This is a genomic window from Klebsiella sp. PK18, from assembly GCF_057784655.1.
Genome location: NZ_CM173493.1, coordinates 3916775 through 4837032, shown reverse-complemented (window position 1 = coordinate 4837032; position 920258 = coordinate 3916775). Strand labels below are relative to the sequence as shown.

893 protein-coding genes, 17 tRNA genes, 3 rRNA genes, 1 other RNA gene, 12 pseudogenes and 2 other annotated features (1 of these 928 cut by a window edge) are annotated in these 920258 nt (G+C 57.4%); of the genes and pseudogenes, 517 read left to right on the top strand and 409 right to left on the bottom strand.

Going from position 1 to position 920258, the window contains the following annotated elements:
* Positions 1-391: 391 nt before the first annotated feature.
* From deoC to deoD, 4 genes are all read left to right on the top strand, one after another.
* Complete coding sequence (gene deoC, locus AC3EMD_RS23750) at positions 392-1171, top strand: deoxyribose-phosphate aldolase (protein WP_002887784.1); 780 nt, start codon at positions 392-394, stop codon at positions 1169-1171.
* Positions 1172-1284: 113 nt separating this feature from the next.
* A complete protein-coding gene (deoA, locus tag AC3EMD_RS23745) occupies positions 1285-2607 on the top strand; it encodes a thymidine phosphorylase (RefSeq protein ID WP_302073796.1) in 1323 nt (440 codons plus the stop codon).
* Positions 2608-2659: 52 nt separating this feature from the next.
* Positions 2660-3883, top strand: a complete 1224-nt coding sequence (deoB, locus tag AC3EMD_RS23740) for a phosphopentomutase (RefSeq protein ID WP_012542922.1) — start codon at positions 2660-2662, stop codon at positions 3881-3883.
* Between the two features lie 102 nt (positions 3884-3985).
* Entirely contained in the window at positions 3986-4705 is a 720-nt protein-coding gene (deoD, locus tag AC3EMD_RS23735; RefSeq protein ID WP_002887789.1) for a purine-nucleoside phosphorylase, read from the top strand.
* A gap of 80 nt (positions 4706-4785) precedes the next feature.
* Here the strand turns inward: deoD and lplA are convergent, their stop codons facing one another.
* Positions 4786-5802 carry a lipoate--protein ligase gene (lplA, locus tag AC3EMD_RS23730; protein WP_050887444.1) on the bottom strand — a complete coding sequence of 339 codons (1017 nt, stop codon included), beginning with the start codon at positions 5800-5802 and terminating at the stop codon, positions 4786-4788.
* Positions 5802-6449 carry a YtjB family periplasmic protein gene (locus AC3EMD_RS23725; RefSeq protein WP_012542920.1) on the bottom strand — a complete coding sequence of 216 codons (648 nt, stop codon included), beginning with the start codon at positions 6447-6449 and terminating at the stop codon, positions 5802-5804. The genes lplA and AC3EMD_RS23725 overlap by 1 nt, the downstream gene beginning before the upstream one ends.
* A gap of 104 nt (positions 6450-6553) precedes the next feature.
* Between AC3EMD_RS23725 and serB the strand changes: the two genes are divergently transcribed.
* From serB to nadR, 3 genes are read left to right on the top strand one after another with little or no spacing between them, the layout of a single operon-like run.
* Positions 6554-7525, top strand: coding sequence for a phosphoserine phosphatase (serB, locus tag AC3EMD_RS23720; RefSeq protein WP_012542919.1), 972 nt, complete (start codon positions 6554-6556; stop codon positions 7523-7525).
* 9 nt (positions 7526-7534) lie between these two features.
* A complete protein-coding gene (radA, locus tag AC3EMD_RS23715) occupies positions 7535-8917 on the top strand; it encodes a DNA repair protein RadA (protein ID WP_002887800.1) in 1383 nt (460 codons plus the stop codon).
* A 21-nt stretch (positions 8918-8938) separates the two neighbouring features.
* Positions 8939-10171 (top strand): multifunctional transcriptional regulator/nicotinamide-nucleotide adenylyltransferase/ribosylnicotinamide kinase NadR, encoded by a 1233-nt coding sequence (gene nadR, locus AC3EMD_RS23710; protein ID WP_002887802.1) that lies wholly within the window; start codon positions 8939-8941, stop codon positions 10169-10171.
* Positions 10172-10264: 93 nt separating this feature from the next.
* On the opposite strand, the gene ettA is transcribed toward nadR, so the two are convergent.
* Positions 10265-11932 (bottom strand): energy-dependent translational throttle protein EttA, encoded by a 1668-nt coding sequence (ettA, locus tag AC3EMD_RS23705; protein ID WP_012968984.1) that lies wholly within the window; start codon positions 11930-11932, stop codon positions 10265-10267.
* 228 nt (positions 11933-12160) lie between these two features.
* Between ettA and sltY the strand changes: the two genes are divergently transcribed.
* Positions 12161-14098, top strand: coding sequence for a murein transglycosylase (sltY, locus tag AC3EMD_RS23700; protein WP_302073795.1), 1938 nt, complete (start codon positions 12161-12163; stop codon positions 14096-14098).
* Between the two features lie 88 nt (positions 14099-14186).
* Positions 14187-14516, top strand: coding sequence for a trp operon repressor (gene trpR / locus AC3EMD_RS23695; RefSeq protein ID WP_008807518.1), 330 nt, complete (start codon positions 14187-14189; stop codon positions 14514-14516).
* Here trpR and yjjX read toward each other — a convergent pair.
* Positions 14503-15018, bottom strand: a complete 516-nt coding sequence (gene yjjX, locus AC3EMD_RS23690; RefSeq protein ID WP_008807517.1) for an inosine/xanthosine triphosphatase — start codon at positions 15016-15018, stop codon at positions 14503-14505. The genes trpR and yjjX overlap by 14 nt on opposite strands.
* A gap of 113 nt (positions 15019-15131) precedes the next feature.
* On the opposite strand from yjjX, the gene gpmB reads away from it, so the two are divergent.
* Complete coding sequence (gene gpmB / locus AC3EMD_RS23685) at positions 15132-15779, top strand: 2,3-diphosphoglycerate-dependent phosphoglycerate mutase GpmB (protein WP_008807516.1); 648 nt, start codon at positions 15132-15134, stop codon at positions 15777-15779.
* On the opposite strand, the gene robA is transcribed toward gpmB, so the two are convergent.
* Positions 15776-16645, bottom strand: a complete 870-nt coding sequence (gene robA / locus AC3EMD_RS23680) for an MDR efflux pump AcrAB transcriptional activator RobA (RefSeq protein WP_008807515.1) — start codon at positions 16643-16645, stop codon at positions 15776-15778. The two genes, gpmB and robA, sit on opposite strands and share 4 nt — an antisense overlap.
* Before the next feature lie 209 nt (positions 16646-16854).
* Between robA and creA the strand changes: the two genes are divergently transcribed.
* The 4 genes from creA to creD are packed head-to-tail and all read left to right on the top strand — an operon-like array spanning position 16855 to position 20873.
* Entirely contained in the window at positions 16855-17328 is a 474-nt protein-coding gene (gene creA, locus AC3EMD_RS23675; RefSeq protein ID WP_012542917.1) for a protein CreA, read from the top strand.
* Positions 17329-17340: 12 nt separating this feature from the next.
* Positions 17341-18030, top strand: coding sequence for a two-component system response regulator CreB (gene creB / locus AC3EMD_RS23670; protein ID WP_008807513.1), 690 nt, complete (start codon positions 17341-17343; stop codon positions 18028-18030).
* Positions 18030-19454 carry a two-component system sensor histidine kinase CreC gene (gene creC / locus AC3EMD_RS23665; RefSeq protein ID WP_302073794.1) on the top strand — a complete coding sequence of 475 codons (1425 nt, stop codon included), beginning with the start codon at positions 18030-18032 and terminating at the stop codon, positions 19452-19454. Before creB ends, creC begins: the two co-directional genes overlap by 1 nt.
* A 60-nt stretch (positions 19455-19514) precedes the next feature.
* Positions 19515-20873: a cell envelope integrity protein CreD gene (gene creD / locus AC3EMD_RS23660; RefSeq protein ID WP_048331155.1), complete on the top strand. Its 1359-nt coding sequence runs from the start codon at positions 19515-19517 to the stop codon at positions 20871-20873.
* Positions 20874-20935: 62 nt separating this feature from the next.
* On the opposite strand, the gene arcA is transcribed toward creD, so the two are convergent.
* On the bottom strand, positions 20936-21652 hold the full coding sequence (gene arcA, locus AC3EMD_RS23655; protein WP_002887843.1) for a two-component system response regulator ArcA: 717 nt from the start codon (positions 21650-21652) through the stop codon (positions 20936-20938).
* A 95-nt stretch (positions 21653-21747) separates the two neighbouring features.
* Here arcA and yjjY point away from each other — a divergent pair, with 95 nt between their 5' ends.
* The 7 genes from yjjY (at position 21748) to AC3EMD_RS23620 (ending at position 28703) form a co-directional block, all read left to right on the top strand.
* Positions 21748-21888 (top strand): YjjY family protein, encoded by a 141-nt coding sequence (gene yjjY, locus AC3EMD_RS23650; protein ID WP_001541509.1) that lies wholly within the window; start codon positions 21748-21750, stop codon positions 21886-21888.
* 396 nt (positions 21889-22284) lie between these two features.
* Positions 22285-22971 carry a tRNA/rRNA methyltransferase gene (locus tag AC3EMD_RS23645; protein WP_038422090.1) on the top strand — a complete coding sequence of 229 codons (687 nt, stop codon included), beginning with the start codon at positions 22285-22287 and terminating at the stop codon, positions 22969-22971.
* A 211-nt stretch (positions 22972-23182) separates the two neighbouring features.
* Positions 23183-23251 carry a thr operon leader peptide gene (gene thrL / locus AC3EMD_RS23640; RefSeq protein WP_004222578.1) on the top strand — a complete coding sequence of 23 codons (69 nt, stop codon included), beginning with the start codon at positions 23183-23185 and terminating at the stop codon, positions 23249-23251.
* Positions 23190-23307 (top strand) — a sequence feature (Thr leader region). Its footprint overlaps the gene before it by 62 nt.
* A gap of 25 nt (positions 23308-23332) precedes the next feature.
* Complete coding sequence (thrA, locus tag AC3EMD_RS23635) at positions 23333-25795, top strand: bifunctional aspartate kinase/homoserine dehydrogenase I (protein WP_012542913.1); 2463 nt, start codon at positions 23333-23335, stop codon at positions 25793-25795.
* Between the two features lies 1 nt (position 25796).
* Entirely contained in the window at positions 25797-26726 is a 930-nt protein-coding gene (gene thrB / locus AC3EMD_RS23630; RefSeq protein ID WP_008807508.1) for a homoserine kinase, read from the top strand.
* 3 nt (positions 26727-26729) lie between these two features.
* On the top strand, positions 26730-28010 hold the full coding sequence (thrC, locus tag AC3EMD_RS23625; protein ID WP_008807507.1) for a threonine synthase: 1281 nt from the start codon (positions 26730-26732) through the stop codon (positions 28008-28010).
* Between the two features lie 315 nt (positions 28011-28325).
* Positions 28326-28703 (top strand): hypothetical protein, encoded by a 378-nt coding sequence (locus AC3EMD_RS23620; RefSeq protein WP_008807506.1) that lies wholly within the window; start codon positions 28326-28328, stop codon positions 28701-28703.
* 69 nt (positions 28704-28772) lie between these two features.
* Here the strand turns inward: AC3EMD_RS23620 and yaaA are convergent, their stop codons facing one another.
* Both yaaA and AC3EMD_RS23610 read right to left on the bottom strand, forming a co-directional pair.
* Positions 28773-29546 carry a peroxide stress protein YaaA gene (gene yaaA / locus AC3EMD_RS23615; protein WP_008807505.1) on the bottom strand — a complete coding sequence of 258 codons (774 nt, stop codon included), beginning with the start codon at positions 29544-29546 and terminating at the stop codon, positions 28773-28775.
* A gap of 77 nt (positions 29547-29623) precedes the next feature.
* Positions 29624-31054, bottom strand: a complete 1431-nt coding sequence (locus AC3EMD_RS23610; protein ID WP_302073793.1) for an alanine/glycine:cation symporter family protein — start codon at positions 31052-31054, stop codon at positions 29624-29626.
* Between the two features lie 202 nt (positions 31055-31256).
* Here AC3EMD_RS23610 and tal point away from each other — a divergent pair, with 202 nt between their 5' ends.
* The 3 genes from tal to AC3EMD_RS23595 all read left to right on the top strand — a co-directional run bounded on the left by tal (position 31257) and on the right by AC3EMD_RS23595 (position 34321).
* Positions 31257-32210, top strand: coding sequence for a transaldolase (gene tal / locus AC3EMD_RS23605; protein WP_004204228.1), 954 nt, complete (start codon positions 31257-31259; stop codon positions 32208-32210).
* Positions 32211-32309: 99 nt separating this feature from the next.
* On the top strand, positions 32310-32897 hold the full coding sequence (mog, locus tag AC3EMD_RS23600) for a molybdopterin adenylyltransferase (protein WP_008807503.1): 588 nt from the start codon (positions 32310-32312) through the stop codon (positions 32895-32897).
* A 119-nt stretch (positions 32898-33016) separates the two neighbouring features.
* Entirely contained in the window at positions 33017-34321 is a 1305-nt protein-coding gene (locus AC3EMD_RS23595; RefSeq protein ID WP_008807502.1) for an MFS transporter, read from the top strand.
* A gap of 56 nt (positions 34322-34377) precedes the next feature.
* Here AC3EMD_RS23595 and satP read toward each other — a convergent pair whose 3' ends face one another.
* The 3 genes from satP to AC3EMD_RS23580 form a co-directional block, all read right to left on the bottom strand.
* Positions 34378-34944, bottom strand: a complete 567-nt coding sequence (gene satP, locus AC3EMD_RS23590; RefSeq protein ID WP_012542907.1) for an acetate uptake transporter — start codon at positions 34942-34944, stop codon at positions 34378-34380.
* Between the two features lie 88 nt (positions 34945-35032).
* Positions 35033-35782, bottom strand: a complete 750-nt coding sequence (msyB, locus tag AC3EMD_RS23585) for an acidic protein MsyB (protein WP_008807500.1) — start codon at positions 35780-35782, stop codon at positions 35033-35035.
* Positions 35783-35809: 27 nt separating this feature from the next.
* Positions 35810-36214, bottom strand: a complete 405-nt coding sequence (locus tag AC3EMD_RS23580) for a DUF2541 family protein (protein WP_008807499.1) — start codon at positions 36212-36214, stop codon at positions 35810-35812.
* A gap of 386 nt (positions 36215-36600) precedes the next feature.
* Between AC3EMD_RS23580 and dnaK the strand changes: the two genes are divergently transcribed.
* From dnaK to nhaR, 4 genes are all read left to right on the top strand, one after another.
* Positions 36601-38517: a molecular chaperone DnaK gene (dnaK, locus tag AC3EMD_RS23575; protein ID WP_008807498.1), complete on the top strand. Its 1917-nt coding sequence runs from the start codon at positions 36601-36603 to the stop codon at positions 38515-38517.
* An 87-nt stretch (positions 38518-38604) separates the two neighbouring features.
* Complete coding sequence (gene dnaJ, locus AC3EMD_RS23570) at positions 38605-39738, top strand: molecular chaperone DnaJ (protein WP_008807497.1); 1134 nt, start codon at positions 38605-38607, stop codon at positions 39736-39738.
* 175 nt (positions 39739-39913) lie between these two features.
* A complete protein-coding gene (gene nhaA, locus AC3EMD_RS23565; RefSeq protein ID WP_008807496.1) occupies positions 39914-41089 on the top strand; it encodes a Na+/H+ antiporter NhaA in 1176 nt (391 codons plus the stop codon).
* A 54-nt stretch (positions 41090-41143) separates the two neighbouring features.
* Positions 41144-42040 carry a transcriptional activator NhaR gene (nhaR, locus tag AC3EMD_RS23560; RefSeq protein WP_008807495.1) on the top strand — a complete coding sequence of 299 codons (897 nt, stop codon included), beginning with the start codon at positions 41144-41146 and terminating at the stop codon, positions 42038-42040.
* Between the two features lie 119 nt (positions 42041-42159).
* Here the strand turns inward: nhaR and rpsT are convergent, their stop codons facing one another.
* Complete coding sequence (gene rpsT / locus AC3EMD_RS23555) at positions 42160-42423, bottom strand: 30S ribosomal protein S20 (protein ID WP_002887965.1); 264 nt, start codon at positions 42421-42423, stop codon at positions 42160-42162.
* Positions 42424-42539: 116 nt separating this feature from the next.
* Here rpsT and AC3EMD_RS23550 point away from each other — a divergent pair.
* From AC3EMD_RS23550 to AC3EMD_RS23515, 8 genes and pseudogenes are all read left to right on the top strand, one after another.
* Positions 42540-42745 (top strand): annotated as a pseudogene (locus AC3EMD_RS23550) (DUF2575 domain-containing protein); the annotation flags it as partial.
* Between the two features lie 7 nt (positions 42746-42752).
* Positions 42753-43691: a bifunctional riboflavin kinase/FAD synthetase gene (gene ribF, locus AC3EMD_RS23545; RefSeq protein WP_008807494.1), complete on the top strand. Its 939-nt coding sequence runs from the start codon at positions 42753-42755 to the stop codon at positions 43689-43691.
* 43 nt (positions 43692-43734) lie between these two features.
* Entirely contained in the window at positions 43735-46551 is a 2817-nt protein-coding gene (gene ileS, locus AC3EMD_RS23540; RefSeq protein ID WP_032733435.1) for an isoleucine--tRNA ligase, read from the top strand.
* Positions 46551-47051, top strand: coding sequence for a signal peptidase II (gene lspA, locus AC3EMD_RS23535; RefSeq protein WP_008807492.1), 501 nt, complete (start codon positions 46551-46553; stop codon positions 47049-47051). The genes ileS and lspA overlap by 1 nt, the downstream gene beginning before the upstream one ends.
* 117 nt (positions 47052-47168) lie before the next feature.
* Positions 47169-47618: an FKBP-type peptidyl-prolyl cis-trans isomerase gene (gene fkpB / locus AC3EMD_RS23530; RefSeq protein ID WP_002887976.1), complete on the top strand. Its 450-nt coding sequence runs from the start codon at positions 47169-47171 to the stop codon at positions 47616-47618.
* A 1-nt stretch (position 47619) separates the two neighbouring features.
* Positions 47620-48570, top strand: coding sequence for a 4-hydroxy-3-methylbut-2-enyl diphosphate reductase (gene ispH / locus AC3EMD_RS23525; RefSeq protein WP_002887979.1), 951 nt, complete (start codon positions 47620-47622; stop codon positions 48568-48570).
* A gap of 67 nt (positions 48571-48637) precedes the next feature.
* Positions 48638-49552 carry a ribonucleoside hydrolase RihC gene (gene rihC / locus AC3EMD_RS23520; RefSeq protein ID WP_101139446.1) on the top strand — a complete coding sequence of 305 codons (915 nt, stop codon included), beginning with the start codon at positions 48638-48640 and terminating at the stop codon, positions 49550-49552.
* 30 nt (positions 49553-49582) lie between these two features.
* Positions 49583-49948 (top strand): DUF805 domain-containing protein, encoded by a 366-nt coding sequence (locus AC3EMD_RS23515; protein ID WP_302073792.1) that lies wholly within the window; start codon positions 49583-49585, stop codon positions 49946-49948.
* Here AC3EMD_RS23515 and AC3EMD_RS23510 read toward each other — a convergent pair.
* Complete coding sequence (locus AC3EMD_RS23510; RefSeq protein WP_008807489.1) at positions 49896-50825, bottom strand: LysR family transcriptional regulator; 930 nt, start codon at positions 50823-50825, stop codon at positions 49896-49898. The two genes, AC3EMD_RS23515 and AC3EMD_RS23510, sit on opposite strands and share 53 nt — an antisense overlap.
* A 92-nt stretch (positions 50826-50917) precedes the next feature.
* Here AC3EMD_RS23510 and AC3EMD_RS23505 point away from each other — a divergent pair, with 92 nt between their 5' ends.
* The 5 genes from AC3EMD_RS23505 to AC3EMD_RS23485 all read left to right on the top strand — a co-directional run bounded on the left by AC3EMD_RS23505 (position 50918) and on the right by AC3EMD_RS23485 (position 57912).
* On the top strand, positions 50918-51547 hold the full coding sequence (locus AC3EMD_RS23505) for an alanyl-tRNA editing protein (protein ID WP_016160278.1): 630 nt from the start codon (positions 50918-50920) through the stop codon (positions 51545-51547).
* Between the two features lie 294 nt (positions 51548-51841).
* A complete protein-coding gene (gene dapB / locus AC3EMD_RS23500) occupies positions 51842-52663 on the top strand; it encodes a 4-hydroxy-tetrahydrodipicolinate reductase (RefSeq protein WP_302073791.1) in 822 nt (273 codons plus the stop codon).
* 457 nt (positions 52664-53120) lie between these two features.
* Positions 53121-54269, top strand: a complete 1149-nt coding sequence (carA, locus tag AC3EMD_RS23495) for a glutamine-hydrolyzing carbamoyl-phosphate synthase small subunit (RefSeq protein WP_012542883.1) — start codon at positions 53121-53123, stop codon at positions 54267-54269.
* Between the two features lie 17 nt (positions 54270-54286).
* Positions 54287-57511 (top strand): carbamoyl-phosphate synthase large subunit, encoded by a 3225-nt coding sequence (gene carB / locus AC3EMD_RS23490; protein WP_008807485.1) that lies wholly within the window; start codon positions 54287-54289, stop codon positions 57509-57511.
* Between the two features lie 167 nt (positions 57512-57678).
* Positions 57679-57912 (top strand): YgdI/YgdR family lipoprotein, encoded by a 234-nt coding sequence (locus AC3EMD_RS23485; protein ID WP_002888059.1) that lies wholly within the window; start codon positions 57679-57681, stop codon positions 57910-57912.
* Between the two features lie 47 nt (positions 57913-57959).
* Here the strand turns inward: AC3EMD_RS23485 and AC3EMD_RS23480 are convergent, their stop codons facing one another.
* The 3 genes from AC3EMD_RS23480 to idnO are packed head-to-tail and all read right to left on the bottom strand — an operon-like array spanning position 57960 to position 59734.
* Complete coding sequence (locus AC3EMD_RS23480) at positions 57960-58427, bottom strand: NanQ anomerase/TabA/YiaL family protein (RefSeq protein WP_008807484.1); 468 nt, start codon at positions 58425-58427, stop codon at positions 57960-57962.
* On the bottom strand, positions 58424-58954 hold the full coding sequence (locus AC3EMD_RS23475; RefSeq protein ID WP_016160279.1) for a gluconokinase: 531 nt from the start codon (positions 58952-58954) through the stop codon (positions 58424-58426). Before AC3EMD_RS23475 ends, AC3EMD_RS23480 begins: the two co-directional genes overlap by 4 nt.
* A gap of 15 nt (positions 58955-58969) precedes the next feature.
* Positions 58970-59734, bottom strand: coding sequence for a gluconate 5-dehydrogenase (gene idnO / locus AC3EMD_RS23470; protein WP_008807482.1), 765 nt, complete (start codon positions 59732-59734; stop codon positions 58970-58972).
* A gap of 236 nt (positions 59735-59970) precedes the next feature.
* Between idnO and AC3EMD_RS23465 the strand changes: the two genes are divergently transcribed.
* The 6 genes from AC3EMD_RS23465 to folA all read left to right on the top strand — a co-directional run bounded on the left by AC3EMD_RS23465 (position 59971) and on the right by folA (position 66640).
* Positions 59971-60963 (top strand): LacI family DNA-binding transcriptional regulator, encoded by a 993-nt coding sequence (locus AC3EMD_RS23465; RefSeq protein ID WP_008807481.1) that lies wholly within the window; start codon positions 59971-59973, stop codon positions 60961-60963.
* 210 nt (positions 60964-61173) lie between these two features.
* The gene (locus AC3EMD_RS23460; protein WP_012542880.1) at positions 61174-62124 is read left to right on the top strand and encodes a 2-hydroxyacid dehydrogenase; all 951 of its coding nucleotides are present in this window, start codon (positions 61174-61176) and stop codon (positions 62122-62124) included.
* Between the two features lie 70 nt (positions 62125-62194).
* Positions 62195-63499, top strand: coding sequence for an MFS transporter (locus AC3EMD_RS23455; protein ID WP_032756190.1), 1305 nt, complete (start codon positions 62195-62197; stop codon positions 63497-63499).
* 95 nt (positions 63500-63594) lie between these two features.
* A complete protein-coding gene (gene kefF, locus AC3EMD_RS23450) occupies positions 63595-64128 on the top strand; it encodes a glutathione-regulated potassium-efflux system oxidoreductase KefF (RefSeq protein WP_008807478.1) in 534 nt (177 codons plus the stop codon).
* Positions 64121-65986: a glutathione-regulated potassium-efflux system protein KefC gene (gene kefC, locus AC3EMD_RS23445; protein WP_012542877.1), complete on the top strand. Its 1866-nt coding sequence runs from the start codon at positions 64121-64123 to the stop codon at positions 65984-65986. Before kefF ends, kefC begins: the two co-directional genes overlap by 8 nt.
* A gap of 174 nt (positions 65987-66160) precedes the next feature.
* Positions 66161-66640 (top strand): type 3 dihydrofolate reductase, encoded by a 480-nt coding sequence (gene folA, locus AC3EMD_RS23440; RefSeq protein ID WP_022066142.1) that lies wholly within the window; start codon positions 66161-66163, stop codon positions 66638-66640.
* A 278-nt stretch (positions 66641-66918) separates the two neighbouring features.
* Here the strand turns inward: folA and apaH are convergent, their stop codons facing one another.
* The 6 genes from apaH to lptD are packed head-to-tail and all read right to left on the bottom strand — an operon-like array spanning position 66919 to position 73654.
* On the bottom strand, positions 66919-67767 hold the full coding sequence (gene apaH, locus AC3EMD_RS23435) for a bis(5'-nucleosyl)-tetraphosphatase (symmetrical) ApaH (protein WP_008807475.1): 849 nt from the start codon (positions 67765-67767) through the stop codon (positions 66919-66921).
* Between the two features lie 4 nt (positions 67768-67771).
* The gene (apaG, locus tag AC3EMD_RS23430) at positions 67772-68149 is read right to left on the bottom strand and encodes a Co2+/Mg2+ efflux protein ApaG (protein WP_004204274.1); all 378 of its coding nucleotides are present in this window, start codon (positions 68147-68149) and stop codon (positions 67772-67774) included.
* Positions 68150-68151: 2 nt separating this feature from the next.
* Positions 68152-68973, bottom strand: a complete 822-nt coding sequence (rsmA, locus tag AC3EMD_RS23425) for a 16S rRNA (adenine(1518)-N(6)/adenine(1519)-N(6))-dimethyltransferase RsmA (protein WP_008807474.1) — start codon at positions 68971-68973, stop codon at positions 68152-68154.
* Positions 68970-69959 carry a 4-hydroxythreonine-4-phosphate dehydrogenase PdxA gene (gene pdxA / locus AC3EMD_RS23420; RefSeq protein WP_012542876.1) on the bottom strand — a complete coding sequence of 330 codons (990 nt, stop codon included), beginning with the start codon at positions 69957-69959 and terminating at the stop codon, positions 68970-68972. Before pdxA ends, rsmA begins: the two co-directional genes overlap by 4 nt.
* 5 nt (positions 69960-69964) lie before the next feature.
* Positions 69965-71251: a peptidylprolyl isomerase SurA gene (gene surA, locus AC3EMD_RS23415; RefSeq protein WP_008807472.1), complete on the bottom strand. Its 1287-nt coding sequence runs from the start codon at positions 71249-71251 to the stop codon at positions 69965-69967.
* A gap of 54 nt (positions 71252-71305) precedes the next feature.
* Complete coding sequence (gene lptD / locus AC3EMD_RS23410; RefSeq protein WP_008807471.1) at positions 71306-73654, bottom strand: LPS assembly protein LptD; 2349 nt, start codon at positions 73652-73654, stop codon at positions 71306-71308.
* A 243-nt stretch (positions 73655-73897) separates the two neighbouring features.
* Between lptD and djlA the strand changes: the two genes are divergently transcribed.
* Positions 73898-74725, top strand: coding sequence for a co-chaperone DjlA (gene djlA, locus AC3EMD_RS23405; protein ID WP_008807470.1), 828 nt, complete (start codon positions 73898-73900; stop codon positions 74723-74725).
* 32 nt (positions 74726-74757) lie between these two features.
* Here the strand turns inward: djlA and AC3EMD_RS23400 are convergent, their stop codons facing one another.
* Together AC3EMD_RS23400 and AC3EMD_RS23395 are read right to left on the bottom strand one after the other, a co-directional pair.
* Positions 74758-75456 carry a response regulator gene (locus AC3EMD_RS23400; RefSeq protein WP_302073790.1) on the bottom strand — a complete coding sequence of 233 codons (699 nt, stop codon included), beginning with the start codon at positions 75454-75456 and terminating at the stop codon, positions 74758-74760.
* A complete protein-coding gene (locus tag AC3EMD_RS23395; RefSeq protein WP_008807468.1) occupies positions 75446-77071 on the bottom strand; it encodes an ATP-binding protein in 1626 nt (541 codons plus the stop codon). Before AC3EMD_RS23395 ends, AC3EMD_RS23400 begins: the two co-directional genes overlap by 11 nt.
* A gap of 323 nt (positions 77072-77394) precedes the next feature.
* Between AC3EMD_RS23395 and AC3EMD_RS23390 the strand changes: the two genes are divergently transcribed.
* Positions 77395-78759, top strand: coding sequence for a 2-hydroxycarboxylate transporter family protein (locus AC3EMD_RS23390; RefSeq protein WP_008807467.1), 1365 nt, complete (start codon positions 77395-77397; stop codon positions 78757-78759).
* Between the two features lie 179 nt (positions 78760-78938).
* Positions 78939-79478 (top strand): citrate lyase holo-[acyl-carrier protein] synthase, encoded by a 540-nt coding sequence (citX, locus tag AC3EMD_RS23385; RefSeq protein WP_008807466.1) that lies wholly within the window; start codon positions 78939-78941, stop codon positions 79476-79478.
* A gap of 42 nt (positions 79479-79520) precedes the next feature.
* Here the strand turns inward: citX and rluA are convergent, their stop codons facing one another.
* The 6 genes from rluA to araB all read right to left on the bottom strand — a co-directional run bounded on the left by rluA (position 79521) and on the right by araB (position 89803).
* Positions 79521-80180, bottom strand: a complete 660-nt coding sequence (rluA, locus tag AC3EMD_RS23380; RefSeq protein ID WP_008807465.1) for a bifunctional tRNA pseudouridine(32) synthase/23S rRNA pseudouridine(746) synthase RluA — start codon at positions 80178-80180, stop codon at positions 79521-79523.
* 12 nt (positions 80181-80192) lie between these two features.
* On the bottom strand, positions 80193-83099 hold the full coding sequence (gene rapA / locus AC3EMD_RS23375; RefSeq protein WP_008807464.1) for an RNA polymerase-associated protein RapA: 2907 nt from the start codon (positions 83097-83099) through the stop codon (positions 80193-80195).
* A gap of 186 nt (positions 83100-83285) precedes the next feature.
* On the bottom strand, positions 83286-85643 hold the full coding sequence (gene polB, locus AC3EMD_RS23370) for a DNA polymerase II (RefSeq protein WP_172870677.1): 2358 nt from the start codon (positions 85641-85643) through the stop codon (positions 83286-83288).
* Between the two features lie 104 nt (positions 85644-85747).
* On the bottom strand, positions 85748-86443 hold the full coding sequence (gene araD, locus AC3EMD_RS23365) for an L-ribulose-5-phosphate 4-epimerase (protein ID WP_012968949.1): 696 nt from the start codon (positions 86441-86443) through the stop codon (positions 85748-85750).
* A gap of 137 nt (positions 86444-86580) precedes the next feature.
* Complete coding sequence (araA, locus tag AC3EMD_RS23360; protein WP_008807461.1) at positions 86581-88083, bottom strand: L-arabinose isomerase; 1503 nt, start codon at positions 88081-88083, stop codon at positions 86581-86583.
* A 10-nt stretch (positions 88084-88093) separates the two neighbouring features.
* A complete protein-coding gene (gene araB / locus AC3EMD_RS23355; protein ID WP_032732501.1) occupies positions 88094-89803 on the bottom strand; it encodes a ribulokinase in 1710 nt (569 codons plus the stop codon).
* Between the two features lie 336 nt (positions 89804-90139).
* On the opposite strand from araB, the gene araC reads away from it, so the two are divergent.
* Positions 90140-90985 (top strand): arabinose operon transcriptional regulator AraC, encoded by an 846-nt coding sequence (gene araC, locus AC3EMD_RS23350; RefSeq protein WP_004204301.1) that lies wholly within the window; start codon positions 90140-90142, stop codon positions 90983-90985.
* Positions 90986-91113: 128 nt separating this feature from the next.
* Positions 91114-91881, top strand: a complete 768-nt coding sequence (locus AC3EMD_RS23345; protein ID WP_008807458.1) for a DedA family protein — start codon at positions 91114-91116, stop codon at positions 91879-91881.
* On the opposite strand, the gene thiQ is transcribed toward AC3EMD_RS23345, so the two are convergent.
* From thiQ to sgrR, 4 genes are all read right to left on the bottom strand, one after another.
* On the bottom strand, positions 91868-92569 hold the full coding sequence (thiQ, locus tag AC3EMD_RS23340; RefSeq protein ID WP_023322058.1) for a thiamine ABC transporter ATP-binding protein ThiQ: 702 nt from the start codon (positions 92567-92569) through the stop codon (positions 91868-91870). The genes AC3EMD_RS23345 and thiQ overlap by 14 nt on opposite strands.
* Positions 92553-94163 (bottom strand): thiamine/thiamine pyrophosphate ABC transporter permease ThiP, encoded by a 1611-nt coding sequence (gene thiP / locus AC3EMD_RS23335; protein ID WP_039102840.1) that lies wholly within the window; start codon positions 94161-94163, stop codon positions 92553-92555. Before thiP ends, thiQ begins: the two co-directional genes overlap by 17 nt.
* Positions 94139-95122, bottom strand: a complete 984-nt coding sequence (thiB, locus tag AC3EMD_RS23330; protein WP_016160289.1) for a thiamine ABC transporter substrate binding subunit — start codon at positions 95120-95122, stop codon at positions 94139-94141. The genes thiP and thiB overlap by 25 nt, the downstream gene beginning before the upstream one ends.
* Before the next feature lie 289 nt (positions 95123-95411).
* Entirely contained in the window at positions 95412-97067 is a 1656-nt protein-coding gene (gene sgrR / locus AC3EMD_RS23325) for an HTH-type transcriptional regulator SgrR (RefSeq protein WP_008807454.1), read from the bottom strand.
* 87 nt (positions 97068-97154) lie between these two features.
* Between sgrR and sgrT the strand changes: the two genes are divergently transcribed.
* Positions 97155-97307, top strand: a complete 153-nt coding sequence (gene sgrT / locus AC3EMD_RS23320; RefSeq protein ID WP_012542866.1) for a glucose uptake inhibitor SgrT — start codon at positions 97155-97157, stop codon at positions 97305-97307.
* Between the two features lie 271 nt (positions 97308-97578).
* Positions 97579-98763, top strand: a complete 1185-nt coding sequence (locus AC3EMD_RS23315) for a sugar efflux transporter (protein ID WP_008807453.1) — start codon at positions 97579-97581, stop codon at positions 98761-98763.
* A gap of 44 nt (positions 98764-98807) precedes the next feature.
* Here the strand turns inward: AC3EMD_RS23315 and AC3EMD_RS23310 are convergent, their stop codons facing one another.
* Positions 98808-100118, bottom strand: a complete 1311-nt coding sequence (locus AC3EMD_RS23310; protein WP_232556236.1) for an MFS transporter — start codon at positions 100116-100118, stop codon at positions 98808-98810.
* A gap of 231 nt (positions 100119-100349) precedes the next feature.
* Here AC3EMD_RS23310 and AC3EMD_RS23305 point away from each other — a divergent pair, with 231 nt between their 5' ends.
* Positions 100350-101246: a LysR family transcriptional regulator gene (locus tag AC3EMD_RS23305; RefSeq protein ID WP_012542863.1), complete on the top strand. Its 897-nt coding sequence runs from the start codon at positions 100350-100352 to the stop codon at positions 101244-101246.
* 37 nt (positions 101247-101283) lie between these two features.
* On the opposite strand, the gene aroD is transcribed toward AC3EMD_RS23305, so the two are convergent.
* The 9 genes from aroD to leuL all read right to left on the bottom strand — a co-directional run bounded on the left by aroD (position 101284) and on the right by leuL (position 111464).
* The gene (gene aroD, locus AC3EMD_RS23300) at positions 101284-102039 is read right to left on the bottom strand and encodes a type I 3-dehydroquinate dehydratase (protein ID WP_012968942.1); all 756 of its coding nucleotides are present in this window, start codon (positions 102037-102039) and stop codon (positions 101284-101286) included.
* Positions 102040-102069: 30 nt separating this feature from the next.
* Positions 102070-103284, bottom strand: a complete 1215-nt coding sequence (locus AC3EMD_RS23295) for an MFS transporter (protein WP_012542861.1) — start codon at positions 103282-103284, stop codon at positions 102070-102072.
* A 10-nt stretch (positions 103285-103294) separates the two neighbouring features.
* Entirely contained in the window at positions 103295-104158 is an 864-nt protein-coding gene (locus tag AC3EMD_RS23290; RefSeq protein ID WP_008807448.1) for a shikimate dehydrogenase, read from the bottom strand.
* An 11-nt stretch (positions 104159-104169) separates the two neighbouring features.
* Positions 104170-106203: an oxidoreductase gene (locus AC3EMD_RS23285; RefSeq protein WP_022066129.1), complete on the bottom strand. Its 2034-nt coding sequence runs from the start codon at positions 106201-106203 to the stop codon at positions 104170-104172.
* Positions 106204-106600: 397 nt separating this feature from the next.
* Positions 106601-107206, bottom strand: a complete 606-nt coding sequence (gene leuD / locus AC3EMD_RS23280; protein WP_008807446.1) for a 3-isopropylmalate dehydratase small subunit — start codon at positions 107204-107206, stop codon at positions 106601-106603.
* A 10-nt stretch (positions 107207-107216) separates the two neighbouring features.
* The gene (gene leuC, locus AC3EMD_RS23275; RefSeq protein WP_008807445.1) at positions 107217-108617 is read right to left on the bottom strand and encodes a 3-isopropylmalate dehydratase large subunit; all 1401 of its coding nucleotides are present in this window, start codon (positions 108615-108617) and stop codon (positions 107217-107219) included.
* Positions 108618-108619: 2 nt separating this feature from the next.
* Entirely contained in the window at positions 108620-109711 is a 1092-nt protein-coding gene (gene leuB / locus AC3EMD_RS23270) for a 3-isopropylmalate dehydrogenase (protein ID WP_008807444.1), read from the bottom strand.
* A complete protein-coding gene (gene leuA / locus AC3EMD_RS23265) occupies positions 109711-111282 on the bottom strand; it encodes a 2-isopropylmalate synthase (protein ID WP_008807443.1) in 1572 nt (523 codons plus the stop codon). The genes leuB and leuA overlap by 1 nt, the downstream gene beginning before the upstream one ends.
* Positions 111283-111377: 95 nt before the next feature.
* Positions 111378-111464 (bottom strand): leu operon leader peptide, encoded by an 87-nt coding sequence (gene leuL, locus AC3EMD_RS23260; RefSeq protein ID WP_004222662.1) that lies wholly within the window; start codon positions 111462-111464, stop codon positions 111378-111380.
* A gap of 612 nt (positions 111465-112076) precedes the next feature.
* Here leuL and leuO point away from each other — a divergent pair.
* The 23 genes from leuO to mutT all read left to right on the top strand — a co-directional run bounded on the left by leuO (position 112077) and on the right by mutT (position 139395).
* Entirely contained in the window at positions 112077-113045 is a 969-nt protein-coding gene (gene leuO, locus AC3EMD_RS23255) for a transcriptional regulator LeuO (RefSeq protein WP_072121929.1), read from the top strand.
* A gap of 394 nt (positions 113046-113439) precedes the next feature.
* Complete coding sequence (gene ilvI / locus AC3EMD_RS23250) at positions 113440-115164, top strand: acetolactate synthase 3 large subunit (protein ID WP_008807441.1); 1725 nt, start codon at positions 113440-113442, stop codon at positions 115162-115164.
* A 2-nt stretch (positions 115165-115166) separates the two neighbouring features.
* Positions 115167-115658, top strand: coding sequence for an acetolactate synthase small subunit (ilvN, locus tag AC3EMD_RS23245; RefSeq protein ID WP_002888536.1), 492 nt, complete (start codon positions 115167-115169; stop codon positions 115656-115658).
* A 181-nt stretch (positions 115659-115839) separates the two neighbouring features.
* Entirely contained in the window at positions 115840-116844 is a 1005-nt protein-coding gene (cra, locus tag AC3EMD_RS23240; protein ID WP_004145952.1) for a catabolite repressor/activator, read from the top strand.
* A gap of 640 nt (positions 116845-117484) precedes the next feature.
* Positions 117485-117943: a division/cell wall cluster transcriptional repressor MraZ gene (gene mraZ, locus AC3EMD_RS23235; RefSeq protein WP_012542858.1), complete on the top strand. Its 459-nt coding sequence runs from the start codon at positions 117485-117487 to the stop codon at positions 117941-117943.
* 2 nt (positions 117944-117945) lie between these two features.
* Positions 117946-118887, top strand: a complete 942-nt coding sequence (gene rsmH / locus AC3EMD_RS23230; RefSeq protein WP_302073789.1) for a 16S rRNA (cytosine(1402)-N(4))-methyltransferase RsmH — start codon at positions 117946-117948, stop codon at positions 118885-118887.
* Positions 118884-119249 (top strand): cell division protein FtsL, encoded by a 366-nt coding sequence (gene ftsL, locus AC3EMD_RS23225; protein ID WP_002888550.1) that lies wholly within the window; start codon positions 118884-118886, stop codon positions 119247-119249. The genes rsmH and ftsL overlap by 4 nt, the downstream gene beginning before the upstream one ends.
* Before the next feature lie 15 nt (positions 119250-119264).
* Positions 119265-121031, top strand: coding sequence for a peptidoglycan glycosyltransferase FtsI (locus AC3EMD_RS23220; RefSeq protein ID WP_008807437.1), 1767 nt, complete (start codon positions 119265-119267; stop codon positions 121029-121031).
* Complete coding sequence (murE, locus tag AC3EMD_RS23215) at positions 121018-122505, top strand: UDP-N-acetylmuramoyl-L-alanyl-D-glutamate--2,6-diaminopimelate ligase (protein WP_008807436.1); 1488 nt, start codon at positions 121018-121020, stop codon at positions 122503-122505. Before AC3EMD_RS23220 ends, murE begins: the two co-directional genes overlap by 14 nt.
* On the top strand, positions 122502-123860 hold the full coding sequence (gene murF / locus AC3EMD_RS23210; RefSeq protein WP_101139799.1) for a UDP-N-acetylmuramoyl-tripeptide--D-alanyl-D-alanine ligase: 1359 nt from the start codon (positions 122502-122504) through the stop codon (positions 123858-123860). The genes murE and murF overlap by 4 nt, the downstream gene beginning before the upstream one ends.
* Entirely contained in the window at positions 123854-124936 is a 1083-nt protein-coding gene (gene mraY / locus AC3EMD_RS23205) for a phospho-N-acetylmuramoyl-pentapeptide-transferase (RefSeq protein WP_008807434.1), read from the top strand. Before murF ends, mraY begins: the two co-directional genes overlap by 7 nt.
* 2 nt (positions 124937-124938) lie before the next feature.
* Positions 124939-126255 carry a UDP-N-acetylmuramoyl-L-alanine--D-glutamate ligase gene (murD, locus tag AC3EMD_RS23200; RefSeq protein WP_101827319.1) on the top strand — a complete coding sequence of 439 codons (1317 nt, stop codon included), beginning with the start codon at positions 124939-124941 and terminating at the stop codon, positions 126253-126255.
* The gene (gene ftsW, locus AC3EMD_RS23195; RefSeq protein ID WP_004204337.1) at positions 126255-127529 is read left to right on the top strand and encodes a cell division protein FtsW; all 1275 of its coding nucleotides are present in this window, start codon (positions 126255-126257) and stop codon (positions 127527-127529) included. The genes murD and ftsW overlap by 1 nt, the downstream gene beginning before the upstream one ends.
* Positions 127526-128596, top strand: coding sequence for an undecaprenyldiphospho-muramoylpentapeptide beta-N-acetylglucosaminyltransferase (gene murG, locus AC3EMD_RS23190; RefSeq protein WP_008807432.1), 1071 nt, complete (start codon positions 127526-127528; stop codon positions 128594-128596). Before ftsW ends, murG begins: the two co-directional genes overlap by 4 nt.
* Before the next feature lie 48 nt (positions 128597-128644).
* On the top strand, positions 128645-130120 hold the full coding sequence (gene murC, locus AC3EMD_RS23185; protein ID WP_008807431.1) for a UDP-N-acetylmuramate--L-alanine ligase: 1476 nt from the start codon (positions 128645-128647) through the stop codon (positions 130118-130120).
* Complete coding sequence (locus tag AC3EMD_RS23180) at positions 130113-131033, top strand: D-alanine--D-alanine ligase (protein WP_008807430.1); 921 nt, start codon at positions 130113-130115, stop codon at positions 131031-131033. Before murC ends, AC3EMD_RS23180 begins: the two co-directional genes overlap by 8 nt.
* Before the next feature lies 1 nt (position 131034).
* Positions 131035-131865, top strand: coding sequence for a cell division protein FtsQ (gene ftsQ, locus AC3EMD_RS23175; RefSeq protein WP_008807429.1), 831 nt, complete (start codon positions 131035-131037; stop codon positions 131863-131865).
* A complete protein-coding gene (gene ftsA, locus AC3EMD_RS23170; RefSeq protein WP_004204343.1) occupies positions 131862-133124 on the top strand; it encodes a cell division protein FtsA in 1263 nt (420 codons plus the stop codon). The genes ftsQ and ftsA overlap by 4 nt, the downstream gene beginning before the upstream one ends.
* A gap of 62 nt (positions 133125-133186) precedes the next feature.
* A complete protein-coding gene (ftsZ, locus tag AC3EMD_RS23165) occupies positions 133187-134338 on the top strand; it encodes a cell division protein FtsZ (RefSeq protein WP_002888628.1) in 1152 nt (383 codons plus the stop codon).
* Positions 134339-134438: 100 nt separating this feature from the next.
* A complete protein-coding gene (gene lpxC, locus AC3EMD_RS23160; RefSeq protein WP_002888632.1) occupies positions 134439-135356 on the top strand; it encodes a UDP-3-O-acyl-N-acetylglucosamine deacetylase in 918 nt (305 codons plus the stop codon).
* 323 nt (positions 135357-135679) lie between these two features.
* Complete coding sequence (gene secM, locus AC3EMD_RS23155; RefSeq protein ID WP_049245540.1) at positions 135680-136177, top strand: secA translation cis-regulator SecM; 498 nt, start codon at positions 135680-135682, stop codon at positions 136175-136177.
* A gap of 62 nt (positions 136178-136239) precedes the next feature.
* A complete protein-coding gene (gene secA, locus AC3EMD_RS23150) occupies positions 136240-138945 on the top strand; it encodes a preprotein translocase subunit SecA (RefSeq protein WP_008807427.1) in 2706 nt (901 codons plus the stop codon).
* A 57-nt stretch (positions 138946-139002) separates the two neighbouring features.
* Positions 139003-139395: an 8-oxo-dGTP diphosphatase MutT gene (mutT, locus tag AC3EMD_RS23145; protein ID WP_094955108.1), complete on the top strand. Its 393-nt coding sequence runs from the start codon at positions 139003-139005 to the stop codon at positions 139393-139395.
* A gap of 52 nt (positions 139396-139447) precedes the next feature.
* Here the strand turns inward: mutT and yacG are convergent, their stop codons facing one another.
* From yacG to coaE, 3 genes are read right to left on the bottom strand one after another with little or no spacing between them, the layout of a single operon-like run.
* Positions 139448-139642: a DNA gyrase inhibitor YacG gene (gene yacG, locus AC3EMD_RS23140; RefSeq protein WP_008807425.1), complete on the bottom strand. Its 195-nt coding sequence runs from the start codon at positions 139640-139642 to the stop codon at positions 139448-139450.
* A 9-nt stretch (positions 139643-139651) separates the two neighbouring features.
* Positions 139652-140395 (bottom strand): cell division protein ZapD, encoded by a 744-nt coding sequence (gene zapD, locus AC3EMD_RS23135; protein ID WP_008807424.1) that lies wholly within the window; start codon positions 140393-140395, stop codon positions 139652-139654.
* Complete coding sequence (coaE, locus tag AC3EMD_RS23130) at positions 140395-141015, bottom strand: dephospho-CoA kinase (protein WP_016160296.1); 621 nt, start codon at positions 141013-141015, stop codon at positions 140395-140397. The genes zapD and coaE overlap by 1 nt, the downstream gene beginning before the upstream one ends.
* A gap of 343 nt (positions 141016-141358) precedes the next feature.
* On the opposite strand from coaE, the gene AC3EMD_RS23125 reads away from it, so the two are divergent.
* Positions 141359-142402 (top strand): GMP reductase, encoded by a 1044-nt coding sequence (locus AC3EMD_RS23125; protein ID WP_012542849.1) that lies wholly within the window; start codon positions 141359-141361, stop codon positions 142400-142402.
* Between the two features lie 36 nt (positions 142403-142438).
* Here the strand turns inward: AC3EMD_RS23125 and hofC are convergent, their stop codons facing one another.
* The 4 genes from hofC to nadC form a co-directional block, all read right to left on the bottom strand.
* A complete protein-coding gene (hofC, locus tag AC3EMD_RS23120; RefSeq protein WP_043875796.1) occupies positions 142439-143644 on the bottom strand; it encodes a protein transport protein HofC in 1206 nt (401 codons plus the stop codon).
* Complete coding sequence (gene gspE, locus AC3EMD_RS23115) at positions 143634-145019, bottom strand: type II secretion system protein GspE (RefSeq protein WP_047667431.1); 1386 nt, start codon at positions 145017-145019, stop codon at positions 143634-143636. Before gspE (AC3EMD_RS23115) ends, hofC begins: the two co-directional genes overlap by 11 nt.
* A 10-nt stretch (positions 145020-145029) precedes the next feature.
* Complete coding sequence (ppdD, locus tag AC3EMD_RS23110) at positions 145030-145461, bottom strand: prepilin peptidase-dependent pilin (protein ID WP_008807418.1); 432 nt, start codon at positions 145459-145461, stop codon at positions 145030-145032.
* A gap of 181 nt (positions 145462-145642) precedes the next feature.
* Entirely contained in the window at positions 145643-146536 is an 894-nt protein-coding gene (gene nadC, locus AC3EMD_RS23105) for a carboxylating nicotinate-nucleotide diphosphorylase (protein ID WP_002888684.1), read from the bottom strand.
* Between the two features lie 133 nt (positions 146537-146669).
* On the opposite strand from nadC, the gene ampD reads away from it, so the two are divergent.
* Positions 146670-147233: a 1,6-anhydro-N-acetylmuramyl-L-alanine amidase AmpD gene (gene ampD / locus AC3EMD_RS23100; RefSeq protein ID WP_008807417.1), complete on the top strand. Its 564-nt coding sequence runs from the start codon at positions 146670-146672 to the stop codon at positions 147231-147233.
* A complete protein-coding gene (gene ampE, locus AC3EMD_RS23095) occupies positions 147230-148084 on the top strand; it encodes a beta-lactamase regulator AmpE (protein WP_012542846.1) in 855 nt (284 codons plus the stop codon). Before ampD ends, ampE begins: the two co-directional genes overlap by 4 nt.
* 118 nt (positions 148085-148202) lie before the next feature.
* Here the strand turns inward: ampE and AC3EMD_RS23090 are convergent, their stop codons facing one another.
* The 3 genes from AC3EMD_RS23090 to aroP all read right to left on the bottom strand — a co-directional run bounded on the left by AC3EMD_RS23090 (position 148203) and on the right by aroP (position 152114).
* A complete protein-coding gene (locus AC3EMD_RS23090; RefSeq protein WP_064166343.1) occupies positions 148203-149153 on the bottom strand; it encodes a glycoside hydrolase family 43 protein in 951 nt (316 codons plus the stop codon).
* Positions 149153-150559: a glycoside-pentoside-hexuronide (GPH):cation symporter gene (locus AC3EMD_RS23085; protein WP_008807414.1), complete on the bottom strand. Its 1407-nt coding sequence runs from the start codon at positions 150557-150559 to the stop codon at positions 149153-149155. Before AC3EMD_RS23085 ends, AC3EMD_RS23090 begins: the two co-directional genes overlap by 1 nt.
* A gap of 184 nt (positions 150560-150743) precedes the next feature.
* Positions 150744-152114, bottom strand: coding sequence for an aromatic amino acid transporter AroP (gene aroP, locus AC3EMD_RS23080; RefSeq protein WP_008807413.1), 1371 nt, complete (start codon positions 152112-152114; stop codon positions 150744-150746).
* 644 nt (positions 152115-152758) lie between these two features.
* Here aroP and pdhR point away from each other — a divergent pair.
* The 5 genes from pdhR to AC3EMD_RS23055 all read left to right on the top strand — a co-directional run bounded on the left by pdhR (position 152759) and on the right by AC3EMD_RS23055 (position 160326).
* The gene (pdhR, locus tag AC3EMD_RS23075) at positions 152759-153538 is read left to right on the top strand and encodes a pyruvate dehydrogenase complex transcriptional repressor PdhR (RefSeq protein ID WP_002888699.1); all 780 of its coding nucleotides are present in this window, start codon (positions 152759-152761) and stop codon (positions 153536-153538) included.
* Positions 153539-153675: 137 nt separating this feature from the next.
* Positions 153676-156339, top strand: a complete 2664-nt coding sequence (gene aceE / locus AC3EMD_RS23070) for a pyruvate dehydrogenase (acetyl-transferring), homodimeric type (protein ID WP_008807412.1) — start codon at positions 153676-153678, stop codon at positions 156337-156339.
* Between the two features lie 14 nt (positions 156340-156353).
* Positions 156354-158246, top strand: a complete 1893-nt coding sequence (aceF, locus tag AC3EMD_RS23065; protein WP_200083443.1) for a pyruvate dehydrogenase complex dihydrolipoyllysine-residue acetyltransferase — start codon at positions 156354-156356, stop codon at positions 158244-158246.
* Between the two features lie 206 nt (positions 158247-158452).
* Positions 158453-159877 carry a dihydrolipoyl dehydrogenase gene (gene lpdA / locus AC3EMD_RS23060; RefSeq protein ID WP_002888731.1) on the top strand — a complete coding sequence of 475 codons (1425 nt, stop codon included), beginning with the start codon at positions 158453-158455 and terminating at the stop codon, positions 159875-159877.
* A gap of 164 nt (positions 159878-160041) precedes the next feature.
* Positions 160042-160326: a hypothetical protein gene (locus AC3EMD_RS23055; protein WP_008807410.1), complete on the top strand. Its 285-nt coding sequence runs from the start codon at positions 160042-160044 to the stop codon at positions 160324-160326.
* 44 nt (positions 160327-160370) lie between these two features.
* Here AC3EMD_RS23055 and AC3EMD_RS23050 read toward each other — a convergent pair whose 3' ends face one another.
* On the bottom strand, positions 160371-161177 hold the full coding sequence (locus AC3EMD_RS23050; protein WP_049010822.1) for a DUF2950 family protein: 807 nt from the start codon (positions 161175-161177) through the stop codon (positions 160371-160373).
* An 11-nt stretch (positions 161178-161188) separates the two neighbouring features.
* A complete protein-coding gene (locus tag AC3EMD_RS23045; protein WP_302073788.1) occupies positions 161189-162793 on the bottom strand; it encodes a DUF3300 domain-containing protein in 1605 nt (534 codons plus the stop codon).
* 431 nt (positions 162794-163224) lie between these two features.
* On the opposite strand from AC3EMD_RS23045, the gene acnB reads away from it, so the two are divergent.
* Together acnB and yacL are read left to right on the top strand one after the other, a co-directional pair.
* Positions 163225-165822 (top strand): bifunctional aconitate hydratase 2/2-methylisocitrate dehydratase, encoded by a 2598-nt coding sequence (gene acnB, locus AC3EMD_RS23040; protein ID WP_016160302.1) that lies wholly within the window; start codon positions 163225-163227, stop codon positions 165820-165822.
* A gap of 187 nt (positions 165823-166009) precedes the next feature.
* The gene (yacL, locus tag AC3EMD_RS23035; protein ID WP_110235828.1) at positions 166010-166372 is read left to right on the top strand and encodes a protein YacL; all 363 of its coding nucleotides are present in this window, start codon (positions 166010-166012) and stop codon (positions 166370-166372) included.
* A gap of 157 nt (positions 166373-166529) precedes the next feature.
* On the opposite strand, the gene speD is transcribed toward yacL, so the two are convergent.
* The 5 genes from speD to AC3EMD_RS23010 form a co-directional block, all read right to left on the bottom strand.
* Positions 166530-167324 carry an adenosylmethionine decarboxylase gene (speD, locus tag AC3EMD_RS23030; protein ID WP_008807406.1) on the bottom strand — a complete coding sequence of 265 codons (795 nt, stop codon included), beginning with the start codon at positions 167322-167324 and terminating at the stop codon, positions 166530-166532.
* Positions 167325-167348: 24 nt separating this feature from the next.
* Complete coding sequence (speE, locus tag AC3EMD_RS23025; RefSeq protein WP_008807405.1) at positions 167349-168209, bottom strand: polyamine aminopropyltransferase; 861 nt, start codon at positions 168207-168209, stop codon at positions 167349-167351.
* Positions 168210-168355: 146 nt separating this feature from the next.
* Positions 168356-169618, bottom strand: coding sequence for an FKBP-type peptidyl-prolyl cis-trans isomerase N-terminal domain-containing protein (locus tag AC3EMD_RS23020; RefSeq protein ID WP_164729025.1), 1263 nt, complete (start codon positions 169616-169618; stop codon positions 168356-168358).
* 680 nt (positions 169619-170298) lie between these two features.
* Positions 170299-170709: a hypothetical protein gene (locus AC3EMD_RS23015; protein ID WP_008807403.1), complete on the bottom strand. Its 411-nt coding sequence runs from the start codon at positions 170707-170709 to the stop codon at positions 170299-170301.
* A 253-nt stretch (positions 170710-170962) separates the two neighbouring features.
* Positions 170963-171310 (bottom strand): YacC family pilotin-like protein, encoded by a 348-nt coding sequence (locus AC3EMD_RS23010; RefSeq protein ID WP_002888808.1) that lies wholly within the window; start codon positions 171308-171310, stop codon positions 170963-170965.
* A gap of 146 nt (positions 171311-171456) precedes the next feature.
* On the opposite strand from AC3EMD_RS23010, the gene cueO reads away from it, so the two are divergent.
* On the top strand, positions 171457-173076 hold the full coding sequence (gene cueO, locus AC3EMD_RS23005; protein WP_049157666.1) for a multicopper oxidase CueO: 1620 nt from the start codon (positions 171457-171459) through the stop codon (positions 173074-173076).
* A gap of 82 nt (positions 173077-173158) precedes the next feature.
* Here cueO and AC3EMD_RS23000 read toward each other — a convergent pair whose 3' ends face one another.
* On the bottom strand, positions 173159-175549 hold the full coding sequence (locus tag AC3EMD_RS23000) for a glucose/quinate/shikimate family membrane-bound PQQ-dependent dehydrogenase (RefSeq protein ID WP_032732524.1): 2391 nt from the start codon (positions 175547-175549) through the stop codon (positions 173159-173161).
* 79 nt (positions 175550-175628) lie between these two features.
* Here AC3EMD_RS23000 and AC3EMD_RS22995 point away from each other — a divergent pair, with 79 nt between their 5' ends.
* Positions 175629-175748 carry a hypothetical protein gene (locus AC3EMD_RS22995; RefSeq protein WP_012542835.1) on the top strand — a complete coding sequence of 40 codons (120 nt, stop codon included), beginning with the start codon at positions 175629-175631 and terminating at the stop codon, positions 175746-175748.
* A 4-nt stretch (positions 175749-175752) separates the two neighbouring features.
* Positions 175753-176289: a hypoxanthine phosphoribosyltransferase gene (gene hpt / locus AC3EMD_RS22990; RefSeq protein ID WP_004204384.1), complete on the top strand. Its 537-nt coding sequence runs from the start codon at positions 175753-175755 to the stop codon at positions 176287-176289.
* Positions 176290-176346: 57 nt separating this feature from the next.
* Here hpt and can read toward each other — a convergent pair whose 3' ends face one another.
* Positions 176347-177009, bottom strand: coding sequence for a carbonate dehydratase (can, locus tag AC3EMD_RS22985; RefSeq protein ID WP_004204385.1), 663 nt, complete (start codon positions 177007-177009; stop codon positions 176347-176349).
* 184 nt (positions 177010-177193) lie between these two features.
* Between can and AC3EMD_RS22980 the strand changes: the two genes are divergently transcribed.
* From AC3EMD_RS22980 to AC3EMD_RS22965, 4 genes are all read left to right on the top strand, one after another.
* Positions 177194-178120, top strand: coding sequence for an ABC transporter ATP-binding protein (locus AC3EMD_RS22980; RefSeq protein WP_008807399.1), 927 nt, complete (start codon positions 177194-177196; stop codon positions 178118-178120).
* Positions 178117-178887: an ABC transporter permease gene (locus AC3EMD_RS22975; RefSeq protein WP_008807398.1), complete on the top strand. Its 771-nt coding sequence runs from the start codon at positions 178117-178119 to the stop codon at positions 178885-178887. Before AC3EMD_RS22980 ends, AC3EMD_RS22975 begins: the two co-directional genes overlap by 4 nt.
* A gap of 122 nt (positions 178888-179009) precedes the next feature.
* On the top strand, positions 179010-179450 hold the full coding sequence (locus tag AC3EMD_RS22970) for a PTS sugar transporter subunit IIA (RefSeq protein WP_008807397.1): 441 nt from the start codon (positions 179010-179012) through the stop codon (positions 179448-179450).
* A 58-nt stretch (positions 179451-179508) separates the two neighbouring features.
* Positions 179509-180762 (top strand): polysaccharide deacetylase family protein, encoded by a 1254-nt coding sequence (locus AC3EMD_RS22965; protein WP_302073787.1) that lies wholly within the window; start codon positions 179509-179511, stop codon positions 180760-180762.
* A gap of 35 nt (positions 180763-180797) precedes the next feature.
* Here AC3EMD_RS22965 and panD read toward each other — a convergent pair whose 3' ends face one another.
* The 9 genes from panD to thpR all read right to left on the bottom strand — a co-directional run bounded on the left by panD (position 180798) and on the right by thpR (position 187793).
* On the bottom strand, positions 180798-181178 hold the full coding sequence (gene panD, locus AC3EMD_RS22960) for an aspartate 1-decarboxylase (RefSeq protein ID WP_004204397.1): 381 nt from the start codon (positions 181176-181178) through the stop codon (positions 180798-180800).
* A 93-nt stretch (positions 181179-181271) separates the two neighbouring features.
* On the bottom strand, positions 181272-182126 hold the full coding sequence (gene panC / locus AC3EMD_RS22955) for a pantoate--beta-alanine ligase (protein WP_008807394.1): 855 nt from the start codon (positions 182124-182126) through the stop codon (positions 181272-181274).
* An 11-nt stretch (positions 182127-182137) separates the two neighbouring features.
* Entirely contained in the window at positions 182138-182929 is a 792-nt protein-coding gene (panB, locus tag AC3EMD_RS22950) for a 3-methyl-2-oxobutanoate hydroxymethyltransferase (RefSeq protein WP_012542832.1), read from the bottom strand.
* A 119-nt stretch (positions 182930-183048) separates the two neighbouring features.
* Positions 183049-183528: a 2-amino-4-hydroxy-6-hydroxymethyldihydropteridine diphosphokinase gene (gene folK / locus AC3EMD_RS22945; RefSeq protein WP_012542831.1), complete on the bottom strand. Its 480-nt coding sequence runs from the start codon at positions 183526-183528 to the stop codon at positions 183049-183051.
* Positions 183525-184919, bottom strand: coding sequence for a polynucleotide adenylyltransferase PcnB (pcnB, locus tag AC3EMD_RS22940; protein ID WP_071582539.1), 1395 nt, complete (start codon positions 184917-184919; stop codon positions 183525-183527). The genes folK and pcnB overlap by 4 nt, the downstream gene beginning before the upstream one ends.
* Before the next feature lie 62 nt (positions 184920-184981).
* Positions 184982-185863 carry a tRNA glutamyl-Q(34) synthetase GluQRS gene (gene gluQRS, locus AC3EMD_RS22935; protein WP_302073786.1) on the bottom strand — a complete coding sequence of 294 codons (882 nt, stop codon included), beginning with the start codon at positions 185861-185863 and terminating at the stop codon, positions 184982-184984.
* 59 nt (positions 185864-185922) lie between these two features.
* A complete protein-coding gene (dksA, locus tag AC3EMD_RS22930; protein WP_007749299.1) occupies positions 185923-186378 on the bottom strand; it encodes an RNA polymerase-binding protein DksA in 456 nt (151 codons plus the stop codon).
* Between the two features lie 162 nt (positions 186379-186540).
* Entirely contained in the window at positions 186541-187257 is a 717-nt protein-coding gene (gene sfsA, locus AC3EMD_RS22925; protein ID WP_008807388.1) for a DNA/RNA nuclease SfsA, read from the bottom strand.
* Positions 187257-187793, bottom strand: coding sequence for an RNA 2',3'-cyclic phosphodiesterase (gene thpR / locus AC3EMD_RS22920; RefSeq protein ID WP_008807387.1), 537 nt, complete (start codon positions 187791-187793; stop codon positions 187257-187259). The genes sfsA and thpR overlap by 1 nt, the downstream gene beginning before the upstream one ends.
* Positions 187794-187865: 72 nt before the next feature.
* Between thpR and hrpB the strand changes: the two genes are divergently transcribed.
* Positions 187866-190295: an ATP-dependent helicase HrpB gene (gene hrpB / locus AC3EMD_RS22915; protein WP_032740432.1), complete on the top strand. Its 2430-nt coding sequence runs from the start codon at positions 187866-187868 to the stop codon at positions 190293-190295.
* Positions 190296-190341: 46 nt separating this feature from the next.
* Here the strand turns inward: hrpB and AC3EMD_RS22910 are convergent, their stop codons facing one another.
* From AC3EMD_RS22910 to AC3EMD_RS22845, 14 genes are read right to left on the bottom strand one after another with little or no spacing between them, the layout of a single operon-like run.
* On the bottom strand, positions 190342-191142 hold the full coding sequence (locus tag AC3EMD_RS22910) for a prepilin peptidase (RefSeq protein ID WP_008807384.1): 801 nt from the start codon (positions 191140-191142) through the stop codon (positions 190342-190344).
* The gene (locus tag AC3EMD_RS22905) at positions 191139-191885 is read right to left on the bottom strand and encodes a type II secretion system protein N (RefSeq protein ID WP_032740433.1); all 747 of its coding nucleotides are present in this window, start codon (positions 191883-191885) and stop codon (positions 191139-191141) included. The genes AC3EMD_RS22910 and AC3EMD_RS22905 overlap by 4 nt, the downstream gene beginning before the upstream one ends.
* Positions 191875-192360 (bottom strand): type II secretion system protein M, encoded by a 486-nt coding sequence (locus AC3EMD_RS22900; RefSeq protein ID WP_012968921.1) that lies wholly within the window; start codon positions 192358-192360, stop codon positions 191875-191877. Before AC3EMD_RS22900 ends, AC3EMD_RS22905 begins: the two co-directional genes overlap by 11 nt.
* Positions 192353-193549, bottom strand: coding sequence for a type II secretion system protein GspL (gene gspL / locus AC3EMD_RS22895; RefSeq protein ID WP_302073785.1), 1197 nt, complete (start codon positions 193547-193549; stop codon positions 192353-192355). Before gspL ends, AC3EMD_RS22900 begins: the two co-directional genes overlap by 8 nt.
* Positions 193542-194522 carry a type II secretion system minor pseudopilin GspK gene (gspK, locus tag AC3EMD_RS22890; RefSeq protein ID WP_012542824.1) on the bottom strand — a complete coding sequence of 327 codons (981 nt, stop codon included), beginning with the start codon at positions 194520-194522 and terminating at the stop codon, positions 193542-193544. The genes gspL and gspK overlap by 8 nt, the downstream gene beginning before the upstream one ends.
* A complete protein-coding gene (gene gspJ, locus AC3EMD_RS22885; RefSeq protein ID WP_302073784.1) occupies positions 194519-195115 on the bottom strand; it encodes a type II secretion system minor pseudopilin GspJ in 597 nt (198 codons plus the stop codon). Before gspJ ends, gspK begins: the two co-directional genes overlap by 4 nt.
* Positions 195112-195477, bottom strand: a complete 366-nt coding sequence (gene gspI / locus AC3EMD_RS22880; RefSeq protein WP_004894160.1) for a type II secretion system minor pseudopilin GspI — start codon at positions 195475-195477, stop codon at positions 195112-195114. Before gspI ends, gspJ begins: the two co-directional genes overlap by 4 nt.
* The gene (gspH, locus tag AC3EMD_RS22875) at positions 195474-195989 is read right to left on the bottom strand and encodes a type II secretion system minor pseudopilin GspH (RefSeq protein WP_008807378.1); all 516 of its coding nucleotides are present in this window, start codon (positions 195987-195989) and stop codon (positions 195474-195476) included. Before gspH ends, gspI begins: the two co-directional genes overlap by 4 nt.
* Positions 195989-196411 (bottom strand): type II secretion system major pseudopilin GspG, encoded by a 423-nt coding sequence (gspG, locus tag AC3EMD_RS22870; protein ID WP_002889054.1) that lies wholly within the window; start codon positions 196409-196411, stop codon positions 195989-195991. Before gspG ends, gspH begins: the two co-directional genes overlap by 1 nt.
* A 20-nt stretch (positions 196412-196431) precedes the next feature.
* Positions 196432-197646 carry a type II secretion system inner membrane protein GspF gene (gene gspF / locus AC3EMD_RS22865; RefSeq protein WP_012968919.1) on the bottom strand — a complete coding sequence of 405 codons (1215 nt, stop codon included), beginning with the start codon at positions 197644-197646 and terminating at the stop codon, positions 196432-196434.
* 1 nt (position 197647) lies between these two features.
* Positions 197648-199141: a type II secretion system ATPase GspE gene (gene gspE / locus AC3EMD_RS22860; protein ID WP_012542822.1), complete on the bottom strand. Its 1494-nt coding sequence runs from the start codon at positions 199139-199141 to the stop codon at positions 197648-197650.
* The gene (gene pulD, locus AC3EMD_RS22855; RefSeq protein ID WP_162493344.1) at positions 199138-201111 is read right to left on the bottom strand and encodes a GspD family T2SS secretin variant PulD; all 1974 of its coding nucleotides are present in this window, start codon (positions 201109-201111) and stop codon (positions 199138-199140) included. The genes gspE (AC3EMD_RS22860) and pulD overlap by 4 nt, the downstream gene beginning before the upstream one ends.
* 9 nt (positions 201112-201120) lie before the next feature.
* Positions 201121-201963: a type II secretion system protein GspC gene (gene gspC, locus AC3EMD_RS22850; RefSeq protein ID WP_022065530.1), complete on the bottom strand. Its 843-nt coding sequence runs from the start codon at positions 201961-201963 to the stop codon at positions 201121-201123.
* The gene (locus AC3EMD_RS22845) at positions 201948-202085 is read right to left on the bottom strand and encodes a hypothetical protein (RefSeq protein WP_162542770.1); all 138 of its coding nucleotides are present in this window, start codon (positions 202083-202085) and stop codon (positions 201948-201950) included. The genes gspC and AC3EMD_RS22845 overlap by 16 nt, the downstream gene beginning before the upstream one ends.
* 184 nt (positions 202086-202269) lie before the next feature.
* Here AC3EMD_RS22845 and pulA point away from each other — a divergent pair, with 184 nt between their 5' ends.
* Complete coding sequence (pulA, locus tag AC3EMD_RS22840; protein ID WP_032731631.1) at positions 202270-205578, top strand: pullulanase-type alpha-1,6-glucosidase; 3309 nt, start codon at positions 202270-202272, stop codon at positions 205576-205578.
* A 256-nt stretch (positions 205579-205834) separates the two neighbouring features.
* A complete protein-coding gene (gspB, locus tag AC3EMD_RS22835) occupies positions 205835-206392 on the top strand; it encodes a type II secretion system assembly factor GspB (protein ID WP_022065532.1) in 558 nt (185 codons plus the stop codon).
* Between the two features lie 39 nt (positions 206393-206431).
* Here the strand turns inward: gspB and gspS are convergent, their stop codons facing one another.
* Positions 206432-206806 (bottom strand): type II secretion system pilot lipoprotein GspS, encoded by a 375-nt coding sequence (gene gspS, locus AC3EMD_RS22830; RefSeq protein WP_012968915.1) that lies wholly within the window; start codon positions 206804-206806, stop codon positions 206432-206434.
* Between the two features lie 587 nt (positions 206807-207393).
* Between gspS and mrcB the strand changes: the two genes are divergently transcribed.
* The 5 genes from mrcB to fhuB all read left to right on the top strand — a co-directional run bounded on the left by mrcB (position 207394) and on the right by fhuB (position 216121).
* On the top strand, positions 207394-209964 hold the full coding sequence (gene mrcB / locus AC3EMD_RS22825; RefSeq protein WP_012968914.1) for a bifunctional glycosyl transferase/transpeptidase: 2571 nt from the start codon (positions 207394-207396) through the stop codon (positions 209962-209964).
* Between the two features lie 234 nt (positions 209965-210198).
* Positions 210199-212406, top strand: a complete 2208-nt coding sequence (fhuA, locus tag AC3EMD_RS22820; RefSeq protein ID WP_022065534.1) for a ferrichrome porin FhuA — start codon at positions 210199-210201, stop codon at positions 212404-212406.
* 45 nt (positions 212407-212451) lie between these two features.
* A complete protein-coding gene (gene fhuC / locus AC3EMD_RS22815) occupies positions 212452-213249 on the top strand; it encodes a Fe3+-hydroxamate ABC transporter ATP-binding protein FhuC (RefSeq protein WP_022065535.1) in 798 nt (265 codons plus the stop codon).
* The gene (fhuD, locus tag AC3EMD_RS22810) at positions 213249-214142 is read left to right on the top strand and encodes a Fe(3+)-hydroxamate ABC transporter substrate-binding protein FhuD (protein WP_022065536.1); all 894 of its coding nucleotides are present in this window, start codon (positions 213249-213251) and stop codon (positions 214140-214142) included. Before fhuC ends, fhuD begins: the two co-directional genes overlap by 1 nt.
* Positions 214139-216121 (top strand): Fe(3+)-hydroxamate ABC transporter permease FhuB, encoded by a 1983-nt coding sequence (gene fhuB, locus AC3EMD_RS22805; protein WP_048271478.1) that lies wholly within the window; start codon positions 214139-214141, stop codon positions 216119-216121. Before fhuD ends, fhuB begins: the two co-directional genes overlap by 4 nt.
* Before the next feature lie 223 nt (positions 216122-216344).
* Here fhuB and hemL read toward each other — a convergent pair whose 3' ends face one another.
* Positions 216345-217625: a glutamate-1-semialdehyde 2,1-aminomutase gene (hemL, locus tag AC3EMD_RS22800; protein WP_012542813.1), complete on the bottom strand. Its 1281-nt coding sequence runs from the start codon at positions 217623-217625 to the stop codon at positions 216345-216347.
* A gap of 180 nt (positions 217626-217805) precedes the next feature.
* Here hemL and clcA point away from each other — a divergent pair, with 180 nt between their 5' ends.
* The gene (gene clcA / locus AC3EMD_RS22795; protein ID WP_008807364.1) at positions 217806-219224 is read left to right on the top strand and encodes a H(+)/Cl(-) exchange transporter ClcA; all 1419 of its coding nucleotides are present in this window, start codon (positions 217806-217808) and stop codon (positions 219222-219224) included.
* Between the two features lie 81 nt (positions 219225-219305).
* Positions 219306-219650, top strand: a complete 345-nt coding sequence (erpA, locus tag AC3EMD_RS22790) for an iron-sulfur cluster insertion protein ErpA (protein WP_008807363.1) — start codon at positions 219306-219308, stop codon at positions 219648-219650.
* 85 nt (positions 219651-219735) lie between these two features.
* Here erpA and AC3EMD_RS22785 read toward each other — a convergent pair whose 3' ends face one another.
* The 3 genes from AC3EMD_RS22785 to mtnN are packed head-to-tail and all read right to left on the bottom strand — an operon-like array spanning position 219736 to position 221887.
* Positions 219736-220359: a TRIC cation channel family protein gene (locus AC3EMD_RS22785; RefSeq protein ID WP_002889277.1), complete on the bottom strand. Its 624-nt coding sequence runs from the start codon at positions 220357-220359 to the stop codon at positions 219736-219738.
* Positions 220360-220395: 36 nt separating this feature from the next.
* Positions 220396-221196, bottom strand: coding sequence for a vitamin B12 ABC transporter substrate-binding protein BtuF (gene btuF, locus AC3EMD_RS22780; protein WP_012542811.1), 801 nt, complete (start codon positions 221194-221196; stop codon positions 220396-220398).
* Positions 221189-221887, bottom strand: a complete 699-nt coding sequence (mtnN, locus tag AC3EMD_RS22775) for a 5'-methylthioadenosine/S-adenosylhomocysteine nucleosidase (RefSeq protein ID WP_012968908.1) — start codon at positions 221885-221887, stop codon at positions 221189-221191. The genes btuF and mtnN overlap by 8 nt, the downstream gene beginning before the upstream one ends.
* A gap of 83 nt (positions 221888-221970) precedes the next feature.
* Between mtnN and dgt the strand changes: the two genes are divergently transcribed.
* The 3 genes from dgt (at position 221971) to cdaR (ending at position 226379) form a co-directional block, all read left to right on the top strand.
* Positions 221971-223485 carry a dGTPase gene (gene dgt, locus AC3EMD_RS22770; RefSeq protein ID WP_008807360.1) on the top strand — a complete coding sequence of 505 codons (1515 nt, stop codon included), beginning with the start codon at positions 221971-221973 and terminating at the stop codon, positions 223483-223485.
* Positions 223486-223619: 134 nt separating this feature from the next.
* Entirely contained in the window at positions 223620-225053 is a 1434-nt protein-coding gene (gene degP, locus AC3EMD_RS22765) for a serine endoprotease DegP (protein WP_008807359.1), read from the top strand.
* A 168-nt stretch (positions 225054-225221) separates the two neighbouring features.
* Positions 225222-226379 carry a DNA-binding transcriptional regulator CdaR gene (cdaR, locus tag AC3EMD_RS22760; RefSeq protein WP_012968907.1) on the top strand — a complete coding sequence of 386 codons (1158 nt, stop codon included), beginning with the start codon at positions 225222-225224 and terminating at the stop codon, positions 226377-226379.
* A 116-nt stretch (positions 226380-226495) separates the two neighbouring features.
* Here the strand turns inward: cdaR and AC3EMD_RS22755 are convergent, their stop codons facing one another.
* The 4 genes from AC3EMD_RS22755 to map all read right to left on the bottom strand — a co-directional run bounded on the left by AC3EMD_RS22755 (position 226496) and on the right by map (position 231360).
* Positions 226496-226882: a DUF3461 family protein gene (locus tag AC3EMD_RS22755; protein WP_002889292.1), complete on the bottom strand. Its 387-nt coding sequence runs from the start codon at positions 226880-226882 to the stop codon at positions 226496-226498.
* Positions 226883-226989: 107 nt separating this feature from the next.
* Positions 226990-227814: a 2,3,4,5-tetrahydropyridine-2,6-dicarboxylate N-succinyltransferase gene (gene dapD / locus AC3EMD_RS22750; protein ID WP_002889295.1), complete on the bottom strand. Its 825-nt coding sequence runs from the start codon at positions 227812-227814 to the stop codon at positions 226990-226992.
* A gap of 30 nt (positions 227815-227844) precedes the next feature.
* Positions 227845-230508, bottom strand: coding sequence for a bifunctional uridylyltransferase/uridylyl-removing protein GlnD (gene glnD, locus AC3EMD_RS22745; protein WP_012542810.1), 2664 nt, complete (start codon positions 230506-230508; stop codon positions 227845-227847).
* Positions 230509-230565: 57 nt separating this feature from the next.
* A complete protein-coding gene (map, locus tag AC3EMD_RS22740) occupies positions 230566-231360 on the bottom strand; it encodes a type I methionyl aminopeptidase (protein WP_004204446.1) in 795 nt (264 codons plus the stop codon).
* 323 nt (positions 231361-231683) lie between these two features.
* Here map and rpsB point away from each other — a divergent pair, with 323 nt between their 5' ends.
* The 20 genes from rpsB (at position 231684) to tilS (ending at position 255360) form a co-directional block, all read left to right on the top strand.
* Positions 231684-232409 (top strand): 30S ribosomal protein S2, encoded by a 726-nt coding sequence (gene rpsB, locus AC3EMD_RS22735; RefSeq protein WP_008807356.1) that lies wholly within the window; start codon positions 231684-231686, stop codon positions 232407-232409.
* Positions 232410-232528: 119 nt separating this feature from the next.
* On the top strand, positions 232529-233380 hold the full coding sequence (gene tsf / locus AC3EMD_RS22730; protein WP_004151930.1) for a translation elongation factor Ts: 852 nt from the start codon (positions 232529-232531) through the stop codon (positions 233378-233380).
* Positions 233381-233527: 147 nt separating this feature from the next.
* Positions 233528-234253 carry a UMP kinase gene (gene pyrH / locus AC3EMD_RS22725; protein WP_004098747.1) on the top strand — a complete coding sequence of 242 codons (726 nt, stop codon included), beginning with the start codon at positions 233528-233530 and terminating at the stop codon, positions 234251-234253.
* 150 nt (positions 234254-234403) lie between these two features.
* Positions 234404-234961 (top strand): ribosome recycling factor, encoded by a 558-nt coding sequence (frr, locus tag AC3EMD_RS22720; protein WP_002889308.1) that lies wholly within the window; start codon positions 234404-234406, stop codon positions 234959-234961.
* A 227-nt stretch (positions 234962-235188) separates the two neighbouring features.
* On the top strand, positions 235189-236391 hold the full coding sequence (gene ispC / locus AC3EMD_RS22715) for a 1-deoxy-D-xylulose-5-phosphate reductoisomerase (protein ID WP_046882478.1): 1203 nt from the start codon (positions 235189-235191) through the stop codon (positions 236389-236391).
* 237 nt (positions 236392-236628) lie between these two features.
* The gene (gene ispU / locus AC3EMD_RS22710; RefSeq protein WP_012968905.1) at positions 236629-237387 is read left to right on the top strand and encodes a (2E,6E)-farnesyl-diphosphate-specific ditrans,polycis-undecaprenyl-diphosphate synthase; all 759 of its coding nucleotides are present in this window, start codon (positions 236629-236631) and stop codon (positions 237385-237387) included.
* 12 nt (positions 237388-237399) lie between these two features.
* On the top strand, positions 237400-238257 hold the full coding sequence (cdsA, locus tag AC3EMD_RS22705) for a phosphatidate cytidylyltransferase (protein WP_008807353.1): 858 nt from the start codon (positions 237400-237402) through the stop codon (positions 238255-238257).
* An 11-nt stretch (positions 238258-238268) separates the two neighbouring features.
* Positions 238269-239621: a sigma E protease regulator RseP gene (gene rseP / locus AC3EMD_RS22700; protein ID WP_008807352.1), complete on the top strand. Its 1353-nt coding sequence runs from the start codon at positions 238269-238271 to the stop codon at positions 239619-239621.
* A gap of 31 nt (positions 239622-239652) precedes the next feature.
* Positions 239653-242082, top strand: coding sequence for an outer membrane protein assembly factor BamA (bamA, locus tag AC3EMD_RS22695; protein WP_008807351.1), 2430 nt, complete (start codon positions 239653-239655; stop codon positions 242080-242082).
* A gap of 121 nt (positions 242083-242203) precedes the next feature.
* Positions 242204-242689 (top strand): molecular chaperone Skp, encoded by a 486-nt coding sequence (gene skp / locus AC3EMD_RS22690; protein WP_002889325.1) that lies wholly within the window; start codon positions 242204-242206, stop codon positions 242687-242689.
* Positions 242690-242692: 3 nt separating this feature from the next.
* Complete coding sequence (lpxD, locus tag AC3EMD_RS22685) at positions 242693-243718, top strand: UDP-3-O-(3-hydroxymyristoyl)glucosamine N-acyltransferase (protein WP_022065546.1); 1026 nt, start codon at positions 242693-242695, stop codon at positions 243716-243718.
* 105 nt (positions 243719-243823) lie between these two features.
* The gene (gene fabZ / locus AC3EMD_RS22680) at positions 243824-244279 is read left to right on the top strand and encodes a 3-hydroxyacyl-ACP dehydratase FabZ (RefSeq protein WP_004145858.1); all 456 of its coding nucleotides are present in this window, start codon (positions 243824-243826) and stop codon (positions 244277-244279) included.
* A 3-nt stretch (positions 244280-244282) separates the two neighbouring features.
* Positions 244283-245071 carry an acyl-ACP--UDP-N-acetylglucosamine O-acyltransferase gene (lpxA, locus tag AC3EMD_RS22675; RefSeq protein ID WP_008807349.1) on the top strand — a complete coding sequence of 263 codons (789 nt, stop codon included), beginning with the start codon at positions 244283-244285 and terminating at the stop codon, positions 245069-245071.
* The gene (gene lpxB / locus AC3EMD_RS22670; RefSeq protein WP_008807348.1) at positions 245071-246222 is read left to right on the top strand and encodes a lipid-A-disaccharide synthase; all 1152 of its coding nucleotides are present in this window, start codon (positions 245071-245073) and stop codon (positions 246220-246222) included. Before lpxA ends, lpxB begins: the two co-directional genes overlap by 1 nt.
* On the top strand, positions 246219-246818 hold the full coding sequence (rnhB, locus tag AC3EMD_RS22665; RefSeq protein ID WP_046882479.1) for a ribonuclease HII: 600 nt from the start codon (positions 246219-246221) through the stop codon (positions 246816-246818). Before lpxB ends, rnhB begins: the two co-directional genes overlap by 4 nt.
* A 17-nt stretch (positions 246819-246835) precedes the next feature.
* Positions 246836-250318 (top strand): DNA polymerase III subunit alpha, encoded by a 3483-nt coding sequence (gene dnaE / locus AC3EMD_RS22660; protein ID WP_008807346.1) that lies wholly within the window; start codon positions 246836-246838, stop codon positions 250316-250318.
* A gap of 12 nt (positions 250319-250330) precedes the next feature.
* Positions 250331-251290 (top strand): acetyl-CoA carboxylase carboxyl transferase subunit alpha, encoded by a 960-nt coding sequence (accA, locus tag AC3EMD_RS22655; protein ID WP_008807345.1) that lies wholly within the window; start codon positions 250331-250333, stop codon positions 251288-251290.
* A gap of 113 nt (positions 251291-251403) precedes the next feature.
* Positions 251404-253557: a lysine decarboxylase LdcC gene (locus AC3EMD_RS22650; protein ID WP_032756270.1), complete on the top strand. Its 2154-nt coding sequence runs from the start codon at positions 251404-251406 to the stop codon at positions 253555-253557.
* A gap of 46 nt (positions 253558-253603) precedes the next feature.
* Positions 253604-253993 carry a VOC family protein gene (locus AC3EMD_RS22645; RefSeq protein WP_002889387.1) on the top strand — a complete coding sequence of 130 codons (390 nt, stop codon included), beginning with the start codon at positions 253604-253606 and terminating at the stop codon, positions 253991-253993.
* 53 nt (positions 253994-254046) lie between these two features.
* Positions 254047-255360: a tRNA lysidine(34) synthetase TilS gene (gene tilS, locus AC3EMD_RS22640; RefSeq protein WP_038422136.1), complete on the top strand. Its 1314-nt coding sequence runs from the start codon at positions 254047-254049 to the stop codon at positions 255358-255360.
* A 12-nt stretch (positions 255361-255372) separates the two neighbouring features.
* Here tilS and rof read toward each other — a convergent pair whose 3' ends face one another.
* Positions 255373-255633: a Rho-binding antiterminator gene (gene rof / locus AC3EMD_RS22635; RefSeq protein ID WP_002889424.1), complete on the bottom strand. Its 261-nt coding sequence runs from the start codon at positions 255631-255633 to the stop codon at positions 255373-255375.
* Positions 255620-255820 (bottom strand): YaeP family protein, encoded by a 201-nt coding sequence (locus tag AC3EMD_RS22630; RefSeq protein WP_002889429.1) that lies wholly within the window; start codon positions 255818-255820, stop codon positions 255620-255622. The genes rof and AC3EMD_RS22630 overlap by 14 nt, the downstream gene beginning before the upstream one ends.
* A gap of 196 nt (positions 255821-256016) precedes the next feature.
* Here AC3EMD_RS22630 and AC3EMD_RS22625 point away from each other — a divergent pair, with 196 nt between their 5' ends.
* Genes AC3EMD_RS22625 through nlpE form a run of 3 tightly spaced genes read left to right on the top strand, consistent with a single transcriptional unit; the run spans position 256017 to position 257713 of the window.
* Positions 256017-256562: a YaeQ family protein gene (locus tag AC3EMD_RS22625; RefSeq protein ID WP_012968902.1), complete on the top strand. Its 546-nt coding sequence runs from the start codon at positions 256017-256019 to the stop codon at positions 256560-256562.
* Positions 256559-256972, top strand: a complete 414-nt coding sequence (arfB, locus tag AC3EMD_RS22620) for an alternative ribosome rescue aminoacyl-tRNA hydrolase ArfB (protein ID WP_008807342.1) — start codon at positions 256559-256561, stop codon at positions 256970-256972. Before AC3EMD_RS22625 ends, arfB begins: the two co-directional genes overlap by 4 nt.
* A 42-nt stretch (positions 256973-257014) precedes the next feature.
* The gene (gene nlpE, locus AC3EMD_RS22615; protein ID WP_012542804.1) at positions 257015-257713 is read left to right on the top strand and encodes an envelope stress response activation lipoprotein NlpE; all 699 of its coding nucleotides are present in this window, start codon (positions 257015-257017) and stop codon (positions 257711-257713) included.
* Between the two features lie 130 nt (positions 257714-257843).
* Here the strand turns inward: nlpE and AC3EMD_RS22610 are convergent, their stop codons facing one another.
* The 7 genes from AC3EMD_RS22610 to metN form a co-directional block, all read right to left on the bottom strand.
* The gene (locus AC3EMD_RS22610; protein WP_032756261.1) at positions 257844-258686 is read right to left on the bottom strand and encodes a YaeF family permuted papain-like enzyme; all 843 of its coding nucleotides are present in this window, start codon (positions 258684-258686) and stop codon (positions 257844-257846) included.
* 59 nt (positions 258687-258745) lie between these two features.
* The gene (proS, locus tag AC3EMD_RS22605) at positions 258746-260464 is read right to left on the bottom strand and encodes a proline--tRNA ligase (protein ID WP_012968899.1); all 1719 of its coding nucleotides are present in this window, start codon (positions 260462-260464) and stop codon (positions 258746-258748) included.
* A gap of 113 nt (positions 260465-260577) precedes the next feature.
* Positions 260578-261285: a tRNA (N6-threonylcarbamoyladenosine(37)-N6)-methyltransferase TrmO gene (gene tsaA / locus AC3EMD_RS22600; protein WP_008807338.1), complete on the bottom strand. Its 708-nt coding sequence runs from the start codon at positions 261283-261285 to the stop codon at positions 260578-260580.
* The gene (gene rcsF, locus AC3EMD_RS22595; protein WP_008807337.1) at positions 261282-261689 is read right to left on the bottom strand and encodes an Rcs stress response system protein RcsF; all 408 of its coding nucleotides are present in this window, start codon (positions 261687-261689) and stop codon (positions 261282-261284) included. Before rcsF ends, tsaA begins: the two co-directional genes overlap by 4 nt.
* A 107-nt stretch (positions 261690-261796) precedes the next feature.
* Positions 261797-262612: a methionine ABC transporter substrate-binding lipoprotein MetQ gene (gene metQ / locus AC3EMD_RS22590; RefSeq protein WP_008807336.1), complete on the bottom strand. Its 816-nt coding sequence runs from the start codon at positions 262610-262612 to the stop codon at positions 261797-261799.
* 43 nt (positions 262613-262655) lie between these two features.
* On the bottom strand, positions 262656-263309 hold the full coding sequence (locus tag AC3EMD_RS22585) for a methionine ABC transporter permease MetI (protein WP_004204478.1): 654 nt from the start codon (positions 263307-263309) through the stop codon (positions 262656-262658).
* Complete coding sequence (gene metN / locus AC3EMD_RS22580) at positions 263302-264333, bottom strand: methionine ABC transporter ATP-binding protein MetN (RefSeq protein ID WP_008807334.1); 1032 nt, start codon at positions 264331-264333, stop codon at positions 263302-263304. Before metN ends, AC3EMD_RS22585 begins: the two co-directional genes overlap by 8 nt.
* A 188-nt stretch (positions 264334-264521) precedes the next feature.
* Between metN and gmhB the strand changes: the two genes are divergently transcribed.
* The 8 genes from gmhB (at position 264522) to dkgB (ending at position 271810) form a co-directional block, all read left to right on the top strand.
* Complete coding sequence (gene gmhB / locus AC3EMD_RS22575; protein ID WP_008807333.1) at positions 264522-265088, top strand: D-glycero-beta-D-manno-heptose 1,7-bisphosphate 7-phosphatase; 567 nt, start codon at positions 264522-264524, stop codon at positions 265086-265088.
* A 369-nt stretch (positions 265089-265457) separates the two neighbouring features.
* Positions 265458-266997, top strand: a 16S ribosomal RNA gene (locus tag AC3EMD_RS22570).
* A gap of 71 nt (positions 266998-267068) precedes the next feature.
* Positions 267069-267145: transfer RNA gene (locus AC3EMD_RS22565), tRNA-Ile, on the top strand.
* Positions 267146-267251: 106 nt separating this feature from the next.
* Positions 267252-267327: transfer RNA gene (locus AC3EMD_RS22560), tRNA-Ala, on the top strand.
* Between the two features lie 169 nt (positions 267328-267496).
* Positions 267497-270400, top strand: a 23S ribosomal RNA gene (locus AC3EMD_RS22555).
* Between the two features lie 192 nt (positions 270401-270592).
* A 5S ribosomal RNA gene (rrf, locus tag AC3EMD_RS22550) occupies positions 270593-270708 on the top strand.
* Together the 16S, 23S and 5S rRNA genes with 3 tRNA genes alongside form the textbook arrangement of a ribosomal RNA operon.
* 57 nt (positions 270709-270765) lie before the next feature.
* Positions 270766-270842: transfer RNA gene (locus tag AC3EMD_RS22545), tRNA-Asp, on the top strand.
* A gap of 164 nt (positions 270843-271006) precedes the next feature.
* Positions 271007-271810, top strand: coding sequence for a 2,5-didehydrogluconate reductase DkgB (dkgB, locus tag AC3EMD_RS22540; RefSeq protein WP_254733368.1), 804 nt, complete (start codon positions 271007-271009; stop codon positions 271808-271810).
* A gap of 45 nt (positions 271811-271855) precedes the next feature.
* Here the strand turns inward: dkgB and yafC are convergent, their stop codons facing one another.
* Positions 271856-272761 (bottom strand): DNA-binding transcriptional regulator YafC, encoded by a 906-nt coding sequence (yafC, locus tag AC3EMD_RS22535; RefSeq protein ID WP_012968896.1) that lies wholly within the window; start codon positions 272759-272761, stop codon positions 271856-271858.
* Positions 272762-272865: 104 nt separating this feature from the next.
* Between yafC and AC3EMD_RS22530 the strand changes: the two genes are divergently transcribed.
* The 3 genes from AC3EMD_RS22530 (at position 272866) to AC3EMD_RS22520 (ending at position 275813) form a co-directional block, all read left to right on the top strand.
* Complete coding sequence (locus AC3EMD_RS22530; protein WP_008805250.1) at positions 272866-274056, top strand: MFS transporter; 1191 nt, start codon at positions 272866-272868, stop codon at positions 274054-274056.
* Positions 274057-274157: 101 nt separating this feature from the next.
* Positions 274158-274955: an endonuclease/exonuclease/phosphatase family protein gene (locus AC3EMD_RS22525; RefSeq protein ID WP_002889629.1), complete on the top strand. Its 798-nt coding sequence runs from the start codon at positions 274158-274160 to the stop codon at positions 274953-274955.
* Between the two features lie 87 nt (positions 274956-275042).
* Positions 275043-275813 carry a class I SAM-dependent methyltransferase gene (locus tag AC3EMD_RS22520; protein WP_008805251.1) on the top strand — a complete coding sequence of 257 codons (771 nt, stop codon included), beginning with the start codon at positions 275043-275045 and terminating at the stop codon, positions 275811-275813.
* A 59-nt stretch (positions 275814-275872) separates the two neighbouring features.
* Here the strand turns inward: AC3EMD_RS22520 and mltD are convergent, their stop codons facing one another.
* Positions 275873-277240 carry a murein transglycosylase D gene (gene mltD / locus AC3EMD_RS22515; RefSeq protein WP_008805252.1) on the bottom strand — a complete coding sequence of 456 codons (1368 nt, stop codon included), beginning with the start codon at positions 277238-277240 and terminating at the stop codon, positions 275873-275875.
* 71 nt (positions 277241-277311) lie between these two features.
* Positions 277312-278067 carry a hydroxyacylglutathione hydrolase gene (gene gloB, locus AC3EMD_RS22510; protein ID WP_008805253.1) on the bottom strand — a complete coding sequence of 252 codons (756 nt, stop codon included), beginning with the start codon at positions 278065-278067 and terminating at the stop codon, positions 277312-277314.
* A 32-nt stretch (positions 278068-278099) separates the two neighbouring features.
* Here gloB and AC3EMD_RS22505 point away from each other — a divergent pair, with 32 nt between their 5' ends.
* A complete protein-coding gene (locus AC3EMD_RS22505) occupies positions 278100-278822 on the top strand; it encodes a class I SAM-dependent methyltransferase (protein WP_012968892.1) in 723 nt (240 codons plus the stop codon).
* Here AC3EMD_RS22505 and rnhA read toward each other — a convergent pair.
* Positions 278819-279286, bottom strand: a complete 468-nt coding sequence (gene rnhA / locus AC3EMD_RS22500; protein WP_004204620.1) for a ribonuclease HI — start codon at positions 279284-279286, stop codon at positions 278819-278821. The two genes, AC3EMD_RS22505 and rnhA, sit on opposite strands and share 4 nt — an antisense overlap.
* A gap of 64 nt (positions 279287-279350) precedes the next feature.
* On the opposite strand from rnhA, the gene dnaQ reads away from it, so the two are divergent.
* Entirely contained in the window at positions 279351-280082 is a 732-nt protein-coding gene (gene dnaQ / locus AC3EMD_RS22495; protein ID WP_004204621.1) for a DNA polymerase III subunit epsilon, read from the top strand.
* Between the two features lie 133 nt (positions 280083-280215).
* A tRNA-Asp gene (locus AC3EMD_RS22490) sits at positions 280216-280292 on the top strand.
* Positions 280293-280351: 59 nt separating this feature from the next.
* On the opposite strand, the gene AC3EMD_RS22485 is transcribed toward AC3EMD_RS22490, so the two are convergent.
* Positions 280352-281233, bottom strand: a complete 882-nt coding sequence (locus tag AC3EMD_RS22485; protein ID WP_064323851.1) for a LysR family transcriptional regulator — start codon at positions 281231-281233, stop codon at positions 280352-280354.
* 103 nt (positions 281234-281336) lie between these two features.
* Between AC3EMD_RS22485 and eamB the strand changes: the two genes are divergently transcribed.
* Entirely contained in the window at positions 281337-281927 is a 591-nt protein-coding gene (gene eamB / locus AC3EMD_RS22480; RefSeq protein ID WP_004204623.1) for a cysteine/O-acetylserine transporter, read from the top strand.
* A 28-nt stretch (positions 281928-281955) separates the two neighbouring features.
* Here eamB and AC3EMD_RS22475 read toward each other — a convergent pair whose 3' ends face one another.
* The 3 genes from AC3EMD_RS22475 to fadE all read right to left on the bottom strand — a co-directional run bounded on the left by AC3EMD_RS22475 (position 281956) and on the right by fadE (position 286697).
* On the bottom strand, positions 281956-283056 hold the full coding sequence (locus AC3EMD_RS22475; protein WP_012542797.1) for an AI-2E family transporter: 1101 nt from the start codon (positions 283054-283056) through the stop codon (positions 281956-281958).
* A 248-nt stretch (positions 283057-283304) separates the two neighbouring features.
* Complete coding sequence (locus tag AC3EMD_RS22470; RefSeq protein WP_016160335.1) at positions 283305-284075, bottom strand: amidohydrolase; 771 nt, start codon at positions 284073-284075, stop codon at positions 283305-283307.
* Positions 284076-284252: 177 nt separating this feature from the next.
* The gene (gene fadE / locus AC3EMD_RS22465) at positions 284253-286697 is read right to left on the bottom strand and encodes an acyl-CoA dehydrogenase FadE (protein ID WP_008805260.1); all 2445 of its coding nucleotides are present in this window, start codon (positions 286695-286697) and stop codon (positions 284253-284255) included.
* Between the two features lie 239 nt (positions 286698-286936).
* Here fadE and lpcA point away from each other — a divergent pair, with 239 nt between their 5' ends.
* Positions 286937-287518 (top strand): D-sedoheptulose 7-phosphate isomerase, encoded by a 582-nt coding sequence (gene lpcA / locus AC3EMD_RS22460; RefSeq protein ID WP_008805261.1) that lies wholly within the window; start codon positions 286937-286939, stop codon positions 287516-287518.
* A 74-nt stretch (positions 287519-287592) separates the two neighbouring features.
* The gene (locus tag AC3EMD_RS22455; RefSeq protein WP_008805262.1) at positions 287593-288360 is read left to right on the top strand and encodes a class II glutamine amidotransferase; all 768 of its coding nucleotides are present in this window, start codon (positions 287593-287595) and stop codon (positions 288358-288360) included.
* Here the strand turns inward: AC3EMD_RS22455 and dpaA are convergent.
* Positions 288331-289071 (bottom strand): peptidoglycan meso-diaminopimelic acid protein amidase, encoded by a 741-nt coding sequence (gene dpaA, locus AC3EMD_RS22450; RefSeq protein ID WP_023322097.1) that lies wholly within the window; start codon positions 289069-289071, stop codon positions 288331-288333. The genes AC3EMD_RS22455 and dpaA overlap by 30 nt on opposite strands.
* Positions 289072-289482: 411 nt before the next feature.
* Between dpaA and AC3EMD_RS22445 the strand changes: the two genes are divergently transcribed.
* From AC3EMD_RS22445 to nqrM, 7 genes are read left to right on the top strand one after another with little or no spacing between them, the layout of a single operon-like run.
* Positions 289483-290826: a Na(+)-translocating NADH-quinone reductase subunit A gene (locus AC3EMD_RS22445; protein ID WP_012968886.1), complete on the top strand. Its 1344-nt coding sequence runs from the start codon at positions 289483-289485 to the stop codon at positions 290824-290826.
* A gap of 3 nt (positions 290827-290829) precedes the next feature.
* The gene (locus AC3EMD_RS22440; protein WP_012968885.1) at positions 290830-292068 is read left to right on the top strand and encodes an NADH:ubiquinone reductase (Na(+)-transporting) subunit B; all 1239 of its coding nucleotides are present in this window, start codon (positions 290830-290832) and stop codon (positions 292066-292068) included.
* Positions 292061-292855, top strand: coding sequence for a Na(+)-translocating NADH-quinone reductase subunit C (locus AC3EMD_RS22435; protein WP_302073783.1), 795 nt, complete (start codon positions 292061-292063; stop codon positions 292853-292855). Before AC3EMD_RS22440 ends, AC3EMD_RS22435 begins: the two co-directional genes overlap by 8 nt.
* Positions 292848-293486, top strand: coding sequence for an NADH:ubiquinone reductase (Na(+)-transporting) subunit D (locus AC3EMD_RS22430; protein ID WP_002889716.1), 639 nt, complete (start codon positions 292848-292850; stop codon positions 293484-293486). The genes AC3EMD_RS22435 and AC3EMD_RS22430 overlap by 8 nt, the downstream gene beginning before the upstream one ends.
* A gap of 6 nt (positions 293487-293492) precedes the next feature.
* Complete coding sequence (gene nqrE, locus AC3EMD_RS22425) at positions 293493-294089, top strand: NADH:ubiquinone reductase (Na(+)-transporting) subunit E (protein WP_004177335.1); 597 nt, start codon at positions 293493-293495, stop codon at positions 294087-294089.
* A 12-nt stretch (positions 294090-294101) separates the two neighbouring features.
* Positions 294102-295325, top strand: coding sequence for an NADH:ubiquinone reductase (Na(+)-transporting) subunit F (gene nqrF / locus AC3EMD_RS22420; protein WP_008805267.1), 1224 nt, complete (start codon positions 294102-294104; stop codon positions 295323-295325).
* A gap of 2 nt (positions 295326-295327) precedes the next feature.
* Positions 295328-295543, top strand: a complete 216-nt coding sequence (gene nqrM, locus AC3EMD_RS22415) for a (Na+)-NQR maturation NqrM (RefSeq protein WP_004204638.1) — start codon at positions 295328-295330, stop codon at positions 295541-295543.
* Positions 295544-296173: 630 nt separating this feature from the next.
* Here nqrM and AC3EMD_RS22410 read toward each other — a convergent pair.
* Positions 296174-297034 carry a glycerophosphodiester phosphodiesterase family protein gene (locus AC3EMD_RS22410; protein WP_302073782.1) on the bottom strand — a complete coding sequence of 287 codons (861 nt, stop codon included), beginning with the start codon at positions 297032-297034 and terminating at the stop codon, positions 296174-296176.
* Between the two features lie 160 nt (positions 297035-297194).
* On the opposite strand from AC3EMD_RS22410, the gene dinB reads away from it, so the two are divergent.
* Positions 297195-298250 carry a DNA polymerase IV gene (gene dinB / locus AC3EMD_RS22405; protein WP_044650061.1) on the top strand — a complete coding sequence of 352 codons (1056 nt, stop codon included), beginning with the start codon at positions 297195-297197 and terminating at the stop codon, positions 298248-298250.
* Between the two features lie 2 nt (positions 298251-298252).
* The gene (locus AC3EMD_RS22400; protein WP_302073781.1) at positions 298253-298705 is read left to right on the top strand and encodes a GNAT family N-acetyltransferase; all 453 of its coding nucleotides are present in this window, start codon (positions 298253-298255) and stop codon (positions 298703-298705) included.
* Between the two features lie 42 nt (positions 298706-298747).
* Here the strand turns inward: AC3EMD_RS22400 and pepD are convergent, their stop codons facing one another.
* The gene (gene pepD, locus AC3EMD_RS22395) at positions 298748-300205 is read right to left on the bottom strand and encodes a cytosol nonspecific dipeptidase (RefSeq protein ID WP_012968882.1); all 1458 of its coding nucleotides are present in this window, start codon (positions 300203-300205) and stop codon (positions 298748-298750) included.
* Positions 300206-300462: 257 nt separating this feature from the next.
* On the opposite strand from pepD, the gene gpt reads away from it, so the two are divergent.
* From gpt to crl, 3 genes are all read left to right on the top strand, one after another.
* Positions 300463-300921, top strand: a complete 459-nt coding sequence (gene gpt, locus AC3EMD_RS22390; RefSeq protein WP_002889733.1) for a xanthine phosphoribosyltransferase — start codon at positions 300463-300465, stop codon at positions 300919-300921.
* 105 nt (positions 300922-301026) lie between these two features.
* Entirely contained in the window at positions 301027-302271 is a 1245-nt protein-coding gene (gene frsA, locus AC3EMD_RS22385; protein WP_012542786.1) for an esterase FrsA, read from the top strand.
* Positions 302272-302328: 57 nt separating this feature from the next.
* A complete protein-coding gene (crl, locus tag AC3EMD_RS22380; RefSeq protein WP_002889793.1) occupies positions 302329-302727 on the top strand; it encodes a sigma factor-binding protein Crl in 399 nt (132 codons plus the stop codon).
* Between the two features lie 85 nt (positions 302728-302812).
* Here crl and csiR read toward each other — a convergent pair whose 3' ends face one another.
* From csiR to glaH, 6 genes are all read right to left on the bottom strand, one after another.
* A complete protein-coding gene (gene csiR / locus AC3EMD_RS22375) occupies positions 302813-303505 on the bottom strand; it encodes a DNA-binding transcriptional regulator CsiR (protein ID WP_008805273.1) in 693 nt (230 codons plus the stop codon).
* A 45-nt stretch (positions 303506-303550) separates the two neighbouring features.
* Entirely contained in the window at positions 303551-304951 is a 1401-nt protein-coding gene (gene gabP / locus AC3EMD_RS22370) for a GABA permease (protein WP_002889795.1), read from the bottom strand.
* Between the two features lie 149 nt (positions 304952-305100).
* Positions 305101-306384, bottom strand: a complete 1284-nt coding sequence (gene gabT / locus AC3EMD_RS22365; RefSeq protein WP_115188807.1) for a 4-aminobutyrate--2-oxoglutarate transaminase — start codon at positions 306382-306384, stop codon at positions 305101-305103.
* A gap of 12 nt (positions 306385-306396) precedes the next feature.
* On the bottom strand, positions 306397-307845 hold the full coding sequence (gene gabD, locus AC3EMD_RS22360; protein ID WP_302073780.1) for an NADP-dependent succinate-semialdehyde dehydrogenase: 1449 nt from the start codon (positions 307843-307845) through the stop codon (positions 306397-306399).
* Between the two features lie 23 nt (positions 307846-307868).
* Positions 307869-309137 (bottom strand): L-2-hydroxyglutarate oxidase, encoded by a 1269-nt coding sequence (gene lhgO, locus AC3EMD_RS22355; RefSeq protein ID WP_048267473.1) that lies wholly within the window; start codon positions 309135-309137, stop codon positions 307869-307871.
* A gap of 27 nt (positions 309138-309164) precedes the next feature.
* On the bottom strand, positions 309165-310142 hold the full coding sequence (gene glaH / locus AC3EMD_RS22350) for a glutarate dioxygenase GlaH (protein WP_012542782.1): 978 nt from the start codon (positions 310140-310142) through the stop codon (positions 309165-309167).
* A 461-nt stretch (positions 310143-310603) separates the two neighbouring features.
* Here glaH and AC3EMD_RS22345 point away from each other — a divergent pair, with 461 nt between their 5' ends.
* Together AC3EMD_RS22345 and AC3EMD_RS22340 are read left to right on the top strand one after the other, a co-directional pair.
* Positions 310604-310861 (top strand): YjhX family toxin, encoded by a 258-nt coding sequence (locus tag AC3EMD_RS22345; RefSeq protein ID WP_008805277.1) that lies wholly within the window; start codon positions 310604-310606, stop codon positions 310859-310861.
* 57 nt (positions 310862-310918) lie between these two features.
* Positions 310919-311668, top strand: a complete 750-nt coding sequence (locus tag AC3EMD_RS22340) for an SAM-dependent methyltransferase (protein ID WP_023339625.1) — start codon at positions 310919-310921, stop codon at positions 311666-311668.
* Positions 311669-311708: 40 nt separating this feature from the next.
* Here the strand turns inward: AC3EMD_RS22340 and AC3EMD_RS22335 are convergent, their stop codons facing one another.
* Positions 311709-312347, bottom strand: a complete 639-nt coding sequence (locus AC3EMD_RS22335; protein WP_110198513.1) for a glutathione S-transferase family protein — start codon at positions 312345-312347, stop codon at positions 311709-311711.
* A gap of 218 nt (positions 312348-312565) precedes the next feature.
* On the opposite strand from AC3EMD_RS22335, the gene AC3EMD_RS22330 reads away from it, so the two are divergent.
* Positions 312566-313030: an HNH endonuclease gene (locus tag AC3EMD_RS22330; RefSeq protein WP_004191854.1), complete on the top strand. Its 465-nt coding sequence runs from the start codon at positions 312566-312568 to the stop codon at positions 313028-313030.
* A gap of 341 nt (positions 313031-313371) precedes the next feature.
* Here the strand turns inward: AC3EMD_RS22330 and lpdA (AC3EMD_RS22325) are convergent, their stop codons facing one another.
* Genes lpdA (AC3EMD_RS22325) through AC3EMD_RS22310 form a run of 4 tightly spaced genes read right to left on the bottom strand, consistent with a single transcriptional unit; the run spans position 313372 to position 318288 of the window.
* Entirely contained in the window at positions 313372-314769 is a 1398-nt protein-coding gene (gene lpdA, locus AC3EMD_RS22325; RefSeq protein ID WP_235317215.1) for a dihydrolipoyl dehydrogenase, read from the bottom strand.
* Positions 314759-316294, bottom strand: coding sequence for a dihydrolipoamide acetyltransferase family protein (locus tag AC3EMD_RS22320; protein ID WP_302073779.1), 1536 nt, complete (start codon positions 316292-316294; stop codon positions 314759-314761). The genes lpdA (AC3EMD_RS22325) and AC3EMD_RS22320 overlap by 11 nt, the downstream gene beginning before the upstream one ends.
* A 3-nt stretch (positions 316295-316297) precedes the next feature.
* On the bottom strand, positions 316298-317317 hold the full coding sequence (locus tag AC3EMD_RS22315) for an alpha-ketoacid dehydrogenase subunit beta (RefSeq protein WP_002889881.1): 1020 nt from the start codon (positions 317315-317317) through the stop codon (positions 316298-316300).
* A gap of 11 nt (positions 317318-317328) precedes the next feature.
* A complete protein-coding gene (locus AC3EMD_RS22310) occupies positions 317329-318288 on the bottom strand; it encodes a thiamine pyrophosphate-dependent dehydrogenase E1 component subunit alpha (RefSeq protein ID WP_023339629.1) in 960 nt (319 codons plus the stop codon).
* 253 nt (positions 318289-318541) lie between these two features.
* On the opposite strand from AC3EMD_RS22310, the gene AC3EMD_RS22305 reads away from it, so the two are divergent.
* The 4 genes from AC3EMD_RS22305 (at position 318542) to AC3EMD_RS22290 (ending at position 324842) form a co-directional block, all read left to right on the top strand.
* Positions 318542-321307 carry a winged helix-turn-helix domain-containing protein gene (locus AC3EMD_RS22305; protein WP_319003990.1) on the top strand — a complete coding sequence of 922 codons (2766 nt, stop codon included), beginning with the start codon at positions 318542-318544 and terminating at the stop codon, positions 321305-321307.
* Between the two features lie 372 nt (positions 321308-321679).
* Positions 321680-322135 (top strand): acetyl-CoA carboxylase biotin carboxyl carrier protein, encoded by a 456-nt coding sequence (gene accB, locus AC3EMD_RS22300; RefSeq protein ID WP_009485120.1) that lies wholly within the window; start codon positions 321680-321682, stop codon positions 322133-322135.
* An 8-nt stretch (positions 322136-322143) separates the two neighbouring features.
* Positions 322144-323490, top strand: a complete 1347-nt coding sequence (gene accC, locus AC3EMD_RS22295; RefSeq protein WP_004222829.1) for an acetyl-CoA carboxylase biotin carboxylase subunit — start codon at positions 322144-322146, stop codon at positions 323488-323490.
* An 80-nt stretch (positions 323491-323570) separates the two neighbouring features.
* A complete protein-coding gene (locus tag AC3EMD_RS22290; RefSeq protein WP_004222831.1) occupies positions 323571-324842 on the top strand; it encodes a Glu/Leu/Phe/Val family dehydrogenase in 1272 nt (423 codons plus the stop codon).
* Positions 324843-324902: 60 nt separating this feature from the next.
* Here the strand turns inward: AC3EMD_RS22290 and AC3EMD_RS22285 are convergent, their stop codons facing one another.
* Positions 324903-325823 carry a DMT family transporter gene (locus tag AC3EMD_RS22285; RefSeq protein WP_012968872.1) on the bottom strand — a complete coding sequence of 307 codons (921 nt, stop codon included), beginning with the start codon at positions 325821-325823 and terminating at the stop codon, positions 324903-324905.
* Between the two features lie 297 nt (positions 325824-326120).
* Here AC3EMD_RS22285 and AC3EMD_RS22280 point away from each other — a divergent pair, with 297 nt between their 5' ends.
* The 4 genes from AC3EMD_RS22280 to AC3EMD_RS22265 are packed head-to-tail and all read left to right on the top strand — an operon-like array spanning position 326121 to position 329434.
* Positions 326121-326960: an ABC transporter substrate-binding protein gene (locus AC3EMD_RS22280; RefSeq protein WP_004222836.1), complete on the top strand. Its 840-nt coding sequence runs from the start codon at positions 326121-326123 to the stop codon at positions 326958-326960.
* Positions 326961-326962: 2 nt separating this feature from the next.
* The gene (pxpB, locus tag AC3EMD_RS22275) at positions 326963-327670 is read left to right on the top strand and encodes a 5-oxoprolinase subunit PxpB (protein WP_009485116.1); all 708 of its coding nucleotides are present in this window, start codon (positions 326963-326965) and stop codon (positions 327668-327670) included.
* Entirely contained in the window at positions 327667-328653 is a 987-nt protein-coding gene (locus AC3EMD_RS22270; protein WP_004222841.1) for a 5-oxoprolinase subunit C family protein, read from the top strand. The genes pxpB and AC3EMD_RS22270 overlap by 4 nt, the downstream gene beginning before the upstream one ends.
* Before the next feature lie 10 nt (positions 328654-328663).
* Positions 328664-329434 (top strand): 5-oxoprolinase subunit PxpA, encoded by a 771-nt coding sequence (locus AC3EMD_RS22265; RefSeq protein WP_004222843.1) that lies wholly within the window; start codon positions 328664-328666, stop codon positions 329432-329434.
* A gap of 223 nt (positions 329435-329657) precedes the next feature.
* On the opposite strand, the gene AC3EMD_RS22260 is transcribed toward AC3EMD_RS22265, so the two are convergent.
* Positions 329658-330860 carry a pyridoxal phosphate-dependent aminotransferase gene (locus tag AC3EMD_RS22260; protein WP_004222844.1) on the bottom strand — a complete coding sequence of 401 codons (1203 nt, stop codon included), beginning with the start codon at positions 330858-330860 and terminating at the stop codon, positions 329658-329660.
* A 355-nt stretch (positions 330861-331215) separates the two neighbouring features.
* On the opposite strand from AC3EMD_RS22260, the gene nac reads away from it, so the two are divergent.
* From nac to AC3EMD_RS22230, 6 genes are all read left to right on the top strand, one after another.
* The gene (gene nac, locus AC3EMD_RS22255; RefSeq protein ID WP_277451175.1) at positions 331216-332139 is read left to right on the top strand and encodes a nitrogen assimilation transcriptional regulator NAC; all 924 of its coding nucleotides are present in this window, start codon (positions 331216-331218) and stop codon (positions 332137-332139) included.
* Between the two features lie 117 nt (positions 332140-332256).
* Entirely contained in the window at positions 332257-332697 is a 441-nt protein-coding gene (locus AC3EMD_RS22250) for an acetyl-CoA carboxylase biotin carboxyl carrier protein (RefSeq protein WP_009485113.1), read from the top strand.
* A 113-nt stretch (positions 332698-332810) separates the two neighbouring features.
* A complete protein-coding gene (locus AC3EMD_RS22245; protein WP_009485112.1) occupies positions 332811-333563 on the top strand; it encodes an SDR family oxidoreductase in 753 nt (250 codons plus the stop codon).
* A 23-nt stretch (positions 333564-333586) separates the two neighbouring features.
* Positions 333587-334282: an amino acid ABC transporter permease gene (locus tag AC3EMD_RS22240; RefSeq protein WP_004222853.1), complete on the top strand. Its 696-nt coding sequence runs from the start codon at positions 333587-333589 to the stop codon at positions 334280-334282.
* Between the two features lie 5 nt (positions 334283-334287).
* Positions 334288-335049, top strand: coding sequence for an amino acid ABC transporter permease (locus AC3EMD_RS22235; RefSeq protein WP_012968869.1), 762 nt, complete (start codon positions 334288-334290; stop codon positions 335047-335049).
* A 9-nt stretch (positions 335050-335058) separates the two neighbouring features.
* On the top strand, positions 335059-335796 hold the full coding sequence (locus tag AC3EMD_RS22230; RefSeq protein WP_020316552.1) for an amino acid ABC transporter ATP-binding protein: 738 nt from the start codon (positions 335059-335061) through the stop codon (positions 335794-335796).
* Positions 335797-336630: 834 nt separating this feature from the next.
* On the opposite strand, the gene AC3EMD_RS22225 is transcribed toward AC3EMD_RS22230, so the two are convergent.
* The 3 genes from AC3EMD_RS22225 to proB all read right to left on the bottom strand — a co-directional run bounded on the left by AC3EMD_RS22225 (position 336631) and on the right by proB (position 339184).
* Positions 336631-336703: transfer RNA gene (locus tag AC3EMD_RS22225), tRNA-Thr, on the bottom strand.
* A gap of 113 nt (positions 336704-336816) precedes the next feature.
* The gene (gene proA / locus AC3EMD_RS22220) at positions 336817-338070 is read right to left on the bottom strand and encodes a glutamate-5-semialdehyde dehydrogenase (RefSeq protein ID WP_022065078.1); all 1254 of its coding nucleotides are present in this window, start codon (positions 338068-338070) and stop codon (positions 336817-336819) included.
* A gap of 10 nt (positions 338071-338080) precedes the next feature.
* A complete protein-coding gene (proB, locus tag AC3EMD_RS22215) occupies positions 338081-339184 on the bottom strand; it encodes a glutamate 5-kinase (RefSeq protein WP_008805306.1) in 1104 nt (367 codons plus the stop codon).
* A gap of 289 nt (positions 339185-339473) precedes the next feature.
* On the opposite strand from proB, the gene phoE reads away from it, so the two are divergent.
* Positions 339474-340526: a phosphoporin PhoE gene (gene phoE / locus AC3EMD_RS22210; RefSeq protein ID WP_008805307.1), complete on the top strand. Its 1053-nt coding sequence runs from the start codon at positions 339474-339476 to the stop codon at positions 340524-340526.
* Positions 340527-340571: 45 nt separating this feature from the next.
* Here phoE and AC3EMD_RS22205 read toward each other — a convergent pair whose 3' ends face one another.
* Positions 340572-341138, bottom strand: coding sequence for an NlpC/P60 family protein (locus AC3EMD_RS22205; RefSeq protein ID WP_004222859.1), 567 nt, complete (start codon positions 341136-341138; stop codon positions 340572-340574).
* Between the two features lie 411 nt (positions 341139-341549).
* On the opposite strand from AC3EMD_RS22205, the gene AC3EMD_RS22200 reads away from it, so the two are divergent.
* The gene (locus AC3EMD_RS22200; protein WP_044613410.1) at positions 341550-342419 is read left to right on the top strand and encodes a DMT family transporter; all 870 of its coding nucleotides are present in this window, start codon (positions 341550-341552) and stop codon (positions 342417-342419) included.
* Between the two features lie 95 nt (positions 342420-342514).
* Positions 342515-343180, top strand: a complete 666-nt coding sequence (locus AC3EMD_RS22195) for an HAD family hydrolase (protein WP_064166483.1) — start codon at positions 342515-342517, stop codon at positions 343178-343180.
* A 508-nt stretch (positions 343181-343688) separates the two neighbouring features.
* Here the strand turns inward: AC3EMD_RS22195 and phnE (AC3EMD_RS22190) are convergent.
* The 4 genes from phnE (AC3EMD_RS22190) to phnC form a co-directional block, all read right to left on the bottom strand.
* Positions 343689-344573: a phosphonate ABC transporter, permease protein PhnE gene (gene phnE, locus AC3EMD_RS22190; protein ID WP_023339634.1), complete on the bottom strand. Its 885-nt coding sequence runs from the start codon at positions 344571-344573 to the stop codon at positions 343689-343691.
* Entirely contained in the window at positions 344570-345442 is an 873-nt protein-coding gene (gene phnE, locus AC3EMD_RS22185; protein ID WP_038422156.1) for a phosphonate ABC transporter, permease protein PhnE, read from the bottom strand. Before phnE (AC3EMD_RS22185) ends, phnE (AC3EMD_RS22190) begins: the two co-directional genes overlap by 4 nt.
* Before the next feature lie 67 nt (positions 345443-345509).
* Positions 345510-346448, bottom strand: a complete 939-nt coding sequence (phnD, locus tag AC3EMD_RS22180) for a phosphonate ABC transporter substrate-binding protein (RefSeq protein WP_032691132.1) — start codon at positions 346446-346448, stop codon at positions 345510-345512.
* Between the two features lie 22 nt (positions 346449-346470).
* Complete coding sequence (phnC, locus tag AC3EMD_RS22175) at positions 346471-347313, bottom strand: phosphonate ABC transporter ATP-binding protein (RefSeq protein WP_012542738.1); 843 nt, start codon at positions 347311-347313, stop codon at positions 346471-346473.
* A gap of 843 nt (positions 347314-348156) precedes the next feature.
* On the opposite strand from phnC, the gene ecpR reads away from it, so the two are divergent.
* The 6 genes from ecpR (at position 348157) to AC3EMD_RS22145 (ending at position 354951) form a co-directional block, all read left to right on the top strand.
* Entirely contained in the window at positions 348157-348699 is a 543-nt protein-coding gene (ecpR, locus tag AC3EMD_RS22170) for an ECP biosynthesis operon DNA-binding transcriptional regulator EcpR (protein ID WP_008805314.1), read from the top strand.
* A 74-nt stretch (positions 348700-348773) separates the two neighbouring features.
* The gene (gene ecpA / locus AC3EMD_RS22165; protein WP_023297107.1) at positions 348774-349361 is read left to right on the top strand and encodes a common pilus major fimbrillin subunit EcpA; all 588 of its coding nucleotides are present in this window, start codon (positions 348774-348776) and stop codon (positions 349359-349361) included.
* A gap of 58 nt (positions 349362-349419) precedes the next feature.
* Positions 349420-350088, top strand: coding sequence for a fimbrial chaperone EcpB (locus tag AC3EMD_RS22160; protein ID WP_008805316.1), 669 nt, complete (start codon positions 349420-349422; stop codon positions 350086-350088).
* Positions 350089-350113: 25 nt separating this feature from the next.
* Positions 350114-352639: a fimbrial biogenesis outer membrane usher protein gene (locus AC3EMD_RS22155; RefSeq protein ID WP_008805317.1), complete on the top strand. Its 2526-nt coding sequence runs from the start codon at positions 350114-350116 to the stop codon at positions 352637-352639.
* Entirely contained in the window at positions 352629-354272 is a 1644-nt protein-coding gene (ecpD, locus tag AC3EMD_RS22150; protein ID WP_012968862.1) for a fimbrial adhesin EcpD, read from the top strand. The genes AC3EMD_RS22155 and ecpD overlap by 11 nt, the downstream gene beginning before the upstream one ends.
* Positions 354241-354951, top strand: coding sequence for a fimbrial biogenesis chaperone (locus tag AC3EMD_RS22145; RefSeq protein WP_032732575.1), 711 nt, complete (start codon positions 354241-354243; stop codon positions 354949-354951). The genes ecpD and AC3EMD_RS22145 overlap by 32 nt, the downstream gene beginning before the upstream one ends.
* Before the next feature lie 3 nt (positions 354952-354954).
* On the opposite strand, the gene AC3EMD_RS22140 is transcribed toward AC3EMD_RS22145, so the two are convergent.
* Genes AC3EMD_RS22140 through AC3EMD_RS22125 form a run of 4 tightly spaced genes read right to left on the bottom strand, consistent with a single transcriptional unit; the run spans position 354955 to position 358012 of the window.
* Positions 354955-355644, bottom strand: a complete 690-nt coding sequence (locus AC3EMD_RS22140) for an amino acid ABC transporter permease (RefSeq protein ID WP_012968861.1) — start codon at positions 355642-355644, stop codon at positions 354955-354957.
* The gene (locus tag AC3EMD_RS22135) at positions 355634-356386 is read right to left on the bottom strand and encodes an amino acid ABC transporter permease (protein ID WP_302073778.1); all 753 of its coding nucleotides are present in this window, start codon (positions 356384-356386) and stop codon (positions 355634-355636) included. The genes AC3EMD_RS22140 and AC3EMD_RS22135 overlap by 11 nt, the downstream gene beginning before the upstream one ends.
* Positions 356383-357201, bottom strand: coding sequence for an amino acid ABC transporter ATP-binding protein (locus AC3EMD_RS22130; protein WP_008805322.1), 819 nt, complete (start codon positions 357199-357201; stop codon positions 356383-356385). Before AC3EMD_RS22130 ends, AC3EMD_RS22135 begins: the two co-directional genes overlap by 4 nt.
* Before the next feature lies 1 nt (position 357202).
* Positions 357203-358012 carry an ABC transporter substrate-binding protein gene (locus tag AC3EMD_RS22125; RefSeq protein WP_002890106.1) on the bottom strand — a complete coding sequence of 270 codons (810 nt, stop codon included), beginning with the start codon at positions 358010-358012 and terminating at the stop codon, positions 357203-357205.
* A 327-nt stretch (positions 358013-358339) separates the two neighbouring features.
* Here AC3EMD_RS22125 and AC3EMD_RS22120 point away from each other — a divergent pair, with 327 nt between their 5' ends.
* Positions 358340-358516 (top strand): hypothetical protein, encoded by a 177-nt coding sequence (locus AC3EMD_RS22120; protein WP_012542732.1) that lies wholly within the window; start codon positions 358340-358342, stop codon positions 358514-358516.
* A gap of 116 nt (positions 358517-358632) precedes the next feature.
* Here the strand turns inward: AC3EMD_RS22120 and AC3EMD_RS22115 are convergent, their stop codons facing one another.
* Genes AC3EMD_RS22115 through AC3EMD_RS22095 form a run of 5 tightly spaced genes read right to left on the bottom strand, consistent with a single transcriptional unit; the run spans position 358633 to position 363164 of the window.
* Positions 358633-359328 carry an ABC transporter ATP-binding protein gene (locus tag AC3EMD_RS22115; protein ID WP_004204908.1) on the bottom strand — a complete coding sequence of 232 codons (696 nt, stop codon included), beginning with the start codon at positions 359326-359328 and terminating at the stop codon, positions 358633-358635.
* Entirely contained in the window at positions 359321-360103 is a 783-nt protein-coding gene (locus AC3EMD_RS22110) for an ABC transporter ATP-binding protein (RefSeq protein WP_008805323.1), read from the bottom strand. Before AC3EMD_RS22110 ends, AC3EMD_RS22115 begins: the two co-directional genes overlap by 8 nt.
* Positions 360090-361139, bottom strand: coding sequence for a branched-chain amino acid ABC transporter permease (locus tag AC3EMD_RS22105; RefSeq protein ID WP_008805324.1), 1050 nt, complete (start codon positions 361137-361139; stop codon positions 360090-360092). Before AC3EMD_RS22105 ends, AC3EMD_RS22110 begins: the two co-directional genes overlap by 14 nt.
* Positions 361139-362038 carry a branched-chain amino acid ABC transporter permease gene (locus AC3EMD_RS22100; RefSeq protein WP_002890128.1) on the bottom strand — a complete coding sequence of 300 codons (900 nt, stop codon included), beginning with the start codon at positions 362036-362038 and terminating at the stop codon, positions 361139-361141. The genes AC3EMD_RS22105 and AC3EMD_RS22100 overlap by 1 nt, the downstream gene beginning before the upstream one ends.
* Positions 362039-362057: 19 nt before the next feature.
* Positions 362058-363164, bottom strand: coding sequence for an ABC transporter substrate-binding protein (locus tag AC3EMD_RS22095; RefSeq protein WP_004147267.1), 1107 nt, complete (start codon positions 363162-363164; stop codon positions 362058-362060).
* Between AC3EMD_RS22095 and AC3EMD_RS22090 the strand changes: the two genes are divergently transcribed.
* A complete protein-coding gene (locus tag AC3EMD_RS22090) occupies positions 363157-363300 on the top strand; it encodes a hypothetical protein (protein WP_046881799.1) in 144 nt (47 codons plus the stop codon). The genes AC3EMD_RS22095 and AC3EMD_RS22090 overlap by 8 nt on opposite strands.
* Before the next feature lie 440 nt (positions 363301-363740).
* Here the strand turns inward: AC3EMD_RS22090 and eutC are convergent, their stop codons facing one another.
* The 3 genes from eutC to eat are packed head-to-tail and all read right to left on the bottom strand — an operon-like array spanning position 363741 to position 367291.
* Entirely contained in the window at positions 363741-364517 is a 777-nt protein-coding gene (gene eutC, locus AC3EMD_RS22085) for an ethanolamine ammonia-lyase subunit EutC (RefSeq protein WP_064166043.1), read from the bottom strand.
* Positions 364514-365902, bottom strand: a complete 1389-nt coding sequence (locus tag AC3EMD_RS22080; RefSeq protein WP_016160361.1) for an ethanolamine ammonia-lyase subunit EutB — start codon at positions 365900-365902, stop codon at positions 364514-364516. Before AC3EMD_RS22080 ends, eutC begins: the two co-directional genes overlap by 4 nt.
* A gap of 9 nt (positions 365903-365911) precedes the next feature.
* A complete protein-coding gene (gene eat, locus AC3EMD_RS22075) occupies positions 365912-367291 on the bottom strand; it encodes an ethanolamine permease (protein ID WP_008805328.1) in 1380 nt (459 codons plus the stop codon).
* A gap of 74 nt (positions 367292-367365) precedes the next feature.
* On the opposite strand from eat, the gene AC3EMD_RS22070 reads away from it, so the two are divergent.
* The 7 genes from AC3EMD_RS22070 (at position 367366) to tauD (ending at position 373531) form a co-directional block, all read left to right on the top strand.
* On the top strand, positions 367366-367482 hold the full coding sequence (locus AC3EMD_RS22070) for a hypothetical protein (RefSeq protein ID WP_012542728.1): 117 nt from the start codon (positions 367366-367368) through the stop codon (positions 367480-367482).
* 82 nt (positions 367483-367564) lie between these two features.
* Entirely contained in the window at positions 367565-368974 is a 1410-nt protein-coding gene (gene mmuP / locus AC3EMD_RS22065) for an S-methylmethionine permease (protein WP_008805329.1), read from the top strand.
* Positions 368961-369893, top strand: coding sequence for a homocysteine S-methyltransferase (gene mmuM, locus AC3EMD_RS22060; protein WP_064179964.1), 933 nt, complete (start codon positions 368961-368963; stop codon positions 369891-369893). Before mmuP ends, mmuM begins: the two co-directional genes overlap by 14 nt.
* Before the next feature lie 224 nt (positions 369894-370117).
* On the top strand, positions 370118-371080 hold the full coding sequence (gene tauA, locus AC3EMD_RS22055) for a taurine ABC transporter substrate-binding protein (RefSeq protein ID WP_008805331.1): 963 nt from the start codon (positions 370118-370120) through the stop codon (positions 371078-371080).
* Positions 371081-371091: 11 nt separating this feature from the next.
* Positions 371092-371859, top strand: coding sequence for a taurine ABC transporter ATP-binding subunit (tauB, locus tag AC3EMD_RS22050; protein WP_004893960.1), 768 nt, complete (start codon positions 371092-371094; stop codon positions 371857-371859).
* A complete protein-coding gene (gene tauC, locus AC3EMD_RS22045) occupies positions 371856-372683 on the top strand; it encodes a taurine ABC transporter permease TauC (protein WP_008805332.1) in 828 nt (275 codons plus the stop codon). Before tauB ends, tauC begins: the two co-directional genes overlap by 4 nt.
* On the top strand, positions 372680-373531 hold the full coding sequence (gene tauD / locus AC3EMD_RS22040; protein WP_004144604.1) for a taurine dioxygenase: 852 nt from the start codon (positions 372680-372682) through the stop codon (positions 373529-373531). The genes tauC and tauD overlap by 4 nt, the downstream gene beginning before the upstream one ends.
* 174 nt (positions 373532-373705) lie before the next feature.
* Here tauD and olsF read toward each other — a convergent pair whose 3' ends face one another.
* The 4 genes from olsF to ampH all read right to left on the bottom strand — a co-directional run bounded on the left by olsF (position 373706) and on the right by ampH (position 378590).
* Positions 373706-375424: a bifunctional ornithine lipid synthase OlsF gene (olsF, locus tag AC3EMD_RS22035; protein WP_302073777.1), complete on the bottom strand. Its 1719-nt coding sequence runs from the start codon at positions 375422-375424 to the stop codon at positions 373706-373708.
* 178 nt (positions 375425-375602) lie between these two features.
* Positions 375603-376094: an REP-associated tyrosine transposase gene (locus AC3EMD_RS22030; RefSeq protein WP_004178721.1), complete on the bottom strand. Its 492-nt coding sequence runs from the start codon at positions 376092-376094 to the stop codon at positions 375603-375605.
* A 255-nt stretch (positions 376095-376349) separates the two neighbouring features.
* On the bottom strand, positions 376350-377324 hold the full coding sequence (hemB, locus tag AC3EMD_RS22025; RefSeq protein WP_002890201.1) for a porphobilinogen synthase: 975 nt from the start codon (positions 377322-377324) through the stop codon (positions 376350-376352).
* 105 nt (positions 377325-377429) lie between these two features.
* Complete coding sequence (ampH, locus tag AC3EMD_RS22020) at positions 377430-378590, bottom strand: D-alanyl-D-alanine-carboxypeptidase/endopeptidase AmpH (RefSeq protein ID WP_008805334.1); 1161 nt, start codon at positions 378588-378590, stop codon at positions 377430-377432.
* A gap of 219 nt (positions 378591-378809) precedes the next feature.
* Here ampH and AC3EMD_RS22015 point away from each other — a divergent pair, with 219 nt between their 5' ends.
* From AC3EMD_RS22015 to AC3EMD_RS22005, 3 genes are all read left to right on the top strand, one after another.
* The gene (locus AC3EMD_RS22015; RefSeq protein WP_162493340.1) at positions 378810-379322 is read left to right on the top strand and encodes an isochorismatase family protein; all 513 of its coding nucleotides are present in this window, start codon (positions 378810-378812) and stop codon (positions 379320-379322) included.
* Between the two features lie 117 nt (positions 379323-379439).
* Entirely contained in the window at positions 379440-380660 is a 1221-nt protein-coding gene (sbmA, locus tag AC3EMD_RS22010) for a peptide antibiotic transporter SbmA (RefSeq protein ID WP_008805336.1), read from the top strand.
* Positions 380661-380678: 18 nt separating this feature from the next.
* The gene (locus AC3EMD_RS22005) at positions 380679-381785 is read left to right on the top strand and encodes a DUF1615 domain-containing protein (protein ID WP_012968854.1); all 1107 of its coding nucleotides are present in this window, start codon (positions 380679-380681) and stop codon (positions 381783-381785) included.
* Here the strand turns inward: AC3EMD_RS22005 and AC3EMD_RS22000 are convergent.
* The gene (locus AC3EMD_RS22000; RefSeq protein WP_012542723.1) at positions 381782-382084 is read right to left on the bottom strand and encodes a YaiY family protein; all 303 of its coding nucleotides are present in this window, start codon (positions 382082-382084) and stop codon (positions 381782-381784) included. The genes AC3EMD_RS22005 and AC3EMD_RS22000 overlap by 4 nt on opposite strands.
* Before the next feature lie 253 nt (positions 382085-382337).
* Between AC3EMD_RS22000 and AC3EMD_RS21995 the strand changes: the two genes are divergently transcribed.
* The gene (locus tag AC3EMD_RS21995) at positions 382338-382541 is read left to right on the top strand and encodes a DUF2754 family protein (protein ID WP_012968852.1); all 204 of its coding nucleotides are present in this window, start codon (positions 382338-382340) and stop codon (positions 382539-382541) included.
* 31 nt (positions 382542-382572) lie between these two features.
* Here the strand turns inward: AC3EMD_RS21995 and ddlA are convergent, their stop codons facing one another.
* Positions 382573-383670, bottom strand: coding sequence for a D-alanine--D-alanine ligase (gene ddlA, locus AC3EMD_RS21990; RefSeq protein ID WP_012542722.1), 1098 nt, complete (start codon positions 383668-383670; stop codon positions 382573-382575).
* Positions 383671-383769: 99 nt separating this feature from the next.
* Here ddlA and AC3EMD_RS21985 point away from each other — a divergent pair, with 99 nt between their 5' ends.
* The 5 genes from AC3EMD_RS21985 (at position 383770) to AC3EMD_RS21965 (ending at position 388312) form a co-directional block, all read left to right on the top strand.
* Positions 383770-384453 (top strand): extensin-like domain-containing protein, encoded by a 684-nt coding sequence (locus AC3EMD_RS21985; protein ID WP_023297115.1) that lies wholly within the window; start codon positions 383770-383772, stop codon positions 384451-384453.
* 169 nt (positions 384454-384622) lie between these two features.
* Complete coding sequence (locus tag AC3EMD_RS21980; protein WP_008805342.1) at positions 384623-385822, top strand: multidrug efflux MFS transporter; 1200 nt, start codon at positions 384623-384625, stop codon at positions 385820-385822.
* Between the two features lie 300 nt (positions 385823-386122).
* On the top strand, positions 386123-386383 hold the full coding sequence (iraP, locus tag AC3EMD_RS21975) for an anti-adapter protein IraP (protein ID WP_008805343.1): 261 nt from the start codon (positions 386123-386125) through the stop codon (positions 386381-386383).
* A gap of 89 nt (positions 386384-386472) precedes the next feature.
* A complete protein-coding gene (phoA, locus tag AC3EMD_RS21970) occupies positions 386473-387903 on the top strand; it encodes an alkaline phosphatase (RefSeq protein ID WP_012542718.1) in 1431 nt (476 codons plus the stop codon).
* 91 nt (positions 387904-387994) lie between these two features.
* Positions 387995-388312, top strand: coding sequence for a PsiF family protein (locus AC3EMD_RS21965; protein WP_008805345.1), 318 nt, complete (start codon positions 387995-387997; stop codon positions 388310-388312).
* Positions 388313-388383: 71 nt separating this feature from the next.
* On the opposite strand, the gene proC is transcribed toward AC3EMD_RS21965, so the two are convergent.
* Entirely contained in the window at positions 388384-389193 is an 810-nt protein-coding gene (gene proC / locus AC3EMD_RS21960; RefSeq protein ID WP_039104218.1) for a pyrroline-5-carboxylate reductase, read from the bottom strand.
* A 116-nt stretch (positions 389194-389309) separates the two neighbouring features.
* On the opposite strand from proC, the gene AC3EMD_RS21955 reads away from it, so the two are divergent.
* The gene (locus AC3EMD_RS21955; protein WP_008805347.1) at positions 389310-389768 is read left to right on the top strand and encodes a YaiI/YqxD family protein; all 459 of its coding nucleotides are present in this window, start codon (positions 389310-389312) and stop codon (positions 389766-389768) included.
* Here AC3EMD_RS21955 and AC3EMD_RS21950 read toward each other — a convergent pair.
* Positions 389765-390463: a DUF2076 domain-containing protein gene (locus tag AC3EMD_RS21950; RefSeq protein WP_023322130.1), complete on the bottom strand. Its 699-nt coding sequence runs from the start codon at positions 390461-390463 to the stop codon at positions 389765-389767. The genes AC3EMD_RS21955 and AC3EMD_RS21950 overlap by 4 nt on opposite strands.
* Before the next feature lie 327 nt (positions 390464-390790).
* Between AC3EMD_RS21950 and aroL the strand changes: the two genes are divergently transcribed.
* The 4 genes from aroL to ppnP all read left to right on the top strand — a co-directional run bounded on the left by aroL (position 390791) and on the right by ppnP (position 392879).
* Complete coding sequence (aroL, locus tag AC3EMD_RS21945; RefSeq protein ID WP_008805349.1) at positions 390791-391324, top strand: shikimate kinase AroL; 534 nt, start codon at positions 390791-390793, stop codon at positions 391322-391324.
* A 71-nt stretch (positions 391325-391395) separates the two neighbouring features.
* Positions 391396-391587: a YaiA family protein gene (locus AC3EMD_RS21940; RefSeq protein WP_008805350.1), complete on the top strand. Its 192-nt coding sequence runs from the start codon at positions 391396-391398 to the stop codon at positions 391585-391587.
* Positions 391588-391836: 249 nt separating this feature from the next.
* A complete protein-coding gene (locus tag AC3EMD_RS21935) occupies positions 391837-392517 on the top strand; it encodes an AroM family protein (RefSeq protein ID WP_008805351.1) in 681 nt (226 codons plus the stop codon).
* A gap of 77 nt (positions 392518-392594) precedes the next feature.
* A complete protein-coding gene (gene ppnP / locus AC3EMD_RS21930) occupies positions 392595-392879 on the top strand; it encodes a pyrimidine/purine nucleoside phosphorylase (RefSeq protein ID WP_002890284.1) in 285 nt (94 codons plus the stop codon).
* 71 nt (positions 392880-392950) lie between these two features.
* On the opposite strand, the gene rdgC is transcribed toward ppnP, so the two are convergent.
* Positions 392951-393862 carry a recombination-associated protein RdgC gene (gene rdgC, locus AC3EMD_RS21925; RefSeq protein ID WP_002890285.1) on the bottom strand — a complete coding sequence of 304 codons (912 nt, stop codon included), beginning with the start codon at positions 393860-393862 and terminating at the stop codon, positions 392951-392953.
* Between the two features lie 91 nt (positions 393863-393953).
* On the opposite strand from rdgC, the gene mak reads away from it, so the two are divergent.
* Complete coding sequence (gene mak / locus AC3EMD_RS21920; RefSeq protein WP_012542714.1) at positions 393954-394868, top strand: fructokinase; 915 nt, start codon at positions 393954-393956, stop codon at positions 394866-394868.
* 206 nt (positions 394869-395074) lie between these two features.
* On the opposite strand, the gene sbcC is transcribed toward mak, so the two are convergent.
* Positions 395075-398212, bottom strand: coding sequence for an exonuclease subunit SbcC (gene sbcC, locus AC3EMD_RS21915; RefSeq protein WP_302073776.1), 3138 nt, complete (start codon positions 398210-398212; stop codon positions 395075-395077).
* Entirely contained in the window at positions 398209-399414 is a 1206-nt protein-coding gene (gene sbcD / locus AC3EMD_RS21910; RefSeq protein WP_109909831.1) for an exonuclease subunit SbcD, read from the bottom strand. Before sbcD ends, sbcC begins: the two co-directional genes overlap by 4 nt.
* A gap of 182 nt (positions 399415-399596) precedes the next feature.
* On the opposite strand from sbcD, the gene phoB reads away from it, so the two are divergent.
* Positions 399597-400286: a phosphate response regulator transcription factor PhoB gene (phoB, locus tag AC3EMD_RS21905; protein ID WP_302073775.1), complete on the top strand. Its 690-nt coding sequence runs from the start codon at positions 399597-399599 to the stop codon at positions 400284-400286.
* A gap of 21 nt (positions 400287-400307) precedes the next feature.
* A complete protein-coding gene (gene phoR, locus AC3EMD_RS21900; RefSeq protein ID WP_302073774.1) occupies positions 400308-401603 on the top strand; it encodes a phosphate regulon sensor histidine kinase PhoR in 1296 nt (431 codons plus the stop codon).
* Between the two features lie 80 nt (positions 401604-401683).
* On the opposite strand, the gene AC3EMD_RS21895 is transcribed toward phoR, so the two are convergent.
* The gene (locus AC3EMD_RS21895) at positions 401684-402025 is read right to left on the bottom strand and encodes a hypothetical protein (protein WP_153242733.1); all 342 of its coding nucleotides are present in this window, start codon (positions 402023-402025) and stop codon (positions 401684-401686) included.
* Here AC3EMD_RS21895 and brnQ point away from each other — a divergent pair.
* The 3 genes from brnQ to malZ all read left to right on the top strand — a co-directional run bounded on the left by brnQ (position 402017) and on the right by malZ (position 406764).
* Positions 402017-403336 carry a branched-chain amino acid transporter carrier protein BrnQ gene (gene brnQ / locus AC3EMD_RS21890; RefSeq protein WP_008805357.1) on the top strand — a complete coding sequence of 440 codons (1320 nt, stop codon included), beginning with the start codon at positions 402017-402019 and terminating at the stop codon, positions 403334-403336. The two genes, AC3EMD_RS21895 and brnQ, sit on opposite strands and share 9 nt — an antisense overlap.
* A gap of 86 nt (positions 403337-403422) precedes the next feature.
* Positions 403423-404796, top strand: a complete 1374-nt coding sequence (gene proY / locus AC3EMD_RS21885) for a proline-specific permease ProY (RefSeq protein WP_008805358.1) — start codon at positions 403423-403425, stop codon at positions 404794-404796.
* A gap of 150 nt (positions 404797-404946) precedes the next feature.
* A complete protein-coding gene (gene malZ / locus AC3EMD_RS21880) occupies positions 404947-406764 on the top strand; it encodes a maltodextrin glucosidase (RefSeq protein WP_008805359.1) in 1818 nt (605 codons plus the stop codon).
* Here the strand turns inward: malZ and AC3EMD_RS21875 are convergent.
* Positions 406761-407663 (bottom strand): LysR substrate-binding domain-containing protein, encoded by a 903-nt coding sequence (locus AC3EMD_RS21875; RefSeq protein WP_012968843.1) that lies wholly within the window; start codon positions 407661-407663, stop codon positions 406761-406763. The genes malZ and AC3EMD_RS21875 overlap by 4 nt on opposite strands.
* Before the next feature lie 268 nt (positions 407664-407931).
* Between AC3EMD_RS21875 and AC3EMD_RS21870 the strand changes: the two genes are divergently transcribed.
* The 3 genes from AC3EMD_RS21870 to AC3EMD_RS21860 all read left to right on the top strand — a co-directional run bounded on the left by AC3EMD_RS21870 (position 407932) and on the right by AC3EMD_RS21860 (position 411197).
* A complete protein-coding gene (locus AC3EMD_RS21870) occupies positions 407932-408573 on the top strand; it encodes a hydrolase (protein WP_002890357.1) in 642 nt (213 codons plus the stop codon).
* A gap of 185 nt (positions 408574-408758) precedes the next feature.
* Entirely contained in the window at positions 408759-409304 is a 546-nt protein-coding gene (locus AC3EMD_RS21865) for an antibiotic biosynthesis monooxygenase (protein ID WP_008805362.1), read from the top strand.
* Positions 409305-409328: 24 nt separating this feature from the next.
* A complete protein-coding gene (locus AC3EMD_RS21860; protein WP_008805363.1) occupies positions 409329-411197 on the top strand; it encodes an amidohydrolase in 1869 nt (622 codons plus the stop codon).
* Between the two features lie 59 nt (positions 411198-411256).
* On the opposite strand, the gene fba is transcribed toward AC3EMD_RS21860, so the two are convergent.
* From fba to AC3EMD_RS21835, 5 genes are all read right to left on the bottom strand, one after another.
* The gene (fba, locus tag AC3EMD_RS21855) at positions 411257-412111 is read right to left on the bottom strand and encodes a class II fructose-1,6-bisphosphate aldolase (protein WP_162493339.1); all 855 of its coding nucleotides are present in this window, start codon (positions 412109-412111) and stop codon (positions 411257-411259) included.
* A gap of 35 nt (positions 412112-412146) precedes the next feature.
* Positions 412147-413109, bottom strand: a complete 963-nt coding sequence (locus AC3EMD_RS21850) for a carbohydrate kinase family protein (protein WP_008805365.1) — start codon at positions 413107-413109, stop codon at positions 412147-412149.
* A 65-nt stretch (positions 413110-413174) separates the two neighbouring features.
* On the bottom strand, positions 413175-414566 hold the full coding sequence (ulaA, locus tag AC3EMD_RS21845) for a PTS ascorbate transporter subunit IIC (protein ID WP_012968840.1): 1392 nt from the start codon (positions 414564-414566) through the stop codon (positions 413175-413177).
* Positions 414567-414586: 20 nt separating this feature from the next.
* Complete coding sequence (locus AC3EMD_RS21840; protein ID WP_012968839.1) at positions 414587-414874, bottom strand: PTS sugar transporter subunit IIB; 288 nt, start codon at positions 414872-414874, stop codon at positions 414587-414589.
* 5 nt (positions 414875-414879) lie between these two features.
* Positions 414880-415323, bottom strand: coding sequence for a PTS sugar transporter subunit IIA (locus tag AC3EMD_RS21835; RefSeq protein ID WP_012542703.1), 444 nt, complete (start codon positions 415321-415323; stop codon positions 414880-414882).
* A 55-nt stretch (positions 415324-415378) separates the two neighbouring features.
* Between AC3EMD_RS21835 and AC3EMD_RS21830 the strand changes: the two genes are divergently transcribed.
* Positions 415379-415525: a hypothetical protein gene (locus AC3EMD_RS21830; protein ID WP_012542702.1), complete on the top strand. Its 147-nt coding sequence runs from the start codon at positions 415379-415381 to the stop codon at positions 415523-415525.
* A gap of 144 nt (positions 415526-415669) precedes the next feature.
* Here the strand turns inward: AC3EMD_RS21830 and AC3EMD_RS21825 are convergent, their stop codons facing one another.
* Together AC3EMD_RS21825 and acpH are read right to left on the bottom strand one after the other, a co-directional pair.
* Complete coding sequence (locus AC3EMD_RS21825; RefSeq protein ID WP_004178733.1) at positions 415670-416272, bottom strand: peroxiredoxin; 603 nt, start codon at positions 416270-416272, stop codon at positions 415670-415672.
* A gap of 127 nt (positions 416273-416399) precedes the next feature.
* A complete protein-coding gene (gene acpH / locus AC3EMD_RS21820) occupies positions 416400-416981 on the bottom strand; it encodes an ACP phosphodiesterase (RefSeq protein ID WP_008805369.1) in 582 nt (193 codons plus the stop codon).
* Positions 416982-417055: 74 nt separating this feature from the next.
* Between acpH and AC3EMD_RS21815 the strand changes: the two genes are divergently transcribed.
* The 8 genes from AC3EMD_RS21815 (at position 417056) to AC3EMD_RS21780 (ending at position 423973) form a co-directional block, all read left to right on the top strand.
* On the top strand, positions 417056-417172 hold the full coding sequence (locus AC3EMD_RS21815; RefSeq protein ID WP_004218831.1) for a hypothetical protein: 117 nt from the start codon (positions 417056-417058) through the stop codon (positions 417170-417172).
* Positions 417173-417236: 64 nt separating this feature from the next.
* Complete coding sequence (gene queA, locus AC3EMD_RS21810; RefSeq protein ID WP_002890390.1) at positions 417237-418301, top strand: tRNA preQ1(34) S-adenosylmethionine ribosyltransferase-isomerase QueA; 1065 nt, start codon at positions 417237-417239, stop codon at positions 418299-418301.
* Positions 418302-418410: 109 nt separating this feature from the next.
* On the top strand, positions 418411-419538 hold the full coding sequence (tgt, locus tag AC3EMD_RS21805; protein ID WP_002890395.1) for a tRNA guanosine(34) transglycosylase Tgt: 1128 nt from the start codon (positions 418411-418413) through the stop codon (positions 419536-419538).
* 22 nt (positions 419539-419560) lie between these two features.
* Positions 419561-419893: a preprotein translocase subunit YajC gene (gene yajC / locus AC3EMD_RS21800; RefSeq protein ID WP_002890398.1), complete on the top strand. Its 333-nt coding sequence runs from the start codon at positions 419561-419563 to the stop codon at positions 419891-419893.
* Positions 419894-419919: 26 nt separating this feature from the next.
* Complete coding sequence (gene secD, locus AC3EMD_RS21795; RefSeq protein ID WP_008805370.1) at positions 419920-421767, top strand: protein translocase subunit SecD; 1848 nt, start codon at positions 419920-419922, stop codon at positions 421765-421767.
* A gap of 10 nt (positions 421768-421777) precedes the next feature.
* Positions 421778-422749: a protein translocase subunit SecF gene (secF, locus tag AC3EMD_RS21790; protein WP_008805371.1), complete on the top strand. Its 972-nt coding sequence runs from the start codon at positions 421778-421780 to the stop codon at positions 422747-422749.
* A 138-nt stretch (positions 422750-422887) separates the two neighbouring features.
* Positions 422888-423253, top strand: a complete 366-nt coding sequence (locus AC3EMD_RS21785) for a VOC family protein (protein WP_046882300.1) — start codon at positions 422888-422890, stop codon at positions 423251-423253.
* A 24-nt stretch (positions 423254-423277) separates the two neighbouring features.
* Complete coding sequence (locus AC3EMD_RS21780) at positions 423278-423973, top strand: helix-turn-helix transcriptional regulator (protein ID WP_008805373.1); 696 nt, start codon at positions 423278-423280, stop codon at positions 423971-423973.
* 42 nt (positions 423974-424015) lie between these two features.
* On the opposite strand, the gene AC3EMD_RS21775 is transcribed toward AC3EMD_RS21780, so the two are convergent.
* Both AC3EMD_RS21775 and AC3EMD_RS21770 read right to left on the bottom strand, forming a co-directional pair.
* Entirely contained in the window at positions 424016-424900 is an 885-nt protein-coding gene (locus tag AC3EMD_RS21775) for a nucleoside-specific channel-forming protein Tsx (RefSeq protein ID WP_004204836.1), read from the bottom strand.
* A 301-nt stretch (positions 424901-425201) separates the two neighbouring features.
* The gene (locus AC3EMD_RS21770; protein ID WP_008805374.1) at positions 425202-425741 is read right to left on the bottom strand and encodes a SadB/YajI family lipoprotein; all 540 of its coding nucleotides are present in this window, start codon (positions 425739-425741) and stop codon (positions 425202-425204) included.
* A gap of 147 nt (positions 425742-425888) precedes the next feature.
* On the opposite strand from AC3EMD_RS21770, the gene nrdR reads away from it, so the two are divergent.
* The 6 genes from nrdR (at position 425889) to pgpA (ending at position 429983) form a co-directional block, all read left to right on the top strand.
* Complete coding sequence (gene nrdR / locus AC3EMD_RS21765; protein WP_002890417.1) at positions 425889-426338, top strand: transcriptional regulator NrdR; 450 nt, start codon at positions 425889-425891, stop codon at positions 426336-426338.
* Positions 426339-426341: 3 nt separating this feature from the next.
* Positions 426342-427445: a bifunctional diaminohydroxyphosphoribosylaminopyrimidine deaminase/5-amino-6-(5-phosphoribosylamino)uracil reductase RibD gene (gene ribD, locus AC3EMD_RS21760; RefSeq protein WP_046620461.1), complete on the top strand. Its 1104-nt coding sequence runs from the start codon at positions 426342-426344 to the stop codon at positions 427443-427445.
* 87 nt (positions 427446-427532) lie between these two features.
* Positions 427533-428003, top strand: coding sequence for a 6,7-dimethyl-8-ribityllumazine synthase (gene ribH / locus AC3EMD_RS21755; protein ID WP_001021161.1), 471 nt, complete (start codon positions 427533-427535; stop codon positions 428001-428003).
* A 19-nt stretch (positions 428004-428022) separates the two neighbouring features.
* The gene (nusB, locus tag AC3EMD_RS21750) at positions 428023-428442 is read left to right on the top strand and encodes a transcription antitermination factor NusB (RefSeq protein WP_008805376.1); all 420 of its coding nucleotides are present in this window, start codon (positions 428023-428025) and stop codon (positions 428440-428442) included.
* A gap of 73 nt (positions 428443-428515) precedes the next feature.
* The gene (thiL, locus tag AC3EMD_RS21745) at positions 428516-429487 is read left to right on the top strand and encodes a thiamine-phosphate kinase (RefSeq protein WP_012542699.1); all 972 of its coding nucleotides are present in this window, start codon (positions 428516-428518) and stop codon (positions 429485-429487) included.
* Positions 429480-429983, top strand: coding sequence for a phosphatidylglycerophosphatase A (pgpA, locus tag AC3EMD_RS21740; RefSeq protein WP_008805378.1), 504 nt, complete (start codon positions 429480-429482; stop codon positions 429981-429983). The genes thiL and pgpA overlap by 8 nt, the downstream gene beginning before the upstream one ends.
* A gap of 45 nt (positions 429984-430028) precedes the next feature.
* Here pgpA and AC3EMD_RS21735 read toward each other — a convergent pair whose 3' ends face one another.
* Genes AC3EMD_RS21735 through xseB form a run of 4 tightly spaced genes read right to left on the bottom strand, consistent with a single transcriptional unit; the run spans position 430029 to position 434088 of the window.
* Positions 430029-431003, bottom strand: a complete 975-nt coding sequence (locus AC3EMD_RS21735; RefSeq protein ID WP_016160373.1) for an aldo/keto reductase — start codon at positions 431001-431003, stop codon at positions 430029-430031.
* 60 nt (positions 431004-431063) lie between these two features.
* A complete protein-coding gene (dxs, locus tag AC3EMD_RS21730; protein WP_008805380.1) occupies positions 431064-432926 on the bottom strand; it encodes a 1-deoxy-D-xylulose-5-phosphate synthase in 1863 nt (620 codons plus the stop codon).
* Positions 432927-432944: 18 nt separating this feature from the next.
* The gene (gene ispA / locus AC3EMD_RS21725) at positions 432945-433844 is read right to left on the bottom strand and encodes a (2E,6E)-farnesyl diphosphate synthase (RefSeq protein ID WP_008805381.1); all 900 of its coding nucleotides are present in this window, start codon (positions 433842-433844) and stop codon (positions 432945-432947) included.
* 1 nt (position 433845) lies between these two features.
* Complete coding sequence (gene xseB, locus AC3EMD_RS21720) at positions 433846-434088, bottom strand: exodeoxyribonuclease VII small subunit (RefSeq protein ID WP_002891398.1); 243 nt, start codon at positions 434086-434088, stop codon at positions 433846-433848.
* 181 nt (positions 434089-434269) lie between these two features.
* On the opposite strand from xseB, the gene thiI reads away from it, so the two are divergent.
* The gene (gene thiI / locus AC3EMD_RS21715; RefSeq protein WP_008805382.1) at positions 434270-435718 is read left to right on the top strand and encodes a tRNA uracil 4-sulfurtransferase ThiI; all 1449 of its coding nucleotides are present in this window, start codon (positions 434270-434272) and stop codon (positions 435716-435718) included.
* Between the two features lie 69 nt (positions 435719-435787).
* Here thiI and AC3EMD_RS21710 read toward each other — a convergent pair whose 3' ends face one another.
* The 3 genes from AC3EMD_RS21710 to panE are packed head-to-tail and all read right to left on the bottom strand — an operon-like array spanning position 435788 to position 437782.
* The gene (locus AC3EMD_RS21710) at positions 435788-436264 is read right to left on the bottom strand and encodes an SRPBCC family protein (protein ID WP_080928719.1); all 477 of its coding nucleotides are present in this window, start codon (positions 436262-436264) and stop codon (positions 435788-435790) included.
* Between the two features lie 50 nt (positions 436265-436314).
* Positions 436315-436908: a protein deglycase YajL gene (gene yajL, locus AC3EMD_RS21705; protein ID WP_008805384.1), complete on the bottom strand. Its 594-nt coding sequence runs from the start codon at positions 436906-436908 to the stop codon at positions 436315-436317.
* Positions 436871-437782, bottom strand: coding sequence for a 2-dehydropantoate 2-reductase (panE, locus tag AC3EMD_RS21700; RefSeq protein WP_008805385.1), 912 nt, complete (start codon positions 437780-437782; stop codon positions 436871-436873). Before panE ends, yajL begins: the two co-directional genes overlap by 38 nt.
* Before the next feature lie 217 nt (positions 437783-437999).
* Between panE and AC3EMD_RS21695 the strand changes: the two genes are divergently transcribed.
* Positions 438000-438491, top strand: coding sequence for a YajQ family cyclic di-GMP-binding protein (locus tag AC3EMD_RS21695; protein ID WP_002891465.1), 492 nt, complete (start codon positions 438000-438002; stop codon positions 438489-438491).
* A gap of 42 nt (positions 438492-438533) precedes the next feature.
* On the opposite strand, the gene AC3EMD_RS21690 is transcribed toward AC3EMD_RS21695, so the two are convergent.
* The 8 genes from AC3EMD_RS21690 to AC3EMD_RS21655 all read right to left on the bottom strand — a co-directional run bounded on the left by AC3EMD_RS21690 (position 438534) and on the right by AC3EMD_RS21655 (position 448349).
* Positions 438534-439898 carry an MFS transporter gene (locus AC3EMD_RS21690; RefSeq protein ID WP_012542696.1) on the bottom strand — a complete coding sequence of 455 codons (1365 nt, stop codon included), beginning with the start codon at positions 439896-439898 and terminating at the stop codon, positions 438534-438536.
* A 159-nt stretch (positions 439899-440057) separates the two neighbouring features.
* Positions 440058-441236 carry a Gfo/Idh/MocA family protein gene (locus AC3EMD_RS21685; protein ID WP_008805388.1) on the bottom strand — a complete coding sequence of 393 codons (1179 nt, stop codon included), beginning with the start codon at positions 441234-441236 and terminating at the stop codon, positions 440058-440060.
* A 329-nt stretch (positions 441237-441565) separates the two neighbouring features.
* Positions 441566-442930, bottom strand: coding sequence for an MFS transporter (locus tag AC3EMD_RS21680; protein WP_012542695.1), 1365 nt, complete (start codon positions 442928-442930; stop codon positions 441566-441568).
* Between the two features lie 10 nt (positions 442931-442940).
* Positions 442941-443759 carry a sugar phosphate isomerase/epimerase family protein gene (locus tag AC3EMD_RS21675; protein WP_070611732.1) on the bottom strand — a complete coding sequence of 273 codons (819 nt, stop codon included), beginning with the start codon at positions 443757-443759 and terminating at the stop codon, positions 442941-442943.
* Between the two features lie 59 nt (positions 443760-443818).
* Positions 443819-445510, bottom strand: coding sequence for an FAD-dependent oxidoreductase (locus AC3EMD_RS21670; protein ID WP_302073773.1), 1692 nt, complete (start codon positions 445508-445510; stop codon positions 443819-443821).
* A gap of 10 nt (positions 445511-445520) precedes the next feature.
* The gene (locus AC3EMD_RS21665) at positions 445521-445841 is read right to left on the bottom strand and encodes an NIPSNAP family protein (protein WP_004204812.1); all 321 of its coding nucleotides are present in this window, start codon (positions 445839-445841) and stop codon (positions 445521-445523) included.
* A 13-nt stretch (positions 445842-445854) separates the two neighbouring features.
* Positions 445855-447531: an FAD-dependent oxidoreductase gene (locus AC3EMD_RS21660; RefSeq protein WP_032753753.1), complete on the bottom strand. Its 1677-nt coding sequence runs from the start codon at positions 447529-447531 to the stop codon at positions 445855-445857.
* The gene (locus AC3EMD_RS21655) at positions 447528-448349 is read right to left on the bottom strand and encodes a shikimate dehydrogenase family protein (RefSeq protein WP_012542692.1); all 822 of its coding nucleotides are present in this window, start codon (positions 448347-448349) and stop codon (positions 447528-447530) included. The genes AC3EMD_RS21660 and AC3EMD_RS21655 overlap by 4 nt, the downstream gene beginning before the upstream one ends.
* Before the next feature lie 152 nt (positions 448350-448501).
* On the opposite strand from AC3EMD_RS21655, the gene AC3EMD_RS21650 reads away from it, so the two are divergent.
* Positions 448502-449260: an IclR family transcriptional regulator domain-containing protein gene (locus AC3EMD_RS21650; RefSeq protein WP_004177256.1), complete on the top strand. Its 759-nt coding sequence runs from the start codon at positions 448502-448504 to the stop codon at positions 449258-449260.
* Between the two features lie 36 nt (positions 449261-449296).
* On the opposite strand, the gene AC3EMD_RS21645 is transcribed toward AC3EMD_RS21650, so the two are convergent.
* The 8 genes from AC3EMD_RS21645 to AC3EMD_RS21610 all read right to left on the bottom strand — a co-directional run bounded on the left by AC3EMD_RS21645 (position 449297) and on the right by AC3EMD_RS21610 (position 457241).
* Positions 449297-449629 carry a hypothetical protein gene (locus AC3EMD_RS21645; RefSeq protein WP_004177255.1) on the bottom strand — a complete coding sequence of 111 codons (333 nt, stop codon included), beginning with the start codon at positions 449627-449629 and terminating at the stop codon, positions 449297-449299.
* Positions 449630-449879: 250 nt separating this feature from the next.
* Positions 449880-450767, bottom strand: coding sequence for a heme o synthase (gene cyoE, locus AC3EMD_RS21640; RefSeq protein ID WP_002891629.1), 888 nt, complete (start codon positions 450765-450767; stop codon positions 449880-449882).
* 11 nt (positions 450768-450778) lie between these two features.
* Positions 450779-451108, bottom strand: coding sequence for a cytochrome o ubiquinol oxidase subunit IV (locus AC3EMD_RS21635; protein WP_002891634.1), 330 nt, complete (start codon positions 451106-451108; stop codon positions 450779-450781).
* Positions 451108-451719, bottom strand: coding sequence for a cytochrome o ubiquinol oxidase subunit III (locus AC3EMD_RS21630; protein ID WP_002891635.1), 612 nt, complete (start codon positions 451717-451719; stop codon positions 451108-451110). Before AC3EMD_RS21630 ends, AC3EMD_RS21635 begins: the two co-directional genes overlap by 1 nt.
* Complete coding sequence (gene cyoB / locus AC3EMD_RS21625; RefSeq protein ID WP_012542690.1) at positions 451709-453700, bottom strand: cytochrome o ubiquinol oxidase subunit I; 1992 nt, start codon at positions 453698-453700, stop codon at positions 451709-451711. The genes AC3EMD_RS21630 and cyoB overlap by 11 nt, the downstream gene beginning before the upstream one ends.
* Before the next feature lie 19 nt (positions 453701-453719).
* Positions 453720-454664: a cytochrome o ubiquinol oxidase subunit II gene (cyoA, locus tag AC3EMD_RS21620; RefSeq protein ID WP_008805398.1), complete on the bottom strand. Its 945-nt coding sequence runs from the start codon at positions 454662-454664 to the stop codon at positions 453720-453722.
* 479 nt (positions 454665-455143) lie between these two features.
* Positions 455144-456619: a muropeptide MFS transporter AmpG gene (gene ampG, locus AC3EMD_RS21615; RefSeq protein ID WP_012542689.1), complete on the bottom strand. Its 1476-nt coding sequence runs from the start codon at positions 456617-456619 to the stop codon at positions 455144-455146.
* A gap of 43 nt (positions 456620-456662) precedes the next feature.
* Positions 456663-457241 carry a lipoprotein gene (locus AC3EMD_RS21610; protein WP_004204800.1) on the bottom strand — a complete coding sequence of 193 codons (579 nt, stop codon included), beginning with the start codon at positions 457239-457241 and terminating at the stop codon, positions 456663-456665.
* Between the two features lie 302 nt (positions 457242-457543).
* Here AC3EMD_RS21610 and bolA point away from each other — a divergent pair, with 302 nt between their 5' ends.
* The 9 genes from bolA to AC3EMD_RS21565 all read left to right on the top strand — a co-directional run bounded on the left by bolA (position 457544) and on the right by AC3EMD_RS21565 (position 468102).
* On the top strand, positions 457544-457861 hold the full coding sequence (bolA, locus tag AC3EMD_RS21605) for a transcriptional regulator BolA (protein ID WP_002891649.1): 318 nt from the start codon (positions 457544-457546) through the stop codon (positions 457859-457861).
* A 345-nt stretch (positions 457862-458206) separates the two neighbouring features.
* Positions 458207-459505 (top strand): trigger factor, encoded by a 1299-nt coding sequence (gene tig, locus AC3EMD_RS21600; protein WP_008805401.1) that lies wholly within the window; start codon positions 458207-458209, stop codon positions 459503-459505.
* Between the two features lie 309 nt (positions 459506-459814).
* Positions 459815-460438, top strand: a complete 624-nt coding sequence (clpP, locus tag AC3EMD_RS21595) for an ATP-dependent Clp endopeptidase proteolytic subunit ClpP (protein WP_002891804.1) — start codon at positions 459815-459817, stop codon at positions 460436-460438.
* A 250-nt stretch (positions 460439-460688) separates the two neighbouring features.
* Entirely contained in the window at positions 460689-461963 is a 1275-nt protein-coding gene (clpX, locus tag AC3EMD_RS21590; protein WP_008805402.1) for an ATP-dependent protease ATP-binding subunit ClpX, read from the top strand.
* Positions 461964-462146: 183 nt separating this feature from the next.
* The gene (gene lon / locus AC3EMD_RS21585; protein WP_004151336.1) at positions 462147-464501 is read left to right on the top strand and encodes an endopeptidase La; all 2355 of its coding nucleotides are present in this window, start codon (positions 462147-462149) and stop codon (positions 464499-464501) included.
* A gap of 209 nt (positions 464502-464710) precedes the next feature.
* Positions 464711-464983, top strand: a complete 273-nt coding sequence (gene hupB, locus AC3EMD_RS21580) for a nucleoid-associated protein HU-beta (RefSeq protein WP_002444653.1) — start codon at positions 464711-464713, stop codon at positions 464981-464983.
* A gap of 214 nt (positions 464984-465197) precedes the next feature.
* Positions 465198-467072, top strand: coding sequence for a peptidylprolyl isomerase (gene ppiD / locus AC3EMD_RS21575; protein WP_023297130.1), 1875 nt, complete (start codon positions 465198-465200; stop codon positions 467070-467072).
* A 148-nt stretch (positions 467073-467220) separates the two neighbouring features.
* On the top strand, positions 467221-467589 hold the full coding sequence (locus tag AC3EMD_RS21570; RefSeq protein WP_008805404.1) for a helix-hairpin-helix domain-containing protein: 369 nt from the start codon (positions 467221-467223) through the stop codon (positions 467587-467589).
* Positions 467590-467700: 111 nt separating this feature from the next.
* A complete protein-coding gene (locus AC3EMD_RS21565) occupies positions 467701-468102 on the top strand; it encodes a YbgC/FadM family acyl-CoA thioesterase (protein WP_008805405.1) in 402 nt (133 codons plus the stop codon).
* Positions 468103-468213: 111 nt separating this feature from the next.
* Here AC3EMD_RS21565 and queC read toward each other — a convergent pair whose 3' ends face one another.
* Complete coding sequence (queC, locus tag AC3EMD_RS21560; RefSeq protein WP_023339655.1) at positions 468214-468915, bottom strand: 7-cyano-7-deazaguanine synthase QueC; 702 nt, start codon at positions 468913-468915, stop codon at positions 468214-468216.
* Between the two features lie 66 nt (positions 468916-468981).
* Entirely contained in the window at positions 468982-470682 is a 1701-nt protein-coding gene (locus AC3EMD_RS21555; RefSeq protein ID WP_060876179.1) for an SgrR family transcriptional regulator, read from the bottom strand.
* A 127-nt stretch (positions 470683-470809) separates the two neighbouring features.
* Here AC3EMD_RS21555 and cof point away from each other — a divergent pair, with 127 nt between their 5' ends.
* The gene (cof, locus tag AC3EMD_RS21550) at positions 470810-471628 is read left to right on the top strand and encodes an HMP-PP phosphatase (RefSeq protein ID WP_032739193.1); all 819 of its coding nucleotides are present in this window, start codon (positions 470810-470812) and stop codon (positions 471626-471628) included.
* Positions 471629-471672: 44 nt separating this feature from the next.
* On the opposite strand, the gene AC3EMD_RS21545 is transcribed toward cof, so the two are convergent.
* A complete protein-coding gene (locus tag AC3EMD_RS21545; protein ID WP_302073772.1) occupies positions 471673-472725 on the bottom strand; it encodes a PLP-dependent cysteine synthase family protein in 1053 nt (350 codons plus the stop codon).
* Between the two features lie 115 nt (positions 472726-472840).
* On the opposite strand from AC3EMD_RS21545, the gene AC3EMD_RS21540 reads away from it, so the two are divergent.
* The 5 genes from AC3EMD_RS21540 (at position 472841) to amtB (ending at position 478787) form a co-directional block, all read left to right on the top strand.
* Complete coding sequence (locus tag AC3EMD_RS21540; protein ID WP_008805409.1) at positions 472841-473299, top strand: Lrp/AsnC family transcriptional regulator; 459 nt, start codon at positions 472841-472843, stop codon at positions 473297-473299.
* Between the two features lie 42 nt (positions 473300-473341).
* Positions 473342-475114 carry a SmdA family multidrug ABC transporter permease/ATP-binding protein gene (locus AC3EMD_RS21535; protein WP_008805411.1) on the top strand — a complete coding sequence of 591 codons (1773 nt, stop codon included), beginning with the start codon at positions 473342-473344 and terminating at the stop codon, positions 475112-475114.
* On the top strand, positions 475107-476885 hold the full coding sequence (locus AC3EMD_RS21530) for a SmdB family multidrug efflux ABC transporter permease/ATP-binding protein (RefSeq protein WP_008805412.1): 1779 nt from the start codon (positions 475107-475109) through the stop codon (positions 476883-476885). The genes AC3EMD_RS21535 and AC3EMD_RS21530 overlap by 8 nt, the downstream gene beginning before the upstream one ends.
* A 243-nt stretch (positions 476886-477128) precedes the next feature.
* On the top strand, positions 477129-477467 hold the full coding sequence (glnK, locus tag AC3EMD_RS21525) for a P-II family nitrogen regulator (RefSeq protein ID WP_002891893.1): 339 nt from the start codon (positions 477129-477131) through the stop codon (positions 477465-477467).
* 33 nt (positions 477468-477500) lie between these two features.
* Positions 477501-478787, top strand: a complete 1287-nt coding sequence (gene amtB, locus AC3EMD_RS21520) for an ammonium transporter AmtB (protein ID WP_012542680.1) — start codon at positions 477501-477503, stop codon at positions 478785-478787.
* Positions 478788-478838: 51 nt separating this feature from the next.
* Here the strand turns inward: amtB and tesB are convergent, their stop codons facing one another.
* Positions 478839-479702 carry an acyl-CoA thioesterase II gene (gene tesB, locus AC3EMD_RS21515; RefSeq protein ID WP_008805414.1) on the bottom strand — a complete coding sequence of 288 codons (864 nt, stop codon included), beginning with the start codon at positions 479700-479702 and terminating at the stop codon, positions 478839-478841.
* A gap of 221 nt (positions 479703-479923) precedes the next feature.
* Here tesB and AC3EMD_RS21510 point away from each other — a divergent pair, with 221 nt between their 5' ends.
* The gene (locus AC3EMD_RS21510) at positions 479924-480415 is read left to right on the top strand and encodes a YbaY family lipoprotein (RefSeq protein WP_008805415.1); all 492 of its coding nucleotides are present in this window, start codon (positions 479924-479926) and stop codon (positions 480413-480415) included.
* Positions 480416-480452: 37 nt separating this feature from the next.
* Here AC3EMD_RS21510 and AC3EMD_RS21505 read toward each other — a convergent pair whose 3' ends face one another.
* Entirely contained in the window at positions 480453-480764 is a 312-nt protein-coding gene (locus AC3EMD_RS21505; RefSeq protein WP_008805416.1) for an MGMT family protein, read from the bottom strand.
* A 68-nt stretch (positions 480765-480832) separates the two neighbouring features.
* Positions 480833-481240: a hypothetical protein gene (locus AC3EMD_RS21500; RefSeq protein ID WP_008805417.1), complete on the bottom strand. Its 408-nt coding sequence runs from the start codon at positions 481238-481240 to the stop codon at positions 480833-480835.
* Between the two features lie 241 nt (positions 481241-481481).
* Here AC3EMD_RS21500 and ffs point away from each other — a divergent pair.
* The 3 genes from ffs (at position 481482) to AC3EMD_RS21485 (ending at position 482357) form a co-directional block, all read left to right on the top strand.
* Positions 481482-481578: signal recognition particle sRNA small type (ffs, locus tag AC3EMD_RS21495), an RNA gene on the top strand.
* A gap of 309 nt (positions 481579-481887) precedes the next feature.
* On the top strand, positions 481888-482145 hold the full coding sequence (locus AC3EMD_RS21490) for a hypothetical protein (RefSeq protein ID WP_002891977.1): 258 nt from the start codon (positions 481888-481890) through the stop codon (positions 482143-482145).
* A complete protein-coding gene (locus AC3EMD_RS21485; RefSeq protein ID WP_004142688.1) occupies positions 482142-482357 on the top strand; it encodes a hypothetical protein in 216 nt (71 codons plus the stop codon). Before AC3EMD_RS21490 ends, AC3EMD_RS21485 begins: the two co-directional genes overlap by 4 nt.
* A gap of 134 nt (positions 482358-482491) precedes the next feature.
* Here the strand turns inward: AC3EMD_RS21485 and yczR are convergent, their stop codons facing one another.
* A complete protein-coding gene (yczR, locus tag AC3EMD_RS21480; protein ID WP_049156410.1) occupies positions 482492-483919 on the bottom strand; it encodes a MocR-like transcription factor YczR in 1428 nt (475 codons plus the stop codon).
* Between the two features lie 88 nt (positions 483920-484007).
* On the opposite strand from yczR, the gene yczE reads away from it, so the two are divergent.
* Positions 484008-484622 (top strand): membrane protein YczE, encoded by a 615-nt coding sequence (gene yczE, locus AC3EMD_RS21475; RefSeq protein WP_008805419.1) that lies wholly within the window; start codon positions 484008-484010, stop codon positions 484620-484622.
* Between the two features lie 44 nt (positions 484623-484666).
* Here the strand turns inward: yczE and AC3EMD_RS21470 are convergent, their stop codons facing one another.
* Positions 484667-485542, bottom strand: coding sequence for a nickel/cobalt efflux protein RcnA (locus AC3EMD_RS21470; RefSeq protein ID WP_101139886.1), 876 nt, complete (start codon positions 485540-485542; stop codon positions 484667-484669).
* Between the two features lie 164 nt (positions 485543-485706).
* Between AC3EMD_RS21470 and AC3EMD_RS21465 the strand changes: the two genes are divergently transcribed.
* Positions 485707-485979, top strand: a complete 273-nt coding sequence (locus AC3EMD_RS21465) for a metal/formaldehyde-sensitive transcriptional repressor (RefSeq protein WP_012542675.1) — start codon at positions 485707-485709, stop codon at positions 485977-485979.
* Between the two features lie 62 nt (positions 485980-486041).
* Here the strand turns inward: AC3EMD_RS21465 and AC3EMD_RS21460 are convergent, their stop codons facing one another.
* Entirely contained in the window at positions 486042-487601 is a 1560-nt protein-coding gene (locus tag AC3EMD_RS21460; RefSeq protein WP_302073771.1) for an EAL domain-containing protein, read from the bottom strand.
* A gap of 233 nt (positions 487602-487834) precedes the next feature.
* Positions 487835-488944 carry an ABC transporter ATP-binding protein gene (locus AC3EMD_RS21455; protein ID WP_008805423.1) on the bottom strand — a complete coding sequence of 370 codons (1110 nt, stop codon included), beginning with the start codon at positions 488942-488944 and terminating at the stop codon, positions 487835-487837.
* 356 nt (positions 488945-489300) lie between these two features.
* Between AC3EMD_RS21455 and AC3EMD_RS21450 the strand changes: the two genes are divergently transcribed.
* The 6 genes from AC3EMD_RS21450 to AC3EMD_RS21425 all read left to right on the top strand — a co-directional run bounded on the left by AC3EMD_RS21450 (position 489301) and on the right by AC3EMD_RS21425 (position 496439).
* On the top strand, positions 489301-490533 hold the full coding sequence (locus AC3EMD_RS21450) for a maltodextrin ABC transporter substrate-binding protein (RefSeq protein WP_012542673.1): 1233 nt from the start codon (positions 489301-489303) through the stop codon (positions 490531-490533).
* A gap of 62 nt (positions 490534-490595) precedes the next feature.
* The gene (locus tag AC3EMD_RS21445; RefSeq protein WP_008805425.1) at positions 490596-491903 is read left to right on the top strand and encodes a carbohydrate ABC transporter permease; all 1308 of its coding nucleotides are present in this window, start codon (positions 490596-490598) and stop codon (positions 491901-491903) included.
* A 10-nt stretch (positions 491904-491913) separates the two neighbouring features.
* Positions 491914-492765 (top strand): sugar ABC transporter permease, encoded by an 852-nt coding sequence (locus tag AC3EMD_RS21440; RefSeq protein ID WP_000079398.1) that lies wholly within the window; start codon positions 491914-491916, stop codon positions 492763-492765.
* Between the two features lie 4 nt (positions 492766-492769).
* Positions 492770-493972 (top strand): glycoside hydrolase family 53 protein, encoded by a 1203-nt coding sequence (locus tag AC3EMD_RS21435; RefSeq protein ID WP_012542672.1) that lies wholly within the window; start codon positions 492770-492772, stop codon positions 493970-493972.
* Positions 493973-494002: 30 nt separating this feature from the next.
* Positions 494003-496060 carry a beta-galactosidase gene (locus AC3EMD_RS21430; protein ID WP_050887296.1) on the top strand — a complete coding sequence of 686 codons (2058 nt, stop codon included), beginning with the start codon at positions 494003-494005 and terminating at the stop codon, positions 496058-496060.
* A 64-nt stretch (positions 496061-496124) separates the two neighbouring features.
* Positions 496125-496439, top strand: a complete 315-nt coding sequence (locus tag AC3EMD_RS21425; RefSeq protein ID WP_012542670.1) for a PTS sugar transporter subunit IIB — start codon at positions 496125-496127, stop codon at positions 496437-496439.
* Positions 496440-496575: 136 nt separating this feature from the next.
* On the opposite strand, the gene AC3EMD_RS21420 is transcribed toward AC3EMD_RS21425, so the two are convergent.
* On the bottom strand, positions 496576-497847 hold the full coding sequence (locus tag AC3EMD_RS21420) for a maltoporin (protein WP_012542669.1): 1272 nt from the start codon (positions 497845-497847) through the stop codon (positions 496576-496578).
* A gap of 270 nt (positions 497848-498117) precedes the next feature.
* On the opposite strand from AC3EMD_RS21420, the gene AC3EMD_RS21415 reads away from it, so the two are divergent.
* The 3 genes from AC3EMD_RS21415 to ykgO all read left to right on the top strand — a co-directional run bounded on the left by AC3EMD_RS21415 (position 498118) and on the right by ykgO (position 499708).
* On the top strand, positions 498118-499188 hold the full coding sequence (locus AC3EMD_RS21415; protein ID WP_008805430.1) for a LacI family DNA-binding transcriptional regulator: 1071 nt from the start codon (positions 498118-498120) through the stop codon (positions 499186-499188).
* Positions 499189-499304: 116 nt separating this feature from the next.
* Complete coding sequence (locus tag AC3EMD_RS21410) at positions 499305-499568, top strand: type B 50S ribosomal protein L31 (RefSeq protein ID WP_008805431.1); 264 nt, start codon at positions 499305-499307, stop codon at positions 499566-499568.
* Complete coding sequence (ykgO, locus tag AC3EMD_RS21405; protein WP_002892018.1) at positions 499568-499708, top strand: type B 50S ribosomal protein L36; 141 nt, start codon at positions 499568-499570, stop codon at positions 499706-499708. Before AC3EMD_RS21410 ends, ykgO begins: the two co-directional genes overlap by 1 nt.
* On the opposite strand, the gene AC3EMD_RS21400 is transcribed toward ykgO, so the two are convergent.
* Entirely contained in the window at positions 499705-500403 is a 699-nt protein-coding gene (locus AC3EMD_RS21400) for a GNAT family N-acetyltransferase (protein WP_110204097.1), read from the bottom strand. The two genes, ykgO and AC3EMD_RS21400, sit on opposite strands and share 4 nt — an antisense overlap.
* A gap of 100 nt (positions 500404-500503) precedes the next feature.
* On the opposite strand from AC3EMD_RS21400, the gene pdxR (AC3EMD_RS21395) reads away from it, so the two are divergent.
* Positions 500504-501961 (top strand): MocR-like pyridoxine biosynthesis transcription factor PdxR, encoded by a 1458-nt coding sequence (gene pdxR, locus AC3EMD_RS21395; protein WP_008805433.1) that lies wholly within the window; start codon positions 500504-500506, stop codon positions 501959-501961.
* Here the strand turns inward: pdxR (AC3EMD_RS21395) and AC3EMD_RS21390 are convergent.
* Complete coding sequence (locus AC3EMD_RS21390) at positions 501930-502400, bottom strand: YlaC family protein (protein WP_008805434.1); 471 nt, start codon at positions 502398-502400, stop codon at positions 501930-501932. The two genes, pdxR (AC3EMD_RS21395) and AC3EMD_RS21390, sit on opposite strands and share 32 nt — an antisense overlap.
* A 27-nt stretch (positions 502401-502427) precedes the next feature.
* Here AC3EMD_RS21390 and AC3EMD_RS21385 point away from each other — a divergent pair.
* Positions 502428-502565, top strand: a pseudogene (locus tag AC3EMD_RS21385) (hypothetical protein); the annotation flags it as partial.
* Here the strand turns inward: AC3EMD_RS21385 and maa are convergent.
* The 5 genes from maa to acrA form a co-directional block, all read right to left on the bottom strand.
* Positions 502537-503103 carry a maltose O-acetyltransferase gene (gene maa / locus AC3EMD_RS21380; RefSeq protein ID WP_117121762.1) on the bottom strand — a complete coding sequence of 189 codons (567 nt, stop codon included), beginning with the start codon at positions 503101-503103 and terminating at the stop codon, positions 502537-502539. The pseudogene AC3EMD_RS21385 and the gene maa overlap by 29 nt on opposite strands.
* A 158-nt stretch (positions 503104-503261) precedes the next feature.
* A complete protein-coding gene (locus tag AC3EMD_RS21375; protein WP_002892050.1) occupies positions 503262-503480 on the bottom strand; it encodes an HHA domain-containing protein in 219 nt (72 codons plus the stop codon).
* 26 nt (positions 503481-503506) lie between these two features.
* Entirely contained in the window at positions 503507-503881 is a 375-nt protein-coding gene (gene tomB / locus AC3EMD_RS21370) for an Hha toxicity modulator TomB (RefSeq protein WP_008805436.1), read from the bottom strand.
* A 482-nt stretch (positions 503882-504363) separates the two neighbouring features.
* Positions 504364-507510 carry a multidrug efflux RND transporter permease subunit AcrB gene (gene acrB, locus AC3EMD_RS21365; RefSeq protein WP_008805437.1) on the bottom strand — a complete coding sequence of 1049 codons (3147 nt, stop codon included), beginning with the start codon at positions 507508-507510 and terminating at the stop codon, positions 504364-504366.
* A gap of 22 nt (positions 507511-507532) precedes the next feature.
* Positions 507533-508726 carry a multidrug efflux RND transporter periplasmic adaptor subunit AcrA gene (acrA, locus tag AC3EMD_RS21360; RefSeq protein WP_110204099.1) on the bottom strand — a complete coding sequence of 398 codons (1194 nt, stop codon included), beginning with the start codon at positions 508724-508726 and terminating at the stop codon, positions 507533-507535.
* A 142-nt stretch (positions 508727-508868) separates the two neighbouring features.
* Here acrA and acrR point away from each other — a divergent pair, with 142 nt between their 5' ends.
* Together acrR and mscK are read left to right on the top strand one after the other, a co-directional pair.
* Positions 508869-509519 carry a multidrug efflux transporter transcriptional repressor AcrR gene (gene acrR / locus AC3EMD_RS21355; RefSeq protein ID WP_008805439.1) on the top strand — a complete coding sequence of 217 codons (651 nt, stop codon included), beginning with the start codon at positions 508869-508871 and terminating at the stop codon, positions 509517-509519.
* Between the two features lie 129 nt (positions 509520-509648).
* On the top strand, positions 509649-512996 hold the full coding sequence (gene mscK, locus AC3EMD_RS21350) for a mechanosensitive channel MscK (RefSeq protein WP_012968812.1): 3348 nt from the start codon (positions 509649-509651) through the stop codon (positions 512994-512996).
* Between the two features lie 35 nt (positions 512997-513031).
* On the opposite strand, the gene AC3EMD_RS21345 is transcribed toward mscK, so the two are convergent.
* The 3 genes from AC3EMD_RS21345 to priC form a co-directional block, all read right to left on the bottom strand.
* Positions 513032-513943 (bottom strand): Rpn family recombination-promoting nuclease/putative transposase, encoded by a 912-nt coding sequence (locus AC3EMD_RS21345; RefSeq protein ID WP_043875730.1) that lies wholly within the window; start codon positions 513941-513943, stop codon positions 513032-513034.
* A gap of 67 nt (positions 513944-514010) precedes the next feature.
* Positions 514011-514184 carry a pleiotropic regulatory protein RsmS gene (gene rsmS / locus AC3EMD_RS21340; protein WP_008805442.1) on the bottom strand — a complete coding sequence of 58 codons (174 nt, stop codon included), beginning with the start codon at positions 514182-514184 and terminating at the stop codon, positions 514011-514013.
* Positions 514185-514196: 12 nt separating this feature from the next.
* Positions 514197-514724, bottom strand: coding sequence for a primosomal replication protein N'' (priC, locus tag AC3EMD_RS21335; protein ID WP_064179934.1), 528 nt, complete (start codon positions 514722-514724; stop codon positions 514197-514199).
* A gap of 69 nt (positions 514725-514793) precedes the next feature.
* Here priC and AC3EMD_RS21330 point away from each other — a divergent pair, with 69 nt between their 5' ends.
* The 9 genes from AC3EMD_RS21330 (at position 514794) to AC3EMD_RS21290 (ending at position 524177) form a co-directional block, all read left to right on the top strand.
* A complete protein-coding gene (locus tag AC3EMD_RS21330; protein WP_008805444.1) occupies positions 514794-515171 on the top strand; it encodes a DUF454 family protein in 378 nt (125 codons plus the stop codon).
* Positions 515172-515321: 150 nt separating this feature from the next.
* The gene (gene apt / locus AC3EMD_RS21325; protein WP_012542663.1) at positions 515322-515873 is read left to right on the top strand and encodes an adenine phosphoribosyltransferase; all 552 of its coding nucleotides are present in this window, start codon (positions 515322-515324) and stop codon (positions 515871-515873) included.
* A gap of 92 nt (positions 515874-515965) precedes the next feature.
* Entirely contained in the window at positions 515966-517873 is a 1908-nt protein-coding gene (gene dnaX, locus AC3EMD_RS21320; RefSeq protein ID WP_012968809.1) for a DNA polymerase III subunit gamma/tau, read from the top strand.
* Positions 517206-517270, top strand: a sequence feature (DnaX frameshifting element). It overlaps the preceding gene by 65 nt.
* A 53-nt stretch (positions 517874-517926) precedes the next feature.
* Entirely contained in the window at positions 517927-518259 is a 333-nt protein-coding gene (locus tag AC3EMD_RS21315) for a YbaB/EbfC family nucleoid-associated protein (RefSeq protein ID WP_008805448.1), read from the top strand.
* The gene (gene recR, locus AC3EMD_RS21310; protein WP_008805449.1) at positions 518259-518864 is read left to right on the top strand and encodes a recombination mediator RecR; all 606 of its coding nucleotides are present in this window, start codon (positions 518259-518261) and stop codon (positions 518862-518864) included. Before AC3EMD_RS21315 ends, recR begins: the two co-directional genes overlap by 1 nt.
* A 112-nt stretch (positions 518865-518976) precedes the next feature.
* The gene (gene htpG, locus AC3EMD_RS21305) at positions 518977-520851 is read left to right on the top strand and encodes a molecular chaperone HtpG (protein ID WP_110235756.1); all 1875 of its coding nucleotides are present in this window, start codon (positions 518977-518979) and stop codon (positions 520849-520851) included.
* Positions 520852-521073: 222 nt separating this feature from the next.
* The gene (gene adk / locus AC3EMD_RS21300) at positions 521074-521718 is read left to right on the top strand and encodes an adenylate kinase (protein WP_002892184.1); all 645 of its coding nucleotides are present in this window, start codon (positions 521074-521076) and stop codon (positions 521716-521718) included.
* A 128-nt stretch (positions 521719-521846) separates the two neighbouring features.
* Positions 521847-522809 (top strand): ferrochelatase, encoded by a 963-nt coding sequence (gene hemH, locus AC3EMD_RS21295; RefSeq protein ID WP_008805451.1) that lies wholly within the window; start codon positions 521847-521849, stop codon positions 522807-522809.
* 63 nt (positions 522810-522872) lie between these two features.
* A complete protein-coding gene (locus AC3EMD_RS21290; RefSeq protein WP_008805452.1) occupies positions 522873-524177 on the top strand; it encodes an inosine/guanosine kinase in 1305 nt (434 codons plus the stop codon).
* 35 nt (positions 524178-524212) lie between these two features.
* Here the strand turns inward: AC3EMD_RS21290 and ybaL are convergent, their stop codons facing one another.
* On the bottom strand, positions 524213-525889 hold the full coding sequence (ybaL, locus tag AC3EMD_RS21285) for a YbaL family putative K(+) efflux transporter (RefSeq protein ID WP_008805453.1): 1677 nt from the start codon (positions 525887-525889) through the stop codon (positions 524213-524215).
* A 225-nt stretch (positions 525890-526114) separates the two neighbouring features.
* The gene (locus AC3EMD_RS21280) at positions 526115-527335 is read right to left on the bottom strand and encodes an MFS transporter (protein WP_008805454.1); all 1221 of its coding nucleotides are present in this window, start codon (positions 527333-527335) and stop codon (positions 526115-526117) included.
* A 269-nt stretch (positions 527336-527604) separates the two neighbouring features.
* Between AC3EMD_RS21280 and ushA the strand changes: the two genes are divergently transcribed.
* Positions 527605-529257 carry a bifunctional UDP-sugar hydrolase/5'-nucleotidase UshA gene (ushA, locus tag AC3EMD_RS21275; RefSeq protein WP_046882286.1) on the top strand — a complete coding sequence of 551 codons (1653 nt, stop codon included), beginning with the start codon at positions 527605-527607 and terminating at the stop codon, positions 529255-529257.
* A gap of 105 nt (positions 529258-529362) precedes the next feature.
* Here the strand turns inward: ushA and ybaK are convergent, their stop codons facing one another.
* The 3 genes from ybaK to copA all read right to left on the bottom strand — a co-directional run bounded on the left by ybaK (position 529363) and on the right by copA (position 533471).
* Positions 529363-529842 (bottom strand): Cys-tRNA(Pro)/Cys-tRNA(Cys) deacylase YbaK, encoded by a 480-nt coding sequence (ybaK, locus tag AC3EMD_RS21270; protein WP_004204728.1) that lies wholly within the window; start codon positions 529840-529842, stop codon positions 529363-529365.
* A gap of 201 nt (positions 529843-530043) precedes the next feature.
* Positions 530044-530838, bottom strand: coding sequence for a TraB/GumN family protein (locus AC3EMD_RS21265; RefSeq protein WP_046620504.1), 795 nt, complete (start codon positions 530836-530838; stop codon positions 530044-530046).
* Between the two features lie 131 nt (positions 530839-530969).
* A complete protein-coding gene (copA, locus tag AC3EMD_RS21260) occupies positions 530970-533471 on the bottom strand; it encodes a copper-exporting P-type ATPase CopA (RefSeq protein ID WP_302073770.1) in 2502 nt (833 codons plus the stop codon).
* Between the two features lie 106 nt (positions 533472-533577).
* Between copA and cueR the strand changes: the two genes are divergently transcribed.
* Positions 533578-533988, top strand: coding sequence for a Cu(I)-responsive transcriptional regulator (gene cueR / locus AC3EMD_RS21255; RefSeq protein WP_002892208.1), 411 nt, complete (start codon positions 533578-533580; stop codon positions 533986-533988).
* On the opposite strand, the gene AC3EMD_RS21250 is transcribed toward cueR, so the two are convergent.
* Positions 533985-534443 (bottom strand): NfeD family protein, encoded by a 459-nt coding sequence (locus AC3EMD_RS21250; RefSeq protein ID WP_008805458.1) that lies wholly within the window; start codon positions 534441-534443, stop codon positions 533985-533987. The genes cueR and AC3EMD_RS21250 overlap by 4 nt on opposite strands.
* Complete coding sequence (locus AC3EMD_RS21245) at positions 534440-535357, bottom strand: SPFH domain-containing protein (RefSeq protein WP_002892258.1); 918 nt, start codon at positions 535355-535357, stop codon at positions 534440-534442. Before AC3EMD_RS21245 ends, AC3EMD_RS21250 begins: the two co-directional genes overlap by 4 nt.
* Positions 535358-535497: 140 nt before the next feature.
* Between AC3EMD_RS21245 and fetA the strand changes: the two genes are divergently transcribed.
* Both fetA and fetB read left to right on the top strand, forming a co-directional pair.
* Positions 535498-536175, top strand: coding sequence for an iron efflux ABC transporter ATP-binding subunit FetA (gene fetA / locus AC3EMD_RS21240; protein ID WP_023322156.1), 678 nt, complete (start codon positions 535498-535500; stop codon positions 536173-536175).
* The gene (gene fetB, locus AC3EMD_RS21235; RefSeq protein ID WP_008805460.1) at positions 536162-536944 is read left to right on the top strand and encodes an iron efflux ABC transporter permease subunit FetB; all 783 of its coding nucleotides are present in this window, start codon (positions 536162-536164) and stop codon (positions 536942-536944) included. Before fetA ends, fetB begins: the two co-directional genes overlap by 14 nt.
* Positions 536945-537040: 96 nt before the next feature.
* Here the strand turns inward: fetB and AC3EMD_RS21230 are convergent, their stop codons facing one another.
* Genes AC3EMD_RS21230 through tesA form a run of 3 tightly spaced genes read right to left on the bottom strand, consistent with a single transcriptional unit; the run spans position 537041 to position 539376 of the window.
* A complete protein-coding gene (locus AC3EMD_RS21230) occupies positions 537041-537895 on the bottom strand; it encodes a co-chaperone YbbN (protein WP_008805461.1) in 855 nt (284 codons plus the stop codon).
* 58 nt (positions 537896-537953) lie between these two features.
* Positions 537954-538763: an SDR family oxidoreductase gene (locus AC3EMD_RS21225; RefSeq protein ID WP_009484702.1), complete on the bottom strand. Its 810-nt coding sequence runs from the start codon at positions 538761-538763 to the stop codon at positions 537954-537956.
* Positions 538753-539376, bottom strand: coding sequence for a multifunctional acyl-CoA thioesterase I/protease I/lysophospholipase L1 (gene tesA / locus AC3EMD_RS21220; RefSeq protein WP_012542655.1), 624 nt, complete (start codon positions 539374-539376; stop codon positions 538753-538755). Before tesA ends, AC3EMD_RS21225 begins: the two co-directional genes overlap by 11 nt.
* Between tesA and ybbA the strand changes: the two genes are divergently transcribed.
* The 3 genes from ybbA to AC3EMD_RS21205 all read left to right on the top strand — a co-directional run bounded on the left by ybbA (position 539347) and on the right by AC3EMD_RS21205 (position 543772).
* Positions 539347-540033: a putative ABC transporter ATP-binding protein YbbA gene (ybbA, locus tag AC3EMD_RS21215; RefSeq protein WP_008805463.1), complete on the top strand. Its 687-nt coding sequence runs from the start codon at positions 539347-539349 to the stop codon at positions 540031-540033. The genes tesA and ybbA overlap by 30 nt on opposite strands.
* Positions 540030-542444: a putative ABC transporter permease subunit YbbP gene (ybbP, locus tag AC3EMD_RS21210; RefSeq protein WP_080928733.1), complete on the top strand. Its 2415-nt coding sequence runs from the start codon at positions 540030-540032 to the stop codon at positions 542442-542444. The genes ybbA and ybbP overlap by 4 nt, the downstream gene beginning before the upstream one ends.
* Before the next feature lie 182 nt (positions 542445-542626).
* Positions 542627-543772, top strand: coding sequence for a porin (locus AC3EMD_RS21205; RefSeq protein ID WP_042946820.1), 1146 nt, complete (start codon positions 542627-542629; stop codon positions 543770-543772).
* A 107-nt stretch (positions 543773-543879) separates the two neighbouring features.
* Here AC3EMD_RS21205 and mnmH read toward each other — a convergent pair whose 3' ends face one another.
* The 6 genes from mnmH to ppiB all read right to left on the bottom strand — a co-directional run bounded on the left by mnmH (position 543880) and on the right by ppiB (position 548404).
* The gene (gene mnmH, locus AC3EMD_RS21200; protein ID WP_274897581.1) at positions 543880-544956 is read right to left on the bottom strand and encodes a tRNA 2-selenouridine(34) synthase MnmH; all 1077 of its coding nucleotides are present in this window, start codon (positions 544954-544956) and stop codon (positions 543880-543882) included.
* 111 nt (positions 544957-545067) lie between these two features.
* The gene (gene purK / locus AC3EMD_RS21195) at positions 545068-546135 is read right to left on the bottom strand and encodes a 5-(carboxyamino)imidazole ribonucleotide synthase (protein ID WP_012968798.1); all 1068 of its coding nucleotides are present in this window, start codon (positions 546133-546135) and stop codon (positions 545068-545070) included.
* The gene (purE, locus tag AC3EMD_RS21190) at positions 546132-546641 is read right to left on the bottom strand and encodes a 5-(carboxyamino)imidazole ribonucleotide mutase (protein ID WP_004151322.1); all 510 of its coding nucleotides are present in this window, start codon (positions 546639-546641) and stop codon (positions 546132-546134) included. The genes purK and purE overlap by 4 nt, the downstream gene beginning before the upstream one ends.
* A 96-nt stretch (positions 546642-546737) precedes the next feature.
* Positions 546738-547076, bottom strand: a complete 339-nt coding sequence (locus AC3EMD_RS21185; protein ID WP_039102919.1) for a hypothetical protein — start codon at positions 547074-547076, stop codon at positions 546738-546740.
* Positions 547077-547183: 107 nt separating this feature from the next.
* Positions 547184-547906: a UDP-2,3-diacylglucosamine diphosphatase gene (lpxH, locus tag AC3EMD_RS21180; protein ID WP_049139469.1), complete on the bottom strand. Its 723-nt coding sequence runs from the start codon at positions 547904-547906 to the stop codon at positions 547184-547186.
* Between the two features lie 3 nt (positions 547907-547909).
* A complete protein-coding gene (ppiB, locus tag AC3EMD_RS21175; protein ID WP_008805471.1) occupies positions 547910-548404 on the bottom strand; it encodes a peptidylprolyl isomerase B in 495 nt (164 codons plus the stop codon).
* A gap of 175 nt (positions 548405-548579) precedes the next feature.
* Between ppiB and cysS the strand changes: the two genes are divergently transcribed.
* The gene (gene cysS, locus AC3EMD_RS21170) at positions 548580-549965 is read left to right on the top strand and encodes a cysteine--tRNA ligase (protein WP_004143010.1); all 1386 of its coding nucleotides are present in this window, start codon (positions 548580-548582) and stop codon (positions 549963-549965) included.
* Between the two features lie 45 nt (positions 549966-550010).
* On the opposite strand, the gene ybcJ is transcribed toward cysS, so the two are convergent.
* Positions 550011-550223, bottom strand: a complete 213-nt coding sequence (gene ybcJ, locus AC3EMD_RS21165; RefSeq protein ID WP_004143016.1) for a ribosome-associated protein YbcJ — start codon at positions 550221-550223, stop codon at positions 550011-550013.
* 1 nt (position 550224) lies between these two features.
* Positions 550225-551091: a bifunctional methylenetetrahydrofolate dehydrogenase/methenyltetrahydrofolate cyclohydrolase FolD gene (gene folD / locus AC3EMD_RS21160; protein WP_004143017.1), complete on the bottom strand. Its 867-nt coding sequence runs from the start codon at positions 551089-551091 to the stop codon at positions 550225-550227.
* Positions 551092-551430: 339 nt separating this feature from the next.
* On the opposite strand from folD, the gene AC3EMD_RS21155 reads away from it, so the two are divergent.
* Positions 551431-551507: transfer RNA gene (locus tag AC3EMD_RS21155), tRNA-Arg, on the top strand.
* 15 nt (positions 551508-551522) lie between these two features.
* Here AC3EMD_RS21155 and AC3EMD_RS21150 read toward each other — a convergent pair.
* The 17 genes and pseudogenes from AC3EMD_RS21150 to AC3EMD_RS21070 all read right to left on the bottom strand — a co-directional run bounded on the left by AC3EMD_RS21150 (position 551523) and on the right by AC3EMD_RS21070 (position 559439).
* Positions 551523-552680 (bottom strand): tyrosine-type recombinase/integrase, encoded by a 1158-nt coding sequence (locus AC3EMD_RS21150; protein WP_302074200.1) that lies wholly within the window; start codon positions 552678-552680, stop codon positions 551523-551525.
* Positions 552563-552898 (bottom strand): helix-turn-helix domain-containing protein, encoded by a 336-nt coding sequence (locus tag AC3EMD_RS21145; RefSeq protein ID WP_071788041.1) that lies wholly within the window; start codon positions 552896-552898, stop codon positions 552563-552565. Before AC3EMD_RS21145 ends, AC3EMD_RS21150 begins: the two co-directional genes overlap by 118 nt.
* 1 nt (position 552899) lies before the next feature.
* The gene (locus tag AC3EMD_RS21140; RefSeq protein ID WP_009483816.1) at positions 552900-553118 is read right to left on the bottom strand and encodes a TraR/DksA family transcriptional regulator; all 219 of its coding nucleotides are present in this window, start codon (positions 553116-553118) and stop codon (positions 552900-552902) included.
* A 5-nt stretch (positions 553119-553123) separates the two neighbouring features.
* Entirely contained in the window at positions 553124-553597 is a 474-nt protein-coding gene (locus tag AC3EMD_RS21135) for a class I SAM-dependent methyltransferase (RefSeq protein WP_302073769.1), read from the bottom strand.
* A complete protein-coding gene (locus tag AC3EMD_RS21130; protein ID WP_302073768.1) occupies positions 553594-554295 on the bottom strand; it encodes an ASCH domain-containing protein in 702 nt (233 codons plus the stop codon). Before AC3EMD_RS21130 ends, AC3EMD_RS21135 begins: the two co-directional genes overlap by 4 nt.
* Positions 554292-554512, bottom strand: a pseudogene (locus tag AC3EMD_RS21125) (hypothetical protein). Before AC3EMD_RS21125 ends, AC3EMD_RS21130 begins: the two are co-directional and overlap by 4 nt.
* Positions 554509-555111, bottom strand: a complete 603-nt coding sequence (locus tag AC3EMD_RS21120) for a phage N-6-adenine-methyltransferase (protein ID WP_436799161.1) — start codon at positions 555109-555111, stop codon at positions 554509-554511. The pseudogene AC3EMD_RS21125 and the gene AC3EMD_RS21120 overlap by 4 nt, the downstream one beginning before the upstream one ends.
* A pseudogene (locus tag AC3EMD_RS21115) lies at positions 555100-556191 on the bottom strand (DNA cytosine methyltransferase); the annotation flags it as partial. The pseudogene AC3EMD_RS21115 and the gene AC3EMD_RS21120, both read right to left, overlap by 12 nt.
* Positions 556188-556493, bottom strand: a complete 306-nt coding sequence (locus AC3EMD_RS21110; protein WP_121576841.1) for a helix-turn-helix domain-containing protein — start codon at positions 556491-556493, stop codon at positions 556188-556190. The pseudogene AC3EMD_RS21115 and the gene AC3EMD_RS21110, both read right to left, overlap by 4 nt.
* Positions 556490-556780 (bottom strand): hypothetical protein, encoded by a 291-nt coding sequence (locus AC3EMD_RS21105; protein WP_040154955.1) that lies wholly within the window; start codon positions 556778-556780, stop codon positions 556490-556492. Before AC3EMD_RS21105 ends, AC3EMD_RS21110 begins: the two co-directional genes overlap by 4 nt.
* The gene (locus tag AC3EMD_RS21100; RefSeq protein WP_117110352.1) at positions 556764-557513 is read right to left on the bottom strand and encodes a Rad52/Rad22 family DNA repair protein; all 750 of its coding nucleotides are present in this window, start codon (positions 557511-557513) and stop codon (positions 556764-556766) included. Before AC3EMD_RS21100 ends, AC3EMD_RS21105 begins: the two co-directional genes overlap by 17 nt.
* Positions 557510-557668, bottom strand: a complete 159-nt coding sequence (locus AC3EMD_RS21095) for a hypothetical protein (protein ID WP_159080072.1) — start codon at positions 557666-557668, stop codon at positions 557510-557512. Before AC3EMD_RS21095 ends, AC3EMD_RS21100 begins: the two co-directional genes overlap by 4 nt.
* Positions 557665-557835: a hypothetical protein gene (locus tag AC3EMD_RS21090; RefSeq protein WP_012542637.1), complete on the bottom strand. Its 171-nt coding sequence runs from the start codon at positions 557833-557835 to the stop codon at positions 557665-557667. Before AC3EMD_RS21090 ends, AC3EMD_RS21095 begins: the two co-directional genes overlap by 4 nt.
* A 34-nt stretch (positions 557836-557869) precedes the next feature.
* Positions 557870-558841: a coiled-coil domain-containing protein gene (locus AC3EMD_RS21085; RefSeq protein ID WP_302073766.1), complete on the bottom strand. Its 972-nt coding sequence runs from the start codon at positions 558839-558841 to the stop codon at positions 557870-557872.
* Between the two features lie 88 nt (positions 558842-558929).
* Positions 558930-559124: a hypothetical protein gene (locus tag AC3EMD_RS21080; protein WP_019725103.1), complete on the bottom strand. Its 195-nt coding sequence runs from the start codon at positions 559122-559124 to the stop codon at positions 558930-558932.
* Complete coding sequence (locus AC3EMD_RS21075; RefSeq protein ID WP_004151302.1) at positions 559117-559227, bottom strand: hypothetical protein; 111 nt, start codon at positions 559225-559227, stop codon at positions 559117-559119. The genes AC3EMD_RS21080 and AC3EMD_RS21075 overlap by 8 nt, the downstream gene beginning before the upstream one ends.
* A complete protein-coding gene (locus AC3EMD_RS21070) occupies positions 559224-559439 on the bottom strand; it encodes a hypothetical protein (protein ID WP_087802258.1) in 216 nt (71 codons plus the stop codon). The genes AC3EMD_RS21075 and AC3EMD_RS21070 overlap by 4 nt, the downstream gene beginning before the upstream one ends.
* Before the next feature lie 324 nt (positions 559440-559763).
* Here AC3EMD_RS21070 and AC3EMD_RS21065 point away from each other — a divergent pair, with 324 nt between their 5' ends.
* Entirely contained in the window at positions 559764-559967 is a 204-nt protein-coding gene (locus tag AC3EMD_RS21065) for a hypothetical protein (protein ID WP_302073765.1), read from the top strand.
* 26 nt (positions 559968-559993) lie between these two features.
* Here AC3EMD_RS21065 and AC3EMD_RS21060 read toward each other — a convergent pair whose 3' ends face one another.
* Both AC3EMD_RS21060 and AC3EMD_RS21055 read right to left on the bottom strand, forming a co-directional pair.
* Positions 559994-560398, bottom strand: a complete 405-nt coding sequence (locus tag AC3EMD_RS21060) for a hypothetical protein (RefSeq protein WP_061891337.1) — start codon at positions 560396-560398, stop codon at positions 559994-559996.
* Between the two features lie 145 nt (positions 560399-560543).
* Positions 560544-561242, bottom strand: a complete 699-nt coding sequence (locus AC3EMD_RS21055) for an XRE family transcriptional regulator (RefSeq protein WP_032443189.1) — start codon at positions 561240-561242, stop codon at positions 560544-560546.
* A gap of 111 nt (positions 561243-561353) precedes the next feature.
* Here AC3EMD_RS21055 and AC3EMD_RS21050 point away from each other — a divergent pair, with 111 nt between their 5' ends.
* The 46 genes and pseudogenes from AC3EMD_RS21050 (at position 561354) to AC3EMD_RS20825 (ending at position 592686) form a co-directional block, all read left to right on the top strand.
* Positions 561354-561581, top strand: coding sequence for a helix-turn-helix domain-containing protein (locus tag AC3EMD_RS21050; protein ID WP_114265733.1), 228 nt, complete (start codon positions 561354-561356; stop codon positions 561579-561581).
* 39 nt (positions 561582-561620) lie between these two features.
* Positions 561621-561902 (top strand): CII family transcriptional regulator, encoded by a 282-nt coding sequence (locus AC3EMD_RS21045; protein ID WP_274729597.1) that lies wholly within the window; start codon positions 561621-561623, stop codon positions 561900-561902.
* 142 nt (positions 561903-562044) lie between these two features.
* The gene (locus AC3EMD_RS21040; protein ID WP_023304897.1) at positions 562045-562773 is read left to right on the top strand and encodes a helix-turn-helix domain-containing protein; all 729 of its coding nucleotides are present in this window, start codon (positions 562045-562047) and stop codon (positions 562771-562773) included.
* Positions 562770-563546: a replication protein P gene (locus AC3EMD_RS21035; RefSeq protein WP_302073764.1), complete on the top strand. Its 777-nt coding sequence runs from the start codon at positions 562770-562772 to the stop codon at positions 563544-563546. The genes AC3EMD_RS21040 and AC3EMD_RS21035 overlap by 4 nt, the downstream gene beginning before the upstream one ends.
* A complete protein-coding gene (locus AC3EMD_RS21030; RefSeq protein WP_302073763.1) occupies positions 563546-563848 on the top strand; it encodes a MarR family transcriptional regulator in 303 nt (100 codons plus the stop codon). Before AC3EMD_RS21035 ends, AC3EMD_RS21030 begins: the two co-directional genes overlap by 1 nt.
* Positions 563845-564264, top strand: coding sequence for a hypothetical protein (locus AC3EMD_RS21025; protein WP_302073762.1), 420 nt, complete (start codon positions 563845-563847; stop codon positions 564262-564264). The genes AC3EMD_RS21030 and AC3EMD_RS21025 overlap by 4 nt, the downstream gene beginning before the upstream one ends.
* On the top strand, positions 564261-565316 hold the full coding sequence (locus AC3EMD_RS21020) for a phosphoadenosine phosphosulfate reductase domain-containing protein (protein WP_302073761.1): 1056 nt from the start codon (positions 564261-564263) through the stop codon (positions 565314-565316). Before AC3EMD_RS21025 ends, AC3EMD_RS21020 begins: the two co-directional genes overlap by 4 nt.
* 128 nt (positions 565317-565444) lie before the next feature.
* Positions 565445-565966: pseudogene (locus AC3EMD_RS21015) on the top strand (ead/Ea22-like family protein); the annotation flags it as partial.
* A 224-nt stretch (positions 565967-566190) separates the two neighbouring features.
* Positions 566191-566445 (top strand): hypothetical protein, encoded by a 255-nt coding sequence (locus tag AC3EMD_RS21010; protein WP_264946025.1) that lies wholly within the window; start codon positions 566191-566193, stop codon positions 566443-566445.
* Positions 566446-567333 carry a hypothetical protein gene (locus AC3EMD_RS21005; RefSeq protein WP_367187605.1) on the top strand — a complete coding sequence of 296 codons (888 nt, stop codon included), beginning with the start codon at positions 566446-566448 and terminating at the stop codon, positions 567331-567333.
* The gene (locus AC3EMD_RS21000) at positions 567330-567521 is read left to right on the top strand and encodes a hypothetical protein (RefSeq protein WP_302073760.1); all 192 of its coding nucleotides are present in this window, start codon (positions 567330-567332) and stop codon (positions 567519-567521) included. Before AC3EMD_RS21005 ends, AC3EMD_RS21000 begins: the two co-directional genes overlap by 4 nt.
* Position 567522: 1 nt before the next feature.
* Positions 567523-567819 carry a hypothetical protein gene (locus AC3EMD_RS20995; RefSeq protein ID WP_302073759.1) on the top strand — a complete coding sequence of 99 codons (297 nt, stop codon included), beginning with the start codon at positions 567523-567525 and terminating at the stop codon, positions 567817-567819.
* A gap of 251 nt (positions 567820-568070) precedes the next feature.
* Positions 568071-568538, top strand: a complete 468-nt coding sequence (locus AC3EMD_RS20990; RefSeq protein WP_096835013.1) for a recombination protein NinB — start codon at positions 568071-568073, stop codon at positions 568536-568538.
* Positions 568519-568686: a NinE family protein gene (locus AC3EMD_RS20985; RefSeq protein ID WP_004243010.1), complete on the top strand. Its 168-nt coding sequence runs from the start codon at positions 568519-568521 to the stop codon at positions 568684-568686. Before AC3EMD_RS20990 ends, AC3EMD_RS20985 begins: the two co-directional genes overlap by 20 nt.
* The gene (locus AC3EMD_RS20980; protein WP_094955543.1) at positions 568683-569351 is read left to right on the top strand and encodes a metallophosphoesterase; all 669 of its coding nucleotides are present in this window, start codon (positions 568683-568685) and stop codon (positions 569349-569351) included. Before AC3EMD_RS20985 ends, AC3EMD_RS20980 begins: the two co-directional genes overlap by 4 nt.
* Positions 569344-569925, top strand: a complete 582-nt coding sequence (locus AC3EMD_RS20975; protein WP_302073758.1) for a recombination protein NinG — start codon at positions 569344-569346, stop codon at positions 569923-569925. The genes AC3EMD_RS20980 and AC3EMD_RS20975 overlap by 8 nt, the downstream gene beginning before the upstream one ends.
* Positions 569922-570152 (top strand): hypothetical protein, encoded by a 231-nt coding sequence (locus AC3EMD_RS20970; protein ID WP_302073757.1) that lies wholly within the window; start codon positions 569922-569924, stop codon positions 570150-570152. The genes AC3EMD_RS20975 and AC3EMD_RS20970 overlap by 4 nt, the downstream gene beginning before the upstream one ends.
* Positions 570149-570289: a YlcG family protein gene (locus AC3EMD_RS20965; protein WP_224266855.1), complete on the top strand. Its 141-nt coding sequence runs from the start codon at positions 570149-570151 to the stop codon at positions 570287-570289. The genes AC3EMD_RS20970 and AC3EMD_RS20965 overlap by 4 nt, the downstream gene beginning before the upstream one ends.
* Positions 570286-570975, top strand: a complete 690-nt coding sequence (locus AC3EMD_RS20960) for a bacteriophage antitermination protein Q (RefSeq protein ID WP_104466751.1) — start codon at positions 570286-570288, stop codon at positions 570973-570975. The genes AC3EMD_RS20965 and AC3EMD_RS20960 overlap by 4 nt, the downstream gene beginning before the upstream one ends.
* Before the next feature lie 103 nt (positions 570976-571078).
* Positions 571079-571153, top strand: a tRNA-Asn gene (locus AC3EMD_RS20955).
* A gap of 271 nt (positions 571154-571424) precedes the next feature.
* On the top strand, positions 571425-571673 hold the full coding sequence (locus AC3EMD_RS20950; protein WP_004146526.1) for a phage holin: 249 nt from the start codon (positions 571425-571427) through the stop codon (positions 571671-571673).
* 2 nt (positions 571674-571675) lie between these two features.
* Entirely contained in the window at positions 571676-572206 is a 531-nt protein-coding gene (locus tag AC3EMD_RS20945) for a lysozyme (RefSeq protein ID WP_302073756.1), read from the top strand.
* Positions 572203-572670 carry a lysis protein gene (locus AC3EMD_RS20940; protein ID WP_302073755.1) on the top strand — a complete coding sequence of 156 codons (468 nt, stop codon included), beginning with the start codon at positions 572203-572205 and terminating at the stop codon, positions 572668-572670. Before AC3EMD_RS20945 ends, AC3EMD_RS20940 begins: the two co-directional genes overlap by 4 nt.
* A 2-nt stretch (positions 572671-572672) precedes the next feature.
* Entirely contained in the window at positions 572673-572810 is a 138-nt protein-coding gene (locus AC3EMD_RS20935) for a hypothetical protein (RefSeq protein ID WP_302073754.1), read from the top strand.
* Positions 572811-572878: 68 nt separating this feature from the next.
* Positions 572879-573595, top strand: coding sequence for a hypothetical protein (locus tag AC3EMD_RS20930; RefSeq protein ID WP_302073753.1), 717 nt, complete (start codon positions 572879-572881; stop codon positions 573593-573595).
* A 3-nt stretch (positions 573596-573598) separates the two neighbouring features.
* Positions 573599-574930 carry a terminase large subunit domain-containing protein gene (locus AC3EMD_RS20925; protein ID WP_085332180.1) on the top strand — a complete coding sequence of 444 codons (1332 nt, stop codon included), beginning with the start codon at positions 573599-573601 and terminating at the stop codon, positions 574928-574930.
* Between the two features lie 11 nt (positions 574931-574941).
* A complete protein-coding gene (locus tag AC3EMD_RS20920) occupies positions 574942-576357 on the top strand; it encodes an anti-CBASS protein Acb1 family protein (protein WP_302073752.1) in 1416 nt (471 codons plus the stop codon).
* The gene (locus AC3EMD_RS20915) at positions 576354-577184 is read left to right on the top strand and encodes a hypothetical protein (RefSeq protein ID WP_064174991.1); all 831 of its coding nucleotides are present in this window, start codon (positions 576354-576356) and stop codon (positions 577182-577184) included. Before AC3EMD_RS20920 ends, AC3EMD_RS20915 begins: the two co-directional genes overlap by 4 nt.
* A 12-nt stretch (positions 577185-577196) precedes the next feature.
* Entirely contained in the window at positions 577197-578810 is a 1614-nt protein-coding gene (locus AC3EMD_RS20910) for an NUDIX hydrolase (RefSeq protein ID WP_032413638.1), read from the top strand.
* 15 nt (positions 578811-578825) lie between these two features.
* The gene (locus AC3EMD_RS20905) at positions 578826-579686 is read left to right on the top strand and encodes a hypothetical protein (RefSeq protein ID WP_302073751.1); all 861 of its coding nucleotides are present in this window, start codon (positions 578826-578828) and stop codon (positions 579684-579686) included.
* Between the two features lie 13 nt (positions 579687-579699).
* The gene (locus AC3EMD_RS20900) at positions 579700-580731 is read left to right on the top strand and encodes a hypothetical protein (RefSeq protein WP_021518663.1); all 1032 of its coding nucleotides are present in this window, start codon (positions 579700-579702) and stop codon (positions 580729-580731) included.
* A gap of 71 nt (positions 580732-580802) precedes the next feature.
* Complete coding sequence (locus AC3EMD_RS20895; protein WP_017898838.1) at positions 580803-581285, top strand: hypothetical protein; 483 nt, start codon at positions 580803-580805, stop codon at positions 581283-581285.
* Complete coding sequence (locus AC3EMD_RS20890) at positions 581282-581710, top strand: hypothetical protein (protein WP_065801574.1); 429 nt, start codon at positions 581282-581284, stop codon at positions 581708-581710. Before AC3EMD_RS20895 ends, AC3EMD_RS20890 begins: the two co-directional genes overlap by 4 nt.
* Positions 581707-582141 (top strand): hypothetical protein, encoded by a 435-nt coding sequence (locus AC3EMD_RS20885; RefSeq protein ID WP_302073750.1) that lies wholly within the window; start codon positions 581707-581709, stop codon positions 582139-582141. The genes AC3EMD_RS20890 and AC3EMD_RS20885 overlap by 4 nt, the downstream gene beginning before the upstream one ends.
* Entirely contained in the window at positions 582125-583063 is a 939-nt protein-coding gene (locus tag AC3EMD_RS20880; protein WP_001139600.1) for a hypothetical protein, read from the top strand. Before AC3EMD_RS20885 ends, AC3EMD_RS20880 begins: the two co-directional genes overlap by 17 nt.
* A 4-nt stretch (positions 583064-583067) precedes the next feature.
* Positions 583068-584462 carry a hypothetical protein gene (locus AC3EMD_RS20875; protein ID WP_302073749.1) on the top strand — a complete coding sequence of 465 codons (1395 nt, stop codon included), beginning with the start codon at positions 583068-583070 and terminating at the stop codon, positions 584460-584462.
* Between the two features lie 3 nt (positions 584463-584465).
* Positions 584466-584903, top strand: a complete 438-nt coding sequence (locus AC3EMD_RS20870; protein ID WP_000013026.1) for a hypothetical protein — start codon at positions 584466-584468, stop codon at positions 584901-584903.
* Between the two features lie 3 nt (positions 584904-584906).
* Entirely contained in the window at positions 584907-585479 is a 573-nt protein-coding gene (locus AC3EMD_RS20865; RefSeq protein WP_302073748.1) for a hypothetical protein, read from the top strand.
* Between the two features lie 123 nt (positions 585480-585602).
* On the top strand, positions 585603-587504 hold the full coding sequence (locus tag AC3EMD_RS20860) for a lytic transglycosylase domain-containing protein (RefSeq protein ID WP_302073747.1): 1902 nt from the start codon (positions 585603-585605) through the stop codon (positions 587502-587504).
* A complete protein-coding gene (locus tag AC3EMD_RS20855) occupies positions 587504-588214 on the top strand; it encodes a hypothetical protein (protein WP_021518669.1) in 711 nt (236 codons plus the stop codon). The genes AC3EMD_RS20860 and AC3EMD_RS20855 overlap by 1 nt, the downstream gene beginning before the upstream one ends.
* Entirely contained in the window at positions 588211-588489 is a 279-nt protein-coding gene (locus tag AC3EMD_RS20850; protein WP_021543263.1) for a hypothetical protein, read from the top strand. The genes AC3EMD_RS20855 and AC3EMD_RS20850 overlap by 4 nt, the downstream gene beginning before the upstream one ends.
* Positions 588486-589523 (top strand): hypothetical protein, encoded by a 1038-nt coding sequence (locus AC3EMD_RS20845; protein WP_302073746.1) that lies wholly within the window; start codon positions 588486-588488, stop codon positions 589521-589523. Before AC3EMD_RS20850 ends, AC3EMD_RS20845 begins: the two co-directional genes overlap by 4 nt.
* The gene (locus AC3EMD_RS20840; RefSeq protein ID WP_302073745.1) at positions 589520-590236 is read left to right on the top strand and encodes a hypothetical protein; all 717 of its coding nucleotides are present in this window, start codon (positions 589520-589522) and stop codon (positions 590234-590236) included. Before AC3EMD_RS20845 ends, AC3EMD_RS20840 begins: the two co-directional genes overlap by 4 nt.
* Positions 590233-590565, top strand: coding sequence for a hypothetical protein (locus AC3EMD_RS20835; RefSeq protein WP_004884185.1), 333 nt, complete (start codon positions 590233-590235; stop codon positions 590563-590565). Before AC3EMD_RS20840 ends, AC3EMD_RS20835 begins: the two co-directional genes overlap by 4 nt.
* Positions 590562-591980, top strand: coding sequence for a ubiquitin-activating E1 FCCH domain-containing protein (locus AC3EMD_RS20830; RefSeq protein ID WP_302073744.1), 1419 nt, complete (start codon positions 590562-590564; stop codon positions 591978-591980). Before AC3EMD_RS20835 ends, AC3EMD_RS20830 begins: the two co-directional genes overlap by 4 nt.
* A gap of 1 nt (position 591981) precedes the next feature.
* Positions 591982-592686 (top strand): hypothetical protein, encoded by a 705-nt coding sequence (locus AC3EMD_RS20825; protein WP_302073743.1) that lies wholly within the window; start codon positions 591982-591984, stop codon positions 592684-592686.
* A gap of 11 nt (positions 592687-592697) precedes the next feature.
* Here AC3EMD_RS20825 and AC3EMD_RS20820 read toward each other — a convergent pair whose 3' ends face one another.
* Positions 592698-593099, bottom strand: coding sequence for a hypothetical protein (locus tag AC3EMD_RS20820; RefSeq protein ID WP_074186292.1), 402 nt, complete (start codon positions 593097-593099; stop codon positions 592698-592700).
* A 121-nt stretch (positions 593100-593220) separates the two neighbouring features.
* Between AC3EMD_RS20820 and AC3EMD_RS20815 the strand changes: the two genes are divergently transcribed.
* The 5 genes from AC3EMD_RS20815 to AC3EMD_RS20795 all read left to right on the top strand — a co-directional run bounded on the left by AC3EMD_RS20815 (position 593221) and on the right by AC3EMD_RS20795 (position 597243).
* Positions 593221-594120 (top strand): hypothetical protein, encoded by a 900-nt coding sequence (locus AC3EMD_RS20815; RefSeq protein ID WP_302073742.1) that lies wholly within the window; start codon positions 593221-593223, stop codon positions 594118-594120.
* On the top strand, positions 594121-595356 hold the full coding sequence (locus tag AC3EMD_RS20810) for a hypothetical protein (protein WP_302073741.1): 1236 nt from the start codon (positions 594121-594123) through the stop codon (positions 595354-595356).
* A 287-nt stretch (positions 595357-595643) separates the two neighbouring features.
* A complete protein-coding gene (locus AC3EMD_RS20805) occupies positions 595644-595883 on the top strand; it encodes a hypothetical protein (RefSeq protein ID WP_302073740.1) in 240 nt (79 codons plus the stop codon).
* Positions 595883-596200, top strand: coding sequence for a S24/S26 family peptidase (locus AC3EMD_RS20800; protein WP_302073739.1), 318 nt, complete (start codon positions 595883-595885; stop codon positions 596198-596200). The genes AC3EMD_RS20805 and AC3EMD_RS20800 overlap by 1 nt, the downstream gene beginning before the upstream one ends.
* 11 nt (positions 596201-596211) lie before the next feature.
* Positions 596212-597243, top strand: a complete 1032-nt coding sequence (locus AC3EMD_RS20795) for a glycine-rich domain-containing protein (protein ID WP_302073738.1) — start codon at positions 596212-596214, stop codon at positions 597241-597243.
* A gap of 201 nt (positions 597244-597444) precedes the next feature.
* On the opposite strand, the gene AC3EMD_RS20790 is transcribed toward AC3EMD_RS20795, so the two are convergent.
* The 31 genes and pseudogenes from AC3EMD_RS20790 to AC3EMD_RS20640 form a co-directional block, all read right to left on the bottom strand.
* Positions 597445-598605: a tyrosine-type recombinase/integrase gene (locus AC3EMD_RS20790; protein ID WP_302073737.1), complete on the bottom strand. Its 1161-nt coding sequence runs from the start codon at positions 598603-598605 to the stop codon at positions 597445-597447.
* Positions 598606-598739: 134 nt separating this feature from the next.
* A pseudogene (locus AC3EMD_RS20785) lies at positions 598740-598832 on the bottom strand (helix-turn-helix domain-containing protein); the annotation flags it as partial.
* Between the two features lie 2 nt (positions 598833-598834).
* Positions 598835-599209 carry a hypothetical protein gene (locus AC3EMD_RS20780; RefSeq protein ID WP_302073736.1) on the bottom strand — a complete coding sequence of 125 codons (375 nt, stop codon included), beginning with the start codon at positions 599207-599209 and terminating at the stop codon, positions 598835-598837.
* A 28-nt stretch (positions 599210-599237) separates the two neighbouring features.
* Positions 599238-599867 (bottom strand): Eac protein, encoded by a 630-nt coding sequence (locus tag AC3EMD_RS20775; RefSeq protein WP_302073735.1) that lies wholly within the window; start codon positions 599865-599867, stop codon positions 599238-599240.
* Positions 599868-599902: 35 nt separating this feature from the next.
* Positions 599903-600226: a hypothetical protein gene (locus tag AC3EMD_RS20770; protein WP_302073734.1), complete on the bottom strand. Its 324-nt coding sequence runs from the start codon at positions 600224-600226 to the stop codon at positions 599903-599905.
* A gap of 14 nt (positions 600227-600240) precedes the next feature.
* A complete protein-coding gene (locus AC3EMD_RS20765) occupies positions 600241-600420 on the bottom strand; it encodes a hypothetical protein (protein ID WP_302073733.1) in 180 nt (59 codons plus the stop codon).
* Between the two features lie 57 nt (positions 600421-600477).
* Complete coding sequence (locus tag AC3EMD_RS20760) at positions 600478-600735, bottom strand: DNA polymerase III subunit theta (protein ID WP_302073732.1); 258 nt, start codon at positions 600733-600735, stop codon at positions 600478-600480.
* A gap of 45 nt (positions 600736-600780) precedes the next feature.
* Positions 600781-601011 (bottom strand): hypothetical protein, encoded by a 231-nt coding sequence (locus AC3EMD_RS20755; RefSeq protein ID WP_302073731.1) that lies wholly within the window; start codon positions 601009-601011, stop codon positions 600781-600783.
* A 38-nt stretch (positions 601012-601049) separates the two neighbouring features.
* Positions 601050-601355 (bottom strand): hypothetical protein, encoded by a 306-nt coding sequence (locus AC3EMD_RS20750; protein WP_047718181.1) that lies wholly within the window; start codon positions 601353-601355, stop codon positions 601050-601052.
* The gene (locus AC3EMD_RS20745; protein ID WP_302073730.1) at positions 601348-601536 is read right to left on the bottom strand and encodes a hypothetical protein; all 189 of its coding nucleotides are present in this window, start codon (positions 601534-601536) and stop codon (positions 601348-601350) included. Before AC3EMD_RS20745 ends, AC3EMD_RS20750 begins: the two co-directional genes overlap by 8 nt.
* On the bottom strand, positions 601536-601835 hold the full coding sequence (locus AC3EMD_RS20740) for a hypothetical protein (protein ID WP_302073729.1): 300 nt from the start codon (positions 601833-601835) through the stop codon (positions 601536-601538). The genes AC3EMD_RS20745 and AC3EMD_RS20740 overlap by 1 nt, the downstream gene beginning before the upstream one ends.
* Positions 601832-602608 (bottom strand): hypothetical protein, encoded by a 777-nt coding sequence (locus tag AC3EMD_RS20735; RefSeq protein WP_302073728.1) that lies wholly within the window; start codon positions 602606-602608, stop codon positions 601832-601834. The genes AC3EMD_RS20740 and AC3EMD_RS20735 overlap by 4 nt, the downstream gene beginning before the upstream one ends.
* 7 nt (positions 602609-602615) lie before the next feature.
* On the bottom strand, positions 602616-602891 hold the full coding sequence (locus tag AC3EMD_RS20730; protein ID WP_302073727.1) for a hypothetical protein: 276 nt from the start codon (positions 602889-602891) through the stop codon (positions 602616-602618).
* Entirely contained in the window at positions 602891-603373 is a 483-nt protein-coding gene (locus AC3EMD_RS20725) for a hypothetical protein (protein ID WP_302073726.1), read from the bottom strand. Before AC3EMD_RS20725 ends, AC3EMD_RS20730 begins: the two co-directional genes overlap by 1 nt.
* Entirely contained in the window at positions 603370-604425 is a 1056-nt protein-coding gene (locus AC3EMD_RS20720) for a phosphoadenosine phosphosulfate reductase domain-containing protein (protein ID WP_302073725.1), read from the bottom strand. The genes AC3EMD_RS20725 and AC3EMD_RS20720 overlap by 4 nt, the downstream gene beginning before the upstream one ends.
* Before the next feature lie 21 nt (positions 604426-604446).
* Positions 604447-604788 (bottom strand): hypothetical protein, encoded by a 342-nt coding sequence (locus tag AC3EMD_RS20715; protein ID WP_302073724.1) that lies wholly within the window; start codon positions 604786-604788, stop codon positions 604447-604449.
* A 180-nt stretch (positions 604789-604968) separates the two neighbouring features.
* Complete coding sequence (locus AC3EMD_RS20710) at positions 604969-605334, bottom strand: phage protein NinX family protein (protein ID WP_302073723.1); 366 nt, start codon at positions 605332-605334, stop codon at positions 604969-604971.
* Complete coding sequence (locus tag AC3EMD_RS20705; protein ID WP_302073722.1) at positions 605331-605654, bottom strand: phage protein NinX family protein; 324 nt, start codon at positions 605652-605654, stop codon at positions 605331-605333. Before AC3EMD_RS20705 ends, AC3EMD_RS20710 begins: the two co-directional genes overlap by 4 nt.
* Positions 605654-605830: a DUF2737 family protein gene (locus AC3EMD_RS20700; RefSeq protein ID WP_129678590.1), complete on the bottom strand. Its 177-nt coding sequence runs from the start codon at positions 605828-605830 to the stop codon at positions 605654-605656. The genes AC3EMD_RS20705 and AC3EMD_RS20700 overlap by 1 nt, the downstream gene beginning before the upstream one ends.
* Before the next feature lie 34 nt (positions 605831-605864).
* Positions 605865-606164 carry a hypothetical protein gene (locus AC3EMD_RS20695; RefSeq protein WP_302073721.1) on the bottom strand — a complete coding sequence of 100 codons (300 nt, stop codon included), beginning with the start codon at positions 606162-606164 and terminating at the stop codon, positions 605865-605867.
* Complete coding sequence (locus AC3EMD_RS20690; RefSeq protein ID WP_129678594.1) at positions 606161-606841, bottom strand: lambda exonuclease family protein; 681 nt, start codon at positions 606839-606841, stop codon at positions 606161-606163. Before AC3EMD_RS20690 ends, AC3EMD_RS20695 begins: the two co-directional genes overlap by 4 nt.
* Entirely contained in the window at positions 606838-607752 is a 915-nt protein-coding gene (locus AC3EMD_RS20685; protein WP_129678595.1) for a recombinase RecT, read from the bottom strand. Before AC3EMD_RS20685 ends, AC3EMD_RS20690 begins: the two co-directional genes overlap by 4 nt.
* Positions 607749-608057 (bottom strand): hypothetical protein, encoded by a 309-nt coding sequence (locus tag AC3EMD_RS20680; protein ID WP_129678596.1) that lies wholly within the window; start codon positions 608055-608057, stop codon positions 607749-607751. The genes AC3EMD_RS20685 and AC3EMD_RS20680 overlap by 4 nt, the downstream gene beginning before the upstream one ends.
* A 110-nt stretch (positions 608058-608167) precedes the next feature.
* Positions 608168-608359: pseudogene (locus tag AC3EMD_RS20675) on the bottom strand (DUF551 domain-containing protein); the annotation flags it as partial.
* Positions 608360-608364: 5 nt separating this feature from the next.
* On the bottom strand, positions 608365-608517 hold the full coding sequence (gene kil / locus AC3EMD_RS20670; RefSeq protein WP_072045230.1) for a host cell division inhibitory peptide Kil: 153 nt from the start codon (positions 608515-608517) through the stop codon (positions 608365-608367).
* Entirely contained in the window at positions 608496-608621 is a 126-nt protein-coding gene (locus AC3EMD_RS20665; protein WP_367187628.1) for a protease FtsH-inhibitory lysogeny factor CIII, read from the bottom strand. The genes kil and AC3EMD_RS20665 overlap by 22 nt, the downstream gene beginning before the upstream one ends.
* A 93-nt stretch (positions 608622-608714) precedes the next feature.
* Positions 608715-608969: a hypothetical protein gene (locus tag AC3EMD_RS20660; protein ID WP_302073720.1), complete on the bottom strand. Its 255-nt coding sequence runs from the start codon at positions 608967-608969 to the stop codon at positions 608715-608717.
* A 196-nt stretch (positions 608970-609165) separates the two neighbouring features.
* Positions 609166-609384 carry a hypothetical protein gene (locus AC3EMD_RS20655; RefSeq protein WP_302073719.1) on the bottom strand — a complete coding sequence of 73 codons (219 nt, stop codon included), beginning with the start codon at positions 609382-609384 and terminating at the stop codon, positions 609166-609168.
* A gap of 179 nt (positions 609385-609563) precedes the next feature.
* Positions 609564-609782 carry a hypothetical protein gene (locus tag AC3EMD_RS20650; RefSeq protein WP_072045232.1) on the bottom strand — a complete coding sequence of 73 codons (219 nt, stop codon included), beginning with the start codon at positions 609780-609782 and terminating at the stop codon, positions 609564-609566.
* 11 nt (positions 609783-609793) lie between these two features.
* On the bottom strand, positions 609794-610048 hold the full coding sequence (locus tag AC3EMD_RS20645) for a transcriptional antitermination N peptide (protein ID WP_251357091.1): 255 nt from the start codon (positions 610046-610048) through the stop codon (positions 609794-609796).
* 445 nt (positions 610049-610493) lie between these two features.
* Positions 610494-611222: an XRE family transcriptional regulator gene (locus AC3EMD_RS20640; RefSeq protein WP_251357092.1), complete on the bottom strand. Its 729-nt coding sequence runs from the start codon at positions 611220-611222 to the stop codon at positions 610494-610496.
* 116 nt (positions 611223-611338) lie between these two features.
* Here AC3EMD_RS20640 and AC3EMD_RS20635 point away from each other — a divergent pair, with 116 nt between their 5' ends.
* The 78 genes and pseudogenes from AC3EMD_RS20635 to AC3EMD_RS20250 form a co-directional block, all read left to right on the top strand.
* The gene (locus tag AC3EMD_RS20635; RefSeq protein WP_251357469.1) at positions 611339-611566 is read left to right on the top strand and encodes a transcriptional regulator; all 228 of its coding nucleotides are present in this window, start codon (positions 611339-611341) and stop codon (positions 611564-611566) included.
* Positions 611567-611679: 113 nt separating this feature from the next.
* Positions 611680-611964 (top strand): CII family transcriptional regulator, encoded by a 285-nt coding sequence (locus AC3EMD_RS20630; protein WP_136027657.1) that lies wholly within the window; start codon positions 611680-611682, stop codon positions 611962-611964.
* A 38-nt stretch (positions 611965-612002) separates the two neighbouring features.
* Positions 612003-612680: an ASCH domain-containing protein gene (locus AC3EMD_RS20625; protein ID WP_302073718.1), complete on the top strand. Its 678-nt coding sequence runs from the start codon at positions 612003-612005 to the stop codon at positions 612678-612680.
* A gap of 98 nt (positions 612681-612778) precedes the next feature.
* Positions 612779-613633, top strand: coding sequence for a hypothetical protein (locus tag AC3EMD_RS20620; RefSeq protein WP_302074199.1), 855 nt, complete (start codon positions 612779-612781; stop codon positions 613631-613633).
* Positions 613630-614334 carry a replication protein P gene (locus AC3EMD_RS20615; protein WP_302073717.1) on the top strand — a complete coding sequence of 235 codons (705 nt, stop codon included), beginning with the start codon at positions 613630-613632 and terminating at the stop codon, positions 614332-614334. Before AC3EMD_RS20620 ends, AC3EMD_RS20615 begins: the two co-directional genes overlap by 4 nt.
* 140 nt (positions 614335-614474) lie before the next feature.
* The gene (locus tag AC3EMD_RS20610) at positions 614475-615107 is read left to right on the top strand and encodes a hypothetical protein (protein WP_302073716.1); all 633 of its coding nucleotides are present in this window, start codon (positions 614475-614477) and stop codon (positions 615105-615107) included.
* Positions 615108-615347: 240 nt separating this feature from the next.
* Positions 615348-615812 (top strand): phiTE_015 family protein, encoded by a 465-nt coding sequence (locus tag AC3EMD_RS20605; RefSeq protein ID WP_302073715.1) that lies wholly within the window; start codon positions 615348-615350, stop codon positions 615810-615812.
* An 84-nt stretch (positions 615813-615896) separates the two neighbouring features.
* Positions 615897-616199 (top strand): Y16D family protein, encoded by a 303-nt coding sequence (locus AC3EMD_RS20600; protein WP_302073714.1) that lies wholly within the window; start codon positions 615897-615899, stop codon positions 616197-616199.
* A 38-nt stretch (positions 616200-616237) separates the two neighbouring features.
* A complete protein-coding gene (locus AC3EMD_RS20595) occupies positions 616238-616765 on the top strand; it encodes a hypothetical protein (protein WP_302073713.1) in 528 nt (175 codons plus the stop codon).
* A complete protein-coding gene (locus AC3EMD_RS20590) occupies positions 616762-617049 on the top strand; it encodes a hypothetical protein (protein WP_225374442.1) in 288 nt (95 codons plus the stop codon). Before AC3EMD_RS20595 ends, AC3EMD_RS20590 begins: the two co-directional genes overlap by 4 nt.
* Entirely contained in the window at positions 617046-617441 is a 396-nt protein-coding gene (locus AC3EMD_RS20585) for a hypothetical protein (RefSeq protein WP_122543233.1), read from the top strand. Before AC3EMD_RS20590 ends, AC3EMD_RS20585 begins: the two co-directional genes overlap by 4 nt.
* A 109-nt stretch (positions 617442-617550) precedes the next feature.
* Positions 617551-617709: pseudogene (locus AC3EMD_RS20580) on the top strand (ead/Ea22-like family protein); the annotation flags it as partial.
* The gene (locus AC3EMD_RS20575) at positions 617709-618002 is read left to right on the top strand and encodes a hypothetical protein (protein ID WP_114263436.1); all 294 of its coding nucleotides are present in this window, start codon (positions 617709-617711) and stop codon (positions 618000-618002) included. The pseudogene AC3EMD_RS20580 and the gene AC3EMD_RS20575, both read left to right, overlap by 1 nt.
* Positions 617999-618964, top strand: a complete 966-nt coding sequence (locus tag AC3EMD_RS20570) for a hypothetical protein (RefSeq protein WP_302073712.1) — start codon at positions 617999-618001, stop codon at positions 618962-618964. Before AC3EMD_RS20575 ends, AC3EMD_RS20570 begins: the two co-directional genes overlap by 4 nt.
* A gap of 220 nt (positions 618965-619184) precedes the next feature.
* Entirely contained in the window at positions 619185-619352 is a 168-nt protein-coding gene (locus tag AC3EMD_RS20565; RefSeq protein WP_302073711.1) for a hypothetical protein, read from the top strand.
* A complete protein-coding gene (locus AC3EMD_RS20560; protein ID WP_302073710.1) occupies positions 619349-619534 on the top strand; it encodes a hypothetical protein in 186 nt (61 codons plus the stop codon). Before AC3EMD_RS20565 ends, AC3EMD_RS20560 begins: the two co-directional genes overlap by 4 nt.
* The gene (locus tag AC3EMD_RS20555; RefSeq protein ID WP_072045251.1) at positions 619509-619940 is read left to right on the top strand and encodes a recombination protein NinB; all 432 of its coding nucleotides are present in this window, start codon (positions 619509-619511) and stop codon (positions 619938-619940) included. The genes AC3EMD_RS20560 and AC3EMD_RS20555 overlap by 26 nt, the downstream gene beginning before the upstream one ends.
* Positions 619941-620692: 752 nt before the next feature.
* Entirely contained in the window at positions 620693-620944 is a 252-nt protein-coding gene (locus tag AC3EMD_RS20550; protein ID WP_302073709.1) for a hypothetical protein, read from the top strand.
* Entirely contained in the window at positions 620937-621560 is a 624-nt protein-coding gene (locus tag AC3EMD_RS20545) for a recombination protein NinG (RefSeq protein WP_302073708.1), read from the top strand. Before AC3EMD_RS20550 ends, AC3EMD_RS20545 begins: the two co-directional genes overlap by 8 nt.
* A gap of 48 nt (positions 621561-621608) precedes the next feature.
* The gene (locus AC3EMD_RS20540; protein ID WP_302073707.1) at positions 621609-621788 is read left to right on the top strand and encodes a hypothetical protein; all 180 of its coding nucleotides are present in this window, start codon (positions 621609-621611) and stop codon (positions 621786-621788) included.
* Positions 621789-622152: 364 nt separating this feature from the next.
* Positions 622153-622320 (top strand): hypothetical protein, encoded by a 168-nt coding sequence (locus AC3EMD_RS20535; RefSeq protein WP_165453696.1) that lies wholly within the window; start codon positions 622153-622155, stop codon positions 622318-622320.
* Positions 622317-623138 carry an antitermination protein gene (locus AC3EMD_RS20530; protein WP_302073706.1) on the top strand — a complete coding sequence of 274 codons (822 nt, stop codon included), beginning with the start codon at positions 622317-622319 and terminating at the stop codon, positions 623136-623138. The genes AC3EMD_RS20535 and AC3EMD_RS20530 overlap by 4 nt, the downstream gene beginning before the upstream one ends.
* A 436-nt stretch (positions 623139-623574) precedes the next feature.
* Positions 623575-623650, top strand: a tRNA-Phe gene (locus AC3EMD_RS20525).
* Positions 623651-623655: 5 nt separating this feature from the next.
* Positions 623656-623731 (top strand) — tRNA-Thr (locus tag AC3EMD_RS20520).
* A 5-nt stretch (positions 623732-623736) separates the two neighbouring features.
* A tRNA-Arg gene (locus tag AC3EMD_RS20515) sits at positions 623737-623813 on the top strand.
* Positions 623814-624822: 1009 nt separating this feature from the next.
* Positions 624823-625125, top strand: a complete 303-nt coding sequence (locus AC3EMD_RS20510; RefSeq protein WP_130945741.1) for a hypothetical protein — start codon at positions 624823-624825, stop codon at positions 625123-625125.
* Positions 625112-625405: a hypothetical protein gene (locus AC3EMD_RS20505; RefSeq protein ID WP_149302113.1), complete on the top strand. Its 294-nt coding sequence runs from the start codon at positions 625112-625114 to the stop codon at positions 625403-625405. The genes AC3EMD_RS20510 and AC3EMD_RS20505 overlap by 14 nt, the downstream gene beginning before the upstream one ends.
* A gap of 7 nt (positions 625406-625412) precedes the next feature.
* Positions 625413-626045 carry a glycoside hydrolase family 19 protein gene (locus tag AC3EMD_RS20500; protein ID WP_302073705.1) on the top strand — a complete coding sequence of 211 codons (633 nt, stop codon included), beginning with the start codon at positions 625413-625415 and terminating at the stop codon, positions 626043-626045.
* Positions 626042-626257, top strand: coding sequence for a DUF7940 domain-containing protein (locus tag AC3EMD_RS20495; RefSeq protein WP_302073704.1), 216 nt, complete (start codon positions 626042-626044; stop codon positions 626255-626257). The genes AC3EMD_RS20500 and AC3EMD_RS20495 overlap by 4 nt, the downstream gene beginning before the upstream one ends.
* Positions 626254-626802, top strand: coding sequence for a lysis system i-spanin subunit Rz (locus AC3EMD_RS20490; RefSeq protein ID WP_302073703.1), 549 nt, complete (start codon positions 626254-626256; stop codon positions 626800-626802). The genes AC3EMD_RS20495 and AC3EMD_RS20490 overlap by 4 nt, the downstream gene beginning before the upstream one ends.
* A 292-nt stretch (positions 626803-627094) precedes the next feature.
* On the top strand, positions 627095-627784 hold the full coding sequence (locus tag AC3EMD_RS20485; protein WP_302073702.1) for a Rha family transcriptional regulator: 690 nt from the start codon (positions 627095-627097) through the stop codon (positions 627782-627784).
* A 10-nt stretch (positions 627785-627794) separates the two neighbouring features.
* Positions 627795-628151 (top strand): hypothetical protein, encoded by a 357-nt coding sequence (locus AC3EMD_RS20480; protein WP_302073701.1) that lies wholly within the window; start codon positions 627795-627797, stop codon positions 628149-628151.
* A 487-nt stretch (positions 628152-628638) separates the two neighbouring features.
* Positions 628639-629319, top strand: coding sequence for a DNA/RNA non-specific endonuclease (locus AC3EMD_RS20475; RefSeq protein WP_302073700.1), 681 nt, complete (start codon positions 628639-628641; stop codon positions 629317-629319).
* A 420-nt stretch (positions 629320-629739) separates the two neighbouring features.
* Positions 629740-630021 (top strand): hypothetical protein, encoded by a 282-nt coding sequence (locus AC3EMD_RS20470; RefSeq protein ID WP_302073699.1) that lies wholly within the window; start codon positions 629740-629742, stop codon positions 630019-630021.
* Positions 630018-630305 carry a hypothetical protein gene (locus AC3EMD_RS20465; RefSeq protein WP_302073698.1) on the top strand — a complete coding sequence of 96 codons (288 nt, stop codon included), beginning with the start codon at positions 630018-630020 and terminating at the stop codon, positions 630303-630305. The genes AC3EMD_RS20470 and AC3EMD_RS20465 overlap by 4 nt, the downstream gene beginning before the upstream one ends.
* Positions 630265-630450 (top strand): hypothetical protein, encoded by a 186-nt coding sequence (locus tag AC3EMD_RS20460; RefSeq protein WP_302073697.1) that lies wholly within the window; start codon positions 630265-630267, stop codon positions 630448-630450. The genes AC3EMD_RS20465 and AC3EMD_RS20460 overlap by 41 nt, the downstream gene beginning before the upstream one ends.
* Positions 630451-630471: 21 nt before the next feature.
* Positions 630472-630903, top strand: a complete 432-nt coding sequence (locus AC3EMD_RS20455) for a terminase small subunit (RefSeq protein WP_302073696.1) — start codon at positions 630472-630474, stop codon at positions 630901-630903.
* On the top strand, positions 630890-632386 hold the full coding sequence (locus AC3EMD_RS20450) for a phage terminase large subunit family protein (RefSeq protein ID WP_302073695.1): 1497 nt from the start codon (positions 630890-630892) through the stop codon (positions 632384-632386). The genes AC3EMD_RS20455 and AC3EMD_RS20450 overlap by 14 nt, the downstream gene beginning before the upstream one ends.
* 7 nt (positions 632387-632393) lie before the next feature.
* Entirely contained in the window at positions 632394-633932 is a 1539-nt protein-coding gene (locus tag AC3EMD_RS20445) for a phage portal protein (RefSeq protein WP_302073694.1), read from the top strand.
* Positions 633850-634647, top strand: a complete 798-nt coding sequence (locus AC3EMD_RS20440; protein WP_302073693.1) for a phage head morphogenesis protein — start codon at positions 633850-633852, stop codon at positions 634645-634647. The genes AC3EMD_RS20445 and AC3EMD_RS20440 overlap by 83 nt, the downstream gene beginning before the upstream one ends.
* 242 nt (positions 634648-634889) lie before the next feature.
* Complete coding sequence (locus AC3EMD_RS20435) at positions 634890-635141, top strand: hypothetical protein (RefSeq protein WP_130945754.1); 252 nt, start codon at positions 634890-634892, stop codon at positions 635139-635141.
* Between the two features lie 86 nt (positions 635142-635227).
* On the top strand, positions 635228-635473 hold the full coding sequence (locus AC3EMD_RS20430) for a hypothetical protein (protein WP_302073692.1): 246 nt from the start codon (positions 635228-635230) through the stop codon (positions 635471-635473).
* Positions 635474-635677 carry a hypothetical protein gene (locus AC3EMD_RS20425; RefSeq protein WP_302073691.1) on the top strand — a complete coding sequence of 68 codons (204 nt, stop codon included), beginning with the start codon at positions 635474-635476 and terminating at the stop codon, positions 635675-635677.
* Positions 635678-635911: 234 nt separating this feature from the next.
* A complete protein-coding gene (locus AC3EMD_RS20420; protein ID WP_302073690.1) occupies positions 635912-636556 on the top strand; it encodes a hypothetical protein in 645 nt (214 codons plus the stop codon).
* A 45-nt stretch (positions 636557-636601) separates the two neighbouring features.
* On the top strand, positions 636602-638065 hold the full coding sequence (locus AC3EMD_RS20415; protein WP_302073689.1) for a DUF2213 domain-containing protein: 1464 nt from the start codon (positions 636602-636604) through the stop codon (positions 638063-638065).
* 12 nt (positions 638066-638077) lie between these two features.
* Positions 638078-638566, top strand: a complete 489-nt coding sequence (locus tag AC3EMD_RS20410) for a structural cement protein Gp24 (RefSeq protein ID WP_302073688.1) — start codon at positions 638078-638080, stop codon at positions 638564-638566.
* A 73-nt stretch (positions 638567-638639) separates the two neighbouring features.
* Entirely contained in the window at positions 638640-639659 is a 1020-nt protein-coding gene (locus AC3EMD_RS20405) for a major capsid family protein (RefSeq protein ID WP_302073687.1), read from the top strand.
* Positions 639660-639724: 65 nt separating this feature from the next.
* On the top strand, positions 639725-640090 hold the full coding sequence (locus AC3EMD_RS20400; protein WP_302073686.1) for a hypothetical protein: 366 nt from the start codon (positions 639725-639727) through the stop codon (positions 640088-640090).
* Entirely contained in the window at positions 640090-640503 is a 414-nt protein-coding gene (locus tag AC3EMD_RS20395) for a DUF4054 domain-containing protein (RefSeq protein ID WP_072045276.1), read from the top strand. The genes AC3EMD_RS20400 and AC3EMD_RS20395 overlap by 1 nt, the downstream gene beginning before the upstream one ends.
* A gap of 3 nt (positions 640504-640506) precedes the next feature.
* On the top strand, positions 640507-641019 hold the full coding sequence (locus tag AC3EMD_RS20390; protein WP_302073685.1) for a hypothetical protein: 513 nt from the start codon (positions 640507-640509) through the stop codon (positions 641017-641019).
* Positions 641019-641384 carry a hypothetical protein gene (locus tag AC3EMD_RS20385; protein ID WP_302073684.1) on the top strand — a complete coding sequence of 122 codons (366 nt, stop codon included), beginning with the start codon at positions 641019-641021 and terminating at the stop codon, positions 641382-641384. The genes AC3EMD_RS20390 and AC3EMD_RS20385 overlap by 1 nt, the downstream gene beginning before the upstream one ends.
* Positions 641385-641951: a phage neck terminator protein gene (locus AC3EMD_RS20380; protein WP_227540389.1), complete on the top strand. Its 567-nt coding sequence runs from the start codon at positions 641385-641387 to the stop codon at positions 641949-641951.
* A gap of 2 nt (positions 641952-641953) precedes the next feature.
* The gene (locus tag AC3EMD_RS20375) at positions 641954-643444 is read left to right on the top strand and encodes a DUF3383 domain-containing protein (RefSeq protein WP_302073683.1); all 1491 of its coding nucleotides are present in this window, start codon (positions 641954-641956) and stop codon (positions 643442-643444) included.
* Positions 643445-644029: 585 nt separating this feature from the next.
* Positions 644030-644473: a phage tail fiber protein gene (locus AC3EMD_RS20370; RefSeq protein ID WP_123836694.1), complete on the top strand. Its 444-nt coding sequence runs from the start codon at positions 644030-644032 to the stop codon at positions 644471-644473.
* A 174-nt stretch (positions 644474-644647) separates the two neighbouring features.
* Positions 644648-645202 carry a Rha family transcriptional regulator gene (locus AC3EMD_RS20365; protein ID WP_277457249.1) on the top strand — a complete coding sequence of 185 codons (555 nt, stop codon included), beginning with the start codon at positions 644648-644650 and terminating at the stop codon, positions 645200-645202.
* A 72-nt stretch (positions 645203-645274) separates the two neighbouring features.
* Positions 645275-645733: a hypothetical protein gene (locus AC3EMD_RS20360; protein ID WP_123836695.1), complete on the top strand. Its 459-nt coding sequence runs from the start codon at positions 645275-645277 to the stop codon at positions 645731-645733.
* A gap of 198 nt (positions 645734-645931) precedes the next feature.
* Positions 645932-647872 (top strand): lytic transglycosylase domain-containing protein, encoded by a 1941-nt coding sequence (locus tag AC3EMD_RS20355; RefSeq protein ID WP_302073681.1) that lies wholly within the window; start codon positions 645932-645934, stop codon positions 647870-647872.
* The gene (locus AC3EMD_RS20350) at positions 647873-648709 is read left to right on the top strand and encodes a hypothetical protein (protein ID WP_277457252.1); all 837 of its coding nucleotides are present in this window, start codon (positions 647873-647875) and stop codon (positions 648707-648709) included.
* On the top strand, positions 648709-649014 hold the full coding sequence (locus AC3EMD_RS20345; RefSeq protein ID WP_072045285.1) for a phage baseplate plug family protein: 306 nt from the start codon (positions 648709-648711) through the stop codon (positions 649012-649014). Before AC3EMD_RS20350 ends, AC3EMD_RS20345 begins: the two co-directional genes overlap by 1 nt.
* Positions 649011-649868: a hypothetical protein gene (locus AC3EMD_RS20340; protein ID WP_302073680.1), complete on the top strand. Its 858-nt coding sequence runs from the start codon at positions 649011-649013 to the stop codon at positions 649866-649868. Before AC3EMD_RS20345 ends, AC3EMD_RS20340 begins: the two co-directional genes overlap by 4 nt.
* A gap of 1 nt (position 649869) precedes the next feature.
* Positions 649870-650478, top strand: coding sequence for a hypothetical protein (locus AC3EMD_RS20335; RefSeq protein ID WP_130945771.1), 609 nt, complete (start codon positions 649870-649872; stop codon positions 650476-650478).
* Positions 650475-650867, top strand: a complete 393-nt coding sequence (locus AC3EMD_RS20330; protein WP_302073679.1) for a hypothetical protein — start codon at positions 650475-650477, stop codon at positions 650865-650867. The genes AC3EMD_RS20335 and AC3EMD_RS20330 overlap by 4 nt, the downstream gene beginning before the upstream one ends.
* A gap of 28 nt (positions 650868-650895) precedes the next feature.
* Positions 650896-651282 carry a zinc ribbon domain-containing protein gene (locus tag AC3EMD_RS20325; RefSeq protein WP_302073678.1) on the top strand — a complete coding sequence of 129 codons (387 nt, stop codon included), beginning with the start codon at positions 650896-650898 and terminating at the stop codon, positions 651280-651282.
* A gap of 73 nt (positions 651283-651355) precedes the next feature.
* Complete coding sequence (locus tag AC3EMD_RS20320) at positions 651356-651715, top strand: contractile injection system sheath initiator (RefSeq protein ID WP_123836709.1); 360 nt, start codon at positions 651356-651358, stop codon at positions 651713-651715.
* A 7-nt stretch (positions 651716-651722) separates the two neighbouring features.
* Positions 651723-652955 (top strand): baseplate J/gp47 family protein, encoded by a 1233-nt coding sequence (locus AC3EMD_RS20315; RefSeq protein WP_123836710.1) that lies wholly within the window; start codon positions 651723-651725, stop codon positions 652953-652955.
* Positions 652955-653506: a motility associated factor glycosyltransferase family protein gene (locus AC3EMD_RS20310; protein WP_302073677.1), complete on the top strand. Its 552-nt coding sequence runs from the start codon at positions 652955-652957 to the stop codon at positions 653504-653506. The genes AC3EMD_RS20315 and AC3EMD_RS20310 overlap by 1 nt, the downstream gene beginning before the upstream one ends.
* Positions 653488-654375, top strand: coding sequence for a hypothetical protein (locus AC3EMD_RS20305; RefSeq protein WP_302073676.1), 888 nt, complete (start codon positions 653488-653490; stop codon positions 654373-654375). Before AC3EMD_RS20310 ends, AC3EMD_RS20305 begins: the two co-directional genes overlap by 19 nt.
* Entirely contained in the window at positions 654359-654970 is a 612-nt protein-coding gene (locus AC3EMD_RS20300; protein WP_302073675.1) for a methyltransferase domain-containing protein, read from the top strand. Before AC3EMD_RS20305 ends, AC3EMD_RS20300 begins: the two co-directional genes overlap by 17 nt.
* Before the next feature lie 2 nt (positions 654971-654972).
* A complete protein-coding gene (locus AC3EMD_RS20295) occupies positions 654973-655572 on the top strand; it encodes a DUF2612 domain-containing protein (protein ID WP_302073674.1) in 600 nt (199 codons plus the stop codon).
* Complete coding sequence (locus AC3EMD_RS20290; RefSeq protein ID WP_302073673.1) at positions 655569-656867, top strand: glycine-rich domain-containing protein; 1299 nt, start codon at positions 655569-655571, stop codon at positions 656865-656867. Before AC3EMD_RS20295 ends, AC3EMD_RS20290 begins: the two co-directional genes overlap by 4 nt.
* Before the next feature lie 76 nt (positions 656868-656943).
* Positions 656944-657735, top strand: a complete 792-nt coding sequence (locus AC3EMD_RS20285) for a hypothetical protein (protein ID WP_302073672.1) — start codon at positions 656944-656946, stop codon at positions 657733-657735.
* The gene (locus AC3EMD_RS20280; RefSeq protein WP_302073671.1) at positions 657736-658968 is read left to right on the top strand and encodes a hypothetical protein; all 1233 of its coding nucleotides are present in this window, start codon (positions 657736-657738) and stop codon (positions 658966-658968) included.
* Positions 658969-659253: 285 nt separating this feature from the next.
* Positions 659254-659493 carry a hypothetical protein gene (locus tag AC3EMD_RS20275; RefSeq protein WP_302073670.1) on the top strand — a complete coding sequence of 80 codons (240 nt, stop codon included), beginning with the start codon at positions 659254-659256 and terminating at the stop codon, positions 659491-659493.
* On the top strand, positions 659493-659810 hold the full coding sequence (locus tag AC3EMD_RS20270) for a S24/S26 family peptidase (protein ID WP_136027608.1): 318 nt from the start codon (positions 659493-659495) through the stop codon (positions 659808-659810). Before AC3EMD_RS20275 ends, AC3EMD_RS20270 begins: the two co-directional genes overlap by 1 nt.
* A 462-nt stretch (positions 659811-660272) precedes the next feature.
* On the top strand, positions 660273-661934 hold the full coding sequence (locus AC3EMD_RS20265; protein ID WP_032732631.1) for a ShlB/FhaC/HecB family hemolysin secretion/activation protein: 1662 nt from the start codon (positions 660273-660275) through the stop codon (positions 661932-661934).
* Between the two features lie 12 nt (positions 661935-661946).
* On the top strand, positions 661947-671087 hold the full coding sequence (locus AC3EMD_RS20260) for a hemagglutinin repeat-containing protein (protein ID WP_302073669.1): 9141 nt from the start codon (positions 661947-661949) through the stop codon (positions 671085-671087).
* Between the two features lie 9 nt (positions 671088-671096).
* On the top strand, positions 671097-671423 hold the full coding sequence (locus AC3EMD_RS20255; protein ID WP_032732632.1) for a hypothetical protein: 327 nt from the start codon (positions 671097-671099) through the stop codon (positions 671421-671423).
* A gap of 58 nt (positions 671424-671481) precedes the next feature.
* Positions 671482-672285 (top strand): annotated as a pseudogene (locus tag AC3EMD_RS20250) (hemagglutinin repeat-containing protein); the annotation flags it as partial.
* Between the two features lie 84 nt (positions 672286-672369).
* Here the strand turns inward: AC3EMD_RS20250 and AC3EMD_RS20245 are convergent.
* On the bottom strand, positions 672370-672909 hold the full coding sequence (locus AC3EMD_RS20245) for a hypothetical protein (RefSeq protein WP_012968793.1): 540 nt from the start codon (positions 672907-672909) through the stop codon (positions 672370-672372).
* A 371-nt stretch (positions 672910-673280) separates the two neighbouring features.
* Between AC3EMD_RS20245 and uraH the strand changes: the two genes are divergently transcribed.
* Positions 673281-673682 carry a hydroxyisourate hydrolase gene (uraH, locus tag AC3EMD_RS20240; protein WP_008805473.1) on the top strand — a complete coding sequence of 134 codons (402 nt, stop codon included), beginning with the start codon at positions 673281-673283 and terminating at the stop codon, positions 673680-673682.
* Between the two features lie 78 nt (positions 673683-673760).
* On the opposite strand, the gene AC3EMD_RS20235 is transcribed toward uraH, so the two are convergent.
* Positions 673761-673931 (bottom strand): hypothetical protein, encoded by a 171-nt coding sequence (locus AC3EMD_RS20235; RefSeq protein ID WP_002892370.1) that lies wholly within the window; start codon positions 673929-673931, stop codon positions 673761-673763.
* A 324-nt stretch (positions 673932-674255) separates the two neighbouring features.
* Between AC3EMD_RS20235 and AC3EMD_RS20230 the strand changes: the two are divergent.
* A pseudogene (locus AC3EMD_RS20230) lies at positions 674256-674396 on the top strand (hypothetical protein).
* 45 nt (positions 674397-674441) lie between these two features.
* Positions 674442-675746, top strand: coding sequence for a citrate synthase (locus AC3EMD_RS20225; protein ID WP_023339736.1), 1305 nt, complete (start codon positions 674442-674444; stop codon positions 675744-675746).
* A 51-nt stretch (positions 675747-675797) separates the two neighbouring features.
* Here the strand turns inward: AC3EMD_RS20225 and AC3EMD_RS20220 are convergent, their stop codons facing one another.
* Together AC3EMD_RS20220 and AC3EMD_RS20215 are read right to left on the bottom strand one after the other, a co-directional pair.
* Positions 675798-676103, bottom strand: a complete 306-nt coding sequence (locus tag AC3EMD_RS20220) for a hypothetical protein (protein WP_022064705.1) — start codon at positions 676101-676103, stop codon at positions 675798-675800.
* A complete protein-coding gene (locus tag AC3EMD_RS20215; protein WP_008805477.1) occupies positions 676081-676743 on the bottom strand; it encodes a LuxR C-terminal-related transcriptional regulator in 663 nt (220 codons plus the stop codon). The genes AC3EMD_RS20220 and AC3EMD_RS20215 overlap by 23 nt, the downstream gene beginning before the upstream one ends.
* Positions 676744-677214: 471 nt before the next feature.
* Here AC3EMD_RS20215 and AC3EMD_RS20210 point away from each other — a divergent pair, with 471 nt between their 5' ends.
* The 4 genes from AC3EMD_RS20210 to AC3EMD_RS20195 are packed head-to-tail and all read left to right on the top strand — an operon-like array spanning position 677215 to position 682002.
* Complete coding sequence (locus tag AC3EMD_RS20210) at positions 677215-677775, top strand: fimbrial protein (RefSeq protein ID WP_004151792.1); 561 nt, start codon at positions 677215-677217, stop codon at positions 677773-677775.
* A 58-nt stretch (positions 677776-677833) separates the two neighbouring features.
* Complete coding sequence (locus AC3EMD_RS20205; RefSeq protein ID WP_302073668.1) at positions 677834-678529, top strand: fimbrial biogenesis chaperone; 696 nt, start codon at positions 677834-677836, stop codon at positions 678527-678529.
* 10 nt (positions 678530-678539) lie between these two features.
* On the top strand, positions 678540-680975 hold the full coding sequence (locus AC3EMD_RS20200) for a fimbria/pilus outer membrane usher protein (protein ID WP_302073667.1): 2436 nt from the start codon (positions 678540-678542) through the stop codon (positions 680973-680975).
* A 1-nt stretch (position 680976) separates the two neighbouring features.
* Positions 680977-682002: a fimbrial protein gene (locus AC3EMD_RS20195; RefSeq protein WP_008805480.1), complete on the top strand. Its 1026-nt coding sequence runs from the start codon at positions 680977-680979 to the stop codon at positions 682000-682002.
* Positions 682003-682024: 22 nt separating this feature from the next.
* Here the strand turns inward: AC3EMD_RS20195 and AC3EMD_RS20190 are convergent, their stop codons facing one another.
* Positions 682025-682891: a GNAT family N-acetyltransferase gene (locus tag AC3EMD_RS20190; protein ID WP_012542565.1), complete on the bottom strand. Its 867-nt coding sequence runs from the start codon at positions 682889-682891 to the stop codon at positions 682025-682027.
* Between the two features lie 510 nt (positions 682892-683401).
* On the opposite strand from AC3EMD_RS20190, the gene AC3EMD_RS20185 reads away from it, so the two are divergent.
* The 8 genes from AC3EMD_RS20185 to AC3EMD_RS20150 all read left to right on the top strand — a co-directional run bounded on the left by AC3EMD_RS20185 (position 683402) and on the right by AC3EMD_RS20150 (position 694473).
* On the top strand, positions 683402-684322 hold the full coding sequence (locus AC3EMD_RS20185) for a Kdo(2)-lipid IV(A) acyltransferase (RefSeq protein WP_008805482.1): 921 nt from the start codon (positions 683402-683404) through the stop codon (positions 684320-684322).
* A 100-nt stretch (positions 684323-684422) separates the two neighbouring features.
* Positions 684423-684695: a YdgH/BhsA/McbA family protein gene (locus AC3EMD_RS20180; protein ID WP_002892402.1), complete on the top strand. Its 273-nt coding sequence runs from the start codon at positions 684423-684425 to the stop codon at positions 684693-684695.
* Between the two features lie 293 nt (positions 684696-684988).
* A complete protein-coding gene (gene cadC / locus AC3EMD_RS20175) occupies positions 684989-686569 on the top strand; it encodes a lysine decarboxylation/transport transcriptional activator CadC (protein WP_008805483.1) in 1581 nt (526 codons plus the stop codon).
* A 365-nt stretch (positions 686570-686934) separates the two neighbouring features.
* Positions 686935-688269, top strand: coding sequence for a cadaverine/lysine antiporter (cadB, locus tag AC3EMD_RS20170; RefSeq protein ID WP_008805484.1), 1335 nt, complete (start codon positions 686935-686937; stop codon positions 688267-688269).
* Between the two features lie 82 nt (positions 688270-688351).
* A complete protein-coding gene (gene cadA / locus AC3EMD_RS20165) occupies positions 688352-690499 on the top strand; it encodes a lysine decarboxylase CadA (protein WP_302073666.1) in 2148 nt (715 codons plus the stop codon).
* Between the two features lie 60 nt (positions 690500-690559).
* Positions 690560-692035: a dipeptide permease DtpD gene (gene dtpD / locus AC3EMD_RS20160; RefSeq protein ID WP_302073665.1), complete on the top strand. Its 1476-nt coding sequence runs from the start codon at positions 690560-690562 to the stop codon at positions 692033-692035.
* A 331-nt stretch (positions 692036-692366) separates the two neighbouring features.
* A complete protein-coding gene (gene lysS / locus AC3EMD_RS20155) occupies positions 692367-693884 on the top strand; it encodes a lysine--tRNA ligase (RefSeq protein WP_004202393.1) in 1518 nt (505 codons plus the stop codon).
* A gap of 157 nt (positions 693885-694041) precedes the next feature.
* Complete coding sequence (locus tag AC3EMD_RS20150) at positions 694042-694473, top strand: cell envelope integrity TolA C-terminal domain-containing protein (RefSeq protein ID WP_012968783.1); 432 nt, start codon at positions 694042-694044, stop codon at positions 694471-694473.
* A gap of 44 nt (positions 694474-694517) precedes the next feature.
* Here the strand turns inward: AC3EMD_RS20150 and AC3EMD_RS20145 are convergent, their stop codons facing one another.
* Complete coding sequence (locus AC3EMD_RS20145; RefSeq protein WP_302073664.1) at positions 694518-694943, bottom strand: hypothetical protein; 426 nt, start codon at positions 694941-694943, stop codon at positions 694518-694520.
* 572 nt (positions 694944-695515) lie between these two features.
* On the opposite strand from AC3EMD_RS20145, the gene iolE reads away from it, so the two are divergent.
* The 3 genes from iolE to AC3EMD_RS20130 are packed head-to-tail and all read left to right on the top strand — an operon-like array spanning position 695516 to position 698646.
* On the top strand, positions 695516-696436 hold the full coding sequence (gene iolE, locus AC3EMD_RS20140; protein ID WP_008805488.1) for a myo-inosose-2 dehydratase: 921 nt from the start codon (positions 695516-695518) through the stop codon (positions 696434-696436).
* Positions 696433-697605, top strand: a complete 1173-nt coding sequence (locus tag AC3EMD_RS20135) for a Gfo/Idh/MocA family protein (RefSeq protein ID WP_117108508.1) — start codon at positions 696433-696435, stop codon at positions 697603-697605. Before iolE ends, AC3EMD_RS20135 begins: the two co-directional genes overlap by 4 nt.
* 9 nt (positions 697606-697614) lie before the next feature.
* Entirely contained in the window at positions 697615-698646 is a 1032-nt protein-coding gene (locus tag AC3EMD_RS20130) for a Gfo/Idh/MocA family protein (RefSeq protein WP_064170801.1), read from the top strand.
* 243 nt (positions 698647-698889) lie between these two features.
* On the opposite strand, the gene AC3EMD_RS20125 is transcribed toward AC3EMD_RS20130, so the two are convergent.
* Positions 698890-699897 (bottom strand): Gfo/Idh/MocA family oxidoreductase, encoded by a 1008-nt coding sequence (locus AC3EMD_RS20125; protein WP_012542555.1) that lies wholly within the window; start codon positions 699895-699897, stop codon positions 698890-698892.
* A 101-nt stretch (positions 699898-699998) separates the two neighbouring features.
* Between AC3EMD_RS20125 and AC3EMD_RS20120 the strand changes: the two genes are divergently transcribed.
* From AC3EMD_RS20120 to AC3EMD_RS20100, 5 genes and pseudogenes are all read left to right on the top strand, one after another.
* Entirely contained in the window at positions 699999-701018 is a 1020-nt protein-coding gene (locus AC3EMD_RS20120) for a LacI family DNA-binding transcriptional regulator (RefSeq protein ID WP_032701031.1), read from the top strand.
* A gap of 430 nt (positions 701019-701448) precedes the next feature.
* Positions 701449-702372 carry a sugar ABC transporter substrate-binding protein gene (locus AC3EMD_RS20115; protein ID WP_002892597.1) on the top strand — a complete coding sequence of 308 codons (924 nt, stop codon included), beginning with the start codon at positions 701449-701451 and terminating at the stop codon, positions 702370-702372.
* 32 nt (positions 702373-702404) lie between these two features.
* On the top strand, positions 702405-703889 hold the full coding sequence (locus AC3EMD_RS20110; protein WP_004202401.1) for a sugar ABC transporter ATP-binding protein: 1485 nt from the start codon (positions 702405-702407) through the stop codon (positions 703887-703889).
* Positions 703890-703908: 19 nt separating this feature from the next.
* Positions 703909-704931, top strand: a complete 1023-nt coding sequence (locus AC3EMD_RS20105) for an ABC transporter permease (RefSeq protein WP_004152946.1) — start codon at positions 703909-703911, stop codon at positions 704929-704931.
* A gap of 185 nt (positions 704932-705116) precedes the next feature.
* Positions 705117-705726 (top strand): annotated as a pseudogene (locus AC3EMD_RS20100) (hypothetical protein).
* 47 nt (positions 705727-705773) lie between these two features.
* On the opposite strand, the gene AC3EMD_RS20095 reads toward AC3EMD_RS20100, so the two are convergent.
* From AC3EMD_RS20095 to cscK, 5 genes are all read right to left on the bottom strand, one after another.
* A complete protein-coding gene (locus tag AC3EMD_RS20095; RefSeq protein WP_162494424.1) occupies positions 705774-706784 on the bottom strand; it encodes a LacI family DNA-binding transcriptional regulator in 1011 nt (336 codons plus the stop codon).
* Positions 706785-706807: 23 nt separating this feature from the next.
* Positions 706808-708208 (bottom strand): sucrose-6-phosphate hydrolase, encoded by a 1401-nt coding sequence (locus AC3EMD_RS20090; RefSeq protein WP_302073663.1) that lies wholly within the window; start codon positions 708206-708208, stop codon positions 706808-706810.
* Positions 708208-709578, bottom strand: coding sequence for a sucrose-specific PTS transporter subunit IIBC (locus tag AC3EMD_RS20085; protein WP_008805497.1), 1371 nt, complete (start codon positions 709576-709578; stop codon positions 708208-708210). The genes AC3EMD_RS20090 and AC3EMD_RS20085 overlap by 1 nt, the downstream gene beginning before the upstream one ends.
* 104 nt (positions 709579-709682) lie before the next feature.
* A complete protein-coding gene (locus AC3EMD_RS20080; protein ID WP_302073662.1) occupies positions 709683-711200 on the bottom strand; it encodes a carbohydrate porin in 1518 nt (505 codons plus the stop codon).
* A gap of 166 nt (positions 711201-711366) precedes the next feature.
* A complete protein-coding gene (cscK, locus tag AC3EMD_RS20075; protein ID WP_023297166.1) occupies positions 711367-712290 on the bottom strand; it encodes a fructokinase in 924 nt (307 codons plus the stop codon).
* A gap of 238 nt (positions 712291-712528) precedes the next feature.
* Between cscK and AC3EMD_RS20070 the strand changes: the two genes are divergently transcribed.
* The 3 genes from AC3EMD_RS20070 to AC3EMD_RS20060 all read left to right on the top strand — a co-directional run bounded on the left by AC3EMD_RS20070 (position 712529) and on the right by AC3EMD_RS20060 (position 714791).
* On the top strand, positions 712529-713170 hold the full coding sequence (locus AC3EMD_RS20070) for a helix-turn-helix domain-containing protein (RefSeq protein ID WP_049163166.1): 642 nt from the start codon (positions 712529-712531) through the stop codon (positions 713168-713170).
* Positions 713171-713304: 134 nt separating this feature from the next.
* Positions 713305-713649 (top strand): DUF3302 domain-containing protein, encoded by a 345-nt coding sequence (locus AC3EMD_RS20065; RefSeq protein WP_008805501.1) that lies wholly within the window; start codon positions 713305-713307, stop codon positions 713647-713649.
* Positions 713649-714791: an HlyD family secretion protein gene (locus AC3EMD_RS20060; RefSeq protein ID WP_032732644.1), complete on the top strand. Its 1143-nt coding sequence runs from the start codon at positions 713649-713651 to the stop codon at positions 714789-714791. Before AC3EMD_RS20065 ends, AC3EMD_RS20060 begins: the two co-directional genes overlap by 1 nt.
* A 40-nt stretch (positions 714792-714831) precedes the next feature.
* Here the strand turns inward: AC3EMD_RS20060 and AC3EMD_RS20055 are convergent, their stop codons facing one another.
* From AC3EMD_RS20055 to AC3EMD_RS20045, 3 genes are read right to left on the bottom strand one after another with little or no spacing between them, the layout of a single operon-like run.
* A complete protein-coding gene (locus AC3EMD_RS20055; RefSeq protein WP_032732645.1) occupies positions 714832-715629 on the bottom strand; it encodes an ABC transporter ATP-binding protein in 798 nt (265 codons plus the stop codon).
* The gene (locus AC3EMD_RS20050; RefSeq protein ID WP_074075518.1) at positions 715626-716654 is read right to left on the bottom strand and encodes a FecCD family ABC transporter permease; all 1029 of its coding nucleotides are present in this window, start codon (positions 716652-716654) and stop codon (positions 715626-715628) included. The genes AC3EMD_RS20055 and AC3EMD_RS20050 overlap by 4 nt, the downstream gene beginning before the upstream one ends.
* Positions 716655-716714: 60 nt before the next feature.
* Positions 716715-717833 (bottom strand): ABC transporter substrate-binding protein, encoded by a 1119-nt coding sequence (locus tag AC3EMD_RS20045; protein ID WP_022066433.1) that lies wholly within the window; start codon positions 717831-717833, stop codon positions 716715-716717.
* A gap of 271 nt (positions 717834-718104) precedes the next feature.
* Between AC3EMD_RS20045 and AC3EMD_RS20040 the strand changes: the two genes are divergently transcribed.
* Both AC3EMD_RS20040 and AC3EMD_RS20035 read left to right on the top strand, forming a co-directional pair.
* A complete protein-coding gene (locus AC3EMD_RS20040) occupies positions 718105-718494 on the top strand; it encodes a hypothetical protein (protein WP_002892699.1) in 390 nt (129 codons plus the stop codon).
* A 168-nt stretch (positions 718495-718662) separates the two neighbouring features.
* On the top strand, positions 718663-719118 hold the full coding sequence (locus tag AC3EMD_RS20035) for an RcnB family protein (RefSeq protein WP_012542546.1): 456 nt from the start codon (positions 718663-718665) through the stop codon (positions 719116-719118).
* A 64-nt stretch (positions 719119-719182) separates the two neighbouring features.
* Here AC3EMD_RS20035 and AC3EMD_RS20030 read toward each other — a convergent pair whose 3' ends face one another.
* Positions 719183-719464, bottom strand: coding sequence for a lipid-binding SYLF domain-containing protein (locus AC3EMD_RS20030; protein WP_228961033.1), 282 nt, complete (start codon positions 719462-719464; stop codon positions 719183-719185).
* Positions 719465-720003: 539 nt separating this feature from the next.
* Here AC3EMD_RS20030 and AC3EMD_RS20025 point away from each other — a divergent pair.
* From AC3EMD_RS20025 to AC3EMD_RS20015, 3 genes are all read left to right on the top strand, one after another.
* Positions 720004-721182, top strand: coding sequence for a M20 aminoacylase family protein (locus tag AC3EMD_RS20025; protein WP_302073661.1), 1179 nt, complete (start codon positions 720004-720006; stop codon positions 721180-721182).
* Positions 721183-721201: 19 nt separating this feature from the next.
* A complete protein-coding gene (locus AC3EMD_RS20020; RefSeq protein ID WP_002892707.1) occupies positions 721202-721978 on the top strand; it encodes an ABC transporter substrate-binding protein in 777 nt (258 codons plus the stop codon).
* Between the two features lie 127 nt (positions 721979-722105).
* Complete coding sequence (locus tag AC3EMD_RS20015) at positions 722106-723059, top strand: aldo/keto reductase (RefSeq protein WP_012968772.1); 954 nt, start codon at positions 722106-722108, stop codon at positions 723057-723059.
* A gap of 551 nt (positions 723060-723610) precedes the next feature.
* On the opposite strand, the gene AC3EMD_RS20010 is transcribed toward AC3EMD_RS20015, so the two are convergent.
* Together AC3EMD_RS20010 and AC3EMD_RS20005 are read right to left on the bottom strand one after the other, a co-directional pair.
* Positions 723611-724402 carry a MoaF C-terminal domain-containing protein gene (locus tag AC3EMD_RS20010; RefSeq protein WP_008805511.1) on the bottom strand — a complete coding sequence of 264 codons (792 nt, stop codon included), beginning with the start codon at positions 724400-724402 and terminating at the stop codon, positions 723611-723613.
* A gap of 25 nt (positions 724403-724427) precedes the next feature.
* On the bottom strand, positions 724428-725204 hold the full coding sequence (locus AC3EMD_RS20005) for an SDR family NAD(P)-dependent oxidoreductase (RefSeq protein ID WP_016160425.1): 777 nt from the start codon (positions 725202-725204) through the stop codon (positions 724428-724430).
* Between the two features lie 509 nt (positions 725205-725713).
* On the opposite strand from AC3EMD_RS20005, the gene AC3EMD_RS20000 reads away from it, so the two are divergent.
* The 5 genes and pseudogenes from AC3EMD_RS20000 to AC3EMD_RS19980 all read left to right on the top strand — a co-directional run bounded on the left by AC3EMD_RS20000 (position 725714) and on the right by AC3EMD_RS19980 (position 729299).
* Positions 725714-726397, top strand: a complete 684-nt coding sequence (locus tag AC3EMD_RS20000; RefSeq protein WP_012968769.1) for a response regulator transcription factor — start codon at positions 725714-725716, stop codon at positions 726395-726397.
* 116 nt (positions 726398-726513) lie between these two features.
* Positions 726514-727418, top strand: a pseudogene (locus AC3EMD_RS19995) (MFS transporter).
* 16 nt (positions 727419-727434) lie between these two features.
* A complete protein-coding gene (locus AC3EMD_RS19990) occupies positions 727435-728550 on the top strand; it encodes a class II histone deacetylase (RefSeq protein WP_049139549.1) in 1116 nt (371 codons plus the stop codon).
* An 83-nt stretch (positions 728551-728633) separates the two neighbouring features.
* On the top strand, positions 728634-728936 hold the full coding sequence (locus AC3EMD_RS19985; protein WP_004178884.1) for a type II toxin-antitoxin system HigB family toxin: 303 nt from the start codon (positions 728634-728636) through the stop codon (positions 728934-728936).
* On the top strand, positions 728937-729299 hold the full coding sequence (locus AC3EMD_RS19980) for a helix-turn-helix domain-containing protein (protein ID WP_008805516.1): 363 nt from the start codon (positions 728937-728939) through the stop codon (positions 729297-729299).
* Positions 729300-729315: 16 nt separating this feature from the next.
* Here the strand turns inward: AC3EMD_RS19980 and AC3EMD_RS19975 are convergent, their stop codons facing one another.
* From AC3EMD_RS19975 to AC3EMD_RS19960, 4 genes are all read right to left on the bottom strand, one after another.
* On the bottom strand, positions 729316-729858 hold the full coding sequence (locus AC3EMD_RS19975) for a DUF3156 family protein (protein ID WP_071582590.1): 543 nt from the start codon (positions 729856-729858) through the stop codon (positions 729316-729318).
* On the bottom strand, positions 729836-731335 hold the full coding sequence (locus AC3EMD_RS19970) for an APC family permease (RefSeq protein WP_004183276.1): 1500 nt from the start codon (positions 731333-731335) through the stop codon (positions 729836-729838). The genes AC3EMD_RS19975 and AC3EMD_RS19970 overlap by 23 nt, the downstream gene beginning before the upstream one ends.
* Before the next feature lie 440 nt (positions 731336-731775).
* Positions 731776-732141 carry a cupin domain-containing protein gene (locus tag AC3EMD_RS19965; RefSeq protein WP_002892824.1) on the bottom strand — a complete coding sequence of 122 codons (366 nt, stop codon included), beginning with the start codon at positions 732139-732141 and terminating at the stop codon, positions 731776-731778.
* A gap of 13 nt (positions 732142-732154) precedes the next feature.
* A complete protein-coding gene (locus AC3EMD_RS19960) occupies positions 732155-733456 on the bottom strand; it encodes an NAD(P)/FAD-dependent oxidoreductase (protein WP_117108512.1) in 1302 nt (433 codons plus the stop codon).
* Between the two features lie 159 nt (positions 733457-733615).
* Here AC3EMD_RS19960 and AC3EMD_RS19955 point away from each other — a divergent pair, with 159 nt between their 5' ends.
* The 7 genes from AC3EMD_RS19955 (at position 733616) to AC3EMD_RS19925 (ending at position 743905) form a co-directional block, all read left to right on the top strand.
* Positions 733616-735100 (top strand): aldehyde dehydrogenase family protein, encoded by a 1485-nt coding sequence (locus AC3EMD_RS19955; RefSeq protein ID WP_022065419.1) that lies wholly within the window; start codon positions 733616-733618, stop codon positions 735098-735100.
* A gap of 396 nt (positions 735101-735496) precedes the next feature.
* Positions 735497-736579, top strand: a complete 1083-nt coding sequence (locus AC3EMD_RS19950) for a YncE family protein (RefSeq protein ID WP_012968764.1) — start codon at positions 735497-735499, stop codon at positions 736577-736579.
* Positions 736580-736638: 59 nt separating this feature from the next.
* Entirely contained in the window at positions 736639-738837 is a 2199-nt protein-coding gene (locus AC3EMD_RS19945; protein WP_022065421.1) for a TonB-dependent receptor, read from the top strand.
* A 106-nt stretch (positions 738838-738943) separates the two neighbouring features.
* Positions 738944-740320 carry a phenylalanine transporter gene (gene pheP, locus AC3EMD_RS19940; protein WP_012968762.1) on the top strand — a complete coding sequence of 459 codons (1377 nt, stop codon included), beginning with the start codon at positions 738944-738946 and terminating at the stop codon, positions 740318-740320.
* Between the two features lie 187 nt (positions 740321-740507).
* Positions 740508-741713: an MFS transporter gene (locus AC3EMD_RS19935; protein WP_012542531.1), complete on the top strand. Its 1206-nt coding sequence runs from the start codon at positions 740508-740510 to the stop codon at positions 741711-741713.
* Positions 741714-741729: 16 nt separating this feature from the next.
* Entirely contained in the window at positions 741730-742752 is a 1023-nt protein-coding gene (locus AC3EMD_RS19930; RefSeq protein WP_032729529.1) for a sugar phosphate isomerase/epimerase family protein, read from the top strand.
* A 1-nt stretch (position 742753) separates the two neighbouring features.
* The gene (locus AC3EMD_RS19925; RefSeq protein ID WP_088717801.1) at positions 742754-743905 is read left to right on the top strand and encodes a Gfo/Idh/MocA family protein; all 1152 of its coding nucleotides are present in this window, start codon (positions 742754-742756) and stop codon (positions 743903-743905) included.
* A gap of 19 nt (positions 743906-743924) precedes the next feature.
* Here the strand turns inward: AC3EMD_RS19925 and AC3EMD_RS19920 are convergent, their stop codons facing one another.
* Positions 743925-744341, bottom strand: a complete 417-nt coding sequence (locus tag AC3EMD_RS19920) for an Exc2 family lipoprotein (RefSeq protein WP_004183289.1) — start codon at positions 744339-744341, stop codon at positions 743925-743927.
* A gap of 232 nt (positions 744342-744573) precedes the next feature.
* Here AC3EMD_RS19920 and AC3EMD_RS19915 point away from each other — a divergent pair, with 232 nt between their 5' ends.
* The gene (locus tag AC3EMD_RS19915; RefSeq protein WP_302073660.1) at positions 744574-745554 is read left to right on the top strand and encodes a LacI family DNA-binding transcriptional regulator; all 981 of its coding nucleotides are present in this window, start codon (positions 744574-744576) and stop codon (positions 745552-745554) included.
* A 3-nt stretch (positions 745555-745557) separates the two neighbouring features.
* Here AC3EMD_RS19915 and AC3EMD_RS19910 read toward each other — a convergent pair whose 3' ends face one another.
* Together AC3EMD_RS19910 and AC3EMD_RS19905 are read right to left on the bottom strand one after the other, a co-directional pair.
* Positions 745558-746802: a mechanosensitive ion channel family protein gene (locus AC3EMD_RS19910; protein WP_004202471.1), complete on the bottom strand. Its 1245-nt coding sequence runs from the start codon at positions 746800-746802 to the stop codon at positions 745558-745560.
* A gap of 70 nt (positions 746803-746872) precedes the next feature.
* Positions 746873-748300: an MFS transporter gene (locus tag AC3EMD_RS19905; RefSeq protein ID WP_302073659.1), complete on the bottom strand. Its 1428-nt coding sequence runs from the start codon at positions 748298-748300 to the stop codon at positions 746873-746875.
* A 108-nt stretch (positions 748301-748408) separates the two neighbouring features.
* On the opposite strand from AC3EMD_RS19905, the gene AC3EMD_RS19900 reads away from it, so the two are divergent.
* From AC3EMD_RS19900 to AC3EMD_RS19890, 3 genes are all read left to right on the top strand, one after another.
* Positions 748409-749278 carry a helix-turn-helix transcriptional regulator gene (locus tag AC3EMD_RS19900; RefSeq protein ID WP_063106180.1) on the top strand — a complete coding sequence of 290 codons (870 nt, stop codon included), beginning with the start codon at positions 748409-748411 and terminating at the stop codon, positions 749276-749278.
* Positions 749279-749746: 468 nt separating this feature from the next.
* On the top strand, positions 749747-750781 hold the full coding sequence (locus tag AC3EMD_RS19895; RefSeq protein WP_302073658.1) for a DUF2157 domain-containing protein: 1035 nt from the start codon (positions 749747-749749) through the stop codon (positions 750779-750781).
* 96 nt (positions 750782-750877) lie between these two features.
* Positions 750878-753607, top strand: coding sequence for a sigma-54-dependent transcriptional regulator (locus AC3EMD_RS19890; RefSeq protein ID WP_049164529.1), 2730 nt, complete (start codon positions 750878-750880; stop codon positions 753605-753607).
* A gap of 52 nt (positions 753608-753659) precedes the next feature.
* Here AC3EMD_RS19890 and AC3EMD_RS19885 read toward each other — a convergent pair whose 3' ends face one another.
* From AC3EMD_RS19885 to AC3EMD_RS19845, 9 genes are all read right to left on the bottom strand, one after another.
* Positions 753660-754646 carry an SIS domain-containing protein gene (locus AC3EMD_RS19885; protein WP_004176978.1) on the bottom strand — a complete coding sequence of 329 codons (987 nt, stop codon included), beginning with the start codon at positions 754644-754646 and terminating at the stop codon, positions 753660-753662.
* A gap of 64 nt (positions 754647-754710) precedes the next feature.
* The gene (locus tag AC3EMD_RS19880) at positions 754711-755772 is read right to left on the bottom strand and encodes a glutamine--fructose-6-phosphate aminotransferase (protein WP_004176977.1); all 1062 of its coding nucleotides are present in this window, start codon (positions 755770-755772) and stop codon (positions 754711-754713) included.
* 17 nt (positions 755773-755789) lie between these two features.
* Positions 755790-756644 (bottom strand): PTS system mannose/fructose/sorbose family transporter subunit IID, encoded by an 855-nt coding sequence (locus tag AC3EMD_RS19875; RefSeq protein WP_004176976.1) that lies wholly within the window; start codon positions 756642-756644, stop codon positions 755790-755792.
* Positions 756645-756646: 2 nt separating this feature from the next.
* Positions 756647-757390 (bottom strand): PTS mannose/fructose/sorbose/N-acetylgalactosamine transporter subunit IIC, encoded by a 744-nt coding sequence (locus tag AC3EMD_RS19870; RefSeq protein WP_004202480.1) that lies wholly within the window; start codon positions 757388-757390, stop codon positions 756647-756649.
* Between the two features lie 14 nt (positions 757391-757404).
* Positions 757405-757875 (bottom strand): PTS sugar transporter subunit IIB, encoded by a 471-nt coding sequence (locus AC3EMD_RS19865; RefSeq protein ID WP_008805534.1) that lies wholly within the window; start codon positions 757873-757875, stop codon positions 757405-757407.
* Positions 757868-758302 (bottom strand): PTS sugar transporter subunit IIA, encoded by a 435-nt coding sequence (locus AC3EMD_RS19860; protein ID WP_002893017.1) that lies wholly within the window; start codon positions 758300-758302, stop codon positions 757868-757870. Before AC3EMD_RS19860 ends, AC3EMD_RS19865 begins: the two co-directional genes overlap by 8 nt.
* 248 nt (positions 758303-758550) lie before the next feature.
* Positions 758551-759204, bottom strand: a complete 654-nt coding sequence (gene nfsB / locus AC3EMD_RS19855; protein ID WP_012968755.1) for an oxygen-insensitive NAD(P)H nitroreductase — start codon at positions 759202-759204, stop codon at positions 758551-758553.
* 119 nt (positions 759205-759323) lie between these two features.
* The gene (locus tag AC3EMD_RS19850; RefSeq protein ID WP_008805536.1) at positions 759324-759692 is read right to left on the bottom strand and encodes an MmcQ/YjbR family DNA-binding protein; all 369 of its coding nucleotides are present in this window, start codon (positions 759690-759692) and stop codon (positions 759324-759326) included.
* Positions 759692-760273, bottom strand: coding sequence for a TetR/AcrR family transcriptional regulator (locus AC3EMD_RS19845; protein WP_012968754.1), 582 nt, complete (start codon positions 760271-760273; stop codon positions 759692-759694). The genes AC3EMD_RS19850 and AC3EMD_RS19845 overlap by 1 nt, the downstream gene beginning before the upstream one ends.
* 179 nt (positions 760274-760452) lie before the next feature.
* On the opposite strand from AC3EMD_RS19845, the gene AC3EMD_RS19840 reads away from it, so the two are divergent.
* Together AC3EMD_RS19840 and AC3EMD_RS19835 are read left to right on the top strand one after the other, a co-directional pair.
* Positions 760453-761568 (top strand): MBL fold metallo-hydrolase, encoded by a 1116-nt coding sequence (locus tag AC3EMD_RS19840; RefSeq protein ID WP_162493283.1) that lies wholly within the window; start codon positions 760453-760455, stop codon positions 761566-761568.
* A 30-nt stretch (positions 761569-761598) separates the two neighbouring features.
* Positions 761599-761940 carry a RamA family antibiotic efflux transcriptional regulator gene (locus AC3EMD_RS19835; RefSeq protein ID WP_002893035.1) on the top strand — a complete coding sequence of 114 codons (342 nt, stop codon included), beginning with the start codon at positions 761599-761601 and terminating at the stop codon, positions 761938-761940.
* 16 nt (positions 761941-761956) lie between these two features.
* Here the strand turns inward: AC3EMD_RS19835 and AC3EMD_RS19830 are convergent, their stop codons facing one another.
* Positions 761957-762205 (bottom strand): DUF1158 domain-containing protein, encoded by a 249-nt coding sequence (locus AC3EMD_RS19830; RefSeq protein ID WP_008805539.1) that lies wholly within the window; start codon positions 762203-762205, stop codon positions 761957-761959.
* Positions 762206-762706: 501 nt separating this feature from the next.
* On the opposite strand from AC3EMD_RS19830, the gene AC3EMD_RS19825 reads away from it, so the two are divergent.
* From AC3EMD_RS19825 to AC3EMD_RS19815, 3 genes are read left to right on the top strand one after another with little or no spacing between them, the layout of a single operon-like run.
* On the top strand, positions 762707-765430 hold the full coding sequence (locus tag AC3EMD_RS19825) for a cation-transporting P-type ATPase (protein ID WP_181942214.1): 2724 nt from the start codon (positions 762707-762709) through the stop codon (positions 765428-765430).
* A 53-nt stretch (positions 765431-765483) separates the two neighbouring features.
* Positions 765484-766563 carry an efflux RND transporter periplasmic adaptor subunit gene (locus AC3EMD_RS19820; protein WP_016160440.1) on the top strand — a complete coding sequence of 360 codons (1080 nt, stop codon included), beginning with the start codon at positions 765484-765486 and terminating at the stop codon, positions 766561-766563.
* Between the two features lie 13 nt (positions 766564-766576).
* On the top strand, positions 766577-769669 hold the full coding sequence (locus AC3EMD_RS19815) for an efflux RND transporter permease subunit (protein ID WP_064144054.1): 3093 nt from the start codon (positions 766577-766579) through the stop codon (positions 769667-769669).
* Between the two features lie 357 nt (positions 769670-770026).
* Here AC3EMD_RS19815 and AC3EMD_RS19810 read toward each other — a convergent pair whose 3' ends face one another.
* Entirely contained in the window at positions 770027-770746 is a 720-nt protein-coding gene (locus AC3EMD_RS19810; protein ID WP_032732660.1) for a phosphodiester glycosidase family protein, read from the bottom strand.
* Between the two features lie 47 nt (positions 770747-770793).
* A complete protein-coding gene (locus tag AC3EMD_RS19805) occupies positions 770794-771909 on the bottom strand; it encodes a YbdK family carboxylate-amine ligase (RefSeq protein ID WP_008805544.1) in 1116 nt (371 codons plus the stop codon).
* 325 nt (positions 771910-772234) lie between these two features.
* Between AC3EMD_RS19805 and AC3EMD_RS19800 the strand changes: the two genes are divergently transcribed.
* The 6 genes from AC3EMD_RS19800 (at position 772235) to AC3EMD_RS19775 (ending at position 779177) form a co-directional block, all read left to right on the top strand.
* Complete coding sequence (locus tag AC3EMD_RS19800; protein ID WP_023297185.1) at positions 772235-773902, top strand: ABC transporter substrate-binding protein; 1668 nt, start codon at positions 772235-772237, stop codon at positions 773900-773902.
* A gap of 18 nt (positions 773903-773920) precedes the next feature.
* Positions 773921-774874, top strand: a complete 954-nt coding sequence (locus AC3EMD_RS19795) for an ABC transporter permease (RefSeq protein ID WP_012968749.1) — start codon at positions 773921-773923, stop codon at positions 774872-774874.
* A gap of 2 nt (positions 774875-774876) precedes the next feature.
* On the top strand, positions 774877-775770 hold the full coding sequence (locus AC3EMD_RS19790; protein WP_008805546.1) for an ABC transporter permease: 894 nt from the start codon (positions 774877-774879) through the stop codon (positions 775768-775770).
* A gap of 3 nt (positions 775771-775773) precedes the next feature.
* Entirely contained in the window at positions 775774-776811 is a 1038-nt protein-coding gene (locus AC3EMD_RS19785) for an ABC transporter ATP-binding protein (protein ID WP_008805547.1), read from the top strand.
* Positions 776801-777811 (top strand): ABC transporter ATP-binding protein, encoded by a 1011-nt coding sequence (locus AC3EMD_RS19780; RefSeq protein WP_086070355.1) that lies wholly within the window; start codon positions 776801-776803, stop codon positions 777809-777811. Before AC3EMD_RS19785 ends, AC3EMD_RS19780 begins: the two co-directional genes overlap by 11 nt.
* A 97-nt stretch (positions 777812-777908) precedes the next feature.
* On the top strand, positions 777909-779177 hold the full coding sequence (locus tag AC3EMD_RS19775; protein WP_012542516.1) for a Zn-dependent hydrolase: 1269 nt from the start codon (positions 777909-777911) through the stop codon (positions 779175-779177).
* A gap of 103 nt (positions 779178-779280) precedes the next feature.
* Here AC3EMD_RS19775 and AC3EMD_RS19770 read toward each other — a convergent pair whose 3' ends face one another.
* Positions 779281-780189 carry a DMT family transporter gene (locus tag AC3EMD_RS19770; protein WP_038422793.1) on the bottom strand — a complete coding sequence of 303 codons (909 nt, stop codon included), beginning with the start codon at positions 780187-780189 and terminating at the stop codon, positions 779281-779283.
* 123 nt (positions 780190-780312) lie between these two features.
* Between AC3EMD_RS19770 and AC3EMD_RS19765 the strand changes: the two genes are divergently transcribed.
* Positions 780313-781647, top strand: a complete 1335-nt coding sequence (locus AC3EMD_RS19765) for an aminotransferase-like domain-containing protein (protein ID WP_155010907.1) — start codon at positions 780313-780315, stop codon at positions 781645-781647.
* Here the strand turns inward: AC3EMD_RS19765 and pdxR (AC3EMD_RS19760) are convergent.
* A complete protein-coding gene (gene pdxR / locus AC3EMD_RS19760) occupies positions 781644-783107 on the bottom strand; it encodes a MocR-like pyridoxine biosynthesis transcription factor PdxR (protein WP_004176948.1) in 1464 nt (487 codons plus the stop codon). The two genes, AC3EMD_RS19765 and pdxR (AC3EMD_RS19760), sit on opposite strands and share 4 nt — an antisense overlap.
* A 241-nt stretch (positions 783108-783348) precedes the next feature.
* On the opposite strand from pdxR (AC3EMD_RS19760), the gene AC3EMD_RS19755 reads away from it, so the two are divergent.
* From AC3EMD_RS19755 to AC3EMD_RS19740, 4 genes are read left to right on the top strand one after another with little or no spacing between them, the layout of a single operon-like run.
* Complete coding sequence (locus AC3EMD_RS19755) at positions 783349-784200, top strand: transporter substrate-binding domain-containing protein (protein ID WP_002893184.1); 852 nt, start codon at positions 783349-783351, stop codon at positions 784198-784200.
* Between the two features lie 47 nt (positions 784201-784247).
* Positions 784248-784889 (top strand): amino acid ABC transporter permease, encoded by a 642-nt coding sequence (locus AC3EMD_RS19750; RefSeq protein WP_004142522.1) that lies wholly within the window; start codon positions 784248-784250, stop codon positions 784887-784889.
* Between the two features lie 14 nt (positions 784890-784903).
* Positions 784904-785569 carry an amino acid ABC transporter permease gene (locus AC3EMD_RS19745; RefSeq protein ID WP_302073657.1) on the top strand — a complete coding sequence of 222 codons (666 nt, stop codon included), beginning with the start codon at positions 784904-784906 and terminating at the stop codon, positions 785567-785569.
* On the top strand, positions 785562-786323 hold the full coding sequence (locus AC3EMD_RS19740) for an amino acid ABC transporter ATP-binding protein (protein ID WP_008805553.1): 762 nt from the start codon (positions 785562-785564) through the stop codon (positions 786321-786323). Before AC3EMD_RS19745 ends, AC3EMD_RS19740 begins: the two co-directional genes overlap by 8 nt.
* Before the next feature lie 53 nt (positions 786324-786376).
* On the opposite strand, the gene AC3EMD_RS19735 is transcribed toward AC3EMD_RS19740, so the two are convergent.
* The gene (locus AC3EMD_RS19735) at positions 786377-787141 is read right to left on the bottom strand and encodes an SDR family NAD(P)-dependent oxidoreductase (RefSeq protein WP_302073656.1); all 765 of its coding nucleotides are present in this window, start codon (positions 787139-787141) and stop codon (positions 786377-786379) included.
* A gap of 180 nt (positions 787142-787321) precedes the next feature.
* Between AC3EMD_RS19735 and AC3EMD_RS19730 the strand changes: the two genes are divergently transcribed.
* Positions 787322-788659, top strand: a complete 1338-nt coding sequence (locus AC3EMD_RS19730; RefSeq protein WP_032414656.1) for an aspartate aminotransferase family protein — start codon at positions 787322-787324, stop codon at positions 788657-788659.
* Between the two features lie 1709 nt (positions 788660-790368).
* On the opposite strand, the gene AC3EMD_RS19725 is transcribed toward AC3EMD_RS19730, so the two are convergent.
* The 5 genes from AC3EMD_RS19725 to AC3EMD_RS19705 form a co-directional block, all read right to left on the bottom strand.
* Positions 790369-791073: an ABC transporter ATP-binding protein gene (locus AC3EMD_RS19725; protein WP_064144050.1), complete on the bottom strand. Its 705-nt coding sequence runs from the start codon at positions 791071-791073 to the stop codon at positions 790369-790371.
* Entirely contained in the window at positions 791060-791896 is an 837-nt protein-coding gene (locus AC3EMD_RS19720) for an ABC transporter ATP-binding protein (RefSeq protein ID WP_023297191.1), read from the bottom strand. Before AC3EMD_RS19720 ends, AC3EMD_RS19725 begins: the two co-directional genes overlap by 14 nt.
* Positions 791889-792722, bottom strand: a complete 834-nt coding sequence (locus AC3EMD_RS19715) for an ABC transporter permease (protein WP_012542509.1) — start codon at positions 792720-792722, stop codon at positions 791889-791891. Before AC3EMD_RS19715 ends, AC3EMD_RS19720 begins: the two co-directional genes overlap by 8 nt.
* Positions 792722-793744: an ABC transporter permease gene (locus AC3EMD_RS19710; RefSeq protein WP_008805559.1), complete on the bottom strand. Its 1023-nt coding sequence runs from the start codon at positions 793742-793744 to the stop codon at positions 792722-792724. The genes AC3EMD_RS19715 and AC3EMD_RS19710 overlap by 1 nt, the downstream gene beginning before the upstream one ends.
* Positions 793745-793864: 120 nt before the next feature.
* The gene (locus tag AC3EMD_RS19705; RefSeq protein WP_023287347.1) at positions 793865-795433 is read right to left on the bottom strand and encodes an ABC transporter substrate-binding protein; all 1569 of its coding nucleotides are present in this window, start codon (positions 795431-795433) and stop codon (positions 793865-793867) included.
* Between the two features lie 205 nt (positions 795434-795638).
* On the opposite strand from AC3EMD_RS19705, the gene AC3EMD_RS19700 reads away from it, so the two are divergent.
* Entirely contained in the window at positions 795639-796334 is a 696-nt protein-coding gene (locus tag AC3EMD_RS19700) for a GNAT family N-acetyltransferase (protein WP_008805561.1), read from the top strand.
* A 120-nt stretch (positions 796335-796454) separates the two neighbouring features.
* Here AC3EMD_RS19700 and betA read toward each other — a convergent pair whose 3' ends face one another.
* Genes betA through betI form a run of 3 tightly spaced genes read right to left on the bottom strand, consistent with a single transcriptional unit; the run spans position 796455 to position 800206 of the window.
* A complete protein-coding gene (gene betA / locus AC3EMD_RS19695; RefSeq protein WP_032739292.1) occupies positions 796455-798119 on the bottom strand; it encodes a choline dehydrogenase in 1665 nt (554 codons plus the stop codon).
* Positions 798120-798132: 13 nt separating this feature from the next.
* The gene (betB, locus tag AC3EMD_RS19690) at positions 798133-799605 is read right to left on the bottom strand and encodes a betaine-aldehyde dehydrogenase (protein ID WP_032729569.1); all 1473 of its coding nucleotides are present in this window, start codon (positions 799603-799605) and stop codon (positions 798133-798135) included.
* A 13-nt stretch (positions 799606-799618) separates the two neighbouring features.
* A complete protein-coding gene (gene betI / locus AC3EMD_RS19685) occupies positions 799619-800206 on the bottom strand; it encodes a transcriptional regulator BetI (protein ID WP_004151671.1) in 588 nt (195 codons plus the stop codon).
* A 128-nt stretch (positions 800207-800334) separates the two neighbouring features.
* On the opposite strand from betI, the gene betT reads away from it, so the two are divergent.
* Positions 800335-802368 (top strand): choline BCCT transporter BetT, encoded by a 2034-nt coding sequence (gene betT, locus AC3EMD_RS19680; protein WP_016160452.1) that lies wholly within the window; start codon positions 800335-800337, stop codon positions 802366-802368.
* 46 nt (positions 802369-802414) lie between these two features.
* On the opposite strand, the gene ivy is transcribed toward betT, so the two are convergent.
* Positions 802415-802861, bottom strand: coding sequence for an Ivy family C-type lysozyme inhibitor (ivy, locus tag AC3EMD_RS19675; protein ID WP_008805565.1), 447 nt, complete (start codon positions 802859-802861; stop codon positions 802415-802417).
* 224 nt (positions 802862-803085) lie between these two features.
* Here ivy and AC3EMD_RS19670 point away from each other — a divergent pair, with 224 nt between their 5' ends.
* A complete protein-coding gene (locus AC3EMD_RS19670) occupies positions 803086-804342 on the top strand; it encodes a mechanosensitive ion channel family protein (protein ID WP_008805566.1) in 1257 nt (418 codons plus the stop codon).
* On the opposite strand, the gene AC3EMD_RS19665 is transcribed toward AC3EMD_RS19670, so the two are convergent.
* Complete coding sequence (locus tag AC3EMD_RS19665) at positions 804339-805232, bottom strand: LysR substrate-binding domain-containing protein (protein WP_023297196.1); 894 nt, start codon at positions 805230-805232, stop codon at positions 804339-804341. The genes AC3EMD_RS19670 and AC3EMD_RS19665 overlap by 4 nt on opposite strands.
* 253 nt (positions 805233-805485) lie before the next feature.
* Here AC3EMD_RS19665 and AC3EMD_RS19660 point away from each other — a divergent pair, with 253 nt between their 5' ends.
* Positions 805486-806091 carry a glutathione S-transferase gene (locus AC3EMD_RS19660; RefSeq protein ID WP_023287352.1) on the top strand — a complete coding sequence of 202 codons (606 nt, stop codon included), beginning with the start codon at positions 805486-805488 and terminating at the stop codon, positions 806089-806091.
* A gap of 52 nt (positions 806092-806143) precedes the next feature.
* Here AC3EMD_RS19660 and AC3EMD_RS19655 read toward each other — a convergent pair whose 3' ends face one another.
* The 8 genes from AC3EMD_RS19655 to AC3EMD_RS19620 all read right to left on the bottom strand — a co-directional run bounded on the left by AC3EMD_RS19655 (position 806144) and on the right by AC3EMD_RS19620 (position 815199).
* Entirely contained in the window at positions 806144-806929 is a 786-nt protein-coding gene (locus AC3EMD_RS19655) for an SDR family oxidoreductase (RefSeq protein ID WP_023297198.1), read from the bottom strand.
* A gap of 201 nt (positions 806930-807130) precedes the next feature.
* Positions 807131-807928 (bottom strand): SDR family oxidoreductase, encoded by a 798-nt coding sequence (locus tag AC3EMD_RS19650; protein ID WP_004191416.1) that lies wholly within the window; start codon positions 807926-807928, stop codon positions 807131-807133.
* 60 nt (positions 807929-807988) lie between these two features.
* Complete coding sequence (locus AC3EMD_RS19645; RefSeq protein WP_002893591.1) at positions 807989-809056, bottom strand: ABC transporter permease; 1068 nt, start codon at positions 809054-809056, stop codon at positions 807989-807991.
* 17 nt (positions 809057-809073) lie between these two features.
* Positions 809074-810618, bottom strand: coding sequence for a sugar ABC transporter ATP-binding protein (locus tag AC3EMD_RS19640; RefSeq protein WP_023339764.1), 1545 nt, complete (start codon positions 810616-810618; stop codon positions 809074-809076).
* 1 nt (position 810619) lies between these two features.
* Positions 810620-811240: a DUF2291 family protein gene (locus AC3EMD_RS19635; protein WP_004176927.1), complete on the bottom strand. Its 621-nt coding sequence runs from the start codon at positions 811238-811240 to the stop codon at positions 810620-810622.
* Positions 811241-811283: 43 nt separating this feature from the next.
* Positions 811284-812219, bottom strand: a complete 936-nt coding sequence (locus AC3EMD_RS19630) for a D-ribose ABC transporter substrate-binding protein (protein WP_004176926.1) — start codon at positions 812217-812219, stop codon at positions 811284-811286.
* A gap of 159 nt (positions 812220-812378) precedes the next feature.
* The gene (locus AC3EMD_RS19625; protein WP_023297200.1) at positions 812379-813899 is read right to left on the bottom strand and encodes an FGGY family carbohydrate kinase; all 1521 of its coding nucleotides are present in this window, start codon (positions 813897-813899) and stop codon (positions 812379-812381) included.
* Positions 813900-814248: 349 nt separating this feature from the next.
* Positions 814249-815199: a sugar-binding transcriptional regulator gene (locus AC3EMD_RS19620; protein WP_002893602.1), complete on the bottom strand. Its 951-nt coding sequence runs from the start codon at positions 815197-815199 to the stop codon at positions 814249-814251.
* A 374-nt stretch (positions 815200-815573) separates the two neighbouring features.
* Between AC3EMD_RS19620 and AC3EMD_RS19615 the strand changes: the two genes are divergently transcribed.
* Positions 815574-816404, top strand: coding sequence for a transketolase (locus tag AC3EMD_RS19615; RefSeq protein WP_302073655.1), 831 nt, complete (start codon positions 815574-815576; stop codon positions 816402-816404).
* Entirely contained in the window at positions 816397-817332 is a 936-nt protein-coding gene (locus AC3EMD_RS19610; RefSeq protein ID WP_094284844.1) for a transketolase family protein, read from the top strand. Before AC3EMD_RS19615 ends, AC3EMD_RS19610 begins: the two co-directional genes overlap by 8 nt.
* A 34-nt stretch (positions 817333-817366) precedes the next feature.
* Here AC3EMD_RS19610 and entD read toward each other — a convergent pair whose 3' ends face one another.
* Positions 817367-817996 (bottom strand): enterobactin synthase subunit EntD, encoded by a 630-nt coding sequence (gene entD / locus AC3EMD_RS19605; RefSeq protein WP_302073654.1) that lies wholly within the window; start codon positions 817994-817996, stop codon positions 817367-817369.
* A gap of 66 nt (positions 817997-818062) precedes the next feature.
* The gene (fepA, locus tag AC3EMD_RS19600; RefSeq protein ID WP_032729591.1) at positions 818063-820291 is read right to left on the bottom strand and encodes a siderophore enterobactin receptor FepA; all 2229 of its coding nucleotides are present in this window, start codon (positions 820289-820291) and stop codon (positions 818063-818065) included.
* 259 nt (positions 820292-820550) lie between these two features.
* Here fepA and fes point away from each other — a divergent pair, with 259 nt between their 5' ends.
* Genes fes through entF form a run of 3 tightly spaced genes read left to right on the top strand, consistent with a single transcriptional unit; the run spans position 820551 to position 825882 of the window.
* Positions 820551-821738 carry an enterochelin esterase gene (gene fes / locus AC3EMD_RS19595; protein ID WP_302073653.1) on the top strand — a complete coding sequence of 396 codons (1188 nt, stop codon included), beginning with the start codon at positions 820551-820553 and terminating at the stop codon, positions 821736-821738.
* Positions 821739-821786: 48 nt separating this feature from the next.
* The gene (locus tag AC3EMD_RS19590; RefSeq protein WP_004178967.1) at positions 821787-821990 is read left to right on the top strand and encodes an MbtH family protein; all 204 of its coding nucleotides are present in this window, start codon (positions 821787-821789) and stop codon (positions 821988-821990) included.
* Between the two features lie 10 nt (positions 821991-822000).
* On the top strand, positions 822001-825882 hold the full coding sequence (entF, locus tag AC3EMD_RS19585; protein ID WP_302073652.1) for an enterobactin non-ribosomal peptide synthetase EntF: 3882 nt from the start codon (positions 822001-822003) through the stop codon (positions 825880-825882).
* A 64-nt stretch (positions 825883-825946) separates the two neighbouring features.
* On the opposite strand, the gene fepC is transcribed toward entF, so the two are convergent.
* The 3 genes from fepC to fepD are packed head-to-tail and all read right to left on the bottom strand — an operon-like array spanning position 825947 to position 828734.
* The gene (gene fepC, locus AC3EMD_RS19580) at positions 825947-826741 is read right to left on the bottom strand and encodes an iron-enterobactin ABC transporter ATP-binding protein (protein ID WP_012542491.1); all 795 of its coding nucleotides are present in this window, start codon (positions 826739-826741) and stop codon (positions 825947-825949) included.
* Positions 826738-827730, bottom strand: coding sequence for an iron-enterobactin ABC transporter permease (fepG, locus tag AC3EMD_RS19575; RefSeq protein ID WP_167806880.1), 993 nt, complete (start codon positions 827728-827730; stop codon positions 826738-826740). Before fepG ends, fepC begins: the two co-directional genes overlap by 4 nt.
* Positions 827727-828734, bottom strand: coding sequence for a Fe(3+)-siderophore ABC transporter permease (gene fepD, locus AC3EMD_RS19570; RefSeq protein ID WP_023297205.1), 1008 nt, complete (start codon positions 828732-828734; stop codon positions 827727-827729). Before fepD ends, fepG begins: the two co-directional genes overlap by 4 nt.
* Before the next feature lie 112 nt (positions 828735-828846).
* On the opposite strand from fepD, the gene entS reads away from it, so the two are divergent.
* On the top strand, positions 828847-830088 hold the full coding sequence (gene entS, locus AC3EMD_RS19565) for an enterobactin transporter EntS (RefSeq protein ID WP_008805583.1): 1242 nt from the start codon (positions 828847-828849) through the stop codon (positions 830086-830088).
* A gap of 355 nt (positions 830089-830443) precedes the next feature.
* Here entS and fepB read toward each other — a convergent pair whose 3' ends face one another.
* Entirely contained in the window at positions 830444-831403 is a 960-nt protein-coding gene (gene fepB, locus AC3EMD_RS19560) for a Fe2+-enterobactin ABC transporter substrate-binding protein (protein WP_302073651.1), read from the bottom strand.
* 187 nt (positions 831404-831590) lie between these two features.
* Here fepB and entC point away from each other — a divergent pair, with 187 nt between their 5' ends.
* From entC to AC3EMD_RS19525, 7 genes are all read left to right on the top strand, one after another.
* Positions 831591-832766 (top strand): isochorismate synthase EntC, encoded by a 1176-nt coding sequence (gene entC / locus AC3EMD_RS19555; protein WP_117111309.1) that lies wholly within the window; start codon positions 831591-831593, stop codon positions 832764-832766.
* Between the two features lie 9 nt (positions 832767-832775).
* Complete coding sequence (gene entE / locus AC3EMD_RS19550) at positions 832776-834383, top strand: (2,3-dihydroxybenzoyl)adenylate synthase EntE (protein WP_023322215.1); 1608 nt, start codon at positions 832776-832778, stop codon at positions 834381-834383.
* 13 nt (positions 834384-834396) lie between these two features.
* Positions 834397-835248: an enterobactin biosynthesis bifunctional isochorismatase/aryl carrier protein EntB gene (entB, locus tag AC3EMD_RS19545; RefSeq protein WP_012968725.1), complete on the top strand. Its 852-nt coding sequence runs from the start codon at positions 834397-834399 to the stop codon at positions 835246-835248.
* Entirely contained in the window at positions 835248-836003 is a 756-nt protein-coding gene (entA, locus tag AC3EMD_RS19540; protein WP_165459436.1) for a 2,3-dihydro-2,3-dihydroxybenzoate dehydrogenase EntA, read from the top strand. The genes entB and entA overlap by 1 nt, the downstream gene beginning before the upstream one ends.
* Positions 836004-836417 carry a proofreading thioesterase EntH gene (gene entH, locus AC3EMD_RS19535; protein WP_008805589.1) on the top strand — a complete coding sequence of 138 codons (414 nt, stop codon included), beginning with the start codon at positions 836004-836006 and terminating at the stop codon, positions 836415-836417.
* A 1324-nt stretch (positions 836418-837741) separates the two neighbouring features.
* Entirely contained in the window at positions 837742-839847 is a 2106-nt protein-coding gene (cstA, locus tag AC3EMD_RS19530) for a pyruvate/proton symporter CstA (RefSeq protein WP_008805590.1), read from the top strand.
* Positions 839848-839939: 92 nt separating this feature from the next.
* Positions 839940-840137, top strand: coding sequence for a YbdD/YjiX family protein (locus AC3EMD_RS19525; protein WP_002893903.1), 198 nt, complete (start codon positions 839940-839942; stop codon positions 840135-840137).
* Here AC3EMD_RS19525 and AC3EMD_RS19520 read toward each other — a convergent pair.
* From AC3EMD_RS19520 to AC3EMD_RS19505, 4 genes are all read right to left on the bottom strand, one after another.
* Entirely contained in the window at positions 840134-840538 is a 405-nt protein-coding gene (locus tag AC3EMD_RS19520) for a helix-turn-helix domain-containing protein (RefSeq protein WP_008805591.1), read from the bottom strand. The two genes, AC3EMD_RS19525 and AC3EMD_RS19520, sit on opposite strands and share 4 nt — an antisense overlap.
* Complete coding sequence (locus AC3EMD_RS19515; protein WP_302073650.1) at positions 840513-840815, bottom strand: type II toxin-antitoxin system RelE family toxin; 303 nt, start codon at positions 840813-840815, stop codon at positions 840513-840515. The genes AC3EMD_RS19520 and AC3EMD_RS19515 overlap by 26 nt, the downstream gene beginning before the upstream one ends.
* Positions 840816-840998: 183 nt before the next feature.
* Entirely contained in the window at positions 840999-841742 is a 744-nt protein-coding gene (locus AC3EMD_RS19510) for an SDR family NAD(P)-dependent oxidoreductase (RefSeq protein ID WP_004176909.1), read from the bottom strand.
* A 57-nt stretch (positions 841743-841799) separates the two neighbouring features.
* Entirely contained in the window at positions 841800-842888 is a 1089-nt protein-coding gene (locus AC3EMD_RS19505; protein ID WP_302073649.1) for an oxidoreductase, read from the bottom strand.
* Between the two features lie 163 nt (positions 842889-843051).
* On the opposite strand from AC3EMD_RS19505, the gene AC3EMD_RS19500 reads away from it, so the two are divergent.
* The 4 genes from AC3EMD_RS19500 (at position 843052) to AC3EMD_RS19485 (ending at position 847979) form a co-directional block, all read left to right on the top strand.
* Positions 843052-844554 carry a sugar ABC transporter ATP-binding protein gene (locus tag AC3EMD_RS19500; protein WP_046882351.1) on the top strand — a complete coding sequence of 501 codons (1503 nt, stop codon included), beginning with the start codon at positions 843052-843054 and terminating at the stop codon, positions 844552-844554.
* The gene (locus AC3EMD_RS19495; protein ID WP_012968720.1) at positions 844551-845549 is read left to right on the top strand and encodes an ABC transporter permease; all 999 of its coding nucleotides are present in this window, start codon (positions 844551-844553) and stop codon (positions 845547-845549) included. The genes AC3EMD_RS19500 and AC3EMD_RS19495 overlap by 4 nt, the downstream gene beginning before the upstream one ends.
* 20 nt (positions 845550-845569) lie before the next feature.
* A complete protein-coding gene (locus tag AC3EMD_RS19490; RefSeq protein WP_008805596.1) occupies positions 845570-846634 on the top strand; it encodes a sugar ABC transporter substrate-binding protein in 1065 nt (354 codons plus the stop codon).
* 103 nt (positions 846635-846737) lie between these two features.
* Positions 846738-847979, top strand: coding sequence for an LVIVD repeat-containing protein (locus AC3EMD_RS19485; RefSeq protein ID WP_302073648.1), 1242 nt, complete (start codon positions 846738-846740; stop codon positions 847977-847979).
* Between the two features lie 297 nt (positions 847980-848276).
* Here the strand turns inward: AC3EMD_RS19485 and mtnK are convergent, their stop codons facing one another.
* Complete coding sequence (gene mtnK / locus AC3EMD_RS19480; RefSeq protein WP_032732679.1) at positions 848277-849476, bottom strand: S-methyl-5-thioribose kinase; 1200 nt, start codon at positions 849474-849476, stop codon at positions 848277-848279.
* A gap of 101 nt (positions 849477-849577) precedes the next feature.
* Here mtnK and mtnA point away from each other — a divergent pair, with 101 nt between their 5' ends.
* Positions 849578-850606, top strand: a complete 1029-nt coding sequence (mtnA, locus tag AC3EMD_RS19475; protein ID WP_064142630.1) for an S-methyl-5-thioribose-1-phosphate isomerase — start codon at positions 849578-849580, stop codon at positions 850604-850606.
* A 61-nt stretch (positions 850607-850667) separates the two neighbouring features.
* On the opposite strand, the gene AC3EMD_RS19470 is transcribed toward mtnA, so the two are convergent.
* The 7 genes from AC3EMD_RS19470 to codB all read right to left on the bottom strand — a co-directional run bounded on the left by AC3EMD_RS19470 (position 850668) and on the right by codB (position 859187).
* Positions 850668-851936 carry a histidine phosphatase family protein gene (locus AC3EMD_RS19470; RefSeq protein WP_008805600.1) on the bottom strand — a complete coding sequence of 423 codons (1269 nt, stop codon included), beginning with the start codon at positions 851934-851936 and terminating at the stop codon, positions 850668-850670.
* Between the two features lie 25 nt (positions 851937-851961).
* Positions 851962-853320 carry an MFS transporter gene (locus AC3EMD_RS19465; RefSeq protein WP_008805601.1) on the bottom strand — a complete coding sequence of 453 codons (1359 nt, stop codon included), beginning with the start codon at positions 853318-853320 and terminating at the stop codon, positions 851962-851964.
* A gap of 110 nt (positions 853321-853430) precedes the next feature.
* Entirely contained in the window at positions 853431-854240 is an 810-nt protein-coding gene (locus AC3EMD_RS19460; RefSeq protein WP_032732682.1) for an inositol monophosphatase family protein, read from the bottom strand.
* Positions 854241-854361: 121 nt separating this feature from the next.
* Positions 854362-855312: a LacI family DNA-binding transcriptional regulator gene (locus tag AC3EMD_RS19455; protein ID WP_162494476.1), complete on the bottom strand. Its 951-nt coding sequence runs from the start codon at positions 855310-855312 to the stop codon at positions 854362-854364.
* Positions 855313-855457: 145 nt separating this feature from the next.
* Positions 855458-856696, bottom strand: a complete 1239-nt coding sequence (gene codA, locus AC3EMD_RS19450; RefSeq protein WP_008805604.1) for a cytosine deaminase — start codon at positions 856694-856696, stop codon at positions 855458-855460.
* A complete protein-coding gene (locus AC3EMD_RS19445) occupies positions 856693-857928 on the bottom strand; it encodes a PucR family transcriptional regulator (protein ID WP_012542475.1) in 1236 nt (411 codons plus the stop codon). Before AC3EMD_RS19445 ends, codA begins: the two co-directional genes overlap by 4 nt.
* Positions 857925-859187, bottom strand: a complete 1263-nt coding sequence (codB, locus tag AC3EMD_RS19440) for a cytosine permease (RefSeq protein ID WP_022065136.1) — start codon at positions 859185-859187, stop codon at positions 857925-857927. Before codB ends, AC3EMD_RS19445 begins: the two co-directional genes overlap by 4 nt.
* A gap of 451 nt (positions 859188-859638) precedes the next feature.
* Between codB and AC3EMD_RS19435 the strand changes: the two genes are divergently transcribed.
* The 3 genes from AC3EMD_RS19435 to AC3EMD_RS19425 are packed head-to-tail and all read left to right on the top strand — an operon-like array spanning position 859639 to position 862781.
* Positions 859639-860247 carry a methylthioribulose 1-phosphate dehydratase gene (locus tag AC3EMD_RS19435; protein WP_008805607.1) on the top strand — a complete coding sequence of 203 codons (609 nt, stop codon included), beginning with the start codon at positions 859639-859641 and terminating at the stop codon, positions 860245-860247.
* Between the two features lie 12 nt (positions 860248-860259).
* Positions 860260-861756: an FGGY-family carbohydrate kinase gene (locus AC3EMD_RS19430; protein WP_302073647.1), complete on the top strand. Its 1497-nt coding sequence runs from the start codon at positions 860260-860262 to the stop codon at positions 861754-861756.
* A complete protein-coding gene (locus AC3EMD_RS19425) occupies positions 861753-862781 on the top strand; it encodes a 2-hydroxyacid dehydrogenase (protein WP_080928767.1) in 1029 nt (342 codons plus the stop codon). Before AC3EMD_RS19430 ends, AC3EMD_RS19425 begins: the two co-directional genes overlap by 4 nt.
* 35 nt (positions 862782-862816) lie before the next feature.
* On the opposite strand, the gene AC3EMD_RS19420 is transcribed toward AC3EMD_RS19425, so the two are convergent.
* From AC3EMD_RS19420 to AC3EMD_RS19400, 5 genes are read right to left on the bottom strand one after another with little or no spacing between them, the layout of a single operon-like run.
* Complete coding sequence (locus tag AC3EMD_RS19420; protein ID WP_302073646.1) at positions 862817-863758, bottom strand: carbohydrate kinase family protein; 942 nt, start codon at positions 863756-863758, stop codon at positions 862817-862819.
* Between the two features lie 11 nt (positions 863759-863769).
* Positions 863770-864774: an ABC transporter permease gene (locus tag AC3EMD_RS19415; RefSeq protein WP_064166090.1), complete on the bottom strand. Its 1005-nt coding sequence runs from the start codon at positions 864772-864774 to the stop codon at positions 863770-863772.
* Complete coding sequence (locus AC3EMD_RS19410) at positions 864771-865760, bottom strand: ABC transporter permease (protein WP_008805611.1); 990 nt, start codon at positions 865758-865760, stop codon at positions 864771-864773. Before AC3EMD_RS19410 ends, AC3EMD_RS19415 begins: the two co-directional genes overlap by 4 nt.
* Entirely contained in the window at positions 865757-867259 is a 1503-nt protein-coding gene (locus tag AC3EMD_RS19405; RefSeq protein ID WP_165454007.1) for a sugar ABC transporter ATP-binding protein, read from the bottom strand. The genes AC3EMD_RS19410 and AC3EMD_RS19405 overlap by 4 nt, the downstream gene beginning before the upstream one ends.
* 44 nt (positions 867260-867303) lie before the next feature.
* Positions 867304-868284, bottom strand: a complete 981-nt coding sequence (locus tag AC3EMD_RS19400) for a sugar ABC transporter substrate-binding protein (RefSeq protein ID WP_008805613.1) — start codon at positions 868282-868284, stop codon at positions 867304-867306.
* A 411-nt stretch (positions 868285-868695) separates the two neighbouring features.
* Here AC3EMD_RS19400 and AC3EMD_RS19395 point away from each other — a divergent pair, with 411 nt between their 5' ends.
* On the top strand, positions 868696-871005 hold the full coding sequence (locus AC3EMD_RS19395; RefSeq protein ID WP_235317029.1) for a molybdopterin-dependent oxidoreductase: 2310 nt from the start codon (positions 868696-868698) through the stop codon (positions 871003-871005).
* A gap of 107 nt (positions 871006-871112) precedes the next feature.
* On the opposite strand, the gene AC3EMD_RS19390 is transcribed toward AC3EMD_RS19395, so the two are convergent.
* Together AC3EMD_RS19390 and mtnC are read right to left on the bottom strand one after the other, a co-directional pair.
* Entirely contained in the window at positions 871113-871655 is a 543-nt protein-coding gene (locus AC3EMD_RS19390) for a 1,2-dihydroxy-3-keto-5-methylthiopentene dioxygenase (RefSeq protein WP_117115935.1), read from the bottom strand.
* A complete protein-coding gene (mtnC, locus tag AC3EMD_RS19385) occupies positions 871652-872341 on the bottom strand; it encodes an acireductone synthase (protein ID WP_008805616.1) in 690 nt (229 codons plus the stop codon). The genes AC3EMD_RS19390 and mtnC overlap by 4 nt, the downstream gene beginning before the upstream one ends.
* 140 nt (positions 872342-872481) lie before the next feature.
* Here mtnC and AC3EMD_RS19380 point away from each other — a divergent pair, with 140 nt between their 5' ends.
* The gene (locus AC3EMD_RS19380; protein ID WP_302074197.1) at positions 872482-873627 is read left to right on the top strand and encodes a pyridoxal phosphate-dependent aminotransferase; all 1146 of its coding nucleotides are present in this window, start codon (positions 872482-872484) and stop codon (positions 873625-873627) included.
* Here the strand turns inward: AC3EMD_RS19380 and AC3EMD_RS19375 are convergent, their stop codons facing one another.
* From AC3EMD_RS19375 to dsbG, 4 genes are all read right to left on the bottom strand, one after another.
* On the bottom strand, positions 873628-874254 hold the full coding sequence (locus tag AC3EMD_RS19375) for an IbrB-like domain-containing protein (RefSeq protein ID WP_023297217.1): 627 nt from the start codon (positions 874252-874254) through the stop codon (positions 873628-873630).
* Positions 874239-875462 carry a phosphoadenosine phosphosulfate reductase gene (locus AC3EMD_RS19370; protein WP_012542463.1) on the bottom strand — a complete coding sequence of 408 codons (1224 nt, stop codon included), beginning with the start codon at positions 875460-875462 and terminating at the stop codon, positions 874239-874241. Before AC3EMD_RS19370 ends, AC3EMD_RS19375 begins: the two co-directional genes overlap by 16 nt.
* Before the next feature lie 111 nt (positions 875463-875573).
* Positions 875574-876506: a DNA-binding transcriptional repressor CitR gene (citR, locus tag AC3EMD_RS19365; RefSeq protein ID WP_008805620.1), complete on the bottom strand. Its 933-nt coding sequence runs from the start codon at positions 876504-876506 to the stop codon at positions 875574-875576.
* Positions 876507-876686: 180 nt separating this feature from the next.
* The gene (gene dsbG / locus AC3EMD_RS19360; protein ID WP_022065704.1) at positions 876687-877436 is read right to left on the bottom strand and encodes a thiol:disulfide interchange protein DsbG; all 750 of its coding nucleotides are present in this window, start codon (positions 877434-877436) and stop codon (positions 876687-876689) included.
* A 411-nt stretch (positions 877437-877847) separates the two neighbouring features.
* On the opposite strand from dsbG, the gene ahpC reads away from it, so the two are divergent.
* The gene (ahpC, locus tag AC3EMD_RS19355) at positions 877848-878411 is read left to right on the top strand and encodes an alkyl hydroperoxide reductase subunit C (RefSeq protein WP_002894394.1); all 564 of its coding nucleotides are present in this window, start codon (positions 877848-877850) and stop codon (positions 878409-878411) included.
* 188 nt (positions 878412-878599) lie between these two features.
* Positions 878600-880165: an alkyl hydroperoxide reductase subunit F gene (gene ahpF / locus AC3EMD_RS19350; RefSeq protein WP_008805622.1), complete on the top strand. Its 1566-nt coding sequence runs from the start codon at positions 878600-878602 to the stop codon at positions 880163-880165.
* Positions 880166-880237: 72 nt separating this feature from the next.
* Here the strand turns inward: ahpF and uspG are convergent, their stop codons facing one another.
* The 4 genes from uspG to dcuC all read right to left on the bottom strand — a co-directional run bounded on the left by uspG (position 880238) and on the right by dcuC (position 883706).
* On the bottom strand, positions 880238-880666 hold the full coding sequence (uspG, locus tag AC3EMD_RS19345) for a universal stress protein UspG (RefSeq protein WP_002894401.1): 429 nt from the start codon (positions 880664-880666) through the stop codon (positions 880238-880240).
* Between the two features lie 187 nt (positions 880667-880853).
* Entirely contained in the window at positions 880854-881264 is a 411-nt protein-coding gene (rnk, locus tag AC3EMD_RS19340; protein WP_008805623.1) for a nucleoside diphosphate kinase regulator, read from the bottom strand.
* 178 nt (positions 881265-881442) lie between these two features.
* Positions 881443-882240, bottom strand: a complete 798-nt coding sequence (gene rna, locus AC3EMD_RS19335; RefSeq protein ID WP_008805624.1) for a ribonuclease I — start codon at positions 882238-882240, stop codon at positions 881443-881445.
* A 92-nt stretch (positions 882241-882332) separates the two neighbouring features.
* Positions 882333-883706: an anaerobic C4-dicarboxylate transporter DcuC gene (gene dcuC / locus AC3EMD_RS19330; RefSeq protein ID WP_008805625.1), complete on the bottom strand. Its 1374-nt coding sequence runs from the start codon at positions 883704-883706 to the stop codon at positions 882333-882335.
* Between the two features lie 332 nt (positions 883707-884038).
* Here dcuC and pagP point away from each other — a divergent pair, with 332 nt between their 5' ends.
* A complete protein-coding gene (pagP, locus tag AC3EMD_RS19325; RefSeq protein WP_228300329.1) occupies positions 884039-884563 on the top strand; it encodes a lipid IV(A) palmitoyltransferase PagP in 525 nt (174 codons plus the stop codon).
* Positions 884564-884757: 194 nt separating this feature from the next.
* A complete protein-coding gene (cspE, locus tag AC3EMD_RS19320) occupies positions 884758-884967 on the top strand; it encodes a transcription antiterminator/RNA stability regulator CspE (RefSeq protein WP_012542460.1) in 210 nt (69 codons plus the stop codon).
* Positions 884968-885033: 66 nt separating this feature from the next.
* Here cspE and crcB read toward each other — a convergent pair whose 3' ends face one another.
* Positions 885034-885417 (bottom strand): fluoride efflux transporter CrcB, encoded by a 384-nt coding sequence (gene crcB, locus AC3EMD_RS19315; protein WP_008805628.1) that lies wholly within the window; start codon positions 885415-885417, stop codon positions 885034-885036.
* A gap of 89 nt (positions 885418-885506) precedes the next feature.
* Here crcB and AC3EMD_RS19310 point away from each other — a divergent pair, with 89 nt between their 5' ends.
* Together AC3EMD_RS19310 and tatE are read left to right on the top strand one after the other, a co-directional pair.
* The gene (locus tag AC3EMD_RS19310; protein WP_042947534.1) at positions 885507-886295 is read left to right on the top strand and encodes a deaminated glutathione amidase; all 789 of its coding nucleotides are present in this window, start codon (positions 885507-885509) and stop codon (positions 886293-886295) included.
* A 244-nt stretch (positions 886296-886539) separates the two neighbouring features.
* On the top strand, positions 886540-886746 hold the full coding sequence (gene tatE, locus AC3EMD_RS19305) for a twin-arginine translocase subunit TatE (RefSeq protein ID WP_008805630.1): 207 nt from the start codon (positions 886540-886542) through the stop codon (positions 886744-886746).
* Between the two features lie 200 nt (positions 886747-886946).
* Here the strand turns inward: tatE and lipA are convergent, their stop codons facing one another.
* The 15 genes from lipA to leuS all read right to left on the bottom strand — a co-directional run bounded on the left by lipA (position 886947) and on the right by leuS (position 902430).
* Positions 886947-887912 carry a lipoyl synthase gene (lipA, locus tag AC3EMD_RS19300; RefSeq protein ID WP_002894467.1) on the bottom strand — a complete coding sequence of 322 codons (966 nt, stop codon included), beginning with the start codon at positions 887910-887912 and terminating at the stop codon, positions 886947-886949.
* A 180-nt stretch (positions 887913-888092) separates the two neighbouring features.
* Entirely contained in the window at positions 888093-889052 is a 960-nt protein-coding gene (locus tag AC3EMD_RS19295) for a YbeF family transcriptional regulator (RefSeq protein WP_302073645.1), read from the bottom strand.
* Between the two features lie 129 nt (positions 889053-889181).
* Positions 889182-889826 carry a lipoyl(octanoyl) transferase LipB gene (lipB, locus tag AC3EMD_RS19290; RefSeq protein ID WP_012542459.1) on the bottom strand — a complete coding sequence of 215 codons (645 nt, stop codon included), beginning with the start codon at positions 889824-889826 and terminating at the stop codon, positions 889182-889184.
* Between the two features lie 104 nt (positions 889827-889930).
* A complete protein-coding gene (gene ybeD / locus AC3EMD_RS19285; RefSeq protein ID WP_002894474.1) occupies positions 889931-890194 on the bottom strand; it encodes a DUF493 family protein YbeD in 264 nt (87 codons plus the stop codon).
* Positions 890195-890306: 112 nt separating this feature from the next.
* Entirely contained in the window at positions 890307-891506 is a 1200-nt protein-coding gene (gene dacA, locus AC3EMD_RS19280; RefSeq protein WP_008805633.1) for a D-alanyl-D-alanine carboxypeptidase DacA, read from the bottom strand.
* 139 nt (positions 891507-891645) lie between these two features.
* The gene (gene rlpA, locus AC3EMD_RS19275; protein ID WP_008805634.1) at positions 891646-892803 is read right to left on the bottom strand and encodes an endolytic peptidoglycan transglycosylase RlpA; all 1158 of its coding nucleotides are present in this window, start codon (positions 892801-892803) and stop codon (positions 891646-891648) included.
* Positions 892804-892814: 11 nt separating this feature from the next.
* A complete protein-coding gene (mrdB, locus tag AC3EMD_RS19270; protein ID WP_008805635.1) occupies positions 892815-893927 on the bottom strand; it encodes a peptidoglycan glycosyltransferase MrdB in 1113 nt (370 codons plus the stop codon).
* On the bottom strand, positions 893927-895828 hold the full coding sequence (gene mrdA / locus AC3EMD_RS19265) for a peptidoglycan DD-transpeptidase MrdA (RefSeq protein WP_302073644.1): 1902 nt from the start codon (positions 895826-895828) through the stop codon (positions 893927-893929). Before mrdA ends, mrdB begins: the two co-directional genes overlap by 1 nt.
* 27 nt (positions 895829-895855) lie before the next feature.
* Complete coding sequence (gene rlmH, locus AC3EMD_RS19260) at positions 895856-896323, bottom strand: 23S rRNA (pseudouridine(1915)-N(3))-methyltransferase RlmH (RefSeq protein WP_002894620.1); 468 nt, start codon at positions 896321-896323, stop codon at positions 895856-895858.
* Between the two features lie 3 nt (positions 896324-896326).
* Positions 896327-896644: a ribosome silencing factor gene (rsfS, locus tag AC3EMD_RS19255; protein ID WP_002894623.1), complete on the bottom strand. Its 318-nt coding sequence runs from the start codon at positions 896642-896644 to the stop codon at positions 896327-896329.
* 222 nt (positions 896645-896866) lie between these two features.
* Entirely contained in the window at positions 896867-897496 is a 630-nt protein-coding gene (locus AC3EMD_RS19250) for an adenosylcobalamin/alpha-ribazole phosphatase (protein WP_012542458.1), read from the bottom strand.
* A gap of 72 nt (positions 897497-897568) precedes the next feature.
* Complete coding sequence (nadD, locus tag AC3EMD_RS19245) at positions 897569-898219, bottom strand: nicotinate-nucleotide adenylyltransferase (RefSeq protein WP_165451311.1); 651 nt, start codon at positions 898217-898219, stop codon at positions 897569-897571.
* Positions 898212-899243 (bottom strand): DNA polymerase III subunit delta, encoded by a 1032-nt coding sequence (gene holA / locus AC3EMD_RS19240; protein WP_032691138.1) that lies wholly within the window; start codon positions 899241-899243, stop codon positions 898212-898214. Before holA ends, nadD begins: the two co-directional genes overlap by 8 nt.
* Positions 899243-899833 (bottom strand): LPS assembly lipoprotein LptE, encoded by a 591-nt coding sequence (gene lptE, locus AC3EMD_RS19235; protein ID WP_008805640.1) that lies wholly within the window; start codon positions 899831-899833, stop codon positions 899243-899245. The genes holA and lptE overlap by 1 nt, the downstream gene beginning before the upstream one ends.
* Positions 899834-899847: 14 nt before the next feature.
* A complete protein-coding gene (gene leuS / locus AC3EMD_RS19230; RefSeq protein WP_012542455.1) occupies positions 899848-902430 on the bottom strand; it encodes a leucine--tRNA ligase in 2583 nt (860 codons plus the stop codon).
* Positions 902431-902656: 226 nt separating this feature from the next.
* On the opposite strand from leuS, the gene AC3EMD_RS19225 reads away from it, so the two are divergent.
* On the top strand, positions 902657-903139 hold the full coding sequence (locus tag AC3EMD_RS19225) for a zinc ribbon-containing protein (RefSeq protein ID WP_032691348.1): 483 nt from the start codon (positions 902657-902659) through the stop codon (positions 903137-903139).
* A gap of 46 nt (positions 903140-903185) precedes the next feature.
* On the opposite strand, the gene AC3EMD_RS19220 is transcribed toward AC3EMD_RS19225, so the two are convergent.
* From AC3EMD_RS19220 to miaB, 11 genes are all read right to left on the bottom strand, one after another.
* Complete coding sequence (locus tag AC3EMD_RS19220; protein WP_302073643.1) at positions 903186-904979, bottom strand: filamentous hemagglutinin N-terminal domain-containing protein; 1794 nt, start codon at positions 904977-904979, stop codon at positions 903186-903188.
* A gap of 64 nt (positions 904980-905043) precedes the next feature.
* Entirely contained in the window at positions 905044-906714 is a 1671-nt protein-coding gene (locus tag AC3EMD_RS19215) for a ShlB/FhaC/HecB family hemolysin secretion/activation protein (RefSeq protein ID WP_232756994.1), read from the bottom strand.
* Between the two features lie 372 nt (positions 906715-907086).
* Complete coding sequence (locus AC3EMD_RS19210) at positions 907087-907812, bottom strand: amino acid ABC transporter ATP-binding protein (RefSeq protein ID WP_008805645.1); 726 nt, start codon at positions 907810-907812, stop codon at positions 907087-907089.
* Complete coding sequence (gltK, locus tag AC3EMD_RS19205) at positions 907812-908486, bottom strand: glutamate/aspartate ABC transporter permease GltK (protein WP_012542451.1); 675 nt, start codon at positions 908484-908486, stop codon at positions 907812-907814. The genes AC3EMD_RS19210 and gltK overlap by 1 nt, the downstream gene beginning before the upstream one ends.
* Positions 908486-909226: an amino acid ABC transporter permease gene (locus AC3EMD_RS19200; RefSeq protein ID WP_002894709.1), complete on the bottom strand. Its 741-nt coding sequence runs from the start codon at positions 909224-909226 to the stop codon at positions 908486-908488. Before AC3EMD_RS19200 ends, gltK begins: the two co-directional genes overlap by 1 nt.
* Positions 909227-909390: 164 nt before the next feature.
* On the bottom strand, positions 909391-910302 hold the full coding sequence (locus tag AC3EMD_RS19195; protein WP_012542450.1) for an amino acid ABC transporter substrate-binding protein: 912 nt from the start codon (positions 910300-910302) through the stop codon (positions 909391-909393).
* A 355-nt stretch (positions 910303-910657) separates the two neighbouring features.
* Positions 910658-912196 carry an apolipoprotein N-acyltransferase gene (gene lnt / locus AC3EMD_RS19190; RefSeq protein WP_022065697.1) on the bottom strand — a complete coding sequence of 513 codons (1539 nt, stop codon included), beginning with the start codon at positions 912194-912196 and terminating at the stop codon, positions 910658-910660.
* Between the two features lie 128 nt (positions 912197-912324).
* Entirely contained in the window at positions 912325-913203 is an 879-nt protein-coding gene (corC, locus tag AC3EMD_RS19185; RefSeq protein WP_004197606.1) for a CNNM family magnesium/cobalt transport protein CorC, read from the bottom strand.
* A 147-nt stretch (positions 913204-913350) separates the two neighbouring features.
* A complete protein-coding gene (gene ybeY / locus AC3EMD_RS19180; RefSeq protein ID WP_002894722.1) occupies positions 913351-913824 on the bottom strand; it encodes an rRNA maturation RNase YbeY in 474 nt (157 codons plus the stop codon).
* The gene (locus AC3EMD_RS19175; RefSeq protein ID WP_008805649.1) at positions 913821-914867 is read right to left on the bottom strand and encodes a PhoH family protein; all 1047 of its coding nucleotides are present in this window, start codon (positions 914865-914867) and stop codon (positions 913821-913823) included. The genes ybeY and AC3EMD_RS19175 overlap by 4 nt, the downstream gene beginning before the upstream one ends.
* A gap of 153 nt (positions 914868-915020) precedes the next feature.
* Positions 915021-916445 (bottom strand): tRNA (N6-isopentenyl adenosine(37)-C2)-methylthiotransferase MiaB, encoded by a 1425-nt coding sequence (gene miaB / locus AC3EMD_RS19170; RefSeq protein WP_012542448.1) that lies wholly within the window; start codon positions 916443-916445, stop codon positions 915021-915023.
* A 179-nt stretch (positions 916446-916624) separates the two neighbouring features.
* Here miaB and ubiF point away from each other — a divergent pair, with 179 nt between their 5' ends.
* Positions 916625-917800, top strand: coding sequence for a 3-demethoxyubiquinol 3-hydroxylase (gene ubiF / locus AC3EMD_RS19165; protein ID WP_302073642.1), 1176 nt, complete (start codon positions 916625-916627; stop codon positions 917798-917800).
* Between the two features lie 119 nt (positions 917801-917919).
* On the opposite strand, the gene AC3EMD_RS19160 is transcribed toward ubiF, so the two are convergent.
* From AC3EMD_RS19160 to asnB, 8 genes are all read right to left on the bottom strand, one after another.
* Positions 917920-917994 (bottom strand) — tRNA-Gln (locus AC3EMD_RS19160).
* Between the two features lie 75 nt (positions 917995-918069).
* Positions 918070-918144, bottom strand: a tRNA-Gln gene (locus tag AC3EMD_RS19155).
* A gap of 46 nt (positions 918145-918190) precedes the next feature.
* Positions 918191-918267, bottom strand: a tRNA-Met gene (locus AC3EMD_RS19150).
* A gap of 23 nt (positions 918268-918290) precedes the next feature.
* Positions 918291-918365 (bottom strand) — tRNA-Gln (locus AC3EMD_RS19145).
* A 36-nt stretch (positions 918366-918401) separates the two neighbouring features.
* Positions 918402-918476: transfer RNA gene (locus AC3EMD_RS19140), tRNA-Gln, on the bottom strand.
* A 23-nt stretch (positions 918477-918499) separates the two neighbouring features.
* Positions 918500-918584, bottom strand: a tRNA-Leu gene (locus AC3EMD_RS19135).
* An 8-nt stretch (positions 918585-918592) separates the two neighbouring features.
* Positions 918593-918669 (bottom strand) — tRNA-Met (locus AC3EMD_RS19130).
* A gap of 237 nt (positions 918670-918906) precedes the next feature.
* Positions 918907-920258, bottom strand: the 3' portion of a protein-coding gene (asnB, locus tag AC3EMD_RS19125) for an asparagine synthase B (protein ID WP_008805652.1). Its footprint extends 313 nt past the window's final position; 1352 of the gene's 1665 nt are visible here — the last part of the coding sequence; its start codon lies off the right edge, out of view — the gene reads right to left on this strand; it ends in the stop codon at positions 918907-918909.

Below are 920258 nucleotides of genomic sequence, written 5' to 3'. Positions count from 1 at the left end.
AAGCAGGCCTCGATTTTGGCCTGCTGTGATAATTCCATCATTTTTTGTCCATCTAAAATTCTTTATATCTCAATAATAAACTGTTGTTTATGGCGACGATATGCACAAATTGTGCGCCATGGCGTCGAGAAACCTTAGTAGGATATGTTAGAATAATAACATCATCACTCACTGCGCTTTGCCGGTTATGCTTAAACAGGACGTAAAGATAAGCGTCGCGATGATGGATGATTAATTGTGACTCACATCACATCACAGTAATGCAAATTAGTAAGTAGTTTTCATTAACTGTGATGAATGTCGAAGTGTAACAGCGAGTGGATGTTACAATAGTAACAGACTCGCAAGGTGAACAAACTATTGATCCGGCATGACGCCGGCGGAGTATGAAATGACTGATTTAAAAGCAAGCAGCCTGCGCGCGTTAAAACTGATGGACCTGACCACCCTGAATGACGACGACACCAATGAGAAAGTCATTGCCCTGTGTCATCAGGCGAAAACCCCGGTGGGTAACACTGCGGCGGTGTGTATCTACCCGCGCTTCATCCCGATTGCCCGTAAAACGCTGAACGAGCAAGGAACGCCGGATATTCGCATCGCCACGGTCACCAACTTCCCGCACGGTAATGACGATATCGACATTGCGCTGGCGGAAACCCGCGCAGCGATCGCTTACGGTGCCGATGAAGTGGACGTGGTCTTCCCGTACCGCGCGCTGATCGCCGGCAACGAGCAGGTCGGTTTCGAGCTGGTGAAAGCCTGTAAAGAGGCCTGCGCGGCGGCCAACGTGCTGCTGAAAGTGATCATCGAAACCGGTGAGCTGAAAGAAGAAGCGCTGATCCGCAAAGCGTCTGAAATCTCTATCAAGGCAGGCGCTGACTTTATCAAGACTTCGACCGGTAAAGTGCCGGTGAATGCGACGCCGGAAAGCGCGCGCATCATGATGGAAGTGATCCGCGATATGGGCGTTGAGAAAACCGTTGGCTTCAAGCCTGCCGGCGGCGTACGCAGCGCGGAAGATGCGCAGCAGTTCCTGGCGATCGCTGATGAACTGTTCGGCGCCGACTGGGCCGATTCTCGTCACTATCGTTTTGGCGCATCCAGCCTGCTGGCTAGCCTGTTGAAAGCGCTGGGTCACGGCGACGGCAAGAGCGCCAGCAGCTACTAATCCCTTGATTTGCCGGATGGCGCTGCGCTTATCCGGCCTACGAATGGATGCCTGTAGGCCGGATAAGGCGCTCGCGCCGTCATCCGGCAATTTATTCTCTTTGGGAGGTTACCGTGTTTCTCGCACAAGAAATTATTCGTAAAAAACGTGATGGTCATGCATTAAGCGATGAAGAGATCCGCTTTTTCATCAACGGCATCCGCGACAATACTATCTCAGAAGGGCAGATCGCCGCGCTGGCGATGACCATTTTCTTCCACGATATGTCCATGCCGGAGCGTGTTTCGCTGACCATGGCGATGCGGGATTCCGGCACCGTTCTCAACTGGAAAAGCCTTAACCTCAACGGCCCGATCGTCGATAAACACTCCACCGGCGGCGTGGGTGACGTGACCTCGCTGATGTTGGGGCCAATGGTGGCCGCCTGCGGCGGTTATGTACCGATGATCTCCGGGCGTGGCCTCGGCCATACCGGCGGTACGCTGGATAAACTGGAAGCGATCCCGGGCTTCGATATCTTCCCGGACGACAACCGCTTCCGCGAGATTATTAAAGATGTCGGCGTGGCGATTATCGGGCAGACCAGCTCGCTTGCTCCGGCCGACAAACGTTTCTATGCCACCCGCGATATTACCGCGACGGTGGACTCCATCCCGCTGATTACCGCCTCGATTCTGGCCAAGAAACTGGCGGAAGGGCTGGACGCGCTGGTGATGGACGTCAAAGTCGGCAGCGGCGCCTTTATGCCGACTTATGAACTCTCTGCCGCGCTGGCCGAAGCGATCGTGGGTGTTGCCAACGGCGCCGGCGTGCGTACCACCGCGCTGCTGACCGATATGAATCAGGTGCTGGCATCCAGCGCCGGCAACGCCGTTGAAGTTCGCGAAGCGGTGCAGTTCCTGACCGGCGAATATCGCAACCCACGCCTGTTCGACGTGACGATGGCGCTGTGTGTGGAAATGCTGATCTCCGGCAAGCTGGCGGCGGATGACGCCGAGGCGCGCGCGAAGCTGCAGGCGGTGCTGGATAACGGTAAAGCGGCGGAAGTCTTTGGCCGCATGGTCGCGGCGCAGAAAGGGCCGACCGACTTTGTCGAGAATTATGATCATTATCTGCCGACGGCGATGCTGAGCAAAGCGGTCTATGCTGATACCGAAGGTTTTATCAGCGCGATGGATACTCGCGCGCTGGGAATGGCAGTGGTTTCTATGGGCGGCGGCCGCCGCCAGGCATCAGATACCATTGACTATAGCGTTGGCTTTACCGATATGGCGCGTCTGGGTGACCACGTTGACGGACAGAGTCCGCTGGCGGTGATCCATGCCAAAGACGAGAACAGCTGGCAGGAGGCCGCGAAAGCGGTCAAAGCGGCCATTAAACTGGACGATAAAGCCCCGGAAATTACACCGACAGTCTATCGCCGCATCACTGAATAGCGATATACTGATCTGATCGCTTTTTTGCAGCGCAAGATGTATGGAGAACAAGATGAAACGTGCATTTATCATGGTGCTGGACTCCTTTGGGATTGGTGCAACGGAAGACGCTGACCGCTTTGGCGACGTCGGCGCCGATACGATGGGCCACATTGCGGAAGCCTGCGCCAAAGGCGAGGCTGACAATGGCCGCAAGGGCCCGCTGAATTTACCGAACCTGACCCGTCTGGGTCTGGTGAAAGCGCATGAAGGTTCTACCGGTAAAATTGCCGCCGGAATGGATGGCAATGCCGAAGTGATTGGTGCCTATGCCTGGGCGCATGAACTCTCTTCTGGTAAAGATACGCCGTCCGGTCACTGGGAAATCGCCGGTGTGCCGGTGCTGTTTGACTGGGGCTACTTTAGCGACCATGAAAACAGCTTCCCGCAGGAGCTGCTGGATAAGCTGGTGAAGCGTGCGAACCTGCCGGGCTACCTCGGCAACTGCCACTCCTCCGGGACGGTGATCCTCGATCAGCTCGGCGAAGAACATATGAAAACCGGGAAACCGATCTTCTATACCTCCGCTGACTCAGTGTTCCAGATCGCCTGTCACGAAGAGACCTTTGGCCTCGACAAGCTGTATGAGCTGTGCGAAATCGCGCGTGAAGAGCTGACCGAAGGCGGCTATAACATTGGCCGCGTCATCGCCCGTCCGTTTATCGGCGACAAAGCCGGTAACTTCCAGCGTACCGGCAACCGTCACGATCTGGCGGTCGAACCGCCGGCGCCGACCGTGCTGCAGAAGCTGGTTGACGAGAAGAACGGCCACGTGGTGTCCGTGGGTAAAATCGCCGACATCTACGCCAACTGCGGCATCACTAAGAAAGTGAAAGCCACCGGGCTGGACGCGCTGTTCGACGCGACCATCAAAGAGATGAAGGAAGCGGGCGACGAGACCATCGTCTTCACTAACTTCGTCGACTTTGACTCCTCCTGGGGCCACCGTCGCGATGTCGCCGGCTACGCGGCGGGTCTGGAGCTGTTTGACCGCCGTCTGCCGGAGCTGATGGAGCTGGTTGGCGAAGACGACATTCTGATCCTCACCGCCGACCACGGCTGTGACCCGACCTGGACCGGTACCGACCATACCCGCGAGCATATTCCGGTGCTGGTGTACGGCCCGAAAGTGAAACCGGGTTCGCTCGGTCACCGTGAAACCTTCGCGGATATCGGCCAGACTATTGCGAAATACTTTGGTACGTCTGACATGGAATATGGCAAAGCCATGTTCTGAGGTCATTGCCCGGTGGCGCACAGCGATCCGGGCCTACGATTTGTAGGCCGGGTAAGGCGTAGCCGCCACCCGGCAAAAACAACAATGTAAAAGGAACTGAAGATGGCAACTCCTCACATTAACGCAGAAATGGGCGATTTCGCTGACGTCGTTTTGATGCCGGGCGACCCGCTGCGCGCGAAGCACATTGCAGAAACCTTCCTTGAAGACGTTCGTGAAGTGAACAACGTGCGCGGCATGCTGGGCTTCACCGGTACTTATAAAGGCCGCAAAATCTCCGTGATGGGCCACGGGATGGGTATCCCGTCCTGCTCAATCTACACCAAAGAGCTGATCACCGATTTCGGCGTGAAGAAAATCATCCGCGTGGGCTCCTGCGGCGCGGTGCGTGAAGATGTCAAACTGCGTGACGTGGTGATCGGCATGGGCGCGTGCACCGACTCTAAAGTGAACCGTCTGCGTTTCAAAGACCATGATTTCGCGGCGATTGCCGATTTCGGCATGGTGCGTAACGCGGTAGACGCGGCGAAAGCGCTGGGCGTTGACGCGCGCGTAGGCAACATCTTCTCCGCTGACCTGTTCTATACGCCAGACCCGTCCATGTTCGACGTGATGGAAAAATACGGCATCCTGGGCGTGGAAATGGAAGCGGCCGGGATCTACGGAGTGGCGGCAGAATTCGGCGCGAAAGCGCTGACCATCTGCACCGTCTCCGACCACATCCGTACTCACGAGCAGACCACTGCCGCTGAGCGTCAGACGACCTTCAACGATATGATCAAAATCGCACTGGAATCGGTACTGCTGGGCGATAAAGAATAAGACCTGTTGTGCCGGGTGGCGGCTTCGCCTGACCCGGCCTACGGTTTTCCAGGCCCGCTAAGCGCAGCGGGCTTTTTTTATTAGCGCACCGCGCCGGCTATCCACGCCGACAGTTCTTTGAGTTCCGCTTCCTGCTCCGGGAAATCGCCGACCAGCGCCTTACACTGCTGCTGCAAGACTTCCGCCCGATACTGACAGCCAACTAAGCGTGCCGCCAGGGCCTCCAGCGGCGCCGGGTTCAGGCTATCGGTAAAGGCTTGTGCGCGGGTGATATGGCCTTTCTCGACATCAAAATGCAGCTCAACGCCGCCCCAGCGAAAGCGCTCGTCCAGCAGATGAGAGAAGGCCGGCGCCTGGCCGAAGTTCCACTCCCAACTGCTCTGGCGGGCGAAGGTCTCGGCAAAATTCGGCAGGTCCGGCGTGTTGTCCGGGGAGATCACCTCGGCGTCCACCCGTTCGCCGTAATGGCTGAAGAACGCCTCCTGAATCGCCTCGCAAATGTGCTGATGAGTAATACCCGGCAGCAGCTCAACCAGGTTCGCCACGCGACCGCGCACCGAGGTAATGCCTTTGGCCTGTAGCTTTTTCTGGTCCGGGTTAAGGTAGTTAGCGAGGCGACTTAAATCGGCATTCAGCAGCAGGGTGCCGTGATGGAAACCGCGGTCGATGGTCTCGCGATAGGCGGATCCAGACACTTTGCGGTCGCCGCTGTCGGTTTTGACCACCAGATCGTTGCGCCCGGAGGCTTCGGCGGTTACGCCGAGTGAATTGAGCGCCGCCAGCACGATAGCGGTGGAGACGGTTTTGTCGTACTCCGGTTTGCCTGCCATAAAGGTAAAGCAGGTATTGCCGAGGTCGTGGAACACCGCGCCGCCGCCGCTGCTGCGACGGGCCAGCCGCACGTGATCTTCCTCCATGCGGCGAGTATTACACTCCTTCCACGGATTCTGCGCGCGGCCGATGACCACGGTATCGGCATTGCGCCACAGGAACAGCACCCGCTGGGTGGCGGGCATCTGGCGGAAAATACACTCTTCGACCGCCAGGTTGAACCACGGGTCGTAAGAGTCAGAGAGCAGGAGGCGCAATGTGGACATTATAGATTTCCTTTCTTTTCATCGTCTTCATCCTCAACCGGTTTGTTGGCGGTGAGCAGGAAGGGCGATTGCTGCCAGCGGGTGCGTTTACCCTGCAGCAGCGTGCGGGTCAGCACCACGCCGATAGCCAGGGACAGTAACAGCATCAGGCGTAATATATTGGTGGTATTATCCACCTGCTTCGCCTCGGTCGCCAGGGTATGAGTATCGAGGGTCAGACGCAGGTAGCCCAGCGGGCCGTTTTTTCCCGGAACCGGCTCGACAATCTGCTGGTTGAAGTAGCCGCCGGCTTTTTTGCCATCCAGCGCCAGCCGGTCGCGAACCTCGACGCTTTCGCCAGAGCGTGCCACCAGGTCGCCCTGTTCGTCATACACGCCGGCGTCCAGTACGCGGCTGTTATGGGTCAGCTGCGTCAACAGTTGATTAATGCGCTTCTCGTCCGGTGTTTCGCTGCGCATCAGCGGCACGAGATTCAGTACCACCTGCTGCGCCAGCGTGCGGGCCAGCTCTTCCAGCTGCGGATTGCGTTGTTTCTGACTGTTCTGACTGAACCACGAGGCGCCCTGCATCAGTGCGACGAGCAGCGCCAGACAGATAAGGACAATGACCGCACGATGCAGCCGGAATTTCAGTTTTGCGCGAACCATATTCCACCTTTGAAAATTTGCAGCTTAATGTTGCCAGAAGCGCTGGTTACAAGGTAGCCTCATGCGTTATTTTCCTCGCCTGAATGAAGAGATGTGGAGCCGTAATGCCTAACAGTTTGACCTGGTGCGACCTGCCTGAAGACGTTTCCCTGTGGCCTGGGTTGCCGCTTTCCCTGAGCGGCGATGAGGTCATGCCGCTGGATTATCACGCCGGGCGCAGCGGCTGGCTGCTGTACGGGCGTGGGCTGAATAAGCGCCGTCTGACGGACTGGCAGCGCGAGCTGGGCGCCGCGTTAGTGATCGTTGCCTCCTGGGTGGTCGAGGATTACCAGGTGATCCGCCTGGCCGGTTCGCTGACTCCCCGTGCGACGCGACTGGCGCATGAGGCGGGGCTGGACGTCGCGCCATTGGGTAAAATCCCCCATCTGCGCACCCCAGGGCTACTGGTGATGGATATGGACTCCACGGCGATCCAGATCGAATGCATCGATGAGATTGCGAAACTGGCTGGCACCGGCGAGCTGGTCTCGGAAGTGACCGAGCGGGCGATGCGTGGGGAGCTGGACTTCACCGCCAGCCTGCGCCAGCGCGTGGCGACGCTGAAAGATGCGGATGCCACTATTTTACTGCAGGTGCGCGACGCGCTGCCGCTGATGCCGGGCCTGGCACAGCTGGTGCTCAAGCTGGAAACGTTAGGCTGGAAAGTGGCGATCGCCTCCGGCGGCTTCACCTTCTTTGCCGAGTACCTGCGCGACAAGCTACATCTCGACGCGGTGTTCGCCAATGAACTGGAGATCCGCGACGGCAAGCTCACCGGCAACGTGCTCGGCGATATCGTCGATGCGAAATATAAAGCCAATACGTTGCGCAAGCTGGCGGAAAAGTATGAGATCCCAACGGCGCAAACTGTGGCTATCGGTGATGGCGCCAACGACCTGCCGATGATTAAGGCGGCAGGCCTCGGCATCGCCTATCACGCGAAGCCTAAAGTGAATGAACAGGCGGAAGTGACTATCCGCCACGCTGACCTGATGGGGGTATTCTGTATTCTCTCGGGCAGCATGAACCAAAAGTAAGAGGTAAACGTGGCGAAAGCTCCAAAACGCGCATTTGTCTGTAATGAATGTGGTGCGGATTATCCGCGCTGGCAGGGGCAGTGCAGCGCCTGCCATGCCTGGAACACCATCACCGAGATGCGCATCGCCGCGTCGCCGCAGGTGGCGAGAAACGAGCGTCTTTCAGGCTATGCCGGTAACGCCGGCGTGTCGAAGGTGCAGAAGCTGTCAGATATCAGCCTGGAGGCGCTGCCGCGTTTCTCCACCGGCTTTAAAGAGTTTGACCGCGTGCTGGGCGGCGGCGTAGTGCCGGGCAGCGCGATCCTGATTGGCGGCAACCCCGGCGCCGGGAAATCGACGCTGCTGCTGCAAACCCTCTGCAAACTTGCGGAGGGGATGAAAACCCTGTACGTCACCGGGGAGGAGTCCCTGCAACAGGTGGCGATGCGCGCCCATCGTCTCGGGTTGCCGACGGCCAACCTGAACATGCTCTCGGAAACCAGCATTGAGCAGATCTGTCAGATCGCCGATGAAGAAAAGCCGCAGCTGATGGTGATCGACTCCATCCAGGTGATGCATATGGCCGACGTGCAGTCGTCGCCGGGCAGTGTCGCCCAGGTACGTGAAACCGCGGCTTATTTGACGCGCTTTGCTAAAACTCGCGGCGTGGCGATTGTGATGGTCGGCCACGTCACCAAAGATGGCTCGCTGGCCGGTCCGAAGGTGCTGGAGCACTGTATCGACTGCTCGGTGCTGCTGGACGGGGATGCCGATTCCCGTTTCCGCACCCTGCGCAGCCACAAAAACCGCTTTGGCGCGGTCAATGAACTCGGCGTTTTCGCCATGACCGAGCAGGGCCTGCGCGAAGTCAGCAACCCCTCCGCTATCTTCCTTAGCCGGGGAGATGAAATCACCTCCGGCAGTTCGGTGATGGTGGTCTGGGAAGGGACCCGCCCGCTGCTGGTGGAGATCCAGGCGCTGGTGGATCACTCGATGATGTCCAACCCGCGCCGCGTGGCGGTGGGGCTGGAACAGAACCGTCTGGCGATCCTGCTGGCGGTGCTGCATCGTCACGGCGGCCTGCAGATGGCCGATCAGGACGTCTTCGTCAACGTGGTTGGCGGGGTGAAGGTTACCGAAACCAGCGCTGACCTGGCGCTGCTGCTGGCGATGGTTTCCAGCCTGCGCGATCGCCCGCTGCCGCAGGATCTGGTGGTCTTTGGCGAAGTCGGGCTGGCCGGGGAAATTCGCCCGGTGCCGAGCGGTCAGGAGCGTATATCCGAAGCGGCGAAGCATGGTTTCCGCCGCGCCATCGTCCCGGCGGCCAATGTGCCGAAAAAAGTACCGGAAGGCATGCAAATCTTTGGTGTGAAAAAGCTTTCAGACGCGCTAAGCGTTTTTGACGACTTATAATAAGTTAAAAGGAGATTAGCGATGTCGTCATTTGACTATTTAAAAAGCGCCATTAAGCAGAAAGGCTGTACCCTGCAGCAGGTGGCGGAAGCCAGCGGAATGACCAAGGGGTATCTCAGCCAGCTGCTGAATGCCAAAATCAAAAGCCCGAGCGCGCAGAAGCTTGAAGCGCTGCATCGTTTCCTCGGGCTGGAGTTTCCCCGCCGGCAGAAAAGCGTCGGGGTGGTGTTTGGTAAGTTTTACCCGCTGCATACCGGGCATATCTATCTGATACAGCGCGCCTGTAGCCAGGTCGATGAGCTGCATATCATCATGGGCTATGACGATACCCGCGACCGCGAGCTGTTTGAAGAGAGCGCCATGTCGCAGCAGCCGACGGTGCCTGACCGCCTGCGCTGGCTGCTGCAGACCTTTAAATATCAGAAGAATATTCGCATCCACGCCTTCAATGAAGAGGGGATGGAGCCCTATCCGCATGGCTGGGACGTCTGGAGCCATGGGATCCGCGCTTTTATGAGTGAAAAAGGGATCGAGCCGAACCGGATCTATACCTCGGAAGAGGCCGATGCGCCGCAGTACCTTGAGCATCTGGGGATCGAGACGGTGCTTATCGATCCTAAGCGGACCTTTATGAATATTAGCGGCGGGCAGATCCGCGAGAACCCGTTCCGCTACTGGGAATATATTCCGACGGAAGTGAAACCGTTCTTTGTGCGGACGGTGGCGATCCTCGGCGGCGAGTCGAGCGGTAAATCGACGCTGGTCAATAAGCTCGCCAATATCTTCAATACCACCAGCGCCTGGGAATATGGCCGGGATTATGTCTTTTCGCATCTTGGCGGCGATGAGATGGCGCTCCAGTATTCGGATTACGATAAAATTGCCCTCGGACATGCGCAGTATATTGATTTTGCAGTGAAATACGCCAACAAGGTGGCGTTTATCGATACCGACTTCGTCAGCACTCAGGCCTTCTGCCTGAAGTACGAGGGGCGTGAGCACCCGTTCGTGCAGGCGCTGATTGATGAATACCGTTTCGACCTGGTGATCCTGCTGGAGAACAATACCCCGTGGGTGGCCGATGGGTTACGCAGCCTTGGGAGTTCGGTGGATCGTAAAGAGTTTCAGTCGCTGCTGGTGTCGCTGCTGAAAGAGAACGAGATCGAGTTTGTCCATGTTAAGGAGTCGGACTACGATGCCCGGTTCCTGCGCTGCGTTGAGCTGGTGAAACAGCTGATGGGCGAGCAGGGGTAGGGGCTCTGCGGGCTGTTGCCCTCACCCCAACCCTCTCCCGGTGGGAGAGGGAGCAAACCCTAAAAAAGGCAACTTGCGTTGCCTTTTTGTGTTTTATTTCGCGATACGCTTGTACTTGATTCGCTTCGGCTCCAGCGCGTCGGCGCCGAGGGTGCGTTTCTTATACTCTTCGTATTCGGTAAAGTTACCTTCGAAGAACTCAACCTTACCTTCATCCTGGTAATCCAGAATGTGGGTGGCAATACGGTCAAGGAACCAGCGGTCGTGCGAGATAACCATCGCGCAGCCCGGGAACTCCAGCAGGGCGTTTTCCAGCGCGCGCAGGGTTTCGATATCCAGGTCGTTGGTTGGTTCATCGAGCAGCAGGACGTTACCGCCGACCTGCAGCAGTTTCGCCAGGTGCAGACGACCACGCTCACCGCCGGACAGCTCGCCAACGCGTTTACCCTGGTCGACGCCTTTGAAGTTAAAGCGGCCCACGTAGGCGCGGCTCGGCATCTCGGTGTTGCCGATCTTCATGATATCCAGGCCGCCGGATACTTCTTCCCACACGGTCTTGCTGTTGTCCATCGCGTCGCGGAACTGATCGACGGAGGCCAGCTTAACGGTTTCACCCAGGGTGATGGTGCCGGAATCTGGCTGCTCCTGGCCGGACATCATACGGAACAGGGTGGATTTACCCGCGCCGTTCGGACCGATGATGCCGACGATAGCGCCTTTCGGTACCGAGAAGCTCAGATCGTCAATCAGCACGCGGTCGCCGTAGGATTTGCGCAGATGGCTGACTTCCAGAACTTTATCGCCCAGACGCGCGCCTGGCGGAATGAACAGTTCGTTAGTCTCGTTGCGTTTCTGGTATTCGACGTTGTTAAGCTCTTCAAAGCGCGCCAGACGGGCTTTGCCCTTAGACTGACGGCCTTTCGCGCCCTGGCGAACCCACTCGAGCTCTTTCTCGATGGATTTACGACGCGCCGCTTCCTGAGAAGCTTCCTGCGCCAGACGCTGATCTTTCTGCTCCAGCCAGGAGGAGTAGTTGCCTTCCCACGGAATACCTTCGCCGCGGTCAAGTTCGAGGATCCAGCCGGCGACGTTGTCGAGGAAGTAACGGTCGTGGGTAATCGCCACCACGGTGCCTTCGAAATCGTGCAGGAAGCGTTCCAGCCAGGCGACGGACTCGGCGTCCAGGTGGTTAGTCGGTTCGTCGAGCAGCAGCATATCTGGTTTTTCCAGCAGCAGGCGGCACAGCGCGACGCGGCGGCGTTCACCACCGGAAAGATTCGCGATTTTCGCATCCCAGTCCGGCAGGCGCAGGGCATCGGCCGCGCGCTCCAGCTGCACGTTCAGGTTGTGGCCGTCGTGCGCCTGGATAATCTCTTCGAACTTGCCTTGCTGGGCGGCAAGCTTATCGAAGTCCGCATCCGGCTCGGCGTATTTGGCATACACTTCGTCCAGACCCTTCAGCGCGTTAACCACTTCGGCGACCGCTTCTTCAACGGACTCGCGCACGGTGTGCTCCGGGTTGAGCTGCGGCTCCTGCGGCAGGTAGCCGATTTTGATGCCAGGCTGCGGACGCGCTTCACCTTCGATCTCGGTGTCGATACCGGCCATGATGCGCAGCAGGGTAGACTTACCGGCGCCGTTCAGACCGAGCACACCGATTTTCGCGCCAGGGAAGAAGCTGAGGGAGATATTTTTCAAAATATGACGTTTCGGCGGAACCACTTTGCCGACACGATGCATGGTATAAACGAATTGAGCCACGTTGGACTTCGCCTCTTTCTATTTTGATAGATAGTTCAAAGCCGAAGTGTAGCCTTTTTCGCGCGCTAATCCCAGCGAGGCGACAGGATTCACAGAAGCGTAAAAAAATGTCCAGGACATGGCGCGTTTAGCGTTGTCTGATTAGCATAAGTAAAGCTGCCTGCCGAACCGGCGGGGGCTTTTAAGCGGCACGATGCTGCGAAAATGCACCGGAAAGAGGAAGAGCTTGTGGAAAAAGCCAAAAAAATGGCGTGGCGTCTTTTGGCTGCCAGCGTTGGTCTGTTGACGTTGAGTCAGCTGGCGCATGCGGATTCACTGGATGAACAGCGCAACCGCTACGCACAAATTAAGCAGGCGTGGGATAACCGGCAGATGGATGTAGTCGACCAGCTGATGCCCACGTTAAGCACCTATCCCCTGTACCCCTATTTGCAGTACCGGCAGATCACCGACGATCTGATGAACCAGCCGGCGCTGGTGGTGAAAAACTTTATTGACGCCAATCCGACGCTGCCCCCGGCGCGTTCCTTACGTTCGCGCTTCGTGAATGAGCTGGCCCGGCGCAGCGACTGGCGCGGCCTACTGGCGTTTAGTCCCGATAAGCCGACCAGCACCGAGGCACAGTGCAACTATTACTACGCCAAGTTGAGCGTGGGGCAGTCGCAGGAAGCCTGGAGCGGGGCGAAAGACCTGTGGTTGACGGGCAAGAACCAGCCTGGCGCCTGTGAGCCGCTGTTCAGCGCCTGGCGCGACTCCGGACAGCAGGATCCGCTGGCCTATCTCGAACGGATCCGCCTGGCGATGAAGGCCGGCAATATCGGGCTGGTCAAATCGCTGGCTCAGCAAATGCCCGGCAACTATCAGAGCATCGCTTCCGCCGTCGTCGCCCTGGCTAACGATCCAAACAGCGTTCTGACCTTCGCCCGCACCACCGGGGCGACAGACTTTACCCGTCAGATGGCCGCCGTCGCCTTCGCCAGCGTCGCCCGTCAGGATGTGGAAAATGCCCGCCTGATGATCCCTTCGCTGGTGCAGGCTCAGCAGCTCAATGAGGATCAGACTCAGGAGCTACGTGATATTGTCGCCTGGCGCCTGATGGGTACCGATGTAACCGAAGAGCAGGCTATCTGGCGCGATGACGCGATCATGCGCTCACAGTCCACGCCGCTGGTGGAGCGGCGCGTGCGGATGGCGCTGGGGACGGGCGATCGCCATGGTCTGAACACCTGGCTGGCGCGCCTGCCGATGGAGGCGAAAGAGAAAGACGAATGGCGCTACTGGCAAGCGGATCTGCTGCTTGAGCGCGGCAGGGACGAGGAGGCGCAGGCGATCCTTCGCTCGTTGATGCAACAGCGAGGCTTCTATCCGATGGTCGCTGCGCAGCGACTTGGCGAGGAGTATACCTTCCGCATCGATAAAGCCTCGGGAACGATCGATCCGGCGCTGGCTTCCGGTCCGGAGATGGCGCGGGTACGCGAGCTGATGTACTGGAATATGGATAACACCGCGCGCACCGAATGGGCGAACCTCGTCACCAGCCGAACCAAATCCCAGCAGGCGCAGCTGGCGCGTTACGCTTTTGATCAGCACTGGTGGGATCTGAGCGTGCAGGCGACGATCGCCGGCAAACTGTGGGATCAGCTGGAGGAGCGCTTCCCGCTGGCGTATAACGATCTGTTCGCGCGTTACATCAGTGACAAAGATATCCCGCAGAGCTATGCGATGGCGATTGCCCGTCAGGAGAGTGCCTGGAACCCGAAAGTGCGCTCGCCGGTTGGCGCCAGCGGACTGATGCAGATTATGCCGGGCACCGCGACGCATACCGTCAGCATGTTCAGCATTCCCGGCTACAGCGGCCCGTCGCAGCTGTTGGATCCGGAAACCAACATCAACATCGGCACCAGCTATCTGCAGTATGTCTACCAGCAGTTCGGCAATAACCGTATCTATGCCTCGGCGGCCTATAACGCCGGGCCGGGCCGGGTTCGTACCTGGCAGGGGAACAGCGCCGGACGGATCGATGCGGTGGCGTTTATCGAGAGTATTCCGTTCTCGGAAACCCGCGGCTACGTGAAGAATGTCCTCTCCTATGACGCCTACTATCGCTACTTTATGGGGCAGCAGGATAAGCTCTTCAGCGATGCGGAGTGGCGGCAGCGTTACTGATCGCCGGGAAGTATGTTATGCTTTGTACTCGTTGAAGAGTACATTCGACGGGCAGCGTAAGCTGCCCGTCTCAATATGGTGGCGCGATATGACCCAACAATCTCCTTATTCCGCGGCCGTTGCCGAACAACGTCATCAGGAGTGGCTGCGCTTTGTGGCGCTGTTACAGCAGGCCTATGCTGAGGATCTGCATCTGCCATTGCTGCAGCTGATGCTGACCCCCGACGAGCGCGAAGCGCTGGGCACCCGGGTGCGCATTATTGAAGAGCTGCTGCGCGGCGAGATGAGCCAGCGCGAACTGAAAAATGAGCTCGGCGCCGGGATTGCGACCATTACCCGCGGGTCGAACAGCCTGAAATCAGCGCCGGCCGAACTGCGTCAGTGGCTGGAACAGACGCTGTTGGCTAGCGATAAATAGCGTTATGAAACGGGCTCAACGCCAGCACGACCGCCTGATGGTAAACGCTGCTGCGGGTTAATTTTCCACCGGTGAAAACCCCAATCGCTCCCTCTTTACGACCGATCTGGTCGATGCCGGTATACTGCGACATGACCGGTCCCAGGGCTTCACCAGCGCGAACCTGCTCAAGAATAACCTCAGGTAACGGCAGCGTGGCTGAGCGTGCTTCTCCGCGCCGATCAGCGCTTTCAATGACCACCCAGCTAAAGGTGCTGCCATCGTCGATACCGGCCTCAATGGCCACCCAGAAATCGGCACTGGGTTGGACAAGACGCGCATTGGCGACGCGATTTCGTGCGCCAGCGCGCGTTTCCTCGCTGCCGAAGGGCTGTTCCGGCACGCCGCTCTCGACGGAGACGGACTCAATATGGCAGGATCCTTCGCCGAAAATCTCGTTAAAAGCCTGCAGAATTGCCTGAATTTTGGCGGGATTAGTGGTCGCTGAGACAACATGGTGCATAATCAAAACAACTCAGAATAAACTAACGTCATCGCAGTATACTCTAAATCACCCTCAGGGCAGGCGGTAATGCCCAAACCCGGTTGATAACGAGTCCAGAACGGAAAAAAAGCATGTTACAGGTATACCTTGTTCGCCACGGTGAAACGCAGTGGAACGCCGAGCGACGTATTCAGGGTCAGTCCGATAGCCCGCTGACCGCACACGGTGAGCGCCAGGCCTGGCAGGTTGGCGAGCGCGCCAGAACGCTGGGGATCACCCATATTATTACCAGCGATCTGGGACGAACCCGCCGCACAGCAGAGATTATCGCCGAAGCCTGCGGCTGTAGCGTGATCGCCGATGCGCGTCTGCGCGAGCTGGATATGGGGGTGCTGGAGAAGCGCCATATCGACTCGCTCAGCGACGAAGAAGAGGGCTGGCGTCGCCAGCTGGTCAACGGCACGCCGGATGGCCGTATTCCGCAGGGCGAATCGATGCAGGAGCTCAGCGAGCGGATGCATGCGGCGCTGGCATCCTGTCTGGAATTACCGGCCGGTAGCCGACCGCTGCTGGTGAGTCATGGGATTGCGCTGGGCTGCCTGGTAAGCACGATTTTAGGGCTGCCGGCATACGCTGAGCGTCGTTTGCGACTGCGCAACTGCTCTATCTCGCGCGTTGACTATCAGCAAAGCCCGTGGCTGGCTTCCGGCTGGGTGGTGGAAACGGCGGGCGACGTCTCGCATCTTGACGCCCCCGCGATGGACGAGCTGCAGCGTTAACGACGAATCGGGATCAGATACTCGCAGCGTAACTGAATCGGCGTAGCCTGATCCCGGTTTTCATCTTCAGGGTAGAAGCGTTCAATATCCAGCCCCTTGCGACGGGTCAGGTTTAGCATCGGCATGCAGGTACCGTAGACCGTCAGGATGAATTCCTGCAGGCCGGTGCCCAGTCCTTCATACGTGAACATGACATACTCGCCGCCCTCCAGGGTGACCGGGTGGGCGTTCTGCAGATGACCATTAGCCATCTCCGGCGTCAACGCGGTGGTATAGAACACTTCCTGCTCATCGTCTTTCTCCAGGCTCGGACGCGGCTCATGCAGCCCGTAGAGCACCGGAGGGATCGACGGCGAATTGCCGAGGAAGTCCCGCCAGAACTGGACGCGCATCTGGTTGCGGAAATCGGAGATTTCCTCGAGCTTACAGGTATAGCTCTGGGTGACGCCGAGCAACTGAGTGGTGGGCAGGGCGACAAATTCATGCTTTGGCAGCGTGAATTCGCCAAGACGCAGCGGCGGACGCATACCGAACGAGCTCCAGTCCGGGGAGCGGCGGTAGAGCGCCGGCGTCAGCGAGAACTGCTTTTTAAATGCCCGGGTGAAGGTCTGCTGGGAGTCGAAACGGTACTGAAGCGCAATATCAAGGATTGGGCGGGCGGTTAGACGTAATGCGACAGCAGATTTCGATAACCGGCGCGCGCGAATATAGGCACCGATGGCATGGCCGGTGACATCCTTAAACATTCGCTGTAAATGCCACTTGGAATAACCTGCCTTCGCCGCCACATTGTCCAGAGAAAGCGGCTGATCCAGGTGACCTTCCAGCCAGCTAAGGAGATCGCGAATAATCCCTGCTTGATCCATAAAATGTCCCCATCCTTAAACACAGGTGCCTGATATTAAAGTAGCGGATAATAGCATTTTTTGATGTTTTAGCATTCAGTGTTTTTTTTGCTTTTAAATGCGGAAGGTCAGTGGAGCTGAACGATAATTTTGTAAAGCTGTGATCTATAAACCTTTTCTGCTAAGTGCGTGATAATCACTCAGCTATATTTTTTAATAATGGTAACAATATGAAATACAAGAAGTTTGCGATGGGCCTGCTGCTGCTGGCCGGCTGCCAGATGGCTCAGGCGGAGCAGATTGGTTCCGTGGATACGGTCTTCAAATGGTTAGGGCCGGATCACAAAATTGTCGTCGAAGCCTTTGACGATCCGGATGTGCAGAACGTGACCTGCTATATCAGCCGGGCGAAAACCGGCGGGATCAAAGGCGGGTTGGGGCTGGCGGAAGATACCTCCGACGCGGCCATCTCCTGCCAGCAGGTCGGGCCGATTGAGCTGACGGACAAAATCAAAAACGGCAAAAGCCAGGGTGACGTGGTGTTCCAGAAGCGCACCTCGCTGGTGTTTAAAAAACTGCAGGTCGTGCGCTTCTATGATGCCAAGCGCAATGCGCTGGTCTATCTGACCTACTCGGATAAAGTGGTTGATGGCTCGCCGAAGAACGCCATCAGCGCCGTGCCGATCATGCCATGGAATAAATAAACGGGAGCGCGCATGCAGCAGCCACGGATTTGGTTAGTCGAGGATGAACAGAGTATCGCTGATACCCTGGTTTACCCGCTGCAGCAGGAGGGCTTCCAGGTCACCGTCTTTGGCCGCGGGTTGCCCGCGCTGGAGGCGGCGGCGCATCAGGCGCCCGATGTCGCCATCCTTGACGTCGGCTTGCCGGATATCAGCGGCTTTGAGCTCTGTCGGCGCATGCTGACGCGTTATCCGGCGCTGCCGGTGCTGTTTCTGACGGCGCGGAGCGACGAGGTCGATAAGCTGCTGGGGCTGGAAATCGGCGCTGACGATTATATCGCCAAGCCGTTTTCGCCGCGCGAAGTCTGCGCGCGGGTGCGAACCGTGCTGCGGCGACTGCAGAAGTTTGCCGCGCCTTCGCCGGTGGTGCGCGTCGGCGAGTTTGTGCTCGATGAGCAGGCGGCGTCGATAAGCTGGTTCGGCCAGCCGCTGAACCTGACGCGCTACGAATTCCTGCTGTTGAAAACCCTGCTTCACGCGCCTGGTCGCGTCTTCTCCCGTCAGCAATTGATGGAGCTGGTGTGGAGCGATGCCTGGGAAAGCCTCGACCGTACCGTCGATACCCATATCAAAACCCTGCGCGCCAAGCTGCGGGCCGTGAATCCCGAGGTTACGCCGATCAATACCCATCGCGGCATGGGCTACAGCCTGGGGCGTGGCTGATGCGTATCGGCATGCGCCTGCTGCTGGGCTATTTTCTTATCGTCGCTATCGCCGCGTGGTTTGTGCTGTCGATCTTTGTCCAGGAAGTGAAGCCAGGCGTGCGCGGGGCGACGGAGGGGACCCTCAACGATACCGCCACGCTGCTGGCGGCGCTGGCGCGTGAGGACCTGCTGGCGGCAAATCCGCAGCAGGGCAGGCTGGCTCAGGCCTTTCAACAGCTCAACCAGCAGCCGATCAACGCCCATATTGGCGGAATTAAAAAGGTGCGTAATGAGTACCGTGTCTATCTGACCGATGCCAGGGGCAAGGTAGTGTTTGACTCCAGCGAACAGGCGACAGGGCAGGACTATTCGCGCTGGAATGACGTCTGGCTCACCCTGCGCGGCCAGTACGGCGCGCGCAGTACGCGCAGCGATCCGCATGATGAAACCAGCTCAGTCATGTATATCGCCGCGCCAGTGATGGATAAGGGGCGGATTATCGGGGTGCTGAGCGTCGGTAAACCCAACCTGGCGATGACGCCGGTCATCAAGCGCAGCGAACGGCGGATCCTCTGGGCCGGCGGCGCCCTGCTGGGCATTGCGTTGTTGATTGGCGTCGGCGTCGTCTGGTGGATCAATTTCTCTATCGGCAAGCTGGTGCGCTATGCGGACTCGGTGACCGCTGAGCGCCCGCTGCCGCTGCCGGAGGTTGGCAGCAGCGAATTGCGCAAGCTGGCCCAGGCCCTGGAGAGCATGCGGGTAAAGCTCGAAGGTAAGAATGCCATCGAAAACTATGTCTATGACCTGACCCATGAACTGAAAAGCCCGCTGGCGGCCATCCGCGGCGCGGCGGAGATCCTGCGCGAAGGGCCGCCGCCTGAGGTAGCGGCGCGGTTTACTGATAATATCCTCGCGCAAAACACCCGGATGCAACTGCTGGTGGAGCGGCTGCTCCAGCAGGCGCGACTGGAAAGCCGGCTGGAGATAAAGCCGCAGCCGGTGTCGATAGATGCGCTATACCAACGGCTGACGGAGGAGCGTGACATCGCTCTGGCGGCGAAAGCTATCACCCTGCGCTGGCGGGAGAGTGGGATGCTGGTCAATGGCGATGGCGAGCTGCTGGCCCAGGCGCTGGGTAATCTGCTCGACAACGCGATTGACTTTACCCCCCAGGGCGGCGAGATCGCCCTGGCTGCGGAGAAGCGAAATGAAGAGGTGCAATTGAGCGTTATCGACAACGGGTGCGGTATTCCGGACTATGCCCTGGAACGAATCTTTGAGCGATTCTATTCGCTGCCGCGCGAAGACGGCCATAAGAGCAGCGGCCTGGGACTGGCGTTCGTTCGTGAAGTCGCGCGCCTGCATCAGGGTGATATTCATCTGCACAATCGCCCCGAAGGCGGCGTGGTCGCCACGCTGCGGCTTCACCGTCCCTTCACATAGCTTCAAATTCCCCCCACATAGCCGCTCTACAGTGAGGCCATCACGATAGGGAGAAAGGCTATGTTGAAATCACCGTTATTCTGGAAAATCACCACGTTAATCGGTTGTGTTGTGCTGTTATCTTTGCCGTTAATGATGGTCAGGGAGCTTATTAATGAGCGGGCGGATTATCGTAGCGAAGTGGTGGACGCCATTGAGCAAAGCACCAGTGGCTCGCAAAAACTCGCCGGGCCGCTGATCGCCATTCCGGTGACCGAGACCCTGACCCGCATGGAGAACCAAAAAGAGGTCAACTATCAGCGGAGCTGGGTGTATTACTGGCTGCCGGAGTCGCTGGCGGTCACCGGCAAACAGACCGTGGAGTCGAGGAGGGTGGGCATCTACAGCGGCCAGGTCTGGCATAACGCCTTGCAGATTAAGGCCTCGTTTGATCCGCTGCGTCTGGCGGCGCTGAGAAAAACGAATATCGTCTTAGGCCAGCCGCGGCTGGTGGTGAGCGTCGGCGATGCCCGCGGCATTGGCGCCATCCATGCCCCGGAGGTCAACGGTAACGTATTAAGCGTGGAGCCGGGGCTGGGGATAAGCGGCGATGGCGCAGGTATTCATATGCCAATGCCTGCGCTGGCGGAGGACAACAAGCCGCTTGAGATTGCCTTTTCACTCGATCTGAACGGGACGGGAGAGTTTTCACTGGTGCCGATCGGGCGTAACAGCGAGCTGCAGTTAACCAGTAACTGGCCGCATCCCGGCTTTCTCGGCAGCTTCCTGCCAACGCAACGGGAAGTGAGTGCTGCCGGCTATCGCGCCCACTGGCAAAGCAGCTGGTTCGCCAACGATATGGGGAGCTATTTTAAGGATGATATGGAGATCCCGTGGTCGCGACTGCCGGCGTTCAGTGCCGATGTGATGTCGCTTGCCGACCAGTACCAGCTAACCGATCGGGCGACAAAATATGCCATCCTGTTAATCGGGCTCACCTTTATGGCTTTTTTCGTGTTCGAGAGCCTGACCCGTCATCCCCTGCATCCGATGCAGTATCTGCTGGTGGGCCTGTCGCTGGTGCTGTTTTACCTGGTGCTACTGGCGCTCTCGGAGCACGTTGGATTTACCGCCGCGTGGCTGGCGGCCAGCCTGTCCGGCGCGGTGATGAACGGGGTCTATTTACAGGCAGTGCTCAGGGGATGGCGTAACAGCCTGCTGTTTGTCGCCGCGCTGCTACTGCTGGATGGGGTGATGTGGTTTCTGCTGCATTCCGAGGACAGCGCGCTACTGCTGGGTACCGGGGTACTGGTACTGGCGCTGAGCGTCCTGATGTTTTTGACCCGCCGGGTGGACTGGTATGCGTTATCGTTACCGAAAGGCAGTGCGCCCCCGCCGCCGGCTGCCGATGACGACAAGCTGCGCCTCTGGAAAGAGTGACGACATAAAAAAACGGCGCCCTGAGGCGCCGTTTTCACATCATGACTGCGGAATAAAACGCATTATTCCTGCAGATCGCCACAGAAACGGTAGCCTTCACCGTGAATGGTGGCGATGATTTCCGGGGTATCCGGAGTGGATTCGAAGTGTTTACGAATCCGACGAATGGTCACGTCAACGGTACGGTCATGCGGCTTCAGCTCGCGACCGGTCATTTTCTTCAGCAGCTCGGCGCGAGACTGAATTTTGCCCGGATTTTCGCAGAAGTGCAGCATCGCGCGGAATTCACTGCGCGGCAGCTTGTACTGCTCGCCGTTCGGGCTCACCAGTGAGCGGCTGTTGATATCGAGTTCCCAACCATTGAACTTGTAGCTCTCCACGCTGCGGCGCTCTTCGCTCACGGTACCGAGATTCATGGTACGGGAGAGCAGGTTGCGCGCGCGGATGGTCAGCTCACGCGGGTTAAACGGTTTAGTGATATAGTCGTCAGCGCCGATTTCGAGGCCAAGGATCTTATCCACTTCGTTGTCGCGGCCGGTTAAGAACATCAGCGCGACGTCAGCCTGCTCACGCAACTCGCGCGCCAGCAGAAGACCATTTTTACCCGGCAGGTTGATATCCATGATTACCAGGTTGATATCATTTTCAGACAGGATCTGATGCATTTCCGCGCCATCGGTCGCTTCGAATACATCGTAACCTTCTGCTTCGAAAATACTTTTTAACGTGTTGCGTGTTACCAACTCGTCTTCAACGATAAGAATGTGCGGGGTCTGCATGTTTGCTACCTAAATTGCCAACTAAATCGAAACAGGAAGTACCAAAGTCCCTGACCTGCCTGCTGCATGTCGCAAATTAACATGCGCGGCGTAACATGACTAAAGTACGTAATTGCGTTCTTGATGCACTTTCCATCAACGTCAACAACATCATTAGCTTGGTCGTGGGTACTTTCCCTCTGGACCCGACGGTGTCAAAAACGGCTGTCATCCTAACCATTTTAACAGCAACATAACAGGCTAAGAGAGGCCGAACACCCAATAAAACTACGCTTCGTTGACATATATCAAGTTCAATTGTAGCACGTTAACAGTCTTGTGAAATCATTGCATCGTCATGCTCTTTATAGTCACAATCCTTACACAGCTCAACTAGTTGCGTGGATAAATTAATAAATACAGTGAATCCAATGCATGGAACGATGGCTCAGATGAAATTTCATTGCCCATCATATGGATAAATGGGTTCTGTTAACATACTCCTCGTCATGGCCTCCTGAGAACAGTTTAGATTTTTTTATGGGTAAGCAAACGCAATTTTAGTGATTTTTGTTGCAAATTTGTAAATTTTCACCGCGTAAAATGGTGGGGCCAGCGCTTCGCCAACGCCTGAGAGAGAGAAAGAAACCGCAATGCGTTTAACGATTATTTTAGTCGCCCCAGCCCGGGCAGAAAACGTCGGTGCCGCTGCCAGAGCAATGAAAACGATGGGATTTCGCGATCTCAGGATCGTGGACAGTGAAGCCCACCTGGCGCCAGCGGCACGCTGGGTGGCGCATGGTTCAGGTGATATCCTCGATGGCGTCACTACCTATCCAACCCTTGCTGCGGCGCTGCACGACGTCGATTTTACCGTCGCCACCACCGCCCGCAGTCGCGCGCGGTTTCATTACTACGCCACGCCGCAGCAACTGTTGCCGCTGCTGGAGGAGAAGGCGCAGTGGATGACGCACGCGGCGCTGGTTTTTGGCCGTGAAGACTCCGGGTTGAGCAATGAGGAGCTGGCCCTGGCCGATGTGCTCACCGGCGTGCCGATGGTAGCGGATTATCCATCGCTCAATCTCGGCCAGTCGGTGATGGTCTACTGTTATCAATTAGCATCGCTTATGCAACAAACGGCTCCCGCCGCCACCGCGGCAGATCATCATCAGCTGCAGGCGTTACGCATCCGCACCGAGGCATTGCTTTCGCGTTTAGGCGTGGAAGAGGATGCCAAACTGGCCGACTGGCTGGCGCAACGAATGGGGCTGCTGCAGCAGCGCGACACGGCAATGTTGCATCGATTGCTGCATGATATTGAAAAAAACCTACCAGAATAAAGCTCTATCATATTTTTTAGTTATAGTTATATGTGCTGTTTTTGTGGGATAAATTCCGCCGAACTGGATGTTTTTTCTTGCCATGACGGCGCAATACGTAAGCTGGCTGAAATGGGGTTAATTGAGAAATTCATTGACTTAAGAAGGCAGATACTTTAACCAATATAGGCAGGACACACAGACAGATAAAAATACAGAGTACACAACATCCATGAATCGCATCGGCATGATTACCACCATTATCACCACCACCATTACCACAGGTAACGGTGCGGGCTGACGCGTACAGGAAACACAGAAAAAAGCCCGCACCTGAACAGTGCGGGCTTTTTTTTTGACAAGAGATCAAGGGGTAAGAACCATGCGAGTGTTGAAGTTCGGCGGTACATCAGTGGCAAATGCGGAACGTTTTCTGCGGGTTGCCGATATTCTGGAGAGTAATGCCAGGCAGGGGCAGGTAGCGACCGTACTGTCTGCCCCGGCGAAGATCACCAACCATCTGGTGGCGATGATTGAAAAAACGATCGGTGGCCAGGATGCCCTCCCGAATATTACCGACGCTGAACGCATTTTTGCCGAACTTCTTCAGGGCCTTGCCGATGCCCAGCCCGCTTTCCCGCTTGCCCAGCTGAAAGCCTTCGTTGAGCAGGAATTTGCTCAGATTAAGCATGTCCTGCACGGCATCAGCCTGCTGGGCCAATGCCCGGATGGGGTTAATGCCGCGCTGATCTGCCGTGGCGAAAAGCTCTCCATCGCCATCATGGCGGGTCTGCTGGAAGCCCGTGGACATAAAGTCAGTGTGATTAACCCGGTCGAAAAACTGCTCGCCGTGGGCCACTATCTGGAATCCACCGTCGATATCGCCGAATCCACCCGCCGCATTGCCGCCAGCCAGATCCCGGCAGACCATATGATCCTGATGGCCGGATTTACCGCCGGCAATGAGAAGGGCGAACTGGTGGTGCTGGGGCGTAACGGCTCCGACTATTCGGCGGCGGTACTGGCCGCCTGCCTGCGCGCGGACTGTTGCGAAATCTGGACCGATGTCGACGGGGTGTATACTTGCGATCCGCGCCAGGTGCCAGATGCGCGTCTGCTGAAATCAATGTCTTATCAGGAGGCGATGGAGCTCTCCTACTTTGGCGCGAAAGTGCTGCATCCGCGCACCATTGCCCCTATCGCTCAGTTTCAGATCCCATGCCTGATCAAAAATACCGGCAACCCGCAGGCGCCGGGAACGCTCATCGGCGCCAGTCGCGATGAAGACGACCTGCCGGTGAAAGGCATCTCTAACCTCAACAATATGGCGATGTTCAACGTCTCCGGTCCGGGGATGAAAGGTATGGTCGGCATGGCGGCACGCGTCTTCGCCACCATGTCCCGCGCTGGCATCTCGGTGGTATTGATCACCCAATCCTCTTCGGAGTACAGCATCAGTTTCTGCGTGCCGCAGAGCGATTGCGCGCGTGCCAAACGGGCGATGGAAGATGAGTTTTATCTCGAGCTGAAAGAAGGGCTGCTGGAGCCGCTGGCCATTATGGAGCGTCTGGCCATCATCTCCGTGGTGGGCGACGGGATGCGTACCCTGCGCGGTATCTCGGCGAAATTTTTTGCGGCGCTGGCCCGCGCCAATATCAATATCGTGGCGATTGCCCAGGGCTCTTCCGAGCGCTCTATTTCGGTGGTGGTCAGCAATGACGACGCCACCACCGGCGTGCGCGTGACCCATCAGATGCTGTTCAACACCGACCAGGTGATTGAAGTGTTTGTCATCGGCGTCGGCGGCGTCGGCGGCGCGCTGCTGGAGCAGATCAAGCGCCAGCAGGGATGGCTGAAGAACAAACATATCGATCTGCGCGTCTGCGGTGTAGCCAATTCTCAGGCGCTGCTGACCAGCGTTCATGGCCTGAATCTGGAGAACTGGAGTGAAGCGCTGGCGGAGGCGAAAGAGCCGTTTAATCTTGGCCGTCTGATCCGCCTGGTGAAAGAGTACCACCTGCTCAATCCGGTGATCGTCGACTGTACCTCCAGCCAGGCGGTCGCCGATCAGTACGCCGACTTCCTGCGCGAAGGTTTCCATGTGGTGACGCCGAACAAAAAGGCCAATACCTCTTCGCTGGATTACTATCACCAGCTGCGCCATGCGGCCAGCAGCTCGCGCCGTAAGTTCCTCTATGACACTAACGTTGGCGCTGGCCTGCCGGTGATTGAGAACCTGCAGAACCTGCTCAACGCGGGCGATGAGCTGCGCCACTTCTCCGGGATCCTTTCCGGCTCTCTGTCCTTTATCTTCGGCAAGCTGGACGAGGGGGTGAGTTTCTCAGCCGCGACGGCGCTGGCCCGTGAGATGGGGTATACCGAGCCGGATCCGCGCGACGATTTATCCGGGGTGGATGTCGCGCGTAAGCTGTTGATTCTGGCCCGTGAGACCGGGCGTGAACTGGAGCTGTCAGACATTATCGTGGAGTCGGCGCTGCCGGCGGACTTCGACGCCAGCGGCGACGTCGAAACCTTTATGGCCCGTCTGCCCTCGCTGGACGATGGGTTTGCCTCGCGGGTTGCTAAGGCACGTGATGAAGGTAAAGTCTTGCGCTACGTCGGTAACATCGAAGAGGATGGTACCTGCCGCGTGAAAATTGCCGCCGTTGACGGCAACGATCCATTATTCAAAGTCAAAAATGGTGAGAACGCGCTGGCCTTTTACAGCCACTATTATCAGCCACTGCCGCTGGTGCTGCGCGGCTATGGCGCCGGGAACGACGTCACGGCGGCCGGCGTATTTGCCGACCTGCTGCGCACCTTGTCCTGGAAGTTAGGAGTTTAAGATGGTCAAAGTATATGCCCCGGCTTCCAGTGCCAATATGAGCGTCGGGTTTGATGTGTTGGGCGCGGCGGTCACGCCGGTGGATGGCACGCTGCTGGGCGATAACGTCACTGTTGAAGCGGCGGAGCAATTCAGTCTGCACAATCTGGGACGCTTCGCCAGCAAACTGCCGACGGCGCCGCAGGAAAACATTGTTTATCAGTGCTGGGAAAGCTTTTGCCGGGAGATCGGTAAGACGGTACCGGTGACGATGACCCTGGAAAAAAACATGCCGATCGGCTCCGGGCTCGGCTCCAGCGCCTGCTCGGTGGTCGCCGCGCTGGTGGCCATGAACGAGTTCTGCGGTAAGCCGCTCAACGAGACGCGGATGCTGGCGCTGATGGGGGAGATGGAAGGGCGTATCTCCGGCAGCATTCACTACGATAACGTGGCGCCGTGCTATCTTGGCGGCATGCAGTTGATGATCGAAGAGAACGGGATTATCAGCCAGCAGGTGCCGGGGTTTGATGAGTGGCTGTGGGTGTTGGCCTATCCGGGGATTAAAGTATCCACCGCCGAAGCGCGGGCGATTCTGCCGGCACAATACCGCCGCCAGGATTGTATCGCCCATGGTCGCCACCTCGCGGGCTTTATTCATGCCTGCTACACCCGCCAGCCGCAGCTGGCGGCAAAATTGATGAAAGATGTCATTGCCGAACCGTACCGTACCAAACTGTTGCCGGGCTTTAGCGAAGCGCGCCAGGCGACAATGGAGATCGGTGCGCAGGCTTGCGGCATCTCCGGCTCTGGCCCGACGCTGTTTGCGTTGTGTGATAAACCGGACACCGCACAGCGCGTCGCCGACTGGCTTGGCGCGCACTATCTGCAGAATCAGGAAGGCTTTGTTCATATTTGCCGGCTGGACACGGCGGGCGCACGCGTAGTGGGATAACCAATGAAACTGTATAACTTAAAAGATCATAACGAGCAGGTCAGCTTTGCGCAGGCCGTCACCCAGGGACTTGGCAAGCATCAGGGTCTGTTCTTTCCGCACGATCTGCCGGAATTCAGCCTGACTGAAATCGACGACATGCTGGCGCAGGATTTTGTCACCCGCAGCGCCAAAATTTTATCGGCCTTTATCGGCGATGAGATCCCGCAGGATGTCCTGCAGCAGCGGGTGCGCGCAGCGTTTGCGTTTCCGGCGCCAGTAAGCAAGGTTCAGGACGATGTCGGCTGCCTGGAGCTGTTCCACGGCCCGACGCTGGCGTTTAAAGATTTTGGCGGCCGCTTTATGGCGCAGATGCTGACCCATATCGCCGGCGATAAGCCGGTCACCATTCTCACCGCAACCTCTGGCGACACCGGGGCGGCGGTGGCGCATGCCTTCTACGGTCTGCCGAACGTCAAGGTCGTGATCCTCTATCCGCGCGGTAAGATCAGCCCGCTGCAGGAGAAGCTGTTCTGTACCCTCGGCGGCAACATTGAAACCGTGGCGATTGATGGCGACTTTGATGCCTGCCAGGCGCTGGTGAAGCAGGCGTTTGACGATGAAGAGCTGAAGGCCACGCTGGGGCTCAACTCGGCTAACTCCATCAACATCAGCCGCCTGCTGGCGCAGATCTGCTACTACTTCGAAGCGGCGGCGCAGCTGCCGCAGGAAGCTCGCAATCAGCTGGTGATTTCCGTGCCAAGCGGCAACTTCGGCGATCTGACCGCTGGTCTGCTGGCCAAGTCGCTGGGTCTGCCGATTAAGCGCTTTATTGCCGCCACCAACGCGAACGACACCGTTCCCCGTTATCTGCAGGGCGGCGAGTGGGCGCCAAAAGCCACCCAGGCGACGCTGTCTAACGCCATGGACGTCAGCCAGCCGAACAACTGGCCGCGCGTCGAGGAGCTGTTCCGCCGTAAAATCTGGCGCCTGAGCGAGCTGGGTTACGCCGCGGTCGATGATGAGACCACCAAAGCGGCGATGCGCGAGCTGAAGGCCATCGGCTACATCTCTGAGCCGCACGCGGCGATTGCCTGGCGCGCGCTGCGCGATCAGCTGCAGCCGGGAGAGTACGGCCTGTTCCTCGGTACCGCGCATCCGGCGAAATTCAAAGAGAGCGTGGAAGAGATCCTGCAGGAAACCCTGCCGCTGCCGAAGGAGCTGGCTGACCGCGCCGACCTGCCGCTGCTGTCCCACAATCTGCCGGCTGATTTCGCCGCGCTGCGTAAGCTGATGATGGGCTAAGCCAGGCAATAATATCGGCAACATGATCGACCAAACCGGGCAGCTATTGCCCGGTTTTTATATTTAAAGCACTTTTTCCATATCAAAAAAACTTCTCTCCATAAAATTCCCCACACTATTTTATTGTCAGCGCACTGCTTTTATTGCAAACTCGTTTCCGGATTGTCCTCTTTGCAGGGTATTTTCACTGGATTATCTTTTTTATTTATTATTTCATGCTGGTTATATTTATGCTGCTGATTTTATTATGATGCGGCTATAGATATCATTTGTTATAGATGCATTGTTAATGCACAAGGTTTTCAAGGAGGAAACATGCGTATTTTATCTCTTCTCTTCGTGGTGTTCGCTTTAATCGGGTGCTCCGGAACAACGATTGGCGGTAATGAAGATAAATTAACGCCAGCCTATCTGAAACAACATCTCATTGTCGGGAAAACCACCAAAGCCGAGGTTCGTCAGTATTTTGGTGCCCCGGATTCTGGTCATACGACGGTGACGGCGTCGGGTAAAGAGAGCTGGTATTATTCAGTAGATAAAGGGATCAACCTGGTCAGCCTCGCGGGTTCCATGATCCCGGTAACCGGGGCATCGCAAGCTGCCGATGCGGTCGATAAGTCCAGCCAAAAAGATTCGAACTCGTTGATGATTTTCTTCGATGAAAAAGGCGTAGTGGAAAACTGGGTGCGTTAAAATAAGTAATAATCTGTTTAATTATATTGAAAAGGGGAATGACTCCCCCTTTTTTATTACCGTAACGTGTTACTGCTCGTGGCGTTTAAACACCAGTTCGCCTTTCTCCGAAGCCTCCGCATCAAAGAAATAGCCTTCGCTATTAAAGGCTTTGAGCTGCTCCGGCTGGGTTAAGCGGTTTTCGATAATGTAGCGACTCATCAGACCGCGCGCCTTTTTCGCATAGAAGCTGATCACTTTGAATTTACCGTTTTTCTCATCGAGGAAGACCGGCTTGATCAGCTGACCCTGCAATTTTTGCGTTTTCACCGACTTAAAATACTCATCGGAAGCCAGATTGATGACGATATCGTCGCCCTGAGCCTGCAGCGCCTGATTCAGCTTCTCGGTAATGGTCTCGCCCCAGAACTGGTACAGATCTTTGCCGCGCGGGTTTTCCAGACGGATCCCCATCTCCAGGCGGTAGGGCTGCATCAGGTCCAGCGGGCGCAGCACGCCATACAGGCCGGAGAGCATGCGCAGGTGTCGCTGGGCGAAGTCAAAGTCGTCCTCGGTGAGCGTCTCTGCCTGCAGGCCGGTGTAGACATCGCCCTTAAAGGCAAGGATCGCCTGGCGGGCATTTTGCGGCGTAAAGTCAGGATGCCAGTCGTGGAAACGGGTGGCGTTCAGATCCGCCAGCTTGTCGCTAATGCTCATTAGCTTGCCGATTTGCGGCGCGGTCAGCTTACGAGCGATGCCGATAAGCTGTTGAGAGTACTCGAGGAGTTCGGGCTGGGTATAGCGAGTCGTTGCCAGCGGGCTTTGATAATCGAGCGTTTTAGCAGGTGAAATCAGAATCAGCATATCCAGTCCTTGCAGGTAATTTCGACGAATTTTAACAAAAAAAGTGCATGGTGGGATCGATAGCTGCGATTGCCGCGCTATTCGCGCGGCAGTTCATTCCAGGCGCCCGGGGCCAGTTGCTGGTGAATATCCGGGTAGCGGGCGGCATCGAAAGTGGGCTGGATACCCAGCCGCCGCTGGCGCAGATAATCGCTGGCGATAATCCGCACCGTCGGGGAAAGCAGCAGGATGGCCGTCAGGTTGGTCATCGCCATCAGCGCCATGATGATATCCGCACTCTGCCAGACGACGGGCAGGCTAACCAGGGTTCCCAGCAGCACCATCAGGACGGTGAGTAATCGCAGCCCCCAGATGTAGCGAGGCTTATCCAGACGCAGAAAGACCAGATTATTTTCCGCATACACGTAGTTGGCCACAATAGAGCTAAAGGCGAACAGCAGCACGATGAGGGCGATAAAATCGGCTCCCCAGCCGCCGACCAGCACGCTCATCGCATGTTGCAAGTCCTGAATGCCATTGAGCGTATATTCATTGTCGGGGCGCGGCGCCAGCATGACGATAATCGCGCTGGCAGTACAGATCACGATGGTATCGATAAACACGCCAATCATCTGCACGATCCCCTGCGCTGCCGGGTGCGGCGGCCAGGAGGCGGCGGCCGCGGCGGCGTTAGGCGAAGAACCCATCCCTGCTTCATTGGAGAACATGCCGCGCTGGAAGCCACTGGTCAGTGCCTGGCTGATGGAGTAGCCCACCGCGCCGGCGGCGGCTTCCTGCCAGCCGAAGGCGCAGCGAAAGATGGTGGCAAAAATGGTCGGCAGGGCGGTGACGTGCCACAGGCCGATGAGCAGGCTGGTGGCGATCCACAGCAGCGCCATGATGGGCACCAGCCACTGCATCAGGCGCGCCACGCCGCGCAGGCCACGGAGAATGGCCAGGAAAACGAAAATGGCCAGCACGCCGCCGCTGACTGCCGCTGGCAGATCGAACGCATAGTGCAGGGCATGGGCCACCGAGTTGGCCTGCACGGTGTTAAAGATAAATCCATAGGCCAGCAGCAGGAGGATCGAAAACAGAACGCCCATCCAGCGCATGCCGAGACCGCGCGCCATATACCACGCCGGGCCACCGCGAAACTGTCCCTGGCTGTCGCGCTCTTTGTATAGTTGCGCAAGAGAACACTCAGCGAAGCTGCTGGCCATGCCGAGCAGGGCGGAAACCCACATCCAGAATACGGCCCCAGGCCCGCCGGCGGCGATCGCCAGCGTCACCCCGGCAAGGTTGCCGCTGCCGACCCGGGCGGCAAGACTGGTACAGAGCGCCTGGAAGGATGTTAAACCGCCCGGCTGCTGGTGCAGGCTTTTTTTCAGACTGCGGCCGAATTTGCGCACGTAACGGAACTGAATACCCCGGGTTTGCCAGCTAAACCAGATCCCTGCCCCCAGTAACAGATAAATCATCACTGAGCCCCAGAGTATTTCATTGATAAATGAGAGAAAATCAGGCATTAAACATCCTCTTGTCCATGCCGGTACGCTTGTGTAAGCGTTACCAATTAAGTGACAATCCTTTCGCTTTCAGCAAATTAAGCGGCACAGTTTATCACACTCTGCGCTCTTCTCTCGTCGGCGGTTGCGCTGACCCGGCAGCGTGTTATCATCTGGGCAGACCGGTTACATCCCCTTAACTGCTGTTTAAGAGAAATATATCATGACGGATAAATTAACTTCTCTGCGTCAGTACACCACTGTCGTCGCTGACACCGGAGATATTGCGGCAATGAAGCTGTATCAGCCTCAGGATGCCACCACCAACCCTTCCCTGATTCTCGGCGCGGCTCAGATCCCTGAGTACCGTAAGCTGATTGATGACGCTGTGGCCTGGGCACGTAGCCAGAGCAGCGATCGCGCGCAGCAGATCCTCGATGCTTCCGACAAGCTGGCGGTGAACATCGGTCTCGAAATCCTGAAACTGATCCCGGGCCGTATTTCCACTGAAGTGGATGCACGCCTCTCCTATGATACTGAAGCGTCTATCGCGAAAGCCAAGCGTATCATCAAGCTGTATAACGACGCGGGCATCAGCAACGATCGTATTCTTATCAAGCTGGCTTCCACCTGGCAGGGCATTCGCGCCGCTGAACAGCTGGAAAAAGAAGGCATCAACTGTAACCTGACGCTGCTGTTCTCCTTCGCTCAGGCTCGCGCTTGCGCCGAAGCGGGCGTCTTCCTGATTTCGCCGTTTGTTGGCCGTATCCTCGACTGGTACAAAGCCAACACCGACAAGAAAGAGTACGCGCCGGCAGAAGATCCGGGCGTGGTTTCCGTCAGCGAAATCTACGAATACTACAAGCAGCACGGCTATGAAACCGTGGTGATGGGCGCCAGCTTCCGTAATGTTGGCGAAATCCTGGAACTGGCCGGCTGTGACCGCCTGACCATCGCCCCGGCGCTGCTGAAAGAGCTGTCTGAAAGCGAAGGCGCCGTTGAGCGCAAACTGGTTTATACCGGCGAAGTGAAAGCGCGTCCGGAACGTATTACCGAATCTGAGTTCCTGTGGCAGCATAACCAGGATCCGATGGCGGTAGACAAACTGGCGGAAGGTATCCGTAAGTTTGCGATCGACCAGGAAAAACTGGAAAAAATGATCGGCGAACTGCTGTAATCCCGCAGGTGGCCGACGCCCGTCGGCCACATTACACTGTCTGTCCCGCCTCCGGCAGTGTATCATTTCGTTTAACGCCACAGTTTGAACGGAATAACCATGAATACCTTACGAATCGGCTTAGTTTCCATCTCCGATCGCGCCTCCAGCGGCGTCTATCAGGATAAAGGCATCCCGGCACTGGAAGAGTGGCTGGCGCGTGCCCTCACCACCCCTTTCGAACTGCAAACCCGCCTGATTCCGGATGAGCAGGTGATCATTGAGCAAACGCTGTGCGAACTGGTTGACGAGATGGGGTGCCATCTGGTGCTGACCACCGGCGGAACCGGCCCTGCGCGTCGCGATGTGACGCCTGACGCAACGCTGGCGATTGCCGATCGCGAGATGCCGGGCTTCGGCGAGCAAATGCGCCAGGTTAGCCTACACTTTGTGCCGACGGCTATCCTTTCCCGGCAGGTCGGGGTGATCCGCAAGCAGGCGTTGATCCTCAACCTTCCCGGACAACCGAAAGCGATTCAGGAGACCCTGGAAGGGGTAAAAGATGCTGACGGCAAGGTACTGGTGCACGGTATTTTTGCAAGTGTACCTTATTGTGTACAGTTGCTGGAGGGGCCTTATGTGGAAACCGATGGCCGTGTGGTAGAAGCATTTCGTCCTAAGAGCGCCAGGCGCGAAACTTTATCCTGAATTTAATGCATTTGTGACATAACCTGCATCGCTGATGGTGTGCCGTTTTATTTACGATATAGTGCTGTTTACTTTACACGCTATAAATCACGCTGCACACCTCAGGATGAAATCGCGTTATGTCATATGCAAACCGACCGCTAAACCGCCAGGATTATAAAACGCTGACGCTGGCCGCCCTGGGCGGCGCGCTGGAGTTTTATGACTTTATCATTTTCGTTTTCTTTGCCGCCGTCGTCGGTGAGCTCTTCTTTCCCGCAGATATTCCCGAATGGCTCCGTCAGGTACAAACCTTTGGCATTTTCGCCGCCGGTTATCTGGCGCGCCCGCTGGGAGGGATCATCATGGCCCACTTTGGCGATCTGGTGGGACGCAAGAAAATGTTCACCCTCAGCATCCTGCTGATGGCGCTGCCGACCCTGGCGATTGGCCTGCTGCCAACCTATAGCTCGGCGGGCATCGTCGCGCCGTTGCTGTTACTGCTGATGCGTATTCTGCAGGGGGCGGCGATCGGCGGGGAAGTTCCTGGCGCCTGGGTGTTTGTCGCCGAGCATGTCCCGGAAAAACGCATTGGTATCGCCTGCGGTACGCTGACGGCCGGCCTGACGGTTGGCATTCTGTTGGGGTCGGTGGTGGCGACGCTTATCAACACCAGCCTGACGCCGCAGGGGATCCACGACGGCGGCTGGCGGATCCCCTTCCTGCTGGGCGGTGTATTTGGTCTGATTGCGATGTATCTGCGTCGCTGGCTGCAGGAGACGCCGATTTTTCTTGAGATGCAGCAGCGTAAAGCGCTGGCGCAGGAGCTGCCGGTAAAAGCGGTAGCGCTGAAGCACCAGAAGGCGGTGGTGATCTCTATGCTGCTGACCTGGCTGCTGTCGGCAGGCGTGGTGGTGGTGATCCTGATGTCGCCGGTCTGGCTGCAGAAACACTATGGCTTCGCGCCGGCGATTACCCTGCAGGCCAATAGCATCGCCACGATTATGTTGTGCATCGGCTGTCTGCTCGCCGGGCTGGCGGCGGATCGCTTTGGCGCCAGCCGGACTTTCATCGTCGGCAGCCTGCTGCTGGCGGTTGCCAGCTGGGCATTTTACCACCTGTCCGGCGCCAGCCCGCAGCGGCTGTTTCTGCTCTACGGCACGGTGGGGCTCTGCGTCGGGGTGGTAGGGGCGGTGCCTTATGTCATGGTGCGGGCCTTCCCGGCTGAAGTGCGCTTCACCGGCATCTCATTTTCCTACAACCTGTCGTACGCGATCTTTGGCGGCCTGACGCCGATTGCGGTCACCATGCTGATGGGCGTGTCGCCGATGGCGCCAGCCTGGTATGTGCTGGCCCTCTCGCTGATGGGGCTAGGATTAGGTATCTGGCTGCGTCAGGGGCTGACGGCGTCGGCGGGATTGCCGGAAGGGGAACTGCAGCGTTGAGTCTGGTCTACCGATGATGACCTGCCGCCGCCCTGTGACAGGACGGCGGCGGACGATTAACGTGGTTCGCCGATCGGCAGCACGGTGCGGCCGAACTGCTCGTTCAGCACTTCACCCATCGCCAGGTAAATAGCGCTGGCGCCACAAACCAGGCCGACCCAGCCAGCGACTTTCACAATGCCTTCGTTATCCACCAGATGACCAATCGCCAGCAGCGCGAACAACACGGTCAGGCTCAGGAAGACAAACTGCAGCATGCGGGCTGCTTTCAGGGTGCCAAAGAACATAAACAGGGTAAAGACGCCCCACAGGCCGAGGTACATGCCGAGGAAGTGCGCGTTAGGCGCTTCCGCCAGACCCATTTTCGGCATCAGGAGGATAGCCACCAGCGTCAGCCAGAAGCTGCCGTAGGAGGTAAAAGCGGTTAAGCCAAAGGTGTTGCCTTTCTTGTATTCAAGCAGGCCGGCAAAAATTTGCGCAATGCCGCCGTAAAAAATGCCCATCGCCAGGATAGCTACATCGAATGCGAACAGGCCGCTATTCGCCAGGTTAAGCAGAATAGTGGTCATGCCGAAGCCCATAAGGCCCAGCGGTGCCGGATTAGCCAACTTAGTGTTGCCCATAATTCCTCAAAATTATCATTAAAAGGGAAGCATTACCCCGCGACTTGGCGGCGGGGCGCGGCATAATAATGAGGCGCTGAAGGGCTGTCTATGATCTGGCGGGGTATTTTTCACCAATTTCTGTTGCGCCCGACGGCGGCTGGATCATTTGCCGTAAACAGGCAATATGCAGGACCGCAGGGATGGTGACCCGGTAAGCGCTGCCGCTCACCGCTTTGACGCTGTTCAGCGCGGCGCCGAGCGGCCCGCCCAGCCCGGCGCCGCGCACCAGACCATGACCAATAACGCTTACGGCGGCATGAGTGCGCAGAATGGCGGTTAAGCGCTCGTCCAGCAACAGGGCGACCCCTTCGCTTAGCTTGCGGTGCCTCAGCAGATGGGGCAACAGATTTTCCAGCTCATGGCTCCGGCAATCCACCGCGGCAAGAAATTGTGCCTTTTGCTCCGCATCCAGCTTATTCCAGCTGTGCTGCAGGAAATGTTCCAGTAACTGCTGTTCGATCTGCGGCGTCGTCATCTGTTTGTCGACCTTCGCCTTCAGCCGTTTACACACATCCAGCAGGATCGCGCGATAAAATTTGCCGTGGCGGCGTAGGGTGTTGGCGATGCTGTCGCCGCCAAAATGCTGTAGCTCTCCGGCAATCAGCTGCCAGTTGCGGCGATAGCGTTCAGGGTGGCCCTCCATTGCTAAAAAGGTCTCGTTGCGCAGCAGCGTGCTGGAGAGGCGGGGTTTGCCGTTTTCGCCGTGGGTCAGAATACGGGTAAAAGCTTCCAGATGCGCCTCGCTGCACTCAGGAAGAAAGGCCAGATCGTCATCTGCCAGATAGTTAATATGCATAAATCATCCCTCCTCAGGATAACGAGGTTAGTCGTCGCCGATAATTTTTAATGAGGCCATATCTGAGGAGTGGACCGTGTGGCCGGAGAAGGCGATTTTCTTCACACAGCGTTTGCTGTCGTTATCGCTATTGATGTTGATCCAGCCGGAGGTGCTGCCCTCTTTTATCCCGGCGGGGACGTTCAGCGTATGGCTGGCGCCGCGGCTGGCCTTAAAGTAGACCGTCGCCCCGGAAAGCTGTACATCGCCGCGCTCGGCGCTGAGCTGAATGCGTTTGACGACCCGACAGACCGGGAGTTTCAGCGTCAGGTCGTTGGTTTCATTGCGCGGCATGGCTACCACACCGAGGATTTTATGGTCATTGGCGGCCGCCGAGGTGATAAACGATAAGCCGAGGATAAGCCCCGCGGAAATCCGGAATAGTGGTTTCATCAATCTGTCCCCTGAATAAGTAAAGTGCGACGGCGAGGGATATTATCACCAGGGGCGTGGGGCCATTAGCGCGCAAGTATTGCGGGTTATGTCAATGATATTATGAATATATTTTGTTTTTACATTCATCATTTATATATGCATTTCGCTGCCTCTTTTGGCGCCTGACAATGTCGCTCGGGACGCTTTTCACGACTCAGGTCGGGGCCCGGTGCAAAAAATTTTTAGGCTTGCCCCTTGATGCCGGGGTGGGCGACCCCATCTTGTAGTCAACCGCAGTGAAGAACCTGAAAAAAAATGATGTCTGGGCAGTTGAAACCGCACGTTTCGCCCTTATTACAGGTTCACAACCACATGTTGATCGAATTTTTAGTGGAGACGTTTAGATGGGTAAAATTATTGGTATCGACCTGGGTACTACCAACTCTTGTGTAGCGATTATGGATGGCACTACTGCACGCGTGCTGGAGAACGCCGAAGGCGATCGCACCACGCCTTCTATCATTGCCTATACCCAGGATGGTGAAACTCTGGTTGGTCAGCCGGCTAAACGTCAGGCAGTGACAAACCCGCAAAACACCCTGTTTGCGATTAAACGCCTGATTGGCCGCCGCTTCCAGGACGAAGAAGTTCAGCGTGACGTTTCTATCATGCCATACAAAATTGTTGCCGCAGACAATGGCGACGCATGGCTGGATGTGAAAGGCACCAAAACTGCACCGCCGCAGATCTCTGCTGAAGTGCTGAAAAAAATGAAGAAAACGGCTGAAGATTACCTGGGTGAACCGGTAACTGAAGCGGTTATCACCGTACCGGCTTACTTCAACGATGCGCAGCGTCAGGCAACCAAAGATGCCGGCCGTATCGCCGGTCTGGAAGTCAAACGTATCATCAACGAACCAACCGCGGCCGCGCTGGCTTACGGTCTGGATAAAGAAGTCGGTAACCGCACTATCGCGGTATACGACCTCGGTGGTGGTACTTTCGATATCTCTATTATCGAAATCGACGAAGTTGACGGCGAGAAAACCTTTGAAGTACTGGCGACCAACGGTGACACCCACCTGGGCGGTGAAGACTTCGATACGCGTCTAATCAACTACCTCGTTGATGAGTTCAAGAAAGATCAGGGCATTGACCTGCGTAACGACCCGCTGGCCATGCAGCGCCTGAAAGAAGCCGCTGAGAAAGCGAAGATTGAACTGTCTTCTGCTCAGCAGACCGACGTTAACCTGCCGTATATCACTGCAGATGCGACCGGTCCGAAACACATGAATATCAAAGTGACTCGCGCGAAACTGGAAAGCCTGGTAGAAGACCTGGTTAACCGTTCCATCGAGCCGCTGAAAGTGGCCCTGCAGGATGCCGGTCTGTCCGTTTCCGATATCAACGACGTGATCCTCGTTGGTGGTCAGACTCGTATGCCGATGGTGCAGAAAAAAGTCGCTGAGTTCTTCGGTAAAGAGCCGCGTAAAGACGTTAACCCGGATGAAGCTGTGGCGATCGGCGCAGCGGTTCAGGGTGGTGTACTGACGGGTGATGTGAAAGACGTTCTGCTGCTGGACGTAACCCCGCTGTCGCTGGGTATCGAAACCATGGGCGGCGTGATGACAGCGCTTATCAACAAAAACACCACTATCCCGACCAAGCACAGCCAGGTGTTCTCTACTGCAGAAGACAACCAGTCTGCGGTAACCATCCATGTGCTGCAGGGTGAGCGTAAACGCGCGTCTGATAACAAATCACTGGGTCAGTTCAACCTGGATGGTATTAACCCGGCGCCGCGCGGTATGCCGCAGATCGAAGTCACCTTCGACATCGATGCTGACGGTATCCTGCACGTTTCCGCGAAAGACAAAAACAGCGGTAAAGAGCAGAAGATCACCATCAAGGCGTCTTCCGGTCTGAATGAAGAAGAAATTCAGAAAATGGTTCGCGAAGCAGAAGCTAACGCCGAATCTGACCGTAAGTTCGAAGAGCTGGTACAGACCCGTAACCAGGGTGACCATCTGCTGCACAGCACTCGTAAGCAGGTTGAAGAAGCAGGCGATAAACTGCCGGCTGATGACAAAACCGCTATTGAATCTGCGCTGACTGCGCTGGAAACTTCCCTGAAAGGCGAAGACAAAGCGGACATCGAAGCGAAAATGCAGGCGCTGGCGCAGGCTTCTCAGAAGCTGATGGAAATTGCTCAGCAGCAGCACGCTCAGCAGCAGGCGGGTTCCGCTGACGCTCAGGCGAGCAACGCGAAAGACGACGATGTTGTCGACGCTGAGTTCGAAGAAGTGAAAGATAAAAAATAATCGCCCTTTGAACGGGTAAAACACTGGCACGGGCGAAGAGGTTTCCTCTCCGCCCGTGCACGCATGTTAAGGGGCTGAAAAACACCGATGGCAAAGCAAGATTACTACGAGATTTTAGGCGTCTCCAAAACAGCGGAAGAGCGTGAAATCAAAAAGGCTTACAAGCGCCTGGCCATGAAGTATCACCCGGACCGCAACCAGGGTGATAAAGAGGCCGAAGCCAAATTTAAAGAAATCAAAGAAGCGTATGAAATCCTGACTGATGCCCAGAAGCGTGCGGCCTACGATCAGTACGGCCACGCGGCCTTCGAACAGGGCGGCATGGGCGGCGGCGGCGGTTTTGGCGGCGGTGCGGATTTCAGCGATATCTTTGGCGATGTTTTCGGCGATATCTTTGGCGGCGGACGTGGTCGTCAGCGCGCGGCGCGCGGCGCCGATCTCCGTTACAACATGGAGCTGACGCTGGAAGAAGCGGTGCGTGGCGTCACCAAAGAGATCCGTATTCCGACGCTGGAAGAGTGCGACGTCTGTCACGGCAGCGGCGCCAAGGCCGGCAGCAAGCCGCAGACCTGTCCGACCTGTCATGGCGCAGGCCAGGTGCAGATGCGTCAGGGCTTCTTTGCGGTACAGCAGACCTGTCCGCACTGTCAGGGACGCGGTACGCTGATTAAAGATCCATGCAACAAATGTCATGGTCATGGGCGTGTAGAGAAAACGAAAACCTTGTCGGTTAAAATTCCGGCAGGTGTGGACACCGGCGATCGGATCCGTCTGGCGGGCGAAGGCGAAGCTGGCGAGCATGGCGCACCGGCAGGCGATCTGTACGTACAGGTCCAGGTGAAGCAGCACGCTATCTTTGAGCGTGAAGGTAATAACCTGTACTGCGAAGTCCCGATCAACTTCACGATGGCGGCGCTGGGTGGTGAGATTGAAGTGCCGACGCTCGACGGTCGCGTCAGTCTGAAAGTGCCGGGTGAAACCCAGACCGGCAAGCTGTTCCGCATGCGCGGCAAAGGTGTGAAATCCGTTCGCGGCGGCGCCCAGGGCGATCTGCTGTGCCGCGTGGTGGTGGAGACGCCGGTAGGGCTGAATGAGAAGCAGAAGCAGCTGCTGAAAGAGCTGCAGGAGAGCTTCGGCGGCCCGACCGGGGAAAACAACAGCCCGCGTTCGAAAAGCTTCTTCGACGGTGTGAAGAAGTTCTTCGACGACCTGACCCGCTAATTCCGCTTTTCCTGATATCCGGCCCGGGCCTTGCTGCCCGGGCTTTTTTTGCCTTACGCCTCCTCTTTTATTCGTAAAAAACGAGCTTTAAAGCAATTTAAATCTGATTTTTTCGAGTTATCAGTGTGTGTATTATGCTTTTATCGAGTTATTCACCAACAGGATGAAAGTAAAAGTGAAACATCTGCAACGATTCTTTAGTAGCGATGCTTCCGGCGGCATTGTCTTAATCATTGCCGCCGCGCTGGCGATGGTGATGGCCAATACCAGCGTGACCAGCGGTCTGTATCACTCCTTCCTGGAGACGCCAGTTCAGCTGCGAGTGGGGGCGCTGGAGATCAATAAGAACATGCTGTTATGGATCAATGATGCCCTGATGGCGGTGTTTTTTTTACTGATTGGCCTGGAGGTCAAACGTGAGCTGATTCAGGGGTCGCTGGCGAGCCGTCGTCAGGCGGTGTTTCCAGTGATTGCCGCGCTCGGCGGGATGATTGTGCCGGCCCTGGTCTATCTGGCTTTTAACGCCCAGGATCCTGTCGCCAGAGAGGGGTGGGCGATCCCCGCGGCGACGGATATTGCCTTTGCGCTCGGTGTGCTGGCGCTGTTAGGTAGCCGGGTACCGACGGCGCTGAAGATTTTCCTGATGGCGCTGGCGATTATTGATGACCTCGGGGCTATCGTGATTATCGCGCTGTTTTATACCCACGACCTGTCCATGCTTTCGCTGGGCGTGGCGGCGGCGGCAATTGCGGTGCTGGTGGCCCTGAACCTCAGCGGCGTGCGGCGTACCGGGATCTATATTCTGGTTGGCGCGGTGCTGTGGACGGCGGTGCTGAAGTCTGGCGTTCATGCGACCCTTGCCGGGGTGATCGTCGGCTTTATGATCCCGCTAGAGGAAAAGCATGGCAAGTCACCGGCCAAAGCGCTTGAGCATGTCCTGCACCCGTGGGTCGCGTTTATGATCCTGCCGCTGTTCGCCTTCGCCAACGCTGGCGTTTCGCTGCAGGGAGTCACCCTGGCCGGACTGACGTCGCTTCTGCCGCTGGGCATTATGGCCGGGCTGTTTATCGGCAAGCCGCTGGGGATCAGCCTGTTCTGCTGGCTGGCGCTGAAGCTGAAGTGGGCCTCGCTGCCGGAGGGGACCACCTGCAAGCAGATCATGGCGGTGGGTATTCTGTGTGGGATTGGCTTTACGATGTCGATTTTCATCGCCACTCTGGCCTTCGGTAGCGTCGACCCCGCGTTGATCAACTGGGCCAAGCTTGGCATCCTGATTGGCTCAGTGCTATCAGCAGTCATCGGATATCTCATACTGCGTCAGCGCGTGACGGAGACTCGCCTCGCGGTATAACCTTTCTGCAGGAGAGCCTGCGTGGCTCTCCTGGACATTATCAGGGAGAGAAGCATGTCACATATCAACTACAACCATCTGTACTACTTCTGGCACGTGTATAAAGAAGGGTCCGTCGTTGGCGCGGCGGAGGCGCTGTTTCTGACGCCGCAGACGATTACCGGGCAGATCAAAGCCCTGGAAGAGCGCCTGCAGGGTAAGTTGTTTAAGCGAAAAGGAAGGGGACTGGAGCCGAGTGAGCTGGGCGAGCTGGTCTTCCGCTATGCCGACCGCATGTTTACCCTCAGCCAGGAGATGCTCGACATCGTCAACTACCGCAAAGAGTCGAATCTGCTGTTTGATGTCGGCGTCGCTGATGCGTTATCCAAGCGGCTGGTCAGCGGCGTGCTGGATGCCGCCGTCGTTGAGAGTGAGCAGATCCATCTGCGCTGTTTTGAATCCACCCATGAGCTGCTGCTGGAGCAACTGAGCCAGCATAAGCTCGATATGATTATCTCTGACTGTCCGATCGACTCGACACAGCAGGAAGGGCTATTTTCGGTGAAGATTGGCGAGTGCAGCGTCAGCTTCTGGTGCATGAATCCGGCGCCGACGAAGCCGTTTCCGGCCTGTCTGGAAGAGCGGCGGCTGCTGATCCCCGGTCGGCGTTCGATGCTGGGGCGTAAACTGCTGAACTGGATTAACGTGCAGGGCCTGAAGGTGGAGATCCTCGGCGAATTTGACGATGCGGCGCTCATGAAAGCCTTCGGCGCCGCGCATAATGCGATATTTGTCGCGCCGACGCTCTATGCGCATGATTTCTACTATGACGAATCGATTATCGAAATTGGCCGCATGGATAGCGTGATGGAGGAGTATCACGCTATTTTTGCCGAGCGAATGATTCAGCATCCCGCGGTTCAGCGCATCTGTAATCGCGATTACTCGTCACTGTTTACCGAACCCCGATAGCCTGCCGGCGTGGGCTGGCGTGGCGCTGGCCGCGCCAGCGCGCGTTAGCGGGGGAAGATGGCGGGCATAAAAAAACCCGCTTTCGCGGGTTTCTTTAACAAAGTTCAGCAAGCAGGCGATTAAGCCAGTTTGTTGATCTGTGCAGTCAGGTTTGCTTTATGACGCGCAGCTTTGTTTTTGTGGATCAGACCTTTAGCAGCCTGACGGTCCACGATTGGTTGCATTTCGTTAAATGCTTTCTGTGCAGCAGCTTTGTCGCCAGCTTCGATAGCTGCGTATACTTTCTTGATGAAAGTACGCATCATAGAGCGACGGCTTGCGTTGTGCTTGCGAGCCTTTTCAGACTGAACGGCGCGCTTCTTAGCTGATTTGATATTAGCCAAGGTCCAACTCCCAAATGTGTTCTATATGGACAATTCAAAGGCCGAGGAATATGCCCGTTTAGCCTTCTTTTGTCAATGGATTTGTGCAAATAAGCGCCGTTTAACACCACAGCGCTTCATTACGTAGTGATGGCGCAAGATTCTACCAGCTTGTTGCAGGCGAATACAGCTTTTCCACCATAAAAATCGCCGGGCGCGGCCAGTTTTCCCGCTTTCTCGCGCTGAGTGAATGAATTCCTGAGAACTTTCGTTGCCGAGGTGCAATCGCTGGTTAACGTTGACAGTTGTACAAGGTATACTCGGACGATTTTCACTGTTTTGAGCCAGACATGAAGCTGATACGCGGCATACATAATCTCAGTCAGGCGCCGCACGGGTGCGTGCTGACCATTGGTAATTTTGACGGCGTGCATCGTGGGCATCAGGCACTGCTGCAGCGGTTGCGCGAAGAGGGCCGCCAGCGCGGTTTACCGGTGGTGGTGATGATTTTCGAACCCCAGCCGCTGGAGCTCTTTGCCGCCGATAAAGCCCCGGCGCGGTTGACCCGCCTGCGTGAAAAGCTGGGCTATCTGGCTGAAAGCGGGGTCGACTATGTATTGTGCGTTCGCTTTGACCGCCGGTTCGCCGCGCTAACCGCGCAGGATTTTATCAGCGAACTGCTGGTGCGCCGCCTGGGTGTGCAGTTCCTTGCCGTCGGTGATGATTTCCGCTTTGGCGCTGGTCGCCAGGGGGATTTTTTGTTATTGCAAAAGGCCGGAGCGGAATACGGCTTCGACGTGACCAGCACCCAGACTTTCTGCGAAGGTGGGGTGCGTATCAGCAGTACGGCGGTGCGTCAGGCGCTGGCGGATGACGATCTCCTGCTGGCGGAGACGCTGCTGGGCCATCCGTTTAGCATCTCCGGACGCGTCGTTCATGGTGATGAACTGGGCCGTACCATAGGTTTTCCGACGGCGAACTTACCGCTGCGTCGTCAGGTTTCCCCGGTTAAAGGGGTCTATGCGGTAGAAGTGACAGGGCTGGGCGACAAACCCATAGCGGGCGTCGCCAATATTGGCACCCGTCCAACGGTCGCGGGCGTGCGTCAGCAGCTTGAAGTACATCTGTTGGACGTTGTAATGGACCTCTACGGTCGCCATATCAATGTAGTACTGCGTAAAAAGATACGTAACGAGCAGCGGTTTGCGTCGCTGGACGAGCTGAAGGCGCAAATCGCACGTGATGAGTTAACGGCCCGCGAATTATTTGGGCTGACCAGCCAGGCCTGAGCCGCTGGTGTTTATCAAACCGAAATACGGAACCGAGAATCTGATGAGTGACTATAAATCGACCCTGAATTTGCCGGAAACAGGGTTCCCTATGCGTGGCGACCTCGCCAAACGCGAACCGGGAATGCTGGCGCGTTGGACCGATGATGACCTGTACGGCATCATTCGTGCAGCCAAAAAAGGCAAAAAAACCTTCATTCTGCATGATGGCCCTCCTTATGCGAATGGCAGCATTCATATTGGTCACTCGGTTAACAAGATTCTGAAAGACATTATCGTTAAGTCCAAAGGACTGACGGGCTATGACTCGCCGTACGTGCCGGGCTGGGACTGCCACGGTCTGCCGATCGAGCTGAAAGTCGAGCAGCAATACGGTAAGCCAGGTGAGAAATTCACCGCCGCTGAATTCCGCGCCAAGTGCCGTGAATATGCCGCTGAGCAGATCGACGGTCAGCGTAAAGACTTTATCCGCCTGGGCGTGCTGGGCGACTGGTCGCGTCCGTACCTGACCATGGACTTCAAAACTGAAGCCAATATCATCCGCGCGCTGGGTAAAATCATCGGCAACGGTCACCTGCATAAAGGCGCTAAGCCGGTGCACTGGTGCGTTGACTGCCGTTCCGCGCTGGCGGAAGCGGAAGTGGAGTATTATGACAAAACGTCTCCGTCTATCGATGTGGCGTTCCACGCGGTAGATAAAGCCGCGGTACTGGCGAAATTCGGCGTGGCCGACGTCAACGGCCCGGTGTCGCTGGTTATCTGGACCACCACGCCGTGGACCCTGCCGGCTAACCGCGCCATCTCTCTGTCGCCGGAATTCGACTACGCGCTGGTGCAGGTTGACGGTCAGGCGCTGATCCTGGCGAAAGACCTGGTTGAGAGCGTAATGAAGCGCCTTGGCGTTACGGATTACCGTATCCTGGCGGCGGTACAAGGTTCTGAGCTTGAACTGATGCGCTTCCAGCATCCGTTCCTCGATTTTGACGTGCCGGCGATCCTTGGCGACCACGTGACGCTGGACGCGGGTACCGGCGCGGTGCATACCGCCGGCGGCCACGGTCCGGACGACTACACTATCAGCCAGAAATACGGTCTGGAAATCGCCAACCCGGTTGGCCCGGACGGTGCTTATCTGCCAGGTACTTACCCGTCTCTGGACGGTATCAACGTCTTCAAAGCCAACGACATCATCGTTGAGATGCTGCGTGACAGCGGTGCGCTGCTGCACGTGGAAAAAATGCAGCACAGCTATCCGTGCTGCTGGCGCCACAAATCGCCGATCATCTTCCGCGCCACCCCGCAGTGGTTCGTCAGCATGGATCAGAAAGGCCTGCGCGCGCAGTCGCTGAAAGAGATCAAAGGCGTGCAGTGGATCCCGGACTGGGGCCAGGCGCGTATCGAATCGATGGTGGCCAACCGCCCTGACTGGTGTATCTCCCGTCAGCGTACCTGGGGCGTGCCGATGTCGCTGTTCGTGCACAAAGAAACCCACGAACTGCATCCGCGTACCCTCGAACTGATGGAAGAAGTGGCGAAACGCGTTGAAGTTGACGGCATCCAGGCGTGGTGGGATCTCGATTCCCGCGACATCCTTGGCGATGACGCCGACAGCTACGAGAAAGTGCCGGATACCCTCGACGTGTGGTTTGACTCCGGGTCGACCCACTCTTCCGTGGTTGATGTGCGTCCGGAATTCGCCGGTCATGCCGCCGATATGTATCTGGAAGGTTCTGACCAGCATCGCGGCTGGTTTATGTCCTCGCTGATGATTTCCACGGCGATGAAAGGCAAAGCGCCATACCGTCAGGTACTGACCCACGGCTTCACCGTCGACGGTCAGGGCCGCAAAATGTCCAAGTCTATCGGTAACACCGTTAGCCCGCAGGACGTGATGAACAAGCTGGGCGCCGATATCCTGCGTCTGTGGGTGGCCTCCACCGACTACACCGGCGAAATGGCGGTCTCCGATGAGATCCTCAAACGCGCCGCGGACAGCTATCGTCGTATCCGTAACACCGCGCGCTTCCTGCTGGCGAACCTGAACGGTTTCGATCCAGCGAAAGACATGGTTAAACCGGAAGAGATGGTGGTGCTGGACCGCTGGGCAGTCGGCTGCGCGCAGGCGGCACAGGAAGATATCCTGAAAGCCTACGAATCCTACGACTTCCATGAAGTGGTACAGCGCCTGATGCGCTTCTGCTCCATCGAAATGGGCTCGTTCTACCTCGACATCATCAAAGACCGCCAGTACACCGCGAAAGCGGACAGCGTGGCGCGTCGCAGCTGCCAGACCGCGCTGTTCCACATCGTGGAAGCGCTGGTGCGCTGGATGGCGCCGATCATGTCCTTCACCGCGGACGAAATCTGGGGCTACCTGCCGGGCGATCGTGAGAAATATGTCTTCACCGGCGAGTGGTATGAAGGTCTGTTCGGCCTGGCCGACGATGAAGCGATGAACGACGGTTTCTGGGATGAATTGCTCAAGGTGCGCGGCGAAGTCAACAAGGTGATCGAGCAAGCGCGTGCGGATAAGAAAGTCGGTGGCTCTCTGGAAGCAGCGGTCACGCTGTATGCCGATGCCGACCTGGCGGCCAAGCTCAACGCGCTGGGCGATGAATTACGATTTGTCCTGTTGACCTCCGGCGCCAACGTTGCCGATTATGCGCAGGCGCCGGCTGATGCCTGGCAGAGCGATCTGCTGAAAGGGCTGAAAGTGGTCCTGAGTAAAGCCGAGGGCGAGAAGTGCCCACGCTGCTGGCATTACACCAGTGACGTCGGCAAGGTAGCGGAACACGCAGAAATCTGCGGTCGCTGTGTGAGCAACGTCGCCGGTAACGGCGAGCAACGTAAATTCGCCTGATGAGTAAATCGATCTGTTCAACGGGGCTACGCTGGCTGTGGGTCGTCGTAGCCGTGCTGATTATCGATCTGGGTAGCAAATTCCTGATCCTCCAGAACTTCGCTCTGGGGGAGACGGTTCCGCTGTTCCCGTCGCTTAATCTGCATTATGCCCGCAACTATGGCGCGGCGTTTAGTTTCCTCGCCGACAGCGGCGGCTGGCAGCGCTGGTTCTTTTCCGGGATCGCGATCGGCATTTGTGTGGTGCTGACGGTACTGATGTACCGTTCGAAGGCGACGCAAAAGCTGAACAATATTGCCTACGCCCTGATTATCGGCGGTGCGCTGGGTAACTTGTTCGATCGCCTGTGGCACGGCTTCGTGGTCGATATGATCGACTTCTACGTCGGCGACTGGCATTTCGCCACCTTCAACCTCGCCGATAGTGCGATCTGCATCGGCGCAGCGCTGATTGTGCTGGAAGGTTTCTTGCCGAAACCGACCGCGAAAGAGCAGGCGTAAATGTCAATGCCGGGTGGCGCTACGCTTACCCGGCCTACAGAATTTGTGGCCGCCCGTCGGTCCGGTTAGCATAGCGCCACCGGGCAACCGGTGACCTAAAACAAGCGAGCAATTTGCATGTCTAAATCCGTACAGAGCAACAGCGCGGTACTGGTGCACTTCACACTGAAACTGGACGACGGCTCCACCGCCGAGTCCACCCGCAGCAACGGCAAACCGGCGCTGTTTCGCCTCGGCGACACCTCTCTGTCTGAAGGGCTGGAGCAACAGCTTCTCGGTCTGAAAGAGGGGGAGAAAAAGGCCTTTTCGCTGGAGCCTGACGCCGCCTTTGGCGTACCCAGCCCGGACCTGATTCAGTATTTCTCTCGCCGTGAGTTTATCGACGCTGGCGAACCAGAAATCGGCGCGATTATGCTCTTTACCGCAATGGATGGCAGCGAAATGCCTGGCGTGATCCGCGAAGTGAACGGCGATTCCATCACCGTCGACTTCAACCATCCGCTGGCCGGGCGCACCGTTCATTTTGATATTGAAGTGCTGGAGATCGATCCGGCGCTGGAGGAGTAACATGCAGATCCTGTTGGCTAACCCGCGCGGTTTTTGCGCTGGCGTTGACCGCGCTATCAGCATTGTAGAAAACGCGCTGACGCTGTATGGCGCACCGATCTATGTTCGCCATGAAGTGGTGCACAACCGCTATGTGGTGGATAGCCTGCGCAAGCGCGGCGCCATTTTTATCGAACAGATCAGCGAAGTGCCGGACGGCGCGATCCTGATTTTCTCCGCCCACGGTGTTTCGCAGGCGGTACGCAACGAAGCGAAGAGCCGCGACCTGACGGTGTTCGATGCCACCTGTCCGCTGGTGACCAAAGTCCATATGGAAGTCGCCCGCGCCAGCCGCCGCGGCGAAGAGTCGATTCTGATTGGCCATGCCGGCCACCCGGAAGTCGAAGGTACCATGGGACAGTACAACAACCCGCAAGGGGGCATGTACCTGGTCGAGTCGCCGGAAGACGTTCTCAAGCTGGAAGTCAAAAACGACGCCCGGCTGTCGTTTATGACCCAGACCACGCTCTCCGTCGACGATACGTCTGACGTTATTGACGCCCTGCGCGCGCGTTTCCCGAAAATCGTCGGCCCGCGCAAAGACGACATTTGCTATGCCACCACTAACCGTCAGGAAGCCGTGCGCGCGCTGGCGGAGCAGGCTGACGTGGTGCTGGTGGTCGGGTCGAAAAACTCCTCCAACTCTAACCGCCTCGCCGAGCTGGCGCAGCGGATGGGCAAAGCGGCTTACCTGATTGACGACGCCTCCGATATCCAGGAAGCGTGGGTCAAGGATGCGGCCTGTGTCGGCGTGACGGCGGGCGCATCGGCGCCGGATATTCTGGTGCAGAACGTCATTACCCGCCTGCAGGAGCTGGGCGGCGGCGAAGCCGTGCCACTGGAAGGCCGGGAAGAGAATATCGTCTTTGAAGTGCCGAAAGAGCTGCGTGTGGATGTCCGTGAAGTAGAGTAAGTTCTTTCCTCCAGCAGTATGAGAAGATGCCAGACTTAACGTCTGGCATTTTTTTTAGGGAGAAACCATGCGCTTACCGATCATTCTTGATACTGACCCGGGCATCGACGATGCTGCCGCCATTGCCGCGGCGCTGTTCGCGCCCGAGCTGGAGCTGCAACTGATGACCACCGTGGCGGGCAACGTTTCGGTGGAGAAGACGACCCGTAACGCGCTGCAGCTGCTGCACTTCTGGAATGCCGATGTGCCGCTGGCGCAGGGGGCGTCGATGCCGCTGGTGCGTCCGTTGCGCGACGCCGCCTCGGTGCATGGCGAATCCGGCATGGAGGGGTATGACTTTGTTGAGCATCAACGTCAGCCGCTGGCGAAGCCGGCCTTCCAGGCGATCCGCGATGCATTGATGCACGCTGCCGAGCCGATCACCCTGGTGGCGATTGGCCCGCTGACCAATATTGCGCTGCTGCTGACCCAGTATCCGGAATGTGTGTTCAATATTCGCCGGCTGGTGATCATGGGCGGCTCGGCGGGGCGCGGCAACTTCACGCCGAATGCGGAATTCAATATTGCTATCGACCCGGAAGCCGCCGCGAAAGTCTTCCACAGCGGGCTGGAGATTGTCATGTGCGGGCTGGACGTCACCAACCGGGCGCTGCTGATGGCAGATTACCTGGCGACCCTACCGACGCTGAACCAGACCGGTAAAATGCTTCATGCTCTGTTTAGCCACTATCGCAGCGGCAGCATGAGCAGTGGTTTGCGAATGCACGATCTCTGCGCTATTGCATGGCTGGCGCGCCCGGAACTGTTCACTCTCCAGCCGTGCTTTGTGGCGGTGGAGACGCAGGGGACCTGGACCGCGGGCACCACGGTGGTGGATATCGAAGGACGACTGGGTCAGCCGGCGAACGCCCTGGTGGCGCTCGATATCGACGTGGAAGGGTTTCAGCGCTGGGCAGCGGAGGTGATTGCCCTGGCGCCGTGATAAATCACTCGATTTTCAAGGAAAGAAGCAATGACCTATGGACAGGCGTATTTGAGCGGCTGTAAAGAGACCTTTAATTTTAGTGGCCGCGCCAGCCGGCAGCAGTTCTGGACGTTTTTTCTCATCAATGTATTGATCGCCACCATGCCGCTGGCGGCCTGGTGTCTGGCAACCAGCGTTAACCCTCAATACGGTATCCTCAGTTTTGTTGTCATTCCCTTTGCCGCGCTCTGGCTGCTGCTGATGGCGCTCCCCTTGCTGGCTGTTGGCTGCCGGCGAATGCATGATATCGGCCGCTCCGGGATCTGGTTTGTGTTGGGGGTTATCATTCCGTGGTTTGCAATTATTTCGCTGGCTCTGTGCTGCCTGCGTTCAACGCCGGCACCGTCTCGCTGAGATAATCAATCATCACCCGCATCCTGGCGGGCATATGCTTATCTCCCGCCCACAGTAGCCACAGGTCGCCGGAGTAGCTGCTGATGAATTCCCACTCGGGCAGCACCTGCACGATATCGCCCTTCGCCAGCGCCTCGCGAGCGGTAAACAGCGGCAGGCTGCCAATGCCCAGATGCTGCTTAACCGCGTCGAGGCGGACGGCGGTATGGTTGGCGGCGTACCGCCCGTAGGTTTGCACTGTTTCGCTTTTCCCTTCCCGGCGGAACTTCCAGCGCGCGTCGGCGGGCGTTTCGCCAAGACTAATGCAGCAATGCGCGCGCAGATCCTGCGGCGTATACGGCGTACCGTGCTGCTGTAAATAGGGCTCAGTGGCGCAGATAACGTGCCTGATTGGCATCAGCGGTTTGCCATGCAGACCAGGGGAAGGGGTATCGGTGATGCGCAGCGCCAAATCAATACCGTCATCGATAAAATCCAGAGGGCGATCTTCCAGCCGCAGGCAGACGTCCACCTGCGGGTAGCGATGGAAAAACGCCATCATCAGCGGGTGGATCACAAAGCGGCCGACGGCTTTCGGTACGCTGAGCGTCAGCTTTCCCTGAGCGACCGTTTGGCGACTGCTGGCGGAATCTATCGCCTGCCGCGCCGCTTCCAGCATCTGCTGGGCATGCTGATACACTGTTTCCCCGGCATCGCTCAGTCGCAGCTTGCGGGTGGTACGATGCAGCAGCTTGCTGCCCATCTCCCGCTCCAGCCGCGACACGCTGCGGCTCACGGCGGAGGGCGTCAGTCCGCTCTGGCGGGCGACGGCGGAAAAGCTGCCCTGGTCGACAATCTGGACGAAGAGGGCGAGGTCCGGCAGGAGGTTTAGATTCATTTGTGCTCCCGGGGCAAAAGTGCATTGGCGGGTGGTGGGATTATCGCTGTCGATATTATCAATATACTGGTCGGACAGAGAGGAGAATCACCATGACTGAACGAGTTTATTACACCAGCGATGCTACCGACGGGCGCGCCCAGATCATCGCCTGCACCGCAGAAGTGGATGGCCGTTACGCCATCGAACTGGATCGGACGTTGTTTCACCCGCAAGGAGGCGGTCAACCGGCAGACCGCGGCTGGATAGCTGGGCAGGTGGTTGAGACGGTTATTGTGCGCGGCGACAGCGTGCTGCATATCCTGTCGCAAGCGCTTCCCCTCGGTGACGTGGAGATGAAAATTGATGCCTCCGCGAGACAGCTGCATGCCCGTCTGCATTCTGCCGGCCACCTGCTTGGCCTGGCGGGCGAACAGCTTGGCTGGCAACCGGTGAAAGCGCACCACTGGCCCGGCGAAGGGCGGATAACCTTTACCAGCAGGAACAATGCCGCGCTGCCGGACGCCAGTGCGCTACTGGCGCCGGTGAAGGCCTGGCAGGCGCAGGACTTACCGCGTCAGGTGACGTTCGCTGATGGCTTGCGCCAGGTGGGCTTCGGCGAACTGCCCGCTTATCCCTGCGGTGGCACCCACGTCGCCCGTCTGGCGGAGCTGGGCGACATTGTTATCAGTCAGATAAAGATGAAGAAGGGGCAGCTGGTGGTCAGCTATATCCTGGCATAAGGCTTTCTGCTCTACCGAAAGTATAATGTTTCCACAGCATTTCAATGCTGGTCGGTCGAGTTTGCCAGATTTAGTGCATCTTATTTCTTGAAACCGACAGATGACGAAAACGTCGATTATTGTCTCCGAGAGAGCACCCGCAAAGCACGCATTTCAGCACAATCGTATAGTTTTTACTGATATCGTCCGCCGTTTGTCATAAATTTCTAATTATCGGCGTTTTTGAGTAGCGGCCCGCTGACGGGCTGGTTACTCTGAAAACAATTTACGTAATGTTAACAAAAGAGAATAGCTATGCATGATGCACAAATCCGCGTGGCCATCGCCGGCGCGGGCGGCCGGATGGGACGCCAGTTAATTCAGGCTGCATTGCAGATGGAAGGCGTGGCGCTGGGCGCGGCGCTGGAGCGCGAAGGGTCAAGCCTGGTGGGCAGCGACGCCGGGGAGCTGGCGTGCGCCGGCAAAGCGGGCGTCGCGGTGCAGAGCAGCCTGACGGCGGTAAAAGATGATTTCGACGTGTTGATCGATTTTACCCGCCCGGAAGGCACGCTGAATCATCTGGCGTTTTGCCGCGAGCACGGTAAAGGGATGGTCATCGGCACCACCGGTTTTGACGACGCTGGCAAGCAGGCGATTCGCGACGCCGCGCAGGAGATTGCCATTGTCTTCGCCGCTAACTTTAGCGTCGGCGTCAACGTCCTGTTAAAGCTGCTGGAGAAGGCGGCAAAGGTGATGGGCGACTACACCGACATCGAAATTATCGAAGCGCACCACCGGCATAAAGTGGATGCGCCGTCAGGCACCGCGCTGGCGATGGGCGAAGCGATCGCCGGAGCATTGAACAAAGATCTGAAGGAATGCGCCGTCTACAGTCGTGAAGGTCATACCGGCGAACGCGTTCCGGGCACCATTGGCTTCGCCACCGTCCGTGCGGGCGATATCGTCGGGGAGCATACGGCGATGTTTGCTGATATCGGTGAGCGTATTGAAATCACCCATAAAGCCTCCAGCCGGATGACCTTTGCTAATGGCGCGGTTCGCTCTGCATTGTGGCTGAAAGACAAGAAAAATGGTCTGTTTGACATGCGTGATGTGCTGGATTTGAACAGTTTATAACGATTATTACCCATCGTGATGTGGTTATTGCAATCAATAAGTTATTGATGCAAGGGGCAATATATTGTTGCCCTTTTTTATTTTTATGGGTTTTGTGTGTGTTTTACGTTGTGATAGCTATAAATAATAATCTTCATGCTGTTTTTGGTGAATGAAATGTAAATTTTGACCATTTGGTCCACTTTTTAGCGCTTCGTCGCCAGGTTTTACACTCTTTCCCGTCCGCAAGCGTTTTCTCAGCCAGGTTTGTTGATCTTTTTGGCGTAAAAATCACATGTTATGCGCCAGTGGCGTAAAATGACATTAAAAATCTCCGCTTTAAGTTGACTTTTATCCGACATCTCTCCAGAATGCCGCCGTTTGCCAAAAATCTGCGGGCAACAGATTTGCATTGATTCAGATCGTGTTTATGAATTAATATGCAAATAAAGTGAGTGGATATTCTCTGGAGGGTGTTTTGATTAAGTCAGCGCTATTGGTTCTGGAAGACGGAACCCAGTTTCACGGTCGGGCCATCGGGGCAACCGGCACGGCGGTTGGGGAAGTCGTTTTCAATACTTCAATGACCGGTTATCAAGAAATCCTCACTGATCCTTCCTATTCCCGCCAAATCGTCACTCTTACTTATCCTCATATTGGTAATGTCGGCACCAACGCCGCCGATGAAGAATCTTCTCAGGTACACGCGCAGGGTCTGGTGATCCGCGATCTGCCGCTGATTGCCAGCAACTTCCGCAATACTGAAGATCTTTCTTCTTATCTGAAGCGCCATAACATCGTGGCGATTGCCGATATCGATACCCGCAAGCTGACGCGTCTGCTGCGTGAGAAAGGGGCGCAGAACGGCTGCATCATCGCGGGCGACAGCCCGGATGCTCAGCTGGCGCTGGAGAAAGCGAAAGCGTTCCCGGGTCTGAACGGCATGGATCTGGCGAAGGAAGTGACCACCGCAGAAACCTACAGCTGGACGCAGGGCAGCTGGACTCTGGCGGGCGACCTGCCGGAAGCGAAAGCGGAAAGCGAGCTGCCGTTCCACGTTGTGGCGTATGACTTCGGCGCGAAACGCAACATCCTGCGCATGCTGGTGGACCGCGGCTGCCGCCTGACGGTGGTGCCGGCGCAGACCTCTGCCGAAGACGTGCTGAAAATGAATCCGGACGGTATTTTCCTCTCTAACGGCCCAGGCGACCCGGCGCCGTGCGATTACGCTATCGACGCGATTGAAAAATTCCTTGAGACCGATATTCCGGTATTCGGTATCTGCCTTGGCCATCAGCTGCTGGCGCTGGCGAGCGGTGCGAAGACCATTAAGATGAAGTTCGGCCACCACGGCGGCAACCATCCGGTGAAAGATATTGATAACAATGTGGTGATGATCACCGCGCAGAACCACGGTTTTGCGGTTGACGAAGCCACCTTGCCGGCCAACCTGCGCGTGACCCACAAGTCGCTGTTCGACGGCACCCTGCAGGGCATTCATCGTACCGACAAACCGGCGTTTAGCTTCCAGGGGCACCCTGAAGCGAGCCCGGGGCCGCATGATGCCGCGCCGCTGTTCGACCACTTTATCGAGTTAATTGAGCTCTACCGTCAGTCCGCGAAATAATCAGGAGTAAAAGAGCAATGCCAAAACGTACAGACATAAAAAGTATCCTGATTCTGGGCGCGGGCCCGATTGTTATCGGTCAGGCGTGTGAGTTTGACTACTCCGGCGCGCAGGCCTGTAAAGCCCTGCGTGAAGAGGGCTACCGCGTTATTCTGGTGAACTCCAACCCGGCGACCATCATGACCGACCCGGAAATGGCTGATGCGACCTACATCGAGCCGATTCACTGGGAAGTGGTACGTAAAATTATCGAAAAAGAGCGCCCGGATGCCGTGCTGCCGACCATGGGCGGCCAGACCGCGCTGAACTGTGCGCTGGAGCTGGAACGTCAGGGCGTGCTGGCAGAGTTCGGCGTGACCATGATCGGCGCCACTGCGGACGCGATTGATAAAGCGGAAGACCGTCGTCGCTTCGACGTGGCGATGAAGAAAATCGGCCTCGACACCGCGCGCTCCGGCATCGCCCACACCATGGAAGAAGCGCTGGCGGTTGCCGCCGACGTTGGCTTCCCGTGCATTATCCGTCCGTCCTTTACGATGGGCGGCACCGGCGGCGGTATCGCCTATAACCGCGAAGAGTTCGAAGAAATCTGCGAACGCGGCCTGGATCTCTCTCCGACCAACGAACTGCTGATCGATGAATCGCTGATCGGCTGGAAAGAGTACGAGATGGAAGTGGTGCGCGATAAGAACGACAACTGCATCATCGTCTGCTCGATTGAAAACTTCGATGCCATGGGGATCCATACCGGCGACTCCATCACCGTTGCCCCGGCGCAGACCCTGACCGACAAAGAATACCAAATCATGCGTAACGCCTCGATGGCGGTCCTGCGTGAAATCGGTGTGGAAACCGGCGGCTCTAACGTGCAGTTCTCGGTGAACCCGAAAGACGGTCGCCTGATCGTTATCGAAATGAACCCGCGCGTCTCCCGCTCTTCGGCGCTGGCCTCGAAAGCCACCGGCTTCCCGATTGCTAAAGTGGCGGCCAAGCTGGCAGTGGGCTACACCCTTGACGAGCTGATGAACGACATCACCGGCGGCCGCACTCCGGCTTCCTTCGAGCCGTCCATCGACTACGTGGTCACCAAAATTCCACGCTTCAACTTCGAAAAATTCGCTGGCGCGAACGACCGTCTGACCACCCAGATGAAATCCGTCGGCGAAGTGATGGCCATTGGCCGCACCCAGCAGGAATCGCTGCAGAAAGCGCTGCGCGGCCTGGAAGTGGGCGCCACCGGCTTCGACCCGAAAGTGAGCCTCGACGACCCGGAAGCGCTGACTAAAATTCGCCGCGAGCTGAAAGACGCTGGCGCCGAGCGTATCTGGTACATCGCGGATGCCTTCCGCGCCGGCCTCTCGGTAGACGGCGTCTTCAACCTGACCAATATCGACCGCTGGTTCCTGGTGCAGATTGAAGAGCTGGTGCGTCTGGAAGAGAAAGTGGTGGAAGTGGGCATCAACGGCCTCGACGCCGACTTCCTGCGTACCCTGAAGCGTAAAGGCTTTGCCGATGCGCGTCTGGCGAAACTGGCGGGCGTGCGGGAAGCGGAAATTCGCAAGCTGCGCGACCAGTATGACCTGCATCCGGTCTACAAGCGCGTGGACACCTGCGCCGCCGAATTCGCCACCGATACCGCCTACATGTACTCCACTTATGAAGAAGAGTGTGAGTCCAACCCGTCCGTTGACCGCGATAAAATCATGGTCCTCGGCGGCGGCCCGAACCGTATCGGCCAGGGTATCGAATTTGACTACTGCTGCGTACACGCCTCTCTGGCGCTGCGCGAAGACGGTTACGAGACCATCATGGTCAACTGTAACCCGGAAACCGTGTCTACCGACTATGACACCTCCGACCGTCTGTACTTCGAGCCGGTGACCCTGGAAGACGTGCTGGAAATCGTGCGCATCGAGAAGCCGAAGGGCGTTATCGTCCAGTACGGCGGCCAGACGCCGCTGAAGCTGGCGCGCGCCCTGGAAGCCGCAGGCGTACCGGTTATCGGCACCAGCCCGGACGCTATCGACCGCGCGGAAGACCGTGAGCGCTTCCAGCATGCGGTTGACCGTCTGAAGCTGAAGCAGCCGGCGAACGCCACCGTCACTGCCATTGAGCAGGCGGTAGAGAGAGCGAAAGAGATTGGCTACCCACTGGTGGTTCGGCCGTCTTACGTGCTTGGCGGCCGGGCGATGGAAATTGTTTACGACGAGCAGGATCTGCGCCGCTACTTCCAGACCGCGGTTAGCGTCTCCAACGATGCACCGGTACTGCTGGATCGCTTCCTCGACGACGCGATTGAAGTGGATGTCGACGCCATCTGCGACGGCGAAATGGTGCTGATTGGCGGCATCATGGAGCATATCGAGCAGGCGGGCGTACACTCCGGCGACTCAGCCTGTTCCCTGCCAGCGTATACGCTGAGCCAGGAAATTCAGGATGTGATGCGCGAGCAGGTGCAGAAGCTGGCTTTCGAGCTGCAGGTTCGCGGCCTGATGAACGTCCAGTTCGCGGTGAAAGATAACGAAGTTTATCTGATTGAAGTGAACCCGCGTGCGGCGCGTACCGTACCATTCGTCTCCAAAGCCACCGGCGTCCCGCTGGCGAAAGTCGCGGCGCGCGTAATGGCCGGTAAGACGCTGGCGCAGCAGGGCGTGACCAAAGAGATCATCCCGCCGTACTACTCGGTGAAAGAGGTGGTTCTGCCGTTCAACAAATTCCCGGGCGTTGACCCGCTGTTAGGGCCAGAAATGCGCTCTACCGGGGAAGTGATGGGCGTGGGCCGTACCTTCGCGGAAGCATTCGCCAAAGCGCAGCTGGGCAGCAACTCGACCATGAAGAAACAGGGCCGTGCACTGCTCTCCGTTCGCGAAGGCGACAAAGAGCGCGTGGTCGACCTGGCGGCGAAGCTGCTGAAGTTTGGCTTTGAGCTGGATGCGACCCACGGTACGGCGATTGTGCTGGGCGAAGCCGGTATCAACCCGCGTCTGGTGAACAAGGTGCATGAAGGTCGTCCGCACATTCAGGACCGTATCAAGAATGGCGAATACACCTACATCATCAACACCACCGCAGGTCGCCAGGCGATTGAAGACTCCAAGCTGATTCGCCGCAGCGCGCTGCAGTACAAGGTGCATTACGACACCACCCTGAACGGCGGCTTTGCCACCGCGATGGCGCTGAACGCTGACGCCACCGAGAAGGTGATTTCGGTTCAGGAAATGCACGCGCAAATCACCAAATAAGCGCGCCGGCCTGGCCGGAGAGCAACAAACCAGGGCTGACGACATCGTCAGCCCTTTTTTTGGCTGCAGTCATCTTCGGAGAGTTCTGCTTTTAACCACCTGTCGGGTCAGGCTAACTATAGTGAGCACCATAACGATACCTATTGATGAAAAGACAGGAGGATACAATGCGGAACAATATTCTGGTGGCATCCGCACTGGCAGCGACGGCAATCATGTTCGTGGCCGGCTGCTCATCGAATCAGTCGATCAAAACCACCGATGGCAAGACCATTGTCACCAGCGGCAAACCGCAGGTGGATGATGACACCGGCCTCGTCTCATACAAAAATGCCGAAACCGGCCGCGTGGAGCAGATTAACCGCGACCAGGTGAAGTCCATGGATGAGCTGGATAACTAATGGTTATCCCAGGCCCCGCGGGGAGTGTGCGGGGCCGAACGATCGCGTTACAGTAGCGCGCGATCGATTTTAACCACGATTTTACGCAACGCTGCGCCTTGTTCGAGGCAGGCCATCGGGCGGTGTAATTCGCCAGGGAAGAGGATCGCCAGCTCTTCCGGGTAGAGATGAATCAGCGTTTCGCTGTCGATAGCCTGACAGAAACCGATATCCTGCGTCGTGTTGAAGTGACCATCTTCAACGACCGGCAGCCCTTTATTCCCGGCACCGATGATCTCTTCACCTTTCAGCACAATGTGAATGTCGAGATATTGACGATGATATTCCGGGCGTTGCTCGCTCAGCGGCCGGGTATGGCCTTCGACGACGGTAAAAAACACATTATCACTCTCGACGGTATATTTCCCCGGCGGCAGCGCGTGCGGTTGTTGCTGTAACACGGCCTGCAGCGCCTGGCGGATCACCGGCGGATAGAGCTCATTTTCGGCGGCGGCGGTTAAGGTATCGATAATCATGCCGGGATCCTCTGCGGTTGTTGCGAATGAAGTAACGTTAATGAGTGAGCGACAATACTGGCGATGTCGGGGGTAATATCGACGGCCAGAACATCGCTTTCACTGGCGTCTGGCGTCTCCAGGGCGGCAAACTGGCTACGCAGTAACGCTTCTGGCATAAAGTGGCCTTTACGCTGGCGCATTCGCTGCAAAATGCAGTCATAATCCCCGGTCAACCACAGGAAGCGTAGCTTCGCGTTCCCCTCACGCAGGCGGTCGCGATAGCGCTTTTTTAATGCGGAACAGACCAATACACCTGACTCGTTTTTCTGCTCAAGACTGAAAATGACGTCGGCGATACGCGTCAGCCACGGCTGACGATCCTCATCATTCAGCGGCTGGCTGGTGGCCATTTTGACGATATTGTTGCGTGGATGAAGGTCGTCGCCGTCGATAAATTTCGCTCCCAGCGCGTGGGCCAATGCCTGACCGACGGTGGATTTGCCGGTTCCGGAGACGCCCATCAAAATAATGCATTGTCCTGCCATCATGCGCTCCTTCTCTCAGACCGCGACCAGCATGCCGCCGTCAACGAACAGCAGATGGCCGTTGACGAAATTCGACGCGTTTGACGATAAAAAGACGGCAGCGCCGACCAGCTCCTGCGGATCGCCCCAGCGGGCGGCAGGGGTGCGTTTGCATAACCAGTCGGTAAACGCCTTATCCTCAACCAGCGTCCGGGTCATCGCCGTATTAAAGTAGCCCGGGGCAATGCCGTTGACCTGAATGTTGTGCCGCGCCAGCTCAACGCACATTCCGCGGGTTAGCATCTTCACCGCGCCTTTGGCGGCGGCGTAGGGGGTGATGGTGTCGCGCCCCAGCTCGCTCTGCATGGAGCAGATATTGATGATTTTTCCCTGCTGGCGGTCAACCATGCGCTTCGCGACGGCCTGAGAGACGAGAAATACCGCCGTCTGGTTAACTGAAATCACGTCATTCCATTCCTGCACCGGGAATTCGGTAAACGGGTGGCGGCGCTGGATCCCGGCGTTATTGAATAACACGTCAATCGGGCCAAGATGCGCTTCGATATTGGCAATGGCTTCTTCAACGGCCTCGGCATCGGTCACGTTAAATACCGCAGCATGGGCGGTGGCGCCTTCGTCGCGGAGCTTCATCACCGCATCGTCCGCTCGCGGGGCAGAAAGGTCATTAATAATGATTTCTGCGCCATATTGCGCCAGACCCTGAGCCATGACAAAACCGATCCCCTGTCCTGCGCCCGTAATTAAAATGCGTTTACCTTGTAAGCTGAAAAGATCGTTCATCTCGATATCCTGATTAGCGGCTGAAGAAAACCTGTGCCCTATCTCACGGATTTTTACCGGGGGAAACTGTGATGAAGATCACTCGGAACCGTGTTACAAAAAGGGGTTACTTTAAACGTGACGCTGCCGGTAAATCTCGCTGACTCAACAGGTTAACGGCTACGGACTGGCATTCTCTTTTGCCCCCCCGACAGGCATAATGGCCTGAAGCAGTCAGGTATTTGGCGGACACACAGATGAAAGCACAACGCATTACTCTCCATGATATTGCCGAGCTGGCTGGCGTAACCAAGATGACCGTTAGCCGCTATTTGCGCACCCCGGAAAAGGTGAAACCGGAGACGGCGGAGCGTATTGCCAGCGTGATAGCGGAGATCGGCTATCAGCCCGACCCGGATAATCCGGCGATGACCAGCGTCGCCGTGCCGCGGATTGGCGTACTCATTCCCTCCTTTCATAATCAAATTTTTGCCGATCTGCTGGCCGGCATCGAATCTGTCGCCGCCGGGCATGGTTACCAGACGCTGGTGGTGAATTACGACTACGATCGCCAGCGTGAAGAGGAGCAGATTGCCGCCGTGCTGGCGTTTAACGTGAAAGGGCTGCTGCTGACCGAGTCGGTGCACTCCCTGCGCGCGGACAAGTATCTGAATGCCGCGAAGATCCCGATCGCCGAAGTGATGGGGCTGGCGGAGAATCCAGGACGCATTAACGTCGGATTCGATAACTTCCAGGCCGGCTTCGATATGACCACCATGCTGCTGGCCAGCGGTAAACGACGGATCATCTACTTCGGCTCGATGTCCGACGTCCGCGACGAGCAGCGTTATCTGGGCTACTGTCGGGCGATGGAGAATGCCGGGCTGGCGGTGGGGCGCATTGCGCCGAATAAAGTCTCGTCGGTTTCCATTGGCACCGGCATGATGACCCTGGCGCGGCAAATGTACGCCGATATGGACGGTATCCTGTGCACTAATGACGACCTGGCGGTGGGCGTGTTACAGGAGTGCCTGGCGTCCGGTATCAGCGTGCCCCAGGAGCTGGCTATCGCGGGCTTTCATGGCCTGGAGATTGGCCAGATCGTCTCTCCCCGGCTGGCCAGCGTCCTGACGCCGCGCTTCGAGATGGGGAAGGTGGCGACAGAGATTTTAATAAAGAAAATCAAAGGACTGCCCACCATTGAAAAAGTGGATCTCCACTACCGCCTGTCGATGGGCGAAACGATTTAACGGCCACCAGCCAGCGCCTGTCGTGTGTTAGCAAAAGGTTAATGCGCGCGCAGTCCATCGCCTGTCTGGTCGCCGTTTTGTCTTCACGATCACGCGTCCGGTAACATGCATTTTTAACACGATTCAGCGTGATACAGATCGCAAAATCCCCCGATAAAAACCCGTTTGATAGTGGCTACCGTCGTAACCAAACGTCAAACAGGTGATCTGATGAAGAGTGTTATTCCCCGCGCCGTCCTTTTAGTGGCCCCCGTAATTGAAACCCTGCAGCTGCAGCTGGCGGAGCATTTCCCGCTGCTGCGTCTCTACGAGCAGGACGATCCGATCGCCTTTCTGCGTGAACAAGGAGAGAACATTGCCGTCGTGGTCACTCGCGGCGACGTCGGCGTAGCAAACAGCGTCCTTGAGTTGCTGCCTCAGGCTGGGCTGATTGCCATCTTCGGCGTCGGTACCGATGCGGTGGATCTGGCGTATGCCCGCTCGCGGCAAATTGCCGTCACCATCACCTCCGGGGTGTTGACGAATGATGTCGCTGACCTGGCGATGGGGCTGCTGCTGGCCGGTTCCCGTCAGCTCTGTCAGGGCGATCGCTTTGTCCGCGAGGGACGCTGGCTGAGCGGTGGTATGCCGTTGGCGACTCAGGTCAGCGGGAAGCGTATCGGCCTGCTGGGTATGGGGAATATTGGCCAGGCGATCGCCCGCCGGGCGCGGGGTTTTGATATGCAGGTGCTGTATACCGACCGTAAAAAGATAGCGGGCCTCGATTATCAGTGGTGTGCCGACCTGCATACCCTGGCGCATGAGAGCGATTTTCTGGTGATTGCCGCATCCGGCGGCGAGGCGAACCGCGGCATCATCGACGCCTCGGTGTTTAACGTGATGCCGGCGCATGCCTGGCTTATCAATATTGCCCGCGGTTCGCTGGTGGATGAAAAGGCGTTGATCCACGCGTTACAAAACGGCGTTATCGCCGGGGCCGGGCTCGATGTTTTCGAACAGGAACCCCAGGTCCCGGCGGCGCTGATCGCCCTCGATAACGTGGTGCTGCAGCCGCATGTCGCCAGCGCCACGCAGGAAACACGACAGAAAATGAGCGAAGTGGTTTTTGCTAACGTCGCCGCCTGGTTTGCCGGCGCAGCGCTGCCAAACGCTATCGATTAATTAGCTTTTTATTTCTGTACCCGCGCGATCTCAATCAAAACAATAACCTCTGCATAGAGAGTGCAAATATATGAACGAGAAAATTCCCAGCACCCGTTGGCTGCGTATCATTGTGCCGGTGTTAATTGCCTGCATTATGTCATTTATGGACCGGGTTAATATTAGCTTTGCCCTGCCAGGCGGCATGGAGGCCGATTTAGGCATTACCAGCCAAATGGCCGGCGTGGCCAGCGGTATCTTTTTTATTGGTTATTTATTTTTGCAAATTCCCGGTGGGCGAATTGCGGTTAACGGCAGCGGTAAAAAATTTATTGCCTGGTCGCTGGTAGCCTGGGCTATCGTTTCCGTGGCGACAGGGTTTGTGACTCATCAATATCAACTGCTGGTGCTGCGATTTATTCTCGGGGTTTCGGAAGGGGGAATGCTGCCGGTAGTGCTGACCATGGTCAGCAATTGGTTTCCGGAAAAAGAGCTGGGTCGCGCGAACGCGTTTGTGATGATGTTTGCCCCGCTCGGCGGTATGCTCACCGCGCCGGTCTCCGGCGCCATTATTGCGGCGCTTGACTGGCGCTGGCTGTTTATCATCGAAGGGCTGTTGTCGCTGGTGGTGCTGGTCGTGTGGTGGTTTATGATTAGCGACCGTCCGCAAGAGGCCCACTGGTTGCCCGCCCGCGAGCGTGACTATCTGGTGACCACCCTGGCCGCCGAGCGTGCGGCGAAGCAGGCCGAAGCCCCAGTTAGCAAGGCCCCGGTGAAGGATGTGTTTGGTAATGCCGGACTGATGAAGCTGGTGATCCTCAATTTTTTCTACCAGACCGGGGATTATGGCTACACGCTGTGGCTGCCGACCATTCTGAAGGGGTTAACCGGCGGCAACATGGCCAGCGTTGGCTTCCTGGCGGTGCTGCCGTTTGTCGCCACGCTGGCCGGGATCTATGTGATTTCGTTGTTCAGCGACCACAGCGGTAAGCGTCGTCTGTGGGTTCGCTTCTCGCTCTACAGTTTTGCGGCAGCGCTGGTGGCGTCGGTGGTGCTGCGCGACCACATGGTGGCGGCCTATATCGCGCTGGTGATCTGCGGCTTCTTTCTCAAATCGGCTACCAGTCCGTTCTGGTCGATGCCGGGGCGTATCGCTTCGCCGGAGGTGGCGGGCAGCGCACGCGGGGTGATCAATGGTCTGGGCAATCTCGGCGGATTCTGTGGCCCCTATCTGGTGGGCGTGATGATGTATCTCTACGGCCAGAATGTGGCGGTCTGCGCCCTGGCCGGTTCGTTGATTATCGCCGGCACAATGACCTTTCTGCTACCGAAGCAATGCGATCTGGTCGACAGCGATTCTGATGTGGCGATCAAGAATCAACCCCGAAATGCGTAACCCACTGCGACATAAATCACAGTTATCATTGTAAGCGGTTGGCTTAACTGTCTACACTCTTGCTGATTACGACAAGAGCAAACGCAGGCCAATCAATGATTCTGATAATTTATGCGCATCCTTATCCGCAGCATTCTCATGCGAATAAGCGAATGCTTGAACAGGCAGGGACGCTTGAAGGCGTAGAGATACGCTCCCTCTATCAACTCTATCCCGACTTTAATATCGATGTCGCCGCCGAGCAGGCGGCGCTGGCCCGTGCCGATCTGGTTATCTGGCAGCACCCTATGCAATGGTATAGCGTACCGCCGCTGCTCAAGCTGTGGATGGACAAAGTGTTGGCGCACGGCTGGGCCTATGGTCACAACGGTATTGCCCTGCGCGGTAAATCGCTGATGTGGGCGGTGACCACCGGCGGCGGTGAAAGCCACTTCGACATCGGCTCATTCCCCGGTTTTCCGGTGCTGGCGCAGCCGTTGCAGGCAACCGCGCTTTACTGCGGAATGAAATGGCTGCCGCCGTTCGCCATGCACTGCACTTTTATCTGCGATGACGAAACGCTGCAGGCGCAGGCCCGCCATTATCGTCAACGCTTAATCGACTGGCAGGAGGCACACCAGAATGGATAGCCATACGCTGATACAAGCGCTGATTTACTTGGGCGCCGCGGCGCTGATTGTGCCCATCGCCGTCCGCCTGGGGCTGGGGTCGGTGCTGGGCTATCTGATCGCTGGCTGTATTATCGGCCCGTGGGGGCTGCGGCTGGTGACTGACGCCGAGGCGATTCTGCACTTTGCCGAGATCGGCGTGGTGCTGATGCTGTTCGTGATTGGTCTGGAGCTGGATCCGCAGCGGCTGTGGAAGCTACGCGCCTCGGTGTTCGGCGGCGGCGCGCTGCAGATGGTAGCCTGCGGGGTATTGATCGGTCTGTTCTGCATGCTGCTGGGCCTGCGCTGGCAGGTGGCCGAGCTGATAGGCATGACCCTGGCGCTCTCTTCCACAGCCATTGCGATGCAGGCGATGAATGAGCGCAATCTGACGGTGTCGCAGATGGGGCGGAGCGCCTTCGCGGTGCTGCTGTTCCAGGATATCGCGGCGATCCCATTGGTGGCGATGATCCCCCTGCTGGCGGCCAGCGGCGGCGCCACCTCGCTGGTGGCGTTTGCCCTCTCCGCGCTGAAGGTGGCCGCGGCGCTGGCGCTGGTGGTGGCCCTGGGGCGCTATCTGACCCGTCCGCTGCTGCGCTTTGTCGCCCGTTCCGGCCTGCGCGAAGTGTTCAGCGCCGTGGCGCTGTTCCTGGTCTTCGGCTTTGGATTGCTGCTGGAGGAAGTCGGGCTGTCGATGGCGATGGGGGCGTTTCTCGCCGGGGTGCTGCTGGCCAGCTCCGAGTATCGTCATGCGCTGGAGAGCGATATCGAGCCGTTTAAAGGGCTGCTGCTGGGGCTGTTCTTTATCGGCGTCGGCATGTCGATTGACTTCGGCACTCTCGTGACCCATCCGCTGCGTATCGTTATTTTGCTGGTCGGTTTCCTGGCGATAAAAATGCTGATGCTGTGGCTTATCGCCAGGCCGCTGGGCGTGCCACGCGCCCAGCGCCGCTGGTTTGCGGTGCTGCTGGGGCAGGGAAGCGAGTTCGCGTTTGTGGTCTTTGGCGCCGCGCGGATGGCGGATGTGCTGGACGGCGAATGGGCTAAGGCGCTGACCCTGGCGGTGGCGCTGTCGATGGCGGCAACGCCGGTCTTGCTGGTCCTGCTGACCCGTCTGGAGAAATCGGCCAGCGGCCAGGCGCGGGATGCTGACGAGATTGATGAAGAGCAGCCGCGGGTGATTGTTGCCGGCTTTGGCCGCTTCGGGCAGATTGCCGGGCGACTGTTGCTCTCCAGCGGGGTGAAGATGGTTATCCTCGATCACGACCCGGATCATGTTGATACCTTGCGCAAATTTGATATGAAGGTTTTCTACGGCGATGCCACCCGGGTCGACCTGCTGGAATCGGCCGGCGCCGAAAAGGCGGAAGTACTGATCAATGCCATAGACGATCCGCACGTCAGCCTTGAGCTGGTGGAAAGGGTAAAAGAGCATTTTCCGCATCTGCAGATCATCTCCCGCGCCCGCGATGTCGATCATTACATCAAGCTGCGCCAGGCTGGCGTCGAGGCGCCGGAGCGTGAAACCTTCGAGGCGGCGCTGAAGTCCGGCCGAATGACGCTGGAGGCGCTGGGACTCGGCGCCTATGAAGCCCGCGAGCGGGCCGATCTGTTCCGTCGCTTCAACCTGCAGATGGTCGAAGAGATGGTGGCGATGGCGGAAAACGACGCGGCGTCGCGGGTGGCGGTCTTCAAGCGGACCAGCGATATGCTCACCGGCATCATCAACGAAGATCGTCATCATCTGTCGCTGGTGCAGCGTCACGGCTGGCAGGGGACGGAAGAGGGCAGGCACACCGGGGATATTGCCGATGAGCCGGAAAATAAGCCCTCAGCCTGACGCTCGTCAGTAACATTTTGTTTTCCGTTTAGAACCGGTTCTGGCGGCCCACGGTGTGAACGTGGGCTTGCCAGCAAATCAGAAAATTTTCTTATTCTTTACCTTCCGGCCAGTCGACGAAGTAGTACGCTTTCCGTATAGTGGCGACAATTTTTTGCACTCGGGAATGAATGAATGATCAGTCTGATTGCGGCGTTAGCGGTAGATCGCGTCATTGGTATGGAAAACGCCATGCCATGGAACCTGCCTGCCGATCTCGCCTGGTTCAAACGCAACACGTTAAATAAGCCGGTGGTGATGGGGCGTCTGACCTGGGAATCCATTGGGCGCCCGTTGCCGGGGCGTAAAAATATCGTGATCAGCAGCAAACCCGGCAGCGACGATCGCGTGCAGTGGGTCTCCTCAGTGGAGGAAGCGATTGCTGCCTGCGGCGATGTGGAAGAGATTATGGTGATTGGCGGCGGCCGCGTTTATGAGCAGTTCCTGCCGAAAGCGCATAAGCTCTATCTGACCCACATTGATGCGGAAGTGGAAGGCGATACCCATTTCCCGGATTACGACCCGGACCAGTGGGAGTCGGTGTTCAGCGAGTTTCATGACGCTGACGCGCAGAACTCACACAGCTACTGCTTTGAGATCCTCGAACGCCGTTAAGCGGGAAGGATAGCAATGAAAAAACCCCGGTCGCGCCTGGCGTGACCGGGGTTTTCTTTTGCGTGAATTCCGCGACGAAGGCGCAATCAGTATCTCGTCATGTTCCCCGTCGCGGGCTTCGTCTTTCGGGAGCGCTGTCCGGGGAAATGTAGGTCGGGTAAGGCGTGAGCCGCCACCCGACACAAAAGTGGCTTCGCGTCCGCCGTTCTTGCCCGGGGCGACAAATCGCAAGGCAATGTAGCCCGGATAAGGCGCAACGCGCCGCCATCCGGGAAGACTCAGGACGCGACGGCTTCGCCTTCGTCGAGGCTTTTCTGGCGGTTCGACGGCTGGGTGAAGTACTGCTTATCTTCCCAGCGCAGGCAGGTGAGTTCTCCGCCCCAGCAGCAGCCCGTATCCAGGGCGTAAATCCCCTCCGGCGTACCGCGTCCCTCCAGTGAAGCCCAGTGGCCAAAGGCAATGCTGTAAGCATTGCTGACCGGGCCAGGAATGGCAAACCACGGCTTAAGCGGCGCCGGGGCGTCCTCGGGCGCCTCTTTCGAATACATATCCAGCTGGCCGTTCGGGAAGCAGTAGCGCATGCGGGTAAAAGCATTAGAGATAAAGCGCAGGCGCGCCAGACCGCTCAGCTCGTTGCTCCAGTGATTCGGCATATCGCCATACATGGCATCGAGGAAGAAAGGGTAGGAGTCGCTGGAGAGCACCGCTTCTACATCGCGTGCGCACTGCTGGGCGGTCTCCAGATCCCACTGCGGCGTGATGCCCGCGTGGGCCATCACCAGCTTTTTCTCTTCATCCACCTGCAGCAGCGGCTGGCGACGCAACCAGTTGAGCAGCTCGTCGGCATCCGGGGCTTCCAGCAGGGATTTCAGACGATCCTTCGGCTTGTTACGGCTGATACCGGCGAAGACGGCCAGCAGGTGGAGATCATGGTTGCCCAGCACCAGTCGCACACTGTCGCCCAGAGATTTGACATAGCGCAGGACCTCCAGCGACCCCGGGCCACGGGCCACCAGATCGCCGGTCAGCCATAGCGTATCGGTGCTCGGGTCGAATTCAACCTGCGCTAATAATGCGATCAGTTCATCGTAGCAACCGTGAACGTCGCCAATAAGGTATGTTGACATTGTTTTAATGAATGAGCGTTGGAACTGCGAGACGGAACACAGGGATCTCGATACGGAACGGCGCGCCGTCGATATCGATCATCTCATAATGACCCTGCATGGTTCCCAGCGGCGTTTCGATGACCGCGCCGCTGGTATATTGATATTCACCGCCTGCGGGAATATGCGGTTGCTCGCCGACCACCCCTTCACCCTGAACTTCAGTCTCACGACCGTGGCCGTTAGTGATGAGCCAGTAGCGGCCAAGCAGCTGAACCTGACTCCGCCCCAGATTGCGAATGGTGACGGTATAAGCGAAGACGTAACGCTCTTCTTCCGGAGAAGACTGCGATTCGATATAGACGCTTTGCACCTGAACGCAAACACGAGGCGAATTAATCATGGTTAGCTCTCCTTCGAAGGCAGATTGTTGGATAACCAGTTGGCCATCTTACAGTACTGCTCTACAGAAATATTTTCCGCACGCACTGCCGGGTCGACGCCCAGCTCGGTCAACACTTCAACGCTAAACAGATTGCCGAGACTATTGCGGATGGTCTTACGGCGCTGGTTGAAGGCTTCGGTGGTGATGCGGCTCAGTACCCGGACCTCTTTTACCGGATACGGCATGGTGCGGTGCGGCACCAGGCGAACCACCGCGGAGTCAACCTTAGGCGGCGGGGTAAACGCGCTCGGCGGCACTTCGAGTACCGGGATCACCTGGCAATAATATTGCGCCATCACGCTTAACCGACCATACGCCTTACTGTTCGGCCCGGCAACCAGACGATTGACCACTTCTTTCTGCAGCATAAAGTGCATATCGGCAATGGCATCAGTATAGCTGAACAGATGGAACATTAGCGGCGTCGAGATATTGTACGGCAGGTTGCCGAAGACGCGCAGCGGCTGGCCCATTTTCTCCGCCAGTTCGCCGAAGTTCATGGTCATCGCATCCTGCTGATAGATGGTCAGCTTCGGTCCGAGGAACGGGTGCGTCTGCAGGCGAGCCGCCAGATCGCGGTCCAGTTCGATAACGGTCAGTTGGTCAAGACGTTCGCCGACCGGTTCGGTCAGCGCGGCGAGACCCGGGCCGATTTCAACCATTGCCTGGCCTTTCTGTGGATTAATCGCCGAGACGATGCTGTCGATCACAAACTGATCGTTGAGGAAGTTCTGCCCGAAGCGTTTACGGGCTAAATGGCCCTGATGGACTCGATTATTCATTGGGTATTAACAATCATTTTGATGGCGAGATTAAGCGCCGTGATAAAACTGCCGACGTCCGCTTTTCCCTGACCCGCTAATTCCAGTGCGGTGCCGTGGTCGACGGAGGTACGAATAAAAGGTAAACCGAGCGTAATGTTCACGCCACGGCCAAAGCCCTGGTATTTTAGCACGGGCAGGCCCTGATCGTGGTACATCGCGAGTACCGCATCGGCATGGTCAAGGTATTTGGGCTGAAAGAGGGTGTCTGCCGGCAGCGGACCGCTGAGGTTCATCCCCTTCGCGCGCATCTCTTCCAGCACCGGAATAATGGTGTCTATCTCTTCCGTTCCCATATGGCCGCCTTCGCCAGCGTGCGGGTTAAGCCCGCAAACCAGCACATGCGGCTGGGCAATGCCAAATTTCGTGCGCAGATCGTGATCGAGAATGGTGATGATCTCGCGCAGCAGCTCGGGCGTTATTGCTTCGCTGATGGCTTTCAACGGCAGATGGGTCGTCACCAGCGCCACCCGCAGCTCCTCGGTCGCCAGCATCATCACCACTTTGCTGGCCTTCGCGCGCTCTTCGAAGAACTCGGTATGACCGGTGAAGGCGATGCCGGCGTCGTTGATGTTGCCTTTGTGCACCGGGCCGGTCACTAACGCCGCAAATTCGCCGCTAAGGCAGCCGTCGCAGGCGCGCGCCAGCGTTTCCACGACATAGGCGCCGTTTTGCACGTTCAGCACGCCGGGTTCCGCCGGAACGTTCAGCGGTACGTTAAGCAGCGTCAGCGTACCAGCGCGTTGCGGAACGGGCGGTTGCGCAGGATCGTATGGGAGGAGAGATAAAGGAAGACCGAGCCGCTGGGCTCGGTCAGTTAACAGGGCGCCGTCGGCGCAGATCACCAGCTCAACTGGCCAGTCGCGCTGGGCAAGCTGCACGACCAGGTCAGGGCCAATCCCGGCGGGTTCGCCGGGAGTGATGACAACTTTACGGATTTCAGGCATCGATATTAGTTGCTCAGAATTTTAACATACGCACTGGCGCGCTGTTCCTGCATCCAGGTTGCCGCTTCTTCAGAGAATTTGCGGTTCATCAGCATGCGGTATGCACGATCTTTCTGCGCGGCGTCGGTTCTGTCGACCTGACGGCTATCCAGCAGTTCGATCAGATGCCAGCCGAAGGAGGAGTGCACCGGTCCGCTGGTCTGCCCTTTGTTCAGACGCATCAGCGCATCGCGGAATGCCGGATCGAAGATGTCCGGCGTCGCCCAACCTAAATCACCGCCCTGGTTTGCTGAACCCGGATCTTCAGAGAACGCTTTCGCCGCTTTGGCGAAGGTGGTTTTCCCGCTCTTAATGTCAGCCGCGATCTGTTCCAGTTTGGCCTGAGCCTGGGCATCATTCATGATCGGCGACGGCTTAAGCAGAATATGACGGGCATGCACTTCGGTGACGGAGATGTTCTGAGTCCCGCCGCGCAGGTCGTTGACCTTCAGAATGTGGAAGCCGACGCCAGAGCGGATCGGGCCGACGATATCCCCTTTTTTGGCGGTGCTTAACGCCTGGGCGAAAATACCAGGCAGCTCCTGGATACGACCCCAGCCCATCTGGCCTCCCTTCAGCGCCTGTTGGTCAGCGGAGTAGGTGATGGCCAGTTTACCGAAGTTAGCGCCGTTGCGCGCTTGTTCAACGATGGCATTTGCTTGCTCCTGAGCTGCGGCAACTTCATCCGCGGTCGGGTTTTCCGCCAGCGGGATCAGGATGTGGCTCAGGTTAAGCTCGGTGCTGGCATCGTTCTGGTCGCCAATCTGTTTTGCCAGCGCTTCGACTTCCTGCGGCAGCACGGTGATACGGCGACGCACTTCATTGTTACGCACTTCCGAAATCAGCATCTCTTTGCGGATCTGGCTACGGTAGGTGTTGTAGTTGATGCCTTCATAGGCCAGACGGCTGCGCATCTGATCCATGGTCATGTTGTTTTGTTTGGCGATGTTGGCGATGGCCTGATCGAGCTGGTCGTCAGAGACCTTCACGCCCATCTTCTGCCCCAACTGCAATACGATCTGGTCCATGATCAGTCTTTCGAGGATTTGATGGCGCAGTGTCGCGTCATCCGGCAGCTGTTGGCCAGCCTGACCCGCATTGAGCTTAACTGATTGCATCAAACCATCGACGTCGCTTTCCAGCACGACGCCATTATTGACGACGGCCGCTACTTTATCGACCACCTGAGGGGCAGCGAAACTGGTATTCGCGATCATGGCGATACCGAGAAGCAGCGTTTTCCAGTTCTTCATACTTTTTCCATTTCAATTAACCGCAAATGCGGACGATGTTGTAAACCAGCCGCATCACAGGGAGCTCTGGTACGGTAAAATGTTCGAACGCAGCATCTGCTGGGTGCCGAGGCCGTAGTTAGAGCTCAGACCGCGCAATTCAATATTGATTCCGAAGGTGTTGTCGTATTTGCTCTCGCCGCCGTTGTTGTTGCTATCCCAGCCGTTGACTTTACGTTCGTAGCCAAGACGGATGGCGTAGCAGCAGGAGTTATACTGAACACCCAACATCTGGTTTGCTGCTTTCCGGGTATTGGTATCGAAGTAGTATGCCCCGACCACGGACCAGCGATCGACGATCGGCCAACTGGCGGTCATCCCCACCTGCGAAATACCCTGTTTATATTGTGCCGCCGTGGAATATGAAGGCAGTGTAGCCTGAATATATTCCGGGCTGGCGTAACGATAGTTAAGCTGGACTAAGCGGTTTTCATCGCGACGGTATTCAATGGTGCCGTTACCGGTGGCGACGTTATCCAGACGGGTGTCGTACTGGATCCCTCCGCGTAAACCCCAGTCATCGGCGATGCGCCAGTAGGTATCGCCGGCCCATACCAGTGAACCCGTGGTGTCGTTGTTCTCCCAGTTGATGTTGTCATCACCGGTGCGTGACTCGGTGAAATAGTAGATTTGACCAACGGAAATATTAAAACGTTCCACGGCGGCGGCATCATACACGCGAGAGGTGATGCCGGTAGTGACCTGGTTGGCTGACGCGATGCGGTCCAGACCGCTATAGGTACGGTCGCGGAACAGGCCGGTGTAGTCCGACTGCAATAGCGTGGAGTCGTAGCTACCGATTTCACTCTGATCGCGGTACGGCACGTACAGATACTGCATGCGCGGTTCCAGCGTTTGGGTGAATCCCTCCTGCAGGTCGCGTTCAAAGACCATTTTACCGTCGATTTTAAACTGCGGCATTACGCGACTGACAGACTCTTTGTAGTCAGTGCCGTTGGCGGCGTTGTACTTATCGAGGTTGCTCTGCTGGTAGTGGGTCGCCAGCAGCTTGGCTTCAGTATTCAGACTGCCCCAGGCGTTGGACAGCGGCAGGTTGATCGTCGGTTCGAGGTGAACGCGGGTCGCTTCCGGCATGTTGTTATTCGAGTTAACAAAATGGGCGACCTGACCGTACAGATGGGTATCGAACGGGCCGACATCGTTCTGGTAGTAGTTGATGTCGAGCTGCGGCTCAGCCGAGTAGGAGTTGCTCGATTCCCGGTCAAAGACCTGGAACTGCTTGGTCGATACCGTCGCGTCAAAGTTCTGATTGACGTAACCGGCGCTGAATTTCTGCGTCGCATAGCCGTCGGTACTGGAACCATATTTCGAGCTGAAATCGTTGAAGTAGTCAGGATCGCTGACCTTGGTGTAGTCAGCGTTCAGACGCCATACCTGATCGATAACCCCGGAGTGGTTCCAGTAGAACAGCCAGCGGCGGCTGTTGCTGTCGCTCGAATGATCGTCTTCGTAGACTTTATCCGACGGCAGGTAGTCGAATTCAGTTAAGCCGCTGCCGAGCTGGGTCAGGTAGCGGAATTCGTTTTCCCACATCACGCCGCCGCGTTTGTTCATATAGTGCGGGGTGATAGTGGCATCGAAGTTCGGCGCAATGTTCCAGTAGTACGGCAGGGAGAATTCCACACCGTTTTTGGTACTGTATTTGGCGTTCGGGATCAGGAAACCGGAACGACGTTTGTCGCCCACCGGCAACTGCAGGTAAGGGCTGTAGAAAATCGGTACTGAGCCCAGCTTAAAGCGGGCGTTCCAGATCTCGGCAACCTGCTCTTCACGGTCGTGGATGACTTCGCTGCCCACGACGCTCCAGGTGTCGGAGCCCGGCAGACAGGAGGTAAAGCTGCCGTTTTCCAGAATGGTATAGCGGTTTTCGCCGCGCTGTTTCATCAGGTCCGCCGTGCCGCGTCCCTGGCGTCCGACCATTTGATAATCGCCCTGCCAGACGTTGGTATCTTTGGTGTTCAGGTTTGACCAGGCTTTAGGCCCTTTGAGGATCACCTGGTTATCGTCGTAATGGACGTTGCCCAGCGCATCCACCGTTCGCACCGGTTGCGCCTGGCCCGCGGCCTGCTGCTGATGCAGCTGCACTTCGTCGGCACGCAGGCGGCTGTTCCCCTGGTTAATATCGACGTTGCCGGTGAAGACGGCATTATCCGGGTAGTTGCCCTTCGCATGATCGGCGTTAATCGTCACCGGCAGATCGCCAGGCCGCCCTTCCACGAGCGGACGATCAAAGCTTGGCACGCCAAGCATACATTGCGTTGCGAGATCGGCAGCGAGGCCTTGTTGGCTATACAAGGCGCTGGCAATCATCGTAGCCAGGAGGCTGGGAATACGTTTTTTCATACGTTGTATTTATTGTTCCATCATCTTGTGGCAGCGGCTTGCAAACGGTCAGAGCCTAACTTACTCAACATTATCACGCTAGTGTTAATCCTGCCCGTTTCGAGCCCGAGCGTTAGGCACCCTGTTGAATGACGAGTATGATAAAGCAAATTATAGGCTATGTCCCACAATTGACCGAGGCGCGAGTGCCGGGTAACGTGCGGTCATATTCGAGCTTAACGGCGATAAACAGTTGGGGAGTCTATGCAGTATTTGGGTAAAGTGATTGGCGTGGCAGTGGCTTTGCTGATGGGCGGTGGGTTTTGGGGCGTCGTGCTCGGCTTTCTGGTGGGCCATATGTTTGACCGGGCGCGCAGTCGCCGGTTGAATCTCTTCGCCAATCAACAGGAACGCCAGTCGCTCTTCTTTTCCACCACCTTTGAAGTGATGGGGCATCTGACCAAATCCAAGGGTCGCGTCACCGAAGCTGATATTCATGTCGCCAATGTGCTGATGGATCGCATGAACCTGCACGGCGCATCGCGTACGGCGGCGCAGCAGGCGTTTCGCGACGGCAAGGCCGACAACTATCCGCTGCGCGAGAAGATGCGTCAGCTGCGCAGCGTCTGCTTTGGGCGCTTCGATCTGATTCGGATGTTTCTGGAAATTCAGCTGCAGGCGGCGTTCGCTGACGGCGAATTGCACCCCAACGAACGTGAAGTGCTGTTCGTCATCGCTGACGAGCTTGGCATCTCCCGCGCCCAGTTCGATCAATTCCTGCGGATGATGCAGGGCGGCGCCCAGTTTGGCGGCGGTTCGCAGCAGCAATCGTATGGTCAGCACGGCGGCAATGCCGGCTGGCAGCAGGCGCAGCGCGGGCCAACCCTCGAAGATGCCTGCAATGTGCTGGGGGTGAAACCGACCGATGACGCGGCGACGGTGAAGCGCGCCTATCGTAAGCTGATGAACGAACATCATCCGGACAAGCTGGTGGCGAAAGGGCTGCCGCCGGAGATGATGGAGATGGCCAAACAGAAAGCTCAGGAGATCCAGAAGGCCTGGGAGCTGATCAAAGAGCAGCGCGGCTTCTGAGTTTTCCCGCCCCTCCCGTCCGGCGAGGGGTTTTAGTTTTTAGGCTGTGCGCGTCGGTACAGCCGCCGCGGATGGCCGATTTTTCCATACAGCATCTCCACTTCCAGAAAGCCGGTCTCGACACCGTGTTCCAGATAGCGCCGGGCGGTGGTTTTGCTGAGCCCGGCGGCGCTGACCACCTCATCGACGGAAAAACAGTGTGCTTCCCGGCCGCTAAACAATCCCTGCACCAGCGCCAGCGTCTTCTCTTCAATGCCCTTACTGCCGCTATCCACGCGGAAGTTCTTCGCCTGCAGTTGGTAGAGAGAATCGACGTTCTGCTGATCGACGATTTTCCATTCCCGCTGCTGATCGTAAAACTGGATAAAGCGCTCAAGCGACTGGCTCAGCCGCTTCCAGGAGACGGGCTTAAGGATATAGTCGAAGGCGCCGTTGCGGATGGCCAGGCTGCAGGTTTCCATATCGCTGGCGGCGGTGATAAAGATCACTGAGCAATGGGTGGTTGCCAGCACCGGGTCGGTCATCAGCGTGACGCCTTTGCCGTCCGGTAAATAGTTATCCAGCAGCACCAGCTGCGGCGGACTGGCGTGGACCAACTGCCGCGCCTGAGCGAGGGAGGCCGCCATGCCTGCCAGCCGCAGTCGCGGGTGTTTTTGCACAAGCTCGGCGTGCAGGCGCGCCAGCTCGCTCTCATCTTCAATGATCAGCACATCGACCAGGTCATGATGCATTGTGGGCCTCCGTTTGCGGACAGGCGGGCGCGTCGGCCGGGATAAACAGGGTGAAGATGGTTCCCCGCGGCGCGTTGTCGGCGACTTCGATGGTGCCGCCCGCCTGAGTGACATAATGTTCAATAAGATACAGACCAATGCCGTGATCGCCACGGGTTTTGGTGGTCACGCCGCGTTCAAAAATGCGGTCGCGAATATCGGGACGAATGCCGACGCCGCGGTCAGCCACTTCGATGATCAGTTCCCGGGCGTTGAGCTGAATCAGCACTTCCACCGGCTCGTGCGGCAGCTCGGCGCGCTGCGTGGCTTCGATGGCGTTATCCAGCAGGTTGCCGATGATGGAGATCAGTTCGGATTCCTTTAACGACGGCAGCGGACGATCGATACGACAGGCCGGGTCGAAGCTCAGGGCCACGCCTTTTTCGCGGGCGCGGGTCGCTTTGCCCAACAGCAGGCCGCACAGCGTCGGCGAGTGGAAGTGCGAGGAGATGAAGTCCAGCAGCTCCTGGGCATGCTCCGACTGGGCCTGAATATAGCGGATCGCTTCGTCATAGTGACCCATATGCAGCAGACCGGAGAGGGTGGTCATCCGGTTGAGCTGCTCGTGGCGCATGATGCGCAGGTTGTCGACATAGCGCTTCACCTGGCTGAGCTGGGCGGTGAGGGCATTGATTTCGTTGCGGTCGCGGAAGGTGATCACCCAGCCCTGCAGCGTATTCTCCAGCATAATGCGCACCCGGCTGGCGAGCACGGTCAGCTGGTTGAAGCGGCACAGCTCGTCATGAGTGTCACGCTCGAGCATGTCGCCGCTGGCGAAAAAGGGCTGCGGCGAAATGACGCTGTCGATTGACTGGCCGCGCAGCTGACGGGCAGGCTGGCTGAGCCCCAGCAGGCTGCGGGCGGCATGGTTAATCACCTCAATGCGCCGCTGGTGATCGATGACGATCACCCCTTCAAAGATCGACTCCATCATTGCCTTTTGCTGACGTACCAGCAGGCCTATCTCCCGCGGCTCGAGCGAAAAAATCTGCTTCTTGATGCTGCGGGTAAAGTACCAGGAGAAGATAAACAGGGCGATGAGCAGCAGGATGGCGGCGATAAAAATATTGATCACTTTGGTCAGCGTGATGCTGTCGAGATAGCTGGTGAGGTAGCCAACGGAGACAATGCCGATCACCTGCCCCTCGTCATCGACGATGGGCGTTTTGCTGCGCAGCGAGACGCCGAGGCCGCCTTTGCGAATGGTGGTGATGGTGTGCCCCTCCAGCACCGCCTGATTGTCGCCGCCGACCAGCCGCGTGCCAACCCACTCCGGATGGACGGAGTGAAACAGATGCACGCCCTGACGATCGCCGATGACGATAAAACTGGCGTCGCTATGGGCGGCGATTTGCTGCATAAACGCCCGGATCGCCTGCGGATCGTGCTGGCTGACCTGCTGACGCAAATTTGGCATCAGGGCTATCTCTTCAGCCTGAATTTTGGCCCGGCCACTCATCTCCTGATACAGCTGGCGGCTGGCGTCAAAATAATAATAAATGCCCAGCGCTATAAAGAGGACCGAGAAAAAGGCGACCAGCGAAATAAACAGCTTATATTGAAAAGAGAGCTTCATAGGTCCCGTACTGCGTATTCACCATATCGGCACTCTATCATTTTTCTGTCACGTGACGTAAATGTTAAGAAGAAGTTGTGATCGTCTGCGCAGGCGCTGGCTGTCGGCGGGGGACTCAGTGGAAATAACGCCTCAGAGAGAATAAAAACCATAAAAACCACAATAATAAATCAGAGATATATCACCCCTTAGCGGTTCCGTGAATAGAAACCATAAAAACCATAGTGACCATTAAAACTTCTTTTTTAATCTGGGGAGCTTCACATTAACGACGCCGCTGTCCCTTTACGCTGAAAATGAATAATAACGACAGGGCTGAATTTATGAGCACCACAGACAATGCATTCTCTGCAACCCTTGAACCGATCAATACGCCGAAAACCACGCTGAAGCAGCGCTGGTGGCACATCATGGATAACTGGAAGGTAGGGATCGTCCCGCTGCCGCTATTTTTGCTGGCCGGGGGGCTGATTGCCCTCGACTGCCTTGGCGGTAAACTGCCGAGCGATATCGTGGTGATGGTGGCCACCCTGGCTTTCTTTGGCTTCGCCTGCGGCGAGTTTGGTAAGCGCCTGCCGGTGCTGGGAAAACTCGGCGCGGCGGCGATCTGCGCCACTTTTATTCCTTCCGCGCTGGTCCATTACGGTCTGCTGCCGGATGTGGTCGTGGAATCCACCACCAAATTCTATAAATCCACCAATATCCTCTATCTCTACATCTGCTGCATCATCGTCGGCAGCATCATGAGTATGAACCGCACCACGCTGATTCAGGGCTTTCTGAAGATCTTCTTCCCGATGCTGTGTGGCGAAGTGGTTGGCATGCTGGTGGGCATCGGCGTCGGCACGCTGCTGGGCATGGAGCCGTTCCAGGTGTTCTTCTTTATCGTGCTGCCGATCATGGCCGGTGGCGTGGGGGAAGGGGCGATCCCGCTGTCAATGGGTTACGCCGCGCTGATGCATATGGAGCAGGGCGTGGCGCTGGGCCGGATATTGCCGATGGTGATGCTCGGCAGTCTGACGGCGATCGTTATCTCCGGCTGCCTCAACCAGCTCGGCAAGCGCTCCCCGCATCTCACCGGTGAAGGGCAACTGATGCCGAACCGCAGCAATGAAACCCGTAGCCTCGGCGAGAGCGAAGGCGTGAGCGGCAAAACCGACGTCGGGACCCTGGCCTCCGGCGCGCTGCTGGCGGTGCTGCTGTATATGATGGGGATGCTTGGCCACAAACTGATTGGCCTGCCGGCGCCGGTGGGCATGCTGTTCCTCGCGGTGCTGTTAAAGCTGGCTAACGTGGTTTCTCCACGCCTGCAGGAGGGATCGCAGATGGTGTATAAATTCTTCCGCACCGCGGTGACTTACCCGATCCTCTTTGCCGTCGGCGTGGCGATCACCCCGTGGCAGGAACTGGTAAACGCCTTCACGCTGACCAACCTTCTGGTGATCGTCAGTACCGTCTCGGCGCTGGTGGCGACCGGGTTCTTTGTGGGTAAAAAAATAGGGATGCACCCGATCGATGTGGCGATTGTCTCCTGTTGCCAGAGCGGGCAGGGCGGCACCGGCGATGTGGCGATCCTGACCGCCGGTAACCGCATGAGCCTGATGCCGTTCGCGCAGATCGCTACCCGCATCGGCGGGGCGATAAATGTCTCGCTGGGACTGCTGTTCCTCAGCCACTATCTGGCGTGATTAAACGCTGCGCTAAGCGATAAATCTGCCATTTTCCGCTACAGAACGCAGAAAATATCTGCGTTCTGTATCCTAAATGCTCCGCATTTAGCGTTACAATCAGCGCGCGATCGGCTATCGCATCCATCATCATGACAGCCCAGGCGCTGTCGCATTTATCATATGTAGGAGAGGAATTAATGTCAGTGGATACTCCCGCCCAGGCGGGCGTCAGCATCGATGCATTGCTGGCGGCGAAAGAGCAGCGTGCAGCCCGCCAGGCTGACTGGCTGGCCCATTATCAGCAGCCTGTTATTTCCCTGACCCTGGTGACCCCGGGGGCGGTGAAAGACAGCATTCGCTATCGCAACATGATGGGCGTTGCCCTCCAGGCCTGCGACCAGCTGCTGTGGAAGCACCGCTGGCAAGCGCTGGATCGTCAGGTGCTGTGGTTGCCGACCGGGCCCGAAGCGCTGTGGTGCGTGGCGCACCCGGCCAGCGAAATCAAAGCGATGTGCAGCACGCTGGAGCAGAGCCATCCGCTGGGACGCCTGTGGGATATCGATGTGATCTGTCCACAGAACGGGCAGGTGGGACGTCAGTCGCTGGGTGAGTCGCAGCGCCGCTGTCTGCTGTGTGATGAGCCGGCGCACGCCTGCGCGCGCAGCCGTCGCCACGACACCGATCTCGTCGTGGCGCGCGTTGAGCAGATGATTGATGCGTGGTTTGCCCGCGACTAACGGGTCAGTATTCCCCGGCGGCAAGGCGCTACCGGGGACATCCTAAAAGTCGACCGGCGCGCGAAAGGTCATCGCGTTGCCGTAGGCAGGGTGGGTGATGGTGAGCGTCTCGGCGTGCAGCAGCAGACGCGGGGCCATCGCCAGCGCCTCCGGCGTGGCGTAAAAGCGGTCGCCAAGGATCGGATGCCCCAGCGCCAGCATATGCACGCGCAGCTGATGCGAGCGCCCGGTAATCGGCTTCAGGCGCACGCGGGCGGTGTTGTCCTCCGCGTACTCCAGCACCTCATACTCGGTTTGCGCCGCTTTGCCGGTTTCGTAGCACACCTTCTGCTTTGGCCGGTTCGGCCAGTCGCAAATCAGCGGTAAATCCACCAGACCTTCCGCCGGCTGCGGATGGCCCCAGACGCGGGCGACGTACTGTTTTTTCGGCTCGCGCTCGCGGAACTGACGTTTCAGCTCACGCTCTGCGGCCTTATTCAGCGCCACCACAATCACGCCGCTGGTGGCCATATCAAGGCGATGCACCGATTCGGCCTGCGGGAAGTCGCGCTGAATGCGCGTCATCACGCTGTCTTTATGCTCCTCAAGACGACCGGGTACGGACAACAAGCCGCTCGGCTTGTTGACCACCATGATGTGCTCATCCTGATACAGGATCACCAGCCAGGGATCCTGCGGCGGATTGTAGTTTTCCATCGCCATGTTCGCGTTCCGTTACTGGTGGGTGACGACGATCAGACGCAGCGCGTCCAGACGCCATCCGGCCTGCGCCAGCGCATCCATCACCTGCTGACGGTTGCTTTCGATCGCCGCCAGTTCGTCGTCACGGATGTTCGGGTTCACCGCCTTCAGCGCTTCCAGACGCGACAGCTCCGCCGTCAGCTTTTCATCGGCTTCGTTACGCGCTGCGTCGATCAGCCCCTGCGCCGCTTTGGCGATCTGCGCTTCGCCCTGTTGCAGAATGGCGTGAACGTCCTGCTGCACCGCGTTGACCAGTTTGCTGCCGGTGTGGCGGTTGACCGCGCTCAGCTGGCGGTTGAAGCTTTCAAATTCCACCTGGCCGGCGAGGTTGTTGCCGTTTTTATCCAGCAGCAGGCGAACCGGGGTCGCCGGCAGGAAGCGGTTAAGCTGCAGCTGCTTCGGCGCCTGCGCTTCGACGACGTAGATCAGCTCCAGCAGCAGGGTGCCGACCGGCAGCGCCTTATTCTTCAGCAGGGAAATGGTGCTGCTGCCGGTATCGCCGGAGAGGATCAGATCCAGACCGTTGCGGATCAGCGGATGTTCCCAGGTGATGAACTGCGCATCTTCACGCGACAGCGCCACGTCACGCTCGAAGGTGATGGTGCAGCCGTCTTCCGGCAGGCCCGGGAAATCCGGGACCAGCATATGGTCGGACGGGGTGAGGACGATCAGGTTTTCACCGCGGTCGTCCTGGTTGATGCCGACGATATCGAACAGGTTCATCGAGAAGGCGATCAGACTGGTGTCGTCATCCTGCTCTTCGATGCTTTCCGCCAGCGCCTGCGCTTTCTCACCGCCGTTGGAGTGGATCTCCAGCAGACGGTCGCGGCCCTGCTCCAGCTGCGCCTTCAGGGCGTCATGCTGTTGGCGGCAGGATTTGATCAGATCGTCAAAGCCATCGGTGGATTCTGGCGCCGCAAGATAGTTGATCAGTTCATCATGGACGCTGTCGTAGACGGTGCGGCCGGTCGGGCAGGTATGTTCGAAGGCATCGAGCCCTTCGTGATACCAGCGCACCAGCACCGACTGCGCGGTCTTTTCCAGGTATGGAACGTGGATCTGGATATCGTGTGCCTGACCGATACGGTCGAGACGGCCGATACGCTGCTCCAGCAGATCCGGGTTAAATGGCAGGTCGAACATCACCAGGTTGCTGGCGAACTGGAAGTTACGTCCTTCGGAGCCGATTTCGGAGCACAGCAACACCTGCGCGCCGGTGTCTTCTTCGGCAAACCACGCCGCGGCGCGGTCGCGTTCGATAATCGACATCCCTTCATGGAACACCGCGGCGCGGATGCCTTCGCGCTCGCGCAGCACCTGCTCCAGCTGTAGCGCGGTGGCGGCTTTGGCGCAAATCACCAGGACCTTCTGCGAGCGATGGCTGGTCAGGTAGCCCATCAGCCACTCGACGCGCGGGTCGAAGTTCCACCAGGTGCCGGTATCGCCTTCAAATTCCTGATAGATCTGCTCCGGATAGAGCATGTCGCGCGCGCGCTCTTCCGCGGTTTTGCGGGCGCCCATGATGCCAGAGACCTTGATGGCCGTCTGGTACTGGGTCGGCAGCGGCAGACGAATGGTGTGCAGCTCGCGTTTCGGGAAGCCTTTCACGCCGTTACGGGTGTTCCGGAACAGCACGCGGCTGGTGCCATGGCGGTCCATCAGCATCGAGACCAACTCCTGGCGCGCGGCCTGAGCGTCTTCGCGATCGCTGTTGGCAGCCTGCAGCAGCGGCTCGATATCCTGCTCGCCGATCAGATCGCCAAGGGTATTGAGTTCGCTATCGCTCAGCGTGTTGCCCGCCAGCAGCAGGGCGACGGCATCGGCGACCGGGCGGTAGTTTTGTTGTTCTTCAACAAACTGGGCAAAATCGTGGAAGCGGTTTGGATCCAGCAGACGCAGGCGCGCAAAGTGGCTCTCCATCCCCAACTGTTCCGGCGTCGCGGTCAGCAGCAGGATGCCCGGCACGCGCTCGGCCAGCTGTTCAATGGCCTGATATTCACGGCTCGGCGCCTCTTCGCTCCACACCAGGTGGTGCGCTTCGTCGACCACCATCAGGTCCCATTCGGCGTCGCACAGATGCTCCAGGCGCTGTTTGCTGCGGCGCACGAAGTCTAAAGAGCAGATCACCAGCTGTTCGGTTTCGAACGGGTTGTAGGCATCGTGCTGCGCTTCGGCGTAACGTTCGTCGTCGAACAGCGAGAAACGCAGGTTGAAACGGCGCAGCATTTCCACCAGCCACTGGTGCTGGAGGGTTTCCGGGACCACAATCAGCACGCGCTCGGCGGCGCCGGAGAGCAGCTGCTGGTGGAGGATCATCCCGGCTTCAATGGTTTTACCTAAGCCCACTTCATCGGCCAGCAGGACGCGCGGCGCGTGACGACGGCCCACGTCATGGGCGATGTTCAGCTGATGCGGGATCAGGCTGGTGCGCTGGCCGCGCAGGCCGCTCCACGGCATGCGGTACTGCTCGCTCTGGAACTTACGCGCACGGTAGCGCAGGGCAAAGCGGTCCATACGGTCAATTTGACCGGCAAACAGGCGGTCCTGCGGCTTGCTGAACACCAGTTTGCTGTCGAGCAGCACTTCACGCAGAGTCACGTTCGCTTCCTGGGTGTCCAGGCGAGTACCGGTGTAGGACAGCAGCCCGTTCTCTTCATTCACTTTGTCAACGTGGAGCTGCCAGCCTTCATGGCTGGTAATGGTGTCGCCCGGGTTAAACATCACGCGGGTGATCGGGGAATCGTTGCGAGAGTACAGACGGTTTTCGCCGATGGCGGGGAAAAGGAGAGTGACCATGCGCGCATCCAGCGCTACCACCGTCCCTAATCCTAGTTCGCTCTCTGTGTCGCTAATCCAGCGTTGACCAAGTGTAAAAGGCATATGTGTTCGGCTCTTTGTTCTTTAATTGCAGGCAATAGTTGATCATCTCCATGAATAATCGGAGATGCGTCAAAATTGGGGCCAGGAATGGAAAGGGCGCTATATTACTGGATGGAGGAACGTTCGTCACCTCCTCCGCACCCTTCATTTTTCGGCTTTTGTGCCTGCGGAATGAGTGAGAAAAAATTAAAATAGCCCCAGCTGTCCTGTCACTATTGTAGCAAAGTCATCGTTGACGAAGGGCAGGATCCCTTCCGCCACCGGCTGCAACTGCTTTGTTAAATAGTGATCGTAATCGAGCGGCGACTGCTGGTAATCCACCGGCTCCGGGCCGCTGGTGGTCCAGACGTATTTGATGGTGCCGCGCTGCTGATACTGCTGCGCCCGCCCAAGCTTCACGTTGTGTTCATCCGCCAGCCTCGCGGCGCGCACGTGCGGCGGCACGTTACGTTGATACTCGGCCAGCGGTCGGCGCAGGCGCTTGCGATAAACCAGCTGCTTGTCGAGTTCGCCATTCATCAGCCTGGCGATAGTCTCCCGCACATAATCCTGATACGGCTGGTTGCGGAAGATGCGCAGGTATAACTCCTGTTGAAACTGCTGGGCTAGCGGCGTCCAGTCGGTGCGTACCGTCTCCAGCCCCTTGAACACCATGCGCTGGGCATCGCCCTCCTGAATCATCCCGGCATAGCGCTTCTTGCTGCCGGTATCGGCGCCGCGGATCGTCGGCATTAAAAAGCGGCAGAAGTGGGTTTCATACTCCAGCTCCAGGGCGCTGGTCAGCTGGCTTTTACCAAGCTCCTGCGCCCACCAGGCATTGACGTCGCTGACCAGCTCGCGGCCGATCTCCGCTGCCTGTGCTTCGCTGTGCGGGCGTTTCAGCCAGACGAAGGTGGAATCGGTATCGCCGTAGATAACGTCGTAGCCTTTGGCTTCAATTAGCGCTTTGGTCTGGCGCATGATCGCGTGACCGCGCATGGTAATCGACGAGGCGAGACGCGGGTCGAAGAAGCGGCAGGCGCTGGTGCCCAGCACGCCGTAGAAGGCGTTCATGATAATCTTCAGCGCCTGGGAGAGCGGCTTATTATGCTGGCGTTTGGCTTCATCGCGGCCGTGCCAGATCTGGCTGACAATGCCGGGCAGGCAGTGTTTGTCGCGCGAAAAGCGGGCGCCAAGGAAGCCCTCGATGCTGTGCTGATCATCGGGCTGCGCCAGGCCTTCCACCAGGCCGACCGGATCGATTAGAAAGGTACGAATAATCGACGGATACAGGCTTTTATAGTCCAGCACCAGCACCGAGTCATACAGACCGGGGCGGGAGTCCATCACGTAGCCGCCGGGGCTGGCCTGCGGGGGGACGTCGCCGAGGTTCGGCGCCACGTAGCCCAGGCGGTGCATGCGTGGGAAATAGAGATGGCTGAAGGCGGCCACCGATCCGCCGTGGCGATCGGCGGGCAGACCGTTAACCGTCGCCCGTTCGAGCAGAAACGGCATGATCTCCGTTTTGTGGAAGATCCGCGTGACCAGCTCGCAATCCTGCAGGTTATAGATCGCCAGCGCCGGTTTGTCTTCATGGAAGCGGCGATCGATCTCGTCCATCCGATCCCACGGGTTGTCAATGGCTTTACCTTCACCCAGCAGTTCGCGGGCCACGGCCTCCAGTGAAAAGGAGGAGAAGTTCCAGAACGCGGATTTTAGCGCGTCGATGCCGTCGATAATTAGCCGCCCGTTGGCCTGGGCGAAAAAGACGCCGTTCTTAAAACCGTGCTCACGCCACTCCAGCTCGCTGTTGCCGCGGCCGAGACGCAGCGGGATACGGTAGCGCTCGGCGTGCTTTTGCAGGACCCGCAGATCGAACTGCACCACGTTCCAGCCGATCAGCACGTCAGGGTCGTGTTCGGCAAACCAGGCGTTGAGCTTTTCCAGCAGCAGGGGACGGCTGACGATGAAGACCAGCTCGAAGTCGACGTCTGGCGGCGTTTCCGGTTCGGGGCCCAGCATGTAGACCACCCGCTGGCCGCAGCCTTCCAGACCGATGCAGTACAGCTCGCCGTGGCGGCTGGTTTCGATATCCAGCGACACCCATTTCAGCGGCGGGCGATAGTCAGGGTTCGGTTTCATGCGCGCGTTGACCAGCTGTGAGCCGCGCGTTTCGCCTTCCACCCACACCGGGGCGGTAATAAAGCGCTCCATCAGGTAGCGCTCCGGCGGACGGATATCACCCTCGTAGACGGTGACGCCGCTGTCGCGGAGCATCTTCTCCAGACGCATCAATTGACGATGGGCGCGACAGTAAAGGCCGACAACCGGCTGACGGTGGAAATCTCTCAGGGCCAGCGGAGCGAAGCGGAAGCCTTTCTCCCCCTGCAGCAGCCGTTCAGCCTGCGCCTGCTGCGCTTCGGGGATAAAGGCAACGGACTCCTGCGGCGGGAGTGTGACCTGCAGCGGGCCGTCGTCGGTGGCCAGCCAGAAGGAGAGCTCGCTGCCCTGCGGGGTGTCCCGCCAGTGACGGGTGAGTAGAAAACCTGCTCGTGGCTGGGTCACGGGTATTCTCGCCGATAAAAAACCAGGCTTGATTATAGCCTGGTTTCATGATGGATGCTGGGGTTTTATACAGGTATTCGGCGCTAAGGTGGCGAGCAGGGTGATTATTGGCCGTAGTAGGCTTTGGCCCCGTGCTTACGCAGATAGTGCTTATCGAGCAGCGTCTGCTGCATATCCGGCAGCTGCGGCGCCAGCTGGCGGCAGAAGATACCCATATAGGCGATCTCTTCCAGCACGATGGCGTTATGCACCGCGTCTTCGGCATTCTTACCCCAGGCAAACGGGCCGTGGGAATGCACCAGCACGCCGGGCATCTGCGCCGGGTCGATTCCCTGCTGACGGAAAGTTTCGACAATCACGTTGCCGGTTTCCCACTCATATTCGCCGTTGATCTCCGCATCGGTCATCAACCGGGTGCAGGGAACCGGGCCATAGAAATAGTCAGCGTGGGTGGTTCCGGTCGCTGGAATGGATTGCCCGGCCTGCGCCCAGATGGTGGCGTGGCGCGAATGGGTATGCACAATACCGCCCAGCGTCGGGAAGGCCTGATACAGCAGGCGATGAGTAGGGGTATCCGACGAGGGCTTCTTGTTGCCTTCCACCACCTCGCCAGTCTCCAGACTGACCACCACCATATCGTCGGCGGTCATCACGCGGTAATCCACGCCGGAGGGTTTGATAACCAGAACGCCCTGGTCGCGGTCGACGGCGCTGACGTTGCCCCAGGTTAAGGTCACCAGATTATGCTGCGGCAGCGCTAAGTTGGCTTCCAGAACCTGGCGTTTAAGATCTTCTAACATAGTGTGCTCCGAATAGCAGGCGAGTCGGGTATCCCTCACCCCGACCCTCTCCCGGCGGGAGAGGGAGAAAGGCGGCATGGCGCCCTGTCGGTATCCTCTCCCCAACGGGGAGAGGGAAAGGGTGAGGGGACGGCCTCTTAGCGTTTTGAACCGTAATACACTTCATTCCAGCGCAGCGCGTCCTTGAAGGACGGCAGACGGGTATCGTTGTCGATGACCGTCAGCTCGATATTGTGCAGCTCGGCGAACTGGCGCATATCGTCGAGGTTCAGCGCATGGCTGAAGACGGTATGGTGCGCGCCACCGGCGATGATCCAGGCTTCCGAAGCGGTACGCAGATCCGGCTGCGCTTTCCACAGGGCGTTGGCCACCGGCAGCTTCGGCAGATCGTGCGGCGTCGGGACGGTTTCAATGGTGTTGACCAGCAGACGGAAGCGATCTCCCAGATCGATCAGGCTGGCGACAATCGCCGGGCCGGTCTGGGTATTGAAGATCAAACGCGCCGGATCCGCTTTGCCGCCGATACCCAGCGGCTGGACGTCGAGGATCGGTTTCTCAGCGGTAGCGATCGTCGGGCACACTTCCAGCATATGCGAACCGAGCACCAGGTCGTTGCCGTTGTCGAAGTGGTAGGTGTAATCCTCCATAAAGGAGGTGCCGCCCTGCAGACCGGTTGACATCACCTTCATGATGCGAAGCAGAGCGGCGGTTTTCCAGTCGCCTTCACCGGCAAAGCCGTAGCCCTGCTGCATCAGGCGCTGCACGGCGAGACCCGGAAGCTGTTTCAGGCCGTGGAGATCTTCAAAGGTGGTGGTAAAGGCGTGGAACCCGCCCTGCTCGAGAAAGCGTTTCATCCCCAGCTCAATGCGCGCGGCGTCCAGCACGTTCTGGCGCTTCTCGCCGTGAACCTGCGCTGCCGGGGTCAGACGGTAGCTGCTTTCATATTCATCGACCAGCGCGCTGATATCGCCGTCGCTGATGCTGTTGACCACCTGCACCAGATCGCCGACCGCCCAGGTGTTCACTGAGAAGCCAAACTTGATCTGCGCCGCGACTTTATCGCCGTCGGTCACTGCCACTTCGCGCATGTTATCGCCGAAACGGCACACTTTCAGATGGCGAGTATCCTGTTTGGAGACCGCCTGGCGCATCCAGCCGCCGATGCGCTGGTGGGCTTCTTTATCCTGCCAGTGGCCGGTGACCACGCTGTGTTGCTGGCGCATACGGGCGCCGATGAAACCGAACTCGCGGCCGCCGTGCGCGGTCTGGTTCAGGTTCATAAAGTCCATATCGATGCTGTCCCACGGCAGCGCGGCATTGTATTGCGTATGGAACTGCAGCAGCGGCTTGTTGAGGATGGTCAGGCCGTTGATCCACATTTTTGCCGGCGAGAAGGTATGCAACCAGACCACTAACCCGGCGCATTTGTCATCGTAGTTGGCGTCGCGGCAGATATGGGTGATCTCGTCCGGAGTGGTGCCCAGCGGCTTAAGGACCAGTTTGCACGGCAGTTTGGCTTCCGCATTCAGGCTGTTCACCACATGTTCGGCATGCTTCGTCACCTGGCGCAGGGCTTCCGGGCCGTACAGATGTTGGCTGCCAATAACGAACCATACTTCATAGTTATCAAAAATCGTCATTTTCGTATCCTTAATGGGTGAGCGCTGCCTGAGATTGCGGGGCTTTTTCCGCCTTTGCAGCCGAAGGGAGATAGTGTTGTTCAGCGCTGACCGACCACTGCTGGTAGCGCTGATAGAGTTGTTCGAAACGTTGCGCCTGCGCCGGGCGTGGCTGCAGGGTGGTTTCCACCTGGCTTGCCATCCGCTGCTGGGCGGCGGGAATATCGTCATAGACGCCGGCGGCGACGGCGGCGAAGATAGCCGCCCCCAGCGCACAGCACTGATCGGAGGCGACAATCTGCAGCGGGCGGTTCAGCACATCGCAGCAGGCCTGCATGATGACCTGGTTTTTCCGTGCGATACCGCCGAGGGCCATCACGTTGTTAACCGGGATCCCCTGCTCGGTGAAGCACTCCATAATGGCGCGGGCGCCAAAGGCGGTGGCGGCGATGAGGCCACCGAACAGCGCCGGCGCGTCGGTCGCCAGGTTAAGATCGGTGATCACCCCTTTCAGACGCTGGTTGGCATTCGGCGTGCGGCGGCCGTTGAACCAGTCGAGCACCACCGGCAGGTGATCGAGGGACGGATTATTGGCCCAGGCTTCGGTGAGCGCCGGCAGTAACTGTTTTTGGCTGGCTTTGATTTGCTCGCGCAACGCCGGCTGCTGCTGAGCCAGTTGTTCCAGCGGCCAGCCGAGAATGCGGCCAAACCAGGCGTAAATATCGCCGAAGGCGGACTGGCCTGCCTCCATGCCGATAAAGTGCGGAACCACGCTGCCGTCAACCTGCCCGCAGATGCCTTTTACCGTGCGCTCGCCGACGCTCTCTTTATCGGCAATCAGGATGTCGCAGGTGGAGGTGCCGATGACTTTCACCAGCGCGTTAGGTTGCGCCCCGGCGCCAACGGCGCCCATATGGCAGTCGAAGGCGCCGCCGGAGATGGCCACGGTCTGCGACAGACCCAGACGCTGGGCCCACTCTGCGCTCAGCGTGCCGACCGGCACATCGGCCGTCCAGGTATCGGTGAACAGCGGCCAGGCCAGATGCTGGTTAATGATGGGATCAAGCTCATCGAAGAAGCTGGCCGGCGGCAGACCGCCCCAGCTTTCGTGCCACAGCGATTTATGTCCGGCGCTGCAGCGGCCGCGGCGCAGATCCTGCGGACGGGTGGTGCCGGAGAGCAGGGCGGGTACCCAGTCGCAAAGCTCTACCCACGAGGCGGCAGCCAGGGCGACGGCGCTATCTTCGCGGGTGACGTGAAGGATTTTGGCCCAGAACCATTCGCTGGAGTAGATACCGCCGATATAGCGCGAGTAATCCTCTTTGCCCGGCTGGTGACACAGGCGGGTGATCGCCTCGGCTTCCTCGACCGCGGTGTGATCCTTCCACAGGACAAACATGGCGTTAGGGTTGTCAGCGAATTCTTCGCGCAGCGCCAGCACGTTGCCCTCGGCATCAACGGGAGCCGGGGTTGAGCCGGTGCTGTCGACGCCAATGCCCACGACGTCGGCGCGCTGTTCGGCGCTCAGCGAAGCGAGCACGCTTTTCAGCGCCGCTTCCATGGACTCGATGTAATCTCGCGGGTGGTGGCGGAACCGGTTGTTAGCCCCATCGCAATACTGTCCTTCCCGCCAGCGCGGATACCACTCTACGCTTGCCGCCAGCTCTGCGCCGGACGCGCATTCCACCGCCAGGGCGCGGACTGAGTCACTACCAAAGTCGAGGCCAATCGCAATTGCCATCTTGTTACTCCATGCAGAAATCATTCATGCAGCAACAGTAGATATCCCCGGCAAAATCCGTCAGGCCGGATTCGCTAATCTTATGGATTATTTTGCTGTCACCTCGCAAAGTGTGACGCCGTGCAAATATTCGATGTGGACTTTCCTGCCGTATTTATAGACACTTTTGTTACCCGGTATATCACGGTGGAATGCACGCTGCTGGCGCTTTTTCGCTTACCGTGCGGCTTTTTAGCGAAATTCCCACCGCCGTCGCAGTCGCGACAGGGCCGAGAGCGATAAAATGATGAATATGGACAATTGGTGTCACTAATACCTTCGGGGAGAACCACGCGTATGGCCGAAACGCAAAACGATCCGCTGCTGCCGGGCTACTCTTTTAACGCTCATCTGGTCACCGGCCTCACGCCGATTGAGGCGCAGGGATACCTGGATTTCTTTATCGACCGCCCGCTGGGCATGAAAGGCTATATTCTCAACCTGACGATCCGCGGCGAGGGTGTTATCAACAACCACGGCGAACAGTTCGTCTGCCGGCCGGGTGATATGTTGCTGTTCCCGCCAGGGGAAATCCATCACTACGGCCGCCATCCCGACGCCAGCGAGTGGTATCACCAGTGGGTCTACTTCCGGCCACGCGCCTACTGGCACGAGTGGCTCAACTGGCCGACGATCTTCGCCCAGACCGGCTTTTTCCGTCCGGATGAACAGTGGCAGGCGCGCTTTGGCGAACTGTTCGGCCAGATCGTCGATGCCGGGCAGGGGGCGGGGCGCTATTCCGAACTGCTGGCGATAAATCTGCTGGAACAGCTGCTGCTGCGGCGCATGGAGGCGATCAACGAATCGCTGCATCCGCCGCTGGATAACCGGGTGCGCGACGCCTGCCAGTACATCAGCGACCATCTGGCGGACAGCCATTTTGATATTGCCAGCGTCGCCCAGCACGTCTGCCTGTCGCCCTCGCGTCTGTCGCACCTGTTCCGCCAGCAGTTGGGGATCAGCGTGCTCGGCTGGCGGGAAGATCAGCGCATCAGCCAGGCCAAACTGCTGCTGAGCACGACACGGATGCCGATCGCCACCGTCGGGCGCAACGTTGGCTTTGAAGATCAGCTCTATTTTTCGCGCGTATTTAAAAAATGCACCGGCGCCAGCCCGAGCGAATTCCGTGCAGGATGTGAATAAAAAGTAAAGAAAGTGAAATGATGACCCGCTTAAATATCACAGCCAGTAAACTATTAAGACAATTGGTGGCTTGACGAGGGCGCGATGGCTCCGGAGAATCCGGGCTTCGTTTTTTAACCGGGTACATTATGCAAGCATTGCTGGAACACTTTATCACCCAATCCACGGTCTACTCGTTGTTAGCCGTGATGCTGGTGGCCTTTCTCGAGTCGCTGGCGCTGGTGGGGCTTATCTTACCCGGAACGGTGATGATGGCCGGCCTTGGGGCGCTTATCGGCAGCGGTGAGGTTAACTTCTGGCAGGCGTGGCTGGCGGGGATTGTCGGCTGTCTGCTGGGCGACTGGATCTCATTCTGGCTCGGCTGGCGCTTTAAAAAGCCGCTGCACCGCTGGTCGTTTATGAAGAAAAACCGTGCCCTGTTGGAGAAGACCGAGCATGCGTTGCATCAGCACAGCATGATCACCATTCTGATCGGCCGCTTTGTTGGGCCGACGCGACCGCTGGTGCCGATGGTCGCCGGGATGCTCGATCTGCCGGTGGCGAAGTTTGTGCTACCGAATATTATCGGCTGCCTGCTCTGGCCGCCGCTCTATTTCCTGCCCGGCATTCTCGCCGGGGCGGCGATTGATATTCCGGCCGATGAAAACAGCGCCAGCTTTAAATGGCTGCTGTTGGGGGCGGCGCTGCTGGCCTGGCTGGCAGGGTGGCTGTGCTGGCGGCTGTGGCGGAGCGCGAAAACCTCAGGCGATCGCCTGACCCGCTGGCTGCCGCGCGGCCGACTACTGTGGCTGTCACCGCTGATGGTGGTGGTCGCCGCGACGGCGCTGACTCTGGTCTGCCGCCATCCGCTGATGCCGGTCTATCTGGCGATCCTGCACAAGGTTATTGCGCGCTGATGCCCATCAGATGTGAGGCGCTGCTGTTGCCGCTTAACAGCTCGGCGGTGGCGCCATCCCAGACAATCCGCCCTTCGGCGACCACTATCGAGCGCGGCGCGATGCGCGCGGCATCTTCCACGCTGTGGGAGACCATCAGCAGAGTGAGCTGCTGCTGCTCGCAGACATCGGCGACCAGGGACAGCATTTCCTGACGCAGCGCCGGGTCAAGCGCTGAGAAGGGTTCATCCAGTAACAGCACCGGCTGCTGGCGCACCAGACAGCGGGCCAGCGCCGCGCGCTGCCGCTGACCGCCGGAAAGCTCGCCCGGCAGGCGTTCCAGCAGCGCATCAATTCCCATCTGTCCGGCCATTGCCGCCACCTGCGCCTGCTGCTCGCGGCTCAGTTTCAGGCCCGGGTGGATCCCGAGGCTGATATTCTGCCGAACCGTGAGATGGTTAAACAGGTTATTCTCCTGGAACAGCATCGAGACCGGACGCTGCGCCGGCGGCGTCGCGTTATGCGCCTCGCCATTGATCCGCAGGCTGCCGCTGGCGGGCGGTAGAAAACCGGCGATCAGATTCAGCAGGGTGCTCTTTCCGGCGCCGCTGGGGCCGAGCACCGCGATGCGCTCGCCGCGCGCGACGTCAAGGGTAAAACGCATCGGCAGATGCTGGTACAGCCAGGTCACATCATTGAGTTTTAGCATCACGCCCCGGAAGTTTTTCAATCAGCGTAAATAATAAGAAACAGAGCAGCAGCAGGAGCAGGGCGGTGACGGCGCCGTCCTGGCTGCGGTAGGCGCCTATCTGCTGGTAGAGATAGAAAGGCAGGGTGCGGAACGCCTCGTTGCCGAACAGGGCCACCACGCCGAAGTCACCAATCGACAGCACGCAGGCAAAGGCGAGCGCCTGGGCCAGCGGGCGCCGGAGGGCGCGAAGCTCAACCACCCGCAGCCGCGTGAAGCCTTCAATACCCAGCGACTGGCACAGCATACTGTAGCGAGCGGTCACGTCGCGCATCGGGTTTTCCAGCACTTTAAGCGCGTAGGGGATCGCCATCAGGGCATTGGTGAAGATGACGATGCCGTCGGCGGACTCCGGCAGTCCGACGCTGTTACTGAGCAGCAGAAAAAAGCCAGTGGCCAGCACAATCCCCGGCATGGCAAGGATTAACATGCCGCTCAGCTCCATCGCCTGCCCGGCCAGCGGCCGCTGGCGGGCGCGCAGCTCCCGGCTGCTCCACAGCAGCATCATCGTCAGGGTTACGCTCAACAGCCCGGCGGCGATGGCGATGCGCAGAGAGGTACTCAATGCCTGCCAGAGCGCCGGCTGCGCCAGCACGTTCAGCATGTTGCGGTTGATCCCGTCGACGATGACCGCCAGCAGCGGCGGGAGCAGCAGCAGCAGGGCGGCGCCGATCAAGAGTCCGTCGCTCAGGCGGCTGTGCAGACGATCGTCAGGGTCGCGCCAGCCGCGGACATGGCTGACGCCGATAGCCACCGCTTTACTGAGGCGCTGGCTGAGCAGCACCAGCCCCAGGCAGCAAAGCATCTGGATCAACGCCAGCATTGCCGCGCGCGCCGGATCGTAGTCAAAGCTCAGCGCCTGGTAGATAGCCAGCTCAATTGTGGTGGCCTTCGGGCCGCCGCCCAGCGACAGCACGGTGGCGAAGCTGGCGAAGCAGAGCATAAAAATCAGCGCAGCGACGGCGGGAATGTGCCGGCGCATCCACGGCCATTCGACGAGGCGGAAGAAGGCATAACCGCGCATGCCAAGCTGGGCGGCAATTTGCCGCTGTTCACCAGGGATACTCTCCAGCGCCTGCAGCAGCAGGCGGGTGGCCATCGGCATATTGAAAAAGACGTGCGCCAGCAGGATGCCCTGCAGACCGTAGGGCGAGAAATCCCACTGCCAGCCGAGCGCGTGGAACAGCGCGGCGATCCACCCCTGGCGGCCATAGACGCTGAGGATGCCGAACACCGCCACCAGCACCGGCAGGATTAGGGTCATCGCGCACAGGCGCAGCAGCAGTGTGCGGCCCGGGAAGCGACGCCGGTAAAGGGCGCGGGCGAGAAAGATGGCCGGCACCACCGAGAACAGCGCTGACAGCGACGCCTGCCAGAAGGAGAAGCGCACCACGTGCCACAGGTAGCTATCGCTGAAGACCGATTGCCAGCCCGCGCCGGGGGCGCTAAACCACAGCGCCAGAAACGCCGCCAGCGCGACGGCGCAGAGCAGGGTGGCGGCAAAAAGGCCCGGCAATAGCCCGCGAAGGTTTAGCGGCTGACGGCGCGTTGCCATGCGCTAATCCAGGTCTGACGCTCGCTGGCGACCTGCTGCGGGGTAAACGCCAGGGTGGTCTGCGGCTTCACCAGGGTATCAAACCCGGCCGGCAGCGCGACCTGAGTCACCGGATACATCCAGTTCCCGGTGGGGATGGCGTTCTGGAAGCCAGGCGAGACCATAAATTTGAGGAACTTCTCCGCCAGTTCCGGCTGCTTGCTGGCGGCGGTACGCGCGGCAACTTCGACCTGCAGATAATGGCCTTCGGCGAAGCTCGCCGCCGCATAGTTGTCTTTCTTCTCTTCAATAATGTGGTAAGCCGGCGAGGTGGTGTAGCTTAAGACCAGGTCGCTTTCCCCTTTCAGGAACAGACCGTAGGCTTCACTCCAGCCCTTGGTGACGGTGACCGTTTTCGCCGCCAGCTTCTGCCAGGCCTCGGGCGCTTTATCGCCATAGACCTTTTGCATCCACAGCAGCAGGCCCAGCCCCGGGGTACTGGTGCGGGGATCTTCGTAGATGACGCGCCATTTCTGCGGGCTCTCAACCAGCTCTTTCAGGCTTTTCGGCGGGTTAGCCAGTTTATTTTTGTCATAGACGAAGGCGAAATAGCCGTAATCGTAGGGGACAAAGGTGTCATTATCCCATCCGCCTGGCACGCTGACCGCGCTGGCAGGTACGTGGCTTTTGGCGAACAGTTTACTCTGCGCCGCGGCTTCCAGCAGGTTGTTATCCAGGCCAAGCACGATGTCGGCCTTGCTGTTCTTGCCTTCCATGCGCAGGCGATTCAGTAGCGAAACGCCATCTTCCAGGGCGACGAACTTCAGTTCGCAGCCGCAGTCCGCTTCAAAGGCTTTTTTGACCGCCGGGCCGGGGCCCCAGTCGGCAGAGAAGGAGTCATAGGTATAGACGGTGAGGACAGGCTTAGCCAGAGCGGGCATGGCGACCAGCGCCAGCAGCGGGAGTAATTTTTTCAACACTTTGCACCTCAGAAAAAAGGGGTGGCAAAGGATTTTGAGTGAGCCTCAAATCCCTTCGCCGGCGTTATCCGGATCAGGTTCGACGGGTATTTTCTCAGCCCATACGCTTCATCCTTCAAGCCGCATCTGCGTTAGCTTCGCGCGTTCACCCCTGTCACATAGTTATCTATGCTCCAGGGGATTCACCCGCTTGCTGCCTTGATGCAACTTGAATGATATTGCGTATGTTTATTAGCACCCCGTTGAGAACGGCCTTAGTGTAATGATTTTGTCAGATGACGGAAAGCGCTTACGGCTCCGGCGGCGCAAACCACGCGGATTTAAAGTCGAACCAGCCGAGGGTGTTCATCCGTACGCCGCGCATACTGCGCTGCCCCTGAATCATCAGCCAGTGGTGGATCAGCGGCACGATATGTTGCCCGGCCAGCAGCCGCTGGCTCCAGGTGGCCGGATTAAACTCTCCCGCGCGCCAGCGGCAGGCGTCTGCCTGCCAGTCAATGGGGATGCAGCGCTGAATGAGCGGGACTTCGTACAGATAGGCGAAGAGTGAGAATTCGATCGGTAAAGTGAAGTTAACGCTGTTGAGCCAGATATCGCTGACCACCTCGCCGCGATGCCAGGCATCGTACTCCAGCTCCTGGATCTCCAGTTTTACCTGATGCGCTGCCAGCAGGTCGCGCATAATCCCGCCGATCACCCGATGTTCGACGTGATCGCGGTAATAGGTGAGGGTGACGGTCTCCAGCCCCGCCGGCTTCTCGCAGGCGTGGTTGCTGGCGTGATGCCAGCGCGGCAGCAGGCCGTAGGCGGGAAACCAGTTGCCCTGGTAGTGTTCGCCCGCATGGTAGAGCAGGTTGGCGGGCTGAAACAGATAGCTTAACCAGCGACGCACCGCGTCGTTGGCCCCCAGCGGGCTTCGCGAGTCGAACAGCAGGTAATAGCAGCCCTCTTCCAGGCGACTCTCCACCGCTTTTTCGCTTTCGGTATTGCCCTGCAGCGTCAGGCCGCCATTGGGCTCTTCACTAATTTCCGGCAGCACCCAGACGTTCACCTCATCGATCAGCGCCCGGTAGCCAAAATAGTCTTCAAAGGCATGGATCTTGAGCTGGTTCTGATTGTTACGCACCACGGCATAAGGGCCGGTGCCGACCGGCATGGAGGAAAAGTGGTTCATGGTCTGCCACTCCTGCGGCAGCACCATCGCCGGCACCTGACCCAGCAGCCAGGGCAGCCAGCGGTCGGGCTGGCGCAGATGAATATCCAGGGTCCAGGCGGTGGGCGATTCGATGCGTTCGATATGTGAATAGAGCGGCAGGGCATTGCTGCGCTGCAGAGAGGCGATCACATCCGCCATCTCCAGCTCACGGCCGTGGTGAAAATGGATGCCCGGGCGGAGGAAAAAGCGCCAGTGGGTGGGGGTCAGCTGCTGCCAATGGTGGGCAATATCGGCTTCCAGTTCCCCATTTTCCTCATTTACCCGCGTCAGGGCGCTGAAAATTTGCCGGGCAATATGCGTTTCCGAACGCCGCAGCGCACTGCCGGGCAGTAAATTCTTCATCGGACGGTAGTAGAGCACGCGCAGGATATGGCGTCCCTGGCGAAAGCTGCGGCCAAGATGAGAGATCAGCATCTGGCGGACGGCGGCCTTATCGCCGACCAGCTGCACCAGCTGATCGATGCGATCCTGCTCGAGGAGATCTTCGGCACGCTGCTGCTGCAGGGCGAGGCCGGTATAGAGAAAGGTTAGCCGCGAACGCTTGCCGCGGCCTGCCTCCGCCTCCCAGGCCAGCCAGCCGCGGGACTCCATCATATTGAGCAGGGTGCGCATATGGCGACGCGAGCAGCTCAGCATTTCCGCCAGCTCGTTGAGGGTGGTCTCCTGCGACTTGCCGTCGCAGCACTGCCATAAGCGGATGAACTGTTGTTGCAGACGGCTGGAAGACATAAAAGGGGAACTCCTGCGCAAAACTCAGCAATTTATTACTCCCCATATTAAGCCAATAATGAATCCCGATGAAGCGAGGAGGTGAATATGATGAGGTCTACCGCAAAATCGTTCTACCAGCGCTATTTTTCTGCGACGCAGGATGCGTCCTGGCTGGCCCGCCTGATGGCAGGACGACAACAGGAAATCCTGGGAGAACTGATGCAGTGGGGAGTGACGTCAAAGGCCTCTGATCATTGACTTGCAGACATCATGTGTGACTGAGTATTGGTGTTATACTCGTCGTTTTTCACGCTGCAGGGGCGTTGGCCGCGACCGCTCGTTTCGCTGTCGATGCGCTCAGGGTCTGACGTTCTGGCCACGCTCACCCTTTCAGGGCCAGCACAAGCGCTGTGCAAAACGGTTAACCGTTTTGTCCTGCAACATGGAACCCATAGAGTATAGAATCACCCGCCAGCAGAAATCCTCTGCTGGCTTTTTTCGTTTACTTCGCGTGTGTTAAGGACATTCCATGCTGTGGTTGATGACGATGGGACGACGGCTAAACGGCGTGTATGCCGCCTTTATGCTGGTTGCTTTTATGATGGGCGTGGCGGGCGCGTTGCAGGCGCCGACGTTGAGTTTGTTTCTCAGCCGCGAAGTAGGGGCGCAGCCGTTCTGGGTGGGCCTGTTCTACACGGTAAATGCCATTGCCGGGATCCTGGTGAGTCTGGCGTTGGCTAAGCGCTCTGATAGCCGCGGCGATCGGCGGCGGTTAATTATGCTCTGCTGCCTGATGGCGGTGGGCAATGCGCTGCTGTTTGCCTTCAACCGTCACTACCTGACGTTAATTACCTGCGGGGTGATGCTGGCGTCCATCGCCAATGCCGCCATGCCGCAGCTCTTCGCCCTGGCCCGGGAGTATGCCGACAGCTCGGCGCGGGAAGTGGTGATGTTCAGCTCGATCATGCGCGCCCAGCTGTCGCTGGCGTGGGTGATTGGCCCGCCTCTGGCCTTTATGCTGGCCCTCAATTATGGCTTTACCACCATGTTTTCCATTGCGGCGGGCATCTTTGTCATTAGCCTGGCGCTGATTGCCATTAAACTGCCCTCGGTCCCGCGGGTGGAGCAGCCTTCGGAAGAGGCGGCGGCGCTGGTGCAGGCCGGCGGCTGGCAGGATAAGAACGTGCGCATGCTGTTTATCGCCTCCACGCTGATGTGGACCTGCAACACGATGTATATCATTGATATGCCGCTGTGGATCAGTAACGATCTCGGTCTTCCCGACAGCCTTGCCGGGATCCTGATGGGCACCGCCGCCGGACTGGAAATACCGGCGATGATCCTCGCCGGCTACTACGTGAAGCGCTTTGGTAAACGTAAAATGATGGTGGCGGCGGTCGCGGCCGGTGTGCTGTTTTATGCCGGGTTGATTCTGTTTCATGGCCGTACGGCGCTGCTGGCCCTGCAGCTATTTAACGCGGTCTTTATCGGTATTATCGCCGGGATCGGTATGCTGTGGTTCCAGGATTTAATGCCGGGCCGGGCGGGGGCGGCGACCACCCTGTTCACCAACAGTATTTCCACCGGCGTGATCCTCGCCGGCGTGATGCAGGGGGCGCTGTCGCAAAGTTATGGCCACGCCAGCGTCTACTGGACAATCGCCGCGATTTCGCTGGTGACACTGTTTTTGACCAGCAGGGTGAAGGATATCTGACAATCTGCCTTGCCCCGGCGAGCCGCGTCGCCGGGGCAAGCTGACTACTCCAGGACGATACGCTTGATATCGCCGATGATAAAAATGTAGGCAATCACGCCGATCAGCGCCGTCAGGCCGACGTAGATCAGCGCGTAAAAGAAATTACCCGTTGCGGAGATAACCACACCAATTATCAGTGGCGCAATAATAGATGCCATATTGGCGCAAAAATTAAATATGCCGCCGGTGAGGCCTGCCATATTTTCCGGGGCAATATCAGAAATTAAGGTCCAGCCCAGACCGACCATCCCCTGGCCAAAAAATGCCACCGACATAATAATGATAACGGTGCTGTTAGCGCTTACCCAGTTCGCCGCAATAATACAGCTGGACAGTAGTAAACCGGAAATTATTGGTAACTTTCGACTGATGTTGACGGAGCCGGTTCGCTTCAGCAACCGGTCCGAGATCCAGCCGCCGAAGAGGATGCCGATCGCGGCGGCGAGGAAGGGCCAGGTGGCGAAAAATCCGACGTGAAGCCAGGGAAGATGGCGCTCGTTGGCAAGATAGCTGGGAAACCACGTCAGGAAAAACACCAGCGTGGTGTTCCCGGCGAACTGGCCCAGACTGGCGCCTACGATCTGACGACAGCCCAGCAGACGCCTGGCGTCACGCCAGTTAAATGGAACGTTCTGGATTTTATTGTTAATGTTGTTTGCGCCGATGTAATCCAATTCTGCTTTATTAGCCGTGCGTGATTCATGCGGTTCGTGATAAAAACGCCACCACACCAACGTAAATAAAATACCTAATCCGCCGGTGAGAAAAAACAGCGTTCTCCAGCCATGGTGTTCGAGGATTAAAAATAACAGCGGCGAGAAAGCGGCCAGCCCTATATATTCGCCAACTGTATATGTTGCCGTCGCCCGCGCGCGCTCATGCTGGGGAAACCAGGTGCTGACGATGCGGCTGTTGGCCGGAAAGCAGGGCGCTTCGCTGACGCCAAGCCCCAGGCGCAGGAGGAGCAGGGTTTTCAGCCCGAGGGTAAAACTTTGCAGCAGAGTAAACAGCGACCAGAAGAAAATAGACAGGGCATAGGTGAGCTTGTTACCAAAACGGTCTAAAAATACCCCGCCAGGGATCTGCGCCAGCGCATAGGTCCAGGCAAAGGCGGAGAAAATGATGCCCATCATCGCTGGATCGATATGAATTTCCTGGGTTAATTGTGGGGCGACAATACCCAGGATGGTGCGATCGAGATAATTGATCATCGTTCCGACGGACAACAGCAGTAAAATAACTATCCGAACGCGGCTTCTTTTTTTCGTCCCCGATGAGGAAGTGAGGACTTCCTGAGAGTTTGACATACTCATAGCGAGTTCCTTTAAAGTTTAAAATATTTTTGCATATATTCGCACATGCAAAAACATCTCCAGGAACTATAGATAGTATCTATGAATGGCAACGCTTTGTTGCACATTCATACGCTTCACAAAAGAATATTTGATGTAACGCCGATATTTACCCGCTCCCGCACATTATTGGTGGCTTGCATGGTATATTAGCGTCAGTGCATTTATTCTTATATTATACGGGCAAAAATAATGAACCTAAAGCAACTTTATTATTTTAAACGTCTGTCTGAAACCGAACATTACACCGAAGCCGCCTCCAGTCTGTGCATCACCCAGCCCTCGCTAAGCCATGCGATATCGGAGCTGGAGAAGGAGTTAGGGGTCGCGCTGTTCGCCAGACAGGGACGGAACGTTAAAATTACGCAAAACGGCAAGCGTTTTTTGCCGTATGTCGAAGATGCGCTGGCCTCGCTGGAGAATGGCCGGATGACATTACAAAAAAATGGCGCCGAGAATAAAGAGAATATTCGCATCGCCTTTATTTACACGATGGGCGAATATGTTGTTCCGCAGTTAATTAATCAATATTCTCTTTCACCTGAATGTCACAACGTTACTTTTTCTTTTACTCAGGGGACATCGCTGACCCTATTGCAGGAGCTGAAAGCTGGCAAAGTCGATCTGGCGATTTGCTCTTATATTGCGGATGAGCCGGATATCGATTTTATTCCTGTTATTCAGCAGGAGCTGGTGGTGGTCACGGCGAAGGATCATCCGTTGGCCCGCCTGTATGAACATGAGGTCGATCTGGTAGAGACGATTCATTATCCCTATATCTATTTTTCAGAGAATAGCGGTTTACGTCCGTTTATCGATAATGTGTTTATGCAGCAAAAGCTGGTGCCGGAGATCGCCTGCTACGTGGATGAGGATACCGCGATGGCCGGGCTGGTCAGTATTGACTATGGGATCGCGATTATGCCGCGGATCTCCGCGCTCTCCTATTACAACGTTCACATCCTGAAGATTAAAAACACCATCCCCCCACGCTATATCTATCTGGCGACAATGAAAGATCGGTTACTTTCCCCGGCGCTACAGTCATTTAAAAATGTGGTTATCCACGACAGCCAGAATCTCTGTTAGTGGATGGCCCGGAGATCGCCTCCGGGCCATTCGGGCATCAGGAGAGAATATCCATCACTTCACGTAGTTTGGCGATGGCGATCTGTCCTGGCGCAGAAGCCTGTCCTACGGTACCGAAGGTCATCGCCGAGCCGAATAAGCGCCCGGTAACCCGGCTAACGCCACCGGATTTGCCCATCGACATGGTAATCAGCGGGCGAGTGGCATATTTTTCTTTCATGGTCAGCGTAGCGGCAAGCAAGGTCAGAACGTCCTGCGGCGACTGCGGCATCACCGCGATCTTCGGCAGGTCGGCGCCCAGATCCTGCATGCGGCGCAGGCGATAGATAATATCTTCCTGAGCGGGAGTCTTGTGGAAATCATGGTTACTCATGATCACCTTGACGCCCGCGGCATGCGCATCGTCAACCAGCGCGCGGATCTGCGCTTCATCATTGAATAGCTCGATATCGATAACATCAACCAGTCCGCTGCGCGCGGCTTCGCGATTGAGCGCGAAGTACGCTTCGTCGCTGATCTCGGTTTCGCCACCTTCTTTCTTGCTGCGGAAGGTGAACAGCAGCGGGAGCGCTTTCAGCGCGCCACGGATTTCCGCCAGCGCGGCCATCACCTGGGTCATGTCTCTGACCTGGGTAAAGTGGTCAACGCGCCATTCGATAATATCGGCGCCGGCATCGACCAGACCATGGGCGTTACCCAGTATCTCATCGAGGGTTTTGCCGATCAGCGGTACACAAATGAGGGTTTCCCCTTCCTGAAAGGTGATGTTCTTTACGGTTACTGCATTTGTCATGTAGGTATCCATTATTGTTCGCGTTGAACCTCAGGCGGTGACTGCGGTGCGGGACACTTTTTGCGCCGCCCGAGCCTGCAGTTGACGATAGCCGATGTACAGGGCGATCACAAAGCCGATCACGGCGATTGCAAAATCAAACCACATAATGCTGGCAATACTGATCTGCGAAAGCTTTGCGGTGATCAGCGGGATCGTGAAGCTGGCGATACTGCCGGCGGTGTAGAAGATCCCGGTTGCTTTGCCTTTTCCGTTCGGGAAACTCATTGCCATGATTGTTGCTCCCAACTGCAGTACCCCGCCGGCGGCGGCAAAGCCGATGATAAAGGCGAAGCCGGTGACCATCATCGGCGTCGGGAACAGGCACACCAGCAGCAGCGAAATCATCGACAGGCCAGTATAGATGATCATGGCGATGGCTGAGCTGAACACCTCTTTGACGAAGGCGGCGGTCACGAAGACGCAGACCAGCGAACCGACGGTATAGATGCTAAGCAGTTTAATCGCCGAGGCGTAGGGCAGGCCGACCACGAATTGACCGTACTGCGCCAGCCACTGGCTGACCAGATAGAAGGTTGCCATGCCAATGTAGCCGTACAGGGTGAAGATCACCATATCCAGCTTATTAGCCTGCGGCCGGGCAGTTGCTTCCGCCTGCGCCGTAGGGGCCTCCTCTTTTTTCGCCGACTGGCTATCCGGGAATGGCATTTTGAGCAGGTAGATGCCGCTCAGGACAAACAGTCCCGCCGCAATGACGAACGACCAGCCGAACCACAGATTCGCCCAGATCAGGAAGCTGATAATGAATGGCAGCAGGAACTGTCCGGCGGAAACGAAGGCTTTGATCAGCACGTTGGCCCGGCTGGCGGAGTGCGGGAAAGACTCCATTAGCGCCGGATAGGTTCCGGAGTCGAGGAAGCTATTCGCCAGGCCCGCCATAATGCCGAAGACGTAGGCCAGATAGATATTTTTAGTCAGCAGGATGCCGACGAAGAAGATCAGATAGCTGAGGATCCCCAGATAAATAAAAGGCTTACGGCCAAAGCGATCCGACAAAAAGCCGGTCACAATGGTCGCCAGCTTGCCGATACCTAACGAGGAGATAACGATGGATACGCCAGCAGCGTCTGTTCCCCACTGTTCCTGAAGATGGGCCATGTTGAGGGTGATTAAGAGCACCCCCATGCCGTGAATCAGGTAGTTGAGATACAGCCCTGCCGCAGTAGGGATGTATTTATTTTTCATCATTCGCCTCTTAGAACAGAATGCTCTTGATGTAATCAACCGGCATCTGTTTACCCGTCCAGATTTCGAACGCGCGCGCGCCTTGCCACAGCATCATCCCCAGACCGTTCAGGGTGCGGCAGCCTTTTTTCTCCGCCACTTCCAGCAGGTGAGTTTTACGCGGGTTGTAGACGACGTCAGAGACGATCAGATCCGGGCGCAGGAAGCTGTCGTTCGGCAGCAACATTTGGCCTTCGAACGGCTTCATGCCAACGCCGGTGGCATTGGTCAGGATCACGCTGCTGTCGATTTCGGCGCGCAGCTTGTCATGATCGTCGAGATCGAACAGATGGATCTCGCAGTTGGTGTTGTTGCGGATCTTAGCTACCGTCTCTTCGGCGTTGGCGAAGAATTTATCGCGGCGGTTAAAGATGGAGATCGCCTTCACGCCATCCAGAGCCGCCTGGACGCAGAGGGCGGTCGCCGCGCCGCCGGCGCCGAGGACGGTCATCTTCTTGCCGATGATATCGATACCCGCTTCGCTAAGGGCGCGCATATAGCCGGTGCCGTCGGTGATATGCCCGGTCAGTACGCCATCGTCGTTGACCACGGTGTTGACCGCCCCGACCAGCTGCGCCGCCGGCGACAGCTTATCGAGATACTGGCAAATTTCGGTTTTGTTCGGCATAGAGACATTAAAGCCGCGCAGCTTCATTGCCCGAAAGCCCTGCACAACGTCCTTCAGCTCCTGATTACCGACTTCAAAAGCCAGATAAACATAGTCCAGCCCGAGATGGGCGAAAGCCTCGTTATGCATGGTGGGTGACATGCTGTGGCGAATCGGGGTGGCGATCAGGCCAATCAGCTCAGTGTGTCCAGTAATACGTTCTGCCATGACAAAAATCCTCAATAAGTTAGAAAGGGAATTCGTTGTGCTTCGCGACTGCCCAGCGCACCCATGTCTTCCAGGGTATCCAGCACGTTGCGGCCTTCGCGGATGCCGTCGATAATGCGCCGCGCCATCAGGCTGTCGCCGATATTCATGATTTTGACGTTATTGGCATTGGCCCAGCGCTCGATCTCGTCGAGACCCGTCCGGTTGGCGCGCATCCCCAGGCAGACAAAGCCGTAGTCAAAGGGGATATCGAAGGTTTGCTGTGTATTTTTCACCCGGAAATGGTCGGCAGCGACTGCCATCAGTTGGGTATTCATGTGCTGTTCGACCTGGTGCTCGTCGAGCATGGTCAACATGGCATTTTTGGTAATGATGTCGAGGTCGCGACCGGCGGCGTCCTGCATTTCGATTAATACCGCCTGCGCGCCGCGCGCCGTAAAGTATTCGATAACGTCGAGGCCAACGGCGCCTGCGCCGACGACGGCGATACGTTTACCCTCGATATCGGTAAATTTCGCCAGGTTGTCGATCATGCCGGTAATGGAAAAGACTTTGCCGTCCGCGGTATCAATGTTTTCCCGCAAGCCCTCAATGGGCGGCAGCAGCGGCGTTGAGCCGGTGGCGTTGACAATCAGATGCGGATGTAGGGCGGAAACTGAGGCCACGTCGGCACATTTGCCGACCTGCAGCATCAGGTTGTCCAGCGAGGCGATGCGATTTTTCATAAACTGCGGGAAATCAGCGATGCGTTTTTTCTCCGGCAGGCGGGAGATTTCGCTGGCGAGGCCGCCGACGTGGTTTTTCGCCTCCAGCAGCCAGGTATGGCAACCGACTTCCGCCGCCGTGCAGGCGGCTTCCATCCCGGCGGTGCCAGCGCCGATGACCACCACGTTCGTTTCGCGACTGACGCGGCGCATTTTGTAGGCATCGCCGTGGATGATGTCCGGGTTAATCGAACAGCGCAGCGGGCGCGAGCGGGCGATACGATGGTCAGCGCAACCGATATTGCAGGAGATGCATTTGCGCATCAGGCGCTCTTTACCGCCTTGCACCTTCTGCACCCACTCCGGCTCGGCAATCAGGCCGCGGCCAATGGCAATAAGGTCGGCATCGCCGCTGGCGAGAATATCCTCGGCCACCTGTGGTGAGCGAATATTGCCGGCGATGACCGTGGGCTTATGGAATTTATCGCGCACCGCGCGGGAGAGGTAGCGCTTCCAGCCATCCTCCAGCGACATCTGGTCGATTTGCAGATTCAGGTTGTCATTCTGCGCCGCAGAGACGTTGATGATATCGACCTTATCCTGGCAGAGTTCAAGGATGCGCAGGGAATCTTCGAGGGTATTGCCCCCCTTGAGGAAGTCGTCGGCGCTGATGCGCAGGCTGACCGGAAAACGCGGCCCCACGCAGGCGCGCACTTTATCGATAATCAGACTTAATATCCGGGTGCGATTTTCGACGGTGCCGCCAAATTCATCGGTGCGTTTGTTAAATAACGGCGATAAAAACTGGCTAATTAAATAGGAATGACCGGCATGAATTTCGACGCTGTCAAAACCCGCACGACGAACGCGCTCCGCGGCATCACCAAACTTTTCAACGGCATGATAAATTTCCTCATGCGTCATTGGGCGTGGAATATTTCCGTGCTTTTTCGAGGGCGTCGTGGAGGAAGAGAGTGGCGTCTGACCGTCAAGGCGGTAGGCGTACGCCGAAGCGCCAGCATGATTTAACTGAATGGATACGCAGGCGCCATGTTTATGCAGGGTCTCGGTTAATTTAAACAGCCGCGGAATATATTGATCGTTATCGATGCGTAACTGCGTGGTGCCGTTGGAAGCAAAGGGAAAATCAATACAGATGTTTTCGATGGTGATAAGTCCGGTGCCGCCTTTGGCCCGCAGTTCATAGTATTCCAGCTGTTCCTGCGACACCTCGCCGTTGAGCGTGGCCATATTGGTGCCCATAGGGGGCATGATAATGCGGTTTTTTAGCGTCATGCCGTTGATGGTCAACGGACTGAAAAGGTGCGGATAGTGGCTCATCTCTTCTCTCCACAGGAGGCCGGGAGGCCGATATGCGGGGGCCCGGGCGTGTCCTTAGTTAATATTTCTCTGTGGGCAAAGATAGCGAGGGGAAAAATCGAAAAATAATGTTTTTTTTTGTTCTGAGCTATAGGGGTTCTCTATGAGATTAACGCTTCTTTCACATTCTTATATTTTTATATTAAACACTCGTGCCTTATTTTTACTTGCAGTGAAGGGATAATACATAAACAACGAAGAGGAAGAGAAGGAAAGCGGAATGATTCTTCTTTATGGTGTGGGGCAGGGTGGGGTCAAGGCCTGACAATCAGCGAATCAATATTGGTTTTTGTGCGTGAGATCGCAATTTCCGCCGCGATAAAATTAAAAAGCCCGGTCAAATGACCGGGCCCGAAGGTTAATTCATAAACGCCGGCAGCTTGCGTTCATAGTCGGAAATCGCCTCTCCGTGCTGCAGCGTCAGGCCGATGCTATCCAGGCCGTTGAGCATACAGTGGCGGCGGAAGTCGTCGATCTTAAAGCTGTAGGTTTTATCCCCAGCTTTAACCACCTGCGCTTCCAGATCCACTTCAAACGTCATGCCCGGGTTGGCCTGCACCAGCTTGAACAGCTCGTCGACCTGCTCGTCGCTCAGGGTCACCGGCAGCAGCTGGTTATTGAAGCTGTTGCCGTAAAAGATATCGGCAAAGCTTGGCGCAATCACGACCTTAAAGCCGTAATCGGTCAACGCCCACGGCGCGTGCTCGCGCGAGGAGCCGCAGCCGAAGTTTTCACGTGCCAGCAGGATTGACGCCCCTTTGTATTGCGGGAAATTCAGCACAAAATCCGGGTTCGGCTGCTGGCCTTTATCGTCGAGAAAGCGCCAGTCGTTAAACAGGTGGGCGCCGAAGCCGGTGCGAGTCACTTTCTGCAAAAACTGCTTGGGAATAATCGCGTCGGTATCGACGTTTGCAGCATCCAGCGGAACCACCAGGCCGGTATGTTGGGTAAATTTCTCTGCCATGATGGTCTCCTTACTTCAGATTACGGATATCGGCGAAATGACCGGTAACAGCTGCCGCTGCGGCCATTGCCGGGCTCACCAGGTGCGTGCGTCCGCCGCGGCCCTGACGGCCTTCAAAATTACGGTTGCTGGTGGAGGCACAGCGCTCGCCCGGATTCAGGCGGTCATTGTTCATTGCCAGACACATCGAGCAACCCGGTAAGCGCCACTCAAAGCCGGCTTCGATGAAGATCTTATCCAGGCCTTCCGCTTCCGCCTGCGCTTTCACCGGACCGGAACCCGGCACCACCAGCGCCTGGACACCCGGCGCCACTTTACGCCCTTTAGCGATTTCCGCCGCGGCGCGTAAATCTTCGATTCGCGAGTTGGTGCAGGAGCCGATAAACACTTTATCGATAGCCACATCCGTCAGCGGGATCCCGGATTTCAGGCCCATGTAGGCCAGCGCTTTTTCGGCGCTGGCGCGTTCCACTGGATCGCTGAATGACGCCGGATCGGGGATATTATCCGTCACTGAGATCACCTGGCCCGGGTTGGTGCCCCAGGTCACCTGCGGGGCAATCTCCGCCGCCTGCAGCGTCACCACGGTATCAAACGTCGCGCCATCGTCGGTTTTCAGGGTTTTCCAGTACGCGACGGCATCGTCAAAATCTTTGCCTTTCGGCGCATGCAGACGGCCGCGTACGTAATTGAAGGTGGTTTCGTCCGGCGCGACCAGGCCCGCTTTGGCGCCCATCTCGATCGCCATGTTGCACAGGGTCATACGCCCTTCCATGCTCAGATCGCGGATCGCTTCGCCGCAGAACTCAACCACATGGCCGGTGCCGCCGGCGCTACCGGTTTTACCAATGATGGCCAGCACGATATCTTTAGCGGTAATACCCGGCGCCGCTTTGCCTTGCACGTCGATTTTCATGGTCTTCGCGCGGCCCTGTTTCAGGGTCTGGGTCGCCAGCACATGCTCCACTTCGGAGGTGCCGATACCGAACGCCAGCGCCCCGAACGCGCCGTGGGTGGCGGTATGGGAGTCACCGCAAACAATGGTCATCCCCGGCAGGGTGACGCCCTGCTCCGGGCCCATGACGTGGACGATACCCTGGTATGGGTGATTTAAGTCATACAGCTCAACGCCAAACTCTTTACAGTTCTTAATCAGCTCCTGCATCTGGATACGGGCCATCTCGCCGGACGCGTTGATATCTTTGGTCTGCGTCGAGACGTTGTGATCCATGGTCGCGAAGGTTTTACCCGGCTGGCGCACCTGGCGGCCATGCGCGCGCAGGCCGTCAAACGCCTGCGGGGAGGTCACTTCGTGCACCAGATGGCGGTCGATGTACAGCAGCGGGGTTTCGTTCTGCGCCTCATACACTACGTGCGCATCAAATAATTTTTCGTATAACGTCTTCGCCATGATTACACCCCTTCTGCGACATAGCGGGCAATGATATCGCCCATTTCATCAGTACTGACCGCCGCCGTTCCGCGCGCCAGGTCGCCGGTACGAACCCCTTCCTCTAAGGCACGGTTGATGGCGCTCTCAATGGCGGTCGCCGCTTCGTCAGCGTCGAGGCTGTAGCGCAGCAGCAGGGCCAGAGAGAGGATCTGCGCGATCGGGTTAGCGATATTTTTGCCCGCGATGTCCGGCGCCGAGCCGCCCGCTGGTTCATACAGGCCAAAACCTTGCTCGTTGAGGCTGGCGGACGGCAACATGCCCATAGAGCCGGTGATCATCGCGCACTCGTCGGAGAGGATGTCGCCAAACAGGTTGGAGCACAGCAGCACGTCGAACTGGGACGGATCTTTAATCAGTTGCATGGTGGCGTTATCGATATACATATGCGCCAGCTCAACGTCCGGATACTCCTTGCCGATCTCGGTGACGATTTCGCGCCACAGAATGGACGACTGCAGGACGTTGGCCTTATCGATGGAGGTCACTTTGTGACGACGCTTACGAGCGGATTCAAAAGCGATGCGCGCGATACGTTCGATTTCAAAGCGGTGATACACCTCGGTATCAAAGGCTTTCTCATGCTGACCGCTGCCTTCGCGGCCTTTTGGCTGGCCGAAGTAGATGCCGCCGGTCAGTTCGCGAACGCAGAGAATGTCGAAGCCGTTGGCAGCGATGTCGGCGCGCAGCGGGCAGAACTCCTCCAGCCCCTGGTACAGTTTGGCCGGACGCAGGTTGCTGAACAGTTTGAAGTGCTTACGCAGCGGCAGCAGCGCACCGCGCTCTGGCTGCTCGGCGGGCGGCAGGTGTTCCCATTTCGGACCACCGACGGAGCCGAACAGGATCGCATCCGCCTGTTCGCATCCGGCGACGGTCGCCTGCGGCAGGGGAGTCCCCTGACGGTCAATAGCCGCCCCACCGACGTCATACTGGCTGGTGGTAATGTGCATGGCAAAACGTTGGCGCACGGCTTCCAGTACTTTCATCGCCTGGTTCATCACTTCCGGGCCAATGCCATCACCCGGCAAAACGGCAATATGGTAATTCTTCGACATTACACGGTTTCCTTATTGTTCTCTTTATTCTGAGCTTTGCGTTGCAATTCTTTTTCGACTTCGGCGGCGCGCCAGATGTTGTTCAGCACGTGAACCATGGCTTTTGCTGACGACTCAACGATATCTGTGGCCAGACCAACACCGTGGAAACGGCGGCCGTTGTAGTCAACGACGATATCCACCTGGCCCAGGGCGTCTTTGCCGTGGCCTTTCGCACTTAAGCCATACTTCACTAAATCAATGTTGTAGTTTGTCACGCGGTTAATAGCCTGGTAGATGGCGTCGACCGGACCGTTGCCATTAGCGGCTTCGGTTTTGATTTCATCCCCGCAGACCAGCTTGATTGAAGCAGTGGCGATATCGCTGGAGCCAGACTGGACGCTGAAGTAGTCCAGGCGGAAATGCTCCGGCTCTTCCTGCTGCTTGTTGATAAACGCCAGCGCTTCCAGATCGTAATCGAAGACCTGGCCTTTTTTGTCCGCCAGCTTCAGGAACGCGTCGTACAGATGATCCAGGTTGTAATCGCTCTCCTGGTAACCCATCTCTTCCATCCGGTGTTTCACCGCCGCGCGACCGGAGCGGGAAGTCAGGTTCAGCTGTACCTGGTTCAGGCCGATGGATTCCGGAGTCATGATTTCGTAGTTTTCGCGGTTCTTCAGTACGCCGTCCTGGTGGATGCCGGAGGAGTGGGCGAAGGCGCCGGTGCCGACGATGGCTTTGTTGGCCGGGATCGGCATGTTGCAGATCTGGCTGACGGTCTGGCTGGTGCGCCAGATTTCATGATGATTAATGTTGGTGTGCACGTTCATGATGTCTTTGCGCACTTTGATCGCCATGATCACTTCTTCCAGCGCACAGTTGCCAGCGCGTTCGCCGATACCGTTCATCGCGCCTTCTACCTGGCGCGCACCGGCGTGGACCGCGGCGAGGGCGTTACCGACGGCGATGCCCAGGTCATCATGGGTGTGGACGGAAATAATCGCTTTGTCGATATTCGGCACGCGATCATACAGGCCGCTGATAATGTTGGCGTATTCGAACGGCATGGTGTAGCCGACGGTGTCCGGGATATTAATGGTGGTGGCGCCAGCGTTGATCGCCGCTTCCACGACGCGAGCCAGATCGGCAATCGGCGTGCGGCCGGCGTCTTCACAGGAGAATTCGACATCGTCAGTGTAGTTGCGCGCCCGCTTCACCATATAGATCGCGCGCTCAATCACTTCATCCAGCGTGCTGCGCAGTTTGGTGGCGATATGCATCGGCGAGGTCGCAATAAAGGTATGGATGCGGAAAGCTTCAGCCACCTTTAAGGATTCTGCTGCCACATCGATATCTTTCTCAACGCAGCGCGCCAGAGCGCAAACACGGCTGTTTTTGATGGTGCGTGCGATGCTTTGCACCGATTCAAAATCGCCCGGGGAAGAGACCGGGAAACCGACTTCCATTACGTCGACCCCCATACGCTCAAGGGCCAGAGCGATCTGCAGCTTCTCTTTGACACTCAGGCTTGCCTGTAACGCTTGTTCGCCATCACGTAAGGTCGTATCGAAAATAATGACTTGCTGGCTCATGGTTTGGATCCTTAGTCTGTGTCCTGGCGCCTTGTTGACGAGCATAAAAAAACCCGCGCCAAGGCGCGGGTTTTATAGTCTTGCTGGAAGATGACTTAACGCTGAACGTCGCCCAACAGCCTACCGCGCAAATGGCATGCGTTTAGTAGTAGTAGGCTGGTGATACGAGCGGTGCGAATCATTGCGTCAAACTCCAGATGAAATCGTTATGCTTTTAGAGTTACTGGATAGCCGTTTTAAAGTCAACCCCTGGCACGGAAAAAGCGTTATTGGCTCACGATATGAATTAGCAAATTGTGCTGATGTAAGCCCTGTTTTGCCGAAGATCCTATTTTGGACAAAGGGAGGCGCGTCCTCATTTGTTTCATTTGAAAAAGTGCTTTGCATTCAACGCATCGCTCACGATGTGCCATGAACGAGGCGGCAAAAAAAGCTATCTGAATGAAAATATTATATTTATTTTCCTTATGAATGTATTTGCCCATTAGCGGATTATTTTTCAATGATAAGCAGTTGTTAATTTTATGAGGTTAAAAATAAAATACTTTATTATTGCTTAAGTTACAGTTAACTATTAGTGTTGTTTTTATTTTTACGGATTATGGTTACACTCACCATCATTAAGTAACCGGTATGGTTTGAGCGGTTCATTTTCCTGGTAGTCCCGCTTTTTCACTGCCACTCATAGCCTTGATATATTCCTAAAAATCTCCTTTGCTATTTTGCAAATGTCATTTGCATGATAAATGATATTTTCGACGCTAATTATAGCGGTTTAGTAAAGGGAATTCATCGTGACGGCGGAATTAGATATGTTAATTGACACTCCAGAATATAAATCAGCCCCCGGACAGGAAGTCGTTAAACCTCAACTACGGATGGTTGATCTCAATCTGCTCACCGTTTTTGATGCGGTTATGCAAGAGCAGAATATCACCCGTGCCGCCCATACGCTCGGCATGTCTCAACCCGCGGTGAGTAACGCGGTTTCACGTCTGAAAGTGATGTTTAATGATGAGCTGTTTGTGCGCTATGGCCGCGGTATTCAGCCGACGGCGCGGGCCTATCAGCTTTTTGGTTCTGTGCGCCAGGCTCTGCAGCTGGTCCAAAACGAATTGCCGGGCTCCGGTTTTGAACCGCTAAGCAGTGAGCGCGTTTTCCATCTGTGCGTCTGCAGCCCGCTGGATAACATCCTGACGTCGGTTATTTTTAATAAAGTTGCGGAGATCGCACCCAATATTCATTTGGTCTTTAAATCCGCGCTGAATCAAAATACGGAACATCAGTTACGTTATCAGGAAACGGAATTTGTGATCGGTTATGAAGAGTTCCGTCGCCCTGAGTTTGCCTGCGTCCCGTTATTCAAAGACGAAATGGTTTTGGTGGCCAGTCGCAACCACCCCCGTATTTCCGGGCCGGTGATGGAGGCGGATATTTATCGTGAGGAGCATGCTACGGTGGCTCTCGATCGGTATGCCTCATTCAGTTTACCGTGGTATGACACGGCCGATAAACAGGCGCGTATCGCCTATCAGGGTAATGCGATGGTCAGCGTATTAAACGTGGTATCGCAAACCCAGATGGTGGCGATTGCCCCGCGCTGGCTGGCCAATGAGTTTGCCGATAAATTAGCCCTGCAAATATTACCTTTGCCGTTGAAGGTTAACAGCCGGACCTGCTATCTCTCGTGGCATGAAGCGGCTGGCCGCGATAAAGGCCATCAGTGGATGGAAGAGCTGCTGGTGGATATTTGCAAGCGCTGAGCCGATGGCAACGAGGATAAAAGGAGCTTCGGCTCCTTTTTTTATATGATTTAAATTCGATAATGCAGAATTTTGTTCTGTTTGACCTGTTCGAGGCATTCGTTGGGTTCGTGAAAAATGGATCAATTCCTGCTATCACGCCTTTTCTCCGAGTATTTACCATTCCCTTTTCTTATCTCTGAAGCAATCCACCATATTTTCACTTCTCCGCTTTCTTTTCTTCTTATTAAGGGGATAACACATCCCCTGCGGCGAATTGCCTGCCTGCTGGCGAGCAGTTATGGTAGTGGCATGCAGTCCATTCACCTCAGTGCGGAGGGTCTCTCCTCCGCATCGTGCGAGCGCGCGGAAATTGAGTTCCGCTGTCGTAAAACAATAAGCCTGGAGGCAAACCATGGAGATGTTGTCAGGAGCCGAGATGGTCGTCCAATCGCTTGTCGATCAGGGCGTCAAGCAAGTATTCGGCTATCCCGGAGGCGCAGTCCTCGATATCTATGATGCGTTACATACCCTTGGCGGTATCGATCATGTGCTGGTTCGCCACGAGCAGGCGGCAGTGCATATGGCGGATGGCCTGGCGCGGGCGACCGGCGAGGTTGGCGTCGTGCTGGTCACCTCTGGACCAGGGGCGACGAACGCCATCACCGGTATCGCGACGGCCTATATGGATTCCATTCCGCTGGTGATCCTCTCCGGGCAGGTGGCGACATCGCTGATCGGCTACGATGCCTTCCAGGAGTGCGACATGGTGGGGATTTCCCGTCCGGTGGTGAAGCACAGTTTCCTGGTGAAGCAGACCGAAGATATTCCCGGTGTCCTGAAGAAAGCCTTCTGGCTGGCGGCCAGCGGTCGCCCCGGACCGGTGGTGGTCGATCTACCGAAAGATATTCTCAATCCGGCGAAAAAGCTGCCGTACGCCTGGCCGGAGGCGGTGAGTATGCGTTCGTATAACCCGACCACCAGCGGTCATAAGGGACAGATTAAACGCGCCCTGCAGACCCTGGTGGCGGCGAGTAAGCCGGTCGTTTACGTCGGCGGCGGGGCGATCAATGCGCATTGCGAACCCCAGCTGCGTGAACTGGTGGAAAAGCTGAAGCTGCCGGTTGCTTCCTCCCTGATGGGGCTTGGCGCTTTCCCGGCGACGCACCCGCAGGCGCTGGGGATGCTGGGTATGCACGGCACCTATGAAGCCAACATGACCATGCACCATTCGGACGTCATTTTCGCCGTCGGCGTCCGCTTTGACGATCGGACCACCAACAATCTGGCCAAGTACTGTCCGAACGCGACGGTGCTGCATATTGATATCGATCCGACCTCGATCTCGAAAACCGTGCCGGCAGATGTGCCGATCGTCGGCGATGCCCGGCTGGTACTGGAGCAGATGCTGGAGCTACTGGACCAGGAAGAGACGCAGCAGCCGCTGGACGACATTCGCGACTGGTGGCAACAGATCGAGCAGTGGCGTGCCCGCCATTGTCTGCGCTACGACGACCAGAGCGATAAAATCAAACCGCAGGCGGTGATTGAAACTATCTGGCGGTTGACCCAGGGCGATGCCTACGTCACTTCCGATGTGGGCCAGCACCAGATGTTCGCCGCCCTTTATTACCCCTTCGACAAACCACGGCGCTGGATTAACTCCGGTGGTCTCGGCACCATGGGCTTTGGCCTACCGGCTGCGCTGGGGGTCAAAATGGCTCTGCCGGACGAAATGGTGGTCTGCGTGACCGGTGACGGCAGTATCCAGATGAACATTCAGGAACTCTCTACTGCGCTGCAGTATGAGTTACCGGTCCTGGTGCTTAACCTCAACAACCGCTATCTCGGGATGGTGAAGCAGTGGCAGGATATGCTCTATTCCGGGCGCCACTCCCAGTCCTATATGGAATCGCTGCCGGACTTTGTGCGTCTGGCGGAAGCCTATGGTCACGTCGGGATCCGCATCAGCGAGCCGCAGGAGCTGGAGTCAAAGCTTGCTGAAGCGCTGGAGCAGGTGCGTCAGCGCCGGCTGGTGTTTGTCGATGTCACCGTCGACGGCAGTGAGCATGTGTACCCCATGCAGATCCGCGGCGGCGGCATGGATGAGATGTGGTTGAGCAAAACGGAGAGGACCTGATTATGCGCCGGATATTATCGGTATTACTGGAAAACGAATCGGGCGCATTGTCCCGCGTTATCGGCCTCTTTTCCCAGCGTGGCTATAATATAGAAAGCCTGACTGTGGCGCCGACGGACGACCCTACGCTCTCCAGAATGACCATCCAGACCGTGGGCGATGAAAAAGCGATCGAGCAGATTGAAAAGCAGCTGCACAAGCTGGTGGATGTGCTGCGGGTCAGCGAATTGGGGCAGGGGGCCCATGTCGAACGCGAAATCATGCTGGTGAAGGTTCAGGCCAGCGGCTATGGCCGTGAAGAAGTGAAACGCAACACCGAAATCTTTCGCGGACAGATTATCGATGTGACGCCTTCTATCTATACCGTTCAGCTCGCCGGAACCAGTGATAAGCTTGATGCTTTCCTGGCTTCGCTGCGCGATGTCGCTCGGATCGTGGAAGTGGCTCGCTCCGGTGTGGTCGGCCTGTCTCGCGGTGATAAAATCATGCGCTGAGGATCGGGAACTGATGCAAAAATAGCCCGGCAGCGACTGTCGGGCTTTTTTTTTTGCGAAATCAGTAGGAACTGTAAGCGAAAGCGGTTGCTGCGCTAACTATTCTGCGCTTAGATGTTATAAAAAGGGTTCCATACCTGAATAATGGTTATGTTTGGCACTTCTTACCCAAGGGGCAATTGTGAAACTGGATGAAATCGCCCGGCTGGCCGGTGTTTCAAGAACCACCGCGAGCTATGTGATTAATGGCAAAGCGAAGCAGTACCGCGTAAGCGATAAAACGGTCGAAAAGGTGATGGCTGTGGTGCGAGAGCATAACTATCATCCGAATGCGGTCGCCGCTGGCCTGCGTGCAGGACGCACACGATCTATCGGTCTGGTGATCCCGGATCTCGAAAATACCAGCTATACCCGCATTGCAAATTATCTCGAACGTCAGGCGCGTCAGCGCGGCTATCAGCTGCTGATTGCCTGTTCGGAGGATCAACCCGATAACGAGATGCGCTGCATTGAGCATCTGCTGCAGCGCCAGGTTGACGCTATCATTGTCTCCACTTCGCTGCCGCCGGAGCACCCTTTCTATCAACGCTGGGCTAACGATCCATTTCCGATTGTCGCGCTTGACCGCGCTCTTGACCGCGAGCATTTCACCAGTGTGGTCGGCGCTGATCAGGATGACGCTGAAATGCTCGCTGCCGAGTTGCGGACCTTCCCTGGCGAAACGGTACTTTATCTCGGCGCGCTGCCGGAACTGTCGGTGAGCTTCCTGCGCGAGCAGGGCTTCCGCAAAGCCTGGCAGGACGATCCGCGCGAGGTGCATTATCTCTATGCCAACAGCTATGAGCGCGAAGCCGCGGCTCAGCTGTTTGAGAAATGGCTTGAAACCCATCCGATGCCTCAGGCGCTGTTTACTACCTCTTTCCCGTTGCTGCAGGGCGTGATGGATGTGACGCTGCGCCGTGAGGGCAAACTGCCCTCCGAGCTGGCGATCGCCACCTTCGGCGATAATGAGCTGCTCGATTTTCTGCAGTGCCCGGTGCTGGCGGTGGCTCAGCGCCATCGCGATGTCGCTGAGCGGGTGCTGGAGATCGTCCTCGCCAGCCTCGATGAACCGCGCAAGCCAAAGCCGGGCCTGAGCCGTATTCGCCGTAATCTCTATCGTCGCGGTAGCCTGAATCGCCGCTAAGCGCGCAATATCGCCAGAGCCCAGGAATATTCCTGGCGGGCCTGCCGGAAAGCAGGCCTTTGACGATTAATCAGGCAATTGACGTCCAAAATGCAAAACTGAATATATTTCAGACAAATCCCTAAACTTCTTTACGTGTTATTTTGTTTAATTCGCTGGCAATCGTTTTGTTACTCAAAACGGGACACAAAAAATGATTGCGCAGGCTTTAATTGTATTATTTTGTTACATTCACCAGGTTAATTGCTGAATTAACACTCATTTTGTACGCCCCAGCCTTTCTCTTCTGCCCTATCCCGCGTCTGGTCCGCCCCTCAGCCAGCAACAGGTACTGTTAACGACCGGCATAATGGCCTAAAATGCCGCTCGCGTCGCAAACTGACACTTTATATTTTCCCGCCGAAGATATTTTGTTGTTTATAACTGTTACGAGTTTGTTGGTTATTTTCTTACACGTATTCATAACGTTAATTTGCCTCGCCTGTTGATGATTTTTTCATCAGGGCTAATGTCGGCTGTAAATAATGGGTTTTTGAGCTCTGTTGGCATCCGTGCTGGCTTGACAAGCTTTTCCTCCGCTCCGTAAACTCCTTCTGGTGGGAATTTGTGGGATAAAGTGGCGAAAAGGGGTGAGGCTGGCATGTTCCGTGGAGCAACGTTGGTCAATCTCGACAGCAAAGGCCGCCTGGCCGTGCCAACGCGCTATCGCGATGGGCTGATCGAGGACGCTGCCGGTCAATTGGTATGCACCATTGACATTCATCACCCGTGCCTGCTGCTTTATCCATTGCCTGAATGGGAAATCATCGAGCAGAAATTGTCGCGTTTATCGAGCATGAATCCCGTTGAGCGGCGCGTACAGCGTTTGCTTCTGGGTCATGCCAGCGAATGTCAGATGGATAATGCCGGACGATTGCTCATCGCGCCGGTGTTACGGCAGCATGCCGGGCTGACAAAAGAAGTGATGCTGGTCGGGCAGTTTAATAAGTTTGAACTGTGGGATGAAACGACCTGGTATCAACGGGTCAAGGAAGATATCGACGCTGAGCAGTCCGCGACCGGTGAACTGTCGGAGCGCCTGCAGGATTTGTCCTTATAAAAATGATGGAAAATTATAAACATACTACGGTACTTCTGGATGAAGCCGTCAACGGCCTCAATATTCGTCCAGACGGTATCTATATTGATGGTACTTTTGGCCGCGGTGGTCACTCGCGCCTGATCCTCTCCCGGCTGGGAGCGGAAGGACGCTTGCTGGCAATCGATCGCGATCCACAGGCGATTGCCGTCGCGAAAACCATCGATGATCCCCGCTTTTCCATCGTACATGGTCCTTTTTCACAGCTCGCTGACTACGTCGACGAGCGTAATCTTACCGGTAAGATCGACGGCATTCTGCTCGATCTCGGCGTCTCTTCCCCGCAGCTTGACGATGCGGAACGCGGCTTTTCCTTTATGCGCGACGGGCCGCTGGACATGCGCATGGATCCGACGCGCGGTCAGTCCGCGGCCGAGTGGCTGCAGACGGCAGAAGAAGCCGATATCGCCTGGGTGATTAAAACCTTCGGCGAAGAGCGTTTCGGTAAACGTATCGCCCGCGCGATCGTCGAACGTAACCGTATTGAACCGATGACCCGCACCAAAGAGCTGGCGGAGGTCATTGCTGCGGCGATGCCGGTAAAAGATAAGCATAAACATCCCGCGACCCGTACCTTCCAGGCGGTGCGCATATGGGTAAACAGTGAACTGGAGGAGATAGAGCAGGCGCTAAAAAGCTCGCTCAGCGTGCTGTCCCCGGGTGGGCGGCTATCGATCATTAGTTTTCATTCGCTGGAAGATCGCATTGTGAAGCGCTTTATGCGTGAACAAAGCCGCGGTCCGCAGGTTCCGGCGGGAATACCGATGACCGAAGCGCAGCTCAAAAAACTGGGCGGCCGTGAGTTACGAGCACTAGGCAAGTTGATGCCGGGCGAAGAAGAGGTGGCAGAGAATCCACGTGCCCGTAGTTCAGTGCTGCGTATTGCAGAGAGGACGAACGCATGATCGGCAGAGTGACAGAGGCCTTAAGCAAGGTTAAAGGGTCGATTGGAAGCAACGAGCGCCATGCTTTGCCTGGCGTGATCGGGGACGACCTTCTGCGGTTTGGGAAACTGCCACTCTGCCTGTTCATTTGCATCATTATTACGGCGATTACCGTGGTCACCACCGCGCACCATACGCGCCTGCTGACCGCGCAGCGTGAACAACTGGTTCTGGAACGCGACGCCCTGGATATCGAGTGGCGCAACCTGATCCTCGAAGAGAACGCGCTCGGCGATCACAGTCGGGTTGAGCGGATCGCGACCGAGAAGTTGCAGATGCAACACGTCGATCCATCACAAGAAAATATCGTTGTACAGAAATAAGGATTATTGCGACGGATGAAAGCAGCGCCAAAAACGCCAAAAGCAAAGCGTCAGGAAGAACAGGCCAACTTTATCAGTTGGCGTTTTGCGTTGCTGTGCGGCTGTATTCTGCTGGCGCTGACTTTCCTGCTGGGTCGTGTCGCCTGGCTCCAGGTGGTCAGCCCCGACATGCTGGTGCGTCAGGGCGATATGCGCTCGCTGCGCGTCCAGGAAGTGTCTACCGCGCGCGGGATGATTACCGACCGCTCCGGGCGGCCGCTGGCGGTCAGCGTACCGGTGAAAGCTATCTGGGCCGATCCGAAGGAGCTGCATGATGCCGGGGGGGTCACCCTGGATACGCGCTGGAAGGCGCTGGCGGACGCCCTCAATATGCCGCTGGATCAGCTGGCAACGCGCATCAATACCAATCCGCGGATGCGTTTTATCTATCTGGCGCGTCAGGTAAACCCTGACATGGCCGACTACATCAAAAAGCTAAAGCTGCCGGGCATTCATCTGCGTGAAGAGTCCCGTCGTTATTACCCTTCCGGAGAAGTGACTGCTCACCTCATTGGCTTTACCAACGTCGACAGCCAGGGGATTGAAGGGGTCGAAAAAAGCTTTGATAAATGGCTTACCGGCCAGCCGGGCGAGCGTATCGTGCGTAAAGACCGCTATGGCCGGGTCATTGAAGATATCTCTTCTACCGACAGCCAGGCGGCGCACAACCTGGCGCTGAGCATCGACGAACGTCTGCAGGCGCTGGTCTATCGCGAGCTGAACAACGCCGTGGCCTTTAACAAAGCCGAGTCGGGCAGCGCCGTGTTAGTGGACGTTAACACCGGGGAAGTGCTGGCGATGGCCAACAGCCCCTCCTATAACCCGAACAACTTCGCCGGTACGGCGAAAGACACCATGCGTAACCGCGCTATCACCGACGTATTCGAACCGGGTTCGACGGTGAAACCGATGGTGGTGATGACGGCGCTGCAACGCGGTATCGTCAACGAAAATACCGTGCTGAATACCATTCCCTATCGAATTAACGGCCACGAAATCAAAGACGTGGCGCGTTATAGCGAATTGACCCTGACCGGGGTGCTACAGAAGTCGAGTAACGTCGGTGTTTCTAAGCTGGCGTTAGCGATGCCGTCCTCAGCGTTAGTAGATACTTACTCACGTTTTGGGCTTGGAAAGGCGACCAATTTGGGGTTGGTCGGAGAACGCAGTGGCTTATATCCTCAAAAACAACGGTGGTCTGACATAGAGAGGGCCACCTTTTCTTTCGGCTACGGGCTAATGGTAACCCCGTTACAGTTAGCGCGAGTCTACGCAACGATTGGCAGCTATGGCATCTATCGCCCGCTGTCAATTACCAAGGTTGATCCACCGGTTCCGGGCGAGCGCGTCTTCCCGGAATCACTCGTTCGTACCGTCGTTCATATGATGGAAAGCGTGGCGCTGCCCGGCGGCGGCGGCGTGAAAGCGGCGATCAAAGGCTATCGCATCGCGATTAAAACCGGTACGGCGAAAAAAGTGGGGCCGGATGGCCGCTATATCAACAAATATATTGCTTACACCGCAGGCGTTGCGCCCGCCAGCCATCCGCGCTTCGCGCTGGTGGTGGTGATCAACGACCCGCAGGCAGGTAAATACTACGGTGGCGCCGTTTCCGCGCCGGTCTTCGGTGCCATCATGGGCGGCGTATTGCGCACCATGAACATTGAGCCGGATGCGCTGGCAACGGGCGAAAAAAGTGAATTTGTAATTAATCAAGGCGAGGGAACAGGTGGCAGATCGTAATTTGCGCGACCTACTCGCTCCGTGGGTGCCAAACGCACCGGAGCGCATTCTGCGAGAGATGACGCTGGACAGCCGGGTGGCTGCTTCCGGCGATCTCTTTATCGCGGTACAGGGTCATCAGGCGGACGGGCGTCGTTATATCCCGCAGGCGATAGCGCAAGGTGTGGCTGCCATTATTGCTGAAGCGCAGGGCGAGGCTGAAGACGGTGAGATCCGTGAAATGCACGGCGTGCCGGTTATTTACCTGAGCCAGCTTAACGAACGCTTATCGGCGCTGGCCGGGCGTTTTTATCATCAGCCGTCGCAGCAGCTGCGTCTGGTGGGCGTCACCGGTACTAACGGTAAAACGACCACCACTCAACTGCTGGCGCAGTGGGCGAAGCTGCTCGGCGAAACCAGCGCAGTGATGGGGACCGTTGGCAACGGCCTGCTGGATAAAGTCGTGCCGACCGAAAATACCACCGGTTCTGCGGTAGACGTTCAGCATGTGCTCTCCAGTCTGGTCGGGCAGGGGGCAACCTTCGGCGCGATGGAAGTCTCTTCCCACGGTCTGGTGCAACACCGCGTGGCGGCGCTGCAGTTTGCCGCCTCGGTGTTTACCAATCTGAGCCGCGACCACCTCGACTACCATGGCGACATGGAGCACTACGAAGCGGCGAAATGGCTGCTGTACTCGACCCACCATTGCGGCCAGGCCATCGTCAACGCTGACGATGAAGTGGGGCGTCGCTGGCTGGCGAAGCTGCCGGATGCGGTGGCGGTGTCGATGGAAGATCATATCAATCCGAACTGCCACGGCCGCTGGCTGAAGGCCACCGCGGTCAACTATCACGACAGCGGCGCGACCATTCAGTTTGACTCCAGCTGGGGCAACGGTGAAATCGAAAGCCGCCTGATGGGCGCCTTTAACGTCAGCAACCTGCTGCTGGCGCTGGCGACGCTGCTGGCGCTGGGCTATCCGCTGGCCGATCTGCTGAAAACCGCAGCGCGTTTACAGCCGGTATGCGGCCGTATGGAAGTGTTCAGCGCGCCCGGTAAACCGGCCGTGGTGGTGGATTACGCCCATACGCCTGACGCGCTGGAAAAAGCGCTGCAGGCCGCGCGCCTGCACTGCAGCGGCAAGCTGTGGTGCGTTTTCGGCTGCGGCGGCGACCGTGACAAAGGCAAGCGTCCGCTGATGGGCGCTATCGCTGAAGAATTTGCCGACATCGTGGTGGTCACTGATGACAACCCGCGCACCGAAGAGCCGCGGGCGATTATCAACGATATTCTGGCCGGCATGCTCGATGCGGGTCATGCGAAGGTGATGGAAGGCCGCGCGGAAGCGGTCACCAACGCCGTGATGCAGGCGAAAGAGAACGACGTGGTGCTGGTGGCGGGTAAAGGCCATGAAGATTACCAGATCGTCGGCAATCGCCGTCTGGATTATTCCGACCGCGTCACCGTCGCGCGTCTGCTGGGAGCGGTAGCATGATTCGCTTTACGTTAAGCCAGCTCGCCGCGATCGCCCATGGCGAACGGCAGGGTAGCGACATCGCTATCGACGAGGTGACCTCCGATACCCGTAAAGTGACGGCGGGCTGCCTGTTTGTGGCGCTGAAAGGCGAGCGTTTCGACGCTCATGATTTTGCCGAACAGGCGAAAGCAACTGGCGCCGGCGCGCTGCTGGTGAGCCGTCCGCTGGCCTGCGATCTCCCGCAGGTGATCGTGAAAGATACCCGCCAGGCTTTCGGCGAGTTAGCCGCCTGGGTGCGTCAGCAGGTACCGACCCGCGTCGTCGCCCTGACCGGCTCGTCCGGTAAAACCTCGGTCAAAGAGATGACCGCGGCGATCCTTAGCCAGTGCGGCAACACACTGTATACCGCTGGCAACCTGAACAACGATATCGGTGTACCGATGACGCTGCTGCGCCTGACTAAAGAGCATCAGTACGCGGTGATCGAACTCGGCGCCAACCACCAGGGCGAAATCGCCTGGACCGTCAGCCTGACGCGTCCGGAAGCCGCGCTGGTCAACAACCTTGCTGCGGCGCACCTCGAAGGTTTCGGCTCGCTGGCGGGCGTGGCGAAGGCGAAGGGCGAAATCTATACCGGTCTGCCGGAAAACGGCATCGCCATTCTCAATGCTGATAACAACGACTGGCTGAACTGGCAGGCGGTGATTGGCGATCGCAAAGTGTGGCGCTTCTCACCGAATGCGGCCAACAGCGACTTCACGGCGACCAACGTGCAGATCACCAGCCACGGTACCGAATTTACGCTGCAGACCCCAACCGGCAACGTTGACGTCCTGCTGCCGCTGCCGGGACGCCATAACATCGCTAACGCGCTGGCGGCGACCTCGCTGGCGATGGCGGTAGGCGCCGATCTGGCGGCGGTAAAAGCCGGTCTGGCGCAGCTGAAGGCCGTTCCGGGGCGTCTGTTCCCGATCCGGCTGACGGAGAGCCAGCTGCTGCTGGATGACTCCTACAACGCCAACGTTGGTTCGATGACCGCGGCAGTGCAGGTACTGTCAGAGATGCCCGGCTTCCGGGCGATGGTGGTCGGCGATATGGCGGAGCTTGGCGCGGAAAGCGCGGCCTGCCATCGCGAAGTCGGCGAGGCAGCGAAAGCGGCGGGGCTGGATTGCGTCCTCAGCGTCGGCACCTTGAGCGCGGATATCAGCCGCGCCAGCGGCGTGGGCGAACATTTTAATGATAAAGCCGCAGTAGTGGCTCGCCTGCGCGAGCTGCTGGCGGAGCACAAGATAATGACCATTTTAGTGAAGGGTTCACGTAGTGCCGCCATGGAAGAGGTAGTACGCGCATTACAGGAGACTGGGACATGTTAGTATGGCTGGCCGAACATTTGGTCAAATATTATTCCGGCTTTAACGTCTTTTCTTATCTGACGTTTCGCGCCATCGTCAGCCTGCTGACCGCGCTGTTCATCTCGTTGTGGATGGGCCCGCGCATGATCGCCCGTCTGCAAAAACTCTCCTTCGGCCAGGTCGTACGTAACGACGGTCCGGAGTCCCATTTCAGCAAACGCGGCACGCCGACCATGGGGGGGATCATGATCCTCACTGCGATCACCGTCTCCGTTCTGCTGTGGGCTTACCCCTCCAACCCGTACGTCTGGTGCGTACTGACGGTATTAATCGGCTACGGGATCATCGGCTTTGTTGATGATTACCGTAAAGTCGTGCGCAAAGATACCAAAGGCCTGATCGCCCGCTGGAAGTATTTCTGGATGTCGGTGATCGCGCTGGGCGTGGCGTTCGCGCTCTATCTGGCCGGGAAAGACACCCCGGCGACCGAGCTGGTGGTGCCATTCTTTAAAGACGTGATGCCGCAGCTGGGCCTGCTCTATATCCTGCTGGCTTACTTCGTTATCGTCGGTACCGGCAACGCCGTCAACCTGACCGATGGCCTCGACGGCCTGGCGATTATGCCGACCGTCTTCGTCGCTGCCGGCTTTGCGCTGGTGGCATGGGCTACCGGCAACATGAACTTCGCCAACTACCTGCACATTCCCTATCTGCGCCATGCTGGCGAGCTGGTGATCGTCTGTACGGCGATTGTCGGCGCGGGTCTGGGCTTCCTGTGGTTTAACACCTATCCGGCGCAGGTCTTTATGGGCGACGTCGGTTCGCTGGCGCTTGGCGGCGCGCTGGGCATTATCGCCGTGCTGCTGCGTCAGGAATTCCTGCTGGTGATTATGGGCGGCGTTTTCGTCGTGGAGACTCTGTCGGTGATCCTGCAGGTTGGCTCCTTTAAGCTGCGCGGTCAGCGCATCTTCCGTATGGCGCCGATTCACCATCACTATGAACTGAAGGGCTGGCCGGAGCCGCGCGTTATCGTGCGCTTCTGGATTATTTCGCTGATGCTGGTGCTGATTGGCCTGGCGACGCTGAAGGTACGTTAATCATGGCAGATTATCAGGGTAAAAAAGTCGTCATTATTGGGCTGGGTATGACCGGCCTGTCATGCGTGGACTTTTTCATGGCGCGCGGCGTGACGCCGCGTGTAATGGACACCCGCGTCGCGCCTCCGGGGCTGGATAAATTACCCGAATCGGTCGAATGCCATGTCGGTGGACTCAATGATACCTGGCTGCTGGCGGCGGATCTGATTGTCGCCAGTCCCGGCATCGCGCTGGCCCATCCTTCGCTGAGCGCGGCGGCCGAAGCAGGCGTAGAGATCGTTGGTGATATCGAACTGTTCTGCCGCGAGGCGCAGGCGCCGATCATCGCCATTACCGGCTCTAACGGCAAAAGCACCGTCACTACCCTGGTGGGCGAGATGGCGAAAGCGGCCGGGGTTAACGTCGGCGTGGGCGGTAATATCGGCCTGCCGGCGCTGATGCTGCTGGACACCGATCGTGAGCTGTATGTGCTGGAGCTCTCCAGCTTCCAGCTGGAAACGACCTCCAGCCTGCAGGCGGTGGCGGCAACCATCCTCAACGTGACTGAGGACCATATGGACCGCTACCCGCTGGGGCTGCAGCAGTATCGCGCGGCGAAGCTGCGGATTTACGAGAATGCAAAAACCTGCGTGGTGAACGCGGACGATGCGCTCACGATGCCGGTACGCGGGGCGGACGATCGCTGCATCAGCTTTGGTGTCGATGTCGGTGACTACCACCTTAACCGTCAGCAGGGCGAAACCTGGCTGCGCGTTAAAGGTGAGAAAGTCCTCAATGTGAAAGAGATGCCTCTCACCGGTCAGCATAACTACAGCAACGCCCTGGCGGCACTGGCGCTGGCCGATGCCGCGGGCCTGCCGCGGGCCAGTAGCCTCAAGGCATTAACCACCTTTACTGGCCTGGCCCATCGCTTTCAGCTGGTGCTGGATCACAACGGCGTACGCTGGATTAACGACTCGAAGGCAACCAACGTCGGCAGCACCGAGGCGGCGTTGAACGGCCTGCAGCTGGACGGCACGCTGTATCTGCTGCTGGGCGGCGACGGCAAGTCCGCTGATTTTACCCCGCTGAAGCGCTACCTCGGCGGCGATCGTATTCGCTTGTACTGTTTTGGTCGCGATGGCGCCGAGCTCGCTGAGCTGCGTCCTGACGTGGCGGTACAAACTGAGACCATGGAACAGGCGATGCGTCAGATTGCATCTCTGGTAAAAGCGGGCGACATGGTGCTCCTGTCGCCGGCGTGCGCCAGCCTGGATCAGTTTAAGAACTTTGAACAACGGGGCGATATGTTTGCCCGTCTGGCGAAGGAGTTAGGTTGATGCGTTTCTCTCTCCCACGCCTGAGAATGCCGCAGCTGAGCTTGCCTCGGTTGAGACTGCCGCGACTGCCGGGGATGTTTATCTTCGCCTGGCTGTTCGCCGCGCTAAAAGGCTGGGTGATGGGCTCGCGCCCGAAAGATAACGACAGTCTGGTGATGTATGACCGGATGCTGCTATGGCTGACCTTCGGCCTGGCGGCGATCGGCTTTATCATGGTGACCTCGGCGTCGATGCCGGTGGGGCAGCGCCTGGCGAACGATCCTTTCCTCTTTGCCAAGCGTGACGGCCTGTACATTGTGCTGGCCTTTGTCCTCGCGCTGGTGACGCTGCGCCTGCCGATGGATTTCTGGCAGCGCCACAGTACCGCGATGCTGATTGCCTCAATTGTGATGCTGCTGATCGTACTGGTGGTGGGCAGCTCGGTAAACGGGGCATCGCGCTGGATCGCCCTTGGCCCGCTGCGTATTCAGCCGGCGGAGTTCACCAAGCTGTCGCTGTTCTGCTATATCGCCAACTATCTGGTGCGTAAAGCGGATGAAGTGCGTAACAACCTGCGCGGGTTCTTAAAACCGATGGGCGTGATTTTCGTGCTGGCGATCCTGCTGCTGGCGCAGCCTGACCTCGGTACCGTGGTAGTGCTGTTCGTCACCACGCTGGCGATGCTCTTCCTTGCCGGCGCGAAGCTGTGGCAGTTCATCGCCATTATCGGCATGGGTATCTCGGCGGTGGTCCTGCTGATCCTCGCCGAACCGTACCGTATTCGCCGTGTGACCTCCTTCTGGAACCCATGGGAAGACCCGTTCGGCAGTGGTTACCAGCTGACCCAGTCGCTGATGGCCTTTGGCCGCGGCGAGATGTGGGGGCAGGGCCTCGGCAACTCAGTGCAAAAACTGGAGTATTTGCCGGAAGCGCACACTGACTTTATCTTCGCCATTATCGGCGAAGAACTCGGTTATATCGGTGTGGTACTGGCGCTTTTAATGGTATTCTTCGTCGCTTTCCGCGCCATGTCGATTGGCCGTAAAGCGCTGGAGATCGATCATCGCTTCTCCGGCTTCCTCGCCTGTGCGATTGGTATCTGGTTTAGCTTCCAGGCGTTAGTTAACGTCGGGGCGGCGGCGGGGATGCTGCCGACGAAAGGTTTGACGCTGCCGCTGATCAGTTATGGTGGTTCCAGTCTGCTGATTATGTCGACGGCCATTATGTTGTTGTTGCGAATAGATTATGAAACGCGTCTGGAAAAAGCCCAGGCGTTTACACGGGGTGTTCGATGAGCGGTCAGGAAAAGCGGTTGATGGTGATGGCGGGCGGTACCGGCGGGCATGTGTTCCCGGGGCTGGCGGTCGCGCACCATTTAATGGACCAGGGCTGGCAGGTTCGCTGGCTGGGTACCGCCGATCGTATGGAAGCGGATTTAGTGCCGAAAAACGGCATCGAGATTGATTTTATCCGTATCTCCGGCCTGCGTGGCAAAGGGATAAAAGCGCAACTGTTGGCGCCGGTGCGTATCTTCAACGCCTGGCGTCAGGCGCGAGCGATCATGAAGCGTTTCCAGCCGGATGTGGTGCTGGGCATGGGCGGCTATGTCTCCGGGCCTGGCGGTCTGGCGGCGTGGTCGTTGGGGATCCCGGTGGTCCTCCACGAACAAAACGGTATTGCCGGTCTGACCAACAAATGGCTGGCGAAGATTGCGAAGAAAGTGATGCAGGCGTTTCCCGGCGCGTTCCCGCATGCGGACGTGGTCGGAAACCCGGTGCGTACCGATGTACTGGCGCTGCCGCTGCCGGGTCAGAGACTGGTGGGGCGTCATGGACCGATTCGCGTGCTGGTGGTCGGTGGCTCTCAGGGCGCGCGCGTCCTGAACCAGACTATGCCGCAGGTGGCGGCGAAGCTCGGTGATGCGGTGACCATCTGGCATCAGAGCGGCAAAGGCGGTCAGCAAACCGTGCAACAGGCCTATGCCGCTGCGGGGCAGCCGCAGCATAAAGTGACGGAATTTATTGATGACATGGCCGCGGCCTATGCCTGGGCTGATGTCGTGGTTTGCCGTTCCGGCGCGCTGACGGTCAGCGAAATCGCGGCTGCAGGTTTACCGGCGCTGTTTGTACCCTTCCAGCACAAAGATCGTCAGCAGTACTGGAATGCGCTGCCGCTGGAGAAAGCCGGCGCGGCGAAAATTCTTGAACAGCCTGAGTTCACGGTAGAGGCGGTTGCCTCTACCCTGGCGAGCTGGGATCGGGAAACGTTGCTGGATATGGCGGAACGAGCGCGTGGCGCTTCGATTCCGGACGCTACCGAGCGAGTAGCAGAAGAGGTCAGCGCCGTAGCTTTGGCGCGCTAATTGCGGTGATTTTCACCGCCCGAATGACAGAAGTTGATGGCGTAAAGAATGAATACACAAGATTTGGCAAAACTGCGTTCCATAGTGCCCGAGATGCGTCGCGTCCGGCACATTCACTTTGTCGGCATCGGCGGTGCCGGTATGGGCGGTATTGCCGAAGTGTTGGCTAATGAAGGTTACCAGATCAGCGGCTCCGACCTGGCGCCGAATCCGGTGACCCAGCAGCTGTCGCAGCTTGGCGCCACTATTTATTTCAACCATCGCCCGGAAAACGTTCGCGATGCCAGCGTTGTGGTCGTTTCCAGCGCGATTTCCGCGGATAACCCGGAAATCGTTGCCGCACACGAAGCGCGCATTCCGGTGATCCGCCGTGCGGAAATGCTGGCGGAGCTGATGCGCTTCCGCCACGGGATTGCGATTGCCGGAACTCACGGCAAAACCACTACCACCGCGATGGTGTCCAGTATTTACGCCGAAGCCGGGCTCGACCCGACCTTCGTCAACGGCGGGCTGGTGAAAGCGGCGGGCGTGCATGCCCGTCTCGGCCATAGCCGTTATCTGATTGCGGAAGCGGATGAGAGCGATGCGTCGTTCCTGCATCTGCAGCCGATGGTCGCGATTGTGACCAACATCGAAGCCGACCATATGGATACCTACCATGGCGACTTCGAAAATCTGAAGCAGACCTTTATTAACTTCCTGCACAACCTGCCGTTCTACGGACGTGCGGTGATGTGCGTGGACGATCCGGTTATTCGTGAACTGCTGCCGCGCGTCGGCCGGCAGATCACCACCTACGGTTTTAGCGACGACGCCGATGTTCGCGTCGAGGACTACCGTCAGCTTGGGGCTCAAGGCCATTTTCGCCTGGTGCGTCAGGATAAAGAGATCCTGCAGGTCACGCTCAATGCCCCGGGACGCCATAACGCGTTGAACGCGGCGGCGGCGGTGGCCGTGGCGACGGAAGAGGGGATTGACGACCAGGCGATCCTGCGCGCGCTGGAAAGTTTCCAGGGAACCGGACGCCGCTTTGATTTTCTTGGCGAGTTTCCGCTGGCGGAAGTCAACGGCAAGCCGGGCAGCGCGATGCTGATCGATGACTACGGCCACCACCCGACGGAAGTGGACGCCACCATCAAAGCCGCGCGCGCTGGCTGGCCGGATAAAAATCTGGTGATGCTGTTCCAGCCGCACCGTTATACCCGTACCCGCGATCTGTATGACGATTTCGCCAACGTGCTGACCCAGGTCGATGCGCTGCTGATGCTGGATGTCTATCCGGCGGGCGAAGCGCCGATCCCGGGCGCTGATAGCCGCTCACTGTGCCGTACGATCCGCGGTCGCGGTAAAGTTGACCCAATCCTGGTCTCTGACCCGGCCCAGGCCGCGGAGATGCTGGCGTCGGTGCTGACCGGTAACGATTTAGTGCTGGTGCAGGGCGCGGGCAATATCGGAAAAATTGCCCGTCACCTGGCTGAAATCAAACTGGCTCCGCAAAAAACGGAGGAAGAGCGCCATGGCTGATAAAATCGCGGTGCTTTTCGGTGGAACCTCCGCTGAACGTGAAGTGTCGCTGAATTCAGGCGCCGCGGTGCTGGCCGGGCTGCGTGAAGGCGGGGTGGATGCCCATCCGGTCGACCCGCGCGACATCGATATTACCCAGTTAAAAAATCTGGGCTTTAAGAAAGCGTTTATTGCCCTCCATGGCCGCGGCGGGGAAGATGGCACATTGCAGGGGCTGCTGGATCTGATCCAGTTGCCTTATACCGGCAGCGGGGTGATGGCCTCTGCGCTGTCGATGGATAAACTGCGCAGCAAATGGCTGTGGCAGGGGGCGGGATTGCCGGTCGCGCCGTGGGTCGCGCTGACCCGCGCCCAGTTTACTGCAGGACTTTCTGCTGCCGTTGAACAACAGATTGCGGCGCTGGGCCTGCCGGTCATCATCAAGCCGAGCCGTGAAGGCTCCAGCGTCGGGATGTCGAAAGTCAGCGAAAGCTGTGATTTACCGAGTGCATTGGCGCTGGCTTTTCAGCATGATGATGAAGTTTTGGTCGAAAAATGGCTTAGTGGGCCGGAATTTACCGTCGCCATCGTCGGTGAAGAAATTTTACCGTCAATACGTATCCAGGCCGCGGGAACCTTCTATGATTATGAGGCGAAGTATCTGTCTGATGAGACGCAATATTTCTGCCCTGGATTTGAAGATCCCGCGCGTGAGTCAGACATCCAGAGCCTGGTGCTTAAAGCCTGGAATGTTCTGGGGTGTAAAGGCTGGGGCCGTATTGACGTGATGCTGGACAGCGATGGCCAGTTTTATCTGCTGGAAGCAAATACTTCCCCGGGCATGACCAGCCATAGCCTTGTACCGATGGCGGCGCGTCAGGCAGGAATGAGCTTCTCCCAGCTTGTTGTACGAATTCTGGACCTGGCGGGGTGATATGTCGCAGGCTGCGCTGAATACGCGGAACCATGAAGAGGACGTTTCTTCTTCGCGTCGGAGTAATGGAACGCGGCTGGCAGGGATCGTTTTCCTGCTGGCGGTGCTGTTTACCGTGCTGGTCAGCGGGTGGATGGTTCTTGGCTGGATGGAAGATGCGCAGCGCTTGCCGCTGTCGAAGATGGTGGTGACCGGCGAGCGTCACTATACGCGCAATGATGACATCCGCCAGGCGATTCTGGCGTTGGGTTCACCGGGTACTTTCATGACTCAGGATGTGAACATTATTCAGAGTCAAATTGAACGCTTGCCGTGGATTAAGCAGGCGAGCGTCCGTAAGCAGTGGCCCGATGAATTGAAGATTCATCTGGTTGAATATGTGCCGATTGCGCGCTGGAATGATCAACATATGGTGGATGCAGAAGGAAATGCCTTCAGCGTACCGGCGGATCGCACCAGCAAACAGAATTTACCGATGTTATACGGCCCGGAAGGCAGCGAGAACGAAGTGCTGCAAGGGTATCGTGACATGGGGCAGGTGCTGGCAAAGGATAAATTCACGTTGAAAGTGGCGGCGATGACCGCCCGTCGCTCCTGGCAGTTGACGCTTAATAATGACATTAAGCTCAACCTTGGCCGTGGCGATACCATGAAACGGCTTCAGCGCTTTATGGAACTCTACCCGGTTCTCCAGCAGCAGGCGCAGACCGACGGCAAACGGATTAGCTACGTTGATTTGCGTTATGACTCGGGTGCGGCAGTGGGCTGGGTACCTGCTCCCGTAGAGGAAACTAATCAACAACAGAATCAGGCACAGGCAGAACAACAATGATCAAGGCGACGGACAGAAAACTGGTAGTTGGACTGGAGATTGGCACCGCTAAGGTGGCCGCTTTAGTAGGGGAAGTTCTGCCCGACGGCATGATTAATATCATCGGCGTGGGCAGTTGCCCATCACGTGGTATGGATAAAGGCGGTGTGAACGACCTCGAGTCGGTGGTGAAATGCGTACAGCGCGCCATCGACCAGGCCGAACTGATGGCGGATTGCCAGATTTCATCAGTTTATTTGGCACTTTCGGGTAAACATATAAGCTGTCAGAATGAAATCGGGATGGTACCGATTTCGGAAGAAGAAGTGACGCTGGATGACGTTGAGAACGTGGTCCACACCGCGAAGTCGGTTCGCGTCCGCGATGAACATCGCGTCCTGCACGTGATTCCGCAGGAATATGCCATCGACTACCAGGAAGGGATTAAAAACCCGGTAGGGCTGTCCGGCGTGCGTATGCAGGCGAAGGTGCATCTGATTACCTGCCATAACGATATGGCGAAAAACATTGTTAAAGCGGTGGAACGTTGCGGTCTGAAAGTTGACCAACTTATTTTCGCCGGGTTAGCGGCCAGTTATTCGGTATTAACAGAAGATGAACGTGAGCTGGGCGTCTGCGTCGTGGACATCGGCGGTGGTACAATGGATATCGCCGTCTACACCGGCGGCGCATTGCGTCACACCAAAGTGATCCCGTACGCCGGGAACGTGGTGACCAGCGATATCGCCTATGCCTTTGGTACGCCGCCGAGCGATGCCGAAGCGATTAAGGTTCGTCACGGTTGCGCATTAGGTTCCATCGTCGGTAAAGACGAAAACGTCGAAGTCCCGAGCGTAGGCGGACGTCCGCCGCGCAGCCTGCAGCGTCAGACGCTGGCAGAGGTGATTGAACCGCGCTATACCGAGCTGCTTAATCTGGTCAACGAAGAGATCCTGCAGCTGCAGGAACAGCTCCGCCAGCAGGGTGTCAAACATCATCTGGCGGCAGGGATTGTGTTAACCGGCGGCGCGGCGCAAATTGAAGGCCTGGCGGCCTGCGCGCAGCGGGTATTCCATACCCAGGTGCGTATTGGCGCGCCGCTGAACATTACTGGTTTAACGGATTACGCCCAGGAGCCGTATTATTCGACGGCGGTTGGGCTGCTGCACTACGGCAAAGAGTCACATTTGAGTGGTGAAGCGGAAGTCGAAAAACGCGTGACGGCGTCAGTGGGCTCGTGGATTAAACGACTCAACAGCTGGCTGCGAAAAGAGTTTTAATTTTTTAAGAGAACGCAGACAATTAGCGTTCTCAGGCGACAGGCACAAGACGGAGAGAAACTATGTTTGAACCTATGGAACTGACCAACGACGCGGTGATTAAAGTCATCGGCGTCGGTGGCGGCGGCGGTAACGCCGTTGAACACATGGTGCGCGAGCGCATTGAGGGTGTTGAATTCTTCGCGGTGAACACCGATGCGCAGGCGCTGCGTAAAACGGCTGTTGGCCAGACTATCCAGATCGGTAGCGGTATTACCAAAGGTCTGGGCGCTGGCGCGAACCCGGAAGTCGGCCGCAATGCGGCGGACGAAGACCGCGAAGCGCTGCGTGCGGCCCTTGATGGCGCAGACATGGTGTTCATCGCGGCAGGTATGGGCGGCGGTACCGGTACCGGTGCGGCGCCAGTGGTTGCGGAAGTGGCGAAGGATCTGGGTATCCTCACCGTTGCGGTGGTCACGAAGCCGTTTAATTTCGAAGGCAAGAAGCGCATGGCGTTTGCTGAGCAGGGGATCACCGAGCTGTCCAAGCACGTTGACTCACTGATCACCATCCCGAACGACAAGCTGCTGAAAGTACTCGGCCGTGGTATTTCTCTGCTCGACGCGTTCGGCGCGGCAAACGATGTACTGAAAGGCGCGGTGCAGGGTATCGCCGAACTGATTACGCGTCCGGGCCTGATGAACGTCGACTTCGCGGACGTCCGTACCGTGATGTCAGAAATGGGCTACGCGATGATGGGCTCCGGCGTGGCGAGTGGTGAAGACCGTGCGGAAGAAGCGGCTGAAATGGCTATCTCTTCTCCGCTGCTGGAAGATATCGACCTGTCCGGCGCGCGCGGCGTACTGGTTAACATCACTGCGGGCTTCGACCTGCGTCTGGATGAGTTCGAAACCGTGGGTAACACCATCCGTGCCTTTGCGTCGGATAACGCGACCGTAGTTATCGGTACTTCTCTGGACCCGGATATGAACGACGAGCTGCGCGTGACCGTGGTGGCGACTGGTATCGGCATGGACAAGCGTCCGGAAATTACCCTGGTGACCAACAAACAGGTTCAGCAGCCGGTGATGGATCGCTACCAGCAGCACGGTATGTCGCCGCTGACGCAAGAGCAGAAGCCGGCAGCAAAAGTGGTGAACGACAATACGCCGCAAACCGCGAAAGAGCCGGATTATCTGGATATCCCAGCCTTCCTGCGTAAGCAAGCCGATTAAGAATCGACTGGAAGTTGGGCATCTGCGCTCTTTGTGCTAAACTGGCCTCCCGATAGTGGTGTACACTTCGGTTGGATAGGTAAATTGGCGAGATTATACGATGATCAAACAAAGGACTCTTAAACGTATCGTTCAGGCGACTGGTGTCGGTTTGCATACCGGCAAGAAAGTCACACTGACGTTACGCCCTGCGCCGGCAAATACCGGGGTCATCTATCGTCGCACCGACTTGAATCCACCGGTAGATTTTCCGGCTGATGCCAAATCTGTGCGTGATACCATGCTCTGTACTTGCCTGGTTAATGAGCATGACGTGCGGATTTCTACGGTTGAACACCTGAACGCCGCATTGGCTGGCCTGGGTATCGACAACATTATTGTTGAAGTCGATGCGCCGGAAATCCCGATTATGGACGGCAGTGCGGCTCCGTTCGTTTATCTGTTGCTGGACGCCGGCATCGATGAACTGAATTGCGCCAAGAAATTTGTTCGTATCAAAGAGACGGTTCGCGTCGAAGATGGCGACAAATGGGCTGAATTCAAACCGTACAATGGTTTTTCGCTGGATTTCACCATCGATTTTAACCATCCGGCGATTGATGCCAGCACCCAGCGCTATACGCTGAACTTCTCGGCCGATGCATTCATGCGTCAGATTAGCCGTGCGCGTACCTTCGGTTTTATGCGCGATATCGAATATCTGCAGTCCCGCGGCCTGTGCCTGGGCGGCAGCTTCGATTGTGCCATCGTTGTTGACGATTATCGCGTACTGAACGAAGACGGTCTGCGCTTTGAAGACGAATTTGTTCGCCACAAAATGCTGGATGCGATCGGTGACCTGTTTATGTGTGGTCACAACATTATCGGCGCATTCACGGCGTACAAATCGGGTCACGCGTTGAATAACAAACTGCTGCAGGCGGTCCTGGCAAAACAGGAAGCCTGGGAGTATGTGACCTTCGAAGACGACGCAAAACTGCCTATGGCGTTCCGCGCACCGTCGATGGTTCTGGCGTAAGCCTGACCATTCAGTAAATTCGACTGGTAACCTGGTACTCTCTCCGACCAGGGAACCAGTCGTTTTTCTTTTATAACCCCTTCCAGTTATTTTTCGCAGTGATTGTCGGGCAATAATTAGCGCGCGTTCGCTGTTTTATTAAGCGTTTTCCCCGGGCAATCGCCTTCATTCATGCTGCCTCAGCGCGGTAATAATGTTAGTATTTGAGCGCAAAATTATTTCTCCGGGTTGCTTTACCCCGTGGAAGTCAGGGTGTCCTGCAAAAAACGCTAATTAAGAGGCAGCCTGAACGACGACGGGTATACCAACGAAAGGTAATGAAAGTGAGTGGATTGCTGACGCGCTGGCGACAGTTTGGCAGACGGTATTTTTGGCCGCATCTCCTGTTGGGGATGGTCGCGGCCAGCTTCGGCCTGCCCGCGCTTAGCAACAGCCACGAAACCGCGACGCCGGCGAAGGCAACGTCCAGCAACCATAATCCGAGCAAAGTTAACTTCTCTCAGCTGGCGCTGCTGGAGAGTAATCGTCGGCCGAACTTTACCGTCGACTACTGGCATCAGCACGCCATTCGCACCGTTATTCGTCATCTCTCCTTCGCGATGGCGCCACAGGCATTGCCGGTGGCGGAAGAAACTTCCCCGCTGCAGGCCCAACATCTGGCGCTGCTTGATACGCTCAGCGCGCTGCTGACCCAGGACAGCACGCCGCCGGTGGTGATCCGCCAGGTGGCTTACATCTCTTCCTCATATTCTGCCTTCCGCGTGAGCGCCTGGATTAGCCAGGTGGCGGGGATCCGCGCAGGACCTCAACGTCTCAGCTGAAAATAACCACGGACCATCCTATTTTTTGTGACTCCGCACCGCGGGGCGTTTGAGATTTTATTATGCTTATTAAAATGTTAACTAAGGTTTTCGGCAGCCGTAACGACCGTACGCTGCGTCGTATGCGCAAAGTTGTCAATATCATCAACGGCATGGAACCGGCGATGGAAAAACTCTCTGATGACGAGCTGAAAGCGAAAACTGCTGAATTCCGCGCGCGCCTGGAAAAAGGCGAAGTGCTGGAAAACCTGATCCCGGAAGCCTTTGCCGTCGTTCGCGAAGCCAGTAAGCGTGTGTTCGGCATGCGCCACTTCGACGTCCAGCTGCTGGGCGGTATGGTGCTTAACGATCGCTGCATCGCCGAGATGCGTACTGGTGAAGGTAAAACGCTGACCGCGACCCTGCCGGCGTACCTCAACGCGCTGACCGGTAAAGGCGTCCACGTGGTGACCGTCAACGACTATCTGGCGCAGCGTGACGCCGAAAACAACCGTCCGCTGTTCGAATTCCTTGGTATGAGCGTGGGCATCAATATGTCCGGTCTGCCGGCGCCGGCGAAGCGTGAAGCCTACGCTGCCGATATTACCTACGGCACCAACAACGAATACGGCTTCGACTATCTGCGCGACAACATGGCCTTCAGCCCGGAAGAGCGCGTTCAACGTAAACTGCACTATGCGCTGGTGGATGAGGTGGACTCCATCCTGATCGACGAAGCGCGTACCCCGCTGATCATTTCCGGTCCGGCGGAAGACAGCTCTGAAATGTACCGTAAGGTAAACAAAATCATCCCGCACCTGATCCGTCAGGAAAAAGAGGATTCGGATACCTTTACCGGTGAAGGCCACTTCTCTGTTGATGAGAAAGCCCGCCAGGTTAACCTGACCGAACGCGGTCTGGTGCTCATCGAAGAGCTGCTGGTGCAGGAAGGCATTATGGAAGAAGGTGAGTCGCTGTACTCCCCGACCAACATCATGCTGATGCACCATGTGACCGCCGCGCTGCGCGCCCATGCGTTGTTCACCCGCGACGTTGACTACATCGTTAAAGATGGCGAAGTTATCATCGTCGATGAGCACACTGGCCGTACGATGCAAGGCCGCCGTTGGTCCGATGGTCTGCACCAGGCGGTAGAAGCCAAAGAAGGCGTGGAGATCCAGAACGAGAACCAGACGCTGGCCTCTATCACCTTCCAGAACTACTTCCGCCTGTACGAGAAACTGGCGGGGATGACCGGTACAGCGGATACCGAAGCCTTCGAATTCAGCTCTATCTATAAGCTGGATACCGTTGTCGTGCCGACCAACCGTCCGATGATCCGTAAGGACATGGCGGATCTGGTCTATATGACCGAAGCGGAAAAAATTCAGGCGATTATCGAAGATATTAAAACCCGCACCGCTGCCGGCCAGCCGGTGCTGGTGGGGACTATCTCGATCGAAAAATCCGAAGTAGTTTCGCGCGAGCTGACCAAAGCCGGCATCAAGCACAACGTACTGAACGCCAAGTTCCACGCCAGCGAAGCGGATATCGTCGCCCAGGCGGGTTATCCGGCAGCGGTGACCATTGCCACCAACATGGCGGGTCGTGGTACCGATATTATGCTCGGCGGTAGCTGGCAGGCGGAAGTCGCCGCGCTGGAAAATCCGACGCCGGAACAGATTGAAAAAATCAAAGCGGACTGGCAGGTGCGCCATGATGCGGTTCTGGCCGCAGGCGGTCTACACATTATCGGTACTGAGCGTCATGAATCACGCCGTATCGATAACCAGCTGCGTGGCCGTGCGGGTCGTCAGGGTGATGCCGGTTCGTCTCGCTTCTACCTGTCGATGGAAGATGCTCTGATGCGTATCTTCGCCTCCGATCGTGTGTCCGGCATGATGCGCAAACTGGGGATGAAGCCGGGTGAAGCCATCGAGCACCCGTGGGTAACTAAGGCTATCGCCAACGCTCAGCGTAAAGTGGAAAGCCGTAACTTCGATATTCGTAAGCAGCTGCTGGAATATGATGATGTGGCTAACGACCAGCGCCGCGCGATCTACACTCAGCGTAACGAACTGCTGGACGTGTCTGATGTCAGCGAAACCATCAACAGCATCCGCGAAGACGTCTTTAAAGCGACTATCGATGCGCATATTCCGCCGCAGTCTCTGGAAGAGATGTGGGATATTGAAGGCCTGCAGGAGCGTCTGAAAAACGACTTCGACCTCGAGCTGCCGATCAAAGAGTGGCTGGATAAAGAGCCGGAGCTGCATGAAGAGACCCTGCGTGAACGTATTCTGCAGAGCGCGGTAGAAACTTACCAGCGTAAAGAAGAAGTGGTCGGTGCCGAGATGATGCGTCACTTTGAGAAAGGTGTGATGCTGCAGACCCTGGACTCCCTGTGGAAAGAGCACCTGGCAGCGATGGACTATCTGCGTCAGGGTATCCATCTGCGTGGCTATGCGCAGAAAGATCCGAAGCAGGAGTACAAGCGCGAATCGTTCTCTATGTTTGCTGCGATGCTGGAGTCACTGAAGTATGAAGTGATTAGCACCCTGAGCAAAGTCCAGGTGCGTATGCCGGAAGAAGTCGAAGCGATGGAGCAACAGCGTCGTGAAGAAGCCGAGCGCCTGGCGCAGATGCAGCAGCTCAGCCATCAGAGCGATGATGAGGCCGCTGCCGAGGATCTGGCGGCACAAACCGGCGAGCGTAAAGTGGGGCGTAACGATCCCTGTCCGTGCGGTTCCGGTAAAAAATATAAACAGTGCCACGGCCGTCTGAGCTAAGGCCTGATAAAAAAACAAAGGCGCAGAGTTCTGCGCCTTTTTTATGGAGCTGATCCAATGAAAAAACTGCAAATCGCCGTCGGGATAATTCGCAATCCACAAGGCGAAATCTTTATTACCCAGCGCGCCGCTGATGCCCATATGGCGAATAAGCTGGAGTTCCCGGGCGGGAAGATTGAATCTGATGAGACGCCGGAGCAGGCGCTAATTCGCGAGCTGCAGGAAGAGGTTGGAATTACGGTAAGGTCTGCAACGCTATTTGATAAGCTGGAGTATCAGTTCCCTGACCGCCATATAACGCTGTGGTTTTTCCTTGTGGAAAATTGGCAAGGCGAGCCATGGGGTAAAGAAGGGCAACCGGGACGGTGGATGGCGGGTCAGACACTGGATCCAGAGGCGTTCCCCCCGGCGAATGAACCGGTTATCAACAAACTTATCGGCCTGGGCTGAGCGTCAGGCTACAACGCTAACCCGATAATTATCGGGTTAGCGTGCCGGTAAATCAGGGCTGCTGCTCGCTCCAGTCATCGCTGTCGGAGAGATCGCCCGCACTGGGGATGCGTTTCTCTTCTGCGGCCCATTCTCCCAGATCGATCAGCTGACAGCGCTTGCTGCAGAATGGACGAAAGGGACTCTGCTCGCCCCACACCACGTTTTTGCCGCAGGTCGGGCAGTTGACGATGGTCTCTTCAGACATGTTATCACCTTAGCAGCAGGCCAGTTCAAAATCAAAGCGCTCCGGCACGATCCCATACTCACTGTCCAGCGGCAGGAAACGGATAGCGAAACGGCTCTTATGGCCGGAGATCTGCGGATACAGCTGGTGAGCCAGATCGAGACGCAGACGTAGCAGATCGGCATCTTCGCCATTATCCTGGTAAAAGCCGTTGAGGCTGGTCTGTTTGCGAAACAGCGCAGAGTTACGGATCAGGTCGAGGATCAGGTTCAGGGACTGGATCAGCGGATCGAGGCTGGCGAGCCAGCTGGCCACCTGCTCGTCCCGATGCGCCTGTGGCATATGGAGCCAGATATGCAGGGTCGGTAAATCGAAGCTGCAGCAGCCGCCTGGAATACTCAGGCGCTGACGCACCAGCGCAATCAGGCGATCTTCACGCAGAAACTGGCCAATACGCGGCGCGGCCATCAGGGTGCTGGAGGATTGCTTCAGCTGCTGGCGCAGTTCGTTAATGCGCTCCTGATCGACGCCCGGTACTTCAGCCCAGGACTGGAGCTTGCGCTGCTGGCGCTCCAGTTCTTTAACCAGGTCGGTACGCACCTCGCCACGCTCCAGCACATCCAACAGATCGCCGGCGTTACGGAAAAAATGGAGCGCATCGGCATGAGTGGCAATCATCGGATGGAAAGCCATTTGCTGGATCAGAAATTCGATGCGCAGCCAGGTACGCATTTTCTCATTAAGAGGATGTTCAAACAGAACGGGGGTATGCATTACGAGTTTTCCTGTGAGGCGGCCTGCGATGCCAGCATTAAATACTTTTCGTGCAGGCGGGCAACATCCGATGCCACTGCATCCGGCGTGCCAGTGTTTTCAATAACATCGTCCGCGGCGGCCAGGCGCTGCTCGCGCGTGGCCTGAGCGGCAAGAATATGTTCAGCATGTTCGCGGCTGACCTTGTCACGCAGCATGGTGCGTTCGATCTGCGTTTCTTTTGGCACATCGACGACCAGTACGCGATCGGCCTGACCGGACAGGCGGTTTTCGACCAGCAAAGGTACGACCCAGAGGAGATAAGGGGAGGTAGCAGCCTGCATCTGGCGGCGCGTTTCCTGCTGGATCAGCGGATGCAACAGCGCGTTAAGCCAGGCTTTATCCTCCACGTGAGCAAAAATTTTTTCCCGCAGCAGGCGGCGGTTCAGCGTGCCGTCGGGGGCAATCATCTGCGACCCAAAGTGGCCGGCGATGGCCTGGAGCGCTGGGGTGCCAGGTTCGACCACCTGGCGGGCGATAACATCGGCATCAACAACGTTAACCCCGAGCTGCGCGAAGGCGTCGGCGACCGTGCTTTTACCGCTGCCGATCCCACCTGTTAACGCGACTGTGTACCCCATATCTTCTGACCCTGAAACGGATTGCTCGTATTTTTTGCATTCAGACAGCGATGACTGGCCGCACGTCGGAGAGGTGATAGTGATCATGTCGTGATAGTCACGTGCCAACCGGGATCGCCGCCCGCTATTCTGTTTCTTTTAATCAAGCAAATCAAATGGTTAAAAATAATACGCTGGCGAGGAAAGGCATAAGCGCTTTTTTCTCCATTCACCAGGTAAATTTATACGATTGTAGCGTAAAAAAAGTGAAAATCGCAGTCTTGCGCAGGCCTGATTCGTGCGTATGATAACGTCACTGGAGTTGTGCTCTCACAATAATGCAATTAACCCCAGGAATTCGCACATGCGTATTGAAGAAGATCTGAAGCTTGGTTTCAAAGACGTTCTTATCCGCCCGAAACGCTCTACTCTCAAAAGCCGTTCTGATGTTGAGCTGGAACGTGAATTCACTTTCAAACATTCAGGCCAGACCTGGTCCGGTGTGCCAATTATTGCGGCCAACATGGATACCGTCGGCACCTTCAGTATGGCGAAAGCGCTTGCCACTTTTGGTATTCTGACCGCGGTACACAAGCACTACACCGTTGAGGAATGGCAGGCGTTTGTACAGGGCGCATCCGCAGATGTCCTCAAGCATGTGATGGTTTCCACCGGCACTTCCGATGCGGATTTCGAAAAGACGCAACAGATCCTCTCTCAGAATCCGCAACTGAAATTTGTGTGCATCGACGTGGCTAACGGCTACTCTGAGCACTTCGTGCAGTTTGTGGCGAAAGCCCGTGAAGCCTGGCCGCAGAAAACCATTATCGCCGGAAATGTGGTCACTGGTGAAATGTGCGAAGAGCTGATCCTCTCCGGCGCCGATATTGTGAAAGTCGGGATTGGCCCGGGTTCCGTCTGCACTACCCGCGTCAAAACGGGCGTCGGCTATCCGCAGCTCTCCGCCGTGATCGAGTGCGCTGATGCGGCGCACGGCCTGGGCGGCCAGATCATCAGCGACGGGGGATGCACCATGCCGGGTGATGTGGCGAAAGCTTTCGGCGGCGGCGCCGATTTCGTGATGCTCGGCGGCATGCTGGCGGGCCATGAAGAGAGCGGCGGAACCATCGTTGAAGAGAACGGGGAAAAATTCATGCTGTTCTATGGCATGAGCTCCGAGTCGGCGATGACGCGCCATGTGGGCGGTGTCGCGAAATACCGCGCGGCGGAAGGTAAAACCGTTAAGCTACCGCTGCGTGGCCCGGTGGATAATACTGCTCGCGATATCCTTGGCGGCCTGCGTTCAGCCTGCACCTATGTTGGCGCGTCGCGTCTGAAAGAGCTGACCAAACGGACGACCTTTATCCGCGTTCAGGAACAAGAGAACCGGATATTTAATAGCCTGTAAGTGGCTTCGCTGGCGCCTGTGCTGCGCCAGCGTTTCTCACCCTCCCGCCCCGCCAATGGCATCGCCCAGATGAAAAACGGGCAAATACATCGCCACCACCAGAATGCCGACCAGTGAACCGGTTATCACCAGCATGATGGGTTCGAGATGCGCAGCCAGACTGTCGGCTCGCTGATGCGTTTGCTCTCGATGATGGTGCGCCAGATTTTCCAGCATTTGATCCAGCGCCCCCGCGCTTTCACCCGTACGGATGAGCTGCAGGCACAGCGGAGTAAAACCGCCGCACCGGCTTAACGCCTGCCAAATCGGTTCCCCCTGGGCTATCAGCGTACGGGCTTGCGCCAGGCGCTGGCGCCAGAGTGGGCACGACAGAGTTGCTTCAACACTTTGCAAACCCTGCAGAAAGCTAATACCGGCGCTTTGGGTTAACGCCAGGATGGTAAAGATCAGGCTCAGCTGTTGGCCGCCGATCAGGGGGCCGATGAGAGGGAGCGCGTTCAGCAATCGCTGGCGACGCAGCAACCAGTCGCTACGCCGCCGGACCAGCTGGTTGAGCAGCAGCGGGCTCAGGAAAAGGGCCAGCAGTAGCGGCCAGCCGCGACTTAGCATGTCGCCTGCCGCAACGACCATCCGCGTCAACAGCGGCAGCGGCGTACTGAACGTCTGGTAGATGGCGGTGAACTCGGGCAGGACAAAATAGAGCATCCCCAGCACCACCAGCAGCGCCAGGGCGAGTACGATCAGCGGGTAACGCAGCGCTTTTTTGACCTTGCCGGCGAGCCGCTGCTGCTCCTGCTGTTGGTTGGCCAGCTGCTGGCAGCAAATATCGAGCTTGCCTGTCAGTTCGCCGGTGCTAATCATCGCCAGATAAAGTGGCGGAAAGGCTTGCGGCCACTGCGCCAGCGCGGTAGAGAAAGCTACGCCCTGAGCCAGCTCGCGGCCCAGGGACTCAAGCAGCGCTTGCCATTGCGGGTGTGGTTGCTGCTGCGCCAGCAGAGATAAACCGTCCGCCAGCGGCAGGCCGGCCTGCAGCAGGGTGGCGAGCTGACGGATCGTTTCGCTACTGTAGCGTGGGTGCCAGAGATTCAGCTTCACTGCACAGCGGCGCACGGCCAGCGGCATGACGCGCTGCTGCTGAAGGTCGTGCAGCACCTCCAGACGACTGGCTTGCCATAGCATCCCCTGGCAAGGGGCGCCGTGCGCATCGATACCGCGCCAGCGCCAGAGACGCTTAGTCGCCATGGGGGATCCCCAGCACCCGCACCACCTCTTCAAGGCTGGTCAGCCCCTGTTCGATAGCCTGACAACCGCTTTCAAAAAGCGTCATCATCCCCGCGGCTCGCGCCAGAGATTCAATTTCAATGGCATTCAGCCCCTGGACTATTCCCTGGCGTAACCCGGGGGTGACAGGCATGACCTCAAACAGCGCCAGCCTGCCGTGATAACCGTGATAACAGTGATCGCAGCCAGCCGCCTGCCAGCGCGGCAGCGGGCGTGGCCACAGGCTGTGCGGCAGGTCGGCGGCGCTACCGACATTGCGCCGACAGTGGGGGCACAGCTTGCGGACCAGGCGCTGGGCGATAACCAGCGAGAGCGCTGAAGATATCATCCAGCGGGCGATGCCCATCTGCTGCAGGCGGGTGAGGGTTTCGCTGGTGGAGTTGGTGTGCAGGGTGGAAAGCACCAGATGGCCGGTCTGGGCGGCTTTCAGGGCTATTTCAGCGGTCTCGGCGTCACGAATCTCGCCTACCATGACAATATCCGGATCCTGGCGTAACAGGGCGCGGAGTACGCTGTGAAAGGTGAGCCCGGAACGCGGATTAATTTGCGTCTGATTCATCCCGGCGATGGGGATCTCCAGCGGATCCTCGACGCTACAGATGTTCACTTGCTCCCGGTTTCTGGCCTGCAGGGCGCTGTAGAGGGTCACCGTTTTACCGCTTCCGGTCGGGCCGGTGACCAGCAGTAGACCCTGCGGCTGATTAAGCGCCTGGCGAAAAGCCGCCAGCTGGGAAGAGGAGAGTCCGAGGGCCTCCAGATCCAGGGCCTGGTCAACCTGATGCAGAAGACGCAGGACAATTTTTTCGCCATAGCGGCAGGGTAGAGTGGCGATGCGAAAGGAGAGCGGTCGTCCGCCGAGGTTCAGCGCGAACTGACCATCCTGTGGTAAACGATGCTCGGCGATATCGAGACTGGCCATGACCTTGAGTCGCGCGATAACCGGTGCCGCCAGCTCGGGGGCCAGCAACGGCAGGGCATGGAGGACGCCATCGACCCGCAGGCGGATGCGTAAATGCGTTTCCGTGGGTTCGATATGAATATCGGACGCCCGCTGACGCAGAGCCTGTTCGAGGATCTGGTTGACCCGTTCGGCGATATTCTCTGGCCCCGCGTTTTGCGCCAGTTGCGCCTGCTTTTCCTGGGCCTGCAGACGCTTGTCCATCTGTTCCTGGTTCCAGCATTCAATATCGATTCGCTTTTGCGTCGCGAAGCGCAGCGCCTCCATCAGCTCCGCCGGTGGGGTATCGACCACCGCAATGGATATCGTCTGCTCGTCGCTATGCAGCAACATGGCGTGATAGCGGCGACAGAGAGGGATCAGCTGTTCTGTTTTCATGTGTTTGCCCTTACTTCACCCGGAAGACGTCTTCGCAGGCCTGCTGAAGGGCGCTGTTGCCGGTGATAGTGCAGACGCGCTGCCAGCCAGTGACGCCCTCGGCGTTATCCCAGGTCGGCGTCAGGGTGACGCCCAGTCCGTTCAGGCTTTCCTGGCCGGTGAGGGTGACGACCCCTTTGGCCACGCTCATGGCGGAGAGGTAGCGAGTGGTTGTCGGCGAGGGAATGCCGTTGCTGCCGCCGTCACATACCGTCAGGCCGCCATGATCGAGCGCGCAAAGTTCGATGGCCGTCCGGTAAGGGACAAAGGTCTGCAGCAGGTCGGTGAGGGCGGCTTTACGCAGGTAGTTCTGGTAGGCCGGGATGCCAATGGCACTGAGAATAGCGATGATCCCAATGACCACCATCAGTTCAATCAGGGTGAAACCACGTTGTTTATCCATAAGTCGCTCCTTGTTGTGACTGGAGCACTGTGACGGGATTTGGGATACCAGGCGAGGAGGCGAAAACGATCCGGGAAACCAGATTCCAGGGTTTTTACTTTGCTTACATGGTGGGCATGAACGGCTGCGAGTCGGCTCGCAAATTCAGGCCCTCACGCCCGGAAGCGTGAAGGCCAATTGCTTAGCGAAAACGCATCGACAGGTCGAGCGCCTGCACATGTTTGGTCAGGGCGCCGACGGAGATATAGTCGACGCCGGTGTCGGCAAATTCGCGGATGGTGTCGAAGGTGACGTTACCGGAGACCTCCAGCGCCGCCTGGCCTGCGGTGATTTTCACCGCCTCGCGCATCAGGTCGGTGGTGAAGTTATCGAGCATAATGATGTCCGCCCCGGCTTTTAACGCCTGCTCCAGCTCATCCAGGGTTTCCACTTCCACTTCCACCGGCACATCAGGATGTAGCCAGAACGCCTTTTCCACCGCCTGACGGATCGAGCCGGAGGCGATGATATGGTTTTCTTTAATCAGGAAAGCGTCGAACAGGCCCAGGCGGTGGTTGGCGCCGCCGCCGCAGAGTACCGCGTATTTCAGCGCGGTACGCAGCCCTGGCAGCGTTTTACGGGTATCCAGAAGTTGGGTTTTGGTGCCGGCCAGCAGGTCGACGTAGCGACGGACGACGCTGGCGACGCCGGAGAGAGTTTGCACAAAGTTCAGCGCCGTGCGTTCGCCGGTGAGCAGAATACGCGACGGGCCTTCCAGCTCGAACAGCGGCTGGTCGGCTTTGACCGCATCGCCGTCGGCCACGTGCCAGGTGATATTCACGTCGTCACCGGCGAGCTGAATAAAGACCTCTTCCACCCAGCGTTTGCCACAGAAGACGCCATCTTCGCGGGTAATGACCACCGCATGGGAGCGTGCATCCTGCGGCAATAATTGCGCGCTAATATCGTTGTTGGCGTCGACTTCGCCGCCCAAATCTTCCCGCAGGGAGTGTGCGACAGCATCGGTAATATCGAGGTTAATACGTTCCAGCAGCACGTCACGGCGGCGGTCGGGGTTGTAACGACGAGGCGACATGATAAAGCTCCAGATAGATAAGATTCAGAAGTGGGAAACATGCTAACCTGAACGACGTTTCAGTACCATACACACTTCATCCTTTGGGCCGGCGTGTGGCCCGGAAGCATGAGTTCGCGAAAGGAGATCCCGCATGCAGTTGAACGAGGGATGGCTGGTCGGCGCGCGTCGGGTTCCCTCGCCGCACCATGACTGCCGTCCGGATGAAGAAGCCCCTTCCTTACTGGTGGTGCATAACATTAGCCTGCCACCGGGTGAATTTGGTGGTCCGTGGATTGATGCGCTGTTCACTGGCACCCTGGATCCCCATGCGCATCCTTTCTTTGCCGAGATTGCTCATCTGCGCGTTTCGGCACATTGTCTGATTCGCCGTGATGGCGAAATCGTGCAGTATGTGCCTTTCGATAAGCGTGCGTGGCATGCGGGGGTCTCCTGCTATCAGGGGCGAGAACGCTGCAATGACTTTTCCATTGGCATTGAGCTGGAAGGCACGGATACCCTGGCGTATACCGATGCGCAGTACCAGCAGCTGGCGGCGGTGACGGAACTACTGATCACGATTTACCCGGCTATCGCCGAAAACATCGCGGGCCACAGCGATATCGCGCCCGTGCGGAAAACCGATCCAGGACCGGCCTTTGACTGGATAAAATTCCGGGCGCTACTCAGTGCGCCGTCAGATAAGGAGACATCATGACGCTGTTTACGACGCTGCTGGTGCTTATCGCCGAACGGCTGTTTAAGTTGGGCGAACACTGGCAGCTTGATCATCGGCTGGAGGTGGTGTTCCGCCGGATAAAACATTTTTCGCTGCTGGGCACGCTGCTGATGACGGTGGTGGCTGTCGCGGTGGTGTATCTCATTCAGCGCCTGCTGCAGGGGCAGCTATTTAACGTACCTCTGCTGGTGTTCTGGATCTTGCTGGGCCTGTTGTGCATCGGGGCAGGCAAGGTTCGGCTGCATTATCATGCCTATCTGAAAGCGGCGTCGCGCAATGACAGTCGCGCCTGCGATGCCATGGCCAGCGAGCTGACGCTGATCCACGGCGTACCGCCGGGCTGCGATGAGCGTGAATATCTGAGTGAGCTGCAAAATGCGCTGCTGTGGATTAACTATCGATATTACCTGGCGCCGCTTTTCTGGTTTGTGGTGGGGGGCGCGTGGGGGCCGCTGACGCTTATCGCTTATAGCGTCCTGCGTGCCTGGCAGACGTGGCTGGCGCGCTACCAGACGCCGCATCATCGTTTGCAGTCTGGAATCGATGGTCTCTTGCATATCGTGGACTGGCTGCCGGTGCGTCTGGTGGGGGTTGTCTATGCTCTGGTGGGGCATGGAGAGAAAGCGCTCCCGGCGTGGTTTGCATCGTTAGGCGACCGCCATTCATCGCAGTATCAGGTATTGACCCGCCTGGCGCAGTATTCCCTGGCTCGTGAACCGCACGTGGATAAAGTGGCGACCCCGAAGGCCGCGGTGTCGATGGCCAAGAAAACCTCGCTGGTGGTGGTGGTGATCATGGCGCTGCTGACTATTTACGGCACCCTGGTTTAACGGCCTGAGCCCGCGCTCAGCCTGCCACGATGCATGCACCTGCGGGACTCTTGCTGCGGGTGGCGGCTTCGCCTGACCCGGCCTGCAGAACCGCGTCAGCGGGCTTCATTCCGAACCGCTACAGCGTATCCGCCGGCGGGATGCCGAAGTCGGGCATCCCGTCCTCCCTCCAGCTGACGACTTTTAACCGCGTATGGCGATTGGGGTCATACAGTGGATCGCCTTCTATCTCGGTGTAATTCCGCGCGTGATACACCAGCACATCTTCCCCTTCCGGCGTTTGGGTAAAACTATTATGGCCCGGGCCATACTGGCGGTTTTCATAGCTGGTACGAAAGACCGGCTGCGGGGCTTTATGCCAGTTCGTCGGCTGCAGCGGATCGGCCTGCAGATCGATCCAGAGTAACCCCATGCAGTAGTTTTCATCGGTGGCGCTGGCGGAATAGCTGATGAACAGCTTATCGCCATGCACCAGCACCGCAGGACCTTCGTTGACCTTAAATCCCCGGCACTCCCAGTCGAACTCCGGCTTGCTCAGCATGACCGGCTCGCCTTTTAGCGTCCACGGGTTGGCCATTTCAGCAAGATATAAGTTTGAGTTGCCTTCGATATGCGGGGATTTTTGCGCCCACAGATACCAGCGTTTGCCCTGATGGATAAAAGTAGTGGCATCGAGGGCGAAGGTATCGAAAGGCGTGACCACCTGGCCTTTTTCCTGCCAGCGACCGGTCAGCGGATCGTTGTCGGCGCACTCGAGAACGAACATGCGATGCTGGAACATCCCCAGCGCATCCAGATCGTGAGTATGGGTGGCGGCAAAATAGATATACCACTTACCGTCTATTTCATGCAGCTCCGGCGCCCAAATCAGCTGGCTCATCGGCCCGCTTTGCGGCGCGCGCCAGACCACTACCGGCTCAGCATCGCGCAATCCTTCAAGGGTGGCCGCGCGCCGGATCTCCAGCCGGTCATATTCCGGTACCGAGGCAATAAAGTAGTAGTGATTAAGGTGGCGCAGAATAAAGGGGTCTGCGCGCTGTTCAATAAAGGGGTTTGGCCAGTTGTTCATCAGGCTTTCCTTACGTGTTCACTGGTTTTCAGTTCCTGGTATTCGTTCAGCTCGCTGTAGTTGCTGCGGCGCTTCTCTAAATCGCTTTGAATCTGGCGCATCAGGGTGCGGTCAACCTTCAGCAGGCGCACCACGCCGGCGGTGATCAGATAGCCGACGCCGGGGATGACCGAGAATAGGAGCACGATGCCGTTGAGGGCGGAGGCGCTTTGCGCTTTCGCGCCGGCGTCGTAGCCGTACCATGACAGCAGGAAACCGACCATTGCTCCGGCGACCGCCAGGCCGACCTTGAGGAAGAACAGATTGCCGGAGAAGCTAATGCCGGTGATGCGCTTACCGGTTTTCCACTCGCCATAGTCGTCAACGTCGGACATCAGCGACCAGTGCAGCGGAGAGGGGATCTGATGCAGGATGTTGAGCAGGAAGTAGAGCACCATAATCAGCGTGGTGGCGTGCGGATTAAAGAAGTAGAAGGCGCAGGAGAAAATCGCCAGCACGATGTTGGTCCAGAAGAAAACCTGCAGTTTGCACCAGCGGTCGGTGAGGACTTTCGCCAGCATGCTGCCAATCATCATCCCGACCACGCCGAGGCTGATAAACAGGGTGGCAAAATGGGTGCTTTGTCCCATCACCCAGGTGACGTAATACATGGTGGCGGCCATGCGAATAAAGCCCGGGCAGACGTTGCACAGCGTGAGCAGCAGGATGCGCACCCACTGGTCATTTTTCCACACGTCTTTGAGGTCTTTTTTCAGTTCATCATTCGTCTGCACCGCCGGGTGTATGCGTTCACGCACGGTAGCGAAGCAGAACAGGAACATACACATGCCGATAAAGGCCAGCACGGTCATCGCCATCTGGTAGCCCTTCGCTTTATCGGCGCCGCCGAACCAGTCGGCCATTGGCAGCAGCGTCAATGACAGCAGCAGCGTGGCGATACCCACCATAACAAAACGATAGGACTGGCAGGCAACGCGTTCTTTCGGATCAGCGGTCATCACCGTTCCCAGCGAGCAGTAGGGGATGTTAATCGCGGTATAGGTCACCGACAGCAGAAAGTAGGTCACGAACGCATAGATAACTTTGCTGTTATAGGTCCACTCAGGAGTAGTGAACATCAGCACGCTGAACAGGGCGTAGGGGAAGGCAATCCACAGTAGCCATGGACGAAAGCGGCCATATTTACTGCGGGTACGGTCGGCAAGGGCGCCCATAATCGGATCGGTCACCGCATCGATGACGCGCACCGACAACAGCAGTACGCCGACCAGCGCCGGCGCCAGGCCGAAGATATCGGTATAAAAATAGTTAACAAACAGCATGATGGCGCCAAATATGATATTGCATCCGGCATCACCCATCCCGTAACCAATCTTTTCCTTTATTGATAGTCTATTGTCTGCCATGTGCGGTCTCTCCGTTGCAGTATGGAGAGAATTATTGGCTGCTATCGAGGGAAATACGTTGCAGGAACTCGTTAACGATATGGATATATCAGCTATGGAGGGGAAAGTGTGAAGCAGATAACAATGCTCTGCGCCCGTTATTCAGGGAGGGGCGCAGAGCAAAGAGAAATATTTATGAGATGTATTATTGTGCTTTTATGGTGGCGGCGGCTTTCTGTTTAAACAGATAGCCCACGCCCAGCACCGCAATCCATACCGGGATCAGCCAAACGGAAATCGCCATCCCCGGGGTCATCAGCATAATCACCAGCACTGCCGCCATAAACAGCAGGCACACCCAGTTACCCAGCGGGTAGAAGAGGGCAGGGAAGCGAGTGGTGACCCCCTGCTGCTGTTTGGCGCGACGGAATTTCATATGCGCCAGGCTGATCATCGCCCAGTTGATAACCAGGGCCGAGACCACCAGCGCCATCAACAGGCCGAAGGCGGATTCCGGCGCCAGGTAGTTTATCAGTACGCACAGCGCGGTCACCAGGGCCGAGACGAGGATGGTATTCACCGGCACGCCGCGTTTGTCGACGCTGAGCAGCGCTTTCGGCGCGTTACCCTGCTGGGCAAGGCCGAACAGCATACGGCTGTTGCAGTAGACGCAGCTGTTATAAACCGACAGAGCCGCCGTCAGCACCACGACGTTAAGGGCATTTGCCACCAGCGTATCGCCAAGCTCATGGAAAATCAGGACGAATGGGCTGGTGTCCGCGGTCACGCGGGTCCACGGCAGCAGGGAGAGCAGCACCGCCAGCGAGCCAACATAGAAGATCAGGATACGGTAGATAACCTGGTTGGTGGCTTTCGGAATGCTTTGCTCCGGATTATCCGCTTCCGCCGCGGTGATCCCCACCAGCTCCAGACCGCCGAAGGAGAACATGATGATCGCCATCATCATTACCAGTCCGGTAAAGCCGTGCGGCAGGAAGCCACCCTGATCCCACAGGTTACGTACCGTCGCCTGCGGGCCGCCGTTGCCGCTGAACAGCAGCCAGCCGCCGAACAGAATCATCGCCACCACGGCGACCACTTTGATAATCGCGAACCAGAACTCCATTTCCCCGAACACTTTCACGTTGGTCAGGTTAATGGCGTTGATAGCGATGAAGAAGACCGCCGCAGAGGCCCAGGTCGGGATTTCCGGCCACCAGAACTGGATATATTTGCCGACGGCGGTGAGTTCCGCCATGGCCACCAGGACATACAGCACCCAGTAGTTCCAGCCGGAAGCGAAGCCGGCAAAGCCGCCCCAGTATTTATATGCGAAGTGGCTAAACGAACCTGCTACCGGCTCTTCCACCACCATCTCACCCAACTGACGCATGATCAGAAAGGCGATAAAGCCGGCGATAGCGTAACCAAGAATGATACCCGGGCCGGCGGACTGAATGACGGACGCGCTTCCCAGAAACAGGCCGGTGCCGATAGCCCCGCCCAGCGCGATAAGCTGAATGTGGCGGTTTTTCAGGCCGCGCTTCAGCCGATCGCCGTGCTGTTGACCTTCCATATGAAACCTCGTGTGTGGTTATTTTTTGTGTACGTCATCCGTCAGGTTGCTGCTGCTCTGCTGTCCCTGCCAGAAAGCATAGCCAGCGAAAATTTGGGCGAAGTGGCCCACTTTTTACCTGAGTGATGCCGCGCACATATTGTTGTGTTTGTGTATTTAGCGACTTCCGTTTCTGTATTGTTTTGTTTACGGAAGGCGGTGTGGTAATTCAAAAAAAGGCCTTTCGTCTGAGGGAGAATAGTGTTAAGCGCGACCGAATGCACCTGCTTTATGAAGGGATGATGACGATGTGTCTAAAAAGACATCAATAGACACATTCAGTATTATTCCATCGCATTACCCATGAGTGGTTATTTATTCTGTTAATTTGATTTTTTATTCATCTATGGCGCAGTTGAATCGGTTCAGATAGCGTAATTTTTCGTTTCCATAAAGTTAACGCTACCCCTTTGTGAGTAAACGTAACATTTGTGCAAGGTTACATTTCTGAAATGTTATTTCTGTAAGGTTGTTAAAATGTCCGCGGTTTACTGATTTCAATCAAAACCTGTATGGACAGAAGGTGAATACTTTGTTACTTTAGCGCTACGAACTTTAAATTGGTAAGACCAATTGACTCCGGGCTAATGGCAGAGACAGGGAATATGGCCTACAGCAAAATCCGCCAACCAAAATTATCCGATGTGATAGAGCAGCAGCTGGAGTTTCTGATCCTTGAGGGGACCTTGCGCCCCGGTGAAAAACTTCCGCCCGAACGCGAACTGGCTAAGCAGTTCGACGTTTCCCGCCCCTCGCTGCGTGAGGCGATTCAACGCCTCGAAGCCAAGGGCTTGTTGCTTCGTCGTCAGGGAGGTGGAACGTTTGTTCAGAGCCGCCTGTGGCAGAGCTTCAGCGATCCGCTGGTCGAGCTGCTGTCCGATCACCCTGAATCCCAATTCGATCTGCTTGAGACCCGTCACGCGCTGGAAGGCATCGCGGCTTATTACGCGGCGCTGCGCAGCAATGATGAAGATCGCGATCGTATCCGCGAGCTGCATCAGGCCATTGAACGGGCGCAGCAGTCGGGCGATCTGGACGCTGAGTCCGGCGCCGTCGTCCAGTATCAAATCGCCGTCACCGAGGCGGCACACAATGTGGTTTTGCTCCATCTGCTAAGGTGTATGGAGCCGATGCTGGCACAAAACGTTCGTCAGAACTTTGAATTGCTGTATGCCCGCCGGGAAATGCTCCCGTTGGTCAGCAACCATCGTACTCGCATTTTCGAGGCGATAATGGCCGGGGAGCCGGAGCAGGCGCGTGAGGCGTCGCACCGTCACCTGGCGTTCATTGAGGAAATTTTGCTGGACCGTAGCCGTGAGCAGAGTCGTAGAGAGCGCTCACTGCGTCGTTTACAGCAACGAAAGGACGAGAACTCCGGTTCTTAAGCGCCATTTTTAGAGCGCGGCAACTAAACGCAGAACCTGTCTTATTGAATTTTTGGTTGTTCAAAGGTGAAGAACGAAGAGTTCAATGGGACAGGTTCCAGATTAATCAACGATTAGATAGATAAGGAATACCCCCCATGTCAGAACGTTTACCAAATGACGTGGATCCGATCGAAACTCGCGACTGGCTACAGGCGATCGAATCGGTCATCCGTGAAGAAGGTGTTGAGCGTGCTCAGTATCTTATTGACCAACTCCTTTCTGAAGCCCGCAAAGGCGGGGTGAAAGTGGCTGCTGGCGCATCGACCGGCGGTTACGTCAACACTATTGCCGTTGAAGATGAACCGGAATACCCGGGTAATCTGGATCTGGAACGTCGTATCCGTTCTGCGATCCGCTGGAACGCGATCATGACCGTTCTGCGCGCATCGAAAAAAGATCTCGAACTGGGCGGCCACATGGCTTCCTTCCAGTCTTCCGCAACCTTCTACGAAGTGTGCTTCAACCACTTCTTCCGCGCACGCAACGAGCAGGATGGCGGCGATCTGGTGTACTTCCAGGGCCACATCTCTCCGGGCGTGTATGCGCGTGCTTTCCTGGAAGGTCGTCTGACTGAAGAGCAGATGAACAATTTCCGTCAGGAAGTTCACGGTAAAGGTCTGTCCTCTTATCCGCACCCGAAACTGATGCCGGAATTCTGGCAGTTCCCGACCGTTTCTATGGGTCTGGGCCCAATCGGGGCAATTTATCAGGCTAAATTCCTGAAATATCTGGAACACCGTGGTCTGAAAGACACCTCCAAACAAACCGTTTATGCTTTCCTGGGCGACGGTGAGATGGACGAGCCGGAATCTAAAGGTGCGATCACCATCGCCACCCGCGAGAAGCTGGACAACCTGGTCTTCGTTATCAACTGTAACCTGCAGCGTCTTGATGGCCCGGTAACGGGTAACGGCAAAATCATCAACGAACTGGAAGGCATCTTCGCGGGCGCTGGCTGGAACGTTATCAAGGTTATATGGGGCGGTCGTTGGGATGAGCTGCTGCGTAAAGACACCAGCGGTAAGCTGATCCAGCTGATGGAAGAAACCGTTGACGGCGATTACCAGACCTTCAAATCCAAAGACGGTGCATATGTGCGCGAGCACTTCTTCGGTAAATATCCGGAGACCGCGGCGCTGGTTGCCGACTGGACTGACGAGCAGATTTGGGCCCTGAACCGCGGCGGCCACGATCCGAAGAAAGTTTACGCTGCACTGAAAAAAGCGCAGGAAACCAAAGGCAAAGCGACCGTAATCCTCGCCCATACCATTAAAGGTTACGGCATGGGTGACACCGCTGAAGGTAAGAACATCGCCCACCAGGTTAAGAAAATGAACATGGACGGCGTTCGTTACGTCCGCGATCGTTTCAACGTGCCGGTTGCCGATGCCGATCTCGAAAAACTGCCGTACGTCACCTTCCCGGAAGGTTCCGAAGAGCACACCTATCTGCACGCTCAGCGCCAGAAACTGCACGGCTATCTGCCGAGCCGTCAGCCGAACTTCTCTGAGAAGCTGGAGCTGCCGACGCTGGAAGATTTCGCTCCGCTGCTGGAAGAGCAGAATAAAGAGATCTCTACCACTATCGCATTTGTTCGTGCCCTGAACGTGATGCTGAAGAACAAATCCATCAAAGACCGCCTCGTGCCGATTATCGCCGACGAAGCGCGTACTTTCGGTATGGAAGGTCTGTTCCGTCAGATCGGTATTTACAGCCCGAACGGCCAGCAGTACACCCCGCAGGACCGTGAGCAGGTTGCTTACTACAAAGAAGACGAGAAAGGCCAGATCCTGCAGGAAGGGATCAACGAGCTGGGCGCAGGCGCATCCTGGCTGGCTGCGGCGACTTCTTACAGCACCAACAACCTGCCGATGATCCCGTTCTACATCTACTACTCGATGTTCGGGTTCCAGCGTATCGGCGACCTGTGCTGGCAGGCAGGCGACCAGCAGGCTCGCGGCTTCCTGATCGGTGGTACTTCCGGTCGTACAACGCTGAACGGCGAAGGTCTGCAGCACGAAGATGGCCACAGCCATATTCAGTCGCTGACTATCCCGAACTGTATCTCTTACGATCCGTCCTATGCATACGAAGTGGCGGTCATCATGCATGATGGCCTGGAGCGTATGTACGGTGAGAAACAAGAGAACGTTTACTACTACATCACTACGCTGAACGAAAACTACCACATGCCGGCCATGCCGGAAGGCGCCGAGGAAGGTATCCGTAAAGGTATCTACAAACTCGAAACCATTGAAGGTAGCAAAGGTAAAGTTCAGCTGCTGGGCTCCGGTTCTATCCTGCGTCACGTTCGTGAAGCAGCGCAGATCCTGGCGAAAGACTACGGCGTGGGCTCTGACGTGTATAGCGTCACCTCCTTCACCGAACTGGCGCGTGATGGCCAGGATTGCGAACGCTGGAACATGCTGCACCCGCTGGAAACCCCGCGCGTGCCGTATATCGCTCAGGTAATGAACGACGCTCCGGCCGTGGCATCCACTGACTATATGAAACTGTTCGCTGAGCAGGTTCGTACTTATGTACCGGCTGATGATTACCGCGTACTGGGTACCGATGGCTTCGGTCGTTCCGACAGCCGTGAAAACCTGCGTCACCACTTCGAAGTCGATGCTTCCTATGTGGTCGTTGCAGCGCTGGGCGAACTGGCTAAACGTGGTGAAATCGATAAGAAAGTGGTGGCTGACGCTATCGCGAAATTCGACATCGATGCAGAAAAAGTTAACCCGCGTCTGGCGTAAGAGGTAAAAGAATAATGGCTATCGAAATCAAAGTACCGGACATCGGGGCTGATGAAGTTGAAATCACCGAGATCCTGGTCAAAGTGGGCGACAAAGTAGAAGCTGAACAGTCGCTGATCACCGTAGAAGGCGATAAAGCCTCTATGGAAGTCCCGTCTCCGCAGGCTGGCGTCGTGAAAGAGATTAAAGTCTCCGTCGGCGACAAAACCGAGACTGGCAAACTGATTATGATTTTCGATTCCGCCGAGGGTGCAGCAGCCGCTGCACCTGCGCAGGAAGAGAAGAAAGAAGCCGCTCCGGCTGCGCCAGCAGCTGCCGCGGCAGCGAAAGAAGTTCACGTCCCGGATATCGGCGGCGATGAAGTTGAAGTTACTGAGATCATGGTTAAAGTGGGCGACACCATCGCCGCTGAGCAATCCCTGATCACCGTAGAAGGCGATAAAGCCTCTATGGAAGTGCCGGCGCCGTTCGCGGGTACCGTGAAAGAGATCAAAATCAACACCGGTGACAAAGTGTCCACCGGCTCCCTGATCATGATCTTCGAAGTGGCGGGCGCTGCGCCTGCCGCTGCTCCGGCACAAGCTGCCGCTCCGGCTGCCGCGGCACCGGCTGCCGCCGCTGGCGCGAAAGACGTTAACGTCCCGGACATCGGCGGTGATGAAGTTGAAGTCACTGAAGTGATGGTTAAAGTCGGCGATAAAGTGGCTGCTGAGCAGTCCCTGATCACCGTCGAAGGCGACAAAGCGTCTATGGAAGTGCCGGCGCCATTCGCAGGTACCGTCAAAGAGATCAAAATCAGCACCGGCGATAAAGTCAAAACTGGTTCCCTGATCATGGTCTTCGAAGTGGAAGGCGCTGCGCCTGCCGCCGCGCCGGCTCAGGCTGCTGCTCCGGCACCGGCTGCTGCACCGGCTCAGGCCGCTAAGCCTGCCGCTGCACCGGCTGCGAAAGCAGAAGGCAAAACTGAATTCGCTGAAAACGATGCTTACGTTCACGCGACGCCGCTGATTCGCCGCCTGGCGCGCGAGTTCGGCGTTAACCTGGCAAAAGTGAAAGGCACCGGCCGTAAAGGTCGTATCCTGCGCGAAGACGTTCAGGCTTATGTGAAAGACGCGGTTAAACGCGCTGAATCCGCACCGGCGGCTGCCGCTGGCGGCGGTATCCCGGGCATGCTGCCATGGCCGAAGGTTGACTTCAGCAAGTTTGGTGAAATCGAAGAAGTGGAACTGGGTCGTATCCAGAAAATCTCTGGGGCTAACCTGAGCCGTAACTGGGTGATGATCCCGCACGTTACCCACTTCGACAAAACCGATATCACCGATCTGGAAGCGTTCCGTAAGCAGCAGAACGCCGAAGCTGAGAAGCGTAAACTGGACGTGAAATTCACCCCAGTGGTCTTCATCATGAAAGCCGTTGCCGCTGCGCTTGAGCAGATGCCGCGCTTCAACAGCTCGCTGTCCGAAGATGGTCAGCGCCTGACGCTGAAGAAATACATCAACATCGGTGTGGCGGTTGATACCCCGAACGGTCTGGTGGTTCCGGTCTTCAAAGACGTGAATAAGAAGAGCATCACCGAGCTGTCTCGTGAACTGACCACCATCTCGAAGAAAGCGCGCGATGGCAAGCTGACGGCTGGCGAAATGCAGGGCGGTTGCTTCACCATCTCCAGCATCGGCGGCCTGGGCACTACCCACTTCGCGCCGATTGTTAACGCGCCGGAAGTGGCCATCCTGGGCGTGTCTAAGTCCGCGATGGAGCCGGTATGGAATGGTAAAGAGTTCGTTCCGCGTCTGATGATGCCGATCTCTCTGTCCTTCGACCACCGCGTCATCGACGGTGCTGATGGTGCCCGCTTCATTACCATCATTAACAACACCTTGAGCGACATTCGCCGTCTGGTGATGTAATCGAAAAAGCCGGCCTGACGGCCGGCTTTTTTCTGATAACCTCAGGCTGTTGGGGATTATCAGCAACAAAGGACAAAATCGTTTGCCGTTTGTTGTTTAAAAATTGTTAACAATTTTGTAAAATACACGCGGATAGAACGTCCCGGTGGACTTGGGCGTAAGAATAATAGCGTCAGACCCGCCGGATATAAATTACAGAGGTCATGATGAGTACTGAAATCAAAACTCAGGTCGTGGTACTTGGGGCAGGCCCCGCAGGTTACTCTGCAGCCTTCCGTTGCGCTGATTTAGGTCTGGAAACCGTCATCGTAGAACGTTACAGCACCCTCGGTGGCGTTTGCCTGAACGTGGGTTGTATCCCGTCTAAAGCGCTGCTGCACGTGGCAAAAGTTATCGAAGAAGCGAAAGCGCTGGCCGAACACGGCATCGTTTTCGGCGAACCGAAAACCGACATTGACAAGATCCGCACCTGGAAAGAAAAAGTTATCACTCAGCTGACCGGCGGCCTGGCTGGCATGGCTAAAGGCCGTAAAGTGAAAGTGGTTAACGGTCTGGGTAAATTTACCGGCGCCAACACCCTGGAAGTGGAAGGCGAAAACGGTAAAACCGTGATCAACTTCGACAACGCCATCATCGCGGCGGGCTCCCGTCCGATTCAGCTGCCGTTTATCCCGCATGAAGATCCGCGCGTATGGGACTCCACCGACGCCCTGGAGCTGAAATCTGTACCGAAACGCATGCTGGTCATGGGTGGCGGTATCATCGGTCTGGAAATGGGTACCGTATACCATGCGCTGGGTTCAGAGATTGACGTGGTTGAAATGTTCGACCAGGTTATCCCGGCTGCCGATAAAGACGTGGTGAAAGTCTTCACTAAACGCATCAGCAAGAAATTCAACCTGATGCTGGAAACCAAAGTGACTGCCGTTGAAGCGAAAGAAGACGGTATTTACGTTTCCATGGAAGGCAAAAAAGCGCCGGCTGAAGCGCAGCGTTACGACGCCGTGCTGGTCGCTATCGGTCGCGTACCGAACGGCAAAAACCTCGACGCAGGTAAAGCGGGCGTGGAAGTGGACGATCGTGGCTTCATCCGCGTTGACAAACAAATGCGCACCAACGTGCCGCACATCTTTGCTATCGGCGATATCGTCGGTCAGCCGATGCTGGCGCACAAAGGCGTACACGAAGGTCACGTTGCCGCAGAAGTTATCTCCGGCCTGAAACACTACTTCGATCCGAAAGTGATCCCGTCCATCGCCTACACTGAGCCAGAAGTGGCATGGGTTGGTCTGACTGAGAAAGAAGCGAAAGAGAAAGGCATCAGCTACGAAACCGCCACCTTCCCGTGGGCTGCTTCCGGCCGTGCTATCGCTTCCGACTGCGCAGACGGTATGACCAAACTGATCTTCGACAAAGAGACCCACCGTGTTATCGGCGGCGCGATTGTCGGCACCAACGGCGGCGAGCTGCTGGGTGAGATCGGCCTGGCTATCGAAATGGGCTGCGACGCTGAAGACATCGCGCTGACCATCCATGCTCACCCGACTCTGCACGAGTCTGTTGGCCTGGCGGCAGAAGTCTTCGAAGGCAGCATCACCGATCTGCCAAACGCCAAAGCGAAGAAAAAGTAACTTTTTCTTTCAGGCTAAAAGCATAAGCGGCTCCCGGAGCCGCTTTTTTTATGCCTGATGTTTAGAACTATGTCTCCGTTCATAAACCGCTACACCTCATACATACTTTGAAAATAATCACGCCATAAACTTATAGGCAGTTAACGATATAGTTGAGGTGTGAGATGAAACGCTTTTTAACCGCAGCGCTGGTCGCTGCAACGTGCCTATCCGGTGTGGCCTGCGCGGCTGACGCCACCATCCCCTGGGCGGACAACAGCGGTGGCACGGAAACGACCCATATCGCGGCGATGGGGCAGGATCTGAATGCCCAGCATCAGCAGGTGACGAAGACGAATGAGGGGGTATGGGCGGCGAACTCCGGAAGCATCAGCGCTGATGAAGCGGCATTATCCAGCACAAAGCCGACTTTTGCTGGCGATCCGTCTCTGATGCCCCATCAGGGCTAAGCGAATAGAAACGCCAGGTTGCTTGAGGGCAACCTGGCGTTTTTTTATGGTTTGACAACCTGCCAGCCGGCGTCAGCATCGGGGGCAAAGCGCGTGATGGCCTGCGCTTTTGCGGCGCTCTCTTCGCCGAGATTAGCCTGATAAACCGTATCGTGCAGATCGATCATAAAGCTCATCACTCCGGTTTCACCCCATTCCACAGGCCAGGCGAGCAAGGCCGCATCCTGGTCATCGCGGCCTGTGATAATGCGGAAACGATAGCCATGATAACCGGCGCCGGGCTCCGTCGGGCTGAATGCCGGCCCCAGCGGGCTGGGCGTCTCACCCGGCGACGTCGGCCAGTACAACCCATCTTTTTTGCCTTCACTGCTGATGATTTTCTGCGCCCAGCGGTGGTTCAGCTGGTAGTAATCCTGCTGGGCGTCAACGTAGGCGTGCATGGCGGCTATCGCCGACAGTTCATTGCGACCGATGGCGCGGGTGAGGATCTCCTCTTCGCCTGCGGCCATATCAAAGCGCCAGCCCTGAGACGTTTTTACGATAGGCACCGGCAACCGCCATGCCTCGCTGCCGACGTCGAGCCAGGCGTTATCACCCTGCTGCACGATGACATGTTTTACCTGCCAGTCGCGCTGAAAACGGTCGACGGCGCTGGGGTCGATCCCATCGGTAGGTAAAAATTGCTGCCAGTTATCGCCGAGCACCTTGCTCAGCGCCGCTTCATTTTGCTGGCTGAGCGCCTCAGCCAGCGCGCTCGCGGCCTGCTCCGGGGTAGAAAACTGCTGCTGGGCGAAGGCGGCTAACGGTGACAGTATCAATGTGAACAGGGCAATAGGTAATAGGTTTCTCATTCTGCTCATCCTCAGCGGCGGCGCAGTTCATGGTGTTCGGAAAGACGTTCTCTGGCGCCGCCACGCTCCTCGCGGTTTACAGCGGAAAACTGCCGACTTTGCAGTCCCCGTTCCTGCTGCGCTTGCCAGGAGGGGGCGCGGCTTTCGTTGCCGCTAAGAGCGCTGGCGCGTAAATGACTAACCTGCTGCTGACGCTGCGCGGGCGTGGCGGACTGGATCTGCTGCCGATGCTGTTGCTGCTGAGGTGTCAGGTTCTGCTCGCGGCTCTTAACGGTTTCCCGACGCTGCTGTTGTTGCGGCGTGGGATTTTTCAACTGCGTTTTCGCCGCCTCGCGACGCTGCTGCTGGGTCGAGGTTGGTGTGCTGTCGTAACCGCGATAGTTGCTGCGCTGGGTGGCTTGTTTCAATTGCGCCGAAGCTGCCTGACGCTGGGCATCGCGTGAGGCGTTGTTTGCCGCCAGGTTGCCCGCTGTCGCCGCCGGTACGTTATGCTGCAGCTGGGTCATCGCTGCCTGGCGCTGCGCTTCGCGATCGACTGGCGCATGTTGGGTAGCGCTCAGTCCGCCGGAAACGTTGGTCTGATGGAAGCGTTGAGCAACCGTATTATCGGGATACGGTGTGTGACCGCGATAGGCAGGATTATGCTGCCAGTTAACGTGGTTGCCCGGCAGGTTTTCTCCCGTTATATGATTGAAATTATTTACATTAATATTGATGTTATCGCCATTATGCGAGTAATCGCCGTGGTGATAGTCGTCATCGTGATGGTGGTGGTCATCATCATCCCAGTCGATGCTGCTAAACAGCGCCCAGGTAGTGGCCACGCCCAGGCTGTAACCGAAGCCTTTGACGAAGCTATCGGTAAACTGCTCCCCGGGAGGCGGCGGCAGGTAGACCGGCGGATAGGCGCTGTTTGGCCAGGTACCATAGACGGTGGAGGGGTTATAGCTGGGAACATAGACCACCTGCGGATTGGTCGGTTCTATTTTAATAACCTGCGTGGGCGCAGGCGCCGCCGAGTGGGTGGTGGACGTTGCTGCCGTGCTGCTGGCGGAAACCGGTGCGGCAGGGGTGACAATCACTTTCTGCTGTGGCGTGGATTTCAGGGTCCCGGTCTGCTGGGCAATAGCGCGCAGGCGCTGCACCGAGTCCATCACATCATGCGGCTGGGCCAAAAACGCATTGCCGAGGTTCTCCACCCAGGGCGGATTTTCGCCCATCATCGCCAGCAGGGCAGGGAAAGCGACAAGGGATTTGACGCTGGGATCCCACGGCTGACTGGCAACCGCCTGAACCGCCGCATCCCCTTTCATCGCGGGGTTATCCTGGGACCACTGTACCGCCTGCATGACGTTGTCGGGATAAGCGGAGGCCATCAACACCTGCGACAGCAGACTGTCCGGGTAGAGCGCGATGGGCGCGACCCACTGATCAATTTGCGCCTGGGTGTAGGTGGTGGTCACCGGCTGTGTCGTAGACGCTGCGGGCGCTGGCTGGGCTGGCGGTTCAGCGATCGTCGTCGGGGTTCGGCTTTGTACATAGAGTGTTCCCGCCGCCGCGAGTAAGCCAGCGCTACAGAGCAGGGCGATGATATGGGGTTTGAACGGCAGTGACATAGAAGCTCCTGACCCAAAAAGTAACCCATCTCGCTAAAGTATCGGCGAAAACGGCGCGTTTGCTGAGTATAAGTAAGCGGTATGGCTTTTTATTGATTATTGTTGGGATCGGCCTGGGGAGTTGTACGCGGAAAGGAATTTTTGTCGCGGGATTTGAACAGAAAGCCTGCAATATCCTGCCCTTAACGATTCAGCTAAATTTTAATGTTGCTTTTTTGTAAACAGATTAACACCTTTCAAAAATCCTGCTATGCTGCCGACGCGGTATCGGGCATTTACCCTACAAACTGCTGTCTCACAGGAGCGTGAAGAAAATCGCCCAGCCACTAAATCCTTCAAGATGCGTCAAGGCGGCAAACTGCCAATCCCGAAGCAGATTGATTGAAGACGTGTAGGCCGCATTATGACAATGAGAAGCGAGGAGAACCGTCGTGCTAGAAGAATACCGTAAGCACGTAGCTGAGCGTGCCGCCATGGGGATTGTTGCCAAACCCTTAGATGCAACCCAAATGGCCGCGCTGGTAGAACTGCTGAAAAACCCGCCTGCGGGCGAAGAAGAATTCCTGTTAGACCTGCTGATTAACCGTGTACCGCCGGGCGTCGACGAAGCCGCCTATGTTAAAGCTGGATTCCTTGCCGCGATCGCCAAAGGCGAAGCGACCTCCCCTCTGGTAACCCCTGAAAAAGCCGTTGAACTGCTGGGCACCATGCAGGGCGGTTACAACATTCACCCGCTGATTGATGCGCTGGACGACGCGAAACTGGCGCCGATTGCCGCGAAAGCGCTGTCTCATACTCTGCTGATGTTCGATAACTTCTACGACGTAGAAGAGAAAGCGAAAGCGGGTAACGAGCACGCAAAACAGGTCATGCAATCCTGGGCTGATGCTGAGTGGTTCCTGAACCGCCCGCAGCTGGCAGAGAAAATCACCGTTACCGTCTTCAAGGTCACCGGCGAAACCAATACCGATGACCTGTCTCCGGCGCCGGATGCCTGGTCTCGCCCGGATATCCCACTGCATGCGCTGGCGATGCTGAAAAACGCCCGCGAAGGTATTGATCCGGACCAGCCGGGCGTCGTCGGCCCGATTAAACAAATCGAAGCGCTGCAGCAGAAAGGCTATCCGCTGGCCTACGTCGGCGACGTGGTCGGGACGGGTTCCTCGCGTAAATCCGCGACCAACTCGGTGCTGTGGTTTATGGGCGACGATATCCCGAACGTGCCGAACAAGCGCGGCGGCGGCCTGTGCCTGGGCGGCAAAATCGCGCCAATCTTCTTCAACACCATGGAAGATGCGGGTGCGCTGCCTATCGAAGTTGATGTGTCAAACCTGAACATGGGCGACGTGATTGACGTTTACCCGTTCAAAGGCGAAGTGCGTAATCACGAAACCAACGAACTGCTGGCCAGCTTCGAGCTGAAAACCGATGTGCTGATCGACGAAGTGCGCGCCGGTGGCCGTATTCCGCTGATCATCGGCCGCGGCTTGACCACCAAAGCGCGCGAAGCGCTGGGGCTGCCGCACAGCGACGTCTTCCGTCAGGCGAAAGACGTGGCGGAAAGCACCCGCGGCTTCTCTCTGGCGCAGAAAATGGTTGGCCGCGCCTGCGGCGTTGCCGGTATCCGTCCGGGCGCCTACTGCGAGCCGAAAATGACCTCTGTCGGTTCTCAGGACACCACCGGTCCAATGACCCGTGATGAACTGAAAGACCTGGCGTGCCTGGGCTTCTCCGCTGACCTGGTGATGCAGTCCTTCTGCCACACCGCAGCCTATCCGAAGCCGGTTGACGTGACCACGCACCATACCCTGCCGGACTTCATCATGAACCGCGGCGGTGTTTCTCTACGTCCGGGCGATGGCGTTATCCACTCCTGGCTGAACCGCATGCTGCTGCCGGATACCGTGGGTACCGGCGGCGACTCCCATACCCGTTTCCCAATCGGTATCTCCTTCCCGGCGGGCTCTGGTCTGGTGGCCTTCGCCGCTGCGACCGGCGTGATGCCGTTGGATATGCCGGAATCGGTGCTGGTGCGCTTCAAAGGGAAAATGCAGCCGGGTATCACCCTGCGCGACCTGGTTCATGCCATCCCACTGTATGCCATCAAGCAGGGCCTGCTGACCGTTGAGAAGAAAGGTAAGAAAAACATCTTCTCTGGTCGCATCCTCGAGATCGAAGGTCTGCCGGATCTGAAAGTCGAGCAGGCATTTGAACTGACCGATGCGTCCGCTGAGCGTTCTGCTGCCGGTTGCACCATCAAGCTGAACAAAGAGCCGATCGTTGAGTACCTGAACTCCAACATCGTCCTGCTGAAGTGGATGATCGCCGAAGGCTACGGCGACCGCCGTACGCTGGAACGCCGTATCCAGGGCATGGAAAAATGGCTGGCGGATCCGCAGCTGCTGGAAGCCGACGCTGACGCGGAATACGCGGCAGTGATCGACATCGATCTGGCGGATATCAAAGAGCCAATCCTGTGCGCGCCGAACGATCCGGACGATGCCCGTCTGCTGTCTGACGTGCAGGGCGAGAAGATCGACGAAGTGTTCATCGGTTCCTGCATGACCAACATCGGCCACTTCCGTGCCGCCGGTAAGCTGCTGGACAGCCACAAAGGCCAGCTGCCGACTCGCCTGTGGGTGGCGCCGCCAACCCGTATGGACGCCGCGCAGCTGACCGAAGAAGGCTACTACAGCGTGTTTGGTAAGAGCGGGGCGCGTATCGAAATCCCTGGCTGTTCCCTGTGTATGGGTAACCAGGCTCGCGTGGCCGACGGTGCGACGGTGGTCTCCACCTCCACCCGTAACTTCCCGAACCGTTTAGGTACCGGCGCTAACGTCTATCTGGCCTCTGCCGAGCTGGCAGCGGTGGCTTCTCTGCTCGGCAAATTGCCGACGCCGGAAGAGTACCAGACCTTCGTGGCGCAGGTGGATAAGACAGCGGAAGATACCTACCGTTATCTGAACTTCAACCAGCTGGATCAGTACACTGAAAAAGCTGACGGCGTGATCTTCCAGACCGCGGTGTAAAACCATTCGGTCAGCCCGGCTGACCGTTTGGCGATAAACTCCCCAATGCCCGGTGAACATTGCATCACCGGGCATTTTTATTTCCAAACCTCCTGCCCGTTACGCTTTTTTTCTTTCTGTCTGCTGCGATAATTACTGCATGGGTACAGTGCAGCGGTGACGCATTGCCCTTGCAGAGGAAAAGACTATGGACTACGAATTTCTGCGCGATATTACCGGAGTGGTAAAGGTGCGAATGTCGATGGATCACGAGGCGATCGGCCACTGGTTCAACGAAGAGGTGAAAGACAATCTTGCCCTGCTTGATGAAGTAGAGCAGGCTGCACGCACCGTGAAGGGCAGTGAACGTTCCTGGCAGCGGGCTGGCCATGAATATACGCTGTGGCTGGATGGCGAAGAGGTGATGATCCGCGCCAATCAGCTTGAGTTTTCCGGCGACGAAATCGAGGAGGGGATGGGCTACTACGACGAAGAAAGTCTCTCTCTCTGCGGCGTGGAGGATTTCCTGCAGGTCGTTGCCGCTTATCGTGAATTTATGCAGCAGCGTTAATGACGCCTTTTATGTCGGGTGGCGCAAGAGCGTAGCCCTGCTAAGCGTAGCGTGAGCAGGGGAAATCCCCGGGTAGCGGCTGGTGCCTTACCCGGGCGACCAGGCGGCGCAGAATCCCAGGCCCGGCAAGCGCAAGCGCCGCCGGGCATTTCCAATATTACACGGCAGGAATATTGCGGCCGTAGTAAATCTCGCGCATCTCTTTCCACAGCAGGTCGGTAATGACCTTGCGCTCTTCGGCGGTCAATTCTTCCGGTCGGGTATGGAACATGTAGTGCTTAAGGTCGAACTCCTTGAGCAACATTTTGGTATGGAAGATATTTTCCTGATAAACGTTCACATCGACCATGTCATACAACGACTTAATGTCATCGGACATAAAGTTCTGAATCGAATTGATTTCATGATCGATAAAATGCTTCATCCCATTGATATCGCGGGTAAAGCCGCGCACGCGGTAGTCAATGGTCACAATGTCCGATTCCAGCTGGTGGATCAGATAGTTCAGCGCTTTAAGCGGAGAAATGACCCCGCAGGTAGAGACTTCAATATCGGCGCGGAAGGTGCACAGTCCACCTTCCGGATGGCTCTCCGGGTAGGTATGCACGCAGATATGGCTCTTATCGAGATGGGCGACCACGGTTTCCGGTAACGGACCTGGATGTTCGGTCTGGTCGATAAGCTTGGGATCGACAGGCTCTTCGCTGACCAGAATGGTCACGCTGGCGCCCTGGGGTTCATAATCCTGGCGGGCGATATTCAGGATATTGGCGCCAATAATAGAACAGGTTTCTGTCAGGATCTCCGTCAGGCGATTGGCATTATAGAGTTCGTCGATATAGGCGATGTAGCCGTCACGCTCCTCTGCCGTTTTGGCGTAACAGATATCGTAGATACAAAAACTCAGGCTTTTGGTCAGGTTGTTAAAGCCATGCAGCTTCAATTTTTTCAATTTAGTTCACCCCCTTACTTCGCGTCACGGTGCGGACAGAGCATCATGCAGATATTGTGGTAAGGCGAAGGCCGCCGTATGGATTGCCGGATTGTAGTAACGGCAGGTCAGGTTGGCTTTGTGAAAGCGCGCCTGAATGATTTCGCTGGAGAGATGGCGCAACGCCTCGTTGTCGCTCGCCCAGGCAAAAGTCATGATCCCGCCGTAATAGGTTGGGATGGCCGCCTGATAGAAGCTGACGTCGCGAAAATAGTGGCTCAGTTTGCGATGGCTACCGACCGCTTCGTCCTGCTGCAGGAAACAAACGCCGTTTTGGGCAACGAACACGCCCCCCGGGTTCAGGCAGCGTTTGCAGCCTTCATAAAAAGCCGAGGTGAACAGGCTTTCGCCCGGACCGATAGGGTCGGTACAGTCCGAGATGATCACGTCAAACGTTTGCGTCGTCTGGTTAACAAAATTGACGCCATCATCAATCACCAGCGTGAAGCGCGGATCGTCGTAGGCCCCGGCGCTATGGTTGGGCAGGTACTGACGGCAGAATGAGACCACCCCGGCATCGATTTCCACCATGGTGATGGTTTCGATGCTACGGTGACGAGAGACTTCGCGCAGCATCGCGCCGTCGCCGCCGCCGATGATCAGGACATGCTTCGCGTTGCCGTGGGCCAGCAGCGGCACGTGGGTCATCATTTCGTGATAAATAAACTCATCGCGTTCGGTGGTTTGCACGACGCCATCCAGCGCCATCACCCGGCCAAAGGCGCGGTTGTCGAAGATGATCAAATCCTGATGATCGGTTTTTTCGTGGTACAGCACGTTATCAACGCTAAAGTACTGACCAAAATGGTCATGCAGCGTTTCATGCCACAGTGGATTATCGGCCACGGTGAGGCTCCTCCTTCGTTAACATCTGTTACACCCGTAAAACGAGTGCAACATCATAGACAACTATAGATGAGGATGCACGGCGGTTATTGCAGCAATGCGGCAGGAATAACCGCCACCGCCCGGGGAGAGCGGTGGGGGGAGGGTTATTTCGCCGGTGCGGGTTGGCTATCTACTATCCGCACGGAATAAACCATGGTGGCGCCTGGCGGGATTTTCGGCGGTAATCCTTTACTGCCATAGGCTTTTTCGGGCGGGACGACCAGCGTCAAGGAGCCATGGTTCTGCAGGCGTTGCAGCGGGCCGCGAAACACCGGGGGATAGGCATCCAGCTTCTGGGTGAGCGCCTGATCTTTCGCTTCCATATCGTTGATCACTGTCCCGTCCGTCAGCATCTCTTTGATTACTACGGTGACCAGATCGTTACCGCTTATTGTTCCTTTGCCCGGATAATCGACGCGACTGTAGACGCCATCTTTGAAGACCACATCTTTTTTGCGCGCAAACGCCTGCTGATATTTCTTACCGGCACTGATGTTTTTCTGCTCGATTTTATTCAGGTTCTGGAAAACCTGCTGCGAGACGTCAAACAGCGCCTTGTTACGCTCCTGTTCTCCGAGACGAAGCTGGCCGCTAAAAGCATCTTCGATACCCCGCAGCACCAGCCCGGCGTCGACGGTAATTCCCTGAGTGCGACGGGTGGTGAGAACGTTAAGGGCTTCTGCTCCCATCGAGGCGCCGATCGCATAAGCCTGCTGTTCTCCCGATGCGCTGAGTTTGGCGGCGGCGCTCTCGCCGCTGCGCGTTTTGGACTGTACAGAAAGCTGTGTTCTCAGCAGTTGGATTTCATCTTCTTTCATCCGTAGCTGGGCGTTGTCTTTATCCGCCTGCAGGCGGTAGGCTGCAACAACCGCCGCCATTTCCGGCGGCTCATTTTTTGGCGCTGCAGCGGTGTCAGGGCGGGTTGTTGGCGCTTTTTCCGCGGCGGCCAACCGGGCGGTTAACGACTGCTTGTCGGCGTTTAGCGCCTTAACCTGGTCGAGAGCGGCCTGCTGCGTTTTCTCCGCGGCGTCGAGCCGGATAGTCAGCGACTGCTTATCGGTGGTCAGCGCTTTGACCTGGTCGAGGGCGGACAGCTTCTCTTTTTCCGCCGCGGCCAGTCGGCTGGCCAGCGGCTGTTTATCAGCGTTCAGTGTTTTGGCCTGGTCGAGGGCGGCCTGCTGCGCCTTCTCCGCAGCGGCGAGCCGGATAGTCAGCGACTGCTTATCGGTGGTCAGCGCTTTAACCTGCTCGAGGGCAGCCAGCTTCTCTTTTTCCACCACGGCCAGTCGGGTGGCCAGCGGCTGTTTGTCGGCGTTAAGGGCTTTGGCCTGGTCGAGGGCGGCCTGTTTCTCTTTTTCCGCAGCCATCAGCCGGGCGGTGAGTGTCTGCTTGTCTGTGTCGAGGGCGGTGAGCTGGCCGAGTGCGGTCTGCTGTGCTTTTTCCGCGGCGGCCAGCCGGGAGGTCAGCGTTTGTTTATCTGTATTCAGCGTGGTGAGGCTGGTGCTGAGCCGTTTATTTTCCGCTTCGACGCTCTGAAGCTGCGACGTTAATTGTTGGATCTGCTTAAGTGCGGCAGCCTGGCTCTGTTGCAGAGTATTATTCCGGGCAACGACTTCCTTTTTAATTAACGTCTCATTTTCCGCCGTGGCGGCGGTTAAGGCGAGCTGTAATTGCTTTATTTTATTATTTAACGCCGCTTGCTCATTCGCAATGGATGTATCCGTGGCTGGTGTGGCGGTAAGCTGTTTTTTTAATTGTTGGATAATTTTATCTTTTTGCGCAATCGTTGCCTGTTGGCTGGCGATTCTTTTTTGCAACTGTGCGTTATTGGCCGTCGTTTTTTTATTGTCCGCGTTCTGGCGAGCGTCTGACGCTTGCTTTGCTGTGGCCGCAGAGCTTTTCTCTTCTTGCGCCTGAGCTTGCTGAGTTTGCTGCTGGGCGTAATCGAGAAAAGCCGGCGTAGCACCGGCGTAGAATGAGGTTGAAAGCGCCAGCGCCGCGACGAGCATCAGCAGTGGTGCTTTAGGGGTCAGCGTGGCGGGTTTGTTCATGGCAGTTTGTTTTCACCACGCTGTACCAGGGTATCGATCAGCGTTTTCTGGATATCGGAACACAGTTTGATGGATTTAAACTGATACATGGAGTCAATGCCCAGTCGGGTGGGATCGGCCACTTTATCGCGCACATTGTTGTATTGCGATGCCGAACGCACCAGGGCATTGAACTCATTGCTGAGTTTAGTTGCCTGCTGTGGGTTCACCTCTTTAAGTGAATCCAGCGCCTTTCGGCAGGACTCAATACGCTCCTGTTCGCTGGCCGCTCGCTCCTGCTCAGCCTGCTGCTGTGATGTGAGCGGCGTGGTGATCGGTTTTACCTGCTGGCGAGAAGAGGTATTGCTACAGCCCACTAATAAAAGTGCGGCGAGCGGGATAATACGGAGAGTCGGCGAGATATTCACAATTTCAGTCCATGAAGTAGGGATATTTTCACCGGATTCTAGAAGGGTGCTTTTTATTTTGCAATATATGACTAATGATATTTTATTAGTTTTTTAGTCATTCATCATTATTAGGGGTTTAATTTATTTGGCGAATTGATAGGTTTGCAATTAAATAATGTTTGTTTATATACAATAATAAATATAGATATAAATATTTAAATGTGACAAATGAAACGGCAAAGGCGCGGAGCGTGACCGTCCGCGCCGGTCATTATTTGACGTAAGCCAACAGGCTGAGCGAATCGCGGGCCAGCGCTTTGCATTTTTTCGCCGTCGGGATGTTAATACCGCTGAGATCGCGGTAGCTATCCTCGCCAAGCGCTTTCATGTTGTAGCTGTCGTAGTTGCTCAGGTCCCACTGGTTCTGTTGGGCAAAGAAAACCAGCGCGCGTCGGATCTGTGTATTGGGCAGGTTCTGGTAGCCACAGTCGTTTTTCAGAAACACAAAAACCGCGGTTAAATCAGCCATATCTTCTGCTTCTGATTCGCTGAGCGCGTAGCTGTTGGCGGAGAGAGCAAGCAGGCTGCCGAGTACCATTGTTCTGAAAAGCGTCTTCATTTTTTCTACCATTAGATCACCGACGCTTCAAATTAGCATACTTCTTTACACAGCGCCGATCTTTATTCTTACTCTTCTGCTTGACCTTCCCGTTACGGTAGGGTTTAAGCTCAAATATTCGCCCGCAGAATAAAAAGGATGTGAATATGCAACGTCGAGACTTCCTCAAACTGACCGCCGCGGTTAGCGTGGCCAGCGCATTACCGCTGTGGAGCCGTGCGGTTTTTGCGGCCAGTCGCCCGGCTCTGCCGATACCGACGCTGTTAACGGCCGATGCGCGCAACCGTATCGCCCTGACGATCCAGGCGGGCAAAACACAGTTTGGCGCTCTGCACGCCACCACCTGGGGCTATAACGGTTCACTGCTGGGTCCTGCGCTACAGTTGACGCAGGGGAAGACCATTACGGTTGACATTACCAACCAGCTGGCGGAAGAGACCACGCTGCACTGGCATGGCCTGGAGGTCCCGGGCGAGGTCGACGGCGGACCGCAGGGGGTTATCGCCCCGGGCGCCACCCGTACGGTGAGCTTCACGCCGACGCAGCGGGCGGCCACCTGCTGGTTTCATCCGCATCAACATGGGACCACCGGCCGGCAGGTGGCGATGGGGCTGGCCGGCCTGGTGCTGATCGAGGATGAAGAGAGCGGACGCCTGCTGCTGCCTAAGCAATGGGGAATCGATGATGTGCCGGTGATTGTCCAGGACAAGAAGTTCACCGCCGCCGGCGAGATCGACTACCAGCTGGATGTGATGAGCGCCGCTGTCGGCTGGTTTGGCGATACGCTGCTGACCAATGGCGCTCTCTATCCCGAACATGCCGCCCCGCGCGGCTGGCTCCGTCTGCGCTTGCTAAACGGCTGTAATGCCCGTTCCCTCAATTTTGCCACCAGCGATAAGCGTCCGCTGTACGTGGTGGCCAGTGACGGCGGTCTGTTGGCCGAGCCGGTGAAGGTCGATGAATTGCCGGTGTTGATGGGGGAACGCTTTGAGGTGCTGGTGGACACCAGCGACGGTAAACCTTTCGATCTGGTGACCCTGCCGGTGAGCCAGATGGGCATGGCCATTGCGCCTTTTGATAAACCACAGCCGGTGCTGCGCGTTCAGCCGCTGGTCATTCCCGCCTCCGGCAAACTGCTGGATACGCTGGCCACGCTGCCGGCGCTACCGTCCCTGACGGGGCTGACGCAGCGTCAGCTCCAGCTGTCGATGGATCCGATGCTCGACAGGATGGGCATGCAGGCGCTGATGGAGAAGTATGGCGACCAGGCGATGGCGGGAATGGACCACGGCATGATGGGGCATGGCGGCATGGGCGACATGAGCAATATGCACCATGGCGACATGAGCAATATGAGCAATATGAGCAATATGAACCACGAGGCTGGTCGGGATCATGGCATGTCGTCAGGCAAGGGGTTTGATTTCCATAACGCCAACCGCATCAACGGCAAAGCCTTCGACATGAATGTGCCGATGTTTGCCGCGGCCAGAGGCCAGTATGAGCGCTGGGTGATATCGGGTAAGGGCGACATGATGCTGCATCCGTTCCATATCCACGGCACCCAGTTCCGTATCCTCAGCGAGAACGGCAAGCCGCCAGCCGCGCACCGCAGCGGCTGGAAAGATACCGTCCGCGTGGAAGGTGACGTCAGTGAAGTGTTGGTGAAGTTTGATCATCCGGCGCCGAAGGAGTTTGCCTATATGGCCCACTGCCACCTGCTGGAGCATGAAGACACCGGGATGATGTTGGGATTCACGGTTTAGGGCTCGGCGGCCTGCTGCCATCTTCCATGGGGAGAAGGGATAAACACAAAAAAAACGGCAACTTTCGTTGCCGTTTTGCGTTTTATTTGGCGTCATCCGGGAGCGCATAGGCGACGATGTAATCGCCCATTTTGGTACCGAACGAGCCGTGACCGCCGGCAGAGATGACAACATACTGTTTGCCATTCACTTCGTAGGTCATTGGGGTGGCCTGACCGCCGGCTGGCAGACGGGCTTCCCACAGCTTCTCGCCGTTGCTCATATTGTACGCGCGCAGGTAGTTATCTGCGGTCGCGCCGATGAACAGGACGTTACCGGCCGTGGAGATCGGACCGCCAAGCATCGGCATCCCCATGGTGAACGGCAGCTTAACCGGCATCGGGAACGGCAGGCTGTCCTGCGGCGTACCGATACGTTTTTTCCATACCACTTCGTTGGTTTTCAGATCCAGCGCGGAGATATAGCCCCAGGCCGGTTGTTTGCACGGCAGACCGAACGGCGACAGGAACGGATTCAGGGTGACGCCGTACGGGACACCGTACTGTGGCTGCACGCCGGACTCGGTGCCAGAGCCTTTCGCATCTTTCGGCGGCTCCATCGGGTTGCCCGGGCCGCGTGGGATCAGTTTAGAGACGAACGGCAGCGCCATCGGGTTGGCAATAGCCACCTGACGGTTCGGATCGACGGAGATACCGCCCCATTCAAACATCCCCAGGTTACCCGGGAAGACGAGAGTGCCCTGCTCAGATGGCGGGGTGAAGATACCTTCATAGCGCATCTGGTGGAAGATCACGCGACACACCAGCTGGTCGAACATAGTCGCGCCCCACATGTCCGCCCCGGTCAGATCTTTCTTCGGACGGAAGCTCAGATCGGAGAACGGCTGGGTTTTGGCGACGTAATCCCCTTTGGCAGCGCCCTGCGGAACCGGTTTTTCCGGGGCCGGGACCACCAGCTCGCCATTACGGCGATCCAGTACGAAGATGTTGCCGGTTTTCGCCGGGGCATAGACGACCGGTACGGTTTTACCATTAACCTCAATGTCAGCCAGCGTCGGCTGGGAGGGCATATCCATATCCCACAGATCGTGGTGGACAGTCTGGTAGCTCCAGGCCAGCTTACCGGTGGTGGCGTTCAGCGCCACAATCGAGCTGGCGTAACGCTCTTGCTCCGGCGTGCGGTTGCCGCCCCAGATATCCGGGGTGGTCACGCCCATCGGCAGATAGACCAGATCCAGCTTAGCGTCGTAGGCGGCAGGCGCCCAGGAGTTCGGTGAGTTGAGCGTGAAGTGATGTTCATCGCTCGGGATGGCGTTCGGATCTTTCGCACCCGGATCGAAGGCCCACAAGAGTTTACCGGTATTCACATCAAAGCCGCGGATGACGCCAGACGGCTCGCGGGTTGAGAAGTTATCGGTGACCGCGCCGGCAATCACGATGGTTTTATCGGTGATAATCGGCGGAGAAGTGGGTTCATACATACCCGGCGTGGTGACCGGCATGTTGGTCTGCAGGTTGAGAATACCTTTATTGGCAAAGGTTTCGCACAGCTTACCGTTGTCGGCGTTCACCGCGAACAGGCGGCCATCGTTCACCGGCAGGATAATACGGCGCGGACAGTCGGCGACGACGTCGGCAGGCGCGTTATCCGCTTTGGCTTCGTGATAAGAGACGCCGCGGCAGGTGACGTGCTGGAACGACGGATCGGCGTTCAGCTGCGGGTCAAAATGCCACTTCTCTTTACCGGTGGCCGCGTCCAGCGCGAACAGACGCTGGTGGGCGGTACACAGGAAGAGCGTGTCGCCGACTTTAATCGGCGTCACTTCGTTGGTGATTTCACCCGGGTCGTTCGGTTGCTTCAGGTCGCCGGTGCGGAATACCCAGGCTTCCTTCAGGTTCTTCACGTTGTCGGCGTTAATCTGCTTCAGCGGAGAGAAGCGCTGGCCTTCCTGGTTGCGGCCATAGGCCGGCCAGTCGCCGTCGGCAACGTTGGAGATCGGCGCGGCCGGGGTGGCGTCGGCGCTCAGGGTGCCGTTGACTTCCTGCGGGTCGTTAAAACCAGCCCAGGTCAGCATGCCGCCGCTGATCAGCAGGGCGACGACCAGCGCGCCTACGGCGCCAGCGGAAGGCACGGACAGACGACGCCAGACAAAGGGCAGGATCAGCCAGATACCAAAGAAGACGAGGATGTCGCTACGCGGCGTCAGCGCCCAGAAGTCGAAGCCGACTTCCCAGACGCCCCAGATCATCGTCGCCAGCAGCAGCGCAGCGTACAGCCACAGCGCAGCGCGTTTGCCGCGCAGCAGCATTACGGTCACGCCCAGCATCACCAGACCGGCGATAGGGTAGTACCAGGAGCCGCCAAGCACGACCAGCCATGCTCCGCCGATTAAAAGATAGAGGCCGCAGAACGCTGCAAATAGCGCAGTCAGCGTCACCAGGAGCCTTGATTGTTGAGACTTTGTTTCAGCCATAGAAAGTTACTCATGTGTTTGTTAATTTTTTAACTGCAATTAATTATAGGTTTTAACAAGTGTGATCGGAATCACAAATATGGCTTTATTAATCCCTGCACCGAAGATTTCTTTTTGCTGGTATACTGGGTGGCTTGCCGGTCATCGTCGGGGCGAAAGCAGCGGCTTTGATGATTTATATTTAGAATCAAATGGTTAGTCTTATGAAACATACTGTAGAAGTGATGATCCCGGAATCCGAGATCAAAGCGCGCATCGCGGAACTGGGTCGTCAAATCAACGAACATTACCAGGACAGCGGCAGCGAAATGGTGCTGGTGGGGCTGCTGCGCGGCTCATTTATGTTCATGGCCGACCTGTGCCGTGAAGTGCAGGTGCCGCATGAAGTCGATTTTATGACCGCCTCCAGCTACGGCAGCGGCATGTCCACTACCCGTGATGTGAAAATCCTCAAAGATCTGGATGAAGACATCCGTGGTAAAGACGTACTGATCGTGGAAGACATCATCGACTCCGGCAATACCCTGTCTAAAGTGCGTGAGATCCTCAGCCTGCGCGAGCCGAAATCGCTGGCCATTTGTACGCTGCTGGATAAACCAAGCCGTCGTGAAGTGAATGTCCCGGTTGAGTTCGTCGGTTTCGCCATTCCGGACGAGTTCGTGGTGGGCTACGGTATCGACTACGCCCAGCGCTACCGTCATCTGCCGTATATTGGCAAAGTTACCCTGCTGGACGAGTAAGAGATATCCCCCCTGGACAGCGCGCGCTGCGCTCTCCAGGGGGGCTAAGCCTGAAGGCTATTTGTGGTTGATGTGCTTGATCTTGAGGTTGGAGATGCCGTGGCGATAGCGCTGTTCGAGGGTTTCCCGGCTCACGGCGGTGACATCCAGATCGCGCAGCAGCCCGTCGTGAATGCCATATGCCCAGCCGTGGATGGTGACCTTCTGTCCGCGCTTCCACGCCGATTGCATAATCGTCGAATGTCCCAGGTTGTACACCTGCTCCATCACGTTGAGTTCGCAAAGGGTATCCAGACGGCGCTCCTCAGGCATTTCACCCAGCAGTGAGCTGTGCTTGAACCAGATATCGCGGATATGCAGGAGCCAGTTGTCGATAAGCCCCAGCTCCGGGTTTTCCACCGCCGCCTGCACGCCGCCGCAGCCGTAGTGGCCGCAAATAATAATGTGCTCGACTTCGAGGACATCGACGGCATACTGCACCACCGACAGGCAGTTCAGGTCGGTGTGGATCACCAGGTTAGCGACGTTACGATGGACAAACAGTTCGCCAGGTTCCAGGCCGGTAAGTCGCTCAGCGGGAACGCGGCTGTCAGAGCAGCCAATCCACAGGAAGCGCGGTTTCTGCGTCTGCGACAGTTTCTCAAAAAAGCCGGGGTCCTCTTCCACCAGCATTTTTGACCATAGTGCATTATTGCTGATGAGTGTATCTATATCATTCATGGACGTTATCGGCCTGTAACCAAGTAAGTGCGTTGCGCTAATATAGGGTAAGCTCACCTTTTTTAAAACCATCTTAACCCGTGATACGTCAGGCTACCGATGCGTTGGCGGCGCCAGCGCCAGTAGAACGCAAACGTGAGTCAGGCGGGTTAATGACGTGTCACGACACGAGAAGAGATATTTAATGACCATTGCTCTGGAATTAAAACAGCTCAAAAAAACCTACCCCGGCGGGGTTCAGGCGCTGCGGGGAATCGACCTGCAGGTTGAAGCAGGCGATTTCTATGCCCTGCTGGGGCCGAACGGGGCCGGAAAATCCACGACTATCGGCATCATCAGTTCGCTGGTGAATAAAACCTCCGGTCAGGTCAATGTCTTTGGCTACGATCTGGAAAAAGACGTCGTCAACGCCAAGCGCCAGCTTGGCCTGGTGCCGCAGGAGTTTAACTTCAACCCGTTCGAGACCGTGCAGCAGATTGTCGTTAACCAGGCGGGCTACTACGGCGTGGAACGCAAAGAAGCTGTCGCCCGCAGCGAAAAATACCTAAAACAGCTCGATCTGTGGGAAAAACGCAACGAACGCGCGCGGATGCTCTCCGGCGGGATGAAGCGTCGCCTGATGATCGCCCGCGCGCTAATGCATGAGCCGAAGCTGCTGATCCTCGACGAACCGACCGCTGGCGTCGATATTGAACTGCGTCGCTCAATGTGGGGCTTTCTTAAGGATCTGAACGATCGCGGAACCACCATTATCCTGACCACCCACTATCTCGAAGAGGCCGAAATGCTATGCCGCAACATCGGCATCATCCAGCACGGCGCGCTGGTGGAAAACACCTCGATGAAAGCATTGCTGTCGAAGCTGAAGTCAGAGACCTTTATTCTCGACCTCGCGCCAAAAAGCCCGGTACCGAAGCTCGAAGGCTACCAGTATCAACTGGTCGATACCTCGACGCTGGAAGTCGAGGTTCTGCGCGAGCAGGGGATTAACAGCGTCTTTGCCCAACTGAGCGCCCAGGGGGTGCAGGTACTGAGTATGCGTAACAAAGCTAACCGTCTGGAAGAGCTGTTTGTCACGCTGGTGCATGAGCGAAAAGGAGAGTCAGCATGATGCAGCTTTATTGGGTCGCGCTGAAAAGCATCTGGACCAAAGAGATCCACCGTTTTATGCGCATCTGGATCCAGACGCTGGTGCCGCCGGTGATCACCATGACCCTGTACTTCGTGATTTTCGGCAACCTGATCGGGTCGCGCATCGGCGAGATGCACGGCTTTACCTATATGCAGTTTATCGTGCCGGGCCTGATCATGATGGCGGTGATCACCAACGCTTACGCCAATGTCGCCTCGTCGTTCTTCAGCGCCAAGTTTCAGCGCAATATTGAAGAGCTGCTGGTGGCGCCGGTGCCGACGCATGTGATCATCGCCGGCTACGTTGGCGGCGGCGTGGCGCGCGGACTGTGCGTGGGGATCCTGGTGACGGCGGTATCGCTGTTCTTTGTGCCGTTCCAGGTTCACTCCTGGCTGTTTGTCGCCCTGACGCTGATCCTCACCGCGGTGCTGTTCTCGCTGGCGGGTCTGTTGAACGCGGTGTTTGCCAAGACCTTTGACGACATCAGCCTGATCCCGACCTTTGTGCTGACGCCGCTGACCTACCTCGGCGGGGTGTTCTACTCGCTGACCCTGCTGCCGCCGTTCTGGCAGGGGCTGTCGCATCTGAATCCCATCGTCTACATGATCAGCGGTTTCCGCTTCGGCTTCCTGGGTATCAACGATGTGCCGCTGGTGACCACCTTTGCGGTGCTGGTGGTCTTCATCGTCGCCTTCTATCTGCTTTGCTGGTCGTTAATCCAGCGCGGCCGCGGCCTGCGCAGCTGATGCTCATCACGGTTAGCGCTTCCTGATGCCAATACGCGAAGCGCTAACCGCTTATCTTTGACCGCCATCACCGATACGCCATCCTCCCCTTGCTACATTGTTGGCTGGCTAAGGAGGGAAGCATGCTTGGTTGGGTCATTACCTGCCACGATGAGCTGGCGCAGGAGATGCTGGATCGTCTTGAACGAAAATTTGGTCCGCTGGCCCAGTGCCGGGCGGTCAATTACTGGCGCAATCTTAGCAGTAATATGTTGAGCCGGATGATGTGCGATGCGCTGCATGCCACCGACTCCGGGGACGGGGTCATTTTCCTGACCGACAGAACCGGCGCGGCGCCTTATCGGGCCGCGGCGCTGATGAGCCACAAACATACCCACTGCGAAGTGATCTCCGGCGTCAGCTATTCATTACTTGAGCGAATGTATCTGCTGCGGAACACGTTAAGCAGCGAGGCGTTTCGCCAGGCCATCGTCAGCGCGGGCGGGCCGATGGTGAGCAGCCTGTGGCATCAGCAGCAGAAGAATCCCCCGTTCCGCTTGCGTCATGATACCTTCGGAAATTAAGCAGCGTGACAGATGCCGCTTTTGTTACAATAGCTGCCGTTGATGGTTTACCGGTTCGATGCGCATGCTTGCCCGATTTTTTACGCTGCTTCTTTTACTGACCTCGCTCAGCGCTTCCGCCAGTCTGCTTAGCCAGCAGGGCAAGCCTGTGCGCTATATGCAGACCACCGAAGATGCGGTTATCTGGGCGCAGGTGGGGAATCATGTGGTCAGCGTCGGCAATGTACGTGCCGGGCAGATCCTCGCGGTTGTCCCGACGGCGGCTGATTATTATGAATTTCGCTTCGGCTTCGGCACCGGGTTTATTGATAAAGGCCACCTCGAGCCGGTACAGGGTAAGCAGCGCGTGGAGGACCGACTGGGGGATCTCAATAAACCGTTGAGTAACCAGAATTTGCTCACCTGGAAAGATACGCCGCTCTACAACACACCCGCCGTGAGCAGCGTGCCGTTTGGTACGCTGGCCTCTAACCTGCGCTATCCGATCCTCAGCAAGCTAAAAGACCGGCTCAATCAGACCTGGTTTCAGATCCGCATTGGCGACCGGCTGGCGTGGGTCAGCAGTCTGGATGCGCAGGAAGATAATGGTATTCCCGTACTGACCTATCATCACATTCTGCGCGACGAAGAGAACACCCGTTTCCGCCATACCTCGACCACCACCTCGGTACGCGCCTTCAACAACCAGATGACCTGGCTGCGCGATCAGGGCTATACCACGCTGACCCTGTATCAGCTGGAAGGCTATGTGCGTAATAAAATCAACCTTCCGGCGCGGGCAGTGGTCATCACCTTCGATGACGGCCTGAAATCGGTAAACCGTTACGCCTATCCGGTACTAAAGCAGTACGGTTTTCATGCCACCGCGTTTATTATCTCCTCGCGTATTAAGCGCCATCCGCAGAAATGGGATCCGAAATCGCTGCAGTTCATGAGTATTTCTGAACTCCGGCAGATCCAGGATGTTTTTGATATTCAGTCGCATACCCACTTCCTGCATCGGGTTGACGCCGGCCGCCGGCCGATTTTATTCAGCCGCAATTACCATAATATTCTGTTTGATTTCGCCCGCTCGCGCCGGGCGCTCAGCCAGTTTAATCCGCATGTTCTCTACCTTTCCTATCCCTTCGGCGGCTATAACGCCACGGCGGTGCAGGCGGCGAATGACGCCGGGTTTCATATGGCGGTGACGACGGTGCGTGGGAAGGTGAAGCCGGGGGACAATCCGTTTCTGCTAAAGCGGTTATATATCTTACGCACGGATTCGCTGGAGACGATGTCGCGGCTGATCAGTAACCAGCCGCAGGGGTAATACCGGCGCTGTGCCTGAGCGCAGCGCCGCGGTCATCAGGCGACCTGCACCGGAATGGCTTTCGCCTGGCGCTTCATTTCATTGTCGCCTTCGAAGTAGGCGATGTTGGGCTGCCAGCGGCGCGCCTCTTCGTCCGACATGGTGACGAAGCTGGCGATGATCAGGATATCGCCGACGCTGGCGCAGTGCGCGGCGGCGCCGTTGACGGAGATGATTCTGGAACCCCGTTCGGCGGCAATCGCATAGGTGGAGAAACGATTGCCGTTGGTGACGTTCCAGAGGTGAATGGTTTCATTCTCCAGAATACCGGCCGCATCCAGGAAATCCTGGTCAATGGCGCATGAACCTTCATAGTGCAGGTCAGCCTGCGTGACTTTTACGCGGTGGAGCTTGCCCTGCAGCATATTACGCATCATAACTTCTACCCTTCAACCTTAATGTAGCAGAGCGGACAGGTCGTCCGCCCTGAGAAAAGCCCGGGCAAGTATTGCCCGATTTTTACCCGCTGTCTACTGACCGAGCGTGACGATCTGGTTGTCGATCAGGCGGGCCTGACCCAGCCAGGCGGCCATCAGGATCACCGCGCGCTGGCTGGCATCCGTCAGCTCAAGCAGGGTGTCGGCATCGCGGATCTGAATGTCGTCGGCGCGGAAGCCTTTTTCATTCAGCTCCTGTTCAGCGATAGCGATGATCTCATCGAGCTGGCGATCGCCGGCGGCCAGTTTTTCCGCCACCGCGCTCAGCACCTTGTAGAGGCCGGGAGCGATTTTGCGCTGGTCGGCGGTCAGGTAGCCGTTACGCGAGCTCAGCGCCAGGCCATCTTTCGCGCGGACGATCGGCACGCCGATAATCTCGATATCGTAGCCCATGTCGGCGACCATCTTGCGGATCAGCGCCAGCTGCTGAAAGTCTTTCTCGCCGAAGCAGGCGACGTCCGGCTGAACCAGATTGAACAGCTTACTGACGATGGTCGACACGCCGCGGAAGTGGCCCGGGCGGCTGGCGCCTTCCAGCATAGTGGACAGGCCGGGGACGTCGACGTAGGTCTGGCCTTCGGTGCCCTGGGGATAAACTTCCGCCGGCGTCGGCGCGAAGACAAAGTCGACATGGCGCTTGTTCAGCTTTTCGCAATCATCCTGCAGGGTACGCGGATAGCGCGCCAGGTCGTCGGCGCGGTCAAACTGCATCGGATTGACGAAAATACTGACCACCACCACGTCCGCGCTGGCTTTAGCCTCATCAACCAGCTTCATATGACCATCATGCAGGTTGCCCATCGTCGGAACCAGCGCGATACGCTTACCTTCCTGACGCAGACGGCGGATATGCTGACGCAGCAGCAGCACGGATTCAATAATCAGCACAACAAGACTCCTTAATGGAAACTGTGTTCTTCGCCCGGATAGACCCCGGATTCAACTTCGGCAATATACTGCCGTACCGCGGCGCGGATGTCGCCCGCTTCGGCAAGGAAATTCTTGGCGAATTTAGGGATGTGGCCGCCGGTGATCCCGAATGCGTCATGCATCACCAGGATCTGCCCGTCGGTGACGTTGCCCGCGCCGATGCCGATCACTGGAATGGTCAGGGCGTCGGTAATGCGTTTCGCCAGTTCTACCGGGACGCACTCCAGCACCAGCAGCTGCGCGCCAGCCGCTTCCAGCGCTAATGCGTCGTCAAACAGGGTCTGCGCTGCATCGCCGCGCCCCTGCACTTTATACCCGCCGAATACGTTTACCGACTGCGGCGTGAGGCCGAGGTGGCCGCAAACCGGCACCGCGCGTTCCGCCAGCATCTTCACGGTATCGGCCAGCCAGGCGCCGCCTTCGAGTTTGACCATATTGGCGCCAGCGCGCATCACGATGGCCGCATTTTCGAAGGTCTGTTCGGGGGTGGCGTAGGCCATGAACGGCAGGTCGGCAAGCAGCAGGCTGTTCGGCGCACCGCGGCGGACGGCGCGGGTGTGATAGGCGATATCTTCCACGGTGACCGGCAGGGTGGAGTCGTGACCCTGTACCGTCATTCCCAGGGAATCGCCCACCAGCAGCACATTAATGCCTTCATCGGCGAACAGCTTCGCGAAGCTATGGTCGTAGGCGGTAATGGTGGCAAAGCGCTTCTTTTCCTGTTTGCATTTCTGCAGCAGGGCAATGGTGGTCGGTTTCATAACATTTCCTGATGATGAAAGTCATATTAACCGGCATTCTAACAGCAGCATTCAGAGGGGCAATGATTTTGGGCAACCGATTACGACGATCGCCGCAAATGCTAAAAAAGGAGAGGGGATTACCAGCTCGCGGGTTTTTCCGCGCCCAGATCATCCAGCACGGCGCGCAGCGCAGGGCCGTCAGGAAAATGGAGATCCGGAGCGATCTCGAACAGCGGCCAGAGCATAAAGCCGCGGTTTTTCATATCATAGTGCGGAACGGTCAGGCGCGGGCTATTGATGACCTCATCGCCAAACAGCATGATGTCGAGGTCGAGCGTGCGCGGTCCCCAGCGTTCAGCTTTGCGCACCCGACCCTGCTGCAGCTCGATGCGCTGAGTGTGATCGAGCAGCGCATCGGGCGCCAGGGTGGTTTCCAGCGCGACGGCGGCGTTGAGATAGTCCGGCTGATCCTGCGGGCCCAGCGGCGGCGTGCGGTAGAACGAAGAGACGTTCACCACGCGGCTGTGCGGAATATCGCCCAGCGCGCGGATGGCTGCCTGCACCTGCTCCAGCGGAGAAGCAAGGTTACTGCCAAGCGCGATATAGACCAGGGTCATGCGTTACCCTGACGCGGCGCGCGTTTGCGCGGACGACGGTGGCGACGGCGTGGCGCCGGATCGTCCCCGAGGTCGTTGAGCATGTCTTTTTGTTCCGGCGGCGCGGCGACCTGGAATTCGCCCCACCATTTGGTCAGACGCTGCAGTTCGCTGTTGTTTTCCGCCCCGGCGCGCAGCTCCAGCAGATCGTAGGCGGCACGGAATTTCGGATGCTCCATCAGTTTCCAGGCGCGTTTGCCCTGGCGACGGGACATGCGCAGCTGCAGCTGCCAGATATCACGAATAAGGGTAGTGATGCGTTTAGGGATCGCCAGCGTACGGCAGGCTTCGTCCAGGACATCGTTCATCGCCAGAGCGAAGGCGTCGTAGTACGCCAGGCCGCTCTCCTGGGCGATTTTTTGCGCCGTCTCCAGCAGCGGATACCAGAACATCACCGCGAAGAGGAAGGCCGGATTGACGCGCATGTCGTTATGAATGCGGTTATCGGTGTTCTTCAGCACCTGGCTGATGATCCGCTCCATCGGGCTGTCGCCGCGCTCGGTAAAGTAGCGGGTGATGGTCGGGAACAGCGGCTGGAACAGGTTGTATTCGCGCAGCAGCATGTAGGTCTGGTAGCCATACCCGGCCTGCAGCAGCTTAAGCACCTCTTCGAACAGGCGTGCCGGCGGCACGTCGTGGAGCAGGGTGGCCAGGCGCGGCAGTGGTTCAGCCGTTTCCGGGCTGATACGCATATCCAGCTTGGCGGCAAAGCGCACCGCGCGCAGCATGCGTACCGGATCTTCGCGATAGCGGGTTTCCGGATTGCCGATCAGGCGGATCACGCCGTCCTGCAGATCCTTCATGCCGCCGACGTAGTCGCGAACGGTAAAGTCAGCCACGCTGTAATAAAGGCTATTGATGGTGAAGTCGCGACGCTGGGCATCCTCTTCGATCGAGCCGAAGATGTTATCCCGCAGCAGCATGCCATTCTGGCCCTGCTGGGAGGTCACGCGATCGGTGGTGTGCCCTTCGTGGTGGCCGCGGAAGGTGGCCACTTCAATGATTTCCGGCCCGAACATGACGTGCGCCAGGCGGAAACGTCGCCCGACCAGACGGCAGTTGCGGAACAGCTTGCGCACCTGATCCGGTGTGGCGTTGGTGGTGACGTCAAAATCTTTCGGCTTTTTGCCAAGCAGCAGGTCGCGGACACCGCCGCCGACCAGCCAGGATTCGTAGCCTGCCTTGTTGAGGCGGTACATGACCTTGAGGGCGTTTTCACTGATATCTTTGCGGGAAATAGCATGCTGCTCACGCGGGATCACCGTCATAGGCATGGGTTCGACGGCGGCTTCTGCCTCGCGCTCCTCACGGCTTAGCACCTTACGGCAAAAATTAGCGACTCGGGTAAAAATGGTGCACCTCGTAGTGTCAGACGGACTTCAGATCAACTGTACAGTATAAAAATAGCGGCTAATCATAGCTCAGCGGGAGCCATTTGAGAATGCTCGATTTTTGCGGGCTGCCAGTTGGCGACGGCCTGACTGAGTAAATCGTCCATGCTCAGGGCTTGCCAGTCCTGGGCGATGTCTTGATTAAGAAACCGGAGCGCCCGGACAATTTCGGGGCGCGGATCGCCTTCCGGCAGCGCCGGTGCGTGGTTTTGTTTAGAGAGTTTATTCCCGTCAGCATTGAGGGCCAGCGGCAGATGGAGGTAGTCCGGCGCCTGCCAGCCAAAATGCTGATACAGTGAAATCTGCCGGACCGTCGGCTCAATCAGGTCAGCGCCGCGGACGATCTCGGTGATCCCCTGAAAGTGGTCATCAACCACCACCGCCAGATTGTAGGCAAACAGGCCGTCGCGACGGTGGATAATAAAATCCTCGCGCGCCAGCGGCTCGTTGGCGACCAGCGTGCCGCGCAGGCGATCGGTGAACTGCAGCACCGGACGGGTCTGGCGCAGGCGCAGCGCGGCGTTTTCCGCCCCCAGCCCGAGGTCGCGGCAGTGACCATCGTAGATCCCGCCTACGGCATGGATCCGCGCGCGGGTGCAGGTGCAGTAATAGCTCAGCCCTTGTTCACCCAGCCAGGCCAGCGCCTCGCGGTAAGCTTCATGTCGTTGCGACTGCCAGAGCACGTCGCCGTCCCAGTGCAGACCGTAGTGGTCAAGCTGGCGCAGAATGGTGTCGGCGGCCCCGGGGACTTCGCGCGGCGGGTCGATATCTTCAATACGAACGTGCCAGATACCCTGGTTCGCGCGGGCTTGCAGGTAGCTGCCGAGCGCGGCAATCAAAGAGCCGAAGTGGAGTTCACCGGAGGGGGAGGGAGCAAAGCGCCCAATATAGCGTGAGTCAGTCATGTTACGGACAACAGAACCAGGCGGGAGAGACTCCCGCCAGAGAGTGAGGCAGCAGGGGATTAGCCCGCCATCTGTTTTTCGCGAATTTCCGCCAGGGTTTTGCAGTCAATGCACAGATCCGCAGTCGGACGCGCTTCCAGACGGCGAATGCCGATCTCCACGCCGCAGGATTCGCAGTAGCCGAAGTCTTCATCTTCAACTTTTTTCAGCGTTTTCTCGATCTTTTTGATCAGTTTACGTTCGCGGTCGCGGTTACGCAGTTCCAGGCTGAACTCTTCTTCCTGGGCGGCACGGTCTACCGGATCCGGGAAGTTGGCAGCTTCATCCTGCATGTGCGTTACGGTGCGATCCACTTCATCCCTGAGTTGATTACGCCATGCTTCAAGAATACGCTTGAAGTGCGCCAGCTGGGCTTCGTTCATATACTCTTCGCCCGGTTTCTCTTGGTACGGCTCCACCCCAGCGATGGCGAGAATACTCAGGGACGATGTTTTACGGTTTTGCCCTTCTTGCATGTTGCTTCTCCTTAACACGCACTATCGATCCCCATGTGGGGGAAAATCAGGCCGCTATAAATAGCAGATGCTTTTCCGGATAGCAATTATCTAAACGTTACACTTGACAACCCTGTGAAGAAAAGCGTATTCGCGCTTGCGACCCGAACACTATTTAGCCACTTATTTCCCGGGGTTTAACACCACGGCAATCGGCTTATTCAGAGTCATCTTCGTCGTAGAAAGTTCCGCCTTCCAGGCGAGAATTTCCACCCCCTTGTCGCGGGCTTCTGTTAACAGCTGTGCGTATCTGGCATCAATATGATGCGCGGGAGAGAAACGGTCAATTGCCGAATGCAAAACGGCAAATAAAATCACCGCACGGTCGCCATTTGCCGCGACGGCCATCAGCTCCCGCAGGTGCTTCTGACCGCGCGTGGTCACCGCATCGGGAAAATAACCGTATTCTTTCTCCGCCAACGTAACCGATTTCACTTCAATATAGCAGTTTTGTCGGTCATCTGCCTGTAACATAATATCGATACGGCTATTCTCTTCGCCATATTTCACTTCGCTTTTCAGCTGGTTATAGCCGGAAAGCTCAGGGATTATTCCGGCGGAAATCGCCTCTTTTGCCAGCGAATTCGCGCGCAGCGTATTGACGCAAATAACCGCGCCCTGTTGCGTTTCAGTTAATTCCCAGGTGTGGGCATATTTGCGCTTCGCATTGTCAGAAGTGGAATACCAGACGGTGTCGCCCGGGGCGGCGCAACCGGTCATTGCGCCGGTATTGGGGCAGTGAAGCGTCAGCTCACGGCCATCGGGGGTAACCACGTCAGCAAGAAATCGTTTGTAACGTTTAAGCAAAATAGCGGGCTGTAACGGCGGATCAAACTGCATCAACTTTCCTTATGAAACGGATAACGTTCCAGCGCCGTGTAGCGCGTGCGCCCCCGGCCGAAGCTGGACTCATAAAGCACGAACTCGTTCACCGGAAACGACCAGTGAAAGCCGGGAGCCGGGATCGGCACCGCCTGGCGGGCATCGCGCCACAGGGTAATATGCGGATGAAACGGCTGCGGGCTCTGATAGCAGCCGCTGCGCGCCGCCTGAGCGCGCAGCATACTGGCGAGCTGCAGCAGGCCGCGCGGCGGCTGACGGGTCCCGAGCCAGACCACCCGCGAGCGCAGCCACTGTCCGGCATCGTCCAGTGTCAGGGTAAAGCCCGGCTGGCGCAGCCGGCCAGCGAGGGCGGCCAGCGCCCGCTGTTTTTCCGCGCTCACCTCGCCGAGAAACGCCAGCGTCAGATGGAGGTTATCCGCCGCGACGGGCCTGCCGGCATCCTCGGGGAAGTGGCTTGCCCGCCACTGGACGATCTGTTTCTGGACGGCAGACGGCAGTTCAAGCGCAAAAAACAGCCTTTTCGGCTCAGACATGATAGAGACTCGGTAATGAATTAGGGGGATGCTACAATGCGAGCCCCTGAATGTTAACCCCCGGAGCCTTTTGTGTCCTCATTGCCGGTTGCCGCCGTCCTCCCAGAACTGTTATCCGCCCTGCAGCACGCGCCGCAGGTTTTGCTCAACGCGCCGACCGGCGCCGGGAAATCGACCTGGCTGCCGCTGCAGATCCTCGCCGAGGGCAACATCGCGGGACGCATTATCCTGCTGGAGCCGAGGCGCCTGGCGGCGCGTAATGTCGCGCAGCGGCTGGCTGAACTGCTTGGCGAAAAGCCGGGGGAGACCGTGGGTTACCGCATGCGCGCCGAAACCTGCGTCGGGCCGCAGACCCGCCTGGAGGTGGTTACGGAGGGGATCCTGACGCGCATGATCCAGCGCGATCCGGAGCTGGCGGGCGTGGGGCTGGTGATCCTCGATGAGTTTCACGAGCGTAGCCTGCAGGCGGATCTGGCGCTGGCCTTGCTGCTCGACGTCCAGCAGGGATTGCGTGACGATCTCAAGCTGCTGATCATGTCGGCGACCCTCGATAACGATCGCCTGCAGCGTCTGCTGCCTGAGGCGCCAGTGGTGGTCTCGGAGGGACGCGCTTATCCGGTGGAGCGCCGTTTCAACCCGCTTCCCACGCACCAGCGCTTTGATGAGGCGGTGGCGGTGGCGGCAGCGGAGCTGTTGCGACACGAGCAGGGATCGATGCTGCTGTTTCTGCCCGGCGTCGGTGAGATCCAGCGCGTTCAGGAACAGCTGACGGAGCGCGTGGCGGAGGATGTCATCCTCTGCCCGCTGTACGGCGCGCTGCCCCTAAGCGAGCAGCGCAAAGCGATCCTCCCGGCGCCGGCCGGGAAGCGCAAAGTGGTGCTGGCCACCAATATCGCCGAGACCAGTCTGACCATCGAGGGGATCCGCCTGGTGGTCGACAGCGCCCAGGAGCGGGTCGCCCGCTTTGACCCGCGCACCGGCCTGACCCGGCTGGTGACGCAGCGCATCAGCCAGGCATCGATGACGCAGCGTGCCGGACGCGCCGGTCGTCTCTCTCCGGGGATCTGCCTGCATTTGCTCGGCAAAGAACAGGCGGAACGGGCGGCGGCGCAGAGCGAACCGGAGATCCTGCACAGCGATCTGTCGGCGCTACTGCTGGAGCTGCTGCAGTGGGGCTGCCACGATCCGGCCGCGCTGGCCTGGCTGGATCAGCCGCCCGCGGTGAACCTGGCCGCCGCGCGCCGCCTGCTGGCGGCGCTCTCGGCGCTGGACGGCGAGCGGCTGTCGGCGTTTGGCCGCAAAATGGCGACCCTCGGCAACGAGCCCCGGCTGGCGGCGATGCTGGCCGCCGCGCAGACCGATGACGAGGCGGCGACGGCGGCCAGGCTGGCGGCGATCCTTGAGGAGCCTCCGCGCGGCGGGCTGGTGGATTTGGGCGCCGTCTTTTCCCGTCAGCAGACCAACTGGCAGCAGCGGGCGCAGCAGCTGATGAAGCGTCTGGCCCGCCGCGGCGGCCAGCCCGATGCCGAAGGAATGGCGGGGTTGCTGGCGTCGGCCTTCGCCGATCGCATCGCCCGACGCCGCGGTCAGGAGGGGCGCTACCAGCTGGCGAACGGCATGGGCGCGATGCTGGACGCCGACGACGCGCTGGGCCGCCATGAGTGGCTGATCGCTCCGCTGCTGCTGCAGGGCAGCGCCTCGCCGGATGCCCGCATGCTGTTGGCTCTGCCAGTGGATATCGGCGAGCTGATCGCCGCCCGTCCCGAGCTGGCGCAGCGTTCCGACACGGTGGAGTGGGATGAAGCGCAGGGGACGCTGAAAGCCTGGCGGCGGACGGTGATAGGCCAGCTGGTGATCAAGACCCAGCCGCTGGCGAAGCCCTCTGAGGCGGAGCTGCATCAGGCGATGCTCAACGGTATTCGTGAGAAAGGCCTCGGTGTGCTCAACTGGACGCCAGAGGCTGAGCAGCTGCGACTGCGGCTGCAGTGTGCGGCGCAGTGGTTGCCGGAAGAGGCGTGGCCCGCGGTGGATGACGCTTCGCTATTGGCCTCGCTGGAGGCATGGCTGCTGCCGCAGATGAACGGCGTTCACTCGCTGCGGGCGCTGAAGGCACTGGATCTGCGTCAGGCGCTACAGGATTGGCTGCCGTGGCCGCTGCGCCAGAAGCTGGATCGCGAGCTGCCGACGCACTATACCGTGCCGACCGGCAGCCGTCTGGCGATCCGTTACCATGCGGAGAACCCGCCAGCGCTGGCGGTACGTATGCAGGAGATGTTCGGCGAGGCCACGACGCCGGTTATCGCCGAGGGGCGGGTGCCGCTGGTGCTGGAGCTGCTGTCGCCCGCCCAGCGTCCGCTGCAGATCACCCGCGATCTGAGCGCCTTCTGGCAGGGAAGCTACCGCGAGGTGCAAAAAGAGATGAAGGGACGCTACCCGAAACACGTCTGGCCGGACGATCCGGCCAACACCGCCCCGACCCGCCGCAGCAAAAAATATTCGTAGTCGTCTGGCCGGGCGGTATCCTGCCCGGCCAGGCGGGCAGTAACCGCTAGACCATCTGCTGCCAGAGAAAAATGCCCCCTCCGGCCAGCGCCAGCCAGGGGCCGAAGGCCAGCGGCTGCTGCAGCGACTGCCGGGTCCACAGGCGCTGCAGCAGGGTCCACACCAGCCCGCAGGCCGAGGCGAGCAACAGCACCTGCGGCAGAACCTGCCAGCCGCACCAGGCGCCCAGCGCCGCCAGCAGCTTAAAATCGCCATAGCCCAGCGCCTCTTTCCCGGTCAGCAGGCGGAACAGCCAGTAGACCGACCACAGCGCCAGATAACCGGCCATCGCCCCGGCGACCGCGTCCGGCAGGGCAATGTACACCTCGTTAAGATTGAACAGCAGCCCGGCCCACAGCAGGGGCAGCGTCAGACGGTCGGGCAACAGCTGGGTCCGGGCGTCAATCCGCGCCAGCATCAGCAGGAACGAGAGCAGCAGCAGGCCGCCCGCCAGCGGCAGGCCCGGCGCGAGCAGCGCCCCGGCGAGGATAAACAGCAGGCCGGTGGCCAGCTCGGTCAGCGGATAGCTCCACGCGATGGGCGCCTGACAGCAGCGGGCGCGACGGCCCAGCCAGAGGAAACTGAGCAGCGGGATATTGTCCCGCCAGGCGATCGGCTGGCGGCACTGCGGGCAGGAGGAGCCCGGGGTGCTGAGGGTTATCCGCTCGTCGTCCGCGGTCTGGGTCAACATGCGCGGCAGACGATAGATCACCACGTTGTAAAAGCTGCCCAGCGCCAGGCCGAACAGCAGCAGGAAGCCATACCAGACAAGGGGAAAGTGCAGCGATAATGCCGTTAATGTCGTCATTTTTGCTCCTGGGGTAACCATTTTCCCTGAATCTGCCACGGTGTGCGACCCGGCTCGTTTTTAGAGGCGGGGCGCGTCACCAGCAGCGCCAACAGCGGCGGCATTCCCTGCCGGGGCTGTAGCGTACCGCGAAACAGATAGCGGCCATCGGGCGACAGGGTCCCCTGGCCGCTGAGGCTCAGCTGATGAGAATCCTGGCGGAGGGTCAGCGCCACGGCTCCGTCCGCCGTACAGCGGAAGGTGCCATTAACCTGGGCCAGCTCCAGGCTGCCGACCGGGGAGTGCAGTCGGGCCTGACGCCACTGCGCGCCTCCGGCGGTGATTTGTCGGCAGCGCCCCTCGCTGAAGTGCGCTTCGGCCAGGCTGAAAGTGACCTCTCCCTCGGCGCTGACGGGCATGGTCGACATCAGCCAGCGGCTGAGCAGGCTGGCGGGGGCGGTGAGCCGCCCCTCCTGCAGGCGCAGATCGCGCAGGCCCCACAGCCGGGCCTGACCCTCCACACCGCGGGGATCGCTGAGAGAGACCTGCCAGCCAGCCAGGGTCAGCGACCACGCCAGTCGTTCAAGCCGTTCGCCATGCCAGTAGACCGGTTGCGCCGCGCCGCGCCAGACGCTGCCGCTGAGGCTGCCCACCTGTACGCCGGGCGGCAGCATCGGGACCAGCAGGCGCGCCGGGGCGGTAGCGGTGAGCCACAACAGATAGAGGACCAGCAGCAGCGCCACCGCGATCCCTTTAGCTTTCATCGTCGCGCTCCAGCAGCAGATGGTTGACCATAACCCAGCCGGGCCGCGACGGCTGCCCGGTCACGGACAGGGAGACCGCGTTGACGCCACGCATCGCCGGGGCGTCGAGCCACGCCATCAGCGCCTGGAAGGTGCAGGGCTGGAGGGTGACCTGCAGACGTTTTCCCTGCGGCTGCAGGCGGGCGACGGCCAGCCCGTGGCTCGCCGCCTCGCGCATCACCAGGGCGGTGAGCGCTTCTTTTGCCGTCGGCGTGGGCTGCTGGCTGAGCTGCTGCAGGCGCGGGCTCTGCTGCGTCATCCAGCGCAGGCTGGCCTGCTCTTTCATCAGGGTTTGTCGCCACTGCGCCTCACGGGCTCGCCAGGGCTGCCACAATCCGTACCAGAGGGCGCATACCACCAGCAGCCCCGCGAGTCCGAGCAGCAGGCGTTGCTCGGACGGCGTGCGCTGCCGCCACCAGATAAGCAGATTAGCCATTGTTTTCCTCCAGCGTCAGTTGTCCCTCAATGCCATCCGGTTTCGTGGTCATGTCACCTGGCCGGACGCGAAACCGCGGCTGCGCCCGCTGGGTGAACTGCTCCAGCGCCCGGGAAGAGACCGCGGCGATATCCAGCTGCAGACGGTTGCCCGCGGCATCCCAGCTCAGCGTCCGCAGGCGGATCCCCGGCGTGTCGCTGAGGATGTTTTGCAGCGCGCTGAGGCGATCGACGAGGGGGGCATGCTGCGCCTGACGGGCGAGGGTTTGCAGGTGTTGCTGCATCTGCAGTCGCGGATTAATCACCTTTTTCTCCGTCGGAAACCAGCGGTGATAGAAAGCCCGGCTGGCCTGCTGCGCCGCCTCGGCCTGACGCGCCAGATCGAGATGGTCCAGCACGCTGTTTGTCCCCACCAGTAACGCCAGAGCCAGTGCGGCATATTGCGCCGAACGCCAGGTCGCCTGTGCAGGCCGCCGCCGACGGACGGCAAACTCCCCCTGCAGCAGACTGAGCTGCTGCGTTGCCGGATAGCGTGCGGCAAGGGTCAGCAATGTCTGCGCAGGTTGCGCCCGCCAGACGCCCGGCGCCGCGGGCGGCGGTGAATAGCTGTCGATGACTGGTTCTTCCGCCTCGCTCTGCAGCAGCTCCGTCAGCCAGACGTTTTCCGCCGCCATGCCGCCCCACGGCTGGTGGCGGATCAGCCACTGCTCGTCCACCTGCACCGCGCTCCACGCTGGCGGATGCCAGGGCAGGGCCAGCACGTCGGGCGTCAACGCCAGGGGCCGAAGGGAGAGCGACTCGCAGCGGGCCAGCCAGTCGCGCATTTTTTGCCGCTGTACGGCGACGATCTCGCACTGCGCCTGCTGGCGGTGGAGCAAGGCAAAATGGGTGGCTTCGACATCGTCGGCCAGCTGCTCTTCCAGCAGGAATGGGGCGAGCTGCAGCGGCGGTTTACGCAAGCCCGCCGGCAGGGTGAGCGAGTGAAACGCGCAGTCGCTGGCCGGGATCAGCACCCAGGCGGGGTAGTGCGCCGCCAGCGCCGGGAAAGGGCTGGCGTCCTCAGCCGGCCACCGGCCGCTGGCCTCGTGGTGTGGCTCGCCGGGGGCGAAGAGTTGCCAGTGCAGCGGCGCCAGCCCGGGGGCGAAGCGCACGATCAGCATGGCCTGGGGAGAAGCGTTAAACTTATTCATCGACCACCATAGAAAGTCCATATCGCCGCTGGACGACGGTAAACGTGCGCCCCTCCTGTTGCAGGACGCTGTGCAGCTGAAAGCGAAGATTGCCGGTCACCACGCTAAAGGCGGCGATAAAGCGCGTGCTGTGCACCGTCAGCCAGGGGCGGGCAAGCGTGGTATCGGTTTTCTGCAGCGTCGGCTGCGCGAGAAACGCAGCGACGCTGCTCCATCCGGTTCGCGGGCGGTTGTGCAGCAGTTGTTGCGCCTCCTGCAGCGTCAGCTCGCCGGGAAAGAGGGCCACCAGCAGAGCGGCCTGGGAGGGTCGCAGGGTGTTGACATTGACCTGCAGCGCGTCATCCGGCTGGACGCAGACGAAGGGGAGCAAGCGCTGATAGAGGGCGGCGTCCATACCCGCCAGCAGGCGCAGCTCGCTGACATCCTGCATCGGCTGGTTGGCGGCGAGATAGCCCGGGGTTTGCGCCATGTAGACCTCATCCTCTGCTCCGTTCAGCCGCGGCTGGCCGTCGCTGTCCGTCCAGTCGCCAAGGGCGGCGGCGATCTGGCTGGCGCGCAGCGGCGATTCGCCGAGCAGCGCCAACAGCCGGACGAAGACGTCGGTCGGGTAGGGCGTTCCGCCGCTGGTTTCATCCGCGCGATGGTTGATGGCATTGAGGTTAAAGCAGGCGCGCCCGTCGCGGATCGTGGCGCGGATTTCACCATCGTCGAGGGTAAAGCGGCGCCCCTCCTGCGCCCAGCTTTGCGCCAGGTTCGTTTGACTGGGCGAGTCCAGCGCGTCGCGTTGCAGCAGCGCGGCGGCCATGTTTTCCGCCGCCAGGGCGTACCATCTGGCCTGCAGATTATCGAGGGTCACGGCGGTATGCTGATACATGACCGCGGTGCGTTCGGTCATGGCGCTGGCGAGGATCATCATCAGGGCGAGGATGAACAGCACCATCAGGAGCGCGACGCCGCGTTGCCGATTTTTCACTGGCTGCCTCCCGGGGTGAGTAAAAACAGGCGGGTGATCTCCCCGCTGTTCGCCAGCGTCAGGGTGATCTCCAGCCCTTGCGGCAGCGTCTGCGAGCGATCCCAGGTCTCCTGCCAGCGTCCGTCGGCGTAGAAGCGCAGACGAAACGCCGTCACCTCGCGCAATACCACCCGAACCGTCGGCTGGCTGCCGGTCAGCGGATCCTGCTGATCGAAGCTCAGTCGCTCAAGCTGTTGCTGGCGCAGACGGTAGCAGACGTTCTGGATCTCCGAACGCGGGAGGATCCCCAGTGGGTTCGGCCAGCCGCTGCGGCTGAAGGCCAGCCCCCAGTCGTCGCTCTGCAACTGGAAACGTCCGGCGAAGAAAAGCGTGTCGCTGTTTCTGGCGCGACGGGGAATGATGTGCGTGACATCGTCGGCGATCTGGCGAAAGGCGCGCTGGAGGGCGGCGATCTGCTGGCTCTTCTCGCGGGTCAGGCCATCGGCGCGGATGACGTTCTGCAGCACCATCACGGCGGCGGCGCTAAGGACGGCGAGGATAGCCAGCGCCAGCAGCGTTTCAATCAGGGTGAAACCGCGCATTTTCGTTATCATGGCGGCGTCACCCAGGTGCGCAGGGTCGCCAGCGGCGCGGGATCGCTTTTTTGCCGCCGGACCTCCACGTCCAGCGCCCGCAGCTGCGGCAGCGCGGTTTCCACTCCCTGCCAGCGGACAAACCAGCGCGTTCCGGCGGCTTCCACGGTGGTTTCGGACCAGCTGAGGGCGGGCCAGCGTTTCTCCAGCCGCAGCTGCACCAGCTGATTATCCGCCAGCCAGCTGGCGAGGATTTTCTCTTCCATACGCCCAAGCTGGCGCGTCTGCTGCAGGGTGGACTGCATCACCGCCAGACCGGCGAGGGCGAAAATCACCAGCGCGACCATCACTTCGATAAGCGTCATCCCGGCCTGGCGTTTCATGGCTGCTCCCGCGCCGCCAGCGGCTGGCTGTCACCCTGGGCGTCGATGGTGATGCCCGTCGCGGCGTCAATCCGCAGCTGAAACGGTGTGACTTCGCCGCCTGGGAAGATCAGCACGTCGGGCTGCTCGCCTGGCGTCCACGCCTGGCCGTCGGGAAAGCGCAGCGTCAGCCTGGTCCGGGGGAGGGTTTCCGCCGTGGTGACGCGTCCGGCCTGCAGTGGCAGCCACTGCGCGTTGCCCCAGCGGTCATCAGCCGCCGCCGGAGCGTCTTCGTCGGCAGGCTGCAGGCGCATAAACTGCCAGCGGTCAGGGTGGATGACGATCCCGAAGAGCTGACCGGTTTGCTGCCCGCGCTCGCGGACAAAATCCAGCTGCGCCTGAAAGCGCGCCAGGATCTGCGTAGCCTCCTGGGTGCGGGCGGAGGGAAACGCCAGCAGCACCATGCTGGCGCTGACGCCAATCAGCAGCAGGACCAGCATCATCTCAAGGAGCGTGAAACCGCGCTGAGACACTATTTCTTCCCGAGGGTCCAGTTGCCGATGTCGTCATTGGTGTCGGGCATCCCGTCCGGGCCGACGCTGAAGACGTCGATGGCGCCATGCTGACCCGGGCTTAACAGCTGATACTCATTTCCCCACGGGTCCTGCGGCAGGCGGCGGATATAGCCGCCTTCCGGGTAGTTGCGGGCGTGCGGCTCGGCGGCCGGGGCGGTCACCAGCGCCTGCAGTCCCTGCTCGGTGTTGGGGTAGCGGCTGTTGTCCAGTTTATACATATCCAGCGCCCCCTCGAGCGCCACCAGATCGCTGACGACTTTCTGGCGGTCCGCTTTCTCCTTGTTGCCCATCAGGTTGGGCACCACCAGGCTGGCGAGAATGCCGAGAATGACGATCACCACCATAATTTCCAGTAACGTGAAACCGCGTTGCCGTTGCATAGTTTTCTCCATTAATACAGTTACATACTCATAAGGGTGTTCAGTTGCAGGATCGGCTGCAGGATAGCCAGCACGATAAACAGCACCATGCCGGCCATGGTGACCACCAGCAGGGGTTCAAACAGACTGAGGGCCATCTGGATCTGCGCGCTCAGCTCCCGGTCCTGGTTCTCCGCCGCGCGCTCCAGCATCGCGGTCAACTCGCCGCTCTGCTCGCCGCTGGCGATCATGTAGCGCATCATCGGCGGGAACAGGGCGGTGGATTCCAGCGCCCGATGCAGACTGACGCCTTCGCGTACCGATTCGCTGGCCGCCGCCAGCTGGCTGCGCGCCCAGGCGTTGCTGAGGACGCCGGCGCTGATGCGCATCGACAGCAGCAGCGGCACCGCGCTGGCATTGAGAATGCTTAAGGTGCGGGCGTAGCGTGCGCTGTTCACGCTGCGGGCCACGCGGCCGATGACCGGCAGGCGCAGCAGCATCCGGTCCCAGGCGAGCCGCCGGGCGGGCTGGCGCAGCAGATAACGCAGCGTCAGCAGCGCCAGTAGCGACAGCAGCACCAGCCAGGGCCCCGCGCTGCGCACGATATCGCTCAGGCTCATCAGCAGCCGGGTGGAGAACGGCAGGGCCTGTTTCAGATGAACAAACTGCTCAACGACTTTTGGGACCACAGTGGAGAGCAGAATGGCGATCACGCTGATGGCGACCAGCGTCAGCACGATGGGATAGATCATCGCCTGCAGCAGGCGGGCGCGAAGCTGCTGGCGCTGCTCGGTATAGTCCGCCAGTCGGTTCAGCACGCCGTCGAGATGGCCGGAGGTTTCGCCGGCCGCCACCATGGCGCAGAACAGCCCGTCGAAGCAGGCGGGATAGCCGCGCATCGCCTCCGCCAGCGAGTGGCCTTCGAGTACTTTGCTGCGCACCCCGGCCATTAACGTTCTTAGCGGCGCCTTTTCGCACTGCTGGGCGACGGCATCGAGCGCCTTTTCCAGCGGGATCCCGGCGGCGACCAGGGTGGCCAGCTGGCGGGTGAGCAGGGCTAAATCACCGGCGCTGGTGCGCCTGGTGAGGGATCCGCCGCGCCACAGCCGGCGCGCCGGGTCGGCGGCGGTCACTTCCAGCGCCAGCCAGCCGTTGTCCCGCAGCAGCTGGCGGGCGTGGCGGGCGGAGTCGGCCTGCTGAACGCCGCGGCGGGTTTTGCCCTGCGGGTCCAGTGCCTGATAGCGAAACAGGGCCATCTCAGACGCTTTCCGTCGTTTGCTGTTCGGTGACCCGCATCACCTCTTCCCAGCTGGTGATCCCCGCCAGCGCTTTGTCGCGTCCGGCATGACGCAGGGTTTGCCAGGCTGGCCCCAGCTGCTGGATCAGGGTGATCTCATTCTCGCCGCGGTGGATGGCGGCGCGGACGCGGTCGTCAACCAGCAGCAGTTCATGAATACCGGTGCGTCCGCGATAGCCGATGAAATTACACTCCGGACAGCCTTTGGGCTGCCACAGCCGCGCGCCGACCGGGACCGCCATCTGCCGGGCGGTGTCGGCATCCGCCTGCGTGGGCTGACGGCAGTGCGGGCACAGTTGGCGCACCAGCCGCTGCGACATCACCGCCAGCAGCGACGTGGAGAGTAAAAAAGGCTCCACGCCCATATCCTGCAGACGGGAAATGGCGCCCAGCGCGCTGTTGGTGTGCAGGGTCGACAGCACCAGGTGTCCGGTCAGCGAGGCCTGGACGGCGATCTGGGCGGTTTCGCCATCGCGGATTTCCCCCACCAGTACCACATCCGGATCCTGGCGCAGTATGGCGCGCAGGCCGCGGGCGAAAGTCATATCGACTTTGGCGTTGACCTGAGTCTGGCCGATTCCCTCCAGCTCATACTCCACCGGATCTTCAATGGTCATGATATTGCGTTCGTGGGCGTCGAGGCGGCTGAGGGCGGCATACAGGGTAGTGCTTTTCCCCGACCCGGTCGGCCCGGTGACCAGAATAATGCCGTGTGGCCGGGCGATCAGCGCGTCGACCCGATCGAGCAGAGCGGGGGGCATGCCCAGCGTCAGCAGATCCAGGTTGACGCTGTTTTTGTCCAGCAGGCGCAGGACGACGCGTTCGCCGTGGCTGGAGGGCAGGGTGGAGACGCGCACGTCGATCGCCCGCCCGCCGATGCGCAGCGCCATCCGCCCATCCTGAGGGATCCGTTTTTCAGCAATATCCAGGCTGGCCATCACCTTGATACGCGAAATTAACAGCGCGGCCAGCCGCCGCTGCGGGCGCAGAATTTCGCGCAGCACGCCGTCGACGCGAAAGCGGATCTGCAGATGGCGCTCATAGGTTTCGATATGAATATCCGAGGCTTTCTCTTTGATGGCCTCGGTGAGCATGGCGTTGATCAGGCGGATGATCGGCGCGTCGTCCTCGCTGTCGAGCAGATCGTCGCTGTCCGGTAGCTCTTCGGCGAGGGTATAGAGGTCGAGCTCATTGCCGATATCGGCCATCATGCGGTGCGCTTCCGCCGAGTCGCGCTGATAGCTGAGCACCAGCACTTTCTCGAACGCGTCCGGCGCCAGACGGCTGACGCTCATCGGTCCGTCCGCCAGGCGACGCGCTTCCAGCAGCGCCCGGGCGGCGGTATCGGAGCGGCACAGCGCTTCGCAGCGTTCGCCGTCGCTGAGCAGCACAAGATGATGCGCGCGGGCCCAGGCAAAGGGCAGCAGCGGACGGCGTTCGGCGGCTGGCGTCATGGGCGGCCTCCGAGGTTAAAGGCGTCAATGGCGGCGCTGACCTGGCGGAAGGCCTGGGTCTCCTGCTTTGGATAGATGTGCAGCAGGTCATTACTGAGTGTCGCTTCGCTGCTGTCTTTGCCCCGCTGTTTGGTTTGCGCATTGTCGAATGCGGTGTACTGGCCGGAAGAGGCCTGACGGTACTCATCACGATCGCGAATGATGGTCGGACGGATAAACAGCATCAGGTTGCGTTTCGACACTTTCTTGCTCTCGGAGCGGAACAGGGCGCCGATCACCGGGATGTCGCCGAGCAGCGGCACTTTGTCGGCGGTATCGGTGACGCTTTTATCCAGCAGCCCGCCAACCACCACCGTTTCACCGCTGCCGACCAGCACGGCGTTATTCACCGTCCGGGTATTGAAGGTCGCGCCGAGATCGCTACTGGTGCTGGAGGCCGAGTCGGCGACGCTCGATACCTCCTGCTCAATCTCCAGCAGCACGGCATCGCCTTCGTTAATCTGCGGTTTCACCTTCAGCTTAATGCCGACGGTTTTGCGCTCGACGGTATTAAAGATGTTGTCGCCGGAGGTGGTTTGCGAGCCGGTTAATACCGGAACTTCCTGGCCGACGTTAAAGGTGGCTTGCATGTTGTCGAGGGTGACGATGCTGGGGGTGGCCAGAATATCGTTCTTGGTACTGCTGGAGAGGGCGGTGAGCAGCATCGCCCAGTTCCCCTGATAGAAGCCGGCGGCGATACCGTTAAACGAGCCCAGAGCGCTGGCCAGCGAGCTGCTGACGGTACCGTCTTTGTTGTATTGGTTGGCGCCAGCGATAACCGTGGAGATCGGCAGCCCGCTGTTGGTGAACTGGGTCATGCCGGCATTTTTATTGGCCCACTGGATACCGAGGTTGAGGCCGTCGGCATCCTGCACTTCGGCGATAATCGCCTCCACCAGCACCTGCGGGCGGCGGATATCGAGCTGGGCGATCACTCGCTCAAGATCGTTCATCACGTCCGGCGCCGCGGTGACGATCAGGGCGTTGGTCTGGCCGTGGGCTTTGATAATGATATTTTTGTCGATCGCGGCCACCGGTTTGGCGCTTTGCTTATCGTTCTGTAGTGAGCTGCTGATCCCGGTGAGGACCTCCACCAGATCGGCGGCTTTGGCGTACTTCAGGTAGATCACTTTGGTGTTGCCCTGCACCGCCTGCTGGCGGTCGAGCTGTTTGATCATGGCGATAATGCGCTGGCGCGAGTTCGGCTCGCCGCTGACCAGTACCGCGTTGGTGCGCTCATCGGCCACCACGTTCGCCACCATCGAGCCCGGCAGCGCCGACTTGCTGCTGTCTTTATTGAGCTCGGTAACCAGTTTGACCACCTCCGCGGCGGAGGCCCAGGAGAGGGGAACGGTCACCACGCTGCGATCCCCGGCGTTGTCGACGCGCTCGACAATGGTCAGCAGGCGTTTGATGACCGCTGCGCGGCCGGTCATCAGCAATACGTTGGAGGGCTCATAATGGACCACGCTGCCGGCGCCGGCGTTATCGTTCAGCTGGCGAAGCAGCGGGGCGAGATCGCGGGCGGCGACGTTGGTCAGGGGCACCACCCGGGTGACCACTTCATCGCCTTCGCCCGGTGCAGCCTCGCTGGCGACCGGGACGGCCGAGGTTTTTGCATCTTTAGCCCGCACCACCTTCAGTACGCCGTTATTCATATTGATCACGGCGAAGCCATACACATCCAGCACGCTAAGAAAGAATTGATAATACTGCTCTTCATTGAGCATATCGTAACTGCGTACGGTAATGGTGCCGCGCACGCTGGGATCGATAATCACCGTTTTATTCAGGTTTTTGCTGACGGTATTGATAAATTCCTGGATATCGGTGCCTTTAAAGCTGGCGGAAAATTCTTCTGCGATGGCCGGACGAAATAGCAGCGGCGTTAATATCAGCAGCACAGTCAGCATTTTCCGCAGTCGTTTTATGGTTGGCAATTATTCATCCCCCAGCGCGAAAGCGATATCGTGTCGTTGACCTTCTCGCTCAACGGTCAGCGTTATTTCGGTCTGTTCATTCAGGTGTTGCAGCGCCTGCTGTGCTTGCGCCTGATCGCGTAAATCAATGCCATTTAGGGCAATGGCTAAATCATTTTCCTGCAGGCCGGACTGACGAAATAGCGAGGCGTCTTTGCCTGGATTAAGGCGATAGCCCTGCAGTTTGTCGCCACTGAGCACCGGCGAAATAGATAAATAAGTGAGGATATTTTGCGGCTGTTCGCGGAGTTGCTTCACAAGAGGCGGAGTGGCCGCTGTAGCGGGCGATGACGACGGCGCGCGGGTATCGTTAAATAACAAAATGGCCTCTTTGCGTCCCTGATAGTTAACGATGATCCGGTCGGGAAGAATGGCGACGATCCGCGCATCATACCCCGGGATAGTATCGCCGGCGCTAAGGCTAACCTGCTGATTTCCTTTTTCTATAATGGCGATGGATCGTGCCGGGTTACTGCTGGCGAGCAGACCCGTAAGGCGTAGTTTCAGGCTGGAAACCGGCACCTGATTGAGGTGGGTTGCATCCGTTGGCGCGGGGTTGTTTTTTGCCACCAGACCAAACAGGGTAAATACAGGCCGTTCGGTTTTTAATTCCGACTCCGCCATTGGAGAAGCGGTTAATGGCAGGGCGGAAATATCCTCAGGACTCACAGGGAATACCACGCGCCAGGTTAATTTCGCCAGCTGGGGGATAGCGGTTATTAATATGATGAGCGTCACAATTTGTGGTAATAATTTAATTATCCCTTTATTTATATTTGTTAACCCCATCACAGAAACTGGCATTTTAATTCCTTTACTAATTTATTTTTCTGCACGTTGGCGTAATACCCTACCGAAACAGGTAGGTGATTATTGGCTTTTGAATTATTTATTGCCGGAGAGTGGCGATAAGCTTGGCGAATCATAATCAGTTTGCGGTTTCGGGTCGTCATTCCCTTTATTGATTTACTCCCCCGGCTTCCTACGCCCCCCTCTCATTTGTGGGGGATGATTGCGCCCCGGAAAGCAAAAATATCTAATTAGCGCGCTGTAAAGATATTCATCCTTTCTTACCTTTTATAATTTAATAAGCATATTAGGGACTATCGAATGCTCAGATATACCTGTCATGCCCTATTTCTTGGATCGTTAGTATTATTGAGTGGCTGTGATAACAGCTCTTCCTCTTCACCCTCTGGCTCACCGGGTTCACCAGGCAATCCTGGCAACCCAGGCACGCCCGGTACGCCCGACCCGCAGGATGTGGTCGTCCGCTTACCGGACGTTGCCGTCCCTGGCGAAGCGGCGCAGGCTTCCGCCAACCAGGCTGTCATTCACCTTGTCGATATCGCCGGCATCACCAGCAGCACGCCGGCCGACTATGCGACTAAAAACCTCTATCTATGGAATAACGAAACCTGTGATGCGCTGAGCGCGCCGGTGGCGGACTGGAATGATGTCAGCACTACGCCGACCGGCAGCGACAAATATGGCCCTTACTGGGTGATCCCGCTGACTAAAGAGAGCGGATGTATCAACGTTATCGTCCGCGATGGCACCAATAAGCTTATCGACAGCGACCTGCGCGTCTCTTTTGGCGATTTCACCGATCGCACGGTATCGGTCATCGCTGGCAACAGCGCGGTCTATGACTCCCGCGCCGACGCCTTCCGCGCCGCCTTTGGCGTGGCGCTGGCCGATGCGCACTGGGTCGATAAAACCACCCTGCTGTGGCCGGGCGGCGAAAATAAACCCATTGTGCGCCTCTATTACAGCCACAGCAGTAAGGTGGCCGCCGACAGTAACGGCGAATTTACCGATAAGTATGTCAAGCTGACTCCCACCACCGTCAGTCAGCAGGTGAGCATGCGCTTCCCGCATCTCGCCAGCTATCCTGCCTTTAAGCTGCCGGATGATGTCAACGTCGATGAATTGCTGCAGGGCGAGACGGTGGCGATATCCGCCGAAAGCGACGGGATCCTGAGCTCCGCCACCCAGGTACAGACCGCCGGCGTGCTGGACGATACCTATGCCGCCGCCGCCGAGGCGCTGAGCTACGGCGCCCAGCTAACCGATAGCGGCGTGACCTTCCGCGTCTGGGCACCCACGGCGCAGCAGGTTGAGCTGGTGGTCTACAGCGCCGACAAGAAGGTGGTGGCCAGCCATCCGATGACCCGCGACAGCGCCTCCGGCGCCTGGTCCTGGCAGGGCGGGAGCGACCTGAAGGGCGCGTTCTACCGCTACGCGATGACCGTCTACCACCCGCAGTCGCGTAAAGTCGAGCAGTACGAAGTGACCGATCCCTACGCCCATAGTTTGTCGACCAACTCGGAGTACAGCCAGGTGGTCGATCTCAACGACAGCGCGCTGAAGCCGGAAGGCTGGGACGGGCTGACGATGCCGCACGCGCAGAAAACCAAAGCCGACCTGGCGAAAATGACGATCCACGAGTCGCATATTCGCGATCTCTCTGCCTGGGATCAAACCGTTCCCGCCGAACTGCGCGGTAAGTATCTGGCGCTCACCGCCCAGGAGAGCAATATGGTCCAGCATCTGAAACAGCTGTCGGCCTCGGGAGTGACCCATATTGAGCTGCTGCCGGTCTTCGATCTGGCGACGGTCAATGAGTTCAGCGACAAAGTCGCCGATATTCAGCAGCCGTTCAGTCGCCTGTGCGAGATCAACAGCGCGGTGAAGAGCAGCGAGTTCGCGGGCTATTGCGACAGCGGTTCGACGGTCGAAGAGGTGCTGACCCAGCTGAAGCAGAACGACAGCAAGGATAACCCGCAGGTGCAGGCGTTGAATACGCTGGTGGCGCAGACCGACTCCTATAACTGGGGCTACGATCCGTTCCACTACACGGTGCCGGAAGGATCCTACGCCACCGATCCGGAAGGCACGGCGCGCATTAAAGAGTTCCGCACCATGATTCAGGCGATCAAGCAGGATCTGGGAATGAACGTCATTATGGACGTGGTGTACAACCACACCAACGCCGCCGGCCCGACCGACCGCACCTCGGTGCTGGATAAGATCGTCCCCTGGTACTATCAGCGCCTGAATGAAACCACCGGCAGCGTGGAATCGGCCACCTGTTGCTCCGACTCGGCGCCAGAGCACCGGATGTTCGCCAAGCTTATCGCCGATTCACTGGCGGTATGGACCACCGATTATAAGATCGATGGCTTCCGCTTCGACCTGATGGGCTATCATCCGAAAGCGCAGATCCTCTCGGCCTGGGAGCGCATTAAAGCGCTGAACCCGGACATTTATTTCTTTGGTGAAGGCTGGGATTCCAACCAGAGCGATCGCTTTGAAATTGCCTCGCAAATCAATCTGAAAGGCACCGGGATCGGCACGTTCTCCGATCGTCTGCGTGACGCCGTGCGCGGCGGCGGGCCGTTCGATTCCGGCGATGCATTGCGCCAGAATCAGGGGGTGGGTAGCGGCGCCGGCGTTCTGCCGAATGAGCTGACCAGCATGACCGACGATCAGGCGCGCCACCTCGCCGATCTGACCCGTCTGGGCATGGCCGGTAACCTCGCGGACTTCGTGCTGATCGACAAAGACGGCGCGGTGAAGAAAGGCAGCGAGATTGACTATAACGGCGCGCCTGGCGGCTATGCGGCTGACCCGACGGAAGTCGTGAATTATGTGTCAAAACACGACAACCAAACGCTGTGGGACATGATCAGCTATAAAGCTGCTCAGGAGGCGGATCTCGATACCCGCGTCCGGATGCAGGCGGTGTCGCTGGCGACGGTGATGCTCGGCCAGGGGATCGCCTTTGACCAGCAGGGCTCGGAGCTGCTGCGCTCTAAATCCTTTACCCGCGATTCGTATGATTCCGGTGACTGGTTTAACCGCGTGGATTACTCCCTGCAGGACAACAACTACAACGTCGGTATGCCGCGCAGCAGCGATGATGGCAGCAACTATGACATCATCGCCCGGGTAAAAGACGCGGTGGCGACCCCGGGTGAAACGGAGCTCAAGCAGATGACCGCGTTTTATCAGGAGCTGACCGCGCTGCGTAAATCCTCTCCGCTGTTTACCCTCGGTGACGGCGCGACGGTGATGAAGCGCGTGGACTTCCGCAATACCGGCGCCGATCAGCAGACGGGTCTGCTGGTGATGACCATCGATGATGGGATGCAGGCTGGCGCCAGTCTGGACAGCCGTGTCGACGGCATCGTGGTGGCGATCAACGCCGCACCGGAAAGCCGGACGCTGCAGGACTTCGCCGGCACATCGCTGCAGCTGAGCGCCATCCAGCAGGCGGCAGGCGACCGTTCGCTGGCGAGCGGCGTGCAGGTTGCCGCTGACGGCTCGGTCACGCTGCCGGCCTGGTCGGTAGCGGTCCTCGAGCTGCCACAGGGGGAATCGCAGGGCGCTGGCCTGCCGGTGAGCAGTAAATAACATAACGTGGGGCGCCCGTAAGGGCGCCTCTGGCTGATGACAAACCTGTTTCGTTATTGTGCTCGCCTTTCTGCCGGGTGGCGGCTTTCGCCTTACCCGGCCTACGAAAGACTGCAATATCAAACAGTTATGCAGTTGTCTGTCGGCCCGCACTAGCGTAGCGCCGCCGGGCAATCTCTGAAGAATGCACTTTGTCAGCAGTCTGGGGCGCCCGTAAGGGCGCCTTCTCTGCACCGTGAGGGAACAGGAGACGGTTGTGATTGTTCGTGATGATAGTGAAAGAGGCATCTCGCCGCTGACGGCGCCTCAGCCGTCCACCGCGCAGGCAGACGCGCCGGTAAGCCGCGGCCGGATGGTGCAGATCCCCGGCTGGATTATCCCGCTGTACGCCGGATTATTTATCGCGCTCGGCTGGTTTGGCGGCGAGCAGTGGCGCCATCCGTCACCGCCGCAAACGCTGCCTCTGCCGGTGGCTCATGCGGCGCTTTTGCCGTTAACCGCCGCCGGGGAGACCGCGCCAAAAAACCCGCCGTCGGCGGTAAAACCCAGCGCGCCTGCGGCGCCGGTAATGGACAGCGATACGCTGCCGCCCCTGCGCTATAGCGCCCATGTCTATGCCTCGCTACCGGAAAAGCGCAGCATTGTGTTAAACGGCAAAGCGTGGTCGGAGGGTGATTCCCCGCTGCCCAATCTGGTGGTGGAGCAGATCCAGCAGGATGTGACGATCTTTAGCTTCAACGGCACAACATTTACCCTGGCGGCGCTGGATGACTGGCCAGGCGGGAAAATTGACGAGGAGCCGAAAGGGGAATAAGGGCTACGCGCAATAAAATGCGCGTTGAGAATATTTTGTTTAGTCGCTGCGCAAGCTGGCAATAAAGGGAGCGAGCTGGCGATTAAATTGACTACACTGTGTGGCTTCCGGAGTGCTGTCCTGCAAAAGTTGTTGATAAAGCCGGTCGCTATTTTGGCTTAACGTCGCCACGTCAATATTTCCCCACCCGCGCGCTTTGCCGACATTCACCGCTGCCCGATATATCGTTTCATCGGCGGGCAGATCGCTACGATTACATTTATTCTTGAGATAGCGCGTCCCGGCTGCTACCGACGAGAGCTGCTCCAGCTGCGCCTGGCTGCTGATGGCCGGGCTGAGCGTTGAGGCGGGTTTCTGTTGGCAGCCAGAGAGCACGGCGACCACGCAAAGCGAAAATATAAGCGGAATGCGCATAGTAAAGTAATCAAAATAATGAATCACTGGCCGCTAGTTTAACAAAGATTTTCCTGGTGTCATCATAAAATATTATTCTGCATAAATGTTAACAGGCTCTCATTTTTATTGGAAGAAACTCGATTAATTCCCTTTACTTCTCTCAATAATAAATGTTGTCGTCCGGGAAATATATTTTCGGTGTGAGGCGATGCCGCCGCATTTGGCATCAGGGCGAGCGTCATTTTTTATGTTATTAAAAAACATACTCTTTCCCATCTTGTTACGTGCGCAGGAGGTAAAATGCTGGTTAAGAATGTCGCATTTTAGTGCTATCCTGTATGCCCTGAACATTACGTGCTATGTTCTGACCATTTCTGCTGATGATGCGTTTAACATAATGATTTTATGGTGAATTTTTATTGTTAATATCATGTAAAACGAAGCAAACCAACCTCATGAAAGGCTGGCGGCATGTCCTGCCTGCCAGCAGGTTGTCGTCCGAAGGATAAGCAGCCTGGACGTTAATTTGAGAGATTTCTTCTTCCTCTGTGCAGGGGAAGTATTGAGAATCAGGCCCTTGCGCCTGAACGTTGCGGAGAAAAAGCATGGCGGGAGATGACCGCGAGCCTATCGGACGTAAGGGGAGACCCTCACGTCCGACAAAACAAAAAGTTACCCGTCGCCGGGTCCGGGAAGAGGACTACGACGACGAGTATGATGACGATGATTATGAGGATGAGAAACCGGTGCCGAGAAAAGGAAAAGGCAACGGTGGCAAACCTCGTCGTAAGCGCCGCTGGCTGTGGCTGCTGGTCAAGCTGGGGATTGTCTTCGCGGTGCTGATTGCCGCCTATGGCGTCTACCTCGATCAGAAAATCCGCAGCCGCATTGACGGTAAAGTCTGGGAGCTGCCGGCCGCGGTTTATGGCCGGATGGTGAATCTTGAGCCGGATATGCAGATCAGCAAAAACGAGATGGTGCGTCTGCTGAACGCCACCCAGTATCGTCAGGTCAGCGCGATGACGCGCCCGGGCGAATACACCGTGCAGGCCAACAGCATCGAGATGATCCGTCGTCCGTTCGATTTCCCGGACAGTAAAGAAGGGCAGGTGCGCGCGCGTCTGACCTTCGATGGCGACCATCTGGAGACCATCGAGAATATGGATAATAACCGCCAGTTCGGTTTCTTCCGTCTCGATCCGCGTCTTATTACCATGCTGCAGTCGCCGAATGGTGAGCAGCGCCTGTTCGTGAAGCGCAGTGGCTTCCCGGATCTGCTGGTGGATACGCTGCTGGCGACCGAAGACCGCCACTTCTACGAGCACGATGGTATCAGCCTGTATTCCATCGGCCGCGCGGTGCTGGCGAACCTGACGGCAGGTCGTACGGTGCAGGGGGCGAGTACCCTGACCCAGCAGCTGGTGAAAAACCTGTTCCTCTCCAGCGAGCGCTCCTACTGGCGTAAAGCCAACGAAGCGTATATGGCGCTGATCGTCGATGCCCGCTACAGCAAGGATCGCATCCTTGAGCTGTATATGAACGAGGTGTACCTCGGCCAGAGCGGCGATAATGAAATTCGCGGCTTCCCGCTGGCCAGCCTGTACTACTTTGGCCGTCCGGTGGAAGAGCTGAGCCTCGATCAGCAGGCGCTGCTGGTGGGGATGGTGAAAGGGGCGTCGGTGTATAACCCGTGGCGCAACCCGAAACTGGCCCTTGAGCGACGCAATCTGGTGCTGCGTCTGCTGCAGCAGCAGCAGGTTATCGACCAGGAGCTGTACGATATGCTGAGCGCGCGTCCGCTGGGCGTGCAGCCGCGCGGCGGGGTGATTTCACCGCAGCCGGCCTTTATGCAGATGGTTCGTCAGGAGCTGCAGGCGAAGCTGGGCGATAAAGTGAAAGATCTCTCCGGCGTGAAGATCTTCACCACCTTCGACTCGGTGGCGCAGGATGCGGCGGAAAAAGCGGCTACTGAAGGGATCCCGGTACTGAAGAAACAGCGCAAGCTGGCAGATCTGGAAACCGCCATGGTGGTGGTGGACCGCTTTACCGGTGAAGTGCGGGCGATGGTCGGCGGCGCGGAGCCGCAGTTCGCCGGCTACAACCGCGCGATGCAGGCCCGCCGGTCGATTGGTTCTCTGGCCAAGCCGGCGACCTATCTGACCGCGCTGAGCCAGCCGAACCAGTATCGCCTGAACACCTGGATCGCCGATGCGCCGGTGACCATTCGCCTGTCCAACGGCCAGACGTGGTCTCCGCAGAACGACGATCGTCGCTTCAGCGGCCAGGTGATGCTGGTGGATGCCTTGACCCGCTCGATGAACGTCCCGACGGTTAACCTCGGGATGGCGCTGGGCTTGCCGGCGGTCGTCGATACCTGGACTAAACTGGGGGCGCCGAAGAATCAGCTCAACGCGGTGCCGGCGATGCTGCTGGGTGCGCTGAACCTGACGCCGATTGAAGTGGCGCAGGCCTTCCAGACCATCGCCAGCGGCGGCAACCGTGCACCGCTGTCCGCCCTGCGGTCAGTGATTGCGGAAGATGGCACGGTGCTCTACCAGAGCTACCCGCAGGCGGAACGCGCCGTGCCTGCCCAGGCGGCCTACATGACGCTGTGGACCATGCAGCAGGTGGTGCAGCGCGGCACGGGGCGTCAGCTGGGCGCGAAGTATCCGGGCCTGCATCTGGCGGGGAAAACCGGGACCACCAACAATAACGTCGATACCTGGTTCGCCGGCATCGACGGTAGCCAGGTGACCATCACCTGGGTGGGCCGCGACAACAACCAGCCGACCAAACTGTACGGCGCCAGCGGCGCGATGTCGATTTACCAGCGCTATCTGGCGAACCAGACGCCAACGCCGCTGGCGTTGACGGCGCCGGAAGACGTGGTCGACATGGGCGTGGACAGCAACGGCAACCTCGTCTGCAGCGGTGGCGTCCGTTCGCTGCCGGTCTGGACGACGCAGCCGGATGCGCTGTGCCGCCAGGGCGAGATGATGCAGCAGCAGCAGTTGCAGCAGCAGGAAGCGAACAACCCGTTTAATCAGTCCGGGCAACAGCAGCCGCAGCAGCAGCAACAGCAACAGCAACAGCAACAGCAGCAGCAACAGCCGAAGCAGCAGGAAAAGAGCGACGGCGTCGCGGGCTGGATCAAGGATATGTTCGGCAGTAACTGATTTTGGTCGCACAACCCGACCCCTTAATACGAAAGTATTAAGGGGTTTTTTTATACCTGTAAAAAAGTTAACGCCTCTTTAACTCCATAATAACTATCTGGTTATTAATTCGGCCTTCGGTCTCGCCAGGCTGGCATATCGCTTGCCTTGCCTTCGGCGTTTCGCCTATTATATCGCCCGTCATAATAATAATTATCGTTTACGTTATCATTCACTTTCATCAGAGATATACCCATGGCGCGTCCAAAAACTGCTCAGCCAAATCACTCGCTGCGTAAAATCGCAGTCGTAGTAGCCACGGCGGTTAGCGGCATGTCTGTCTATGCACAGGCTGCGGAACAACCGAAACAAGAAGAGACTATCACCGTCGTTGCGGCACCGGCCGCCCAGGAAAGCGCCTGGGGACCGGCGCCGACCATCGCGGCAAAACGCTCTGCCACGGCGACGAAAACCGATACCCCGATCGAAAAAACGCCGCAGTCTGTCTCGGTGGTCACGCGCCAGGAGATGGAGATGCGCCAGCCGACCACGGTAAAAGAGGCGCTCTCCTATACGCCGAGCGTCTTCTCCACCCGCGGTAGCTCGACCACCTATGATGTGGTCACCATCCGCGGTTTCACTACCTCGACGACCGTCAATACCAACCAGTATCTGGACGGCATGAAGCTGCAGGGAAATAACTACTCTGAAGTCTCCATGGACCCGTATTTCCTCGAGCGCGTGGAAGTGATGCGCGGGCCAACCTCGGTGCTGTACGGCAACAGCAACCCTGGCGGTATCGTCAGCATGGTCAGCAAACGCCCGACCACTGAGCCGCTGAAAGAAGTGCAGTTCAAGATGGGCACCGACAACCTGTGGCAGACCGGGTTTGACTTCAGCGACGCCATTGATGATGCCGGCGTCTGGTCCTATCGCCTGACCGGCCTGGGCCGCAGCCAGGATACCCAGCAGCAGATGGCGAAGTCTACCCGCTATGCGGTGGCGCCGTCCTTTAGCTGGCGCCCGGACGATAAAACCGACTTCACCTTCCTGAGCAACTTCCAGAATGACCCGGATGCGGGCTACTACGGCTGGCTGCCGCGCGAAGGCACCGTGGTGCCGTATTACGATGCCAACGGGAAGGCGCACAAGCTGCCGACCGATTTCAACGAAGGCGAGGCGGATAATAAGATCTCGCGCCGCCAGAAGATGGTGGGTTATAGCTTCTCCCATCAGTTTGATGACACCTTTACCGTGCGGCAGAACCTGCGCTATGCCGAGGTTGATACCTTGTATCGCTCGGTGTACGGGAATGGCTATGTCGCCCCGGGCTACATGAATCGCGCCTATGTGCGTTCTGATGAGCACCTGAACACCTTTACCGTCGATACCCAGCTGCAGTCTGCTTTCGCCACCGGCGCGGTCAGCCATACGCTGCTGACCGGCGTGGATTACTCGCGGATGCGCAACGATGTGGATGCCGACTACGGGACGGCGGATCCTATCAGCATGAGCAACCCGCAATACGGCAACCCGAATATTCAGGTCACTTTCCCGTACGCGGTCCTCAACCGAATGGAGCAGACGGGCCTGTACGCGCAGGATCAGATGGAGTGGGATAAGTGGGTCATGACCCTGGGCGGCCGTTACGATTACGCCACCACCTCAACGTTAACTCGCTCCAGCAACAGCCTGGCGGAGAATCACGACCAGCAGTTCACCTGGCGCGGCGGTATCAATTACCTGTTTGATAACGGCATCTCTCCGTACTTCAGCTACAGCGAATCCTTCGAGCCGGTATCGGGCTCCGGGCTTAACGGCCAGCCGTTCGATCCGTCGCGTGGCAAGCAGTATGAAGCTGGCGTGAAATATGTGCCGAAAGACATGCCGGTGGTGGTCACCGCCGCGGTCTATCAGCTGACCAAAGATAAGAACCTGACGGCGGATCCGGCTAACCAGGCGTTCAGCATCCAGACCGGCGAGATCCGCTCCCGCGGCCTTGAGCTGGAGGCGAAAGCGGCGGTGAACGCCAATATCAACGTCACCGCGGCTTACAGCTATACCGATGCGGAATACACTCACGATACGGTGTTCAACGGCAAGCGTCCGGCGGAAGTGCCGCGCAATATGGCCTCCCTGTGGGCGGATTACACCTTCCACGAAACCGCGCTCAGCGGTTTGACGGTCGGCGCCGGGGCGCGCTATATCGGTTCTACGGTCAGCTATTACAAAACTGACACCAGCACCGGTAACAAAAATGATGCCTTCAATGTGGCCGGTTATGCGCTGATGGATGCGACGGTCAAATACGATCTGGCGCGCTTTGGCCTGCCGGGCTCTTCGGTCGGCGTCAACGTCAACAACCTGTTTGACCGCGAATATGTCTCCAGCTGCTATAGCGAATACGCCTGCTACTGGGGTGCGGGACGTCAGGTTGTCGCGACCGCAACCTTCCGCTTCTAACTACTCACGGGCGCGGTTCGCCGCGCCCAACATCAGGTTGTTGCTATGCAGGAACAGACTCCGCACTCTGAGACCACCTTTGCGTTAAATGGCGTGACCTTTCGCGTACCGGGTCGCACGCTGCTTCACCCCCTTTCGTTAACCTTCCCGGCAGGAAAAGTGACTGGCCTGATAGGCCATAACGGTTCCGGCAAATCCACATTACTGAAAATGCTCGGCCGCCATCAGCCGCCTTCCGCGGGCGAGGTGCTGCTGGACGGCCAGCCGCTGGAGAGCTGGAGTAGCAAGGCGTTTGCCCGCAAAGTGGCCTATCTGCCGCAGCAGCTGCCGGCGGCGGAAGGGATGACAGTTCGCGAGCTGGTGGCGATAGGTCGCTACCCGTGGCATGGCGCGCTGGGGCGCTTCGGCGTGGCGGATCGCGAAAAGGTGGAAGAGGCGATCGCGCTGGTGGGGCTGAAGCCTTTGGCGCAGCGGCTGGTGGACAGTCTCTCCGGCGGCGAGCGTCAGCGGGCGTGGATCGCCATGCTGGTGGCGCAGGATAGCCGCTGTCTGCTGCTTGATGAACCGACCTCGGCGCTGGATATCGCCCATCAGGTCGATGTCCTGGCGCTGGTGCATCGTCTCAGCCAGCAGCGTGGCCTGACGGTGATCGCGGTCCTGCATGATATCAATATGGCTGCCCGCTACTGCGATTATCTGGTCGCGCTGCGCGGTGGGGAAATGATCGCCCAGGGAACGCCAGCAGAACTGATGCGCAGCGACACGCTGGAACAAATCTACGGCATCCCGATGGGGATCCTGCCGCACCCGGCGGGCGCGGCGCCGGTAAGTTTTGTCTATTGATGATGAACCCAACTCTGATAACCCGACGCCGCCTGCTGACCGCGATGGCGCTCTCGCCGCTGCTGTGGCAGATGCGCGGCGCGCAGGCGGCGAACATTGACCCGCAGCGCGTCGTCGCGCTGGAGTGGCTGCCGGCCGAACTGCTGCTGGCGCTTGGCGTCACGCCCTACGGCGTGGCCGACATTCCCAACTATCGCCTGTGGGTGAACGAACCCGCGCTGCCCGCGTCGGTAATCGATGTCGGCCTGCGCACCGAACCCAATCTTGAGCTGCTGACGCAGATGAAACCGTCGTTTATCGTCTGGTCGGCAGGCTATGGCCCGTCGCCAGAAAAGCTGGCGCGTATCGCGCCTGGCCGTGGTTTCACCTTCAGCGACGGCAAACGGCCGCTGGCGATGGCCCAGCGTTCGCTACTGGAAATGGCCGACCTGCTGGGTAAACAACAGCAGGCGAAGCGCCATCTGGCGGAGTTCGACGCGCTGATGGAGAACCTGCGTCCGCGATTTGCCCGGCGTGGCGATCGCCCACTGCTGATGATTTCGCTGCTTGATGCCCGCCACGTGCTGGTATTCGGTGAGAACTGCCTGTTCCAGGAGGTGCTTGACCGCTTTGGCATTCAAAACGCCTGGCGCGGCGAAGCGGCATTCTGGGGCAGCGTCACCGTCGGTATTGATCGGCTGGCGGCATTTAACGAGGCCGATGTGATCTGTTTCGATCATGGCAACGATCGGGAGATGGCCCAGCTGTTGGCGACCCCGCTGTGGCAGGCGATGCCGTTCGTGCGCGCGGGGCGTTTCCAGCGGGTTCCGGCGGTGTGGTTCTATGGCGCGACGCTGTCGGCGATGCATTTCGCCCGCGTGCTGGCCGATACGCAGGGGAGGGCGGCGGTATGAACGCGCGTCTCTCGCCGTTAGCCATTCTCCTGCTGACCGGGCTGCTGGTTGCCGCTTTCGCGCTGAGCATCGTCAACCTCAATGTCGCTTTACCTTACGCGCAATGGCGTCAGGCGCTGTGGCAGCCGGATATCGATAATATCGCCCAGATGCTGTTCCATTACAGCCTGCTGCCGAGGCTGGCGATATCGCTGCTGGTCGGCGCCGGGCTGGGGCTGGTCGGCGTGCTGTTCCAGCAGGTGCTGCGTAACCCGCTGGCGGAGCCAACCACGCTCGGCGTCGCCACCGGCGCACAGCTGGGAATGACGGTGACGACGCTATGGGCCATCCCTGGCGTGCTGGCCTCGCAGTTTGCGGCGCTGGCTGGGGCTTGTCTGGTGGGGGCGCTGGTGTTTGGCGTCTCGTGGGGCAAACGTCTGTCGCCGGTGACGCTGATCCTGGCCGGCCTGGTAGTGAGTCTCTATTGCGGCGCGGTCAATCAGCTGATGGTGATTTTCCATCACGATCAGCTGCAAAGCATGTTCCTGTGGAGTACCGGCACCCTGACGCAGACCGACTGGAGCGTGGTGCAACGCCTGTGGCCGCAGCTGCTCGGCGGCGCGATGTTGACGCTGTTATTGCTACGCCCGTTAACCCTGATGGGACTCGATGATGGCGTGGCGCGCAACCTTGGGCTGGCGCTGTCTCTGGCGCGGCTTGGCGTGCTGACGCTGGCGATTGTCATCAGCGCGCTGCTGGTTAACGCGGTCGGCATTATCGGCTTTATCGGTCTGTTCGCGCCGCTGCTGGCGAAAATGCTCGGCGCCCGCCGCCTGCTGCCGCGATTGCTGCTGGCGGCGCTAATTGGCGCGTTGATCCTGTGGCTTTCCGATCAAATTATTCTCTGGCTCAGCCGGGTCTGGCGGGAAGTCTCGACCGGGTCAGTCACCGCGCTGATTGGCGCGCCTTTATTGCTGTGGCTGCTGCCGCGGCTGCGCAGCATCAGCGCCCCGGTGATGAATGGCGGCGATAAAGCGTTGATCGAGCGCCGCCACGTGCTGTGGTTCGCGCTGGGCGGCTTAGCGCTGCTGCTGTTGGCGATAACCGCCGCGCTGACCTTTGGTCGCGATGCCCATGGCTGGCAGTGGGCCAGCGGCGATCTGCTGGCGCAACTGATGCCCTGGCGCTGGCCACGTGTGCTCTCGGCGCTGTTCGCCGGGGTGATGCTGGCGGTCGCGGGCTGCATCATTCAACGCCTGACCGGCAACCCGATGGCCAGCCCGGAAGTACTGGGCATCAGCTCTGGCGCGGCGTTCGGTGTGGTATTGATGCTGTTCTTCGTGCCGGGCAACGCCTTTGTCTGGCTGTTGCCTGCCGGCAGCCTTGGCGCGGCGGCAACGCTGCTGGTTATTCTGATCGCCGCCGGGCGCGGCGGTTTCTCGCCGCACCGGATGCTGCTGGCGGGGATGGCGCTGAGTACCGCCTTCACCATGCTGTTGATGATGCTGCAGGCCAGCGGCGATCCGCGCATGGCGCAGATCCTGACGTGGATGTCCGGTTCGACCTATAGCGCGACGCCGGAGATGGCGCTGCGTAGTGGCGTGGTGATGCTGGCGCTGCTGGCGCTGGCGCCGCTCTGCCGCCGCTGGCTGACCATTTTGCCGCTGGGCGGCGAGGCGGCGCGGGCGGTGGGGATGGCGCTGACGCCATCGCGTATCGGGTTGCTGCTGCTGGCGGCGAGCCTGACGGCGACGGCGACGCTCACCATTGGGCCGTTAAGTTTCGTTGGCCTGATGGCGCCGCATATTGCGAGGATGCTGGGATTCCGCCGGACGATGCCGCATATGGTGATTTCCGGGCTGACGGGCGGGATGCTGCTGGTGTTCGCCGACTGGTGCGGGCGAATGATGATGTTCCCCTACCAGATCCCGGCGGGGCTGTTGTCGACCTTTATCGGCGCGCCGTACTTTATCTATTTGCTGAGAAAGCAGAGCCGCTAACGATCCTGGATGGCCTCAATATCCCCGGTGGCGCTAGCGCTTACCGGGGCTACAGCGCTGTGCAATTTGGTAGCCCGGACAAGGCGCAGCGCGCCGCCTCCGGGAAACTCCCCGGTGGCGCTAGCGCTTACCGGGGCTACAGCGCTGTGCGATTTGGTAGCCCGGACAAGGCGCAATGCGCCGCCTCCGGGAAAATCCCTGCGCCACCAGGCGTTCAAGTACCTTACAGTTTGGCAAACACCCGACGGGCGGCGTCGATGGTGTTGTTAATGTCCTCTTCGCTGTGGGCGATGGACATAAAGCCGGCTTCAAACGCCGACGGCGCCAGGTACACACCTTCCTCCAGCATCAGGTGGAAGAAGCGCTTGAAGCGTTCGACATCGCACTTCACCACGTCCTGATAGCAGGTGACGGTTTCGGCATCGGTAAAGAAGATGCCGAACATGCCGCCGACGTTATTGACCACCAGCGGGATCCCGGTTTCGCGCGCCGCGTTCAGCAGGCCATCCGCCAGCTGGTTGGTCAGCTCGGTCAGGGTTTCATGCACGCCCGGCTGCGCCACTTCGCTTAAGCAGGCGAAGCCAGCGGCCATGGCGATCGGGTTACCGGAGAGCGTACCAGCCTGGTACACCGGGCCGGTCGGCGCCAGCGCGTCCATCACTTCGCGGCGGCCGCCGAAGGCGCCCACCGGCATCCCGCCGCCGATGATTTTCCCGAGACAGGTCAGATCCGGCTCCACGCCGTAATAAGCCTGGGCGCCCGCCAGCGCCACGCGGAAGCCGGTCATCACTTCGTCGATGATCAGCAGGGCGCCAAATTCGTCGCACAACGCGCGCAGGCCCGGCAGGAACTCCGGCTGCGGCGGAATGCAGTTCATATTCCCGGCGACCGGCTCGACGATGATGCAGGCGATATCCTGTGGATATTGCTCGAACGCCGCGCGTACCGAGGCGAGGTCGTTATAGGTGCAGGTCAGGGTATGTTTCGCGAAATCGGCTGGCACGCCCGGCGAATTTGGCTGGCCGAGGGTCAGCGCGCCGGAACCGGCTTTCACCAGCAGACAGTCGGCATGGCCGTGATAGCAGCCTTCGAACTTAATGATCTTATCGCGGCCGGTGAAGCCGCGGGCCAGGCGAATCGCGCTCATGGTCGCTTCGGTGCCGGAGTTCACCATCCGCACCATATCCATGGTCGGGACCAGCTCGGTCACCAGCTCCGCCATTTTCACTTCCATTTCGGTCGGCGCGCCAAAGCTCAGGCCGCGGGACGCCGCTTCGATCACCGCATTGCGGATAGCCGGGTGGTTGTGGCCCAGCACCATCGGACCCCAGGAGCCGACATAATCGATATAGGCCTTCCCGTCCACGTCATAAAGATAGGCGCCATCCGCGCGTTCGATAAACAGCGGCGTGCCGCCGACGCCGGTGAAGGCGCGCACCGGCGAGTTAACGCCGCCGGGGATCAGTTCGCGCGCAGCATGGTATAGATTTTCAGATTTGCTCATGGCCAGGGTCCTGGTTCGTGAAAAATGTTTTATCGGCTATTCTAAGTTATTCCAGGATGGTTATGAAAGTTTTGCCCAATTGAAACAATGCGCCGCAAGGGCATTTTTTTGACGACGCAGCGCGCCGGGACGGCTAAAATGCCTCTCTCTTCATTTGTATTACCAATAATTGATAATGGCATGAAAGCAGAAACTCCCTCTTTTGAAGCACATCAGTTCGTGCGGGTACGTCGCGGCGATGCGGTGCGCCGTTTGATTCAGCGCGATAAAACGCCGCTGGCGGTCCTGTTGATGGCGGCGGTGGTTGGCACGCTGGCCGGTCTGGTGGGCGTGGCGTTTGAAAAGAGCGTGAACTGGGTGCAGAACCAGCGGATCGGCGCGCTGGCGCAGGTGGCCGATCATTGGTATCTGGTCTGGCCGCTGGCGTTTATCTTGTCGGCGCTGCTGGCAATGGTCGGTTATTTTCTCGTGCGCCGCTTTGCGCCGGAGGCGGGCGGCTCCGGGATCCCGGAAATCGAAGGGGCGCTGGAGGAGCTGCGGCCGGTGCGCTGGTGGCGCGTGCTGCCGGTGAAATTCATCGGCGGCATGGGGACCCTGGGCGCCGGAATGGTGCTGGGACGCGAAGGGCCGATGGTGCAGCTTGGCGGCAACATTGGACGCATGGTGCTGGATATCTTCCGCATGCGCAGTCCGGAGGCGCGGCACACGCTGCTGGCGACCGGTGCGGCGTCGGGGCTCTCGGCGGCCTTTAATGCGCCGCTGGCCGGTATTCTGTTTATCATCGAAGAGATGCGCCCGCAGTTTCGCTACAACCTGATCTCCATTAAAGCGGTATTTACCGGCGTGATCATGTCGAGCATTGTGTTTCGTATTTTCAATGGCGAAGCGGCGATCATTGAGGTAGGCAAGCTGAGCAACGCCCCGGTGAATACCCTGTGGCTGTATCTGGTGCTGGGCATGCTCTTTGGTTGCTTTGGTCCGCTGTTTAACTTCCTGGTGCTGCGCACCCAGGATATCTTCCAGCGCATCCACGGTGGCAATATCAAAAAATGGGTATTGATGGGCGGGGTCATCGGCGGGATCTGCGGCCTGCTGGGGCTGATGCAGCCCTCCGCGGTGGGCGGTGGCTTTAACCTGATCCCCATCGCCGCCGCCGGTAATTTCTCCGTCGGTTTGCTGCTGTTTATCTTTATTGCCCGCGTGGTGACCACGCTGATCTGCTTCTCTTCCGGCGCGCCGGGGGGGATCTTCGCGCCGATGCTGGCGCTGGGCACCTTGCTGGGCACGGCGTTCGGCATGGCGGCTATTCCGCTGTTTCCGGCCTACCATCTCGATGCCGGCACCTTCGCCATCGCCGGGATGGGGGCGCTGCTGGCCGCCTCGGTGCGCGCGCCGCTCACCGGGATTGTGCTGGTGCTGGAGATGACGGATAACTATCAGCTCATTTTGCCAATGATTATTACCTGCCTTGGCGCAACACTACTGGCGCAATTCCTCGGCGGTAAGCCTTTGTATTCGACCATTCTGCAACGTACTCTGGCGAAGCAGGAGGCCGAGCAGGCGGCAAAAGCGCAGCAGGCACCGCGGGAGAATACTTGAACGATTTACCAGGGTATTAGATAATGGCTCAAAAGGTCCGGTTATTCTTTAACCGGCCGGAAGTATCAATGGGAGCAAAAAATGAGTGATGACGTAGCGTTGCCGCTGGAGTTTACCGAAGCCGCAGCCAACAAAGTAAAACACCTGATTGCGGATGAAGATAATCCGAACCTGAAACTGCGCGTGTATATCACCGGCGGCGGTTGCAGCGGTTTCCAGTATGGCTTCACCTTTGACGATCAGGTGAACGAAGGCGATATGACCATCGAGAAACAGGGCGTCGGCCTGGTGGTTGACCCAATGAGCCTGCAGTATCTGGTCGGCGGCGCCGTCGACTATACCGAGGGTCTGGAAGGTTCGCGTTTCATCGTGACCAACCCGAACGCGAAAAGCACCTGCGGCTGCGGTTCCTCATTCAGCGTTTAAAGCGAGTGCGACCGGGCGCCTTCTCCTCCAGCGAGAGGGAGCCAACGCGAAAAACGGTAACCTTAAGGTTACCGTTTTGCTTTTACTACCGCCCGTTATCGTCCAGGGCAAACGTCGGCAGCTTCAGGTGCCAGCGGATCGCCGCCAGACGGATCACCAGTGTCACCACCATGCCCATCATCGCCGAATTCTCCAGCGGGAGATGAAAGGTGTCGTGTGCTGTAGCGTGGACAATGCCGCCGACAATACAGGCGGTGGCGTAGATCTCGGTGCGCAGAATCATGGGAATTTCGCGCGCCAGCACGTCACGGATAATCCCGCCGCCGACGCCGGTGACCACCCCCATGCAGACCGCCACCAGCGGACCACTGCCGGCGAGAAAGGCTTTATTGACGCCGATGCCGACAAACACCGCCAGACCGACGGCATCAAGAACGGGCAGTATCCATTTCGGCAGCCGACGCGGCTGGCGGACCAGCAGGATGGTCAGCATGCTGGTGACCATCGCCACCACCAGATCGGTGGGATCTTTGACCCAGAATACCGGGCCATTCGCCAGCGCCATGTCGCGGATGGTTCCGCCGCCCACCGCCGTCACCACGCCTAACACCAGCACGCCGAATGGGTCCATGCGTAATTTTCCCGCCAGCAGAACGCCGGAGATCGCGAAGACAGCCGTGCCAATAATATCCAGCCAATAGACAAGCATCGTTGATTCCCACTGAACATCCGGTGCGCCGGATGATTATTTTACCTGGTCAAGCGCCGCACAAAGTTGTTTGGCGGCGAGGATAATACGTGGGCTTGCGCGTTCAAACCAGTCGCTGTGTAACGCAATCAACGAAATGGTGAGCTGATGTTGCCAAAAGCGCTGCGCTTCGGCAATGCGGCTGGCGTCGCCGGTCACCACGATCGCCTGCGGCTGGCGGGCCAGCACCTGTTCGCGGCTCACCTGCGGCCAGGGAACACGGCTGGTGGCAAAGATATTCTCGCCGCCGCACAGCCCCAGCACCTGATCCTGAATCGAACCGGGACCACTGGTGAATAGCGGCGCGGATCCGAACTGCAGGAAGACGCGTTTCTTCGGCGCATTGGCATAGCGCGCTTTCAGCGTATCGTATTCCTGCTGCATCGCCTGCGCCGCCTGCTGCGCTTTTTCCGGCTGCGGGCTCCACTGCGCCAGCTGACGCAGGGTGGCGATGATCTCTTCTATCGTCGAGGTCTGCACCCAGAGGACATGAATACCCAGCGACTGCAGCTGGTTAACCTGGCGTTCGGCATTGCCCCCGCGCCAGGCCAGCACCACGTCTGGCTTTAGCGCCACGATGCGCTCCAGGTTCATCCCCTGCCAGCTGGCAACCTGTTCTATGGTTTTGGCCTGCGGCGGATAATCGGAATAGCTGCTGACGCCGACCGGCGTGATCCCGGCGGCAAAGGCCAGTTCGGTATTGGCGGGGGAGAGGGTGACCACCCGCGGCGCGGCCAGTAGCCACGCCGGGGCGAGTAACAGCAGCGCGGCAAGCGCGAAGGATAGCGACTTAGCCACGTGCCAGGTTCTGTACCAGATTCTCCACCATCAGGGTGGACTGTCTGGCGGCGACCGCAAGGAACTCGTCAAAACTGAGGTGGGACTGCTGATCGGCCACGTCGGAGATGGCGCGAACCACCACGAAGGGAACCTTGAAGTTATGGCAGACGTGAGCGATGGCGGTCGCTTCCATTTCCACGGCGATTGCCTGCGGGAAATTATGGCGGATCTTCGCCAGCGCGACGGAGCCGTTAATGAAGGCATCGCCGCTGACGATCAGGCCGCGAACGGCATTGAGATCTAACGCTTTAATGCAGTCTTCGGCGGCGGCCACCAGCTTATCGTCCGCTTTAAAGCCCGCCGGGCAGCCAGGCAGCTGGCCATACTCATAACCGAAGGCAGTGACGTCGGCATCGTGGTAGCGCGCTTCATCGGAGACGACGATATCGCCGACCTTCAGCGTCGGCGCGAGGCCGCCGGCAGAACCGGTATTAATGATCACGTCAGGCTGGCAGCGCTCCAGCAGCAGGGTCGCGCCCGTCGCCGCCGCCACTTTCCCGATACCAGACTTCAGCAGAGCGACGTCAACGCCGTGAAGTTGGCCGGTATAGATTTCGCTCCCGCCAATAGTGATAGTCTGGCGGTTTTCGATTTTGTCGCGCAGGAGGGTAACTTCCTCTTCCATAGCGCCAATAATGCCAATTTTCATAGATTTACTCGCGATGTGTCAGGTTTAGTTGCATAGTCTATCATGCGCTTAAGGGGAAGCGTATTGCTCGCGCGGGAGAGGCTATGGCAAAGATTGATTTTCGCAACAAGATAAACTGGCGTCGACGCTTCCGTTCGCCGCCGCGGGTGGAGACGGAGCGCGACATCCTGCGGATCTTCGAAAGCGATCGGGGGCGGATCGTCAACTCGCCGGCCATCCGCCGCCTACAGCAAAAAACCCAGGTCTTCCCGCTGGAGCGCAACGCGGCGGTCCGTACTCGCCTGACCCACTCGCTGGAGGTGCAGCAGGTGGGGCGCTATATCGCCAAAGAAGTGCTTAGCAGGCTGAAAGAGCAGAAGCTACTGGAAGAGTATGGCCTGGAAGAGCTGACCGGGCCATTCGAGAGCGTGGTTGAAATGGCCTGCCTGATGCACGACATTGGCAACCCGCCGTTTGGCCACTTTGGCGAGGCGGCGATTAACGACTGGTTTCGCCAGCGCCTGGCCCCCGGCGATGCGCTCGGCCAGCCGTTGACCGACGATCGCTGCGAGGTACAGGCGTTACGCCTGCACGAAGGGGAAACGGCGCTGAATGCGCTGCGGCGTAAAGTGCGCCAGGATCTCTGCAGCTTTGAGGGCAACGCGCAGGGGATTCGTCTGGTCCACACGCTGATGCGGATGAATCTGACCTGGGCGCAGGTGGGCTGCATCCTGAAATATACCCGACCGGCGTGGTGGTTCGAGGCGACGCCAGCCAGTCACAGTTATTTAATGAAGAAGCCTGGCTATTATTTAGCCGAAGAAGAGTATGTCGCGCGCCTGCGTAAAGAACTGGATCTGGCACCTTACAATCGATTCCCATTAACCTGGATTATGGAGGCCGCGGATGACATCTCATATTGCGTCGCGGATCTCGAGGACGCGGTTGAAAAACGTATTTTCAGCGCCGAGCAGCTTTATCAGCATCTTTACGACGCCTGGGGCAACCATGAAAAAGGATCGTTATTCTCTCAGGTAGTGGAAAATGCCTGGGAAAAATCGCGAGCTAATTACCTGCGACAGAGCGCGGAAGATCAGTTTTTTATGTATTTGCGGGTAAACACGCTGAATAAGCTGGTGCCCTACGCGGCGCGCCGATTTATTGATAACCTGCCGGCCATCTTCACTGGCGACTTTAATCATGCGCTGCTTGAGGACGATAGCGATTGCAGCCAGCTGCTGGAACTCTATAAAAATGTAGCGATGAAACAGGTCTTTAGCCATCCGGATGTCGAGCAGCTGGAATTGCAGGGCTACCGGGTGATTAGCGGCCTGCTGGATATCTATCAGCCGCTGCTGAAATTATCTCTGGAGGATTTCAGCGAATTAGTGGCGCAGGAGCGGGTACGGCGGTTACCCATTGCCTCCCGGCTGTATCAGAAACTTTCAACCCGTCACCGGCTGGCCTATGTTGAAGCAGTAAATAAGCTGGTGCGCACGGCGCCCGAATTTGCGCTGATGGAATACTATTATCGCTGCCGTCTGATCCAGGATTATATCAGCGGAATGACGGATTTGTATGCGTGGGATGAATATCGGCGACTGATGGCGGTGGAATAGGCTGGAGTTTTGTAAAGATGGACAATAAATTTTTACTTTTTCCAGAAACTTAATTCCGGAACTTAGCGCTATAAAATGACTCTGATAGTCACGTACACAGCAACTTTCGTTATCTGATATTGAGATTGAAACTGATGAAAAAAACCACGTTAGCAATGAGTGCACTGGCTCTGAGTTTAGGTCTGGCGTTGTCCCCGCTCTCTGCGAGCGCGGCAGAAACGGCATCTTCGGCCACTAATGCACAGCAGATGCCAAGCCTGGCCCCGATGCTGGAGAAGGTGATGCCATCGGTGGTGAGCATTAACGTTGAAGGTAGCACCACTGTTAATACCCCACGGATGCCGCGTAACTTCCAGCAGTTCTTTGGCGATAATTCGCCGTTCTGCCAGGATGGTTCTCCTTTCCAGAGTTCACCGTTTTGCCAGGGCGGTGGACAGGGCGGTCAGCCTGACGGCGGCCAGCAGCAGAAATTCATGGCGCTGGGCTCCGGCGTCATCATTGATGCGGCCAAAGGGTATGTGGTGACCAACAACCACGTTGTGGACAACGCCACCACGATTAAGGTTCAACTGAGCGATGGCCGTAAGTTTGATGCCAAAGTCGTGGGCAAAGATCCGCGCTCCGATATCGCGCTGATTCAGATTCAGGATCCGAAAAACCTGACGGCGATTAAGCTGGCTGATTCTGATGCGCTGCGCGTCGGCGACTACACCGTGGCTATCGGTAACCCGTTTGGTCTGGGCGAAACCGTGACCTCCGGGATTGTCTCCGCGCTGGGCCGTAGCGGCCTGAACGTGGAAAACTACGAAAACTTTATCCAGACCGATGCGGCGATTAACCGCGGGAACTCCGGCGGCGCGCTGGTGAACCTCAACGGTGAGCTGATCGGCATTAACACCGCCATCCTGGCGCCGGACGGCGGCAACATCGGTATCGGTTTTGCTATCCCGAGCAACATGGTGAAAAACCTGACCGAGCAGATGGTGAAATATGGCCAGGTGAAACGCGGTGAGCTGGGCATCATGGGCACCGAACTGAACTCTGAACTGGCGAAAGCGATGAAAGTCGACGCCCAGCGCGGCGCCTTCGTCAGCCAGGTGATGCCAGGTTCGGCAGCCGCCAAAGCGGGCATTAAAGCCGGCGACGTGATCACCACCCTCAATGGCAAGGCGATCAGCAGCTTCGCCGCGCTACGTGCTCAGGTCGGCACCATGCCTATCGGCAGCAAAGTTGAGCTTGGCCTGCTCCGCGACGGCAAACCGGTCACCGTTACCGTCGAACTGCAGCAGAGCAACCAGACCCAGGTGGATTCCAGCACCATCTTCAACGGGATTGAAGGGGCGGAAATGAGTAACAAGGGTCAGGATAAGGGCGTGGTGGTCAACAATGTGAAAGCCGGCACCCCGGCGGCGCAGATTGGCCTCAAGAAAGGCGATATCATTGTCGGGGCGAATCAGCAGCCGGTGAAAAACATCGCCGATCTGCGGAAAATCTTCGACGCCAAACCGTCCGTGCTGGCGCTGAACATTCAGCGCGGCGACGCCTCTATCTACCTGCTGTTGCAGTAATCGTCAGCGCAAGCGCCACAGCCCCTTCCCTCGCCGAGGGCAGGGGCTTTTTTTTCGTTCTGTGACCACTTCCACAACTCCACATATCTCGCCCCGCCTTCGGGCATATGCACAATGCAGCAGGACGGAGACTCTTTTATGCTGGTGCCCTGCATAGGGGAGGATTACATGGCTGGCTGGCATCTTGATACCAAAATGGCGCAGGATATTGTGGCGCGCACGATGCGCATCATCGATACCAACATCAACGTGATGGATGCCCGCGGGCGGATTATTGGCAGCGGCGATCGGGAAAGAATTGGTGAATTGCACGAAGGCGCGCTGCTGGTGCTTTCTCAGGGGCGGGTGGTGGATATCGACGATGCGGTCGCTCGCCATCTGCACGGCGTGCGTCAGGGGATCAACCTGCCGCTACGCCTCGAAGGTGAAATCGTCGGGGTGATCGGCCTGACCGGCGAGCCGGAGGCGCTGCGGAAATATGGCGAGCTGGTGTGCATGACGGCAGAGATGATGCTGGAGCAGTCGCGGCTGATGCATCTCCTTGCGCAGGACAGCCGCCTGCGCGAAGAGCTGGTGATGAACCTGATTCAGGCGGAAGAGCATACCCCGGCGCTGAACGAATGGGCTCAGCGGTTAGGTATCGATCTCAATCAGCCGCGGGTGGTGGCGATGATTGAGGTGGACAGCGGCCAGCTCGGCGTGGACAGCGCGATGGCGGAACTGCAGCAGTTGCAGAACGCGCTGACCACCCCCGATCGCAATAATCTGGTGGCCATTGTGTCACTCACGGAAATGGTGGTGCTGAAACCGGCGCTGAACAGCTTTGGCCGCTGGGATGCCGACGATCACGTCCGCCGCGTCGAGCAGCTTATCGCCAGGATGAAAGAGAATGGTCAGCTCCGCTTTCGCGTGGCGCTGGGCAACTTCTTCACCGGTCCCGGGAGTATCGCCCGCTCTTACCGTACCGCACGGACGACCATGATGGTGGGTAAGCAACGAATGCCGGAGAGCCGCAGCTATTTCTATCAGGATCTGATGCTGCCGGTGCTGCTAGACAGCCTGCGCGGCGGCTGGCAGGCCAATGAACTGGCCCGTCCGCTGGCGCGTCTGAAGGCTATGGATAACAACGGTTTGCTGCGGCGTACGCTGCAGGCGTGGTTTCGCCATAACGTGCAGCCGCTGGCGACATCAAAGGCGCTGTTTATTCATCGCAATACCCTGGAGTATCGGTTGAACCGTATCTCGGAGCTGACCGGTCTGGATCTCGGCAGCTTTGACGATCGGCTGCTGCTCTATATAGCCCTGCAGCTGGATGAGCAACGATAGGGCGTCGAGATAAAAATGCCGGGAGGCGGTTCGCCTTACCCGGCCTGGAGGATGCATGGCGTAAGCGGCAGATTATATTGGTTGCCCGGTCAGGCGGTGCGCCGCCGGGAACGCTGTCACTTACGGGTAAGTTTTTCCAGATCGGCTTCGATTTCGCTGATCTTATTGGTGACCACGCTTTCCAGATGGCGTAAATCGTCGAGGATTTTACGCTTGAGATCGATTTCAGTGCGATCGCGCTGGCAGATCTGATCCAGTTCGTCGATGACGTAGCGCAGATTGGGGCTGATCTCCTGGACTTCTTTGTAGCCCTGGCCGACGCCGTCGGCGACAACGGTTTTGCGCTGACGCGGGTATTTAAACTTCACGCTCTTGGCGAAGAATTCGCCTTTGTCTTTCTGAAAATAGATTTTCAGGATGTCGTTGTTAGCTTCCTGCCGCAGGCTATAGCGATCGATCTCATCAGGGTTGGTAATGCCAAGACTTTTCAGATTATCGTACATAACGGTACCTTTGATAGCATCATAACCATTGAATAATTAACGAAAAAATCCATTTTCGCCAGCATCAAATATAAAAAAAGCGGGATATCTCCCGCTTTTTATTTGCTTTAGTCGATGGTGCGCAGCAGTTCGTTAATGCCGACTTTGCCGCGGGTTTTGGCATCGACTTTCTTAACGATCACCGCGCAGTACAGGCTGTATTTACCATCCTTCGACGGCAGGTTGCCTGACACGACTACCGAGCCAGCCGGTACGCGGCCGTAGAAGACTTCACCGGTTTCGCGATCGTAGATTTTGGTGCTCTGACCCAGGTAAACGCCCATGGAGATGACGGAGCCTTCTTCGACAATCACCCCTTCAACCACTTCAGAGCGCGCGCCGATGAAGCAGTTGTCTTCGATGATGGTCGGGTTCGCCTGCAGCGGCTCCAGTACGCCACCGATGCCGACGCCGCCGGACAGGTGAACGTTTTTACCGATCTGCGCGCAGGAGCCGACGGTAGCCCAGGTATCAACCATGGTGCCTTCGTCAACGTAGGCGCCGATGTTAACGTAGGACGGCATCAGCACGGTGTTGCGGGCGATGAATGCGCCCTGACGTACCGCTGCCGGCGGCACCACGCGGAAACCTTCTTTCTGGAAACGCGCTTCGTCATAGTCAGCGAATTTCATCGGTACTTTATCGAAGTAGCGGCTTTCCGCACCATCGATAACCTGGTTATCGTTAATACGGAAAGAGAGCAGTACCGCTTTCTTCAGCCATTGATGCGTCACCCACTGACCATCGATCTTCTCAGCGACGCGCAGCGCGCCGGAATCCAGAAGGGCGATAACCTGGTTTACCGCTTCGCGGGTCACGGTATCCACATTGGCCGGCGTGATGTCGGCGCGACGCTCGAAGGCGGACTCAATAACGTTCTGTAACTGCTGCATTGTTTCTTTCCATTCACTAAAAAAAATACGTCACCCTTTATCGTTTGGATTGAGGGCCTCTGTCAACCGTTGTTGCACTTCTTGTTGTAGCTCATTATTAAGGCCACGCCGGTCGGCGGTGGCGATTATAAATAAATCTTCTACTCGCTCACCAATTGTCGTAATTCGCGCCCCGTGAAGCGAAATACCGAGGTCGGCGAACACCTGGCCGACGCGGGCGAGCAGCCCTGGCTGATCGAGCGCAATCAGCTCGAGAAACGATTTTCGATCGGTATGGGTCGGCAGGAAATTCACCTCTGTCGGAACAGAGAAGTGACGCAGTTTTGCCGCCTGACGACGCGGGGCCGGGGGTTCCCAGCTACGCTGAGTTATCGTCTGTTCAAGACCGTGGCGAATCGCGTCGTGGCGGTCAGCGGAAAGCGGGCTGCCGTCGGGTTCGAGGACAATAAAGGTATCCATCGCCATGCCGTCGCGGGTGGTGAAGATCTGCGCGTCGTGGACGCTAAGGTTGCGACGGTCCAGTTCGCCGCACACCGCGGCAAACAGATAAGGGCGATCCGGGCTCCAGATAAAAATCTCCGTACCGCCGCGGGTGGCCTGCGAACTCAGCAGAATCATCGGCTTATTCAGATCGTGACGCAGCAGGTTGCGGGCGTGCCAGGCGAGCTGCGTCGGCGTATGCCGCACGAAATAGTTGGCGCGGCAGCGGTTCCAGATCTGATGCAGCGCCTCTTCATTAATATTGTCCATCCGCAGCAGGGCCAGCGCCTGCAGCTGATGATGACGCACCCGTTCGCGCATATCCGGGGTGCTTTGCATGCCCCGACGCAGCTGTTTCTCGGTGGCGAAATAGAGTTCGCGCAGCAGACTCTGCTTCCAGCTGTTCCACAGCGTTTCGTTAGTGGCGCAGATATCGGCAACGGTCAGGCACACCAGATAGCGCAGGCGATTTTCCGTTTGCACTTCCTCGGCGAACTGCTTAATCACCTCCGGATCCTGAATGTCGCGCCGCTGGGCGGTGACCGACATCAGCAGATGGTGACGCACCAGCCAGGCGACCAGCTGCGTTTCGCGAGAGTTCAGTCCGTGCAGCTCGGCAAACTTCAGCACATCCTGCGCGCCGAGGATCGAGTGGTCGCCGCCACGCCCTTTCGCAATGTCGTGGAACAGGGCGGCGATTAAAATCAGCTCCGGGTGCGTTAAGCGCGGCCATAGCTCCACGCACAGCGGGTGGCGGCTGCGGGTTTCTTCTTTGGCAAAGCTCTCCAGCTTCAGCATCACGCGGATGGTGTGTTCATCGACGGTGTAGGCGTGAAACAGATCGAACTGCATCTGGCCGACGATATGTGACCACTGCGGCATATAGGCCCACAGCACGCTATGGCGATGCATCGGCAGCAGTCCGCGGCTGACCGCCCCCTGATGGCGCAGCATGCTGAGAAAGAGCGTGCGCGCCTCCGGGATATAGCACAGCGGCTGGGTCAGATGGCGCCGGGCATGGCGCAGATGGCGCAACGTCGTGGAGTAGATGCCGGTGATGGTGCTGTTGCGTACCATCATATAAAACATGCGCAGAATGGCCTGCGGTTCGCGAATAAACAACGTGTCGTCACGCAGATCGATAAGGGTGCCGCGAAGCTGGAAGTCATCGTCTATCGGGCGCGGTTTTTCATCCTCGGTCAGGGCGAGAATAGCCTCTTCAAACAGCTGAAGCAGCATCTGGTTCAGCTCGCTCACCCGGCGGGTGACGCGGAAGAAGTCCTTCATCATATGCTCAATCGGCTGGTTGCCGTCGCCTTCATAGCCAAGCCGGCGGGCGACGCTGAGCTGGCGGTCGAAAAGCAGACGGTTGTCATAGCGAGTGAGCTCGAGATGCAGTGCGAAACGGATGCGCCACAGCTGATGCAGACACTCGTTGAGCTCATTGCGCTCGGCTTCAGTCAGAAAGCCGAAGCCGACCATCTCATCCATCGAGGTGGCGCCAAAATGACGGCGAGCCACCCACTGTAGCGTATGGATGTCACGCAGGCCGCCGGGGCTGCTTTTCACGTCCGGCTCCAGGTTATAGCTGGTGCCGTGATAGCGTTGATGACGGACGTTCTGCTCTTCCACCTTGGCGGCGAAGAACTTTTCCGATGGCCAGAAGCCGTCGCTAAAAATATGTTTTTGCAGTTCAAGGAACAGCGCGACGTCGCCGATCAGCAGGCGCGATTCAATCAAGTTAGTGGCGACGGTGAGATCCGAAAGTCCTTCGAGCAGGCACTCTTCGAGGGTGCGCACGCTGTGGCCCACCTCCAGCTTGACGTCCCACAGCAGCGTCAGCAGTTCGCCGACCTTTTGCGCCTGGTCGTCCGGCAGTTTTTTGCGGCTGAGGATCAGCAGGTCGACGTCAGAGAGCGGATGCAGCTCGCCGCGGCCATAGCCGCCGACGGCGACCAGCGCCAGATCGCAGACGGATTCAAAACCGTAGGCGATCCACAACCGCTGCAGCAGCTGGTCGATAAATTCGGTGCGCGCCGCAATGAGCTGCTCCGCGGCGATGCCGGAGTCAAACGCCTCGCCCAGCCAGTGCTGGAAGGTATCGATGTGCGCCTTAATTGCAGCACAGTTCAGATCGCCCTGTGGCCAGCTCACCGGATGTTCCGGCGGGACGGGCAGAAGAGGGGAGGCTGTGTCAGGTAATGAGTTGCTCATCGCGTCACCATAAGAAAAAACTATCTAATAAAAAAGCCGGCGGGCGCCGGCTTTTCATCATTCATCGTGCGAGATTATCGCCGGGATGGTGTCATCCTTGCGTAGCGTCAGAATTTCGCAGCCGTTGTCTGTCACCACAATAGTATGCTCGTACTGCGCAGACAAGCTCCGGTCTTTAGTTTTCACCGTCCAGCCGTCTTTCATGCTGCGGATCTCTTTTTTACCCGCGTTGACCATCGGCTCGATGGTGAAGGTCATGCCGGGTTTGAGCACAACGTTGGTTTCCGGTGAGTCGTAGTGCAGCACCTGCGGCTCTTCATGGAAGCCGCGGCCGATACCGTGGCCACAGTATTCGCGCACCACGGAAAAACCTTCGGCTTCAACGTATTTCTGGATCGCCGCGCCGATAGTGCGCAGGTTGATCCCCGGCTTCACCATTTTCAGCGCCAGATACAGGCTTTCCTGAGTGATGCGGCACAGGCGCTCGCCGAGAATCGTCGGTTTACCGACGATAAACATTTTGGAGGTGTCGCCATGGAAATCATCTTTAATGACCGTCACGTCGATGTTAACGATATCGCCATCTTTCAGCAGTTTGCCGTCGTCAGGGATACCGTGGCAAACCACTTCGTTGACCGAAATGCAGACGGACTTCGGATAGCCGTGATAGCCGAGGCAGGCGGAAATGGCCTTCTGCTCGTTAACGATATAGTCGTTACAGATGCGGTCCAGTTCGCCGGTGCTGACGCCAGGTTTAACCCAGGGTTCGATCATTTCCAGCACTTCAGCGGCCAGGCGGCCGGCAACGCGCATTTTTTCAATGTCTTCAGATGTCTTGATAGAGATAGCCATGGAGTATGTCCAGCAGTGTCGATATTTTCGACAATAATAGAGTAAGTCCTGCCAATGGTAACAGTCCGGGCAGGCTGGTGCCAAATTGAGAATCATTAACAGCACGTGGCGTCAACAAGAGTTGGTGTCTGGGCGGATTTTGTGGTATAAAGCGCGCCGGACTTCCGTTCCATCTCAGATACACAAGGATGGGACGTAAGCGACATACTCATATTGTGTAAATAACACACACGTATCGACACATATTCCGGGGTGCCCTTTGGGGTCGGTAATATGGGATACGTGGAGGCATAACCCCAATTTAATCTATAGAGGTTTTAAACATGGCAACTGTTTCCATGCGCGACATGCTCAAGGCTGGTGTTCACTTTGGTCACCAGACCCGTTACTGGAACCCGAAAATGAAGCCTTTCATCTTCGGCGCGCGTAACAAAGTTCACATCATCAACCTTGAGAAAACGGTACCGATGTTCAACGAAGCTCTGGCTGAGCTGAACAAAATCTCTGCCCGTAAAGGCAAGATCCTGTTCGTGGGTACTAAGCGCGCTGCAAGCGAAGCGGTAAAAGAAGCTGCTAACAGCTGCGACCAGTTCTTCGTGAACCATCGCTGGCTGGGCGGTATGCTGACTAACTGGAAAACCGTTCGTCAGTCCATCAAACGTCTGAAAGACCTGGAAACTCAGTCCCAGGACGGTACTTTCGACAAGCTGACCAAGAAAGAAGCGCTGATGCGCACTCGTGAGCTGGACAAGCTGGAAAACAGCCTGGGCGGTATCAAAGACATGGGCGGCCTGCCGGACGCACTGTTCGTTATCGACGCTGACCACGAGCACATCGCTATCAAAGAAGCAAACAACCTGGGTATCCCGGTATTTGCTATCGTTGATACCAACTCTGATCCGGACGGCGTAGACTTCGTTATCCCGGGTAACGACGATGCAATCCGCGCAGTAAGCCTGTACCTGGGCGCTGTTGCTGCTACCGTTCGTGAAGGTCGCTCTCAGGACCTGGCTTCTCAGGCGGAAGAAAGCTTCGTAGAAGCTGAATAATAAGGTTTAAGCCCTTATTAGTACCGTGTATGAATAGGGGCCCATTACAGGCCCCTTTTTTCAATTTACGCTGTTTGGCCGTTGGCCGGGCAGTATCCACATCTCCCGAGGATTTTAGAATGGCTGAAATTACCGCTTCCCTGGTAAAAGAACTGCGCGAACGTACTGGCGCAGGCATGATGGATTGCAAAAAAGCGCTGACTGAAGCGAATGGCGACATCGAGCTGGCAATCGAAAACATGCGTAAATCCGGCGCGATCAAAGCGGCGAAGAAAGCAGGCAACGTGGCTGCTGACGGCGTGATCAAAACCAAAATCGAAGGCAACTACGGTTACATTCTGGAAGTTAACTGCCAGACTGACTTCGTTGCTAAAGATGGTGGTTTCCAGGCATTTGCTGACAAAGTACTGGACGCTGCTGTTGCGGGTAAAATCTCCGACGTTGAAGTTCTGAAAGCGCAGTTCGAAGAAGAACGCGTTGCGCTGGTTGCTAAAATCGGTGAGAACATCAACATCCGTCGTATCGCTGTTCTGGAAGGCGACGTTCTGGGTAGCTACCAGCACGGTGCGCGCATTGGTGTTCTGGTTGCCGCTAAAGGCGCTGACGAAGAGCTGGTTAAGCAGCTGGCAATGCACGTTGCTGCAAGCAAGCCGGAATTCGTTAAGCCGGAAGACGTGTCTGCTGAAGTGGTAGAGAAAGAGTACCAGGTTCAGCTGGACATCGCGATGCAGTCCGGTAAGCCGAAAGAAATCGCAGAGAAAATGGTTGAAGGCCGCATGAAGAAATTCACCGGCGAAGTTTCTCTGACGGGTCAGCCTTTCGTTATGGAGCCGAGCAAATCTGTTGGTCAGCTGCTGAAAGAGCACAACGCTGACGTGACTGGCTTCATCCGCTTTGAAGTGGGCGAAGGCATCGAGAAAGTTGAGACTGACTTTGCAGCAGAAGTTGCTGCGATGTCCAAGCAGTCTTAATTTTTACAAGGAGCCGCCTGAGGGCGGCTTCTTTTTGCGCCCATTTTGTAAATTCAGCCAACTGCGTATAGTGACCGCGCTGAAATGCGACATACAATGTCGCCAGAATTCTCATATCTCATTCGTTGACAGTCTCAGGAAAGAAACATGGCTACCAATGCAAAACCCGTCTACAAACGTATTCTGCTGAAATTAAGTGGCGAAGCGCTGCAGGGCTCAGAAGGCTTCGGTATTGATGCAAGCATACTTGACCGCATGGCTCAGGAGATCAAAGAGCTGGTCGAGCTGGGTATTCAGGTTGGCGTAGTAATTGGTGGTGGTAACCTGTTCCGTGGTGCTGGTCTGGCGAAAGCGGGTATGAACCGCGTTGTGGGCGACCACATGGGCATGCTGGCAACGGTCATGAACGGCCTGGCAATGCGTGATGCGCTCCACCGCGCCTATGTGAACGCTCGTCTGATGTCCGCCATCCCGCTGAACGGCGTGTGCGACAACTACAGCTGGGCAGAGGCGATCAGCCTGCTGCGCAACAACCGTGTGGTGATCCTCTCCGCAGGCACCGGCAACCCGTTCTTTACCACCGATTCCGCAGCCTGCCTGCGTGGTATTGAAATTGAAGCCGACGTGGTGCTGAAAGCGACCAAGGTTGACGGTGTGTTTACCGCGGATCCGGCAAAAGATCCTTCTGCCACCATGTACGATCAGCTGACCTACAGCGAAGTGCTGGATAAAGAGCTGAAAGTCATGGATCTGGCGGCCTTCACCCTGGCGCGTGACCACAAATTGCCGATTCGCGTCTTCAACATGAACAAACCCGGCGCCCTGCGTCGCGTGGTCATGGGCGAAAAAGAAGGCACATTGATCACGGAATAATTCCCGTCAGCGCCAAATCCGGGTAATATTCCGCTTTACTTTCGCGGGGATATTGCCCGGTGATTTTCATTAAATCTGACTATACTTAGCTCATTTTCCGACGGGTGTCCCGTCTGGTCTGACTGAGACAAGCTTTCAAGGATTCGTAACGTGATTAGCGATATCAGAAAAGATGCTGAAATCCGCATGGAAAAATGCGTCGAAGCATTCAAAAACCAAATCAGCAAAATTCGCACGGGTCGTGCTTCTCCGAGCCTGCTGGACGGGATTGTTGTTGAATACTACGGTACGCCGACTCCGCTGCGCCAGCTGGCCAGCGTCACCGTCGAAGACTCCCGTACCCTGAAAATCAACGTCTTTGACCGTTCTATGTCTGCGGCTGTTGAAAAAGCGATCATGGCGTCTGACCTCGGTCTGAACCCAAGCTCCGCCGGCAGCGATATTCGTGTTCCGCTGCCGCCGCTGACCGAAGAGCGTCGTAAAGATCTGACCAAGATCGTCCGTGGCGAAGCTGAGCAGGCGCGTGTCGCCGTGCGTAACGTTCGCCGTGACGCGAACGACAAAGTTAAAGCGCTGCTGAAAGAGAAAGAGATCAGCGAAGATGACGATCGCCGTTCTCAGGACGACGTGCAGAAAATGACTGACGCCGCCATCAAGAAAGTTGACGCGGCGCTGGCAGATAAAGAAGCGGAACTGATGCAGTTCTGATGCTCTGCTGTTGCTCGGGCCGACACTTCCTGGCCTGAGTAAAATCTGAAACGCCGTACAGAAGACTGTACGCTCAATTCTCGGGATTGCGTTGAGCTGGCTGGCCTTGTAGCCTTTAGCGCTAAGTTGAAGGCCTGATGCCGCCGCCTTACCCCCGATAGTTGTCGCGTAGGGGCTTGCTGGCGGCGTTTTGCTTTTTATTCTGTTTCCTTTCTTCTGGACGTCTCATGAAGCAATTAACCGTTCTCGGTTCGACCGGCTCCATTGGCTGTAGCACGCTGGACGTGGTACGCCATAACCCTGGTTGCTTTTCCGTCGCCGCGCTGGTCGCGGGGAAAAACGTTGACCGCATGGTTGAACAATGCCTGGAATTTACTCCGCGTTACGCCGTGATGGATGATGCGCAAAGCGCTGAGCGGTTGCGCACCCGTCTGCATGAGCATGGCTGCCGTACCGAGGTGCTGAGCGGCCAGCAGGCGGCGGCTGAGGTCGCGGCGCTGGATGAGGTCGATCAGGTGATGGCGGCAATCGTCGGCGCGGCGGGGCTGGTACCGACGCTTGCGGCGATCCGCGCCGGGAAAACCGTGTTGTTGGCGAATAAAGAATCGCTGGTGACCTGCGGTCGCTTGTTCATGGAGGCCGTTCAGCGGTCGGGGGCGCGATTGCTGCCGGTCGATAGCGAACATAACGCGATTTTTCAGAGTATGCCGGAGACAATTCAACAGCATCTGGGATACGCTGACCTCACCCGGAATGGCGTCTCGTCCATTCTGTTAACCGGTTCCGGGGGGCCTTTCCGCGAGACGGACGTGGCTGAACTATCGGCGATGACCCCGGATCAGGCCTGCCGCCATCCCAACTGGTCGATGGGACGTAAGATCTCCGTCGATTCAGCCACGATGATGAACAAAGGTCTGGAATATATTGAAGCGCGCTGGCTGTTCAATGCTTCGGCGCAGCAGATGGAAGTGCTGATCCACCCGCAGTCGGTGATCCACTCGATGGTTCGCTATCAGGACGGCAGCGTGCTGGCCCAGCTTGGGGAGCCGGATATGCGCACGCCGATTGCTCATACCATGGGCTGGCCACAGCGCCTGAGCTCCGGGGTCAAACCACTGGACTTCTGCCAGCTGAGCAACCTGAGCTTCTCCGCGCCGGACTACGCCCGCTATCCCTGCCTGAAGCTGGCGATGGACGCGTTTGAGGTCGGCCAGGCGGCCACCACGGCGCTGAATGCGGCCAATGAAGAGTCGGTTGCCGCGTTTCTGCATGGCGATATCCGCTTTACCGATATTGCGGCGGTGAATCTGGCGGTGCTGGATAAGATGAACCTGCAGGAGCCGCAAAGCATTGATGATGTTCTGGTTATCGACGCTGACGCTCGTGCGGTAGCTCACCAGCAGCTTAATCGTTTGGGCGCGCAGGCGTAACGCGGTGGTATTTGTGGGCGAAAGGCTTCGGTGATATAGTCTGCGCCACCCGATCGTTGCATTTTGTTGTTAAAGATTACGGTGGCCGTGGCAAAACACGGCTTTTTTGCGTAAAGCTTTTGGTTGTTCTCTGCGATTGGCTGCAGCCCCGGCATCGGATAAAAATGCGTATCCAGCGCGGCCCGGTGGCCTCTGTTTGGTGGCTAGTTAATCCTTATTATGGACTTAAAACGCGTGATGTTGTCTGCTAATCAAACTGTCAGCGAAATATCGCCAACTCATGGCTGCCGTCATGTCGCCATTATTATGGATGGCAACGGCCGTTGGGCGAAACGGCAAGGTAAAATTCGCGCTTTCGGGCACAAGGCCGGTGCGAAATCCGTGCGTCGCGCGGTCTCCTTCGCGGCGAATAATGGAATTGAGGCGTTAACGTTATACGCGTTCAGCAGCGAAAACTGGAACCGTCCAGCCCAGGAAGTCAGCGCGCTGATGGAACTGTTCGTCTGGGCGCTGGATAGCGAAGTCAAAAGTCTGCACCGACACAATGTGCGTTTGCGGGTCATTGGCGACACCACGCGCTTCAATGCGCGCCTGCAGGAACGCATCCGCAAAGCGGAAGCGTTGACCGCAAACAATACCGGCTTAACGCTGAACATTGCGGCAAATTACGGCGGTCGCTGGGATATTACCCAGGGCGTTCGTCTGCTGGCGAAACAAGTACAGGACGGGACGCTGCTGCCTGAAGAGATCACGGAAGAGATGCTGAGTCAGCAGGTCTGCATGCATGAACTGGCTCCCGTTGATTTAGTTATTAGGACCGGGGGAGAGCACCGAATAAGTAACTTTTTGATTTGGCAAATTGCCTATGCCGAACTTTACTTTACGGATGTTCTTTGGCCCGATTTTGCTGAACAGGACTTTGAAGGTGCACTCCATGCCTTTGTTAATCGAGAGCGTCGTTTCGGCGGCACTGAGCCGGGTGGCAGTCATGCCTGATGGGGGTCACTTTTGCTGAAGTATCGCCTGATATCTGCTTTCGTCTTAATTCCCGTCGTCATTGCGGCGCTGTTCTTATTGCCGCCGATGGGATTTGCTATCGTGACCCTCGTGGTCTGCATGCTCGCCGCGTGGGAGTGGGGGCAACTGAGCGGTTTCACCTCAACGTCGCAGCGGGTCTGGCTGGCGGTGCTGTGCGGCCTTCTGCTGGCTGCCATGCTTTTTCTGCTGCCTGAATACCATTATGACGTTCATCAACCGATGGTGGAAGGTTCACTCTGGGCCTCATTCGCCTGGTGGATCGTCGCGCTGTTGCTGGTGTTATCGTACCCGGCGTCGGCGGCATTCTGGCGCCATTCCAAAGTGCTGCGCCTTATCTTCGGCATATTGACCATTGTTCCGTTTTTCTGGGGCATGCTGGCGCTGCGCGCCTGGCACTATACCGATAACCACTACAGCGGTGCGGTGTGGCTGCTGTACGTCATGATCCTGGTCTGGGGAGCCGACTCTGGCGCCTACATGTTTGGCAAAATGTTCGGCAAGCATAAGCTGGCGCCAAAGGTTTCACCGGGAAAAACCTGGCAGGGTTTTTTTGGCGGTTTGCTGACGGCGGCCGTGATCTCCTGGGCTTACGGGGTGTGGGCGCATCTTGACGTCACGCCGACGGTGCTGCTGGTCTGTTCCGTGGTGGCGGCCCTGGCTTCCGTGCTGGGCGATCTGACGGAAAGTATGTTTAAGCGCGAGGCCGGCATTAAGGATAGCGGGCACTTGATTCCCGGACACGGCGGTATTCTCGATCGTATCGACAGCCTGACGGCGGCGGTACCGGTCTTCGCCTGTCTGCTACTGTTGGTCTTCAGGACGATTTGACGGAAGGTTATATGCTGAGCGTGCTCTGGAATCTGGCAGCTTTTATCATTGCGCTTGGCGTACTGATTACGGTGCATGAGTTTGGCCATTTTTGGGTGGCGCGCCGCTGCGGCATCCGGGTTGAGCGTTTTTCTATCGGCTTTGGCAAAGCGCTGTGGCGGCGGATGGATAAGCAGGGCACGGAGTTCGTGATTGCCCTGATCCCGCTGGGCGGCTACGTCAAGATGCTGGACGAGCGCGTCGAGGCGGTGGCGCCGGAGATGCGCCACTACGCCTTCAACAATAAAACCGTCGGCCAGCGTGCGGCGGTGATTGCCGCCGGCCCCATCGCTAACTTCATTTTCGCTATCTTTGCTTACTGGCTGGTCTTTATTATCGGCGTTCCTGGCGTGCGGCCGGTGGTGGGTGAAATAACGCCCAATTCGGTTGCCGCGCAAGCACAAATTGCAAAAGGAACGGAACTTAAAGCGATAGATGGTATCGAAACGCCTGATTGGGATGCGGTGCGTATGCAGCTGGTCGCCAAAATCGGCAACCCGCAAACAATACTTACCGTCGCCCCTTTCGGGACCAATCAGCGCCAGGATAAAATCGTCGATCTGCGGCACTGGGCGTTTGAGCCAGACAAGCAAGATCCCGTGACCTCGCTGGGGATCCAGCCGCGCAGCGCGCAGATTGATACGGTGCTGGCGGAGGTCCAGACGGGCTCGGCAGCTCAGAAAGCGGGTTTGCAAGCGGGCGACCGGATCGTTAAAGTCGATGGTCAACCGTTAACGCAGTGGATGACGTTTGTTAATCTGGTGCGAGATAATCCGGGCAAAGCGCTGGCGCTGGAGATTGAACGGCAGGGGAGTGCGCTGCCGTTAACCCTGACGCCGGATGCGAAAACGGTAAAAGGTAAGGCAGAAGGGTTCGCAGGGGTGGTGCCAAAGGTCATCCCGCTACCTGAGGAATACAAGACAGTACGTCAGTACGGACCGTTTGCCGCCATCGCTGAAGCCACGGATAAAACCTGGCAGCTGATGTCACTGACGGTCAGGATGCTGGGTAAATTGATAACCGGTGATGTCAAACTGAACAACCTCAGTGGGCCGATCTCTATCGCTCAGGGGGCTGGAATGTCAGCGGAGTTTGGGTTGATTTATTATCTGATGTTCCTTGCGCTGATTAGCGTGAACCTCGGAATCATCAACCTGTTCCCACTGCCCGTACTGGATGGGGGACATCTGCTGTTTTTAGCGATCGAAAAGCTGAAGGGCGGGCCGGTATCCGAGCGAGTTCAAGACTTTAGTTATCGCATTGGCTCAATACTGCTGGTGCTGTTAATGGGGCTTGCACTTTTCAATGATTTCTCTCGGTTATAAGAGAGTTTGTTAGGAAGAACGCATAATAACGATGGCGATGAAAAAGTTGCTCATAGCGTCGCTGCTGTTTAGCAGCGCGACTGTATACGGTGCTGAAGGGTTCGTGGTGAAGGACATTCATTTCGAAGGCTTGCAGCGTGTCGCTGTTGGTGCGGCCCTCCTCAGTATGCCAGTGCGTCCTGGCGATACGGTGACCGACGATGATATCAGTAACACTATTCGCGCGCTGTTTGCCACTGGCAACTTTGAGGACGTCCGCGTCCTGCGCGATGGTGATACCCTGCTGGTGCAGGTGAAAGAGCGTCCGACGATCGCCAGCATCACCTTCTCCGGCAATAAGTCGGTGAAAGATGACATGCTCAAGCAGAACCTTGAGGCCTCTGGCGTTCGGGTGGGCGAGTCGCTTGACCGCACGACCATCGCGGATATCGAGAAGGGTCTGGAGGATTTCTACTACAGCGTTGGTAAATACAGCGCCAGCGTCAAAGCGGTTGTGACGCCGCTGCCGCGTAACCGTGTCGATCTGAAGCTGGTCTTTCAGGAAGGCGTCTCCGCAAAAATTCAGCAGATCAATATCGTCGGCAACCATGCGTTTTCGACCGATGAACTGATCTCCCACTTCCAGCTGCGCGATGAGGTACCGTGGTGGAACGTGGTCGGCGACCGTAAATACCAGAAGCAGAAGCTGGCGGGCGACCTTGAAACCCTGCGCAGCTACTATCTGGATCGCGGTTATGCCCGTTTCAACATCGATTCTACTCAGGTTAGCCTGACGCCGGACAAGAAAGGGATCTACATTACCGTCAACATCACCGAAGGCGATCAGTACAAGCTTTCCGGGGTGCAGGTAACGGGCGATCTGGCGGGCCATTCGGCCGAAATCGAAGCGCTGACCAAAGTCGAGCCGGGCGAACTGTACAACGGCGCGAAAGTAACCAAGATGGAAAACGACATCAAGAAACTGTTGGGTCGTTATGGTTACGCCTACCCGCGCGTTCAGTCGCAGCCGGAAATCAACGACAGCGATAAGACCGTCAAACTGCACGTCAACGTCGATGCGGGTAACCGCTATTACGTGCGTAAAATTCGCTTCGAAGGTAACGACACCTCCAAAGATGCCGTCCTGCGCCGCGAAATGCGCCAGATGGAAGGCGCATGGCTGGGGAGCGATCTCGTCGATCAGGGTAAAGACCGTCTCAACCGTTTAGGCTTCTTCGAAACGGTGGATACCGATACCCAACGCGTGCCGGGCAGCCCGGACCAGGTCGACGTTGTCTACAAGGTGAAAGAGCGTAACACCGGTAGCTTCAACTTCGGTATCGGCTACGGTACCGAAAGCGGCGTCAGCTTCCAGGCGGGCGTCCAGCAGGATAACTGGTTAGGTACCGGTTATGCGGTCGGGATCAACGGCACCAAAAACGATTACCAGACCTATACCGAACTGTCGGTGACCAACCCGTACTTCACCGTTGACGGTGTGAGCCTCGGCGGCCGTATCTTCTATAATGACTTCGATGCGAACGATGCGGATCTGTCTGACTATACCAACAAAAGTTATGGTACAGACGTCACGCTGGGCTTCCCGGTCAACGAATACAACACGCTGCGCGCCGGGGTCGGTTATGTTCATAACTCCCTGTCCAATATGCAGCCGCAGGTGGCGATGTGGCGTTACCTGAACTCGATGGGCCAGTATCCGGACAACACCAACGACCGGAACTCGTTCAGTGCGAATGACTTCACCTTCAACTACGGTTGGACCTATAACAAGCTTGACCGCGGCTTCTTCCCAACGGAAGGTTCGCGCGTCAACCTGAACGGTAAGGTGACCATTCCGGGCTCAGACAACGAATACTACAAAGCGACGCTGGATACCGCCACCTATGTGCCGATCGACAACGATCACCAGTGGGTAGTGTTGGGTCGTACCCGCTTTGGCTATGGCGATGGTATCGGCGGCAAAGAGATGCCGTTCTATGAGAACTTCTATGCCGGTGGTTCCAGCACCGTGCGTGGCTTCCAGTCGAACACCATTGGTCCGAAGGCGGTGTACTTCCCGTCGAGCAGCCGTCATGATGGCGATAGCGGTTATACCAATGACTGTAAGAGCACCGAATCCGCGCCGTGTAAATCCGATGATGCGGTGGGCGGTAACGCGATGGCGGTGGCCAGCCTGGAGCTGATTACCCCGACGCCGTTTATTAGTGACAAATATGCGAACTCGGTCCGTACTTCCGTCTTCTGGGATATGGGTACCGTATGGGATACTCACTGGGATTCGAACGCCTATGGCGGTTACCCGGATTACAGTGATCCGAGCAACATCCGTATGTCTGCGGGTATTGCCGTGCAGTGGATGTCGCCGTTGGGGCCGTTGGTCTTCTCCTACGCCCAACCGTTCAAAAAGTACGATGGAGACAAAGCCGAACAGTTCCAGTTTAACATTGGTAAAACCTGGTAATTGTTGGCGGCAACGGAATGCAAGTGCAGTATAGCGCTGACTGTAGGCGATAACGCGGTTATCGCCTCGCCACGCAAATAACGGTACCCCTGGGTACTCATGGGATGGTAAGGAGTTTATTGTGAAAAAGTGGTTATTAGCTGCAGGTCTGGGTTTGGCAATGGTAACTTCCGCTCAGGCGGCAGATAAAATTGCCCTGGTGAACATGAACAGCCTGTTCCAACAGGTTGCCCAGAAAACTGGCGTTTCCAACACGCTGGAAAACGAGTTCAAAGGCCGCGCTAGCGAACTGCAGCGTATGGAAGGCGACCTGCAGTCTAAAATGCAGCGTCTGCAGTCCATGAAGCCGGGCGCCGATCGTACCAAACTGGAAAAAGACGTGATGGCTCAGCGCCAGACCTTCTCCCAGAAAGCGCAGGCGTTTGAACAGGATCGCGCACGTCGTTCCAACGAAGAGCGTGGCAAACTGGTTACCCGCATCCAGACTGCTGTACAGAGCGTAGCGAAAGATCAGAGCATCGATCTGGTGGTTGACGCAAATGCCGTTGCATACAACAGCAGCGATGTAAAAGACATCACCGCTGATGTGCTGAAACAGGTTAAATAAGTAATGCCTTCAATTCGACTGGCTGATCTCGCGCAGCAGTTGGATGCAGAATTACACGGTGATGGCGATATCGTCATCACCGGCGTTGCGTCCATGCAGAGCGCGAAAACGGGCCAAATCACTTTCATGGTCAACCCTAAGTACCGTGAACACCTGGCCGCTTGTCAGGCTTCTGCCGTTGTCATGACGCAGGATGATTTGCCTTTTGCCCATAGCGCCGCGCTGGTAGTGCGTAATCCCTACCTGACCTACGCGCGCATGGCTCAAATTCTTGATACCACGCCGCAGCCGGCACAGGATATCGCGCCGAGCGCGGTCATCGATCCGTCGGCGAAGCTGGGTAACAACGTGGCGATCGGCGCTAACGCGGTTATCGAATCCGGTGTTGTACTGGGCGATAACGTGGCGATCGGCGCAGGCTGCTTCGTTGGGAAAAATACGAAAATCGGTGCCGGCTCGCGTTTGTGGGCCAATGTGACCATTTACCATGAGATTGAGATCGGCGAGAATTGCCTGATCCAGTCCAGCACGGTGATCGGCGCGGATGGCTTCGGTTATGCTAACGATCGCGGTAACTGGGTCAAGATCCCGCAACTGGGTCGCGTCATTATTGGCGATCGCGTGGAGATTGGCGCCTGCACCACCATCGATCGCGGCGCGCTGGACGATACCCTTATCGGTAACGGCGTTATCATTGATAATCAGTGTCAGATTGCGCATAACGTGGTAATTGGCGACAATACCGCGGTTGCCGGCGGCGTTATCATGGCGGGCAGCCTGAAAATTGGCCGCTACTGCATGATTGGCGGCGCCAGCGTGATTAACGGCCATATGGAAATCTGCGATAAAGTCACCGTCACGGGGATGGGGATGGTGATGCGTCCTATCTCTGAACCTGGCGTATACTCCTCCGGTATTCCGCTGCAGCCGAACAAGGCGTGGCGTAAAACTGCGGCGCTGGTGATGAATATTGACGAGATGAGCAAGCGCCTGAAAGCGATTGAGCGCAAGGTTAATCAACAAGACTAATTCATCATTTGGTCACATGACATTTCCGGCCTGTTGCATTCGCTAAAAGATTGCCGCAGGCCGTGTTATTATTGCCTTTTAGTACATTTAGACAGGAAGAGTATTTTGACTACTGACACTCATACTCTGCACATTGAAGAGATTCTGGAACTTCTGCCTCACCGTTACCCGTTCCTGCTGGTAGACCGCGTGCTGGATTTTGAAGAAGGTCGTTTTCTGCGCGCAGTAAAAAATGTTTCTGTAAACGAGCCGTTTTTCCAGGGGCACTTCCCTGGTAAGCCGATTTTGCCTGGCGTGCTGATTCTGGAAGCGATGGCGCAGGCCACCGGGATTCTGGCATTTAAAAGCGTCGGAAAACTGGAGCCAGGCGAGCTGTATTATTTCGCAGGCATCGACGAAGCGCGCTTCAAACGTCCGGTAGTACCAGGCGATCAGATGATTATGGAAGTCACTTTCGAGAAAACCCGCCGCGGCCTGACCCGTTTCAAAGGCGTCGCGCTGGTTGACGGTAAAGTGGTATGCGAAGCGACGATGATGTGTGCGCGTAGCCGGGAGGCCTGATACGTGATTGATAAAACCGCTTTTGTTCATCCTACCGCCATTGTAGAAGAAGGCGCCGTCATTGGTGCTAACGTTCACATTGGTCCGTTTTGTATTGTTGGCGCTAACGTCGAAATTGGCGAAGGCACCGTACTGAAGTCTCATGTCGTCGTTAACGGCCATACCAAAATCGGCCGTGACAATGAGATCTATCAGTTCGCTTCCATCGGCGAAGTTAACCAGGATCTGAAATATGCTGGCGAACCGACCCGGGTGGAAATTGGCGATCGCAACCGCATCCGCGAAAGCGTCACCATTCATCGCGGCACAGTACAGGGCGGTGGATTAACAAAGGTGGGCAACGATAACCTGCTGATGATCAACGCCCATGTGGCGCACGATTGTACGCTTGGCGATCGCTGCATTCTGGCCAATAACGCAACCTTGGCCGGTCACGTATCTCTGGATGATTTCGTCATCATCGGCGGCATGACCGCAGTACACCAGTTCTGCATCATCGGCGCACACGTCATGGTAGGCGGATGCTCCGGCGTGGCGCAGGATGTTCCGCCGTTCGTGATTGCCCAGGGTAACCACGCGACGCCGTTTGGCGTCAACATCGAAGGGCTGAAACGCCGCGGCTTTAGCCGTGAGGCGATTACCGCGATTCGTAACGCGTATAAACTGCTGTACCGCAGCGGCAAAACGCTGGACGAAGCCAAACCGGAAATCGCCGAACTGGCGACTCAGCATCCTGAAGTTCAGCCGTTTGTTGATTTCTTTGCCCGTTCCACTCGCGGCTTGATTCGTTAATGGCTGAACCGCGTCCCCTGACGATTGCCCTGGTCGCCGGAGAAACCTCCGGCGATATTCTTGGTGCAGGCCTCATCCGGGCTCTCAAAGCGCGCATCCCTGACGCGCGCTTTGTCGGCGTGGCGGGGCCGCTGATGCAGGCGGAAGGGTGCGAAGCCTGGTACGAAATGGAAGAGCTGGCGGTGATGGGCATTGTTGAGGTGCTCGGTCGCTTACGCCGTCTCCTGCATATTCGCGCCGATCTTACCCGCCGCTTTGGCGAGCTGCGCCCCGATGTCTTCGTCGGCATCGACGCCCCTGACTTCAATATTACCCTCGAAGGGAATCTGAAAAAGCAGGGCATCAAAACGATTCACTACGTCAGCCCGTCGGTCTGGGCCTGGCGACAAAAACGCGTTTTCAAAATCGGCAGAGCGACCGACCTGGTGCTGGCTTTTCTGCCTTTCGAAAAAGCGTTTTATGACAAATTTAACGTCCCCTGCCGCTTTATCGGCCATACCATGGCGGATGCGATGCCGCTGGATCCTGACAAAGGCGCTGCGCGCGACCGGTTAGGGATCCCGCACAATGTGCGCTGTCTGGCGCTGCTGCCCGGCAGCCGCGGCGCGGAAGTCGAAATGCTCAGCGCGGACTTTCTGAAAACCGCGCAGTTGTTACGCGTCACCTATCCCGATTTGCAGGTGGTAGTGCCGCTGGTCAATGCCAAACGGCGGGAGCAGTTTGAGCGAATCAAAGCTGAGACGGCGCCGGATATGATCGTGCATATGCTGGACGGTCAGGCGCGCGATGCGATGATCGCCAGCGACGCCGCGCTGCTGGCCTCCGGGACGGCGGCGCTGGAGTGCATGCTGGCGAAGTGCCCGATGGTGGTTGGCTACCGCATGAAGCCGTTCACCTTCTGGCTGGCAAAGCGTCTGGTGAAAACCGACTACGTCTCCTTGCCGAATCTGCTGGCCGGTCGCGAGCTGGTCAAAGAGCTACTGCAGGATGAGTGCGAGCCGCAGGCGCTGGCCGCCGCCCTGCAGCCGCTGCTGGCCGATGGCAAAACCAGCCACGAGATGCATGAGACGTTCCGCGCGCTGCATCAGCAGATCCGCTGCAACGCCGATGAGCAGGCCGCGGACGCCGTACTGGAGTTAGCAAAACAATGATGGAGTTCGTCTATCCGCATACCCATCTGGTTGCCGGCGTTGATGAAGTTGGCCGCGGGCCGCTGGTTGGCGCGGTCGTGACCGCGGCGGTGATCCTCGATCCGGCGAAGCCGATTGTGGGTTTGAATGATTCCAAAAAACTCAGCGAAAAGCGTCGCCTGGCGCTGTGCGATGAGATTAAAGAGAAAGCGCTGTGCTGGAGCCTGGGGCGTGCCGAGCCGCACGAAATCGACGAGCTGAATATTCTGCATGCCACTATGCTGGCGATGCAGCGCGCCGTCGCCGGCCTGAGCATTGTTCCTGAGTTTATCCTGATCGATGGCAACCGCTGTCCGTCGCTGCCGATGCCCTCTCTGGCGGTGGTGAAAGGCGACAGCCGGGTGGCAGAAATCAGCGCAGCGTCTATTCTGGCAAAAGTCACTCGTGACGCCGAAATGGCCACGCTGGACCTCGCATTTCCCCACTACGGATTTGCCCAGCATAAAGGCTATCCCACCGCTGTTCACCTGCAGAAGCTGCAGGAACACGGCGCAACAGAGCATCACCGGCGCAGTTTTGGTCCGGTGAAGCGTGCCCTGGGCCTGGCGTCCAACTAAGTCACCGGGATCTAAAGATGGCTGAACCACGTTTCGTACACCTGCGGGTGCACAGCGACTATTCCATGATCGATGGGCTGGCAAAGACCGGGCCACTGGTCAAGAAGGCGGCCTCGCTTGGCATGCCGGCGCTGGCGATCACCGATTTCACCAACCTGTGCGGGCTGGTGAAGTTCTACGGGACGGGACACGGCGCGGGTATTAAGCCGATTGTCGGCGCCGATTTTCACGTGCAGTGCGACCTGCTCGGCGATGAGTTTACCGAGCTGACCGTGCTGGCGGCGAACAACACCGGTTACCAGAACCTGACGCTGCTCATTTCCCGCGCCTATCAGCGCGGCTACGGCGCGCTGGGGCCGTGGATTGACCGCGACTGGCTGGTGGAACACCAGGAAGGGCTGATTCTGCTTTCCGGCGGCCGTAAAGGCGACGTCGGCGTTAGCCTGATCCGCGGCAATATGCCGTTAGTGGAACAGTGCGTCGCGTTCTATGAAGAGCATTTCCCGGACCGTTATTTTCTTGAGCTGATCCGCACCGGTCGTCAGGATGAAGAGGCCTATCTCCACGCCGCCGTGGCGCTGGCGGAAGCGCGCGGCCTGCCGGTGGTGGCGACCAACGATGTCCGCTTCCTCGACACCAGCGATTTCGACGCCCATGAAATCCGCGTCGCGATCCACGACGGCTTTACGCTCGACGACCCGAAACGGCCGCGCAACTACTCGCCGCAGCAATATATGCGCAGTGAGGAGGAGATGTGCGAGCTGTTCGCCGATATCCCGGAAGCGCTGGAGAACAGCGTCGAGATCGCCAAACGCTGCAACGTCACCGTGCGGCTTGGCGAATATTTCCTGCCGCAGTTCCCGACCGGCGATATGACCACGGAGGATTTCCTGGTCATGAAATCGAAAGAGGGTCTGGAAGAGCGGCTGGAATTTCTCTTCCCGGATCCTGCCGTCCGTGCTGAAAAGCGCCCGGAGTATGACCAGCGTCTGGATATTGAACTGCAGGTGATCAACCAGATGGGGTTCCCGGGCTACTTCCTGATCGTTATGGAGTTTATCCAGTGGTCGAAGGATAACGGCGTGCCGGTTGGCCCGGGCCGCGGTTCCGGCGCCGGCTCGCTGGTGGCCTACGCGCTGAAGATCACCGATCTTGATCCGCTGGAATTCGACCTGCTGTTCGAACGTTTCCTTAACCCGGAACGTGTCTCGATGCCCGACTTCGACGTCGATTTCTGCATGGAGAAACGCGACCAGGTTATTGAGCACGTGGCGGACATGTATGGCCGCGATGCGGTATCGCAGATCATCACCTTCGGTACCATGGCGGCGAAAGCGGTCATCCGCGATGTGGGCCGCGTGCTGGGTCACCCGTACGGCTTTGTCGACCGTATCTCCAAGCTGGTGCCGCCCGATCCGGGTATGACGCTGGCGAAAGCGTTTGAAGCCGAACCGCAGCTGCCGGAAATCTATGAGGCGGACGAAGAAGTTAAAGCGCTGATCGACATGGCGCGTAAGCTGGAAGGGGTGACGCGAAACGCCGGTAAACACGCCGGTGGGGTGGTTATCGCTCCCACTAAAATTACCGACTTTGCGCCGCTGTATTGCGATGAGCAGGGGCTGCATCCGGTTACCCAGTTTGACAAAAACGACGTGGAATACGCCGGGCTGGTAAAATTCGACTTCCTCGGTCTGCGTACGCTCACTATCATTAACTGGGCGCTGGAGATGATCAACAAGCGGCGGGCGAAAAACGGCGAAGGGCCGTTGGATATCGCCGCTATCCCGTTGGATGACAAGAAAAGCTTCGACATGCTGCAGCGCTCGGAAACCACCGCGGTCTTCCAGCTTGAATCGCGCGGCATGAAAGATCTGATTAAGCGTCTGCAGCCTGACTGCTTCGAAGATATGATCGCGCTGGTGGCCCTGTTCCGCCCGGGTCCGCTGCAGTCGGGGATGGTAGATAACTTTATCGACCGTAAGCACGGCCGCGAAGAGATTTCCTACCCGGACGTGCAGTGGCAGCATGAGAGCCTGAAACCGGTGCTGGAGCCGACCTACGGCATTATCCTGTATCAGGAACAGGTCATGCAGATTGCCCAGGTGCTCTCCGGTTATACCCTCGGCGGCGCGGATATGCTGCGCCGTGCGATGGGTAAGAAAAAACCGGAGGAGATGGCCAAGCAGCGTTCTATCTTTGAAGATGGGGCGAAGAAAAACGGCGTTGACGGCGAACTGGCGATGAAAATCTTCGACCTGGTGGAGAAATTCGCCGGTTACGGATTTAACAAGTCGCACTCCGCCGCCTACGCGCTGGTCTCCTACCAGACGCTGTGGCTTAAGGCGCACTATCCGGCTGAGTTTATGGCGGCGGTAATGACCGCCGATATGGACAACACCGAGAAGGTCGTTGGCCTGGTGGACGAGTGCTGGCGCATGGGGCTGAAAATTTTGCCCCCGGATATTAACTCCGGCCTGTACCATTTCCACGTTAACGACGACGGCGAGATTGTCTACGGCATCGGCGCCATCAAAGGCGTTGGCGAAGGGCCGATCGAAGCGATCATTGAGGCGCGCAACAATGGCGGTTATTTCCGCGAGCTGTTCGACCTCTGCGCGCGGACCGATATTAAAAAGCTCAACCGCCGGGTGCTGGAAAAACTGATTATGTCCGGGGCGTTCGATCGTCTCGGTCCGCATCGCGCGGCGCTGATGAACTCGCTGGGCGATGCGTTGAAAGCCGCCGACCAGCACGCGAAAGCGGAGGCTATTGGCCAGGCCGATATGTTCGGCGTACTGGCGGAAGAGCCTGAACAAATAGAACAGTCCTACGCCAGCTGCCAGCCATGGCCTGAGCAGGTGGTGCTGGATGGTGAAAGGGAAACCCTGGGGCTATACCTGACCGGGCACCCGATTAACCAGTACCTGAAAGAGATTGAGCGCTACGTCGGCGGCGTGCGGCTCAAAGACATGCATCCGACCGATCGTGGTAAAGTGACCACGGCGGCGGGGCTGGTGATTGCGGCGCGGGTAATGGTCACCAAGCGCGGCAATCGTATCGGCATCTGTACCCTGGATGACCGTTCCGGGCGTCTGGAGGTGATGTTGTTCACCGACGCGCTGGATAAATATCAGCAGTTGCTGGAAAAAGACCGCATACTTATCGTCAGCGGACAGGTCAGCTTTGATGACTTTAGCGGGGGGCTTAAAATGACCGCCCGCGAAGTCATGGACATTGACGAAGCCCGGGAAAAATATGCTCGCGGGCTTGCTATCTCGCTGACGGACAGGCAAATTGATGACCAGCTTTTAAACCGACTCCGTCAGTCTCTGGAACCCCACCGTTCGGGAACCATTCCAGTGCACCTCTACTATCAGAGGGCGGATGCACGCGCGCGGTTGCGTTTCGGCGCAACATGGCGCGTCTCTCCGAGCGATCGTTTACTTAACGATCTGCGTGGCCTTATCGGCTCGGAGCAGGTGGAACTGGAGTTTGACTAATACAGGAATACTATGAGTCTGAATTTCCTAGATTTTGAACAGCCGATTGCAGAGCTGGAAGCGAAAATCGATTCCCTGACTGCGGTAAGCCGTCAGGATGAGAAACTGGATATTAACATCGACGAAGAAGTGCATCGTCTGCGCGAGAAAAGCGTAGAGCTGACGCGCAAAATCTTCGCCGATCTCGGTGCATGGCAGGTTGCGCAACTGGCGCGCCACCCGCGCCGTCCTTATACCCTGGATTATGTCCGCCTGGCGTTCGACGAATTTGACGAACTGGCCGGTGACCGCGCCTACGCTGACGATAAAGCGATTGTCGGCGGTATCGCGCGTCTTGATGGTCGTCCGGTGATGATTATCGGCCACCAGAAAGGTCGCGAAACCAAAGAGAAGATCCGTCGCAACTTTGGTATGCCGGCCCCGGAAGGCTACCGCAAAGCGCTGCGCCTGATGGAGATGGCCGAGCGGTTTAAAATGCCGATCATCACCTTCATCGACACCCCTGGCGCCTACCCGGGCGTCGGCGCGGAAGAGCGTGGCCAGTCGGAAGCGATTGCCCGCAACCTGCGTGAGATGTCGCGTCTGAGCGTGCCGGTTATCTGCACCGTGATCGGCGAAGGCGGCTCCGGCGGCGCGCTGGCGATTGGCGTGGGCGACAAGGTCAATATGCTGCAGTACAGCACCTATTCGGTGATTTCGCCGGAAGGCTGCGCGTCCATTCTGTGGAAAAGCGCGGATAAAGCACCGCTGGCCGCGGAAGCGATGGGTATCGTCGCACCGCGTCTGAAAGAGCTGAAGCTGATTGATTCTATCGTTCAGGAACCGTTGGGCGGCGCGCACCGCAACCCGGAAGCGATGGCAGCGAGCCTGAAAGCGCAGCTGCTGGCAGACCTGGCCGATCTCGATCTGCTCAGCGAAGAAGAGCTGCTGAACCGCCGCTATCAGCGTCTGATGAGCTACGGTTACGCCTAAGTTTTCCGCTAGCGAAAAACACTAAGGGCCGGATTTTCCGGCCTTTTTTTTGTGTGCGATGCGCCCAGGGGATTGCTATGATGCTTGACTTAGGTGAATACCAGGAGGAAAGCGTGAATATTATCGCCATCATGGGGCCTCACGGCGTCTACCACAAAGACGAGCCGATCAAAGAACTGGAAGCGGCGCTGCAGCGCCAGGGCTTCCAGACCATCTGGCCGCAAAACAGCGCCGACCTGCTGCAGTTTATTGAGCACAACCCGCGCATCTGCGGGGTGATCTTCGACTGGGATGAATACAGCGTCGATCTGTGCAGCGATATCAATCAGCTCAATGAATATCTGCCCCTGTACGCCTTTATTAATGCCCACTCCACGATGGACGTCAGCAGTCAAGATCTACGCATGACGCTGTGGTTCTTCGAATATGCGCTGGGACTCTCCGAAGAGATCGCCACCCGCATTGGGCAGTATACCCGCGAGTACCTGGACAATATCACCCCGCCGTTTACCCGCGCGCTGTTTAACTATGTACAGGAGGGGAAGTATACCTTTTGTACACCGGGCCATATGGGCGGTAGCGCCTATCAGAAAAGCCCGGTGGGCTGCCTGTTCTATGATTTCTTTGGCGGAAATACGCTGAAGGCGGATGTCTCGATTTCGGTCACCGAGCTGGGCTCCCTGCTGGATCATACCGGCCCGCATCTGGAGGCGGAGGAGTATATTGCCCGCGCCTTTGGCGCTGAACAGAGCTACATGGTGACCAATGGCACCTCGACGTCCAACAAAATTGTCGGTATGTACTCGGCGCCCGCCGGCAGCACGCTGCTGATTGACCGTAACTGTCACAAATCACTGGCCCACCTGCTGATGATGAGCGATGTGGTTCCCTTGTGGCTGAAGCCGACCCGCAACGCGTTGGGGATCCTCGGCGGTATCCCCCGGCGCGAATTTACCCGCGACAGCATTCAGCAGAAAGTGCGCGACACGGGCGGGGCGCAGTGGCCCGTGCATGCGGTGATCACCAACTCCACCTACGATGGTCTGCTCTATAACACCACCTGGCTTAAGGAGACGCTCGACGTCCCGTCGATCCATTTCGATTCCGCCTGGGTGCCCTATACCCATTTCCATCCGATATATCAGGGGAAAAGCGGCATGAGCGGTGAGCGGATCCCCGGAAAAGTCATCTTCGAGACGCAGTCCACGCATAAGATGCTGGCCGCGCTGTCGCAGGCCTCGCTGATCCACATTAAGGGCAACTATGATGAAGAGACCTTTAATGAAGCCTTTATGATGCATACCTCGACGTCGCCGAGCTATCCCATCGTCGCGTCAATTGAGACCGCGGCGGCGATGTTGCGCGGTAACTCCGGTAAGCGCCTGATCCAGCGCTCCATTGAGCGGGCGCTGGACTTCCGCAAAGAGGTGCAGCGACTGCGCGAGGAGTCGGACGGCTGGTTCTTTGATATCTGGCAGCCGGAAGCGGTGGATAAAGCCGAGTGCTGGCCGGTGGCGCCTGGCGAAGACTGGCACGGTTTCAAAGATGCCGATGCGGATCATATGTATCTCGATCCGGTGAAGGTCACCATTCTGACGCCGGGCATGGACGAGCAGGGGAATATGGCTGAAGAGGGGATCCCGGCGGCGCTGGTGGCGAAGTTCCTCGACGAGCGGGGCGTGGTGGTGGAAAAAACGGGCCCCTATAACCTGCTGTTCCTGTTCAGCATCGGTATTGATAAAACCCGGGCGATGGGGCTGCTGCGCGGCCTGACCGAGTTCAAACGCGCCTACGATCTCAATCTGCGGGTGAAAAATATGTTGCCGGATCTGTACGCGGAAGATCCCGACTTCTACCGCAACATGCGGATCCAGGATCTGGCGCAGGGGATCCACCGCTTGATCCGTCAGCACCAGCTGCCGCAGCTGATGCTCAGCGCCTTTGACGTCCTGCCGGAAATGAAAATGACGCCGCATCACGCCTGGCAGCGCCAGATTATGGGTGAGGTGGAAACCATTGAACTGGAGAACCTGGTCGGCCGGATTTCGGCCAACATGATCCTCCCTTATCCGCCGGGCGTACCGCTGCTGATGCCGGGAGAGATGATTACGGAGGAGAGCCGGGCAGTGCTCGATTTCCTGCTGATGCTCTGCTCCATCGGCCGTCATTACCCGGGGTTTGAGACCGATATTCACGGGGCGAAGCGCGATGAGGACGGCGTGTATCGGGTACGAGTCTTAAAAAATGACGAAAGGCTTGCGCGTTAACGGCGCGCACGAGTAACGTGGCTGGCTTAACAGAAGGAGTTTGACCATGCTGGGTTTGAAACGGGTTCACCATATTGCCATCATTGCGACTGACTACGCCCGCAGTAAAGCGTTCTATTGCGATATTCTGGGGTTTACGCTGCAAAGTGAGTTCTATCGCGCCGAGCGCGACTCCTGGAAGGGCGATCTGGCGCTCAATGGCGAGTACGTGATTGAGCTGTTCTCGTTCCCGTTTCCCCCGGCCCGCCCCAGTCGCCCCGAAGCCTGCGGGCTGCGTCATCTGGCCTTTAGCGTGGATGATATCGACGCCGCGGTAGCGCATCTGACGGCGCATGGTGTCGAGTGCGAAGCGATTCGCGTCGATCCCTTTACCGGCAAACGCTTTACCTTCTTTAGCGATCCGGACGACCTGCCGCTGGAAATATATCAGCAGTAAACCTTGCCAGCGCGACCCTGGCCCGGTAACGTGCCGGGCCATCACTTCTCGGTATGTTCGTGGATATGACGGCTGATATTGCGCATACGCTTCATCCCCATCGCCAGCTGCTGGTGGCCTTCAGCGGCGGTCTGGATTCGACGGTTCTCCTGCACCAGCTGGTGCTGCTGCGGGAACAGGATCCCTCGCTGACGCTGCGGGCGGTGCATGTTCACCACGGCCTGAGCGCCCATGCAGACGACTGGGTGGCGCATTGTCGGCAGATTTGCCTGCAGTGGCAGGTGCCGCTGGTGGTGCATCATGTGACGTTAGCCAGGGGCGGTCTCGGCGTGGAGGCCCATGCCCGTGCGGCGCGCTATCAGGCCTTTCAGGATACGCTCAATGCCGGCGAGGTGTTAGTGACCGCTCAGCACCAGGATGACCAGTGCGAAACGCTGCTGCTGGCGTTAAAACGCGGCAGCGGTCCTACTGGTCTGTCGGCGATGGCGCCATCCTCTGCCTTTGCCGACAGTCGACTACTGCGTCCTCTCCTCAATGAAACCCGCGAATCGCTACGCCAGTGGGCGCTCGCCCATCAGCTGTCGTGGATTGAAGATGAGAGTAATCAGGACGATACCTATGACCGCAACTTTCTGCGCCTGCGGGTGATCCCGGTCCTGCGCGAGCGCTGGCCGCACTTTAGCGAGGCCGTTGCCCGCAGCGCCAGCCTGTGCGCCGAGCAGGAACAACTGCTGGACGAAATGCTGGCGGCGGAGCTGGCGTCGCTGGTGGCCGAAGATGGCTCGCTGTCTATCACGCCGCTGACGTCGATGAGCCCACCCCGTCGCGCGGCGCTGCTGCGTCGCTGGCTCGCCGGGCATCAGGCGCCGATGCCGGCCCGGGAGGTGCCAGAGCGCCTCTGGCATGAGGTGGCGCTGGCGCGGGAAGATGCCAGCCCTTGTCTGCGGCTCGGGGATTTTACCGTCCGCCGTTTTCAACAGCGTTTGTACTGGGTGAAGTATCTTCCCGGCCAGACGGAAAGTGTCCAGCACTGGCCCGACTGGCGCCAGCCGCTGCGGCTGGCAGACGGTCTCGGCGAGCTGATGCTGCAGCCCGGCGGCAGGCTGCGCCCGCCGTCTGCGGATGAGCCGGTCACTGTCCGCTTTCGCGCCAGCGGCCATCTGCATATCGTCGGACGCCACGGCGGACGTAAGCTGAAGAAGATCTGGCAGGAGCTGGGCGTTCCTCCCTGGCGACGAGACACTACGCCGCTGCTGTTTTACGGCGAAACGCCGATCGCTGCAGCGGACGATCTGTTTGTGACCACCGAAGGTGAAGTGAAGGACGGGGAAGGGGTCAGGCTGTCATGGAGGAAAACGGGCGGTTAAGCCCGTTTTGATTCAGGATTCGCTCACCACCACGGTGCCGATTTCCGGGTGACTGAAGCTGGCGATTTTATCCAGGCGCAGCTCGCGGACGTTGCCGGCGAGTTCGACCACCAGATACTCGATATTTTTACGCGAGATTAGATCGCTGGCCTTTGCCTGCAGCTGTTCGCCATCCTTCAGCGCCAGCGTCAGCACCAGGTGATGCTGGCAAGCCAGTTCCAGGTTGTCGTAATCATCGCAGTTAATGGGTTGATAAGTATCATTCATTGACATAATCGCTCACCAGTAAGTTTGCTGCCGCATAAGCGGCCTTTTCCCTGACTGACTCCGAAAGGGCCTCATCCGCCGCAATCTCATTCAATACTTTCAACACGCAACCCAGCGCATCCGGGATATACCCTAAGTCTCCGCTGGCTATTTCCGCATACCGCTTGCGTATTAACTCACAATAGTGGTCCACATGCCCTCCTGTCAGCGTTCTGACTCAACCGTGGGATGCAAGTTTAAGCCTACGAAGATAAACTCTGTTTAGCAAGGGAACTATATCATAGTCATTTAAGCAATTTCAGCAGGATGAAACAGGTTGCTGCGATTGACGACAGCCTTTTGCCGCCAGTTTCGCTACAATGTCCGCCATTCTTTTCAGGAGTTTATTCATGGCGCTGAAAGCGACAATATATAAAGCTGCGGTAAATGTAGCCGATCTGGATCGCAACCAGTTTCTGGATGCTAACCTGACGCTGGCGCAGCACCCCTCGGAAACCCAGGAGCGCATGATGCTGCGCCTGCTGGCGTGGATCAAATATGCCGATGAACGGCTGCAGTTTACCCGCGGCCTGTCGTCGGACGACGAGCCGGAGCTGTGGCTGCTTAACGATCATCTCGGGGTCGATCTGTGGATCGAACTGGGTCTGCCGGATGAGCGGCGGATTAAGAAAGCCTGCTCACGGGCGCAGGCGGTAGCGCTGTTTGCCTATAATAGCCGGGCCGCTGAAATCTGGTGGCAGCAGAATCAGAACAAGCTTGCGGCGTACCCGAAGTTGACCATCTGGTATCTTGATGACGCGCAACTGGCGCAGCTTAGCGCCTTTGCCGACCGTACCATGACACTGCAGGCCACTCTGCAGGACGGTAGTATCTGGTTATCCGATGCTCGGAATAATCTGGAAATTCATTTGACGTCCTGGCAAGCACCGGCATGATTACCATTAGCCGCAGCGTGACCCTTGCCGATAACGAGGTCACGCTGGAAGGTATTCGTGCCCAGGGGGCCGGGGGCCAGCATGTGAACAAAGCGTCGACGGCAATCCATCTGCGCTTTGATATTAAAGCTTCAAGCCTGCCGGAGTTTTACAAAGAGCGCCTGCTCGCCGCCAGGCACCACTTAATTTCTGCTGACGGTGTGGTTATCATTAAGGCTCAGGAATACCGCAGCCAGGAGATGAACCGCGAAGCGGCGATTGCCCGGCTGGTGGCCCTCATAAAAGAATTAACCGCAGTGCAAAAAAGTCGCCGGGAGACGCGACCGACTCGGGCATCCAAAGAGCGACGCCTTGCTTCCAAGGCACAGAAGTCCTCAGTCAAGGCGCTGCGTGGGAAAGTTCGCCAGTGAAGACGTCGGCGAACGGGTGAAATGGATGATAAGGAAAGCAAAGTGAAGAAAATCGTATTCTCCGTGATAGCGGCCTGCTCGCTGTTCGCGCTGTTTGGTTGTAACCATCGCGCCGAGACTGACACCGTACAGCCAGCGGCGATGGAAGAGCTCAAACCGATGCAGCAAAGCTGGCGTGGGGTGCTGCCTTGCGCGGATTGTGAAGGTATCGACACCTCGCTGTTCCTGGAAAAAGACGGTACCTGGGTGATGAACGAGCACTACCAGGGCGCTCGTCGTGAACCGTCATCTTTTGCCTCTTATGGCACCTGGGCTCGCACAGCGGATAAACTGGTGCTGACCGACAGCAAAGGCGAGAAATCATATTTTCGCGCGAAGGGCGACAAGCTGGAGATGCTTGACCGCAACGGGAGCCCCGTTCAGTCTCCTCTCAATTATACCCTGGAGCCGGTGAAGGCCAGCCTGCCGACCACCCCGATGGCGATGCGCGGCATGTATTTCTATATGGCCGATGCGGCAACCTTTACCGATTGCGCGACCGGTAAACGCGTCGCGGTGGCGAACAATGCCCAGCTTGAGCGGGATTATGCCGCTGCCCGCGGCAATGATTCACGACCGGTGCTGCTGGTGGTGGAGGGGCACTTTACCCTCGAGGCGAACCCGGACACCGGCGAAATGATGAAGACGCTGATGACGGACCAGGCCGGCAAATTTATTCCCGGTAAAGACTGTAGCCATTGATTGTCAGGCCCCTGCCCGGGAAACGGGCAGGGGATGATCCCACACAGTCCCCCTACTTGCTCCTGCTATTCGCCCTGTCATATACAGAGTGAGCGTGGGTCTGGCTGGCGGAAAAGCGCAAATCTTTTCTTTACTCCGCATCGTCCTTCGGTTTATTCAGCCCCACCAGCTTCCCGGCCTGAAGATAAACGCCCAGTTTCAGATGCCCGACATACTGTAGCTGCGTTTCGGGTTTAAACGTGGCGACGTCTCCTTCCCGCATGTGCAGCAGATCGGAAGGACTTATCCACGCCGCCTGCGCCAGGGTCAGCGGATGCCCGGCTCTGACGAAGGCCTCGCTAACAAACTCCGAGCAAAACCATGCTTTCTTGTCGGCGCTTGCCGCATCGCCCAGTTGCGCTTTGGCCAGGCCGCTCACGCACTGCTGACGAAAGTTACGCGAGAAAGGGTTGAGCGAGCAGAGCGGTTTGGTGACCATATAAGGGATAAACTGAATAATGCCGCGATAGTTATACCCGCTGTCTTTGACCTGCCAGACAAAATTTTTCATCGCCGTTGCCTGGTCCGGCGTCAGGTCGGGCACCCTGAGGGCAAAGAGTTTATCGCTATGCGCCAGCGCCTGCTGAACAGAAATCACCTGTACGCCAGCGCCGGTGGCTTCCGCGATCTGACCCTCGCCAAGATACAGTGCGACGTGGCTAACGGAAGAGGCGCTGAAGGCGCGGATCCCAAGCGAAGTGATACCCATGCTGGACGAGAAGAGCAGGTCGCCGGAACGGAGATCGCTTTCGTCAATTTCGTGGAGCCCGCTGCCGGCAATCGAGCTTTGACGCTGGAGAGTGACAGCCCATGGCGGGGAGCGGCCCTCGGTAGCGGATGCGGAAGCGGCGCTGCGGCCGACGTCTATGGTGCAGGCGGTAAGCAGCAGCAGGGCGGAAGTAAGCAATCCGCTGCTGAGGATAGGTGCAGTCATGGGTACTTTCCTTGTAAAAAAAAGGCCCTGACATCCGTTCAGGGCCCTGAGGTGGTTGCTTAGCCTTTTATCGCTTTAACCAGATATTCCACGATATCACCGGTTTTAATCAGCTGCTTCTCACCATTGCGACGATACTTGTATTCGATATCATCGTTATCGAGGTTCCGATCGCCCAGCACGATGGTGTGCGGAATACCGATCAGTTCCATATCGGCGAACATCACGCCCGGACGCTCTTTACGGTCGTCCATCAGCACATCGATGCCGTGCGCACGCAGCTCGGCGTACAGCTTCTCGGCCAGCTCCTGCACGCGATAGGACTTGTGCATATTCATCGGCAGAATTGCCACCTGGAACGGCGCGATGGCGTCTGGCCAGATAATCCCGCGATCGTCAAAGTTCTGCTCGATAGCGGCGGCCACCACACGGGTCACCCCAATACCGTAGCAACCCATGGTCAGGATCTGGTTACGGCCATCTTCGCCCTGAACTGCGGCATTCATCGCCTGAGAGTACTTAGTACCCAGCTGGAAGATGTGGCCCACTTCGATACCGCGCTTGATAAGCAGAGTACCCTTGCCGTCCGGGCTCGGATCGCCGGCAACGACGTTACGAATATCAGCAACTTCCGGAGTCGCGACGTCGCGATCCCAGTTGATGCCGAAGTAGTGTTTGCCATCGATGTTAGCGCCAGCGGCGAAATCGCTCATTACCGCGACGGTACGGTCGATAACCACCGGGATCGGCAGGTTCACCGGACCCAGGGAGCCCGGACCCGCTTTCACCAGAGCGCGGATCTCTTCTTCGGTGGCGAAGGTCAGCGGGCTGGCGACCTGCGGCAGTTTTTCCGCTTTCACTTCGTTCAGCTCGTGATCGCCGCGCACCAGCAGGGCAACCAGCGGGGAGGCGCTACCTTCAACCGCTTTCACCAGCAGGGTCTTCACGGTTTTTTCGATCGGCAGGTCGAACTGCTCAACCAGCTCGGCGATGGTTTTGGCGTTCGGCGTATCAACCAGGGTCATCTCCTGGGTGGCGGCTGCGCGCGGCTCTTTTGGCGCAACGGCTTCCGCAAACTCGATGTTTGCCGCGTAGTCGGAGCTGTCGGAGAAGATCACATCGTCTTCGCCGCTCTGCGCCAGCACCTGGAATTCATGAGAGGCGCTGCCGCCGATAGAACCGGTGTCAGCCTGTACCGCACGGAAATCCAGCCCCATACGACTGAAGATTTTGCTGTAAGCGGTATACATCGCGTCGTAGGTTTCCTGCAGCGATTCCTGAGAGGTATGGAAAGAGTAAGCATCTTTCATCAGGAATTCACGGGAGCGCATCACGCCGAAACGCGGGCGCACTTCGTCGCGGAATTTGGTCTGGATCTGATAGAAGTTCAGCGGCAACTGCTTATAGGAGTTCAGCTCGTTGCGGATCAGATCGGTAATGACCTCTTCGTGGGTTGGACCGAGGACGAACGGGCGATCGCCACGATCGGCAATGCGCAGCAGTTCCGGGCCATACTGCTCCCAGCGACCGCTCTCCTGCCACAGTTCAGAGGGCTGAACGACCGGCATTAACACCTCGATCGCACCGGCATTATTCATTTCTTCACGCACGATGTTTTCGACTTTTTTCAGGACGCGCACGCCGGTCGGCAGCCAGGTGTATAACCCGGAGGCCAGCTTGCGGATCATCCCGGCGCGCAGCATCAGCTGGTGGCTGATTACCTCGGCGTCGGCAGGTGTCTCCTTCAGAGTGGAGAGCAGATATTGGCTAGTACGCATGTTGTAACGGTTCCAGTTAAACGAGCGGAACAGGCTGGTTGCCCAGCCTGAAACAAAAAAAGTGGTTTAGTTTACCAGTGTGGCAAAGATGCCAAAAGAGAGGAAAAATAAAATTAGCGCGCTTCGAGGGCAAAGACTTCAAAACCAGAGGCAATCACCCGCCAGCGGACGTTGAAATCCAGCAACCAGACGGCATAATTTTTTCCTGCTTCTTCCTCTTTACGGTAGGCCGGGCGCGGATCCTGCGCCAATACTTCGCGGATAAACGCTTTGATATGCGGGTAGCGTTTTTCCAGGGTCAGTAACTGTGCTTCTGTTTCCGGTGTAAAACTGACGTTCATACCCGCCAGCGGCGCCTGTTGCGCATAGCTGGCGCTGGCATCCGGCAGGGCTTCGGCGAAAGGAAGATACGGTTTGATATCAACCACCGGCGTCCCGTCGACGAGATCGAGGCTACCGAGTTCCAGGATCACCTGATCCTTCTGACAGCGAATGCCTTTCAGCTCAACCAGCGACATGCCGATGGGGTTGGGGCGAAACGTCGAACGGGTGGCGAAGACGCCCATCCGCGCATTGCCTCCCAGTCGGGGAGGGCGCACCGTCGGACGCCAACCGCCTTCCATGGTCTGATGAAACACAAACAGGATCCACAGATGGCTGAAGTTTTCCAGGCCTCGCACGGCGTCGGCCTGGTTGTAGGGCGCAACCAGATGCAGTTCTCCGCCGCCGTGTTTCACCAGACCAGGCTGGCGAGGAACGGCAAATTTCTCTTTATACGGCGAGCGGATAACGCCTATCTGCGCGAACTGGAATGCACTCATTGTGCCGAAACGTTAAGCGCCGAGCCCAGACAAACCGCCTGACGGTAGCAGCCTGGCGTGCCGCTGGTCACTTCGCAGCGGTGAAGCAGGACGGCATTGGCTTTCATGCGTGCCGCATTCACCTGCAGACGCTTGCGGGCGGTTGGGATGTTCGGCGGAGAATCCTGATTTGAGGCCTGGCATGACTCACCAGTCACTTCACCCAGATCGCGGAACGGTTTTCCCACCAGCTCTGACGCATCGGTATAAATACGTACCGGCGCCGGACGGGTTGCGCGTGGTTTGCTCGGCTCAGATTTAACCGGGGGGGTTGCAGTGCTTTGAACAGGTTCAACGGGGGATCTGCTTAGCATGGAACAACCGCTTAACATGAGTGCTAACAAACAGACCGGTAAAGCACGCATAGTATTTCCTCAATGAATAAAAAACAGGGCGTTATTGAATCAGGTGCTTGCATAAATGACAAGACGGGCGTGAAGCCCGTCCTGAATGATATTACGGTGAGAAAAGATTACCAGCCTTTCACTGCGCCGCCGTTAAAGATCTTGTTCGCCGCTTCGTAAACTTCATCGCTCTGGTAAGCCTGAACGAATTTCTTCACATTCTCAGCATCTTTATTGTCTTCACGCGCCACAATCAGGTTCACGTAAGGAGACTCTTTGCCTTCAACAAAGATACCGTCTTTCGCCGGGGTCAGGCCAATCTGGCTGGCGTAAGTGGTGTTGATGACGGCCAGCGCAATCTGTGCGTCGTCCAGCGAACGCGGCAGCTGTGGCGCTTCCAGTTCAACAATTTTCAGGTTTTTCGGGTTCTCGACGATATCCAGCGAGGTCGGCAGCAGGCCCACGCCGTCTTTCAGTTTGATCAGACCCACCTGCTGCAGCAGCAGCAGGGAACGGCCGAGGTTAGTCGGATCGTTCGGGACGGCGATCTGCGAGCCCGGCTGCAGTTCGTCCAGCGATTTGATTTTCTTCGAGTAACCCGCGATCGGATAGACGAAGGTGTTGCCAACGGAGACCAGCTTATAGCCACGGTCTTTAATCTGCTGGTCGAGATACGGTTTATGCTGGAAGGCGTTCACGTCGATATCGCCTTTGCTTAGCGCTTCGTTTGGCAGCACGTAATCGTTGAAGGTCACCAGCTCAACATCGAGACCATACTTCTCTTTTGCCACTTTCTGCGCAACTTCAGCGACCTGCTGTTCCGCCCCGACGATAACGCCGACTTTAATATGATTCGGATCTTTTTCATCCTGACCGCAACCCACCAGCGCCAGAGAACCGATTAACGCGCCAACTGCCGCAAAGGTTTTGAAATTAAAGGCCATGTTATTTCCTTCCTGTAAGAATGAGTGTTGTCTGCCAATAACGTTATTTATGAGTCACAGCCCGGACGATACGATCGCCAGAGAATTGAATTAAATAAACCAGAATAACCAGTAACACCAGTACGGTATTCATCACCGTTGCGTTGTAGCCGATATAACCGTACTGATAACCAATCTGCCCCAGACCACCGGCGCCCACCGCGCCGCCCATGGCGGAGTAGCCTACCAGGGTAATAAGCGTGATGGTGGCGGCGTTGACCAGCCCCGGCAGCGCTTCAGGCAGCAGAACCTTGCGGACGATCTGCAGCGGTGTGGCGCCCATCGCGCGGGAGGCTTCGATGAGCCCGGTCGGGATCTCCAGCAGGGCGTTCTCCACCATGCGGGCGATAAACGGCGCGGCGCCCACCGTCAGCGGAACGATTGCCGCCTGCAGGCCGATCGAGGTGCCGACGATTACGCGGGTAAACGGGATCATCCAGACCAGCAGGATAATGAACGGAATGGAACGGAAAATGTTCACCAGCGCCGACAGAGTACGGTACAGTTTGGCATTGGCGACGATTTGCCCCGGCCGGGTCACATACAGCAGCACGCCCACCGGCAGACCAAGGACAAAACCGAAGAAGCCGGAGACAAAGGTCATTGCCAGCGTTTCCCATACGCCGCGCAACAGCAGCCACATCATTGCCTCAGACATAACCCAATACCTCTACTTTTACATGATGTTCCTGCAGCCAGGCGATGGCCGCCTGAGTGTCTTCCTGTGTACCGTGCATTTCGGTGAGCATGATGCCGAACTTCACCCCGCCGGCATAATCCATCTGCGCGCTGATAATGTTGTTATTCACATTGAAGCGACGCGCGGTTTCAGAGAGCAGCGGCGCATCGACGGAGTGGCCGGTAAATTCCATACGCAGCATCGGCACGCTATCCGCTGCGGCGGTAGGTTTCAGGCGCGCCTGGTAGTCATCCGGAATATCGAGGTGCAGCGTGGACTGAATAAACTGCTGGGCCAGCGGCGTCTTCGGATGGGAGAAGACTTCGCTCACCGTATCCTGCTCGATCAGTTGACCGTTGCTAATGACCGCCACGCAGTCGCAGATGCGTTTCACCACATCCATTTCGTGGGTGATCAGCAGAATGGTCAGTCCCAGACGCCGGTTAATGTCTTTCAGCAGTTCGAGAATGGAACGGGTGGTGGCCGGGTCGAGGGCGCTGGTGGCTTCATCGCACAGCAATACCTTCGGGTTGCTGGCCAGCGCGCGGGCAATAGCGACGCGCTGTTTCTGGCCACCGGAGAGATTAGCCGGGTAGCTGTCGTGCTTATCACCCAGGCCGACGAGATCCAGCAGCTCCGTCACACGACGTTTGATTTCTGCCTGCGGGGTGTTATCCAGTTCCAGGGGCAACGCGACGTTGCCGAAAACGGTCCGGGAGGCCAGCAGGTTAAAATGCTGGAAAATCATGCCAATCTGACGGCGCGCACGGGTTAGCTCTTTTTCCGACAGTGCAGTCAATTCCTGACCGTCAACCTGTACGCTGCCCTCGGTCGGGCGCTCCAGCAGGTTGACGCAGCGAATCAGCGTACTTTTACCGGCGCCGGAGGCACCGATGACGCCATAAATTTGTCCGGCAGGGACATGCAGGCTGACGTTATTCAGCGCCTGAATGCTGCGATTCCCCTGCTGGAACACTTTGGTGATATTGGAAAGTTTAATCATCAGTTATTTATTATCGTTTAGCCGTTTGCCGTGGCATTTTCTTCTGCCGTATCCAGGCGATGCCTGGCAATGAAATGGATGTTAAGGCATCCAGACGTCTAAATCAATCTGACTCTTTATAATGAGCACTTTCTTGCATGCTGAAACATGCGATACTAACGGCACTAGCCTTTTTCAGGAGCAAACCGGTGGCAAAGTCAGTACCCGCAATTTTTCTCGACCGTGACGGCACTATTAATGTCGATCATGGCTACGTCCACGAAATCGACAATTTTGAATTTATCGATGGCGTCATTGACGCGATGCGCGAACTAAAAGAGATGGGCTATGCGCTGGTGCTGGTCACTAACCAGTCCGGTATTGCACGCGGTAAATTTACCGAAGCCCAGTTTGAAACGCTGACCGAATGGATGGACTGGTCTCTGGCCGATCGTGGCGTCGACCTGGACGGTATCTACTATTGCCCGCATCACCCGCAGGGTGCGGTGGAGGAGTACCGTCAGACTTGTGATTGTCGTAAACCGCATCCGGGGATGCTGATCTCCGCCCGCGATTATCTGCATATCGATATGGCTTCTTCCTATATGGTAGGGGACAAACTGGAAGATATGCAGGCTGCTGCGGCGGCAGATGTCGGTACTAAAGTGCTGGTGCGTACCGGTAAGCCCCTGACTGAAGAAGCGGAAAAAGCGGCTGACTGGGTGCTAAATAGCCTGGCAGAGCTGCCTGCGGCGATTAAAAAGCAGCAAAAATAAGCGTTGCGTTTAAAAGATGAGCGGTTGAAATAAAATTGTATTTTTCCGCTTGTCATTCCCGGAGAGCTCCCTATAATGCGCCTCCATCGACACGGCGGATGTGAATCACTTCACACAAACAGCCGGTTCGGTTGAAGAGAAAAATCCTGAAATTCAGGGTTGACTCTGAAAGAGGAAAGCGTAATATACGCCACCTCGCGACAGAGCGCTAAAGCGCGTCGCAACTGCTCTTTAACAATTTATCAGACAATCTGTGTGGGCACTCAAAGTGACATGGATTCTTAACGTCCTCGGACGAAAAATGAATACCAAGTCTCTGAGTGAACATGCGTAATTCATTACGAAGTTTAATTCACGAGCATCAAACTTAAATTGAAGAGTTTGATCATGGCTCAGATTGAACGCTGGCGGCAGGCCTAACACATGCAAGTCGAGCGGTAGCACAGAGAGCTTGCTCTCGGGTGACGAGCGGCGGACGGGTGAGTAATGTCTGGGAAACTGCCTGATGGAGGGGGATAACTACTGGAAACGGTAGCTAATACCGCATAACGTCGCAAGACCAAAGTGGGGGACCTTCGGGCCTCATGCCATCAGATGTGCCCAGATGGGATTAGCTGGTAGGTGGGGTAACGGCTCACCTAGGCGACGATCCCTAGCTGGTCTGAGAGGATGACCAGCCACACTGGAACTGAGACACGGTCCAGACTCCTACGGGAGGCAGCAGTGGGGAATATTGCACAATGGGCGCAAGCCTGATGCAGCCATGCCGCGTGTGTGAAGAAGGCCTTCGGGTTGTAAAGCACTTTCAGCGGGGAGGAAGGCGGTGAGGTTAATAACCTCACCGATTGACGTTACCCGCAGAAGAAGCACCGGCTAACTCCGTGCCAGCAGCCGCGGTAATACGGAGGGTGCAAGCGTTAATCGGAATTACTGGGCGTAAAGCGCACGCAGGCGGTCTGTCAAGTCGGATGTGAAATCCCCGGGCTCAACCTGGGAACTGCATTCGAAACTGGCAGGCTAGAGTCTTGTAGAGGGGGGTAGAATTCCAGGTGTAGCGGTGAAATGCGTAGAGATCTGGAGGAATACCGGTGGCGAAGGCGGCCCCCTGGACAAAGACTGACGCTCAGGTGCGAAAGCGTGGGGAGCAAACAGGATTAGATACCCTGGTAGTCCACGCTGTAAACGATGTCGATTTGGAGGTTGTGCCCTTGAGGCGTGGCTTCCGGAGCTAACGCGTTAAATCGACCGCCTGGGGAGTACGGCCGCAAGGTTAAAACTCAAATGAATTGACGGGGGCCCGCACAAGCGGTGGAGCATGTGGTTTAATTCGATGCAACGCGAAGAACCTTACCTGGTCTTGACATCCACAGAACTTTCCAGAGATGGATTGGTGCCTTCGGGAACTGTGAGACAGGTGCTGCATGGCTGTCGTCAGCTCGTGTTGTGAAATGTTGGGTTAAGTCCCGCAACGAGCGCAACCCTTATCCTTTGTTGCCAGCGGTCCGGCCGGGAACTCAAAGGAGACTGCCAGTGATAAACTGGAGGAAGGTGGGGATGACGTCAAGTCATCATGGCCCTTACGACCAGGGCTACACACGTGCTACAATGGCATATACAAAGAGAAGCGACCTCGCGAGAGCAAGCGGACCTCATAAAGTATGTCGTAGTCCGGATTGGAGTCTGCAACTCGACTCCATGAAGTCGGAATCGCTAGTAATCGTAGATCAGAATGCTACGGTGAATACGTTCCCGGGCCTTGTACACACCGCCCGTCACACCATGGGAGTGGGTTGCAAAAGAAGTAGGTAGCTTAACCTTCGGGAGGGCGCTTACCACTTTGTGATTCATGACTGGGGTGAAGTCGTAACAAGGTAACCGTAGGGGAACCTGCGGTTGGATCACCTCCTTACCTTAAAGAACCTGCCTTTGTAGTGCTCACACAGATTGTCTGATGAAAATAGAGCAGTAAGTAATCTCTGCAGGCTTGTAGCTCAGGTGGTTAGAGCGCACCCCTGATAAGGGTGAGGTCGGTGGTTCAAGTCCACTCAGGCCTACCAAATTCGCTCTCGTGCTTTGTTGTGGCAAAGCTCGCATACTTCAGTATGCTTCGCTTCACCACGCCGCGCCCGAAAACGAATTAAGGTTAAAAGAGATTCATTCGATGGGGCTATAGCTCAGCTGGGAGAGCGCCTGCTTTGCACGCAGGAGGTCTGCGGTTCGATCCCGCATAGCTCCACCATCTTTACTGTAAACACAAGAAAACTTCAGAGTGAACCTGAAAAGGTGCACTGCGAAGTTTTGCTCTTTAAAAATCTGGATCAAGCTGAAAATTGAAACGACACACAGTTAATGTGTGTTCGAGTCTCTCAAATTTTCGCAATCAGAAGTGAAACATCTTCGGGTTGTGAGGTTAAGCGACTAAGCGTACACGGTGGATGCCCTGGCAGTCAGAGGCGATGAAGGACGTGCTAATCTGCGAAAAGCGTCGGTAAGGTGATATGAACCGTTACAGCCGGCGATGTCCGAATGGGGAAACCCAGTGTGATTCGTCACACTATCGTTAACTGAATACATAGGTTAACGAGGCGAACCGGGGGAACTGAAACATCTAAGTACCCCGAGGAAAAGAAATCAACCGAGATTCCCCCAGTAGCGGCGAGCGAACGGGGAGCAGCCCAGAGTCTGAATCAGCTTGTGTGTTAGTGGAACGGTCTGGAAAGTCCGACGGTACAGGGTGATAGTCCCGTACACCAAAATGCACAGGTTGTGAACTCGAAGAGTAGGGCGGGACACGTGGTATCCTGTCTGAATATGGGGGGACCATCCTCCAAGGCTAAATACTCCTGACTGACCGATAGTGAACCAGTACCGTGAGGGAAAGGCGAAAAGAACCCCGGCGAGGGGAGTGAAAAAGAACCTGAAACCGTGTACGTACAAGCAGTGGGAGCACCTTCGGGTGTGACTGCGTACCTTTTGTATAATGGGTCAGCGACTTATATTCTGTAGCAAGGTTAACCGTATAGGGGAGCCGCAGGGAAACCGAGTCTTAACTGGGCGTTAAGTTGCAGGGTATAGACCCGAAACCCGGTGATCTAGCCATGGGCAGGTTGAAGGTTGGGTAACACTAACTGGAGGACCGAACCGACTAATGTTGAAAAATTAGCGGATGACTTGTGGCTGGGGGTGAAAGGCCAATCAAACCGGGAGATAGCTGGTTCTCCCCGAAAGCTATTTAGGTAGCGCCTCGTGAATTCATCTTCGGGGGTAGAGCACTGTTTCGGCTAGGGGGTCATCCCGACTTACCAACCCGATGCAAACTACGAATACCGAAGAATGTTATCACGGGAGACACACGGCGGGTGCTAACGTCCGTCGTGAAGAGGGAAACAACCCAGACCGCCAGCTAAGGTCCCAAAGTCATGGTTAAGTGGGAAACGATGTGGGAAGGCACAGACAGCCAGGATGTTGGCTTAGAAGCAGCCATCATTTAAAGAAAGCGTAATAGCTCACTGGTCGAGTCGGCCTGCGCGGAAGATGTAACGGGGCTAAACCATGCACCGAAGCTGCGGCAGCGACACTATGTGTTGTTGGGTAGGGGAGCGTTCTGTAAGCCTGCGAAGGTGGCCTGTGAGGGTTGCTGGAGGTATCAGAAGTGCGAATGCTGACATAAGTAACGATAAAGCGGGTGAAAAGCCCGCTCGCCGGAAGACCAAGGGTTCCTGTCCAACGTTAATCGGGGCAGGGTGAGTCGACCCCTAAGGCGAGGCCGAAAGGCGTAGTCGATGGGAAACAGGTTAATATTCCTGTACTTGGTGTTACTGCGAAGGGGGGACGGAGAAGGCTATGTTAGCCGGGCGACGGTTGTCCCGGTTTAAGCATGTAGGCGGAGGTTCCAGGTAAATCCGGTACCTTTTAACGCTGAGGTGTGATGACGAGGCACTACGGTGCTGAAGTAACAAATGCCCTGCTTCCAGGAAAAGCCTCTAAGCATCAGGTAACATTAAATCGTACCCCAAACCGACACAGGTGGTCAGGTAGAGAATACCAAGGCGCTTGAGAGAACTCGGGTGAAGGAACTAGGCAAAATGGTGCCGTAACTTCGGGAGAAGGCACGCTGGTGTGTAGGTGAAGTCCCTGCGGATGGAGCTGAGACCAGTCGAAGATACCAGCTGGCTGCAACTGTTTATTAAAAACACAGCACTGTGCAAACACGAAAGTGGACGTATACGGTGTGACGCCTGCCCGGTGCCGGAAGGTTAATTGATGGGGTTATCCGTAAGGAGAAGCTCTTGATCGAAGCCCCGGTAAACGGCGGCCGTAACTATAACGGTCCTAAGGTAGCGAAATTCCTTGTCGGGTAAGTTCCGACCTGCACGAATGGCGTAATGATGGCCAGGCTGTCTCCACCCGAGACTCAGTGAAATTGAACTCGCTGTGAAGATGCAGTGTACCCGCGGCAAGACGGAAAGACCCCGTGAACCTTTACTATAGCTTGACACTGAACATTGAGCCTTGATGTGTAGGATAGGTGGGAGGCTTTGAAGCGTGGACGCCAGTCTGCGTGGAGCCAACCTTGAAATACCACCCTTTAATGTTTGATGTTCTAACGTAGGCCCCTGACCGGGGTTGCGGACAGTGTCTGGTGGGTAGTTTGACTGGGGCGGTCTCCTCCCAAAGAGTAACGGAGGAGCACGAAGGTTAGCTAATCCTGGTCGGACATCAGGAGGTTAGTGCAATGGCATAAGCTAGCTTGACTGCGAGCGTGACGGCGCGAGCAGGTGCGAAAGCAGGTCATAGTGATCCGGTGGTTCTGAATGGAAGGGCCATCGCTCAACGGATAAAAGGTACTCCGGGGATAACAGGCTGATACCGCCCAAGAGTTCATATCGACGGCGGTGTTTGGCACCTCGATGTCGGCTCATCACATCCTGGGGCTGAAGTAGGTCCCAAGGGTATGGCTGTTCGCCATTTAAAGTGGTACGCGAGCTGGGTTTAGAACGTCGTGAGACAGTTCGGTCCCTATCTGCCGTGGGCGCTGGAGAATTGAGGGGGGCTGCTCCTAGTACGAGAGGACCGGAGTGGACGCATCACTGGTGTTCGGGTTGTCATGCCAATGGCACTGCCCGGTAGCTAAATGCGGAAGAGATAAGTGCTGAAAGCATCTAAGCACGAAACTTGCCCCGAGATGAGTTCTCCCTGAGACTTTAAGTCTCCTGAAGGAACGTTGAAGACGACGACGTTGATAGGCCGGGTGTGTAAGCGCAGCGATGCGTTGAGCTAACCGGTACTAATGAACCGTGAGGCTTAACCTTACAACGCCGAAGCTGTTTTGGCGGATTTGAGAGAAGATTTTCAGCTCTGATTCAGAGTCCGAAGGATTTTGCGCTGAGACAAGGCGGCAAACGAGGCGATGGAAGGAGCATACATAAGTATGTGACTGACATTCGCGAGAGCAGCCAACGCAGTATGAGCGCAAAAGACACAGGACGAGCACAAAGAATTTGCCTGGCGGCACTAGCGCGGTGGTCCCACCTGACCCCATGCCGAACTCAGAAGTGAAACGCCGTAGCGCCGATGGTAGTGTGGGGTCTCCCCATGTGAGAGTAGGGAACTGCCAGGCATCAAATTGCAGTAAGCCGGGGTGACAACCGGTGGTAATAAAGCGAAGAAATTCGGTGGAGCGGTAGTTCAGTCGGTTAGAATACCTGCCTGTCACGCAGGGGGTCGCGGGTTCGAGTCCCGTCCGTTCCGCCACTTATTAAGAGCCCTGAGCATTTGCTCAGGGCTTTTTTGTTTGATCTGTTCTCTATTATTGCTAATTCAGCAAAAATCCTCTGCATTAATCGCTCTTTTTCTCCTCCACACCATCAGCCATAATTTCATCCGTTAACCGAAATGAAGAAATAACGAGGAAAATCATGGCAATCCCTGCATTTGGTCTTGGCACCTTCCGTCTGAAAGATGATGTTGTTATCGCATCCGTAAAAACCGCGCTGGAGCTGGGCTATCGTGCTATCGACACCGCGCAAATCTATGACAACGAAGCCGCGGTGGGTCAGGCCATCGCCGAAAGCGGCGTGCCGCGTGATGAGCTGTTCATCACGACCAAAATCTGGATCGAAAACCTGAGCAAAGACAAACTCATCGCCAGCCTGAAAGAGAGCCTGCAGAAGCTGCGCACTGACTATGTTGATCTCACGCTGATCCACTGGCCGTCACCGAACGATGCGGTAGCTGTTGAAGAGTTTATGGCAGCCCTGATGGAAGCGAAGAAGCTGGGGCTGACCCGTCAGATCGGTATCTCCAACTTCACTATTCCACTGATGGAGCGCGCGATTGCCGCCGTTGGCGCTGAGAATATCGCGACTAACCAGATTGAGCTCTCGCCGTATCTGCAAAACCGTAAAGTGGTCGATTGGGCGCGTGAGCACGGCATCCATATCACCTCTTACATGACGCTGGCCTACGGTAATGCACTGAAAGATGAAGTGATTGCCCGCATCGCGGCGAAACATGGTGCGACCCCAGCGCAGGTTATCCTGGCATGGGCGATGGGCGAAGGCTATGCGGTTATCCCATCGTCCACCAAACGTGACAACCTGGCCAGCAACCTGAAAGCGCAGGATCTGCAGCTGGATGATGAAGATCGTAAAGCGATCGCCGCACTCGACTGCAACGATCGTCTGGTGAGTCCGGAAGGTCTGGCTCCACAGTGGGATTAATCTCCCGCTTTCGGCATGCCGTTCGCACTGCCGTCTGAGACGATATTACGACAGCTCCTTCGGGAGCTGTTTGACGTGCTCACTTAGAAAGTCAATAAATGCCCTGATGCGCGTGCTGACCGCCCGGTCGCTGTAGTACACCGCACTGAATGGCATCTCCACCGGCAAGCGTTTGTCGGCAAGTAACTCCACAAACTCCCCACGGCCAATCTCTTTATCCACCATATAATCCGACAAACAGGCTATGCCGTTACCGGTCAGGCACAGCTGCTTGAGCGTTTCGCCGCTATTGGAGGACACCGCCGATTCGATCTCTAACAGCTGACCATCGCAACAGGAGACCGGCCAGGTATTCAGCGATACCGGCTCGGTGAACCCGAGGCAGTGATGCTGTTTCAGATCTGACGGATGCTGCGGCATACCGTAGCGCGCGACATAGTCTGGCGAGGCGACGATCTTACGATAGCTGGTAAATAGCGGTCGGGCGCGCAGGCTGGAATCCGTTAAGGTCCCGGCCCGAATGGCCACATCCACTTTTCGTTCAATCAGGTTAATAAACGTCTCTGAAGAGACGAGCGACAGCGTCATTTCCGGGTAGCGCTCGCGAAATGGCTTCACCAGCGGCATGAGAAAATGCAGCATCACCGGCGTCGCGGCATCCACCCGCAGCAGGCCCCGCGGCGTTGTGCGCGTTTCCAGCAGGTCATTCTCTGCTGCCGCCATTTCCTGCAAGACCACCTGCATCCGGCGAAAATAGCGCTCGCCTTCCTCCGTCAGACTGAGCTGGCGGGTGGTCCGATTGAGCAGGCTTACGCCTAGCTTTGATTCCAGCTTCTTGACCGCCCGGCTGACGGCAGAGTTGGCCTGTCCGAGCTGCTCGGCCGCCCGGCTGAAACTTCCGCTTTCCACCACCGCCACAAAGATGGCGATCTCCTCTGATGTGGCTCTCATTATTGCACCTGTAGCAAAATTCTATTGATACTTTGATAGTTTTTGTTATTTATACAACCCTTCATACTACGTGTCATCTTAATCCTGATGCTACGGAGTAAATTATGCCACTGGCGCTATTTGCCTTAACTATCGGTGCCTTCGCGATTGGCACCACTGAATTTGTGATTGTCGGCCTGGTCCCGACTATCGCGCAACAACTCTCTATCTCTCTGCCTTCGGCGGGACTGCTGGTCTCTATCTACGCGCTGGGCGTGGCGATTGGCGCTCCGGTGCTGACGGCGTTAACGGGGCGTATGCCGCGTAAACAGCTGCTGCTGGCGTTGATGGTCCTGTTTACGGCGGGTAATGTGCTGGCCTGGCAGGCCCCGGGCTATGAAACGCTGATCCTGGCGCGATTGCTGACCGGTCTGGCACACGGCGTGTTCTTCTCTATTGGCTCGACAATCGCCACCAGCCTGGTGGCAAAAGAGAAAGCCGCCTCAGCTATCGCTATTATGTTCGGCGGCCTGACGGTCGCGCTGGTCACCGGGGTGCCGTTCGGGACTTTCATCGGTCAGCATTTTGGCTGGCGGGAAACGTTCCTCGCGGTATCGATTCTGGGCGTGATTGCGCTTATCAGCAGTCTGCTTCTGGTGCCGAATAATATTCCGGGCCGCGCCAGCGCCAGCCTGCGCGATCAGATGAAAGTCTTAACTCATCCTCGCCTGCTGATGATCTACGCCATTACCGCGCTGGGCTATGGCGGCGTATTTACCGCCTTTACTTTTCTTGCTCCGATGATGCAGGAGCTGGCCGGTTTCAGTCCGTCTGCGGTTAGCTGGATCCTGTTGGGCTACGGTGTCTCGGTCGCTATTGGCAATGTGTGGGGAGGCAAACTGGCCGATAAGCATGGCGCCGTCTCCGCGCTGAAGTTTATCTTCGCCGCGCTGGTTGTGCTGCTGCTGGTCTTCCAGTTGACCGCCAGCATCCACTATGCTGCGCTGGCAACGGTGCTGGTAATGGGTATTTTCGCCTTCGGCAACGTGCCGGGTCTGCAGGTATACGTGGTGCAAAAAGCCGAACAGTATACGCCTGGCGCCGTCGACGTCGCTTCCGGTCTCAATATTGCCGCCTTCAATATTGGTATTGCGCTGGGGTCCATCGTCGGTGGGCAGACAGTTGAACGGTATGGTCTGGCGCAGACGCCTTGGATTGGTGCGGTGATTGTGCTGGTCGCCCTGCTGTTGGTGATGCTGAGCGGTCGTTTAGATAAATCGCCGCGTCGTTCGACAGCGGTTTCTCTCGAAGGCTAGGGTTTATCGCAAATTGCATTGAAAGTGGATGGGAAAATCCCTATAACAGAAGAACCAGTCGTTGTTGGGCTGGTTTCTGTTATTGAGGATTGATGCCCAAATTGCGAAAGAATACCTATGCCATGCGCTACGTCGCCGGACAACCTGCGGAGAGGATATTGCCTCCGGGGGCGTTTGCGGGCGTCAGTCCGGTTTATCCTGCCGGCACGCCGTTAAGCAGCGATGAAAAGATCCGCGTGCTGGTATGGAATATCTTCAAGCAGCAGCGCGCAGAGTGGCAGTCGGTCCTCAAAAATTTCGGCAAAGATGCGCATTTGGTCCTGTTGCAGGAGGCGCAAACTACCCCAGAACTGGTCAGGTTCGCGACTTCAAACTATCTGGCCGCCGATCAGGTGCCGGCGCTGGTATTGCCGCAGCATCCTTCCGGCGTGATGACGCTGGCCTCCGCTCACCCCATCTATTGCTGTCCGCTGCGCGAGCGCGAGCCTATTTTGCGATTGCCGAAATCGGCGTTAGTGACCGTTTATCCGCTGCCCGATGCGCGGCTGCTGATGGTGGTCAACATCCATGCGGTCAACTTTAGCCTTGGCGTCGATGTCTACAGCAAGCAGTTGCTGCCGATCGGCGATCAGATCGCCCATCACAGCGGGCCGGTGATCATGGCCGGGGACTTCAATGCCTGGAGCCGGCCGCGAATGAACGCGCTGTACCGCTTTGCGCGTGAGATGTCGTTACGCGAAGTTCGTTTCTCTGACGATCAGCGCCGCCGTGCGTTTGGTCGTCCGCTCGATTTTGTGTTCTATCGTGGGTTAAGCGTGCACGATGCTTCCGTGCTGGTGACCCGCGCCTCCGATCACAACCCGCTACTAGTCGAATTCAGTCCCGGCAAGCCTGATTAATTTAAGGTATGTCAGGCCTGCCATCGGGCAGGTCTGCGTTCAGCACGATGCTGCCCTAAATTACTCACACAACCGAAGGACAACACAATGACAACACGCTCTCACCATGACAACGTCGAAAAGCAGTTCGGCTCCCAGGCCAGCGCCTATTTGACCAGCGCCGTGCACGCCTCCGGGCGCGATCTGCAGCGGCTGGCTGAACGGCTGGCCGATTTCCCTCAGGCGAAAGTGCTGGATATGGGCTGCGGGGCAGGGCACGCCAGCTTTACCGCGGCGGGACAGGTTGCCGAGGTGACCGCCTATGATTTATCAAGCCAGATGCTGGAAGTGGTTACCGCGGCGGCAAAAGAGAAAGGCTTTAGCAATATCGTGACCCAGCAGGGATATGCTGAAACGCTGCCGTTCGCTGATGCCAGCTTTGATGTGGTGATTAGCCGCTACTCCGCGCACCACTGGCATGATGTCGGCCAGGCGCTGCGTGAGGTGAAACGTGTTCTCAAGCCGGGCGGGGTGATGATCATAATGGACGTGATGTCGCCGGGTCATCCGGTGCGTGATGTCTGGTTGCAGACCGTGGAAGCGCTGCGCGATACCTCGCACGTGCGTAATTATTCCAGCGGCGAGTGGCTGGCGCTGGCCAATGACGCAGGCCTGGTGATTAATCATTTATCGACCGATCGCCTGCCGCTGGAGTTCAGCTCATGGGTGGCGCGGATGCGCACCCCAGAGGCGCTGGTAGAAGCGATTCGCTTATATCAGCAGAGCGCTTCGGCGGAGGTCAAAGCCTACTTCGAATTACAGCAGGACGGGTCGTTTACCAGCGATACCATCCTGTTCGAAGCGCATAAAGCGGTTTAATACGGGCAACAAAAAAGGCACCGGGGGAAGTCGGTGCCTTTTTATCGAACCCTGACGTATCAGGACTCTGGTCGATCGCTGTTTTTCACAAACAGCGTTAGCTGATCGCCAGGCCGCAGATTGTCGGTATCGCTGTTCCAGCGCATCACGTCGCGAATATTAACACCGTGACGCTTGGCGATGCTCGACAGCGAATCACCTTTGCGAACACGATAGGTGATGCTATCGCTGTTGTTCGCCAGGCGCTGTGCGCTGCTACCTGCGCCGACAACCAGACTCTGCCCGACTTTTAACCCTGAACCGCGCAGATTGTTCCACTGCTGCAAATCCCGGGTCGTGACGCCGAGACGCGAAGCAATCCCGGAAATCGTGTCGCCAGAGCGTACCTTATAGCTACGGCTGGTCAGCGGCGTATTGTCCGCGAGCTGCGTTGGCTGCACGGCGGCAATGTCGCCAGAGGCCAGCGATTCACGCAGCTGAGCGGCGTGCTTCTGCGGCACCATGACGTACTTTGGCCCACTCGCGCCCAGCGTTGACCCCTTTACGCCAGCGTTGAAGGTTTTCAGTTTGCTGACCGGCATTCCTGCCATGTCCGCGAGCTGAGAAATATCAACCGGGCTGTCGAGGCGAACGCGCGCCAGCGCACGGCTTTCATCGGCCGTAGGCAGCTTTACGCCGTAACGCTTGCTGTTTTTGAGAATGTCGCTCAACGCCAGCATTTTCGGTACGTAGATTTTCGTTTCATGCGGCAGAGACAGCGACCAGAAATCGGTGGGTTTACCACGCGAACGGTTCGCTTTTACTGCTTTCATGACCCGACCTTCGCCGCTGTTATAGGCTGCGACCGTTAATAACCAGTCGCCGTCGAACATTTTGTTCAGACGTTGCATCATGTCCAGCGCCGCGGTAGTAGATGCGACGACGTCACGACGCGCATCGTAACTGCGGGTCTGTTTTAAACCATAATTGCGCCCTGTGCTCGGAATGATCTGCCAAATGCCTGCGGCATTGGCGCCAGACGTCGCGTGTGGGTCAAAAGCGCTCTCCACTATGGGTAGTAATACCAGTTCCATTGGCATGTTACGTTTCTTAACCTGCCCGGCTATCCAGTACATATACGGCTCTGCCCGTAAAGTTACATCGTGGAGATAGCTCTTATTTCTTAAGTACTTCTGTTTCTGTTCGCGAATCCGGGGATTATCCGGTATTCCCATCTTTAGCTCGTCGCCTATGGAAGTCCACAGATCCTGGTCTTGCGCGTAGAAGGTTCCATCATCTAACCAGCGCGCTTGACTTGTGAACTTACCTGCTTCCCCTTGACCAGCCGCAGAAAGGCTCTGTGCTCGCTGTTCGACGGTGCCATCGTGCTTAGACGCCTGGCACCCCACCAGCAGGACAGAGGCGAGTAATATCGCTCGTGCCTTCATGTGTGTGTCAATAGTTGCTTAAAAGACGACCAAGGATAACGGCGAAGTTGGCCGATGACAAGAATTAAATATCAGAAGTCGTCTTTCTTTGACCTTAACCATGCAAATCGCGCCACAGAGTGTTGCAAATTTGTTTCTTGGTTAATTTTATCAATTAAATCAATATCATTTACGCGTAAAAATAAATTTATACGACGCTCATTTTTCAGAGTTACGGGTAGTGTTTTTTGTTTTTTTGCACGTAACTCATTAACTTTATGATAGTAATCGTTTATGTCCCTATCATCTGGCAGGATACTCAATGCAAACTTCATATTCGCTAACGTATATTCATGTGCGCAACATATGAGGGTTTCTTCAGGAAGGGCGTTAATTTTCATAAATGATTGATACATCTGCTCTGCAGTACCTTCGAAGAGCCTTCCGCAGCCGCCGGAGAACATTGTGTCGCCACAGAACAGATAAGGTTCGCTGTAGTAACAGATATGTCCTAATGTGTGACCTGGCGTAGAGAAAATGGAAAAATCGTGCCCGAGAATTGACAGCCGATCGCCATCGCCTACCACCTGAGTGACTCCCTTATCCTGGGTTTCCGCCGGCCCGTAAACCACTATAGAAGGGAATTTTTCACGTAATTGTTTTACGCCGCCGACGTGATCCTGATGGTGATGGGTTAGTAAAATGGCTTCGGGCTGCCATTGGTTTTCCTCAATGGCCGCCAGAACCGGCGCGGCTTCGCCTGGGTCAACGATGATGCAGCGGCCGTTATTCTCACTGAGAACCCAGATGTAGTTGTCCTGAAACGCGGGAATACTGATAAGATTCATAAATTACCTCTAAAGCGTAGCGGAAGGTGGCAATGAAGCCGGCAAGGATACCTCACACAGTGACAGCGCCTGAGCATTGGTCCAGTATGCCGTGGGGCGAATACTATCGCGAAACGCTGGAGCAGCAGATGAAACCGTGGCTGGCTAAATTATATGGCTTTCATCTGCTTAAGATTGGCAATCTGAGCGCGGAAATCAATACTGAAGCTTGCGCCATCTCGCACCAGGTCAATGTCTCGCTGGCAGGAAATCCGATGCAGGTTCGGGCCGATCCGCTGCATTTACCCTTTGCCGAAAAGTCCGTCGACGCCTGCCTGCTGGCGCACACCCTGCCGTGGTGTAGCGATCCGCATCGTCTGCTGCGGGAAGCCGATCGTGTACTGATCGATGATGGCTGGATGATCCTGACCGGGTTTAATCCGGTCAGCCTGATGGGGTTGCGTAAGCTGGTGCCGCTCCTGCGCAACGGTACGCCTTATAATAGCCGTATGTTTACGCTGATGCGCCAGCTGGACTGGCTGTCGCTACTCAACTTTGAAGTGCTGCACTATGGGCGTTATCAGGTTTTACCCTGGTCGCGCCACGGCGGCAAACTGCTGAGCACCCATCTGCCAGCGCTGGGCTGTTTGCAATTGATTGTCGCCCGTAAACGGACCATTCCGCTGACGCTCAATCCGATGAAATCCGGTAAAGCGAAAACCCAGCTGCGGCCGGCAGTCGGCGCCACCCGGCAGTGGCGCAAGGGGCAGAATTAGCTCTCCGGCTGGTAGCCGATGTCGTCCTGAGTGGGATGGGAGGCCGCCGCGCGGGCCAGCTCGTCGCAGCGTTCGTTTTCTGGATGGCCGGCGTGGCCCTTCACCCACTCCCATTTGATCTTATGCTGGCCAAGCGCAGCATCCAGCCGCTGCCAGAGGTCGACATTCTTTACCGGTTTTTTCTCTGCCGTTTTCCAGCCGCGCTTTTTCCAGTTGTGGATCCACTGGGTGATCCCCTGGCGGACATACTGGCTGTCGGTGCTGAGCACCACCTCACAATGCTCTTTTAACGCCTCGAGAGCGACGATTGCCGCCATCAGTTCCATGCGGTTATTGGTGGTCAGACGGTAGCCGGCGCTAAAGGTTTTTTCGTGCTGGCGGTAGCGCATGATGGCGCCGTAACCGCCGGGTCCTGGATTTCCCAGGCAAGAGCCGTCGGTGAAAATTTCTACCTGTTTGAGCATCTCTGGTAGACTTCCTGTAATTGAAATCGATTTGTAAACGATAAGTCTGACATAAATGACCGCTATGAGCACTGCAATTACGCGCCAGATTGTTCTCGATACCGAAACCACCGGTATGAACCAGATCGGGGCGCACTACGAAGGACACAAGATCATTGAGATTGGCGCGGTGGAGGTGATCAACCGCCGCCTGACCGGTAACAATTTCCATGTCTATCTGAAGCCCGATCGGCTGGTGGATCCTGAAGCATTCGGCGTGCACGGGATCGCCGATGAGTTCCTGCTGGACAAACCCACCTTTGCCGATGTGGCTGATGAGTTTATGGATTACATCCGCGGCGCGGAGCTGGTGATCCATAACGCCTCGTTCGATATCGGCTTTATGGATTATGAGTTCGGGAAGCTGAACCGCGGCATCGGGAAAACCGAGACCTTTTGTAAAATCACCGACAGCCTGGCGCTGGCGCGGAAAATGTTCCCCGGCAAGCGCAACAGCCTGGATGCGTTATGTTCGCGCTACGAAATAGATAACAGCAAGCGTACGCTGCACGGGGCATTACTCGATGCCCAGATCCTTGCCGATGTCTATTTGATGATGACCGGCGGCCAGACTTCGATGGCGTTCTCTATGGAAGGCGAAAGCCAGCAGCAGGCGGGAGAGATGGGCATTCAGCGCGTCGTCCGCGCCGCCAGCCAGTTACGGGTAGTTTATGCCTCTGATGAAGAACTGGTGAACCATGAATCCCGCCTCGATCTGGTACAAAAGAAAGGCGGAAGCTGCCTGTGGCGTGCCTGATAACCACTAAAATGGATTAAAAGTAGGCGGTTGGGCGATTTTTGCAGCAAACGATTCAAAACGGTAGAAAAAGCGTTGACGGGGTAGAGGGGAATCCGTAATATTCGCCTCGTTCCCAACGGAACAACAACGCGGAGCGGTAGTTCAGTCGGTTAGAATACCTGCCTGTCACGCAGGGGGTCGCGGGTTCGAGTCCCGTCCGTTCCGCCACTATTCAGAAAGCCTGAATCAGCAATGATTCAGGCTTTCGTCGTTTTCGTCGCCGAATTTCAGCGCGCCTCTTGTTCCTCCTGCATACACTGCATGAATACCCGCATCGCCGGACTGATTGCTTTCCCGGCGTGATGGGCGCAGAGCGCATGGATCGTCAGCGGCGTCTCGCTGAACGGCAGCTCGACCAGCGTCCCGCGTTTGAGTTCCTCCTCTACCGCAAAGCGCGGCAGAAAACTCACCCCTAGATTGCCCGCCACGCACTGCTTGATGCTTTCAATACTCCACAGTTCGATGGTGTTCTCCATGGTAATGCCGCGCTGGCGCAGGGTACTTTCAAAAATCTGCCGGAACACGCACTGGGGTTCGTTGATGATAAAGCTCAATGGGATATGCTGCCGCGGGCGCAGGAAGTCGACCGGCGCCTGATCGACTGACGCGACCAGCGCCAGCGGCTGCGGGCCAAGTTCCATCATGGTGAGCGCATCATCGTTGCCAACCCGGTAAAACACCCCCAGGTCGACTTCGTCAGCGAGCAGCGCATCACGGATGTTGTAGCAATTGAGTGACTGCAGTGACAGGCGGACCTTCGGGGCGCGTTGCTTAAAACGCTGCAGCACCGGCGGCATTTTGTACGCCAGCAGGGTTTCACCAGTGGCGACGCGAAGTTCGCCGCCGGGTTCATCGTCCTGGCGCGCCGCCTGGCGAATCGACGCCATTACTTTGGTCAAGTCGTAGACATGCGGCAGGACATTCTTACCCGCGGCGGTGAGACACATCCGCCGGCCAATTTTCTCAAACAGCGGGATGGCAAGCTCCTGCTCAAGCTGCTGGATATGAAAGGTTACGGTGGACTGGGTGCAGCACAGTTTCTGCGAGGCGCGCAGAAAGGATCCTTCTTCGACAACCGTTTTGAAAGTGATAAAGCGTCGCAGATCCATATTTCCTCTTTATATCGACATTCTCGAATTCAGAATGAAAAAACATTCATTTTTTTAAATTATCAGCTTCGGGTACTGTCTGCCAGTCAAGAGGAGAAAACACGTGACACCTACCCTGATTAGCGCCTTTTTAACTTACACCCTGATCACCGCCCTGACGCCCGGGCCGAATAATATTCTGGCGCTGAGCAGCGTCACCGCGCACGGCTTTCGACGGAGCATGCGGGTTCTGGCCGGCATGAGCCTGGGGTTTGTGATCATCATGCTGATTTGTGCCGGGCTGACGTTCACTCTCGTTACCCTGGATGAGGGGATAACCTCCCTGCTACGCTGGGTCGGCGCAGGGTATATCCTGTGGCTGGCCTGGCACATTGCCCGCAGCGACCCGGCCAGCGGTGGGCAGGAGGAGCGGCCTGTCAGCTTCTGGGCCAGCCTGGGGCTGCAGTTTGTGAATGTAAAAATTATCCTGTACGGCATCACGGCCCTGTCGACCTTTGTTCTGCCAGTGACTCGCGAGCCATTCTGGCTGGTGATGATAAGCCTGTTGCTATCAGTAATAGGCGTTGCCGGCAATCTTTGCTGGGCGCTGGCCGGTCATCTGTTTCAGCCGGTGTTCGAACGCCATGGAAGAGGGTTAAATCTGCTGCTGGCGCTGCTGCTGGTCTGGTGCGCGGTACGAATGTTTATGGAATGAATTAAGGGAGCGTAACGCTCCCTTGAGGTTATTTATCCTGCGGCAGGGCGGGTTGCCCTTCATTTACCCAGGTCATGAAGATCCGATAACCGATGGCCAGCAGGGTGGCGCCGAGAAACATACCGAGAATGCCGTTAGAGGCCATTCCGCCGAGGGCGCCCAGCAGCACTACCGGCATTGGCGCGTCGACTCCGCGCCCCAGCAGCAGAGGTTTGAGGACGTTATCGGCCATGCCGGCGACGATCAGCAGGATGGTGTAGAAGATATCCATGCCGGTACTGTGGGTGCCGAGACTCCACATTAGCGCAATGGCCGGGGCCGTCACCAGGATCACCGGCACCTGGGCAATGCCGAGGATCAGGGCCAGAATAAAGAAGATCCCGACGGCGGGAATGCTGGCCATCAGCATGATCACGCCGACCAGCAGCGCCTGGATCAATGCCACCCCGATGACGCCCTGGGCGACCGCGCGGATGGTGCTGGTGCACAGGCGGGTGAGGGTCACGCCTTTATTTTCATCGGTAATACGGATGGCAATACGCTGGGCGCTGATGGCGCCCGCTGCGCCCCAGGCCATCATAATTCCCGAGACGATAAACGAAATAATAAAGCCAATCAGCCCGCCGCCCATGCTGGCCAAAATACTGAGAAACTGTTTGGCAATGTCGCCGATTTGCGAGCGGTAATTACTGAGCAGTCCCGGGAGATCGACGGAAGCTCTCATCCACAGGGCGCTAAGCCGTTCGCCAATGATCGGTAACGCGGCAATGCGCGAGGAGGGCGGGGGAATGGTAAAGCTCTGGCTGCCCATCTTGTCTATCATGGCGCTGGCGCTTTCCGCCAACGAGGTGATCATCAGCACCGTGGGGATGACGATCAGTAAAATACCTAACAACACCAGCACCACTGACGCCAGTCCCTGTTTGCCCGCTAACAATCCGGCAAAATATTGATGTAAGGGATAGAGCGCCACGGCGAGGATCAGCGCCCAGAGCATCATATTGATAAAGGGAGAAAAGACGGTAAAACAGAATGAGGCCAGCGCCAGAATAAGCCCGAACCGAATAAACATATCGAGAAAGCGGGTGACCAGCCGTTTTTCAATCAACAGCAGATTATTATTATCCATTTTCTTTTACGCTCACATAATATTCTTACGCCAACGCTCAGCGTTGTTTAACAAAACACGCCAGCAACAGAAAATTCATGATTTACAACGCAGAAGTGAGTTGAAGGTGATCTCCGCCCATTTGGTTGTGGGGGCTTTTAATGAGTGTAGAACAGAAATGAATGGCGCCCGGCAAATATTCTGCGGTGCGCTGGCGGGCGAAATCCCGCTTTCTTTACCTGCTGAATGAGGAAGAAAGCGGAGGGAGATTAACCGAGGGTAAAAGGATCGGCATCGCGCCAGGCGGGAAATTTTTCGCGATATTCCTGGAGGGCAGCCAGCGACAATTCGGCATCAAGACGGGTGGCCTGATGCGGATCGGCAGTGGCGACAATCTCCCCCTGGGGACTGATAATCCGGCTATCGCCGCGGTAATGATGGCCGTTACCGTCAGTACCGACCCGGTTACAGCCGGCGACATAGGCCTGGTTCTCGATAGCGCGGGCGACCAGCAGCGACTGCCAGTGCAGGGAGCGCGGCGCCGGCCAGTTGGCAACATACAGCGCCAAATCATAGTCGTTCAGATTACGCGACCATACCGGAAAGCGCAGGTCGTAACAGACCAGCGGCAGGATACGCCATCCGCGCCATTCAAAGACCACGCGTCGGTCACCAGCCTCATAATGATGGTGTTCATCGGCCATACGGAACAGGTGCCGTTTATCATAATGGTGCACCGTACCGTCGGGCTCGACCAGCAGGAAGCGGTTAACAGCGCCGTGTTCGGTTTGCAGCGCTGCGCTGCCGGCAATCAGCGCCTGGGTTTGCGCGGCCCGGGCATGCATCCACTCCACCACATCGGCTTCGGGTAAAGACTGTTTTGCCGCTTCCATGGCAAAGCCGGTGGTGAACATCTCCGGTAAAACAATGACATCGCGCCCAATAATCCCTTCCAGTTGGCGATCAAAATGGCGCAGGTTGGCAGGGCCGTCCATCCAGACCAGCGGTTGTTGCAACAGCGTAATTTTCAGGCCAGGCACAATGGTCAACTCCATTCTCATGAGGGGGTTAGGTTAACTGTAACACCATATCAGCCTCGCGGCGGTCAGCGGAATATTTTGTTAAAAAAATGCTACTGACAGAAGCCACGGAGGAGGGGGGACGAAAAAAAGGCGGGGAAAATTCCCCGCCCGGCGTGTGATGTGGTGATTGTTTTATTATGCGGCTTCAACTTTGCGAACTTTTTCCGGCAGCTTTACCGGCTTTGTCGCCAGCTCCTCTGGCGCAAAGTCGTCGACGTTGATGCTGCGCAGGCGACTGTGCTCTGCGCGGGTCAGAATAGCGGCTTCTTCCTGATTTATTAATCCTTTGGCCAGCGCGTTGTGTGCCAGCTCATCCAGACGGGTGAACGGCAGGTTTTTACCCAACTCTTTGCAGATCCGCTGGTGGATAGGATCGGCCGCCATCACTTCCAGCAGCGCCTCTTCCAGCAGACCAACCGGGTTATGCTCGCTCGGCGTCAGGTACTGACCGCGACCGATGCGGGAGCGAGTGGCGCTGGGCACCTGCAGAATTTTAGCGACTTTATGGTCCAGCTTATCCGACGGCGCATGATGATGACGCCCGGTCGGGAAGATGGCCACACGCATCGCACCTGCCACCAGACGGTTGGGGAAGTTTTTCAGCAGATCGTCGATGGCCTGTTCAGCCTGGTGCAGCGCATCCTGCACTCCCCAGTGAACCAGCGGCAGATCGGCTTCATTGCGTCCTTCATCGTCATAGCGTTTCAGCACCGCGGAGGCCAGATACAGCTGGCTTAACACATCCCCCAGACGCGCGGAGATACGTTCGCGACGCTTGAGGCTGCCGCCCAGTACCGCCATCGACACGTCTGACAGCAGCGCGAGGTTGGCACTCAGACGGTTCATTTGCTGATAGTAGCGACGGGTGGCGTCACGGGTCGGCGCGCTGCTGGTGCGTCCGCCGGTCAGGCCCAGCCAGAAACTCCGGACTTTGTTACTGCCGACATGGCCGATGTGTTTGAACAGCAGCTTATCGTAGGCATTCAGGTCGTTATTCTGCGCGGCGGCCATCTCTTCCAGCACGTAAGGGTGGCAGCGAATAGCCCCCTGACCGAAGATCATCATGCTGCGGGTCAGAATGTTTGCGCCTTCAACGGTGATGGCGATCGGCGCGCCCTGGTAAGCCCGGGCGAGGAAGTTACCTTCGCCCAGCATAATGCCTTTCCCGCCGGTAATATCCATCGCGTCGATAATGGAGCGCTGGCCGCGGTGGGTACAGTGATATTTCACAATCGCGGACAGCACTGCCGGTTTCTCGCCGAGCATAATGCCGTAGGTGATCAGCGATGCCGCGGCGTCCATCACATAGGCGTTACCCGCGATGCGCGCCAGCGCCTCTTCAATCCCTTCCATTTTGCCGATCGATATTTTGAACTGACGGCGAATGTGGGCGTAGGCGCCGGTCGCCATAGCGACGGATTTCAGGCCGCCGGTGGCGTTGGAAGGCAGGGTAATACCGCGGCCCACGGACAGACATTCAACCAGCATGCGCCAGCCCTGACCGGCCATGCTCGGGCCGCCGATGATGTAATCGATCGGCACGAAGATATCCTTGCCGCGGGTTGGGCCGTTCTGGAACGGGACGTTCAGCGGGAAGTGGCGACGGCCAATTTCCACGCCCGGCGTTGAGGTGGGGATCAGCGCGCAGGTGATGCCCAGCTCTTCCTCGCCGCCCAGCAAACGGTCCGGGTCAGAGAGTTTGAAGGCCAGCCCCAGCACGGTGGCGATTGGCGCCAGCGTGATATAGCGTTTGTTCCAGGTCAGGCGCATCCCCAGCACCTGTTGACCCTGCCAGTCGCCCATGCACACCACGCCGGTATCCGGAATAGCGCCGGCGTCAGAGCCCGCTTCCGGACTGGTCAGTGCGAAGCAGGGGATTTCCAGGCCGCGCGCCAGACGCGGCAGATAATGATTCTTCTGTTCTTCGGTACCGTAATGCTGCAGCAGTTCGCCCGGGCCCAGCGAGTTTGGGACGCCGACGGTGATCGCCAGGATGCCGGAGACGCCAGAGAGTTTCTGTAGCACTCGTGCCTGAGCGTAAGCGGAGAACTCAAGCCCGCCATACTCTTTCTTGATAATCATCGCGAAGAAGCGGTGCTCTTTCAGATAGGCCCACAGCTCGGGCGGCAGATCGGCCATTTCGTGGGTGATGGCGAAGTCGTTAGCCATCCGGCAGGCCTCTTCCACCGGGCCGTCGAGGAAAGCTTGCTCTTCGGCGGTCAGGCGCGGCTGCGGATAGTTATGCAGCTTGTGCCAGTCCGGGTTGCCGCGGAACAGATCGCCTTCCCACCAGGTGGTGCCGGCGTCGATGGCTTCTTTTTCCGTACGCGACATCGGCGGCATCACCTTGCGGAAAGCGCGAAATGCCGGTGCGGAAATCATCGATTTACGCATGGGGGCAAAGTTGAACGGCAACAAAATAATGGCCAGCGGCAGCAGCAGCCAGATATTCCACACTCCGGCCGCGCCGAGCGCCGCGGTCCAGGCGAGCAAAATCACACTGCTGAGCAGCAGGCTGACCCGGTGATAGAAGAGCGCACCGAGTAAAACGACGGTTGCAACAATACTCAAAATCATCATAGAGAAATGCTCCCTGAGCTTGTAGGAGGTCTGACCACTTGTGATGTATTGGTTGTAGTGCATGCGTTTTTATTTAGCAATGTGTTTACAAAATAATTACAACCTCGCTCACATTGTTGTATGCAAAAGCGGCACATAAAATCAAAAGGGCGGGGGATAACACTGCCTGCTGCTTCTCGCTTCGGCGGCTATCCGGTACACTGCCAGGGTTATTCCACTCATACTGAAGGATTATCCTCATGTACCAGGATCTTATTCGTAACGAACTGAACGAAGCCGCGGAAACGCTGGCTAACTTTCTGCAGGACGAAGCCAATATCCATGCTATCCAGCGTGCCGCTGTTCTGTTGGCGGATAGCTTTAAGGCGGGTGGGAAAGTGCTGTCCTGTGGTAACGGCGGTTCCCATTGCGATGCGATGCATTTTGCGGAAGAGCTGACCGGTCGTTATCGCGAAAACCGCCCGGGTTACCCGGCCATCGCGATCTCCGACGTCAGCCATCTCTCCTGCGTGAGCAATGATTTTGGCTATGAGTATGTGTTCTCCCGCTATGTTGAATCCGTCGGCCGTGCGGGCGATGTGCTGCTCGGCATCTCCACGTCAGGTAACTCCGGCAACGTGATCAAGGCCATTGAAGCCGCGCGGGCGCAGGGGATGAAAGTGATCACCCTGACCGGTAAAGACGGCGGCAAAATGGCGGGTTCCGCCGATGTTGAAATACGCGTGCCGCACTTTGGCTATGCCGACCGCATCCAGGAGATCCACATCAAAGTGATCCATATCCTGATTATGCTGATCGAAAAAGAGATGGTGAAAGGCTAACAGGCAGGCGAGTGTGTACTGTTGACGGCGGCCTCGCTTTGGCGCCGTCGTGATTTGTGAGGGTGAGGTGATCTATGTGCGAACTGCTCGGGATGAGCGCCAATGTGCCAACAGATATCTGTTTTAGCTTTACCGGGCTGGTGCAGCGCGGGGGCGGGACGGGGCCGCATAAAGACGGCTGGGGCATTACCTTCTATGAAGGCAAAGGCTGTCGCACATTCAAAGATCCGCAGCCGAGCTTTCAGTCGCCGATCGCGAAACTGGTCCAGGATTACCCGATTAAGTCCTGTTCCGTCGTCGCCCATATCCGTCAGGCCAATCGCGGGATGGTGGCCCTGGAGAACACCCATCCCTTCACCCGCGAACTGTGGGGGCGCAACTGGACCTATGCGCACAACGGGCAGCTCAAAGGCTATAAATCGCTGAAAACCGGTAATTTCCATCCGGTAGGTGAAACCGACAGTGAAAAAGCGTTTTGCTGGCTGCTGCACCGTTTAACCGAGCGCTATCCGCGCACGCCGGGCAATATGCTGGGCGTTTTCAAGTATATCGCCACCCTGGCGGGTGAACTGCGTGAGAAAGGGGTGTTCAACATGCTGCTGTCGGACGGGCGCTACGTGATGGCGTTCTGCTCGACCAATCTGCACTGGATCACCCGGCGGGCGCCGTTTGGCGTGGCAAAACTGCTGGACCAGGATGTGGAGATCGACTTTCAACGCGAGACCACACCCAACGATGTGGTCACGGTTATCGCCACGCAGCCGCTGACGGCCAATGAAACCTGGCACAAGATCATGCCAGGCGAGTGGGCGTTATTTTGTCTCGGGGAGCGTGTAGTTTGAGGCCAGCTGCGGCTGAACAACCTCGTGGCTGAGCGGCTTGCTTACCACATAGCGGCCGTCGGTCACTGACACAATCGGCGGTTTGTGGGTCTGCTGGAAATAGTCATAGCCAGGCTTAAGCTGTTTCCAGAAATCCGCATAGTAGGAGTATTTGTGGCGTTCCATATTGGCGTTGGTCATGCGGAACGGATAGATACTCACCTGCACGCTTGGCTGGCCGAAGACTAAGGCGCCGGTCACAAACTGGAAGATCTCATCGATCCCGCTGTCGGTCATGGCGTAGCAGCCGACTGAGACGCAGTCGCCATGGATCATCAGGTATTTCCCTTCATAACCATGGGCGCGATCGTAGGCGTTCGGGAAGCCGATGTTAATGGCTTTATAGAAGCGGCTGTCGGGTTTGAGCTGGCTGCGGGTGACGCTATAGAACCCTTCCGGACTCTTGAAATCACCCTGACGCTGTTTCGGACCCAGGCCACCGGAATAGTTGCAGATCCGATAGCTGTCGAGGAGCTGGTAGGTTTCACCCATTTTGACGTAAAGGTCGAGCATGCGCTCTTCTTTAAAGATCTCAATGTAAACCGGTGAACCCATTAATTGCTGCTTGTATTCTTTGCTAACCGGCGTCGTCGGGCTATTGCTGCTGAGCAGCCCGGCAAATGACACGCACGGCAACAGAATCATCGCAATAAATAATGCGATTTTGCGCATACTGCTTGTTCCTTGATAAAACAAAATAGCCACATTGCCAGGACGGCAAGAGAGACCCGAAATCAGAGTTTTCTGGATTTAGAGCGCTCACATTAGCATCACGGCATTTTTTCGCAAGGGCGACGTGGCGGCGTTTACAATTCAGCCTCACTTTATAACCCGCTTACGGCGAAAACACAGTCAGAACTTTGCGCAATAGCTCGCATTTTAGAAGCACTTATTGCCCCTCGCGCTACAGCCGCCGCTCACGAAATGTTACACTTGCGCCGGTTCATCACCAGAGTAAGAAAGGAGGCTTCTCTTCCGTCATGAGCGCCACTGGCGCCGTTTCGCCCTTTCTTCTCTGCCATTCTGTCAATAAGCTGGCCCCGGCCTGCGTCGGGGTTGAGGTTACGGATACCTGCTAACGATATGATTAAAATCACGAAAGGGCTGGATTTGCCCATAGCTGGCATGCCATTACAGCAGATCTCTCCTGCGCCAGCGGTGAAGCGCGTCGCGCTACTCGGCGAAGAGTACGTCGGGATGCGTCCCGCTATGGCGGTCAAAGAGGGCGATCGGGTCAAAAAAGGTCAGATCCTGTTCGAAGATAAAAAGACCCCCGGCGTCTACTTTACCGCCCCGGCGAGCGGGGTTGTCAGCGCCATCCACCGCGGTGAACGGCGCGTTTTACAGTCAGTGGTGATTGATATCGAGGGCAATGACGCGGTGGCCTTTACCCGTTACGCCGCGGACGCACTGGCTGAGCTGCCGCGCGACACCGTACAGCAGCAGCTGCTGGCCTCGGGCCTGTGGACGGCGCTACGCACCCGGCCATTCAGTAAAACGCCGCGCCCGGGCAGCGTGCCCGCCGCTATTTTTGTCAACGCCATGGATACCAATCCGCTGGCGGCGGAGCCGCAGCCGATTATTCTGGCCGAGCGTGCCGCCTTCGATGCCGGTCTTACCGTGCTCACGCGTCTGACCGACGGGAAAGTGCATGTCTGCCAGCCCAGCGGCGGCAAGCTGGGCGGCCATCCTGCCGGCCAGGTCTGTTTTAATCAGTTCTCCGGGCCGCACCCGGCGGGGCTGCCGGGAACGCATATTCACTTTCTGGAGCCGGTAAGCCTGAATAAACAGGTCTGGCACCTCAATTATCAGGATGCGATCGCTATCGGTCAGCTTTTCCTTGAAGGTGAGCTGAACTGCGAACGGGTAATTGCGCTCGGCGGCCCGCAGGTGAAGTCGCCGCGGCTGGTCAAAACGACGCTGGGCGCCAGCCTGGACGATCTGCTGGCGGGCGAGCTGGAGGAGGGGGAAAACCGCGTCATTTCCGGCTCGGTACTTAGCGGTACCCGCGCCCACGGCCCCCACGCTTTCCTCGGGCGTTTCCATCTGCAGGTGAGCGTGGTTCGCGAAGGTCGGGAAAAAGAGCTGTTTGGCTGGGTGATGCCGGGCAAAGAGAAGTTCTCGATTACCCGCACTACGCTAGGCCATTTCTTCAAGCGCAAGCGCTTTCATTTCTCCACGGATACTAACGGCGGCGAGCGGGCGATGGTGCCGATTGGCAACTATGAGCGGGTCATGCCGCTGGATATTCTGCCGACCATATTGCTGCGCGATCTGCTGGCCGGCGATAGCGATAGCGCCCAGGCGCTGGGCTGTCTGGAGCTGGATGAAGAAGATCTGGCGCTCTGCACCTACGTTTGTCCGGGCAAATATGAATACGGTCCGGCGCTGCGCAGCGTGTTAACCCAGATTGAGCAGGAAGGATAAGAGATGGGCTTAAAGCACCTGATTGAGAAACTTGAGCCGCATTTCACGCATGGCGGCAAGCTGGAAAAATATTACCCGCTGTATGAAGCGGCGGCGACCATCTTCTACACGCCGGGGCAGGTCACCCGCGGCGCGGCGCACGTGCGCGACGCCATCGACCTCAAGCGGATGATGATCCTCGTGTGGTTTGCCGTATTCCCGGCGATGTTCTGGGGCATGTACAACGTTGGGCTGCAGACCATTCCGGCGCTGCACAAACTGTACGGCGCCGAACAGCTGCAGCAGGTGATCGCCAACAACTGGCATTACAGCGTCGCCCAGTGGTTAGGGGTCAGCTTCAGCGCTGACGCCGGCTGGCTGAGCATGATGACCCTGGGCGCGGTCTTCTTCCTGCCGATCTATATCACCGTTTTTATCGTCGGCGGCTTCTGGGAAGTGCTGTTCGCGATTGTGCGCAAACATGAGATCAACGAAGGCTTTTTCGTTACCTCGATTCTCTTCGCGCTGATTGTGCCGCCTACGCTGCCGCTATGGCAGGCGGCGCTGGGGATCTCCTTTGGGGTGGTGATCGCCAAAGAGATTTTCGGCGGTACCGGGCGCAACTTCCTCAACCCGGCGCTGGCGGGGCGCGCGTTCCTGTTCTTCGCCTACCCGGCGCAGATTTCCGGCGATCTCGTGTGGACGGCGGCGGACGGTTTCTCCGGCGCCACGCCGCTCTCCCAGTGGGCCAGCGGCGGCGGTGAAGCGCTGGTTAACGTCGCGACCGGCATCCCGGTGAGCTGGATGGACGCCTTCCTCGGCAACATTCCCGGCTCAATTGGCGAAGTCTCCACGCTGATGATCCTGATCGGCGGCGCGATCATTCTCTTTGGCCGCGTCGCGTCCTGGCGCATCGTCGCCGGGGTGATGATCGGCATGATCGCCACCGCCACCCTGTTTAACGTTATCGGCTCCGATACCAACCCGATGTTCTCGATGCCGTGGTACTGGCATCTGGTGCTCGGCGGCTTTGCCTTCGGCATGATGTTTATGGCGACGGACCCGGTATCCGCCTCGTTTACCGATAAAGGGAAATGGAGTTACGGCGTGCTGATCGGCGTGATGTGCGTGCTGATCCGCGTGGTGAACCCGGCTTATCCGGAAGGGATGATGCTGGCGATCCTCTTCGCCAACCTCTTCGCACCGCTGTTCGATTACCTGGTGGTGCAGGCCAATATTAAGCGGAGGAAGTCGCGTGGCTGAGAAGAAAAGTAACGATAGCATCGGCAAAACGCTGCTGGTGGTGCTGGTGCTTTGTCTGGTCTGCTCCATCGTGGTAGCGGGCTCGGCCGTGGGGCTGAAATCCCGCCAGCAGGCGCAGCGGGCGCTGGATAAGCAGCGCAATATCCTGGCCGTCGCCGGCCTGATACAGCCCGGGATGGATGCTGATGCGGTAGCGGAAACCTTCGCGGCGCGCATTTCGCCGCGACTGGTGAATCTGGCGACCGGCGAGCTGCTGAAGAAAGACCCGGCAAAATTTAATCAGGCCCAGGCGCTGAAGGATCCGCAGCAGAGCATCGCGCTGGACGCCAGCCAGGATCCGGCCGGCATTAAGCGGCGTAGCAACCTGGCGGAAATTTATCTGGTGCGCGACGCGCAGCAGAAGATTGAGCAGATGGTGCTGCCGATCTACGGCAATGGCCTGTGGTCGATGATGTACGCCTTTGTGGCGCTGGACGTCGATGGCCGCACGGTGAAAGGTATTACTTATTACGATCAGGGGGAAACCCCGGGGCTGGGCGGCGAAGTGGAGAACCCGAACTGGCGCCAGCAGTTTATTGGCAAGCAGGTGCTGGATGACAACGGCATGCCGGCACTCCGGGTGGTGAAAGGCGGCGCGCGCGCCGGTGACCTGCATGCGGTAGACGGTTTATCCGGCGCCACGCTAACGTCTAACGGCGTGCAGCGCAGCTTTGATTTCTGGATGGGCGAACTGGGCTTTGGTCCGTTCCTGAAAAAAGTGCGTGAGGGAGGGCTGAATAATGGCTGAACAGAGCGATATGAAAGAGGTGAAGCGCGTGCTGGTGGGGCCGCTTATCGCCAACAACCCCATCGCCCTGCAGGTGCTGGGCGTCTGCTCCGCGCTGGCGGTAACCACTAAACTGGAAACCGCCTTCGTGATGACCATTGCGGTGACGCTGGTGACGGCGTTCTCCAGCATGTTTATCTCGATGATTCGCCACCATATTCCCAATAGCGTGCGCATCATCGTGCAGATGGCGATCATCGCCTCGCTGGTCATCGTGGTGGATCAGCTGTTGCGGGCTTTCGCTTATGAGACCTCTAAGCAGCTGTCGGTGTTCGTCGGGCTTATCATCACCAACTGTATCGTGATGGGGCGTGCCGAAGCTTATGCCATGAAATCGCCGCCGCTGGCCAGCTTTATGGACGGTATTGGCAACGGTCTCGGCTATGGCGCGATCCTGATAATCGTCGGCTTCCTGCGCGAGCTTATCGGCAGCGGCAAGCTGTTCGGTATCACGGTGCTGGAGACGGTGCAGAACGGCGGCTGGTATCAGCCGAACGGCCTGTTCCTGCTGGCGCCGAGCGCCTTCTTCATTATCGGTTTGCTGATCTGGGCCCTGCGTAGCTGGAAGCCTGAGCAGCAGGAAAAGGAGTAATCGATGATGGCTCATTACATTAGCCTGTTTGTCCGCGCGGTGTTCGTTGAGAACATGGCGCTGGCCTTCTTCCTCGGGATGTGTACCTTCCTCGCGGTGTCGAAAAAGGTCTCCACCGCCTTCGGCCTCGGCGTCGCAGTGACGGTGGTGCTGGGTCTTGCTGTGCCAATCAACAACCTGGTCTATAACCTGGTGCTGCGCGACGGCGCGCTGGTGGAAGGCGTAGATCTCAGCTTCCTGAACTTCATCACCTTTATCGGGGTGATTGCGGCGCTGGTGCAGATCCTGGAGATGATCCTCGATAAGTACTTCCCGGCACTCTATAACGCGTTAGGGATCTTCCTGCCGCTTATCGCCGTTAACTGCGCCATTTTCGGCGGCGTGTCGTTCATGGTGCAGCGTGATTACAACTTCCCGGAATCCATCGTTTACGGCTTTGGCTCCGGCATTGGCTGGATGCTGGCGATCGTGGCGATGGCGGGGATCCGCGAAAAAATGAAGTACGCCAACGTGCCCGCCGGTCTGCGCGGGTTAGGGATCACCTTTATCACCACCGGGTTGATGGCGCTGGGCTTTATGTCCTTCTCCGGCGTGCAGCTATAAGGGCGAATAAGTATGGAAATTATTCTTGGCGTCGTGATGTTCACGCTGATTGTGCTGGTGCTGTCGGGGCTTATCCTGGCTGCGCGCTCAAAGCTGGTGAACGCGGGCGACGTGGTTATTGAGATCAATAACGAAGCGGATAAACAGATCCGCACCCCGGCGGGTGACAAACTGCTGAACACGCTGTCCAGCAACGGTATCTTCGTCTCTTCCGCCTGCGGCGGCGGCGGCTCCTGCGGCCAGTGTCGGGTGACCATCAAAGAAGGCGGCGGCGATATTCTGCCGACCGAGCTTTCGCATATCACCAAACGCGAAGCCAAAGAAGGGTGCCGCCTGGCCTGCCAGGTGGCGGTGAAGCAGAATATGAAAATTGAGCTGCCGGAAGAGATTTTCGGCGTGAAAAAATGGGAGTGCGAGGTTATCTCTAACGATAACAAAGCCACCTTCATTAAAGAGCTCAAATTACGGGTGCCTGATGGTGAAGCGGTGCCGTTCCGCGCCGGCGGCTATATTCAGATCGAATGCCCGTCGCATAAAGTGGCCTATGCCGACTTTGATATTCCTGATGAATATCGTTCAGACTGGGACAAATTCAATCTGTTCCGCTATGTCTCTGAGGTGAAAGAGCCGACCCTGCGCGCCTACTCGATGGCTAACTATCCGGAAGAGAAGGGCATCATTATGCTCAACGTGCGCATCGCCACGCCGCCGCCGAAGGTCCCGGATGCGCCGCCGGGGATCATGTCGTCCTATATCTGGTCGCTGAAGCCTGGCGATAAGGTGACGATTTCCGGGCCGTTCGGCGAGTTCTTTGCTAAAGAGACCGACGCTGAGATGGTGTTTATCGGCGGCGGCGCCGGCATGGCGCCGATGCGCTCGCATATCTTTGATCAGCTTAAGCGGCTGCACAGCACGCGCAAAATCAGCTTCTGGTACGGCGCCCGTTCGCTGCGCGAGATGTTCTACGATGATGAGTTCGAGCAGCTGGCGCGCGACAACCCAAACTTTACCTTCCACGTCGCGCTCTCCGATCCGCTGCCGGAAGATAACTGGACCGGGCATACGGGCTTTATCCATAATGTTCTGTATGAAAACTATCTGCGCGACCACCCGGCGCCGGAAGACTGCGAATTCTATATGTGCGGGCCGCCGGTGATGAACGCCGCGGTGATAAAAATGCTCAAAGACCTGGGCGTCGAAGATGAGAACATCATGCTCGACGACTTTGGAGGCTGACGATGCTGACGGTATTTGTCGCGACCTTTGTGATTTTTGCGCTGGTGATCCTCGGTATGTCGCTGGGCTACCTGGTGAAGCGCAAGAGCATTCAGGGCAGCTGCGGCGGGATCTCGTCGCTGGGGCTGGAGAAAGTCTGCGACTGTCCGGAACCGTGTGACGCGCGTAAGAAACGTCTCGCTCGCGAGGCGCAGCGTCAGCAGCGGCGTATTTTGTAATGCCCGGCGGCGCTGCGCATGCCGGACCTGCGGCTTCGGTTTTGTAGGCCGGGTCAGGCGCAGCCGCCACCCGGCATAAAGCGGCTCCGTGCCCGGTGGCGCTGCGCTTGCCGGGTCTGCTGCTTCGGTTTTGTAGGCCGGGTCAGGCGCAGCCGCCACCCGGCGAAATAACAGCGCAACCGGAGATGTCCCTGCTCGCGCTGCGCTTAGCAGGGCTACCACTTCTGTGTTATTTCCGGGCAGATTGCGCTCCCAATATTTCTTCTGCGTTATGTCACTCATGGCGCAGGGAGCGCACAGGGGGCGGCCAGTCGCCGCCACCCCTGTACCCCCGGGCTCCGGCCAGCAACATCGCCACTGCGTGGTGCCTTCGACTTATCCCTTCAGGCTTCGGGTCGGGCCGAGGCAGCATCCGTGCAAAACACGGCCCTCAGCCCGCATCCATGCGGGCTGCCCCGGCCTTCCGGGAACGTCTCAGCGATGTTGAGGCCGCCAGCACCGGCAGTTTCAGTTGCCCCAGGCCCGGCGGTGATTTGGGACCGTAGGCCGGGTCAGGCGCTAGCCGCCACCCGGCAATAGCATGCCAGCAATGTGAGGCCGCTTTCGCGGCCTTTTTAGCCGTTGACTCCCTTACTGCCAGCTTTTCGCCTGTGCCGGAGAATCCACCATCACCCCGTCGGCACCCAGCTCCTTCGCCGTGCGGTAGTCTTCCGCACTGTTGATGCCGAAGAAAATAATGTGCGCTTTGCCCTGTGAGCGGAAGCAATCCATCGCCTCTTTATCCCAGGTGAGCGTTGCCGGGGAGATCCCTTCGCCAAGGGTAAACTTCTCCACCACCTCCACCTTGCGCTTCAGCTCCAGCCCATACCACTGCTCGCCCTCGTGCTGGCTGCTCAGCTGACACTGGTGGCTGAGTGAAATAGTCGCAAGTTTAGTGCGAGTCTCGCTGCGGGTGACGAAGCGGGGAATAGCCGATGGCAGGGCGGCGATATAGCGGTCATCGGTGGAATAGACCCGCACGCGATCGAGGCTGTCGGTGGCTTTTAACACTGCCAGCAGGCGTTCGCCCATCACCGCCGGATCGGTATCTGGAGATTTGATATCGATATAGAAAAAAGTGTGCGGCCACTGTTGCAGCACGCTTTGCAGGGTCGGGATCGTGGCCTGCTTACCGCGCCACGGGTGGCTGTCATCCCCCCATTTCCAGCCGGCGTCGACTTTCGCCAGCTCGGCGGCGGTTAAGCTGGAGACCTTACCCTCGGCGTTGGTCAGGGCGGAGAGATCGCTTGAACGGTAGAGTACCGGTACGCCGTCGCGGCTTAACTGCACCGTGACCCAGATGGCCTCAGCGTGGTTCTCCAGCGCCAGTTTAATGGCCGGCAGGGTATTTTCCGGCGCATCGCCGGTACCGCCGCGGTGGGCAATCAGCTGTGGGTTAGCTAAAGCGCTGCTGGCGGCCAGCAGGCAAAGGGCGGTGAGTCGTTTCTTCATGATTGTATCTTTCAGATTAGTTGATTAACTTTATGAAAGTAAACATGATTTATTGCACTTTTATGTTGTCAGCGTTTTTTTGACCACCGCAGTAAAAAAAGCATCAAACTGGCGCGCAGTTTTTGCTATGCTGTATGGGTATACAGTATTGAGTCTGACGATGCGTAAAATTATCCATGTCGATATGGACTGTTTCTTTGCGGCGGTGGAGATGCGCGACAACCCGGCGTTGCGCGATATTCCCCTCGCGATAGGCGGCAGTCGGGTACAGCGTGGCGTGATTAGTACCGCGAACTATCCTGCGCGTAAGTTTGGCGTGCGCAGCGCCATGCCGACGGCAACGGCGCTCAAGCTGTGCCCGCATCTCACGCTGCTTCCCGGCCGCTTCGATGCCTACAAAGAAGCCTCGAATCATATCCGCGAAATTTTCTCCCGCTATACCTCGCGCATTGAGCCGCTGTCGCTGGATGAAGCCTACCTTGACGTCAGCGACAGCGTGCATTGTCACGGGTCGGCCACCCTGATAGCTCAGGAGATCCGCCAGACCATCGAACGGGAGCTGCGCCTCACCGCTTCGGCGGGCGTGGCGCCGGTGAAGTTTCTCGCTAAAATCGCTTCCGATATGAATAAACCCAACGGCCAGTTCGTTATCGCTCCCCATCAGGTGGCAGAGTTTGTGCGGGCGCTGCCGCTGGCGAAAATACCCGGTGTCGGAAAGGTGTCGGCGGCGAAGCTGGAAAATATGGGCCTGCGTACCTGTGGCGATGTGCAGAACAGCGATCTGGCCATGCTGCTCAAGCGCTTCGGTAAATTCGGCCGTATTCTGTGGGAGCGCAGCCACGGGATTGATGAGCGGGAAATCCATAACGATCGGCAACGTAAATCGGTGGGCGTGGAGCGGACGTTAGCGGAAGATATCCACGAATGGTCAGCGTGCGAAGCGATTATCGAAAATCTCTATCCCGAACTGGAGCGGCGGCTGGCGAAGGTTAAACCGGACCTGCTGATCGCCCGCCAGGGGATTAAACTGAAATTTAATGATTTCCAGCTGACCACTCAGGAGCACGTCTGGCCGCGGCTGAACAAAGAGGATCTGATTGCCACCGCCCACAAAGCCTGGGATGAGCGCCGCGGCGGACGGGGCGTGCGTCTGGTTGGGCTCCATGTGACGCTGCTCGATCCGCAGCTGGAAAGGCAGCTTTTATTAGGGATTTAACCATGCATATTCGTGCTTACCACGACAGCGATTTGCCATTGCTCTGCCAGATCTTTCTGCGCGCGGTGCAGGAAACGGCGAGCCGGGACTATACCCCGGCGCAGATTGCGGCCTGGGCACAGGTGGATGAGATGCGCTGGCGACAAAAGCTGGCTGACTCAATCGGGCGGGTGGCCGTGGTTAACAATCAACCGGTTGGCTTTATCACCGCCATCGGGACGCATATCGATTTGCTCTTTGTCTCGCCGGATCACGCCCGGCAGGGTATCGGCGGCACGCTTATCGAGGCGCTCTGCGCTCAGTATCCTGAGCAAATCCTGACGGTGGACGCCAGCATTACCGCAAAGCCCTGTTTTACGGCCCATGGATTTAAAGTGGTGGCGGAGCAGCGGGTGGCGGCCCGTGGGGAGTGGTTTATTAACTACCGGATGGAAAAACGCGTGGCGCTAAGGTGATGCGGGGGAAAACCGGCGGCAGACTGCCGCCGGTGGTGGGGCTTATTTAGCCGGAATGGCTTTCAGCAGCTCGGTCAGCAGCGTCCAGTACTGGCCGACGCTCTCGATATGTACCTGCTCATCCGGGGAGTGCGGACCGGTAATGGTTGGCCCGATGGAGACCATGTCCATCTCCGGATACGGTTTTTTGAACAGACCACATTCCAGACCGGCGTGGATGATCTGGATGTTCGGCGTCTTGTTGAACAGACGCTGGTAAGTCTCGCGCACCAGGTGCATTACCGGCGAGTTGGCGTCCGGCTGCCAGCCAGGGTAAGCGCCTTTGGCTTCGGTTTTCGCCCCCGCCAGTTTACCCAGAGAATCCAGCATGCTGACCACGTAGTCTTTGCCGCTGTCGATCAGCGAGCGGATCAGGCAGTGGATCTGCACGTTGTCATCGGTCATGGTGACGACGCCGACGTTCAGCGAAGTTTCCACTACGCCTTTCGCCACGTCAGAGTTGCGGATAACCCCGTTCGGCGTGGCGTTCAGCAGGCGGATGAAACCGTCGCGGGAAGCCTGCGTCAGCGCTGCTTTGTCGTTATCAACCGCTTCCAGGAGCACTACCAGGTTCTTCTCTTTGGCCTCCAGCTCGTTTTTCAGCAGCGCCTGGTAAGTATTCACCAGCGCTTTCAGCGCATCGGCTTTATCCGCGGCGACGGCGACGGTCGCGTATGCTTCGCGCGGGATGGCGTTGCGCAACGTACCGCCGTTGAAATCGACCAGACGCAAATCCAGCTCATCGGCGTGGCCGGCGAGGAAGCGCGACAGCAGCTTGTTGGCGTTACCCAGACCCAGGTGAATGTCACCGCCGGAGTGGCCGCCTTTCAGCCCTTTTAAGGTTACTTTAAAGCTCTGGAACCCGGCCGGAATCGCTTCGCGAGTCAGCGCCAGGTTAGAGGTGAAATCGATCCCGCCGGCGCAACCCATGTAGATTTCGCCTTCTTCTTCGGAGTCGGTATTGATCAGGATATCCGCCTGCAGCCAGTTGGCCTGCAGACCGAACGCGCCGTCCATACCGGCCTCTTCGGTCATGGTCAGCAGCACTTCCAGCGGACCGTGAGCGACGCTGTCGTCGGCCAGCACCGCCAGTGCAGACGCCATCCCGATGCCGTTATCCGCGCCCAGCGTGGTGCCGCGCGCTTTCACCCATTCGCCGTCAATGTACGGCTGGATCGGATCTTTGGCGAAGTCGTGGACGGTATCGTTGTTTTTCTGCGGCACCATATCGAGGTGCGCCTGCAGCGCTACCGGCTTGCGGTTTTCCATACCGGCAGTCGCGCCTTTACGAATCAGAATGTTGCCAACCTGGTCACGTTCCGCGTGTAAGCCTTTTTCTTTTGCCCAACCCATAATGTGCTCGGCGAGCTGTTCTTCGTGATAGGACGGGTGCGGGATGGAGCAAATCTTGGCAAAAATATCCCAAAGCGGCTGCGGGGATAGTTGAGACAGTTCAGACACGGTAAGTCTCCTTACAGACTCCTGCATACAGCGGTTGCAGGACGAGGGTTAGCGTTAAAATACACAACAAGCCCGGGCTTGCGCGATGGGGTTGAGAATACCACTTTCCACCGCCGCAGGTAGTGTAAACAACGCAAAAAGCGTTGCGCAAACCGCTTAACACTGGTTTTTAGTGCGTCAGATCTCTATAATCTCGCGCAACCATTTTCCCCCTCGAACATTATTTAAGCCGTATTACACAGGCTGGGACACTTCACATGAGCGAAAAATACGTCGTCACCTGGGACATGTTGCAGATTCACGCCCGCAAACTGGCCAGCCGTCTGCTGCCGGTTGAGCAATGGAAAGGCATTATTGCCGTCAGCCGCGGTGGACTGGTACCGGGAGCCTTACTGGCGCGTGAACTGGGCATTCGTCATGTTGATACCGTATGCATCTCCAGCTACGACCATGATAACCAGCGCGAGCTGAAAGTGCTGAAACGCGCGGAAGGCGATGGCGAAGGCTTTATCGTTATCGACGATCTGGTGGATACCGGCGGTACCGCCGTGGCGATCCGCGAAATGTATCCAAAAGCACACTTTGTCACCATTTTCGCCAAGCCGGCAGGCCGCCCGCTGGTGGACGATTACGTTGTGGATATTCCGCAGGACACCTGGATTGAACAGCCGTGGGATATGGGCGTGGTGTTTGTACCGCCTATCGCAGGTCGTTAATTCTTCAGGACAGTGCTATTTACCACGCCCGGCTTGCCGGGCGTGGTTTTTTTTATCCTTTAGCAGGTTACAATAACAGGAGTGGCACTACGACGGAGGCTGCACATGTCACAGGCTAACCTCAGCGAAACGCTGTTTAAACCCCGCTTCAAACATCCCGAAACCTCTACGCTGGTGCGTCGGTTTTCCGCCGGAAAACCGCAGGCGATGCAGTCGGCGCTGAGCGGCAATCACGTCGATCACTGGTACCGTCTGATCAACCGTTTGATGTGGATCTGGCGCGGCGTGACCCCGCAGGAGATCCTCGATGTGCAAGCGCGCATTGTGATGAGCGAGGCCGAACGAACGGATCCAGAACTGTTCGATACCGTTATCGGCTATCGCGGCGGCAACTGGATCTTTGAGTGGGCGAAAGAGGCCATGCAGTGGCAGCAAAAGGCCGGGCAGGAAGCCGATCCTTTGCTGAGCGGCCGCCACTGGTTGCATGCATCGAACCTGTATAGCATTGCCGCTTATCCGCATATTAAAGGCGATGAGCTGGCCGAACAGGCGCAGGCTTTAGCCAACCGGGCGTATGAAGAGGCCGCCCAGCGGCTGCCGGGCTCGCTGCGCGAACTGGAGTTCACCATCCCTGGCGGTTCGCCAATAACCGGCTTTTTGCATATGCCAAAAGGCGATGGGCCGTTTCCGACGGTGCTGATGTGCGGGGGCCTGGACTCACTGCAGACGGATTATTACAACTTGTATGAGAACTACTTCTCACCGCTCGGTATTGCCATGCTGACGATCGATATGCCTTCCATCGGCTTCTCGTCAAAATGGACGCTGAATCAGGACACCAGCCTGCTGCACCAGCACGCGCTGCGCCATCTGGAAAATGTACCGTGGGTCGATCATACCCGGGTCGCGGCCTTTGGCTTCCGCTTTGGCGCCAATATCGCGGTCCGTCTGGGTTACCTGGAGCCGCAGCGGCTGAAGGCTGTGGCGTGTCTGGGCCCGGTCGTTCATGGTCTGCTGGTGGATCCCCTGCATCAGGGGCGCGTGCCGGAGATGTATCTTGACGTGCTGGCCTCGCGGCTGGGCATGCATGACGCGTCCGATGAAGCGCTGCGCGTGGAGCTCAACCGCTACTCGTTAAAAACCCAGGGACTGCTGGGGCGCCGTTGCCCGACGCCGATGCTTTCCGGCTTCTGGAAGGACGATCCGTTCAGCCCCGAAGAGGAGTCGCGGTTAATCACTTCGTCATCTGCCGATGGCAAACTGCTGGAGATCCCGTTTAACCCGGTGTATCGCAATTTTGATCACGCATTGCGACAGATCGCCCGCTGGATCAATCATAGATTTGGTTAATTTATTGCTAAATTCTATTGGTTTGGTAAAACAGTTGCATCACTAAAGGAGATCGCAATGACGTTACCAAGTGGACACCTGAAAAGTAAGTTGATCAAGAAATTCACGGCGCTAGGGCCTTACATTCGCGAAGAGCAGTGCCATGACAACCGTTTCTTTTTCGATTGCCTGGCAGTTTGCGTCAATGTTAAGCCCGCGCCGGAGAAGCGTGAATTCTGGGGCTGGTGGATGGAAATGGAAGCACAAGAGTCACGTTTCACCTACAGCTACCAGTTTGGCCTGTTCAATAAAGAAGGTTCATGGCAGGCGGTCGACATTGACGACCCGGAAGTGAGCGACAGACTGGAAAAAACGCTACGCGAGTTCCACGAGCGCGCGGCAGCGCTGCTGACCACCTTTAATCTGAAGCTGGAACCGGCCGACGATTTCAGCGAACCGGTTCGCCTGCGGGCCTGATTGATCTACGGATACGATTTCTCCACGCCCGTGCGGCGTGGAGGAGCGTGCCGCCATACCCGTAATTTCAACCCCACCATCTGACTCACCCTGCCTGCGGCGACAGCTTGCCAGCCATCGCCTGTTGAATAATCGGGATAGGGGTCAGTAAGTGCTCGCGCATCAGCGCGCTGGCTCGTTCGGCATCGCGCGCCAGAATGGCGTCCAGCAGGGTCTGGTGTTGAACATGTTTGTCTTCCAGCATCTCCACCGACAGCACGGTGGTGCGCAGCCAGATGAAACGGTAGCGCGCCGCCAGATCGAACAGCCTTTCGCGCATCTGCAGCAGATACTGGGAGCCGCAGCCGGCGACGATGGCGGTGTGAAACGCCTGATGGCGCTGGTCCCATTCATCGAGTAAGCGCTCACTGGCGTCACAGGACTCCAGCTTGTTGAGCAGATGGGCGCGGGCCAGCAGCTCGGCTTCCCACTCGTCGCCGCCGCGTTCGATGGCGAGGCGCACCAGCATGGCTTCCATATTGGCGCGCGCGTCGAAGATATCGAGAAGCTCCTGCTCCGACATGGGCGCCACCCGATAGCCTTTCTGATTAACCACCGTCACCAGCCTTTCCGCCACCAGCTGCGAGAGCGCCTCCCGCAGCGGCCCGACGCCGAGCTCATAGCGCGACGTCAGCAGGCTCATTCGCAGCTTCTCATCGGGTTGGTAGACCCCGCGGATGATGTCGTTTTTCAGCCAACGGTACCCGTCAATGGCCGTCGCCTGGGGAATGGCGGTCATGTTCTTACTCCTGAATACTCTTCCCGGCGGGCGCCGGGAACAGGGTTAACGCGTATTTTGCAGCGGCAGTTTTTGCCACAATACCAGCTTTTTCCAGCGCGACATAATCGGGACTGTACAAATAATTCCCAATGCTAACAGGCCGGTAGAGATCACCTCCAGCTGCTGCGCCGGACGGAACAGCATCACCACCAGCACGAAGGTGATAAAGGCGATCACCAGCCAGGTCAGGTACGGATAGAGCCACATTCTCAGACGGATCTCGCCGCCTTGCGCCTGAAGGATTTTGCGCATCCGCAGTTGTGAAACGGCGATCACCAGATAGACCAGCAGGGCGATGGCGCCAGAGCTGTCGATGAGGAATTTAAACACCTTCGCGGGGGCATAGTAGTTTACCACCACGGTGAGGAACGCCGCGCCGGTGGAGAGCAGCACCGCCACGTACGGGGTTTTGCTGCGGTTGGTCCGGCCCATGATGGCCGGCGCATCGCCGCGACGGCTCAGGGAGTAGAGCATCCGCGAGGCGGTATACAGCGCCGAGTTCAGACAGCTGGTGACCGACAGGAGGATCACACCGTCCATAATCAGCTTCGCGTAGGGAATATGCAGCAGCTCGAGCACCGAGCGGTAGGAACCGATGCTCTTCAGCCCCGGCATATTCCATGGGATGAGGGCGACGACGATAAAGATCGAACACAGATAAAAAATAGAGATACGCCAGATCACCGAGTTGGTGGCGCGGACGATGTGTTTATCCGGCGTGTCCGATTCGGCGGCGGCAATGGTGACGATCTCCGCGCCCATAAAAGAGAACATGGTGATCAGCATCGCGCTCAGCACTGCGCCGAAGCCGTTCGGCATAAAGCCGCCGTGGTCCCACAGCCGCGAAATGCCGCTGACCTCGGCATAGGGATAAAAACCGGTAATGGCGACCGCGCCCAGTACGATAAACGCCAGAATAGCGATCACTTTGCACAGCGCCAGCCAGAACTCGAATTCGCCGTAGTTCTTGACGCTCAGCAGGTTACTGCCGGTGAGGGCGAGAGTGATGACCAGGGAGAACAACCACACAGGGACGCCCGGCACCCACGAATGCAGAATAATCGCCGCGATATTGGCTTCCAGCGGAATAACCAGTACCCAGAACCACCAGTACAGCCAGCCGATGGTATACCCCGCCCAGCGGCCGATGGCTTTGTCGGCGTAGGTGGAAAAGGAGCCAGTATCCGGCGTGGCGACGGCCATTTCGGCCAGCATACGCATAATCATCACCACCAGCAGCCCGGCAAACAGATAGGCCAGCAGCACCGCCGGGCCCGCTTCGGCAATGGCGACGCTGGAGCCGACAAATAAACTCGCGCCGATCACCCCGGCGATAGATAACATCGTGACGTGGCGCGACTTCAGTCCCGCCCCTAAATCCTGTGATTGCGACAGTTGCCCCATCATTTACCCTCTCGAAGTGTGTCACCTGGGAGAGCGCCCCGACATTCCCGCGCCGGGGTACGCGTATTATTGTTGTTTTGCAGGTCTCGTCTTCATTCCCTTACGAACGTACTTCGCTTCCGCATGTATTCTGTTCTATGCCTGTTTCTCTATGCCTGTTTCGCCTCGGTAAAGCAGTCGGCGATGATCTTGAGACCCTGCTCGATCTGCGCCTCTTCAATGGTCAGCGGCACCAGGATGCGCAGCACGTTGTAGTACGGCCCGCAGGAGAGCAGGATCAGGCCTTTGTCGCGGGCGCGGGCGACGATATCCGCCGTCAGCCTGGCGTTAGGCTTGCTGCGGTCGCCCTTTTCAAACAGCTCAATGGCGATCATCGCCCCCAGGCCGCGAACGTCACCGATCTCCGGATGATCTTCTGCAATCGCCAGCAGGCCCTGGCGCAGGGTGTCGCCGAGTTGGTTGGCTTTTTCCAGCAGGTTCTCCTGCTCGAAAATCTGTAATACCGCCAGGGCGGCGGCGCAGGCGATGGGGTTGCCAGCGTAGGTGCCGCCGAGTCCGCCGGGGGCGATGGCATCCATCACCTCCGCCCGCCCGGTGACGCCCGCCAGCGGGAAACCGCCGGCGATGGATTTGGCGAAGGTGGTGATATCTGCCGCCACGCCCATCTGCTCCATGGCGAACAGCGTGCCGGTACGGCCCGCGCCGCTCTGGACCTCATCGGCGATGAGCATAATGCCGTGTTCGTCGCACAGGGCGCGCAGGCGCTGCATAAAAGCCGGGGAAGCGGCATAAAACCCGCCTTCACCCTGCACCGGCTCAATAATGATGGCGGCGATATCTTCCGGCGCGGCGTCATTTTTGAAGATGCGATGGATGCTGGCGATCGCCTCGTCATCACTGACGCCGTGCAGCGCGCACGGGTAGAGGGCGCGATAGACGTGGCCCGGCATTAACCCCATACCGGCGGAGTACGGGTTCACTTTTCCGGTCAGCGACAGGGTATAATGGGTACGGCCGTGATAAGCGCCGGTGAAGGCGATGGCGCCGCTGCGCCCGGTTGCCGCGCGGGCGATTTTCACCGCGTTCTCCACCGCTTCCGACCCGGTGGTGACCAGCAGGGTTTTCTTGGCGAAATCACCGGGCACCTTCTGGTTCATCTTTTCGCACAGCGCCAGGTAAGGCTCGTAGGCCAGTACCTGAAAGCAGGTATGCGACAGCTTTTTCAGCTGGTCTTCGACGGCGGCGACAACCTGCGGATGCAGATGGCCGGTATTGAGCACCGCGATACCGCCGGCAAAATCGAGATATTCCCGGCCTTCGACGTCCCACACCCGGCAGTTCTCCGCGCGTTCGGCGAAGATAGGGTGGATCTGGCCGACGCCGCGCGGGACCGCATCGCTGCGACGCGCCATCATTGCTTTATTGCTGTTCATCCATCGCTCCTGTTAAAGGCCAATACACATGTATTTGATTTCTAAATAATCTTCGATACCGTACTTCGACCCTTCGCGGCCAAGGCCGGAGGCCTTGACGCCGCCGAACGGGGCGACTTCGGTGGAGATAATGCCGGTGTTGATGCCGATGATGCCGTACTCCAGCGCTTCGCCGACGCGGAAGACGCGGCTCAGATCGCGGGCGTAGAAATAGGCGGCGAGGCCGAACTCGGTATCGTTGGCCTGGGCAATGACGTCGGCTTCATCCTTAAAGCGGAACAGCGGCGCCAGCGGGCCGAAGGTCTCCTCTTTCGCCACTTTGGCGCTGTCGGGAACGTTGACCAGGATGGTCGGCTGGAAGAAGTTGCCGCCCAGGGCGTGCGGTTTGCCGCCGGTGACGACTTTCGCGCCTTTGGCGATGGCGTCGGCAATATGTTCTTCAACTTTGGCGACGGCTTTCTCGTCGATCAGCGGGCCGGTGGTGACGCCATCCTGCAGGCCGTCGCCGATGCGCAGTTTTTCCACCGCCTGCTGCAGTTTTTCAGCGAAACGGTCATACACCCCGTCCTGGACGTACAGTCGGTTGGCGCAGACGCAGGTCTGCCCGGCGTTGCGGAACTTCGACGCCAGCGCCCCCTCGACGGCTTTATCGAGGTCGGCATCATCAAAGACGATAAACGGCGCGTTGCCGCCCAGCTCCAGGGAGACTTTTTTGATGTCTTTCGCGCACTGCTCCATCAGCTGGCGGCCAATCTCGGTCGAGCCGGTAAAGGAGAGCTTGCGCACCAGCGGGTTGCTGGTCAGTTCGCCGCCGACGGCCCCGGCGGAACCGGTGACCACGTTGAACACCCCGGCGGGGATCCCGGCGCGATTGGCCAGTTCGGCCAGCGCCAGCGCTGAAAACGGCGTCTGGCTGGCCGGTTTCAGGACCATGGTGCAGCCGGCGGCCAGCGCCGGGCCCACTTTGCGGGTGATCATCGCCGCCGGGAAGTTCCACGGGGTGATGGCGGCGGTAACGCCGATGGGCTGCTTAATCACCAGCAGGCGCTTGTCGGCCTGATGGCCGGGAATGGTATCGCCGTAAATGCGCTTACCTTCTTCGGCGAACCACTCAATAAAGGAGGCGGCGTAGCTGATTTCGCCTTTGGCTTCCGCCAGCGGTTTTCCCTGCTCAAGGGTCATCAGGCGGGCGAGATCGTCCTGATTCTCCATCATAAGATCGAACCAGCGGCGCAGAATATTCGCCCGCTCTTTGGCGGTCAGGGCACGCCAGGCGGGAAGGGCGCGATTGGCGGCTTCAATTGCTTCGCGGGTTTCGTCGGCGCCCATTTTCGGCACACTGCCGAGCTGCTCGCCGTTGGCCGGGTTGGTCACCGCAATCACATCGCCGTTGGGCGCATCGCGCCACTGACCATCGATCAGCGCCTGCTGGCGAAACAGTGTCATATCGTTGAGTTGCATAATCGCTTCCTGTCTTAAGGGGGTTAACGGGTAAAAGCGGCGTGTAGTGTCTCCACGCTACGTGCCGCACGCAGCGTGCGTCCGGGGTTGCTCTGGCTTTCCAGCAGGGTCTGCACCTTGCTGACGATGTGCGCGCCGATCGGGATAGCGGAGGTGGCCGCCGGCGATGGCGCATTGCAGGTATGTATCGAACGCGCGGTGGTGACGAAGAGAAAATCGTCGATCAGTTTGCCCTGCGGCGATACCGCCTGCGCCCGCACGCCGGCGGGCCACGGGCGTAAATCGCTCAGCGTCAGGCTCGGGCAGTATTTCTGCACCAGCCGCAGATAGCCGCTTTTGCACAGCGAATTCTTCATTTCGCCCAGTCCGGCGCGCAGGTTGTTTTGCAGTACCCGGCGGATGCCGGGCGAGGTGAGGATCTCCAGGGTATCGGCCAGCGAGATATCGCGCTTGCGGTAGCCTTCGCGCTTCAGAGCCAGCACGGCGTTGGGGCCGACGGTGACGCTGCCGTCGATCATGCGGGTCAGGTGGACGCCGAGGAACGGCATCGCCGGATCGGGGATCGGATAGATCAGATGGTTGACGATCTGGTTGTGCTGCGGCGCCAGCTGGAAATACTCGCCGCGGAACGGACAGATGATAAACCCGGGATCGACGCCGAGCATTTTTACCAGCCGATCGGCCATCAAGCCCGAACAGGCGATCAGCGTGGAGGCCTCATATTCGGCGCCCTGGCGGGTGCGGATCACCACGCCGCTGGCATGTTCTTTCAGGGCGCTGACTTCGGCGTCGTAGACGATCGTTCCGCCTTTTGATTCGAAGATCTTCGCCATTGCCGCCGCCACGTCGCGGTAGCTGACGATGCCGCTGGAAGGGACGAAGATCCCGCCGAGCCCGGTAATGTTCGGTTCGCGCTCGCGTAGCTCCCCGGCGCTTAGCCACTCGCGCTGCAGGCCGTTGGCGGCGGTGCGATCCCACAGGGCGCGCATCCGCTCCATCTCCAGCGGCGAGGTGGCGACCAGCATTTTGCCGCAGACGTCATAGCGGATGCCGTTCTGCTCGCAAAACGCTTTGGTGGCGCGGTTGCCGGCGAGGCAAAACTGCGCCTTGAGGCTGCCGGGAGTGTAATACACCCCGGCGTGGATCACGCCGCTGTTGTGGCCAGTCTGATGGCAGGCCGGACCGGTCTCTTTTTCCAGCAGCGCAATGCGGGCGTCCGGGTAAATCTCAATTAACTGCATGGCGGTCGACATGCCGATGATGCCGCCGCCGATAATCACGAAATCATACATCCGCTCAATTCCTTCGCCTGAGAACCCTTATTGATGAGTCTGGTAATGATTCGTGGAATACGCAAAGTAGCCGCGCTGGCGCATCAGTTCGCGGCGCAGGTCCGGGTGCGGCGTAAACCGGTCGCGGCCGTGCAGCCAGAACAGGTTGTTAATCAGCAGAAATTTGCCCACCGGCACCGGTATTGAAAGGATGTTTTTGCTGGTTTCCAGCGCGTCGGAAAGGCGGCTCAGCCAGGTGCCTTCTTCAAAATCTTTCGGCTGGACGAACTGGTCGATATAGCGCATTACCGGACGGCCCAGCGAATCGACGTCGAACACCGGGTGAAAAACATCCTTGCTGACGTTTTTGCTCGGCGGCGCGGCCCAGCGCATTGGGCGGCGAGCCAGCGGGTCGCGGAAAAATTCGTCGAGATGCTCCCAGTCGTCGAGATGCAGCAGCAGGGAATTACCGCCCTGCATGTTCTGCTCGTCGATCTTCATCATTAACACGTAGTCGGTTTGCTCTTCGACGTAGGTGCCGTCGTTGTGCAGCTCCATCACCCGGTGCGGCTGGCGCAGGTAGCTGTCGGAGTTATCGACATTTTTCACCACAAAGCGAGCGTAATACTGACCGCTCATGGCGTCGAAGTTGGAACGGCCAATCAGATGGGCGACGGCGGTGGCCAGCTTGACCATCTCCTCGGCCTGGCTGACGTTATCGATCCCTTCGCCGTTGATCAGCAGCGCGCCTTCCGCACGATCGAGCAATGTTTTGATCAGCAACGGCTGCAGCTGATTGCCGCACAGATCGTCGAGGATCTTGCCGACCTGGAAGCGTAAGAAAGATTTGTATTCCAGCGCCTGCACCGGCCACTGCGCGACCTGCTGCAGGAACTGCGTGGTTGTTTCGGCGGAAAAGGTGAGCTCCAGCAGGCGCGGCGACTGTGCGGAAGGGGCAATGGAAAAGCCCGGATATGGCTGGGCTAACGGCGCGGGTGTCGGTTTTACTGCGGTCAGGGCGTTCATCAGGATCGTTCCTCGCTGTAAGGTCAGGGTGATGTTCATTTCGTAGCCATAAATTAAAAATATCTACATTTTTATAAAATGCGTACGAAATGGCCTTTTTGTTTCTATTTTGTGATCTGACAACAATTATTTAACAATGCGGGAGGGAGATAAGGTGGTGGTCAACCTTGAGGAACAGAGCGGGTGGCGGAAAGCGCAAAATGCGGGGGAGGCTGAGGGGAAATCGTAATACCGGTCACAGTTTTTAATCTGCGCCATACCCTTATGAACTGAGGGTGTTAGTATTCAGCGCGTTAATACCTTTCAATGCTTACCGAGGCTTCGATGCTGGAGAATGTCATTATCAGATAATCAGTTCCCCGACCTGCCCAGGCCGGACTGATTATCGCTGCGCTTAAACCTTACGCACACACCTGCGGGTGTAGGCATGTTTTCGCACATGATAATGAACAGGTTTCAGTATGAATTTATCCCGTCAGGAACAACGGACCTTACACGTTCTCGCCAAAGGTGGCCGTATTGCGCACGTCCGCGATACCTCCGGCCGCATTACCGCCGTCGAATGCTACACCCGTGAAGGGCTGTTGCTGAACGACTGCACCCTCGCGGTCTTCAAAAAGCTCAAAACCAAAAAGCTGATTAAGTCGGTGAACGGCCAGCCGTACCGGATCAACACCACTGGTTTGAATAACGTTCGCGCGCAGGCGGACAACCGCTGATACAGCGACCCGGGCAGGGTCGCTGCCCGGGCGTATGGCTCTCAAGGAGAAACACCCATGATCGATATCCCTCGCATTTTTACTATCAGTGAAAGCGAACACCGTATTCATAACCCTTTTACCCCGGAAAAGTACGCCACCCTGGGACGGGCGCTGCGGATGGCGCCGGGCACCGCTATTCTTGACCTTGGCAGCGGCTCCGGCGAGATGCTCTGTAGCTGGGCGCGCGATCATCAGATCGTCGGCACCGGCGTGGACATGAGCCTGCTGTTCAGCCAGCAGGCGACCGCCCGTGCAGAAGCGCTCGGGGTAAGCGACCGGGTAACCTTTGTGCATCAGGATGCCAGCGGATATGTCGCCAGCCAGCCGTGCGATATTGCCGCCTGCGTAGGGGCCACGTGGATCGGCGGCGGGGTGGCCGGCACGATTGCGCTGCTGAAGCAGAGCCTTACCCCAGGCGGCATGTTGCTTATCGGCGAGCCATGGTGGCGCAAACGTCCGGCCACGGCGGAAGAGGCGGTTGCCTGCGGCGCGCAGACTCCCGATGACTTCCTGACGCTGCCGGCGCTGGTCGCCCACTTTGGTGAACTGGGTTATGACGTGGTGGAGATGGTGCTGGCCGACCAGGAGGGCTGGGATCGTTATGAAGCGGCGAAATGGCTGACGATGCGCCGCTGGCTGGAGGCCAATCCGCACGATGACTTCGCGCCGGAGGTTCGCCAGCAGTTGACCACCGCGCCGCTGCACCATGTCACCTGGACCCGGGAATATCTCGGCTGGGGCGTGTTTGTCCTGATGGCGCGTTAACCGGTATGTCGGTAGCGTCAGGAGGCGCTACCGACCATCTTCAGACCTTCAGCTCGTCGTAGCTGACCATGACGTGCTGGCGAAAGGCGGGCCGTGCGGTTAGCCGTGCATAATACGCCGCAAGATGGGGGAGGGGACGACGGGTGATATCGATGGCAAAGTAGCGGTACAGCACATGACCAAACTGGATGTCGGCCAGGGTGAACGTATCGCCCACCAGATAGCGACTGCCGGCGAGACGCGTCTCGGCAATCGCCAGCTTTTGCTCCAGAGCCTTCACCGCCGCGGCGATGGCCTGCGGATCCCGCTCGGCGGCAGGCGTGCGCACCACGCGCCAGAACACCGGCGCCGTAAAGCCGAGGGCGATATTCTGCTTTGACCACTCGGCCCAGCGATCAACCTCAGTGCGGGCCAGCAGATCGCCCGGCCAGAAGGCGTCATCGGCGTAGCGATTGGCTAAATAGCGAAGGATCGCGCCCGTTTCCCACAGCGGCGGATTATCGCCATCCTGCAGCACTGGCACCGTGCGATTGGGATTGAGCTGATAAAACGCCTCGCTGTCGGTACCACCATAGCGATGCCCCACGTCGAACCGGAGATAGTCCAGCCCAAGCTCGCCAACACACCACATCAGCGCCTGCACGTTAGAGGAGGTTTTTCGGCCCCAGATGGTCAGCATTGAGATCTCCAGAGAACAGGGAAAGAAGGAGCATAGCAGGTTGGGTTGAAAACGTGAGGGGGAAAAGATGAGTGGTACAGCGGTGTATATGTTGTGGGGACGCATGTTATCCCCTTGCGATAACGCGAATTCATCCCTACAAAGGTATAATGACCATCAATATGGCGCTTGTATAAAATAATGCAGCAATCATCTTTGAACGAGAATAAGGCGAGGGAGTGGAAACGTTAGTTATTCTGGCCGTAGTCGTATGGATACTTTTCAAGCTGGTACAAAAGGTTACGAGCAAACTCTATCCTCAAGACTCGGTGAAGGTACAGGAGAAGCCCGACACGACACCAGCGACGGATGCCTGGGGAAATTACCCTAAAGCCGAAGGGCATGTCGTTTTATTCGAACAGTTCCGACGTGAGCAGGCGCAGCGGCAGCAAGCTGCTAAAGAGGCTGAGACATTCTACCGCTCAAGGGAGTGGCGGCGTTTACGTTACCAGGCGTTTCAGCGCTACGGCAATAAATGTTGCGTATGCGGGCGCGGCGCCAGTGACGGGATGGTGATGCACGTTGATCATATAAAACCGCGTTCTCTTTACCCGCATTTAGCCCTCGATATTGCCAATCTGCAAATCATGTGCAACGAGTGCAACGTCAGTAAGGGCAACAGAGATGAGGTTGCGTGGCAATAATAAGGACAGGTTAGCGGCTATGTGCAATTCCCCTGGTATTAAAATGTTCGTAACGAACAAATAAGCAAGTCTTGACGGAATGAATCCGCAATGACGCTTTTATTTCGTTACAGCAGCTCATTGGTGAATTCCTTCATCACCGCATTTGTCGGTAGCGCCATTTGCCTTGCGTTAGTCCTGCTCATTTTCAATAAAGTGAGATGACTGCCAGTGGCTGGAGATCAATGATGCGGGATACTTACCTAACGACGGGCTGTTACCTTATCGAACGTTTAAGGAAAATACAGGAGGGATAACGGGCAACTTACTCCGTATCACGACGCTATCGCCTCCCTTATTTTTTATTGATGCAACGGTTGGTCGCAGGCCGCGAGGATTGACTCATGCATCGCTTCGGAAAGTGTCGGATGTGCAAAGATCATCGACAGGAGACTTTCATCTGTGGCCTCCAGGTGACGGGCGATGCCAAACCCCTGGATCTGTTCCGTGACCTGTGCGCCAACCATATGCGCGCCCAGCAATTCACCTGTTTCAGCATCGAAAATGGTCTTCACAAAACCCTCTGTCTCGCCGCTGGCCAGCGCCTTACCATTGCTCTGATAAGAGAACTTACCGATCCTGACGGGTCGTCCTCTGGCCAGGGCCGTCGATTCCGTCAGGCCCAGACTGGCAACCTGAGGCCGGGAATAAGTGCAACCGGGCACATAGTCGCGATCAAGCGGGTGGGTGCCTTCGACACCAGCCAGTGTCTCAATGCAGATCACGCCTTCGTGGCTGGCCTTGTGCGCCAGACACGGCGGGCCGGCTACATCGCCGATGGCATAAAGCCCAAATACGTTAGTGCGACAAGCCGCATCCGTCTTGATAAAACCGCGGTCTAACTCGACGCCCAGTGCTTCCAGCCCCAGATCTTCAATATTCGGCTGTACGCCAACCGCCAGCAGCACGCGTTCGACTTCCAGGAAAGATTCGGCGCTCGTATTTTTCATTGTACAGCGCACCCCGGTATCGGTGAGCTGTACTTGCGTTACCTGGGTCTGGGTATGGACCTGAATCCCGCGCTTTTCGAATGACTTACGCACCGCCGCTGACACTTCGGCATCTTCCACGGGCAAAATCTGCGACGCTAGCTCGACCAGCGTCACTTTACAGCCCAGATCGTTATAAAGGCTGGCGAACTCGACGCCAATCGCGCCTGAACCGATGATTAATAGCGACCTGGGCAATCGCTTAGGCTGTAGTGCCTCGTAATAGGTCCAGATATGTTCGCCATCTGGCTCTATGCCTGGTAATGCGCGTGGTCGGGCGCCCGTGGCCAGGATCACGTGATCGGCCCGGTAATCGTGCGCTTCCCCCCGGGCATCCGCTACCGTTATTTGTCCCTTACCGCGCAGCCGCGCGGTGCCATCAATCACCCTCACGCCATTTTTCTTCAACAGGTACTCAACGCCACCCGTGAGCTGTTGCGAAACGGCACGGCTAAACTGCACCAGTTTCTGCAGATCGACATTCACCTCACCCACGCTGATGCCCAGCTGACTGGCATGGGTGATACTGTGCGCGACCTCAGCGCCATGCAACAGCGCCTTGGTTGGAATGCATCCCCAGTTCAGGCAGATGCCGCCCAGATGTTGTTTTTCCACTAAGGCGGTACGAAGACCTAGCTGGCCGGCACGGATGGCGGCCACATACCCCCCAGGACCCCCGCCGATGATCAGCACATCGTAATTATCGTGCATAGCTCGTCTCCTGGATAAACATCAGGGTAGGGGTTTCAGTCAGTCGCTTGAGTTCCCGGAGAAAAGCTGCACCTGCCGCCCCATCGATGACCCGGTGATCGCAGGATAGCGATACCGTCAGTTGGTGGCGCGCGACGATTTGCCCGTCGCGTACTACCGCCCGCATCTCGCCGGTGCCAATGGCGAGGATTGCGCTTTGCGGTGGATTGATGATGGCGTCAAACTGCCGTACACCGAGCATACCCAGATTTGACACGCTAAAGGTCCCTCCCTGGAACTCTTCCGGCTTCAGCGTGCCCGCTTTGGCTTTGGTCACCAGGGCGTGAATTTCGGCCGATATGTCGCTGATCGATTTCCGGTTCGCCGAGCGAACAATAGGGGTAATTAGCCCGTCAGGCAGCGCAACAGCCACTGAAATGTCGGCATCCGCAAAGCGGCGGATACTTTGTGTCGCTTCATCAAACTGGATGTTGACGTCTGGCACGGCCACCAGCGCGAGGGCACAAGCCTTCACCAGCAGGTCGTTAACCGAAATCTTGACGCCGGGTACTTCGCGGTTAATTTCCTGACGAAACGCTAACAGTCGTTCCAGATCGAGATCGACACTCAAACGGAAATGGGGAGACTGTTGCTTGGAGGTTTGCAGACGAGAAGCGATAGCCCGCCGCATACCGGACATCGGGATGCTCTCAAAGGGTGCCGGGGCACTCTTCTGCACAGGGCTGGTCTGCGGGTGCTCGTCGAGTAACAACGCCGCGGCCAGCACATCATCGCGACTCACCCGACCGCGTGAACCGCTGCTTCGGCAGTCATGTAAGTTGATACCCAGTTTGCCGGCCAGACGGCGCGCCAGCGGGGTGGCCGATACCTGGCTATCATCGGCATGCGAGCGGGGCGCTTTACTGCGACGAACGGGGGGCGTCGGAGAGGCCAGACGACCGCCGGCGGCAACGATCGCGCTTTCCAGATCAGAAACAGAGATACGATCCCCGCGCCCGCTGCCGCGGACTTTTTTCAGGTCGACACCCCAGCGGGCAGACAGTCTTAACGCATGGGGCGTGGCATTAACCTGAGTCACATCAGTCACGCCTTGCAGACTGACGGGAATGACGGTCTGCCCAATAGGGGGCTCCGGACTGTTGGATGGCGGCGAAACAACGGAAGGTGGCTTAGCGCCTGCCTGTGCCGCTAGGTCCGGCGCGGCATCCTCCGGGCCAGGTGCTGCGGGTTTCACCGTCGCCAGACTGGCAGCAAATTCGTCCAGTTCAGCATCGCTGACTGAAGCGTCAGCCACCAGAGCCAGCACGGCGCCAACCTGAAGCGTCTCACCCTCCCGGGCGATTATCCGGCGTAATGTACCGGCAAAAGGTGCCTCCAGCACATTGACGATTTTACTGGTTTCAATCTCACAGATTTCCTGCCCTCTGGTGAAATCGTCACCCTCCTGGATTGCCCATCGAGCGAGCAAGCCTTCCTCCATGGAAAGCCCCCACTTTGGCATTTCAAGCGTCTTGATTTCGCTCATAGGTTAATCCTCCAGCACTTGACGGACGGCGGCTTCGATACGTTCAACGCCAGGGATCCAGAGTTTTTCGAGAGCAGGGGAGAACGGGACCGGCGTGTGTGGCGGCGTCACCAGCAGAACGGGCGCTTTGAGGAAATGGAATGCCTGAGACGCAATCAGCGCCGCGACATCATGAGCAAAACCGAAGCGTGCAGCAGATTCGTCGACTATCACGACCCGCCCCGTGGAAGCCACCGATTCCAGAATACCTTCCTCATCCAGCGGCGAAATGGTTCGCGGGTCGACCACCTCGACCGAGATCCCCTCTCTGGCCAGTTTGTCCGCCACCTGGTTTGCTTTATGTACCATTGCCGACAACGCAATGATGGTGACATCCTCTCCTTCGCGCGTGTAGTTGGCTACACCTAGCGGGATGGTATAGATCTCGTCCGGTACCTCGCCCTTGAGGTCGTACAGCATTTTATGCTCGCAGAATACCACCGGGTCGTCGTCGCGAATGGACTGGATTAACAGACCCTTGACGTCATAAGGCGTCGAGGGCACCACCACTTTCAGTCCAGGCGTGGTGGCAAAGATATTATAGGGTGACTGTGAATGCTGGGCCGCGGCGGAAAACCCTGCGCCGATCATCCCTCGCATTACCAGCGGAGCTCTGGCTTTGCCACCAAACATGTAGCGGAACTTAGCCGCCTGGTTATACAGTGCATCGTGACTCACACCAAAAAAATCCATGAACATCAATTCCGCGACTGGCCGCAGCCCCGTTGCTGCGGCGCCGGCCGCCATACCGATAATGGCCGACTCGGTAATGGGCGTGTCGATCACCCGATCGGAGCCGAACTGCGTCCACAGCCCTTTAGTGACACCCAGTACACCGCCAAAGGCTTCAATCTTCGCCTCTTCGGGCGCATTTCCGCCATGACCGCCACGCAAGTCTTCACCGATGAGCACTACGCGTTCATCGCGTTCCATTTCCTGAGCCAGGGCTTCCTTGACCGCTTCACGATAGGTTTTTATTGTCATGGTTATCACCCTCAGTATGAGACGTACACGTCTGTCAGCAGGTCTTCCGGAGCCGGGTAGGCAGCGGCGCGGGCCTTCAATACGGCATCGTTGACCAGGGCTTCTACTTTCTCGTCAATCGCCGCCAGTTCTTCCTGGGTGATATGTTGCTTGACCTTAGCGGTGAAAATCTTCAGCGGATCATGTTGTTCACGCAGGCGTTGCACTTCACCTTCCGCGCGGTATAGCGCGGGATCGCCCTCAAAATGACCATGCCAGCGGAAGGCTTTGGCCTCAATGACGCTTGGGCCACCGCCTTCTCGCGCACGCTTGACCGCCTCTGAGGTTGCCTCATAAACGGCAAAGAAATCGGTGCCATCGACGGTCACTGCCGGCAGGCCGAAGCCAGCGGCGCGCCGGGCGATATCACGCCCACCCACGGCGTAGTCATGGCCGGTCCCTTCGCCGTAACCGTTGTTCTCGAAAATAAAGACGGCTGGAAGCTGGAGCACGACGGCCATATTGATGGCTTCAAAGACCAGGCCCTGATTAGAACCCCCATCGCCCGTAAAAGAGACCCCGACGTTGCCGGTTTTTAGCGTCTTTGCCGTTAGCGCGGCGCCGATGGCCAGTGGAGGGGCCCCCCCAACGATAGCATTCGCCCCCAGCATTCCTTTCGACAGATCGGCAATGTGCATCGAGCCACCCTTACCGCGACATAACCCGCTGTCCTTACCGAATATTTCGGCCATCATGCCGTGAATGTCACAACCTTTAGCAATACAGTGGCCATGTCCACGGTGTGTTGAACCAATGAAATCTGCGCTCGTTAAATTTTCGCAGACCCCCACCGCGATGGCCTCCTCACCGGTATAAAGGTGAATGAAGCCCGGAATATCACCGCTGGTATTTTCCTGATGCAACCGCTCTTCAAAGGTCCTGATCTCCCGCATCTTGCGGTAAGCCTGCAATAACGCCTGTTTGCTGAGCATCGTTTAATTCTCCTCAATAAAGGTCACCCAGGCGGGGCCAACAGACAGGGCGAATAACCCTGGCCACACCCATGCAATGAATCTACGAGCGGTTAGAGAGAGTGCGAAGCCACCTTCATGGGGGGGTAGGTGGGGGTTTTCATGCTTGAGGTCAAACTTTCTAAATTTTGTGTGGCCATAAAGTTTGCCTGCCCCATGTCATCCCGGTGGCTGGCGTACAATTGAAAAAAAACAAAACGAGTAGACACCACGGATGAAGCCATTGGATTTAGAAGGTCGCCAATCACCCTCACTGGTCTCCGGGCCATTGCGGCTGACGCGAGGCTTGCCGTTAATCCTGACCAAATTCGTCCCGCCTCGCTCCTCGATACAATTGCTGGAGCGCCCCCGGCTTCTTCAGCTTCTCAGTCCCGTTCAGCAGTGCCGGCTGGGCGTCGTCTGCGCCGGCGCTGGATTTGGCAAAACCACGTTGTTGGCGCAATGGCATCAGCAGATGGTCGCCCAGGGTGAACGTATCGCCTGGCTGAGCCTCGATGAGGATGATGATGACGTATGGCAGTTTATTCCTTATCTGCTGCAAGCATTGCGTCCACTCTATGCTGACTGGGACGCCGATTTCTGGCGTGACATGGAAGAACAGAAGCTCTCCAGCTCCGAGCAACTGCTGGCCGGGCTCATTAACCAGCTACACTATTGCCCGCATGACGTATACCTGATCATCGACGACTTCCACGTGATTAACGATCGTGGGGTCTATGAAGCCCTGGGGTATTTAATCAAGCATGCGCCTGCCGCCTTGCATCTGATCATTGGCAGCCGTTTCCACCCGAATCTTGCGCTGAGCCAGCTGCAGGCCCAGGACCAACTGGTGGAAATCTATGATCGAGACCTGCAATTTACGCTCGAAGAAACAAAACACTATTTTAGCCGCACGGTTGCGCTACCCCTCAGCAACCACCATGCACAGCGGCTACAGTCCGTGACTGAGGGCTGGATTGCAGGGATGAAGATCGCTTCATTGTCCGCAGAATTACAGCATGATCCCGAGCATCTGTTGCGCAATATGCATGGAGGAACACGGTCCATTGCCCGCTATCTGAAAGAGGTGGTACTGGATCCGCTGCCGGAAGAGGTTCTCGATTTTCTGGTGAAAACGTCCTTCCTCAGTCGGTTAAATGCCGAATTATGCAACGCAGTGACAGGACGAGATGATAGTAAAGCGATGCTGGCATGGATTGAGCGACACAACCTTTTTTTGTCAGCCCTTGACGAACAAGGCTACTGGTTCCGCTACCATCCTCTGTTGCAGGAAAATCTTCGGACCATGCTGCAGCAGAACAACGATATTGATCGCAAACAGCTACATGAGTTAGCCAGTCATTGGTTCGTCGAACAGAAGCTGTGGTCTGAGGCGGTACGCCATGCGCTCAGCGCAGGCAAGCCGGTGCATAGCCCCGTACAGGACGGCGCAAGCGCTCAGTCACTGGCGGAAGAAGGGGATATCGATACCCTGATTTCATGGATGCATCATTTACCGCCCAGCACCGATCCTTCGCGCATTGACCTGCAAATTAATCTGGCCTGGGCACTGGCGCATTATTTCCACTTTGATGAGTCGAGGCAGCTGCTTGATAACCTCGATCAGATGGTACTTCATCATCGTGAGGATTTAACTCGCAGCACCTGGTGTAAATTGCGCGTTGTGCGGGCAATTTGCGAAGCCTTTGCGGAAAACATCCCGGAGAGTCTGGCTATTGTTCAGCCGTTGCTGGCCGAAGTGCCCTGCGGCGACACCTGGGTTGATGGTCTGATATGCAATATTCTCAGCTATTGCCATGTTGTTAACCAGCGCTATCACGATGCGCTGGAGGTTCAACAGCATATGCCCTCTCCGGAAAGTCCTTTAGATAATCTGTTTGTCTCGGTTTATCGCGCTTTTATCATTGCCCAGTGCCATCTTTGTCAGGGCGATCTGGGGAAAGCCGGGTGGTACGCAGAGAAAACGTTGCGCCAGGCTGAATGTTATACCGGTACCCAGTCGACCAGTGGCGCGACGCTGGCGCCGCTGCTGGCGGAGATAGCCTATGAATGTCAGAGTGGCGACTCGCCCGATCATCTGTTAGCCGACCGGCTCGAATTCATCGACCGATTCAGTCCACCCGATGCGCTGAGTCGTTGCTATACCTATCTCGCGCGTCAGGCCCTGGATGGCGATATGCCGTATGAGGCCGAGCGATTGCTGGAGCATGCGCAGCGTCTTGCCGTGTCTCGCGGCTGGCAACGGCTCCAGGCCATGATGTTAGCCGAGCAGGTGAGGGTGCGGCTGCAGCGCGGCAATGTCACAGGCGCAGAGCAACTGCAGCGACAACTTGAACAAATGGCCGCCAGCTTCAGAATGGATGCCGAACATCCCTGTCAACGCGCTATCGCTCTGTCTGCATCCCTTAGCCACTGTCGCCTTCTTCTCGCCAGAGGCCAGGCGCCGCAAGCCTGTATTCTCCTGGCTGATATGGTCCCTGATCAGGAAAACCGGGGGGACAGGTTAACCGCAGCGCGTCTGCGTACGCTCTGGTCATTGGCCTTGTGGAACAGTGGCAAAACTGCCGCTGCGCGCACGACATTTCAGCCAGTCGTGCAGCTGGCTGAACAACAGCATCTCAAAGGCCTCTTTCTTGAAGCTGGCGATACCTTGCAACCTTTGCTTGCCGGTATGAATGAAACCTCTTCGGCTTGTACTGAGGAAGGGATAGTCCATGAACCCTGGGCCGGCAAGCGCGCGCCTGCAGATGGAACACCGTTTAATAGTGGAAGCCCCGATATTCATGGGGAACTCAGCGAGCGAGAGTTGCAGATATTACAACTGATCGCTGAAGGTCAGATGAATAAAGAAATTGCTCGCACCCTCGCTATTTCTGCCGAGACGGTCAAATGGCACATCAAAAACATCTACGCGAAGCTTAAAGTGAATAGTCGCACTCAAGCGATGAGCCGGGCGCTGGAGATGAAATTACTGGATTAACGGTTTGAAGAGGGAGGGCTGGATATAAAATATTATTAAGACGAGCCACTTTCTTAACGGGGCTATGAGCCACGGATAATCCCGGCGTTTTTGAGCCTATGATCTTCAAAACATATTTCGTGATAACGACGTTCACTGCTCCCTCAAAACAGCCTTACCGTATGAGATTTTCAGTTTTACAGTTGATTCCTTTACTTCAGGCGATAACCCAGATAGCAAGGGATTCGTTCATTACCAGTTTGACCCTCATATTTTCTTATCCCACCACCTGAACTTCCTATGAAATATCGCCCACCAGCTCTGCTATAACTGCATCACCGCTGATTGCGCAATCGGGTACATCATTTCCTATTTCTGCGGAACCCGAAAATTATGGATATTGCCAGCATTGAAAAATTGATCGCTCTGGTTGAAGCCTCCGGCATTGGCGAACTGGAAATTGCCGAAGGGGCAAGCTCCGTGCGTATCAGCCGCGCCATCTCCAGCCCCACGGCGGTTGGGTCGTCCGCCGTATCCGCGGCCGTCGTCCAGCCGCAGTTGGATATTCCGATTCAGGCCGCACAGGCCAGGGCTATCGCATCTGACCCTGCGACGGAGCACATCACGTCATCCCCGATGGTAGGAACCTTTTATCTCTCTCCGGGACCCGGTGCGGCGCCATTTGTGGCTGTGGGTCAGCAGGTTAATATTGGCGATACCCTGTGCATCGTCGAAGCGATGAAGATGATGAATCAAATCTCGGCAGAGAACAGCGGGATCGTTAAAGCGATTCTGGCTACTGATGGTCAACCGGTTGAATTCGACCAGCCGCTGATAGTGATTGAATAGGGGATCTCATGCTGGACAAAATCGTGATTGCCAATCGTGGCGAAATCGCGCTGCGTATTCTGCGCGCCTGCCGGGAGCTTAACATCCGCTCGGTAGCCGTTCACTCTACTGCCGACCGCGAGTTAAAACACGTGCTGCTGGCCGATGAAAGCGTCTGTATTGGTCCTCCGTCATCCGCCAAAAGCTATCTCAATATTCCGGCGGTAATTTCGGCAGCTGAAGTGACGGGCGCGGCGGCCATTCATCCCGGTTACGGTTTTCTCGCAGAAAATGCGGATTTTGCCGAACAGGTGGAACGCTCAGGATTTGTGTTTATCGGCCCGAAAGCGGAAACCATTCGCCTGATGGGGGATAAGGTCTCGGCTATTCAGGCAATGAAGCAAGCTGGAGTACCGTGCGTACCGGGTTCCGATGGCCCGCTGGACGATAACCATGAGAAGAATCGCCGGCTGGCAGCCGGGATCGGTTACCCGATTATCGTCAAAGCCTCCGGAGGCGGCGGTGGGCGCGGGATGCGGGTTGTTCGCGAAGAGAAAGAGCTGGCGCAGGCCATTGACATGACGCGCGCCGAGGCAAAGGCAGCGTTCAACAATGATATGGTCTACATGGAAAAGTATCTGGAGAATCCACGCCATATCGAAATCCAGATTCTGGCCGATGGGCAAGGGCAGGCGATATATCTTGCCGAACGCGATTGCTCAATGCAGCGTCGCCACCAGAAGGTGGTGGAGGAGGCCCCTGCGCCGGGGATCACCGCGGAAATCCGCCAGGCTATCGGCGAGCGCTGTGCCAAAGCCTGTCTGGACATCGGCTATCGCGGTGCCGGTACCTTTGAATTTCTCTATCAGCAGGGTGAGTTTTATTTTATCGAAATGAATACCCGCATTCAGGTGGAGCATCCGGTGACGGAAATGATCACCGGCATTGACCTGATTAAAGAGCAGTTGAGGATTGCCTCCGGATTGCCTCTCTCCATCAGCCAGCAGCAGGTGAGCCTACGCGGTCATGCAATTGAATGCCGTATTAACGCCGAAGACCCACATACCTTCATGCCCAGCCCCGGCAAAATTACCCGTTTTCATGCGCCAGGTGGCTTCGGCGTACGCTGGGAATCTCATATCTACGCAGGTTACTGCGTCCCACCGTACTACGACTCAATGATTGGCAAATTGATCGTCATCGGCGACAGCCGGAATGAGGCCATTGCGAGAATGGAACATGCCCTGAGCGAACTGGTGATCGATGGCATCAAAACCAACGCTGAACTACAGCGGCGGATCATGGCGGATGACCATTTTCGCGCTGGCGGCTGCAACATCCATTATCTGGAAAAGAAACTGGAGCTCAATCGCTGAACTTAGCCCCAAAGCCGCCTCCGGGCGGCTTTCTTCATTTATCGCTATCAATATCACTACAGGAAAACCGGAGGTAAGTTGTGTCTGCACTCTCTTATGTGACGGGTGAGAGCCATTGTGCCTGGGCTATATATCTCTCCCAGGTGGAACGCGTTCTGCCGCTGCCCGGCGATCTCAATCGCTGGGCCAATACTCTGCGCCACCCGGAAAGGGCGCTGATTGTCGATGTTCCTCTGGAAATGGATGACGGGACGATTCGCCATTTTGAAGGCTTTCGGGTTCAGCATAATCTCTCTCGCGGACCCGGCAAAGGGGGCGTGCGCTATCACCCCGACGTCAGCCTGCAGGAGGTGATGGCGCTGGCGGCGTGGATGACCGTGAAATGCGCGGCGCTCAATCTGCCGTTCGGCGGGGCGAAAGGCGGTGTGCGCGTCGACCCGTCGACGCTATCCGACAGAGAGCTGGAGCGTTTGACCCGGCGCTACACTTGTGAAATCAGCAGAGTAATCGGCCCTCGGCAGGATATTCCGGCGCCGGACGTCGGCACTAACGCCCAGGTCATGGCCTGGATGATGGATACCTGGTCACGCAACGCCGGAACAGCCGCGACCGGCGTGGTGACGGGGAAACCGGTCCACCTCGGCGGATCGCTGGGGCGGGTACAGGCGACCGGGCGCGGCGTGTTTATCACCGGCTGTCACATTGCGGAAAAAATGGGACTCCCCGTGGCGCAAAGCCGGGTTGCGGTGCAGGGTTTTGGCAATGTGGGTAGCGTTAGCGCCGGGCTGTTTCATGCTGCTGGCGCGCGGGTGGTGGCTGTACAGGATCATCGTGCGACGTTGTATCAGCATAACGGGCTCGATATCCCGGCACTGCAGGCGTGGCAACAGGAGCACGGCACAATAGCTGGTTTCCCCGGTGCCGATAACGTGACGGAAGAGGCTTTCTGGCGTCTCGAGTACGAGATACTGATTCCGGCAGCCCTGGAGGGGCAAATTAGCGCGGAACTCGCGGCTGGGCTGCGCTGCCGCCTCATTCTGGAGGGTGCCAATGGTCCTACGCTGCCGGAGGCTGACGACGTGCTGGCTGAGCGGGGGATCGTGCTGGTTCCAGACGTTATTGCCAACGCCGGCGGGGTAACGGTCAGCTATTTCGAGTGGGTGCAGGATCTCTCCAGCCTTTTCTGGAGCGAAGAGGAGATCGACGCTCGGCTGGATACCATTATGCGCCACGCTATCGAAAGCGTCTGGCAAAAAGCGCAGGCGCTGGCAATCCCCCTGCGTACCGCCGCCTGGGCCCTAGCCTGCGAACGGATCCTACAGGCAAGTAAAGACCGCGGGCTGTATTCCTGAGGCATGGCGATGAAAAGCCCTGCGTTGTCGGCGCGGGGCCATAGGTAGAGTCAGAAAGCGTCAGGAAGAGGCGCGCGCGATATGCGCCCGCCGTTGCCGCTGGTCACACCACAGGGTGAATATCCCCGCCAGCGCTACGATCCCTGCGCCGATCAGCGTTGAAGAACCGGGCAGGCTGTTTAAGAACAGATAACCGATGACCATCGACCAGACCAGCGTGGTGTAGTCAAACGGCGCCAGTAGCGAAGCGTCGGTAAACCGCAGGCTCAGCGTGACCAGAATCTGTGCCATGCCGCCGAAGAAGCCGCAGCCCACCAGCAACAGCAACTGACTCGGCGTAGGACGTACCCAGCCGAACAGGCTGGTTGCCAGACCAATCAGGGTGGTCATCAGCGAGAAGTAAAAGACGATGGCGCCAGGTTTTTCAATGCCGTTGAGAAAACGGATCTGAATGTTGGAGGTGGCGGTGCAAAGAGCGGCAAGCAGGGCGAACGCGACGCCGAGAGCCATCCCGGACTGCAGATGGCCGCCAGCGAACAGAGAACCGCTGGCGGTTAAACTGGCGGAGAGCATAAACAGAATGCCGGAAAAACCGACGATAACCCCCAGCCAACGGGAAAAACGTACCCGCTCTTTCAGCAGCAGGGCCGCCATGATGACGGTGAAGAGCGGAGCAGCGTAGCTCAGTGCGGTGGCGTCGGCGAGAGAAATCGATACCAGCGCCAGATAGTTGAAGTACATCCCACCGGTACCGGAAAAGCCGCGAATCAGATGGCCGAAAATATTTTTGGTCTTGATACTGGCCAGCACGTTGCCCTGAATTTTTAACCAGATAAGCAGGGGAAACATAGCAATAAAAGAGCGAAAGAAGATCACCTCGCCGGTGGGAATCGCCCCCTGCAATCCTTTGACGCAGGCCAGCATTAATGTAGCGCATAGCGCGGAGAGTATTTTTAGATAAATCCCAAGTCGGGCATTCATGTGACTACCTTTGGTTAACGGTCGCGGAGGGACGCGGCGTGGGTGTCGCGCATGGCGTAACAGTAGAGGGCGCTCGGGGCAGGCAGATAAGATAATTTTGTTCTGTGAGGATAACTTTTGCTTATCTCCCGGCGCCGGCGCCGTCATATAAATCACCTATCTCGCAACAGCGTTTCCCTCTTACCCATCACCGAAACAATGTCGATATAGTCGCGATAAGTGGTTAGCCATACCGGCGAAACGGGAAACCTTTTACCGGGTGTCGGTACTCTTTTATCCAGACCGAGGAAAACAATAATGAAACTGAAGCGAAATGCGGGTTTAGCGCTGGTTCTGACGCTGGTAGCAGTGTCCGGGGCCGCGCGCGCCGACATGCTGGCGGATATTCATGCGCGCGGTGAGCTGAAGTGCGCGGTCTATTCCGATGTGCCGCCATTTTCTGCCCCGGATCCAAAAACCCGCCAGTTGGTCGGGATGGACGTTGAACTCTGTCATGCGCTGGCAAAACAGATGGGAGTCAAGGCGCAGCTGGTTCCTACTTCCGTGGAAGCGCGTATTGCTATTATCGCCACCGGGCGAGCCGACGTGCTGATCGCCAACCTTGCCTATACCAAAACACGTGGCCGCCAGATTCAGTTCAGTGACCCTTACTACGTCGCGAAAGAGATGCTGTTGGTAAAAGAGGCGAATGCCGATAAAACCCTTGCCGATTTTAAAGGCAAGCGTATCAGCGCCACCAAGGGCACTACCTCTGAACAATCCATCGTGCTGAAGGGCGGCAAACCGGTTACCTTCCAGGACGCGGCGTCGGCGTTCCTTGCCCTTGAACAGAATAAGGTGCTGGGTTTCGTCACCAACACTATGACCGGTATCAAAATGATCGGTCAGGCAAAAAAGGACGGCATTAATCTGGCGATGATTAAAGAGCCGATGGCGCTAGAGCCTATAGGCGTGGGGATGAAGCAGGGCGAACCGCAACTGCTGGCCAGCGTCAATGAAAGCCTGAAGGTGATGGATGACGACGGGACGATCGACAAGATCTGGAATACCTGGATTGGACCGAATACCGAATACAAAATGGTCCGCGAAGAACGGGTACAACCGTTGTCCAGCCTTACGTTCGAACCGCTGGAATAAGTATGACGCCGACATCGAAAACGTTGTTACCCGAGCGCCGCGTTGAAATTCATGCCAGCGCTCCGGCGCGGATTTCCATGATGGGCAGCCGGGCCTGGCTTATCGAAGCGCCGGGTGCCTTTGACCTTCCGGCACAGCGCCGTATCTGGTCTATGGCGCAGAACCTGCAACAGTGGCCGGCGGTGGAATCCCTGATCCCCGGCGTGACCAATTTACTGGTATTGCTCCATGACACGCCGGAGGAACCGACGGCAGTGGAGCGCCGGTTACACGAGTACTGGCTGTCCGCGCAGGCGCTCAACCTCGAAGGGCGGCAGATTGATATCCCGGTGTGCTACGGTGGCGAACACGCCACCGATCTCGAGGCGGTATGTCGGCATACTGGTTTTTCCGCCCGGGAAGTTATTCGTCGGCATTCGCTGGGGGTCTATACCGTGGTCGCGCTTGGCAGTGCGCCGGGGTTTGGCTATCTCCATGGTCTGGATCCGCGTCTGGCGACGCCGCGTAAAAAGGTGCCTTCGCTGAATATGCTCAAAGGGACGGTCACTATTGGCGGGCCACAGGCGGGGGTGTCGGTGTTGACCGGACCGAACGGCTGGAATGCAATCGGCTACGCGGAAATTGAGGTATTCAACCCCCACGCCGCCATTCCTGCATTGATGGCGCCAGGCGATATCATCCGTTTTCTGCCTGAGAGAGTCGAACTGTGATTGAGATTGAACAAAGCGGATCGCTAAATACGATTCAGGATTTAGGCCGTCCGGCGTGGCGTCATCTTGGCGTCTCAGTGAGCGGGGTGATGGATCCGCTGGCACTGCGCGCCGGTAACGCCCTGCTGGGAAACGAGGAGAATGCGGCGGCCATCGAAGTTCAGATGTTTCCCTTTCGCGTGCGTTTCCTGGCGGACACCTGGATCGCGCTCACCGGCGCCGATTGCCGGGCAAGGCTCGACGGCGATGAACTACCGGCCTGGTGGGGCTGCGCGGTACGTAAAGGACAGGTGCTTGAGTTGCGTTTTCCCCGTCGCGGCGCACGCGGCTACTTATGCGTGGCAGGGGGCATTGATGTCCCTCTGGTTCTGGGCTCGCGCAGTACCGCTCTGCGTGGCGGTTTCGGCGGACTCGAGGGGCGGCAACTACAGCGCGGCGACGTGCTGTCCTGTGGTCCCTGGCAGGGGGCGCCACTCCCGGATTCCGGGATTGGCATTGAGCCGCCGGAAGTGGCCTTAAACGCCTTTTTCCCGCGCAACGCACAGGGCGATGTCCAGATCCGAGCTATCCCCGCTGGCGAGTATCCGTTGTTTGCCGCTGATGCATCGCGGTTCTGGAGCCAGGCGTGGAAAATTTCGCAGCACAGCAACCGAACCGGCTATCGCCTGGCGGGAGAGCCTATCCTGCCAGCCGAAACGGTTGAAATGCGCTCCTATGGCCTGATACCGGGCATCGTACAGGTTCCGCCGGCCGGCGAACCGATTATCCAGTTAAGCGATGCCAACACCGCGGGAGGCTATCCCAAAATTGCCTGCGTGATTGAAGAAGATCTCTGGCGTCTGGGCCAGCTCCAGGCGGGGCAGTCAATTCAACTGGTACAGGCCGATACGTCTACCGCCATCGCCGTGCGGCAGGAAATTGAACGTTGGCTGCAGCGTTTGCGCGTCAGCATAGCGCCGCTGGTCAAGGTCGTTGGTTTATAAGGAACTCAGCATGAAAATTGATGTGAACTCTGATATGGGAGAAGGTTTTGGCGTCTATCAGCTATGTGATGATTCAGCGCTAATGGATAAGGTCTCTTCCGCCAACATCGCCTGCGGTTTTCACGCAGGGGATCCGGCGATCATGACGCGGATGGTACGCCTGGCGAAAGTGCGCGGCGTGGGGATTGGGGCCCACCCCGGTCTGCCGGATCGCCAGGGCTTCGGGCGCAAAGAGATGGCGTTCTCTGCCGATGAGATCTGCCAGCAGGTGGTATATCAGCTTGGCGCGCTCTCTGCCATTGCCCGCGCCGAGGGTACCCGGGTAGTTCACCTGAGTTTTCACGCGGCAATGGGCAATATGATTAACCGTGACGATGCGCTGGCGCTGCAGGTGATGCAGGCCGTCGCCCGGATCGATTCGCAACTGATTATCTTCTGCCAGCCGGATACTATCATTGAACGGGCGGCACAGGCTGCCGGATTGCCGGTGCTGACGCTGTTTCTCGCTGACCGGGCCTACGACGATCGTGGACAACTTGTCCCGCGCGGTATTGCCGGTTCGCTAATCAAAGAGGAAGCGGCGGTGCGCGCCAGAGTACGTCAGTTTCTCCAGCAGGGAACGGTGACCACTTTTAGCGGCAATACGCTGTCGATACGTGCGCGTTCGATCCTGGTCCATAGCGATACCCCGGGCTCGCTGGCGCTGGCGACGCTGGTTCGTAGTGAGATTGAAGCCTGCGGTGCGACGGTAGCATCCGCGGCGGAGGTGCTGGCGCAGTAAAGCCTTTTCCCGTCACGAGGGGGGCAAATCGCGCCCCTGACCACTACCTGTTCTCCCTTTACGTTATGCGCTCTCGGACCCACGGTCAGTCAAAACCCATTGGCCATCCCGCCAGGTATGAATCCATCCCGGCGCCCCTCTGGAACGATAAAAAATGCCTGCCGGGTCAGACGCCAGGCAGGCATTTCACTCTGCTTAGCGCGCACAATTTGCGCGCTACAGCTTAACGGCAACCCGCGCAGAAGGCCGCGAGGCGATCGCAACCGGTTTGCAGGCGTTCCATACTGGTGGCGTAAGAAAGGCGGAAGTAGGGGCTCATGCCGTAGGCTGCCCCCTGTACCGTCACCACGTGCTGCTCCTCAATCAGCGCCATCACAAAATCGGCGTCGCTGGCGATAAAATGGCCGCTGGCGCTGGTTTTTCCGATAAACGCCTCGATGTTGACGAACAGATAGAAGGCCCCCTGCGGCTTATGGCATCGCAGACCGGGAATTCCGGCAAGACGCTCAAGCACGTAATCGCGGCGCTGGCGATAGATTTCCGCCCGTTCTGCCAGCAGACCCTGCGGGCCATCCAGTGCGGCGACGGACCCCGCTTGTGCCAGGGTCGTCACGCCGCCGCTGTTTTGCGTATTGACGTTGCTCATCGCCTTAATCAGCGTCAATGGGCCACCGCAAAAACCCAGCCGCCAGCCGGTCATTGAATAGGCTTTCGAGACGCCGTTCACTGTCAATACGCGATCGTACAGCCGGGGCTCCACCTGTGCCAGGGTCCAGAATTTCACGCCGTCATACAACAGATGCTCATAAATATCGTCGGTCATGATCCAGATATGCGGATGACGCAACAGCGTCTCACCGAGTGCCAGGAGTTCGGCATGGGTGGCGACCGATCCAGTCGGATTGCTGGGATAATTCAGCAGCAGCCATTTGGTCTTCGGCGTGATCGCTGCTTCGACGTCCTGCGGCAGTGGTTTAAAACCGTACTCTTCATGACAGGGTACTGGCACCGGTGTGCCGCCAGCGAATTTAACGATGTCGGCATAGCTAATCCAGGATGGCATGGGGATGAGTACCTCATCGCCGGGGTTAATGGTCGCCATCATAGCGTTGAAGATAATCTGTCGGGCGCCACCAGCGGTCAGGATCTGGCTGATATCGTAGCGTAGCTCATTGTCGCGCAGGAACTTGCGCTGGATGGCCGCACGCAACGCTGGCGTGCCGTCCGTCGGCGGGTAGCGGGTATCCCCGGCGCATGCTGCGGCATAGGCGGCATCGATCACGTGAGGAGGAGTGGGAAAGTCCGGTTCGCCGGTAGACAGACCAACGACATCGATTCCCTGCGCGGCGAGATCGCGTGCTTTTTGCGTCATGGCGACGGAGGCGGAGACGGTAACATTTTTGAGACGATCGGCTATATCAGGCATGAGGCTGCGGTTCCTGGTTCTAAGGTCAGCAAACCCACACGCGGCGCAGAATAATCCACCGTGTGCGGCGAAGGAGGTTAATACACATCAGCCAGCATAGAGGGGGGCGAAGGTGGCAAGCTAATAGCGCTTTGTTGTGGGGACATAACGCAATGCGATGACCGAAGGAAATCGTCCTCCTGGCACTCCGTTGACAAACAGGTATATGCCGCTGCACTCCGACGGTGCAAAGGCAGCGGCGTTGAAGTGTGGGTTGTCTGAAAATGGCGGCGCTATTGGCTGCCTGTGGTGCTCTTAGGCTATGGCACCGATCTTGCTTGCCATCAGAGATACGTATTGATGTGGGACTGCTACTATGAATCTTCGCCGCCTGAAATATTTCATTAAAATCGTCGACGTCGGGAGCCTGACGCAGGCCGCTGACATTCTGCATATCGCTCAGCCGGCGCTCAGCCAGCAGCTGGCGACTCTGGAAGGCGAAGTCGATCAGCAGCTATTAATTCGTACCAAGCGAGGGGTGACGCCAACCAACGCCGGAAAAATTCTCTATACCCACGCTCAGGCGATTCTGCGCCAATGCGAGCAGGCGCAGAGCGCCATCGACGGTGCAGGCCAGGCCCTGAGCGGTCAGGTTTCTGTCGGGCTGGCGCCGGGCACAGCTGCCCAACTGCTGGCGATCCCGCTGCTGACTGAAGTCCAGCGCCAGCATCCCGGGGTTGTGCTCTATTTCAATGAAAATTTTGGCACCACCCTCAGCGAATTAATTATGAGCGGTCGGATGGATATGGCGGTTATCTACGGTGACCGTGATATTCATGGATTGCGTTTTCTACCGCTGATGAAAGAAGAACTTTTTTTCGTCTGTCCGCACGCGCTGGGGGAGCCCCGGCGCGAAATCTCCCTGGCGGAGGTCGCCCGCTACGATCTGTTTCTACCGCGGATTTATAACATTATGCGTAAAGCCGCGGACGACGCCTTTACACTGGCCGGACTGAGCTACCGGGTGAAGTGCGAGATTGAATCGCTGACCACGCTTAACGCCGCGCTGGCGGCGGATCTCGGCGGCACCATCATGCCGGAGTCCGCGGCGCGCACCATGCTCCAGCCCGCCAATGCCTGGATGGCGAGAATTGTCGAACCCAATGTACTCACCTCGCTCTCGTTCTGTATGTCCGATCATCTGCCGCTTTCGCAGCCCGCGGAGGCGGTGAAGGGGATTTTGCTCTCCCTGATGGCGCAGCGGACTGAGGACAACCGGCCGCTAACCCTGGTGGGATAATAAGTCCCCCTTATTGCCTCAAAGCGAAACCCTCTTATCAACCCTTCCGATCCCCGCGCTAGAGTCACTACTCTGGCGCGCGGCATAGCCGTGCTCTGACCCTTGCGCGATGGAATCATGATGGAAAAAGAACTGATAGCTTTTGAGGACGTGCGCCAGCTGGCGCAGAAGATGCATAACGCCGGACTGCGGGAGCTTGAGTGGCGCGGCGCGGACTGGTCGGTTCGCCTGCGCTACCCCAGTGGCAAAACGATGGACGAACCGCCGCCTCTGCCGCCGCTGGGGGCCGAAACCCGCCCGCTATCGGTGTGTTCCCCGATGCCGGGACGCCTGTTGCTGAGCCATCCCAGCCATGGGGAGGCGTTCGTCAGCGAGGGGCAGCATGTTGCGCCGAACGATATCCTCGCGCTGGTGCAGGTCGGGCCGCTCTATTTGCCGGTGCGCAGCCCGGTGGCCGGGACGCTCAAAAACCTTGTGGCGCCGGCGGGGAGCCGGCTGGAGTACGGCAGCGAGATCGCGCTGCTGCTGCCCACAGATGCCGCTTCCGCGAAGTTATAAGGACCCCTTATCGGGCCAAACTATTTATGTCTTATCCCCGTTGGACATAACTGCATACAGTCAGAAAAACAACGTCAAAGGCAGATCGGTCTGCCGCAACAGGAGAGGCTCATATGCCATTTTCAGATTATAAAGTGGCCCTGGTGACCGGCGCTTCCGCTGGGATGGGGGAAGCGATTGTCGAACGCCTTTGTCAGGAAGGCATTGAGGTTCACGCGGTAGCACGTCGCCATGAACAGCTTGCCGCCCTGGCGGACAGAACTGGCTGCATTCCCCACGCCGTCGACGTCGGCGATCTATCGGCGCTGACCGCACTGTGCCAGGGTCTGCAGGTCGATATTCTGGTGAACAACGCCGGCGTTTCTCATCCGGGATCGATTCTCGATGCCGAGGCCGACTGGGTCAACACCCAGGTGGATGTCAACCTGCGTGCCGTGCTGCACCTGTGTCGTCTGTTGGTACCGGGAATGGTGGCGCGCGACTGCGGTCACGTCATTAATATTACCTCCATCGCTGCGATTTATAACTTCAATGGCAATTCCATCTATCACGCCACCAAAGCAGGAGTGCACGCGCTGTCGCGTCAGCTGCGCGTCGATTGCTATGGCAAGCGGGTACGAATTACCGAAATTTGCCCCGGGCGGGTGGCGACGGAGATATTCGGTAACGTATCCGGCGATCACGAAGACGCCCGCCGTCGCTTTATCGATGGTTTCGAGCTGCCGGAAGCAAAAGATATCGCCGACTGCGTGGCCTTTGCGCTCGCCGCGCCGGTGGCAGTCAACATCGGCAATATTGAGATCACGCCGACGCTGCAGGTACCCGGTGGGCTATCCACGATGCGTCCTGGTGACCGTGAGTCCTGAATGACGGCAAACGAGGAGGATATATGGCACTCGACTTCAGTAACGTGATGACTGGCCACTACGGCCAGATGATTATTGATGGCACCGTCGTCACTCTGGAACTGGCGTTGGGTGCATGGCTGCTGGCCATGTTTATTGCGCTGGTGCTGGTGATGATCCGTCTGAGCAACAAGCGCTTCGCGCAGCTTTTGGTCGCGGCGTATGTATCCTATCACCGCAATGTACCGACGCTTATTCAGCTGATGATGTGGTATTTCGCGATTCCGACGCTGCTGCCTGAGTCGTTGCAGATGTGGGTCAACGAGATGAATGCGGAGTTTCTGTTCTCGCTGGTCGCGCTGGGATTGTGCCAGGCGGCCTATTTCTCTGAAGACATCCGCAGCGGTCTGCGTGCCATCCCCGAAGGCCAGAATGAAGCGGCGAGGGCGCTGGGAATGGGATATTTGCGCGCCATGTGGCTGGTGATTCTGCCACAAGGGATCCGTAATGCGTTGCCATCGGTGATTAACCACACCGTGCTGCTGTTTAAAAATACCAGCCTTGCAATGGTCATTGGCGTCACCGAGTTGACTTACGTAACGCGCGATATTGAAAACCAGACCTTCCGTACCTTCGAAGCTTATATGGTGGCGACGGTAGGCTACCTGGCCTTCTCTTTGTTGCTGATGGGGATGGGGGCGCTGCTGGCCCGTCGCTTTCAGCGCGCGTATGCGAGGTAATATGTATGTTTGATTTTTTCACGATTCTGCATGATAACGGCCTGTTGTTGCTGATGGGGCAATATCCTGATGGTCCGCTTGGCGGTGTGCTGTGTACCTTGCTGGTGTCGCTGCTGGCAGTGCTGTTCGCCTTCCCGGTCGGCGTGCTGTTGTGCCTCGCTCGCCTCTCTCCGTGGCGCTGGCTGAGCTGGCCGGTCACCTGCTGGATCTATCTGCTACGCGGTATTCCTCTGATGATGGTGGTGTTCTGGACCTATTTCTGCGTGCCGTTGCTGATTGGCCACAATATTAGCGGCTTCAGCACGATGCTGTGTACGCTGGTTATCTACGAGAGCGCCTACATCGCTGAAATTGTGCGCGGCGGGATCCAGGCGCTGCCTTCAGGGCAATATGAAGCCTCCCGTGCGCTGGGAATGGGGCATGTGCGGGCTCTGCGCCTGGTGATTCTACCGCAGGCGTTGTACAACGCGCTGCCAAGTCTGGTCAGTCAACTGGTGTCGATTATCAAAGATAGTACCCTCGGCTACGTTATTAACGTTCCGGAGCTGACCTATGCGGCCAACCAGGTCAGTAATCAGCTGCTGACAAAACCGTTCCAGGTCTTTGCCATCGTAGCGCTGAGCTACTACATCATTAATTTTAGCCTGACGTGGCTGGCCAATCGCCTGGAGCTGCGTATTGCCAGCAGGAGGCAACGTGCACAGTCCGCTATGGGAAAGCCGGTCATGCCGCTGGTTCTCGACCCATCACCATCACAAACTCAATAAGGAGCAACCATGCGACCGATGATTCTGTTCAATCAGGTGAATAAATGGTACGGGGAATATCAGGCCCTGACCGACGTCAGCGCCGAAATAAAAAGCGGTGAAGTGGTGGTGGTGTGCGGTCCTTCCGGATCCGGCAAATCGACGTTAATCCGGACGGTCAACCGTCTTGAGCCCATCGAAAAGGGACAGATCCTGTTTGACGGCGTCGATATTCATGGCTCGAGCACCAGGCTGAACCAACTGCGTACGAGAATCGGCTTTGTCTTCCAGAGTTTCAATCTGTTTCCGCACGTTTCGGTGCTGGAAAATATCATGATGTCGCCAGTGAAAGTTCTCGGCGAGAAGCGTTCGGAAGCCCGACGTCATGCCGGGGAACTGCTGGAAAGGGTGGGACTATCGCACAAGGCCGACGTTTATCCGGCACAGCTTTCCGGCGGCCAGCAGCAGCGGGTGGCTATCGCCCGGGCGCTGGCGATGAAGCCGCCTGTCATGCTGTTTGACGAACCGACATCTGCACTCGACCCGGAGATGGTCGGCGAGGTGCTGAGCGTGATGCGCGGGCTGGCGCAGGAAGGGATGACCATGATGTGCGTTACTCATGAAATGAACTTTGCGCGTGACGTAGCCGATACGATCTGGTTTATGGATCAGGGACAAATACTGGAAAAGGCTGATCCGGATAAATTCTTCACCGCGCCACAACATCCGCGCGCGCGACGTTTCCTCAATGATCTACTGCTCCATTAGGCGTAAATTCACTAATCAAAGAACAGGTAGGAACTTTTCAGCCTTATAACGCCTGATGAATTTCATCGGGCGATTTGTATTGTCGTGGCTGTTGTATTGTACATTTCTACTCTATCGACTTTCTTGCCTGTACCAGAGAACATCGGTAGGCATCCATTTTCGAGGTGCCGCAGATACAGATTCTCGACGGTCGTTCCGATAGCATTCATCCGGGCTCAAGCATTCAAATGGATAAGGATCATTTACCGTTGCTGGAAGACCAAAACCCGGTACGACGAAGCGAGATACTTTCTGGCACTGGAAGAGTGAAAATCTCCCTTACTAATGCCGTAAAAAGCTTGTCGAATGTCTCAGGGCGTGAAGCGGACGTTACTAACATCTATATGCATCAATCTGTGGGGAGCAGGTCAAGGCGACTACATCAGTGTTCAGAAGGATCACACCTTATCAGGGTGCTCGTGTACCTTTCAGAGCGTGAGCGAAGCGCTGGCAGAGCCTGCATGTCGTGTGCAGGTACGTTTACCACTATTCACCTGTTTACGTGGCTCATACGGCCACACATTGGGCTTAAATGCGTGTGATCAATCTGTTTCGGGAGGATTTAGAGACGTTGGCAGCGTCATCAGCTTCGAGTTGATAGCGGTTCGTGTGGACTGTTCACGCTTTGTACCTGTTCGAGCTTTACAACTACAGGCCGCTACGTGCTAACATCCCTGAGTAGCCACTGTTAACCATAGCGGCAACTGTTGGTCATACAATCCCTTAAAAGAAGATCGTAACTTGAGAGAGAGCTACTATTTAACTTATTGTTTTTAATGGTTTTTGTTGTGTGAGTGCCGATAATAGGAGTCGAACCTACGACCTTCGCATTACGAATGCGCTGCTCTACCAACTGAGCTATATCGGCCCTGCAAGAGGTGTTCACGAGCGTGAATCACGAGGCAAAAGGTTAGAACTTAGCGGGCGATGCGTCAATAGCCAGTGGAATCAACTGCCTATTTTTGCATCGCCCGTTCTCATTTACGCACGAATGGTATCGTCGCCGAAACCAATCCACTTATAGGTGGTTAACGCTTCCAGCCCCATCGGGCCGCGGGCGTGCAGCTTCTGGGTGCTGACCGCTACTTCCGCGCCGAGGCCGAACTGGCCGCCGTCGGTGAAGCGCGTGGAGGCGTTCACGTAGACGGCGGAAGAGTCCACTTCATTGATAAAGCGGTTGGCGTTACGCAAGGTGCGGGTCAGGATAGCGTCGGAGTGCTGGGTGCCATGTTCCCGAATATGGGCGATAGCCTCATCCATATCGGCCACCACTTTGACGTTCAGATCCAGCGACAGATACTCGTCGTCATACTGCTCCGCTTTCACCGGCTCGACTTTCGCCGGGCCGTTCTGCAGCGTGGGGAGGGCGGAAGGGGCGGCATGCAGGGTGACGCCGCTCTCGGCCATCTGCTTGCTCAACGCCGGCAGGAAGGTGTCGGCGATGTTGCGGTGCACCAGCAGCGTTTCCACGGTATTGCAGGTGCTCGGCCGCTGGGTCTTGGCATTGACGATGATCTTCAGCGCAGGGGCGATCTCGGCGGTTTCATCAACGAAGATATGGCACACGCCAATCCCGCCGGTGATCACCGGGATCGTTGACTGCTCACGGCACAGCTTGTGCAGGCCAGCGCCGCCGCGGGGGATCAGCATATCGATGTATTTATCCATCTTCAGCATTTCGCCCACCAGCGCGCGATCCGGGCTCTCAATGGCCTGTACCGCGGCGGCCGGCAGACCGCACTCCTGCAGCGCCTGCTGGATCACCTTCACCGTGGCGGCGTTGGTGCGCCAGGTCTCTTTCCCGCCGCGCAGGATCGCTGCGTTGCCGGTTTTCAGACACAGGGAGGCGACGTCGACCGTCACGTTGGGTCGCGCTTCATAAATCACGCCAATCACCCCCAGCGGGACGCGGCGACGTTCAATACGCAGACCGCTGTCCAGCAGCCCGCCGTCGATCACCTGGCCGACCGGATCGGCCAGATTGCACACCTGGCGCACATCGTTGGCGATGCCGCTCAGACGCGCCGGGGTCAGCGCGAGGCGATCAAGCATCGCTTCACTCAGGCCATTGGCGCGAGCTTCGGCTAAATCTTCCGCGTTGGCGCGCAGAATATCGTCGGTCTGCGCTTCCAGATAATCGGCGATCTTTTCCAGTACCTGGTTCTTTTCCCGGCTGGAGAGTAACGCCAGCTGCCAGGAGGCCGCTTTGGCGGCAATGCCCATTTGTTCCAGCATTTTCAGCTCCTTAACGGATGATCATATCATCGCGGTGGACGGCCACCGGGCCGTATTCATAGCCCAGAATGGCATCGATTTGCTGCGAGTGCTGGCCGGCGATAAGGCGCAGCGCATCGCTGTTGTAGCGGCTAACGCCGTGAGCGATATCGCGCCCTTCGCTATTGCGGATGCGGATCACTTCGCCGCGGGAGAAGTTGCCGCTGACGATTTTGATGCCTTTTGGCAACAGCGAACTGCCTCTTTCGAGGATCGCCTGGGTCGCGCCCGCATCGACGGTCAGTTCACCGGCCGGCGGCGCGCCGAAGATCCAGCGCTTACGGTTCTCCAGCGGAGACTCCTGCGCGTGGAAGCAGGTGCCCACCGGCAGGCCTTCCATCGCGTGGCCGATGACGTCCGGGCGGTTGCCAGCGGCGATAATGGTATCAATCCCCGCGCGGCAGGCGACATCCGCGGCCTGCAGCTTGGTGCCCATGCCGCCGGTGCCGAGTCCGGAGACGCTGTCGCCGGCGATGGCGCGCAGCGCGTCGTCGATGCCGTAGACGTCTTTAATCAGCTCCGCCTGCGGGTTGCTACGCGGGTCGGCGGTGAACAGGCCTGGCTGGTCGGTTAACAGCAGCAGCTTATCTGCCCCGGCGAGGATCGCGGCCAGTGCGGAGAGATTGTCGTTATCGCCCACTTTGATTTCCGCGGTGGCGACGGCGTCGTTTTCGTTAATGACCGGGACGATGCTGTTATCCAGCAGCGCGCGCAGAGTGTCGCGGGCGTTGAGGAACCGTTCTCTGTCTTCCATGTCGGCGCGGGTCAGCAGCATCTGGCCAACGTGAATGCCATAGATAGAAAACAGCTGTTCCCACAGCTGGATCAGACGGCTTTGTCCCACCGCCGCCAGCAGCTGCTTGGAGGCGATGGTGGCGGGCAGTTCCGGGTAACCAAGGTGCTCGCGCCCGGCGGCAATGGCCCCGGAGGTCACGATGACAATACGGTGTCCCATGGCGTGCAGCTGTGCGCACTGGCGCACGAGCTCAACGATATGGGCGCGGTTCAGGCGGCGGGACCCGCCTGTTAAAACACTGGTGCCCAGTTTTACCACCAGCGTCTGGCTTTCACTCATGATTCTCTGCCGTTCAAAAGGAATATCGATATCGAGCTGATGTTGTAGCAGGAGTCGGCCCGCTTGCCAACACCCGGGGCGGCGGGCGCGCCATTTTATTGCGCGGGATCGGGCATTCTGGAGAGGGGATGTGACAAAAATATGTCAGATACATTTAAATACTCTTTTTTATAAAAAGTTCCACCTTGTCATAAATATTTAATCTCCCGGCGTTAAAAAACCTCCTGTTTTTGATGGGCGAGCGCCCGCAATTGAATAGCGCGTATAAATAAATCACCAGGACTGAATAATGAAAAAGAGTACTCTGGCATTAATGATGATGGGCTTTGTGGCTTCAACAGCGACGCAGGCAGCGGAAGTTTATAACAAGAACGCGAACAAACTGGATGTGTACGGCAAGATCAAAGCCATGCACTACTTCAGCGATTATGACAGCAAAGATGGCGATCAGACTTACGTGCGTTTCGGTATTAAAGGCGAAACGCAGATTAACGACGACCTGACCGGCTATGGCCGTTGGGAATCTGAATTCTCGGGCAACAAAACCGAGAGCGACTCGAGCCAGAAAACCCGTCTGGCATTCGCCGGGGTGAAGCTGAAGAACTACGGCTCCTTCGATTACGGTCGTAACCTTGGCGCCCTGTACGACGTGGAAGCCTGGACCGATATGTTCCCGGAATTCGGCGGCGATTCCTCTGCCCAGACCGATAACTTTATGACCAAACGCGCCAGCGGCCTGGCGACCTACCGCAACACCGATTTCTTCGGTCTGGTGGATGGCCTGGATATGACCCTGCAGTACCAGGGTAAAAACGAAGGCCGTGAAGCGAAGAAACAGAACGGCGACGGCGTTGGTACCTCATTAAGCTATGATTTCGGCGGCAGCGACTTCGCCGTCAGCGCGGCCTACACCAGCTCCGACCGTACCAACGATCAGAATCTGCTGGCCCGCGGCCAGGGTTCGAAAGCGGAAGCCTGGGCGACCGGCCTGAAATATGACGCCAACAATATCTACCTGGCGACCATGTACTCTGAAACCCGCAAGATGACCCCGATCAGCGGCGGTTTTGCCAACAAAGCGCAGAACTTTGAAGCGGTGGCGCAGTATCAGTTCGACTTCGGTCTGCGTCCGTCCCTCGGCTATGTGCTGTCGAAAGGGAAAGATATTGAAGGGGTGGGTAGTGAAGATCTGGTTAACTACATTGACGTGGGCCTGACCTACTACTTCAACAAAAACATGAACGCCTTCGTGGATTACAAAATCAACCAGCTGAAAAGCGATAACAAACTCGGCATCAACGATGACGACATCGTCGCGCTGGGTATGACCTACCAGTTCTGATTAACCGCAGAACCACCCGCCGCAGCCCTGGCTGCGGCTTTTTTTTTAGCGGCGATTCTTCGCCAGATGCAGGGTGTCGCTGTTCATGGTGATCTGCGCGTTATACTCCTTCGGCAGACGACGCGCCTGATAGAACGCCGATTCCCAGTAAGGGTTGTCCAGCGAAGAGCGCATCACGCCCTGGCTGCTCGAGGCGTGAAGGAAATTATGATCGGTATCGTAAAAGCCAACGTGCATCCCGGCCCGGGTGCGGAAGAAAACCAGATCGCCGGGACGTAAATCGCGTTTATTGACCCGCACGCCCATGTGCAACAGCTCGCGGGTGGTGATCCGCTCCATCGGCAGGTTAAAGCGATCCTTCAACGTGCGCCAGACGAAACCCGAGCAGTCGACGCCGCTTTGTTCAGTACCGCCCCATTCATAGGGGGTTCCCTGCCAGGTGTGCATCTGATCATGCAGGGCCGCCACCACCGGGATCAGATCGTCCGATCCGCCGTCAATGGTCATATCCGCATGAGATTTTGTGTTCTTTGCCTGTTTCGGTGAGGAGGAGCATCCTGCCAACAACAAAAAAGGAATTAAAAAGAGAGCATGCGTCAGTTTTGGCTTCATATCGTTATTTTCGAAGTAGCAAGCAGACTGCTTTGTTTTATAGCCGATTAAAAAGAACGGCTGAATAAGCCGAGGCCGCCTTTACGTTTATTTACGATTAAAAATAAACAACCAGTCGAGAGATCAGCCATAAAAGGCAGTTGTCACTTCCGAACGGCCTGTGCCAGGATTCTGATTAAACATTTCACGAGGCATTCCATGACGCATTACGCCATCTCTGGTGAGACTTTGCCCGGCGCCGCTTTCGACGCGGGGTGGATGACGTCTGCGCTTCATCATTGCTTCACCACGCTCTGCCCACCGCCTCCCCCTCCAGACCGGGTTGTTTTCGACGCTTAACGCCGTCTTTAGCAGGCGCTTACCTGCCGGTATGACGCTTGATACCTTGTGTTTGACGTTCTGGAGCATGCTATGCACGTTCGCTATTCTCTGCTCGCCTCGCAGGCGACAACGGCCATTTTTGTGCTGCTGTGGGGCAGCGCGGCCATCTTCACCCGCTGGGGACTGGACAACGCTTCGCCGATGGCGCTGCTGGTCTTTCGTTTTCTGATTGCCCTGGTCGCGCTGGCGCCGCTGGCCATCGTCCGTCGGCGCTGGCTACCCGCGCCGGGCACCCGCCTGCAGACAGCGGCCACCGGCCTGATGCTGATTGGCGGCTATTCGGTCTGTTACTTCGAGGCGATGGCTAACGGTGTGACGCCGGGACTTATCGCCACCATCATGGGGATCCAGCCCATCCTTACGCTTTGCGTGGTGGAGCGTCGCCTGCAGGGGCGGCGGCTGTCAGGACTGCTGATTGCCCTGGCGGGGCTGGTGCTGCTGGTGTGGCGCAGCCTGGCGGCCTCGCCGATGGCGATGGTGGGGATCCTGTTTGCGCTGGCGGCTCTGCTGCTGATGACCTTTGGCGCGCTGTGGCAAAAGCGCAGCCGTCAGGCGCCGGCGGATGTCCTGCCGCTGCAGTACGCCGTCAGTCTGGGGCTGTGCCTGCTGATTGCCCCGGTCAGCGGCTTCCGGTTTACCGTTAACGCCGGGTTGATTATTCCGGTGCTGTTTCTCGGGCTGCTGATTTCGGTGGTCGCCCAGCTGCTGCTGTATCGTCTGCTGAGCGCGGGAAATATTGTCAATGTCACCAGCCTCTTTTATCTGGTGCCAGCGATCACGGCGCTGCTGGATTATCTGCTGCTGGGCAACCGGCTGCCGGCGGCGGCGATGGTCGGTATGGTGGCGATCATCGGTGGGATCGTGCTGGTGTTCCGCACCGCGAAGGTCCGCGCCGGCTGATGGCGAGCCGGGCGCTTTGGCGTCCGGTTCATTTTCCTGTCATCTTTTTTACGCATGCTCCCGGCAGCTTATTTTGACCAGTAAGGGAAAGTACCATGGGCAACACGCTGACGATTTTTGATCTCGATAACACCCTGATACAGGGCGATAGCAGTACGGTCTGGAGCCAGTTTATGGTTCGCGAAGGGCTGGCGACGCAGAAGGGGTATCTTGCCCGCGAGGCGCGGCTAATGGCGGATTATGACCGGGGAGAGATGAATATCGCCGATTATGTGGCCCTGATCCAGGCGCCGCTGGCCGGAATACCGAAGTCGGACGTTGATGCGCTGGTGGCCCGCTGCGTGCGCGAGGCGATCCTGCCCCGGGTCTATCCGCAGGCGTGGGAGCTCATTCGTCGTCTGCGGGCCGAGGGGGAGCAGATGCTGATTATCTCCGCCTCGGTTAGCCTGCTGGTGCAGGCGGTGGCCGCCGCGCTGGAGATTGATCAGGCGCTGGGCATTGACGTGGAGATGGTCGACGGCGGCTACAGCGGGGTCATTGCCGGGATCCCCAGCTATCAGCAGGGGAAGGTGGCGCGTCTGGCGCAGTGGCGCGAGACGCATCCGCAGTATGACGGCGAGGTGACTTTCTATACCGATTCCATTAACGATCTGCCGCTGTGCCTGCATGCGGATCGCGTGCGGCTGGTCAATCCCTGTCCGCAGCTGCAGGCGGCGGGTGCCGGATATGGCTGGCCGGTGCTGAGCTGGCGGCTGGAATAGCGGAGCGGATAAATATTTCTTCGGGTTCAGCCGTTCCAGGCCGGATAAGCCCTGTAGGCCGGGTAAGGCGCCAGCCGCCACCCGGCATAAAAGCAGCTCCGTGCCTGATGCCATCGCCCGGCGGCGCTGTGCTTGCCGGGCCTACAGACAGTCGGAGCCGGACGAGTAGGCCGGGTAAGGCGCCAGCCGCCACCCGGCGAAATATCGGCGCAACCGGAAATGTCCCTGCTCGCGCTACGCTTAGCAGGGCTACCACTCCTGTGTTATTTCCGGGCACATTGCGCTCCCGGTTAATTTTTCTGCATTCTGTTTTTCGTGGCGCAGGGAGCGCACAGGGGGGGGCCAGTCGCCGCCGCCCCCTGTCCCCCGGCCTTCCGGGAACGTCTCAGCGATGTTGAGGCCGCCAGTACCGGCAGTTTCAGTTGCCCCAGGCCCGGCGGTGAGTCAACAGCCAGTCCTGGACGAGTAGGCCGGATAAGGCGAAGCCGCCATCCGGCGCAAAGGTGTGCTAGCGTCCGCCCTGATACAGCGGCACCGCGGCGCCGCCGATATAGCGACGGCGCAGCCAGGCGGAAAGGGTGTCCATGATCATCACCACCGCCACCAGCAGCAGGGTGATAAACATCACCACATCCCAGTTCCACAGGCGCATGTTCTCGGCATAGATAAGCCCGATACCCCCGGCGCCGACGAAGCCCAGCACCGCCGCGGAGCGGGTGTTGGATTCAATCTGATACAGGCTCAGGGCGAGGAAGGTTGGGAACGACTGGGTAAAAATGCCAAAGCGATGCTTTTGCAGGCCGTTCGCGCCCACGGCGGTCAGCCCTCGCCCGGGCGAGCGGTCCACGGCTTCGTGTCCTTCCGCGTACAGCCGTCCCAGCAGACCGGTGTCCTGCATGATGATCGCCAGCACCCCAGCCAGCGGCCCGAGGCCGACCGCGCGCACGAAAATCAACCCCCAGATAGCCATGTCGATCCCGCGCAGCACATCAAACAGGCGGCGCATCAGCAGGGCAAGGGTCCCCAGCACCACGCCGCGCATGATGTTGCGGGCGGCAAAGAAGGAGAGCAGCAGTGCCAGCACCGTGGCGGTCAGCGTCCCGGCGAAGACGATAGCCAGGGTGATGCCGATTTGCGTGAAGTAATAGCCGAACGGCCAGTTCCAGAAGTCGTGCCAGACGAACATCCGCGCCAGGTAGCGGCCAATCTGCTGCAGACCGGTGGTCAGCTGCTCGCCGCTGATGCCAAACTGCAGAAAAAACCAGACGTAATAGAGCACGCTGGCCAGCGCCACCAGCCCGACGTAGCGCAGGTAGCGCCCCTGGACCTGATAGAGCTGTTTATGCTGCCGCCGGCTGGCGGCGATATCCGGTTGCATGTGCCAGACGCTCATTTCTTACCCTCCAGTACCCACAGGCGCAGACGACCGGACAGCATGTCCAGCGCCGACACCACCAGAATGATCAGCAGCAGGGTGATGCTCACCTGATCGTAGCGGTCGAGTTTGATGTTGGTCATCAGCTCCTGGCCGATGCCGCCCGCGCCCACCAGCCCGAGAATCGTTGACGAACGGAAGTTGATTTCAAGCCGCATAAAGCCGTAGGAGAGAAACAGCGGTTTCACTTGCGGCCACAGGGCGAAGCGGATTTTCTGCAGCGGCGACGCGCCGCAGGCCGCCAGGCCGCGTACCGGTTTGTTTTGCGCGCTCTCCACCGCCTCGTAGAACAGTTTGGTCAGGCTGCCGACGGTGTGCAGCATCAGCGCCAGAAAGCCCGGGATCGCACCGATGCCGAACGCCATGACAAAGATCACCGCCCACGCCAGCTCGGGCATGGTGCGCAAAAACGCCACCAGTACCCGAATGGCAAAGCGTACCGGCGCCGGGGTCCAGGCGTTGTTGGCGGCGAGGAACGCGAAAACCGTGGCGATGGCGACCGCCACCAGCGTCGAGGCCAGCGCCAGCTGCAGGGTTTCCCAGATGAGCGGCAGCTGGATCGGCAGGCGATAGCCCCACCAGGCCAGCGAGCCTTTGGTCTGTACATCGGCGAACAGGTTGCCGGCACTCAGAGGCGGAATGGTCTCTGCCATATAGTCAAAGAAGTGGGGCAGCGAGTGCCAGATGGTCAGCAGATTAAATTCTGCGGCGCTGCCGGCGGCAAAATAGAGCGCCAGCAGGAGTAACGACCAGCAGACGGTATCGCGCTTTTGCCGCGAGCGTACCTGCTGGTAATAGCGTTCAAATTCGGTGTGGGTCGTCTTCATGCGTCGGGGATCTTCAACGTAGCGCCGCCGCTCACCCTGGGGGCAAGCAGGCGGCGTTGAGGCAGGATTAACGCGCGCTCACCAGCTCGCGTTTCATGTCGATAATCTGCTGGAAGTCAGCCACGCTGCCCGGACCGATGTGCTGGGTACCGCCCATCGCTTTGATAAAGCAGGCGTGATCCTCGGTGTCCAGTTTTTTCACCGCCGCCACGACTTTCGCTTTAAAGTCCGCCGGCAGCGCATTGCTTACCAGGATCGGGCCGTTCGGGATCAGCGGCGATTGCCAGATAATGCGGATCTGCTTCATCAGATCCGGATGATCCATGCGAATCAGACGGTTGAACGCGCCGGTGGTGTAGCCGGTGTTGTAATCGCCGACCATCGAGGTCCAGGTGACCGCGCCCGCGAACTGGCCGTTCAGCACGCCGAGAATGTCCTGCTCGTGGCCGCCGGAGAAGGTGACGCTGGAGAAGGTATTGTTGTATTTGTTGTCGGCGTTACCGCCAAATTTTTCTTTAAACGCATGGTTAGGGATCAGATACCCGGAAGTGGAATCCGGATCGGCGAAGCCGAAGGCTTTGCCTTTTAAATCGTCCAGCGTTTTGTACGGGGAGTCGGCTTTGACGATCACCACGGAGTGATAGCCGCGGGACTGATCTTTATCGTCCACGGCGATGCCGACGATATCCACCGCTTTCGGGTTATTGATATAAACCGAAGCGTAAGAGGAGGGGGACATGCTCAGCACCACGTCGACTTTACCCCCCAGCAGACCCTGGATCACCCCGGAATAGTCGGAAGAGTTACGCAGTTTGGTATCCACGTTCAGCTCTTTATCGAGGAAGGTCTTCACACACTGGTTATCACCGATTTGCTGGGTGGCGTTCTGCCCGCCGAGAATGCCCAGATTCAGCTCTTTCGGCTGCGCTGCCGCCGCCTGCCATGCCATCATCATGCCCGCGACCACTGCGGATAAACGAACTGCGCCAGTCATATATTTTTTCATTATGTTGCCCGTGTGAGTGAAATTAATGCAATTGGCTAACTTCATCGCCGTACAGCTGCTGCAGCACATCCTGCGTCAGCCGGGAGGGGTGATCGTCAAAAATAAGCTGGCCGCTGGCGACGCCGATAACCCGGGTGCAGTAGGCCTTCACCAGCTCTACCGAATGCAGGTTCACCATCACGCTGATGCCCTGCTCGCTGATCTCGCGCAGCACATCCATGATGCGCTGGGTGTTCTTCGGATCCAGCGAGGCGACAGGTTCGTCGGCCAGCAAAATGCCGGGGTTTTGCATCAGCGCCCGGCAGATTGCCACCCGCTGCATCTGTCCCCCGGAGAGATTCTCCGCCCGCTGCAGCGCGTGCGGCAGCATGTTCATCCATTCGAGCAGCGCAATGGCGCGCGCCCGGTCGGCGGCGGGGAAAATTTTAAACAGCGACTTCAGGGTTGAAGTCTGGCTGAGGCGGCCAAGCAGGACGTTGGTGAGCACGTCGAGGCGCGGTACCAGGCAGAAGTCCTGAAAGATCATCCCGCACTGACTGCGCCAGGCGTTGAGTGAGCGGCCTTTCAGCTTTGAGACATCGTGTGGCATACCGACTTCCGGATAGCTAAGAATTTCACCGCCGCTGGCGCTGTGCGTACCATTAAGGACATGCAGGAGCGTCGATTTGCCGGCGCCGGAGCGGCCAATGACCCCGACCATTTCACCGGCGTGCAGGTCAAAGCTGATGCCGTCCAGCACCTTGTGCTGAGCATGATAGGCTTTAGTCAGGTTACGCACGCTTAAGACCTTCCGCTGCAGGCCGGCATCGAGATCGGTGAACGGCTGGAAATCAGTTTCGGCCACCGCGGCAAGAGAGCTGTTCATAAGAGTGTCCAGGTTCGTCATTAACTGGGCACTATTAATAGGTCTTTATATGAAATTTCGATGACGGTATTGCGAACAAAGCGTGAACAGGCGGGAAAAGGCGGGGATGACAGGCCGACCGCGCGGCTTGCTGACCGCTGGCGAAGCCTTGAAAAGCGGCTATGCTTTCGGGGGGCGCGAAGGCAGGCGCACCCGTGACGGCAGGCACCTATCGGCAAAACTCGTTTTATCTTGCTAATGAGGTCTGTTTAATCGAATAGATAATGCTTCTACCTTTGTTTAGCATTCATCATTCCGCAGAATTAACATATGCATAACTATTTTGTGCGGCAGGTTAATCTATTCATGTGGCTTATGAATTGGTAAATCATCCTAGTTATTGCTTATATTCAGAGTTATATTCTTTATTTTGTTGTTAATTTGGTTTATTTGACAACTCTATCCTGCCCCTCATTAAGAATATTCCTAACATAATAGGGCGAAGATCCTGGGTAATATAAAGCACAAGTAAGAATTGAAGGTAATATTGCCAATAACCTCATGAAAATAAATGTCTTTTTCCACTCCTCAAAAATCCGATATTTTCAGTTTTTGTAAATATTGACCCAGGCACGAAATTGATTGCCTGTCCGCGTGTTGACACTCCATAGGAAAAAACTTAAATTCAACGCCATGCAGAAATAATTAAAATTAAACCCGGCTTATCAAATATTGATAAGTAATGCGTGTCTTATTTAATGGCGATTTATTAAAGGAAGCGAATACGCCAGTTAACTTTGTAGGCCTGGCAAACAGTGAAGTTGTAAAAATGATTACTTCAAGGACTATGAGGTTAAAAACTATATGGAATATAAATGCTGTTCCGATAAGTACATTTGGTCTGCCCATGACTCCTACTTCTATAAAGGACTATCCGAACTCATTTTGGATATCGATGAATTAATTTATCTGTCGCAGGAGAAGATTAGAAAGGATTTTGTGTTTATCAATCTCAACACGGCTTCTTTAAATGAATTTATCAGGCGCGATAGCGAATGGCTATCCGCGGTAAAGGGGAAACAGGTCGTATTGATTGCGGCCAGGAAATCAGAAGCCTTAGCAAATTACTGGTATTACAATAGCAATATTCGCGGCGTGGTATATGTTGGCCTGAGTCGCGATATTAGAAAAGAACTGGCCTACGTAATTAATGGCAGATTTCTCCGCAAAGATATTAAGAAAGATAAAATTACTGACCGGGAAATGAAAATAATCCGCATGACCGCTCAGGGCATGCAGCCGAAATCGATCGCCAGAATTGAAAATTGTAGCGTGAAGACAGTATATACCCATCGGCGCAATGCTGAGGCCAAACTGTATTCCAAAATATATAAGTTAGTTCAGTAACACCCAGGCAATATTGTTTTTTAAATGGTTCACCGGGACATCATGTCCTTAATTCAACTCAGGATGAAAAAGCGATGAAAAAAAAGGTTCTGGCAATAGCTCTGGTAACAGCGTTTACCGGTATGGGTGTGGCGCAGGCTGCTGACGTAACGGCTCAGGCTGTTGCGACCTGGTCGGCGACCGCTAAAAAAGACACCACCAGCAAGCTGGTTGTGACCCCGCTCGGCAGCCTGGCATTCCAGTACGCCGAAGGCATTAAAGGCTTTAACTCGCAGAAAGGTCTGTTTGACGTGGCGATTGAGGGTGACGCAACGGCGACCGCCTTTAAGCTGACCTCGCGCCTTATCACCAACACCTTAACCCAGCTGGACACTTCCGGCTCCACGCTGAGCGTGGGTGTGGATTATAACGGCGCCGCGGTGGAAAAAACTGGAGATACCGTGATGATCGATACCGCTAACGGCGTGCTGGGCGGCAACCTCAGCGCGCTGGCTAATGGCTACAACGCCAGCGGCCGTACCACCGCACAGGATGGTTTCACTTTCTCCATCATCAGCGGCACCACCAACGGCACCACCGCAGTGACCGATTACAGCACCCTGCCGGAAGGGATCTGGAGCGGCGACGTCAGCGTCCAGTTCGACGCCACCTGGACCAGCTGATCCTTCTGATGCACCAGCAGGGGGGGCTCCCCCTGCTTTTTTCACGGACGGAATTGTTATGAAAAAGCACCTTCTGGCTCTCGGGCTGCTGCTTGTCGGGGTGTCGCCGGCGCAGGCGCTGGATGTCGGCGATATCTCATCTTTTATGAACAGCGGCAGCAGCACGCTGAGCAAAACAATCAAGAACAGCACAGACAGCGGTCGACTGATCAATATCCATCTCGAACGGCTCTCTTCCCCGCTGGATGGTGGGCAGGTTATCCCGATGGATAAACCGGATGAGGTGCTGCTTACCCCCGCCAGCCTGCTGCTACCCGCTCAGGCCAGCGATGTCATCCGTTTCTTCTACAAAGGCCCGGCGGATGACAAAGAGCGTTACTACCGCATTGTCTGGTTCGATCAGGCACTCAGCGATGCCCAGCGCGATAACGCCAACCGCAGCGCGGTAGCGACGGCGTCCGCCCGCATCGGCACCATTCTGGTGGTGGCGCCCCGGCAGGTGAATTACCGCTTTCAGTACGCCAACGGCTCTCTGACCAACACCGGGAATGCGACGCTGCGGATCCTCGCCTACGGCCCTTGCCTGAAGGCCGCCGACGGTAAGGAGTGTAAAGAGAATTACTACCTGATGCCGGGTAAATCGCGCCGTTTTACGCAGGTGGACACGGCGAATAAAAAAGGACGGGTTGCGCTTTGGCAGGGTGAGCAGTTTGTTCCCGTGAAATAGACAGTTGTGCAGATGGATAACGACGATGCCTCTACGACGGATTTCCCCAGGACTGAAAACGCAGCTTGCCTTCGGCATGATCTTTTTGTTCGTTCAGCCCGACGCCAGCGCTGCTGCCGTACGTGCCCAGCAGATTGGCGGGGTGATTATTCCGCAGGCCTTCAGCCGGGCGCTGCAGGACGGTATGAGCGTCCCGCTCTATATTCATCTTGCCGGCAGCCAGGACACCCGTGACGATCAGCGGATCGGCAGCGCCTTTATCTGGCTGGACGACGGCCAGCTGCGTGTCCGGCAGATCCAACTGGAGGAGAGCGAGGGGAACGCCAGCGTCAGCCAACAGACCCGACAGCAGCTGATCGGCCTGGCCAACGCCCCGTTCAGCGAGGCACTCACCATTCCCCTGACCGACAGCGCGCAGCTGGATCTCAGCCTGCGCCAGCTGCTGCTGCAGCTGGTGGTCAAACGCGAGGCGCTGGGCACCGTGCTGCGCTCGCGCAGCGAAGATATCGGTCAGTCCAGCGTGAACACCCTCAGCAGCAACCTGAGCTATAACCTCGGCGTCTATAACAACCAGATGCGCAATGGCGGGAGCAACACCTCCAGCTACCTGTCGCTGAACAACGTCACCGCGCTGCGGGAGCATCACGTGGTGCTCGACGGCTCGCTGTACGGGATCGGCAGCGGTCAGCAGGACAGTGAATTATATAAGGCCATGTATGAGCGCGATTTCGCCGGCCACCGCTTTGCCGGCGGGATGCTCGACACCTGGAACCTGCAGTCCCTGGGACCGATGACCGCTATTTCGGCCGGCAAGATTTACGGCCTTTCCTGGGGGAATCAGGCCAGCTCCACCGTCTTCGACAACAGTCAGTCGGCCACGCCGGTGATTGCCTTTTTACCGGCGGCGGGCGAGGTGCATCTCACCCGTGACGGCCGGTTGCTGAGCGTCCAGAACTTCGCCATGGGCAACCATGAAGTGGATACCCGCGGCCTGCCGTACGGTATTTACGACGTGGAAGTGGAGGTGATCGTTAATGGTCGGGTGGTCAGCAAACGCACCCAGCGGGTCAATAAGCTGTTCAGCCGGGGACGCGGCATCGGCGCGCCGCTGGCGTGGCAGGTATGGGGCGGCAGTTTCCATATGGATCGCTGGTCGGAAAGCGGCAAAAAGACCCGGCCGGCAAAAGAGAGCTGGCTGGCAGGCCTCTCGACCTCCGGGTCGCTCAGCACCCTGAGCTGGGCGGCAACGGGCTATGGCTACGACAACCAGGCGGTGGGGGAAACCCGCCTGACGCTGCCGCTGGGCGAGTCGATCAACGTTAACCTGCAGAATATGCTGGCCAGCGACAGTTCCTGGAGCAGCGTCGGCAGCATCAGCGCCGCGTTGCCCGGGGGCTTCAGTTCAGTGTGGGTCAACCAGGAGAGAACCCGCATTGGCGATCAATTGCGGCGCAGCGATGCCGACAACCGGGCGATCGGCGGCACCCTCAACCTGAACGCGCTGTGGTCGAAGCTGGGGACGTTCAGCGTCAGCTACAACGATGACCGCCGCTACAACAGTCATTACTACACAGCGGATTACTATCAGACGGTCTACAGCGGCGCGTTTGGATCGCTCGGCCTGCGGGCGGGGATCCAGCGCTATAACAATGGCGACAGCAGCGCCAACACCGGGAAATATATCGCTCTCGATCTCTCGCTGCCGCTGGGCAACTGGTTCAGCGCCGGGATGACCCATCAGAACGGCTACACCATGGCTAACCTCTCAGCGCGCAAGCAGTTTGATGAAGGCACTATTCGCACCATCGGCGCCAATCTGTCGCGGGCCATCTCCGGCGATACCGGGGATGACAAAACCCTCAGCGGCGGAGCGTATGCCCAGTTCGACGCCCGCTACGCCAGCGGCACGCTGAACGTCAACAGTGCGGCGGACGGCTACGTCAACACTAACCTCACCGCCAGCGGCAGCGTCGGCTGGCAGGGCAAAAACATCGCCGCCAGCGGACGAACCGACGGTAACGCCGGAGTGATCTTCAACACCGGGCTGGAGGACGATGGTCAGATTAGCGCCAGGGTTAACGGGCGGATTTTCCCGCTCAGCGGCAAGCGTAACTACCTGCCGCTCTCTCCCTATGGCCGCTATGAGGTGGAGCTGCAGAACAGCAAAAACTCGCTCGATAGCTACGACATCGTCAGCGGGCGTAAGAGTCATCTGACCCTTTATCCGGGCAACGTCGCAGTGATTGAGCCAGAGGTGAAGCAGATGGTCACCGTCTCCGGTCGTATTCGTGCAGAAGACGGCACGCTGCTGGCGAATGCGCGGATTAACAACCATATCGGCCGTACCCGGACCGATGAAAACGGCGAGTTTGTCATGGACGTGGATAAGAAATACCCCACTATCGATTTCAGCTACGGCGGCAATAAAACCTGCGAAGTGGCGCTGGAGCTCAGCCAGGCACGCGGCGCCGTCTGGGTCGGGGATGTGGTCTGCAGCGGCCTCTCGTCGTGGGCGGCGGTGCAGCAGACAGGAGAAGAGAATGAAAGTTAATGCACTGATGGCGCTGGCGATCCTCGCGCTGCTTTGGCCGGCAGCCGCACTCAGGGCGGCGGTGACCAAGACCACCTGGTCGGATGCGCCGGCGCGCGAGTTTGTGTTTGTTGAAAACAACTCCGACGACAACTTTTTCGTCACCCCCGGCGGGGCGCTGGATCCGCGTATGACCGGCGCTAACCGCTGGACCGGCTTAAAATACACCGGCTCCGGCACCATTTATCAGCAGAGTCTCGGCTATATCGATAACGGCTACAACACCGGGCTCAATGCCAACTGGAAGTTTGATATGTGGCTGGAAAACTCGCCGGTTTCGCACCCCTTAACCGGCCTGCGCTGCATCAACTGGTACGCCGGGTGCGATATGGCCACCAGCCTGATCCTGCCGCAAACCACCGACGCCAGCGGGTTTTATGGCGCGACGGTGACCAGCGGCGGCGCGAAGTGGATGCACGGCATGATGTCGGACGCGTTTTATCAATATCTGCAGCAGATGCCGGTCGGCGGCAGCTTTACGATGACCATCAATGCCTGTCAGACCTCGGTGAACTACGATGCCAGCAGCGGTGCGCGCTGTAAGGATCAGGCCTCCGGTAACTGGTATGTGCGCAACGTCACCCACACCAAAGCCGCGAACCTGCGGTTGATTAATACCCACTCGCTGGCGGAGGTGTTTATCAACAGCGACGGCGTGCCGACCCTGGGTGAAGGGAACGCCGACTGCCAGACGCAGACCATCGGCAGCCGCGCAGGATTAAGCTGTAAGATGGTCAACTATACCTTACAGACCAACGGCTTAAGCAACACCTCGATCCATATTTTCCCGGCGATCGCCAACTCGTCGCTGGCCTCGGCCGTCGGGGCGTACGATATGCAGTTCAGCCTCAACGGCAGCTCCTGGAAGCCGGTGAGCAATACCGCTTATTACTACACTTTCAACGAGATGAAGAGCTCAGACTCGATCTATGTTTTCTTCTCCAGCAACTTCTTTAAGCAGATGGTGAATCTCGGGATCAGCGATATCAACACCAAGGATCTGTTCAACTTTCGCTTTCAGAACACCACCTCGCCGGAGTCAGGCTGGTATGAGTTTTCCACCTCCAACACGCTGATTATCAAGCCCCGTGATTTCAGCATCAGCATTATCTCGGACGAATATACCTCGGCGCCGTCGCGCGAGGGATATGTCGGCAGCGGCGAACCGGCGCTCGATTTCGGCTACATCGTCACCACCAGCGGTAAAACGGCCGCCGATGAAGTGCTGATCAAGGTGACCGGACCGGCGCAGGTGATTGGCGGGCGTTCCTACTGTCTCTTCAGCTCTGATGACGGTACGGCGAAAGTGCCGTTCCCGGCGACGCTCTCTTTTATCACCCGCAGCGGCACGACGCAGACCTACGATGCCGGGTGCGATGACAGCTGGCGGGATATGACCGATGCGCTGTGGCTGACCACGCCATGGACCGATATCTCCGGCGAAGTGGGGCAGATGGATAAGACCACGGTGAAATTTTCGATTCCGATGGATAACGCCATTTCGCTGCGGACGGTAGACGATAACGGCTGGTTTGGCGAAGTCAGCGCTTCAGGAGAGATTCATGTCCAGGCGACGTGGCGCAACATTAACTAAGGCCCTGCTGACGGTGGGCTGCCTGCTGGCAGCGCCGCTGGCGCAGGCGATCTCGGTCGGCAACCTGACCTTTTCCCTGCCGGCCGAAGCGGATTTCGCCAGTAAACGGGTGGTCAACAACAATAAAAGCGCGCGGCTGTACCGCATCGCCGTCAGCGCCATCGATCGTCCGGGCGGCAGCGAAGTACGCTCCCGGCCGGTGGATGGCGAACTGCTGTTTGCCCCCCGCCAGCTGGTGCTGCAGGCAGGTGAGAGCGAGTATTTTAAATTTTACTATCATGGCCCGCGGGATAACCGCGAGCGCTACTATCGGGTCTCGTTTCGCGAAATCCCCACCCGCAACCTGACGAGGCGCAGCCCGACCGGCGGCGAGGTCAGCATGGAGCCGGTGGTGGTGATGGATACCATTCTGGTGGTGCGCCCACGCGAGGTGCAGTTTAAATGGTCTTTCGATAAGGTGGCCGGGACGGTGAGCAACACCGGCAATACCTGGTTCAAGCTGCTGATTAAACCCGGATGCGATTCGACCGAAGAGGAGGGGGACGCGTGGTATCTGCGTCCTGGCGACGTGGTTCGCCAGCCAGCGTTGCGCCAGCCGGGGAACCACTATCTGGTTTATAACGACAAATTTATTAAGATCAGCGATACCTGCCCGGTGAAGCCCCGTCCCGCGGAGTGACCCTTATCCGGTGGTCGCGCGGCGGGTAAAACGCCGGCTGGCCAGCAGGCTCAGACCGCAGCACAGCAGGTAGTACACCGCGCCGGTGAAGACGAAGATCGCCAGGGGATAGATCTGCACCCGGTTGTTGACCTGGCCGGCCACGGTAGTCAGCTCCGGGACGTTGACGATAAACGCCAGCGACGTGTCTTTCAGCAGGCCGATAAAGATCCCCACCAGCGAGGGCTGAACGTTACGCAGCGCCTGCGGGAGCAGCACCAGGCGCAGCGTTTGCCCGGGGGCGAACCCCTGGGTTAGCGCCGCCTCATACTGTCCTTTCGGCAGCGACTGCAGCCCGGCCAGCACCGAGTGCATCACCGAGGCGGCGGTAAACCACGCCAGCGCCAGGGTCACGGTTACCGCGCCGGGCAGATCGCCGCCGGTCAGCATCGGCAGCAGATACCACAGCCAGAAGATGACAAATATCAGCGGGATGCCGCGAATAATTTCCGCCCACAGAAACAGCAGACGCCGCACCAGCCCGCCGTAGCGCCAGGCCAGGCCCGCCAGCGCAATGCCTCCCGGCAGCGCCAGCAGGGTGGCGCCGATGGCCATCAGCAGGGTCAGCGCCACGCCGCCGGGCTGGCCCTCCGCCAGTCGGCCCCACAGCAGGTAATCGAGGTTATCGGCGATCACCGCCAGATTAGCGTTCATGTTGGGCGCTCCGTTGCAGTTTTCTTCCCAGGCCGAGACGCGTTAGCGCCACGCCCATCGCCACCCCCAGCGCCAGGTACAGCGCGGTACCGACGGCAAACGCCTCCAGGGCGTGCGCGTTATAGCTCTCAATCTGTCGTACCTGATAGGTCAGTTCCGCAAAGCCGATGCCGCTGGCCAGCGATGAGAGTTTCATCAGGTTAAGATACTGGCCGACAATCGGCTGCCAGGCGTTGGCCAGCCCCTGCGGCAGGAGGATAAAGCGCAGCTCCTGCCACGGCGTAAAGCCCTGCGACAGCGCGGCTTCCCGCTGCCCGTGGCTGACGGCGCGCAGTCCGGAGGCGACCTCTTCCACCAGAAAGGCGGAGGTAAAGACCCCCAGCCCCCACATTGAGCAGAGGAACTCCGGTGTCAGCCACCAGACGTTACCCGGCAAAATGGACCAGGCGTGTTCGTCGTTCACCACCTCCTTCACCGCCAGCGGCAGCAGGTTCCAGGCGGCAAAGTACCAGAACAGCAGCTGGACCAGCAGCGGGGTGTTGCGAAACAACGAGACCCACGCGGCCACCAGTCCGCGCCCCGCGCGGCCGCCGCCGAGGCGCAGGGCCAGCAGCAGGACCGCCAGCAGGGTGGCGAGCAGGATCCCGGCGACGCTGACCCAGACGGTGGTGAGAAAACCAGAGATAATCCATTGCAACGGCTGCCCGCTCAGGACGCCGTGCCAGTCAAGCATCGGTGTCACTCGAGGCTCTCCTGGTGCAGCGGATCCAGCACCTTCTGCAGAAAACGCCGTGCGCGGGCATGCTGCGGATGGGCGAAAAACTCAGCCGGCGGGGCGACCTCGAGAATGTCGCCGCCGTCGATAAACACCACCCGGTCGGCAATTTCCCGGGCAAACTGCATCTCATGGGTCACCACCAGCATGGTGATCCCGCTGTGGGCGAGGGTTTTCATCACCTGCAGCACTTCGCCGATCATCTCCGGGTCGAGCGCCGAGGTGGGCTCATCGAACAGGATAATCTGCGGCGAGGAGGCCAGGGCGCGGGCGATCGCCACTCGCTGCTGCTGGCCGCCGGAGAGCTGCGCCGGCATCTGCTGCGCTTTTTCTTCCAGTCCGACCTGGCGCAGCAGCGCCAGCGCCCGCTCCTGAGCCGCGCTTTTCCCCCAGCCGTGAACGCGCTCCAGCGCCAGCGTGATGTTCTCCTGCGCCGTCAGGTGGGCGTAAAGGTTGAACTGCTGGAAGACAAAGCCGACGCGGCTGCGCAGCTGGCGCAAGGCGCTGCCGCTCAGCCGGCTGGTCGGTTTATCGTCGATCAGGATCTCGCCGCCGCTTAAGGATTCGAGCTGGTTGATCAAGCGGATCAGCGTCGATTTTCCCGAACCGGAAGGGCCGAGGATCGCCACCACTTCGCCGGGCTCGACCTGCAGGTTGATGGCGTTTAGCACCTGATGATCGCCGTAGCGCTTGGCCACATCACGGAACGTAATGCTGGCGCGCTGCAGACGTGAAAAATCCGCGGCCGGGGCCGCGGAGTGGGAGAGTAAACCCGAGAACATATTATTTCGCTTCTATGGTAAAGGCGCGCGGCTGCGGCGTTTTAGTGGCAGGTCCAAACCAGACATCATAGATTTTCGCGGCTTCGCCGGTTTTCTCCAGCTTCACCAGCTCATCGTTAACGGCTTTCAACAGGGCCGGTTCGCCTTTCTTCACGCCCACGCCAATCTCTTCTTTGCTGAGCAGGTCGGGCAGAATTTTAAACTTGGCTTTATCCGGCGCTTCCGCCAGCAGACCGGCGAGGATGGTGCTGTCCTGGGTGATGGCCTGGACGTTGCCGTTGCGCAGGGCGGTCAGGGCCAGCGGAATATCGTCATAGGAGAGGACGCGAGCCTGCGGGAAACGCTGGTGCAGGGCTTGCTCGCCGGTGGTGCCTTTCACCGCGCCGATGCGCGCTTTGCTGTACTCATCGAGCTTATCCGGAGAGCCGGCCGGCACGAGGAACTGCTGGCCGGTGACGAAATACGGCGTCGAGAAATCAATAACCTGGGCCCGCTCCGGGGTGATGGTTATGTCGGCGACGATCAGGTCGGCTTTGCCGGACTGCAGCAGCGGAATACGGTTGGCCGGGTTGGTGGCCACCAGCTCGAGTTTGACGCCGAGCGCTTTCGCCAGCGCCTGGGCAAAGTCGACATCATAGCCGACGATATGGTGGGTTTTGGCATCCACGGAGCCGAACGGCGGGTTGGCGTCGAAGGTGGCGACTTTCACGACGCCGGCGGCTTTGATGTCAGCCAGCTGGTCTGCCTGTGCCTGAGACGCGAGCAGCAGCATACCCAGCGCCAGTGCAATTTTTGTGGTTTTATTGCGCATGTTTTTTCCCCTGAATCCCTGTTTTGTTTTGTGGACATCACGCTCCCACAAATTCCCCGTCGGCGGCAAAGAAGAAAAAATTCTTATCTATAACGAAAAAGAACTTAACAAACCTGTGGGTATTCTTTATGCGCCGCTGGCGTTTTACCGGCGCGGCAACGATTGCCGGGTGGTTCCCTCTCCCTCAGGGAGAGGGTTAGGGTGAGGGGATAGGAGCGGGCGTAATATGCGCCAGCCAGGATTGCAAATTCGGAATTAATATTTCCCGCGCCCGGCCAACTGTGGTTGAAATAGACCCAGGCGATTCGCTTCCCGACAGAGGAGAAAATGAAAGTGGCATTGTGGCAACGATTAACGGGCTGGCTGGCTTTTTTGTCCAACGGTGAAGCCGGACAGCAGGATACCCAGCGCGTCATGGAGGCGATACTGCCGGTGGCCAGCCTCTACGGCGTGGACATTGGCAACGTGGAAACCCGGTGGTTCCGTCATGATAAGACATACTGAGCGACGCAGGACGCGAGAAGCCTACTGGAACGAGGTGTGCTTTGTGTAGCAAGAGACTGCCTGAGGTTGCGGCAACACAGGATGCGCCGCCGCAGCCCAGGCAGTTTTGACCACGCTTATCCCCCCAGATACATCCGCTTAATTTCCGGGTTAGTCAGCATCTCCCGCGCCGCGCCTGACAAGGTGATCCGGCCATTCTCCAGGACATACGCCCGATCGGCGATAGCCAGCGCGGCCGTCGCATTCTGCTCCACCAGCAGCACCGTCATATTCTCTTCGCGCAGTTGCTTAATGATGCCGAACAGCTCGCCGACAATTTTCGGCGCTAGCCCGAGGCTCGGTTCATCCAGCATCAATAACACCGGCTCGCTCATCAGCGCCCGGGCGATGGCCAGCATCTGCTGCTCGCCGCCGCTCATGGTGCCCGCCATCTGATGGCGCCGTTCCTTGAGCCGAGGAAAGAGGGCGTACATGCGATCGCGCAGGCGGGTGTAGCCGGCGAGATTATTGTAAGCGCCCATGCGCAGGTTCTCTTCGATAGTCAGGTTGGTAAAGACCCGACGTCCCTCCGGCACCAGCGCCAGCCCGCGGCGCACAATCTGGTGGGTCTGGCTGCGTGAGATATCGTCGTTGAGGAAGCTGACGCGCCCGCTGGAGCGCACCAGGTTGACGATCCCGTTGAGGGTGGAGGTTTTACCGGCGCCATTGCTGCCGATCAGGGTGACGATCTCCCGGTCATAGACGTCGATATCAACGCCTTTCAGCCCCTGGATCACGCCGTAAAAGACCTTCAGTTCCCGGGCGTTAAGCATAATTGGCTTCTCCCAGATAAGCGGAAATGACGTCAGGATGCTGGATCGCCTCGGCCATCAGGCCGCTGAACAGCGGCTTACCATACTCCAGCACCATCACCCGCTCGCACAGGCGATTGACGAAGGGCATATCGTGCTCAATCAGCAGGACGCTGAGCTGATAGTCATGTCGCATGCGGAAGATAAGCTCCGCCAGGTCCTCGGTTTCCTTCGGGTTCATCCCGGCGGCCGGCTCATCGAGCAGCAGCAGCTTCGGCGCGGTGGCCAGCGCGCGGGCGATCTCCACTTTGCGCTGGTTGCCATAGCTCAGATTTGTGGCCTGCATATGGGCGAAGTGGGCGATGCCGATGTCCTCCAGGATGGCCATGGCTTTGGCCTTCGCCGCCCGCTCGGCCGGAAAGTAGCGGCCAATATGCAGAGCTGCCTCCAGCAGCGAGTAGCGGCTGGCGCGGTCGAGCCCGACCATCACGTTCTCCAGCACCGTCATGGAGTTAAACAGACGGATATTCTGGAAGGTACGGGCGATCCCGGCGTTCACCACCTGGTTGGGCTTCAGCCCCTTCAGCGACGTACCCGCCAGGGTGACGTTGCCGCTGGTGGGTTTATAGTTGGCGGTGATGACGTTAAACAAAGTGGTTTTGCCCGCGCCGTTAGGGCCGATAAGGCCAAAGATCTCCGCTTCATCAACATGGAAGCTGACGTTGTCGATGGCCCGCAGGCCGCCAAACTGCATGGTGACGTCCTGCACCTGCAGGATAACGTTATTTTCCGCCATAGCTGCTGTTCCTTCTTCCCATCTGCCAAATCTCTTTTTTCCCCAACAGCCCTTCGCGGGCGAAAAGCATGATGATCAGCAACAGCAGGGAGAAAACCACCATTCGCAGGCCCGGATAGGCGCCAAGATCGTGGCCGAAAAACTGCAGCGGCTGGTCGAGGAAGCGCAGCCATTCGCCGCTGCCGACCACCAGTACGGTGCCGAGCAGGGCGCCGGTGGTGCTGCCGAGTCCGCCGAGGACGATAATAATCAGCAGCTGGAAGGTGAGCATAAAGTCGAACAGCCCCGGGGAAATGGTGGTCAGCAGCGAAGCCAGCAGACCACCGCCGATCCCTTCGAAGAAGGCGCTGGTGGCGAAGGCGCAGGTTTTGATGCGGAAGGTGTTGACCCCCATGGCGATCGCCGCATCTTCATCGTCGCGAATGGCTTTCATCATCCGGCCATACTTCGACCACACCAGCTGAAGGATCATGCCGGTGGCCAGCAGGGCGAACAGCCCGCACCAGAACAGGAGATGCGGCTGCTGCGGAATATCGTTCAGCCCGATGGCGCCGTTGGTGATTTGCGGATTGTTAATAGCGAGGATCTTGATGATAAACCCAAAGCCGAGGGTGACAATGGCCAGGTAGTCGCCACGCACCCGGAAGACCGGCACGGCGAGGCACACCGCCAGCGCCGCCGCGCACAGGCCGCTTATCAGCAGGGCAGGGAGGAAGCCTGCGTGCAGGCTGAGGATCCACGGGCTGGGGGCGGCCATTTCAAACATGTCTACCTTGCTGTCGCTGGAGAGGATCAGCAGGGCGGTGACGTAGGCGCCCACCGCCACGAAGCCGTTCGGCTCCAGCGACAGCTGGCCGGTCACGCCGTTGATCAGGTTGTAGCTGACCGCAAGGATCATAAAGATAAAAATGGTGCTGATGACACGAACAATGTAGTCATTGAAAACCACGTTGATTCCGGCCAGCAGCGCGATACAGATGACAATAATGGCCAGGTTGCGCAGCTGCGCCCCGGCGGTCGTCGTCGCGTTGAGCATCAGAAACGGCTCCTTTCCAGACGTTCGTCGCCCATAATGCCGACCGGGCGGAACAAGAGGACCAGAATCAAGAACAGGAAGGCGAAAGCATCTTTATAGCCGCCCAGTTCGGGGAAGATCGCCACGGCGACCACTTCGGTAAAACCGAGGATAAAGCCGCCCAGCACCGCGCCGGTGACGCTGCCGATCCCGCCCAGCACGGCGGCGGCGAAGGCCTTCAGGCCGATAAGCACGCCCATCAGGGGATCGATAGTGGGGTAGCTGATGGAGTAGAACACGCCGCCGAGGGCCGCGAGACTACTGCCGAGGGCGAAGACCAGGGAGATGATCCGGTTGGCGTCAATGCCCATCAGGCGCACGGTGTTGACGTCAAAGGCCACCGCGCGGATCGCCATCCCATAACGGGTGCGGTACAGCAGCCAGAGGATCGCCAGCAGCAGCAGGACGGTGATCAGCGGCACAATCCACGCCACGTTGGTAATGATGACGCTGCCGAAGGCGCGGGTCTGGTTGAAAAAGTCAGGGGCGGAGAAGAAGCGTGAGCTGCCGCCGAACAGCACGTTAAACAGGTTTTCGAGGAAGAAGCTGACGCCGATGGCGGTGATCAGCATGGAGATTTTCGAGGCCTGACGCAGCGGACGATAGGCGACCCGGTCAATCAGCATACCAAACAGGCCGCACAGCCCGAGGGTCAGGAAAACGGCTACCCCGAAGGGTAGCCCAACTGAAGAAAATAAAAACAGCGTACTAAACGCGCCGACCATCATCACGTCCGCATGGGCGAAGTTGATCAGCCGTAGCACGCCATAAACCATCGTATAACCGATGGCAATCAGGGCGTACATGCCCCCAAGACTCATTCCATTGACCACTTGCTGGAGAAAAATGGCGCCGTCCATTTTGTAGCCTCGTCACAACTTAAGGGTTAACCACGGTACGAAACGCCAGCTTGCCATCTTTCACTTCGTTGATGACCGCGCTGCGAATGGCATCGCCGTTCTGTAACGTCAGCGTGCCGGTCACGCCCTGGAAATCTTTGGTGGCGCGGATTTTTTCATTCACGCAGACCCGATCGTGGGGATCGCTGCACTGGTTCATGGCGTTGACGATGACGTTATAGGCGTCCGCCGCCATTGCGCCCCAGGTATGGGTCGGCTGCTGGTATTTGGCTTCCCAGGCTTTGATGAAGGTTTCCCCGGCCGGGGTCTGCTCTTTGGCGTTCGGCGAGTAATAATCGGTGGTCATATAGCCGTTGACCGCGTCTTTACCGACATCGAAGAAGACCTGATCCGCGGCCAGACCGTCGCCGCCCACCACCGGTTTGTTGAGCCCCAGTTGTTTAGACTGCACGGCAATCAGCGCCCCTTCGGTGTAGTAGATCGGCATGTAAATCATGTCGACATTCTTCGCCTTGACGCTCGCCAGCTGGGCTTTAAAGTCCTTGCTGCCGCCCGGGGCCTGTACCTCGATGGGAATGGTGCCGCCGTTTTTCAGGAACTGGGTGCGGAACGCTTTCGCCAGGCCGACGGAGTAGTCGTTGCTGCTGTCAAACACGATGGCGGCGGTTTTGGCTTTCAGATCGCGGGAGGCCAGATTGGCCCCGACCACCCCCTGGAAGCTGTCCGAGAAACAGACCCGGCTGACGTACGGATGGTTACGGGTGACGCGGTCGTTGGTGGCGGTGGAGGAGACCAGCGGCGTTTTGCTGTCGTCGGCGATCTTGGTCATCGCCAGGGTGTTGGAGGAGGTGACTTCCCCGATCACGGCATCCACTTTATCGCTGGAGACCAGGCGCTGCATGGCGTTGGCCGCTTCGACTTTGTCGCTTTTATCATCGATAACGATAAGCTTGATGGTATCGCCATTTTTTAACGTCGGGGTGATGGCCTGAATAATGTCCAGCCCTTTCTGCGACGGCTGGCCGTAGCCGCTGAGGGCGCCGCTCAGGGGTAATACCACCCCGATTTTAATTTCCGCTGCCTGCGCGCTGCTGGCGCCGACCAGCGCGGCAACCAGCGTGGCCATTAAAGACGCTTTCCCGGAAAACGATTTCATTGGTATTTCTCCGTCGGTCGATTATTTATCTTTAACCATCAATGACTGCATAACATTGAGGAATAATTCGCCAGCGTGTCCGACGAATTATTGGCTGTTATGTTGAATAGATAACGAGATATATACCCTAAATAATTCGAGTCGCATGAAGGCGGCAAGTGAGCGAGTCCCCAGGCGCTTACCGAAGTCAGTGACTGGGGGGAGAGAACGCAGCCAACGCACATGCAACTTGAAGTATGACGGGTATTTTTAATGCGCTGATTTACCTTACAACGTCCGTTTCGTTTTTACTCATGCAATATTCTTATTACCTGCAGGGAGGGGCATAAGGCTGATGACAACACGGTTTTTGCTACGGTGAACGCATTTTGCCGGGGGGCGACTGGCGCCTTACCCGGCCTGAAAAATCCACCATATAAACCGGTTGAACGGTTTGCGCAGGCCCGCGCAAGCGAAGCGCCGTCGGGCAATTTCAGCGCGCACCCGAATATAATATTCAGGTGCGCCCGGTAGTATTAAAATTTATTCTGCTGCTGGTGTGACTTATTATTTTAAAGGGGTCAACGGTTTTATTTTTCCATGCAGCGCCGGATTATCACTTTCATCTTTTAACTGCACGCCGGTGACGCGGCGTAAAAAAGCCTGCTCCAGCAGCCAGGCCAGTTTAAAGGCGGCGGCGTCATGGCTTAATCCCTCCGGACGAATATTGGAGATACAGTTGCGCTCAGATTCCAGACGCTGACGATGGGGCTGCCAGGTGAGGTAGACGCCGAGGCTGTCCGGCGAGGAGAGACCCGGTCGTTCGCCAATCAGGATCGCCACCGCGCGGGCTTTCAGGGTTTCGCCAATATCATCCCCCAGCGCCACCCGCGACTGATGCGCCAGCACTACCGGCGCCAGGCCGATACCCAGCGTTTGCAGATAGGGCAGCAGGGCGCGGATCAATGGCACCGCCTGGCGCTCTACCGCCCAGGAAGAGAGGCCATCGCCGATCACCAGCAGCAGATCGGCGGGGCGGACGCCGCTGGCGGCGAGGTCGGCGCGGCTTTCGTCGGCGAGCTGCCGCCCGAGATCCGGACGCCGAAGATAGGTGTGACGGTCCGGCGCGGCGCTGTGCACCGTCAGAGCGTCGAGGCCGAGCGCCGCCAGCGGCGCCACCAGCTGCTGGCTGGCGAACGGCTGATGAATGGCATCCCGCGCTCTGGCGTGGGCCAGACCAAAGTTGAGGACTTCGCGGGTCGGCAGGCTGGCGCCGCTGCGGCCCAGGGCGATCCGCGCATCGGTAAATTCACGCAGCGGGTTCCAGGCATCGGGACGGTTCATACGGAGGCTCCTTGCGGCAGGACGGACAGCAGCGGATGGCGGGCGTCGGTGAGCCGCAGCGTGCCGTGCGGATCGATAATCTGCATCTTCGCCAGCCAGTCGGCGAACTCCGGGGCATGCTTTAAGCCCAGCAGGCGACGGGCGTACAGCGCGTCATGGAACGAGGTGCTCTGGTAATTGAGCATGATATCGTCCGCTCCGGGCACGCCGATCAGGAAGGTGAGCCCGGCGGCGCACAGCAGGGTCAGCAGGGTGTCCATATCATCCTGATCCGCTTCCGCGTGGTTGGTATAGCAGACGTCGCAGCCGATCGGCAGGCCCATCAGCTTGCCGCAGAAGTGATCTTCCAGCCCGGCGCGAATAATCTGCTTGCCGTCGTAGAGATACTCCGGACCGATAAAGCCGACCACGGTATTGACCAGTAGCGGTTCAAAGTGGCGGGCGACGGCGTAGGCCCGCGCCTCACAGGTCTGCTGGTCGACGCCGTGGTGGGCGTTGGCCGACAGGCAGCTTCCCTGGCCGGTCTCAAAATACATCACATTGTTGCCGAGGGTACCGCGCCTGAGGCTGAGGGCCGCCTCGCGGGCCTCCTGCAGCATGGCAAGATTGATGCCGAAGCCGCTGTTGGCCGCTTCGGTTCCCGCCACCGACTGAAACACCAGATCCACCGGCGCGCCGCGCTCAATCAGCTGCAGCGTATTGGTGACATGGGTCAGAATGCAGGACTGGGTGGGAATGGCGAAGCGCTGAATAATATCGTCCAGCATGACGTTCAGCTGCGCCAGCACCGGTAAGCTGTCGCTGGCCGGGTTGATGCCGATCACCGCGTCCCCGGCGCCGTACAGCAGCCCGTCGAGCATACTGGCGGCGATGCCTTTCAGGTCGTCGGTAGGATGGTTGGGCTGCAGGCGTACGCTGAGGTGGCCGGGCAGGCCGATGGTGTTGCGAAAGCGCGTCACCACCTGGCATTTGCTGGCGGCAAGGATCAGATCCTGATTGCGCATCAGCTTACTGACCGCCGCCGCCATCTCCGGGGTGATGGCGCGGGCGACCCGCTGCAGCGTGGCGGTATCGGTAGCATCATCCAGCAGCCAGTCGCGAAAATCGCCGACCGTCAGGTGACGCAGGGCAGCAAAGCCCTGCGCATCATGGGTGTCGAGGATCAGGCGAGTCACTTCGTCCTGCTCGTAAGGGATAAGCGGGTTGTCGAGAATGTCGGTCAGCGGCACCTCGGCGAGGGCCATTTTCGCCGCCATCCGCTCTTCGGCTGAGGTGGCGATAACCCCTGCGAGGGCGTCGCCGGAGCGGGCTGGCGACGCTTTCGCCATCAACGTTTTCAGACTATCAAAGCGCCATACCTGGCCCGATAGCGTGGTTTTATACATGCCGCCTCCTCAGGAGACCGTGCGCAGTTGAGGATCCACTGGCGCCCGTTCACGGGCCGCTGCGGTTTTGCGGAACCACAGGTAGCCGCCGAGCATCATCGCCGCGAAAATCAGCGCCAGCAGCAGGTTATACCAGACCATCGCCACCAGGCAGAGCACCGCCATGCCGAGGGCAAAGGCCGGCGCCAGCGGGTAGAGCGGGGCGCGGAATGGGCGGATCAGCTTCGGCTCGCTACGGCGCAGTTTGAACAGCGCCGCCATGGAAGTGATATACATAACAATAGCCCCAAATACCGACATAGTGACGATACAGGCGGTCAGCGGCATGCCGCTGATGGTGATCAGCGAGTCGGAGAAGATCGCGGCGATACCGACCACGCCGCCGGCGAGGATCGCCAGATGCGGGGTGCGGGTGCGGCGGTTGAGGGTCGCCAGCCCGGCGGGCAGATAGCCGGCGCGGGCGAGGGAGTAGATCTGCCGCGAATAGCCCATAATGATGCCGTGGAAGGAGGCGACGAGGCCAAACAGCCCCAGCCACACCAGCATATGCAGCCAGCCGCTGCCATTGCCCACCACCGTCTTCATCGCCTGGGGCAGCGGATCGTTAATATTGGACAGCGCGCGCCAGTCGCCGACGCCGCCGGCGAAGACCATCACGCCGATCGCCAGCACCGTCAGCGTCAGAATGCCGCCGCCCAGGGCGCGCGGAATGGTGCGCTGCGGATCTTTGGCCTCTTCGGCCGCCATGGAGGCCCCCTCAATGGCGAGGAAGAACCAGATGGCGAACGGAATGGCGGCGAACATCCCCGGCAGCGCCAGGCCGCTGAAGCTTTCCGCGCCCGCCCAGCCGTTAGTGGTGAAGTGGCTCCAGGAGAAGCCGGGCGCGACCACGCCCATGAACACCAGCAGCTCGAAGATGGCCAGCAGGGTGACGATCAGCTCGAAGGTGGCGGCAATGCCGACGCCGAGAATATTGAGCGTCATAAAGATCACGTAAGCGCCGCAGGCGACCCATTTCGGATCCAGCGCCGGAAACTGCACGTTGAGGTAGGCGCCGATGGCCATGGCGATGGCCGGCGGGGCGAAGACGAATTCAATCAGGGTGGCAAAACCGGCGATAAAGCCGCCGGTGGGCCCGAAGGCGCGGTAGGCATAGGCGAAAGGGCCGCCAGCGTGCGGGATGGCGGTGGTCAGCTCGGTAAAGCTGAAAATAAAGGCGCAGTACATCGCGGCGACCGCCAGGGCGACGACCATAAATCCCATCGTGCCCGCCTGTGACCAGCCGTAGCTCCAGCCGAAGTACTCCCCGGATATCACCAGTCCGACGGCGATCCCCCATAAACGAAAACTGCCGAGCGTTCTTTTTAAGGTGGTGGTTTGCTCTGTCATACGTGTTGCCTCGCCAGATAGAAAGGTTCTGAACGACAGGCTGCAAAGAGAGTGCCAGAACGTGGTCTGTCGCGATGAGGCGTCAGCGCGTGGCGCGCCCGCTGGCGCTGCGCAAAAATGGGGCAGGCTGCACGCTGTCGGCGCGTGCCCTGGTGCAGCGGCTTTGCTTTTTCCGCGGCGGCACGGTATAACACTTCTTCTTTTGGATGTTTAGATGTCTATACGTTTATACGCATCATGACCCGAGCAAGCGGGCTGGCGTGAGAAAATAAAATGCAAAGCACAACACAACAACAAGGTGGGCAACTGAAGCGCACCATGAAAACGCGCCATCTGATCATGCTGTCGCTCGGCGGCGTGATTGGCACCGGCTTATTTTTTAATACCGGCTATATCATCTCCACCACCGGCGCGGCCGGGACGCTGCTGGCGTATCTGATTGGCGCCCTGGTGGTCTGGCTGGTGATGCAGTGCCTCGGTGAATTGTCGGTGGCGATGCCGGAGACCGGCGCCTTCCACGTTTACGCGGCGCGCTATCTTGGCCCGGCGACGGGCTATACCGTGGCGTGGCTCTACTGGCTAACGTGGACGGTGGCGCTGGGTTCGAGCTTCACCGCGGCGGGTTTCTGCATGCAGTACTGGTTCCCGCAGGTGCCGGTCTGGATCTGGTGCGTGGTGTTCTGCGCGGTGATCTTCGGCCTTAATATCATTTCGACGCGCTTCTTCGCGGAAGGCGAGTTCTGGTTCTCGCTGGTGAAAGTGATCACCATCATCGCGTTTATTATTCTCGGCGGCGCGGCCATTTTCGGCATCATTCCGATGCAGGATGGCTCGCCGGCGCCGGGCCTGCACAATATCACCGCCGAAGGCTGGTTCCCGCACGGCGGCCTGCCGATCCTGATGACCATGGTGGCGGTGAACTTCGCCTTCTCCGGGACGGAGCTTATCGGCATTGCCGCCGGAGAGACGGAAAACCCGCATAAGGTCATTCCGGTCGCCATCCGCACCACCATCGCCCGGCTGATTATTTTCTTTATCGGCACCGTGTTCGTGCTGGCGGCGCTGATCCCAATGCAGCAGGCGGGGGTGGAGAAAAGCCCCTTCGTGCTGGTGTTTGAAAAGGTGGGCATCCCTTACGCGGCGGATATTTTCAACTTTGTGATCCTGACGGCGATCCTCTCGGCGGCTAACTCCGGCCTGTACGCTTCCGGGCGGATGCTGTGGTCGCTGTCGAACGAGAAGACGCTGCCGGCCTGCTTTGCCAAAGTCAATAAACGGGGCGTGCCGGTGACCGCGCTGTCGGTGAGTATGCTGGGCGGCGTGCTGGCGCTGTTCTCCAGCGTGGTGGCGCCCGATACGGTGTTTGTGGCGCTGTCGGCGATCTCCGGTTTTGCGGTAGTGGCGGTGTGGTTGAGCATCTGCGCCTCGCACTTTATGTTCCGCCGCCGCCATCTGCAGCAGGGTAAGGCGCTGAGCGATCTGCAGTATCGCGCTCCCTGGTATCCGGTGGTGCCCGTTCTGGGGTTTGTGCTGTGCCTGGTGGCCTGCGTGGGCCTCGCCTTTGACCCGAGCCAGAGAATTGCGCTGTGGTGCGGGATCCCCTTTGTGGCCCTGTGCTATGGTGCCTGGTATCTTACTCGTTCACGGAATATGACTCAGGAGTCCCAACATGTCGCAGACTAACCCGTTCACTGCTCTGCTTGCCGTCCAGCCTTATGTCCTGCTGGACGGCGCCATGGCCACCGAGCTGGAGGCCCGCGGCTGCGATCTGGCCGACAGCCTGTGGTCGGCGAAAGTGCTGCTGGAGAACCCGCAGCTGATCCGCGATGTGCATCTCGACTACTTTCGCGCCGGGGCGCAGGTGGCGATCACCGCCAGCTATCAGGCCACCCCGGCGGGCTTTGCCGCGCGCGGGCTGGATGATGCGCAGTCCCGGGCGCTGATCGGCAAAAGCGTCGAACTGGCGCGCAAAGCGCGCGAGGCGTACCTCGCCGAGAACCCGCAGGCCGGCACGCTGCTGGTGGCCGGTTCGGTAGGGCCGTATGGCGCGTTTCTCGCCGACGGCTCGGAGTATCGCGGCGATTATCAGCGCAGCGCGGCAGAGTTCCAGGATTTCCACCGCCCGCGCGTCGAAGCCCTTCTGGATGCGGGCGCCGACCTGCTGGCCTGTGAAACCCTGCCGTCATTTGCTGAGATCCAGGCGCTGACGGCCCTGCTGCAGGACTATCCCCGCGCCCGCGCCTGGTACTCTTTCACGCTGCGCGACGCCGAACATCTCAGCGATGGGACGCCGCTACGCGAGGTGATGGCTGCCCTGGCGGATAACCCGCAGGTGGTGGCGGTGGGCATCAACTGTATCGCCCTGGAAAATACGCCCGCGGCGCTGGCGCATCTGCACAGCCTGACGGCCCTGCCGCTGGTGGTCTATCCTAACTCCGGCGAACATTATGATGCGGTGAGCAAGACCTGGCACCATCATGGCGAAGCCTGCGCCACCCTGGCGGATTATCTGCCGCAGTGGCTGGCGGCCGGGGCGAAGCTGATTGGCGGCTGCTGCCGCACCACGCCGAAGGACATCGCCGCGCTTAACGCGAAGCGCTGAGTTTTTTGCCGGGTGGCGCTGCGCTTACCCGGCCTACATATTGCGCGATCCGTCGCCGCCACCCGGCGCCAACCATCTGCCACTCACCAACCGCTCAAAACCAACTATCCTTTCCCGCTTTTGTTCTAAAAACGATTCGCTATTAGCCAGAATTTTTAATTACTTCATCTCCCTCCTGATGCCGGAAATACTGCACCTATAACAACTCAGGGGAAGCAGACATTATGGCATTCACATCGCGAATTACTCTTCTGGCGGCGCTGGCTGTCGCCGCCTTCCAGGCGCAGGCGGTCAACGTGACCGTGGCGTATCAAACCTCCGCTGAGCCGGCGAAAGTCGCCCAGGCGGACAACACCTTCGCCAAAACCAGCGGCGCGACCGTCGACTGGCGGAAATTCGACAGCGGCGCCAGCGTGGTGCGTGCCCTGGCCTCCGGCGATGTGCAGATCGGCAATATCGGCTCCAGCCCGCTGGCGGTGGCCGCCAGTCAGCAGGTGCCGATTGAAGTGTTCCTGCTCGCTTCAAAGCTCGGCAACTCCGAAGCGCTGGTGGTGAAAAAAAGCATTACCAAACCGGAAGATCTGATCGGCAAGCGCATCGCCGTGCCGTTTATCTCCACCACCCACTACAGCCTGTTGTCGGCGCTCAAACACTGGGGCATCAAGCCGGGCCAGGTGCAGATTATTAACCTGCAGCCGCCGGCGATTATCGCCGCCTGGCAGCGCGGGGATATCGATGGCGCTTACGTCTGGGCGCCAGCGGTTAACGAACTGGAAAAAGAGGGCAAGGTGCTGACCGATTCCGCGCAGGTTGGGGAGTGGGGCGCGCCGACCCTCGACGTTTGGGTGGTCCGTAAGGACTTCGCCGAGCAGCATCCGGAGATCGTCAAAGCCTTTGCTAAAAGCGCCATCGACGCCCAGCAGCCCTACATCGCCAACCCGGAAACATGGCTGAAACAGCCGGACAACATCAGCAAGCTGGCGCGCCTGAGCGGCGTGCCGGAAGCCGATGTCCCCGGGCTGGTGAAGGGGAACACCTACCTGACCGCCGCTGAGCAGGCGCAGGCGCTGAATGGTCCGGTCAATCAGGCCATCGTCGATACCGCGCGCTTCCTGAAAGAGCAGGGCAAAGTGCCCGCGGCGGGAACCGATTATCGTCAGTACGTCACTGACCGTTTCGTGAAGTAAAGGAGGCGGCGATGCTGCAAATCTCGCATCTTTCCGCCGACTACGGCGGTAAACCGGCGCTGGCGGATATCAACCTGACGCTGGAGAGTGGGGAGCTGTTGGTGGTGCTGGGGCCGTCGGGCTGCGGTAAAACTACCCTGCTGAACCTGATTGCCGGATTCGTGCCCTATCAGCACGGCAGCATCACCCTCGAAGGTCAGCGGGTGACCGGGCCGGGCGCAGAGCGCGGCGTGGTCTTCCAGAACGAAGGCCTGCTGCCGTGGCGCAATGTGCAGGATAACGTGGCGCTGGGCCTCCAGCTGGCGGGCGTGGATAAAGCGCAGCGCCGGCAAGCGGCGGCGCAGATGCTGAAGAAGGTGGGTCTCGAAGGGGCGGAAAAACGCTTTATCTGGCAGCTGTCCGGCGGTCAACGCCAGCGGGTGGGCATCGCCCGGGCGCTGGCGGCGAATCCGCAGCTGTTGCTGCTGGATGAGCCCTTCGGCGCGCTTGACGCCTTTACCCGCGAGCAGATGCAGACATTGCTGCTGAAACTGTGGCATGAGACCGGCAAACAGGTGCTGCTGATCACTCATGACATTGAAGAGGCCATCTTTATGGCCACCGAGCTGGTACTGCTGTCGCCGGGGCCGGGACGGGTGGTGGAGCGGCTGCGGCTTGATTTCAGCCGTCGCTTTGTCGCGGGCGAATCCTGCCGCAGCATCAAATCCGACCCGCGGTTTATTGAACAGCGGGAATACATTCTGAGCCGGGTGTTTGACCAACGGGAGGCTTTCTCATGAGCGTGGTACTGAACGACAAACCGCGTCAGACGACGCTGAAGTGGCGCTGGCCGCTCTCCCGTCAGCTCACCCTCAGCGTGGCGACTCTGGCGGTATTGCTGGCCGTCTGGTGGGCGGTCGCAGCGCTGCAGCTGATTAGTCCGCTGTTTCTGCCGCCGCCGGGCCAGGTACTGCAAAAGCTTATCACCATCGCCGGGCCGCAGGGCTTTATGGATGCGACGCTCTGGCAGCATCTGGCGGCGAGCCTGACGCGGATCGTCATCGCCCTGCTGGCGGCAGTGCTTATTGGCGTACCGGTGGGGATCGCCATGGGGCTCAACTCGACGGTGCGTGGGATCCTCGATCCGCTGATCGAACTCTATCGTCCGGTGCCGCCGCTGGCCTACCTACCGCTGATGGTGATCTGGTTTGGCATCGGTGAAACCTCGAAGATCCTGCTGATCTACCTGGCGATTTTCGCGCCGGTAGCCATGTCGGCGCTGGCAGGGGTAAAAAGCGCGCAGCAGGTGCGCATTCGCGCCGCCCGTTCGCTGGGCGCCAGCCGGGCGCAGGTGCTGTGGCTGGTGATCCTCCCCGGCGCGCTGCCGGAGATCCTCACCGGGCTGCGCATTGGTCTCGGGGTGGGCTGGTCAACGCTGGTGGCCGCTGAGCTGATCGCTGCCACCCGCGGATTAGGATTTATGGTGCAGTCTGCCGGCGAGTTTCTCGCCACCGATGTGGTGCTGGCGGGGATCGCGGTGATTGCCATTATCGCCTTTTTACTGGAACTGGGTCTGCGCGCGCTGCAGCGTCGCCTGACGCCCTGGCATGGAGAAGTACAATGAGTGAACGTCTGAGCATTACCCCGCTGGGGCCCTATATTGGCGCGCAGGTGACCGGGGCGGATTTAACCCGTCCGCTGAGCGACAACCAGTTTGAACAGCTGTATCACGCGGTGCTGCGTCATCAGGTAGTATTCCTGCGCGAGCAAAATATCACCCCGGCGCAACAGCGCGACCTGGCTCTGCGGTTTGGCGACCTGCATATCCATCCGGTCTACCCTCACGCCCCTGGCGTGGAAGAGATTATCGTCCTCGATACCCACAACGATAATCCGCCGGATAATGACAACTGGCATACCGATGTCACCTTTATCGACACGCCGCCCGCCGGCGCCATTCTGGCGGCGAAAGAGCTGCCGACGACCGGCGGTGACACCCTGTGGACCAGCGGCATTGCCGCCTGGGAAGCGCTGTCAGAACCTTTCCGGCAGCTGCTGAGCGGCCTGCATGCCGAACACGATTTCCGCAAATCGTTCCAGGAGTATAAGTACAACAAGACCGAAGCCGAGCATCGGCGCTGGCAGGAAGCGGTGGCGAAGCATCCGCCGCTGCTGCATCCGGTAGTGCGTACCCACCCGGTGACCGGCAAGCAGGCGCTGTTCGTTAATGAAGGGTTTACCACGCGAATTGTCGAGGTGAGTGAGAAAGAGAGCGCAGCGCTGCTGAACTTCCTGTTTGCTCATGTCACTAAACCGGAGTTTCAGGTGCGCTGGCGCTGGCAGCCGAACGATGTCGCTATCTGGGATAACCGGGTGACCCAGCATTACGCCAATGCCGACTATCTGCCGCAGCGGCGGATCATGCACCGGGCGACGATCCTCGGCGATAAGCCGTATTACCGGGCGGGGTAATGCTTGTAGCCGGTTAAGGCATCAGCCGCGAGCCGCGGAGAAAAGCGGATGCTGCATTGCCCGCTGCTTCCCGGAGGCGGCGCCTGACGCGCCTTTTCCGGGCGACCGATCCGTCGGAAATGGTGTACCGTAGCCCGGCTAAGGCGCAACGCGCCGCAAGCCGGGAAAAAGCGTTTATGCCGATTTTTGCGCACCCAGATGCGCGCCAATATAGCGCTGATAGCGATTGGCCTTCAGGTAGGTGAGATCCACCAGCACCAGACCATCCACGCAGTTATTGAAATCCGGATCGCTGCCGAAATCGATAAACTGCACGCCGCCCGGCTCGCACACTTCCGAGTACTGCTTATACAGCGGCGGGATCGCGCAGCCGAGATTGCCGAGCAGGGACTTCAGCCGGGCCAGGTCGTCGTTGTAATCCTCCCCGCCAAACTGCGCCAGCACGTCGGGCAGCGACGCCGGATAAGGTCGACGCGACTCCGCCAGCGGATGCGTCGCCGGGAACCACAGCCGGTAGAACGCCACCAGCAGATCGCGGGCGGCGGGCGGCAACCCGCCAGAAATCGACACCGGACCAAACAGATAGCGATAGTGCGGATAGCGCGCCAGATAAGCGCCGATGCCTGACCACAGGTAGTCCAGCCCGCGACGCCCCCAGTAGCGCGGCTGGATAAAGCTGCGCCCCAGCTCAATGCCGTGCTGCAGGACATCGTCCATCCGCCCGTCGTAATGGAACAGGCTGTAACTGTAGATCCCTTCCAGGCCGCGCTCTGCCAGCTGGATGGCCGTCGGCATAAAGCGGTAAGCGCCGACGATTTCCAGATCGTCTTCATCCCACAGGATCAGATGCAGATAGTCGTCGTCATACCCGTCGATATCCCGCCGTTTGCCGCTGCCTTCCCCGACCGCGCGGAAGGCGATTTCCCGCAGGCGTCCCAGCTCGCGCAGCAGCGGCGCGTCCTCCTGGCCGTTGCGCTGCCAGAGGTAAATCACTTTGCCGTCGGTGGTGCGGCCCAGACACTCGGCCTTATGCAGTTCGCGTTTGAGCAGCGCCCGGTCTTCCGGACGGGCGATGGCGCTTGCGGTTTTAAACCGCCCCGGCAGCCCTTTGCGCAGCTGTTCAAGGTGCTGATAGCAGCGGCCGGTAAGCTCGCGAGCGCTGGACTTAGCATCGAACCAGCTCGACCAGGGGATCTGCTGGCCGATGCGCACCGGCAGGCTGCTGTTGCGCCGGCGAAACATCTGCTGCATCAGCAGGAGCAGCGGCAGGTTGTCGGAGACCAGCGTGCTGGCGTAAAACAGGGCGCTGTTGTGGGCGTTAATCCACGCCGGCAGCAGCGGGGCGCGATATTTTGCCGCCAGCTTAATAAAGCCGGAGTGCCATTTTTTATCGCGGATACCGCGACGGGTGAGGCGGGAGACTTCCCCCGCCGGGAAGAAGATCAGCACCCCGCCGGCCTGCAGCTGGTGATCCATCTGCTGCAGCGCCGCTTTAGCGGTGCGGCCATGAATATTATCTACCGGGATAAACAGCGAGCTCAGGGGCTCAAGGTGGGTGAGCATGCGGTTGGTGACCACTTTGACATCGCGGCGCACGCGGGATACCGCATACAGGAGCGCCAGGCCGTCGAGGGTGCCGGTGGGGTGGTTGGCGATAATGACCAGCGGGCCATATTCGGGGATTTGTTCGAGATCGTGCGCCGGGATGGCGCAGCGGATATTGAGGTATTCCAGTACCTGTTCGACCGTATCAAGCCCCTTCAGGTGGCGATGACGATCGGCAAATTGTTGAAACTCTTCCTCATAAAACAGCTTTTTTAACAGTTTCTTTTGCCAGGGGGCGGGCCTCGCCTGAGGCCACAGGTCATCGAGTACGTCGTCGAGACTAAACATAGTGGCTCCTCCTCCGTCCTGCCCAGACAGTAGAAGGTGGAGATGTCGTTCAGATTACAGTTGGGTGAAGTTTCGGTCGCAGCGGGGGAGGTTTCCCGGATAGCGGCTAACGCCTCATCCGGGCTACGGTTGGCGCCGATTTGTAGCCCCGGTAAGCGTCAGCGCCACCGGGGAGAGGCTATCGGCGTTCACCGCAGCTAAGATCAAAGCTATCGCCAGCCCAATTTGGGGGATATAGCCCGCGCTGGACATCGCGATGAAAGGTTGAAAATGGCCAATCGATCACCCGGGTGACCCAGCCATGCTTAAGTGGATTGATATGGATGTAATCAACGTGTCGGCGGTAATCATCTTCATCGCGTATGGCATGCTCCCAGAAGCGCGGTTGCCAGAGGGGTTGTCGTTTTAACGTTCTGCTAAAACAGCCTTTGATATCTCTCCAGCGTGAAGAAAAATCGTCATCATTATGAGGTAGTGTCCAGATGCAATGCAGATGTTCAGGCAACACCACCCAGGCATCAATAATAAAGGGGCGATGTTGTTTAACAACGGCGACAGAGTAGCGCAATAATTCTATGTTTTCAGTTAGGTGCATGCTTCTACGGTCTTTAAGGTTAACAGTGAAGAACCAGGTTCCCCCCTTAATGTAATAACGTCGATAAGCCACCACAGGATCTCCTGGAATTCGGTATTTATGATGTGGTTTAACACGTTAGAAGGCGAAATCCGGTACGCCAAGGAGAAGGTGCAGAAGGTGGAAAGCGGCGCGCAAAGTTTTAGCTACAGATATTGGTTAGCGCCTGTCCCCGGATAGCGGCGCAAGCGCCTTATCCGGGCTACGGTGTGGTGGTCGCGATAAATACAGCGCACCGGGGATGAGGTTTGGTAGCCCCGGTAAGCGAAGCGCCACCGGGGAGGGGCGGGTTTAACGGAGGATTTTTTTCTCGGCCAGATCGAGGGCGAAATAGCTGAAGATCAGGTCGGCGCCTGCGCGTTTGATAGCGCCGAGGCTTTCCAGAACCACTTTCTCTTCATCGATAGCGCCCGCCTGGGCAGCGAATTTGATCATCGCGTACTCCCCGCTGACCTGATAGGCGCCGAGCGGCAGATCGCTGCGTTCGCGGATATCGCGCAGAATATCCAGGTAGGCGCCAGCCGGTTTCACCATCAGGCAGTCGGCGCCCTGGGCTTCATCGAGCAGCGACTCGCGAATGGCTTCCCGGCGGTTCATCGGGCTCATCTGATAGGTTTTCCGATCGCCCTTCAGCGCGGTACCGGCCGCTTCGCGGAACGGGCCGTAGAAGGAGGAAGCGAACTTGGTGGAGTAGGACATAATCGCCGTATTAGTGAAACCGGCGGCATCCAGCGAGCGGCGAATCGCCTGTACCTGTCCGTCCATCGCGGCGGAAGGAGCGATGAAATCCGCCCCGGCGGCGGCGGCGACAACGGCCTGCTTGCCGAGGTTTTCCAGGGTCGCGTCGTTATCCACCCCGTGGTCGCACAGCACGCCACAGTGACCGTGGGAAGTGTATTCGCAGAAGCAGGTATCGGACATGACGATCATCTCCGGCACCGTGGACTTGCAGATCCGCGACATACGCGCCACCAGGCCATTTTCATTCCAGGTATCGCTGCCGGTAGCATCGGTGTGATGAGAAATGCCAAAGGTCATCACCGAGCGAATGCCGGCGTTAGCGATGCGTTCGATTTCACGTGCCAGATATTTTTCCGGAATGCGCATCACGCCGGGCATGGCCTCGATCGCTTTGTAATCATCAATTTCTTCTTCAACAAAGATCGGCAACACCAGGTCGTTCAAACTCAGTGTTGTCTCTTCAAACAGGGCGCGCAGCGCAGCGGATTGACGCAGGCGGCGGGGGCGAGTGATTAAATCTGTCATGGTTTGCCTGATTTTGTGAAATGAAAGACGTTAGTGTAACTGAAATGGCATGGGGATGTTTCGCCAAAACGATCGTTATGTCGTGTCGGCGAAACCCCCGCGAGCTTACTGGCTGGCCGTCTGCATGTTGGGCTGCGCGCCGCTCAGCTCGCTGACCAGGTCGTTGATGCCATCGCTCATATTGTTGAAGCGGGTTAACGGCGAGCGGGTTACCACCACAAAGGCGCCGACGTTAGCCTGCGGATTCATCGCCATATAGGTGATAAACCCGCCGCCGCCGCCGGTTTTCTGAATAATCCCCGGATGGCCATTCTTCGGCTTCATATACACCCAGCCAAGTCCCAGCGCGTCGGCGCGGCCCGGCACGTCCATACCAATCACCCGGGTCAGTTGGTTACGCTGATAAATCAGCGTCTGCATCCGATCGGCCTGCTGGCTGCGGGTATAGAAATCGGATGACAGGAACTGCTGCATCCAGCGCATCATATCCCCCGGCGTCGAGTAGACTCCGCCGCTGCCGATCGCCGCCAGGGTGTTGTTGCATGGGCTGGCGCCTTTTTCCGGGATCATCAGCCGCTGGCACTGATCCGGTGACGGGGTAAAGGTGGTGTCCTTCATCCCCAGCGGCCGGGTGATCTGTTCTTCAAACAGCTGCGGATAAGGTTTGCCGGCAGCGGTGGAGAGCGCGTCCGCCAGTAAATCAAAGGCCAGGTTGGAGTAGGCTGCCTGTGAGCCCGGCGCGGTCTTCAGGGTCGCGGTAGAGAGCCAGTTCCAGCGCTGCTGGCGGGTCGGCCAGACAAACACCGGACGATGAGCGGCGCCGCCAGGCTGCTCGCGCGGCAGGGCGCTGGTATGGGTTGCGAGGTTAACCAGGGTGATTGGTTTTCCCTGCCAGTCAGGCACCCGGGTACCCGGCGGGGCGTATTTGCTCAGCGGATCGTTGAGTTTCACCACCCCCTGGTCGAGCAGCTTCACCAGCATCTCGCTGGTCATCAGTTTGCTGAGGGAGGCGATACGGATCACCGAGTCGAGCTGCGGGTGCTGATTATTCCCCGGGCGGGTTTCGCCAAAGCTGCGAAAAACACGCTGATTGCCATCGATAACCACCAGCGCCATGCCGGTGGCGCCGCTGCCGTAGTAGATATGATTGGCGTAACGATCGACCACATCCGAGGCGAAAACCGGGTCAACGGTAGGCTGTGCGGCCTGCACCGAGGTCCACGACGCCGCGCACAGCGCAGCAAAAATGAGCAAACTACGTTTCAACGGAGATCATCCATTAAATAAATAAAAAAGAAGAGGGTATTTATACTACGAAGTGGCGCAGAACAAAGTGGGATTCACGACATTCCTGCAGGAAAAAGGTAACGGTGCGTAAAAAAGACTTTTTTACGCTTTCAGATATCGGCTTTTTCCGCTGCCGCGTATGATGACCGTTTGGCTGAAAGTTCGTGGGAGAGAACAATGACGGCTCAACGGGTAGTGATGGTCGTGGATATGCAAAACGGCGTGTTCGCCACGCCGCGTCTGGCGCGCGAGCGCTGCGTCGCGCAAATTAATCGTCTGGTGCGCGCGGCGGACAAGGTTATTTTCATTCAGCATGATGAGGCCGGCGGCCTCGAAGCCGGCAGCGAAGGCTTCGCCCTGCTTCCCGAGCTGGAACAGCCAGCTGGCGCGCTGTATGTCACCAAAACCGCCTGCGACGCCTTCTACCACACCTCGCTGGCGCAGGTGCTGGACGAACACGACATTCAGCAGTTCGTCATCTGCGGCTGCGCCACCGACTACTGCCTCGACACCACCATTAAAAACGGCGCCAGCCGCGGGTACGGTATTGTGATCGCGGAAGATGCCCATACCACCGCCGACCGCCCCGCCGCGCAGGCCGCGACGCTTATCGCCCACTACAATGAGGTGTGGCGTACGCTGACCGTTCCTGGCAATCCTTTACAGGTGAAACCCACAGAAACAATTCTGCACGCCTGGCAGCAGAACTAAGCTGTTGATATCCGGTCTTATCATTCGTCTGCCCCGCGAGAGCGCATCCACGCGGCGGCCGACGTATGCGTCGTACACAGCAATAGCAGAACGATAAGAAGTTAGCAGGAGACAATGATGTTTAAATCTTTTTTCCCCAAACCGGGGCCGTTTTTTATTTCTGCCTTTATCTGGTCGCTGCTGGCCGTGATCTTTTGGCAGGCGGGCGGCGGCGACTGGCTGCTGCGGGTCACCGGAGCATCGCAAAATGTGGCGATCAGCGCGGCGCGCTTCTGGTCGCTCAACTATCTGGTGTTCTACGCTTACTATCTGTTTTGCGTCGGCGTGTTTGCACTCTTCTGGTTTGTCTACTGCCCGCATCGCTGGCAGTACTGGTCGATTCTCGGCACGTCGCTCATCATCTTCGTCACCTGGTTTCTGGTGGAAGTCGGGGTGGCGATCAACGCCTGGTATGCGCCGTTCTACGACCTGATCCAGAGCGCGCTGGCCACCCCGCATAAGGTCAGCATCAACCAGTTTTATCATGAGATCGGCATCTTTCTCGGCATCGCGCTCATCGCGGTGATCATTGGCGTGATGAACAACTTCTTCGTCAGCCACTACGTCTTCCGCTGGCGCACGGCGATGAACGAACACTATATGGCCCACTGGCAGCATCTGCGCCATATCGAAGGCGCCGCGCAGCGTGTGCAGGAAGATACCATGCGCTTTGCCTCCACCCTGGAAGATATGGGGGTAAGCTTTATCAACGCGGTGATGACCTTGATCGCCTTCCTGCCGGTGCTGGTGACGCTCTCCGAACACGTTCCCGACCTGCCTATCGTCGGCCATTTGCCGTATGGTCTGGTGATTGCCGCTATCGTCTGGTCGCTGATGGGGACCGGCCTGCTGGCGGTGGTGGGGATTAAGCTGCCGGGCCTGGAGTTTAAAAACCAGCGCGTGGAAGCCGCCTATCGTAAAGAGCTGGTCTACGGTGAGGACGATGAAACCCGCGCCACGCCGCCGACGGTGCGCGAGCTGTTCAGCGCGGTGCGTCGCAACTATTTCCGTCTCTATTTCCACTATATGTATTTCAATATCGCCCGCATTCTCTACCTGCAGGTGGATAACGTTTTCGGCCTTTTCCTGCTGTTTCCGTCGATCGTTGCCGGTACGATTACCCTCGGGCTGATGACGCAAATTACCAACGTCTTCGGCCAGGTGCGCGGCTCGTTCCAGTACCTGATTAGCTCGTGGACGACGCTGGTGGAACTGATGTCCATCTACAAACGTCTGCGCAGTTTTGAACGCGAGCTGGACGGCAAGCCGCTGCAGGAAGCGATCCCGACATTACGTTAATTAAGACAAGGAAGCATGATGGCCGCACGTTTATCGCGCATTATTCCCGGTTCATTGACGCTGTTGGCGGCCATGGTGCTGAGCGCCTGTACCAGCCAGCAGGCCCCGACGCTGAAAAAGGGCGAGAAGCCCGTTGACGTGGCGTCGGTGGTGCGGCAGAAAATGCCGGCCAGCGTCAAGGATCGGGAGGCCTGGGCGCAAGCCATCGCCACCGCGTTTGACAGCCAGAAGCTGGCGCCGACGGAAGAGAATGTCTGCTCGGTGCTGGCGGTCGCGCAGCAGGAGTCTAACTATCAGTCCGATCCGGTGGTGCCGGGGTTGAATAAAATCGCCTGGCAGGAAATTGACCGCCGGGCGGAAAAAATGCACATTCCGCCGTTTCTGGTCCATACCGCGCTGAAGATCACCTCGCCAAACGGTAAAAGCTATAGCGACCGTCTGGACAATGTGAAGACGGAAAAGCAGCTGAGCGCCATTTTTGATGACTTTATCGGGATGGTGCCTATGGGGCAGAAGCTGTTCGGTTCACTTAACCCGGTGCACACCGGGGGGCCGATGCAGGTCAGCATTGCCTTTGCCGAGCAGCACACCTCCGGCTACCCGTGGAAAATGAACGGGACGGTGCGCCAGGAGGTCTTCAGCCTGCGCGGTGGCCTGTGGTTTGGCACCTATCATCTGTTGAATTACCCGGCCAGCTACAGCGTGCCGCTGTACCGCTTTGCCGACTTCAACGCCGGCTGGTATGCCAGCCGTAACGCCGCCTTCCAGAACGCGGTGGTGAAAGCCAGCGGGGTGAAACTGGCGCTCGACGGCGACCTTATCCGCTACGACAGCGAGGAACCGGGCAGCACCGAGCTGGCGGTGCGTCGTCTGGCGGGCCAGTTGGGAATGAGCGACAGCGAGATCCACAGCCAGTTGAAAAAGGGCGACAGCCTGGCGTTTGAGAAGACCGACCTTTATCAGCAGGTTTTCCGCCTCGCCGAGAAAAGGGCGGGCAAGACTCTGCCGCGGGAGATGTTGCCAGGGATCCAGCTTGAGAGTCCGAAAATTACCCGTAATCTGACGACGGCGTGGTTTGCAAAACGGGTTGATGAGCGGCGGGCAAATTGTATGGCGCGGCGTTAACGGCGCTGACGCCAGCGCACAATGAGCGCCAGCAGCCCGATGAACGAGCAGCCGATCAGGAAAGGGATCAGGCCAAAGAGGGTGCCAACGGCGAGACTGATGTCGACTTGCGGACGGCTGGCGTCCTGCGTTTGCATCAAGCGTTCAAATACCCCCGGAGCGTGGATCAGCATGCTGAGCATCTGCGCGCCGGCCCAGCAGCAGACTAGCACGAACAGGCCGTAGGCGACATGGCTGCCGGTCAACGCCCCTCTTTTTTTATTTCCCAAAAGCGATTTTGAAAAACTGAATTCAGCCATAGGCCCTCCCACCTCTGTACTGCTGGTTTTTTCTCCAGCTCTATGGCAGGTATTCTGGCAGTGAGGGGCCATTGTCAGTATCAGATTGCTGGTAATTGCCGTCCAGGAATAATCCTGTTTTCGCCGGTGTGTTAACCGCGCCACAGGAATGGAAAAGGGAGAGCGGCGTCGCAATCCAGCAACATTCTCTCCCGCGCTACAGACCGCCGCGGGCGGCTATGCGAAGATGCGTTTTTTTGCTGTTGGAGGTCGCATGAAGCTCACAGATAAAATTCGCCGCGACTGGCACTACTACGCGGTGGCGCTGGGGCTAATTTTTATTCTCAATGGGGTGGTGGGGCTGCTGGGGTTTGAAACACAGGGCTGGCAATCCTACGCCGTCGGTCTGGTCACCTGGGTCATTAGCTTCTGGGCCGCGGGCCTGGTGATCCGCCGCCGCCCGGCAGAAGAGGCCTGAGACCCCTGCTGCCAGGCGCGATAAACGCGTTTTAGTTCATGGAGGTTTTCAGCGCCCGGTCCGCGGCATGGCGCTCCAGCGCCAGCTCAATCAGCCGGGTGATCAGGCTGGTGTAGTCGAGGCCGCTGGCCTGCCACAGCTTCGGATACATGCTGATGTTGGTAAAGCCCGGCAGGGTGTTGATCTCGTTGATCACCACCTCGTTGTCGGCGGTGAGGAACACGTCGACGCGGGCCATGCCGCTGCAGCCCAGGGTCTGGTAGGCCTGCACTGCAATCGCGCGGATCTTGTCGTTGATCTCAGGGGCGATGGCGGCCGGGACCACCACCTGCGCGCCCTGGTCATCGATATATTTGGTGTCGTAGGCGTAAAACTCGCTGTTGAGGACAATTTCACCGCAGGTGCTGGCCTGCGGGTGGTCGTTACCCAGCACCGCACACTCAATTTCCCGCCCTTTAATGCCTTGTTCCACCACGACTTTATGGTCAAATTCAAAGGCCAGGGCCACCGCCTGATGGTACTGCTCTTCGTTTTTAACTTTGCTGACGCCAACCGATGATCCCTGGTTGGCCGGCTTCACGAACAGCGGCAGCCCCAGCTTCGCTTCGACATCGGCAAAGCTGAACTGCGCGCGGTTGGCGCGGGTCAGGGTGATAAACGGGGCGACGGCGAGCCCGGCATCGCGCAGCAGACGTTTGGTCACGTCTTTGTCCATACAGGCCGCGGAACCCAGCACATCGGAACCAACGAAAGGCAGATTCGCCATGCGCAGCATCCCCTGCAGGGAGCCATCCTCGCCCAGCGTGCCGTGGACGATGGGGAAAATCACATCGATAGCCGCCAGCGGCTGGCCGCTGTCGGCGTTAATCAGCTGCTGTGCTTCGCGGCCCGGGATCTGCGCCAGGGTCACCGTGGAAGGACGCAGGGCAATGCGGGCAGGATCCTGAGCATTGAGCAGGTAGTTGCCGGCGTCGTTGATGTGCCATAGCCCCTGTTTATCAATACCCAACAGAACCACATCGAAGCGCGATTTATCAATCGCTTCCACGATATTCTTCGCTGACTGCAGCGACACTTCATGCTCCGCCGACTTGCCGCCAAAAACGATCCCAACCCTCATCTTTGCCATTTCAACTTCCATCCAGATAACATCAAAGGGCATAACATACCATGTGAAACCGCTGCCTGCCTGCCATAATATTTACCTGATCAATTGACGGGAGTGGGCGTGAGAGGAAAGACGCTGCTGGTGCTGGCCGGGCTGCTCGGCGCGGGCCTGTTAGGATACCGCTATCTGCCGCCGCACCTGAATCCGCTGGCGCCGCTGGCGCTTGACGATCCCCCGGGCTGGTTGACGTCATTCAAGCTGCGCAGGCTGACGGCAGACCAGTGCGCCTCCCTGCTGGCGGAAGCCAATCGCCGCCGGCTTATCGCCAGCCAGCCGGTGGCGGACAGCGAGGGAAGCTGCCCGCTGCATAACGTGGTGCGGGTAGCGAATTTTGGCAGCGTGACGCTGAGCAGCAGTTTCCTCGCCAGCTGCCCGCTGGCGCTGAGCAGTGCGCTGTATGTCGAGCAGCAGGCGAAACCGCTGACCCGTCAACTGATGGCGAGCGATCTGCGCCAGATCGATCATCTCGGCAGCTTCGCCTGTCGCAATATCTACCATCGGCAACAGGCGCGGCGCAGTGAACACGCCACGGCGGACGCGCTGGACGTCAGCGGTTTCCGCCTGGCGGACGGCCGACGCGTCAGCGTCCTGCAGGGCTGGCGGAGCGAGACCTCGCATCCCTGGCTGGCGGCGCTGTTGAACAACAGCTGCCACTACTTCGGCAACGCGCTGGGGCCAGAGTACAATGCGGCTCACGCCAATCATTTTCATCTGGGGATGCGCGGGCAGGGCTTCTGCTTTTGAGCATAAAGCGCTGTGAGCAGCCTAAATGACCAGAAAATGCTTCGTCAGGTTCTCATCCGCACTCATAAAACACCAAACTCACCGCCAGCGCATCTATGGTAGTACACCAGTGGAATGAAATTGCTAAGCTAGGTAATAATTGGCAAATCATTAATGAATACGCGTAGTTATGGAATCCTGGAAGGTTAATCTCATCTCCGTCTGGTTTGGTTGCTTTTTTACCGGCCTGGCGATCAGTCAAATTCTCCCTTTTTTGCCCCTCTACGTCTCCCAGCTGGGCGTTACCTCGCATGAAGCGCTGTCGATGTGGTCGGGGCTGACCTTCAGCGTGACTTTTCTTGTCTCGGCGATCGTCTCGCCGATGTGGGGGAGCCTGGCAGACCGCAAAGGCCGCAAGCTGATGCTGCTGCGTGCCTCGCTGGGGATGGCGATTGCTATTTTACTGCAGGCCTTCGCCACTAACGTCTGGCAGCTGTTTATCCTGCGGGCGATCATGGGCTTAACCTCCGGTTACATCCCCAACGCCATGGCGCTGGTGGCCTCCCAGGTGCCGCGCGAGCGCAGCGGCTGGGCGCTGAGCACGCTATCAACCGCGCAAATCAGCGGCGTGATCGGCGGCCCGCTGCTGGGCGGCTTCCTGGCGGACCACGTCGGGCTGCGGATGGTCTTTTTTATTACGGCGATCCTGCTGACCATCAGTTTTCTGGTGACCCTGTTTCTGATCAAAGAGGGAGGGCGCCCTCAGGTCAGTAAAAGCGAGCGCCTCACCGGAAAACAAGTCCTTGCCTCTTTACCCTATCCGGGGCTGGTGATCAGCCTGTTCTTCACCACCCTGGTGATCCAGTTGTGCAACGGCTCAATTGGCCCGATCCTGGCGCTGTTTATCAAATCGATGGCGCCGGACAGCAACAATATCGCCTTTCTGGCCGGGATGATCGCCGCGGTGCCTGGCGTGTCGGCGCTGATTTCTGCGCCACGGCTGGGTAAGTTAGGCGATCGCATCGGTACCTCGCGGATCCTGCTCGCGACGCTCTGCTGCGCAGTGGTGATGTTTTTCGCCATGTCTTTTGTCACCACCCCGCTGCAATTGGGTACGCTGCGTTTCCTGCTCGGCTTTGCTGATGGCGCGATGCTCCCGGCGGTGCAGACTTTATTGCTGAAATACAGCAGCGACAGCGTCACCGGACGCATCTTTGGCTATAACCAGTCGTTTATGTATCTGGGCAACGTCGCCGGGCCGCTGATTGGCGCCTCTGTATCGGCCATGGCCGGCTTCCGCTGGGTGTTTATTGCTACCGCCATTATCGTTTTCATTAACCTCTGGCAGCTGGCATGGATGCTGCGCCGCACCCGCCGGGCTAACGCCTGAACCTCTGCTGACGGTATTTATCGCGATACCGTCAGCGTTATTCACCGTCGGTACATTAACCATTACTTTTTGTTATCGCCATTTCGTGAGCGATATTCCATTTTATTATTTGCCGCTAAATCTGGTTATAGCCCGCTCTGGTTGTGATTAAACAATACTATTTATAGTGGTATTTTATTGTGGTAAAACGTTTCGCAGTATATTGGGTGTTGCGACGATTCTTATTTTAAGTAATTCTGATGTTCGTCATCGGGCATGACATCCCAACCAAAAACAGGCCTCGCATAAGGAACTGGTGCTATGAAGAATCTCATTGCTGAGTTACTGGTTAAACTGGCGCAAAAGGAAGAAGAAGCAAAGGAACTGACGGTGCAGGTTGAAGCGCTGGAGATCGTGGTCACCGCATTATTGCGCCATATGGAGCATGATGCCCAGCAGGCATTGATTCAGGATATAGAACAGGCGATTGACCAGGTGACGCCCTGTCCGCCGGTCAACGACCAGGATGCGATGCTGCTGCAGCAATATCTAAAGAAGCTGTTGCGGCATCCTCGTAGCTAGTCTTTGTGACACGACAAGGATGCCGTCATTTTTCTGTCATCTCCCTTTTATAAAGTCTCCCCCGTTTTGTTTTTTTAAGTATTTTTTACATGGAGATGACAAAAGTGAAATTAAGCGCCCTGTTTATTGCCCTGGTTCCTCTGCTGGGCTCGCCGGTTATTCATGCAGAAACCACTGCTGCGCCGGTTCTGGAAAATCGCGCTGCGCAGGGAGATATCACCACTCCCGGCGGCGCGCGTCGTTTAACCGGCGATCAAACCGAAGCGCTGCGCGCCTCGTTAATCAATAAGCCAGCTAAAAACGTTATTTTGCTGATTGGCGATGGCATGGGTGATTCGGAAATTACCGCTGCGCGAAATTATGCGCAAGGGGCAGGCGGTTTCTTTAAAGGGATTGACGCCTTGCCGTTAACCGGGCAGTACACGCACTATTCGCTGGATAAAAAAACCGGGAAACCGGACTACGTGACCGACTCGGCGGCGTCCGCCACCGCCTGGACCACCGGCGTCAAGACCTATAACGGCGCGCTGGGCGTCGATATTCATGAGAACGCGCATCAGACCATCCTCGAGCTGGCGAAAGCGGCGGGGCTGGCCACCGGCAACGTTTCCACCGCCGAGCTGCAGGACGCCACCCCCGCAGCGCTGGTGGCGCATGTGACATCGCGTAAATGTTACGGCCCCACGGTCACCAGTGAAAAATGCCCCAGCAATGCGCTGGAGAAAGGGGGCAAAGGCTCCATTACCGAACAGCTGCTGAACGCCCGGCCGGATGTCACCTTAGGCGGCGGGGCGAAGACCTTTGCCGAAACGGCGACGGCGGGCGAGTGGCAGGGCAAAACCCTGCGCGAGCAGGCGGAAGCGCGCGGCTACCAGATTGTGACCGACGCGGCTTCCCTTGCCGCCGCGACTGACGCCAGTCAGGCTAAGCCGCTGCTGGGACTCTTCGCCGATGGCAATATGCCGGTTCGCTGGGAAGGGCCGAAGGCGTCTTATCACGGCAATATCGATAAGGCGCCGGTGACCTGTACGCCAAACCCGAAACGCGACGCCTCGGTGCCGACGCTGGCGCAGATGACGGAGAAAGCGATTGACCTGCTGAGCCGCAACGAGAAAGGTTTCTTCCTGCAGGTGGAAGGCGCTTCCATCGATAAACAGGATCATGCGGCGAATCCGTGTGGCCAGATCGGCGAAACCGTAGACCTCGACGAAGCGGTGCAGAAGGCGCTGGAGTTTGCGCGAAAAGACGGCAATACCCTGGTGATCGTCACCGCCGACCATGCGCACGCCAGCCAGATCATTCCGGCGGACAGCAAAGCCCCGGGACTGACCCAGGCTCTGAATACCCACGATGGCGCAGTGATGGTCATGAGCTACGGCAACTCTGAGGAAGAGTCGATGGAGCATACCGGCACCCAGCTGCGCATTGCGGCCTACGGTCCACACGCGGCTAACGTCGTCGGCCTGACCGACCAGACCGACCTGTTCTCGACCATGAAAGCCGCCCTGAGTCTGAAATAAGTCGCTGCCGGTGGCGAAATCGCGTCACCGGCTGGTTTTTTTTCTATCTGCGTCCAGACTTACAACGATCCACTCACAGAAGGATGGTGCGATGAAAATAACCTTACTAATGACTCTACTGTTTGGCTTGATCTTTATCAGCGCGGTTGGCGCGGCAGAAAAAACGCCCACTCCACAGCAGCAAAAGATGACGGACTGCAATCAGCAAGCGTCAGCCAAAGCGCTGAAAGGAGATGAGCGCAAAACGTTTATGAGCCAGTGCCTGAAAAAAGAGACCACTACGTCGCAAGGAAAAGCGCTCACCCCTCAGCAGCAGAAGATGAGCGACTGCAACAAAGCGGCCTCGGCAAAATCGTTGAAGGGTGATGAACGCAGTACCTTCATGAGTACCTGCCTGAAGAAAGCCTGAAAAAAAAGGGAGCGCCTGCGCGCTCCCTTCTTCTTTGAACACTCAGGGCATTGCTGCCTACCCTCTCAGGCTCAGGAGCGGCTCAGTTTCTCTGATTTCTCCATACACTGGGTGATGGCTTCGATCACCGCGGAGCGGAACCCTTTCTCTTCCAGTACGCGGACGGCTTCGATGGTGGTCCCGCCAGGCGAGCAGACCATATCTTTCAGCGCCCCCGGATGCTCGCCGCTCTCCAGCACCATTTTGGCGGAGCCCATTACCGCCTGGGCGGCGAATTTATAGGCCTGGGCGCGCGGCATGCCGCCGAGGACGGCGGCATCGGCCATCGCTTCGATAAACATAAAAACATAGGCCGGCGCCGAACCGCTCACGCCCACCACCGGATGGATCATCGGCTCGGCAATTTGCTCCGCCTGGCCAAAGCAGCGGAACATGGTCAGCACTTCGGCCACATCTTCGCTGCTCACCAGCGCGTTAGGCGTGACGGAGGTCATACCGGCGTTGACCAGTGACGGCGTATTGGGCATCGCGCGAATAATTTTGCGATCGTGACCGAGGGCGCGCGCCAGTTGCTCAAGCGTGACCCCGGCGGCGATGGAGACCACCAGCGACTCTTTATTCAGGCTTGAGGCGACGTCGCCCAGCACTTTGGTCATGATCCCCGGCTTAACCGCGCCGAAGACGATATCGGCAATCTGCGCCACTTCCTGAGCGCTCCCGGCGGCGTTGATGCCATACTGGTCGCGCAGAGCCGCAACCTTATCCGGCGACGGGGTGTAGACCCAGATTTGTCCCGGCTGTACCTGGCCGCTGGCGATCAGTCCACCCAGAATGGCCTTACCCATATTGCCGCAGCCGATAAAGCCAATTTTCTTATCCATCACCATTCCCCTCTGCTTTTTTCGTTACGATCTGATTAGCTTACCATCCTGGCGCTTTCATGGGGGAGAAAAGCAGGTAACATTGGCGTCACTTATTGCAGGTAACAGGAGCTGGCATGGCTATTTGGGTAGATGCGGACGCGTGTCCGAACGTGATTAAAGAGATTTTGTTCCGCGCGGCAGAGCGTACCCAGACCCCGGTGACGCTGGTGGCGAATCAGCCGCTGCGCGTGCCGCCGTCGCGTTTCATCCGCACTTTGCGGGTTGAGCAAGGTTTTGACGTGGCGGATAACGAAATCGTTCGCCAGTGCGCGGCGGGAGATTTAGTCATCACCGCCGACATCCCGCTGGCGGCAGAGGTGCTGGCGAAGGGCGGGGCGGCGCTGAATCCGCGCGGGGAACGCTACAGTGAGGCGACGATCCGCGAGCGCCTGACGATGCGGGATTTTATGGAGACATTGCGGGCCAGCGGCGTGCAGACCGGCGGCCCGGATAGTTTATCGCAGCGCGACCGGCAACAGTTTGCTGCCGAGCTGGAGAAGTGGTTGCTGGCGGTTAAGCGTCAGCAGGGTTAAACCCAGCTATCGTCGTCGCTGCCAATATCATCGTCGCCAAAGCCGGCGTCGAAGTCGTCGTTCCAGGTGTTGTCGGCAAGGAACTGATCGTCTCCCTGGCGGAACGGATCGTCACCCGCGGTGGCGTCCTGCGCGGCGGCGGCAGCAGGCTGCGGCTGCTCTTCGATGATATTGACAATCTCCTGCGGGTGCGAGCCGCTGAACATGTTGGTCAGCATATTGCCCAGCACCACGCCGCCCGCTACGCCTGCGGCCGTTTGCAGCGCGCCTGCCATAAAGCCGCCGCCGCGTGCCGCTGCCTGCGGGGCATAGTTCTGTTGCTGTTGCGGCGGGGCATACTGCGGCTGGGCGCTGGCCTGCGGGCGACCGTATTGCTCCGCGCCCGGGATGGGGTCAGAGCCGCGTGACGAGCCGCCACCGCCAAACAGGCCGGAGAGGAATCCGCCGCTGCTGGGCTTCGCCGCCTGCAGCTGGCTGACCTGGCTCTCCAGCGCCTGGATGCGATCGTTAAGCTGTTTAATCGCGGCTTCCTGGATAAGAATGGTTTGCGCCATATAGTAGGGGGCCGCCGGCTGCGCGCTTACATGTTGGGCAATCCGCTCCTCGGCGCTGGTATCGCGCGATGCACTGTGCGCCTCAGCCTCTTTTAGCCGGGAAAACAGTCCATCAATAAGGCGTTGTTCTTCAGATTGCATGTTACATTCCTCTGTCACACTGTCGAATAGGCATCAGGGTGCGTCTGAAACACGATGTTGTAAATATGTTGCTTCGTAAAGCTATGCATAAATGTGTTACCGTTTACGCCAGCGTTGGATAAAAAATAACGCCCAGCCGAAAGTAAAGCTGGTTAAACACTTAATGCAATGATAAGTTTACATCAAGAACCCCTTTTGTCACTGTGGTGATGGGGTGCAAAGAAGTTGTGTAACGTTTTGTTTACGACTACGTTACGGAACAAACAGCGATAATACGTTCTTTCGTTTTCATATTTTACGACAGGCGGAACCAGGGGGTCTTCGGTCATGACACAGCCAATCTTTCTCATCGGGCCACGCGGCTGCGGTAAAACCACCGTTGGTCATGCGCTGGCGCGAGCGCGGCATTTTCAGTTCTCCGATACCGATCATCGGCTGCAGGCCCATGAGCAGCGGACGGTGGCAGAGATCGTGCAGGCAGAAGGGTGGGCGCGTTTTCGCGAACTGGAGACCCTGTCGCTGAAGGCCGTGACTCTGCCGAATACGGTGATCGCCACCGGCGGCGGTATTGTGCTGGCGGAAGGTAATCGCCAGTTTATGCGGGAAAACGGCGTGGTGATCTATCTGCAGGCCTCGGTGTCGGCGCTCATTGATCGTCTGGAGGCCTACCCAAAAGCCGAACAGCGGCCGACGCTTACCGGTAAGCCGGTACGTGAGGAAGTGGGCGAGGTGTTGGCGCAGCGCGAAGCCTTATACCGTGATGCCGCCCATCATATTGTCGATGCCACGGCCTCCCCGGATCGGGTGGTGGAGCAGATTATGACCATGCTGTGCGGCGCGACGGCAACCCCGGTAAGTTAAGAATTTACTTACATTAAGGCGGCGAGGGGCGCCTATACTTGATAGTTCTGATACCAGAAGAAGGAAGAACTATGCCAAACAGGCCCCCATATCCGAGAGAAGCGCGCGTGGTTGCGGTAGAGAAAGGCCCGCAGGGTCAGACCGTCACCTGGTATCAACTCCGCGCGGATTATCCTGAACCCAATTCGCTGATCAGCGAACATCCTACCGAGCAGGAAGCCGTGGATGCCAAGCGGCGCTATGAAGATCCTGATAAGTCGTAACCCCTGAGCCCGGATTGCCGGCCATACTGGCAATATCGGGCGTATCTCACATTTTTTATTTATCAGTCGTACTAATGAATATCTAACACACGGATTTTTCAGGCACGCCGCTGTCGCCCGGCAATCTTTACATTCAACCGCGGCGCGGAACTGCTACGCTTCTCGACGGTTGATTTTTACTCACCAGGGGGGCGGATGCCGTGTGTGGTAAGTCTGTCTTGAAGCAGTGGTAGTGAAAAGGTACATGATATGAGTAGTGCAACGATGGCAATTTTGACCATCGGCGTTGTGCCGCTGGCGGGAGTGTTGCCGCTCCTGACCGAACATATCAGGGAAGAACAGATCACCCACATTAGTTTGCTGGGCGATATGACACATGCTGAGGTAACCAAAGAGTACGCGGTGGGTGACGGCGAGCAGGGCCTGCTGACCTTGCTCAATGATAACCAGCTGGTGATGGTATCGCGGCAGAAAATTGAACGCGATATCCGCAGCGTGATCGCGATGCTGGATCGGCAGAACTATGATGTGATCCTGTTGCTTAGCTCCGAACAGTTAAGCGGTTTTACAACCCACCATGCGATCCTTCTTGAGCCGCAGCGGATCATCCCGCCGCTGGTGGCGTCGATCGTCGATGGGCATCAGGTGGGGGTGATCGTGCCGGTGGAAGAGATCATGCCTATGCAGCGGCAAAAGTGGCTCTCGCTGGAAAAGTCGCCGTACTACGCGCTGGCCAACCCTTTTACCGGCAGCGACAGTGAGTTATTAAGCGCCGGCAAAACGCTGCTGGAGCAGGGCGCCGACGTGCTGGTCCTCGACTGTCTCGGTTACTATCAGCATCACCGCGATGTGTTACAAAAAGCCCTGGACGTCCCGGTTTTGCTGTCGAATGTGCTGGTTTCCCGACTGGCGGCAGAACTATTGGTCTAATGTGTTAATTTCACGTGACAGGGGCAAGGAGCGCCCCCTATATTGAGCCTTTAACCGACGATCAGAAGGGCTTGTTTATGCTTCAAAGCAATGAATACTTTGACGGAAAAGTGAAATCCATTGGCTTCACCAGCAGCAGTACCGGTCGCGCCAGCGTTGGCGTGATGGCGGAAGGGGAATACACCTTTGGTACGGCGCAGCCGGAAGAGATGACGGTGGTCAGCGGGGCGCTGAATGTCCTGCTGCCGGGTGAGACTGAGTGGAAAGTTTACGCCGCCGGCGAAGTTTTCAATGTGCCAGGCAACAGCGAATTTCATCTGCAGGTGGCTGAGCCAACCTCTTATCTGTGCCGCTATCTGTAAGCCAGAGTGACACCCGGCGCCTGCCGCCGGGTTGTTTTTTCCTTCCTGCCAGGCAGGAAGGAAAGCGGCGCTTAGCGCTGCGCTTCGCCGCCGAGCCCTTCTACCAGGCTTTGGATCAGGGCAGCCAGCTCGCCGGTCATTAAGATAAAGTCGGCGTCAAAGCGCTGGGCGAAATCTTCCCGATCGATATCTTCGTTTTGGTCACGTAATTCATCGCAGAACTTGAGGCGCTTAATTGACGCATCGTCGCAGATCACAAACTGAATACGCTGCTGCCAGTCCAGCGCCAGCTTGGTGACGACCTTCCCGGCCTCAATGTGCACGGCGATTTCGTCGCTGACCAGATCCTGTTTCTTGGCGCGGATCACGCCGCCATCTTCCAGCATCGCTTTCAGCTCGGCTTCATCCAGCAGCTGGAAGCCCTGCGCCACGGTGCCGGAGCGGACCCACTCGGTCAGCGTCAGCTCAATCGGATTCTCCAGGGTCAGCGGCACCACCGGCAGTGAACCGAGGGTTTTACGCAGCAGGGCCAGCGTGTCTTCCGCTTTCTTCGCGCTGGCGCAGTCCACCATGATCAGGCCGTTAACGGTATCGATCCACATCATCGTCTGGCTGAAGCGGCTGAAGGCGCGCGGCAGCAGCGAGTGCAACACTTCATCTTTCAGGGAATCTTTCTCGGTCTTCTTCAGCTTGCGGCCCTGATCGGCTTCCAGCTTCTGGATCTTCGCCTCCAGCGCCTGCTTGATCACCGGCGACGGCAGGATCTTTTCTTCTTTACGCGCGCAGATAATGATCTGGCCGTTTGCCGTATGCGTCAGCGCGTCGCTGTGCGATCCCATCGGCGACACCCAACCGGTTTTCGCCATATCCTGGCTGCCACACGGGGTAAATGTCAGCTCGGCCAGCTGTTTTTCCATCTCCTCGGCGCGCAATTCGATATCGCGGCTGAGACGGTAAACCATTAAATTTTTGAACCACAGCATGATAATTTCCACGGCTTTATCGTTAAATCAGGCGGGCATGATAGCGAATTGTCGCTATGCTTGCATTGTTAATCGGGGTGAGGAGCTGAGCGTGCGTATTGGTATTGATTTAGGTGGAACAAAAACCGAAGTGATAGCCCTGAGCGACCAGGGAGAGCAGCTGTTTCGCCACCGGTTACCCACGCCGCGTGAGGACTACCGGCAAACCATCGAGACTATCGCCACCCTGGTAGCGATGGCCGAGCAGGCGACCGGGCAGCAGGGTACCGTGGGGATGGGCATTCCTGGCGCAATTTCGCCCTATACCGGGGTGGTGAAAAACGCCAACTCGACCTGGCTCAACGGCCAGCCCTTTGATAAGGATCTCAGCCTGCGCCTTGAGCGTGAAGTCCGGCTGGCCAACGACGCCAACTGTCTGGCGGTGTCGGAGGCGGTGGACGGCGCGGCGGCGGGGGCGCAAACGGTGTTTGCGGTGATTATCGGCACCGGCTGCGGCGCCGGGGTGGCGCTCAACGGGCGGGCGCATATCGGCGGCAACGGTAACGCCGGCGAGTGGGGGCATAACCCGCTGCCGTGGATGAACGACGATGAGCTGCGCTATCGCGCCGAAGTGCCCTGCTACTGCGGTAAACAGGGATGTATCGAAACCTTTATCTCCGGCACCGGCTTTGCCACCGACTACCAGCGGCTGAGCGGCAAGGGGTTAACCGGCAGCGAGATTATGCGTCTGGTGGGCGAAGGTGACGAAAAGGCCGAACTGGCGCTGAGCCGCTATGAACAGCGGCTGGCGAAATCGCTGGCCCACGTGGTGAATATCCTCGACCCGGACGTTATCGTGCTGGGCGGCGGGATGAGCAACGTCGAGCGTCTGTATCAAACGGTACCGGACCTGGTGAAGCAGTGGGTCTTCGGTGGCGAGTGTGAAACGCCGATCCGCAAAGCGTTGCACGGTGACTCCAGCGGAGTACGCGGCGCGGCCTGGCTGTGGCCGCTCCAGGGGACCTGAACCGCTCCCCCTCACCCCGGCCCTCTCCCTGCAGGGAGAGGGAGAAAAGCGGTACGGTGCGGGTGGTAGAGGCAGTGGCCGGGAACCCCTCACCCTGCAGGGAGAGGGGAATCGCAATAGCGTGCGAAATTACAGACCGGCGCCGGACGGTTCCCTCTCCCTCCGGGAAAGGGTTAGGGTGAGGGGACATCGCCATAATTCAGACCTCACTCCACCGCAAACACTCTGTCCAGCCGACTGTAGCCCAGGCCATTTATCTTCTTCACTTTGATCTGCACCGGAATACGTTCCTTCATTGCCTCCACGTGGCTGATCACCCCGATAATTTTGCCGCTGGCGTTAAGGGCATCCAGGGCGTCCAGCGCCGTATCCAGCGTTTCGCTGTCGAGGGTGCCGAACCCTTCATCGAGAAACAGGGAGTCAATCCGTGTTTTATGGCTCACCAGGTCTGACAGCGCCAGGGCCAGCGCCAGGCTGACGAGAAAACTTTCGCCGCCGGAGAGGGTGCGGGTGTCGCGCACGGCGTCGGCCTGCCAGGTATCGACCACCTCCAGCTCCAGCGCCTCGCTGGCCTTGCGTTGCAGCAGATAGCGGCCGTGCAGGCGGTTGAGCTGCTGGTTTGCCAGCCAGACCAGATTATCCAGCGTCAGCCCCTGGGCGAATTTGCGGAACCGGTCGCCGGTGCTGGAGCCGATCAGCGAATTCAGATAGCCCCAGTCGTCCGCCAGCTGCGCCGCCTCTGCAATCTGCTGCCCCAGCGCCTGCTGCTGCTGGCGGCTTTCATTATCCTGCCTGAGCTGCTGGCGGATCTCACCCTGACGGGTCGTGTTGTCCCGCAGCCGCTGGGCCAGGGCGTGCAGTTGCGTTTGCAGGGTGGGGCCGTCCGCGTCTGATCCTTGCGGCCGCAGCGCCAGATGCGCCTGTTGCTGCTGAGTCGCCTGCTCGCAGAGCACCGTCGCTTGCTGAAGCTGCTGCTCAAGCGACTGTTTTAACTGCGTCAGCCGCTGGGCGGTCTCGTCATCCAGCAGTGCGGCGAGGAACGCCTCCCGATCGTTGAAGCGGCTGGCGGCCAGGGCAGTCGTGAATTGCGTCTGTGACTGATGTACGCGCGCCGTTTCTTCGGTCTCCAGTTGCTGCTGGGCGACAAGCTGGCTGTGCAGCGACAGGCATTCCTCGTGGATTTCGCGCCAGTTGTCCGGGATCACCGGCTCAGCCTCCGCGTCATCCTCATCGCCGGGCGGCAGCGTATCGAGCAGCGGTTTCAGGGCGGCGATCTGATCCTGGAGCACGCCATGCCGCGTCTGTTGCGCCTGCCACCGGGCAAATTCGCTTTCGCGAGCGTGCAGCCAGGCGGCTTCTGCGCCTTCTTCCGGCAGGCTGAGCGACAGCGTCTGCAGGGCGTTCTCCAGCCCCTGGCGCGTGGTCTCCAGCTGCTGGTGAGCCTGGCGCTCCAGCGCTTGCTGGTCGTTGAGCTGGCTCTGTAACATCAGACGCTGGCTGAGCTGATAGAGCTGCTGCTCGTAGCGCTCCTGCTCCTGCATCCAGTCGTTTATCTCTTGCGCAATATCCCGCGTGACCTGCAGAGCGGCGCAGGTTTCCTGCCACGCTTTAGTGAGCGCTTGCTCTTCCTCTGTGAGCCGCCGGGCCGCTTCGGTCTCACGCTGGAGCTGCTGCGTCAGGGCGTTGACCTGCCCGAGGACCAGCAGACCTTCTTCTTTCAGCGCGGCGACCTCTTTTTCCAGCGCGTCGCGGCGGCGCTGATTATCCGTGACCGTTAGGGAGGCGTATTGCTCAATCGCCGGATGTTCACAGGATCCGCACAGCGGGCAGGGCTTCCCCGCCTCAAGCCGGGCGCGGTAACCTTCCAGATCTTTAATCGTTTCTTCCCGTTGGCAGAGCGCCTTCAGGTCGAGATAGTGCTGGTTTTTGTCTTTATATTGCTCCCGACGTTGCGTCAGGGTGGCATTGAGTTTTGCCTGCTCCGTTTGCGCCTGCTGGATGTTCTCGGCGCTCTGCCGCAGGCGTTTGTGCAACTGCTGATGCTGTTCATGCAGGGAGAGCAGCCGCTGGCGCAGCGGCCGCGATTGCGTTTGCTGCGCCATCGCCGCCGCGACTTCCTCTGCGGACAATGACAGGGAGCTGGCCGGCAGAGCGCTGAGTTTCTGGCGCAGCGCGGCCAGGCGGGTGGTCTGAGCCGTTAGCTGCTGTTTATCGCGCGTCAGTTGCGAGAATTGCGCCCGCCAGCCGGCAATCTCCTGGCCCCATAAGCGGAATCGGTCATGGGCCGCCAGCCACTGCGCCAGGTCCGTCAGTTCAGCCTGACGCTGCTGCTGAGCGTGCAGGGCGCTGCGGCGGATGCGCGCGCGCTGCGCGGTGCAGGCAAGTAAGCGAGCATTTACTTCGTTGATCCGTTGCCGGGTTTGCGCCAGACCTGCCACCTGTTCCTGCTGACGCTCCCACAGGGGGCGCAGCTGGGCGGCCGGCTGGGCCAGCTCAAGCTTCGCCAGCGCCGGGGCGGCGTCGGTCAGCGCCTGGCGGGCCTGCTGTTGCCGGCTAACCGCCTGCTGGTGCTGCTGCGCCAGCTCGTCGCAGCGCGTCAGCCACTGAAGCTGCTGTTGCTGGTTTTGCTGCTGCGTTAGCAGGGTTTTTTCTTCGTCAGTGAGTACCTGCAAACTTTCCTGCAGCGCCTGCTGCTGCGCTTCCGTCAGCAGAACGATGCCCGCCGCCTGGGCTTCGAACTTCTCCAGCGTGTGGCGAGCGGCTTTGTGCTGTTCGTAGACCATGGCCGAAATCTGGCCGTAGATTTCCGTGCCGGTCAGCTCCTCCAGCAGCTCCGCGCGATCGCTCGGCTTCGCGTTCAGGAAGGCGGCAAATTGTCCCTGGGAAAGCAGCATCGAGCGGGTGAAACGGCCATAGTCGAGCCCGGTGAGCGTCGCGGTTTGCTCCAGTTTGTCCGAGACCTTATCGGCGAGGATTTTGCCGTCGGCGCAGCGTGCCAGCTCGACGCGGGGCGCCTGCAGATTGCCATCCGGTTGGTTGCGTGCCCGGTTCTGGCTCCAGAAAGCGCGGTAGGCGGTGCCTTTGACTTCAAACTCGACCTCCGCCAGACATTCGGCGGTATCGCGGGTCATCAGGTCATTTTGCGACTGGGAAACTTTATTCAGGCGCGGCGTCTCGTGATAAAGCGCCAGGCAAATGGCATCGAGCAGGGTGGTTTTGCCGGCGCCGGTGGCGCCGGTAATGGCGAACAGGCCGTTGCTGACGAACGGCTCGGCGGTAAAGTCTATCTTCCATTCACCCTTCAGGGAGTTGAGGTTTTTCAGACGCAGACTGAGGATTTTCATGCGTTTTCGTCCTCCGCGGTGAGCGTATGCAGCGTATGGGTGAACAGCTCGTGCAGCCGGGCGCGCTTGTCATCGTCAATCTCGGTCAGCGCCAGCCGGCGCTCGAACACCTCTTCCACCTTCAGTTCGCTGAGGGTCTCCCGCTGGGCGTTGAGCAATATTTTCTCGCGCTGCTCGCGGCCGCGGCGTACCAGCAACACTTCCACCGGCAGATCCTCCGTCAGCGCCTGAATATGACGCTGAATATCGTGCAGGTAGTCCTCGGTGGTGATTTCGATATCCAGCCACACCGGCGGGTCCTGCTCGACGCCGCGCCACTGCTCCAGCTGGGCGGTGATGGCGGCCAGATCGCCTTTGATCACTGCCAGCGGCTGGGTCACGGGCACCTCCAGGGTTTCCACGGCGCTGAGGCGCCCGTCGTTAAAACTCACCAGGTGCACCGATTTGGCTTTGCCGGTTTCATCGAAGCTCAGCGGCAGCGGCGAGCCGCTGTAGCGGATGTGCTCGCAGCCACCGACCACCTGCGCCCGATGAATATGGCCCAGCGCAATGTAGTCGGCAGGCGGGAAGTGTTGCGCCGGAAAGGCATCCAGCGTGCCGATGTAAATGTCGCGGACGGCATCGCTTTTGCTGGCGCCGACGGTGGTCAGGTGGCCGCTGGCAATGATGGGCAGCGGCCGATCGCCGCGCAGCGCGCAGGCCTGCTGATACTGCTCCTGATAATAGTCGCTGATGGCGTGCAGTAGCTGTTGCTGTTTTTCCCGACCGGAGTGGCCGGCCTGACTGGTAACCAGCTCGCGGGGGCGTAAAAACGGCACCGGGCAAAAGATGGCGCCAGGGGTGCCGTCGCGCAACGGCAGTTCAATGGGCGCGTAGCCGGCGTTCGCCACCACGGTGGTGTGCAAAAAGGCGAGAATATCGCGGGACTCATTGAGCATCGCCACTGAATCGTGATTGCCCGCCAGCACCACCAGGCGACAGCCGGTCTGCTGCAACTGGACGACAAAACGGTTATACAGCTCGCGGGCATAGCTCGGCGGCGAGCCGGTATCAAAAATATCGCCAGCCACGATAATGGCGTCGACTTCATGCTCCTGCGCGCGGGCCAGCAGCCAGGTAAGAAAAGCGTCGTGTTCTGCCGCGCGGCTTTTGCTGTAAAAATTCTGGCCCAAATGCCAGTCGGAGGTGTGAAGGAGGCGCATAAATCTTCCCTAGCGAAAAAAGCATGGGCGGCAGTATATCATTTGTCGGCGCGGGGTAAGTCCGCGTCATGCTTCAAATTACCCGATCATCAGACCGTCATTTTTTTCATAAATCTGTCACAAAAGTGACGCATAATGACGCCGCACTTCTATACTGATGGCTAAAAAACACAGGGTAAATAATGGCGAGAAGAATTCTGGTCGTTGAAGATGAAGCTCCAATCCGCGAAATGGTCTGCTTTGTTCTGGAGCAAAATGGCTTTCAGCCCGTCGAGGCGGAAGATTATGACAGCGCGGTGAATCAACTCAATGAACCCTGGCCTGATTTGATTCTCCTTGACTGGATGCTGCCGGGTGGTTCGGGGCTGCAGTTTATTAAGTTGCTCAAGCGCGAGGCGATGACGCGGGATATCCCGGTTGTGATGCTGACCGCGCGTGGAGAAGAAGAGGATCGTGTTCGCGGCCTGGAGACCGGCGCGGACGACTACATTACCAAGCCTTTCTCACCGAAAGAGCTGGTGGCGCGAATCAAAGCGGTGATGCGCCGTATTTCGCCGATGGCGGTGGAAGAGGTGATCGAAATGCAGGGTCTGAGCCTCGACCCTTCGTCGCATCGGGTGATGACCGGCGACAGTCCGCTGGACATGGGGCCGACGGAATTTAAATTATTGCACTTCTTTATGACCCATCCTGAGCGAGTGTACAGCCGCGAGCAGCTGCTGAACCACGTCTGGGGAACCAACGTCTATGTGGAAGACCGCACGGTGGACGTCCATATTCGCCGCCTGCGCAAAGCGCTGGAAAACAGTGGCCATGATCGCATGGTGCAAACGGTTCGCGGCACGGGGTATCGTTTCTCCGCCCGTTTCTGAATTTTGACAGGAGTGTGACCCGTGCTGGAACGGCTGTCATGGAAAAGGCTGGCGCTGGAGCTCTTTTTAGCGTGTATTCCGGCCCTGATTCTGGGGGCGTTTGTGGGTCATCTGCCGTGGTTTTTACTGGCGGCAGTGACCGGTTTGCTGATCTGGCATTTCTGGAATTTGATGCGCCTGTCGTGGTGGTTGTGGGTGGATCGGAGCATGACTCCTCCGCCTGGACGCGGCAGCTGGGAGCCGCTGCTGTATGGTCTGCATCAGATGCAGATGCGTAATAAAAAGCGTCGACGCGAGCTGGGAAGCCTGATTAAACGCTTTCGCAGCGGGGCGGAATCGCTGCCGGATGCGGTTGTACTGACCACGGAAGAGGGGGCCATTTTCTGGTGTAATGGCCTGGCGCAGCAGATTTTAAACCTGCGCTGGCCGGACGACAGTGGCCAAAATATTCTCAACCTCCTGCGTTATCCCGAGTTCGCCAACTATCTGAAACAGCGTGATTTTTCTAAGCCACTCAACCTGGTGCTGAATAACGCTCGCCATCTGGAAATTCGCGTGATGCCTTACACCGATAAGCAGTGGCTGATGGTGGCGCGCGACGTGACGCAGATGCATCAGCTGGAAGGGGTGCGGCGGAACTTTTTCGCCAACGTCAGCCATGAACTGCGCACCCCGCTGACGGTGCTGCAGGGCTATCTGGAGATGATGCAGGAGCAGGTACTGGAGGGGGCGACGCGGGAAAAAGCCCTGCACACCATGCGAGAGCAAACTCAGCGTATGGAAGGGCTGGTGAAGCAGTTGCTGACGCTGTCGCGCATTGAAGCCGCGCCGGCGCTGGCGATGAATGACCGCATCGACGTGCCGATGATGCTGCGGGTGGTGGAGCGCGAGGCGCAAACTCTCAGCCAGGAGAAACAGACGCTGATCTTCACCGTTGACGAGCAGCTCAAGGTGCTGGGTAATGAGGAGCAACTGCGCAGCGCCATTTCCAATCTGGTCTATAACGCGGTGAACCACACCCCGCCGGGGACCGAAATTCGCGTCAGCTGGCAGCGGACCCCGCAGGGGGCGCTGTTCAGCGTCGAGGATAATGGGCCAGGCATTGCGCCAGAGCATATTCCCCGTTTGACCGAGCGTTTTTATCGGGTGGATAAAGCTCGCTCCCGGCAAACGGGGGGCAGCGGCCTGGGACTGGCGATCGTCAAACACGCGGTCAACCATCATGACAGCCGGCTGGAGATCGACAGCACGGTGGGCAAGGGAACCCGTTTTAGCTTCCTGCTCCCGGAACGATTAATTGCCAGAAACGACGCCTGATCGGCGTGCTGTCAGCTTATCTTGCCAATGACCAGCCCCGGCTGGTCATTTTCGTTGGCATCCCTTTTTTCCTCGCCTATTTAATGAACGCGTGCTGCTTTTTTGTTCGCATGATAAGCCACGGGTTTTCCATCAATATGGTAAATGATTCTGGTGTGAAACTGATAACCAGCATAATCATCTGCTTTTGCGATCGTGCCTTGCTTTAAAACGTTATAAGCGTTTAAATTGCGCCTGCGCAGTCGATGACAGACTGCTTTTGCGTGGTAATACCAAAAACAATTCTTTCCCACGCCGCTTCGGGAGCATATCTCGCTGAGTTTACCGGCAATGGCCGCTGTATCGTCCCTGAGAGGGGAGCGCGGTATTTTTCCATTTTTTACAACACCACATCCACAGGCAGTAATGAATTTATGACCCATCAGTTAAAATCTCGCGACATCATAGCGTTGGGCTTTATGACCTTCGCGTTGTTTGTTGGCGCAGGCAACATAATTTTCCCTCCGATGGTTGGCTTACAGGCGGGCGAGCACGTCTGGACTGCGGCGATCGGCTTCCTGATCACTGCGGTGGGTCTGCCGGTGCTGACGGTGGTGGCGCTGGCGAAAGTCGGCGGCGGCGTTGAAAGCCTGAGCACCCCGATTGGTAAAGTGGCGGGTATCCTGCTGGCGGTGGTGTGTTATCTCGCGGTGGGACCGCTGTTCGCGACCCCGCGCACCGCGACCGTCTCCTTTGAGGTCGGTATTGCGCCGCTGACCGGCGACGGCCCGCTGCCGCTGCTGATCTACAGCGTTATCTATTTCGCGCTGGTGATTCTGGTCTCCCTCTATCCGGGCAAACTGCTGGACACCGTGGGCAACTTCCTTGCGCCGCTGAAAATTATCGCCCTGATTGTGCTGGCGGTCGCGGCCATCATCTGGCCAGCGGGCCCGATCAGCGACGCGCTGGAAGCGTATCGTACGGCGCCATTCTCCAATGGCTTCGTCAACGGCTACCTGACCATGGATACCCTCGGCGCGATGGTGTTCGGGATCGTGATTGTCAATGCGGCACGCTCCCGCGGCGTCAGCGAAGCGCGTCTGTTGACCCGCTACACCGTCTGGGCTGGCCTGATGGCAGGCGTTGGCCTGACGCTGCTGTACCTGGCGTTGTTCCGTCTGGGTTCTGACAGCGCCACTCTCGTGGACCAGTCCGCCAACGGCGCGGCCATTCTGCACTCCTACGTGCAGCACACCTTCGGCGGGGCGGGCAGCTTCCTGCTGGCGGCGCTGATTTTCATCGCTTGCCTGGTGACGGCGGTGGGCCTGACCTGCGCCTGCGCCGAGTTCTTTGCCCAGTATCTGCCGTTCTCCTATCGCACGCTGGTCTTTATCCTTGGCCTGTTCTCGATGGCGGTCTCCAATCTGGGCCTGAGCCACCTGATTCAGGTGTCAATTCCGGTGCTGACCGCTATCTATCCGCCGTGTATCGCACTGGTTGTATTAAGCTTTACCCGCAGTTGGTGGCATAATTCGTCCCGCGTTATCGCGCCGGCCATGTTTATCAGTCTGATGTTTGGTATCATTGACGGGATTAAGTCATCGGCGTTTGCCGCGATTCTGCCGGCCTGGACCGCGCGTCTGCCGCTGGCGGAGCAGGGCCTGGCCTGGCTGATGCCCACCGCCGTGATGGTGTTCCTCGCGGTGATCTGGGATCGCGCAGCCGGACGTCAGGTGACTTCCAGCGCCCATTAACAGGCGTTAAGGAAAAGCGTTTAACCACGGGACTTCGGGTTCCGTGGTTTTTTATTTTTTGTGTTAAACGGCATTGAAAAACCACGATGGAAAGTAGTAACAAGCTTAAGCGCGGGCTAAGCACCCGGCATATCCGCTTTATGGCCCTGGGTTCCGCCATCGGCACCGGGCTTTTTTACGGCTCAGCCGACGCCATTAAAATGGCCGGACCCAGCGTGCTGTTGGCCTACATTATCGGTGGCGTCGCGGCATATATCATTATGCGGGCGCTCGGTGAGATGTCGGTGCATAACCCTGCCGCCAGCTCATTTTCCCGCTATGCCCAGGAAAACCTCGGCGGACTGGCGGGCTATATCACCGGCTGGACCTACTGCTTCGAAATCCTGATCGTCGCCATCGCCGACGTCACCGCCTTCGGTATCTACATGGGCGTCTGGTTCCCGACGGTGCCGCACTGGATCTGGGTGCTCAGCGTGGTACTGATCATCTGCGCCGTCAACCTGATGAGCGTCAAGGTGTTTGGTGAGCTGGAGTTCTGGTTCTCGTTCTTCAAAGTGGCCACCATTATCATCATGATCCTCGCCGGGTTCGGCATTATTATCTGGGGGATCGGCAACGGCGGCCAGCCGACCGGCATTCATAACCTGTGGAGCAACGGTGGCTTCTTCAGCAACGGCTGGCTGGGGATGGTGATGTCGCTGCAGATGGTGATGTTCGCCTACGGCGGCATCGAAATCATCGGTATTACCGCCGGTGAGGCGAAAGACCCGGAGAAATCCATTCCGCGCGCGATCAACTCGGTGCCGATGCGTATTCTGGTGTTCTACGTCGGCACACTGTTCGTCATTATGTCCATCTATCCGTGGAATCAGGTGGGAACCGACGGCAGCCCCTTTGTCCTGACCTTCCAGCATCTGGGCATTACCTTCGCGGCCAGTATTCTTAACTTCGTGGTCCTGACAGCCTCCCTGTCGGCGATTAACTCCGACGTGTTCGGCGTAGGTCGTATGCTGCACGGTATGGCTGAGCAGGGCAGCGCGCCGAAGGTGTTCGCTAAAACGTCGCGCCGCGGTATTCCGTGGGTGACGGTGATGGTGATGACTATTGCGCTATTGTTTGCGGTGTATCTCAATTACATCATGCCGGAAAACGTCTTCCTGGTGATCGCCTCCCTGGCCACCTTCGCCACGGTGTGGGTGTGGATTATGATCCTGTTGTCACAGATTGCCTTCCGCCGCCGTCTGTCGCCCGAAGAGGTCAAGGCGCTGAAATTCAAAGTGCCCGGCGGAGTGGTGACCACGGTAGTCGGCCTGGTGTTCCTGGCCTTTATTATCGCCCTGATCGGCTATCATCCGGATACCCGTATCTCGCTGTATGTCGGTATGGCGTGGATCGGCCTGCTGCTGCTGGGCTGGGTCTTTAAGACCCGTCGCGATCGCCGCCTGGCGCAGGCACAGTAAATGCACCGCCCCGGTCAGCATCACGCGACCGGGGCGGCTTGCAGTCCCGCGTCCTCCCCCGTTATCCTCCCCCAAAAAATCCTGTGATGATGAGTTCTGCGCCTGACGGCTATGGCAAGGTGTGCCCATTCTGCACAATGAGGATTCACGATGTTGAAGGCATGGCACCTTCCGGTTGCACCCTTTATCAAGGTGCAACAGGACCGACTGTTTATTACCCTGTGGTTAAGCGGTGAGTCGCTGCCGCAGCGGATCACGCTGCGCGCGGAAGAGGATAACGAAGAGCTGTCGCTGCCGATGCAGCGGCTCCGTCAGGCGCCGCAGCCAGGCGTGGTGGCATGGCGCGGTGAAATCTCTCTCGCCAGCGGCCAGCCGCGCCGCCGCTACAGCTTTAAGCTGCTGTGGGCCGACCATCAGCGCTGGTTTACGCCACAAGGTTTCACCCGTTTCCCGCCGGCCAGGCTGGAACAGTTTGCCATTGACCTGCCGGACGCCGGCCCGCAGTGGGTGGCCGATCAGGTGTTCTATCAGATTTTCCCCGATCGCTTTGCCCGCAGCGCCGCGCGTGACGCCGACCAGGATGCGGTCTATTACCATCACGCGGCGGGACGGGAGATTGTGCGCAAGGCATGGGACGAACCGCTAACCGGTGAAGCGGGCGGGTCGACGTTCTACGGCGGCGATCTCGACGGCATCAGCGAAAAACTTCCCTACCTGAAGCAACTCGGCGTCACCGCCCTCTATCTGAACCCGGTTTTCGCCGCCCCCAGCGTGCATAAATACGATACCGAGGATTATCGGCGCGTCGATCCGCAGTTTGGCGGCGACGCGGCGCTGCTCCGGCTGCGCCACAACACCCAGCGGGCGGGGATGCGCATGATCCTCGACGGGGTGTTCAACCATACCGGCGATTCCCATCCCTGGTTCGACCGACACCAGCAGGGCAGCGGCGGCGCCGGCCATTACCCGGATTCTCCGTGGCGCGACTGGTTTACCTTCTCAGAGGAGGGGCAGGCGCACAACTGGCTGGGCTATGCCAGTCTGCCGAAGCTCGACTATCGCTCGACCAGCCTGGTCAACGAGATCTATGCCGGCGAGGACAGTATCGTACGCCACTGGCTGAAGGCGCCGTGGAGCATGGACGGCTGGCGTCTGGACGTGGTGCATATGCTGGGCGAAGGCGGCGGGGCGCGGAATAACCTGCAGCATATCGCCGGCATCACTCAGGCGGCAAAACAAACGCAGCCGGAAGCCTTTGTCTTTGGCGAACATTTTGGCGATGCGCGACAATGGCTGCAGGCGGATGCCGAAGATGCGGCGATGAACTATCGCGGCTTTACCTTCCCGATCTGGGGATTCCTCGCCAATACCGATATCTCTTACGATCCGCAGAAGATAGACGCCCAGACCTGCATGGCGTGGATGGATAATTATCGCGCCGGGCTGTCGCATCAGCAGCAGCTGCGGATGTTCAACCAGCTCGACAGCCATGATACGGCGCGCTTTAAATCGCTCCTTGGTAAAGACGTAGCGCGCCTGCCGCTGGCGGTGGTGTGGCTGTTTAGCTGGCCGGGCGTACCGTGCATCTACTACGGCGACGAGGTGGGCGTGGATGGCAACAACGATCCGTTCTGCCGCAAACCGTTCCCGTGGGATCCGGCGCTGCAGGATACCCAGTTGCTGGCGCTGTATCAGCGGATGGCGAAACTGCGTAAGGCCCAGCAGGCGCTGCGCTACGGCGGCTGTCAGGTGATTTACGCCGAGGATAACGTGGTGGTGTTTGTCCGGGTCTACAAACAGCAGCGCGTGCTGGTGGCGATTAACCGCGGGGAAGCCTGCGAGGTGGTTATCGAGGATTCGCCGCTGCTGAACGTGGCCGGGTGGACGCTGCTGGAAGGCGCCGGCGCCTTTCAGGACGGGGTGCTGACCCTCCCGGCCATCTCCGCCAGCGTCTGGTCCGGCCGTTAACGGTAGAGCTGGCTCAGCAGGTCGCCGCGGAGGAGCGCCTCCCGCCACCAGCGCTGAGCCAGCCCGTCATTCCCGCTGCGCCAGGCCATGTAGGTGATATCTTTTTCCCGCCAGCAGGCGACGCTTTTCTCCACCAGACTGCCTTTTTCCAGCCATGGGCGAGCGATATGGCGCGGCAGAAAGCCGCAGCCCAACCCGGCGCACAGCAGTTCGACTTTACTGGCGAAATCATCGACGCCGATTTGCGGCTGCTCGTCGAGGAGATTGCTGTTTAGCGGATGGCAATAACGGGCGCTGTCGCGGATCACGATGGCCCGATGTTGGCTGAGCTGTTTATTGGTCAGTGGCTCCTTCGCCTGAGCCAGCGGGTGGGCGGGGGCAACCACGAAAATATTATCCAGTGCGCCGAGGGTTTGCCATGACCACTCTGCAGAGGTCGGGGGCTCATTGATGGCGCCGAGGATAATATCCGCGCCATGGTGGGTCAGCTCTTCCCACGAACCGGCGAGGGTGTGATGACTGAAGTTCAGCCGCGTCTGCGGGTTTTGCGCATAAAATTCGGCGATCAGCGGTAGCAGGGCAGAAAAGGGAAACGAAGCATCGAGAGCGATCGCCAGCTCTCGCTCCCAGCCCGCGCTCAGCTGCTGCGCCTGCTTTTCCAGATCTCTGGCGGCGCTCAATAGCTGCCGTCCCTTCTCCAGCATCAGCCTACCGGTATCGGTAAACTTCGCCCGGTGGCCAGAGCGATCCAACAGCACAATATCCAGATCGCTCTCCAGCTTCTGGATCATATAGCTCAGGGCGGCGGGGGTTTTATACAGCGACTCCGCGGCGGTGGCGAAGGACCCGTGTCTGTCCAGGGCATCAAGGATCATGAGTACATCAAAATTCACACGCATGGGGGAGCTATCCATTAATTTATTTTCCCTTGTTGTACCTAAGCACAATAATCAATGCCAGTGAATAAATCAGAACAGTTTGGCGTAAAAATTTGATTAATGCGGATGCGAGCAAATCCTTGCTACGGGCAAAAAAATAAACCACAAAAAAACTTTAATAACTTGTTAGAAATAACTGGCTATACTCACCATGCTTTATCAGTCAGGATCCACACGACGCATTAACCATCATGTCATCTTTTTAACTCATTGATTAAGAAGGTATTTAATGTCTATTCGTGAACTGCTCGATCCCACTAATTCCGCACTTATCTTTATTGACCACCAGCCGCAGATGTCATTTGGCGTGGCGAATATCGATCGCCAGACCCTGAAAAATAACACCGTGGCGCTGGCGAAAGCGGGCAAAATTTTTAATGTGCCAGTGATTTATACCTCCGTAGAGACCAAAAGCTTCAGCGGTTATATCTGGCCGGAATTATTGGCCGTGCATCCTGACGTCAAGCCGATTGAACGTACCTCGATGAACTCCTGGGAAGACGACGCGTTTGTGGCGGCGGTGAAAGCGACCGGCCGTAAAAAGCTGGTGATTTCCGCCCTGTGGACCGAAGTCTGCCTGACCTTCCCGGCGTTGATGGCGCTGGAGGCGGGCTACGAGGTCTATGTGGTGACGGATACCTCCGGCGGCACCTCTGTCGACGCCCATGAGCGGTCTATTGACCGGATGGTGCAGGCGGGGGCGGTACCGGTGACCTGGCAACAGGTGCTGCTGGAGTACCAGCGCGACTGGTCGCGCAAAGCGACCTACGATGCGGTGATGGACCTCGTACGCGAACACAGCGGCGCCTACGGGATGGGCGTGGATTACGCTTATACCATGGTGCATGGCGCGCCGGAGCGTAAAGCGTAAATCACTTCATCCTTCAGGCTGCCTGATCTTCGGCTGCGTTTACCCGTCCCCGGTCGCTGACTTATCTCCGCTCAGGGGGACGTGCCGGCTTGCCGCCTCGACGTAGCATGAATGATGTTGTGTATGGTCATCTGTGGCTAATGGCGGGAACAATCCCGCCATTCCCCTGAAGCAAGGAACTCTCTATGGCGCAGCAAAAATCGGTGACCCTGGTCATCAGCCATCTGCTCGATCCGCAACACGGCCAGCGCTACGAGGAGTGGCTCGGTAAAATTATGCCCATTGCGGCCGAGTTTCCCGGCCATCTCGGCGCGAATGTGATCCGGCCCGCCGCAGGGCAGAATCTGTGGAGCGTCATAATCCGCTTCGATACCCTGGAGCACCTCTACGCCTGGACGCAGTCGGAAACCCGTCGGCAGCTGGTGGCAGAGATTGCGCCGCTGCTGACGGAAGGCGATCGGACGGAGGTGCGGACCGAGCCGGCCTTCTGGTTTACCCCGCCGACGGCGAACGTGCGCCAGCCGCGGCGCTGGAAACAGTTTCTGATCACCCTGCTGGTGATTTTTCCCAGCACCAACCTGGTGCCTGCGGTCACCGGTATGCTGTTGCCGTCGCTCAAAGGGAGCCTGCTGCTGCACCTGATCAATGATGCCTGCGTGGTTGCGCTGGTGGTCTGGTTCTGGATGCCCATCGTGACCCGCCTGTTTGCTGGCTGGTTAAAGAAAAACTGAGTCAGCCTCCTCAAGGAGTGCGTTATGTCGCAAACTGCCACACTGATTCTGACCCACGGTCAGATTCATACCCTCGATCGCGCGAATCCCCTGGCGGAAGCCGTGGCCATCGCCGACGGAAAAATTGTTGCTACCGGAAGCCACGATCGGATCATGAGCTTTGCCGCCGAGGGGACGCAAATCGTCGATCTCAAAGGGCATACGGTGATCCCGGGCCTCAACGATTCTCACCTGCACCTGATCCGCGGCGGGTTGAACTACAACCTTGAGCTCCGCTGGGAGGGCGTTCCCTCGCTGGCCGATGCCCTGCGAATGCTTAAGGATCAGGCGGATCGCACACCCTCTCCGCAGTGGGTGCGGGTGGTCGGCGGCTGGAGCGAATTTCAGTTCGCTGAGCGGCGGATGCCGACCCTGGAAGAGCTGAACGACGCGGCGCCCGATACGCCGGTGTTTGTGCTGCATCTCTACGATCGCGCGCTGCTGAACCGCGCGGCGCTGAAAGCCGTGGGGTATACCAAAGAGACGCCGGATCCGGTGGGCGGAGAGATCGTCCGCGATAGCCGCGGCAACCCGACCGGGATGCTGATCGCCAAACCGAACGCCATGATCCTTTACGCTACTCTGGCCAAAGGGCCGAAGCTGCCGCTGGATCTGCAGGTGAACTCTACCCGTCAGTTTATGCGCGAGCTGAACCGACTGGGGCTGACCAGCGCCATCGACGCCGGGGGCGGCTTCCAGAACTATCCGGAAGATTACGAAATTATCGAACAGCTGCACGCGAAAGATCAGATGACCGTGCGCATCGCCTACAACCTGTTTACCCAGCGGCCGAAGCAGGAGCTGGAGGATTTCGAACGCTGGACCGATATGCTGAAGCCGGGGCAGGGGACCGACTTCTATCGCGCCAACGGCGCCGGCGAGATGCTGGTGTTCTCGGCTGCGGATTTTGAAGATTTCCTGCAGCCGCGGCCGGATCTGCCGCAAGGCATGGAGGATGAGCTTGAGCGGGTGGTGCGCCATCTGGTGGAGCATCGCTGGCCGTTCCGCCTGCATGCCACCTACGACGAGTCCATCAGCCGGATGCTGGACGTGTTTGAGAAGGTGAACCGCGATATCCCGTTTAATGGCCTGCACTGGTTCTTCGATCATGCCGAGACCATTACCGAGCGTAACATTGAGCGGGTGAAGGCGCTGGGGGGCGGTATTGCGGTGCAGCACCGGATGGCCTTCCAGGGCGAATACTTTGTCGATCGCTATGGTAAAGAGGCGGTGAAACATACTCCGCCGGTAGCGAAAATGCTGGAACTGGACGTGCCGGTGGGGCTGGGCACCGATGCCACCCGCGTCGCCAGTTATAATCCGTGGACCGCACTGTACTGGCTGGTCTCCGGGCGCACCGTTGGCGGGATGGCGATGTACGACGACGACAACCGCCTGCCGCGCGATGTCGCGCTGGAGCTGTGGACGGCGGGCAGCGCCTGGTTCTCCAGCGAGCAGGGCAAGAAAGGCCGTCTGGCCGCCGGTCAGCTTGCCGATCTGGTGGTGCTGTCGAAAGACTACTTCAGCGTCGCGGAAGAGGAGATCAAAGGCATTGAGTCCGTGTTAACGGTGGTTGATGGCAAAGTGGTGTACGCTGCCGGTCACTTTTCGCCGCTGGCGCCGCCGCCCATTCCGGTGCTACCGGAGTGGTCACCGGTGGTGAAGGTCCCGGGCCATTACCGTTCCGCTCCGCCGGCGGCGGCTAAAATCGGCGCCATGGTGCAGATGCACCAGTGCTGCGGCAGCTGCGGCGTTCACGGCCACCAACATGATATTGCGCGCAGGTCGTCGATTCCGGTCTCCGATGAGCAAGCTTTCTGGGGCGTGCTGGGCTGCTCCTGCTTTGCCTTCTGATACCTTGACGCCTCCGCCCCGGCAGCTTCGGGGCGGAGGTTTCAGCCGCAGGCCCGGCGTCAATAGCGCTGCTGTGAGCCAAAAAGCGCCATGCGGCGGGCAATCATCTCGCGTACCGGCTGCAGTCCCTGGGTGATGACTTTCCGCGGATCGTTCACATCGTGCCCGGTATCGGCGGCAAAGATCGCTTTCACCTGCTGGCACCAGGCGTACATGTTTTCGGTATTGACGTTAATCTTGGCGGTGCCGCAGGCAATCGCCCGGCGCATATCCTCATCGGCAATACCGGTGCCGCCATGCAGCACCAGCGGGACCTTCACGCGCTCGGCAATGGCTTTCATCTCAGTAAATCCCAGCCGGGCTTTACCTTTATACAGACCATGGGTGGAACCCAGCGCGGCGGCGAGGCAATCCACCTGCGTTTCTGTCACCAGGGTGTAGCACTCTTCAGGATCGGCGTAAATGACCTCGGAGTTAACGATACCATCTTCACTGCCGGCGATGGTCCCCAGTTCGGCTTCCACGGAGATGCCCTTGCTGTGCGCCAGCGCCACCAGGTGGCGGGTGATGGTCAGGTTTTCCCTGAACGGCAGATGTGAACCATCAAACATAATGGAACTGAAGCCGGCAGCGATCGCGGCTTCGCAGGCCTCCTGGGTAGTGCCGTGATCCAGATGCAGAGCCACCGGAATATCAATATGTAAATAATCTATGGCATTCACCACAATATCATGAATACATTTTAACCCGAGCATATGCTTAACCGTGCCGCCGGACACGCCCAAAATAACCGGTGAGCGGCACTGCTGGGCGGTGCTTAATACGGCGCCGACCCATTCCAGATTATTAATGTTGAACTGACCGACGGCGTAACCGTTCTTTAGGGCATGCTGAAGCATGTCCTTCATCGACACTAACATATTCACCTCTTGATATGTATTAAACGCAGTTATTCTTCAAAATATTGCTTTAAGTTTCTCTCGTAGCTATTTAGCGAGTGGTGGACGACCGCCAGATCCGGCATCGATTCCCGTACCCCTTTTTTCTCAATAGAAATAGCGGCGGTCAGGCTGGCAAATAAAATAATATTATCTATATGCCACGAATAATGGACGCCATAGGTAAAGGCACCGTGAAAAACATCCCCGGCGCCGGTGGTATCAACGGCATTGCACAGCCAGGACGGGACGATCTGCAGCATACCGCTCTTTAAGAAGGCGCAGCCTTTTTCGCCAAGGGTGATAAACGCCTCGCCGCGGCAAATTTTATTCAGTTCAATCAGGGCCGCTTTAATGTCTGCTTCGGTGCTCAGTGAACGATAGCTCATATAATCGCGGGCAAAATGTTCGCTTACGACAAAATAGTCAGTCCAGGCCGCCAGTTTAATATTGCTGGCACGCAGTGAACCCCCGTCCATCACGACTTTGGCGTGGGGCAGTTTCTTGATTAAATATTCACTGATTTCTGCCTCATGGCCGTCAATTAAAATGGTGACCGGCTCCTCGCTGGCAATCAGCCGCTCGGCGAGGTCGTCCAGTTTGAGCTTTTGATCGTAGGTCAGGGAAGGTGGCGTTTGCATCTTGCGGGTAATAATCGTCCGCGAACCCGTTAAGCGATTGACCAGCACCGAGGCCAGCGGAGTGATCATGTCATCGGAAAAAACCACCTGGCTGGTATCCACGCCCGCTTCGGCAAACTCATCGATAATGCGCTGACCGTAAAGGTCCTGATGCAGATGACCAATGTAATAGACTTCCTCACCCCATAATCCTAGCAGCCATGCCGCATTGGCCGCTGGGCCGCCGCCGCTTTCTATAAAATCATGACAAAAGTTTTTGGTATTCTCCTGAGGCCATTCATTGAGAAAGAAAAACTGATCGAAACAAGCAAATCCAATGGACAAAATAGCCATAACCACTCCTGATTATTGGTCAGCGGCGGGAAGCCTGACCTCCCCGCCGGGAAAAATGACGTCGCTTATTCATTTTTCTGCTTCGCCGTGAGCTCCTCATAGCTGAGCGTATCGCCAACCACCCGTACGTGACGGAAACAGAAAGGCGCCAGCAGCGCGACGAGCAGCACCAGACAAATCAGGTAGATAGTGACCTGGCCAAACTGGGTGAAGGCGTTACCGATAATGATGCCCCATACCGCGAAGTCGAAATCGGCGAAGGTGCTGTTTTCAAACCCGAGGTTGCCGAGCGCCGGCAGCAGCATCGCCGGCAGGAAGGCGAGGAAGATCCCCCCGATAAAGGAGGCGATGATACATCCGCGCTTGCCGCCCAGCTTGTCGGCGAAGACGCCGGACGTGCCGCCGCAGAAGAAGTGCGGCACCATGCCGGGAATAATCAGCGCCATGCCCAGCCCGCCGAGCAAGAGCATCCCGACCAGCCCGCCCACGAAGGAGCTGATGAATCCCACCACCACGGCGGTGGGGCTAAAGGTGAAGAATACCGCGCAGTCAACGGCCGGGATGGAGTCCGGGATCAGCTTCTGGCTGATGCCCTGGAATGCCGGCACCAGATCGCCGAGGATCAGCCGCACACCGTTGTACACAATGGCCACGCCAACGGCGAATTGCAGGCCGGTCAGCACCGAGAAGATCAGCATGTTTTGGTCGGTGATGGTGCTCAGGTATGCCGACCCGGCGACAGCGCTGCAGATAAAGTAGATAACAAACATCACGATACCGGTGGTGACGGTGGTATCGCGCAGAAAGCCCCACTTTTCTGAAATTTCGGTATCCGCGAAGGAATTTGCCGGATTGCCGGTCCGGCTGGCGATCCATGCCGAGAGGTAGTAGCCGAGGGAGCCGAAATGACCCATGGCGATCCCACCGTCTTCCGTGACCTGCTTGGTGTAACGCTGACCAATCGCGGGGGAGATGGCCGACCATGACCCCAGCAGGAATCCGCCGATCAGGATCAACATCCAGCCATGGAACTCCGCCGCCTGCAGGACAGCGGAAAACAGGCAGGCGAGGAAGAACGAGTGATGGCCGGTCAGAAAGATATATTTATACTTGGTACAGCGGGCGATAATCAGGTTGAAAATAAAGCCTAACAGCAAAATACTCATGGTTTCCACGCCCAGCATCTTCTGGGCGACGGAGACAATGGCTTCATTGTTTGGAATAACGCCGCGGATATTAAACCCGGCCTCGATAATACCGCCCAGCGGGTTGAGATTGGCAACGATAACGCCTGCGCCAGCGCTCAACATTAAATAGCCTAGAATCGGTTTTAATGTGCCGGTAAGGAGTTTGTTACCGGGGGAGCGCAGCGCCACTAAACCGACAAAAGCAATCAGCCCCATTAAAAAAGCAGGTTGACTGAATATTTCCGCTAAGAAACTAAGAATAGCCTGCATGGTCGTTCCCTCTATGTTAATTAAGAGTGATTCGCCGCAATTTTGGTCAGCGCGTCGGTAATATCCTCGGCGATTTTCGCTTTATGGACATAGCTGCGAATGATGGCGACATGACAGTGGGCTGGAAATTGATTTGCCAGTTCTTTGATCGTGACGTAAAGGTCGGCTTTTTCGCCGACGGCGTTAGCAAAATCGACCGAGGCGACGTCCGCTTTGATACCTAATTCTTCACAGATCTTTTTGACATTATTCGCAGCCATCAATGAACTGCCAATACCGTTACCACAAACTGTTCTGATAACTAACATAATGACTACTCCATTTGTTTTTGGATGAAATGTAAGACTGAATTCACGTCATTTTCCTGCTGAAGGAAGGTCACAATATCTGACTCGATCAGCGAGGCTATCAGTTGGATCATTTTGATATGACTGTCAGCGTCCGCGCCGGCGATAGCGATGATCACGGTAACCGGATCGAACTCATCGTGGCCGAAGGAGATTGGCGTGGCGGTGGTGACAAGCGAAAATCCGGTTTGCAATGCCCCTTTTTCCGGCCGGGCGTGCGGCATGGCAATCCCGTCGTCTATGACGATGGCAGCGCCGAAATCTTCATATACCGTCAGCATCTCGTTGACATATTCGGCGCTGCAAATCTGACGCCTGGCGAGTAATGAACCCGCCAGTTCGATGGCCTCTTCCGCACGGGAAATATTCTGCTTAAGGGCGATTAACGACGGGTCAAAAATAATTTCCATCCTCAGCTCCTGAACGTATTCCTGTTCCTGAGTAAAATCATGACTAAATACATTGATGAAAATGATGGATGAGATCACATCCGGGGTTTTAAATATTGATGGGGATCACATCGACGGCAAAGTACCGGCAGAAAACGATATAAATAATTTATGTATTTTTCAGTGGGTTATGAAGGCTTTGTATTTTGACGCTGAAATTTGACAGAGAAAAAGTGAGAGGTAGGGCGAATTTTTTCGGCAGAAGTGTATCTCTGGTCACAAATATCGGCGGGTCATTTTCTTAAATTTTGACACCGCTAACAAAAAAGGCCCGCCTGAGCGAGCCTTTTATTAAAACGCGTGCCGATTACAGGCTGGAGACGTTTTCGGTCAGGTATTTTGCTACGCCTTCCGGAGAAGCAGCCATACCTTCTTTTCCTTTTTCCCACTGCGCCGGGCAGACTTCGCCGTGCTCTTCGTGGAACTGCAGCGCATCAACCATACGCAGCATTTCGTCGATGTTACGGCCCAGCGGCAGGTCGTTAACCACCTGGTGGCGTACCACGCCGTTAGCGTCGATCAGGAAAGAGCCGCGCAGCGCTACGCCTTCGTCCGGATGCTCGATACCGTAAGCTTTCTGGATTTCACGTTTGATGTCAGCAACCATCGCGTATTTAACCGGGCCGATACCGCCCTGGTCTACCGGGGTGTTACGCCATGCGTTGTGAACGAACTCGGAATCGAAGGAAACGCCAACCACTTCCACGCCGCGTTTCTGGAATTCTTCGTAACGTTTGTCGAACGCGATCAGCTCAGACGGGCACACGAAAGTGAAGTCCATCGGCCAGAAGAACAGAACGGTAGGTTTACCGTTGGTGTGCTGTTTGAAATTGAATTTCTCAACGATCTCACCATTACCCAGCACAGCGGCTGCAGTAAAATCCGGCGCTTGACGAGTGACCAGAACCATTTGATTCTCCTGTAATTACTAAGGTTATTTGGAACGCAACGCGGGCAAGTATAGAGCCTGGCCGCTAATAACACAAAGAGGCGCTAACAATCGTTCAGCCAGCTTTTACCTATCAATCACGTGGCTATTACAGCTGTTTGTTTTCTGCCAGGCGCATCATTTGCGGATAAAAGCGCCAGAACTGCCCCTCCAGCTGGTCGTAGTGGGTATCCAGATCCTGCCAGGAATCGCGTAGGGCGTCGAGACGCGGACGGCGGCTGGCCATGCCGTTAAGCACGCGCTGAATAAAATCCATCTCCTGATAGCGCTCCAGCCAGCGCTCCGACCACAGGTACTGATTCAGATTGACGAAGCGTGGCGGCGAGTCGGGCAGGATGGGGACGATCTGCTGCTCGGCGTAGCGCACGAACTCGTCCAGCGGCAGGTCAGGGGAGAGCTGCGCCCAGTGCTGCGACAGGAAATGATCCCACATGACATCGAGGGTGATGGGGGCGACGCGACGGGTTTGCGGGCGAAACCACTCCCGCGCCTCTTTGACTTCCGCCAGGTTGTCAGTCATCACGTCAATCCGGCGATGCATATAGATGCCGTCGATGATCTCAGCCGGATAGTCGCCCTGCGGGTTGCCGCGCACAAAATCGGCCATCAGGTTGCCGGGCAGCGAGCTGTCGGCGAGATGGGCGAGGTGCAGGTGGGCGAGAAAATTCATAAAACGACATCCTTTAAATACGAGCGGGCAGGTGGAATCACCGATGTTGCGCTGAACGGCGCCTCGGTGTCCGCATGGCATGCTGCCTGGCTGCGCGCGGCACCTTTGCCACCGGTAAGGCATTCGGTTGCCGCATGGCGGCATTCGGAATGATTTGGAATATAGATTATGTCATTCATCCGGAGGGGTAAAGGTTGCAGGCGGAACGCCCCGGCACTAGACTACCCGCCTCTTTATTCAGTCTGAGTTACCGTCATGCGCGTTACCGATTTTGCTTTTGAACTACCCGAATCTCTGATCGCCCACTATCCGATGCCTGAGCGCAGCAGCTGCCGCCTGCTCTCCCTGGACGGGCCGACGGGCGCGCTGACGCATGGCACCTTCACCGACATCCTCGATAAGCTCAATCCCGGCGATCTGCTGGTGTTTAACAACACCCGGGTGATCCCGGCGCGTCTGTTCGGCCGTAAGGCCAGCGGCGGCAAGATTGAAGTGCTGGTGGAGCGGATGCTGGATGATAAGCGCATCCTGGCCCATATTCGCGCCTCAAAAGCGCCGAAGCCGGGCGCCGAGCTGCTGCTGGGCGATGACGAGAGCATTAAGGCCACGATGCTGGCGCGTCATGGCGCGCTGTTTGAAGTGGAATTTAACGACGAGCGTCCGGTGCTGGAGATCCTCAACGGGATCGGCCATATGCCGCTGCCGCCCTACATTGACCGCCCGGACGAAGACGCTGATCGCGAACTCTATCAAACCGTCTACGGCACCAGGCCGGGCGCGGTAGCCGCCCCGACCGCCGGTCTGCACTTCGACGAACCGCTGCTGGACAAACTGCGCGCTAAAGGCGTTGAGATGGCGTTTGTCACCCTGCACGTGGGGGCGGGGACTTTCCAGCCGGTGCGCGTCGACAGCATTGAAGAGCACACCATGCACTCTGAATATGCGGAAGTGCCGCAGGAGGTGGTCGATGCGGTGCTGGCGGCGAAAGCGCGCGGCAACCGCGTGATTGCGGTAGGCACCACCTCGGTACGCTCGCTGGAGAGCGCGGCGCAGGCGGCGAAAGACGCCCTGATCGCGCCGTTCTTCGACGATACGCAGATTTTCATCTACCCGGGTTATCAGTACCAGGTGATCGATGCGCTGGTAACCAACTTCCATCTCCCTGAATCCACACTGATTATGCTGGTGTCGGCGTTTGCGGGTTATCAGCACACCATGAACGCCTATAAGGTGGCGGTGGAGCAGAAATATCGCTTTTTTAGCTACGGGGATGCGATGTTTATCACGTACAATCCGCAGGCTATTTCTGAGCGTCCCTGACAAGGCCGGCCCGCCGGCGTTTTGGACGCCATGACGCATTTTTTAGCCACGGAATCATTCCGTGGCGAGTATGAAAACGTCGGACTGTTTTTCTGACGCAGGAGCAAGCATGAAATTTGAACTGGATACCACCGACGGTCGCGCCCGCCGCGGTCGCCTGGTGTTTGAGCGCGGCGTGGTGGAAACACCGGCCTTTATGCCCGTTGGCACCTACGGCACCGTCAAAGGGATGACGCCGGAAGAAGTGGAAGCCACCGGCGCGCAGATTATTCTCGGCAACACCTTCCACCTGTGGCTGCGCCCGGGTCAGGAGATCATGAAGCTGCATGGCGATCTGCACGATTTTATGCAGTGGAAAGGACCGATCCTTACCGACTCCGGCGGCTTCCAGGTGTTCAGCCTTGGCGATATCCGTAAGATCACCGAGCAGGGCGTCCATTTCCGCAACCCGATCAACGGCGATCCGATTTTCCTCGATCCGGAAAAATCGATGGAGATTCAATACGATCTCGGTTCCGACATCGTGATGATCTTCGACGAATGTACGCCGTACCCGGCGGACTGGGATTACGCTAAGCGCTCGATGGAAATGTCTCTGCGCTGGGCCAAGCGCAGCCGCGACCGTTTCGATAGCCTTGGCAATAAAAATGCGCTGTTCGGCATCATTCAGGGCAGCGTTTACGAAGATTTACGTGATATCTCGGTGAAAGGTCTGGTAGAGATTGGCTTTGATGGCTACGCTGTCGGCGGTTTGGCGGTCGGTGAGCCGAAGGAAGACATGCACCGTATTCTGGAGCACGTCTGCCCGCAGATCCCGGCCGATAAACCACGATACCTGATGGGCGTCGGGAAGCCGGAAGATCTGGTGGAAGGGGTACGTCGCGGTATCGATATGTTCGACTGCGTCATGCCGACGCGCAACGCGCGTAACGGCCACCTGTTCGTCACCGACGGCGTGGTGAAAATCCGCAACGCGAAGCACAAAAGCGATACCGCACCGCTGGACGCCGAGTGTGATTGCTATACATGTCGCAATTATTCACGCGCTTACTTGCATCACCTCGACCGTTGCAACGAAATATTGGGCGCGCGTCTCAATACCATTCATAACCTGCGCTACTATCAGCGTTTAATGGCTGGTTTACGCAAGGCTATCGAAGAGGGTAAATTAGAGAGCTTCGTGACCGATTTTTACCAACGTCAGGGGCGCACCGTGCCTCCTTTGAACGTTGATTAATTTTAATAATGAGGGAATTTCAATGAGCTTTTTTATTTCTGATGCGGTAGCGGCAACGGGTGCACCGGCGCAGGGCAGCCCGATGTCTCTGATTCTGATGCTGGTGGTGTTCGGTCTGATTTTTTACTTCATGATCCTGCGTCCACAGCAGAAGCGCACCAAGGAACACAAGAACCTGATGAACTCCATCGCCAAAGGTGATGAAGTGCTGACCAACGGCGGTCTGGTCGGTCGCGTGACCAAAGTAGCGGAAACTGGCTACATTGCTATCGCGCTGAACGATACCACTGAAGTGGTTATCAAACGTGACTTCGTTGCTGCCGTTCTGCCGAAAGGCACCATGAAGGCGCTGTAATCTAACTTTTCCCAAAGGGAACTGCCGTGTTAAACCGTTATCCTTTGTGGAAGTACGTCATGCTGGTCGTCGTCATTGTCGTCGGCCTGATCTATGCGCTTCCCAACCTGTATGGTGAGGATCCGGCTGTTCAAATCACTGGCGCGCGCGGCGTCGCCGCCAGTGAGCAAACGCTGATCCAGGTCCAGAAAACTTTACAAGAAGAAAAAATAACCGCGAAGTCTGTGGCACTGGAAGAGGGCGCTATTCTTGCGCGCTTCGACACCACTGATACCCAGCTGCGTGCGCGTGAAGCGCTGCTTACCGTGCTAGGTGACAAATACGTCGTGGCGCTAAACCTTGCTCCGGCAACCCCACGCTGGCTGGCGGCACTCTATGCCGAGCCAATGAAGCTGGGTCTTGATCTGCGCGGCGGCGTGCACTTCCTGATGGAAGTCGACATGGACACCGCGTTAGGCAAGCTGCAGGAACAGAACATCGACAGCCTGCGCAGCGAACTGCGTGACAAAGGCATTCCTTACGCGACCGTGCGCAAGGAAGACAACTATGGTCTGAGCATCGTCTTCCGCGACAGCGCGGCGCGCGACCAGGCTATCTCTTATCTCAGCCCTCGCCATCGCGATCTGGTGATTTCCTCTCAGGGTGACAACAGCCTGAAAGCGGTGATGACCGATGAGCGCCTGAAAGAAGCCCGTGAGTACGCGGTTCAGCAGAACATTAACATTCTGCGTAACCGTGTGAACCAGCTGGGCGTCGCCGAACCGCTGGTTCAGCGTCAGGGTGCTGACCGCATCGTGGTTGAGCTGCCGGGTATCCAGGATACCGCGCGGGCGAAAGAGATCCTTGGCGCAACCGCGACCCTCGAGTTCCGTCTGGTCAATACCAACGTGGACCAGTCCGCCGCTGCCTCTGGCCGCGTGCCGGGCGACTCGGAAGTGAAAGAGACGCGTGAAGGCCAGCCGGTGGTGCTGTACAAGCGAGTGATCCTGACCGGTGACCATATCACCGACTCGACCTCCAGCATGGATGAGTACAACCAGCCGCAGGTCAACATCTCGCTGGACAGCGCGGGCGGTAATATCATGTCTAACTTCACCAAGGACAATATCGGTAAGCCGATGGCGACCCTGTTCGTGGAGTATAAAGACAGCGGTAAGAAAGACGCTAACGGTCGCGCTATCCTGGCGAAAGAGGAAGAGGTGATTAACATCGCCAACATCCAGTCGCGTCTGGGTAACAGCTTCCGTATCACCGGTATCAGCAACCCGAACGAAGCACGCCAGCTGTCGCTGCTGCTGCGTGCCGGCGCGCTGATTGCCCCGATTCAGATCGTCGAAGAGCGGACTATCGGCCCAACCCTTGGTATGCAGAACATCAAGCAGGGTCTGGAAGCCTGTCTGGCCGGCCTGGTGGTCTCTATCCTGTTCATGATCCTCTTCTATAAGAAGTTCGGTCTGATTGCGACCTCGGCGCTGATTGCCAACCTGGTGCTGATTGTCGGCATTATGTCCCTGATCCCGGGGGCGACGCTGACCATGCCGGGCATCGCGGGTATCGTGTTAACCCTTGCGGTGGCGGTCGATGCTAACGTTCTGATCAACGAGCGTATCAAAGAAGAGCTGAGCAACGGGCGTACCGTTCAGCAGGCGATTGACGAAGGTTATCGCGGCGCGTTCAGCTCGATCTTCGACGCCAACGTGACGACGCTTATCAAAGTGATCATCCTGTACGCGGTCGGTACCGGTGCCATTAAAGGGTTTGCGATTACCACCGGTATCGGTATCGCGACCTCAATGTTTACCGCTATCGTCGGCACCCGTGCCATCGTGAACCTGCTGTACGGCGGCAAGCGCGTTAAAAAGCTGTCTATCTGAGGAGTGCGTTGTGGCACAGGAATATACTGTTGAACAATTGAACCACGGCCGTAAAGTCTGGGACTTTATGCGCTGGGACTACTGGGCCTTCGGCATTTCAGGTTTTCTGCTGATTGTGTCGATCGCCATCATCGGCGTCCGCGGCTTTAACTGGGGGCTCGATTTCACCGGCGGTACGGTGATCGAGATTACCCTTGAGAAGCCGGTCGATCTGGACCAGATGCGCGACTCCCTGCAGAAAGCGGGCTTTGAAGAGCCGCAGGTGCAGAACTTTGGCAGCAGCCGCGACATCATGGTACGTATGCCGCCGGTGCATGACGCCAACGTCAGCCAGGAACTGGGCAGCAAGGTCGTGACGGTGATTAACGAATCGACCAGCCAGAATGCGGCGGTGAAGCGAATTGAGTTTGTCGGCCCGAGCGTCGGCGCGGACCTCGCGCAAACTGGCGCCCTGGCGCTGATTGCCGCGCTGGTCTGTATCCTGATCTACGTCGGCTTCCGCTTCGAATGGCGTCTGGCTGCCGGGGTGGTTATCGCCCTGGCGCACGATGTGGTGATCACCATGGGCGTACTGTCGCTGTTCCATATCGAGATCGACCTGACCATTGTGGCCTCGTTGATGTCGGTTATCGGCTACTCGCTGAACGACAGTATTGTGGTATCGGACCGTATCCGTGAAAACTTCCGTAAGATCCGCCGCGGTACGCCGTACGAGATCTTCAACGTGTCGTTGACCCAGACGCTGCACCGTACCTTGATCACCTCCGGGACCACCCTGATGGTGATCCTGATGCTGTTCCTGTTCGGCGGCCCGATTCTGGAAGGCTTCTCGCTGACCATGCTGATCGGTGTCTCCATCGGTACGGCTTCCTCTATCTACGTCGCCTCTGCGCTGGCGTTGAAACTGGGTATGAAGCGCGAGCATCTGCTGCAGCAGAAGGTCGAAAAAGAAGGGGCGGACCAGCCGTCTATTCTGCCGTAATCCGGTTCAGTTGAGATAAAGCCATCCCGGCCCAGGCGGCCGGGATTTTTTTTTGTCCGCGATAAAACCTGCTGACAGTATGCTGTCAGGAGCCCTCCCATACACTCCTTCTGAACTCACTAACGAGCAGGAGGAAGTATGAATAACGTCATTAACTGGTTTGAAATTCCGGTCGTCGATATGGATCGCGCCGTCGCGTTTTATGAGCCGGTGATGCAGGTGACGCTACGTCGCGAAACCATGGACTGCGCCGAGCTGGCGGTGTTCCCGCATCAGGATCCGGCCCCCGGCGGCGCGCTGGCCAAATTTGAGGGTATCGCGCCTTCAGCGCAGGGCGCTATTATTTACCTGCATACAGACCATCTTGCCGCCACCCTGGACCGCGTTGCCTCGGCGGGTGGGGCGTGTGTTTTCGGGCCGCTGACGCTGCCGAATGATATTGGCACCATCGCGCTGTTTACTGACAGCGAGGGCAACCGCGTCGGCCTGCACCAGCCGGCTTAACCTAAACGTTTTGTGAAGTGAGACATGACCCGACGCGCCGACCGTTTATTTCAGATTGTGCAGATCCTGCGCGGCAGGCGGCTCACTACCGCCGCGCTGCTGGCGGAGCGGTTGGGCGTGTCGGAGCGCACCGTGTATCGCGATATTCGCGATCTCTCCCTCTCCGGCGTGCCGGTGGAGGGCGAGGCGGGGAGTGGTTATCGCCTGCTGGCGGGCTACGATCTGCCGCCGCTGATGCTGACCACCAAAGAATCCGAAGCGCTGATCGCCGCGATTCGGTTGCTGAAAACCTGGGGCGGTGAGGCGCTGTCGCAATCGCTGGAATCCGCCCAGGAGAAGATGCTGGCGATCCTGCCGGAGGCGCGCCGGCGCCAGGCGGAGCAGACCCGCCTGTTTGCCCCCGATCTCGGCGCCCATCGCTATGCCAAAACCTATTTTGACGTCATTCATCAGGCGGTCTCCGGCCAGCAGGTGCTGCAGTTGCGCTATCAGGATGAGTCTGGCCGGGTAACCGAGCGCGACGTGCTGCCGCTGGGGCTGTTTTTCTGGGGGGAGCGCTGGCTGCTGGTGGCCTGGTGCGAGCTGCGTAATGATTATCGTAACTTTCGCCTCGACCGTTGTCTGGCGGTCAGGGCGACCGAGCGTCGATTCAGCGAGTGTGCCGATCGCTCGTTAAGCGATTTTCTGCGCAAAGTGCGGTGCGACGTGTGGGAGAAATAAAAACGCCCGGCTGGCCCGGGCGCTGTCTTGCTGTATCCGCAATTAGAAGTTGTAACCGACCACGAAGTAACCACCCCAGCCGGTCGAGCGGACGCTGAAATCGCCATCGCCGAAGTTCAGCTTGGCATCGTCAGCCCACTGGCCGCCGTTATGGAAGTAACGGGCCACCACCGAGTAGTGCCAGTGCGCGTAGTTCAGCGCCAGGATGTGGCTGGAGGCGATGGAGTTGCTGGTGCGCGCGTGCTTCCCGTTCAGATCGTAGAAGTTGTCATCGCCGAGGTCAGAACCCCAGTCGAAGTTGGTGAAACCGATGTAGCTCAGCGAGCCGCCCCACAGGTCGGTCAGCGGCACGAAGTATTTCACTTTGAAGCGGTAGCCGTCCCACTCGTTTTCGTTGGACGCGCCGTAGTTCTGCCACTGGTATTTGGCGTAGACGTTCAGTGACAGGCTCATCGGCAGGCCGGTATCGATATCGGTACCCAGACCCATATACCAGGTGCTCTGCTCCTGAGAGTCGTTACGGCCCATATCGTAGATATAGTTGTTCGCGAAGTACCACTCTTTGAACGGCCCGAAGCTCAGATCGGTATTGGTCAGCTTATCGATAGAGAAACGCGGTTCGATCTCCATAAACAGCGGCGAGCCGTTGTTCCAGATACCTTTTGCCGTGCTGTTGCCGCCGAAGAATACCGGGGCATCGATATAGCCGTAGAAATCAAACCAGTCTTTTTTGGCGAACGCTTCATATTCCAGGTAGGTATCGTTACGGATCTGCGGTCCAAAACGGGTGTGGTAGCTGCCCACCACGTTAACACTCTGGTGCCACCAGTCAGACAGGTACTGCGGTTTATCGTTTTCTGCCGCGCCCGCAGTAAAAGAAGTGGAGAGCGCCACAACCGCACCCGCTGCCAGTAATGTTTTTTTCATAGTAATGCCACTGTTTAAATTGAGCCTGAAGGCGTTAAAAGAAGTGCCGAAGCGTTTCTAAATATTTCGTCTTTCTGTGGGGGTCTATTATAGGAATCATTGCTCACAAAAATACGTGTTGTTTCACATAACCAGAACATGCGTAATCGATTGCGTTCACGATTCTATGCATTTCTTGACAAAATGCTACTGAAAATCGCCATACAGAACGATTTCTAATGAACTCTTGTGAAAAGTTGTAAGTGGATAAGAAAGACGGGGCTGGAGGTAGGCCGGGCGGGGCAGGGCCCGGCGTGAAGATTTACTGTGCGGCGGCGGGCTGGATATCGTGGACGCGAATAAAACCGACTTTGTCGGGCGTCACGTTCAGACGCAACGGGATATCCACATCGCTGGGGGCGAGGATGCTGGCCGGGGCGCTAATCAGCTGATCCTGTACATTGACTTCCTGATAGCTGTGGGTGGTGCCGGTGATCTGCCCGGAGGCGACGGTGGCGGTAAAGGCCGGCAGCGGATCGTTGGATTCACCCTGAATGCGTAAAGTCAGGCGTGACCCGTCGCCGTCCGGCGTAATGCTGCCCACCGACATGCGCAGGGTGCCGATCTGGCTCTCCAGCCGCGCCGGGGTTTTGGCCTCCGGCAGCAGATAGACGCCGCGGGTGGATTTGGCGTTCAGCGCGTTTTGTTGGGTGATTTTGATCGTTTGCTGATTGAGCTGGGTCATCTCCTGGCTCAGGGTACTCACGCTCTGGTGCATCTGGCGGATTTCGCTTTGCTGGGCGCAGGCGGTCAGGGTAAACAGGCTGCCCGCGATGGCGAGTTTCAGGTAACGTCTTGTCATGGTCAGGATTCCGTTTGCAGAGGATGCTTAATGGTAGCCAAACCGCCTGCCTCTCTCATAGATCCTTTGTCTCAAAAGCTCTTTCTTTGTAGTCAGGTCACTTCGCGGTAAACTACCCTTCAGTTTAACTACCTGTCAGGACGCGCTATGCATTGCCCTTTCTGTTTCGCCGTGGATACCAAAGTGATCGACTCTCGTCTGGTGGGGGAAGGCTCTTCCGTGCGTCGCCGTCGGCAGTGCCTGGTCTGTAATGAACGCTTTACCACCTTCGAAGTGGCGGAGCTGGTGATGCCCCGGGTGGTGAAGAGTAACGATGTGCGTGAACCCTTCAACGAAGACAAGCTGCGCAGCGGGATGCTGAAAGCGCTGGAGAAACGTCCGGTTAGCGCCGATGACGTGGAAATGGCGGTCAACCATATCAAAACCCATCTGCGCGGCACCGGCGAGCGCGAAGTGGCCAGCAAAATGATTGGCAATCTGGTGATGGAGCAGCTGAAAAAGCTGGATAAAGTCGCCTATATTCGCTTTGCGTCGGTCTATCGCAGCTTTGAAGACATCAAAGAATTCGGCGAAGAGATCGCCCGCTTACAGGACTAAGCCATGCAGGACGAAATGTACATGGCGCGAGCGCTGAAGCTTGCCGCGCGCGGACGCTTTACCACCCATCCTAACCCTAATGTCGGCTGCGTCATTGTGAAAGACGGCGAAATCGTCGGCGAGGGCTTTCACTATCGCGCCGGCGAGCCGCACGCTGAAGTGCACGCGCTCCGCATGGCCGGCGAAAAGGCGCAGGGCGCCACCGCCTACGTCACCCTTGAGCCCTGCAGCCACCATGGCCGTACGCCGCCGTGCTGCGATGCGTTGATCGCCGCCGGCGTTAGCCGCGTGGTCGCTGCGATGCAAGACCCAAACCCGCAGGTGGCGGGGCGCGGTCTGTATCGTCTGCAGCAGGCCGGTATTGACGTCAGCCACGGGCTGATGATGAACGAAGCGGAAGCGCTGAATAAGGGCTTCCTGAAGCGGATGCGCACCGGTTTTCCCTGGGTGCAGCTAAAGCTGGGCGCCTCGCTGGACGGCCGCACGGCGATGGCCAGCGGTGAAAGCCAGTGGATCACCTCCCCGCAGGCGCGACGCGACGTGCAGCGTCTGCGCGCCCAGAGTCATGCCATCCTCACCAGCAGCGCCACCGTGCTGGCGGACGATCCGGCGCTGACCGTGCGCTGGCAGGAGCTGAGCGCCGATACGCAGGCGCTCTATCCGCAGGAGAACCTGCGTCAGCCGCTGCGTATCGTCATCGATAGCCAAAACCGCGTCACGCCGGAGCATCGAATTATCCAGCAGCAAGGTGAAACTCTGTTTGCCCGCACCCATGCCGATGAACGTGCCTGGCCTGACAACGTGCGTACCCTGCTGGTGCCTGAGCATAACGGCCATCTCGACCTCGTGCTGCTAATGATGCAGCTCGGTAAACAGCAGGTGAACAGCGTCTGGGTGGAGGCGGGAGCGACGCTCGCCGGGGCGCTGCTGCAGGCTGGCCTTGTCGACGAGCTTATCGTCTATATTGCGCCTAAACTGTTAGGCAATGCGGCGCGTGGATTATGCGCGCTGCCGGGGCTTGAAGAACTGAGCCAGGCACCCCATTTCAAATTCAATGAGATACGTCAGGTTGGCCCGGATGTCTGCCTGCATTTAACCACTGCGTGAGGCTTTCCTGATTATTAGGAAGCAGCGCTCAGAATAATATGATAAAATCCGCCCCCCTTGCGGGGCACATGAACCCGAAGGAAGAGTATGAACATTATTGAAGCTAACGTTGCTACCCCGGACGCTCGCGTCGCCATCACCATTGCGCGTTTCAACAACTTTATCAATGACAGCCTGCTGGAAGGTGCGATTGACGCCCTGAAACGCATTGGTCAGGTAAAAGATGAAAACATCACCGTTGTTTGGGTTCCAGGCGCGTATGAGCTGCCGCTGGCGGCTGGCGCACTGGCGAAAACCGGTAAATATGACGCGGTGATCGCGCTGGGTACGGTGATCCGCGGCGGTACTGCCCACTTTGAATATGTGGCTGGCGGTGCCAGCAATGGCCTGGCGCATGTCGCTCAGGACAGCGAAATCCCGGTAGCCTTTGGTGTTCTGACCACTGAAAGTATTGAACAAGCCATCGAGCGCGCTGGCACCAAAGCCGGTAACAAAGGCGCAGAAGCTGCGCTGACCGCGCTGGAAATGATTAACGTATTGAAAGCCATCAAGGCCTGATTTTTGTAAGGGGAATTCCGTGAAACCTGCTGCTCGTCGCCGCGCCCGTGAGTGTGCCGTCCAGGCGCTCTACTCCTGGCAGTTGTCCCACAACGACATCGCTGATGTCGAATACCAGTTCCTGGCGGAACAGGACGTAAAAGATGTAGATGTTCTGTATTTCCGTGAACTGCTGTCCGGAGTGGCGACTAACAGCGCGTACCTCGACGGCCTGATGAAGCCCTACCTGTCCCGTCAGCTGGAAGAGCTGGGCCAGGTGGAAAAAGCGGTGCTGCGTATCGCGCTGTTTGAGCTGTCCAAACGTGACGACGTACCGTATAAAGTGGCCATCAATGAAGCTATCGAACTGGCGAAAACCTTCGGCGCTGAAGATAGCCATAAGTTCGTCAACGGCGTGCTGGACAAAGCTGCTCCGGTAATTCGTCCCCGCAAAAAGTAAACGCCAGGCCGGGCTTTGCAGGATCTGATCCCGCGAACCCGGCCTTATTTTTTTCTTTGCTGAGGCATAACGTATGGCATGCGGCGAATTTTCCCTGATTGCCCGTTATTTTGATCGCGTTAAAAGCGCCCGCCTTGATGTTGAAACCGGCATCGGCGATGACTGCGCGCTCCTGAATATCCCCGAGAAAAAAACGCTGGCAATCAGCACCGACACCTTGGTGGCGGGCAATCACTTCTTACCCGATATCGACCCTGCCGACCTCGCTTATAAAGCGCTGGCGGTGAACCTGAGCGACCTCGCGGCGATGGGCGCGGAACCGGCGTGGCTCACGCTGGCGCTGACTTTGCCAGAGGTGGATGAAACCTGGCTGGAAGCCTTTAGCGACAGCCTGTTTGTCCAGCTGGACTATTACGATATGCAGCTGATTGGCGGTGATACCACCCGTGGCCCGCTCGCCATGACGCTGGGTATTCACGGCTTTGTGCCGCCAGGGCGCGCCATGAAACGCGCTGGCGCGAAGCCAGGAGACTGGATCTATGTCACCGGCACCCCGGGAGACAGCGCCGCCGGCCTGGCGGTGCTGCAGAACCGGCTGACGGTGGATGAACCGTCTGACGCCGACTACCTGCTGGCTCGTCATCTGCGCCCGATGCCGCGCGTGCTGCAGGGTCAGGCGCTGCGTGACCTGGCGACATCGGCTATCGATCTTTCCGACGGCCTGATCTCCGATCTGGGCCATATTCTTAAAGCCAGCGGCTGCGGCGCGCGCATCGATCTCGATGCCATGCCGTATTCCGACGCGATACTGCGCCAGGTGGAGCCCGAGCAGGCGCTGCGCTGGGCGCTCGCCGGCGGGGAAGATTACGAACTGTGCTTTACCGTACCGGAGCTGAACCGCGGGGCGCTGGACGTGGCCCTTGGCCATCTTGGCGCGCGTTTTACCTGTATCGGACAGATTGCGCCGGAGAGCGAAGGGCTGCAATTTATCCGCGATGGTAAGCCGGTCGCGCTTGATTTAAAGGGATACGATCACTTTGCGTAGTCGAGACGAGGCGTTACGCCGCCTGAGCATGCGTAACCCGTGGCATCTGCTGGCGACTGGCTTTGGCAGCGGCTTAAGCCCGGTGGTACCGGGGACGATGGGGTCGCTGGCGGCGATCCCGTTCTGGTATCTGATGACCTTTCTCCCCTGGCAGCTCTACTCGCTGGTGGTGATGATGAGCATCTGTATTGGCGTCTATCTGTGCCATCGCACGGCCAAAGATATGGGCACCCATGACCACGGCAGTATAGTCTGGGATGAGTTTGTCGGGATGTGGATCACCCTGATGGCGTTGCCGACCCTGGACTGGCAGTGGGTGGCCGCTGGCTTCGTGATTTTCCGTATCTTCGATATGTGGAAGCCGTGGCCGATTCGCTGGTTTGACCGCAATATCCACGGCGGAATGGGGATTATGGTCGACGATATCGTCGCCGGCGTGATCTCGGCCGGCGTGCTGTATGTCATTGGCCATCACTGGCCCATCGGTCTGCTTTAATCGTCTCTCCCCGGTAGCATCATGCTGCCGGGGAAACCACACTTGTTACTTAAATCCCACCACCGGATGCGGCTGATACGGCGCCTCCAGCTTGTCGATCTGTTCCGGAGAAAGCGTCAAATCCACCGCCTGCAGCAGGTCGTCGAGCTGTTCCTGACGCGATGGACCGATAATCGGCGCGGCAACGCCAGGTTTACTTAACAGCCAGGCGAGGGCGACCTGGGCGCGGCTGGCGTCGAGTTCTTCCGCCACGTCCGCGAGATTCCCGGCGATCTGCGCGTCGTTTTCTTCGCTGGTGCTGTAAAGCGTTTTGCCGAACTCATCCGAAACCAGCCGGGCGGTGGTCTCTCCCCAGGGGCGGGTCAGTCTGCCGCGCGCCAGCGGGCTCCACGGGATCACCGCCACGCCGTTGTGCTGACACAGTGGCAGCATCTCATTCTCTTCTTCCCGGTAAATCAGATTGTAGTGATCCTGCATGGTGACAAAGCGCGCCCAGCCGTTCTGCTGCTGGAGCGCCAGCGCCTGGGCAAATTGTCGGGCATGCATGGACGAGGCGCCGATATAGCGCGCTTTGCCGGCTTTCACCACCTCGTCCAGCGCTTCGAGGGTCTCTTCAATCGGGGTGGTATAGTCCCAGCGGTGGATCTGCAGCAGGTCGACATAGTCCATCCCAAGACGGCGCAGGCTGTCGTCGATGGAGCGCAGGATCTGCGCCCGGGAAAGCCCTTCCGCCAGATCGCCGACCTGGTGATACACTTTGGTGGCGACAACCACCTCATCACGGCGGGCAAAGTCGCGCAGGGCGCGGCCAACGATCTCTTCACTGCTGCCGTCGGAGTAGCTGTTTGCGGTATCGAAGAAGTTGATGCCGCCTTCAATAGCGTGCTGGATAAGCGGGCGGCTGCTCTCTTCCGGAAGCGTCCAGGCGTGTCTGCCGCGGTCCGGCTCGCCGAAGGTCATGCAGCCGAGGCAGAGTCGGGAAACCCGTAAGGCAGTATCACCGAGGGGGATATAGTGCATAGTGCGCTCCTGCTATTCATCAAGGGTATCCCTTAAGCATAGCAGGAGCGGAAGGGGCAATTATGCCAGCCAGTCGCGGATTTTGGCTTCAATACCGGCGGCATCAAGGCCGAGGTCGGCGCGGATCTCTTCCTGAGTGCCCTGAGGAATAAAATAATCCGGCAGGCCAATATTGAGCACCGGTACCGCCCGGCGATGGGCCATCAGCACTTCGTTCACGCCGCTGCCGGCGCCGCCCATGATGGCGTTCTCTTCCAGCGTCACCAGCGCGTCGTGTTCGCCGGCCAGCTGCAGGATCAGCGCCGTATCCAGCGGCTTCACAAAGCGCATATCCACGAGGGTCGCGTTGAGTTTATCCGCTACCGCCGCGGCTTCCGGCAGCAGGGTGCCAAAGTTGAGGATCGCTATTTTCTCGCCCTGACGTTTCACCATCCCTTTGCCGATCGGCAGCGATGCCAGCGGCTCGAGCGTCGCGCCGGTGCCGCTACCGCGCGGATAGCGCACGGCGCAGGGGCCGTCGCTGTAATGGTAGCCGGTATGCAGCATCTGGCGACATTCATTTTCATCGCTCGGGGTCATCACCACCATATCCGGAATACAGCGCAGGAAGGAGAGATCGAACGCTCCCTGATGCGTCTGGCCGTCTGCGCCGACAATCCCGGCGCGGTCGATAGCAAACAGCACCGGCAGCTTCTGGATAGCCACATCGTGGATCACCTGATCGTAGGCTCGCTGCAGGAAGGTGGAGTAGATCGCCACCACCGGCTTGTAGTCGCCAATCGCCAGCCCGGCGGCGAAGGTGACCGCATGCTGCTCGGCGATGGCGACGTCAAAGTACTGATCGGGGAATTTCTTCGAAAATTCCACCATCCCTGAACCTTCGCGCATCGCCGGCGTGATCGCCATCAGCTTGCTGTCTTTGGCCGCTGTCTCGCACAGCCAGTCGCCGAAGATTTTCGAGTAGGAAGGGAGGCCGCCGCTGCTTTTGGGCAGTACGCCGCTGGTATGGTCGAATTTTGGCACCGCATGGAAGGTGATCGGGTCTTTCTCGGCGGGCTCATAGCCGCGGCCCTTTTTGGTCATAATATGCAGGAACTGCGGGCCTTTCAGATCGCGCATGTTCTTCAGCGTGCTGACCAGACCGAGCACATCGTGGCCATCGACCGGCCCGATGTAGTTAAAGCCCAGCTCTTCAAACAGCGTCCCCGGTACCACCATCCCTTTGATATGTTCTTCGGTTCGTTTAAGCAGCTCTTTAATCGGCGGCACCCCGGAGAAGACCTTTTTGCCCCCTTCGCGCAGGGTGGAGTAGAGCTTACCGGAGAGCAACTGCGCCAGATGATTGTTCAGCGCGCCGACGTTCTCGGAAATCGACATTTCATTGTCATTCAGCACGACCAGCAGGTCGGGTTTGATATCCCCGGCGTGGTTCATCGCTTCAAACGCCATGCCGGCGGTGATCGCCCCGTCGCCAATCACGCACACTGCGCGCCGCTGCTTATCCTCTTTCGCGGCGGCGATAGCCACCCCGATACCGGCGGAAATGGAGGTGGAGGAGTGGCCGACGCTCAGCACGTCATACTCGCTTTCACCGCGCCACGGGAAGGGATGCAGGCCGCCTTTCTGGCGAATGGTGCCGATTTTGTCCCGGCGGCCGGTCAGAATTTTATGCGGGTAGGCCTGATGGCCGACGTCCCAGATCAGGCGATCGAACGGCGTGTTATACACGTAGTGCAGCGCCACGGTCAGTTCCACCGTGCCGAGGCCAGAGGCAAAGTGACCGCTGGAGCGGCTGACGCTGTCCAGCAGATAGCGCCGCAGCTCATCACACAGCTTCGGCAGGCTCTCTTTTGGCAACAGGCGCAACTCCTGGGTGGAATCTACCAGCGCCAGGGTCGGGTATTTGGCAATATCAAAACTCATCAGAGACTCATTTATTGTTTATTTATCGCGCTGAATAATGTAATTCGCGAGCGCTTCCAGTGCCGAAGTATCCAGAGATTGTGCGGCCAGCTCATCTAACGACCGGCGGGCATCAGCGATCAGGTCGTGCGCTTTCTTCCGGGCTTGCTCAAGACCCAGGAGGGCGGGATAGGTGCTTTTACCCAATTGCTGGTCGGCACCCTGACGTTTGCCAAGGGTCGCAGTATCCCCTACCACGTCGAGAATGTCATCCTGGACCTGGAAGGCAAGACCGATATTTTCCGCATAGCGATCCAGCGCGGGCAGGGCAGCGCGGCCGCGTTCGCCGGCGCTCAGCGCCCCCATCCGGACGGCGGCGCGGATCAACGCCCCCGTTTTGTGGCGATGGATACGCTCCAGCGCCTGCAGATCCACCTGCTGTCCTTCCGCCTCCAGATCCAGCGCCTGGCCGCCGCACATACCCGCCACGCCGCTGGCCTGCGCCAGTTCGGAGACCATCGCCAGCCGGTCCCGATCAGAGACGTCGGCCATCGGCGCATCACTCAGTATAGAGAACGCCAGCGTTTGCAGGGCATCTCCCGCAAGAATTGCGTTGGCTTCGCCAAATTTAATATGACAGGTCGGCAGTCCGCGACGCAGATCGTCATCATCCATCGCCGGCAAATCATCATGCATCAGGGAATAAGCATGAATACATTCGACCGCCGCGGCGGGGGCATCGAGCGTGGTGCGGCTGACGCCGAACATCGCGCCGGTGGCATAGACAAGGAAGGGGCGCAGGCGTTTACCGCCTAAGAGTGCGCCATAATGCATCGCTTCCACCAGCGGAGTGTTCTGAAAGGGCTGCGGCGCGATAAAACGGCGCAATGCCCCATTAGCCTGTTCCACACAGGCCTGCAATTGTTGCGGGAAATCCATTTTATTCAGCGTCCGGCGTAAAAGGCGTGGTCGGGGAATCTTCACTATCCGCCAGCAGGATCTGCACGCGCTGTTCGGCCTTCTGCAGCTGACTTTGCCCCTGGCGCGCCAGCTGTACGCCGCGCTCAAATTCGCTTAGCGCTTCCTCTAACGGCAAATCGCCGCTTTCCAGACGGTTAACGATCTGCTCCAGTTCGCCCAGAGCAGTTTCAAAGCTGGCCGGGGCCTCATTTTTCTTTGGCATAGTGAATGTAGACTCTTGTTATGTCGCGACGGCAATACCGGGTATGGTAACGAAGTCACGCGTGTAAGCAAATAACGCGCAATGGTGATATACTCCGCGCCCAGGATGCAGGCACCGGTGTGCGCTGCTTTACAACTTTTGCTTATAGCCCCGTCGGGCTTGCCAACGAACTATTGTCGCCATGAAGTTTATCATTAAATTGTTCCCGGAAATCACCATCAAAAGCCAATCTGTGCGGTTGCGCTTCATTAAAATCTTAACCGGGAACATTCGTAACGTTCTCAAAAACTATGACGAGACGCTGGCCGTCGTCCGTCATTGGGATCATATCGAAGTTCGCGCGAAAGATGAAAATCAGCGCCCGGCTATTCGCGATGCGCTGACCCGTATCCCCGGCATCCACCATATTCTGGAAGTCGAAGACGTACCGTTCACCTCGCTGCACGATATTTTTGAAAAGACGCTGCCGCTGTGGCGCGAGGCGCTGGAAGGCAAGACCTTCTGCGTGCGTGTGAAGCGTCGCGGCAAACATGAATTCACCTCCATTGAGGTGGAACGCTACGTCGGCGGCGGTCTGAATCAGCATATTGAAACGGCGCGCGTGAAGCTGACCGACCCGGACGTCACCGTCAATCTCGAGATTGAAAACGATCGCCTGCTGCTGGTGAAAGGCCGCTATGAAGGCATCGGCGGCTTCCCGATCGGCACCCAGGAAGATGTGCTGTCGCTGATCTCCGGCGGCTTTGACTCCGGCGTTTCCAGCTATATGCTGATGCGCCGCGGCTGCCGCGTGCACTACTGCTTCTTTAACCTTGGCGGTGCCGCCCACGAGATTGGCGTTCGCCAGGTCGCACATTACCTGTGGAACCGCTTCGGCAGTTCGCACCGCGTTCGCTTTGTGGCGATTAACTTTGAGCCCGTGGTCGGCGAAATCCTTGAAAAAGTGGACGATGGTCAGATGGGTGTCGTGCTCAAGCGCATGATGGTCCGCGCTGCGTCAAAAGTCGCGGAACGCTACGGCGTGCAGGCGCTGGTCACCGGCGAAGCGCTGGGCCAGGTTTCCAGTCAGACCCTCACTAACCTGCGCCTGATCGACAACGTTTCCGATACTCTGATCCTGCGTCCGCTGATTTCGCATGATAAAGAGCACATCATCGACCTGGCGCGTGAGATCGGCACGGAAGATTTCGCCCGCACCATGCCGGAATACTGCGGCGTGATCTCGAAGAGCCCGACCGTGAAGGCGGTGAAGGCGAAGATTGAAGCGGAGGAAGAACACTTCGATTTCAGCATCCTCGATAAAGTGGTGGAAGAGGCGAGCAATATCGACATTCGCGATATTGCCCAGCAGACGGAAGCCGCCGTGGTTGAAGTGGAAACCGTGACCGGCTTTGGCGCTAACGACGCGATCCTCGACATCCGCTCCATTGACGAGCAGGAAGACAAGCCGCTGAAGGTCGAGGGCGTTGAGGTCGTTTCGCTGCCGTTCTACAAGCTGAGCACCAAATTTGGCGATCTCGATCAGAGCAAAACCTGGCTGCTGTGGTGCGAGCGCGGGGTGATGAGCCGTCTGCAGGCGCTCTATCTGCGCGAGCAGGGCTTCAGCAACGTGAAAGTTTATCGCCCGTAACGGGTTGCCATCCATATTGAAAAAGGCCTTCCCCGATGGAAGGCCTTTTGTCATCTCCGGGCCAGCGCATTAGCGCAGGGTCATCGCCAGGTCATTCAGCTGATCGATGACGATATTCCAGCCCTCAAAAAATCCCATCTGCTCATGCTGCTCGCGAGTTTCATCATCCGCATGCAGCACTGTGGCCGTATAGCGACATCCGTCTTTTTCGTCGGCAAAGGTGATGATGGCCGTCATGGCGAAGGGAGAAACCGCAGGGCGATAATCCGCCGTCAGCATCGAGGTCATGACGATTTTTTGTTGCGGGATGACCGCAAGAAAACAGCCGGGATTATCGCTGCGTTCACCGTCAGGGCCGTGCATCACGGTATGAAAAGCCCCGCCAGAGCGAAAATCAAAGGCCAGCACCTCAGTAGACCAGGGCTTCGGGCACCACCAGGTTTTGAGTAATGCCGGGTCGGCCCACGCGCGCCACAGGGTAGAGGCTGGCGCGCTGAGCAGGCGGCTGATGACAAGATCGCGAGAATCGGTTGCGCTACGGGACATGCTACGACTCCTCAGGAAAAGGGGAGCCAGTCCGCGGCGCGGACCGGCTATCAGGCTTCGTAGTAATTATAGATGCCGGCGGCCATTACCAGCTGCGAGGCGACCTCATACGCTTTCTCGCGACCCACCAACAGGTCAATCATTTTCAGGGCGAAATCAATCGATGTCCCCGGTCCCTGGCTGGTTAACAGATTCACCCGTGGATCCCAGACCACCCGTTTATCCTGCCACTGATCGGCGGGGATATGTTCCTTCAGCGCCGGAAAACCGGTCATGTTACCGATTGGGAACAGCTGATGGGGCACCAGCACGGTCGCCGGGGCGGCGCAGATGGCGGCCACAATGCGGCCTGAGAGGTGGAACTGTCGGACGGTTTCCACCAACAGCGGGCTGTCGCGGAAGCACTCTGCGCCCTTGATGCCGCCCGGGAGGACGATGATATCGAAATCACCATCGGCCACCTCGACCAGCGGCGCATCCGCCAGCAGTTTGACGCCGCGCGAGCAGACGATGGTCAGGCCGCCGTCGCTGGCGACGCTGGCGGTGGTTACCTTCACTCCGCCGCGGACCAGCAGATCGATAGTGGTGACCGCTTCGGTCTCTTCGCTACCAGGGGCGAGGCAAATCAGTGCCGACGCGCTCATATTCATTCTCCTTACGCTTGATCAATTCAAATAAGCGGGCGTTTTCCGGTACGGCAACGCCGTGGGCGCGGGCGCGGTTGAGCAGAAAACCGGTGATATAGTCGATCTCCGTGTGCCGCTGGGCGCGGATGTCCTGCAGCATGGATGAGATATTTTCTGCCGTACTTTCAATCACCTGTTCGACATAAAATAGCAGGTTTTCCGCCGAGGTATGAATACCTTCGCGCTCCATCACCGCCGCCACTTCCTGGCAAATGGCGGCAACCTCCTGCGGATAGTGGCGCAGATCGCCGTTTTTACATCCTTTGAGGGCAGTCAGAGGATTAATGACGCAGTTTACCGCCAGCTTGCGCCAGGTGGCCGAGTAGATATGGTTGTGCCAGGCGACATCCGGCAGTACGCTTTGCAGGACTTCCGCGAGATAGCTGTAGTCCTCCTCGTAGCTTTTCGCCGGACCGATATGGGTGGTGCCCTGGGCGACGTGGATGATCACATTCCCGTCGCGACGCGCTGCCTGGGTGGTGGAAGCCAGCAGTAAAGGCTGTTTCACGCCGCGCAGCTCCTCGACGGTGCCCATGCCGTTATGCACCAGCACAATTGGCGTAGTGACCGGCAGGATCCCGGCCAGGTGCTTCACCGCATTCGACACCTGCCAGGCCTTTAAGGTGACGATCAGCAGCTCGCTGCTGGCGAGAAAATCGGGGTCGTTGGCCGTCAGTGATTCGTTGAACACCGAGCCGTCGGTTTCAATGACATTGACGCTACAGAATGGCTGCGGTACGCGTAGCCAGCCCTGGACTTCATGTCCCTGTTTGCACAACGCGGTCAGCCATAGTTGTCCCAGTGCACCGCATCCCAGTACGGTTACTTTCATTGTTCCTCCTCATCTGCCGCTACCCGAGGCGCTGATGGCTAAAGTCTATCTCGTCGCTTTTCGCATTGTCGGACGGAAAGGGGGATTCGGCGTCGTCGGGCAGCACGGGGAAATAGCGCGAGCGTTGCGTAATCAGCTAAGCTTCCGGGATAACAAGTTGAGTTATGCCGCGTTGCAGGTATTATGCAACGCAAAAGAAACGGAAGGAGAGGAAAAGATGCCATCTTTCGATATTGTCTCTGAAGTTGATCTTCAGGAAGCCCGTAACGCGGTGGACAACGCGAGCCGCGAAGTCGAGTCGCGTTTTGATTTTCGTGGCGTTGAAGCCACTTTTGAATTAAACGACGCCAACAAAACCATTAAGGTGCTGAGTGAGTCTGACTTCCAGGTGAACCAGTTGCTGGATATCCTGCGCGCTAAGCTGCTTAAGCGCGGCATTGAAGGTACCTCCCTCGACGTGCCGGAAGATATCGTGCACAGCGGTAAAACCTGGTTTGTTGAAGCGAAGCTGAAGCAGGGCATTGAAAGCGCGGTGCAGAAGAAGATCGTCAAACTGATCAAAGACAGCAAGCTGAAAGTGCAGGCGCAGATTCAGGGCGAAGAGATCCGCGTGACCGGTAAGTCCCGCGACGATCTGCAGTCGGTGATGGCGCTGGTGCGCGGCGGCGATCTGGGGCAGCCGTTCCAGTTCAAAAACTTCCGCGACTAACGCGGCGGCAGACAGCAAAAAGCGGGGAATTCCCCGCTTTTTTTATACCCCTTTGATGAGCTGCTCGATCTCGAAGCGGTTGGTGACCTTGCTGTCGATTTTGATATACACCGAGCGCTCCTCAGGTACCACCAGCGCCTGATGAACCCCGTTGGCGTTCAGCAGACGCGTCTGTAGCGCGCTGTCGACCACCACGCCATCCGGCACCTCCACCCGCAGGCTGCTGACGTACGGCGGCTCGCTCATGGTACTGGCCACCAGCAGCCACAGCATTGCCAGCAGGGCGCCCAGCAAGAACACGGTTTGCGAATCAAAGAAACCATCGACCCAGCCGCCAAGCGCGCCGCCAATCGCCACGCCGAGGAACTGGCTGGTGGAGTAGACGCCCATTGCGGTGCCTTTATAGCCCGCTGGCGACTCCTTGCTAATTAACGATGGCAGCAGCGCTTCCAGCAGGTTAAACGCCAGGAAGAAGAGCTGGACGCCCGCCACCAGTTCCCAGAAGTAGCCTCCTGCGCCCCAGAGGACAATTTCCGCAATCAGCAGGATGGCGACGCAGAGCAGGAAGACGCGCTTCATTTTGCGCTTCACTTCGGCATAGATGATAAACGGCACCACCGAGATGAACGAGATAACCATGGTGACCAGGTAAATCTTCCAGTGCTCGGCGGCCGGAAAGCCAGCAGCCTCCAGTTGGCCGGGCAGCGCGACAAAGGTCGACATCAGCATGATGTGCAGGCACATGATGCCAAAGTTGAGCTTCAGCAGGCGTGGTTCCACCAGTACTTTGCTAAAGCAGCCCTTCACCATCCCGGATTCGCGGTTGAGCACGTGGTTATGGCTGTTGGGCACCACCCACAGGGTGAGCAGGATGCCGATGGTCGCCAGAATGGCGATCATCCAGAACAGCGCGTGCAGACCCAGCTGGTGGGTGACAATCGGCCCCAGCACCATGGCGATGGCGAAGGTGACGCCAAAGCTGACGCCGATAAAGGCCATCGCTTTGGTGCGGTTCTGTTCGCGAGTGAGATCGGATAGCAAAGCCATGACCGCGGCGGCGATAGCGCCGGAGCCCTGCAGGGCGCGGCCAAGAATGATGCCCCAGATAGAGTCGGTGAGCGCGGCGATGACGCTGCCGAGTACAAAGATGAGCAGGCCGCCGACGATCAGCGGCTTACGGCCAATACGGTCAGATAACAGTCCGAAGGGGATTTGGAAAATCGCCTGCGCCAGGCCGTAGATACCGATCGCCAGGCCAATCAGCGCTTCACTGGCGCCCTGCAACGCCATGCCATACGTGGTCAGAACCGGCAGGACCATAAACATGCCAAGCATGCGCAGGGAGAATACCGTCCCCAAACCCCAGGTCGCGCGCAGTTCCCCTGGCGTCATTTTGTTATCGTTCATTACCACCTCAATATAAAAACTGCGCCTAGTGTAGCGGCGGGGGGTAAGAAGCGTAAATAAATGTTTGTTTAACAGATATTACGGGGCTGTTGCGCGATGAGACAAGTTGGTAAAAATCAATAAACCAGTGGAGGGGGACTCCACTGGCGAGGGGAAAAATTAAGGTAAAGTAAAGTCAACCCACTGGCTGCCAGCGTCAGCCGATTTGACGCACTGTTCGACCCAATAGACGCCGTGCAGCCCGGCTTCAACGTCCGGATACCAGAAGTCTTGCAGGAAAGCGCGATCGTCACGGTCCGTGGCGTCAATCGCCTGCGCATAGCGGCGATAGAGGTTGGCCCAGGCTTCGAATAGCCCTTCCGGATGGCCGCCGCCGATGCGGTCATCCGCCAGCGCGTTCGGCGACAGGTAGGGCATCCCGCGCTCCAGAATGCGCGCCGGCTCGCCCTGCACCTCATAGCTGAGCTGGTTAGGATGCTCATCCCACCATTCGATACTCGCTTTTTCACCGACGATACGCACTTTTTGCGAGTGCATGGCGCCGCTGTTGACCGCGCTGGTCCACATCGAGCCAACCGCGCCGTTGTCATATTCCATCAGGACAAAGGCGTTATCTTCCAGCGGCGCGCGGGAGGGGACAAAGCTCTGGCGGGAGCACATCAGCCGTTTGATATTGAGCTGCGGCGCCATGGTTTCGGCGACAAACAGCGGATGGGTGGCCAGATCGCCCAACACATAGCTGGGCCCGGCAAACTTCGGCGTCACGCGCCAGCGGGTGGATTCAGCCTGCAGCTCGACGGCCTGGTTATGAAAGCCGTGGGCGAACTGCATATTGACGATGCGGATCTCGCCGAGCAGTCCATCGGCAATCATCTGCCGCGCCTGCTGGATCATCTGATAGCCGGCATAGCCGTAGGTGACGCCGACGATTTTGTTCTGTTTTTTGCTCAGGTCCACCAGCTCGCGTGCTTCTTCGGCGCTAAAGCAGAGGGGCTTTTCACAGATGACGTGGAGGCCCGCTTCCAGCGCCGCTTTGGTGATGGCGAAATGGGTATTGTTCGGGGTGGTGACCGAGACGACCTCGATGCCGTCAGGGCGCTGCGCCTCTTCACGAAACAGGGTCTGGTAGTCGGCGTAGCAGCGCTCCGGCGCGATGCCCAGTTGCTCGCCGAACGCGCGTCCGCGCTCGGCATCGACGTCAAGCGCGCCGGCCAGCAGGGTATAAACATTGTCACGCAGCGCCGCACAGCGGTGGCTGTAGCCGATTTGACTGGTTCCCCCGCCGCCGACCATGCCCCAACGCAGGGAGCGGGATAAGGGTTTCAGGCCGTTTAACATGGTGCTCTCCTTTTTGAAATCATTCGCACTCTGAGGCGCTCAATGCCGACGCCTGCGGCAACGCGCATCCGGATAGACTGACCTTAACTTAAGGAAATGTTTGTTCTGTTTCAATTGTGTTGTGGAATTTATTTTCCATATATGCGAGGGGGATCGAATTAGCGAAAGTTTCTTTTGGGCTGCGTTGAAAAGATGAGCGAGGGCTTATCGCCTCCCGGAGCAGAGCAGATTCTTGCGGGTGTTTTTCGTTGCGACCAAATATGAAATAAATTTTCTTTTTAGCCGCTGAGCCGGTGCAATCCGCAGATTGCACCGGGGAGCCGATGCCGCTATGACGCTCCGCGCACAGACGCGGGGGAAGGTGAAGCGGCGGGAGGATTACCGGCCGCAAAGATGCCTTTCGCCGCCAGACCTGCGACGGTGAGGGCTGCCGGGATACCGAGGATCAAAAAGACGCTTTCAAAGGGCAGGTTGAGCGCCATCATCTCGGCACCGGCAAAGGCGCTGAGAATGGCGCCGATGCGCCCGACGCCATGCATCCAGCTGGATCCCGTCGCCCGCGCCTGCGTAGGATAGTAGCGGGCGGAGAGGGCGTTCATACCGGTATTAGCACCGTTCAGACAGGCGCCGCTGATAAACGCCAGCATACAGAGCAAGGCAAAGCTGCCCGCGGCGTAGCCCATCGCCATGGTGAACAGGCCGCCAACGGCGTAGATCATCCCCAGCGCGCGATGAGGGTTGATCCTGTCCATCAGCCAGCCGGCAAACAGCGAGCCGAGGGTGCCGCCCGCCTGGTAGATCGCTGTCATGATGGCCGCCTGGCTAACGGTCATTCCCACCGCTTTAACCAGCGTTGGCAGCCAGCTACCGAGGATATAGACCAGGAACAGCCCCATAAAGTAGACCAGCCATAGCATCAGTGAGCCGAAGCCGTACTGGCGGGAGAGCACAATGCGCATCGCGTTGCCGGCCGCCGGCTGCGCCGGCAGGGTAAACGTCACGTTGTCGCTGATTTGTCCGGGATAGAGACGGTTAAGAATGGCGCGAATGCGTGCGGCGGGCGCTTGTTTGATCACCAGAAAACGAACCGACTCCGGCAGCAGCCAGATAAGCAGCGGGGCAAACAGCAGCGGCAGAATGCCGCCGAGCGCCATCAGCGAGTGCCAGCCAAACTGCGGGATCAGCCACGATGCTGAGAATCCTCCTGCCGCCGCGCCGAAGGTGAAGCCGCAAAAGATGACGGTAATAATAAATGAACGCTGGCGTTCCGGAGCGTACTCCGACACCAGCGTCCCGATGTTTGGCATCGCGGCGCCCAACCCCAGGCCGGTCATAAAGCGGAAAAACATCATCTGTTCAATGTTGTGCGAGAAGGCGGTGGCGATGGTCCAGAAGCCGAAGAAAAAGACGCTATTGATAATGATTTTCTTGCGCCCCAGCCAGTCGGCGAGCGGGCCAGAGAAAATCGCGCCCAGCGCGAGGCCGATCAGCGCGGCGCTGATCACCACGCCTAGCTGGTGGTTGCTTACCCCCCATTCCAGCTTTAGCGTCGGGGCGATAAACCCCATGATCGCGATATCAAAACCATCGAGAGCGATAACGCAAAAACCGAGAAAAATGATCTGCTTTTGAAAGCGGCTCAGCGGGTTACGGTTTATTAACTCTCTGACATCCAGGCGTTGAGTCTGTGTCATAGCGTATTCCTTATGCGCAGGAGCGCAGGTAGGGCTGCGCGGCATTGAACAGTAATTGCGCCCGCTGGAGCGGCGGCAAGGCGCCCTGCTCGCCGTCGAGCGGCACTTCGAGGGAGACCGGCAGCGTTGCCGGCAGGGCCGACATTAGACCGTGCAGATCCAGACCGCCTTCCCCTGGCACGTTGCGCGCCGAGCGGGCCTGGCGGATGAGTTCCTGTTCGCTCTCCGGCCTCTGCGCCGCGCCATCGCAGAGCTGCATATAGTTGAGACGATGCGCGGGCAGGCTGGAGAGGGCGGCGAGCGATTCTCCCGCGCGCCAGAAATGAAGGGCGTCCACCAGGATGCCGATATCCTCCCGCCCGCTGGCGGCGATCATCGCCTGCGCATCGGCGATAGTGCGCAGTTGGGTCCAGGGCATCGGCTCAAGGTTCATGGTCAGCCCATAGGGGCGACCGGCCGCGGCGAGGATAGCCAGGTTGTCGGCGCTGCGCTGAAGGTTGTCGTCATTGCCGGCGACTAACACCTGTCCGGCGCCAAGACGCGCCGCAGTCTCCATAAACCGTTGCAGCCGATCGTCGAGGGTAAACCCGGGGGTCAGGCGGACGATCTCCACGTCTGAGACGCGGATGCCGGTTTCCATCAGCGCAGACAGCGTCGCGCGGACGGCGGGGGTATCGCCCAGCATGTCGTAGTCCGGGTCGGCCGGTGTGGCGGGGAGCAGCCGCAGACCAACGTGGGTAAAACCGGTTCTGGCCGCTATCCGCACCTGTTCGGGGGGAGGGACATCGAGCAGGGTCAGCGCGGCGAGCGATAGGGTACGCATGTTCATAAAGGGCTCCGGTACAGTTGCAGGTGAAGATAGTTATGGGTATTGCCGTCCCTGGTCGTTTATTGCTTTGTTTTTATTGTGTTTTCCGCCAGATTTTTACCCACCAGATAGCCGAAGGTCATGGCGGGTCCGAGGGTTATCCCTCCGCTGGGGTAATAGCCGCGCATCACGCTCGACATGTCGTTGCCGATGGCGAACAGGCCCGGTATCGGCTGCTGCTGTCCATCCAGCACCCGGGCGTGTTCGTCGGTTTGCAGTCCGCTGAAGGTGCCCAGCGAGCCGGGCAGAATGCGCACCGCGTAAAACGGCCCTTCGCGCAGCGGTCCGAGCGTCACCTGATGGTCACCCTGGGCGCGGTTATAGGCTGATGCCCCGCGGTGAAAATCGACGTCTTCGCCAGTGCTGGCGAAGTGGTTAAAGCGTTCAACGGTTTCCGCCAGCGCATTGGCGTCGATGGCGCACTGCGTCGCCAGCTCCCCCAGCGTGTTTCCCCGCTGCAGATAACCGGTACGCAGCCAGGCGGTGGGGGTGAAGGGGAGCGGTCTGGCATGGCCCAGGCCGTAGCGACGCAGCGCGCGACGATCGGCCAGCAGCCAGGCCTGCGGCGTGTCGCCCGCGGGTGTGGCCGCCAGCAGGGCGGCGATAAAGTCATGATAAGAGTCGGCCTCGTTAACAAAGCGTTTGCCGTTGGGCAGGACAGCGATCACCCCGGGCTTGGCGCGTTCCACCAGGTGGGGAAACATCAGCTGCTGACCGCTGGCCAGGGTGACGCGGGACACCGGCGCCCAGGCCAGCGGGTGGCGCAGGCGGGTGTCGAACTGGCCGCCGACGGATTCGCCAAGCCTGATCCCCTCGCCCTGATTGTCCGGCGGTGCGGCGGAAAAATGGCCGTAACCCTCCGCCGCGTGGGGCACCACCTGCGCCAGCCGCTGCCGATCGTGGGGAAAACCGCCGCAGGCCAGCACCACGGCCCCTGCTTCGACGTGAATCTCCCCGCTGTCGCTGCGCAGCACCGCGCCGGACACACCCTGCGGACCCTGCAGCAGCCGGACCACCGGGGCATTGAGCTGAAAGTGCACTCCGGCGTCGAGGGCGGATCGCAGCAGACGGGCGACCAGCGCATTGCCATTGACCAGATGCTGCCCTCGTCCGGCGCGCAGCCGCTGCCAGCCGTGGCGCAGCAGGCGGCGGACGGCATACAGCGCGGAGCGCGGCGAGCGGGTGGCATTGAAAAAATGCGCCATATCCGCGCCGCCGGCGATGCCCATCCCGGCAAGGCTGATGGTCTCCAGCGGCGGACGCAGTCGGTGGAGCCAGTCGCCGAGCTGACGGCCATCGTAGGGCTGAGCGGTGACCGACCGCCCACCGCTCGCCGCGCCCGGCGACGCGTGAAAGTCCGGCATGGCACTGCCTGAGAGAAACTGCACTGCCGTCCTGTGATGAAAAAAATCCACCATCTCCGGCCCGTGGCGCAGGAAGGTCTGCAGGCGAACGTCGGCGGCTTCGCCCCCCATCTCATGCTGCAGATAGGTCAGCGGGGCGTCAGCCGCTTCGTCGATGCCCTCCGCCCGCGCCAGCGGGTTGCGGGGGATCCACAGCCAGCCGCCGGACCAGGCGCTGGTCCCGCCGAGTACTGACGCTTTCTCCGCCACCATGACGCTGGCGCCGTGCATGGCCGCGGTGACCGCGGCAGAGAGTCCCGCCGCGCCGGAGCCGACCACCAGCACATCCACCTTCACAGGCCTGCTCATGATGGACTCCTTACTGCAATGGTGAAAAAGCGGTGGGGCGCATCAGCACCGACTCCAGGCGTTCAACGGCGGCCAGTTCGCGATTTTTCCGCGAAAAGGTCTGCCAGCGTTCGTCCTGCGCCATTCGAGCGCGGCGCACCAGGCGATCGTCCAGGCTTTCATAAGCCCAGATGTGCACCACCTGATTGACCACGCCGATCTCGGTAAAAAAGAAACCGATCAGTTTGCCGAGATGGTCGGTCTGCACCGCCAGGGCATCGCTTTGGTACAGCGCCAGCCAGTCGGCCATTTTCAACGGATTGATGGTGTACGTGCGTTTTTCGTAGATCATGATGTTTTCCTGATTAGTGGGGGGAGTGTTGTGCCAGATGGCAGGCGGCGAGGTAGCCAAACGTCAGCCCCGGGCCGAGGGTGATGCCGGGACCCGGGTAGGTGCCGGCCATCAGCGAATCCATGTCATTTCCCACCGCGTACAGCCCCGCGATGGGTTTTCCTTCCACGTTGACGACCTGTGCATCGGCGGTGGTGACCAGGCCCCGCGACGTTCCCAGATCGCCGGTATAGAGTTTGATGGCATAGAACGGCGCGCTGAGCAGGGGGGCGTTACAGGCGTCAGGCTGATGACCCGGATCGCCCATCGCCCGGTTATAGCTGTTGCCGCCTTTAGCAAATTCCCGATCCACGCCCTGCGCGGCGTCGCGGTTGTAGCGGGCAACCGTCTCGCTCAGCGTTTGGGCATCCAGACCAAGCTGTTGCGCCAGCGTCTCCAGGGTGTCGGCTTTGTACAGATAGCCGGCGGCGATCAGGGCGTCATTATTGACCGGCGCCGGGCGTGCCAGCCCGAGGCCGTAACGCTTCATCGCCTGGGCGTCGCAGAGTAAAAAGCAGGGGGCATTTTCCGCTGCATCCTGCATCGCGCTGGCGAAATGGTGATAGGAGTTAGACTCGTTGACGAAGCGTACCGCCCGCTGATTGACGGCAATCACGCCCGGTTTGGCCCGGTCGGTTACCAGATGGGGGAAGCGCTCCTCGCTGCCGTCGGCCCGGGTCAGCACCGATACTGGCGCCCAGAAAAAGTTGGAGGCCTGATCGGCTCCCTCGCGAGCGTTAAGCGCCGCCGCGAGATGCAGCGCGGCGCCATCGTTGGCCGGCGGCGACATGGTGAAGTGTTCGCGGGTGTGTGGCCGATAGCGCGCCGCCAGCGCGCCCGCGGCAAAGCCGCCTGCGGCCAGCACCACCCCGCGGCGGGCGTGCAGCGTCTCTCTTTGCCCCTGATACTCAATCTCCACCCCGCGGACCGCGCCTTGCGCTTCGCACAGCGCCAGAACATTGACATTCAGCCGCAGGTTCATGCCTTTACGCAGCGCCGTTGTCGCCATGCGGGCTATCAGCGCATTGCCCATCGCCAGGCGGGTGCCGCGAGGGTACTTCACCCGGTCGCGGGCGTAGCGCAGCAGTAGCCGGGTGCAATGGGCCAGGGAGCGTAGCGAGCGCCGCATGTCGAGAAAATGTTGAATGTCGACGCGGTTGACCATCATCCCGCCAAACAGCAACATCCCCGGCGGCGGTGAACGCAGGTCGCGAAACGCGTCCCCCAGTTCACGACCGTCATACTCCACCACCTCCAGCGCACGACCGACGTCGACCGCGCCGGGTTCATCCGGATAGTAATCAGGGGAGAGCGGGCGCAGGCTATATTTCACCGCCCCCTCGCGCTCGAGAAAGGCCAGCGCCTCACGCCCGGCGCTAACAAACGCTTCGGCGAGATCTTCACGGTACTGGCTCTCGCCGATAATGGTCCGCAGGTAGGTTTTCATCGCCTCGGCGCTGCCGCTTTTACCCGCCGCACGCGCCTGATCGGTATCGTGCAGCCACACGGCGCCACCGGAGATAGCCGAGGTGCCGCCGAACTGGCCGGCTTTCTCCAGCATCAGCACCGACAGCCCTTTGCAGCTGGCGGTGACCGCGGCGGCAAAGCCAGCGGCGCCGCTGCCGATGACGATCACATCCCAGCTCTTCATGCTGCCGCTCCCTGCGCCGGCGGGATGGCGCCGATAAACTGGCCCATCAGCGTCATCTGCGCCAGCGCCATTTCCGGCCCGGTCTGCACCCGGCAGCCGCGGGCGGCGGCGAAAGTGAGCAACGGCGTCATCACCGGGGCGGTGACAACATCAGCCACGTGGGTGGCGCTGTCGAGCGTATCCAGCAGCGCCTGCGGCAGGGGCAGCTCATCAAATCCGGCCATGCCGGCCGGCGAGCCATTAACCAATAGATCGACGCCGTGAAGGGTGTCCGGCAGCGCGCTCAGTTGTACCGCCGGGAAGGCCTCAGCCAGAAGGTCATGCAGGCGTTGCCGGGTGGTCGGGTTTTGATCGTGCAGGGCCAGCTGACGGATCCCCGCCTCGCACAGTCCCCAGGCGATGGCGCTGCCGACGCCGCCGCAGCCAGAGAGCAGCGCCTGCTTACCTGCCGGTTGAAAACCCTGCGCCTCGGCGGCGAGCTGAAAGCCGACGCCGTCCAGCATATCGCCCTGCAAACGGCCATCCGCCAATTTGCGGATCACATTGATGGCGTTGAGTCGGCGGGCGCGGGGGGTGAGCTCGTCGACCAGCGCGGCGGCGCGCTGCTTATGCGGCACCGTCACCAGCACGCCGGTCATGTTCTGCCAGCCACGCAGAGCGTTGAGGTAGTCGACTACCGCGTCCGGGGCGATATCCACCGGGATCATGACACTGTCCATGTGCTGTTCAGCAAAGTAGCGGTTGAAGTTATCCGGTGATTTGACCTGGGCGATCGGATGACCAATCACGGCGACAACCTGGGTAGTTCCACTGACCATTTCAAACCTCATTTGTTAAATGAATGTTGTGAAAGTATTTCAGTGGAAGCTGGGAGCGACAACGCAGAATTCGGACATGTCGGTTGTTAATCGCACGATCGCTGCGATAATCGCAGGAAATCGATAATGATGTTGCAAAAATGTGAGCGAATATGCAAAACACCATTCATCCACGCGATCTGATCGTCGGTTTACAAAAAGGGCTGGCGTTAATCCAGCTTTTTTCCAAAACCTGCCCAAAACTCACCGTCGCCCAGGCGGCGAAAATGAGCGGCCTGACGCAAAGCGCCGCGCGGCGTTTTCTGTTGACGCTGCTGCATGAGCGCTATCTGCAAACCGATGGGCGTTATTACTGGCTTACCCCGAAGACGCTGCGGCTTGGTCAGGCCTACGTCGATTCGGCGCAGTTTCCCCGCATGGTGCGGCCAATTGTCGAATACATCGCCAGCCGGACCGAGGAGCACGCCTCGGTAGGGGTGGTGGATGAAGATGAGCTGGTCTATATCGCCCGCAGCCGGCATACGCCGTTTAACTCCACGTCGGTTCGGCTTGGGGAGCGGGTGCCCATCTTCTGTACCGCCGGGGGACGGTTATGGCTGGCTTCGCTGCCGGAAGCTGAGTGCGAGGCGGTTCTGCAGCGTATTACCCGGGAACAACGCACGCCCTATACGGTGACCGACGTCGCGTTGCTGATGGAGAAAATCGCCCAGGTGCGGCGCCAGGGTTATGCCACCATTGAACAGGAGTTTGAGATTGGCATGCTGGTGCTGGCGGTGCCGTTAACTGACAGGGAAGGAACCTGGTGGGGCGCGCTGAGTCTGACCAGCCATCAATCGCGCACATCGCTGGAAGCGTTATGTCACGACCATCTCGATCTGCTCTACAGCGCGCAGGCGATGCTGGTGAGCTAAACAGGGCAGCAGATGCGCTGCCCTCAAAGATGTTGCTTACGCCGACGCGTTGTTCAGGAAGCTGTTCCAGTTGCTGGCGGCGTTATCTACGAAGATGTTCCAGTTTTTGCCAGCGGTGAGGACAAAGTTTCCCCAGTTTTCGCTACCAGTGGTCACAAAGGTTTCCCAGTTTGACTGCCCGGTCAGGAAGGAACCAAACGCCATCGCGCTGTCGCCGACGAAGGAGGCAAACGCGCTGCCGGAGGTGAGAACAAAAGAGGTGAAGCCGACGCCCGAGTTGGCAACAAAGCTGGCGAAGCCGCTGGCCGCGCCGAACAGGTTAAAGCCACCGGAGATGTACTCCATTTCGTTTAGTGTTAACTCTTTCATTGCAATTCCTTGTAGTAATGATTTTCCAAATGGGTGGGTAAACCCGGTGCAAAAGGTAGCACTGCTGTCGTGCACAGCGCGAGTCAGGTCCGCTGTGTATTAGCTCATTTTTTCCTCATTTTTTGGCAGGAGAGCAGCGTAAACGGCCGGAAGAGGGGAGGGGAGTATGAAATGAGAAAGAAAGCGGTGAGGAAGCAGAAAAGAAAAAGCCCCGTAAAAACGGGGCTTTATATCGCACTGGAGTGGGAGATTATCTCACGTAAGCCAGCAGGCTATGTGAATCCGGCACCATAAAGTCAACGGACATCATCACGGACAGCGCGGTGATGGCGACGATGGAAAAGACGAACAGCTTACGCGCCCAGACTTTATCATCGGCCACTTTATAGCCACGCAGCGCCATGCCCAGCCACCAGACGCTGACCGCTGCCGCCACGACCAGGTATTTATACCCGGCGTAGCCGCCCAGCGAGAGCATCAGGGTCGCCACGGCAAAGGCAACGATGTACAGCGTAATATGGTTTTTGGCGACCGAAATGCCTTTCACCACCGGCAGCACCGGAATGTTCGCCGCCTGATAATCCTTAAAGCGGAAAATCGCGATGGCGTAGGAGTGAGGCATCTGCCACAGGCTAAAGATAGCCAGCAGGATCGCCGCACCGCTGTCGAAATCACCGGTGACCGCGCAGTAGCCAATCACCGGCGGCGCGGCGCCGGAGAGTGAGCCAATCAGCGTGCCATAGACGGAGTGGCGTTTCATGTACAGGCTGTAGACGCCGACATAAACCACGAACCCCATCACCCCCAGCCAGCAGGCCAGCGGATTTGCGCCGAACCACAGCAGCATGAAGCCAGCAATACCCAGCAAGGTGGCGTACACCAGCGAAGCTTCTGGCGAGATCAGCCCTTTGACCAGCACCCGGTTTTTCGTCCGTTCCATCTTACGATCGATGTCCCGGTCGATGTAGTTGTTGAATACACAACCCGAGGCGACCACCAGGGATACTCCAAGGAGCGTCCAGACGAACAGCGGATAGTCGATGTGGCCTTTGGAGGCCAACAGGAAACCGCCGATCACGGAGATCAGGTTGCCAAAAATAATGCCTGGTTTCGTTACTTGCAGGTATTGCTTAAACATACTCGCCGCTCTTAGTGCATCATCATGTTGTAGTTCAGGTTCCACATAATCCAGATGGAGCCGACAACCACGATCGCAATGATGATTACGGTGAAGATAAATGCGGTCAGGTTCCAGCCTTCATCGGACTTGCTGTTCATATGCAGGAAGTACACGAGGTGTACCACGATCTGCACCACAGCGGTCACCAGAATGGTGCCAAGGATAACCGCATGCGAGGCGGAGCCACTCATCACCATGGCGAACGGAATGACCGTCAGGATGATGGACAGGATAAATCCTGTCATGTAGCTCTTCACGCTGCCGTGAGAAGCGCCGCTATGATCGGTAGAATGACTCATTACATCGCCCCCATCAGATAGACAACCGAGAACACGCAGATCCACACGACGTCCAGGAAGTGCCAGAACAGGCTCAGGCACAGGATACGCGTGCGGTTAGTGCTGGTCAGGCCACGACGTGAAACCTGGAACATCAGCACCGCCATCCAGATAAGGCCAGAGGTCACGTGCAGACCGTGGGTGCCGACCAGCGCGAAGAACGCCGACAGGAAACCGCTACGATCCGGACCGAAGCCTTCCATGATCAGGTGATGGAATTCATAGATTTCCATCCCGATAAAGCCAGCGCCAAACAACCAGGTCAACGCCAGCCAGGAAACCACCTGGCTCTTGTTGTTTTTGTACATGGCGATAGCCGCCATGCCGTAGGTGATGGAGCTGAACAGCAGCAGTGCGGTTTCAACCAGAACGAACGGCAGTTCGAAAATATCTTTGCCCGTCGGTCCGCCGGCTGTGCCGTTCACCAGAACGGCATAGGTAGCAAACAGCGTAGCGAAGATAATGCAGTCGCTCATCAGGTAGATCCAGAAACCGAATACCTTCATCGGTCCTGTATCATGGTGCCCGTGTTCATGCGCGTGGGCAGTATGCGCAAGAGTATCAGTTGCCATTTTTCAGCCCTGCTTTGTTAATCTCATCGAAATGCTGTTTTTCCAGTTTTTCGACTTCTGCAACCGGTACGTAGTAATCCACGTCCTCGTCAAAGCTCTTAATAATCCAGGTCGCTACGATGCCGATGAAGCTGGCAATCGCCATCCACCAGATATGCCAGATCATGGCGAAACCAAATACCGTAGCGAAGGCGGCAATGACGATGCCGGCGCCGCTGTTTTTCGGCATATGAATTTCTTCATAGTGAGCAGGCTGTTTGTACGCTTCACCTTTCTCTTTCATTTCCCAGAAGGCATCACGCTCGTGAACCTGAGGAACGATAGCGAAGTTATAGAACGGCGGTGGAGAAGAGGTTGCCCACTCCAGCGTACGACCACCCCATGGGTCACCGGTCAGGTCACGGTTCTGATCGCGGTCGCGAATAGACACGTAGAACTGAATCAGCTGGCACAGGATACCGCAGGCGATCAGCGCTGCACCGCAAGCTGCAACAACCAGCATCGGGTGGAACTGCGGATCGATCTGCTGGCTCAGACGACGGGTCATACCCATGAAGCCCAGCACGTACAGCGGCATAAACGCCACGAAGAAGCCGATGATCCAGAACCAGAAAGCGCGTTTGCCCCAGGTTTCGTTCAGGGTGAAGCCAAAGGCTTTCGGCCACCAGTAGGTCAGACCTGCGAAGCAACCGAATACTACGCCGCCGATGATAACGTTATGGAAGTGCGCGATCAGGAACAGGCTGTTATGCAGAACGAAGTCCGCGCCCGGTACCGCCAGCAGCACGCCAGTCATCCCACCGACGGAGAAGGTCACGATAAAGCCGATAGTCCACATCATCGCTGAGTTGAAGACGATGCGACCCTGATACATGGTGAACAGCCAGTTGAAGATCTTAACCCCGGTCGGGATCGCGATAATCATGGTAGTAATACCGAAGAAGGCGTTTACGTTCGCGCCAGCACCCATGGTGAAGAAGTGGTGCAGCCAAACGATGAACGACAGAACGGTAATACAGACGGTTGCCCACACCAGAGAGGTGTAACCGAACAGACGCTTACGCGAGAAGGTCGCGGCGATTTCGGAGAAGACCCCGAACACCGGCAGAACCAGGATGTACACTTCCGGGTGACCCCAGGCCCAAATCAGGTTGATGTACATCATCATGTTGCCACCCATATCGTTGGTAAAGAAATGGGTGCCCAGGTAACGATCCAGGGTCAGCAGCGCGATGGTGACGGTCAGAATTGGGAAAGAGGCGATAATCAGGATGTTAGCGCACAGAGATGCCCAGGAGAATACCGGCATCTTGAACATGGTCATGCCCGGGGCGCGCATCTTGATAATGGTCACGAAGAAGTTAATACCGGTCAGGGTAGTACCGATACCGGAGAGCTGCAGCGCCCAAATCCAGTAATCGACCCCTACGCCAGGACTGTATTCAATTCCCGACAGCGGCGGATAGGCCAGCCAACCGGTCTGCGCGAACTCACCGACGCCCAGAGACAGGTTAACCAGAATCACGCCCACAACGGTGAACCAGAAGCTCAGGTTGTTGAGGAACGGGAAGGCCACGTCGCGCGCGCCGAGCTGAAGCGGAACCACCAGGTTCATCAGACCGATAACGAACGGCATCGCCACGAAGAAGATCATGATAACGCCGTGGGCGGTAAAGATCTGATCGTAGTGATGAGGCGGCAGGAAGCCTGCTTCCCCGGCCGAGGCCAGCACCTGCTGGCTACGCATCATAACGGCATCAGCAAAGCCACGCAGCAGCATGACGATTGCCACGATAACGTACATGATACCGAGACGTTTGTGGTCGACAGAAGTCAGCCACTCGTTCCACAGGTAGGACCACTTACCGAAGTAAGTGATGGCAGCCAGAAGCGCCAGTCCCCCAATGATAATCGCAGCCACCGTAACCACGATAATGGGTTCGTGGTAGGGCACTGCATCCAGTGTAAGTTTTCCGAACATCGTTTTCTTCCTCGGCCCCTTAGTGAGCGGTTTCCGCGTGGCTCATGTCCATGCCTTCCATCCCGTCGTGAGCAGCGTGCTCGCCTTCAGGTTTGGACATGTTCATGCTCTCGTGAGACATGAATTTGTTCACAACATCTTTGAACAGATCCGGCTTCACGTTAGAGAAGTATTCCACTTTGTTGTATTCGCTAGGCACAGCCACTTTATCGAACGCGGCCATGGAGTCCATGGAGTTCGGCGACTGTTTGGCTTTTTCAACCCACTGATCGAAGGTTGCACGATCCGGAGTAGCAATCGCTTTGAACTTCATACCTGAGAAGCCCGGGCCACTGTAGCTAGCGGAGATACCGTCATAAGTACCAGCTTCGTCAGCAATGAGGTGCAGTTGAGTCTGCATCCCGGCCATTGCGTAAATCTGGCTACCTAAGCGCGGAATGAAGAACGAGTTCATCACCGAGTTAGAGGTCACTTTGAAGTGTACCGGTACGTTCGCCGGGAAGGCGATTTCGTTAACGGTAGCAATACCCTGTTCCGGATAGATAAAGAACCATTTCCAGTCCATCGAAACGACTTCGATGGTGATTGGTTTCTCGTCGTGGGCAAGCGGTTTGCTTGGCTCCAGTGCGTGAGTGGTTTTCCAGGTCAGAACGGCCAGGAACAGGATGATCAGAATAGGTACCGTCCAGACCACAGCTTCCACTTTGTTGGAGTGTGACCAGTTCGGGCTATACTTCGCATCTTTATTGCTCGCGCGATACTTCCAGGCAAATCCTACTGCCATCAAGACGGCGGGAATAACGACAATCATCATCAGGCCGAAGGCCGTCAGAATCAAAGAGCGTTGCTCCAGTCCAATCTGTCCTTTTGGGTCAAGGAGTGCAGAATCACAACCACTGAGTAATACAGTACTTGCGATTAATGACATCCATCCCAAACTTTTATTGTATTTCCTGAGTCTCATTGAACGACCTCAATTCCACGGGATCTGGTGGCGTTTAAAGTGTACGGGCATTTTACGGTAAGGTTGCATTACTGTAAACATGATTGGATCTCTGTCAGTTCTGTGTTAGCGGCTTCTGCTTGGTTTGTCACATATGTTACGTAGTGTTACGTAATCGCTTGCAAAGCCTGATTTTCGTGGGATTGATAACGAAAGGGATAAGAAAAGGAGTACTTAGCGGCGAATGGGCATAACCACCCAAAAATTAGAACAATTGCTTAACATTTAATTATCAAATAAAAGACATTGTGAAAACCTAAAATAAAATCGCCGTAGCTGAATCGGTTAAATTATTTAAAGAATCGAATGAAAACTGTCAATAATTTCCAGAAATCAAAAACGCACAAAACAACAAATAGCGCGGCGGGCAATATAAAAGCGTTAATAAGCCGTTATAATTACGTTTCGTAATTACAACGGCTAATAATGATGCAGCTTCCTTAAATCAGGCGAGTTTTACGCAGCGCCAGGTAGTCGAGCAGACCGCCGAACAAAATACCGCCCACCGCAGTCAGCGCCGCAACCTCCAGCAGACCGGACAGGAAAGAGAAGGCGGTGTAATCCAGGGCGTTCATGATCAGCAGTACCAGCCATACCGCCAGCAGCAGGCAGCCCAGCGCCAGGATCCTTAACGCCAACGCATAGGCTTGCGGGTATTCGCTTCGCGGCATAAAGCTTGCTGTGCGTTGGGTATGCTCAAGCGTTTGCCGGCACAGTAGCAGCAGCGCGATCCCCGGTACCGCCGCAACGACCGAGAAGAGATAGAACGTCGACCAGCCGTGGGCCTCGACAAACCAGCCGGCGATCGGCCCAACGTACACGCGGCCGACCGCGGACAGCGCAGAGAGCAGCGCGAACTGGGTAGCGGAAAAGGATTTATTGCACAGCGTCATCAGCAGCGCGACAAACGCCGCCGTCCCCATTCCCCCGCACAGGTTTTCAAAGAACACGGCGGTTGCCATGGAATAGAGGTGCTTATCGGTAATCGACAGCAGCCAGTAGCCAGCGTTGGAGACCCCCTGCAGCACACCGAAGATCAGCAGCGCCCGAAACAGCGTCAGCCGCTGCATCAGGACCCCGCCATACAGGGCGCCGAGAATGGTGGCAAACAGGCCTAAGGTTTTGTTCACCATCCCCACTTCGCCGGCGTCAAAACCGACGCCGCGGATGAGGAAGGTGGTGGTCAGGCTCATGGCAAACGCATCGCCAAGCTTATAAAGGACGATGAGCAGCAGAATCAGCCAGGCGTTATTGCGACCGAAAAAATCGCGCAGCGGTTCGGCGACCGCCTGCTCCAGCGATCTGGGAACCGGGATAACGTCGCTCGGCTCGGGCGCCAGCAGTGTGGCGATGATGCAGGGCACCAGCAGCGCCGCCATCAGCCAGTACATCCCCTGCCAGCCGAGATAGCGGTCGGCAAGCCACAGTGCCAGCCCCCCGGATACCAGCATCCCGAGGCGATAACCCAGCACGCTGATCGCGGCGCCAGCGCCGCGCTCTTCCGCTGGCAGAACGTCGGTTTTCCAGGCGTCGAACACAATATCCTGTGACGCCGAGCAGAAGGCGATCACCACCGCCAGCGCCGCCATCCAGCGGAGCTGGGAGACAGGCTCAAGAAAGCCCATCGCCGCGATGGCCAGCAGGAGCAGGACCTGGGTAGTCAGCAGCCAACCGCGACGACGCCCAAGAAACGGCGGCGTATAGCGGTCCATTAGCGGGGACCAGAGAAATTTAAAGACATAGGCCTGGCCGACGAGTGAGAAAAAACCGATCGTTTTCAGATCGATATTTTCCACTGTCATCCAGGCCTGCAGGGTACCGGAGGTGAGGGCCAGCGGCAGGCCTGAGGCGAAACCGAGGATCAGCAAAATCGCTGATTTCGGCTGTTGAAAAATGCGTAAGTAGTGACTGGACATAGCATAAAGCACGAACCCGGCCGCGGCCGGGTTCGTGGTGGCATTAACGCGCGTTTTGCTTGATGAAATCGTGGATGCTGGTGTCCTGCGCCATATCGGCGATGGTATCGGTCAGGACGCTGTTGACGGCATCAGCGATGTTCTTGTTCGAGGCCTGGAAGGCGCCTTCAACGGAATAGCTGGCGCGGTAGTTTTTGGTCATCTTCGTGCCGTTTGCCGCGGTGGCGATGATGGCGATATCGGCTTTCGTGGCGATGTTGTAGCGCACGTTGCCCTGGGAGACGTCAGCGTAGAGTTTATTGACAATAATCTGCAGATCGACCGCACCGTTCGGGCCAATCATGTAGCCGCGAGCGGTCATCTGTTTCTCCAGCACTTCCTGCAGCAGGAAGCGCAGATCGCGCGAGGCGGTGAGGGTGACCTGCTGATTGTCGCGCGTGACTTTCGCCAGCGCCTGGTCCGGACGCTGATCGGCGCCGTTGATGCTGACGGTCACGCCCATCAGGCTCGGATCCTGCTGCGGCAGCGTGATTTTCGGCGATACTTCAATGGTGGTCGGCGGCGTGGCGCATCCTGCCAGCATAAACATGGCGACCAACGGGAAAAGGATCTTCTTAAGCATGTTCAGGTCTCAACGCATGGTGTTGTTATAAGGAAAATTACCGCCATCATAGCATTGCCAACGGCAAGGGGAAGTGGCAACGCGTGTAAATCCATCGCCCTGGCGGTTTTCTGAGCGTCCCGCCATGGTTAATCGCTCTTTCCCCGGCGGATCTGGCGACCAGAGCCAGTAAACGTGATACTTTTGAATGAAAATATCAGAACAATGCTAATTTTTTGTTGTTTTCTCCTAATGGAAGCGGTAAAAGCGGCTAACATTTAAATGGAGTGGCGGCATCTCAGCGTTGTCGGAGGAGAAAATTCATGATGATACGTGAACAGATCGAAGCAAAACTTAGAGCAGCGTTCGACCCGATGTATCTCGAAGTCGTGGATGAAAGTTATCGTCACAACGTCCCAGCGGGCTCTGAAAGTCATTTTAAAGTGGTGTTAGTGAGCGATCGCTTCACTGGCGAGCGTTTCCTCAATCGCCACCGTATGATCTACGGCACGCTAACCGAGGAGCTGTCGAATACGGTGCATGCCCTGGCGCTGCACACCTACACGATAAAAGAGTGGGAAGCATTACAGGATACGGTTTTCGCCTCGCCGCCTTGCCGCGGTGCGGGGAGTATCGCCTAGAAATCCCATTTGCAACCGCTGGCGCTTTTCCAGTATGTTGCTTGCAGATTTAGCAAAAACGGCCTACGGGCCGTTTTGTTTTGCCTGGAAAATGCGCAAAGTGAGCGCTTTTGCGGACAAATTTGAGCGGGAAATGTGAAAAATGCCGCAGCAGTGGGCGACAACCGTTCTCGACTCACAAAAGTGATGCCGCTATAATGCCGCGTCTTATATATGAATGTCTTCGGGATGATTCTGACGACAGGGAATGTGTTTCTGATTTGAAGAGGGCATCCCGGTTCTGCGAAGCCACCTACACGCGCTTCCAGAGTTGACCGAGCACTGTGATTTTTTTGAGGTAACAAGATGCAAGTTTCAGTTGAAACCACTCAGGGCCTTGGGCGCCGTGTAACGATTACTATCGCCGCTGACAGCATCGAGAATGCTGTCAAAAGCGAGCTGGTCAACGTAGCGAAAAAAGTTCGCATTGACGGCTTCCGTAAAGGCAAAGTGCCGATGAATGTTGTTGCTCAGCGTTATGGCGCGTCCGTTCGCCAGGATGTGCTGGGTGACCTGATGAGCCGTCATTTCGTTGACGCGATCATCAAAGAGAAAATCAATCCGGCCGGTGCGCCGAACTACGTTCCGGGCGAATACAAACTGGGCGAAGACTTCACCTACGCGGTAGAGTTCGAAGTGTATCCGGAAGTTGAACTGCAGGGTCTGGACGCGATCGAAGTTGAAAAACCGGTTGTTGAAGTGACCGACGCTGACGTTGACACCATGCTGGAAACCCTGCGCAAGCAGCAGGCGACCTGGAAAGACAAAGACGGCGCCGTTGACGCTGAAGATCGCGTCACTATCGACTTCACCGGTTCCGTAGACGGCGAAGAGTTCGAAGGCGGCAAAGCCTCTGACTTCGTACTGGCGATGGGCCAGGGTCGCATGATCCCGGGCTTCGAAGATGGTATCAAAGGCCACAAAGCGGGCGAAGAATTCACCATCGACGTGACCTTCCCGGAAGAATACCACGCTGAAAACCTGAAAGGTAAAGCGGCTAAGTTCGTTATCAACCTGAAAAAAGTTGAAGAGCGCGAACTGCCGGAGCTGACTGAAGAATTCATCAAACGTTTCGGCGTTGAAGATGGTTCCGTCGCTGGCCTGCGCGCTGAAGTGCGTAAAAACATGGAGCGCGAGCTGAAAGGCGCTGTGCGTAACCGCGTGAAGTCTCAGGCTATCGAAGGTCTGGTTAAAGCCAACGAGATCGACGTTCCGGCTGCCCTGATTGACAGCGAAATCGACGTGCTGCGTCGTCAGGCTGCTCAGCGTTTCGGTGGCAACGAGAAACAGGCTCTGGAACTGCCGCGCGAGCTGTTCGAAGAGCAGGCTAAACGCCGCGTTGTTGTCGGTCTGCTGCTGGGCGAAGTGATTCGCACCAATGAGCTGAAAGCTGACGAAGAGCGCGTGAAAGGCCTGATCGAAGAGATGGCTTCTGCGTACGAAGATCCGTCAGAAGTGGTTGAGTTCTACAGCAAGAACAAAGAGCTGATGGACAACATGCGCAACGTGGCGCTGGAAGAGCAGGCTGTTGAAGCTGTGCTGGCGAAAGCCAAAGTGTCTGAAAAAGCCACTTCCTTCAACGAACTGATGAACCAGCAGGCGTAATTTCGCCGCGATTGTTTAAGGTTCGAGCAAAAACCCGTTGCCGAAAGGCGGCGGGTTTTTTTTTAAGATAATGATAGCCTCAGGCACGGTGCTAAAACGCATTTACCATGATAGCGTTACAGCAAAAGCTTGTTATGCTTGAAATATGGCAACACCATCCCCATTACCGGGGGAGGCAACTGCATCCGCTATCGCACGCGTGTTGAAGAGGCGGTGACGCGTTCAGCGGATAGAAACTGTGGCTGATAATCCGTCCGTAAGGTTACAATCAGTGCAGCAGGTATTTTAAAATTACTCCAGGAGACGGAAATGTCATACAGTGGCGAACGAGACAACTTTGCACCCCATATGGCCCTGGTGCCGATGGTCATTGAACAGACCTCACGCGGTGAACGTTCTTTTGATATCTACTCCCGTCTGCTTAAGGAACGCGTCATTTTTCTGACCGGCCAGGTCGAAGACCACATGGCAAACCTGATCGTGGCGCAGATGCTGTTTCTGGAAGCGGAAAACCCGGAAAAAGACATTTACCTGTACATTAACTCTCCGGGCGGGGTGATCACCGCCGGGATGTCGATTTATGACACCATGCAGTTCATCAAGCCGGATGTCAGCACCATTTGTATGGGGCAGGCCGCTTCTATGGGCGCGTTTCTGCTGACCGCCGGGGCGAAAGGCAAGCGCTTCTGCCTGCCGAACTCCCGCGTGATGATCCACCAGCCGCTGGGCGGCTATCAGGGACAGGCGACGGATATTGAGATCCATGCCCGTGAAATCCTGAAGGTGAAAGGACGCATGAATGAGCTGATGGCGCATCATACCGGCCAGTCTCTTGAGCAGATTGAGCGTGACACCGAGCGTGACCGCTTCCTCTCCGCTGCGGAAGCCGTGGAGTACGGGCTGGTCGACTCTATTTTGACCCATCGTAATTGATGCCCGAGGCGCAAGGGTGCCGCTTTACGCTTCATCCTTCTCGCCGCGATTTTTCGGGTGGTTGGCATTTTTTCGGACGCTTGCCGGGCAGGCTTGCGGCCGGAGGCTTTGCCACCGCCTCGATGTAGCGCGAAGGATTTTGTGTATATACTAATGAAGGGCGGCACAACGCTATATGGCGGCTTGCGCCTGAGAATGGCATTTGCGTCGTCGTGTGCGGCACAAAGAACTTAAAAAGAGGTTTGGACTCATGACAGATAAACGCAAAGATGGATCGGGCAAATTGTTGTATTGCTCTTTTTGCGGCAAAAGCCAGCATGAAGTGCGTAAGCTGATCGCCGGGCCATCCGTGTATATCTGCGACGAATGCGTTGATTTATGTAACGACATCATTCGCGAAGAGATTAAAGAAGTTGCGCCGCACCGCGAGCGCAGCGCATTGCCGACGCCGCACGAGATTCGCCACCACCTTGATGACTATGTCATCGGTCAGGAACAGGCGAAGAAAGTGTTGGCGGTCGCGGTATACAACCACTACAAACGTCTGCGCAATGGCGATACCAGCAATGGCGTAGAGCTGGGTAAAAGTAACATTCTGCTGATCGGGCCGACCGGTTCCGGTAAAACGCTGTTGGCGGAAACGCTGGCGCGCCTGCTGGATGTGCCGTTTACCATGGCAGACGCCACCACCCTGACCGAAGCGGGTTATGTGGGTGAGGACGTCGAAAATATCATTCAGAAACTGCTGCAGAAGTGCGACTACGACGTGCAGAAAGCGCAGCGCGGCATCGTTTATATCGACGAAATCGACAAAATTTCGCGTAAATCCGATAACCCGTCGATTACCCGCGACGTCTCCGGCGAAGGCGTACAGCAGGCGTTGCTGAAGCTTATCGAAGGCACCGTCGCCGCCGTTCCACCGCAGGGCGGGCGTAAACATCCGCAGCAAGAGTTCCTGCAGGTTGATACCTCCAAGATCCTGTTTATCTGCGGCGGCGCGTTCGCCGGCCTGGACAAAGTGATTTCCCACCGTGTTGAAACCGGCTCCGGCATTGGTTTTGGCGCGACGGTAAAAGCGAAGTCCGACAAAGCGAGCGAAGGCGAGCTGCTGGCCCAGGTCGAGCCGGAAGATCTGATCAAGTTTGGTCTGATCCCGGAATTCATTGGCCGTCTGCCGGTGGTGGCGACCCTGAATGAGCTGAGCGAAGAAGCCCTGATCCAGATCCTGAAAGAGCCGAAAAATGCCCTGACCAAGCAGTATCAGGCGCTGTTTAGCCTTGAGGGCGCAGAGCTTGAATTCCGCGACGAAGCGCTGGACGCCATCGCCAAGAAAGCGATGGCGCGTAAAACCGGCGCCCGCGGTCTGCGCTCGATTGTGGAAGCGGCGCTGCTGGATACCATGTATGACCTGCCTTCGATGGATGATGTCGAAAAAGTGGTCATTGATGAGTCGGTTATCGAAGGTCAGAGCAAACCGCTGCTGATCTACGGCAAACCGGAAGCCCAACAGGCATCTGGTGAATAATTAACCATTTCACTCAAGCAGTTAACAAAAAGGGGGGATTTTATCTCCCCTTTTATTTTTCCTGCATTCCCGCCGTTGAATGTGTGGAATACATCCCCATATACTGGATTACATATTAACGACGATGCAGTGGAGTATGGCGTCGTCGGCTACCTGGCGGACTTTAAACTAAGAGAGAGCTCTATGAATCCTGAGCGTTCTGAACGCATTGAAATCCCCGTATTGCCATTGCGCGATGTGGTGGTTTATCCGCACATGGTCATACCCCTGTTCGTAGGGCGGGAAAAATCTATTCGTTGCCTCGAAGCGGCCATGGACCATGATAAAAAAATCATGCTGGTTGCGCAGAAAGAAGCGTCGACGGATGAGCCGGGTGTAAACGATCTTTTCACCGTTGGAACCGTGGCGTCTATTTTGCAGATGCTGAAGCTGCCGGACGGCACCGTGAAGGTGCTGGTCGAAGGGCTGCAGCGTGCACGTATTTCTGCGCTGTCTGATAATGGCGAACATTTCTCGGCGAAAGCGGAGTATCTCGACTCGCCGGCGATTGACGAACGCGAGCAGGAAGTGCTGGTTCGCACCGCTATCAGCCAGTTTGAAGGCTATATCAAGCTGAACAAAAAGATCCCACCGGAAGTGCTGACGTCGCTGAACAGCATCGACGATCCGGCGCGCCTGGCGGATACCATCGCGGCGCACATGCCGCTGAAGCTGGCTGACAAGCAGTCTGTGCTTGAGATGTCCGACGTCAACGAACGTCTGGAATATCTGATGGCGATGATGGAATCGGAAATCGATCTGCTGCAGGTTGAGAAGCGCATTCGCAACCGCGTCAAAAAGCAGATGGAGAAATCCCAGCGCGAGTACTATCTGAACGAGCAAATGAAAGCGATTCAGAAAGAACTCGGCGAGATGGACGACGCCCCGGACGAAAACGAAGCGCTGAAGCGTAAGATCGACGCGGCGAAAATGCCGAAAGAGGCGAAAGAAAAAACCGAAGCGGAACTGCAGAAGCTGAAGATGATGTCGCCGATGTCTGCGGAAGCGACCGTCGTGCGTGGCTACATCGACTGGATGGTGCAGGTGCCGTGGAACGCGCGCAGTAAGGTCAAAAAAGACCTGCGCCAGGCCCAGGAGATCCTCGATACCGATCACTATGGCCTGGAGCGCGTGAAGGATCGCATCCTTGAATATCTCGCGGTGCAGAGCCGGGTGAACAAAATCAAGGGGCCAATCCTCTGTCTGGTGGGACCGCCGGGGGTAGGTAAAACCTCGTTAGGTCAATCCATCGCCAAAGCGACCGGACGTAAATACGTACGTATGGCGTTAGGTGGCGTGCGCGATGAAGCGGAAATTCGCGGTCATCGTCGGACCTATATTGGCTCGATGCCGGGCAAACTGATCCAGAAAATGGCGAAAGTAGGGGTGAAAAACCCGCTGTTCCTGCTGGATGAGATCGACAAAATGTCTTCCGACATGCGCGGCGACCCGGCTTCTGCGTTGCTTGAGGTGCTGGATCCGGAACAGAACGTGGCCTTTAACGACCACTATCTGGAAGTGGATTACGATCTCAGCGATGTGATGTTCGTGGCGACGTCTAACTCCATGAACATTCCGGCGCCGCTGCTGGACCGTATGGAAGTGATTCGCCTATCCGGTTACACCGAAGATGAAAAGCTTAACATCGCCAAGCGTCACCTGCTGCCGAAGCAGATCGAACGTAACGCGCTGAAGAAAGGCGAGCTGACCGTCGACGATAGCGCCATTATCGGCATTATTCGTTACTACACGCGTGAAGCGGGGGTTCGTAGCCTGGAGCGTGAAATCTCCAAGCTGTGCCGTAAAGCCGTTAAACAGCTGCTGCTGGATAAGTCGCTGAAACACATCGAGATTAACGGTGAGAATCTGCATGATTATCTCGGCGTACAGCGCTTTGACTATGGCCGTGCCGATAGCGAGAACCGTGTCGGTCAGGTGACCGGTCTGGCGTGGACGGAGGTGGGGGGCGATCTGCTGACCATCGAAACCGCCTGCGTACCAGGCAAAGGCAAGCTGACCTACACCGGTTCGCTGGGTGAGGTCATGCAGGAATCGATTCAGGCTGCGCTGACCGTGGTGCGTTCGCGGGCGGACAAACTGGGCATTAACGCCGACTTCTACGAGAAGCGTGATATTCACGTCCACGTTCCGGAAGGGGCGACGCCGAAGGATGGTCCTAGCGCGGGTATCGCCATGTGCACGGCGCTGGTCTCCTGCCTGACCGGTAACCCGGTACGCGCTGATGTGGCGATGACCGGTGAAATCACTCTGCGTGGTCAGGTGCTGCCGATCGGCGGTCTGAAGGAAAAACTGCTGGCGGCGCATCGCGGCGGCATTAAGACTGTTCTGATTCCTGATGAGAACAAACGCGACCTTGAAGAAATTCCAGATAACGTTATCGCCGATTTGGATATCCATCCGGTGAAACGAATCGAGGAAGTTCTGACACTTGCGCTGCAGAACGAACCGTTCGGCATGCAGGTTGTGACCGCGAAATAGTGATTCTGCGCAAATTGCGCTAATAAAAATAGGGCTGGTAAGTCATTTCGGACTTGCCAGCCTTTTTTTGTGTAGCTAACTTAGATCGCTGGCAGGGGGGTCATCGACAACTGCTGTTGTAAGGGCATGACAGTCCTGATATAACTGCTGCGCGGTCGCACTATGAAGGACTCAGGTGCGATATAAATTATAAAGAGAGGAAGAGAACAGTGAATAAATCTCAACTGATTGACAAAATTGCTGCGGGTGCGGACATTTCTAAAGCTGCAGCTGGACGTGCGTTAGATGCTTTAATCGCTTCTGTTACTGAATCTCTGCAGGCTGGGGATGACGTTGCGCTGGTAGGTTTTGGTACCTTTGCTGTTAAAGAACGTGCCGCCCGTACTGGTCGCAACCCACAAACAGGTAAAGAAATTACTATCGCTGCCGCAAAAGTGCCGGGCTTCCGTGCTGGTAAAGCGCTGAAAGACGCGGTGAACTGATCGGCTTTCCCGTCAGGGAATGTGACGAAGTACAAGGGCGCATCGTGAGATGTGCCTTTTTTATTGCCTTTTCAGACCACTTTATGTGTGTTTATCGCCACTTGTGGGCTGACAATCACCCTGTTTTCTTGTCAAAATACGTCCTCACGCGCGGCGGCCATCACGTGCTATGCTGCGCGAGCTAAAGTCATCTACAGCGGAGCGTTGTTACACCATGATGGACAACCTACGCACGGCCGCCAACAGCGTCGTGCTCAAGATTATTTTCGGTATCATTATCGTCTCGTTCATTTTGACCGGGGTGAGTGGTTACCTGATTGGCGGTGGCAAAAACTATGCCGCAAAAGTGAATGGCCAGGAGATTGGTCGTGGGCAGTTTGAAAATGCCGTCGCCAGCGAACGTAACCGTATGCAGCAGCAGCTTGGCGACCAGTTCTCCGAGCTGGCGGCGAACGAAAACTACATGAAAACCATGCGCCAGCAGGTGCTGAACCGCCTGATCGATGAATCGCTTCTGGATCAGTATGCCCGCGAGCTGGGCCTCAGCATCAGCGATGAGCAGGTGAAGCAGGCGATCTTCCAGACCCAGGCTTTCCAGACGAACGGTAAGTTCGACAACCAGCGTTTCAGCGGTATTGTCGCCCAGATGGGGATGACCACCGATCAGTACGCTCAGGCGCTGCGTAACCAGCTGACCACCCAACAGCTGATTAACGCCATTGCGGGTACCGACTTCATGCTGCCGGGTGAGTCCGATCAGCTGGCGGCGCTGGTGTCTCAGCAGCGTGTCGTCCGCGAAGCGACCATCAACGTGAATGCCCTGGCGGCAAAACAGACGGTCAGCGATGAGGAAATCAACGCTTTCTGGCAGCAGAATCAGGCCCGTTTTATGGCGCCGGAGCAGTTCCGCGTCAGCTATATCAAAATGGATGCCGCCAGCATGCAGGAGAGCGCCTCTGACGAAGAGATTCAGTCATGGTACGACCAGCATAAGGATCAGTTCACTCAGCCGCAGCGCAACCGCTACAGCGTGATTCAGACCAAAACGGAAGCCGATGCGAAAGCGGTGCTGGCCGAGCTGCAAAAAGGGGCAGATTTCGCCACGCTGGCGAAAGAAAAATCGACCGATATTATCTCTGCCCGCAACGGCGGCGATATGGGGTGGATGGAAGAGGCCTCTACGGTGCCAGAGCTGAAAGATGCCGGGCTGAAAGAGAAAGGCCAGCTGTCTGGCGTGATCAAATCCTCGGTTGGCTTCCTGGTGGCCCGTCTGGACGACGTCCAGCCGGCGCAGGTGAAGCCGCTGGCTGACGTGCGTAATGACATTGCGGCGAAAGTGAAGCAGGAAAAAGCGCTGGATGCTTACTACGCGCTGCAGCAGAAGGTGAGCGATGCGGCCAGCAACGATAATGAATCGCTGGCGGGCGCGGCGCAGGTCGCCGGACTGAAGGTGGTGGAAACCGGCTGGTTTGGCCGCGATAACCTGCCGGAAGAGCTGAACTTTAAACCGGTCGCTGACGCTATCTTCAACGGCGGTCTGGTGGGTGAGAACGGCGCGCCGGGCAGCAACTCCGACATCATTACCGTTGACGGCGATCGCGCATTTGTTCTGCGCATCAGCGAGCACAAAGCCGAGGCGGTGAAGCCGCTGGCTGAAGTGAAGGCGCAGGTTAGCGATATCGTTAAGCACAATAAAGCGGAACAGCAGGCGAAACTGGACGCCGACAAGCTGCTGGCGGCGCTGAAAGACGGCAAAGGCGATGAAGCGATGAAGGCGGCTGGCCTGAGCTTTGGCGCGCCGCAGACGCTTTCCCGTACCGGCCAGGATCCGCTGAGCCAGCTGGCATTCACTCTGCCGCTGCCGCAGCAGGGCAAACCGGTCTACGGCGTTGGCAGCAATATGCAAGGCGATGTGGTGCTGGTGGCGCTGGATGAAGTGAAAGCAGGCAACATGCCGGAAGAGCAGAAGAAGGCCATGGTTCAGGGGATTACCCAGAACAACGCCCAAATCGCTTTCGAAGCACTGATGAGCAACCTGCGCAAGGCGGCGAAAATTAAGCTGGGCGACAGCATCGACCAGCAGCAGTAATTTCGCGTCGTCTCGCAAAAATGAGCAACATGATGTAATCCTCAAGGGCCGCTTTCGCGGCCCTTTCCATTTCTGTGATTTGCCTTTTGTCGGCCATCCGCACTGACGCTATCGTAACCTTGCTGTCTACACACAAGGAGATATCAGCATGAAATATGGAATAAAAACACTGATGGCCGCGGGCGTTCTGGTTTTCGCGGTAGGCGTACAGGGCGCGCTGGCGGCACCCGCCAGCGGTAAAGCGGCGGTGAATAAAGAAAATGTGCAGGCGACCGCTTCGGCGAAGGCGGAAGCGGTGCCCGGCGACACCGACAACGGGGCGACAAAAGTCAGCATTAACCACGCCAGCGCCGAACAGCTGGCGCAGGCGTTGAATGGTGTGGGGTTGAAAAAAGCCCAGGCCATTGTCAGCTACCGCGAAGAGTACGGGCCGTTCAAAACCCTCGATGATCTGAAGCAGGTTCCGGGAATGGGGAGCGCGCTGGTGGAGCGCAATTTAGCCCATCTGACGCTGTAAATTTTATGCCAGACCTTGCACAGCGGTGATTTTTTGCCAGGATAAAGAGGTTGCATCAAGTGGTGTGACCTCTTACCTCATAAACAACAATAACAGAAAGGCATTAGTGCTATGCAGACACAAATTAAAGTTCGCGGCTATCATCTGGACGTCTACCAGCATGTGAACAACGCACGTTACCTGGAGTTCCTTGAGGAAGCCCGCTGGGACGGCCTGGAAAACAGCCCCGCGTTTCAGTGGATGATGGAGAAAAACATCGCCTTCGTGGTGGTGAATATCAATATTAACTACCGTCGTCCGGCGGTGCTGGGCGATGTGCTGACAGTGAGCAGCAAACTGGAGCAACTCAACGGCAAAAGCGGCACCCTTAGTCAGGTGGTCACCCTCAACCCCAATGGCGAAGTGGTAGCCGATGCGCTGATTACCTTTGTCTGTATCGATTTGAAGACCCAGAAGGCGCTGCCGCTGGAAGGGGAGTTGCGTGAGAAACTTGACCAGATGAACTTGCGCTGACAACCGACGTGCGAGTGACGGGCCCACGGCAGGTGATGAACCCGTAGCCCCGGTAAGCGTCGCGCTACCGGGGAATTTGAGTCAAAGCTCCGGTAAATCGCGCCCCGGAGGCTATGCCTGTCCCAGTCCGGTTTTTTGCTTCATCACCGCCATTACGCCGACCTTGTCCCCCAGATACTGGTTGAGTCCGTTTGCGCGCAGGTTACAGGCGGCGCACTGGCCGCAGCCATCGCCCTTAATGCCGTTGTAGCAGGTGAGGGTTTCCTGGCGCACCAGATCCAGCTGACCCCAGAAGTCGGCAAGCGCCCAGGTCTCGGCTTTATTCAGCCACATCAGCGGCGTCTCAAAGCGAATGTCTTTCGCCATCCCAAGGCTGACGGCGTGGTGCAGCGCTTTGACAAACTCATCGCGACAGTCCGGGTAGCCGGAGAAGTCGGTCTCGCACACGCCGGTGATGATGGCTTCGGCTTTCACCTGATAGGCGTAGATTGCCGTCAGGGTTAAAAACAGAATATTGCGCCCGGGGACAAAGGTGTTGGGAATGCCTTCGGCATCAGGCTGATAGTCCGGTACCGGAATGTTATCGCGGGTCAGGCTGCTGACTGCCAGTTCGTTGAGCAGAGTGACGTCCAGCACTTTATGCGCGACGGCGCCCAGTTTCAGGGCGAGTTCGCGCGCAACGTCGATTTCCGCGCGGTGGCGTTGGCCATAATCAAAAGTGACGCAATGCACTTCATCATACTGTTGCAGAGCCTGCACCAGACAGGTGGTTGAATCTTGTCCTCCGCTGAAGACAACTACGGCGCGTTTCATGGCAATTCCTGACTAAATGAGTAAAGGCGCTATGGTAGCGCCAGACGCGCGCGGCGACCAGCTCTCTCACGTCAACGAGGCCGGCAGCCAGGCGCTGGCGAAGTCAAACCAGCCCCGGGCGTTGAGGCGCAGGCCATTAACCCCCGGCGGCGCGCTGATCCGATAGTTATACTTGAACAGCGGCGTCATGATGGCGTCTTCCATCAGACTGTTGAACACGTTGCGCAGCGCATCGTTGCGGCTGCGGGCGTCGGGCTGAGACTGCACGGCGTCTAATGTCGCCTGCAGATGGGCATATTGCGCCCCGGTCAGCAAATTAGGCCACAGCATATCGCAGCGCAGCCACTGCTCCAGGGCGTACTCCGGCGCTTCGCCGATCAGGCGGTCGCCCATCATCAGGTCGGCTTGCCCCAGATGCTGGCAGCCTTCCCAGTTTTTGGCGTCATGAAAAATGATCGTCAGTTCGCAGCCCAGCAGAGCCAGCCGTTGCCTCAGTTGCTCGGCCATCGCATGAAGCTCGACCGGCAGATGATAGAGCAGGGTGAGCCTGGCCGGCAGCGGCACCGCGTTGTTTTCCGGTCCCTGCGGGATGGACCATCCCGGCAGCACCTCATGGCTTGGCGTAATCAGATCCTCCTCCAGCGGCAGCGTTTCCAGCAGCGACGAGTGATGGATTATCGACACCAGTCGCTGGGCCTGAGTTTTACTAAGACGCGGGCTGTGGCGCAGGGTCAGATAGCAGAAGCCAAGGCTGATACGGTTGCTGACCTGGCGCAGATTGTGGAGCTCTTCGCGATCGCCGATGGTGATCTGCACCGGATGGCGGCAGCTGGTGCCGAGATCGCGGTCAAAGAGCTGAGGAGTGATCCAGTATTCCACCGCCTGGATCAGCGGATGCTGCAGGTGGTACCGGGGATGGTTCTCCAGGCGGACGAGTTCCGGACTAAACCGCTTCAGGCGGAATGGCCCGCAGCCGATGGCCGGATCGTCGGGATGCGCCAGCACGCTGCAGTAGCTGGCGAGACGGAACGGTAGCCAGTAGTCAGGACGATGCAGCGTGATGGTGAGACACTGGGCGTGAGTGACATCGATACGGCTGATGCTGGCGAAGAGGGTCCGTAAGGCGGGCAGCTCAAGCAGCAACCGTAACCGCTGCCGTAGCTGTACGGTTTGCACCGCATCGCCATTGTGCCAGTACAGCGTGGAGCGAATGTAAAAATGCCAGCGCAGGCCGTCCGGCGAGACCTGCCAGTGATGCGCCAGATCGCCGATCGGCATATTGTCGCCTTCATCGAAGCGCGTCAGCCCGGCATAGATCTGCCCGGCCAGATGCTGCTCGGCGCGTCCGGGGAGAAAGCCAGGACGCAGCGGCTCCAGTGGGCGATAGTAAGGAATACGCAGCGTCGGAGTATTGTTTTGCCACTGACCGCCGAGGAAGGGATGGAGCAGGGCTTTCAGCTCCACCGGGGCCAGCTGCGCCAGCTCCAGCGCGTTTTGCTGCTGACCGTTGTTCAGCGCCTGCTCCATCATCTCGTTGCGCAGACTTTCCGGGGTTTTGTGAAATGAGAGCTGTCCGCGTTTGCCGCGCCCGGAGCTGGCCTGCCAGCTTAGCCACCCCGCCTCCTGCGCCTGACGCAGCAGAGTGCGGACGTGGCGTTCGCTACAAAAACAGCGCTCCGCCAGTTCGCCGACGGTCACCTGCTGCGGCGCCCCGGCTGAGGGTTGCCACAATCGCTGGTATTGATTTAAACGGTGTAAGAGTCGCATGGGGGCCGTCATCCACCGGGCCGCTGTAAACCCGGAACAATTAATAATATCTATTCACTATTACTTCCGTATATCCCAGGTGATACTGCAACACAAGCGAAGCCCATCACACATCGGGGAATACACCATGGCAAAACTGGCCGCATTTGATATGGACGGCACCCTGCTGATGCCGGACCATCGTCTCGGCGAGCAAACGCTCACCGCGCTGAAACGGCTGCGGGAACGTAATATCACCCTGACGTTCGCTACCGGTCGCCATGTGCTGGAGATGCACCATGTGATTGGCGAATTTTCCCTGGACGCATTTCTGATCACCGGCAACGGGACGCGCATCCATTCGCTGGAAGGGGAGGAGCTTTATCGCCAGGATCTCGCTCCCGAGGCGGCGGAAACGGTGCTGCACAGCAAATGGGATACTCAGGCCAGCATGCATGTGTTTAACGATGGCGGCTGGTTCACCGGTCAGGCAAGGCCTGAATTGTTGCAAGCGCATGTCTTCAGCGGCTTTCACTATCAACTGTGCGATCCGAAACGCATGTCGGCGCAGCATGTCACCAAGATCTGTTTTTGCGGCGATCATGACGATCTCCGCCGCCTGCGGATCCAACTGAATGAGACGCTGGGCGATCGCGCGTTTCTCTGCTTCTCGGCGATGGACTGTCTGGAAGTGCTGCCGGTCGGGTGTAATAAAGGTGCGGCGCTGGCGGTGCTCAGCCAGCACTTAGGCTTCACCCTGCAGGAGTGCATGGCGTTTGGCGATGCGATGAATGACCGCGAGATGCTGGGCAGCGTTGGGCGGGGTTTTATCATGGGCAACGCGATGCCGCAGCTGAAAGCCGAGCTGCCGCATCTTCCGGTTATCGGAGACTGCCGGCATCAGGCGGTCTCCCACTTTTTAACGCATTGGCTGGATAATCCTGATCTTCCTTATTCCCCCGAATAGAGAGACCCTTCCGGCAAGCCAGATAGTTTTCTATCTGGCTTTTTTTATCGCCTGCCGACCAGCGCGGCGATCTCCGCCTGCCAGGGCGCGATATCGCCGATATTGGCGGCCACCCACTGCGGGTTGTAATAGGTTTCCAGGTAGCGCTCACCGCTGTCGCACAACAGCGTGACGATGGAACCCGTTCGCCCTTCCTCGCGCATCCGCGCGGCCAGCTGCAATACGCCCCACATATTGGTGCCGGTAGAAGCGCCGACCTTGCGCCCAAGCTGTGTTTCCAGCCACAGGGCGGTGGCCACGCTCGCCGCATCCGGTACGCGCAGCATCTCGTCGACGACGTCGGGAATAAATGACGGTTCGACGCGTGGGCGGCCGATGCCTTCAATTTTGCTGCCGACCGGGCTGCGCAGGGTGGCGTCGCGGGTCTGCCAGTATTCGAGGAAGACCGAATTCTGCGGATCAACGACCATCAGCTGCGTCTCATGGCCCTGGCTGCGAATATAGCGGCCAATGGTTGCCGAGGTGCCGCCGGTGCCGGCGCTCATGACGATCCATGACGGCTGCGGGTGCGGTTCATGGCTCATCTGACGGAAAATACTGTCGGCGATATTGTTATTGCCGCGCCAGTCGGTGGCCCGCTCGGCAAAGGTGAATTGATCCATATAATGGCCGTTCAGCTCGCGGGCCAGCGTTTCGGAAGCATCGTAGATTTCGCAGGCGCTCTGCACAAAATGGCAGCGTCCGCCGTAAAACTCGATCTGTTCGATTTTACGTTTGGCGGTGCAGGAAGGCATCACGGCGATAAACGGCAGCCCCAGCAGGCGGGCGAAGTAGGCCTCCGAAACGGCGGTTGAACCCGAGGAGAATTCAATAATCGGCGTACCTTCTTTGATCCAGCCGTTGCACAGGCCATAGAGAAACAGCGACCGCGCCAGGCGATGTTTAAGGCTGCCGGTGGGGTGGGTGCTTTCATCTTTCAGATACAGGTGGATGCCCGGAAAAGCGGGCAGCGCCAGACGGATCAGGTGCGTGTCGGCGGAGCGCTGATAGTCGGCGTTGATTTCGCTAATGGCATGTTTAACCCAGGCGCTATTCATCGTGATTTCCTGTTTGTCATTTTGTGCCTAGCTTAGCGGAAAGCGCAGGAAAAATTGTTGCCATTTAGCCTTTGGATTACCATTATGAGAGCAAAATTTTCTCTTCGGATGCCCTATGCTAGATAAAATTGACCGTAAGCTGCTGGCGCTGCTGCAGGAAGATTGCACCCTCTCTTTGCAGGCGCTGGCCGATGCCGTTAATCTGACCACCACGCCCTGCTGGAAGCGCCTGAAACGGCTCGAAGATGAAGGTATTTTGCGCGGGCGCGTCGCCTTACTGGATGCCGAAAAGGTGGGGCTGGGCCTGACGGCGTTTGTCCTGATCAAGACTCAGCATCACAGCAGCGACTGGTATGGCCATTTTGTGAGCGAAGTGACGCAGATGGCGGAGGTGCTCGGCTTCTGGCGGATGGCAGGAGAGTATGATTACCTGCTGCGGGTGCAGGTGGCCGATATGAAACGCTATGACGATTTTTATAAACGTTTAGTGAACAGCGTGCCGGGGCTGTCGGATGTCACTTCGAGTTTTGCCATGGAACAGATAAAATATACCACCGCCTTGCCTGTCGAATAACGGTATTGCGCCGTAACCCATTACAAATCAGGATCTTACTGCTTGCGATTATTTGCTCAACTCAGCTGGTACTTCCGCCGGGAGTGGCGCCGCTATCTTGGCGCGATTGCCCTGCTGGCCATTATTGCCGTCCTGCAGCTTATTCCGCCGAAGGTGGTGGGCATTGTGGTGGACGGCGTGACGCAACAACATTACACCGCAGAGAAGGTGTGGATGTGGATCGGCGCGCTGGTGCTGGTCGCGGTAATGGTCTACCTGCTGCGCTATGTCTGGCGCGTGCTGCTGTTCGGCGCCTCTTACCAGCTGGCGGTCGAACTGCGGGAAGATTTTTACCGGCAACTGAGCCGCCAGCATCCGGCATTCTATTTGCGCCATCGCACTGGCGATCTGATCGCCCGCGCCACCAACGATGTTGACCGGGTGGTATTTGCCGCCGGTGAAGGGGTGTTAACCCTGGTGGATTCGATGGTGATGGGCTGTGCGGTATTGATTGTGATGTCGACGCAGATTAGCTGGCAGCTCACCCTGCTGGCGCTGTTGCCGATGCCGCTGATGGCGCTGGCGATTAAACGCAACGGCGATGCGCTTCACGAACGTTTTCGCGTGGCCCAGGCGGCCTTTTCCAGCCTTAACGATCGCACACAGGAGAGCCTGACCAGCATCCGCATGATTAAGGCTTTTGGGCTGGAGGATCGCCAGTCGGCGCAGTTTGCCGCCGATGCCGCCGATACCGGCGCGAAAAATATGCGCGTGGCACGCATTGACGCGCGTTTCGACCCCACCATCTATATCGCCATTGGGGCCGCTAACCTGCTGGCTATCGGCGGCGGCAGCTGGATGGTGATCCACGGCAGCCTGACGCTGGGCCAGCTGACCAGCTTTGTGATGTATCTTGGCCTGATGATCTGGCCGATGCTGGCGCTGGCGTGGATGTTTAACATTGTTGAGCGCGGTAGCGCGGCCTATGGCCGTATCCGCACAATGCTTGAAGAGGCGCCGGCGGTGGACGACGGTACTGAAGCAGTGCCGGCAGGCCGCGGTGTCCTGCAGGTTGCCATCCGCAACTTCATCTATCCGCAGGCGAGTAAACCTTCGCTGGAGCAGGTTAATTTTACCCTCCAGCCGGGGCAAATGCTGGGTATCTGCGGGCCGACGGGCGCCGGTAAAAGTACCATTCTGGCGCTGCTGCAACGTCATTTTGACGTCACCAGCGGCGAGATCCGCTTTCACGATCTGCCGCTGCCGCGTCTGCAGCTCGACAGCTGGCGCGCCCGGCTGGCGGTGGTCAATCAGACGCCATTTTTATTCTCCGACACCGTCGCCAATAATATCGCGCTGGGCAAACCGGATGCGACACCGGCGCAGATTGAACGCGTGGCACGGCTGGCCAGCGTGCATGACGACATTCTGCGCCTGCCCCAGGGGTACGATACCGAGGTGGGCGAGCGCGGCGTGATGCTCTCCGGCGGCCAGAAACAGCGCATCTCGATTGCCCGCGCTCTGCTGCTGGAGGCTGAAATTTTGATCCTTGATGATGCTTTGTCGGCGGTAGATGGCCGTACGGAGCACCAGATCCTGCACAACTTGCGCCAGTGGGGGGAGGGGCGGACGGTGATTATCAGCGCCCACCGGCTGTCGGCGCTGACCGAGGCCAGTGAAATTCTGGTGTTGCAGCATGGGCATATTGCCCAGCGTGGCCGCCATGAGGCGCTGGCCGTGCAGCCAGGCTGGTACCGCGACATGTATCGTTACCAGCAGCTGGAGGCCGCGCTTGACGAGGTTCCGCAGGCGCAAGAGGAGGCCCTGGATGCGTAGCTTTACCGAACTCTGGCCGACGCTTAAACGCCTGCTGGCCTATGGTTCTCCCTGGCGTAAGCCGCTGGCCATTGCGGTGGGGATGATGTGGATCGCGGCGGCGGCGGAAGTGAGCGGCCCGCTGCTCATCAGCTATTTCATCGATAATATGGTGGCGAAGCATACACTCCCGCTGAAGCTGGTGGCAGGCCTGGCGGTAGCCTATATCGGCCTGCAGTTGCTGGCGGCATTACTGCACTATAACCAGTCGCTGCTGTTTAACCGCGCCGCGGTCGGCGTCGTCCAGCAGTTGCGTAGCGATGTAATGGATGCCGCCCTGCATCAGCCGCTCAGCGAGTTTGATACCCAGCCGGTTGGGCAGCTTATCTCGCGGGTGACCAACGATACGGAAGTCATTCGCGATCTGTACGTGACGGTGGTGGCGACGGTGCTGCGCAGCGCGGCGCTGATCGGCGCGATGCTGGTGGCGATGTTTAGCCTCGACTGGCGGATGGCGCTGGTGGCGATCGCGATCTTCCCGGCGGTGCTGATCGTGATGATCATCTATCAGCGCTATAGCACGCCGATCGTGCGCCGGGTGCGCGCCTGGCTTGCTGATATCAACGATGGTTTCAACGAAGTGATCAACGGCATGGGGGTGATCCAGCAGTTCCGCCAGCAGGCGCGCTTTGGCGAACGGATGCGCGAGGCCAGCTATGCCCACTATCTGGCGCGGATGCAGACGTTGCGCCTCGACGGTTTTCTGCTGCGCCCGCTGCTGAGCCTTTTTTCCTCGCTGGTGCTGTGCGGGCTGCTGATGCTGTTTGGCTTTAGCGCGGTGGGCACGATCGAGGTCGGGGTCCTGTACGCGTTTATCAGCTATCTCGGACGCCTTAACGAGCCGCTTATTGAGCTGACCACCCAGCAGTCGATGCTGCAACAGGCGGTGGTCGCCGGCGAACGCGTTTTTGAGTTGATGGATCGCCCGCGCCAGGCGTGGGGCTCGGATGACGCGCCGCTGAGCAGCGGCCGGGTGGAAATTGACCATCTCTCCTTTGCCTACCGGGGGGATCGACTGGTCCTGCAGGATATCAGTCTGGATATTCCCTCCCGCAGCTTCGTGGCGCTGGTCGGGCATACCGGCAGCGGGAAGAGTACTCTCGCGAGTCTGATGATGGGCTATTACCCGTTAACCCACGGGGAGATCCGCATCGATGGCCGGCCGCTTGCTTCCCTCAGCCACAGCGCGTTGCGTCGGGGCATCGCGATGGTGCAACAGGATCCGGTGGTGCTGGCGGATACCTTCTACGCCAACGTCGCGCTGGGTCGGGATATCAGTGAGACGCAGGTCTGGGAAGCGCTGGAGGCGGTGCAACTGGCGGAGGTGGCGCGCAGCATGAGCGATGGCCTGTACACTCAGCTGGGCGAGCAGGGCAATAACCTCTCCGTTGGGCAGAAACAGCTGTTGGCGCTGGCGCGCGTGCTGGTGGAGACCCCGCAGGTATTGATTCTGGATGAGGCGACGGCAAACATCGACTCCGGCACCGAGCAGGCGATCCAGCAGGCGCTGGCGAAAGTCCGCCAGCATACCACCCTCGTGGTTATCGCCCATCGACTGTCAACCATCGTTGAGGCCGATACCATCCTGGTGCTGCATCGCGGTCAGGCTGTCGAGCGGGGCACCCATCAGCAGCTGCTGGCGGCGAAGGGTCGTTACTGGCAGATGTATCAGCTGCAGCTGGCTGGCGAAGAGCTGGCGGCCAGCGCCCGGGAAGAGTCGCTCAGCGCCTGATGCACCACCAGCAGGCAGCGAAGAAAGCGTGGCCTGCCGTGGTGCAAAAACGTTACATTAAATGCACTGTTGTGGTGCATTTTTGCGCTGCAAACGCGTTTCAGCAGGCAATTGTCTGACCTGTCCCCTGTTTTTTACCATCAAAGGGCCGCTCTGCGGCCTTTTTTCATTTCTGGCATAGCCCTTGCTTTATATCCATCGTGTTAGCTGCGGCCATTACCGAATACTGCCTGGAGGGGACTTATGAAGCTGGTTACCGTGGTAATCAAACCATTCAAACTGGAAGACGTGCGTGAAGCCTTGTCTTCCATCGGCATTCAGGGCCTGACGGTCACTGAAGTCAAGGGCTTTGGCCGTCAGAAAGGTCATGCGGAGCTCTACCGCGGCGCCGAGTATAGCGTCAACTTTCTGCCAAAAGTGAAGATTGATGTGGCGATTGCCGACGATCAGCTGGATGAAGTCATCGATGTGATCAGCAAAGCGGCTTACACCGGAAAAATTGGCGACGGCAAAATTTTTGTCGCTGAATTGCAGCGCGTCATTCGCATCCGTACCGGCGAAGCTGACGAAGCGGCACTGTAATTTCCAGACCACACAGTGATGGGGAACGAAACAATGAAAATGGCAACAATGAAATCGGGTCTGGGGGCATTAGCCCTTCTTCCGGGACTGGCAATGGCCGCGCCCGCAGTGGCGGACAAAGCCGATAACGCGTTTATGATGATTTGCACCGCGCTGGTTCTGTTTATGACCATCCCGGGGATCGCGCTGTTTTACGGCGGCCTGATCCGCGGCAAAAACGTCCTTTCCATGCTGACTCAGGTGATTGTGACCTTTGGCCTGGTCTGCGTACTGTGGGTGATTTATGGCTATACCCTGGCATTCGGCACCGGCGGCAGCTTCTTCGGTAGCTTTGACTGGGTGATGCTGAAAAATATTGAACTGAAAGCGCTGATGGGCACCTTCTATCAGTACATCCACGTGGCCTTCCAGGGCTCGTTCGCCTGTATCACCGTCGGGCTGATCGTGGGGGCGCTGGCTGAGCGTATTCGTTTCTCCGCCGTGCTGATTTTCGTGGTGGTGTGGATGACGCTCTCTTATGTTCCGATTGCGCACATGGTCTGGGGCGGCGGTCTGCTGGCGACCCACGGCGCGCTGGACTTCGCGGGCGGCACCGTTGTACACATCAACGCCGCGGTTGCCGGGCTGGTGGGTGCGTACATGATGGGCAAACGTGTGGGCTTCGGCAAAGAAGCGTTCAAACCACACAATCTGCCGATGGTGTTCACCGGAACCGCCATCCTCTACGTGGGCTGGTTCGGCTTCAACGCCGGCTCCGCCAGCGCAGCGAACGAAATTGCCGCACTGGCTTTCGTCAACACCGTCGTCGCCACAGCGGCAGCCATCCTGGCCTGGACCTTTGGCGAATGGGCTCTGCGCGGCAAACCTTCACTGCTGGGCGCCTGCTCCGGGGCGATTGCCGGTCTGGTTGGCGTCACACCAGCCTGTGGGTATATCGGTGTCGGTGGGGCGTTGATTGTGGGTATCGCATCTGGTCTGGCGGGCATCTGGGGCGTAACGGCGCTGAAACGCTGGCTGCGGGTTGATGACCCTTGCGACGTCTTCGGCGTCCACGGCGTCTGCGGCATCGTCGGCTGTATCCTGACCGGTATCTTCGCGGCCACCTCTCTGGGCGGCGTGGGTTATGCAGAAGGCGTCACCATGGGCCATCAGCTGCTGGTGCAACTCGAGAGTATCGCGATTACCATCGTCTGGTCGGGCGTTGTCGCTTTCATTGGCTACAAAGTGGCGGACATGACCGTGGGGCTGCGCGTACCAGAAGAGCAGGAACGCGAAGGACTGGACGTCAACAGCCATGGCGAAAACGCCTACAACGCCTGATAGAAAACCCTTCTCCCTGTAGCAAAAAGCCTCCCGTTCGGGAGGCTTTTTTTATGCGTTGCGGTTACGCATCACCCCTTCCTGGACCGTTGAAGCCACCAGCGTTCCATCCTGAGTGTAGAACTCGCCGCGGACGAAGCCACGGGCGCTGGAGGCCGAGGTGCTTTCAACGCTGTATAATAGCCATTCATTGATATTAAACGGCCGATGGAACCACATTGAGTGGTCGATAGTGGCGACCTGCATGCCAGGCTCAAGGAAGCCGACGCCGTGCGGCTGCAGCGCCACCGGCAGGAAATTAAAGTCCGAGGCATAGCCCAGCAGATATTGATGAATGCGCAGATCGTCGGGAACGGCGCCATTGGCGCGCAGCCACACCTGGCGCACCGGTTCAGCAATATGGCCTTTCATCGGGTTATGAAATTCGACCGGGCGGATCTCCAGCGGTTTATCACAGAGGAATTTATCTTTTACCTGCGGCGGCAGAAGGTGTGCCAGCTTGCGGGCGATATCGGTTTCCGAGTGCAGGCCGTCAGGAGAGGGGGCCGGCGGCATCGCTTTCTGATGCTCATAGCCGTGCTCTGGCGCCTGGAATGAGGCGGTCATATAGAAGATCGGCTTCCCGTTCTGAATGGCGGCCACTCGCCGGGCGCTAAAGCTGTTGCCGTCGCGCAGTACTTCCACATCGTAGACGATCGGTTTCTGGCTGTCGCCCGGGCGCAGAAAGTAGCTGTGAAACGAATGTACCAGACGTTCAACGGGCACGGTCTCTTTTGCCGCATACAGCGCCTGGCCCACCACCTGGCCGCCAAAAACCTGGCGCAATCCCAGGTCTTCGCTCTGTCCGCGGAATAACCCTTCCTCAATTTTTTCCAGATCTAATAATGCCAGCAGGTTAGAGAGTGCCTGACTCATACTTATCCTCAATTAATGATAGCGGCGCAGCGCGGTGCGCGTGATGTGGCAAAGTATAACCTGGAATCGCAAGTGGTCCGATGGGTGTAATAATCTGAATAACGAGGGGGTAACAGGAACAAATCTGAGATCTGTGCCACACTTATTGACGACACGAAAGTTCCTGCCGGCGAAGCGGCGGAACATCCTCCTGGGTATTAAGGGATGATAAGGAGAACATCATGAAATTTGCCTATATGTTTAGTGCCTTAGCCGTCGCCGCGACGCTAACCGCCTGTGCTAATCACCACTCTACCAGTTCTTCGACTCAGGCAGCCGCGCCCGACCCTTATGGCATCGCGACGCTGAGCGTGGCACAGCAGCAGCCGAGCGTTACGGGGACGATTAATATCCGCCAGAGAATCGCTTTACCGCCGGATGCGGTACTGACGGTGACCCTGTCGGATGCTTCTCTGGCAGATGCGCCAGCCCGCGTGTTGTCGCAAAAAGCGGTGCGTACCGAAGGCAAACAGGCGCCATTTAACTTTGCCCTGCCTTACAATCCGGCAGACATTCAGCCGAACGCCCGTATTCTGCTGAGTGCCGCGATCGCGGTGAACGGCCAGCTAATGTTCATTACCGATACCGTGCAGACGGTGATAAACCAGGGTGGGACGCATGCCGACCTGACGCTGGTTCCGGTCACGCAGACCGCCGTCCCCGTTGCGCAATAAGCTCGCCGAGCCCCCTGACGGGGGCTTTTTTTTGTCTTCAGTAAACCCAGCGATAATGCTGGAGATCGATATGGCCGCTGCCGGAGACCTGAACCCCTTCGGCCAGCAACGCCTGGCGCTGTCGCTGAAGATCGGGCCCGGTGAGGGAGATATCGCCATGGCGATTGACCACCCGATGCCAGGGCAGGGTTGACCCTTCCGGCAGGCGCTTCAGTACGCCACCTACCTGGCGCGCGGCGCGCGGTGAACCGGCCAGGCGGGCGACATCGCCGTAGGTGGCGACATAGCCTTCCGGTATCGACGCCACGATATGCCAGACGCGTTGGGGGAATGTGTCGTGCGGATCCATGTTCAGCCCTGTTAACCGGAAAACGCCAGCATAAGCGCTGAGGCGCAGGCTGTACAGCCTGCCTCGGTTCAGGCGGGTTGTTCGACAGTGAAGGTTAGGGCCAGGCCGAGGATCTGCATGCCATGGACATTGTCAGACGGTGAACTGGCGATGAGGCTCTCGAGAAATTTCAACCGCTGCGAAGTGGCGTTAATGATCAGTTTCGCGCGCAGGCCTGGCATGGTCAGCGACGAAATGGGGTACACCACCCGGCCGCTGATGTAGACGGGCAGTTTGCGCAGTTCCACCTGGCGCAGCACGCCGACGGTGGAATAGAGCAGCGCCAGCGGCGTGACCGCCCGCACGGGGGTCTGGCTGATGGTCGCGAAGTCGAGCATTTTTTCCGGGCGCAGATAGTTCACGCCATGAAAGGCGATGGTCATCCCTTCAATAGCGGGTAAAGGCAGAGTGATGGTCTGTGGTGATGAGTCAGTCATTCGATTACCGTCGAGACAAGGTGCTGATGATTAAAGGTGACGCAAGAGGGCTAAGTATGGTGGATAACCCGGCAATGTGCTGAGCGCGCGCTCCCAATCTCACAGCCTGGCCGTGAGTTGTTGGTTTTATTGGCGTATTGTGCAATAAACCAGCAGGCGATCGGGGTGAGCTTGCAATTCACCAGGTCAGCAGGGATAATGCGCCAGCGCGTTGGGTAACTAACGCTCTCAATGGGGGCTCTGTTGGTTCTCCCGCAACGCTACTCTGTTTACCAGGTCAGGTCCGGAAGGAAGCAGCCAGAGCAGACGACGTGTGTGCCGGGATGTAGCTGGCAGGGCCCCCACCCATTTCGCCCTCCTGATATCTCCCTTGTATTTGTCCGGTCTTTATCCCTGCTATAATTAATATCTGATACGGATCACATATTATTTTTTGTTGCTAAAACAACCCGTTTTTATTCCATAATATTTACTTGTCATAAATCTGAAATGCTACTGAAATATTAATGTCATTTGCATGTCATAAATAAAAGGCATCTTATTGATGGGAATTTGTTGCCAGAGCCATGCTATAAAATATATCTCTGGATCAGCATGTTAACTTCGTGTATTAATTATGATGATTTTATTGCACGGGAAGCGTAGCTATGACCACAGTGGTTTTGAATGTAAAAATTGACGCCGAGTTAAAAGAGAAGCTGCGTCATTATGCGGAAGTGAATAACGAGAACCTGGGAACGGCAACGGAAAAGCTGCTGCAGCTGGCTTTTCAGCTGGAGGAATCAGCAGGTGAGGCGGGGGTGACGGAAGAGGACATTGACAGCCAGCATACCGAAGAGGAAGCGACCCCATTAACCCCTAAAGAAATCAAAGCATTAAGAAAACTTCTGAAGAAGAAAAAATGAAACAACAATTCTCTACAGCCAGCAACTATAGCGAAGCCTGCGATATGTTGCGCTCAGGATACGTAAAACACGTGCGCCTGAACTGGAATATCGGTAGTGATGAGTTCTTTCGCATTGCCTCCGACTGGTGTGACACCGGCGCTAAAATTAAAAAAGATGAAGATGGCTTTATTATTTCCCTGAAAGGGTTTCCTATTCCGCGTCAGCATTAATGAAATTGCCTTATTTCTGTCACTGGGATGCCATAACCAGAGGGCAGGATACTCAGGCAATTTTATAAAAACATCTCATATACCTCATGGATGATGGTCATTTGACGGGCTGATGCCAGCCCGTCGATATTTTCTTATATTATTTTCCGCAAACGCGTATTTTCCTTCTGTTCTGCAAGGCTTTGCCACAGCGGTTGTAGCGTGGAGAAGGCCTGGCGCAATGCTTCGTCTGGCAGTGTAAATGGCAGACGCAAATAGCGATCAAAGGCTCCCTCAAGACCAAAGCGCGTGCCGGTGCCGATATGGATCCCCTGACTTTCCGCGCGCGCAGAGAACAGCGTGGCCAGCATGTCAGGGAGTTCCACCCAAAAAGAGAGCCCACCTTCCGGCGGCGTAAAGCGCCAGCGGGGAAAATACTCCGCCATTAACGTTTCGCACATGTCCCGGCGCGCCTTCAGCATTTCCCGCCGCGGCGGTAGCAGCGTGGCGGCATTGGCCAGCAGCCAGCTGCAGGCCAGTTGCTCCAGCAGAGGCGTACCCAAATCCAGGGAATCGCGAGCCTGAATAAGGGAGGCGATGGTTCGCGTACTGGCGCGGATCCAGCCGATGCGCAGTCCCCCCCAGAAACTTTTCCCGGCTGAGCCAATGGTGATCACCGCAGCATCGGGATTAAAGCAGGCCAGCGGCGGGGGCGGTGGCGCGTTATACCAGAGATCAACCATGGTCTCGTCGATCACCAGCGTCGTCCGCGTCCTGGCGGCGATATCCGCGACCCGCTGGCGGGTGGGAGCATCCATACAGCGCCCGGTGGGATTGTGAAAATCCGGCATCAGCCACGCCAGACGCGGCGCGGTCTGCGCAATAGTCGCCGCGAGTCCATCACAGTCCCATCCTTGCTGTGGAAGCGCGACGCCGACCGGGCGGCAGGAGGCGCCCTGAATGGCGCTAATCGCCATCGGATAGGTGGGGGCATCGATGACCACCCGGTCACCCGGGCCGGTAAACAGGCGGAGGATCAATGCGAAGGCGCTGAGGGCGCCGTTGACCACCATCACTTCATCGGGCCGCGTCGGCAGACCGCGTTCGCTGTAGCGACGGGCAATCGCCTCCCGCAGTACCGGCAGCCCTTGTTGATCGTAGCCGGTCTGGCCCAGGTAGGGCGGCAGCAGCGTCATGGCATGCTGGAAGGCCTGATGGACTTCCGGCCCGGCGCTGAGGGCGGCGGTAGAGAGATTCAGCGAGGAGGGGATGTCTGAGGGGGGCGGCAGGTCGGCGGGACGCTCTGGCAAGACAATGCGCGAACCGCTTCCCTGACGGCTGTAGAGAAAACCCTCCTCCCGTAACTGGCCGAGCGCGCTGGCGATGGTGGTCCGGCTGACGTTCAGCGCCGCCGCCAGCTCGCGCTCGCCTGGCAGGCGCGTTTGCAGCGTCAGGCGACCGTCGAGGATCAGCAGGCGGAGCGCTTCCGCTAGCTGACGCCATAGCGGCGTGCGTGAAGTGGACTCCTGCCAGTTGCCGAGCAGGCGTACCAGCGATTGTGTTCCAAAGCGTCGGGTTGACATAGCGATCCACTTTTCCAAAACTGGCCATTAATTATCAGTCCATTTTTGCTGATGATAAGGGCATTCGCAATGATGTAGAGGAAAAAATATGCTTCGTCGCCTGCTGCAGTTATATATCGGCCTGGTACTTTATGGCGTGTCCACGGCGCTCTTCGTGCATGCCAATCTTGGCGCCGATCCGTGGGATGTTTTCCATCTCGGGGTGGCTAAACAGCTGGGTATCAGTTTCGGTACGGTGATTATCCTGACCGGCGCGGCGGTGCTGCTGCTGTGGATCCCGATCCGGCAAATGCCGGGGCTCGGCACGGTGAGCAACGTTATCGTGCTGGGGCTGGCGGCGGATGCCACGCTGGCCGTCCTGCCGCCGCTGGAGTCGCTGGTGGCTCGCAGTGTGCTGCTGGTGGGGGCGATTGTGCTGAATGCTATCGCCACCGGGATGTATATCGGCGCGGGCTTTGGCCCCGGGCCGCGTGATGGCCTGATGACTGGTCTGCACGCTCGTACCGGCTGGTCTTTGCGTGGCATCCGGACGGCTATCGAGTTGACTGTGCTGGTGATTGGCTGGCTGCTGGGCGGTAAGTTTGGCGTCGGCACCGTGATTTACGCGCTGTCGATTGGGCCGCTGATCCAGCTGTGCCTGCCGTGGTTTCGCCAGCCCGTCAGCCGCAAAGCGGTCAGCACTCCGCAGGAGATAGTCTCCTGAATTAACGACTCGCCCTCTCTATCCGCAAGAGGGCGAGCCGACGCTTACAGGCCGCTCAGACCGTGAACCATCATGTAGATCCCCACCACGATAATCAGTAAACCTGAGAACCAGGGCGCCTTGCGCGAGATATCATTAAGCCAGGGCCAGCGGCGGGTGGCCTGTTTAAGACTCAGCGCGGCGATAGCACCGGAAGCCACCAGCGTCAGCGCCAGCCCAACGCTAAAGCCCAGTACCAGCGTGGCGCCAAGCGAAAATTTCTTCAGCTGTAAACAGATAAGCAGCACAGTAATGGACGCCGGACAGGGGATCAGCCCGCCGGTCAGGCCAAACAGTACGATCTGCCCGGTCGTCACCTGACGGCCATCAAAGCGCCGGTTGATCTCCTGAGCATGAGCCCGCTGATGCGCGTCCTGCCACTCCTCCGCCACCAGCGGCGCGGCGGATGAGGACGCATGTTCATAGTAGTGATTATGTTCATGGTGGTGATCATGTTCGTGGTGATGATCATGTTCGTGGTGATGATCATGTTCGTGGTGGTGCTCATGTTCATGGTGGTGATCATGGTGCGTATGGGGCTGCGATTCGCGCCAGGTGCGCCAGAGCATCCAGCAGGCAATCAGTACAATCGCTATCCCCGAGATCAGTTGAAACCAGGGTTCGGAGGTCTGCGCGTTCCAGCCGCGGCCAAACCACAGGCCGGCCATGGCGATCAGCCAGACGACTGCCGTATGGGAAACCGTCGCCGCCAGCCCCAGCAGCACCGCCTGTTTTAACGTTCCCCGTACCGCCACGATAAAGGCGGCCATCATGGTTTTTGAATGGCCCGGTTCAAGGCCGTGCAGGGCACCGAGCAGTATCGCGCTGGGAATAAACAGCCAGGCATTACCTTGCTGCAGAAGGGAAGTGAAATCGTTCATATCGGGATCCTTGCCAAAAGTGCGTTTATCCTACTCCCCCCCAGTAGTAAAATACTACCCCCCAGTAGAAAAAGCGGCTGACAAAAGGGATCATGCTATGCTGGCAGGCGTTACTGATGATGAAGGTCGGTAATCACGGACAGAATGAAACGGTGGATCGTGCAATGTCACATACAGTTCGACACAAAAAAATGTTACTGACCCGACTGAAAAAAATTCAGGGGCAGAGTTCCGCGTTAGAGAAAATGCTCAATCGCGAGCATGAGTGCGCTGAGGTACTCCAGCAGCTGGCGGCGATTCGCGGCGCGGTCAACGGTATGATGCTGCAGGTTATTCAGGGGCATCTGACCGACCATGTGGTGAAAGAGCCTGAAGAGACACAGCGTGAAGCGGATCTGGAGACGGTGATGCAGGTGATCAAATCTTATCTGAAGTAGCGCCCAGGCGCGGGCGGCGAAGTGGCCACACCCGCTGGCATTCTGCTTATTGCTCCTGTTGCTTAATGCACATGGAGGTTATTTTCTGCCCACAGAATAAACTGCTCTTTTGGCAGCGCCTTGCTGTACAGCCATCCCTGGGCGTACTGGACGCCATGCTGTCGTAGCCAGTCGCGCTGGCTTTCGGTTTCCACCCCTTCGGCGACGGTGGCCAGATTGAGCGCTTTGGCCATTTCAATAATGTGCGGCGTCAGCGGCCGGTACTCGAGGGTATCGACAAAAGATTTATCGATTTTCAGCGTATCGACGTCCAGTTTCTGCAGATAGCTCAGGCTGGAGTAGCCGGTGCCAAAGTCATCAATCGAGATACGATGCCCGGCCTGACGGTAGTGAGCGATCACCGGCATGGTGGTCTCCGGGTCGACAAACCCGCGCTCGGTGATTTCAAGGATGATCTGTTCGGCGGCGATCCCCCAGTGCTGCAGCTGATCGTGTAACAACGTCGGCAGGGTGGGCGAGCGTAAATCATCTACCGACAGGTTGATGGAGATGTGCACTTCCGGCCGCTGCCGCAGCCAGGGACCGAGATCGGTAAAAATTTTCCTGACGATATCTTCCGTCAACTGCGTAATCAGCCCGGTCTGCTCGGCCAGAGGAATAAAAATATCCGGCGATAAAAAGGTGCCGTCGGGTTGCTGCCAGCGGGCCAGCGCCTCGGCCCCGGCGATTTTCCCATCCTGCAACGAGATTATCGGCTGATAGTAAACCTGAATCGCTTCGGAGTTGAGGGCGTCCAGCATACTGTTGCGTGGTGATCGCAGGTGTCTCAGCAGGCGCAGCAGCAGCCAGGTAGCAATCAGGCTGGTGAAGATGCCGACAGGGAGCCAGAAGATTAGCTGCTGGCGAATACGCTGCTGCAGCGGCAGCGTCGACGACCAGGTCACGATGCCGGAGCCCAGCTCGGGAATGCGCTGGATCCGATAGACCGTGTTATCCAGCGTCAGCATATTAATATGTGGATCTTTAATACGCTGCCAGACCGTATCCGGCAGCGGTTGGCTGCTGATCACCATTTTCAGGTGATCCAAACCAAACAGCATGGTATGGATCTTCTCCTCGCTGGCAGGAACCACATCGATAAAAGAGATGGGATCGATCATCACCATATGCTGTTGACTGCCCATGGCCGTCATCTGGTGATTAAGGCCGAGATCGTTTATTGAGGTCAGCCAGGTGCGATAGCCGTCAGGGGCAATGTGATCCGGCGGGGGAAAGGTGACCGCGACGCTATGGTCTTCCAGGGAGGAACATTGCGGCACGGAATCACGCAGCCAGAGCACTTCCTGAATGTAGCGATGGGTATAGGCGATGCGGCGGAGCGTGAGCAGGTGCTCAGGGCTACAGGAGGCGGCGGTGTGTGAGTCGGCCTCACGTAGCGCTTCCCTGGCCTGATCGGCAACCTGCAGCGTGCGGACGACGATACGGTTGGAATAGTCATCCAGTTCACGATAGAACTGCAGCTTGGCCTGCCGCGCTGCCTGCCAGATGCTGAGTGAGATGGGCAGGATGATGGCCAGTATCAGCACCCCTGTAAACAGCGCCACCAGATGCCGGGTCCTCATGCCTGTGTCCTTATCGTTCGCCGGGTGTCATCAGTATATGCGAAAGATAAATCAGGCGCAGCGAGAGAAGTGAGCTGCGGTCGCGAAAAAACCGGCATCGCGAGAGGCTGCGATGCCGGGAGAGAAGGATGATTCCGATGCAGCAGAATAAAAATGAGGGTGTGAATGCCGGGCAGGGTGTGTTCCGGCATTCAGTCGCAGCATACGCGGCGCAGATGACAGCAATATGTTAGCTAGTGCGCATCCGGCGCCGGGATATCAGCGCTGATACGCAGGTCATTCTCATCAAATACCATGCAGAAGCGCTCATCGAAGGCCAGATTTATTTTCTGCCACGGGCGGAAATGGACGTCGCCGGGCAGCAGGACCTTGACGTTATCGTGGCCGTAGCACTGGCCGAACAGATAGGTATTGTTACCCAGACGCTCCACCACTTCACATTGAAACTCCACCACGGTACCGGTAGTGACGTCGGGCGTGAGATGCTCTGGCCGGATCCCCAGCGTCACCGCGGCGCCGGGCTTCAGCGGCTGGGTAGCGATATTGAGGACCAACTGATGGTCCTGCGCGAGGGTGACCGTTAAGCGTTCCGGCTGCCAGTCGCTGACGATGGCCGGCAAAAAGTTCATCTTCGGCGAGCCGATAAAGCCGGCGACGAATTTGTTGACCGGATTGTAATACAGCGCCATCGGCGAACCCATTTGTTCGACTTTCCCGTAGTTCATGACCACGATTTTATCGGCCAGCGTCATCGCCTCTACCTGATCGTGGGTGACATACACCATGGTGGTCTTCAGCTCCTGGTGCAGACGGGCAATATGCAGGCGCATATCGACGCGCAGCTCCGCATCGAGGTTAGAGAGCGGCTCATCGAACATAAACACCCGGGGATTACGCACGATCGCCCGGCCAATGGCCACGCGCTGCCGCTGGCCGCCAGAGAGCTGCTTCGGTTTACGATCCAGCAGGTGCGAGAGCTGCAGCGTTTTAGCCACCATTTCCACCTGGCGACGGATCTCCGTTTTCGGCACTTTATTCACCTTCAACCCGTAGCCCATGTTCTCTGCCACCGTCATGTGCGGGTAGAGCGCATAGGACTGGAAGACCATCGCCACGCCGCGGCGGGCGGGCACGACATCATTCATCACCTCATCGCCGATCAGCACTTCACCCTCGCTGACCTCTTCCAGACCGGCAATCATGCGCAGCAGCGTCGATTTTCCACAGCCGGAAGGACCGACGAAAACGGCAAACTCGCCATCTTCAATATCGAGATTGACCTGGTGCAGCGTCACCGTGCTGCCGAACCTTTTGGTGACATTCCTCAGTCGTATATTGGACATCCACATTCCCCGAAGTGAGTAGCTGTTGTTGGCCGTTGGTTTGTCGCTGTGTGTAGCATGAATTGTATTACGTGTAACAAATCAGCGTGGCGATGTTCAACAGCAGTAAAATCATGCCCTGACTATAACTTCCGCAGTTTTAGCGCCATACAGCGGCGTTTCATTTCTGCAAGGATGATCACACAACTGGCAGCTTATGGTAGTTTTGTCAGCAATCTACGGGTAGCGTATAACAAAAGAGATCCGGAACCTTTTTCTCATATAACTCGGCAGTTTGAAGTGATTTATTTTTCTGACTGGCAGAGATAAGCCCAATAAAAACCATTAAATTGTTATACCTTCACATGAGGTTGATAATGAAAAAGAACACGCTTGCTGCACTGATCCTTACCACCCTGGCGGCGGGGCAACTCACCAGCCTGCAGGCGCACGCCGCCGGGCAGCTCAACGTCTGGGAAGACATTAAAAAATCCGCCGGCATCAAAACCGCGGTTAGCGATTTTGAAAAGCAGTACAACGTGAAGGTCAATCTCCAGGAGATGCCTTATGCCCAGCAGCTGGAAAAGCTGCGCCTCGACGGCCCGGCGGGCATTGGGCCGGACGTGCTGGTGATCCCGAATGACCAGCTCGGCGGCGCCGTGGTTCAGGGACTACTCTCGCCGCTCAGTGTCGATCAGGCGAAACAGGATGCCTTTACGCCAGCCTCCATCAATGCCTTCCGCATGGACAACGCGCTGTACGGGATCCCGAAAGCAGTGGAAACCCTGGTGCTTATCTACAACAAGGACCTGATCGACAAGCCGCTGGACAGCCTGCAGGCCTGGCTGGACTACTCGAAAACCCAGCGCGAGCAGAACAAATACGGCCTGCTCGCCAAGTTTGACCAGATCTATTACAGCTGGGGGGCGATTGGCCCGATGGGCGGCTATATCTTTGCTAAAAACGACAGCGGTGGCTTTAACCCGCAGCAAGTGGGCCTCAATACCCCCGGCGCCGTCGAAGCCGTCACCTTCCTGAAAAAATTCTATGCCGAGAAGGTCTTTCCAGCGGGGATCCTCGGCGATAACGGGCTGAATGCCATCGATTCTCTGTTTACCGAGAAAAAAGCGGCGGCGGTGATCAACGGCCCCTGGGCCTTCCAGCCGTATGAAGCCGCTGGCATTAACTATGGCGTGGCGCCCCTGCCGACCCTGCCGGACGGCAAGCCGATGAGCTCCTTCCTGGGCGTCAAAGGCTATGTGGTATCGACCTGGAGTAAAGACAAAGCGCTGGCGCAACAGTTTATCGAGTTCATCAACCAGCCGCAGTATGTGAAAGCCCGCTATGTCGCCACCGGCGAAATTCCGCCGCTGAAGGCGATGATTGACGATCCGGTGATTAAAAACGACCAAAAGGCCAGTGCCGTCGCCATCCAGTCGGCGCGAGCGGTGGCGATGCCGGGCATTCCGGAGATGGGGGAAGTGTGGGGGCCGGCCAACGCCGCGCTTGAACTGAGCCTCACCGGTAAGCAGGCGCCGCAGGCCGCGCTCGATAACGCGGTGAAACAGATCACGATGCAGATCGAAGCAATGCAGGCCAGCAATCAGTAATTCACCGTCACGTGAAGTCACCGAGCGGGAGGGGGACCTCCCGTTTGTAGAAGGAGTCGAGTGTGAGCATCCATTCCAGCGAAAATTTTAGCGATGCACGCGGGCCCGGGCGCCATGCATGGTGCGGCCTGCTGCTGGCAATCGTGCCGGGTTTCGGTCAGTTTTATCATCGCCAGTGGCTGAAAGGGCTGGTCTTCCTGGTGCTGCTGAGCAGCTTTCTGGGGATTTTTTATGATTTCCTGCGTGAGGGGTTGTGGGGGTTATATACCCTGGGTGAAGAGGTACCCCGGGATAACTCTATCTTCCTGTTAGCGGAGGGGATTATCAGTGTGCTGATCGTCGCCTTTGGCGTGCTGATCTATTTTCTCTCGCTGCGGGATGCGTGGCTGAACGGCAAAAAACGCGATGAGGGGATCGCCCTGAACAGCGTGCGTAAGCAGTACCAGATGCTGCTGAGCGACGGCTTCCCGTACCTGATGATCACTCCGGGCTTTATTCTGCTGGTCTTTGTGGTGATCTTTCCCATTCTGTTTGGTTTTGCCATCGCCTTCACCAACTACAACCTGTACCACACGCCGCCGGCGAAGCTGGTGGACTGGGTGGGGCTGAAAAACTTCGTCAATATTTTCACCCTCTCTATCTGGCGCTCCACCTTCCTGGATGTGCTGCAGTGGACCGTGGTGTGGACGCTGCTGGCGACCACCCTGCAGTGTACGGTGGGCGTGCTGCTGGCGATTCTGGTGAACCAAAAAGATCTGCGCTTTAAGCCGCTGATCCGCACCATCTTTATTTTGCCGTGGGCGGTGCCGGGGTTTGTCACCATCCTCGTCTTTGCCGGTATGTTCAACGATTCATTCGGGGTCATCAACAACGCGATCCTGTCGTTCTTCGGTATCAGCCCGAAGGCATGGCTGACCGACCCGTTCTGGACTAAAACGGCACTGATCATGATGCAGACCTGGCTTGGCTTCCCGTTTGTCTTTGCCATGACCACCGGCGTGCTGCAGGCGATCCCGGACGATCTGTATGAAGCGGCGACGATGGACGGCGCCAGCGCCTTTACCCGTCTGCGCACCATCACTCTGCCGCTGGTGCTGTACGCGATCGCGCCGATCATCATCACTCAGTACACCTTCAACTTTAATAACTTCAACATCATTTATCTGTTTAACAACGGCGGTCCTGCGGTGGCAGGCTCCAACGCCGGTGGGACGGATATTCTGGTGTCGTGGATCTATAAGCTGACGATGTCCTCGTCGCAGTACGCCATCGCGGCGACCATCACGATCCTGCTGTCGATCTTTGTCGTCGGCCTGGCGCTGTGGCAGTTCCGCGCCACCAAATCCTTCAAAAATGACGACATGGCGTAAGGGAAGCAACATGGCTCAATCACCCAGTATTAAACGCGAAAAGTGGATCCGACTCTCTCTCACCTGGCTGGTGGTTATTCTGGTCTCGGTGGTGATCATCTATCCGCTGGTCTGGACGGTCGGGGCGTCGCTGAACGCCGGCAATAGCTTGCTCAGTACCTCAATCATTCCGGAAAATGTGTCGTTCCAGCACTATGCCGATCTGTTCAATGGCAATGTGAATTACCTCACCTGGTACTGGAACTCGATGAAAATCAGCTTTCTGACTATGGTGCTGACCCTGATTAGCGTCAGCTTTACCGCTTACGCCTTCTCCCGCTTCCGCTTTAAAGGGCGGCAGAACGGGCTGATGCTGTTCCTGCTGCTGCAGATGATCCCGCAGTTTTCCGCGCTGATTGCGATCTTTGTGCTATCGCAACTGCTTGGCCTGATTAACAGCCATCTGGCGCTGGTGCTGATCTACGTCGGGGGGATGATCCCGATGAATACCTGGCTGATGAAGGGGTATCTCGACGCGATCCCCAAAGATCTGGATGAGTCCGCTCGCATGGACGGCGCCAGCAGCTTTCGCATCTTTATCGAGATCATCATGCCGTTGTCGAGGCCGATCCTCGCGGTGGTGGCGCTGTTCTCCTTCACCGGTCCGCTGGGCGATTTCATCCTCTCCAGCACCATCCTGCGTACCCCGGATAAATACACGCTGCCTATCGGTCTGTATAACCTGGTGGCGCAAAAAATGGGTGCCAGTTACACCACCTACGCGGCGGGGGCGGTGCTGATTGCCGTACCGGTGGCGATCCTCTACCTGGCGTTACAAAAATACTTTGTCTCCGGCCTGACCTCGGGCAGTACTAAAGGATAAGCACATGAAAAGATTCACCCCCGCATGGCTTGCGGTTTGTCTGGCATGCAGTTTCTCCACCTCTTCTCTGGCCGCGGACGCGCTTGAAACCCGCGCGTTTCAGGGCATGCCGGCGGACTTTATCAAAGGCGCGGATATCTCCACGCTGCTGGATGCCGAAAAGCACGGGGCGACGTTCTACGACCAGAATAATCAGCGCAAGGATCCGATCGCGATTCTGAAAGAGAACGGCGTCAACTATGTTCGCCTCCGTCTGTGGGTGGATCCGCAATCGGCGAGCGGCGAGGGCTATGGCGGCGGAAATAACGACCTGGCCACCACCCTGACCCTCGCGAAACGGGCGAAAGCCCAGGGGATGAAGCTGCTGCTCGATTTTCATTACAGCGATTTCTGGACCGATCCCGGCAAGCAGTTCAAGCCGAAAGCCTGGGAAAAGATGGATTATCCGCAGCTGAAAACGGCGATTCATGACTATACCCGGGATACCATCGCCCGCTTTAAGCAGGCAGGCGTCCTGCCGGATATGGTGCAGATCGGCAATGAGATCAACGGCGGCATCCTGTGGCCGGAAGGGAAAAGCTGGGGGCAGGGGGGCGGCGAGTTCGACCGGCTGGCCGGGTTGCTGAACGCGGCCATTGATGGCCTGAAGGAGAATCTACGTAACGGCGAGCAAGTGAAAATCATGCTGCATCTGGCCGAAGGGACCAAGAACGATACCTTCCGCTGGTGGTTTGATGAGATTGACAAGCGCCATGTACCGTATGACGTGATTGGTCTGTCGATGTACACCTACTGGAACGGGCCGATCAGCGCCCTGAAGGCCAATATGGATGACATCAGCAAACGCTATAACAAAGACGTTATCGTCGTCGAGGCGGCCTATGCCTATACCCTGGCCAACTGTGATAACGCGGAAAATAGTTTCCAGGCGAAAGAGGAAAAGGACGGGGGTTATCCCGCCACCGTGCAGGGGCAATATCACTATATTCACGATCTGATGCAGGCCGTCATAGATGTTCCCGACCAGCGCGGCAAAGGTATTTTTTACTGGGAGCCCACGTGGATTGCCGTGCCGGGAAATACCTGGGCTACCCCGGCGGGGATGAAATATATCCACGACGAGTGGAAAGAAGGCAATGCACGTGAAAATCAGGCGCTATTTGATTGCCAGGGAAAAGTATTGCCGTCGGTAAAAGTTTTTAATTAATTTTTTGTCGTTTTTTTCAGGAAGTTTATTATGAATAAATTTGCACCTTTACATCCGAAGGTTAGTACGCTGCTGCATGGCGCGGATTATAATCCGGAGCAATGGGAGAATGACCCCGATATTATTGATAAAGACATTGCCATGATGCAGCAGGCAAAATGCAATGTGATGTCGGTGGGAATATTTAGCTGGGCGAAACTGGAGCCGCGCGAAGGGGTATTTAACTTCGCCTGGCTGGATACTATCCTCGATAAACTGTATGCCGCCGGCATTCATGTTTTTCTGGCCACGCCGAGCGGCGCGCGTCCGGCGTGGATGTCTCAGCGCTATCCGCAGGTTCTGCGGGTGGGACGCGATCGGGTGCCGGCCCTGCACGGCGGCCGTCACAACCACTGTATGTCGTCACCGGTCTATCGCGAGAAAACCCTGGAAATCAATACCCTGCTTGCAGAGCGTTATTCTTCACACCCGGCGGTACTGGGCTGGCATATTTCCAATGAATATGGCGGTGAATGCCATTGCGATCTCTGCCAGAACCGTTTTCGCGACTGGCTGAAGGCGCGTTACCAGACCCTGGAGAACCTCAACCAGGCCTGGTGGAGCACCTTCTGGAGTCATACCTATACCGACTGGTCGCAAATTGAATCACCTGCGCCACAGGGCGAGGTGTCAATTCACGGTCTCAATCTTGACTGGCATCGCTTTAACACCGCTCAGGTGACCGATTTCTGCCGCCATGAAATTGCCCCGCTGAAGGCGGCTAACGCCTCCCTGCCTGTGACCACTAACTTTATGGAGTATTTCTACGATTACGACTACTGGCAACTGGCAGAGGCGCTGGACTTTATCTCGTGGGATAGCTATCCGATGTGGCACCGCGATAAAGACGAAACCGCACTGGCCTGCTACACCGCGATGTATCACGACATGATGCGCAGCCTGAAGGGCGGCAAACCGTTTGTGCTGATGGAGTCCACACCAGGCGCCACCAACTGGCAGCCGACCAGCAAACTGAAGAAGCCGGGAATGCATATTCTCTCCTCGCTGCAGGCGGTGGCGCATGGCGCCGACTCGGTGCAGTATTTCCAGTGGCGGAAAAGCCGCGGTTCGGTTGAGAAATTTCACGGCGCGGTGGTTGACCACGTCGGGCACATTGATACCCGTATTGGTCGTGAAGTCAGCCAGCTCGGCGAGATACTGAGCAAGCTACCGGAGGTCCGGGGTTGTCGCACCGAGGCGAAAGTAGCGATTATCTTCGACCAACAAAACCGCTGGGCGCTTGATGACGCCCAGGGGCCGCGCAATCTGGGTATGGAGTATGAGAAGACGGTCAACGAACACTACCGTCCGTTCTGGGAACAGGGCATTGCCGTCGATGTGATTGACGCTGATGTCGATTTAACGCCATACCGGTTAGTGATTGCCCCGATGTTATATATGGTGCGCGACGGCTTTGCCGCGCGGGCAGAGGCGTTTGTCGCCAGCGGCGGCCACCTGGTGACCACCTACTGGACCGGCATCGTCAATGAGTCCGATCTCTGCTATCTCGGAGGCTTCCCGGGCCCGCTGCGCAATCTGCTGGGGATCTGGGCGGAAGAGATCGACTGTCTGAATGACGGCGAGTTTAATCTTGTGCAGGGGCTTGCCGGGAATCAGTGCGGTCTGCAGGGTCCCTATCAGGTGCGCCATCTCTGTGAACTAATCCATACCGAGAGCGCTCAGACGCTGGCCACCTACCGGGATGATTTCTATGCCGGACGGCCGGCGGTGACGGTGAACGGTTTCGGGAAAGGTAAAGCCTGGCATGTCGCCTCCCGCAACGATTTAGCCTTCCAGCGCGATTTCTTTGCTGCCCTGAGCAGGGAGCTGGATCTGCCACGAGCGATAGCGGCGGATTTACCGCCCGGCGTAGTGGCTACCGCGCGCACCGACGGTGAGAGCACGTTTGTCTTCCTGCAGAACTACAGCGCGCAAAGTCATACTCTGACTCTGCCGCCGGGGTATTGGGATTGCCTGACCGACGCGGCGGCGCCGGACCCGCTGACACTCTCAGCATGGGATTGCCGTATTCTTCGTCGTCACGCCTAATCCTTTTTTCTCCACGCCTGCTCTGCTGAGCAGGCTTTTTTTTATCTTAAACCTGGAGTTTATGATGGTGAGTTTAAAATCCTTTCTGCACTATTTCTCTCCTGCACGTCCGGCACAGCCGTTAAGCGAGGCGGAAAAACAGCAAATCGAGGCGCTTATTCAGGCCTTTGGTGGCGAAGCGAATATTACGCAAGTGGATGCCTGTATTACTCGTCTGCGGGTGACGGTTCGTCACCTTGCGGCCGTGGATACTGACGCATTACAGCAGCAGGGCGCGCTGGGCGTCATTATTCTCGGCCAGCAGGTGCATGCTATTTTCGGTAAGCAGTCCGATGCGCTGCGTCAATTGCTGGATGAGCATTTTGCTACCAGGAAATAAATAAAACGGGATAACCTGAAAACAGGTTATCCCGAAAATAAGACAAAGACAGCAGTGGCAATAATGATTACCGGAGGGTAATTAATGACCTTACAGTTGGAGATATAAATAACCTTTTTGTCTTACCAGCGCGATATTACCACCAGGCCTCAACCTGCACGCCGAAATTCCAGGTATTATTCGCCGTCTGGTCTTCAAACGGTTTACCATCTTCAGAATCATTCAGGTATGAAGCAAAAATGCGTAATTCCGGGCGTGACATAAAGTCCGGCCCGTCCGCGAGGCCCAGCGCAATGGTATATTTCTCACCGGCCTGTTTGTAGCTGGTGCCATTGTTATAGCTGTCTTTCTGATAGAAACCGCCGACTTCGCCAATCAGGCGGACGTAGTCGGTGAACTGATACTGCCCGCGGGCAACCAGCGACAGCATCCGCGTTTTGTCGGTGTAGTCGGTAATGTCATCCGCCGAGCCCCAGGTCAGGACGTGGTTGATGGAGAACTTTTCGGTAATCGGGATCAGGCCGGTGTTAATCACGCGATAGCCGGTGGCGTCGTTCACGTAGTTCCACATATCGTACCAGCCGCCGCCCTGGGAGACCATGTTCTGCGCCAGCCCTTTGTTAGCATACTGCAGCACGGTTTTGTTATAGCCGCCCAGCATATCCTGACTGATTTCACCGGTCAGCATCACGCCATTCTCGGCATCGTACAGCCCGCCGTAGCTGTCCTGTTTTTTGGTGGTGTTCGGCATGGCGTAGTCGATGCCGAATTCGGTCCACGAACCCGACCACGGCTTCCAGCCTGCATAGCGTAAATCGATATAGTTAATATTGACGTTGCTGTCGCCATCGACGCGATAGTCAACGTCGTTGGCATCGCCGCGGATCCAGGCCAGCGAGACGGCGCCCGGGCCGAGGGTGTAGTTTTCCACCCCGGCCCCGGAGCCGGATATGTTCCAGTATTTGGTATCGATGATGTGCAGATCGTGGCGCTGGTAGTAACGTTTACCCCCCCAAATCACCGCATTCGGATCGCCGGGGATCAGCCCTTTGATCTGCAGGTTCAGCTGACGTAAACCGAACTGTGCATCATCATTCAGCGTGGTTTCATTATCGTTAGAGCCGTCGGAGACCATGCTGACCATGCTGTCGAGATAGAAGCTGACGTCATCTTTCTTGTAGACCTCGGAGCCCAGCTCCAACTCACCATAGGTATCCGATTCATTACCCAAACGGCCCAGCTTGTTCTTTTGCCATTCCGCTTCACTACCATCGCCGGAGACCCCAACCCCGGCGCGCATATAGCCATGGAAATCGATACTCGGGATTGCGGCGGTCGCCGCAAACGCGGAAGGGGCGATTAGCGCAGCGGCTAACGCGGCGGAAAGGGCGCGCAGTGTCGTATTCATCTCTATCCTCTTATTGTTTTGTATTACGTTCACATAACTGATGTCATAAAATGCCTAAATGTAACTTCAGGCAAACGAGATATGATTATTGTGTGACTAAGTGCAAATAATCATGCTGGTTTTTGTTGTGATGGGTGAGGTGATTCACAATTAACTGTGTTGTGAACGTAATACTTTTTGTGGTGTAATTTTGCGATGAAAGGTGGCGGTGAGCGTTTTTTCAAATGGCCCCTGTTACAATCATGGGATAACAACATAAGGAACCGGACCATGAAGTCTAAAAGCGCTACTCTGGAAGACGTCGCACGCCATGCGGGCGTCTCTTACCAGACCGTGTCCAGGGTACTCAATAAATCTGCCAATGTATCCGAAGCGACGCGCCGCAAGGTGGAGAAATCAATAGAGGCCTTACGCTATGTGCCAAACCGGCTGGCGCAGCAGCTGGTGGGGAAGGAGAGCCAGACGGTCGGGCTGGTGACGATTTCGCTGGCCTGGCATGCGCCTTCCCAGGTGGCGGCGGCGGTAAAACGCTATGCCAATCTGGAAGGTTACCAGGTCCTGATTTCGATGATCGATGAGAGCGTCAACCAAAGTATCCAGGATTCCATCAATGAGCTGAAATCTCAGCGGGTGGATAAAGTCATTATCAACGTGCCGCTGGAGACCGAGCAGGCGCAGAAAATCGCCGCTGACAACGATGATATCGTCTGCCTTTTTCTCGATGTCGACCCCTACAGTTCCGTGTTTAACGTTTCGTTTAATCCGGCAGATGGCACCCGGGCCAGCGTCAAATATCTTTATGAGATGGGGCATCGGGAGATCGCGCTGCTGGCGGGGCCGGACAGCTCCGTCTCGGCCAAACTCCGGCTGAAAAGCTGGCTGGAGACTCTCGAGGGCTACGGCCTGAAGCCGGTGACCGTTCTGCACGGCAACTGGGATGCGCAAAGCGGCTATGCCGGCGCGCTGCAGATGCTGCGCGAAACGCCCAATTTCAGCGCCGTGCTGGTGGGTAATGACCAGATGGCGCTGGGGGTGCTCAGCGCCTTCCATCAGCACCAGGTGGCGGTGCCGGGGGAGAAGTCCGTCATTGGCTATGACGATACCTACGAAAGCTCCTTTTTCTATCCGGCGCTGAGTACGGTGTCGCTGGACCTCGATCTGCAGGGGAAAGAAGCGGTGCGGCGGATCCTCGCCAGCACCAGCGGTGCGCCACATACTTCATCCATCCTGCCGGCGCGCCTGGTGATACGTCATTCCAGCGGCGCCAGAACTGAGCAAGGCAAAGATCTGCAGGCCATCGCGGAACAGCTACGCGCCATCGCCCACCGTCTGGCGCCCTGAAACCTAAGGCGGGGAAACTCGCCTTAGGCCCATTACCCTTAATTTGAACATGGTTGATCTTTGTCGTGGAACGGCGTAACTTAAATGTTATGTTATAACATAATGACGAGGTCATCATGAAAGCCCATATCCATCCCCCCTATCGCACGGTGGTGTTTCACGACACCAGCGTTAATGAGTATTTTAAAGTCGGTTCCACCATCCGCACCGATCGCGTGATTGAACTCGACGGCGAAACTTTTCCGTATGTAACGATCGACGTCTCCTCGAAATCGCATCCGTACTACACCGGCAAACAAAAAACCTTCGCCAGCGAGGGCAGCGCGGCCCGGTTCCGTCAGCGCTTCGGCGGCTTTATTGATGCGAAAAGGAAGGCATGATGCAGGTCGTTAACTCATTACGCAGCGCCAAACAGCGCCACCCGGATTGTCAGCTGGTCAAGCGCAAAGGGCGGCTGTACGTTATCTGTAAGAGCAACCCCCGCTTTAAAGCGGTGCAGGGGCGCAAAAAACGTCGTTAACGGAAACTCTCCAGAGTGCGGCGCTGCTGGCCGTCGGCGGTAAAATTGTCGGCGGCCAGCCATTGCCGCATGGCGTTATCCAGCTGCGGCCATTCGCCGTCTATCACCGAAAACCAGTCCGTATCCCGGTTATGTCCTTTGCTCACCAGTGCCTGACGAAAACGTCCTTCGTACTGAAAACCCAGCCGTCTTGCCGCCCGGCCCGACGGCATATTGAGACTATTACATTTCCATTCATAGCGACGATAACCGAGCGTATCAAACACATACTGCATCAACAGCCAGTGCGCTTCGGTGGCCATAGCCGTTCGGCTCAGCAACGGTGAAAAATGCACATGTCCCACCTCTACCACGCCGTGGGTGGCGTCAATGCGCATTAACGCCAGCGAGCCAACCGCTTTCCCTTGCCGCTGGTCAACGACGGCAAAATGGATCGGGTCTGCCAGCGTGGCGACCTGCTCCACCCAGGCACTGAATTCTGCAAGGTTGCTCTCAGGTTCACGCAGCAGCCACGCCCAGCTGCGGGCGTCTGGCGCCAGCTGGTGAGCAGCAAACAGGTCGCTGGCATGCGCGAGAGTCAGTGGTTCGAGCCGACAGCGGCTGCCCTGTAATACCTGCCGTGCTGGCCATGGACGCGGTTGCCAGTCAGGCAGCGCGGCGCCGAGTTCCTGTCCAAACTGATTGTATTCACGCATTGCGGTTTCCTTAGCGGGGTTTTTCAGGCAGCGTACGCGCTCACTGGTTCCATAAAAAGTGCCACAGGCGTATGTTTTTATAGGGCCACGAGGAGATGAGATGAACATACCGGACGATGGTTTTTTTACGCTGGTGACGCAGGGGATACAGCACCGATCGGATGAAACCCTGCAGCGGGCCCTTTACCACACATTGCGCCATGCCATCCTGCAGGGAACTCTGGCGGCCAACTGCCGTTTGCCCGGATCGCGGGTGATGGCCGGACGGCTGCAGCTGTCGCGAAATACGGTCAATGCTGCCCTGGAGCAGCTGGCGCTGGAGGGATACCTGATGCGGAGCCGTCAGGGAACGCAGGTGGTACCGCTCGCCGCCTGCCGCGAAGAGCCCGTGAAGGTGCCGCCCGTCGTGCTGCCTGAACGGCTGCAAGGGCTGCCAGCCGCAATGCGCCGCGACTCTCCGGCGCTGCTGTTTACCCCTGGCATGCCGGCGGTGAACTATTTCCCGTTGCCGCTGTGGCGGCGGCTGATGGATAACGTCTTACGTGACGAGGGCAGTGCACTGCTGGGCTATGGCGAGGCGGCAGGCGACCCCTTGCTGCGGGAGGCTATCGCTCGTCATCTGGCGCTCTCCCGGGGGATCCGTTGCGATATTCGGCAGATTGTCATTACCGAAGGGGCCCTGGAAGGGGTGAACTTATGCGCTTCGCTGTTGACGGATCCTGGCGACAGCGTGTGGGTGGAAGAGCCGGGTTACCTGGGGGCCAGGAGCAGCTTCCAGCGGGCAGGGCTGCGGGTCAGCGGGATGGCGGTCGATGACGAAGGGATGGGGATTGCCAACGGCGTCGCGGAGCCGCCCCGGCTGATCTTCACCTCTCCCTCTCATCAGTATCCCCTCGGGAGCGTCATGAGCGCCGCGCGACGTCTGGCGCTGGTGGAGTACGCCCGCCTGCACGGGGCGTGGATTGTGGAGGATGACTACGACAGCGAGTTTCGCCATAGCGGAGAGCCGATCCCGGCGATGCTGGGGATGGTGCCGGATGCCCCGGTGGTGTATCTCGGTACCTTCAGCAAAACACTCTTTCCGGCGCTGCGTATTGGCTTCATGGTGATGCCGCCTGCGCTGGCGGATGCCGTTCAGGATGTGATTGGCACGTTGCTGCGTGGAGGACACCGCACGGAACAGCGGGCGCTGGCCAGGTTTATTGAGAAGGGGCACTATGCTCGCCATCTGGCGGCCATGCGTCGCCTGTACCGCAAGCGCCAACAACAGCTGCGTGAGGCACTGGCGCAAGAGATAACCGTGCCATGCGAGGTCCTTGGCGGGGAAGGGGGGCTCCATTTGACAGTCGCAATGGAAGGGTTCGATGACCAGGCGATTGCGCAGCAGGCGCGTCAGTTTCAACTGGCGCCTGCCGCGTTAAGTCATTTCTATCTCGACCCGCAGCGGGGGCGGAGCGGGCTGGTGCTGGGATATGGTAATACTTCTGCTTCCCGCTATCCGCTGGCGCTGCGGACGCTAAATCGTCTTATTGTGCAGCACCGGCGCGGGTCAGCGTAAAAACGTCGTAGAAGGAGAGCTCGCCTTTGGTGGCGACCATCTTTTTGAGCTGCGCCTTCTGCTCGCTATCGACATCCGGCGACTGAAGAATACGCTCGATCAGCTGCCGGGGAACAAAGCGGGTGTTATACCATTCCCCGTTGTAGCACACGCGAAAGTCGAGGACATCGATATCTTCATAACGATAGCGCGGATAGACATCAAAGAAGAAAAAGGCGTTGAACAGGATGAACAGCACCACCAGCAACCAGACCGAGTCTACCAGCGTTTCAGAGCGCAGCATGACCACCAGCGTCGCCAGAAACGCGGCATACATGGCAACAAACAGCCCCGGATGGTTGCGGATAAAACTGATGCTAAAACGCGGGCGATTATCGCGTTTTTCCTGAACGTTGAGTTCGTCAATGGTATGAGTTAGCAGGCGTTGTATTTCTGTCATCTTGGTCCCCGAATTCTGCAATGAGCCAGCCGTGCGCGCCCGGCGGACCAGGCGTGGCAGGCTTAGCCTGAAGGCTATTTTATGTTGCAATATTCCACGGCGAAAGTAACAGATCAGTTACAGAAAACCATAACAGTTACGGATTTGGTACCGGAAGGCGCTTAATGATCTGCGCCGGGTTGCCGCCGACGACAGCCCCTGCCGGTACATCTTTGGTGACGACTGCACCGGACGCAATGACCGCATTATCACCAATGGTCACCCCGGGATTGATTACCGCCCGCCCACCAATCCACACATTGTGGCCAATGGTCACTGGTTTGCCATATTCCTGGCCGCTGTTACGCGCTTCGGCATCCAGCGGATGGGTGGCGGTATAAATATGGACGCCCGGCGCCAGCATGCAGTTATCGCCAATATGAATAGGGCAGACGTCCAGCATCACGCAGTCAAAATTGGCGTAAAACGCGTTGCCGAGAAAGATATTGTAGCCGTAGTCGCAGCGAAAGCTTGGCTCGATATACGCATCGCCGGCGCGACCGAACAGCTCGGCCAGAATATGCTGACGTTCTTCCTGCGCATCCGGGGAGGAATGATTATAACGGTGTAACAACTCTCTGGCGCGCAGGCGATCGGCGCGAAGCGTTGGGTCGCCAGATAAATAGAGCTCACCGGCGATCATTTTACGTTTTTCTTCACTCATGGGTCTTCCTTATACCTGACTTGAGATGGCCGTAGCAGTATAAAAAAGAAACCGGTTACAGGGTTGCTGTTAGCTGAATGATGTGATGACTATCACAAAGATACCCTGCGGCGGCTGACGCGTATCGTCCGGTCAGCAGACCACGTTGTGCGCGTCGATTAGCGGATAAACTTCCAGACTGAGGTCGGGATCTTATCGTACAGCTTATTCATGGTCAGTTCAGCCAGACGATGATCGGCGGCTGAGTAAAATACCGCCAGTTCATTATCAGACAGTTCATATTTATTTTTTTCAATGACGCGCTCCAGCGTGTCAATTGTCTGGCAACGACGTAAGCGCATCAAATAGTCTGTTTTAGTTAATGGCTTATCAGACATAATTCCACCTTTTGATTGTAATAATTCTAACACGAGAGACTGGCCGGGTTTTCCCGGCTGGCGTTGACAAAGCAACGAAATAGTCGATTACCGGATTTTTTCCACTTTTGCAAATCCGTTGAGTTAATGCCGTAGTTACTGAACAAGGTAAAAGTATCGTCCAGATATTCGTCAACCTGAGCGACCAGTTTATTATCCTCAGTGTACTTAATTTTATAATTAAGCGCGAATGTGGCAATGTGCTCGATCAATTCATTTAACTGAAGATTGACAGCCGAAGTCGGGTCGTTGACCCAGCCATGGTTGCTCTCTTCCAGGTTTGCAAGGCAGTCATGATACAGCGTTTCGCAGAGAAAGCGTAGCTGTGCAATATCATGTCTTTTTGGCGAGTATTCGTCCATAACGCATCCCCTTTTGAGTGGTTTAAACGACGACTAACAAACACCGTTGTGGGATGAACACGACTAACCGACCTGACACTAACTGAGTAATCCTGCTGATTTAACTATAATCCACTCTCCAACAGATTTCATCGTGCTATTACGAAAAATTACAATTATCAGAGAGAAATTATCTTAAAAATAGACGAATTAATTTCGCAGGCCCTGGCGCACAGCCCGAGAAATAGAGAAGTCTTATCAATCATCGGCTTAAGGCAGGCAGCTGTCGCGTTCAGAAACCGCCGGCCGCGGGCGTTGGTATTAGGATTATTCCTGGTAAATGAGTGTGTAAAGATCATAAGTGCCAGGCAATGTGAAAAAATAGCCAGGACCATATCAATATATATTAAATGCAGTGTGAAAAATAAACAATGGCAATATGTGCCCTGTTGCGACGGACAAAAAAAGGGCCGCGAAGGCGGCCCTTTGTTCAAGTGTGACGATTAATGATGCTCAACCTGATGGCTGTGCTCAATATCTTCCGATTTCTTGCTAAAGCGGCGACGAACCACCACGAAGAACACTGGCACGAAGAAGATGGCCAGAATCGTCGCGGTCACCATCCCGCCCATTACGCCAGTACCGACGGCGTTCTGCGCGCCGGAGCCGGCACCCGAGCTGATCACCAGCGGCATAACGCCGAGGATAAACGCCAGGGAGGTCATCAGGATCGGACGCAGACGCATACGCACTGCTTCAAGCGTTGCCTCAATTAGCCCTTTACCCTCTTTCTCCATCAGGTCTTTGGCGAATTCAACGATCAATATCGCGTTCTTCGCCGACAGGCCGATGGTGGTCAACAGGCCCACCTGGAAGTAAACGTCGTTGGTTAAACCGCGGAAGGTAGCGGCTAACAGCGCACCGACCACACCCAGCGGAACGACCAGCATGACCGAGAACGGAATTGACCAGCTCTCATACAGCGCTGCCAGACACAGGAAGACGACAATCAGCGAAATGGCATACAGGGCAGGGGCCTGGTTGCCGGACAGTCGTTCCTGATAAGACATCCCGGTCCAGTCGTAGCCGATACCGGAAGGCAGTTTACCCGCCAGCTCTTCCATCAGGCTCATCGCCTCACCGGTACTCTTGCCTGGCGCTGCCTGGCCGAGAATTTCCAGGGACGGCAGGCCGTTGTAGCGTTCCAGACGCGGCGAACCGTATTCCCAACGCGAAGTAGAGAAGGCGGAGAACGGCACCATCTGACCATCGCTGCCACGAACATACCACTTGCCGATGTCTTCCGGCAGCATACGGTATTTCGCTTCAGACATGATGTACACTTTCTTCACGCGGCCGCGGTCGATAAAGTCGTTGACATAGCTCCCGCCCCAGGCCGCGCCCAGCGTGGTGTTAATGTCGCTGATGGAGACGCCCAGCGCCTGGGCTTTTTCCTGATCGATATCGATTTTAAACTGCGGTGTATCTTCCAGACCGTTAGGACGCACGCCGGTTAACACGTCAGGGTGCTGCGCCACCATGCCAAACAGCTGGTTACGCGCCTGGGTCAGTTTTTCGTGGCCCAGACCGCCCTGGTCAATGAGCTGGAAGTCAAAGCCGGTCGCGGTACCCAGTTCAACGATAGCTGGCAGGTTAAAGGCGAACACCATCGCATCTTTAATCTGCGAGAAGTAGCCCATCGCCCGGCCGGTGATCGCTTCAACTTTGTTTTCCTCACCCGGACGCTGGCTCCAGTCTTTCAGCGAGACGAACGCGATGCCGGTGTTCTGGCCGCGGCCGGCGAAGCCGAAGCCGTTAACCGCAAACACGGATTCCACGTTGTCCTTCTCTTTGGTGAGATAGTAATTCGTCATCTCATCCAGCACTTTCTGCGTACGCTCCTGGGTGGCGCCGGCAGGCAGCTGCGCCATGCTCAGGAATACCCCCTGGTCCTCGTCCGGCAGGAACGAGCTCGGCAGACGGACGAACAGCCACGCCATGCCCACCACGATGATCAGATACAGGACCAGATAACGACCGGTGCTGCGCAGAATGTTGCCTACGCTGTCGGTGTAGTGGTGCGTGCTCTTATCGAACATGCGGTTAAACCAACCGAAGAAACCGGTGGTCGCGCCATGGCTGCCTTTCTGAATAGGCTTCAGCATCGTGGCGCACAGCGCTGGCGTCAGGATCAACGCCACCAGTACCGACAGCGCCATCGCAGAAACGATGGTGATGGAGAACTGGCGATAGATGGCCCCGGTTGAACCGCCGAAGAACGCCATTGGGATAAATACCGCCGACAGCACCATGGCGATACCGACCAGCGCGCCCTGGATCTGTCCCATCGATTTACGCGTCGCTTCTTTCGGCGGCAGACCCTCTTCCGCCATTACGCGCTCGACGTTCTCGACCACCACGATGGCGTCATCCACCAACAGGCCGATGGCGAGCACCATCCCGAACATCGTCAGGGTGTTTATCGAGAAGCCAAACGCCGCCAACACCGCGAAGGTGCCTAACAGGACTACGGGTACGGCGATGGTCGGGATCAGCGTGGCGCGGAAGTTCTGCAGGAACAGATACATGACCAGGAACACCAGGATGATCGCTTCCACCAGCGTTTTAACCACTTCGTGAATAGAAATTTTCACGAACGGGGTGGTGTCATACGGGTAAACGATCTTCATCCCCGACGGGAAAAACGGCTCCATCTTCGCCAGTTCTGCACGGATAGCGTTGGCGGTATCCAGCGCGTTCGCGCCGGTAGCCAGTTTAATACCCAGACCCGATGCTGGCTGGCCGTTAAACTTCGCCACTACGTCATAGCTTTCGCCGCCCAGCTCAATTTTGGCGACATCGCGCAGACGAACCTGGGAACCGTCCTGGTTCACCTTCAGCAGAATGTTGCCAAACTCTTCGGTATTGGTCAGACGGGTTTGCGCGATGATCGAGGCGTTAAGCTGCTGGCCTTTCACCGGCGGCGTACCGCCTAACTGACCCGCGGCCACCTGGGCGTTCTGCGCTTTCAGGGCGCTGATCACGTCCACCGGCGTCAGCTGGAAGTTGTTCAGTTTGTTCGGATCCATCCAGATACGCATCGCGTACTGGGAACCGAACAGCTGAACGTCGCCGACACCGCTGGTACGGCTGATCGGGTCCTTCATGTTGGCCGCCACGTAGTCCGAAATATCGTCCTGGTTCATGGTGCCGTTGGTGTTAATAACGCCGACAACCATCAGGAAGCTGCTGGACGCTTTCTCAACGCTAATCCCTTGCTGCTGTACTTCTTGCGGCAGCAGAGGCGTCGCCAGCGCCAGCTTGTTCTGAACCTGAACCTGGGCAATATCCGGATCGGTACCGGATTCGAAGGTCAGGGTGATGGTCGCCGTACCGGTGGAGTCGCCATTGGAGGACATGTACATCAGGTGGTCGATACCGTTCATATTCTGTTCGATAACCTGAGTCACGGTGTTCTGCACGGTTTCGGCGTCAGCACCGGGGTACATGGCGGTAATGGAAATTGCGGGCGGCGCAATCGTCGGATATTGCGCTACCGGCAATTTGAGGATCGATAATCCCCCAGCCAGCATGATGATGATGGCGATCACCCATGCAAATATGGGGCGATCGATAAAGAAATTAGGCATGTCTTAACGGCTCCTGTTTAAGTTAAGACTTGGTTTGTTCTGATGGCGCGTTGCCTGCGGCTTGCTGTTTGTCATCAGAAGCTACTTCCTGCGCTTTTACCTGCACGCCTGGTTTGATTTTTTGCAGGCCGGTGACGATAACGCGATCGCCGGTTTTCAGACCTTCTGTCACCAGCCATTTATCGCCAATAGCCTGGGTAGCGGTGACCTGGCGAACTTCGACTTTATCGCCTTCGCCTACCACCATGACGCTGGCGTCGCCACGAGGAGTACGGGTCACACCCTGCTGCGGCACAAGCAGTGCGTCAGGGTTGACACCTTCTTCCAGCCGCGCACGCACAAACATCCCAGGTAACAGGGTGTGGTCCGGGTTCGGGAAAATCGCGCGCAGCGTGATAGAACCAGTGGTCTGATCGACAGTCACATCCGAGAATTCCAGCGTACCGCCCTGCGGGTATTTAACACCGTCGTTAGTCACCAGCTCGACTTTAGCTTTACCGTTTTCCTGTTTCAGGCGGCCGTCGGCCAGCTCCTGTTTCAGGCGCAGGAAATCGTTGCTCGACTGGGTGACGTCAACATAGATCGGGTCCAGTTGCTGAACGGTTGCCAGGGCAGTCGTTTGACCATTCTGCACCAGCGCCCCTTCGGTCACGGCGGATTTACCAATACGGCCGCTAATAGGTGAAGTGACTTTGGTGTAGGCCAGATTGATGCGCGCGGTTTCAACAGCCGCTTTTGCTGCCACCACGGCCGCATTGCTCTGCTGTGCTGTCGCAACGGCAGTATCGTAGTCTTGTTGACTGATATATTTAGTGCCTAACAGTTTCTGATAACGCTTGACCGTCAGTTGATCCATGTTCGCCGCCGCCTGGGCTTTTGCCAGGTCGCCTTTGGCGCTGTCATAGCTGGCCTGATAGGTGGCGGGATCGATCTGATACAGGGAGACGCCGGCCTGGATATCGCTACCTTCAACGAAGTTACGTTTCAAAATAATGCCACTGACCTGAGGACGGACTTCCGCAATGCGATAGGCGCTGGTGCGGCCTGGCAGTTCGGTGGTTATTTGTAGAGGTGCGGATTTGAGCGTCACAATACCGACTTCCGGCATATGCTGGGCTCCCTGTTGAGCCGGTTTGTCGTCACATCCTGTTAGCGCTAAGCTGCCTGAGAGCATCAGAACGACCGCCAGAGGCGTTAACCCTCTGTTTTTGTTCATATGTAAACCTCGAGTGTCCAATTTCAAAATGTTCAGTGGCTCAAACAACCACAAACCCACTACAGTCTTTCTATTATGGTCATGCTATGGTACATACATTCACAAATGTATGTAAACGTAACCTCTGTAAAGTCATTAACCTATGGCACGAAAAACCAAACAACAGGCACGTGAAACCCGGCAACTGATTCTGGATGTTGCTCTGCGTCTGTTTTCGCAGCAAGGCGTATCATCTACCTCGTTGGCAACAATTGCAAAAGCTGCGGGTGTAACGAGGGGGGCTATCTACTGGCATTTCAAGAATAAATCAGATTTATTCAACGAAATTTGGGAGCTGTCAGACGCCAGTATTAGCGATCTCGAAATTGAGTATCGGGCAAAATTCCCCAACGATCCACTCTCAGTTATCAGGGAGATATTAGTCTATGTTCTTGAAGCGACAGTGACAGAGGAACGTCGACGATTAATGATGGAGATTATCTATCATAAGTGTGAGTTCGTCGGTGAGATGACCGTGGTGCAGCAGGCCCAGCGGCAGCTCTCCCTGGCGAGCTACGAGCGTATCGAGCAGACCTTAAAAGAGTGTATCGCCGCGAAGCTATTGCCCGCCAATTTACTCACCCGGCGGGCGGCCGTGTTAATGCGCAGCTACCTTTCCGGACTGATGGAAAACTGGCTGTTTGCCCCTGATTCATTCGACCTGCATGCGGAAGCGCGCGACTACGTCGCCATCCTGCTGGAGATGTATCAGTTCTGTCCTACGCTACGCGGCCCGGAGAGCCTGACAGCTTAACGTTAGCGCGCGGATGTACGTGAATTTTTAGCGCCGTCCGCCGCTATTCGCCAGCGAAGAGAAGTGCTATTCTGCGCGCTTGCGACGACCCCCGGTATTCTCCGGCATTTGCATTCATTCATATTAACTATGCTGCACACGATCTCCAGGCAACGCGCCACGTTTATCTTTTTCATTACGCTGCTCTGCTTTATTGGCCTTTTCAGCCCAGTTCAGGGCCGCGCCGCGGACCTCCCTGACCGGGCAGAGGTGCAGAGCCAGCTCAATACGTTAAACAAGCAAAAAGAACTGACTCCGCAGGACAAACTGGTCCAGCAGGATTTGACCCAGACGCTGGAAACGCTGGATAAAATCGAGCGCATCAAAAGCGAGACGGCACAGCTGCGTCAGCAGGTCGAGCAAGCCCCGGCGAAGCTGCGCCAGGCGGTGGATAGTCTCAACAACCTGAGCGAGGTCCCTGACGACGCCGCCACGCGCAAAACGCTCAGTACGCTCTCTCTGCGTCAACTGGAGTCACGCGTCACCCAGACGCTGGACGATCTGCAGAATGCGCAAAACGATCTGGCGACCTATAACAGCCAACTGGTTTCCCTGCAAACGCAGCCGGAACGTGTGCAGAACGCGATGTATAACGCCTCCCAACAGTTGCAGCAGATCCGCAATCGGCTGAATGGCACCTCGGTGGGCGACGAGACGCTGCGCCCGACCCAGCAGGTGCTGTTGCAGGCTCAACAGGCGCTGCTCAACGCGCAGATTGAGCAGCAGCGCAAGAGCCTCGAAGGCAACACCGTCCTGCAGGATACCCTGCAGAAGCAGCGTGACTACGTCACCGCCTGGAGCAACCGGCTGGAGCATCAGCTGCAGCTGCTGCAGGAGGCGGTGAACAGCAAGCGGCTTACGCTGACGGAGAAAACCGCCCAGGAGGCGGTCACCCCGGATGAAACCACGCGAATTCAGGCCAATCCGCTGGTCAAGCAGGAGCTGGATATTAACCATCAGCTCAGCGAGAAGCTGATCCAGGCGACGGAGAACGGTAACCAGCTGGTGCAGCGCAATATCCAGGTGAAGAACTGGCTCGACCGCGCGCTGCAGTCTGAACGGGATATTAAAGAGCAAATTTCAGTTCTGCGGGGGAGCCTGCTGCTGTCGCGCATTCTTTATCAGCAACAGCAGACGCTGCCGTCGGCGGACGAACTGCAGGATATGACCAACCGCATCGCCGACCTGCGGCTCGAGCAGTTTGAGGTGAACCAGCAGCGCGACGCGCTGTTCCAGAGCGATGCCTTTGTCGCCAAACTGGAGGAGGGGCACAGCAGCGAAGTGAACGATGAAGTCCACGCCGCGCTACTGGAAGTGATCGACATGCGCCGCGAACTGCTTGACCAGTTCAACAAACAGCTGGGGAACCAGCTGATGATGGCCATCAACCTGCAGATCAACCAGCAGCAGTTGATGAGCGTCTCGAGCAGTCTGAAGGAAATTCTGACCCAACAAATTTTCTGGGTGAACAGCAATAAACCGATGGACTGGGAGTGGATTAAGGCCTTCCCGGAAGCGCTGAAAGGTCAGTTTAAGGCGATGAAAATCACCGTGAACTGGGAAAAAGCGTGGCCCGCGGTGTTTATCGCTTTCCTGGCCGGTTTACCATTGCTGCTGATTGCCGGCCTGATCCGCTGGCGTCTGCAGTGGCTGAAGGATTATCAGGCTAAGCTTGCTTCCCAGGTGGGACAGCTGCGCAACGATACCCAGCTGCATACGCCGAAGGCGATCCTGATCGACCTGATTCGGGCCTTGCCGGTGGTGCTGGTAATTTTGGCGATTGGCCTGATCTTACTCACCATGCAGCTTAATATCAGCGGACTGCTGTGGGCGTACAGTAAAAAGCTGGCCATGTTCTGGCTGGTCTTTGGTCTGTGCTGGAAAGTGCTGGAAAAGAACGGCGTGGCGGTCAGCCACTTCAATATGCCTGCGCAGTTGACCAGTCACTGGCGGCGACAAATTGTTCGCGTCAGCCTCGCGTTGCTGCCGCTGAATTTCTGGTCGGTGATTTCCGAGCTGTCGCCACTGAACCTGATGGACGACGTGCTGGGGCAGTTTGTGATTTTCTTCAATCTGCTGCTGATTGCCGTGCTGGTCTGGCCGATGTGTCGGGAAAGCTGGCGTGATAAAGAATCACACAGCCTGCGCCTGCTGACGATCACCGTGCTGTCTATTGTCCCGGTAGCCCTGATGGTGCTGACGGCGACCGGTTACTTCTACACCACGCTGCGCCTGGCGGGACGCTGGATCGAGACCGTGTATCTGGTGATGATCTGGAACCTGCTGTACCAGACCGTGCTGCGCGGTCTGAGCGTGGCGGCGCGACGTATCGCCTGGCGCCGGGCGCTGGCGCGCCGTCAGCATCTGGTGAAGGAGGGTGCGGAAGGCGCCGAGCCGCAGGAGGAGCCGACTATCGCTCTCGAGCAGGTCAACCAGCAGACGCTGCGCATCACCATGCTGGTGATGATCGCGCTGTTCGCGGTCATGTTCTGGGCGATTTGGTCTGATCTGATCACCGTTTTCGCCTATCTCGACAGCATTACCCTCTGGCACTACAACGGTACCGAAGCGGGGGCCAGCGTGGTGCGCAGCGTCACGATGGGCAGTCTGCTGTTTGCCATTGTGGCGTCGATGGTCGCCTGGGCGCTAATACGCAACCTGCCGGGTCTGCTGGAGGTGCTGGTTCTCTCGCGTCTCAATATGCGTCAGGGAACCTCCTACGCCATCACCACCATTCTTAACTATGCGATTATCGCCATCGGGGCGATGACGGTGTTCGGGTCGCTGGGCGTCTCCTGGGATAAACTGCAATGGCTGGCGGCCGCGCTGTCGGTTGGTTTAGGTTTTGGCCTGCAGGAGATCTTCGGTAACTTCGTCTCCGGTCTGATTATTCTGTTCGAGCGTCCAGTGCGCATTGGGGATACGGTAACCATCGGCACCTTCTCCGGTACGGTAAGCAAAATCCGTATCCGCGCGACCACCATCACCGACTTCGATCGCAAAGAGGTGATTATCCCGAACAAGGCGTTCGTTACCGAGCGCTTGATCAACTGGTCGCTCTCCGACACCGTGACCCGGGTGGTGATCCGCCTCGGCGTCGCCTATGGCTCCGATCTGGATAAAGTGAAAGAGGTGCTGCTGAAGGCCGCGCACGATCATCCGAAAGTGATGCAGGAGCCGGCGCCAGCGGTTTTCTTCACCACCTTCGGGGCCAGTACGCTGGATCATGAACTGCGTCTGTATGTTCGTGAACTGCGCGATCGCAGCTACACGGTGGATGAGCTCAACCGCGCCATCGACCGCCTGTGCCGGGAGAATGACATTAACATTGCCTTTAACCAGCTGGAAGTTCATCTGCGCAATGAAAAAGGCGATGAAGTCACCGAAGTGAAGCGGGACGGGAAGGGGGACGATCTGGCGCCCACCACCGCGTCCTGATCGAAGAGGGGCGGCGCAAAGCCGCCCCTGCTGCTTCAGGGTGCCAGCGCGGCGAGTTCTTCATCGCTGAGCCCGGTGAGCTCCTGCACGGTTTGACGTTCGAGGCCGCGCGCCAGCATTCTGGCGGCGATGCTGCGAGTGGCGGCTTCTCGACCTTCCTGCTCACCCTCTTGCTGTCCCTGTTTACGGCCTTTTTCTTCCAGCCATTCGGCAATGGTCATCATCAGCTCCTTATGCCTGGGCGACTGCGCCGCCAGCGTGCGGATCAGCGCCCCCGGATGTTCCGTAGTTCCCGCCTGCAACATATAGCGCAGCAGCGTATTCAGCTGCGCTTCGGTCAGATAGCCTTGCGTCATCAGCGCAATCAGCGGCACCTGCAGCTCGGCCAGATCGCGATGGCGGATATGCTTTTGCAGCAGCTCCAGCATGGCCATCCGCCGATGACGGGCGATCTGATTATCTGGCATTACGGTGAGGTCCACCAGCGGAAAATCATTGCTATAGAGCGTCTTCGCCAGCGCCGGATCGGCGAATAGCTGTTGCCAGTTGCGGGCCCAGGGCCAGGGGCTCACTTTGCCGTGATAAAACAGAATGGGCACCACCAGCGGCAGCGTGTCGTGGCCGGCGTCCAGATGACGCTGCATGGCGGCCAGCGCATAGCGCAGCAGGCGAAATGCCATCAGCTTGTCCGGGGTACTCTGGTGCTCAATCAGCGCGTACACATAGCCCGGTCCATGACGCGTGCGCAGTGAGTAAAGGATATCGGAATAGCTGGCGCGCAGGTCCTCTTCAACAAAGCTACCGGAGACCAGCTGCAGCGAATCCAGTTCGCAGATCGCCAGAAACGGCGCGGGGAGATACAACTGCAAAAAATCCTTCGCGACCGCCTGATGCATGAGCATCTGGCGAAACACCGCGTCGTGTGGGGTTTGACTGACTTTTTCCATCAATATTGTCTCCAGTGGCGTCATGCGCAGAGGACCAGACTGCCAGCACACTGCCGGAGACAACATCCTACTTCTCTGGGTTTTGCGACCCGCTTTCCGCGTTTTTTAACTTGTTTGCATAATCCCGCCTGACAATTTCCAGCGCGCCCAGCACGGTTTGCGCCGGGATCTGATGCGATTCCAGCAACATGATTAAATCGACGGCCAGTTTGACCTCATCGGATGCATTTTCCAGCGACATCGGGCTCTCCTGTTAGCGCGTCAGCCGCGCCAGTACGTTTTCAATCTTGTCCAGTGCCTGTCGGCAGCGCGCCAACCGGCCGCTGTAGGCTTCAACTTCTTTCCCCAGCCGCTGCTGCTCGTCAAGGCTGGTCGCCTGCGCCAGCTGACGCTGACGTTGGTCGCGCATCGCCAGCAGGCGGCGCTCATACTCCTGATGCTGCAGGCGACGGCGCTGCCAGCGGCTCAGCGTTGGCGACGCGTGGTCCCAACTGCGCAAGGACCAGGTGGCGGTTTCACGACGCAGCGCGGCGATTTGCGCCGCCAGACGCTCGGCAATCCAGACCACCTGCGGCAGTTGCTGGCGCTCGACGGCCTGGCTCAGTTGGGAAAAGTTTTGCCGGGCTTCCGCCAGATAGTCCTGCATCAGCGTGCTGCGGGTATGAAAGAGCTGACGGTCAAAGCGTGGGCTCAGGGCCGCGTGCTCCGCCAGCGGCGCTACCAGCGCGGCCAGCTCGCTGAGCTGATCGTTGAGCGTTTGTAAAAGTTGAGCTGTTTTCACCACACCTCTCCATTCCCTTCCAGCCAACTGTGCTACAGTAGCCTCATCTGTTTGATAACGATTCGCATTATGCCACCTGTTATTCTAACCATTATCGGCTGGCTGGCGGTAGCGCTGGGGACGCTGGGCATCTTCTTACCGTTGCTGCCGACGACGCCGTTTATTCTGCTCGCCGCCTGGTGCTTTGCCCGCTCATCGCCGCGCTTTCACCAGTGGCTGCTGTATCGCTCCTGGTTTGGCGGCTATCTTCGCCACTGGCAGCAGTACCGCGCGATGCCTCGCGGCGCCAAACCGCGCGCCATTGCGATGATCGTGGTGACTTTTGCTATTTCGCTGTGGCTGGTTAAGCTTACGTGGGTGCGCATCATGCTGTTGGTCATTCTGGCCTGCCTGCTGATCTTTATGTGGCGCATTCCGGTGGTTGACGCAAAGCAACAAAAGCACTGATGCGCAATAATGCCTGTTGCAATTGTTGCTGACAGCCAGTAAATTCTGGCGTTTTCGAGCGCGGGCAAGCCTGGTCAAAGGTTAAACAAATGTTTCTTTGGCCCCTTTTGCACGCCCGTGGGTAACACCGTTTCAATCAGGCATACACTTATGACCGCAACTGCACAGCAGCTTGAATATCTGAAGAACAGCATCCAGAGTATCGAGGATTATCCAAAACCTGGCATTCTTTTCCGCGATGTCACCAGCTTACTGGAAGACCCGAAGGCCTACGCGCTTAGCATTGAACTGCTGACCGAGCGCTACAAAGACGCGGGTATTACCAAAGTGGTAGGGACTGAGGCGCGTGGCTTCCTGTTCGGCGCCCCGGTTGCGCTGGCGCTGGGCGTGGGCTTTGTTCCGGTTCGCAAGCCGCGTAAGTTGCCGCGTGAAACCATTGCCGAGAGCTATGAGCTGGAGTATGGCACCGATCAGCTGGAGATCCACGTTGACGCAATCAAACCGGGTGACAAAGTGCTGGTGGTGGACGATCTGCTGGCGACCGGCGGCACCATCGACGCGACGGTCAAACTGATCCGCCGTCTCGGCGGCGAAGTGCACGATGCCGCTTTCATTATCAACCTGTTCGATCTGGGCGGCGAACAGCGCCTGGAGAAGCTGGGGATCCACTGCTACAGCCTGGTGCCGTTCCCGGGCCACTAAGCAAATCCCTCCACATAGCCTCGCCGATCGGGCGGGGCTGTGATAGCATGACCCCTTCGTGATTTCACCTTCCAGCGTTTCAGAGCCAGCCCATGAGTTATCAGGTCTTAGCCCGTAAATGGCGCCCACAAACCTTTGCTGACGTCGTCGGCCAGGAACATGTGCTGACCGCACTGGCGAACGGCTTGTCGTTAGGGCGCATTCATCACGCTTATCTTTTTTCCGGTACCCGCGGGGTCGGTAAGACCTCCATCGCCCGTCTGCTGGCGAAAGGGTTAAACTGTGAAACCGGCATCACCGCCACCCCCTGCGGCGTGTGTGATAACTGCCGGGAAATTGAACAGGGGCGTTTTGTCGATCTGATTGAGATTGACGCCGCCTCGCGCACCAAAGTCGAAGATACCCGCGACCTGCTGGATAACGTCCAGTACGCGCCGGCCCGCGGCCGCTTTAAGGTCTATCTCATCGACGAAGTCCATATGTTGTCGCGCCACAGCTTCAACGCGTTATTAAAAACGCTGGAGGAGCCGCCAGCGCACGTCAAATTCCTGCTGGCGACGACGGATCCGCAGAAGCTGCCGGTGACGATCTTATCCCGCTGCCTGCAGTTCCATCTCAAAGCCCTGGATGTTGAACAGATCCGCCATCAGCTGGAGCATATTCTTGGCGAAGAGCAGATTGCCTTTGAGCCCCGTGCGCTGCAGCTCTTGTCGCGGGCAGCCGACGGCAGCCTGCGCGATGCCTTAAGCCTGACCGATCAGGCGATTGCCAGTGGAGAAGGACAACTGACGGCCGCATCGGTGAGCACCATGCTCGGCACCCTTGATGACGATCAGGCGCTGTCGCTGATTGAAGCGCTGGTTGCTGCCGACGGCGAGCGGGTGATGGCGGGCGTCAATGACGCCGCCGCACGCGGCGTCGAGTGGGAGGCGCTGTTGGTGGAGATGCAGAGCCTGCTGCACCGCATCGCCATGGTACAGCTATCGCCTTCGGCGCTGGGCGCCGATATGGCCACGGTCGAAGTGCGGATGCGCGAACTGGCGCGAACCGTACCGCCGGGTGACGTTCAGCTTTACTACCAAACGCTGCTGATGGGCCGCAAAGAGCTGCCTTATGCGCCGGACCGGCGAATGGGCGTCGAAATGACGCTGCTCCGCGCGCTGGCGTTTCATCCGCGTAAGCCGCTGCCAGAGCCGGAAGTGCAGCCAGCACAGACCGCCGCGCCCGCGCCGCGTCAGCCGGTTGCCCCCGCTGCGCCGCCGCAGCAGCCGTCGCAGAGTTTGCCGCCGACCACCAGCCAGGTGCTGGCGGCCCGCAGCCACCTGCAGCGCAGCCAGGGAGCAACCACTCCAAAAAAGAGTGAACCGGCAGCCGCTTCCCGCGCGCGGCCGGTGAATAACGCTGCGCTGGAGCGACTGAGTTCGATTACCGAGCGCGTCCAGGCTCGTCCGGCGGCGGCTGCCCTTGAGCAGGCCCCGGCGAAGAAAGAGGCCTATCGCTGGAAGGCCACGACAGTGGTTGAAGAGGCCAAAGTCGAAGTCGCCACGCCAAAAGCGCTGAAAAAAGCGCTGGAGCATGAGAAGACGCCGGAGCTGGCGGCCAAGCTCGCCGAAGAAGCGGTCGAGCGCGACAGCTGGGCGGCGGAAGTGAGCCGGCTGGCGGTACCTAAGCTGGTCGAGCAGGTGGCGCTCAACGCGTGGAAAGAGCAGGAGGGCAGCCGCGTCTGTCTGCATCTGCGCCCCAGCCAGCGTCACCTCAATTCCACCGGCGCGCAGCAAAAGCTGGCTGAAGCGCTGGGGGTGTTGTACGGTACGCCGGTTGAATTGACCATCGTGGAAGATGATAATCCCGCGATGCGTACGCCGCTGGAGTGGCGGCAGGCTATTTATGAAGAAAAGCTCGCGCAGGCGCGCGAAGCCATTATCGCGGATAATAACATTCAGACCCTGCGTCGTTTCTTCGACGCCGATCTGGATGAAGAGAGTATCCGCCCCATTTGAACGCCAGTCTGACTGGCATTCAGTACCTTTAACGATGACTGAGAGAGAAGCCTATGTTTGGTGGAAAAGGCGGCCTGGGTAACCTGATGAAGCAGGCCCAGCAGATGCAAGACAAAATGCAGAAGATGCAGGAAGAGATCGCTCAGCTGGAAGTGACCGGCGAATCCGGCGCGGGTCTGGTGAAAGTGACCATTAACGGCGCGCACAACTGCCGCCGTGTGGAAATCGACCCAAGCCTGCTGGAAGACGACAAAGAGATGCTGGAAGATCTGGTGGCTGCCGCGTTTAACGACGCCGCGCGCCGCATTGAAGAGACCCAGAAAGAGAAGATGGCTTCCGTTTCTGCCGGTATGCAGCTGCCGCCAGGCTTCAAGATGCCGTTCTGATGCAAACCAGCCCGCTGTTAACTCAGCTTATGGAAGCGCTGCGCTGTCTGCCGGGCGTTGGCCCGAAGTCGGCGCAGCGCATGGCGTTTACCCTGCTGCAGCGCGATCGCAGCGGCGGTATGCGCCTGGCGCAGGCGCTGACGCGCGCGATGTCGGAGATCGGCCACTGCGCCGATTGCCGCACCTTCACCGAGCAGGAGGTGTGCAATATCTGCAGCAACCCGCGTCGCCAGGAAAACGGCCAGATCTGCGTGGTGGAGAGTCCGGCGGATATCCACGCCATTGAGCAGACCGGGCAGTATTCCGGCCGCTACTTCGTGCTGATGGGGCACCTGTCGCCGCTCGACGGCATCGGGCCAGATGACATCGGGCTCGATCGCCTTGAACAACGGCTGGAAGCGGAGTCGATCACCGAGGTGATCCTTGCCACTAACCCGACCGTTGAGGGTGAGGCGACGGCCAACTACATCGCGGAGCTGTGCGCGCAGTATGGCGTTGATGCCAGCCGCATCGCCCACGGCGTGCCGGTGGGCGGCGAGCTGGAAATGGTCGACGGCACCACGCTGTCCCACTCGCTGGCCGGTCGTCACAAGATTACTTTCTGAACAAATGGAGGCGGCCAGCGCCGCCTCCGCTTGAAAAATTTCCCCGCAGTCCCCATCTCCCACTCAACGGTTTTTTACCCCATTTAAAATGGCATTGTTGAGGTTGAATCAGATGAAAGGACAAGAAACTCGTGGTTTTCAGTCAGAGGTAAAGCAACTTCTGCACCTGATGATCCATTCCCTCTATTCCAACAAAGAAATCTTTCTGCGTGAGCTGATTTCCAACGCCTCTGATGCGGCCGATAAGCTGCGTTTCCGCGCGCTGTCGCAGCCGGATTTGTATGAGGGCGATGGCGAGCTGCGCGTACGGGTTTCGTTTGATAAAGACAACCGCACCCTGACCATCGCCGATAACGGTATCGGCATGAACCGGGAAGAGGTTATCGATCATCTCGGCACTATCGCCAAATCCGGCACCAAAGCGTTTCTGGAATCGATGGGTTCCGACCAGGCGAAAGACAGCCAGCTGATCGGCCAGTTCGGCGTCGGCTTCTACTCTGCCTTCATCGTGGCGGATAAAGTGACCGTGCGTACCCGTGCGGCGGGCGATAAACCTGAGAACGGCGTGTTCTGGGAATCCGCCGGCGAAGGGGAATACACCGTTGCCGACATCACCAAAGCCGATCGCGGCACCGAAATCACCCTGCATCTGCGTGAGGGCGAAGACGATTTCCTCAACGACTGGCGCGTGCGCTCCATCATCAGCAAGTATTCCGACCATATCGCGCTGCCGGTTGAGATTGAAAAGCAGGAAGAGAAAGACGGCGAAACCGTGATTTCGTGGGAAAAAATCAACAAGGCGCAGGCCCTGTGGACCCGCAGCAAGTCCGAAGTGAACGACGACGAATACAAAGAGTTCTACAAGCATATCGCTCACGACTACAGCGACCCGCTGACCTGGAGCCACAACCGCGTGGAAGGTAAGCAGGAGTATACCAGCCTGCTGTATATCCCGTCGCAGGCGCCGTGGGATATGTGGAACCGCGATCATAAACACGGCCTGAAGCTGTACGTGCAGCGTGTGTTCATTATGGACGACGCCGAGCAGTTTATGCCGAACTACCTGCGCTTCGTGCGTGGCCTGATCGACTCCAACGATCTGCCGCTGAACGTCTCCCGTGAAATCCTGCAGGACAGCAGCGTGACCCGCAACCTGCGTACCGCGCTGACCAAACGCGCGCTGCAGATGCTGGATAAGCTGGCGAAAGACGACGCTGAAAAATATCAAACTTTCTGGAAACAGTTCGGCCTGGTGCTGAAAGAGGGCCCGGCGGAAGATCCGAGCAACCAGGAAGCGATCGCCAAACTGCTGCGTTTCGCGACGACGCATACCGACTCCTCCGCGCAGACCGTGTCGCTGGAAGAGTATGTCTCGCGGATGAAAGAAGGCCAGGAGAAGATCTACTACATCACTGCCGACAGCTATGCGGCGGCGAAGAGCAGCCCGCACCTCGAACTGCTGCGTAAGAAAGGGATTGAAGTTCTGCTGCTCTCCGATCGCATCGACGAGTGGATGATGAGCTACCTGACCGAGTTCGACGGCAAAGCGTTCCAGTCGGTGGCGAAAGCCGACGAGTCGCTGGACAAGCTGGCGGATGAAGTGGACGAGTCCGCCAAAGAAGCTGAAAAAGCGCTGGAGCCGTTCGTTGAGCGTGTGAAAAACCTGCTTGGCGACCGGGTGAAAGAGGTGCGTCTGACCCATCGTCTGACCGACACCCCGGCGATTGTCACTACCGATGCCGATGAGATGAGCACGCAGATGGCGAAGCTGTTCGCGGCAGCGGGCCAGGCGGCACCGGAAGTGAAATACATCTTCGAACTGAACCCGGCGCATCAGCTGGTGAAACGCGCCGCCGATACCCAGGATGACGCGCAGTTCGGCGAATGGGTGGAACTGCTGCTGGATCAGGCGCTGCTGGCCGAGCGCGGCACGCTGGAAGATCCGAACCAGTTTATCCGTCGTATGAACCAGCTGCTGGCTTCCTGACGCGAACCTGAACGAGTAGCCCGGCCGAGCGACGCGACGCCGGGAACGGGATAAATGCCCCGCCTGAGCAATTTGCTCCAGCGGGGCATTTCACATTGGATTGCATAAAATATCTCACCATTAACCGTTTCAGCCGCACCGCCTTCCTTGAGCCATCGCCGTTCTGGTGGTATGGTTTAGCGTTTTTGAAAAATTGAATCGACTTTTGAGGGGATTTTCGTAATGCGTATTATTCTGCTTGGCGCTCCGGGCGCGGGTAAAGGAACTCAGGCTCAGTTCATCATGGAGAAATACGGTATTCCGCAAATCTCCACCGGCGATATGCTGCGCGCGGCGGTAAAATCCGGCTCTGAGCTCGGTAAGCAAGCGAAAGACATTATGGACGCCGGCAAGCTGGTGACCGATGAGCTGGTCATCGCGCTGGTGAAAGAGCGTATCGCCCAGGAAGATTGCCGTAACGGTTTCCTGCTGGACGGCTTCCCGCGCACCATTCCGCAGGCTGACGCCATGAAAGAAGCGGGTATTACCGTTGATTACGTGCTGGAATTCGACGTGCCGGACGAACTGATCGTCGACCGCATCGTTGGCCGTCGCGTTCACGCGGCATCCGGTCGCGTCTACCACATCAAATTCAATCCGCCGAAGGTGGAAGGCAAAGACGATGTGACCGGCGAAGAGCTGACCACCCGTAAAGACGATCAGGAAGAGACCGTGCGTAAACGCCTGGTGGAATACCATCAGATGACAGCGCCGCTGATCGGCTACTACACCAAAGAAGCGCAGGCGGGCAACACCAAATATGCCAAAGTCGACGGCACCAAAGCGGTAGCTGACGTGCGCGCTGAACTGGAAAAAATCCTCGGCTGATAAAGCCTTTTCTCATCCTGCTGCGGCAGGATGAGAACTCCTCTCATTTCTACCTTTTGCTATGATTGGTTCCGTTTAGCGCCATTTCAGCTACAATTGGCTGCGATTCAAATGGTTAAGAGGCGGTAATGCATCAGACGAAAACAGGTATCTTGCTGGCCAATTTAGGCACTCCCGATGCGCCCACCCCCGGTGCGGTGAAGCGCTATCTGCGACAATTCCTCAGCGACAAACGGGTGGTGGATACATCTCGTCTGCTATGGTGGCCGCTGCTGCGTGGCGTCATACTGCCGATTCGCTCCCCGCGCGTGGCGAAGCTCTATCAGTCCGTGTGGATGGAGGAGGGATCGCCGCTGATGGTATACAGCCGTCGCCAGCAGCAGGCGCTGGCCGCCAGGCTGCCGGATACGCCGGTGGCGCTGGGCATGAGCTATGGTTCGCCGTCGCTGGCCAGCGCGGTGGATGATTTACTGGCGCAGGGGGTGGGGCACATCGTAGTGCTGCCGCTGTACCCACAATATTCCTGTTCGACGGTGGCCGCCGTCTGGGATGAGCTGGCGCGGATCCTTGCGAAAAAGCGCGCTATTCCGGGTATCTCGTTTATTCGCGATTATGCCGATCACCCGGACTATATCCATGCGCTGGCGGCCAGCGTGCGCGCCTCCTTCGCGGTGCACGGGGAACCCGATCTGCTGCTGCTCTCCTACCATGGGATCCCGCAGCGCTATGCCAACCAGGGCGATGATTATCCCCAGCGCTGTCGCGATACCACGCGGGAACTGGTTTCCGCGCTGGGGCTGCCGCCGGAGCGGGTGATGATGACCTTCCAGTCACGCTTTGGCCGGGAACCCTGGCTGACGCCGTACACCGATGAGACGCTGAAGATGCTTGGCGAGCAGGGGACGAAGCATATTCAGGTGCTGTGCCCGGGGTTTGCCGCTGACTGTCTCGAAACGCTGGAAGAGATTGCTGTTCAGAACCGGGAAGTTTTCCTCGAAGCGGGTGGCGAGCAGTATGAATATATTCCGGCGCTAAATGCGGATGTGGCGCATATTGAGATGATGGTCAACCTGACGGCGCCTTATCGCTGATCGCGCGCAGGGCGGGGAATATGCTACTATTTCCCGCTTGTTCCCTGTTATTTAAGCGCCACTATGAAATTTCCCGGTAAACGCAAATCCAAACACTATTTTCCCGTCAACGCCCGCGACCCGCTGCTGCAGCAAATTCAACCGGAGAATGAATCCAGCGTCTCCTGGGTGGTCGGTATCGACCAGACGCTGGTGGATATCGAAGCGAAAGTGGATGAAGCGTTTATCGTACGCTATGGTCTGAGCGCGGGCCACTCGCTGGTGATTGAAGATGACGTCGCCGAGGCGCTGTACCAGGAGCTGGTACGCAATAATCTCATTACCCATCAGTTTGCCGGCGGCACCATCGGCAATACCATGCACAACTACTCGGTGCTGGCGGACGATCGCTCGGTGCTGCTTGGCGTGATGTGCAGCAATATCGACATCGGCGGCTATGCCTATCGTTACCTGTGCAATACCTCCAGCCGCACCGATCTGAACTATCTGCAGGGCGTCGACGGCGCCATTGGCCGCTGTTTTACCCTGATCAGCGACAGCGGCGAGCGCACCTTCGCCATCAGCCCGGGTCACATGAACAAGCTGCGCCCGGAAAGCATTCCGGAAGCGGTGATCGCCGGCGCCTCGGCGCTGGTGCTCACCTCCTACCTGGTACGCTGCAAGCCGGGCGAGCCGATGCCAGACGCCACGATGAAAGCCATCGAGTACGCCAAAAAGCATGATGTGCCGGTGGTGTTAACTCTCGGAACTAAATACGTGATTGCCGATAACCCGGCGTGGTGGCAGCAGTTCCTGCAGGAGCATGTCTCGATTCTGGCGATGAATGAAGAAGAAGGGGAAGCCCTGACCGGTTTTGCCGATCCGCTGTCGGCGGCGGATAAAGCGCTGGACTGGGTCGACCTGGTGCTGTGCACTGCCGGTCCGGCGGGCCTGTATATGGCGGGCTTTACCGAAGAAGAGGCGAAGCGGAAAACCCAGCATCCGCTGCTGCCGGGGGCGATCCCGGAGTTTAACCAGTTTGAATTCAGCCGTGCGATGCGCCACCAGGATTGCGTTAATCCGCTGCGTATCTATTCACATATCGCCCCGTATATGGGCGGGCCTGAAAAAATCATGAATACCAACGGCGCTGGCGACGGCGCCCTGGCGGCGCTGCTGCATGACATCACCGCCAATAACTACCACCGCAATAACGTACCCAACTCCAGCAAGCACAAATGCAAATGGCTGACCTACTCCTCACTGGCGCAGGTGTGTAAATATGCCAACCGCGTGAGCTATCAGGTGCTGAACCAGCACTCGCCGCGTTTAACCCGCGGCCTGCCGGAGCGTGAGGACAGCCTGGAAGAGGCGTACTGGGATCGGTAAGCGCGCCCCTCTCCCGACGGGGAGAGGGCAGTACATCAGCCGGTGACCACTTCACCGGCCGGTGGCGTTTCCAGAAGCTGCAGCATGGCGCGGGCAATTTCCCGCTCGCCCATCACCACCTGATTAGCCCCGCGATCGATAATGTAGTCCACTTCATCATCGTAATGGGCGCGGGCGATGATCTCGATATTCGGGCATTTTTCCCGTGCGGAAGCGACAATCTCTCCGGCCTCGTAGCCGTTGGGGATAGTCAGCAGCAGCCAGCGGGCGCAGTCGAGATGCGCCAGTTCCATGATCTCTTCATTGGCGGCATTACCCAGCACCGCGCTGATCCCGCGCTCGCGTAACTCATCCACGCGGGTACGCGAGGTTTCAACCACCACCAGCGGGATCCCCTGGGCCATCAGCTTCTCGCCCAGCAGACTGCCGACGCGGCCGAAGCCAACCAGCAGCGCGTGGTTACAGATATCGACTGGCACCTGTTTCTCATCTTCCAGCACCTCTTCCAGCGTCTGCTCGTCGAGGGTTTCGGTTTTATCGAGATATTTTTCCAGCAGGGTAAACAGCACCGGGTTGAGCATAATCGAGATGATCGCCCCGGCCAGCACCAGGTTTTGTCCAGCCTGCGGCAGCAGGTTAAGCGCCATCCCCAGGCCGGCGAGAATAAAGGCAAACTCACCAATCTGCGCCAGGCTGGCGGCAATGGTCAATGCGGTACGCGGCGAATGACCAAACATACGCACGAGGAAAAAGGCGGCGGCGGATTTACCAAAGATAATAATCGCCAGTGTCGCCAGCACCGCCAGCGGCTGCTGCACCAGCACCATCGGGTCAAACAGCATGCCGACGGAGACAAAGAACAGCACCGCGAAGGCGTCGCGCAGCGGCAGGGTGTCATGGGCGGCGCGGTGGCTCAGCTCAGATTCGTTAAGCACCATGCCGGCGAAGAAGGCGCCAAGGGCGAAGGAGACATCAAACAGCTCCACTGCGCCGAAGGCGATGCCCAGCGCCAGGGCCAGCACCGACAGGGTGAACAGCTCGCGTGATCCGGTGGCGGCGCTGCGCGACATGATCCACGGCACCAACCGGCGACCGACCAGCATCATGATGGCGATAAAGGCCACCACTTTACCAATGGTGATCCCGAGGTCGAGGGCCAGAGAGGCGAAGCCAACGTCACCTTTCTCCGTCATCCCGGCAATCGCTGGCAGCAGGACCAGCGTCAGGACCATCACCAGGTCTTCTACAATCAGCCAGCCAATGGCAATCTGCCCGCGCTGACTGTCAATAAGCTGTCGCTCCTCGAGGGCACGCAGTAGCACCACGGTACTGGCGGTGGAGAGACACAGGCCAAAGACGATGCCGGTCATCAGCGACCAGCCAAGGGCGGCGGAAAGTGCCATACCCAGCAGCGTCGCCACGGCTATCTGGGCGATGGCCCCGGGAATGGCGATCGACTTTACTGCCATCAGATCTTTCAGGGAAAAATGCAGCCCGACGCCGAACATCAGCAGGATCACGCCGAGTTCTGCCAGTTCAGGAGCCAGTTTGGTATCAGCAACAAAGCCTGGGGTGAAAGGTCCGGCCAGCACGCCCGCTAAGAGATATCCCACCAGAGGAGAAATACGTAGCTTATTGGCAATCATGCCGAGAATAAAGGCGAGCACGAGGCCGCCGACAATGGTGGTGATAAGCGGTGTTGCGTGGTGCATTCCGTCTCCTTTCCAGTGGTGTATCGGTCCATTTTGCTACCCTATCCGGGTAATAGTTTATGACAAAAACGTTCACTTTGTTTATGAATAATTCTTGAATTGTGCAAAAAAATGGAATTAACCGGCCAAAAGGCACAGAAGGGAAAATCGCGGAGGGAATGCGCGCATCAGGCTGATGGCGCAAGGGATAACGGCGGCCAGCGTTGCACTTTGGCCGCCGGATAATCAGGCTTTTTGCCGGTTATCAGGAAGAAATATCGTCAGGAAACCCAGCAGCGGCAGGAAGGCACAGATTTTATACACCAGATCGATACTGGTATGGTCCGCCAGCAGGCCCAGCACCGCGGCGCCAAGGCCACCCATGCCAAAGGCGAAGCCGAAGAACAGGCCAGAAACCATGCCGATTCGACCCGGCAGCAGCTCCTGCGCATAGACCAGGATAGCGGAAAAGGCCGAGGCGAGGATAAAACCAATAATCACCGTTAAAATCCCCGTCCATTCAAGGCTGGCGTAGGGTAAAACGAGGGTAAACGGCGCCACACCGAGGATAGAGCCCCAAATCACATATTTACGTCCAATTTTATCGCCAACTGGCCCGCCGATTACCGTCCCGGCGGCAACCGCGAACAGGAAGGCAAACAGATGAAGCTGGGCATTTTGCACCGATAATCCGAACTTATGCATCAGATAAAAGGTGTAATAGCTGCTAATGCTCGCCATATAGAAATATTTCGAGAAAATCAGCATCAGCAGAATACCTACCGCCAGAATCACCTTATTGCGCGGCAGCGGATTAACGATCAGCGGCTTCGGTTTGCCTTTATTCATCCGGTGCTGCGCGGCATACCAGCGGCTGATTTGCGACAGCACCACAATAGCCAGCAGGGCGGCCAGCACGAACCAGGCGACGTTGCCTTTGCCATAGGGGGCGATAATTACCGCCGCCAGCAATGGACCAAGCGAGCTGCCGAAGTTGCCGCCGACCTGGAACAGCGACTGGGCCAGGCCGTGACGGCCGCCAGAGGCCATCCGCGCCACGCGGGATGATTCCGGATGGAAAACCGAGGAGCCGGTACCCACCAGCGCGGCAGCCAGCAGCACCATGCCGAAACTCCCGGCCAGCGCCAGCAGAATCAAACCGCAGAGGGTGAAGCACATGCCCACCGGCAGGGACCACGGCATTGAGCGCTTATCGGTGATGTAACCAATCACCGGCTGGAATAGCGATGAGGTCAGCTGGAAGGTGAGGGTGATCATCCCGATCTGCACGAAGGTAAGGGAGAACTCCGCCTGCAGCAGCGGGTAAATCGCCAGGATGAGCGACTGGATCATATCGTTAAGCAAATGGGACAGGCTGATCGCGCCTAAGATGCCAAACGAGGTGCGTGCTTTTTGCGGCGGCGCAGCGGGGCCGGACAGGGGTTGAGCGGTCTGATTGATTGCCATAGGTTCACGTCACTTTTTTATATAGCTTTCGTCATTTTTACGCCATGGCGACGACCCTGATTTTCCCGGCTACTACATGGGAAATATAACCAACGGGCTGACGCAATGCCATACAACGCGAAGGCGTATAGAGGATGCAGGTGGAATTATTATCCGACTAACATACCTGTCCTTAGGGGTTGAAGGAAGTCGCAATTCTGAAAACATATTTGTCAACGCGACTAACTCGCTATACTTTCGGCACTTGGGATTAAGTCAGGGAGTGAAGCATGCAGTATTTTAAACATCGCGTAGCGCTGGCGTTATTTGCCGCCTTATCGCTGGGCAGCCTGTCCGCACAGGCCTATGAGCAGGATAAAACCTATAAAATTACCATCCTGCACACCAACGATCATCACGGCCATTTCTGGCGCAATGACTACGGCGAATATGGTCTGGCGGCGCAGAAAACGTTGGTCGATGGCATCCGGAAAGAAGTGGCGGCGGAAGGGGGGAGCGTCCTGCTGTTATCCGGCGGCGATATTAATACCGGCGTGCCGGAGTCTGATTTACAGGATGCAGAGCCCGATTTTCGCGGCATGAACCTGATCGGCTACGACGCAATGGCGGTGGGGAACCATGAATTTGATAATCCGCTTAGCGTGCTGCGCCAGCAGGAAAAGTGGGCGAAGTTCCCGTTCCTGTCGGCCAATATTTATCAGAAAAGCACCGGCGAACGGCTGTTCAAACCCTGGGCGCTGTTTAAGCGCGGCGGGCTGAAAATCGCGGTGATTGGCTTAACCACCGACGATACGGCCAAGATTGGCAATCCGGAATATTTCACCGATATCGAATTCCGCAAACCGGCGGAAGAGGCGAAGCTGGTGATCCAGGAGCTGCAGCAGAATGAAAAGCCGGACGTGATCCTGGCCACCACCCATATGGGCCATTACGACAATGGCAACCACGGCTCTAACGCGCCGGGCGACGTTGAAATGGCGCGGAGTTTACCTGCGGGATCGCTGGCGATGATCGTCGGCGGTCACTCGCAGGATCCGGTATGCATGGCGTCGGAAAATAAAAAGCAGGTCGATTATGTGCCAGGCACCCCGTGCGCGCCGGATCGTCAGAACGGCATCTGGATCGTCCAGGCGCATGAGTGGGGCAAATACGTCGGCCGCGCCGATTTTGAGTTCCGCAACGGCGAGATGAAGCTGGTGCATTATCAGTTGATCCCGGTGAACCTGAAGAAAAAAGTGACTTACGATAACGGCCAAAGCGAGCGGGTGCTGTATACGCCGCAGATCGCGGAGAACCCGCAGATGATGTCGCTGCTGACGCCATTCCAGAACAAAGGCAAAGCGCAACTGCAGGTCAAAATCGGTAGCGTGAATGGTCATCTGGAGGGCGACCGCAGTAAAGTGCGCTTTGTGCAGACCAATATGGGGCACCTGCTGCTGGCGGCGCAGATGGCGCGCAGCAATGCGGATTTCGCGGTGATGAGCGGCGGTGGGATCCGCGACTCGATCGAGGCGGGGGATATCACCTATAAGGATGTGATGAAGGTCCAGCCGTTCGGCAATGTGCTGACCTATGTCGATATGAGCGGCAAGGAGGTGGTGGATTACCTGACCGCCGTCGCGCAGATGAAGCCGGATTCCGGCGCCTATCCGCAGTTTGCCAACGTCAGCTTTGTAGCCAAAGATGGCAAACTGAACGATCTGAAAATCAAAGGCGAACCGGTGGATCCGGCGAAGACCTACCGGATGGCGACGCTGAGCTTTAACGCTACCGGCGGCGATGGATATCCGAACATTGCCGATAAACCCGGGTATGTGAATACCGGCTTTATCGATGCCGAAGTGCTGAAAGAGTATATCGAGAAGAACTCGCCGCTGGATGCGGCAGCCTACGAGCCGAAAAGCGAGGTGAGCTGGCAGTAAGCCTGGGTTTCAGGTTGGCTATTTCCCCGGTGGCGCTGCGCTTACCGGGGCTACGAGTTGGGTAGCCCGGATAAGGCGCGTGCGCCGCTATCCGGGATGGTGTGCTCAATCGCGGCGGGCGATATCGGCGAACTTCGCGTCCAGAAGCTGCGCCAGATCGCTGGCCGCCAGCTCAATATCCAGACCGCGTTTGCCGCCGGAAATATAGATGGTGGCAAATTCCTGCGCCGGGGCGTCAATCACCGTCGGCAGGCGCTTCTTCTGCCCCAGCGGACTGATGCCGCCCACCAGATAGCCGGTGATACGCTGCGCCACCATCGGGTCGGCCATGTCGACTTTCTTGGCGCCCAGCGCTTTCGCCACTTTCTTCAAATCCAGCTGCCCGGCGACCGGGGTGACGGCGACCGCCAGATGCTTCATATCGCCGTTAACGGCGACCAGCAGGGTCTTGTAAACCTGGTCGGCATTGAGGCCGAGCTTGCGCACCACTTCATCTCCGAAGTTGGTCTCATTGGGATCGTGATCGTAACTGTGGATCTGAAAGGGGATTTTGTTTTTTTCGAGTAATTTAACGGCGGGAGTCATAGCTATCCTTCTTACCAACCGGTTTTGCGTGACGTCAGAATACGCCCGCAGGTTGTCTAAAAAATAGTACCATCTTGCGCAATAGTGTTGGCAGTGATGGCCACTTTGAGCGACAATCAGACGATCCGGGATGCAAATCCCGGGATAATAATAATGATGAAATTCCTCTTTGACGGGCCAATAGCAATATTGGCCATTTTTTTAGGTCAGCATATCCGGCAGATTCCCTTCGCCATACAGGTGCAGCGCGCCGACGGCAACCACGTAGCGCCCCGGCGGCAAGGCCAGCAGCGTCTCGCGCCAGGCGAGATTGCGCTGGTGCATCAGCACATCATATAAAGACTGGCTGAAAGTCGTCGGCAGAGATACCGCACCGTGCGATGGCGGTTGTTCCAGCCACCAGCCGATCATCACCTGCAGTAAACGGGCGTTGGTGCGCCAGTGGGTCAGCGTATCCTCCAGCAGCGCCATCCCCCCGTCGGGCAGATCGCGCAGCAGCGCGATTTGGCTGTCGGCGCCTTCCAGCTCCATCACCGTTATGTTGCTCTCGCGGGCGGCCATCAGCAACTGATAATCGATGCCGTAATCCGGTCGCAGTCCCAGCTTCTGCGCCTGGGTGGCTTGTAGCACCATCGCCACCTGCCACAGCGGCTGGCTGTCGAACAGCCCGACCGACAGGCCCAGCTCGCCGGCTCGCGCCTCTAGCTCGCTCAACTGCGCATCGCTCAGACGTTCTGCCAGCGGCGGGTAAGAGGGAAGGTTGCTAAACGGGGTTTCATTGCCGCTGATATCGGCCTCGACGATTAACGCATCGGCCTGGCGTATTTTTTTCAGAAGCTTCGCTGGTGGCGGCGCCATGTCGCGGGTGCCCATATGGATGCTGCCGACGAGGTGCAAATAGCGTTCGCCGGGCAGGACGATATCCATCGCAGGCCAGGAATAAGACGAGCCGACGGCGGCTCGCCACAGCATTTTTATCCGGTTTAACAGGCCCATACGCGCTCCGAAGTGTGAGGCATTCATGCTAGCGCATATGGTGATACACGTCACCCTTCCGGCGGGCTTTTCTTGTGTCAGCAAAAATACAGGCGCCGAACAACGTCGGCGCCCGTTTCATCTGACGGCGTTTACTCTTTTGGTTTAAAGCGCAGCAGGCGGTTGGCGTTACTCACCACGGTGATCGACGACAGCGCCATCGCCGCGCCGGCGACCACCGGGTTGAGCAGGGTGCCGGTCAGCGGCCAGAGGATCCCGGCGGCAATCGGGATACCCAGCGAGTTGTAGACAAACGCGCCCAGCAGGTTCTGCTTCATATTGCGTAAGGTCGCCTTCGAAATCGCCAGCGCATCGGCCACGCCGTGAAGACTATGGCGCATCAGGGTGATCGCCGCGGTTTCAATAGCGACATCGCTGCCGCCGCCCATGGCGATCCCGACATCCGCCTGGGCCAGCGCCGGAGCGTCGTTAATGCCGTCGCCAACCATCGCCACTTTGTGCCCCTGGCTCTGCAGTCGTTTAATGGCATCGGCTTTACCGTCCGGCAGCACGCCAGCGATCACTTCATCAATGCCGGCTTCTTTGGCGATGGCCTTCGCGGTGGTGGGATTATCCCCGGTAAGCATCACCAGCCGGTAGCCCTGCCGATGCAGGCGGGCCAGGGCGTCGACGCTGTCTTCGCGCAGCGGGTCACGGATGGCGAACAGCGCGGCCGCCTGACCATCCACCGCCAGCAGCACCGGCGTGGCGCCGCGCGAGGCCTGCGCCGTCATCTCGCTTTCTATATCGCCGGTGGCGATATGCTGCTCGTTGAGCAGCGCCTGGTTGCCGAGCAGCAGGCGATGACCTTCCGCTTCGCCGCTGACGCCAAGGCCGCGCAGGGTGCGGAAGCCGCTCACTTCCGGCAACGAACTGTCGGCGGCTTTATCGAGGATCGCTCGCGCCAGCGGATGACTTGAGCCCTGCTCCAGCGCGGCGGCAAGACGCACCGCAGTCGCTTCATCAATGCCAGCGAAAGTTTTCACCGCCACCACCTGCGGCTTGCCTTCGGTCAGGGTGCCGGTTTTATCGAACACCAGGGTGTCGAGCTCGCTAGCGCGCTGCAGCGCATCGGCATCGCGCACCAGCACACCGTACTCCGCCGCCCGGCCAACGCCGGAGATAATCGACATCGGCGTCGCCAGGCCTAACGCGCACGGACAGGCGATAATCAGTACCGTGGTGGCAATGACCAGGGTATAGACGATCTGCGGCGCCGGGCCGAAGACGTACCAGATCGCGGCGCTGATCAGCGCAATGGCGACTACCGCCGGAACAAATACGGCGGAGATTTTATCCGCCAGCTGGCCGATCTCCGGTTTGCTGCTCTGCGCCTGGCGCACCATGCGGATAATTCTTGCCAGCGTGGTCTGGCTGCCGACGGCGCTGGCGGTAAACAGCACGCTGCCATCCTGCACCACGGTGCCGGCGTGAATGGCATCGCCATCGCCTTTTTGCTGTGGCACCGGTTCGCCGGTGAGCATCGCTTCATCAAACCAGGCTTCGCCCTGGCTTATCACGCCGTCGACCGGGACGCGGTCGCCGGTGGTCAGGCGCAGCGTCATACCCGCCTGAACTTCCGCGAGCGGCAGATCCTTTTCCCCCTCAGGGGTCACCACGCGGGCTGAAGGCGGCGTCAGATCGAGCAGTTTCTCCAGCGCTTTCGAGGAGCGCTGGCGGGCGCGGGCTTCCAGCATATGGCCGAGGTTAATCAGGCCGATAATCATCGCGCTGGCTTCGTAATACAGATGCCGGGCTTCCATCGGGAACCACTGTGGCCACAGGTTGACGCTCATCGAGTACAGCCAGGCGACGCCGGTGCCGAGCGCCACCAGCGTATCCATGGTGGCGGTGCCATTTTTCAGGCTTTTCCACGCGCTGCGGTAGAAGTGGCCGCCGGCAAAGACCATGACGGCGAGGGTGATAAGGCCGATGACCAGCCACAGCGAACGGTTGTCGTCGCTGACCATCATGTTATCGCCGATCATCCCCCAGACCATCACCGGCACGCCGACCAGCAGGGCGACAATCGCCTGCCAGCGAAAACGCTTCATCGTAGCAATAGCAGTTTCCTGCTGGCGTTCGCGGCGTTGCAGATCGTCTTCGATCGCCTCCGCGCCATAGCCGGCTTTCTCCACCGCCTGCACTAATTCTGCGGCGGACGCACTGCCCATCACCAGCGCCGTGCGTTCCGCCAGGTTAACCCGCGCCTGTGAGACGCCCGGCACCGCGGCAAGCGCGTTTTGTACCCGGGAGACGCAGCTGGCGCAGCTCATGCCGTTGATCAGCAGCTGTTGACTGTCATCTTCGTCATGGGCTGCCGGAAGCTCAGGAGTGGCCGCTGTCAGTGCTTCCGACGGGATTGATGATTCTGCCAGCGGTTTAGCCTTTGGGTGGCTGAGCTCCGCGCCGTATCCGGCTTGTTTCACAGTTTCAATCAGCGCTTGCGCGCTGGCGCTACCCGTGACATGGGCTTCAGTGAGGGTCACCTCGGCTTGCTCAACGTCAGGACGCTGCTCCAGACTCTCTTTCACGCGTTTGACGCAGTGGCCGCAGGAGAGGCCATCCAGCGTCAGGTCGATAGTGTTAGACATAAATAACTCCTGAATAATTTTCCGGTCAACGATTGACCAGACCCACTCTTTCATCGAGTATTAAGAAGGTTAAACCTTCCAGCAAGGGGAAGGTCAAGGAGAAAAAATGAATATCAGCGATGTGGCGAAAAAAACCGGTTTAACCAGCAAAGCGATTCGTTTTTACGAAGAGAAGGGGCTGGTGACGCCGCCGTTGCGGAGCGAAAACGGCTACCGCACCTACAGTCAGCAGCATCTCGATGAGCTGACGCTGCTGCGCCAGGCGCGGCAGGTGGGGTTTAACCTGGAAGAGTGCCGCGAGCTGGTGGCCTTGTTCAACGACCCGTCGCGGCACAGCGCCGATGTGAAAAAACGCACGCTGGAGAAAGTGGCGGATATCGAGAACCATATCCGCGAGCTGCAAAATATGCGCGCGCACCTGCTGGCGCTGGCCGAATCCTGCCCCGGCGACGACAGCGCGGAGTGCCCGATTATCGATAATCTTTCCGGCTGCTGCCATCGCAAGGCGCAGGCTTAACGGACGGCGGGTCTGATTCGTAGCGTAATCCCTTCTACGGCAATCACTTCAACCTTGCTGCCCGCCGCGAGGTCTTCATCGGCAATCACCGGCCAGGAGCTGTCGCCCACGCGTACATGGCCACGGCCGTTTACCAGCGGGGCATCCAGCGTCAGGCGGCGGCCCACCAGTTGCTGCCCGCGTTGGTTGAGCTGAGCATCGGCCGGACGCTGCGTTTTGACCCGCTTGCGCAGCCATTTCGACCACAGCCACGCCGCCAGCAGGGTGAGAACGGCAAACAGCGTCCCTTGCCATTCCCAGCTCAGCGGCAGGAGCCAGGTGAGAGCGCCGGTCACCACGCCAGCGACGCCGCTCCACAGCAGATAGCCGCTGCCGCCAAGCATCTCGGCCGCCAGCAGCAGCCCGCCCAGGCTTAACCAGAACAGATGCGGATGGGCGAAGATCATGTCGATCATGATTTTTTCCGATCGCCAGCGCCTTCTTTGATCAGCTCGCTGATCCCGGCAATCGATCCCATCAGGCTGCTGGCATCCAGCGGCATCAGCACCACTTTGCTGTTGTTAGCGGCGCCAATCTGCTGCAGCGCATCGGTGTACTTCTGCGCCACGAAGTAGTTGATCGCCTGAATATCGCCCGAGGCGATTGCCGAGGAGACCATCTGAGTGGCGCGGGCTTCCGCTTCGGCGGAACGTTCGCGAGCTTCGGCCTGCAGGAAAGCGGACTGCCGTTCCCCCTCGGCTTTGAGGATCTGCGACTGCTTTTCCCCTTCCGCTTTCAGAATTTCCGCCTGTCGCACCCCTTCGGCCTCAAGGATATAGGCGCGTTTGGTACGTTCGGCTTTCATCTGGGCGTTCATTGAGGCAATAAGCTCCGCCGGCGGGCGAACGTCGCGAATTTCGACGCGGGTGATTTTTACTCCCCACGGATTAGTGGCGTCGTCAACGATATGCAGCAGACGGGTGTTAATGCTGTCGCGTTGGGAGAGCATTTCGTCCAGCTCCATCGAGCCGAGCACGGTACGGATATTGGTCATCGTCAGGTTGACGATCGCCTGCTCAAGATTGCTGACCTCGTAGGCGGCCTTTGGCGCGTCAATCACCTGAATAAAGCAGACAGCGTCGATGGTGACGTTGGCGTTATCCCGGGAGATAACCTCCTGCGAGGGGATGTCGAGCACCTGCTCCATCATGTTCACTTTGCGGCCGATTCGGTCCATAAACGGCACGACTAAGCTTAATCCCGGCTGCAGCGTCTGGGTAAAGCGCCCAAAACGTTCTACCGTCCACTGATAGCCTTGCGGGACAATTTTCACCGCCGCGGCCACAATGACCAGCGCGACGAAAATAAGGATAGGAATAAAAATCAGCATCAAAAACCTCCTGTCTTGTTGCCTGGTGGGGCGCTACAAGGAAATAGCGCATGTTTAAACTGAGTATATCTTTCTCCTCATCCTGGAGAAAGGAAAGTGGGGTAAACTAGCGGTGTTTCAGAAAATAATCAGGAAGACTCATGAAGGAAAATAACGCGCTTTTGCGTCTCGAGGGTGTGGGGTTTAAGACCGACGACGCAGTTATTTTACACAATATCACTCTTCAGCTCAGACCCGGAGAATTTAAGCTGATTACCGGGCCTTCCGGCTGCGGGAAAAGCACCTTGCTGAAGATTATCGCCTCGCTGCTCAGCCCAACCTCCGGACGCCTGTTTTTTGACGATGTGGATATCGCGACGCTGTCGCCGGAAACCTATCGTCAGCAGGTGTCTTACTGCGCGCAGACGCCGGCGCTGTTCGGTGATTCAGTCTACGATAACCTGATTTTTCCGTGGCAGATCCGCAACAAACAACCCGATCCGCAGGCGCTGGTGGCTGACCTGCAGCGCTTTGGCCTTGGCGAAAATATGCTGGAAAAGTCTATTAACGAACTGTCCGGCGGGGAAAAGCAGCGCGTATCGCTGATCCGCAATTTACAATTTCTACCGCGCGTGCTGCTGCTGGACGAAATTACCAGCGCGCTGGATGAAAGTAATAAACAGAATGTGAATGACATTATTCATGGCTACGCGACGGAAAAACAGGTCGCTGTTCTGTGGGTCACCCACGATCGCAACGAAATTTCGCATGCCGATGAAGTGATTACGCTGCAACCTGCCGGCGGAAACATGCAGGAGGTACAGCATGAACGGGCATAACATTACGAACGAATCGCTGGCGCTGTCGATGGTGCTGGTGCTGATCGCTATTCTGGTCAGCTATCGGGAAAAACTGGCACTGGAAAAAGATATTATCTGGAGTATTTGCCGGGCGATCGTGCAGCTGATTATCGTCGGCTATGTGCTGAAATATATCTTTAACGTCAATCATGCGGTTCTGACGCTGTTGATGGTGCTGTTTATCTGCTTTAACGCGGCGTGGAATGCGAAGAAGCGCAGTAAATATATCGATAAAGCTTTTGTCTCGTCGTTTATCGCCATCACCACCGGCGCCGGACTAACGTTGGCGGTACTGGTCTTTTCGGGGTCGATCGCCTTCGTGCCGATGCAGGTGATCCCGATTGCCGGGATGGTGGCCGGGAACGCCATGGTGGCGGTGGGGCTGTGCTACAACAATATGGGCCAGCGCTTCAGCAGCGAGCAGCAGCAGATTCAGGAGAAGCTGAGCCTCGGCGCGACGCCGAAGATGGCTGCGGCGCGGCTGATTCGCGAGAGCATTCGCGCGTCATTGATTCCCACCGTCGATTCAGCGAAAACGGTCGGGCTGGTGAGCTTGCCTGGGATGATGTCGGGGCTAATTTTTGCCGGTATTGACCCGGTGAAGGCGATTAAGTACCAGATCATGGTGACCTTTATGCTGCTGTCGACCGCCAGCCTGTCGACGATTATCGCCGGCTATCTGACCTACCGGAAGTTCTTCAATGCCCGTCATCAGCTGGTGGTAACGCAGCTGAAAAAGCACCCATGAACGATCCCGGGTTGCGGCGTTCACGCCTTACCCGGGCTACCACGGCGTAATCTGTAGCCCGGATAAGCGTAGCGCTATCCGGGTCAACGCCTCTGATTAGTACAGCAGCGAATAGAGCTGGCGGCGGTATTTGGCGGCCAGCGCATCGCCGGTACCGAGGGCGGCGAGGATCTCCTGCAGCATCTTGCGCGCCTGGCCATCGCCGGCGCCTAAATCCTTCTGCAGATGGCTGAACAGCAGCGCCAGCGCTTCTTCATTACGCCCGACCTGATGCAGCTGCAGCGCCAGCTGGGAGGCCAGCTGCGCATCGTCCGGATTCTGTTCCACCTGCTGCTGCAACTGCTGAATTTCCGGGGTGTCGGCGGCCTGTTTGAGCAGCTCAATCTGCGCCACCAGACCCTGATAGTGGGTGTCCTGATCCTGCAGCGGGATGGTTTTCAGCACGCTTTCCGCTTCATCGGAACGGTGCAGGGCAATCAGCGTTTCCGCCAGCAGCAGACCAATCTGGCTGTCCTGATTCGACAGCTGCCAGGCTTCCTTCAGCAGCGGTAATGCCTCGGCGTATTTTTCTTCCTGCATCAGGGCCAGCGCCTGCTGGGCTTTCAGCTCCTCTTCACGCGGCAGGACTTTATCCAGCAGGGCGCGAATCGCTTCCTCCGGCTGCGGGCCTTCAAAACCGTCCACCGGCTGGCCGTTCTGGAACAGATAAACTGTAGGGATGGCGCGCAGACCAAACTGTGAAGCGAGCATTTGCTCGGCGTCGCAATCAACCTTCGCCAGCGTGAACTGGCCGTTATACTGGGCGGCCAGGCGCTCGAGGACTGGGGTCAGTTGTTCGCAGTGCTGGCTGCGGGCAGACCAGAAATAAAACAGCACCGGGACGTTCATGGACTGCTGTAGCGTCTGCTGCAGGTTCGCTTCGCTAATATTGACAATATTCTGTTCGGACATGGGCATTTCTCGTTAGTCGATTTCTGTTTTACATGGGGGCGGCATGCCGCGCTTCAACTCAGCCGTGGATAATTTTGTCCATCGCGCGGGCAGGCAGCAGGCGTTTGAGCAGCGCCACCGCGTGAGTCACCAGAGTGACCGGGTAGCGCAGCTTTGGCTTATCGCTGGTAAAAGCGTGGCGCACTTTTTCCACCACCGCCTCCGGCCCGAGGGTAAAGCGAGCGGCGATGCCCGGATTTTCTACGGGTTTATCGCTTTGCGTCTGGTTGACGTTATCGGTAAAGCGGGTGCGGATCGGGCCCGGTTCAATCAGGCTGACCTGAATACCACTGTGGCGCAATTCCATGCGTAGCGCATCGGACCACGCCTCGAGGGCGTATTTACTGGCGGCATAGGCCCCGCGACCGGGACTGGCGATGAGCCCCATCACCGAGGAGGTCATCACGATGCGCCCTTCGCCGTGCGGCGTCATCGCCGGCAGCAGCAGCATGGTCAGCTGATGCGCGCCGAAAAAGTTGGCGGAAAACTGCTGTTCCATCTGCTGGCGGCTGATGGTGTTCAGCGGGCCATAGACGCCATAACCGGCGTTATTGAACAGGCCATAGAGACGATTATCGGTCAGCGCAATCACCTCCGCCGCCGCGCGCTCCACGCTCTGTGGGTCATCCAGATCGAGCAAAATACCGGTTAGCCCCAGCTCCTGCATCCGCGCGACGTCCTCCGCTTTGCGGCAGGCCGCCAGCACGCGAAAGCCCTGGCGGGTTAAATCCAGCGCGCTTTCCAGACCAATTCCGCTGGAACAGCCTGTCACTAAAACCGTTTTTTGCATAACTTTACCTGTCAGCGACCCCTGGCGTTCAGGAGTCATGATTAACTAAGGGAGCCAGCCGGTTCGCCATCCAGTCGGCGATAAACGGCTGCGCGTCGCGATTTGGGTGAATGCCGTCGTCCTGCATCCATTGCGGTTTGAGATAGACCTCCTCCATAAAAAAAGGCAGGAGAGGAATATCGAACTCTTTGGCCAGGGCCGGGTAAATCGCGCCGAAGGCTTCATTATAGCGGCGGCCATAGTTCGCCGGCAGGTGAATTTGCATCAGCAGCGGCTCGGCGTTGGCCGCTTTGATATCTTTAATAATGGTGCGCAGTGTTTGCTCGGTCTGCTGTGGCGGAAAACCGCGCAGCCCGTCATTGCCGCCGAGCTCAACCAGCACCCAGCGCGGCTGATGCTGCTTAAGCAGCGCTGGCAGGCGGGCCAGCCCCTGCTGCGAGGTATCGCCGCTGATGCTGGCGTTCACCACCGGTGTTTTCGCCTGCCACTTCTCATTGAGCAGCGCAGGCCAGGCGGCGTTGGCCGCCATTCGATAGCCAGCGCTCAGGCTGTCGCCGAGGATCAGCAGCGTGTCCGCCGCCATTGCGCGGCAGGTAAACAGGAACAAAAACAGGAAAGGCACATGCCAGCGGAAAACATACTTGAAGTTCATCATCTTAAGAAGTCCGTCGGTCAGGGAGAGCATCAGCTCTCCATCCTTACCGGAGTTGAGCTGGTTGTCAAACCGCGGCAGACCATCGCCCTGATCGGCGAGTCAGGTTCCGGTAAATCGACCCTGCTGGCGATCCTCGCTGGCCTGGACGATGGCAGCAGCGGGGAAGTCTCGATGCTGGGCAAACCGCTGCATCGGATGGATGAGGAGGCGCGGGCGGCGCTGCGGGCGCAGCACGTTGGCTTTGTTTTTCAGTCGTTTATGCTGATCCCGACGCTCAACGCCCTGGAGAACGTCGAGCTGCCGGCGCTGCTGCGCGGCGCCAGCGACAGTGAGAGCCAGGGCGATGCCCGCGCGCTGCTTGAGCAGCTGGGGCTTGGCAAACGCCTGCACCACCTGCCGGCGCAGCTCTCCGGCGGCGAACAGCAGCGGGTGGCGCTGGCCCGGGCCTTCAACGGGCGCCCGGCCCTCCTGTTCGCCGATGAGCCCACCGGCAACCTCGATCGCCAGACCGGGGACAAAATTGCCGATCTGCTGTTCTCGCTTAATCGCGAACACGGCACCACCCTGATCCTCGTCACTCACGATCCGCTGCTGGCGGCGCGCTGCGACCGCCGTCTGCGCCTGGTGGATGGCCAGCTGCGGGAGGAAGCATGATCGCCCGCTGGTTCTGGCGCGAATGGCGCTCGCCGTCGCTGCTGATCGTCTGGCTGGCGTTAAGTCTCGCCGTGGCCTGCGTGCTGGCTCTGGGGTCGATAAGCGATCGGATGGAGAAAGGCCTTAGCCAGCAAAGCCGTGAGTTTATGGCCGGCGACCGTACGCTGCGCAGTTCGCGCGAGGTACCCGCCGAGTGGATCGCGCAAGCGCGGAAGTCAGGGCTGACCGTCGGCGAGCAGCTGAGCTTCGCCACCATGACGTTCGCCGGTGATACGCCGCAGCTGGCGGACGTTAAGGCGGTGGACGACCGCTATCCGCTGTATGGCACCCTCGAGACGCAGCCGCCGGGGCTGAAGCCGCAGGCGGGGAGCGTGCTGCTGGCGCCAAGGCTGATGGCGCTCCTGAACCTGAAAACCGGCGATACGATTGACGTTGGCGATGCCACGCTGCGCATTGCCGGGGAAGTGATTCAGGAGCCAGACGCGGGGTTTAACCCCTTCCAGATGGCGCCGCGACTGATGATGAATATGGCTGACGTGGCAAAAACCGGGGCCGTGCAGCCCGGCAGTCGCGTCGCATGGCGCTATAAGTTCGCCGGTAACGTGCAACAGCTGGCGGATTATGAACAATGGCTGCTGCCGAAGCTCGGCGCGGAACATCGCTGGACTGGCCTTGAACAGGACGACAGCGCGCTGGGCAAATCCCTTGAGCGCTCGCAGCAATTCCTGCTGTTATCCGCGCTGTTGACGCTGCTGCTGGCCGTTGCCGCGATCGCCGTGGCGATGAGCCACTACTGCCGCAGTCGCTACGATCTGGTCGCAATTTTGAAGACGCTGGGTGCCGGGCGGGCGCAGCTGCGCAAGCTCATCGTCGGCCAGTGGCTGCTGCTGCTGACGCTGTCGGTAATAAGCGGCGGGGTCGTGGGCCTGGCGCTGGAGCGCCTGCTGCTGTTGATGCTCAAACCGGTGCTACCCGCCGCGCTACCCGCTGCCAGCGGTTGGCCGTGGCTGTGGGCTATCGGGGCGACAGGCGTCATTTCCCTGCTGGTGGGCCTGCGGCCGTATCGACTGCTGCTGGCGACCCTGCCGCTGCGAGTGCTGCGTCAGGATGTGGTGGCTAACGTCTGGCCGCTGAAACACTATATTCCTGTGGTCTGCGCGGTGGTGGTCGGCGGGCTGGCCTGGCTGATGGGCGGCAGCCCGCTGCTGTGGTCGGTGCTGGCCGGGGCGGTGGTGCTGGCGCTGCTGTGCGGCCTGGTGGGCTGGGGATTACTGTGGCTGCTCAAACGCCTGACGCTCAAAGCCTTGCCGCTGCGTCTGGCGGTGAACCGCCTGCTGCGCCAGCCGTGGTCGACCCTCAGCCAGCTGGCGGCGTTTTCCCTGTCGTTTATGCTACTGGCGCTGCTGCTGGTGCTGCGCGGCGATCTGCTTGACCGCTGGCAGCAGCAGTTGCCCCGGGAAAGCCCGAACTACTTTCTGATCAATATTGCCCCTGAGCAGATAATGCCGGTGAAGACTTTCCTCGCCGAACACCAGACCCGGGCGGCGGAATTTTATCCGATCGTCCGGGCTCGTCTGACGCAGATCAACGGTCACTCCACGGACGGTAACAAAGACGAAGCGCTGAATCGCGAGCTTAATCTCACCTGGAGCGAACAGCGTCCGGATCATAATCCGCTGGTGGCCGGTAGCTGGCCGCCGAAGCCGGGCGAGGTATCGATTGAAGAGGGACTGGCGCAGCGGCTGGGGGTGAAGATCGGCGATACGGTGACCTTTACCGGCGATACTCAGGACTTCAGCGCGAAGGTCAGCAGCGTGCGCAAAGTTGACTGGGAGAGCCTGCGGCCCAACTTCTTCTTTATTTTCCCCTCCGGGGCGCTGGACGGGCAGCCGCAGAGCTGGCTCACCAGCTTCCGCTGGGATAACGGTCCCGCGATGTTGACCCAGTTGAACCGCGAGTTTCCCACCGTTAGCCTGTTGGATATCGGCGCCATCCTGCGTCAGGTCGGCCAGGTGCTCTCCCAGGTCAGCCGGGCGCTGGAGGTGATGGTGGGCCTGGTCACGGCCTGCGGCGTGCTGCTGTTGCTGGCGCAGGTCCAGGTCGGTATGCGCCAGCGGCATCAGGAGCTGGTGGTCTGGCGCACGCTGGGGGCCGGGAAATCGCTGCTGCGCGCCACGCTGTGGGCGGAGTTTGCCCTGCTGGGGCTGGTTTCCGGACTGGTGGCGGCGATAGGCGCGGAAGTGGCGCTGGCGATGCTGCAGACGAAAGTATTTGATTTCCCCTGGACGCCGGACTGGCGCTTGTGGGTGATGCTGCCGCTGACGGGAGCGGTGTTGTTATCTCTGTGCGGCGGCGGGCTGGGGCTGCGTTTGTTAAAGGGGAAAGCGTTGTTCCGTCAGTTTAGCCAGTAAGATTATTGCATTTTGATGATGCGCCCCCTTTTTTTGGCGGCGCTTTTATTTTAAGCGCAAAAATTGATAACTCGTTGATTTTTAAGCGCACAAAACATTAAAAAACCGACAACACGCTGTACTGATTCGCGGTTAATATTCAGCTGGTAAATATAAGGTTGCTTATTAATCAAGGAAAAACTATGGCACATAAAATAAAAGCGCTGGCGGTCTCGATCGGCGCAACACTGGTGTTCGCTTCATTTGCTTCCCACGCGGAGATCACGCTGCTGAAACAAGATCCGCAGGCGGGCGATCCGTTAAGCCGGCTTAACTTTACCGTCGGCGGGAGTATTCGTCCGCAGTTCAACATGATGAGCGGTGATGGTGATAAAGGATCCTATAAGCGTAACGGTTTCGACGGTGGCACCCGTTTCCGCTTCGCGGCGGATTACTACCTGTTCGATGATATTAGCTGGATTAGCTACTACGAACTGGGGGTGAACATTCCGGCACTGTTTGACTGGGATAACCACTACGCGGAAGGCGCAAACAATACCACCCGCCGCATGCTGTATACCGGCCTGAAAAGCGATACCTGGGGCACATTAACCTACGGGCAGCAGAACAGCATTTACTATGATGTGGTGGGGGTGAAAACCGATATCTGGGACTACGACATGATCGGCCAGGCCCCGGGAAACGGTATTAACGGCGATTACGATGGCTCCTATCGTTCACGTAATATGCTGAAATATAAGAAAACCGTGGGTGATGTCGATTTATACGGCTCTTATCTGTTCGAAGATAGTGAGTATCTGCCTGGCAACGGCCTGCGCTACAAGCGTAAAGGCGGCGGTTCTATTGGTGCGGACTACCACATCATGAAGGACCTGACCTGGGGTACTGCGTGGAACTACACTCGCGCCGAAATGCGTGACCCGTCAAGTTCCGACAACAAAACCTATGACCAGAACATCGTCGGTACCGCGCTGAGCTGGACCCCGGATAACTGGACCTTCTCCTTCGGCGGCGGCTGGTATCAGAACTTCCTCACCACCAAAAAAACCGATGTGCATAACTACTTCGCCGGCGACGCCTGGGGGATTGAATATTTTGCGGGCTATAAATTCCCGATCAATCAATACGCTGTTAAATCTATTCAGCCGTACTTTATGGGCGACCGCCTGCAGTACGTGAATGGCCGCAACTACCAGCGTATCGATAACGGTCTGGGGATCAGCTTCCAGCTGGATTACGGTTTCCGCGTTGACTACGAACACGTGTTTACCTCCAGCACCGACAACCTGGGGGATATGAACCTGGTGCGTCTGCGCTACGACTTCTAAGCGGTCACAACTCCCCGGTCGCGCTGCGCTACCGGGGCTACAAATCGCGCCGAGCGGTAGCCCGGCTAAGGCGTTTACGCCGCAAGCCGGGACAATAGCGCATGCGATTACTTCGCCAGCCAGGCGGCGACCTCCTGCCAGTTGCCGCGAAAAATAATCTTCCCGTCTTTTTTCCCCAACTGATAGCGATACATTGGATCGTAATATTCTTCCAGCAGCGGCACCAGCCAGGCGAAGTGCGCCTCGGTGCTGGCGGTGCGCTGCTGCTGCGCCAGCGCCGCGTCGAGCCGTTCAGTCAGCTGAGCAAAACGCTGCAGCCCCAGGCGACGGCGGATGGCAAACAGACCGTGATGGAGGTACTCGCCGTATGCCTGCCAGCCTTTCTCTTCGCCATACGCGGCGATAAAGTCGCGATACATGCGATCGAAATACTCTTCGCGCAGCCGTTCGAGGCGAACGTCAAATGGATCTTCCACCACCGCCAGCGGCGATTGCGCCATGCGGAGGCGCAGGCACTCCGGCAGATGGTTGGCACCGATCATATGGCCTTCATCTTCCAGCACCCAGCGGGTCTGCTGTTCGGCTTTTTTAAGCAGGCTGACCGCCAGGTGGTTTTCAAAGGTGGCCTGCGGGTGCTGATCCTGCAGGGTTCGACCGAATGAAGAACCGCGGTGATGGGCAAGCCCTTCCAGATCGATACCGTCCGGTCGCGAGCAGACCAGCTGAGTTTTGCCATTGCCGGTGCAGCCGCCAATCAGCACAATCGGGCGCTGTACCAGTTCGTCGGTGGCCTGGATCGCCGCCTGGCGTAGCGCTTTATAGCCGCCGACGATCAGGGGGTACTCCACGCCAGCGTCTTTCAGCCACTGCTGGACGATATGCGATCGCTGGCCGCCGCGGGCGCAGCACAGGTAACCGTGCGGGTAACGGGCGCACGCTTCCAGCCACGCCTGGATCCGGCTGGCGCGCAGGTCGCCATCAACCAGCTTATGGCCGAGCGCCAGCGCCGCCTCTGGCCCCTGACGCTTGTAGCAGGTGCCGACCGCGGCGCGTTCTTCATCATTCATCAGCGGCAGGTTGATCGCCGCCGGCATCGCGCTTTGGCTAAACTCCACCGGGGCGCGTACGTCAATCAGTGGCGTATCGCTGGCGAGAATGGCGCGATAATCCGTCCCATTGGTCATGGGGTATCCTCTGAAGTCAAAACAGAAATGGGCTTTACAGCAAGGGGGGGATTGTACGCGCCTCAAGGTGTGCCGGGGAAGGGGATAGATCAAATCCCCGGCACGCAGGGCTTAGCTGAGCTGCGATTGCGCCCAGAACAGGCCGCTGGTGTACTCCGGCGGCAGCAGCGGCTTGATCGCTTCCAGCGTCGCGCTCAGGCGATCGGTATCGCTGTCGGTGAGGTTCAGGTGCCCGACTTTGCGACCCGGACGCACCTCTTTATCGTACCAGTGCAGGTGCACCAGCGGCAGCTTCAGCCAGTCGTAGTTGAGATCGGTGCCGATCAGGTTGATCATTACCGACGGGCTGTTGACCACCGGCGGCGGCAGCGGCAGGTCGGTAATCGCTCGCAGATGCAGTTCAAACTGGCTGATGGAGGCGCCATTTTGCGTCCAGTGGCCGCTGTTGTGCACGCGCGGCGCCAGCTCGTTGATCAGCAGCCCCTCGGCGGTGACGAAGCACTCCATCGCCATCACGCCGACGTAGTTCAGCTCGTTCATGATCGCCGTCAGCATGCTTTCCGCTTGTTCCTGCTGGCGGGCATTGGCCTGCGGGAAGGCCACGCTGGCGCGCAGAATACCGTCCTGATGCAGGTTGCGGGTCAGCGGGTAGAAGACGGTGCTACCGTCATGGGCGCGGGCGCCCACCAGCGACACTTCGCCGGAGAAGTTAATCCCCTGCTCGACGATGCACTCGCCGTAGTTATCCTCCGGGAGTTGCGCGATTTCGTCAGCGCGCAGGCGCCACTGGCCGCGGCCGTCGTAGCCGCCGACGCGACGCTTAACGATCGCCAGCTCGCCAAGGCGGGCAAACACCGCCGGCCATTCGCTTTTATCCGCCAGCAGCTGCCACGGGGCAGTGGCCAGGCCAAGCTTGTCGAACAGCTGCTTTTGCGTCAGGCGGTCGGCGATAATCGGGAAGACATCGCGGTTGACGAACGCCGGATGGCGGGCCAGCTCGCGGGTGAGGGCGGTTTCCGGCCAGCGTTCAATTTCTGCCGTGATGACGCTCTGCTGGAACGGCACCGCTTCCGGGTCGGCTTCCAGGCCGACTGGCCAGACGGCGATGCCCAGCGGCTCACCGGCCTGGCGCAGCATGCGACCTAACTGACCGTTACCGAGCACGCATACCTGTTTCATGCCGCACCCCGCGGATCCGGGTTATCCAGCACTTCATCGGTTTGTGCCTGACGCCAGGCGCTCAGGCGCTGGTGCAGTTCGGCATCATGCTGGGCAAGGATCTGCGCGGCGAGCAGGCCAGCATTCGCTGCGCCAGCTTTGCCGATAGCCAGCGTACCGACCGGAATGCCGCGCGGCATTTGCACAATGGAGTAGAGGCTGTCGACACCGCTTAAGGCCGCGCTCTGAACCGGTACGCCGAGCACCGGCACCAGGGTTTTCGCCGCAATCATGCCCGGCAGATGCGCCGCGCCGCCTGCCCCTGCAATAATCACCTGATAACCGTGGCTCTCGGCGCTTTCAGCAAAGCTGAACAGCTTATCAGGCGTACGGTGGGCGGAGACCACTTCGACATGGTACGGAACGTTCAGGGCATCAAGGATTTCTGCGGTAAATTGCATGGTAGCCCAGTCGCTTTTGGACCCCATCACGATGGCGATACGCGCCGAATTATTGCGGGAAGACATGCGTCTTAAAACTCCTGTGGGTGTGTTTCACACTGCTTTAGAGGCCACAGAGAATAGCATGAACTGCCAGCAAGGAAAACGGTTGCGTGCGCATGGTTAGCCGTCTTTTGTCTCGTTCAGTGATGACGTCGATCGCGGCTTATTGGCCTTTATCTCATTCATGATGCAGGTGATGAGCAGCACTACCCCCCACGGGAGCATCAGGGTGCCCATCACCAGTAAATAGATTTGTACCAGCCGGCTATCGTGGGGGCGAGTACAGAGCAAATAAATGGCATAGAAATAGATGGCCCACGCCAGCATTGCACACCAGACAAACGTCAGCGTGTTGCCGATAGCGACGCCGATTAAGGCGATATAACTTACCCCTAACGGATTGAGGATCGCGATGATCGTTCCCCACATCAGCGGCTGATTCCACTTTTTCCTGTTCATGCTCATTCCTTGAGAGTGATGTCGTGGGAGACTAGCATGCAGGACGCGGGGAAGCGCGCACCTTTACCCGGGCAAAAGACGGTTTCGGAATTGTGCTCGCGCAGGAACTAGAACGGAAAGTGGATCAGTTCGACGTCGTCCGGTGTCACCTTGACCATCGAACCTTCGCTGTGCCAGGCGCCAAGTACCACGCGCCATGCAGGTTGGCCGTTGGCCTGCAGTTCATGGACCGCCGGGCGATGGGTATGGCCGTGGATCAGCCACTGCACATGATGTCTTTCCATGACGTCAACTACCGCCTGTGGACTCACATCCATAATGTCCATCGATTTACTGCTGTTGGCGGCTTTGCTGTCGGCGCGCATGCGGGCGGCGATGCGGCGGCGGATAAACAGCGGCAGGGCCAGGAACAGACGCTGGATCCACGGGGTGTGGACTTTGGCGCGAAACGCCAGATAGCCTGGGTCATCGGTGCACAGCGTGTCGCCATGCATAATCAACACTTCACGGCCATAGAGGTCCAGTCGCTCTTCTTCGGCGAGCAGGAGCATCCCGCTCTGGCGGGCAAAGCGCTGGCCGACGAGAAAATCGCGGTTGCCGTGGATGAAGTAGCACGGCACGCCGGCGTCGACGACGGCTTTGATTGCCGAGGCAATTTGTTGGTGCAGCGGGTTCGGATCGTCATCGCCGATCCACGCCTCAAACAGATCGCCAAGGATATACAGGGCGTCCGCCTGGCGGGCTTCGCCCTGTAAAAAACGCAGAAAACCGGCGGTGATCGCCGGTTCTTCTGTTTGCAGGTGCAAATCTGCAATAAAAAGTGTCGCCACGAATTACTCGCTGACGGTGACGCTTTTGATGATCACATCATCTTTCGGCACATCCTGGTGCATGCCGCTGCGGCCGGTGGCAACCGCTTTGATTTTGTCTACCACGTCCATGCCTTCAACCACTTCGGCGAAAACGCAGTAGCCCCAACCCTGCAGGCTTTCGCCAGAGAAGTTCAGGAAGTCGTTATCGGCCACGTTGATGAAGAACTGGGCGGTGGCGGAGTGCGGCGCCTGAGTACGGGCCATTGCCAGCGTACCACGGGTGTTTTTCAGGCCGTTGTTCGCTTCGTTCTGAATCGGAGATTTGGTCTCTTTTTGTTTCATGCCCGGTTCGAAACCGCCGCCCTGAATCATAAAGCCGTTGATAACACGGTGGAAAATGGTGTTGTCGTAGAAACCTTCGCGGCAGTAGTCCAGGAAGTTTTTAACTGTTTCCGGCGCTTTGTCGTCAAACGTTTTGATTACGATATCGCCATGATTGGTGTGGAAAGTAACCATTTTTGCATCCTGTTCCGATGAGTGTGGTGCCAGCACCCGATGTCGGGTGAGATATAGGGGGGTGTTATAGCATAACCGCGGGGGTCGATGCACCTTGCAATGTGTGCTGCGTCCGGTCTGAATTATGGGTATTATAGAGACTTCATTACCCACACACGTCTACACGGAATCTTCGATGTTAAAAATTTTTAATACACTGACGCGCCAGAAAGAGGAATTTAAACCTATCCATGCCGGGGAAGTCGGCATGTACGTGTGTGGTATTACCGTTTACGATCTCTGTCATATCGGCCATGGCCGTACCTTCGTCTCCTTTGACGTCGTGGCGCGCTATCTGCGTTTTCTTGGCTATAAGCTGAAGTACGTGCGCAATATCACCGATATCGACGACAAAATCATTAAGCGCGCTAATGAAAACGGCGAAAGCTTTGTCGCGCTGGTCGATCGCATGATTGCCGAAATGCACAAAGATTTTGACGCGCTGAATATTCTGCGTCCCGACAGCGAACCGCGCGCAACGCACCATATCGCGGAGATCATTGAGATCACCGAGCAGCTGATCGCTAAAGGCCATGCTTACGTGGCAGATAACGGCGACGTGATGTTTGACGTGCCGACGGACCCGAATTACGGTCTGCTGTCGCGTCAGGATCTCGATCAGCTGCAGGCGGGGGCGCGCGTCGACGTGGTTGACGTCAAGCGGAATCCGATGGACTTCGTCCTGTGGAAGATGTCGAAAGAGGGCGAGCCAAGCTGGCCGTCGCCGTGGGGCGCGGGTCGTCCGGGCTGGCATATCGAGTGCTCGGCGATGAACTGCAAGCAGCTCGGCAACCACTTCGATATTCACGGCGGCGGTTCGGATCTGATGTTCCCGCACCATGAAAACGAAATCGCCCAGTCCACCTGCGCCCATGACGGCGAGTACGTTAACTACTGGATGCACTCCGGCATGGTGATGGTTGACCGCGAGAAGATGTCGAAATCGCTGGGTAACTTCTTTACCGTCCGCGACGTGCTGAAGTATTACGATGCGGAGACGATTCGCTACTTCCTGATGTCCGGCCACTATCGCAGCCAGCTGAACTACAGCGAAGAGAACCTCAAGCAGGCGCGTTCGGCGCTGGAGCGTCTGTACACCGCGCTGCGCGGGACGGACAAATCCGTCGACGCGGCGGGTGGCGAAGCCTTCGAAGCACGCTTTATCGAGGCAATGGACGACGACTTCAACACCCCGGAAGCCTATTCGGTGCTGTTCGATATGGCGCGTGAAGTAAACCGCCTGAAAACCGAGGACGCGGCCGCGGCGAACGCCATGGCGGCCCACCTGCGTAAGCTTGCTGCGGTGCTGGGTCTGCTGGAGCAGGAGCCGGAGGCGTTCCTGCAGAGCGGCGCGCAGGTTGACGACGCGGAAGTGGCGGAGATCGAATCGCTGATCCAGCAGCGTCTGGACGCGCGTAAAGCGAAAGACTGGGCGGCGGCGGATGCGGCGCGCGACCGTCTTAACGAGATGGGCATTGTGCTGGAAGATGGCCCGCAGGGCACCACCTGGCGCCGGAAGTAAGCCATAAAAAAACGCCCGCAAAAGCGGGCGTTTTTCTTTTCGTTGTCAGGCCGTGACGGTGACGCTCTGGCCTTCAAAGCTCACCGTCTGACCGGCGACGATCTTGCAGCGTTTGCGGGTTTCCACCGCGCCGTCAACTTTCACCAGCCCGTCAGCGATAGCGATTTTCGCCTGGGCGCCGCTTTCGCTCCAGCCTTCCAGCTTCAGCAGATCGCACAGCTCAACGTGCGGGTGTTTACCCAAGGAAAATGTCGCCATCTCAGGCCTCCTCAACGTCGTGATACTCTTCGCACGCCTGCAGCGTGTTCTGAATCAGGGTGGCGACGGTCATCGGGCCAACGCCGCCGGGAACCGGGGTGATGTAGGACGCGCGTTCGGCGGCATCTTCATACACCACGTCGCCGACCACTTTGCCGCTTTCCAGACGGTTAATGCCGACATCGACCACAATCGCCCCTTCTTTAATCCACTCGCCAGGAATAAAGCCCGGTTTACCTACCGCGACGATCAGCAGGTCGGCGTTTTCGACGTGATGGCGCAGGTTTTTGGTAAAGCGGTGGGTCACGGTGGTGGTGCAGCCGGCCAGCAGCAGCTCCATGCTCATCGGGCGACCGACGATATTGGACGCGCCAATGACCACCGCATTGAGGCCGTAGGTGTCGATATTGTAGCGTTCCAGCAAGGTCACGATACCGCGCGGAGTGCACGGACGCAGGCGCGGCGCCCGCTGGCACAGGCGGCCAACGTTATAGGGATGGAAGCCGTCGACGTCTTTATCCGGCGCGATGCGCTCGAGCACTTTGACGTTGTCGATCCCTGCCGGCAGGGGCAGCTGAACCAGAATACCGTCGATGGTCTTATCGGCATTCAGGGTGTCGATAAGCTCCAGCAGCTCGGCTTCGCTGGTGGTTTCCGGGAGATCGTAAGAGCGGGAGACGAAGCCCACTTCTTCACATGCTTTGCGCTTGCTGCCGACATAAATCTGCGAGGCCGGGTTGCTACCGACCAGCACGACGGCCAGCCCAGGGGCGCGTTTTCCGGCCGCAACGCGAGCCTTCACTTTTTCCGCAACCTCAGAGCGTACCTGCTGCGCAATCGTTTTACCGTCAATAATTTTTGCTGCCATCAGAGAGAGGATTCCATCTGTATCTTTACGAAAGGGGGATGAGGATATTTTGTCAGAAGCGGGCCTCGCTGTCAGTCCTCGTTTGCTGTTTTATCCTGTCTGCGGTGAATTTAGCCTGTTTTGACCCTGTTAAGCCCAGGGGCATTGGTGTGTTGCGCCTGGCCACTAAGTGAATTTTCGCGCGCATGAGCCCCGGTGGTATGCTTCTTGTACAGTTGCTGAGGGATATTTCGCCAGCATCGTATAAGCCCCGCAGTTTCCTGGCAAAATGGATTGACTCAACGGACGTGGACCGTATAATTCCAGGCGTTTCACTCCGCGAAGCACTCGCTTCTCAGGGCGCCCTTAGCTCAGCTGGATAGAGCAACGGCCTTCTAAGCCGTAGGTCACAGGTTCGAATCCTGTAGGGCGTGCCATTAAGAAACAAGCACTTACGCCAGTTTTAAACCAGCCTGATTTCCTCCTTGTGTCGTATTTGTGTCGCTAGTGCCAAAAATGGCGTCAATTTTCCGTGCGTGTTCGGTCAGGTGGTTCGGCGCCAGGTGAGCATAACGACGCACCATCTCGATGCTCTCCCATCCTCCCATTTCCTGCAAAACAGAAAGCGGGACGCCGGACTGAATAAGCCAGCTCGCCCAGGTGTGCCGGAGGTCGTGAAAACGGAAATCCTCGATCCCCGCTTTTTTCAACCCGGCTCGCCAGGCGTTATTGTCATCCACTCGCATTTTTCTAACCGCGGGCGTCAGTGTCCCATCAGGGCGATGCTTTGCCGTCGTATGAACAAACACCCACCGGGAGTGCTTCCCTATCTGATCCCTTAATACCCTGCATGCGGTATCATTCAGAGCTACGCCAATCGCCTTGCCCGCTTTTGCGTTCTCCGGATTTACCCATGCAACCTTTCTCTGCATATCGACCTGCTGCCACTCAAGCCCGATGATGTTTGAGCGGCGCAGGCCGGTTGCCAGTGCAAATATCACCACTGGTTTAATGCTCTCCGGCATGCACTCGATCAACCGCTCAGCTTCTTCTCTGGTCAGCCACCGTATCCGCTTACTGATCGGCTTGCGGGTTTTGATAACAGGAGCTGTTTTTATCCAGCCCCAGTCATTCGCCGCGGCCCTGAGAAGGGAACGAATGAAGGAAAGGTGTTGCGCCTTCGTCGCCTGCGAAACCTGCCGTGGTTTGTACTCCGGAACAGGCTTACCCTTCCTCAGCGCGGCATCACGCTTACTCTCCCACACCTGCAGGTGTTTACGGTTGATCATCCCGTTAACGGCTTCATGAACTTCCTCCGCCGTTATTTTCGAGACATCACGGCCGGAAAAATGCTGCAGCCAAAACTCAATTTTGGTTTTGTCATCATCCAGCGATCGCTTATGGTCCTTTTCCCGCAGCCACCGGATGCAGCATTCTTCGAAGGTTCTGACGGGCAGATCGCCGATCTGATCAACCCGCCACGCTTCCGCCTTCAGCTTGTCGTGGAGCTCCTGAGCCTGCTTTTTGTCCCCCGTGCCAAGAGATCGCCTAACTCTTTTTCCTGACGGCGTAAAGAAATGACAGTGCCACACGCCGCCCCTGAGGGTGATTGACATAAAACTTCTCCTTTATGTTCACCCGCGTTCGCGATGACAGGATCGCGCGGGGTTTTCAAATATGCAATACACGCCGCCTCAGTCGTTCTGTACTTGTTGCCGACCTTTCGGCCGGCGAGCTCCCCAGACTCAATCAGGCGGTAGATCACCCGCGCCGACACGATGAGCAAATCGGCGGCCTGCTGTGCTGTTATCGGTTTGTCAGACGTCATATCACCTCCGATGCTTACCGCGTAATTCCTCTTCTTCTTGGCAATCAGCACAGCGCTGACAGCCAGCCACCAGTTCCCGGCGCCGCTCGGGTATCTCTTCCCCGCAGTCGCGGCAGTGAGTAGCTGAAACAGCCGCATGGTTGATGCGCATGTTCTGGATGGTCATTTCCAGTCGGCGCTCTGCCAGCTCGTTGGCCTGATCGATGATTTCTGCGCTCATGCTGCTTACCCCTTCACGAAAATTATCCAGTGCGTTTTATCTGCCTTCCCGGTGCGTTGCCAGATAGCTGGCTTTTCACCAGTGAGCGCGAGAATCTGGCTCACCGGTATCTGGGTTTCGTTCCATTTGAAGATGAGCACGCCGTGTGGCCGCAGCACGCGAAAAGCCTCTTCAAAACCTGTGCGCAGGTCATCGCGCCAGGTTTCTTTGTTCAGGCGACCGCATTTCTTACCCATCCATGCATTTTCTCCCACTCGTTCAAGATGAGGAGGGTCAAACACAACGATCGGGAAAGAGGCATCGCAGAACGGCAGCGCGCGGAAGTCGGCGATAATGTCCGGGCTTATAACCAGGCTGCGACCGTCGCACAGAGTGTGCTGCTCGGCGCGAATGTCGGCGAACACCTCACGCGGGTCCTGTTTGTCGAACCAGAACATGCGGGACCCACAGCACATGTCGAGAATGGTTTGATCTGTCATGCTGCACCGCCTTCAACGCGCTTGAATTCGATAACCCAAACCCAAGGGTTGGTTTTCCAACTATCTGAGCCGTAGATTGATGCCCACAGGCGCGCGAACACATCAGCTACACAGTCGCCACTCTTCATGTCGGCGGTACTGCACCCTTCGCGTACAGCATCGCCGTCACTTATACTCTTCAGCCGCTCAACCCGAACGTTGGTGATTTCCAGCAGAATGCGGCTGGCCCAGCGCGGCATGTGGATTGACGGGCGCCATGCTCCTTCGAACTTGTGCTCTTTGGTATGTGGTTTCCAGTAGGCGTCATCGGGAATAGACCATAGGCCGTAATCACCTGGTCTCTGCTCGCAGCTAGCGCGGTAAATCCTCGCAGCTGAGCGCTCATCCCCTTTGCAAAGGTTGCCTTCCCAGTCGATACAGCAGCCGTCTTCGTTGCCAAGGGTTGCCCATGTTTCACGTACCCAGATGCGGTCGCCGACCGCGCCGAACGGGCAAGAAATAGCACCCAATACAGGATTCATTCCTGTGTGGTCTTTTTCCCCGAGCACAACGAAAACTTCTTTTCCGTTGATGTCCCATTCCTTGCAGAACTTCATGGCACCGTCAGTCCCTTTAACAATCCGCCTGGTCTGCGTCTTCCGGCCGTCGAGGATGGCCCTCACCATATCGGCGTTAAAAATCATTCCGCGTTCTTTCATGATTCCACTCCATACCGCCCATTCATGCGGCCAATAACACTGACAAATTTTACCAGGCTGACACCCATCGGCTTTACCTTCTCGTAGTGCCTGCGAAGGATGGGGGGCATACAGCGTTCCACTTCGGTTTAGGCTTTACGCTCATCGCTTTGGTTATCTCTTCTGCGCAGCGACGAGCCTGGGCGCGGAGAGCGTTTTCTTTTTCTTCTGGCGTCATGCAGCCTCCCGTTTGGCTATCAATCGGGCACCGAAATTCAGCAGGGAATCACGCTCGACCGTCGAGAAATGGCAATGAGTACGAGGGTAGGGATGCCAGATAATCAGCATCGAGCCTTTGTTATTTCCGCTTACCGGCTTACCTGTCACCGGGTTGATAAATGCCAGTCTTCCCGCGGTAATAAAGCGAACCTCGCTAGCGGTCTGGATTGCCTCCTTGAACCAGCCAACCGAAGTGTCAGCAGGTACCAGCATCACCGTGCCGATCTGATTGGTGCTCTCAGCGGCTGCCTTCTTCACGAATGGCGTGATGTCGCTATATGGAGGGTTCAGCCAGACGTAGCCCGGAATGCTCAGGTAATCAGCCCATGGCGTTTCAAGTGTGTTCTGCTCGGCTGTTATGAACTCGCGACACAGCGCGTTATGCGGCGCTGCGGCGGCATCAAGTTGAAAGCAGAACTCTGCATTCAGACATGCGAAGAGGGCGGGCGGAGTGCGCCAGAGGTCGCGCTGATCCGCTGGCGTTTTGCTGCCGCCATAATCACCCGCAGATTTTTTAACTGGCAATGCGGCCGCAATACGCTCGCCGATCCAGCGCATCACCGGCACTGCCATGCTGTTACCGATGGCGCGATAGCGGGGGCCATCCGGGCATTCAGTCGCTTCTTTCCCGCGCCATGAAATCTGTGTGTGGTTATCTTGGAATCCCTGCAGGCGTTCGCATTCAACCGGCATAAGACGCCGAACGGCGAGCGGGTAAGTTACAGCAAGATCAGTGGCACCTTTATAGTCTCGAGCTTTACATGTCGATGCCGTTTCATCATCTGCATACTCACCGAAAGCAACCATTCGATATGCGCTAACAATTCCTGCGCCTCTTTGGCTGAAAAGCTCTTGGTTGCTTTGGCCGATTCCACCTATGTTGCTTGACTGGTTTAAAGTTGGGTGTGGATAATTTTCCCCATCCCAGTGGCTACCGTTAGTAGCGAGATGGCCAGTGACCTCGGCAATGTTTTTCTCCGTTTCTCTGCTCGGCGGAGTATCCCGACGCACGCCTTCGGACTCAAAAAGTACTTGGCCGGGATCGAATCCTTTTCGAGCACTTGCGACAACGAACACACGCTTGCGTCGTTGGGCCACTCCGAAATATTGGGCGTCTTTGACGATCCAAGCGATTGTCCTTTGGGGTCCATACACACAACCAGAGTGCGTCCACTTTCCCCCTGATGGCTTAAGTTCACAGCTTTCTCCGGCAAGTCCTGCCAGAAAGCAACCAAAGGCGTTGTCGTGGCTTGTGAGGACACCGGGGACGTTTTCCCAGACGAAGATTGCTTCTTCTTCCCCGCGCTCGATGCGCTTATCGTCGATTGCATTCGCTAATTCCACATATGAAAGGGTTAACTGACCACGGGCATCGGAAAGGCCATTTCTCAGGCCTGCAATGCTGAATGCCTGGCAAGGTGTGCCGCCGACCATTACGTCAGGTGCCTGAACTTCACCGGCGCGCACCGCCGCGGCTATTTTGGTCATGTCGCCAAGGTTCACTACATCGGGCCAACGTTCCGCCAGCACAGCAGACGGGAACGCCTCGATTTCTGAGAACCATGCTGCTTTCCATCCGAGCGGCTCCCAGGCGACCGTTGCGGCTTCAATGCCACTGCATATTGATCCGTAAATCATTGCGCACCTCTTTTCGTGTCTGCCTTTCTCATGCGGCTTAAAGTCCTGGATACCGACGCAACGCTGCGGCCCATCTTCATTGCGATGCTTTTATGCGACTCGCCGGCAGCGCGCATTTCAGAGACGATTTGCTTCTCTTCTGGCTTCCATGGCTTGTAGACAAACGCTGTGCTGATGGAATAGCTCTGCGCCAGGCGGTAGAAGTTTGCCTGGCTAATCCCCAGCGCATCCGCTGCGCGACAGGCAGGCATGGTTCCGGCTACGGCGCGGAATTGCTCTGGTGTGATGCTCTGCTTATTCATTGGGCCTCCCGTGGTAACCGGTAAATTTCTCCGCCAAGTGTTAAGTCCCCCCAGCGTTCTACAGTCAGGAAAGGCTTAACGACCTCAAGCTCTGGTACTGAGATGAACACCTCTTTCATTTCCAGCGCAGGGGCCCATCCGGCGTAATAGGGCTCATGAAAGTTCAGGGTTATCCCAACGGTATGCGCACCTTCTCCCGGCACTGTCTGCCATCGATGAAATACCGTAATGTTGTTCCGCGCGTCCTTGCGCAGGATGGACAGGATTGACTCAGCTGTTACTTTCATGGCTGCCACCTGCACTTTCAGTGCTTCCTAACGCCTGTTTTATTTCCCTGCGCCGGATGCCTGTTACCTCATGGCATTTGCTTTGATGTTCGGAAAATCCGTCCAGAGCGAACCATGCTTCGCTGTATTTTTGAGTTATGACTTCCGGGTTGTTTTCACTCTCGATTTCCCGGCAGAACTCCGCGAGAATATCGTCAGCTTCCTCCATGGTTATCGACGGTTTTACTGGCTTACACTGGTCACTGCTTGAAACCGCCGATGGAAGAGCCCATGCAGGCAGGGCAGGCGGCTTCCAGTAAAAAGCGCCTAACTCTTTAGTGCGTGCGTAAGTAAAACCTTCTGCTTTTTCGCCTGATATGGTTGCGAAGCCTACGTCCAGATCGTAGAGATACCGGCCTATTCCCCACTGAACAGCAGCGCGTTTCATAGCGCTTGAGCGTCCGCCTTTTACAGCTTCAACCTGCGTGTTTTCGGATGCGTCCCACTTGGTGATCCACTCCCCATCGACCTTTATGGAAATTCCGCATTCGACGCCGCCATTGTTTGGGATATCTCGGTACTCATTACGCCAGCCGGCCTTTCCGCAAACCTCATCAAGGCGCTTCATGATTGCCCGGTTTGTGACATAGGCCAGGACCTTTGCCCAAATTGACGATCCGCTTTTCCCTGCCTGCTGAATACGCCACTCGATATCCTTATGGGGAAATGGGGCGTCAAGTAGCTCAAGATTCATTGAAAATTCCCCGCGAATTCATCCCAGCCGATCACCGGGTTCTGCCGTTCCGCAGAAAGGTTTACTGGTTCGTCATCGTCGAAATCACGTTCGCCGATCGCATCGCTCATGAGCTGAATGAATTCGTCGTCATCCCATTTTTCCGCCGCGCTCATGCTGCTTTCTCCCGATGAGTAATGACGTAGCCATGCTCCGCCAGACATTCGATCACCACATCCCAATCCAGTTGCATGAGGACTTCACGACTGTTAACCGTCCCCGACAGCACCACGTCTTCCAGCTCGACGGTTAACGTGTTATGCGGGCCTACAGATGTGCGCATGTCTGTGCATTCACATTTGATATTCATAAGCACCTCAGTAACTGATACCGGTATGAGGAATGCGGCCGTCTTTAACCGCGGTGAGCACCTCGATAGCCTGATCCCGGGTTAGGCTGGTATTGGCCAGAAGAGCTTTGACGATTTCAGTGCCTACAGCCTTGCGGTGCTTAACGTCGGCTTCGCGTCGCGCCTGCTCATCTGCTTTGCGCTTCTCCTCAGCCAGGCGGGCTTGTTCGCGTTGCTCTGCCTCGCGGCGGATGCGATCGGCTTCTTCCTGTGCTTTGCGACGCTCCGCTTCGATAGCGGCCTGCTTGTCAGCCTCAGCTTTCTGCTCGGCAGCAATGCGATCTCGCTCTGCCTGCTCAGCTTGTGCTTTCAACACAGCTTCACGATGCGCCGCTTCTTCACGTTCACGCTGTATGCGCTGCTCAACTTCGCGGGCTGCTGCAGCTGCTGCCAGTCGCTTAATTTCTTCTTCATGGGCAATACGCTGGCGCTCAGCCTCAGCCGCTTTATCTGCCTGCTCACGATCGAAAGCGTCATTCATCAGCAGAGCCATTTCGTGGTCAGACTCAATACGAGCTGCCAGCTGCCGATCGAACTCTTCATTCATGGCCAGAGCTTCGACGTGAAGGGCGTTCATGGCTTCTTCGGCCTTAATGCGTTCCTGCTCGGCTTCCCATTCAGTCAGCGGGCGACGCACTTCATCTTTCAGCGCATCAAGGCGCTCACGGACAACGCGGCGGCTTTCGTCAATCTGCTTTGGCAGAGCCTTCAGCTCAGCGACCAGGTCTTTACCTGCGTTGTCGATGTAGGTTTTAGAGCGCGCGACCTTGTGAGCCATGGATGCGATAGCGTCACGGCCTTTTTTGGTGGTCACGTCCGGCACCAGGCTGCGAGCCTCTTTTTCGATCGCTTCGATAAGCGGGTCGAGCTGGTCGTTATTGGTGAAAACCGCCATCGCGTTCTTTTTCTCGATGACGACTAAATCCATTATTTCGCTCATGGCTTCCCCTGAAATTTGGTTGTAAGAATCCCCGGCGCGATGAAAGCCGCCTGATAGCTCAGTTAAATTCGTGCGCTGATATGCGCGGTTAATGCGTCCCGGCAGGTACCAGGTTCGGCTCAATGTTGCGTGAAGCGTATGGCCGGCGGATGTGGCGCAGATTTCCCTGCGGCTCATGCCAGTAGCTGCCGTCGCGATAGTCGAAGCTGACCAGCCAGGCGGCGCCGGTGCGGCGATTGCGCATCATCACGGCGCGTCCGCTGTTAGGAATTGAGTTAGCCATTGAACACCCCCGTAGCGTGCAGAATTTTGATAACAACAGCCGACCAGATAACGCCGCAGATCAGCAGGCAGTAAATCAGTGAACGAATGCCTTGTTTGCTCATACTTTCTCCCGCGCTTTCAACATTGCATCAGCCATCAGGTAAGAAAGCCCGGCAATAATGAAATCATGTTCATTAGTCGCAGGGTGCTCAATGCCCGCTGGATAACTTGCTAACCATCCCTGCATCGCTTTTGCCGCAAAGTAATCACGAACAGTCAAACCTTCGTACCCTTGCGTTGGATATGCAGGGCCGCCATTGTTTTCTTTGCTCATTTTCCACCCCAGCATGCGAAGCTAAAAAAAAGGACAGCAACCAAAAACGGAACGACCTTTAACCAAAAATTACGCCATGCAGGCTTGTCTTCTTCGCGGATCATCTCTTCACCCTTGCCTTATCGCGGCTAACGGAGCGTTGTTACCTATCACCGGCGCCAACGTTGTTGTTTGGATGAGATGATAATAGCAATGAGTATTAACCATAGCAATACGTATTGATATTATTTGATAGCAATTGCTATTAAATCATTGATAGCTAAATGAATTTATTTTTTTCTATTGTGCTGTTATGCTCAAAAAAACGCCAAAGAGGGTAGCACCATGTCGAATGAGGATGAGTTTTTCGCAGAGATGCACCCGCAGATAGCGCAGGTTATCGGGATAGCGGTTATGCAACTGCTGGTTGAGAGGCGCGAGCCGTCAAGAGAGGCGCTGATAGAGATGATTCAGGTGTTGTGGCAGGGTGACCAGGTAGATCTGGCAGTAGAGTTGGCACTGGATGTGCTGATACTGCGGGAAGAGTGATTCCTTAAACTATGATTAATATGGTTTTATTTTCTTGTTATAAGGGAGAGCAGCTTTTCTGAAGCGCGTATCGGCTTTGATAAGTCTCCTGCGATATAAGTATATTTATTGGTTTTTATCAGAACCTCTTCCCCTCTGTGTGAGCTTTCGAACTCATCAAATGCACTCATAAGATCACTGTTATCAATTTTTTTCCTAATGTCAGAAAACCTCAATATATCAATTCGTTTTACTTGAGGATGAGAGAATTCTCCTCTACGCATATCATCAATATGGCTTATCAATTTCTCTCTAATCGGTATTGATACCTGATTCCACTCCTTTCTTTTTTCACCTTTTATGGCAAAGTAGTAGCTTATATAACCAGTTGCAGGAACTGCAATGGCGGCTACAATCATGGCAATTGTTGCAACGCAGTCGCTATATGTCATGAGGTCTTCCTATGCCAGATGTATTTACATTTTCCGAAATGCTTTCAACAGTGGCGCTGGTAATATCTTTAACCAACGCTGTCTGGTTGTTCTTTTTTTGGTTGACAGTCAAGAGGATGTAATAGCGATTAACATCCTCTACAAATCAACCGTGCTTCCTGTACGTCTGCGGCATGCTGCCGATCACCTTGCCGAACACGAACACCCGGTTCATCTCGTCTTTCTCGATCGGGTCCCAGGCTGCATAGCTCTTGTTATCTGAGATAACCAGCAGCTTGTCCTTCATCTTCTGCAGGCGCTTGACGTGGGCTGTGTCGTCGTACAGGAAGGCGTATATCCCGTCGCCGTCAAAGCTCTTAACGCTGATGTCGACGAACAGCAGATCGCCCGGCTCAATCGTGCCGGACATGCTGTCACCCCGGACGTTGATGATCCGGATGTTCTCAGCCTTACGCCCATCGAACATGTGGCGGGCTTCAGCTGGCTCATACTCAACAGAACGGAGAATCTCTACGAATTCCTGGTTCACGATGCCCGGACCGGCACTAACCATAAGGTCCAGCACATCAATCCTGAATGCATCAGTATCCTGACTTTTAACCTGGGCAGCGCGAGGAAGCTGGCCGTCATCGCGCATCGGTCCATTGCCGGTTGATAACCATTCAGACCTGACGCCCAAGGCGTTAGCAATCTCGACAATTTTTGTTGAACCCCTGGCGTTTCCACTCACCAGGCGCCAAATGGTCGGCTGAGCAATACCTGAAGCCTTCGCAAGGGCCCCTTGGGACATTCCGGCCGAAGCCATGGCCTCGTTCAAACGATCTGCAAGAGTTTCTTTTTTCATATTCTCAAATTTATACGCTTGCGTATTGATGGTCAAAACACGTTTTGCTATTGCCAAAACCAATACGCATTGCTATTATCATTTTGCACCAATACTTATAGGAATTGGAACATGACGAACAAAACCATCCAGAAGGCAATTGATATCGCTGGCAGTCAGAAAAAATTGGCCGATCTGTGTGGCGTAGCGCAGCCGACAGTTTGGCGCTGGCTGCATGGCGGCGGAATTGACGCTCGCTATGTAATGAAAATCGTGTCTGCAACCAACGGCAAGATTAAGGCAGCAGAGATCAGGCCTGACCTTGCTCAGTTGCTGAGCGCACATTCATCGGCCGCCTAACCGGCGGCCTTTCAATCAACACCAGGGGAAGTATCACAAATGGAGAACGCAATTAAACGCAATAAGGACAACGCACGTCGCATCGAGACATGGCTGCTGAATCGCATCTCTCTCATGGGAGGGAAAAAAGTGGCCATGGCTGTAGGCGTCAATGAGTCGCAGGTTACGCGCTGGAAGTCATCGTGGGTGCCGAAAATGGCGATGTTACTGGCCGTTCTTGAGTGGGGCGTTGTCGATGATGACATGGCCCGCCTTGCAAAGGAGGTCGCTTTAATTTTGCAGAGCGACAAGGGCAATGAAACGTCTCAGTTGGAGGCGTAATGACCCGGGGAAGTTCAGAAAAGGAGAAAGCCGCAGTGGGCAAACACTAACGGCTTTCATGTGCAAAAACGAAGAGGTAATTGCGAGGTAATTATGCCTGGTAAATCTGTAAGAGTAAACAATCCGGAGGTAGCACGTGAGCATGTCACTTATGGCGAAAGCAATGGGGGTCAAAGTGGGAAACTCACTGCGTAAGCTCGTTCTTATCAAGCTGGCCGACAACGCCAACGACAAGGGCGAATGCTGGCCTTCGTATCAACACATTGCCGATCAGTGCGAATGCAGCAAATCCGCTGTTCGCAACCATATTGATGCGCTTGAGGATATGGGGCTTCTCAAGCGTGAAAATCGCGTTGGGGTTAACAACGGGAAAGGTAATACATCCAACGTGTATTATCTGAACCTTGATGCCACCCCTATGCCATCAAAAAGCACAGGGGTATGCCATGAAATAGCACCCCCTATGCCATCTGATGGCACACCCCCTATGCCACCAGATGGCACCAGAACCAGTCACTCTTTTGAACCAGTCACTGAACCAGACTCTCTCTCTGCGCGAGGGCAGTTTATCAGCGAGGCTGCAAAGCGACGGATCGGGATTTCACCCAACGGGGAGATACCTTTCCCTCCTGCCTTCAAGCCATCGGCAGATCACATTGCGATTGCCTCGGAGAAAGGGATCAACATTGAAACCGAGTTGCTGAACTTTCGTGATTATCACCAGGCCCGCGGCACAAAGCTTATCGACTGGAACTCGGCATTCCGGGTGTGGCTCAGGAACGCGAGAGTTAATCCGCTTTCAGGGCGCCAGAGAAGCGAACCTGATTCTCCACACTGGAACAGCCCTGAAGGCTGGAAGGACTTCATATGACCGCACAGCTTATGACCGCGATCGGCAATCGCGATGGTGATGCGCTGGCCAGAATGGCCGCAGGTAGCACGGAGCCGCAGAGGCTTCTCGATTTCGAAGCTGAAAGGCTGGTTGACTCCCTGTTCCGTCAGCTGAAGCAGATCTTCCCGGCGTCAACGCAGACCAATCTGCGCACCGACGCCGAAGAGAAGACAGCGAAGCGCCAGTGGATTGCGGCTTTTGCCGAAAACGGGATCCGCACCCGCGAGCAGTTATCCGCCGGAGTGCGACATGCGAGAGCCAGTGAATCGCCGTTCTGGCCATCGCCGGGCCAGTTCATCAAGTGGTGCAAGGACAGCGGCACCGTGCTGGGAGTGACTCTTGTCGACGTGATGAACGAGTTCCACCGCTACAGCCGTGAAAAAGGGCTGCATACCGGCGGTGCTGAGTGCTTCCCGTGGTCTCACCCTGTCATGTACTGGGTTGTCACCGATACACGGCGAGCAATGTACCAGCGCCAGCTCAGCGAGGCAGAAACCGAGAAATATGCCGCTAAAAAGCTGGAAGACTGGGCACTGAAAGTCGCCGCCGGAGAACAAATACCGTCGCCGGTACTGGCTCTGGAGAACAACCAGGAAGCCATTCCTACAAACCATGTCAGCCGGCAGCAGGGTTTTCACCCTGAAGGCAAAAGCTTCGGATGCATGCCAAATGCGGCATCGCTCGGTGCGTTAACTCCGGCTCAATGGCTGCGGGATGAATACCTGCTCGGGAAAGAGAGAGGACTTATCTGATGAAAAAGAACTCTGGCAAACAAGCCGTTATTAACTTCGTCGGCCAGCATCCTGGCTGCAGCTTTCAGGATATCCGCCGCGGTACCGGGCTTGACTCTTCAGTGGTCAACTCCTCCCTGTGGCAGATGAACAAAGACGGCCAGGTTAAGCGTGAGGGTGAGTGCAGGAGCTACCGCTACACCCTGATCGACACAACAGCCGTAACCGAAAGCGAACCATCGGTTCAGTATCGCCAGCGTCCTGGCGGCGTAAACCCAATGACCAACCTGTTTAACCAGTTCCTGGCGGGAGTAAGAAAATGACTATCACATTACAGGCAGTAAACGAGCTCATCGCCTCCCTGGAGAGCGCAGGCGAGCTGTCGATCAGAGAGCAGAAGTTCCTGAAGCTGGCGAAAGCGTTTAAGCAGATGGCGGCGGAGAATGTTACGCTGAAGAGCGCCATTACAGACCATAGTCATTCGGTTCACTTCTGCGAGGTTTGCGGAAAGGATGATCCGTGCAGCACTGACGATGTTTGTTATGCGCTTAGTGAAACCCCCACCACCGACGCATGCCTGGCCGGGATTAAGGCTGACGAAGAGAAAGCGGTGCTTAATGACCTGCTACGCCACCTGGACAAAATCGACATAGAAAATCTCTCTTCTCCGTGGGAACTTTCTTCCGAAGTTGTGGCGTTTGTTAATTCACGCTTGCTGCGCGAGGGGGCCGACAAATGAGCGTGACGCATGTAGTCAGCTTTTCTGGCGGCAGAACGTCGGCCTACCTTGTCCACCTGATGGAGCAGCGCCGCAGGGCTGGTGAGGATGTTCGCTACGTATTCATGGATACCGGCGCTGAGCACCCAGGGACATACAAATTTATTCGAGAGGTGGTGAGCAACTGGGGCATCGACCTGATATGCCTGCGTGTAGATGTTAACCCTGAGCTTGGAAAAGGTAACGGCTACAAAATTATCAGCATTGATGACATCGGTCCTGACCTGCAGCCATGGATAGACATCACAAAAAAATACGGCACTCCATATTTTGGCGGCGCGTTCTGCACCAGAACAATGAAAATCGAAGTCTGCAATCACTTCTGCAAAGACAACTTCGACAATCACCAGTCATGGCTGGGTATGCGCCTTGATGAGCCGGCTCGTATATGGGGAGAAAAGCTTTTCCACCTGATGCGCCGAATGAATTTCGATACTTACACCATGGGTAGCCTGTATCGGGAACTTGCAGCTATTGATACCTGCGAGCAAATGGTAGAGATGCTGGAGCCTAGATTTCTGTTGGACACCGCAACCGCAGGAAGGATAGCTCAGCGAGTAATCGACATCAGGAAATCAAAGCAGAGCTTTATGGCGGAAATTACCGAGTTCGAGAAAGAGGATGTACTGAACTGGTGGAAGCAGCAGTCGTTTGACCTGCAGATTCCTGAGCATCTTGGTAACTGCGTTTTCTGTATCAAAAAGGGTCTGAACAAAGTGGCCCTTGCTATGCGCGATGAGCCGGAAATGCTGTCCCAGTTCCGCGCAGTAATTTCCTCTCCTGATGTCCGGGTTGTCGAACGCCGGCAACAGGAAAACAAAATCATGTACCGCGAGGGGCAGTCACTGGATGGCGTAGAGGCAATGTACGCTGGTTACGAACGAGACGATATCGCAAGAACTGTGCGCAGTAGCGGCGGGTATGAATCAGGATCCTGCACGGAAAGCTGCGAGGCTTTCATTGTTGATAACGGACAGCTTGACCTATTTGCAGAACAGGAGCGAGCAGCATGACTACTGATATCGAACTAGCGCAGAGCCTGAAACGTCGAGCAACATCCGCAAATGAGTTTGGCGAAAGCCTGTACGTAAAAGGCGCTGACGTCATCGCGCTGGTAGAGGCGCTGGAGAAGGCGCAGACCATCAACGCAGCAGCCGAAAAGCTGGTCCGCTGCAAAGGTCGCTATCACAGCGAGCAGAACTACCGAGCATTGGCGGCGTTGTTTGGCGTGAACACTCCAGATCTGCCGCCGCTGGAGCATGAAAACGTCCATTATGCCGATGCTGCAGAGATTGAGATCGCAGCACTGCGCCAGCGCATCGCCGAACTGGAGTCCCGCACCGTGAAGGTTCCCTATCTGCCGGACGACTGCGACAGAACGGAGGCCCATTATAAATACCAAGCGGCATTGCGTGACGCTGCCATCAAGGTAGAGGCTGATAGCCTCGATACTGATGGGAGCAACAGAAATCAGCCGGGAATGGTTGTAGCGGTACATATCGATGTCGGCGACTTCGTGAAATTCAGAGGTCAGGTGTATGAGGTGAAGGAAACCGACTTTGACGATCACGACGTCACTCTATGGTTCGTTTGTGGCGAAGTGCTGAAATGCGCAGCAGGTTGCCAGATAGAAGTGGTTTCTGCGCCGGTGGAGGATGAGTAGATGGGCGTAAAAAAAATGATATGCGTCAGTTCCACTACGCCAGCATGGTTTACTCCAGGCGCCGTATACGACTCAGAACCTCGCGGTACCGATATCTGCCTTTGTGGCGACAACCTCGTTTCAGACCTCAACAAAGAGGACTGGTACGAAATGAGCCAGCGCGCTGATGGGCTGTGGTTTTTAATCGGTTTTCAGCAGTCAATTTTGTTTCGGGGAGCCAACCAATGACTGATGCTCTGACCAAAGAAAAAATTCTTGATGCTATGCGCGGTTCTATTGAGGGCTTCGCCTTCTTAATCGTCGATTCGCTGGAGTTTGAACTTAAGCGCGAGCTAACCGACGCTGAACAGCAGGAAGTTTCCACAGTTGTTGAGCAGTTGGTTCTGACGTTTCCTGAACCATGTCCGCGCTGTGGTGTAACGTCTACGCGCCCAAATGGTGAGCATTATTGCCATGCTAACAGCGTGGAGGCTGAATAAATGACAAATAACCAGTTAACAGATGAGCAAATTGCTCAGTTGTTGGGTGATGCATGCATGGTGATTGGCGACAGGTTCGCGACTGTTGACGAACTGAGTGCGGCGAAGGCAATCAGGGCGTTAGCTGTGGAGCTACAGGAACGTCGCAAGCCACTGCAAGACAAAGACCTGCAGGGCGTGATCGACGCACTGGAGCACCCTGCAGGGATTAACGCGGCAGGTAAACAGGTGGTGCGCCTCTCCTTGGTGGAGCTGCAGGAACGCCGCAAGGCCGACAGCGAGCCGGTGGGGTGGACTGATGAGCAAGAGCTGCGTGACGTTGAAAAAGATGGTTGCGGGTATCTCTTTAAAGCCAATCCGATCACGCCGCACGCTGATCCTCGCCGTGTCATTCTGCTCTATCGCCACGCTCAGCAGCCGCGAGTGCCGGAAGAAGCCACTCCGGACAGTATCGAGATTCTTGCCAGTGCCAGACGTCGTGACCACGCTGTATTCCAGTGGGATGAAGACCAACGAAATGCGGCCGCTGATTCCTGGAATGCCTGCCGCGCCGCCATGCTGCAGGAATTAAAAAAAAGTGCAGGAACTGAAGCAACCTGCAGGAGTAACGAAAACGCGCAGGTGCTAACCAGCATCAATCCCGCGCCAGATCTGGTTTCCTTGCAAAAAAAAGCTGAGTCGATAATCGGCAACTATCCGGGAATTCCGGATTGTTGGTGCCGCACATGCCGCCCTGTGGTCTTGAACGATATGCGCTTTGTGGTGTGCCCTGATTGCGGGAATAAGAGATGCCCACGGGCAAATGACCATAGAAACGCCTGCACCGGTAGCAATGAGCCTGGACAGGAAGGAAGTGCGTATCCGGACGCTCCACGGGAGGTGAAATGATGCCGTACTTCTTCCTGATTTTCGTCATCAGCAGCAATACATCGAATATGCAGGTGGTCACCATGCAGAGTATGGAGCAGTGCAAAGCAGCCATTAAGGCGATGAAAGTTGCAGATGATAAGAGGTCCTGGGATGACGTTTCGCCAAGCGTAGACAATATTCAATGCGTAGAGGTGAAAGGTGAGTAATGTGCGCGATGAAATCAGGAAATTCGACCTTGACCGATTGCGCTCTCTTCGAGAGTTCGTGGGCGACCTTATAGCCAGAAAAGAAGAAGAGCCACGCAGAACGGTATGGCGTGTCTGCTCTGACGGTATTTGCTACGGAAATTTTAGGGAAGAGGAATACCTCAAGGCAGTAGCGTTTCTCGCGGAGAAGGCTGCCGAAATTGACGCAGACCCGACATCAGACAGAAGAGATAGACGCATGGAGATTTTATTTCATCGCGTCATCGAGTCGGAATATGAGGGGTGGTTTGATGCCTAAATCCCCCGCAGAACGCAAAGACTCCAGCTGAAATCAAACCCCTCTCCGGAGGGGTTTTATCGTATATGCTCATTTTGCTTTTATCCCCGGGAAGGGCGATAATTACCTCGTCAGCCTGAGCAACTGACACGATTATCCGGCGCCAAGTGGGGACACATGGCGCACAAAACCTTACAGCAATCTCTGTCACCGATGGCGAAAGCCACCGGCGATTTTCTGCATTCAGCGTTTAGCCTCTGCGGAGGTGAAGCGTGAAGCAACAATTCTGCCTTATCAACGACAACGTTAAGCGTAACGTCGTCAACTTCATCCAGTCTCTGCCTGTAGACCACCGATCGCCGCTGATTATCGAGGCGCGCGAAGAAAGCCGCACCGACAAACAGAATCGTCTCATGTGGCCACTTTTGAAAGACCTGAGCGATCAGGTGATTTGGCACGGCGAAAAGCTGGAGCCAGCGGAGTGGAAAGACCTCATCACCGTGCTGGTCAGCCAGATGCAAAACCCGGAGCGTGAGCAGAAATCCGCCCCGGGCATCAACGGCGGCCGCGTCTACTTCGGCGTTCGTACCTCTCAGTCCAGCAAGCGTTACATGGTCGAGGTGATCGAGGCGATTTACTGGTTCGGCACCGAGCACAATGTGAAGTTCAGCGAGAAGTCCAGCAGTCGGATTGCATGGGCCCAGGAATGGAGGGCTTCTCATGCACAGCTTGCTCGCTAAGGTAATGGAACGCGGCATCTTCCGCGTACCGGCGCGCCGCAAGCGCAAAGTCGAAGTTAAGCCTTCCGATATCCCCACCTTTCACTATACGGCTCACCTGGCAGATGTCCGCTGGCTGCGTCGTGCTGCCAGAAGGAAAATTGCATGAGCCTCTACCGAAGCATTAATGGTGCTATCTGGCGCAACATCTGGGTTGTTGGAGATCTGCATGGGTGTCATACGCTGCTGATGAACGAGCTGGAGAGGGTCAGTTTTGACCCATTGTGTGACCTGCTGATTTCAGTAGGTGACCTTATCGATCGCGGGGCGGAAAACGTCGAATGCCTTGAGCTAATCACAATGCCCTGGTTCATGGCTGTAAGAGGGAACCATGAGCAGATGATGCTCGACGGACTACGTTCTTCCTGGAAAGTGGACCACTGGCTCGCTAACGGTGGCGGATGGTTCTTTAACCTTGACTACGACAAAGCACGCCTGGCTATCTCGTTGGTCCATTTGGTTGCAGGTTTGCCACTTATCATCGAGGTAATGACCGAGGGTAAGAAGGTGGTGATATGCCATGCGGACTACCCGCATAACCAATATGCGTATGACAGGCCCGTCGATGCAGAACAGGTCATCTGGAATCGTGAGCGAGTGAGCGCGGCTCAGGATGGGATTGTGAATGAAATATCCGGTGCAGACCTGTTTATTTTTGGTCACACCCCGGCAAATCAGCCAAGCCAGTATGCCAATCAGATGTATATCGATACCGGGGCTGTATTCTGCGGCCGCCTGACCTTGGTGCAGATCCAGGGTGGTGATCATGCTTAAACGTACTCAGCGCCGGTGCAAAATCTGCCGGGAAAAATTCACTCCAGCATTCGAAAACCATCGTTGGTGCTGTCCTGAGCATGGTGCTGAATTTGCCATGCAGGAACTGGAGAAGAAGCGCGAAAAGCAGGCTCAGGCGAAAGCGAAGAAAGAACACGCAGCCTGGCGCAAGCGCAAAGCCGCAGTGAAACCTCTCCGACACTGGGAAGACATGACCCAGCGCGTCGTTAACGACTATATCCGCGAGCGTGACCACGATCTGCCGTGCATCAGCTGCGGCACGTTCGAAACGGTTCAGTGGGAGGCCGGTCATTACCGATCCCGCGGGAAGGCGTCTCACCTGCGCTACAACGAGGACAACATTCACAAGCAGTGCCATCACTGCAACGTGCAGATGTCAGGGAACCAGCAGCAGTACCGCATCGCCCTGGTAGAGAAAATCGGCGCTGAGCGCGTCGAGGCGCTCGAAAACAACAACACCCCTCACCGATACACCATCGAAGAACTGGAAGGCATCAGGCGCCATTACAGCGCGCTACGCCGTGCGCTCATAAAACAACGGGAGGCTGCATGAAGATCACCTATAGCGACGAAGGGGCTTATTCCCGCATCTGGCTGACTGGCCCATTCTGGCAGTTGGCTATGGCCAGACGCATTGCGGATGCAGGACTGTACGCTTCCCCGGTCAATACCTGGGAGTCTCGCGGCATTACCTTCCAGATCACCCTGTACGGAAAGAGCGCGTATGTGCTCAGGGCATATAAGGCGATGGCCAAGGCTATGACGAGGGCTGGAAAATGAGCCGTGACGTTATCGAACGCATCCGCGACCGCTGGCAAAAGCTCCGCCTGTTCCGGGCCCGCGGCACGGTATTAGTTGACTACCGCATTTTGAAGAATTTCGTTCGTATCTATCAGACCCTGGGAGAGACAGCATGACAGCGCAATATTTAGAATTTGTTCGCCAGCAGCTGATAGTGGCCACCGCCGATCTGAGCGGCGCGACGAAAGGGCAACTGGTAGCTTTTGCAGAGAACGCACAATTCACTGCTACGGCGCGCAGCCGTGGAAGGAAGAAGGTATATAGCGAGGTGAAGCAAAAAATGGTTAACCCTGACGGGCCGCCGATGAGCGGCAGCCAGTCCCGCGCTAAGGGTTCATCAATCGCTCTCGTTCTGCCCGTTGAATATTCGACGGCAAGCTGGCGACGGGCTCTGCTGTCGCTGGAAGAGCATCAGAAAGCCTGGTTGCTTTGGAACTACGGTGAAGAAACAAAATTCCCACACCAGACAACCATCTGCCAAATATCATGGCAGGAGTTCAAGCGCCAGATAGAAGGGGAGAAAATTGCTGCAAAAACGCTGGGTAGGCTGAAAGCTATGATATGGCTTGCAGCGCAGGACGTAAAAGCTGAATTGGCTGGAAAGCGCGTATATCAGCAACAGGAGCTTGCATCCCTTACCGGTACCACGCCGAATAACTGGAGCACAAACTACGCATCCCGCTGGCGGGCTATCAGAGAGATATTTCTCAAGCTGGATCGTGATTCGCTATTAAATGTGACAAAAGCACGATCGCAACAAAAGTCGACAAATTACCATGCAGGTATTGCAAAAATGAATTAATTGGCATATATTTCGTGTAAATCTGATATCGTCGCCATAGGTTCGATTGTCGACACACAAAGAATTCAAGCCCGAGGTTAACGCCTTGGGCTTTTTCATTTCAGGGTCAGAAGCACAGCGGTTGTGCGTTCGGCTGTTAACCGAATGGTCGAAGGTTCGAATCCTTCCTGTCCCGCCAGATAATGGCCTGACCTGATGACGGGCTCATAATCCAATCCATCAGGGGCGCTGCTGCAACAGCGTCGCAGGCCGCCAGACCCAGCCAGGGTATTTTCGGTCATCACCGACATTGCTATTACCCTCATGCTTATTGCCTGCCTAACCGCAGGCTTTTTTATTTTCAGGGTCGCGGGAATCACCCTCGACGCTTTGTTGGTAAATCAGCCCGACGGCCCTGAACCTTTTACTGACTACAGATAGCACCCCGAACATTATCGGAGGTGGAGACTATGAAAATGCCTGACAAAATCTTTTCGGCGGCCTCGTACTGCTCGTCAGGCGGCCTGATATGCACCGGGCTGGCAAGGACCTATGACTGGTTTCATGGCCTTGACTGGAATTTTATTGCTCTGGCCAGTGGCGTGATAATCGGTGTAGCGACCTACCTGACCAATCTCTACTTTAAGCGCCGCTGGACAAAGATGTATCAGCAATCCCTCGATCGTGGTTATGGTGGCCCGCCACCGCAGGATGAATAGCGATGGCTAACCTGAAAACGAAACTCAGTGCGGCCATGCTGGCGCTTATCGCTGCTGGCGCATCAGCTCCCGTTCTCATGGATCAGTTCCTGAATGAGAAAGAGGGCAATAGCCTCACGTCATACCGCGATGGCGCTGGCATCTGGACGATATGTCGTGGAGCTACCCGGGTAGATGGAAGACCTGTAACGCAGGGAATGAAGTTAACCCAGGCCAAATGCGATCAGGTAAATGCCGTCGAGCGCAATAAGGCACTGGCATGGGTTGATCAGAATGTGCGGGTTCATCTAACACCTCCTCAAAAGGTCGGAATTGCCAGTTTCTGCCCCTATAACATCGGGCCCGGTAAGTGCTTTCCTTCCACCTTCTACCGCAAGCTGAATGCCGGTGACCGTAAAGGTGCCTGCGCTGAAATTCGCCGGTGGATTTTTGATGGCGGAAAAGATTGCCGCGTACGTTCCAACAATTGTTACGGCCAGGTCTCTCGTCGTAATCAGGAAAGCGCACTGGCATGTTGGGGGATAGATGAATGAGCCGATTAGCAGCCATTATCAGCGCCATTGTGATCTGCCTGATGGTTTGCCTTGGGTGGCTGGCCAGTCACTACCACAGCAATGCCACCGAGTTCAAAAGGCAGCGCGATAAAGTGACTGAGCAGCTCAGCCTGGCGAAAGACACTATCGCTGACATGCAGACCCGCCAGCGAGATGTCGCAGCGCTCGATGCCAAATACACGAAGGAATTAGCCGATGAAAAAGCTAAAAATGATGCTCTGCAGCGCAAGCTTGATAATGGTGGTCGGGTGCTCGTCAAAGGCAAGTGTCCAGTGTCAGCCGCAACCCAAACCGCCGGCGCCGCCAGCGTGGGCGATGATGCCACCGTCGAACTCTCTGCAGTTGCTGGACGAAACGTTCTCGGTATCCGATCCGGAATCGTCAGCGACCAAACAGCCCTGAGGGCGCTGCAGGAATACATCACCACGCAGTGCCTGAGGTGACGATGCTGATACTCTTCATTCTCCTGTCGATCTGGCTCTGTCGACTGTCGGGGAAGCCTGGCTGGTTTAAGGTCAGCCATATTATCTCAATGCTGGCGCTCGAAGATGAGCATCCGGCACGCGGTAAGGGGCTGCGTTGAGATAAGAGCCCACATTACAGAAGTCCTTCATTGAGGGGCTTCGATAATGTCACAACGAGGTAAGGACTATGGCAAAACCGGACTGGGGAGCACTGCAACACCAGTTCCTCGCCGAGCATGCCAAAACTGGAATATCCCCGAAAGACTGGTGCGCAGCGCAGGGACTGAATTACTCATCTGCGAAACGCTATATCAAAGTAACGACTTACGGTGCGAATTCGCAAAAAAAAACTGCGAACAAATCTGCGAATTCGCAGAAGGAGAAAGGCGGGGCCAATAAAAACGGGAAGGTGAAAAAAAACCAGCCCGACACAGGCACCCGCTCAAAATCTCCAGAAACGAAACGCGCTCATTATAATTCCAGACCCGGCAACCAGAATGCATTAAAGCACGGTGGCTACGGCCGCCGGATGCTGCTATCTGACGCCATCACCGAAGATGCCCAGATGCTCACGCTCGACGATGAGCTTTTCTGGCTGCGTGCGGCGAGCCTGACAGCGGCAGAGAATATCGGGCGCTGGCAGACAGAGCTGGAGACGGCAGGCAGCGAGCAGGCCAAAGATCTGCACGACCTTATCTCTCAGGCGCAGAAAGCCATGCATCGCAACACTGCGCGCATTGAGTCGCTGGAGTACACCAAGGCGGCGATTATCAAGCAGCGCGTTGATGCCGCTTACCGCGAAGCTGCGACCGAAAAGGTTGAGCTCGAAATCGATGTGCTGAAAGACGGCGACAAGGATAACGCGATCGTCGTGCATAACTCGCTGCCTATCCCGGGAAGATAAATCATGGCCGACATTTACCTACCCACGCTACACAACGGGCAGTTAACGGTATGGTCTGACTCCTGGGATCACCAGTTGAATGCGGTTCGCTGTGGTCGACGCTGGGGGAAAACCTTCATGCTGTCGAGCGCAGCGGTGACCTACGCAACGTCGCAGTTCCGGCGCCCGGGCATGGACATCGCGCTGGGCGGCCGGGTCGGTATCTTCACTGCCGAGTATCGCCAGTACCAGGAGATCTACGACAAGCTGGAAGAAATCCTTCTGCCGCTGAAAAAGAGCTTCAGCCGGCAGGAAAAGCGCCTGCTGCTGAAGAACGGCGGGAAGATTGACTTCTGGGTCACCAACGACAACAAACTGGCCGGTCGTGGTCGTGAGTACGAAATTATCCTGATCGATGAGGCGGCGTTTACCAAGTCGCCTGAAATGTTGAAGGAGATTTGGCCGAAGTCGATTAAGCCGACGCTGCTGACGACTAAGGGCCGGGCCTACGTATTCTCAACGCCTGACGGTGTGGACGAAGAAAACTTCTTCTATGCCATCTGCCACAACAAAGACCTCGGCTTCCATGAGCATCACGCGCCGACGTCTTCTAACCCGTTCGTGCCTCCCGAGGAGCTGGAGAAAGAGCGGCAGAACAACGATCCTCGCGTTTTCCGGCAGGAGTTTCTGGCCGAGTTCGTCGACTGGTCCGCTGCGTCACTGTTCGACGTCCGCAAATGGTTCGAGGGTGAAAACCAGGATCAGCCTGTCGATTACCCTGAGATGTGTCAGGCCGTCTTCGCTGTCATGGATACCGCCGTTAAGGGCGGCACAGAGCACGACGGCACAGCGGTGGTTTACTACGCCGTAGACACCCGGCCCGGCATTCAGCGCCTGACCATTCTCGACTGGGATGTGGTGCAGATCGACGGCGCGCTGCTGGAAGAGTGGATTCCGTCAGTCTTCACCCGGCTGAATGAGTTATCCGGCCAGTGCGTCGCTGTAAATGGCAGCCTCGGCGTTTTCATTGAAGACGCCAGCATGGGAAGCATCCTTCTGCAGAAAGGCGAGAGCCTGGGATGGCCGGTCAACAAAATTGAATCCGCCCTGACCAGCAAAGGGAAGGACGAGCGCGCCATTATGGCCTCCGGGTATCACTACCGCGGGCTGGCGAAAATTTCCCGATACGCCTACGAGAAGACGGCCGTCTTCAAAGGCGAAACAGCAAACCATCTGCATAAGCAGGTTTCACGATTCCACCTTGCCGATAAGAACGCGCACAAGCGCGCCGACGATTTGCTGGATGATTACACCTACGGGCTGATCATCGCGTTCGGTAGCGGCGACGCACTCTAGCGAGAAAACCAATGAACGAAGATGATATCGCAATCGGCAGTTGCTCGCCGGAGCTGATCACGCTCCTGGACAGCGATGACATTCAGCCGGGTATGTCGGCTGGTTATCAGACCTGCAAAACGATTTACCTCTTCCACCCGTTGGGCGGGAAAATGGTGGATCGCCCGATCAAGATGGCGATGAACGAATCGCGCACCGTTCACATTTCGCAGGCGTATGGCATTGAGCAGCGTCTCCGCGATGCATTTGAGCGGGAGTGGAAAGCGCTGGGCGCCGATAAGCACATCGCTAATGCGGCGCGTATCTCTCGCATTTACGGTGTTTCGGCGATCGCAATGCTGGTTGATAACCAGGAGCCGTCCTCGGCGGTGGACTACCGCACGCTGTATAAGCACAACGTGACATTCAACATTCTCGATCCGCTGAACACCGCGGGGAGTATCGTCCTGAACCAGGACCCGAACGCGAAGGACTTTCAGAAGGTTGAAGGGATCAAGGTGGCCGGCAAGCCGTATCATAAATCCCGCTGTGTGGTGCAACAGAACGAGGACCCGATTTATCTGGCCTATAACTCTGCTGCCTTTGGCTTTACCGGTCGCAGCGTTTACCAGCGCGCACTGTTCCCGCTGAAATCCTTCATCCAGACCATGCGCACCGACGATATGGTTGCGGTAAAAGGTGGCTTGCTGATAACCAAAATTGCCGGGGCAGGCGCTGTAGTAAACAAGGTTATGCAGGCTCTTGGCGGCATCAAGCGAATGATGCTGAAGAGAGGAAAGACGGGAGAAGTTCTTCAGATTGGGCCGCAGGACGATATCAGCTCGATCGACCTGAGCAATCTGGAAAAGCCGCTCGACTCAGCTCGAAATCACATCCTGGAGAATATCGCAGCAGCAGGTGACATGCCGGCTATCATCCTGAACTCGGAAACATTCGCCCAGGGCTTCGGTGAGGGCACGGAAGACGCTCGAGCGGTTGCGGTCTACATCGACAACATCCGCGAGTGGCTTGACCCGCTGTATGACTATTTCATCCGTATTTGCCAGTATCGCGCCTGGAGCATTGAGTTTTTCAATTCTCTGCGTGCTGACTTCCCGGAGCTTAAAAACACGTACAGCCTGTATTTCTCCTCATGGATTAACAACTTCGAGTATCGCTGGCCGTCATCCTTGAAAGAGCCGGAAAGCGAAAAAGTGAAGGTTGATGAAACCCGCTTTAAGGCGATCGTCAGCATGTTGGAAGTGCTGCTTCCCCAGGTCAACACGGATGATGAGAACCGCGCTCTGCTTATCGAGTGGGCGCAGACCAACGCGAACGCTAACGAAAGCCTGTTCCCGCAGCGGCTCGATCTCGATATCGACTCGTTAAAGGCTAACCGGCCTGAACAGCCACGGGATGAAGAGCCCGGCGGCGGGATGATGCTATGAAGACTTTCACGCGCACCGTACGCGAGGCGGTGAAGTTTTTTCTGCGCAATGGCTACACCTCTAGGCAGGAGCTGGAGCAATGGCAGGCCATTATCCGGCAGGCAGCTGAAAGCGAAACTGATGACGACTACATGAGTATGGTGTCCGATCGGTTGCGTAAGACCTATGACCTGCAGGTAAGCAAGGCTGGAGCGCTGGAGCGCCACAAGGGGCTTTCACGCTTCACGCTGAACTACATGGAGCCGAAGTTACGCAGTGAGCTGGATCGCCGCATCCTGGCCAGCGCTGACCTGATAAAGCTGAATCGCACCGCGGCGATTAACAAAACCGTGCAACGCTTCAGTGGTTGGGCAACCAGCATACCGGTGCAGGATTATGTCGGTGGCGGTCTGTCACCATCGTCGCGAAGCGGGGTTAACTACAACTGCGATCATATCCAGAAGAGTGCCCAGCAGGTCGACTATGAAGCGCGCCGCGTGATGATTGACCAGAGCCATAAGCTGATCGCCAATATCGACAACATCATCGCGACGAGCAATAACGCGATTGCTGCCGAATGGCATAGCCACTGGCGCCAGCCAGGGTACGACTACCGGGAAGATCACAAGGAACGTGACAAGCTGGTTTATCTCATCCGCGGAAACTGGGCGCAGAAAAATGGCTATGTCAAAGCTGGCCCCGCCGGCTATCTCGACGAAATCACGCAGCCTGGCGAAGAGGTTTTCTGTCGGTGCTACGTCACCTATCTATACAACCTCCGCAGCATTCCCGAGGACATGCTGACCCAGAAGGGCCGCAAGTTCCTGGAGTCCATGAAAGCAGCATAGGAGCATTAAAACGTGGCTATTTTTGGCAGCGGGATAATGTTCCGTCAGGGGAAGTTCGTCTTCCTGATCCAGCGCTCGGATGATGGCACATGGTGCCAGCCGGGCGGGACGATAGAGCCGGGAGAATTAGCCATAGACGCCGCACGGCGCGAGGTGCTGGAGGAAACAGGCTATCAGTACGATGGCCCGCTGACGCCGCACAGCGTACATGGTGACTACCTGACCTACCGCGCCGACGTGCCGGAGCAGTTCGAAGCGAAGATAAACGACGAATCGCTGGCCGCCGGATGGTTCCATATTGACGATCTGCCAAAGCCGCTTCATCAGCCATTCGCTGAAATGCTGGCGCAGCAGGCGCTCAATGAAACCGACGTGGCCGCGCTCATCGCTGACGGAACGCTCAGCAGCCCGCAATATTTTTACAACATGTGGATGTTCGCCATCCGGGTGACCGGAACAGGGGTTACCTGGCGATCTGCAGATCAGGAGATGACGTTCCGTAACCCGGACGACTATCTCACCCCTGAATTTCTCCAGCGGGTAGCTGGCGTACCGCTTATCTGGCTTCACCCCGAAAAAAGAACACTTGATAGCGACGAGTTCTCAAAGCGCGTTATTGGCACCCTGACAAATGCCTGGGTTGCCGATAAGGGCGAAGTGTGGGCCGTTGCGCGTGTGTACGACGCCGAAGCTGCTGAAATTATGGCAACAAGGCAATTAAGCACCTCGCCAACTGTGAAGTTCTCCGAGGTTGCTCAATCAATCATTGTCGACGGTCAGCCTCTACTGGTGGAGCCATCCCCCGAGCTGCTCGACCACGTTGCAATTTGTGAACAGGGCGTGTGGGACAAGCTCCTTGCCCCTACCGGTGTTAAATCTGATTCCATTCCTGAAGAGGCTGAAAAGATGGACGAGGAAAAAATCGTAGCGCTGATTAATAAGGCGATCGATGCGCGTTTGGCTAAGGCCGACGAAGAGAAGGAAGCGAAAGCCAAGGCTGACGCCGAAGAGGCCGCCAAGAAAGAGAAGGCGGACGCAGAAGACAAAGAAGCGGAAGAGGCGAAAGCTAAAGCCGACGCGGAAGAGAAAGCCGCGAAGGAAAAAGCTGATGCTGAAGCCAAAGAAAAGGCAGATGCCGAAGAGGCTGAGAAAATGGCAAAAGAAAAAGCCGACTCTCAAATCCGCCAGGAAATTGCTGAGCTTCGCTCCCGCATTCCTACCGAACTGAGCGACGAAGAGCGCAACGAAGTTGCTGAAGCGCAGGTGAAAGCCGATAGCGTCTTCTCCAGCTTTGGCAAGCGCGCCCCGATCCCGCTGTCCGGTGAAAAACCGATGGCGTATCGCCGCCGGCTGATGATTCAACTGCAGGAGCATTCGCCGGACTACAAAGCCGTCGATCTCTCTGCCATCGCTGATTCTCAACTGCTGAGCACGGCAGAAAAGCATATCTACGCTGATGCGCAGAAGGCGGCCAGCCTGTCAGTTGGTCCCGGTCAGTTGCGCGAGATTAAGCGCGCCGATGCTACCGGTCGCCAGATCAGCACCTTTGAAGGCGATCCCGCCGTCACCTGGGCGCCGTTCCAGTCTGGCAAGCGTCAGGTCACCAGTTTTAACAACCAGGCTTAACGGGAGCTCTGAAGCATGGCTAATTTATCTCTTAACCCGATGGCGACCACGAATGCCGCTGGTTCCTTCGGTGTGCAGTCTGATGGCTTCATTCAGGGCGTTGCTCTGGATGACCCGGCAAACCGCTTTAACCTGGCGTCCGGTACTGTCGCCGCTACCGAAACCAAACCGCTGTGGGGTGGCCTGCCGGTTGCCGAGTTGCTGCCCGGCGTGAACTCAAGTCCTCGCGGGTCGACTATTCGTCGCGCTGTATCACTGGCTGAGCTCGAAGGCTTCACCGTCTTCAACCAGGCTCACAACGGGCTTACCACTCCGCAATCACCGGTTCCGCTGTATGCGTCCGGCATGAGCGTTTCATTCTATCGCCTTGGCTCCAACATGCGCGTTCCGCTGAAAGCTTCAGCGCAGGTGGTCGCGCTGGGAACCGCTGGCGCATCGGTGAAAACGCCACTGGCGTGGGACTTCGTCAATAACCAGGTCACCACCGCAGCCGCGGCGGCTTTTGCCGGTTCTGACATTGCCACCACTGCCGTGACCTACTCGAACGGCGTAGCCACCGCCACCACCGCCTCCGCGCATGGGCTGACTGCTGGCCAGTACGTGAAGATCAGCGGCGTAGCTCCGGCTGCCTATAACGGCACCGTCGTTGTGCTGACCGTGCCGAGTGCGACAACCTTCACCTATGCGCCTGCCAGCGCGCCGGGCGGCTCAGCAACTACGCAGGGCACTATCGGTGCTGTGGCTCAGGCAGACATCACCCTGCCGGTGAAAGTCATCTCCATCGAGAGCGGGAACTCTAAAACTGTCAGCTATGACAGCGCTACGGGATTCCTTACCTGGAACAACACCGACAGCTGCGCGCTGGTCTTACTTTAATCGGGAGCTTTAAATGGCTGCAATTACCCCCAGCTACACCATCGTCAACCCGTCGTATATTGCGCCGGAGTTGATTATTGGTTATCAGCAGGCGTCCGGTGCGTTCGAAACCATCGCCAGCGGTAACCCGCAGGTCCGCCTTGGCGTAGGCGACCAGTACGTTTATATGCGCCGCCTGGATATCCGCACTCAGGTGACCTCAAGCCAGTCAGGCAACGCCAACCAGCTGCCGAGCGTGGCGCTCGAGGCGCGCATGATCTCGACTCCAACCTACCTGTTCCGCTGCCGTGGTATCTACGATCACCACGACACCGCGGCGGCCGGTAACTGGAACGTGGCTCTTCCAGAAGCTCAGCGTCTCGGCATGCGGCAGGGCATCTTCCAGCAGTTGCGCTCTGCGCTGCTATACGGCATGAACCCGGCGGGCGGCGAAGGTCTGCTGAACACCGCAGGCGCGACCACCGAAACCCTGCCGCCGGACAGCAACAGCAACACCACTGTGCTGACCTACGACCACGGACAGATGGCGGTCTATCTGCTGGGCCATGTACAGGCCGCGCTGACCCGCACCATGCAATTGGGTCGCCAGCAGCGTGTCGTTATCCTCGGGCCGCAGCGCGTGCTGGGCGCGATGGAGATTCAGCAGATCGTTCAGCTGACCTCTTATCAGCGTCCTGGTGGTGGTACTGATACCGTCGGCGGCACCGTGAAAGAGGTTCTCCGTGGCGCGAATGTCCAGGTTGACTGGGTATACGACGACACGCTGATCGGGGCCGGTGCCGGTGGTACTGACGCGGTGGTTATTACCATCCCGGAAGTGGAAGTGCCTATGGTCAACTCCACCGTGAACACCAACGAATTCGCCAAACTGAGCCCGTCTCTGGCGGCGAATGCCCTGATGTTCACCGACATGGCGGCACCGATGGAAATCCCGACGCCAATCCCCGGGGGCGCTATCGACGTGCTGTCAGAAATGCGCTCTACGGCTGGCTGGGCAGTCCGTCCGGAAGCTATCACCATCCTGTCGATGGCATACAGCTCCTAAAACGCGAAATTGAGAAGTGCTTAAGCCTCTGCATGGTTCGCCGTGCAGGGGCTTTTTTACGAGGGTAAACAATGAAACTGTACATCGCCAACACTACCAAGCAGCGCCACATCTTCACTTTCCGCCAGCTGGAAACCGGGCGACTCCGCCAGATCCCCATTGAGCACGGCTCACAGATGCAGGTTCTGGATGGATCGACCGAAGAAGTCGAAGCGGTTATTCAGCATCATCAGGTTTACGGCCTGGTTGACTCAACCAAAATCGACCAGAGCCAGGCATTTGTCGGCCTATGCTACAGCATCAACAAACCCGTTTCCGCCAGCGTTATTGAGAAAACCATTCGCGATAACGATGGCCATCTGACCCGCGGAGCTCATAACCGCCGGCAGGCATCCGTCGCCGCACTGGATAACACACTGCGCGAAAGCGGTATCGGCTACGAAGGTGACATGGAATTCAGCGCAGAGCAGGCCAAGGGGCGCGATGACCATTCTGACGATCCGACCATCAACGAAAAAATTGTCACGCCGAAAGCCGGGAGCAAGAAGAAATGACCACCAGTCTGTCGGGATTTATCGAATTCGTTCGATCTGATATGGGCATCACCCCCGACCAGGTTCCCGACGACTCGCCGTCTTTTTCTCTCGCCTATGGCGGCGCCGTTGAATGGGTAAACCCGGACATCGCCTGTGTCATGCCGAACATGTACAGCATCGCGGTTTATAACCTTGGGGCGTCGTTTCTAATCAATTACGGGACAGAGGCTGTGTTCGCCAATTTCCGTAGCCAGTACGGACTGAACGACTTCAAGGCCGGGGTTATTACGGGCGCCGGGGATAACTCTACCAGCGCACAGCGACTGGTCCCTGATTTCTTCAAAGACCTGTCGCTGGCAGACCTGCAGATGCTCCAGGACCCGTGGGGCCGTCGCTACCTGATGATCGCTCAGCAGTTCGGGAGCCTGTGGGGCTTGTCATGATCACCTTTCATCTGGGCGTTATCGATATCCCCTACGAGGACGAGGACACCACGACCGGGGATGTTGCCGAGTATCTGGAAGAAAAGTACCAGATCATGCAGACATTCTTTGACCGCTACGGCAATGACATTGCTGACCTGATGAGTAAAGACCTGGCCGCAGCGTTTGAAAACATGTTCGCCGGCGCGCCGCCGGCAAAAGACCCGCTCGCTGAGTCAATGTCAAAAGTTCACGATCTCTTTGTCGGATTCCTCGATAACACCGAGATGAACGGCCTCCCTGGCGTACCAACGCGCCGCGCGCTCAAGGGTATATCGAAGCGCTTTAAAGGCAAAAAGGGGCCGCCGCGCCCTTCGTTCATTGATACCGGAACCTATCAGGCAGCTATGCGGGCCTGGGTAAGCGGGGTGCTGAATGCCTTCCCTGAGTGAGTTACAGAACGCCAAAACCGAGCTTAACGCTACCCTGACGCAGGGGCTGGATGATCTGAGCCGGTTCCAGGTGGTGACGTTCACGAAGTACATCAGAAAGGTGCTTCCGCTCGATGGATTCGTGTTCTGGGTGAAAGCCTCGGTTCTGTCTGACGATCCGAACAATGAGCCGGATACGGTGGATGTGAAGGGCTATTTGCACCTGACGACAGAAACCATTCAGGACGACGAGCAGTTGTACGATCGCAACGTGGTGACGTTCACCGCGCAGGCGGACATCGACCCGTTTAACGACATCGGGTCAGAGGTGCTGTACATCGGCGAGTTTTTTGGCGTGCAGTTCTCGTTCTCCCGGCGTACCGGGCTGAATGAGCCGGCGAACCTGTACCACTACACCGGAGAGGCGATTTTCCCGCACATGCGGTCGCAGATCATCAACTCTGCGGATGACATAGACCTCTCTGACGTAGTGGTGTCGAGTTCTTTGCCGATCTGGCTGGCCCTTAATCAGTACATGCCGATGTTCCCAGCGATGCTCTCAACGCAGAACCTTTCACCGCCGTATGCAACGGTGAAATGCAGTAACACGTCACCGATCGCCGGCGCGTTCTATCTGGACGAGAAGCAAAACCAGTATCAGCTGGTATCGGAAGATGTGACGCTTTCGGTCACCGGCCTGCGTAACGCAAGCATTGAAGACTTTGTGCGGTATGTGCAGGACTACACGACCGGCGATGCCCCGGAGATGGGGATCATGAATATTCCCGTCGTGCAGGATGAGCGAGTCACTCAGAACGAGCTCAACATCATCGCCATGCGTAAGACCATCAAATTCAAAATCAATTACTACCAGCAACGGATGCGTAACTTAGCGCGCCAGCTGATCACGTCTGCAATTCCGTCCATTGACCCGGAGAAATAAGTAAATGGCAATTGTTAATATTAACGTGTCGGTGACGAATCCGCCGAAGCCCTCGCAGTTGTTAAAGTCCGGGGCGATGATTTCTATGGGCGGCACGACGCTGAATGCCGGTGAATATCAGCTGCTGACCAGTGAAACCGACCTGGCAGACATCCTCGCGCCGGCGAAAACCATCTCGACGCTCGCCTGGGCTACTGGCGTGGTAACCGTCACGCTGGCTGCCGCACACGGATGGGCTAACGGGTCACAGGTCCCGGTGATCATCTCCGGAGCGACTCCGGCGGGGTACAATGGAGCCTATACCGCTACGGTGACAGGAGCCAACACCTTCACCTATCCGCTGACGACAAACCCTGGCACCGCAACGGCAATGGGTACGGTAAAAACGGTAGTTCAGAACGAAATTTCCCAGATGAATACCTCGTTCTGGGCCCAGGGGAAAACGCGGGCAGTTTATGTGCTGGAACTGGGCGATGTGTCCATGGAGGCAGCTGTCGCAGCGCTGACAACCTTCATCGCTGAAGACGTCTCTCTGGGCAATACCTACCAGAAGTTTTTCTCCTATCTGGTGCCGCGCGAATGGGATTCGGTCGATGAATTTAAAACCCTGACCGGGCTTTATACCTCGCCGGGAAGCCTGGTTTACTTCTTCGTCACCACAACGATCGCAACCTATCAGGATTGGGTCGCGACGAAATACAAAACTGTCTTGTCCGGCGTCGAGGCTCCGGACATTCCAGCGAGCGAGTTTTCCATGGCTGGCCCGTTCCAGTCATCCCTGGCGAACGACCCGGGGTCGAGCAACATGGTACCGCCGATGTCGTACCGCTTTATGTACGGCCTGACGGCGTACCCGCTGGAAGGGAACAGCGCACTGCTGAAATCACTTCAGGACAATAACATCAACTACATCGGCACCGGCGCAGAAGGTGGTCTCAGCAATAAAGTGCTGTTCACCGGCCGCATGCTCGATGGTAACCCGTTCAACTACTGGTATTCGGTGGCGTGGACGGCGATCAACCTTGAACTCGACCTGGCGAATGAAATTATCAACGGCTCCAACACGACCGTTAACCCGCTGTACTACGAGCAGAAGGGCATTGACCGCCTGCAGCGTCGCGCTCTGAAAACCTTGCGTAATGGCATCAGCTACGGGCTGATCCTCGGTCGCGTCATCGACACGCAACTGACGCAGGAAGATTTCAACACCGAGTATGACAAAGGCACTTACGCCGGCAACGCCGTAATCAACGCCGTTCCGTTCAGTAACTACAACAGCCTGAACCCCTCCGATTACCAGGAAGGCAAATATAACGGGCTGAGCGCCGTCATGACGCCGCGCCGCGGCTTCGAATCCATCACGTTTAACGTGAACGTAACGAACTTTGTAGGGGCGTAAAAAATGGCGAACCCATTAGTACCGCAGGGCTTTCTTAACCGCGTACGCGGGGCTCTTTCCGTCACGGATACACCGGCGCTGAACGTCTCGGCGTCGTACCTGGCAAAGGACGGCATTAGCCTGCGTCCGGATGGCCCAGCTACCGACATCATCCCTACGATGACCGGCACCGTCGGCAGCCAGGCGCCGTATCAGCAGGTAACGCTGACCGTGCATCTCCTGAAAACTCAGGGTCTGGGCGAAAGCTACCGGCAGCGCTTTTTAACCGACACGTCGCTGGGTGAAATCGTGGTGACGCCGGATGCAACGACGTTCGGCAATATCACGCTGCTCAACTGCTACCTGGTCAACTTCAACGAGCTGGCTTTCAGCGGGATGGACCCGGCTTTTGTGGTAACCATCAGCGGCTACATGGTCACTAACGACAACATGTGGGTGTGATGCATGAAAATTGACAAGAAACTGAATCTGGTCACCAGCGTTACCCGCGAAGACGGCTCGATCGTATACCTGCACGTGACGCCGTTCCCCTATGAGGTGGTGGAAGAGCACTGCATCCTGCTGGGGAACCTGTTCACCAAATTCATCTCGCAGGTTGGTGGTCTTGGCGCCGCCAGAATCGCCGCGATGATGCTGAGGCAGAGCCTGAAAGCGGAAATCGATAACGGCCGGACAGGCCCGAACATCGTTGATGAAATTCAGCGACTGACGGTCGTTATCCATAACGTCGGCGGCCAGTGGAAAACCACGCCTCTTGGGGTGGCATTCAATCAGGGGATTATCGACCCTGATGAGTATCGCGAGGTCGAAGGCGAAGTGGTTTTTTTTATGGTTTCCTCTGCTATTCAGAAGGCAAACCTGATCGCACCGACCGTGGGAACGGTGATCAAAATGTACGATGGGCAACTAACCTCATCGAGCGGTACGGCGTTCCGCGATTCGTTGCAGACGTCGAAGCCGGTTACCGATACCCCGACCCAGAATGCCCAGCCGGAAACGTCATTTATACCCTCTTAGACTGGGCGTCTAATGAGGGCTTCTGGCAGGTGATAAGGGAGATCACCGGCGAGGAGTATGCCAGCCCGGCGCAGTACCGGCAGCGCTACCTCCTCGCCGCGCTCAAAGAAAGAGGTTTCTTCAATGGTAGCTAAGTCGATCGTCGACATTGACGTAAATGACGACAAGTTTGTCGCGTTTATGGAAAGGTTTCGCGAATACCAGAGCGCGCTGGATGATTTACCGGAAGCCTGGCGGGTAGCTGCCGTTGGTATTGGCGAAAGCAGCAAGCAGACCGAAAAAGCCAAAGGTGAGGCGAAGGATTTAGGCGCGGAGTTTAACGCCGTGGCCGAGGCCATTCTGACCATCAACAGCGGTATCGATCGGCTCAATACCAACCTGGAAGACTCGAAGAAAAAGCAGGACGAATTCAACAAAAGCACCCGATCTGCGAAGGGTTTCCTCAGCGATGCGACGAAAGACGCAAAATCGCTGGCAGGGCATATCAAGGAAGCGACGGCCAGCCTTCTTTCCTGGGGTGGCATTGTCGGGATATTTACCGGCGTCCTGGGCGTTGGCGGCCTGTTTGGCATCAACCGACTGGCGGCCACCACCGGCGCCCAGCGGTTTACCTCTCTCGGGCTCGGGACGAGCATCGGCGCGCTGGATTCCACCGCCATAAACTACCAGAAAGCGCTGGGTAATCCGGCGGGGACGCTGGGCGCTATCCGCGATTCGCAAATGGACCTTTCGAAGCGCTGGACGTTTCAGGCGATGGGGATTAACAATCCCGACCAGGACCCGGCCAAACTGCTCCCGCAGATGATCCGTAATGCGCGCGATATCTTCGTGCAGAACGGCAGCACGCTGCAGGGCGCACAGGCGCACGGCCTGACAAACTTCTTTACGCTGGACGACCTGAACCGCTTCAAAAACATGAGCGATGAGGAGATTACCGCCATGGAGAAGCGCGCGCAGCAGGATGCGCGCATGTTGCAAATTACCGACCAGCAGGCGCGCCAGTGGCAGGATTTTAACGTCCAGCTCGACTACAGCAGTCAGAGTATCAGAAACACGTTTGTGCGTGGCCTGGGTCCGCTCACGCCGCAGCTGAGCAAGCTGTCTGATGCGCTGTCAGGCGCGATCGATACCGTTCTGAAATCACCCGAACTCGGCAAGTGGATTGATGCGCTTGCCGGTGGCATTGAGCGGTTCGGTAACTACCTGGCTTCGCCGACGTTCAAAAGCGACGTTGAGTCGTTTATGTCGGGCGTTGAGCGGCTGGGCCGCGTCATCATGAAAGTGCTCGGCTGGCTCGATGGCGGATCGTCGGCGATGGACGATATCAAGTCCGGGTCCTCATTCCTGAATAATGACGTCCAGACCGATGCCGGCGGAAATCACTTCGTAAAAGGCGGACTCAGCGATCCGAACACGCCAGCAGCGTCAAAATGGCTGGCGCGCCATCTGTACAGCTTGACTGGTACGGCCCCTGCCGAGTACGACCAGTATTTTCTGGATGCAGCCAAGAAATATAACGTCGACCCGCGCTGGCTTAAAGCCATCGCCGCGGGGGAATCTTCATGGGACCAGAATGCTGTCAGCAAAGCGGGCGCCAAAGGGTTAATGCAGGTAATGCCTGGCAACTTCCAGCCGGGAGAAAATCCATTTGACCCGCGGGACAACATCATGGCCGGCGCGAGAGTATTTAAAGATGGTCTCGACTGGTCAAGCCGTAATGCTGGCGGCGATTTTGACGAAGCATTGCGTTATTACAATGGTGGAGTCCGCCGCGGTAGTGCAGAAAACAGGGCTTATCCCGGCAGGATCAGGGAAAAGTATGCTGCGATGTATGGAGCGCCGAAGAACAATGACGCTTCTGGCGTCGATAGTTCAGAGATTGCCAAAAATACCTCGAAAACTAACCAACTCCTGCAGCAGATCGTAGATGGGAAAGGCGGCAGAGGCGGGAGCGGTGACGTTGTTATTTACAACAACACCGGCGGGAATGCCGTGGTAACTTCAGCGCAATTGGGGGCGAGGTAATGGGATTCACACGTGAAATGTATAAACTGGGTTTTGAAATATCCCCAGTAATACTTTGCGGAGGGATAGCGCAGGCCATTCCTGGCGGAATGCTCCCGATAGTCGCTTTGACGCAGAGCGCAAGCTTTGTCACGGGACTGCTTGGAGGAGCCATAAACCTAACCGATCTGGATAAATATTTCTGCCACTGGCGTCCGGTTCAGGGCGCCACAATGGTTGATTATGAAATTGCCAGATACCCTTTCGCCAACCAGGTTGTAGCTGCGAACGCTTTGCTTGCTCAGCCTTTGCGCGTTTCGTTGGTGATGGAGGCTCCGGTCAATGAAAACACCGGGGCGATGACAAAGCTCGTCACTATGAGTGCTTTGCAGTCTGTCCTTCAGGCGCATTCTAACTTAGGCGGCACGTTTATCGTCGCCACCCCGTCCGTTATCTATAGCAACTGCATTTTGCGTGTCGTGAGGGACATCACTTCTGGTAACGATCCATTACCACAGCGTTCATGGATATGGGATTTCGAGCAGCCACTGATAACCGATAATGGCGCAGAGCAAGCCGTGAACAATTTTTTAAACAAGATTGGCGCCGGGGATATGGTAACCGACCCATCATGGACTAATACCGCCAATGCTCTTGGCAACACGCCTCTCGGGAGCTCTGTATCGGAAGCAATCACCGGCCTATTGGGTAAGTTGGGGGTAGGGCCATGACAACCCAGAATTATCCGTTTACCGGCAATGATCGTCAAAGCATGACATTTACACCGATCCTTGATGGCACCGTCTATAACTGCCAGGTCAAATGGAACATTGCCGGGATGAGGTGGTATGTCCTCATAACAGATGGCTCTGGGAATACCATTCTAAATACCCCGCTCGTTGGCTCCGTGCTTAACGGTGGAATAAATATTATCTCCGGAGTGTTTAATTCGTCCTCCATGTACTGGCGCGAGCAGAATGGACAGATTGAGGTAAACAGCTCATGAGATATTATGATATTGAGATAACCATTCCTGCTGAAGGTGCCTCTCCGGAAAGAACGATAAAATACAGTAGCCATAAGAACGGAGTTTACAATCCAGGCGCCATGATGATTGAGTTTGATATCCTCAGATACGGTGAATCGACACCCCAGGGCGAAACTCACCTGACCATCTGGGGTATTGGCCCAAAAGAAATGCAGCAGGCTCGCCAGAATTTCTTTGGCAAAAAAATTAAAATATCCCTTGGGATGAAAGATGGGCTGCCATTGGCTGGAAAGGTTACCGCACCAAAACTGGTATTGGATGGCGTGATAAATCAGGTCTTTGGTAACTGGCAGGGTATTGAATTACGACTTGACTTCATAATCGTGGTTGGTCCTGTCCAGAACGTGCAAAATAACAAACCCGTCCCCCTTCCTTTAACCTTTGACTGGAAGGAGGGGCAGAAGCTTTCTGTAGCCCTCACGCAGTGTTTTATGAACATCAAAGGGTATACGTTCAATATCAACATAAGCGACCGGCTAATACTTAACCATTACCGGGGGCTGTTTTGTGATGACATTGTCACCCTGGCCAAGGACCTTAATACTTTTTCACGTTCCAGAATTCGCGATGGCGGATACTCTGGTGTAGAGATCGCAATAGTGAATGGTAATGAGATCCGGGTATGGGATAACGATTATGATAACCACCCGGATAAGACTTCTGTTTCCAGCGCCGTAGCCAGAAGTAACAGCCCAACACAAATAGATTTCAAGGATTTGATAGGTCAGCCAACATGGGTGGCATTTAATACAATCAGCATGGCGTGCGTAATGCGCGGTGATATTCAGGTTGGTGATCACATCCTGATGCCTAAAAAAAGCACTCCGTTGATACAGGCCTCTTCGTACTCTCAATATCGAGAAGACTCTGCCTTTACTGGCGACTTTATTGTGAACTCCGTTCGCCTGTTAGGGAATAGCAGGCAACCAACGGCAGAAGCATGGGTAACAATTATTGAGGCTTCCCCTTTCATTAAGGCAGGTAATGCATGAGCATCGACAACAAGCTTAATTTTGCCTCAAGCATGAACAGGTTTACTGAAAGAAAAATTGATAATGCGCTTCAAAAATCAGGGAAAGTTCTTCCGGCGAGCGTGGTTAAGCAAACAGGGAATATGATCACTGTTTCCTTTGAGCTAAGGGATATCCCATATGTTTTGCCGCAAGTTACTATCCCCTTATTCGGCCCTCAATATATTCGTTACCCCATGCAGCCGGGAGATAAGGGGATTGTTATCCCCGCAGATACTTACATTGGCGGGGTTAGCGGTCAGGGAGGCGGCATTGCAGATATGACACCGCCAGCAAACTTAAGCGCCCTCGTTTTTTTGCCTATCAGTAATACCGAGTGGCAGGGTGTCGACGGACAGGTGGTGACGGTATATGGGCCGGAGGGTGTAACGCTGCGCGACAGCGGCAGCAACACGACTTTTCTCCTGAAGCCTGACAGCATCGCCATTTCCACACCTGACAGCTTCACCGTAACCGTTGGCGGGACAGTCATCTCACTAATCGGGACAAAATGGAGCATTTCAGGCGAGGCAGGGCATCTGCAGGACTCTGTGGCCAGCACCAGCCCGGCAATCATGCACGCCGGGTGGCAATCGCTTCTGGCCTGGCTGAACAGCCATGAACATTCAAACGGCAACGATGGAAATGATACCGGGGGGCCGACTTCAACGTATAACGGGAGTATCACCGAGTGAGAACCTATGGCCGAAACTCTGAGGGGAAGTGGGTCCTGGTGGAAACCGACGAAAATGGGTTTAATGACTCGGTGTATTTGACTACCCTGATCCAGAATCTGAAACTGGCGCCGCAGGAGTCGCCATTTTACGCCAATAACGGAATCCCGGCCGCCGGGTCGGTGATCCAGCAAATCCTGCCGACGTATTACGTAAACCGTATTCAAAAACAGTTCAGCCAGTATTTTTCCTCGCTGCAGATTGCGCTGATCAGCGACGACCCGCCTGTTTATAACATCTCGGCAATCACAAATGCAGGTTCAAAAATAATTACACAGGTGGCCGTATGAGCGATTTACCAGTCAGCTATACGTCAGCAGGCCCGGTTCCTCTGACGCCGGAAGAGCTAAGAGCACAGCTCGTTTCCCAGGCCATTGCGTTATCTCCTGGCCTCACAACTGATTTGCCTGGCTCTCTGATAGAAGACGTGGCCAGCACTGATGTCGGCGCGCTTATCGTCTGCGATCAGGCGAGGGTTGACCTGATTAACTCAGTGGGGCCGCTAAAGGCTAACCTCGCCATGCTGGAGCTTCTCGCGCAGCAGGCTGGTATCCCTGGGCAAAAAACGGCTGGCACGACAACGGTCCCGATTCAGTTTTCCGGCCCGGCGGGATTTGTTATCCCACAGGGGTTTATTGTTTCTGATGGGACCTACACCTATTCAGTCAGTGATGCGACGATTATCTCGTCGTCAGGAGTGTCTGCCAGCGTATCATGCGAGGGAACGGAGACCGGGAACTGGGCGGTGCCGGTAAATACGGTTAACCAGGTAATCACTAGTCTTCCTTCTGACGTCACCATAACCTGCACCAACCCGATCGCTGGCACTCCGGGTGCTGACCCGGAAACGAATTATCAGTTTCGTGATCGAGTATGGCAGGCGCAGATGGCCACAGTTCAGGGATATCCTGGATTTATCCGGCAATATCTCACCAGCCTTGATAACGTGCAGGCGCGCCTGGTTTCTGTCATTCAGGACGGGGATAAGTGGATAGTCATGTGCGCCGGCGGTGATATTTACGATATTGCTGGCGCGCTCTATAAGTCGGCGGGGGATATCAGCCGGCTGAAAGGGTGTTCACTGAACGTAACGGGGATCACGAATGCAAATCCTGGCGTCGTCAGCACAGACCTGACTCATGGTTACACTGACGGCCAGGTTATCAGGATCACTGGCGTGACCGGGATGACGGGCATTAATGACGTTCCTCTGACCGTGACGGTGCTGTCTCCTCACACTTTTTCCATCGGGATTGACACCACGTCATCCGGGACCTGGGGAGGCGGCGGCGAGGTGACACCGAACGTCAGAAACAATACCGTGACGGTGAATGACTGGCCTGATAACTACGTGATCCCGTTCGTGACGCCATTGCTGCAGCGGGTCACTGTGACGTATCAGTGGGGGACAGAAAGTGTTAACTACCTGACAGATGCCACGGTCGCCTCTCTGGTCTCGGAGCCTACGATTCAGTATGTGAACGGCATATTCGCCGGGAAACCGCTGAACGTTAACAACCTGAAAGACGCATTCTTACAGGCGATTAACTCGACAATCGACATGGGGCTGATCAGCACTCTAACCGTCGCGGTCACCATCAATGGTGTGATAACGCCACCGGATGCCGGGACGAATATCATCAGCGGCGATAAGTTCAGTTATTTTTATATCGCGTCGGATGGCGTGATCGTAACAGGGGCGTAGCATGCTGGACGATATCATCCGGTCGTATATGTATACGCAATACAACGACGATGACAATCTGCGGGCGTTTTTTACTGCGTATAACTCGATGGCGCAGGGCATTTATGACTGGATGGTTAATGCCAACCTGCCGATTTTCATCGGTGACTACAACACCGGAGACCAGCTCCGGTGGATTGCCCATGGCATCTATGGCGTGTTCCCGCCGGTGATTTCCAGCAGCGATCAGCAGGAGATAGGCCCATATAACACCTTCGAATTTAACAAGCTGGCATTCAATGAGTACCGGGTGATTGACCAGTCGAACCAGGTTGTTGTATCCGATGACCTTTTTAAGCGGATCATGACATGGAATTTTTATAAAGGTGACGGCTTCTATTTCTCTATCCCATGGATAAAACGGCGTATTCTGCGGTTCCTATTGGGAGTAAATGGCACAGACATCCTCAACGACCAGCGATGGAGTATCTCGATCCAGTTTGTGGATGGCGGTATCGTGATATCCATCTATAAGGGGAGGCGTAGGTTCACGCGGAGCGCTATCTACAACGCATCGGCCTATAACTCCAGGAAGTACAACCAGAAGGACACGGCCTTTGTGATCACCGAGGATTTCGAGTTCGCCATTTTCTTCAAGCAGGCCATGGATAGCGGCCTGCTGCACATGCCTTTCTACCAATCGATATCGGTTGAGATTATCGACTAATAAAAAACTTGTTATAGAGGCTTGAGGATATCTATTAACGACATATATCCCCCACTTCCGCAAGTAGAGAACCTTAGATAAACTACGCCACCTTTAGAAATGAGGTCCTGAGAATTTGAAATATCCTCGTTATTAAGTTTTTCAAAATTAGTAGGGATGGCGAACTCAACACCATCATTTCTCTTTACCTTAATTAATTCAATGTATCTTCCTGATTTGGAATATTGACCACCTGTGACGGTCAGCAATCCTTCATTAAGAGAGCAATTGCTTCCTTTTTTTGGGATGTCATCCAAGCCTGTAAATCCTGCGGTATGTGTTACTTCATCGAAGAAAACAGTTGGAGAAGCAAATGCATTAACTGACGCAGACGAAAAGATTAAATATATTAGTAACTTGCTAATAACCTTCATGGTAATTCCCCTTTGTTGATGTGCTTAAAAAGTTACATAAATAATTGATTTTTATCAATCGAATACTTCTTAGCATAACCCGCTTCGGCGGGTTTTTTTATGCCTATATCCCGGAGGAGACATGGCACTAACCCTTTTGGCTACAAACAACGCAGAAAGCACGCTGGCTTCTGCTATCAGCGCTACCGACACGTCGCTGATCGTTAGCGCTGGAACTGGTGCCGAGTTCCCTGATGCTGTGGCAGGCGAGAGCTACTTTACTCTTACAATAATTGACGCCGCCACTGGTTCAGAAGTAGAAATTGTAAAAGTAACATCAAAAAGTGGTGATGTATTTACAATTGAGAGAGCCCAAGAAGGAACTATTGCAAAATCATGGTCTGCTAATGATTATGTAGCAAATATGATGACCGCAGGAACATTGAATGTAATTTCGGACTTAACAAATCAGGCCGCTCAATCAGTAGAAGAAATATCTAATATAGCAGCAACTCTCCCTACAAATGAACAGTTTACAGAATTGCAAACGTCTGTTGATTCTATTACTGCCGATCCAGCTAATGCCATAACTTCCATTACTATACCTGCACTAGATTTCAGCCTTGCTATTGGGAGCGCTAGCTTTGGAATGATCGCTAGCAGGCTTGCAGGATGGCAGTTTACTCATGGCGCAGATGCATCAGTTACCAAAATGATAGACCTACCATCTCACTGGTCAAAAATGCGTATTTCTCTTATTTGGGCGAACCTTGTCGCGAATACCGGGAACGTAAGTTTTTCAGGGTTAATACAGAGTTGGTCGGCCGGGGAATCATTTAATCAAACTCCATCGGGAGGAGGAATTGTAGCTGCTGCTAACGCCACGCCGTATATAGGGGTTGAAACACAAATAGCCCTTGATCTAACAGTGGACCCAACACGGCACACCACCATTCGCGTAGGTAGAAACGGCTCCTCGCCAAGCGATACGCTCCCAACAGCAATGGTATTATTAGCTGTAAGGCTAATTAAGGTGGCATAAATGAGCGTAACTCAAACGTGGCGCACTGGAATTCCAACACCAGGGGTCTTGCGTAACTATCCACCTAACCCGCTATATGTAGATTCCGTAAATGGTAGCTCTTCAGGGACGGGTTCTGTTGATAATCCAGTTAATACATTATCTCTCGCTCTCGGTTTATGCGCAGGGCTTCCTGATTACGAAATAAAAATATCCGCGCCAGAAAATAGCCCTTTGCGGCAAGAGGTTATTTTTGACACGTCATTAAATGTGACCTTGTCCGGTGTAGATAGTGAACCTTGGTATACTTTCGGTTCGGAAAAACACATATCAGGATGGACTCAGAGCGGGCAAATTTGGCGCAAAACGCTTGGCTATACATCTGTGCTTCAGGTCGTCGTCACGACGATGACAGAGACAGTCGGCGATCGTGATGATTTCTTTTTCAAATTGGTACAGAACACAGCCACGCCAACGACACCGGCTGCAGGTGAATATGGATATTCAAGCGGGGTTATTTATGTCCGCTTGCCCGATGATTCCAGCCCTAACCTGCATACCATAGAGATATCCCGGCGTAACTTTGGGGTTGGAACAATTGGTTTCGGCCTGCTGACAATAAACGACTGCATATCCAGATATTGCATGATTAACGGGATTTCATGCGGTCAATCTACTCAGCCTGCCGGAACTGGTTATCTGACTGTAAATAACTCACTTGTAGAATATTGCGCAAATGGTGGTGTAGGCGGTACAGGCCGAAACGAACTTATCATCTGCAACAATGTAAAAGCGTACAGGATAAGTAATGACGGATTTAACCAGCATGCTCCGACTGGTGGTCAAGGGAAGATGATCCTTAATGGTTGCGATGGAAGCTATAACGGAGATAAGGCAGGTCAATCAGCTCAGGGTGCATCCAACCATGAGACAACGACAATGATATTAAATGGAGGAACATTTAATTTTAATGTCTCAGGTGGAATGGTAGTTATCGAAAATGCCCGGTGTGATATTCATGGTGACACGCAATATGGTCCTGTAATGATGAATGGAAACATGCGACTTGGTAATACCGCAGGAACAATTGCCAATCAGGGCAGTTGCGCATGGCTTAATAACTCAGTTGGCGCTGTAACGGGTTCTGTAACTGTAGAAAATGGCGGCGGTGTAGGTGTAAGGAGAGATTCCGGCGCTGTAGTTGATGGAATAACAACCATCCATTCAATAAATAACGCATTGCCAGATATTTTGTGAGGTTAAAATGACAGTTTGCAGATTATGCCAGGCCGAACCCATGTTAATGACAAAGCCGGAAACTGACGGGGTGATCAGCTTTTATGTTTACTATGTTGAATGCTCCGGGTGCGGAGTGGGCACCAAAAGATTTTCTGAGCAGTCCTTAACTGCAGAAGAGGCCATCCAGAACGCACAAGGCCAATGGGAGCTAATGAACAAGGTCGATCCTTAAAAGCCGTTTCGCTTGACGTGTGAAATCGATAAAACTACTGTATATAAAAACAGTATTTATCGGAGGGCAGATCATGCTTCGACAGACAGACATCGCCGCAGCTTTCCGCGAGTCGGTATTGCGCAGTTCCAAGGGGTTCCAGTACCTTCACACCCGTGACTTTGTTACCGCGCTGCGCCGGCGCGGCATACACTTATCCGAGGTGGAAGCGAACTCCTGGATCGCGCGGGAACAAACGTATTTCGTCGACAAAACGCCGGACCATAGCGAAAACAGGCTGTGGATGATGGCCAACATGGGGAGGGTCATCTGATGGGGTTCCCGTCTCCGGCGTCTGACTACACGGAACAGCGATTAACGGTTAACTCGATCTGCAATGTCGGGCCAAATACGCGCCTCTTCGAGCGATCAGGCGGTTACGTTGTGCTGGATATCTCCCTGAAGCCAAAGCAGGGTAGTCAGGTTCTTATCCAGCACGGCGGCGGGACGGAGCTTGCCACGCTGAGAGGAAAGTCACTGATTACTGAAGATGGTGAAGCGATCGAGGGCGAAGTCCTGGACGATGTTACTGTCATCGGCGTCGTGACGTTTACTATCTGCGATGTTCGTTCCGATAATTCTATTATTTAACTGGGGTATATATGGCGCTGAAGCTATTAGCCAATAATAACGCAAAGAGTGTTCTCGCTGCGGGTATTAGCGCGTCCGCTACCGTTATTACCGTGGGAACTGGAGCGGGTGCTTTATTCCCATCGCCAGTATCGGGAGAAAGTTATTTCAAATTAACGATAACCGACGCGGCCACGAAAACAATTTCTGAAATTATGCACGTCGCGTCTGTATCTGGTGACGTGATGACAGTAATTCGTGGTCAGGAAGGAACTACGGCACGCGTATGGTCAACTAATGATATCGTCGCGAATTTAATGACCGCCGGGTCATTATTATCCTTTCTGCAGATCAGCAATAACCTGTCAGAAATTAAAGATGCCGGTGAGGATGCGGTAAATGAAGCCCGTTATAACCTTGGGATCGCTGATTCTTCTGGTTTTGTCGGGCGTTCACTTGGCGCTCCAAAAGCTTTCTATGCAAACGGAACCTATACGCGCTCACCGCTGGCCCGTTTTGCAAAAGTAACGTTGGTCGGAGGCGGAGGCGGCGGTGGCGGGTGCCAGGCATCTAATAACACCGAAACCTTTTCCGGTGCTGGCGGCGGCGCGGCGGCAACTGTTGTTGTATGGGTTGACCTGTCTGCAGCCAGCTCTTACGCGATAACTATCGGTAAGGGGGGTAAGGGCGGCGTAGGCGCAGTAAGCGGGGGTGATGGAGAATCTTCCTCGTTTGCGGGTCTGTTCTCGGCGCCGGGCGGTAAGGGTGGCGTGAAGTCTGGCATCTCGAATACTGCCGGCGGCGCAGGCGGTACGGCTACAGTTGGCGACGTCCGGATCAACGGAGGTACTGGCTCCGATGGGCAGACAGGATCAAGCCTTTTGCCTGGGAATGGCGGAGCGTCGTTTTTTGGCGGTGGCGGCCGGGCAGGAGCTCAGGCTGGTATTGCTGGCACTGCTCCCGGCTCCGGCGGTGGTGGGGCCTATGACCTCGGGTTTACCGGCACGGCATTTACCGGTGGCGATGGTGCTAATGGCATGGCGATCGTGGAAGAATTCGCGTGACGGGTGTGTCGTAGATGTGGCGTGACAGGAATGCACGATAAAGACAGGGATGTATTCAAACGACACGAAACGACACAAAACCGGATGCGAACGCGGAAAATATGTGTGATTACAGTGTGTTATTTAACGCTCTACTTTCTTCTAAGCCGTAGGTCACAGGTTCGAATCCTGTAGGGCGTGCCATTAATAATCAATCACTTATCAGCTTCCTCCAGCCACTGATTTTTCCTTGTGGGACATATTTGGGACATCTTCTGCAAAAATCGAGTCAATTTGACGTGCGTGCTCAGTTAAATGGTTAGGTGCCAGGTGAGCATATCGACGGACTATTTCGATGCTTTCCCAACCACCCATTTCCTGAAGTACAGAAAGTGGGACGCCTGACTGAATTAACCAGCTTGCCCAGGTGTGTCTCAGGTCATGGAAACGGAAATCTTCAATTCCTGCCCGTTTGCATGCCGAGTTCCACGCGCGGCCATCATCCACTCTCATCTTCCTGATATCAGGAGTTAACGACCCGTCAGGGCGGTGCCATGCTTTCGTATGGACGAACACCCATTTATGATGGTTCCCTATCTGATCGCGCAGAACCTTACAGGCAGTATCATTAAGCGCTACGCCAATAGCGCGGTTTGATTTGCTGTCCTCAGGGTTAACCCAGGCAACCCGACGCTGCATGTCGATTTGCTGCCATTCCAGATTGATGATGTTCGACCTTCTGAGGCCGGTCGCCAGCGCAAACTTAACGACCGACTTCAGCGGCTCCGAACATTCATCAATCAGCCTTTTCGCCTCTTCATGCTCAAGCCACCGAACGCGCTTATTTCTCACTGACGGTATCTTGATAACTGGCGCTTTCTCCAGCCACTTCCAGTCGCGCTCTGCTGCGCGCAGGATGGCCTTCATCAGCGCCAGGTGCTTAGCCTTGGTCGATGTTGTTACAGGCTTGGACTCAAATGGGGGCGCTTCCTTTCCCTTCCTTTTTGCAGCATCAACCCTCTGCTGCCATATCTCCTTTGCCTTCCTGTTCTGCATCCTGCTAACGACGGCATAAATTTTTGCCTCGGTAATATCCTTTAGCTTCACTCCTTCGAAATGCTCAAGCCAGAATCCCATCCGGCCTTTATCGGTGTCGAGCGATTTCTTGTCTGCTTTCTCTTCCAGCCAACGGAGGCATGCTTCTTCAAAAGTCACTTCAGGAAAGTCGCCGAGTCTGTCTACTCGCCAGAGCTCTGCCTTTCTTTTGTCGTGCAGCTCCTGAGCTTGCCGCTTGTCCGCTGTCCCAAGAGATTCCTTAATTCGCTTCCCGCCCGGGAGCGAGTACGAGGCGTACCATATTTCGCCTCTGCGGAAGATGGACATTTGCGTTCCTCTTTATGTGCATCGCCCGCGCTCACGGCGACAGTATGCAGCGGTGAGTTAAGCGCTGCAATGCATGCCTGGAGGGTTGTGAGGTAAGGGGACTTAGGTTTGGTGGGGTCTTTGCGCGTTGCCTGTAATCTTCCTGAGCGGATCCAGTTCGTTGCGGTAGGCCTGGATATCTTCAGGAAAGCACAGGCCTCATCGAGGGTGAGGCTGTGTGATTCCATGGTTACTCCGTCATTGATAACTGAATCTGCTTATCTACATCCAGTAGCAAAGAAGCAAATTTGCGCTCCATAAATACACGAAGCGCCTTCAGCGCCTTATCCTTGGTGCTGTATTGCTTGATAGGATTCTGAGAGGCGTGGTTGGGTTTACCCCCTTCAATTACCCATCCTTCCCCATGGTATATAATTGAAGACCATGATTTGTATACGCTCATGTTTCCTGCGTTGACTGACCAGCCATTTACATATGTACCAAAATCAGTTGGGGGGCTTACATCTTTGTCATCATCATAATCTGACCACCTTAGCGACCTGTTTATTTCCTGCATGCGCAACGCGTTCTCATATATCTCTTTTTCTTTTTTGTTCATTGCCATTATCTATCTCCGATAAAAATAAACCGCCTTATTCGGCGGTCTCTGCGGTTTCGCTGTTTACGATGTCGTAAAACTGGCCGTAGGTTAATTTCTGGAAGTTTGCGGGGATGGTAATCTCGCCATGCTTTTTGTCATTATTATTCGGAATGCCAAAAAGAAGCGCATCATCCCTGGCAGGGTGTTTACCTCCATACGTGGAGAGCATGGCAAATCCGAACCCTCGACCAGACTGACCGCCGATTCCAGTGCGCATAATTCCGTAGTGGTTAATGATGTAATCTTTCCATTGGGGGAATGTCTTTAATTTGCGGTTAGCGTCGCCCATAACGGCATCCAGTTCTTTGTTATATGCTCTTCCTTCTTTTGTGTTTCCCTTTCCGCGAGCAATAACAACGCGCTTCCCATCAAAGAAATCTTCCCGCTTTATGGTGACAAGGCAGGGGAACTGGAAGTTTTTATCCCATGCAAAACCCTGAATTAGCCCGCCGACACCACCCCAACAGTTGGTCAGTGTCCATGCTACAGCGCCAACAGACTCAGCCGCATTGGCAATGATTGAAGTTCTTTCTTCATTGATAGCGTTATATCCATCAATGAGGTTTTTCACATCTTCACCTTCGACCATGTAATAGTCGTAGTATTTACTTTGGTCTGACATTTCTCTCTCCAAATAAATAAATCGCCAGCAGGCAGTTATACGATTTTGAGGTGGGGAATTTCCCCGGCGATAATTTTATCGGCGAGTTCAAGGTACAGTGGCCCAATGCCGCCAAGGTCTATAGGAGCAGCGCCGGAAGCGATATGCAGTGCTTTCGCTAATTCGTCACGCTTCCTTGATTCTCGCTCTTTCTTTATATCGCTTAAAATATCTATGCAATCCATACAAACGTGCATTCCATCCTTGCAGGCGACCATTGCAAAGTCTCCATAATTACCACCACAGAGAGTGCAAAGGTCTTTTGGGTCTGGTATGAATTCTTGGAACTTGAGGGGAGTTAAATCTATATGATTTCCCATTGCCAATGCTCCAGTTAAAGTGATTGAATCATTTTTAAAATTACTGGCTTCACCGCTTCTCTTATTTCTTCGATGGTATATTCTGAGAATTGCTCATGCATCTGCTTCCATACCCCGTGAGCATTACGCTGAACCCTGCAAACACGCACAAGGTGCATTTGCATTTCCGCAGCAGTTTCTTCATCAACAATCATGATTTACTCCCAAATAAAAACCCGCACTCGGCGGGTTATGTTTATTCGATGCTTGGTTTACTTCTTCGCGTTCTGCTCTGCCATCTCAATGTAGCGCGGGTCAGTTGCTTTAGGTAGCTCAACGCTTCTTTCCCTGTAGTAGCGGACGCGCTCCATAAAATACTCGCGCAGATGTTCAGGCTGCTCTCTGGCAACCACTTCGGCGACGACAGGCATGTTCAGGCGCTCTTTGTAGGCGACGCCGGACGCTGCCAGGTCGACGTTGACCTTGTCCTGCTCGTCTTTCGATTTGGCTGCAATGTTCCACTGTGACATAAAAATCCCCTCTGCTGTGGAGGGGATTATATACCACTATCATCTTTATTTCGGTATAAAGCGATGCTTGGTCAGCCTGGCTCCCATCTCGTGTTCCTGCCGCAGGGTTTCTTTGAACTCGTCAAAGCGTCTTTTGCTTTCGACATCAAATGAAAGCACCACTTTCGTGGGATCGACACACTCAGGCTCCATTCCATTCCTGAATATCACGAAGCTTGCTCCGTACAGCTCAGCAAGTTTCTCAGCCTGCTGCTGCCACTCTGGTTTATTTTCCATTCGTTATCTCCTGCGCGGCTTTGCGTTCTGCTGGGGATTTAGGCATCAAACCACCCCTCATATTCCGACTCGATGACGCGATGAGATAAAATTTCCATGCGCCTGTCCCGCCTGTCCGATGTCGGATCTGCATCAATTTCTGCGGCCTTCTCCGCTAGAAACGCTACTGCCTTGAGGTATTCTTCTTCCCTGAAATTGCCGTAGCAGATGCCGTCAGAGCAGACACGCCACACCGTTCTGCGTGGCTCTTCTTCTTTTCTGGCTATAAGGTCGCCCACGAACTCACGAAGAGAGCGTAATCTGTCAAGGTCGAAGGTCCTGATTTCATCGCGTACGTTACTCACCTTTCACCTCTACGCATTGAATATTATCTACGCTTGGCGAAACGTCGCCCCAGGACCTCTTATCATCTGCAACTTTCATCGCCTTAATGGCTGCTTTGCACTGCTCCATACTCTGCATGGGAACCACCTGCATATTCGATGATTGGCTGCTGATGACGAAAATCAGGAAGAAGTACGGCATCAATTCACCTCCTGAGGGACGGCTGGCAAATCCATCCACTTGATAACTCCGGTAATGGTGCCATCTGAAGCCCTCCATTCCCCTGATTCGCAATCATAGCAGGCTGTTCGAATATCCCCGTAGCTGGTAATGACAAGATATTTGCCATTCACCTCAGGATGGAAATCGCTCAGCGCATTCCACACTAACGGGCCGTTACCGCTATAAATCTCCAGCAGCTCCCTGGCCATCTGGTAGGCGATATGCCTGCGGCCAAAGTCCCTTGTCACTTCTTTAAGTCGATCGATGGCAATCGTCATTTTCCCTCCTGCAGGGCGGCTGGCAGCGTATCGTGTCCAAGTCCTTTATCAGTGAATGAAATCACCACTTTTGTCGGATCTGCACATTGAGGAGCCTCTCCGTGCCTGAACAAAACGAAACTCATGCCGTGCATTTCTGCCAGTTTTTCAGCCTCGACTTGCCAGTTATCCGAAGTTGCCGGAGAATTGCCGCCTTGCGCCGGAGAGACGCTGTTTTGCGCCGGGCAGCAATATGATTGCGCCGGAGAGTTGCCAGGATGCACCGGACAAGGCCAGCGCAGAGAGCCGTCGCCGCTGGGGCAGGTGCAAACAGGGGAAGCTTGCAGCATGGCGGCGCGGCAGGCATTAAAACCGCGAGCCCATGCCTCATCAACTTCAGTAACGTCATACTTGACAAGTGCTGGGCAATATTCGGCGGTAACTTCATCCAGCACTACCGGCGCTGGCTGCGAGGCCACTCTGAGCGCCTTGATATGCACACGCCCACCAAAGTAGTGCCAGTCCACCTTACAGCCCGTTGCTGCAGTGATGTTTTGGCAAATAACCTCTGCCGTTTCTTTCGGGATTGCTACAAGGCACACGCTAACCCCCTTCTCGTATACCTCTGGGTCGCAATCAGCAATCGCTGTCTCGCTGCCCATTGCGGCCAGCGCTATGAGGGCCAACTTCTCGGCCTCTTCTGCTGGCAGCATTACGTTGCTTCCGGCGCCGTAAGTTTCACGCCATGATTTAATTTTTTCCAGGCGCCCTCTGGTTATGGTTGGTTTGGTCATGGTTGCCTCACCACAGGTATTGCAAACAGGTTGCTTTGAATGCCCCGCGAACGCCTTCACGCGACTCGTAGTAGTAGGTTGAATAACCATCACGCGGAACGGCCTTCATCCACTTATTGGCGCAGAATTCAGCCTTTTCAAAGCGTTCGCGGTCATCGGCGTCTATCTCACCCTGGCGAATAGCCTCTTCGATGAGTTCCTCCTTGCTGACCTCGCCGCGCCCCATCAAGGTTACGCAGTCATCGCTTTTGAGTAATTGCACAGCAAATTTCACAGTTTCCATCACTCAGCCTCCACCTTGATGCCAGCTGCTGACGAGAACACCTCAAAGGCAGCCCGCCAGGCATCTTCGCAATATGCAATTGTCATGGTTCCGGCCGTCGCAGGAAGTTTACTGTTTGACCATTTCGCGAATCCGTATGCCTGGCCATCTTCATCATCCGGCAGCTTCACGGTGCGGGACTCCAGCTCGGCGATGCGATTAGCCTGCCAGTCAACGAAGTCTGCAAGCCCAACACCTTTTTCGCGCAAACCGTAGTCATCCCGAAGCATGTCGTATACATCTGCTTTGGTCTGCGCCTTCTCCAGCTCCTCTACCAGCGCGAGAACGCTGACAGGGTTAGCAAGACTAATCAGATTTATCTTTGACTTATGAACGGTACAAATCTGATGGCCTGCCTCAAACCATTCACTGTCGTAATTTTTAATAACGCGCACTGCTGCCGCTTTCAGGCTCTGCGCCAGTTCGGTGATATCAGTTGTCATGCTGCTCGCTCCTGTTCTGCAAATAGGTCAAGCTGTCCGTTATCAACAATGAAAGCCTCGCAACTTTCTGTGCAGGATCCTGATTCATACCCGCCGCTGCTGCGCACTGTTTTTGCGATATCATCACGTTCGTAACCAGCGTACATTGCCTCGACGCCATCAAGTGACTGCCCCTCTCGGTACATAATTTTGTTTTCCTGCTGACTGCGCTCGACAACCCGGACGTCAGGAGAGGAAATTACTGCGCGGAACTGGGCCAGCATTTCCGGTTCATCGCGCATAGCAAGGGCCACTTTGTTCAAACCCTTTTTGATACAGAAAACGCAGTTACCAAGATGCTCAGGAATCTGCAGGTCAAACGGCTGCTGCTTCCACCAGTTCAGTACGTCCTCTTTCTCGAACTCGGTAATTTCCGCCATAAAGCTCTGCTTTGATTTCCTGATGTCGATTACTCGCTGAGCTATCCTTCCTGCGGTTGCGGTGTCCAACAAAAATCTAGGCTCCAGCATCTCTACCATTTGCTCGCAGGTATCAATGGCTGCAAGTTCCCGATACAGGCTACCCATGGTGTAAGTATCGAAATTCATTCGGCGCATCAGGTGGAAAAGCTTTTCTCCCCAGATGCGAGCTGGTTCATCAAGGCGCATACCCAGCCATGACTGGTGATTGTCGAAGTTGTCTTTGCAGAAGTGATTGCAGACTTCGATTTTCATTGTTCTGGTGCAGAACGCGCCGCCAAAATATGGAGTGCCGTATTTTTTTGTGATGTCTATCCATGGCTGCAGGTCAGGACCGATGTCATCAATGCTGATAATTTTGTAGCCGTTACCTTTTCCAAGCTCAGGGTTAACATCTACACGCAGACATATCAGGTCGATACCCCAGTTACTCACCACCTCTCGAATAAATTTGTATGTCCCTGGGTGCTCAGCGCCGGTATCCATGAATACGTAGCGAACATCCTCACCGGCTCTGCGGCGCTGCTCCATCAGGTGGACAAGGTAGGCCGACGTTCTGCCGCCAGAAAAGCTGACTACATGCGTAATACTCATATCACTGCGCATTGTCTAACCTCAAGCCGCCTGCTCAACAGACGGCATATATGATTTATACAGACTGCAAACCACTCCGGCCTCAATTAACCTCTCATGCAGACATTCATCACTTACACATGCAAACAGAACATTGCCTGAACTTAAATTCAGCTCATCAGGCATGACGATATCCCATGCGAGCATATATAATTCGCCAATCCACTGGCGGTCTTGTTTGTTTCGTTTGTCGGCTAAGACGATGATGTCGTGACCAGCAGAATAAAGAGAGCGGAGTAAGTCGACGTTGCAGATAATTTGATTGCCTGAATTGTCTCTGAGGGCATCCAGGCTGAAGACGATAAACTTATCGAGTCTTCCCATATCACCTCTTAGTGCATAGTTTTATGCATCACTGGATGTTCAGTTGTGGCCCATTGAAGCTCTTTCTCCGGGTGAGATGATGGATTGCCATCATCCCATTGAATGAAGTAGTAGGGCGGTGAGCCGTCTTGCTGTTCGAATATGTTCATCACATATCCGCGAATGTCACCGGATACGTGTTTAACTATCGCGTTCTGAGGGAATTTTGGCATTTTTGGACTCCTGCATTTTCAGGAATGTTATCATTGCAGCTCGGAGTGGGTTGTTATTAAAGTGATATGACTCATTGGGGTAAAAAGCTTCTGCTCCCCAATGGCCTCTACCATCATTTTCGCTCATTGCGTAAATGCTTATTTTATTTGCGGTGATTATCGGCCATGCATCTTCTGGGTTATTACATGGGTTAAAAACATGCCAATTTGCACCATCACCCCAATGCACCGCCATGTCAGTATACGGGAGTCTTGATATGCAGTCGTAGTCGACGACAATCTCTGCAACGCGTAAATTAATCTCAAAATCACTCATCTTGCTGTAATCGGTCATTTATCCCCCTGCATCATTAAAAACACGACCATTGCCGCTCTGAGAGGATTGCAGGCAACATGAAAATGAGACTCACCCCATTCATTTTCAGCTTTCCAGTCGCCTTCGTATCTGTTACGTAGTGAGATGCGATTAGCTTCGATAATAGGGAAAGCGTCTGCTGGGTTGTTGCAGAAATCATACCAAATGTAATCTACGCCATTTGACCGGCCAACTGATCTGCCGTCTGCATTGTGTGGATAGCCGAGTGGTTTTACAAAAGTAGAGGCTAAAAGCACTCTCTTGTTAATTTCAAAATCTGATAGTTTGCTGTAATCCATCACACCATCCTCTCTTTCTTCTTGCTCTTCAAAATAGCGTCCAGATACTTGTTATCGTTCACGCTTGGAAAGCTATTCCGCCCGGCCAGTTCTTCCTTCGTTGGCACCTTGTCCATTCTGTGGCGAATTGATAAATCATCAGGGAATATTGTGGGGTCGTAGTTTCTTCCGATCATGATGTTTCTCCGGTAGAGAATAGGGTGGTGTGATTTACTGGCCGGCTGTTGGTGAAAGTCCTAACTGATAACGCTTAGACCTGACGGAATAAATGCTTCGGGAAGTTGATTTGGCTATCTCTTCCGCAGTCGAGGACTTAAAGAGAGAAAGTTCTTGCGCAGTCCATGGCTTAATTTTCATGTGATAGGTGAGCCTGACTCCCATCCTTGAGGCTTTTCCCCATATTGCCGGAATCGTTCTTTCGAGCTTCTCGGCGATCAATTCGGCAGGCATGGTGGCGGATACTTCGCGCAGGAAATCCTCTTCCCACGACTCCCAGGGAATGCATTTCATTTCCACTGCTCTCCGAAAGTGAATCCTATTTCCTCCAGAGCTTCATCCATCTTGCTGATGAACTCCGGCACCTGCTCGTCGAACTCATCCATGTATTTCTTCTCGCGCTCAACGATAACGTAATGAAGCCCTTCACGTTTCATGCGGGGGTCGTAATTGGCAAAGAACCAGGCCTCCTTGCCTGTCACCCACATGCTGTATTGTACCTGTGCCATGTATGCCGCTTTGATAGCGTCAAAGCCTCCCAGGCGAAACTTCATGAAGTCCCGAGAGGTGAATGGGCACTTAAGCTCTAATCCAAAACCGTTGCTGCACAGCCCGTCTGGTGAGCAGGCCGTGCGAAGGGTTTCATCGCGGAACAGAATGGGGGATTCGATAACGTCTACGCAGGATGTAAACTTAAATAATGCCCGAGCGTCATCTTCATATTGCTTTCCCCATGCCAAAGACTTTGCGTTTACCTCAGGGGCTACGCCAGTGCACACCTCTGCAAGTAATGTGTGGAAATAGGATATTTTCATATCAGGCCATTTCGTGCCTGAGCGTGGTTTGGCGATGACGTTGTGAACCTCTGAGGCGGTGATGACTCCGAGCCTTAACTTTACCCAGTCCTCATCACCTTGCTCTACAGTGGTAACATCAATACCGGTTCTCGCCAGTATGATTTCTGGTGTCATGCTGCCGCCTTATTTTTCAGAAAACTGAGAGCTTTAACGGCCTCTTCCTGCGTCAGTTCTGACGATTCACGAATTTCACGGCGGAAAATTTGTGAGCACAGGGGGAGTAGGTTGTCATCCCACGTCTTATTCATTGAGATAAGGGCATCGTTTATCTCTTTGATAATTTGCATGTCAGCAGGGGTAATATCCCGCTCAGGCTGGCGCTGCGCTGCAAAGTTAATACCTTCTTCACCTTCGGTATTTACGTGGTCTATCGCGGCATCCAGGCGTGTCCGGCGCGGCCAGTATTTGGCGGCCTGCTTAACGACCGTTTTGAGTATCATCTGCTCTTCATCGGTAACCCATGGGCACTTCTTGCTGTTATCCGATTTGAATTTTTTCCATGCTTCTGAGCGGTCGCGGATTGAGTAGATTGCGTCAATCCTCATGGTGTGTGTTAAGTAATCACCATCATCGGTTTTTACTGTGACGTATGCGCCGACAATATCCCCTCGCTGCTCTGCGGTATCGAAATCGTTGTAGATATGAACCGGCGGCTTATCGAGACCCTCACGACGGAACTGATCGTTTTTGCGAACGATCGACGACTGGCACCACTTAATAGCCCCAGACTGCTGCGCAATATGCATCAGCCCCATGTAGCTGATGTCTAAGCAGACACCACCCTTTCTTGGAACCAGATAAGCCAGCTTCTGTGCAGGGTTAAGCGACACTCCGATGGCTGCGACGTTAACGATGGCGTTCTGCGTTGATACAGGGTTTGCCATAGCAATTTTCAGGAGATAGTCATTGTTCTGAAAACACTGAATGGCAAACTGGCTTTCCTTAGCCCATGTCACGCTCTGGTCAGTCAAAGCGCCGCAGAATAGCGGCTCCTGCTGTTTGACGAACTCTACGATGTTGCTCATGCTGCATCCTCAAACGAATGGCGACGGATGAATGACGCCATAGCGCGCTCGACCACTACACGAGGCCGGAATAAGTCCCACATCGCTGTGCCGGCATAGTCCTGGTAATCACAGTCCTCTTCACTAAGCCATTCAGCTGCGGCCTTTGTGTGCTCGTCTGGTCTGTGGTCTTCAAGCAGGTTAAAAAGCGGCTGCGCTGATGCACACAGCCGCTCAACCTCTTTGTCTATCTCCTGATAATCCGCATCGGTAAACCCGGCGATAATCTGCTTAATTTCGTTTTTATCATTCATGCTCAGGCGCATCGTCTCTCTCCTGTTCATTGTCATGCTCGGATAACATGCCTTGCATGAGGCGAACGAAGTCTTCGTCAGGCATAGAGCTGACGGGGATATGATTGGTCATGGTGGTTTGGTTATTCGGTTGGTGGGTTTGGTAGTGGCATCCAGTGGGTTACGTCGTCAATTGGCTCATCATCGTCATATGCCAGTGCGTCAATATAGAACCCTTTTCGACGAGAATATGAAATTCCGGACATTACAATCCCATCAAAAAAAACAATGATGTCACCTGTCTCCTCAGGCATCCGCTCACTACATTTAATCCACTCCATCACTTCCTCCTGAACCACGGATAACCAATTGCCGCCTTCATGTCGTCATACGCTGACATCCATAAGGCACCATCACCGATATAACGAGCTATTGCTGCTTTGCTCTGTGCCACCTGCAGCAGGTACTGGTCTATTGGCTTAATGTTTGACATAAGTCCTCCATTACCTTTCTGGCGGCTTTAATTAACTGGCGAACCTTACGTTCAAGTTCAGATTCAGGGTTGTAATAGGCGGCCAGGATGCAGCCGCCAGACATCGTAAGCATCATGGCGTTTCCTTAGTTAGTTAAATGCATGTCTACTGAATACTTGATTTAAATATTCACTGATTTGCAGTGGTGAAGCCGCACTCAGGCGGCATCATCCTTACTGTTTTCGTGGCGTTCGATAATTTCTTCGCTGTATCCACTTTCATTTAAATAAGCGATTACTTCATCGTTGCTCATATCGCCGAAGACAGCATCTAAAATCGTCTCCCTGAACTTTTTAAGCTCATCACCAACTGATACGTCAAAGTTAATTGTCGTCCCATCTTCGCGAATTCTTACTTCTCTCCATGAGCCATCACCAAAAAGACCGCCTTTTCTGATATCAATTTCCATCATTTCCTCCAGTTAAAAAAATTGCCGCCACGAATGACGGCAAATGACACAGGTTGATACTGGGCAATATCACGCTGTTAACTCAGCGAATTAACAGCAGGCTATTACCATGGGATGGTTAGCATGAGATATGCTATGGTGCCGTATATGAGGCACATAAACGTTAGGGCGATGCTGAGAGAGCGAATGCCGTTTCTGCTCATTGTGAATCTCGCGCTTTCAGCATTGCATCGGCAATGAAATACGCATCATCTGCCAAATCTTTATACTGAGGCGAATTAGGTCCGCCACCAAGTGAATGCCCATCGTACCTGCGAACAATCGCAGCCATTGCCTTTATGGCAATATAATCCCTTATAGTTAAACCTTCATATCCCTGACTTGGAAACGCAGGTCCACCATTATTTTCTCTGCTCATACAACCCCCTGCATAGTAAACACATAAGCACAAACAGCGGCTAATATAACTATCGCTGCCAGCTCGATTTTGAACGAGCGCCATGCTCGCTTGTCACAGTCGCGAATCATTGGATGCTCCTGAGGTAATAAAAAAAGGCTGCACTATGCAACCTTTTTATCTTTTTATTCATTTACGCATTACTGTGATTCATCGTCTTCAGATTCATCAGTTTCTGATTCCTCATCCAGTTGATCAAACCAGGAAATATACTGCTCAGCCATCTCCCTTAAATCTCTTGCTGCGCCCGATTCCCCAGCTGAAAGTTGGTTAATATTTTCAGCAGTGCCAATAATTTCAAGGCAGCGAGAGAAATCTTCCGCTGTATTCCTGAATAAGCAGTAACTCATTGTTGCCATCTTTCACCCCATTAACGAGCTGTAACCTGTTTAGATTTGCGATGCCCTGCAGCGAAGAGGGCGACTTCTGGAAGGCACATGCTTCCAGTTGATTCCGGTTCCTGCTTGTCACGGAGACTGCACAGGGAAGTTGCGCGGTCTACTCGTGATTTGCACTCAGCTTTGTGCGCTTCGTTCTGAGCAGCTTCTGCCCGACGCTTAGCCATCAGCTCACCACGTTTCAGATAACGCCGTGTGACGCTGTTTGATGCGATTAAATTGGTCATATGTCCTCCGGTGGTTGCTTTGGTGATGTGTTTGGTTGGGGGCCCGTTTCGACACTACGTCTGCCTACTTCACTTCAGCTTCTGCGCAATGCCTCGCCGCTTCACGTGCGACATATTCCCTTCCGTGAACCATTCAACACATCCCAAAGCAACTTCCTTTGGTCTCCCACAAGGGCGGGAGAAGTAACCCCATCTATGTTAAAGAAGCAGCCAAATCTGCATTTGGCGCGGTGCCATTTGGCTTTCCGCATCGAGGTTTTGTTTCGATGAATTCATTTAAAACCATAGTTGTATTTATGTCAATAACCATGGTTGTAAATATTGAGTGTGAGGTTGTCATGTGGTTGTATTTGAATGTGAATTTTTTTTGACTTTACGTGCTTTGCTTGGTTCAGGCGAAAAAAAACCGGCTCAACGCCGGCTTTTTAAGTGTTCTTGAAAAAGGTCAAAGTATGACTGAGTACCAAAACACTCTCCCTATGATCTCTACGTCTGCCTCATCAGCTATCTCATCTTCTTCTCGGTTGAAACTATGCACAATCAGCTTTCCACCAGGCATGCGATATAACTGTTTGATTCTTTTTAATCCGTCTTGGTTGATCGCGTAAATTTTTCCGTCGACTACTTTTTTATTGTTGGTGTCCACAGCAACAGTTGTTCCATCCGGGATGATAGGCTCCATACTGTCGCCATGAGCAGGGAAGCAAATCACTCCTCTACCAGAGGTGTCAGCCCCAACTTTACGTAATGTAGATTTGGCAAACCTAAGCTTGAATCCGTTGTAATCCTCATCACTGAAACTTCCATCTCCAGCCGCTAGCTCAATATCTCTTAAGAACGGCACTTCGACCTCATCTGCAGGTAATGGAGTGTCATGATCCCAAGACGAAACCGTCCCCCACTCGCTCTCGGGGCCAATATTGGACTCTGGCTGCTGCATTAGGCCAGCAAGGTTATCTCCCTCCCTCATAGGCCCATTCTGTTCTCCAAGCCATTCAGGACGCACGCCTAGGGCAGCAGCAATCTCCACAATCTTAGTAGAGGATTTAGCTTTCCCGGAAGCGATTTTTTGTATGGCAGCCTGCGATACACCAACTTTTTCAGCTAGTGCGGACTGTGTCACATTCGCGGCGGTCATGGCGATTTTGATTCTTTGAGCAAGTGTCATTTTCATACGCAAAAAATACAACCCAAGTTTTACGCGGTCAAACAACCAAAAGCTTGCAATAAAACAACCATAGTTATATATTGAGTTATGAATACAACGGAGGTGGTTTTATGAAGTCAGTTATCAACCCAGTAATTAAAACCGCCATTGCCATTGCCGGATCACAAGAGAAGCTAGCAAAGGCCTGTGGCGTTAGTCAGTCTGCGGTGCAGAAGTGGCTACACAATAAAGCAAAAGTTGCCCCACAAAACGTAGAAGCACTCGTTGAGGCAACTGGAGGGAAAGTAAGGCCGCATGAAGTAAGGCCTGACCTCCCAAGTCTGTTTAAGCATCCAGAACAAGCAGCATAGATCTACCGCTCTTTAACATTGCCAAATCTTTTCTCCGCCCGTGTGGAGATAACCATAAGCGCATCACTACGAATGCGTGCAACTAACTATTTCTATCACCAAGGAAATTATCTATGGAAGACACCGCAAACTACAGCAAACCATCGCAGCGCGACATCGATCGCGCAGAGACAGACCTGCTAATCAATCTCTCAGCGCTTACTCAGCGACGCCTGGCAAAGATGATTGGATGTCATGAGACGAAGATAAGTCGCACTGACTGGCGCTTCATAGCGTCGATTCTGTGCGCTTTTGGGATGGATTCAGACATCAGTCCGATTAGCCGCGCATTTCGTTGTGCGCTTGAGGGAATGACAAAAGATAAAGCCCCGAAGAGCGGTAACTCATTCGAGGCTTAGGCACTTGTGTTACGCCAACACAATTAACAGGACTAATTATGAAAGAACGCGGAATGATTTTCAACTCTGAAATGGTGCGGGCGCTGCTCGACGGCCGGAAGACGCAAACCCGGCGCGAAGTAAATCTGAATCTGGATATAGCGTGCCTAGCCACAACCTATGACTGGGCCACTTCCCTCGCGGCCAATCATTATCAGGCTCTGACAGAAGAACAAATTCAGCAGAAAGCTGAATCTCTTCGTGGCGTTATTCACCCTGTAATTTTGGGTAATGGGCAGATGGTCTCCATCATCTGTCCTTATGGCAAGCCAGGCGATCGCATCTGGGTAAGAGAAACCTTTTGCCCGGTAGATGACATTCAATATGGCGGGGAGAAGTGGGTAGATTACCGAGCCACTCCTAAGTTTGAAGCAAGCCATCCTGCAGGCTGGGACAGCGCGCCTAATGACGCTGAAGCCCTCAAATGGCGCCCATCAATCCACATGCCGCGCTGGGCAAGCCGCATTCTGCTGGAAATCACCAACGTGCGGGTTGAACGGCTGAAGAGTATCAGTGACGGCGATGCGATACGCGAAGGGTGCAGTACCGCCGACATGAAGAGTGGCGACTGTGTAGCTGATGTGTTCGCGCGCCTGTGGGCGTCAATCTACGGTGCTGAAAGTTGGAATGCCAACCCCTGGGTTTGGGTTATCGAGTTCAAGCGTGTGGAGGATTAATGAACACGGCAGAGATATTTGAGTTCCCGGGGACGCCACCCGGGAGTATATCGCCGGTAAAAACCGGAAAGGGGTTTGCCTTGATCCACCGTCAATTTATGGATAGCAAGCTCTACAAGGACTCACAAGCAGTACACCTGTGGATTCACCTTATCCTCAAAGCAAACCACTCTGACGAGCCTGTAGAGACAGAATTTGGCGTCATCACAGTGAAGCGTGGACAGATGATTACAGGTCGTCCAACTCTTGTAATGGAGACATTCATACCTGACAACAAAGTTCGGAGCCTGCTTCGAACATTTGAGGCCAAAGGGATGATTACCACAGAGTCAAAAGGTAGAAAGTTTAGCCTGCTGACGATTGTGAAATATGACGATTTCCAGTCATTAAATTGTCCAACGGTTGTCCAACAGTTGTCCAACGGAAACACCAGTAACGAAGCGCCTCTCAGAGATAATTGTCCAACGGTTGTCCAACGGTTGTCCATAAACAATAATAATATATTAAATACTAACGTATTTAATGATCGTCCGAGAAAATCAAATCTTCCCTCTGAGAAGTCGAAACCTATAAAACCTGACGCTGCCATTCAGTCACCTAAAGGTGACAAGTGGGGGACATCTGACGACCTTAAAGCTGCCGAATGGATTTATTCCAAAGTCTGCATTGTCTCACCGTCAAGCAAGCAGCCTTCATGGGCATCATGGGCTAACGATATTCGCCTGATGAGAAATGCTCTTGAGGTGGGCCATCAGGAAATTTGCCAGACATTTAGCTGGGCCAACAAAGACCAGTTCTGGCAATCGAATATCCTCAGCCCTTCAAAGCTGAGAGAAAAATGGGAGACGTTAAAAATACAGATGCGGAATCCCGGCAGAAATCAGCCTGCAATACAGGACCAGCCGCAAAGGCACTGGAACGACAAAAGAGAGTGGGATGAAAACTTCCTATGAAAAATATTGTTCAGGCGATTCACAATCGCGACAGCAATGCACTGGCTCGCCTTGCTGGAGAGTCCAAAGAGCCAGATCGCGGAATAAACCACGACGCTGAAAGGCTGGTAGACATCCTGTTTGACAACCTAAAGCAGCTGTTCCCGGCATCAGTAAGCACAGCCCTGAAAGACCCAAGGGATGAAGCAGCAGCAAAGCGACAATGGATCGCCGCATTTGCCGAGAACGGAATCAATACCAGGGAGCAACTCAAGGCTGGCATGCAACACGCCCGCGCCAGCGCATCGCCTTTCTGGCCTTCGCCTGGACAGTTTATCGAGTGGTGCAGAGCCGGAGAGTTTCACAGCGCTGGACTACCTGACGCCGACGCGCTGCATGAAATGTTCCGGTTATTTTGCCGGGACCGCGGATTGTATGACTGCGCTGAAAACTACCCCTGGGAAAGCAACGCATGTTTCCACATGGTGACAGCAGTCTACAACCAGATGCGGTCGTTCAACCTCACTGATGGGGAGTGTCGTAAGCGCTGTGGGGAGCAACTTCAAAAGATGGCAAGAAGGATTGAGTCAGGCGAGGAAATACCACCTCCCCGCGCTCAGCTTCCGCATTTGCACATCCCGCTAACCAACGAGAAAGGTCTACAGAAGATTGCAGAAATCAGAGCCGCGCTTGGGCTGGCAAGGAGACGACATGCGAGATGAACGCGATGATTTCGAGTCGCTTTTCAAAAGTGTTTTTATCAACAAATACCCCCTCTCCAGAACCTATACCGGATACGAAAACAGCTTTGTGAATTGCTGTTTTTTCTTCTGGCAAACCGGATTTCAAAAGGTGGCTAACGATGGATTCATTACAGCAAAGCATCCTGGATTTTGTGCGACTGAACGAGCCAGTCAGTGTGGATAAAATCGTCAGGGAACTGAAGATTTACCGCAATAAGTTTTACGCACTCATTGAGCCCCTCAGGATGGATGGGTTCCTTTTTAGCCGCTCTGGATTTGGCATTTTTTACAGCGCAGAAAGTTACGAGGCATGGCTGGAAAACGGCGGCCGCGAAATTCTTTCACAGCGAGGAAAGCTGGGCGCAGAAGCGTGGCTTGAAGCCAGAAAAAACAAACCGTGGGTAGCAAGGGAGGGTAGCGTTAAATTCGCCATCCTGGATTGCCTGAAAAGCGCAACGGAACCTCTCGGGCTGCCGGTGATATCCGCACGAACAAAAATCAATGCAAAGTCAATCTCTGGCGCCCTTTCGTATCTGATCCGAATCGGCTCGATAGTCCATGACGGAAAGGACTTCAAACGAAAATATTCGCTCGCAGAAAAGGTGTCAGAGCACGAAATTGTGGCTGAAAAAGTCAAGCCAAAACCGGGTAATTTCAAGCTGTACAACCCGAAGAAAAACGGCGTAGTTCAGGCATATCTGAACAGCCCGGCACGTCAGAGGCTGATGGCTGTATATGGGAGGGTGGAATGAACACCAATGACTATCTATATCTTGTCTTAATACCAGTGGCTGAAACTTTTCGCTCGCGATTCCCTAAAGGCTCAGCTTCATTTTGTGCAATCCGAAATTATAAATCCTGTCGAGTGAAATTTAGCGGCAAAAGGCTCGAAAAAGAATGGCAAGAATTTTGTGCTGAGCACGACTTGAAAAACGATAGTCAACTTGAATATTAATTTTCATACAGCAAGAGGCTGTATATGGGAGGATGGGATGAAAGACGAAGAGGATTTTGTTGATGATTTTGTAAACCAGACAGGATGTGATCCCAGAGATTATCCGCATCGCGACGTTAGGAGACTGGCTTACAACATGTGGCTGGCTGGTAAGGTTAGGGCCGCTGAAAAATATCAATCAGGAAACCTCTCAGATAGTAGAGATAAATTTGAAAAAGAAGCAGCAGAAATATTAAAGCTTCCGGAGAGGGTGATTAGGAGCGCCCGGGATGGAGATGATTATGACCACATTTATGAGTCCGACAATGTCATGCAACCGCTTAGTTGGTGGTGGTTTTGGTGGAAAATGAGCCGATTGGACATTGAAGTTGACATCAAAAAGCCAAAGCAAAGCTCCTTGCCTGGTGAATACCATATCGGATTCGATGCCGGATTGGAGTCTCAATATGACATCGATGTTGAGGCAGTAAAAGCTGCCGGCTTAAAGGTGAAAGGTGAATGACATGTCTGAAATCTACATAGCAGAGCTATCTGCAGGATTTAGTGGGCTGATTGTGATAATCGGCCTTTTTTATGCCCGGAGGAAATGGTGAGCGAAAAAATAACCCGGCGAGTGGTTTGTGCTGCCAATCAGTACGAATCGAAAATTGGCAGCAAACCAATGGTCTTTATCGGCGTTCGGCACTATTGCCCAATAATGCGGCATAGCATCAGTCAACTTCTTAGCGTCATCGACAGGGCGACGGAGGTTCAGGGCTTCGTTGACCAGTTCGGCGTCTTCATGGACCGAAAAGAAGCGCTAAAGGTGGCAAAGGAGGCCGGACAGCTTAACGTCGCGAGGATTAAAACCTGGCCGGATGATGAGCTGTTTAGCGAAGATTTATATTAACAGGCCTGCATAGCGGGCCTTTTTTATGAGGGTAAAGCATGAATACACCAACTATCTACACAGCAACTCCTGCTGATTTATCACCACCAGTTCAAACAGACTCCTTCTGTGTCGATCTGGTTCTGGCGACTGACTATCAGAAGCTCAAGGATGAGTTTGCGGCGCTGGCTACGGAGAATGTGGCGCTGAAACAGTTTCCGGAACAGATAGTTCAGTTTATCGGCGGCCTAGGGAGCAGTGAGATTGGCATCGACACGAAAGAGAAAATTGGGTTGGCGGCCATCCGCATTAAAACCCCCGCCACCGACGCCTGCCTGGCCGGGATTAAGGCTGATGGCCGCGCAGAGGGTATCAACTTTGCAGCAAGCCGCCTTGCCGCCGCTTTCAATCACGGATTCGTAGATAAGCCAATGGCTGAGGTTGGCGACGTGGTACGCATGATTCTTGACGCTAAAGCAGATTTAGCCAATAGCCAAATACCAGCAGAAGATGGCCTGTCAGGTGAATATGCAGAAAAATCCCTGGCCGAATGGGAAACCGAACTGCGCGAGGGGGCCGACAAATGAGCCACGCTATCGATGCACATCTCACTGACGAAGTGATCAACGCCGCATTCGAAAACACTAATTTCGGGCGAGACGACTTTCGCACCATTCTGGCGGAAACCGTTATGAAGCGAGCCGCCGGTTATCACTCTGGCTGGACGGCGACGAACATCTGCATGCGCCTTGGCCTGCTGAGCGAAAAGAACCAGAGCGCTACAAAACTCGGCCTGACGTTTGCCTTTCACCACTACTACCGCCAGAGCGTCCGCGATGCGCTGATGCCAAAACAGGAGCGCGCGGCATGAGCAAAACGCTGGATATTCGAGCCGGTGACCGGTTCGAAACAGTTTACCCATTCATTTTTGTATGCACTGACCATCAGCAGTGGGACGGAAATGTATTCACCGATGAAAGGTGGATTGGTGGTTGCCGAAAGACATTTGAGCCAGCTGATTGCGGTTATGGGGACCAGGCCGTTTACACGGCTGATGCAGAAGGTAAAAGAATCCTTGAGGTTCTTTCAGTCGCCGAAATGCCTGGAAAGTGGCAGCGCCGGATCATATATGCCTGCCATCTTGTTGACCCGGAAGGGAAGGAACGGAAAGGCAGGAAGGCCTATACGGTAACCGAGGACAGATTCATCAAAATGTCGTCAGGATATTTTGCAGATTATGGAGTGGAGAACAGCGATGACTGATATCACCGAACTGGTGCTGATTACCAAAATCAAAAAGCAACTCGAAAACTTTGACACGGTAATTCTTAAAGAGGTTGAGGCTAACGCTCTGGTAGAGGCGCTGGAGAAGGCGCAGCAGCGCATCGAGGAGCTGGAGTCACGCACCGTGAAGTTGCCGCCCAGGGTTGATAGCTCAAATGTTCCCTTCGCGGGGCTCACCTGGAATTGCTGCCTGGAAGAGGTCGAGAAGCGTCTAACCGCCGCTGGCATCAAGGTGGAGGCTGAGTGATGTGGCGAGGTAATGACCGCAGCAGAAGCCAGATGATACTGACCGAGTATCGCTATGACCATAAAGCCAAAGACTCCAAATCCGTTTACCTGGTGCGACATAACAGCCGCATTCATCAGACTGTTCTGGAGCAGCATTTGACGATAGAGCGCGATAGTTTCGGTCGTTTCATACCGACTATCGAACTGAAAGACTTTCCGGAAGGACTTAGCGACCGCGAGTCGATGCTGAAACTTGCCGACTGGCTGCACCGTTTAGGTGTGGCGATCGAGGATAACTGGAGCCAACCATGACCAAATCAACCATAACCAGAGAGCGCCTGGAGCATTATGCATCACTTCCATCGCAGCCATTTGGCAAAGGTGCCGGAGTATTCATGTATGAAGTGCGTCAGATGGCCAGAGCGCTACTAGCCGCAATGAACGGCGAGCCGGTGGCGATCACGGCAAACATTGAACGAGATGCCCAACGCTACCGTTTTTTGCGAGAAAGAGATGCTTTTGGCGATGAAGGTGAGCCAGGTCTTGCGAGCTGGGATGACCTTATTGAACTCGACACGAATGATTTTGACGCAGCGATAGATGCCCGCATGGCGCATCCAAGCGTTGATTCCCTCACGCTGGACAATGCTCTTCAGAAACATGAACGACGCCGCTGCAAAGACAGAAACTGCAATAAGCCTATCTACGGATATTCAGTCGATGGTCTGTGCGAGGACTGCTATGCAGCGGTATCTCAGCAGCCAGCGCCGGTAGTAGAGCGTGAGCCCATCGCCTGGCTCAATGACGCATACTTAGCTCGCGGCGTAGTTGACGGTGAGGCTGGTAGCGAAGATGCAGGCCCCGGATATATTCCAGTGTATCGCGAAGCAGGACCACAGCCAGTGCCGGTAGTGCCGGATGATTTGTCAATATTTGAAGCCGCAATTGAAGAATGTAAAAAGTGCGACTCAATTGATGAGCATGCCTGGAATCACGGTGTTTTGGCTGTGATATCAAAGTATGAATCCTGCCGCGCCGCCATGCTCCAGGCTCAGTCAGACGACGATGGCGGCCCAACCGATGATGAACGCATTATGGCTATTGAGGGGATTATCAAGCCGATGTCGGATTGCGACACTCCCGTATATCCAGACGCAGAAAAGCGCATCGCTGATGCTGTTGAACTTCTGAAGAAAGCCGCTCCGGGTATGCTTTCCGAACAGGGAGGTCCAGACGGCCCTCTTGTTGGGAAGATGAAGCGGCAAAGCAAATAAAATGGAAGCGACGTGGAGACAAAATAATGTGGATTTTATTCGTTTAGATTGGCAGCACATATTCCTTGGGTCTTTCAGATGCTTCGCAACCAACCCTCACCTCCATGAGCCAGGAGTTCAGCACTGAAAGCGCTTGTCGGGATGCATTTAAGAAAATTAAAGAAATTAATAATGGTGAGTTGAGGCTCCGTGGGGTTTGCACCCCAAAAGGGGAGGGGAAATGATGCCGAGCAAACTCAAAAAGCGCCGCATTCGCCGATTACGTGACGATGTGGCCTGGTACAAAGCAGAAGCCACGGACTGGCAGAAAAGGGTCTTTGAGTTGGCTGATGAAGTCGCAGCGCTCAGAGCTAAGTTACGTAAACTAACTGGAAGAGGATTACCATGAGCAACGTTATCCCGCTTCACACAGATTATCTCAGGCAGGCTTTTGAGCTTATCGAGAGTCTCAACGACACCTGGTTATCCAAAAAGCAGCAGGCCATCGTAGAGCAGGCATTGTGCTGCCTGGAAAAGCAGATTGAACTCAACGTGAGGAGCAAGCATGAGGAAACAGGTATTCGAAATTAGGTCTCCTGTTATTCAGCAAAACGCCATTCAGTACATCCAGCAGATTTATCCCAACCACGAAAAGCCACTCATCGTAACCATTCAGGAAAAGAGCAGAAGCCTAGATCAGAATCGTAGGCTTTGGGCAACCTTGCGCGATATTTCCGAACAGGTTAACTGGCATGGACGCAAGCTGGACTCTGAATCATGGAAATGCATTTTTACGGCGGCGCTGAAAAAGCAGGACGTTGTTCCAAACCTGACCAATGACGGATTTGTAGTCCTCGGTCAGTCAACCAGCAAAATGCGGGTTAGTGAGTTCTCCGACCTGCTCGAGCTTATCAACTCATTCGGTGCCGAAAGAGGCGTCAAATGGTCAGAGGAAAGTAAACAGGCTATGGAGTGGGCTGCAAGATGGGGTAAATAGCCATGAATCGCAAAGTAACAACTAAAACCATTCAGTTTGTAAGGAAGATGTCCACAACAAAAACATGCAGGGAAATAGCAAAGCTTCTGCATTACAAGCCAGAAACCCTCTACAACATTGCACACCGCTTTGGCATCAAGTTCACATCTAAACGGTGCAAATATTCACCGTCAGTAATTAAAAGGATTTTTATGCTGAAGGATGAGCAAAAGCTTACCTGGTATGAAGTTTCTTTAGCCACCGGGTTAACAGTTAACGTCTGCAATTACCTCTACAGAAAGCAAAAACAATGCGACAGACACCCTTCGTCTACGAACCGATGACCAACGAAGAAGCTGAGGCCTTAATTGCTGCATACACCTCCCGCAACATCGTTGCTACTAAAACCCTCGCGCATGACCCTCGACTATGGATAGTGACAGTTATTCTGCCTGAGTCATTACGGGAACCACGGATAGACCGGCGCTATCAACAGAAGCACTGGACATGAACGCTAAAGAATCAAACTCACTCAGAACGCAATTTCTCATCATGCACTGGTGGTGCGGAATTGACCTCGCCTACTACGTAATAAAACGGGACGCCAAAAATGCTAAGTCCTGAACAAATCTCTCAGTATCACGCTGAGTGCAACCGGCGCGCCGGCGTCTGCCTCGAATGTGGCATCAGGCTTGTCGAGCAGGAATGCCATGTTTGCGATCGGTGCGCAACAAACCTTTATCCCGATCAGAACCAGGAGGAGGAGCCGGAAGATGGCTAGACCTAACTCACCACCAAAACCCTATACGGAAAAAGAGAAGGAATACATCCGAAGAGTGGCAGGAAAGGTGCCAGTAGAAGTGATGGCAGCCGCAATAAACAGACCTGTTAAGGCCGTTCTGTGGTGGGCTAACAACCATGGCATTAGCCTTCGAGTCCCATTCGAGACGTTGGCAAAGCATTGGCCTGACCTGGCAAACAGAATGACGGGAGGGAAACTGAAGAAGGAGGCATGTGATGGCTAAGGGCGCAATGCCTAAACCAAAAAAATGCCCCATATGCTCCACAGAATACATCCCACGAAGTTCTCTCCAGAAGGTCTGTCACAACTATAAATGCGCTATCGCTTACAACAAAAAGCGAGATGAAGAAAATGCAGCCCGCAACAAGCGAAAGCAAGAGCGCCTCCAAAAATCTGAGCTTAAGCAGCGAAAGGATAGGCTTAAAACTGCTTCACAATGGAATAAAGAAGCACAGGCAGCAGTAAACAAGTTCATTTACTGGCGTGACTATGGAAGGCCGTGTATCGCATGTGGAAGACCTCTTAATTATGGCGTTCGCGGGGGTGCTGTCGACTCCAGTCACTATCGCTCAAGAGGCGCTGCTCCATGGCTTCGATTTAATGTCTTCAACAACCACTCTGGCTGCGTGAGATGCAACAGGGAGCTATCAGGCAATCTGATTCCATACCGACTTAACCTCATAGAGAAAATTGGCCTGCAACGGGTCGAGCGTATTGAGCATGACAATACAGTAAGGAAGTTTTCTATCGAATACCTGAAGCGTGTGAAAGCGATATTCACGCGTCGAGCCAGGCATTACGAAAAATTGAGAAAGAGACAACTGGAGGTGGCGGCCTGATTCGTTAACTCCAATAAACCAGCACTGTATTAATTCAAGGTAAAAACCATGAACACAGTAACCAGCATTAACCAGGCAAAAATGCAGAAGACCCGCGACCACGCAGAACTCGCCAGCGTTCAGCAAATCAAAAGCCAGTGTCAGCGAACGCTCGACTATCTGAATGCCAGGGAATCAGAACTCAAGGAGAAGCTAGGTATCACAGACGATGACCCCGAGGTGGCATGATGTGCTCGTACACCATTGAGGAAATCAAAGCGCTCGCTATCAGCAGCGGCAGTGCAAACCAGTTCTTTATGCGAACCGGAATTAAGCCGAACGACGTAATCAGCATCCTTTGCGATCTGATTCAGGAAAGCGGCATTGTCCAGCCATCGACTCCACTAGTTATTACCCCGTCTAAATCAGGATAGTTCTCTCAGAAGGACATCAATATGACAACGTTTGATTATTACCGCTTAGCCAGGCTGCGCGGGAAGCTTCGCTACGCCCGAGATTATGAGCGGCGAATTATGGATGAAATCAGAGCAGTGGAAGCAGGTAAGAAGGGAGTCATTGATACGGTGTTAACCAAGTTAATCAGGTGGTGCGCATGATGACGCTATTCGTTTTATTCGTGGCCGTGTATGCATTCTTCGCCGGCATGGTAGCCGAGCACGAACATACAAAGATGCTGGCAGATGGGAAAGCTGATGTAGAGCTGCCCTCATTAAAAATCGCATTGCTATGGCCTTTATATATCTGGAGGAATGATAAGTGAATCTTGAAAACTGCATCAAATTCCACTCGGCTAAAACAACACAAATCAGCGACTCTCCACGTGCCACAGCATCAGATTCTTTAACAGGGACGGATGTTATGGCAGCAATGGGCATGGCGCAAAGCAGGGAAGAAATGGGCTATTCTGCCTTTTTGGGGAAAATGGGTATCAGCAGCAATGACCGTGAGAAAGCTATTGAACTGCTGACCCGCTATGCATATTCGGCCTGCGTTAAGGTTCCAGCCTTACGCGACCTTGATGATGATATTAAGCCAAAGGTGATGCAAGTTCTCGCAATGTTTGCATTTGAGGATTACTCACGCAGCGCAGCCAGCACCAGGATGTGCGACTGCTGTAATGGCGCGAAGTTTATTGAAGTGGAAGTCTTCACGACGAAAGTCACTTCGCCAAAAACACCAATATCCATAGCGGACAAGGAAGCCAGAAAGGTCGTGCCGGAAGAGCATTATAAAAAACGCCAGGTGAGGGATGTGGTGAAAGTCATTTGCCAAAAATGCAAAGGGAAAGGAACGCTGTCTAATGCGTGTCAGTGCCATGGGAAAGGGTTGGTATTAGATAGGGAAAAAACAGAACAGCAGGGAGGCTTGCCTGCATATAAAACATGTTCAAAATGCAATGGACGCGGATATGCGAGACTTCCGGCAGAGAATGTCCGCAGAGCTTTGTGTGCATCGGGAATGGAAATAAGCCAGCCAACATGGAGTAGAAACTGGAAGCCATTTTATGAATCACTCATTGAAAGGCTTTTCCAGGGTGAGTCTCACGCCGATACGGTGCTTAAAACTGTGACGCGGTGATCAAATATAATGGGGAACGGATTCCCCATATAATGCTCATGTTGACTTCGTGAATAAAATAGCTTAAATTTGACTCTAATGATGGGATATTAGCCTTTCATTGAAGCGATGAAGTACAAGATGACAGTGCTGATGAATCGGGGACATCAAAACCCTTGAGCCGGGTCGTATGGGGACGGCAACAACGCGACTTCAGCCATCGCTAAAAATACTAGCCCTGAGCTAACAGCTCGGGGCTTTTTTGTTTGTGCAATCCGGTCAGGACTTTTGAGTTAATGCGTGCTGCACGACACGCTGATGCTCATACGCGAGAGTCCTGAGCCAGATTGAACTTGCAAGAGCCTTTGGCTAGGCTTGTGGCAGCTATGGGGTAACGGCCCATTGAGACAGAGCAGCCAGAATGCTAATTGTATTCGCACTGTCACAACCCAATTATGGAACTCTGGCGTAGATGGTTCGCGCGGATGCCTGAAGAGTATCAGGAGATGGTTCGATTCCATCGGGTTCCACCAAGTTAGCCGGCTTAGCTCCAATGGTAGAGCAGCCCCCTTGTAAGGGGATGGGTAGCGGTTCAAGTCCGTTAGCCGGCACCAATTCAGCGCCATTAGCTCAGCCGGAGAGAGCAATAGCCTTCTAAGCTATCGGTTTCAGGTTCGAGTCCTGAATGGTGCGCCAGACACGGGCATGAGCACTAACGCTTAAATAAGTCCTGATAGGTGCCAGATTGATCACCTGGCCGTTGCTCCACGAAACGGAGCCCATAACAGGTAAGGGTTGTTGGTGTAAGGGAGTTCCACCTTTGCATTCAACATGAATGAGTGCATTGCTCTGCAGTGACAGCTCTTATCGTTGTGATGAATGTGCGGGCTGACGCACTGGTTTAGGGTGGGCAGTTTCCCATGCCTTTCCGGACTCGAGCGGAAAAACTGATTCACTAAGGGTAGGCAATGCAGGAGATCAGCACCTGCCATCACAGCTGTATACTTGGGCGGGTGGTTACTATACAAAAGCCATTGGCTACCACCTCAACCCTATCAATAGGTAAGAGCATTTAAGAACTTGCAAAGAGCTTAACGGTCTGCGAAAGCGTTTCCTAGTGGCACAACTGGCAGGTACAACTGAGTGCTCTTTCCTATTGTGGTGAATGAGCTAGATGGTGAGGTAAAGGCTCACCATGGCGACGAATGCCTGCGGAAAATGGCACCGCCTCCACAACCCAATCCCTCTACCTTGGGACCCTTAAGGCCGTAGAGCCTGCTTTCACCCTCATTGCTTCCTTTGCCTGCTCTCCCTCAGGCAATTTTTTAGAGTGCATTTTTCGCCAACAACCAGACCCAACACACATATTCCTGCGATGCTGTGGCTACGGCAACTAATGCACTCTAAAAAATAAAAACCCACAAAAGTGGGCTTCGTGAAAATGGGCGACGGCCAGTAGTTGGAGCTACCAACCGTCATCTTGCTCATGACACCATCACGAGCAAAACCGATGGCCCATCCAGTCTGATCAGACGGATGAAAACTATCCCGGATTTGTTCAGCGAGCAATCGCAATATTTTAAAAACGTGAGCAAATCCCTCTTCTGAGGGTCGCAGATTTCTTCGCGGCCTGGCTATGTCTCTACGCGCCGTTAATCGGCCAGGCGCTTTTTGAACGCAGCCGCCGAAAGGTGGAGACTACGCAATGGCAAACGGAAACGAGTTCATTCCGGCTTTGCTACTCGCGCTCATCATGTCGTTATTAGGTTCACTGGCTAAGTATGCACATCGTCCAGTAAGTGAAAGAACATCCCTTTTAAAGCATGTAGCCGTGTCGCTCTTCGCCGGTTTGATGATGGCCTTTTATGGGCTTCATGAACAATGGTCACTTTCACTGCTGGGACTGAGTTGTGGCGCTGCCGGATGGCAGGGTGCTGCAATCATCAAGAAGTTCGATCCTCCGGGTTTCAGCCAGAGTGACAATGGTGATGACAATGGCAAGAACTAGTATTCGGATCGGGCGACACATTCTTGATTTTGTCCCGGTTGTGTTTCTGGTTCTGACGGCGGTTTTAACCAGTCAGTTCCAGAAATCAATAGATACCAGCGACCAGGCGATGCAACTGGTAAACACGCTCAATAAGCAACGAACAGCCGCAGAGATGCGTGCTATGCATGCCGAGCGTGAAGCCGCCAAAGGCGGTAGCTCATTCAACGTATTCGTTATCCAGCCAGATAAGCGCAACGCTTCATCTCCGGCCTATGTCGACCTGAACAAACCCTTGTGAGTGATGTATGAACCAGACGCAGTTTAAGCTAGCCGCGAAGATTACTGATGCGCTGGCCGCAAAGTGGTTTCCTCACATTCAGAAAACCATGGCTGAGTTTGGTATCGATACTCCACTTCGGCAGGCAGCATTCATCGCGCAGATTGGCACCGAGTCGAGCGGGTTTAAATCTGTGGTCGAGTCGCTCAATTACTCAGTAGAAGGCCTTAAGATTTTCGGCGCAAGACTGACAGCGGAGCAGCGGCAGAGACTTGGCAGGAAACCCGGTGAGCTTGCTCTTTCTCCATCGCGTCAGGCTGATATTGCGAACATCGTTTATGGCGGCCGTTACGGAAACGTAAATCCCGGTGACGGCTGGAAGTTCAGAGGCCGCGGGTTAAAGCAGGTCACATTCCACGACAACTATCTTGCATGCGGTAAAGCGCTTGGCTTAGACCTCATCGCTAACCCTGACTTGCTCCTCCTGGATGAAAACGCCGCCCGTAGCGCCGGCTGGTTCTGGAAGGCAAACAGCTGCAACCAGTTTGCAGACAAAGAAGACATTGTCGGACTGACAAAACGTATCAATGGCGGGACAAACGGCCTGGACGACCGGAAAGCTCGTTACATCATCGCTAAAGGCGTTCTGGTGAAAAAATGAAATTTATCGATAACCTCCCGCAGCTCTGGAAAATGTGGTCAGTCCGCATCATGGCTATTCTGGCTATTGTCGCTTCCGTGTGGGCACAAATCCCTGACGAGGTTAAAGCCCTAATCCCGCCGCAGTATCTCGGCTATGCAGTCGGCTTTGTATCGGTATGCGGCATCATTGCTCGCGCTATTAAGCAATTCAACACCGATGAACAAAAATGAACATCCCATCGCTGTTTCAGCCTGGCTGGAAATGGTGCGGAATTGCATTGCTGTGTGGCGCCTTGCTTGGCGCGCTTGCCACCTGGTGGGTGACTGACAACAAATTCACCGCTGACATTGCCACGATAAAGCAGCGGCACGCCGAAGACCTCAAGGCCATCAGTGACGAAGCAAGTGCTCAGCGAGACAAAAACGCCGCTCTTGAACGTGCGCTGGCTAATGCAATCACCAAAAGTGACCAGCAACACACGCAGGAGTTAACCGATGCGCTCGCAAAAAATCAGGCTCTTCGTGATGCTGTTACCTCTGGCGCTCGCCAGCTGCGCCTCGCAAAAGCCGGTCTTGCAACCTGTAACCTGTCCAAAAGTGCAGTTGCCGGCACCTCCGGCATGGGCGTTGGAACCGAAATCCAATTCAGTCCAGATTTTGGACGAAACATTTACGATATCCGATCCGGTGCAATCACCGACCAAGCCAAATTAGAAATGCTTCAGGATTACATTCGCGCAGGCCAACAGGCCGGTGTGATTGCAGGTGGTAAGTAAACCACGAAAGAGGTGATCCTTATCTCCGGCGCATTCGGTAAGTGCGCCCTGCGGACGAGAATCCGAAGTGGCTCAGCACCGCTGTAAAGCAGAGCGAAAGCTGCGAAAGAACCTCAAAGGCTCAGTCAGAAATGGCTGGGCTTTTTTATTGCTCCAAACCAGCGCCATGCCCGGCGTAGTCAAACCACAAAGCCTTACAGAAATAAGCCTCGGAGAAACACCGTTATAAGCGGCGGCTTCTTTGTGGGCGGTTTTTCTGGGCAACGAGGCTTATCTCTATAAGGTTAACGCAATGAAGAAACTCATTAAGCAAGTCAATGGTGTTCCTGTTGTGAGCACCGAAGTTATTGCTATCGAATTTGGCCGCCGACACGACAACGTGTTGCAAAACATCCGCTCTCTCATTGCCTCTGGTCATTTGGGAGCCCTTGATTTCAAGGACTCCTCCTACATCAGCAAGCAGAACAAAGAAATCGCTTGCTATGAGCTAACTGAGCGAGGATTCCTGATCGCGATGCCATTCATTGGTGGCGATAAAGCAAAAGATGGACAGGTAAGGCTGGTAGATAGCTTTATTCAGTATCGCGAGTTGGCCAAAAAAGAAGCCGCCATACGCGCTGAAAGGGAAGTGGCCAGGCTTGAATATCGGCCAATGACCGATGCGATAAAGCGCCTGAAAGAATCAGAAGGTAAGGCGCCAGAACATTACCACTTCAGCAATGAAGCCGACATGATTAATCGTATCGTGTTGGGTATGCCATCTTCCAGGTTCCGTAAAGAAAACGAAATAGGCAAAGATGAGGCTATTCGTGATTACCTTACTGCCGAACAGATTCGCGCCATTACTGAATTGCAACGCGCTGACACGGTATTCATCACCATGGGTTGGACATTCGACCAGCGCAAAGAAGCGCTGAAAGGCCTGTTCGACCGCAATCACCGCTTACCGCTCATTGAAGAACAGCATCGGCTGGCGGCGTAAGGATGCGTATATGAATGAGGTCACGAAAAGTCTTTATGTCGGATGGCAAGATAAGCTCGAAGCCGATCGGGTTGACTGTGTCATGTTAAGAGCGCAAAAGTTCTGTCATGGGTATGCATCTGCCAAGCAAGCATTCAAAACCTATGAGGCTGAATATTCCAGCAACGGTATTGTCCATCTTCATGTCGATAAGTATCAGTTGTATGGCATATCTGAGCTTAAAACATTTAAGCAAACAGGCTGGAATTCTTACACCCATTATCTTGAGATGATTGGCATGTATATCGGGTCAGCCATTGGGGACAAGTCTTACCTGTCCATGAATGTCAGCAGAATGGCTGGCGTCTCTTCTTCACTCAACACATAAGGCAGCCTGAGGCAAACATGACTCCAGAACAATTCGCTTACTGGCTACAGGGCTACGCAGAAATCTCTGGCAAGCAGCCTACAGAGTCTGAGTGGCAGGTCATAAAAGACCACCTCCAGACGGTGTTTAATAAAATCACACCCGATCGACTTGGCGGACCAGCAAGAACCCCTGTAGGGCTGAGTGATTATTTAAAATCTTGGCCGCACGCCATTGGTGTCACCTGTTGAGGTGGACAAGCAAAAGCCTGAGAGGTCACCCATGAATAAATGCAAAACCGGACAAGTGGAGTGCCCTATTTGCGGGGTAGGTGAGCTTATGATGGGAACAACAAATAGTTTCGTAGAATATAAGGGCGCGAAGCACTGTATACCCCTTCACTTTTGCGTATGTAGCTATTGCGAAACCGAACAAGCCACCGAACAGCAATTATTAGAAAACAAGATGGAAATGATCGCGTTAAAGGAAAGATACGCGGAGCATCTCGATGAACACCCGGATTTTTAATTACCTCATAGCCGCTCTCGTAGCGGCTTTTTCTTTTTCTGCGGCAGCCAAATCTGATTGCCCTGGTAAATTCCTGAATGACAATCCTCCTGCTATCCAGTACGACCAGGAGATTTGCTTCACTCAGTTCTCTGTCCTCTACAGCGACAAACTTAAAGACCCTGTTATCAGCGCCCAACACCTCACAGCAGATGACGTTAAAGGTTCTCTTCAGCTTAAGCGCAAGGATGCGTTCCACTCTGAGCCAAAGGTGCCGAAGCAATTCGAGTCCACTCAAAAGGACTATCACCTTAGCGGCTATGACATTGGCCATATGACCGCGGCGGGCGACGCTGGAAACGCTCAGGAGCAGTTTGAAACATTCAGCCTGGCAAACATGACCCCACAACTTCCAGACCTCAACAGAAAGGCATGGAGACTGATGGAAGAGGCTGTGAGAAAACAGGTGCTCGCTGAAGGTGACGCCTGGGTAGTCACTGGCATGGTTCCCGGCACAAAGACAATCGGTAACGGCGTAAATGTGCCGAGCGTTATCTGGAAGGCAGTCAAAGCCAAATCAGGCGAGTCTGTTTATGTCGGTGACAACACGACCGGCACAGTAACAAAGCTCACCACTGAGCAGTTTAAAGCGAAGTACAACATCTCTCCTTTTGGTGATTAGTCACCATTGCGTCGGTCTGTCGCCGTCCACTCATCTTAACTGAGACCGTGGGCCCGAAAGGGTTTCCTCCCCCGCGAGTGGTTGAGTGGAGTCAATAACAGACAATGCCGGGTCCGCAAAGCCTTCATACGTCAGCCATCCAGAGCTGAGGCAGACGAATCTGGAATCACCGCAATGCAGAATTTTCTTCCGAGAGAATTCGACATTGTAGTGAGCAGTTAAAAACCGCCACCGAGAGAATAAAGACCTCTCAGCAGAAAGCTCTAAAAATGAACAAACCACGCATCTACTTTAACCGTGTAACCAGAAAATGGCGCTGCTACTCAATCAGCAAAGACATGCGATATGCATCAGCTGACGGGGAAAGCCCGGGCGAAGCATGGAAGAAGTGGAGTCTTAACCACTAACCGAGGAATTGTCATGTCAACTGAAAATGAATTCGCTTTTGAAAAGGCGCGGAGATTGCAGATTGGCCGCCGCCATGAGCGCACTTTTATATCTTTCTATCTGGATGTGCAGAAGATAATGCGTGGCGGACGATTGTTAAAGGAAGGGGTTGGCTCTGGTTTTTGCAATAGTCGCTTCTATCACGGCTTCAAAATTGTCCCATTATGGAACGTATACCAAAAGCAAACGAAGTCACTCATGATCAGTCGTGATGCATGGTGCTTGTCAATATCCCTGAAGGAGCCAGGTAAATGAGCCACAGTAAATTTTCAGAACTGCCAGATTCCATCCAGAATCTTGCAGCGCAGTGCCTGGCTAGTGCGATAAACAACAGCGGTGTTACGGACTCCAGAGAGTTAGCGAAATCTATTGGCGAAGCGTTCGTCGTGCTTTATGACTCCGCTGTTGAGCCAGTTGAGAATGTTGTCATCTTCAAGACGCAAGATGCGTTATCACCGGAAGTAATTGAGGCAATAAGCAAAAAGGTGGAGAGCAGTCATGCCGGGAAAATTATCACTATCGATCCACTGCAATGCTAAGTGGTGGCTCTCCGCATATCTCTGGCTCTGGATAAAGAAAGAGCAGATTAAAGCCTGCATCACTCAGCAAGAGATTACCGCTGAAGAGATAAAAGCAATGGCTGACTGGATGGCAAAGAAAGGCTTTGTGCTGAAGGTTGGCTGATAAGTTAAACAGGAAAACAACATGGCAGGTCTGACAATAAAGCAAGAGACTTTCTGTCAGGCATACATCGAAACGGGTAATGCTTCAGAGGCTTATCGGACGGCGTATGCTGCTGACAAGATGAAGCCGGAAGCAATACACGTAAAAGCATCTGAGTTGCTTTCAAACGGTAAGATATCGGTAAGGGTAAGGGAATTGCAGGGTGAAATTAAACAGCGCCATAACGTCACTGTGGACTCCCTGATAGCGGAACTTGAAGAGGCAAGGCAAAAGGCATTGAGCGCTGAAACGCCGCAATCATCCGCTGCTGTTGCCGCCACAATGGGCAAGGCGAAGCTAACCGGTCTGGATAAACAGATTGTTGAACTAACAGGTCAGGGCGGCGGCCCGGTTCGCGTGGTCACAATGTCACCTGACGATATTAAGCGGGTGATGGAAAATGACGATTGCTGATTCCCTGATCCGCGCAAAAATGTGCGAAGCCGATAGGCTGTACTTTGCCAGATACTTCTTCAAACAACGCATGGGCGCAAAGATGATTGTCGCGCCTCATCACCAGGTCATTGACCGCACATTGCAGCGCGTCGTTGATGGTGAGATAAAGCGGCTGATTATTAACGTCCCGCCGGGCTATACCAAAACAGAGCTGGCGACTATTAACTTCATTGCTCATGGGCTGGCGCTTAATAACCGCTGTCGCTTCATGCACCTGTCTTACTCGCACAACCTTGCACTCCTTAACTCATCGACAGCACGCGGCATCGTTAAGTCTGGTGCATTTCAGGCTATGTGGCCTATGGCGCTGCGCGATGATGCAGACAGCAAGGCGATGTGGTGGACGGAATACGGCGGTGGCGTATATGCCTCTTCCGCAGCCGGGCAGGTTACTGGCTTTCGTGCCGGCCACATGGAAGACGGATTTCAGGGCGCATTGCTGATAGACGACCCTGTTAAACCTGATGATGCCTTCTCCGAGGTTGTTCGGGATGGCATTAACAACCGATTTAACGAAACCATCAAATCACGACTGGCTGTGGAAACAACGCCGATCATCGTGATTATGCAGCGTATCCACTATCACGACCTGAGCGGATATCTGTTGCGGGGTGGTAGCGGTGAAAAGTGGCACCACCTGAATCTTCCCGTAATTATTGATAACTCCGTCGCCTATCCGGAAGAGAACACGCACGGGATCCCAATTGAACACGGGCTCCCTGATGGGTGGTTATGGCCTCGCAAGCACAACGAATCACACCGCATAGCATTAACATCGCATCGCAGAACCTTTGAGGCTCAGTACATGCAGGCGCCTCGCAGGTTTAATGCCGAGGGTGCTCTGTGGGATGAGTCGATGATTGCCGCTGCGCACAAAATTAAAATCCACCTCCCGAAGACGCGGACGGTCATCGCCATAGACCCGCAGGCAACAAACAGCGAAGAAAGCGATGAAACGGGTATCGTGGCCGCCTCCTGCTATGGTGGCGGACAGGAGCGAATGTATTCCCTTGATGGTGATTACAGCGGCAAATACAGCCCCAATGGCTGGGCCAAAAAAGCGATGGATGCGTATGAAACGCATGAAGCTGATGCGATCGTAATCGAGACCAACCAGGGCGGTGACATGGCGGAAGAGACGCTTCGCAACGCCGGATTTAAAGGTCGAATCATTCGCGTTCATGCGAGCAAGGGAAAGTTTGCCCGGGCTGAGCCAATATCAGCCTTGTATTCACAAGGAAAGGTTGCGCACATGGGGAACCTCTATCAGGTTGAAAACCAGTTTCTTGAGTATGTGCCGGCCACTTCGAAGAAATCACCAGACAGGCTTGATGCCGCTGTGTGGGGGCTGACTGAGCTTAGTCTTGGCAGTGGTGGAATCAATATGAACCCCAATCTGGTGCGACAGGCCTCTTCCCGCAATCACTTCCCACGTCGATGAGAAACATATGGCAAATTATAATAAACGCCGTCAACGTCGGCAGGGTGGCCAGCGCAAGCCGTTAACCATATCAGCGGCTATCCGAGAAAAAATCGAGAGTGGGGAGCTTATCCCGACGTTCGATCAGATTAAATTGATGTACGGCCCGGCAAAGACGCTGGGAGCGCCTAAAGATGCACAACTGGCAATGGACCATCAGCTTGAGGTGTCAGGAGCTTATACGCTCTTACAGCACGCTTTCGACATGGGACAGTTTCCAAACCTCGGCCCGAGCTTCATGGGTTATGCCGCACTTTCCTCTCTGACGCAGAACGGATTGATTCGTGCATGCGTCGAGACGGTCGCGGATGACATGACGCGAGAGTGGATCGAAATTACAGCCACGGACTCAAACGGCGACGGCGACGATTCTGACGAGAAGACAATCCTCGAAGAGGCGATAATTGACTATCGCCTCCAGGCTTTATGCCACAAGGCGGCCGAGTTTGACGGTTACTTCGGTGGCTGCCTTATCTTTATTGATACCGGAGCATCAGATAGCCAGCTCTTAACTCCGCTCGATATCAGCGACAAGTCGGCTGAACTGAAGAACTTTAAGCGCTTTACGATTATCGAGCCGATCAACGTCTTCCCGGGCAACTATGAATCACTCGACCCACTGAGCCCCCGGTACTATGTTCCTGACACATGGTGGGTGCTGGGTAAGCAGGTTCACAAGAGCCGGCTGATTCGCGTCTGTGGTAACGAAGTCCCGGTCATTCTCAAGCCAACCTACAACTTTCTCGGCATCCCTCGCGCACAGATTCTCTATGACTATGTGCTGCACTTTCAGGATGCGCGAATGGCTGAGGCAAGGTTGCTTGAGAAGTTCTCCCTGAAGGTCTTTAAGACCAACATGCAGGACATCCTGACCAACCCTAACGCTACCAGCGGCATAGATGCGCGAATTAACTACCTCACGGCCTACATGAGCAATGATGGTGTGTTTGCGCTCGACAAAGAGATGGAAGACTTCATTAACGTCTCCGTCCCGCTCAATGGCGTTACCGACATCGTCCGGCAGCAACTGGAGTTCATCGTTGCAATCAACCGCACTCCCGCCGTGAAGCTTATGGGGATTTCACCCCAGGGGTTCAATACCGGCGACGCGGACATCAAAAACTACAACGACCACATCAACTCGCAGCAGGAGAAAGTGCTCCGCGAACCGCTGCAGAAGATGCTGGACATCATCCAGATTGTGAAACTTGGCACTTATGATGAATCGGTGGCATTCAAGTTCACCTCTCTGAATGAAGACGATGAGAAGTCGATTGCCGAGACGCAGTTAATCAAGGCACAGACCCGCCAGATTTACAAAGAAAGCGGCGACGTGGATTCGTTTGAGGTGCGTAAAGCTCTCTCCGATGACCCGCACAGCGGCTTTTACGGCATAGATGCAGAACAGGTTCCGGAAGGCGACGATGGCGAAGAAGAAACAGAAAACGGCATCTTCAACCCGACCGAACGCGGGACTGGAAGTGGAGTACAGGAAGAAGTTGCTTAGCCTTATCGATGAAATGTCTCGCTCTGTAGACTGGTGGTTAAGCGCCGAGTATCGCCGCAATGAAAGTGAAATTGTTGGCGATGCTTCACCGGCCAAAGAAGTCGGATCGAAGCTGATAAGCATCATGGCTACCTGGCGAGAGACATTCGATAAAAAAGCGAAGGATATAGCCCTGTGGTTTGTCCGCCGCTCCAACGCCTGGGCATCCACATCTGTAAAGAACAAGCTCAAGGCGCAGGACATGACCGTTAACTTCCGGGTTACTCCGGAGGTGCAGAACGTCCTCGACAGCATCTACGAGACGCAGGTTAGCCTCATTAAGTCCATTCCAGAGCAATACCTCACGCAAGTACAGACGATGGTTCAGGAAAGCATTGTGCGCGGGCGTGATGTTGGTTATCTGAAGGATGAGCTTAAAAAACGATACGGAGTCACTGAGCGTCGGGCAAAGGTTATCGCCCGCGACCAGAACGCCAAGGCGACAAACTCAATCGCTCTTGAGCGCTGCAGGCAAGCCGGAATTACCCAGGGGATATGGGTTCACCGTGCAGGCGGGAGCAAAACATTCCGCCATGCTCACGTGAAAATGAACGGCACCGAGTTTGAGCTCGCAAAAGGTTGCTGGGATGACCACGAAAAGCAATTCGTGCAACCCGGTCAGTTAATAAACTGCCGGTGCGAGTACAGGCCGGTGATTCCAGCGCCTGGTGAGTAACAATGGACATTGTCTGGAATCTACTGATATTAACCCTGCCGTTCACCCTCGTGATTTCGTATGCTTTTGGCGGTTGGTCCACGCATACAACAGCAATACATTCACGAAAAAGACCGAGAAAGAAAAATCACCAAGGCGGTGAGTAACATGTCCCACGAAATCATTAGCTCGGCCGCCACGATGTTTATCGCCGGTGGTGCAATCCTCGCTGTAACCCTCATCGTCGCTCTCAAGAGGAAGAAATGATGCTCGCCACCAAAATCATCGAACAGGCAGCCACAAATGAAGAGTCCGCTCTTTATCTGGCATCAATGCTAAACATCAGCATCGATTTCGATGAGGATGAAGGCGTAATCAGCGTGGTATGGTCATCTCCTGATGGCATGCTGCAGACGGCATCGGTTGATCATGATTTCGAGAAAGAGGACATGGCGGCGAAAATGTCACTTGTCAGGGCGCTGATTACCACGGCAGCATCATATATAATCCAGTAAGCATATCTGGATAGGGTAGCTCCCGAAAAGCGGCATCGTCACCGCCTTCCAGATATATCCTGACGAGCAACTGAGACGAGGTTGTTATGATTGTTTTAATTGGTAATTACGATAGCGGCGGCCAGAGCTCTGATTGGGAGAGCGTTTTTCTTGGCGTCTTTGATAATGAGAAAGACTTACAGGAAGCAGAATCTCGCTTCAAGGCTCAGGTTGAAGGTCATACCTATTACAGAATAAAGCGAATAAAAACCATTTTAAACACCTATGCGGAAGTTGAAACGATGACGTCAATCTTCGATGAAGAAGATAGTGATGACGAAGAGGAAGAATAGGTGGCTGTCATGAAGGTTTATGCTGTTTTCGTAGAGCGGCGGGTATCAGAATCCCAAAATCTAATCGGCGAAACTTTTAATGCCGAGTATCAGTATGATGATTTGATAGCCGTTTATGAAAATGAGCCTGCGGCTTTGCAGTATGTGGCGATGCAAATTAATAAGCATGATTACAGAATAGAGTCATACGACCTTAAAAAATAACGCCATCACATTATCAAAAACAAACAGGCTGCCTCATGGCGGCCTTTTTTATTGCCAGAGACAAGGTAACAGATGCCAGTACAAAAAGTTAAAGGCGGCTGGCGATGGGGTAATTACATGAAGTATGAGTGATGTGATTATTTTAATATTTCACTCCTGATGATAAAATAACAAAGCCCTCAGCTATTACCAGTAACTGAGGGCTTCTGACCACTCGCCTAATCAGGAGGCTTCATGGCTACCAAGAAGTTATCACAAATCTGTTCCGGATCACAATATGGACATTGGACGGTAATAAATGAAGCTGAGCCAAGGAAATACATCAGCACAAGCGGCTATGAATCATTTGATCCTGTCTGGCTTTGCAGGTGCTGCTGTGGAGTAGAAAAGAATGTAATCGCCTCATCTTTGCTATCTGGTAGAAGCAAAAGTTGCGGTTGCGCCAAAAACAAAAGAAACATCAAGCACGGAATGCACAGAGCCAGCGAATATGTAATATGGTCTGGAATGATTGAGCGCTGCCACAACAAAAACAACAAACGATTTAAAGATTACGGAGCAAGAGGAATCTCTGTTTGCGATGAGTGGAGAGAATCATTTGAAGCATTCTACATAGATATGGGTAACCGTCCATCCAAAAGGCATAGCATCGACAGAATTGACTTCCTCAAAGGATACAACAAAGAGAATTGCAGATGGGCCACTATGTCTGAGCAAAATCTCAACAAGTCAAATAACCATCTCATACCATACAATGGGGAAATGCTCCCTTACACGCAGGTTGCAAGGATGATTGGCATGAAGCCATCCACATTGAGCAAAAGGTTAAGGCTTGGCTGGGATATAGAAAGAGCCATTAGTGAGCCAGTAAAGAAATAATAAAAACCCGCTGCGGCGGGTTTTTTATTTGTTAAAGGTGATTTCATGCCCGTGCATAAGAAAGATGGAATGTGGTGGTGGGGAGGACGGGGGCCATTCAAGACAAAGGAAAAAGCAGAGGCCGTAGAAAGAGCGGCTTATGCCAATGGTTACACTGGTGACTCCGCTATCGCATTTGACCGCTCATCAAATAGACGCATTGATGATAACGGATATCTTCATGTAGATAGTTGTAATTTAACAAGAGAACAAGTCGCCCCCTATTACGGAAAAGAAATTCCAGGATGGGAAGAAAACGGCCTTAACCCAGATCAAATATATTATGGTTATCGGCCAGGGGATGAGCTTGAAAAAGCCGTTTCACTTTTTTCTGGAATGCCTCTGCTATGCATTCATCAACTTGATAGCGCGACTAGCCCCCTAAAAGAGGTGCGAGTCGGCTCTATCGGGACCAGTGCTGCATGGAATTCTCCTTATGTCCAAAATTCACTATCAGTTACTGACCAAAAAGCGATTGATGGAATATACGACGGGACGCTGAAGGAAATCAGCGCAGGATATTACTTCACTCCCATTTTCGAGCCCGGTGAGCACAATGGGGTTCACTATGACTTCAAAATGACAGACATCAGGCCGAATCATGTAGCACTAGTTTCCAGCGGAAGGGCCGGAAGCGATGTGTGCGTATCAGACGGTATGCCGTCACAACTCAAAAAGGTGCAATCAATGCAACTTACCAAAAAACAGGCGCTTGTAATGGGCAATCTGGCCGCATACCTCAAGCCCCGCCTTGCACAGGATGCCGCGCCGGCAGACCTGGCAAAACTGGTTACGTCTTACAAAAAGCCAGGGAATCTCGTTAAAGCCGTTGTGCGCCAGTATGGCAACCAACTGGCACAGGATATGGACATCGAGCCAGAAGAACTGGCAGAGCTGATGGAAGCTGCTGAAGCCGTTCCGGAAAGCGTCGTTGATAACGAAGCAGACCCGATGGGCCAGGAAGATGACACCATCTTCGACGAAGAGAACCCGCTGGAAAGCATCAAGGCCATTCTCGGCGGCAAAGTTCCGGATGACATCCTGGAGAAAGTAGCCGCGGTATTCGCTCGTCCGACTGGTGATGAAGATCCGGAAGACAAGAAAGAAGAGAAGGCTGAAGAAAAAGAAGAGAAAAAAGAGGCCGCAATGGACGCCAACACGATTATGCAGAAGGCTCGCGTAGAGGCTCAGTCTCACTTCCGCAGCCTGAACGAAGCCGGGCGCGCTGTGCGTGAGCTGGTCGGCGAGCTGGATGTCATGGCGTTTGATAGCGCCGAGGACATCTATGGCCACGCGCTGAAACAGAAAGGCGTGAACATCAAAAACTACGACAAGGCCGCATACAAAGGCATGGTGGACATCATGGCGGCTAGCAAGCCAGCCACGAATCCGGCGCCCGCTTTTGATAGCGCGTCTGCGACATCTTTCGACGGTCAGTTTGCTGGCCTCAAAAACATCAAAATCCGATAAGAGGCTTTGACAATGGCACTTCAAGATCAAGTTGGCTTGTACTACTCCGGTGCGGTTGAGGGTGATAAGGCCTCTCATAACCCGGTTGTATATCTGCCGAAAAATCCGCTGGCTGAAGGTAATGTTACCGTTGGCCGCTTCGTGTTTCGTGGCACTGACCCGGAAACCCAGGTAAAAGCTTCTGGCTCTGTGGTTGCCGGCTTTGTTCAGCGCCTGATCAACTACTACAACTACACCATCACCTCCAGCGGTACGCTGACCATCCCGACCGAAACCCCGGTCACGGTTGCGGTGAAAGGTGAGTTCTACGCAGCTATCAACCAGTCAGCGACCCCGACCTACGGCCAGAAAGCATTTGCCTCTACCACAGATGGCAGCATCGCTTACGCCAACGCCGGCGCAACTGTTGCTGGTCACGTAGAGACTGGCTTTGTCGTGAAAGAGATTCGCGCTGAAGACGGTTTGGTGCTGATCTCCAACTATTCCCCTGCGCTCGCATAATTAATTAAATATCCGCCTGCGACTGACACTGCATTAACGCGGTGGGCTTTGTCGCGCGCGGATGGAGACAAAAATGAATATTACGTTTGAACAAGCGAAGCGTTATGGCTTTGATTTCGGTCGTAACGCCCGCCAGTGGATTACTGCGGAAAACATGCCGCAAATCCTGCAGGATGCCGCGCTGATCACCCAGGCTAACACCACCGTCCCGGCTGAACTGCTGGCATACATCGACCCGACCGTTATCGAGATTATGACCGCGCCTCGTAACGCTCGCGAACTGTATGCAGAAGAAAAACGCGGCGACTGGACGACTCCGTATTTCAAATGGCGTGCAGATGAAGTGACCGGCAACACCGCCGCTTATTCTGACTTCGGCCAGTTTGGCGTATCCGGCGTCAACAGCGAATGGCATACCCGCGAGCAATACCGCTTCCAGACCATCATCGAATACGGCGATCTGGAGCAGGACATGGCAGCACAGGCCAAAATCAACCTGGCTTCTGCCAAGCAGCGCGCAGCGGCGACCACCATTGATATCGACGCCAACAAATTCTACCTGCTCGGCGTAGAAGGCAAAGAAATCTATGGCGTGCTGAACGACCCGAACCTGCCGGCTGCAGTGACCCCGATTTCAGTCGGCGGCCAGACTGCATGGGCATCGAAAGACGCGATCGCTCGCTACAACGACGTCATCAAACTGTTTACCACGCTGGTTAACCAGTTAAACGGTCTGGTTGATGAGAAGTCGAAGCTGAAAATCGTCATGTCTCCGGGTACCCGCTCTCTGCTGGCAGCGCCTACCAGCCTGGGCCTGACCACCATGAAGATGCTGGAAGATTACTTCCCGAACGCTGAGTTCGTATCGCTGCCGCAACTTGGCGCAGCATACGCGCCGGCCGCATCTGAAACGCTGATGATCATCTCGCCGGAAGTGCTGGGTAATGAAACCGGCCTGCTGGGCTTCGGTGAGAAAATCCGCATGGGTCGCGTAGTTCCTTCTCTGTCCTCCTTTGCACAGAAAGTCACTGGCACCACATACGGTGGCGTCATCCGGGTTCCCGCAGCTGTCGCTCAGATGACTGGTATCTAACCATGGCTCGCCCTCGCAAAACCACAGCCTCTCCGGAGGCTGTTTCAACTCCTGAAGGAAATACTATGTCTGGCTCTATTCACGTTCGCCTGAAACACCCACATGGACTCATCTTTGACCTGAAGAACGATAAGAAAGTCTCTCTGAAAGGTTCCGACTTCAATCTGCGCGGCCTGGAAAAAGGTGTGCTCACCTGCGGATTCGGATCCACCACTGTTGATGCCGCTGAATGGGAAGAGGTTCTGGCGACGTATCCATCGCTGGTAGCCGACATGGTTCGAAAAGGCACGCTCATTCATGAGAAAGATGCCGCAAGCGCTGATGCCAACGCCAGTGAGAAAAAAGGCGTTAAGCACGGTCGCGAGCCGGTCGATGTCAAAAATGACAAGACCATTAAAACTCAGGAAGTTCCGGCCAGCGAGGCAGCATAATGGCGATCGTCACTTTCGACAGTGGCGAGTTCCTTTCCATTTACCCGCGATTCTCCGGTGTTCTCACGCCAGCGCAATTACAGAACGCATTTGATGTGGCCTGCCTTGTTCTGGATAACACTGAATCGTCTGTCGTTCCCTACGACCCTACAAATGGCATCAATGACCGCAAGACATTGCTCTATGCGCTCACGTGCCATATCGCCTCTATGGCGCTCTGGGGGAATGGTCAGGCTGGCCCTGCATCAGGAGCGACAGAGGGTAGTGTGAGCGTCTCGTTTGCTGTCCCTGATGTAACAAACGCCTCATGGTTCAAGATGACGCCATGCGGTCAGCTGTTCTGGCAGGCGACCAGGAAATACGTTGTTGGTGGTCGATATTACCCGCGGCGCTACGTTCACCCATGGGGATGAGTTATGGCTTCTATATCAGGCGGCGACAAAATAAGTCGTGTGATGGCTGAAATTGGAAAAAGCGCATCAATTAAGATGAATGCTGGAATCCTTGCAGGAGCAACGAACGAGGATACTGGTGAGCTCGTAGCTACATATGCTGCGGCAAACGAATATGGAACAAAAAACATTCCAGCAAGACCATTCATGAGGAATGCAGTCGCAGAGAAATCTGAAGAGTGGGGCGCATCAGCCGCAAAACTCATGAAAGGGCAGACTCAGAATGCAGATGGATTCCGAAATGCTTTCAATGTGCTTGGGATGATAGTTGTTCAAGACATCAAGGACTCAATTGAAAAATCAGTCCCGCCGCCAAACAAGCCGTCAACCATCGAAAACAAACGCCGGAAGGGTAGGGCAAGGCCAGAAATGACTCTGGTTGATTCAGGAAGCATGCAGAGATCTGTTGACTACGAAATTATCGAGGTCACCAGTGGCTTCGCATGGTGGAATCCACTCACCTGGTTTAAGAAATAATGAACTTACACCACCTCGTATCCGGCCTCATAGCAACCGTAAACCCGTTCATTGACGTACAGATGAAGGTCTTTGTCAGTGAGTCAGAAGATGACAGCGGGAAGATGGTTAAGGTTTATTCCGAGTCTACCGTTAACGGTCAGCTTCAGGCTCTGTCTAATGACGACCTGCGACACGTCGATAATCTCAACCTCACGGGCGTCGTCAAAAAGTTCTACGTCAACGGCTCATTCAATGGCATTAACCGCCCACGGAAAACAGGTGGTGACTTCCTGATAATTGGTGGTGAAACATGGATGATCCGCCAGGTTCTGGAAGAGTGGCCCGACTGGTGCTCATTCGTAATACAACTGCAGGTAACCTAAATGGCGGCATCCATCACGCCGCTGATGGATGGTTTGTTTCTGTCTCTGCGGGCATTCCTTAAGGCTCACCTTACCCTTTCGGCCTGCAGGCAATCGCAGCAAAACAACACTGAGATGCCGGATGGTAATTACGTCATTATGACGCCCCTCGGCATTGACGGGCTATCAACAAACTCCATCAGCTACCAGTACACAACCGGCGCAGATTCAGGAACAGAAACGCATAAACGAACGGCCATCTGGCGCTGTCAGCTGGATTTCTACGGGGATGCCGCTCAGGACTATGCAAACATCATCTTTACGCTTTCTCGTTCCGATTATGCCTGCCAGTGGTTTCGTGATTTTTCGGAGAGCACATCAAGCGCTCCGCCGTTAATCACCCCTCTTTACTGCAAAGACCCGATACAGACAACCATGGTGAATGGTGAGGACCAGTGGGAAAACCGCTGGACTTGCGACTTCTACGCCCAAATCCCCGTCGACGTGTCGGTAACTCAGTATTTCATGACCAGCGCAAACGTCCGCGCTGATTCTGTAGACGCCAAATTTCCTCCTGAGAGTGCGTAAACATGGCAATTAGTTTAAGTAACATCATCAAAATCAACCCGGGCGTGCTGTCAGCCACAGGCTCGGCGCTTGACCTTAATGGGTTGATTCTGACTGACAGCGAATACGCGCCAAAGGGTGCGCTCCTGTCATTCACTAATTCTGACGATGTCTCCACGTATTTCGGTAGTTCATCTACTGAGTTCTCGATGGCGGACATTTATTTCCAGGGATTCAATAACGCCAGCCAGACGCCGGGGCAGTTGTTTTTCTGTCGCTATAACTCAGATGCGATCGGCGCGTTTCTCCGCTCGGCCAGCCTGGGAGCATTGACCCTTGCTGAACTGAAATTGCTGAGCGGCACGCTGACACTGACCATCAATGGTACATCGGTCACCACCGCTAATATCAGCCTGTCCTCTGTTGCGAGCTTCACCGCTGCAGCAACGCAGATTGAAGACGCCATTAATGCCATTAACTCCGGCGTGCAGGTGACAGTCGTATGGGATACCACCACCAAGGCATTCATCATCACCACCGAAACGACTGGTGATGCGGCAACGCTGACATTTGCCTCAGGGACGCTGGCTCCGAGCCTGCTGTTAACTTCTGCCACTGGCGCAACCCTTTCCCAGGGTGCTGATGCCGACGTTGTCAGCGAACTGATGACCTCAGTTACTGCTCTGACTCAGGACTGGGCTCAGTTCACCACGACCTTTGTACCTAATCCAGACCAGGTGACTGCGTTCGCGTCATGGGTGAGCGGCGAAGCTTACCGGTATGTATTCGTGTTGCTGGATGACTCCAATTACTGCCTGCAGTCAGGCAGCACTCAGACGCTGTTCTACCCGGTTAAAACTGCAAATTATGCCGGAGTGTTTCCTGTATACGGCGATGTCAGCAAAACCGCCTCTGCTCTTGGGTACGGTGCAAGCCTGAACTTTAATCAGCAGAATGGCCGTCTGCCGATCGCCTTCCGGGTACTGAATGGCCTCCTGGCTGACGTAACCACCAACTCCGATTACTCGGCGCTGATTACCAACGGCTACAGCTTCTACGGCACGTATGGCGCGAATAACTACACGCAGAATATGTGGTACAACGGCGCTATCTCCGGTGATTACAAATGGCTGGATGCTCAGTTAGGCCAGATTTGGCTTAACGCAAACCTCCAGAAAGCCATTCTGACGCTGTTTACGTCCAACACGTACATTCCGTACAACGCGCAAGGTAAGGCGCTCATTGAGGGCTGCATGACAGCCACAATTGAGCAATTCAAGACCTGGGGTGGCTGCTCGGTGGGTACAGACCTGGATGCGTCGCAGATTCTGGCAATCAAAAACATTGTCGGCTCTGATATCAGCTCCTCTCTGACCTCTGCCGGCTACTACATCTACGTCGCGCCGTTCAACGCAGCAATGCGCGCTAACCGAACCACGCCAACCGTATACCTCTGGTATTGCGATGGCGGCGTCATTCAGAAACTGACTGTGAATTCTGTGGAAGTTCAGTGAGATGGAGCTGAATAAAGTATGCCGATCTTGCGGCTGCTCGCTTCCATTAGCTTCTTTTTGTAAGAACAAACAGACCAAGGACGGACTGTCTTGTTACTGCCGGGAGTGCTCCAGACAAAAATACCAGGAATTTTGTTCTCTTAATCCAGAGAAGATTCGGGAAGTGTCTGCAAAAACTCGCGAAAAAAACAGAGAGAAGCGTAATGCGTACCAGCGGGCATGGCATGCGAGAAATAAGAAAAAAGAGCGAGAATACAGAGTCAGGAACAGGCAGTCTATTTTGGAAAAGAATGCTGAATTCTATAGGTTAAACAAGGGCAGATACGACTCTAACGTTTCACATAAGAGGCGCAAGGCACAGACTCCCCCTTGGGCTAACCAGGATGAGATCAAACTCATATATCAGGCTGCAAGGGATAGGAGTCATTCCTCTGGAATCCCTCACGAAGTTGATCACATTGTTCCTTTATTCTCTAAATATGTATGCGGCTTGCACTGCGAGGATAACCTGCGGGTTATTCCAGGAACCTTGAACAGATATAAAGCAAGCACGTATTGGCCGTGCATGCCTGATATTGGAGCACAATAATGGCTAATTCATTAACTTCTGCTGACTGCACAATCATTCTGACGGTCACCAACCTGTATACCAGTGGCTTTAACCTGGAGCAGTTCGAAGCGCAGAACATCTTTGAGCAGGGCGATACTGAGCTGGCGGAAACCATCCGTACTGCAGACGGCAAGCTGACCGGCGGCTTTGTGTTTGGCGACCTGCCGTGGACCTTCCACCTGCTGCCTGATTCGCCAAGCCGGAGCTATATCGATACCTGGTTTCAAACCCAGCGTACATCGAAAGCGATTTTCCGCTGTAACGGGACGGTCTATCTGCCGTCACTGAGCCGGAAATACACGATGACAAACGGCATTTTCAAAAGCTGGAAAGCCGTCCCTTCTGCTGGCCGCATCCTGCAGCCAATGGCAGGTCTGATTGAGTGGGAAAACATCGTCGGCTCTGATTACACCGCATAACACAAACAGCCCCGTCACCTGATGGGGCTTTTTTATCTGCAGTAAGCGCACTCACCCGCGCGTTCAAACCAAGAACCTTTCAGAAAGCGAATCTGAGAACTGCCGTTAGTGCCGGTGGGCCTCTTGGGGCGGCTTTTCTGTGTGAGCAGGTTCGCTTTTTAAAAGGTAACTCACATGCAATACCCAACTGTAGTTAACGGTTTAGATTTCCGCGACCTGATTTTTGTGGCGGATAACGACCCGGTGACTGATTCATTTATGGTGGCAAAGGCTTTCGGCAAGCTACCAAAGAACGTAATTCGGGATATCGAAAGGACCATTGCGGCCTGCCCGCCTGAGTTTGACACAAAACTCAATTTTGAGCTTTGCTATAAAAACAATGAGTTGCAGAACGGTAAGCCGCAGAAGTTCTATCGCCTCCGCAAGGATGGGTTAATGCTTCTGGTTATGTCCTACACCAAAAAAGAGGCGATGCGTATCAAGATCGCCTACATCAACGCCTTTAACTGGATGTATTCAATGCTTCAGGTTGGCCGCCGGCAGTTTGAAGAAGAGCGCAACGCCGTAATGCTGGAGTACATGAAAGAGAAGGATGTTGCCAGCATGTCAGGCCGCCTGTTGCGTCGATGGGGAAAAGAGAAGAAGCCGCAGTTGCTTTCCCGTATCGAAAAGCTCGACCAGCAAGGCCAGATTGCTTTGCCCGGATTCGTTAATGCGATCGCAAAGTAAGCACCGCCAAATTACAGAAGCCCACTCAGGTGGGCTTTTTTATGCGCCGTCAAAATAAACTCAGGAACTAAAATGAGCCGCAAGCATATTGATTTCACCATTGATGCGAATAATCGCGACAAAGGGAAGACCTTCCGCATTACTGAAATGTCGGCCACTGATGCAGAGATGTGGGCAACAGACCTCGCATGCGCGCTGATTGGCAGCGGCGTTGATGTGCCGAACAATGTTACAAACTTCCTCGCTAAAGCGTCATCTGACACTGAAAGCGAAGAAATCCGCGACTCGATTATGGCATCTGGCATGATCGGCCTGGCGAAATACGGCATCACTGCGCTATCCAAGGTTGACCGTGATGAGCGAGTGCGGCTTTCGAATGAGCTCATGCGATGCGTGCAGTTTGTGGCCGCACCAAATGCTGTTATCCCGCTGTCACCGGAAATCCACATCGAAGAACCAAGCACGCTATTCCGCCTCAAGGTCGAAGCTCTGAAACTTCACCTGTCTTTCTTGAACGCCATCGCAGACTAGACCTGCCGCCAGAGATGCCTGAAGACGCTCGCGGGCTCATACAGTACGAGAACGTTCCGAGAACTATTGCGGCGGTTGTTTCCGGGAGGTTGGCGACTCTTCATGAGTTGAGCACTGTCTACAGTGTGCAGGATATGTGGTGGCTGCTTGAAATTCGCAGGGTGGACAATCACAACAAATCGGTAATGAGTAAACCACATGGCTCAAGTAATTGACGCGCTGCTTATCACCTTTGGTATCGACACCAGAGAGTTTGATAAGGCCCGGCAGAAAATCGACGACGGGACGAAAAATCTTCGCGAGACATCAAAGAAAAACGCCGATTACATGGAATCCCAGGGCAAGCGAGCTGCGGGATTCTTCTCAAGCATAAAGAACGAGATGCTGGCACTGGCCGGCGTGAGCCTGACGTTTGGTGGGACGTTAAAGTTCGTCGATGGCATGACGCATAGCCTGCAGGCGCTTTCGAACCAATCGGCGGTACTTAGGGCATCGGCCAGAGAGCTTGATGGCTGGGGGCGGGCAGCAGAAGCAGCGGGTTCTAGTGCGCAAGCTATGCTCGGCTCATTATCAAGCATAAATGATAAATTAATGTCTGGTCGCCAGGGACGGCCCGACGCTGGGTTTGTCAATTCCCTGCAAATGCTTTCTCAAGATACAGGGATTTACTTTGATACATACAATCCAAACCTGACGTCGCAAGATATAGCGAAGCAAATTCTTCTTGCAATACAAAAAGACCCTAATAAGGAAAGGGCGAGATTAGCCGGCAGGCAAGCTGGTTTTTCTGATGAAGTTATAAACAGCGCCATGGCTGGTAAGTTTTTGCCTAATGTGGACAGGTTTACCGCTGGCTCAGGAATTAGCGACAATAACATACGGGCCGCAAAAGAGTTCAATGAGCAATGGACCGTTCTCGCTCAGAACTTTGATACTCTGAAAAACAAGCTATTTAATGGGTTGATACCCGTTATCCAGCAGGTGAATACGTCACTAACCGACTTGTCACAAAATCGAGGTCCGATATCTGATTTCTTTGGTGAGCTAAGCAAAGACATCAAGGGGATTACTGGCATAGACCTCGGGAAATGGTCGTTAAAGCAGGAGTTAGATAGCTTAATGGAGAGCTTCAAAGAGCTTTCCAACATGTTTACCCATCTCGGCAACGCGCTGAACGCACTGAATAATGGTGAATTCAGCAAGGCGGCCGATGAGTTTAAAAAAGCCTGGTACGGTACGGAGAACGGCAAGGAAAACGGGAAGGATTACCTGCCCGGGGTAACAAAATCTGCAGAGCAGAACTCTCTCATCATCGGCGGTAAAACCATAGCCGGGTGGATGACAGAAGCATATGAAAAAATTGCAGGCAAAAAAGCGCCAGAAGAAAGGAAGCACGATCAGGATGAGAAATCATACTGGGACACCACCAAAGAGTATCTTGGGAAGATTTCAGATTATTTTGTTGCTGAAGCTGGCGCTGCAGAGAGAAGCCCCAGCATCGAAGGATATCAGCCGAATGTACCGCTGAATGCTACGGCGGCCAGGCTTGGGCCAAAGGGTAAAGCACTGCTTAATGCGATGTCTGGCGAGTTCGGGATGCTGGAAGGGAAATATGGCCTTCCAGCCGGATTGCTTCGCGGCGTGGCTGCGACAGAATCTGGTGGCGATCCGTATGCAGTATCTAAGGCTGGGGCAAAGGGTTTGTTTCAGTTTATGCCTGGCACCGCCAAAGATATGGGCCTGAATGGCAGCGATGTCTATGACCCCAAAAAATCAGCAGAGGCAGCGGCAAAATATCTGCACTACCTGATTATGGCGACCGGGGATACGCAATCAGCGCTTCAGGCTTATAACTGGGGGCTTGGCAATCTGCAGAAAAAAGGCATGCAGAACGCGCCAAAAGAAACCCAGGAATATTATGCCAAGGTTGTTGCCAACATGAAGGCAGGGGCTGGCATGGCCGCAGATAGTGTCGCACCTTATCGAATGCCTTCTCAGGGCGGTCAGAGCTTCCATATTCAGCAAATGCAGGTTATGACTCCGGCCTCATCTGTTGGCAAATTGTCTCAGGACATGAGTAAATCGGCCCAAAACAGAGCCACGTTAATTGGATATGACAGCGGCCAGTCAGGAGGCTAAATGTTCTCACTGAACGAAACAACCCTGCTGTCAGCCATAAACTCTGGCAGCATTTTTTCCATCATCAACTCAACGCTATTTCCATCATGGGGCATCACCTATAACAAAGTCGATGAAACGCTAACTGGTGTTATCCCGGGGATGACCGTGTTTGAGCCCACAGGATGGGTTTCTGCGGAGCCAGTAGGTGATGCTGCCATTGTTAACGCACCGATAGAAAAAGGCTCTTACACTTCGTATAACAAGGTCAGGCGGCCGGCTGAGTTGCGAGTGGTTTTTGTTCTGGAAGGCTGGAGCGCTTACACGGGAGCGCTACCAAACATCACGAACTTCTCTACCCTCAGCAGAACCGGATTGCTTGGCATTCTGGATACGATGAAAAATACGGCTTGTACGTATGACATCGAGACTCCGGATCGCGTTTATGAAGGTTACGACCTGGCGCACTACGACTACTCGATAAGCGCGAAAGGCGGCTTAACGCTACTGAAAGTTAGCGCTACATTTCAACAGGTAATGGATATCGCCGAGGTATCTTTATCGAGCAACACTACACCAAACGCTCCATCTGATAACAATTCAGCAAGCGTAAATTCTGCGATTTTGACGACTAACGGACAATCCTCAGTCAAAGATGTAACTCTGACAGATGTTAAGAATGCCTGGACTAGCGGGAATGTATCGCTTTCAAGTGCCTTGCAAACAACCTCAAGCGCTATCGTATCTGGTGTTAATTCAGCTGCGGATACGGTTGGTAATGCATGGACATCGGGAACTGACCAGGTATCAACGCAAATAAAAAACGGAATCGGTAAATTCGTTTCGGTGGTGACGTGATGCAGGAAATTACACTCAACGCAATAAAGTCCCAGCGAGTTACGGTATCTCTCAATAACACCTCCTACACGATAAGGATCCATCAGCGGTCTACTGGCTTATTCCTTGACCTCTATCTCGGAGACAATGCCATAGCGCAGGGGGTGTTATGTCTGAACTGCAACTGGATTGTCAGATACGCATATTTAGACTTCCCGGGCGACCTCGTTTTTGTCGATACGAAGGGTGCAGCAGACCCTTATTGGGATGAGTTGGGTAGCCGTTTTAAGCTTTACTTCCTCACATCTTCAGAGATTTCGTCGTGACCTATAAAATCAGAAAACTGAAACTTCAATTTACGCTTGGAGAGGGGGAGTTCGAACAGGGAAAGGGAAATGTTCTCACCATGGAAAACATGAAGTGTGACCTTTCCATATCGGCTTATGGAGGAACCGCTGCCACAAGTATGGAGTTGAGCTTATGGGGGCTTTCTCTTGATTATATGGCCAAGATAAGCGGAAAGTCTCAGAGGCAGAATCAGAACAACAAAAACTTCGTTCGCGTTTATGCGGAAGGGGAGCTGGTTTTTGATGGCGTCATCAATAGCGCAAGAATCAATATGAACCAAGCCCCTGATGCCGCTCTGGAGATTAGTGCAAACGTCGCAACTTTTGTCAGAGCGATTCCATTGGCTCCAACCTCTATAAAGGGACCTGTTAAAGCTCAGGATCTCGTTTCCTCCATATGCAAACAAGTTGGGTTCAAGTTCGCTAACTATGGTGTCGACATTACCATGAACGGCGCTAACTACAGCGGAAATGCCGTAGAGCAAATCATTAAAATATCGAAGGATTACAACTTCAGCGTAGATGTTAACTTCGAGACAATCTCCATTTTTCTTGATGGAGTAGCCAGGGATAACATCATCCCCTATGTGGCTCCAGATGCCGGACTTATTGGTTACCCAATTTTTTATGATGTAGGCATATGCTTTAGGGCGATGTTCTCGCCGGCCTTTATAGTTGGCAGGTTTCTCAACCTTAATACCATCCTCCCAAATGCATATGGGATGTATCAGATCAAGGAAGGAACAACGCACTATCTTTCTTCAAATGTAGATGGCGGACTTTGGGAAACGTACATTGTCGCATTTCCCGTAGGGCCGGGGCAGGAGGGATAGATTGAATAAGAAAAGAACTATAAGCCCTGTCGATATGAGCTGCCAGGGAAACATGATGGAATACGTCATCAGCAAAATGATCTCAGGTATGTCATTTATTTCGATAGTCAGGGTCATCGAGATTAATGAGGACGGCACGCTAGATCTGGAGCACATGCTGCATGAAACTAGCGCTAACGGGGAAAGTCTTAACGATGGTGGTAAGTTCTATAACATCCCATTTCTCCGGCTCCAGCGTGGAAGTAGTGCCGTTATCATGGATCCAGTAGTTGGCGACATAGGGCTTATGGCAGTTTGTGACAGAGATACCACCCTTGTTCGAAAAAATAAATCGCCATCGATACCTGGAAGCTCACGGTTTCACAACTATGCTGATGGTGTTTACTTGACATCCATCTCGACACTTAATGAGCAACCAACACAATTCATTAAATTTAATGAAGATGGCATCACAGTTAACGCTCCCTTAGGGTTGCATGTTGTCGGTAATGTAACAACTGAAGGTTCAATAACAGCATCAGGGGATGTTGTTGGAGGAGGTATTTCTCTTGATAACCACATTCATGGTGGGGTAGCATCAGGAGGTTCAACCACCTCGGGTCCGCAATGATGAAAACGTTATTTGTGGCTTTATTTATCGCATCGGTATCTCATGGCGCAATCGCTGCCCTAACCAAGAGTAAAGTGGAAACACTTTGCCGAGATGTTACGCAGATAAATCAGACTCTTGCAACTCAAAGCCTTATGCGCGATGGAGAGAAAGCGCCATTTCTTGAGCAATACAAGGCCGAGTTTCACCTTACAGATGAACAAATCAATGAAGGGGTGGAGTTTTACAAAGGTAACCCAGGGACAGCAAGGGCATTGACTCGAGTATCCATCATGCCGGGAAGAATCTTCATGGAAAATTGCATGGCTTCGCCAGCCGAGCACATCCCAAATCTAGACAAAATAGAGGGTGGCAGTGAAGATCAGATGTTTAAATATTCAAATCAGTAATATCTGATACTCATTTTGGGGGGTTAGTTTGTCGTTCATCGTTATCGCTGCGCTTCTGGGATTGATACCCGCCTTCATTGCGCAAAGCAAGGGGCGGTCTTTTGCTGGTTGGTGGGTTTATGGCTTCCTTCTTTTCATCGTTGCTATTATCCACGTCATCTTTGTTAAGCCTATAGGCAATAACGGGAATTTCGTTTCTAACGGAAGTGAACCAATGAGAGACTGCCCGCGCTGTACTGAGCCAGTAAAATATCAGGCAACAAAATGTAAACATTGCGGTAGCGAAATTGAAGCCATGGAACTTCTGAAGCCTAAGTATAATGGCACGCAAATAGCATGGGGTCGGATACTCATCTTAATCGGTGGGATTATCGTACTGGCTGTGATCTTCAGTGCACTAAATGGTCATGGATAGTTAATAGCTAGTCGAGATAACAAAGCCACTCAACCAACCCGCTCCGGCGGGTTTTTTTATGCCCGGAGAAAACGTGATCACCTCTTCTTTGTATCTAAACCCCGACACGTGGGATATCGAACTTGATGATACTGGCAACATTGCTGTGGTGGAAAATCCCTACGCATGCGCTCAGGACGTGGCAACCGCGTGCTCTGCGTTTCGTGGCGAGTGCATTTACGACGTAAACATTGGCGTTCCTTACTATCCGACAATCCTCGGCAAAAACCCTGGCTCAGGCGTCGTACAAAGCGCTCTGGAGACAGAAGCTCTACGCCTGCCTTACATCGCCACGGCTGATGCCACGGTCGTCACAAATCGCGCTGAGCGAGTTTGCGGCGGGGTGATTGTAGTAACCGATACAAACGGCCTTTCCCGCACCGTTAACCTTTGAGGCTAAAATGTCCACAACAATAACCACCTCGGTGCCATCAGTCACATTTTCAACTACCGGACTGGATGTCCCAGATGAGGCAGATATCCTCGCCGGCCGCCTGACGGACCTTTCCACTGCGCTCGGCACGTCGATGAGCAAAGAGCTCACCACGCCGCAGGGTCAGATTGCTGTCGCCGACACCGCTATCATTGCGGATAAAAACGACCAGTGCCTCGCCATCATGAACATGGTCAACCCGGATTACTCAACCGGAAGGTGGCAGGATGCTATCGGGCGCATTTACTTCATCGACCGCAAAGGCGCCTCAGGAACGATTGTGACAGCCACTTGCTCTGGTCTTGTAGGTACACTCATTCCTGCCGGCTCAATCGCTCAGGATGCGAATGGCTACCTCTATTTCTCATTATCTGATGCAACCATCGGCTCTGATGGTTCGGCATCTGTTGAATTTCAGAATCAGACCACTGGTCCAATCGCCTGCCCAATCGGTGAGTTAAACACGATTTACAAGGCGGTATCTGGATGGTCAACCATTACCAACGTTGCTGCAGGAGTTCTCGGGTCAGATGAGGAGGGGCGTGCAGCATTTGAGTATCGTCGCAGGCAGTCAGTTGCTAAGAATGCCAGCAACACGCTTGCAGCAATTTATGCGGCCATTCTTGAGGTTGACGGCGTCACTGATGCTTACGTCACCGATAACAAAACCAGCACCGCTGTAGAGAAAGGCGTAACAAATTACAGCATAGCGCCACACTCGTTTTATGCGGCTGTATATGGTGGTTCGGACGCGGATATTGCCAAGGCGATCTGGAGCGCCGCCCCTCCTGGTGTCGATATGAATGGTGACACTTCTTACACCGTTCAGGACACGGAAAACTACGTTTATCCCTATCCTTCGTATGACATCAGATGGGAAACGCCAACGCCGACAAGCATGTATGTCGAGGTTCAGATTGTGCAAAGCAACCTGCTGCCGAGTGACGTTACAAACCAGATTAAGGCCGCCATCCAGAAGGCATTCAATGGTGAGGACGGCGGAACCCGGGCGCGCATAGGGTCTAAGGTTTTTGCCGGTCGTTATTACTCTGGCATCCAGGCTATTGACCCTAATAACATGGAAATTCTCGGTATCACGCTATCCCTGGACGGTATTTCTTATGGCCCATCCGTGGAGTTTGGCATAGATGAAATTCCGACTCTGGATGATGCAAATATTCTGGTGATTATCTCAAGCTAATGAATACCTGGGTCTGCGTTGCCTCCGGGCCATCGCTGACGCGCGAAGACTGCATCCTTGTCGAAGAGTCAAAACTCCCCGTTATCGCAGTAAACTCCAGTTGGGAAATGATACCCGGTTGTCAGTACGTCTATGCCGGCGATCACACCTGGTGGGCTGCGAACTTTAACGATGTGCCTGCCGACAAGTGCAGATTTACCAGCGTGCATGCCACGGCCACTCAATTCTCCATCAACTACTTCGATCCACCTGTCAGGGGTTCCTTCAACTCAGGGCAGAGAGCCATTCTCCTCGCAAAGCATCTGGGCGCGAAACGGATAATCCTTCTCGGTTACGACTGCTCTCTAAAGGCCGGCATTCACTGGCATGGGAAGCATGGAAGAGGGTTGCGTAATCCTGATGAAGATAGCCTTAAGCGCTGGCGTGGAGAGTTTCGTCAGGTTCTGCCTGTAGTAGGCGAGGGGAACATCATCAACTGCTCAAGGCATACCGAACTGGATATGTTTCAGGTTGGAAATTTAGAAGAAGAACTATGCAAAAGTTTTTTATAGACGGGATGCTCGGCATTGGTGACAACATCATGCAGCGACCATTTGTCAAAAAGATGGTCGAGAAAGGGAATGAGGTCTGGATTAAAACGGCCACCCCGGAAATCTACATCGACATACCCGGGCTTCATTTCGTCAAATCAGGCACATCACTGCGTACACAGCATCGCAACGAAGAAGCATCTGGAGTTGCGTGGGAAGCGCTTCCTGAAGATCACCTGATTATCCGGAAGAAAATCTTCTACGGCACTGTTGAGCTGAGTCGAGGAAGTGTCTTTGACGCCGGCAGGCGGCAGTTTGGCATCGAGCCAATTAGATTAGACCTTCCATCATTCACGCTTCCTGACATCGGCATTCCGACCAATAAGAAGGTAGCCCTCATCAGGCCAACCACAGAGCGTCGAGAGTGGCACAACGCCGCCAGAGGTCCGTTAAACGGACACGTTGACCAGGCCTCCAGATATCTTGCCCAACTAGGTTATTTCTGTATCAGCGTGGCGGACTTACAGCCAGGCGTTGAGTGGATCCCCGATAACGAGCCATTTTCTCATCTGAAGCTCCATGGCGGCCAACTGAGGTTAACCGAATTAATGGCCCTGGTAGAGCGCTCCGATGTTGTTGTGACGGGCAGTGGACTGATTTCACAGATGGCTTTTGCATATCGCAGGCACACCGTTTTTCTCGGTGGTGGCTGTGGCGGGTGCAATCACCACACAAAAATAACTGACGGCCGGCTTATGGATTTATCCCGTTGCCTGTTCCTTTATCCCGACGATTACTGCATGTGCCAGCAGATGAAACACAACTGCAACAAGCACATTTCCGACCTACCTGAAAAGCTGTCCCGGTGGATGCATGAGAAAAATCTCTGAAATTATTCAGTCAGAACTTAGCTTCTTTCCTGAGTTGGGGTTCGGATACTTCCCTGTGCCGAAAAATCGTCCTTATGACGAGCGGTACTTTGAGAAATACAAAGTAATGGCCGACACGGAAATGGGCCGTCAGTTGACAGACTTCAGGGTGAACTTTGTCCGTAAGCATCACCAGGGCGATGTATGCGACGTTGGCATTGGCTGCGGCCAGTTTGTTGAAGCATGTGACTGCAGCGGCTTTGATGTTAACCAGGCCGGCATTGACTGGCTTGAGGCTGAAGGCAGATATCTGGATTTCTACAAACAAGGGTGTGACGCGCTGACGTTCTGGGATGTGCTTGAGCATATCGATGAGCCAGATAAGGCGATCGCCTGCGCCAATAAATGGGTTTTCGTATCCATCCCCGTCTTCGACAGTGCAGAACACATTCTCAGAAGCCGGCACTTCCGCAAGGATGAGCACATTTTCTATTTCACCAATGACGGTCTGATCCGCTGGTTTATGGATAACGGCTTTGTGCTCGTCGAATCGGTAAATACCGAGTCAGAAATCGGCCGAGACGGCATTACAACGTATGCATTTAGACGGGAGTAATTATGGAAAGTTACGCTGCTGCGATAATGAGGCAGTACGTCAATTCAGAAAAACTCCTTTCCCTCATCGAAACATTCAACCAGTCCGTCGGCCCCGACAAATTCATCGAAGACTTCTATGACCTGGTCTGGAACATACAAACAGCGACCACTTACGGCCTGAATGTATGGGGGAAAATTGTCGTAATAGACAGAACACTGACCGTAACAGAAAACAAAGTCTATCTCGGTTTTAAGCAGGCTCTTAGCCACCCTCCGGTAGTAGATGACCCACAGCCGTTCAATCAGGCTCCGTTTTACCTCAGGGGCTCGAACGTTACTTCAACCGTGACGTTAACCGATGACGCCTACCGAAAACTCATTATGTGCAAGGCGATGGCAAACATCTCCAACTGCACAATCCCGGCAATGAACAGAATGCTGATGTTCATGTTTGGTGAAAGCGGCGTCTGCTACGTGCGAAACGATGGCGATATGACCATGAGTTACGTGTTTGAGTTTGAGCTAAGCACGGTAGAGCTGGCGATAGTTCAGAGTTCGGGCGCCTTGCCTGCGCCGGCGGGAGTTACCGTAAACATAATACAGGTATCCAGTTCATCATGAATTCTTCTGATATTCCAGATCGCTATACCAAAGCGTTCAGCGTTAATGGCAACAAAAACCCCATCCCAACAGACTCATCAACTACAACGCTTGGGAATGGTGAAGCCACTTTTGATTCTGGTTTTCCTCCGTTAACCATGACGGCCATCAGCGCCGGCGGCATCCCTCCCGACGGGAAAGACATGAACGGCATCCTGTATTCGGTCACCATCAAGCAGCAGTGGAATGATGCCGGCATGGGATACCCGTTCAACAGCACATTCGCTGCAGCCATTTCAGGTTATCCAAAGGGTGCAATTCTGCCTTCCAGCGATTATGGCGTGCTGTGGTTGAACCAGACCAACGCGAATACCACAAACCCTGAAGGCACGACCGGCTCATCTACCGGGTGGATCCCTGCATGGGGATGTGGCTCAGCCGCAGTCAGCATTAGCTCTGCCAACGTCACTGTCTCAAATATCGCAGCGGCAAATCCACGCTTGATTCTTTCCGGCGCGCTGACTGGTAACCGTTACCTCTACCTTCCGCCATTTGTGAAGGACTGGACGATTGAGAACAACTGCACCGGATCAAGTTTTTACGTGGTTATTTCTACGACTGCCAGCGGCGGGACAACAGTCATCTCGAAGCCCGGAACGGTAATCGGCGTGCATGGTGACGGCACCAATATCACATCACTCCAGGACGTACACGGAAAGGCTATTTTCGCTTCAAATGGCACCTTCTCATTCACTGCTCCAGCAGGCGTAACTTTAGTAAAAGCAACCGTTACTGGCGCAGGTGGCTCAGGAAGCGGATGCCAGGCTTCGTCAGTAAACGAATCTTACAGTGGCGGTGGCGGTGGCGCTGGAGGTACAGCCATAGGATGGGTATCTGTCGTACCCGGCGTGACTTATTCAGTTGTGGTTGGCCGTGGCGGATTGTCAGTTTCTGGCGCAACACCAGGTAATGACGGTGGCGATTCATCATTTGCTGGATTGCTGTTTGGACGAGGCGGCAAAGGAGCCAGTAAGGCCAGTATTGTTAACTCAGCTGGCGGCGATGGAGGTGTGGCTTCTGGTGGTGACATCAATATCAAAGGCGGCACCGGGCTGGACGGACAGTCAGGTGTCTACATGCTGACTGGTGCCGGTGGCGCTTCTTACTGGGGCGGCGGCGGCCGAAATGGCGCAGCAGGCGGCATTGCTGGAACATCAAACGGTTCTGGCGGCGGCGGTGCGTACGACACCGGTTTCAGCAGCACTGCGTATTCATCTGGTGCAGGCGCAAACGGCATCGTCCTGATCGAATACTAAAACCCCTTCAGATTTTCAATTTCCTCGCCATTTACGCGCGAACAACAATTACCCATCTATTTATTCGGGACAAAAAATGGCAAACACAGATACTGCCAATGCGAAGCTATTTGCAACGCAGGCCCAGGTGGCTGCCGCGCAGGCTAAAATATACGCAGACCAATCACAGGATGCCTCTGGATACGCAGATGCTGCCAAGGCATCTGCAAGCGAATCTGCTACTTCAGCTGAAAACTCAAAGACATCTGCTGATTCAGCTTCACTATCTGCAATTTCAAGTTCTGCTGATGCGGAGATTGCTGCAGAAAGTGCAAGCGAGGTGGCTGCCATAGCTGCAACACTGCCAACTAATACTCAATTTACAGAGTTACAAACTTCTGTCGATGCAATTACCGCAGACCCGGTAAATGCAATTACATCTATATTGATCCCAGCAAGTGATTTTAGCCTTGCGATTGGTAGTGCAAGTTTTGGGATGATTGCGAGCAGATTGGCGGGATGGCAATTTACACACGGAGCTGATGCTTCAGTTAGTAAAATGATAGACCTACCGTCTCACTGGGCTAAAATGAGAATTTCATTCATATGGTCTAACCTTGTGGCAAATACCGGGAATGTTAGTTTCTCAGGATTAATACACAAATGGTCGGCAGGTGAGTCATTTAACCAAACTCCAGCGGGTGGAGGAATTGTCGCTGCAGCAAACGCAACACCATATATTGGAATAGAAACACAAATCGCACTTGATTTAACCGTTGACCCAACAAGACACACAACTATACGTGTTGGCAGGAATGGTTCTTCCGCAAGCGATACGCTTGCAACAGCCATGGTTATTTTGGCGATAAGGTTAACCAAGGTGGCATAAATGAGCGTTCCGCAATGGTGGCGCCTTGGGGTTCCAACTCCAGGGGTGCTAAGAAATTATCCTCCAAATCCATTATATGTGAATACCGTGAGTGGTAGCGCTACCGGAACTGGCTCAATAGATAATCCTGTAAACACATTGTCGTTAGCGCTTGGGTTATGTGCTGGGCTGCCTGATTATGAAATAAAAATAATAGCACCAGAAAGCTCCCCATTACGGCAGGAGGTTATATTCGATACCTCCATGAATGTGACATTGTCTGGTGTTGATGGCGCGCCATGGTACACATTCGGTTCTGAACAGCATACATCTGGTTGGGCTCTAAGTGGTTCTGTTTACAGCAAAACACTTGGGTACACATCTGTTATGCAGGTCGTTGCGACTACCATGACAGAAACGATTGGCGACAGAAGTTTTTTTTATAAACTCGTCCAGAACACCACTACTCCAACAACCCCATCCCCTGGAGAGTATGGATACTCAAGTGGAGTTATATACGTCAGAATGCCTGACAACTCTAACCCAAACTCACATATAATTGAAGTTTCTCGTCGTAACTTTGGTGTTGGCACCATAGGTTTTGGATTATTAACAGTAAATGATTGTGTTGCAAGATATTGCATGATTAACGGTATCTCTTGTGGGCAATCTACTCAACCAGCAGGAACTGGTTATTTAACTGTAAATAACTCAACTGTTTCTTATTGTGCAAATGGTGGGGTTGGCGGAACCGGAAGAAATGAACTGATTATCTGCAATAACGTAAAGGCATGGAGAATATCAAACGACGGTTTTAACCAGCATGCACCGACTGGTGGCGCCGGGGTTATGATAATCAATGGTTGCGATGGAAGCTATAATGGAGATAAAGCAGGGCAGTCAGCTCAAGGAGCATCCAACCATGAGACAACTACAATGATATTAAATGGTGGTACATTTAATTATAATGTAAGTGGTGGCATGGTTGTTATTGACACTGCCAGGTGTGATATTCATGGTGACACTCAATACGGCCCAGTGATAATGAATGGAAATATGCGACTCGGTAACACCGCAGGCACCATTGCAAACCAGGGAGGTTGTGCATGGCTTAATAACTCAGTTGGTACTGTTACAGGTTCTGTGACTGTAGAAAACGGCGGAGGCGTTGGCGTAAGGAGAGATTCTGGCGCTGTAGTTGATGGAATAACAACCATTCATTCAATAAATAACGCGTTGCCAGATATCCTGTGAGGAAGCAATGACAGTTTGTAGATTATGTCAATCCGAGCCTATGGTGATGACAAAGCCAGAAACTGACGGGGTGATCAGCTTTTATGTTTACTATGTTGAGTGCTCTGGATGTGGAGTGGGAACCAGGCGCTTCTCAGAGCCAACACTAAGTGCCGAAGCTGCTATCCAGAGCGCCCAAGATCAGTGGGAGCTAATGAATAAAGTCGACCCTTAAAATCCGTTTCGCTTGACGTGTAAAATCGATAAAACTACTGTATATAAAAACAGTGTCAATCGGAGGCAGACATGCACCGTCAGTCAGATATCAACCAGGCTTTCCGCGAGTCGGTATTGCGCAACTCCAAAGGCTACCAGTACCTGCATACAAAGGATTTTGTGGCAGCGCTGCGCCGGCGCGGGCTGCACTTTACCGGCTCTGAGGCAAATGCGTGGATATCGAGAGAGCAAAGCTATTTCGTCGACAAAACGCCTGACCATAGCGAAAACCGGCTGTGGATGCTGGCGAATATGGGGAGGGTGCTCTGATGGGATTTACGTCTCCGGCAACGGACTATACCGAACAGCGCCTGACCGTTAACTCGATATGCAATGTCGGACCAAACACATTGTTGTTTGAAACCGGTGGTGGTTATGTCGTGGTTGATGTCTCTCTGAAACCCAGGCAGGGAAGCCAGGTCATGATTAACTATGATGGCCGTACTGAAATAGCAAAGGTAATGGGGTCGTCTTTGATTACTGAAGATGGGGAGGCGATCGAGGGAGAGGCTCTGGATGATGTTACCGTTGCCGGCGTGGTGACGCACACCATCATCGATGTGAGAAGTGACAGCGTAGCGGTTTAACTTCGTGGGACGAATTTGGGACAGGGACAGTTTTTCAACTGTTTTCATCTCTTTCTAACTTTTTACATCATGGGACGTGTGAGCGCAGGCATGATGCGGTAAGTTAATGAAATGCTAGGTAGTTCTAGGAACTTCTAAGCCGTAGGTCACAGGTTCGAATCCTGTAGGGCGTGCCATTCAATATCAGCTTCTTATCCTCTTGCTGCTTTTTCGTACCGGACACCATTTTCCCTATCCTGTAACCTGGCTGTGCTATTGCGGTTGAAAAACATATTTCAACTACGTGTTAATACATTCGTTATTTGCCCCTGCCGTCTATTTTGCTGCGCAAAAGTCATTATCCTAAAAACGATCCTCATTCATTATTTCATGTTCACATACCGTAAGTTTCATGCTTAAATCCGCGCAACATATAATGGAATATGTTTTTGCACTGCACGTTAAGTAATAACGAGAACACGGATGAAATCTCTGTATTTGGCTCTGGGACTAATGACGCTGAGTCTGACCACCTACGCCGCTTTTTTATCGCCAGCCGATCGCGACAGCGTTGAGCAACAGCAGCAACAATTACTGCGTCAGAACCAGCAGCAACGTGAATCGCTGGAGCGCGCCACGCCAAGCCTTCACGCGGCGATGCCTGCGCAGGCTGAAGCCTCTGATGGTCCCTGTTTTTCTATCCATCGCATCGCGTTAGATGGCGCGACGCTTATTGATCCGCGTCAGCAGCAAAAAATAGTCCAGCCCTGGCTTGGGCAGTGCATGGATATTGCGCGTATTACTAAACTCGTAAATATTATTTCCGACTGGTATATCAGTCGGGGATATATTACCAGCCGCGCTTTTCTGACCGAGCAGGATTTACGTTCCGGGGTATTACATCTGACTATTCTTGAAGGAAAGCTCGAAAAAATCACCATGGAAGGGGCGGCTAAACGTGAGTTAACAATGGCGTTTCCAGGGCTGGAAGGCCATATTCTTAACCTGCGTGATATCGAACAGGGGATGGAGCAGATTAACCGCACGCGCGCGACGCCTGTGCAAATTGAAATCCAGCCGGGCGAAAAACCTGGCGGCTCCATCGTTAACCTGACGGCGACAGCGGAGCGCCCACTTTTGTTGTCGATGAGCGTCGACAACAGCGGCCAGAAGAGTACAGGTAGCGGACAAATCAACGCGGGTTTAACAGGCAACAATCTTTTAGGGCTGGCCGATCGCTGGTTTGTCAGCGGCGGGCGCAGCAGCGCGTTTTCGAATGCCAAAGACGCGCAGAATATTGCCGCAGGGGTCAGCATTCCTTACGGTTATACGCTGTTTGACTACAGCTACAGCTGGAATAATTACCTGAGTACACTCGATAACCACGGCTGGATCTGGCGTTCCAGCGGTGACACCGAAACCCACCGGCTAAACTTCTCACAGGTTCTCTTTCGCAATGGCGACCTGAAAACGGGTCTCTCCGCCGGACTGAGTTATCGGACCAACCACAATTATCTCGACGATGTTTTGCTGCAAAGCAGTAGCCGTAAGTTGACGACACTGCTGTTTGACCTCAACCACACGCAAAAAATGTTTGCCGGGATTGCCACCTTCAACCCCACGTTTTCCCGCGGAATGCCGTGGTTTGGTGCCGAAAGTGACGGTAATAAACCGGGCGATTTGCCAAAAGCGGAATTCAGAAAATGGAGTCTGAGCGCCAGCTTTCAGCGCCCGTTGCTCAACGATCTCTGGTGGCTTAGCAGCCTTTACGGCCAGTGGTCTCCGGACCGCTTATATGGCAGCGAGCGCCTGACCTTAGGCGGGGAAAGCTCAGTACGTGGTTTTAAAGAACAGTACATTTCAGGGGACAATGGCGGTTACTGGCGTAATGAACTGAACTACGCGCTTTTTACGCTCCCCGCCATTGGGCAGGTCGGCGCTCTGGCCGCACTGGATGGCGGCTGGTTGCATGCTGACCGACTCGATCCCCGGGCCGCCGGAACCTTGTGGGGCGCAGCGGTAGGGTTCACCACGACGAATCGCTGGTTATCCACCTCTTTTACCGTGGCCGGTCCGCTGGCGTATCCGGACTGGCTTGGTCCCGATCGCCTCAATATCTACTACCGCGTTGCCGTGGCATTTTAAAGGATTATCGTCATGCATCAGCCTCCCATTCGCCTGTCATCGCGTCTGCTAAGTTACCTGATTAGCCTCCTGCTGGCCGGGCAGCCGCTCCTGCCGGCCATTGGCGCAGCGATCAATCCCGAGGGCGCAACCGGTGTGGATAGTGCCGCAAATGGTGTGCCGGTCGTTAATATTGCCACCCCGAACGGCAGCGGGATCTCGCATAACCAGTTTAAGGATTACCACGTTGGCCAGGAGGGTTTAATCCTCAACAATGCGACCGGGAAGCTGAACCAGACCCAGCTCGGTGGGTTTATCCAGAACAACCCGAATCTGCAGGCCGGGAGGGAAGCGAAGGGCATCATTAACGAAGTGACCGGTGGTCACCGATCGCAGTTGAACGGGTACACCGAAGTCGCAGGCAAGGCGGCGAACGTGATGGTCGCCAACCCCTATGGCATCACCTGTAACGGCTGCGGCTTTATTAACACTCCCCAGGCAACCTTGACCACTGGCAAACCCGTGTTTGATGAGGCGGGGAATTTGCAGGCGCTGGAGGTCGCGAAGGGAACCATCTCCATTGAAGGCAAAGGCATTGACGCCAGCGGCAGCGATGCGTTGTCGATTATCTCCCGAGCGACGGAAGTGAATGCGGCGGTTCATGCCCGGGACTTATCGGTGATTGCCGGGGCTAACCGGGTGGATAGCCATGGCACTGTCACCCCGATGAGCGGAGAAGGTCAGCCCCCGACGCTGGCGGTGGATACCGGGGCGCTGGGCGGTATGTACGCCAATCGTATTCGTCTGGTGTCGAGCGAAAACGGCGTGGGGGTGAACCTCGGCGACCTGAACGCGCGTCAGGGCGATATCACCCTTGAAGCGAATGGCAGGCTTGCTTTGCGTCACTCACTGGCCAGCGGCGGGATCGCCGCTCGCGGCCAGCATATTACGCTTACCGGCGATCACAAGGCCGGGGGCGCAATCACATTGCATAGTCAGAGCGATCTGGTATTGAGCAAAGGGTCCCTGACCAGCGATACCGATCTGCGGCTGACTGCGGGCGGTTCAATCACGCAAAGCAGTGAAAAACTGACCGCCGGACGGGATGTCTCATTGACGGCCAGCGCCATCCGCCAGGATAGCGACAGTCAAATCGATGCGGGTCGCCAGATCGCGCTGCGGGCTGGCGACAGCGTGACGAATGAGGGAAGAATGACGGCCACTGACGAGCTTTCGGTGACCGCGAAGACGCTGGCCCATCATGGCGCCTTGATCGCTGGCAACGCTATCTCCCTTGATGCCGCCCGCCAGACGTTGAATGGCGCGATAAACGCCACCGGCGATATCACGGTATCGGGGGAGACAATCGCCACCAGCGCGGCATCGCAAATCCAGGGAAAACACCTGCATATTGCGGCGAAACAGGTTGATTTAAAAGGGACTCAGGCGGCGAAATCCGCTCTCACCGTGCGCGCCAGCGAAAAACTGACCCACAGTGGTAAAAGCAGTGCTGATACCCTGTCATTGCAAGCCCCGCAACTCAGCAATAGCGGTGTGGCCATCGCCTCCAGGCTGACCACGCAATCGCAGTCTCTCACCAACAATGGCTTGCTACAGGGCGAGGCTCAACTTTCTGTTACCAGCCAAACGTTGAATAACCAGCAGGACGGTACGCTCTATAGCGCGGCAAATCTGACGCTCGCTATCCCGGATATCCGCAATCGCGGGCTTATCACCAGCGATCACGCGCTCACCCTGGCCAGCACGACCCTGATCAATCCAGGTACCATCATCGCCGATACGTTAACGGTTAAAACCGTCACTTTATCCGATGACGGTCTGCTTCAGGGTAATCAGGCACTCACGCTCACCGGCGATTCGCTGGCTCAGGGGGCCACAGGACGTTGGCTGACCGCAGGGGATATGTCGCTCACCGCGACGACGCTAAACGCCGCAGGCGCCATACAAGGGCAGCAACTGCGTATTAATGCGCAGGACTGGCGGCAAAGTGGTTCTCTCCTGGCGACAGGCAATCTGGATACCACCGTCAGCGGCGCATTGCGCAATGATGGCGACATCATGAGCCAGCGAGATTTTGTCCTGCGAACCTCCTCCCTGACAAACAGCGGCAAGCTCCTTGCCGCCGGCGATATGTCGTTCACGGGTGTCCTGTTCAACAACAATGGTTCGCTGCAGGCAAACCGGATCGCACTGACGCAGGAGACGATCGACAATCAAGGGACCGTTATCGGGCTTGATGCGCTCACGCTTAGCAGCAACGGAACCGTGGATAACCGCGGCGATCTGCTAAGCCAGGGCGACCTGACACTCTCCGCTGGCGATATCGCTAACCACGGACGGGTGCAGGGGAAAACCATCGTTATTGAGGGCGCGGACCTCAGTAATAGCGGCGCGATCCAGAGCGCGGTCGATCTGGCGTTAACGCTCAGCGGCGATCTGCAGGCGATTAACGGCAGTAAAATGACTGCCCTGAGGGATGTCCATATCAGCGGCCACGCGCTCAGCAATGAGGGGCTGGTGAGCGCCAGCACGCTGACGATGGAAGGCGACTCGCTGAGCAACAGCGGAGAGATTAGCGGGGTAAGCCATCTCGACGTATTGCTGAATGGCGATCTGCAGCAGCAGGGCAAATTGCTGACCGGAGGATCGCTTGTCCTCCATGCGCAAGACCTGAACAACAGCGGTCAGTTGCAGGGGGCGAATACGCAGATTAGCGTGGCTTCGCTCAGCAACAGCGGACGCCTGCAGGGTGACAGTAATCTGACGCTGAACTTGATAAAAGCGCTCAACAACCAGGCCAACGGGGCCATCCTCAGTCAGGGGGAGCTGACGCTGAGGGCGTCTGCGCTCAGCAATCACGGCACGATCCAAAGCCATGGCGCAACCAGCCTCAACAGTACCTTATATGCCCGCAATGCCGGCAACATTGTCTCTGGCGGAGACCTGACGCTTTCCACTCCAGACTACAGCGGCAGCGGCTGGCTGCAGGCAACCCATCTCCTTCTGGACGCGGCGAAGATCGCCAACGCAGGCACGATGCTGGCGGCAAATCAGGCCACGCTGACGGGGAGCACGCTATTAAACAGCGGCACCGTTCAGGCCGTACAGTTAAGTGTCGACACCCGGACACTGGCCAACAGCGGCACCTTGTTCGGCAAGCAGAACCTGTTGCTTTACAGCGACAGCGTAAACAACGACGCGGGCAAACTCTTCAGCGGCGGCGATCTTCTGGCGAACGTCGCCTCCCTCAGCGGCGCGGGTCAGATAGTTGCCCTGGGTAATCTGACGCTGGCGCTGGTCAACAGCTGGATCGCTCAGGGAACTGTGGCCGCAAACAAACAGCTTGTCATCAGCAGCCAGAGCGATATCACCAACGCTGGCGCCTTACAGGGCAATGGCGTAACGCTGACCGCCGCCGGGCAGCTCATCAATAACGGTCAACTGGTAGCTGGCAACGGCAATACGGCATTGACCGGGCAACAGATTGCGATGAATGGGGAAGGTTCTCTGCAGGCGGGTGGGGACGTGAGCCTGACCAGCCTTGGCCATATCACGCTTGATGGCTTTACCGGTACGGCGGGAAACCTGGTGTTAACGGCCACCGGAACGATCCTCAACACCGCCTTACTGTATGCGGGCCATAATCTCTCGCTGTTTGCCAACCGCATTCATAACCTGCGCGGCGACATACTGGCGGGTAATGACCTGGTGATGCAAAAAAACGCCAGCGGTGATGCCAACACTGAAGTGATTAACACCTCTGGAACGATTGAAACCACGCAGGGTGACATGACCATCAGCACCGGGTACTTGCTCAATCAGCGTGAAGGGCTGGAAGTGAAGGTCTCGCAGACTAGCGGCGAGCAGGCCATTCCGGGTCTCGGAGAGGCGATAATCGATGTCGATATCAGCCAGCTGGCTGACGGGACGTACGGCCTGAGCAGCTATTTGGCGTCAAGCGAGTCAGGGGCATGTAACGGTCATGGCGCCTGCAGCTATCACAACTGGAACCAGCTCTATTATGCAATGTACGCCGAATCAGCACAGCAGAAGTTTATCGGCAGCCAGACGCGGACGGAGGTCACCAGCCGGGGCGGGGCAGCACGCCTTGCCGCGGGGAAAAATCTACATATTAGCGCCAGCACGCTGGAGAACGTTGCCAGCCATATTCTGGCAAATAGCGATATCGCGTTAACGGGAAATACGCTCAACAATCAGAGCTGGCAGGCCGGTACCGTCACTGACTGGTATATCTATCAGTACGACCCGCACCGCTATGGCTACAACATTGGCTTTGGCAAGGGCGCCGGCTACGCCGTTGCGCCGGGGGCGCCTTATCCCACGGATGACAATAACTATGAGGATGCGCAGTCCGAACGCTCTACCATTGGTTTTACCCTGGCCGGGCATGAATCCACGGCCGAACAGGGAGAAATTTACCGTTCGGTGATCCAGGCTGGCGGCAACGTCAGCGCCAGTTTCGCCAGCGACATCAGCAACACCAACAGCATCGCTAATGCGGATAAAATAAGCAACACGCTTGTCGCGCCTGACCTGAACACATCTTCAGCGCAACTCACTGACGACAGTGAGAGTCTGCAGTCCCTCGCCGGGGCTGATACCGCCGCGATGACTCGCCCGGACTGGAACGACACAACCGGTAGCGGCAGCCAGACCATCGGCAACGGTACGGCGCTCGTTCAGGAACCGCTGGGCGATAACTATCCACTGCCGTCCGGCATCAACGGCTATTTTGTCACGTCCGACGATCCGGACAGCCCATATCTGATCACGGTCAATCCGAAGCTCAATGGCCTGGGCCAGCTCGATCCGTCGCTGTTTGGCGATCTGTATAAGCTGGCTGGCATGAATCCAGCCAGCGCGCCACGCGAGACGGGCAGCCAGTACACCGATGGCGACTCGTTCCTTGGCTCGTCATATATGCTGGATCGCCTGGGGCTTAACCCTGACAGCGATTATCGTTTTCTGGGCGATGCGGCGTTTGATACTCGGTATGTCAGCAACGTGGTGCTGAACCAGACCGGGTCACGCTATCTTGATGGCCTCGGCTCTGATCTCGATCAGATGCGTTATCTGATGGACAACGCGGCCGACGTGCAGACCTTGCTTGGCCTGACGTTTGGCGTGGCGCTCACCGCCGCACAGGTGGCGGCGCTCAATCGCAGCATTCTGTGGTGGGAGCCCGCAACGCTTAATGGTCGGACCGTGATGGTGCCGAAAGTTTACCTGTCGCCGAAGGACGTTAGCGTCCGGAACGGTAGCGTAATCAGCGGCAATACCGTGCAACTGGCAGGGGGCAATATCAGCAACAGCGGCAGTACGTTGCTGGCGCGAGACGGCCTTGCCATTGACAGCAGTAATAGCTTCAGCAACCTTAACGCCGGACTTATCCGCGCGGATGGCCGTCTTGACCTGAGCGCGTCGGGCGATATCAATAACATTGGTTCGACGATATCGGCGAAAACGCTGCAGCTGGTAAGCACCGGCGGTAGCATCAATAACGTCACCCGCACTGAGCAGTGGCGTGTTGGCGATGACAGCCGCTGGGGCAATATCCAGTTCAGTGGTACCGATAGCGAGCAAACGGCTGCCATTACTGCCAGCGACGGCCTGTATATGGCCGCGGCGAACACGATCAACATAACCGGAGCGACGGTGAGCGCCGGCGGCGATCTGGTGATGGAAGCCGGGAGTAACATCAATATTGCCGCCAACCAGTTCACCGAGAGTCGCAGCCAGTCTGGCTTCTGGGGCCAGAAACACAGTCGTTCCTCATCCACAACGTATCAGAGCAGCAGCATTACGGCGGGCGGTAACGCGATAATGCGGGCGGGCAACGATCTGAACGTGACGGCCAGTGCCATCAATGCGGGTCACACCGCGCAGTTGGTGGCGGCCAATGACCTGAACCTGAACGCGGCGGGTAACGAACAGAGCAGCCGCACGGGCGGCAGCGAAAGCCATCAGAGCGGCGCAGAGCGTAGCACGGTGACCGCAGGCGACAAGGTAACGCTGGTGGCCGGGCGGGATGTGACCAGCCAGGCGGCGGGCATCGCAGCGGAAGGGAATGTTGGTATTCAGGCCGGACGCGATGTGAATCTGCGGGCGGAAGCCACCACCGCAGGCAGTAGCAGTCATAGCGGTAAGAAAACCGTTATCGATGAATCCGTGCGCCAGCAGGGTACCGACATTGCCAGCGGCGGCAGTACTACGATTATTGCTGGACGCGACGTCAACGCCGAAGCGGCGCAGGTGACTGCCAGCGGGAATATCGGCCTGGCGGCGGGCCGCGATGTGAACCTGACCACGGCGACGGAAAGTGATTACCACTACAAGGAAGAGACGAAGACCAAAAAGGGGTTCCTGAGTAAGAAAACCACGCATACCATCGAAGAGGAGAGCGCCACCCGTGAAGCCGGTACGCTGTTAAGCGGAGATCAGGTTCAGGTGTTGGCAGAGAATAATCTTCTGCTGCAGGGCTCGGCGGTGGTGGCTGAGGGTGATGTTCAGCTCCACGCAGGTAATAATGTCGAGATCACGGCGGCGACCAATACCGATACCGCCTGGCGATTTAAAGAAGAGAAAAAATCCGGCCTGACGGGAACCGGGGGGATCGGATTCTCTATCGGCAGCAGTAAAACCACGCACGAGCTGCGTGAAGCGGGCACCACCCAGAGCCAGAGTGCTTCCACGACGGGAAGTACGGGCGGTAGCGTGGTGATTTCTGCCGGTAAGCAGGCGCATATCGGTGGTTCAGATGTGGTTGCGGGCCGGGATATCCGCATCACCGGCGACAGCGTGGTGATTGACCCCGGGCACGACACCCGGACGGTCGACGAGAAGTTTGAGCAGAAATCCAGCGGGCTGACGGTGGCCCTGTCAGGCAGCGCAGGCGGTGCGGTGAACAATACGGTTTCCGCCGCGCAGAAGGCGAAAGAGGTCAGTGATGGCCGCCTGAGTGCGCTTCAGGGAACAAAAGCGGCGCTTTCCGGTATCCAGGCCGCCCAGGCCGTCGCGCTGGATGGGGCCAGAGGCGGCAGCGATAAAGACAATAACAATACGATTGATATCAGCGCGTCGCTGGGTTCGCAGTCCTCTTCCTCCCGGTCACATTCGGAGCAGGTGACGACCAGCGGCAGCACCCTGAATGCCGGAAATAACCTCGCTGTTACGGCAACGGGCGGCGACATCACGGTCGCGGGCGGCCAGATGAAAGCCGGTAAGGATGTCACGCTGGATGCGCTCAGGGATGTGAACCTGACAGCGTCACAGGACACACAGCAGACTACCGGCAGCAACAAAAGCAGCGGCGGCAGTATTGGCGTCGGCGTGGGGGTGGGCTCCGGCGGAGCCGGTATCAGCATCTCGGCAAACGCCAGCAGCAGCAAAGGGCATGAGAGCGGCAACGGCACCAGGCAGAATGCAACCACGGTGGATGCCGGTCATCAGGTCATCATCAGTAGCGGACGGGATACCACGCTGGCCGGCGCGCAGGTCAGCGGTCACCAGGTGACGGCTGATGTCGGCCGCAACCTGACGATAACCAGCCTGCGGGACAGCGACCATTACGACAGCACACAGAGCAGCCTCAGCGGTGGCCTGGGTTACACCTTCGGCGCCGGGTCGTGGTCGGGAAGCCTGAATGCCAGTCGTGACAAAATGACCAGTGACTGGTCTTCGGTGCAGGAGCAGAGCGGGATATTTGCCGGTCAGGGCGGCTTTGATGTCACTGTAGGCAGCCACACGCAGCTGAATGGCGGGGTGATTGCTGCCACAGGAAGCGCAGATAAAAACAGCCTCGATACCGGCACGCTGGGTTTCAGCGATATCCACAACCAGGCGGATTATAAGACGCAGCATCAGGGCGGCGGTATCAGCACCGGGGGCAGCATTGGCTCTCAGTTCGCCGGGAACATGACCAGCGCCCTGCTGGCGGGTGGCGGCAACAGCGGTCATGCGGAAGGTACGACGCAGTCGGCGGTATCCGAGGGCACTATCACCATCCGTGACCAGGCCAGCCAGAAGCAGGACGTGGCTGACCTGAGTCGCGACACGGAACACGCCAGCGGCAGTATCGGGCCGATATTTGACAAGGAGAAGGAGCAGCGGCGCCTGCAGGAAGTGCAGCTGACAGGGGAGATTGGCAGCCAGGCGGCAGATATTGCGCGCGCGCAGGGCGAGATAGCAAAACAGAAGGCGATAAAAGACCCTGCAGCCCTGACGGCGGCGGAAGCGAAGCTGAAGGCAGAGGGTAACAGCAGTCCGACGGCAGAACAGATTGCGGACCAGGCGGGTCGTACCGCGATGGCTGCATACGGAACCGGCAGTGACCTGCAGCGGGGTATCCAGGCAGCCACGGCAGCGCTGCAGGGACTGGCGGGCGGTGATATCGCCGGGGCGCTGGCAGGGGCATCGGCGCCGGAGCTGGCGAATCTTATCGGTCACGGTTCAGGGCTGAGTGACGGTGCCGCGGTGGTGGCGCACGCTATCCTGGGCGGTGCGGTGGCGGCATTGCAGGGCAACAGTGCCGCGGCGGGCGCAGCAGGCGCGGCAGCAGGTGAACTGGCCGCGAGGGCGATTGCTGGTATGCTGTATCCGGGCGTGACGGACTTGTCCACGCTGACGGAAGCACAGAAGCAGACGGTCAGTACGCTGGCCACTATTTCAGCGGGGATGGCAGGCGGACTGGCCGGCGACAGTACGGCGTCAGCGGTGGCGGGCGCGCAGGGCGGGAAGAACGCGGCTGAGAATAATGCGCTGAGTAAGAAAGACAAAATTAACATCTTTGATATCAACCCGATGCTGAAAATCGGGGTTGAGGATGCTGACGGTGAGTTACTGAAAGGCGGTGGTGGGGGGATCTCTAAAGGTGGAAAACCAATAAAATTAGAGGGAGGTTTTTACTCTGTTGACGGCATGAAGATAAGTCAAAGTTATTATGATCGTTTATGGTACCAAGGCCGTTCGGCTCCATTCTTGCAAGCCAAAGAGATATTAAATAGCAATCCCAAAGTTACTTCTGATCCAAGAGGGGCTCCGGGGTACTTTAAGTATGAAAGTAATGGATTAGAAATGATCTATAATCCTACTACCGGGCAAATTGGTCATATTCAGCCAATTAAGAAAAAGTAAGGTGAAGAAATGGATATGTGGTCTGATTTAGAAGAAGAGTTGATACGATATAGAGATATATCTATCTCAATAAAAAGAATTTTGTGTCTTTATGAAAAGGAGTGCCAAACTCTCATTAAACAAATGAAAGGTAAGTCTTTTGATGACGTACAAATGCTTTTTGAAAGACTTTATGATATTCAAGGGGAATTATCTATTGCATTATATAAATATGATTTTATGCTGAGTGATGAGTTACGTAATTTTGTCTATCATTTTGAGAGAGACGATATTTACTCTCGTAAGCATTGGTATCAGAAATTTAATGAAGGCATGACGTGGCCAAATGATGATTAAAATGATATGGACATACTTACCGAGATCTTCTTGTTAACCGGCAGCCCTTAATCGGTTTAATCACCAGTCTTGTATTGGCGTCGGCGTGGGGGTGGGCTCCGGCGGAGCCGGTATCAGCATCTCGGCAAACGCCAGCAGCAGCAAAGGGCACGAGAGCGGTAACGGCACCTGGCAGAATGAAACCACGGTGGATGCCGGCCATCAGGTCATCATCAGCAGCGGACGGGATACCACGCTGGCCGGCGCGCAGGTCAGCGGTCACCAGGTGACGGCTGATGTCGGCCGCGACCTGACGATAACCAGCCTGCGGGACAGCGACCATTACGACAGCACGCAGAGCAGCCTCAGCGGTGGTCTGGGTTACATCTTCGGCGCCGGGTCGTGGTCGGGAAGCCTGAATGCCAGTCGCGACAAAATGACCAGTGACTGGTCTTCGGTGCAGGAGCAGAGCGGGATATTTGCCGGTCAGGGCGGCTTTGATGTCACTGTGGGCAGCCACACGCAGCTGAATGGCGGGGTGATTGCTGCCACAGGAAGCGCAGATAAAAACAGCCTCGATACCGGCACGCTGGGTTTCAGCGATATCCACAACCAGGCGGATTATAAGACGCAGCATCAGGGCGGCGGTATCAGCACCGGGGGCAGCATTGGCTCTCAGTTCGCCGGGAACATGACCAGCGCCCTGCTGGCGGGTGGCGGCAACAGCGGTCATGCGCAAGGCACGACGCAGGCCGCAGTGGCTGATGGCAGCCTTATCATTCGCGACAGGGAGAATCAGAAGCAGGACGTAGCTGGCCTAAGCCGTGATGCGGAACACACCAGCGGCAGTTTAAGCCCAGTCTCCGACAAGGAGAAAGCGTAGCGGCGCCTGATATAAATCCAGGTGATCGGTGATTTTGCCGCTATCCCATTCTTTCAACATCTACAAACTGAGCGCTGATATACCTTACGTATTTGAAGGTATCGGATACTTCAGCTCGATCTGCGGCGCATCGCTTAGCCGCCGGCCAGATTTTGCCATCAGGTATCCGGCGATTTCTTCAGGCGTCAAATCGACATGAAGCATGTCTTTATCCTGAAACCATTCATCTGGCCAGTAGATAAGGTCGGATGGATTGGCATCAAAGTTTTTCTCCAGCACTCCCAGCGCGTAGCTTTGTTCAGATTCCTTACCTTCGGCCTGACACACAAACTGGATGATCTGAATCAGCTCATCCCAGGTTAAATCCGCCACATATTTTTCTTGATTAAATGCCATCCGGGTGAAGTCTTTTGCACTGGTCCATGAAGAGAAGTCCCGGAAATCAGAGAATGCATATGGGTTAATGACCTGACTATTCCAGCTATCTATCAACATTTTCAATCCGGCATCTTCTTCCTTGGCCCCATTATCAATTTGCGACAGTATCTCTTCGGCCATGTCCGCTAGCTGTTGCAGTTTCTGGCGGTTTACTTTGGCTGGTTGCAGACGATCGGGTAATGGCATCGGGTTAGTCCTTGTAAAATTGAGCGTATTAGTGACAAGCTATGAGCCCATCCTGGTCAAACATTTATCCAAAGTCTATATACAATCAATCCCTCTTCTGACAACGATCGGCTCACGGTATAAGCATCAGCGACAGGTCCCGGACGTTCGTTACCCGCCGTCCGGAAAAGGTCTGCTTTTCAAGATGAAAAGATCATATCTGTTAGCCGACTTTCCCTGTGCAGAAGGCCGTTTATGGCCTGTTTCAGCGCACATCCAGTTGCGCCTTTCCCCGCCAAATAACCGCAATCTGATAACAAAAAGTTTAATTTTTTTCCCCGCCGCGCTGACTATAGTTAGGGCACTTTCACTTGCCCAATAAGGTCACGATTATGAAATTAGTTATCGCCTCCGTAATTTCTCTGCTCAGCTTCAGCGCGCTGGCGGCGCCAGAGGGGACGCTCAGCGTACACATTCTTAATCAGCAAACCGGGCTCCCTTCACCGGGGGTGCAGATTGAGCTGGATAAACAGCAGGGGGAGAGCTGGCAGCATATCGCCACCGGTAAAACGGATGCCGATGGGCGGATTAAATCGCTCTATCCGCAGGCGGAGAATATGGAGCCGGGGGTTTATAAAGTGACGTTTAAAACCGGTGACTATTTTAAAAGCCAAAACATGAATACGTTCTTCCCGGTGGTTCCGGTTATTTTCAATGTTACAAAGCAAAATCAAAAACTGCATATCCCGCTGCTGCTCAGTCAGTACGGATACTCTACCTACCGCGGCAGCTGATGTCGCAAGCTGCTATCCAGCCAACGCCTGCGTCTCTCCCGCAGGCGTCACGCTTTCCTCGCACCACGATGTCCACGCCTAACGCTCGGTCTCTTTCTCTTTAAAGTGTTTAACAGCTTCGTCGTACATCGCCAGCAGGCCGGAAATTTCGCCTTCATATTGCGGCACGCGCTGGGCGCGAACGAGCTCAATCAGCAGCGCATAGGCTGCTTCTTCCGGGGCCGCATGTGGATTGATCAGTCCAGACATATCACCTCCTTAACAGTGGGCTTTTAGCCTACCCCTCGGCGGGAAAACGCAACAGCCTGATATGCAACCAGTACTTCTTATATGGCTCTTGTGAAACCTCAGAGGCGAAGACCTCGGCGGAAATCAATTGAAGGAGGGGTTATCCAGACCACTGGCGTGGCGGTTAGCGGTGCATCTACACCGGCAGCAGGCTCATCATCAGCCAGGCGATGGTAATGCAGATGAGGGTCATCGACAGCACAAAATTCATGGTAGCTCTTCTTCATCCTTTCTTTACTCAGCGTAAATTTTGACAGCGATGATCGCCTTTATCCTTGGCGATTTGTGCCGCTATCCGGCGGTGGGCTGGGGAAAGACGGCCTGTTTCCCCGTGAAGGCCAGTAAAATATCCTCTTTGTCAGGGTTATAGTGATGACATCAATGAATAAGCGGCATCACATTGGTTATGTTGGTCTTTCCGCCTGAAGAATGACTTCAGGTCGCTGATAAGCTTGCTGGGGGACTAACAGGATGAGCACTACACCGTTAACGCTTTCTTTTGCCGGGCAACAACCGCCCATCGCCCTGCCGCAGGTGCCGGGAACGCGGGGGCCGGTGGGAGTCGACATGCGCGGGCTAAATCAGTCCGGATTCTGCAGCTATGACCCCGGCTTCGCCAATACCGCCGGATGCCAGTCGGCGATCTCGTGGATCGATACAGAAAACAGCGTGCTGCTGCACCGCGGCTATCCGGTAGATCAGCTGGCTCGCCAGTGCGATTTTCTCGAAGTGGCCTACATCATGCTGAACGGTGACGCGCCGGATGAGGCCAGCTATCAAACCTTTCGCGAGACCATCACCCGCCATACTCTGGTCCACGAGCAGATAGCCCGCATGTGCAGCGGCTTTCGTCGCGATTCGCACCCGATGGCGCTGATGTGCGCCCTGGTGGGGGCGCTGGCGGCGTTCTATCATGATGTCCTGGATGTGGAAAATCCGCAGCACCGGGCGCTGGCCGCCACCCGGCTGCTGTCGAAAATGCCCACTATCGCCGCCATGAGCTACAAGTACACCATTGAACAACCCGCCGCGTATCCGCGCAACGATCTCTCCTATGCCGGAAATTTCCTGCAGATGCTGTTTGCTATCCCGGCGGAGAAATATGTTCTGAATCCGGTCATCGAGCAGGCGATGAACCAGATCCTGGTGCTCCATGCCGATCACGGGCAGTGCGCCTCGACCACCACGGTGCGTGCGGCGGGCTCCTCCGGGGCGAATTTATTCGCCTGCGTCGCCGCCGGGCTGGCGTCGCTGTGGGGGCCAATGCACGGTGGCGCCAATGAATCGAGCATGCGAATGCTGGAGGAGATTGAAAGCGTCGATCAGGTTCCGGCGTTTCTGCGCCAGGCGAAGCGCGATCCGCAGGCATTTCGCCGGCTGGGTTTTGGCAACTCGCGCTACCGTCACCGCGATCCGCGCGCCGGGATCCTGCGTGAAACCAGCCATCGGGTACTGGCGGAGGTAGGCATGTCCGACCGTTTGCTGCAGGTGGCGATGGCCCTTGAGGACGTGGCGCTGACCGACCCCTATTTTGTGGACAATGGCCTGTCGCCGAGCGTGGATTTCTATACCGCGGTGATCCTCAAGGCGATGAATCTGCCTTCGTCGATGTTTGCGGTGGTCACCGCGGTCGGTCGGACGGTCGGTTGGGTGGCGCACTGGAACGAGATGCACCAGGCGCCGCTGACCATCTACCGGCCACGGCAGATTTACGTTGGCGAGGGCTATCGGGATTACGTCTCCCGACGCGGCGAGCAGTCTGCTGGCCCAAGGTAATGCGTACGGGCAGGAGGCGCGCGGCGTCTTCCTGCCCAGGCGGGGTGCTACTTAGAGATGCCGGGAGAGCAGATAGTGCTCGACGGCGGTATATTCGGTTAACCGGGTATACAGCGCCAACAGGGCGCTGAGAAAAGCGCCTACCTCACAGGCTTGCGGCCCGGGTGTGGCGAGTAATGGCTGTAGCGTAGCTCTCAGTTGATCAAGGTCAGACTTCAGCACATACGGTATATGCAGGGTGCTGAGGATGGCTTCAGTCTGCTGGAAATCGTGACGAGATGGCAACGCCTCGTCTGCGCTTAGCCAGCTCAGGATAATCAACATAAGGCGATTTTTAGCGTAGAGATACGATTTCATGGCCTGTCTCCTGTCGGTAGTGGCGCAACACCATCCCCTGAACTTTGTTCATCAGTTCCACGTTATTTTTCACCGCCAGCTTGCTAAGGACGCGTGAACGGTAGTAGTAGACCCGTTTGATCGTGAGCTGCATGGTGCTGGCCACGTGACACAACGGCATTCCCCCCATCAACAGGCTGATTAAAAAAGTTTCCTTACGGGTCAGGTTATAGCTGTCAGGTATGGCGATATAGAGCTTGTCGGCGGGGGGCGACGTCCAGCGCGGAGCGCGGGCAAGCGCCGTACTGAGCCCGGCAAAACTGGTGATGAACTCTGCGCCGAGCACAATGGCGAGGCTGCTTTCGAGCTCGCTCAACGGGTAGCCTGATTTGGCAAAAATAAAGATCCGGATCAGGGGATTAAACGATTTTAAACTGAGCGCGACCTGCAGTACTTCGATGCTGACGCTGCTGTAATCAATAAGGATGGTGCTTAACCGGGCTCCGGCATCGGTCGCAAAAAAAGTATAGAACATCTCACTCTGTCCGCTAAACGGGTAACAGAGCATTTCTTTAATATCCAGAGGCTTGCTGTTTGGTTCATTAATATACGCCTTCAGCGCAATATTAAAATATTCTGAATCCGCAATGCAGATCAACATAATGACCTCCTGGCATAAATACGCTGTGCATGCTGTCCTGCCTGATTCGACAATTTACTGTAGAGAATACCCGTCTGAAATAACATACTCCCTGCGCTTTCAATCGAGGGGGGAGAACGTGGGAGGAGGTGGTTAATAATGAGGGTGAGATATTTAGATCGCATTTTGCGAATATTTTATGGAAAACATATAATAAAAATTATCATTTATTTACAATAAGTTATGCTTTTATTGTGCATTTGTTTTATTTCTTTTTCAGAGTGGCGTTAAGACTTTTCTATAAAAAGTAGAAATGGTCCTGGTGGCGAATTTGAATAATAAACAATGAAGTGAGTAGGATGTCAGTGCAGGGAAGGGGTTAAAAGATAACAGGTTAATCCAATGGACTGAGCATTAATAAATTGTACGTATAAAGTACGCCAGGGGTATTTCCTGAACGATTCTCCATAAGCGTGGTGATGAGGAGTAAATATGAAAAAATACAGCAGAGGAATGGCATCTTTCGTGGTGATGATGATGCTTTCTCCGGTAGCGGCACAGGCTGCTGATGGCAAAGTCACCTTTAATGGTGAAGTCATCGAAAATACTTGTACGGTAGTGAATAAAGACAAGACGGTGACCCTGCCGACGGTCCAGCGTTCAGCGCTCAGCAGCGCGGGTGAGACGGCGGGCGTGGTTCCCTTCACCATCGATCTGACGAGCTGCACCCCAGGGGCTGATGTCTCGGTGTACTTCGAGAAAGATCAATACGTTTCCACGGAGGGCCGACTAAAAAATACCCTGTCTGACGGCACGGAAGCAGAAAACGTCGATGTGGAACTGCTGAACACCCGGTTTACGCCGATTAACCTCGCGGAGACCCCGGCGGTCGCTGCAGACGGCACCATTGCTCGCCCGGACGTGATCCCGGTGGCGGTGGCTGAGCAGGATGGTTCCGCCTCGCTGCCTTTCTATGCCCGCTACTATGCGACCGACGCCGCTACGGCTGGAAAAGTCGCTACCTACGTCAACTTTACGGTGGTCTATCCGTAAACCCTGTCCACGGCCCCGCTCAGGGGCCGTTTATCCACCCGGCAAGGAGGAGGTGAATATGCGGCGTATGGTTCTGGCATGGCTGCTGTCCTGCATTTTACCCTCGGCGGACGCCAGCATGGTTATTGACGGCACACGGATTATTTTTTCCGGCGACAAAAAAGAGATCGCCGTCCGGGCCACCAATATGGGGGAGACCCCCTCTCTGACGCAGGTCTGGGTCGACGATGGCCGCGTGCAAAATCAACCGGAAAAAGATTCGGCGCCGTTTATTGTGCTGCCGCCGATTGTGCGTATCGAGCCGGGAAAGGGCCAGAGTTGGCGCCTGATGTTCAATGGCAGCCGTCTGCCGCAGGATCGGGAGTCGCTGTTCTGGTTCAATCTGCTGGACATCCCGCCTGAGCCGAAAAACGGCACGGCAATCAATTACCTCCAGCTCGCGATACGGTCGCGTATCAAGCTGTTTTACCGTCCGGCAGGCGTGGCGGCGGAAAAAATGGCGCCGGAGAATGCCCTGCGCTGGGCGCTGGCTCCCACGGGCAATGGGCTGCGGGTGAGCAATGCCTCATCGCGCTATATCACCATCGACAGCATCACCCTTAACGGACAAAAACAGTCCGCTGGCATGGTCGCCCCTTTTTCCTCGCTGGAGATCGCGCTTAAAGGGGTCGCGCTGCGTACGCTGCCGGAGAAATTCAGCTTCACCACCATCAATGATTACGGCGCGGTAGTGAATCATAATTATCCTCAGTAAGGACATTATTATGAAACTCAGGGAGATCAAGTTTGGGTTGATGCTGCTCCTTCCCTGGCAGGAGGCATGGGCGGCAGAGGCGTTTAGTTTTAACCGCGCCCATTTGCACGGCGCCGCGCAGGTTGATCTCCAGAAATATCAATACGGTAATCCGCTGCACGCCGGACAGTATCGCAGCACGCTCTCGGTGAATGGCCGGGACCTGGCGGAAGAAACGTTTGTTATCCAGGAACACGATGGCCAGCTTGAGCCCTGCATCTCGCCCTCGCTGTTCGACGCCCTGCAGCTGAAGGATGCCCAGTGGCCGGCGGCGGCCACCTGCCTGCGCTTTTCGCAGATCAATAAGGCGATCGGCTGGGAGTATGACAGCGGGGAAAACGTCCTGCGGGTGAATATGCCCCAGGCGCTACTGCAACCCCATTATCGGGGGGCGGTGAACCTGAAGAAGGTGGATAGCGGCGTGCCCGCCGCAGTGCTGCGCTATCAGGCCAACAGCTATCAGAGCATCGTCGACGGGGATAGCAGCAGCCATCATTATCTCGGGCTGGATGCCAGCCTGCGCGCCTTTGGCTGGCGTTTACATCACCAGTCCAGCTACCAGGCGCAGGAGGGGAATACACACTGGGATAGCATTGCCACCTGGGCTGAGAGAAGTGTAGTGAACTGGGCGTCCACGTTACGGCTGGGTCAGGGATGGACCGACGGAACCTTCTTTGACAGCGTCAGTTTTATCGGCGGCAGGCTGGCTACCGATGTGCGCATGCTGCCGGGCTCCCGCCGCGGCTTTGCGCCGTCGGTTAGCGGCGTGGCGCGCACCAATGCCCGCGTGACGGTCACCCAGAACGGCGCCCTGTTGTACGAGGCCACGGTTCCGCCGGGCAAATTCACCTTTGACGATCTCTATCCCACCAACGCCGGCGGCGATTTACAGGTAACGATCCATGAGGCGGACGGCAGTCAGGAGACCTTTACCGTGCCGTACGCCGCGCTGCCTGGCCTGGTGCGGGCAGGCGCGGTCTACTATGACCTGTCGCTGGGCTATCTGGATGAGGACGGGATCGCCGGGCGGCCGGGATTTGGCGAAGCCACGGCGCAGTACGGCTTCAATGACTATGTCAGCGGCTATACCGGCGCCAACGCGACGACGGATTATTACTCGATGCTGGTCGGCAGCGCCTTCAATACCTACTGGGGGGCGCTGGCGGTCGATCTTTCCCGTTCTGCGGCGAAGGGCAGGGAACGCGGCTGGCAGGAGGGGTATCGCTGGCGGGTATCCGCATCAAAATCCTTCGCGTCCGATACGCGGATGCTGGTCTCGATGAGCCACAGCAACGACGGCAACTATCGTTCCATTCGCGACGCCGTCCGGGAGCACGACCGTTACCCCAACGACTGGCGGGAGATGACCCGCTACAGCGCGACGTTGTCTCAGCAGGCCGGCAGCGGCAGCCTGTCGTTTAACGGAATCTGGAGCGAGGATGTCCACCACCACCGCTGGCGCTCCTATCAGCTGGGGTACGCCAACCGCTATGGCCAGCTCAATTACTACCTGTACGCCCAGCAGAGTCAGGATATTCATCACCGCAATAATCAGGTGGTGGGCGTCTCCTTTTCGCTGCCGTTCGGGCAGGCGGGCAGCCTGACTACCCGCTTTAACCATGATAAGAACTACGGCAGCCAGCTGCAGTCCAGCTATACCGGCAGCGCTGGCGAGAAAAATGCCTTTAGCTATGGCCTGACCGCCAGCTACGACATGCCGCGGGAGAACCCGCACGAGGCCAGCGTTGGGGGCAACGGTAGCCTGCGTACGGATTATGCGTACCTGAATGCCAGCGCCAGCGCCGGTCGCCACCAGCAGCAGTACTCGCTGGGGGCATCGGGCGCCCTGGTGGCGCATCAGGGCGGAATGACCGCCACCCCCGAACTGGGGGAAACTTTCGCCATTGTGGAAGCGCCCGGCGCGGCGGGCGCTCGGGTGGCAAACCGCCTCGGACAGCCAATAAACCGCCAGGGTTTTACGATCATCCCTTACCTCGATCCCTTTACCGATAACTGGCTGGATCTCGATCCGCAGGGTCTGAACGACCATGTGGAGATTGTCTCCAGCAGCACGACGGTGGTGCCCGATTCGGGCGCGGCGGTGAAGGTCAAATTTGTCACGCGTACCGGCTATCCCTGGTTTGCCCATGTCACGCTGCCGGATGGCGCGGCGCCCCCGCTGGGCGCGGAGGTGTTTGACGACAGCGGTCGGGCGGTTGGCGCCGTCGGTCAGGGCGGGCTGCTGTATGCCCGGGTGCCGCAGGCCGACGGCAGCGTCTCGGTAGTATGGGGCGAACGCAGCGGGCAACGCTGCCGGTTGGCCTATGCCATCCGCGGCGACGCGGCGCAACAGGTTAGCCGCGGTACGCCGCATCAGGTCTGCCGGCCGGGAATAAAGGAGAAGTAATATGAAAAAAATCATCGCATCAGGGGTACCGCTTCTGCTGGCCGGCGGATACTGCGCCTCGCTGTCGGCAGCGTGCCAGATGGTCAGTGGCAAAACTATCGAGTATTCAGTGAACGTCAGCCAGGCCAGTATCAACCTTGACGTCAGCAATCGCCCCATCGGCTCCCTGCTATACAGCTACGGAGGGATGATTATCACTAATAACGAACGCTGGGAGATCGCCTGCAGCGGCAGCGAGCCCGGCGGGTTTCAGAGCATCGGCGGCTCACGGGTTGGCCCGGCGGGAGACGGCAAGCCCGGGGATATCTACAGCATCGACCGCCTGCCGGGCATTGGCTACAGCTTCCAGATGGGGGAACAGGATGGCATTAATTTCGATCCCCTGTTCACGGCCTGGCCCTCAGCGCCGGTATTTTCCGGCCAGCGCGCATTTCAGGCGGAAAATAAAAAACCGACCATCTATTTCTGGCGGATTGCCGATAACGGCGGTCTACCGCCGCCGGGCGAGTATTGCCTTAACGATTACCTTGGCGATATTTATCTTGGCGGAGTACAGGCGATGCGCTTTAGCGTCAGTGGGCTCTGTATTCAGGTCAAATCACCCACCTGCAAGATTACTGACGACAGTAAAAACATTAACGTCTTCCTCGGGCGGCATAACAAAACCGCGTTTACCGGGCTCAACAGCACCACCGCCCCGGTTCCTTTTAACATCAACCTGACGAACTGTGAAAATGTCGGCAGCGTGTTTATGCAGTTTAACGCGACGGTGGACAGCGCTGTCGCCGCCAACGAGGTGATTAAAATCGATGACCAACCTGAAGGCGCATCCGGACTTGGCGTGCAAATCCTCAGCGCCGGCGGCGCGCTGGTGCCGCTAAACCAGGTGAGCCAGGTCTGGTCCGGGAATAAAGGCAGTCAGACGAACTATCGTTTATCCTATCAGGCCCGCTATATCCAGACGCAGCCCGCAGTGACTGCGGGCGAGGCGAACGCCAGCGCGACCTTCGTGGTGACTTATAACTGATCGGCCTGACGGCGTGGCGTCGTCAGGCATGCGCCAGTAAAGGAAACATCAACTTCCTGTCTTTAAACAGGTTTTCCTTCTGGTCATAGACGAAGAGGATATCTTCTCCCTCTATTTTCTCATACTCGCCGAGCCGGTCTTCATTAGGGGTAAAACCGAGGATGGCCTGGTAAACATGGTCATCGGCCAGTTCGTTGACCAGCGTCGACAGGCTCTTACCCTCCTCGCAGAAGAGGTCAAAGCAGATCAGCACCGGACCGTTTTGCATGGCGATGACCACTGCCTCATTTTTTGCCGAGTAATAAACAAAATGCTTCATAAAGGCTGAGCAGTAAAACATCAGCAGGCCAAAGTTATGCTCCACCCGCAGCGGTGAGAACGGGTTGGATTTTTCATAGTAATGGCGGAGCAGGGCGACATCGTCAGCGCTGTCCATATCCAGTTTACGAAAATCACCGGCTCGCGGGGAAACCGGCATAATATATTGATGCTCTTCGCTGCGGGTGAAGCCAAATTTGGGGTAAAAATCCACCGTGGTGGGATTGGCGAATAAAAAGAAGGCGTCCGCCTCCTGCTGCCAGTCCTGCAGGATGTGATGGATAAGCTGGCCGGCTAATCCCTTATTACGGTGGTCCGGTTCGGTCATCACGGTGCCAATCTGAATATAACGCCGGGGCTCGCCCTGCCAGCGCAGGTCGATGATATTGGCCGAGGCGTTAGCGATAACTTTATTGCGTTCGACAAAGGCGTAGGGGATATAGGCGTCGGTCCAGTAACCTTGCTGATACCACTCTTCAAAAGACAGATCAAAAGTCTTAACGGCAAGGTCAATGAAGCTTTTTCTTAATGGACTATTTTCTCTGACTTGCTTCACTAATTGATAATTCATTGTCATAGTTCCTTCTCACTATGGCTTCTGAAAGCGGCGACGTCGGCAAAGGCACTTGCGTCGAATGAGCGCTGTAAACGTAGCATATCTGGGAAAAGGATCCGCAATGTCGATGCTTAACCTTTGCCCCAGTCACAAATAACCGCATGCTGGCCATATCAGACCGGGCTGAACGGCCTGTTTGCGTTTGCTATCGCCATAATAGAGCGTGAGTAAACGAGGCACTGGTCGAGAGGCTGAGGCAAATGTACTGGCGATTTTATCGACAATCGGCCGCGCCGTAGAGGTTAGGTTTATTTATTTATGCATTAAACAGGAAATTTTACGCGATCTGCCTAATAATAGAGTAGCCGTCATCGCAAGGGCTGAAATTACTCAAGGAGCGACGTATAATAACGCCCTTTGTGTCTGAGTATTACCGCACGAATTGGAAAAATATAACATGCAGGATCCGCTACTTTATTTCGCGGTTTTTGCTCAGCTATTATTGAGTGAATTAACAGGATTACTATGTCAAATTTACCCAAATTTTCCCGCGCGCTTTTGCACCCGCGTTACTGGCTGTTGTGGCTGGGAATTGGCTTTTTGTGGCTGCTGGTGCAATTACCGTATCCGGTGATCTACCGTCTGGGAACGGCGCTTGGGCGGCTGGCAATGCGGGTGATGAAAAGCCGCGCGCGGATTGCCAGACGTAATCTCGAACTCTGCTTTCCCGAGATGAGCGCCGCCGACCGCGAGGCGCTGCTGGTGAAAAACTTTGAATCGCTGGGCATGGGGCTGATGGAGACCGGCATGGCCTGGTTCTGGCCGACGCACCGGGTGGCGCGCTGGACCGAGACCAGCGGCGTTAACGAGGTGGTGGAGCTTCTGGAACAAAAGCAGGGCATCTTACTGATCGGTATTCATTTTCTGACCCTCGAAATGGGGGCGCGAATGTATGGCATGTTTACCCCGGGCATTGGCGTCTACCGGCCCAATGATAACCCGCTGATTGACTGGCTGCAGACCTGGGGACGCTTGCGTTCGAACAAGACCATGCTGGATCGAAAAAATCTGAAAGGGATGGTCAGGGCGCTGAAAGAGGGGGAGATCCTCTGGTACGCGCCAGATCACGATTACGGCCCGGCCAGCAGCGTTTTTGCCCCGCTGTTTGCCGTCGAGCAGGCGGCGACCACCACCGGCACCTGGATGCTGGCGAAAATGTCCGGGGCGACGATTGTGCCGTTTGTTCCGCGGCGCAAGCCCAACGGCATGGGGTATGAATTGATCTCTCTGACGCCAGAGCGCACGCCGCCGCTGGCGAGCGCCGAGGTCACGGCGGCCTGGATGAATCAGATTATCGAACAGTGCATCCTGATGGCGCCCGAGCAATATATGTGGCTGCACCGGCGTTTTAAGACTCGCCCGGAAGGGGTACCGCCGCGTTACTGAACGCTTCGGCCGAAAAATAAGCGCATCGGTAGCACGCTCAGTAAATCGCCGTCTATACTGAAAGAGCCTGACTGAAGGCTAATTCCAAGGAGATTGCAGGATGAAAAAAGTGATAGTCGCGTTAGCCCTTTCCGCCGTTGCATTTGGCGCGTCCGCCGCACAGTTGATCACCAAAGAAGAAGTGAAACACTTCAAACTGACCAAGGTCGGACCGATCTCGGTAGGGCCGTCCGGTGGCGAGTTCTCTTCACCTTCCGATCTGCACGATCAACTCTCTAAGCTGGCCGATGAGAAAGGCGGAAAATATTACGTGATTACCGCCGCGCGCGAGCATGGTCCAAACTTCGAAGCCACAGCGGAAGTGTATAAATAACCTTTTTAAAAGCGTGCCGTAGCGGCGCGCGACGCATTGAGCCTGGAGCGCGTTAAGCCTCCGGGCTCATTTTTTTTCTGCCATCGGAATTGCCTTAGGCAATTGCGGCAGCGGAAATGCGTTTTTATCGCTATATATAAATTTCATGATCACGATGTTAATGAATTATTGCTTTTTATTGTTGATAAAAAGCCAATTCTGACCTAATGCCTGAGGGAGTGACCCCTGGCAAAAATAGGTAGGACAAATGTGTTATCATCGCGCCTTTCCCTTTTTGTCTGGGGCTTTCTTGTATGCTACAACCTGTTGTTCGCGTCGGTGAATGGCTGGTAACCCCCTCTGTAAACCAAATCAGCAGGAAGGGGCGCCAGCTTACCCTTGAACCGCGTTTAATCGATCTTCTGGTCTTTTTTGCCCGCCATCCGGGGGAAGTGCTTAGCCGGGACGAGCTTATCGAAAACGTCTGGACCCGGAACGTTGTGACCAGCCACGTCGTCACGCAGAGTATTTCCGAACTGCGCAAGTCGCTCAAAGACGGCGACGACGTTAGCCTTGAGTACATCGCGACGGTACCCAAACGGGGGTATAAGCTCACGGTGCCGGTGATCTGGTGCACCGAGGAGGGGGAGGAACTCGCCCCGCAGGTGGAGGCGCTGACGCCTTCGTCGTCGACCGCTATTCCCGTGCCACCTGCTGCCGGTGGGCCGCCAGAAGCCCCCGACTCCTCCGCCGATCTTACCGCGCCGGTGACAGCGCCGGCGGCGGCTCCCGCTGTCGCCAGCGCGCCATCGGCCCGCAAACGCCTCACCACCGCCCTGGTGTGGGGGCTGTTCCTGTTGGCGCTGGGCACCTGTGTGGCGCTGGTGGCGCTGTCGAGCATGGAGTCGCGGCCGCCGGTCAACAAGGCGCGCCTGCTGCTCAATCCGCGCGATATCGATATCCACCTGGTCAATGGTAACTCCTGCGCCAACTGGTCGTCGCAGCACTCCTACGCGGTCGGCCTGGCCAGCCTGATCACCACCTCGCTGAACACCTTCTCGACCTTTATGGTGCATGACAAAACGGACTACAACATCAATGAGCCGAGCAGCTCCGGGAAAACGCTGACCATTGAGTTCGTCAATCAGCGCCACTATCGGGCGCAGCAGTGCTTTATGTCGGTCCAGCTGGTGGATAACGCCGACAGCTCGACGATGCTGGATAAACGCTACTTTGTGACCAACGACAACCAGCTGACCATTCAGAACGATCTGATGAACAGCCTGTCGGATGCCCTGACGCAACCGTGGCCGGCGCGGATGCAGGCGATGCTCAGGCAATATCAGCCCTCGCAGAGCGTGGCGTTAACCTATTTCTACCAGTCGCATCAGCTGTTAATGAAGGGCGATGTCGATTCATTAAGTAAAGCCAGTAGCCTGCTGGATGATGTGATTAAGCGGGCGCCGGATTTTATTTACGCCTATGCCGAAAAAACGCTGGTGGATGTATTACGCCATTCGCAGCAGCCGCTGGACGATAAACAGCTAGCTGCCCTCTACAGTGAGGTTGAGCGGGTAGGGGAGATGCCGGGTATTAAAGACATGGCGATTTATTATCAAATAAAAGCGGTAGATTCGTTGGGTAAGGGTAAAGTCGACGAAGCGAATACCGCGATTAACAGTGCGATTGATTTAGAGATGTCGTGGCTGAATTATGTGCTGTTAGGCAAAGTCTATGAGATGAAAGGAGAGAACCGACTGGCTGCCGATTCTTACATCACTGCGTTTAATTTACGGCCCGGCGGGGATACCCTGTACTGGATTGAAAACGGTGTTTTCCAGACATCAGTTAATCGGGTGGTACCGTATCTCGACAATTTCCTCTCTTCAGAATAAGTAAACCCTCATCATGCGCAAGGTTTTGGGCATGGTGAGGTTAAATTTATGTTTCTCATGAAGTCTCCTGTTGTTATTTGTATTTAGCATTCAGGAGGCTTTGAATAACACTTCAGTAACACTCATCTCCCACTCTAACTCCATGTAACTAAACGATGTTTATCTTTTTCTGACACCCTGTTGTCATGTTTATATGTTAAGCGAAAAAGGTCAAAATATCATTTGTCTGATGTTTGTTATTATTTCACTTTATCTTTAGGACTTATCTCGTACAAATCAGTAATCTTGTTGGCAGTTGGTCGGGTCAATTAATGGTTCTGTATCATGATCTGTACCTCCCAAATAAACTTAGGAGAAAAACAACCATGAGTTCTGCCAAGAAGATCGGGCTATTTGCCTGTACCGGTGTCGTCGCCGGTAATATGATGGGGAGCGGTATTGCATTATTACCTGCGAACCTGGCCAGCATCGGTGGTATTGCCATTTGGGGCTGGGTAATTTCAATTATTGGTGCGATGTCTCTGGCTTATGTTTATGCCCGACTGGCCACTAAGAACCCGCAACAGGGTGGTCCAATTGCCTACGCCGGGGAAATATCTCCCGCATTCGGTTTCCAGACCGGTGTGCTTTATTATCATGCAAACTGGATTGGTAACCTGGCCATCGGGATTACCGCAGTTTCTTATCTCTCAACGTTCTTCCCAATTTTAAATAACCCGGTGCCAGCAGGTATTGCCTGTATTGCCATCGTGTGGATCTTTACTTTCGTTAATATGCTCGGCGGGACCTGGGTCAGCCGTCTGACCACTATTGGTCTGGTACTGGTGCTTATTCCAGTGGTCATGACCGCGGTTGTCGGCTGGCACTGGTTTGATGTCGCCACCTATCAGGCGAACTGGAACACCTCCAGCACCACCGATAGCCACGCGGTCATTAAAAGTATCCTGCTCTGCCTGTGGGCCTTTGTTGGCGTCGAATCCGCCGCCGTGAGTACCGGGATGGTGAAAAACCCGAAACGCACCGTACCGCTGGCAACCATGCTGGGTACTGCGATGGCCGGTATTGTCTATATCGCCGCGACTCAGGTTATCGCCGGTATGTATCCTGCTTCTCAGATGGCCGCGTCCGGTGCGCCGTTCGCGATTAGCGCCTCTACCATTCTCGGCGGCTGGGCTGCTCCGATGGTTTCCGCTTTCACTGCCTTCGCTTGCCTGACGTCTCTGGGCTCGTGGATGATGCTGGTTGGCCAGGCTGGTGTACGTGCTGCCAACGACGGTAACTTCCCGAAAGTGTATGGCGAAGTCGATAGCAACGGTATCCCGAAAAAAGGCCTGCTGCTGGCCGCGGTGAAAATGACCGCGCTGATGGTACTGATCACCCTGATGAACTCCGCCGGTGGTAAAGCCTCCGACCTGTTCGGTGAACTGACCGGTATCGCGGTACTGCTGACCATGCTGCCTTACTTCTACTCCTGTGTTGACCTGATTCGCTTCGAAGGCATCAACATTCGTAACTTCGTTAGCCTGATTTGTTCGGTACTGGGTTGCGTGTTCTGCTTCATCGCGCTGATGGGCGCAAGCTCCTTCGAACTGGCCGGCACCTTTATCGTTAGCCTGATTATCCTGATGTTCTACGGTCGCAAAATGCACCAGCGCCAGAACAACGCAACGGATAACAACAGCCCCGCTAACGCGCACTAATCAGTAACCCTTTTTCCTGAGGCTCCTTCCATCACCTGTCATCACGCGACGGGAGGGGCTTTCTACATCTGGAGATTTGACTATGAACGTTATTGCAATCATGAATCACATGGGTGTTTACTTCAAAGAAGAACCCATCCGTGAACTGCATCGTGCTCTCGAACGCCTGGACTTCCGTATTGTCTACCCGAACGACCGTGACGACTTATTAAAACTTATCGAAAACAACTCTCGTCTGTGCGGCGTGATCTTCGACTGGGATAAATACAATCTCGAACTGTGCGAAGAAATCAGCAAAATGAACGAGTACATGCCGCTGTACGCGTTCGCTAACACCTACTCGACTCTGGACGTTAGCCTGAACGATCTGCGCATGCAGGTTCGCTTCTTCGAATATGCGCTGGGCGCTGCGGAAGATATCGCGAACAAAATCAAACAGAACACTGACGAATACATCGACACCATTCTGCCGCCGCTGACCAAAGCGCTGTTCAAATATGTACGTGAAGGCAAATACACCTTCTGTACCCCTGGCCACATGGGCGGTACCGCGTTCCAGAAAAGCCCGGTAGGCAGCATCTTCTATGATTTCTTTGGCCCGAATACCATGAAATCCGATATCTCCATTTCGGTTTCTGAACTGGGTTCTCTGCTGGACCACAGCGGCCCGCACAAAGAAGCGGAAGAGTATATCGCTCGTGTGTTTAACGCAGAACGCAGCTACATGGTGACCAACGGTACCTCTACTGCTAACAAAATCGTCGGCATGTACTCCGCGCCGGCCGGCAGCACCGTGCTGATTGACCGTAACTGCCACAAATCGCTGACTCACCTGATGATGATGAGCGACATTACGCCGATCTACTTCCGTCCGACCCGTAACGCCTACGGTATCCTCGGCGGTATCCCGCAGAGCGAATTCCAGCACGCGACTATCGCCAAGCGTGTGAAAGAGACGCCGAATGCGACCTGGCCGGTACACGCGGTGATCACCAACTCAACCTATGATGGTCTGCTGTATAACACCGACTTCATCAAGAAAACCCTGGATGTGAAATCCATCCACTTTGACTCCGCATGGGTGCCTTACACCAACTTCTCGCCGATCTATGAAGGCAAATGCGGGATGAGCGGCGGCCGCGTCGAAGGGAAAGTGATCTACGAAACCCAGTCCACGCACAAACTGCTGGCGGCGTTCTCTCAGGCTTCGATGATCCACGTGAAAGGCGACGTTAACGAAGAAACCTTCAACGAAGCCTACATGATGCACACCACCACTTCTCCGCACTACGGTATCGTGGCGTCCACCGAAACCGCGGCGGCGATGATGCGCGGTAACGCCGGTAAACGCCTGATCGACGGTTCTATCGAACGTTCGATCAAGTTCCGTAAAGAGATCAAACGTCTGAAAGGCGAGTCTGAAGGCTGGTTCTTCGATGTATGGCAGCCGGAACATATCGATGGCGCTGAATGCTGGCCGCTGCGCTCCGATAGCGCATGGCACGGTTTCAAAAACATCGATAACGAGCACATGTACCTCGACCCGATCAAAGTCACGCTGCTGACGCCGGGGATGAAGAAAGACGGCACCATGGATGAGTTCGGTATTCCGGCAAGCATCGTGGCGAAATATCTCGACGAACACGGCATCGTGGTTGAGAAAACCGGTCCGTACAACCTGCTGTTCCTGTTCAGCATCGGTATCGATAAGACAAAAGCGCTGAGCCTGCTGCGTGCGCTGACCGACTTCAAACGCGCGTTCGACCTGAACCTGCGGGTGAAAAACATGCTGCCGTCGCTGTACCGTGAAGATCCTGAATTCTATGAAAACATGCGTATTCAGGACCTGGCGCAGAACATTCACAAACTGATTGAGCATCACAACCTGCCGGACCTGATGTTCCGCGCGTTTGAAGTGCTGCCATCGATGGTGATGACCCCGTATGCCGCGTTCCAGAAAGAGCTGCACGGTCAGACTGAAGAGGTTTATCTCGAAGAGATGGTCGGCCGCGTCAACGCCAACATGATCCTGCCGTATCCTCCGGGAGTGCCGCTGGTGATGCCGGGTGAAATGATCACCGAAGAAAGCCGCCCGGTGCTGGAGTTCCTGCAGATGCTGTGCGAAATCGGCGCTCACTACCCGGGCTTCGAAACCGATATCCACGGCGCCTATCGTCAGGCGGATGGTCGTTACACCGTTAAAGTGCTGAAAGAAGAAAACAACAAGTAATAGACGCACACCAGGGAAGTGGCTTGCCACTTCCCTTTTTTCACGCTGCAAGGAGAACCTATGAAAACACCCTCACAGCCGCGCGCGATTTACTACATCGTTGCGATCCAGATCTGGGAGTACTTCAGCTTTTACGGCATGCGTGCCTTACTCATCCTTTATCTCACCCACCAGCTTGGCTTTGACGACAGCCATGCCATCAGTCTGTTCAGCGCCTACGCATCTTTAGTTTACGTTACCCCTATTCTCGGCGGCTGGCTTGCCGACCGCCTGCTCGGCAACCGCACGGCGGTGATTGCCGGGGCGCTGTTAATGACCCTCGGCCACGTGGTGCTGGGCGTCGAGTCGACCTCCGCATGGAGTCTGTACGTCGCGCTGGCGATCATCATCTGCGGCTACGGCCTGTTCAAATCCAATATCAGCTGCCTGCTCGGCGAACTGTACGCTCACGACGACCCGCGTCGCGACGGCGGTTTCTCGCTGCTGTACGCCGCCGGCAACGTCGGGTCGATCGCCGCGCCCATCGCCTGCGGACTGGCGGCGCAGTGGTACGGCTGGCATATCGGCTTTGCGCTGGCGGGGATCGGCATGTTTATCGGCCTGATGATTTTCTTAAGCGGCAGCTGCCATTTCCGGCATACCCGCGGCGTCGATAAACCGGCGCTGCGGGCAGTGAAATTTGTGCTGCCGACCTGGGGCTGGCTGCTGGTGATGCTGTGCCTGGCGCCGGTGTTCTTCACGCTGCTGCTGCAAAACAACTGGTGCGGCTATCTGCTGGCGATCGTCTGCCTGTTCGCCGCCCAGATGGTGGCGCGGATCATGATCAAAGCCCCGGAGCATCGTCGCGCGCTGTGGCAGATCGTCCTGCTGATGCTCGCCGGAACGCTGTTCTGGGTGCTGGCGCAGCAGGGCGGGAGCTCGATTAGCCTGTTTATCGACCACTTCGTCAATCGTCGCCTGCTGAACTGGGACGTGCCAACCGCGCTGTTCCAGTCGGTCAACGCGGTGGCGGTGATGGCGGCCGGCGTGGTGCTGGCGTGGCTGATGCGCCCGGAAGGCAGCGTGCGTTCGGTGCTGCGCGTCTGGCTGAAATTCGCTTTCGGCCTGCTGCTGATGGGCGGCGGCTTTATGCTGCTGGCGCTCAATGCCCGCCACGGCGCGGCTGACGGCCAGGCCTCGATGGGCATGATGGTCGCCGGGCTGGCGATGATGGGCTTTGCCGAACTGTTTATCGACCCGGTGGCGATGGCGCAAATCACCCGTCTGAACATGCCCGGCGTCACCGGGGTGTTGACCGGGATCTATATGCTGGCCACTGGCGCGGTGGCCAACTGGCTGGCGGGCGTGGTGGCGCAGCAAACCACCGAATCGCAAATTAGCGACACGGCGATTGCTGCCTATCAACATTTCTTCTCGCAGATGGGCGAATGGACCCTCGGCTGCGTGGCGGTGATGGTCGTTATCGCCTTTGCCGCGGCCTGTAGTGTGGGCAAACGCCGTGCGGCTGCCGGTGAAGTTACCGGCGGCGGCGCCTGACGCTCGTCCCGGCTGGTGGCGTAAACGCCTTATCCGGGCCGCGATTCGTCGCCCCGGTAAGCGCGGCGCGACCGGGGGCATGACATCAACAGCGGAGCGCGAAGTCGCTCCTTGCACAGCTTAGTGAACAGGAGGGGGATATTCTGGCATGCGCGGAGGCCAACGATAAAAAATACCGTTACTGAAGCCATAGCTGAGTGAGATCAGCTTGGAGTGAATCCAGGATCGTTAAGATTGTGCTCTGGTGTCTTCCCAGAGACAGGCCGCGCGGAAGGGTGACCTGGTTCAATTTATCGAAGCTAGTTTGAAAGCAAGGTTATGAGGAATCCATATGTCTGAACAACAAGCACAAGGTGCCGATGAGGCCATTGACCTTAATAATGAACTGAAAACTCGTCGCGAAAAACTGGCTGCACTGCGTGAGCAGGGCGTAGCCTTCCCCAACGACTTCCGTCGCGATCATACCTCTGACCAATTGCATGCTGAATTCGATGCGAAGGATAACGATGAACTCGCTTCCCTGAACGTTGAAGTTGCGGTGGCTGGCCGGATGATGACCCGCCGCGTGATGGGCAAAGCCTCTTTCGTCACTCTTCAGGACGTCGGCGGCCGCATTCAGCTGTACGTGGCGCGCGATGACCTGCCGGAAGGCGTCTACAACGAACAGTTTAAAAAATGGGACCTCGGCGATATCATCGCCGCCCGCGGCAAGCTGTTCAAAACGCAAACCGGCGAACTCTCTATTCACTGCACCGAGCTGCGTCTGCTGACCAAAGCCCTGCGCCCGCTGCCGGATAAATTCCACGGCCTGCAGGATCAGGAAGTCCGCTATCGCCAGCGCTATCTGGATCTGATCGCCAACGAAGAGTCACGTCATACGTTCCGTATCCGTTCGCAGATCCTCGCGACCATGCGCCAGTTCATGGTGGCTCGTGGCTTTATGGAAGTCGAAACCCCGATGATGCAGGTGATCCCTGGCGGGGCGTCCGCCCGTCCGTTCATCACCCATCACAACGCGCTGGATCTGGATATGTACCTGCGCATCGCGCCGGAACTGTATCTGAAACGTCTGGTGGTCGGCGGTTTTGAACGCGTGTTTGAAATCAACCGCAACTTCCGTAATGAAGGGATCTCGGTACGCCATAACCCAGAGTTCACCATGATGGAACTGTATATGGCGTATGCGGACTACAAAGACCTGATCGAACTGACCGAGTCGCTGTTCCGCACCCTGGCGCAGACGGTGCTGGGCAAAACCGAAGTGCCGTATGGCGACCAGGTGTTTGACTTCGGCAAGCCGTTTGAAAAACTGACCATGCGCGAAGCAATCAAGAAACACCGTCCGGAAACCAACATGGCGGATCTGGATAACTTCGACGCGGCGAAAGCGCTGGCGGAATCTCTCGGTATTCAGGTAGAGAAAAGCTGGGGTCTGGGACGTATCGTCACCGAAATCTTTGACGAAGTGGCGGAAGCGCATCTGATTCAGCCAACCTTCATCACCGAATACCCGGCGGAAGTTTCCCCGCTGGCGCGCCGTAACGACGTCAACCCGGAAATCACTGACCGCTTTGAATTCTTCATTGGCGGCCGCGAAATCGGTAACGGTTTCAGTGAGCTGAACGATGCCGAAGATCAGGCGCAGCGCTTCCAGGATCAGGTGAACGCCAAAGCGGCGGGCGATGACGAAGCGATGTTCTATGACGAAGACTACGTCACCGCCCTGGAGTATGGTTTACCGCCGACCGCGGGTCTGGGTATCGGTATCGACCGCATGGTGATGCTGTTTACCAACAGCCATACCATCCGCGACGTGATCCTCTTCCCGGCCATGCGTCCGCAGAAGTAATCCGTTGCACTCCCTCCCGGCCTGCGCCGGGAGGTCCTCCCTGCATTATCCCCATCCTGTCTTTTGCCCTGCTTTATGAACCGCTAACCGCTATTTATCGGGATGTTTTGCCGTGGCCAGACGCGCGACAATAGTGACCATTTCGCAAGGAGACGCTATGAGCAAATTTGGTATTGCCCTCATGACCGCGGCGGCTATTAGCCTGCTGAGCGGCTGCCAGGCGGCGAAGGAGAAGCATCCGACGCAGGAGGAACTGATCCGCCAGATGCAGCAGCGGGCCGCGGCCCCGGATACGCACACACTGCCGCCGGGCAAAGCCACGCAGGACCAACTGATGCGCTACGCCTTCACGCTCAGAGAGGCGGTTATGGTTCAATTGCCCAACAGCGCGCGCTACCAGGGGAAAATATGCTCCGTGCGGCTGTCGCTTAACCGCAGTGCAAAACTGACCGGACTGCAGCAGGAGGGGGGCGATCCGGCGTTCTGCGCGGTAGTGACCGATGCGGTACTGCGCACGACCTTCCCGCCCTTTGCCAGCGAAGGGGTCTACCAGATCTTTAACCATCCGCTACTGGATTTTAAGCCTTAGCGCACCCGGCTTTCCGCCCCCGCCGGATGGCAGGGGCGGGGAGATTACTGCACTTTTTGCAGGGAGCCGCGCTGGCTGCCGTTTGTCCAGCTGCCGTTAAAGGCGTTGTTGAGGGTAAAGGCTGAGCTTTTCACCCGGAAAGTCAGTTTGCCCTGGCTGGCTTTCGCCGCCTCGACCAGATGACCATGGGTTTTCACCGTTTTAGCGGTGACGGTAATCTCATCAATTTTATCGCCATACTCCGTATAAACATACCAGGTGCCCACCCAGGGGCCGAAGCCGCTGCTGGCCTGCTGCACGGCGGCGGCATTCTCGGCTTTGGTTTTATGAATATCGCAGGTGGTCCCGTCGGTCATCTGCGTGCAGCCGGAACGTTCAAGCTGTTCCCGGTATTTCGCGCTAATGGCGTGGGCCGGCGCGGCGGCGACCAGCGCCAGGGTGAGGGTGGTGAAAAGCCAGGTCTTATTCATCTTATTGTTTCTCATCGCGATAGCGGCGTGCATGGTCATAAAGGTTGATACACATTGGTGCATTCTCCCGGTGGCGTCAGAATAAATATAACCGCAGCCATTCCTGATAAATAACTAGCAGGAAGGAGATGGGTTATTTATTGGTAAAACATCATTACCCTGATTTTATTTATCACTGTACCTTCCCGCTGCATGTCATATTATTGCAGAGAGAATGTTAAGTAATTGATGTTTTAAAAGTGACTATTTGTCACTTACGCAAATAACAGCAGGCCCGGCCTGGGCGCGCGGCTAAAGCCCGCGCCGGTGCGGTGTTGAGTTTTTTTCATATTGCTATCATCATATTTCGAATGAAAGGGATAACCTCTGAAGCGGGTTATTAAGCCAGTAATTTTTAGCCGCAAAATAAGCCGGCGGCAAGCATTATTTCCATTTATTTTTCAGGGTTACCTGAAATAGCGGATATATCGCCAGCACAATGATGGATTTCCATCATTTCTCCGTTTTCATCGTCGGTCGTCGCCTGCTTATAGTGACGCCAGACAAGACCACAGGGTGAAAAGGAGAACAAGATGGCGACAGAGCATCTGCAGTGGGGCGTGAGCCCCCTGTGTTGGACCAACGATGTGCTGGAGGATTTAGGCGGCGATATCCCCCTGGATACCTGCCTGCGCGAGGCGCGGGAGGCGGGCTATCAGGGCATTGAGTTAGGACGGAAATTTCCCCGCCAGGCAGAGACGCTGGGCCCGCTGCTGGCGGCGGCTGACCTGCGCCTGGCGTCCGGCTGGTACAGCGGCTTGCTGGCCGAGCGCAGCGTGGAAGCGGAGCTGGAGGCGGTGCGGGAGCACGCGCAGCTCCTCCGGCAGCTCGGCGCGAGGGTGATGGTTTACGGCGAGTGCGGGCAACTGCCGGGTGAAACCCCGCTTGATGAGCCTATTTCACTCTCGCCGCCGTTAAGCCGTGTCAGCCTGGCGGCGTATTGCCACAAGCTAAATACCTTTGCCGACCTGCTGCTGCGCGACTATGGCCTCCAGCTGGCCTATCACCATCATCTGATGATGCTGGTGGAGCACGATGACGAGCTGGAGCGGTTTCTGTCCCATACCCATGACAACGTCGGGCTGGCGTTTGATACCGGACACGCCTTTGTCGCCGGGGTCGAGATCCCGCGCGTGCTGCAAAAATATGGCCACCGTATCCGCCATCTGCATCTGAAAGACGTCCGTCCGCAGGTGCTGGGGCGTCTGTATCGTGAAAACCTGAGCTTTAACGAGGCGGTGCGCGCCGGGCTGTTTACCATCCCCGGCGACGGCTGCATCGACTATGCGCCGATCCTCGACTTCGTCCGGCGCAGTGACTACCGCGGCTGGCTGATTATCGAAGCCGAGCAGGACCCGGCGATGGCGCCGCCGCTGGCCACCGCCCGCCGCGCCTATGCCTGGCTGGCGCACCATTTATCTTCCCCTTCACCGTCAGAGGAGCACGCAGCATGAGCGCGCGGTTAAATATCGGTCTTATCGGCTCGGGTTTTATGGGTCAGGCACACGCTGACGCGTACCGTCGCGCGGCCATGTTCTATCCCGATCTGCCGAAGCGCCCGCATCTCTACGCGCTGGCGGATCAGGATCAGGCGCTGGCTGAACGCCATGCGGCGAAACTGGGGGCGGAAAAGGCCTACGGCGACTGGCGCGAGCTGGTAAACGATCCGCAGGTTGATGTGGTGGATATCACCTCGCCGAACCATCTGCACTACACAATGGCGATGGCGGCGATCGCGGCGGGTAAACATGTCTATTGCGAGAAGCCGCTGGCGGTCAACGAGCAGCAGGCGCAGGAGATGGCGCAGGCGGCACGGCGCGCGGGGGTGAAGACCATGGTGGCCTTTAACAACATCAAAACGCCGGCGGCACTGCTGGCAAAGCAGATTATCGCCCGGGGCGATATTGGCGAACCGGTGCGCTTTCGCGGCACCTTTGATCAGGGGTTTTATAACGACCCTAACCTGCCCTGGTCCTGGCGCTGCTCGAAAACCCTCGGCGGCAGCGGGGCGCTTGGCGACCTTGGCGCCCATACCCTGTCGGTCGCCCAGTTTTTGCTGGGCGGGATCCGCGAAGTGACCGCCAGCGCGCAAACCTGCCTGCGCCAGCGTCCGGTGCCGCAGCGCGATGCCGGGTATGCCAGCCGGGTCGCGGCCGATGCCGAGTGGCGGGAAGTAGAAAATGACGATCAGGTTCAGTGCCTGGTCAATTTCGACAGCGGCGCGGCGGGAGTGATTGAGGCCTCGCGCATCGCCGCCGGGCGGATCTTCGGCGTGTTCTGGGAGGTTTCCGGCACCGAAGGAACGCTGTATATGGACGGGGAGCGCTTTAACGAACTGCAGGTATATCGCTTCAACGATGATAAACAGGACCGCGGCTTTAAGACGCTGTATGCCGGGAGCCAGATCCCGGCCTATGCCGGCTTCTTCGGCTTCGATTTTGGCGGCGGTGGGCTGGGCTATTTTGACGTCAAGGTGATCGAAGTGCATGACCTGGTGCAGGGGATTTGCGGGGAGGGCGACTGCTATCCCAACTTCGAATTTGGTTTGCAGAATCAGCGCGTGCTGTCGGCGATTGAAGCCTCGATGGTCAGCCGCCGCTGGGTGAACGTGGTTAAAGACTAAGGAGCCGCTATGTTTCCCTCACACTTACCGATCCCGCGCCACCCGGCGGCGCAGAGCATTCCCTCCCTGCGCTGGGGCATTATCGGTCCCGGCTGGATCGCCGAGCGCTTTGTGCACTCATTGAAAACCTACAGCCGGCAGCAGGTGGTGGCGGTGGCCTCCCGCAGCCAGGCGAAGGCCGAGCGGGTGGCCGCGGAATGGGGGATCCCCCAGGCTTACGGCCAGGTGGAGGAGATGCTGGCGCGCCCGGATATTGATGCGGTGTACATTGCGACGCCGCACAACCATCACTTTCCCGACGGCATGCAGGCGCTGAAGGCGGGTAAACACGTGCTGATTGAGAAGCCCTTCGCGCTCAACCTCGGCGAAGGGCGTGAGCTGCAGGCCGAAGCCGCCCGCCAGGGGAAGCTGGCGCTGGAGGCAATGTGGTGCGATTACGCGCCGAAATATGATGTGATCCGCCAGCTGCTGGAGGATGGGGCGCTCGGCGACCTGCATACCCTGCTGGCCGATCACGGCGAGTATTTCACCCCCGACCACCGCATCTTCAATGCCGACCTTGCCGGCGGGCCGATGATGGACCTCGGCAGCTATTTGACCTCGTTTGCGCTGATGGTGGGCGGCATGCCGCAGGAGATTGTCGCCCGCGGCAGCGCCACGGCGGAGGGGCTTAACGGTCAGACGTCGATGCTGTTTAGCTGGCAGAACGGGATGCAGGGGTTGTTAAACACGACGTTGTTCAGCAACACGCCGGGCGGGGCGGTGGTGGCCGGACGCCAGGCGACCCTGACGATCGACGGTCAGTTTTACGCCCCCGGCGGCTTTACGCTCGCCGCCAGCCAGGGCGGGCAGGTGCTGCGCTGGGAAGAGCCGCGCAATCGCTACGACCAGCTGTTCTGGCAGGCGGAGCATTTTGCCTGGTGCATCGGGCAGGGGCTGCAGGACTCGCCGCTGCGGCCGCTCAGTCGGGTGCTGCAGAATCTGCAGGTGATGGATGAAGTGCGGCGCCAGGTGGGCGCGGTGTTTAACGAAGAACGGTAAGGAGCCGGCCGGGCTTTGGTTTGCAGATAGCGCGAGCGTGTCTGCCATTGCCCGGCACCAGGACGCGTACGATGCCGGATGTCTGTTGCCCGGCGGCGCTGCGCTTGCGCGGGCCTACGATTTTACTGCAACCGTTTGATATTAAAGCGGATTAATGCCTGTGTTATGTAGGCCGGGCAAGGCGTCGCCGCCGCCCGGCATAAAGGCTGGTACAGCGCCTGATGGCGGTTGCCACGCAACCACTCAGCGACAGTCGTCGACGGCGACAAACTGGCCATGCTGCAGGGACTGAACCGCCGCTTCGGCAATGGCCTGCGCCTGCAGGCCGTCCAGCAGGCCGGGCAGATCGGCCACGGTTTCACCATTCAGGGCGCGAATAAAGGCGTCAAGATGCTGGTAATAAGATCCCTGTACCCGGCTGAACCAGTCCGGCCACAGGCCCGGCTCAATGCGCTGATTGCCGCGCCACAGGGTAGGGCCCGCCGGCGACTGGCTACCGGACTCCAGCGCGCCTTCGGCGCCCAGCAGCGTGATCCGTTCATCATACCCGTGGCCGGTGCGGCGGGTGTTGTCCAGCTGCGCCAGCGCGCCGCCGCGCATCTGCATCATCAGGATGGAGGTGTCGACATCGCCAAATTCGGCAATGTCCGGCAGGGCCAGCGCCGCGCCCATCGCCGCCACGGTACGCACTTCATCGCCAGTGAGAAAGCGCAGGAGATCGAAGAAGTGGATCGCCTGATCGCGCATCTGGCCGCCGGAGCTGCGCAGATAGTCGAGCGGCGGCATGGTGGAGGCGCGGCAGACCATCTGCACCAGCTCGACCCGGCCGATCAGCCCTTGCTCCAGCTGGCGGCGGAGCTGCTGATGGCTGCTGTCGAAGCGCCGGTTAAAGCCGACAGTCACCGGCACGTTCAGGGGGAGCACTCGCTCCACCACCTCACGGGCGCGCGCCAGGGAGAGGTCGATCGGTTTTTCGCAATAGACCGCCTTGCCCGCCCGGGCGGCGGCTTCCAGCAGTTCGGCATGCGACGGGGTTGAACTGGCGATCAGCACCGCGTCGATGGCGTCGCTATGGATCGCCTCGCTCACTGTCACCGCCCGGGCGCCATAGCGGGCGGCCAGCGCCTGGGCGCGCTCCGGGGCGGCATCGGCCACCATCGTCAGCGCACTTCCTTCATGACGGGCAAGACTGGCGGCATGAACCTGACCGATAAAACCACTGCCTACCAGGGCAAAACGTTTGCAGATCATTTTTTTCTCCAGAATGGCGAGGGGACGTTGCCACCATAATCGGTTTGCTAAACTCACTGACACTGCCGTTTTGATGGATTTCCATCATGAAGAGAGGGGCGATGAAAAACATTTCACTGGCGATGCTGGCCAGACAGATTGGCGTCGGCGTGGCCACCGTTGACCGGGTGCTGAACGAACGCGGCGGCGTATCGCCGCAGACCACCCGCAAAGTGCTGCAGGCGGCGCGCGAGGCGGGGCTGAAGCGGATCCTGCCGGAGGAGCACCGCTTTCCCTGGCAGGTTGAGGTCTTTCTCAGCAGCAATGACTCGTTCTTCTTTCCCCAGCTGGCGCAGGATTTTGCCGCCGTGGCGGATAGCCTCGGCTATCGCCGTCTGACCCTGCACCGCACCTTTGTCCCGGAGTCGCAGCCGACGACCCTGGCCCGGCGCATTGTGCGCAGCTGCCAGCAGCGTCAGGGGATCATCGTCTTCGGCAATGACCATCCCGCAGTGCACGACGCGCTACGCCGCTGCCGGGAGGCGGGTGTCCCGGCGATCACCCTGGCGACGGACCTGCCCGGCGCCGACCGACTCTGCCACGTGGGGATCAATCAGCTGCAGGCTGGCCGCACGGCGGGGTTAATGCTGGGGAGGATGACGCCGCGGCCCGGCGAGGTGCTGATGGTCAGCGGCCGGCAAGATTACAGCGCGCATCGCCTGCGCATTCAGGGGTTTCGCGAGGTGCTGAGCCAGCGCTTTCCCCACCTGCAGCTCAGCGACGTGCTGGCGGGTGAGGAGCGGCGGGAGCAGATCACCCGCCTGCTGGAACAGGCCCTGTGCCGCAGCCGGAATATTGTTGGGATCTATAACACCGGGCTTGGCAATACCCAGATTGCCGAGGCGCTGGCCCGCCACCGCCGCGAAGGCGACGTCTGCTGGATCACCCATGAGCGTTACAACACCACCCGGCAGCAGCTGGCGAAGGGGAGTCTGGCGTTAACGCTCGATCAGAACACCCGCCAACACGCCCAGCTGGCGATCGACCTGATGCTGCGCCATCTGGAGTCCGGCTACCAGCCGCAAACCTATGCCGACGGTAAAGTCGACTTTATCCTCTACAGCGCCGAAAACGTCGACTGAGTCGGTCGGCGTATCCCCTCCTGACCGCATGACTATCCCTGGCGGGTAAATACCCGCCTGGCGGGGAAGCGATCGCGTCAAAGCGTTGTCTGCCTCTCATTTTTCGCTCATTTATGCGGCAATGTTAGATGTCTGTCAAAATTCTGTTACTGCATAGTTTTAAAATTTTCATTTCAGTTATTTACTTATAAAAGTTTCAAATGTCTTGTTAATGAAATAAACGGTCTGAAATCCAGGTTGTGGCGTAAATGGACTAACGTTTCAAAAAAGTGATGAAAAAACAGCCGTAATTTGTGATTTAGATCACGATGGCGTGCGAGAGGTGCCGCAGCGTCGTCGATATCACAGCAGACATTTGCCGCAACGTAACTGAAATTAATTTTTCATTTTGTTTCATTCACCGGCGTACCTACAAAATCAAGGATCAACTATGAATATTAAGAAAACGATTGTTGCCTCTTTGTTAGCCTGCATGCTGCCTGCGGTGGTTATGGCAAAAGACGTCTCTATTGGCGTCTCCATGGCGCTGTTTGACGATAACTTCCTGACGATCCTGCGGACCTCGATGCAAAAAGAGATGAAAAAAGACGGCGTTAAATCGCAGATCGAGGACGCAAAAGGGGATGTCTCCCAGCAGCTGCAGCAGGTGCAAAACTTTATCGGTCAGGGGGTGGATGCCATTATCGTCAACCCGGTGGATACCAATGCGGTGAAACCGATTATGGATCAGGCCACCAAAGCCGGGATCCCGCTGGTGTTTGTGAACCGCCGTCCGCAGGCGGAGCTGACCGACAAGATGGCCTATGTGGGGTCGGATTCCATTCTCGCCGGCCGTCTGCAGATGGAAGCGCTGGCGAAAGCGATGAACGGTAAGGGCAATGTGGCGATCCTGCTCGGCGACCTGGCGAATGAGTCCACCCGCGATCGTACCAAAGGGGTGGAAGAGGTGGTGGCGAAATACCCGAACATCAAAATCGTCCAGAAGCAGACCGCGAAATTTACCCGCAATGACGCCGTGGACGTGGTCAGCAACTGGATGACCAGCGGTGAGGATATCCAGGCCATCGCCTCCAACAACGATGAAATGGCGATCGGCGCCCTGCAGGCTCTGGGCAAAAACCCGAACCATATTCTCATCGCTGGCGTGGATGGCACCCCGGATGCCCTGCAGATGCTGAAGAGCGGCAAGATGATCGCCACCATCTTCCAGGATGCGAAAGGCCAGGGTGAAGGCGCAGTCGACGCGGCCATCAAGCTGGCGAACGGCGAGAAAGTGGAAAAAATCATCGACGTGCCGTATCAGCTGATCACCAAAGAGAACATGGCTGAATTTACTAACCGTAATCAGAAATAGTCTTGGCCAACCCGTGGTACGGAGGTGGATGTATGAACGCTTTTGCACTTGAAGCCGAAGGTATCAGTAAGTTCTTCCCCGGCGTGAAGGCGCTCGATAATGTCTCATTGCGCGTGCGTCCGGGAACGGTGCATGCCCTGATGGGCGAGAACGGCGCCGGCAAATCCACGCTGATGAAGTGCCTGATCGGTATCTATCGCCCCGATAAAGGGTCGATTCGCGTGAAAGGGGAGCCGGTGGAGTTTACCGACACCATGGATGCGCTGCGCTCGGGGATCTCGATGATCCACCAGGAGCTCAATCTGGTGCCACATATGACGGTGGCGGAGAATATCTGGCTGGGGCGCGAGCCGATGAAGTACGGCTTTGTCGACCACGGCCAGCTGACCCGCCAGACCCAGGCGCTGCTGGACAAGCTTAATATCCGCTTAACCGCCGACCGGCTGGTGGGCGACCTGAGCATCGCCGCCCAGCAGATGGTGGAGATTGCCAAAGCGGTCTCGTGGAACGCGGATATCGTGATCATGGATGAGCCCACCTCGGCGCTGACCGAAGGCGAGGTGGCTCACCTGTTCACCATCATCCGCGACCTGCGCGCCCAGGGTAAAGCGATCATCTATATCAGCCACAAAATGGATGAGATCTTTGCCATTACCGATGAGATCAGCGTGTTTCGCGACGGCACCTGGGTGGGGAGCAAAAACACCACCGAATTTACCCGCCAGTCGCTGATCACCCAGATGGTGGGCCGCGAATTAACCCAGCTGTTTCCGAAATTTAATAACACCATCGGCGAAGAGGTGCTGACGGTGCGCAACCTGACGCGCCAGGGCGTGTTCCATGACGTCAGCTTTACTGTACGCCGCGGTGAAATCCTTGGCGTGGCCGGGCTGGTGGGCGCCGGGCGCAGCGAGGTGATGGAAAGCCTGTTCGGTATGGAGCGCTTCGACAGCGGCGAAGTGCTGATCGACGGGGCGCCGGTGACCATTGATTCCCCCTCCGTGGCGATTGAAAAGGGGATGGCGTTATTAACCGAAGACCGCAAAAAGTCGGGCCTGTTTCTGGTGCTGTCGGTGCTGGAAAATATGAGTATCGTCAAAATGCCGGAATATATCGGCAAGAGCGGTTTTGTCCAGCACGTGAAAATGGCCGAAGACTGCATGGAGCAAATTCGCCGGCTCAATATTAAAACGCCGACGATGGATCAAATTATTAATAACCTCAGCGGGGGGAATCAGCAAAAAGTCCTGATTGCGCGCTGGCTGTTAGCGCAACCGAAAATCTTAATTCTCGATGAGCCGACCCGCGGTATCGACGTCGGGGCGAAGGCGGAGATTTATCATCTGATCAGTGAACTGGCGAATCGGGGGGTGGCGGTCATTATGGTCTCCTCTGAGCTGCCGGAAATCCTTGGCATGAGTGATCGGGTTATGGTGATGCATGAAGGCCGTATCACCGGCATCCTGGAAAAAGACGAAGCCGACCAGGAAACCATTTTGTCGTTGGCATCCCATTGAGGCACAGAGAATGAGTAATATGAAATTAACGGCGGCTCCGGCCAGCGAGGGTTCCTCCTTCTTCGCTAATTTGCGGCATAAAATGCCGAAAGATACCGGCATCTTTGTGGTGATGCTGGTGATTGCCCTGACCTTTGAAATTGCCGGCTGGTATGTTCGCGACCAGTCGTTCCTGCTCAATACCAACCGCCTGGTGCTGATTGTGCTGCAGGTGGCGATCATCGGCATCATCGCCGTCGGCGTCACCCAGGTGATCATCACCACCGGGATTGACCTCTCCTCCGGCTCGGTTATCGCCCTTGCGGCGGTGGTGGCGGCGAGCCTGGCGCAAACTTCCGACAGCCTGTCGCCGATGTTCCCGGCGCTGGTCAACCTGCCAGCGGTGATCCCCATTTGCGCGGGGATCGGCGTCGGCCTGCTGTGCGGGCTGACCAACGGTTTCCTGGTGACGCGGACCGGTATTCCGCCGTTTATCGCCACCCTCGGGATGATGGTTTCGGCGCGCGGTCTGGCGCAGTATTACACCCAGGGCAACCCGATCAGCTTCCTCTCCGACAGCTTTACGGCGATAGGTCAGGGGGCGATGCCGGTGATTATCTTCTTCGTGATCGCCGCCGTGTTTCACATTGCGCTGAAGCATACCCGTTATGGCAAATATGTGTATGCCATCGGCGGCAACATGACCTCGGCCAAAGTGTCCGGCATCAATGTGAATAAGTACCTGGTGATTGTCTACACCATCGCCGGGGCGCTCTCCGGGCTGGCGGGAGTGGTGCTGGCGGCGCGCGTCAGCAGCGGCCAGTCGAGCATGGGGATGTCCTACGAGCTGGACGCGATTGCCGCCGCGGTGATCGGCGGCAGCAGCTTAATGGGCGGGGTGGGGCGCATTACCGGCACCCTGATTGGCGCGATGATCCTTGGTCTGATCAAAAGCGGTTTTACCTTTGTCGGCGTCGATGCCTACGTGCAGGATATTATTAAGGGCATCATTATTGTCGCCGCGGTGACCATCGACATGCGTCGCAACCGGAAAAAACACTAATCTTATCAACGGGCGGCAGCGGCGAAGGATGTCGTTGCCGCCCGTCCTGTCCAGAAATAAACAAAATACGCCCCGCCAGGCGCGGCCTGTCTGTTTTGCCCACGCGGCTCATCCTGTACAGTTTTGCCACTTCCGTTGTCCATTCGTCAGGGGGCCCATGCGTGGCCTCCGGTTTCTGGAGTCGTATGAATACACCATCCGTCGTCAAATCCTCGCCGCTCTGGCGACCGGCAAGCAGAGGCATTATCGTCACGCTGATCGCCGGACTGGCGATCCTGGCGCTCGGTCAGGGCGTGAATTTGCCGGCCAGAGAGGTTTACCGTGAGATGCAGACCCGCCAGCTGGAGGAGGATGCGCAGTGGGTGGCGCAACGCCTTGAGCGGCGAATGAACACGCCGGCGCCGCAGCGGGAAGCCGCCTGGCCGTTGGCGGCGATGCGCGCCGAACTCCATACCCTCGCCCGGCAGCGGCATTATCGGCTGCTGCTGGTGAATGGCGACGGGCATCTGCTGGCGGCGTCGCATGCGCTGCCGGCCAGCGTACTGGCCCAGGTGCAGGCGCAGTTCCCCAGGGAGATGCAGCCGCCGCTGTTCGGCAGCCACTACCAGACTATCCAGCCTTTCGCCCCGCACCAGCGGATGTTAACCCGCGCGCTGAACGGCGAGGCGGGGCTAACGGGCTGGAATCTGGTGGTGCTGGCGCCGGACGGCGGATTGCCCTCGTTACTGATGGCTTACCGCTGGCCGGTGACGATCGGCCTGGGCATGCTGTTTGCCGGTGCGCTGCTGGCGGTGAGGCAGGCAGCGCGCGCCCGGCGAAAACGCTAATTGCCGACGGCGCCGTCAGGGATGGCGAAACTGCAGGGTGGCGGGGAGGTAGCGCTGGAGCGGCTCCGGCGCCTGGCCGTCGATCAGCTGGCTGAGCAGATCGTAGCAGTGCCAGGCCAGCTGGCGATTATCCTGCTGCACGGTATCAATGCGCAGGGAAAGCGAATCATACAGGTAGTGATCGTCGAAGCTGGCGAGATGAATATTGGAGTCCAGCAGATGATGCTGGCTCATGTAGCGCAGGACCCCTTCGAGCAGTCCGCAGGCCGCGGTAAATAAGGCCTTCGGCGGACGTCCCAGCCGCGCGCAGAGCGCCGCGAACATCTCATACCCGGAGCTGGGGTGGTAGTTACCGTTGATCACCCACTCAGGGCGCAGCGTGACCCCCGCCTGAGCCAGGCCTTGCGTGAATCCCGCCAGCCGGTCGCGCGACGGCGACAGCCGCGGCTGGCCGCCGAGAAACCAGAACTCGTCCGCATGCTGAGGCGCAATGCGGGAGATCAGCTCGGCGGTTGGCGTCACCGAGTCGGTCATCACCAGCGGCAGGGCGCTGTCGCTGGGGGAGCGGTCAAACAGCACCACCGGCAGCTGTTCGCTGAGCTTCAGGTAGTCGGCATCGCTGTGCATGCACGAGGCGACGATAAGCCCGTCGACCTGGCGGGCAATCATATTATTGACCACCACGCTCTCCTGGCCGGGGTTTTCGTCGGTGCAGGAGATAAGCAGCTGCACGCCAGCTTCCCGGCAGAGCGTCTCAAGCTCATGGGAGAAAACGGCAAACCCGTAGTTGGTGATCTCCGGTACCACCAGGCCAATGGTATGGCTGCGGTTATCGCGCAGCGAGCGCGCATGAATGCTGGGCTGATAGTGCTGCTCGCGGGCGATCGCCAGCACGCGCTCGCGCGTCTCCTGCGCCACGCGCAGCTCTTTGCCACGGCCGTTGAGCACCAGACTGGCGGTCGCTTTGGAGACGCCCGCCAGTTCGGCGATATCTTTGATAGTTACGCGTTTGGTTTTCATCACCACTCAGGAGCCTGAAAGCAAAACGCTTATACTACCATGCATGGCCGCAGCAGCCAGCGGCAGAATGCCACCGGCGTCGCACCGCTGAAGATTAACTGCCCCGGATAGCCCGGGAAGAAGCGGCTGCTCATCACCCCTTCGCCATCGTTGATGAAAATTTCCACGCTGGAGCGGTCGATAAAGATCCGCAGGCGCCGCGCTTCGCCGCGCCAGTAGCGGTGATGCATCTCGGCGGTCTGCAGCCCGCGGCGCGACAGACGCAGGCCGTCGCGGTTGACGGTGAGCTGCAGGGCGCCGGCAAAGTCCAGCCCCAGCGTACTGTTGGGAACGATGTCAAAGGCCAGCTCCATCGGGGCGAGGGGCAGGGTCTGCCCGCGCCAGCCCTGGGCTTCCTCGCGCAGAGCGGCCAGCTCGCGCAGCGGGCGCTGATACAGGGTGCCCGCCTGCCACTCCAGCTCGCGCACGCAGGTCATCTGGTGGATCCATCCCTGTGCGCGGGTGGGTTGATGCATCTCTTCCCCGTCCGGGACGCCCATCCAGCCGACCAGCAGACGGCGGCCATCCTCGGCCAGCATGGTCTGCGGCGCGTAGAACTCAAACCCGCTGTCCAGCTCGTGCAGCGGGCCGTGGTCGAAGGTGCCGCGTTCGGCGTCGAAGCGGCCTGCCATCCACACCGCCGGATAGGTATTGAGAAAGCGCTGCGCTTCGCGGGCCAGCCCCTGCGGGCAGCAGATCAGCAGGTGGGTATCCGCCAGCGGAAAGAGATCCGGGCACTCCCACATATAGCCGCCGTTCGCCAGACCGTTAACGCCATGTCCGGCGAGCTCGCCCACCAGGCGCCACTCCCGCAGATCGCTGGCGGTGAACAGCAGCACTTTACCGTGCTGTTGCAAATCCTGCGCGCCGAGGACCATGTACCAGCGCCCGTTCTGCTGCCACACCTTGGGGTCGCGTACATGGCCGGTGTAACCGTCAGGGAGCGGCAGCACCGGCCCCAGCTTGCGGAAGGTGCCATCGGCATTCTCTGTCGCCAGGCACTGCCAGGCGGTGCGCCCGCCGTCGGGGAATTTCACGTTGCCGGTGTAGCACAGGGTCAGGGCGCCCTCGAACTCGACCGCGCTGCCGGAGTAGCAGCCGTTGCGGTCATACTCTTCGTCCGGCATCAGGGCGATAGGTTCATGCCGCCAGTGCAGCAGATCGGCTGAACTCCAGTGTCCCCAGCACTTATAGGTATGGTCACAGGCGAGCGGGTTCCACTGATAAAACAGGTGGTAACGCCCGGCGACCTGGCAAAAGCCGTTAGGATCGTTCAGCAGTCCGCTGACCGGCGCCAGATGCCATTGCGGATAATGGCTGTCGGCCAGCGCCTGCGGCTGGCCCTGCATAACGGCCTGCAGGATCGCAGGCAGGCGTGACGGTAATGACATTATTCAGCGTCCGTTTTGTATTTCAGCGTCAGAGAGAGCATGAAGGCCACGGCGAAGGCGATCGCCATTCCGATAATGTAGTTCAGCAGCGAGCTGGCCTGCACGATGGCCATCCCCGGGATCGCCGTCAGGCCCACCGCGGTCATATAGACGTGCATTGACACCACCCAGGCGCCGCCGGCGGCACCACCGACCAGCGCGGCGATGAACGGCTTCACAAAGCGCAGGTTAATCCCGAAGATTGCCGCTTCCGTGATCCCCAGCATCGCCGAAAACGCCGACGGCAGGGTGATGGCTTTGATTTTGGCATCTTTGGTTTTAAACCACACCGCAAAGCAGGCGCCGCCCTGAGCGACGTTGGCCATCGCCCAGATCGGCAACAGGAAGTTGACGCCAATCGATGGGTTGCCCAGCAGACCCGCCTCGATGGCATGGAAGCTGTGATGGATACCGGTAATGACGATCACCGAGTAGAGGCCGCCGAACAGCAGGCCCGCCAGCCAGCCAGCGTGGCTGATAAGCGTGCTGAGAATAAACGAAATACCGTCGCCGAGCGCGCGACCGGCCGGGCCGATCAGCAGCAGGGCGATAAAGCCGGAGATAATCACCGTCAGGAACGGGGTGAGGATCAGGTCCAGCGCGTCAGGGATAACGCGGCGCAGCCGTTTCTCGACCATGCTCATAAACCACACCGCCAGCAGCACCGGGAAGACGGTGCCCTGGTAGCCGATCATCGCCACTTCGATGCCGAAGAAATTCATGGTGTGGAAGCCGGCGGCGACGCCCCAGGCGTTGGTCAGCGCCGGGTGGGTGAGGATCCCGCCAAGGGTCGCGCCCAGATAAGGGTTACCGCCAAATTCGCGGGCGGCGGTAAAGCCGATCAGGATCGGCAGAATGATAAACGCTGCCGAGCTGCACATATCCAGCATGATATAGATAGCGTTGCTCGGGTCGACCCAACCGTAGGTTTTCACCATCCCCAGCAGGCCCATCAGCAGGCCGGAGGCGACGATGGCGGGAATGATCGGTACGAAAATGTTGGACAGCAGGCGGGCGATGCGCTGGAACGGGTTCAGCTTTTTCGCGGCCAGGTCGGCGGCTTCGGATTTGCTTGATTCGCTGATGCCTGCGGCCTGGATAAAGGCGGCATAGACTTTATTGACCACCCCGGTGCCGAAGATGATCTGCATCTGTCCGGCATTGCGAAAGCAGCCTTTCACCCCGTCGATTTTGCCAATGGCCTGTTGGTCGGCGAGCGCGTCGTCGACCAGCACCAGCCGCAGGCGGGTGGCGCAGTGCGCGGCGCTGGCGATATTTTCCTTGCCGCCCAACAGGGGAAGCAGTGAGCGGGAAATCTGATCAAAATCCATAGTACCCTCTGAATGCATGATGATATGGCGTAGGCGGTGCCAGCCGTGGCAGGCACCGCGAACCTTATATTTATGTGTTACTTACCCTGTCGTCCGGGTTACCGTCAGAACCAGGTCTCCATTTGCATACCGAACGACCATTCGCCGCCCGATTTGAACCCGTTGCTGCCTAATGCATCATCGTTGGCGTAGTTATCCAGTTTTTTGCTCCAGTCCATCCACGATGTATAGAAGCGGATCTCCGGACGCGAGAAGAAGTCGCCGATGCTGCCCACCTTGAAGGTTGGGGCGAAGGTCAGCTTGTAGAAGCTGCCGTTCACCGCGTGGCGATCGTTGTAGCCTTCAGGCTGCAGATCCATGTACTGATAGCTGCCCTCCCAGGCGAGGGCGAAGTTCTGCGTCACTTCCTGAATCAGGCGCAGGTTGAGAGTGGCCCACTGATAGCTGTCGCCATCGACATAACGATCTTTACTGCTCTGCGCCAGCGCGGCCGGGGCAATAAACCAGCGATCGCTCAGCGGCGTGGTGCCGTAGCTGGCGAAGCGCCAGGTATTGGCCCCCGGGCGCAGCGCACCGTCGGAGCCGATGCCTTTAACCTCGGCGCCCAGCCCGTGGCCATACAGCAGGGCCGTTTTGCTGGTCCCGTCGCGCAGGCCATAGAAGCTCTCATTGTGCAGGCCCAGCAGAGCATGGACCCCGGTGTTAGCGGCATCGCCTTTCACCAGATTGCCGTTCGTGTCCTGGCGTTCGTCATTATCTTTCGCCCGCATCCCGCTGACCATCATCTGCACCGGGCCGGCAAAGTTATTCATGCTGACGATATAGTTCTGCACGCTGTTGCTGCTGTCAGCGATATCGCCAAAGTTGCGGCCGTATAACGAGAAGTTGCTGCGCAGGCTGTCGTTCCATTTCACGTCGTAGATCCCGCCGCCGGTCCCGGCGAGGAAAACCACATCCGAGTCAATCCAGTGGATGTCGAAGTTGTCACGGTCAAAGCGTTTCCCGGCCCACAGGGTCGAGCCTTTGAACGGGCCTTCGAAGGTGGGCAGGTTGCCCAGCTCGACAAACGCCTGGCGCACGTTCAGGTCGCTGCTGCTTGCCGTCCAGTCGTTATAGGTGGTTTGCCCGTCGGCCACCATCACTTTGAAACGGGTGGTCGCCCCGTTGTCCAGCGTCTGTTTATGTTCGAGGTTCATTTCCACATAGGTGTCGGCCTGGTTGCCCAGACGACCAATGGCGCCACCGGTCTCCCCGGCGGGGGTCATATAAGCGCCGGATTTGGTGCTGGCGGCCGAGTCGTTCATGATCACGCCGGAACGGGCATAGCCGTGGAACTCAAAGCCGCCAGGCCGTTCGGCTTTTTCTTCCAGCTGAGTGGTGCGCTTGGCCACCTGCTGGGTGGTGACCTGGGTTTGCTGCTGCTGCTGGGTTAACTGCTGAACTTTCTGCTCCGCCGAGGCGGCACGGCTTTCGGCAGTGCTGGCGCGGGTTTCGGCGTCCTGCAGGCGTTTTTCCAGGGCGGCGAGACGCGCTTCAATGCTGTTCAGGTCTGTCTGCCCATGGGCGGCGGCGGTGCCGGTTAGCAAAGCAATAAGAATGGCTAACTTCCGTTTTTTATACATGCTGTTGACATCCAAAGGTGAAAATCAGTGAGTGTGCTAACTTTTGCTAAACCGGTTTAGTTAATATGGTAAACATGTCAGTAACGCGGTGAAAATAAAAATTGCTAAACCGGTTTAAGAATTGTGATGTCGCCAGCAAAGTGGGCCGTTAGCCGGCCCAACGGGATCACAGCGAGCGCTGAAGATCGTCCCTGTAGGGCAGGGCGGTCATGGCGCCTTTGGCGGTGGTGGCCAGCGCGCCGCAGGTTTGCGCCAGCGTAAGGTCGGGAGCCAGCGCGGCGAGGTTGTCAGGGATACCGTGAGCGGCGAGGCCGGCGAGCAGCCCGGCGACAAAGGCATCGCCGGCGCCGGTGGTATCAACGGCCACCACCGGGCGAGCGGGGAAGTGGCTAACCTGCCCGCGCAGGGCGGCCTGGACCCCCGCTTTGCCCTGGGTCACCAGCAGCAGCGTCGGCTGGAAGCGGGCGTTCAGCCGGGCGATGCCGCTGACGATGTCGTCGCTGCCGCTGACAAAGGCCAGCTCCTCTTCCGAGAGTTTTATGGCGTCGGCGAGGGCCAGCGCCCGGTCGAGACATTCACGCAGGTCCTGCGGATCCTGCCACAGGTCGCTGCGGATATTGGGGTCGAAGCTGACATAGCCCCCGGCGCGTTTTATCGCCTCCATTGCCGCGAATGCCGTGCTGCGGCTCGGCTCGGCGCTGAGAGCGATGGAGCAGACGTGCAGCCACTGGCCGGCGGCAAACGGCGGGAGATCCTCGGGCTGAAGGAACAGGTCGGCGCTCGGACGGACCATAAAGGTAAAGGTGCGCTCCCCGTGCTGATCGAGATCGACCACCACCGTGGAGGTGCGCTGCGCGGCGTCGAGGCGCATATAATTCACATCGACCTGCTCCTGCGCCAGGGTGTGACGCATAAAGCGGCCGAAGGGATCGTCGCCGACGCGGCCAATAAACCCGCTGTCGCCGCCGAGCCGCGCCACGCCGACCGCGACGTTGGCCGGTGCGCCGCCGGGGCATTGCAGCAGGCGGCCCTCGCCATCGGGCAGGAGATCAACGACCGCATCGCCGAGTACCCAGATTTTTCCATTCATTCGACAAATTCCTCTTAGCTAAACTATGTTAAACCGGTTTAGCTAATTAAAGCATAGCCCACCGGTAAGCGGAACGATCGGGTCACGAAACAGGGAGGCGAGGGTAAAAAATGTGAGCCAGGCGGAATATTTCGCCACTCCAGATCTGGACTTTTCCTTCCCCACCCGCTTAGGTATAGTTCAACAGGTCGCGGTTAGCCCCGCCGCGGTGGCCAAAGGTAAAGGAGTGCGCAGCGCGATGAACCCCAGTTTTGGCGATATTTACGATCGGTACCAGAAGCTGACGCTGACCACGCATCTGCCGGCGGTGATCGCCTGCAGTGAAACGCTGAGTTTGGGCAAAGACCAGGGCTTTATTCCGCAGCCGGGCTATCTCTACTTTCTGCTGCAGGGGCAAATGACGCTGGCCTTTGGCGATGAGCAGAACCTGGTCGGGATTGTTATCGCGCATATGCCGTTAGGATTACTGGAACATTATTGTCCGTCGGTCGCGCTCTATTATCAGTGTCTGGGCGAGTGCCAGCTGGCGAAAATAACCGCCAGCGATTTTGAGCGAATATTCTTTCATTCGTCGCCGGGCTATATGCAAGAGCTGACCACGATCCTGGCCTATATGGGCATATTTGCCCTTGATGCCCACTATGAACGCGGCAGCCAGACCAGTTTTCAGACCATTAAATCGATGCTGTCGCGCTATTTATATCGCAGCGAAATTGATGGTGGTCAGCATGAAAGCCTGTCGGCATTTATTATTAAACGAACCAATCTCTCGCGCAGCTATGTGTACCAGGTGCTGGCCGCGCTGCGCGAGGGGGGATATATCACGGTGAAAAAAGGCAAGCTGATCTCCATCGACCGTCATATTCCTGAGAAATTCTGAACCCGATTCGGCAGATTCACGCCATCACGTTGCTATCACCGCCAGGGAAAGCGCTAAGCGCGCTTTTTCCCCGGCCCCGTTACGTCTGAATCTGGCTGTTTTATTAAGTTAACCTTTCACTCTGGAGTTATTTTATGACCCTGGATTATGTTGCGCTGGCCATTCTGATCGCCGTGGCCTTAATACTGTTTTATGGCGTGATTGTTATTCACGATATTCCTTATGAAATTGCCAAAGAGCGGCGCCATCCTCATCAGGATGCGATTCATTATGCCGGCTGGGTCAGCTTATTTACCTTGCACGCGCTGTGGCCTTTGTTATGGATCTGGGCAACGCTGTGGCGCGAAGATCGCGGGTGGGGAATGCGCCACATTGCCGACGATCAGCAGGCGCTGCATCAGCGTCTGGAAACGGTGGTCCAGCAACTGGAACAGGTCCAGCGCGAGGTGGCTGCGCTGAAAGCGGAGGAGGCAAACTAATGGAAACGTTAATGTTACTGACCTACGCCGCGCTGTGCATCGTGGTGTTTAAAGTCTTCCGCATCCCGCTCAATAAGTGGACCGTACCGACGGCGGTGCTCGGCGGTATCGCCCTGATTGGCGCGGTGATCTTCGGGATGAACTACAACTTCCCGTATACCGACGTTGGTAACCAGGTGTTTCGTACCGTGCCGATTGTGTCGCAGGTGCGCGGCCGGGTGCAGAGCGTACCGGTGAAGCCTAACCAGATGCTGCATAAGGGCGATGTGCTGTTTACCCTCGACCCGACGCCGTTCCAGGCAAAAGTAGACGATCTGCAGGCGCAGATAAAAGCGGCCAGTCAGGATGCGCTCTCCTTAAACGCGGCGTTAAGCCAGGCGCAGGCCGAGCTGAGCAGAGCGGTGGCCCAGCGCGACCAGTCGCGGCGGGAATATGCCCGCTATCGGGAGGGTCATGCCCAGGGCGCCTTCTCCGATCAAATGGTTGATACCCGTCTGCAGACGTGGAAGGCCGATGAAGCCAGCGTCAGCGCGGCTCAGGCAAAGGTGGTGCAGGCGCGCAACGCGCTGGACTCGGTGGTGAAGGGCAAAAATACCACCGTGGCCTCCCTGCTGGCGCAGCTGCAAAAGGCGCAGTTTCAGCTGGAGAACACCGTCGTCCGTGCCCCGGAGGATGGCTATGTCAGTACCGTCGGCTTACGGCCGGGTACCATGTCCACTGCCCTGGGGATGATCCCGCTGATGACCTTTGTGCCGGTGGAGGGCGTCGCCTCGCGGGAGTACGTCGCGGCATTTCGCCAGAACGCCCTGCAGCGTCTGCACAAAGGCGAGCCCGCGGAGCTGATGTTTCCGGCTATCCCGGGCACCGTCTTTCGCGGAGAAGTGGCCGACGTGCTGCCGGCGATTGGCGAGAGCCAGTTCCAGGGGCAGGGCAAACTGCTGACCACAGACGCGCTCAATACCCATGGCCGGGCGCTGGTGGTGCTGAAGGTGACCGATCCGCGTTTTGCCGAATACGCTCTGCCGCAGGGGGCTACCCTCGAGGCGGCGGTCTACTCGGATCATCTGAAAGAGCTGTCGCTGATCCGGAAGATCCTGATCCGCATGAAAAGCTGGGAAAACTACCTCTATCTCGATCACTAAGCCGGCGGGTGCGGGGCGGACGTGCCGCCCCGCGCCGCAGTCAGGTCTCGCTGTCCACCAGGCCGTCAATAATGACCTGCCGCACCCCCTGCGAACAGGGTTCAATACGCCCGCGCACCCCATAGACGGCCGCCAGGGTCTCGGGGGTGATGACCGCGGCCGGGGTGCCGTCGCCGAGCAACTGGCCCGCCTTGAGCATCAGCACGTGGTCGGCGTGACGCAGGGCAATATTGATATCGTGCACCACCACCAGGGTCACGATGTTGCGCCGTCGGGTCTCCCGGCGTACCAGATCCATCACGTGAAACTGGTAGTTGAGGTCAAGGGCGCTGAGCGGTTCGTCGAGCAGCAGCAGGCGCGGCTGGCGGATCAGCGACTGAGCGAGACCCACCAGCTGCTTTTGCCCGCCGGAGAGCTGATCGAGGTAGCTCATCGCCAGATGGGCAATCCCCAGCTGCCGCAGCAGCGCCATCACCTCCTCCTGATGCTGCGGACTGTGGCGTCCTCCGGCGGCGCGCTGGGCAACGATAATCGACTCCAGCACATGCAGATGCACGCCGGCGGGCAGCGTCTGCGGAAGATAGACCACCTGCTCTGCGCGACGTGAGAACGGCTGCGTCAGCAGATTTTCCCCCTCCAGCAGCAGCTCGCCGCGGCAGGGTCCCAGACCCGCCATCGCCCGCATTAACGTTGATTTACCGCTGCCGTTTGGCCCCAGCAGCGCGGTGATTTTCCCTCGCGGCAGATGGGGAACCGTCAGGTTCTCGATCACCTTGCGTCTGGGGTAGCCGGCGCTGAAGTGAGACAGCGACAGCCCGGATAACGTCTGGTCGCTCATACCTGCCCCCGATGACGTAAAATAATGCTCAAAAAGAACGGGACCCCGACCAGGGAAGTGACGATCCCCACCGGAATAATGGCCCCCGGGATCAGGTTCTTCGAGGCGATGGAGGCCAGGGAGAGCACCAGAGCGCCGATCAGCGCGCTGGCGGGCAGATAAAAGCGATGGTCTTCGCCGAAGAGCATCCGCGCAATATGCGGCGCCACCAGGCCGATAAAGCCGATTGGCCCGACAAAGGCCACCGAAAGCGCCGACAGTATGCTGATCCGCAGCAGCGTGGTCAGGCGCAGGCGGCGAACGTTAATACCAAAACTGATGGCCCGGTCCTCACCCAGCCGCAGGGCGGTCAGCTTCCACGCGCTGCGCAGCGACAGGGGCATCACCAGCGCCAGGGCGACCAGCAGGATGGCGACTTTGCTCCAGGAGGCGCGGTCGATGCTGCCCATGGTCCAGAACACCAGCCCCTGCAGCGTGTCTTCGTTGGCGATGAACTGCAGCATCGAGACCAGGGCGTTAAAGGTAAAGACCAGCGCGATGCCGAACAGGATGACCCCGGAGGTGGCCACCTGGGTCCAGCGGGTGATGCCGTCCAGCAGCAGGGCCGCCAGCAGGGCGAAGATAAAGGCGTTGGCCGAGATAAACCACTGGCCGGGAATACCGGGCAGGCCAATACCCAGCACAATCGCCAGCGCGGCGCCAAACGCCGCAGCCGAGGAGACGCCAAGGGTAAACGGACTGGCCAGAGGGTTATTGAGGATGGTCTGCATTTCGGCGCCGGCCAGTCCCAGCGCCAGGCCGACGATAATCGCCATCACCGCATAGGGCAGACGGATATCCCAGACGATGGCGCGCGTGCCCGGATCGGCGCTGGCCGGATCGGTTAACGTCTGCCACAGGCTCTGCAGCGGCAGACCGGAGGGGCCGAGCATAAAATCGAGCAGCAGCGACGCGACAATCAACAGCGCCAGCAGGAGCATCAGCAGCAGACGGCGACGCACGATACGGCGATAGTCATCTATCACGCCAGAGGTCCCGGCGGGCAGCCCGTCGAGCACGGAGTCGGAGGTTAAACGCATGCCGGATTACTCGCTCTGCTGCCAGGAGAAGACGAACGGCTGGTCCGGCAGGTCGGTGAAATGGCGCACGATATAATGGTAAGTCTCATCCGGGTTGAGATCGCCGAAGGCCTGCGGGTAGATATCTTTCGCCAGGTATTCCATGCCGACAATATTCCACGGGTGGTTATAGAAGTGGTGATAGACGCCATAGGCCCGCTTTGCCTGTACCGCCGGGATCTGGCTGACCCCAGGTCGCGCCAGCAGGATCTGCGCCTGGGCCTTCACCGCCTCCGGCTTAACCTCATAACCCAGGGGCAGCACCTGGCTGTTGCCGCGCTTCGAGCCGGTCATGATCCAGGCGTCGGGCTTCATGCTGATGATTTTCTCCAGCGAGACGAACCCGGAGGCGCCCGGCAGCAGCTGCGAACCGATATTGTTCGCCCCGACCGCCTCCACCAGCCCGCCCCAGCCGCTGTGGCCGTGGGTAAAGCAGCAGGCGTCGCTGTTGCCGGCCAGCGCTTCCACGAAGACGTTGGCCTTCGGCGTGATGGCCGCGGTTTTCTGGCGAATCGTCTGCAGCTGCTGACGATAGTAATCGGTAAAGGCTTTGGCCTGGCTCTCGCGGTTAAGGACTTTGCCCAGCAGGTCGATGCTGGGGGCGGTATCTTTCGCCGGGTCTATCTCATAGTCGACAAACAGCACCGGAACGTGCAGGGCGCTGAGCTTGTCGATGACGCCGCTCTCCATCAGCGCTGGCCTGGCGCGCAGCTGGGCGATCATCAGATCCGGCTGACGGGCGATGACGCTTTCAAGATCGACGTTCCCTTTGTCGCTGAAGCCCATGTCAAGGATCGTGGCCGACTGCGGCCACGTCGTTTTCAGCATCTGCCAGGTGGCAACATCCTGCTTTTTCGCCAGATTATTCCATGCCACCAGCCGTTTAAACGGATTGTCCCGGTCCAGCAGGGCGAGGGTCATAATGTCGCGGCCATCCTGCAAAATAATACGCTGCGGCTCTTTGGCCAGGGTGACCTGCCGGCCGTCGAGGTCAGTGACCGTCAGGGGATATTGGGTTGCATAGCTGAAGAGGGGCGTCGCGATCAGCGCAGTAAGTAACAGCGATCTTACTGATTTTCTTGCCATAAAAGGAGTTCCGTTTGCCAATTTATAAATATAATGATTCTGAGAATTATTCTCGAACAAACATCAACGGCAAGTATATCAAGGACAAATTTCATAAAATGTAACAAACATGTTGGAAATTATGCCAACGCCGACAGGGCGCGCACGGCGGCAGCATTTTCTGCCATGGCTGGAGGTCGAAGACGTTTTTCAGGCTAATTCCTAATGTCATTCCCGGTTCGTTGTGCCATCCTGAATGCGACTCATAACACGACACGTGAGAGAGGATATTATGAAAAAAGCAATGATTGCGTTATCGGCTATTCTGGTTGCAGCTCCGGTTTTTGCTGCGACAACACATGCAACAGATGATACCGTCGCGGCGGCGAATGCCAATGCCAACACCGCCAAAGAGAAGCTGCACCAGGCCCAGCATGAGGGCGAAGAGCAGCAGCTGAAGGCGAAACATGCTGCCGAAGGCAAGCAGGACAGCGTTGGCAGCCAGGTGAGCGAAGGCGCGCAGAAAACCTGGAACAAGACCAAAGAAGGCACCGAGAAGGGGTGGGATAAGACCAAAGAGGTCAGTGAAAAAGGCTGGAATGCCACCAAATCCGGTGCGGAAAAGGGCTGGGATAAAACCAAAACCGGCGCCGAAGAGTTAAAAAATAAAGTGACTGAATAAGTCCTTTTACCTGTCTGAATCAAGGTCGCGAAAGCGGCCTTTTTTATTGCCCCGCCATCAGCACAACCTCTTCCCGACAGCCGATGCCAGGAATCGTCCTGGTTAACCAGTTACTCACTCTTTCTTCACATTTGCCCGGTACAAAGGAGCTGAATCAGGAGGTGTACCATGAAAAAGATGATTTCTCTGGCAGTAATTTTATCGTGTGTGCTGAGCGTCCCGGCCTTTGCCGATGGCCCGAACGACGGCCATCGCCCGGGGCAGCCAACGGTGTGGCAGAACGGTCCGGACCATGATGGGCATGCGCCGCAGGGCGGACCTGACGCGCATCATCAGGGCGACCATGACCAGCGTGGCCCGGATCGCGACGGTCATGACAAACGCGATCAGGCACGTCATGAGCAGGACCATTTCGCCTGGCGCGGGAACGATTTCCGCAAAGGCCACCCGGCTCCGGCGCCGTTCCGTGGCGATGAATATCGCGTCCGCGACTGGAGCGACCGCGGCCTGCCGCCCCCGCCGGAAGGCCATCACTGGTCCTATATCGACGGTAACTATGTGCTGATCGCTGCGGCGACCGGGATCATCACCTCGATTCTGGTGAGCGGCGCCCTCGGCCACTAAATGCGCTGCTCCGCGACGCTGGGTCAGGGAAAGCCTGATCCGGCGATGGCGCACTCGCGGAAAGCTACGGGTTCAGCGCAGCATCCGGCCAGTATTTATAACCATTGATCATTGCCTGGGCGGCCAGCCCTTTTTCGGTCAGGTCGTAGACGTTGACCTTCGAGGGCAGGGAGGCGGTATCTGACGCCACGCCGCTGGTGGAGGCGGCGATCGGCGCGATGCCTTTGTCATCATATTTTGCGGCGGCATTCGCATCGGCGCCAACCATGTATCCCTGGCGGATAAAGGTCTCCAGCGCCGCTTTATCATGGAAAACCAGCACCGTGCGCTGCTGCTTAATCCCCATCCCCAGGCCGGCGCCGCCCTGGGCCATTTTCATATAGGTATCCTTCCCGGTGGCCTTATTCCGTACCACGCCGTAGCCGCTGCCAAACCCGAACAGCAGGATCTTGCTGCTGTTATTGGCAAACACCGCATACCCCTTCGCATGCTGAATATCACTGCGGGCCTCAGGCTGCAGGGCGTAAAGCTTGTTGAGGGTTTCGCTGCGCATCTTCTGGATGCTGGCCCGCTGCTGGCTGGCGGTATCGCCCTGCGCGCTGCAGCCCGCTAGCATGACGATGGCGGCGAGGGAAAGCGTCTGTAATTTCATACACGTTTATTTTATTTAAATCTGAATATGGTCGGGAATGGTAGGTTAAATAACGGTAAATCCTCCATAAAATAAACGTTTATTTTTAAATTTCACTATTTTGATTATTTATTACTCTGTATGTGCGGATTATTAAATAAGATGAGTTCATTCCAGGTATTAGAAATGCTGCTTGCATAAAGTTTCCACCACGTTACCGTGTTAAGTCCTTAATTTATTTCCCGGAGAACGGCATGAGTGATTATGTAATCCCCGAAATTAAAGCGACGGAAGATGAAATGATTTCTATCCGTCATTATTTACATGCCAATCCGGAATTAAGTCTGGAAGAGTTTAATACCAGTGAGCTGGTGGCTGGCAAACTGGCGGAGTGGGGCTATCAGGTCACCCGCGGCCTCGGTAAAACCGGCGTCGTCGGCAGCCTGAGCAAGGGCGACTCGCCGCGTACTATTGGCCTGCGCGCCGATATGGACGCGCTGCCGATCCATGAAACTACTGATTTGCCCTGGGCCAGTACGGTACCCGGAAAAATGCACGCCTGCGGCCATGACGGCCATACCACCATTCTGCTGGCGGCGGCGAAATACATCGCCTCGCCGGCCTGCCAGTTTAACGGCACGGTGAATCTGATTTTTCAGCCGGCGGAAGAGGCTATCGGCGGCGCCGATTTAATGATTAAAGACGGGCTGTTCGAGCAGTTCCCCTGCGAACGCATCTTTGGCTTGCACAACATGCCGGGGCTACCGGTGGGCAAGCTGGGCTTCTACGCCGGCAACTTTATGGCCTCGGCGGACACCGTCAAAATTACGATTACCGGCTACGGCGGCCACGGCGCCCATCCGGAGCGTACCGTCGACCCGATCGTCGCCGGCGCGGCGCTGGTGATGGCCCTGCAGAGCATCGTGGCGCGCAACGTGCCGCCGGGGGAAACGGCAGTGGTCAGCGTCGGCACCTTCCAGGCCGGTATCGCCTCCAACGTCATTCCGGAGAGCGTGGTGATGGAGCTGAGCGTGCGGGCGATGAAGCCGGACATTCGCGATCTGCTGATCAAGCGTATTCACGAGCTCGCTGATTTTACCGCCAAAAGCTATGGCGCCAGCAGCGTAGTGGAGGTGTACGACTCCTACCCGGTATTAACCAACAGCCCTGAAGAGACCGATTTCGCCCGGGCGCTGGCGCTGGAAGTGTTTGGCCGCGAAGGGGTACTGGAGTCGGTCTCGCCGATGAACGCCAGCGAGGATTTCGCTTTTATGCTGCGCGAACGCCCAGGGAGCTACTTCCTGCTCGGCAACGGTGAGAAAGGGGAGAAGGGCGGTTGCATGGTGCACAACCCCGGCTACGACTTTAACGATGACATTATCACCACCGGCGCGACGCTGTTCGCCCGCCTGGTGGAAAAGCACTGTCGCTAATCTCTGGAGAAGAACGCGAATGAAAAAATCACTGTTGCTATGGCTGGCATTAATGGCGTCGACGTCGGCGCTGGCCGAAGGGGGAAAGGAGATCCGCTTCGGCGTCGACCCGACTTTCGCGCCGTTTGAATGGAAAGATCCGCAGGGCAAGCTGGCGGGGTTTGATATCGATTTAGGCAACGCCATTTGCCAGCAGCTGCAGGCGAAATGCGTGTGGGTGGAAAGCAATTTCGACGGCATTATCCCGGCGCTGAAGGCGCGTAAATTCGACGCGATCCTTTCCGGGATGTACATGACCGAGAAGCGCAAAGCGCAGATTGCCTTTAGCGACAAGCTATATAACGGGCCGGTGTTCCTCGTGGCGCGTAAAAATACCCTGCAGGGCAATACGCCGGAACAGCTGAAGGGCAAAACCATCGGCGTGGAGCAGGGCTCGGCGCAGGAGACTTATGTTAACCAGCACTGGCGGCCGCAGGGGATTAACATTGTGGCCTACCAGGGGGCCGATAGCGTGGTGCGTGACCTGGAGTCCGGGCGCATCGACGGCGCAGTGCTCTCCGGGATGATGGCCGACTACAGCTTCCTGCAGCAGCCGCAGGGTAAGGAATTCGCCTTTGTCGGCGGCCATCTGCAGGACGATACGCTGTTTGGCGCCGGGGCGGCGATCGGCTTGCGTAAAGACGATGAGGCACTGCGTCAGGAAATTAACGGTGCCATTGCGAAGATTCTGGCCGACGGCACCTATAAAAAATTAGCCGGCAAATATTTTAGCTTTGATGTTTATTCCGGGACATAATGTCTGAGTGTACCTGCGGGCGTGGAGCGCCCGCCGTAAGATTCCTTTTCTGATTATCCAATCACCTCCTCTCCTGACCCCTGCGGTTACCTGAGGGAAGCAGAATATAAGCTAAGGAGTACTCGGCATGATGACACGTCCATTGGGTAAAACCGGATTTTCCATCGCCCCATTAGTCTTTGGCGGCAACGTCTTTGGCTGGACCATCGATGAAAAAACCAGTTTTGCTCTTCTTGATGCTTTTGTTGACCACGGTTTTGACGCTATCGATACGGCGGATGTTTATTCCCGCTGGGCGGAAGGCAACCAGGGCGGCGAATCCGAAACCATCATCGGTCGTTGGCTGCAGGCGCGCCCCGGCATGCGCGATAAGGTCAAAATCTTCACCAAAGTCGGCTCCGATTTAGGCCTACCCGGCCATAAAGGGCTCAGCAAAGCCTGGATCCAACAGGCGGTAGATGACTCCTTACGCCGCCTTAATACCGACTACATTGATCTCTACTTCTCCCACTGGCCGGATCCGCAAACCCCGGTGGAGGAAACGCTGGAGGCTTTCCACAGCCTGCAGCAGGCTGGAAAAATCCGCGCCATGGGGGCCTCTAACCTGGATGCGATGCAGCTGGCGGGGGCGCTGGAGGTAGCGCGTAAAGGCGGCTTGCCTGCCTGGCAGGTGCTGCAGCCGGAATATAACCTCTACCACCGCTCCGCGTTTGAAGGCGCGCTGTGCGATCTCTGCGTCAGCCGCGATATCGGGGTGGTGACCTACTACAGCCTGGCCTCCGGGTTCTTAACCGGTAAGTACCGCCAGCCGTCGGATCTGGCCCAGAGCCAGCGCGGAGGGGGGATTGGTAAGTACCTGAATCCGCGCGGGATGCGGATTATCGATACCCTGGTGGCGGTCGCGGACGAGCAGGGGGCGAAGCCGGCTGAGGTGGCCCTGGCGTGGCTGATCGGCCGCGAAGGCGTGACCGCGCCGATCGCCAGCGCCACCAGCGTGGCTCAGGTGGAGAGTTTTGCCCGCGCGGCGGCGCTGAGCCTGAGCGCGGAGCAAGTGGCGCGACTGGACAGCGCCAGCGCCTGAGTTACTCCCTCTCTCCGGCGGGGAGAGGGAGAAGGGCTATACATGACGCGGACCGTAGGCCGGGTTAGGCGCCAGCCGCCACCCGGCGAAATGACGGCGCAACCGGAAATGCCCCTGCTCGCGCTGCGCTTAGCAGGGCTACCACTCCTGTGCTATTTCCGGGCTGATTGCGCTCCCGATATTTTTTCTGCGTTATGTCACTCATGGCACAGGGAGCGCACAGGGGGCGGCCAGTCGCCGCCGCCCCCTGTACCCCCGGGCTCCGGCCAGCAAAATCGCCACTGCGTGGTACCTTCGACTTTTCCCTGCAGGCTTCGGGTCGGGCCGAGGCAGCGTCCGTGCAAAACACGGCCCTCAGCCCGCATCCATGCGGGCTGCCCCGGCCTTCCGGGAACGTCTCAGCGATTTTGAGGCCGTCAGCACCAGCAGTTTCAGTCGCACAAGTGGGTAAATTAATGACTGGCTGCTCGGACCGTAGGCCGGGTCAGGCGCAGCCGCCACCCGGCGAAATGACGGGTGTGGTGCCTGAAAGCGTGCCCGGCGGCGCCCCTTTATTCCTGATGGCGGGTGACGTTGAGGATCTTCGCGCTGGCGCCGACCGGGAAATTGCTGAGGGCGCCGAAATCGCTGCCCTGATAGCCCATGATCTTGCCGTCGGTGCGCATCTGCTGCAGATCGATCAGGATCACCCCCAGCGTGGGAATGATTTTCTCCCGCCAGACGAACAGATAGAGATCCTCAGCCACCTGCACATAGTGGCAGCGATCGACATCCGCCAGCCCCTTTTCCACACCGTCCAGACACTGCCAGGTGTAAAAATTGTCGTTGAGATAGATGTGCTCATAGCGCTCGGTCGGGCTGTAGGTGTACTGATTGCGCATGCCAATGAGCGCATCGGTAAAGTCCGGCAGCGGCCCCGACTGCTCATCCAGGCGGGCAAAAACAAACCGTGCCTCTACCGCGGTCAGCGGCAGGCCTTGCTCCACCCGGCTGAAGGCGTCCAGCCGCGCGGCGGCTTCGTCCGGCAGCTGGCCGTAGACCAGGGTGGCGTTGCGCTGTGTCAGGTTGCATACCGCGCTAATGCTGGCGTTATCCCGCTCCGGGTCAAGGAAGTCGATAAACAGAATGTCCGGGCGCAGGGCGGTTGCCCGCCAGGGCGCGCGCTTGTCGTTCCAGCTGAGCGTCTGGTCATCTTCGATAACCAACTGCTGCGGCTTACTGCCCGCGACATAAAAAGTAAAGGTTTCGCCGGCGGGCAGGCTGGTGGTGGCGAGTAAATTACCGTGTGGCGCAAAACCATCGGCCAGCGCGCCGACCTGGATAAATACGGCTTCTGAAGTCATAGGGGCTCCTGAACAGAGTAGGGCGTTAGGCAAACGCCAGAGTGGGAACATCGACGATACTGGCGCCGCCGTCGGCGACCAGCGTGGCGCCGCTGATGATGGCGGCCTGCGGCGAACAGAGAAACTGACAGGCCTCGGCTATCTCCTCGGGGCTGGCGGGGCGGCGCAGCGGAACATCGCGACAGACCCGCTGATAAGCCTCCGTCAGCGATAGCCCTTCTGCCTGCATCAGCGGGCGCATCTCTTCATCCGCCATCGGCGTCGTGACCCAGCCGGGACAGATGGCGTTGGCGCGTACCCCCTGTGGGCCGTAATCGCGGGCGACGGAACGCATCAGGCCAATTAAGGCGTGTTTGGCGGTGACGTAGCCGCAGGCCTGCGGCCCGGCGGCGAGTGAGGCGATGGAGGCGACAAACAGGACATTGCCTCGGCGGGCAATGAGCGAGGGCAGACAGGCGCGAACGCTGGCGAACGCGCTGGTGAGATTGCCGTCCAGCGCCTCGCGCCACTGGCTGTCGCTGGTCTCGGCGGCGGGGCTGTTGCCCATCCCGCCGGCGCTGCAGATGAGGACATCAATACCGCCAGCCTGGTCGAGGATCGCCGGCAGCAGCCGCTGACCCCAGACCTCGCCGTCGGCGGCATCGCCCACCAGCGCCGTGGCGCCGGTCTCATCGGCGACAGCCTGCAATGGCGCTTCGCGCCGTCCGGTAATAAACACCCGGTCGCCCGCGGCGCACATCAGCCGCGCGCAGGCGGCGCCAATTCCGGTTCCACCGCCGGTGATCACCACGACTCTCGCCATTCGCTCTCTCCTGTTATGGGGTCTTCGATTACCTTAAAAAGCGCGTCAGGTCCCGGCTATCGTCCGGAAGAACGATAGCCGTGGCGGTTAATGGATCTCTCTCACAGGGCGCCATTCTCATTATTTCGGCAACAGCGGGTCAGGCGTCATCACATGATTACGCCGCGGCGAAAATTAATTGCATCCTGTTAAGGGTATAAGTGAAAAAAAACAGAAATCCATCGTTCTTTAGGATGAGAATGACGCGTCGGGGATAGGTTTTTTTTATCACCAGGGGCAGGTACGCCGGGTGTTAATCTTTTTTGTTTATATTTTAACGCGGCTATCGTAAAGCATGGCGGGTGTATTTTTTAAATGCTTTATATAACAATGGCTTGTTGAAAATTATGTAACGGCTATCACATTGTTAATATGTTAATGATTGTGTTACTTAAATGTGAAATGTATGCTTCAATTATCAGTAGTCATCCATGTGTCATGTACCATCATCTCGACGGGGAGGCCCTATCATGTCTGCTTTGTTAAAAGCCAGCCGTAATGATGCGATAATAGCCCGTTGTTTACAGACTATTTCCCAGCTAATTCCACTGACTTCAGCGGTCTTTTATCGAGTAAATAATCGTTTAAAACCCGAAAGCTATATATTGCATAATATTTCCGATAATACGCACCAACAATATCTGGAAAACTTCCAGCCGCTGGATCCGCTTCTGCCCTCGCATTTTAGCCACCAGAACACCACCGTGGCGGCGATGACGCCGCGGCTCTGCGACCGCAACCGCCATTACTATCATGAATTCATGTTGCCGAATAACGTACGCGACATGACCGAGATCTTTATTCGCCGCGAGCGGCGGATCATCGCCGGTATCTCGCTGATGCGCGACGTGCCTTTCTCCAGCGAAGAGCGCCAGCGGGCTCAGGCGGTGCTGCCGCTGGTGGAGCTGGCCATTCGCGACTGTCTGCAGGAAGACGATGACCTGCCCGCCATCCTGACGGCGAAAGAGCGGGAAATCGTCGGCATGGTGCGCGAAGGCGCCAGCAATAAGCTGATTGCCCGCCAGCTGGATATCTCGCTCTCGACGGTAAAAACGCACCTGCGCAACATTTTCGCCAAGACCGAAGTGGTCAATCGTACCGAACTGGTTTCCCGAACCTGGATGCCGGCCGCTCAGCGTACGCTGCATCTGTGATCTGACTTTCGCATCCCGCGCGCGCCGTGGCAGCACGGCGTTTTCCTGATGCCTGTGGGTATCACTCCCTGGAGGATCCTCCGGGGGGAGGCTTTTTTGACCGGAGCACGCCTACGATGTCGAGTACCCCTCTCACTGATAATGCGCTTTCCCGGCCCGCCGGGCTGGTGGTCTCCCTGCGTTTGCTGGCGGCGATCGTGATTTTTGCCGCTATTGCGCCGGGTATTCTGATGACCGCGCCGGCGGTGGCGGCGCAGCTGGCCAGCGAATGGCAGCTTAAACCTGGGCAGATCGGCTGGCTGTTCTCGGCGGAGCTGGGGGCGATGAGTCTGGCGACGCTCCCGGCGTGGTGGTGGATGAGCCGCCTCGACTGGCGGCGGGTCGCCCTGATGGCCGGGGTGGTGTTTCTGACCGCCAACCTCGCCTCGGCGGTGGTCACCCAGTACGAGACGCTGCTGGCGGCGCGCTTTCTCGCCTCGCTGGCGGGCGGCACGCTGATGATTTTGTGTATCAGCTGCGCGGCGGGGACGCCGAACCCGTCGCGGGTCTACGCCTTTTGGGTGCTCGGGCAACTGCTGTTAGGCATGCTTGGCCTGCTGGTGCTGCCCGGCCTGTTCGCGACCTTTGGCCTGAAGGTGGTTTATCTGATCCTCGCCGCCATTATGCTCTGCTGTTTGCCGCTGGTGTCCGCTTTCCCTCCGCGCTTTCAACCGCTCTCTGCCTCCCACCAGCAGCCGTCGACGGCGCTGTGGCGTCAGGCGCTGGCGGTGCTGGCGGTACTCACTTTCTATATCAGCCTCAGCGCAGTGTGGACCTTTATCGGCACCATCGGCAGCGCGGCGGGGCTAACCCCGACGCAGGTCGGTCTGGTGCTGGCGGCGGCATGGCGGCCGGTCCGGCCTTAGCCGGGGCCTTACTGCAGCGTTTTGCCAGCGCCGACCCGCTGCTGGCGGCGGCAGGCGTCTGCGCGCTGCTGTCATTGATTTTGATTGCGGCGGCGTCCGCCGCCGGGAAGAGTTAGCCCACGGGAGGATAGAGTGAAAAGAAAAACCGGTTTCTTCTTTGATGAACGTTGTTTCTGGCACAGTACCGGCCTGCACGCGGTGACGCTGCCGGTGGGCGGGTGGGTGCAGCCGCCCGCCGGTGGCGGCCATGCTGAATCGCCGGAGACCAAACGGCGGATGAAAAACCTGATGGACGTCTCCGGGCTGACGCCGCAGCTGGCGCTGCGCAGCGCGGCGCCGGCGAGCCTTGAGGACCTGCGGCGGATCCACCCCGACAGCTATCTGGAGCGCTTCAAGGCGATCAGCGATAACGGCGGTGGCATGCTCGGCAAAGAGGCGCCGCTGGGGCCGGGCAGTTATGAAATCGCCTGTCTTTCCGCCGGGCTGGCCTGTGCGGCGGTGGAAGCGGTGCTGGAGGGGGAGCTGGATAATGCCTATTCGCTGTCGCGCCCGCCCGGACACCACTGTCTGCCGGACCAGTCGATGGGATTTTGTTTCCTCGCCAATATTCCCATTGCCGTCGAGCGGGCGAAAGCGCAGCTGGGGCTGGGCAAGGTGGCGATCATTGACTGGGATGTTCACCACGGCAACGGCACCCAGCATATCTACCTGCAGCGCGACGACGTACTGACTATCTCCTTGCATCAGGACGGCTGCTTCCCGCCGGGCTACGCCGGCGAGGACGATCGCGGCGTGGGCGCGGGCGAAGGTTACAACATTAATATTCCGCTGCTGGCCGGGGCGGGGGATGACAGCTGGCGCTATGCGCTGGAAACTATCGTCATTCCTGCGCTGGCGCGTTTTGAGCCGGAGCTGATTATTATCGCCTGCGGCTATGACGCCAACGCCATGGATCCATTAGCGCGGATGCAGCTACATAGCGACAGCTTCCGGGCGATGACCGAACAGGTCCAGCAGGCGGCAGATCGCCTGTGCGGCGGGAAACTGGTGATGGTGCACGAAGGCGGCTACGCCGAATCCTACGTGCCGTTCTGCGGCCTGGCGGTGATGGAAGCCCTGAGCGGCATTCGCACCGAGGTCCAGGATCCGCTGCGGGAATTTATTCAGCAGCAGCAGCCGCGGGCGGAGTTTGCGCAGTTCCAGAGGCAGGCTCTCGATCGGCTGGCGCAACGGTTTGGCCTGCAGTAATCGCTCACGCTCACGGTGATCGCTAAAGTCCCGGCACGGGACTTTTTCTTTACTTAGTCCCGAAACGGGACTAGTCTCTGCACATGAAGATAATCTCAGTGAAAACCTTAAGGGACTTCTGGGCGGAGAATCCCGACGCTGAACAACCGCTAAAGGCCTGGGTAGACGAAGCGACAAAAGCAGACTGGAAAACCCCGGCGGAGATAAAGGACCAATACCGCAGCGCAAGCATATTGAAAAATAAGCGGGTGGTATTCAACATTAAAGGAAATGATTACCGGTTAATCGTAGCCGTTGCTTATCTGCGGGGGTGGGTGTTCGTTAAGTTTATCGGTTCGCATAAGGAATATGACGAGATAAACGCTGAGACGATTGAGAGGAAGTAAATGATGAAAATAAAACCTATCCGCACTGAACAAGATTACGAAGCCGCGCTAAGCGCGGTTGAACCTTTTTTTGATAATGAACCAGCGCTTGATACGCCAGAGGGCGATTTTTTTGAGGTGATGTGCCTGCTGATTGCTGAGTATGAAAAAAAGCACTATCCCATCGAGCCGCCGACGCCGATAGAGGCGATCAAGTTTCGCATGGAGCAGCAGGGGCTGACCGTCAAAGATCTGGAGCCGGCGATTGGTAAATCGAATCGTGTCTATGAAATTCTCAATGGTACGCGCAACCTGACGCTCCCGATGATTCGCCGGCTTCATGCGCAGTTCGGCATCCCCCTTGAGAGCCTGATCGGCGCGTGATGGCGCGGGCATCCGCTCACTCATCCATCCACTGACTTACCGCCTGATTAATCATCGCCAGCACGCTGAGCAGCAGCATCCGCTGCTGCGCTTCCAGCCGCAGATAACGGCGCAGCGGCGGCATTTTACAGACCACTTCGCTGGCGGCCCAGGGTTCAATGCTGCAGCGCCAGCCGCTACTATCAAAGGTCAGCGAAAAGCGGCGGTAATCCAGCTCGCTTAAGGTCTGCTGGAGATTAGGAAAACCGTTGAGATAGCCGGCGAGTTCCTCGCTGTCTTTGCCGCCGATAAAGCGGATCGGCTGGCGTTTCCACCAGCCGGATTGATGGGCGCGAATGTTACCGCGAGCGGGCCGGGTCACCGGCCCCTCGACGACAAACTCGCAGCTGTGAATGCTGGCCATAAACAGCCGCTTCTGACGCACGCTGAAGGTCACGGCGGTGGCGTCGTTCAACCGCAGCAATGCGCTGCGTTCGCTCAGCTTTTCGCACGGCCAGCCCGCCAGATCGCGCTGCACCGCGTTCATTAACGGCGTCTCAAACCAGGGGACGGAGGACATCTGGCGTCATCTCCCCGCGGGTCTGTTTTTCATAATTGTTGATGGCGCGCTCCACCACCTCTTCCACTACCAGCGGCTTGAACGGATTGACGCGCTGCACGCACACCGTCCAGAACAGGGCGTAAGCGGCGGTCAGGCCGAGCATTATGCCGAACGGCACCAGCACCTGGCGGCTGTCCATCCCCGGCGGCGTGATATTGACGATAGCGATGATGATCCCGACGCTGGAGATAATCTGCGGCAGCGGGAACCACGGCGAGCGGTAGGCGCGCGGCAGGTCCGGGCGGCGAATGCGCAGCATCACCACCGACAGCGTCACCAGCAGATAGGCGACGCCCCAGGCGCAGACCGCGGCGAGGATCAGCGGCACGATGCGGTCCAGATCGCCGTTCAGATACCAGGCGTGCAGGCAGGGGATCGCCACCCCGATGGCAATGGCGATCACCGGCGTCTTAAAGCGCGGGTGCAGCCAGGTCAGGAAGCGGGGCAGCGCGCCGTCCAGCGCCATGCCGTAGATAATACGCGGCACGGCGGCCATCAGCGTATTGATGGTGGCGCAGCCGGCCAGCAGCAGCCCGACCCCCAGCCAGTACTGGCCGGCGTGGCCCATCACCCGTTCGGCGAAGGCCGGGATCGCCATCGGTGTATCCAGCAGATGGACGTTGTTGGCCGCGTCGAGCACGGTATTCTCCACCTGGCGGTTGATCGCCGCGCCGTAGATAAACATGCAGCTGGCGACTCCCAGCAGGCCCAGCGCCATCGCCCGCGGAATAGTGCGGTGGGCCTGTTTAATCTCCGGCGCCATCGGCGTCACCAGTTCGCAGCCGACGAACATAAACATCGCCATGCCGATATAGCCGAACAGACCGTTGATATCGCTGATGTTCAGCGGCGTGCCGAACCAGCCGGAAAGATGAGTCACCGGCGCCATAAAAATGCCACACAGGCCGAAAATAGTCAGTGTGGTCCACATGCCGAAGGTCAGCACCACTTCGACCTTGCCGAAGATTTCCACGCCGATGGCGTTGAGCAAGCCGAAAATCACCACCATGCCGACACCCACCATCCAGGTGTTCTGGTGGGCGGCCATCTGAGCGTTGATCGATTCGAAGTTTACCAGCGCCATAATGCCCGCCAGGATCGTCTCCGCCGTCCCGGCGAAAATATGGACGATCAGATAGGCGCACAGCGCGCCGGTGATAGCGAAGAAGCGGCCCATGCCGCAGGAGATATAGTCGTACACCGAACCGGTGGTAGGAATGAGCGTCGCCGCCTCGGCAAAGGTGGTGACCTGCGCCTGCATCATAATAAAGGCCAGCAGCACCGCCAGCGCGAAGGTATCGCCGCCCATGCCGAAGCCGCTGGTGACCGTCAGGATCACCGGGCTGGCCATGATCAGCCCGACGGAGCTGGCGAGGGTGGTCGGGAAGCCGACGACGCCGCGCTCAAGATGGCTGGCGAGTCTGTTACTAAACATAGTCAACCTCTGCACAATAATGGGGTAGGGCAGGGAATAGCCAGCGCCACTCCCGGATAGTCATAATTTAGGCGGGCATCCTGCTCAATGAATATCGTCCGGAAGGTGGAGGGCGGCGCATGATTCTGTGACGCAGTCGATGAATGTCGCGGTGGATAAACAACATGACCCCGAAACCCGGGGCCATCCGTCTTGCCACGGTGCGCGTATTTCTGCCGGATGGCGGCTGCGCCTTATCCGGCCTACGGTCCGTGCGGCCTGCCTTTAATTTACTCACCATGCTGACTGAAACTGCCGGTGTTGGCGGCCTCAAAACCCCCGGTGGCGCTGCTGCTTACCGGGGCTACAGCGCTGTGCGATTTGGTAGCCCGGAGAAGGCGCAATGCGCCGCCTCCGGGTCCCCCTGTGCGCTCCCTGCGCCGCCGGGCATTATCAGCGTGTTAGCGCGTCTCGACGTTCGCCAGGTAGTGCTTCACAAAGCGCGGCGTCAGGATTTTCCACTCCACTTCGGTGCCCTGTTTAACAAACCAGCTGTCGCCCGGCGCAAAGCGCTGCGGCTCACCACCGGCGACGGTCAGCTCCACTTCGCCTTCCAGCACGGTGGCATGCTCGGTAAACGGATAGGTCATGGTAAAGCTCCCCTCAGTGGACGAAAACAGTCCGCAAGTGAAGGCGTCCTGCGGCTCGCCGTAGATCATCGCCCCGGCCACCTGCGGGTCTCCCGCGGTCGGCGTCGCGCCGAGCAGGCTGACGCTGCCGATCGGCTGCAGGTCAGGTACCGGGTGTTTAAGTTTAAAAGCGTGCATAGCGTTCTCCTGGTTAACTCCGGCCTTTCCAGAAACCGGCGGTTTGATGCATCAATTTTCCGGCTGTGACTAATAGCAAGCGCAGGCTGTCACGGCCGTGGATGGTCGCGTGGGGGATGCTGCTCAGCAGGCGATAGCGGTCGGAACCGCCGTTGATCCCTTCGGCGAGGATTTTGCACACGATGTGCGACGGGGTGACGCCGAAGCCGGAGTACCCCTGGACGAAAAAGACGTTGTTGTGATCGCGTAGGGTGCCGATCTGCGGGAACAGGTTGGCGCTACAGGCCATCGGCCCGCCCCAGGCGAAATCGATCTTCACATCCTTCAGATAGGGGAAGACCTCCGCCAGCAGGGTGCGATTCCAGGCGGCGAAATCGTTCGGCGTATATTCCACAAAGCGAGTCGCGCTGCCGAACAGCAGGCGATTTTCCCGGGTGACGCGGTAGTAGTTAATCACCGGGCGAATATCGCTGAAGGCGCCGCGCAGTGGGCTGATGCGCTCGATCAGTTCATCGGAAAGGGGCTCGGTCGACACCTGATAGGAGTAGGTCACCAGCGTCTTGTTGTAGATCTCCGGCTCCATATTGTTGAGGAAGCTGTCGCAGGCCCACAGTAGTTTGGCGGCTTTGACGCTGCCCATCGCGGTGCGTACCCGCACCTGTTTGCCGTAATTCACCTCCACCACTGGCGAGGATTCGAAGATCTTTACCCCCAGCGAATGGGCGGCCTGCGCCGAACCGAGCAGCATATTGAGCGAATGGATCTGCCCGCCGCCCATATGTTTCAGCGCGCCGCAGTAGACCTCGGAGCCAACCACCTGCTGCACCTCTTTGCCGGTATACAGTTCGATTTCTTCATCCGGGGTAGCGGCTTTAAACTCCTTCTCCCACTGGCGCAGCGTTTTGAGCTGCCGCTGGTTATAGGCGAGATAGCCGTAGCCGGGGACGAAATCGGCGTCGATATGGTATTTGCGGATGCGTTCGCGAATGATGCCCGCGCCGAGGTTGGCGATTTTAAACAGCGTCTCCAGCCCCTCTTTGCCGACGTGCTTTTTCACCGCTTCGATGTCGTGACCGATACCGGCCATCACCTGGCCGCCGTTGCGCCCGGTACCGCCGTAGCCAAGATGGCGCGCCTCCAGCACCACCACGTTGGTGATACCCTGTTCCGCCAGCTCAAGGGCGGTGTTAATCCCCGAGAAGCCGCCGCCGATAATCACCACGTCGGCTTCAATATCTTCCCGCAGCGCCGGGAAATGGAGGTGGTATTTCTTCGTCGCGCCGTAGTAGTTCAGCGCATCGATTTTAATGTTCATCGCGTTACCCTGTGGTCTTGCCTGGCTCAAGGTCCTCATCACAGCACGCCATGCGGGCGTTGAATATCGTCCGGAAGAATGACGTTCTTTAGAACGATGGGCGGCGCAGAGCAACCGTGCTGTGATAGGCCAACTTTGCTAAAAAAACGGGTGCTGACGATGAGCGAGATAACCTTACTGGCGGAAGTGACCGCCTTTTTACGCCAGCCACACGGGCAGTTTATTGCCGGTCAACGTGAGGCGGGCCACGGCGCGCCGTTCGCGGTGGTTAACCCGGCCACCGGTCAGGCAATTGCTGAGGTGACGGCAGCGGATGTGGATCAGGCGGATCGCGCCATGGAGAGCGCCCGCCAGGCGTTCAGTCAGTGGCGTGAGATGCCGACGCTGGCGCGCGGTACGCTGCTGTTGAAGCTGGCGGATGCCCTGGCTGAGCATCGCGAAGCGCTGGCGCAGCTGGAAAGTCTCTGCTCCGGCAAGACCATCATGCTGGCGCGGATGTTGGAGCTGGATCAATCGGTGGCGTTTTTGCGCTACTTCGCCGGCTGGGCGGGGAAAGTCACCGGCGAAACGCTGGATGTCTCGCTCCCCTCCATGAACGGTGAGAAATATACCGCCTTCACCCGCCGCCAGCCGCTGGGGGTGGTGGTCGGCATCGTGCCGTGGAACTTCTCCATCATGATTGCCATCTGGAAGCTGGCGGCGGCCCTGGTCTGCGGCTGCACCATCGTCCTCAAACCGAGCGAGTATACGCCGCTGACGCTGCTGCGCGTGGCGGAGCTGGCGAAAGCGGTGGGTATCCCGGATGGGGTGATTAACGTGGTCAACGGCACCGGCGGCGAGATTGCCCAGCGGCTGATGACGCATCCGGCCTGCGCCAAGGTGAGCTTCACCGGCTCGGTGGCCACCGGTGAAAAAGTCCAGCAGTCGGCCTGCGCGTCAGGTAAACGGGTGACCCTTGAACTGGGGGGCAAAAACGCCGCGCTGTTCCTCGATGACCTGACGCCGGAGGCGATGGTCAACGGCATTATTGAAGCCGGCTACCTGAACCAGGGGCAGATTTGCGCCGCTGCGGAGCGTTTTTATCTGCCGCAGGGCAAACTGGATGCAGTGCTGGCGCTGCTGAAAGACAAGCTCAGCGCCTTCGCGCCGGGATCGCCGCTGGATGAACAGACGCTGATGGGGCCGCTGGCCAACCGCCAGCAGTACGAGAAAGTGCTCAAACTGATCCAGACCGCGCGCGACGAGGGGGATACCATCGTCTGCGGCGGCGAAGCGCTGCCGGGAGAGGGGTATTTCCTGCAGCCGACTGCGGTCAAAGTCCGCAGCGAAGAGAGCACCCTGATGCGCGAGGAGACCTTCGGTCCGGTATGCAGCTTTATCGGCTATCGCAGTGAAGAAGAGGCGCTGGCGCGGATCAATGCGTCGCCATATGGCCTGGCGGCCAGCGTCTGGTCCGATAATATTCGCCAGGCGCTGCGCTACTCGGAGGCGATTGACGCCGGCATCGTGTGGGTCAATATGCATACCTTCCTCGACCCGGCGGTACCGTTCGGCGGCATGAAGGGCTCGGGCATCGGACGCGAATTCGGCAGCGCGTTTATCGATGATTATACGGAGCTGAAGTCGGTGATGGTGCGCTATTAACCGCCGCTCAGCGACATAGCGCAGGCATTTGTCGTTTTGCGCCAGATGGGCGACACATCCTGCGCCTTCTGGCCCTGAAACCGGGAGGGGGCACTGCCTCGCTTCCGGGACTCTTTTCCCGTCACGGATCCTGTCTTCCCCTCGTAATCCGCCATTGCCGTAAAAAAAATCAGCAGATTATCTTTTTTGCCCGCCAGGACTTGTTTGACATTAGATAATGAGTATAGTTCTCATTCTCTTTTTCATTCGTAATTTTGGCAAGGTTCGAGCTGCGCCAGTGAGTCGTTCACTAAGAGTCGCGAAGGCGTAGGGTGACGTAAAGACAGCAGGCTGGAAACAGACAATATCGGTCGCTGCGCGTCCATCGGGTCATTGATTTTTTATAGGGTTGATCCAATGAAATACACACTTCCGACGTTGATGCTGGCCATCAGCGCGGCGTTAAGCGGCTGCGCGACGCCTCATTCCTCTGCCGTTTCCCAACCGGTTGTCGACTCGCCAGCCCCTAACGTGGCGCAACCGCTGCAGCGCCAGCTAGCGGAAGGGCTGTACGAGATGGCGTTAAGCCCGCAGGGTGATGCGCTGTACGTCGCCAGCGCCGAAGGCTTTAAAAATGTGCAGGGCGGGGCGGTCTACACACTGGATCCGCACACCCTCAATACCATCGGCCTGACGCACACCGATCTGAAAAACTTCGCTTTACAGCTCTCTGCGGAGGGTAAAACGCTGTATGTCAGCAATTCGCTGGACGGCGGCATCAGCGCTATCGACACCGCCACCGGCAAGGTAAAAAACCGCCTGCTGTTCAGCGAGCGCAATGAAAAAGGTCGCCCTTATGGGGCCCGCCAGCTGCTGTTGCTGAACAATACTCTCTACGTTGGTGCGGTCGCCGACCCGGCGCAAATCTGGGTGGTTGACGCCACCACTCTGAAGCTGAAAACACGGATTAAAAATACCGGTAAATGGATGACCGGCCTGCACTACTCCGCACAAACCGGTCGCGTGTACGCCGCTAACGGCAGCGGTGAAATTCTGGTGATCAACCCACATAACCAGCGCATTGAACAGCGCTGGAAGCCGCTGGGCGACAAGCCAGCGCTGCTGCTTAATATGGCCGAAGATAGCGACACCGGCCGCCTGTTTGTGACTGATAACTCGAAAGCGAAAACCACTCTGGTGCTGGATATCCACAGCGGCAAGCTGCTTAAACAGCTCGACGTCGGCGATTCGCTGGCAGTGCAGTTCAATAAGAAACGCCACGAAATTTATATTTCGCAGCGTGAATCCGGCAAGGTTATCAGCCTTGACGCCAGCCGCTACACGCTGAAGAAAAGCTGGGCGCTGCCGGCCAATCCCAACAGCCTGCTGCTTTCCGCCGATGGTCAGACGCTATTTGTCACCGTCAAACAGCCCTTCAATAAAGACCACTCCACAAAAGGCCCGGACAGCGTCGTACGCATTGACCTGAACGCGCAATAAAAATAACGGGTCCGGCGACGGGCCCTTTGATTCATTTATCCTCATCCATGGGGCAAATTATGCACACCACGCACTATTCATCCTTCCCGCTGCGTAAAACGCTGCTGGCCTTAGCCATCGGCGCTGCCAGTCAAACGGCGATGGCCGCGGACGCTGCCGCCGCGAAGCAACCTGGCGAAGAGACCCTCATCGTCGAGGCTAACGAAACCAGCGATTTTAAATCCGGCGGCGACCTGGTGGTTCCGGCATTCCTCGACGGGCAGATCGCTCACGGCGGCCGTCTGGGGATGCTTGGCGAACAAAAGGCGATGGACGTTCCTTTTAACGTTATCGGCTATACCTCGAAGCTGATTCAGGATCAGCAGGCGAAAACCATCGCCGATGTCGTCAGTAACGACGCTGGCGTGCAGGCCGTACAGGGCTACGGCAACTTCGCCGAGACCTATCGAATCCGCGGGTTTAAGCTCGATGGCGATGACATGACCATGGGCGGTCTGGCGGGCGTGGTGCCGCGTCAGGTGATGGACACCCAGATGCTGGAGCGCGTTGAAATTTTCAAAGGAGCTAACAGCCTGCTTAACGGTGCGGCCAGCAGCGGCGTCGGCGGGATGATTAACCTTGAGCCGAAACGGGCGGAAGATCTGCCGACCGCGCGCGTTGGCGTCGACTATACCTCTGATTCTCAGGTGGGCGGCACCCTCGACCTGGGACGCCGTTTCGGCGACAACAACCAGTTCGGCGCCCGGGTCAACCTGGTGCATCGCGAGGGTGAAGGCGCTATCGATAATGATAAACGTCGTACTACGCTGGCTTCGCTGGGGCTTGATTACCGCGGCGACCGTTTCCGCTCCTCGCTCGATTTCGGCTACCAGAAGAAAACGTTCCACGGCGGTACGATGGGCGTCAATATCAGCGGCGTGGATTTCGTTCCGGCGCTGCCGGACAACAGCAAAAACTACAGCCAGAAGTGGGGCTATAGCGATATCGAAAGCGAATTCGGCATGGCGAAGGCAGAATACGACCTGACCGATAGCTGGACGGTATACAGCGCCCTTGGCGGCCAGCATTCGCATGAAATTGGTACCTACAGCGCGCCGAAGCTTCTGAATAAAAACGGCGATGCGACGGTGGGCCGCCTGGATACTAACCGCATTATCGACGCGATCAGCGGCATGGGCGGGGTACGCGGCGATTTCAATACCGGCGCGATTTCGCATAAGGTGAACCTCGGCTATGCGGCGCAGGTGCATACCGATGCTACCGCCTGGCGGATGTCGGCGAAGAATCCGACCACCAATATCTATGACAACCGTGATGTGGCGATGCCGGATAACGCCTATTTTGGCGGCAACTACCACGATCCGCTGGTCACCTCGCGCAGCCGTACGCAGGGCTGGCTGCTGAGCGACACTCTCGGCTTCTTTAACGATAAGGTGCTGTTTACCGCGGCCGCTCGTCATCAGAAAGTGGTTGTGCGCAACTACAGCAACGCCACCGGACTGGAAGATACCTCTTCGCGTTATACCCAAAGCCGCTGGATGCCGACGTTTGGCCTGGTGTACAAGCCGTGGGAGCAGCTGTCGCTGTATGCTAACCATACCGAAGCGCTGCAGCCGGGCTCTGTGGCGCCGACGACGGCGGCCAATGCCGGGCAGAGTACCGGGATCGCGCACTCGAAGCAGGACGAAGTGGGCGTCAAGATCGACTACGGAACGATCGGCGGATCGCTGGCGCTGTTTGAAATCAAAAAACCGAACGCTATTTCCGATACCGCTGGCAATTACGGCCTCGACGGCGAGCAGCGTAACCGCGGCGTAGAGATGAACGTCTTCGGCGAGCCGATGCTGGGGCTGCGTCTTAACGCCAGTACGGTGTGGCTGGATGCCAAACAGACTAAAACCGCTAAAGGCGCAACCGACGGTAAAGATGCCATCGGGGTGGCTAACTTCTACGCGGTGCTCGGCGCCGAGTATGATATCAAGCCGGTGGAAGGCCTGACCGCCACTGCGCGCGTCAATCATAGCGGGTCGCAGTATGCCGATGCGGCCAATACCAAGAAGCTGGATAGCTACACCACCCTGGATTTAGGCCTGCGCTATCGTATGCGCCTGAACGCCGACCAGAACGAAATGACCTGGCGCGTCGGGGTGACCAACGTGACCAACGAGAAGTACTGGTCTGGCATTGACGATACCGGTACCTATCTGTTCGAAGGCGATCCGCGTACCGTGCGCGTCTCAATGAGCTACGACTTCTGACGCTAAAAAAGCGGGGCGGGCGGCTGACGCTCGCCCCGCGCAACTTGCGACAATTCCCCCTAAGTGATAAAAGGTGCCCCTTCACAAAAACACACAGGGGAACGACGTGAAAGACGCGTCAACGTCGTCGGATGCCGTAGAAGAGAGCGGCCCGACGCTTCATCGCGGTTTACAGAACCGACACATTCAACTTATCGCCCTTGGCGGCGCGATTGGTACCGGCCTGTTTCTTGGCATTGGTCCTGCGATTCAAATGGCTGGCCCGGCGGTCTTATTGGGCTACGCCGTGGCCGGGATTGTCGCTTTTCTGATCATGCGCCAGCTGGGCGAGATGGTGGTGGAAGAGCCAGTATCCGGCTCCTTTGCCCACTTTGCCTACAAATACTGGGGCCCGTTCGCTGGTTTCCTGTCCGGCTGGAACTACTGGGTGATGTTCGTGCTGGTAGGGATGGCGGAACTGACCGCCGCCGGGATCTACATGCAGTACTGGCTCCCCGACGTGCCCACCTGGGTTTGGGCGGCGGCCTTCTTCCTCATTATTAACGCCGTCAACCTGGTCAACGTCCGTCTGTATGGCGAAGCGGAGTTCTGGTTCGCACTGATTAAGGTGCTGGCGATTATCGGCATGATTGCCTTTGGCCTGTGGATGCTGTTTGGCGGCCACGGCGGCAGCAAAGCCGGGTTCGACAACCTGTGGAAACACGGCGGCTTCCTCGCCACCGGCTGGCACGGTCTTATTCTGTCGCTGGCGGTGATTATGTTCTCCTTCGGCGGGCTGGAACTTATCGGCATCACCGCCGCCGAAGCGCAAAACCCGGAAAAGAGCATCCCGAAAGCGGTGAACCAGGTGGTTTATCGTATCCTGCTGTTCTATATCGGTTCGCTGGTGGTGCTGCTGGCGCTCTACCCGTGGGTGGAGATCAAATCCGACAGCAGCCCGTTTGTGATGATTTTCCATCATCTCGACAGCAACATGGTGGCCTCCGCGCTGAACTTCGTCATTCTGGTGGCCTCGCTGTCGGTCTATAACAGCGGTGTGTACTCCAACAGCCGGATGCTGTTCGGCCTGTCGGTGCAGGGCAATGCGCCGACGTTCCTCGCCCGCGTCAGCAAACGCGGCGTGCCGGTGAATTCGCTGCTGCTGTCAGGCGTCATTACCTCGCTGGTGGTGGTGCTGAACTACCTGCTGCCGCATGAAGCGCTGGGGCTGCTGATGGCCCTGGTGGTGGCGACGCTGCTCCTGAACTGGATCATGATCTGTATGGCGCACCTGAAGTTCCGTGCCGCCCAGCGCCGCAAAGGGCGTGAATCGAAGTTCAAAGCGCTGCTGGCGCCCGCCAGCAACTACTTCTGCATTGCTTTCCTTGGGTTGATTCTGGTGCTGATGTGCACTATCGACGGCATGCGCCTGTCGGCAATCCTGCTGCCGGTGTGGATCCTGTTCCTGTTTATCGCCTTCAAACTGCTGCGCCGCCCGGCGTAAGCGAGACGTCCCGCCGTCCGGCGGGGCTGCCTGCCTTTTTATTGTGATCCTCTTCGCAGGTGGGGAATTTGCCTGACGATCTTCTTTTTGTAATCGATTACTTTTGTGTTGAGCGATTTTGTAATCGATTACTTTTCTGAGGGCGAGCAACATGGTCACAACAACAGAAGGTCGGGAAAGTGTCCGCGTGAGCCACCGTTTTCTGGTGCCGCGGTTGTCGTTAATGATGTTTATGCAGTTCTTTATCTGGGGCAGCTGGTCGGTGACCCTGGGGCTGGTGATGACCCGCTATGAGATGTCACTGCTGATCGGCGATGCGTTCTCCGCCGGGCCGATCGCCTCCATCCTGTCCCCCTTTGTGCTGGGGATGCTGGTGGACCGCTTTTTCGCCTCGCAGAAGGTGATGGCGGTGATGCACCTGGCCGGGGCGGCGATCCTGTGGTTTGTCCCCCAGGCGCTGGTGGCGCAGAACGGCGCCCTGCTGATTGGCCTGCTGTTCGGCTATACGCTGTGCTATATGCCGACCCTGGCGCTGACCAACAATATTGCGTTCCACAGCCTGGCCAATATCGATAAAACCTTCCCGGTGGTCCGCGTGTTCGGCACCATCGGCTGGATTATCGCCGGGATCTGCATCGGGGTGACCGGCATCTCTGATACCACCGGCATCTTCACCGTGGCGGCGCTCTGTTCGGTGGCGCTGGCGATCTACAGCCTGACGCTGCCCCATACCCCGGCGCCGGCCAAAGGCATGCCGGTGCAGTTTCGCGATCTGCTGTGCGCGGACGCCTTCGCGCTGCTGAAAACCCGTCACTTCCTGATTTTCTCCCTCTGCGCCACCTTAATTTCCGTGCCGTTAGGCACCTATTACGCCTATACCGCGTCGTATCTGGCGGATGCCGGCGTCAAGGATGTCAGCACCGCGATGTCGTTCGGCCAGATGTCAGAGATCGTCTTTATGCTGGTGATCCCGCTGCTGTTCCGTCGCCTCGGGGTGAAATATATGCTGCTCATCGGCATGGTGGCGTGGTTTGTCCGCTACGCCTTTTTTGCCCTCGGGGTCAGCGAAGAGGGGCGCTTCCTGCTCTATCTGGGCATTTTGCTGCACGGCGTGTGCTATGACTTTTTCTTTGTCGTCGGTTTTATCTACACCGACCGCGTGGCGGGCGAGAAGGTCAAAGGCCAGGCGCAGAGCATGATTGTGATGTTCACCTACGGGATCGGCATGCTGCTGGGCTCGCAGATCTCCGGCGCGCTGTATAACCATCTGGTGGCCGGCCAGAGCGTGCCGCAGGCCTGGGTGACCTTCTGGTGGATCCCGGCGGTGGCCGCCGCGGTTATCGCGCTGATTTTCCTTTTCTCTTTCCAGTACAACGAGAAAGAGCCGCACTAATTTTTCAGGAGGGGGTATGAAAACGATTAAGGGACCGGGCATTTTTCTGGCGCAGTTTATCGGCCCGCAGGCGCCGTTCAACACCCTGGCGGGGATGGCGCAGTGGGCCGCCGGCCTGAGGTACAAGGCATTGCAGATCCCCTGCAACCACCCGGCGATTTTCGATGTCGAGCGGGCGGCGGCGAGCCAGACCTACTGCGACGAGGTCCGCGGCACCCTGGCGGAGCATGGGCTGGTCATCAGCGAGCTGTCCACTCATCTTGAAGGGCAACTGGTGGCGGTGCATCCGGCGTATGACGCGGCGTTTGACGCCTTTGCCCCAGCCGCGTTACATGGCGATCCGCAGGCGCGCCAGCGCTGGGCGGTGGAGAAAGTGCGCCAGGCGGCAGTGGCCTCCGGCCGTCTGGGGCTGAAGGCCCATGCGACCTTTTCCGGGGCGCTGGCATGGCCCTTTTTTTATCCGTGGCCGCCGCACAATCAGCCGCTTCTGGATGAGGCCTTTGCCGAGCTGGCCCGGCGCTGGCGGCCGCTGCTGGACCACTTCGACGAACAGGGCGTCGATGTCTGCTATGAGATCCACCCCGGCGAAGATCTGCACGATGGCGTGACCTTTGAGCGTTTTCTCGCGCTGGTGGATAACCATCCGCGCTGCAATATGCTCTATGACCCGAGCCACCTGCATCTGCAGCAGATGGACTATCTGACCTATATCGATATCTATCACTCGCGTATTAAAGCGTTTCACGTCAAGGACGCCGAATTTCGCCGCAACGGGCGCAATGGCGTCTATGGCGGATACCAGCCCTGGCAGCAGCGGGCCGGGCGTTTCCGCTCTCCCGGCGACGGGCAGATCGACTTCAAAGGGGTGTTCAGTAAGCTGACCGAATATGATTTTGACGGCTGGGCGGTGCTGGAGTGGGAGTGCTGCCTGAAGGACGCCGAGACCGGCGCGCGCGAGGGCAGCGAGTTTATCCGCCGCCATATCATTCCCGTTGCCGGACGGGCCTTCGATGACTTTGCCGCCGGCGGGAGGGAATAACATGATTCAGGTTGCGATAATCGGGGCAGGGTTTATTGGCCCGGCGCATCTGGAGGCGCTGCGGCGGCTGGGAGATGTCGAGGTCGTGGCGCTGTGCGACAGCCGCCTTGAGGCGGCGCAGCGCAAGGCGCAGGCGCTGAACATTGCCCATGCCTACGACAGCGTGGAGGCGCTGCTGGCCCATCCGGGGCTGCAGGTGGTGCATAACTGTACACCGAACCATCTGCATGCCCAGATTAACCGGCAGATCCTCGCCGCCGGGCTGCACGTCTTCTCGGAAAAGCCGCTGTGTATGACGGCGGAGGAAGCGCGGGAGCTGGTGGCGCTTGCCGCCCGGGCCGGCGTGGTGCATGGCGTCAGCTTCGTCTATCGCCAGTTCGCCATGGTCCAGCAGGCGGCGGCGATGATCCGCCATGGCGATGTTGGCAGGATCTTCGCGGCGCACGGCAGCTATTTACAGGACTGGATGCTGCTGGAGACCGACTACAACTGGCGGGTCGATTCGGCGCAGGGCGGCGCGTCGCGGACGGTGGCCGACATCGGCTCCCACTGGTGCGATACCGTGCAGTTTATGTCCGGTCGGCGGATTGTCGAGGTGATGGCGGATCTGTCTATCGTCTGGCCGACGCGTAAAGCGCCAGTCAATGGCAAAGCGACCTTCAGCGCCGTTCACGAGGCGCAGGCATATGAAACCCGGCCTGTCGATACTGAGGACTTTGGCTCGGTGCTGTTGCGTTTTGACGATGGCAGCAAAGGCAGCTTGATGGTCTCCCAGGTGAGCGCCGGGCGGAAAAACCGTCTGGCGGTGGAGATTAACGGCAGCCTCTGTTCTCTGGCCTGGGATCAGGAAGTGCCCCAGCGACTGTGGATCGGCCACCGCGAGCAGCCGGATCGCCTGCTCAGCGACGACCCGAGCCTGCTGCGGCCGGAGGCCGCCGCCAGCGCCCATTATCCCGGCGGCCATATTGAGGGCTGGCCGGATGCCTTCAAGAATATGATGGGGCATTTTTATCAGGCGGTGCGCGCCGGGAAGATGCCGGAGGCCGGGGCCCGGCGCTTCGCCGCTTTCGACGACGGCGCCGATGTGATGTACATCATCGAGGCGATCGTCAAAAGCCATCAGCAGCAGCGCTGGGTCAGCGTCGAACGCTGAGCGCAGGCGGGGCGCAGGATTATTTCACCCCAAGATAGCCGTCGAGATAGGCACCGGAGAGCTCGTTGCCGAACAGGACGGCATCTTTATTTTCCATCGCATTATCCCATTTGTCGCTGGCGTTGCCGGTAAAGGCGTGCTCGGTGCGGGTGCCCTGCGCCGCCTGTTGTTTGATGGCCTCAGCGGTGCGGCGGGCGTCGCTTTCACTCATGCCAGCGGCTTTATCCTGCTGGCCGCGGGCGTACATTGCCGTGAAGGTCGGCAGGTTTAAACGGTAATTTTCCTGGCGGTTGACGGTGAAATTACCGCCGACAAAATCGGAGCGGTGGGCGACAAACGCGTAAGCGTGGCGTTCCGGTGACGATTTTGACGAGGTGCAGCCGGTGATCGTTGCCAGGGCACAGCTGAGGGCGAGAACCGCGGTGGAGAGCCTCATGGAGATATCATCCTTAATCATAAATGAAGAAATAGGGCGCCAGGGGGCTGTCGCCAGAGCGCGAACCGGGTGGAACGGCAAAAGGATGCGCGTTAACGGCGTGGGAGAGAAGCCCTGATTTTTAATAGTTTTCTCGTGCGTTCCCGCGCTTTCGCGCCAGGCTGGCAGGCTGACCAGAGGTCATTTATGATAGCCTGCAGGATCCACCTCTATCGCAGGAAGTGCAGGGTTTATGTCTATTCAGAAAATTGCTCGTCTGGCCGGCGTCTCGGTGGCCACGGTGTCGCGGGTGCTGAACAACAGCGATACGGTAAAAGCCAAAAACCGTGAGCGCGTGCTGCAGGCGATCAAAGAGAGCAACTATCAGCCGAACCTGCTGGCGCGTCAGCTGCGAACCGCTCGCAGCAATATGATCCTGGTGATGGTCTCCAATATCGCTAACCCCTTTTGCGCCGAGGTGGTGAAAGGGATAGAAGAAGAGGCGGAGAAGAATGGCTACCGCATTCTGCTGTGTAACTCCGGGTCGGATCTGGCCCGCTCGACCTCGGGCCTGCAGCTGCTCTCCGGCAAAATGGTCGACGGCATTATTACCATGAACGCGCTCTCCAGCCTGCCGGAACTGACCACCATGATTGGCGATGCGCCCTGGGTGCAGTGCGCGGAGTATGCCGACACCGGCAGCATCTCCTGCGTCGGGATTAACGACGTCGAGGCGGCTCAGGGGGCGGTGTCCCGACTGGCCGATAGCGGCCGCCGCCGCATTGCGCTCATTAATCACGACCTGAGCTATCGCTATGCCCGTCTGCGCGAGCGCGGCTATAAAAGCGTGCTGCACGTGCACGGTCTGGTGTATCAGCAGGTGACTTACGCGCAGGATCTTAGCGCGGCGGCCGGTAAACGGGCGATGGAGCAGCTGCTGTCGCAAGACGAGCAGCCCGACGCGGTGTTTGCCGTTTCGGACTCACTTGCTGCCGGGGCGCTGCGGGCGATTGACCAGGCCGGACTGCGGGTGCCGGAGGATATCGCGGTGATCGGCTTCGACGGCACCGAGCTGGCGGAAGTGGTCTCCCCGCAGCTGACCACCGTCGAACAGCCCTCCCGGGCGATCGGCCGCACGGCGGTGGTCCTGTTAATGAAACGCATCGACGATCCCGACGCCGCCGTCGAGCGGGTGATGATGGACTGGCGCGTGATAGCCCGCGCCAGCGCCTGAGGATCAGCGGGAGAAGGCGCCCGCCAGCGCGCGAATGTCGTTGCCGGTGGGCGTTTGATGAATGCGTAAGCCAAACTCCTCCACCACGGCGAAGACATGGTCGAAAATATCCGCCTGGATCCCCTCATATTCCGCCCACACCACGGTGTTGGTGAAGCAGTAGATCTCGATGGGCAACCCGTTGGCATCCGGCGCCAGCTGGCGCACCATCAGGGTCATATCCTGGCGGATGCGTGGATGATGGCGTAAATACTCCTGCAGATAGGCGCGGAAGGTGCCGACATTGGTCATTCGCCGCTCATTGAGAACCGACTGTTCCCCGGCGTACTGCTGGTTCCAGGCGCTAATCTCCTCGTGGCGCGAATCCATATAGGGCTTAAGCAACTTCGCCCGGATCAGGCGCTGCTGCTCCTGTTCATCAAGAAAATGAATGCTGGTGGTGTCGATGTTAAGGCTGCGTTTGATGCGGCGGCCGCCGGAGGCCGACATGCCGCTCCAGTTTTTAAACGAGTCGGAGACCAGCGACCAGGTTGGAATGGTGGTGATGGTGTTGTCCCAGTTGCGTACCTTGACCGTGGTGAGGCCGATATCGATCACCGCGCCGTCGGCGCCGTACTTCGGCATCTCCAGCCAGTCGCCAAGCTTGAGCATATCGTTGGCAGAGAGCTGGATACCGGCCACCAGACCGAGGATCGGATCTTTAAACACCAGCATCAGCACCGCGGCCATCGCGCCGAGCCCGCTAATCAGGATCGCCGGTGACTGGCCTATCAGCAGGGAAATAATCAGGATGCCGATAATAATCGCCGTCACCAGCTTAATCCCCTGGAATATGCCCTTCAGCGGCAGCTGTGAGGCGGCGGGAAATTTCTGCGCCAGCTTTAAGATCACATCCAGCAGCGAGAAGAAGGACAGCATGGCATATATCATCACCCATAGCTGAGCCACGGTGGTTAATATTTCCGCGGCCTCGCTGCCTTTTTGCAGCCACAGCACCGCCTGCACGTTGACGATGATCCCCTGCAGGGTAAAGGCCAGTCGGTGAAAGAGTTTATTCTGCGTGATGATTTGCAGCCACAGATGGCTGCTGGCCAACGCCCGTTTTTCGAACGCGCGCAGGACCACTTTGTGCAATATCAGATGCACGACCACGGCGGTGAATAAGATAATGCCGAAGATAATCATCAGCGAGCGGGTGGGGGTTATTTCGATTCCTAAGGCGGCAATTTGCGATATTAATTCCTGCATAACGTCTCCTGAATATCCAGCGGGTATGATGACCGCTGGATAGCTATTATGCAAATCACCGCCGCCGGTATTACGACGCTACCGTCGCCGGCTGTCGGTTGAGATGATGGCGCAGCCACAGCGCGATGGCCCCCAGCAACAGCATCATGACCACCTCGACCAGCAGAAAATCAATCAGCGCCTGCGGATAGTTCCCGCCGCCGCGGCGGGCCAGCGCGAGGAACAGCGAACCGAGGATGGCTGGCCCGAGACCGAGGGTCGCCTGCTGCAGGGTGCTGAGGATGGCGCTCCCGGCCCCGGCGTCGCTGGCGCTGATATCGCGCATGCCAATCCGGTAAAAGCTGTTGACGATCAGCGCCTGGCCGTAGCCGATCAGCGCCGTGGCGGGGACCAGCGTCAGGGCGGTGGTAGCGATGCCGAAGCGGGAGAAGGTGGCGCACAGCAGCAGTAGCCCGGCGATCTGCACCGCCAGACCGGTCAACAGGATCCGCCCCATGCTGTGGCGGGCGATAAGCCGCGGGGCATACAGCGCCGAAATAAAATAGGCCACGCCGAGGGCGATAAAGCTATTGCCGGACTGCCACGGCGCCATCCCCAGCCCCTCCTGCATGGTCAGCGCCATGCAGAACATAAAGCCGGACCAGGCGCTGAAAAACAGCAGGGCGATGGCCATGCCGAAGCGGATGCTGGTCAACTGCAGCAGACGCGGCGGCAGCAGGGGATGGTCGCCGCGCTGCTGCTGGCGCAGGGCGCTCTGACGCATGGCGAACATGAGCGGCAGGACAGCCACCAGCATCAGCTGCAGCCACAGCGGCCAGTGCAGCTCCGGACCGAGGGCCATCGGGAACAGCAAGCAGCAGAGGATCAGCGCGAGGTACAGCGTGCCCAGCCAGTCAATACGCGACGGCGTCTCGCGACGGGTTTCCGGCACATAGCGGCGGCTCAGAGCCAACACCAGCAGGCAGATCGGCACATTGATAAAAAAGGCGTTGCGCCAGCCCAGCCCGGCGATGTCCGCCGATACCAGCCAGCCGCCGCCCATCTGTCCGACAATAAAGGCGATCCCGCCGATGCCGCCATACAGGCTGATAGCCCGGGCGTGGGCGGGGCCTTTGAGGGTCACGTGCAGAGTGGCGAGGATCTGCGGCACAATCAGCGCCGCCCCGGTGCCCTGCAGGGTGCGGGCCGCCAGCAGGGCGCCGATGCTGTTCGCCATCCCGCACAGCAGGGAAGCGATGCCAAAGAGGGCGACGCCCCACATAAACAGGCGCCGGCGGCCATAGTTATCGCCAAGCTTACTGCCCATCGCCAGGCAGACGGCAAAGGCGACGCCGTAGAGCGCGACGATAAGCTCCAGCTGCGTGGCGCTGGCCGCCAGGGTGTGGGTGATGGCGTCCAGCGCCACATTGGTGATCGAGGTATCAATAAGCGGCAGCATCTGGCCGCCCAGCAGCAGCAACAGACCGGCGCGGCCGGGTGAAACAGCAGACGTATTCATGGGATTCTCCATTGCGTCATTCAGCAGACCGACGTAGCATTACCGATAAATTAAACGGGTACCAGTTCCTGTCTATACTGGTACTGGCACTACTATGCTGGAGGGGTGATGACCACGATGCCGCAACGGGAGTTGACGATCGCCGTGCCGGACGATCGACGCAAACAGCTGGGGGCATTTTTGCGCGCCCGCCGCGAAAGCCTCGATCCGCAGCGCCTGGGGTTGCCCCGCGTGGGCCGCCGGCGCACGCCGGGCCTGCGTCGGGAAGAGGTGGCGATGCTCGCCGACGTCGGCGTCACCTGGTACACCTGGCTGGAGCAGGGGCGGGAGGTGAATCCGTCGGAGGCGGTGCTGGTGGGGGTCGCGAATGCCCTGCAGTGCAGTCCGCTGGAGACCCGGCACCTGTTCGTACTGGCCGGGCTGACCCCGCCGGAAGCCACCCAGGTGACAGTGTGCGAAGGCATCAGCCCCGGCACCCGCCGGATGCTGGACAGCCTGATGCCGCAGCCAGCCAGCATTCAGAAACCGAACTTTGATATTGTGGCCTGGAACGACAGCTTCTGCCGCCTGATGGGCATCGATTTCGCCACCCTCCCGGAAGAAGATCGCAACTGCATTTATCTCTATCTGACCCATGAGACCTGGCGCAGCCGGATCGAAAATCGCGATGTGCTGCCGACCTTCGTCTCCTATTTCCGCGCCGCGATGGCCGAGCACCGTGGCGATCCGGCGTGGGAAAACAAGCTGGCGCGCTTTTTCGCCGCCTCGTCGGAGTTTGAAGCGCTGTGGCATCAGCGTTACGAGGTGCGCGGTGTGGAAAACCAGATTAAACATTTTAACCACCCGCAGCTCGGGCGATTCAGTCTGCAGCAGATGTACTGGTATTCGGCGCCGCGCAACGGTTCGCGCCTGCTGGTCTATCTGCCGATGGACGAGGCGGGCGAGCAGGCACTGGCGTGGCTGGACCAACATTCATGACAGGGAATCAGATGGTTGAGAATGTGCCATCTTCGGGTATTGCCCGGCAGGGCTTTCATGTTATCTGCGACTTCAGCGCACATTGCGCTCCCGGTTAGTCTTCTGCGTTATGTCTCTCATGGCGCAGGGAGCGCACAGGGGGCGGCCAGTCGCCGCCGCCCCCTGTACCCCCGGGCTCCGGCCAGCAACATCGCCACTGCGTGGTGCCTTCAACTTATCCCTGCAGGCTTCGGGTCGGGCCGAGGCAGCGTCCGTGCAAAACACGGCCCTCAGCCCGCATCCCTGCGGGCTGCCCCGGCCTTCCGGGAACGTCTCAGCGATGTTGAGGCCGCCAGCACCGGCAGTTTCAGCAGCCCCAGGACCCGCGGTGATTTGGGTTTGTAGGCCGGGTAAGGCGTACGCCGCCACCCGGCAGAAAGGCGAGCACATTAGCGAAAACAGGTTTGTCATCAGTCTCAAGGAATGCCTATGAACGTAACCCGAAAAGAGCAACGCATAATTCAGCGCGCGCTGAACGCCTGGCAGGTCAGCGGGGAGTTAACCCCGGCGGACAGCCAGCGGCTGGCGCAAACGCTGCGCGTCTCCCCCTTCGACTGGCGGCGCCTGAGCCGCTACGCCTTCTGGACCGCGCTGGCCTGCGTGCTGATTGCTCTGGGCAGCCTGTTCGCCGACAGCGAGCTGGTGGCGTGGCTGCTGAGCCTGTTCAGCCACTCGGCGCTGACGCGGATCCTGCTGCCTGCGCTGCTGGCAGTCGTCTGCTACGGCTGGGGCTTTCGCCGCCAGCGACGGGAAACGCAATGGCACTACAGCACCGAGGCGATTTTGTTTCTGGGCGTCGTCTTTACCGCCGTGTCGCTATGGCAGCTTGGCGAACGGCTGGATAACGGCAGCGGCCATATCGCACCGCTGTTTCTGGCCGGATGCGTGATTTACGGCGCCATCGGCTATATTGCCCGCTCCGGGCTGGTGTGGCTCTTTTTTCTGCTGGCGCTGGGCAACTGGTTCGGCGCGGAAACCGGCTACGTCTCGGGGTGGGGCGCCTACTGGCTGGGCATGAACTACCCGATTCGCTTCGTCCTGTTCGGCGGCGCGCTGCTGGCGCTCTGCTACGGCGCGCAATCCCTGCTTCGCCAGCGGCAGCTGTTTACCGTCAGCAAGGCGATGGGCCTCACGTACCTGTTTATTGCGCTGTGGATCCTGTCGATTTTCGGCAATTACGACGCAGACAGCTGGTACCAGGTGAGCCAGGCGCGACTCTTGCCGTGGGGGCTGCTGTTTGCCGTAGCGGCCGGCGTCTGCATTTTTATCAGCCTGAAAACCGATGACGGAATGCTGCGCGGCTTCGGACTAACCTTCCTGGCGATCAATCTCTATACCCGTTTCTTTGAGTTTTTCTGGAACGGGATGCACAAAGTGCTGTTTTTCCTGATCCTTGCCGTCTCGCTGGCGGTGATTGGCCGCTATGCCGAGCGCATCTGGCACGCGGGGAACGTTAAGCCATGAAAAATTAAGCGCTTTTAAAGAAGTGTGGCTGACGGCAGCGACGTCCTGCGCGAATTGTCGTATAAGCGAATTTTACGCTTTTGACAGGGGAGCGAGATGAACAAGGAGTCGATTTTTCGCCAGCTAGAACAACGGATCGCCGGGCGAGCGCTGACGGCGGAAGCGCTGGGCGAGTTTAACGCTATGGCCATTGCCGATAGCTTGAAGCAAAAACGCAGCATCATCAGCCATCATCTGAATAATCTCCATCGCGAGCAGCGGGTGGTCAAAGTGAATGGTCGCCCGGTGCTGTTTTTACCCGTTACCGTTCTGCGCGATCATCACCGCCTGGCGGTTCGGCACGGCGAATACGCCTCCATTCAGGCGCTGTGCGCGGAGCGTCAGGATAGTCTGGCGCAGCTGATTGGCGCGCAGGGCAGCCTGCAGGAAGCATTGCGCCAGTGCAAGGCTGCCATCAGCTACCCTGGCGCAGGTCTGCCGCTGCTGCTGCGGGGCCCTACTGGCACTGGGAAAAGTTTTCTAGCTCGCCAGCTCTGGCACTACGCAATAGATGAAGGCATTTTACCTGCCGATGCGCCTTTTACCGTATTTAACTGCGCCGAGTACGCGAATAATCCAGAACTACTGACCTCGAAGTTATTTGGTCATGCGAAGGGGGCCTTTACCGGCGCCGATAAAGCCGTTGCTGGTCTTATCGAGACCAGCAACGGTGGGGTGTTGTTTATCGATGAGGTTCATCGGCTGCCGCCCGAAGGTCAGGAAAAGCTGTTTCATTTTATGGATAACGGTAGCTGGCGCCGGCTGGGGGAGAGCACCGATGAGCGCAGCGCCACGGTGCGGCTAATTTTTGCTTCAACCGAGGATCTGGAAAAACATTTCCTGGCGACCTTTATTCGCCGTATTCCGGTAATTGTAAAAATTCTGCCGATCGCTGAACGCGGCCAATTCGAGCGGCTGGCGTTTATCCACCACTTTTTCCGCCGTGAAGCCCAGCGTTTGAACCACGATCTGGCGTTGGATGGCGAAATCGTCAGCCAGCTCATGCGTGAAACGCTTGAAGGAAATGTCGGTGGGCTGGAAAATTTGATTCGCAATATTTGCGCCAGCGCCTGGACATTTGGCGAACGTGATAGCGGTCTTTTACACATAAAAGCGGGTTTGCTGCCCGACCGATTACTGGCGGATGCGCCTTTTTCCCTTCAGCAAAATAGCGAGCGGGTTATGATTTACCGCGATGGCGACGCGCAGCCTCTTTTTTCTGGTCGTCACCATGAATACCAACGGCTAACGGAAAATATTTGTAGCCTGTGCGAGGAGTTGGCTCAGGATAATATTAGCGTGCGGACCTTTGAAAAGCTTATTTATCAGAACGTGACGCTCTATCTTGATGCGCTGATGAATCAGGAGAGTACGGTCTCTCTGCAGGACAAACGGCTGCGCTTTATTGAAGATGTGGGCAAAGCAATCGCTGTCAATTATGACCTTCAGCTAAATGTCGAATTCGCTTATCTTACCGGCCGCTACCTCACCAGCCTCCCTCTGGCGCCGCGTAGCGTTGCTGAGCCCGTGCGTCTGGTGATGCAGCGCTGGCTGGACTCCTCGGCGGGGCTGGCGCAGCGTATCGCGGAGAAACTACTGGATGTCGTCAATAATAAATACGATCTGCTCATCGATACGCTTGACCGCCTGGCGGTTGCCGCTATCGTCAGCAATGCGATTGATGCGACCAGCGGCGGAAAAGTGAAAGCGCTGATAATCGCCCACGGTTATTCGACCGCCAGCAGCATTGCCGGCGTTGCCAACCGCCTGATTGGCGAGAAGATCTACCAGGCCATGGATATGCCGATGGAGGTGGCGTTTAACGATGTCAGTCGCGCCGTGGTTGATTATCTCCAGCATACGGACACGCGTGCGGGTGTGATGGTGCTTATTGATATGGGCTACACCAAGGAGATTGCCGATGCGCTTTTGTCGGTGATTCACGGCCCGCTGGTGGTGGTGGATAACGTAACGACCCGCATGGCGCTGAACGTTGCCAGCGAGATCGCGCTGGGAAAAAACATCGAACAAATCGCCGAAGAGATCGTGCCGCTTAATCAGTCGCGTTGGGATGTGTTCTGGCCCGCAGAAAAAAAAGAGCGTGCGCTGCTGGTGACCTGTATTACAGGTATCGGTACCGCATTTAAATTTAAAAATCTGATGGAGAAGAGCCTGCTCAACGATTTTGATATTAACATCATCGCCTGCGAGTATACGCGCTTAAAAAACAGTCGTACGGCGGTATCGTTACTCCACCAGTATGAAGTTATTGCGGTCGTGGGTACCCACGACCCGCAGCTGGCCGGAGTGCCCTGGGTTGGCATTGAGGAACTACTTGGCGAGCAGGGGCATCGACATCTGAGTCAGCTCTTAAGTGACTATCTTAATGAAAAGCAAATTGCGCTGATTAATAAAAATATGGTTCGTGAGTTTTCGCTGCATAACGTTGTCAACTCTCTGACGATACTGAATGCCGGAAAAACCATGGGCCATATCGAAACCATTATCGCTGAGTGGCAAAATACGCTTGGTTTTCATTTTAATAATAACTTAATTATCAGTTTATATGTGCATCTCAGCTGTATGATTGAGCGTCTGGTAATGCGTAATGAAATTAGCCATTATAAAGATCTTGAGCAATTTACCCGCCAGCATGGCGAATTTATTGCCATGGTGAATCACTCGTTCCAGCGCCTGAAAATACTCTATAACGTGGCGCTACCGGTAGCGGAAATTGGCTATATTCACGATATTTTTGAATTACGTATTGAAGATTTTAGCTGGTAATTCTCAACGCAGCCCCGGAGAATTTCGCCGGGGCTGGCAGGCGGCTAGCGAATCAATATTCGACTTTCCACATATAGCGGCGGGTGGTCAGCGGGTGGTTGCGGGCGGTGGCCAGCGCCAGGTTGTAAACATCCAGTACGCAGTTGTGCAGCAGGCCGCAGAAATATTCGCGCACGCTGGTGTGCAGTGTGTCGATTCCCACCTTTTCCACGTCAATAATCTGCAGTTTTCCCTGGTAACGTTCGATAAAGCGGATCGCGCGGTCATCCAGCGGGCGTGTGCGGCCGCTGCTTTTTAATAAAATAAACGGCGTTCCCGCTTCGGTAATCTCAAAGGGACCGTGGAAATACTCGCCGCTATGGATGCTCGCGGAGTTAATCCACTGCATCTCCAGCAGAATACAGATGGATTCCTGATGCGCGGCGCCGAATGAGGGGCCGCTGCCCATCATGTAGATGACCTTTTCGCTCTTCCAGGCTTCGGCAAAATGGCGCGCATCCGCCTGAACCTGCTGCTGAGCGCCGCGTACCACGGATTCAAAACTGGCAAAGGCGCTGACCATCTGATCGTAATGGGCGTATCCCTCAGTTTGCGCAAGCACTTCCAGCGCCAGCCACAGGCTGTATGCCGCTTTTTGCTGCGTCGGATCGACGGTTTCGGGATAGCGCGCCCAGCAGTATTCAATAGTGTAATCGCTGTGTTCGCACAGCGGCGTGCCGGGGGTATATACCAGTCCAATAGTGGCGGCGCCTTTCTGACGCGCGATGCGGGCGGCTTCCACCGTTTCAGCGGTGTTGCCCTGCTGCGAGGCGAGGATCACTACGCTGTTTTTACCTAACGCGTTCGGCGTCGCGTGGACAAATTCATTACTGGTAACATAGCCGACGGCCAGCTTTTTAGCTTCACAATCGAGAAAATATTTCCCCGGCCAGAAACCGGTTAATGAACCACCGCAGCCAACAAACCATACGCGCTCAATGTGCTGCTTAGATAAAATATCGCGAATAATAGTATGTGCGTTTTTATGAGCTATAGACATATTGGTCTCCTTGAGATGTAACGGGTCCTCCGCTGAATAGCGGATAACTTTTACTATGCGTCAATTAATTGGGTTGTTTACTTTTCATTTTCTGGTGGAACTGCGGATCCTTCGGTATCGCGGGATCGATGCCCTTCACTGGTGGCAGTCGGGCACAAACCATTTGTAACGGAATGATATATTCAAAGACCGCAAAGTCGGGATCGTTAATAAATGCGAAGGGCATATTTTTGCCGTTATTTTCGACTTGTGGACCAATGCGATAAATATGCTGAGTCCAGCCGCCAAGTATTTCCGCCAGGCGATCCTGACGCTCATCGGGAAACGGATCGAGCATGATCAGGGTAGAGCGCTCGTCGAAGGCGTTATAGATCCCGTGGATGAACTCCTCAAATTCATAACCGGCAACCGGACAGCGTAGCGTTTCAAGCATCTTTAGCGCACCTTCCTGAACGGTGCCAAACAGCCTTGCCGGACCGGTCAGGCGAATGTCCGCGCTGTCGATAAGCGGTCGGGCATGATTGAGAACCCACGCCTGCGAGGCCTCAATGAGCGTCGGCAAATGATTAAACGTGGTATCCATGCGGATGAGTAGCGCTTTGCGCTCCTCATCGCTCAGGCGCCGCTGGCGACTGGCGACAGCAAGCGCCAGCAGCATCAGATTAAGTATGGTGCAGTGATACCCTTTGGTTTTAGCGCCAGCCCGCTCTTCTCCACAGGGTACTGTTAAGACCAAATCTGCCGCCCGGTCGATAACGGCTGGCGCTTCCCCGGCCATGGAAGCGGTGAGATGCCCGGCTGCCCGGGCGCGTTCCATTGCGGCGAGGGTAGAGAGGCTGCCGCCTCCCTGAGAAATGCCGATGACCAGCGCTTTGTCGCTGAGGGTCAGCGCCGAATCATCCAGCAGAAAAGGCCAGTAGACATCAACGGGTAGCCCGCACCACTGCTGCATAAACGAGCGGGCGGTCAGCGCGCCGTGATAAGAGGTACCGGAGCCGGTCAGGATAATACGCGTGATGCCGCGCTCCGTTAGCGCTTTCGCCGCCTGCCAGAGATCTTCCCGCGTCTGCGTCAGCATAGCGAGCAGACGGGCGGGTGTTTCATTCATATAGTCTTCTACGTGCATGGGTGATATTCCTCTTCTTAAAGCAGGCCTAGCGCGCTGGCCGCCATGCCAAACGCGACGGTTCCTAGCAGGATCCAGTTAATATTGACTCCCTTACGGATCAACTTGTACATCCCGAGGGTGAAAAGCAGCGGCAGCAGCGAAGGAAGAATTTTGTCAATAAACTCCTGCGCCTTCATGGTGGTCTGCCCGGCGGTAAAGCTGAGCGGGGTGGTGATATCTATCATGCTGGCGGTCATCGCGCCGACGACCATGAGGCCAACAATTGATGCGATATAGGTCACCCGGTCCATAAGGCCGCTTTGGTAAATTCTCATCAGCCAGGTCGTACCCGCCCGGTAGCCGAGCTTCAGGCCATACCAGCGGCACAAAAGATGCGGCAGGTTATAAACTAACAGCGCCAGTATCGGTCCCAGCAGGCTGCCCTGCTGGGCGAAATAGATACCCATCCCGGCGGCGATAACCTTTAATGATCCCCAGAAAATGGAGTCGCCGATGCCCGCCAGCGGTCCCATCAGGCTGGTTTTAATCGCGTTTATCGACTCCTCATTAAATTCGGGGTTACGCTGGTTCTCTTCTTCCATGGCAATCGACAGGCCGAAGATAAAGGTCGAGAGATGGGGCGTGGTGTTAAACAGCACCAGATGACGCTGCAGGGCGCGCCCCAGCTCCGTTGGGTCCTGATAGATACGCTTCAGGGCTGGCGACATGGCAAAGGCGTAGCCCATATGCTGCTGGCGCTCGTAGTTCCACGAGCCCTGTAGCGTAAAGGAGCGCCAGAACACGCTGCGTAAATCGCGGGCGGTGATGCGGCTTGCGTCATCGCTTTGCGGCTGGGTAGCGCCAGTCACAGTTTGCGTCATTTCGCTCATGATTAGCTCTCCTGCTGCTTAAGATTAAGGAACTGGCTGATGATAAATGCCAACACCACAGCGAACAGCGCAATGGCGATGATATCCAGTTTGGTATATGCCGCTATCAGAAATCCCAGACCGAGGTACGGCATCAGTTTGCTGCTGAGCATCATGCTGATCAGCAGGGCGAAGCCGAGCGCTGGCAGGATCTTACTGGCGACGATCAATCCGTTGGTTATCACCGGTGGAATGGCCTCCAGGAACCAGCTTACCGCCGAAGAACCAAGCAGAATGGCAAAAAAAACCGGTAGAAATCCGTTTAAAAAATAGAGTAGCGTCGGACCGGCGAGGTGCATCAGGCCGACCATTCGGGTATTACCCCGTGCCGCATAGCGATCCGCCAGATGACCAAAGCGGGCGTTCACCACGCGCACCAGGATGCCTAGCGTCTGCGCCAGCATTGAGACAGGGATGGCGATGGTGAGCGCAGCCTCCGGACCGCGGCCGGACATGATCGAAAACGCGGTGGCCAATACGGAGCCGGTCACGATATCTGGCGGGTGCGCGGCGCCGATGGCGACGTTGCCGAGGAAAATAAGCTCCAGCGTAGCGCCAATCAGAATCCCCTCATGCAAATTACCGCAAACCAGACCGGTGAGGGCGCACATCACCAGCGGTCGATCGATCATTGATACCCCAAGCAGGCGGCCATCAAGTATCCCCAGGGCGGCGATCAGGCCGAGTAACGTTGCGGTGAGCAACATAGTGACCTCCGAAGTTAAAGTTGGTCGTTAAGGAGTTCAGCCGAGTGGGCGGGTACCTGACGCATCTCCAGCCGAATGCCTTTTTCTTTTAGCGCTCTGCTATGGGCGATTTCCTCGTCGGTCAGATAGATGGCCTTGCCGAATTGTCTTGCCCCTTCCTTCTGTGGCAGACCACCGTAATTAATTGCGCTAATTCCCGGGATTTTTTCCACTAGCGCGAGGGTTTCCGCAGTATTGCCAAGGACCACCATGACTTTTTTATGATCCAACTTGCCGCTGTTAAGCTTTTCCGCCGCCTGTTCAACGGTGGCGATGTCCAGCGTGACGCCCGCTGGCTTTGCCAGGTTAAGCGACATCGTAATGAAGGCATCCGCCGCGGCTTTGGCGTTGGCGACGATGATATGGTCGATATCCAGCGCTCGGGTCCAGGCAAAAACCACCTGGCCGTGCAGCAGCCGATAATCAATGCGCACGAGTTTAATCATGAGATTCTCCCTGTGGGTCAGAGGATGGTTGTGTTATTAGAGGATTGATGAAAACAATGGATTCACGCGCCGCGCTGGTGGCGTAGATAATCGCGGCCTCGGTAGTGGCTTCTTCGCACAGCAGAAACTCCAGCAGCAGAGTCAGATTGATGCCGGCGACCACGAAAACGTTGCGATGTCGCATCAAGACGCTCACGGCGCTATTGTTGATACTGCCGCCAAGCAGGTCGGTGAAGATCACCACTTCATCACCATTCGCCTGGACGATGAGATGCTCCAGGGTTTGCTCCAGCTGTTCGGTGGTCACGATATCTTCGTCATAGGCGCAGACCGGGATAACGCCGTGTTCGTCGCCAATCAGCAGCGACAAACTGTTCACCAGTCCGCGAGCAAAATGGCCGTGGCTGGCCACATAGATATGTTTCACCCGGTTTCTCCTTCATCCAGATAGCGGTATCTGTTAAGAGCAAAGGGCGTGCCAGAAATAAAAAGTATTATTTATCAATTAATTAAATCGGCTGGTTCACACTAAAGTCGTTATTCCTGGCACAAGCGGGCTCATTAGCGCCAGAAACCTGGCACAAACGGCAGAATAAGAGGGGAAAGAGTGGGGGGAAGAAAGTCCCGGGCGAGACGCTGCTGCGCTATGGCCCGGGCGTTCCCGGCAGAAGGGAATTAAATCTCGGTAATGGTCGTCGACTGCGGCAGACGCGACTTCGGCAGGGTGGCGTTGAAATCTTCCACGCTATGGTGGCCAACCGGGACCACCACCAGGCTGGTGTAGCCCTGGGCTTTCAGGTCAAATTCCTCATCGAGGATCGCAAAATCAATCCCTTCGATCGGCACGGCGTCGAGGCCCATCGCCGCCACGCCCAGCAGGAAATTGCCGACGTTGAGATACACCTGCTTCGCCATCCACTGATCGTCATCTTTCAGCTCTTTGCGGTGCATATCGGCAAAGAAGGTACGACCCTTGTGGTTAGCGGCTTTTGCGTCCGGGGTGGCGAAACGGCCATCGGCCTCTTCCTGATCCACCACACGCTGCAGCCAGGCGTCGTCCATCGCGGTTTTCGCGCAGAACACCACCACGTGCGAGGCGTCGAGAATTTTGCGTTCGTTGAACACGTAGGTGCCGCTGGCGGCTTTGGCTACGCGAGCTTTCCCTTCATCGGTGCTGGCGACGATAAAGTGCCACGGCTGGGAGTTGGTGCTAGACGGGCTGTACTGCAGCAGCGTTTTCAGCTGTTCGGCTTCGCTGGCAGTCAGCTTTTTCGTGGCGTCAAAGGCCTTGGTGGAATAGCGCTTTAAAGCGACCGATACGATATCCATAACTCTTCCTCACAGTTTACAGCACCTTACCGGTGCGTTAAGGAGAGGAAGAGTACAGCGAAGATCGCCAAATGATAAGGGTGAAAAATGCGATAACACTTATCGCATTTTGCTGAAAATCAGCGCGGACGCAGGCGCTGCTGGGCCTTTTTACTCAGCTTGTTCACCACCTGATGCCACGAATCGTCAATCAGCTCGGCCAGCAGATCCTCGCTGATATCCTCTCCCGGCACCACCGTGATCCAGTGTTTCTTGTTCATATGGTAGCCCGGTTCGATACTGCGATAAATTTCCTGATTGAGCAGCGACTTCTGCGGCTCAGCCTTCAGGTTAACCAGCGCCCGGCCACGAATGGTCATGGTGATCATAAAGATACGGCCATCGACCTTAAACACGTCGTACTCTGGCCCAAAAGGCCAGCAGTGCTCGGTAAAGGGGTAGGTCAGGGCGATACGATGAGCGCAGGGATGCAGCATCTCGGGGGTCATTAGGCGTCCGCCTCATGCAGGGCGTTCCACATGGCTTCAAAGCCGAGGGCGATAATCTCCCGGGCGCGCTGCGGATCGTGGCTGGCGAATTCGATGGTGGTCTCCGCCAGCGACAGAAACAGGGCATCGCCAAAGGCGCGGTACGCCTCGCTGAGAAAAATCTCTTTCACCGACAGCTGGCACATTTCGTTGAGCTCCGGAAAGCTCTCTTTTACCTGGCGGCGGGTTTCGTCGGTGATGCGCTCGCTGAGCGCCATCCGGCGGATCGCTTTGTGCTCCATCGGGTTGCGCACGCCCCAGTCGATATAGCTGTTCCAGATATTGCGCGCGTTCTCTTTCGGGCGCTTCTCGTGCGGATCCAGCCCGGCGATCATTGTGCGCACCAGGCGCAGCTTAATGGCGAGGTACAGCTCGTTGAGCAACTCATCCTTGGTGGCGAAATAGCGAAACAGCGTCCCCTCGGCCACCCCAGCGCTGCGGGCGATGGCCGACGTCGAGGCGGCGATGCCGGACTGGGCGAAAGCCGCGGTGGCAGCTTCCAGTAACGCTTGCTTTTTATCTTCACTCTTTGGACGAGCCACTACTTTTTTCCTCACGCAGGTTTAAACAAACCGCCGATCTTTGCACGTCTGACCAGGTCGCTGCAACGGCGGAACGCAAAAATTGAAAATCGTCTTGACGACTTTCATCACTTTCCTAATAATGAGTGCGTACTCACTCATAATCAAGTTATATCACAAAGCCTCCGGGATGGGGGCTTTTGTCTGGTCAGGATATGAACCGTGTCACTTTTAGCGTGGTCGCCATCATGTTACTCGCAGCAGCAACGACATTGCCGTTTGTCCTCAATGCCGGTTTTGGTAAGGCGCCGCAGGGGGCACAGCTTAGCCAGGTGGAAGCGTCTCCCCACTACCGGGACGGCCAGTTCCATAACCAATTGCCCACGCCAGGGTTCACCGGGCAGAAAAATATGCTGGCGGCGTGGTGGGATTTCCTGATGACCAAACGGGAAAACGCCCGTCCCGCTCAGCCGCTGCCGCTGGTGAAGACCGACCTGGCGACGCTGCCCCTGGGGCAGGATGTGATGGTCTGGCTCGGCCACTCCTCCTGGTACCTGCAGCTGGCAGGAAAACGTATCCTGATCGATCCGGTGTTCAGCGATTACGCGGCGCCGTTCTCCTTTATCAATAAAGCCTTTCCCGGCGACTATCCGTGGCGGGCGGAAGGGATGCCAGACATCGATCTGCTGATCATCTCCCACGATCACTACGACCATCTGGATTACGCCACCATCCGCGCCTTGCTGCCGAAAATTAAGCGGGTCATTACGCCGCTGGGCGTCGGGTCGCATCTGCGCTACTGGGGGATGGACGGGGCGCTGATTACCGAAGCGGACTGGCAGCAGGCGATCCCGGTCAGCGATGAATTCACCGTTCACGTTCTGCCGGCGCGGCACTTTTCCGGCCGTGGACTGAAGCGTAACCAGACGCTGTGGGCCAGTTTTCTGTTCGTCACCCCGCAGCAAAAAATTTATTACAGCGGCGACAGCGGCTATGGGCCGCACTTCAAAGCGATTGGTGATGAATTTGGTCCGGTTGATCTGGCGATTATGGAGAACGGGCAGTATGACCAGGACTGGAAATATATTCACATGATGCCGGATGAAACGGCTCAGGCTGCCGACGACCTGCGCGCCCGCGCGGTGCTGCCTGGGCATGCAGGACGGTTTGTTCTGGCGAAACACAGCTGGGATGAACCGTATCAACGGCTGGCGGCTGCCAGCGAAGGAAGGGCCTGGCGTCTGCTGACGCCTATGCAGGGCGAGCCGCTGTGGGTCGCCGATAAGACGCAATCATTTAACGCCTGGTGGCGCTAAGCGCCAGTGCAGTTTCAGAGGAGAGAGCATATGACGATTTCCGCTCAGGTGATTGACACTATCGTCGAGTGGATTGATGACAACCTGCATCAACCGCTGCGTATTGATGATATCGCTCGCCATGCCGGGTATTCGAAATGGCATCTGCAACGGCTGTTTTTACAGTACAAGGGAGAGAGCCTTGGGCGCTATATTCGTGAAAGGAAGCTGCTGCTGGCCGCACGCGATCTGCGCGACACCGATCAGCGGGTCTACGATATCTGCCTGAAGTATGGCTTCGATTCGCAACAGACCTTTACCCGCGTCTTCACCCGGACCTTCAACCAGCCGCCGGGCGCCTACCGCAAAGAAAACCACAGCCGCGCCCACTGAGGCGCGCTCTCCTGGTTTACCGTTCGAGGGAGAACCAGCGACGCCACACCCAGCGCAGCACCAGAAATTCAAGGGTGCCCAGCGCTAAGAACCACAGACAAAACAACACCGTATAGAGCTGGTTGAGATCCATCATATGGAATGTCTCAACCAGCTTTTGCGCCAGCGTCAGGCCCAGCGAAGGCGCGGGCAACAGCAGACAGGAGAGCAGGGCCAGCAGTAAGATCCCGGCGGCGGAGAGAAGCGTTTCCAGCGGATGTTTCATGTCATGTTAATCATCAGTTAAAAAACATATTGTCCGGTAAAATAATGCTTAACGCAATATGCTTTGTTTTTTTACTCTCTATAACACGGCTATTTTAAATATTATTGCCTGCCATTCGCTCTCATGTTAATTAATCTGAAATAATTTGTAATTAAGTTAATTGCAGCCGGATGTAAATTAACGTCATTATTATGCCAGCGCTTTTACAAAACTATAAGTGCTATATCCCACCAGCGTGGCAACAATGATGGCCAGCAGGATGTACAGCACCAGACGGCGTCCTCGGTAGATTCCAAACATATTTAACCTCGTTTAGTTTTGGTTTATTAATATTCTGTAATATTTATCTTGTGAATTAACTTATCACACATTTTGTATTTTGCGAAAAATTTAGGCGCATATTGGATCACATTTTTACCGGCTTTTTAGCCACGTTTTACTTCATTGGCCAGGAATGATTTCAGGCTTTCCGATTCACGGAATTTATAAGGAAAATGTAATTTGACCAAGATGAATAACCCAAAGTTTACGACGCCCTCGGGCGACACCGCGCCACGGCAGGTCTGGCAGCAGACCGTTGACGCAGTGCTGGCGCAGACAAAAAGCCAGGCCGCTGGGTTAAATTCCGCAGACGCCGCCGAGCGCCTGAATACCTTTGGTCCGAATGCCCTGCCGGAAAAGAAGGGTAAACCGGGCTGGCTGCGCTTTCTCGCCCACTTTAACGACGTACTGATTTACGTGCTGCTGGCGGCTGCGGCGCTGACCGCCATTATGGGGCACTGGGTCGATACCCTGGTGATCCTCGGCGTGACGGTGATTAACGCCCTGATCGGTCATATCCAGGAGAGCAACGCCGAAAAATCCCTGCAGGGGATCCGCAACATGCTCTCCAGCGATGCCCGCGTCCAGCGTAACGGCAAACATGAGACTATCCCGACGCGCGACCTGGTTCCGGGGGACATCGTTATCCTGCGCGCCGGCGACCGCGTACCAGCGGATATGCGCCTGATTGAAACCCACAACCTGCGGGTGGAAGAGGCGATCCTCACCGGCGAGTCGACGGTGGTGGATAAAATCACCGACGCGCTGGAGGGCGACCTGCCGCTGGGCGACCGGGTGAACATGGTCTTCTCCGGCACCACCGTCAGCGCTGGCGGCGGCATCGGCGTGGTGACCGCCACCGGCGCGGAGACCGAACTCGGCCATATCAACCAGATGATGGCGGGCATTGAGAAGCACCGTACCCCGCTGCTGGTGCAGATGGATAAGCTCGGCAAAGCGATTTTTGTCATTATCCTCGCCATGATGGTGGCGCTGTTTATCTTTAGCCTCGCGCTGCGGGATATCCCGATGGGCGAGCTGCTGCTGTCGCTGATTAGCCTGGCGGTGGCCGCGGTACCGGAGGGGCTGCCGGCGATCATCTCGATTATTCTGTCGCTGGGCGTGCAGACGATGGCGCGCAAGCGGGCGATTATTCGTAAGCTGCCGACCGTGGAAACTCTCGGCGCCATGACCGTGGTCTGTTCGGATAAAACCGGCACTCTGACGATGAACGAAATGACCGTCAAAGCGATCATCACGGCAGACTGCTGCTACCGGGTGGAAGGCGACAGCTATGAGCCGCAGGGACGGATCTTCCTTGAGGGGAGCGACGAGCCCGTGCAGGTTCAGCCCGGCACCGTGCTGGAGACCTGGCTGCGCACCATCGACCTGTGTAACGACAGCCAGCTTACCCAGGATGAGCGCGGTCTGTGGGGGATCACCGGCGGGCCGACCGAAGGGGCGCTGAAGGTGCTGGCGGCGAAAGCGCAGCTCCCGGCGGTGGAGGCCCGTCTGGTGGCCAAGATCCCCTTTGACTCACAGTACAAATATATGTCGACCCTGCAGCACATCGATGGCGAGGCCCGGGTGCTGATCACCGGTGCGCCGGACGTTATCTTCGCCATGTGCCGCGAGCAGATGAGCCGCCACGGCGCGGTGCCGTTCGAGGCGCAGTACTGGGAAGAGGAGATGGCGCGCTTCGCCCGTCAGGGACTGCGCATGGTGGCGGCGGCCTGTAAGCCTGCCAGCCTTGATGCCACCACCCTCAACCATGAGGACCTGCAGGAGGGGCTGATTTTCCTCGGCATCGCCGGGATGATGGATCCCCCGCGTCCGGAAGCCATTGACGCCATCCACGCCTGCCAGACCGCCGGGATCCGCGTGAAGATGATCACTGGCGACCACCCGCAGACGGCGATGAGCATCGGCCAGATGCTGGGGATCACCAACAGCAGCCAGGCCATGACCGGCTACCAGCTGGAGCACATGGACGATGCGGCGCTGGCGAAGGCGGCGGTGGAGTACGACATCTTTGCCCGTACCAGCCCGGAGCATAAGCTGCGCCTGGTGAAAGCCCTGCAGGATAACGGCGAAGTGGTCGGCATGACCGGAGACGGCGTCAACGACGCGCCGGCGCTGCGCCAGGCCGACGTGGGTATCGCCATGGGTATCAAAGGTACCGAAGTCACCAAAGAGGCGGCTGACATGGTGTTGACCGATGATAACTTCGCGACCATCGCCAGCTCGGTAAAAGAGGGCCGTCGGGTCTATGACAACCTGAGGAAGACCATCCTCTTCATCATGCCGACCAACCTGGCGCAGGGGCTGCTGATCATCATCGCCCTGCTGGCGGGGAACATTATTCCGCTGACCCCGGTGCTGATCCTGTGGATGAACATGGCGACGTCGGCGACGCTCTCCTTCGGCCTTGCCTTTGAAGCCGCAGAGCGCAACGTGATGAACCGCCCGCCGCGTAAAACCGGCCAGCACGTGATGGATGGCTTCGCCGTGTGGCGAGTGGCTTTTGTCGGGTCTATGATTGCTATTGCCGCCTTTATCCTTGAGGCTTGGCTAGCGCCGCGCGGCCACAGTCCGGAGTTTATCCGCACCGTGCTGCTGCAGATGCTGGTGACGGCGCAGTGGGTCTACATGATCAACTGCCGCAGCAGCGACAGCTTCTCCCTGAGCATGGGTCTGCTGCGCAACAAAGGCATCTGGCTGGTGACCGGTGTCCTGCTGCTGATGCAGCTGGTCATTATCTATGTCCCGCTGATGCAGAGCATGTTTGGTACGGAAGCGCTGCCGCTGCGCTACTGGTTTATCACCCTGGTCATCGGCGTCGCCATGTTCCTGGTGGTGGAAGTTGAGAAGCGCCTGACGCGCCGGTTCCGCAAAACGGCTTGATTGATCTCGCGCGCCTCGCTGCAGGCGCGCGTTACTTTCGCAAGGATCCCCCTATGATTAAAACCTTCCGCTTTGCTCTGCTGGCCTGCGGTCTGGCCGGCGGCGCCCTGACGGCGACCGCCGCGCCGGCGGTGCCGGTCCGCGTCGCCACGGTTGAACTGGCGCCTCATGCTGAAGAACGCGCCATCCCCGGACGGGTCGAGGCGATCCGCGCCGTCGACATTCGCGCGCGCACCGAAGGGGTGATAGTTCAGCGCCACTTCCAGGATGGCCAGTATGTTACCGAGGGCGACCTGCTGTTTACCCTCGACGACGCGCAGCCCCGCGCGGCCCTGGCCCTGGCGCAGGCCGAGCTGAAAAGCGCCGAAGCCTCATTACGTCAGTCGCAGCAACTGCTCACTCGCTACGAGCGGCTCATTAACAACCACTCCATCAGTCGCAACGACGTCGACACGGCCCGGATGCAGCGCGACGTCGCCGCCGCCGCCGTGCAGCAGGCGAAAGCCCGCGTCGAGGCCCAGCAGATTGTGCTCAGCTACACCCGGATTGCGGCGCCGGTGACCGGTCGCGTGGGGCACAGCGCCTTTCACGTCGGGACGCTGATTAACCCATCCAGCGGCGTGCTGGTGGACATTGTGCAGCTGGATCCGGTGCGGGTGTCGTTCGCCCTCGACGAAGCCGCGTTTTTCAGCAAAACCGGCCAGCACGCCGACATCCACGCCCTGAAGCAGGCGTGGCTGGCGCAGATTGAGGTTGATGGCAAACGGCGCGATGGGGTGTTGACCTCCATCGATAACCGGATTGACGCCCGCACCGGCAGCGTGGCGGTGCGGGCGGAGTTCGCCAATCCGCAGCACCGTCTGCTGCCGGGCGGCAGCGTAACGATCCTGTTCCGTCCGCAGGAACTGCAGTCGCGGGTGATGATCCCGGCCGCCGCCGTGCAGCAGGATCCGCAGGGCTTTTTCAGCTGGGTGCTGAAGCCGGACCACACCGCCGGGCAGCGTCGTCTGACCCTCGCGGGGCAGCAGGGGCAGCAGTTTGCGGTTGAGAAAGGGCTGCAGGCGGGCGAGCAGGTGATCACCGACGGCGCGCAGCGTTTACGCGAAGGCGCCGCGGTACAGGTGCTGAACTAAGTAAGGAGAAGGGATGCTGACCTTTTTTATCCGTCGTCCGCGATTTGCCATGGTGATCGCGCTGCTGCTGACCTTTGTCGGCGCGGTGTCGCTGAAGCTGATCCCGGTGGAGCAGTACCCGGCGATCACCCCGCCGGTGGTGAACGTCAGCGCCAGCTGGCCGGGCGCCAGCGCGTCAGATGTGGCGGAAGCCATCGCCGCCCCGCTGGAGACCCAGCTCAACGGCGTCGATCATATGCTGTATATGGAGTCCACCAGCTCGGATGAGGGAACGTACCGCCTGAGTATTACCTTCGCGGCGGGCACCGATGCCGACCTGGCGGCGATCGACGTGCAAAACCGGGTGGCGCAGGCGCTGGCGCAGCTCCCGGCGGAGGTGCAGCAGAATGGCGTCCAGGTCCGCAAGCGCGCCAGCAACCTGCTGATGGGGGTGAGCCTCTACTCGCCGCTGGGCACGCTGTCGCCGCTGTTTGTCAGTAACTACGCCAGCACCCAGGTGCGCGAGGCGCTGGCCCGCCTGCCCGGCGTCGGCGAGGTGCAGATGTTTGGCGCCCGGGATTACAGTATGCGCATCTGGCTGCGTCCGGACCGCATGAACGCGCTCAACATCACCACGGATGACGTTGCCCAGGCGCTGCGCGAGCAGAATGTGCAGGGCGCGGCGGGGCAGGTGGGCACCCCGCCGGTATTCAACGGCCAGCAGCAGACGCTGACCATCAACGGGCTGGGGCGTCTGAACGAGGCGGCCAGCTTTGGCGAGATTATCCTCCGCCGCGGCGCGCAGGGGCAGCTGGTTCGCCTCGCTGACGTGGCGACCATTGAGCTGGGCGCCCGCAGCTACAGCTCCGGCGCGCAGCTGAACGGTAAAGCGTCGGCCTATCTGGGGATCTACCCGACGCCCACCGCCAATGCCCTGCAGGTCGCCAGCGCAGTGCGTGCGGAGCTTAACCGCCTGCACACTCGCTTTCCGGCGGATCTCACCTGGGAGGTGAAGTTCGATACCACCCGCTTTGTGGCGGCGACGATCAAAGAGATCGGCGTCTCGCTGGCGCTGACCCTGCTGGCGGTGGTCGTGGTGGTGTCGCTGTTCCTGCAGAGCTGGCGGGCGACGCTGATCGTAGTGCTGGCGATCCCGGTGTCATTGATCGGCACCTTTGCGGTGCTCTATCTGCTGGGCTACAGCGCCAACACCCTCAGCCTGTTCGCGATCATTCTCGCCCTGACGATGGTGGTGGATGACGCCATTGTGGTGGTGGAGAATGTGGAAACCAAAATGGCGGAAGGGCTGGATCGCCTGCAGGCCACCGCCCAGGCGCTGCAGCAGATCGCCGGGCCGGTGATCGCCACGACCCTGGTGCTGCTGGCGGTATTTGTGCCGGTGGCGCTGCTCCCGGGGATCGTCGGCGAGCTGTACCGGCAGTTTGCCGTGACGCTCTCCACCGCGGTGGCCCTGTCGAGCCTGGTGGCGCTAACCCTGACACCGGCCCTCTGCGCACTGCTGCTGCGCCCGCGTCCCGCCCAGCCAGCGGCGGTGTGGCGGGCGTTTAACCGTCTTCTCGACGGTACCCGCGACGGCTATGGCCGGCTGGTGGGCTGGATGAACCGCCGTCCCTGGCTGGCGCTGGCGGCGACGGTGGCGGCAGGCGCGCTGGTGGCGTTCAGCTTCACCTCGATGCCGAAAGGCTTCCTGCCGCAGGAAGATCAGGGTTACCTGTTTGCCAGCGTGCAACTGCCGGAGGCGGCGTCGCTGGAGCGTACCGAAGCGGTGATGGCCCAGGCGCGCAATCTGCTGATGGCTAACCCGGCGGTGGAGGATGTGATTCAGGTGTCCGGCTTCAACATTCTCAACGGCACCAGCGCCTCTAACGGCGGGTTTATCTCGGTAATGCTCAAGGACTGGCACCAGCGGCCGCCGCTGGATGCGGTGATGGCAGATATTCAGCGCCAACTGCTGTCGCTACCGGAGGCGACGATCATGACCTTCGCGCCGCCGACCCTGCCGGGCCTGGGCAATGCCTCGGGGTTTGATCTGCGCATCCTGGCGCAGGCCGGTCAGTCGTCGGCGGAGCTGGAGCAGGTGACGCGGCAGATCCTCCAGCTGGCGAACCAGCATCCTCAACTGAGCCGGGTGTTTACCACCTGGAGCAGCAACGTGCCGCAGCTGACCCTGACGGTCGACCGCGATCGGGCGGCGCTGCTGGATGTGCCGGTGGCGCAGATTTTCAGCAGCCTGCAGACGGCGTTCGGCGGCACGCGCGCCGGCGATTTCAGCCGTAACAATCGTGTCTATCATGTGGTGATGCAAAATGAGATGCAGTGGCGCGAGCGGGCAGAGCAGATTAGCGAGCTGTACGTCCGCAGCCGCGACGGCGAGCGGGTGCGGCTGAGCAATCTGGTCACCATTACGCCGACGGTGGGGGCGCCGTTTATTCAGCAGTACAATCAGTTCCCGTCCGTTTCAGTGAGCGGTTCAGCGGCCGAGGGGGTCAGCAGCCGCACGGCGATGGCGGCCATGGAGCAGATTTTGCAGGCCCATCTGCCGCCGGGATATGACTATGCCTGGAGCGGGATCTCCTGGCAGGAGCAGCAGACCGGCAATCAGGCGGTGTGGATCGTGCTGGCGGCGGTAGCGATGGCGTGGCTGTTCCTGGTGGCGCAGTATGAGAGCTGGACGCTGCCGGCGAGCGTCATGCTCTCGGTGCTGTTCGCCATCGGCGGAGCGCTGCTCTGGCTGTGGACCGCGGGCTATGCCAACGATGTGTATGTTCAGATAGGGCTGGTGCTGCTGATTGCTCTGGCAGCGAAGAACGCGATTCTGATTGTTGAATTCGCCCGCAGCCGGCGCGAGGAGGGGCTGTCGATAGTTGACGCTGCGCGCGAGGGGGCCACCCGCCGCTTCCGCGCGGTGATGATGACCGCGGTGTCGTTTATTATCGGCATTATGCCGATGATGCTCGCCACCGGCGCCGGGGCGCAGAGCCGGCGGATCATCGGCACCACGGTATTCAGCGGTATGCTGGTGGCGACGATGATTGGCATCCTGTTTATCCCGTCGCTGTATGTGCTGTTTCAGCGTATGCGTGAGTGGGCGCATCGGCGGGGGTAAGTGTTGCGCCACAGCGTCTGCCTGTCGATCCCCTCTCCCTGTGGGAGAGGGTTAGGGTGAGGGGGATTTTCCGTTCACGTCGCGTTTGGCCTTATCTGCCGGAGCAACAGCGTCTGCCTGTCGATCCCCTCTCCCTGTGGGAGAGGATTAGGGTGAGGGGGAATTTTCCGTTCACGTTGCGTTTGGCCTTATCTGCCGGAGCAACAGCGTCTGCCGGGCGGTCCCCTCTCCCTGTGGGAGAGGGTTAGGGTGAGGGGGAATTTTCCGTTCACGTTGCGTTTGGCAGAAAAGGGTAGTCCTTCGCTGGTGAACGGGTAAGGACGGCGGGCACGGCGCCGCTTTTGTGCCGGGCGCCCGCTACTTCCTCTCCACCGTTATCATGGTCACGAACGGATGATACTGCCACGGCACGCTGCCGCCTTTGCGGTACATCTTCGACAGGGTGCCGTCGAGATAGAGCATCTGCCGCACCCCAAGCTTTGACTGCGCATAGCAGGCAAAATCATAGAAGTTGGTCTCGCGATCGCTGAGCATAAACACCACCCGGCCCTGCTTATCGATACCCACCCCGTTACGCAGCTTGCGCGAACTGGCTGAGGGCTTCAGCCGCCAGTTGATGACGCCATTCTCAATCAGCATCGGGCCGGACTGCACCGCATAGCGGATGGCGGGAGAGGGCTTGTATGCCGGCAGCGGCACGATTTTCGCCCGGTCGTTCGCCACCAGGAACACGCCGCCGGGGCGGATAAAGAAGTTCCCGCCGCCGGCGGAACGGTTTACCGGCGTCAGCCGTTTACCGTCTTCGATATACAGCCCCAGCGGCGCGTAGGCTTTATCGTAAATGCCGCCGTTCATCGCCATTTGCACCCGGCCGTCGCCATCGATACCCGCCAGCAGCGAACGCAGGGAACCCCAGGCTTTGCCGTGCCGATCCTGCCAGTACATCGCAATGCGCTCTTTCTGCGCATCCACCCGATAGCTCTGCAGGGTCAGCGTCGGGTCGGTGAGGGTACAGGCGGCGCTGGCGACGGCGGCCAGGGGCAGCAGCGCCAGGGGGAGCAGGCAACGTAATAACATGGGCAGTCCTTTCTATGGTCTGCGCCGAGTATACCCGCCTCGCTGCCTTATGCCGCCCAAATCTCACAGTGTTTTTGCACCAGGCCGGAAAGCGAACCGCCGTTGGCGATAAAGTCGCGCATCTGCTGCGCTTCGCTGTGCGGCGATTTCGCCTGGCGGACCACCGCTTCCAGCGCCGCCGTCGCCTTCAACTGATGGGCGAAGGGAGCCAGCCGGTCGGCGAGCTGCAGGATCTCCTGGCGGATGCTGCGCTGCTCTCCGCTGCGCACGTCGGTGAGGGTCCCGTCCAGCCCATAGCGGCACGCCTGATAGCGGTTAAAGGGGTACAGCAGATAATCATCAGGCTGGTGCTTAAAAGGGCGCTCCGTCAACAGCCAGCAGGCCAGGGTCTGTATAAAGCCGGCGATATGGATCGCCTGGGCGAGGGTCAGGGGAGTGTCCATCACCCGCACCTCGACGGTCCCAAACTGCGGGCTGGGGCGAATATCCCAGTGCAGATCCTTCATGCTGTCGATCATGCTGGTGTAGCTCAACTGGCGGAACAGGCGACGAAACCCCTGCCAGTCTGCCACCCACGGCATCGGACCGTTGTCGGGATAGGAGGAGAAGCGGTTCAGGCGTGAACAGGCGAAACGGCTGTCGGTACTGTCAAACCACGGCGAGGCGGCATTAAGGGCGATGAAGTGCGGTACAAAGCGCGACAGGCCGTGCAGCAGATAGAGGGCGTCGTCGCCGCTCTGGCAGCCGACGTGCACATGCTGGCCAAAGACCGTGGCCTGCTGCGCCAGATAGCCAAAATGCTCGACGGTTTTAACATAGCGCGGATTGTCGCTGATTTGCTGACGCTGCCAGGCATGAAAGGGGTGCGAACCGCCGCCGCAGATCTGCAGATGATGGCGCAGCGCCGCGCGCTGAACCGCCTGCTGGATGGCGCTGAGCTGGGTTTGGGCATGGCTGATGTCGCGGCACACCCCGGTGGCGATCTCCAGCATGCTCTCGGTGATGTCATGTTTGGCTTCTCCCACGGTCAACTGATGCTGGACGTCGGCAATCAGCGTCGAGGCATCCTGGCTGAGGTCGTAACCCGGCGGGTTCACCACCTGCAGCTCCAGTTCGATACCGAGGGTAAAAGGATCGGAGCGGTGAAAATCGGCTAAAGGCATAGTCTCTCCCGGTCGATGTGTTCCCTGAAGTATAGAAGGGATTGATCCCGACGGAGAATACGCGGCGGCGGAGGACGGGGATGAATGAAAAGTGACGCAGTGTGATTATTTGAATTTTGCCATATAGCGGCTGGTGCAATTCTGCAACATATTTCCCGTTGGCGGTGCGGCGGAATAAGGTGCAATTATTTTCCCATAATTATCATGGTGATAATATAAGTCATTCTTATTTTATTGGTCGGTTTTGGCCTATTATCGCCCGCGTAAGAGCTGGTACGCATTTTGCCTGTTAATCCGTGACACTTTATTTAACAGGGATCATGTGATGCACAAAAAGACGTTATTTTCGCGTGCCGGTCGTCTCGCCGTGGCGGTGAGCGGCGCACTGGCCCTGGCGGGCGCCGCCTTACCTGCCAACGCCTCCACGCTGCGGATCGCCATGACCGCCGCGGATATTCCGTTAACCCTTGGCCAGCCGGATCAAGGCTATGAGGGCAACCGCTTTACCGGCATCCCGCTGTACGACGCGCTGGTGGAGTGGGATCTGTCGCAAGGTGAAAAGCCCAGCGGTCTGGTGCCAGGGCTGGCGACCGAGTGGCACATCGATCCGCAGAACACCAGCCGCTGGATTTTCACCTTGCGTCCGGGCGTCAGGTTCCATGACGGGACGGAGGTGAACGCCGACGCCATCGTCTGGAACGTGGATAAGGTGCTGAATAAAGCGGCGCCGCAGTACGCCCCGGGGCAGATCGGCAACACCCTGTCGCGCATGCCGACCCTCACCGGCGCAGAGAAAATTGACGACCACACTGTGGCGCTGACCACCTCGGAACCAGACGCGCTGCTGCCGTACAACATCACCAACCTGTTTATCGTCTCGCCGACGGCGTGGCAGAAACAGTATGACGCGGTGCCGGCCAGCGCGGGAGATAGCGCCGCGCGCAGCAAACAGGCGTGGACCGCCTTCGCCGCCCACGCGGTGGGTAGCGGCCCGTTCAAACTGGAGAAGCTGGTGCCGCGTCAGCAGCTGATCCTCGATAAAAACCCCGACTACTGGAACAAAGATCGCATTCCCCGGGTGGATAAAGTGGTGCTGATCCCCTTGCCGGAGGCCAACGCCCGTACCGCGGCGCTGCTGTCGAAGCAGGTGGACTGGATTGAAGCCCCGGCGCCGGACGCCATCGATCAGATCAAGTCTCAGGGTTTTCACCTCTACGCCAATACCCAGCCGCACCTGTGGCCCTGGCAGTTCTCCTTTGAAAAAGGATCGCCGTGGCAGGACATCCGCGTGCGCAAAGCGGCCAACCTGTGTCTGAACCGTGCCGAGCTGAAGAGCTACCTCGGCGGCTACATGACCGAGGCCACCGGGGTCTACGAGGCTGACAGCCCGTGGCATGGCAAACCCACCTTCCAGATCAAATATGATCCGGACACCGCCCGCCAGCTAATGACCGAGGCCGGATACAGCGCCAGCAAACCGCTGCACGTCACGGTGGCCACCTCGGCCTCCGGCTCCGGGCAGATGCAGCCCTTGCCGATGAACGAGTATATCCAGCAGAGCCTGAAGAGCTGCTTCTTCAATGTGGATATCAAAGTGGTGGAATGGAACACCCTGTTTACCAACTGGCGCCTGGGCGCCCGGGACCCGTCGGCGAAAGGGATCGATGCGATCAACGTCAGCGCCGCGGTTAACGATCCTTACTTTGGCCTGATCCGCTTCTCGACCGCCAAAGCGTTTCCGCCGGTGGCGACCAACTGGGGTTACTTCTCCACTCCGGAGACGGAGAAGCTGGCCGCCGCCGTCAAGCACGCCTTTACCCCGGCGGAGATGAACCAAGCGGCCGGTGAGCTGCACGCCGCGCTGGTGGATCAGGTGCCATTCCTGTTTGTCGCCCACGACGTCGGGCCGCGCGCGATTTCCCCTGCGGTGACCGGGGTGGTGCAACCGCAGAGCTGGTTTATCGACCTCAGCCTGGTGAGCAAAAAAGAGTAATCGCGAAAGGGGCGACCGATGATCAATACGCTGCTATACCGCATTCTGCTGGCTATCCCCACCATGCTTGGGGTGGCGGTGATCTGTTTCATGCTGGTGCAGATCGCTCCGGGCGACCCGCTGGTGTCGGTAATGCCGCCGGACGCCTCGGAGGCGCTGCGTCAGACGTTAATGCAGGCTTACGGCTTTGATAAGCCGCTGCCTATGCAGTTTATCCACTGGCTGTGGCGGGCGCTGCACGGCGACCTTGGTATGTCGGTCGCCACCGGCCGCCCGGTAATAGACGAAGTGATGACCGCGGTGGCGTACTCCCTGCGCCTGGCGCTGCTGGCGACGGCGATCGGCTTCGTCCTCGGCAGCCTGTTCGGCTTTGTCGCCGGCTATTTTCGCAACAGCGTCATTGACCGTCTGGCCTCGGTGTTGTCGGTATTTGGCGTTAGCGTGCCGCACTACTGGCTGGGGATGCTGCTGGTGATCCTCTGCAGCGTTAAGTTCGCGCTGCTGCCGGCCACCGGCGGCGGGCCGATAGGCGAGGTGGGCTGGCAATGGGACTGGGCGCACCTGCAGTTCATGCTGCTGCCAGCCCTCACCTTGTCGGTGATCCCCACCGGGATTATCGCCCGCACCGTGCGCTCGCAGGTGGCCGATATCCTCAGCCAGGAGTTTATCGTTGGCCTGCGCGCTCGCGGGCTCAACGAGTCGCGCATCTTTGTCCACGTCATGAAAAATGCCGCGCCCACCGCGCTGGCGGTGATGGGGCTGCAGGTGGGCTATCTGATGGGCGGCTCGATCCTTGTGGAGACCGTTTTCTCCTGGCCGGGAACCGGATTGCTGCTCAATACCGCCATTTTTCAGCGCGACCTGCCCCTGCTGCAGGGCACCATCTGGGTGCTGGCGCTGTTTTTCGTGCTGCTCAACCTGCTGGTGGATATTCTGCAGACCACCCTCGACCCGCGTATTAAGAGGAGCTGACCATGGTGGATACGGCAACGACGAAAGCGGTCCCGGCCGCAGCGGCCCACGCTTCCCGGCAAGGTTACTGGCGCGGCGTGCTGCGCCGCTTACTGCGCGACCCCGGCGGGGTGGTGGTGGGCGTGGTGATCCTCCTGCTGCTGGCCCTGGCGCTGTTCGGTCCGTGGCTTATCGTCAAAGATCCTTATCAAACGTCGATGTTCCTGCGCCTGAAACCCATCGGCAGCGACGGCTTCCCGCTGGGCTCGGATGAGCTGGGACGCGACATGCTGTCGCGGCTGATCCTTGGCACCCGACTGTCGCTGTTTATGGGAATTGTCCCGGTGGTGTTCGCCTTTTTTATCGGCGGGGCCATCGGGATTATCGCCGGCTATACGGGCGGCAAAACCAATACCGTGATTATGCGCACCGTGGATGTGTTCTATGCCTTTCCCTCCGTCCTGCTGGCGATTGCGCTGTCGGGAGCGTTGGGGGCGGGCATCGGCAATGCGCTGCTGTCGCTGACCCTCGTGTTTGTCCCGCAGGTGGCGCGGATTGCCGAGAGCGTGACCGCCCAGGTGCGACATATGGACTATATCGACGCCGCCCGGGCCACTGGCGCCAGCGCGTTGACCATTATCCGCGTCCAGGTGTTGGGCAACGTGCTCGGGCCGATCTTCGTCTTCTCCACCGGGCTGATTTCGGTGTGCATGATCCTCGCCTCCGGCCTGTCGTTTCTCGGCCTCGGCGTGCGGCCGCCGGAGCCCGAGTGGGGGCTGATGCTCAATACGCTGCGCACGGCAATCTATACCCAGCCGTGGGTGGCCGCCCTGCCGGGCCTGATGATTTTTATCACCTCCATTTCGTTCAATATCCTCGCGGACCGCCTGCGTGCGGCAATGGCGATTAAGGAGTAAGCGATGCAACCCTTTATCAATATCGACCTTGGCGGGCCGGCGCAGCCTCTGCTGAAGGTTAATCACCTGCTGAAGTACTTTCGCGGCGGCAAAGGCCGGGAGGTGGTGCAGGCGGTGGACGATATCAGCTTCACGGTGATGAAAGGCGAAACCCTGGGGGTAGTCGGCGAGTCGGGCTGCGGCAAATCGACCACCGCCCGGCTGCTGATGCAGTTGCTCACCCAGGACAGCGGCGAACTGATCTTCGACGGACAGGGGGTCGGCTCGTCGCGTCTGCCGCTGAAAGCCTACCGTCGCCAGGTGCAGATGGTCTTTCAGGATAGCTATGCTTCGCTCAATCCGCGCATGACCATGGAGGAGAGCATCGCCTTCGGCCAGCGCGTCCATGGCGTCAGCGCCAGAGAGGCCAGCGAATATGCCCGCTATCTGCTGGCGCACGTTGGCCTTGAGCCGGCACGCTTTGCCGACCGCTACCCGCATGCGCTCTCCGGCGGCCAGCGGCAGCGGGTGAATATCGCCCGCGCGCTGGCGATGAAGCCGCGGCTGGTGATCCTCGATGAGGCAGTGTCGGCGCTGGATAAATCGGTGGAAGCCCAGGTGCTGCAGCTGCTGCAGGAGCTGAAACGGACTCTCGAGCTGACCTACGTGTTCATCAGCCACGATCTGCACGTGGTTCGCTGGCTGTCGGATCGGATCCTCGTCATGTACCTTGGCGAAGTGGTGGAGATTGGCCCGGCGGAGCAGCTGTTTACCGCCTCCGCCCACCCCTATACCCGGGCGCTGTTAAGCTCGATGCCCTCCATGGACCCGGAAAACCGCACCCTGACCTCACCGCTGAGCGGCGATCCCCCCAGCCCCATCGCGCCGCCGAGCGGCTGCCGCTTTCACACCCGCTGCCCGCATGCGAAGGCGGTCTGCGCCGAGGTGAAACCGCGGCTGGAGGCGGTCGGGGAGGGGCACCAGAGCGCCTGCCTGATGGCGCAGCCGGCCTCGCCCTGGCATCAAAGCATCCCCCTTAAGGAGGTCAGCCATGTCGGATAACGCCTTTGTCCATGTGCGCGACCTGCGGGTCGTCTTTCGCCGCGACGGACAGACCATCAACGCGGTCAACGGGGTCTCCTTTGACGTACAAAAGGGGGAGGTGATGGCGCTGATTGGCGAGTCGGGTTCCGGCAAGAGCGTGACCCTGCGGGCGCTGATGCGCCTGCACCCGCCAGGGAGCAGTGAGCTCTCCGGCACCCTGCAGGTGGGGGACGACGAGGTGCTGACGATGAGCACCAGTCAGCTGCGGCGCTATCGCGGCGGATGCTGCGCGATGATTTTTCAGGAGCCGCTGCTGGCCTTCGATCCGGTCTACACCGTCGGGCAGCAGATTATTGAAGGGCTGCGCCGCCACGAAGGGCTGTCGCGCCAGGCGGCCCGGGACAGGGCGCTGGAGGCCCTGCGCCAGGTGCGTATTCCCAGCCCCGAGCGGCGACTGGATGCTTACCCGCACGAGATGTCCGGCGGGATGCGCCAGCGGGCGATGATCGCCCTTGCGCTCTCCTGTAACCCGCAGCTGCTGCTGGCGGATGAGCCGACCACCGCCCTCGACGCCACGGTGCAAATCCAGATCCTGATCCTGCTGCGTGAGCAGCAAAAGCAGCGCGGGCTGTCGATCGTGTTTGTGACCCACGATATCGGCGCCGCGGTGGAGATCGCCGACCGGGTGGCGGTGATGTACGCCGGGCGGATCGTCGAGGAAGCGTCGATGAGCGAGATCCTGCGCCACCCGCGCCATCCTTATACCCAGGTGCTGCTGGGCAGTCGGCCGAAAGAGGGGCTTAAGAAAGGTGATGCCCTGCACTGCATTCCCGGCGCGCCGCCGGATCTGGCGCGCTTGCCGCCCGGCTGCGCTTTTGCCGAGCGCTGCCCGCACCGTCGCCCGGTCTGTGAACAGAGTCTGCCGCCGACGGAATCCGTCGCGGAGCGCCACGCGGTGAGTTGCCACCGCTGGCGCGAGCTGGCGATTGACGCTAACGCCCAGGCCCTGGCCGTCTGATCGGCGGCAAAAAACCATACAGGATGAAGACCAGGCGTTGATAGCGCATTCCCACCGCCGGTTACGCTGGCGGCGACCTTGATGTCAGGAGACTACCATGAGCAGTGATGTACTTTTTACCCCCGCGACCGACACCACCGGCTGGCGCATCAATGGCGACCGCCTGTGGGCGTCGTTAATGGATCTCGCGCAGATCGGCGCCACGCCGAAGGGCGGCTGCCGCCGTCTGACCCTCACCGACCTCGACCGCCAGGGGCGGGACAAGGTAATAGGCTGGGCGCGGGAGGCCGGGATGAGCGTTACCATCGATAAAATCGGCAATGTGTTTATGCGCCGGGAAGGCCGCAACCCCGGCCTGCCGCCCATCGTCTCCGGCAGCCATATTGACACTCAGCCCACCGGCGGCAAATTTGATGGCAACTACGGCGTGCTGGCGGCGCTGGAGGTGGTGCGCACGCTCAACGATCTGCAGATTGACACCGACGCGCCGATTGAGGTGGTGTTCTGGACCAACGAAGAGGGGTCGCGCTTTGTGCCGGTGATGATGGGCTCCGGGGTCTTTGCCGGCGTCTTCCCGCTGGAAGAGACCTGGGCCGTCACGGATAAAGAGGGTGTCAGCGTCGGCGAGGCGCTGGCGCAGATCGGCTATATCGGCGAGCAGACCCCGGGGGAGCATCCCATCGGCGCCTATTTTGAGGCGCACATTGAGCAGGGGCCGATTCTCGAAGATGAAGCGAAAACCATCGGTATCGTGCAGGGCGTGCTGGGGATCCGCTGGTACGACTGCGTGGTCACCGGCCAGGCCTCGCACGCCGGACCCACGCCGATGCGCCTGCGTCAGGATGCCCTGCAGGTGGCGACCCGCATTATGCAGGAAGTGGTGGCCATTGCCGGGCGCAGCGAAGAGGGACGCGGCACCGTCGGCAGCGTGCAGGTGTGGCCCAACAGCCGCAACGTGGTGCCAGGGGAGGTCACCTTCTCCATTGATATGCGCAATCTCAGCGATGCGCTGGTGGACGAGATGGATCGCCAGCTGCGGGCGTTTATCGCGGAGGTTGAGCGGGAGAGCGGTCTGCAGGTGGCCCTGAAGCAGGTAAGCCACTATCCGGCGGCGCCGTTCGATGCTGAATGCCAGCAGGCCATTGCCGATGCCGCGCAGCGGCTGGGCTATCCGGCGCGGCCGATCGTCTCCGGCGCCGGGCATGACGCAGTGTATATGAGCTACCTGGCGCCCACCGGGATGATTTTTATCCCCTGCAAGGACGGGATCAGCCATAACGAAATTGAGTATGCCTCGCCGGAGCACGTCGCCGCCGGGGCCAACGTGCTGCTGCAGGTGATGCTTCAGTACGCGCGGCCGGTGTAGACGGTCGTCCTCCCCGGCGACGCGTCTTCCAGCCGTTTATCATGCTGTCGCCCGGGTAAGGCGGTTACGCCGCCGCGGCCCGGGACGGCGGATGACGGGGCGGTCAATCACGGCTCCCGCTCCCTGCGACAACCCGCTGGCGGCCAAATTTGCGCGAGCCCACCACGCACAGTACCACGCCCAGCGTAACCGCCAGCATCAAGGGGCTGACGGTTTCGTGCAACAGCGCCGCCGACAGGCCAAGCCCGAAGAACGGCTGCAATAACTGGAGCTGGCCGACGGCGGCGATCCCGCCCGCGGCCAGCCCTTTGTACCAGAAGATGAAACCGATCAGCATGCTGAACAGCGACACATAGCCGAGCGCCGCCCAGGAGGAGGCCGATATGGCATGCCAGGACGCGGGCTGAACCATCAGCGAGGCGGGGAGCATCAACGGCAGGGCTATCACCAGCGCCCAGCAGATCACCTGCCAGCCGCCGAGCTCCCGCGTCAGCTTTGCCCCTTCCGCATAGCCGAGGCCGCAGGCGATAACCGCCGCCAGCATCAGCAGATCGCCGCTGAGTGAGGCCGCCGCACTTTGCGTCAGGGCGAATCCCACCACCAGCAGGCTGCCCAGCAGCGAAAAGATCCAGAAAGCCCGCCGCGGGCGTTCGCCGCCGCGCAGTACGCCGAAGAGGGCGGTCATCAGCGGCAGCAGGCCAATAAACACAATCGAATGCGCCGAGGTGATGTGCTGCAGGGCCAGCGCCGTGAGCAGGGGAAAGCCGATCACCACCCCTGATGAGACGATGATCAAGGGCACAAGCTGCGCCAGGCGCGGGCGTTTCTGGCGAAAGCCGACCAGCAGCGCGACGGCAAGCAGCCCGGCGATGGAGGCGCGCAGAAAGGTCAATAAGAACGGATCCATATCCTGCACCGCCAGCCGCGTCGCGGGCAGCGACCCGCTAAAAATAATCACCCCCAGTAAACCATGAAGCCATCCGGACCAGGGACCGGGCACCGATTTATCCAGTGTTGAATCTACCACGTTAACCTCGCGTTATCAGATGTGCTGTGCCCGCTTGAGCATCGTCTGCGGCGATGGTAATGTGCCCAATCTAATACAATCAAATTATTGTCATAGATACATTTCACGATGAAAGCCCGATATAAAGCCGTTGTCGACCGATATGCCCAGGCGATCCGCAGCGGGCAGCTGCCCGCAGGCAGCCGTCTGCCGACGCACCGTACCCTTGCCGCCGGGGAGCGCATCTCGCTGGCCACCGCCACGCGCATCTACCGTGAACTGGAAGAGATGGGGTTGGTCAGCGGCGAAACCGGCCGCGGCACCTTCGTGCGCGACCTCTCGCTGCCGCCGGGGCATGGGGTCGATCAACAGGTGGTGGCCGCCGATGTCGTGGATCTCAATTTCAACTACCCTTCGCTGCCGGAGCAGGGCGATGCGCTGCGCGAGGCGCTCAGGCAGCTGGCGATGGCGGGCGATATTGACTCGCATCTGCGCTATCAGCCTCATGCCGGGCGGCTCGCCGAGCGGGAAATTATCGCCCGCCATTTGACCTGCCAGCACTTTGCCCCGGACGCGGAAAATGTCCTGATCGTCAACGGCGCACAGCACGGGCTGGCGGTGACCGTCATGGGGCTGTTACGTCCGGGGGATGTGGTGGCGGTGGATGCGCTGACCTATTCGGGCTTCAAGGTTCTGGCGGCGCTGTATCATCTGGAGCTGGCGGCGATCCCCTGTCGGCCGGAGGGACCGGACCTGCAGGCGCTTCATACGCTGTGCCAGCAGCGGCGGGTGCGGGCGGTGTATACCATGCCGACGCTGCACAATCCGCTGGGCTGGGTGCTCAACACCGGGCAGCGGCAGGCGCTGGCCGATCTTGCGCGCCAGCACGATCTGCTGATTATTGAAGATGCCGCCTACGCCCGGCTGGTGAGCCGTCCGCCGCCGCCGGTGATCAGCTATGCGCCGGAAAGAACGGTGTATGTCACCGGTTTTTCAAAAAATATCGCCACCGGGCTGCGCGTGGGGGTGGTGATTTCTCCGCCGCGCTACCGGCCGGAGATTGAGCGCGCCATCCGCGCCACGACGTGGAATACGCCGACGCTGATAAGTTCGCTGATCTGCGCCTGGATTGAAGATGGCACGGTGGCACGCTTTGAAATGCAGAAACGACAGGATGCGCGACAGCGGCAGCAGGTGGCCCGCGAGGTGCTTTGTGGGCTTCCCGTCGTCAGTCATCCCGATTCGTACTTTGTCTGGCTGCCTCTGGGTGAAGAGAGCCGGGCCGATCGACTGGCGAATGCGCTGATGGAACGCCGTATTTCGGTGTCGACCGCCGAGCCGTTCTGCGTCTCCGCCACGATCCCGCAGGCGCTGCGCATTGCGCTCGGATCGGTGCCTTTCGACAGTCTGCGCCCGGCGCTGCTCAGCGTGCGCGACGCCGTTGAGTATGAACAATACCGCTAACCCATCTGCTCCAGCTGGCCGCGCAGGACCTCCACCCCCTGGGCGATGGCGTCAGGGTTAATGGCGTGGAATCCCATGCGAAAGTAGTTATCCGGCGGCGCGGCGCTGAGAAAATGGCGCGCCCCGGGCTCAATCAGCACGCCGGCGTGGGCGGCGCGCCAGGTGAGCTGCTGGGTGTTGATCTGCGCCGGGGTCTGCAGCCAGAAGGCGTTAGCATGTTCGCTCCCCGCCAGCGCGCGACACGACGGCAGATAGCGCTGCAGGGCGGCGTGCAGGCGCTCCCAGCGCTGGGCGGAGTCGTAGTGGTAGCGCCGCAGATGGGTTTCATAATGGCCCTGGGCAAGGAAGTGGGCCATCTGGTACTGAATGTTGGTCGGCGGATGGCGATAGACCAGCCGGCGCAGGGCGCGCGCCTCGTCGATCAGGTCCGGGTCGGCGACCATAAACCCCAACCGCAGCCCCGGTGACAGCGCTTTTGACAGGCTGCTGACATACACCACCCGGCCGCTGCGATCGCTGGCCTTCAGCGCCGGCAGTGGGTTGAGGGTAAAGTTACTCTCCGAGTCATAATCATCTTCAATAATGACTGCGTCATGGCGGGCGGCATGCTCCAGCAGCTGGCGACGCCGCGCACTGCTCATGGTCACCCCGGTGGGCACCTGATGGCCGGGGGTGACATAGTAGTAATCGCAGGGACGCTCATTAAGCACGATCCCCTCTTCATCCACCGGGTGCGGCACCACCTCGGCGTCGGCGAGCAGAAAGGTGTTGATGGCTTCGCGAAAGCAGGGGTTTTCGACGCCAATGCGGGTGGTGGAAGAGAGCAGCAGTCGGGTCAGCAGGTAGAGTGCATTTTGCGAGCCAAGGGTGATGAGAATTTCATCCGGCGCGGCGACAATGCCGCGCTTGGGCAGCACCCGGGTGCGGATCTGCTCGATCAGCATCGGCACATCCTGGTCAATATGGTCGATGACCCACGCCGGGTCGCGCACCCCGCCGTGCAGCCAGTTCGCCGCCGAGCGCCAGGTGGCCAGCGGGAACTGCCGGGTATCGGGCTGGCCGTAGATAAACGGGTAGCGGTAGTGCATCCAGCCCGCCGGTTTGAGGATCGACTCCTGCTGGCTGGGGGTCATCTGCAGCCGGTCGCCCCAGCGTGGTGCAGCGGCTTCGCGCTGCGGTGCACTCTCGACGGCGGCAGGCGAAGCTTCATGATAGTCGGGATGCAGGTAGTAACCGCTTCGTGGGCGGCTAATCAGGTAGCCCTCGTTGACCAGACTTTCAAACACCAGCGCGGTGGTGTTGCGCGAGACGCGAAGCTGGCTGGCCAACTGGCGACAGGAGGGCAGCGGGGTGTCGGCGGCGAAGATCCCGCTGAGAATGGCATTCACCAGCGTCTCTCGCACCTGTTCCTGCAAACCGCGGCCAGGCTGAAAATCAACGTGTAACAGGTGACGGATCATACGGGGCTCCTCTGGCAATAACGCATTGCGACCACCCGTTACACTCAGCAAATTCCATACCACCCTGCCGCCATCTGACACAGCGATGCGGCCCATCTGGCTCTATACGGAATTGAAAAACGCTCCCACATTAAAAACGTATTCAGCCGCCGTGGACCGGAACGTCCCCGGCCACTATTTTGCAGAAACCTTTTCGCGTTCTGGAATGAACCCGTCTGGCCAATCCATCAGGGGTGAAATAATGAAAAAATCATTGGCATCAATGTGTCTGAGCGCTGTATTAACGGTCGCTTTTTCTTATCACGCCGTCGCGGCCGATCTTCCGGAAATAGAAAAATCCGGCACCTTGAAAGTGGCGACGGAAGATGATTATGCGCCGTTTAACTTTATGAATAATGGCCAGGCCGATGGCTTTAACAAAGATATGCTTGAGGAATTACGTAAGTACGCCAAATTCCATGTCGACCAGAGCATATTACCGTGGACCGGATTATTAGCGGCCGTCTCCACCGGGCAATACGATATGGCCTTAACCGGGGCGGTTATTACCGATGAGCGGCTGAAGGTTTTTGATTTCACCCCACCGTGGGCCTCCGCGCAGCACTATTTCGTCAAACGCGCTGGTGATACTTCGTTAAATACGATTGCCGATCTCAGCGGCAAAAAAGTGGGGTTACAGGCCGGGAGCGCGCTGCTGGCGCGTTTGCCGGAGCTGAAGGCGATGCTGGAGAAGACCGGCGGCAAGCTGGGACCGGTGGTGGAGTATCCCTCCTATCCGGAAGCTTACGCCGACCTGGCGAATAAGCGACTGGATTACGTGATTAACGTGGTGATCTCGGTAAACGACCTGGCGAAAGCCAAACCGAAGGTCTTCGCCAAAGGGCTGGCTGTCTCCGGACCGGGGTATATGGCGTGGCCGATCCCGAAAAACTCGCCGCAACTGCTGGCCTATATGACCAAGTTTATGAACCACATGAAGGAGACCGGCAAGCTCGCCGAGCTGCAGAAAAAATGGTTTGGCGAAACCTATGACAACCTGCCGACCGAGGCGATCACCAGCCCGGAACAGTTTCACAAACTCGCCGGACTGTAATATTCCGCGGCGGGCGACCGCCGCCTGTTGCTGAGAAGGAGGGCCTCATGGATGCAATTTCCTGGCAGTTATTAATCGAAGGCGCATGGACGACCCTCTGGATTTCGGCCATCGCTATTGCCTTCGGGGTGGTGGCGGGCCTGCTGATCGCCCTGGTACGGATGCTGCGCCTGCCGGTGATCGACCAGCTGCTGGTGGTCTATATCAGTCTGGCCCGCGCAACGCCGCTGGTGACGCTGGTGCTGTTTCTGTTCCTTTCCCTGCCGACGATGGGCATTAACCTCGACAAGAACGTGGCCGCCATCGTGGCGTTGACGCTTAACACGTCGGCGTTTAACGCTGAGATCTGGCGCAACGCCTTCCGCACTTTTCCGCGCGAACAGCGGGAGGCGGCGGAGTCGGTGGGAATGCGCCGCTGGACCTACTTCCGCTACATCATGCTGCCGCAGATGTGGATCGAGAGCCTGCCGGCGCTGGTCAATGAGATGTCCTTTTTGATCAAAGGTAGCCCGGCCATCGCCGTGATTGGCGTGGTGGATCTCACCCGGGTCACCAACCGTATCTCCTCGGTCACCTACGAGCCGCTGTCGCCGATCCTCGCCGCCGGCCTGCTGTATGTGGTGATCATCGGCTGTTTGTTGAAGCTGCAGGGTATCGCGGAACGTAAAGCCAGGCGTCTGGCGCGCTAGGAACGGGAGGCATTATGAATCAGTGGGGCGTTATCTGGTCGGTTCGCGATAGCTTTATTGCCGGGTTATTCGCGACCCTCGAACTGTTTATTACCGCCGCCCTGGCGGCGCTGATTATCGGTATTGCGCTGTGTTATTTTAGCGAATATCAAAAGAAAGTGATTAACCGGATTATTATTAGTTTCGTCAGCCTGATGCGTGCGATCCCTTTTTTGATCCTCGCTTATCTTCTGTATTACGGGCTGCCGCAGCTCGGTATTAGCATGGAGCCGTGGACCGCCGGTTTACTGGCCCTAATTATTTATCATGGCGCCTATTTTTTTGAAATATTGCGCAGCCAGCGGCGGGTATTTTCCGGCGGATATATTGAAGCGGCGATTGCTCAGGGCTTTTCGCGCTATGCCATTTTTCGGCGGATTATTTTACCCAATATCATCTCTTCCGCCTTACCGCTGATCGGCAATCAGCTGATTATTTGCCTGAAGGACACCGCTTTCCTGAGCATTATTACCGTTCAGGAGATCACCGCCGCCGCCAACAGCGTCCAGGCGACCTATTTTATTCCGTTTAACGCCTTTATCGTCGCCATTGGGCTTTACTGGGCGATCAGCATTCTGCTGGAGCTGCTGATTAAGCGCCTGACCGCCTGGGGAGCCAAAAGAGGAATGAGCCATGCCTGAGTCTATTGCCGTAAGCGTCAAAAACGTCTCCAAACAGTTCGATAATGTGGAAGTCCTGCGGGATATTAACCTGACGGTGGAGAAGGGGACCGTGGTGAGTATTCTCGGCTCGTCCGGGTCGGGAAAATCCACACTGCTGCGCTGTATGAACTGGCTGGAACAGCCGGACCGCGGTGAAATTCATATCGGCGGTCAGCGACTGGGGATTGATGAACAGCGCGGCCGGGCGATGTCGCACCGCCAGCTGGCCAAAATTCGCGAGCGGGTGGGGATGGTCTTTCAGAGTTTTAACCTGTGGCCGCATCTGACCGTTCAGCAAAACGTCAGCGAGGCGCTGCTGCACGTTAAGGGCATGAAACGAGACGAGGCGAAGGCCATTGCCATGCAGCAACTGGAGAAAGTGGGCATGGCGCACAAAGCCGATGTTTACCCGATCACCCTCTCCGGCGGGCAGAAGCAGCGGGTGGCGATCGCCCGTTCGCTGGCGATGTCGCCCGAAGTTATTCTCTTCGATGAACCGACGTCGGCGCTGGATCCGGAGCTGGTTAATGAGGTGTTGGGGGTAATGAAAGCCCTCGCCGCCGAGGGTTACACCATGGTGGTGGTGACGCACGAGATGGATTTTGCCCGCCAGGTGTCCAACGAGGTGGTGTTTCTGGAGAAGGGGCTGCTGATTGAGAAGGCGCCGCCGGAGAAGTTCTTCACTCAGCCTGACTCTGAACGCGTCAGGCAGTTTCTGCAAAGCAGCCGTTAGTCCGGCTTGCATCCCTTGCCGACAGCGCCGGCAAGGGATGCGTCGGGTTTCGCTTAATCCCGATCGATGGCGAACGGCTGCCACGCCTGGCGCACCGGCATCACCTCCACCCGGTTAATGTTCATATGCGCCGGCAACGTGGCGATATAAAACATCTGCTCGGCGATATCGCGCGCGCTCAGTGGCGTGGTGCCGCGATAGAGCTTATCCGATGCCGCCTGGTCGCCTTTGGTACGCACCAGGGTAAATTCGGTCTCGGCAATCCCCGGCGCCAGATCGGTGACCCGCACGCCGGTGCCAAGCAGATCGCAGCGCAGGTTATAGCTGAACTGCTTCACAAACGCCTTGCTGGCGCCATACACATGGCTGCCGGGATAGGGCCACTGCCCGGCGATCGAGCCGATATTGATAATACTCGCCCCGGCGCCATGGCGTATCAGCGTCGGCAGCAGGGCGTGGGTCATCGTCACCAGACCGGTGACGTTGGTGTCGATCATCGTTTTCCAGTCCTCCAGCGCCACCTCCTGCGCCGGCTGCGGCGACAGCGCCAGCCCGGCGTTGTTGATCAGGGTGGTGACATCGGCGAAGGGGGCGGGGAGCGACGCCACGGCGGCAGCCACCGCCTCGCTGTCACGAACGTCAAGCTCAATAATATGCACCGGCACCTGGGCGGCGAGTCTGTCCTGCAAGGCCTTCAGTCGCGGATAGCGGCGCCCGGTCAGCACCAGCGACCAGCCCGCGTCGGCAAACACCTGCGCTGCCGCTTCGCCAAAACCCGAGGTCGCCCCGGTGATAAACACTACGTTGCTCGTTGCCATGTCATTCTCCTGTGCGGTTGTCCCTCCACTATAAAAACGCCGGACGGCAAGGCACAGGGCCAGACGGCGGACGCGGATGTGACACCGTGTCACATCGTTTTTCGCGCACTGGCTCTATCCGTTTTGCGTTGCCGCGGCCAATGATGAAGCCAACCACAACGACATGAGAGAGGGCAGGGTATGAAGCTGGCAATTCACAACGAGGTCGCGGTAAGCAATGACGAAGTTCGGCAATTGGATCGCGCCTATGTGTTTCATTCATGGTCGATGCAGGGCAATCTCAACCCGCTGGTCATCGCCGGGGCGCAAGGCTGCGAGCTATGGGATTACGAGGGGAATACCTGGCTCGATTTCAGCAGCCAGCTGGTGAACGTCAACATTGGCTATCAGCACCCCCGGGTACTGGCGGCCATGAAGGCGCAGCTGGAGACCCTGGTCACCATCGCGCCCGCCACCGCCAACCTTGCCCGCGGCGAAGCGGCGAAGCGCATCGTCGACCTGGCGCCGGCGGGCTTCAGCAAGGTGTTCTTCACCAACGCTGGGGCAGATGCCAATGAGAACGCGATTCGCATGGCGCGGCTCTATACCGGGCGCGACAAGGTGCTGTCGGCCTATCGTTCCTATCATGGCAACACCGGCAGCGCGATTGCCGCCACCGGCGACTGGCGCCGGGTGCCGAATGAGTTCTCCCGCGGCCATGTGCACTTCTTCAACCCCTACCTTTACCGCAGCGAGTTCAACGCCGCGACCGAGGAAGAGGAGTGCCAGCGCGCGCTGGCGCATCTGCGGCGGATCATTGAATGCGAGGGGCCGACGGCCATCGCGGCGATCCTGCTGGAGTCCATCCCCGGCACCGCCGGGATCCTCGTGCCGCCGGCAGGCTATATGCAGGGTGTGCGCGCCCTGGCCGACGAGTTTGGCATCGTGCTGATCCTCGATGAGGTGATGGCCGGCTTTGGCCGTACCGGCAGCTGGTTCGCCTTCGAGCAGGATGGCGTGGTGCCGGATCTGGTGACCTTTGCCAAAGGGGTTAACGCGGGCTACGTGCCGGCGGGCGGGGTGCTGATTAGCGAGCCGATTGCCCGCTATTTTGACGACCACTTTTTTGCCGGCGGGCTGACCTACTCCGGCCATCCGCTGGCGATGGCGGCGATTGTCGCCACCATCGACGCGATGAAAGAGGAGAAGGTGGTTGAGAACGCGGCCTATATCGGCAACGAGGTGCTGCGCCCCGGTCTCGAGGCGCTGGCGGAGAAGCACGCCATTATCGGCGAGGTGCGTGGTCGCGGCCTGTTCCAGGCGCTGGAGCTGGTGAGCAGCCGTGAACAAAAAACGCCGCTGACTGCCGCCGACATGGCCGCGATCAAAGGGGCCTTAACCGAGGCCGGGCTGTTGGCCTTTGTGGTGGAGAACCGCATTCACGTGGTGCCGCCGTGCACCATTACTGCTGAGCAGGTGGCGCAAGGGCTGGCGATTTTTGATGCGGTCTTTGCTCGCTTTGCCAGCCTGGCGAAGTAGGGGAGTGGCATCGGATAACGTTACCTGGCAGTACGCTTGCCGGGCCTAAACGCCAGCCGGACGGTGCCCTCTCCCTCCGGGAGAGGGCCAGGGTGAGGGGAAGCACTGCAGTGTGGTTGTTTATATTATCGGTGGCTTCAGCGCACATTGCGCTCCCGGTTAATCGTCTGCGTTATGTCACTCATGGCGCAGGGAGCGCACAGGGGGCGGCCAGTCGCCGCCGCCCCCTGTACCCCCGGGCTCCGGCCAGCAACATCGCCGCTGCGCGGTGCCTTCGACTTATCCCTGCAGGCTTCGGGTCGGGCCGAGGCAGCGTCCCTGCAAAACACGGCCCTCAGCCCGCATCCATGCGGGCTGCCCCGGCCTTCCGGGAACGTCTCAGCGATGTTGAGGCCGCCAGCACCGGCAGTTTCAGCAGCCCCAGGACCCGCGGTGATTTGGGTTTGTAGGCCGGGTAAGGCGTACGCCGCCACCCGGCGAAATCAAGGATACCGTGCCTGATATCTTGCCCGGCGGCGCTGCGCTTGCATGGGCCTAAGCGCCAGCCGGACGGTTCCCTCTCCCTTCGGGAGAGGGCCAGGGTGAGGGGAAGCACTGCAGTGTGGTTGTTTATGTTATCGGTGGCTTCAGCGTAGTTTGCGCTCCCGGTTAATTGTCTGCGTTATGTCACTCATGGCGCAGGGAGCGCACAGGGGGCGGCCAGTCGCCGCCGCCCCCTGTACCCCCGGGCTCCGGCCAGCAACATCGCCGCTGCGCGGTGCCTTCGACTTATCCCTGCAGGCTTCGGGTCGGGCCGAGGCAGCGTCCCTGCAAAACACGGCCCTCAGCCCGCATCCATGCGGGCTGCCCCGGCCTTCCGGGAACGTCTCAGCGATGTTGAGGCCGCCAGCACCGGCAGTTTCAGCAGCCCCAGGACCCGCGGTGATTTGGGTTTGTAGGCCGGGTAAGGCGTACGCCGCCACCCGGCGAAATCAAGGATACCGTGCCTGATATCTTGCCCGGCGGCGCTGCGCTTGCATGGGCCTAAGCGCCAGCCGGACGGTTCCCTCTCCCTTCGGGAGAGGGCCAGGGTGAGGGGAAGCACTGCAGTGTGGTTGTTTATGTTATCGGTGGCTTCAGCGTAGTTTGCGCTCCCGGTTAATTGTCTGCGTTATGTCACTCATGGCGCAGGGAGCGCACAGGGGGCGGCCAGTCGCCGCCGCCCCCTGTACCCCCGGGCTCCGGCCAGCAACATCGCCGCTGCGCGGTGCCTTCGACTTATCCCTGCAGGCTTCGGGTCGGGCCGAGGCAGCGTCCCTGCAAAACACGGCCCTCAGCCCGCATCCATGCGGGCTGCCCCGGCCTTCCGGGAACGTCTCAGCGATGTTGAGGCCGCCAGCATCGGCAGTTTCAGCAACAATGGTGAATAAATTAACGGCAGGCCGCACGAATCCCAGGTCGGGTAAGCGAAGCGCCACCCGACAAAACAACGGCTGATTGGGCTATGGCGTCGGGCAGCGGGGACAGGGTGCGCTCTGTTGCCCTCACCCCGGCCCTCTCCCACAGGGAGAGGGGGAAAACCGAGCCTCACTCCGGCTCTTCATACACAGGGAGAGGGGGGAAACCGGCAGTTTCAGTCGCCGCAAGTGGGTAAATTAACGACAGGTCGCACGGACCCCAGGTCGGGTAAGCGAAGCGCCACCCGACAAAACAGCGGGCATCCGCTGGCCTCACCTCATCCGGTGTTCTCCGTTGACCAGCGCTTCGCGATCGAAAAAGCGCTGGATCACACCCTCCGCCATAAACGCCGCCCGATCGGACATATGGGCGATGACGTCGGCATCGTGGCTCACCAGCAGATAGGTCATGCCGTGCTCCTGTTTCAGGCGGTTAAGCAGATTGAGAATTTCCGCCTGCACTGACATATCCAGCGCCGAGGTCGGCTCATCCAGCAGCAGGATCTGCGGGCGCAGCAGCAGGGCGCGGGCAATGGCCACGCGCTGCCGTTGCCCGCCGGAGAGCTGGTGTGGATAGCGGCGCACGGCGTCGGCGGCCAGACCCACCTGCTCAAGGGCGGTGGTCACCCGCGGGGAAACGTCGCGGATGCCGTGGATCTGCAGCGGCTCCGCCAGGGTGCGCCACAGAGTATGGTTGGGATGCAGCGAGGCGTACGGATCCTGAAACACCATCTGCACGTTGCGCCGCAGCGCGCCCTGAAAGCGGGCGCCCGGCGCGATGCCCTGGCCCAGCAGTTCTACGCTGCCGCGCCATTCGCGCTGTAATCCGGCGAGCACGCGCAAAATCGTCGATTTACCGCAGCCGGAGGCGCCGATCAGACTGAAGGTTTCCCCGGCGTCGACACAGAAACTGGCGGCAGAGACCGCCGTCTTCGCGCCGAATGTTACCTGTAAATCCTGAAGATTAACGATCGCCATGGGCCGTCTCCGTAAAGTCCTGGGTTCTGTCGAGGGTCGGCAGCATCTGGCCGTAGGTGTGCGCATTTGGCCGGCAGGTCCACAGGGTGCGGGTATAAGGGTGCGTCGCGCTCGGTAGCGCCCGCGCCGGCATCTCATCGACCTGTCTCCCCCGGTACATCACCAGCACGCGATCGCAATGCGCGGCCACCAGCGGCAGATCGTGGCTGATCAGTAGCATGGCCATCTGCCGCTGCGCGCACTGCTCCACCAGCAGCTCGAGGATCTGGTTGCGCAGGCGGGCGTCGAGGGCCGAAGTTGGCTCGTCGGCTATCAGCACCTTCGGGTTATTAAGCAGCGCGAGGGCGATCATCACCCGCTGCCCCATCCCGCCGGAGAGCTCGCCGGGATAGCGGCTGAGGACCGGCAGATCCAGACCGACGGCGGCGATGGCGTCTTTAACCGCCTCGGCGCGCCCACGGCGGCTGAGACGCTGATGCAGGGTTAACGCCTCTTCCAGTTGCGTCTGAATGGACTGCACAGGATTTAGCGCATAGCGCGGATCCTGCAGCACCATAGCGATATCGTTGCCGCGCAGCGCGCGCCAGCCGCGGGCGCTGAGGGTTAGCACATCGCGCCCCAGCACCTCCAGCCGTTCGGCGCTCACCACCCCGGGCTTGCGCACCAGGCCCATCAGCGCCCGGGCGGTCATCGATTTGCCGGAGCCGGATTCGCCCACCAGCGCCAGCCGCTCGTTGCCGAGGGTGAAGCTGACGTTGTCCACCACCCGGGCGGTGGGGTAGTCGACGGCGAGTCCCTGGACGGTCAGTCGGATGTCAGTCATGTTGCGGCTCCAGAATATCGCGCAGGCCATCGCCCAGCAGGTTAAACGCCAGGCTGGCGAGCAGGATCGCCGCGCCGGGGATGGCAGCGATCCACCACTGGTCGAAAATCACCTGCATCCCGTCGGCAATCATCGCTCCCCACTCCGCCATCGGCGGGCGGGCGCCCAGGCCGAGAAAGCCGAGCCCGGCGGCGGCGAGGATAATGCCCGCCAGATCGAGCGCCAGCCGGACAATCGCCGACGGCAGACACAGCGGCAGAATATGGCCGATCAGCAGCCGCCAGCCGCGAATGCCCAGCATCTCCGCCGCGGCGAGGTAATCGCTATGGCGCAGGCGCTGAATTTCGCTGCGCGCCTGACGGGCGTAGGCCGGCCAGGTGGTCAGGGCTAACGCCAGCGCGCCGTTGACCAGCCCCGGGCCGAGCATCGCCACGAACGCGAAGGCGAGGATCAGGCGCGGCATCGACATCACCACGTCGGTAAAGCGCATCAGTATCCGCTCCAGCCACCCGCCATAGTAACCGGAGAGGATACCTACCAGCAGCCCGACGGGCAGGGTAATGGCGGTCACCAGCGCCACCAGACCCAGCGCCGGGCGGGCGCCGTAGAGCAGGCGCGACAGCAGGTCGCGGCCGTAGCTGTCGGTGCCGAGCCAGTGTCCCGTCCCGGGCCCCTGCAGACGAGCGGCGGCATCCTGCCAGTTGGGATCGTGCGGCGCCAGCCACGGGGCGAACAGCGCGGTCAGTACCAGCAGGATCACCAGGGTCAGGCCGCTGAAGGCGGCGGGGGAGCGGCGCAGACGGCGTAAAAACAGATAAGTCGGCATCAGCGCACCCTCGGATCGGTTAACCGCACCAGCAGGTCGGTCAGGTTATTGATCAGCACAAAACTCACGCCAATCAGCAGCGTGCCGCCCATGATCGCCGTGGTATCTCCGGCGAACAGCGCGGTGGTGAGATAGCGGCCGATCCCCGGCCACGAGAAGACGGTTTCGGTGAGCACCGCCCCTTCGAGCATGGAGGTCCAGGCGAGAGCGGTCACCGTCAGCAGAGTGCCGCGGATATTGGGCAGGACGTGGCGCAGCAAAATCGTCATCTCTCCGGCCCCTTTGGCCCGCGCCAGCAGAATGTACTCTTTGTTCATCTCGCTCAGGCAGGCGGAGCGGGTCAGGCGGGTGATGCTCGCCAGCGAGTAATAGGCCAGCACCAGCACCGGCAGCGCCAGATGGCCGATGGCATTTTTAAATGCGGCGGTATCGCCGGAGAGCCAGGTGTCGATCAGCGCAAAACCGCTGCGCGGCTCGACGGTATACTGATAAATATCGTCGAGTCGACCCGGGCCCGGCGCCCACTGCAGCCGGGCGTAAAACAGGGCCAGCATCAGCAGGCCGAGCCAGAAAATGGGCACCGAGTTGCCCAACAGGGTAAAGGTGCGCACCGCCAGATCCCACGGCGAACCGGCGTAACGGGCGCACAGCACCCCGGCGACGATGCCCAGTACCGCGCCGACGATCAGCGCCAGGGTCGCCAGCTCAAGGGTCGCCGGGAAGACCGCCAGCAGATCGTGGAGCACCGGCTGGCCGGTGGCGCTGGCGATGCCAAGATCGCCATGAGCCAGGTTGACCAGGTAGTGCCAGAACTGCACCGGCAGCGGCTGGTCGAGACCCAGCTGATGGCGAACCTGGTCATAGGTCGACTGGCTGGCATGGTCGCCGACGATCTGCAGTACGCGGTCGACGGGCGACAGCGCGGAGAGCGAGAAGGTGACCAGCAACAGCCCGAACAGCGTGAGCAGCAGCGTCAACAGCCCCTGCAGCAGGCGGGTAAGGTGAGTGGAAAACGATGGCATGGAAAATGGAAATTCCTGGTATATCAACATGATTCCCGGCGGCGCGACGCCCGCCGGGCCCGGGTGGCGAAACGGTCATCCGGGCAGGCGAGGCCGCCGGACCCGGTGACCAAAACCCGCTTACTTGGTGACGTTATCGTACCAGACCATATCGGCGTTCAGCCCCTGCTGATAGCCCTTCACGTTATCGCGCACCACGATCTGGGTTTTCCCCTGGTCAATAAAGACGTATGGCGAATGCTGCAGCAGGGATTCCTGCATCGTTTTGTACAGATCGAGGCGTTTCGCCGGGTCCGGCTCCGCCACCGCGGCGAGGGTGGCTTTATTCAGCTCAGGGATCTGCCAGCCGTTGAGCCCGGCCACGGTGCTGGACTTACCATCGTTCCAGGCAAAGGCGCTGGCGTTGGAATGCGCATCAAAGTAGTCCGGGATCCACAGGCGGATCGCCGCCTGATGCTGCTTCGCGCGTACCCGGGCATAAACCTGACTGCCGGCGGCCGGCAGCAGATCCACTTTCACCCCGCCCTGGGCAAAGCTGGCCTGCAGCGACTGGGCGATGGTGATAAACGGCGGTTTGTTCTCCACGTCGAGGGTGAAGTGGGCATCCTTAATGCCCGCTTTATCGAGGATAGCCTTAGCTTTTTGCGGGTCGAAGGTGAACGGATTGGTTTCCAGCGCCCCCGGCAGGCCGGCCGGCAGGAAGCTTTGGTGAATAAAGTACTGGCCTTTCAGCAGGTTTTTGGTGATGCCCTCATAATCGACCAGCCAGCGCGCCGCCTCCCAGAAGGCCGGATTATTCAGCAGCGGGTTGGCGCTGTTGGCGGTATTAAACACCAGATAGTTCTGCTCGGCGGACGGGATGCTCAGCACCTTCACGCCGGGTTTATCCTGCAGGGCGGCAATCTGGTCAGCGCCGAGATCGCGGGCCACGTCGGCATCCCCCTGCTGGATCAGCAGGCGGCGGGAAGCCGGGTCGGGGACGTTTTTAATAATGATGCTCTTGATCTTCGGCGCGCCGGTGGGGGAGCTGGCGTTGGCTTCCAGCACGATGGCCTGATGCGGCTGGTAGACGCGCATTTTATAGGCCCCGCTGCCCGCCGAGTGCATCTTCAGCCAGTCGTTGCCGAAGTCATTATTTTTCGCGTTCGGCGCCACCTGTTTTTCATCAACGATGGAGGCGATAGGGGTGGAGAGAATATTCAGCGCCACCGCCGGGCTGACGTCGGCGGTCCAGTGCAGCGTCAGGGTATGGTCATCAATCTTTTTCAGCTGGCTGGCGATGTTGTCCGGCTGCCAGCCGAGCACGTTGAGAATAAACGCCGGCGATTTATTCAGCGTCACCGCACGGGTGTAAGAGAAAATCACATCTTCCGGGCGCAGCGGATTACCGGAGGCGAATTTAGCATCCGGCTTCAGTTTGATGGTCAGGGTTTTCGCCGCCGGATCGGCCTGCCAGCTTTCGGCGAGGATCGATACGATTTTTTCAGGGTTGTTGCGGTCCGGCTGCACCAGACGCTGATAGAGGCTGGGGACCGTCTGAATGCTGGAGAGTTCGTTCGCTTCCGCCGGGTCGAGGCTGACGATATCGTCGAGACCCTGGGCGACCACCAGCGTGTTGGGCGGTGTAGCGGCATGCGCGGCGGCGGTGAGCGCCGTCAATACCAGTAAAGGCAACAGTTTTTTGGTCATGTGCAATCCCTGAAAAATGGTTGTTTTAATTTTTTATGCCTCGCTACGTTAGGCCGCTTGCCAAAAGGCGTAAAGTCAAAATAAGGATATCCTTATGCTAAAAATGCATATTCAAGAACGACAGGTTATTGCCGGCCGCGCAGAAGCGTCTTTCTCCGCTTCTGGCTTCTTGCTATAACAAATTGTCTATTGCAAGGAGGTGGGTGTGCCGGAAATCAATGAGTTTGGCCAGCAGGTGAACGACCTTGTTCCTGGCTGGCAGGGGGCGCAAGTCCTGCGGCGGACGGCGTTAAATGGCCGTTTTTGTCGACTGGAGCCGCTGGACGTTGACCGTCATGCGGCGGATCTGTTTGCCGCCTATGCGCTCGGCGACAACAGCGACTGGACGTGGCTGGCGTCTACGCGGCCGGAGAGCGTGGCGGCGACCGCCCACTGGATCGCGGGCAAGGTGAATGATGATGCTCTGGTGCCGTATGCGGTGGTTGACCTGCGTAGTGAGCAGGCGGTGGGCATCGTCAGCTATATGGCGATCGAGCGGGAAATGGGCACGGTTGAGATCGGCCATGTCACCTGGTCGCGACGGATGAAAAACACCCCGCTGGGTACCGAAGCGGTCTGGTTGTTGCTGAAGAACGGCTTTGACCACGGCTATCGTCGGCTGGAGTGGAAATGCGATTCGATGAATGTCGCCTCGCGCCGGGCCGCCGAGCGGCTGGGCTTTAGCTGGGAAGGACGTCTGCGGCAGAGGCTGGTGCGCAAAGGGCGGACGCGCGACAGCGATATGCTGTCCATCATCGACGGCGAGTGGCCTGCGCGCGATGCGGCGCTGCGGGCGTGGCTGGCGGCGGAGAACTTTACTGCCGACGGGCAGCAGATCAAACGCCTTGAGGCATTTCGCTAACATCAACCTATGTGGTCAAACCCCGGAACGGCACCCCGGTCGCGCTGCGCTTACCGGGGCTACGTTACATTGCCTCAGGGTAGGCCGGGCAAGGCGTAGCCGCCGCCCGGCATTGACCCGTTAGCGGCGAACCGGCGCGTCGCCAGCGACATAATACGCCGCGGTGCTGCGCGGCAGCGGCTGGCGGCCGCGAATGGCGTCGGCCATCTTCTCGCCGATCATAATGGTGGTGGCGTTGAGGTTGCCGGTGATGATCTGCGGCATAATCGAGGCATCGACCACCCGCACGCCTTCCAGACCGTGGACGCGGCCCTCGCCATCGACCACCGCCATCTCGTCGTAACCCATCTTACAGGTCCCGCACGGGTGGAACGCGGTCTCGGCGTGGTTGCGCACAAACTCATCCAGCTCGGCATCGCTCTGGCATTCTGTTCCCGGACTGATTTCGCGGCCGCGATACTTATCCAGCGCCGGCTGGTTCATGATTTCGCGGGTAATGCGGATGGCGTCGCGGAACTCCTGCCAGTCCTGCTCATGGGACATATAGTTAAACAGGATCGCCGGATGGGCGTGCGGGTCGCGCGACTTCAGGCGCACGTGGCCGCGGCTGGGCGAACGCATTGAACCGACGTGGCACTGGAAGCCATGCTCTTTCACCGCGTTGGAGCCATTGTAGTTAATCGCCACCGGCAGGAAGTGGTACTGAATGTTCGGCCAGGCGAACTCTGCGCGGCTGCGGATAAAACCGCCCGCTTCGAACTGGTTGCTGGCGCCGATGCCGGTGCCGCCGAACAGCCACTCGGCGCCGATCTTCGGCTGGTTCCACCACTGTAGAGCCGGGTAGAGCGACACCGGCTCTTTGCATTCATATTGCAGATACATCTCCAGATGGTCCTGCAGGTTCTCACCCACGCCGGGGAGATCGTGCACCACCGGGATATCGAACTGCCTGAGCAGCTCCGGGTTACCCACGCCGGAGCGCTGCAGGATCTGCGGCGAGGCAATCGCCCCGGCGCACAGCAGCACCTCTTTGTTGGCCGTCGCTTTTGACGGGATCGTGCTTTCTCCCTCCAGCCACTCGACGCCCACCGCGCGCTTGCCGGCAAAAATAATGTGATCGGTCAGCGCATGGGTGCGGATGGTCAGGTTCGGGCGCCCTCGCGCCTGGTCGAGATAGCCGCGGGCGGTACTGGCGCGACGGCCCTGCGGCGTCACGGTGCGGTCCATCGGGCCAAAGCCTTCCTGCTGGTAGCCGTTGAGATCGTCGGTACGCGGATAGCCCGCCTGCACCCCGGCTTCAACCATCGCCTCGAAGAGCGGATTATTGCCCGGCTTCGGTGTCGTCACGCTCACCGGGCCATCGCCGCCGTGGTAGTCGTTAGGCCCGATATCGCGGGTTTCCGCTTTCCGGTAGTAGGGCAGGCAGTCGAGATAGCTCCAGTGTTCCAGACCCGGCTCTTTGGCCCAGTTATCCAGATCCATCGCGTTACCGCGAATGTAGCACATGCCGTTGATCAGCGAGGAGCCGCCGAGCCCTTTGCCGCGTCCGCACTCCATGCGGCGATTGTTCATGTACGGCTCAGGTTCGGTTTCGTACGCCCAGTTGTAGCGCTTGCCCTGCAGCGGGTAAGCCAGCGCGGCGGGCATCTGGGTGCGGAAGTCGAACCGGTAGTCCGGGCCGCCGGCTTCCAGCAGCAGGACGGTGGTGTTTGGATCTTCAGTCAGTCGTGTTGCCAGAACGTTGCCGGCGGAGCCGGCACCAATAATGATGTAGTCAAATTGCAAAAAAACCTCCCGGTTAAAATATGGACTGGAATTTACCCATCTCAACCTGGATGGACTTCACCTGGGTGTAACTCTGCAGCGTCATGACGCCATTCTCGCGGCCAATGCCGGAGTGCTTATAGCCGCCAACCGGCATCTCCGCCGGGGATTCACCCCAGCTGTTGATCCAGCAGATGCCGGCTTCCAGCTGGTGGATAAGACGGTGGGCACGGTTGAGGTTGGGCGTCACCACGCCGGCGGCGAGGCCGTATTCGGTGGCGTTGGCGCGGCGAATGACCTCCGCTTCGTCGGTATAGCTGAGGATCGACATCACCGGGCCGAAGATCTCTTCGCGCACGATGGTCATCTCGTCGTTACAGTCGGTAAACACCGTCGGGGCGACCCACGCGCCGTTATCGAAACCGTCGCCTTTCAGCGCCTCGCCGCCGCACAGCAGGCGCGCGCCTTCGCGTTTGCCGCTCTCGATATAGCGCAGAACGTTGTCGCGATGGGGGAAGCTGACCAGCGGGCCGAAGTTGGTGTCATCGGCAAACAGATCGCCGGGGCGGATGCGGCCCACGCGTTCGAGGATCTTGTGCTCGAATTCCGCCTTCTGTTTCGCCGGGACAAACACCCGGGTGCCGTTGGTGCACACCTGACCGGAGCTGTAGAAGTTGGCCATCATGGCGATATCGGCGGCGAGGTCGAGGTCGGCATCGTCTGCGATAATCAGCGGCGATTTACCGCCCAGCTCCATGGTGACCTCTTTCAGCGACGATGCCGCGGAGTTGGCCATCACTTTTTTGCCGCTGGCGACGCCGCCGGTGAAGGAGATTTTGGCGATACCCGGATGTTCAGTCAGGTACTGGCCGGTCTCCGCGCCGATCCCTGGCAGGACGTTAAACACCCCGTCCGGCAGGCCCGCTTCGCTGTAAATTTCCGCCAGCTTGAGGGCGGTGAGCGGGGTGACCTCGCTCGGTTTGAAAATCATCGCATTGCCAGCGGCCAGCGCCGGCGCCGATTTCCACAGGGCGATCTGGATCGGGTAGTTCCACGCGCCGATCCCGGCTACCACCCCCAGCGGTTCGCGACGGGTATAGACGAAGGAACTGTCGCGCAGCGGGATCTGGCTGCCTTCCAGCGCCGGGATCAAGCCAGCGTAATACTCCAGCACGTCGGCGCCGGTGACGATATCGACGGCGGCGGTTTCGCTGAGGGGTTTACCGGTATCCAGCGTCTCCAGCCGCGCCAGCTCATCGTTGCGCTGGCGCAGAAGGTCGACGGCGCGACGCAGGATGCGCGAGCGTTCCATGGCGGTCATCGCCGCCCAGATTTTTTGCCCACGCTGCGCGCTTTCAACGGCGCGGTCGACATCCTCGCGTCCGGCAGCCTGAACGGTCGCCAGCACCTCGCCAGTGGCAGGGTTGATGGTCTCGAAGGTGCGACCGCTGGTGGCCGATGTATAACCACCATTAATATAAAGCTGCTGTTCTGCCATTCGGGACATAACGCCTCCTCGGTTATGGGTTCGGTAAATGCTGACGAATAAAGTGGCTGGTCAGCGACTGCGCCAGCGTCTTATCCAGCGGTTTGCCGCTGAGCGCCGCCCGCAGCCACAGGCCGTCTATCAGCGCCGCCAGCCCGTAGCCGGCCTCCTGCGCCTGCTCGCGCGGCAGCTCGCGGCGGAATTCGTACACCAGGTTCGACAGCAGCCGACGGCTGCTGACCTGCTGTAACCGATAAAGCATCGGCTGGTGCATGCTGCTGGCCCAGAAGGCCAGCCAGGCCTTCATCGCCGCGCTGCTGATCTGCGTCTCATCAAAGTTGCCGCCGACAATCGCCTGCAGGCGCTGGCTGGCGCTGCCGTCCGGCAGGGCGTGCAGACGGTTGAGCACCGCGTCGCGCAGCTGGCTGGTGATGTCGCGCATGGTCGCCTCCAGCAGACCATTTTTATCTTTGAAATAGTGACTGATGATCCCCGTCGATACGCCCGCCCGTCGGGCGATCTGCGCGATGGTCGCGTCATGCATTCCGACTTCATTTATAGCGTCCAGCGTGGCGTCGATCAGTTGCCTGCGCCGGATTGGCTGCATCCCCAGTTTGGGCATTTTTGCCACTCCATTCATCAGCGTTGGTTAACTATTAAAGCGGTTTTTGATTGGACGTTCAATATAAAATGTGTCTTAATTGTTACGTTATTGAATTTTAATAGTTACAAAAACAGTGGGGATACTGGATGACAGATCTTTCGCAAAACAGAGAAAAGGACAAAATCAATCCGGTGGTTTTTTATACTTCGGCCGGACTGATTTTGTTGTTTTCCCTGATGACGATCTTTTTTCGCGATTTTTCTGCCGAGTGGATTGGGCGCACCCTCGACTGGGTGTCGAAAACCTTCGGCTGGTACTATCTGCTGGCGGCGACGCTGTACATCGTCTTCGTCGTCTGCATTGCCTGCTCGCGCTTCGGCTCGGTGAAGCTCGGGCCGGAGCAGTCAAAGCCCGAGTTCAGCCTGCTGAGCTGGGCGGCGATGCTGTTCGCCGCCGGGATCGGTATCGACCTGATGTTCTTCTCGGTCGCCGAGCCGGTGACGCAATATATGCAGCCGCCGGAAGGGGCGGGGCAGACCATCGAGGCGGCGCGCCAGGCGATGGTCTGGACGCTGTTTCACTATGGCTTAACCGGTTGGTCAATGTATGCCCTGATGGGCATGGCGCTGGGATACTTTAGCTATCGTTATAATTTGCCGCTCACCATCCGCTCGGCGCTGTACCCGATTTTTGGCAAACGGATCAATGGGCCCATCGGCCACAGCGTCGATATTGCGGCGGTGATCGGCACCATTTTCGGCATCGCCACCACCCTCGGTATCGGCGTCGTGCAGCTCAACTACGGTCTGAGCGTGCTGTTCGATATTCCGGACTCGCTGGCGGCAAAAGCGGCGCTGATTGCGCTGTCGGTGATCATCGCCACCATCTCGGTCACCTCCGGGGTGGACAAGGGCATCCGCGTGCTCTCCGAGCTGAACGTCGCCCTCGCGCTGGGGTTGATCCTGTTCGTGCTGTTCATGGGCGATACCTCCTTCCTGCTCAATGCGTTAGTGTTGAACGTCGGCGACTACGTCAACCGCTTTATGGGCATGACGCTGAACAGCTTCGCCTTCGACCGGCCGGTGGAATGGATGAATAACTGGACGCTCTTTTTCTGGGCGTGGTGGGTGGCCTGGTCGCCGTTTGTGGGCCTGTTCCTGGCGCGCATTTCGCGCGGACGCACCATCCGCCAGTTTGTGATGGGCACCCTGATTATTCCGTTCACCTTTACCCTGCTGTGGCTATCGGTGTTCGGCAACAGCGCGCTGTATGAGATTATTCACGGCGACGCGGCCTTTGCCGAGGAGGCGATGGTCCACCCGGAACGCGGATTCTACAGCCTGCTGGCGCAGTACCCGGCGTTTACCTTTAGCGCGTCGGTGGCGACCATTACCGGTCTGCTGTTCTACGTCACCTCCGCCGACTCCGGCGCGCTGGTGCTGGGGAACTTCACCTCGAAGCTGAAGGACATCAACAGCGACGCCCCGAACTGGCTGCGCATCTTCTGGTCGGTGGCCATCGGTCTGTTGACCCTCGGGATGCTGATGACCAACGGCATCTCGGCGCTGCAGAACACCACGGTGATCATGGGTCTGCCGTTCAGCTTTGTGATTTTCTTCGTGATGGCCGGACTGTATAAATCCCTGAAAGTGGAAGATTACCGCCGGGTCAGCGCCAGTCGCGACACCGCCCCGCGTCCGATGGGCCTCCAGGATCGTCTGAGCTGGAAGAAGCGCCTGTCGCGGCTGATGAATTACCCGGGCACGCGCTATACCAAACAGATGATGGAGACGGTGTGCTACCCGGCGATGGAAGAGGTAGCCCAGGAGCTGCGGCTGCGCGGCGCCGCAGTGGAACTGAAGAGCCTGCCGCCGGAAGAGGGCGAGAACCTGGGCCACCTCGATCTGCTGGTGCACATGGGCGACGAGCAGAACTTTATCTACAAGATCTGGCCGCAGCAGTACTCGGTGCCGGGCTTTACCTATCGGGCGCGCAGCGGGAAATCCACCTATTACCGGCTGGAGACCTTCCTGCTGGAGGGCAGTCAGGGTAACGACCTGATGGACTACAGCAAAGAGCAGGTGATCACCGATATTCTCGACCAGTACGAACGGCACCTGAACTTTATCCATCTGCATCGGGAAGCGCCGGGGAACAGCGTGATGTTCCCGGATGGCTAATCAGGGAAGCCCCCGTCGGGAAAAGGCTGACGGGGGCGACGGGCGGTTACGGGTAGTTAAAGGCGTCCGGATGGTTGTCGAGGCTACCGCTGAGGGCGGCAAACAGCACGGTTTTGCCATCGATGGACAGGGCATCGCTGACGTTAAGCCAGGTCAGCTTCTCCTGGTCGGTTTTTTCATCGACCACCGAGTAAACGCCGGACATCTGTTGGCTTTTCTCCGACCAGATCACCGCGATACGTTCATGGCCGCAGTCGTGGGGTTTGCAGGCGCTTAACACCTGCCAGGATTCGCTACCCAGTTTCACCGTCTGCGCCGGTGAACCGGTGCCGCCGGTGGTTACCCAGGCGGGCAGCTGATGGCCTTTGACCATCTGGTTAAACGACGCCCGGGTGGCGGCATCGTGGGCCAGACTGTTCAACGTGACATCGCCTTGCGCCATGACGCTGGCGGAGGCGGCTAAGGTGATGATAGCGGTAAGCGCTTTAAACATGTTTCCTCCTGGACTTATTCCGTCCTCATAACAAGCCTCTTTATAGTGAGCGTAGGGAATGATTAATGCAAACTCTGACATATTTTCTGTGAATGATTAGAAGCGGTGCGCGCATGGACGTTACGCTAAGCGATATGCCATGATGCGGATTGATTTATTTTCCAAATATATGCCCTTGTGATAAAGCAGTCAGCGAAATGGCATAGTTATTCAGGCGATAAAGCATGGCGTATGTGAATCATCTACTGACGTTTATTGAGAGTAATCCGGCGCTGGCGGTGGGGTTTAATCTTATTCTGCTGCTGGTCTCCGGCATATTTGCCCATCTTTTATGCAAGTTCTTGCTGATTAAAGTGGTGCGTAAGGTCTTCTTTAGTAGCCACAAACAGGATGTGCCGCTGGAGAAGGATCGACGCATCGCCGAAAAACTGTCCAATTTCATTCCGGTTATTATCGTCTATTACGTCCTGCAGTTTATGCCGGCGATGCCGGCATCGCTGGTGACGGCGATTAATACCATCTGCGGGATCTTGTTTTTTATTTTTATGTCGGTGTTTTTCAACGAGATGCTGGATATTGTCAACAGCTCTTATCTGCGAAAGACCAAACGTAAAAATCATTCCATTAAGGGCTATATCCAGATAGGCAAAATCTTAGTTCACATCCTGGCGGCGATTATGATCCTCGCCGTGATGTCGAACAAATCGCCGATCATTATTATCTCCAGTCTGGGGGCCGTGGCGGCGGTGCTGATGATCGTGTTCCAGCATACCCTGCTGTCGCTGGTGGCGAACGTTCAGTTGTCGTCTAACGACGTTCTCCAGCTGGGGGACTGGATTGAAATGCCTGACAAGAACCTCAGCGGTGAAGTGACGGATATCGCGCTGCACACCATTACCATCCGCAACTGGGACAATACGATCTCCCGCATCCCGACCAAGAATTTCCTCACCGAGACCTATACCAACTGGCAGGCGATGTTCTCCTCCGGGGCGCGGCGGATCATGCGCAGTATCGCCATCGATCAGCACTCGGTGCGTTTTCTCGACCAGGAGATGCTCTCCTCGATGCTGACCATCCGCGGGGTGAGTGAGCCTTTGGGCACGCTGCTTGATGGCCGGGATCCCGGCGGCGTGGCCGACCGCTGGTTTGTCGATAACGGGCTGACCAACCTGACCCTGTTTCGCCACTATCTGATGCACTATCTCGCCGAGCGACCGGATATTATTAAGGAGATGTACATTGTGGCGAGAACGCTGAAACCGTCGCCGTCGGGCATCCCGCTGGAGATTTACTGCTTCACCTCCTCGACGCTGTGGAAAGACTACGAAAACACCCAGTCGGCGATATTTGAGTACATTACCGCCGTGGCCGGGCAGTTCTCCCTGCGCCTCTATCAGTATCCCGCCGGGCACGATTTCTGGCGTCTCTCCCAGGAGCATGCCGCCCGGACAGGGTTGCCGCCGTCGGCTGAAGGCTAAGCGCTGATCTGCTGGCGCCAGAGGGCGATCTCCTCCTCCAGCCAGGCGATGAACCGGGCGACTTCCGGCCGGTTCTCCGCCTGTGGGGAGAGGGTCAGCCAGTAGTGCCAGGGGTAGGGGACGGTGACGGCGGTGAGCTGCACCAGCTCGCCGCGGGCTATCGCCCCCGCCACCAGCGAGCGCCGCTCCAGCGCTACGCCGGCCCCCAGGCGGACCGCCTCCAGCACCAGATTGGAGTCGTTCAGACGCAGGCCCGCGGGGACGATCGGCTTTTCCAGTCCCGCCTGGCTGCACCAGGCATGCCAGGACTCCATGGAAAAAATAATATCGCTGGCGGCGATCGCCTGCGGGGTGGTCGGCAGGTCGCCGCTGCGATAATGCGGCGCGGCCACCACCAGTTGTTCATCGGCAAACAGATGCCGGCTTTCCATCCCCTCCCAGTCGCCTTGCCCCATGCGAATGGCCAGATCAATACCCTCCTGTTGCAGGTTAACCACCGCCAGGCTGGTCAGCAGGCGCACCGCGATCTGCGGATGCCGCGCCTGAAAGCGCGCCAGCCGCGGCAGCAGCCAGTGGCAGCCAAAGGAGGGGAGCGTCGCCAGGGTCACTTCCAGGGTGCGGGGTTTGATCTGCACCATGCGCGTGGCGTCGGCGATGTGCTGTAACGCCTCGCGGATTTGCAGGGCATAGAGCCGGCCTTCTTCCGTGATGCGCACCCCGCGGCCGTGGCGGATAAAGAGCGTGACGCCGACCAGCGCTTCCAGCTGTTTGATATGCTGGCTGACCGCCGAATGGGTCACGCTCAACTCGTGGGCGGCCTGCGTCACGCTGCCGAGGCGCGCCACCGCCTCAAAGCTGCGCAGGCTGGCGACAGGGGGAAAATCTGCCATGGTGGTTTCTCTGTCAGTGAGTCGATACGTTAACGTTACTACCGGGTTAGCGGCTTTTAAAGCCGCTGCAAACAGGCTGAAAAGGAGGCAAATGCTGCCTCAGTCGGTATAGCACAAGGGGAACTGGAGGGCTACCGCGAATCGCCAATCTGTTAGTTTGACTAACCATTGCGGTAAGTATCCCGTGATATTCGCGGCCTCGGTTTTCCAGTAAGGTAAAGCCGCAACCCCTTTATCGCAGGCAGGAGTGACGATGAAACTCATTGGTATGATGGATTCACCTTATGTAAGACGCGTGGCGGTTTCTCTGGCGCTCTATGGCGTGGAATTCGAGAGCCTGCCGCTCTCGGTCTTTAGCGGCTTTGACGAATTTTCCCGTATTAATCCGGTGGTCAAGGCGCCGACGGTGGTGCTCGATAACGGGACGCAACTGATGGACTCCACCCTGATCCTCCACTATTTCGAAACGACCAATCCCACCGGGCGCCGGCTGCTTCCCGCGCATCCCGAGGCGCTGGCCCGCGATCTGCACCTGCTGGGGGTGATCCTCGCCGCCAGTGAAAAAGCGGTCCAGCATGTTTATGAGCACCGTCTGCGGCCGGAAGAGAAGCAGCATCAGCCGTGGATAGCCCGGGTGACCGGCCAACTGCTCGCCGCCTGTCGGGAATGGGACGCCCGGCTGGCAGACCGCGCCGCCGCCGCGCAGCCGGATCAGGTGCTGGTCACCAGCACGGTGGTCTGGTCCTTTATCCAGTTGATGATCCCGGCGGTGGTGTCGGCAGCGGCGTTTCCTCATATCCGCGCGCTGGCGGAGAAGGGGGAGGCGCTGCCGGTATTTCAACAGTATCCGCTGGTTTAACGGCAGGGATGGAGAGGGGCGCCGCAGCGTGGCGCCCTGAAGCAGGAGAGGATCACCAGCAGACAAACCCGCCGTCGACCACCAGGTCTACGCCGGTGCAGAACGAGGCGGCGTCGCTGGCGAGGAACAGCGCCGGGCCGGCCATCTCTTCCACCTTCGCCATTCGCTGCATCGGCGTCTGGCTTTCAAACTCGCGGGTCTGGTGCACCATCTCCGGACGGGTATTCATCGGCGTGGCGGTATATCCCGGGCTGATGGAATTGACGCGGATCCCTTTGCCCACCCACTCCATCGCCAGGCTTTTCGACAGATGGATCACGCCGGCTTTAGAGCAGTTGTAATGTGCCTGGTCGAGGCCGCGGTTAACGATAATCCCCGACATCGAGGCGATATTGATAATCGACCCGCCGCCGGACTCCAGCATCAGTTCCGCTTCCGCTTTGCAGGAGTTCCATACGCCGGTGAGATTGATATCGATCACCCGCTGCCATTGCTCGCTCTCCATCTCCAGCGCCGGATTGGCGTTGGCGATCCCGGCGGCGTTGACGGCGATGTCGAGGCGGCCAAAGCGGTTTTTGGCCAGCGCGACGGCGGCGCGCAGGTCGGCAATCTGGCGGACATCGCCGGTATAAGAACAAGCCTGACCGCCGATGGATTCAATATGGCTGACCGTTTCTGCCAGCCCGCCGTCGTCGCGAAGATCAAAACAGACTACCCGCGCACCCGCGCTGGCGAGGCTGCAGGCGATGGTCTGGCCGATACCGCTGCCGGCGCCGGTGACGAAGGCGACGCGCCCCTGCAGGTTAAACAGCTGCTGTGCAAAATCTTTACCGATCATAATGTTTACTCTCTTCAATATAGTGTCGAACGTCGGGAGCCCTGTTTCCCGAATGGCGGCGCGTAGCGCCTTATCCGGGCAACCTTTCGGCGGTGTTACGTAGCCCCGGTAAGCGAAGCGCCACCGGGGGGCCGTCCCGGCGTGGTGGCGCCAATGCGGGACGCCTTATTCGGGCGATGGGGCCCGCTAACCCGCGGGGGATTACGACATAATCAAACCGCCATCGATATTGATGGTCTGCCCGGTGAGATAGCGCGCGTCGTCGGAGGCGAGGAAGGCCACCAGCCCGGCCACGTCTTCCGGTTTACCGGCGCGTTTCATCGGAATGCCCTCGACCCACTCGGCCATCAGTTCGCCCTTGCCGTAGCGCTTCTGCTCGGTGCTGAGAATTTCGCCCCACACGCGATCGTTGTAATCCCACATTTCGCTTTCAATAATGCCCGGGCAGAAGGCGTTGACGGTGATATTCCACGGCGCCAGCTCGTGAGCCAGGCTTTGGGTAATGCCGATCACGCCCATTTTGCTGGCGGCATAATGCGGCGTGTAGATAAAGCCCTGTCGCCCCTGGCCGGAAGAGGTATTGATCAGGCTGCCGTGATTCTGTTTCACCATATATTTGGCCGCCTCGCGGCAGCACAGCCACACGCCGGTGGTGTTGACCGCCAGCACTTTTTCGAAATCGGCTTTTGGCATCCGGTCGTAGTAATCGATGGTGATCACCCCGGCGTTCTGAATGGAGACGTCAATGGTGCCGAAGCGCGCGGCGGCCTGCTCATACAGCGACTGCACCTGGGCTTCATCGGTGACATCGACCTGCAGCGATAAAATATCCGCCTGATAGCGCTGACGCAGAGTTTCGGCGGTCTCGTGAACGCGCTCGGCGTTGGAGACCATCACCAGATTCGCGCCGTCGCGGGCAAAGCGCTCCGCAATACCTGCGCCGATGCCGCGGCAGGCGCCGGTGATCACCACCGTTTTGTTCTGGAAATCTCGTTGCATATTTTTTCCCTTTCGCTGAGCCGGGCACCAGGCCCGGCGGAAGATGTGAATCGTTGCCGGTTAGCTGGAGGTGGCGCCGTTGGGGGGGATGGCGGCCAGTTTCTCCTCGTGGCGGCGCATCAGGATGACCTTGCTCTGCAACTTCTGCTGGAACTGGTCGACGACCACAGCGGTGACGATCACCACGCCTTTAATCACCATCTGCCAGAAGTCGCTAACGCCCATCATCACCATGCCGTCGGCAAGGAAGACGATGACGAAGGCGCCGATAATGGACCCGGTCACCCGGCCGCGGCCGCCGGCCAGCGCAGTGCCGCCGAGCACGGTGGCGCCGATGGCGTCCATCTCAAACATGTTGCCGGTCATCGGGTGCGCGGTTTGCAGCTGTGATGCGACGATCAGGCCGACAAACGCCGCGCACAGGCCGGAGAAGGCATAGACGAATATTTTCGCTTTCACGATCGGCACGCCGGCGAGGCGGGCGGCGGATTCGTTGCCGCCGATGGCGTAGATGTAGCGGCCAAGCGGCGTTTTGGTGGTCAGCCAGTAGCCCAGCACGAGGAAGCCGATCATCAGCCAGATCGGCAGATAGACGCCGAGCAGGGTGCCGGAGCCGAGGGTGGCGAAACCGGTGTTGCCCAGCGCTTCCATGCCATTGAGATTCGGGTAGGTGCTCCCGTCGTTAAACAGCAGCGCGGAGCCGCGGGCGACGTACATCATGCCTAAGGTGCAGATAAACGGCGCCACGCCGAAGCGGGTGATCACCGCGCCGTTGACCAGACCGACCAGCACGCCGAAGATCGCCACGCAGAGGATCACCTCCGGGACATTAAAGAAGAGGATATCGCCGTTCCACAGCGGCAGGCCGTTGGTCAGCAGCGCGCCCGCCACCATGCCGCAGATCCCCGCCACCGCGCCGACGGACAGGTCAATGCCGCCGGTGAGAATGACCAGCGTCATGCCGATGGCCAGCAGGCCGGTGATCGCCACGTGCTGGGTCATGATCAGCAGGTTAGAGGCGGTCAGGAAGTTGGGTACCATCACGCTGAAGAACGCGATCACCAGCAGGAGGGCGATAAAGGTGCGGGCCTTCAGCAGGTACATATAAATCATATATTTCTGGTTCATGATGGATTCCAGCCTGATTAATCTTGAGGTGTTGAAGCCGCGATTAACTGTTCGCGGGTCACCGCGTGACGCGGTAGATCGGCGGTAATGCGGCCATCGGCCATCACCAGGATGCGGTCGGCAAGGGCCATCACCTCATCCAGCTCCGAAGATGAGAACATCACCGCCAGCCCCTGCTGGGCCATTTTGCCGATCAGGTGATAGACGTCGGTTTTCGCGCCGACGTCGATGCCGCGCGTCGGTTCGTCGAGGAACACCACCTGCGGCTGGGTCATCAGCGCTTTACCCAGCACCACTTTTTGTTGATTGCCGCCGCTCAGCGAGGTGATGGGCAATGTGGCGTCGCTGACCTTGATCGCCAGCTGCTGGATCATCTCTTTCACGCAGGACTCTTCTTTCTGCGGATTCAACCAGCGCCAGGCGCGGCGGAACCCCTGCAGGCTGAAATCAGAGAGCGTCATGTTGGCCTGAATCGACATCATCTGCACCACGCCTTCGCCCTGACGGTCCTCCGGCACCAGCGCCAGCCCCTTTTTCAGGCGCTGTTGAAAGCGAGATTTGCCGATGCTTTCGCCGTTAAGATGCACCTCGCCGCGCTGGCAGGGCATCAAGCCCACCAGGCCTTTAAACAGCTCGGTGCGCCCGGCGCCCAGCAGGCCGTAAATACCGATCACTTCGCCTTTGCTGAGGGTGAAGGTGACGTCATTAAGTTTGTAGCCGCCGCTCGGATGCAGCGCGGTCAGCCCTTTGACGTCAAGCACTGCGTCGCCTTTCGGCGCCGGTTGATAATCAAAGTGTTTTTTCTTATCACCGACCATCTGCTCGATGATCCACGGAACGCTGGCGTCGCTGACGTGACGCTCGCTGATAAAACGACCGTCGCGGAAAATGGTGATGTTGTCGCCAATCTCCATCAGCTCTTCGAGGCGATGCGAGATATAGATGATGGTCACGCCGCGGCGTTTAAGCTGCGCGATCACCTTGAACAGCACTTTGACCTCAGACTGGCTGAGCGCCGAGGTGGGCTCGTCCATGATCAGCACCCGGGTGTCTTTCGACAGGGCGCGGGCAATCTCGACTAACTGCTGGTGGCCGATACCGAGTTCACCCAGCGGAGCATAAGGATCGACATCCAGCTCCAGCCGTTCCAGCAGCGATTTGGCCAGCGCGTACTGGTATTTTTCGTTAATGCGTCCTTTCTGAAAGAATTCATTCGCCATGAAGATGTTGTCCATCACATTCATATTGGGGAATAAATTCAGTTCCTGAAAAATAATACTGATGCCCAGTTTTTCTGCCTGATGCGTCGACTGTAATGAAACCGCTTCGCCATCGAGAATAATTTGCCCGGAAGAGGGCGTTTCCACACCGGCAAGCATTTTCATCATGGTGGATTTACCCGCACCATTTTCTCCGATCAGCACGTTGACCTTATTTCGATAGACCCGGTAATTGACATTATCCAGGGCGGTCACGCCGGGATAGACGCGCGAAAGGCCGCGGGTTTCGATAATCACTTCGGACTCAACGGGCTGGAGAGCGACGAGATCGTGCGGCGCCATATTATTGTCCCCCCGCATGAATGATTTTCGCCGGGGTAATTTCCGGGAGAGTTTGCGGAATATCCCAGGCCGAGAAGACGCCGTACACCTCCACGCTATCGCCGGTTTTGACGTTGGCTGTCTGAATCATTTTGACCGCCTGACTGTTGATATTCTTGCTGTACTCGCCGAACAGCACCTGGTCATTAAAGTCCTGATAGCTGGCGCCGCTGTAGCCGTCGCGCAGCTGGGTGCCGCGCAGGGTAGGGCCAATCTGCACCGTCACCTTGCCGACGCTGGCGTCGGACAGGGTCATTTTGCCGCTGCGCGAGGCGGTATCGAGTTTGCTGACGGTGCCTGAAACCTTGACGTAGAAGATGCAGGGGTTTTCATCCTGCGCACGGTAGCCGAGGGTTTTACAGGCGCTATCAATGTCTTTTGCCGCCTTGAGCGCGCTCATCAGTTCCGCCGCCGGACGCGCTTTCGTCACCACCTGCGGTACGATGCTCTGCTGCCAGGTTTTATCCATATTCGCCATATGCGGGTTGGGCGGGGATTTCAGGTCTGCCAGCTCCTGCTGCGAGACGATGCGACAGCCCCCTAGCGCCAGTACGGCCAGCGTCAGACAGGTTTTCTTAAACATAATGCTCTCCTCTGCGCCCCCGCGGGGGCGCAACCACCCGAACTCAGGACTTAATGTTGAAATCCTGGACTTTATCGGCGTTATCCTGGGTAATCAGAATGCCGCGGAACATCACGCGCTGCTTCGCCGGCTTCTCGCCTTTTTGCAGGTAGTTATCCAGATCGGTGACGCCCTGAGCGGCGATGGCCTGCGCCTGCAGCATCACGGTTGCCTGCAGGGTGCCGGCTTTCACGGCGTCGCGCTCATCGTTGCTGCCGTCGATGCCGACGACGATCACATCGCTACGGTTGGCTGCTTTCAGCGCCGCAATCGCGCCGAGGGCTACCGGCCCGTTGCCACAGATGACGCCTTTCACGTCGGGGTGAGCCTGCAGGATGCTGTCCATGATGCGTTTGCCGTCGATCAGGGTGCCTTTGGCATCCTGTTTCGCCACGCTGACCATATCCGGATACTGGTCAATGACCTGATGGAAAGATTTAGAACGGGTGACGCAGTTATTATCGGCGAGGTTGCAGGTCAGCTCGGCGTATTTGCCTTTCTCCGCCATTTTTTCCACGAAGACGTTGGCGACCTCAGAGCCGGCCTGGAAGTTATTGTGGGTAATTTGTTCCAGCGCCACATCATCAACCGGAATTTCGCGGTTAATTAAGACCACCGGAATGCCGGCTTTTTTGGCTTTTTCAATGGCGGCGACGCTGGCGGTGGAATCAGCGTTATCGAGAATAATGCCCTGCACTTTTTTACCAATCGCGGTGTCGATAAGCTCATTCTGCTTTTTGACATCTTCGCCATGGGACAGCACGGTAGTTTTATAGCCGAGCGCCTGGGCTTTTTCGCTGGCGCCTTTGGCTTCCGAGGCGTAATACGGGTTATCCAGCGAGTTGACCATGATCATAATGGTGCCTTTCTCCGCGGCGTGCGCGGCAAAGGAGAAGGCGGTCAGGGTAGCAGCGGTTAAAAGGGTTATACGTAATTTCATGACTCTGTTCCTGTATTTTTATATTCGAACAAATGAGCCCCTGAGCGGGCAGGCTTTTACGGTCTGAAATTTCCCCTGATGTATTCGGGGATAGCGATATCGTTATGGGCCGGGTTTCTCCTGTGATAAGTGAATGCGTGTCGTCGCGCAGTCTGGCGGTCAGGCTGGCGAGTCCGGTTTCCATAATGTTCGGTCGACCGCATGGCGCCACTCCTGCCAGCGCGTTTGTAAGCGCTGGTGGCGGGCCATGTCGGGCTGAAAGGTGCTGTGTTCGGTTAAGAAGGCCTGCAGATCGGCGGTCGACCCCGGATGGAGCGCTTTGCGGGCCAGCAACGCCGCGCCGATGGCGGACAGCTCCGGCACGTCGCTGCGCATCACCGGGCAGCCGAGCAGATCGGCCTGGTATTGCATCAGCCAGTCATTGTTGGTCGGCCCGCCGTCCACCATCAGCGCCGTCAGGGTGAACTCCTCATGCTGACGCATCGCCACCACCACGTCGGCTATCTGATAGGTGATGGACTCCAGCGCCGCACGGATCAGATGCGCGCGCTTCACCCCGCGACTCAGGCCGCAAATCACGCCGCGGGCGCTGTCGTCCCACCAGGGGGCGCCAAGACCGGTCAGCGCCGGCACGAAGTAGACCCCGAGGGTTGAGTCGACGGAGGCGGGGAGGGTATTCAGCTCATGGGCCAGCTCGGCGGCAGAGAGTTCGCTCAGGCCGGTGCTGTCCGCCATCCAGGCGACGGCATCGCCGGTGTGAGGAATATTCCCTTCCAGGCCCCACACCAGCTGGTCGCCATCGTGCCAGGCGACAGTGGTCGCCAGCGCGTCGATATCGCACTTCGCCGATTTGACCGGGGCCATGACCGAAGAGCCGGTGCCGTAGGTGGCTTTGACGCAGCCTGCCTCGCCGAGCGCGTGGCCGAACAGTGCCGCGTGGGAGTCGCCGATCATCGCCATGATCGGAATACCGTCCGGAATGGCGGCCAGTCCTCTGGTATGGCCGAAGAGGCCGCTCGACGGTTTAATGTCCGGCAACGCCGCGCGCGGAATGCCGAACAGCGCCAGCATCTCGTCGTCCCACTCGCCGCGGTGCAGGTTCAGCAGCTGGGTGCGGGCGGCATTGGAGTAGTCGCAGCAGAAGGCTTCTCCAGCGGTCAGATTCCACAGCAGCCAGCTGTCGATGGTGCCGAGGCAAATCTCACCGCGTTCGGCGCGCAGGTGGCCATCGACAGTCGCATCCAGCAGCCAGCGCATTTTGGAGGCCGAGAACAGCGGGGCGATTGGCAGGCCGGTGGCACGCTTAATGTGCTGTTCCTGACGATCGTGACGCAGTGTGTCGCAGAACGCGGCGCTGCGGGTGCATTGCCAGGTAATGGCCGCGTTAATCGGTTCGCCGCTGTCGCGATACCAGCCGATGGCGGTTTCCCGCTGGTTGCTGATGGCCAGCGCGGCGACGTTTTCCGCGCCAACGTGGGCCACCGCGCTGGCGATCACCGCCAGCGAGGCGGTAACCAGCGCTTCGCCCGATTGCTCCACCCAGCCGTCGCGCGGCGTTTGGATCGCCAGCGGCTGCGAGAATTTGACGATAACTTTGCCCCGGCTATCCAGCACCACCGCTTTGGCGTTGGTGGTGCCTTCATCCAGGGCAATGATGAACTCTTTTGCTGTCGCCTGCATCGTGCTCTCCTCGGTCACTCGGTGTCCTGGAACCGCGAAGACGAGGAATATCTCCCACCGTCTCCTGCGTCTGTGCAGGCCATGTTGTGACATTTCGTTATCATCTTTTTAATCACTGAATATATATTCGATAGTGATTATTTATTTGATACCTTAAGCCACAAACCCGGTGACGGGCTACCGGAAAAATCATCAATTGTGCTGGCAATCACATTTCGCCGATCGGTGAAAGCGGCAGTTGGCGGCTGGAGTGGTTGATTAACTGATTGAATTTAAATGTATTAATAGAGTCAGCCCTGAAGCTAAAAAAGCACGTCAGGGCGGAAGTGAGGAAAAGCAGCGCGGCAGGTTAGTCGCTAACCAGCATGCGAGCGGTAGGATAATCGGTGATTAAAACATCAATGTAGCCGCCGGTGAGGGCGCCTTTGATGGCCGCGACTTTATCGGTACCGCCGGCCAGCGCGACCACGTTCGGGCATTTTTTGACCTTCTCCAGCGCCATACCGATCACCGGATCTTCATCATCGCGTAACACCGGATGGCCGTTTTTGTCGTAGTAGTGCAGGCAGATATCACCCACCGCGCCGCGCGCCGCCAGCACCTGCAGCATATCTTCGTGATAGTAGTTACCGGAGGTTTTCAGCAGTTGAGAGGGTTCGAGAATGCCGATGCCGACGATGGCGATATCCACTTCATCAAAGCGCGACACCACGTCAGCGACGTCTTTGCTGGCCAGCAGCCGGTTGCGCTCCTCCATGGATCCCTCGATGCTCTGTGACGGCAGCAGCCAGGCGTCGCAATTCAGGCGCTGGGCGAGGGTCTGGGTAAGAATCGTCGCCTGCACGTTACCGTTTGGCCCGACGCCGCCGAGCAGCTGGATCACGCCGCTGGCTTTCAGGTTTTGCGCATGAACTTCATCGACCATCGCGCGAATGGTTGAGCTCCACGAGGAGACGCCAATCAGATCTTTTGGCCGCAGCCGGGTTTCCAGATAGTGGGCGGCAGCGGAGCCAATCGCCCGCTTGATGGTATGATCGCTGGCCTCTTCCTCGGTATCCACCACCACCGCCTGCTTAAGGCCGTAGCGATCCTCAAGCCCTTTTTCGAGCTTCAGAAAGATGTTGGACGGCTGAACGACGCTGATCTTGACGACGCCTTCTTTCTGGCAGCGGGTAATGGCGCGGGAGACAAATGACTGAGACAGCGAGAGAAGTTGGGCGATATCAGACTGCTTTCGTCCTTCCAGATAGTAAAGCGTGGCAATCTTAACCAATAGCCGTTGTTCATCCTGCTTAGCCATATTAATCCTCGAAAATCATTTATCGCCTTTCTTCAGGCGGTTAGCTGCAGCCATTATCGTAGTGACTTTTATCATACGCGAAAAAAAATCAGACTTAAGTGTGACAGGCGTCTAACTTTTGCCAATCCTCAAAATCGACTATGGACAAAAACAAAACAGCCAGGCCATAATCGAATAAAGAATCATTATTGAATATATATTCAAGGCGATTTCGAGTCAATGTGTTTATCCGGGCTTCGCCCGGAGCGGGAGGCAGAATGTTCCTGAGTAGGGCGCTGTGGCAGAAGGCTTACCACCCGGCATGGGGATATCTGGTTTTTTTAGTCCTTGCTGGAATAAATATTCCATGCTGAAAATAAATTCAGAGGTGTGAAATGAATCCCTACAGATATGATATTCAGACGCTGGAGCGTAAAGCCCGCGTGGTGCGGCGCCATATTGTGCGCTTAAACGCCAATAGTCCGGCCGGCGGCCACACCGGGGCTGACCTTTCGCAGGTCGAACTGTTAACCGCGCTCTATTTCCGCGTCCTTAACGTCGCGCCGGACCGGCTCGACGACCCGCAGCGCGATATCTACATCCAGTCGAAAGGCCATGCGGTGGGCTGCTACTACTGCGTCCTGGCGGAAGCGGGATTCTTCCCGGTCGAGTGGCTGGAGACCTACCAGCATGCCAACTCCCATCTCCCCGGCCACCCGGTGCGGCAGAAAACGCCGGGCATCGAGCTCAACACCGGCGCGCTGGGTCACGGTTTGCCTGTTGCGGTGGGGCTGGCGCTGGCCGCGAAGAAAAGCAACAGCACCCGCCGCATTTTTTTGATCACTGGCGACGGCGAGCTGGCGGAGGGGAGCAACTGGGAAGCCGCCCTGGCGGCGGCGCACTACGGTCTGGATAACCTGGTCATTATTAATGATAAGAACAACCTCCAGCTGGCCGGGCCGACGCGCGAAATCATGAATACCGATCCGCTGGCCGATAAATGGCGCGCGTTCGGTATGGAAGTCAGCGAATGCCAGGGTAACGACATGGCCTCGGTGGTCGCGGCCATCGAGGGGCTACAGCAGAACGGTAAACCGAACGTTATTATTGCCAACACCACGAAAGGCGCGGGGATCTCCTTTATCCAGGGGCGCCCGGAGTGGCACCACCGGGTGCCGAAAGGCGAAGAGATCGCTCTGGCGCTGGAGGAACTGAAAGATGAGTAATACAGAACACCTGGCTAACGTCATGGTCGAGGCCTTTATCGCCGCCGTGGAAAGCGGTGTCGATCTGGTGCCGGTGGTGGCCGACTCCACGTCGACGGCTAAAATCGCCCCCTTTATTAAGCAGTTTCCCGGTCGGCTGGTGAACGTCGGCATCGCTGAGCAGAGCATGGTCGGCACCGCCGCCGGTCTGGCGCTGGGCGGCAAAGTGGCGGTGACCTGTAACGCCGCGCCGTTTCTTATCTCGCGGGCCAATGAGCAAATCAAAGTGGATGTCTGCTACAACAACACCAACGTCAAGCTGTTCGGCCTTAACGCCGGAGCCAGCTACGGCCCGCTGGCCAGCACCCACCATGCCATTGACGATCTGGCGGTGATGCGCGGCTTTGGCAATATCCAGATCTTCGCCCCCTCCACGCCGCGCGAATGTCGGCAGATCATCGACTATGCTCTTGCTTATCAGGGCCCGGTCTATATTCGTCTCGATGGCAAGGCGCTGCCGGAGCTGCTTGACGAGTCGTATCGCTTTGTTCCCGGCGCCGTGTTGACCCTGCGCGAAGGCGAGGACGTCGCGCTGGTGGCCACCGGTTCGACGGTGCATGAAGTGGTGGAGGCGGCGCAGCAGCTTGCCGACCTCGGTATCCAGGCGAAAGTGGTCAGCGTGCCGTCGATCCGCCCCTGCGATACCGCGGCGCTGCTGGCGGCGCTCCGGCCGTGCGGCTCAGTGATCACCGTCGAAGAGCATAACGTCAACGGCGGGTTGGGTAGCCTGGTGGCGGAGGTGCTGGCGGAAGCGGGGGGGGGCATTGCCCTGCAGCGGTTGGGGATCCCGGACGGGGAGTACGCCGCCGCCGCCGATCGCGGCTGGATGCGCCAGTACCACGGGTTTGATGCCGCCGCCATCGTTGCCCTGGTGCAAAAACGGGGCTGATGGACTGAACGCCCGTCGCGTGAAGCGCGGGCGTTTACTGCTGCAATGCGCAAAGCGTGATGACCTGCTCCTCCGACGCTATCCAGTGCAAGGGATAGCGTTGCTCCGCAAACTCAAGCGCTAAGGTGCTTGCCGTTATGTCCAAGATCTGAAAATCGGCGAACCCCAGCGCGCGCTGATTTGCCGCAGGCGTCGCCTTAAACCCACTCTCTTTTGCCGAAAACGCCAGCGTCAGCGCCAGCGGGAAGGGCAGGCCGCTGCGCAGCAGCGCTGTTTTTTCCGCCGGACTGATAATGCTGTCCTCCAGCTCCGCCGCCATCTGGGGGGTAAACCGGCGCTCAATATCGACGCCCACCGGCCGATCGGCGATCACCGCCAGCGCGCGCTGGGCGCAGTGGCTGATGCTACCGAACCAGGGCGTGGGCCACAGCGGCTGGCGCTGGTCGCCGATGGCGGGAGGCTGTTTCTCCCCCACCTCGCGCAGGGCGTACACCGCGGCGATGCGTCCGGCCAGGTGCTCCGCCTGCCGCTTGCGGCCCCAGCCGCTCAGACTGGCGTGATAGGGCAGCCAGAACAGATCTTCAGGCTGGAAAGTCGCCGGGTCGAAGTCGATCTGCTGCAGCGTATAGCCGGCCAGCGGCAGCGTGGCGTGATGGATGCGCATAGGACAAGGTTACCGCGGTTGTCCCCGCCCTTTATCCTGCAAGGGCGGGGGAGGGAGAAGCCGCTATCAGAAGTGGGTGTTGACGCTCATATACCAGGTGCGGCCCGATTCGTTATAGGTCTCGGCACCGGCGCCATACATATAGCCGGTGGTGCCCCCGGTGGTCTGGGCGTTGCCCGCGCGCCAGTGACGCTTGTCGAAGACGTTATCCACGCCGCCGGTCAGACTGACGTATTTGGTGACGTCCCAGGTCGCGCTCAGGCCGAGGATGCTGTAGGGGCTGACCTCGTTCTTCTCGCTGCCGGTAACCGGTTGACCCTTGTAGTTGTACTTCTTCGGCTCCTGCTTGCCGTACCAGGTGAAGGTCGACTGCAGCGAAACGTCATCGCGTACCTGCCAGCTCAGCGTAGAGTTCAGCGTATATTCCGGGATAATCGACAGACGATCGCCGGTCTCTTTGTTCTTACTCTGCAGCATATAGGTGATGTTGTTGGTCCAGTTGACGGTCTCGCTCACCGGCACGTTCAACGTCCCTTCCAGGCCTTCCACCACCGCTTTTGGTACGTTTTCCCATTGGTAGAGGTCGGTGCCGCTGCCGTTGGTATAGACCGGGGCATAGCCCGCTTCAATCTTGTTGCGGTAGTCGTTGCGGAACCAGGTGACGCCCGCCAGCCAACCGTCGCGTTTAAACTCGAGGCCAATCTCTTTGTTGATGCTGGTCTCGGCTTTTAAGTCGTCGTTACCCTGCAGATAGCAGCCGGATTTACTGGCGTAGCAACCCTGGCCTTTGCTGTAGAGAATGTAGTTCGGGTTGGTCTGATACAGGCTCGGCGCTTTATAGGCGCGAGCGATACCCATCTTCAGCGTGAAGTCGTCCCACAGGCCCTGCGACAGGTTGAGGGACGGGCTCCAGTTGTTGCCGACGATGCTGTGATGATCGAAACGCAGCGCCGGGGTTAGCATGGTGGTGTCGGTCAGCTCCATGTTGTTCTCAGCGAACAGCGAGAAGATTTCCGCCTGCGAGTACGGGCTGCGGCCAGTGCTGTCGTAGCCCGGGATGCTGCCGCCCGACAGCGCCTGGGTGTTGGAGGCGTTATCCTTCATCCGCTGCTGGTTCCACTCGCTGCCCAGCGTCAGGTTCTGATTAACCAGATAGTCGAACGGGATGCTGACTTCACTGTGCAGCATCACATCCGACAGATCGATATCCGAGAACTGATTACTGTTAAAGATCCCCTCGGTGCCCCCGGCCAGGCCTTCGCCTTTGCGCGAGTTGCGGGTGCGCTCGTACTGCGCCCAGTTGCTGGTGGTCACCCCGTTGTCCCAGGCGCCGTTCCAGGTGACCGAGTAGGTGTTGCGATACAGACGGTTGGTCTCTTTACCGTAGTTCTCTTTCACCAGGTCGTTGGTGTTGGTGTTCTGAGTGTCGCCGGCGTAGAGGTTGCCCTGGCGGCTGTAGCCGGCTTCAAACTCCAGCGACTGCATCGGGGCGAATTCCCAGCGCACCAGACCATCGATGTTTTTATTTTGTACCCCTTCGCGCCCTGCAGGCAGGGTGTCGGCATAGATCCCGGTACGTTCGGACTGATGACCCTGGTTGATATCCCAGGCGTCGGCCTGCGTTTTGTCGAGGTTACCGAACAGACGGAAGCTGAAATCGCCGCCCAGCGGGCCGCTGAGGCTGAAGTTAGTGCGTTTGGTGGAGCCTTCATCCTTGTGCTCCGGGGCGTTCATATAGGTGTTCCATGAGCCGTGCCACTCATCGCCGGTTTTTTTGGTGATGATATTCACCACCCCGCCGGCGGCGCCGTTGCCGTAGCGGGCGGCGGCCGGGCCGCGAATTACTTCGATGCGTTCGATCATCTCCGGCGGCACCCAGCTGGTGTCGCCGCGGGTGTCGCGCTCGCCGCGCCAGCCAAGGCGCACGGAATTGCGGCTGGTGACCGGCTTGCCATCGATCAGGATCAGGGTGTTTTCCGGACCCATGCCGCGGATATCAATCTGGCGGTTATTGCCGCGCTGGCCGCTGGTGGAGTTGCCGGTCAGGTTGACCCCCGGCATGGTGCGAATGATCTCCGAGACGTCGCGCGCCGGCGGGCGTTTGCGGATCTCATCGGCGGTGATGGTGGAGACGCCCGGCGCCTGCAGATTCTGCTCGGCGGCGGTGACCACCATGGTCTCTTCAGCAGCGCTGTTTTTATCGTCGGTGGCGGTTTCCGCTGCGCTTAACGGAAAAGCAACCCCGTAAATTCCCAGATTGACCAGCAAGGCCAGGGATTTGATCCTGTTATTCATTGTTATTCCTGCTCTTTAGTCGCCACGTTCCCCAAACGCCCCTTCCCACCGGGAGGGGAGGCGGCATAAATGTTGCCGGAAGAGGGCAAAGGCACTCCGTCGCTAACTGAATAAGCTCTCTTCGACATGTTTTGTGAAAGACGCGCTTCCCACGGCGCGCTAATACGCTATTGCAAATGCAAATAGTTATCAATAATATTATCAATAAAGAATTACAATTAATTAAAAAAGTCACGCTATACATAGGGTTAATGACAGAATGTTAAGGACAGGAAGCGAGGAGTGGTGGCAAACCCTGCAGGGGCCGCAGTGCCGCGCAGTGGATGACGCCATCGAGGTGACGTTCTGGTGGCGGGATCCGGCGGGGGATGAAACGCACTCTCCGCGCCGTCGGGTATGGCTCTATATCACCGGGGTGACCGACCACCATCAGAATGCGCGGCCGCAATCGCTGACGCGTCTGCCCGGGACCGACGCCTGGTCCTGGCGAACCACCCTGTCGCCGACCTGGCGCGGTAGCTACTGTTTTATTCCCTCCGACCGTGACGATGATTTTTCCCCTGAGGTGTTCAGCGCTGACGCGCCCGACCGCGCGCTGCTGCGCGAAGGCTGGCGCAAACTGCTGCCGCGGGCGATAGCCGATCCGCTGAACCCGCACAGCTGGCAGGGCGGACGCGGCCATGGCGTGTCGGCCCTGGAGATGCCGCAGGCGCCCGCGCAGCCCGGCTGGGACCAGTTTAATGAGGCGCATCCTCCCGCCCGATGCCTTGAGTGGCGCAGCGCGCGTCTGGGCAACCATCGCCGGGTCTGGATCTACACCACCGGCGAGGCCGTCGACCCGCAAACGCGGCCCCTGGCGATCCTGCTCGACGGCCAGTTCTGGGCCGAGAGCATGCCGGTGTGGTCGCCGCTGGCCGCGCTGACCAACGAGGGGAGTCTGCCGCCGGCGGTCTACCTGCTGATCGATGCGATCGACAACCAGCGCCGCGGGGTTGAGCTGCCCTGTCACCGCGATTTCTGGCTGGCGGTGCAGGAGGAGCTCCTGCCGCTGATCCGCGGCCATGCCCCGTTCAGCGACCGCCCGGAGCGGACAGTGGTGGCCGGGCAAAGCTTCGGCGGCCTGGCGGCGATGTTCGCCGCCCTCAACTGGCCGCAGCGCTTTGGCTGCGTACTCAGCCAGTCAGGCTCGTACTGGTGGCCGCATCGCGATGGCTGCGGGACGGGCTTTATCGGCGAACAGCTTCGCCAGGGTGAGGTGTCCGCGGCCGGGCTGCGCATCTGGCTGGAAGCGGGCCAGCGTGAACCGATTATTTTTCGCGCCAACCAGGCGCTGTTGGCGCAACTCACTACGACACAGCAGACGATTTTCTGGCGTCAGGTTGACGGCGGGCATGATGCGCTTTGCTGGCGCGGCGGGCTGACGGCAGGGCTTATCCAGCTCTGGTAGCCTCTGCTGTCGCACCCTTAGCACCGCGCTTTACGACAGGAGTTTGATATGCAATTCAGTAACCCCTTCGACAATCCGCAAGGGCAGTTTTACATTCTGCGCAATGATCAGCAGCAGTACAGCCTGTGGCCGGCGCACTGCGACCTGCCTGCCGGCTGGGCGGTGGTGTGCCCCCCGCAGTCGGCCGAGGCCTGCAACGCCTGGCTGGCGGCCAACTGGTCAACCCTGACCCCCGCCCATCATGCGTCATAAGGAGCTGACAATGACCACTCGTTTACCGCTGGTTGCCGCGCAGCCGGGGATCTGGATGGCCGAGCGCCTCTCCACTCTGCCAGGCGCCTGGAGCGTGGCCCACTATGTTGAACTGCGGGGCGCGCTCGACCCGGCGCTGCTGGGTAAGGCGATTGTCGCCGGTCTGCAGCAGGCGGACACCCTCAGCCTGCGCTTTGAGGAAGAGGAGGGGGAAGTCTGGCAGTGGGTGGCGGCCGACCGCACCTTTGGCGAACCGTCGATCATTGACCTGCGTACGGCGCCGGATCCGCATCGCGCCGCCACGGAGCGGATGCAGGCGGACCTGGCGCAGGATCTGCGTGTCGACGGCGGCAACCCGCTGGTGTGCCATCAGCTGCTGCGCGTCGGCGACGACCGCTGGTACTGGTATCAGCGTTATCACCACTTGCTGGTGGATGGCTTCAGCTTCCCGGCGATAACCCGGCAGATCGCCGCCATTTACCGCGCCTGGCAGCGGGGGGAAGCCACTCCTGAGTCGCCTTTCACCCCCTTCGCCGAGGTGGTGGACGAGTACCAGCGCTACGCCGGCAGCGAGGCCTGGCAGCGGGATAAAGCCTTCTGGCAGGCTCAGCGCCAGGCGTTACCGTCGCCTGCCTCACTCTCTGCCGCGCCGCTGGGCGGACGCGCCGCCGGGAGCGATATCTGGCGGATGAAGCTGGAGATGAACGCCGACGCCTTCCGCCGTCTGGCTGGCCATGCGCCGCAGTGTCAGCCCGCTGACCTGGCGCTGGCGCTCACCACGCTGTGGCTGGGCCGCCTGTGCAACCGGATGGACTACGCGGCGGGCTTTATCTTTATGCGCCGGATGGGTTCAGCCGCGCTGACCTCGACGGGGCCGGTGCTCAATGTCCTGCCTCTGGCGGTGCATATTGACGCCCAGGAGACGCTGGCAGACCTGGCGATGCGCCTCGCCGCTCAGTTGAAAAAGATGCGCCGCCATCAGCGCTATGACGCCGAACAGATCGTTCGCGACAGCGGCAAAGCGGCAGGGGACGAACCGCTGTTCGGCCCGGTGCTGAACGTCAAAGTCTTTGATTACCAGCTGGATATCGATGGTGTGCAGGCAGTGACCCACACCCTCGCCACCGGCCCGGTCAACGATCTCGAGCTGGCGCTGTTCCCGGATGAGACCGGCGGGCTGTCGCTGGAGATCCTCGCCAACAAGGCCCGGTACGACGAAGCCGAGCTCCGTCGCCATGTGGCGAGACTGACCGCGCTGCTGGCGCAGTTCGCCGCCGATCCGGCGCTGCGCTGCGGCGAAGCAGAGATGCTCTCCGCCGATGAGCTGGCCCGGCTGGCGGCGGTCAACGATACCGCTGTGCCGCTGCCTGCCACCACCCTCAGCGCGCTGGTGGCCGACCAGGCGCGGAAGACCCCGGATGCCCCGGCGCTGGCGGACGCCCACTGGCAGTTCAGCTATCGCGAGATGCGTCAGCAGGTGGTGGCGCTCGCGCAGCTGCTGCGTCAGCGCGGCGTGAAGCCGGGCGACAGCGTGGCGGTGGCCCTGCCGCGCTCGGTGTTCCTGACCCTGGCGCTGCATGGCATTGTCGAAGCGGGGGCCGCCTGGCTGCCGCTGGACACCGGCTACCCGGACGACCGCCTGCGGATGATGCTGGAAGACGCCCGGCCGTCGCTGCTGATCACCTCGGCGGATCAACTGGCCCGCTTCAGCGATATTCCGGGGCTGGAAAGCCTCTGCTATCAGCAGCCGCTGGCCGCCGGGGATGACGCGCCGCTGGCGCTGTCAAAACCGGACCATACCGCCTACATCATCTTTACCTCTGGCTCCACCGGGCGGCCTAAAGGGGTGATGGTCGGCCAGACCGCCATCGTCAACCGCCTGCTGTGGATGCAGGATCGCTATCCGTTATCTGCCGACGACGTGGTGGCGCAGAAAACGCCGTGCAGTTTCGACGTGTCGGTGTGGGAGTTCTGGTGGCCGTTTATCGCCGGCGCGCAACTGGTGATGGCCGAGCCGGAGGCGCACCGCGACCCGCAGGCGATGCAGCAGTTCTTCGCCCGCTACGGCGTGACCACCACCCACTTTGTGCCGTCGATGCTGGCGGCGTTTGTCGCCTCGCTGGATGCCGACAGCGTCGCTGCCTGCCGCACGTTGCGGCGGGTATTCTGCAGCGGCGAAGCGCTGCCGACGGAATTGTGCCGCGAGTGGGAGCGCTTAACCGGCGCGCCGCTGCATAACCTGTACGGCCCGACGGAGGCGGCGGTGGACGTCAGCTGGTATCCGGCCTGCGGGCCTGAGCTGGCGGCGGTGACCGGCAGCAGCGTGCCGATTGGCTGGCCGGTGTGGAACACCGGGCTGCGCATTCTCGATGCCGCGATGCGCCCGGTGCCGCCGGGGGTGGCGGGGGATCTTTATCTCACCGGCATCCAGCTGGCGCAGGGCTATCTGGGACGTCCGGACCTCACCGCCAGCCGCTTTATCGCCGACCCGTTTGCCCCCGGTGAGCGGATGTATCGCACCGGCGACGTGGCGCGCTGGCTGACGAACGGCGCGGTGGAGTATCTTGGCCGCAGCGACGACCAGCTGAAGATCCGCGGGCAGCGCATCGAGCTTGGCGAGATTGACCGGGTGATGTCGGCCCTGCCGGACGTGGCGCAGGCGGTGAGTCACGCCTGCGTCTTCAATCAGGCGGCGGCGACCGGCGGCGATGCCCGACAGCTGGTGGGCTATCTGGTCTCTGACTCCGGCCTGCCGCTGGATACCGCGGCGCTGAAAGCGCGGCTGGCGGAACAGCTGCCGCCGCATATGGTGCCGGTGGTGCTGATGCAGCTCGCCGACCTGCCGCTCAGCGCCAACGGCAAACTGGACCGCAAAGCGCTGCCGTTGCCGACCCTCGGCGGGGAGCGCAGCGGTCGGCCGCCGGAGCCCGGGATGGAAACCCTTGTCGCCACGGCCTTCAGCCAGCTGCTGGGCTGCGAGGTGAACGATATCGACGCCGATTTCTTCGCCCTCGGCGGTCATTCTCTGCTGGCGATGCGTCTGGCGGCACAGCTCAGCCGCCAGCTGGCGCGGCAGGTGACCCCGGGGCAGGTGATGGTGGCCTCGACGGTGGGCAAACTGAGCGCGCTGCTGGCTGCCGATCTCAGCGATGAGCAGGCCCGGCGCCTGGGGCTGGATACGCTTCTGCCGCTGCGCGAGAGCGACGGCCCGACGCTGTTCTGCTTCCATCCGGCCTCCGGCTTCGCCTGGCAGTTCAGCGTGCTGGCGCGCTATCTCAGCCCGCGCTGGTCAATAACCGGTATTCAGTCGCCGCGCCCGCAGGGGCCGATGGCCAGCGCCGCCAGCCTCGACGAGGTGTGCGAGCACCATCTGCGCACGCTGCTGGCGCAGCAGCCGCACGGCCCTTATTACCTGTTTGGGTATTCGCTGGGCGGCACCTTAGCCCAGGGGATTGCCGCCCGCTTGCGCCAGCGCGGCGAAGCGGTGGCCTTCCTCGGCCTGCTGGATACCTGGCCGCCGGAGACGCAAAACTGGGCGGAGAAAGAGGCCAACGGGCTGGATCCCGAGGTACTGGCGGAGATCGACCGCGAGCGCGAAGCGTTCCTCGCTGCCCAGCAGGGGCAAGCCTCCGGCGAGCTGTTCAGCGCTATCGAAGGTAACTATGCCGATGCGGTGCGGCTGTTAACCACCGCCCACAGCGCGAAGTTTGACGGCAAGGCGACGCTTTTCGTGGCGGAGAAGACGCGGCAGGCGGGGATGGATCCGCAGGTCGTATGGGGCCCGTGGGTGGCGGAACTGGAGGTGTTCAGCCAGAACTGCGCCCACGTCGACATTATCTCCCCGCAGGCCTTTGAAGCCATCGGCCCGGTGGTCAGGGAGATTCTGGGGTAACGGTTGAGTTCGGGCTACAGCAGGTAGCCCGGCTCAGCGTAGCGCAAGCCGGCGAAAGAGGAGATTACCGGCGGCCCAGCGGGACCACCAGCGGCGTATGCGCCACCGGATCCTCAATGATCGTGCAGCGCAGGCCGTAAATCCGTTCAATCAGATCGGCGGTGACGATCTCCTTCGGCGCCCCCTCGGCGACGATCTTGCCGTCGCGCAGGGCGATCAGGTGGGTGGCGTAGCGGCAGGCCTGATTAAGATCGTGCAGCACCGCCGCCAGGGTATAGCCCTTCTCGCGATTCAGCTCACTCAATAGCTCCAGCAGGTCGATCTGATGGCTGATGTCCAGCCAGGTGGTTGGCTCATCCAGCAGCATAATCGCCGTCTCCTGGGCCAGCACCATCGCAATCCACGCCCGCTGCCGCTGGCCGCCGGAAAGCGTGTCGACGCTCTGCAGCGCCAGATCGCTGATCCCGGTCGCCCGCATCGCCTTGTTCACCGCCTCTTCATCTTCTTTGCGCCAGCGGGTAAACAGCGGCTGGTGCGGATAGCGCCCGCGGGCCACCAGCTCCTGCACCGTGATATCGCCAGGAGTGGTGGCATTCTGCGCCAGCAGCCCGATGCGGCGGGCAACCTCTTTACTGGCGTACTGCTGGATCTGCGCGCCGTCGAGCCAGACGTGGCCGCTGGCCGGCGTCATCAGGCGACTGAGGGTGCGCAACAGCGTCGACTTGCCGCAGCCGTTGGGGCCGATAATGGCGGTGAAGTGGCCGTCAGGGATGGTCACGTTCAGCGACTCGGCGATGGTCTTGTTACCGTAGGCCAGGGTTAACTGCTCGCCGCGCAAACGGGAGGGGACAGCACTCATTTTTTGCGGGACTCCTGAATCAACAATGCAATAAGGTAAATACCGCCGAGGCTGACGGTTAACACGCCAACCGGCAGCTGCCACGGCATAAACAGCCGCTGGGCGCCGTAATCGGCCAGCGCCAGCAGCAGCGCGCCGCACAGGGCCGATTGGGTCAGTCCCCAGCGGGCCGTGCCGCTCAGGCGGCGGGCGATATGCGGTGCCACCAGCGCAATAAATGAGATCGGCCCGGCCAGCGCCGTTGAGGCGGCGGTGAGCACCACCGCCACCAGCATCAGCAGCAGGCGCGAACGCTCGACCTGCACACCCAGCGCGCAGGCGGTATCGTCGCCCATCTCCAGCAGTCGCATCCGGCGAACCAGCAGGGCGCTGCCCACCAGCATCAACAGGATCAGCGGCGCCGACGGCCAGGTTTTACCCCAGGTCAGGCCGTTAAGCGATCCGGCGTTCCACAGGCCCGCAGAAAGGGCGGTCTCCAGCGAGGCGCGCAGCAGCAGCCAGGTGTTGAATGCCACCAGCATGGCGCGCACGCCGATGCCGATAATGATCAGGCGGAAGGTCTCGATCCCGTTGCGCCAGGCCAGCAGCCAGACCACCAGCGAGGTCAGCACCCCGCCGGCCATCGCCGCCAGGGCAATCGCCGTCAGGTTCTGGCCGAAGAGGACCATCGCCACCAGCACGCCGCTCCAGGCGCCGGTGTTAAAGCCCATCACGTCCGGGCTGCCGAGCGGGTTGCGGGTCAGCGACTGGAAAATGGCGCCGCTGACGCCGAGCGCGGCGCCGATGAGCAGCGCCATTAACACCCGCGGCAGCCGCCATTCGTTCACCACCATCGCGACGTTGCGCGGCGCATCGCCGAACAGCGCCGAGAACACCTGGTCAATCGTCAGGGGCACCGGGCCTTGCGTCAGCCCGAGCAGGGAAATCAGCAGGCTGGCGGCCATCAGCACCAGGCAACTGGCTATCAGGCGGCGGGACGGGGCAATCACAGGCCACCTCCCCGCGGCTGACGGCGCACCAGCCAGATCAGCACCGGCGCGCCGAGAAAGGCGCTCACCACCGATACCCGCAGTTCGCCGGGCACCAGCAGGCGGCCAATCACGTCGGCAAACAGCAGCAGGGCCGGGGTGGCGAGCAGGGTGACCGGCAGCGACCAGCGATGATCGGCCCCCACCAGCCAGCGCGCCATATGCGGCATCATCAGGCCGATAAAGGCGATGGGGCCGACGACGGCGGTGGCGCTGCCGCACAGGACGGTGATGACGATCAGGCCGATCAGCTGGGTGCGGGCGACGCGGCTGCCGAGGGCGGTGGCGGTATCGTTGCCGAGGCTCAGGCTGTTAAGCGCCCGGCTCAGCAGCAGGGCGGCGATCCCCGCTATCACCACCGGCAGCAGGACAATTTTCAGCGTCTGCAGGGTGCGGATATCCAGCGAACCGGCCTGCCAGAAGCGCAGCTGATCGTAGACGTCCGGGTTGAGCAGGGCGATGCCGTTGGACAGCCCCTCCAGCACCGCCGCAAGGGCGACCCCGGCGAGGGTGAGGCGCACCGGGCTCAGCTGGCCGCCGCCCTGACTGCCGGTAAAGGCCACCAGCAGCGAGGCGCAGAGCGCGCCGCAAAACGCCAGCAGCAGTTGCTCCTGCGGGGAGGTGATCCCGAACAGCGCCGCGCCGAGGACGATGGCGAAGCTGGCGCCGGAGTTGACCCCCAGCAGGCCGGGGTCGGCCAGCGGGTTGCGGGTGAGCGTCTGCATCAGCGCGCCGGCGAGACCGAGGGCGACGCCGGCCAGCAGACCGGCCAGGGTACGCGGCAGGCGCGCGTCCAGCACGATGGTGCAGTCGGCGCTTTGACAGGTTCCGCTGAAGGCGGTGAATACCGTGCCGATCGGCAACGATTTGGCGCCGATGGTCAGGCTAAGCGCGGCGGCTAAGGCGAGTAATAGCAACAATCCGGGCACGGCGACAGAGCGTACCGCGGTCGTAGAAAACGACATAACTGACATCCCTGATATGATAATGATAGTAATTATCGTTATCGATTTTATTCAGCTATGGTAGCATGACCCACAGTAAAAAGGGTATTAAAAATAACGACAAGGCGCTGTAATGAACCGACAATCCTGGCTGCTCAATCTCAGCCTGCTGAAAACTCACCCGGCGTTTCGCGCCGTTTTTATCGCTCGCTTTATCTCTATTCTGTCGCTTGGCCTGCTGGGCGTGGCCATTCCGGTCCAGATCCAGATGATGACCCATTCGACCTGGCAGGTCGGGCTGTCGGTGACGCTGACCGGTGCGTCGATGTTTGTTGGTCTGATGGTGGGGGGCGTGCTGGCTGACCGCTATGAACGTAAACGCCTGATCCTGCTGGCGCGCGGCACCTGCGGCGTGGGCTTTGTCGGTCTGTGTCTGAACGCCCTGCTGCCGGAGCCGTCGCTGGCGGCGATCTACCTGCTGGGGATCTGGGACGGGTTCTTCGCCTCGTTGGGGGTGACCGCGCTGCTGGCGGCGACCCCGGCGCTGGTGGGGCGGGAAAACCTGATGCAGGCCGGGGCCATCACCATGTTGACGGTGCGCCTTGGCTCGGTGATTTCGCCGATGATCGGTGGCCTGCTGCTGGCCACCGGCGGCGTGGCCTGGAACTTCGGCCTGGCGGCGGCGGGGACCTTTATCACCACCTTAACCCTGCTGCGTCTGCCGCAGCTGCCGCCGCCTCCGCAGCCGCGCGAGCATCCGCTGCGATCTCTGCTGGCGGGGCTGACCTTCCTCTGTCAGAGCCCGCTTATCGGCGGGATTGCGCTGCTTGGCGGTCTGCTGACCATGGCCAGCGCGGTGCGGGTGCTCTATCCGGCGCTGGCCGGGAGCTGGCAGATGTCGGCCGGACAGATTGGCCTGCTGTACGCCGCTATTCCGCTCGGTGCGGCGCTGGGGGCGTTGACCAGCGGCCAACTGGCCCAGACGGTGCGGCCGGGTGCGCTGATGCTGGCGACCACGGTGGGATCGTTTGTCGCCATTGCGCTGTTCAGCCTGATGCCGCACTGGGCGTTGGGCGCGCTGTGCCTGGCGCTGTTTGGCTGGCTGAGCGCTATTAGCTCGCTGCTGCAGTACACCCTGATCCAGACCCAGACGCCGGAAAATATGCTTGGGCGGATTAATGGTCTGTGGACCGCGCAAAACGTCACCGGCGACGCCATCGGCGCGGCGCTGCTCGGCGGATTAGGGGCGGTGATGACCCCGGCGGCATCCGCCAGCGCCAGCGGCTGGGCGCTGGCCCTCGTCGGCGTGCTGTTGGTGGGGCTGCTACGCGAGCTGCGCCGTTTCCAGCGCCCGGAAATCGTCAACGAAAGTTAAGTAGGGTGCGATTGCCCGGTGGCGGCTACGCCTTACCGGGCCTACAGTCTCGGGCATTGTAGGCCGGTGCAAGCGCCGCGTCGCCCGGCAAAGAGTTCAGGTTGCGTACCCGTCCTGATGCCCGGTGGCGGCTGCGCCTTACCGGGCCTACGGTCTGGCCTGGGGGACTCTGGCATTGTAGGCCGGGCAAGCGCAGCGCCGCCCGGCAAAGAGTTCAGGCCGCGTTCCCGTCCTGATGCCCGGTGGCGGCTGCGCCTTACCGGGCCTACGGTCTCGGGTATTGTAGGCCGGGCAAGCGGAGCGCCGCCCGGCAAAGAGTTCAGGTTACGTACCCGTCCTGATGGCACGGCCCGCGTTAGCCGAACAGGCTGGAGAGACGCTGGAGCACCAGCAGGGCGCTGTAGTAGTCAAGACGGAAGGACTCGGTGCCCAGCGGGTAGACGCGTTTGCCTGCGACCGCCGGGAGATGCGCCAGCAGCGGGTTGGCGTAGATGGCATCCGCATCTTTCTGGTCGCCGGCGAACAGGAACAGGCTCTGGCCGTTCAGACCGGCCGCGAGGTTCTCCCCGCCCAGCTGCACGATATCGTGGCGTTTACCCTGGCTATGGCTGGCGGGCAGGCCGCCCGGCAGCGTCGCCAGGCTAAAGCCCAGCTGTTCGAGCATCTGCCCCTGGGCCGATGCCGGCGTCCAGATATTGGCGCTGTGCGCGGCGGCGGTATAGACCAGGGCGGTCACCGGCTGCGGCGGCAGTTTCATTTTTTCTTTTAACGAAACGAGCTGTTTATTGAAGTCGGCAATGCGCGCGCTGGCCTGCTGCTCATGGCCGGTGATCTGCCCCAGTTGGGTGAGCAAGGTTTGCCAGCTTTTATCGTCATAGTTGATGACCAGCGTCGGGGCGATCGTTTTGAGCTGATCGTACAGCGGCAGGGCAGAGTCGCCGCCGGTGGCGCTCACCAGGATCAGATCCGGCATCTGGGCGGCCACCGCTTCCGCGCTTGGTTCGCCGATGTACAGCCGTGCCAGCTTGCGGGCTTTGGCGACCTCGCTCCACTGACGCAGAAAGCCCTGACTATCGGCGACGCGGTTGTTCGGCGTGGTCGCGCCGCTGGCGACCACCGGGGCGTCAATCGCCAGCAGCGAGCCGGTGAGGGTCACGCTGGTGGAGACAATGCGCAGCGGCTGGCTCGGCAGGGTGTGTGTCCCGTAGCTGTCGGTGACCTGGCGCGGCCAGTCCGCCGCCTGGGCTGAGGTAATTCCTAAAAGCAACAGCATGCCGGTCAGCGCACCGCGGCGGCAGAAAGAAAAGAAGTTCACGTCATCGCATCCTGATTCGAAAGGTAATAAATGCGTCTCATTTTCAACTTTGCGTCAGCAGGATGCAAGCCAAAGTGGCGCGCAATGACGTAACGCGGTTGACATGGCGGACAATACCTTTTAGGTTAGCCAACCAAAATACAAATGATAATTATTCGTAATATATTTATCGTTTTTGGAGGATGATATGGAAACGTCACTGGCTGAGGATGTACAGAAACACACCCAGACCCTGTCTCCGGACAGCTTCTTCTTTATGTCGCCGTACCGCAGTTTTAGCACCTCCGGCTGCTTCCGCCGCTTCTCACAGCCCGCTGTCGGCGGCGATGCGCTGAACGGTGAGTTCCAGCAGCAGCTGGCCGCCGCTTTTGCCGACGCCCGCGCGGCGGGGATCCGCAAGCCGGTGATGGTGGGGGCTATCCCGTTCGACACCTGTCAGCCTTCCGAGCTCTATATCCCCGAGCGCTGGGAAGCGTTCTCCCGCCCGGAAAAACAGCGTTCCGCCCGCTACGCCGCGCCGCTGGAGACAATGGAAGTGGTGGAGCGCCGGGAGATCCCGGAGCAGGACGCGTTTTTAGCCATGGTGGAACGCGCTGCCGCGCTGACCGCCACCCCGGAAGTGGACAAGGTGGTGCTCTCAAGGCTTATCGATATTACCACCCGCGACCGCGTCGATAGCGGCGCGCTGATGGAGCGACTGATCGCCCAGAACCCGGCGAGCTTTAACTTCCACGTGCCGCTCTCCGACGGCGGCGTGCTGCTGGGCGCCAGCCCGGAGCTGCTGCTGCGTAAAGACGGGCCGCGCTTCAGCTCATTGCCGCTGGCTGGCTCCGCCCGTCGTCAACCGGACGATGTGCTGGACCGGGAAGCGGGCAACAGGCTGCTGGCATCCGGCAAAGATCGCCACGAGCACGAGCTGGTGACCCAGGCGATGAAGAGCGTGCTGGGCCCGCGCAGCAGCCAGCTGTCGCTGCCGGCATCGCCGCAGTTGATTACCACCCCAACGCTCTGGCACCTGGCAACACCAATCGAAGGCACCGCGCTGGCGCAAGAAAACGCCATGTCGCTGGCCTGTCTGCTGCACCCGACCCCGGCGCTGAGCGGCTTCCCACACCAGGCGGCGAAGCGCCTGATTGCCGAACTGGAACCCTTCGACCGTCAGCTGTTCGGCGGCATCGTCGGCTGGTGTGACGATGAAGGCAACGGCGAATGGGTGGTGACCATCCGCTGCGCGCGTCTGCAGCAGCGTACGCTGCGCCTGTTTGCCGGCGCGGGAATCGTTCCGGCCTCCTCGCCGCTGGGCGAATGGCGCGAAACCGGCGTCAAACTGACCACCATGCTTAACGTATTTGGCTTGAATTAAGAGGCAAGGATGATTGCATTTACCCGTTGGCCGGATGCGTTCGCGGCCCGCTATCGTCAAAAAGGCTACTGGCAGGATCTGCCGTTAACCAATCTGATCACCCGTCACGCGGAAAACGACGCCGTGGCGATTATCGATGGCGAACGGCAGATTAGCTACCGCCAGTTTAATCAGCTGGTGGACAACCTTGCCTGCTCGCTGCAGCGCCAGGGACTGAAGCGCGGGGAAACCGCGCTGGTGCAGTTGGGCAACGTCGCCGAGTTTTACATCACCTTCTTTGCGCTGCTGCGCATCGGCGTCGCGCCAGTGAACGCGCTGTTCAGCCATCAGCGCAGCGAGCTTAACGCCTACGCCGCGCAGATTAAACCGGCGCTGCTGATTGCCGATCGCGAGCACGCGCTGTTTGCTGACGATAGCTTCCTCCATGCGTTTATCGCTGAGCATCCTTCCCTGCGCGTCGCACTGTTGCGTAACGACGGCGGCGAGCGCGATCTGGCGACGGAGATTAACCGCCCGGCGGATAACTTTGTCGCCAATCCAACCCCTGCCGACGAAGTGGCCTTTTTCCAGCTCTCCGGCGGCAGCACCGGGACGCCGAAGCTGATCCCGCGCACCCATAACGATTACGACTACAGCATCCGCCGCAGCAACGAGATCTGCGGGATCAACGCGGAGACGCGCTACCTCAACGCGCTGCCGGCGGCGCATAACTATGCGATGAGTTCCCCGGGTTCGCTCGGCGTCTTCCTCGCCGGCGGGCGGGTGATCCTCGCCGCCGACCCGAGCGCCACCCTCTGTTTCCCGCTGATTGAACAACATCAGATCAACGTTGCCTCGCTGGTGCCGCCGGCGGTCAGCCTGTGGCTGCAGGCGATCCATGAATGGGGCAGCAATGCGCAACTGCAATCGCTGGAGCTGCTGCAGGTCGGCGGCGCGCGCCTGTCGGCGACCCTCGCCGCGCGCATTCCGGCGGAAATCGGCTGCCAGCTGCAGCAGGTGTTCGGCATGGCGGAGGGGCTGGTGAATTACACCCGCCTTAACGACAGCCCGGAGCGGATCATCCATACCCAGGGCTGCCCGATGTGCCCGGACGATGAAGTGTGGGTAGCGGATGCCGATGGCAACCCGCTGCCGCGCGGCGAAGTGGGCCGCCTGATGACCCGCGGGCCGTACACCTTCCGCGGCTACTACAACAGCCCGCAGCATAACGCAGAAGCCTTTGACGCTGACGGGTTTTACTGCTCCGGCGATCTGATTTCGATCGATGAAGACGGGTATATCACCGTCCAGGGCCGGGAAAAAGATCAGATCAACCGCGGCGGCGAGAAGATCGCCGCTGAAGAGATCGAAAACCTGCTGCTGCGCCATGAGGCGGTGATCCACGCCGCGCTGGTCAGCATCGAAGACAACCTGCTGGGCGAGAAAAGCTGCGCTTATCTGGTGGTGACCTCGCCGCTGCGCGCCGTCGCGGTGCGCCGCTTCCTGCGCGAGCAGGGGGTGGCTGAATTTAAACTGCCGGATCGCGTGGAGTGCGTTGCCGCGCTGCCGCTGACGCCGGTGGGCAAAGTCGATAAAAAACAATTACGTCAGTGGCTGGCCGAAGGCAAGCTGGGCTGAAGGAGAACAGAGAATGGCAATCCCTAAATTACAGGCATATGCGCTGCCGGAAGCCAGCGATATCCCGGCGAACAAAGTCAACTGGGCCTTTGAGCCGTCGCGCGCCGCGCTGCTGATCCACGATATGCAGGAGTATTTCCTCAACTTCTGGGGCGAAAACAGCGCGATGATGGAGAAAGTGGTGGCCAATATCGCCGCCCTGCGCGACTTCTGCAAACAGAACGGCATTCCGGTGTACTACACCGCCCAGCCGAAAGAGCAGAGTGATGAAGATCGGGCGTTGCTGAATGATATGTGGGGGCCGGGCCTGACCCGCTCGCCGGAGCAGCAGCAGGTGATTGCCGCGCTGGCGCCGGATGAAGACGATACCGTGCTGGTGAAATGGCGTTACAGCGCATTTCATCGCTCGCCGCTGGAGGAGATGTTGAAAGAGGCCGGCCGCGACCAGCTGATCATCACCGGCGTTTATGCTCATATCGGCTGCATGACCACCGCCACCGATGCTTTCATGCGCGATATCAAACCGTTCTTTGTCGCCGACGCCCTGGCGGACTTCAGCCGTGAAGAGCACCTGATGGCGCTGAAATACGTCGCCGGCCGCTCCGGCCGCGTGGTGATGACCGAAGAGCTGCTGCCGCTGCCGGCCTCCAAAGCGGCGCTGCGCGCGCTGATCCTGCCGCTGCTCGACGAATCCGACGAACCGCTGGATGATGAAAATCTGATCGACTACGGTCTGGATTCGGTGCGGATGATGGCCCTGGCCGCCCGCTGGCGCAAAGTGCACGGCGATATCGACTTCGTGATGCTGGCGAAGAACCCGACCATCGACGCCTGGTGGGCGCTGCTCTCCCGTGAGGTGAAATAATGGCGGCGCTGGATTTCCACGGCCAGACCGTGTGGGTGACCGGCGCAGGTAAAGGGATTGGCTATGCCACCGCGCTGGCTTTCGTCGAGGCCGGGGCTAACGTCACCGGTTTCGACCTTGCCTTTGCCGGCGCAGGCTACCCGTTTGCCACCGAAATGCTCGACGTCGCCGATGCCGACCAGGTACGCGACGTGTGCGCGCGGCTGCTCAACAACATCGAACGACTGGACGTGCTGGTGAACGCCGCCGGGATCCTGCGCATGGGGGCGACCGATCAATTGAGCGCGGAGGACTGGCAGCAGACTTTCGCGGTGAACGTTGGCGGCGCGTTTAATCTGTTTCAGCAGACGATGGCCCAGTTCCGCCGTCAGCGGGGCGGGGCGATCGTCACCGTCGCCTCCGATGCCGCGCATACGCCGCGTATCGGCATGAGCGCCTATGGCGCCTCGAAAGCGGCGCTGAAAAGCCTGGCGTTAACCGTTGGCCTTGAGCTGGCAGGCAGCGGCGTGCGCTGCAACCTGGTATCGCCGGGCTCCACCGACACCGATATGCAACGTACCCTGTGGGTCAATGACGATGCTGAACAGCAGCGGATCCGCGGCTTCGGCGAGCAGTTTAAGCTCGGCATCCCGCTGGGCAAAATCGCCCGCCCGCAGGAGATCGCCAATACCATTCTGTTCCTCGCCTCTTCTCACGCCAGCCATATTACGCTGCAGGATATTGTGGTTGATGGCGGCTCGACGCTGGGGGCGTAAATGGCCTGGAAGCGAGAGCTCACGCTGGCGGCGCTGAACGCCAGCAGCGAAAACACCATGGTGGCGCATCTTGGCATCATCTACACCCGACTGGAAGCGGGGCTGCTGGAGGCGGAGATGCCGGTGGATGCGCGCACCCATCAGCCGTTTGGCCTGCTGCACGGCGGCGCCTCCGCGGCGCTGGCGGAGACGCTGGGCTCGATGGCCGGTTGGCTGATGACCGAAGAAGGGCAGTGCGTGGTGGGCACCGAGCTTAACGCTACCCACCATCGTCCGGTCTCCAGCGGGAAAGTGCGCGGCGAATGCCGACCGCTGCATCTTGGCCGCCAGAGCCAGAGCTGGGAGATAGTGGTGTATGACGAGAAGGGGCGGCGCTGCTGCACCTGTCGTCTGGGCACCGCGGTGCTGGGCTAAGAAGCCGCTATTTCCCCGGCTTGCGCTACGCTTAGCCGGGCTACGGTTTATGGACCAGGATGCTGCTATTTCCCCGGCTTGCGCTACGCTTAGCCGGGCTACGTATCGGCGCAATGGGTAGCCGGGATAAGGCGCAGCGCGCCGCCATCCGGGAATTTCCCTGCTCGCGCTGCGCTTAGCAGGGCTACGGTTTCTGGACCAGGAAGCCGCTGTTTCCCCGGCTTGCGCGACGCTTAGCCGGGCTACGTATCGGCGCAATGGGTAGCCGGGATAAGGCGCAGCGCGCCGCCATCCGGGAATTTCCCTGCTCGCGCTGCGCTTAGCAGGGCTACGGTTTCTGGACCAGGAAGCCGCTGTTTCCCCGGCTTGCGCTACGCTTAGCCGGGCTACGTATCGGCGCAATGGGTAGCCGGGATAAGGCGCAGCGCGCCGCCATCCGGGAATTTCCCTGCTCGCGCTGCGCTTAGCAGGGCTACGGTTTCTGGACCAGGAAGCCGCTGTTTCCCCGGCTTGCGCGACGCTTAGCCGGGCTACGTATCGGCGCAATGGGTAGCCGGGATAAGGCGCAGCGCGCCGCCATCCGGGAATTTCCCTGCTCGCGCTGCGCTTAGCAGGGCTACGGTTTCTGGACCAGGAAGCCGCTGTTTCCCCGGCTTGCGCTACGCTTAGCCGGGCTACGTATCGGCGCAATGGGTAGCCGGGATAAGGCGCAGCGCGCCGCCATCCGGGAATTTCCCTGCTCGCGCTGCGCTTAGCAGGGCTACGGTTTCTGGACCAGGAAGCCGCTGTTTCCCCGGCTTGCGCTACGCTTAGCCGGGCTACGTATCGGCGCAATGGGTAGCCGGGATAAGGCGCAGCGCGCCGCCATCCGGGAATTTCCCTGCTCGCGCTGCGCTTAGCAGGGCTACGGTTTCTGGACCAGGAAGCCGCTGTTTCCCCGGCTTGCGCTACGCTTATCCGGGCTACGTATAGTAGCCCGGATAAGGCGCAGCGCGCCGCCATCCGGGAATTTCCCTGCTCGCGCTGCGCTTAGCAGGGCTACGGTTTATGGACCAGGAAGCTGCTATTTCCCCGGCTTGCGCTACGCTTAGCCGGGCTACGGATCTGTAGGTCGGGTAAGGCGTTAGCCGCCACCCGACAAACAAACGGCACCGTTCACGGTAATCCTTTCATTCATTTTCCTGCCTTAAGTGATCTCGCTAGCAATGTGAGACAAATCTCTGTGGGTGTACGGCATCTGCGCTGTTTCGATGTTGTTAAATTCTGCGTTGTGATCTAGAAACAAAATGTAACATCCTGATTACCCTACCGGTGGACCACAACAATGAATAATTCAGGGAAATACCTTATCTGGACACTGCTCTCCGTGATCGGAGCCTTTGCCCTCGGCTATATCGCCTTAAACCGGGGTGAGCAGATAAATGCGCTGTGGATTGTCGTCGCGGCGGTCTGCGTTTATCTGATCGCATATCGTTTCTACGGTCTGTATATCGCCAAAACCGTTCTCGGCGTTGACCCGACGCGGATGACGCCGGCGGTACGACATAATGACGGCCTCGATTATGTTCCGACCGACAAAAAAGTGCTGTTCGGTCACCATTTTGCCGCCATTGCCGGCGCGGGGCCGCTGGTGGGCCCGGTGCTTGCCGCGCAGATGGGCTACCTGCCGGGGATGATCTGGATCCTCGCCGGCGTGGTGCTGGCCGGCGCCGTACAGGACTTTATGGTGCTGTTTGTTTCGACCCGTCGCGATGGCCGCTCGCTTGGCGAACTGGTTAAAGAGGAGATGGGGCCAACCGCTGGCGTCCTGGCGCTGGTGGCCTGCTTTATGATCATGGTCATCATCCTCGCGGTCCTGGCGATGATCGTGGTGAAAGCGTTGACCCACAGTCCGTGGGGGACATACACCGTCGCCTTTACCATCCCGCTGGCGATCTTTATGGGTATCTATATTCGCTACCTGCGCCCGGGGCGCATCGGCGAGGTGTCGGTGATCGGCCTGGTGATGCTGGTGTTCGCCATCATCTCCGGCGGTTGGGTGGCGGAAAGCCCGACCTGGGCGCCGTGGTTTGATTACACCGGCGTACAGCTGACCTGGATCCTGGTGGGCTACGGCTTTGTCGCCGCGGTACTGCCGGTCTGGCTGCTGCTGGCCCCGCGCGACTACCTCTCCACCTTCCTGAAAATCGGCACCATCGTGGGGCTGGCGATTGGCATTCTGATTATGCGCCCGACCCTGACCATGCCGGCGCTGACCAAGTTCGTCGACGGTACCGGCCCGGTGTGGAGCGGCAACCTGTTCCCGTTCCTGTTTATCACCATCGCCTGCGGCGCGGTCTCCGGCTTCCACGCGCTGATCTCCTCCGGCACCACGCCGAAAATGTTGGCCAACGAAGGCCAGGCCTGCTTTATCGGCTACGGTGGTATGTTGATGGAATCCTTCGTCGCCATTATGGCGCTGGTGGCGGCCTGTATTATCGACCCGGGCGTCTACTTCGCGATGAACAGCCCGATGGCGGTGCTGGCGCCGGCGGGAACCACCGATGTGGTCGCCTCGGCGGCGCAGGTGGTGAGCGGCTGGGGCTTTAGCATTACCCCGGATACGCTGCATCAAATCGCCAGCGAGGTGGGTGAACAGTCGATTATCTCCCGCGCCGGCGGCGCGCCAACCCTGGCGGTGGGGATGGCCTACATCCTGCACGGCTCGCTGGGCGGGCTGATGGATGTCTCGTTCTGGTACCACTTCGCCATTCTGTTTGAGGCGCTGTTTATCCTGACGGCGGTTGATGCCGGCACCCGTGCGGCGCGCTTTATGCTGCAGGATCTGCTGGGCGTGATTAGCCCGGGGCTGAAAAAAACCAGTTCGCTGCCGGCCAACCTGCTGGCGACCGCGCTGTGCGTCCTGGCGTGGGGCTACTTCCTGCATCAGGGGGTAGTGGATCCGCTGGGCGGGATTAACACCCTGTGGCCGCTGTTCGGTATCGCCAACCAGATGCTGGCGGGGATGGCGCTGATGCTCTGCGCGGTGGTCCTGTTCAAGATGAAACGCCAGCGCTACGCGTGGGTGGCGCTGCTGCCGACAAGCTGGCTGCTGATCTGTACCCTGACCGCCGGCTGGCAGAAGTCGTTCAGCCCGGACACCAAAGTGGGTTTCCTGGCCATCGCTAATAAATTCCAGGCGATGATCGACAGCGGCAACATTCCGCCGCAATATACCGAATCACAGCTGGCGCAGCTGGTGTTTAACAACCGTCTCGATGCCGGGCTGACCATCTTCTTTATGATTGTGGTGGTGGTGCTGGCGCTGTTCTCGATTAAAACCGCGCTGGCGGCGCTGAAAGAGGATAAACCGACGGCGAAAGAGACGCCGTACCAGGCGATGCCCGCCGATGCGCAAACTATAACCGCGCAGGCGAAGCGCGCGCATTAACCGGTGTGCCGGGTGGCGGCTTCGCCTTACCCGGCCTACATTTCTGATCCTCCTTCTCCCTTTGGGAGAGGGAAACAAAAGAGAAATGACTTATGTTCGACACCCTCTCCAAAGCGGGAAAATATTTAGGCCAGGCGGCGAAGATGATGATCGGCGTGCCGGATTACGATAACTACGTCGAGCACATGCGAATAACCCACCCGGATCAGACGCCGATGACCTATGAAGAATTCTTTCGCGAGCGCCAGGACGCGCGCTACGGCGGCAAGGGCGGGGCGAAGTGCTGTTAACCCTCTTTCGGCAGATAGAGGCTGATCTGCTCCTGGGTACAGCCGTAAATCGCCGCCAGCTTCTCGCGGGTGCGCTTCTGCGGACGGGAGTCCAGCGCTTCCAGCTGCGACACGGCGGACTGGCTGATGCCGAGTTTAGCCGCGACCTCCTGCTGGGATAGCCCGCGCAGGATGCGCCACGCGGCCTGCAGACTGACGTTTTCTTTATGCATCACGTCGCATACTTCGCCTGGTAGCATGACATTATCATAGATGTCTGATTCATAAGGAATATCTTCCCAGTCGCTTTCATCCTCGTCGTCGTACTCCAGCAGAGCCAGGCGCATACGAAAGTAATCGCTGTAAGGAATGACGACATACTGGTCTTTTCCTTCTTCATCCTTGATGTACTGAATAGTCATATTCGGTATCTTCCTCATGAAGGTAGGTGGTGGTGGTTCGGCGTTTAACCGCCACGACGTAGCAGGTATCGCCCGGCGGATCCCCAAAGGTGTAGATGACTCTGTAATCACCTAATCGCAGCCGGTAGTGGTTTTCGGGAGAGGACAATTTTTTGATATCCGAGATAGATGAAGCTTTATCATCCATCTTTTCCAGCCTGGATTTAATGCGGCTCTTATACCGATTATCGATTTTAGAAAATGGCTTATCTGCCGTTTTTGACCAGACAAACTTCATCCGTACCTCCACTGTACGCCCACACAAAATATAAGGAAATAATAAGACTATTAGATAAATTCCGAATTTCTTATGGGGTACTGTAGAGCGGAGAAAAAACGCAGGTAAGAGGCAAAACGCAACCCGTCGAGGCGGCGCGGGAAGGCCTCTGTCGGGCGACAGAGGCTTGCAGAAAATGTGCGATCAGGCGTTCAATCCGCCATCCACGTCCAGCCCCGTACCGGAGATCTGCCCGGCGGCCGGGCTGGCGAGGAAGGTGACCGCCGCGGCGATGTCTTCCGGCTGGCCGTAGTGACCGACCGCAATCATCTGGCGCTGGGCTTCCGCTTGTTCTCCGTCTTCCGGGTTCATATCGCTGTTGGTCGGCCCTGGATGGACAAGGTTAACGGTGATCCCGCGAGGGCCTAAATCACGCGCCAGGCCACGGGTCAGGGCGTTGAGGGCGGACTTGGTCATGGCGTAAACCGCGATGCCCGGCATGGCCACGCGATTAGCCAGACAGCTGCCGATGTTGATGATCCGTCCGCCATCGGCCATATGCACCAGCGCTTCCTGGGTGGCGATGACCACCCCACGAATATTGACGTTGATAAGCGCGTCAATGTCCGCCAGCGTCATGGATTCCAGTGGACCGCCGCGGGCGATCCCGGCGTTGTTGACCAGAATGTCCAGCCCGCCGAGGGACCGGGCCGCATGGGTTACCGCCTCCTGAATAGCCTGCGCGCTGGCGCTGTCGGCCTGCACCGCTTCGCCATACCGACCCAGGGCCTTTATTTCATCGGCGACCGCCTGGGCTTTATCGGCCGATTTTTCATACGTAATAACCACATCGGCACCGGCGCGTGCCAGCGACAGCGCGATTGCGCGACCCAACCCACGGCTGGCGCCGGTAACCAGCGCCTTCTTACCTGTTAAATCGATCTGCATGATGACCTCGTTGCGAGAGTGGTGAGCATCATCATTAGGTATAGACGGTCGGGGTGATTAACGGCTGAAGTATTCCACCTTCTCAAACGCCGCGCGCAGAACCTCAGGGGTTAACGTCACTGGTAAATAGTGAATCGACTCGCCCGGGCGCAGGGTATGGGCAATGACCCGGTCCAGTTCTGTGCGGTTATTGATATCGACCTCCAGTGCCGCCAGGGTGGTCGGCAGGTTAAAGCGCTGATACGCCTGCACTAACTGCGCCAGCACATCGTCCTGAGCAAGCAGGGCGCTCTGTACCAGAATGCCGTAGGCGACTTTGGTACCGTGGAGGAATTTATCCGTCTGCGGCAGCACCGTCAGTCCGTTGTGCACCGCATGGGCGGCGGCGACCCGGGTGTAACGTTCCCCCAGCCCGCCAACCATCCCACCGCCGGCGATAATCGCCTCTACCACATCGCGAAACGCCTGGGTCAGATCGCCGCGGCGCTGGTCCGCCAGCGCCGTTTCGCTGCTGGCCAGCAGCACGTCGCGGATCGCCAGCGCGCCGTTAATCCCCAGCCGCACGGTGAGCGGCAGCGCCTCCGGCTGCGGCGCCAGCACTACGGCCTCATACCATTTGGCTAAGGTGTCGCCAATGCCCGCCAGCAGGTACTCCGCCGGGGCGTTGAGAATGATGCGCGGCTCGACCAGCACCAGGAAGTTGGCGTCACCGAAGATCTCAAAATTCAGGGCCTGTCCGGCGTCGCTGTACCACACCGACAGCGGCGTCCACGCCGCGCAGGTAGCGGCGATAGTCGGGATGGCCACCAGCGGTACCCCCAGGCGGCGGGCCAGCACTTTCGCGCTGTCGAGCAGCGCGCCGCCGCCGACGCCAATCACTACCGCCCGATCGTCACCGGAGGCCTGCACCAGCGCCGCCACGTCGCGTTCGCTGCAGTGGCCGGGAAAGCGGATCTTTTTTGCCTCCGGCAGGTGGAAGGCCGCCGGCAGAAAAGGTTCGGCGCCGGCCAGGGCGCGCTCGCCATAGACCCACACTGCCCGCGAGAGCTGGTCGGCGCTGAAAAAATCGCTCAGCCGCTCAAGGCTGCCAGGGTGGGAGAAATAGTTGGCCGGGCCGGGTACGACGCGGATATAGCTGTTGCTCATGGAAGCTGTCCTTATAGGTGTTGGGCTAAACTGATGTTATGTCTGGACATCCAGATGGCTAATATTATTTCGTTGTATCTTATGCTTTTTACGCAGTTGTCAGCCAGCGGCGGCTATGAAAAATTCGTTAAATCAGAAGATTAATTACCGCACGGGAACAGTGATGAGCGCGAACCGCCTTGAGATGCATAACATTAGCCTGGCCTTCTCCGGCTTTCAGGCACTGAACAAGGTGGACTTTACCCTTCATGGCGGGTCGGTGCATGCCCTGACCGGGGCCAACGGCGCGGGTAAGTCGACGCTGATGGCGGTGCTGTGCGGCACCCACGCTCATTATGAAGGCGAGGTGACGATCAACAACCAGCCGGTCATCATTCGTTCGCCGCGGGATGCTAAACAGCTGGGGATCCACCTGGTGCAGCAGGAGGTGGATGTGGCGCTGGTGCCGGGCCTGAGCATTGCGGAAAACATCATGCTGGACAGGCTGGCGGAGCCGGGCATGGCGTTTCGCTGGTCGCGGGTTCGGCAGCTGGCGCGCGAGGCGCTGGCGCAGCTGGACGTGGCGCTGGACGTCAGGCGCTCCATTGACAGCTGCACGCTCGCCGAAAAACAGCAAATCCTGCTGGCTCGCGCTCTGTCGCACCATTGCCGCTTTTTGATCCTCGATGAGCCCACCGCGCCGCTGGATCAGCATGAAAGTGAGCGCCTGTTTGCGGTAGTACGCCGTCTGCAGCAGCAGGGGATCGGGGTGGTGTTTATTTCGCATCGTATCCATGAACTGAAGGCGATCTGCGACACCCTGACGGTGCTGCGCGACGGGCGGCTAATTGAGAGCGGCCCGATGGCGCCGCTGAGCGGCGAACAGATCGTCGAAAAGATGCTGGGCCACGAGCTGAGCGATATCTTCCCACCGCCGCGCCCGCCGCACGGCGAAGAGGTGCTGCTGCAGGTTGACGGTTTGCATGATGAGGCGCTGCTGCAGGATATTTCGCTGCGTCTGCGGAAGGGGGAAATTCTGGGTATCGCCGGGCTGGCCGGCGCGGGCAAAACCGAGCTGTGCAAAGCGCTGTTCGGCGCCAGCAAAAGCCGGGTGCAGCGTGGCGAGCTGAACGGCCAGCCGTGGCGACCGCGCGATCCTGCCGACTCGGTGGGGCGCGGCCTGGCGCTGGTCCCGGAGGAGCGGCGCAAAGAGGGCATTTTCATCGAAGAGCCGATCGCGATGAACCTGGCGGTCAGCGCCGATAACAGCTTTTCGCGCTGGAGCCTGTTTGGCCATCGGCAGGCCTGGCGCTGGGCGGAGGAGGTGATTGCCCGCCTCGGCGTGCGCGCCACTGGCCCGGGGCAGATGCTGCGCCGTCTTTCCGGCGGCAACCAGCAGAAGGTGGCCATTGGCAAATGGCTGCGCAGTCATGCCAATGTTTTGATTTTTGACGAACCGACCAAAGGGGTCGATGTGAAAGCGAAAACCGATCTGTTCATGCTGATCGATGGTCTGGCGCGGGAAGGCAAAGGGGTGATTTATGCCTCGGGTGAATTCGCCGAGCTGGTCGGTTTATGCGACCGCATCTGCGTGCTATGGGACGGACGGATTGTGGCGGAGATCCCCGGCGCGGAAGCCCGGGAAGAGACGTTGCTTTATTATTCAACCGGAGGAGCGGCAGCGTGAGCAAGGCCCTGGCAGTAAACGCGACGGTATCGGGCCGTCAGCGATTTTTTGATTTTCTCTATAAGTGGGGCATGTTGCTGACCGTGGTGCTGCTGGTGGCGGTCTTTGGCCTCGCCTCGGACAACTTCCTTGATCCGTTCAACATCATCAACATTCTGCGCTCGATCGCGATTGTCACGGTGATTGCCATCGGGGTGTCGATTTCTCTCACCATTGGCGGCTTTGATCTGTCAGTGGGATCGACGGCATCGCTGGCTAACGCGCTGGTGATTTCCCTGTTTGTCTGGCATGGCCTGGGGACCACCGAAGCGATTCTGATCACCCTCGCGCTCTGCACCCTGGTGGGGCTGTTTAACGCCTTTCTGATCGTGGTGCTGCGCATTCCTGACATGCTCGCCACCCTGGCCAGCCTGTTTGTGATTCAGGGCGTGGCGATGACCTACAGCTACGGCGGTTCGATTACTGAAAACATGGTGCTGCCGAGCGGCGAGATGGCGGAAGGCACTATCCCGGCGGGCTTTGGCGCGCTGGGGCAGGTGCCGACCATCGTCATCATCATGCTGGTGGTGACGCTGGTCGCCCAGCTGGCGCTGTCGTTCACCACCCACGGACGGCGGATGTACGCCATCGGCGGCAACCCGGAGGCCGCGCGGCTCTCCGGCCTGCGGATCACTCGTTACAAAGTCGCAGCATACGTGATTGCCTCGCTGCTGGCCGGGCTGGGCGGCATTCTGCTGGCCTCGCGTATCGGATCCTCGCAGGTCAACGCCGGCGGCGGCTATCTGATGGACGCGGTGGCGGCGGCCTGGATCGGCTTTTCGCTGGCGGGCTCCGGTAAACCGAACGCCCTGGGGACGCTGGTGGGGGCGGTGATCCTCGGCGTGCTCTCCAACGGGCTGGTGATGCTCTCGGTGCCGTATTACGCGATGGACATTATTAAAGGGTTGGTCCTGGCTGGCGCGCTGGCACTGACCTATTTTCAGCGCCGTACTTAACATTTTACAGGGTAAACAGCATGAAAAAGATCGCACTCTCTCTGATGACGCTGGGTCTGCTGCAGTCGACGGCGGCGCTGGCCACTGCCCCGACGCCGGTGCCGGCGGCGATTGCCGAGCACAGCGGCCCGATCCGTATTGCGGTGATCCGCAACCTGGGGTCTGACGATAACACCACCCAGTTTGTCTCCGGGGCGCTGCAGGAAGGCAAAAAGCTCGGTTTCAAAATCAGCACCTTCCTGAGCAACGGCGATGACGCCAAATTCCAGGACTTCGTCAACCAGGCCATCAGCCAGAAATACGATGGCATTATTCTCTCCCAGGGGCGTGACCCGTATTCCACCGCCCTGGTGAAGAAGGCGGTGGATGCCGGGATCAAAGTGGCGGTGTTCGATACCGCGGTGAGCGGTGAGATCCCCGGGGTGACGGTCAGTCAGCAGGATGACGCGTCGCTGACCGAGCTCTCTTTTGGCCAGCTGGTGAAAGACTTCAACGGCAAGGCCAACATCGTCAAGTTGTGGGTGGCGGGCTTCCCGCCGATGGAGCGCCGTCAGGCGGCTTACCAGACGCTGCTGAAGCAAAATCCGGGGATTAAAGAGCTGGAGTCGATCGGCGCCGTGTCATCCGATGTGCAGGGCGACACTGCCAACAAGGTGGGGGCGATCCTCGCCAAGTATCCGAAAGGGAAAATCGACGCGATCTGGGGCACCTGGGATGCCTTTAGCCAGGGGGCCTATAAAGCGCTGAAAGAGAATGGCCGCACCGAGATCAAACTCTACAGCATTGATATTTCCAACCAGGATCTGCAGCTGATGCGCGAAGCCGGCAGCCCATGGAAGGTGAGCGTGGCGGTGGATCCGAAGCTTATCGGCGCGACCAACGTGCGGCTGATCGCCAATAAGATCGCCGGCGAGCCGACGCCAGCCACCTACGACTTCAAGGCGGCGGCGATCCCGCAGGCGCTGCTGGCGGCCCAGCCGGGGGCGGTGAACGTGGCGTCGCTGGGGAAAATTATCCCTGGCTGGGGCCAGACCGAAGACTTTATCGCGCCGTGGTTCGCGACGCTGGAAGCGAAAAACAAATAAAATCAAGCCGGGTGGCGGTGGGCGGCGGCCTGGTGCCCTCACCCCGGCCCTCTTCCGCAGGGAGAGGGGGAAAAACCATGCCACCGGGCGAGAGGGATCCCCTATGTCAGCATTACCTTCCCCCGAATACAGCCGCAATATGCGGCTGATTGGCCATAGCGATCAGGGCGGTCGTCCGGACGGCGTGCAGCTGATGGTGCACCGCGGATTCGCCTATATCGGCCATATGGTGTCGCAGGGCTTTTCCGTGGTCGATGTTCGCGATCCGACCCGGCCCACCACCGTCAACTATATTGCCGCGCCGCCGGGCACCTGGAACGTGCATCTGCAGGCGCATGACGATCTGCTGCTGGTGATCAACGCCCGGGATCTGTTTGCCGACGCCCGTTTTGCTGATGAGAAGGTCTACTACCCCCGCTCGGTGGGCGACACGGTCAGCGATGTGCAGGACAAGGGCTGGAGCGCCGGGCTGCGTATCTTTGATATTTCCACTCCCGCGCAGCCGCGGGAAATCAGTTTCCTGTCGCTTAACGGCATCGGTATTCACCGCATCTGGTACGTCGGCGGCCGCTGGGCGTATGTGTCCGCGCTGATCGACGGTTTTACTGACTACATCTTCCTGACCATCGATCTGGCCGATCCGCGTAAGCCCGAAGTGGCCGGGCGCTGGTGGCTGCCGGGGATGCACCAGGCGGGCGGTGAAACACCGGACTGGCCGCAGGGCAAACGCTATGCGCTGCATCACGCCATTATTGCCGGGGATACCGCCTACGGCAGCTGGCGCGACGGCGGCCTGACGCTGCTGGATGTCAAAGACCGTACCCAGCCGACGCTGATTAGCCATCGCAACTGGAGCCCGCCGTTCGGCGGCGGGACGCATACCGCGCTGCCGCTGCCGGATCGTGACCTGCTGGTGGTGCTTGACGAAGCGGTGCTCGACAATCAGGAGGACGGTGAGAAGCTGATCTGGCTGTTTGATATCCGCGAGCCGGCGAACCCGGTGAGCATCTCGACTTTCCCACAGCCGGATGAAATCGACTATGTGGCGAAAGGGGCGCATTTCGGTCCGCACAACCTGCATGAGAATCGTCCCGGCAGCTTTGTCAGCTCAACGCTGATTTTTGCCACTTATCAGAATGCCGGCGTGCGGGCTTACGATATATCTAACCCGTATCGTCCGCTGGAGACCGGGGCGCTGGTGCCGGCGGCGCCGAAGACGATGATGGATACCCGTCCCGGCCGCCCGCAGGTGATCCAGTCCTGCGATGTGTTTGTCGATGCGCAGGGCATTATCTACAGCACCGATTACAACGGCGGGCTGTCGGTGATTGAGTATCTGGGATGAGGGCAAGGTAAACGCAAAATTGTGCTCGCATGTCTGCCGGGTGGCGGCTTTCGCCTTACCCGGCCTACAAAAGTCTGCAAGATCAAACCGTTATGCGGTTATCTGTAGGCCCGCGCAAGCGCAGCGCCGCCGGGCAATCCCTGAAGATTGCACTTTTTTAGGGTTTGCTCCCTCTCCCTGTGGGAGAGGGTTGGGGTGAGGGCAAGGTAAACGCAAAAAGGCAATGACAATGGCCTTTTTTAGGGTGTGCTCCCTCTCCCTATGGGAGAGGGCCGGGGTGAGGGAAAACAGACGCACTCAGCTGTACTGGCGTACCCGCGCCAGCAGCTCGTCGACGCTGTCGATACGCTCGGCCAGCACGATCAGCGCTCTGCCCAGAGTAATGGCGTGGCGCAGGCATTCATGACGCATGGCGTCGTCCTGGATAGTGTCGATATCCGCGACGTGCGACAGCCCGACGCTGCGGCGGATCAGTTCGCTGCCGCAGAAGCCAACCGCGTCGGCCCAGACTTTCTTCAGAAAGGCGGAGGCGTAGCCGGGGTAAGCCAGCGCCGCGTCGCGGGTTTTCTCCGCCGCCAGCGCCTGGAAGCGTTCGGCGAAGGTGGTCCACAGCTGGTGGATATCGTTCAGCCGCTGTTCGCGCGCGGCGGCGGCGTCGCGAATGCCGAGCTGGCCCGGCAGGCCGCAGTAGTTAAGCAGCAGGTTGCCGATGGCGGTGCCGATATCGAAACCGATGGGACCGAAATAGCCGAACTCGGCGTCGATGGCCTTCAGGCTGCCTTCGGCAACGAAGATCGACCCGCTGTGGATATCGCCGTGCAGCAGCGCTTCCGCATGGGCAAAGAAACGGTGCTTCAGCGCCGCCACCGCCAGCTTTAGCTGGGCGTCGTCGCGCAGGGCGGCAACATCGGCCTCCAGCTCCGCCGGGTAGTTATTGCGCTCGTGGATCTGATACGGGTCGTTAAAGAACAGATCCTCGGTGATCTCGCACATCGCCGGGTTACTAAACTGCGCCACCTGCGCTTTTTTCTCGTGGGGATGGAGATAGAAATCGCTGGTGTGGAACAGCACCTGCGCCAGATAGTCGCCAAGCTGGCGGGCCGCCTGCGGGTAGTAGACGTTAGCGATAAGCTCCCCGCGCCAGATGCGGTGGTCGGAAAGATCTTCCATCACCATCACCGCCAGCTCGGGATCAAAGTGATGGATTTTTACCGTGTGCTGCGGACTGTGCTGATAGTGGGCGACCAGGGTCTGCGCTTCCAGACGGGCGCGGTCGAGGGTCAGGGGCCAGGATTCGCCGACACAGCGCACGTAGGGCAGGGCCTGTTTGACGATCGCCCGGCTGACGCCCTGGCGATCGAACACTTTAAACACCAGATTGAGGTTGCCATCGCCCACTTCCTGCGCGCTGACCAGCTCAGATGGGTTGTCGATGCCGGCGAACTGCTGCGCGTAAGCCACGGCATCGTGGGCGGTGAAGGTATGGTATTGCGACATTGCCTCGATCCTCGAATTCTGATTAAGCCGTTCAGACGTCTATACTTCTGGATTCCATCCTGACACAATGTGATACAACAACGCAACAGGGATTTAACGACATGCAGACATTACAGACCACCAGCCTGCGGGTGAGTGAAAATCAGCTTTTTATTCTCGACCAGCAGGCCTTGCCGCAGGAAAAACGCTGGCTGGCGGCGGATAACGTTGCGCTGCTGGTGGACCATATTCATGCCCTGCGGGTGCGCGGCGCGCCGCTGATTGGCCTGTCCGCCAGCCTGCTGCTGGCTCTGCTGGCCCAGCGCGGCCTGAACCGGGATGCACTCCAGCAGGCGCTGGAGACGCTGCGCGCGGCGCGGCCGACGGCGGTCAACCTGATGAATAATCTGGATCGCATGAAGCAGGCGCTGGCCCGGGAGGATTACCCGCAGGCGCTGGAAGCGGAAGCTTTGCGTCTGGTCGAAGAAGATAAACAGCTGTGCGACCGCATCGCTGAGGCGGGCAGTGCGCTGGTGAAGCCCGGCAGTCGACTGCTGACCCATTGCAACACCGGTGGCCTGGCGACTGCCGGGGTGGGGACCGCCCTGGGGGTTATCGCGCTGGCGCACCGGCAGGGAAAGGTGGCCAGCGTGTGGGTCGATGAAACCCGGCCACTACTGCAGGGCGGACGTTTAACCGCCTGGGAGCTGGGCGAGCTGGGCGTGCCGTATCAGTTGATCACCGATTCAATGGCCGCCAGCCTGATGGCGCAGGGGCAGGTGGATGCGGTGTGGGTCGGCGCCGACCGTATCGCCGCCAACGGCGACGTGGCGAATAAAATCGGCACCTATTCCCTGGCGGTTTTGGCCCATTATCACCAGATCCCGTTTTACGTCGCTGCCCCGCAGACCACCCTCGACCGCCATTGCCCGAACGGGGCGGCGATCCCCATTGAGCAGCGCGCGGCGGCGGAAGTAACCGGGGTGGCGGGCAGCTTTGGCGCGGTACAGTGGGCGCCGATGGGGGCCGCCGTTTACAATCCGGCGTTCGACGTCACGCCTGCTGGGCTGGTGAGCGGCTGGGTGCTGGACAGCGGGGTGGTCACCCCGGCGCAGGTCGCCGCCGGGGCGTTTGCGCCGGACAATGGATAGCCGACACCGTGCCGGGCCTGGAAAAAAATGGCTTTCCCGGGCCCGGGCAAGTGCTGCATTGCTACGGCAGGACCATGGCTACCGCCGGGGCGGATGACCGGTCGATACGCTGACCGAGGGCGGTAATAGCCGCCTGGAAGGGACACAGCGTACCGACGTCGGTCTGACGGCAGCCCGGCTGACGCCACTCCTGACGCAGCATCGGGTGCTGCGCGTCCGGCGTCTGCAGACGACGCAGGTCGTCGAGGCCTTGCGCCTGGAAATAGACCCGCAGATAGCGTTCCCCGCTCTTCGCGTTGCGCCAGCGCTCCAGCACCAGGCTACTGCCCGGCGGGATATTTCCCCGGCTGTAGCCCGGCAGCTGCCAGCTAAAGTTCATCAGCGTGCGCACCATGGCGATATTGGTGTCATGGGCCACCAGCAGCAGCCAGCGTACGTTCGGATTCGCCTCCGGTTTGACGCCGTCGAGCATGGCGTTGAGCAGCACCGACCCGCGTTTTTGCGCGGTATACAGCACGTCGTTACTTAGATCGTAGTTTTCCGTTAACAGCGGCAGCAGGGCGGTGATCTGCCTGGCCTGGGTGATCTTGCCCCACGCCAGCTGGCTGAGAGGCAGGTTTTCACTCCAGCCGAGACGCAGCGTCTCCACCATATTGGCCATCACGCTCAGTCCGCTAATAGTGGTTTTCCCGCTTTTGCTCTGCTCCACCTGCCAGGGGGTGTCGAAGATCGGGCAGGGTTTATCGGCCTGACAAACCGCCTGTTGCAATAGCTGGATGGCCGGCGCCAGCGCCTGCCGACGCTGCGCCAGATCCCCGGCCTTCTCTTTCACCGCCGCCAGCTGGCGGGCGGGGTCGGTTTGCGTGGCGGCGAACTTGTCGGTCTGAAACAGGGGATCGGCATCCCCGCTGACATAATGGATAGCGACGCCGCAGCCGGGGAAGGCGCCATCCACCAGCGCCTGGGCGGTCGCCCGCGTCCGCTGCAGCGGGCTGGCGCGCACGTAAATCGACTCCGCCGTCGGGCATCCCGCCTGCAGCAGCCCGAGCTGGCGATAGTGCTGGCCTTCCTCACGCCCTTTGTTGACCACGGCGGCATAGCCATGGCCGGTGAGCTCGCCGTCATGGGTGGTCCACTCGGTCCACGGTCGGCCGGTGGCGGCCTCGATGGCTTCCCGGTTGCCGGCCGTCGGCGGACGAATACCGTGGCGGCTGAGCTCGACCACTTTCTCCAGCTGCCAGTCCGCGGCGGCGGCAGATTGCAGCGCCAGCAGCGGCAGCGCGCAGGCGATAAACAGGCGTAACAGCCCCTGATGTCTTGCAGGCATCATATCTTCTTCCTTATGCGTTAATCGGTTATGAGGAGAACGAGGTCTGCCGTTCGACGGCATGGCGCCGGGCGACGATGGCGGCAGTGGTAAAACAGAGTAGCGCGGAACCCAGACCGGTACCCACCCAGAACAGCGCCAACGTGCTGAAATCATACAGCGTTTTGCCGTTCTCAAGGATAGCCGTTTTATCAATAATGATCCCGGTGAGAAACTCGCCCAGGCCGGCGCCGGCGTAGCTGGCGATGCCGATGGTGCCGAGCGCGGCCCCGGCGGCTTTGCGCGAGGAGATATCGACGGCGATCAGCCCGCCGAGGAAGCAGGTCAGGGCGCCAATGGTGGCCCCGAAGATAATCATCGCCAGAATATCAGTGTAATAATTGTGCGGCGACCAGAGCATCAGGGCGAAGCCGGCGGTGTTCAACAGGCTGATAAACCCGGCCATCACGCTGCGGTTGCGTGGGAAAAAGCGGTCGGAGAGCATGCCGGCGATGATGGTCCCGGCGATGCCGGCGATGGCGTTGACGCCGATAATCCCGGACGCCTCCAGCGTGGAATAGGCTTTATCCTGCTCGAGAAAGAAGATCCCCCACGAGTTGACGGCGTAGCGGTCGATGTACATAAAGGCGGAGGCGAGGGCGAGGGTCCACAGCGCCGGGTTGCGCAGCGCCAGCAGCTGGTTTTTAAACACTGAGCCGCGGGCTTCGGCCTCCTCCTGCGGTTCATCGCGGATGACGTTGATGGACGGGAAGCCACTGCTCTGCGGCGAATCGTGCATGAACAGCACCAGCAGCACCACCCCGGCGGCGCCGAGCGCGGCGGTGGACAGGTAGCCCATCTGCCAGCCAAATCCGGCGATCACTGCGGCGATCACCATATAGGTCACCGCCTCGCCGATATTATGCGCCGTCGACCAGATGCCATAGAAGGTGCCGCGCTCCTTAACGCCGTACCAGCGCGCCAGCGAGACCGCGCAGGGGCCGACGCCCATCGACTGGGCCCAGCCGTTGATCCCCCAGAAGATGGCCAGCAGCAGGGCGTTGGTGGTCATCCCCATCATCAGGTTCATCCCGGCGCTGAGCAATAAACCGAGGCTCATATAGCGCACCACGTTGGCGTGATCGGCGATAAAGCCGTTGACCAGCTTGCCGATGGCGTAGCTGAAGAACAGGGTTGAGCCGATCATGCCCAGCTCCGTCGGGGTGATCCCCAGATCCACCAGCGCGCTTTTGGCGACGGTGAAGGATAACCGGCAGACGTAAAAGGTGACGTAGGCCAGGGTCATGGCGATAAAGGTTTGCCAGCGCACCCGGCGAAAACGCTGTTCATCAAACGCGGCGCCCGCTTTCGGCGGCGACGCCCGGAAAAAAGCGATAATTCCAGACATAGGTGGTTCTCCGCAGGTCGGAGGCCTGACTGATTGATGTGGTTCGTCCGTGAATGAAGTTATCGTTACTGTGTAGAGTACATAATCAGAAATAGCCTGACCCGTAAGGGTTAATGTAAGGGTTGTGGGATCATCTTTTTCAGCTGCGGGTAGAGCGTCTGGCTGGCCAGCAGTAGCGGGTTGCCGCGCTGGATCCCCTCCTGCGCCAGAAAATCGTTGCTGGCGCCGCCCGCTTCGCGCATCAGCACCAGCCCCGGCAGAGCGTCCCACGGGTTCATGTGCGGCTCGTAGTAGCCAATCAACCGGCCCGCCGCCGCCCAGGCGCTCATCAACGCCCCGGAACCGTTGCGGATAAACATGCCGCCGTCGCTGAGCAGCGCCTGCAGAAACGGCAGAAAGTCCGCCGGGGTGACGCGATGCGAGGTGCCGACGCCCATCACGCCCTCTTTGACCGTCGTCGCGGGGTGTGGACGGATCGGGGCGTCGTTGAGCCAGGCGCCATGGCCCCGCAGGGCGTGAAACAGCTCGCGATGGTTGGGGTCGTAGACCACGCCGATGACCGGTTCGCCGTCGGCGACGATCGCCAGCGACAGGCACCAGGTGTGCAGGCCGTTGAGGAAACAGCTGGTGCCATCGATGGGGTCGACCACCCACAGCACTCGCGCGTCGGGCAGGCGAGCGCCGCTCTCTTCGCCGAGAAAGCCATCTTGCGGAAACGCGCTCTGAATGCGCTGTTTGACAAAGGCCTCCACCCGTTTGTCGGCCACGCTGACCACATCCTGCAGGTCATCGCCTTTATGGTCGACGGTCAGCGCCTCGCGCTGTTGATAGTATTCAAACGCCAGCTCAGCCCCCGCTTTCGCCAGCTCGCAGGCCAGACGGTAGCGGGCCTGTAGCGCTTCTGATTCCTGAGATTGCATAGTGACTCCCTATTTTGCACACGTGTGCATTTTGCGTGAAAAAAACAGCCCCGAAGGGCCGAATGAGTGTGGCCGGGTTTCGCAGAAGATTCTGTGATCGCTCCAGCATAAAATGATTTTTTCATTTCGCACTATGACGAATAATTAGTTTCACCGGCACTTCGCGATGGCGTGAGGGCAGGCTGAAGCGGGCGATCCGCGTCATCAACAGATCCACCGCGTGGTGCGCCAGCAGGGCGGTATTCTGCTGGACGGTGGTGAGCTGATAGGGCTGCCAGTCCGCCTGCGGGATATCGTCAAAACCGACGATGGCCGGCAGCGGGGCGGGGGCGTCCCGCAGGCCATCCAGGGCGCCCAACGCCAGCATATCGGTGGCGCAGAACAGCGCCTGCACTCCGGGGTTTTCAGCAACCAATTCTCTGGCGGCCTGGTAGCCGGCCTGATAGCCGCCGCCGTCGCAGAAGCGGCTGCTCACCGCCATACCCGACGTCCGGGCGATGAAAGCCTCATAGCGCTGGCGGGTGCTGAAGTTCTCGCGATTTTCGCCAATAAAGCCAACCTGCTGCCAGCCTCGACGACTGAACAGATCCGCCACCAGCTTCGCCCCCTGGGCATTATCGCTGCACACCCGGTCGCAGCCGGCGAGGTCCGCATGGCGGTTGATCAGGGTGACGGGGATCTTGCGCGCCAGATACTCTTCCGCCAGCGACAGCGGCGGCGCGCCGGAGGTGATGATCACCCCGGCGACGTGATAGCTCAGCAGTTGTTTAAGCGAGGGGGCGAGCTGCTGCGGATCGTCAGCGTTCATCAGCAGCGGCATAAAGCCATTGAGCGCCAGCTGATGGACCAGCGGCGCCAGCAGTTTGCTGCGAAACGGGTTGTCGAAACCGGCGGTGACGATGCCGATAAAATTACTGCTGCCAGTGATCATCGTCCGGGCGATGATATTCACCTGATAGCCCAGGGCTTCCGCGGCGCTCAGCACCTTCTGCCGGGTCTTCTCCGACACCGAGGCGCCGGGGGTGAAGGTGCGGGAGACCGCCGAGCGCGAGACGCCGGCCAGTCTGGCCACGTCCTCGGCCTTAATCCATTTTTTATCGCTCATCGTCGTTTCGCGCCGTCTGTTTTCCAGGAAGCCGACGCCCGGGCGGGCGTCGGTCACGCACACTGCCTGAAAAGGTATCACAGAAAGGCGCCGACGCGCAGCGCCTTGCGCCTTATGCCGGGTAGCGGATGTGCTCCACCTCACGCTGCAAAATCACCTTGCCGTGGCGAATGGAGGTCAGCACCCGTGCCTGACGACGGACGGCCTCGTAGTCGTTTTCCGCATCGAGGATCAGCAGGTTCGCCGGGCGGCCTTCGGCGAGGCCGTAGTTATCGCCCAGACACAGCGCCCGGGCGCTGTTGTCGGTGACGAAGTCGAGGCAGCGCTGCAGATCGTCATAGCCGAGCATATGGCAGATGTGCAGCCCGGCATCCAGAATGCGCAGGATATTGCCGTTCCCCAGCGGGTACCACGGATCCTGAATCGAGTCCTGGGCAAAGCAGACGTTGATGCCGGCGCGATCCAGCTCCGCCACCCGGGTGACGCCGCGCCGTTTCGGCCAGCTGTCAAACCGGCCCTGCAGATGAATGCTTTCGGTCGGGCAGGAGATGAAGTTGATGCCCGAGGCTTTCAGCAGGCGAAACAGCTTTGAGCAGTAGGCGTTATCATAAGAGCCCATCGCGCAGGTGTGGCTGGCGGTGACCTGCGCCCCCATGCCGCGCACCCGCGCCTCCTCCGCCAGTACTTCAAGGAAACGCGATTGCGGATCGTCGATTTCATCGCAGTGGACATCCACCAGGCGGCCGTAACGCTGGGCGAGGTCCATCAAAAACATCACCGAGCTGACCCCTTTGTCGCGGGTGTTCTCATAGTGCGGAATGCCGCCCACCACGTCGGCGCCCATCTCGATGGCGCGGGTCATGAGTCCGCGGCCGTCGGGGTACGATTCGATTCCCTCCTGCGGGAAGGCGACAATCTGCAGATCGATAAGATCGGCCGCCTCTTGTTTCACCGCCAGCAGCGCCTTCAGGGCCGCCAGCGACGGATCGGTGACATCCACATGGGTCCGGACGTGCTGGACGCCGAAGTCGCGCAGCATGCCGATGGTTTTCAGCGCCCGCTGGCGGGTGTCCTCCGGGGTAATACTCGCTTTGCGCTGGCTCCAGCGGGTGATGCCTTCAAACAGGGTGCCGCTGCGGTTCCACTCCGGCTCGCCCGCGGTGAGGGTGGCGTCAAGATGGATATGCGGCTCGACGAAGGGCGGGATCGCCAGCCGGCCCTGGGCGTCGATATCCCCGGCGTCGGCACTCTGCATCGCGGCCTGGGCGGAGATGCGGTGAATCATCCCGTCCTGCAGGTCAAGGGTAAACAGCGCCTCCTGGCGGCGCAGGCGAGCGTTAATAATTTTCATGGTGGGTCCTGTAAATGGTTTTGCGATAAACGCCAGATCACCAGCGCGACCGAGGCGTTGAGATGAAACTGGGGGTGGCTGACCGGGTAGCCGGTCAGTTTTTCAATACGCTGGATGCGCTGATGCAATGTGTTGCGATGCAGGCCCAGCCGGTCGGCGGCCCGCACCACGTTGCCGTTCTCCTGCAGCAGCGTCTCGAGGGTCTCCAGCAGCAGCCATGGCGCTTTGCGGCCCGGTTCGATCAGGCAGCCCAGGGTGTCGTGCATAAAATCGTTGAGCAGCGCCGGGTCGCTGACCGCGGACAGCAATTTGATAAACCCCAACTGCTGATAGTCGCTGATACGCTGGGTCGGCCGCAGGGTATCGCACAGATCCAGCGCCTGGCGCGCCTGCGACAGCGCCCGCGGATAACCCTGCAGCTGCCTGACCGGTGCGGAGAGGCCGCAGAGCAGCGACAAACCCTCCTCTCCGTCCGCCAGCGCCTGCAGCCACTGCTGCAGCCATTTTTTCTGCTGAAAGCCTTCCCCCTCCTCATCCGGCAGCAGGAAAAGAAACATATTGCTGCGCTCCAGCAGCGGGAAGGGGTTGCCCTGCTGGTTGAGCTGCTGCTGCAGCTGCTGACGCACGCTGCGGTGGGCCTGCAGCAGCCAGGCTTCGGCCTGCTCGGGCGGGAACTGGCGAAACAGGCGGGACAGCCCCTCCAGACGCAGCGCCGCCAGCCGCAGCGGACGGGTAAAATCGAGCTGCTGATGGAGGGCGCGCTGATGGAGCATCTGCAGATCCGGATAGTCGCCGGTGACCAGCTGCATCAGAATGTCGCGCTGTGACTGCAGGGCGTTTTCACTGCGGACCAGCGCGGTGCCGATGCGCTCGGTGACAATTACCATCTTCAGCAGGTAGGGCTGCTCAATCAGCGGAATGCCCAGCTCGTCGGCAAGGGCGATCAGCGTGGCGGGAATGGCGTGGATATAGGCCTCGCCGGTGAGGATCACCATCCCGGCGATGCCGCGCTGTTTTCCCTCCATCAGCAACTGGATCAGGTTGGCTTCATCACGGGGATGGTTGATGCCGGTAATAAAGACCAGCTCGCCGCCCATGATCCACTCGGCGATATGTTCATTTTCCGCCACGTAGTACCAGCGTACGGCCCGCTGCAGCCCTTGCTTTCCCGCCCGCAGACGCAGGGCGGAGAGTCCCTCAAGGGCCAGCAGTTCGCTGACCGTCAGGCTCATGGCTCCTGCTCCGCGACGGCGGCAGGCTGGCGTTTGCTTAGCAGGCTCAGGACGATATAGACCAGCGCGGAGACGGTGATCCCCACCAGCGGCGCGATCCACGGTGACAGATAAGCCACCACCGCGCCGGCGGCGTAGGCGCCGAGTCCCAGCCAGTTAAAACGCGGCAGGCGGGCGTTCTGCAGCAGGGGATAGCGCCCGCCGCGGGCGAACCAGTAGTCGGCGAGGATCACCCCGCCAATGGGCGGAATAATACTGCCCAGCAGCACAAGGAAGGGGATCAGCATTTCATACATACCGCCAATAGCGAGCACAATGCCCACCCCGGCGGCGGCGAGGGTTAGCGTCCGGCGACGTTCGCTGCGCAGCAGATGGCAGGCGGCGGCGGAGACGTTATAGATGGTGGGGCCCTGAATGGTCAGCAGGTTGAGACACAGCATGATCACCGCGGCGACCGACAGCCCCTGCAGGATCAGGACTTCCACAATATCGGCCTGTTGATAAACGATGGCGCACCAGGCGCCGGCGACGATCATCAGCCCGTTGCCGATGAGGAAGCTGCCCATGCTGGCGAGAATGGCGGTCCGGCTGGAGTTAGCCAGCCGGGTCCAGTTCGTCGCCTGGGTGGCGCCGCTGGCGAAGGTCCCGAAGACCATGGTGATGGCCGCCGACCAGGTCATGGTGTCGCTCGGCGCAATGCGGGTCATCGCCTGCCAGCCGCCGGCGTGGTGCAGCGCCAGATACATGGAGACCATCAGCAGCACAAACATCAATGGCACCGACAGGCGCGACAGCGCGTCCAGTCCCTTGTAGCCCACCAGCGCGGTGACGCAGAACAAAATGCCAAACAGCACCATCAGCGGCTGGGTCAGCGCCTCGGGCAGGGCGAGGATCTTCACCAGCGAGATAGCGACCGTGGCGGTCCCCCAGGCGTACCAGCCCAGCTCGGCAAAACCAAGAATAAAATCGGCCAGCTTGCTGCCGATCTCCCCGAAGCAGAACCGGCCCATCAGCACCGTATTCAGGCCGCTGCGCGCGGCGATCCAGCCCAGCGACGCGGCATAGAGGGCCAGCAAGGCGTTGCCGATGACGGCTATCCACAGCAGATTGACGATGGAAAAGGAGACGCCGAGTTTGCCGCCGGCAAACATCGTGCCGGTGAAAAAGGTAAAGCTGAACAACACCATGGCGATGGAAAATACGCCTTTGCGTCCGGCGGCGGGCGCTTCGACGAGGGGAAAATCATTGCTGTTTGACATCCTGGAACCTCTGGCTGGTAGATGGGCGGTGATAGCCGGAAGTAGCAAGAGATGTGCCAGGAAAAACCGGGCACGGGGAATATCACAGGATGTGCACAGTGCACAGTAATGATGGGGTAAAGACGATGAGATGCCATTTTAGTGGGCATCCTGCCATGTTTTGCACCAGTCCAGGGCAGAGGAGGGCGGCGAGCGCATCCCTGGCGCAGGAGGAGAATTTCAGCCAGGGCGATCCGCCAGTTTTTGGCCAGCGAGTAGTGGAGAATAGCGGTGTACTGAAAACGGTTGGTTAAATCACTGTGAATAAGGGTTATTTAATATGCATTTATGATATAACCATTTGTCTTGTGTGTGTTTCCTGAAATATTGTCCCCTCCGGTTAGCGGTGTTAGTATCGGATAAATAGCCATTTAGACGGCTAAATAAATCATCGCTAACCTAAGGAACTGCTATGTGGCAAGAAAGACTCGCGCAACTGGTCACCACCTGTCATTGGATCGGGGCGAAAGGCTGGGCGCCGGCGACCGGCGGCAATATGTCGGTGCGTCAGGATGACACCTGGTGCTGGCTAAGCGAGTCGGGCCGCGACAAAGGCAGCCTGACGACCGAGGATTTTCTGCAGGTTGAGATCGCCACCAACCAGGCGCCTTCCGGACGGAAGCCGTCGGCCGAGACCGGCCTGCACACCCTGGTGTATCGCCTGTTCCCGGAAGCCAACGTGGTGCTGCATGTGCATACCGTCAACGCCACCGTGCTGTCGCGCATCGAAAAAAGCGACACGCTGGCGCTGCAGGGGTATGAAATGCAGAAAACCCTTAGCGGGCAGCACAGCCATCTCGATACCGTTCCGGTCGCCATCTTTGATAATGACCAGGATATTGACGCCCTGGCGGCGCGGATTGCCGATTATGCGCAAACGCGCCCGCTGCGCTACGGCTTTCTGCTGCGCGGCCACGGCCTGACCTGCTGGGGGAAAGATATTCAGGAGGCCCGCCGTCAACTGGAGGGGCTGGAGTTCCTGTTCGAGTGCGAGCTGATGCGCCGCCGCTACGAGCCCTGAGCCGGAGCAGGTATGGATTTTTATCTTGGGATCGATATCGGCACCTCGCGGGTGAAAGCGGTGCTGTTTGATCAGCATTTCACCGCCTGCGCCAGCGCCGCGGAAAACACCTCACCCCGCCTGTCGGCCAATGGCTACGCGGAACAGGATATGACCCAGCTGTGGCATTCGGTGCTGGCTATTCTGCGCCAGATTGCCCGCCACCCGGCGCTACAGGCGGGGCGGCTGCGGGCCATCGGCCTCGCCGGGCAAGGGGAGGGGGTCTGGCTCAGCGATGAGCAGGGCGAACCGGTGGGCCCGGGGATCCTGTGGAGCGATACCCGCAGCCACGAGCTGATGAGCGACCTGCTGCGCCGACCCGGCTTCGACCGCCGCTATTTCGCCGATACCGGCACCCACCTGCAGCCCTGCAATACCAGCCTGCAGCTGTACTGGCTGAAACACTATCAGCCGGCGCGGCTGGCGGCCGCGCGCTATCTGTTTTTCGCCAAGGACTGGATCCGCTTTCGCCTGACCGGCGTGGCGGCGCTGGAGCTGACGGACGCCAGCAGCTCGTTACTCAATCAGCAGACCGGCAACTGGTCCTCGGTGGTGATGAACGAGATGGGGCTGAACGAACTGCTGCCGCTGTTTCCCCCGCTGCTGGCCCCGGATGCTCCGGCCGGCACGCTGAGCGATGCGGTGGCGGCGCTGACCGGGCTGCCCGCCGCGACGCCGGTGGCCGCCGGGGCGCTGGATGTCTGTAGCGCCGCGCTGGGCTGCGGCGCGGTCAACGAAGGGGATATCTACACGATCCTCGGCACTACCTGCTGCACCGGGATCGTCTGCCGCGGCCCGCAGACGGTGAACGAGGCGACGCGCTTTGTCACCCATACCGAAGCCGGGCAGGTGATCTCGCTGTTTCCGATGCAGGCCGGTACGCCAAACATTGACTGGCTGCAGCAGCATATTTCGCTGGACGCCGATCTGGATCGGCTGGAGCAGACGATCGCGGAGGTGGAGCCAGGCAGCGGCGGCGTCTTCTGGCAGCCGTACCTCAATGGCGAACGTGCGCCGTTTTACAGCCCGGACGCGCGGGCCGGCTTTTTCGGCATTAGCCCGCACACCACCCGCGCCGAACTGCAGCGCGCGGTGTTTGAAGGCCTGGCCTTCGCCATTGTCGATGCGCTACAGGGTTATCCGCAGGGCGGCGAGCTGTATCTGACCGGCGGCGGCGCAGCCTCGGCGACCTGGCTGCAGATTATCGCCGACTGTACCGGGCGTACGGTGGTCTCCAGCGCCTTTAACGAACTGAGCGCGCGCGGCGCGGCGATTCTGGCGGCCCGCAGCGTCGCGGCGCTGGCCGAGACGCCTCCGCTGGCGCAGACCCGCTATCAGCCGCGCCCTCAGGCGCATGCCCGCTACGCGGCGCTGTATCCCGTTTACCGCCTGCTGCGTGAGCAGATGCTGCCGGTATGGCAGGCCAGACAGGCCGCCCTTCAATCTTTTTCTCAGGACCGACAACCATGAAAATCGTTTTTACCGCCGAGCATGCTGGTGACCTTAGCGCCTTCCACCAGCTGGGCGAGCTGCTGGTGGAGGGATGGGCGCTGGGCAAACCGAAACTTAGCGCCGGTCAGCTGATTGAGCTGGCCCATGACGCCGAGGTGCTGGTGACCAGCTATGATGAGGTGACAGACGCGGTAATGGCCGCCTGTCCGCGCCTGCAGGTGATCGCCTGCACCCGCGCGAATCCGGTGAATATTGATACCCAGGCTGCGCAGGCGCGCGGCATCCGGGTGCTCTACACCCCGGGGCGCAATGCCGATGCCGCCGCGGAGCTGACGCTTGGCCTGATGCTCAGCCTGGCGCGCCATATTCCGCAATCCCATGCGGCGCTGAAGCGGGGGGAATTCACGCAGGCTGATAATGCCGCCGCCGCCACCCAGCAGGGTCTGCGGCGGGATGTGGTCTGGGACGTGAGCCCGGAAAGCCCCTATGAAGTGTTTAAAGGCAGTGAACTGCGCAATAAAACGCTGGGGCTGGTGGGCTATGGCAACATTGGCCGCCGGGTGGCGCGTATCGCCCGGGCGTTCGGCATGGCGGTGCGGGTGGTGGATCCGTTCGTCGCCGCAGAGGATATCAATGAGCCAGGGTTACAGAAAACGACCCTGGAGGCGCTGTTCCGCGAGGCGGATATCGTCAGCCTGCATCTGAGCAGCGGGCCGCACAGTGACGGGCTGGTGAATGCGGCGCTGTTAAACAGCATGAAGCCCGGCGCGCTGCTGATCAATACCTCTCGCGCGGCGGTGGTCGACGAGGCAGCGCTGATTGATGCCCTGCGCCACGGCCCGCTGGGCGGCGCGGCGCTGGATGTCTATCACCGCGAACCGCTGTGGCGCGATCATCCTTTTGTCATCGAGTTCGATAACGTGATTATCACGCCGCATATCGCCGGAGCCACCCGGGAGAGTATCGCCAAACACACGGCGATGATTGCCGCCGATCTTCAGCGCTATGTCGCCGGGGAGCCGCTGCTGTACCAGTGGCGTTAAGCCGCTTGCGCCGCTGCGGCGGCGCGGGTCCATCGTCAGGGGCGATGGGCCGCCATAAAAGCCTGGGTCTGTTCCCAGTCCACTACCCCGGCATCCGATCCCATCCCGGTCGCCACCAGCGCGGCCACCGCCGAGGCGACGTCACACGCTGCTTTCACGCTGAGTCCGCGCGCCAGCGCGGCAATAAACCCGCCGCAGTAGCTGTCGCCGCAGCCGGTGGTATCCACCGCCTCGACCGGCCACGGCGCAATATGCTCCAGCGCGCCATCGCGACGGATAAGCCAGGAGCCGTTCTCGCCGTCTTTCAGAATGCAGGTGCCCACGCCGAGTGTCAGGAAGAAGCGGCCGATGGCCTCCGGCTGCGTCTCGCCGGAGAGAAAGGCGGCTTCCTCCAGCGAAGGCATGAAATAATCCACCGACGGCAACAGGGGCCGCAGTAGTTCGAGGGTGTCTTCATTCGGGGCGATAAGGTCAAAGCTGGTGGTGACTCCGCGTGCTTTAGCCGCCTGCAACAGCCGCGCGCTCTGTCCCTGGTCCATTGCCGCCAGCAGTCCGGTCCCGCCGTGATGCAGGAAACGACAGTCGAGGACGGCGTCAAATTCCGTTTCACTGACGAACAGGGCGTCGGATGCGCCCCGGCAATGCAGGGCCGGACGCTCGCCGTTGGGGCGAATCGGCAGGATCGTCGCCGAGGTCTCTTTCAGCGCGGTGCGCTGGATAAGCGAGCAGTCGATGCCCAGCCGGGCATAGCTGGCGAGGATAAAGTCGGCCTTTTCATCTTCACCCAGGCAGGCCACCGCTGCGGTGCGGATCCCCAGCTTCGCGGCGTTAATATTGGCCCCGGCGGCGGTGCCGGCGGGGTTGAGGCGAATTTGCTCAATAAAGGCGACGCCGCCGCGCGGCGGGATCGCCACCACCGGGCGCCCGGCGATATCCAGAATAGTCAGGCCGAAAAACACGGCGTCAAAGGTTGCCATCGTTCTCCCGTTTAGCGATGCGTTTGGCGCAGGCGCGCCTGCCAGAAAGAAAGGGCGAGGGCCACCACCAGAATCACGCCGACCAGCGCGTCCTTCACCAGATAATTGAGCCCCATCAGGTTCAGGCCATTATCAATAATGGCAAGGAACAGCACGCCGCCGAGGGTGCCGAGGATGCTGACCCGACCCAGACGGTTAAAGGCGGTGCCGATAAATACCGCCGCAATGGCGTCCATCAGGTAAGACTGCCCGGCCAGGGGAGTAAACTGCCGCAGGTTGGCGGAGAGGATCACCCCGCCGATGGCGCAGAGCGCCGAGGCGGCCACCAGCACGCCGAGCATGGTCAGGCGATCGCGGATCCCGGCGATACGCGCCGCTTCGCTGTTCTGGCCGATGGCGCGGACATATTTGCCCCACAGCGTGCGCTCGGTGACCAGCCAGGCCACCAGCCACAGCGCCAGCACAATCACCACCGGCGTGGGGATCCCACCAAGGTTGCCCACTGCCAGATCGTGATATTCCGGCGCCATCCGCCGATAAGCTATCGCGCCGCCGCCGTCGGTATAGATGCGCTCGGCGCTGCTGGCGATAAACCAGGTGCCGAGCGTGGCGAGGAAGGGGCGGATCCGGCAGATGAGGATCAGAAAGGCATTGAGCAGGCCAATCAGCACGCCGCCAAGCAGGGCGCAGCCTACCGCAGCCTGCCACGGCAGATGCCAGGTTTTCAGGGCGACGAGGGCGAAGGCGGCGCCGAAATCGAGCGCAACGCCCACCGACAGATCAATCGCCCCTGCGCTGACGATCAGGGTCATCGCCATCGCCACAATCAGCAGGATCGCGCTGCCCTGCAGCAGGTTGGCCCAGTTATCCACGGTTAAAAATACCGGATTCGCCCAGCCAAACAGGGCGATGGCCAGCAGGGTGATGACGCCAAATCCGGCCCGCGATAGCCAGGCCAGCGGGCTGCTGGCCGTCTGTTCTGTCGGGGCAGGGGTTTTCAGGGTGATTTGGCTCATGCCTCGCCTCCTTTGTGTCTGACCGCCGATGCCGCCAGCACCACCAGGATCAGGCCGCCTTTAATGGCGCCCATCCAGAAGATATTGACTCCCAGCAGGCCGAGCCCGTTAGAGAGGGCGTTGACCAGAATTGCCCCCAGCAGCGCCCCCCAGATGGTGACCACCCGACGGCGCGAGAAGGCGGCGCCGATAAAGGTCGCCAGCACGGTTTCCAGCAGCAGCGGCGTGGCCGTCCCGCTGGAACTGCCGGAGCCCTGGCTGAGCAGCGGCAGAATAGCCAGCCCGGCGGCAATGCCCGCTAACAGCCAGACCAGCAGGGTCAAGCGGCGCACGTTCAGGCCGCTCATCTGCGCCATATCGCGATTGCCGCCCACCGCCTGCACATGCTGGCCGAAGCGGGAGTGGTGGAGCAGGAACTGGAACAGGATAAATACCCCCAGCAGATAGATCAGCGGCCAGGGCAGGCCCAGCACACTGTTATCGCGAAAGGCGACCATCAGCGGATCGCTGACCGCGATGCGTCGCTGGCCGGTCAACAGATCTGTCAGGCCGGTAAACGCCACGGAGGTCGAGAGGGTGGCCAGCAGCGGCGGCAGGCCGGCCGCCAGCACCAGGAAGCCGTTGATCGCCCCGCAGAGCAGGCAAACCGCCGCCAGCAGCGCCAGCAGCAGGAGATACGGCGTGTGCCATTCGGCCAGACCGAGGCTGAGCAGCGCGACGCCGAGCACCGCCGTCGCCGGCAGGGAGAGGTCGATGCCGCCGGAGACCACGTCATCCCCGCCCACGGCGATAACGCAGACCAGGCCGAAACAGAGGATCGCCAGCGGAACGCTCTGGACCAGCATCAGGCTGATATTTTGCCAGCTGAGAAAGTAGGGAGACTGTACGCTCAGCCATACCAGCAGCGCCAGAAACAGGATCAGGGGAAATTTTTCAATCAGCGTCGCCAGGCCCGGACGGCCGCGACGCTGGATAGCGGTACTCATAGTGAAGGCTCCTGTCCGCCGTTGATCGCCACCAGCAGGGCGTCCAGCGTTAGCCCGCGGGTGGGCAGATTGGCCGCCAGCGCGCCGCGCCAGAGGACCAGGATCCGGTCGCATAGTCCGAGCAGTTCGGGGGCGTCGCTGGAGGAGACCAGCACCGCCCGTCCTTTATCGGCCAGCTGGCGCGTCCGTTGATAAATATCGCGACGGGCGCCGATATCGACCCCAAGGGTGGGTTCATCGAGAATAAACAGCCGGGCATCGGTGCCGAGCCAGCGGGCGAGGATCGCTTTTTGCTGGTTGCCGCCGCTCATGTAGCGTACCGGCAGCGCCGGGCGTCCCGGGCGGATCGCCAGCTGTTCTATCCAGTCGCGCGCTTTCTGCTCGGCGATACCCCGCCGCTCCCAGCCAAAGGTAGCGGTCTCCGGCAGTGAGGCGAGATTAATATTGTCGGCGGTGGTGAAGGGCAGGATCAGCCCCTGATGGCGGCGGTCGCGTGGCACCAGCGCCATGCCGGCGCGGATCGCCTGCTTCGGCGTACGAATGCGCCGCGGCTGGCCGTCGAGGTGGATCGTACCGCGTTCTGCCGGGCGTAAGCCGTAGAGTAAGTCGACCAGCACATCGCGTCCGGCGCCCAGCAGGCCGGCGACGCCGACGATTTCGCCCGGCTGAATATCAAAAGAGAGATCCTGCAGCTGCCGCCCGTCGCTCAGCTGGCGCACCGAGAGCAGCGGGGCCGCCCCGGTGTCTGCCGCCGGGTGCTGGCGCGGGGTATACAGCTGGTCGATTTCCCGGCCGACCATCATGGCGATCAGCGCCTCGGTATTCTGCAGCAGGTCGCGGTCCGGGTAACCGACCACTTCCCCGTTACGCAGCACGGTGCCGCGGTCGCAGAGGGTAGCTATCTCATTGAGGTAGTGGGAAATATACAGAATGGCAATGCCCTGGTCGCGCAGGCGAAGGATGGCGGAGGAGACCAGACTGGCCTCCTGCGCCTCCAGGGGGGCGGTGGGCTCGTCGAACACCACCAGCCGCGCCGCGCCGTCGATCAGCGCGCGGGCAATCTGCACCAGCTTGCGCTCGGCCAGGCTCAGGTCGCGCACCAGCCGTTCGGGGTCGATCGCCAGCTGCCAGTTTTGCTGGAAAAATTGCGCCGTGGCGGCCTTCATCCGTCGGCGATCCAGCGCCCCCCAGCGGGTGCGATACTCCTGGCCGAGAAACACCGATTCCGCGACGGTAAAGTGCGGGATCAGGTTAAGCTCCTGGTGAATGACGCGAATGCCGGCGGCTTCAATGGCTGCCGGATTGCCGAGGGGCAGCGGGTGACCGTCGAGGGTCGCGCTGCCGCTGTCAGCCTGATAGACGCCGGCGAGGATTTTAATCAGCGTCGATTTACCGGCGCCGTTCTCGCCAATCAGGCCATGAATTTCCCCCGGATTGAGGCGCAGGGTGACTGAATTAAGCGCCGTAACGCTGGCAAAACGTTTGCCGATCTGGTCCATGACCAGACCCGCGGCGGGGCGCTCCCCGCCAGGGTGTTGATTTATCACTGCAGTTCGCCGTATCCCAACTGTTTATACACCGCTTTCGCCTCCTGCGGACCTTTCACCGGTATCACCGGGATAAAGGTTTGCACCGGCAGTTTCTGACCGGCAAAGTAGCGGGCCACGTTGTCGGCGGAGGTCTGGCCAATCAGATGCGGCTGCTGCGCGACGTTAGCCACAAACGGACTGCCGGGCTCTGCCATGATCTCCAGCGTCTCCGGACCGGCGTCGATGGCCGTCACTTTCACATCCTTATCACGGCCGGTCTCTTCCAGTGCCTGGACGATACCGATGGCCGGTTGATCCCAGCAGGCGACATGGATGGCGTCCAGTTTGCCTTTCGGATACTGGCTGAGTAATTCGAGGGTTTTCTTCCGCGCGTCTTCCGGCGAGTTGGCGAACTGTTCCGCGAGCTCAGGCTGGATAATATGAATATCCGGATAATCCTTAAGGACATATTTCCACTGATCGTAGCGAATTCCGCAAATACGCAGCGCGCTGGAGAACGCGTTAAATACGGCGACGTTGCCTTTGCCGCCTAATTCATCCGCCATGTAGCGGCCGATGGTCGAGCCTAAGGTGTAGTTATCGGAGGTGGTATTGTTGACCGAATATTGAGAAACGTGATCCACGGTAAATACCGGGATACCAGCATCACGCAATGCTTTAAATTTTGGTTCGACGGCGCTGTCGCCGAGAATACTAATTACCGCGTCCACCTTGCGTGACAGTAAAATATCGTGATTATTGGCATGCACCTGATTATCGCGACCGCCATCAACGCCAATGACTTTGCCCCCCAGTTTCTCCACTTCCTCTGTCGCACCCTTAAAGGCCTCGCGATCCCAGAAATGCTGAGTGCCGACAACGGCAACGCCAATGGTTTTTCCCTGCAAGGAGAGGGCGTCTGCGGCAGTGACGCTCAGCGAGGCAAGGGAAAGCAGTCCCAGCGCGGCAGGCAATAATTTTCTTTTCTGCGACATTGTTATTATGATCCTGTGATGAAGGTGGTTGCGGACCGGTAGCATGACAAGAAGCACCTCGCCACCTCAAATACAAAATAAGTCTAAGTTATGCCGGGAATGTTATATCGCAGAAACGCCAGAGAAAAATGTTATTTTTCCATCGGGAACCTGAAAATATTTCATGATGCAAAATATACCTTTTTATTTTGTGGTTTTATTTTTGACTTATTCCGTGTTTATTTAACGGATAAAGACGGCTTTCTGTTTATTGTGATGGCGTGGAGAAATACGGCCCTTGAAGGGGAATGCAGGTGATTGCGCGGGCTAATACTTTTTTTAGCAGAGTAATGTCTGGCTGGGACGGGGATATTTCCGTCATTTCCTCGATTTATTTTAACGAGTTTTTTGGCTGAGAAGAACGCGAGTGCTATGAAGAAACAGCATAATTATACGGTGATGCACTGGGGAACGTGGCAGGTGGAGAGCCGCGAGGGCGATATCGTGGCGGTTAATCCGGTGCCCTGGGATAAAAATCCGTCACGCATTGGTCAGTCGCTCCCCGACGCGGTGACCAGCCAAACGCGCATTCGCCGTCCGGCGGTCCGCGCCGGCTATCTTCAGCAGGGGCCGGCGTCACGAGAAGGGCGAGGCAAGGAGCCCTTTGTTGAAGTCAGTTGGGAGGTGGCGCTGGACCTGCTGGCTCGCGAGCTGCGCTCGGTCAAGGCGCGCTGCGGCAATGAGGCGATCTACGGCGGCTCCTACGGCTGGGCCAGCGCTGGACGCTTTCACCATGCGCAGAGCCAGCTGCACCGGTTTCTCAAGGGATTTGGCGGGTACACCGCCAGCACCAATACCTATAGCAGCGCCGCGGGCGAGCGCATTCTGCCGCATATTCTCGGGCCGTTGAGCCCGCTGCACCGTCAGCATACCCATTTTTCCGAGCTGGCGCGGGAGTGTCAGCTGTTTGTCGCGATTGGCGGTCTGCCGCTGCGCAATGCCCAGGTCAACGGCGGCGGCGCCAATGACCATATGCTGCCGTACTGGCTGGATAAGATGCAGGCCAACGGCACCCGGTTTATCAATATCAGCCCGGTGCGCAATGACCTCAGCGCGGTGCCCGACGCCGAGTGGCTGGCCATTCGGCCGGGCACCGATACCGCACTGCTGCTGGCGCTGAGCTATGTACTGATCGCTGAGTCCCTTTACGACCAGGCGTTTGTTGCCAGCCATACCGTCGGGTTTGCCCCCTATCGCGCTTATCTGTTGGGCGAGCACGACGGCGTAGCGAAAACCCCGGCGTGGGCGGCGGCGATTACCGGCCTGGATGCCCAGCGCATCGCCGACCTGGCGCGGGAGATGGCCCGCCACCGGACGATGGTGAATATCTCCTGGTCTATCCAGCGCGCCCGTCAGGGAGAGCAAGCCTACTGGGCGACGGTGGCCCTGACCGCGCTGCTGGGACAGATCGGCACGCCGGGCGGCGGCCTCGGGTTTGGCTACGCCTGCACTAACCTGGCGGGCGCGGTGCGAAAAGCGTTTTCCGGCCCACGCTTACCCGCCGGGGAGAATGGGGTGGATAGCGTTATCCCGGTGGCGCGGCTGTCCGATATGCTGCTGCACCCGGGAGAAGCCTATGAGTTCGACGGTCAGCAGCTGCGCTATCCCGACATCCGTCTGGTTTACTGGGCGGGAGGCAATGCGTTTCATCATCATCAGGATATCAACCGACTGTGCGAGGCCTGGCGCCGTCCGGAGACGGTGGTGGTGCATGAGCAGTACTGGACCGCGCAGGCTAAATTCTCCGATATCGTCCTGCCAGCCACCACCTCGCTGGAGCGAGAGGATATCGGCAGCGGCGGTCACGACGGGTTTATGATCGCCATGAGCGCGCAGATCCCGCCGGTGGGCGAAGCGCGTGACGATTACGCCATTTTCCACGATCTGGCCGATCGGCTGGGCTTCGGAGAACAGTTCAGCGAGGGGCGGGACGCCGGGCAGTGGCTGCGTCATCTCTATGAGGAGTCAAGACCGCGGGCGCAGGAGGAGGGTATTGCGCTGCCCTCGTTCGAGGACTTCTGGCAGCAAGGGGTGCTGGAGTACAGCGCGCCGGAGCGGCCGCAGATCTTTCTCGCCGATTTTCGCGCCGATCCGCAGCGCTATCCGCTCTCCACGCCCTCCGGCAAGATTGAACTCTTTTCCGCCACCGTCGCCGGGTTTGGCTATCGTGAATGCCCGGGCCATCCGTGGTGGGATGAGGAAGAGGCCGCCCGGCAGCGACAGGAGGCGGCGCGCTGGCCGCTTCATCTGCTCTCCAGCCAGCCGCGCGCCCGCCTGCACAGTCAGTACGACCACGGCAGCGTCAGCCGGGCGACGAAAATTCAGGGACGCGAGCCGCTGTGGATGCATCCGAGCGATGCGCAGGCAAGAGACATCCGCGAAGGCAGCGTGGTGAAAGTGTATAACGACCGCGGGGCGATTCTGGCGGGCGTGCACCTGAGCGAGCAGATTTTGCCCGGCGTGGTACAGATGTCCACCGGCGCCTGGTATGACCCGCTGGATCCCAATGAAAAAGGATCGCTCGATAAGCACGGTAATCCCAACGTGTTAACTGAGGATCGCGGCAGTTCGCGCCTGGGGCAGGGCTGTAGCGCCCAGAGCTGTTGGGTGGAGATCGCCCCGTGGCGTGAGGAACTGCCGCCGATCACCGCCTTTGATCCACCGAGGTTTATTGAGGTTTAGGCGTTGGCGCTCGCCGGCGGCGGGGCGAGTAGTCCGGAGGAGGCGCGGTATGCGCCGCCTCCGGCAAAGCCCGCGCCTGGCGGTTTAAGACTGACGACAGTTTGACGTTACGCCAGCCGCGGGTAGGCGCTGGCGATATCGTCACCGGTAAACTGGGCGATCCAGCCTTCCGGGTTATCAAAAATGCGAATGGCGGTGAAGTTCGGTTCTGAACCCATATCAAACCAGTGCGGGGTGTGGGCGGGAACCGAAATCAGATCGTTCTTTTCGCACAGTACCTGGAACACCTCGTCGCCAATATGCAGGCAGAACAGGCCGGCGCCCTCGACAAAAAACCGCACCTCGTCTTCGCCATGGGTGTGCTCGTTGAGGAATTTTTCCCGCAGCGCCTCTTTTTGCGGGTTATCGGCGCGCAGGCTGATGACGTCCCAGCTCTGGTAGCCCTTTTCGGCGACCAGTTTATCAATCGCATGCTGATAGGCGGCAATGACCGTTTCCGGGCTGGGATCTGCGCCGAGGTCGCGGTCGGCCTGCCAGCGCTCGAAGCGGACGCCTTTGGCGTTCAGTTGATCCTGAATCGCTTTGGCGTCGGTGCTGTGCCAGAGCGGTGTTTGCGGATCGGTCACGGAAAAAAGAGTTAATGCGCTCATGCTGGGATCTGCTCCGGATGAATGTCGTCAAAACGCTGAACCTGAGGATGGTGGCTCGCCGGGTCGCGGTCGCCGCGTACCAGCTGGATCGTTCGCAAACCTGCAGCCTCGGCGGCGTCGAGCTCCTGATGGATATCCGACAGGAACAGGATGGTGCCAGGGGCATGGCCCAGGTGTTCAGCAATGTTACGGTAGGACTGCACCTCGCGTTTGGCGCCTACCAGGGTATCGAAATAGCCCGTGAACAGATGAGTAATATCACCTTCATCGCTGTAGCCAAATAACAATTTCTGCGCGGCAACGGAGCCTGAGGAATATACATACAGATCAATGCCCTGCGCTTTCCATTTCTCCAGCGCCGGCAGTACGTCCGGATAGAGATGGCCGGTAAAGTCGCCGTTGAGATAGCCGTCACGCCAGATGATCCCCTGCAGCGCCTTTAGCGCCGTGGATTTACGGTCTTCGTCCATAAAGGCGAAGAGGGTAGTGATAAGGTCGGCGGTGCTGGCGGCCGGGGCATCTGTCTCGCGGCGCAGGTTGTCGAGAATGGTTTTGACGGGCTCAGCGTACTGCTGAGCGGTCACAAAGCCGGCCAGTCGTTCGCGGGCGTAGGGGAACAGCACGTTATGCACGAAGCGGATATCGCTGGTGGTGCCTTCTATGTCGGTCACGATGGCGCGGATCATGGTTTCTCCAGAGTGGCGTGGCGCGGAATAACATTAGCATTTAGACGTCTAAGCGTCTTGATTGCCAAATATTAACATCGTGTTATAGTGGCTTCAACAACAGCATTACAATCGGTATAAAAAGAATGAGCAATAACCCTTTGATTCCAGAGAGTAAACTTCCTGCGCTCGGCACCACGATTTTTACCCAGATGAGCGCCCTGGCCCAGCAGCATCAGGCCATCAACCTGTCACAGGGCTTTCCCGATTTCGACGGCCCGCGCTATCTTCAGGAGCGTCTGGCGTACCATGTGGCGCAGGGGGCGAATCAGTACGCCCCGATGACCGGCGTGCCGGCGCTGCGCGAGGCGATCGCCGGGAAGACAGCGGAGCTGTATGGTTACCTGCCCGACGTCAATAGCGATATTACGGTCACCGCCGGCGCGACGGAGGCCCTGTACGCGGCGATCACCGCTCTGGTGCGCCGCGGCGACGAAGTGATCTGTTTCGATCCCAGCTATGACAGCTATGCTCCCGCGGTGGCGCTGGCCGGCGGCGAGTTACGCCGTATTGCGCTACAGCCGCCGCATTTTCGCGTCGACTGGCAGCAGTTTGCTGCGGCGCTGAGCGATAAAACCCGTCTGGTGATCCTCAATACCCCGCACAATCCATCAGCCACCGTCTGGCAGCGCGAAGATTTTGCTGCCCTGTGGCAGGCGATTGCCGAACGCGAGATCTATGTCCTCAGCGATGAGGTCTATGAGCACATCTGCTTTGCTGAGGGCGGCCACGCCAGCGTGCTGGCGCATCCCCAGCTTCGCGAGCGGGCGGTGGCGGTCTCCTCGTTTGGCAAAACGTTTCATATGACCGGCTGGAAGGTCGGCTACTGCGTGGCCCCGGCGGGCATCAGCGCCGAACTGCGCAAGGTGCATCAGTATCTGACCTTCTCGGTGAATACCCCGGCGCAGCTGGCGATCGCCGACATGCTGCGCGAAGCGCCTGAGCACTATCGTGAGCTGCCGGCGTTTTATCGGGAACGCCGCGATCTGTTTATTGAAGCGCTGCGCCCAAGCCGACTGGAACTTCTGCCCTGTGAAGGGACCTATTTCCTGCTGGCGGACTACAGCGCCATTTCCGATCTTGACGACGTCAGCTTCTGCCGCTGGCTGACGACCGAAGTCGGGGTGGCGGCGATCCCGCTCTCCGTCTTCTGCGCCGATCCGTTCCCGCACAAGCTGATCCGCTTATGCTTTGCCAAACAGCCGGCGACTCTGTTGGCTGCGGCGACGCGTTTGTGCCAGCTGTAGTTACTTAATCGTCCACGCCTGCGAGAACTGGCGGCCAGCGAACATCTCCGTGAGGCCGCTAATTTGCTTCAGGCGCAATACCTCATCGGCATCCATCCCCAGCTCTTTGCCGATTTTCTGTGGCGTCCAGCCAAGCTGGGTCAGTTCGCGGACAATCTCTGACATGGCGTGGATTTGGTGGCGCCCGCGCGCCCGGTTATGGCGTATGGTCGCTGCCATCAGCCCGTCACGCGAGGCGGCTTCACTCGTCAGGCAGGTCACTGGCAGATAACCTTTCAGCGTTTTTTTCAGCACCGCTTTGCTGCAGGCCAGCTCATGACGGTGAAAACCGTCGACAATCGTATACGACTGCGGGCTTTGCTGGATGACGACGACCGGCTGGGTAAAGCCGTCGGCTTCCAGCGACGTTTGCAGCAGGCGTTTTTCCGGTGGCGCCACGTTATTCGGATTGTAGTCGTTGGGGATGACCTGCTCCTGTTTTACCCACAGCACGCAGTCAACGGGCTGGGAGCGGAAGGGACTGCGCTGGTGGAGCACCTGACGAAACGCATTGATTGCCTCGATGCGCGCCTCGTCATCCAGCGTTTGCAGATAAGCGTCCAGCGCCTGCGTCAGTTGTTGTTGCATAATATCCCCCATTGTTGGCGATGTTTTTCCATGCGTTTACGGTAGCGCTGATAGTGGCTGCTTTTGGTCGGGCTAAACGAAAGCTGACGGCACCAGTAGTCGTTATTGAGCAGCACTTTGCAGACCCGCCGCCAGGACGGGATATCTTTGGTGCCAATGTCCGCAGGCTGGGTGTCCGGAATATCTTCCATGCCTTTTTTCTGATACCAACGCAGGTAGACGGCGATTTTGTTGCGGTAGTGCTCGGCAGTGGTTTCCGGCATGCTGTCGAGCAGGAACAGCGCATAGCTTTTCCATGTAAGGTGGTCGGGCTTGTCGATTTTTCGGTGGCCGTAAAATTGATTATCATGCCCGGCATAGACCCCGCCGCTGTGCGCGCCGCTCACCCGCTGACACATTGCGGCCCAGCGCTCGGGCTCCAGCACATGGTAGAGCCACAGTCCCTGGCGCTGCTCCGGACCGAACGGTTCGCAGATGCGCATATAGCGCAGCGGCACCCCGGCCTGATACATCAGATCGTACAGAGGGTTATAAGACTGCCCGCTTTTGGCAAACCAGGTCCAGATGTCGGCCGTTTTCCAGTCATAGAGCGGGTAGATGTACCAGGCGTGGCCGCCCGGCGCCGAGGTGGTCCAGGGTTTATCATCGGCGAAGCGCTGTTTACGCTGCGAAGAGATGGCCATAAAGCGATTCAGTGACTCGTCGGCGCGAATGCCCACCAGCACGGCGGCGGGGCGCCGCTGTGAAAACCACTCGGCGAAGTGGCTGACAAAGGACTCAAAGCTCATCCCCGGTTGATAAAATGAAAAATAGCCCGGGTGGGTAATCGCCCAGGGCGGCGGCTGACGGACCCAGTCGGCCCCGGGCTCCCAGCATTGCCATTGCGGTTTATACTGCGTCAGCGCGTTTTGGGTGGTGAGCGGCAGGGCGACCCAGTAAAAGGTTTCGACAACATCCGCATACAGCGCACGCAGTTTTTCGCAGTGGGCGATGGTGCAGGAGAACTGCGCTTCCCAGTCAATAAACAACACACTGATTTTTTTACCCTGTAACCGCGCCGCCTGGGCGGTTAAATGCAGCATGACGGTGGAGTCTTTTCCACCCGAGAAAGAGACGCAAACGCGTGAAAAATTATCCAGCACCCACTGGATGCGCTGCTCAGTTGCCTGCAGCACCGATTCCGGTAAGGGATATTTAATAAACGACATGACCATTAATCCTTTAATAGTAGAGCTTCCCGTTTGTTCAGTATAAACGATGAGCGCTGCGAAATTAATGGTCGATCTGCATTCAAACAGAGTGTGAAAACAGGTGGGCAGTTACTCACTATTATTAAGTTGTGGGCGTGATATATCTCTGTCATTCATTAGAATGGAGATTAATTCAGATAGAAAATGATTTTGTGTAGATGATTGATGGTAGTTAATGTATATCGTGATCTCTGGAAAAAGTGCCTCTATATCGAGAGCGTGAAGTGGCATGGCCGGGGAAATAAAATCATATAAATAGGAGGGGATGAAGCCAATTAAGTCGGTTTTATTGATCATGTTAAGAATGGTCATAAAAGAGTCGCTGCGAAAGGCAATATTACCCGGATTTAACCATGGCGTGCTGCTTTGCTGGACGCGCTGAATGACAGGATCGTTGGTGATATAGTGGGTGAAAAATTCCTGTGCCAGCGCTTCAATCGACGTGAGTTGATCTCGCCGCGGATGGTCCGCCCGGCAAACCGCCAGCGTCTGCACCGTCTGATAGGGCTGACAGATCGTGGCGCGGTTGGTAATAGGCATTCGGGTGAACACCAGGTCCGCCTGGCGATACGCCAGCAGCTCCTCAGCCGATTCCGTGGTGGTCAGGTTATGGTGTTCAATCTGCAAATTGGCCTGATGACAGAGCTCATTAATCATAAAATGGCTATTCACTGAACAGAACAGCGGAGGGCCATATATCACGATACGTTTACGCAGTTCGGAGCGATTATTGAGATTGATGGTTTTTTCCAGCTGTTCGAGATTTTGTTGCAAATGATAATGAAGATTGACACAGGCGGTAGTGGGCGTCATCCCTTTCCCAACGCGAACAAATAACGGATCGTTTAACTGCTGGCGCAAACGCTGCAACGACTGGCTCACCGCTGACGGGGTGATAAATAACATGGCGGCTGCTTTGCTAATGCTCAAATGTTGATAGATACATTCAAAAATAACCAATAAATTCAAATCGAACTTTTTCAGATCGTAAAGATTTGCCATTAATGCAGTCCTGTGTATTATCAGCGCGGGTGGAAATATTCTTAGTGAGAATGTTGATTGGCTTAATATTTGCGGTGTGAATTTAATTACCGGACTATAACGTTAAGTTCTGCTTAATATATCTTATCGTCGTCAGGGGCGCCAGCGGTCGTTGTTATCTGGCGCCATTATGCAATGGGATTATTCTTGTTCGCCCATCATGATCTGCAGTTTTTCTTTATCCGGCAGGCCGACCACCTGCTGCAGCATATTATCCTTATTCATATAGTAAATGGCTGGCGTGACGTTGGCCCCCAGTTCGTCCATCAGTTGCTGATTAACGTTGAGCACTTTCATTTTCTCCGGCGGAATAGCCTGCGGGATCGTCAGGGCCATTTTTCCATTCGATTGCTCATAATCATGCCAGGTCTTCGCCGGATCCTTGGTGGCCAGAATCGCGGCGGCGGTGGCCGGGCTTTCGGGCTTGATCACCCCCACCAGCAGGGTGCGGATCTGCACTTTACCGGCTTCCACCCAGGGGCGGGACTGCTGCCAGAACTGTTTACAGTAGGGGCAGAAGGGATCGGCAAAGACATACAACACGATGGGGGCGTCCTTATTGCCATCCTGCAGCCAGTGGGCGCTGGCCATCTTCTTCCACATCTCCTGTCCTGCCGGCGTGTAGAGCTCTTTTTGAAACAACTGCTCGCTGAGGTTGTTGCCGTTCTCGTCATACATATAGCCGGAAATGGCATGTTTGCCGTCCGGCGTGAGGTAGATGGTGACCCCCATGTCCTGGTATTTGCCCAGCCAGCCTTTCATTCCCCCCGGCGCCTCAAAGGGTTTTATAATAGTAATGCCCTGTTTTTCAATCGCTTTTACCGGAGCGGGGAGCTCCTCCGCCTGGCTGCATAACGGAAAAAGGCTGAGCAAGAGAAGACGCTTTAACATGAATATTCCTTGTAAAATCAGCAGGAAAGGGCAAAACGATTGTCGAACCTATCACAGTCATAGGCAAGATCAGCAGAATGACGGATTGCCCTTTGCTGGCGTGGGTGATGTAATCTTGGATGCTGTTACATTAAGGTAATGTAGAGCGCAACACATAGCCAGTCTGACTGGCGCTGAACCTACCTTCGGGTATTTCAGGTAACGGGGCCGCCTGAAAGGGTGGCCTTTTTACTTTTGTCGCGGCAAATGATGCGAAAAACAGCGATCAGCGCTGAACGCGTCGACAGGTTCACAGAGTTGTCTTGTTCCGGTTGTTAGATAACGCTTATTGATTCGATAATGTAAACGCATTGGTCGGGTCAGGAAAAATTCGTTAACTTAGACCTCAACGAAAACACGGAGGAAGTATAGATGTCCTTAATTAACACCAAAATCAAACCGTTCAAAAACCAGGCATTCAAAAATGGTGAATTCATCGAAGTCACCGAGAAAGACACCGAAGGCCGCTGGAGCGTCTTCTTCTTCTATCCGGCTGACTTCACTTTCGTCTGCCCGACCGAACTGGGCGACGTGGCTGACCATTACGAAGAACTGCAGAAGCTGGGCGTAGACGTTTACTCTGTGTCTACCGATACCCACTTCACCCACAAAGCGTGGCACAGCAGCTCTGAAACCATCGCGAAAATCAAATACGCGATGATCGGCGACCCGACTGGCGCCCTGACCCGTAACTTCGACAACATGCGTGAAGATGAAGGTTTGGCTGACCGTGCCACCTTCGTGGTTGACCCGCAGGGTATCATCCAGGCGATCGAAGTTACCGCTGAAGGTATCGGCCGTGATGCGTCTGACCTGCTGCGTAAAATCAAAGCGGCGCAGTACGTTGCTTCTCACCCAGGCGAAGTCTGCCCGGCTAAATGGAAAGAAGGCGAAGCGACACTGGCTCCGTCTCTGGACCTGGTCGGTAAGATTTAAGTCTGTTTGTGCCCGGCGGCGCTACGCTTGCACGGGCCTACAAGATTGTAGGCCGGGTAAACGGCGTGCCACCCGGCAATCAATGGGCGCTTTCGCGCCCATTTTATTCCAACACCATGATGCAAGCGCATTCAGGCCGCCTGGACGAGGCCGCTTGCATGATGATGTTTTAAGCCCAGGAGATAACAATGCTCGACACCAACATGAAAACCCAGCTCAAGGCCTACCTTGAGAAGCTGACCAAGCCTGTTGAGCTGATTGCCACGCTGGATGACAGCGCTAAATCGGCAGAAATCAAGGAACTGTTGGCTGAAATCGCTGAACTGTCAGACAAAGTCACCTTTAAAGAAGACAACACGCTCGCGGTACGTAAGCCATCATTCCTGATTACTAACCCAGGTTCCGACCAGGGCCCACGCTTTGCAGGCTCTCCGCTGGGCCACGAGTTTACCTCGCTGGTGCTGGCGCTGCTGTGGACCGGCGGTCATCCGTCGAAAGAGGCCCAGTCGCTGCTGGAGCAGATCCGCGATATTGATGGCGATTTCGAGTTCGAGACTTATTATTCACTCTCCTGTCATAACTGCCCGGATGTGGTGCAGGCCCTGAACCTGATGTCGGTGCTCAACCCGCGCATCAAGCACACGGCGATTGACGGTGGGACCTTCCAGAATGAAATTACCGATCGCAACGTCATGGGCGTTCCTGCGGTGTATCTGAATGGTCAGGAGTTTGGTCAGGGGCGGATGACGCTGACGGAAATTGTCGCCAAAGTGGATACCGGTGCGGAAAAACGCGCAGCGGAAGAGCTGAACCAACGTGATGCTTACGATGTGCTGATTGTCGGCTCCGGCCCGTCCGGTGCGGCCGCGGCGGTATATTCTGCGCGTAAAGGTATTCGTACCGGCCTGATGGGCGAGCGCTTCGGCGGTCAGGTGCTGGATACCGTGGATATCGAAAACTATATTTCGGTGCCGAAAACCGAAGGCCAGAAACTGGCCGGCGCGCTGAAAGCGCACGTCAGCGACTATAACGTCGATGTGATCGACTCCCAGAGCGCGACCAAACTGACGCCAGCGGCGACAGAGGGCGGCCTGCATCAGATTGAAACCGCCTCTGGCGCGGTGCTGAAGGCGCGTAGCGTCATCATTGCCACCGGGGCGAAATGGCGCAATATGAACGTACCGGGCGAAGATCAGTATCGCACCAAAGGCGTGACCTACTGCCCGCACTGCGACGGTCCGCTGTTTAAGGGCAAACGCGTAGCGGTAATTGGCGGCGGGAACTCCGGGGTAGAAGCCGCTATCGACCTGGCGGGCGTCGTAGAGCATGTGACCCTGCTGGAGTTTGCTCCAGAGATGAAAGCCGACCAGGTGTTGCAGGATAAAGTCCGCAGCCTGAAGAATGTCGACATCATTCTTAATGCGCAGACCACGGAAGTGAAAGGCGATGGCAGCAAAGTCACCGGCCTGCAATATCGTGACCGGGTGAGCGGTGATGAGCATCATGTCGCGCTGGCGGGGATCTTCGTCCAGATTGGCCTGCTGCCTAACACCACCTGGCTGGAAGGCGCCGTTGAGCGCAACCGCATGGGTGAGATCATCATCGATGCGAAGTGCGAAACCAATGTCAAAGGCGTATTCGCCGCTGGCGACTGCACCACCGTGCCGTACAAGCAGATTATTATCGCGGCAGGGGAAGGGGCAAAAGCGTCGCTGAGCGCCTTCGACTACCTGATCCGCACGAAAACCGCATAACAAGTCAGACAATAGACCTGCATAACAAAGAGGCTACCCTGGGGTAGCCTCTTTTTTTCTATTTCGTCATATTTACCTGACGACCATCACCGGGATATGGGCATGGCGGATCACGCTTGAGGCATTGGATCCGAGCAGGTGGGTACTGATGGACGGGTTGCGCGAGCCAATCACCACGACATCGGCGTTAATTTCGCTGGCCAGCTCGTTGACCATATCGCGCACGCTGCCGAAACGGACATGCAGCTTGATACGTGAGGGGTCAATGCTGAAATGGCTGACCATCGTCTGCAGACGAGTTTCCGCCTCATGCTGCAGGTGTTCTTCAAACCGCCGCAGATCGGCGGTAAAGCGGCTCATGGTGAAGCTCGCAGAGCCGGGTAATACGTGGAGCAGATGGATCACCCCGTCCTGCTGGGCCAGAAACTCCGCATGCCGGACGGCTTTATCGCTCAGCGCCATCTCAAAGACATCAACGGGCATAATGATAGTCTTATACATATGCAATCCTCCTTGTTCATTTGCGTCTATATCAACATATTATATGCGGATATAGTGTCATTCAGGTCGCAAAACTGTCAGTCAGGCAGGTGCAAAGCGTAAAAAAAGGTTAGCGAGGAAGGAACAGCAGAAAGAGGATGTATGGACATCCTCTGAATAAAGCGCGAAACGCCTCAGGCAGCAGGGATTAGCGGTGGAATTCGCCAGCGGCTTCCGGCTGGTACAAGAGCTCCAGCACTTCCAGGTGTGTCGATGCACCGCCCGGCAGCTCCCAGTGAATGGTGCTGCCGACTTTCAGACCCAGCAGCGCGGCGCCCACCGGCGCGAGGACGGAGAGCTGGCTGGCGCTGTCAGTCACCTGAGACGGAAACACCAGCGTCCGCACGCGCTCTTCGCCGCTGGTTAAATCGCGGAATTTTACCTTACTGTTCATGGTGACGACGTCATGCGGCATCGCTTCCGGCGCCAGCATTTGCGCGCGGTCGAGCTCGTCATTCAGGGCATCGGCAACCGGTAAGTTGGCGAAAGCCGGCTGCTCCAGCAGCCTGTCGATACGTTCGGCATCCAGTTCGTTAATGATGATTGCGGGTCTGGTCATTGCATACTCCATGTTATCCAGGAACCTGTCCGTAAAAGAAAACCCTCGCCGAAAAGGGCAAGGGTTAAGGTCCTACCATCATACTGAGAGTTGCCGGTAGTTTGAAGTGATGAAACGCACATTCAGCGTGCAACGCCCCCCGGCGGGCGGCGTTTTCTGCTCAGCACGTCGCTTTGCGCTACTGACCGACCTTGTCCAGGATAAACTGGGTTCCACAGTTGCCCGGATGGGGTTGTGGCAGAAAGGCGGAAGTGGCCAGCGGGGCGTTGATGGTGGCGGCGTTGAGGGAGATTTGCATCTCGGTCAGATAGGCTGGATTACCGTTACAGGTTAATTTAAACGCCTTCACGCTTTGCGGACCCCAGGCGCGGGCCACCGCGGCATCGAAGTCGGCGCGGCTGACGGTTTGACCATAATGCTTCGCGAGGAAATCGCCTACCGGGCTATGCTTAATTTCCCCATTCAGGCGCACCATGGTGCCAAAATAGCTATCGGGATCAAAGCCGAAGCAGACGCCATGTTTGGCGTATTCGTAGCGCTCCAGGCAGGAGGTGCCGCCCGAACCCGGCATCACGTTATTGAGCTTATTGGCCATCTCCAGCGATAGCCCGGTTTCCGCCGCCTGGCATTTGCGGTTCGCTTTCACTTCCGGCATGTTGGGCACCGGGCGCGTGGCGCAGCCGTAGCGCATCCAGCGTCGTTCATCCACCCCGCGCGCGGCAATCGACTTTGGCAGCCCGGGCCACAGGCCGTGCACGGTCAGAAAGTCGGCTTTGTTCGCCGTGTCCTGCTGCAGGCGACACTCTTCCGGTTCGCTACGGTTGCGGTCAAGCATGCTCTGACAGAATCCGGTTTGCCAGGAGAGGGCAAGAACGTAGCGGTCAAAATCAGCGTATCGCGTCGCGGTGAGCGGTTCAGCGCCGGCCTGAGTGGCGGTGAGCACAAGGGCAAGCGCGGCGAAATCCTTCCTGAACATGTTTATTCCTGATTGTGGATGGCAAAAGATAACGGGGAGTTATTAAAGCATAAAAAAGGCGCCCGCTGGCGCCTTTTCGCGTGGTTAGACCATTAGTGGACTGCGCTGCCGGGCACCAGAATCTCAGTGGCGATAATCACCACCAGCAGGCCAACCATCACCGGCACGGAGGTACGTTTGACCACTTCGAACGGCGAAATTTTTGCCATCCCGGCAACGGCGACCACCACCCCGGAGACCGGCGATATCGTGCGGCCGAGGTTAGAGGCCTGCAGCATCGGAATCGACAGATAAGCCGGATTGATGCCGGAAGAGTGCGCCAGCTTGGGGATCATCTCAACAAAAGCGTAGAACGGGGCATTACCGGAGCCGGTGGTCATTGCCGCCAGCATGGTCAGGATCACCAGCACCAGCATCAGAATAATACTGGCCGAGCCGAAGGAGGTGGCGATGGAGATCAGCCCATTGATAAAGCCGATGGTGCTTAGCCCCTGGGCGAAGACGCCGGCGGCGACCAGCAGCATCACTACGCCGGCGAAGGCGTCAGCCATCCCGCGGTAGGCGACTTCCAGCCCGCTGAAGACGTTTTTGGTGTTAAACCCGCGCAGGAACTCAAGGATCGCCGCCAGCAGCATGCAGCCGACGAGGATGGTGATAATGTGCAGTTCCGGTCCCCATTTACCATCAAAGATCAGCACGCCGATGATCGGGGTAAACGGCAGAATGGCGTACAGCGCCGGGGCGGTGGTGGTGATGTCGTTGACATCCAGCATTTCGTGGGAAATGTTCTCTTTTTTATCCAGGTAACGCTGCCAGAAGAAATGGGCGATTGCCATGCAGATAATGGCCGCGATGGAGATGGGCAGCGTGGTCTTGAAGGCAAAGTCGATCAGCGGCATTTCTGCGGCTTTAGCCGCCAGTACAACATCGCCAGAGGTAGGCGAGAGGATAATGGCCGCCGGTGAAGCGCAGATGGCTGCCGCCGCCCCGCGACTGATACCGACGTTCACCATCACCGGGAACAGCGTCGCCATCAGCAGCACGCCAAGGCCGGTCGCAGAGGAGACCGCCAGCGACATCAGGCAGGCGACAAAGTAGGCGGCAATCATCAGCAGATAGGGCGAATTAATATAGCGCAGCGGCTTTGATGCTAATTTCACCACCATATCATTGGCGCCAATATGGGTCATGTAGGTGGCGAAGCCGCACAGCATCATAATCATCATACCCAGATCGCCACCGCGGCTCATGAGTAGAATCTTAATATATTCAATAATATCGGTGGCAGAATAACCGGTGCTGTCGGTATTGCCCGGCAAGACTTTATGCCCCAGCAGGGCGCTGACGATCAATAAGATTAAGCCCCCGACGAACAGCACCCCGGTGGCCGAGTAGCCCTTAATGATATAGCGGGCGACGCCCACAATGACCACAATCCCGATCAGGATCTCAACAAACGTCAGCATTTATTACCCCTAAGCCCAAAGAATATGTAGATAAAAAGCGTCATGCCAAATTTTAATGTGCGAATGTGCCGAAAAAACGGACAAAACTCGCTGATGCAAATCAATAAAGCGATAAGAACTACGCGTCACCCGTCTCGCCTGGATATAATCACCAGATGGATAGTTAAAAGGTTCTGATGGTCACCGGGCAAAAATCAGGAGTTTGCCTTATTTCGTTCAACCTGTATTGAGACTATCTTTGCTATTTTAGGCGGCTTTTAAATGAAAGTGGTAATGGAAAAGTGTTGATGTTACGTCGTTTTTCACTGTTTTCTCTTGGTTTTTTTGGATGGTTGTTGGTATCCGTAAACGCCAGCGCGTCGTTTTCATCGACCCTCAGCGAAGGTTACCATACCTTAAGTAATAACGTCGCGCAGACCTGGAATGAGCCGGAGCACTATGACTTGTACGTTCCAGCCATTACCTGGCACGCGCGGTTTGCCTATGATAAGGAAAAGACGGATAAGTATAACGAACGCCCCTGGGGCGCGGGTTTTGGCGTCTCGCGCTGGGATGAGAAGGGAAACTGGCACGGTCTGTACCTGATGGCGTTTAAAGATTCTTTCAATAAATGGGAGCCTATCGGCGGCTACGGCTGGGAGAAAACCTGGCGCCCGCTGACCGACCAGAACTTCCACCTTGGACTCGGCTATACCCTTGGCGTGACGGCGCGCGATAACTGGGACTACATCCCCATTCCGGTGATCTTACCATTGGCGTCAATAGGTTACGGTCCGGCGACTTTCCAGATGACCTATATTCCCGGCACCTACAATAACGGTAACGTTTACTTCGCCTGGGCTCGTATACAGTTTTAATTCGCTAAGTCTTAGCAATAAATGAGATAAGCGGTGTGTCTTGTGGAAAAACAAGGACTAAAGCGTTACCCACTAAAAAAGATAGCGACTTTTATCACTTTTTAGCAAAGTTGCACTGGACAAAAGGTACCACAATTGGTGTACTGATACTCGACACAGCATTAGTGTCGATTTTTCATATAAAGGTAATTTTGATGTCTAAGATTAAAGGTAACGTTAAGTGGTTTAATGAGTCCAAAGGATTCGGTTTCATTACTCCGGAAGATGGCAGCAAAGATGTATTCGTACACTTCTCTGCAATCCAGTCCAACGGTTTCAAAACTCTGGCTGAAGGTCAGCGTGTAGAGTTCGAAATCACTAACGGTGCCAAAGGCCCTTCTGCTGCAAACGTAATGGCTATCTAACCAACACGTCAGTAGAATATAAAAACCCGCTTAACGCGGGTTTTTTTTTGCCTGTTTTTCAGATTGTTAACGGCTGGCGGCCTGCGAGAAAAGCCAGAAGGCGACGGCCGTCATGGCAAACGAACCCAGCAAATTCACCATCACGTTGAGGAGTGCCCAGCTCACCCGCCCCTGCTGCAGGAGAAAGACCACTTCCGCCGAGAAGGTGGAGAAGGTGGTCAACCCGCCGCAGAACCCGGTGGTGATCAGGAGCTTCCACATCGGGTCAATATCCGTCAGACGGTTAAACCACGCCAGCCCGGCACCAATCACAAAGGCGCCTACCAGGTTGGCCGTCAATGTCCCAATCGGGATAGCATGATGCACAGGGTTGAGCTTCATGCCGAGCCACCAGCGCAATACGCTGCCGGTGCCACCGCCAATAAAAACGGCGCAAAGAAGTTGAAACACGGTTGTTTCCTGCTATTTGATATAAGAGAACCTCAAGTGTAGCGCGCGACGGGCGCGATTGGCTATTCATAACCTGACCGGAGAAAAACATGCGGGTAGCGGCAGGACAATTTGCCGTCACGCCAGTATGGCGGACGAATGCGCAGACCTGTGTGGCGATGATGCAACAGGCTGCGCGTGAAGGGGCGGCGCTGCTGGTGCTGCCAGAGGCGTTACTGGCGCGAGATGACAACGACCCGGATATGTCAGTGAAATCGGCTCAGCCGCTGGATGGGGCGTTTTTGCAGTTGCTGCTGGCTGAGAGCGGGCGTAACCGTTTGACCACGGTCCTGACGCTGCATGTGCCGTCGGCAGAAGGCCGTGCGACCAATACGCTGGTGGTCTTGCGGGATGGCGAAGTAATAGCCCATTATCACAAACTGCATTTATACGACGCCTTCGCAATGCAGGAGTCGCGGCGGGTGGATCCTGGCCAGCAGATCCCGCCGGTAATTGAAGTGGCGGGGTTACGCGTTGGCCTGATGACCTGCTACGATCTTCGCTTCCCGGAACTGGCCCTATCGCTGGCGCTGAACGGAGCTGAGCTGCTGGTACTGCCCACCGCATGGGTGAGAGGGCCACAGAAAGAGCACCACTGGGCGACGCTGTTGGCGGCGCGCGCGCTCGATACGACCTGCTATATCGTGGCGGCAGGCGAATGCGGGACGCGGAATATTGGTCAGAGCCGCATTGTTGACCCGCTGGGAACGACGCTGGCGGGGGCCGGGAGCGAACCGCAGCTGATCTTTGCCGATGTCTCCGCCGAGCACCTTGCGCGGGTTCGCGAGCGTTTGCCGGTACTGCAGAACCGACGATTTGCGCCACCGCAATTATTGTGATGTTTTTTTAAACAGGGCTTGATTCACCTTGTTACAGATTGCTATTGTGTCCGCGCGTCAAATACCCGTATTGTTTATCCTAATAATTCGCTGTGCACGTCAGGACGGACACCCCTGCGCTAACTCCTTCAGGGGGAAGGCTCTGGGCCGAATCACGCAGCCCACGCACAGGTGGATTACAATATGACGGATAAATGCGTGTATGATGGCGTATTCGCAGCTTGTATAGAGAAGAAGGTTAGCTATGGGTGAGATTAGTATTACCAAACTGCTGGTAGTCGCAGCACTGATTATCTTAGTGTTTGGTACCAAGAAATTACGTACGCTGGGCGGCGACCTGGGTTCGGCTATCAAGGGCTTTAAAAAGGCCATGAACGAGGATGACGATAGCGCGAAGAAAGCCACCGTGGAAGAAGAAGCGCCGGCGCAGAAGATCTCTCATAAAGAGTAATTGATCCGATGCGTCCCCCCGGAGGGATGCTGGCGGAACGGCGAAGAGGCCGCGACGAATATCGTTGCGGCCTTTGTCGTTTTTGGCGATGCCGCGCAGAAAAGATGCAACGAACTGTTACGAAAACGCGAAGCAGAGGAAGCAGAGGAAGCGGAGAGGGGCCGCTGCGGCGAAAAGGCGCGCAGCGGCAGAAGCGGCAATTACTTCACTTCCATTCCTTTAGCCTGCAGGTCGGCATGATAGGAAGAGCGAACGAAGGGACCGCAGGCGGCGTGGGTGAAGCCCATCGCCATCGCTTCCGCTTTCATCTCTTCGAACTCTTCCGGGCTGACGTAGCGCTGTACTGGCAGGTGGTGACGGCTCGGCTGCAGATACTGGCCTAACGTCAGCATGGTGACGCCATGGCGGCGCAGGTCGCGCATCACTTCAATGATCTCGTCGTTGGTTTCGCCCAGACCGACCATCAGGCCAGATTTCGTCGGGATCTCCGGATGCGCTTCTTTAAAACGCTCCAGCAGCTTCAGCGACCAGTTGTAATCCGCGCCCGGACGCACCTGACGATAGAGACGAGGTACGTTTTCGAGGTTATGGTTGAAGACATCCGGCGGGGTTACCGTCAGAATATCAAGCGCGCGATCCATGCGGCCGCGGAAATCCGGAACCAGCGTTTCGATCTTAATCGACGGGTTTTTCTCGCGAATGGCGCTGATGCAGTCGGCAAAATGCTGTGCGCCGCCATCACGCAGGTCGTCACGGTCCACTGAAGTGACCACGACGTAGCGCAGACCCATATCAGCGATGGTTTGCGCCAGCTTCTGTGGTTCGTTCGCATCTGGTGCAACCGGGCGCCCGTGCGCGACATCGCAGAACGGGCAGCGACGAGTACAGATCGCGCCGAGGATCATAAAGGTCGCGGTACCGTGGTTGAAGCATTCTGCAAGGTTCGGGCAGGAGGCTTCTTCACACACGGAGTGCAGGCCGTTCTTACGCATCGCTGCTTTGATACCCTGGATACGGGACGAATCTGCCGGAAGTTTGATTTTCATCCATTCCGGTTTTCTGAGCAGAGCTTCACGCTCAGTTGCCACGTTTTTCACCGGGATAAGGGCCATTTTATCGGCGTCGCGGTACTTAACACCGCGTTCCATCACAATGGGTTTACTCATAGCGTGCGTGTTCCAGTTGCGAGTCACGAAGGAAAGCGAATTAATTCAATGAAATGTTGCAATTATCAACTATTTTTGAATCAAGAGCAGGCAGTATACCATTGAAAAGGGGCAGAAAGCAGCCTGCCTGCCTCGCAAATTGTAAAATAGTTGTTGTTTTATCCTTTTTCTTTCCGTGCGCTACGCCTTAAACGCCTGGATTACCGTCTCGATAATTTCTTTCAGCAATGGCTCCTTCCCGCTTTGCTTATTGTAGTGCAGCGCAACATTAATTTTTTCGTCCTGCAGGGAGTGAAAATCCAGGGTTTGCAGTGGCCAAAGCCGGGATACCATGGCGAACAGGCGCTCGGTGGTCAGCCCCAGCATGTCGCTCTCGGCGATCATGGCTGCCTGGGTCAGCAGGTTAAAGGTGCTGAATCCGCAGCGTCGTTCGCCCATCTCTTCCTGCAGGCGGCGGTGAAGGGTGGGGTAGCGCTGGCCTTCCGGAAGCAGCAGCGCAAATTCATACTGAGCGAGATGGGCTTCATCCTGTGGGCCATGCAGCGCGGGGTGCTCGGCACGGCAGTACATCCGTACCCGATCCTGGTACAGCACATGATGGCTTATCGCCTGGCCGCTGTGCAGATGAGTGTCAATTAACAGATCCACCTGGCGCTGGTCGAGCTGCCGCGCGGCGTCGGTGATGGCGATGTTGTGCAACAGGATCTGCGGAAAGGCCGGTTTTAGCGCACTGGCCACGATGGGTATCAGTAGCGCCCCCATGCCTGGCGTGGTGGCGATAGCGATCACCCGCTGCTGGTGGGGGCTACCGGCGATATCCAGCGCACTGAGGAAAGCCTCCATACCCCGGCTGATGTACTGATGAAGATGGGTAGCATACGCGGTGGGCATCACACCTTGCCCCTTGCGGATAAACAGCGGGTCAGGAAAAAGCGCCCGCAGTTTGTTAATCGACTGGCTAATAGCCGATGGCGTGATATTCAGTATCTTAGCGGCGTTGACGATGCCTTTATGGACGTAAACGGCTTCGAAGATGGTTAACAGGTTGAGGTCAATATTGCGCAGGATGCGAAACATCTGGCGGTCATAACGTTCATCCTGTCGTTCAGGGGATTCTGACGGAGACGTATTCTCTGGCACGCGATGAGTCCGGTTGGGAATGATAGGGCAAGTATAGCGGCCCACCACATCCCGTACGTGACAATTGATTGCAAAAATAATGTGTTAATCGTTTAGCGCCCCGCCGCCTGCGGGGCGCTGATCTACCGTTTACTGCTGGGGGAGATATTCGTGCGGGGGATGGTTCAGCAGCGCCAGCAGATTGGCGACCAGCCGCGGGGCGACCGTCTCTGGAGTCACCTCTGGCTGCCACTGGCGCATTTGCGTCATCTCCATGCCGGCATAGCCGCAGGGATTGATGCGCAGAAATGGCGCGAGATCCATCGCGATATTGAGCGCCAGACCGTGGAAAGAGCACCCTTTGCGGATCCGCAGTCCCAGTGAGCAGATTTTGCGATCGCCGACGTAGACCCCTGGGGCATCGGCGCGGGGATGCGATTCGATGCCATACTCGGCCAGGGTATTAACGACCGTTTGCTCCAGCAGCGTCACCAGCTCGCGCACACCCAGCTTGCGGCGTTTAAGGTTCAACAGAACATACATTACCTGCTGTCCTGGACCGTGATAGGTCACCTGGCCGCCGCGATCGCTCTGGATCACCGGAATATCGCCGGGCACCAGCACGTGTTCCGCTTTGCCTGCCTGGCCCTGAGTGAAGACCGGGTGATGTTCCACCAGCCAGATCTCGTCGAGGGTGTCTTCATCGCGGGCGTCGGTGAATTCATGCATCGCCTGCGAGATGGGTTCGTATGGTTGCAGGCCAAGCTGCCGGATAAGAATTTTATTGTGCTGCAAAACAACATCTCCGCCGGGAAGAGAGGACTCAGGGCGGGGAGTATATCACAGCAGGGCGGAAGGGGATGAAAGGACCCGGCACGGCGGCCGGGTCGGGGAAAAGGTTACAGCACCATCCGTACGATATCGATATTGCCTAACTCTTCGTACAGCGTTTCCACCTGCTCAATGTGGGTGGCGTTGATGGTGATGGAGACCGAGTGGTAGTTACCTTTGCTGCTCGGTTTTACTGACGGCGAGTAATCACCAGGCGCATGGCGCTGTACCACTTCCACCACCTGATCAACCAGCTCCGGCAACGCCTGTCCCATTACTTTGTAAGTAAAGGGGGTAGGGAATTCCAGCAGTTCGTTAAGTTTGGTTTTCATGTCAGCTCCGGTGTTACGACAAAATAATAACTCCCACCAAGGGCGGGAGTTATCAGGTTACTTGGATAAATAGTATATGGGGATGGAAATCACACTTTCAAGTGTTCGATTTTTAACCAAACCAGTGGTGGAACATTAACTTAATGTAATCAATAATTTTGCCAAAGAAATTCCCTTCCGGGATTTCCTGCAGCACCACCAGCGGGCGCTGATCGATAGTTTTACCATCTAACTGGAAGTTGATGGTGCCGACCACCTGGTTTTTCTGCAGCGGGGCGTGCAGTTCAGTGTTATTCAGCACATAGCTGGCTTTCAGATCTTTCATCCGGCCACGCGGGATGGTCAGGTAGACATCTTTATCCACCCCCAGCGAGGCGCGATCGCTGTCACCGAACCAGGCCGGTTCGGAAGCAAACTCTTTGCCGGCTTTGATCGGGTTGACGGTTTCAAAGAAGCGGAAGCCCCAGGTCAGCAGTTTTTTGCTTTCCGACTCACGACCTTTGAAAGTACGTCCGCCCATCACCGCCGAGATAAGACGCATCTGGCCTTCGGTGGCAGAGGCGACGAGGTTGTAGCCCGCTTTGTCGGTATGACCCGTTTTGATGCCGTCGACGTTCAGGCTGTTATCCCACAGCAGGCCGTTACGGTTCAGCTGGCGGATGCCGTTGAAAGTGAACTCTTTCTCACGATAGATAGAGTACTCGTTCGGCACATCGCGGATCAGCGCCTGGCCAATCAGCGCCATGTCGCGCGCGGAACTGTACTGTCCGTCAGCATCGAGGCCGTGAACGGTCTGGAAATGGGTGTTTTTCAGGCCCAGGGCGTTAACATAGTTGTTCATCAGGCTGACGAAGGCGTCCTGGCTACCGGCAACATAGTCGGCCATGGCCACGCAGGCATCGTTACCCGACTGCAGGTTGATACCCCGGATCAGCTGCGAAACCGGAACCTGCATCCCCGGCTTGAGGAACATCAGAGAAGAGCCTTTGAAAACCGGGTTGCCGGTGGCCCAGGCATCGTTGCCGACAGTGACCAGATCGGACTCTTTGAATTTACCCGCTTTCATCGCCTGACCGATGACATAGCTGGTCATCATTTTGGTCAGACTGGCCGGGTCGCGACGGGAGTCGGCGTTATTTTCCGCCAGCACTTTGCCGGAGTTGTAATCAATAAGCACCCAGGATTCGGCGTCAATCTGCGGGGCGCCTGGGATCATCGTTTTGATATTCAGGTCATCGGCGCGGGCAGCGGAGGAGAGCGCTGCAACGGAGAGCGCCGTGATGAGTAAACGAGCGGTGAAAGAGGTCTTCATGGTCAGAACAACGGCATCCGTGATGGAGTTAAAAAAAGTGCCTTACTATAGCAAATGCTCTGCGGGCCAGCATCCGACATTGCGCATGAGTTTGTTAATGACTTTTACATGCGCAAGGTGAACGGGCTGCCCGCGGCGTTTAGTTGGCGCGAGTAATAAAGGACTGCAGCTGCGCTTCGCTTTGCAGGCGCTGCTGAACGGCGCTGGCCTGCGCCTTATCAGCAAACGGGCCCAGCTGAATACGCCATACCGCGCCGTTTTGCGTGACCCGGCCTGGCACCGAGAACTGCTGGCTCAGGCGCTGCTGATACTGCTGCGCCCGCGCCTGGTCGCTCACTGCGCCAACCTGGACGACAAAATTACCGCTGGCGCTGGAGGTGGCGGTAGAGGAGGCGGCAACGGCGCTGGCGGTCGCGGCAGTGGCCGCTGTCGCCGCTACGCTACCCTGGATGGAGCCTGGCGCGGTGACGGGAGCCGTTTGCGTCGCGACGGCAGCAGCAGGGGCCGCAGTGGCGGCGGTCGTGGCTGCCGGCTCGCTACTCTCCAGCACGCCGCTGTTCAGCGGCGTCGGGGCGCCGAGGAAACCGCCGCTGTTCACCGGCGCGCCGACGCTGTCTTCCGGCTTCAGCGTGCTGTTGCTGATCGGGCGAACGTCGGCAGGCGCAGGCTGGTTCATACCTGTGGCGTCACCGCCGTCCAGATTCGGTCGGGCGGGCAGGGCGTACGTCTGTTTGGCGACGGTGGTGCAGGCCATTCCCGGACCGGAAAGCGAACCGTCAGGCGCAACGATGATGGGGTCGATACGCACCTTGGTGTTGTTCGAGGTGTTCAGACGGTCAGCAGACGCACGGGAGAGCGAGATAACGCGATCGTTACCATACGGGCCGCGATCGTTAATCCGCACGACGATCATGCGGCCGTTAGCGAGGTTGGTGATCCGCGCATAGCTCGGGATTGGCAGCGTGGGGTGCGCCGCGGTCAACTGGGTCGGATCGAAGGTTTCGCCGCTGGCGGTCAGGTTACTGTTAGGTTCCGCGTCATAGATCGCCGCAAAACCAGCCTGCGTAAAGTTGGCCGGATCCTGAACGATTTTATAGCTTTTACCGTCGCGCTCATAATCCTGATTCGCCGTGGCGTTCGGCGTTTCATACTGCGGATCGGCGCCGCTGATCTCAACCGTCGGGCCATTACAGACGGCCGGCTGTGGAGTACTGACCGTTTTTTGTTGCACGTCATCACTCGAACATGCCGCCAGCAGCCCCGCTGCTATGCAGATCCCCAGCCATTGCTTACGCATTGCAAACCCCTTTAAACGCTTTTCGACAACATTTTTCTGTGGGTATGGATCGACATCACGATACCAAACCCGGCCATCAATACGATCAGGGCGGAGCCCCCGTAGCTCACCAGCGGCAACGGTACGCCCACCACCGGTAAAATACCACTCACCATACCAATATTTACGAAGACATAAACGAATAAAATCAACATTAAACCACCGGCCATGACCCGGCCAAAGGTGGTTTGCGCCTGGGCGGCGATCCACAGCCCGCGCATGATCAGCAGAATATAGAGCGCCAGCAGGATCAGCACACCAATCAGCCCCAGCTCTTCGGCCAGCACGGCGAAGATAAAGTCGGTGTGGCGTTCCGGCAGGAACTCGAGCTGCGACTGCGTGCCGTGCAGCCAGCCTTTGCCGCGCAGACCGCCGGAGCCAATGGCAATTTTAGACTGAATAATGTGATAGCCGGCGCCCAGCGGGTCGGTTTCCGGGTCGAGGAGCATCATCACGCGCTGGCGCTGATAGTCATGCATCAGGAAGAACCACAGGATCGGTATAAAGGCGGCGACCAGCACCACGGCGATCCCGATAAGACGCCAGCTTAGACCGGAAAGGAACAGCACAAACAGCCCGGAGAGAGCGATCAGAATCGAGGTGCCGAGGTCGGGCTGCGCTGCCACCAGCAGGGTCGGCAGGAAGATCAGCACCAGCGCAATCGCGGTGTTCTTCAGCGACGGCGGACAGACGTCGCGGTTAATAAAGCGCGCGACCATCAGCGGCACGGCGATTTTCGCTATCTCCGACGGCTGAAAGCGGACGATACCGAGATCCAGCCAGCGCTGCGCCCCTTTGGAGATAGCGCCGAAAGCATCAACGGCCACCAGCAGAATAATACAGAAAATATAAAGATAGGGCGCCCAGCCTTCATAGACCCGCGGTGGGATCTGCGCCATGACGATCATGATCACCACGCCCATGGCGATCTGGCCGATTTTACGTTCCATCATGCCGACGTCCTGACCGCTGGCGCTCCAGATAACCAGCGCGCTGTAGGTCAGTAGCGCCAGCAGGATCAGCAGCATGGTGGGGTCAAGATGGATTTTATCCCACAGCGATTTTTTGTTCGGATTGTCCGTCATTATTGATCCTCCCCTGCGGTGACCGCCGGGTTTTCGCTTGGCAGCGTGGTGTTGTTATCGCCCAGCATAATGTGATCAAGGATTTGTCGCATAATGGTGCCGACCGCCGGGCCGGCGCCGCCGTTTTCCAGGATCATCGCCACGGCAACCTGAGGGTTGTTATAAGGCGCAAACGCCGTCATCAGTTTATGGTCGCGCAGACGTTCAGAGATGCGGTGCGCGTTATAGGTTTCGTTGGCCTTCAGGCCGAACACCTGGGCGGTACCGGACTTGGCCGCGATCTTATACGGCGCGCTGGCGAAATATTTGTGCGCGGTGCCGTTGCCGCGGTTGGCCACGCCGAACATGCCGTCTTTGGCGATTTCCCAGTAGCCGGAATGGATGTCGCCCACCGGCGGCTCATGCGGCTGAACCCACGGAACGGGCTTGCCGTCTTCCACGGTGCTTTGCAGCAGGTGCGGCACTTTCACCACCCCGTCGTTAATCAGGATCATCAGCGCCTTGTTCATCTGGATGGGGGTGGCAGTCCAGTACCCCTGACCGATGCCCACCGGAATGGTGTCCCCCTGGTACCAGGGTTTCTTGAAGCGCTTGAGCTTCCATTCGCGGGTTGGCATGTTGCCCGAGCGCTCTTCAGAAAGGTCGATACCGGTGTAGTGGCCGTAGCCAAACTTGCTCATCCACTCAGAGAGGCGATCGATGCCCATGTCATAGGCGACCTGATAGAAATAGGTATCCGCAGACTCCTCCAGCGCTTTGGTGACGTTCAGGTGGCCGTGGCCCCATTTTTTCCAGTCACGATAGCGTTTATCGGAGCCAGGCAGCTGCCACCAGCCTGGGTCGAACAGGCTGGTATTGCGGGTGATCAACCCGGCGCTCAGCGCCGAGACGGCGACGTACGGTTTTACCGTTGACGCCGGCGGGTAGACCCCCTGCGTCGCGCGGTTGACCAGCGGCGTGTTCGGATCGTTGAGCAGGCCGGAGTAATCTTTACTGGAGATGCCGTCGACGAACAGGTTCGGGTCATAGCTTGGCGTAGATACCAGCGCCAGAACGGCGCCGGTACGCGGATCGGTGACCACCACGGCGGCACGGCTACCGGCCAGCAGGGTTTCGATATACTGCTGCAGCTTGAGATCGAGAGTGAGGTAGATATCGCGTCCGGCCTGCGGCGGCACCTCTTTCAGTTGTCGAATGACGCGGCCGCGGTTGTTCACTTCAACCTCTTCGTAGCCGGTCTGACCGTGCAGGACATCCTCATAATAACGCTCAATACCCAGCTTACCGATGTCGTGGGTCGAGGCGTAGTTAGCCAGCTTGCCTTCTTTGTCGAGGCGGTCGACGTCTTTATCGTTAATTTTTGAGACGTAGCCAATGACGTGCGTCAGCGCCGAGTTATAGGGATAATAACGACGCTTGTAGCCTTTGACTTCCACGCCGGGAAAGCGGTACTGGTTGACGGCAAAGCGGGCAACCTGCACTTCACTGAGGTTGACCTTTACCGGAATCGAGGTAAAGCGATGGGAGCGTGCGCGCTCCTTTTTGAAGCCGGCGATATCATCGTCGGTTAAATCGACGACGTCACGCAGCGCATCCAGCGTCTGCTGCACGTTATCGACTTTCTCCGGCATCATCTCCAGCTGATAAATGGTGCGGTTAAGCGCCAGCGGGGTGCCGTTGCGATCGTAAATAATGCCGCGGCTCGGCGGGATCGGTACCAGCTTGATGCGGTTTTCGTTCGAACGCGTCTGATAGTCATTGAAGCGAACGATTTGCACATTGTACAGGTTGGCGACCAGAACGCCGGTAAGCAGCAAAATCCCCAAAAAAGCGACCAGCGCCCGGCGCACGAACAGCGAGGATTCAGCCGTATAGTCGCGGAAAGAATTCTGTAATTTCATTCGCTGCTTAGTCTACCCTGATCATCATTACTCACGGTGGTACGGGTGGTTGGTGGTTATGCTCCACGCCCGATACAGACTCTCGGCCACCAGTACGCGCACCAGCGGGTGAGGTAAGGTGAGGGTGGAGAGCGACCAACTCTGTTCCGCCGCTGCTTTACAGGCTGGAGAGAGGCCTTCCGGGCCGCCTACCAGCAAACTGACGTCGCGCCCGTCCTGTTTCCAGCGTTCCAGTTCGCGCGCCAGCTGCGGCGTATCCCATGGTTTTCCCGGAATATCCAGGGTCACGATACGGTTCTTACCGGCAGCGGCCAACATCATCTCGCCCTCTTTTTCGAGGATGCGCTTGATATCGGCGTTCTTGCCGCGTTTACCGGCGGGGATCTCCACCAGTTCAAACGGCATATCTTTGGGAAAACGGCGCAGATACTCGCTAAAGCCGGTCTGTACCCAGTCCGGCATTTTGGTGCCAACGGCCACCAGCTGCAACTTCACGCATTAACTCCAGAGTTTTTCCAGCTCGTACAGACGACGGCTCTCTTCCTGCATGACGTGAACCATCACGTCGCCGAGGTCGACGACGATCCAGTCGGCGGCGGCTTCCCCTTCAACGCCCAGCGGCAGCATGCCGGCGGCGCGGGATTCCTGAACCACGTGGTCGGCGATGGACATCACGTGACGGGTAGAGGTGCCGGTGCAGATAATCATGCAATCGGTGATGCTGGATTTGCCATGTACATCAATGGCGACGATGTCCTGACCTTTCAGGTCATCAATTTTGTCGATAACAAAATCCTGGAGTGCTTTACCCTGCAAGTGTTCCCCCTGGGTGCATGAAGATTGATAATGATAAAGAGCCTGACAGTATACCTGAACTGATGAAAAAGTCGGGTGAAATGTCTGTCGGCAGGCGTTCGTGGCGGGGTATCATCCCATCCCTCGCCGCGGATTGCATCGCCATTTTTGTAAAACAATTTCTGCAAACATGCTGTGGCGGATGCTGCCCGGCAGCGGAGAATAGCAGCCTGCTCTGGCCTGTCAATGGTCTGGCGGGAATTCTTCTTGCGGCTGCCAGACGGCCTGGCTATTTAATACGCGCAGGGTGGTGAAATCGTCGCGCATATCGAGGAGGCTCCAGGCGCCATGGGCAATCGGGAAATGCCACATCGCCGCCGCGGGCATCTGCAACAGCAGGGCCGTCAGCAGGCTCAGGACGCCCTGATGGCCGACAATCAGCAGGTGGTCAAGATGGCGGCAGTCGGCCAGCGTTGTGGTGAATTCGCTGACGCGGCGGGCAAAATTCTGAAAGCTTTCGCCATTGGTGGGGGCCGCGTGCTGCCAGTCAGCACACCACGCGGCATAGTTTTCCGCATCCTCTCGCTGAAGGTCGCGATGATGACGCATCTCCCAGTCGCCGAAAAACATTTCATTGAGCGCGGCATGGCACTCACGCGGGATATGGCGATCGCCAAGCAGCAGATCGGCCGTCCTCGCGGTACGCGCCAGCTCGCTACAGATGACTTTGTCGAAAGGTACTGCCCGCAGCCGTTCGCCGAGCGCTCGCGCCTGGGCGACGCCGCGCGGCGTCAGCGGAGTGGGGGCGTGGCCGCTGTATAACCCGGCAACGTTGGCTTCGGTTTCGCCGTGGCGAACTAACCATAATTTCATGATGATGCTCAGACAGGCGGTGGAGACGTGGCGCTACGATAGCGCTTTTTTAGCATCAGGCCCAGTCCGGGGTCAGCAATAGAGTCCCTGCTCGCGGATGTAGTCCAGCACGGTGGCCGGCAGCATCTCGGCGCAGGATTCCCCACGCTCGAGGCGCTGGCGGATAATCGTCGCCGAGATATCGAACCACGGCGTCTCCGCCAGGTAGATGGCCCCGGCGGGGCGGTTATGCAGGCGCTCTACGTCGTGGGTTAAGTGACAGTCCAGCCACTGCTGATCCGCGTCGTGCGCCATGGTCAGCGGGTAACCCGGACGGCGGCAGACGATCAGATGAACGTTATCAAGGATGGTTTCATAGCGGTGCCAGGTGGGGAAGGTGAGCAACGAATCCTGGCCGATGATAAACGCCAGCGGTTTTTCTGACCCCTGCTCCTGACGCCACGCCTGCAGCGTGTCTGCTGTCCAGGAGGGGGTGTCACGCTGCAACTCGCGTTCGTCGAGCGTGAACAGCGGTTTATCGGCAATCGCCAGCTTAAGCATATGCACGCGCTGGGCGCTGGTGGCTTCCGGCTGGGGACGGTGCGGCGGGACGTTGTTAGGCATGATGATGACCTTGCTCAGGCCAATCTGATTCGCCAGGATCTCGACCGGCTTGAGGTGACCATAATGCACCGGATCGAAGGTGCCGCCATAGATTGCCTGTAACTGAGTCATATCAACCATCAATAAAAACGTCCGCCAGGGCTTTGTGGCAGAGCAACAACGAAAGACTTTCCAGTTCGGGCCAGACGTCGTGCCCGTAATCCTGTTTAAAGGTCAGTTCCGCGCGGGTCAGGAGGGTCACCGCCTGGCGCAGCTGTTCCCCGCTCAGTCGGGCGAGGGCATCGCTGAGCAGCTGACGGCGGTTTTGCCAGACCCGATGTTTATCAAACAGCGAGCGCAGCGGCGTGTGCGTCGACTGGCGTTTGAGCGTGACCAGCAGCAGCAGCTCCCGCTGTAGCGTACGCAGCAGGATCGCCGGCTCGCAGCCTTCAAGGCGGAGCTGTTGCAGAACATGTAGCACGCGCTTGCTTTTGCCTGCCAGTAGCGCATCGACCCAATGGTAAGGGGTAAAGTGGGCGGCATCGTTTACCGCCTGCTCAACCCGGGGCAGGGTCAGCTTACCGTCCGGCCAGAGCAGCGCCAGACGCTCCAGCGCCTGCGCCAGCGCCAGCAGATTACCTTCGTAACAGTAGCACAGCAGCTGACTGGCCGCGTCGTCGAGCTGCAGCTGATGCTGTTTGGCCCGGGCGGCCAGCCAGCGCGGCAGCTGTGCGTATTCCGGTGTCTGGCAACTGACCTGGACGGCCCGCTGCGCCAGGGCGGTAAGCCACGCGGCATTCTCCTGGGCTTTGGTCAGCTTATTCCCGCGAACTATCAGCAGCAGGTCGTCGTGCAGCAGGCCGATCAGGGTCGCCAGCTGTTCGTTGATCGCCGCGTTAGGGCCGTTTTCCGGCAGGATTAGCAGCAGCGTTTGCCGGCTGGAGAACAGACTCAACGCCTGGCTTAACGCGAAAATCGCCTGCCAGTCGGTGCTGTTATCGATGGTGAAGGTGTGGTGCTCGGTAAAGCCCTGGGCGGCAGCGGCTTCGCGAATGGCGTCCTGGCTTTCCTGCAACAGCAGTGGATCGTTGCCAAGCAGCAGATAGGCCGCGCGCAGCCCTTCAGTGAGCTGCGCGCGGAGCTGTTCCGGGTACAACCGAATCATCATTGACCCAGAGTGGTGGAGACGCGGTTACCCGAGGAAGCCGGTGCCGTGCTGCCGGCGACCGGTTTCTCTTCCTGCTGGGTTGCTTCAACATCTGCAACCTGCACGCTCGGCAGCTTACGAATCAGCTGTTCCGCCGCTTTGTCGTACATTTCCTGAATAATCATATCCTGCTCGGCGTCTTTCGCTAACGCCGCCTGCGGGTTATCGAAGAACGAACGATAGACCTTGGTGGTAATCGGATAGATATCGTGACCCGGGATCAGGACGCTGGCATGAACGGTCATGACCATCTGATATTCCGCCGTACGACCATCCTGGAACACCGAGGCGGTATCTTTCTGAATCGACGAACCATCGAGGCGCAGAGAAGGAACATCTTTACGCAGCGTGCTGGCGTCGATCAGGTCCACGCCATTAAGACGCAGCTGATTACGTACCGCGCGACTTAACGGTCCGTTCGGATCGCTCGACTGAAGAATCATGGTTTTCATGGTGGTGGGCACCTTCGTAGTGCTACGCAGATGCCAGCCACAGCCGGCGGTGACAAGCACCGCCAGGGATAACAACATTGTTACCAGATATCGCACGCTTCCTCCCGCGCTTAGCCAACGACCAGATTGAGCAGTTTACCCGGAACGTAAATCACTTTACGCACGGTTTTACCGTCGAGATATTTCGCGACCAGATGCTCCTGGCCGGCACGCTCGCGGACCTGCTCTTCAGTTGCATCTACCGCAACGGTAATTTTACCACGAACTTTGCCATTGACCTGGACGACGACGAGGGTGCTGTCTTCCACCATCGCGCTTTCATCCGCCACCGGCCACGGCGCGTTGTCGATATCGCCTTCGCCGTTCAGCTCGCGCCACAGGGTGAAGCTGGCGTGCGGGGTGAACGGGTTCAGCATACGCACCACCGCCAGCAGCGCTTCCTGCATCAGGGCACGATCCTGTTCGTCTTCCTGCGGCGCTTTCGCCAGCTTGTTCATCAGCTCCATGATCGCCGCGATGGCGGTGTTGAAGGTCTGACGACGGCCGATGTCATCGGTCACTTTGGCGATCGTTTTGTGAATATCGCGACGCAGCGCTTTCTGATCTTCACTCAGCGCCGCCACGTTCAGTGCCGCAACGTCCCCTTTGGTGGTGTGCTCGTAGACCAGTTTCCAGACGCGTTTCAGGAAGCGGTTAGCCCCTTCAACGCCAGATTCCTGCCACTCGAGGGTCATATCCGCCGGGGACGCAAACATCATGAACAGACGCACGGTATCCGCGCCATAACGCTCAACCATCACCTGCGGGTCGATGCCGTTGTTTTTCGACTTGGACATCTTGCTCATGCCGGTGTACACCAGCTCATGGCCTGCCGCGTCTTTCGCTTTCACGATGCGGCCTTTTTCGTCGCGCTCAACGATGGCGTCAACCGGGGAAACCCAGTTACGTTCGCCGTTTTCGCCTACATAGTAGAAGGCGTCAGCCAGCACCATACCCTGGCACAGCAGCTGCTTCGCCGGCTCATCGGAGTTGACCATGCCCGCGTCGCGCATCAGCTTGTGGAAGAAGCGGAAGTAGAGCAGGTGCATGATGGCGTGTTCGATACCGCCGATGTAGATATCTACCGGCAGCCAGTAGTTGGCCGCTTTCGAATCCAGCATCCCTTCCTGATACTGCGGGCAGGTGTAGCGCGCATAGTACCAGGAGGATTCCATAAAGGTGTCAAAGGTGTCGGTTTCACGCAGCGCCGGCTGACCGTTAACGGTGGTCTTCGCCCATTCAGGATCGGCTTTGATCGGGCTGGTGATGCCGTCCATGACCACATCTTCCGGCAGGATCACCGGCAGTTGATCTTCCGGGGTCGGCAGCACAGTGCCATCTTCCAGGGTCACCATCGGGATCGGCGCACCCCAGTAGCGTTGACGGGACACACCCCAGTCACGCAGACGGTAGTTAATTTTACGCTCGCCTACGCCCATGGCTGCCAGTTTGTCGGCAATGGCGTTGAAGCCGGCTTCATAATCGAGGCCGCTGAACTCGCCGGAGTTAAACAGGACGCCTTTCTCGGTCAGCGCCTGCGCGGAGAGATCCGGCTCGCTGCCGTCAGCGGCGAGGATAACCGGCTTGATGTTCAGACCGTACTTGCTGGCGAACTCATAGTCACGCTGGTCGTGACCCGGAACGGCCATGACCGCGCCGGTGCCATATTCCATCAGCACGAAGTTTGCCGCCCAGACAGGAATTTCTTCGCCGGTCAGCGGGTGAATGGCTTTAAACCCGGTATCGACGCCTTTTTTCTCCATCGTCGCCATGTCGGCTTCGGCTACTTTGGTATTACGGCATTCGTCGATAAAGGCAGCCAGCGCCGGATTGTTCGCTGCAGCCTGCTGCGCCAGCGGGTGACCCGCCGCGACGGCCAGGTAGGTGCAGCCCATAAAGGTGTCCGGACGGGTGGTGTAGACGGTCAGCTTATCGGCGTAGTTATTGACGTCAAAGGAGATTTCCACCCCTTCGGAACGGCCGATCCAGTTGCGCTGCATGGTCTTTACGGTGTCTGGCCAGTGATCCAGTTTATCCAGATCGTTCAGCAGTTCATCGGCGTAGGCGGTGATTTTAATAAACCACTGCGGGATCTCTTTACGCTCGACTTTGGTATCGCAGCGCCAGCAGCAGCCGTCGATAACCTGTTCGTTGGCCAGTACGGTCTGGTCGTTCGGGCACCAGTTCACCGCGGAGGTTTTCTTGTATACCAGCCCTTTTTTGTACAGCTCGGTGAAGAACTTCTGCTCCCAGCGGTAGTATTCCGGGGTGCAGGTCGCCAGCTCGCGGCTCCAGTCATAGCCAAAACCCAGCATTTTGAGCTGGTTTTTCATGTAGGCGATGTTGTCGTAGGTCCACGGTGCTGGCGCGGTGTTGTTTTTCACTGCCGCGCCTTCCGCCGGCAGACCAAACGCATCCCAGCCAATCGGCTGCAGGACGTTTTTGCCCAGCATACGCTGGTAGCGGGCAATCACGTCGCCGATGGTGTAGTTACGCACGTGACCCATGTGTAGTCGACCAGAAGGATAAGGAAGCATCGACAGGCAGTAATACTTCTCTTTGCTCTCGTCTTCAGTTACTTCAAATGTACGATTTTCGTCCCAGTGAAGCTGGACTTTCGATTCTATCTCTTCCGGGCGGTATTGCTCTTGCATGGCAGCCAGTGGTCCTGTTTTCAATACAGCTACAAAATGTAGCCAATGGATGTGTTATTTCAGATCGGCATAGCATAGCCCAAACGCCCCCGTCAAAACAGCCTTTCGCACATTAACATCGGCAAAAGCCGCGCTGATTATTTCGCGACTCTGTGGCTTGTCAGACACAGCGGGAGAGGAATAAGGTCTATTATCAGAAGACGTTAACCACACCGGAGGCGAAATGATGAACAAGGTTGCTCAATATTACCGTGAACTGGTCTCCTCGCTCAGCGAACGGCTCCGCCATGGAGAGCGCGATATCGACGCGCTGGTGACACAGGCGCGGGAAAAAATCGCCCGCGCCGGCGATCTCACGCAGAGCGAGATCGAGTCGGTGATTGCGGCAGTAAAACGCGATCTCGAGGAGTTTGCCCGCAGCTACGAAGAGAGTCATGAAGACGAGAGCGACAGCGTGTTTATGCGGGTGATCAAAGAGAGCCTGTGGCAGGAACTGGCTGATATCACCGACAAAACGCAGCTCGAGTGGCGCGAAGTCTTTCAGGATCTGAATCACCACGGCGTGTACCACAGCGGTGAGGTGGTCGGCCTGGGCAATCTGGTCTGCGAGAAGTGCCACTATCACCTGGCAGTGTATACCCCGGACGTGCTGCCGCGCTGTCCGAAGTGTGGCCACGATCAGTTCCAGCGTCGGCCCTTCGAACCCTAAGCGGTGCGAAAAACGATGCGCGAGGCTGCGCGCATCGTGGTTTGTCTTATTTCACGGTGTTGACTTCGGTGCTCTTGAAATACTGTTTCCCACCCATGTCGCTAACATATTTCTGCGATGAGTTGAGTACCAGTTTATCGGCGGTTAAGGTCCCGACGCCGCATTTCGCCAGGCCCAGTATGCCGCAACTTTTACCACCATTGACCACTTTGGTGGCGGTTAACGTCATATTGCCGCCCGCGCTGAGGGTAGAATAGTTGTAGATCGTGCCTTTATTTTTGGTATTTAAGGTCAGGTCTCCGGTGCTGCTGATCTGCCCTTCGTTGGTAATATCTGAATTGGTCGTGATTGAAATATTCTTTGCATTGATAGTGCCATTGTTGCTTACCACGCCATGATCGGTGGTGATATCGGCCGCCTTCATATAACCATTTTGATTCAGCCAGTAGCTGTGGGCAGTAATGGCATTGGTGGCTTCCATGCGACCGCTGGTGCTTTGCGCCAGCGTACCGTTGGTCTGCAGATTGATATTTTCGCCGGTGATATTGCCGAGGTTATAGATTTCCCCGCTGTTTGCGCTGCCATCCTGCTTAAGCGACTGAATGGTGGTTTGGCCGGTAGAGTTAATGTTGCCGGTGTTTTTAAAGCTGTCGCCAACAAACGTCAGGCTGGTATTTTTGGCGCTGATTTTGCCTTCATTGAAGAAATCGCCCATCGCCGTGATGGAAATCTGGTTATTTGACAGCAATGAGGATTTTTCCTCGTTGCTGATTTTCCCGCCGCTGGTCAGCGTTAAACCGTTGGTGCCGGTGATCGAACCGGATTTAAAGCTCGTGATGTTACTGTTGGCGGAGGCAATCAGCTGGCCGCCGGTGAGCGATCCAGTATTGACGATAGAGCTCCCACTGGAAAGCATTAAGTAATAAGCGCCGGCGATGCTGCCGTCATTGGTGATCCCCGTGGCGGTGGAAACCTGGCTCAGCAAACCTTTGCCCGTTATTGTCCCTTTGTTTAGCAGGTTACCGTTGCTGGTGAGCTGCAGCGTGCTGTTAGCGACAATGGAGCCCTGGTTACGTACGCCAAAGCCGATGTTATTGCCGACCATGCTGATGCTGTTGGCGGTGATGCCGCCAAGGCTGCTGACGTCGATGCTGTACTGCGGGTTGATCGTCATTTCGATAAGCGTCGCTTGTTTACCTGCAGAGGTTATCGCGCCAGAGCTGTTATCCATGGTGAAGCGACCTGCGCTGACCAGGGCATTATTGGCCTGTACTTTACCGTTAATCTTAATCGCATCGGCGAGCAGAACTGCGTAGCCGTTAGCGGCGTTCATGCCATTTTCGCCGATGGTGAGGGTGCCGCCTGATACGGTATAGCTTCCGATGGCCCCGTCGTCGGTCATATTAACCTTACCGGTGGTCAGGATGGCCTTGTTGGTATTGACAAAGCTACAGCCGGAGCAGGTGATGCCGTTCGGGTTGGCGATCACCACGTCCGCTTTCTGACCGTTAACTTCGATAAAGCCCTTCAGGCTACTGGCGTTTTTAGAGGTGACCTCGTTCAAAATCACCGAGGCGCTGCCGGCGGTCAGATTATTGTTACGAGCGATATTGCCAAAGGTGCTGTGGCTGACATCGTCGCCGCTGTTATTGAGGATGGTGCCATTGGTGCCAACGTTGAAGTCGCGGTACAGGTTATGGGAGACGCCGGCGGCGTTCGGCTTTTCAATATCAATAACCGTGGCGCCGGAAGAGTGCGTATAGCTGGTCGGGTCGGCATAAACCACCGACGAGGTTAATACTGCCGCCAGCGCGACATAAGAAGCTTTAAACTTAAACATTTTATTTATTCCTTTAAATTAAGATTAATAAACAACGTAGCTGAAAGGGTCGATAATGATTGAATTAATACCTCCACTGTAATGAAAAGCCCATATTCAGGGCGTCGCTATGAAACGTATCCGGTTTACTGAGCGGGGTGCTAATAAACAGATCGTATTGCGTTGACCATAATTGTCCGCGCAGGCCGCTGACGGCGCCGGAAAGGACTTTGCCTTTTTGATACAGATCGGCACCAATAAGGCGACCCACATCCGCGCCCAGATAGAATTGCCGCTCGTGGGTGGGTAGATCCCAGATAAAATCGTTGCGCCAGTACCATCCCTGATTGCCGGACAGGCTGTTTTCACCGTCAAAACCGCGCACGCTCCAGCGACTACCAATATTGAATTTATTATCGGAAGCGAGTTTGTCCGGGCTGAACTGGGCGCTCAAGCGGGGAGCCCAGGTAAATTTGTCGCCGGTGGCGTCAAATTTCATTAGCGCCTGCAGATTTCCATGCACGATCCTCGACAGCGGGCTGTATAACCCGGCCTTTTCCTCCGGCGTTGGCGTTGAGCTGAGCCACGGCAGGCTGCGCTGGATGCCGATGCTGGCATCAACAATCTTTTTGTTAAAGTAGTGCTGGTGGTTGAGGGTGAATTCCCATGCGGGTGTCTGCTTGCGCATCACCAGTAGCTCACTGCCGCCAAAGTAATAATGCGAGGTACTCTTGGCGATCCGCAGGTCGGCGGTGGTTTTTTGCTGCCGGGTGTGGGAGAGCAGACGACTCAGCGTGGCGCTGTAGTAGCGATTTTTACTCTTATAATCCATCGTCGACCAGTTGCCGTTAAACTGCTGGCGATACTGGCTGTATGCCCCGTAGGCGCTTAGTGTCCAGTAGCCGAAGGGGATGGAGTAATACAGGCTGCCGTTGTGGTTGCCGTCGTTATGCTGATTGAATTCAATATCGCCCCCGCCGGAAAGGTACAGGATATCGTTGAGGGTGGTCAGGTCATAGAGATAGAGGGCGCCGCCGGCCTGGTAGCGGCCGCTGGCTTTGCTGCCGGCGTCGTCAAGCCAGGCGCCAAGCTGCCATTTTTTCGCCAGGCTGCGGGCAATCTGGATATCGCTTTCTCCCTCGTGCTGGCCTGGCAGCAGTTTCATGTGCGCCGTGGCGCCGGGCAGACGCTGCATATTGGCCATCCCCTGCTCAAGATCGCTTAAGCGCAGGATTGTGCCGGAAGAGGTTGGCAGTGAATTCCACAGGCGGGTGGTGTCCGAGCCGTCGGCATAGCCGATAGCGCCCACTTTGCCATAGTGCAGCGTCAACCTGAGCATGCCCTGCTCCAGCGACTGGGAGGGCACATCAATCAGGGAGGTGATGTAGCCTTGCGCAATCAGCTCGTTTTGCAAGGTATAGGCCAGCAGGCGAATACCTTCGCTGCCGAGGCAGCGGCCCTGCGCCTGCTGCGCGGTTTTCGCCAGTAATTTCCGGGTGAGCGCCTGGTTATCGGAGTCGATATCGACCCGGTTGATCAATTTACAATGCGTTTCCTCAGGGAAAGGGATACCCTGCGGCGCCACGCGCTGTTGTGAAGACTGAAAGTCCTGTTGCTGCGGAGCCAGCGCCTCCTGGCGGGCTTTATCCTGTTCCGTCTGGTGAGCCGAGGTGGTCAACTGTGCGGCCCCGGCGGCTGAGGTGCCCGCCAGAGTGATAAAAAGTAGCCCGGTGAGCGTGCGAGATCGAATTAACATGAAGCAATATCCATTTGTTTCATTGGTTCGGTGGCGCATCCGTTATTCTGCGTGCGGCAGAGAATATTGATGGCCTTTATTTCGCGCAGGCGAGGTCAGGCAAGAATATTATATTCAATTAATAAAATAATCGTGCGACGAACCTGTTACGAGGCGTTATATGCTAGCGGCGGTAGTGAAGCAGATCCACGAATTCATTAGTGAATTCTTTATGAATTGATCAATTTAATAAATAAGTTCAGCTTTTATCACTGAGGTTTATTTGGTACGTAAATGATAGTAGCGATAACCGGCCGCATAAATAATATAGAAGAATAATATGGCGGGAAAGATAAGCTGCGCATACCGGGCGGTATGCGCAGCGAATAACGATTAATGCAGAATTTTGGCGAGGAAATCTTTGGCGCGATCGGATTGCGGATTGGCAAAGAAGGCTTCTTTATCGGCATCTTCGACAATCTTCCCTTCATCCATAAAGATCACCCGGTTCGCCACCTTGCGGGCAAAACCCATTTCATGGGTCACGACCATCATGGTCATCCCCTCGTTGGCCAGTTCGACCATGACGTCCAGCACCTCGTTAATCATCTCCGGGTCAAGCGCTGAGGTGGGCTCATCAAACAGCATAGCGATCGGGTCCATACACAGGGCACGGGCAATGGCCACGCGCTGCTGCTGACCACCGGAGAGCTGCGCCGGATATTTTTCCGCATGCGCCGCCAGGCCAACGCGCTCCAGCAATTTGAGGCCTTTCTTGCGCGCTGATGCTTTATCGCGGTTAAGCACTTTGACCTGCGCCAGCGTCAGGTTGTCGATAATCGACAGGTGCGGAAACAGTTCAAAATGCTGAAAGACCATTCCGACGTGCGAGCGCAGTTTAGCCAGGTTGGTCTTTTTATCGTTAACCACGGTGCCGTCGACGATAATCTGCCCCTGTTGCACGGGCTCAAGGCCGTTTACGGTTTTAATCAGCGTGGATTTACCGGAGCCTGATGGCCCGCAGACCACCACGACTTCGCCTTTTTTCACTTCCGTGGAGCAATCGGTCAGCACCTGAAAGTGACCATACCATTTTGAAACGTTTTTCAGGGTAATCATTACACAGTCCTTTTCTTCAACCAGCTGACCAACAGCGAGGCGCTGAGGCTAATCACAAAATAGACGCCGCCCGCGAACAGGATCATTTCGACCTGGGTTCCGTCACGCTCGCCAATGGTGGAGGCGGTACGGAAGAAGTCGGCGAGGCTCAATACATACACCAGCGAGGTATCCTGGAACAGAACGATCCCCTGGGTAAGCAGCAGCGGTACCATGGCGCGGAAGGCCTGCGGCAGGATCACCAGCCGCATTGACTGCCAGTGGGTCATCCCCAGCGCCAACGCGGCGCCGGACTGGCCGCGGGAGATGCTCTGAATGCCGGCGCGGATAATCTCTGAGTAGTAGGCGGCTTCGAACATCGAAAAGGCCACCATCGCCGAGATCAGGCGAATATCCGTTTTCGGCGACAGCCCCAGCACGTTCTGCAGGAAGCCCGGGACAATCAGGTAGAACCACAGCAGGACCATCACCAGCGGAATAGAACGGAATACGTTAACGTAGGTTTTAGCAAACCAGGCCAGCGGCAGAAAGCTGGACAGGCGCATCACCGCCAGCAGGGTGCCCCAGACGATACCGACCACGATGGCGATCACCGTAATCTTCAGGGTGATCACCAGCCCTGCCAGCAGATAGGGCATAGACGGAACGATCGAACTCCAGTCAAAATCGTACATTATTTGCCTCCCATATTGCCAGGCAGGCGAACCTTACGCTCGACCACATACATAATCAGCATAATCACCGCGTTGATGAAGACGTAGGCCAGGGTGATGGCCGTAAAAGACTCCCAGGCATGAGCGGAGTAGTCCAGCAGTTTGCCCGCCTGCGCGGCCATATCGGCAAGACCGATGGTGGAGGCGATGGCCGAGTTTTTCACCAGGTTCATCATTTCCGAGGTCATCGGCGGTACGATAACGCGGTAGGCGTTCGGCAGCAGCACGTAGCGGTAGGTTTGCGGCAGGGTCAGGCCCATCGCCAGACCGGCGTTCTTCTGCCCGCGCGGCAGCGACTGAATGGCGGCGCGTACCTGCTCGCAGACGCGGGCGGCGGTAAACAGCCCCAGGCACAGCATGGAGGAGACAAAGAACTGAATGTTTGGGTCCAGCTCCGATTTAAACCACATGCCGATATTTTCCGGCAGGAATTCCGGCACCACCAGGTACCAGGTAAAGAACTGCACGATCAGCGGCACGTTGCGAAACAGTTCGACATAGCAGGTGCCAATGCCCGAGAGGAAGCGATTGGGGACCGTGCGTAAAATGCCGAACAGTGAGCCGACGAGAAAAGCGATGATCCAGGCCGAGATGGAGAGGGCGACGGTAATTTGAAAACCGCTCCACAGCCAGCCCAGGTAGGTAGTGTTGCCGAAGGGGGCCTGTTGCAGGAATATCCCCCAGTTCCAGTCTATTGACATACATGACTCCTGGAAAAAAAAGGGTAGCCATTGCTACCCTCGAAGACGGTTGTCCAGCTTGTTTCGGTATTCGCGGCGGCTGGGGAACGACCAGCCACCGTATAGTCTGTCCGTGCTGTGACAATCATCGGGAGGGCAGGATATCCCGCCCCTGGTTGTTATAATTAGTTCAGTGCTTTGTCATTAGGTGATTTGAACAGCGCTTTCATGTCGTCAGACAGTTCGAAGTTCAGGTTAAGGTTTTTCGGCGGAATTGGATTTTTGAACCATTTATCAAACCATTTCGCCGCTTCGCCAGAGGTCTGGGCCTGGGCAACGGTTTCATCGACCAGCGCTTTGAATGACGGATCGTCTTTACGCAGCATGCAGCCATAGGCTTCTTTCGACTGCGCGGTGCCGACGATTTCCCAGTTATCCGGTTTCTTCGCCTTGGCGCGTTCGCCGGCCAGCAGAGCGTCATCCATCATAAAGGCCACCGCGCGTCCGCTTTCCAGGGTGCGGAAAGAGTCGCCATGATCTTTAGCGCTGATGATGCGCATATTCATTTTTTTCTCATCGTTCAGCTTATGCAGCAGGATCTCTGAGGTGGTTCCGGAGGTGACAACGACCGCTTTATCCTTCAGGTCCGGGAAATCTTTGATCGGACCGCCTTTCTTCACCAGCAGACGGGTGCCGACCACGAAGATGGTATCGGAGAAGGCCGCCTGTTTCTGGCGCTCAAGGTTGTTGGTGGTTGAGCCGCACTCGAAATCAAAGGTGCCATTCTGCAGCAGCGGGATACGGTTCTGCGAGGTGACCGGGATCAGTTTGACCTGCAGGTCCGGCTTGTTCAGCTTTTTCTTGATGGCATCAACGATGGCGTTGGAGTAGTCCTGAGAGTAGCCCACAACCTTCTGCTGGTTATCGTAGTAAGAGAACGGGACTGAAGATTCACGATGGCCGACAACGATAACCCCATTTTTGGCGATCTTATCCAGGGTGCTCTGGCCTGCCGCCGGGGCGGCATCTTCTGCGTGTGCCAGACCGGCGGTCACACCCATGACCAGCATTGCGGCGGCCAGTTTACGTAATTGCATATCCAACTCCTTATCCGTAGCGTCAGCGGCGCTATTGATACCCATTGTGATTGTGTGTGTTGTTATTCGAGGCACGCGTCCACGTGCCGCATTTGTATGTGTTTGTTAGCATTTAGTTTGGCTTAATGTAAAGATTTTGCTGTTTTATTGTTTATTTTTGCGAAGTGCTCCGCACCAATGGGAGGCAAAGATCTTCCATTGCACCAAAATAGCGCGACCGCCGAACGTTTATGGTGCAACCCGGTTGCACTGGGTCGGACGATGGCGCTACCAGGGAGAATAAAGCAATGACTGTGCCAGGATGGCTGGCGCGGGGAGAAAAAATGCCGGCGACGGGCGTCGCCGGCGGAGAAACTTATCGGCGACGCTGACGCAGGCTCATCAGTAGCGCAGCGAAGCCTAACAGCGCCGTCAGCGCCCATAGCGGCCAGTTGCCGGTGCGGGCGTAAGGGGTTAAGCCGCTGGTGGGCGTCACGGTGGTGGTCAACACCTCGCGGGTAAACTGCGGGATCATCTTCTGGATCTCGCCGCGCGGGCCGATCACCGCAGTAATGCCGTTGTTGGTGCTGCGCAGGAGTGGGCGGGCCAGCTCCAGGGCGCGCATCCGCGCCATCTGGAAGTGTTGCCACGGACCGATGGACTTACCGAACCAGGCGTCGTTGGAGATGGTCAGCAGGAAGTCGGTATCCGGCCGGAAGTTATCGCGTACCTGTTCCCCGAGGATGATCTCGTAGCAGATGGCGGCGGTCAGCTTCAGGTTATGCGCCATCAGCTGCGGCTGCACGTAGGGGCCGCGGCTGAAGGAGGACATCGGCAGGTCAAAGAACGGCGCCAGCGGACGCAGAATCGATTCCAGCGGCACAAACTCACCGAACGGCACCAGATGGTTCTTGTTGTAACGGTTGGTCGAGTCGTAGCGGTACGGGTTATCTTTACCGAGGGTAATGATGGTGTTGTAGGTATCGTAGCGGTTCTGCTTATTGAGACGCGCATCGACAATACCGGTGATCAGCGAACTGTCTTTGGCGCGCAGCAGATCGTCCATCATGCTGAGGAACTGCTGCTGGTTGATCTCCAGATCCGGGATCGCCGACTCGGGCCAGATAATCAGCTGCGAGTGGCCGATATGCGGCTGGGTCAGCGCCAGGTAGGTTTTCAGGGTGTTGACCAGCTGCTTCTCGTCCCACTTCATGGCCTGTGGGATATCGCCTTGCACCAGCGAGACCTGGGTCGCGCGCTCCGGCAGCAGCTGATACCACTGGATATAGCGCAGCGGGAACGGCAGGGCGAACAGCAGCGCGGCAATAGCCAGCGGCTTCCAGTTACGCTGGACGAGGGCCAGGGCCAGCAGGCCGCTAACCATCATCAGCAGGAAGTTGATCGCCTCGACGCCCATCACCGGTGCGAGACCTTTCAGCGGGCCGTCGATCTGGCTATAGCCGAACTGCAGCCATGGGAAGCCGGTCAGCACCCAGCCGCGCAGGAACTCGGTGATTTGCCAGACGACGGGGGCGGCGATAGCCACCCGCAGCCAGCTGGTTTTGGGCCACAGCCGGGAGAGCAGGCCGGCAAACAGGCCGGTATAGAGCGAGAGATAGGCCGCCAGCAGAACGACGAGAAAGACGTTAACCGGACCTGGCATACCGCCGAATTGCGCGATGCTGACATAGACCCAGTTGATACCGGTGCCAAACAGCCCGAATCCCCAGAAATAGCCGATCCCGGCGCTTTGCAGCGGGCGTCGGTTGAGGGTTAACGCCTGCAGACCGATCAGCGAAACGATAGCTGCCGGCCAGAAGTCATAAGGTGAAAAAGCCAGCGTTCCGCTGGCTCCGAATAGCAGCGCCAGCAGCAGACGTACGCGCTGGCGTTCAAGAAGAGAGGCAAATACCATTTAGGCTAATCGTCCCGTAAATTAACGCCTGTTGCCACAGGCTATGCTGTTTGCCAGCAGGGGGAGGGGACAGCCGGGGATCGCCCACGGTCTGTCTCCCGGCTGGCCGTGACCTTCAGCGCCGCGGCTTACTCTTCCAGCTTCGGCTGGGGAGCGTCATCGGGCAGCTTTACATGCACCTGAATGATACGACGGCTATCTGCCATTGCCACCTTGAATTGGTAACCATCAATGTCGATAGATTCGCCGCGGGCCGGCAGATGGCCGAAGGCCTGCATCACCAGCCCGCCAATGGTATCCACTTCTTCATCGCTGAAGTGCGTGTCGAAGGCGTCATTGAAGTCTTCGATGGAGGCCAGAGCGCGCACCGTCCAGGTGTGGCGGCTCAGCTGGCGGAAATCGATATCTTCTTCTTCGTCGTATTCGTCTTCAATTTCCCCGACGATGAGCTCAAGGATATCCTCGATGGTCACCAGGCCGGAGACGCCGCCGAATTCGTCAATAACGATCGCCATATGGTAGCGCTGTGAGCGAAACTCTTTCAGCATGCGGTCGACCCGCTTGCTTTCCGGGACGACAACCGCCGGCCGTAACACTTTTTCCATGCTGAAGGCTTCGGCGTCGCTGCGCATAAACGGCAGCAGATCCTTGGCCATCAGAATCCCTTCGATGTGATCTTTATCTTCACTGATGACCGGGAAACGCGAGTGGGCGGATTCGATAATGACATCCAGGCACTCGTCCAGCGTCTGGTTACGTTTCAGGGTTATCATTTGTGAACGGGGGATCATAATGTCGCGGACCCGCTGGTCGGCGATATCCATTACCCCTTCGAGCATGTCACGCGTATCTTCATCGATAAGATCGTTCTGCCCGGAATCACGGATCAGCGCCAGCAGTTCATCACGGTTTTTCGGTTCCCCGTGAAAAAGCTGGCTGAGTAACAGGGAGAAAAATCCCTTTTTGCTGTTTACTGTGTCACTACTGTGTGAATTGTCGTCGCTCATGGCGTCGTTTGGGTTCTCATGTTGATTTAACTGTCGCTCGTCGCGCGTAAACTCAGCGCCGGACGGCATGGGTTGCCTGACGTTCAGGCTGGCAAAATGCAGGAACAGCGGCCGGATGCGGCGCAAGCGCCGCCATCCGGCAGGGGGCTATTCAGCAATCTTCTCGGAAATGTACGGGTCCTCATAGCCCAGAGCAAGCATTATCTCTGTTTCAAGGCCTTCCATCTCTTCCGCTTCGTCGTCTTCGATATGATCGTAGCCCAGCAGATGCAGGCTGCCGTGCACCACCATATGCGCCCAGTGCGCCTCCAGCGGTTTACCTTGCTCGCTGGCTTCCTGCTCCACCACCTGACGGCAGATGATCAGATCGCCGAGCAGCGGCATTTCAATCCCCGGCGGCGCTTCAAACGGGAAGGAGAGGACGTTGGTCGGCTTATCCTTGCCGCGGTAGGTCAGGTTCAGCTCGTGGCTTTCTGCAACATCGACCAGACGAATCGTTAACTCTGACTCCTCCTGAAATGGCGGAATGACGGCATCGACCCAGCGCTGAAAAAGGGCTTCGTCCGGCAGGCCGCTGGTCTCTTCGCAGGCCAGCTGTAAATCGAGGATCACCTGACTCATTTTTGCTCCTGTTCCTGGGCTTCGCGTTTTCGCTCGGCGGCCAGTTCTGCTTTACGTTTCTGGTCTGCGGCTTCCCACGCCTCATAGGCGTTCACGATGCGGGCAACCACCGGATGGCGCACCACGTCTTCGCTATGGAAGAAGTTGAAGCTGATCTCATCGACTTCGGCCAGCACTTCGATGGCGTGGCGCAGACCGGATTTGGTGCTGCGCGGCAGGTCAATCTGCGTGATATCGCCGGTGATCACCGCCTTGGAGTTAAAGCCGATGCGGGTCAGGAACATCTTCATCTGTTCAATGGTGGTGTTCTGGCTTTCATCAAGAATGATAAAGGCGTCATTCAGCGTTCGTCCGCGCATATAGGCCAGCGGGGCCACTTCGATGACGTTACGCTCAATCAGCTTCTCTACTTTCTCAAAGCCGAGCATCTCAAACAGCGCGTCATACAGCGGGCGCAGATATGGGTCGACTTTCTGGCTCAGATCGCCGGGCAGGAAGCCGAGCTTTTCGCCAGCCTCGACGGCCGGACGGGTCAGCAGAATACGGCGGATCTCCTGACGCTCCAGCGCATCGACCGCCGCCGCCACCGCCAGATAGGTTTTACCCGTCCCCGCCGGACCCACGCCGAAAGTGATGTCATGATCGAGGATATTGGCGATGTACTGCGCCTGGTTCGGCGTACGCGGTTTGATCACCCCGCGCTTGGTCTTGATATTGACGGCTTTCCCGTACTCCGGCACGCTCTCGGCGCTCTGCTCCAGCACGCGCGCCTCTTTGATCGCCAGATGGATCTGCTCCGGCTCAATATCCTGAATCTGACCGCGCATCGGCGCCGTATCGACATACAGGCTGCGCAGAATATCGGCGGCGGCGTGTACGCAAATAGCGCGTCCGGTCAGTTTAAAGTGATTGTCACGGCGGTTGATCTCAATGCCTAACCGACGCTCCAGCTGTTTGATATTGTCGTCAAACGGGCCGCACAAGGCTAACAGGCGTGCGTTATCCGCTGGCTCCAGGGTAATTTCACGAGTGTCTATGTTCAAACTGTTCCTCTTTACGCAGGTGGCCGGACGCGGCGCGTGGCCGGCTAATCAGGAAATTATTTACGTCACAGGAAAATGGCGCAAGCATTGCTGTAGATATAGGGACGGAGAGAGGAATTACAAGGCCTGCCGGAACCGACAGGCCTGAAGGGATCACGGCTGATAGATACCCACGCCAAGATCGTTCTCTTTACGGGTGCGGGCAATCACTGATTCAGGTGATTCAGCGATACGCAGACCCATCTCCGCCTCGGTACGCACGATTTTGCCGCGCAGCGAGTTGGTGTAAACATCGACGATTTCAACATCGACGAATTTACCGACCATATCCGGCGTACCTTCGAAGTTGACCACGCGGTTGTTCTCGGTGCGCCCGGAAAGCTCCATCAGGCTCTTACGCGACGTGCCTTCCACCAGAATGCGCTGTACCGTGCCGAGCATGCGACGACTCCAGGCCATCGCCTGCTGGTTGATTCGCTCCTGCAGAATATACAGACGCTGTTTTTTATCCTCCTCCGGCACGTCATCGACCATATCGGCCGCCGGGGTGCCCGGACGAGCGGAGAAGATAAAGCTGTAGCTCATATCGAAATTGACGTCGGCGATAAGCTTCATCGTCTTTTCGAAATCGTCTGTGGTTTCGCCGGGGAAGCCGACAATAAAGTCAGAGCTTATCTGAATATCCGGGCGCGCCTCACGCAGCTTGCGAATAATCGCTTTGTACTCCAGTGCGGTATGGGTGCGTCCCATCAGATTCAGAACCCGGTCAGAACCGCTCTGCACCGGCAGGTGCAGGAAGCTCACCAGCTCCGGCGTATCGCGATAGACCTCGATGATATCGTCGGTAAATTCGATCGGGTGGCTGGTGGTGAAGCGAATACGGTCGATGCCGTCGATGGCGGCGACCAGACGCAGCAGATCGGCAAAGCTGCCGGTGGTGCCGTCGTAATTCTCACCGCGCCAGGCGTTAACGTTCTGGCCCAGCAGATTAACCTCACGCACGCCCTGCGCCGCCAGCTGGGCGATTTCAAACAGGATATCGTCGCACGGACGGCTGACCTCTTCTCCGCGGGTGTACGGCACCACGCAGTAGGTACAGTATTTGTTGCAGCCTTCCATAATCGAAACAAAGGCGGTCGGGCCGTCGGCGCGCGGCTCTGGCAGGCGATCGAACTTTTCAATTTCCGGGAAGCTGATATCCACCACCGGGCTGCGGTTGCCGCGCACGGCGTTAATCATCTCCGGCAGGCGGTGCAGGGTTTGCGGCCCGAAAATAATATCGACATAGTGTGCGCGCTGACGAATATGGTCGCCTTCCTGGGAGGCCACGCAGCCGCCAACGCCAATAATCAGGTCCGGGTTTTTCTCTTTCAGCAGCTTCCAGCGTCCGAGCTGATGGAAAACTTTTTCCTGGGCCTTCTCACGAATTGAGCAGGTATTGAGCAACAGCACATCTGCTTCTTCCGCCACTTCGGTCAGTTGATACCCATGTGTCGCATCCAGCAGATCGGCCATCTTTGATGAATCATACTCGTTCATCTGACAGCCCCAGGTTTTAATATGGAGTTTTTTTGTCATTGACTTGCTCATGCTCAGTAATAGATATCCAAAACGCGGGGATATATACAGGGTGAATTTCGCTTTCCAGGGCGCGTATTGTAATGCTTTGGTCGCCCCCTGACCAGTGCGAGCGTTATCACCGCAAGGGAACAAAAAATCCGGTAAACTTAACGGATTCTGCTTTAAGGATAATAGCCATGACAATTCACGCAACAGATGTCGCCATCGTGGGCGGCGGCATGGTCGGCGGCGCCCTGGCGTTGGGGCTGGCGCAACAGGGATTTACCGTGACGGTGCTTGAGAAAACGGCGCCTCCGGCTTTCGATCCGGCATCCGCCCCGGATGTGCGGATCTCGGCTATCAGCGCAGCTTCGGTCGGCCTGCTGAAGAGCCTCGGCGTCTGGGATGCCGTACGGGCGATGCGCGTCCACGCTTATCGTCGTCTGGAGACCTGGGAGTGGGAGAGCGCGCACGTCGCCTTTGACGCCGCAGAGCTCAAACTGCCGGAGCTGGGCTACATGGTCGAGAACAAGGTCCTGCAATGGGGCCTCTGGCAAGCGCTGGCGGCGCATGAAGAGGTCACCCTGCGCGTTGGTAGCGAACTGGAGGCGATGCAGCGCGGCGAGGCGCATACCGCGCTGCATTTACGCGAAGGAGAGGCGATCCACGCCCGGCTGGTGATCGGCGCCGACGGCGCCAATTCCCAGGTGCGGGAGATGGCCGGCATCGGCGTACACGCCTGGCAATATCAGCAGTCCTGTATGCTGATCAGCGTCGAATGCGTCGACGATCCCGGCGACAGCACCTGGCAGCAGTTTACCCCCAGCGGGCCGCGCGCCTTCCTGCCGCTGTTCGACCACTGGGCCTCGCTGGTCTGGTACGACACGCCGGCGCGGATCCGTCAGCTGCAGGGCATGACCATGGCGCAACTCCAGCAGGAGATCGCCAGTCACTTTCCGGCGCGGCTGGGTCGTGTTACGCCGCAGGCGGCCGGCGCTTTTCCGCTCACCCGGCGTCATGCGCTGCAGTATGTCCAGCCCGGCCTGGCGCTGGTGGGCGATGCGGCGCATACCATTCATCCGCTGGCGGGGCAGGGGGTTAACCTTGGCTACCGCGATGTGGATGCCCTGCTGGAGATCCTGGCGCAAGCGCGCGGTCGCGGCGAAGACTGGGCCAGCCTGCCGGTGCTGAAGCGCTACCAGGCGCGGCGGCGAGCGGATAATTTTATCATGCAGTCGGGGATGGATCTGTTTTATGCCGGTTTCAGCAATGACTTGGCGCCGGTGCGGATGCTGCGTAATATTGGCCTGATGGCGGCTGAACGCGCCGGGGTGTTGAAGCGTCAGGCGCTGAAGTATGCCTTAGGCTTGTAAAACCGGCTTCCCGGGCAGGGGCGTAGTGGAGAGCGCCTGCCCGGCAGTCAGTACTGCGTAAGCGTGTCAGGACGCCAATAGCAAAAAAGCTCACCGAAGTGAGCTTTTTTGCATTTAAGTGGCTGGGGTACGAGGATTCGAACCTCGGAATGCCGGAATCAGAATCCGGTGCCTTACCGCTTGGCGATACCCCAATTGTCTGTTGCGCTTTACCGTAACTACCCCGGTTGAGGGCAACAGTGCGTTCACTGCTGAACGACTTTTTAATTTGGCTGGGGTACGAGGATTCGAACCTCGGAATGCCGGAATCAGAATCCGGTGCCTTACCGCTTGGCGATACCCCAACAAATTGTTTCGGAATTATCGATGCGTATCGATACGTCCTGAATATGGTGGCTACGACGGGATTCGAACCTGTGACCCCATCATTATGAGTGATGTGCTCTAACCAGCTGAGCTACGTAGCCAAATTGTCTTACTGTTTCTTCGATGGCTGGGGTACCTGGATTCGAACCAGGGAATGCCGGTATCAAAAACCGGTGCCTTACCGCTTGGCGATACCCCAATACCGTCGCGGTGAACCGCAAATATCGAAGAAATATGGCTGGGGTACCTGGATTCGAACCAGGGAATGCCGGTATCAAAAACCGGTGCCTTACCGCTTGGCGATACCCCATCCGTACAACGCTAACTGGTGAATGGTGCGGGAGGCGAGACTTGAACTCGCACACCTTGCGGCGCCAGAACCTAAATCTGGTGCGTCTACCAATTTCGCCACTCCCGCAAAAAAGATGGTGGCTACGACGGGATTCGAACCTGTGACCCCATCATTATGAGTGATGTGCTCTAACCAGCTGAGCTACGTAGCCATCTTTTTTTCGCGTAACCTTATCGGCGTTGCGGGGCGCATTATGCGTATTGGGCCTGCGAGCGTCAACCTCTTTTTCAAGGAAAATCGTTGTAATGTGACTGTTTGGTTAGGTTGCGAACAGCTCGCTGCAATATTCGGCAATTATTGGTTATTTATCGTTTTTCAGCGGCATAAATCCTGCAAAAAGAAAACGGACCCCGGAGGGTCCGTTTCGCGTTTCACCGCCCGTCAGGGCTTATTTGTAGGCAGACTGGTGGACGCCCACCGCACGGCCTGATGGATCGTTCATGGTCTTGAACGCTTCATCCCACTCAATGGCTTTCGCTGAAGAGCAGGCCACCGACGGACCGCCAGGGACACACTCCGCCGCGCTCGGCAGCGGGAACAGCTCTTCGAAGATCTCGCGGTACAGATAGCCTTCTTTGGAGGTCGGCGTGTTGTACGGGAAACGGAAGCTCGCCGTTTCCAGCTGCTGATCGCTGATCTGCTTCGCGGCCACTTCTTTCAGCGTATCGATCCAGCTGTAGCCGACGCCGTCAGAGAACTGCTCTTTCTGCCGCCAGGCAACGCTGGCCGGCAGGTAGGATTCAAAGCATTCACGCAGCACGTGTTTTTCCATTTTGCCGTTGCCGCACATCTTATCCTGCGGGTTGATGCGCATCGCCACGTCGAGGAACTTCTTGTCGAGGAACGGCACGCGGGCTTCCACGCCCCAGGCGGACATCGCTTTGTTGGCGCGGGCGCAGTCAAACATATGCAGCGCCTGCAGCTTGCGCACCGTCTCTTCGTGCAGTTCTTTGGCGTTCGGCGCCTTATGGAAATAGAGGTAGCCGCCGAACACTTCGTCCGAACCTTCGCCGGAAAGCACCATTTTGATGCCCATGGCTTTAATTTTACGCGACATCAGGTACATCGGCGTCGAGGCGCGAATGGTGGTCACGTCATACGTTTCGATGTGATAGATAACGTCGCGGATCGCATCCAGCCCTTCCTGGACCGTAAAGTGAATTTCGTGGTGTACGGTGCCGAGGTGGTTGGCCACTTCCTGCGCCGCTTTCAGGTCAGGAGAGCCTTCCAGACCGACCGCGAAAGAGTGCAACTGCGGCCACCAGGCTTCGCTACGCTCCTGATCTTCGACGCGACGGGCGGCGAATTTCTTGGTGATAGCCGAGATGACCGATGAATCAAGACCGCCGGAGAGCAGCACGCCGTAAGGCACGTCGGACATCAGGTGGCTTTTCACCGACTCTTCCAGCGCCTGGCGCAGCTCGTTCTTATCGGTAACGTTGTCTTTCACCGCGTCGTAATCGAACCAGTCACGCTGATAGTACTGGCGAATTTCGCCGTCTTTGCTCCACAGGTAGCTGCCCGCCGGGAACTCTTTAATGGTGCGGCATACCGGCACCAGCGCTTTCATTTCGGAGGCGACATAGAAGTTGCCGTGTTCGTCATGGCCCATATACAGCGGAATAATACCGATATGGTCGCGACCAATTAAGTACGCGTCTTTCTCGCTGTCGTACAGGGCGAAGGCGAACATCCCCTGCAGGTCGTCGAGGAACTCAGGGCCTTTTTCCTGATACAGCG

Coding starts and splice junctions, on each gene's coding strand:
- deoC (WP_002887784.1), top strand. CDS start 392: ATGACTGATTTAAAAGCAAGCAGCCTGCGCGCGTTAAAACTGATGGAC.
- deoB (WP_012542922.1), top strand. CDS start 2,660: ATGAAACGTGCATTTATCATGGTGCTGGACTCCTTTGGGATTGGTGCA.
- deoD (WP_002887789.1), top strand. CDS start 3,986: ATGGCAACTCCTCACATTAACGCAGAAATGGGCGATTTCGCTGACGTC.
- lplA (WP_050887444.1), bottom strand. CDS start 5,802: ATGTCCACATTGCGCCTCCTGCTCTCTGACTCTTACGACCCGTGGTTC.
- AC3EMD_RS23725 (WP_012542920.1), bottom strand. CDS start 6,449: ATGGTTCGCGCAAAACTGAAATTCCGGCTGCATCGTGCGGTCATTGTC.
- serB (WP_012542919.1), top strand. CDS start 6,554: ATGCCTAACAGTTTGACCTGGTGCGACCTGCCTGAAGACGTTTCCCTG.
- nadR (WP_002887802.1), top strand. CDS start 8,939: ATGTCGTCATTTGACTATTTAAAAAGCGCCATTAAGCAGAAAGGCTGT.
- trpR (WP_008807518.1), top strand. CDS start 14,187: ATGACCCAACAATCTCCTTATTCCGCGGCCGTTGCCGAACAACGTCAT.
- yjjX (WP_008807517.1), bottom strand. CDS start 15,018: ATGCACCATGTTGTCTCAGCGACCACTAATCCCGCCAAAATTCAGGCA.
- gpmB (WP_008807516.1), top strand. CDS start 15,132: ATGTTACAGGTATACCTTGTTCGCCACGGTGAAACGCAGTGGAACGCC.
- robA (WP_008807515.1), bottom strand. CDS start 16,645: ATGGATCAAGCAGGGATTATTCGCGATCTCCTTAGCTGGCTGGAAGGT.
- creA (WP_012542917.1), top strand. CDS start 16,855: ATGAAATACAAGAAGTTTGCGATGGGCCTGCTGCTGCTGGCCGGCTGC.
- creB (WP_008807513.1), top strand. CDS start 17,341: ATGCAGCAGCCACGGATTTGGTTAGTCGAGGATGAACAGAGTATCGCT.
- creC (WP_302073794.1), top strand. CDS start 18,030: ATGCGTATCGGCATGCGCCTGCTGCTGGGCTATTTTCTTATCGTCGCT.
- creD (WP_048331155.1), top strand. CDS start 19,515: ATGTTGAAATCACCGTTATTCTGGAAAATCACCACGTTAATCGGTTGT.
- arcA (WP_002887843.1), bottom strand. CDS start 21,652: ATGCAGACCCCGCACATTCTTATCGTTGAAGACGAGTTGGTAACACGC.
- yjjY (WP_001541509.1), top strand. CDS start 21,748: ATGACTAAAGTACGTAATTGCGTTCTTGATGCACTTTCCATCAACGTC.
- AC3EMD_RS23645 (WP_038422090.1), top strand. CDS start 22,285: ATGCGTTTAACGATTATTTTAGTCGCCCCAGCCCGGGCAGAAAACGTC.
- thrA (WP_012542913.1), top strand. CDS start 23,333: ATGCGAGTGTTGAAGTTCGGCGGTACATCAGTGGCAAATGCGGAACGT.
- thrB (WP_008807508.1), top strand. CDS start 25,797: ATGGTCAAAGTATATGCCCCGGCTTCCAGTGCCAATATGAGCGTCGGG.
- thrC (WP_008807507.1), top strand. CDS start 26,730: ATGAAACTGTATAACTTAAAAGATCATAACGAGCAGGTCAGCTTTGCG.
- AC3EMD_RS23620 (WP_008807506.1), top strand. CDS start 28,326: ATGCGTATTTTATCTCTTCTCTTCGTGGTGTTCGCTTTAATCGGGTGC.
- yaaA (WP_008807505.1), bottom strand. CDS start 29,546: ATGCTGATTCTGATTTCACCTGCTAAAACGCTCGATTATCAAAGCCCG.
- AC3EMD_RS23610 (WP_302073793.1), bottom strand. CDS start 31,054: ATGCCTGATTTTCTCTCATTTATCAATGAAATACTCTGGGGCTCAGTG.
- tal (WP_004204228.1), top strand. CDS start 31,257: ATGACGGATAAATTAACTTCTCTGCGTCAGTACACCACTGTCGTCGCT.
- mog (WP_008807503.1), top strand. CDS start 32,310: ATGAATACCTTACGAATCGGCTTAGTTTCCATCTCCGATCGCGCCTCC.
- AC3EMD_RS23595 (WP_008807502.1), top strand. CDS start 33,017: ATGTCATATGCAAACCGACCGCTAAACCGCCAGGATTATAAAACGCTG.
- satP (WP_012542907.1), bottom strand. CDS start 34,944: ATGGGCAACACTAAGTTGGCTAATCCGGCACCGCTGGGCCTTATGGGC.
- msyB (WP_008807500.1), bottom strand. CDS start 35,782: ATGCATATTAACTATCTGGCAGATGACGATCTGGCCTTTCTTCCTGAG.
- AC3EMD_RS23580 (WP_008807499.1), bottom strand. CDS start 36,214: ATGAAACCACTATTCCGGATTTCCGCGGGGCTTATCCTCGGCTTATCG.
- dnaK (WP_008807498.1), top strand. CDS start 36,601: ATGGGTAAAATTATTGGTATCGACCTGGGTACTACCAACTCTTGTGTA.
- dnaJ (WP_008807497.1), top strand. CDS start 38,605: ATGGCAAAGCAAGATTACTACGAGATTTTAGGCGTCTCCAAAACAGCG.
- nhaR (WP_008807495.1), top strand. CDS start 41,144: ATGTCACATATCAACTACAACCATCTGTACTACTTCTGGCACGTGTAT.
- ribF (WP_008807494.1), top strand. CDS start 42,753: ATGAAGCTGATACGCGGCATACATAATCTCAGTCAGGCGCCGCACGGG.
- ileS (WP_032733435.1), top strand. CDS start 43,735: ATGAGTGACTATAAATCGACCCTGAATTTGCCGGAAACAGGGTTCCCT.
- lspA (WP_008807492.1), top strand. CDS start 46,551: ATGAGTAAATCGATCTGTTCAACGGGGCTACGCTGGCTGTGGGTCGTC.
- fkpB (WP_002887976.1), top strand. CDS start 47,169: ATGTCTAAATCCGTACAGAGCAACAGCGCGGTACTGGTGCACTTCACA.
- ispH (WP_002887979.1), top strand. CDS start 47,620: ATGCAGATCCTGTTGGCTAACCCGCGCGGTTTTTGCGCTGGCGTTGAC.
- rihC (WP_101139446.1), top strand. CDS start 48,638: ATGCGCTTACCGATCATTCTTGATACTGACCCGGGCATCGACGATGCT.
- AC3EMD_RS23515 (WP_302073792.1), top strand. CDS start 49,583: ATGACCTATGGACAGGCGTATTTGAGCGGCTGTAAAGAGACCTTTAAT.
- AC3EMD_RS23510 (WP_008807489.1), bottom strand. CDS start 50,825: ATGAATCTAAACCTCCTGCCGGACCTCGCCCTCTTCGTCCAGATTGTC.
- AC3EMD_RS23505 (WP_016160278.1), top strand. CDS start 50,918: ATGACTGAACGAGTTTATTACACCAGCGATGCTACCGACGGGCGCGCC.
- dapB (WP_302073791.1), top strand. CDS start 51,842: ATGCATGATGCACAAATCCGCGTGGCCATCGCCGGCGCGGGCGGCCGG.
- carB (WP_008807485.1), top strand. CDS start 54,287: ATGCCAAAACGTACAGACATAAAAAGTATCCTGATTCTGGGCGCGGGC.
- AC3EMD_RS23485 (WP_002888059.1), top strand. CDS start 57,679: ATGCGGAACAATATTCTGGTGGCATCCGCACTGGCAGCGACGGCAATC.
- AC3EMD_RS23480 (WP_008807484.1), bottom strand. CDS start 58,427: ATGATTATCGATACCTTAACCGCCGCCGCCGAAAATGAGCTCTATCCG.
- AC3EMD_RS23475 (WP_016160279.1), bottom strand. CDS start 58,954: ATGGCAGGACAATGCATTATTTTGATGGGCGTCTCCGGAACCGGCAAA.
- idnO (WP_008807482.1), bottom strand. CDS start 59,734: ATGAACGATCTTTTCAGCTTACAAGGTAAACGCATTTTAATTACGGGC.
- AC3EMD_RS23465 (WP_008807481.1), top strand. CDS start 59,971: ATGAAAGCACAACGCATTACTCTCCATGATATTGCCGAGCTGGCTGGC.
- AC3EMD_RS23460 (WP_012542880.1), top strand. CDS start 61,174: ATGAAGAGTGTTATTCCCCGCGCCGTCCTTTTAGTGGCCCCCGTAATT.
- AC3EMD_RS23455 (WP_032756190.1), top strand. CDS start 62,195: ATGAACGAGAAAATTCCCAGCACCCGTTGGCTGCGTATCATTGTGCCG.
- kefF (WP_008807478.1), top strand. CDS start 63,595: ATGATTCTGATAATTTATGCGCATCCTTATCCGCAGCATTCTCATGCG.
- kefC (WP_012542877.1), top strand. CDS start 64,121: ATGGATAGCCATACGCTGATACAAGCGCTGATTTACTTGGGCGCCGCG.
- folA (WP_022066142.1), top strand. CDS start 66,161: ATGATCAGTCTGATTGCGGCGTTAGCGGTAGATCGCGTCATTGGTATG.
- apaH (WP_008807475.1), bottom strand. CDS start 67,767: ATGTCAACATACCTTATTGGCGACGTTCACGGTTGCTACGATGAACTG.
- apaG (WP_004204274.1), bottom strand. CDS start 68,149: ATGATTAATTCGCCTCGTGTTTGCGTTCAGGTGCAAAGCGTCTATATC.
- rsmA (WP_008807474.1), bottom strand. CDS start 68,973: ATGAATAATCGAGTCCATCAGGGCCATTTAGCCCGTAAACGCTTCGGG.
- pdxA (WP_012542876.1), bottom strand. CDS start 69,959: ATGCCTGAAATCCGTAAAGTTGTCATCACTCCCGGCGAACCCGCCGGG.
- surA (WP_008807472.1), bottom strand. CDS start 71,251: ATGAAGAACTGGAAAACGCTGCTTCTCGGTATCGCCATGATCGCGAAT.
- lptD (WP_008807471.1), bottom strand. CDS start 73,654: ATGAAAAAACGTATTCCCAGCCTCCTGGCTACGATGATTGCCAGCGCC.
- djlA (WP_008807470.1), top strand. CDS start 73,898: ATGCAGTATTTGGGTAAAGTGATTGGCGTGGCAGTGGCTTTGCTGATG.
- AC3EMD_RS23400 (WP_302073790.1), bottom strand. CDS start 75,456: ATGCATCATGACCTGGTCGATGTGCTGATCATTGAAGATGAGAGCGAG.
- AC3EMD_RS23395 (WP_008807468.1), bottom strand. CDS start 77,071: ATGAAGCTCTCTTTTCAATATAAGCTGTTTATTTCGCTGGTCGCCTTT.
- AC3EMD_RS23390 (WP_008807467.1), top strand. CDS start 77,395: ATGAGCACCACAGACAATGCATTCTCTGCAACCCTTGAACCGATCAAT.
- citX (WP_008807466.1), top strand. CDS start 78,939: ATGTCAGTGGATACTCCCGCCCAGGCGGGCGTCAGCATCGATGCATTG.
- rluA (WP_008807465.1), bottom strand. CDS start 80,180: ATGGCGATGGAAAACTACAATCCGCCGCAGGATCCCTGGCTGGTGATC.
- rapA (WP_008807464.1), bottom strand. CDS start 83,099: ATGCCTTTTACACTTGGTCAACGCTGGATTAGCGACACAGAGAGCGAA.
- araD (WP_012968949.1), bottom strand. CDS start 86,443: ATGTTAGAAGATCTTAAACGCCAGGTTCTGGAAGCCAACTTAGCGCTG.
- araA (WP_008807461.1), bottom strand. CDS start 88,083: ATGACGATTTTTGATAACTATGAAGTATGGTTCGTTATTGGCAGCCAA.
- araB (WP_032732501.1), bottom strand. CDS start 89,803: ATGGCAATTGCGATTGGCCTCGACTTTGGTAGTGACTCAGTCCGCGCC.
- araC (WP_004204301.1), top strand. CDS start 90,140: ATGGCCGAAACGCAAAACGATCCGCTGCTGCCGGGCTACTCTTTTAAC.
- AC3EMD_RS23345 (WP_008807458.1), top strand. CDS start 91,114: ATGCAAGCATTGCTGGAACACTTTATCACCCAATCCACGGTCTACTCG.
- thiQ (WP_023322058.1), bottom strand. CDS start 92,569: ATGCTAAAACTCAATGATGTGACCTGGCTGTACCAGCATCTGCCGATG.
- thiP (WP_039102840.1), bottom strand. CDS start 94,163: ATGGCAACGCGCCGTCAGCCGCTAAACCTTCGCGGGCTATTGCCGGGC.
- sgrR (WP_008807454.1), bottom strand. CDS start 97,067: ATGTCTTCCAGCCGTCTGCAACAACAGTTCATCCGCTTATGGCAGTGC.
- sgrT (WP_012542866.1), top strand. CDS start 97,155: ATGATGAGGTCTACCGCAAAATCGTTCTACCAGCGCTATTTTTCTGCG.
- AC3EMD_RS23315 (WP_008807453.1), top strand. CDS start 97,579: ATGCTGTGGTTGATGACGATGGGACGACGGCTAAACGGCGTGTATGCC.
- AC3EMD_RS23310 (WP_232556236.1), bottom strand. CDS start 100,118: ATGAGTATGTCAAACTCTCAGGAAGTCCTCACTTCCTCATCGGGGACG.
- AC3EMD_RS23305 (WP_012542863.1), top strand. CDS start 100,350: ATGAACCTAAAGCAACTTTATTATTTTAAACGTCTGTCTGAAACCGAA.
- aroD (WP_012968942.1), bottom strand. CDS start 102,039: ATGACAAATGCAGTAACCGTAAAGAACATCACCTTTCAGGAAGGGGAA.
- AC3EMD_RS23295 (WP_012542861.1), bottom strand. CDS start 103,284: ATGAAAAATAAATACATCCCTACTGCGGCAGGGCTGTATCTCAACTAC.
- AC3EMD_RS23290 (WP_008807448.1), bottom strand. CDS start 104,158: ATGGCAGAACGTATTACTGGACACACTGAGCTGATTGGCCTGATCGCC.
- AC3EMD_RS23285 (WP_022066129.1), bottom strand. CDS start 106,203: ATGAGCCACTATCCGCACCTTTTCAGTCCGTTGACCATCAACGGCATG.
- leuD (WP_008807446.1), bottom strand. CDS start 107,206: ATGGCAGAGAAATTTACCCAACATACCGGCCTGGTGGTTCCGCTGGAT.
- leuC (WP_008807445.1), bottom strand. CDS start 108,617: ATGGCGAAGACGTTATACGAAAAATTATTTGATGCGCACGTAGTGTAT.
- leuB (WP_008807444.1), bottom strand. CDS start 109,711: ATGTCGAAGAATTACCATATTGCCGTTTTGCCGGGTGATGGCATTGGC.
- leuA (WP_008807443.1), bottom strand. CDS start 111,282: ATGAGCCAGCAAGTCATTATTTTCGATACGACCTTACGTGATGGCGAA.
- leuL (WP_004222662.1), bottom strand. CDS start 111,464: ATGATTCGCACCGCTCGTATCACCAGCCTACTACTACTAAACGCATGC.
- ilvI (WP_008807441.1), top strand. CDS start 113,440: ATGGAGATGTTGTCAGGAGCCGAGATGGTCGTCCAATCGCTTGTCGAT.
- ilvN (WP_002888536.1), top strand. CDS start 115,167: ATGCGCCGGATATTATCGGTATTACTGGAAAACGAATCGGGCGCATTG.
- mraZ (WP_012542858.1), top strand. CDS start 117,485: ATGTTCCGTGGAGCAACGTTGGTCAATCTCGACAGCAAAGGCCGCCTG.
- rsmH (WP_302073789.1), top strand. CDS start 117,946: ATGATGGAAAATTATAAACATACTACGGTACTTCTGGATGAAGCCGTC.
- ftsL (WP_002888550.1), top strand. CDS start 118,884: ATGATCGGCAGAGTGACAGAGGCCTTAAGCAAGGTTAAAGGGTCGATT.
- AC3EMD_RS23220 (WP_008807437.1), top strand. CDS start 119,265: ATGAAAGCAGCGCCAAAAACGCCAAAAGCAAAGCGTCAGGAAGAACAG.
- murF (WP_101139799.1), top strand. CDS start 122,502: ATGATTCGCTTTACGTTAAGCCAGCTCGCCGCGATCGCCCATGGCGAA.
- mraY (WP_008807434.1), top strand. CDS start 123,854: ATGTTAGTATGGCTGGCCGAACATTTGGTCAAATATTATTCCGGCTTT.
- murD (WP_101827319.1), top strand. CDS start 124,939: ATGGCAGATTATCAGGGTAAAAAAGTCGTCATTATTGGGCTGGGTATG.
- ftsW (WP_004204337.1), top strand. CDS start 126,255: ATGCGTTTCTCTCTCCCACGCCTGAGAATGCCGCAGCTGAGCTTGCCT.
- murG (WP_008807432.1), top strand. CDS start 127,526: ATGAGCGGTCAGGAAAAGCGGTTGATGGTGATGGCGGGCGGTACCGGC.
- murC (WP_008807431.1), top strand. CDS start 128,645: ATGAATACACAAGATTTGGCAAAACTGCGTTCCATAGTGCCCGAGATG.
- AC3EMD_RS23180 (WP_008807430.1), top strand. CDS start 130,113: ATGGCTGATAAAATCGCGGTGCTTTTCGGTGGAACCTCCGCTGAACGT.
- ftsQ (WP_008807429.1), top strand. CDS start 131,035: ATGTCGCAGGCTGCGCTGAATACGCGGAACCATGAAGAGGACGTTTCT.
- ftsA (WP_004204343.1), top strand. CDS start 131,862: ATGATCAAGGCGACGGACAGAAAACTGGTAGTTGGACTGGAGATTGGC.
- ftsZ (WP_002888628.1), top strand. CDS start 133,187: ATGTTTGAACCTATGGAACTGACCAACGACGCGGTGATTAAAGTCATC.
- lpxC (WP_002888632.1), top strand. CDS start 134,439: ATGATCAAACAAAGGACTCTTAAACGTATCGTTCAGGCGACTGGTGTC.
- secA (WP_008807427.1), top strand. CDS start 136,240: ATGCTTATTAAAATGTTAACTAAGGTTTTCGGCAGCCGTAACGACCGT.
- mutT (WP_094955108.1), top strand. CDS start 139,003: ATGAAAAAACTGCAAATCGCCGTCGGGATAATTCGCAATCCACAAGGC.
- yacG (WP_008807425.1), bottom strand. CDS start 139,642: ATGTCTGAAGAGACCATCGTCAACTGCCCGACCTGCGGCAAAAACGTG.
- zapD (WP_008807424.1), bottom strand. CDS start 140,395: ATGCATACCCCCGTTCTGTTTGAACATCCTCTTAATGAGAAAATGCGT.
- coaE (WP_016160296.1), bottom strand. CDS start 141,015: ATGGGGTACACAGTCGCGTTAACAGGTGGGATCGGCAGCGGTAAAAGC.
- AC3EMD_RS23125 (WP_012542849.1), top strand. CDS start 141,359: ATGCGTATTGAAGAAGATCTGAAGCTTGGTTTCAAAGACGTTCTTATC.
- hofC (WP_043875796.1), bottom strand. CDS start 143,644: ATGGCGACTAAGCGTCTCTGGCGCTGGCGCGGTATCGATGCGCACGGC.
- gspE (WP_047667431.1), bottom strand. CDS start 145,019: ATGAAAACAGAACAGCTGATCCCTCTCTGTCGCCGCTATCACGCCATG.
- ppdD (WP_008807418.1), bottom strand. CDS start 145,461: ATGGATAAACAACGTGGTTTCACCCTGATTGAACTGATGGTGGTCATT.
- nadC (WP_002888684.1), bottom strand. CDS start 146,536: ATGTCGCCTCGTCGTTACAACCCCGACCGCCGCCGTGACGTGCTGCTG.
- ampD (WP_008807417.1), top strand. CDS start 146,670: ATGCAGTTGAACGAGGGATGGCTGGTCGGCGCGCGTCGGGTTCCCTCG.
- ampE (WP_012542846.1), top strand. CDS start 147,230: ATGACGCTGTTTACGACGCTGCTGGTGCTTATCGCCGAACGGCTGTTT.
- AC3EMD_RS23090 (WP_064166343.1), bottom strand. CDS start 149,153: ATGAACAACTGGCCAAACCCCTTTATTGAACAGCGCGCAGACCCCTTT.
- AC3EMD_RS23085 (WP_008807414.1), bottom strand. CDS start 150,559: ATGGCAGACAATAGACTATCAATAAAGGAAAAGATTGGTTACGGGATG.
- aroP (WP_008807413.1), bottom strand. CDS start 152,114: ATGGAAGGTCAACAGCACGGCGATCGGCTGAAGCGCGGCCTGAAAAAC.
- pdhR (WP_002888699.1), top strand. CDS start 152,759: ATGGCCTACAGCAAAATCCGCCAACCAAAATTATCCGATGTGATAGAG.
- aceE (WP_008807412.1), top strand. CDS start 153,676: ATGTCAGAACGTTTACCAAATGACGTGGATCCGATCGAAACTCGCGAC.
- aceF (WP_200083443.1), top strand. CDS start 156,354: ATGGCTATCGAAATCAAAGTACCGGACATCGGGGCTGATGAAGTTGAA.
- lpdA (WP_002888731.1), top strand. CDS start 158,453: ATGAGTACTGAAATCAAAACTCAGGTCGTGGTACTTGGGGCAGGCCCC.
- AC3EMD_RS23055 (WP_008807410.1), top strand. CDS start 160,042: ATGAAACGCTTTTTAACCGCAGCGCTGGTCGCTGCAACGTGCCTATCC.
- AC3EMD_RS23050 (WP_049010822.1), bottom strand. CDS start 161,177: ATGAGAAACCTATTACCTATTGCCCTGTTCACATTGATACTGTCACCG.
- AC3EMD_RS23045 (WP_302073788.1), bottom strand. CDS start 162,793: ATGTCACTGCCGTTCAAACCCCATATCATCGCCCTGCTCTGTAGCGCT.
- yacL (WP_110235828.1), top strand. CDS start 166,010: ATGGACTACGAATTTCTGCGCGATATTACCGGAGTGGTAAAGGTGCGA.
- AC3EMD_RS23020 (WP_164729025.1), bottom strand. CDS start 169,618: ATGGCTGCGGAAAAAGAGAAACAGGCCGCCCTCGACCAGGCCAAAGCC.
- AC3EMD_RS23010 (WP_002888808.1), bottom strand. CDS start 171,310: ATGAAGACGCTTTTCAGAACAATGGTACTCGGCAGCCTGCTTGCTCTC.
- cueO (WP_049157666.1), top strand. CDS start 171,457: ATGCAACGTCGAGACTTCCTCAAACTGACCGCCGCGGTTAGCGTGGCC.
- AC3EMD_RS23000 (WP_032732524.1), bottom strand. CDS start 175,549: ATGGCTGAAACAAAGTCTCAACAATCAAGGCTCCTGGTGACGCTGACT.
- AC3EMD_RS22995 (WP_012542835.1), top strand. CDS start 175,629: ATGGCTTTATTAATCCCTGCACCGAAGATTTCTTTTTGCTGGTATACT.
- hpt (WP_004204384.1), top strand. CDS start 175,753: ATGAAACATACTGTAGAAGTGATGATCCCGGAATCCGAGATCAAAGCG.
- can (WP_004204385.1), bottom strand. CDS start 177,009: ATGAATGATATAGATACACTCATCAGCAATAATGCACTATGGTCAAAA.
- AC3EMD_RS22980 (WP_008807399.1), top strand. CDS start 177,194: ATGACCATTGCTCTGGAATTAAAACAGCTCAAAAAAACCTACCCCGGC.
- AC3EMD_RS22975 (WP_008807398.1), top strand. CDS start 178,117: ATGATGCAGCTTTATTGGGTCGCGCTGAAAAGCATCTGGACCAAAGAG.
- AC3EMD_RS22970 (WP_008807397.1), top strand. CDS start 179,010: ATGCTTGGTTGGGTCATTACCTGCCACGATGAGCTGGCGCAGGAGATG.
- AC3EMD_RS22965 (WP_302073787.1), top strand. CDS start 179,509: ATGCGCATGCTTGCCCGATTTTTTACGCTGCTTCTTTTACTGACCTCG.
- panD (WP_004204397.1), bottom strand. CDS start 181,178: ATGATGCGTAATATGCTGCAGGGCAAGCTCCACCGCGTAAAAGTCACG.
- panB (WP_012542832.1), bottom strand. CDS start 182,929: ATGAAACCGACCACCATTGCCCTGCTGCAGAAATGCAAACAGGAAAAG.
- folK (WP_012542831.1), bottom strand. CDS start 183,528: ATGACCCTGGTCTATATCGCGCTTGGCAGTAACCTTGCTTCTCCGCTG.
- gluQRS (WP_302073786.1), bottom strand. CDS start 185,863: ATGACTGACTCACGCTATATTGGGCGCTTTGCTCCCTCCCCCTCCGGT.
- dksA (WP_007749299.1), bottom strand. CDS start 186,378: ATGCAAGAAGGGCAAAACCGTAAAACATCGTCCCTGAGTATTCTCGCC.
- sfsA (WP_008807388.1), bottom strand. CDS start 187,257: ATGCAGTTTGATCCGCCGTTACAGCCCGCTATTTTGCTTAAACGTTAC.
- thpR (WP_008807387.1), bottom strand. CDS start 187,793: ATGTCTGAGCCGAAAAGGCTGTTTTTTGCGCTTGAACTGCCGTCTGCC.
- AC3EMD_RS22910 (WP_008807384.1), bottom strand. CDS start 191,142: ATGACGACATTAACGGCATTATCGCTGCACTTTCCCCTTGTCTGGTAT.
- AC3EMD_RS22905 (WP_032740433.1), bottom strand. CDS start 191,885: ATGAAAGCTAAAGGGATCGCGGTGGCGCTGCTGCTGGTCCTCTATCTG.
- AC3EMD_RS22900 (WP_012968921.1), bottom strand. CDS start 192,360: ATGGCTAATCTGCTTATCTGGTGGCGGCAGCGCACGCCGTCCGAGCAA.
- gspL (WP_302073785.1), bottom strand. CDS start 193,549: ATGAATAAGTTTAACGCTTCTCCCCAGGCCATGCTGATCGTGCGCTTC.
- gspJ (WP_302073784.1), bottom strand. CDS start 195,115: ATGATAACGAAAATGCGCGGTTTCACCCTGATTGAAACGCTGCTGGCG.
- gspI (WP_004894160.1), bottom strand. CDS start 195,477: ATGAAACGCCAGGCCGGGATGACGCTTATCGAAGTGATGGTCGCGCTG.
- gspG (WP_002889054.1), bottom strand. CDS start 196,411: ATGCAACGGCAACGCGGTTTCACGTTACTGGAAATTATGGTGGTGATC.
- gspF (WP_012968919.1), bottom strand. CDS start 197,646: ATGGCCCTGTTTCGCTATCAGGCACTGGACCCGCAGGGCAAAACCCGC.
- gspE (WP_012542822.1), bottom strand. CDS start 199,141: ATGACGCCAGCCGCCGAACGCCGTCCGCTGCTGCCCTTTGCCTGGGCC.
- gspC (WP_022065530.1), bottom strand. CDS start 201,963: ATGCCAGTTTCTGTGATGGGGTTAACAAATATAAATAAAGGGATAATT.
- AC3EMD_RS22845 (WP_162542770.1), bottom strand. CDS start 202,085: ATGATTCGCCAAGCTTATCGCCACTCTCCGGCAATAAATAATTCAAAA.
- pulA (WP_032731631.1), top strand. CDS start 202,270: ATGCTCAGATATACCTGTCATGCCCTATTTCTTGGATCGTTAGTATTA.
- gspS (WP_012968915.1), bottom strand. CDS start 206,806: ATGCGCATTCCGCTTATATTTTCGCTTTGCGTGGTCGCCGTGCTCTCT.
- mrcB (WP_012968914.1), top strand. CDS start 207,394: ATGGCGGGAGATGACCGCGAGCCTATCGGACGTAAGGGGAGACCCTCA.
- fhuA (WP_022065534.1), top strand. CDS start 210,199: ATGGCGCGTCCAAAAACTGCTCAGCCAAATCACTCGCTGCGTAAAATC.
- fhuC (WP_022065535.1), top strand. CDS start 212,452: ATGCAGGAACAGACTCCGCACTCTGAGACCACCTTTGCGTTAAATGGC.
- fhuD (WP_022065536.1), top strand. CDS start 213,249: ATGATGAACCCAACTCTGATAACCCGACGCCGCCTGCTGACCGCGATG.
- fhuB (WP_048271478.1), top strand. CDS start 214,139: ATGAACGCGCGTCTCTCGCCGTTAGCCATTCTCCTGCTGACCGGGCTG.
- hemL (WP_012542813.1), bottom strand. CDS start 217,625: ATGAGCAAATCTGAAAATCTATACCATGCTGCGCGCGAACTGATCCCC.
- clcA (WP_008807364.1), top strand. CDS start 217,806: ATGAAAGCAGAAACTCCCTCTTTTGAAGCACATCAGTTCGTGCGGGTA.
- erpA (WP_008807363.1), top strand. CDS start 219,306: ATGAGTGATGACGTAGCGTTGCCGCTGGAGTTTACCGAAGCCGCAGCC.
- AC3EMD_RS22785 (WP_002889277.1), bottom strand. CDS start 220,359: ATGCTTGTCTATTGGCTGGATATTATTGGCACGGCTGTCTTCGCGATC.
- mtnN (WP_012968908.1), bottom strand. CDS start 221,887: ATGAAAATTGGCATTATTGGCGCTATGGAAGAGGAAGTTACCCTCCTG.
- dgt (WP_008807360.1), top strand. CDS start 221,971: ATGGCAAAGATTGATTTTCGCAACAAGATAAACTGGCGTCGACGCTTC.
- degP (WP_008807359.1), top strand. CDS start 223,620: ATGAAAAAAACCACGTTAGCAATGAGTGCACTGGCTCTGAGTTTAGGT.
- cdaR (WP_012968907.1), top strand. CDS start 225,222: ATGGCTGGCTGGCATCTTGATACCAAAATGGCGCAGGATATTGTGGCG.
- AC3EMD_RS22755 (WP_002889292.1), bottom strand. CDS start 226,882: ATGTACGATAATCTGAAAAGTCTTGGCATTACCAACCCTGATGAGATC.
- dapD (WP_002889295.1), bottom strand. CDS start 227,814: ATGCAGCAGTTACAGAACGTTATTGAGTCCGCCTTCGAGCGTCGCGCC.
- glnD (WP_012542810.1), bottom strand. CDS start 230,508: ATGAGCAACTCATTACCTGACACAGCCTCCCCTCTTCTGCCCGTCCCG.
- map (WP_004204446.1), bottom strand. CDS start 231,360: ATGGCTATCTCTATCAAGACATCTGAAGACATTGAAAAAATGCGCGTT.
- rpsB (WP_008807356.1), top strand. CDS start 231,684: ATGGCAACTGTTTCCATGCGCGACATGCTCAAGGCTGGTGTTCACTTT.
- tsf (WP_004151930.1), top strand. CDS start 232,529: ATGGCTGAAATTACCGCTTCCCTGGTAAAAGAACTGCGCGAACGTACT.
- pyrH (WP_004098747.1), top strand. CDS start 233,528: ATGGCTACCAATGCAAAACCCGTCTACAAACGTATTCTGCTGAAATTA.
- ispC (WP_046882478.1), top strand. CDS start 235,189: ATGAAGCAATTAACCGTTCTCGGTTCGACCGGCTCCATTGGCTGTAGC.
- ispU (WP_012968905.1), top strand. CDS start 236,629: ATGTTGTCTGCTAATCAAACTGTCAGCGAAATATCGCCAACTCATGGC.
- rseP (WP_008807352.1), top strand. CDS start 238,269: ATGCTGAGCGTGCTCTGGAATCTGGCAGCTTTTATCATTGCGCTTGGC.
- bamA (WP_008807351.1), top strand. CDS start 239,653: ATGGCGATGAAAAAGTTGCTCATAGCGTCGCTGCTGTTTAGCAGCGCG.
- lpxD (WP_022065546.1), top strand. CDS start 242,693: ATGCCTTCAATTCGACTGGCTGATCTCGCGCAGCAGTTGGATGCAGAA.
- lpxB (WP_008807348.1), top strand. CDS start 245,071: ATGGCTGAACCGCGTCCCCTGACGATTGCCCTGGTCGCCGGAGAAACC.
- rnhB (WP_046882479.1), top strand. CDS start 246,219: ATGATGGAGTTCGTCTATCCGCATACCCATCTGGTTGCCGGCGTTGAT.
- dnaE (WP_008807346.1), top strand. CDS start 246,836: ATGGCTGAACCACGTTTCGTACACCTGCGGGTGCACAGCGACTATTCC.
- accA (WP_008807345.1), top strand. CDS start 250,331: ATGAGTCTGAATTTCCTAGATTTTGAACAGCCGATTGCAGAGCTGGAA.
- AC3EMD_RS22645 (WP_002889387.1), top strand. CDS start 253,604: ATGCTGGGTTTGAAACGGGTTCACCATATTGCCATCATTGCGACTGAC.
- tilS (WP_038422136.1), top strand. CDS start 254,047: ATGTTCGTGGATATGACGGCTGATATTGCGCATACGCTTCATCCCCAT.
- rof (WP_002889424.1), bottom strand. CDS start 255,633: ATGTCAATGAATGATACTTATCAACCCATTAACTGCGATGATTACGAC.
- AC3EMD_RS22625 (WP_012968902.1), top strand. CDS start 256,017: ATGGCGCTGAAAGCGACAATATATAAAGCTGCGGTAAATGTAGCCGAT.
- arfB (WP_008807342.1), top strand. CDS start 256,559: ATGATTACCATTAGCCGCAGCGTGACCCTTGCCGATAACGAGGTCACG.
- AC3EMD_RS22610 (WP_032756261.1), bottom strand. CDS start 258,686: ATGACTGCACCTATCCTCAGCAGCGGATTGCTTACTTCCGCCCTGCTG.
- proS (WP_012968899.1), bottom strand. CDS start 260,464: ATGCGTACTAGCCAATATCTGCTCTCCACTCTGAAGGAGACACCTGCC.
- tsaA (WP_008807338.1), bottom strand. CDS start 261,285: ATGAGTGCATTCCAGTTCGCGCAGATAGGCGTTATCCGCTCGCCGTAT.
- rcsF (WP_008807337.1), bottom strand. CDS start 261,689: ATGCGTGCTTTACCGGTCTGTTTGTTAGCACTCATGTTAAGCGGTTGT.
- metQ (WP_008807336.1), bottom strand. CDS start 262,612: ATGGCCTTTAATTTCAAAACCTTTGCGGCAGTTGGCGCGTTAATCGGT.
- AC3EMD_RS22585 (WP_004204478.1), bottom strand. CDS start 263,309: ATGTCTGAGGCAATGATGTGGCTGCTGTTGCGCGGCGTATGGGAAACG.
- metN (WP_008807334.1), bottom strand. CDS start 264,333: ATGATTAAACTTTCCAATATCACCAAAGTGTTCCAGCAGGGGAATCGC.
- dkgB (WP_254733368.1), top strand. CDS start 271,007: ATGGCAATCCCTGCATTTGGTCTTGGCACCTTCCGTCTGAAAGATGAT.
- yafC (WP_012968896.1), bottom strand. CDS start 272,761: ATGAGAGCCACATCAGAGGAGATCGCCATCTTTGTGGCGGTGGTGGAA.
- AC3EMD_RS22530 (WP_008805250.1), top strand. CDS start 272,866: ATGCCACTGGCGCTATTTGCCTTAACTATCGGTGCCTTCGCGATTGGC.
- AC3EMD_RS22520 (WP_008805251.1), top strand. CDS start 275,043: ATGACAACACGCTCTCACCATGACAACGTCGAAAAGCAGTTCGGCTCC.
- mltD (WP_008805252.1), bottom strand. CDS start 277,240: ATGAAGGCACGAGCGATATTACTCGCCTCTGTCCTGCTGGTGGGGTGC.
- gloB (WP_008805253.1), bottom strand. CDS start 278,067: ATGAATCTTATCAGTATTCCCGCGTTTCAGGACAACTACATCTGGGTT.
- AC3EMD_RS22505 (WP_012968892.1), top strand. CDS start 278,100: ATGAAGCCGGCAAGGATACCTCACACAGTGACAGCGCCTGAGCATTGG.
- rnhA (WP_004204620.1), bottom strand. CDS start 279,286: ATGCTCAAACAGGTAGAAATTTTCACCGACGGCTCTTGCCTGGGAAAT.
- dnaQ (WP_004204621.1), top strand. CDS start 279,351: ATGAGCACTGCAATTACGCGCCAGATTGTTCTCGATACCGAAACCACC.
- AC3EMD_RS22485 (WP_064323851.1), bottom strand. CDS start 281,233: ATGGATCTGCGACGCTTTATCACTTTCAAAACGGTTGTCGAAGAAGGA.
- AC3EMD_RS22475 (WP_012542797.1), bottom strand. CDS start 283,056: ATGGATAATAATAATCTGCTGTTGATTGAAAAACGGCTGGTCACCCGC.
- fadE (WP_008805260.1), bottom strand. CDS start 286,697: ATGATGATTTTGAGTATTGTTGCAACCGTCGTTTTACTCGGTGCGCTC.
- lpcA (WP_008805261.1), top strand. CDS start 286,937: ATGTACCAGGATCTTATTCGTAACGAACTGAACGAAGCCGCGGAAACG.
- AC3EMD_RS22455 (WP_008805262.1), top strand. CDS start 287,593: ATGTGCGAACTGCTCGGGATGAGCGCCAATGTGCCAACAGATATCTGT.
- dpaA (WP_023322097.1), bottom strand. CDS start 289,071: ATGCGCAAAATCGCATTATTTATTGCGATGATTCTGTTGCCGTGCGTG.
- AC3EMD_RS22445 (WP_012968886.1), top strand. CDS start 289,483: ATGATTAAAATCACGAAAGGGCTGGATTTGCCCATAGCTGGCATGCCA.
- AC3EMD_RS22440 (WP_012968885.1), top strand. CDS start 290,830: ATGGGCTTAAAGCACCTGATTGAGAAACTTGAGCCGCATTTCACGCAT.
- AC3EMD_RS22430 (WP_002889716.1), top strand. CDS start 292,848: ATGGCTGAACAGAGCGATATGAAAGAGGTGAAGCGCGTGCTGGTGGGG.
- nqrE (WP_004177335.1), top strand. CDS start 293,493: ATGGCTCATTACATTAGCCTGTTTGTCCGCGCGGTGTTCGTTGAGAAC.
- nqrF (WP_008805267.1), top strand. CDS start 294,102: ATGGAAATTATTCTTGGCGTCGTGATGTTCACGCTGATTGTGCTGGTG.
- nqrM (WP_004204638.1), top strand. CDS start 295,328: ATGCTGACGGTATTTGTCGCGACCTTTGTGATTTTTGCGCTGGTGATC.
- AC3EMD_RS22410 (WP_302073782.1), bottom strand. CDS start 297,034: ATGAAGAAACGACTCACCGCCCTTTGCCTGCTGGCCGCCAGCAGCGCT.
- dinB (WP_044650061.1), top strand. CDS start 297,195: ATGCGTAAAATTATCCATGTCGATATGGACTGTTTCTTTGCGGCGGTG.
- AC3EMD_RS22400 (WP_302073781.1), top strand. CDS start 298,253: ATGCATATTCGTGCTTACCACGACAGCGATTTGCCATTGCTCTGCCAG.
- gpt (WP_002889733.1), top strand. CDS start 300,463: ATGAGCGAAAAATACGTCGTCACCTGGGACATGTTGCAGATTCACGCC.
- frsA (WP_012542786.1), top strand. CDS start 301,027: ATGTCACAGGCTAACCTCAGCGAAACGCTGTTTAAACCCCGCTTCAAA.
- crl (WP_002889793.1), top strand. CDS start 302,329: ATGACGTTACCAAGTGGACACCTGAAAAGTAAGTTGATCAAGAAATTC.
- csiR (WP_008805273.1), bottom strand. CDS start 303,505: ATGACCGCCATTCCCCAGGCGACGGCCATTGACGGGTACCGTTGGCTG.
- gabP (WP_002889795.1), bottom strand. CDS start 304,951: ATGGGGCAACTGTCGCAATCACAGGATTTAGGGGCGGGACTGAAGTCG.
- gabT (WP_115188807.1), bottom strand. CDS start 306,384: ATGAACAGCAATAAAGCAATGATGGCGCGTCGCAGCGATGCGGTCCCG.
- gabD (WP_302073780.1), bottom strand. CDS start 307,845: ATGCAACTCAACGATATGACACTGTTTCGCCAGCAGGCGCTGATCGAT.
- lhgO (WP_048267473.1), bottom strand. CDS start 309,137: ATGTATGATTTCGTGATTATCGGCGGCGGCATCATCGGCATGTCGACC.
- glaH (WP_012542782.1), bottom strand. CDS start 310,142: ATGAACGCCCTGACCGCAGTAAAACCGACACCCGCGCCGTTAGCCCAG.
- AC3EMD_RS22345 (WP_008805277.1), top strand. CDS start 310,604: ATGAATTTATCCCGTCAGGAACAACGGACCTTACACGTTCTCGCCAAA.
- AC3EMD_RS22340 (WP_023339625.1), top strand. CDS start 310,919: ATGATCGATATCCCTCGCATTTTTACTATCAGTGAAAGCGAACACCGT.
- AC3EMD_RS22335 (WP_110198513.1), bottom strand. CDS start 312,347: ATGCTGACCATCTGGGGCCGAAAAACCTCCTCTAACGTGCAGGCGCTG.
- lpdA (WP_235317215.1), bottom strand. CDS start 314,769: ATGCACGATAATTACGATGTGCTGATCATCGGCGGGGGTCCTGGGGGG.
- AC3EMD_RS22320 (WP_302073779.1), bottom strand. CDS start 316,294: ATGAGCGAAATCAAGACGCTTGAAATGCCAAAGTGGGGGCTTTCCATG.
- AC3EMD_RS22315 (WP_002889881.1), bottom strand. CDS start 317,317: ATGACAATAAAAACCTATCGTGAAGCGGTCAAGGAAGCCCTGGCTCAG.
- AC3EMD_RS22310 (WP_023339629.1), bottom strand. CDS start 318,288: ATGCTCAGCAAACAGGCGTTATTGCAGGCTTACCGCAAGATGCGGGAG.
- AC3EMD_RS22305 (WP_319003990.1), top strand. CDS start 318,542: ATGAAGCCATTGGATTTAGAAGGTCGCCAATCACCCTCACTGGTCTCC.
- accB (WP_009485120.1), top strand. CDS start 321,680: ATGGATATTGCCAGCATTGAAAAATTGATCGCTCTGGTTGAAGCCTCC.
- accC (WP_004222829.1), top strand. CDS start 322,144: ATGCTGGACAAAATCGTGATTGCCAATCGTGGCGAAATCGCGCTGCGT.
- AC3EMD_RS22285 (WP_012968872.1), bottom strand. CDS start 325,823: ATGAATGCCCGACTTGGGATTTATCTAAAAATACTCTCCGCGCTATGC.
- AC3EMD_RS22280 (WP_004222836.1), top strand. CDS start 326,121: ATGAAACTGAAGCGAAATGCGGGTTTAGCGCTGGTTCTGACGCTGGTA.
- pxpB (WP_009485116.1), top strand. CDS start 326,963: ATGACGCCGACATCGAAAACGTTGTTACCCGAGCGCCGCGTTGAAATT.
- AC3EMD_RS22265 (WP_004222843.1), top strand. CDS start 328,664: ATGAAAATTGATGTGAACTCTGATATGGGAGAAGGTTTTGGCGTCTAT.
- AC3EMD_RS22260 (WP_004222844.1), bottom strand. CDS start 330,860: ATGCCTGATATAGCCGATCGTCTCAAAAATGTTACCGTCTCCGCCTCC.
- nac (WP_277451175.1), top strand. CDS start 331,216: ATGAATCTTCGCCGCCTGAAATATTTCATTAAAATCGTCGACGTCGGG.
- AC3EMD_RS22250 (WP_009485113.1), top strand. CDS start 332,257: ATGATGGAAAAAGAACTGATAGCTTTTGAGGACGTGCGCCAGCTGGCG.
- AC3EMD_RS22245 (WP_009485112.1), top strand. CDS start 332,811: ATGCCATTTTCAGATTATAAAGTGGCCCTGGTGACCGGCGCTTCCGCT.
- AC3EMD_RS22240 (WP_004222853.1), top strand. CDS start 333,587: ATGGCACTCGACTTCAGTAACGTGATGACTGGCCACTACGGCCAGATG.
- AC3EMD_RS22235 (WP_012968869.1), top strand. CDS start 334,288: ATGTTTGATTTTTTCACGATTCTGCATGATAACGGCCTGTTGTTGCTG.
- AC3EMD_RS22230 (WP_020316552.1), top strand. CDS start 335,059: ATGCGACCGATGATTCTGTTCAATCAGGTGAATAAATGGTACGGGGAA.
- proA (WP_022065078.1), bottom strand. CDS start 338,070: ATGCTGGAACAAATGGGCATTGCCGCCAAAGCGGCCTCCTGGCAGCTG.
- proB (WP_008805306.1), bottom strand. CDS start 339,184: ATGAGTGAAAGCCAGACGCTGGTGGTAAAACTGGGCACCAGTGTTTTA.
- phoE (WP_008805307.1), top strand. CDS start 339,474: ATGAAAAAGAGTACTCTGGCATTAATGATGATGGGCTTTGTGGCTTCA.
- AC3EMD_RS22205 (WP_004222859.1), bottom strand. CDS start 341,138: ATGAAGCCAAAACTGACGCATGCTCTCTTTTTAATTCCTTTTTTGTTG.
- AC3EMD_RS22200 (WP_044613410.1), top strand. CDS start 341,550: ATGCACGTTCGCTATTCTCTGCTCGCCTCGCAGGCGACAACGGCCATT.
- AC3EMD_RS22195 (WP_064166483.1), top strand. CDS start 342,515: ATGGGCAACACGCTGACGATTTTTGATCTCGATAACACCCTGATACAG.
- phnE (WP_023339634.1), bottom strand. CDS start 344,573: ATGAGCGTCTGGCACATGCAACCGGATATCGCCGCCAGCCGGCGGCAG.
- phnE (WP_038422156.1), bottom strand. CDS start 345,442: ATGAAGACGACCCACACCGAATTTGAACGCTATTACCAGCAGGTACGC.
- phnD (WP_032691132.1), bottom strand. CDS start 346,448: ATGAAAAAATATATGACTGGCGCAGTTCGTTTATCCGCAGTGGTCGCG.
- phnC (WP_012542738.1), bottom strand. CDS start 347,313: ATGAACAGCTCTCTTGCCGCGGTGGCCGAAACTGATTTCCAGCCGTTC.
- ecpR (WP_008805314.1), top strand. CDS start 348,157: ATGGAATATAAATGCTGTTCCGATAAGTACATTTGGTCTGCCCATGAC.
- ecpA (WP_023297107.1), top strand. CDS start 348,774: ATGAAAAAAAAGGTTCTGGCAATAGCTCTGGTAACAGCGTTTACCGGT.
- AC3EMD_RS22160 (WP_008805316.1), top strand. CDS start 349,420: ATGAAAAAGCACCTTCTGGCTCTCGGGCTGCTGCTTGTCGGGGTGTCG.
- AC3EMD_RS22155 (WP_008805317.1), top strand. CDS start 350,114: ATGCCTCTACGACGGATTTCCCCAGGACTGAAAACGCAGCTTGCCTTC.
- ecpD (WP_012968862.1), top strand. CDS start 352,629: ATGAAAGTTAATGCACTGATGGCGCTGGCGATCCTCGCGCTGCTTTGG.
- AC3EMD_RS22145 (WP_032732575.1), top strand. CDS start 354,241: ATGTCCAGGCGACGTGGCGCAACATTAACTAAGGCCCTGCTGACGGTG.
- AC3EMD_RS22140 (WP_012968861.1), bottom strand. CDS start 355,644: ATGAACGCTAATCTGGCGGTGATCGCCGATAACCTCGATTACCTGCTG.
- AC3EMD_RS22130 (WP_008805322.1), bottom strand. CDS start 357,201: ATGTTCTCGGGTTTACTCTCCCACTCCGCGGCCCCGGCCGCGGATTTT.
- AC3EMD_RS22125 (WP_002890106.1), bottom strand. CDS start 358,012: ATGCGCAATAAAACCACAAAAATTGCACTGGCGCTGGGTATGCTGCTG.
- AC3EMD_RS22120 (WP_012542732.1), top strand. CDS start 358,340: ATGAAAGTGGCATTGTGGCAACGATTAACGGGCTGGCTGGCTTTTTTG.
- AC3EMD_RS22115 (WP_004204908.1), bottom strand. CDS start 359,328: ATGCTTAACGCCCGGGAACTGAAGGTCTTTTACGGCGTGATCCAGGGG.
- AC3EMD_RS22110 (WP_008805323.1), bottom strand. CDS start 360,103: ATGGCGGAAAATAACGTTATCCTGCAGGTGCAGGACGTCACCATGCAG.
- AC3EMD_RS22105 (WP_008805324.1), bottom strand. CDS start 361,139: ATGCTCAACGCGACGACGACCGCCGGGGCGCAGCTGCGCAACCTGGCC.
- AC3EMD_RS22100 (WP_002890128.1), bottom strand. CDS start 362,038: ATGGACGGCGCCATTTTTCTCCAGCAAGTGGTCAATGGAATGAGTCTT.
- AC3EMD_RS22095 (WP_004147267.1), bottom strand. CDS start 363,164: ATGGCCACGCTGGTTGCCGCGCTGGTCGGCGCCAGCAGCGCGCAGGCA.
- eutC (WP_064166043.1), bottom strand. CDS start 364,517: ATGAACCGTCCCGATGCCTGGAACCCGCTGCGTGAATTTACCGATGCG.
- AC3EMD_RS22080 (WP_016160361.1), bottom strand. CDS start 365,902: ATGTATAAAACCACGCTATCGGGCCAGGTATGGCGCTTTGATAGTCTG.
- eat (WP_008805328.1), bottom strand. CDS start 367,291: ATGACAGAGCAAACCACCACCTTAAAAAGAACGCTCGGCAGTTTTCGT.
- AC3EMD_RS22070 (WP_012542728.1), top strand. CDS start 367,366: ATGAGGCGTCAGCGCGTGGCGCGCCCGCTGGCGCTGCGCAAAAATGGG.
- mmuP (WP_008805329.1), top strand. CDS start 367,565: ATGCAAAGCACAACACAACAACAAGGTGGGCAACTGAAGCGCACCATG.
- mmuM (WP_064179964.1), top strand. CDS start 368,961: ATGTCGCAGACTAACCCGTTCACTGCTCTGCTTGCCGTCCAGCCTTAT.
- tauA (WP_008805331.1), top strand. CDS start 370,118: ATGGCATTCACATCGCGAATTACTCTTCTGGCGGCGCTGGCTGTCGCC.
- tauB (WP_004893960.1), top strand. CDS start 371,092: ATGCTGCAAATCTCGCATCTTTCCGCCGACTACGGCGGTAAACCGGCG.
- tauC (WP_008805332.1), top strand. CDS start 371,856: ATGAGCGTGGTACTGAACGACAAACCGCGTCAGACGACGCTGAAGTGG.
- tauD (WP_004144604.1), top strand. CDS start 372,680: ATGAGTGAACGTCTGAGCATTACCCCGCTGGGGCCCTATATTGGCGCG.
- olsF (WP_302073777.1), bottom strand. CDS start 375,424: ATGTTTAGTCTCGACGACGTACTCGATGACCTGTGGCCTCAGGCGAGG.
- hemB (WP_002890201.1), bottom strand. CDS start 377,324: ATGACAGATTTAATCACTCGCCCCCGCCGCCTGCGTCAATCCGCTGCG.
- AC3EMD_RS22015 (WP_162493340.1), top strand. CDS start 378,810: ATGGTCGTGGATATGCAAAACGGCGTGTTCGCCACGCCGCGTCTGGCG.
- sbmA (WP_008805336.1), top strand. CDS start 379,440: ATGTTTAAATCTTTTTTCCCCAAACCGGGGCCGTTTTTTATTTCTGCC.
- AC3EMD_RS22005 (WP_012968854.1), top strand. CDS start 380,679: ATGGCCGCACGTTTATCGCGCATTATTCCCGGTTCATTGACGCTGTTG.
- AC3EMD_RS22000 (WP_012542723.1), bottom strand. CDS start 382,084: ATGGCTGAATTCAGTTTTTCAAAATCGCTTTTGGGAAATAAAAAAAGA.
- AC3EMD_RS21995 (WP_012968852.1), top strand. CDS start 382,338: ATGAAGCTCACAGATAAAATTCGCCGCGACTGGCACTACTACGCGGTG.
- ddlA (WP_012542722.1), bottom strand. CDS start 383,670: ATGGCAAAGATGAGGGTTGGGATCGTTTTTGGCGGCAAGTCGGCGGAG.
- AC3EMD_RS21980 (WP_008805342.1), top strand. CDS start 384,623: ATGGAATCCTGGAAGGTTAATCTCATCTCCGTCTGGTTTGGTTGCTTT.
- iraP (WP_008805343.1), top strand. CDS start 386,123: ATGAAGAATCTCATTGCTGAGTTACTGGTTAAACTGGCGCAAAAGGAA.
- phoA (WP_012542718.1), top strand. CDS start 386,473: ATGGAGATGACAAAAGTGAAATTAAGCGCCCTGTTTATTGCCCTGGTT.
- AC3EMD_RS21965 (WP_008805345.1), top strand. CDS start 387,995: ATGAAAATAACCTTACTAATGACTCTACTGTTTGGCTTGATCTTTATC.
- proC (WP_039104218.1), bottom strand. CDS start 389,193: ATGGATAAGAAAATTGGCTTTATCGGCTGCGGCAATATGGGTAAGGCC.
- AC3EMD_RS21955 (WP_008805347.1), top strand. CDS start 389,310: ATGGCTATTTGGGTAGATGCGGACGCGTGTCCGAACGTGATTAAAGAG.
- AC3EMD_RS21950 (WP_023322130.1), bottom strand. CDS start 390,463: ATGCAATCTGAAGAACAACGCCTTATTGATGGACTGTTTTCCCGGCTA.
- aroL (WP_008805349.1), top strand. CDS start 390,791: ATGACACAGCCAATCTTTCTCATCGGGCCACGCGGCTGCGGTAAAACC.
- AC3EMD_RS21940 (WP_008805350.1), top strand. CDS start 391,396: ATGCCAAACAGGCCCCCATATCCGAGAGAAGCGCGCGTGGTTGCGGTA.
- AC3EMD_RS21935 (WP_008805351.1), top strand. CDS start 391,837: ATGAGTAGTGCAACGATGGCAATTTTGACCATCGGCGTTGTGCCGCTG.
- ppnP (WP_002890284.1), top strand. CDS start 392,595: ATGCTTCAAAGCAATGAATACTTTGACGGAAAAGTGAAATCCATTGGC.
- rdgC (WP_002890285.1), bottom strand. CDS start 393,862: ATGCTGTGGTTCAAAAATTTAATGGTTTACCGTCTCAGCCGCGATATC.
- sbcC (WP_302073776.1), bottom strand. CDS start 398,212: ATGAAAATCCTCAGTCTGCGTCTGAAAAACCTCAACTCCCTGAAGGGT.
- sbcD (WP_109909831.1), bottom strand. CDS start 399,414: ATGCGCCTCCTTCACACCTCCGACTGGCATTTGGGCCAGAATTTTTAC.
- phoB (WP_302073775.1), top strand. CDS start 399,597: ATGGCGAGAAGAATTCTGGTCGTTGAAGATGAAGCTCCAATCCGCGAA.
- brnQ (WP_008805357.1), top strand. CDS start 402,017: ATGACCCATCAGTTAAAATCTCGCGACATCATAGCGTTGGGCTTTATG.
- AC3EMD_RS21895 (WP_153242733.1), bottom strand. CDS start 402,025: ATGGGTCATAAATTCATTACTGCCTGTGGATGTGGTGTTGTAAAAAAT.
- proY (WP_008805358.1), top strand. CDS start 403,423: ATGGAAAGTAGTAACAAGCTTAAGCGCGGGCTAAGCACCCGGCATATC.
- malZ (WP_008805359.1), top strand. CDS start 404,947: ATGTTGAAGGCATGGCACCTTCCGGTTGCACCCTTTATCAAGGTGCAA.
- AC3EMD_RS21875 (WP_012968843.1), bottom strand. CDS start 407,663: ATGCGTGTGAATTTTGATGTACTCATGATCCTTGATGCCCTGGACAGA.
- AC3EMD_RS21870 (WP_002890357.1), top strand. CDS start 407,932: ATGTCTATTCGTGAACTGCTCGATCCCACTAATTCCGCACTTATCTTT.
- AC3EMD_RS21865 (WP_008805362.1), top strand. CDS start 408,759: ATGGCGCAGCAAAAATCGGTGACCCTGGTCATCAGCCATCTGCTCGAT.
- AC3EMD_RS21860 (WP_008805363.1), top strand. CDS start 409,329: ATGTCGCAAACTGCCACACTGATTCTGACCCACGGTCAGATTCATACC.
- AC3EMD_RS21850 (WP_008805365.1), bottom strand. CDS start 413,109: ATGGCTATTTTGTCCATTGGATTTGCTTGTTTCGATCAGTTTTTCTTT.
- ulaA (WP_012968840.1), bottom strand. CDS start 414,566: ATGCAGGCTATTCTTAGTTTCTTAGCGGAAATATTCAGTCAACCTGCT.
- AC3EMD_RS21840 (WP_012968839.1), bottom strand. CDS start 414,874: ATGTTAGTTATCAGAACAGTTTGTGGTAACGGTATTGGCAGTTCATTG.
- AC3EMD_RS21835 (WP_012542703.1), bottom strand. CDS start 415,323: ATGGAAATTATTTTTGACCCGTCGTTAATCGCCCTTAAGCAGAATATT.
- AC3EMD_RS21830 (WP_012542702.1), top strand. CDS start 415,379: ATGAAAATGATGGATGAGATCACATCCGGGGTTTTAAATATTGATGGG.
- AC3EMD_RS21825 (WP_004178733.1), bottom strand. CDS start 416,272: ATGGTTCTGGTCACTCGTCAAGCGCCGGATTTTACTGCAGCCGCTGTG.
- acpH (WP_008805369.1), bottom strand. CDS start 416,981: ATGAATTTTCTCGCCCACCTGCACCTCGCCCATCTCGCCGACAGCTCG.
- AC3EMD_RS21815 (WP_004218831.1), top strand. CDS start 417,056: ATGGCATGCTGCCTGGCTGCGCGCGGCACCTTTGCCACCGGTAAGGCA.
- queA (WP_002890390.1), top strand. CDS start 417,237: ATGCGCGTTACCGATTTTGCTTTTGAACTACCCGAATCTCTGATCGCC.
- tgt (WP_002890395.1), top strand. CDS start 418,411: ATGAAATTTGAACTGGATACCACCGACGGTCGCGCCCGCCGCGGTCGC.
- yajC (WP_002890398.1), top strand. CDS start 419,561: ATGAGCTTTTTTATTTCTGATGCGGTAGCGGCAACGGGTGCACCGGCG.
- AC3EMD_RS21785 (WP_046882300.1), top strand. CDS start 422,888: ATGAATAACGTCATTAACTGGTTTGAAATTCCGGTCGTCGATATGGAT.
- AC3EMD_RS21780 (WP_008805373.1), top strand. CDS start 423,278: ATGACCCGACGCGCCGACCGTTTATTTCAGATTGTGCAGATCCTGCGC.
- AC3EMD_RS21775 (WP_004204836.1), bottom strand. CDS start 424,900: ATGAAAAAAACATTACTGGCAGCGGGTGCGGTTGTGGCGCTCTCCACT.
- AC3EMD_RS21770 (WP_008805374.1), bottom strand. CDS start 425,741: ATGACAAGACGTTACCTGAAACTCGCCATCGCGGGCAGCCTGTTTACC.
- nrdR (WP_002890417.1), top strand. CDS start 425,889: ATGCATTGCCCTTTCTGTTTCGCCGTGGATACCAAAGTGATCGACTCT.
- ribD (WP_046620461.1), top strand. CDS start 426,342: ATGCAGGACGAAATGTACATGGCGCGAGCGCTGAAGCTTGCCGCGCGC.
- ribH (WP_001021161.1), top strand. CDS start 427,533: ATGAACATTATTGAAGCTAACGTTGCTACCCCGGACGCTCGCGTCGCC.
- thiL (WP_012542699.1), top strand. CDS start 428,516: ATGGCATGCGGCGAATTTTCCCTGATTGCCCGTTATTTTGATCGCGTT.
- AC3EMD_RS21735 (WP_016160373.1), bottom strand. CDS start 431,003: ATGCACTATATCCCCCTCGGTGATACTGCCTTACGGGTTTCCCGACTC.
- dxs (WP_008805380.1), bottom strand. CDS start 432,926: ATGAGTTTTGATATTGCCAAATACCCGACCCTGGCGCTGGTAGATTCC.
- ispA (WP_008805381.1), bottom strand. CDS start 433,844: ATGGATTTCCCGCAACAATTGCAGGCCTGTGTGGAACAGGCTAATGGG.
- xseB (WP_002891398.1), bottom strand. CDS start 434,088: ATGCCAAAGAAAAATGAGGCCCCGGCCAGCTTTGAAACTGCTCTGGGC.
- thiI (WP_008805382.1), top strand. CDS start 434,270: ATGAAGTTTATCATTAAATTGTTCCCGGAAATCACCATCAAAAGCCAA.
- AC3EMD_RS21710 (WP_080928719.1), bottom strand. CDS start 436,264: ATGTCCCGTAGCGCAACCGATTCTCGCGATCTTGTCATCAGCCGCCTG.
- yajL (WP_008805384.1), bottom strand. CDS start 436,908: ATGAGCGCGTCGGCACTGATTTGCCTCGCCCCTGGTAGCGAAGAGACC.
- panE (WP_008805385.1), bottom strand. CDS start 437,782: ATGAAAGTAACCGTACTGGGATGCGGTGCACTGGGACAACTATGGCTG.
- AC3EMD_RS21695 (WP_002891465.1), top strand. CDS start 438,000: ATGCCATCTTTCGATATTGTCTCTGAAGTTGATCTTCAGGAAGCCCGT.
- AC3EMD_RS21690 (WP_012542696.1), bottom strand. CDS start 439,898: ATGAACGATAACAAAATGACGCCAGGGGAACTGCGCGCGACCTGGGGT.
- AC3EMD_RS21685 (WP_008805388.1), bottom strand. CDS start 441,236: ATGTTAAACGGCCTGAAACCCTTATCCCGCTCCCTGCGTTGGGGCATG.
- AC3EMD_RS21680 (WP_012542695.1), bottom strand. CDS start 442,930: ATGACACAGACTCAACGCCTGGATGTCAGAGAGTTAATAAACCGTAAC.
- AC3EMD_RS21675 (WP_070611732.1), bottom strand. CDS start 443,759: ATGAACATGCGTACCCTATCGCTCGCCGCGCTGACCCTGCTCGATGTC.
- AC3EMD_RS21670 (WP_302073773.1), bottom strand. CDS start 445,510: ATGAGCAGGCCTGTGAAGGTGGATGTGCTGGTGGTCGGCTCCGGCGCG.
- AC3EMD_RS21665 (WP_004204812.1), bottom strand. CDS start 445,841: ATGATCTACGAAAAACGCACGTACACCATCAATCCGTTGAAAATGGCC.
- AC3EMD_RS21660 (WP_032753753.1), bottom strand. CDS start 447,531: ATGAAGAGCTGGGATGTGATCGTCATCGGCAGCGGCGCCGCTGGCTTT.
- AC3EMD_RS21655 (WP_012542692.1), bottom strand. CDS start 448,349: ATGGTCAGTGGAACTACCCAGGTTGTCGCCGTGATTGGTCATCCGATC.
- AC3EMD_RS21650 (WP_004177256.1), top strand. CDS start 448,502: ATGCAAAACACCATTCATCCACGCGATCTGATCGTCGGTTTACAAAAA.
- AC3EMD_RS21645 (WP_004177255.1), bottom strand. CDS start 449,629: ATGAAAGAGTTAACACTAAACGAAATGGAGTACATCTCCGGTGGCTTT.
- cyoE (WP_002891629.1), bottom strand. CDS start 450,767: ATGTTTAAGCAATACCTGCAAGTAACGAAACCAGGCATTATTTTTGGC.
- AC3EMD_RS21635 (WP_002891634.1), bottom strand. CDS start 451,108: ATGAGTCATTCTACCGATCATAGCGGCGCTTCTCACGGCAGCGTGAAG.
- AC3EMD_RS21630 (WP_002891635.1), bottom strand. CDS start 451,719: ATGGCAACTGATACTCTTGCGCATACTGCCCACGCGCATGAACACGGG.
- cyoB (WP_012542690.1), bottom strand. CDS start 453,700: ATGTTCGGAAAACTTACACTGGATGCAGTGCCCTACCACGAACCCATT.
- cyoA (WP_008805398.1), bottom strand. CDS start 454,664: ATGAGACTCAGGAAATACAATAAAAGTTTGGGATGGATGTCATTAATC.
- ampG (WP_012542689.1), bottom strand. CDS start 456,619: ATGTCCAGTCACTACTTACGCATTTTTCAACAGCCGAAATCAGCGATT.
- AC3EMD_RS21610 (WP_004204800.1), bottom strand. CDS start 457,241: ATGCTTAAGAAGATCCTTTTCCCGTTGGTCGCCATGTTTATGCTGGCA.
- bolA (WP_002891649.1), top strand. CDS start 457,544: ATGATGATACGTGAACAGATCGAAGCAAAACTTAGAGCAGCGTTCGAC.
- tig (WP_008805401.1), top strand. CDS start 458,207: ATGCAAGTTTCAGTTGAAACCACTCAGGGCCTTGGGCGCCGTGTAACG.
- clpP (WP_002891804.1), top strand. CDS start 459,815: ATGTCATACAGTGGCGAACGAGACAACTTTGCACCCCATATGGCCCTG.
- clpX (WP_008805402.1), top strand. CDS start 460,689: ATGACAGATAAACGCAAAGATGGATCGGGCAAATTGTTGTATTGCTCT.
- lon (WP_004151336.1), top strand. CDS start 462,147: ATGAATCCTGAGCGTTCTGAACGCATTGAAATCCCCGTATTGCCATTG.
- ppiD (WP_023297130.1), top strand. CDS start 465,198: ATGATGGACAACCTACGCACGGCCGCCAACAGCGTCGTGCTCAAGATT.
- AC3EMD_RS21570 (WP_008805404.1), top strand. CDS start 467,221: ATGAAATATGGAATAAAAACACTGATGGCCGCGGGCGTTCTGGTTTTC.
- AC3EMD_RS21565 (WP_008805405.1), top strand. CDS start 467,701: ATGCAGACACAAATTAAAGTTCGCGGCTATCATCTGGACGTCTACCAG.
- queC (WP_023339655.1), bottom strand. CDS start 468,915: ATGAAACGCGCCGTAGTTGTCTTCAGCGGAGGACAAGATTCAACCACC.
- AC3EMD_RS21555 (WP_060876179.1), bottom strand. CDS start 470,682: ATGCGACTCTTACACCGTTTAAATCAATACCAGCGATTGTGGCAACCC.
- cof (WP_032739193.1), top strand. CDS start 470,810: ATGGCAAAACTGGCCGCATTTGATATGGACGGCACCCTGCTGATGCCG.
- AC3EMD_RS21545 (WP_302073772.1), bottom strand. CDS start 472,725: ATGAATAGCGCCTGGGTTAAACATGCCATTAGCGAAATCAACGCCGAC.
- AC3EMD_RS21540 (WP_008805409.1), top strand. CDS start 472,841: ATGCTAGATAAAATTGACCGTAAGCTGCTGGCGCTGCTGCAGGAAGAT.
- AC3EMD_RS21530 (WP_008805412.1), top strand. CDS start 475,107: ATGCGTAGCTTTACCGAACTCTGGCCGACGCTTAAACGCCTGCTGGCC.
- glnK (WP_002891893.1), top strand. CDS start 477,129: ATGAAGCTGGTTACCGTGGTAATCAAACCATTCAAACTGGAAGACGTG.
- amtB (WP_012542680.1), top strand. CDS start 477,501: ATGAAAATGGCAACAATGAAATCGGGTCTGGGGGCATTAGCCCTTCTT.
- tesB (WP_008805414.1), bottom strand. CDS start 479,702: ATGAGTCAGGCACTCTCTAACCTGCTGGCATTATTAGATCTGGAAAAA.
- AC3EMD_RS21510 (WP_008805415.1), top strand. CDS start 479,924: ATGAAATTTGCCTATATGTTTAGTGCCTTAGCCGTCGCCGCGACGCTA.
- AC3EMD_RS21505 (WP_008805416.1), bottom strand. CDS start 480,764: ATGGATCCGCACGACACATTCCCCCAACGCGTCTGGCATATCGTGGCG.
- AC3EMD_RS21500 (WP_008805417.1), bottom strand. CDS start 481,240: ATGACTGACTCATCACCACAGACCATCACTCTGCCTTTACCCGCTATT.
- AC3EMD_RS21490 (WP_002891977.1), top strand. CDS start 481,888: ATGACCACAGTGGTTTTGAATGTAAAAATTGACGCCGAGTTAAAAGAG.
- AC3EMD_RS21485 (WP_004142688.1), top strand. CDS start 482,142: ATGAAACAACAATTCTCTACAGCCAGCAACTATAGCGAAGCCTGCGAT.
- yczR (WP_049156410.1), bottom strand. CDS start 483,919: ATGTCAACCCGACGCTTTGGAACACAATCGCTGGTACGCCTGCTCGGC.
- yczE (WP_008805419.1), top strand. CDS start 484,008: ATGCTTCGTCGCCTGCTGCAGTTATATATCGGCCTGGTACTTTATGGC.
- AC3EMD_RS21470 (WP_101139886.1), bottom strand. CDS start 485,542: ATGAACGATTTCACTTCCCTTCTGCAGCAAGGTAATGCCTGGCTGTTT.
- AC3EMD_RS21465 (WP_012542675.1), top strand. CDS start 485,707: ATGTCACATACAGTTCGACACAAAAAAATGTTACTGACCCGACTGAAA.
- AC3EMD_RS21460 (WP_302073771.1), bottom strand. CDS start 487,601: ATGAGGACCCGGCATCTGGTGGCGCTGTTTACAGGGGTGCTGATACTG.
- AC3EMD_RS21455 (WP_008805423.1), bottom strand. CDS start 488,944: ATGTCCAATATACGACTGAGGAATGTCACCAAAAGGTTCGGCAGCACG.
- AC3EMD_RS21450 (WP_012542673.1), top strand. CDS start 489,301: ATGAAAAAGAACACGCTTGCTGCACTGATCCTTACCACCCTGGCGGCG.
- AC3EMD_RS21440 (WP_000079398.1), top strand. CDS start 491,914: ATGGCTCAATCACCCAGTATTAAACGCGAAAAGTGGATCCGACTCTCT.
- AC3EMD_RS21435 (WP_012542672.1), top strand. CDS start 492,770: ATGAAAAGATTCACCCCCGCATGGCTTGCGGTTTGTCTGGCATGCAGT.
- AC3EMD_RS21430 (WP_050887296.1), top strand. CDS start 494,003: ATGAATAAATTTGCACCTTTACATCCGAAGGTTAGTACGCTGCTGCAT.
- AC3EMD_RS21425 (WP_012542670.1), top strand. CDS start 496,125: ATGGTGAGTTTAAAATCCTTTCTGCACTATTTCTCTCCTGCACGTCCG.
- AC3EMD_RS21420 (WP_012542669.1), bottom strand. CDS start 497,847: ATGAATACGACACTGCGCGCCCTTTCCGCCGCGTTAGCCGCTGCGCTA.
- AC3EMD_RS21415 (WP_008805430.1), top strand. CDS start 498,118: ATGAAGTCTAAAAGCGCTACTCTGGAAGACGTCGCACGCCATGCGGGC.
- AC3EMD_RS21410 (WP_008805431.1), top strand. CDS start 499,305: ATGAAAGCCCATATCCATCCCCCCTATCGCACGGTGGTGTTTCACGAC.
- ykgO (WP_002892018.1), top strand. CDS start 499,568: ATGCAGGTCGTTAACTCATTACGCAGCGCCAAACAGCGCCACCCGGAT.
- AC3EMD_RS21400 (WP_110204097.1), bottom strand. CDS start 500,403: ATGCGTGAATACAATCAGTTTGGACAGGAACTCGGCGCCGCGCTGCCT.
- pdxR (WP_008805433.1), top strand. CDS start 500,504: ATGAACATACCGGACGATGGTTTTTTTACGCTGGTGACGCAGGGGATA.
- AC3EMD_RS21390 (WP_008805434.1), bottom strand. CDS start 502,400: ATGACAGAAATACAACGCCTGCTAACTCATACCATTGACGAACTCAAC.
- maa (WP_117121762.1), bottom strand. CDS start 503,103: ATGAGTGAAGAAAAACGTAAAATGATCGCCGGTGAGCTCTATTTATCT.
- AC3EMD_RS21375 (WP_002892050.1), bottom strand. CDS start 503,480: ATGTCTGATAAGCCATTAACTAAAACAGACTATTTGATGCGCTTACGT.
- tomB (WP_008805436.1), bottom strand. CDS start 503,881: ATGGACGAATACTCGCCAAAAAGACATGATATTGCACAGCTACGCTTT.
- acrB (WP_008805437.1), bottom strand. CDS start 507,510: ATGCCTAATTTCTTTATCGATCGCCCCATATTTGCATGGGTGATCGCC.
- acrA (WP_110204099.1), bottom strand. CDS start 508,726: ATGAACAAAAACAGAGGGTTAACGCCTCTGGCGGTCGTTCTGATGCTC.
- acrR (WP_008805439.1), top strand. CDS start 508,869: ATGGCACGAAAAACCAAACAACAGGCACGTGAAACCCGGCAACTGATT.
- mscK (WP_012968812.1), top strand. CDS start 509,649: ATGCTGCACACGATCTCCAGGCAACGCGCCACGTTTATCTTTTTCATT.
- AC3EMD_RS21345 (WP_043875730.1), bottom strand. CDS start 513,943: ATGGAAAAAGTCAGTCAAACCCCACACGACGCGGTGTTTCGCCAGATG.
- rsmS (WP_008805442.1), bottom strand. CDS start 514,184: ATGTCGCTGGAAAATGCATCCGATGAGGTCAAACTGGCCGTCGATTTA.
- AC3EMD_RS21330 (WP_008805444.1), top strand. CDS start 514,794: ATGCCACCTGTTATTCTAACCATTATCGGCTGGCTGGCGGTAGCGCTG.
- apt (WP_012542663.1), top strand. CDS start 515,322: ATGACCGCAACTGCACAGCAGCTTGAATATCTGAAGAACAGCATCCAG.
- dnaX (WP_012968809.1), top strand. CDS start 515,966: ATGAGTTATCAGGTCTTAGCCCGTAAATGGCGCCCACAAACCTTTGCT.
- AC3EMD_RS21315 (WP_008805448.1), top strand. CDS start 517,927: ATGTTTGGTGGAAAAGGCGGCCTGGGTAACCTGATGAAGCAGGCCCAG.
- recR (WP_008805449.1), top strand. CDS start 518,259: ATGCAAACCAGCCCGCTGTTAACTCAGCTTATGGAAGCGCTGCGCTGT.
- htpG (WP_110235756.1), top strand. CDS start 518,977: ATGAAAGGACAAGAAACTCGTGGTTTTCAGTCAGAGGTAAAGCAACTT.
- adk (WP_002892184.1), top strand. CDS start 521,074: ATGCGTATTATTCTGCTTGGCGCTCCGGGCGCGGGTAAAGGAACTCAG.
- hemH (WP_008805451.1), top strand. CDS start 521,847: ATGCATCAGACGAAAACAGGTATCTTGCTGGCCAATTTAGGCACTCCC.
- AC3EMD_RS21290 (WP_008805452.1), top strand. CDS start 522,873: ATGAAATTTCCCGGTAAACGCAAATCCAAACACTATTTTCCCGTCAAC.
- ybaL (WP_008805453.1), bottom strand. CDS start 525,889: ATGCACCACGCAACACCGCTTATCACCACCATTGTCGGCGGCCTCGTG.
- AC3EMD_RS21280 (WP_008805454.1), bottom strand. CDS start 527,335: ATGGCAATCAATCAGACCGCTCAACCCCTGTCCGGCCCCGCTGCGCCG.
- ushA (WP_046882286.1), top strand. CDS start 527,605: ATGCAGTATTTTAAACATCGCGTAGCGCTGGCGTTATTTGCCGCCTTA.
- ybaK (WP_004204728.1), bottom strand. CDS start 529,842: ATGACTCCCGCCGTTAAATTACTCGAAAAAAACAAAATCCCCTTTCAG.
- AC3EMD_RS21265 (WP_046620504.1), bottom strand. CDS start 530,838: ATGGGCCTGTTAAACCGGATAAAAATGCTGTGGCGAGCCGCCGTCGGC.
- copA (WP_302073770.1), bottom strand. CDS start 533,471: ATGTCTAACACTATCGACCTGACGCTGGATGGCCTCTCCTGCGGCCAC.
- cueR (WP_002892208.1), top strand. CDS start 533,578: ATGAATATCAGCGATGTGGCGAAAAAAACCGGTTTAACCAGCAAAGCG.
- AC3EMD_RS21250 (WP_008805458.1), bottom strand. CDS start 534,443: ATGATCGACATGATCTTCGCCCATCCGCATCTGTTCTGGTTAAGCCTG.
- AC3EMD_RS21245 (WP_002892258.1), bottom strand. CDS start 535,357: ATGCTGATTTTTATTCCTATCCTTATTTTCGTCGCGCTGGTCATTGTG.
- fetA (WP_023322156.1), top strand. CDS start 535,498: ATGAAGGAAAATAACGCGCTTTTGCGTCTCGAGGGTGTGGGGTTTAAG.
- fetB (WP_008805460.1), top strand. CDS start 536,162: ATGAACGGGCATAACATTACGAACGAATCGCTGGCGCTGTCGATGGTG.
- AC3EMD_RS21230 (WP_008805461.1), bottom strand. CDS start 537,895: ATGTCCGAACAGAATATTGTCAATATTAGCGAAGCGAACCTGCAGCAG.
- AC3EMD_RS21225 (WP_009484702.1), bottom strand. CDS start 538,763: ATGACTCCTGAACGCCAGGGGTCGCTGACAGGTAAAGTTATGCAAAAA.
- ybbA (WP_008805463.1), top strand. CDS start 539,347: ATGCCAGCGGAAAACATACTTGAAGTTCATCATCTTAAGAAGTCCGTC.
- tesA (WP_012542655.1), bottom strand. CDS start 539,376: ATGAACTTCAAGTATGTTTTCCGCTGGCATGTGCCTTTCCTGTTTTTG.
- ybbP (WP_080928733.1), top strand. CDS start 540,030: ATGATCGCCCGCTGGTTCTGGCGCGAATGGCGCTCGCCGTCGCTGCTG.
- AC3EMD_RS21205 (WP_042946820.1), top strand. CDS start 542,627: ATGGCACATAAAATAAAAGCGCTGGCGGTCTCGATCGGCGCAACACTG.
- mnmH (WP_274897581.1), bottom strand. CDS start 544,956: ATGACCAATGGGACGGATTATCGCGCCATTCTCGCCAGCGATACGCCA.
- purK (WP_012968798.1), bottom strand. CDS start 546,135: ATGAAACAGGTATGCGTGCTCGGTAACGGTCAGTTAGGTCGCATGCTG.
- purE (WP_004151322.1), bottom strand. CDS start 546,641: ATGTCTTCCCGCAATAATTCGGCGCGTATCGCCATCGTGATGGGGTCC.
- AC3EMD_RS21185 (WP_039102919.1), bottom strand. CDS start 547,076: ATGAACAGGAAAAAGTGGAATCAGCCGCTGATGTGGGGAACGATCATC.
- ppiB (WP_008805471.1), bottom strand. CDS start 548,404: ATGGTTACTTTCCACACCAATCATGGCGATATCGTAATCAAAACGTTT.
- cysS (WP_004143010.1), top strand. CDS start 548,580: ATGTTAAAAATTTTTAATACACTGACGCGCCAGAAAGAGGAATTTAAA.
- ybcJ (WP_004143016.1), bottom strand. CDS start 550,223: ATGGCGACATTTTCCTTGGGTAAACACCCGCACGTTGAGCTGTGCGAT.
- folD (WP_004143017.1), bottom strand. CDS start 551,091: ATGGCAGCAAAAATTATTGACGGTAAAACGATTGCGCAGCAGGTACGC.
- AC3EMD_RS21145 (WP_071788041.1), bottom strand. CDS start 552,898: ATGACGTCTGACAAACCGATAACAGCACAGCAGGCCGCCGATTTGCTC.
- AC3EMD_RS21140 (WP_009483816.1), bottom strand. CDS start 553,118: ATGAGCGCAGAAATCATCGATCAGGCCAACGAGCTGGCAGAGCGCCGA.
- AC3EMD_RS21135 (WP_302073769.1), bottom strand. CDS start 553,597: ATGACAGATCAAACCATTCTCGACATGTGCTGTGGGTCCCGCATGTTC.
- AC3EMD_RS21130 (WP_302073768.1), bottom strand. CDS start 554,295: ATGAAAGAACGCGGAATGATTTTTAACGCCGATATGGTGAGGGCCATC.
- AC3EMD_RS21120 (WP_436799161.1), bottom strand. CDS start 555,111: ATGCGCTGGATCGGCGAGCGTATTGCGGCCGCATTGCCAGTTAAAAAA.
- AC3EMD_RS21110 (WP_121576841.1), bottom strand. CDS start 556,493: ATGAATAAGCAGAGCATCACACCAGAGCAATTCCGCGCCGTAGCCGGA.
- AC3EMD_RS21105 (WP_040154955.1), bottom strand. CDS start 556,780: ATGAAAGTAACAGCTGAGTCAATCCTGTCCATCCTGCGCAAGGACGCG.
- AC3EMD_RS21100 (WP_117110352.1), bottom strand. CDS start 557,513: ATGAATCTTGAGCTACTTGACGCCCCATTTCCCCATAAGGATATCGAG.
- AC3EMD_RS21095 (WP_159080072.1), bottom strand. CDS start 557,668: ATGAGCGCGGCGGAAAAATGGGATGACGACGAATTCATTCAGCTCATG.
- AC3EMD_RS21090 (WP_012542637.1), bottom strand. CDS start 557,835: ATGCGCACATCTGTAGGCCCGCATAACACGTTAACCGTCGAGCTGGAA.
- AC3EMD_RS21085 (WP_302073766.1), bottom strand. CDS start 558,841: ATGAGCGAAATAATGGATTTAGTCGTCATCGAGAAAAAGAACGCGATG.
- AC3EMD_RS21080 (WP_019725103.1), bottom strand. CDS start 559,124: ATGGCTAACTCAATTCCTAACAGCGGACGCGCCGTGATGATGCGCAAT.
- AC3EMD_RS21075 (WP_004151302.1), bottom strand. CDS start 559,227: ATGAGCAAACAAGGCATTCGTTCACTGATTTACTGCCTGCTGATCTGC.
- AC3EMD_RS21070 (WP_087802258.1), bottom strand. CDS start 559,439: ATGAGCAAAGAAAACAATGGCGGCCCTGCATATCCAACGCAAGGGTAC.
- AC3EMD_RS21065 (WP_302073765.1), top strand. CDS start 559,764: ATGTCGAATGAGGATGAGTTTTTCGCAGAGATGCACCCGCAGATAGCG.
- AC3EMD_RS21060 (WP_061891337.1), bottom strand. CDS start 560,398: ATGACATATAGCGACTGCGTTGCAACAATTGCCATGATTGTAGCCGCC.
- AC3EMD_RS21055 (WP_032443189.1), bottom strand. CDS start 561,242: ATGAAAAAAGAAACTCTTGCAGATCGTTTGAACGAGGCCATGGCTTCG.
- AC3EMD_RS21050 (WP_114265733.1), top strand. CDS start 561,354: ATGACGAACAAAACCATCCAGAAGGCAATTGATATCGCTGGCAGTCAG.
- AC3EMD_RS21045 (WP_274729597.1), top strand. CDS start 561,621: ATGGAGAACGCAATTAAACGCAATAAGGACAACGCACGTCGCATCGAG.
- AC3EMD_RS21040 (WP_023304897.1), top strand. CDS start 562,045: ATGTCACTTATGGCGAAAGCAATGGGGGTCAAAGTGGGAAACTCACTG.
- AC3EMD_RS21035 (WP_302073764.1), top strand. CDS start 562,770: ATGACCGCACAGCTTATGACCGCGATCGGCAATCGCGATGGTGATGCG.
- AC3EMD_RS21030 (WP_302073763.1), top strand. CDS start 563,546: ATGAAAAAGAACTCTGGCAAACAAGCCGTTATTAACTTCGTCGGCCAG.
- AC3EMD_RS21025 (WP_302073762.1), top strand. CDS start 563,845: ATGACTATCACATTACAGGCAGTAAACGAGCTCATCGCCTCCCTGGAG.
- AC3EMD_RS21020 (WP_302073761.1), top strand. CDS start 564,261: ATGAGCGTGACGCATGTAGTCAGCTTTTCTGGCGGCAGAACGTCGGCC.
- AC3EMD_RS21010 (WP_264946025.1), top strand. CDS start 566,191: ATGACTGATGCTCTGACCAAAGAAAAAATTCTTGATGCTATGCGCGGT.
- AC3EMD_RS21005 (WP_367187605.1), top strand. CDS start 566,446: ATGACAAATAACCAGTTAACAGATGAGCAAATTGCTCAGTTGTTGGGT.
- AC3EMD_RS21000 (WP_302073760.1), top strand. CDS start 567,330: ATGATGCCGTACTTCTTCCTGATTTTCGTCATCAGCAGCAATACATCG.
- AC3EMD_RS20985 (WP_004243010.1), top strand. CDS start 568,519: ATGCACAGCTTGCTCGCTAAGGTAATGGAACGCGGCATCTTCCGCGTA.
- AC3EMD_RS20980 (WP_094955543.1), top strand. CDS start 568,683: ATGAGCCTCTACCGAAGCATTAATGGTGCTATCTGGCGCAACATCTGG.
- AC3EMD_RS20975 (WP_302073758.1), top strand. CDS start 569,344: ATGCTTAAACGTACTCAGCGCCGGTGCAAAATCTGCCGGGAAAAATTC.
- AC3EMD_RS20970 (WP_302073757.1), top strand. CDS start 569,922: ATGAAGATCACCTATAGCGACGAAGGGGCTTATTCCCGCATCTGGCTG.
- AC3EMD_RS20965 (WP_224266855.1), top strand. CDS start 570,149: ATGAGCCGTGACGTTATCGAACGCATCCGCGACCGCTGGCAAAAGCTC.
- AC3EMD_RS20960 (WP_104466751.1), top strand. CDS start 570,286: ATGACAGCGCAATATTTAGAATTTGTTCGCCAGCAGCTGATAGTGGCC.
- AC3EMD_RS20950 (WP_004146526.1), top strand. CDS start 571,425: ATGAAAATGCCTGACAAAATCTTTTCGGCGGCCTCGTACTGCTCGTCA.
- AC3EMD_RS20945 (WP_302073756.1), top strand. CDS start 571,676: ATGGCTAACCTGAAAACGAAACTCAGTGCGGCCATGCTGGCGCTTATC.
- AC3EMD_RS20940 (WP_302073755.1), top strand. CDS start 572,203: ATGAGCCGATTAGCAGCCATTATCAGCGCCATTGTGATCTGCCTGATG.
- AC3EMD_RS20935 (WP_302073754.1), top strand. CDS start 572,673: ATGCTGATACTCTTCATTCTCCTGTCGATCTGGCTCTGTCGACTGTCG.
- AC3EMD_RS20930 (WP_302073753.1), top strand. CDS start 572,879: ATGGCAAAACCGGACTGGGGAGCACTGCAACACCAGTTCCTCGCCGAG.
- AC3EMD_RS20925 (WP_085332180.1), top strand. CDS start 573,599: ATGGCCGACATTTACCTACCCACGCTACACAACGGGCAGTTAACGGTA.
- AC3EMD_RS20920 (WP_302073752.1), top strand. CDS start 574,942: ATGAACGAAGATGATATCGCAATCGGCAGTTGCTCGCCGGAGCTGATC.
- AC3EMD_RS20915 (WP_064174991.1), top strand. CDS start 576,354: ATGAAGACTTTCACGCGCACCGTACGCGAGGCGGTGAAGTTTTTTCTG.
- AC3EMD_RS20905 (WP_302073751.1), top strand. CDS start 578,826: ATGGCTAATTTATCTCTTAACCCGATGGCGACCACGAATGCCGCTGGT.
- AC3EMD_RS20900 (WP_021518663.1), top strand. CDS start 579,700: ATGGCTGCAATTACCCCCAGCTACACCATCGTCAACCCGTCGTATATT.
- AC3EMD_RS20895 (WP_017898838.1), top strand. CDS start 580,803: ATGAAACTGTACATCGCCAACACTACCAAGCAGCGCCACATCTTCACT.
- AC3EMD_RS20890 (WP_065801574.1), top strand. CDS start 581,282: ATGACCACCAGTCTGTCGGGATTTATCGAATTCGTTCGATCTGATATG.
- AC3EMD_RS20885 (WP_302073750.1), top strand. CDS start 581,707: ATGATCACCTTTCATCTGGGCGTTATCGATATCCCCTACGAGGACGAG.
- AC3EMD_RS20880 (WP_001139600.1), top strand. CDS start 582,125: ATGCCTTCCCTGAGTGAGTTACAGAACGCCAAAACCGAGCTTAACGCT.
- AC3EMD_RS20875 (WP_302073749.1), top strand. CDS start 583,068: ATGGCAATTGTTAATATTAACGTGTCGGTGACGAATCCGCCGAAGCCC.
- AC3EMD_RS20870 (WP_000013026.1), top strand. CDS start 584,466: ATGGCGAACCCATTAGTACCGCAGGGCTTTCTTAACCGCGTACGCGGG.
- AC3EMD_RS20865 (WP_302073748.1), top strand. CDS start 584,907: ATGAAAATTGACAAGAAACTGAATCTGGTCACCAGCGTTACCCGCGAA.
- AC3EMD_RS20860 (WP_302073747.1), top strand. CDS start 585,603: ATGGTAGCTAAGTCGATCGTCGACATTGACGTAAATGACGACAAGTTT.
- AC3EMD_RS20855 (WP_021518669.1), top strand. CDS start 587,504: ATGGGATTCACACGTGAAATGTATAAACTGGGTTTTGAAATATCCCCA.
- AC3EMD_RS20850 (WP_021543263.1), top strand. CDS start 588,211: ATGACAACCCAGAATTATCCGTTTACCGGCAATGATCGTCAAAGCATG.
- AC3EMD_RS20845 (WP_302073746.1), top strand. CDS start 588,486: ATGAGATATTATGATATTGAGATAACCATTCCTGCTGAAGGTGCCTCT.
- AC3EMD_RS20840 (WP_302073745.1), top strand. CDS start 589,520: ATGAGCATCGACAACAAGCTTAATTTTGCCTCAAGCATGAACAGGTTT.
- AC3EMD_RS20830 (WP_302073744.1), top strand. CDS start 590,562: ATGAGCGATTTACCAGTCAGCTATACGTCAGCAGGCCCGGTTCCTCTG.
- AC3EMD_RS20825 (WP_302073743.1), top strand. CDS start 591,982: ATGCTGGACGATATCATCCGGTCGTATATGTATACGCAATACAACGAC.
- AC3EMD_RS20820 (WP_074186292.1), bottom strand. CDS start 593,099: ATGAAGGTTATTAGCAAGTTACTAATATATTTAATCTTTTCGTCTGCG.
- AC3EMD_RS20815 (WP_302073742.1), top strand. CDS start 593,221: ATGGCACTAACCCTTTTGGCTACAAACAACGCAGAAAGCACGCTGGCT.
- AC3EMD_RS20810 (WP_302073741.1), top strand. CDS start 594,121: ATGAGCGTAACTCAAACGTGGCGCACTGGAATTCCAACACCAGGGGTC.
- AC3EMD_RS20805 (WP_302073740.1), top strand. CDS start 595,644: ATGCTTCGACAGACAGACATCGCCGCAGCTTTCCGCGAGTCGGTATTG.
- AC3EMD_RS20800 (WP_302073739.1), top strand. CDS start 595,883: ATGGGGTTCCCGTCTCCGGCGTCTGACTACACGGAACAGCGATTAACG.
- AC3EMD_RS20795 (WP_302073738.1), top strand. CDS start 596,212: ATGGCGCTGAAGCTATTAGCCAATAATAACGCAAAGAGTGTTCTCGCT.
- AC3EMD_RS20790 (WP_302073737.1), bottom strand. CDS start 598,605: ATGTCCATCTTCCGCAGAGGCGAAATATGGTACGCCTCGTACTCGCTC.
- AC3EMD_RS20780 (WP_302073736.1), bottom strand. CDS start 599,209: ATGGCAATGAACAAAAAAGAAAAAGAGATATATGAGAACGCGTTGCGC.
- AC3EMD_RS20775 (WP_302073735.1), bottom strand. CDS start 599,867: ATGTCAGACCAAAGTAAATACTACGACTATTACATGGTCGAAGGTGAA.
- AC3EMD_RS20770 (WP_302073734.1), bottom strand. CDS start 600,226: ATGGGAAATCATATAGATTTAACTCCCCTCAAGTTCCAAGAATTCATA.
- AC3EMD_RS20765 (WP_302073733.1), bottom strand. CDS start 600,420: ATGATTGTTGATGAAGAAACTGCTGCGGAAATGCAAATGCACCTTGTG.
- AC3EMD_RS20760 (WP_302073732.1), bottom strand. CDS start 600,735: ATGTCACAGTGGAACATTGCAGCCAAATCGAAAGACGAGCAGGACAAG.
- AC3EMD_RS20755 (WP_302073731.1), bottom strand. CDS start 601,011: ATGGAAAATAAACCAGAGTGGCAGCAGCAGGCTGAGAAACTTGCTGAG.
- AC3EMD_RS20745 (WP_302073730.1), bottom strand. CDS start 601,536: ATGCCGTACTTCTTCCTGATTTTCGTCATCAGCAGCCAATCATCGAAT.
- AC3EMD_RS20740 (WP_302073729.1), bottom strand. CDS start 601,835: ATGACGATTGCCATCGATCGACTTAAAGAAGTGACAAGGGACTTTGGC.
- AC3EMD_RS20735 (WP_302073728.1), bottom strand. CDS start 602,608: ATGACCAAACCAACCATAACCAGAGGGCGCCTGGAAAAAATTAAATCA.
- AC3EMD_RS20730 (WP_302073727.1), bottom strand. CDS start 602,891: ATGGAAACTGTGAAATTTGCTGTGCAATTACTCAAAAGCGATGACTGC.
- AC3EMD_RS20725 (WP_302073726.1), bottom strand. CDS start 603,373: ATGACAACTGATATCACCGAACTGGCGCAGAGCCTGAAAGCGGCAGCA.
- AC3EMD_RS20720 (WP_302073725.1), bottom strand. CDS start 604,425: ATGAGTATTACGCATGTAGTCAGCTTTTCTGGCGGCAGAACGTCGGCC.
- AC3EMD_RS20715 (WP_302073724.1), bottom strand. CDS start 604,788: ATGGGAAGACTCGATAAGTTTATCGTCTTCAGCCTGGATGCCCTCAGA.
- AC3EMD_RS20710 (WP_302073723.1), bottom strand. CDS start 605,334: ATGACCGATTACAGCAAGATGAGTGATTTTGAGATTAATTTACGCGTT.
- AC3EMD_RS20705 (WP_302073722.1), bottom strand. CDS start 605,654: ATGGATTACAGCAAACTATCAGATTTTGAAATTAACAAGAGAGTGCTT.
- AC3EMD_RS20700 (WP_129678590.1), bottom strand. CDS start 605,830: ATGATCGGAAGAAACTACGACCCCACAATATTCCCTGATGATTTATCA.
- AC3EMD_RS20695 (WP_302073721.1), bottom strand. CDS start 606,164: ATGAAATGCATTCCCTGGGAGTCGTGGGAAGAGGATTTCCTGCGCGAA.
- AC3EMD_RS20690 (WP_129678594.1), bottom strand. CDS start 606,841: ATGACACCAGAAATCATACTGGCGAGAACCGGTATTGATGTTACCACT.
- AC3EMD_RS20685 (WP_129678595.1), bottom strand. CDS start 607,752: ATGAGCAACATCGTAGAGTTCGTCAAACAGCAGGAGCCGCTATTCTGC.
- AC3EMD_RS20680 (WP_129678596.1), bottom strand. CDS start 608,057: ATGCGCCTGAGCATGAATGATAAAAACGAAATTAAGCAGATTATCGCC.
- kil (WP_072045230.1), bottom strand. CDS start 608,517: ATGTCAAACATTAAGCCAATAGACCAGTACCTGCTGCAGGTGGCACAG.
- AC3EMD_RS20665 (WP_367187628.1), bottom strand. CDS start 608,621: ATGTCTGGCGGCTGCATCCTGGCCGCCTATTACAACCCTGAATCTGAA.
- AC3EMD_RS20660 (WP_302073720.1), bottom strand. CDS start 608,969: ATGATGGAAATTGATATCAGAAAAGGCGGTCTTTTTGGTGATGGCTCA.
- AC3EMD_RS20655 (WP_302073719.1), bottom strand. CDS start 609,384: ATGAGCAGAGAAAATAATGGTGGACCTGCGTTTCCAAGTCAGGGATAT.
- AC3EMD_RS20650 (WP_072045232.1), bottom strand. CDS start 609,782: ATGGCAACAATGAGTTACTGCTTATTCAGGAATACAGCGGAAGATTTC.
- AC3EMD_RS20645 (WP_251357091.1), bottom strand. CDS start 610,048: ATGACCAATTTAATCGCATCAAACAGCGTCACACGGCGTTATCTGAAA.
- AC3EMD_RS20640 (WP_251357092.1), bottom strand. CDS start 611,222: ATGAAAATGACACTTGCTCAAAGAATCAAAATCGCCATGACCGCCGCG.
- AC3EMD_RS20630 (WP_136027657.1), top strand. CDS start 611,680: ATGGAAGACACCGCAAACTACAGCAAACCATCGCAGCGCGACATCGAT.
- AC3EMD_RS20625 (WP_302073718.1), top strand. CDS start 612,003: ATGAAAGAACGCGGAATGATTTTCAACTCTGAAATGGTGCGGGCGCTG.
- AC3EMD_RS20620 (WP_302074199.1), top strand. CDS start 612,779: ATGGATAGCAAGCTCTACAAGGACTCACAAGCAGTACACCTGTGGATT.
- AC3EMD_RS20615 (WP_302073717.1), top strand. CDS start 613,630: ATGAAAAATATTGTTCAGGCGATTCACAATCGCGACAGCAATGCACTG.
- AC3EMD_RS20610 (WP_302073716.1), top strand. CDS start 614,475: ATGGATTCATTACAGCAAAGCATCCTGGATTTTGTGCGACTGAACGAG.
- AC3EMD_RS20605 (WP_302073715.1), top strand. CDS start 615,348: ATGAAAGACGAAGAGGATTTTGTTGATGATTTTGTAAACCAGACAGGA.
- AC3EMD_RS20600 (WP_302073714.1), top strand. CDS start 615,897: ATGGTGAGCGAAAAAATAACCCGGCGAGTGGTTTGTGCTGCCAATCAG.
- AC3EMD_RS20595 (WP_302073713.1), top strand. CDS start 616,238: ATGAATACACCAACTATCTACACAGCAACTCCTGCTGATTTATCACCA.
- AC3EMD_RS20590 (WP_225374442.1), top strand. CDS start 616,762: ATGAGCCACGCTATCGATGCACATCTCACTGACGAAGTGATCAACGCC.
- AC3EMD_RS20585 (WP_122543233.1), top strand. CDS start 617,046: ATGAGCAAAACGCTGGATATTCGAGCCGGTGACCGGTTCGAAACAGTT.
- AC3EMD_RS20575 (WP_114263436.1), top strand. CDS start 617,709: ATGTGGCGAGGTAATGACCGCAGCAGAAGCCAGATGATACTGACCGAG.
- AC3EMD_RS20570 (WP_302073712.1), top strand. CDS start 617,999: ATGACCAAATCAACCATAACCAGAGAGCGCCTGGAGCATTATGCATCA.
- AC3EMD_RS20565 (WP_302073711.1), top strand. CDS start 619,185: ATGATGCCGAGCAAACTCAAAAAGCGCCGCATTCGCCGATTACGTGAC.
- AC3EMD_RS20560 (WP_302073710.1), top strand. CDS start 619,349: ATGAGCAACGTTATCCCGCTTCACACAGATTATCTCAGGCAGGCTTTT.
- AC3EMD_RS20555 (WP_072045251.1), top strand. CDS start 619,509: ATGAGGAAACAGGTATTCGAAATTAGGTCTCCTGTTATTCAGCAAAAC.
- AC3EMD_RS20550 (WP_302073709.1), top strand. CDS start 620,693: ATGGCTAGACCTAACTCACCACCAAAACCCTATACGGAAAAAGAGAAG.
- AC3EMD_RS20545 (WP_302073708.1), top strand. CDS start 620,937: ATGGCTAAGGGCGCAATGCCTAAACCAAAAAAATGCCCCATATGCTCC.
- AC3EMD_RS20540 (WP_302073707.1), top strand. CDS start 621,609: ATGAACACAGTAACCAGCATTAACCAGGCAAAAATGCAGAAGACCCGC.
- AC3EMD_RS20535 (WP_165453696.1), top strand. CDS start 622,153: ATGATGACGCTATTCGTTTTATTCGTGGCCGTGTATGCATTCTTCGCC.
- AC3EMD_RS20510 (WP_130945741.1), top strand. CDS start 624,823: ATGGCAAACGGAAACGAGTTCATTCCGGCTTTGCTACTCGCGCTCATC.
- AC3EMD_RS20505 (WP_149302113.1), top strand. CDS start 625,112: ATGGCAAGAACTAGTATTCGGATCGGGCGACACATTCTTGATTTTGTC.
- AC3EMD_RS20500 (WP_302073705.1), top strand. CDS start 625,413: ATGAACCAGACGCAGTTTAAGCTAGCCGCGAAGATTACTGATGCGCTG.
- AC3EMD_RS20495 (WP_302073704.1), top strand. CDS start 626,042: ATGAAATTTATCGATAACCTCCCGCAGCTCTGGAAAATGTGGTCAGTC.
- AC3EMD_RS20490 (WP_302073703.1), top strand. CDS start 626,254: ATGAACATCCCATCGCTGTTTCAGCCTGGCTGGAAATGGTGCGGAATT.
- AC3EMD_RS20485 (WP_302073702.1), top strand. CDS start 627,095: ATGAAGAAACTCATTAAGCAAGTCAATGGTGTTCCTGTTGTGAGCACC.
- AC3EMD_RS20480 (WP_302073701.1), top strand. CDS start 627,795: ATGAATGAGGTCACGAAAAGTCTTTATGTCGGATGGCAAGATAAGCTC.
- AC3EMD_RS20475 (WP_302073700.1), top strand. CDS start 628,639: ATGAACACCCGGATTTTTAATTACCTCATAGCCGCTCTCGTAGCGGCT.
- AC3EMD_RS20470 (WP_302073699.1), top strand. CDS start 629,740: ATGTCAACTGAAAATGAATTCGCTTTTGAAAAGGCGCGGAGATTGCAG.
- AC3EMD_RS20465 (WP_302073698.1), top strand. CDS start 630,018: ATGAGCCACAGTAAATTTTCAGAACTGCCAGATTCCATCCAGAATCTT.
- AC3EMD_RS20460 (WP_302073697.1), top strand. CDS start 630,265: ATGCCGGGAAAATTATCACTATCGATCCACTGCAATGCTAAGTGGTGG.
- AC3EMD_RS20455 (WP_302073696.1), top strand. CDS start 630,472: ATGGCAGGTCTGACAATAAAGCAAGAGACTTTCTGTCAGGCATACATC.
- AC3EMD_RS20450 (WP_302073695.1), top strand. CDS start 630,890: ATGACGATTGCTGATTCCCTGATCCGCGCAAAAATGTGCGAAGCCGAT.
- AC3EMD_RS20445 (WP_302073694.1), top strand. CDS start 632,394: ATGGCAAATTATAATAAACGCCGTCAACGTCGGCAGGGTGGCCAGCGC.
- AC3EMD_RS20440 (WP_302073693.1), top strand. CDS start 633,850: ATGGCGAAGAAGAAACAGAAAACGGCATCTTCAACCCGACCGAACGCG.
- AC3EMD_RS20435 (WP_130945754.1), top strand. CDS start 634,890: ATGATGCTCGCCACCAAAATCATCGAACAGGCAGCCACAAATGAAGAG.
- AC3EMD_RS20430 (WP_302073692.1), top strand. CDS start 635,228: ATGATTGTTTTAATTGGTAATTACGATAGCGGCGGCCAGAGCTCTGAT.
- AC3EMD_RS20420 (WP_302073690.1), top strand. CDS start 635,912: ATGGCTACCAAGAAGTTATCACAAATCTGTTCCGGATCACAATATGGA.
- AC3EMD_RS20415 (WP_302073689.1), top strand. CDS start 636,602: ATGCCCGTGCATAAGAAAGATGGAATGTGGTGGTGGGGAGGACGGGGG.
- AC3EMD_RS20410 (WP_302073688.1), top strand. CDS start 638,078: ATGGCACTTCAAGATCAAGTTGGCTTGTACTACTCCGGTGCGGTTGAG.
- AC3EMD_RS20405 (WP_302073687.1), top strand. CDS start 638,640: ATGAATATTACGTTTGAACAAGCGAAGCGTTATGGCTTTGATTTCGGT.
- AC3EMD_RS20400 (WP_302073686.1), top strand. CDS start 639,725: ATGTCTGGCTCTATTCACGTTCGCCTGAAACACCCACATGGACTCATC.
- AC3EMD_RS20395 (WP_072045276.1), top strand. CDS start 640,090: ATGGCGATCGTCACTTTCGACAGTGGCGAGTTCCTTTCCATTTACCCG.
- AC3EMD_RS20390 (WP_302073685.1), top strand. CDS start 640,507: ATGGCTTCTATATCAGGCGGCGACAAAATAAGTCGTGTGATGGCTGAA.
- AC3EMD_RS20385 (WP_302073684.1), top strand. CDS start 641,019: ATGAACTTACACCACCTCGTATCCGGCCTCATAGCAACCGTAAACCCG.
- AC3EMD_RS20380 (WP_227540389.1), top strand. CDS start 641,385: ATGGCGGCATCCATCACGCCGCTGATGGATGGTTTGTTTCTGTCTCTG.
- AC3EMD_RS20375 (WP_302073683.1), top strand. CDS start 641,954: ATGGCAATTAGTTTAAGTAACATCATCAAAATCAACCCGGGCGTGCTG.
- AC3EMD_RS20365 (WP_277457249.1), top strand. CDS start 644,648: ATGCAATACCCAACTGTAGTTAACGGTTTAGATTTCCGCGACCTGATT.
- AC3EMD_RS20360 (WP_123836695.1), top strand. CDS start 645,275: ATGAGCCGCAAGCATATTGATTTCACCATTGATGCGAATAATCGCGAC.
- AC3EMD_RS20355 (WP_302073681.1), top strand. CDS start 645,932: ATGGCTCAAGTAATTGACGCGCTGCTTATCACCTTTGGTATCGACACC.
- AC3EMD_RS20350 (WP_277457252.1), top strand. CDS start 647,873: ATGTTCTCACTGAACGAAACAACCCTGCTGTCAGCCATAAACTCTGGC.
- AC3EMD_RS20345 (WP_072045285.1), top strand. CDS start 648,709: ATGCAGGAAATTACACTCAACGCAATAAAGTCCCAGCGAGTTACGGTA.
- AC3EMD_RS20330 (WP_302073679.1), top strand. CDS start 650,475: ATGATGAAAACGTTATTTGTGGCTTTATTTATCGCATCGGTATCTCAT.
- AC3EMD_RS20315 (WP_123836710.1), top strand. CDS start 651,723: ATGTCCACAACAATAACCACCTCGGTGCCATCAGTCACATTTTCAACT.
- AC3EMD_RS20310 (WP_302073677.1), top strand. CDS start 652,955: ATGAATACCTGGGTCTGCGTTGCCTCCGGGCCATCGCTGACGCGCGAA.
- AC3EMD_RS20305 (WP_302073676.1), top strand. CDS start 653,488: ATGCAAAAGTTTTTTATAGACGGGATGCTCGGCATTGGTGACAACATC.
- AC3EMD_RS20300 (WP_302073675.1), top strand. CDS start 654,359: ATGAGAAAAATCTCTGAAATTATTCAGTCAGAACTTAGCTTCTTTCCT.
- AC3EMD_RS20295 (WP_302073674.1), top strand. CDS start 654,973: ATGGAAAGTTACGCTGCTGCGATAATGAGGCAGTACGTCAATTCAGAA.
- AC3EMD_RS20290 (WP_302073673.1), top strand. CDS start 655,569: ATGAATTCTTCTGATATTCCAGATCGCTATACCAAAGCGTTCAGCGTT.
- AC3EMD_RS20285 (WP_302073672.1), top strand. CDS start 656,944: ATGGCAAACACAGATACTGCCAATGCGAAGCTATTTGCAACGCAGGCC.
- AC3EMD_RS20280 (WP_302073671.1), top strand. CDS start 657,736: ATGAGCGTTCCGCAATGGTGGCGCCTTGGGGTTCCAACTCCAGGGGTG.
- AC3EMD_RS20275 (WP_302073670.1), top strand. CDS start 659,254: ATGCACCGTCAGTCAGATATCAACCAGGCTTTCCGCGAGTCGGTATTG.
- AC3EMD_RS20270 (WP_136027608.1), top strand. CDS start 659,493: ATGGGATTTACGTCTCCGGCAACGGACTATACCGAACAGCGCCTGACC.
- AC3EMD_RS20265 (WP_032732631.1), top strand. CDS start 660,273: ATGAAATCTCTGTATTTGGCTCTGGGACTAATGACGCTGAGTCTGACC.
- AC3EMD_RS20260 (WP_302073669.1), top strand. CDS start 661,947: ATGCATCAGCCTCCCATTCGCCTGTCATCGCGTCTGCTAAGTTACCTG.
- AC3EMD_RS20255 (WP_032732632.1), top strand. CDS start 671,097: ATGGATATGTGGTCTGATTTAGAAGAAGAGTTGATACGATATAGAGAT.
- AC3EMD_RS20245 (WP_012968793.1), bottom strand. CDS start 672,909: ATGCCATTACCCGATCGTCTGCAACCAGCCAAAGTAAACCGCCAGAAA.
- uraH (WP_008805473.1), top strand. CDS start 673,281: ATGAAATTAGTTATCGCCTCCGTAATTTCTCTGCTCAGCTTCAGCGCG.
- AC3EMD_RS20235 (WP_002892370.1), bottom strand. CDS start 673,931: ATGTCTGGACTGATCAATCCACATGCGGCCCCGGAAGAAGCAGCCTAT.
- AC3EMD_RS20225 (WP_023339736.1), top strand. CDS start 674,442: ATGAGCACTACACCGTTAACGCTTTCTTTTGCCGGGCAACAACCGCCC.
- AC3EMD_RS20220 (WP_022064705.1), bottom strand. CDS start 676,103: ATGAAATCGTATCTCTACGCTAAAAATCGCCTTATGTTGATTATCCTG.
- AC3EMD_RS20215 (WP_008805477.1), bottom strand. CDS start 676,743: ATGTTGATCTGCATTGCGGATTCAGAATATTTTAATATTGCGCTGAAG.
- AC3EMD_RS20210 (WP_004151792.1), top strand. CDS start 677,215: ATGAAAAAATACAGCAGAGGAATGGCATCTTTCGTGGTGATGATGATG.
- AC3EMD_RS20205 (WP_302073668.1), top strand. CDS start 677,834: ATGCGGCGTATGGTTCTGGCATGGCTGCTGTCCTGCATTTTACCCTCG.
- AC3EMD_RS20200 (WP_302073667.1), top strand. CDS start 678,540: ATGAAACTCAGGGAGATCAAGTTTGGGTTGATGCTGCTCCTTCCCTGG.
- AC3EMD_RS20195 (WP_008805480.1), top strand. CDS start 680,977: ATGAAAAAAATCATCGCATCAGGGGTACCGCTTCTGCTGGCCGGCGGA.
- AC3EMD_RS20190 (WP_012542565.1), bottom strand. CDS start 682,891: ATGAATTATCAATTAGTGAAGCAAGTCAGAGAAAATAGTCCATTAAGA.
- AC3EMD_RS20185 (WP_008805482.1), top strand. CDS start 683,402: ATGTCAAATTTACCCAAATTTTCCCGCGCGCTTTTGCACCCGCGTTAC.
- AC3EMD_RS20180 (WP_002892402.1), top strand. CDS start 684,423: ATGAAAAAAGTGATAGTCGCGTTAGCCCTTTCCGCCGTTGCATTTGGC.
- cadC (WP_008805483.1), top strand. CDS start 684,989: ATGCTACAACCTGTTGTTCGCGTCGGTGAATGGCTGGTAACCCCCTCT.
- cadB (WP_008805484.1), top strand. CDS start 686,935: ATGAGTTCTGCCAAGAAGATCGGGCTATTTGCCTGTACCGGTGTCGTC.
- cadA (WP_302073666.1), top strand. CDS start 688,352: ATGAACGTTATTGCAATCATGAATCACATGGGTGTTTACTTCAAAGAA.
- dtpD (WP_302073665.1), top strand. CDS start 690,560: ATGAAAACACCCTCACAGCCGCGCGCGATTTACTACATCGTTGCGATC.
- lysS (WP_004202393.1), top strand. CDS start 692,367: ATGTCTGAACAACAAGCACAAGGTGCCGATGAGGCCATTGACCTTAAT.
- AC3EMD_RS20150 (WP_012968783.1), top strand. CDS start 694,042: ATGAGCAAATTTGGTATTGCCCTCATGACCGCGGCGGCTATTAGCCTG.
- AC3EMD_RS20145 (WP_302073664.1), bottom strand. CDS start 694,943: ATGAATAAGACCTGGCTTTTCACCACCCTCACCCTGGCGCTGGTCGCC.
- iolE (WP_008805488.1), top strand. CDS start 695,516: ATGGCGACAGAGCATCTGCAGTGGGGCGTGAGCCCCCTGTGTTGGACC.
- AC3EMD_RS20135 (WP_117108508.1), top strand. CDS start 696,433: ATGAGCGCGCGGTTAAATATCGGTCTTATCGGCTCGGGTTTTATGGGT.
- AC3EMD_RS20130 (WP_064170801.1), top strand. CDS start 697,615: ATGTTTCCCTCACACTTACCGATCCCGCGCCACCCGGCGGCGCAGAGC.
- AC3EMD_RS20125 (WP_012542555.1), bottom strand. CDS start 699,897: ATGATCTGCAAACGTTTTGCCCTGGTAGGCAGTGGTTTTATCGGTCAG.
- AC3EMD_RS20120 (WP_032701031.1), top strand. CDS start 699,999: ATGAAAAACATTTCACTGGCGATGCTGGCCAGACAGATTGGCGTCGGC.
- AC3EMD_RS20115 (WP_002892597.1), top strand. CDS start 701,449: ATGAATATTAAGAAAACGATTGTTGCCTCTTTGTTAGCCTGCATGCTG.
- AC3EMD_RS20110 (WP_004202401.1), top strand. CDS start 702,405: ATGAACGCTTTTGCACTTGAAGCCGAAGGTATCAGTAAGTTCTTCCCC.
- AC3EMD_RS20105 (WP_004152946.1), top strand. CDS start 703,909: ATGAAATTAACGGCGGCTCCGGCCAGCGAGGGTTCCTCCTTCTTCGCT.
- AC3EMD_RS20090 (WP_302073663.1), bottom strand. CDS start 708,208: ATGTCATTACCGTCACGCCTGCCTGCGATCCTGCAGGCCGTTATGCAG.
- AC3EMD_RS20085 (WP_008805497.1), bottom strand. CDS start 709,578: ATGGATTTTGATCAGATTTCCCGCTCACTGCTTCCCCTGTTGGGCGGC.
- AC3EMD_RS20080 (WP_302073662.1), bottom strand. CDS start 711,200: ATGTATAAAAAACGGAAGTTAGCCATTCTTATTGCTTTGCTAACCGGC.
- cscK (WP_023297166.1), bottom strand. CDS start 712,290: ATGAATGGAAAAATCTGGGTACTCGGCGATGCGGTCGTTGATCTCCTG.
- AC3EMD_RS20070 (WP_049163166.1), top strand. CDS start 712,529: ATGAACCCCAGTTTTGGCGATATTTACGATCGGTACCAGAAGCTGACG.
- AC3EMD_RS20065 (WP_008805501.1), top strand. CDS start 713,305: ATGACCCTGGATTATGTTGCGCTGGCCATTCTGATCGCCGTGGCCTTA.
- AC3EMD_RS20060 (WP_032732644.1), top strand. CDS start 713,649: ATGGAAACGTTAATGTTACTGACCTACGCCGCGCTGTGCATCGTGGTG.
- AC3EMD_RS20055 (WP_032732645.1), bottom strand. CDS start 715,629: ATGAGCGACCAGACGTTATCCGGGCTGTCGCTGTCTCACTTCAGCGCC.
- AC3EMD_RS20045 (WP_022066433.1), bottom strand. CDS start 717,833: ATGGCAAGAAAATCAGTAAGATCGCTGTTACTTACTGCGCTGATCGCG.
- AC3EMD_RS20040 (WP_002892699.1), top strand. CDS start 718,105: ATGAAAAAAGCAATGATTGCGTTATCGGCTATTCTGGTTGCAGCTCCG.
- AC3EMD_RS20035 (WP_012542546.1), top strand. CDS start 718,663: ATGAAAAAGATGATTTCTCTGGCAGTAATTTTATCGTGTGTGCTGAGC.
- AC3EMD_RS20030 (WP_228961033.1), bottom strand. CDS start 719,464: ATGGGGATTAAGCAGCAGCGCACGGTGCTGGTTTTCCATGATAAAGCG.
- AC3EMD_RS20025 (WP_302073661.1), top strand. CDS start 720,004: ATGAGTGATTATGTAATCCCCGAAATTAAAGCGACGGAAGATGAAATG.
- AC3EMD_RS20020 (WP_002892707.1), top strand. CDS start 721,202: ATGAAAAAATCACTGTTGCTATGGCTGGCATTAATGGCGTCGACGTCG.
- AC3EMD_RS20015 (WP_012968772.1), top strand. CDS start 722,106: ATGATGACACGTCCATTGGGTAAAACCGGATTTTCCATCGCCCCATTA.
- AC3EMD_RS20010 (WP_008805511.1), bottom strand. CDS start 724,402: ATGACTTCAGAAGCCGTATTTATCCAGGTCGGCGCGCTGGCCGATGGT.
- AC3EMD_RS20005 (WP_016160425.1), bottom strand. CDS start 725,204: ATGGCGAGAGTCGTGGTGATCACCGGCGGTGGAACCGGAATTGGCGCC.
- AC3EMD_RS20000 (WP_012968769.1), top strand. CDS start 725,714: ATGTCTGCTTTGTTAAAAGCCAGCCGTAATGATGCGATAATAGCCCGT.
- AC3EMD_RS19985 (WP_004178884.1), top strand. CDS start 728,634: ATGAAGATAATCTCAGTGAAAACCTTAAGGGACTTCTGGGCGGAGAAT.
- AC3EMD_RS19980 (WP_008805516.1), top strand. CDS start 728,937: ATGATGAAAATAAAACCTATCCGCACTGAACAAGATTACGAAGCCGCG.
- AC3EMD_RS19975 (WP_071582590.1), bottom strand. CDS start 729,858: ATGTCCTCCGTCCCCTGGTTTGAGACGCCGTTAATGAACGCGGTGCAG.
- AC3EMD_RS19970 (WP_004183276.1), bottom strand. CDS start 731,335: ATGTTTAGTAACAGACTCGCCAGCCATCTTGAGCGCGGCGTCGTCGGC.
- AC3EMD_RS19965 (WP_002892824.1), bottom strand. CDS start 732,141: ATGCACGCTTTTAAACTTAAACACCCGGTACCTGACCTGCAGCCGATC.
- AC3EMD_RS19960 (WP_117108512.1), bottom strand. CDS start 733,456: ATGAACATTAAAATCGATGCGCTGAACTACTACGGCGCGACGAAGAAA.
- AC3EMD_RS19955 (WP_022065419.1), top strand. CDS start 733,616: ATGAGCGAGATAACCTTACTGGCGGAAGTGACCGCCTTTTTACGCCAG.
- AC3EMD_RS19950 (WP_012968764.1), top strand. CDS start 735,497: ATGAAATACACACTTCCGACGTTGATGCTGGCCATCAGCGCGGCGTTA.
- AC3EMD_RS19945 (WP_022065421.1), top strand. CDS start 736,639: ATGCACACCACGCACTATTCATCCTTCCCGCTGCGTAAAACGCTGCTG.
- AC3EMD_RS19930 (WP_032729529.1), top strand. CDS start 741,730: ATGAAAACGATTAAGGGACCGGGCATTTTTCTGGCGCAGTTTATCGGC.
- AC3EMD_RS19925 (WP_088717801.1), top strand. CDS start 742,754: ATGATTCAGGTTGCGATAATCGGGGCAGGGTTTATTGGCCCGGCGCAT.
- AC3EMD_RS19920 (WP_004183289.1), bottom strand. CDS start 744,341: ATGAGGCTCTCCACCGCGGTTCTCGCCCTCAGCTGTGCCCTGGCAACG.
- AC3EMD_RS19915 (WP_302073660.1), top strand. CDS start 744,574: ATGTCTATTCAGAAAATTGCTCGTCTGGCCGGCGTCTCGGTGGCCACG.
- AC3EMD_RS19910 (WP_004202471.1), bottom strand. CDS start 746,802: ATGCAGGAATTAATATCGCAAATTGCCGCCTTAGGAATCGAAATAACC.
- AC3EMD_RS19905 (WP_302073659.1), bottom strand. CDS start 748,300: ATGAATACGTCTGCTGTTTCACCCGGCCGCGCCGGTCTGTTGCTGCTG.
- AC3EMD_RS19900 (WP_063106180.1), top strand. CDS start 748,409: ATGACCACGATGCCGCAACGGGAGTTGACGATCGCCGTGCCGGACGAT.
- AC3EMD_RS19895 (WP_302073658.1), top strand. CDS start 749,747: ATGAACGTAACCCGAAAAGAGCAACGCATAATTCAGCGCGCGCTGAAC.
- AC3EMD_RS19890 (WP_049164529.1), top strand. CDS start 750,878: ATGAACAAGGAGTCGATTTTTCGCCAGCTAGAACAACGGATCGCCGGG.
- AC3EMD_RS19885 (WP_004176978.1), bottom strand. CDS start 754,646: ATGTCTATAGCTCATAAAAACGCACATACTATTATTCGCGATATTTTA.
- AC3EMD_RS19880 (WP_004176977.1), bottom strand. CDS start 755,772: ATGCACGTAGAAGACTATATGAATGAAACACCCGCCCGTCTGCTCGCT.
- AC3EMD_RS19875 (WP_004176976.1), bottom strand. CDS start 756,644: ATGAGCGAAATGACGCAAACTGTGACTGGCGCTACCCAGCCGCAAAGC.
- AC3EMD_RS19870 (WP_004202480.1), bottom strand. CDS start 757,390: ATGTTGCTCACCGCAACGTTACTCGGCCTGATCGCCGCCCTGGGGATA.
- AC3EMD_RS19865 (WP_008805534.1), bottom strand. CDS start 757,875: ATGATTAAACTCGTGCGCATTGATTATCGGCTGCTGCACGGCCAGGTG.
- nfsB (WP_012968755.1), bottom strand. CDS start 759,204: ATGGATATCGTATCGGTCGCTTTAAAGCGCTATTCCACCAAGGCCTTT.
- AC3EMD_RS19850 (WP_008805536.1), bottom strand. CDS start 759,692: ATGACCCCCGAGATGCTGCATCCCTGCGCTCATCGTATCGCCCTGACC.
- AC3EMD_RS19835 (WP_002893035.1), top strand. CDS start 761,599: ATGACGATTTCCGCTCAGGTGATTGACACTATCGTCGAGTGGATTGAT.
- AC3EMD_RS19830 (WP_008805539.1), bottom strand. CDS start 762,205: ATGAAACATCCGCTGGAAACGCTTCTCTCCGCCGCCGGGATCTTACTG.
- AC3EMD_RS19820 (WP_016160440.1), top strand. CDS start 765,484: ATGATTAAAACCTTCCGCTTTGCTCTGCTGGCCTGCGGTCTGGCCGGC.
- AC3EMD_RS19815 (WP_064144054.1), top strand. CDS start 766,577: ATGCTGACCTTTTTTATCCGTCGTCCGCGATTTGCCATGGTGATCGCG.
- AC3EMD_RS19810 (WP_032732660.1), bottom strand. CDS start 770,746: ATGTTATTACGTTGCCTGCTCCCCCTGGCGCTGCTGCCCCTGGCCGCC.
- AC3EMD_RS19805 (WP_008805544.1), bottom strand. CDS start 771,909: ATGCCTTTAGCCGATTTTCACCGCTCCGATCCTTTTACCCTCGGTATC.
- AC3EMD_RS19800 (WP_023297185.1), top strand. CDS start 772,235: ATGCACAAAAAGACGTTATTTTCGCGTGCCGGTCGTCTCGCCGTGGCG.
- AC3EMD_RS19795 (WP_012968749.1), top strand. CDS start 773,921: ATGATCAATACGCTGCTATACCGCATTCTGCTGGCTATCCCCACCATG.
- AC3EMD_RS19790 (WP_008805546.1), top strand. CDS start 774,877: ATGGTGGATACGGCAACGACGAAAGCGGTCCCGGCCGCAGCGGCCCAC.
- AC3EMD_RS19785 (WP_008805547.1), top strand. CDS start 775,774: ATGCAACCCTTTATCAATATCGACCTTGGCGGGCCGGCGCAGCCTCTG.
- AC3EMD_RS19780 (WP_086070355.1), top strand. CDS start 776,801: ATGTCGGATAACGCCTTTGTCCATGTGCGCGACCTGCGGGTCGTCTTT.
- AC3EMD_RS19775 (WP_012542516.1), top strand. CDS start 777,909: ATGAGCAGTGATGTACTTTTTACCCCCGCGACCGACACCACCGGCTGG.
- AC3EMD_RS19765 (WP_155010907.1), top strand. CDS start 780,313: ATGAAAGCCCGATATAAAGCCGTTGTCGACCGATATGCCCAGGCGATC.
- pdxR (WP_004176948.1), bottom strand. CDS start 783,107: ATGATCCGTCACCTGTTACACGTTGATTTTCAGCCTGGCCGCGGTTTG.
- AC3EMD_RS19755 (WP_002893184.1), top strand. CDS start 783,349: ATGAAAAAATCATTGGCATCAATGTGTCTGAGCGCTGTATTAACGGTC.
- AC3EMD_RS19750 (WP_004142522.1), top strand. CDS start 784,248: ATGGATGCAATTTCCTGGCAGTTATTAATCGAAGGCGCATGGACGACC.
- AC3EMD_RS19745 (WP_302073657.1), top strand. CDS start 784,904: ATGAATCAGTGGGGCGTTATCTGGTCGGTTCGCGATAGCTTTATTGCC.
- AC3EMD_RS19740 (WP_008805553.1), top strand. CDS start 785,562: ATGCCTGAGTCTATTGCCGTAAGCGTCAAAAACGTCTCCAAACAGTTC.
- AC3EMD_RS19735 (WP_302073656.1), bottom strand. CDS start 787,141: ATGGCAACGAGCAACGTAGTGTTTATCACCGGGGCGACCTCGGGTTTT.
- AC3EMD_RS19730 (WP_032414656.1), top strand. CDS start 787,322: ATGAAGCTGGCAATTCACAACGAGGTCGCGGTAAGCAATGACGAAGTT.
- AC3EMD_RS19725 (WP_064144050.1), bottom strand. CDS start 791,073: ATGGCGATCGTTAATCTTCAGGATTTACAGGTAACATTCGGCGCGAAG.
- AC3EMD_RS19720 (WP_023297191.1), bottom strand. CDS start 791,896: ATGACTGACATCCGACTGACCGTCCAGGGACTCGCCGTCGACTACCCC.
- AC3EMD_RS19715 (WP_012542509.1), bottom strand. CDS start 792,722: ATGCCGACTTATCTGTTTTTACGCCGTCTGCGCCGCTCCCCCGCCGCC.
- AC3EMD_RS19710 (WP_008805559.1), bottom strand. CDS start 793,744: ATGCCATCGTTTTCCACTCACCTTACCCGCCTGCTGCAGGGGCTGTTG.
- AC3EMD_RS19705 (WP_023287347.1), bottom strand. CDS start 795,433: ATGACCAAAAAACTGTTGCCTTTACTGGTATTGACGGCGCTCACCGCC.
- betB (WP_032729569.1), bottom strand. CDS start 799,605: ATGTCCCGAATGGCAGAACAGCAGCTTTATATTAATGGTGGTTATACA.
- betI (WP_004151671.1), bottom strand. CDS start 800,206: ATGCCCAAACTGGGGATGCAGCCAATCCGGCGCAGGCAACTGATCGAC.
- betT (WP_016160452.1), top strand. CDS start 800,335: ATGACAGATCTTTCGCAAAACAGAGAAAAGGACAAAATCAATCCGGTG.
- ivy (WP_008805565.1), bottom strand. CDS start 802,861: ATGTTTAAAGCGCTTACCGCTATCATCACCTTAGCCGCCTCCGCCAGC.
- AC3EMD_RS19670 (WP_008805566.1), top strand. CDS start 803,086: ATGGCGTATGTGAATCATCTACTGACGTTTATTGAGAGTAATCCGGCG.
- AC3EMD_RS19665 (WP_023297196.1), bottom strand. CDS start 805,232: ATGGCAGATTTTCCCCCTGTCGCCAGCCTGCGCAGCTTTGAGGCGGTG.
- AC3EMD_RS19660 (WP_023287352.1), top strand. CDS start 805,486: ATGAAACTCATTGGTATGATGGATTCACCTTATGTAAGACGCGTGGCG.
- AC3EMD_RS19655 (WP_023297198.1), bottom strand. CDS start 806,929: ATGATCGGTAAAGATTTTGCACAGCAGCTGTTTAACCTGCAGGGGCGC.
- AC3EMD_RS19650 (WP_004191416.1), bottom strand. CDS start 807,928: ATGCAACGAGATTTCCAGAACAAAACGGTGGTGATCACCGGCGCCTGC.
- AC3EMD_RS19645 (WP_002893591.1), bottom strand. CDS start 809,056: ATGAACCAGAAATATATGATTTATATGTACCTGCTGAAGGCCCGCACC.
- AC3EMD_RS19640 (WP_023339764.1), bottom strand. CDS start 810,618: ATGGCGCCGCACGATCTCGTCGCTCTCCAGCCCGTTGAGTCCGAAGTG.
- AC3EMD_RS19635 (WP_004176927.1), bottom strand. CDS start 811,240: ATGTTTAAGAAAACCTGTCTGACGCTGGCCGTACTGGCGCTAGGGGGC.
- AC3EMD_RS19630 (WP_004176926.1), bottom strand. CDS start 812,219: ATGAAATTACGTATAACCCTTTTAACCGCTGCTACCCTGACCGCCTTC.
- AC3EMD_RS19625 (WP_023297200.1), bottom strand. CDS start 813,899: ATGCAGGCGACAGCAAAAGAGTTCATCATTGCCCTGGATGAAGGCACC.
- AC3EMD_RS19620 (WP_002893602.1), bottom strand. CDS start 815,199: ATGGCTAAGCAGGATGAACAACGGCTATTGGTTAAGATTGCCACGCTT.
- AC3EMD_RS19615 (WP_302073655.1), top strand. CDS start 815,574: ATGAATCCCTACAGATATGATATTCAGACGCTGGAGCGTAAAGCCCGC.
- AC3EMD_RS19610 (WP_094284844.1), top strand. CDS start 816,397: ATGAGTAATACAGAACACCTGGCTAACGTCATGGTCGAGGCCTTTATC.
- entD (WP_302073654.1), bottom strand. CDS start 817,996: ATGCGCATCCATCACGCCACGCTGCCGCTGGCCGGCTATACGCTGCAG.
- fepA (WP_032729591.1), bottom strand. CDS start 820,291: ATGAATAACAGGATCAAATCCCTGGCCTTGCTGGTCAATCTGGGAATT.
- fes (WP_302073653.1), top strand. CDS start 820,551: ATGTTAAGGACAGGAAGCGAGGAGTGGTGGCAAACCCTGCAGGGGCCG.
- AC3EMD_RS19590 (WP_004178967.1), top strand. CDS start 821,787: ATGCAATTCAGTAACCCCTTCGACAATCCGCAAGGGCAGTTTTACATT.
- entF (WP_302073652.1), top strand. CDS start 822,001: ATGACCACTCGTTTACCGCTGGTTGCCGCGCAGCCGGGGATCTGGATG.
- fepC (WP_012542491.1), bottom strand. CDS start 826,741: ATGAGTGCTGTCCCCTCCCGTTTGCGCGGCGAGCAGTTAACCCTGGCC.
- fepD (WP_023297205.1), bottom strand. CDS start 828,734: ATGTCGTTTTCTACGACCGCGGTACGCTCTGTCGCCGTGCCCGGATTG.
- entS (WP_008805583.1), top strand. CDS start 828,847: ATGAACCGACAATCCTGGCTGCTCAATCTCAGCCTGCTGAAAACTCAC.
- entC (WP_117111309.1), top strand. CDS start 831,591: ATGGAAACGTCACTGGCTGAGGATGTACAGAAACACACCCAGACCCTG.
- entE (WP_023322215.1), top strand. CDS start 832,776: ATGATTGCATTTACCCGTTGGCCGGATGCGTTCGCGGCCCGCTATCGT.
- entB (WP_012968725.1), top strand. CDS start 834,397: ATGGCAATCCCTAAATTACAGGCATATGCGCTGCCGGAAGCCAGCGAT.
- entA (WP_165459436.1), top strand. CDS start 835,248: ATGGCGGCGCTGGATTTCCACGGCCAGACCGTGTGGGTGACCGGCGCA.
- entH (WP_008805589.1), top strand. CDS start 836,004: ATGGCCTGGAAGCGAGAGCTCACGCTGGCGGCGCTGAACGCCAGCAGC.
- cstA (WP_008805590.1), top strand. CDS start 837,742: ATGAATAATTCAGGGAAATACCTTATCTGGACACTGCTCTCCGTGATC.
- AC3EMD_RS19525 (WP_002893903.1), top strand. CDS start 839,940: ATGTTCGACACCCTCTCCAAAGCGGGAAAATATTTAGGCCAGGCGGCG.
- AC3EMD_RS19520 (WP_008805591.1), bottom strand. CDS start 840,538: ATGACTATTCAGTACATCAAGGATGAAGAAGGAAAAGACCAGTATGTC.
- AC3EMD_RS19515 (WP_302073650.1), bottom strand. CDS start 840,815: ATGAAGTTTGTCTGGTCAAAAACGGCAGATAAGCCATTTTCTAAAATC.
- AC3EMD_RS19510 (WP_004176909.1), bottom strand. CDS start 841,742: ATGCAGATCGATTTAACAGGTAAGAAGGCGCTGGTTACCGGCGCCAGC.
- AC3EMD_RS19505 (WP_302073649.1), bottom strand. CDS start 842,888: ATGAGCAACAGCTATATCCGCGTCGTACCCGGCCCGGCCAACTATTTC.
- AC3EMD_RS19500 (WP_046882351.1), top strand. CDS start 843,052: ATGAGCGCGAACCGCCTTGAGATGCATAACATTAGCCTGGCCTTCTCC.
- AC3EMD_RS19490 (WP_008805596.1), top strand. CDS start 845,570: ATGAAAAAGATCGCACTCTCTCTGATGACGCTGGGTCTGCTGCAGTCG.
- AC3EMD_RS19485 (WP_302073648.1), top strand. CDS start 846,738: ATGTCAGCATTACCTTCCCCCGAATACAGCCGCAATATGCGGCTGATT.
- mtnK (WP_032732679.1), bottom strand. CDS start 849,476: ATGTCGCAATACCATACCTTCACCGCCCACGATGCCGTGGCTTACGCG.
- mtnA (WP_064142630.1), top strand. CDS start 849,578: ATGCAGACATTACAGACCACCAGCCTGCGGGTGAGTGAAAATCAGCTT.
- AC3EMD_RS19470 (WP_008805600.1), bottom strand. CDS start 851,936: ATGATGCCTGCAAGACATCAGGGGCTGTTACGCCTGTTTATCGCCTGC.
- AC3EMD_RS19465 (WP_008805601.1), bottom strand. CDS start 853,320: ATGTCTGGAATTATCGCTTTTTTCCGGGCGTCGCCGCCGAAAGCGGGC.
- AC3EMD_RS19460 (WP_032732682.1), bottom strand. CDS start 854,240: ATGCAATCTCAGGAATCAGAAGCGCTACAGGCCCGCTACCGTCTGGCC.
- codA (WP_008805604.1), bottom strand. CDS start 856,696: ATGAAAATTATTAACGCTCGCCTGCGCCGCCAGGAGGCGCTGTTTACC.
- AC3EMD_RS19445 (WP_012542475.1), bottom strand. CDS start 857,928: ATGAGCCTGACGGTCAGCGAACTGCTGGCCCTTGAGGGACTCTCCGCC.
- codB (WP_022065136.1), bottom strand. CDS start 859,187: ATGTCAAACAGCAATGATTTTCCCCTCGTCGAAGCGCCCGCCGCCGGA.
- AC3EMD_RS19435 (WP_008805607.1), top strand. CDS start 859,639: ATGTGGCAAGAAAGACTCGCGCAACTGGTCACCACCTGTCATTGGATC.
- AC3EMD_RS19430 (WP_302073647.1), top strand. CDS start 860,260: ATGGATTTTTATCTTGGGATCGATATCGGCACCTCGCGGGTGAAAGCG.
- AC3EMD_RS19425 (WP_080928767.1), top strand. CDS start 861,753: ATGAAAATCGTTTTTACCGCCGAGCATGCTGGTGACCTTAGCGCCTTC.
- AC3EMD_RS19420 (WP_302073646.1), bottom strand. CDS start 863,758: ATGGCAACCTTTGACGCCGTGTTTTTCGGCCTGACTATTCTGGATATC.
- AC3EMD_RS19415 (WP_064166090.1), bottom strand. CDS start 864,774: ATGAGCCAAATCACCCTGAAAACCCCTGCCCCGACAGAACAGACGGCC.
- AC3EMD_RS19410 (WP_008805611.1), bottom strand. CDS start 865,760: ATGAGTACCGCTATCCAGCGTCGCGGCCGTCCGGGCCTGGCGACGCTG.
- AC3EMD_RS19405 (WP_165454007.1), bottom strand. CDS start 867,259: ATGGACCAGATCGGCAAACGTTTTGCCAGCGTTACGGCGCTTAATTCA.
- AC3EMD_RS19400 (WP_008805613.1), bottom strand. CDS start 868,284: ATGTCGCAGAAAAGAAAATTATTGCCTGCCGCGCTGGGACTGCTTTCC.
- AC3EMD_RS19395 (WP_235317029.1), top strand. CDS start 868,696: ATGAAGAAACAGCATAATTATACGGTGATGCACTGGGGAACGTGGCAG.
- AC3EMD_RS19390 (WP_117115935.1), bottom strand. CDS start 871,655: ATGAGCGCATTAACTCTTTTTTCCGTGACCGATCCGCAAACACCGCTC.
- mtnC (WP_008805616.1), bottom strand. CDS start 872,341: ATGATCCGCGCCATCGTGACCGACATAGAAGGCACCACCAGCGATATC.
- AC3EMD_RS19375 (WP_023297217.1), bottom strand. CDS start 874,254: ATGCAACAACAACTGACGCAGGCGCTGGACGCTTATCTGCAAACGCTG.
- AC3EMD_RS19370 (WP_012542463.1), bottom strand. CDS start 875,462: ATGTCGTTTATTAAATATCCCTTACCGGAATCGGTGCTGCAGGCAACT.
- citR (WP_008805620.1), bottom strand. CDS start 876,506: ATGGCAAATCTTTACGATCTGAAAAAGTTCGATTTGAATTTATTGGTT.
- dsbG (WP_022065704.1), bottom strand. CDS start 877,436: ATGTTAAAGCGTCTTCTCTTGCTCAGCCTTTTTCCGTTATGCAGCCAG.
- ahpC (WP_002894394.1), top strand. CDS start 877,848: ATGTCCTTAATTAACACCAAAATCAAACCGTTCAAAAACCAGGCATTC.
- ahpF (WP_008805622.1), top strand. CDS start 878,600: ATGCTCGACACCAACATGAAAACCCAGCTCAAGGCCTACCTTGAGAAG.
- uspG (WP_002894401.1), bottom strand. CDS start 880,666: ATGTATAAGACTATCATTATGCCCGTTGATGTCTTTGAGATGGCGCTG.
- rnk (WP_008805623.1), bottom strand. CDS start 881,264: ATGACCAGACCCGCAATCATCATTAACGAACTGGATGCCGAACGTATC.
- rna (WP_008805624.1), bottom strand. CDS start 882,240: ATGTTCAGGAAGGATTTCGCCGCGCTTGCCCTTGTGCTCACCGCCACT.
- dcuC (WP_008805625.1), bottom strand. CDS start 883,706: ATGCTGACGTTTGTTGAGATCCTGATCGGGATTGTGGTCATTGTGGGC.
- cspE (WP_012542460.1), top strand. CDS start 884,758: ATGTCTAAGATTAAAGGTAACGTTAAGTGGTTTAATGAGTCCAAAGGA.
- AC3EMD_RS19310 (WP_042947534.1), top strand. CDS start 885,507: ATGCGGGTAGCGGCAGGACAATTTGCCGTCACGCCAGTATGGCGGACG.
- tatE (WP_008805630.1), top strand. CDS start 886,540: ATGGGTGAGATTAGTATTACCAAACTGCTGGTAGTCGCAGCACTGATT.
- lipA (WP_002894467.1), bottom strand. CDS start 887,912: ATGAGTAAACCCATTGTGATGGAACGCGGTGTTAAGTACCGCGACGCC.
- ybeD (WP_002894474.1), bottom strand. CDS start 890,194: ATGAAAACCAAACTTAACGAACTGCTGGAATTCCCTACCCCCTTTACT.
- dacA (WP_008805633.1), bottom strand. CDS start 891,506: ATGAAGACCTCTTTCACCGCTCGTTTACTCATCACGGCGCTCTCCGTT.
- rlpA (WP_008805634.1), bottom strand. CDS start 892,803: ATGCGTAAGCAATGGCTGGGGATCTGCATAGCAGCGGGGCTGCTGGCG.
- mrdB (WP_008805635.1), bottom strand. CDS start 893,927: ATGACGGACAATCCGAACAAAAAATCGCTGTGGGATAAAATCCATCTT.
- mrdA (WP_302073644.1), bottom strand. CDS start 895,828: ATGAAATTACAGAATTCTTTCCGCGACTATACGGCTGAATCCTCGCTG.
- AC3EMD_RS19250 (WP_012542458.1), bottom strand. CDS start 897,496: ATGAAATTATGGTTAGTTCGCCACGGCGAAACCGAAGCCAACGTTGCC.
- nadD (WP_165451311.1), bottom strand. CDS start 898,219: ATGGTTGATATGACTCAGTTACAGGCAATCTATGGCGGCACCTTCGAT.
- holA (WP_032691138.1), bottom strand. CDS start 899,243: ATGATTCGGTTGTACCCGGAACAGCTCCGCGCGCAGCTCACTGAAGGG.
- leuS (WP_012542455.1), bottom strand. CDS start 902,430: ATGCAAGAGCAATACCGCCCGGAAGAGATAGAATCGAAAGTCCAGCTT.
- AC3EMD_RS19225 (WP_032691348.1), top strand. CDS start 902,657: ATGAACAAGGTTGCTCAATATTACCGTGAACTGGTCTCCTCGCTCAGC.
- AC3EMD_RS19220 (WP_302073643.1), bottom strand. CDS start 904,979: ATGTTTAAGTTTAAAGCTTCTTATGTCGCGCTGGCGGCAGTATTAACC.
- AC3EMD_RS19215 (WP_232756994.1), bottom strand. CDS start 906,714: ATGTTAATTCGATCTCGCACGCTCACCGGGCTACTTTTTATCACTCTG.
- AC3EMD_RS19210 (WP_008805645.1), bottom strand. CDS start 907,812: ATGATTACCCTGAAAAACGTTTCAAAATGGTATGGTCACTTTCAGGTG.
- gltK (WP_012542451.1), bottom strand. CDS start 908,486: ATGTACGATTTTGACTGGAGTTCGATCGTTCCGTCTATGCCCTATCTG.
- AC3EMD_RS19200 (WP_002894709.1), bottom strand. CDS start 909,226: ATGTCAATAGACTGGAACTGGGGGATATTCCTGCAACAGGCCCCCTTC.
- AC3EMD_RS19195 (WP_012542450.1), bottom strand. CDS start 910,302: ATGCAATTACGTAAACTGGCCGCCGCAATGCTGGTCATGGGTGTGACC.
- lnt (WP_022065697.1), bottom strand. CDS start 912,196: ATGGTATTTGCCTCTCTTCTTGAACGCCAGCGCGTACGTCTGCTGCTG.
- corC (WP_004197606.1), bottom strand. CDS start 913,203: ATGAGCGACGACAATTCACACAGTAGTGACACAGTAAACAGCAAAAAG.
- ybeY (WP_002894722.1), bottom strand. CDS start 913,824: ATGAGTCAGGTGATCCTCGATTTACAGCTGGCCTGCGAAGAGACCAGC.
- miaB (WP_012542448.1), bottom strand. CDS start 916,445: ATGACAAAAAAACTCCATATTAAAACCTGGGGCTGTCAGATGAACGAG.
- ubiF (WP_302073642.1), top strand. CDS start 916,625: ATGACAATTCACGCAACAGATGTCGCCATCGTGGGCGGCGGCATGGTC.